This window comes from Marinomonas sp. IMCC 4694, assembly GCF_008122525.1.
Taxonomy (GTDB): Bacteria; Pseudomonadota; Gammaproteobacteria; order Pseudomonadales; family Marinomonadaceae; genus Marinomonas.
In genome coordinates, this window is record NZ_VSRV01000001.1 from 2,595,216 (window position 1) to 3,517,961 (window position 922,746).

850 protein-coding genes, 28 tRNA genes, 15 rRNA genes, 2 other RNA genes and 12 pseudogenes (2 of these 907 running past the window's edge) are annotated in these 922,746 nt (G+C 46.5%); 344 read left to right on the forward strand and 563 right to left on the reverse strand.

Annotation, left to right across the window (positions count from 1 at the left end):
• From dxs to FXV75_RS11675, 3 genes and pseudogenes are all read left to right on the forward strand, one after another.
• Window positions 1-1,718, forward strand: partial view of a 1-deoxy-D-xylulose-5-phosphate synthase gene (gene dxs / locus FXV75_RS11665; RefSeq protein ID WP_222863170.1) — the 3' portion only. Its footprint begins 166 nt before the window's first position; the window shows 1,718 of its 1,884 coding nt (coding positions 167-1,884); its start codon lies beyond the left edge, outside the window; it ends in the stop codon at window positions 1,716-1,718.
• Window positions 1,719-1,976: 258 nt separating this feature from the next.
• Window positions 1,977-2,198 carry a TA system antitoxin ParD family protein gene (locus FXV75_RS11670; protein WP_148833594.1) on the forward strand — a complete coding sequence of 74 codons (222 nt, stop codon included), beginning with the start codon at window positions 1,977-1,979 and terminating at the stop codon, window positions 2,196-2,198.
• Window positions 2,195-2,299, forward strand: a pseudogene (locus FXV75_RS11675) (type II toxin-antitoxin system RelE/ParE family toxin); the annotation flags it as partial. The gene FXV75_RS11670 and the pseudogene FXV75_RS11675, both read left to right, overlap by 4 nt.
• Window positions 2,300-2,438: 139 nt before the next feature.
• Here the strand turns inward: FXV75_RS11675 and FXV75_RS11685 are convergent.
• The 6 genes from FXV75_RS11685 to FXV75_RS11715 form a co-directional block, all read right to left on the reverse strand.
• Window positions 2,439-2,726: a type II toxin-antitoxin system RelE family toxin gene (locus FXV75_RS11685; protein ID WP_187424885.1), complete on the reverse strand. Its 288-nt coding sequence runs from the start codon at window positions 2,724-2,726 to the stop codon at window positions 2,439-2,441.
• Window positions 2,716-2,967: a type II toxin-antitoxin system Phd/YefM family antitoxin gene (locus tag FXV75_RS11690; protein ID WP_001250181.1), complete on the reverse strand. Its 252-nt coding sequence runs from the start codon at window positions 2,965-2,967 to the stop codon at window positions 2,716-2,718. The genes FXV75_RS11685 and FXV75_RS11690 overlap by 11 nt, the downstream gene beginning before the upstream one ends.
• Before the next feature lie 126 nt (window positions 2,968-3,093).
• Window positions 3,094-3,618, reverse strand: coding sequence for a GNAT family N-acetyltransferase (locus FXV75_RS11695; protein ID WP_148833598.1), 525 nt, complete (start codon window positions 3,616-3,618; stop codon window positions 3,094-3,096).
• 379 nt (window positions 3,619-3,997) lie between these two features.
• Complete coding sequence (locus FXV75_RS11705) at window positions 3,998-4,213, reverse strand: addiction module protein (RefSeq protein WP_148833599.1); 216 nt, start codon at window positions 4,211-4,213, stop codon at window positions 3,998-4,000.
• Between the two features lie 160 nt (window positions 4,214-4,373).
• Window positions 4,374-4,637 (reverse strand): Txe/YoeB family addiction module toxin, encoded by a 264-nt coding sequence (locus FXV75_RS11710; RefSeq protein ID WP_148833601.1) that lies wholly within the window; start codon window positions 4,635-4,637, stop codon window positions 4,374-4,376.
• Window positions 4,630-4,884 carry a type II toxin-antitoxin system Phd/YefM family antitoxin gene (locus FXV75_RS11715; RefSeq protein ID WP_148833603.1) on the reverse strand — a complete coding sequence of 85 codons (255 nt, stop codon included), beginning with the start codon at window positions 4,882-4,884 and terminating at the stop codon, window positions 4,630-4,632. The genes FXV75_RS11710 and FXV75_RS11715 overlap by 8 nt, the downstream gene beginning before the upstream one ends.
• A gap of 335 nt (window positions 4,885-5,219) precedes the next feature.
• On the opposite strand from FXV75_RS11715, the gene FXV75_RS11720 reads away from it, so the two are divergent.
• Window positions 5,220-6,167, forward strand: a complete 948-nt coding sequence (locus FXV75_RS11720) for an IS30 family transposase (protein ID WP_148830984.1) — start codon at window positions 5,220-5,222, stop codon at window positions 6,165-6,167.
• Here FXV75_RS11720 and FXV75_RS11725 read toward each other — a convergent pair.
• The 14 genes from FXV75_RS11725 to FXV75_RS11790 all read right to left on the reverse strand — a co-directional run bounded on the left by FXV75_RS11725 (window position 6,142) and on the right by FXV75_RS11790 (window position 15,061).
• Window positions 6,142-7,032, reverse strand: coding sequence for an SIR2 family NAD-dependent protein deacylase (locus tag FXV75_RS11725; protein WP_262368609.1), 891 nt, complete (start codon window positions 7,030-7,032; stop codon window positions 6,142-6,144). The genes FXV75_RS11720 and FXV75_RS11725 overlap by 26 nt on opposite strands.
• Entirely contained in the window at window positions 7,022-8,083 is a 1,062-nt protein-coding gene (locus tag FXV75_RS11730; protein ID WP_148833607.1) for a ParA family protein, read from the reverse strand. Before FXV75_RS11730 ends, FXV75_RS11725 begins: the two co-directional genes overlap by 11 nt.
• A gap of 123 nt (window positions 8,084-8,206) precedes the next feature.
• Entirely contained in the window at window positions 8,207-8,470 is a 264-nt protein-coding gene (locus FXV75_RS11735; RefSeq protein WP_148833609.1) for a Txe/YoeB family addiction module toxin, read from the reverse strand.
• Window positions 8,463-8,717, reverse strand: coding sequence for a type II toxin-antitoxin system Phd/YefM family antitoxin (locus FXV75_RS11740; protein WP_148833603.1), 255 nt, complete (start codon window positions 8,715-8,717; stop codon window positions 8,463-8,465). The genes FXV75_RS11735 and FXV75_RS11740 overlap by 8 nt, the downstream gene beginning before the upstream one ends.
• Window positions 8,718-8,905: 188 nt before the next feature.
• The gene (locus FXV75_RS11745; protein ID WP_148833611.1) at window positions 8,906-9,496 is read right to left on the reverse strand and encodes a hypothetical protein; all 591 of its coding nucleotides are present in this window, start codon (window positions 9,494-9,496) and stop codon (window positions 8,906-8,908) included.
• Between the two features lie 52 nt (window positions 9,497-9,548).
• Complete coding sequence (locus FXV75_RS11750) at window positions 9,549-9,998, reverse strand: GNAT family N-acetyltransferase (protein WP_148833613.1); 450 nt, start codon at window positions 9,996-9,998, stop codon at window positions 9,549-9,551.
• Window positions 9,999-10,078: 80 nt separating this feature from the next.
• Entirely contained in the window at window positions 10,079-10,915 is an 837-nt protein-coding gene (locus FXV75_RS11755; protein WP_148833615.1) for a helix-turn-helix domain-containing protein, read from the reverse strand.
• Between the two features lie 145 nt (window positions 10,916-11,060).
• On the reverse strand, window positions 11,061-11,831 hold the full coding sequence (locus FXV75_RS11760; protein ID WP_148833617.1) for a hypothetical protein: 771 nt from the start codon (window positions 11,829-11,831) through the stop codon (window positions 11,061-11,063).
• A 137-nt stretch (window positions 11,832-11,968) separates the two neighbouring features.
• Window positions 11,969-12,493, reverse strand: coding sequence for a hypothetical protein (locus tag FXV75_RS11765; RefSeq protein WP_148833619.1), 525 nt, complete (start codon window positions 12,491-12,493; stop codon window positions 11,969-11,971).
• An 88-nt stretch (window positions 12,494-12,581) separates the two neighbouring features.
• Window positions 12,582-12,785: a hypothetical protein gene (locus FXV75_RS11770; RefSeq protein ID WP_148833621.1), complete on the reverse strand. Its 204-nt coding sequence runs from the start codon at window positions 12,783-12,785 to the stop codon at window positions 12,582-12,584.
• Between the two features lie 244 nt (window positions 12,786-13,029).
• The gene (locus tag FXV75_RS11775) at window positions 13,030-13,617 is read right to left on the reverse strand and encodes a porin family protein (RefSeq protein ID WP_187424887.1); all 588 of its coding nucleotides are present in this window, start codon (window positions 13,615-13,617) and stop codon (window positions 13,030-13,032) included.
• A gap of 150 nt (window positions 13,618-13,767) precedes the next feature.
• Window positions 13,768-14,358 (reverse strand): hypothetical protein, encoded by a 591-nt coding sequence (locus FXV75_RS11780; RefSeq protein WP_148833611.1) that lies wholly within the window; start codon window positions 14,356-14,358, stop codon window positions 13,768-13,770.
• Window positions 14,359-14,492: 134 nt separating this feature from the next.
• Entirely contained in the window at window positions 14,493-14,717 is a 225-nt protein-coding gene (locus FXV75_RS11785; RefSeq protein WP_148833625.1) for a hypothetical protein, read from the reverse strand.
• Between the two features lie 29 nt (window positions 14,718-14,746).
• A complete protein-coding gene (locus FXV75_RS11790) occupies window positions 14,747-15,061 on the reverse strand; it encodes a hypothetical protein (RefSeq protein WP_148833627.1) in 315 nt (104 codons plus the stop codon).
• 384 nt (window positions 15,062-15,445) lie between these two features.
• Between FXV75_RS11790 and FXV75_RS11795 the strand changes: the two genes are divergently transcribed.
• Window positions 15,446-16,408, forward strand: coding sequence for an integron integrase (locus FXV75_RS11795; protein ID WP_148833629.1), 963 nt, complete (start codon window positions 15,446-15,448; stop codon window positions 16,406-16,408).
• A 250-nt stretch (window positions 16,409-16,658) separates the two neighbouring features.
• Here the strand turns inward: FXV75_RS11795 and hisC are convergent, their stop codons facing one another.
• The 3 genes from hisC to prfB all read right to left on the reverse strand — a co-directional run bounded on the left by hisC (window position 16,659) and on the right by prfB (window position 20,487).
• Window positions 16,659-17,726 (reverse strand): histidinol-phosphate transaminase, encoded by a 1,068-nt coding sequence (gene hisC, locus FXV75_RS11800; RefSeq protein WP_148833631.1) that lies wholly within the window; start codon window positions 17,724-17,726, stop codon window positions 16,659-16,661.
• Between the two features lie 115 nt (window positions 17,727-17,841).
• Window positions 17,842-19,344, reverse strand: coding sequence for a lysine--tRNA ligase (gene lysS, locus FXV75_RS11805; RefSeq protein ID WP_148833633.1), 1,503 nt, complete (start codon window positions 19,342-19,344; stop codon window positions 17,842-17,844).
• 47 nt (window positions 19,345-19,391) lie between these two features.
• A protein-coding gene (gene prfB, locus FXV75_RS11810) for a peptide chain release factor 2 (RefSeq protein WP_148833635.1) occupies window positions 19,392-20,487 on the reverse strand; the annotation gives its coding sequence in 2 pieces (ribosomal slippage) (window positions 19,392-20,414 and window positions 20,416-20,487; 1,095 coding nt in all).
• 144 nt (window positions 20,488-20,631) lie between these two features.
• On the opposite strand from prfB, the gene FXV75_RS11815 reads away from it, so the two are divergent.
• From FXV75_RS11815 to FXV75_RS11825, 3 genes are all read left to right on the forward strand, one after another.
• Window positions 20,632-20,931, forward strand: a complete 300-nt coding sequence (locus tag FXV75_RS11815; RefSeq protein WP_148833637.1) for a cell division protein ZapA — start codon at window positions 20,632-20,634, stop codon at window positions 20,929-20,931.
• Window positions 20,932-21,060: 129 nt separating this feature from the next.
• Window positions 21,061-21,238, forward strand: a non-coding RNA gene (gene ssrS, locus FXV75_RS11820) — 6S RNA.
• Between the two features lie 4 nt (window positions 21,239-21,242).
• Complete coding sequence (locus FXV75_RS11825) at window positions 21,243-21,824, forward strand: 5-formyltetrahydrofolate cyclo-ligase (protein WP_148833639.1); 582 nt, start codon at window positions 21,243-21,245, stop codon at window positions 21,822-21,824.
• 23 nt (window positions 21,825-21,847) lie between these two features.
• On the opposite strand, the gene traF (FXV75_RS11830) is transcribed toward FXV75_RS11825, so the two are convergent.
• From traF (FXV75_RS11830) to astE, 8 genes are all read right to left on the reverse strand, one after another.
• Window positions 21,848-23,278, reverse strand: a complete 1,431-nt coding sequence (gene traF / locus FXV75_RS11830; RefSeq protein ID WP_148833641.1) for a conjugal transfer protein TraF — start codon at window positions 23,276-23,278, stop codon at window positions 21,848-21,850.
• 109 nt (window positions 23,279-23,387) lie between these two features.
• Window positions 23,388-24,671, reverse strand: coding sequence for a conjugal transfer protein TraF (gene traF, locus FXV75_RS11835; RefSeq protein ID WP_148833643.1), 1,284 nt, complete (start codon window positions 24,669-24,671; stop codon window positions 23,388-23,390).
• A gap of 95 nt (window positions 24,672-24,766) precedes the next feature.
• Window positions 24,767-25,585, reverse strand: a complete 819-nt coding sequence (kdsB, locus tag FXV75_RS11840) for a 3-deoxy-manno-octulosonate cytidylyltransferase (RefSeq protein WP_148833645.1) — start codon at window positions 25,583-25,585, stop codon at window positions 24,767-24,769.
• Complete coding sequence (locus FXV75_RS11845) at window positions 25,585-26,166, reverse strand: KdsC family phosphatase (protein ID WP_148833647.1); 582 nt, start codon at window positions 26,164-26,166, stop codon at window positions 25,585-25,587. Before FXV75_RS11845 ends, kdsB begins: the two co-directional genes overlap by 1 nt.
• A 3-nt stretch (window positions 26,167-26,169) precedes the next feature.
• Window positions 26,170-27,018, reverse strand: a complete 849-nt coding sequence (gene kdsA, locus FXV75_RS11850) for a 3-deoxy-8-phosphooctulonate synthase (RefSeq protein WP_148833649.1) — start codon at window positions 27,016-27,018, stop codon at window positions 26,170-26,172.
• Between the two features lie 37 nt (window positions 27,019-27,055).
• The gene (locus FXV75_RS11855; RefSeq protein WP_148833651.1) at window positions 27,056-28,030 is read right to left on the reverse strand and encodes an SIS domain-containing protein; all 975 of its coding nucleotides are present in this window, start codon (window positions 28,028-28,030) and stop codon (window positions 27,056-27,058) included.
• 143 nt (window positions 28,031-28,173) lie between these two features.
• Window positions 28,174-29,250, reverse strand: coding sequence for a zinc ABC transporter substrate-binding protein (locus tag FXV75_RS11860; RefSeq protein WP_148833653.1), 1,077 nt, complete (start codon window positions 29,248-29,250; stop codon window positions 28,174-28,176).
• Window positions 29,251-29,365: 115 nt separating this feature from the next.
• Complete coding sequence (gene astE / locus FXV75_RS11865) at window positions 29,366-30,382, reverse strand: succinylglutamate desuccinylase (protein ID WP_148833655.1); 1,017 nt, start codon at window positions 30,380-30,382, stop codon at window positions 29,366-29,368.
• A 262-nt stretch (window positions 30,383-30,644) separates the two neighbouring features.
• On the opposite strand from astE, the gene FXV75_RS11870 reads away from it, so the two are divergent.
• From FXV75_RS11870 to FXV75_RS11885, 4 genes are all read left to right on the forward strand, one after another.
• Window positions 30,645-31,181: an NUDIX hydrolase gene (locus FXV75_RS11870; protein WP_148833657.1), complete on the forward strand. Its 537-nt coding sequence runs from the start codon at window positions 30,645-30,647 to the stop codon at window positions 31,179-31,181.
• Window positions 31,168-31,947 (forward strand): DUF2927 domain-containing protein, encoded by a 780-nt coding sequence (locus FXV75_RS11875; protein WP_148833659.1) that lies wholly within the window; start codon window positions 31,168-31,170, stop codon window positions 31,945-31,947. Before FXV75_RS11870 ends, FXV75_RS11875 begins: the two co-directional genes overlap by 14 nt.
• Window positions 31,948-32,102: 155 nt before the next feature.
• Window positions 32,103-33,203: a uroporphyrinogen decarboxylase gene (gene hemE / locus FXV75_RS11880; protein WP_148833661.1), complete on the forward strand. Its 1,101-nt coding sequence runs from the start codon at window positions 32,103-32,105 to the stop codon at window positions 33,201-33,203.
• Window positions 33,204-33,267: 64 nt separating this feature from the next.
• Window positions 33,268-33,606, forward strand: coding sequence for a P-II family nitrogen regulator (locus FXV75_RS11885; RefSeq protein ID WP_148833663.1), 339 nt, complete (start codon window positions 33,268-33,270; stop codon window positions 33,604-33,606).
• 124 nt (window positions 33,607-33,730) lie between these two features.
• Here the strand turns inward: FXV75_RS11885 and FXV75_RS11890 are convergent, their stop codons facing one another.
• The 5 genes from FXV75_RS11890 to FXV75_RS11910 form a co-directional block, all read right to left on the reverse strand.
• Window positions 33,731-34,441 (reverse strand): ABC transporter permease, encoded by a 711-nt coding sequence (locus FXV75_RS11890; RefSeq protein ID WP_148833665.1) that lies wholly within the window; start codon window positions 34,439-34,441, stop codon window positions 33,731-33,733.
• Window positions 34,442-34,444: 3 nt separating this feature from the next.
• Complete coding sequence (locus tag FXV75_RS11895) at window positions 34,445-35,134, reverse strand: ABC transporter permease (protein WP_148833667.1); 690 nt, start codon at window positions 35,132-35,134, stop codon at window positions 34,445-34,447.
• Between the two features lie 136 nt (window positions 35,135-35,270).
• Complete coding sequence (locus tag FXV75_RS11900) at window positions 35,271-36,029, reverse strand: transporter substrate-binding domain-containing protein (RefSeq protein WP_148833669.1); 759 nt, start codon at window positions 36,027-36,029, stop codon at window positions 35,271-35,273.
• 79 nt (window positions 36,030-36,108) lie between these two features.
• Window positions 36,109-36,876: an ABC transporter ATP-binding protein gene (locus tag FXV75_RS11905; protein ID WP_148833671.1), complete on the reverse strand. Its 768-nt coding sequence runs from the start codon at window positions 36,874-36,876 to the stop codon at window positions 36,109-36,111.
• A gap of 148 nt (window positions 36,877-37,024) precedes the next feature.
• Complete coding sequence (locus tag FXV75_RS11910) at window positions 37,025-38,044, reverse strand: GlxA family transcriptional regulator (RefSeq protein WP_148833673.1); 1,020 nt, start codon at window positions 38,042-38,044, stop codon at window positions 37,025-37,027.
• 295 nt (window positions 38,045-38,339) lie between these two features.
• Here FXV75_RS11910 and FXV75_RS11915 point away from each other — a divergent pair, with 295 nt between their 5' ends.
• From FXV75_RS11915 to sbmA, 3 genes are all read left to right on the forward strand, one after another.
• Window positions 38,340-43,157 (forward strand): NAD-glutamate dehydrogenase, encoded by a 4,818-nt coding sequence (locus FXV75_RS11915; protein WP_148833675.1) that lies wholly within the window; start codon window positions 38,340-38,342, stop codon window positions 43,155-43,157.
• Window positions 43,158-43,211: 54 nt separating this feature from the next.
• Complete coding sequence (locus FXV75_RS11920; RefSeq protein ID WP_148833678.1) at window positions 43,212-44,447, forward strand: aspartate aminotransferase family protein; 1,236 nt, start codon at window positions 43,212-43,214, stop codon at window positions 44,445-44,447.
• Window positions 44,448-44,621: 174 nt separating this feature from the next.
• On the forward strand, window positions 44,622-45,890 hold the full coding sequence (gene sbmA, locus FXV75_RS11925) for a peptide antibiotic transporter SbmA (RefSeq protein WP_148833681.1): 1,269 nt from the start codon (window positions 44,622-44,624) through the stop codon (window positions 45,888-45,890).
• Window positions 45,891-45,992: 102 nt separating this feature from the next.
• On the opposite strand, the gene FXV75_RS11930 is transcribed toward sbmA, so the two are convergent.
• From FXV75_RS11930 to FXV75_RS11940, 3 genes are all read right to left on the reverse strand, one after another.
• Window positions 45,993-46,202: a hypothetical protein gene (locus tag FXV75_RS11930; RefSeq protein ID WP_148833683.1), complete on the reverse strand. Its 210-nt coding sequence runs from the start codon at window positions 46,200-46,202 to the stop codon at window positions 45,993-45,995.
• Between the two features lie 132 nt (window positions 46,203-46,334).
• Window positions 46,335-49,268 (reverse strand): bifunctional [glutamate--ammonia ligase]-adenylyl-L-tyrosine phosphorylase/[glutamate--ammonia-ligase] adenylyltransferase, encoded by a 2,934-nt coding sequence (gene glnE, locus FXV75_RS11935; protein WP_148833685.1) that lies wholly within the window; start codon window positions 49,266-49,268, stop codon window positions 46,335-46,337.
• A 61-nt stretch (window positions 49,269-49,329) separates the two neighbouring features.
• Window positions 49,330-50,277 carry a CYTH domain-containing protein gene (locus FXV75_RS11940; protein ID WP_148833687.1) on the reverse strand — a complete coding sequence of 316 codons (948 nt, stop codon included), beginning with the start codon at window positions 50,275-50,277 and terminating at the stop codon, window positions 49,330-49,332.
• A 129-nt stretch (window positions 50,278-50,406) separates the two neighbouring features.
• On the opposite strand from FXV75_RS11940, the gene argE reads away from it, so the two are divergent.
• Both argE and argA read left to right on the forward strand, forming a co-directional pair.
• A complete protein-coding gene (gene argE, locus FXV75_RS11945; RefSeq protein WP_148833688.1) occupies window positions 50,407-51,600 on the forward strand; it encodes an acetylornithine deacetylase in 1,194 nt (397 codons plus the stop codon).
• A complete protein-coding gene (gene argA / locus FXV75_RS11950) occupies window positions 51,590-52,912 on the forward strand; it encodes an amino-acid N-acetyltransferase (RefSeq protein WP_148833690.1) in 1,323 nt (440 codons plus the stop codon). Before argE ends, argA begins: the two co-directional genes overlap by 11 nt.
• Before the next feature lie 139 nt (window positions 52,913-53,051).
• On the opposite strand, the gene FXV75_RS11955 is transcribed toward argA, so the two are convergent.
• The 5 genes from FXV75_RS11955 to rpoE all read right to left on the reverse strand — a co-directional run bounded on the left by FXV75_RS11955 (window position 53,052) and on the right by rpoE (window position 57,225).
• On the reverse strand, window positions 53,052-54,461 hold the full coding sequence (locus FXV75_RS11955) for a DegQ family serine endoprotease (RefSeq protein WP_148833692.1): 1,410 nt from the start codon (window positions 54,459-54,461) through the stop codon (window positions 53,052-53,054).
• 61 nt (window positions 54,462-54,522) lie between these two features.
• On the reverse strand, window positions 54,523-54,990 hold the full coding sequence (locus FXV75_RS11960; RefSeq protein WP_148833694.1) for a SoxR reducing system RseC family protein: 468 nt from the start codon (window positions 54,988-54,990) through the stop codon (window positions 54,523-54,525).
• Window positions 54,983-55,954, reverse strand: coding sequence for a MucB/RseB C-terminal domain-containing protein (locus FXV75_RS11965; protein ID WP_148833696.1), 972 nt, complete (start codon window positions 55,952-55,954; stop codon window positions 54,983-54,985). Before FXV75_RS11965 ends, FXV75_RS11960 begins: the two co-directional genes overlap by 8 nt.
• A 3-nt stretch (window positions 55,955-55,957) precedes the next feature.
• Window positions 55,958-56,635, reverse strand: coding sequence for an RseA family anti-sigma factor (locus FXV75_RS11970; protein WP_148833699.1), 678 nt, complete (start codon window positions 56,633-56,635; stop codon window positions 55,958-55,960).
• 2 nt (window positions 56,636-56,637) lie between these two features.
• The gene (rpoE, locus tag FXV75_RS11975) at window positions 56,638-57,225 is read right to left on the reverse strand and encodes an RNA polymerase sigma factor RpoE (RefSeq protein WP_148833700.1); all 588 of its coding nucleotides are present in this window, start codon (window positions 57,223-57,225) and stop codon (window positions 56,638-56,640) included.
• Between the two features lie 246 nt (window positions 57,226-57,471).
• Here rpoE and nadB point away from each other — a divergent pair, with 246 nt between their 5' ends.
• Window positions 57,472-59,070 carry an L-aspartate oxidase gene (gene nadB, locus FXV75_RS11980; protein ID WP_148833702.1) on the forward strand — a complete coding sequence of 533 codons (1,599 nt, stop codon included), beginning with the start codon at window positions 57,472-57,474 and terminating at the stop codon, window positions 59,068-59,070.
• A 14-nt stretch (window positions 59,071-59,084) separates the two neighbouring features.
• Here the strand turns inward: nadB and FXV75_RS11985 are convergent, their stop codons facing one another.
• Together FXV75_RS11985 and FXV75_RS11990 are read right to left on the reverse strand one after the other, a co-directional pair.
• Window positions 59,085-59,528 carry a hypothetical protein gene (locus FXV75_RS11985; protein ID WP_187424888.1) on the reverse strand — a complete coding sequence of 148 codons (444 nt, stop codon included), beginning with the start codon at window positions 59,526-59,528 and terminating at the stop codon, window positions 59,085-59,087.
• Window positions 59,500-59,775, reverse strand: a complete 276-nt coding sequence (locus FXV75_RS11990; protein ID WP_148833706.1) for a succinate dehydrogenase assembly factor 2 — start codon at window positions 59,773-59,775, stop codon at window positions 59,500-59,502. Before FXV75_RS11990 ends, FXV75_RS11985 begins: the two co-directional genes overlap by 29 nt.
• Before the next feature lie 323 nt (window positions 59,776-60,098).
• On the opposite strand from FXV75_RS11990, the gene FXV75_RS11995 reads away from it, so the two are divergent.
• The 6 genes from FXV75_RS11995 (at window position 60,099) to FXV75_RS12020 (ending at window position 66,755) form a co-directional block, all read left to right on the forward strand.
• A complete protein-coding gene (locus FXV75_RS11995; RefSeq protein ID WP_222863132.1) occupies window positions 60,099-61,418 on the forward strand; it encodes an ABC transporter substrate-binding protein in 1,320 nt (439 codons plus the stop codon).
• A 98-nt stretch (window positions 61,419-61,516) separates the two neighbouring features.
• Window positions 61,517-62,377, forward strand: coding sequence for a carbohydrate ABC transporter permease (locus FXV75_RS12000; RefSeq protein WP_148833708.1), 861 nt, complete (start codon window positions 61,517-61,519; stop codon window positions 62,375-62,377).
• 10 nt (window positions 62,378-62,387) lie between these two features.
• Complete coding sequence (locus FXV75_RS12005) at window positions 62,388-63,218, forward strand: carbohydrate ABC transporter permease (RefSeq protein ID WP_148833710.1); 831 nt, start codon at window positions 62,388-62,390, stop codon at window positions 63,216-63,218.
• Between the two features lie 18 nt (window positions 63,219-63,236).
• The gene (locus FXV75_RS12010) at window positions 63,237-64,331 is read left to right on the forward strand and encodes an ABC transporter ATP-binding protein (RefSeq protein WP_148833712.1); all 1,095 of its coding nucleotides are present in this window, start codon (window positions 63,237-63,239) and stop codon (window positions 64,329-64,331) included.
• A 1-nt stretch (window position 64,332) separates the two neighbouring features.
• Window positions 64,333-65,763 carry a mannitol dehydrogenase family protein gene (locus FXV75_RS12015; protein ID WP_148833715.1) on the forward strand — a complete coding sequence of 477 codons (1,431 nt, stop codon included), beginning with the start codon at window positions 64,333-64,335 and terminating at the stop codon, window positions 65,761-65,763.
• Window positions 65,764-65,858: 95 nt separating this feature from the next.
• On the forward strand, window positions 65,859-66,755 hold the full coding sequence (locus FXV75_RS12020) for an AraC family transcriptional regulator (RefSeq protein ID WP_148833716.1): 897 nt from the start codon (window positions 65,859-65,861) through the stop codon (window positions 66,753-66,755).
• Window positions 66,756-66,861: 106 nt separating this feature from the next.
• Here FXV75_RS12020 and xylB read toward each other — a convergent pair whose 3' ends face one another.
• Window positions 66,862-68,367 carry a xylulokinase gene (gene xylB, locus FXV75_RS12025; RefSeq protein WP_262368543.1) on the reverse strand — a complete coding sequence of 502 codons (1,506 nt, stop codon included), beginning with the start codon at window positions 68,365-68,367 and terminating at the stop codon, window positions 66,862-66,864.
• Between the two features lie 214 nt (window positions 68,368-68,581).
• On the opposite strand from xylB, the gene FXV75_RS12030 reads away from it, so the two are divergent.
• Window positions 68,582-69,520 carry a YgfZ/GcvT domain-containing protein gene (locus tag FXV75_RS12030; protein WP_187424889.1) on the forward strand — a complete coding sequence of 313 codons (939 nt, stop codon included), beginning with the start codon at window positions 68,582-68,584 and terminating at the stop codon, window positions 69,518-69,520.
• A 6-nt stretch (window positions 69,521-69,526) separates the two neighbouring features.
• Here FXV75_RS12030 and ung read toward each other — a convergent pair whose 3' ends face one another.
• The 4 genes from ung to FXV75_RS12050 form a co-directional block, all read right to left on the reverse strand.
• Window positions 69,527-70,264: a uracil-DNA glycosylase gene (gene ung, locus FXV75_RS12035; RefSeq protein WP_148833722.1), complete on the reverse strand. Its 738-nt coding sequence runs from the start codon at window positions 70,262-70,264 to the stop codon at window positions 69,527-69,529.
• Between the two features lie 16 nt (window positions 70,265-70,280).
• Window positions 70,281-70,814 (reverse strand): phosphotransferase family protein, encoded by a 534-nt coding sequence (locus tag FXV75_RS12040; RefSeq protein WP_148833724.1) that lies wholly within the window; start codon window positions 70,812-70,814, stop codon window positions 70,281-70,283.
• A gap of 27 nt (window positions 70,815-70,841) precedes the next feature.
• Window positions 70,842-71,840: an IS110 family transposase gene (locus FXV75_RS12045; protein WP_148831283.1), complete on the reverse strand. Its 999-nt coding sequence runs from the start codon at window positions 71,838-71,840 to the stop codon at window positions 70,842-70,844.
• A 229-nt stretch (window positions 71,841-72,069) separates the two neighbouring features.
• On the reverse strand, window positions 72,070-72,453 hold the full coding sequence (locus FXV75_RS12050) for a hypothetical protein (RefSeq protein ID WP_148833726.1): 384 nt from the start codon (window positions 72,451-72,453) through the stop codon (window positions 72,070-72,072).
• A gap of 31 nt (window positions 72,454-72,484) precedes the next feature.
• Between FXV75_RS12050 and hexR the strand changes: the two genes are divergently transcribed.
• On the forward strand, window positions 72,485-73,351 hold the full coding sequence (gene hexR / locus FXV75_RS12055) for a transcriptional regulator HexR (RefSeq protein WP_148833728.1): 867 nt from the start codon (window positions 72,485-72,487) through the stop codon (window positions 73,349-73,351).
• A 130-nt stretch (window positions 73,352-73,481) separates the two neighbouring features.
• On the opposite strand, the gene edd is transcribed toward hexR, so the two are convergent.
• On the reverse strand, window positions 73,482-75,296 hold the full coding sequence (edd, locus tag FXV75_RS12060) for a phosphogluconate dehydratase (RefSeq protein ID WP_148833730.1): 1,815 nt from the start codon (window positions 75,294-75,296) through the stop codon (window positions 73,482-73,484).
• A 380-nt stretch (window positions 75,297-75,676) separates the two neighbouring features.
• Between edd and gap the strand changes: the two genes are divergently transcribed.
• From gap to purK, 5 genes are all read left to right on the forward strand, one after another.
• Window positions 75,677-76,690, forward strand: coding sequence for a type I glyceraldehyde-3-phosphate dehydrogenase (gene gap / locus FXV75_RS12065; protein WP_148833732.1), 1,014 nt, complete (start codon window positions 75,677-75,679; stop codon window positions 76,688-76,690).
• Between the two features lie 81 nt (window positions 76,691-76,771).
• Window positions 76,772-78,220 (forward strand): pyruvate kinase, encoded by a 1,449-nt coding sequence (pyk, locus tag FXV75_RS12070; protein WP_148833734.1) that lies wholly within the window; start codon window positions 76,772-76,774, stop codon window positions 78,218-78,220.
• Between the two features lie 6 nt (window positions 78,221-78,226).
• Window positions 78,227-78,697 carry a methylglyoxal synthase gene (locus FXV75_RS12075; protein WP_148833736.1) on the forward strand — a complete coding sequence of 157 codons (471 nt, stop codon included), beginning with the start codon at window positions 78,227-78,229 and terminating at the stop codon, window positions 78,695-78,697.
• A gap of 211 nt (window positions 78,698-78,908) precedes the next feature.
• Window positions 78,909-79,400 (forward strand): 5-(carboxyamino)imidazole ribonucleotide mutase, encoded by a 492-nt coding sequence (gene purE / locus FXV75_RS12080; RefSeq protein ID WP_148833738.1) that lies wholly within the window; start codon window positions 78,909-78,911, stop codon window positions 79,398-79,400.
• Between the two features lie 3 nt (window positions 79,401-79,403).
• Complete coding sequence (gene purK / locus FXV75_RS12085; RefSeq protein WP_148833740.1) at window positions 79,404-80,471, forward strand: 5-(carboxyamino)imidazole ribonucleotide synthase; 1,068 nt, start codon at window positions 79,404-79,406, stop codon at window positions 80,469-80,471.
• 275 nt (window positions 80,472-80,746) lie between these two features.
• Here the strand turns inward: purK and FXV75_RS16720 are convergent, their stop codons facing one another.
• From FXV75_RS16720 to tyrS, 9 genes and pseudogenes are all read right to left on the reverse strand, one after another.
• Complete coding sequence (locus tag FXV75_RS16720; protein ID WP_148833742.1) at window positions 80,747-81,049, reverse strand: helix-turn-helix domain-containing protein; 303 nt, start codon at window positions 81,047-81,049, stop codon at window positions 80,747-80,749.
• A gap of 1,704 nt (window positions 81,050-82,753) precedes the next feature.
• Window positions 82,754-82,978: pseudogene (locus FXV75_RS16440) on the reverse strand (ATP-binding protein); the annotation flags it as partial.
• 215 nt (window positions 82,979-83,193) lie between these two features.
• Window positions 83,194-83,397: pseudogene (locus FXV75_RS12095) on the reverse strand (IS5/IS1182 family transposase); the annotation flags it as partial.
• Window positions 83,398-83,989: 592 nt separating this feature from the next.
• A 5S ribosomal RNA gene (rrf, locus tag FXV75_RS12100) occupies window positions 83,990-84,104 on the reverse strand.
• Window positions 84,105-84,287: 183 nt separating this feature from the next.
• Window positions 84,288-87,198 (reverse strand): 23S ribosomal RNA (locus tag FXV75_RS12105).
• Window positions 87,199-87,522: 324 nt separating this feature from the next.
• Window positions 87,523-87,598: transfer RNA gene (locus FXV75_RS12110), tRNA-Ala, on the reverse strand.
• A gap of 61 nt (window positions 87,599-87,659) precedes the next feature.
• A tRNA-Ile gene (locus FXV75_RS12115) sits at window positions 87,660-87,736 on the reverse strand.
• Between the two features lie 75 nt (window positions 87,737-87,811).
• A 16S ribosomal RNA gene (locus tag FXV75_RS12120) occupies window positions 87,812-89,353 on the reverse strand.
• The 16S, 23S and 5S rRNA genes sit together here with 2 tRNA genes alongside, the layout of an rRNA operon.
• Window positions 89,354-89,796: 443 nt before the next feature.
• Window positions 89,797-91,101, reverse strand: a complete 1,305-nt coding sequence (gene tyrS / locus FXV75_RS12125; RefSeq protein WP_148833744.1) for a tyrosine--tRNA ligase — start codon at window positions 91,099-91,101, stop codon at window positions 89,797-89,799.
• A gap of 105 nt (window positions 91,102-91,206) precedes the next feature.
• On the opposite strand from tyrS, the gene FXV75_RS12130 reads away from it, so the two are divergent.
• Window positions 91,207-92,613 (forward strand): peptidoglycan DD-metalloendopeptidase family protein, encoded by a 1,407-nt coding sequence (locus FXV75_RS12130; protein WP_148833746.1) that lies wholly within the window; start codon window positions 91,207-91,209, stop codon window positions 92,611-92,613.
• Between the two features lie 51 nt (window positions 92,614-92,664).
• Here the strand turns inward: FXV75_RS12130 and trxA are convergent, their stop codons facing one another.
• The 6 genes from trxA to lptM form a co-directional block, all read right to left on the reverse strand.
• Window positions 92,665-92,991 (reverse strand): thioredoxin TrxA, encoded by a 327-nt coding sequence (trxA, locus tag FXV75_RS12135; protein ID WP_148833748.1) that lies wholly within the window; start codon window positions 92,989-92,991, stop codon window positions 92,665-92,667.
• A gap of 104 nt (window positions 92,992-93,095) precedes the next feature.
• Window positions 93,096-93,809 carry an HAD family hydrolase gene (locus tag FXV75_RS12140; RefSeq protein WP_148833750.1) on the reverse strand — a complete coding sequence of 238 codons (714 nt, stop codon included), beginning with the start codon at window positions 93,807-93,809 and terminating at the stop codon, window positions 93,096-93,098.
• Window positions 93,806-94,471 carry a DUF484 family protein gene (locus tag FXV75_RS12145; protein ID WP_148833752.1) on the reverse strand — a complete coding sequence of 222 codons (666 nt, stop codon included), beginning with the start codon at window positions 94,469-94,471 and terminating at the stop codon, window positions 93,806-93,808. Before FXV75_RS12145 ends, FXV75_RS12140 begins: the two co-directional genes overlap by 4 nt.
• Before the next feature lie 19 nt (window positions 94,472-94,490).
• Window positions 94,491-95,321 (reverse strand): diaminopimelate epimerase, encoded by an 831-nt coding sequence (dapF, locus tag FXV75_RS12150; RefSeq protein WP_148833753.1) that lies wholly within the window; start codon window positions 95,319-95,321, stop codon window positions 94,491-94,493.
• Between the two features lie 10 nt (window positions 95,322-95,331).
• Window positions 95,332-96,585 carry a diaminopimelate decarboxylase gene (lysA, locus tag FXV75_RS12155; RefSeq protein WP_148833755.1) on the reverse strand — a complete coding sequence of 418 codons (1,254 nt, stop codon included), beginning with the start codon at window positions 96,583-96,585 and terminating at the stop codon, window positions 95,332-95,334.
• Window positions 96,586-96,599: 14 nt separating this feature from the next.
• On the reverse strand, window positions 96,600-96,716 hold the full coding sequence (gene lptM, locus FXV75_RS12160; RefSeq protein WP_148833758.1) for an LPS translocon maturation chaperone LptM: 117 nt from the start codon (window positions 96,714-96,716) through the stop codon (window positions 96,600-96,602).
• 230 nt (window positions 96,717-96,946) lie between these two features.
• Between lptM and FXV75_RS12165 the strand changes: the two genes are divergently transcribed.
• Complete coding sequence (locus FXV75_RS12165; RefSeq protein ID WP_148833759.1) at window positions 96,947-97,906, forward strand: hypothetical protein; 960 nt, start codon at window positions 96,947-96,949, stop codon at window positions 97,904-97,906.
• Between the two features lie 66 nt (window positions 97,907-97,972).
• Here FXV75_RS12165 and argH read toward each other — a convergent pair whose 3' ends face one another.
• Window positions 97,973-99,373, reverse strand: coding sequence for an argininosuccinate lyase (gene argH / locus FXV75_RS12170; protein WP_148833761.1), 1,401 nt, complete (start codon window positions 99,371-99,373; stop codon window positions 97,973-97,975).
• A 156-nt stretch (window positions 99,374-99,529) separates the two neighbouring features.
• Here argH and hemC point away from each other — a divergent pair, with 156 nt between their 5' ends.
• The 4 genes from hemC to FXV75_RS12190 all read left to right on the forward strand — a co-directional run bounded on the left by hemC (window position 99,530) and on the right by FXV75_RS12190 (window position 103,793).
• Window positions 99,530-100,453, forward strand: a complete 924-nt coding sequence (gene hemC, locus FXV75_RS12175; protein WP_148833763.1) for a hydroxymethylbilane synthase — start codon at window positions 99,530-99,532, stop codon at window positions 100,451-100,453.
• Window positions 100,454-100,520: 67 nt separating this feature from the next.
• Window positions 100,521-101,273, forward strand: coding sequence for a uroporphyrinogen-III synthase (locus FXV75_RS12180; RefSeq protein ID WP_148833766.1), 753 nt, complete (start codon window positions 100,521-100,523; stop codon window positions 101,271-101,273).
• A gap of 1 nt (window position 101,274) precedes the next feature.
• A complete protein-coding gene (locus FXV75_RS12185) occupies window positions 101,275-102,567 on the forward strand; it encodes a uroporphyrinogen-III C-methyltransferase (protein WP_148833768.1) in 1,293 nt (430 codons plus the stop codon).
• Window positions 102,564-103,793, forward strand: coding sequence for a heme biosynthesis protein HemY (locus FXV75_RS12190; RefSeq protein WP_148833770.1), 1,230 nt, complete (start codon window positions 102,564-102,566; stop codon window positions 103,791-103,793). Before FXV75_RS12185 ends, FXV75_RS12190 begins: the two co-directional genes overlap by 4 nt.
• A gap of 63 nt (window positions 103,794-103,856) precedes the next feature.
• On the opposite strand, the gene FXV75_RS12195 is transcribed toward FXV75_RS12190, so the two are convergent.
• Both FXV75_RS12195 and FXV75_RS12200 read right to left on the reverse strand, forming a co-directional pair.
• Window positions 103,857-104,642, reverse strand: coding sequence for a hypothetical protein (locus FXV75_RS12195; RefSeq protein ID WP_262368544.1), 786 nt, complete (start codon window positions 104,640-104,642; stop codon window positions 103,857-103,859).
• Between the two features lie 176 nt (window positions 104,643-104,818).
• Window positions 104,819-105,004 carry a hypothetical protein gene (locus tag FXV75_RS12200; RefSeq protein WP_148833774.1) on the reverse strand — a complete coding sequence of 62 codons (186 nt, stop codon included), beginning with the start codon at window positions 105,002-105,004 and terminating at the stop codon, window positions 104,819-104,821.
• 91 nt (window positions 105,005-105,095) lie between these two features.
• Between FXV75_RS12200 and yaaA the strand changes: the two genes are divergently transcribed.
• Window positions 105,096-105,878, forward strand: a complete 783-nt coding sequence (gene yaaA, locus FXV75_RS12205; protein WP_148833776.1) for a peroxide stress protein YaaA — start codon at window positions 105,096-105,098, stop codon at window positions 105,876-105,878.
• A 4-nt stretch (window positions 105,879-105,882) separates the two neighbouring features.
• Here yaaA and prmC read toward each other — a convergent pair whose 3' ends face one another.
• From prmC to hemA, 3 genes are all read right to left on the reverse strand, one after another.
• Window positions 105,883-106,728, reverse strand: a complete 846-nt coding sequence (gene prmC, locus FXV75_RS12210) for a peptide chain release factor N(5)-glutamine methyltransferase (protein ID WP_148833778.1) — start codon at window positions 106,726-106,728, stop codon at window positions 105,883-105,885.
• Window positions 106,729-106,790: 62 nt separating this feature from the next.
• Window positions 106,791-107,879, reverse strand: a complete 1,089-nt coding sequence (gene prfA / locus FXV75_RS12215; RefSeq protein ID WP_148833780.1) for a peptide chain release factor 1 — start codon at window positions 107,877-107,879, stop codon at window positions 106,791-106,793.
• Between the two features lie 3 nt (window positions 107,880-107,882).
• Window positions 107,883-109,151, reverse strand: coding sequence for a glutamyl-tRNA reductase (gene hemA, locus FXV75_RS12220; RefSeq protein WP_148833782.1), 1,269 nt, complete (start codon window positions 109,149-109,151; stop codon window positions 107,883-107,885).
• Window positions 109,152-109,370: 219 nt separating this feature from the next.
• Here hemA and FXV75_RS12225 point away from each other — a divergent pair, with 219 nt between their 5' ends.
• From FXV75_RS12225 to FXV75_RS12285, 13 genes are all read left to right on the forward strand, one after another.
• Window positions 109,371-111,167 carry a hypothetical protein gene (locus FXV75_RS12225; protein ID WP_262368545.1) on the forward strand — a complete coding sequence of 599 codons (1,797 nt, stop codon included), beginning with the start codon at window positions 109,371-109,373 and terminating at the stop codon, window positions 111,165-111,167.
• A complete protein-coding gene (gene lolB / locus FXV75_RS12230; RefSeq protein WP_148833786.1) occupies window positions 111,157-111,735 on the forward strand; it encodes a lipoprotein insertase outer membrane protein LolB in 579 nt (192 codons plus the stop codon). Before FXV75_RS12225 ends, lolB begins: the two co-directional genes overlap by 11 nt.
• Window positions 111,736-111,740: 5 nt before the next feature.
• The gene (gene ispE, locus FXV75_RS12235) at window positions 111,741-112,595 is read left to right on the forward strand and encodes a 4-(cytidine 5'-diphospho)-2-C-methyl-D-erythritol kinase (RefSeq protein ID WP_262368546.1); all 855 of its coding nucleotides are present in this window, start codon (window positions 111,741-111,743) and stop codon (window positions 112,593-112,595) included.
• 51 nt (window positions 112,596-112,646) lie between these two features.
• Window positions 112,647-113,594, forward strand: coding sequence for a ribose-phosphate diphosphokinase (locus FXV75_RS12240; RefSeq protein WP_148833790.1), 948 nt, complete (start codon window positions 112,647-112,649; stop codon window positions 113,592-113,594).
• Between the two features lie 69 nt (window positions 113,595-113,663).
• The gene (locus FXV75_RS12245; protein WP_148833792.1) at window positions 113,664-114,242 is read left to right on the forward strand and encodes a 50S ribosomal protein L25/general stress protein Ctc; all 579 of its coding nucleotides are present in this window, start codon (window positions 113,664-113,666) and stop codon (window positions 114,240-114,242) included.
• A 23-nt stretch (window positions 114,243-114,265) separates the two neighbouring features.
• Window positions 114,266-114,850, forward strand: a complete 585-nt coding sequence (pth, locus tag FXV75_RS12250) for an aminoacyl-tRNA hydrolase (RefSeq protein ID WP_148833794.1) — start codon at window positions 114,266-114,268, stop codon at window positions 114,848-114,850.
• Window positions 114,851-114,875: 25 nt separating this feature from the next.
• The gene (gene ychF, locus FXV75_RS12255) at window positions 114,876-115,967 is read left to right on the forward strand and encodes a redox-regulated ATPase YchF (protein ID WP_148833795.1); all 1,092 of its coding nucleotides are present in this window, start codon (window positions 114,876-114,878) and stop codon (window positions 115,965-115,967) included.
• 114 nt (window positions 115,968-116,081) lie between these two features.
• Window positions 116,082-116,156, forward strand: a tRNA-Gln gene (locus FXV75_RS12260).
• Between the two features lie 8 nt (window positions 116,157-116,164).
• Window positions 116,165-116,241, forward strand: a tRNA-Met gene (locus FXV75_RS12265).
• Window positions 116,242-116,253: 12 nt separating this feature from the next.
• Window positions 116,254-116,328, forward strand: a tRNA-Gln gene (locus FXV75_RS12270).
• 36 nt (window positions 116,329-116,364) lie between these two features.
• Window positions 116,365-116,441 (forward strand) — tRNA-Met (locus FXV75_RS12275).
• Window positions 116,442-116,459: 18 nt separating this feature from the next.
• Window positions 116,460-116,534, forward strand: a tRNA-Gln gene (locus tag FXV75_RS12280).
• Between the two features lie 135 nt (window positions 116,535-116,669).
• The gene (locus FXV75_RS12285) at window positions 116,670-117,248 is read left to right on the forward strand and encodes a hypothetical protein (protein ID WP_148833797.1); all 579 of its coding nucleotides are present in this window, start codon (window positions 116,670-116,672) and stop codon (window positions 117,246-117,248) included.
• Window positions 117,249-117,313: 65 nt separating this feature from the next.
• Here the strand turns inward: FXV75_RS12285 and clpB are convergent, their stop codons facing one another.
• The 3 genes from clpB to rluD form a co-directional block, all read right to left on the reverse strand.
• Window positions 117,314-119,896 carry an ATP-dependent chaperone ClpB gene (clpB, locus tag FXV75_RS12290; protein ID WP_148833799.1) on the reverse strand — a complete coding sequence of 861 codons (2,583 nt, stop codon included), beginning with the start codon at window positions 119,894-119,896 and terminating at the stop codon, window positions 117,314-117,316.
• A gap of 120 nt (window positions 119,897-120,016) precedes the next feature.
• Entirely contained in the window at window positions 120,017-120,781 is a 765-nt protein-coding gene (gene pgeF, locus FXV75_RS12295; RefSeq protein WP_148833801.1) for a peptidoglycan editing factor PgeF, read from the reverse strand.
• Window positions 120,782-120,887: 106 nt separating this feature from the next.
• Entirely contained in the window at window positions 120,888-121,871 is a 984-nt protein-coding gene (gene rluD, locus FXV75_RS12300; RefSeq protein ID WP_148833802.1) for a 23S rRNA pseudouridine(1911/1915/1917) synthase RluD, read from the reverse strand.
• Between the two features lie 160 nt (window positions 121,872-122,031).
• Here rluD and FXV75_RS12305 point away from each other — a divergent pair, with 160 nt between their 5' ends.
• A complete protein-coding gene (locus FXV75_RS12305) occupies window positions 122,032-122,874 on the forward strand; it encodes an outer membrane protein assembly factor BamD (protein ID WP_148833805.1) in 843 nt (280 codons plus the stop codon).
• A 5-nt stretch (window positions 122,875-122,879) separates the two neighbouring features.
• On the opposite strand, the gene FXV75_RS12310 is transcribed toward FXV75_RS12305, so the two are convergent.
• Complete coding sequence (locus FXV75_RS12310; protein ID WP_187424890.1) at window positions 122,880-123,557, reverse strand: glutathione S-transferase; 678 nt, start codon at window positions 123,555-123,557, stop codon at window positions 122,880-122,882.
• A 160-nt stretch (window positions 123,558-123,717) separates the two neighbouring features.
• Here FXV75_RS12310 and FXV75_RS12315 point away from each other — a divergent pair, with 160 nt between their 5' ends.
• The 3 genes from FXV75_RS12315 to FXV75_RS12325 all read left to right on the forward strand — a co-directional run bounded on the left by FXV75_RS12315 (window position 123,718) and on the right by FXV75_RS12325 (window position 127,014).
• Entirely contained in the window at window positions 123,718-124,821 is a 1,104-nt protein-coding gene (locus FXV75_RS12315; protein WP_187424847.1) for a transposase, read from the forward strand.
• Window positions 124,822-125,195: 374 nt separating this feature from the next.
• The gene (locus FXV75_RS12320) at window positions 125,196-126,407 is read left to right on the forward strand and encodes an ammonium transporter (protein WP_148833807.1); all 1,212 of its coding nucleotides are present in this window, start codon (window positions 125,196-125,198) and stop codon (window positions 126,405-126,407) included.
• Window positions 126,408-126,549: 142 nt separating this feature from the next.
• Window positions 126,550-127,014: a DTW domain-containing protein gene (locus FXV75_RS12325; protein ID WP_148833809.1), complete on the forward strand. Its 465-nt coding sequence runs from the start codon at window positions 126,550-126,552 to the stop codon at window positions 127,012-127,014.
• Here the strand turns inward: FXV75_RS12325 and FXV75_RS12330 are convergent.
• The 8 genes and pseudogenes from FXV75_RS12330 to FXV75_RS12365 form a co-directional block, all read right to left on the reverse strand.
• On the reverse strand, window positions 126,998-127,705 hold the full coding sequence (locus FXV75_RS12330) for a fumarylacetoacetate hydrolase family protein (protein WP_148833811.1): 708 nt from the start codon (window positions 127,703-127,705) through the stop codon (window positions 126,998-127,000). The genes FXV75_RS12325 and FXV75_RS12330 overlap by 17 nt on opposite strands.
• A 30-nt stretch (window positions 127,706-127,735) precedes the next feature.
• Complete coding sequence (locus FXV75_RS12335) at window positions 127,736-128,374, reverse strand: cupin domain-containing protein (protein ID WP_148833813.1); 639 nt, start codon at window positions 128,372-128,374, stop codon at window positions 127,736-127,738.
• Between the two features lie 273 nt (window positions 128,375-128,647).
• On the reverse strand, window positions 128,648-129,604 hold the full coding sequence (locus FXV75_RS12340) for a porin (RefSeq protein ID WP_148833815.1): 957 nt from the start codon (window positions 129,602-129,604) through the stop codon (window positions 128,648-128,650).
• Window positions 129,605-130,009: 405 nt separating this feature from the next.
• Window positions 130,010-130,555 (reverse strand): DUF2058 domain-containing protein, encoded by a 546-nt coding sequence (locus tag FXV75_RS12345; RefSeq protein ID WP_148833817.1) that lies wholly within the window; start codon window positions 130,553-130,555, stop codon window positions 130,010-130,012.
• A gap of 158 nt (window positions 130,556-130,713) precedes the next feature.
• Window positions 130,714-130,923 carry a cold-shock protein gene (locus FXV75_RS12350; RefSeq protein WP_024024079.1) on the reverse strand — a complete coding sequence of 70 codons (210 nt, stop codon included), beginning with the start codon at window positions 130,921-130,923 and terminating at the stop codon, window positions 130,714-130,716.
• 357 nt (window positions 130,924-131,280) lie between these two features.
• Window positions 131,281-132,210, reverse strand: a complete 930-nt coding sequence (locus FXV75_RS12355; protein WP_148833819.1) for an IS5 family transposase — start codon at window positions 132,208-132,210, stop codon at window positions 131,281-131,283.
• Window positions 132,211-133,564: 1,354 nt separating this feature from the next.
• Window positions 133,565-133,789 (reverse strand): annotated as a pseudogene (locus FXV75_RS16445) (ATP-binding protein); the annotation flags it as partial.
• 215 nt (window positions 133,790-134,004) lie between these two features.
• Window positions 134,005-134,208, reverse strand: a pseudogene (locus FXV75_RS12365) (IS5/IS1182 family transposase); the annotation flags it as partial.
• Window positions 134,209-134,851: 643 nt separating this feature from the next.
• On the opposite strand from FXV75_RS12365, the gene tnpA (FXV75_RS12370) reads away from it, so the two are divergent.
• The 3 genes from tnpA (FXV75_RS12370) to tnpC (FXV75_RS12380) are packed head-to-tail and all read left to right on the forward strand — an operon-like array spanning window position 134,852 to window position 137,158.
• Complete coding sequence (gene tnpA, locus FXV75_RS12370; RefSeq protein ID WP_148833821.1) at window positions 134,852-135,157, forward strand: IS66 family insertion sequence element accessory protein TnpA; 306 nt, start codon at window positions 134,852-134,854, stop codon at window positions 135,155-135,157.
• Window positions 135,154-135,522 (forward strand): IS66 family insertion sequence element accessory protein TnpB, encoded by a 369-nt coding sequence (gene tnpB, locus FXV75_RS12375; protein ID WP_148830799.1) that lies wholly within the window; start codon window positions 135,154-135,156, stop codon window positions 135,520-135,522. Before tnpA (FXV75_RS12370) ends, tnpB (FXV75_RS12375) begins: the two co-directional genes overlap by 4 nt.
• Window positions 135,523-135,556: 34 nt before the next feature.
• The gene (tnpC, locus tag FXV75_RS12380; protein ID WP_148833823.1) at window positions 135,557-137,158 is read left to right on the forward strand and encodes an IS66 family transposase; all 1,602 of its coding nucleotides are present in this window, start codon (window positions 135,557-135,559) and stop codon (window positions 137,156-137,158) included.
• Between the two features lie 40 nt (window positions 137,159-137,198).
• Here the strand turns inward: tnpC (FXV75_RS12380) and tnpC (FXV75_RS12385) are convergent, their stop codons facing one another.
• The 9 genes from tnpC (FXV75_RS12385) to FXV75_RS12425 all read right to left on the reverse strand — a co-directional run bounded on the left by tnpC (FXV75_RS12385) (window position 137,199) and on the right by FXV75_RS12425 (window position 148,625).
• Window positions 137,199-138,818 (reverse strand): IS66 family transposase, encoded by a 1,620-nt coding sequence (gene tnpC, locus FXV75_RS12385; RefSeq protein ID WP_222863082.1) that lies wholly within the window; start codon window positions 138,816-138,818, stop codon window positions 137,199-137,201.
• Between the two features lie 26 nt (window positions 138,819-138,844).
• Window positions 138,845-139,189: an IS66 family insertion sequence element accessory protein TnpB gene (gene tnpB / locus FXV75_RS12390; protein ID WP_148831032.1), complete on the reverse strand. Its 345-nt coding sequence runs from the start codon at window positions 139,187-139,189 to the stop codon at window positions 138,845-138,847.
• The gene (gene tnpA, locus FXV75_RS12395) at window positions 139,189-139,473 is read right to left on the reverse strand and encodes an IS66 family insertion sequence element accessory protein TnpA (RefSeq protein WP_148831031.1); all 285 of its coding nucleotides are present in this window, start codon (window positions 139,471-139,473) and stop codon (window positions 139,189-139,191) included. Before tnpA (FXV75_RS12395) ends, tnpB (FXV75_RS12390) begins: the two co-directional genes overlap by 1 nt.
• Window positions 139,474-139,710: 237 nt before the next feature.
• Window positions 139,711-139,825: ribosomal RNA gene (rrf, locus tag FXV75_RS12400) — 5S ribosomal RNA — on the reverse strand.
• A 183-nt stretch (window positions 139,826-140,008) separates the two neighbouring features.
• Window positions 140,009-142,919, reverse strand: a 23S ribosomal RNA gene (locus tag FXV75_RS12405).
• 374 nt (window positions 142,920-143,293) lie between these two features.
• A 16S ribosomal RNA gene (locus tag FXV75_RS12410) occupies window positions 143,294-144,835 on the reverse strand.
• Between the two features lie 499 nt (window positions 144,836-145,334).
• The gene (locus FXV75_RS12415; RefSeq protein ID WP_148833825.1) at window positions 145,335-146,507 is read right to left on the reverse strand and encodes a sodium ion-translocating decarboxylase subunit beta; all 1,173 of its coding nucleotides are present in this window, start codon (window positions 146,505-146,507) and stop codon (window positions 145,335-145,337) included.
• A gap of 18 nt (window positions 146,508-146,525) precedes the next feature.
• Window positions 146,526-148,325, reverse strand: a complete 1,800-nt coding sequence (gene oadA / locus FXV75_RS12420; RefSeq protein ID WP_148833827.1) for a sodium-extruding oxaloacetate decarboxylase subunit alpha — start codon at window positions 148,323-148,325, stop codon at window positions 146,526-146,528.
• A 39-nt stretch (window positions 148,326-148,364) separates the two neighbouring features.
• Window positions 148,365-148,625, reverse strand: a complete 261-nt coding sequence (locus tag FXV75_RS12425) for an OadG family protein (RefSeq protein WP_148833829.1) — start codon at window positions 148,623-148,625, stop codon at window positions 148,365-148,367.
• Between the two features lie 150 nt (window positions 148,626-148,775).
• On the opposite strand from FXV75_RS12425, the gene FXV75_RS12430 reads away from it, so the two are divergent.
• A complete protein-coding gene (locus FXV75_RS12430; RefSeq protein WP_262368547.1) occupies window positions 148,776-149,798 on the forward strand; it encodes a tRNA dihydrouridine synthase in 1,023 nt (340 codons plus the stop codon).
• A 31-nt stretch (window positions 149,799-149,829) separates the two neighbouring features.
• Here FXV75_RS12430 and FXV75_RS12435 read toward each other — a convergent pair.
• From FXV75_RS12435 to FXV75_RS12475, 9 genes are all read right to left on the reverse strand, one after another.
• Window positions 149,830-149,906 (reverse strand) — tRNA-Arg (locus FXV75_RS12435).
• 45 nt (window positions 149,907-149,951) lie between these two features.
• Window positions 149,952-150,028 (reverse strand) — tRNA-Arg (locus FXV75_RS12440).
• Window positions 150,029-150,072: 44 nt separating this feature from the next.
• Window positions 150,073-150,149: transfer RNA gene (locus FXV75_RS12445), tRNA-Arg, on the reverse strand.
• Window positions 150,150-150,206: 57 nt separating this feature from the next.
• Window positions 150,207-150,296: transfer RNA gene (locus FXV75_RS12450), tRNA-Ser, on the reverse strand.
• A 57-nt stretch (window positions 150,297-150,353) separates the two neighbouring features.
• Window positions 150,354-150,542, reverse strand: coding sequence for a carbon storage regulator CsrA (gene csrA, locus FXV75_RS12455; protein ID WP_148833831.1), 189 nt, complete (start codon window positions 150,540-150,542; stop codon window positions 150,354-150,356).
• Between the two features lie 142 nt (window positions 150,543-150,684).
• Window positions 150,685-151,926, reverse strand: coding sequence for an aspartate kinase (locus tag FXV75_RS12460; protein ID WP_148833833.1), 1,242 nt, complete (start codon window positions 151,924-151,926; stop codon window positions 150,685-150,687).
• A 73-nt stretch (window positions 151,927-151,999) separates the two neighbouring features.
• A complete protein-coding gene (gene alaS, locus FXV75_RS12465; RefSeq protein ID WP_148833834.1) occupies window positions 152,000-154,618 on the reverse strand; it encodes an alanine--tRNA ligase in 2,619 nt (872 codons plus the stop codon).
• A gap of 245 nt (window positions 154,619-154,863) precedes the next feature.
• Window positions 154,864-155,961, reverse strand: a complete 1,098-nt coding sequence (alr, locus tag FXV75_RS12470; RefSeq protein ID WP_148833835.1) for an alanine racemase — start codon at window positions 155,959-155,961, stop codon at window positions 154,864-154,866.
• Window positions 155,962-156,005: 44 nt separating this feature from the next.
• Window positions 156,006-157,259 carry a D-amino acid dehydrogenase gene (locus FXV75_RS12475; RefSeq protein WP_148833837.1) on the reverse strand — a complete coding sequence of 418 codons (1,254 nt, stop codon included), beginning with the start codon at window positions 157,257-157,259 and terminating at the stop codon, window positions 156,006-156,008.
• A gap of 195 nt (window positions 157,260-157,454) precedes the next feature.
• On the opposite strand from FXV75_RS12475, the gene FXV75_RS12480 reads away from it, so the two are divergent.
• Complete coding sequence (locus FXV75_RS12480) at window positions 157,455-157,895, forward strand: regulatory protein RecX (RefSeq protein ID WP_148833839.1); 441 nt, start codon at window positions 157,455-157,457, stop codon at window positions 157,893-157,895.
• Window positions 157,896-157,923: 28 nt separating this feature from the next.
• Here the strand turns inward: FXV75_RS12480 and FXV75_RS12485 are convergent, their stop codons facing one another.
• The 3 genes from FXV75_RS12485 to FXV75_RS12495 all read right to left on the reverse strand — a co-directional run bounded on the left by FXV75_RS12485 (window position 157,924) and on the right by FXV75_RS12495 (window position 160,300).
• Window positions 157,924-158,457 carry a hypothetical protein gene (locus FXV75_RS12485; RefSeq protein ID WP_148833841.1) on the reverse strand — a complete coding sequence of 178 codons (534 nt, stop codon included), beginning with the start codon at window positions 158,455-158,457 and terminating at the stop codon, window positions 157,924-157,926.
• Between the two features lie 177 nt (window positions 158,458-158,634).
• Window positions 158,635-159,711: a recombinase RecA gene (gene recA / locus FXV75_RS12490; protein ID WP_148833843.1), complete on the reverse strand. Its 1,077-nt coding sequence runs from the start codon at window positions 159,709-159,711 to the stop codon at window positions 158,635-158,637.
• 88 nt (window positions 159,712-159,799) lie between these two features.
• On the reverse strand, window positions 159,800-160,300 hold the full coding sequence (locus FXV75_RS12495) for a CinA family protein (RefSeq protein ID WP_187424891.1): 501 nt from the start codon (window positions 160,298-160,300) through the stop codon (window positions 159,800-159,802).
• 79 nt (window positions 160,301-160,379) lie between these two features.
• Here FXV75_RS12495 and mutS point away from each other — a divergent pair, with 79 nt between their 5' ends.
• Window positions 160,380-163,034 carry a DNA mismatch repair protein MutS gene (gene mutS / locus FXV75_RS12500; RefSeq protein WP_148833845.1) on the forward strand — a complete coding sequence of 885 codons (2,655 nt, stop codon included), beginning with the start codon at window positions 160,380-160,382 and terminating at the stop codon, window positions 163,032-163,034.
• A gap of 109 nt (window positions 163,035-163,143) precedes the next feature.
• Window positions 163,144-163,467 (forward strand): ferredoxin FdxA, encoded by a 324-nt coding sequence (gene fdxA / locus FXV75_RS12505; RefSeq protein ID WP_148833847.1) that lies wholly within the window; start codon window positions 163,144-163,146, stop codon window positions 163,465-163,467.
• A gap of 592 nt (window positions 163,468-164,059) precedes the next feature.
• On the opposite strand, the gene FXV75_RS12510 is transcribed toward fdxA, so the two are convergent.
• A complete protein-coding gene (locus FXV75_RS12510) occupies window positions 164,060-165,280 on the reverse strand; it encodes an EAL and HDOD domain-containing protein (protein ID WP_148833850.1) in 1,221 nt (406 codons plus the stop codon).
• 167 nt (window positions 165,281-165,447) lie between these two features.
• Here FXV75_RS12510 and ilvD point away from each other — a divergent pair, with 167 nt between their 5' ends.
• The 3 genes from ilvD to FXV75_RS12525 all read left to right on the forward strand — a co-directional run bounded on the left by ilvD (window position 165,448) and on the right by FXV75_RS12525 (window position 169,474).
• Window positions 165,448-167,292, forward strand: coding sequence for a dihydroxy-acid dehydratase (gene ilvD / locus FXV75_RS12515; RefSeq protein WP_148833852.1), 1,845 nt, complete (start codon window positions 165,448-165,450; stop codon window positions 167,290-167,292).
• Between the two features lie 87 nt (window positions 167,293-167,379).
• Window positions 167,380-168,222: a 23S rRNA (adenine(2030)-N(6))-methyltransferase RlmJ gene (locus FXV75_RS12520; protein WP_148833854.1), complete on the forward strand. Its 843-nt coding sequence runs from the start codon at window positions 167,380-167,382 to the stop codon at window positions 168,220-168,222.
• 28 nt (window positions 168,223-168,250) lie between these two features.
• The gene (locus FXV75_RS12525; protein WP_148833856.1) at window positions 168,251-169,474 is read left to right on the forward strand and encodes a diguanylate cyclase; all 1,224 of its coding nucleotides are present in this window, start codon (window positions 168,251-168,253) and stop codon (window positions 169,472-169,474) included.
• Between the two features lie 52 nt (window positions 169,475-169,526).
• Here FXV75_RS12525 and FXV75_RS12530 read toward each other — a convergent pair whose 3' ends face one another.
• Window positions 169,527-170,036, reverse strand: a complete 510-nt coding sequence (locus FXV75_RS12530; RefSeq protein WP_148833858.1) for a dihydrofolate reductase — start codon at window positions 170,034-170,036, stop codon at window positions 169,527-169,529.
• A gap of 121 nt (window positions 170,037-170,157) precedes the next feature.
• Here FXV75_RS12530 and FXV75_RS12535 point away from each other — a divergent pair, with 121 nt between their 5' ends.
• Window positions 170,158-171,012: a thymidylate synthase gene (locus FXV75_RS12535; protein ID WP_148833859.1), complete on the forward strand. Its 855-nt coding sequence runs from the start codon at window positions 170,158-170,160 to the stop codon at window positions 171,010-171,012.
• A 61-nt stretch (window positions 171,013-171,073) separates the two neighbouring features.
• On the opposite strand, the gene lgt is transcribed toward FXV75_RS12535, so the two are convergent.
• The 3 genes from lgt to FXV75_RS12550 are packed head-to-tail and all read right to left on the reverse strand — an operon-like array spanning window position 171,074 to window position 174,748.
• Window positions 171,074-171,883 carry a prolipoprotein diacylglyceryl transferase gene (gene lgt / locus FXV75_RS12540; RefSeq protein WP_148835402.1) on the reverse strand — a complete coding sequence of 270 codons (810 nt, stop codon included), beginning with the start codon at window positions 171,881-171,883 and terminating at the stop codon, window positions 171,074-171,076.
• Window positions 171,884-171,926: 43 nt separating this feature from the next.
• The gene (gene ptsP / locus FXV75_RS12545) at window positions 171,927-174,215 is read right to left on the reverse strand and encodes a phosphoenolpyruvate--protein phosphotransferase (protein ID WP_148833862.1); all 2,289 of its coding nucleotides are present in this window, start codon (window positions 174,213-174,215) and stop codon (window positions 171,927-171,929) included.
• A 47-nt stretch (window positions 174,216-174,262) separates the two neighbouring features.
• Window positions 174,263-174,748 carry an RNA pyrophosphohydrolase gene (locus FXV75_RS12550; RefSeq protein ID WP_148833864.1) on the reverse strand — a complete coding sequence of 162 codons (486 nt, stop codon included), beginning with the start codon at window positions 174,746-174,748 and terminating at the stop codon, window positions 174,263-174,265.
• 135 nt (window positions 174,749-174,883) lie between these two features.
• On the opposite strand from FXV75_RS12550, the gene FXV75_RS12555 reads away from it, so the two are divergent.
• The gene (locus tag FXV75_RS12555) at window positions 174,884-175,540 is read left to right on the forward strand and encodes an HAD family hydrolase (protein ID WP_148833866.1); all 657 of its coding nucleotides are present in this window, start codon (window positions 174,884-174,886) and stop codon (window positions 175,538-175,540) included.
• Between the two features lie 96 nt (window positions 175,541-175,636).
• On the opposite strand, the gene FXV75_RS12560 is transcribed toward FXV75_RS12555, so the two are convergent.
• Entirely contained in the window at window positions 175,637-176,833 is a 1,197-nt protein-coding gene (locus FXV75_RS12560; protein ID WP_148833868.1) for a class I SAM-dependent rRNA methyltransferase, read from the reverse strand.
• A gap of 107 nt (window positions 176,834-176,940) precedes the next feature.
• On the opposite strand from FXV75_RS12560, the gene FXV75_RS12565 reads away from it, so the two are divergent.
• Window positions 176,941-177,807, forward strand: a complete 867-nt coding sequence (locus tag FXV75_RS12565; protein ID WP_148833870.1) for an HDOD domain-containing protein — start codon at window positions 176,941-176,943, stop codon at window positions 177,805-177,807.
• 9 nt (window positions 177,808-177,816) lie between these two features.
• Here the strand turns inward: FXV75_RS12565 and FXV75_RS12570 are convergent, their stop codons facing one another.
• The 9 genes from FXV75_RS12570 to recJ all read right to left on the reverse strand — a co-directional run bounded on the left by FXV75_RS12570 (window position 177,817) and on the right by recJ (window position 188,803).
• Entirely contained in the window at window positions 177,817-178,851 is a 1,035-nt protein-coding gene (locus tag FXV75_RS12570) for an ABC transporter ATP-binding protein (RefSeq protein WP_148835404.1), read from the reverse strand.
• Window positions 178,852-178,934: 83 nt separating this feature from the next.
• A complete protein-coding gene (locus tag FXV75_RS12575) occupies window positions 178,935-180,599 on the reverse strand; it encodes an ABC transporter permease (RefSeq protein ID WP_148833872.1) in 1,665 nt (554 codons plus the stop codon).
• Between the two features lie 45 nt (window positions 180,600-180,644).
• Window positions 180,645-181,715: an extracellular solute-binding protein gene (locus FXV75_RS12580; RefSeq protein WP_148833874.1), complete on the reverse strand. Its 1,071-nt coding sequence runs from the start codon at window positions 181,713-181,715 to the stop codon at window positions 180,645-180,647.
• A 158-nt stretch (window positions 181,716-181,873) separates the two neighbouring features.
• Complete coding sequence (locus FXV75_RS12585; protein WP_148833876.1) at window positions 181,874-182,701, reverse strand: HDOD domain-containing protein; 828 nt, start codon at window positions 182,699-182,701, stop codon at window positions 181,874-181,876.
• Between the two features lie 134 nt (window positions 182,702-182,835).
• On the reverse strand, window positions 182,836-184,047 hold the full coding sequence (locus FXV75_RS12590) for a UbiH/UbiF/VisC/COQ6 family ubiquinone biosynthesis hydroxylase (RefSeq protein WP_262368548.1): 1,212 nt from the start codon (window positions 184,045-184,047) through the stop codon (window positions 182,836-182,838).
• 37 nt (window positions 184,048-184,084) lie between these two features.
• Window positions 184,085-185,386, reverse strand: coding sequence for an aminopeptidase P N-terminal domain-containing protein (locus FXV75_RS12595; protein ID WP_148833878.1), 1,302 nt, complete (start codon window positions 185,384-185,386; stop codon window positions 184,085-184,087).
• Window positions 185,387-185,405: 19 nt separating this feature from the next.
• Window positions 185,406-185,996, reverse strand: a complete 591-nt coding sequence (locus FXV75_RS12600) for a UPF0149 family protein (protein WP_148833880.1) — start codon at window positions 185,994-185,996, stop codon at window positions 185,406-185,408.
• Between the two features lie 101 nt (window positions 185,997-186,097).
• Entirely contained in the window at window positions 186,098-186,940 is an 843-nt protein-coding gene (gene folD, locus FXV75_RS12605) for a bifunctional methylenetetrahydrofolate dehydrogenase/methenyltetrahydrofolate cyclohydrolase FolD (protein ID WP_148833882.1), read from the reverse strand.
• A gap of 138 nt (window positions 186,941-187,078) precedes the next feature.
• On the reverse strand, window positions 187,079-188,803 hold the full coding sequence (gene recJ / locus FXV75_RS12610; protein ID WP_148835409.1) for a single-stranded-DNA-specific exonuclease RecJ: 1,725 nt from the start codon (window positions 188,801-188,803) through the stop codon (window positions 187,079-187,081).
• A gap of 198 nt (window positions 188,804-189,001) precedes the next feature.
• On the opposite strand from recJ, the gene FXV75_RS12615 reads away from it, so the two are divergent.
• Window positions 189,002-191,374 carry a methyl-accepting chemotaxis protein gene (locus FXV75_RS12615; RefSeq protein ID WP_148833884.1) on the forward strand — a complete coding sequence of 791 codons (2,373 nt, stop codon included), beginning with the start codon at window positions 189,002-189,004 and terminating at the stop codon, window positions 191,372-191,374.
• A gap of 72 nt (window positions 191,375-191,446) precedes the next feature.
• Here the strand turns inward: FXV75_RS12615 and FXV75_RS12620 are convergent, their stop codons facing one another.
• The 10 genes from FXV75_RS12620 to ffh all read right to left on the reverse strand — a co-directional run bounded on the left by FXV75_RS12620 (window position 191,447) and on the right by ffh (window position 200,750).
• Window positions 191,447-192,553, reverse strand: coding sequence for a GGDEF domain-containing protein (locus tag FXV75_RS12620; RefSeq protein WP_148833886.1), 1,107 nt, complete (start codon window positions 192,551-192,553; stop codon window positions 191,447-191,449).
• Window positions 192,554-192,661: 108 nt separating this feature from the next.
• On the reverse strand, window positions 192,662-193,381 hold the full coding sequence (locus tag FXV75_RS12625; protein WP_148833888.1) for a 16S rRNA (uracil(1498)-N(3))-methyltransferase: 720 nt from the start codon (window positions 193,379-193,381) through the stop codon (window positions 192,662-192,664).
• A 96-nt stretch (window positions 193,382-193,477) separates the two neighbouring features.
• The gene (gene thrC / locus FXV75_RS12630; protein WP_148833890.1) at window positions 193,478-194,863 is read right to left on the reverse strand and encodes a threonine synthase; all 1,386 of its coding nucleotides are present in this window, start codon (window positions 194,861-194,863) and stop codon (window positions 193,478-193,480) included.
• Window positions 194,864-194,878: 15 nt separating this feature from the next.
• Complete coding sequence (locus FXV75_RS12635; RefSeq protein ID WP_148833892.1) at window positions 194,879-196,180, reverse strand: homoserine dehydrogenase; 1,302 nt, start codon at window positions 196,178-196,180, stop codon at window positions 194,879-194,881.
• A gap of 161 nt (window positions 196,181-196,341) precedes the next feature.
• Complete coding sequence (locus tag FXV75_RS12640) at window positions 196,342-197,061, reverse strand: thioredoxin fold domain-containing protein (RefSeq protein ID WP_148833894.1); 720 nt, start codon at window positions 197,059-197,061, stop codon at window positions 196,342-196,344.
• A gap of 115 nt (window positions 197,062-197,176) precedes the next feature.
• Entirely contained in the window at window positions 197,177-197,539 is a 363-nt protein-coding gene (gene rplS, locus FXV75_RS12645; RefSeq protein WP_148833895.1) for a 50S ribosomal protein L19, read from the reverse strand.
• Between the two features lie 69 nt (window positions 197,540-197,608).
• Complete coding sequence (gene trmD, locus FXV75_RS12650; protein ID WP_148833897.1) at window positions 197,609-198,361, reverse strand: tRNA (guanosine(37)-N1)-methyltransferase TrmD; 753 nt, start codon at window positions 198,359-198,361, stop codon at window positions 197,609-197,611.
• A gap of 22 nt (window positions 198,362-198,383) precedes the next feature.
• Window positions 198,384-198,929, reverse strand: a complete 546-nt coding sequence (rimM, locus tag FXV75_RS12655) for a ribosome maturation factor RimM (protein WP_148833899.1) — start codon at window positions 198,927-198,929, stop codon at window positions 198,384-198,386.
• Window positions 198,930-198,944: 15 nt separating this feature from the next.
• Window positions 198,945-199,193: a 30S ribosomal protein S16 gene (gene rpsP / locus FXV75_RS12660; protein WP_148833901.1), complete on the reverse strand. Its 249-nt coding sequence runs from the start codon at window positions 199,191-199,193 to the stop codon at window positions 198,945-198,947.
• 192 nt (window positions 199,194-199,385) lie between these two features.
• Window positions 199,386-200,750 (reverse strand): signal recognition particle protein, encoded by a 1,365-nt coding sequence (ffh, locus tag FXV75_RS12665; RefSeq protein WP_148833903.1) that lies wholly within the window; start codon window positions 200,748-200,750, stop codon window positions 199,386-199,388.
• A gap of 129 nt (window positions 200,751-200,879) precedes the next feature.
• Here ffh and FXV75_RS12670 point away from each other — a divergent pair, with 129 nt between their 5' ends.
• The 3 genes from FXV75_RS12670 (at window position 200,880) to FXV75_RS12680 (ending at window position 203,542) form a co-directional block, all read left to right on the forward strand.
• Window positions 200,880-201,662, forward strand: coding sequence for an inner membrane protein YpjD (locus FXV75_RS12670; protein ID WP_148833905.1), 783 nt, complete (start codon window positions 200,880-200,882; stop codon window positions 201,660-201,662).
• A 68-nt stretch (window positions 201,663-201,730) separates the two neighbouring features.
• Window positions 201,731-202,987, forward strand: coding sequence for an HlyC/CorC family transporter (locus tag FXV75_RS12675; protein ID WP_148833907.1), 1,257 nt, complete (start codon window positions 201,731-201,733; stop codon window positions 202,985-202,987).
• 9 nt (window positions 202,988-202,996) lie between these two features.
• Complete coding sequence (locus FXV75_RS12680) at window positions 202,997-203,542, forward strand: NUDIX hydrolase (RefSeq protein WP_148833909.1); 546 nt, start codon at window positions 202,997-202,999, stop codon at window positions 203,540-203,542.
• Between the two features lie 33 nt (window positions 203,543-203,575).
• Here FXV75_RS12680 and FXV75_RS12685 read toward each other — a convergent pair whose 3' ends face one another.
• The 6 genes from FXV75_RS12685 to FXV75_RS12710 all read right to left on the reverse strand — a co-directional run bounded on the left by FXV75_RS12685 (window position 203,576) and on the right by FXV75_RS12710 (window position 207,485).
• A complete protein-coding gene (locus FXV75_RS12685) occupies window positions 203,576-204,442 on the reverse strand; it encodes a DUF72 domain-containing protein (protein ID WP_148833911.1) in 867 nt (288 codons plus the stop codon).
• Window positions 204,439-204,948, reverse strand: coding sequence for a transcription elongation factor GreB (gene greB / locus FXV75_RS12690; RefSeq protein ID WP_148833913.1), 510 nt, complete (start codon window positions 204,946-204,948; stop codon window positions 204,439-204,441). The genes FXV75_RS12685 and greB overlap by 4 nt, the downstream gene beginning before the upstream one ends.
• Window positions 204,949-205,091: 143 nt before the next feature.
• A complete protein-coding gene (locus FXV75_RS12695; protein ID WP_148833914.1) occupies window positions 205,092-205,922 on the reverse strand; it encodes a mechanosensitive ion channel family protein in 831 nt (276 codons plus the stop codon).
• A 36-nt stretch (window positions 205,923-205,958) separates the two neighbouring features.
• Complete coding sequence (locus FXV75_RS12700) at window positions 205,959-206,327, reverse strand: hypothetical protein (protein ID WP_148833916.1); 369 nt, start codon at window positions 206,325-206,327, stop codon at window positions 205,959-205,961.
• Window positions 206,327-206,788, reverse strand: a complete 462-nt coding sequence (locus FXV75_RS12705) for a DUF2489 domain-containing protein (RefSeq protein WP_148833918.1) — start codon at window positions 206,786-206,788, stop codon at window positions 206,327-206,329. The genes FXV75_RS12700 and FXV75_RS12705 overlap by 1 nt, the downstream gene beginning before the upstream one ends.
• 28 nt (window positions 206,789-206,816) lie before the next feature.
• A complete protein-coding gene (locus FXV75_RS12710) occupies window positions 206,817-207,485 on the reverse strand; it encodes an alpha/beta hydrolase (protein WP_148833920.1) in 669 nt (222 codons plus the stop codon).
• 451 nt (window positions 207,486-207,936) lie between these two features.
• Here FXV75_RS12710 and FXV75_RS12715 point away from each other — a divergent pair, with 451 nt between their 5' ends.
• The 7 genes from FXV75_RS12715 to FXV75_RS12740 all read left to right on the forward strand — a co-directional run bounded on the left by FXV75_RS12715 (window position 207,937) and on the right by FXV75_RS12740 (window position 211,806).
• Window positions 207,937-208,566 carry an LPP20 family lipoprotein gene (locus FXV75_RS12715; protein WP_148833923.1) on the forward strand — a complete coding sequence of 210 codons (630 nt, stop codon included), beginning with the start codon at window positions 207,937-207,939 and terminating at the stop codon, window positions 208,564-208,566.
• Between the two features lie 3 nt (window positions 208,567-208,569).
• Complete coding sequence (locus FXV75_RS12720) at window positions 208,570-209,763, forward strand: flagella assembly protein FlgT (RefSeq protein ID WP_148833925.1); 1,194 nt, start codon at window positions 208,570-208,572, stop codon at window positions 209,761-209,763.
• Between the two features lie 53 nt (window positions 209,764-209,816).
• Complete coding sequence (locus FXV75_RS12725; RefSeq protein WP_148833926.1) at window positions 209,817-210,047, forward strand: cell division protein ZapB; 231 nt, start codon at window positions 209,817-209,819, stop codon at window positions 210,045-210,047.
• A complete protein-coding gene (locus FXV75_RS12730; RefSeq protein WP_148833929.1) occupies window positions 210,044-210,517 on the forward strand; it encodes a hypothetical protein in 474 nt (157 codons plus the stop codon). The genes FXV75_RS12725 and FXV75_RS12730 overlap by 4 nt, the downstream gene beginning before the upstream one ends.
• Before the next feature lie 5 nt (window positions 210,518-210,522).
• The gene (locus FXV75_RS16360; RefSeq protein ID WP_187424892.1) at window positions 210,523-210,690 is read left to right on the forward strand and encodes a hypothetical protein; all 168 of its coding nucleotides are present in this window, start codon (window positions 210,523-210,525) and stop codon (window positions 210,688-210,690) included.
• A gap of 13 nt (window positions 210,691-210,703) precedes the next feature.
• Entirely contained in the window at window positions 210,704-211,669 is a 966-nt protein-coding gene (locus FXV75_RS12735; RefSeq protein ID WP_148833931.1) for a ProQ/FINO family protein, read from the forward strand.
• Between the two features lie 53 nt (window positions 211,670-211,722).
• A tRNA-Tyr gene (locus tag FXV75_RS12740) sits at window positions 211,723-211,806 on the forward strand.
• Window positions 211,807-212,185: 379 nt separating this feature from the next.
• On the opposite strand, the gene FXV75_RS12745 is transcribed toward FXV75_RS12740, so the two are convergent.
• The 9 genes from FXV75_RS12745 to FXV75_RS12785 form a co-directional block, all read right to left on the reverse strand.
• Window positions 212,186-212,261: transfer RNA gene (locus FXV75_RS12745), tRNA-Lys, on the reverse strand.
• 28 nt (window positions 212,262-212,289) lie between these two features.
• Window positions 212,290-212,366, reverse strand: a tRNA-Pro gene (locus FXV75_RS12750).
• A 2-nt stretch (window positions 212,367-212,368) separates the two neighbouring features.
• A tRNA-Asn gene (locus FXV75_RS12755) sits at window positions 212,369-212,444 on the reverse strand.
• Between the two features lie 37 nt (window positions 212,445-212,481).
• Window positions 212,482-212,557: transfer RNA gene (locus FXV75_RS12760), tRNA-Lys, on the reverse strand.
• Window positions 212,558-212,570: 13 nt separating this feature from the next.
• A tRNA-His gene (locus FXV75_RS12765) sits at window positions 212,571-212,646 on the reverse strand.
• A 26-nt stretch (window positions 212,647-212,672) separates the two neighbouring features.
• A tRNA-Pro gene (locus FXV75_RS12770) sits at window positions 212,673-212,749 on the reverse strand.
• Between the two features lies 1 nt (window position 212,750).
• Window positions 212,751-212,826 (reverse strand) — tRNA-Asn (locus FXV75_RS12775).
• Window positions 212,827-212,864: 38 nt separating this feature from the next.
• Window positions 212,865-212,955: transfer RNA gene (locus tag FXV75_RS12780), tRNA-Ser, on the reverse strand.
• Window positions 212,956-212,990: 35 nt separating this feature from the next.
• The gene (locus tag FXV75_RS12785; protein ID WP_148833933.1) at window positions 212,991-214,076 is read right to left on the reverse strand and encodes a polysaccharide deacetylase family protein; all 1,086 of its coding nucleotides are present in this window, start codon (window positions 214,074-214,076) and stop codon (window positions 212,991-212,993) included.
• Window positions 214,077-214,264: 188 nt separating this feature from the next.
• Between FXV75_RS12785 and FXV75_RS12790 the strand changes: the two genes are divergently transcribed.
• The 3 genes from FXV75_RS12790 (at window position 214,265) to nudC (ending at window position 217,393) form a co-directional block, all read left to right on the forward strand.
• Window positions 214,265-215,476, forward strand: a complete 1,212-nt coding sequence (locus FXV75_RS12790; RefSeq protein WP_148833934.1) for a glycine C-acetyltransferase — start codon at window positions 214,265-214,267, stop codon at window positions 215,474-215,476.
• The gene (gene tdh, locus FXV75_RS12795; RefSeq protein WP_148833937.1) at window positions 215,473-216,498 is read left to right on the forward strand and encodes an L-threonine 3-dehydrogenase; all 1,026 of its coding nucleotides are present in this window, start codon (window positions 215,473-215,475) and stop codon (window positions 216,496-216,498) included. Before FXV75_RS12790 ends, tdh begins: the two co-directional genes overlap by 4 nt.
• A 73-nt stretch (window positions 216,499-216,571) precedes the next feature.
• The gene (gene nudC, locus FXV75_RS12800) at window positions 216,572-217,393 is read left to right on the forward strand and encodes an NAD(+) diphosphatase (protein ID WP_148833938.1); all 822 of its coding nucleotides are present in this window, start codon (window positions 216,572-216,574) and stop codon (window positions 217,391-217,393) included.
• A gap of 92 nt (window positions 217,394-217,485) precedes the next feature.
• Here the strand turns inward: nudC and ppnN are convergent, their stop codons facing one another.
• From ppnN to FXV75_RS12815, 3 genes are all read right to left on the reverse strand, one after another.
• Window positions 217,486-218,859: a nucleotide 5'-monophosphate nucleosidase PpnN gene (gene ppnN, locus FXV75_RS12805; protein ID WP_148833940.1), complete on the reverse strand. Its 1,374-nt coding sequence runs from the start codon at window positions 218,857-218,859 to the stop codon at window positions 217,486-217,488.
• Between the two features lie 88 nt (window positions 218,860-218,947).
• On the reverse strand, window positions 218,948-220,168 hold the full coding sequence (locus FXV75_RS12810) for an MFS transporter (RefSeq protein WP_148833942.1): 1,221 nt from the start codon (window positions 220,166-220,168) through the stop codon (window positions 218,948-218,950).
• A gap of 288 nt (window positions 220,169-220,456) precedes the next feature.
• Window positions 220,457-220,870: an HPF/RaiA family ribosome-associated protein gene (locus tag FXV75_RS12815; RefSeq protein ID WP_148833944.1), complete on the reverse strand. Its 414-nt coding sequence runs from the start codon at window positions 220,868-220,870 to the stop codon at window positions 220,457-220,459.
• A 125-nt stretch (window positions 220,871-220,995) separates the two neighbouring features.
• On the opposite strand from FXV75_RS12815, the gene nhaR reads away from it, so the two are divergent.
• Entirely contained in the window at window positions 220,996-221,892 is an 897-nt protein-coding gene (nhaR, locus tag FXV75_RS12820; protein WP_148833946.1) for a transcriptional activator NhaR, read from the forward strand.
• Window positions 221,893-222,012: 120 nt separating this feature from the next.
• Here nhaR and efp read toward each other — a convergent pair whose 3' ends face one another.
• Complete coding sequence (efp, locus tag FXV75_RS12825; RefSeq protein ID WP_148833948.1) at window positions 222,013-222,588, reverse strand: elongation factor P; 576 nt, start codon at window positions 222,586-222,588, stop codon at window positions 222,013-222,015.
• Window positions 222,589-222,732: 144 nt separating this feature from the next.
• On the opposite strand from efp, the gene epmB reads away from it, so the two are divergent.
• Window positions 222,733-223,743 (forward strand): EF-P beta-lysylation protein EpmB, encoded by a 1,011-nt coding sequence (gene epmB / locus FXV75_RS12830; protein ID WP_148835411.1) that lies wholly within the window; start codon window positions 222,733-222,735, stop codon window positions 223,741-223,743.
• Between the two features lie 12 nt (window positions 223,744-223,755).
• Here epmB and FXV75_RS12835 read toward each other — a convergent pair whose 3' ends face one another.
• Window positions 223,756-225,039 carry a ribonuclease J gene (locus FXV75_RS12835; protein WP_262368550.1) on the reverse strand — a complete coding sequence of 428 codons (1,284 nt, stop codon included), beginning with the start codon at window positions 225,037-225,039 and terminating at the stop codon, window positions 223,756-223,758.
• Window positions 225,040-225,259: 220 nt separating this feature from the next.
• Here FXV75_RS12835 and FXV75_RS12840 point away from each other — a divergent pair, with 220 nt between their 5' ends.
• The gene (locus tag FXV75_RS12840) at window positions 225,260-226,189 is read left to right on the forward strand and encodes a hypothetical protein (RefSeq protein ID WP_148833950.1); all 930 of its coding nucleotides are present in this window, start codon (window positions 225,260-225,262) and stop codon (window positions 226,187-226,189) included.
• Between the two features lie 5 nt (window positions 226,190-226,194).
• Here FXV75_RS12840 and FXV75_RS12845 read toward each other — a convergent pair whose 3' ends face one another.
• Window positions 226,195-226,575, reverse strand: a complete 381-nt coding sequence (locus FXV75_RS12845) for a DUF4870 family protein (RefSeq protein WP_148833952.1) — start codon at window positions 226,573-226,575, stop codon at window positions 226,195-226,197.
• A gap of 105 nt (window positions 226,576-226,680) precedes the next feature.
• Here FXV75_RS12845 and FXV75_RS12850 point away from each other — a divergent pair, with 105 nt between their 5' ends.
• Together FXV75_RS12850 and FXV75_RS12855 are read left to right on the forward strand one after the other, a co-directional pair.
• Window positions 226,681-227,157, forward strand: a complete 477-nt coding sequence (locus FXV75_RS12850) for an NYN domain-containing protein (protein WP_148833954.1) — start codon at window positions 226,681-226,683, stop codon at window positions 227,155-227,157.
• A gap of 72 nt (window positions 227,158-227,229) precedes the next feature.
• On the forward strand, window positions 227,230-228,297 hold the full coding sequence (locus tag FXV75_RS12855; RefSeq protein ID WP_262368551.1) for a GGDEF domain-containing protein: 1,068 nt from the start codon (window positions 227,230-227,232) through the stop codon (window positions 228,295-228,297).
• A 19-nt stretch (window positions 228,298-228,316) separates the two neighbouring features.
• Here FXV75_RS12855 and FXV75_RS12860 read toward each other — a convergent pair whose 3' ends face one another.
• Entirely contained in the window at window positions 228,317-228,541 is a 225-nt protein-coding gene (locus FXV75_RS12860; protein ID WP_148833956.1) for a VF530 family DNA-binding protein, read from the reverse strand.
• Window positions 228,542-228,663: 122 nt separating this feature from the next.
• Between FXV75_RS12860 and FXV75_RS12865 the strand changes: the two genes are divergently transcribed.
• Together FXV75_RS12865 and FXV75_RS12870 are read left to right on the forward strand one after the other, a co-directional pair.
• Window positions 228,664-228,951 carry an HlyU family transcriptional regulator gene (locus FXV75_RS12865; protein WP_148833958.1) on the forward strand — a complete coding sequence of 96 codons (288 nt, stop codon included), beginning with the start codon at window positions 228,664-228,666 and terminating at the stop codon, window positions 228,949-228,951.
• A gap of 39 nt (window positions 228,952-228,990) precedes the next feature.
• Window positions 228,991-230,013, forward strand: a complete 1,023-nt coding sequence (locus tag FXV75_RS12870) for an alpha/beta hydrolase (protein ID WP_148833960.1) — start codon at window positions 228,991-228,993, stop codon at window positions 230,011-230,013.
• Here the strand turns inward: FXV75_RS12870 and FXV75_RS12875 are convergent.
• Window positions 229,978-230,811 (reverse strand): SDR family NAD(P)-dependent oxidoreductase, encoded by an 834-nt coding sequence (locus FXV75_RS12875; RefSeq protein ID WP_148833962.1) that lies wholly within the window; start codon window positions 230,809-230,811, stop codon window positions 229,978-229,980. The genes FXV75_RS12870 and FXV75_RS12875 overlap by 36 nt on opposite strands.
• Before the next feature lie 312 nt (window positions 230,812-231,123).
• On the opposite strand from FXV75_RS12875, the gene FXV75_RS12880 reads away from it, so the two are divergent.
• The 3 genes from FXV75_RS12880 (at window position 231,124) to FXV75_RS12890 (ending at window position 235,467) form a co-directional block, all read left to right on the forward strand.
• Window positions 231,124-232,005, forward strand: a complete 882-nt coding sequence (locus tag FXV75_RS12880) for an MBL fold metallo-hydrolase (RefSeq protein WP_148833964.1) — start codon at window positions 231,124-231,126, stop codon at window positions 232,003-232,005.
• A gap of 128 nt (window positions 232,006-232,133) precedes the next feature.
• Window positions 232,134-233,735 carry a bifunctional protein tyrosine phosphatase family protein/NAD(P)/FAD-dependent oxidoreductase gene (locus FXV75_RS12885; RefSeq protein ID WP_148833966.1) on the forward strand — a complete coding sequence of 534 codons (1,602 nt, stop codon included), beginning with the start codon at window positions 232,134-232,136 and terminating at the stop codon, window positions 233,733-233,735.
• 22 nt (window positions 233,736-233,757) lie between these two features.
• Window positions 233,758-235,467: a SulP family inorganic anion transporter gene (locus FXV75_RS12890; protein ID WP_148833968.1), complete on the forward strand. Its 1,710-nt coding sequence runs from the start codon at window positions 233,758-233,760 to the stop codon at window positions 235,465-235,467.
• A 99-nt stretch (window positions 235,468-235,566) separates the two neighbouring features.
• On the opposite strand, the gene FXV75_RS12895 is transcribed toward FXV75_RS12890, so the two are convergent.
• Together FXV75_RS12895 and yghU are read right to left on the reverse strand one after the other, a co-directional pair.
• Entirely contained in the window at window positions 235,567-236,373 is an 807-nt protein-coding gene (locus tag FXV75_RS12895; RefSeq protein WP_148833970.1) for an SHOCT domain-containing protein, read from the reverse strand.
• A gap of 240 nt (window positions 236,374-236,613) precedes the next feature.
• Entirely contained in the window at window positions 236,614-237,474 is an 861-nt protein-coding gene (gene yghU / locus FXV75_RS12900; protein ID WP_148833972.1) for a glutathione-dependent disulfide-bond oxidoreductase, read from the reverse strand.
• A 285-nt stretch (window positions 237,475-237,759) separates the two neighbouring features.
• Between yghU and msrA the strand changes: the two genes are divergently transcribed.
• The 3 genes from msrA to FXV75_RS12915 all read left to right on the forward strand — a co-directional run bounded on the left by msrA (window position 237,760) and on the right by FXV75_RS12915 (window position 239,841).
• Window positions 237,760-238,386: a peptide-methionine (S)-S-oxide reductase MsrA gene (gene msrA, locus FXV75_RS12905; RefSeq protein ID WP_148833974.1), complete on the forward strand. Its 627-nt coding sequence runs from the start codon at window positions 237,760-237,762 to the stop codon at window positions 238,384-238,386.
• Window positions 238,387-238,517: 131 nt separating this feature from the next.
• The gene (gene nfsA, locus FXV75_RS12910; RefSeq protein WP_148833976.1) at window positions 238,518-239,255 is read left to right on the forward strand and encodes an oxygen-insensitive NADPH nitroreductase; all 738 of its coding nucleotides are present in this window, start codon (window positions 238,518-238,520) and stop codon (window positions 239,253-239,255) included.
• A gap of 61 nt (window positions 239,256-239,316) precedes the next feature.
• Window positions 239,317-239,841, forward strand: coding sequence for a peroxiredoxin (locus tag FXV75_RS12915; RefSeq protein ID WP_148833978.1), 525 nt, complete (start codon window positions 239,317-239,319; stop codon window positions 239,839-239,841).
• Window positions 239,842-239,949: 108 nt separating this feature from the next.
• Here the strand turns inward: FXV75_RS12915 and FXV75_RS12920 are convergent, their stop codons facing one another.
• Window positions 239,950-240,960 carry a LacI family DNA-binding transcriptional regulator gene (locus tag FXV75_RS12920; RefSeq protein ID WP_148833980.1) on the reverse strand — a complete coding sequence of 337 codons (1,011 nt, stop codon included), beginning with the start codon at window positions 240,958-240,960 and terminating at the stop codon, window positions 239,950-239,952.
• A 214-nt stretch (window positions 240,961-241,174) separates the two neighbouring features.
• Between FXV75_RS12920 and FXV75_RS12925 the strand changes: the two genes are divergently transcribed.
• The 3 genes from FXV75_RS12925 (at window position 241,175) to FXV75_RS12935 (ending at window position 244,120) form a co-directional block, all read left to right on the forward strand.
• A complete protein-coding gene (locus FXV75_RS12925; protein ID WP_148833982.1) occupies window positions 241,175-242,128 on the forward strand; it encodes a sugar ABC transporter substrate-binding protein in 954 nt (317 codons plus the stop codon).
• 148 nt (window positions 242,129-242,276) lie between these two features.
• Entirely contained in the window at window positions 242,277-243,050 is a 774-nt protein-coding gene (locus tag FXV75_RS12930; RefSeq protein ID WP_148833985.1) for a TIM barrel protein, read from the forward strand.
• 53 nt (window positions 243,051-243,103) lie between these two features.
• Entirely contained in the window at window positions 243,104-244,120 is a 1,017-nt protein-coding gene (locus FXV75_RS12935; RefSeq protein ID WP_148833986.1) for a Gfo/Idh/MocA family oxidoreductase, read from the forward strand.
• A gap of 68 nt (window positions 244,121-244,188) precedes the next feature.
• Here the strand turns inward: FXV75_RS12935 and FXV75_RS12940 are convergent, their stop codons facing one another.
• The 3 genes from FXV75_RS12940 to cynS form a co-directional block, all read right to left on the reverse strand.
• A complete protein-coding gene (locus tag FXV75_RS12940; protein ID WP_148833988.1) occupies window positions 244,189-245,904 on the reverse strand; it encodes a bifunctional protein-serine/threonine kinase/phosphatase in 1,716 nt (571 codons plus the stop codon).
• Between the two features lie 70 nt (window positions 245,905-245,974).
• Window positions 245,975-246,787, reverse strand: coding sequence for a formate/nitrite transporter family protein (locus FXV75_RS12945; RefSeq protein WP_148833990.1), 813 nt, complete (start codon window positions 246,785-246,787; stop codon window positions 245,975-245,977).
• A gap of 122 nt (window positions 246,788-246,909) precedes the next feature.
• Window positions 246,910-247,350 (reverse strand): cyanase, encoded by a 441-nt coding sequence (gene cynS, locus FXV75_RS12950; protein ID WP_148833992.1) that lies wholly within the window; start codon window positions 247,348-247,350, stop codon window positions 246,910-246,912.
• Between the two features lie 678 nt (window positions 247,351-248,028).
• On the opposite strand from cynS, the gene FXV75_RS12955 reads away from it, so the two are divergent.
• Entirely contained in the window at window positions 248,029-249,066 is a 1,038-nt protein-coding gene (locus tag FXV75_RS12955) for a Fe(3+) ABC transporter substrate-binding protein (protein WP_148833994.1), read from the forward strand.
• Window positions 249,067-249,144: 78 nt separating this feature from the next.
• On the opposite strand, the gene ilvY is transcribed toward FXV75_RS12955, so the two are convergent.
• Window positions 249,145-250,035, reverse strand: a complete 891-nt coding sequence (ilvY, locus tag FXV75_RS12960) for an HTH-type transcriptional activator IlvY (protein WP_148833996.1) — start codon at window positions 250,033-250,035, stop codon at window positions 249,145-249,147.
• 228 nt (window positions 250,036-250,263) lie between these two features.
• Here ilvY and ilvC point away from each other — a divergent pair, with 228 nt between their 5' ends.
• Both ilvC and modF read left to right on the forward strand, forming a co-directional pair.
• A complete protein-coding gene (ilvC, locus tag FXV75_RS12965) occupies window positions 250,264-251,736 on the forward strand; it encodes a ketol-acid reductoisomerase (protein WP_148833998.1) in 1,473 nt (490 codons plus the stop codon).
• Window positions 251,737-251,839: 103 nt separating this feature from the next.
• Window positions 251,840-253,309 carry a molybdate ABC transporter ATP-binding protein ModF gene (gene modF, locus FXV75_RS12970; RefSeq protein ID WP_148833999.1) on the forward strand — a complete coding sequence of 490 codons (1,470 nt, stop codon included), beginning with the start codon at window positions 251,840-251,842 and terminating at the stop codon, window positions 253,307-253,309.
• A 219-nt stretch (window positions 253,310-253,528) separates the two neighbouring features.
• On the opposite strand, the gene FXV75_RS16560 is transcribed toward modF, so the two are convergent.
• The 5 genes from FXV75_RS16560 to FXV75_RS12995 all read right to left on the reverse strand — a co-directional run bounded on the left by FXV75_RS16560 (window position 253,529) and on the right by FXV75_RS12995 (window position 258,795).
• Entirely contained in the window at window positions 253,529-255,079 is a 1,551-nt protein-coding gene (locus FXV75_RS16560; RefSeq protein WP_148834001.1) for a Stealth CR1 domain-containing protein, read from the reverse strand.
• Window positions 255,080-255,167: 88 nt separating this feature from the next.
• Window positions 255,168-255,509, reverse strand: coding sequence for a DUF5329 family protein (locus tag FXV75_RS12980; protein ID WP_148834003.1), 342 nt, complete (start codon window positions 255,507-255,509; stop codon window positions 255,168-255,170).
• 25 nt (window positions 255,510-255,534) lie between these two features.
• Window positions 255,535-256,581: an MBL fold metallo-hydrolase gene (locus FXV75_RS12985; RefSeq protein WP_222863134.1), complete on the reverse strand. Its 1,047-nt coding sequence runs from the start codon at window positions 256,579-256,581 to the stop codon at window positions 255,535-255,537.
• Window positions 256,582-256,772: 191 nt separating this feature from the next.
• Window positions 256,773-257,615, reverse strand: coding sequence for an S-formylglutathione hydrolase (gene fghA, locus FXV75_RS12990; RefSeq protein ID WP_148834005.1), 843 nt, complete (start codon window positions 257,613-257,615; stop codon window positions 256,773-256,775).
• Between the two features lie 64 nt (window positions 257,616-257,679).
• Window positions 257,680-258,795, reverse strand: a complete 1,116-nt coding sequence (locus FXV75_RS12995; RefSeq protein ID WP_187424894.1) for an S-(hydroxymethyl)glutathione dehydrogenase/class III alcohol dehydrogenase — start codon at window positions 258,793-258,795, stop codon at window positions 257,680-257,682.
• Between the two features lie 179 nt (window positions 258,796-258,974).
• Here FXV75_RS12995 and FXV75_RS13000 point away from each other — a divergent pair, with 179 nt between their 5' ends.
• Window positions 258,975-259,862 carry a LysR family transcriptional regulator gene (locus tag FXV75_RS13000; RefSeq protein ID WP_148834010.1) on the forward strand — a complete coding sequence of 296 codons (888 nt, stop codon included), beginning with the start codon at window positions 258,975-258,977 and terminating at the stop codon, window positions 259,860-259,862.
• Window positions 259,863-259,978: 116 nt separating this feature from the next.
• On the forward strand, window positions 259,979-260,242 hold the full coding sequence (locus tag FXV75_RS13005; RefSeq protein ID WP_148834012.1) for a DUF3820 family protein: 264 nt from the start codon (window positions 259,979-259,981) through the stop codon (window positions 260,240-260,242).
• 13 nt (window positions 260,243-260,255) lie between these two features.
• Here FXV75_RS13005 and FXV75_RS13010 read toward each other — a convergent pair whose 3' ends face one another.
• Window positions 260,256-260,717 (reverse strand): GNAT family N-acetyltransferase, encoded by a 462-nt coding sequence (locus FXV75_RS13010; protein ID WP_148834014.1) that lies wholly within the window; start codon window positions 260,715-260,717, stop codon window positions 260,256-260,258.
• 213 nt (window positions 260,718-260,930) lie between these two features.
• On the opposite strand from FXV75_RS13010, the gene FXV75_RS13015 reads away from it, so the two are divergent.
• A complete protein-coding gene (locus FXV75_RS13015; RefSeq protein WP_148834016.1) occupies window positions 260,931-261,941 on the forward strand; it encodes a LacI family DNA-binding transcriptional regulator in 1,011 nt (336 codons plus the stop codon).
• A 151-nt stretch (window positions 261,942-262,092) separates the two neighbouring features.
• On the forward strand, window positions 262,093-263,055 hold the full coding sequence (locus FXV75_RS13020; protein ID WP_148834018.1) for a sugar kinase: 963 nt from the start codon (window positions 262,093-262,095) through the stop codon (window positions 263,053-263,055).
• A gap of 129 nt (window positions 263,056-263,184) precedes the next feature.
• Here FXV75_RS13020 and FXV75_RS13025 read toward each other — a convergent pair whose 3' ends face one another.
• Window positions 263,185-264,063: an NAD(P)-dependent oxidoreductase gene (locus tag FXV75_RS13025; protein ID WP_148834020.1), complete on the reverse strand. Its 879-nt coding sequence runs from the start codon at window positions 264,061-264,063 to the stop codon at window positions 263,185-263,187.
• A gap of 404 nt (window positions 264,064-264,467) precedes the next feature.
• Here FXV75_RS13025 and FXV75_RS13030 point away from each other — a divergent pair, with 404 nt between their 5' ends.
• From FXV75_RS13030 to FXV75_RS13035, 3 genes are read left to right on the forward strand one after another with little or no spacing between them, the layout of a single operon-like run.
• Window positions 264,468-264,938: a hypothetical protein gene (locus FXV75_RS13030; protein WP_148834022.1), complete on the forward strand. Its 471-nt coding sequence runs from the start codon at window positions 264,468-264,470 to the stop codon at window positions 264,936-264,938.
• Window positions 264,939-264,972: 34 nt separating this feature from the next.
• Complete coding sequence (locus tag FXV75_RS16460; RefSeq protein ID WP_222863135.1) at window positions 264,973-265,110, forward strand: hypothetical protein; 138 nt, start codon at window positions 264,973-264,975, stop codon at window positions 265,108-265,110.
• Between the two features lie 6 nt (window positions 265,111-265,116).
• The gene (locus FXV75_RS13035) at window positions 265,117-265,899 is read left to right on the forward strand and encodes a tripartite tricarboxylate transporter substrate binding protein (RefSeq protein WP_262368611.1); all 783 of its coding nucleotides are present in this window, start codon (window positions 265,117-265,119) and stop codon (window positions 265,897-265,899) included.
• Between the two features lie 297 nt (window positions 265,900-266,196).
• Here the strand turns inward: FXV75_RS13035 and FXV75_RS13040 are convergent.
• The 6 genes and pseudogenes from FXV75_RS13040 to FXV75_RS13065 form a co-directional block, all read right to left on the reverse strand.
• Window positions 266,197-267,302, reverse strand: a pseudogene (locus FXV75_RS13040) (transposase).
• A gap of 187 nt (window positions 267,303-267,489) precedes the next feature.
• The gene (locus FXV75_RS13045) at window positions 267,490-268,197 is read right to left on the reverse strand and encodes a FadR/GntR family transcriptional regulator (RefSeq protein WP_148834024.1); all 708 of its coding nucleotides are present in this window, start codon (window positions 268,195-268,197) and stop codon (window positions 267,490-267,492) included.
• Window positions 268,198-268,380: 183 nt separating this feature from the next.
• A complete protein-coding gene (locus FXV75_RS13050; RefSeq protein ID WP_148834026.1) occupies window positions 268,381-268,734 on the reverse strand; it encodes a hypothetical protein in 354 nt (117 codons plus the stop codon).
• A 280-nt stretch (window positions 268,735-269,014) separates the two neighbouring features.
• The gene (locus FXV75_RS13055; RefSeq protein WP_148834028.1) at window positions 269,015-269,494 is read right to left on the reverse strand and encodes a peptidylprolyl isomerase; all 480 of its coding nucleotides are present in this window, start codon (window positions 269,492-269,494) and stop codon (window positions 269,015-269,017) included.
• A gap of 101 nt (window positions 269,495-269,595) precedes the next feature.
• Window positions 269,596-270,183, reverse strand: coding sequence for a DUF1439 domain-containing protein (locus FXV75_RS13060; protein ID WP_148834030.1), 588 nt, complete (start codon window positions 270,181-270,183; stop codon window positions 269,596-269,598).
• Window positions 270,183-271,055 (reverse strand): mechanosensitive ion channel family protein, encoded by an 873-nt coding sequence (locus tag FXV75_RS13065; RefSeq protein WP_148834032.1) that lies wholly within the window; start codon window positions 271,053-271,055, stop codon window positions 270,183-270,185. The genes FXV75_RS13060 and FXV75_RS13065 overlap by 1 nt, the downstream gene beginning before the upstream one ends.
• Before the next feature lie 128 nt (window positions 271,056-271,183).
• Here FXV75_RS13065 and FXV75_RS13070 point away from each other — a divergent pair, with 128 nt between their 5' ends.
• On the forward strand, window positions 271,184-271,612 hold the full coding sequence (locus tag FXV75_RS13070; RefSeq protein ID WP_148834034.1) for a YebG family protein: 429 nt from the start codon (window positions 271,184-271,186) through the stop codon (window positions 271,610-271,612).
• 197 nt (window positions 271,613-271,809) lie between these two features.
• Window positions 271,810-273,642 carry an ABC transporter ATP-binding protein gene (locus tag FXV75_RS13075; RefSeq protein WP_148834036.1) on the forward strand — a complete coding sequence of 611 codons (1,833 nt, stop codon included), beginning with the start codon at window positions 271,810-271,812 and terminating at the stop codon, window positions 273,640-273,642.
• On the opposite strand, the gene FXV75_RS13080 is transcribed toward FXV75_RS13075, so the two are convergent.
• From FXV75_RS13080 to FXV75_RS13095, 4 genes are all read right to left on the reverse strand, one after another.
• The gene (locus FXV75_RS13080; RefSeq protein WP_148834038.1) at window positions 273,639-274,007 is read right to left on the reverse strand and encodes a DUF6172 family protein; all 369 of its coding nucleotides are present in this window, start codon (window positions 274,005-274,007) and stop codon (window positions 273,639-273,641) included. The genes FXV75_RS13075 and FXV75_RS13080 overlap by 4 nt on opposite strands.
• 106 nt (window positions 274,008-274,113) lie before the next feature.
• Window positions 274,114-275,187 carry a putative zinc-binding metallopeptidase gene (locus FXV75_RS13085; RefSeq protein WP_148834040.1) on the reverse strand — a complete coding sequence of 358 codons (1,074 nt, stop codon included), beginning with the start codon at window positions 275,185-275,187 and terminating at the stop codon, window positions 274,114-274,116.
• Between the two features lie 121 nt (window positions 275,188-275,308).
• Window positions 275,309-275,554 (reverse strand): hypothetical protein, encoded by a 246-nt coding sequence (locus tag FXV75_RS13090; protein ID WP_148834042.1) that lies wholly within the window; start codon window positions 275,552-275,554, stop codon window positions 275,309-275,311.
• A gap of 90 nt (window positions 275,555-275,644) precedes the next feature.
• Window positions 275,645-276,544 carry a LysR family transcriptional regulator gene (locus FXV75_RS13095; RefSeq protein ID WP_148834044.1) on the reverse strand — a complete coding sequence of 300 codons (900 nt, stop codon included), beginning with the start codon at window positions 276,542-276,544 and terminating at the stop codon, window positions 275,645-275,647.
• A gap of 115 nt (window positions 276,545-276,659) precedes the next feature.
• Here FXV75_RS13095 and FXV75_RS13100 point away from each other — a divergent pair, with 115 nt between their 5' ends.
• The gene (locus FXV75_RS13100; RefSeq protein ID WP_148834046.1) at window positions 276,660-277,808 is read left to right on the forward strand and encodes an alpha-hydroxy acid oxidase; all 1,149 of its coding nucleotides are present in this window, start codon (window positions 276,660-276,662) and stop codon (window positions 277,806-277,808) included.
• A gap of 72 nt (window positions 277,809-277,880) precedes the next feature.
• On the opposite strand, the gene FXV75_RS13105 is transcribed toward FXV75_RS13100, so the two are convergent.
• The 5 genes from FXV75_RS13105 to FXV75_RS13125 form a co-directional block, all read right to left on the reverse strand.
• Window positions 277,881-278,858 (reverse strand): ABC transporter ATP-binding protein, encoded by a 978-nt coding sequence (locus FXV75_RS13105; RefSeq protein ID WP_148834048.1) that lies wholly within the window; start codon window positions 278,856-278,858, stop codon window positions 277,881-277,883.
• A gap of 4 nt (window positions 278,859-278,862) precedes the next feature.
• Window positions 278,863-279,687 (reverse strand): carbohydrate ABC transporter permease, encoded by an 825-nt coding sequence (locus FXV75_RS13110; protein WP_148834050.1) that lies wholly within the window; start codon window positions 279,685-279,687, stop codon window positions 278,863-278,865.
• Window positions 279,684-280,544 carry a carbohydrate ABC transporter permease gene (locus tag FXV75_RS13115; RefSeq protein ID WP_148834052.1) on the reverse strand — a complete coding sequence of 287 codons (861 nt, stop codon included), beginning with the start codon at window positions 280,542-280,544 and terminating at the stop codon, window positions 279,684-279,686. Before FXV75_RS13115 ends, FXV75_RS13110 begins: the two co-directional genes overlap by 4 nt.
• Window positions 280,545-280,780: 236 nt before the next feature.
• Window positions 280,781-281,884, reverse strand: a complete 1,104-nt coding sequence (locus tag FXV75_RS13120; RefSeq protein WP_222863136.1) for an ABC transporter substrate-binding protein — start codon at window positions 281,882-281,884, stop codon at window positions 280,781-280,783.
• 58 nt (window positions 281,885-281,942) lie between these two features.
• Complete coding sequence (locus tag FXV75_RS13125; RefSeq protein WP_222863137.1) at window positions 281,943-284,261, reverse strand: alpha-L-rhamnosidase; 2,319 nt, start codon at window positions 284,259-284,261, stop codon at window positions 281,943-281,945.
• Window positions 284,262-284,408: 147 nt separating this feature from the next.
• Between FXV75_RS13125 and FXV75_RS13130 the strand changes: the two genes are divergently transcribed.
• A complete protein-coding gene (locus tag FXV75_RS13130; RefSeq protein ID WP_148834054.1) occupies window positions 284,409-285,431 on the forward strand; it encodes a LacI family DNA-binding transcriptional regulator in 1,023 nt (340 codons plus the stop codon).
• A gap of 161 nt (window positions 285,432-285,592) precedes the next feature.
• Window positions 285,593-285,979: a type II toxin-antitoxin system RelE/ParE family toxin gene (locus FXV75_RS13135; RefSeq protein ID WP_148834056.1), complete on the forward strand. Its 387-nt coding sequence runs from the start codon at window positions 285,593-285,595 to the stop codon at window positions 285,977-285,979.
• A 111-nt stretch (window positions 285,980-286,090) separates the two neighbouring features.
• Here the strand turns inward: FXV75_RS13135 and FXV75_RS13140 are convergent, their stop codons facing one another.
• From FXV75_RS13140 to FXV75_RS13165, 6 genes are all read right to left on the reverse strand, one after another.
• Complete coding sequence (locus FXV75_RS13140; protein WP_148834058.1) at window positions 286,091-287,806, reverse strand: L-rhamnose mutarotase; 1,716 nt, start codon at window positions 287,804-287,806, stop codon at window positions 286,091-286,093.
• Window positions 287,803-288,822 carry an ABC transporter permease gene (locus FXV75_RS13145; protein ID WP_148834060.1) on the reverse strand — a complete coding sequence of 340 codons (1,020 nt, stop codon included), beginning with the start codon at window positions 288,820-288,822 and terminating at the stop codon, window positions 287,803-287,805. Before FXV75_RS13145 ends, FXV75_RS13140 begins: the two co-directional genes overlap by 4 nt.
• 8 nt (window positions 288,823-288,830) lie before the next feature.
• Window positions 288,831-289,829 (reverse strand): ABC transporter permease, encoded by a 999-nt coding sequence (locus tag FXV75_RS13150; RefSeq protein ID WP_148834062.1) that lies wholly within the window; start codon window positions 289,827-289,829, stop codon window positions 288,831-288,833.
• The gene (locus FXV75_RS13155) at window positions 289,823-291,337 is read right to left on the reverse strand and encodes a sugar ABC transporter ATP-binding protein (RefSeq protein ID WP_148834064.1); all 1,515 of its coding nucleotides are present in this window, start codon (window positions 291,335-291,337) and stop codon (window positions 289,823-289,825) included. Before FXV75_RS13155 ends, FXV75_RS13150 begins: the two co-directional genes overlap by 7 nt.
• 143 nt (window positions 291,338-291,480) lie before the next feature.
• Window positions 291,481-292,476 (reverse strand): rhamnose ABC transporter substrate-binding protein, encoded by a 996-nt coding sequence (gene rhaS, locus FXV75_RS13160; RefSeq protein WP_148834066.1) that lies wholly within the window; start codon window positions 292,474-292,476, stop codon window positions 291,481-291,483.
• Window positions 292,477-292,544: 68 nt separating this feature from the next.
• Window positions 292,545-293,327, reverse strand: a complete 783-nt coding sequence (locus tag FXV75_RS13165) for a DeoR/GlpR family DNA-binding transcription regulator (RefSeq protein WP_148834069.1) — start codon at window positions 293,325-293,327, stop codon at window positions 292,545-292,547.
• A 199-nt stretch (window positions 293,328-293,526) separates the two neighbouring features.
• Between FXV75_RS13165 and FXV75_RS13170 the strand changes: the two genes are divergently transcribed.
• From FXV75_RS13170 to FXV75_RS13210, 9 genes are all read left to right on the forward strand, one after another.
• Entirely contained in the window at window positions 293,527-295,620 is a 2,094-nt protein-coding gene (locus FXV75_RS13170) for a bifunctional rhamnulose-1-phosphate aldolase/short-chain dehydrogenase (RefSeq protein WP_148834071.1), read from the forward strand.
• 86 nt (window positions 295,621-295,706) lie between these two features.
• The gene (rhaI, locus tag FXV75_RS13175; protein WP_148834074.1) at window positions 295,707-296,999 is read left to right on the forward strand and encodes an L-rhamnose catabolism isomerase; all 1,293 of its coding nucleotides are present in this window, start codon (window positions 295,707-295,709) and stop codon (window positions 296,997-296,999) included.
• Window positions 297,000-297,210: 211 nt separating this feature from the next.
• Entirely contained in the window at window positions 297,211-298,329 is a 1,119-nt protein-coding gene (locus FXV75_RS13180) for a glycoside hydrolase family 105 protein (protein WP_148834076.1), read from the forward strand.
• Window positions 298,330-298,398: 69 nt separating this feature from the next.
• On the forward strand, window positions 298,399-299,013 hold the full coding sequence (gene dctP / locus FXV75_RS13185; protein WP_148834078.1) for a TRAP transporter substrate-binding protein DctP: 615 nt from the start codon (window positions 298,399-298,401) through the stop codon (window positions 299,011-299,013).
• 34 nt (window positions 299,014-299,047) lie between these two features.
• Window positions 299,048-299,410, forward strand: coding sequence for an IS66 family insertion sequence element accessory protein TnpB (tnpB, locus tag FXV75_RS13190; protein WP_148830796.1), 363 nt, complete (start codon window positions 299,048-299,050; stop codon window positions 299,408-299,410).
• Between the two features lie 26 nt (window positions 299,411-299,436).
• A complete protein-coding gene (tnpC, locus tag FXV75_RS13195) occupies window positions 299,437-301,014 on the forward strand; it encodes an IS66 family transposase (protein WP_148830795.1) in 1,578 nt (525 codons plus the stop codon).
• A gap of 155 nt (window positions 301,015-301,169) precedes the next feature.
• Complete coding sequence (gene dctP / locus FXV75_RS13200) at window positions 301,170-301,643, forward strand: TRAP transporter substrate-binding protein DctP (protein ID WP_148834080.1); 474 nt, start codon at window positions 301,170-301,172, stop codon at window positions 301,641-301,643.
• Between the two features lie 71 nt (window positions 301,644-301,714).
• On the forward strand, window positions 301,715-302,161 hold the full coding sequence (locus FXV75_RS13205; RefSeq protein ID WP_187424895.1) for a TRAP transporter small permease: 447 nt from the start codon (window positions 301,715-301,717) through the stop codon (window positions 302,159-302,161).
• 2 nt (window positions 302,162-302,163) lie between these two features.
• Entirely contained in the window at window positions 302,164-303,462 is a 1,299-nt protein-coding gene (locus FXV75_RS13210) for a TRAP transporter large permease (protein WP_148834084.1), read from the forward strand.
• Between the two features lie 96 nt (window positions 303,463-303,558).
• On the opposite strand, the gene FXV75_RS13215 is transcribed toward FXV75_RS13210, so the two are convergent.
• Together FXV75_RS13215 and FXV75_RS13220 are read right to left on the reverse strand one after the other, a co-directional pair.
• Entirely contained in the window at window positions 303,559-304,536 is a 978-nt protein-coding gene (locus tag FXV75_RS13215; RefSeq protein WP_148834086.1) for a hypothetical protein, read from the reverse strand.
• Between the two features lie 116 nt (window positions 304,537-304,652).
• Window positions 304,653-305,318 carry a glutathione S-transferase family protein gene (locus FXV75_RS13220; RefSeq protein ID WP_148834088.1) on the reverse strand — a complete coding sequence of 222 codons (666 nt, stop codon included), beginning with the start codon at window positions 305,316-305,318 and terminating at the stop codon, window positions 304,653-304,655.
• Window positions 305,319-305,685: 367 nt separating this feature from the next.
• On the opposite strand from FXV75_RS13220, the gene FXV75_RS13225 reads away from it, so the two are divergent.
• Window positions 305,686-306,603, forward strand: coding sequence for a DMT family transporter (locus FXV75_RS13225; protein ID WP_148834090.1), 918 nt, complete (start codon window positions 305,686-305,688; stop codon window positions 306,601-306,603).
• Here FXV75_RS13225 and FXV75_RS13230 read toward each other — a convergent pair.
• The 5 genes from FXV75_RS13230 to hutU form a co-directional block, all read right to left on the reverse strand.
• Window positions 306,600-307,475, reverse strand: coding sequence for a LysR substrate-binding domain-containing protein (locus tag FXV75_RS13230; RefSeq protein WP_148834092.1), 876 nt, complete (start codon window positions 307,473-307,475; stop codon window positions 306,600-306,602). The two genes, FXV75_RS13225 and FXV75_RS13230, sit on opposite strands and share 4 nt — an antisense overlap.
• A 125-nt stretch (window positions 307,476-307,600) precedes the next feature.
• Entirely contained in the window at window positions 307,601-308,413 is an 813-nt protein-coding gene (gene hutG / locus FXV75_RS13235; protein ID WP_148834094.1) for an N-formylglutamate deformylase, read from the reverse strand.
• Between the two features lie 10 nt (window positions 308,414-308,423).
• Window positions 308,424-309,644, reverse strand: coding sequence for an imidazolonepropionase (hutI, locus tag FXV75_RS13240; RefSeq protein ID WP_148834096.1), 1,221 nt, complete (start codon window positions 309,642-309,644; stop codon window positions 308,424-308,426).
• A gap of 32 nt (window positions 309,645-309,676) precedes the next feature.
• On the reverse strand, window positions 309,677-311,212 hold the full coding sequence (hutH, locus tag FXV75_RS13245; protein WP_148834098.1) for a histidine ammonia-lyase: 1,536 nt from the start codon (window positions 311,210-311,212) through the stop codon (window positions 309,677-309,679).
• 74 nt (window positions 311,213-311,286) lie between these two features.
• The gene (hutU, locus tag FXV75_RS13250) at window positions 311,287-312,975 is read right to left on the reverse strand and encodes a urocanate hydratase (RefSeq protein WP_148834100.1); all 1,689 of its coding nucleotides are present in this window, start codon (window positions 312,973-312,975) and stop codon (window positions 311,287-311,289) included.
• A gap of 309 nt (window positions 312,976-313,284) precedes the next feature.
• On the opposite strand from hutU, the gene FXV75_RS13255 reads away from it, so the two are divergent.
• The 3 genes and pseudogenes from FXV75_RS13255 to FXV75_RS16725 form a co-directional block, all read left to right on the forward strand.
• On the forward strand, window positions 313,285-314,682 hold the full coding sequence (locus tag FXV75_RS13255) for a formimidoylglutamate deiminase (protein ID WP_316247119.1): 1,398 nt from the start codon (window positions 313,285-313,287) through the stop codon (window positions 314,680-314,682).
• Window positions 314,675-315,241, forward strand: a complete 567-nt coding sequence (locus FXV75_RS13260; protein ID WP_148834102.1) for a HutD family protein — start codon at window positions 314,675-314,677, stop codon at window positions 315,239-315,241. The genes FXV75_RS13255 and FXV75_RS13260 overlap by 8 nt, the downstream gene beginning before the upstream one ends.
• A 37-nt stretch (window positions 315,242-315,278) precedes the next feature.
• Window positions 315,279-315,425 (forward strand): annotated as a pseudogene (locus FXV75_RS16725) (transposase domain-containing protein); the annotation flags it as partial.
• On the opposite strand, the gene tnpA (FXV75_RS16365) reads toward FXV75_RS16725, so the two are convergent.
• Both tnpA (FXV75_RS16365) and FXV75_RS13270 read right to left on the reverse strand, forming a co-directional pair.
• Entirely contained in the window at window positions 315,422-315,586 is a 165-nt protein-coding gene (gene tnpA / locus FXV75_RS16365; protein ID WP_187424896.1) for an IS66 family insertion sequence element accessory protein TnpA, read from the reverse strand. The pseudogene FXV75_RS16725 and the gene tnpA (FXV75_RS16365) overlap by 4 nt on opposite strands.
• Window positions 315,587-315,728: 142 nt before the next feature.
• Entirely contained in the window at window positions 315,729-316,076 is a 348-nt protein-coding gene (locus FXV75_RS13270) for a DUF2493 domain-containing protein (RefSeq protein WP_148834104.1), read from the reverse strand.
• A gap of 78 nt (window positions 316,077-316,154) precedes the next feature.
• On the opposite strand from FXV75_RS13270, the gene FXV75_RS13275 reads away from it, so the two are divergent.
• Window positions 316,155-317,333: a helix-turn-helix transcriptional regulator gene (locus FXV75_RS13275; RefSeq protein WP_148834106.1), complete on the forward strand. Its 1,179-nt coding sequence runs from the start codon at window positions 316,155-316,157 to the stop codon at window positions 317,331-317,333.
• Window positions 317,334-317,461: 128 nt separating this feature from the next.
• On the opposite strand, the gene FXV75_RS13280 is transcribed toward FXV75_RS13275, so the two are convergent.
• On the reverse strand, window positions 317,462-319,567 hold the full coding sequence (locus FXV75_RS13280) for an AAA family ATPase (RefSeq protein ID WP_148834108.1): 2,106 nt from the start codon (window positions 319,565-319,567) through the stop codon (window positions 317,462-317,464).
• A gap of 296 nt (window positions 319,568-319,863) precedes the next feature.
• Between FXV75_RS13280 and FXV75_RS13290 the strand changes: the two are divergent.
• Window positions 319,864-320,362, forward strand: a pseudogene (locus FXV75_RS13290) (IS5/IS1182 family transposase); the annotation flags it as partial.
• Between the two features lie 166 nt (window positions 320,363-320,528).
• On the opposite strand, the gene FXV75_RS13295 reads toward FXV75_RS13290, so the two are convergent.
• The 9 genes from FXV75_RS13295 to FXV75_RS13335 form a co-directional block, all read right to left on the reverse strand.
• On the reverse strand, window positions 320,529-321,245 hold the full coding sequence (locus FXV75_RS13295) for an HNH endonuclease family protein (protein WP_222863138.1): 717 nt from the start codon (window positions 321,243-321,245) through the stop codon (window positions 320,529-320,531).
• Window positions 321,246-321,461: 216 nt separating this feature from the next.
• Window positions 321,462-322,565 carry a transposase gene (locus FXV75_RS13300; RefSeq protein ID WP_187424847.1) on the reverse strand — a complete coding sequence of 368 codons (1,104 nt, stop codon included), beginning with the start codon at window positions 322,563-322,565 and terminating at the stop codon, window positions 321,462-321,464.
• A gap of 121 nt (window positions 322,566-322,686) precedes the next feature.
• Entirely contained in the window at window positions 322,687-323,982 is a 1,296-nt protein-coding gene (locus FXV75_RS13305; RefSeq protein ID WP_148834110.1) for a DUF262 domain-containing protein, read from the reverse strand.
• Window positions 323,975-325,492, reverse strand: a complete 1,518-nt coding sequence (locus tag FXV75_RS13310) for a DUF262 domain-containing protein (protein WP_222863139.1) — start codon at window positions 325,490-325,492, stop codon at window positions 323,975-323,977. The genes FXV75_RS13305 and FXV75_RS13310 overlap by 8 nt, the downstream gene beginning before the upstream one ends.
• 75 nt (window positions 325,493-325,567) lie before the next feature.
• Window positions 325,568-326,137, reverse strand: coding sequence for a YqiA/YcfP family alpha/beta fold hydrolase (locus FXV75_RS13315; RefSeq protein WP_187424898.1), 570 nt, complete (start codon window positions 326,135-326,137; stop codon window positions 325,568-325,570).
• 57 nt (window positions 326,138-326,194) lie between these two features.
• Window positions 326,195-326,896 (reverse strand): hypothetical protein, encoded by a 702-nt coding sequence (locus FXV75_RS13320; protein ID WP_222863140.1) that lies wholly within the window; start codon window positions 326,894-326,896, stop codon window positions 326,195-326,197.
• Window positions 326,897-326,931: 35 nt separating this feature from the next.
• Window positions 326,932-327,231 (reverse strand): hypothetical protein, encoded by a 300-nt coding sequence (locus tag FXV75_RS13325; RefSeq protein ID WP_222863141.1) that lies wholly within the window; start codon window positions 327,229-327,231, stop codon window positions 326,932-326,934.
• 92 nt (window positions 327,232-327,323) lie between these two features.
• Window positions 327,324-328,079 (reverse strand): histidine utilization repressor, encoded by a 756-nt coding sequence (gene hutC / locus FXV75_RS13330; protein WP_262368552.1) that lies wholly within the window; start codon window positions 328,077-328,079, stop codon window positions 327,324-327,326.
• A 127-nt stretch (window positions 328,080-328,206) separates the two neighbouring features.
• Window positions 328,207-328,863 carry a cytochrome b/b6 domain-containing protein gene (locus FXV75_RS13335; RefSeq protein WP_148834118.1) on the reverse strand — a complete coding sequence of 219 codons (657 nt, stop codon included), beginning with the start codon at window positions 328,861-328,863 and terminating at the stop codon, window positions 328,207-328,209.
• A gap of 246 nt (window positions 328,864-329,109) precedes the next feature.
• On the opposite strand from FXV75_RS13335, the gene pepQ reads away from it, so the two are divergent.
• Window positions 329,110-330,393: a Xaa-Pro dipeptidase gene (gene pepQ, locus FXV75_RS13340; RefSeq protein WP_148834120.1), complete on the forward strand. Its 1,284-nt coding sequence runs from the start codon at window positions 329,110-329,112 to the stop codon at window positions 330,391-330,393.
• Between the two features lie 159 nt (window positions 330,394-330,552).
• Here pepQ and FXV75_RS13345 read toward each other — a convergent pair whose 3' ends face one another.
• Window positions 330,553-331,602 (reverse strand): LacI family DNA-binding transcriptional regulator, encoded by a 1,050-nt coding sequence (locus FXV75_RS13345; RefSeq protein WP_148834122.1) that lies wholly within the window; start codon window positions 331,600-331,602, stop codon window positions 330,553-330,555.
• A 381-nt stretch (window positions 331,603-331,983) separates the two neighbouring features.
• Here FXV75_RS13345 and FXV75_RS13350 point away from each other — a divergent pair, with 381 nt between their 5' ends.
• The 3 genes from FXV75_RS13350 (at window position 331,984) to FXV75_RS13360 (ending at window position 334,999) form a co-directional block, all read left to right on the forward strand.
• A complete protein-coding gene (locus FXV75_RS13350) occupies window positions 331,984-332,991 on the forward strand; it encodes a Gfo/Idh/MocA family oxidoreductase (RefSeq protein ID WP_148834124.1) in 1,008 nt (335 codons plus the stop codon).
• Between the two features lie 56 nt (window positions 332,992-333,047).
• On the forward strand, window positions 333,048-333,989 hold the full coding sequence (locus FXV75_RS13355) for a sugar phosphate isomerase/epimerase family protein (protein ID WP_148834127.1): 942 nt from the start codon (window positions 333,048-333,050) through the stop codon (window positions 333,987-333,989).
• 74 nt (window positions 333,990-334,063) lie between these two features.
• Window positions 334,064-334,999: a sugar ABC transporter substrate-binding protein gene (locus FXV75_RS13360; protein ID WP_148834128.1), complete on the forward strand. Its 936-nt coding sequence runs from the start codon at window positions 334,064-334,066 to the stop codon at window positions 334,997-334,999.
• A gap of 246 nt (window positions 335,000-335,245) precedes the next feature.
• On the opposite strand, the gene FXV75_RS13365 is transcribed toward FXV75_RS13360, so the two are convergent.
• Window positions 335,246-336,223: an IS5 family transposase gene (locus FXV75_RS13365; RefSeq protein ID WP_148830718.1), complete on the reverse strand. Its 978-nt coding sequence runs from the start codon at window positions 336,221-336,223 to the stop codon at window positions 335,246-335,248.
• A gap of 304 nt (window positions 336,224-336,527) precedes the next feature.
• Here FXV75_RS13365 and FXV75_RS13370 point away from each other — a divergent pair, with 304 nt between their 5' ends.
• From FXV75_RS13370 to FXV75_RS13415, 10 genes are all read left to right on the forward strand, one after another.
• Window positions 336,528-337,520 carry a tripartite tricarboxylate transporter substrate binding protein gene (locus FXV75_RS13370; protein ID WP_148834130.1) on the forward strand — a complete coding sequence of 331 codons (993 nt, stop codon included), beginning with the start codon at window positions 336,528-336,530 and terminating at the stop codon, window positions 337,518-337,520.
• A 79-nt stretch (window positions 337,521-337,599) separates the two neighbouring features.
• A complete protein-coding gene (locus FXV75_RS13375; protein WP_148834132.1) occupies window positions 337,600-338,115 on the forward strand; it encodes a tripartite tricarboxylate transporter TctB family protein in 516 nt (171 codons plus the stop codon).
• A gap of 7 nt (window positions 338,116-338,122) precedes the next feature.
• Window positions 338,123-339,628 (forward strand): tripartite tricarboxylate transporter permease, encoded by a 1,506-nt coding sequence (locus FXV75_RS13380; RefSeq protein ID WP_148834134.1) that lies wholly within the window; start codon window positions 338,123-338,125, stop codon window positions 339,626-339,628.
• Window positions 339,629-339,787: 159 nt separating this feature from the next.
• Entirely contained in the window at window positions 339,788-340,846 is a 1,059-nt protein-coding gene (locus tag FXV75_RS13385; protein WP_148834136.1) for a LacI family DNA-binding transcriptional regulator, read from the forward strand.
• A gap of 158 nt (window positions 340,847-341,004) precedes the next feature.
• Complete coding sequence (locus FXV75_RS13390; protein WP_262368553.1) at window positions 341,005-342,303, forward strand: extracellular solute-binding protein; 1,299 nt, start codon at window positions 341,005-341,007, stop codon at window positions 342,301-342,303.
• Between the two features lie 105 nt (window positions 342,304-342,408).
• Window positions 342,409-343,521: a carbohydrate ABC transporter permease gene (locus FXV75_RS13395; RefSeq protein ID WP_262368554.1), complete on the forward strand. Its 1,113-nt coding sequence runs from the start codon at window positions 342,409-342,411 to the stop codon at window positions 343,519-343,521.
• Window positions 343,522-344,400: a carbohydrate ABC transporter permease gene (locus FXV75_RS13400; protein ID WP_148834138.1), complete on the forward strand. Its 879-nt coding sequence runs from the start codon at window positions 343,522-343,524 to the stop codon at window positions 344,398-344,400.
• 17 nt (window positions 344,401-344,417) lie between these two features.
• Window positions 344,418-345,410, forward strand: a complete 993-nt coding sequence (locus FXV75_RS13405) for a glycoside hydrolase family 68 protein (protein ID WP_148834140.1) — start codon at window positions 344,418-344,420, stop codon at window positions 345,408-345,410.
• On the forward strand, window positions 345,410-346,501 hold the full coding sequence (locus FXV75_RS13410; RefSeq protein ID WP_148834142.1) for an ABC transporter ATP-binding protein: 1,092 nt from the start codon (window positions 345,410-345,412) through the stop codon (window positions 346,499-346,501). The genes FXV75_RS13405 and FXV75_RS13410 overlap by 1 nt, the downstream gene beginning before the upstream one ends.
• 410 nt (window positions 346,502-346,911) lie before the next feature.
• Complete coding sequence (locus FXV75_RS13415; protein ID WP_262368555.1) at window positions 346,912-347,892, forward strand: cache domain-containing protein; 981 nt, start codon at window positions 346,912-346,914, stop codon at window positions 347,890-347,892.
• Here the strand turns inward: FXV75_RS13415 and FXV75_RS13420 are convergent.
• Window positions 347,842-348,998, reverse strand: a protein-coding gene (locus tag FXV75_RS13420; RefSeq protein ID WP_187424833.1) for an IS3 family transposase whose coding sequence is annotated in 2 segments (ribosomal slippage) — window positions 347,842-348,728 and window positions 348,728-348,998 — 1,158 coding nt in all. Because the reading frame shifts where the segments join, the coding sequence is not laid out codon by codon here. The genes FXV75_RS13415 and FXV75_RS13420 overlap by 51 nt on opposite strands.
• Window positions 348,999-349,101: 103 nt before the next feature.
• On the opposite strand from FXV75_RS13420, the gene FXV75_RS13425 reads away from it, so the two are divergent.
• Window positions 349,102-350,292, forward strand: coding sequence for a methyl-accepting chemotaxis protein (locus FXV75_RS13425; RefSeq protein WP_148834144.1), 1,191 nt, complete (start codon window positions 349,102-349,104; stop codon window positions 350,290-350,292).
• A 124-nt stretch (window positions 350,293-350,416) separates the two neighbouring features.
• Here the strand turns inward: FXV75_RS13425 and FXV75_RS13430 are convergent, their stop codons facing one another.
• Window positions 350,417-352,270, reverse strand: a complete 1,854-nt coding sequence (locus FXV75_RS13430; RefSeq protein WP_148834146.1) for a bifunctional sugar phosphate isomerase/epimerase/4-hydroxyphenylpyruvate dioxygenase family protein — start codon at window positions 352,268-352,270, stop codon at window positions 350,417-350,419.
• A 286-nt stretch (window positions 352,271-352,556) separates the two neighbouring features.
• Here FXV75_RS13430 and pcaQ point away from each other — a divergent pair, with 286 nt between their 5' ends.
• Together pcaQ and FXV75_RS13440 are read left to right on the forward strand one after the other, a co-directional pair.
• Window positions 352,557-353,522: a pca operon transcription factor PcaQ gene (pcaQ, locus tag FXV75_RS13435; RefSeq protein ID WP_148834148.1), complete on the forward strand. Its 966-nt coding sequence runs from the start codon at window positions 352,557-352,559 to the stop codon at window positions 353,520-353,522.
• 37 nt (window positions 353,523-353,559) lie between these two features.
• A complete protein-coding gene (locus FXV75_RS13440) occupies window positions 353,560-354,501 on the forward strand; it encodes an AEC family transporter (RefSeq protein WP_148834150.1) in 942 nt (313 codons plus the stop codon).
• Between the two features lie 43 nt (window positions 354,502-354,544).
• On the opposite strand, the gene FXV75_RS13445 is transcribed toward FXV75_RS13440, so the two are convergent.
• The 4 genes from FXV75_RS13445 to FXV75_RS13460 are packed head-to-tail and all read right to left on the reverse strand — an operon-like array spanning window position 354,545 to window position 358,589.
• Window positions 354,545-355,387 (reverse strand): sugar phosphate isomerase/epimerase family protein, encoded by an 843-nt coding sequence (locus FXV75_RS13445; protein WP_148834152.1) that lies wholly within the window; start codon window positions 355,385-355,387, stop codon window positions 354,545-354,547.
• A gap of 10 nt (window positions 355,388-355,397) precedes the next feature.
• Window positions 355,398-356,015 (reverse strand): NIPSNAP family protein, encoded by a 618-nt coding sequence (locus FXV75_RS13450; RefSeq protein ID WP_148834154.1) that lies wholly within the window; start codon window positions 356,013-356,015, stop codon window positions 355,398-355,400.
• Entirely contained in the window at window positions 356,002-357,771 is a 1,770-nt protein-coding gene (locus FXV75_RS13455; RefSeq protein WP_148834156.1) for an FAD-dependent oxidoreductase, read from the reverse strand. Before FXV75_RS13455 ends, FXV75_RS13450 begins: the two co-directional genes overlap by 14 nt.
• A gap of 26 nt (window positions 357,772-357,797) precedes the next feature.
• Entirely contained in the window at window positions 357,798-358,589 is a 792-nt protein-coding gene (locus FXV75_RS13460) for an IclR family transcriptional regulator (RefSeq protein WP_148834159.1), read from the reverse strand.
• 166 nt (window positions 358,590-358,755) lie between these two features.
• On the opposite strand from FXV75_RS13460, the gene FXV75_RS13465 reads away from it, so the two are divergent.
• The 5 genes from FXV75_RS13465 to FXV75_RS13485 all read left to right on the forward strand — a co-directional run bounded on the left by FXV75_RS13465 (window position 358,756) and on the right by FXV75_RS13485 (window position 364,500).
• Window positions 358,756-360,471 carry an FAD-dependent oxidoreductase gene (locus FXV75_RS13465; RefSeq protein ID WP_148834161.1) on the forward strand — a complete coding sequence of 572 codons (1,716 nt, stop codon included), beginning with the start codon at window positions 358,756-358,758 and terminating at the stop codon, window positions 360,469-360,471.
• Between the two features lie 21 nt (window positions 360,472-360,492).
• The gene (locus FXV75_RS13470) at window positions 360,493-361,299 is read left to right on the forward strand and encodes a shikimate dehydrogenase family protein (RefSeq protein ID WP_148834163.1); all 807 of its coding nucleotides are present in this window, start codon (window positions 360,493-360,495) and stop codon (window positions 361,297-361,299) included.
• 72 nt (window positions 361,300-361,371) lie between these two features.
• Window positions 361,372-362,361 carry a Bug family tripartite tricarboxylate transporter substrate binding protein gene (locus FXV75_RS13475; RefSeq protein ID WP_148834165.1) on the forward strand — a complete coding sequence of 330 codons (990 nt, stop codon included), beginning with the start codon at window positions 361,372-361,374 and terminating at the stop codon, window positions 362,359-362,361.
• A gap of 123 nt (window positions 362,362-362,484) precedes the next feature.
• A complete protein-coding gene (locus FXV75_RS13480; RefSeq protein WP_148834167.1) occupies window positions 362,485-362,997 on the forward strand; it encodes a tripartite tricarboxylate transporter TctB family protein in 513 nt (170 codons plus the stop codon).
• Between the two features lie 9 nt (window positions 362,998-363,006).
• A complete protein-coding gene (locus tag FXV75_RS13485; RefSeq protein WP_148834169.1) occupies window positions 363,007-364,500 on the forward strand; it encodes a tripartite tricarboxylate transporter permease in 1,494 nt (497 codons plus the stop codon).
• A 75-nt stretch (window positions 364,501-364,575) separates the two neighbouring features.
• On the opposite strand, the gene aroQ is transcribed toward FXV75_RS13485, so the two are convergent.
• From aroQ to FXV75_RS13515, 6 genes are all read right to left on the reverse strand, one after another.
• Window positions 364,576-365,028, reverse strand: a complete 453-nt coding sequence (gene aroQ / locus FXV75_RS13490) for a type II 3-dehydroquinate dehydratase (RefSeq protein WP_148834171.1) — start codon at window positions 365,026-365,028, stop codon at window positions 364,576-364,578.
• Window positions 365,029-365,069: 41 nt separating this feature from the next.
• Window positions 365,070-366,002, reverse strand: a complete 933-nt coding sequence (locus FXV75_RS13495; protein WP_148834173.1) for an AEC family transporter — start codon at window positions 366,000-366,002, stop codon at window positions 365,070-365,072.
• A 73-nt stretch (window positions 366,003-366,075) separates the two neighbouring features.
• Entirely contained in the window at window positions 366,076-366,792 is a 717-nt protein-coding gene (locus FXV75_RS13500) for a GntR family transcriptional regulator (RefSeq protein ID WP_148834175.1), read from the reverse strand.
• Between the two features lie 134 nt (window positions 366,793-366,926).
• A complete protein-coding gene (locus tag FXV75_RS13505) occupies window positions 366,927-367,781 on the reverse strand; it encodes a shikimate dehydrogenase family protein (protein ID WP_148834178.1) in 855 nt (284 codons plus the stop codon).
• Window positions 367,782-368,062: 281 nt separating this feature from the next.
• Window positions 368,063-368,911: a class III extradiol dioxygenase family protein gene (locus FXV75_RS13510; protein ID WP_148834179.1), complete on the reverse strand. Its 849-nt coding sequence runs from the start codon at window positions 368,909-368,911 to the stop codon at window positions 368,063-368,065.
• On the reverse strand, window positions 368,911-369,258 hold the full coding sequence (locus tag FXV75_RS13515; protein WP_148834181.1) for a protocatechuate 4,5-dioxygenase subunit alpha: 348 nt from the start codon (window positions 369,256-369,258) through the stop codon (window positions 368,911-368,913). Before FXV75_RS13515 ends, FXV75_RS13510 begins: the two co-directional genes overlap by 1 nt.
• Window positions 369,259-369,512: 254 nt before the next feature.
• On the opposite strand from FXV75_RS13515, the gene FXV75_RS13520 reads away from it, so the two are divergent.
• The 4 genes from FXV75_RS13520 (at window position 369,513) to FXV75_RS16660 (ending at window position 374,572) form a co-directional block, all read left to right on the forward strand.
• On the forward strand, window positions 369,513-370,727 hold the full coding sequence (locus FXV75_RS13520) for a LysR family transcriptional regulator (RefSeq protein WP_148834183.1): 1,215 nt from the start codon (window positions 369,513-369,515) through the stop codon (window positions 370,725-370,727).
• Between the two features lie 146 nt (window positions 370,728-370,873).
• The gene (locus tag FXV75_RS13525; protein ID WP_148834185.1) at window positions 370,874-371,821 is read left to right on the forward strand and encodes a Gfo/Idh/MocA family oxidoreductase; all 948 of its coding nucleotides are present in this window, start codon (window positions 370,874-370,876) and stop codon (window positions 371,819-371,821) included.
• Window positions 371,822-371,911: 90 nt separating this feature from the next.
• On the forward strand, window positions 371,912-372,895 hold the full coding sequence (locus FXV75_RS13530; protein ID WP_148834188.1) for an aldo/keto reductase: 984 nt from the start codon (window positions 371,912-371,914) through the stop codon (window positions 372,893-372,895).
• A 378-nt stretch (window positions 372,896-373,273) separates the two neighbouring features.
• Window positions 373,274-374,572 carry a methyl-accepting chemotaxis protein gene (locus tag FXV75_RS16660; RefSeq protein ID WP_148834189.1) on the forward strand — a complete coding sequence of 433 codons (1,299 nt, stop codon included), beginning with the start codon at window positions 373,274-373,276 and terminating at the stop codon, window positions 374,570-374,572.
• 108 nt (window positions 374,573-374,680) lie between these two features.
• On the opposite strand, the gene FXV75_RS13540 is transcribed toward FXV75_RS16660, so the two are convergent.
• The 6 genes from FXV75_RS13540 to FXV75_RS13565 form a co-directional block, all read right to left on the reverse strand.
• The gene (locus tag FXV75_RS13540; protein WP_148834191.1) at window positions 374,681-375,535 is read right to left on the reverse strand and encodes a class III extradiol dioxygenase family protein; all 855 of its coding nucleotides are present in this window, start codon (window positions 375,533-375,535) and stop codon (window positions 374,681-374,683) included.
• The gene (locus tag FXV75_RS13545; protein WP_148834193.1) at window positions 375,535-375,897 is read right to left on the reverse strand and encodes a protocatechuate 4,5-dioxygenase subunit alpha; all 363 of its coding nucleotides are present in this window, start codon (window positions 375,895-375,897) and stop codon (window positions 375,535-375,537) included. Before FXV75_RS13545 ends, FXV75_RS13540 begins: the two co-directional genes overlap by 1 nt.
• Before the next feature lie 42 nt (window positions 375,898-375,939).
• Window positions 375,940-376,812 (reverse strand): amidohydrolase family protein, encoded by an 873-nt coding sequence (locus tag FXV75_RS13550; protein WP_148834195.1) that lies wholly within the window; start codon window positions 376,810-376,812, stop codon window positions 375,940-375,942.
• Window positions 376,813-376,873: 61 nt separating this feature from the next.
• Window positions 376,874-377,962, reverse strand: a complete 1,089-nt coding sequence (locus tag FXV75_RS13555) for a 4-oxalomesaconate tautomerase (protein ID WP_148834197.1) — start codon at window positions 377,960-377,962, stop codon at window positions 376,874-376,876.
• Window positions 377,955-378,632 carry a 4-carboxy-4-hydroxy-2-oxoadipate aldolase/oxaloacetate decarboxylase gene (locus FXV75_RS13560; protein WP_148834199.1) on the reverse strand — a complete coding sequence of 226 codons (678 nt, stop codon included), beginning with the start codon at window positions 378,630-378,632 and terminating at the stop codon, window positions 377,955-377,957. The genes FXV75_RS13555 and FXV75_RS13560 overlap by 8 nt, the downstream gene beginning before the upstream one ends.
• A 30-nt stretch (window positions 378,633-378,662) precedes the next feature.
• On the reverse strand, window positions 378,663-379,670 hold the full coding sequence (locus FXV75_RS13565) for an amidohydrolase family protein (RefSeq protein WP_148834201.1): 1,008 nt from the start codon (window positions 379,668-379,670) through the stop codon (window positions 378,663-378,665).
• Window positions 379,671-380,378: 708 nt separating this feature from the next.
• Here FXV75_RS13565 and FXV75_RS13570 point away from each other — a divergent pair.
• The 3 genes from FXV75_RS13570 to FXV75_RS13580 all read left to right on the forward strand — a co-directional run bounded on the left by FXV75_RS13570 (window position 380,379) and on the right by FXV75_RS13580 (window position 383,219).
• Complete coding sequence (locus FXV75_RS13570; protein WP_148834203.1) at window positions 380,379-381,389, forward strand: DctP family TRAP transporter solute-binding subunit; 1,011 nt, start codon at window positions 380,379-380,381, stop codon at window positions 381,387-381,389.
• A gap of 85 nt (window positions 381,390-381,474) precedes the next feature.
• The gene (locus tag FXV75_RS13575; RefSeq protein ID WP_148834205.1) at window positions 381,475-381,957 is read left to right on the forward strand and encodes a TRAP transporter small permease; all 483 of its coding nucleotides are present in this window, start codon (window positions 381,475-381,477) and stop codon (window positions 381,955-381,957) included.
• The gene (locus FXV75_RS13580; RefSeq protein ID WP_148834207.1) at window positions 381,951-383,219 is read left to right on the forward strand and encodes a TRAP transporter large permease; all 1,269 of its coding nucleotides are present in this window, start codon (window positions 381,951-381,953) and stop codon (window positions 383,217-383,219) included. Before FXV75_RS13575 ends, FXV75_RS13580 begins: the two co-directional genes overlap by 7 nt.
• A 108-nt stretch (window positions 383,220-383,327) precedes the next feature.
• Here the strand turns inward: FXV75_RS13580 and FXV75_RS13585 are convergent, their stop codons facing one another.
• On the reverse strand, window positions 383,328-383,807 hold the full coding sequence (locus FXV75_RS13585; RefSeq protein WP_148834210.1) for a peroxiredoxin: 480 nt from the start codon (window positions 383,805-383,807) through the stop codon (window positions 383,328-383,330).
• A 62-nt stretch (window positions 383,808-383,869) separates the two neighbouring features.
• Window positions 383,870-385,846, reverse strand: a complete 1,977-nt coding sequence (locus FXV75_RS13590) for a methyl-accepting chemotaxis protein (RefSeq protein WP_148834212.1) — start codon at window positions 385,844-385,846, stop codon at window positions 383,870-383,872.
• A gap of 244 nt (window positions 385,847-386,090) precedes the next feature.
• Between FXV75_RS13590 and FXV75_RS13595 the strand changes: the two genes are divergently transcribed.
• The 3 genes from FXV75_RS13595 to FXV75_RS13605 are packed head-to-tail and all read left to right on the forward strand — an operon-like array spanning window position 386,091 to window position 388,680.
• Window positions 386,091-387,536 (forward strand): PLP-dependent aminotransferase family protein, encoded by a 1,446-nt coding sequence (locus FXV75_RS13595; protein WP_148834214.1) that lies wholly within the window; start codon window positions 386,091-386,093, stop codon window positions 387,534-387,536.
• Between the two features lie 44 nt (window positions 387,537-387,580).
• Entirely contained in the window at window positions 387,581-388,126 is a 546-nt protein-coding gene (locus tag FXV75_RS13600; protein ID WP_262368556.1) for a PilZ domain-containing protein, read from the forward strand.
• Between the two features lie 35 nt (window positions 388,127-388,161).
• Window positions 388,162-388,680 carry a DUF501 domain-containing protein gene (locus FXV75_RS13605; protein ID WP_148834216.1) on the forward strand — a complete coding sequence of 173 codons (519 nt, stop codon included), beginning with the start codon at window positions 388,162-388,164 and terminating at the stop codon, window positions 388,678-388,680.
• A gap of 73 nt (window positions 388,681-388,753) precedes the next feature.
• Here the strand turns inward: FXV75_RS13605 and FXV75_RS13610 are convergent, their stop codons facing one another.
• Entirely contained in the window at window positions 388,754-389,044 is a 291-nt protein-coding gene (locus tag FXV75_RS13610; RefSeq protein WP_148834218.1) for a hypothetical protein, read from the reverse strand.
• A gap of 90 nt (window positions 389,045-389,134) precedes the next feature.
• Complete coding sequence (gene glpK / locus FXV75_RS13615; protein WP_148834220.1) at window positions 389,135-390,619, reverse strand: glycerol kinase GlpK; 1,485 nt, start codon at window positions 390,617-390,619, stop codon at window positions 389,135-389,137.
• A gap of 234 nt (window positions 390,620-390,853) precedes the next feature.
• Here glpK and FXV75_RS13620 point away from each other — a divergent pair, with 234 nt between their 5' ends.
• The 4 genes from FXV75_RS13620 to FXV75_RS13635 all read left to right on the forward strand — a co-directional run bounded on the left by FXV75_RS13620 (window position 390,854) and on the right by FXV75_RS13635 (window position 395,359).
• A complete protein-coding gene (locus tag FXV75_RS13620; protein ID WP_148830718.1) occupies window positions 390,854-391,831 on the forward strand; it encodes an IS5 family transposase in 978 nt (325 codons plus the stop codon).
• 170 nt (window positions 391,832-392,001) lie between these two features.
• Window positions 392,002-392,772, forward strand: a complete 771-nt coding sequence (locus FXV75_RS13625) for a DeoR/GlpR family transcriptional regulator (RefSeq protein WP_148834222.1) — start codon at window positions 392,002-392,004, stop codon at window positions 392,770-392,772.
• A 184-nt stretch (window positions 392,773-392,956) separates the two neighbouring features.
• A complete protein-coding gene (glpD, locus tag FXV75_RS13630; protein WP_148834224.1) occupies window positions 392,957-394,447 on the forward strand; it encodes a glycerol-3-phosphate dehydrogenase in 1,491 nt (496 codons plus the stop codon).
• Between the two features lie 141 nt (window positions 394,448-394,588).
• Complete coding sequence (locus FXV75_RS13635; protein ID WP_148834226.1) at window positions 394,589-395,359, forward strand: TSUP family transporter; 771 nt, start codon at window positions 394,589-394,591, stop codon at window positions 395,357-395,359.
• Window positions 395,360-395,453: 94 nt separating this feature from the next.
• On the opposite strand, the gene FXV75_RS13640 is transcribed toward FXV75_RS13635, so the two are convergent.
• The 3 genes from FXV75_RS13640 to FXV75_RS13650 all read right to left on the reverse strand — a co-directional run bounded on the left by FXV75_RS13640 (window position 395,454) and on the right by FXV75_RS13650 (window position 397,977).
• Window positions 395,454-396,833, reverse strand: coding sequence for a glyceraldehyde-3-phosphate dehydrogenase (locus FXV75_RS13640; protein ID WP_148834228.1), 1,380 nt, complete (start codon window positions 396,831-396,833; stop codon window positions 395,454-395,456).
• A gap of 262 nt (window positions 396,834-397,095) precedes the next feature.
• The gene (locus FXV75_RS13645) at window positions 397,096-397,425 is read right to left on the reverse strand and encodes a DUF3392 domain-containing protein (protein ID WP_148834230.1); all 330 of its coding nucleotides are present in this window, start codon (window positions 397,423-397,425) and stop codon (window positions 397,096-397,098) included.
• A 24-nt stretch (window positions 397,426-397,449) separates the two neighbouring features.
• On the reverse strand, window positions 397,450-397,977 hold the full coding sequence (locus FXV75_RS13650; RefSeq protein ID WP_262368557.1) for a uridine kinase: 528 nt from the start codon (window positions 397,975-397,977) through the stop codon (window positions 397,450-397,452).
• Between the two features lie 172 nt (window positions 397,978-398,149).
• On the opposite strand from FXV75_RS13650, the gene FXV75_RS13655 reads away from it, so the two are divergent.
• Window positions 398,150-398,761, forward strand: coding sequence for a uridine kinase (locus tag FXV75_RS13655; protein WP_148834234.1), 612 nt, complete (start codon window positions 398,150-398,152; stop codon window positions 398,759-398,761).
• 39 nt (window positions 398,762-398,800) lie between these two features.
• Here FXV75_RS13655 and dnaJ read toward each other — a convergent pair whose 3' ends face one another.
• From dnaJ to grpE, 3 genes are all read right to left on the reverse strand, one after another.
• The gene (gene dnaJ / locus FXV75_RS13660) at window positions 398,801-399,943 is read right to left on the reverse strand and encodes a molecular chaperone DnaJ (RefSeq protein ID WP_148834236.1); all 1,143 of its coding nucleotides are present in this window, start codon (window positions 399,941-399,943) and stop codon (window positions 398,801-398,803) included.
• Between the two features lie 193 nt (window positions 399,944-400,136).
• Window positions 400,137-402,053 carry a molecular chaperone DnaK gene (gene dnaK / locus FXV75_RS13665; protein WP_148834238.1) on the reverse strand — a complete coding sequence of 639 codons (1,917 nt, stop codon included), beginning with the start codon at window positions 402,051-402,053 and terminating at the stop codon, window positions 400,137-400,139.
• A gap of 101 nt (window positions 402,054-402,154) precedes the next feature.
• Complete coding sequence (gene grpE / locus FXV75_RS13670; RefSeq protein ID WP_148834240.1) at window positions 402,155-402,733, reverse strand: nucleotide exchange factor GrpE; 579 nt, start codon at window positions 402,731-402,733, stop codon at window positions 402,155-402,157.
• Between the two features lie 397 nt (window positions 402,734-403,130).
• On the opposite strand from grpE, the gene FXV75_RS13675 reads away from it, so the two are divergent.
• The gene (locus FXV75_RS13675) at window positions 403,131-403,943 is read left to right on the forward strand and encodes an alpha/beta fold hydrolase (protein WP_148834243.1); all 813 of its coding nucleotides are present in this window, start codon (window positions 403,131-403,133) and stop codon (window positions 403,941-403,943) included.
• Between the two features lie 12 nt (window positions 403,944-403,955).
• Window positions 403,956-404,885: a sensor domain-containing diguanylate cyclase gene (locus FXV75_RS13680; RefSeq protein WP_148834245.1), complete on the forward strand. Its 930-nt coding sequence runs from the start codon at window positions 403,956-403,958 to the stop codon at window positions 404,883-404,885.
• 150 nt (window positions 404,886-405,035) lie between these two features.
• On the opposite strand, the gene FXV75_RS13685 is transcribed toward FXV75_RS13680, so the two are convergent.
• Window positions 405,036-405,389 (reverse strand): hypothetical protein, encoded by a 354-nt coding sequence (locus tag FXV75_RS13685; protein WP_148834247.1) that lies wholly within the window; start codon window positions 405,387-405,389, stop codon window positions 405,036-405,038.
• A gap of 198 nt (window positions 405,390-405,587) precedes the next feature.
• Between FXV75_RS13685 and recN the strand changes: the two genes are divergently transcribed.
• Window positions 405,588-407,258: a DNA repair protein RecN gene (gene recN / locus FXV75_RS13690; RefSeq protein ID WP_148834249.1), complete on the forward strand. Its 1,671-nt coding sequence runs from the start codon at window positions 405,588-405,590 to the stop codon at window positions 407,256-407,258.
• A gap of 108 nt (window positions 407,259-407,366) precedes the next feature.
• Here the strand turns inward: recN and fur are convergent, their stop codons facing one another.
• Window positions 407,367-407,777, reverse strand: coding sequence for a ferric iron uptake transcriptional regulator (gene fur / locus FXV75_RS13695; RefSeq protein WP_148834251.1), 411 nt, complete (start codon window positions 407,775-407,777; stop codon window positions 407,367-407,369).
• 69 nt (window positions 407,778-407,846) lie between these two features.
• Here fur and FXV75_RS13700 point away from each other — a divergent pair, with 69 nt between their 5' ends.
• Entirely contained in the window at window positions 407,847-408,161 is a 315-nt protein-coding gene (locus FXV75_RS13700) for an outer membrane protein assembly factor BamE (protein WP_148834253.1), read from the forward strand.
• Here FXV75_RS13700 and FXV75_RS13705 read toward each other — a convergent pair.
• From FXV75_RS13705 to FXV75_RS13715, 3 genes are read right to left on the reverse strand one after another with little or no spacing between them, the layout of a single operon-like run.
• Complete coding sequence (locus FXV75_RS13705; protein ID WP_148834255.1) at window positions 408,158-408,442, reverse strand: RnfH family protein; 285 nt, start codon at window positions 408,440-408,442, stop codon at window positions 408,158-408,160. The two genes, FXV75_RS13700 and FXV75_RS13705, sit on opposite strands and share 4 nt — an antisense overlap.
• A gap of 1 nt (window position 408,443) precedes the next feature.
• Window positions 408,444-408,875, reverse strand: a complete 432-nt coding sequence (locus FXV75_RS13710) for a type II toxin-antitoxin system RatA family toxin (RefSeq protein WP_148834257.1) — start codon at window positions 408,873-408,875, stop codon at window positions 408,444-408,446.
• Between the two features lies 1 nt (window position 408,876).
• Window positions 408,877-410,235: a sodium-dependent transporter gene (locus FXV75_RS13715; protein ID WP_148834260.1), complete on the reverse strand. Its 1,359-nt coding sequence runs from the start codon at window positions 410,233-410,235 to the stop codon at window positions 408,877-408,879.
• Window positions 410,236-410,417: 182 nt separating this feature from the next.
• Between FXV75_RS13715 and smpB the strand changes: the two genes are divergently transcribed.
• Both smpB and ssrA read left to right on the forward strand, forming a co-directional pair.
• Complete coding sequence (gene smpB / locus FXV75_RS13720) at window positions 410,418-410,894, forward strand: SsrA-binding protein SmpB (RefSeq protein WP_148834261.1); 477 nt, start codon at window positions 410,418-410,420, stop codon at window positions 410,892-410,894.
• Between the two features lie 64 nt (window positions 410,895-410,958).
• Window positions 410,959-411,320, forward strand: a transfer-messenger RNA (tmRNA) gene (gene ssrA / locus FXV75_RS13725).
• Window positions 411,321-411,403: 83 nt separating this feature from the next.
• Here ssrA and FXV75_RS13730 read toward each other — a convergent pair.
• The 4 genes from FXV75_RS13730 to FXV75_RS13745 form a co-directional block, all read right to left on the reverse strand.
• Window positions 411,404-412,402 (reverse strand): IS110 family transposase, encoded by a 999-nt coding sequence (locus FXV75_RS13730; RefSeq protein WP_148831283.1) that lies wholly within the window; start codon window positions 412,400-412,402, stop codon window positions 411,404-411,406.
• 377 nt (window positions 412,403-412,779) lie between these two features.
• Window positions 412,780-414,885, reverse strand: coding sequence for a ferrous iron transport protein B (feoB, locus tag FXV75_RS13735; RefSeq protein ID WP_148834263.1), 2,106 nt, complete (start codon window positions 414,883-414,885; stop codon window positions 412,780-412,782).
• A 60-nt stretch (window positions 414,886-414,945) separates the two neighbouring features.
• Window positions 414,946-415,170, reverse strand: a complete 225-nt coding sequence (locus tag FXV75_RS13740) for a ferrous iron transport protein A (RefSeq protein ID WP_148834265.1) — start codon at window positions 415,168-415,170, stop codon at window positions 414,946-414,948.
• Between the two features lie 232 nt (window positions 415,171-415,402).
• Entirely contained in the window at window positions 415,403-416,158 is a 756-nt protein-coding gene (locus FXV75_RS13745) for an SDR family NAD(P)-dependent oxidoreductase (RefSeq protein ID WP_148834267.1), read from the reverse strand.
• A 210-nt stretch (window positions 416,159-416,368) separates the two neighbouring features.
• On the opposite strand from FXV75_RS13745, the gene FXV75_RS13750 reads away from it, so the two are divergent.
• The 6 genes from FXV75_RS13750 to FXV75_RS13775 all read left to right on the forward strand — a co-directional run bounded on the left by FXV75_RS13750 (window position 416,369) and on the right by FXV75_RS13775 (window position 422,549).
• A complete protein-coding gene (locus FXV75_RS13750) occupies window positions 416,369-417,268 on the forward strand; it encodes a LysR family transcriptional regulator (protein ID WP_148834269.1) in 900 nt (299 codons plus the stop codon).
• 175 nt (window positions 417,269-417,443) lie between these two features.
• Window positions 417,444-418,457 carry a thiosulfate ABC transporter substrate-binding protein CysP gene (gene cysP / locus FXV75_RS13755; RefSeq protein WP_148834271.1) on the forward strand — a complete coding sequence of 338 codons (1,014 nt, stop codon included), beginning with the start codon at window positions 417,444-417,446 and terminating at the stop codon, window positions 418,455-418,457.
• Window positions 418,458-418,555: 98 nt separating this feature from the next.
• A complete protein-coding gene (gene cysT, locus FXV75_RS13760) occupies window positions 418,556-419,416 on the forward strand; it encodes a sulfate/thiosulfate ABC transporter permease CysT (RefSeq protein WP_148834273.1) in 861 nt (286 codons plus the stop codon).
• A gap of 21 nt (window positions 419,417-419,437) precedes the next feature.
• Window positions 419,438-420,307 carry a sulfate ABC transporter permease subunit CysW gene (cysW, locus tag FXV75_RS13765; protein ID WP_262368558.1) on the forward strand — a complete coding sequence of 290 codons (870 nt, stop codon included), beginning with the start codon at window positions 419,438-419,440 and terminating at the stop codon, window positions 420,305-420,307.
• Window positions 420,304-421,401, forward strand: a complete 1,098-nt coding sequence (locus FXV75_RS13770; RefSeq protein ID WP_148834275.1) for a sulfate/molybdate ABC transporter ATP-binding protein — start codon at window positions 420,304-420,306, stop codon at window positions 421,399-421,401. The genes cysW and FXV75_RS13770 overlap by 4 nt, the downstream gene beginning before the upstream one ends.
• 89 nt (window positions 421,402-421,490) lie before the next feature.
• Complete coding sequence (locus tag FXV75_RS13775) at window positions 421,491-422,549, forward strand: GlxA family transcriptional regulator (protein ID WP_148834277.1); 1,059 nt, start codon at window positions 421,491-421,493, stop codon at window positions 422,547-422,549.
• Between the two features lie 3 nt (window positions 422,550-422,552).
• On the opposite strand, the gene FXV75_RS13780 is transcribed toward FXV75_RS13775, so the two are convergent.
• Complete coding sequence (locus tag FXV75_RS13780; RefSeq protein WP_148834279.1) at window positions 422,553-423,476, reverse strand: histone deacetylase family protein; 924 nt, start codon at window positions 423,474-423,476, stop codon at window positions 422,553-422,555.
• Between the two features lie 154 nt (window positions 423,477-423,630).
• Here FXV75_RS13780 and FXV75_RS13785 point away from each other — a divergent pair, with 154 nt between their 5' ends.
• Entirely contained in the window at window positions 423,631-426,021 is a 2,391-nt protein-coding gene (locus FXV75_RS13785) for a GNAT family N-acetyltransferase (RefSeq protein ID WP_148834281.1), read from the forward strand.
• A 49-nt stretch (window positions 426,022-426,070) separates the two neighbouring features.
• Here FXV75_RS13785 and cdd read toward each other — a convergent pair whose 3' ends face one another.
• The 9 genes from cdd to radC form a co-directional block, all read right to left on the reverse strand.
• A complete protein-coding gene (cdd, locus tag FXV75_RS13790; protein WP_148834283.1) occupies window positions 426,071-426,475 on the reverse strand; it encodes a cytidine deaminase in 405 nt (134 codons plus the stop codon).
• Between the two features lies 1 nt (window position 426,476).
• Window positions 426,477-427,445, reverse strand: coding sequence for an ABC transporter permease (locus FXV75_RS13795; RefSeq protein WP_148834285.1), 969 nt, complete (start codon window positions 427,443-427,445; stop codon window positions 426,477-426,479).
• A 9-nt stretch (window positions 427,446-427,454) separates the two neighbouring features.
• Window positions 427,455-428,552, reverse strand: coding sequence for an ABC transporter permease (locus FXV75_RS13800; RefSeq protein WP_148834287.1), 1,098 nt, complete (start codon window positions 428,550-428,552; stop codon window positions 427,455-427,457).
• Entirely contained in the window at window positions 428,549-430,123 is a 1,575-nt protein-coding gene (locus tag FXV75_RS13805; protein WP_148835437.1) for an ABC transporter ATP-binding protein, read from the reverse strand. The genes FXV75_RS13800 and FXV75_RS13805 overlap by 4 nt, the downstream gene beginning before the upstream one ends.
• A 91-nt stretch (window positions 430,124-430,214) precedes the next feature.
• Window positions 430,215-431,207: a BMP family protein gene (locus tag FXV75_RS13810; protein ID WP_148834289.1), complete on the reverse strand. Its 993-nt coding sequence runs from the start codon at window positions 431,205-431,207 to the stop codon at window positions 430,215-430,217.
• A gap of 343 nt (window positions 431,208-431,550) precedes the next feature.
• Window positions 431,551-432,369, reverse strand: coding sequence for a bifunctional DNA-formamidopyrimidine glycosylase/DNA-(apurinic or apyrimidinic site) lyase (mutM, locus tag FXV75_RS13815; RefSeq protein WP_148834291.1), 819 nt, complete (start codon window positions 432,367-432,369; stop codon window positions 431,551-431,553).
• Between the two features lie 117 nt (window positions 432,370-432,486).
• Window positions 432,487-432,657: a 50S ribosomal protein L33 gene (rpmG, locus tag FXV75_RS13820; RefSeq protein ID WP_011978459.1), complete on the reverse strand. Its 171-nt coding sequence runs from the start codon at window positions 432,655-432,657 to the stop codon at window positions 432,487-432,489.
• 11 nt (window positions 432,658-432,668) lie between these two features.
• Window positions 432,669-432,905 (reverse strand): 50S ribosomal protein L28, encoded by a 237-nt coding sequence (gene rpmB / locus FXV75_RS13825; protein WP_072838851.1) that lies wholly within the window; start codon window positions 432,903-432,905, stop codon window positions 432,669-432,671.
• 165 nt (window positions 432,906-433,070) lie between these two features.
• Window positions 433,071-433,745 carry a RadC family protein gene (gene radC, locus FXV75_RS13830; protein WP_148834293.1) on the reverse strand — a complete coding sequence of 225 codons (675 nt, stop codon included), beginning with the start codon at window positions 433,743-433,745 and terminating at the stop codon, window positions 433,071-433,073.
• 116 nt (window positions 433,746-433,861) lie between these two features.
• Between radC and coaBC the strand changes: the two genes are divergently transcribed.
• From coaBC to slmA, 4 genes are all read left to right on the forward strand, one after another.
• Window positions 433,862-435,091, forward strand: a complete 1,230-nt coding sequence (gene coaBC, locus FXV75_RS13835; RefSeq protein WP_148834295.1) for a bifunctional phosphopantothenoylcysteine decarboxylase/phosphopantothenate--cysteine ligase CoaBC — start codon at window positions 433,862-433,864, stop codon at window positions 435,089-435,091.
• A gap of 34 nt (window positions 435,092-435,125) precedes the next feature.
• Complete coding sequence (dut, locus tag FXV75_RS13840; protein WP_148834298.1) at window positions 435,126-435,584, forward strand: dUTP diphosphatase; 459 nt, start codon at window positions 435,126-435,128, stop codon at window positions 435,582-435,584.
• 360 nt (window positions 435,585-435,944) lie between these two features.
• The gene (gene argB / locus FXV75_RS13845) at window positions 435,945-436,853 is read left to right on the forward strand and encodes an acetylglutamate kinase (protein ID WP_148834300.1); all 909 of its coding nucleotides are present in this window, start codon (window positions 435,945-435,947) and stop codon (window positions 436,851-436,853) included.
• A gap of 60 nt (window positions 436,854-436,913) precedes the next feature.
• Window positions 436,914-437,507: a nucleoid occlusion factor SlmA gene (gene slmA, locus FXV75_RS13850; RefSeq protein WP_148834302.1), complete on the forward strand. Its 594-nt coding sequence runs from the start codon at window positions 436,914-436,916 to the stop codon at window positions 437,505-437,507.
• 35 nt (window positions 437,508-437,542) lie between these two features.
• On the opposite strand, the gene pyrE is transcribed toward slmA, so the two are convergent.
• Window positions 437,543-438,190, reverse strand: coding sequence for an orotate phosphoribosyltransferase (gene pyrE / locus FXV75_RS13855; protein WP_148834304.1), 648 nt, complete (start codon window positions 438,188-438,190; stop codon window positions 437,543-437,545).
• Between the two features lie 118 nt (window positions 438,191-438,308).
• On the opposite strand from pyrE, the gene FXV75_RS13860 reads away from it, so the two are divergent.
• A complete protein-coding gene (locus FXV75_RS13860) occupies window positions 438,309-439,085 on the forward strand; it encodes an exodeoxyribonuclease III (protein ID WP_148834306.1) in 777 nt (258 codons plus the stop codon).
• Between the two features lie 83 nt (window positions 439,086-439,168).
• Here FXV75_RS13860 and FXV75_RS13865 read toward each other — a convergent pair whose 3' ends face one another.
• A complete protein-coding gene (locus FXV75_RS13865) occupies window positions 439,169-440,089 on the reverse strand; it encodes a D-hexose-6-phosphate mutarotase (RefSeq protein ID WP_148834308.1) in 921 nt (306 codons plus the stop codon).
• A 223-nt stretch (window positions 440,090-440,312) separates the two neighbouring features.
• Here FXV75_RS13865 and FXV75_RS13870 point away from each other — a divergent pair, with 223 nt between their 5' ends.
• Complete coding sequence (locus FXV75_RS13870) at window positions 440,313-440,786, forward strand: ATP-dependent zinc protease (RefSeq protein WP_148834310.1); 474 nt, start codon at window positions 440,313-440,315, stop codon at window positions 440,784-440,786.
• A 21-nt stretch (window positions 440,787-440,807) separates the two neighbouring features.
• Here FXV75_RS13870 and FXV75_RS13875 read toward each other — a convergent pair whose 3' ends face one another.
• From FXV75_RS13875 to FXV75_RS13910, 7 genes are all read right to left on the reverse strand, one after another.
• On the reverse strand, window positions 440,808-441,770 hold the full coding sequence (locus FXV75_RS13875) for a diguanylate cyclase (RefSeq protein ID WP_148834312.1): 963 nt from the start codon (window positions 441,768-441,770) through the stop codon (window positions 440,808-440,810).
• A gap of 4 nt (window positions 441,771-441,774) precedes the next feature.
• A complete protein-coding gene (locus FXV75_RS13880) occupies window positions 441,775-442,788 on the reverse strand; it encodes a response regulator (RefSeq protein ID WP_148834314.1) in 1,014 nt (337 codons plus the stop codon).
• A gap of 167 nt (window positions 442,789-442,955) precedes the next feature.
• On the reverse strand, window positions 442,956-444,140 hold the full coding sequence (locus FXV75_RS13885) for a GAK system CofD-like protein (RefSeq protein ID WP_148834317.1): 1,185 nt from the start codon (window positions 444,138-444,140) through the stop codon (window positions 442,956-442,958).
• Window positions 444,141-444,267: 127 nt separating this feature from the next.
• The gene (locus FXV75_RS16575; protein ID WP_262368561.1) at window positions 444,268-444,729 is read right to left on the reverse strand and encodes a DeoR family transcriptional regulator; all 462 of its coding nucleotides are present in this window, start codon (window positions 444,727-444,729) and stop codon (window positions 444,268-444,270) included.
• Between the two features lie 9 nt (window positions 444,730-444,738).
• Complete coding sequence (locus tag FXV75_RS13900; protein ID WP_148834319.1) at window positions 444,739-445,476, reverse strand: glycerophosphoryl diester phosphodiesterase; 738 nt, start codon at window positions 445,474-445,476, stop codon at window positions 444,739-444,741.
• Between the two features lie 396 nt (window positions 445,477-445,872).
• Window positions 445,873-446,292, reverse strand: a complete 420-nt coding sequence (locus tag FXV75_RS13905) for a response regulator (RefSeq protein ID WP_262368562.1) — start codon at window positions 446,290-446,292, stop codon at window positions 445,873-445,875.
• Between the two features lie 370 nt (window positions 446,293-446,662).
• A tRNA-Phe gene (locus FXV75_RS13910) sits at window positions 446,663-446,738 on the reverse strand.
• Window positions 446,739-446,857: 119 nt separating this feature from the next.
• On the opposite strand from FXV75_RS13910, the gene trmL reads away from it, so the two are divergent.
• Window positions 446,858-447,331 (forward strand): tRNA (uridine(34)/cytosine(34)/5-carboxymethylaminomethyluridine(34)-2'-O)-methyltransferase TrmL, encoded by a 474-nt coding sequence (gene trmL, locus FXV75_RS13915; RefSeq protein WP_148834323.1) that lies wholly within the window; start codon window positions 446,858-446,860, stop codon window positions 447,329-447,331.
• A 13-nt stretch (window positions 447,332-447,344) separates the two neighbouring features.
• On the forward strand, window positions 447,345-448,448 hold the full coding sequence (locus FXV75_RS13920) for a potassium channel protein (RefSeq protein WP_148834325.1): 1,104 nt from the start codon (window positions 447,345-447,347) through the stop codon (window positions 448,446-448,448).
• Window positions 448,449-448,520: 72 nt separating this feature from the next.
• Here FXV75_RS13920 and FXV75_RS13925 read toward each other — a convergent pair whose 3' ends face one another.
• The 11 genes from FXV75_RS13925 to FXV75_RS13975 all read right to left on the reverse strand — a co-directional run bounded on the left by FXV75_RS13925 (window position 448,521) and on the right by FXV75_RS13975 (window position 456,997).
• A complete protein-coding gene (locus FXV75_RS13925; protein ID WP_148834327.1) occupies window positions 448,521-448,772 on the reverse strand; it encodes a YfhL family 4Fe-4S dicluster ferredoxin in 252 nt (83 codons plus the stop codon).
• 64 nt (window positions 448,773-448,836) lie between these two features.
• Window positions 448,837-449,322 (reverse strand): pantetheine-phosphate adenylyltransferase, encoded by a 486-nt coding sequence (coaD, locus tag FXV75_RS13930; RefSeq protein ID WP_148834329.1) that lies wholly within the window; start codon window positions 449,320-449,322, stop codon window positions 448,837-448,839.
• 172 nt (window positions 449,323-449,494) lie between these two features.
• Window positions 449,495-450,037, reverse strand: coding sequence for a YggT family protein (locus FXV75_RS13935; RefSeq protein WP_148834331.1), 543 nt, complete (start codon window positions 450,035-450,037; stop codon window positions 449,495-449,497).
• Between the two features lie 22 nt (window positions 450,038-450,059).
• Window positions 450,060-450,881: a pyrroline-5-carboxylate reductase gene (proC, locus tag FXV75_RS13940; RefSeq protein WP_148834333.1), complete on the reverse strand. Its 822-nt coding sequence runs from the start codon at window positions 450,879-450,881 to the stop codon at window positions 450,060-450,062.
• Window positions 450,882-450,928: 47 nt separating this feature from the next.
• The gene (locus FXV75_RS13945) at window positions 450,929-451,651 is read right to left on the reverse strand and encodes a YggS family pyridoxal phosphate-dependent enzyme (protein WP_148834335.1); all 723 of its coding nucleotides are present in this window, start codon (window positions 451,649-451,651) and stop codon (window positions 450,929-450,931) included.
• Between the two features lie 137 nt (window positions 451,652-451,788).
• The gene (locus FXV75_RS13950; protein WP_262368563.1) at window positions 451,789-452,895 is read right to left on the reverse strand and encodes a GGDEF domain-containing protein; all 1,107 of its coding nucleotides are present in this window, start codon (window positions 452,893-452,895) and stop codon (window positions 451,789-451,791) included.
• A gap of 126 nt (window positions 452,896-453,021) precedes the next feature.
• On the reverse strand, window positions 453,022-454,299 hold the full coding sequence (locus tag FXV75_RS13955; protein WP_148834337.1) for a dihydroorotase: 1,278 nt from the start codon (window positions 454,297-454,299) through the stop codon (window positions 453,022-453,024).
• 1 nt (window position 454,300) lies between these two features.
• A complete protein-coding gene (locus tag FXV75_RS13960; RefSeq protein WP_148834339.1) occupies window positions 454,301-455,311 on the reverse strand; it encodes an aspartate carbamoyltransferase catalytic subunit in 1,011 nt (336 codons plus the stop codon).
• Window positions 455,312-455,365: 54 nt separating this feature from the next.
• Window positions 455,366-455,863, reverse strand: coding sequence for a bifunctional pyr operon transcriptional regulator/uracil phosphoribosyltransferase PyrR (gene pyrR, locus FXV75_RS13965; protein WP_148834341.1), 498 nt, complete (start codon window positions 455,861-455,863; stop codon window positions 455,366-455,368).
• A gap of 91 nt (window positions 455,864-455,954) precedes the next feature.
• Window positions 455,955-456,425, reverse strand: coding sequence for a Holliday junction resolvase RuvX (ruvX, locus tag FXV75_RS13970; protein WP_148834344.1), 471 nt, complete (start codon window positions 456,423-456,425; stop codon window positions 455,955-455,957).
• Window positions 456,425-456,997, reverse strand: coding sequence for a YqgE/AlgH family protein (locus tag FXV75_RS13975; protein ID WP_262368564.1), 573 nt, complete (start codon window positions 456,995-456,997; stop codon window positions 456,425-456,427). The genes ruvX and FXV75_RS13975 overlap by 1 nt, the downstream gene beginning before the upstream one ends.
• A 276-nt stretch (window positions 456,998-457,273) precedes the next feature.
• On the opposite strand from FXV75_RS13975, the gene FXV75_RS16370 reads away from it, so the two are divergent.
• Together FXV75_RS16370 and FXV75_RS13980 are read left to right on the forward strand one after the other, a co-directional pair.
• On the forward strand, window positions 457,274-457,435 hold the full coding sequence (locus tag FXV75_RS16370) for a hypothetical protein (protein WP_187424899.1): 162 nt from the start codon (window positions 457,274-457,276) through the stop codon (window positions 457,433-457,435).
• An 84-nt stretch (window positions 457,436-457,519) separates the two neighbouring features.
• The gene (locus FXV75_RS13980; RefSeq protein WP_148834346.1) at window positions 457,520-458,359 is read left to right on the forward strand and encodes a 2OG-Fe(II) oxygenase family protein; all 840 of its coding nucleotides are present in this window, start codon (window positions 457,520-457,522) and stop codon (window positions 458,357-458,359) included.
• A 36-nt stretch (window positions 458,360-458,395) separates the two neighbouring features.
• On the opposite strand, the gene FXV75_RS13985 is transcribed toward FXV75_RS13980, so the two are convergent.
• The 10 genes from FXV75_RS13985 to FXV75_RS14030 form a co-directional block, all read right to left on the reverse strand.
• The gene (locus tag FXV75_RS13985; RefSeq protein ID WP_148834348.1) at window positions 458,396-459,346 is read right to left on the reverse strand and encodes a 2-hydroxyacid dehydrogenase; all 951 of its coding nucleotides are present in this window, start codon (window positions 459,344-459,346) and stop codon (window positions 458,396-458,398) included.
• Window position 459,347: 1 nt separating this feature from the next.
• The gene (locus tag FXV75_RS13990; protein ID WP_148834350.1) at window positions 459,348-460,289 is read right to left on the reverse strand and encodes an AEC family transporter; all 942 of its coding nucleotides are present in this window, start codon (window positions 460,287-460,289) and stop codon (window positions 459,348-459,350) included.
• Between the two features lie 73 nt (window positions 460,290-460,362).
• On the reverse strand, window positions 460,363-461,949 hold the full coding sequence (locus FXV75_RS13995) for an aldehyde dehydrogenase (NADP(+)) (protein ID WP_148834352.1): 1,587 nt from the start codon (window positions 461,947-461,949) through the stop codon (window positions 460,363-460,365).
• A gap of 71 nt (window positions 461,950-462,020) precedes the next feature.
• Window positions 462,021-462,785 carry a FadR/GntR family transcriptional regulator gene (locus FXV75_RS14000; RefSeq protein WP_148834354.1) on the reverse strand — a complete coding sequence of 255 codons (765 nt, stop codon included), beginning with the start codon at window positions 462,783-462,785 and terminating at the stop codon, window positions 462,021-462,023.
• Window positions 462,786-462,833: 48 nt separating this feature from the next.
• The gene (locus FXV75_RS14005; RefSeq protein WP_148834356.1) at window positions 462,834-464,159 is read right to left on the reverse strand and encodes an enolase C-terminal domain-like protein; all 1,326 of its coding nucleotides are present in this window, start codon (window positions 464,157-464,159) and stop codon (window positions 462,834-462,836) included.
• Between the two features lie 67 nt (window positions 464,160-464,226).
• Window positions 464,227-465,138: a 5-dehydro-4-deoxyglucarate dehydratase gene (locus FXV75_RS14010; RefSeq protein ID WP_148834358.1), complete on the reverse strand. Its 912-nt coding sequence runs from the start codon at window positions 465,136-465,138 to the stop codon at window positions 464,227-464,229.
• A 126-nt stretch (window positions 465,139-465,264) separates the two neighbouring features.
• A complete protein-coding gene (gene garD, locus FXV75_RS14015) occupies window positions 465,265-466,836 on the reverse strand; it encodes a galactarate dehydratase (protein ID WP_148834360.1) in 1,572 nt (523 codons plus the stop codon).
• On the reverse strand, window positions 466,833-468,341 hold the full coding sequence (locus tag FXV75_RS14020; RefSeq protein WP_148834362.1) for a tripartite tricarboxylate transporter permease: 1,509 nt from the start codon (window positions 468,339-468,341) through the stop codon (window positions 466,833-466,835). Before FXV75_RS14020 ends, garD begins: the two co-directional genes overlap by 4 nt.
• 30 nt (window positions 468,342-468,371) lie before the next feature.
• Window positions 468,372-469,528, reverse strand: a protein-coding gene (locus FXV75_RS14025) for an IS3 family transposase (RefSeq protein ID WP_187424833.1) whose coding sequence is annotated in 2 segments (ribosomal slippage) — window positions 468,372-469,258 and window positions 469,258-469,528 — 1,158 coding nt in all. Because the reading frame shifts where the segments join, the coding sequence is not laid out codon by codon here.
• 22 nt (window positions 469,529-469,550) lie between these two features.
• On the reverse strand, window positions 469,551-469,739 hold the full coding sequence (locus FXV75_RS14030; protein WP_148834364.1) for a hypothetical protein: 189 nt from the start codon (window positions 469,737-469,739) through the stop codon (window positions 469,551-469,553).
• Window positions 469,740-469,829: 90 nt separating this feature from the next.
• On the opposite strand from FXV75_RS14030, the gene FXV75_RS14035 reads away from it, so the two are divergent.
• Window positions 469,830-470,804, forward strand: coding sequence for an IS5 family transposase (locus tag FXV75_RS14035; RefSeq protein WP_262368613.1), 975 nt, complete (start codon window positions 469,830-469,832; stop codon window positions 470,802-470,804).
• A gap of 93 nt (window positions 470,805-470,897) precedes the next feature.
• On the opposite strand, the gene FXV75_RS14040 is transcribed toward FXV75_RS14035, so the two are convergent.
• The 7 genes from FXV75_RS14040 to FXV75_RS14070 form a co-directional block, all read right to left on the reverse strand.
• Window positions 470,898-471,212 (reverse strand): hypothetical protein, encoded by a 315-nt coding sequence (locus tag FXV75_RS14040; protein WP_148834368.1) that lies wholly within the window; start codon window positions 471,210-471,212, stop codon window positions 470,898-470,900.
• Window positions 471,213-471,285: 73 nt separating this feature from the next.
• A complete protein-coding gene (locus FXV75_RS14045; RefSeq protein WP_148834370.1) occupies window positions 471,286-472,335 on the reverse strand; it encodes an ABC transporter substrate-binding protein in 1,050 nt (349 codons plus the stop codon).
• Window positions 472,336-472,624: 289 nt separating this feature from the next.
• Entirely contained in the window at window positions 472,625-473,536 is a 912-nt protein-coding gene (locus tag FXV75_RS14050) for a 5-dehydro-4-deoxyglucarate dehydratase (RefSeq protein WP_148834372.1), read from the reverse strand.
• Between the two features lie 146 nt (window positions 473,537-473,682).
• A complete protein-coding gene (locus FXV75_RS14055; RefSeq protein WP_148834374.1) occupies window positions 473,683-474,480 on the reverse strand; it encodes an NAD-dependent epimerase/dehydratase family protein in 798 nt (265 codons plus the stop codon).
• A gap of 55 nt (window positions 474,481-474,535) precedes the next feature.
• A complete protein-coding gene (locus FXV75_RS14060) occupies window positions 474,536-475,819 on the reverse strand; it encodes a TRAP transporter large permease (protein ID WP_148834376.1) in 1,284 nt (427 codons plus the stop codon).
• Between the two features lies 1 nt (window position 475,820).
• A complete protein-coding gene (locus FXV75_RS14065) occupies window positions 475,821-476,396 on the reverse strand; it encodes a TRAP transporter small permease (RefSeq protein ID WP_262368565.1) in 576 nt (191 codons plus the stop codon).
• Between the two features lie 70 nt (window positions 476,397-476,466).
• The gene (locus tag FXV75_RS14070; RefSeq protein WP_148834380.1) at window positions 476,467-477,459 is read right to left on the reverse strand and encodes a TRAP transporter substrate-binding protein; all 993 of its coding nucleotides are present in this window, start codon (window positions 477,457-477,459) and stop codon (window positions 476,467-476,469) included.
• A 275-nt stretch (window positions 477,460-477,734) separates the two neighbouring features.
• Here FXV75_RS14070 and FXV75_RS14075 point away from each other — a divergent pair, with 275 nt between their 5' ends.
• The 3 genes from FXV75_RS14075 to FXV75_RS14085 all read left to right on the forward strand — a co-directional run bounded on the left by FXV75_RS14075 (window position 477,735) and on the right by FXV75_RS14085 (window position 480,567).
• Entirely contained in the window at window positions 477,735-478,463 is a 729-nt protein-coding gene (locus tag FXV75_RS14075) for a FadR/GntR family transcriptional regulator (protein WP_262368566.1), read from the forward strand.
• 79 nt (window positions 478,464-478,542) lie between these two features.
• Window positions 478,543-479,676 (forward strand): mandelate racemase/muconate lactonizing enzyme family protein, encoded by a 1,134-nt coding sequence (locus tag FXV75_RS14080; RefSeq protein WP_148834382.1) that lies wholly within the window; start codon window positions 478,543-478,545, stop codon window positions 479,674-479,676.
• Window positions 479,677-479,715: 39 nt separating this feature from the next.
• A complete protein-coding gene (locus tag FXV75_RS14085; RefSeq protein ID WP_148834384.1) occupies window positions 479,716-480,567 on the forward strand; it encodes an amidohydrolase family protein in 852 nt (283 codons plus the stop codon).
• 43 nt (window positions 480,568-480,610) lie between these two features.
• On the opposite strand, the gene FXV75_RS14090 is transcribed toward FXV75_RS14085, so the two are convergent.
• From FXV75_RS14090 to ligA, 7 genes are all read right to left on the reverse strand, one after another.
• Window positions 480,611-481,366, reverse strand: a complete 756-nt coding sequence (locus FXV75_RS14090; protein ID WP_148834386.1) for a TSUP family transporter — start codon at window positions 481,364-481,366, stop codon at window positions 480,611-480,613.
• A 271-nt stretch (window positions 481,367-481,637) separates the two neighbouring features.
• Window positions 481,638-482,942: a TRAP transporter large permease gene (locus FXV75_RS14095; protein ID WP_148834388.1), complete on the reverse strand. Its 1,305-nt coding sequence runs from the start codon at window positions 482,940-482,942 to the stop codon at window positions 481,638-481,640.
• Entirely contained in the window at window positions 482,939-483,445 is a 507-nt protein-coding gene (locus FXV75_RS14100; protein ID WP_148834390.1) for a TRAP transporter small permease, read from the reverse strand. The genes FXV75_RS14095 and FXV75_RS14100 overlap by 4 nt, the downstream gene beginning before the upstream one ends.
• A gap of 4 nt (window positions 483,446-483,449) precedes the next feature.
• Window positions 483,450-484,430 (reverse strand): TRAP transporter substrate-binding protein, encoded by a 981-nt coding sequence (locus FXV75_RS14105; protein WP_148834392.1) that lies wholly within the window; start codon window positions 484,428-484,430, stop codon window positions 483,450-483,452.
• Between the two features lie 125 nt (window positions 484,431-484,555).
• Window positions 484,556-485,005, reverse strand: a complete 450-nt coding sequence (locus FXV75_RS14110; protein ID WP_148834394.1) for a nuclear transport factor 2 family protein — start codon at window positions 485,003-485,005, stop codon at window positions 484,556-484,558.
• Window positions 485,002-486,603 (reverse strand): class III extradiol dioxygenase subunit beta, encoded by a 1,602-nt coding sequence (locus tag FXV75_RS14115; RefSeq protein ID WP_148834396.1) that lies wholly within the window; start codon window positions 486,601-486,603, stop codon window positions 485,002-485,004. Before FXV75_RS14115 ends, FXV75_RS14110 begins: the two co-directional genes overlap by 4 nt.
• Window positions 486,603-487,010 carry a protocatechuate 4,5-dioxygenase subunit alpha gene (gene ligA, locus FXV75_RS14120; protein ID WP_148834398.1) on the reverse strand — a complete coding sequence of 136 codons (408 nt, stop codon included), beginning with the start codon at window positions 487,008-487,010 and terminating at the stop codon, window positions 486,603-486,605. Before ligA ends, FXV75_RS14115 begins: the two co-directional genes overlap by 1 nt.
• Window positions 487,011-487,193: 183 nt before the next feature.
• Between ligA and FXV75_RS14125 the strand changes: the two genes are divergently transcribed.
• The 4 genes from FXV75_RS14125 (at window position 487,194) to FXV75_RS14140 (ending at window position 490,072) form a co-directional block, all read left to right on the forward strand.
• Window positions 487,194-488,411: a LysR substrate-binding domain-containing protein gene (locus tag FXV75_RS14125; RefSeq protein ID WP_148834400.1), complete on the forward strand. Its 1,218-nt coding sequence runs from the start codon at window positions 487,194-487,196 to the stop codon at window positions 488,409-488,411.
• Between the two features lie 454 nt (window positions 488,412-488,865).
• Window positions 488,866-489,150 (forward strand): type II toxin-antitoxin system RelB/DinJ family antitoxin, encoded by a 285-nt coding sequence (locus tag FXV75_RS14130; RefSeq protein ID WP_148834403.1) that lies wholly within the window; start codon window positions 488,866-488,868, stop codon window positions 489,148-489,150.
• Window positions 489,137-489,406, forward strand: coding sequence for a type II toxin-antitoxin system YafQ family toxin (locus FXV75_RS14135; RefSeq protein WP_148834405.1), 270 nt, complete (start codon window positions 489,137-489,139; stop codon window positions 489,404-489,406). The genes FXV75_RS14130 and FXV75_RS14135 overlap by 14 nt, the downstream gene beginning before the upstream one ends.
• Before the next feature lie 63 nt (window positions 489,407-489,469).
• Window positions 489,470-490,072 carry a LysR family transcriptional regulator gene (locus tag FXV75_RS14140; protein ID WP_148834407.1) on the forward strand — a complete coding sequence of 201 codons (603 nt, stop codon included), beginning with the start codon at window positions 489,470-489,472 and terminating at the stop codon, window positions 490,070-490,072.
• A 24-nt stretch (window positions 490,073-490,096) separates the two neighbouring features.
• Here FXV75_RS14140 and tnpC (FXV75_RS14145) read toward each other — a convergent pair whose 3' ends face one another.
• Both tnpC (FXV75_RS14145) and tnpA (FXV75_RS14150) read right to left on the reverse strand, forming a co-directional pair.
• Window positions 490,097-491,890, reverse strand: a complete 1,794-nt coding sequence (tnpC, locus tag FXV75_RS14145; RefSeq protein ID WP_187424900.1) for an IS66 family transposase — start codon at window positions 491,888-491,890, stop codon at window positions 490,097-490,099.
• Window positions 491,887-492,186 carry an IS66 family insertion sequence element accessory protein TnpA gene (gene tnpA, locus FXV75_RS14150; RefSeq protein WP_148834408.1) on the reverse strand — a complete coding sequence of 100 codons (300 nt, stop codon included), beginning with the start codon at window positions 492,184-492,186 and terminating at the stop codon, window positions 491,887-491,889. The genes tnpC (FXV75_RS14145) and tnpA (FXV75_RS14150) overlap by 4 nt, the downstream gene beginning before the upstream one ends.
• 251 nt (window positions 492,187-492,437) lie before the next feature.
• Here tnpA (FXV75_RS14150) and zapE point away from each other — a divergent pair, with 251 nt between their 5' ends.
• From zapE to FXV75_RS14200, 9 genes are all read left to right on the forward strand, one after another.
• The gene (gene zapE / locus FXV75_RS14155) at window positions 492,438-493,907 is read left to right on the forward strand and encodes a cell division protein ZapE (RefSeq protein ID WP_222863143.1); all 1,470 of its coding nucleotides are present in this window, start codon (window positions 492,438-492,440) and stop codon (window positions 493,905-493,907) included.
• Window positions 493,908-494,019: 112 nt separating this feature from the next.
• Entirely contained in the window at window positions 494,020-494,244 is a 225-nt protein-coding gene (locus FXV75_RS14160; RefSeq protein ID WP_148834410.1) for a type II toxin-antitoxin system ParD family antitoxin, read from the forward strand.
• Window positions 494,241-494,510: a type II toxin-antitoxin system RelE/ParE family toxin gene (locus FXV75_RS14165; RefSeq protein WP_148834412.1), complete on the forward strand. Its 270-nt coding sequence runs from the start codon at window positions 494,241-494,243 to the stop codon at window positions 494,508-494,510. The genes FXV75_RS14160 and FXV75_RS14165 overlap by 4 nt, the downstream gene beginning before the upstream one ends.
• Before the next feature lie 697 nt (window positions 494,511-495,207).
• Entirely contained in the window at window positions 495,208-496,182 is a 975-nt protein-coding gene (locus FXV75_RS14175) for an IS5 family transposase (RefSeq protein WP_262368615.1), read from the forward strand.
• Between the two features lie 397 nt (window positions 496,183-496,579).
• Window positions 496,580-497,890, forward strand: coding sequence for an ABC transporter substrate-binding protein (locus FXV75_RS14180; RefSeq protein ID WP_148834416.1), 1,311 nt, complete (start codon window positions 496,580-496,582; stop codon window positions 497,888-497,890).
• 118 nt (window positions 497,891-498,008) lie between these two features.
• Window positions 498,009-498,869: a carbohydrate ABC transporter permease gene (locus FXV75_RS14185; protein WP_148834418.1), complete on the forward strand. Its 861-nt coding sequence runs from the start codon at window positions 498,009-498,011 to the stop codon at window positions 498,867-498,869.
• Between the two features lie 10 nt (window positions 498,870-498,879).
• Entirely contained in the window at window positions 498,880-499,710 is an 831-nt protein-coding gene (locus tag FXV75_RS14190; RefSeq protein ID WP_148834420.1) for a carbohydrate ABC transporter permease, read from the forward strand.
• 18 nt (window positions 499,711-499,728) lie between these two features.
• Window positions 499,729-500,817 (forward strand): ABC transporter ATP-binding protein, encoded by a 1,089-nt coding sequence (locus FXV75_RS14195; protein WP_148834422.1) that lies wholly within the window; start codon window positions 499,729-499,731, stop codon window positions 500,815-500,817.
• Window positions 500,818-500,897: 80 nt separating this feature from the next.
• A complete protein-coding gene (locus FXV75_RS14200; RefSeq protein WP_148834424.1) occupies window positions 500,898-501,794 on the forward strand; it encodes an AraC family transcriptional regulator in 897 nt (298 codons plus the stop codon).
• Between the two features lie 339 nt (window positions 501,795-502,133).
• Here the strand turns inward: FXV75_RS14200 and FXV75_RS14205 are convergent, their stop codons facing one another.
• Window positions 502,134-502,862, reverse strand: coding sequence for an SDR family oxidoreductase (locus tag FXV75_RS14205; RefSeq protein ID WP_148834426.1), 729 nt, complete (start codon window positions 502,860-502,862; stop codon window positions 502,134-502,136).
• A 456-nt stretch (window positions 502,863-503,318) separates the two neighbouring features.
• Between FXV75_RS14205 and FXV75_RS16465 the strand changes: the two genes are divergently transcribed.
• A complete protein-coding gene (locus FXV75_RS16465; protein WP_222863144.1) occupies window positions 503,319-503,633 on the forward strand; it encodes a hypothetical protein in 315 nt (104 codons plus the stop codon).
• A 44-nt stretch (window positions 503,634-503,677) separates the two neighbouring features.
• Complete coding sequence (locus tag FXV75_RS14215) at window positions 503,678-504,652, forward strand: IS5 family transposase (RefSeq protein WP_262368613.1); 975 nt, start codon at window positions 503,678-503,680, stop codon at window positions 504,650-504,652.
• A 523-nt stretch (window positions 504,653-505,175) separates the two neighbouring features.
• Here FXV75_RS14215 and FXV75_RS14220 read toward each other — a convergent pair.
• The 4 genes from FXV75_RS14220 to FXV75_RS14235 form a co-directional block, all read right to left on the reverse strand.
• Entirely contained in the window at window positions 505,176-505,649 is a 474-nt protein-coding gene (locus FXV75_RS14220; protein WP_222863145.1) for a hypothetical protein, read from the reverse strand.
• Between the two features lie 500 nt (window positions 505,650-506,149).
• Window positions 506,150-506,440, reverse strand: a complete 291-nt coding sequence (locus FXV75_RS14225) for a type II toxin-antitoxin system RelE/ParE family toxin (protein ID WP_148834430.1) — start codon at window positions 506,438-506,440, stop codon at window positions 506,150-506,152.
• Entirely contained in the window at window positions 506,437-506,661 is a 225-nt protein-coding gene (locus FXV75_RS14230; RefSeq protein WP_148834432.1) for an addiction module protein, read from the reverse strand. The genes FXV75_RS14225 and FXV75_RS14230 overlap by 4 nt, the downstream gene beginning before the upstream one ends.
• Window positions 506,662-506,815: 154 nt before the next feature.
• Entirely contained in the window at window positions 506,816-507,808 is a 993-nt protein-coding gene (locus FXV75_RS14235) for a helix-turn-helix domain-containing protein (RefSeq protein ID WP_148834434.1), read from the reverse strand.
• Between the two features lie 250 nt (window positions 507,809-508,058).
• Between FXV75_RS14235 and FXV75_RS14240 the strand changes: the two genes are divergently transcribed.
• The 4 genes from FXV75_RS14240 (at window position 508,059) to puuE (ending at window position 512,981) form a co-directional block, all read left to right on the forward strand.
• Window positions 508,059-509,495 (forward strand): ethanolamine ammonia-lyase subunit EutB, encoded by a 1,437-nt coding sequence (locus FXV75_RS14240; protein ID WP_148834436.1) that lies wholly within the window; start codon window positions 508,059-508,061, stop codon window positions 509,493-509,495.
• Window positions 509,492-510,379, forward strand: a complete 888-nt coding sequence (gene eutC, locus FXV75_RS14245; protein WP_148834438.1) for an ethanolamine ammonia-lyase subunit EutC — start codon at window positions 509,492-509,494, stop codon at window positions 510,377-510,379. The genes FXV75_RS14240 and eutC overlap by 4 nt, the downstream gene beginning before the upstream one ends.
• Before the next feature lie 103 nt (window positions 510,380-510,482).
• A complete protein-coding gene (gene eat, locus FXV75_RS14250; protein ID WP_148834439.1) occupies window positions 510,483-511,889 on the forward strand; it encodes an ethanolamine permease in 1,407 nt (468 codons plus the stop codon).
• 168 nt (window positions 511,890-512,057) lie between these two features.
• Window positions 512,058-512,981, forward strand: coding sequence for an allantoinase PuuE (puuE, locus tag FXV75_RS14255; protein WP_148834441.1), 924 nt, complete (start codon window positions 512,058-512,060; stop codon window positions 512,979-512,981).
• Window positions 512,982-513,042: 61 nt separating this feature from the next.
• Here the strand turns inward: puuE and FXV75_RS14260 are convergent, their stop codons facing one another.
• The 7 genes from FXV75_RS14260 to FXV75_RS14290 form a co-directional block, all read right to left on the reverse strand.
• On the reverse strand, window positions 513,043-513,408 hold the full coding sequence (locus FXV75_RS14260) for a cupin domain-containing protein (RefSeq protein ID WP_148834443.1): 366 nt from the start codon (window positions 513,406-513,408) through the stop codon (window positions 513,043-513,045).
• A gap of 282 nt (window positions 513,409-513,690) precedes the next feature.
• Complete coding sequence (locus tag FXV75_RS14265) at window positions 513,691-514,917, reverse strand: allantoate amidohydrolase (protein WP_148834445.1); 1,227 nt, start codon at window positions 514,915-514,917, stop codon at window positions 513,691-513,693.
• Window positions 514,917-516,137 (reverse strand): pyridoxal-phosphate-dependent aminotransferase family protein, encoded by a 1,221-nt coding sequence (locus FXV75_RS14270; protein ID WP_148834447.1) that lies wholly within the window; start codon window positions 516,135-516,137, stop codon window positions 514,917-514,919. Before FXV75_RS14270 ends, FXV75_RS14265 begins: the two co-directional genes overlap by 1 nt.
• A gap of 9 nt (window positions 516,138-516,146) precedes the next feature.
• Window positions 516,147-516,965, reverse strand: a complete 819-nt coding sequence (locus FXV75_RS14275) for a sulfite exporter TauE/SafE family protein (RefSeq protein WP_114413114.1) — start codon at window positions 516,963-516,965, stop codon at window positions 516,147-516,149.
• 14 nt (window positions 516,966-516,979) lie between these two features.
• Window positions 516,980-518,590, reverse strand: coding sequence for a gamma-glutamyltransferase family protein (locus tag FXV75_RS14280; RefSeq protein WP_148834449.1), 1,611 nt, complete (start codon window positions 518,588-518,590; stop codon window positions 516,980-516,982).
• A gap of 4 nt (window positions 518,591-518,594) precedes the next feature.
• A complete protein-coding gene (locus FXV75_RS14285; RefSeq protein ID WP_148834451.1) occupies window positions 518,595-519,791 on the reverse strand; it encodes an amidase in 1,197 nt (398 codons plus the stop codon).
• A gap of 100 nt (window positions 519,792-519,891) precedes the next feature.
• Window positions 519,892-520,710: a MurR/RpiR family transcriptional regulator gene (locus FXV75_RS14290; protein ID WP_148834453.1), complete on the reverse strand. Its 819-nt coding sequence runs from the start codon at window positions 520,708-520,710 to the stop codon at window positions 519,892-519,894.
• Window positions 520,711-521,035: 325 nt separating this feature from the next.
• Between FXV75_RS14290 and FXV75_RS14295 the strand changes: the two genes are divergently transcribed.
• Genes FXV75_RS14295 through FXV75_RS14310 form a run of 4 tightly spaced genes read left to right on the forward strand, consistent with a single transcriptional unit; the run spans window position 521,036 to window position 523,899 of the window.
• Window positions 521,036-521,827 (forward strand): transporter substrate-binding domain-containing protein, encoded by a 792-nt coding sequence (locus FXV75_RS14295; RefSeq protein ID WP_148834455.1) that lies wholly within the window; start codon window positions 521,036-521,038, stop codon window positions 521,825-521,827.
• Between the two features lie 10 nt (window positions 521,828-521,837).
• Window positions 521,838-522,500, forward strand: a complete 663-nt coding sequence (locus FXV75_RS14300) for an amino acid ABC transporter permease (protein WP_148834457.1) — start codon at window positions 521,838-521,840, stop codon at window positions 522,498-522,500.
• 33 nt (window positions 522,501-522,533) lie between these two features.
• Window positions 522,534-523,184 (forward strand): amino acid ABC transporter permease, encoded by a 651-nt coding sequence (locus FXV75_RS14305; protein ID WP_148834459.1) that lies wholly within the window; start codon window positions 522,534-522,536, stop codon window positions 523,182-523,184.
• Window positions 523,171-523,899, forward strand: a complete 729-nt coding sequence (locus tag FXV75_RS14310) for an amino acid ABC transporter ATP-binding protein (protein ID WP_148834461.1) — start codon at window positions 523,171-523,173, stop codon at window positions 523,897-523,899. Before FXV75_RS14305 ends, FXV75_RS14310 begins: the two co-directional genes overlap by 14 nt.
• A 173-nt stretch (window positions 523,900-524,072) precedes the next feature.
• Here FXV75_RS14310 and FXV75_RS14315 read toward each other — a convergent pair whose 3' ends face one another.
• Window positions 524,073-524,534, reverse strand: a complete 462-nt coding sequence (locus FXV75_RS14315) for a methyltransferase family protein (RefSeq protein WP_148834463.1) — start codon at window positions 524,532-524,534, stop codon at window positions 524,073-524,075.
• Between the two features lie 290 nt (window positions 524,535-524,824).
• Here FXV75_RS14315 and FXV75_RS14320 point away from each other — a divergent pair, with 290 nt between their 5' ends.
• The gene (locus FXV75_RS14320; protein ID WP_148834466.1) at window positions 524,825-525,262 is read left to right on the forward strand and encodes a helix-turn-helix transcriptional regulator; all 438 of its coding nucleotides are present in this window, start codon (window positions 524,825-524,827) and stop codon (window positions 525,260-525,262) included.
• Here FXV75_RS14320 and FXV75_RS14325 read toward each other — a convergent pair.
• Window positions 525,239-525,565, reverse strand: a complete 327-nt coding sequence (locus FXV75_RS14325) for a 4a-hydroxytetrahydrobiopterin dehydratase (RefSeq protein WP_148834468.1) — start codon at window positions 525,563-525,565, stop codon at window positions 525,239-525,241. The two genes, FXV75_RS14320 and FXV75_RS14325, sit on opposite strands and share 24 nt — an antisense overlap.
• A 205-nt stretch (window positions 525,566-525,770) precedes the next feature.
• On the opposite strand from FXV75_RS14325, the gene FXV75_RS14330 reads away from it, so the two are divergent.
• On the forward strand, window positions 525,771-526,751 hold the full coding sequence (locus FXV75_RS14330) for an aldose epimerase family protein (protein WP_148834470.1): 981 nt from the start codon (window positions 525,771-525,773) through the stop codon (window positions 526,749-526,751).
• Window positions 526,752-526,898: 147 nt separating this feature from the next.
• Window positions 526,899-527,843 (forward strand): LysR family transcriptional regulator, encoded by a 945-nt coding sequence (locus FXV75_RS14335; RefSeq protein WP_148834472.1) that lies wholly within the window; start codon window positions 526,899-526,901, stop codon window positions 527,841-527,843.
• Between the two features lie 103 nt (window positions 527,844-527,946).
• On the opposite strand, the gene FXV75_RS14340 is transcribed toward FXV75_RS14335, so the two are convergent.
• From FXV75_RS14340 to chvE, 7 genes are all read right to left on the reverse strand, one after another.
• Window positions 527,947-529,455 (reverse strand): aldehyde dehydrogenase (NADP(+)), encoded by a 1,509-nt coding sequence (locus tag FXV75_RS14340; protein WP_148834474.1) that lies wholly within the window; start codon window positions 529,453-529,455, stop codon window positions 527,947-527,949.
• A 170-nt stretch (window positions 529,456-529,625) separates the two neighbouring features.
• The gene (gene araD, locus FXV75_RS14345; RefSeq protein ID WP_148834476.1) at window positions 529,626-531,386 is read right to left on the reverse strand and encodes an L-arabinonate dehydratase; all 1,761 of its coding nucleotides are present in this window, start codon (window positions 531,384-531,386) and stop codon (window positions 529,626-529,628) included.
• Window positions 531,383-532,153: an SDR family NAD(P)-dependent oxidoreductase gene (locus tag FXV75_RS14350; RefSeq protein WP_148834478.1), complete on the reverse strand. Its 771-nt coding sequence runs from the start codon at window positions 532,151-532,153 to the stop codon at window positions 531,383-531,385. The genes araD and FXV75_RS14350 overlap by 4 nt, the downstream gene beginning before the upstream one ends.
• Window positions 532,150-533,130, reverse strand: a complete 981-nt coding sequence (gene araD1, locus FXV75_RS14355; protein WP_148834480.1) for an AraD1 family protein — start codon at window positions 533,128-533,130, stop codon at window positions 532,150-532,152. Before araD1 ends, FXV75_RS14350 begins: the two co-directional genes overlap by 4 nt.
• A 23-nt stretch (window positions 533,131-533,153) precedes the next feature.
• Window positions 533,154-534,353 carry a multiple monosaccharide ABC transporter permease gene (mmsB, locus tag FXV75_RS14360; RefSeq protein WP_148834482.1) on the reverse strand — a complete coding sequence of 400 codons (1,200 nt, stop codon included), beginning with the start codon at window positions 534,351-534,353 and terminating at the stop codon, window positions 533,154-533,156.
• A gap of 46 nt (window positions 534,354-534,399) precedes the next feature.
• Entirely contained in the window at window positions 534,400-535,938 is a 1,539-nt protein-coding gene (gene mmsA, locus FXV75_RS14365; RefSeq protein WP_148834484.1) for a multiple monosaccharide ABC transporter ATP-binding protein, read from the reverse strand.
• Window positions 535,939-536,037: 99 nt separating this feature from the next.
• A complete protein-coding gene (chvE, locus tag FXV75_RS14370) occupies window positions 536,038-537,099 on the reverse strand; it encodes a multiple monosaccharide ABC transporter substrate-binding protein (protein WP_148834486.1) in 1,062 nt (353 codons plus the stop codon).
• Window positions 537,100-537,392: 293 nt separating this feature from the next.
• On the opposite strand from chvE, the gene FXV75_RS14375 reads away from it, so the two are divergent.
• Window positions 537,393-538,976, forward strand: coding sequence for a cation:proton antiporter family protein (locus FXV75_RS14375; RefSeq protein WP_148834488.1), 1,584 nt, complete (start codon window positions 537,393-537,395; stop codon window positions 538,974-538,976).
• A 65-nt stretch (window positions 538,977-539,041) separates the two neighbouring features.
• Here FXV75_RS14375 and FXV75_RS14380 read toward each other — a convergent pair whose 3' ends face one another.
• The 9 genes from FXV75_RS14380 to FXV75_RS14420 all read right to left on the reverse strand — a co-directional run bounded on the left by FXV75_RS14380 (window position 539,042) and on the right by FXV75_RS14420 (window position 551,880).
• Complete coding sequence (locus FXV75_RS14380) at window positions 539,042-539,215, reverse strand: DUF6435 family protein (RefSeq protein WP_148834490.1); 174 nt, start codon at window positions 539,213-539,215, stop codon at window positions 539,042-539,044.
• A 121-nt stretch (window positions 539,216-539,336) separates the two neighbouring features.
• A complete protein-coding gene (locus FXV75_RS14385; RefSeq protein WP_148834492.1) occupies window positions 539,337-540,758 on the reverse strand; it encodes an FAD-dependent oxidoreductase in 1,422 nt (473 codons plus the stop codon).
• Window positions 540,759-540,876: 118 nt separating this feature from the next.
• Complete coding sequence (gene gltB / locus FXV75_RS14390; protein ID WP_148834494.1) at window positions 540,877-545,328, reverse strand: glutamate synthase large subunit; 4,452 nt, start codon at window positions 545,326-545,328, stop codon at window positions 540,877-540,879.
• A gap of 414 nt (window positions 545,329-545,742) precedes the next feature.
• A complete protein-coding gene (locus FXV75_RS14395) occupies window positions 545,743-547,296 on the reverse strand; it encodes an SPOR domain-containing protein (RefSeq protein ID WP_148834496.1) in 1,554 nt (517 codons plus the stop codon).
• A gap of 32 nt (window positions 547,297-547,328) precedes the next feature.
• On the reverse strand, window positions 547,329-548,435 hold the full coding sequence (gene aroB, locus FXV75_RS14400) for a 3-dehydroquinate synthase (RefSeq protein ID WP_148834498.1): 1,107 nt from the start codon (window positions 548,433-548,435) through the stop codon (window positions 547,329-547,331).
• Window positions 548,435-548,983, reverse strand: coding sequence for a shikimate kinase (locus tag FXV75_RS14405; RefSeq protein WP_148835449.1), 549 nt, complete (start codon window positions 548,981-548,983; stop codon window positions 548,435-548,437). The genes aroB and FXV75_RS14405 overlap by 1 nt, the downstream gene beginning before the upstream one ends.
• A gap of 42 nt (window positions 548,984-549,025) precedes the next feature.
• The gene (locus FXV75_RS14410) at window positions 549,026-550,198 is read right to left on the reverse strand and encodes a type II and III secretion system protein (RefSeq protein ID WP_262368567.1); all 1,173 of its coding nucleotides are present in this window, start codon (window positions 550,196-550,198) and stop codon (window positions 549,026-549,028) included.
• Window positions 550,191-550,931 carry a hypothetical protein gene (locus FXV75_RS14415; RefSeq protein ID WP_148834501.1) on the reverse strand — a complete coding sequence of 247 codons (741 nt, stop codon included), beginning with the start codon at window positions 550,929-550,931 and terminating at the stop codon, window positions 550,191-550,193. Before FXV75_RS14415 ends, FXV75_RS14410 begins: the two co-directional genes overlap by 8 nt.
• Window positions 550,900-551,880 (reverse strand): hypothetical protein, encoded by a 981-nt coding sequence (locus tag FXV75_RS14420; protein ID WP_148834503.1) that lies wholly within the window; start codon window positions 551,878-551,880, stop codon window positions 550,900-550,902. Before FXV75_RS14420 ends, FXV75_RS14415 begins: the two co-directional genes overlap by 32 nt.
• 158 nt (window positions 551,881-552,038) lie before the next feature.
• Between FXV75_RS14420 and FXV75_RS14425 the strand changes: the two genes are divergently transcribed.
• The gene (locus tag FXV75_RS14425) at window positions 552,039-554,480 is read left to right on the forward strand and encodes a penicillin-binding protein 1A (RefSeq protein WP_148834505.1); all 2,442 of its coding nucleotides are present in this window, start codon (window positions 552,039-552,041) and stop codon (window positions 554,478-554,480) included.
• A 75-nt stretch (window positions 554,481-554,555) separates the two neighbouring features.
• Here FXV75_RS14425 and FXV75_RS14430 read toward each other — a convergent pair whose 3' ends face one another.
• From FXV75_RS14430 to rpmE, 3 genes are all read right to left on the reverse strand, one after another.
• Window positions 554,556-555,824 (reverse strand): malic enzyme-like NAD(P)-binding protein, encoded by a 1,269-nt coding sequence (locus FXV75_RS14430; protein ID WP_148834507.1) that lies wholly within the window; start codon window positions 555,822-555,824, stop codon window positions 554,556-554,558.
• A gap of 168 nt (window positions 555,825-555,992) precedes the next feature.
• Complete coding sequence (locus tag FXV75_RS14435; protein WP_262368568.1) at window positions 555,993-556,688, reverse strand: thermonuclease family protein; 696 nt, start codon at window positions 556,686-556,688, stop codon at window positions 555,993-555,995.
• Between the two features lie 122 nt (window positions 556,689-556,810).
• Window positions 556,811-557,026 (reverse strand): 50S ribosomal protein L31, encoded by a 216-nt coding sequence (rpmE, locus tag FXV75_RS14440; RefSeq protein WP_148834511.1) that lies wholly within the window; start codon window positions 557,024-557,026, stop codon window positions 556,811-556,813.
• Between the two features lie 269 nt (window positions 557,027-557,295).
• Here rpmE and FXV75_RS14445 point away from each other — a divergent pair, with 269 nt between their 5' ends.
• The 6 genes from FXV75_RS14445 to FXV75_RS14470 all read left to right on the forward strand — a co-directional run bounded on the left by FXV75_RS14445 (window position 557,296) and on the right by FXV75_RS14470 (window position 563,351).
• Window positions 557,296-559,527, forward strand: coding sequence for a primosomal protein N' (locus tag FXV75_RS14445; RefSeq protein ID WP_148834513.1), 2,232 nt, complete (start codon window positions 557,296-557,298; stop codon window positions 559,525-559,527).
• A 56-nt stretch (window positions 559,528-559,583) separates the two neighbouring features.
• Window positions 559,584-560,228: an SPOR domain-containing protein gene (locus FXV75_RS14450; RefSeq protein WP_148834514.1), complete on the forward strand. Its 645-nt coding sequence runs from the start codon at window positions 559,584-559,586 to the stop codon at window positions 560,226-560,228.
• Window positions 560,229-560,360: 132 nt separating this feature from the next.
• Complete coding sequence (gene hslV / locus FXV75_RS14455) at window positions 560,361-560,918, forward strand: ATP-dependent protease subunit HslV (protein WP_148834516.1); 558 nt, start codon at window positions 560,361-560,363, stop codon at window positions 560,916-560,918.
• Window positions 560,919-560,965: 47 nt separating this feature from the next.
• A complete protein-coding gene (hslU, locus tag FXV75_RS14460; RefSeq protein WP_148834518.1) occupies window positions 560,966-562,288 on the forward strand; it encodes an ATP-dependent protease ATPase subunit HslU in 1,323 nt (440 codons plus the stop codon).
• A 15-nt stretch (window positions 562,289-562,303) separates the two neighbouring features.
• A complete protein-coding gene (locus FXV75_RS14465; protein WP_148834520.1) occupies window positions 562,304-562,687 on the forward strand; it encodes a gamma-butyrobetaine hydroxylase-like domain-containing protein in 384 nt (127 codons plus the stop codon).
• Between the two features lie 37 nt (window positions 562,688-562,724).
• Window positions 562,725-563,351: an SCP2 domain-containing protein gene (locus tag FXV75_RS14470; protein WP_148834522.1), complete on the forward strand. Its 627-nt coding sequence runs from the start codon at window positions 562,725-562,727 to the stop codon at window positions 563,349-563,351.
• On the opposite strand, the gene FXV75_RS14475 is transcribed toward FXV75_RS14470, so the two are convergent.
• From FXV75_RS14475 to ilvA, 4 genes are all read right to left on the reverse strand, one after another.
• Entirely contained in the window at window positions 563,348-564,241 is an 894-nt protein-coding gene (locus FXV75_RS14475; protein WP_148834524.1) for a DMT family transporter, read from the reverse strand. The two genes, FXV75_RS14470 and FXV75_RS14475, sit on opposite strands and share 4 nt — an antisense overlap.
• 38 nt (window positions 564,242-564,279) lie before the next feature.
• Window positions 564,280-565,275: an asparaginase domain-containing protein gene (locus tag FXV75_RS14480; protein ID WP_148834526.1), complete on the reverse strand. Its 996-nt coding sequence runs from the start codon at window positions 565,273-565,275 to the stop codon at window positions 564,280-564,282.
• A gap of 131 nt (window positions 565,276-565,406) precedes the next feature.
• A complete protein-coding gene (gene argS, locus FXV75_RS14485) occupies window positions 565,407-567,140 on the reverse strand; it encodes an arginine--tRNA ligase (protein ID WP_148834528.1) in 1,734 nt (577 codons plus the stop codon).
• Window positions 567,141-567,243: 103 nt separating this feature from the next.
• Window positions 567,244-568,749 carry a threonine ammonia-lyase, biosynthetic gene (ilvA, locus tag FXV75_RS14490; protein ID WP_148834530.1) on the reverse strand — a complete coding sequence of 502 codons (1,506 nt, stop codon included), beginning with the start codon at window positions 568,747-568,749 and terminating at the stop codon, window positions 567,244-567,246.
• A 244-nt stretch (window positions 568,750-568,993) separates the two neighbouring features.
• Here ilvA and rpiA point away from each other — a divergent pair, with 244 nt between their 5' ends.
• Window positions 568,994-569,665, forward strand: a complete 672-nt coding sequence (gene rpiA / locus FXV75_RS14495) for a ribose-5-phosphate isomerase RpiA (RefSeq protein ID WP_148834532.1) — start codon at window positions 568,994-568,996, stop codon at window positions 569,663-569,665.
• Between the two features lie 37 nt (window positions 569,666-569,702).
• On the opposite strand, the gene FXV75_RS14500 is transcribed toward rpiA, so the two are convergent.
• Window positions 569,703-570,671, reverse strand: coding sequence for a zinc transporter ZntB (locus FXV75_RS14500; protein WP_148834534.1), 969 nt, complete (start codon window positions 570,669-570,671; stop codon window positions 569,703-569,705).
• Between the two features lie 146 nt (window positions 570,672-570,817).
• Between FXV75_RS14500 and FXV75_RS14505 the strand changes: the two genes are divergently transcribed.
• Entirely contained in the window at window positions 570,818-571,777 is a 960-nt protein-coding gene (locus FXV75_RS14505; protein WP_148834536.1) for a class 1 fructose-bisphosphatase, read from the forward strand.
• A 449-nt stretch (window positions 571,778-572,226) separates the two neighbouring features.
• On the opposite strand, the gene rrf (FXV75_RS14510) is transcribed toward FXV75_RS14505, so the two are convergent.
• The 6 genes from rrf (FXV75_RS14510) to sfsA form a co-directional block, all read right to left on the reverse strand.
• Window positions 572,227-572,341: ribosomal RNA gene (gene rrf, locus FXV75_RS14510) — 5S ribosomal RNA — on the reverse strand.
• Between the two features lie 182 nt (window positions 572,342-572,523).
• A 23S ribosomal RNA gene (locus FXV75_RS14515) occupies window positions 572,524-575,434 on the reverse strand.
• Between the two features lie 324 nt (window positions 575,435-575,758).
• Window positions 575,759-575,834, reverse strand: a tRNA-Ala gene (locus tag FXV75_RS14520).
• Between the two features lie 61 nt (window positions 575,835-575,895).
• Window positions 575,896-575,972: transfer RNA gene (locus FXV75_RS14525), tRNA-Ile, on the reverse strand.
• 75 nt (window positions 575,973-576,047) lie between these two features.
• Window positions 576,048-577,589 (reverse strand): 16S ribosomal RNA (locus FXV75_RS14530).
• 434 nt (window positions 577,590-578,023) lie between these two features.
• Window positions 578,024-578,740 carry a DNA/RNA nuclease SfsA gene (gene sfsA, locus FXV75_RS14535; protein ID WP_148834537.1) on the reverse strand — a complete coding sequence of 239 codons (717 nt, stop codon included), beginning with the start codon at window positions 578,738-578,740 and terminating at the stop codon, window positions 578,024-578,026.
• Between the two features lie 173 nt (window positions 578,741-578,913).
• On the opposite strand from sfsA, the gene FXV75_RS14540 reads away from it, so the two are divergent.
• The 3 genes from FXV75_RS14540 to arsJ are packed head-to-tail and all read left to right on the forward strand — an operon-like array spanning window position 578,914 to window position 581,515.
• Window positions 578,914-579,255 (forward strand): metalloregulator ArsR/SmtB family transcription factor, encoded by a 342-nt coding sequence (locus tag FXV75_RS14540; RefSeq protein WP_148834538.1) that lies wholly within the window; start codon window positions 578,914-578,916, stop codon window positions 579,253-579,255.
• Window positions 579,256-579,267: 12 nt separating this feature from the next.
• Window positions 579,268-580,269: an ArsJ-associated glyceraldehyde-3-phosphate dehydrogenase gene (locus tag FXV75_RS14545; protein ID WP_148834539.1), complete on the forward strand. Its 1,002-nt coding sequence runs from the start codon at window positions 579,268-579,270 to the stop codon at window positions 580,267-580,269.
• 22 nt (window positions 580,270-580,291) lie between these two features.
• Window positions 580,292-581,515 (forward strand): organoarsenical effux MFS transporter ArsJ, encoded by a 1,224-nt coding sequence (gene arsJ / locus FXV75_RS14550; RefSeq protein ID WP_148834540.1) that lies wholly within the window; start codon window positions 580,292-580,294, stop codon window positions 581,513-581,515.
• Between the two features lie 85 nt (window positions 581,516-581,600).
• On the opposite strand, the gene FXV75_RS14555 is transcribed toward arsJ, so the two are convergent.
• From FXV75_RS14555 to guaB, 3 genes are all read right to left on the reverse strand, one after another.
• Window positions 581,601-582,776: an AAA family ATPase gene (locus FXV75_RS14555; RefSeq protein WP_148834541.1), complete on the reverse strand. Its 1,176-nt coding sequence runs from the start codon at window positions 582,774-582,776 to the stop codon at window positions 581,601-581,603.
• Window positions 582,777-583,003: 227 nt separating this feature from the next.
• A complete protein-coding gene (gene guaA, locus FXV75_RS14560; protein ID WP_148834542.1) occupies window positions 583,004-584,581 on the reverse strand; it encodes a glutamine-hydrolyzing GMP synthase in 1,578 nt (525 codons plus the stop codon).
• A gap of 130 nt (window positions 584,582-584,711) precedes the next feature.
• A complete protein-coding gene (gene guaB / locus FXV75_RS14565) occupies window positions 584,712-586,178 on the reverse strand; it encodes an IMP dehydrogenase (RefSeq protein ID WP_148834543.1) in 1,467 nt (488 codons plus the stop codon).
• Between the two features lie 93 nt (window positions 586,179-586,271).
• Between guaB and xseA the strand changes: the two genes are divergently transcribed.
• Window positions 586,272-587,621 carry an exodeoxyribonuclease VII large subunit gene (gene xseA, locus FXV75_RS14570; RefSeq protein ID WP_148834545.1) on the forward strand — a complete coding sequence of 450 codons (1,350 nt, stop codon included), beginning with the start codon at window positions 586,272-586,274 and terminating at the stop codon, window positions 587,619-587,621.
• A gap of 5 nt (window positions 587,622-587,626) precedes the next feature.
• On the opposite strand, the gene FXV75_RS14575 is transcribed toward xseA, so the two are convergent.
• From FXV75_RS14575 to FXV75_RS14585, 3 genes are all read right to left on the reverse strand, one after another.
• Entirely contained in the window at window positions 587,627-588,376 is a 750-nt protein-coding gene (locus FXV75_RS14575) for a DUF3726 domain-containing protein (RefSeq protein ID WP_148834547.1), read from the reverse strand.
• A 10-nt stretch (window positions 588,377-588,386) separates the two neighbouring features.
• Window positions 588,387-590,096 (reverse strand): hypothetical protein, encoded by a 1,710-nt coding sequence (locus FXV75_RS14580; protein ID WP_148835452.1) that lies wholly within the window; start codon window positions 590,094-590,096, stop codon window positions 588,387-588,389.
• Between the two features lie 215 nt (window positions 590,097-590,311).
• Window positions 590,312-591,214, reverse strand: a complete 903-nt coding sequence (locus FXV75_RS14585) for a LysR family transcriptional regulator (RefSeq protein ID WP_148834549.1) — start codon at window positions 591,212-591,214, stop codon at window positions 590,312-590,314.
• Between the two features lie 94 nt (window positions 591,215-591,308).
• Between FXV75_RS14585 and FXV75_RS14590 the strand changes: the two genes are divergently transcribed.
• The 4 genes from FXV75_RS14590 to FXV75_RS14605 all read left to right on the forward strand — a co-directional run bounded on the left by FXV75_RS14590 (window position 591,309) and on the right by FXV75_RS14605 (window position 595,859).
• The gene (locus tag FXV75_RS14590; protein WP_148834551.1) at window positions 591,309-592,754 is read left to right on the forward strand and encodes an aldehyde dehydrogenase family protein; all 1,446 of its coding nucleotides are present in this window, start codon (window positions 591,309-591,311) and stop codon (window positions 592,752-592,754) included.
• Between the two features lie 13 nt (window positions 592,755-592,767).
• Entirely contained in the window at window positions 592,768-593,787 is a 1,020-nt protein-coding gene (locus tag FXV75_RS14595) for a dipeptidase (RefSeq protein ID WP_148834553.1), read from the forward strand.
• Between the two features lie 50 nt (window positions 593,788-593,837).
• Window positions 593,838-595,403 carry a BCCT family transporter gene (locus FXV75_RS14600; protein ID WP_148834555.1) on the forward strand — a complete coding sequence of 522 codons (1,566 nt, stop codon included), beginning with the start codon at window positions 593,838-593,840 and terminating at the stop codon, window positions 595,401-595,403.
• 75 nt (window positions 595,404-595,478) lie between these two features.
• Window positions 595,479-595,859, forward strand: a complete 381-nt coding sequence (locus FXV75_RS14605) for a RidA family protein (protein ID WP_148834557.1) — start codon at window positions 595,479-595,481, stop codon at window positions 595,857-595,859.
• A 12-nt stretch (window positions 595,860-595,871) separates the two neighbouring features.
• Here FXV75_RS14605 and FXV75_RS14610 read toward each other — a convergent pair whose 3' ends face one another.
• Both FXV75_RS14610 and FXV75_RS14615 read right to left on the reverse strand, forming a co-directional pair.
• Window positions 595,872-597,233, reverse strand: coding sequence for a sigma-54-dependent transcriptional regulator (locus FXV75_RS14610; protein ID WP_148834559.1), 1,362 nt, complete (start codon window positions 597,231-597,233; stop codon window positions 595,872-595,874).
• Complete coding sequence (locus FXV75_RS14615; protein WP_262368569.1) at window positions 597,220-599,136, reverse strand: sensor histidine kinase; 1,917 nt, start codon at window positions 599,134-599,136, stop codon at window positions 597,220-597,222. Before FXV75_RS14615 ends, FXV75_RS14610 begins: the two co-directional genes overlap by 14 nt.
• Window positions 599,137-599,487: 351 nt before the next feature.
• On the opposite strand from FXV75_RS14615, the gene FXV75_RS14620 reads away from it, so the two are divergent.
• Genes FXV75_RS14620 through FXV75_RS16375 form a run of 3 tightly spaced genes read left to right on the forward strand, consistent with a single transcriptional unit; the run spans window position 599,488 to window position 602,074 of the window.
• Window positions 599,488-600,912, forward strand: coding sequence for a cytochrome ubiquinol oxidase subunit I (locus FXV75_RS14620; protein ID WP_148834561.1), 1,425 nt, complete (start codon window positions 599,488-599,490; stop codon window positions 600,910-600,912).
• Window positions 600,912-601,922, forward strand: coding sequence for a cytochrome d ubiquinol oxidase subunit II (gene cydB / locus FXV75_RS14625; protein ID WP_148834563.1), 1,011 nt, complete (start codon window positions 600,912-600,914; stop codon window positions 601,920-601,922). The genes FXV75_RS14620 and cydB overlap by 1 nt, the downstream gene beginning before the upstream one ends.
• A complete protein-coding gene (locus tag FXV75_RS16375; protein ID WP_187424901.1) occupies window positions 601,922-602,074 on the forward strand; it encodes a hypothetical protein in 153 nt (50 codons plus the stop codon). Before cydB ends, FXV75_RS16375 begins: the two co-directional genes overlap by 1 nt.
• Window positions 602,075-602,168: 94 nt before the next feature.
• Here FXV75_RS16375 and FXV75_RS14630 read toward each other — a convergent pair whose 3' ends face one another.
• The 5 genes from FXV75_RS14630 to FXV75_RS14650 all read right to left on the reverse strand — a co-directional run bounded on the left by FXV75_RS14630 (window position 602,169) and on the right by FXV75_RS14650 (window position 608,365).
• Window positions 602,169-604,109, reverse strand: a complete 1,941-nt coding sequence (locus tag FXV75_RS14630; protein ID WP_148834565.1) for a TRAP transporter permease — start codon at window positions 604,107-604,109, stop codon at window positions 602,169-602,171.
• 10 nt (window positions 604,110-604,119) lie between these two features.
• Window positions 604,120-605,058 (reverse strand): TAXI family TRAP transporter solute-binding subunit, encoded by a 939-nt coding sequence (locus tag FXV75_RS14635; protein WP_148834567.1) that lies wholly within the window; start codon window positions 605,056-605,058, stop codon window positions 604,120-604,122.
• A 94-nt stretch (window positions 605,059-605,152) separates the two neighbouring features.
• Entirely contained in the window at window positions 605,153-606,280 is a 1,128-nt protein-coding gene (locus tag FXV75_RS14640) for an ABC transporter substrate-binding protein (protein WP_148834569.1), read from the reverse strand.
• A complete protein-coding gene (locus FXV75_RS14645; protein ID WP_187424902.1) occupies window positions 606,277-607,701 on the reverse strand; it encodes a sensor histidine kinase in 1,425 nt (474 codons plus the stop codon). Before FXV75_RS14645 ends, FXV75_RS14640 begins: the two co-directional genes overlap by 4 nt.
• Entirely contained in the window at window positions 607,694-608,365 is a 672-nt protein-coding gene (locus FXV75_RS14650) for a response regulator transcription factor (RefSeq protein WP_148834573.1), read from the reverse strand. Before FXV75_RS14650 ends, FXV75_RS14645 begins: the two co-directional genes overlap by 8 nt.
• A 293-nt stretch (window positions 608,366-608,658) precedes the next feature.
• Here FXV75_RS14650 and FXV75_RS14655 point away from each other — a divergent pair, with 293 nt between their 5' ends.
• Window positions 608,659-609,555, forward strand: a complete 897-nt coding sequence (locus FXV75_RS14655; protein ID WP_148834575.1) for an EamA family transporter — start codon at window positions 608,659-608,661, stop codon at window positions 609,553-609,555.
• 62 nt (window positions 609,556-609,617) lie between these two features.
• Here FXV75_RS14655 and FXV75_RS14660 read toward each other — a convergent pair.
• From FXV75_RS14660 to FXV75_RS14710, 11 genes are all read right to left on the reverse strand, one after another.
• Window positions 609,618-610,774 (reverse strand): IS3 family transposase gene (locus tag FXV75_RS14660; protein ID WP_187424833.1). Its coding sequence is split into 2 segments (ribosomal slippage): window positions 609,618-610,504 and window positions 610,504-610,774, totalling 1,158 coding nucleotides; the frame shifts between segments, so codons are not numbered across the junction.
• A gap of 22 nt (window positions 610,775-610,796) precedes the next feature.
• Window positions 610,797-611,639 (reverse strand): ion transporter, encoded by an 843-nt coding sequence (locus FXV75_RS14665; protein WP_148834577.1) that lies wholly within the window; start codon window positions 611,637-611,639, stop codon window positions 610,797-610,799.
• A 117-nt stretch (window positions 611,640-611,756) separates the two neighbouring features.
• Window positions 611,757-612,032 carry a hypothetical protein gene (locus FXV75_RS14670; RefSeq protein ID WP_148834580.1) on the reverse strand — a complete coding sequence of 92 codons (276 nt, stop codon included), beginning with the start codon at window positions 612,030-612,032 and terminating at the stop codon, window positions 611,757-611,759.
• 86 nt (window positions 612,033-612,118) lie between these two features.
• Window positions 612,119-612,673, reverse strand: a complete 555-nt coding sequence (locus FXV75_RS14675) for a mechanosensitive ion channel family protein (protein WP_148834582.1) — start codon at window positions 612,671-612,673, stop codon at window positions 612,119-612,121.
• 21 nt (window positions 612,674-612,694) lie between these two features.
• A complete protein-coding gene (locus FXV75_RS14680) occupies window positions 612,695-613,582 on the reverse strand; it encodes an AEC family transporter (protein WP_148834584.1) in 888 nt (295 codons plus the stop codon).
• A gap of 122 nt (window positions 613,583-613,704) precedes the next feature.
• Window positions 613,705-614,682 (reverse strand): substrate-binding domain-containing protein, encoded by a 978-nt coding sequence (locus FXV75_RS14685; protein ID WP_148834586.1) that lies wholly within the window; start codon window positions 614,680-614,682, stop codon window positions 613,705-613,707.
• Window positions 614,683-614,780: 98 nt separating this feature from the next.
• Window positions 614,781-615,587 carry an ATP-binding cassette domain-containing protein gene (locus FXV75_RS14690; RefSeq protein ID WP_148834587.1) on the reverse strand — a complete coding sequence of 269 codons (807 nt, stop codon included), beginning with the start codon at window positions 615,585-615,587 and terminating at the stop codon, window positions 614,781-614,783.
• Window positions 615,587-616,669 (reverse strand): ABC transporter permease, encoded by a 1,083-nt coding sequence (locus tag FXV75_RS14695; protein WP_148834590.1) that lies wholly within the window; start codon window positions 616,667-616,669, stop codon window positions 615,587-615,589. Before FXV75_RS14695 ends, FXV75_RS14690 begins: the two co-directional genes overlap by 1 nt.
• Window positions 616,670-616,796: 127 nt before the next feature.
• Window positions 616,797-617,819, reverse strand: a complete 1,023-nt coding sequence (locus FXV75_RS14700; protein ID WP_148834592.1) for a sugar ABC transporter substrate-binding protein — start codon at window positions 617,817-617,819, stop codon at window positions 616,797-616,799.
• 150 nt (window positions 617,820-617,969) lie between these two features.
• Window positions 617,970-620,507 carry a PAS-domain containing protein gene (locus FXV75_RS14705; RefSeq protein WP_148835457.1) on the reverse strand — a complete coding sequence of 846 codons (2,538 nt, stop codon included), beginning with the start codon at window positions 620,505-620,507 and terminating at the stop codon, window positions 617,970-617,972.
• A gap of 2 nt (window positions 620,508-620,509) precedes the next feature.
• The gene (locus FXV75_RS14710) at window positions 620,510-621,244 is read right to left on the reverse strand and encodes a response regulator (protein ID WP_148834594.1); all 735 of its coding nucleotides are present in this window, start codon (window positions 621,242-621,244) and stop codon (window positions 620,510-620,512) included.
• Window positions 621,245-621,397: 153 nt separating this feature from the next.
• Here FXV75_RS14710 and hrpB point away from each other — a divergent pair, with 153 nt between their 5' ends.
• A complete protein-coding gene (gene hrpB / locus FXV75_RS14715) occupies window positions 621,398-623,911 on the forward strand; it encodes an ATP-dependent helicase HrpB (RefSeq protein WP_148834596.1) in 2,514 nt (837 codons plus the stop codon).
• A gap of 3 nt (window positions 623,912-623,914) precedes the next feature.
• On the opposite strand, the gene FXV75_RS14720 is transcribed toward hrpB, so the two are convergent.
• Both FXV75_RS14720 and FXV75_RS14725 read right to left on the reverse strand, forming a co-directional pair.
• Window positions 623,915-624,916 (reverse strand): phosphotransferase, encoded by a 1,002-nt coding sequence (locus FXV75_RS14720; protein ID WP_148834598.1) that lies wholly within the window; start codon window positions 624,914-624,916, stop codon window positions 623,915-623,917.
• A 117-nt stretch (window positions 624,917-625,033) separates the two neighbouring features.
• Entirely contained in the window at window positions 625,034-625,552 is a 519-nt protein-coding gene (locus FXV75_RS14725) for a ferritin-like domain-containing protein (protein ID WP_148834599.1), read from the reverse strand.
• 314 nt (window positions 625,553-625,866) lie between these two features.
• Between FXV75_RS14725 and FXV75_RS14730 the strand changes: the two genes are divergently transcribed.
• Genes FXV75_RS14730 through FXV75_RS14750 form a run of 5 tightly spaced genes read left to right on the forward strand, consistent with a single transcriptional unit; the run spans window position 625,867 to window position 627,255 of the window.
• Window positions 625,867-626,145, forward strand: a complete 279-nt coding sequence (locus FXV75_RS14730) for a damage-inducible protein J (RefSeq protein ID WP_148834602.1) — start codon at window positions 625,867-625,869, stop codon at window positions 626,143-626,145.
• 3 nt (window positions 626,146-626,148) lie between these two features.
• Entirely contained in the window at window positions 626,149-626,433 is a 285-nt protein-coding gene (locus FXV75_RS14735) for a type II toxin-antitoxin system RelE/ParE family toxin (protein WP_148834604.1), read from the forward strand.
• 3 nt (window positions 626,434-626,436) lie between these two features.
• Window positions 626,437-626,754, forward strand: a complete 318-nt coding sequence (locus FXV75_RS14740) for a hypothetical protein (RefSeq protein WP_148834606.1) — start codon at window positions 626,437-626,439, stop codon at window positions 626,752-626,754.
• Window positions 626,755-626,784: 30 nt separating this feature from the next.
• A complete protein-coding gene (locus FXV75_RS16730) occupies window positions 626,785-626,943 on the forward strand; it encodes a DUF2971 domain-containing protein (RefSeq protein ID WP_148834608.1) in 159 nt (52 codons plus the stop codon).
• A gap of 9 nt (window positions 626,944-626,952) precedes the next feature.
• Window positions 626,953-627,255, forward strand: a complete 303-nt coding sequence (locus FXV75_RS14750) for a hypothetical protein (protein WP_148834610.1) — start codon at window positions 626,953-626,955, stop codon at window positions 627,253-627,255.
• A 73-nt stretch (window positions 627,256-627,328) separates the two neighbouring features.
• On the opposite strand, the gene FXV75_RS14755 is transcribed toward FXV75_RS14750, so the two are convergent.
• The 10 genes from FXV75_RS14755 to FXV75_RS16380 form a co-directional block, all read right to left on the reverse strand.
• Complete coding sequence (locus FXV75_RS14755) at window positions 627,329-627,631, reverse strand: helix-turn-helix domain-containing protein (RefSeq protein WP_148834612.1); 303 nt, start codon at window positions 627,629-627,631, stop codon at window positions 627,329-627,331.
• Window positions 627,632-627,765: 134 nt separating this feature from the next.
• Window positions 627,766-628,428, reverse strand: coding sequence for an anthranilate synthase component II (locus FXV75_RS14760; protein ID WP_148835459.1), 663 nt, complete (start codon window positions 628,426-628,428; stop codon window positions 627,766-627,768).
• Between the two features lie 26 nt (window positions 628,429-628,454).
• Window positions 628,455-629,870, reverse strand: coding sequence for an anthranilate synthase component I family protein (locus FXV75_RS14765; RefSeq protein WP_148834613.1), 1,416 nt, complete (start codon window positions 629,868-629,870; stop codon window positions 628,455-628,457).
• Window positions 629,867-630,097, reverse strand: coding sequence for a Trp family transcriptional regulator (locus tag FXV75_RS14770; protein WP_148834615.1), 231 nt, complete (start codon window positions 630,095-630,097; stop codon window positions 629,867-629,869). Before FXV75_RS14770 ends, FXV75_RS14765 begins: the two co-directional genes overlap by 4 nt.
• 380 nt (window positions 630,098-630,477) lie before the next feature.
• Complete coding sequence (locus tag FXV75_RS14780) at window positions 630,478-630,936, reverse strand: preprotein translocase subunit SecB (RefSeq protein ID WP_148834617.1); 459 nt, start codon at window positions 630,934-630,936, stop codon at window positions 630,478-630,480.
• Window positions 630,926-631,459, reverse strand: a complete 534-nt coding sequence (locus FXV75_RS14785; protein ID WP_148834620.1) for a type II toxin-antitoxin system MqsA family antitoxin — start codon at window positions 631,457-631,459, stop codon at window positions 630,926-630,928. The genes FXV75_RS14780 and FXV75_RS14785 overlap by 11 nt, the downstream gene beginning before the upstream one ends.
• Window positions 631,460-631,468: 9 nt before the next feature.
• On the reverse strand, window positions 631,469-631,849 hold the full coding sequence (locus FXV75_RS14790) for a hypothetical protein (protein ID WP_148834622.1): 381 nt from the start codon (window positions 631,847-631,849) through the stop codon (window positions 631,469-631,471).
• Between the two features lie 83 nt (window positions 631,850-631,932).
• A complete protein-coding gene (locus tag FXV75_RS16470; RefSeq protein ID WP_222863175.1) occupies window positions 631,933-632,532 on the reverse strand; it encodes a restriction endonuclease subunit S in 600 nt (199 codons plus the stop codon).
• 12 nt (window positions 632,533-632,544) lie between these two features.
• A complete protein-coding gene (locus tag FXV75_RS14795) occupies window positions 632,545-633,741 on the reverse strand; it encodes a restriction endonuclease subunit S (protein ID WP_222863146.1) in 1,197 nt (398 codons plus the stop codon).
• Window positions 633,741-633,890, reverse strand: coding sequence for a hypothetical protein (locus FXV75_RS16380; protein WP_187424903.1), 150 nt, complete (start codon window positions 633,888-633,890; stop codon window positions 633,741-633,743). The genes FXV75_RS14795 and FXV75_RS16380 overlap by 1 nt, the downstream gene beginning before the upstream one ends.
• Before the next feature lie 93 nt (window positions 633,891-633,983).
• Between FXV75_RS16380 and trxC the strand changes: the two genes are divergently transcribed.
• Window positions 633,984-634,406 (forward strand): thioredoxin TrxC, encoded by a 423-nt coding sequence (gene trxC / locus FXV75_RS14800; protein WP_148834625.1) that lies wholly within the window; start codon window positions 633,984-633,986, stop codon window positions 634,404-634,406.
• Window positions 634,407-634,750: 344 nt separating this feature from the next.
• Here the strand turns inward: trxC and rrf (FXV75_RS14805) are convergent.
• The 9 genes from rrf (FXV75_RS14805) to murJ form a co-directional block, all read right to left on the reverse strand.
• Window positions 634,751-634,865, reverse strand: a 5S ribosomal RNA gene (gene rrf, locus FXV75_RS14805).
• Between the two features lie 183 nt (window positions 634,866-635,048).
• A 23S ribosomal RNA gene (locus tag FXV75_RS14810) occupies window positions 635,049-637,959 on the reverse strand.
• Between the two features lie 374 nt (window positions 637,960-638,333).
• A 16S ribosomal RNA gene (locus FXV75_RS14815) occupies window positions 638,334-639,875 on the reverse strand.
• Between the two features lie 365 nt (window positions 639,876-640,240).
• The gene (ispH, locus tag FXV75_RS14820) at window positions 640,241-641,191 is read right to left on the reverse strand and encodes a 4-hydroxy-3-methylbut-2-enyl diphosphate reductase (protein WP_148834627.1); all 951 of its coding nucleotides are present in this window, start codon (window positions 641,189-641,191) and stop codon (window positions 640,241-640,243) included.
• A complete protein-coding gene (locus FXV75_RS14825) occupies window positions 641,188-641,619 on the reverse strand; it encodes a peptidylprolyl isomerase (protein ID WP_148834629.1) in 432 nt (143 codons plus the stop codon). Before FXV75_RS14825 ends, ispH begins: the two co-directional genes overlap by 4 nt.
• On the reverse strand, window positions 641,616-642,122 hold the full coding sequence (gene lspA / locus FXV75_RS14830; protein ID WP_148834631.1) for a signal peptidase II: 507 nt from the start codon (window positions 642,120-642,122) through the stop codon (window positions 641,616-641,618). The genes FXV75_RS14825 and lspA overlap by 4 nt, the downstream gene beginning before the upstream one ends.
• The gene (gene ileS, locus FXV75_RS14835; RefSeq protein WP_148834633.1) at window positions 642,122-644,944 is read right to left on the reverse strand and encodes an isoleucine--tRNA ligase; all 2,823 of its coding nucleotides are present in this window, start codon (window positions 644,942-644,944) and stop codon (window positions 642,122-642,124) included. Before ileS ends, lspA begins: the two co-directional genes overlap by 1 nt.
• A gap of 32 nt (window positions 644,945-644,976) precedes the next feature.
• The gene (ribF, locus tag FXV75_RS14840) at window positions 644,977-645,906 is read right to left on the reverse strand and encodes a bifunctional riboflavin kinase/FAD synthetase (RefSeq protein ID WP_148834635.1); all 930 of its coding nucleotides are present in this window, start codon (window positions 645,904-645,906) and stop codon (window positions 644,977-644,979) included.
• A gap of 129 nt (window positions 645,907-646,035) precedes the next feature.
• Entirely contained in the window at window positions 646,036-647,610 is a 1,575-nt protein-coding gene (gene murJ / locus FXV75_RS14845) for a murein biosynthesis integral membrane protein MurJ (protein WP_148834637.1), read from the reverse strand.
• 250 nt (window positions 647,611-647,860) lie between these two features.
• On the opposite strand from murJ, the gene rpsT reads away from it, so the two are divergent.
• The gene (gene rpsT, locus FXV75_RS14850) at window positions 647,861-648,124 is read left to right on the forward strand and encodes a 30S ribosomal protein S20 (protein ID WP_148834639.1); all 264 of its coding nucleotides are present in this window, start codon (window positions 647,861-647,863) and stop codon (window positions 648,122-648,124) included.
• Between the two features lie 53 nt (window positions 648,125-648,177).
• Here the strand turns inward: rpsT and FXV75_RS14855 are convergent, their stop codons facing one another.
• From FXV75_RS14855 to rplU, 5 genes are all read right to left on the reverse strand, one after another.
• Complete coding sequence (locus tag FXV75_RS14855) at window positions 648,178-648,540, reverse strand: diacylglycerol kinase (protein ID WP_148834641.1); 363 nt, start codon at window positions 648,538-648,540, stop codon at window positions 648,178-648,180.
• Between the two features lie 13 nt (window positions 648,541-648,553).
• Window positions 648,554-649,678 (reverse strand): glutamate 5-kinase, encoded by a 1,125-nt coding sequence (proB, locus tag FXV75_RS14860; protein ID WP_148835461.1) that lies wholly within the window; start codon window positions 649,676-649,678, stop codon window positions 648,554-648,556.
• A 26-nt stretch (window positions 649,679-649,704) separates the two neighbouring features.
• Window positions 649,705-650,895 carry an Obg family GTPase CgtA gene (gene cgtA, locus FXV75_RS14865; RefSeq protein WP_148834643.1) on the reverse strand — a complete coding sequence of 397 codons (1,191 nt, stop codon included), beginning with the start codon at window positions 650,893-650,895 and terminating at the stop codon, window positions 649,705-649,707.
• A 107-nt stretch (window positions 650,896-651,002) separates the two neighbouring features.
• Window positions 651,003-651,260, reverse strand: a complete 258-nt coding sequence (gene rpmA, locus FXV75_RS14870) for a 50S ribosomal protein L27 (RefSeq protein ID WP_148834645.1) — start codon at window positions 651,258-651,260, stop codon at window positions 651,003-651,005.
• A gap of 32 nt (window positions 651,261-651,292) precedes the next feature.
• Window positions 651,293-651,601 (reverse strand): 50S ribosomal protein L21, encoded by a 309-nt coding sequence (gene rplU, locus FXV75_RS14875; RefSeq protein ID WP_148834647.1) that lies wholly within the window; start codon window positions 651,599-651,601, stop codon window positions 651,293-651,295.
• Between the two features lie 282 nt (window positions 651,602-651,883).
• Between rplU and ispB the strand changes: the two genes are divergently transcribed.
• Complete coding sequence (gene ispB, locus FXV75_RS14880; RefSeq protein WP_148834649.1) at window positions 651,884-652,864, forward strand: octaprenyl diphosphate synthase; 981 nt, start codon at window positions 651,884-651,886, stop codon at window positions 652,862-652,864.
• A 36-nt stretch (window positions 652,865-652,900) separates the two neighbouring features.
• On the opposite strand, the gene FXV75_RS14885 is transcribed toward ispB, so the two are convergent.
• On the reverse strand, window positions 652,901-653,806 hold the full coding sequence (locus tag FXV75_RS14885; protein ID WP_148834651.1) for an alpha/beta fold hydrolase: 906 nt from the start codon (window positions 653,804-653,806) through the stop codon (window positions 652,901-652,903).
• 285 nt (window positions 653,807-654,091) lie between these two features.
• Here FXV75_RS14885 and fabA point away from each other — a divergent pair, with 285 nt between their 5' ends.
• Together fabA and fabB are read left to right on the forward strand one after the other, a co-directional pair.
• The gene (gene fabA / locus FXV75_RS14890; RefSeq protein WP_148834653.1) at window positions 654,092-654,607 is read left to right on the forward strand and encodes a bifunctional 3-hydroxydecanoyl-ACP dehydratase/trans-2-decenoyl-ACP isomerase; all 516 of its coding nucleotides are present in this window, start codon (window positions 654,092-654,094) and stop codon (window positions 654,605-654,607) included.
• 26 nt (window positions 654,608-654,633) lie between these two features.
• Window positions 654,634-655,848 (forward strand): beta-ketoacyl-ACP synthase I, encoded by a 1,215-nt coding sequence (gene fabB, locus FXV75_RS14895; RefSeq protein WP_148834655.1) that lies wholly within the window; start codon window positions 654,634-654,636, stop codon window positions 655,846-655,848.
• Window positions 655,849-655,923: 75 nt separating this feature from the next.
• On the opposite strand, the gene FXV75_RS14900 is transcribed toward fabB, so the two are convergent.
• The 6 genes from FXV75_RS14900 to FXV75_RS14925 form a co-directional block, all read right to left on the reverse strand.
• Complete coding sequence (locus tag FXV75_RS14900; protein WP_148834657.1) at window positions 655,924-656,676, reverse strand: lysophospholipid acyltransferase family protein; 753 nt, start codon at window positions 656,674-656,676, stop codon at window positions 655,924-655,926.
• A 58-nt stretch (window positions 656,677-656,734) separates the two neighbouring features.
• Window positions 656,735-657,841, reverse strand: coding sequence for a 1-acyl-sn-glycerol-3-phosphate acyltransferase (locus tag FXV75_RS14905; RefSeq protein WP_148834659.1), 1,107 nt, complete (start codon window positions 657,839-657,841; stop codon window positions 656,735-656,737).
• Between the two features lie 62 nt (window positions 657,842-657,903).
• Window positions 657,904-660,825 (reverse strand): insulinase family protein, encoded by a 2,922-nt coding sequence (locus FXV75_RS14910; protein ID WP_148834661.1) that lies wholly within the window; start codon window positions 660,823-660,825, stop codon window positions 657,904-657,906.
• 151 nt (window positions 660,826-660,976) lie between these two features.
• The gene (gene smrA, locus FXV75_RS14915; protein ID WP_148834663.1) at window positions 660,977-661,558 is read right to left on the reverse strand and encodes a DNA endonuclease SmrA; all 582 of its coding nucleotides are present in this window, start codon (window positions 661,556-661,558) and stop codon (window positions 660,977-660,979) included.
• Window positions 661,559-661,664: 106 nt separating this feature from the next.
• The gene (gene ssb / locus FXV75_RS14920) at window positions 661,665-662,393 is read right to left on the reverse strand and encodes a single-stranded DNA-binding protein (protein WP_148834665.1); all 729 of its coding nucleotides are present in this window, start codon (window positions 662,391-662,393) and stop codon (window positions 661,665-661,667) included.
• A 37-nt stretch (window positions 662,394-662,430) separates the two neighbouring features.
• The gene (locus FXV75_RS14925) at window positions 662,431-663,792 is read right to left on the reverse strand and encodes an MFS transporter (protein ID WP_148834667.1); all 1,362 of its coding nucleotides are present in this window, start codon (window positions 663,790-663,792) and stop codon (window positions 662,431-662,433) included.
• Window positions 663,793-663,948: 156 nt separating this feature from the next.
• On the opposite strand from FXV75_RS14925, the gene uvrA reads away from it, so the two are divergent.
• Window positions 663,949-666,774 (forward strand): excinuclease ABC subunit UvrA, encoded by a 2,826-nt coding sequence (gene uvrA / locus FXV75_RS14930; protein ID WP_148834669.1) that lies wholly within the window; start codon window positions 663,949-663,951, stop codon window positions 666,772-666,774.
• A 191-nt stretch (window positions 666,775-666,965) separates the two neighbouring features.
• Here the strand turns inward: uvrA and rplQ are convergent, their stop codons facing one another.
• The 48 genes from rplQ to FXV75_RS15170 form a co-directional block, all read right to left on the reverse strand.
• Window positions 666,966-667,343, reverse strand: a complete 378-nt coding sequence (gene rplQ / locus FXV75_RS14935) for a 50S ribosomal protein L17 (protein ID WP_148834671.1) — start codon at window positions 667,341-667,343, stop codon at window positions 666,966-666,968.
• A 42-nt stretch (window positions 667,344-667,385) separates the two neighbouring features.
• Window positions 667,386-668,390, reverse strand: coding sequence for a DNA-directed RNA polymerase subunit alpha (locus FXV75_RS14940; RefSeq protein WP_148834673.1), 1,005 nt, complete (start codon window positions 668,388-668,390; stop codon window positions 667,386-667,388).
• A 33-nt stretch (window positions 668,391-668,423) separates the two neighbouring features.
• Window positions 668,424-669,044, reverse strand: coding sequence for a 30S ribosomal protein S4 (gene rpsD / locus FXV75_RS14945; RefSeq protein ID WP_148834674.1), 621 nt, complete (start codon window positions 669,042-669,044; stop codon window positions 668,424-668,426).
• A gap of 16 nt (window positions 669,045-669,060) precedes the next feature.
• A complete protein-coding gene (rpsK, locus tag FXV75_RS14950) occupies window positions 669,061-669,453 on the reverse strand; it encodes a 30S ribosomal protein S11 (protein WP_148834676.1) in 393 nt (130 codons plus the stop codon).
• Between the two features lie 64 nt (window positions 669,454-669,517).
• Window positions 669,518-669,874 (reverse strand): 30S ribosomal protein S13, encoded by a 357-nt coding sequence (gene rpsM, locus FXV75_RS14955; protein ID WP_148834679.1) that lies wholly within the window; start codon window positions 669,872-669,874, stop codon window positions 669,518-669,520.
• A 127-nt stretch (window positions 669,875-670,001) separates the two neighbouring features.
• Window positions 670,002-670,115 (reverse strand): 50S ribosomal protein L36, encoded by a 114-nt coding sequence (gene rpmJ, locus FXV75_RS14960; RefSeq protein ID WP_012071915.1) that lies wholly within the window; start codon window positions 670,113-670,115, stop codon window positions 670,002-670,004.
• 19 nt (window positions 670,116-670,134) lie between these two features.
• Complete coding sequence (gene secY, locus FXV75_RS14965) at window positions 670,135-671,466, reverse strand: preprotein translocase subunit SecY (RefSeq protein WP_148834681.1); 1,332 nt, start codon at window positions 671,464-671,466, stop codon at window positions 670,135-670,137.
• Window positions 671,467-671,901: a 50S ribosomal protein L15 gene (rplO, locus tag FXV75_RS14970; RefSeq protein ID WP_148834683.1), complete on the reverse strand. Its 435-nt coding sequence runs from the start codon at window positions 671,899-671,901 to the stop codon at window positions 671,467-671,469.
• A 1-nt stretch (window position 671,902) separates the two neighbouring features.
• Window positions 671,903-672,088 (reverse strand): 50S ribosomal protein L30, encoded by a 186-nt coding sequence (gene rpmD / locus FXV75_RS14975; RefSeq protein ID WP_111608639.1) that lies wholly within the window; start codon window positions 672,086-672,088, stop codon window positions 671,903-671,905.
• Window positions 672,089-672,094: 6 nt separating this feature from the next.
• Window positions 672,095-672,595 carry a 30S ribosomal protein S5 gene (gene rpsE, locus FXV75_RS14980; protein ID WP_113918292.1) on the reverse strand — a complete coding sequence of 167 codons (501 nt, stop codon included), beginning with the start codon at window positions 672,593-672,595 and terminating at the stop codon, window positions 672,095-672,097.
• A gap of 10 nt (window positions 672,596-672,605) precedes the next feature.
• The gene (rplR, locus tag FXV75_RS14985) at window positions 672,606-672,956 is read right to left on the reverse strand and encodes a 50S ribosomal protein L18 (protein WP_148834685.1); all 351 of its coding nucleotides are present in this window, start codon (window positions 672,954-672,956) and stop codon (window positions 672,606-672,608) included.
• A 10-nt stretch (window positions 672,957-672,966) separates the two neighbouring features.
• The gene (gene rplF, locus FXV75_RS14990; protein ID WP_148834687.1) at window positions 672,967-673,500 is read right to left on the reverse strand and encodes a 50S ribosomal protein L6; all 534 of its coding nucleotides are present in this window, start codon (window positions 673,498-673,500) and stop codon (window positions 672,967-672,969) included.
• 8 nt (window positions 673,501-673,508) lie between these two features.
• Entirely contained in the window at window positions 673,509-673,901 is a 393-nt protein-coding gene (gene rpsH / locus FXV75_RS14995) for a 30S ribosomal protein S8 (RefSeq protein ID WP_148834689.1), read from the reverse strand.
• A 130-nt stretch (window positions 673,902-674,031) separates the two neighbouring features.
• Window positions 674,032-674,337 carry a 30S ribosomal protein S14 gene (gene rpsN / locus FXV75_RS15000; protein ID WP_133004494.1) on the reverse strand — a complete coding sequence of 102 codons (306 nt, stop codon included), beginning with the start codon at window positions 674,335-674,337 and terminating at the stop codon, window positions 674,032-674,034.
• Between the two features lie 12 nt (window positions 674,338-674,349).
• Window positions 674,350-674,889 carry a 50S ribosomal protein L5 gene (gene rplE / locus FXV75_RS15005; protein ID WP_148834691.1) on the reverse strand — a complete coding sequence of 180 codons (540 nt, stop codon included), beginning with the start codon at window positions 674,887-674,889 and terminating at the stop codon, window positions 674,350-674,352.
• A 17-nt stretch (window positions 674,890-674,906) separates the two neighbouring features.
• The gene (rplX, locus tag FXV75_RS15010; protein ID WP_123096692.1) at window positions 674,907-675,224 is read right to left on the reverse strand and encodes a 50S ribosomal protein L24; all 318 of its coding nucleotides are present in this window, start codon (window positions 675,222-675,224) and stop codon (window positions 674,907-674,909) included.
• A gap of 17 nt (window positions 675,225-675,241) precedes the next feature.
• The gene (gene rplN, locus FXV75_RS15015; protein ID WP_067020125.1) at window positions 675,242-675,610 is read right to left on the reverse strand and encodes a 50S ribosomal protein L14; all 369 of its coding nucleotides are present in this window, start codon (window positions 675,608-675,610) and stop codon (window positions 675,242-675,244) included.
• Window positions 675,611-675,661: 51 nt separating this feature from the next.
• Window positions 675,662-675,922 carry a 30S ribosomal protein S17 gene (gene rpsQ, locus FXV75_RS15020; protein WP_110577371.1) on the reverse strand — a complete coding sequence of 87 codons (261 nt, stop codon included), beginning with the start codon at window positions 675,920-675,922 and terminating at the stop codon, window positions 675,662-675,664.
• Between the two features lies 1 nt (window position 675,923).
• Window positions 675,924-676,115, reverse strand: coding sequence for a 50S ribosomal protein L29 (gene rpmC, locus FXV75_RS15025; RefSeq protein ID WP_148834693.1), 192 nt, complete (start codon window positions 676,113-676,115; stop codon window positions 675,924-675,926).
• Window positions 676,116-676,529: a 50S ribosomal protein L16 gene (gene rplP / locus FXV75_RS15030; protein ID WP_110577369.1), complete on the reverse strand. Its 414-nt coding sequence runs from the start codon at window positions 676,527-676,529 to the stop codon at window positions 676,116-676,118.
• A gap of 10 nt (window positions 676,530-676,539) precedes the next feature.
• Complete coding sequence (gene rpsC / locus FXV75_RS15035) at window positions 676,540-677,220, reverse strand: 30S ribosomal protein S3 (protein WP_148834695.1); 681 nt, start codon at window positions 677,218-677,220, stop codon at window positions 676,540-676,542.
• 14 nt (window positions 677,221-677,234) lie between these two features.
• A complete protein-coding gene (gene rplV / locus FXV75_RS15040; RefSeq protein WP_012071931.1) occupies window positions 677,235-677,567 on the reverse strand; it encodes a 50S ribosomal protein L22 in 333 nt (110 codons plus the stop codon).
• Between the two features lie 14 nt (window positions 677,568-677,581).
• The gene (gene rpsS / locus FXV75_RS15045) at window positions 677,582-677,857 is read right to left on the reverse strand and encodes a 30S ribosomal protein S19 (protein ID WP_036163121.1); all 276 of its coding nucleotides are present in this window, start codon (window positions 677,855-677,857) and stop codon (window positions 677,582-677,584) included.
• Between the two features lie 15 nt (window positions 677,858-677,872).
• On the reverse strand, window positions 677,873-678,697 hold the full coding sequence (gene rplB / locus FXV75_RS15050) for a 50S ribosomal protein L2 (RefSeq protein WP_148834697.1): 825 nt from the start codon (window positions 678,695-678,697) through the stop codon (window positions 677,873-677,875).
• Between the two features lie 14 nt (window positions 678,698-678,711).
• On the reverse strand, window positions 678,712-679,008 hold the full coding sequence (gene rplW / locus FXV75_RS15055; RefSeq protein ID WP_148834699.1) for a 50S ribosomal protein L23: 297 nt from the start codon (window positions 679,006-679,008) through the stop codon (window positions 678,712-678,714).
• A complete protein-coding gene (gene rplD / locus FXV75_RS15060; protein ID WP_148834701.1) occupies window positions 679,005-679,610 on the reverse strand; it encodes a 50S ribosomal protein L4 in 606 nt (201 codons plus the stop codon). The genes rplW and rplD overlap by 4 nt, the downstream gene beginning before the upstream one ends.
• Before the next feature lie 12 nt (window positions 679,611-679,622).
• Window positions 679,623-680,261, reverse strand: a complete 639-nt coding sequence (rplC, locus tag FXV75_RS15065; RefSeq protein ID WP_148834703.1) for a 50S ribosomal protein L3 — start codon at window positions 680,259-680,261, stop codon at window positions 679,623-679,625.
• 127 nt (window positions 680,262-680,388) lie between these two features.
• A complete protein-coding gene (gene rpsJ, locus FXV75_RS15070; RefSeq protein ID WP_012071937.1) occupies window positions 680,389-680,700 on the reverse strand; it encodes a 30S ribosomal protein S10 in 312 nt (103 codons plus the stop codon).
• A gap of 206 nt (window positions 680,701-680,906) precedes the next feature.
• Entirely contained in the window at window positions 680,907-682,130 is a 1,224-nt protein-coding gene (gene tuf, locus FXV75_RS15075) for an elongation factor Tu (RefSeq protein WP_148834705.1), read from the reverse strand.
• 35 nt (window positions 682,131-682,165) lie between these two features.
• Entirely contained in the window at window positions 682,166-684,259 is a 2,094-nt protein-coding gene (gene fusA, locus FXV75_RS15080; protein ID WP_148834707.1) for an elongation factor G, read from the reverse strand.
• 21 nt (window positions 684,260-684,280) lie between these two features.
• Window positions 684,281-684,754: a 30S ribosomal protein S7 gene (gene rpsG, locus FXV75_RS15085; RefSeq protein ID WP_148834709.1), complete on the reverse strand. Its 474-nt coding sequence runs from the start codon at window positions 684,752-684,754 to the stop codon at window positions 684,281-684,283.
• Window positions 684,755-684,853: 99 nt separating this feature from the next.
• Window positions 684,854-685,225, reverse strand: a complete 372-nt coding sequence (rpsL, locus tag FXV75_RS15090) for a 30S ribosomal protein S12 (RefSeq protein WP_111608624.1) — start codon at window positions 685,223-685,225, stop codon at window positions 684,854-684,856.
• Window positions 685,226-685,362: 137 nt separating this feature from the next.
• Window positions 685,363-689,565, reverse strand: a complete 4,203-nt coding sequence (gene rpoC, locus FXV75_RS15095) for a DNA-directed RNA polymerase subunit beta' (RefSeq protein ID WP_148834711.1) — start codon at window positions 689,563-689,565, stop codon at window positions 685,363-685,365.
• Window positions 689,566-689,631: 66 nt separating this feature from the next.
• Window positions 689,632-693,732 carry a DNA-directed RNA polymerase subunit beta gene (rpoB, locus tag FXV75_RS15100; protein WP_148834712.1) on the reverse strand — a complete coding sequence of 1,367 codons (4,101 nt, stop codon included), beginning with the start codon at window positions 693,730-693,732 and terminating at the stop codon, window positions 689,632-689,634.
• A gap of 187 nt (window positions 693,733-693,919) precedes the next feature.
• The gene (rplL, locus tag FXV75_RS15105) at window positions 693,920-694,291 is read right to left on the reverse strand and encodes a 50S ribosomal protein L7/L12 (RefSeq protein WP_148834714.1); all 372 of its coding nucleotides are present in this window, start codon (window positions 694,289-694,291) and stop codon (window positions 693,920-693,922) included.
• Window positions 694,292-694,372: 81 nt separating this feature from the next.
• Window positions 694,373-694,873 carry a 50S ribosomal protein L10 gene (gene rplJ / locus FXV75_RS15110; protein ID WP_148834716.1) on the reverse strand — a complete coding sequence of 167 codons (501 nt, stop codon included), beginning with the start codon at window positions 694,871-694,873 and terminating at the stop codon, window positions 694,373-694,375.
• 232 nt (window positions 694,874-695,105) lie between these two features.
• Window positions 695,106-695,807, reverse strand: a complete 702-nt coding sequence (rplA, locus tag FXV75_RS15115) for a 50S ribosomal protein L1 (protein ID WP_148834718.1) — start codon at window positions 695,805-695,807, stop codon at window positions 695,106-695,108.
• On the reverse strand, window positions 695,807-696,241 hold the full coding sequence (gene rplK / locus FXV75_RS15120; RefSeq protein WP_111608618.1) for a 50S ribosomal protein L11: 435 nt from the start codon (window positions 696,239-696,241) through the stop codon (window positions 695,807-695,809). Before rplK ends, rplA begins: the two co-directional genes overlap by 1 nt.
• A 49-nt stretch (window positions 696,242-696,290) precedes the next feature.
• Window positions 696,291-696,824 (reverse strand): transcription termination/antitermination protein NusG, encoded by a 534-nt coding sequence (gene nusG / locus FXV75_RS15125; protein WP_148834720.1) that lies wholly within the window; start codon window positions 696,822-696,824, stop codon window positions 696,291-696,293.
• A 9-nt stretch (window positions 696,825-696,833) separates the two neighbouring features.
• Window positions 696,834-697,202 carry a preprotein translocase subunit SecE gene (gene secE, locus FXV75_RS15130; protein ID WP_148834722.1) on the reverse strand — a complete coding sequence of 123 codons (369 nt, stop codon included), beginning with the start codon at window positions 697,200-697,202 and terminating at the stop codon, window positions 696,834-696,836.
• Window positions 697,203-697,242: 40 nt separating this feature from the next.
• Window positions 697,243-697,318 (reverse strand) — tRNA-Trp (locus FXV75_RS15135).
• Between the two features lie 115 nt (window positions 697,319-697,433).
• A tRNA-Thr gene (locus FXV75_RS15140) sits at window positions 697,434-697,509 on the reverse strand.
• A gap of 1 nt (window position 697,510) precedes the next feature.
• Window positions 697,511-697,585: transfer RNA gene (locus tag FXV75_RS15145), tRNA-Gly, on the reverse strand.
• A gap of 3 nt (window positions 697,586-697,588) precedes the next feature.
• Window positions 697,589-697,672, reverse strand: a tRNA-Tyr gene (locus FXV75_RS15150).
• A gap of 74 nt (window positions 697,673-697,746) precedes the next feature.
• Window positions 697,747-698,445 (reverse strand): SPOR domain-containing protein, encoded by a 699-nt coding sequence (locus FXV75_RS15155; protein WP_148834724.1) that lies wholly within the window; start codon window positions 698,443-698,445, stop codon window positions 697,747-697,749.
• Window positions 698,442-699,188: a type III pantothenate kinase gene (locus FXV75_RS15160; protein WP_148835463.1), complete on the reverse strand. Its 747-nt coding sequence runs from the start codon at window positions 699,186-699,188 to the stop codon at window positions 698,442-698,444. The genes FXV75_RS15155 and FXV75_RS15160 overlap by 4 nt, the downstream gene beginning before the upstream one ends.
• Window positions 699,172-700,125 (reverse strand): biotin--[acetyl-CoA-carboxylase] ligase, encoded by a 954-nt coding sequence (locus tag FXV75_RS15165; RefSeq protein WP_148834726.1) that lies wholly within the window; start codon window positions 700,123-700,125, stop codon window positions 699,172-699,174. The genes FXV75_RS15160 and FXV75_RS15165 overlap by 17 nt, the downstream gene beginning before the upstream one ends.
• A gap of 25 nt (window positions 700,126-700,150) precedes the next feature.
• Window positions 700,151-701,359, reverse strand: coding sequence for an alpha/beta hydrolase (locus tag FXV75_RS15170; protein WP_262368572.1), 1,209 nt, complete (start codon window positions 701,357-701,359; stop codon window positions 700,151-700,153).
• Between the two features lie 137 nt (window positions 701,360-701,496).
• On the opposite strand from FXV75_RS15170, the gene FXV75_RS15175 reads away from it, so the two are divergent.
• The 5 genes from FXV75_RS15175 (at window position 701,497) to FXV75_RS15195 (ending at window position 707,116) form a co-directional block, all read left to right on the forward strand.
• Window positions 701,497-701,940, forward strand: coding sequence for a GNAT family N-acetyltransferase (locus tag FXV75_RS15175; protein ID WP_148834728.1), 444 nt, complete (start codon window positions 701,497-701,499; stop codon window positions 701,938-701,940).
• 190 nt (window positions 701,941-702,130) lie between these two features.
• Window positions 702,131-703,474 carry a GH1 family beta-glucosidase gene (locus FXV75_RS15180; RefSeq protein ID WP_148834730.1) on the forward strand — a complete coding sequence of 448 codons (1,344 nt, stop codon included), beginning with the start codon at window positions 702,131-702,133 and terminating at the stop codon, window positions 703,472-703,474.
• Between the two features lie 183 nt (window positions 703,475-703,657).
• Window positions 703,658-704,296: an NAD(P)H-dependent oxidoreductase gene (locus tag FXV75_RS15185; protein ID WP_148834732.1), complete on the forward strand. Its 639-nt coding sequence runs from the start codon at window positions 703,658-703,660 to the stop codon at window positions 704,294-704,296.
• Between the two features lie 99 nt (window positions 704,297-704,395).
• On the forward strand, window positions 704,396-704,938 hold the full coding sequence (locus FXV75_RS15190) for a DUF3750 domain-containing protein (protein WP_148834734.1): 543 nt from the start codon (window positions 704,396-704,398) through the stop codon (window positions 704,936-704,938).
• Between the two features lie 267 nt (window positions 704,939-705,205).
• Entirely contained in the window at window positions 705,206-707,116 is a 1,911-nt protein-coding gene (locus tag FXV75_RS15195) for an amylosucrase (RefSeq protein WP_148834736.1), read from the forward strand.
• 97 nt (window positions 707,117-707,213) lie between these two features.
• Here FXV75_RS15195 and FXV75_RS15200 read toward each other — a convergent pair whose 3' ends face one another.
• Together FXV75_RS15200 and prlC are read right to left on the reverse strand one after the other, a co-directional pair.
• Window positions 707,214-707,474, reverse strand: a complete 261-nt coding sequence (locus FXV75_RS15200) for a YheV family putative zinc ribbon protein (protein ID WP_148834738.1) — start codon at window positions 707,472-707,474, stop codon at window positions 707,214-707,216.
• A gap of 20 nt (window positions 707,475-707,494) precedes the next feature.
• Window positions 707,495-709,525 carry an oligopeptidase A gene (prlC, locus tag FXV75_RS15205; RefSeq protein WP_148834740.1) on the reverse strand — a complete coding sequence of 677 codons (2,031 nt, stop codon included), beginning with the start codon at window positions 709,523-709,525 and terminating at the stop codon, window positions 707,495-707,497.
• A 169-nt stretch (window positions 709,526-709,694) separates the two neighbouring features.
• Between prlC and FXV75_RS15210 the strand changes: the two genes are divergently transcribed.
• The 3 genes from FXV75_RS15210 to FXV75_RS15220 all read left to right on the forward strand — a co-directional run bounded on the left by FXV75_RS15210 (window position 709,695) and on the right by FXV75_RS15220 (window position 711,136).
• Window positions 709,695-710,249 carry a gamma carbonic anhydrase family protein gene (locus FXV75_RS15210; RefSeq protein WP_148834742.1) on the forward strand — a complete coding sequence of 185 codons (555 nt, stop codon included), beginning with the start codon at window positions 709,695-709,697 and terminating at the stop codon, window positions 710,247-710,249.
• 66 nt (window positions 710,250-710,315) lie between these two features.
• Window positions 710,316-710,948, forward strand: coding sequence for an RNA polymerase factor sigma-70 (locus tag FXV75_RS15215; RefSeq protein ID WP_148834744.1), 633 nt, complete (start codon window positions 710,316-710,318; stop codon window positions 710,946-710,948).
• Window positions 710,945-711,136, forward strand: coding sequence for a zf-HC2 domain-containing protein (locus FXV75_RS15220; RefSeq protein ID WP_148834746.1), 192 nt, complete (start codon window positions 710,945-710,947; stop codon window positions 711,134-711,136). Before FXV75_RS15215 ends, FXV75_RS15220 begins: the two co-directional genes overlap by 4 nt.
• On the opposite strand, the gene znuB is transcribed toward FXV75_RS15220, so the two are convergent.
• From znuB to FXV75_RS15260, 8 genes are all read right to left on the reverse strand, one after another.
• Window positions 711,133-711,924 (reverse strand): zinc ABC transporter permease subunit ZnuB, encoded by a 792-nt coding sequence (gene znuB / locus FXV75_RS15225; protein ID WP_148834748.1) that lies wholly within the window; start codon window positions 711,922-711,924, stop codon window positions 711,133-711,135. The genes FXV75_RS15220 and znuB overlap by 4 nt on opposite strands.
• A gap of 40 nt (window positions 711,925-711,964) precedes the next feature.
• A complete protein-coding gene (znuC, locus tag FXV75_RS15230; RefSeq protein ID WP_148834750.1) occupies window positions 711,965-712,753 on the reverse strand; it encodes a zinc ABC transporter ATP-binding protein ZnuC in 789 nt (262 codons plus the stop codon).
• The gene (locus FXV75_RS15235) at window positions 712,750-713,259 is read right to left on the reverse strand and encodes a Fur family transcriptional regulator (protein ID WP_148834752.1); all 510 of its coding nucleotides are present in this window, start codon (window positions 713,257-713,259) and stop codon (window positions 712,750-712,752) included. Before FXV75_RS15235 ends, znuC begins: the two co-directional genes overlap by 4 nt.
• On the reverse strand, window positions 713,259-714,191 hold the full coding sequence (locus FXV75_RS15240; RefSeq protein WP_148834754.1) for a nickel/cobalt transporter: 933 nt from the start codon (window positions 714,189-714,191) through the stop codon (window positions 713,259-713,261). The genes FXV75_RS15235 and FXV75_RS15240 overlap by 1 nt, the downstream gene beginning before the upstream one ends.
• A 147-nt stretch (window positions 714,192-714,338) precedes the next feature.
• Window positions 714,339-714,953 carry a MarC family protein gene (locus FXV75_RS15245; RefSeq protein WP_148834756.1) on the reverse strand — a complete coding sequence of 205 codons (615 nt, stop codon included), beginning with the start codon at window positions 714,951-714,953 and terminating at the stop codon, window positions 714,339-714,341.
• A 33-nt stretch (window positions 714,954-714,986) separates the two neighbouring features.
• Window positions 714,987-715,622 (reverse strand): LysE family translocator, encoded by a 636-nt coding sequence (locus FXV75_RS15250; protein WP_148835466.1) that lies wholly within the window; start codon window positions 715,620-715,622, stop codon window positions 714,987-714,989.
• A 34-nt stretch (window positions 715,623-715,656) separates the two neighbouring features.
• The gene (locus FXV75_RS15255) at window positions 715,657-716,223 is read right to left on the reverse strand and encodes a DUF1007 family protein (protein ID WP_262368573.1); all 567 of its coding nucleotides are present in this window, start codon (window positions 716,221-716,223) and stop codon (window positions 715,657-715,659) included.
• A gap of 22 nt (window positions 716,224-716,245) precedes the next feature.
• The gene (locus tag FXV75_RS15260) at window positions 716,246-717,208 is read right to left on the reverse strand and encodes a homoserine kinase (protein WP_148834760.1); all 963 of its coding nucleotides are present in this window, start codon (window positions 717,206-717,208) and stop codon (window positions 716,246-716,248) included.
• A gap of 240 nt (window positions 717,209-717,448) precedes the next feature.
• On the opposite strand from FXV75_RS15260, the gene polA reads away from it, so the two are divergent.
• The 5 genes from polA (at window position 717,449) to FXV75_RS15280 (ending at window position 721,981) form a co-directional block, all read left to right on the forward strand.
• Complete coding sequence (gene polA, locus FXV75_RS15265; RefSeq protein ID WP_148835468.1) at window positions 717,449-720,187, forward strand: DNA polymerase I; 2,739 nt, start codon at window positions 717,449-717,451, stop codon at window positions 720,185-720,187.
• Between the two features lie 138 nt (window positions 720,188-720,325).
• Window positions 720,326-720,967: a hypothetical protein gene (locus tag FXV75_RS15270; protein WP_148834762.1), complete on the forward strand. Its 642-nt coding sequence runs from the start codon at window positions 720,326-720,328 to the stop codon at window positions 720,965-720,967.
• A gap of 3 nt (window positions 720,968-720,970) precedes the next feature.
• A complete protein-coding gene (locus FXV75_RS16585) occupies window positions 720,971-721,102 on the forward strand; it encodes a hypothetical protein (RefSeq protein WP_262368574.1) in 132 nt (43 codons plus the stop codon).
• Between the two features lie 122 nt (window positions 721,103-721,224).
• Window positions 721,225-721,677 (forward strand): hypothetical protein, encoded by a 453-nt coding sequence (locus FXV75_RS16475; RefSeq protein WP_222863147.1) that lies wholly within the window; start codon window positions 721,225-721,227, stop codon window positions 721,675-721,677.
• Window positions 721,678-721,690: 13 nt separating this feature from the next.
• The gene (locus FXV75_RS15280; protein ID WP_148834764.1) at window positions 721,691-721,981 is read left to right on the forward strand and encodes a hypothetical protein; all 291 of its coding nucleotides are present in this window, start codon (window positions 721,691-721,693) and stop codon (window positions 721,979-721,981) included.
• Here FXV75_RS15280 and FXV75_RS16735 read toward each other — a convergent pair.
• The 3 genes from FXV75_RS16735 to FXV75_RS15295 form a co-directional block, all read right to left on the reverse strand.
• Window positions 721,931-722,041: a hypothetical protein gene (locus tag FXV75_RS16735; protein ID WP_410428247.1), complete on the reverse strand. Its 111-nt coding sequence runs from the start codon at window positions 722,039-722,041 to the stop codon at window positions 721,931-721,933. The genes FXV75_RS15280 and FXV75_RS16735 overlap by 51 nt on opposite strands.
• A 40-nt stretch (window positions 722,042-722,081) precedes the next feature.
• Window positions 722,082-722,828 carry an SDR family oxidoreductase gene (locus FXV75_RS15290; RefSeq protein ID WP_148834766.1) on the reverse strand — a complete coding sequence of 249 codons (747 nt, stop codon included), beginning with the start codon at window positions 722,826-722,828 and terminating at the stop codon, window positions 722,082-722,084.
• 110 nt (window positions 722,829-722,938) lie between these two features.
• On the reverse strand, window positions 722,939-723,349 hold the full coding sequence (locus FXV75_RS15295) for an MAPEG family protein (RefSeq protein ID WP_148834768.1): 411 nt from the start codon (window positions 723,347-723,349) through the stop codon (window positions 722,939-722,941).
• A gap of 143 nt (window positions 723,350-723,492) precedes the next feature.
• On the opposite strand from FXV75_RS15295, the gene FXV75_RS15300 reads away from it, so the two are divergent.
• Window positions 723,493-724,485, forward strand: a complete 993-nt coding sequence (locus tag FXV75_RS15300) for an AraC family transcriptional regulator (protein ID WP_148834771.1) — start codon at window positions 723,493-723,495, stop codon at window positions 724,483-724,485.
• Between the two features lie 87 nt (window positions 724,486-724,572).
• Here FXV75_RS15300 and FXV75_RS15305 read toward each other — a convergent pair.
• From FXV75_RS15305 to FXV75_RS15320, 3 genes and pseudogenes are all read right to left on the reverse strand, one after another.
• Window positions 724,573-724,878: pseudogene (locus FXV75_RS15305) on the reverse strand (S24 family peptidase); the annotation flags it as partial.
• 1,792 nt (window positions 724,879-726,670) lie between these two features.
• A complete protein-coding gene (locus FXV75_RS15315; RefSeq protein WP_148834773.1) occupies window positions 726,671-728,164 on the reverse strand; it encodes a Fic family protein in 1,494 nt (497 codons plus the stop codon).
• Between the two features lie 789 nt (window positions 728,165-728,953).
• Entirely contained in the window at window positions 728,954-729,616 is a 663-nt protein-coding gene (locus tag FXV75_RS15320) for an NAD(P)H-binding protein (protein WP_148834775.1), read from the reverse strand.
• Window positions 729,617-729,711: 95 nt separating this feature from the next.
• Between FXV75_RS15320 and FXV75_RS15325 the strand changes: the two genes are divergently transcribed.
• The gene (locus FXV75_RS15325; RefSeq protein ID WP_187424904.1) at window positions 729,712-730,437 is read left to right on the forward strand and encodes a LysR family transcriptional regulator; all 726 of its coding nucleotides are present in this window, start codon (window positions 729,712-729,714) and stop codon (window positions 730,435-730,437) included.
• A 54-nt stretch (window positions 730,438-730,491) separates the two neighbouring features.
• Complete coding sequence (locus FXV75_RS15330; RefSeq protein WP_148834779.1) at window positions 730,492-730,641, forward strand: DUF2256 domain-containing protein; 150 nt, start codon at window positions 730,492-730,494, stop codon at window positions 730,639-730,641.
• Window positions 730,642-730,686: 45 nt separating this feature from the next.
• Here the strand turns inward: FXV75_RS15330 and FXV75_RS15335 are convergent, their stop codons facing one another.
• Complete coding sequence (locus tag FXV75_RS15335; RefSeq protein WP_187424905.1) at window positions 730,687-732,939, reverse strand: methyl-accepting chemotaxis protein; 2,253 nt, start codon at window positions 732,937-732,939, stop codon at window positions 730,687-730,689.
• Between the two features lie 371 nt (window positions 732,940-733,310).
• Here FXV75_RS15335 and FXV75_RS15340 point away from each other — a divergent pair, with 371 nt between their 5' ends.
• Window positions 733,311-735,239, forward strand: a complete 1,929-nt coding sequence (locus tag FXV75_RS15340) for a B12-binding domain-containing radical SAM protein (RefSeq protein ID WP_148834783.1) — start codon at window positions 733,311-733,313, stop codon at window positions 735,237-735,239.
• A 99-nt stretch (window positions 735,240-735,338) separates the two neighbouring features.
• Here the strand turns inward: FXV75_RS15340 and ettA are convergent, their stop codons facing one another.
• On the reverse strand, window positions 735,339-737,000 hold the full coding sequence (ettA, locus tag FXV75_RS15345; protein ID WP_148834785.1) for an energy-dependent translational throttle protein EttA: 1,662 nt from the start codon (window positions 736,998-737,000) through the stop codon (window positions 735,339-735,341).
• A gap of 80 nt (window positions 737,001-737,080) precedes the next feature.
• A complete protein-coding gene (locus FXV75_RS15350; RefSeq protein ID WP_148834787.1) occupies window positions 737,081-737,986 on the reverse strand; it encodes a DMT family transporter in 906 nt (301 codons plus the stop codon).
• A 125-nt stretch (window positions 737,987-738,111) separates the two neighbouring features.
• Here FXV75_RS15350 and nrdR point away from each other — a divergent pair, with 125 nt between their 5' ends.
• From nrdR to FXV75_RS15370, 4 genes are all read left to right on the forward strand, one after another.
• On the forward strand, window positions 738,112-738,624 hold the full coding sequence (gene nrdR / locus FXV75_RS15355) for a transcriptional regulator NrdR (RefSeq protein WP_262368575.1): 513 nt from the start codon (window positions 738,112-738,114) through the stop codon (window positions 738,622-738,624).
• On the forward strand, window positions 738,621-739,781 hold the full coding sequence (ribD, locus tag FXV75_RS15360) for a bifunctional diaminohydroxyphosphoribosylaminopyrimidine deaminase/5-amino-6-(5-phosphoribosylamino)uracil reductase RibD (protein WP_148834789.1): 1,161 nt from the start codon (window positions 738,621-738,623) through the stop codon (window positions 739,779-739,781). The genes nrdR and ribD overlap by 4 nt, the downstream gene beginning before the upstream one ends.
• 195 nt (window positions 739,782-739,976) lie before the next feature.
• Window positions 739,977-740,483, forward strand: a complete 507-nt coding sequence (gene nusB / locus FXV75_RS15365; RefSeq protein WP_148834791.1) for a transcription antitermination factor NusB — start codon at window positions 739,977-739,979, stop codon at window positions 740,481-740,483.
• Between the two features lie 215 nt (window positions 740,484-740,698).
• The gene (locus FXV75_RS15370) at window positions 740,699-741,967 is read left to right on the forward strand and encodes an MFS transporter (protein WP_148834793.1); all 1,269 of its coding nucleotides are present in this window, start codon (window positions 740,699-740,701) and stop codon (window positions 741,965-741,967) included.
• A gap of 160 nt (window positions 741,968-742,127) precedes the next feature.
• On the opposite strand, the gene rrf (FXV75_RS15375) is transcribed toward FXV75_RS15370, so the two are convergent.
• The 7 genes from rrf (FXV75_RS15375) to FXV75_RS15405 all read right to left on the reverse strand — a co-directional run bounded on the left by rrf (FXV75_RS15375) (window position 742,128) and on the right by FXV75_RS15405 (window position 751,679).
• Window positions 742,128-742,242, reverse strand: a 5S ribosomal RNA gene (rrf, locus tag FXV75_RS15375).
• 183 nt (window positions 742,243-742,425) lie between these two features.
• Window positions 742,426-745,336 (reverse strand): 23S ribosomal RNA (locus FXV75_RS15380).
• 374 nt (window positions 745,337-745,710) lie between these two features.
• Window positions 745,711-747,252: ribosomal RNA gene (locus tag FXV75_RS15385) — 16S ribosomal RNA — on the reverse strand.
• Between the two features lie 472 nt (window positions 747,253-747,724).
• Window positions 747,725-748,525, reverse strand: coding sequence for an ABC transporter permease (locus FXV75_RS15390; protein ID WP_148834795.1), 801 nt, complete (start codon window positions 748,523-748,525; stop codon window positions 747,725-747,727).
• Window positions 748,522-749,409, reverse strand: coding sequence for an ABC transporter permease (locus FXV75_RS15395; protein WP_148834797.1), 888 nt, complete (start codon window positions 749,407-749,409; stop codon window positions 748,522-748,524). The genes FXV75_RS15390 and FXV75_RS15395 overlap by 4 nt, the downstream gene beginning before the upstream one ends.
• The gene (locus FXV75_RS15400; RefSeq protein ID WP_148834799.1) at window positions 749,402-750,484 is read right to left on the reverse strand and encodes an ABC transporter ATP-binding protein; all 1,083 of its coding nucleotides are present in this window, start codon (window positions 750,482-750,484) and stop codon (window positions 749,402-749,404) included. The genes FXV75_RS15395 and FXV75_RS15400 overlap by 8 nt, the downstream gene beginning before the upstream one ends.
• 82 nt (window positions 750,485-750,566) lie before the next feature.
• Window positions 750,567-751,679: an extracellular solute-binding protein gene (locus FXV75_RS15405; protein WP_148834801.1), complete on the reverse strand. Its 1,113-nt coding sequence runs from the start codon at window positions 751,677-751,679 to the stop codon at window positions 750,567-750,569.
• A gap of 335 nt (window positions 751,680-752,014) precedes the next feature.
• Between FXV75_RS15405 and FXV75_RS15410 the strand changes: the two genes are divergently transcribed.
• A complete protein-coding gene (locus tag FXV75_RS15410; protein WP_262368576.1) occupies window positions 752,015-753,982 on the forward strand; it encodes a methyl-accepting chemotaxis protein in 1,968 nt (655 codons plus the stop codon).
• 113 nt (window positions 753,983-754,095) lie between these two features.
• Here FXV75_RS15410 and serA read toward each other — a convergent pair whose 3' ends face one another.
• The 11 genes from serA to tkt form a co-directional block, all read right to left on the reverse strand.
• Window positions 754,096-755,325: a phosphoglycerate dehydrogenase gene (gene serA / locus FXV75_RS15415; RefSeq protein ID WP_148834803.1), complete on the reverse strand. Its 1,230-nt coding sequence runs from the start codon at window positions 755,323-755,325 to the stop codon at window positions 754,096-754,098.
• Between the two features lie 155 nt (window positions 755,326-755,480).
• Window positions 755,481-756,584 carry a tRNA (uridine(54)-C5)-methyltransferase TrmA gene (gene trmA / locus FXV75_RS15420; protein WP_148834805.1) on the reverse strand — a complete coding sequence of 368 codons (1,104 nt, stop codon included), beginning with the start codon at window positions 756,582-756,584 and terminating at the stop codon, window positions 755,481-755,483.
• Between the two features lie 143 nt (window positions 756,585-756,727).
• Entirely contained in the window at window positions 756,728-757,729 is a 1,002-nt protein-coding gene (locus FXV75_RS15425; RefSeq protein WP_187424906.1) for a hypothetical protein, read from the reverse strand.
• Window positions 757,730-757,732: 3 nt separating this feature from the next.
• On the reverse strand, window positions 757,733-758,428 hold the full coding sequence (mtnN, locus tag FXV75_RS15430) for a 5'-methylthioadenosine/S-adenosylhomocysteine nucleosidase (RefSeq protein WP_148834807.1): 696 nt from the start codon (window positions 758,426-758,428) through the stop codon (window positions 757,733-757,735).
• A gap of 20 nt (window positions 758,429-758,448) precedes the next feature.
• On the reverse strand, window positions 758,449-761,040 hold the full coding sequence (locus FXV75_RS15435; protein WP_148834809.1) for a hypothetical protein: 2,592 nt from the start codon (window positions 761,038-761,040) through the stop codon (window positions 758,449-758,451).
• Window positions 761,031-762,131 (reverse strand): substrate-binding domain-containing protein, encoded by a 1,101-nt coding sequence (locus FXV75_RS15440; protein ID WP_148834811.1) that lies wholly within the window; start codon window positions 762,129-762,131, stop codon window positions 761,031-761,033. The genes FXV75_RS15435 and FXV75_RS15440 overlap by 10 nt, the downstream gene beginning before the upstream one ends.
• Before the next feature lie 160 nt (window positions 762,132-762,291).
• Window positions 762,292-762,376 (reverse strand) — tRNA-Leu (locus FXV75_RS15445).
• Between the two features lie 145 nt (window positions 762,377-762,521).
• Window positions 762,522-763,589 (reverse strand): class II fructose-bisphosphate aldolase, encoded by a 1,068-nt coding sequence (gene fba / locus FXV75_RS15450; protein WP_148834813.1) that lies wholly within the window; start codon window positions 763,587-763,589, stop codon window positions 762,522-762,524.
• 273 nt (window positions 763,590-763,862) lie between these two features.
• Window positions 763,863-765,026, reverse strand: a complete 1,164-nt coding sequence (locus tag FXV75_RS15455; protein WP_148834815.1) for a phosphoglycerate kinase — start codon at window positions 765,024-765,026, stop codon at window positions 763,863-763,865.
• A gap of 39 nt (window positions 765,027-765,065) precedes the next feature.
• Entirely contained in the window at window positions 765,066-766,091 is a 1,026-nt protein-coding gene (locus FXV75_RS15460) for a type I glyceraldehyde-3-phosphate dehydrogenase (protein WP_148834817.1), read from the reverse strand.
• Window positions 766,092-766,202: 111 nt separating this feature from the next.
• Window positions 766,203-768,203 (reverse strand): transketolase, encoded by a 2,001-nt coding sequence (tkt, locus tag FXV75_RS15465; protein ID WP_148834819.1) that lies wholly within the window; start codon window positions 768,201-768,203, stop codon window positions 766,203-766,205.
• 368 nt (window positions 768,204-768,571) lie between these two features.
• Between tkt and metK the strand changes: the two genes are divergently transcribed.
• From metK to FXV75_RS15490, 5 genes are all read left to right on the forward strand, one after another.
• Window positions 768,572-769,735 carry a methionine adenosyltransferase gene (metK, locus tag FXV75_RS15470; RefSeq protein WP_148834821.1) on the forward strand — a complete coding sequence of 388 codons (1,164 nt, stop codon included), beginning with the start codon at window positions 768,572-768,574 and terminating at the stop codon, window positions 769,733-769,735.
• A 116-nt stretch (window positions 769,736-769,851) separates the two neighbouring features.
• The gene (locus tag FXV75_RS15475) at window positions 769,852-770,598 is read left to right on the forward strand and encodes a 16S rRNA (uracil(1498)-N(3))-methyltransferase (protein ID WP_148834823.1); all 747 of its coding nucleotides are present in this window, start codon (window positions 769,852-769,854) and stop codon (window positions 770,596-770,598) included.
• An 87-nt stretch (window positions 770,599-770,685) separates the two neighbouring features.
• Window positions 770,686-772,188, forward strand: coding sequence for a TolC family outer membrane protein (locus FXV75_RS15480; RefSeq protein ID WP_148834825.1), 1,503 nt, complete (start codon window positions 770,686-770,688; stop codon window positions 772,186-772,188).
• A gap of 162 nt (window positions 772,189-772,350) precedes the next feature.
• On the forward strand, window positions 772,351-773,298 hold the full coding sequence (gshB, locus tag FXV75_RS15485; protein WP_148834827.1) for a glutathione synthase: 948 nt from the start codon (window positions 772,351-772,353) through the stop codon (window positions 773,296-773,298).
• A gap of 6 nt (window positions 773,299-773,304) precedes the next feature.
• Window positions 773,305-774,165: an energy transducer TonB gene (locus FXV75_RS15490; protein ID WP_148834828.1), complete on the forward strand. Its 861-nt coding sequence runs from the start codon at window positions 773,305-773,307 to the stop codon at window positions 774,163-774,165.
• 83 nt (window positions 774,166-774,248) lie between these two features.
• On the opposite strand, the gene rpoH is transcribed toward FXV75_RS15490, so the two are convergent.
• The 4 genes from rpoH to ftsY all read right to left on the reverse strand — a co-directional run bounded on the left by rpoH (window position 774,249) and on the right by ftsY (window position 778,205).
• Window positions 774,249-775,115 carry an RNA polymerase sigma factor RpoH gene (gene rpoH / locus FXV75_RS15495; RefSeq protein WP_148834830.1) on the reverse strand — a complete coding sequence of 289 codons (867 nt, stop codon included), beginning with the start codon at window positions 775,113-775,115 and terminating at the stop codon, window positions 774,249-774,251.
• A gap of 131 nt (window positions 775,116-775,246) precedes the next feature.
• A complete protein-coding gene (ftsX, locus tag FXV75_RS15500) occupies window positions 775,247-776,254 on the reverse strand; it encodes a permease-like cell division protein FtsX (RefSeq protein WP_148834832.1) in 1,008 nt (335 codons plus the stop codon).
• The gene (gene ftsE, locus FXV75_RS15505; protein ID WP_148834834.1) at window positions 776,251-776,925 is read right to left on the reverse strand and encodes a cell division ATP-binding protein FtsE; all 675 of its coding nucleotides are present in this window, start codon (window positions 776,923-776,925) and stop codon (window positions 776,251-776,253) included. The genes ftsX and ftsE overlap by 4 nt, the downstream gene beginning before the upstream one ends.
• Window positions 776,926-776,972: 47 nt before the next feature.
• Window positions 776,973-778,205 (reverse strand): signal recognition particle-docking protein FtsY, encoded by a 1,233-nt coding sequence (ftsY, locus tag FXV75_RS15510; protein ID WP_148834836.1) that lies wholly within the window; start codon window positions 778,203-778,205, stop codon window positions 776,973-776,975.
• Between the two features lie 166 nt (window positions 778,206-778,371).
• Here ftsY and FXV75_RS15515 point away from each other — a divergent pair, with 166 nt between their 5' ends.
• The 10 genes from FXV75_RS15515 to FXV75_RS15560 all read left to right on the forward strand — a co-directional run bounded on the left by FXV75_RS15515 (window position 778,372) and on the right by FXV75_RS15560 (window position 789,555).
• A complete protein-coding gene (locus FXV75_RS15515; protein ID WP_148834838.1) occupies window positions 778,372-779,697 on the forward strand; it encodes an insulinase family protein in 1,326 nt (441 codons plus the stop codon).
• Window positions 779,694-780,320 (forward strand): 16S rRNA (guanine(966)-N(2))-methyltransferase RsmD, encoded by a 627-nt coding sequence (gene rsmD / locus FXV75_RS15520; protein WP_148834840.1) that lies wholly within the window; start codon window positions 779,694-779,696, stop codon window positions 780,318-780,320. Before FXV75_RS15515 ends, rsmD begins: the two co-directional genes overlap by 4 nt.
• 127 nt (window positions 780,321-780,447) lie before the next feature.
• Window positions 780,448-781,614 carry a homoserine O-succinyltransferase MetX gene (locus tag FXV75_RS15525; RefSeq protein WP_148834841.1) on the forward strand — a complete coding sequence of 389 codons (1,167 nt, stop codon included), beginning with the start codon at window positions 780,448-780,450 and terminating at the stop codon, window positions 781,612-781,614.
• Window positions 781,604-782,194 carry a methionine biosynthesis protein MetW gene (gene metW, locus FXV75_RS15530; RefSeq protein ID WP_148834843.1) on the forward strand — a complete coding sequence of 197 codons (591 nt, stop codon included), beginning with the start codon at window positions 781,604-781,606 and terminating at the stop codon, window positions 782,192-782,194. Before FXV75_RS15525 ends, metW begins: the two co-directional genes overlap by 11 nt.
• Before the next feature lie 24 nt (window positions 782,195-782,218).
• Window positions 782,219-782,848: an RdgB/HAM1 family non-canonical purine NTP pyrophosphatase gene (rdgB, locus tag FXV75_RS15535; protein ID WP_148834845.1), complete on the forward strand. Its 630-nt coding sequence runs from the start codon at window positions 782,219-782,221 to the stop codon at window positions 782,846-782,848.
• A complete protein-coding gene (hemW, locus tag FXV75_RS15540; RefSeq protein WP_148834847.1) occupies window positions 782,845-784,014 on the forward strand; it encodes a radical SAM family heme chaperone HemW in 1,170 nt (389 codons plus the stop codon). The genes rdgB and hemW overlap by 4 nt, the downstream gene beginning before the upstream one ends.
• 488 nt (window positions 784,015-784,502) lie before the next feature.
• Window positions 784,503-786,086, forward strand: coding sequence for a BCCT family transporter (locus FXV75_RS15545; RefSeq protein ID WP_148834849.1), 1,584 nt, complete (start codon window positions 784,503-784,505; stop codon window positions 786,084-786,086).
• Between the two features lie 301 nt (window positions 786,087-786,387).
• Window positions 786,388-786,954, forward strand: a complete 567-nt coding sequence (locus FXV75_RS15550; protein ID WP_148834851.1) for a TMEM165/GDT1 family protein — start codon at window positions 786,388-786,390, stop codon at window positions 786,952-786,954.
• A 23-nt stretch (window positions 786,955-786,977) separates the two neighbouring features.
• The gene (locus FXV75_RS15555; RefSeq protein WP_262368577.1) at window positions 786,978-788,837 is read left to right on the forward strand and encodes a DUF294 nucleotidyltransferase-like domain-containing protein; all 1,860 of its coding nucleotides are present in this window, start codon (window positions 786,978-786,980) and stop codon (window positions 788,835-788,837) included.
• Window position 788,838: 1 nt separating this feature from the next.
• On the forward strand, window positions 788,839-789,555 hold the full coding sequence (locus tag FXV75_RS15560) for a 3'-5' exonuclease (RefSeq protein ID WP_148834853.1): 717 nt from the start codon (window positions 788,839-788,841) through the stop codon (window positions 789,553-789,555).
• A 71-nt stretch (window positions 789,556-789,626) separates the two neighbouring features.
• Here FXV75_RS15560 and FXV75_RS15565 read toward each other — a convergent pair whose 3' ends face one another.
• From FXV75_RS15565 to FXV75_RS15575, 3 genes are all read right to left on the reverse strand, one after another.
• Window positions 789,627-790,688: a LacI family DNA-binding transcriptional regulator gene (locus tag FXV75_RS15565; RefSeq protein ID WP_148834855.1), complete on the reverse strand. Its 1,062-nt coding sequence runs from the start codon at window positions 790,686-790,688 to the stop codon at window positions 789,627-789,629.
• 117 nt (window positions 790,689-790,805) lie between these two features.
• On the reverse strand, window positions 790,806-792,425 hold the full coding sequence (locus FXV75_RS15570) for an alpha-glucosidase (RefSeq protein ID WP_148834857.1): 1,620 nt from the start codon (window positions 792,423-792,425) through the stop codon (window positions 790,806-790,808).
• A gap of 323 nt (window positions 792,426-792,748) precedes the next feature.
• Window positions 792,749-793,720 (reverse strand): carbohydrate kinase family protein, encoded by a 972-nt coding sequence (locus FXV75_RS15575; protein WP_148834859.1) that lies wholly within the window; start codon window positions 793,718-793,720, stop codon window positions 792,749-792,751.
• Window positions 793,721-793,961: 241 nt separating this feature from the next.
• Here FXV75_RS15575 and FXV75_RS15580 point away from each other — a divergent pair, with 241 nt between their 5' ends.
• From FXV75_RS15580 to ushA, 8 genes are all read left to right on the forward strand, one after another.
• Window positions 793,962-794,696 (forward strand): response regulator, encoded by a 735-nt coding sequence (locus tag FXV75_RS15580; protein ID WP_148834861.1) that lies wholly within the window; start codon window positions 793,962-793,964, stop codon window positions 794,694-794,696.
• A complete protein-coding gene (locus tag FXV75_RS15585; protein ID WP_148834863.1) occupies window positions 794,689-796,155 on the forward strand; it encodes an ATP-binding protein in 1,467 nt (488 codons plus the stop codon). The genes FXV75_RS15580 and FXV75_RS15585 overlap by 8 nt, the downstream gene beginning before the upstream one ends.
• A 252-nt stretch (window positions 796,156-796,407) precedes the next feature.
• Window positions 796,408-797,655, forward strand: coding sequence for an ABC transporter substrate-binding protein (locus FXV75_RS15590; RefSeq protein WP_148834865.1), 1,248 nt, complete (start codon window positions 796,408-796,410; stop codon window positions 797,653-797,655).
• Between the two features lie 167 nt (window positions 797,656-797,822).
• Window positions 797,823-798,752: a carbohydrate ABC transporter permease gene (locus FXV75_RS15595; RefSeq protein WP_148834867.1), complete on the forward strand. Its 930-nt coding sequence runs from the start codon at window positions 797,823-797,825 to the stop codon at window positions 798,750-798,752.
• Entirely contained in the window at window positions 798,745-799,629 is an 885-nt protein-coding gene (locus FXV75_RS15600) for a carbohydrate ABC transporter permease (RefSeq protein WP_148834869.1), read from the forward strand. Before FXV75_RS15595 ends, FXV75_RS15600 begins: the two co-directional genes overlap by 8 nt.
• 96 nt (window positions 799,630-799,725) lie before the next feature.
• Window positions 799,726-800,835, forward strand: coding sequence for an ABC transporter ATP-binding protein (locus FXV75_RS15605; RefSeq protein WP_148834871.1), 1,110 nt, complete (start codon window positions 799,726-799,728; stop codon window positions 800,833-800,835).
• 166 nt (window positions 800,836-801,001) lie between these two features.
• The gene (locus FXV75_RS15610) at window positions 801,002-801,577 is read left to right on the forward strand and encodes a methylated-DNA--[protein]-cysteine S-methyltransferase (protein ID WP_148834872.1); all 576 of its coding nucleotides are present in this window, start codon (window positions 801,002-801,004) and stop codon (window positions 801,575-801,577) included.
• Window positions 801,578-801,738: 161 nt separating this feature from the next.
• Window positions 801,739-803,346 carry a bifunctional UDP-sugar hydrolase/5'-nucleotidase UshA gene (gene ushA, locus FXV75_RS15615; protein WP_148834874.1) on the forward strand — a complete coding sequence of 536 codons (1,608 nt, stop codon included), beginning with the start codon at window positions 801,739-801,741 and terminating at the stop codon, window positions 803,344-803,346.
• 120 nt (window positions 803,347-803,466) lie between these two features.
• On the opposite strand, the gene FXV75_RS15620 is transcribed toward ushA, so the two are convergent.
• Window positions 803,467-803,994 (reverse strand): hypothetical protein, encoded by a 528-nt coding sequence (locus FXV75_RS15620; RefSeq protein ID WP_148834876.1) that lies wholly within the window; start codon window positions 803,992-803,994, stop codon window positions 803,467-803,469.
• A 149-nt stretch (window positions 803,995-804,143) separates the two neighbouring features.
• A complete protein-coding gene (gene rph / locus FXV75_RS15625; protein ID WP_148834879.1) occupies window positions 804,144-804,860 on the reverse strand; it encodes a ribonuclease PH in 717 nt (238 codons plus the stop codon).
• Between the two features lie 154 nt (window positions 804,861-805,014).
• Between rph and FXV75_RS15630 the strand changes: the two genes are divergently transcribed.
• Together FXV75_RS15630 and FXV75_RS15640 are read left to right on the forward strand one after the other, a co-directional pair.
• Complete coding sequence (locus FXV75_RS15630) at window positions 805,015-805,881, forward strand: YicC/YloC family endoribonuclease (protein ID WP_148834881.1); 867 nt, start codon at window positions 805,015-805,017, stop codon at window positions 805,879-805,881.
• 362 nt (window positions 805,882-806,243) lie between these two features.
• Window positions 806,244-806,771: an Arm DNA-binding domain-containing protein gene (locus FXV75_RS15640; protein ID WP_262368578.1), complete on the forward strand. Its 528-nt coding sequence runs from the start codon at window positions 806,244-806,246 to the stop codon at window positions 806,769-806,771.
• 226 nt (window positions 806,772-806,997) lie between these two features.
• Here FXV75_RS15640 and FXV75_RS16385 read toward each other — a convergent pair whose 3' ends face one another.
• Window positions 806,998-807,201 carry a hypothetical protein gene (locus FXV75_RS16385; protein ID WP_187424907.1) on the reverse strand — a complete coding sequence of 68 codons (204 nt, stop codon included), beginning with the start codon at window positions 807,199-807,201 and terminating at the stop codon, window positions 806,998-807,000.
• A gap of 189 nt (window positions 807,202-807,390) precedes the next feature.
• On the opposite strand from FXV75_RS16385, the gene FXV75_RS15650 reads away from it, so the two are divergent.
• The gene (locus FXV75_RS15650; RefSeq protein WP_148834887.1) at window positions 807,391-808,053 is read left to right on the forward strand and encodes a hypothetical protein; all 663 of its coding nucleotides are present in this window, start codon (window positions 807,391-807,393) and stop codon (window positions 808,051-808,053) included.
• Here FXV75_RS15650 and FXV75_RS15655 read toward each other — a convergent pair.
• From FXV75_RS15655 to FXV75_RS15695, 9 genes and pseudogenes are all read right to left on the reverse strand, one after another.
• Window positions 808,050-809,252, reverse strand: coding sequence for an ImmA/IrrE family metallo-endopeptidase (locus tag FXV75_RS15655; RefSeq protein ID WP_148834889.1), 1,203 nt, complete (start codon window positions 809,250-809,252; stop codon window positions 808,050-808,052). The two genes, FXV75_RS15650 and FXV75_RS15655, sit on opposite strands and share 4 nt — an antisense overlap.
• A 9-nt stretch (window positions 809,253-809,261) precedes the next feature.
• On the reverse strand, window positions 809,262-809,405 hold the full coding sequence (locus tag FXV75_RS15660; RefSeq protein ID WP_262368617.1) for a type II toxin-antitoxin system HigB family toxin: 144 nt from the start codon (window positions 809,403-809,405) through the stop codon (window positions 809,262-809,264).
• A 9-nt stretch (window positions 809,406-809,414) separates the two neighbouring features.
• The gene (locus FXV75_RS15665) at window positions 809,415-809,936 is read right to left on the reverse strand and encodes a hypothetical protein (RefSeq protein ID WP_222863177.1); all 522 of its coding nucleotides are present in this window, start codon (window positions 809,934-809,936) and stop codon (window positions 809,415-809,417) included.
• The gene (locus FXV75_RS15670; protein ID WP_148834891.1) at window positions 809,870-813,010 is read right to left on the reverse strand and encodes a DUF3427 domain-containing protein; all 3,141 of its coding nucleotides are present in this window, start codon (window positions 813,008-813,010) and stop codon (window positions 809,870-809,872) included. The genes FXV75_RS15665 and FXV75_RS15670 overlap by 67 nt, the downstream gene beginning before the upstream one ends.
• Window positions 813,011-813,020: 10 nt before the next feature.
• Window positions 813,021-813,353: a MarR family transcriptional regulator gene (locus FXV75_RS15675; protein WP_148834893.1), complete on the reverse strand. Its 333-nt coding sequence runs from the start codon at window positions 813,351-813,353 to the stop codon at window positions 813,021-813,023.
• Window positions 813,354-813,642: 289 nt separating this feature from the next.
• Window positions 813,643-814,967: pseudogene (locus FXV75_RS16665) on the reverse strand (DUF927 domain-containing protein).
• Entirely contained in the window at window positions 814,954-815,211 is a 258-nt protein-coding gene (locus FXV75_RS15685) for a helix-turn-helix transcriptional regulator (protein ID WP_148834895.1), read from the reverse strand. The pseudogene FXV75_RS16665 and the gene FXV75_RS15685 overlap by 14 nt, the downstream one beginning before the upstream one ends.
• Before the next feature lie 345 nt (window positions 815,212-815,556).
• Window positions 815,557-816,822, reverse strand: coding sequence for a type II toxin-antitoxin system HipA family toxin (locus tag FXV75_RS15690; RefSeq protein ID WP_148834898.1), 1,266 nt, complete (start codon window positions 816,820-816,822; stop codon window positions 815,557-815,559).
• On the reverse strand, window positions 816,819-817,124 hold the full coding sequence (locus FXV75_RS15695) for a helix-turn-helix domain-containing protein (RefSeq protein WP_148834900.1): 306 nt from the start codon (window positions 817,122-817,124) through the stop codon (window positions 816,819-816,821). Before FXV75_RS15695 ends, FXV75_RS15690 begins: the two co-directional genes overlap by 4 nt.
• A gap of 318 nt (window positions 817,125-817,442) precedes the next feature.
• Between FXV75_RS15695 and FXV75_RS15700 the strand changes: the two genes are divergently transcribed.
• Complete coding sequence (locus tag FXV75_RS15700; RefSeq protein WP_148834902.1) at window positions 817,443-818,771, forward strand: ATP-binding protein; 1,329 nt, start codon at window positions 817,443-817,445, stop codon at window positions 818,769-818,771.
• An 863-nt stretch (window positions 818,772-819,634) separates the two neighbouring features.
• Here the strand turns inward: FXV75_RS15700 and FXV75_RS15710 are convergent.
• The 10 genes and pseudogenes from FXV75_RS15710 to dctP (FXV75_RS15760) form a co-directional block, all read right to left on the reverse strand.
• Window positions 819,635-820,639: a YecA family protein gene (locus FXV75_RS15710; protein ID WP_148834904.1), complete on the reverse strand. Its 1,005-nt coding sequence runs from the start codon at window positions 820,637-820,639 to the stop codon at window positions 819,635-819,637.
• Between the two features lie 12 nt (window positions 820,640-820,651).
• Window positions 820,652-820,852, reverse strand: a complete 201-nt coding sequence (locus FXV75_RS15715) for a hypothetical protein (protein WP_262368582.1) — start codon at window positions 820,850-820,852, stop codon at window positions 820,652-820,654.
• Window positions 820,853-820,976: 124 nt separating this feature from the next.
• Window positions 820,977-822,056: a Fic family protein gene (locus FXV75_RS15720; protein ID WP_148834905.1), complete on the reverse strand. Its 1,080-nt coding sequence runs from the start codon at window positions 822,054-822,056 to the stop codon at window positions 820,977-820,979.
• Window positions 822,057-822,423: 367 nt separating this feature from the next.
• Window positions 822,424-823,428, reverse strand: a complete 1,005-nt coding sequence (locus tag FXV75_RS16605) for a YecA family protein (RefSeq protein WP_148834907.1) — start codon at window positions 823,426-823,428, stop codon at window positions 822,424-822,426.
• Window positions 823,429-823,446: 18 nt separating this feature from the next.
• Window positions 823,447-823,752 (reverse strand): annotated as a pseudogene (locus FXV75_RS16670) (type II toxin-antitoxin system HipA family toxin); the annotation flags it as partial.
• 98 nt (window positions 823,753-823,850) lie between these two features.
• The gene (locus tag FXV75_RS15740; RefSeq protein WP_148834909.1) at window positions 823,851-824,684 is read right to left on the reverse strand and encodes an ion transporter; all 834 of its coding nucleotides are present in this window, start codon (window positions 824,682-824,684) and stop codon (window positions 823,851-823,853) included.
• 469 nt (window positions 824,685-825,153) lie between these two features.
• Window positions 825,154-825,963, reverse strand: a complete 810-nt coding sequence (locus FXV75_RS15745) for an AraC family transcriptional regulator (protein ID WP_262368584.1) — start codon at window positions 825,961-825,963, stop codon at window positions 825,154-825,156.
• A gap of 64 nt (window positions 825,964-826,027) precedes the next feature.
• Complete coding sequence (locus FXV75_RS15750) at window positions 826,028-827,332, reverse strand: TRAP transporter large permease (protein WP_148834913.1); 1,305 nt, start codon at window positions 827,330-827,332, stop codon at window positions 826,028-826,030.
• Window positions 827,325-827,813 carry a TRAP transporter small permease gene (locus tag FXV75_RS15755; protein WP_222863148.1) on the reverse strand — a complete coding sequence of 163 codons (489 nt, stop codon included), beginning with the start codon at window positions 827,811-827,813 and terminating at the stop codon, window positions 827,325-827,327. The genes FXV75_RS15750 and FXV75_RS15755 overlap by 8 nt, the downstream gene beginning before the upstream one ends.
• A gap of 107 nt (window positions 827,814-827,920) precedes the next feature.
• Window positions 827,921-828,859 (reverse strand): TRAP transporter substrate-binding protein DctP, encoded by a 939-nt coding sequence (gene dctP / locus FXV75_RS15760; RefSeq protein ID WP_187424908.1) that lies wholly within the window; start codon window positions 828,857-828,859, stop codon window positions 827,921-827,923.
• Between the two features lie 196 nt (window positions 828,860-829,055).
• On the opposite strand from dctP (FXV75_RS15760), the gene FXV75_RS15765 reads away from it, so the two are divergent.
• Both FXV75_RS15765 and FXV75_RS15770 read left to right on the forward strand, forming a co-directional pair.
• Window positions 829,056-830,696 (forward strand): alpha/beta hydrolase fold domain-containing protein, encoded by a 1,641-nt coding sequence (locus FXV75_RS15765; protein WP_148834918.1) that lies wholly within the window; start codon window positions 829,056-829,058, stop codon window positions 830,694-830,696.
• Window positions 830,693-831,157 (forward strand): DUF3237 domain-containing protein, encoded by a 465-nt coding sequence (locus tag FXV75_RS15770; protein ID WP_148834920.1) that lies wholly within the window; start codon window positions 830,693-830,695, stop codon window positions 831,155-831,157. The genes FXV75_RS15765 and FXV75_RS15770 overlap by 4 nt, the downstream gene beginning before the upstream one ends.
• A gap of 102 nt (window positions 831,158-831,259) precedes the next feature.
• Here the strand turns inward: FXV75_RS15770 and FXV75_RS15775 are convergent, their stop codons facing one another.
• From FXV75_RS15775 to FXV75_RS15795, 5 genes are all read right to left on the reverse strand, one after another.
• The gene (locus FXV75_RS15775; protein WP_148834922.1) at window positions 831,260-832,852 is read right to left on the reverse strand and encodes an alpha-glucosidase; all 1,593 of its coding nucleotides are present in this window, start codon (window positions 832,850-832,852) and stop codon (window positions 831,260-831,262) included.
• Between the two features lie 122 nt (window positions 832,853-832,974).
• Window positions 832,975-834,060, reverse strand: coding sequence for an ABC transporter ATP-binding protein (locus tag FXV75_RS15780; protein ID WP_148834924.1), 1,086 nt, complete (start codon window positions 834,058-834,060; stop codon window positions 832,975-832,977).
• A 76-nt stretch (window positions 834,061-834,136) separates the two neighbouring features.
• On the reverse strand, window positions 834,137-835,291 hold the full coding sequence (locus FXV75_RS15785; RefSeq protein ID WP_262368585.1) for a carbohydrate ABC transporter permease: 1,155 nt from the start codon (window positions 835,289-835,291) through the stop codon (window positions 834,137-834,139).
• Between the two features lie 7 nt (window positions 835,292-835,298).
• A complete protein-coding gene (locus tag FXV75_RS15790) occupies window positions 835,299-836,276 on the reverse strand; it encodes a carbohydrate ABC transporter permease (protein WP_148834926.1) in 978 nt (325 codons plus the stop codon).
• A 94-nt stretch (window positions 836,277-836,370) separates the two neighbouring features.
• On the reverse strand, window positions 836,371-837,732 hold the full coding sequence (locus tag FXV75_RS15795) for an ABC transporter substrate-binding protein (protein WP_148834928.1): 1,362 nt from the start codon (window positions 837,730-837,732) through the stop codon (window positions 836,371-836,373).
• A gap of 629 nt (window positions 837,733-838,361) precedes the next feature.
• Here FXV75_RS15795 and FXV75_RS15800 point away from each other — a divergent pair.
• Window positions 838,362-839,579, forward strand: a complete 1,218-nt coding sequence (locus FXV75_RS15800) for an MFS transporter (RefSeq protein WP_187424909.1) — start codon at window positions 838,362-838,364, stop codon at window positions 839,577-839,579.
• 16 nt (window positions 839,580-839,595) lie between these two features.
• On the opposite strand, the gene FXV75_RS15805 is transcribed toward FXV75_RS15800, so the two are convergent.
• From FXV75_RS15805 to FXV75_RS15820, 5 genes and pseudogenes are all read right to left on the reverse strand, one after another.
• Window positions 839,596-841,527, reverse strand: a complete 1,932-nt coding sequence (locus FXV75_RS15805; protein ID WP_262368586.1) for a sensor histidine kinase — start codon at window positions 841,525-841,527, stop codon at window positions 839,596-839,598.
• The gene (locus FXV75_RS16615; protein ID WP_262368618.1) at window positions 841,524-842,300 is read right to left on the reverse strand and encodes an EAL domain-containing protein; all 777 of its coding nucleotides are present in this window, start codon (window positions 842,298-842,300) and stop codon (window positions 841,524-841,526) included. Before FXV75_RS16615 ends, FXV75_RS15805 begins: the two co-directional genes overlap by 4 nt.
• 141 nt (window positions 842,301-842,441) lie before the next feature.
• Window positions 842,442-843,254: pseudogene (locus tag FXV75_RS16620) on the reverse strand (DUF3369 domain-containing protein); the annotation flags it as partial.
• 21 nt (window positions 843,255-843,275) lie between these two features.
• Complete coding sequence (locus tag FXV75_RS15815; RefSeq protein WP_148831283.1) at window positions 843,276-844,274, reverse strand: IS110 family transposase; 999 nt, start codon at window positions 844,272-844,274, stop codon at window positions 843,276-843,278.
• A 229-nt stretch (window positions 844,275-844,503) separates the two neighbouring features.
• Entirely contained in the window at window positions 844,504-844,947 is a 444-nt protein-coding gene (locus FXV75_RS15820) for a two-component system response regulator (RefSeq protein WP_148834934.1), read from the reverse strand.
• 488 nt (window positions 844,948-845,435) lie between these two features.
• Between FXV75_RS15820 and FXV75_RS15825 the strand changes: the two genes are divergently transcribed.
• From FXV75_RS15825 to FXV75_RS15850, 6 genes are all read left to right on the forward strand, one after another.
• Window positions 845,436-846,053, forward strand: coding sequence for a LysE family translocator (locus FXV75_RS15825; RefSeq protein ID WP_148834936.1), 618 nt, complete (start codon window positions 845,436-845,438; stop codon window positions 846,051-846,053).
• A 153-nt stretch (window positions 846,054-846,206) separates the two neighbouring features.
• A complete protein-coding gene (locus tag FXV75_RS15830) occupies window positions 846,207-846,560 on the forward strand; it encodes a hypothetical protein (RefSeq protein WP_148834938.1) in 354 nt (117 codons plus the stop codon).
• Window positions 846,561-846,596: 36 nt separating this feature from the next.
• Window positions 846,597-847,220 carry a guanylate kinase gene (gmk, locus tag FXV75_RS15835; protein ID WP_148834940.1) on the forward strand — a complete coding sequence of 208 codons (624 nt, stop codon included), beginning with the start codon at window positions 846,597-846,599 and terminating at the stop codon, window positions 847,218-847,220.
• Window positions 847,221-847,278: 58 nt separating this feature from the next.
• Window positions 847,279-847,503 (forward strand): DNA-directed RNA polymerase subunit omega, encoded by a 225-nt coding sequence (gene rpoZ / locus FXV75_RS15840; protein ID WP_012072045.1) that lies wholly within the window; start codon window positions 847,279-847,281, stop codon window positions 847,501-847,503.
• Window positions 847,504-847,565: 62 nt separating this feature from the next.
• A complete protein-coding gene (locus tag FXV75_RS15845) occupies window positions 847,566-849,683 on the forward strand; it encodes a RelA/SpoT family protein (protein WP_148834942.1) in 2,118 nt (705 codons plus the stop codon).
• A gap of 33 nt (window positions 849,684-849,716) precedes the next feature.
• Window positions 849,717-850,103: a RidA family protein gene (locus FXV75_RS15850; protein ID WP_072839391.1), complete on the forward strand. Its 387-nt coding sequence runs from the start codon at window positions 849,717-849,719 to the stop codon at window positions 850,101-850,103.
• 71 nt (window positions 850,104-850,174) lie between these two features.
• On the opposite strand, the gene FXV75_RS15855 is transcribed toward FXV75_RS15850, so the two are convergent.
• Window positions 850,175-851,020, reverse strand: a complete 846-nt coding sequence (locus FXV75_RS15855) for an NAD-dependent epimerase/dehydratase family protein (RefSeq protein WP_148834944.1) — start codon at window positions 851,018-851,020, stop codon at window positions 850,175-850,177.
• Between the two features lie 122 nt (window positions 851,021-851,142).
• Between FXV75_RS15855 and FXV75_RS15860 the strand changes: the two genes are divergently transcribed.
• The 3 genes from FXV75_RS15860 (at window position 851,143) to FXV75_RS15870 (ending at window position 855,093) form a co-directional block, all read left to right on the forward strand.
• Entirely contained in the window at window positions 851,143-852,048 is a 906-nt protein-coding gene (locus FXV75_RS15860) for a hydrogen peroxide-inducible genes activator (RefSeq protein ID WP_148834946.1), read from the forward strand.
• A 60-nt stretch (window positions 852,049-852,108) separates the two neighbouring features.
• Window positions 852,109-854,190, forward strand: a complete 2,082-nt coding sequence (gene recG / locus FXV75_RS15865) for an ATP-dependent DNA helicase RecG (protein WP_148834948.1) — start codon at window positions 852,109-852,111, stop codon at window positions 854,188-854,190.
• A 123-nt stretch (window positions 854,191-854,313) separates the two neighbouring features.
• Window positions 854,314-855,093 (forward strand): hypothetical protein, encoded by a 780-nt coding sequence (locus FXV75_RS15870; protein WP_148834950.1) that lies wholly within the window; start codon window positions 854,314-854,316, stop codon window positions 855,091-855,093.
• A gap of 12 nt (window positions 855,094-855,105) precedes the next feature.
• Here FXV75_RS15870 and lrp read toward each other — a convergent pair whose 3' ends face one another.
• On the reverse strand, window positions 855,106-855,582 hold the full coding sequence (gene lrp / locus FXV75_RS15875) for a leucine-responsive transcriptional regulator Lrp (RefSeq protein WP_148834952.1): 477 nt from the start codon (window positions 855,580-855,582) through the stop codon (window positions 855,106-855,108).
• 310 nt (window positions 855,583-855,892) lie between these two features.
• Between lrp and FXV75_RS15880 the strand changes: the two genes are divergently transcribed.
• The 10 genes from FXV75_RS15880 (at window position 855,893) to phoR (ending at window position 866,445) form a co-directional block, all read left to right on the forward strand.
• Window positions 855,893-856,870 carry an IS5 family transposase gene (locus FXV75_RS15880; RefSeq protein ID WP_148830718.1) on the forward strand — a complete coding sequence of 326 codons (978 nt, stop codon included), beginning with the start codon at window positions 855,893-855,895 and terminating at the stop codon, window positions 856,868-856,870.
• Between the two features lie 483 nt (window positions 856,871-857,353).
• Window positions 857,354-858,376: an amino acid ABC transporter substrate-binding protein gene (locus FXV75_RS15885; protein WP_148834954.1), complete on the forward strand. Its 1,023-nt coding sequence runs from the start codon at window positions 857,354-857,356 to the stop codon at window positions 858,374-858,376.
• Window positions 858,377-858,482: 106 nt separating this feature from the next.
• Window positions 858,483-859,658 (forward strand): amino acid ABC transporter permease, encoded by a 1,176-nt coding sequence (locus tag FXV75_RS15890; protein WP_148834957.1) that lies wholly within the window; start codon window positions 858,483-858,485, stop codon window positions 859,656-859,658.
• Window positions 859,659-859,668: 10 nt separating this feature from the next.
• Window positions 859,669-860,769, forward strand: coding sequence for an amino acid ABC transporter permease (locus tag FXV75_RS15895; RefSeq protein ID WP_148834959.1), 1,101 nt, complete (start codon window positions 859,669-859,671; stop codon window positions 860,767-860,769).
• Window positions 860,770-860,791: 22 nt separating this feature from the next.
• On the forward strand, window positions 860,792-861,571 hold the full coding sequence (locus FXV75_RS15900) for an amino acid ABC transporter ATP-binding protein (RefSeq protein WP_148834961.1): 780 nt from the start codon (window positions 860,792-860,794) through the stop codon (window positions 861,569-861,571).
• A 94-nt stretch (window positions 861,572-861,665) separates the two neighbouring features.
• A complete protein-coding gene (locus FXV75_RS15905) occupies window positions 861,666-862,934 on the forward strand; it encodes an HDOD domain-containing protein (RefSeq protein ID WP_148834962.1) in 1,269 nt (422 codons plus the stop codon).
• Window positions 862,935-862,940: 6 nt separating this feature from the next.
• Window positions 862,941-863,501 (forward strand): chorismate--pyruvate lyase family protein, encoded by a 561-nt coding sequence (locus FXV75_RS15910; RefSeq protein ID WP_148834964.1) that lies wholly within the window; start codon window positions 862,941-862,943, stop codon window positions 863,499-863,501.
• Complete coding sequence (gene ubiA, locus FXV75_RS15915) at window positions 863,498-864,352, forward strand: 4-hydroxybenzoate octaprenyltransferase (protein WP_148834967.1); 855 nt, start codon at window positions 863,498-863,500, stop codon at window positions 864,350-864,352. Before FXV75_RS15910 ends, ubiA begins: the two co-directional genes overlap by 4 nt.
• 84 nt (window positions 864,353-864,436) lie before the next feature.
• The gene (phoB, locus tag FXV75_RS15920; protein WP_148834969.1) at window positions 864,437-865,132 is read left to right on the forward strand and encodes a phosphate regulon transcriptional regulator PhoB; all 696 of its coding nucleotides are present in this window, start codon (window positions 864,437-864,439) and stop codon (window positions 865,130-865,132) included.
• On the forward strand, window positions 865,129-866,445 hold the full coding sequence (phoR, locus tag FXV75_RS15925; RefSeq protein WP_148834971.1) for a phosphate regulon sensor histidine kinase PhoR: 1,317 nt from the start codon (window positions 865,129-865,131) through the stop codon (window positions 866,443-866,445). The genes phoB and phoR overlap by 4 nt, the downstream gene beginning before the upstream one ends.
• A gap of 49 nt (window positions 866,446-866,494) precedes the next feature.
• On the opposite strand, the gene FXV75_RS15930 is transcribed toward phoR, so the two are convergent.
• Window positions 866,495-867,337: a response regulator gene (locus FXV75_RS15930; protein WP_148834973.1), complete on the reverse strand. Its 843-nt coding sequence runs from the start codon at window positions 867,335-867,337 to the stop codon at window positions 866,495-866,497.
• On the reverse strand, window positions 867,337-868,116 hold the full coding sequence (cysZ, locus tag FXV75_RS15935; protein WP_148834975.1) for a sulfate transporter CysZ: 780 nt from the start codon (window positions 868,114-868,116) through the stop codon (window positions 867,337-867,339). Before cysZ ends, FXV75_RS15930 begins: the two co-directional genes overlap by 1 nt.
• Before the next feature lie 268 nt (window positions 868,117-868,384).
• Here cysZ and FXV75_RS15940 point away from each other — a divergent pair, with 268 nt between their 5' ends.
• From FXV75_RS15940 to FXV75_RS15950, 3 genes are read left to right on the forward strand one after another with little or no spacing between them, the layout of a single operon-like run.
• The gene (locus FXV75_RS15940; protein WP_148834977.1) at window positions 868,385-868,894 is read left to right on the forward strand and encodes a hypothetical protein; all 510 of its coding nucleotides are present in this window, start codon (window positions 868,385-868,387) and stop codon (window positions 868,892-868,894) included.
• 4 nt (window positions 868,895-868,898) lie between these two features.
• Window positions 868,899-870,722: a sensor histidine kinase gene (locus FXV75_RS15945; protein ID WP_148834979.1), complete on the forward strand. Its 1,824-nt coding sequence runs from the start codon at window positions 868,899-868,901 to the stop codon at window positions 870,720-870,722.
• Window positions 870,715-871,053, forward strand: a complete 339-nt coding sequence (locus FXV75_RS15950) for an Hpt domain-containing protein (protein ID WP_148834981.1) — start codon at window positions 870,715-870,717, stop codon at window positions 871,051-871,053. The genes FXV75_RS15945 and FXV75_RS15950 overlap by 8 nt, the downstream gene beginning before the upstream one ends.
• On the opposite strand, the gene FXV75_RS15955 is transcribed toward FXV75_RS15950, so the two are convergent.
• The 6 genes from FXV75_RS15955 to FXV75_RS15980 form a co-directional block, all read right to left on the reverse strand.
• A complete protein-coding gene (locus FXV75_RS15955) occupies window positions 871,050-871,550 on the reverse strand; it encodes a GAF domain-containing protein (protein WP_148834983.1) in 501 nt (166 codons plus the stop codon). The two genes, FXV75_RS15950 and FXV75_RS15955, sit on opposite strands and share 4 nt — an antisense overlap.
• Window positions 871,551-871,638: 88 nt before the next feature.
• On the reverse strand, window positions 871,639-872,352 hold the full coding sequence (gene phoU / locus FXV75_RS15960) for a phosphate signaling complex protein PhoU (RefSeq protein WP_148834986.1): 714 nt from the start codon (window positions 872,350-872,352) through the stop codon (window positions 871,639-871,641).
• 14 nt (window positions 872,353-872,366) lie between these two features.
• Window positions 872,367-873,197: a phosphate ABC transporter ATP-binding protein PstB gene (gene pstB, locus FXV75_RS15965; protein WP_148834988.1), complete on the reverse strand. Its 831-nt coding sequence runs from the start codon at window positions 873,195-873,197 to the stop codon at window positions 872,367-872,369.
• Between the two features lie 36 nt (window positions 873,198-873,233).
• Window positions 873,234-874,937, reverse strand: a complete 1,704-nt coding sequence (pstA, locus tag FXV75_RS15970; protein WP_148834990.1) for a phosphate ABC transporter permease PstA — start codon at window positions 874,935-874,937, stop codon at window positions 873,234-873,236.
• 11 nt (window positions 874,938-874,948) lie between these two features.
• Entirely contained in the window at window positions 874,949-877,207 is a 2,259-nt protein-coding gene (locus tag FXV75_RS15975) for an ABC transporter permease subunit (RefSeq protein ID WP_148834992.1), read from the reverse strand.
• Between the two features lie 110 nt (window positions 877,208-877,317).
• Window positions 877,318-878,286 (reverse strand): PstS family phosphate ABC transporter substrate-binding protein, encoded by a 969-nt coding sequence (locus tag FXV75_RS15980; RefSeq protein WP_148834994.1) that lies wholly within the window; start codon window positions 878,284-878,286, stop codon window positions 877,318-877,320.
• A 238-nt stretch (window positions 878,287-878,524) separates the two neighbouring features.
• Here FXV75_RS15980 and FXV75_RS15985 point away from each other — a divergent pair, with 238 nt between their 5' ends.
• Together FXV75_RS15985 and FXV75_RS15990 are read left to right on the forward strand one after the other, a co-directional pair.
• Window positions 878,525-878,782: a type II toxin-antitoxin system Phd/YefM family antitoxin gene (locus tag FXV75_RS15985; RefSeq protein WP_148834996.1), complete on the forward strand. Its 258-nt coding sequence runs from the start codon at window positions 878,525-878,527 to the stop codon at window positions 878,780-878,782.
• Window positions 878,770-879,069 carry a type II toxin-antitoxin system RelE/ParE family toxin gene (locus tag FXV75_RS15990; RefSeq protein ID WP_148834998.1) on the forward strand — a complete coding sequence of 100 codons (300 nt, stop codon included), beginning with the start codon at window positions 878,770-878,772 and terminating at the stop codon, window positions 879,067-879,069. Before FXV75_RS15985 ends, FXV75_RS15990 begins: the two co-directional genes overlap by 13 nt.
• A 76-nt stretch (window positions 879,070-879,145) precedes the next feature.
• On the opposite strand, the gene FXV75_RS15995 is transcribed toward FXV75_RS15990, so the two are convergent.
• Both FXV75_RS15995 and FXV75_RS16000 read right to left on the reverse strand, forming a co-directional pair.
• The gene (locus tag FXV75_RS15995; protein ID WP_148834999.1) at window positions 879,146-879,337 is read right to left on the reverse strand and encodes a hypothetical protein; all 192 of its coding nucleotides are present in this window, start codon (window positions 879,335-879,337) and stop codon (window positions 879,146-879,148) included.
• A gap of 249 nt (window positions 879,338-879,586) precedes the next feature.
• Window positions 879,587-880,141 (reverse strand): AAA family ATPase, encoded by a 555-nt coding sequence (locus FXV75_RS16000; RefSeq protein WP_148835001.1) that lies wholly within the window; start codon window positions 880,139-880,141, stop codon window positions 879,587-879,589.
• Window positions 880,142-880,640: 499 nt separating this feature from the next.
• Between FXV75_RS16000 and FXV75_RS16005 the strand changes: the two genes are divergently transcribed.
• From FXV75_RS16005 to FXV75_RS16030, 6 genes are all read left to right on the forward strand, one after another.
• Window positions 880,641-881,162, forward strand: a complete 522-nt coding sequence (locus FXV75_RS16005; RefSeq protein WP_148835004.1) for a TRAP transporter small permease subunit — start codon at window positions 880,641-880,643, stop codon at window positions 881,160-881,162.
• Complete coding sequence (locus FXV75_RS16010; RefSeq protein ID WP_148835006.1) at window positions 881,162-882,550, forward strand: TRAP transporter large permease subunit; 1,389 nt, start codon at window positions 881,162-881,164, stop codon at window positions 882,548-882,550. Before FXV75_RS16005 ends, FXV75_RS16010 begins: the two co-directional genes overlap by 1 nt.
• A 70-nt stretch (window positions 882,551-882,620) precedes the next feature.
• A complete protein-coding gene (locus FXV75_RS16015) occupies window positions 882,621-883,583 on the forward strand; it encodes an NADPH:quinone reductase (RefSeq protein WP_148835008.1) in 963 nt (320 codons plus the stop codon).
• A 43-nt stretch (window positions 883,584-883,626) separates the two neighbouring features.
• Window positions 883,627-884,400, forward strand: a complete 774-nt coding sequence (locus FXV75_RS16020; protein ID WP_148835010.1) for an AraC family transcriptional regulator — start codon at window positions 883,627-883,629, stop codon at window positions 884,398-884,400.
• Between the two features lie 152 nt (window positions 884,401-884,552).
• The gene (gene putA / locus FXV75_RS16025; protein WP_148835012.1) at window positions 884,553-887,675 is read left to right on the forward strand and encodes a bifunctional proline dehydrogenase/L-glutamate gamma-semialdehyde dehydrogenase PutA; all 3,123 of its coding nucleotides are present in this window, start codon (window positions 884,553-884,555) and stop codon (window positions 887,673-887,675) included.
• Window positions 887,676-887,688: 13 nt separating this feature from the next.
• A complete protein-coding gene (locus tag FXV75_RS16030) occupies window positions 887,689-888,372 on the forward strand; it encodes a 1-pyrroline-5-carboxylate dehydrogenase (RefSeq protein ID WP_148835014.1) in 684 nt (227 codons plus the stop codon).
• A gap of 88 nt (window positions 888,373-888,460) precedes the next feature.
• On the opposite strand, the gene FXV75_RS16035 is transcribed toward FXV75_RS16030, so the two are convergent.
• The 3 genes from FXV75_RS16035 to FXV75_RS16045 are packed head-to-tail and all read right to left on the reverse strand — an operon-like array spanning window position 888,461 to window position 891,571.
• Window positions 888,461-889,531, reverse strand: a complete 1,071-nt coding sequence (locus FXV75_RS16035; RefSeq protein ID WP_262368587.1) for an ABC transporter substrate-binding protein — start codon at window positions 889,529-889,531, stop codon at window positions 888,461-888,463.
• Window positions 889,525-890,916 (reverse strand): sensor histidine kinase, encoded by a 1,392-nt coding sequence (locus FXV75_RS16040; protein ID WP_148835016.1) that lies wholly within the window; start codon window positions 890,914-890,916, stop codon window positions 889,525-889,527. The genes FXV75_RS16035 and FXV75_RS16040 overlap by 7 nt, the downstream gene beginning before the upstream one ends.
• Window positions 890,903-891,571, reverse strand: a complete 669-nt coding sequence (locus FXV75_RS16045) for a response regulator transcription factor (RefSeq protein ID WP_148835018.1) — start codon at window positions 891,569-891,571, stop codon at window positions 890,903-890,905. Before FXV75_RS16045 ends, FXV75_RS16040 begins: the two co-directional genes overlap by 14 nt.
• A 119-nt stretch (window positions 891,572-891,690) precedes the next feature.
• Here FXV75_RS16045 and FXV75_RS16050 point away from each other — a divergent pair, with 119 nt between their 5' ends.
• From FXV75_RS16050 to FXV75_RS16060, 3 genes are read left to right on the forward strand one after another with little or no spacing between them, the layout of a single operon-like run.
• On the forward strand, window positions 891,691-892,668 hold the full coding sequence (locus FXV75_RS16050) for a Bug family tripartite tricarboxylate transporter substrate binding protein (RefSeq protein WP_148835020.1): 978 nt from the start codon (window positions 891,691-891,693) through the stop codon (window positions 892,666-892,668).
• A 32-nt stretch (window positions 892,669-892,700) separates the two neighbouring features.
• Window positions 892,701-893,141 carry a tripartite tricarboxylate transporter TctB family protein gene (locus FXV75_RS16055; RefSeq protein ID WP_148835022.1) on the forward strand — a complete coding sequence of 147 codons (441 nt, stop codon included), beginning with the start codon at window positions 892,701-892,703 and terminating at the stop codon, window positions 893,139-893,141.
• A complete protein-coding gene (locus tag FXV75_RS16060) occupies window positions 893,141-894,628 on the forward strand; it encodes a tripartite tricarboxylate transporter permease (protein WP_148835024.1) in 1,488 nt (495 codons plus the stop codon). Before FXV75_RS16055 ends, FXV75_RS16060 begins: the two co-directional genes overlap by 1 nt.
• Before the next feature lie 90 nt (window positions 894,629-894,718).
• On the opposite strand, the gene FXV75_RS16065 is transcribed toward FXV75_RS16060, so the two are convergent.
• The 3 genes from FXV75_RS16065 to uvrD all read right to left on the reverse strand — a co-directional run bounded on the left by FXV75_RS16065 (window position 894,719) and on the right by uvrD (window position 899,395).
• On the reverse strand, window positions 894,719-895,837 hold the full coding sequence (locus tag FXV75_RS16065) for a TRAP transporter substrate-binding protein (protein WP_148835026.1): 1,119 nt from the start codon (window positions 895,835-895,837) through the stop codon (window positions 894,719-894,721).
• Window positions 895,838-896,026: 189 nt separating this feature from the next.
• Entirely contained in the window at window positions 896,027-897,085 is a 1,059-nt protein-coding gene (locus FXV75_RS16070) for a Gfo/Idh/MocA family oxidoreductase (protein ID WP_148835027.1), read from the reverse strand.
• 96 nt (window positions 897,086-897,181) lie between these two features.
• The gene (gene uvrD, locus FXV75_RS16075) at window positions 897,182-899,395 is read right to left on the reverse strand and encodes a DNA helicase II (RefSeq protein ID WP_148835030.1); all 2,214 of its coding nucleotides are present in this window, start codon (window positions 899,393-899,395) and stop codon (window positions 897,182-897,184) included.
• A 184-nt stretch (window positions 899,396-899,579) separates the two neighbouring features.
• Between uvrD and FXV75_RS16080 the strand changes: the two genes are divergently transcribed.
• The 3 genes from FXV75_RS16080 to FXV75_RS16090 all read left to right on the forward strand — a co-directional run bounded on the left by FXV75_RS16080 (window position 899,580) and on the right by FXV75_RS16090 (window position 902,007).
• A complete protein-coding gene (locus tag FXV75_RS16080; protein WP_148835032.1) occupies window positions 899,580-899,783 on the forward strand; it encodes a PA3496 family putative envelope integrity protein in 204 nt (67 codons plus the stop codon).
• A gap of 247 nt (window positions 899,784-900,030) precedes the next feature.
• The gene (locus tag FXV75_RS16085; RefSeq protein WP_148835034.1) at window positions 900,031-901,227 is read left to right on the forward strand and encodes an amino acid aminotransferase; all 1,197 of its coding nucleotides are present in this window, start codon (window positions 900,031-900,033) and stop codon (window positions 901,225-901,227) included.
• Window positions 901,228-901,380: 153 nt separating this feature from the next.
• Window positions 901,381-902,007 carry a DsbA family protein gene (locus FXV75_RS16090; protein WP_148835036.1) on the forward strand — a complete coding sequence of 209 codons (627 nt, stop codon included), beginning with the start codon at window positions 901,381-901,383 and terminating at the stop codon, window positions 902,005-902,007.
• A 37-nt stretch (window positions 902,008-902,044) separates the two neighbouring features.
• Here FXV75_RS16090 and FXV75_RS16095 read toward each other — a convergent pair whose 3' ends face one another.
• Window positions 902,045-902,764: a phosphatase PAP2 family protein gene (locus FXV75_RS16095; protein WP_187424910.1), complete on the reverse strand. Its 720-nt coding sequence runs from the start codon at window positions 902,762-902,764 to the stop codon at window positions 902,045-902,047.
• A gap of 311 nt (window positions 902,765-903,075) precedes the next feature.
• Between FXV75_RS16095 and eptA the strand changes: the two genes are divergently transcribed.
• The gene (eptA, locus tag FXV75_RS16100; protein WP_148835040.1) at window positions 903,076-904,698 is read left to right on the forward strand and encodes a phosphoethanolamine--lipid A transferase EptA; all 1,623 of its coding nucleotides are present in this window, start codon (window positions 903,076-903,078) and stop codon (window positions 904,696-904,698) included.
• A gap of 61 nt (window positions 904,699-904,759) precedes the next feature.
• Here the strand turns inward: eptA and FXV75_RS16105 are convergent, their stop codons facing one another.
• On the reverse strand, window positions 904,760-906,277 hold the full coding sequence (locus tag FXV75_RS16105; RefSeq protein ID WP_148835042.1) for a GntR family transcriptional regulator: 1,518 nt from the start codon (window positions 906,275-906,277) through the stop codon (window positions 904,760-904,762).
• A 152-nt stretch (window positions 906,278-906,429) separates the two neighbouring features.
• On the opposite strand from FXV75_RS16105, the gene FXV75_RS16110 reads away from it, so the two are divergent.
• Both FXV75_RS16110 and FXV75_RS16115 read left to right on the forward strand, forming a co-directional pair.
• Window positions 906,430-907,647 carry an aminotransferase class V-fold PLP-dependent enzyme gene (locus tag FXV75_RS16110; RefSeq protein WP_148835045.1) on the forward strand — a complete coding sequence of 406 codons (1,218 nt, stop codon included), beginning with the start codon at window positions 906,430-906,432 and terminating at the stop codon, window positions 907,645-907,647.
• 6 nt (window positions 907,648-907,653) lie between these two features.
• Complete coding sequence (locus FXV75_RS16115) at window positions 907,654-908,043, forward strand: SufE family protein (protein WP_148835047.1); 390 nt, start codon at window positions 907,654-907,656, stop codon at window positions 908,041-908,043.
• Here FXV75_RS16115 and tcdA read toward each other — a convergent pair.
• Window positions 908,015-908,806 (reverse strand): tRNA cyclic N6-threonylcarbamoyladenosine(37) synthase TcdA, encoded by a 792-nt coding sequence (gene tcdA, locus FXV75_RS16120; protein WP_148835048.1) that lies wholly within the window; start codon window positions 908,804-908,806, stop codon window positions 908,015-908,017. The genes FXV75_RS16115 and tcdA overlap by 29 nt on opposite strands.
• 95 nt (window positions 908,807-908,901) lie before the next feature.
• On the opposite strand from tcdA, the gene FXV75_RS16125 reads away from it, so the two are divergent.
• Window positions 908,902-909,642, forward strand: coding sequence for a TrmB family transcriptional regulator (locus tag FXV75_RS16125; RefSeq protein ID WP_148835050.1), 741 nt, complete (start codon window positions 908,902-908,904; stop codon window positions 909,640-909,642).
• A 108-nt stretch (window positions 909,643-909,750) separates the two neighbouring features.
• Here FXV75_RS16125 and FXV75_RS16130 read toward each other — a convergent pair whose 3' ends face one another.
• The 14 genes from FXV75_RS16130 to FXV75_RS16195 all read right to left on the reverse strand — a co-directional run.
• On the reverse strand, window positions 909,751-910,167 hold the full coding sequence (locus FXV75_RS16130) for a F0F1 ATP synthase subunit epsilon (RefSeq protein WP_148835052.1): 417 nt from the start codon (window positions 910,165-910,167) through the stop codon (window positions 909,751-909,753).
• Window positions 910,168-910,230: 63 nt separating this feature from the next.
• On the reverse strand, window positions 910,231-911,607 hold the full coding sequence (gene atpD, locus FXV75_RS16135) for a F0F1 ATP synthase subunit beta (RefSeq protein WP_148835054.1): 1,377 nt from the start codon (window positions 911,605-911,607) through the stop codon (window positions 910,231-910,233).
• Window positions 911,608-911,636: 29 nt separating this feature from the next.
• The gene (atpG, locus tag FXV75_RS16140; protein ID WP_148835056.1) at window positions 911,637-912,497 is read right to left on the reverse strand and encodes a F0F1 ATP synthase subunit gamma; all 861 of its coding nucleotides are present in this window, start codon (window positions 912,495-912,497) and stop codon (window positions 911,637-911,639) included.
• 85 nt (window positions 912,498-912,582) lie between these two features.
• Window positions 912,583-914,127 (reverse strand): F0F1 ATP synthase subunit alpha, encoded by a 1,545-nt coding sequence (atpA, locus tag FXV75_RS16145; protein WP_148835058.1) that lies wholly within the window; start codon window positions 914,125-914,127, stop codon window positions 912,583-912,585.
• A 38-nt stretch (window positions 914,128-914,165) separates the two neighbouring features.
• Complete coding sequence (locus tag FXV75_RS16150) at window positions 914,166-914,702, reverse strand: F0F1 ATP synthase subunit delta (protein ID WP_148835060.1); 537 nt, start codon at window positions 914,700-914,702, stop codon at window positions 914,166-914,168.
• Between the two features lie 11 nt (window positions 914,703-914,713).
• A complete protein-coding gene (locus tag FXV75_RS16155) occupies window positions 914,714-915,184 on the reverse strand; it encodes a F0F1 ATP synthase subunit B (protein ID WP_148835062.1) in 471 nt (156 codons plus the stop codon).
• A 56-nt stretch (window positions 915,185-915,240) separates the two neighbouring features.
• Window positions 915,241-915,498, reverse strand: a complete 258-nt coding sequence (atpE, locus tag FXV75_RS16160) for a F0F1 ATP synthase subunit C (protein WP_133010645.1) — start codon at window positions 915,496-915,498, stop codon at window positions 915,241-915,243.
• A 65-nt stretch (window positions 915,499-915,563) separates the two neighbouring features.
• The gene (atpB, locus tag FXV75_RS16165) at window positions 915,564-916,412 is read right to left on the reverse strand and encodes a F0F1 ATP synthase subunit A (protein WP_148835064.1); all 849 of its coding nucleotides are present in this window, start codon (window positions 916,410-916,412) and stop codon (window positions 915,564-915,566) included.
• Window positions 916,413-916,463: 51 nt separating this feature from the next.
• On the reverse strand, window positions 916,464-916,868 hold the full coding sequence (locus FXV75_RS16170; RefSeq protein WP_148835066.1) for an ATP synthase subunit I: 405 nt from the start codon (window positions 916,866-916,868) through the stop codon (window positions 916,464-916,466).
• Between the two features lie 161 nt (window positions 916,869-917,029).
• Window positions 917,030-917,914: a ParB/RepB/Spo0J family partition protein gene (locus FXV75_RS16175; protein ID WP_148835068.1), complete on the reverse strand. Its 885-nt coding sequence runs from the start codon at window positions 917,912-917,914 to the stop codon at window positions 917,030-917,032.
• 46 nt (window positions 917,915-917,960) lie between these two features.
• Complete coding sequence (locus tag FXV75_RS16180) at window positions 917,961-918,728, reverse strand: ParA family protein (protein WP_148835070.1); 768 nt, start codon at window positions 918,726-918,728, stop codon at window positions 917,961-917,963.
• Window positions 918,729-918,731: 3 nt separating this feature from the next.
• Window positions 918,732-919,358 carry a 16S rRNA (guanine(527)-N(7))-methyltransferase RsmG gene (rsmG, locus tag FXV75_RS16185; RefSeq protein WP_148835072.1) on the reverse strand — a complete coding sequence of 209 codons (627 nt, stop codon included), beginning with the start codon at window positions 919,356-919,358 and terminating at the stop codon, window positions 918,732-918,734.
• 50 nt (window positions 919,359-919,408) lie between these two features.
• A complete protein-coding gene (gene mnmG, locus FXV75_RS16190; RefSeq protein ID WP_148835074.1) occupies window positions 919,409-921,298 on the reverse strand; it encodes a tRNA uridine-5-carboxymethylaminomethyl(34) synthesis enzyme MnmG in 1,890 nt (629 codons plus the stop codon).
• Window positions 921,299-922,217: 919 nt separating this feature from the next.
• A protein-coding gene (locus tag FXV75_RS16195; protein ID WP_148835076.1) for an NAD(P)-dependent alcohol dehydrogenase crosses the window boundary here: on the reverse strand, window positions 922,218-922,746 show its end. It continues 530 nt past the right edge of the window; 529 of the gene's 1,059 nt are visible here — the last part of the coding sequence; its start codon lies beyond the right edge, outside the window; it ends in the stop codon at window positions 922,218-922,220.

The following is a 922,746-nucleotide window of genomic DNA, read 5'->3' on the forward strand; positions in this document are numbered from 1 at the left end:
CTGGGCTTGGCGTCGTTGAACTCACGGTCGCCCTGCATTACCTTTACAACACACCTGAAGACCGTATTGTCTGGGATGTGGGCCACCAAGCTTACCCTCATAAGATTTTAACGGGACGACGAGAAGCCTTGCTGAATATTCGTCAAGAAAACGGCATTTCAGGCTTCCCTAAACGTGACGAAAGCGAATACGACACCTTTGGTGTCGGTCATTCCAGCACGTCTATCGGTGCCGCATTAGGCATGTCTTTGGCAGCCAGACAGCTAAAAACAGGGCGCAAAGCCGTTGCCATTATTGGCGATGGCGCCATGTCAGCCGGCATGGCGTTTGAAGCTCTGAATCACGCCGGTGATGTAAAAGCCGATATGCTGGTGATTTTAAACGACAATGAAATGTCGATTTCCAAACCCGTCGGGGCCTTGTCCAGTTATTTTGCTCGTATTTGGGCCAGCAAAACTTACGATAACATTCGCAAAAGTGGCCAAAAAGTCTTTTCAGGCCTGCCCTCTGCACTCGAATTAGCACGAAAAGCCGAAGAACACATGAAAGGCATGGTATCGCCTGGCATGATGTTCGAAGAGCTGGGGTTTAATTATATTGGTCCTATCGATGGCCATGACATTGACCATTTATTGACCACCATCGCAAATCTAAAAGACCGCACCGGCCCGCAGTTTTTGCATGTCATCACCAAAAAAGGCAAAGGCTTCGAACCCGCCGAAGGCGACCCTATTGGCTATCACGCCATCAATAAAATTGAGCCAGACCCCAAACCACATAAATCAAAAAAACCATCACCCAAATATTGTACCGTCTTTGGTCAATGGCTGTGCGATCTCGCCGAACAAGACGACAAAGTTGTTGGCATTACTCCAGCAATGAAAGAAGGGTCAGATTTAATCGAATTCGCCGAACGCTTTCCCGATCGTTACTTCGATGTCGCCATTGCCGAACAACACGCCGTTACCTTAGCGGCCGGCATGGCGTGCGATGGCATTAAACCGGTTGTGGCCATTTATTCGACGTTTTTACAACGTGCCTATGATCAATTGATTCACGACGTCGCCTTGCAAAATCTCGATGTATTGTTTGCCATCGATCGCGCCGGTCTAGTCGGTGAAGATGGCCCAACTCACGCGGGTGTTTATGATCTGAGCTATCTGCGTTGTATTCCGAATATGGTCGTGATGGCACCGTCCGACGAAGACGAATGCCGTAAAATGTTACAAACCGGTTATGAATACAAAGGCCCTGCGGCTGTTCGTTATCCCCGAGGCACAGGTCAAGGCATTACGATTGAGCCGACACTGTCCACGCTTGAATTAGGTCAATCTCGCACTTTACGAAAAGGTGAATCTGGGATTGTGATTTGTGCCTTTGGTCGACCAACTTACGACGCCTTGCATGCGGCCAATGAACTAGACGCAACGCTACTCGACATGCGCTTTGTGAAACCTTTGGATGAAAAAGCTCTGTTGGCTCACAAAGACGCCACGCTCTTTGTCACCGTGGAAGAAAACGCCATCATGGGCGGCGCGGGGTCTGCAGTTGTGGAGTGCTTACAAGCCAATCACATTGCCCTTCCTGTTTTACAGCTCGGCTTACCAGATCAGTACGAAGAACACGCCAGCCATGAATCCATGCTAAAACGTGTTGGTTTAGACGCAGACGGCATTTTGGATCAGATTCAAACCAAGCTCAGCGCCCTGTCATCTTAGTCACCATCGCACTAAAAACCAAACCATGACATAACAAAAAACAGGCCAACTGCCTGTTTTTTTTATTGTTTCTTTTCAAACTACCATTTGGCTGTACTCACTAAAAAAGCCAATACATTTAAAGCGCCACCGTCAGCTGTCTCATAAGCATCAGACTATCGGCAGATTGTTACAAAGAACTTTTTGAGCACATGATTCGTATTACCCCAAATGTAGCAATTCGCTACACTTCTTTTACCACACTAGAAAGATTTTATTATGTCTACTGCAAGCATTCGACTTGACCAAGATTTGGTTGATAAGGCAGCTATTATGGCTAAAGCCCTAAACCGTACAACACCAAAACAAATTGAACACTGGGCTAAAATCGGTGAAATGATGGAAGATAACCCCGATTTACCCTATAAATTCGTAAAACAAGCAATCATTGCCAAAGCCGAAAAAGAAGCCGGTAAACTTGAGGAATACCACTTTGGCTAAGATTACTTGGCTACAGCTACGAAGATGGCACCGTTACTCTCGAACTGATGGCTTTAGGTTCTCATGAGAATTTTTATCGCGATATGAAAAATATCTCCTGAACTGACATGAATCATAACGCCCGCTTAATGGTAAGCCAACGCTACTACTAACTTTCCGCATAACACCGTAACCACAAAAACCAACGCATAGTAACCATGCCGCGCGTTGGCTGTCCCTCTTGAAGCGTTTGTTATGCCGCTAACTGAAGCGTGAGGCGAGCGTCTTATAAACAGCGTCTTTATCTCGTTTACCAACAGCGAGTACGTAAACGACAACGTCATTGTCGATGACTTCATAAGCTAAACGATAACCAGCTGTACGAAGTTTGATTTTGTAAACAGAATCATAACCCCGTAACTTTGATGATAGGACGTGGGGGTTTTCTAGCCTTTCTTTGAGTTTCTTTTTAAATTGACTCTGAATAGTTGGCGCCAGCCTACTCCACTCCTTTTGGGCTGCAGGCAAAAACGTTAACTTATAAGTCATCAATATTGATTTCCACGGCTTGCGACAAATCACCACGACGACTATCTACTATTTGGGAAAGCTCATAATCATCAAGCATATCCATCAAATACTCATAAGTTTCAGCCGGTACAAGATAAGCTGCGGGTTTGTTGTGGTTAAGGATTGCAATAGCTGAACCATCAGCCTCATTCAAAAGAGCAGTTGGATTTTTCTTTAACTCTGAAATACTAGCAGAGCAATTCGCTAATACCTGTCTCATAACCTCACCATATAAACATTAAAATAAGACCTGACTTTAGACCTTAATTTAAGTAATTGCTAGAGATTTACAAAAGAGGCATAACGCTTTTCTAAGAGGAATAACGCTTGCATAAACGGCGCCCGACTAGGGCGTCCAGTGGACGGCCGTCAGGCCGGGAACGAATTTGATGCACTGGTTATACTGCTCTAGATCCAAGCACAAGAAGTGCGTTCCTTGAACGGGGTTATCCGTCACGGGGGGATGTTCAACAAACCCATATGACTTATATAATTTCAAGGCAGTTTTGAACTCAGGCAGAACATCTAAACAAATTTTCTTGTACCCACTGATAACCGCCTCTTGCAACACTTTGTCGACCAGTTTGGCCCCCTGATTACTACCACGGGTGCTCGGTCGAATATAAACTCGCTTCATCTCACAGACAGCATCATCCAATCTTCGAAATGCTGCACACCCAACAGGTTTACCGTCTTTTCTTAGCAAAAAAATCTTTGACTCTTCGGAGCTATATTTTTCAGGTAACTGATTAAATTCTTGATCATTACCTTGAAAAGAAAGGTCGACCGAGGTGCTACTGACATACTCACGGTACAGATCAAGAACATCCTTTAAGTCATCAGGAAAAACTGCTCTTGCTATATCAAACACTTCATTCCCCTAGCGGTATAACGCCTTGCTAAGCGGTTTTTACGCGCTCTTCGTGAAAACCCGGCTTAATCGTATTGTTAATTGCGATCATTCCAATACCCTAGCTTGCGATGGTTATGCATAATCGCAACAACATAAATTATTTTTTCGCCTACGTTTTTATAAATAACAGAATACGGGAATCGACTTAAGATAAAGCGCCTATAATATTGTCCCACTTTAGGCCAAGTTTGCGGTAAGGATTGGATAGAATTAAAGGCATCGTCTATCTCTTCTACGAACTCGTACCCAAGACCTTTTACTTGTTCTTAATACCCATCAAAGGAGGATTTTATTTCTTCTGTAGTGTCTGGGTAAAATAATAATTCAGGCATATAGCTTACAGTTTTTGCTTGATTTGGCCCCATGTAGTCGGGCTAACTTTACCGCTTTCCAATTCATTGCTTCGTTTTTCTGCAAGTGATAACCACTCCTGTTCAACGTCATCATCTGCAAGACCATCCATTGATGATAATAAACAATGAGCAGCTAAGGCTTTCTCTTTAGTACTCATTTTATCAATGCTATCCATAAGGTTTTTAAGAGCTTTTGACATAAACTATCCCCAAACAATTTGACCGTAGTTAGTTTAGCAGTTTATAGAATCAAGAGTAATAAATTTACAAACATAGCAATTAACACCATTTTAAGCGGTGTGCCGACGCTCTTCCGGCACATCCGACTTCAAAATTTTTGTTAACTTTTTCCACATCAATTTAATAATGGTAACGACAAGAAATGATGACTATGGAATCACCATCAACTGCATAGACTAACCGATTGGTCTCATCAATTCTTCGAGACCATAGCCCGCTCAGGTTTTCCTTTAGTGGCTCAGGTTTTCCAATGCCATCAAAAGGTGAACGTTTAGCATCTAGTACAAGCTTATTAATACGTTTGAGGGTCTTTTTGTCTTGAGTTTGCCAATATAAATAGTCTTTCCAAGATTCATCAGTCCATGACAGTAATCTTTTAGTCATCCATCAATTCCTTTTGAGAATATTCACCTTTTTTAAATTGGGAAATAGACTTCGCTAAATGAGCAGCATTAGCGGGTGACTTAAGTAAGTAAACAGTTTCCATCAAGCTATTATAGTAATCTAATGACATAACAACCGCGTCCTCAGAGTCTCTTCTGGTGATTACGGTAGTATCGGCATCGTTTACAACATTGTCTAAGACAGACTTTAAACCATTTCTAGCTTCAGTAAAGGATACAACTCTCATAACACTTCCTCTTGTACAATTTAGAAGACAAGTCTAACGTAGACCCTCAAAGTTGTACAGTTAAAAAGACATGTTATATATAGTAGAAAGTTAACACTTCAATCACCGGCTTGGTGAGGCTGGCGGATTTTTTGGAACAAAAAATGTGACAGCTTTAACAAGTCCGAGTGCATTGACTTGTTAACTGCCTAACTTATTGAGCCATATTTAGTTCGTATTAAATCAACCTTATCCCTAAATTCAGATAATAAGTGCGACACTGCAAATCAGGTGTAGAAGAAGCCAACTGCTGAAGTTGATACACTTCTTCTTACCACAGATAAAGCAGTACCAACATGAATTATCAGCAGTTGACCGAAGGCAAAAGATACCAGATTTCCGCTCTTTTAGGGCAAGAAATATCAGTGGCAAATATTGCGCTCACCCTGAATTGTCATAGAGCTACGATTTACCGTGAGTTAAAGCGGAATAAAAAAGTAACAGAATATTGCCCTGACAAAGCCCAAAGAGCTTGTTTGATAAGGCGGAAGACAGCGGCAAAATATCGCATATCATCAAAGACAATTGATTTTATTCGTATTTTAATTGAAATCGACTGGAGTCCTGAGCAAGTCTCTAACGTACTCAAAAACTGCGGTGTTCCCGTCAGTCATGAATGGATTTACCAATATATCCATGATGACAAAAGAAACAAAGGGACACTTTACCGCCATTTGAGGCAAGGAAGAAAACGCTACCGGAAAGGCCAGAGAACAAAAGCTGAAGTGATTAAGAATAAGGTATCCATTGATGATCGGCCTGTGATTGTTGATACCAAAAAGCGCTTTGGAGACTGGGAGATAGACACTGTTTTAGGTAAGCACGGCTCAGGCTCAATCGTCACCTTGCTAGAAAGAAAGACACGTTTTTACCTTATAAAGAAAGTGGATTCGAAATCAGCCAAAGATGTGACTCAAGCAACCATAGAGCTATTGTTGCCTTTTAAAGATCATGTTCACACGATCACAGCAGATAATGGTCGAGAGTTCGCGTATCACGCTGAGATAGCCGAAGCATTAGAAACGACAGTGTATTTTGCTCATCCATACAGTTCTTGGGAACGTGGAGCAAACGAAAATAGCAACGGACTCCTAAGGCAATATGTGCCCAAAGGTACTGATTTAAGGCGTGTTACAGAAGAGAGAATACACTTCGCAATGAGACGAATAAATAATCGTCCAAGGAAGTGTTTAGGGTTCAAGCAACCAGCCGTAGTGTTTAAAGAAATGTGCTTAGTTGCTTGAAGTGAAAAGTGTCGCACTTCGGGCTTGAATTCAGGGCTTTCAATTCATTTAATTTAATCTCGAATTTACTATGATCGCCTTCATTGGATTGCTCATAAATAATCAATTCAATATTGTATTGGCTTTTAATAGTATCCTTAATTCTTGCTGCGTATGATTTTGACCCAACCATGGCATAGCTAGGGTTTGTTGTGTCTGTTTCAATATTGTTGTTTTCAAGAATCAAATTAATATCAGGATCCTCAATACCACAACCAATAAAAAGCACTGTATTTAGTTTATATAATGACGATGTAAGTTCAAAAAATGAACGGTGCTTTTTACGTAAATTAAAATAGTCTGAACGGCTGAGTATTGTATCGGCTGCATGTTTAGCACAACCATGCATTTTAATTAGTATTGTGCTCGGAGATCTTACTGAGTCAAGTAACCCATCCCGTGTATGTTCATATTGAGTAAATGAATTATGTCCAGAATTCTCAATTAGAGCGCCCTCTACTAACGTGTCATAGTTTGTAGTTGAGAATATCCTTGGTGAAATATTTACCAAGTCCTTATGCGCAGTAGAAGGAATAAAGTTGTTTTCAATAAATATCTCACGTATTTTTGCATTATATTCAGCAGGACTTCCCTTAGTACGAATCACCTCTGCTGCATCTAAATACTTTTTCTGAGAAATAAATTCATCAACAAGATTTTTATCTTCTGCTTCACTTAAAGTTGAATCTTTTAATGTATGTAATAGAGCCTCCCAACTAGGCGGTCTATTTCCATGTTCATCGACTGACTGACATGACATTCCAGATCCCAGATGAATAATACAGCGCTTCTCAACAATTTCTCTAACAAGAGAATCAGGCCACATCACTAACATCTCCAAGGTTATGCATAACACGGTCAGAAATCACATCGAACGCTTTAATATAGTTCTTTGCTTGAGTATATTGTGACCCTGCCATTCCATCTGTTGAATTCAATGTAGCAATTGGAGCACCAACAAATTGAGACAAAGCTAAAATGCCAAACATATGAGGAATTTCGCCCAAATTTAATTCAGCATGCGTATTAATTTCTGGTTTTTTAAATATACTTAAATTTGCATCAATTTCAGGTTCGAAATTATCAATAATTCGTTGGTATGACTGAGTTGTTCTAACTGTTCCATCTGCATGCTTACGAGAAATATAAGATTGAAGAGTGTATCCTAAGAACCCACTATCAATAGTTACTTTCGGCTTTAGATCTGCCTTAATTTTATCCCAGATATGTTCTTTTTCAGTTTTGAACGTTTCATATTTTGAATTATAGTAAGGTACCCATTTCTCAAACCATTGTTTGATATTTTTTATTGCGACCAAACTGAATATATCGCAACTCATAGGTGAGATGAAAAAGTCAGATGCAAGTAAAGCTGTTCGATTAATTGCACCTAGACTAGGGCTTAAGTCTATAAAAACGTAATCATAATTTTCTTTTTGCGTTTCTAAAATTGTATTTATCCAATTTGATATTCTCATCCCACTTACACTGTCAGGGTCAGAAAGCTCATTCCATTTCTTACTAAGTATATCTTCATACGAAGCTAAAAATGGATTTCCCGCAATGATAGAAGCGTGGAACCTTTCACAAAATATTGGAGTAACATCGGTGTTAATAGTACTTTCACCAACTTCATAATTATCGAACGCATCAACTATAGTTTGGTGTGGTTTTTCAAGATTACGATCATAATATGGAGCTATAACCTCGCTGGCCAATTCATCCCCCAACATATAGTGAGTTATATTAGCCTGTGGATCTAAATCTAATACCAAGACCCTTTTATTGTGCTTCATGGCAAAATGGGTCGCCAAATTTGCACAAAAGGTGGTTTTTCCTACACCGCCTTTATTATTAAATATTGCAATGGTCTTCATTTTTATTTTTCCTTAATAATCTGATTAGGCTGGCAAAGGCAGTTAACACCATTTTAAGCGGTGTGCCGACGCTCTTCCGGCACATCCGACTTCAAAATTTTTGTTAACTTTTTCCACATCAATTTAATAATGGTAACGACAAGAAATGATGACTATGGAATCACCATCAACTGCATAGACTAACCGATTGGTCTCATCAATTCTTCGAGACCATAGCCCGCTCAGGTTTTCCTTTAGTGGCTCAGGTTTTCCAATGCCATCAAAAGGTGAACGTTTAGCATCTAGTGCAAGCTTATTAATACGCTTGAGGGTCTTTTTGTCTTGAGTTTGCCAATATAAATAGTCTTTCCAAGATTCATCAGTCCATGACAGTAATCTTTTAGTCATCCATCAATTCCTTTTGAGAATATTCACCTTTTTTAAATTGGGAAATAGACTTCGCTAAATGAGCAGCATTAGCGGGTGACTTAAGTAAGTAAACAGTTTCCATCAAGCTATTATAGTAATCTAATGACATAACAACCGCGTCCTCAGAGTCTCTTCTGGTGATTACGGTAGTATCGGCATCGTTTACAACATTGTCTAAGACAGACTTTAAACCATTTCTAGCTTCAGTAAAGGATACGACTCTCATAACACTTCCTCTTGTACAATTTAGAAGACAAGTCTAACGTAGACCCTCAAAGTTGTACAGTTAAAAAGACATGTTATATTTAGTAGAAAGTTAACGCCGCCATAAGCGGTGAGTAACAGTTTGCTATAATGTGAAATGAAATGAAGCAGAACCGAGCCAAATGTTACGAATCCGACTTGATGGCCTTGTTAGCCATATTCACTACCATCTGGGAATTTGCACCTAAACACTTCCGAAAATGCAGATTTATGCCATATTAATTTGCGAGCAAGCATAGCATTACCATTCATACGCTCAGGACTGAGTGTAACTTTTTTGTATAAGCGTCTATGAGTTCTATATGCATATATCTCATCAATTTTGGGGTATGATTGCGATAAACAATGCTCGTAAAACACAAAATATGCAGGGTTCTCTGAGGATATTTTATTAATTTCCATAAAGAACCTACTATCTGTTTCTTTATTACCTTTAATTTTCCCTAAGTAGCTATCAGAGTATTTTTTTGTTCCATGCCAGCCTCGTTTGAATCTAACAGAAATCCCCTCTTTTCGAGTACATTCCCCTATTTTAATAAAAGGTGATGAATCATTTTTAAATCTATAAAAATAAGTGCCAATTGCTGAAGATAGGTTTTCTTTATCCAAGGCATTCAGAATGAAGTTATCAGTAATGTCAAGGATATCTTCTGGTGAAGTAAGTAGAAATGAGATTACTTTCTGAGAACCGTCTCCTCTTCTGGAATCAGCTACGTATTTTTTACATTGATATTTACTCATAGCTTCCTCTGATGGCTAACGCCGCCAACACAGGTGCGAGCTTGCGAGCATCCTAGTGCTTGGCCTTGTTAGCAGTAAATTTCAGGCGCAACACTTGCTGCCCTGTTGGCTTATGGAGCTTTTCTTCTAGTTGTTCAAAGCCATATTCTGAATAGAAGTTACGACCTATATTGTTTACTTTAAATACCTCAACTTCAAGATTACCATGGATTTCTTGAGCTTTATCCATTAAAGCCTTGCCAATACCTTGCCCATGACAATTGGGTTGAAGAAAAATCGCCCCAACTTCGTTACCCATAAGCGCAATAAAGCCTTTAACCTCACCTTCAAGTTCGGCGACCCATGTATCTGTATTAGGCATATATATTTCAGCTACGTTTGTCCGCTCTTGAGCAATAAACTCATCGGTCATGAACGGATGAGCTAATCGTGTTGCAACCTCCCATGAATTAAGAACGCCCTCTAAATCAGAAACCTTATACTGACGAATGTGTGCTTTCATCGTTTAACCTCTATGTATGAATTGATAGCGGACATTCTAATGAGCCGCGATCAATACAGATTGAAGAAAAACGACAATTTTCAATCAAACTCAAAATTGCCATAGATGTCTATGGTGAGATCTCGATCCAGTGCGTAACTAGCGGGTGTTTTGCCAATAGAACTCTTGAGGTGGCGAATCAAATGGGGTTGGTCTGAAAAACCGTACTTATTGGCAACATCAACCCAGTTTATGTCTTCTTTATTAAGCTGGTACAAATAGTTAAGTATCTCTTCTAGGTGAATCATGGATTGAGGTTGCTTCATGGACAGGCCTGTTACTCTTGCAAAGCTTCGCTCAATAGTACGCTGTGAACGATGCAACTTTTCCCCGATTTCAGCTATAGCTGTATCGCCAAGTAATAACATAATCTGACGAACTAAATGACTGTGCTTATCTTCGTGACAGTCAGATAACCAGGGCAAGAGCTCTTCGTCCAGAATATTGCATACTTGTTGCTTTTGTTCTGCAGCATTCATTAAGAGCTGATCTGAACTAAATGTCCTCGAGCCAATGAGATGATTCACATCGATCGTCTCAACCTTATCTAACTTAGAGCTAAGGTTATTCATTTTTAAAGAATAGAGCGCCCCTATTTTAAATTTGACCCCAACAATTTTGAAAGGAGCCGAGTGATCCATCGTAAATGTTTTGAGGTGAGGGAATATCCAATGACTTCCACTAACATTCTGAGTTTTATTGCTATGCGTATACTCATATGTACTATTCAAATTCGAAACAATTAAATGAGAAGAAGGATCTGGATTCAGTTTGGGATAGCTAAAGCTCTGATCATGTAATTCTTTTTCTAAAAACCAGTAGCACTCAACATATCTAGCTACATCCTCTATTTTCGGTGATAGCTTCCAGCTTTTCATTCAAACTCTCTACCTCGTTGCTGACTATGTCTGTGACTGCTAACGCCCCATTAAGAGGCTAAAATTGTTGGATTGCTTTTTTGCGTTTCTTTGCAAAAAACGAGCAAACTGTTTTAGTCCTTTTGAATGGCTTGTTATGTTTTAACTACTTATAGTCCTTGATAACTTTATAAGTAATATCAAGGTTTGTGGCTTTCTCTACAGCAATTCTCAGCCCCTTAAAACCAATCATTGTTTCACCATTTTGATCTAGTTCATAATCAATTTCTTGTGAAAATGCAGGTCTTGCTAGATTTTTATAAAACTCTCTAAAAGAGATTTTAATTTTGTTACCCACAATACCTTGGTATAAAGCTGCATATTTAAATGAATCTTCTTTGAATTCTGGAGGAGTTGGAATTAATTTATATTTTATAGGTGCATCAAGTTTCTTGAGATTACCATTAGGATAGACCCCATTATGTGTAAAACTGCCAAGATTATTAGGATCAATTAAACAGTTATTTGAAGCACTACAGATTGTCTTATACCCATTATTACCCCACACTAAAAGCATAAAGGAAGAACCTTTTTTCATACTTAATTCATCTTTATCTGCTGTCGACTCCATTATAGCAGCACCAACCAAGCCAAGTGCTAACCATGCATATTGTCTACCTTTACCATTATCAATTAAAACATTATCTAACAACTTAACACTGTAGGTATTTTTAGGCATTAAATAAGACTTCTCATACATGTTTTCGCCAACTTCTACTGTTGATAGCTCTTCTAAATTTGGTAATCTGAGTATTGTTTCATCTGTTGATTTTGAAGAGTCATGATATACATTTGGATAACTTGAAGATGTACTGGCACACCCAGCAACTTGCAACAAAGTAAAAAAAACAATAAAAATTGAACTGACTTTAAACACAATAACTTCCTTATTTTCACTAATGGTAGATTGGAACACTTAAAACATAACGCCTTGCTAAGAGGCAAAAAATGGTTTGCTAAAATGTTTGAGGAACGAAAAACAGCAAACTGTTTTTTGTCCTTTTGAGCAACTTGTTAGCTGCCAGACACTAAGTTCTTAACATACCATTGTTTATGGAACTCACTTAAGTCTTCCATTTGTTTACCTAAAACACCTAGTAAACCACCTGTCCAAGTTGAAAATGCATTGGTACCATCAAGGTTATATACATTTTGAGGTAAACTTCTAAGCGTATAAACAGGATTTTGAGTACCATACTCAAGACCTGTAGCTTTAAAAAAATCACCTTTTAACATGAATTTAGGTTTACCTTTAAAAGATAAAATAATGCTTTCGTATTCATTTTCTTTTAGTTTTGCCGATAATTGCAATAAGACTCTTGAAACATCCATTGGACTCTTTTCTGAAGAAACATCCCTGATATCAAAAACAATAACATTGGGATTTATAAACCAATTAAAGTGTGAATAAACACTAATCCCTGTATTTCTTGAATCTGATTCAACGATCTCAGAAATATTTTTTTGCAATGAAAAGTAATTCCAAGAAAATATAATAGAAATGGCTAATATTGTAATAACTAAAACTTTGCGAATCATGAACTCTTCCTTGGGCAGCTAACGCCGCCATCACGCGCTTGTCGCGTGCATGGCCTTGTTATGTGCTTTTTGTAACCATGCCAGAAGATCACTCACCACATATCTCTTCAAATTTAGCGTAGGCTTCTGCGCCAGAATACGTTGTTTTTGAATAGTGGTAGCTGCTCCCAACTTCATATAGTTTGTATGCATACTGATCACCATTCATGCAGACGATATCCCCCTCAAGAAAAATGACCTCTTGGTTGTATCCCATATAGCCAACATAGCCATATCCGGTTTTTTTAAACACAGTGCCATCTCGTAACTCATATATGTCATCAGAATGACTTTTGTACTGAAATGTAGTCAGTTCGGCTGCATTGACGAGAGTGCTAAACGACAACAGAAAGATTCCAGGTAGTATAATTCTCACTATTCGTGTCCTCACATAACGCCTTGCTAACGGGCAAAAGACAGTTTGCTAAAATTGGCGAGGTACGAGCCGAGCAAACTGTATTTTGTCCTGTTGAGCAACTTGTTAGTTTTGCATTAACTTAGAAAAAGATAGTTGCAGATAAACTGATAGAATCTACGTCATCTGACTTACCGTAACCAACACCAGCAGAAAATTGTTCTGTAAAGTGATACATTGCCGAGACATTAAAACCGGTCTCAGATTCATCGGCAATATCTACATAACTAAGTGAGCCACTTAACTCAATGTTTTCTGTAACTAATGAACGAATACCTGCTTGAAGACCATATCCGTTTTCACTCTCACCTTCAGAGTTTCCTTGGAAAGATGCTTCAATTTCCATATCTTGATACGAAACGATACCAAAGAAATCAGTAGTGCTAGAAATCGCATGACGATAACCTAGCCCAATAGATAATGTATTAAAATCCACATCCACTTTAGAACCAAAAACATCAATATCATCAGACACTGACGCGTAGCTACCAGCTATAAATACATTATCACTAACTAATTTTGTTCCTGAGATACCAAAACCTGTTAGTTTATCGCCGTCTAAATCTACTGATTGATAAGATAAAGACGCACTATCCCAACGAACAGACTCTGCAGCCTGAATTGTTCCCATTGATAACAATAAAGCTGATGCTAATACTAATTTTTTCATTTTAAACTCCATGCCCAAAAAATAAATAACGCTAGAATTGTGGGCTGCAAAACTAACGCCGCCATAAGCGGTGAGTAACAGTTTGCTATAATGTGAAATGAAATGAAGCAGAACCGAGCCAAATGTTACGAATCCGACTTGATGGCCTTGTTAGCCATATTCACTACCATCTGGGAATTTGCACCTAAACACTTCCGAAAATGCAGATTTATGCCATATTAATTTGCGAGCAAGCATAGCATTACCATTCATACGCTCAGGACTGAGTGTAACTTTTTTGTATAAGCGTCTATGAGTTCTATATGCATATATCTCATCAATTTTGGGGTATGATTGCGATAAACAATGCTCGTAAAACACAAAATATGCAGGGTTCTCTGAGGATATTTTATTAATTTCCATAAAGAACCTACTATCTGTTTCTTTATTACCTTTAATTTTCCCTAAGTAGCTATCAGAGTATTTTTTTGTTCCATGCCAGCCTCGTTTGAATCTAACAGAAATCCCCTCTTTTCGAGTACATTCCCCTATTTTAATAAAAGGTGATGAATCATTTTTAAATCTATAAAAATAAGTGCCAATTGCTGAAGATAGGTTTTCTTTATCCAAGGCATTCAGAATGAAGTTATCAGTAATGTCAAGGATATCTTCTGGTGAAGTAAGTAGAAATGAGATTACTTTCTGAGAACCGTCTCCTCTTCTGGAATCAGCTACGTATTTTTTACATTGATATTTACTCATAGCTTCCTCTGATGGCTAACGCCAAGCTCAGGCGCGCATTTTATGTAGCGTTTTTGTGCAAAAATTGGAGCTCGCGACACATGCACAAAAACGGCGTAATAAAATGTGTCGCTTGCAGCTTTTTGTTAGGTGATTTATTGCATAAAACCCAAAAGGTTATCTAAAGGTTTTATTAAACTTTGCTCAACAGAATTCATGTTGAGAGCGGTTATTAAATAATCTTTAACGTTACCTAATTGTTCTTCTGGAATGTCGTCGACCTTAATAACAGCTAATGCCTTGTTAATTTCCAAACATTCATTAGCATTAAGCTCCCTGCCATTTTTAGCAACGTAAAGTAATTCGATCCCTTTATTCATTCTCCCACCTCAACAGTTTGATAACTTTATTAATATGTTGTGCAATTCATACCACCAGTGACAGTTCTGTAGCAGTTAGTATTTTTAACCTTATTTTGCTGGCGCTTCTGCTCTTCTTGCTGCTTATTAAATTGATACATTTGTAGCTGCTGATCAGTCATAGCATTTCTATAGCCAGTAAGTTCATCATCAGAATTGTAACAATTAATTGAAGTATCCGTTCTTTCTCTTGAGTATCTACAATTACTATCTCCAGTCATATAATAATGACCGCGAAGAAATTGCGGACTGGCACTGCAACCTACCAAAACAAACAACAAGCAAATCAATGAAATTTTTTTCACAGCCTCTCTCCGTAGATTTTTATAGTAAAAATTGGCACAAGATATTTAAGCACCTAACATTTTAATAGTGCGCATGCGCGTTTTCACATTTTTAAAACTCTTCAAATATCTCTATAAACCACTGAATTATAATTAGTTTATAAATATATCCAAAAAATCGAAATCTGGCTAAACGAGCGTGCGCGTTATCACGCTTATCCCCAGCACGTCATCTCAGCACTGGAAATTATTATTCATTGATACTAAAAGACTTTTTATTTAACTACCAGTATAAACGCGCAAAACAATGAATATTTTTTAGACAAAACGAGCAAAGAATTGGCAATCAAAAAAATAAACTGTATATTCATACAGTATTTTTCTTTTATCCACAAGGAGCGTGTGATGTCATCGAGCCCTTTTCTCAACTTTATTAGAAGCGAACTTCGCTTACGCGGTTATAGCTTAAAAACAGAAAAGTCTTATCTGTATTGGATTAAGTACTTCATTCGTTACCACCAGCTCAAACATCCAACCAACATGGGTTCAGAGGAAGTGCGCGATTTTTTATCATTTCTTGCAGTAGAAAAAAATGTTGCGGTTAATACTCAAAAAGTAGCATTAAATGCCCTCGCTTTTTTATATAACAAACTATTAGATCAACCATTAGGTGATTTAGGTTTTCAACATGCTAAGCAAGGTAGGCGGCTACCCATTGTTTTGTCTCCTCCTGAAATACAAAGGATACTTGCTACTCTGAATGAGCGAGACCACTTAATTTTTTCTTTATTGTATGGATCAGGGCTGAGAATTAGTGAATGTTTACGAATTCGTATTCAAGATATTAATGTAGAGCAAAGTAGCTTAGCGATACGTTGTAGTAAGGGCAACAAGGACAGAACGACTGTTTTAAGTCGTAAATTAGCGAAATCGATCAATATCCAAAAAGCTTATGCCCAGAAGATCCAACAAGAGGATAACTCAAAAGGCTACGGCCCTTCTTTACCTGCTGCTTTAGGTAGAAAATACCCTAATGCTTTTCGACAATTTAGCTGGATGTTTTTATTCCCTTCAGTATTTATTTGCTCTCATCCCGTGACAGGTGAATTATGTCGCCATCATTTGCATGAGTCCGTTCCTAGAAAAGTGTTAAAAAAAGCCGTGCGTGCAGCGAATATTTTAGACAAAAGGGTAAGTTGCCATACATTCCGTCATTCTTTTGCGACCCACTTACTAATGGCAGGGCGAGACATAAGAACCGTTCAAGAACTCCTAGGTCATAACGACGTGTCAACTACTCAGATTTATACACATGTGATTGGAGAGCATTTTGCAGGAACCAGTAGTCCAATTGACCAGCTGTTGTAACATGGCCATTAATGAAGAACCAATGACCCTTGAAAAAAAAGTCAACAATGAGCTCTGTTTTGGAGTTAATAGTGGGAAAAAGCACCAAGGCACAGTCGGTGAGCGAGATCAAAAAATAATATCGCGTAAATAGGTTTTTTGGTTGGTCACGGTGAACACACCGTCTTCCCCTTGTAGAGAAAAGGGGAAGAAACGGGTACTCGTATTCAACCCGTTTCGCGGTCAATTAAAGTGGATGATGGCGACGTGTTCAGGCAAGCAAGGCTTTCAATGCCGTGGTTAAGGCGGCCATTTCGGCGTCTGTGCCTATGGTGATGCGTAGGTAGTTGCCAATGCGTGGTTTGTGGCTACCAAAGAAGCGTACCAAGATGCCCTGTTCTTTTAGCGCAAGGTAAATCTGTTCGGCGTTTTTCTCTGGGTGGGTCACAAAGACGAAGTTGGTCGCCGATGGCAATACCGTAAAACCCAGCGCTTCTAACTCTTTGACAGATTGCTCGCGTGTGGCGATGGTTTTGTCGCAGATTTCTTTTAGGTAGCTTTCGTCTTCTACTGCGGCAGTAGCGCCGGCCAAAGCGATGCGGTCGATCGGATAAGAGTTGAAGGAGTTTTTTAAACGCTCTAGCCCTTCGATCAAATCAGGGTGTCCCAAGGCATAGCCAACACGAATCCCAGCTAAAGCGCGAGATTTTGACAGGGTTTGCACGACGAGAAGGTTCGGGTATTGATTCACCAACACAGAGGCACTTTGCGCGCCGAAATCCACATAAGCTTCGTCCACCAGTACCACGACGTCTGGGTTGGCGTTCAGAATGGCTTCGATGTCGGCAAGCGGCAAGGCTTTACCTGTTGGCGCATTCGGGTTGGTCACGACCACGCCGGATACGTCTAGATTTTCATAATCTGTCGGTACGATGTTGAAATCATCGTCCAATGGGATCAAGTGAGGCTCAATGCTGTATAAACCCGCATAGACTTTGTAAAAACTGTAGGTGATATCCGCAAACGCCAATGGCTTGCCACCAGCAAAATACCCCATAAACGCCAGCGCCAATACTTCGTCGGAACCATTACCAACAAACACCTGATCCGTGTTCAACGAATAGCTTTTTGCCAATGCTGTTTTCAGCGTAACGCCATTCGGATCAGGGTAAAGACGTAAACGCTCACTGACTTCTGCGGCCATGGCATCTAAGGCTTTAGAAGAAGGAGCATACGGGCTTTCGTTGGTGTTTAGCTTAATGTACTTTTTGTCTTGCGGTTGTTCGCCTGGCACATAAGGGTCAAGAGAAGCGATTTTATCTGTCCAAAAACGACTCATGGATGCTCCGTTGTACGTTAATAGTGGTACGTCATAATAGAGGGTAAAAACAAAATAAGGCCTCAAAAGAGGCCTTATCAATACATTAATCTGTCAGTCACTGCCCGGCCTTGGATCAGTCCTGAGGCTTCATATGTGGGAACAACAAGACATCACGAATAGACGGCGCATCGGTGAACAACATCACCAAACGATCGATACCGATACCTTCACCCGCGGTTGGTGGCAAGCCGTATTCTAGGGCATTGATGTAGTCCGCATCGTAATGCATGGCTTCGTCATCACCGGCGTCTTTTTCGGCGACTTGACGCATAAAACGTTCCGCTTGGTCTTCTGGATCATTTAACTCCGAGAAACCATTGGCAATTTCACGACCACCGACAAAGAATTCAAAGCGATCGGTAATAAAGTCATTGTGATCGTTACGACGCGCAAGCGGCGAGACTTCCGCTGGGTATTCGGTAATAAAGGTCGGTTGATCGAGCTTGTGCTCCGCCGTTTCTTCAAAGATTTCTGTCCACAACTTGCCCAAGCCCCAAATCGGTTTCACGTCGATTTTTAGGTTCTTAGCCACCACAGTGGCTTTTTCGATGGTACTAACATCGTCCGCGGTCAACTCTGGGTTGTAATGCAGAATCGAATCCAACATGGTCATACGAACAAACGGCGCACCAAAGTCGTATTCTGACCCTTGGTACGTCACGGTTGTGGTGCCCAATACTTTCTCAGCCACTTCACGCAACATGGCTTCAGTAAGGTCCATCAGATCTTTGTAGTCGGCGTAGGCTTGGTAGAACTCGATCATGGTGAATTCTGGGTTATGGCGAGTCGAGGTGCCTTCGTTACGGAAGTTACGGTTGATCTCGAACACACGCTCAAAACCACCCACAACCAAACGCTTCAAGTAAAGTTCTGGGGCGATGCGCAAGTACATGCTCATGTCCATCGCATTGTGGTGCGTGACGAAAGGACGCGCCGACGCACCACCTGGAATGGTTTGCAGCATAGGCGTTTCCACTTCCATGAAACGACGATCTTCTAAGAAGCGACGAATCGTAGAAATGATTTTAGAACGCATTTGGAAAGTGGCACGAGACTCTTCGTTAACGATCAAATCCACGTAGCGTTGGCGGTAACGCATTTCCATGTCAGACAAGCCATGATGCTTATCTGGCAAAGGACGCAAAGCTTTGGTTAACAATTGCGCTTCTTGCATGTCGATGTACAAATCGCCTTTACCGGATTTGTGTACAGGGCCAGAAATACCGATGATATCGCCCAAATCCCATCTTTTTTGATCAGCAAGCAATTCTGGAGACAAGGCTTTACGGTTTACGTATGCCTGAATTTGTCCTGTCATGTCTTGCAACAACATGAAAGCGCCACGGTTACGAACGATACGACCCGCGATGCTGACTTTATGGTCTTTTTCTTCTAAGTCGGCTTTCTCGTGCTCACCAAATTCGGCTTGTAAGTCAGCCGCGTACGCATCAGGGCGAAACGTGTTTGGGTAGGCATTGCGCTCGGTGCGAATGGCCGCTAATTTGCTGCGACGTTCTGCGACTAATCGGTTGTCATCGGATTGTGCTGTGGATTCTGTGTTGTTTTCGTTAGCCATGATTTTGCTATCTACTCTTTTAAATATTCTAAATAAGAAACAGTGCGTTACAGACCTTGCTTCAAGCTGGCAATAATAAACTGGTCTAAATTGCCATCCAGCACGGCGCCCGTGTTAGAGGTTTCTACGCCGGTACGCAAATCTTTAATGCGCGACGCATCCAATACGTAAGAACGAATCTGGCTACCCCAACCAATGTCGGATTTGCTGTCTTCCACGGCTTGCGCGGCTTCGTTACGTTTCATCATTTCAAACTCGTACAATTTGGCACGAAGTTGTTTCATGGCGAAATCGCGGTTGGCGTGTTGCGAACGCTGATTCTGACATTGCACCACGATGCCCGTTGGCACGTGAGTAATACGAACGGCGGAATCTGTGGTGTTTACGTGCTGACCACCCGCACCGGATGAACGGTAGGTATCGGTACGAATGTCCGCAGGGTTAATCTCGATGTCCACGTTATCGTCAATTTCAGGCGACACAAACACAGAAGCAAACGAGGTATGACGACGGTTGCCCGAGTCAAACGGTGATTTTCGCACCAAACGATGCACACCTGTTTCCGTACGTAACCAGCCAAAGGCGTATTCGCCTTCAAAACGAATGGTCGCCGACTTAATACCGGCCACGTCACCCGCTGAAACTTCCATCAGCTCGACTTTAAAGCCCTTGTCTTCGCCCCAACGCAAATACATGCGCAGCAAAATGTTGGCCCAATCTTGGGCTTCGGTACCACCAGAGCCGGACTGAATGTCCAAGAAGGCGCTATTTTCGTCCATCTCATGGGAGAACATACGACGGAACTCTAACTTAGCCAGCAGAGCCTCTAGCTCTTCCAGTTCAAGTTGCACCGCTTCTACGGAGTCCTCGTCGTCTTCTTCGACCGCAAGGTCTAGCAGTTCTTTGGCGTCGTTTACACCGGACTCCATGCTGTCTAATGTCTCAACAACCGCCTCTAATGCAGCACGCTCTTTGCCCAGCTTTTGGGCGTAGTCTGGATCGTTCCAAATCGCAGGATCTTCCAGTTCTCGGTTAACTTCCTCTAAGCGTTCTTTCTTTGACTCGTAGTCAAAGATACCCCCGAAGGGTTAAAGCACGGGCAGAAAGGTCTTTTATCTTAGAAAGTATCGGGTTTATTTCCATATTGGCGTCAATTTGCTATAAACAGTGTGAATAAAAGTGATTCGGAATTGTAACGAATTTACTCGCAGCATAAAATGCCATTCGCTACCCAATGATGGAAAAACAGACCATTTTTTGTGGGCCTTGCTATCAAATGGAGTCAATATGGATAAGCCAACCGTTACCGTCGCCATACTGGGACAAAATTATAAGATAAATTGCCCTAAAGGGCACGAAGCCGATTTAAAAGAAGCGGCCGAGTATTTAAACAGTCAAATGCGTGAAATCAAAGCCAGCGGTAAAATTGCTGGGCTTGAAAAAATCGCTGTGCTCGCGGCATTGAATATTACTCACGATATGCTGTCCAACCAAAAATACACGCGCGCTAATGAGCAACAACTGCGGGAACTGACATCACAGCTTGATAACGCTTTAACCCATCAAACGAAATTGGTTAATGAATAATCAAACTCCGTGTATTCTTTGATCGACTTTTTTGATTGCAAGCGAATAACGCGAATTTTATTCATACACGCCAGAAGACAAGCCGCACTAATAAGTGATTTACGCGGTAAAGTATTTTATACTGGCACTCGTTTCCTGGGTTGTTCGAAGCGGCTTAACGCCCTTGAGCCTATGAGTAATACCCTGGAAAGAGCCTGTTGGTTTGGTGTGCATGTCCGTGCGTCGGAAAGCCTAAAGAGTCACAGTTCTTTCCACCTTGAACCACTGGGTTCAAGGCCAATAGCCGAAACGGCAACTTGGGAAACACTTTTATGATCTCACCCCTCGACTTTAGACAGGCGCTTCGTCGCGATTTACGACACGCGAGAAGAAATTTATCCACAAATGAACAATACGGCGCAGCTCTTGGTTTGCTGTCATGTTTTGTGGGTCAGCTTGCGACGCTTAACCACGCTCAACGAATCGCTTTTTACCTCAGCAATGACGGTGAAATATCGCCTCACTTGTTATGCTATTACTGTTGGAAACACAACATCCAGACATATCTTCCTGTTCTAAATGGAAAACAACTTGTTTTTGCGAGTTATACAAAAGAGACCACTTGGCAAGAAAATCAATTTGGCATTAAAGAGCCGATAAACACACAGCGCCTTTCAGGCGATGAGCTGGACATGGTGTTTTTGCCTTTGGTCGGCTTCGATGCAAAAGGCGGTCGCCTAGGCATGGGCGGCGGCTTTTATGACAGAACATTCGAGAACAAAAAAGCCGACACAAGCCCTATGTTAATTGGCCTAGCTCATGACATTCAAGAAGTAAGCCGCTTAACGGTAGAAAGCTGGGATGTACCGTTACAGGCCATTATGACGCCAAGCCAGTATATTGTTATCAAATAACAGAAGGTTATTTAAACCGCTTATCAAAAAACAAAACTGTATCCCGCAGACAAAAACACGCCACTGTTGCCTGCCTCATTCTCTGGGGCGTAGGCCACATCAAAGTCCAAACGACGGTAAAAAGTTAGCCCTGCTGTGTAGTAGTTCAACTCGTTGCCGACAAGGTTACGTCTTACGCCAATTCTCATACCAGGTAATACCCAGTTATCGCTAAAATACGCCAGTGAAGCCACGGCCCACTGATACTCATCGCCCAGCGGGTCTTTGATTGGGTTGACATCGTACGAACCCGAGATGGAAAAATGCTGATCCTTGCTTTTCAATGCAGCATCCAATGTGGCTTGCTTCTCCATGGTGTAGGTTTCATTTAATGACAACCCACTGCTCCGCGCAAACTTAAGCGCCGCTTCGCAGCTACTCTTATCTGCGCCAGTGTATGCAGCACAGTTGCTGCTCAAACCTTTGTAGTCAAACTCGGGCTCATTAATATTCGCGACAGACAAACCTAACTGATAATTACGACCCGTTAACATCAACCCTAAGTCCAGAGACACCTCTGAAGAGACCGCCTGCCGGCTTAAAAAAAAGTCACTGTAGGACACACTCGAATCATCTTCTTCGGTCAATACCGTCAGTTTCTGGTCCAAAGCAAGACGGTGATAATTCAGTCGCCCACCAATAATAAGCGCACTGCTTTGTGTTCGAGACACCATTTCACTGTAACCAAGGCTGAAGTGGTAGTCCGATGCTCGTTTTAGATACAAAGAGGTATCCGATTCAAGACCAACATCGCTCACATCCACTGCACTAAGATCGGTTATGGAGGTCACAGACTCTAAGGCACTGACACCGGTTAGTGTCAGTTCATCCGCCAATATACTGGCACGACCCACCAGCGACGCGGTTGCATCAAGCATAAACACGCCTCGACGCCTAGTTTTATAGATAATCGGTAAAAAAGGCCCTTGCGCCGTAGTGGCAAATTTCACATACGCGGTTTCGCTAATGTCTGAAATAACCGCATCAGACTCATCAAGAGAGCCGTTTATGTCCGCCAAGACATCGGAAATTTGAGAAACAACATACGCATCCGCTGCCGCTTGCCCTTGGCTATTAAACCGACTTTGCGCTTCTGTTTTGATCGCATCAATATCAATACGATTTACAAAATCTTCATCAAAAATATCAGCAAGCTCATCGAGCTTATCGTTTAAATCAGTGATACCTCCACCCTCGATCGCAATCCCTAAAGGCCCCAACAGCCCCACTCTGAAGCCTTGTAAATTCGCCATCAAATAAGAAGACGCTGGATTGCCAGAGGCCGTTGATAAAGCATGTCGACTACCATAACCACCCAGTACGGTACTGGAACCAATAGGCTGATAAATATAAGGCGACGCCGATACAGAAACACTGAGGATACTTAGGCCCAAACATGCCAGAGATTTTTTCATACGATATTCATACCCATTTCTTCTTATTTACTCGACACATTAGATAAATAAGACCATAAAAAAGCCGAGAACTTAAACAGTTATCGGCTTTTTTACTAAAAACTTTACCTTAGAACGCTGTGTCATACCCAATAGAAACATAGCCACTACGAGGCAATTCGTCACCGTTCTCATCTTCAACGGTTTCTAATGCGACCGCAAGGTCAATATTCAAACGTTTTAGAAAGGTTAAACCAAAAGTAGCATAGCTCAACTCAGTGCCAGCCATGTTTTGACGATAACCAGCGCGAAGGCCTGGTAAATAGTGCGAATCACCATAATAAGACAGAGAGGCCGCTGCCCATTGATATTCATCACCAACCGCGTCTTGAACTTCGTTTGCATCATAAGACAACCCCAGGGTTACTTGCTTGCCTTTCGTTGATACAGCGAGGTCTAACGTCGTTTGCATTTCCATCACGTATTTGCGGCTGGCGTTCAATTTACCCGAGGCGATAAGGTTTTTAGCGGCATCACAACTTCTTGTCGAACAATTTTGATTAATCGTGGCACTATCAAATTCAGGCTCATTGACATTGGCCAGCGTTAGTCCAACCTGATAATTATTCGAAACCCAAAGCGCTCCTAAATCGATACCAATGTCTGTTGAAGAAACAGCATCGTCTGAAATAGCGTCTGAAACGGCATCACCAACGTCGGCAGAGCTGTCATCCAATGCTACAACAGCGCGACCCAATGACACATTATGCAAGGTACCTTTAACACCACCAATCAAGGCTCCATGTGTGTTTTCCCACATTGATTGACTGTAACCCAACCCGATTTGTAAATCCGTCGCGGTACTTGCGCTGAAGGACGTATCTGACTCTAAACCTGTGTTTGTATTATTAACGCGCACACTGTCGGAAATAACATTCGCCTTTGCTACCGCTGAAATGCTGGCGTCCAACATGAAAGCGCCTTTACTATCCGTCTTATAAATAAGAGGCATAAACGGCACCTGTGCGCTCAATGAGGTTTTGATGTACGCAGTCTCATCAATGCCATTCAAGATACCATTTGCTTTGTTCAACGCCGCTTGGGCTTGTGGAGCGTTGGTATAAGTCGCATCCAGTATGTCTTCAATGTCTTCCGCACGATCGCCTAAGTCACTGATGTCTCCCATTTCAACGCCAACACCAATAGGACCTATAATACCGAATCGAAAATTATCATCGTCTTCTTGGTTTACCATAATAAAAGGCGCCGCTGGGTTTGAAAACACCGTTGCAAGCGCCCTTTGATTTGGTGCACTGCTTAGCGTAAAACTAGAGCCTATTGGCTGATTCACGGGCATGGCAGCGAATACGGCGGTGCTGAATAAACTACTTGAAATGAGAACGAGCTTTTTCATGATTTTGTCCTTAATAAATCAAAGAATGGGAACAGACAGCAGTAAATAAATACGCTTGGATTAATTGTATACACATTATTTACCTATTTCATACATTAAATAACATAAGTTGCTAAACGATGAACTAAATGTTGACGTAACTTTTCCAGGTCGTCAGGCGTATCCACACCATGCACTGGCAACCCATCAGCCATGGCAACTTGCACCTTGATGCCCTGATGTAAAAAGCGCAGTTGCTCTAGCTTTTCCCAGCGCTCTAACGGCGACATAGGCAAATCCGCATAACGTGCAAGCAAGCTGGCGCGATACACGTACAAACCAATGTGACGCAACGCAAGCAAGCCTGTAGGCATAGGCCCCGTTCGCTCAAGACGAGCAGCAAAGCCGTCTCTGTCCCACGGCATAGGCGAACGACTAAAATACAAAGCGCGCTGCTGTTCATCGCACACCACTTTCACCACGTTGGGATTAAAAAAGTCTTCTTGCAGATCAATCGGACAAGCCACCGTGGCCATTTGTGCTTCTTTGTCATTGTTGAGTGCCATCACGCTGGCGTGAATCAAGTCGAGCGGCAAAAACGGTTCATCACCTTGTACATTGACGACAATCTCATCACCTTGCCAGCCCATCACCGCTGCCACTTCCGCTAAACGCTCGGTGCCATTTTCATGGTCGTCACGAGTCATCACCACAGTCGCACCAAACGCTTGCGCGGCCGCTTGAATAGTGGGGTGGTCGGTCGCCACAGTGACCGATTGAGCGCCGGCCTTTAACGCCAATTCGTAGACCCATTGCAACACTGGCTTGCCACCAAGGTCGGCCATCAGCTTTTGTGGAAAGCGCTGGGACGCGTACCGAGCGGGAATCACAATGTGAAAATCCGGTAAGGCGGTGTTTGTGTTGTGTTCAGTCATTATTGTTCAAACTCCGGTTGTTGCGCTAGTTCGTAGGCGTTTTCTAGCGGCATTCGAGTGGCTAAAATCAGGTCAGCGACTTCTCGCGCTACACCCTCACCGGCCGCTTTCGTCAACACAATGGGGCAATGGCGTTTTAGCAATACATGAGCGTCCGATGGACACAAAGCCACACCCACCTTGGGCATCACTTGCAGGTCAATCACATCGTCACCCACGTACGCCGCGTGGCTCGGATCGATACCCAAGCGCGCGACTAATTCATCAAACGCCGCGGCTTTGTTATGGCAACCAGGGTAGAAGTGTTCGACTTTCAGGTCTTTCATGCGTTGGCGCAAGGGCGCGGAATCTTTCGCGGTAATCACCGCGACCTCAATGCCCCACTTTGGCAGCAACTTCATTGCCACGCCATCTTTGACGTTAAAACGCTTTATGGTTTCGCCGTGCTCGGTATAAAGCAGACGACCATCGGTCAACACACCGTCGACATCGAATACCACCAGCTTGATGGCGTTGAGTTTATCGATCCATTCAGGATGGTCGGTCAATATGGCATAGGCAGATAAAAAATCAGCGTCCATCGGTTAGACACTCGTGTCCAATTCTTCGAAGGTTTTCACCAGATCGTCCAGCTGTTTCACTTGCTGAAGAAATGGCGCTAGTTTGCCCAGTGGCAAGGCGCAAGGGCCATCGCATTTCGCGCTGTCTGGGTCTGGGTGAGTTTCTAAAAACAAGCTCGACAAGCCAAGGGACATACCAGCACGCGCCAGCTCAGTCACTTGCGCACGACGACCATCGGCCGAATCAGAACGACCACCGGGGCGCTGCAAAGAATGAGTCACATCGAACATCACGGGATAACCCATTTTTTTCATCTCGCCAAAGCCCAACATATCGACCACTAAATTGTTGTAGCCCATCATGGTGCCGCGCTCACACAGCATCAGAGTGCTGTTACCGGCTTCTTCGCACTTGGTTAAAATGTGCTTCATTTCGTGAGGCGCTAAAAACTGCGCTTTTTTGATGTTGATCACAGCGCCGGTTTTCGCCATGGCCACCACTAAATCCGTCTGACGAGAAAGAAACGCAGGCAGTTGGATCACGTCTGCCACTTCCGCCACTGGCGCACACTGGTATTCTTCGTGCACATCGGTGATCACAGGCACACCAAAGGTGTCTTTGATTTCTTGAAGGATTTTTAGGCCTTCTTCCATGCCAGGACCACGATAAGAATTGATCGACGAGCGGTTTGCCTTGTCGAAAGAGCCTTTAAACACGTAAGGAATGCCCAGTGCTTGCGTTACTTTGACGTGCTCTTCGGCCACACGCATGGCTAAGTCACGGGATTCAAGGACATTCACACCGCTGAATAAAACAAAAGGCAGGTGGTTAGCGACTTCTACGTGATCGCCAATTTTGATGATTTTTGACATAACAACTTCCTGAATAAGTGGTAAGTGTGAACGTAAATTAACGATCGTAAATTTCTAAAATGCCCGATACTTTTTGCGCGTCGTCCACGACCACCAGCAAGGTGATTTTGTCACGCAGCATTTGTTCTTCGGCCTGCACTATCATCACGTTTTCGTTGATGGTTTTTGGACTTGCGGTCATTAAACTCGCCATGGTTTTGTGGATCATGCCTTCGCTATCTTTGAGCATGGCACGACGCAAATCCCCATCGGTAAAAATACCTAACAATGTATCGCCGTCTTGAATCAGCACAACGCCCATGCGTCCGTGGGTCATCACAGAAATCGCGTCTTTAAGCGTGGTGTTCGAGGTGCAGACCGGCAAGTCGTCTTTGTGCATCAGATCTTTCACACGGGTTAGCAATTTGCGCCCTAAGCTGCCACCTGGATGAAAGCGGGCAAAGTCTTGCGGCTGAAAGTCTCGACACTCCATCAGGGCCACGGCCAAAGCATCGCCCATGGCGGTTGTCATCGTGGTGGACGTCGTCGGCGCTAAATTGTTCGGACAGGTTTCTCGGTCAACCGAAATGTCCAGCACGCAATCGCAGTGTTTCGCTAGGGTCGATTCCATATTGCCAACCATAGCAATAGAAGGATTGCCAAAGTCTTTTAACGATGGCAGCAAGCGCATCAGCTCTTCGGTTTCACCGGAATAACTGATAAGAATCAGCGTGTCTTGGGCTTGGATCATACCAAGGTCACCGTGAAAGGCTTCGCCTGGGTGAAGAAAGAAACTGGGCGTACCAGTGGAAGCCAGTGTCGCGGCGATTTTTTTTCCGATCAGACCCGATTTTCCCATGCCACAAATAATCGTGCGGCCTTGGCTTGCTAAGATCATGCGAACAGCTTTTGGAAATTCATCTGAAACACGGCTGGCTAAGCTCGCTAACGCTTGCGCTTGAGTCGATAAGGTGCGTCTCGCGCTGTCTATTAGAGGGTCGTTGTGGGTGCTTGAACTGGATGGATCGCTCATAAAGCCTCTTTGCTCTGTGTCGTAAATCTCATGTGGCGTGATTATACAGAGGTAAGCTTAACTCGCCTAACAAAGAAGCAGACAAAAAATCCGCCCAAAGCCGTGCACTTTGAGCGGACTTGTGTGTATTTTTTCTGGGTGCTTTACTCGAGGCAATTGAGATACTGACCTTTTAAGCTGTCTAAAAAGGTGTAATAAGCATTCATCTCTACTTTAATCGTACTGCCCAATGGGTCTAAAACACCACTTTTCACGTTAGTACCATCAAGCAAGGTTTTGACAATCGCGGGGCTAAATTGTGGTTCAGCGAATACGCATTGGATCTTGTTTTCTTCAATTTCGTGACGAATTTCAGCCACTTTTTTCGCACCCGGTTTACGCTCAGGGCTAACCGTCACAGCACCAGCGTTATTCAAGCCGTAATGCTGTTCAAAATAACGGTAACCATCATGGAAAACGATATAAGGCACCGAACTTACCTTACTAAGATCCTTACGTATCTCAGCATCTTTGGCTTTTAGACCCTGCTCAAATTTCGCAAAATTACCTTGGTAATAGGCGGCGTTGGCAGAATCTAGCCACATCATTCGTTCTGCCACAACTTTGGCTAACACCACAGCATTTTGAGGCAATAACCAAACGTGTGGGTCTACGCCTGCGTGATTATGGCCTTCATGACCTTCTTCATGTCCTTCGTGACCTTCATGATCATCGTGACCTTCACGACCTTCGTGTCCTTCGTGTCCTTCGTGTCCTTCGTGTCCTTCGTGTCCTTCGTGTCCTTCGTGTCCTTCGTGTCCTTCGTGTCCTTCGTGTCCTTCGTGTCCTTCGTGTCCTTCGTGATCATCGTGTCCTTCGTGACCTTCATATGCCTTATTCTGTTTAGAACGATCATAAAGAGACACATCTTTTAATGCCATCCATTCAATCGAAGACGTTTGTTTATCGGCATTGGCGAGCGGCTTCTCAAGGAAATGCTCAAGGGATTCCCCAACCCAAACCACAACATCGGCGTTGTGGATTTTTTTAAGATCAGATGGACGCATAGCAAAATCGTGCGGCGAAGCCGTACTGGAAACAATTTGATCAATATCTGCCAGGTCACCCGCAATGGCCGCCACAATCATAGAAACAGGTTTAATACTGGTCGCAATCACCGGTTTCGCCAGCGCTAAAGGAGACAAAGCAGAGACACCCAACACAAAAATGAGCTTGTTCATTATTTTTACCGTATATTAATGTTATAACGTAACAATACGACAGAAAAAAAAGAGATTCAAGCGGTTTAACCTAAATCTCTTATTGAATCACTCTGCCCCCCCCAATCAGAACAATCTAAAACAGCGCTAAATCATCCATTTTCAGCGGCCGAACCATTAATCCTGCGCGCTGACCAATAGGAAGCTGAGTATTGGGAAACACAATGGCGTCTCCCGTTTGCTTTATACAATAATGGCTTTTTGCTGACGTCGCCAATACAAAGCCAACTTCAAATGGAGTAAAGTTTTTGACATCTTGAGCAATGTTCAACTCATAACTCTCGTCCTCTTTTATCAAGCTGTCCAACACCCTAAACAGCGACAAATTTTCTACCGGTGATTGTGCTAAGTTTCCTGTTTCAAGCAATAGCGTCAGAGCCGTCTTGATCCCGTCAAAACGGGATAAATCGTTTTGACCAAACGGGAACACCTTACCCAATTCGACCGTAAACGCATGAGCCCCATGTATTTTTTGACTGTAATACGAAAATGTCGTGGTGGGTTGATGGGAAAATAAAATCGCTCCCACATCACAAGCGGCTAAAAAACCGAGCTGCGTTTTGCTGTAAACAGCGTTTTCAATAAATGGATAAACCGCAAATTTTTCATGTTCCGAACCGCGAATAGCGGTATGCAGATCATAATGCAACCTGATTTGTTTCGTTTGATCAGTAGGCAAAGCATAAAAGTCGGTCACGGCTTTCTCTAATCGCTGCGCTCGCTTAGCTTCGTACCCATCAAATTGCTGCCAGGCACCACAAAATAAACGGTTTAAATTCACCTCACAAAACCGTTTGGCTTGATTCGCTGCGACAGGGCTGCCAATCAACACCAACATGCGCACACCTAAAGTTAGCTTCCCCCTTAAAATACTTTTTACCAACTGATTAACGACTTCAATAGGGCCCGTTTCGTTGCCGTGAATCCCAACGGACAACACCAAACTCACTTCGCTCGGCGTGCTGGGCTCAAGACGCAAAATCCCTGTCTCTTCTACCCTACCTTTGCCACTCGCAAAGGAAAACTCAAATGGCTCAATCGATATTTGGTTTGCAAGGCTCAACGCTAAAAAATCATAGTTCGGAATCATCATGGTGAGTGCATCCATTAAAACGGGTAAAACAAGCTCATATCATACCGTTTTTCACGATCAAATTACGGCCCACCTCGTCACCTCAATCCAAAACAAAAAAACACGTCGCTTTGTGAACAATTTACAAATAACGTCAAAAATAATGTTTCAAGTTTGCCTATTGGGACACAGGCATTATCTAATAAGTAAAACGCTTTTCTTTCACTACAAATGCCGATACCCTGTGATTTTCTACTAGTTCCACTTTCAGGTTGAGTATTTTATGCTAGCAAATGACGAAGTCATTATCTTAGTCGATAAGAACAACAAGATAATTGGCGATGTGCCGCGACGCTTAATGAATTTTGGCAGAGATTACCATCGCGTCACGTACATTTTGGTGTTCAACAAGCTAGGTAACCTGATTATTCAAAAACGCACTGACAACAAGGCTTTTTGCCCTGGTTATTATGGTATCACCACAGGCGGTGTCGTTGAGAAAGGCGAATCCTATATTGATTCCGCTCATCGTGAATTACAGGAAGAGTTAGGCTTTGATGCGCACCTTGAAAGCCAAGGGACCTTTGTTACCGAAGGAGAAGGGTTTCGAATCTGGGGCAAAATCTACACCTGCCTCTACGACGAAGCCCTGCATGGCAAGCTCACGTTGCAGCCAAAAGAAGTGGCTTCTGTTCATGAAATGAGCGTTGAACAGATACTGAAAAATCCAGACGGTTTATTGTTTACGCCTGATTCCGTGAGTGCTTTGGAACATTACGCCAATAAGCTTGTTTCGGCACAATCAGATGACCCGCTTTAGTTTCTGCTTATTCGTCCTGTTAATCTCGTCTACGGCGCTCAGCCAAGAGCGCTGGCAAACGGACGCCTACATTCAACAAAGCTTCATAAAAATCGCTCTCGAACGAGAATACAAAGAAACCCAGTTTCCTAAGCTCATACGCTGGAACAAACCCATCAGGCTATTTTTTGAAAGTGACAGCGGCGATGCCCGTTTACAAAAAGAATTATTAAGCGTTCACGCGCAGCATTTAGCCTCTATAACTGGCTTATCTATTGATTTTACGCCCAACCCGAAACAAGCCAATATTTTTGTCATTTTTACCGATTACAAAAACATGGAAAATAAGGTGAGGCAATATATTGGAGATCCAGAAAAAATTCGTACCGCGCTAAACGAAGCCATTTGCTTGGGCAATTTTACTCGTAATGGTCGGTACGAAATCACCAAGGGCAGCATTATTATTCCAGTGGATTATGCCCGCAGTAAAAATCGTTTTTTAGATTGCATCATAGAAGAGATTACTCAGCTACTCGGCCTTCCTAATGACTCTAACGAGGTTTTCCCATCTGTTTTTAACGACGTCAGTGTGGATACGTATATCAGCCCCTTAGATTACTTACTGCTTAAAGCACTTTATTCTCGCCATTTGACACCGGGTATGGACGTAGAACAAACCCAAGCGGCTTTTCCAAACGTATTGAAACAGCTTCACGCAAACGGTGATATTGAAAACGCGGTGCAACGCGTACAAAAATACAGCCTTAAAAAGTACCTTGGCGATTAATGCCTAAGAAGCAAGTAGAGGAAAACAAAGGCTGTTGTAGATCAATGTTATTGGCCTTTTCATTCGGCTTGTCATAAATTTCACTTATTCACTCTGCCTTTCCTCAGCAAGTTAGGTAAAATGCGCCCACTGAAAATTTACACTGGAGAGTCCTAATGTTTCCTGAGCTAAAAAATGATCGCTTTTTGCGCGCATTACTCAAACAACCAGTCGATACCACCCCTGTATGGATGATGAGACAGGCTGGGCGTTACCTGCCAGAATACCGTGCAAGTCGTGCCACAGCAGGAGACTTTTTGAGCCTTTGTAAAAATGACGCGTTCGCTTGTGAAGTCACGTTACAGCCTTTAAAGCGCTATGATCTAGACGCGGCCATTTTGTTTTCCGACATACTGACCATCCCGGATGCCATGGGATTGGGGTTGTATTTTGAAACGGGAGAAGGCCCAAAATTCAAACACACTGTTCGTAGCCAGGCCGATGTCGATGCCATTCCTGTGACCAGCGCCAGTGACTTGGATTACGTGATGAAAGCCGTGACCACGATTCGTCATGCGCTGAACGGCGATGTACCACTCATTGGCTTTTCTGGCAGCCCTTGGACGTTGGCGACCTACATGGTGGAAGGCGGCTCAAGCAAAGATTTTCGTCATATTAAAGCCATGATGTATCAGTCACCCAACACACTCCATGCTTTGTTAGACAAGCTGGCAAAATCCGTAACCGCTTACTTAAATGGCCAAATTTTAGCTGGTGCACAAGCTCTACAAATTTTTGATACGTGGGGTGGCGTATTGAGTGGCCCGATGTATCAGCAATTTTCTTTGATGTACATGAAACAAATTTTAGACGGCTTGATTCGCGAACATGAAGACAAACGAATTCCGGTGATTTTATTCACAAAAAATGGCGGGCAATGGCTGGAAAATATGGCCGCCACAGGCGCCGATGCTCTGGGTCTGGATTGGACGACAGACATCACTGAAGCACGTGCTCGTGTAGGCGACCGTGTTGCCCTTCAAGGTAACATCGACCCTTGCGTCTTGTATGCTGACAAAAATGTGATTGAGCGCGAAGTCGAAAATGTACTATCAGGCTTTGGCAATGGCGCAGGCCATGTGTTTAACCTTGGCCACGGCATTCACCAATTTGTCGACCCTGATCATCCAAAATATTTAATTGACGCCGTTCATGAATTAGGTCAAAAGTACCACACGCCTATATACGATGATCTCGATGAGTTGAATGGCCTGTAGCGACTTAAGCAATAGAATGGTACTTTTGTTAAAATAATATTTTTTATTGGTATGGAGAGAGAAAATGAAACTGATTACGGCCATTGTTAAGCCTTTTAAACTGGATGAAGTGCGTGAAGCGCTATCAGAAATTGGCATTAACGGCATTACCGTCACGGAAGTGAAAGGTTTTGGGCGCCAGCGAGGTCATACTGAACTGTACCGTGGTGCAGAGTACGTGGTTGATTTTCTACCAAAAGTGAAATTAGAGCTCGCGGTTGACACAGACCAGGTAGAACGTGCCATCGAAGCCATTCAAAACAGCGCCAATACGGGCAAAATCGGCGATGGCAAAATCTTTGTTACCGCACTCGAGCAGATTATTCGTATCCGTACCGGTGAAACAGGCGCTGAAGCCATTTAATCTTTCTCATCTGTTGTTGGGTAAACGCGTTTATTCCAAAAAAACATTGCACCAACAAAATTGCACAAAAAAGAGGCCTGCGTTGGCCTCTTTTTTTATCTGAGTAGCATGGTACTGAAGATACTTAGCCCTTATCTGGCACCTTGATTGATAACGTGCCTAAATAACGATTTTGACGCAGTTCGATTTGACGAAAGATCGCAATAATGACAATACTAATTATTAGGTAAATAGCCCCTGCCGCTATGAAGATTTCCATCGGTGTGTAGGTTCTCGCAATGATGGTGCGGGCCATTCCCGTAAGATCTAAAATCGTAATGGTACTCGCCAACGCACTGCCTTTTAACATCAAAATAATCTCGTTACCGTAAGCAGGAAGTACAATACCAAACGCGCGCGGTAATAAAACACGGCGATACATCTGAAATTTTGTCATACCGACCACTTTGCAGGCCTCTACTTCTCCTTGAGGAATGGCTTGAATCGCACCACGAAAAATTTCCGCTGTATAGGCCGACGTGTTTAAGGTAAACGCAATGATGGCACACCAAAAAGGCTCTTTTAACACCGGCCAAAGGAAACTTTCACGCACCGCATCAAATTGAGACGCGCCGTAGTACACCAAAAAAATTTGCACTAACAAAGGCGTTCCACGAAAGAAAAAGATGTAAGCGAACGGAAGCGCACGAATCCACCCCACCGGAGAAATTCTTGCTAACGCGATAGGCAAAGCAAACACCCCGCCTAAAATAATAGAGATCATCACCAGCTGTAAGCTGACCCATGCACCTTGCAATAAACGAGGAAAGTATTCAACAACAACCGAGAAATCCATACCTTACCCTCTTGTTAAACCGCGGCTTGCTCGCTTTTCCATAAAGGATACGAACAACATAGAGACAATGGTTAACGCCAAATACATAAACGCCGCCACCAAGTAAAATAAGAACGCCTCTTTCGTGCTGCTCACAGCAATGTTGGCTTTACGCATAATATCGTCCAACCCTACAACCGACACCAAAGCGGTGTCTTTTAACAACACCAAAAATAGATTCCCAAGCCCAGGCAGGGCGATTCGCCAAACCTGCGGCAAAATAATACGGTAAAATTTTCTAATAGGCCCCATGCCTAAAGCGATGGCGGCTTCATGCTGCCCTTTGGGAATAGATTGCAATGCACCACGAAACACTTCGGTAGCATACGCTCCAAACGTCAAACCTAGCGCGGTTACCCCGGCCGCAAACGCGCCCACTTCAATGTATTCGTCGTACCCAAACACACTCGCAATGGCCATCAGCACACTGGTAGCACCAAAATAAATGATCAATACCGTGAGCAGCTCTGGAATACCTCGAATTAACGTTGTATAGCCATGTGCGATCCACCGAAACACCTTGATAGAGGATAATTTGGCAGACGCCCCTAATAGCCCCAGAATTAAACCAACAAACAGTGATGACAGCGCTAGCTCTAAAGTGACAACCGCACCTTGCAGCAGCTGATCACCGAACCCATGAAGATCAATCATAGTTTTTTCTCAGAGTAAGCTTAAAGTAAGTTTCTCAGTCCCCGCCCATCATCGAACAAGGTACTGAGAAACTCTAAGAAATATCTTGCTAATGGAGGCCTCAATACTGACGCATGAACATATTGAGGCGAATCGCTTAGTAGATAGAGAACGGGAAGTACTTAGCATTTATTTTTTGGTAAGTGCCATCTGCAAGAATCGCATCAAGCGCGGTATTGATTTGTGTTTCTAGCTTTTTATCGCCCTTGCGAACCGCGATAGCGATGTTATCTGTTTTCATGAAGGCATCGCCTTTGAATTCAAATTTAGCGCCATCTTCAGACGTGTTTAACCAGTTATAAGTAGGCAGCTCGTCTGACAACACGATGTCCAAACGACCTGACACTAGGTCAAGGTAAACGTTGTCTTGGTTGTCGTAGAATTTAAGGTCGGCCTTGCCGGTGAAATTGTCCTCTAAATATTGAGCACCCAGGGTCGCACGCTGTGCACCAATGGTTTTACCAGACAAGTCCATCAAGTTAAATTTTTCACCAACACGGCCCATGAAACGCAATCCGCCAGAGTAATATTTATTAGTAAAATCAACAACCTTAAGGCGCTCTTCGGTGATGGACATAGACGCTATGATCGCATCAAATTTGCGCACTTTAAGACCAGGAATCAAACCATCCCAATCTTGTGTCAGAATCTCACAATCGGCCGCCATTTTGGCGCACAAGGCACGGGCAATATCCACATCAAAACCCTGAGGCTGACCGGCTTCATCAATAAAGTTAAACGGTGCCCAAGCACCCTCTGTAACAAAACGCACCTTGTCAGCGGCTTGAACCGAGACAGACGATAACGCGGCGGTTAACAACAATGCGGAACCTAAAATTGCTTTTTTTAATGTCATTACTTTCCCCTTGGACTATTTTTTAGCGTGTTTATTGAATTATTGTTTTACTTTTACAAGGCAATCGATTTAACGCCACCTAAAATACACTGGATATGAACGCTTTGCAGCGCTCAGATTTTGGCGCACCAAACACTTGCTCCGGCGTACCTTTTTCTTCAACAATGCCCTGATGCAGAAACACGACGTCACTGGATACTTCCCGAGCAAAATTCATCTCGTGTGTCACGATAAGCATAGTACGTCCCTCTTCCGCTAGGTTACGCATGACACCCAGCACTTCACCCACTAACTCAGGGTCCAGTGCCGACGTTGGCTCATCGAACAAGATTACTTGCGGGTCCATCGCCAACGTTCTGGCTATCGCAACACGCTGTTGCTGACCACCAGAAAGCTGATTGGGGTACATATCCTTTTTCTCGGCGATGCCCACCTTACGCAATAAATGCTCCGCGTATTCAGCCACTTCGTGTTTTGGCCGCTTCAACACATGAAGCGGCCCTTCCATCACATTTTGCAGTATGGTCATATGCGGCCATAAATTAAAGCTCTGAAAAACAAAGCCAATTTGTTGACGCATTTGTGTCAGTTGCTTCATGTTACTAGCGACCAAATCAGACTCACTAGGAACCAAATCCAGTTTGTTGCCGTTAAAAATAATATCGCCACGAGTGGGGTTTTCTAACAGATTAACACAGCGCAAAAAAGTACTCTTGCCCGAGCCACTGGAGCCAAGAATGGAAATAACGTCACCATCGTATGCTTTAAGGGAAATCCCCTTCAACACTTCAACATCACCAAACGTTTTGTGAATATCAATCAGCTCTAACGCCGGGACTTTCGACATGTATTCCACCTTAAAAATTGTATAAACGTATTATTTTGTAACATAAAAACACGGTCACTGGATAACAAAGCCGTCAGTTTGACTAAAAAGTCGTACTCTAAAAAAGAATACAAAAATCACGCCAACAACAAAACAGCTCTATTTTAAATTACTTTTTCCAAAGTCGCCTCTTTTTCTTGTCCATGTGGACAGGCTCAACACTAGAACGCTTGATTTTATTTCGTTCCTCTCTCGGTGTCACACCAAAAAAGCCCTTGTAAGTTGTACTAAAATGCGGAGCAGAGCCAAAACCGCACTCACTTCCCACCTCGGCGATGGTTTTATCTGTTTGAATAATCAGCTGCTTGGCCCGCTCTAATCGTAATTCTAAATAATAACGAGAAGGCACAATGTCGAGATTACTTTTAAATAATCGCTCCAAATGACGACGCGACACCCCCACATGATACGCAATATCGTCGGACGACAAAGGCTCCTGAATGTTCGCCTCCATCAGTTGCACCGCTTCCACCAATTTGGGCTGACCTGTACCAATACGTGCTTGCAAAGGGATGCGCTGAGGATCTTCATGGGTACGAATGCGCTCACATACAAACTGCTCAGAAATAATACTTGCCAACGTCATACCATGCTGCTTTCCGATTAAAAACAACATCATGTCCATCGCCGCCGTGCCGCCGCTGCAAGTATAGCGGTCTCGATCCACCTCAAAAAGGTGGTCTGACACAATCGTTTGTAGAAACTCATCGCGTAAATTGGACAAACTGCGCCAATGAATCGTCGCACGGTAACCATCCAACAGGCCGGCTTTGGCCAATAAATAACTGCCTGTGCACACACCTCCAAGACCGACCTGTCTTTTGGCTTGCTTTTTAAGCCAATTTTCTAAAGTAAGGCTTTCGTTTTTTATAACCGGAGAAGCGCCACACACAAAAATGGCATCTAAATCACTGGGAGCGTCATTAGTGAGGTAGTCTGAACCCGTTGAAACCCCTGTACTTGAAGGAATATTTCTCTCTTCGTGACTGATAGTACAGAAAGAATAAAGTGCTTTTCCAGTCACCCAATTCGCCATGTGCAATGTCTCAATCGCAGAAGAAAAACCCAGCATCGAATAATGTGGCAACAGCAAAAAACCGTATTTCAAAGGCTTTTTGCTGGCCTGCATGATTTCTCTTGATGCGAATTCAGTCTTGTACAAAATATTATCCTGCGAACTATAGACAAAAAAGAAGTTTATTTCGTTTAAAATGGATAACAAAGGTTTTTTTCTTATTGAGCAAGACTTTTTTAGCCCAATTAACCAGACATCACAACAACATGTCGCAATTTGATAACTTGACTGCTATCAAAGGAGTGATTTTTTCATAATAATCTTACTCAGAGTCCTAACCCAATACTTTCGTAACATTGCTTTTACTACTGATTTTATTAAGAACACCACTCACAAGGGATGAGTTCTAATGACTGATTACAAAAAAAACGAATTAATTGAACGCATTGAAGTAGAAATCAACGACCACTTTACGGCGAACGAAGCGAATAACGTGATTCAATTGGCCCATCTTTACTTCCAGGACTCTCTCACGGAAGACCTTGTCAATGAATCCATTGAAAACCTTTATGGCACTATTGTCTGTTTGTGGGATTTTTTACAACAACGTCAGGCTAATCAACCAAAAATTCGGGTTTACAATCCAAATTATGAAGAACACAGCTGGCAGTCTACCCATACCGTTATCGAAATTCTAACCGATGATATGCCCTTTCTTGTGTCGTCGTTTAACATGGCTTTGGTTCGTCTTGGCCATACGATCCACCTGACGGCTCACCCCGTTGTGACAGTAAATCGGAATAAAAAAGGCGAATTACAGAACATCGATGCTGCGTCAAAGAGTCATGAAGCCTTGATGCGTTTCGAAATTGATCGCTTATCTGACCTCAACTTGTTAGAAAAAATCAAAGAACAACTGTTAACCAGCCTTGCCGACGTAAAAAAAACCGTGGAAGACTGGCCAACAATGAAAGCAAAATTAAGCGACATTATTGGGGAATCCGAACAACTGGTTCACTTAAAAGACAGCGAACACCACCAAGAAACCTTGGATTTTTTACGCTGGGTCGCTAATGATCACTTTACCTTTATCGGTTTTCGCGCCTACAACTTAACGGTCGAGGGGAACGAGACTCACCTAAAATTAGTCGATGGCTCTGGTTTAGGCACGTTTCGCGACATCAATGACAAAAAGGTCAAGCGCGATATCGTTTTACAAGACAATCTCGCCAAGCTTGCCGTCGATAGCAGCAATGTCTTGATTTTGACCAAATCAACCGCCGTGTCTACCGTTCATCGCCCTGTTCACCTTGATTACCTTGGCATTAAACGCTGCGACAAACATGGCAAAGTGATCGGGGAATGGCGCTTCTTTGGTTTGTACTCGTCTACGGCTTACATTGCACGATTACAGGACATCCCATTATTACGTAAAAAACTCGACATTATTGTTGAACGAGCCAATACGGATCCAAACAGCCACAAAGGTAAAAATTTAAAACACATTCTAAATAATTATCCTCGCGACGAAATGCTCCAAGCACCAGTAGACGAGCTGTTTGGCACAATTGAAAGTATTCTGGCGATTCAAGAGCGCCGCCAATTACGCGTCTTTTTGCGCAAAGACATTTATGGACGTTTTTTAAACGCTCTGGTCTACGTGCCGCGCGATCGTTATAACACCGAGTTGCGCATAAAAATGCAAGACATCTTGATGACAGCGTGCAACGGCACCAGCTCAGAATTCAATGTGCAATTCTCTCAGCTGGTCCTAGCTCGTGTAAACTTCACCATTCAAATTGCCGACCCGAAACAAAGCCCAAGCATCGACGCCGAAGACATTCAGCGTAAAATGCAAGACGCCATGAATTCTTGGGAAGACAAGCTACTATTCGCCCTGCACAAAAGCCAAGGCGAAGAGAACGGTAACGTATTGTTTAATGATTATGTTGCCTATTTGCCTGCGGCTTACCGTGAGGACTTTTCCCCCAATGCCGCGGTTTTAGACATTGAGCGCCTTAGCCAATTAACAGGTGAAGGAGACACGTCTACCCATATTTATCGTCAAGTTGGTCAAGCTAAAAACAACTACTTCTTTAAGGTATATGGTGCTGGTACCACACTGATACTTTCGGATGTATTACCCATTCTTGAATGTATGGGACTCCGTGTACTAGAAGCACGCCCTTATGAACTCGACCAAGATGACGATGGCACCGCCAACACTTGGGTTGTGGAATTTGCCATCAGCGTTGATGCAGACATCAACCTTGAGAAAAACGCTCAACGCGAAGCCTTCCAAGACGCATTCAATCAGGTATTCCGTCGTCGTGTCGAAAACGATCGATTCAATGCGCTGGTATTAAGCGCCTCTTTGACCTGGCGCCAAGTCACCATGCTGCGCGCCTTGACCAAATATTTGATGCAGTTACAGCTGCCTTTTTCTTTGCCCTACATGCAGCAAACATTAGAAAAAAATGCCGGCATCGCACGCTTATTGGTGCAACTGTTTGAGCAACGTTTTGACCCAACTCAAGACACAAAACGTGACGAAAAGGTACAGAAAATGCTCGACAAGATCGATGCCGAACTTGATCAAGTCGCTAACTTAGACGAAGACCGTATTCTAAAGCATTACTTGTCTGTCATTCAGGCCATGTTGCGTACCAACTTCTATCAAACGGACGCTGAAGGCGAAGTAAAAGATTACGTTTCTTTCAAACTCGATCCATCGTTGATTCCTGCGGTGCCTTTACCTAGGCTAAAATTTGAAATTTTCGTCTACGCACCTTGGGTCGAAGGTATACACATGCGCGGCGGCAAAGTCGCACGTGGTGGCCTTCGCTGGTCTGATCGTATGGAGGATTTCCGTACGGAAGTACTCGGCTTAGTAAAAGCACAAATGGTGAAAAACGCTGTCATTGTACCCTCTGGCGCTAAAGGCGGCTTTGTTGCCAAGCAACTGAAGAAAAACGCATCACGGGAGCAAGTGCAAGCCGAAGTCATTCATTGTTACACCACCTTTATCAGTGGCTTATTAGACATCACCGATAACTTGGTGCAAAACGAAGTCGTGCCGCCTTTGTCCGTTCTACGCTATGACGAAGATGACCCTTACCTCGTGGTCGCCGCCGACAAAGGCACCGCAACCTTCTCCGATTTAGCCAATAGTATCTCAGAGAAATACGGATTCTGGTTAGGCGATGCCTTCGCTTCTGGCGGTTCAAATGGGTACGATCACAAAAAAATGGGCATCACCGCACGCGGCGCCTGGGAATCGGTAAAACGTCAATTTAAAGAAATGGGCATTAATTGCCAGACCACAGACTTCACCACCGTGGGCATTGGCGACATGGCAGGCGATGTATTCGGCAATGGCATGTTGCTGTCCAAACACACACGTCTTGTGGCGGCGTTCAACCACATGCACATTTTTATCGACCCGACACCAGACGCCATGAGCTCTTTTGCTGAACGTGAGCGCATGTTCGCATTACCACGCTCGTCTTGGGAAGATTACAACAAAGAGCTGATCTCTAAAGGCGGCGGTATTTTCAATCGCTCAGCGAAATCCATTCCAATCAATGCCGACATACGCAAAGCGCTCGGCATTGAGGGCAATATCAAATCCATGCCGCCGATTGATTTGATCAATGCGATCTTAAAAGCCCCTGTTGATCTGCTTTGGAATGGCGGTATCGGGACGTATGTGAAGTCTGAAAGTGAATCTCATGCTGATGCGGGTGACAGTGCCAATAATGGATTGCGCGTAAATGGTAAAGAATTACGCTGTAAAATCGTCGGTGAAGGCGGCAACCTCGGGTTAACGCAATTGGGTCGTATCGAATTTGCTCAAAAAGGCGGCTTAATCAGTACCGACGCGATCGACAATTCAGCGGGTGTGGACAGCTCTGACCACGAAGTAAACATCAAAATCCTACTCAACCGTGTGGTGGAAGACGGGGATCTCACCGAAAAGCAACGAAACAACCTTCTTGCGGAAATGACCGACGAAGTTGGCAGTTTGGTGTTGCGTCATAACCAAGGCCAAAGCCATGTGCTGTCTTTGATCAATGCTCAAGCCCCTCTTCGCTTGGCGGATCATTGGCGCTTAATCAAATCCTTGGTGAAAGAAGGCCGTTTAAACCGAGAGATCGAATACTTACCCAGTGACGCTCAGATCAAAAAACGTCTGAACAAAGGCCAAGGCTTAACCCGGCCTGAAATTTCCGTCCTGTTGGCGTATTCTAAAATCAAACTGTCTGAGCAATTGGTGCTTGATGGAATCGGTGATGATGTTGATTTAACCACGCAAATTAATGCGTATTTTCCAACACAACTGACCAAACAGTTCGGTGGTCAAATGGCGTCGCATCCCCTGCTACAAGAAATCATAGCGGGTCATGTCACCAATAATCTAGGCAACCGAATGGGTTCTACTTTCAGCATTTACATGCAGGAAGAAACTGGCGCGTCCGCATTGAATGTAGTGCGAGCTTACATGGCCGCGGAAGATATTTTTGGCATTTCTACCCTATGGAATGACATTAATGGCTTAGAGTTTACGGCCGACAATGCGGTATTGAACGGTTTATTAACCCGCATTCAAGGTTTAATCGAACGCGCCACGTTGTGGTTATTGCGCAATACGCGTGACAGTTTATCGATTCAACGACTAAAAGACACCTACAAACCTGGCGTTGAAATTATCAAGGCCAACATGCAGGCTATTTTAACCGAATCGAGCCAGGCGCATTTGGCCGACATCACCTCCGCTTTGGTTGAGAAAAATTTACCGATTGAAATTGCGGAGAAGCTGTCAGGACTGCATTATCTGTTTTATGGATTGGATATTATTCGTGTCGCGGCCAACACTGAAACCGAAGTCTTAGACGTGGCGCAAACCTACTTTGCCCTTGAAATGGACCTTGAGTTGCATTGGCTGCGTCACAAAGTGGGCGACCTTACCGCAGATGATATGTGGCAACGCCGTGCAAAAGCGGGGCTAGGGGATGAGATCGACAACAGTTTACGAACCCTCACTCAAGAAGTGATTCAGTCCAGTTCTGATATCAAAAAACGGGAGCAACGCTTGACCCATTGGCGTGAATCCAACACCGACAGCATCAACCATTACCATGCGACTTTTGGGGAAATAAAAACCGAAAGTGAATTAACCTTGGCCATGGTCACTGTCGCTATTCGCGAGCTAAGAAATCTGATATAAATCAAAAGGTGGTCGTTATTTCGACCACCTATTTTTAAGAGGTCTTTTTTTAAGATGGATAAAAAAGTGACACAGCAAGTAACGAGAGCAACCTTCGACGAAGTGATGGTTCCTAACTATGCTCCTTCCGCTATTATTCCTGTTCGCGGTGAAGGCTCCCGCATATGGGACGCTGAGGGTAAAGAGTATGTTGATTTTGCCGGCGGTATTGCGGTAACGGCCTTGGGACATTGCCACCCAACCTTGGTCAAGGTGATGTGTGTGCAAGCAGGGCAACTTTGGCATTTATCCAATGTTATGACCAACGAACCGGCTCTACGATTGGCCAAAAAGTTGACAGAAAAGACCTTCGCCGATCGAGTCTTCTTTGCCAACAGTGGCGCCGAAGCCAACGAAGCGGCATTTAAGCTTGCTCGTCGTTACGCGTTTGATCATTTTGGTCCTGAAAAGCACGAAATTATTGCCTTCAATAAATCGTTTCATGGTCGTACCTTGTTTACCGTCTCTGTTGGCGGGCAAGCCAAATACAAAGAAGGTTTTGAGCCTACACCTGGCGGCATAAAACATTGTGATTACAACGACATAGAGCAATTAAAAGCAATTATAAGCGACAAAACCTGCGCGGTGGTGATGGAGCCGATTCAAGGCGAAGGTGGTATTATTCCCGCCGATCTCGACTTTGCTAGGCAAGTTCGAGCATTGTGCGATCAGTACAATGCTCTGTTAGTGTACGACGAAGTACAATCGGGTGTCGGTCGCTCTGGAACCTTGTTTGCCCATGAACAGCTTGGTGTTACACCCGATGTACTCACCACCGCTAAGTCACTCGGAAACGGTTTTCCAGTGGCTGCTATGTTAGCCACCGAAAACGCTGCAAAAAGCTTGGCATTTGGTACTCATGGTAGTACGTACGGTGGAAACCCTATGGCCTGTGCCATTGCTGAAGCGGTGATAGATATTGTTGACACGCCCGAAGTGCTAGGCGGTGTTGCACACCGTCACGACCTATTCGTAGCCGGTCTAAACGCGATTAATGACAAACATCATGTGTTTAAAGAGATACGTGGCATGGGGTTATTGATTGGCGCTGAAGTCATAGACGGTTTAGCCGGCAAAGCCGGTGATATTGTTAAAGCGGCGGCGACAGAGGGGTTATTTGTTCTCGTCGCAGGTCCTAATGTGCTGCGCTTGGCACCGTCTTTGATCATTACCGAACAAGACATCGCGGATGGCCTCGCACGTCTTGAAAAGGCCATCGCCACCGTTGTGGCAAACAACCCTATCGTTTAATTAAACGCAATGTGTTTAAAAAATCGAGCTTAGGCTCGATTTTTTTGTGCTTTTTTTTCGGTTTGCTTGAACGCGCATAGATTGTGATTATCAGGTGACTGGTTTAAGCTGCAATGGCTTATTATTTTTTGCTCCACTTTCTTCTTTCACCAACCGATAAAGAGAAACAACACTGTGTTTCAATCCTTCTTTCCTCATCCAAAATTATTTTTTCTCAGCTTTGCTTTCTGGTCACTGGCCTGCGTCGTAGGTTGGTACCTTGTCGCGCAAGATATCGGCGTCCATTTAAGCCTGGCTTCACTCTTCGGTGTCGACTTCCCAGCCGCGTTAATGGAAGGCGCCGATGAGGCCGCTCAAGCGGCTTTTCAAAGCGCTCAAAGCACCGCATTAAACGCCTGGCTTTACCAGTATATGGCCGTATGTTATCTGATTTTTGTGGGGGTATGGGTCGCTTACGGTGGTCAAAAATGGGCAAAATGGTCTGTCGTAGGCTCCGCATTGATCGTGTTTATCACTTGGTTCCAAGTACAAGTTAGTGTGATGCTGAACGAGTGGTATGGGACATTTTACGACCTGATTCAAAAAGCCTTAGCCGAGCCAAATAGCATTCTTTTGACTGACTATTACGCCCAGTTGTCTACCGTCGCCGTTATCATCATGGTCGCTATTACGGTATCGGTATTGAGTAACTTTTTCATCAGTCATTATGTCTTTCGCTGGCGCACCGCGATGACACGCTATTACACCTCTAAATGGGACCAAGTTCGCCATATTGAAGGGGCGTCGCAACGTATTCAAGAAGACACCATGCGCTTTGCCTCCATAGTCGAAGGGTTAGGCGTCAGCTTATTGCGTTCTGTGATGACACTCATTGCGTTTTTACCTATTTTGTGGGGGCTGTCTGGTTACGTAAAAGAGCTGCCTTTGATCGGCGAGGTGCCTCAAGCTTTGGTGTTTACGGCAATTATTTGGTCTATTTTCGGAACCGTTTTATTGGCTTTGGCAGGGATCAAATTACCCGGTCTGGAGTTTAACAACCAACGTGTTGAAGCGGCCTATCGAAAAGAATTGGTCTATGGTGAAGACCACGTCGACAGAGCCACCCCGATTAGCCTCAATGAGCTGTTTGATAATGTACGTAAAAACTACTTTCGCCTCTACGCTAACTACTTGTATTTTAACGTGGTTCGTTACGGCTACTTAAACGTAGGACAATTTGTCCCTTTAATTGTCTTGGCGCCATCCATTATTGCAGGTGCCTTCACATTAGGCGTTATGCAGCGCGTTTTGAACGCCTTTAACCAGGTTGAAAACTCTTTTCAATACTTAATCAACTCATGGACCACCATTGTTGAGCTGCTGTCTATTTACAAACGTTTAAAAGCGTTTGAAGCCGTCATAGACAACTCGCCACTGGCGTCAATAGATCAAACAAACGTGTAACCTCTGACCTTAATAGCCACATACCCGCACACCCACAGACCAAAAAAGCCCCGTAAACACAGGTTCTACGGGGCTTTTCGTTATTCATAACACGGGGATTATTTACACATTAATATTGATGTTTTGACCCAGATTGTCCGTGGTCGTGTGTGAACCACTGCTTGCCGCTGGGGTGACGTTTTGAGCTGCTTCAGCAAGCAGTTCTAAATTTTGGCGGCCTTGTTGTTCTTGAGCACTTTTCGCAAGGCTTGCGCTGTAAACTTCGCTGGCGTAATCCATCGCAGGACTACTCACACCGTTAATGCTTGGCATATTTCCTCCTATGCGCTGTGAATAAAATACGGTTTAAGGTCAATCAGTATAGCGTGCTATTGATCAATTTACGACCATATTTGTATAACACGCTTTCGAGTAATGAGCTCTTTTAATGACAGATAAAAAGTACTACACCTCAATATTGTTCACAAAATGATCCCAATACTGACTGATTAGATGCTGATTAGCGATTAAAGTTTCACCTTGTACTAAACGACTCTGTTGCTGCAAGTTTAAGCGATGAACAAAAGACCGATACAAGGTGTAAGTATCGATCATTTTCTGTGCTTGCTCGGTGTCTATTAGACCCACAGCCGACGCCGCCTCAAGCTGGCGAACGTTGTCTGAAAAACCCATCAATTCAGGGTATTGATGGGACCATGCCAACACAAAATATTGCACCATAAACTCAATGTCGATAATCCCGCCCACGCCTTGCTTTAGGTCAAAGCCTTTTTCTTTGCCACCGGTGTCTAAGTGAGCGCGCATTTTCTCTCTCATCTTAATCACCTCGGCTTTAAGTTCATGGCGGTCTCGAACCGAGGCAATAATTGTTTTACGGGACACTTCAAACTTCAACAGCAAGTTCGCCTCGCCCGCCAAACCTCGGGCACGCGTTAGGGCTTGGTGCTCCCACACCCAGGCGTCCTTTTGCTGATATTCATTAAACGACTCCAAGCTTGTTACCAACAAACCAGAATTGCCCGAAGGTCGCAGACGCATATCCACTTCATACAAACGCCCTGCAGACGTGAAGCTGGTGATCATGTGAATCAAGCGCTGACCTAAACGCGTGTAAAAGGTCAGGTTATCAATGCTGCGCTGGCCATTAGTGTGCCCCTTGGCCTGCGCATCATGAATGAACACCAGATCTAAATCGGAGTCATACCCCAATTCCCAGCCCCCCGACTTTCCGTAACCGACAATCGCCAACTGCGGTGCTAACACGGCTTCGCCTCCATTAACAGGGAAACCATGCTTCTGGGTTAAATAATACCAAGACTGATGCAAAACCTGCTCTAAAAGCACTTCAGCTAACCAAGTTAAGTGATCGCTCACTTTCATCACCGGCAGTATTTCAGTGATGTCACACGCGGCAATACGCAAAATTATAGACCGTCTAAAGCGTCGCATGGCGTCCATCTGAGCTTCTTCATCGTCTTCAGGTAAGCGCAATAATATTTGCTGCAGCTCTTCTGACAACATCGCTTTGTTGGGCGGCGAAAATAAAGCATTAGCGTCTAACAGCTCATCGAGCAACGAGGGCGTGGTCGAAATAGCCTCTGTAAACCAGACACTTTCACGACACAAACGAATCAAGTGAACAAGAGCGGTTTGATTTTCACACAACAGCACGAGATAAGCGGTTCGGCGCAATACGGCTTCAAGTATCGGAAATACGCGCTCTAGCACAAGATCCGGCTTGGCTTCGTCGGCTAACTTCGCCATCAATGCCGCTAAAAATACCGCCAGTCTTTCGTGGCCAATAGGCTGCATGAACACCACCGTTTTAGAAGCGAGAAGCTGAGCGATACGACGGACGTTAGCGTCTTGATCTCGCCACGCAATGGCTTCTGTAGCCTCTCTTAAAGTATCGTTATCTTCTGGGTGCTTTATCAATACTCGCCAGACTTCTTGACTTTTTACTTCGTCAGAACTTTCTTTGCCATCGTCAATGAGCGCAATGAACGCACGGTGAACCTTATTACGAACTTCCCATAAACGGGCATCAAGTGCTTGCCAAGACGTAAAACCGACCAGTAACGCAATGCGCGTCCGAGCGGTATCTTCTTCTGGCAGAAGCTGGGTCTGCTCATCATTAACGGCTTGCAGAGCATGTTCCGTTCGACGCAATAATAAATACGCCTCACGCAACTCATCGACCTCAATTAATGACAAATATTCTTGCTGAGCAAGGTAAGGCAGCACTTTTAACAGGGCTGGTTTTTGCAGTCCTTGGTCACGACCACCGTGTAATATCTGCAATGCTTGGGCAATAAATTCGACCTCTCGAATCCCCCCTTCACCCAGCTTAATATTATGCTCGATGCCTTTACGGCGTACTTCTTTAGCGATCATTTGCTTAAGATCACGCAACGCACCGATGGCGCCAAAGTCCAAATATTTACGATACACAAACGGTTTTCTTAAGGCTTCAAACGCTTGAACATCCAACGCATTGCCCGACATCACACGGGCTTTGATCATCGCGTAGCGCTCCCAATCACGGCCTTGATCTTGGTAGTAATGCTCCAACGAATCCATGTTTAACACCAAGGCGCCCGACTGACCAAAAGGCCGTAAACGCATATCCACTCGAAACACAAAACCGTCAGCGGTTACTGTGTCCAAATGCTGAATCAGCTTTTGACCTAACTTGGTAAAGTATTCTTGATGCGAGAGACTTTTCTTACCGCCTTGGGTATCGCCATGCTCACGAAAGGCAAAAATCAAATCAATATCCGACGATAAGTTCAGCTCCTTCCCCCCTAACTTGCCCATCCCAATGACCATCATCGACTGAGGCCGGCCAGCACTGTCCAATGCCTGGCCATATAGAGAACCATAATGCTGCTCTGACCATTGTAAGCTGGCGTTGACACACGCATCAGCCAACGCACTCAAGCGATGGGTTAAGTCCGTTAACGATAAGCGCTGCTGGATGTCTAAACCTATTAGGCGGACCATCCACCATTGGCGATATAAGCGTAAACGCTTGGTAAAACCGGCTTCATCCAGCGGCGCTGTGGCACTTTTGGGGCAGGCATTGGCTTCACTCAAAAAAAATGCTTCTCCTGCCAATAGCGCTTCATTTGACGGTTTTTCTGGTAGGGATGTCAGTACCAAAAACTCATCCAACCAGTGAGGAAATCGTGTAAATTGCTGATGCAAATAGTCACTGAGTAGCCATAAAGGCTCTAATACAGCTATATGTTGAATAGAAAGCTCGTCTAAACCGCGGCGTAAACGAGCGTCTTGAATGCGTTCTAATAATAAAGGACGAACCTGAGATTGCTCACAAAATAGCGCATAACCTGAATTCAATGCTGGAGGTATTAACAAAAGACGGTTCCTTACTGGATTTTGTTGTGAATTGTGAGCTGGCCTTGGCTACGCCCGTGTATTAAATAACTTGTTCATTCAACCATTGCCCAATCATCAGCATTGTCATGCCCACTTGCCTATTACTGGACAGTTTTTTCAGTATCAAATGCTCTTCGACCGTTAAGCATTGTGTGAATGTTTCATCTAATTGCGTTAATTCTTGCACTAAATAAGAAGGCAAATACGCTTGTAACTGCACCATAGAATGACGCACCGGCTGAATCAATACATCGTCTTTCATAAAGTGCATGGCTTCCCAATACACCAGCCATACCTCATACCAATAGCCCGCCAGTGCAAGGTCGGTCGCTGGCGCATTTGGCTTATCCGGAAATTCAATATGGCCGTATTTTAAGCGCACGCCTTTTTGCGCTTTCGACACCACGCTCACTTGAACAGGCACACGATCGGCTAACTGCAAGGCGAACTGATACAAGCCCATTTCATGGCCTGATTTTAGCTCTAATTCCAACTCGCAGATCCTATCTTCACCATAAGGTGAGGTCACCCTACCTTGATCGCACACCACCTCCATCGCAATAGTGGCTGTTTTAATGTTCCACACTTGGCGCTCAAAGTCGGTGCGATACACTTCTATAAGCTGATCGCGCCAAGACGTATCGCATAACGCGTCTGGCAAAGGAACGTCCGTCAGTAAAGATAAATCCAGTTGGTCATTGGGCACAATCCATTCCCATTCGCCGCGCGCATGCATGCCGATGCGGTTGCTACCTCGGGTTTTAACCGTTTGAATAAACTGATCATTGACCGCCCGAATACGCAACGCCATGCCAGCTTCCATCAAGGTTGCCTCTGATGTATCGAAGTAGGCATTCATTAAAGACAACGTCGGCTGGCGTGACATTTCATCACAGGTGGAGAGCGCGCAAATCTCATCCAAGAAACCACTCGCAGACTCAAGATGCTCTGGTTGAATCATCAATTTAAGTTCAAGCTCAATCGCCATACTGTATAAACCTCTGCCCTCTTCGCGATGGGCAATTCACAAAGTCAAAATAAACTGCGCGCAAGTGTACCAGATGCCTAGCGTACAGTAGTAATATTAGGCCATCACTTGAGTTAAAGGAGCTCTAGTATGCCCGCACTTCCTTCACTTATTAGCATGATGTCACAACTGATCGCCTCGCCCTCTATTAGTTGTAGTCAAGCGCACTGGGATCAGTCAAATAAAGGCGTGATTGAATTACTAGAAAGTTGGCTCAGCCGTCAAGGCTTTCAATGTAACGTCATGCCTTTACCAGACCAGCCCAATAAGTTTAACTTGATTGCCACTCTGGGAACGGGAGACGGCGGTTTGGTGCTCTCAGGCCATACGGATACCGTGCCTTATGACAAAGGTCGCTGGCAATCGGATCCTTTCTTACTAGAAGAAAGAGACAACAAACTCTATGGCCTTGGCAGCTGCGATATGAAAGGCTTTTTCGCTATCGTGCTCGATACGGTGTCACAAATGGCATTATCGACGGTGCAACAGCCTCTGATCATTCTCGCGACCGCAGACGAAGAAAGCTCAATGTCGGGGGCACGCGCGTTATTAAATGCGGGTACGCTCAAAGCCCGATACGCTCTCATCGGCGAACCGACTTCGCTTACTCCGATTTATGCCCACAAAGGCATTATGATGGAGCGTATCCAAGTCACCGGACAGTCAGGACATTCTTCAAATCCCGCACTGGGCAACAATGCACTGGACGCCATGCACGATGTCATGAGTGAACTGATGGTATTTCGCCAACAGCTTAAAGCGCAATATCGCGATGCCAGCTTTGTCATTGATTACCCCACGATGAATTTTGGCTGCCTTCATGGCGGCGATAACCCTAATCGAATTTGTGGACGCTGCGAGCTGGAATTTGATTTGCGCGCGCTCCCCGGCATGAGTAATCAAGCCCTGATGGCAGAAATTGCACAGCGATTGCCTTATATAGAAGAAAAAACCGGCACAAAAATCCAACTGAACAGTTTATTCCCTGATGTGCCATCTTTTTATACATCGACGGAATCCGCTATCATTAAAGCCTGTGAAAGCCTAACAAACCGCCAAGCCAGCACGGTTGCATTTGCTACCGAAGGGCCTTTTTTGAACCAAATGGGGATGGAAACGTTAATTCTAGGACCAGGGTCGATCGATCAAGCCCACCAGCCCAACGAGTTTATGGCGTTAGATCAAATTAAACCCATGCAAGCCGTGATTCGTGGCCTTATTGAACGTTTCTGTCTACCATTGCACCCACCAACCGACTTGACTACAACCAAAAATGAGGAATAGCGTGCCTGAAGAATTTAACTATGTGGATTGGTTCCGCCATTCTTCCCCCTATATCAATGCCCATAGGGGAAAAACTTTTGTCATCTTAATTCCAGGAGAGGCGGTGGAATGCAGCCACTTCTCCAGCATTATTCATGATCTTGCCTTGCTGGACTCACTGGGTATTCGCTTGGTTTTGGTACAGGGGGCACGCCCTCAAATTAGCCGGGTATTATCGGGTAAACGCCTCGTCAGCCGTGTGGAAGACGATTATCGCGTTACACCGCATGACCAGCTACTGGACATTATTCAGGCCTCCGCGGCGGTAAGGGTACAACTTGAAGCGCAACTCTCGATGGGGCTTTCGAACACGCCTATGGATGGTGCGCGATTAAAAGTGTGCAGTGGTAATTATGTGATCGCAAGACCGCTGGGCGTGGTTGATGGCATCGATTATGGCCATACAGGCGAAGTCCGGCGTATCGACACCGAAGCCATTTTTCGTTTGCTTGAAGACGACAACATGGTGCTTTTGCCCCATCTTGGCTTTTCCCCTACAGGTGAAGTCTTTAACCTAAAAAGTGAAGATGTAGCCACTCAAGCCGCCATTCAGTTAAAAGCCGACAAGCTGATTATCTACGCGGAAGACGAAGGTGTGTTTAACGCGGAGGGTGAGCTTTATTCTGAATTACTGACCAAGGACGCCGACGCGATTTTGCGAGCCAAGTCGCTGTCCACCATTACACATGCTGCGTTGGAGGCTTGTGTCCAAGCAGTACGACAAGGCGTGCCAAGAGCGCATTTAATTTCTTACAATGAAAATGGTGGTTTACTGCAAGAGCTCTTCACCCGAGAAGGTTCTGGCACCATGATCGACGAAGACAGTTACGAGCAATTACGCCCTGCGCATATCGATGATGTTGGCGGTATGATGGCGCTGCTGTCCCCACTGGAAGAAAAAGGCATCTTGGTAAGGCGCTCGCGGGAACTGCTGGAAAACGAAATTGACCGTTTTATCGTCATCGAGCGCGATGGCGCCATTGTCGCTTGCGCCGCTTTGTATCCTTTTGAACAAGAGTACGCAGGGGAATTAGCGTGCTTAGCCGTATCACCGGACTACCGAGGCTCTAACCGCGGTGAACGACTGCTAAAAGGGATAGAGCAATCGGCTAAAACACAGCATCTTTCTAGGTTATTTTTACTAACCACTCGAACCGCCCATTGGTTTGTTGAACGTGGCTTTAGTGAAACCACCTTGGCCAGTTTGCCCACACAAAAACAAGCACTCTATAACTATCAACGTAACTCGAAGATTTTTTCTAAAACCCTTTGATCTAAAAAACGATTTTAAGAGCAACAAAAAGGCGACCTCACTGGGTCGCCTTTTTACTTTCGTTTTCTATCTTTCTATCTTTCTATCTTTCTATCTTTCTATCTTTCTATCTTTCTATCTTTCTTTCTATCTTTCGATTTTATTCCACGATTTTAAATGGGATAAACATCGGATAGCCTTGACGAATAACACGCATCGGCACAGATCGATCGTTCGGAATGGCTTTCGCTATGTCATTGAAACCCATTACGTTTTCAACTCGCTTCCCATTTAGCATGGTGATCACGTCGCCTTGCTGAAGACCATTACGAGCGGCGGTTCCGCCAAGTACTTGCTCAATCACCACACCGTTATCGATCTCGAATTTTTTCGCCATTTCATCAGGTAATTCCCCTACGATCATTCCAAGTCGATTTTGGTCCTGTTGTGACTGTGCTAATGCCTGAGGATCATTAGGTCTGCCCTCTAGCGTCAGCGCTATCGTTTGCTCTTTTCCGTCTCGATACACTTTGGCCGTTACCTTGTCGCCCGCTTTCATTTGACCAACAATATAAGGCAGCTCGCCAGAATGGGCAATCGCATCGCCATTGAAAGACAAAATAATATCACCCGATTTCAAACCGGCTTTTTCCGCAGGAGAGTCAGGCAACACACGGCTAATCAAGGCTCCGTTTGAACGATCCAAACCAAACGACTCGGCCAGCTCATTGCTCACATCTTGAATAAGTACACCCAACCAAGCTCGAGATACTTTGCCGTCACTTTTCAGTTGATCGACAACAGACATAGCCACTTTTGATGGAATAGCAAAGGACACCCCCATGAAACCACCAGAACGCGTATAAATCTGTGAGTTAATACCGACCACCTCGCCTTCTAAATTAAACAAGGGGCCACCAGAGTTACCCGGATTAATCGCCACGTCTGTTTGAATAAAAGGCACGTAATTGTCCGAAGGCAGGTTTCGACCCGTTGCACTGACAATCCCAGCGGTGACAGTGTAATCAAAGCCAAAAGGAGAGCCAATCGCTAGCACCCACTGACCGGGTTTGAGGTCGTCAGAATCGCCCATATTAACAATAGGTAAATTCTCAGCATCAATTTTTAATAATGCCAAATCGGTTCTAGGGTCGGTGCCAACCAACTTAGCCACATATTCACGTCGGTCATTTAGGCGCACATGAATCACATCAGCTTGGTCAATGACATGGTTATTGGTTAACACATAACCATCATCCGAAATAATAAAACCAGACCCTAACGAGCTGCGCGGCACTTGCTGCTGGGGAGCCTGCTTATTAAAGGGCTGTTGACCAAAAAAGTGTTTGAAAAATTCGTTCAATTCTTCACTGTTGGGCCCGAGTTGCTGCCCTCCATTCTTGTCTGTTTTTGCGGTCGCAGTTTGCTCTGTGCTGATATTAACCACGGCGGGGGAAGCTCGCTCTACTAACTCGGTAAAGTCAGGCAGAGAAGCCGCATGAGAAAGCATGGACGTCATCATTAACGTACTGACAACGATGATACTTGCGCGTTTAAGCAATCTGTTCATTGGTTGGTCTCCTTAAGATGTACCAAATGCGTTACAGTGCCAGGTGAAGCAGGCGAGAAACCTAAGGCGTGAATACTAAGGGTATTTGGCCACTCTCAGGCGTTTCAATTCTTAAAATTTTCGGATAATAGTCTAAATTATCCACCTCATTGTTCGATTTTTTTCTGGCTAATAACAAACCGCCAGTAAAGCCCATAATAGAAAACACCACGGCGACGAGGGACTCCCCCCCCCACAAAGAAGGTAAAATGGCGCCACCCACCAAACCCAGCAATGGCATCATATACATCCACATCGACGCTTGCAGCAAAGTATCTTCTGGAATCCCCACCACAACACGCTGACCCACATTCACTGCCAAAGTGTCAACCGCCTTCATCCGCATGCGATTTGAGGACGATACCTGAGCAATGGCATGGTGCCCACAGCCATGGCGTGCACGACACGATGTGCAACTGCTGGTACGGGTCGTTTCAACGTCAGCAAAGCCATCCTCTGTTGATAACACGGTTCCCGTTTCTTCAATCATGGTTGGACCTTGGCATCAATACCGTCATCAGCTTTTCAATGGTCGGTTCTGGGACTTCACCCACCATCGTTAATAAGTACAATTTGTCTTCCACTCTAATCGTGCGCTCTCCAGCAATGGTCGCGCCCATATTAAAGATAGACAGGGCTTTGGGCTGCTCAGTTGACTCAACAAACACCGACACCGTGGTAACGCCATCCGATAACAGCAACATACTTGCACCACTCTCTAAAGATCGAGCCTCAGGCCAAACCAAAGAAAACCCTTCAGGAAGCCAATCAAACTGCCAGTGGCTTTTAACGCGCTTCGGCTGGGTATCTAATACTGGCTCTGAATAACGGTCTTTTTTGGGGATGAAATCCCCTTGTTTCAAGTCAGGGTCAAAGTTAACTGACGTGAATTGTATTCTTTCTAACAGCTGTCCGTCTGTTTTGATCATGTCATGTTTGAGTAAAAAATGGTTCTTTTCGTCAAGCCAGAAGTGATGGCCATATCGATATTTATCTTTAGGAATCAATTTAACAGACACAACATTGCGCCCTGCAATTCGGCTTACCTGCGAATCAGTGACCATCTCATAGCCTTTTACCAGTCGGTCACCGTCAACGTCCCTAAAACGTTTAAAAGGAGTCGATAATGGTGATCTCATATTGGCAACCAGTGAGTTTGGGTAGACAGAAATGACCTTGTCACCTATGCGCAATATCTCGACTTTATCACCGTCAAGATCTTCTAAACTTTCGTATTCAACTCCTGCCATTAAATCATGACGCACCCGCATGCTATTTATATTAGATGCTTCAGAGTGAACAAACACACCATCATAACTTAACGTTGAAAAGGACTGCGACATACTTCGAAGCAGATCCAATGCATGCGAGGTGGTGATATTTGCCAGACTGGCACCCGAGGCACAAACACAAAACAACAGCACAACGCGACGTAATGGCAAAAATATCTTCATAAATCACTCTTTAATGGGATAACTAACGAGCCGCGCCATCGGTATCATACCTTGCCCGACGGTCATCGTAGCCTGTTCGGCATGCTGACGCAGATACTGCTGTAGTCTCAGGTTGTTCACCAACAACACATCTTTATTCAATTCGGATAAAGGTGAAACCAAACTGCGGTTAGGCGATGATGGCACCTCTGCAACCATTGCAGAGTTTGTTCTTTCTGGCGCGAGCCACTCATTCCCGACAATAACCACAACAAAAGCAACGCTGGCCGCCACCGCCATGCTTGAAAACAGTGTTTGCCAAAGTGGGCGAGAAGGTTTTTCTTGCGCCAAAATATGGCTGGGCAGCTCAAAAGACATCACATTGTTCGATGTTTTCTGAAGCGATGTAGACCCCATCAAGACGGTTACACTTTCATCCGTTTCTAACTTAGCGTTGATGCGTTCAAGCAAACTACCTTCTAAGCCTACCGACACAGCGGGTTCTTTGTGAAGCGCTTGCTGAATTAAATGGAAAGCCTCTAATTGTCGACCGATCAATTCGCTATCTTGTTCCAGCAAGTGGTCAATATCTTGCTCACACGCCTCACCATCAAACATCGCAGATAAGCATGACGCCTCTTGTTCAAAGCGCTCACCTTGTATTTGATCGTCTAAAGTAAAACGATCCTGTAAATTTGCCATGGTTACTCTCCTGCGTCCATTAAAGGACGTATGTGTTTTTCTACGGCTTCTCGGGCACGAAAAATTCGGGATCGAACCGTTCCAACAGGACAATCCATAATCAGTGCAATGTCTTCATAACTCAACCCATCAAACTCACGCAGTGTCAGCGCACTGCGCAACTCTTCAGGCAAATTTTGAATGGCCAAGTTGATCGCCTTTTCCAAACGATCGCTGTTTAACCTTGCCTCTGGCGTGTCTATGTCCGCTAACGCTTCGTACACGCTGAATACATCTTCATTGTCCAGTTCTACGTCAGATTCTGGCGGACGACGAGAACGGCTTACTAAGTAATTTTTTGCTGTGTTTACCGCAATACGATACAGCCAAGTGTAAAAAGCGCTTTCTCCACGAAAACTGCCTATCGCACGATACGCCTTAATAAAGCTGTCTTGTGCCACGTCTAACGCTTCACTTCGATCTTGTACATAGCGCCCAATGAGACCGATTACCTTGTATTGATATTTTACAACCAGCAGATCAAATGCCCGCTTGTCGCCCTGTTGAACCCTCTCAACCAACGCCTGATCGGAAGACGTTTCGTGCTGCATAGGCACCTCATATAAAATTCTTATTTATCTGCGCCCGTACTTACTAAAAGTAAAAGACAGCATTCGCTTAAACGAGTTCCCATGGCTTCACATCAAACTCTCTAATAAAGAACAAAAACTTACCTCAATGTTTGTAAAATAGGTTGAAAAATCGAAGATTGGCCTCAGAAAGTTGTCACTATTTCGAGGCAAGAATAGTAACATTCATTTTTAGCCTCCATTACCTCGACACAATGAGCCTTAACAATGAGCCGACACTATCACCACGACATCGTCATTATCGGCGCTGGAGCCGCAGGGCTAACCCTCGCACTTGAGCTGGCTAACCATCATCGCGTTGCCATGCTGACCAAAGCCGATATTCGTGAGGGGTCAACCTTGTACGCCCAAGGTGGTGTCGCCGCAGTACTGTCAGACAAAGACACCATTGACTCACACATCAATGACACCATTGATGCTGGCGTAGAACTGGGTGACAGAGATGCCATACGCTTTACCGTTGAGCACTCTAAAGAATGCATCGATTGGCTGATCGACCAAGGCGTGCCTTTTACACGCTATGGCGAGAGCGAGGAATACCACCTGACACAAGAAGGTGGGCACAGTCACCGACGCATTATTCACAGTGCCGATGCTACAGGGCTGGCCATTTCTAAAACCCTCATTAAAAACGCCACCAATCATCCTAATATTGATTTTTTCCCAAACCGGGTAGCCATCGACGTAGTGACGACCAAAAAGTTGGGCCTAGATGGACCGAACAAAGCCGTTGGTGTCTATGCGCTTAACTTAGACGACGATGTCATTGAAGTTTTTCAGGGCAGATTCATCTCATTAGCCTGCGGCGGAAGTAGTAAAGTCTACCTTTATACCAGCAACCCAGATACCGCCTCGGGCGACGGCATCGCGATGGCGTGGCGAGCTGGCTGTCGAATAGGGAACATGGAGTTCAATCAGTTCCACCCTACGTGCCTTTACGATGCGAAAGCCAAGACCTTTTTAATTTCAGAAGCGGTACGTGGCGAAGGTGGCAAACTCTTGCTGCCAGATGGTACCCGCTTCATGGGCAAGTTTGATAAACGTGAAGAGCTCGCACCAAGGGACATAGTCGCCCGCGCCATCGACCACGAAATGAAGCGCCTTGGGATCCATCATGTGTTATTGGATATCTCTCATAAAGAACCTGAATTTATAAAAGAGCACTTCCCCACTATTTATAAACGCTGCCTAGAATACGGTCACGACATGACTCAAGGCCCGATTCCTGTGGTGCCTGCGGCGCACTATACCTGCGGCGGGGTGGTGGTTGATCGTCACAGTGCCACCGACGTAAAAAATCTTTATGCCATTGGTGAAACGGCCTATACCGGTTTACACGGCGCCAATCGTCTGGCCAGCAATTCATTATTAGAATGCATTGTGTTTGCTCGATCTGCGGCACATCACATTGCTGAACACCCACCGCAAATCGATACGATCACTGTCCCTGACTGGGATGAAAGTCAGGTAACCGACTCAGATGAAGATGTGGTCATTGCCCATAACTGGCAAGAACTTCGCCGTTTTATGTGGGATTATGTCGGCATTGTTAGAACCGACAAACGACTCTTAAGAGCCAAGCACCGTGTCGATCTGCTCTTGTCAGAAATTGACGAGTTCTATGCAAATTACAAAATTTCAAATGACTTACTGGAGCTGAGAAATCTAGCCATGGTGGCTAACCTTATTATTCGCTCCGCCATGTCTCGGAAGGAAAGTCGAGGGTTGCATTACACGTTAGATTATCCAGAGAAACAAGCTTCTAGCTCCCCCACCATCCTGACACCAACCCTCACAGAGAAGTAATTAAACACCTGAATTTAAAGCGTTTTTGCTTTATCGTTGCGGCGCTGCAAAATTTGTTGCGCCGCATACGATCGCAATATTAAATAGGATTCTTGTGCTATATTGTCGCGATATATCACCCAGTATTTGGGCCATAACCACTCACGAAAATGGGACTTTCTGTCTTCTTTCGCGATTAATTGAACCCCATTAGCGCGGACAAAACACAGCCTTTCACACTGCCCTTTATTCATCACAAAAGCGCCCATTTCATCAATACCAACGACTATACCTACTTGGCAGCGCCATCGGATACACCACACCAAAACAAACATTAGCGCACATAGAAATAACGATACTCGCCAAAAAGCAGGCATCCAATAACGTTGCAACAAGGCAGCACTGGTGGCGGCGATAACAAGCCACAGCGCGACACTAAGCCACGAGGGTCTAAGTTCGGTCGATTTGAGGCTGAACACGAGACACGATAATGTTAACGATCCGAGCTAGATTTTCATCTTCCGGTACATCTTTTTGCATAAACCAAGGAAAAAGGTCTTGATCTTCACACTCAATCAGCTTGTGGAATCGCTGCTTATCTTCTTCTTCTAGTGTCAAATACACCTCATCAAGAAAAGGCTCTAACAACACATCTAACTCCAACATGCCACGGCGACATTGCCATTTTAACCGTTTAAAGCTCAAGGATTCTGATGTTTCAAGCATTACGTTACCCCTTAGATAGAAGTTTGCATTATAGCCAGTTAAGCAATAAAAAAGAAAAAAGCATCTAGGTATTTACAGACAATCATCACATAAAACCTTATTTGACAAACACATAGCACAAAAAAACAGCACGCAAAAGAGTATTATATTGACTCATTTTTTATCAATAAACCAAAAATGAAACAAAATAGTACACTTATTAGCTATTTATGTATTAACAGGTCAATTATGAGCTAGTCTATATTATGGATGTCTTGATAAAACATTATCAAGAATTAGGTACCACTATAAAAACAAAGAAACTCCAAACTGGGGAAAAACCTATGAAACGCCTTACAAAGAACACTCTAACTTGTGCCGTATCTCTTGCAGCAGCAATGACTGCAGGTACTGCCTTTTCAGCATCAACAATCACCGTAGCAACGGTCAACAACGGTCACATGATTGAGATGCAAAAGTTGACACCTGAATTTGAAAAAGCCAACCCTGGCATTAAAGTAAAATGGGTTACTTTGGAAGAAGGTGTGCTTCGTCAAAACGTTACTCAAGATATCGCAAACAAAAGTGGTCTTTACGACGTTATGACGATTGGTATGTATGAAGCGCCAATTTGGGGCGAACGTGGCTGGTTACAAGCGGTTGATACGAGCGGCGACTACGATGCTAACGACATTCTCCCTTCTATCCGTGGCGGCCTATCTTACAATGGCACCATGTATGCTTCACCATTCTATGGTGAAAGCTCAATGGTGATGTACCGCAAAGATCTTGTAAAAGCCGCCGGCATGGAAATCAATGACCGTGATAGCTGGGAACACATTCGTGATGTTGCCGCTGCGGTAAATGACCCAAGCAAAGGTATTTACGGTATCTGTTTACGTGGTAAAGCAGGCTGGGGTGACAACATGGCATTCATGACGGCCATGGCAAACTCTTTTGGCGCACGTTGGTTTGATGAAAACTGGAAACCACAGCTAGAAACAGCGGAATGGAAAAGTGCGGTTAACTTCTATGTTGACTTGCTAACGAAATACGGCCCTCCAGGTTCTAGCAGCAACAGCTTCAACGAAAGCTTAGCGTTGTTCAACGAAGGCAAGTGTGGTATGTGGATTGACGCCACTATCGCGGCGTCTTTCGTAACCGATCCTAAGCAAAGTAAAGTAGCAGACCAAGTTGGTTTTGCACAGTCTCCCATTTCTGTCACAGAAAAAGGCGCTAACTGGCTCTGGTCTTGGGCGCTTGGTATTCCAGCCGCGACTAAGAACAGCGATGCAGCACAAAAGTTTGTCCGTTGGGCAACCTCTAAAGAGTACATTCAGCTAGTCGGTAAAACGAATGGTTGGGCCGCTGTACCAACAGGTACACGTGCAAGTACTTATGCTAATCCTAAGTTCCAAGCAGCGGCTGTGTTCGCTGAAGCGGAGCTAAAAGCCATCAACTCTGCTAACCCAAATGACAGCACACTAAAACCTTCTCCGTATGTTGGTGTACAGTTTGCTGCCATTCCTGAGTTCCAAGCGATTGGTACAACGGCTGGTCAAATGATTTCAGGTGCACTGGCCGGATCAATGACTGTGGATCAAGCATTGAAATCTGCCAATACCTCAGCAGATCGTCAAATGCGTCAAGCGGGTTACTACTAGCCCTAACTGACAAAGTAATAGGGCATACGCCCTATTACTTATTTCCTATTCGCCCATATCAGGGCGAACATTCCTGCTTATAATAAGAGAAAACCACCATGAAGCGCTCAATCACTCGCTTATTAATGGCACCGTCTGTCATCCTACTTTTGGTTTGGATGATCATACCTTTGTCCATGACCATTTACTTTTCTACAATACGTTATAACTTATTGTATCCTGGTCAAAATAACTTTGTTGGTTTGATGAACTTTGAGTTCTTCATGACTGACCCTGGTTTTATACCGGCGGTAGCTAATACACTCATTCTCCTACTGTCCGTATTAATTATCACCGTTGTTTTAGGCGTTATACTGTCTGCTTTAATTGACAAGCCATTTTTTGGGCAGGGCATTGTCCGCGTCTTACTGATCTCGCCTTTTTTCATCATGCCTACGGTTAACGCCTTGATTTGGAAAAACATGATGATGAATCCAGTGTACGGTATTTTTGCCTGGATCTCACAATCGCTGGGGCTTGAGCCCATTGACTGGCTGTCGTCTTATCCATTGATGTCGGTCATTATCATGGTCAGCTGGCAATGGCTCCCATTTGCTATTCTGGTCTTTGTTACCGCGTTACAGTCTCAGGACACTGAACAAAAAGAAGCGGCTCAAATGGATGGCGCAACTGGGCTTCATATCTTCCGCTACCTAACCATTCCTCACTTAGCGCGCCCAATAGCCGTTGTGGTGATGATCGAAACCATTTTCCTATTGGCCGTGTTTGCCGAAATCTTTGTCTCTACCGGTGGTGGCCCAGGGTACGACAGCACCAACTTAGCGTACTTAATCTACAATCAAGCACTGCTTCAATATGATGTTGGTGTAGCATCGGCTGGTGGTTTATTCGCTGTATTGCTTGCCAATATTGTGGCCTTTTTCTTAATTCGTGCCGTTGGCAAAAACTTGACGGTGTGAGGAAAATACAATGACTCTTAATCAACAACGCAAACTCAAAACGATCTTGACAGGCCTGTTCGCATGGACTGTCGCGTTAGTACTCTTTTTTCCTATCTTTTGGATGTTTGTCACTTCCTTTAAAACGGAACTACAGGCCATTTCGATTCCACCAACGTTCATCTTCGAACCGACGCTTGAGAATTTTGAAATAGTACAAGAACGCAGTGACTACATTCATCACGCATGGAACTCAGTTGTTACTTCTTTTGGTGCCACTATCCTTGCGTTAATTATTGCTATACCAGCTGCTTACGCCATGGCATTTTCACCTGGCAAACGCACCAAAGACATTTTGCTCTGGATGCTCTCAACGAAAATGCTACCCGCAGTAGGCGTATTGGTGCCTATCTACATTTTATGTCGTGATTACGGGCTACTGGATTCTAAAACCGCTTTGGTGATTATTTTCACTTTGATGAACTTACCAATCGTAGTGTGGATGCTGTTCTCTTACTTTAAAGATCTACCAAAAGAGATTCTTGAAGCGGCCAGAATGGATGGCGCAACACCATGGGACGAAGTGGTTAAAGTGGTTTTACCTTTGTCCATTGGCGCGATTTCATCGACCGCTCTTTTATCGATTGTTTTGTGTTGGAACGAAGCCTTTTGGTCTCTTAACCTAACCGCGTCAGAAGCCGCACCGCTTACCGCCATGATAGCATCCTACTCAAGCCCTGAAGGTTTGTTCTGGGCCAAGCTGTCTGCTGCCTCCACATTAGCGTGCGCACCGATCGTCATTTTCGGTTGGTTCTGTCAAAAACAATTAGTCCAAGGCCTTACATTCGGCGCTGTAAAATAATTATTAGGAAGCTTTCACATGTCATACTTAACGATCACAGATTTACAAAAACACTACGACAACTACCATGCGCTTCGCGGTATTAACCTATCCATTACTGAAGGCGAGTTTTTGGTGTTCGTTGGACCATCAGGTTGTGGTAAATCCACCCTTTTGCGCACCATTGCGGGCCTTGAAACCAGTACAGGCGGAACCATTGAGTTAGACGGCCGCGACATTACCGAACTGGCGTCGTCAAAACGCGACTTGGCCATGGTGTTTCAATCGTACGCTTTGTACCCGCACATGACCGTGGCAGATAACCTATCGTTCGCGCTTCGTCTTGCAAAAGTGCCGGCGGCTGAAATCGAAGAAAAAGTCCGCTTTGTGTCTGCATCCTTGCAACTTGATCCATTATTGGAACGCAAACCAAAAGAACTATCCGGTGGTCAACGTCAGCGTGTGGCCATTGGCCGCGCCATTGTGCGTCAACCAAAAGTCTTCTTGTTTGATGAACCACTTTCTAACCTAGACGCCGCGCTGCGTGTGCAAATGCGCTTGGAATTGGCACGCCTGCACAAAAAACTGGGCACCACCATGATCTACGTAACCCATGACCAAGTGGAAGCGATGACACTGGCCGATCGCGTGGTGATCTTAAACGCTGGCCAAATAGAGCAAGTAGGCACGCCACTTGAATTGTATCGTCAACCAAACAGTCGTTTTGTTGCCGAGTTCATTGGCACACCAAAAATGAACTTAATTCCGGCTGACAAGATCACCCATAAAGAAGACGAGTTGGTGTTTGATTTGTTCGGACACACCATTCACTTTCCAGCCAAACGCTTAAAAGGTGCACAACCTGAGTCTGCCATTGTCGGCATTCGCCCAGAACATCTGTCGCTTGTTGAGGCCGAAGGAGACCTAACTGGGCGCATCGAATTGGTTGAACATCTGGGTTCTGAAGCCTATGCGCACATTCAGTTACTAAACGATCAAACCATTATCGTAAAAGCCGGTGCGCGCACAGAACTAAAGGATGGGCAAGAAGTACACATTAAAGTCGATGTCGATGAAATCATTTTATTCAACGACAACAACCAAGTCATTTCCGTTATCCCAGAGGAAGTATAATATGGCTAACTACTTACAGGCTTCATTAAATGCTGATCAGCTCAGCGTTCAAGATTACCAAAAAGAGGCGATTAACGCTGGCATAGTGCATCTAGGCGTAGGCGCCTTTCATCGCGCTCACCAAGCCGTTTATATTGATCGCCTATTGGCCCACGACAATCAACAAAATTGGGGCATTATTGGCGTTAATATTCGCCCACAAGACAGCCAAGCTTTTGCTCGATTCGTTGAGCAAAAAGGCGAATATGTTTTAAAAACCATGGCCGCTGATGGCGCGACACGATACGAACACATTCGCTCTTTGATCGAACAAATCGATGGTGCACAAGCGCCACAAGACGTGGATGCAGCACTGGCCCACGCCACAACGCAATTGGTTACCTCAACCGTGACCGAAGGCGGCTATTATCTGGATGAAAACCGTACTTTGATGTTGGATCATCCCGCCATTAAAGCCGATATTGAAGGCGCTCGAAACACACTGTACGCTTTTTTATACGCTGGATTAAAGCTGCGTAGCGAAACATCCAACGGTGCGATCACGCTATTGTGCTGCGACAATCTTCGCCATAATGGCGAGTTATTGAAAACCGGCTTAATGCAATTTTTAGCGGCAAAACACGACAATAAACTGGCCGCTTGGGTAGCTCAACATGTGTCTTTCCCTTGCTCCATGGTTGACCGTATTACGCCAAAGCCAAGCCAACAGCATGTTGATGACGTTCGCGCTCGCTTTGGCGTAGATGACAACATGACGGTCATGGGGGAGGACTTTATTCAATGGGTTGTAGAAGATAATTTCGCAGGCGCAAAACCGCCCCTCGACCTTGTCGGTGTACAGTTTGTGAAAGACGTTGTGCCATTTGAAGAGGCCAAGATTCGCATCTTAAACGCAGGCCATACCTGCGTAACGTATCAAGCAGCACTGAAAGGTCTAACATATTTCGATGAAGCGATGCGAGATGAAGAACTGAAACAGTACTTTACGGATTTTATCGAGCAAGATTCTATTCCAGCGATTGGAAAGTCTGTCGTCGATTTACCGGCGTACTTCGATATTATTGCGCAGCGTTTCAGTAATGCGAACATAGGCGATACGGTTGAACGGATCTGTACGGACGGCTACGCCAAGTTCCCTATCTTTGTTTTCCCCACTTTAGAGGGCGCGTATAAACGAGGTCTAACACCAAGCAAAACCATTCAAGGCATTGCTAGCTGGTTCGCCTTTATGCAGCTTTCTCATCAGGGCAAAGTTGGTACGCCTTACCATGAACCAAACAAAGCCGCTTTGGCCGCGTTTACAAATGATGAAGCGGGTATTCAAGCCTTTGCAACCGATCGTTTTTTATGGGGTAATGTGCCAACAGAGTTTCCAGAGTTCATTGCACAACTTACCAAAGCTATTCAAATAAACATGACAAAGTATGCTTAAATAAGGATGGTTTAGTTTAAGAAATTAACCTGAAAAAACGTTAATTTCTTAAACGTGTATGTATTAAAAATACAAGCAGATCGAGCGAGAATATTATGCCAAACACGGCCAAACGCATCACCCCAGAATATGAAATAGTCCAAGATAACGAAACGATTCGCTACCTTGAACATGGCCACCCTAGCGACCTTGTTCGTTGGCATGCTCATGACGATTATGAGCTTCACTTTATTGTGGCCACCTCTGGAAAAGTTTTTGTCGGTGATTACATTGGTAACTACTCTGCGGGACAATTAATTCTTACGGGTCCAAGGCTGCCTCACAACTGGATTTGTCAAAATGATCAACAAGTGGTTCAACTCAGAGACATGGTGATACGCTTTGATCATGAATCGTTCTCGAATGGCATGAAAATCATTCCAGAGCTTGCTGAAATCCTTCCTATGTTAGCCAGAGCAAAATCTGGCATTGAATTCTATGGTTTGGATCATGATTATCTCGTGAACATTTTTCAAAAAGTACGCGACTCAACAGGCCTTTCTCGACTGATCATCTCCCTTCCTCTCCTCCAAAAACTGGCCCAGAGCCGCAGTTATCGCTTACTCTCAACAGTACAGATTGATTTAAAATCCAACGAAACAATGCAGCGTAAAATCAACACTGTGGTGGATCACGTGTCGCAGAACTACAGCCAAGACATTACCCTTTCAAGCGTTGCAAGCTTAATTGGCATGTCAGACAGCCACTTTTCACGTTTTTTCAAAAAAGCCACCGGCAACCGTTTTATCGAGTTTGTTAATCGTGTGCGCATTAGCCGAGCTTGCAGTCTATTAACAGAAACAGATCAGCAAATTGCCACCATTTGTTTTCAAGTTGGGTTCAATAACGTGGCCAACTTCAACCGTCGCTTTCATGAACTTAAAGGCGTCACTCCAAGAGACTTTCGATCTCAGAGCAATATTCATATAGACGGCCGTGCTACCATGTCGTAATGGTATTCTTAGACTGATAACACCCTTTACCCTAATACAAAAAAACGCCACATCAGATTATTCAAGGGTGGCGTTTTCACGTTTATACGAACCCGTCTCTAACGTTTTACAACGCTAATAACAGAGAGAGCTTACTGTTTACACTTTTAGTGGCCTGATAAAGCGATTGATACAATGCGTACTTATCATGATAGTAAGCCTGAGTGCTGGATTCTGGTTCGTGAACCTCCAAAACGTCAGGCATAGAACAATGATCAGCAATCAAAAATTCCAACGATTTCCCTTGGCTTTGCTGTTCACCCAATAAGGCTAAACGTGCCGCCCCAAGCCCCGGACCTACATCGCCCCCATCTCGGTAAATAAGGCGTTTATTCAAGACATTGGCAATAATTTGACGCCACATTGCAGAACGCGCACCACCGCCAATTAAGGACAGCTCATCGACAGAACTGCCTGCACTGAGTAAGGCGTTCTGACAATCTAATAAAGAGAAGGCCACACCTTCTAAAATTGCCAATGTCATTGACCCAGTGCTGGTGCTATTAGACAGGCCAATAAATTGCCCATTCGCTAACGGATCGTTATGCGGGGTACGTTCTCCACTCAAATAAGGCAAAAACACCACACTTGTACGTTGTATTTCAAGGTCTTCCAATGCGTCTAACAACTCAGGTACAGACTTGTCCACCAACTTTGCAAACCAAGACAATGAGTTGGCCGCACTCAAAGTAACGCCCATTTGATGCCAACGATTGGGCAACGCATGACAAAACGCGTGCACGGTATTTTGTGGGTTAGCCTTGTGAGATTCACTGACCGTAAAATAGACCCCCGACGTGCCCAATGAAATAAAGCCCTGACCCGGGTTTGTCACTCCCATCCCTACAGCGCCGGCGGCGTTATCCCCTCCACCCGCTACCAGCAGCAACTGAGGTAAACCAAGTGCTTGCGCGGCTTCTTGTGATAACACACCGACCGGCTCACACCCTTCATACACTCGCGGCATATTGGCTTGCGTTAAACCGGTCGCAGCCAGCAGCACATCATCCCATTGACGAGTTTGAGGATTAAGCCACAAGGTTCCTGCGGCATCGGAACAATCCGTGGACATGCTCCCAGTCAATCGATATGCAAGGTAATCTTTCGGCAACAAAACAAAAGCAAGTTGAGCAAAAATATCTGGCTCATTTTCTTGTACCCAGCGGATTTTAGGGGCGGTAAAGCCCGGCATGGCAAGATTGCCCGATCGCGCTAGCAGTTCTGGGCATTCGGCCATCAAGGCATCACATTGCGCCTGACTGCGGCCGTCATTCCATAAAATACAAGGTCGTAACACTTCGCCCTGAGCGTCTAACAAGGTGGCACCGTGCATCTGTCCCGATAGCCCGAGTGCTTTTAATTTACTCAGATCTAAACGCTGCTGAAGTTGTTCAATGACGTCAATACAGGCTTGCCACCACGACAAGGGATCTTGTTCAGACCAAGTAGCATGGGGCGAATTCACCGTTAATGATGATGACTCCTGTGCAACAACATTACCCTTGTCGTCAATAACGACACCCTTTAACCCAGAGGTTCCAAGATCAAGACCTAAATACATTTTTTTACTCATTTAATTAGCGAACAGTCGTTTGTTTTATTTGTGTGTGTGTGTGGCATGCTAAGCACATTTTAAAACATCATGTTACATACTCGAAACATTAGACTTTCGAGTCAATACAATTCGGTTAATTGACCTTTTTAGTACAATTAGAGAATAAAAACGGTTAGTTTATCAGCTAGACTTCTCAACAAATTCACACTCGATCTACTGAATGGAAACGGTTATGACCAGGCTACAAGACATTATCAATACAACACAGCAAAACCAAGACAGTGTGGCAAAACAACCTCACCTGGGGCTGCTGCGTATCGCAGGACCTGACACGAAAAAGTTCCTTCAAGGTCAGCTCACCTGTGATCTCAACAAATTGTCCCAGAAAGCGAGTTTGTATGGGGCTATTTGCAACATAAAAGGCCGCATTATCAGCAGTTTTTTTCTCGTCCAGCACAATGACGATGTACTTATGCTGCTGTCAAACGATCTGCTCGACAAAACCTTAACGCATTTAAAAAAGTACGCGGTGTTTTTTAAAACACAACTCACCGACGCCAGCAATGACTTTACCGTATACAACAAGATTATCGCGGCGGCTCCATCATTGGCGATAGAAACCGCCACCGTGTCTGAAACGCTGCTTACACGCATTGAGGCAGCCACGCTTACCGTAGTGGTATGCCAACAGCCATTCACTATGCAGTGGCTTATTGTTGATAAAGACAGTGATGACATAGCGGAACAAAATTCTCAGTTGGCGGCGCTGTCCATTCTTTCAGCTCGTCCTGTGATCCATGCAGAACAAAGCGAAGCCATACTGCCACAATGGCTAAATATGCAAAGTACAGGGGGAATTAGCTTCACTAAAGGGTGTTATACGGGGCAGGAAATTGTTGCGCGTCTGCACTACAAGGGTAAATCGAAAAAACAGCTTGTGTTAGCCAGCTGGCAAGGTGCACTAGACTGTAGCAAAAACATAGTCGATCATGAAGACAACAGCATTGGGCAAGTCTTCGCTACCAGTCACCTAGGCGATCGCTATTTTGCCCAGATACTCCTTAATGCTGACCCGAGTGACACAGGCAAGGTATTTCTTGATAATCAAGCCATCACTTTGCTGGAGCTGCCTTATTTATTGAATACTAAAACCACCAGCACAATCGCGTGACACAACTCAAAAAGACAGCGTTATCTGCTCGTTTTGAAGCATAGCTTGAGTGCTAGAAGTCTTGGCGCCGGTTTCTACGGCCGCTAAGGCCCACTGAACTGGCGATTTATCAACGGACTTCAAATAGTCATTCGCTTTTGAGAAATGCCGACAGCCAAAAAAGCCACGATACGCCGACAAAGGCGACGGATGTACGGTCTCTAAAACGCACTGCTTAGCTCGATCAATGTGACGGCCTTTTTTCTGAGCATAGGCGCCCCACAACATAAACACCACACCTTGATGTTCACGATTAATCACCTCGATAATAGTATCAGTAAACCGCTCCCAGCCTTTATTTTGATGTGAACCCGCGTGATGCGCTTCGACTGTTAATACGCTGTTTAACAACAACACACCCTGCTCAGCCCATGACATTAAATAACCATGCTGGGCGGGAGCAATACCTAAGTCGGATTCTAACTCTTTATACATATTTACCAAAGAAGGTGGCACTTTCACGCCGTACGCCACCGAAAAAGACAAACCGTGCGCTTGCCCTGCACCATGATAAGGATCCTGACCCAATATCACGACTTTCACCTGTGAAAATCGTGTGGCTTCAAGAGCCGCGAAGTAATGTGACTTATCAGGATAGAGAGTTTTATTGCATTCTTCCGTTCGTAAAAATGCGTCTAAACTAAGCATATACTCTTTTTTAAGCTCTTGAGCTAGGTGTTCACTCCAGTCCTCGGGAATGTCCATCGCTTTCCTCTTTTATCTATGAATAGAAAGGGTTTAATGAAGGTGTTTCTTTAAATTGAAAATACCCTTGTAACGATTCGGTATCGCTCGGTGTCATCAAGTGCTTTAACAGTAGCCACACCATTTCTCTAAGGCCGTAGGCTTTTTTATAAACCTCAATAACCTGAAAAGACTCATCATCAGGCAAACTCGGGCAGTAGGCGTTCACCAGAAGGGCCGTTTGTGCTGTCGTTAAATTATGCGATTTTGCCACGACAGCAAGATCAAACAAAGGATCACCCACTCCGGAGTATTCCCAATCAATAAACCATAAGCCATGATGATTCATCAGCGTATTCATGGGGTTTATATCGTTATGACACAGCACTAAAGGCAATAGCAACGGCGGTGGAGTAAGCGTTTTATAAAGCCGTTGCAGATACGCGTATTCGCACACTAAAATATTCTGCTCAGCAACCAGGTCACCAATCTCGCTCAAATAATGGTTAATGATGGCAAACACACAATACGAGTGCTGTCCCTTTGGCAAACGATGCGCTTTTGCAATCACCGCAGCTAACCTAGGTAGATACTCTGTTTAAGCGCAAGCTTTTTTATGTTCCTCACTGAATAATTTTGATGAATCAAAAGGCGTGTTTGATTTAAAACACGCCCAGACTCCAGTCAGCATTTTGCGCATTACGGCACACATAGCTTGGATCTTTTTCTTACCTCGCGCGATTAACGCTTGGTAAAACGCCTTTGCGTTTGGGTCATGACGAACAGCTGACATCGCTGGCATAAATAGCGCACAGCGTAGATAAGTGTTACCCGCTTTACTCAGCCTGCCTGGACGGTTGAGGCTGCTACCAGATTGGTTAAGCCGTACATCTAAACCAGCGTATCGACTCACCTGATTGGCCTTAAGTGTTTCTGGTAAAATAATCAGCTCTCCTAGCATGGCAATAGCCGAGACTTCTCCAATGCCCTTAGCCGCTAGAATATTATTAAATTGCTGCACTATTTCAGCATCGCTTTTAATCATTTCTAGAGCAGCCGTACGCAAACGCTGAATACGATTTTCTAAAGATGCAATACCCTCTTGCTCATCAAGAATAACTACGCAAGACGTTCCTTCATAAGATGTCATGGCATGTAAGCGGTTTTTTGCTTTAGTACAGTCACCTGTTAAACGATTGATTTGTCTTGATATATCTCGTAATTTTAGTTTGTCTTTATGAGGAGGTGTCCACTTTTCAGGTGTCATGCGTTGTGCATATTCCGCCAGCAAGGCAGCGTCAATACTATCTGTTTTACTGTGCGCTAACTTCATCTGAGCAAAGTGATTAAAGCTCTTGGGATTAATCACACTAATAGATATTTTGGCATCATGAAGGGCAACGGCTAAATCTAAATAATAGATCCCTGTGGCCTCCATTACGATCAATTTCGGATGATGCTTTTGTAAGAATTCGATCAGTGTTGCTCTACCGCCAGGTGTTTGTTGAAACGTTTTTACGGAACTATTTTTATCATTCTGACGTACGACAAGATCAACGGTTTTTGCCGCGATATCAATACCTACAAATGTACTCATGGTTTGCGTACTCGTTAATTTAGTTAGATAATAATTACCGGTCCCTGACCTCGTACTTTTTACCACTCAACCTTGTAATACGAAGTCACCTTTGGGTGCTTCTTGATACTCTTCGAGATGAGTAAATGAGGCGGGGGCCACTCTACAAACGAGGTCAGTAAACTGCCTCAAGGTCGGCACGGCCTCCCGATAATAACTAAAGAATACACCTCAATAGCCATTAAGATCATCATACAAGGTCGGCATCACAATGACACACTCCCCAATCAAGCGAAGGCTGCGGTACAAATTCCGCTGCAAAAGCCCCTTTTTCATCTTTCCAAAGAATATTGGGTGAAATGCTCGCTTTCGCCGCAGCTTCTATTACTCGCATTTCATGCGCTCTGTTTATACCAAAAGCCTCTTCATTTAAGGCTGGTATTCTTAATACACAATGAGGTACTTGATTAACATAGATCAAATACACGGCATTTGAAAAGCCGCCACTTATTTGACGGGTTTTAATCAGCGACAGCTCAGGCAAAATTCCTGCCATTTTTACAAAATATTCAGATAGCACCATCATTTTATTGCCAGAATAGTAAGCGGCTGTCAGAATGAACAGCTTAACCATCCGAGTCAATAGCCAACGTTGAAGCAGATCAATGAATAAACACGAAGACATTATTCGTAAGATACAAGAACGACTGAGCACATTAAGCAAATCCGAACGAAAAGTAGCGGAAGCCATTCTTGCCGACCCTAAAACAACCATTCACTCCAGTATCGCCAAACTGGCGGCCAGAGCGGAAGTGAGCGAGCCAACAGTGAATCGCTTTTGCCGCAGCCTTATTGGCAGCGGTTTTCCCGATTTCAAAGTGTCGCTTGCACAAAGCCTCGCAACTGGAACGCCCTACGTTAATTTAAACGTAGAACCAGACGACGCACCGGGTGCTGTCACCGCAAAAATTTTTGAAGCGGCAAAAAACAACCTAACCAGAGCGCAAGACATTTTGCCGGAATCGCTCATCAGCCGAGCCGTGGATATATTAGCGCAAGCTCGCCGTATCGAGTTTTATGGTTTAGGCGCGTCAGGTCCTGTCGCCAAAGACGCTCACCATAAATTCTTCCGTTTAAATATGCCGGTTGTGGCTTATACCGACATACTGGTTCAACGCATGGCAGCAGCGGGTTCTCACCCAGGGGATGCGATTGTTATAATTTCATACACTGGGCGTACGTTGCCATTAATAGAGACCGCTCGTGTGGCCCGTGAAGCCGGCGCTACCGTCATCGGCATCACAAACCCAGACTCTCCTCTTACGGAACACTGCTCTATTGTACTGCCTATTGAAGAAACAGAAGATACCGATATTTACACCCCAATGAGTTCGCGAATTGTCTATTTAACGCTCATTGATGCTTTAGCAACCGGCGTTTTGTTAAAACGTGGCCCTGAGTTTAATGCATATCTTAAAAAACTAAAACAAAGTGTACAGGACACTCGACTGCCAAAAGTGGATAAAAAATAATCGATTATTAATCGATTGAAGCCTGGATACCATGAGCATTCAGGCTTTTTTTTGAGCAAAAAAAAGGGCTTGAAACAAGCCCAAAAACACCATTACCAACAAAATATTGTCAGTAAGTCAGAGGAACCTTTTAATCATTAAATAGACTGCACGCCCCTTGCTCAGCGCCGCTCACTAAAATACGTTGTGCACTAAACAGTTCGCGCCCCATGCCTTGATGAGAGTCGGTTAAATCTTGTTGTGCCGCTTCGCGACTGTGCAACGCCTCGTCGGAAATAAGCACCGACAAAGTGCCTTTAACCGCATCAAGTCGAACCATATCACCATCTTGGATTTTAGCGATCAAACCACCGGCCAACGCCTCTGGTGTCAAATGAATCGCCGCAGGCACCTTACCTGACGCACCAGACATACGACCATCAGTGACCAGTGCTACCTTGTAGCCCTGATCCTGTAAATTCACCAAATACGGTGTCAATTTATGCAACTCAGGCATACCCAAAGCTTTTGGCCCCTGGAAGCGCACTACAGCAACACAGTCGCGTTTCAACTCACCACTGGCAATGGCTTCAGCCAACGCATTTTGACAGTGAAACACCACCGCCGGCGCTTCGATAATGCGATTTTCCTCTTTCACCGCGGATACTTTAATCACCGAGCGACCAAGGTTGCCTTTGAGCAGCATCAACCCTCCTTCCTTGCTGAAGGGATTATCAATAGGGCGAACCACCTCCATATCCAAGCTTTCATCCGTTCCATCACGCCAAACCACGGTATCACCGTCAAGAAATGGCTCTTTAGTATAATGCGTCAAGCCTTTACCTACGATGGTATTGACGTCTTCATGCAATAAGCCGCCCTTCAACAACTGCTTGACCAAAAACGCCATACCACCCGCCGCATGAAAGTGATTAATATCCGCCTGACCGTTAGGGTAAATTCTCGTCAATGAAGGCACGGCTTTGGATAGCTCAGCAAAATCATCCCACGTGATAATAATGCCAGCCGCACGAGCATAAGCCACGATGTGCATCGTATGGTTAGTAGAGCCTCCTGTTGCCAACAAACCTACAATGGAGTTTACAATGCTTCGTTCATCAACAATGTCGTACAAAGGTCGGTAATCTCGACCCAACGAAGTGATTTTAGTCGACAATTGAGAGGCGTACTTCGTGAGCGCATTACGCAATGGATCGTCAGGGTTCACAAACGAAGAGCCTGGAAGTTGAAGACCCATTATCTCGACCAATAACTGGTTCGAATTCGCTGTTCCATAAAACGTGCAGGTTCCAGCACTGTGATAAGACGCGGATTCCGCCTCTAGCAGTTCCTCGCGTGATGCTTGACCTTGTGCAAAACGCTGACGAACAGCGGCTTTTGCGGCATTAGTGATACCAGAGCGCATTGGGCCTGCCGGAATAAATAGCGCCGGTAAATGACCAAAACGCAGCGCTGCAATAAGCAACCCTGGAACAATTTTGTCACAAATACCCAAATAAATAGCCGCATCAAACATATTGTGAGACAAAGCAATGGCAGCGCCTTGAGCAATATTATCTCGGCTGAACAAGCTCAACTCCATGCCATCTTGGCCTTGGGTTACGCCATCACACATAGCAGGCACACCGCCGGCAAATTGTGCAACAGAGCCCATTTCATGAATTGCCGCACGAATGCGATCAGGGTAATTTTCATAAGGCTGATGGGCAGACAACATATCATTGTAAGACGAAACGATACCAATATTAGCTTCTTCCATAAGCGTCAGCTTTTGCTTGTCTTGAGGCTGGCATGCCGCAAAACCATGCGCCAAATTACCACACGACAAGGTCCCGCGATGAGGGCCATGCTCTTGCGCTTTACGCATATCCTTTAAATATTGCTGACGCAGCACTCTGCTTCGTTCAACGATGTCGTTCGTTACCTTGGCAACAATCGGATTCATGATTCTCTCCATCTTTAATTCCGTTGTCTGAACAACCAGACTGATGTGATATTTTATGTAATATTACTACATTTTTAATTTATTTCATTCTAAATAGCGTTTTTTCTTCGTTGAAAACCATTTTTTTGTAATTTATTTACACAAAAGGCCAGTAAATCGTATTTTAGTCCTAATATCTTCTAACGCTTGTCATACAAATCGGTATAATATTGATGAAAAGATCACAAAGTGATCAAAACGCAATCGAAACATAGGGGATTTGTGAGCAGCTCTTGCTTAAAAAATCACTTATGTAGTATTTTTACGTCAAAGAACATAATTGAACGTATATTGTTCGAATTCGAACAATATACAATTTTCGCACAACGTTAGAGGTGAGTATGACGATTAAGGTAGCTATCAACGGTTATGGACGCATTGGACGCAATACACTTAGAGCCCTGTATGAATCAGGCAAGCGTGATCAAATCCAAATTGTAGCCATTAATGATCTTGGCGATTCAAAAACCAATGCCCATTTAACGAAATACGATACTGTTCATGGTCGCTTCAATGAAGAAGTGACGTTTGACGACGAAGCTTTGTATATTAACCAAGATAAAATTCGCACTTTTTCTGAACGTAATCCTGCCGATCTACCTTGGGCTGAACTCGATGTGGATGTTGTTTATGAATGCACCGGCTTCTTTACAACAAAAGAAAAAGCCAGCGCACACATTCACGCTGGTGCGAAAAAAGTCATCATCTCTGCACCAGGTAAAGAAGTCGATGCGACTGTAGTTTATGGCGTAAACCAAGATATCTTAACATCCGATATGACGGTAATTTCTAATGCTTCCTGCACCACGAACTGCTTAGCACCATTTGCTAAACCACTCAGTGAAAAACTGGGCATCGAAAGCGGCTTAATGACCACCATTCACGCTTACACTAATGATCAGCGCCTTTCCGACGTTTATCACGAAGATTTATACCGTGCGCGGGCGGCAGCGATGAACATGATTCCAAGTAAAACGGGGGCCGCCGCTGCGGTTGGCCTTGTCATTCCAGCTCTTGTAGGTAAATTTGACGGTCTTTCTGTTCGTGTCCCTACTATCAACGTTTCGCTAGTAGATTTAACTTTCTTAGCGCCTCGTGAAACGACAGTAGAAGAAATTAACAAAATCATTGAAGACGCTATCAAAGCGGATCCAATTCTCGCACAAGTATTGCACGTCAATCACGAGCCGCTGGTTTCTAGCGACTTCAATCATAATGCCTTTACATCTAACTTTGACGCGACACAAACTCGCGTTCAAGGCAAATTAGTCAAAGTGATGGCCTGGTACGATAACGAATGGGGCTTCTCTAATCGAATGCTCGACAATACAATCGCATTAATGTCAGCGAAATAATCAAAATACACGAAGGCTGCAGACGCAGCCTTCGTCGTCTCTTATACTCTATTACACGCTTTCTAATCTTTGGTAAATAAAATGACTCGTAGAACTAAAATTGTTGCCACTTTAGGCCCCGCTTCCAGCACACCAGAAATGATTGAAAAATTAATTTTAGCAGGCGCTAATGTATTTCGACTAAATTTCTCTCATGGTCAACCTGAAGATCACATCAATCGAGCTGAAGTTGTACGCGCTATGGCGAAAAAGAACAATCGCCATGTCGCTATCCTTGGTGATTTGCAAGGGCCTAAAATACGCATCGCACGCTTCAAAAACACCAAAGTAGAACTAAAAGACGGCGCTACTTTTGTATTAGATGTAGGTTTTGATAAAAATAACGGTGACGAAACGAGAGTTGGTATTGACTATCCTCAGCTTGCCAAAGATTCTCAGCCTGGCAACATTCTTTTGCTAGATGATGGTCGCGTTGTACTGGAAGTATTAGAAGTTAAAGGTCAAGAAGTGATCACCAAAGTTATTGTTGGTGGCGCTTTATCAAACAATAAAGGTATCAACCGCCAAGGTGGTGGTTTATCTGCCGCGGCACTGACCGAAAAAGATAAAGAAGACATCAAAACCGCGGCCGCACTGAATGCGGATTATCTCGCCGTATCGTTTCCACGCAATGCCGCGGACATTCATGAAGCACGCGGTCTAGCAGAAGCGGCTGGATTGAAAGCTGGCATCGTTTCTAAAGTAGAACGTGCAGAAGCGGTTGCAGACAACGAAACATTGGATGCCATCATCCTAGCATCCGATGCCGTTATGGTAGCTCGTGGCGACCTAGGCGTAGAAATAGGCGACGCCGAACTGATTGGCGTTCAAAAGCACATGATCAAACGCTGCCGTCAATTGAATCGCCCTGTGATTACGGCAACGCAAATGATGGAAACTATGATCACCAGCGCCATGCCAACCCGCGCTGAAGTGTTCGACGTCGCTAACGCCGTACTAGATGGTACCGATGCCGTCATGCTGTCAGCTGAAACAGCGGCTGGTGCTTATCCAGAAGAAGTCATTAAAACGATGAATCGCGTTTGCCTGGGTGCTGAAAAGCAACCTGCTATCAAACGATCTAAACATCGTATCGACGTTCAATTTACCGGCATAGATGAAACGATTGCCATGTCAGCCATGTATGCTGCTAACCACTTAGAGGGTGTGAAAGCGATCATCAGCTTAACTGAATCTGGTACAACACCATTACTCATGTCCCGCATCAGTTCTGGTCTACCAATTTATGCATTATCACCCAACCAAGCGACGCTCAACAAAGTGAACTTATACCGAGGCGTTACTCCGGTCGCGTTCTCTTCGCAAGAGTTTAACGTCGACACCATAGTTGCTGGCCTTGTTGACCATGTAAAGTCATTAGATCTCATCCAAGATGGTGATCTTGTTATCGTGACGAAAGGCGACCACTTGGTGAGCTATGGCACGACCAACATGATGAAGATTGTGAAAGTCGGTGCTGTTGAGGAGTAAATCTTCATGAAGAGCAAAACGTTACATCAAAAAACGATCATCACACCAGAGCGAAAAAACGTCGCTCTGGTCGCCCACGACAATATGAAGCCCGCTCTTATAGAGTGGGCTGAAAAGCACAAAACAAAACTGATAAAACACAATTTGATGGCAACAGGCACCACTGGCAACTTAATGCAAAAACAGCTCCAAGTGCCCGTGCAGTCTCTCATCAGTGGACCGCTTGGTGGCGATCAACAGCTAGGGGGATTAATTGCCGAAGGTAAAATAGACGTACTAATATTCTTTTGGGACCCATTTGAACCCATGCCTCACGACCCTGACATTAAAGCGCTGCTCAGAGTCGCGGCGGTATGGAACATACCTATCGCCTGCAGCGTCTCTTCAGCCAATTTTTTGGTATCATCACCCTTATTCGAAAGTGAATTTGATCGGCAAATTCCAGATTATGAAAAATACCTTCAAGAGCGACTCTAGTCGCTCTTTTCTTTTGCCTCTATCTATCTTTCAACTTACGTATTTCATCACCCCTCAACACTCGCGGTTTTCTTCAAAATCGGCTATATTAGCCGGCATTATTGTCATGCGAAAATGTGTTAGGCCACGTTTAAACAAGGCAAATTACTGATTAGAGTCAACGTAAAAGTCCCTCGGCACCGCGTTGAACGCCACTGATAGGAGAAGAGTTTTGCAAGCAGATGTAGCCCTAATAATGGGATCAAAAAGTGACTGGACAACCATGGAAGGCGCCGCTGAAATAATGGACACGCTTGGCGTAAGTTACCATGTCGAAGTTGTATCCGCTCACCGAACCCCAGTCAAACTTGCAGAGTTTTCCGAAAGTGCTGCAGACAAAGGTTTTAAGGTCATTATTGGTGGCGCTGGCGGCGCAGCTCACTTACCAGGCATGGTTGCTGCTCATACTCGCTTGCCTGTGCTAGGTGTGCCCGTACAAAGCAAAGCACTAAACGGTATGGACAGTTTATTATCTATCGCTCAAATGCCGAAAGGCGTTGCGGTCGGAACACTCGCTATTGGAAGTGCTGGGGCGTTCAATGCGGGCTTATTAGCTTGTCAAATTCTAGCCATTTCCAATCCAGAACTTGCCAAAAAAATTGAAGCGTTCAGAACTCATCAGACAGAAACTGTCTTAGCTAATCCTGACCCTAGAGAGGCTTAATCCATGTCCGTTTTATGGGTATTAGGTGCAGGGCAACTGGGCGCCATGTTAAAGCAAGCTGCAACGCCACTTGGTGTTGATGTTCGTCCAGTCGATATAGAGTCAACGGATACATTAGCATTAGGACCAACTGACATTGTGACAGCAGAAAGAGAAGAATGGCCTGATACTGTCGCCACCAAACAACTTGCTACGCACAGTAACTTTGTTAACTTAGCAACCTTTCCACAACTTGCAGATCGTCTCACACAGAAACAATGGCTAGATCGCCTTGAGCTAGCCACAGCGCCATGGTTTTCTGTTGAAGCAGACTCGACTGCTGCAAAAGCTCATGAGATATTAGGTGAGCGTGTTTTGATGAAACGTCGTCGGGGTGGTTACGATGGCAAAGGTCAATATTGGCTGAAACAATCTGAAAGCATTGAAATACCTGAAGAATGGAAAGGCCAAGCGATTGCAGAACAAGCCATTAATTTTGATGAAGAGGTTTCATTAGTCGGTGTTCGAGGAAAAAATGGTGAAACACACTTTTACCCTTTAACGCTCAATCTCCATATTAATGGCATTTTATACGCATCCATCTCTCCCTTAGAGCGCCTAAAACCTTTGCAAAGCAAAGCAGAAGCAATGCTTAGCAAGCTTATGGACGCTTTAGACTACGTTGGTGTGATGGCAATGGAGTGTTTCCGCATAGGTGATGATCTACTCATTAATGAGCTGGCTCCAAGGGTCCACAATAGTGGCCATTGGACGCAAGCAGGTGCAAGTGTATGCCAGTTTGAAAACCATGTCAGAGCCGTTACAGGGATGCCACTTGCTCCTGCAAACGTAAAAAATCAAAGCATGATGATCAACTTAATCGGTATTGATGTCGATTATCAATGGCTGAATATCAAAGGTTTAGAACTTTACTGGTACAAAAAAGACGTTCGACCTGGGCGAAAAGTAGGACACTTGAATTTTTGTTGCGATGATTTATCTGTATTACAGAGCGCTTTATCAACACTCAATTTACCAGATCCTTATCCAGAAGCCTTTACTTGGTTATCTAAAAACTTACCTCAGAAGTAATGATAGTACCGCGCAGTGAACTACTCGTGGCTAAAACCAACGAACTTCCAAGTTATGACGCTTCGCTGACCTGACGGGTAGAGCTTTTGGTTCTACTCGTCATACGGTTAACTCCACGTTCAGTCTCTGATATTGTGCGTAACACAACCTCTTACCAACCCGCTAAATGATGTGCAAATAAGCCTTTCTCTCGGCACCAAACATTCAAAAATGCTGGAATAATAGTCCGCCACAGCGCTTGTCTGCCCATATAGGCTCGTAAATAGTCTGATGACTCACCTGAAGTTTCTTTTCACAAGTAAGCCATCCAGATATCTGTTCTGGGCTCCAATCCTCTCGAATCTTTTCTTCAATAAGATGCTTGAGGCTTTGGGGGCATTTAAGCGACGCGCTATCGCCATGTCATGGGCTTGTTTATAACGATATCCTCGTTGTCCTGAGTTACGCAATAGCTCCCGGCTAATGGTCGATTGGTTGACTCGCCGTTGTCGAGCTATCTTATTTTGACTCATACCTGTTTTCTTTAAGGCGTAAATCTGGCATCTTACGCCATAGGTCAGTTGATTATAGGATGTCATTTTGCATCTCTTGCCGGAGAAAAAGTGAACAGCATCATATAGTTAACTGACCATCCTATTCTACCCATTCAAGTTATGCACTTACTATCTGAATCCAAGGAACGTTTATCTTTGGTTAGTATGCTTTTATTTTTAGGCACAGAATTTCTTTTCATCCAATTTTTTAAGGTAGCCTAGCAACGTTCAGGTTGTCGCAAGACTTCTCCCAGAGTATTATCTAGGCTCTGGTTTTGGTATCGGTTGCAATTATCAACACTTCTTCGATGGTTCAATTTTGTTCGTCTCTCTTATTCATACCTTATGAGATTCATCTCACCGTTTCCCTTGACGCTCACCACAAACGCTCTTTACGAATGCAACACACCGCCTACCAGCGTGGCGTTTCCCATCCTAGGAGTCCGACTTCAGGGCACACCGACAACTACCTTGAAAAATGCCGGTTTACGGCAGCGAACTAACCCATGCAAATAATTTAAAACCAATTATTTGCACTTTTTTACGATTTAAACTTGTAATTGATCTTTTTTTGACCTAAATTAAACACAGACAGAGAGCAAACGGACTTGCTTTAGCCTTCAGGACGGAGGCTCTGTCGCTTCTCAGGATGACTACGTTGCTGCATGGACGCAGCGGAAAAATTTTTATTTAGTATTCCCAACTCTCTCTAGAATCCACAACGCTTTTCACTCCCTATCAAAGCTCATACAATCTAAGTTTTTTCTGTACTTTCTTGAATCGTTTGCTCAAAGCATCCTACGTTGCCTGCACCTGCCGTGTAATGCCAAAGTAAGGGGGTTAAAGCACTTTTTGTAATTCTTTTCGCTTTTGAACCGGTGTTACATAATCACTCGTCGACTTCGGCGTTTGTAGTTGTAAAGTCCAATATATCGATCAACAAGAACCGATTTTTGATTAATAAAGCTTAAACTGTACAAAAACAGCATTACCCCAACAGTTACCTCGACGATTCATACTTTGTAGGAAGTACTTCTTAGAACAGCTTAGCACTCGACTGCACACCCTATCTAAATGGAACATGAGCCCTTGCGTGCTCGGCCGATGTTTTTCAATGGCATTCGCTCCTACTTTTTACCAGCTGAACATCTGGCGTTCTTAAGAGTGGATGGCGAACGATTTCGCGGTTGGCTAAATCCATCCGTGTCGTTAAAACACCCGATCTTGATGTAAATCGCTATTAACACTTGCATTCGAACTTTTTTTGACCTAAATTAATCACAGACAGAGAGCAAACGGATTTGCTTTAGCCTTCAGGACGGAGGCTCTGTCGCTTCTCAGGATGACCCCGTTGCTGCATGGACGCAGCGGAAAAAATTTTATTTAGCCTTCTCAACTTACTCGCCACCAGACCTGACAACGCTGTAGTCTTACCTTCGTTGGCTGTCATTCTATTTTTTGCCTAAGTTTTGTTTGATTAAGCCGCCTTTAGCTGCTCTTCTTTTGCCATCTTTACATGACCTATTTCAAGTCTATCTGGATTCAGACAGCCTGCTCTGCCTGCGACAGCGTCGGCTTCAAGGCAGGCGCAAGTAAAAGGCAGAACAGAATATTCTTTGAGTCACTCATTACCGGTAAATTTCCGGCATAAAAAAACCACACAGCGCTGGCTGTATGGGGCTTCTTCGTGTTTAAAGCTTGAGATGATCTGTCTATAAGGCGTCAACTACCTTGTCCGGTTCCCGTCAATTAACTTGGCCGATTCTGAGTGTTAGATTTTAGAGCGTGTTTCTTTCGGTAACTTTCCCCTTCTATTTGATAAATATCGGCATGGTGGACTAATCTATCAATTTCTGCGACCGTCATCATGCTATTCCCGAAGATGCTGTCCTACTCATTAAACGCCTGATTTGTCGTAATCAATAAGCTTCCTCTTTCATATCGATGCGCAATTAACTCGAACAAGACTTGGCTTCCGAGCATCTTGCAAAACTAATAGCCAACCCATTTGTGGATAACTTATCGCCCTTTTAGAGGCTGTTTTTTTACTCAGTTAAGCATGTGTTTCTATGCATTTTCTATTTTGACTAGGTCGTCATCGCTTTTCTCTCTTTTTTGATCATAGCGGCTCGTTCTGTGACCACCCCAGAAGCACAATATCCTCGATACATGACTTATCTTTCTGCGATTTATTGCCGCAGTCGAAGCAGTTGATCGACACTCAGTACTAAAATGCCAAACATCAGGTGACTCATGACTTTTACCTCACCACGTACCCAGATGTGTCGACCTCCGAACTCGTCCTTGAGTCGGCCATTGGCTCGTTCTGCGCCCGAACGTTCCCGATAACGCACCGTATCGGCGGGTTCAAATCCTTCTTTCTCGCCCCCTCTTGATGTAAATCGCTATTAACACTTGCATTCGAGTTTTTTTTGGCCTAAATTAAACGCAGACAGAGAGCAAATGGATTTGCTTTAGCCTTCAGGACGGAGGCTCTGTCGCTTCTCAGGATGACCCCGTTGCTGCATGGACGCAGCGGAAAAAATTTTATTTAGCCTTCCCAACTCGCTCACCAGACGTCATAATGCTTTATTCTTACCATAATTGGTTGTCATTCTATTTTTCGCCTTAGTTTTGTTTGATTAAGCCGCTTTTAGTTGCTCTTCTTTTGCCATCTTTACATGACCTATTTCAAGTCTATTTGGATTCAGACAGACTGCTCTGCCTGCGACAGCGTCGGCTTCAAGGCATGAGACAGGCGCAGAGCAAGACGCTGTGCACATGCATTACCCTTTGTATTCTGAGTCTTGAGTGGTCAGCATCAAGCCGTCATGACTAAATCGCAGGCATAAAAAACCCCCACACAGCGCTGGCTGTATGGGGCTTCTTTGTGTTTAAAGCTTGAGACGATCTGTCTCTCACATGCTTATCTGCATAAAAAAACCCCACACAGCGCTGGCTGTATGGGGCTTCTTAGTGTTTAAAGCTTGACGACGACCTACTCTCACATGGGATCTCCCACACTACCATCGGCGATGGCGCTTTTCACTTCTGAGTTCGGGATGGGATCAGGTGGTTCAACGCCTCTATGATCGTCAAGCAATTCTGTTTGCGTTTTCACGCGAATAGGATGCTTGATCTTCAACAATTCTTGTTTTGAAATAACGTAATCAAGGTTAAACCGATGTTCATCATGGTTGATGCTCTATCGTAATTCTATGTGTCTCATTCTGATAATTTGAGTTTTTTCTCTCTTCTCATCTAAAAACCACTTTGGTGTTATATGGTCAAGCCTCACGAGCAATTAGTATTGGTTAGCTCAATGCCTCACAGCACTTACACACCCAACCTATCAACGTCCTAGTCTCGAACGGCTCTTTAGGGGACTTAGGTCCCAGTGAGATCTTATCTTAAGGGAGGCTTCCCGCTTAGATGCTTTCAGCGGTTATCCCGTCCGAACATAGCTACCCGGCAATGCCACTGGCGTGACAACCGGAACACCAGAGGTTCGTCCACTCCGGTCCTCTCGTACTAGGAGCAGCTCCTCTCAAATCTCAAACGTCCACGGCAGATAGGGACCGAACTGTCTCACGACGTTCTAAACCCAGCTCGCGTACCACTTTAAATGGCGAACAGCCATACCCTTGGGACCGGCTTCAGCCCCAGGATGTGATGAGCCGACATCGAGGTGCCAAACACCGCCGTCGATGTGAACTCTTGGGCGGTATCAGCCTGTTATCCCCGGAGTACCTTTTATCCGTTGAGCGATGGCCCTTCCATACAGAACCACCGGATCACTAAGACCTACTTTCGTACCTGCTCGACGTGTCTGTCTCGCAGTTAAGCGTGCTTTTGCCTTTACACTCTATGCATGATTTCCGACCATGCTGAGCACACCTTCGTGCTCCTCCGTTACTCTTTGGGAGGAGACCGCCCCAGTCAAACTACCCACCACACAGTGTCCTCGATCCCGATAAGGGACCTGAGTTAGAACCTCAAACATACCAGGGTGGTATTTCAAGAGTGGCTCCACGGTAACTGGCGTCACCGCTTCAAAGCCTCCCACCTATCCTACACAAGTAGGTTCAAAGTTCACTGTGAAGCTATAGTAAAGGTTCACGGGGTCTTTCCGTCTAGCCGCGGATACACAGCATCTTCACTGCGATTTCAATTTCACTGAGTCTCGGGTGGAGACAGTGTGGCCATCGTTACGCCATTCGTGCAGGTCGGAACTTACCCGACAAGGAATTTCGCTACCTTAGGACCGTTATAGTTACGGCCGCCGTTTACTTGGGCTTCGATCAAGAGCTTCGCTTGCGCTAACCCCATCAATTAACCTTCAAGCACCGGGCAGGCGTCACACCCTATACGTCCACTTTCGTGTTTGCAGAGTGCTGTGTTTTTAATAAACAGTCGCAGCCACCTGGTATCTTCGACCGATCAATGCTTACGGAGCAAGTCCTTCACACTAACCGGCGTACCTTCTCCCGAAGTTACGGTACCATTTTGCCTAGTTCCTTCACCCGAGTTCTCTCAAGCGCCTTGGTATTCTCTACCTGACCACCTGTGTCGGTTTGGGGTACGGTTCCTGCATATCTGAAGCTTAGAAGTTTTTCCTGGAAGCATGGCATCAACCACTTCACCCAAAAGAGGGCTCGTCGTCAGTTCTCGGTCTTCCCACTAAAGGGGGGTGCCCGGATTTGCCTAAGCACCCAACCTACCGCCTTAAACACAGACAACCATCGCTGTGCTGGCCTAGCCTTCTCCGTCTCTCCATCGCAATATGCACGAGTACAGGAATATTAACCTGTTTCCCATCGACTACGCATTTCTGCCTCGCCTTAGGGGCCGACTCACCCTGCCCTGATTAACATGGGACAGGAAACCTTGGTCTTCCGGCGGGGGAGTTTTTCACTCCCCTTATCGTTACTCATGTCAACATTCGCACTTCTGATACCTCCAGCCTGCCTTACAGCTTGACCTTCAACGGCTTACAGAACGCTCCTCTACCATGCCCATTACTGTAAACAGCAATTAAGCATCCGTAGCTTCGGTGTACAGTTTTAGCCCCGTTATATCTTCCGCGCAGGCCGACTCGACTAGTGAGCTATTACGCTTTCTTTAAAGGATGGCTGCTTCTAAGCCAACCTCCTAGCTGTCTAAGCCTTCCCACATCGTTTCCCACTTAACTGTAACTTTGGGACCTTAGCTGACGGTCTGGGTTGTTTCCCTTTCCACAACGGACGTTAGCACCCGCTGTGTGTCTCCCGTAATTGCACTCATTGGTATTCGGAGTTTGCATGGGGTTGGTAAGTCGGGATGACCCCCTAGCCCAAACAGTGCTCTACCCCCAATGGTGAGATACGAGGCGCTACCTAAATAGCTTTCGAGGAGAACCAGCTATCTCCGAGCTTGATTAGCCTTTCACTCCTATCCACAAGTCATCCCCAGCCTTTTCAACGGATGTGGGTTCGGTCCTCCAGTTAGTGTTACCCAACCTTCAACCTGCTCATGGATAGATCGCCCGGTTTCGGGTCTATTCCCAGCAACTAAACGCCCTATTAAGACTCGGTTTCCCTACGGCTCCACTACATGCTTAACCTTGCTACTGAAAATAAGTCGTTGACCCATTATACAAAAGGTACGCAGTCACGGAACAAGTCCGCTCCCACTGCTTGTACGTACACGGTTTCAGGATCTATTTCACTCCCCTCACAGGGGTTCTTTTCGCCTTTCCCTCACGGTACTGGTTCACTATCGGTCAGTCAGGAGTATTTAGCCTTGGAGGATGGTCCCCCCATATTCAGACAGGATAACACGTGTCCCGTCCTACTCGTTTTCATGATTAAGGTGTTTTCGTATACGGGGCTATCACCCTCTACGGCGACTCTTTCCAGAGCCTTCTACTAACACCAAAACCACTTAAGGGCTAATCCCCTTTCGCTCGCCGCTACTTAGGGAATCTCGGTTGATTTCTTTTCCTCCGGGTACTTAGATGTTTCAGTTCCCCGGGTTCGCCTCCACACAGCTATGTATTCACTGTGGGATACTCTACAAGTAGAGTGGGTTTCCCCATTCGGACATCTTGGGATCACAGTCTGTTTATCGACTCCCCCAAGCTTTTCGCAGATTACCACGTCCTTCATCGCCTCTGACTGCCAAGGCATCCACCGTGCACGCTTGGTCACTTGACCATATAACCCAAAATAGTTTTCATAAAATCAAACAAGGTTTGTTCTTATGTATTTTAGAATCACATACCAAAGGGCTTTTGTACCCCTCTGGATTTACGATAATAGAAGTCACTAGGTTAAAGTGAGCTTCCACCGGTTTAACGCTTGATTTATCGTTATTTCAAAATTCGAATTGTTAAAGAGCAAGTTTAGTGCAAAGCACTAAGTCAGAGACTAAAAACCAGAAACACATTAAGAACGTTATGATCTTAATTTGCTTTCTTTTTTGTTAGTGTCTTGCTTAGGACTCTAGCTAAATCTTTTCACACAGAATAAAGTAAGTAATGGTGGAGCTATGCGGGATCGAACCGCAGACCTCCTGCGTGCAAAGCAGGCGCTCTCCCAGCTGAGCTATAGCCCCATGTATTTACTTGACCGTATTTGGCATTCAAGAACACAACGTAGACAATACATTGTGAAATTGGTGGGTCTGGGCCGATTTGAACGGCCGACCTCACCCTTATCAGGGGTGCGCTCTAACCAACTGAGCTACAGACCCAAATACTTTTCTGTGCTTCTCATAAATTAGACATCAGATAATTTGTGTGAACGCTCACCAGAGGTTTCTATCGTTTAAGGAGGTGATCCAGCCCCAGGTTCCCCTAGGGCTACCTTGTTACGACTTCACCCCAGTCATTGACCACTCCGTGGTAACCGCCATCCCCGAAGGGTTAAGCTAGCTACTTCTGGAGCAATCAACTCCCATGGTGTGACGGGCGGTGTGTACAAGGCCCGGGAACGTATTCACCGTGGCATTCTGATCCACGATTACTAGCGATTCCGACTTCATGGAGTCGAGTTGCAGACTCCAATCCGGACTACGACGTACTTTCTGGGATTCGCTCACTATCGCTAGCTCGCCGCCCTCTGTATACGCCATTGTAGCACGTGTGTAGCCCTACTCGTAAGGGCCATGATGACTTGACGTCGTCCCCACCTTCCTCCGGTTTGTCACCGGCAGTCTCCTTAAAGTTCCCACCCGAAGTGCTGGCAAATAAGGATAAGGGTTGCGCTCGTTACGGGACTTAACCCAACATTTCACAACACGAGCTGACGACAGCCATGCAGCACCTGTCTCACAGTTCCCGAAGGCACACCAAAATCTCTTTCGGCTTCTGTGGATGTCAAGAGTAGGTAAGGTTCTTCGCGTTGCGTCGAATTAAACCACATGCTCCACCGCTTGTGCGGGCCCCCGTCAATTCATTTGAGTTTTAACCTTGCGGCCGTACTCCCCAGGCGGTCTACTTATTGCGTTAGCTGCGCCACTAAGTCATTACAACCCAACGGCTAGTAGACATCGTTTACGGCGTGGACTACCAGGGTATCTAATCCTGTTTGCTCCCCACGCTTTCGCACCTCAGTGTCAGTATTAGTCCAGGGTGTCGCCTTCGCCACTGATGTTCCTTCCTATATCTACGCATTTCACCGCTACACAGGAAATTCCACACCCCTCTACCATACTCTAGCTAGCCAGTATCCGGTGCCATTCCAAGGTTGAGCCCTGGGATTTCACATCAGACTTAACAAACCACCTACGCGCGCTTTACGCCCAGTAATTCCGATTAACGCTTGCACCCTCTGTATTACCGCGGCTGCTGGCACAGAGTTAGCCGGTGCTTCTTCTGGGGCTAACGTCAAGATAAGTCGATATTAGCGACTCACCCTTCCTCACCCCTGAAAGTGCTTTACAACCCTAAGGCCTTCTTCACACACGCGGCATGGCTGGATCAGGCTTGCGCCCATTGTCCAATATTCCCCACTGCTGCCTCCCGTAGGAGTCTGGGCCGTGTCTCAGTCCCAGTGTGACTGGTCATCCTCTCAGACCAGTTAGAGATCGTCGCCTTGGTAGGCCTTTACCCTACCAACTAGCTAATCTCACGCAGGCTCATCTAATAGCGGAAGGTCACAAGTGATCCCCTCCTTTCCCCCTCAGGGCGTATGCGGTATTAGCATGCGTTTCCACATGTTGTCCCCCTCTACTAGGCAGATTCCTACGCGTTACTCACCCGTCCGCCGCTCGACGCCTGGTAGCAAGCTACCTTCGTTTCCGCTCGACTTGCATGTGTTAAGCCTGCCGCCAGCGTTCAATCTGAGCCATGATCAAACTCTTCAGTTAAAAGTTTGCTCACTCAAATCTTTACACTAACAATTTAACTTAATCAGTCCATCATCCTAAGACAACAAACCAACATAAAGCGATTGCTTGTAGACTCTCGTAAGACTTCAATTTTTTTGATCGCTCACAACCACTTAGTAAACTAAGCAACCATGTCAATCTTCTGAAGCCTCCAGCGAGCGCCCACACAAATTATCTGATTATCTATTTTAAAGAGCGTGCTGACTTGATAACCAAACCAGAACTTAATCTAGTATGTTGAACTTGGTCTTCGTTGCTCTGAAGCCTTGTCCGTGTCAGCGAGGGCGTATATTAAGGATCTACAGATTTAGTGCAACCCTTTTTTGAAGTTTTTTTGATTTTATTTATAATAATACTCAAACAACAAGAAAGGCGCCGAAGCGCCCTTTTTGGTCATTTGAAACTGACTAAGGTCAAATACATCACACAACGAATAGGTGGTGCTTTTTCTTACCCAATTTAACAAGGAAGTATTTATTGTAATATCCATTCTCAGGTTTGAAAATGTCAGCCGCACTCATGTTGTCATCAAGCCCTTTCGCCACACCATTAACAAATACGGAATTTCGCTGGAGCGCATCCTTCACTTGCTTACCACTCGCCGCCAATCCCGCATCGGCCATCAAAGACGTTAGTGGTGTTGCTGCTAGATCGATACCTGACAATGAACTGCTAGGTAAACCATCTTGCTGTATCTGCTTAAGGTCTTGCTCACTCAATGAATCAACATCACCACTAAATAAAGCCTGCGTGATTCTCTCTGCTGCCTTTAAGCCCTCTTCACCATGTACTAATTGCGTAACTTCGCGAGCCAAGATAAATTGGCCCTGTGGCTTACCACCACTCTCTTTGTCCTTCTGTTCAATTTGATCTATTTCCTCAACAGACAAAAAAGTAAAGTACTTCAAGAACTTGTAGGCATCGTCATCAGCGGTATTCAGCCAAAACTGATAAAAAGCGTATTGACTGGTTTTGCTAGAATCTAACCAAATAGTACCACTCTCTGTTTTACCAAATTTCGTTCCATCCGACTTAGTGACCAAAGGCATTGTCAAACCAAAGGCCTGATTACCATTTTGCCTACGAGTAAGATCCGTTCCGCCGGTAATATTCCCCCACTGATCACTACCACCAATCTGCAAAGTGCAGTTATGCAGCCTATTTAATTCTGCAAAATCATAAGACTGCAAAATCATGTAGGTAAATTCAGTGAAAGAGATACCTTCGCCTTCTCGATTAATACGTTGTTTAACAGACTCTTTTTGGATCATGGCATTAATAGAGAAATGCTTACCCACATCACGCAAAAAATCTAAAATACTAAGATCTTTTGTCCAATCGTAATTATTGACAACTTCTGCGCTGTTTACTTCATCATTAAATTCAATAAACTGACTCACTTGCTTGCGCAGTTTTTCTACCCACTCAGCAACCACTTCAGGTCCGTTCAATTTTCGCTCGACAGCCTTAAAGCTAGGGTCGCCAATAAGACCCGTAGCACCACCCACTAGCGCAAGAGGTTTGTGTCCAGCTAACTGAAAGCGTCTCAACATTAAAAGAGGGACTAAGCTACCAATGTGCAGACTGTCTGCAGTAGGATCAAAACCACAATAAAGCGTACGACTTCCACTGGCTAAGTGTTTTCTTAGCTCTTCTTCCGCCGTCATTTGGGCGATAAGTCCACGAGCTTGCAAGTCATTTAAGAGGTCTTTACTGCTTACCGTCATTATTTTGATCCATATCTTAGTGAGTTTATCTTACTTAATCATTCAATTATAAAAGTAATATTGGTAGGATTATAAGGCTTTTATAAAGATTTTCAGGTACATATTTTGACTAAGTTAATACCAATGAAGCATTTGCTGCTTATCGTAGCGGCCGTTGCTCTTATCGGCGCCGCTCTTGTAGCCATGCCGGAGAAAAAAAAATCCGAGAACCCGCAAATATCTCTTAATGCAAACCTAGAGATAGTAGATCAGTCCGCCATCACGTTTAATACAGTACAAGAGATTGGATATGATCGAAAAGCGAGAACGGAAACAACGATCACACTAGAAACAACCAACTCAACGTATAATGTCCCTACACCTGAATCACTAGCAGCCAAGAGCTCAGCCCCCACATTTGTAGAGAAATCTGTAGAAATCAAAACGGGGGATTCATTGTCCAGAGTCTTAGCAAATGAAGGAGTGTCACCTCAGGATATCTATAAAGTATCTTTAGCGGACAAAAAGCAAAACTCTTTGTTACAAATGCGACCAGGCCAAACACTGACGTTTGTCATCAATGATGTTTCAAATGAGCTCACTCAACTTACTTATGTAATAAACCGCCTAGAAAGCATAACGTTTGAGCGTAGTAACAATACGTTCATTCGAGATGAACACTTTAGAACGCCAGATATAGCTCAAACTTACAAAGAAGCAGAAATAAACAACTCACTTTTCGTTGATGGTTTGAAATCTGGCATTGAGCAGCCACTCCTAATTGAGTTGGCAAACATTTTTGGTTGGGATATAGATTTTGCCCTAGACATTCGCAAAGGCGATAGCTTGAGCGTTCTGTATGAGGAAAAGTTTCTTGATGGTGAAAAAATTGGACACGGTAACATCATCGCGGCGCAATTTATCAACAATGGTCGAACCTATCAGGCCATTCGCTTTCAAACAGACAAAAGTACGAGTTACTACACACCAGACGGCCTAGCGATGCGTAAAGCCTTCATTCGAACTCCCGTTGATTTCACTCGCATATCTTCTAAATTCAACCCTAATCGCTTACATCCTATATTCAAAACCAGCCGACCTCATCGCGGCGTTGATTACGCCGCCGCCAGTGGAACGCCCGTTAAAGCCGCCGGTGATGGAAAAATTTCTTTTGCTGGTAAACAAAACGGTTATGGCAATGTGGTGATCATCGATCATGGCCGAGGCTATCAAACCCTTTACGCTCACTTAAAGGGTTTTGCTCGAGGTACAAAACGTGGCGCAAGAGTCCAACAAGGCAAAGTCATCGCTTACGTTGGTCAAACAGGCTGGGCAACAGGGCCTCATTTGCATTATGAATTTCGGATAAACGGCACACATAAAAACCCGGTGACGGTAAAACTACCTAATGACGCCCCTATGCCTAAAAGCGACCTACAAAAATACCTTCCGTACGCTAAGCAAGTAGCCACTACCCTAGCAAACTCTCATTCTTCTTCTTTTGCCGAAAAGCTCGCTTTACTTAAAAATTAAAGCACAAAAAAAGCAGCCAATTGGCTGCTTTCTCAACACAAAACAACAGAACTAGATTGCGCTGTTTACGAACTCAACAAGCTGAGACTTAGACACCGCGCCCACTTTTGTTGCTACGACTTCACCACCTTTTACTATGATCAAGGTTGGAATACCCCGAACATTGTATTTAGGTGCTGTTTCTTGGTTCTCATCGACGTTAAGCTTAACAACTTTTACCTTACCCGCAAACTCTGCAGCAACGTCTTCTAAGACGGGAGCAATCATTTTGCAAGGTCCACACCAAGGCGCCCAAAAATCAACGATGACAGGGATTTCAGAATTCAGAACCTCTTCTGCAAACTGTGCGTCAGTGATTTGAATGGTATTTTCACTCATAAATACGTTCCTTAAATCTGTGTTTAACCAATGAATAGAAAAAGTATACCACTAAAAGAAGAGGGTAAGAATGTGTTCCCATCAATTAGAGTAATAGAAAAATGCTATAGCGTAAGAGAACGAATAACGATTGGTAATTCGAGCAACGAATGAACTTCAGCATGAGAAGATGAGCCCCAATCATCGCCCCATCGTTGCGCACCGTGACGATTAAACCACACACTTCTCGCCCCTGCATTGGAAGCACCCAAAACATCATCTACCGGATGATCACCAATGTGTATCAACTTAGATATATCCACGCCAGCTTTTTGAGCGGCTATAGAAAAGATATCTGCTTCCGGCTTAGCCATACCAATCTCATCAGCACGAATGGCAAAATCAAAGTACTGCCCTAACCCAATATAAGGATGAAATACATCGGCGTTACCATTCGTAATCACCGCTAATGCATAATCTTGACTTAAGGCCTCTAAAATATCGACAACATGAGGGTATAAATCTACTTTCTGACGCCATTCGCAAAAATGCGCCAATGCCGCCTTTGCAATAGCGTCCGCCTCTTCGGAAGGAAGACCAAATCGCTTAAGAGCCAATCTATAAACGGCAAGACGAAGCGCGGTTAAATTAAACGCCATTTCAGGTGCATCCAATTGCACCTGAACTTTTAACGCCTCTTTAAGCGTACTGGAAAACAACGTTGAAAACCCCGGAAAACGCTCATCAAACCAAGATTCCATGGCATATTCTGCTCGAACAATAACAGGAGCAACATCCCACAAAGTATTATCAAGATCAAAAGTGACTAATATACTCACGGCATTAACCTCAACAAGATTGCACTTAACAGGTCAGCAAGGTACTGAAGAAACAGAACGCCTTTGCTTTTGCCAAAAGTAGCCTCTGCATTTGCACCCAACACCAGTACGCCACGTTTTTTAATCTCGCCACCTTCTCGCGACAGCAAGGGCAACACGGCCACCGAACGTATCGACTCGCCACTTTGTGGAAAAAGAATGTCCAACTCATTAGCCGGTAACATGCCACAAAAACAGTCAATAAAACCAACGGTATGGGCCAGTAAATCCCCCTCTTTCACAAGCTGATGAGTCCTCACCGAACTCTCTACCTTGTCGCTGTATAAAATAAGTGCGTGGTGGGGAACGGCGAAATCCTCTCTCACTATATCGTCAATCACAACGGCAAAGTCCTCTAGAGAAACACAACTAAGACCCGCCAACACCAAGCGACGACTTTTTTGCAACGTAGACGCATTTTCACGAGCCACATCGACAAGATGCTCAAACTCCGCTTTGTACGAGGCATTTTTTTGACGCAATATCGTCACTTGATATTCAAGTAACGAGACTACCTTGGCATTAATCGGATGAGGAAGCGTCAGACCCTCCAACACATCGGCGTGCCGCGTAAAAAAATCTGGCGTGCTCGACAGATACTGAATGACTTCCTCTTCGCTCATAATACCTCTTAAATACGTTTTATAAATAAATTTGACCTTCAAACACCTTTTCAGCAGGGCCGGTCATAATAATGGGGTGGCCCTCTCCTCGCCATTCAATTTTTAGGTCCCCACCGCGCAAATGTGCCGTCACCGTCGGCGACAACCAACCTTGCTTAATGCCGGCCACAACCGCGGCACAGGCACCCGTTCCACACGCTTGCGTTTCGCCAACACCACGCTCATACACCCGCAAATTAATCTCATTTGAGTTAATCACCTGCATAAAACCCACATTAACATTGTGTGGAAAACGATCGTGACATTCGAGCCGCCGTCCAACTTCCGCCACCTCGCTATCGGTTAACACGTCAACCTTAATGACCGCATGAGGGTTGCCCACTGAAACCGGGGTCATCCAGTATTCTGTCTCGCCAGCCATAATGCTGTAAAGATCATTAGATGGCTCCGCGTTAAACGGCAAATCTTTTGGTTCAAAACTCGGCGTTCCCATATCTACCGAGACAAGCCCGTTATCCATCACGCGTAATTGAATGGCACCGCGTTTAGTTTCCACATCGATAATACGCTTATTGGTCAATTCACGGTCTAAAACAAATTTGGCAAAACAACGCGCCCCATTGCCACAATGTTCCACTTCACTGCCATCTGAATTATAAATACGGTAGCGAAAATCCATCTCTGGATGAGTAGGGGGCTCTACGACCAACAACTGGTCAAAACCAATCCCCCAATTTCGATCGCTTAATTTCTGAATTTGTTGTTTGTTGAAAAACACCTTACGAGAGACGGCATCGACAACAACGAAGTCATTTCCTAACCCGTGCATTTTAGTAAATTTTAATAACACGACGAGCTCCTTAATCCGGCAGAACTTGCTCGCCAGCTAACTGATGCTCAATCGTTTCACGAGCTCGAATAAGATGTGTGGTATCACCATCGACCATCACCTCAGCAGCCCGATTACGGCTATTATAATTAGATGACATAGTGAACCCGTAAGCGCCGGCAGAACGAACGACCAACAGATCGCCCGCTTGAATGTCTAATTCACGGTCTTTACCTAAAAAATCACCTGTTTCACAAATAGGACCAACAAGATCATAAATCCGTTTACCTTCAGGCGTAGCAGACAAAGAAACTGGTACGATATTCATCCAAGCACCGTATAAAGAAGGGCGAATTAAATCGTTCATTGCACCATCAATAATGGCGAAATTTTTATGCGGTGAACATTTTAAAAACTCAACCTGAGTCAGCAGTACTCCGGCATTTGCTGCAATAGAACGACCCGGCTCAAAGGCAAGCTCGACATCCATTCCTTTCACTTTATCTAGCAACAGCTTGGCATAATCCGCAGGCTCTGGCGGCACTTCATCACGATAACGCACGCCCAAACCGCCTCCAAGATCAAGGTGTTTGATTTTGATTCCTACCTCTGAAAGCTGACCAACCAGACTGATTAAGCGATCAAAAGTATCCAAAAATGGTTTTAATTCCGTTAACTGAGAACCAATATGGCAATCCACACCCATGACGTTTAAGTTTGGCAAATTGTGGGCAATTTGATAAATACGCACCGCGTCTTGAATATCAATACCAAACTTGTTTTCTTTTAAACCTGTAGAAATATAAGGGTGTGTTTTAGCATCGACATCGGGGTTAACGCGCAAAGAAACGGGCGCTATTTTACCCATTTCACCCGCCACTTGATCTAATCGATAAAGCTCAGCTTCAGACTCAACATTGAAGCAGTGAATGCCCACTTCTAACGCGCGGCGCATTTCTACTGCTTGCTTGCCCAATCCAGAGAACATTACCTTCGCTGGATCACCACCTGCTTTAAGCACACGTTCAAGTTCACCAATCGAGACGATATCGAAACCTGAACCCAAACGTGCCAACACGTTTAAAATCGCGATATTAGAACAGGCTTTCACTGCGTAACAAATTAATGTTGGGTGCGAAGCAAAAGCATTGGCATAGGCATTGTAGTGACGCTCAAGGGTAGCTCGAGAGTAAACATAACAAGGGGTGCCGTATTGAGCCGCGATATCAGAAAGCGCTACCTTTTCGGCGTGCAAAGCTTGGTTAGAATAATTAAAATAATCCAAAAGGGAATCCTCAGTTATAAAGACGATGTTTGTTGAATGTCTGTCGTATCCGTCGGCAAATAAAGCGCTCCTTTGTTACCGCAAGCGGCTAAGAAAAACGCAAAAATACACACTAAGAGCCACTTAAACATCGTCTTATCTCTTCTATTTTTGATGAAGACAGTATACCTTGCAGGCCGTTCGTTTCCCAACCCCAGCGAACCAATTACCCGGATATTCTTTGGCTCGCATTCGGGAGCAAGAATGGAAGTCAATAAACCCTTGCATTTTATGTGTTAAGCTCAAATTATAAAACTATCGGCAGAATATGGATTGACTCATCGTTAACTACAACAAGGTGTCATCGCTCATCAGCAAACCAATGAACAAAAAGACGCTACCTTGGGCAGTCGCTCTGCTTTTTGCGGTTTTGATACACGCGTTATTTATTCAGCTTTCAGAACATCTACATTGGCTCGATTGGACAATTGGCACTAAACGCGCGTCGTCTAATTTCGAATTGATTTTATTACCCAACATGCCGTCTGTTGAACAAGCAACAACACAGCCTCCCTCTCTTCAATTAGCCGAAATAGAGACTCAAGACGTGGCGATGTTAAACACCTCAAACAGATCTTTATCGCCTGAGCAAACGGCTCCCCCGCAACAAAAACCACTTGAAACTGAGCAGCTACAGACTCAGCCACAAGACATCGAACCATTAATAGAGCCAATCACTACCATCAACTTGGCTACAGATGACAGCATTTACCAAGACGCTCAGCGATTAGATGATGGCAGCACCATAAACACAGAAATAGACATCGCAGCGGCACAAACAGAGACTTTATTACAACCTCATGAACCCGGCATTCAAACAAGCCTCGAAACAACGCCTCTCCTCCCCAATGATGAAGAACAAAAAAACGAACTTCAATTAGCACCCAACCTTGCCAAACCAGCTCTACTGGATTTAGCTAATATCTCACTCTCACCGCTAGCAAAAGATGAAACGCTCTCCAAAGTCTTTTCAGAAGAACTTAGAAATAAAATTGCCGACTCCAAAAAAGCCCAACAGGAATACCTAAAGGGCTTCACTAAGGAAGTAGATTACCCAATAACACAAGACGCAGATGGCACCCGCTATGCAAATATTAAAGGGGTTTGTTGGCGCTTACCTCCAGAGGGCGACCCCAGCGGCAAAGGCTGGTCGATTGTGTTTGATGGCTGTGGTATTAAAAACAAGTTGTTTCATTTTGAACTCAATATCTCCCCCAGCATCTTTACCAATGAACTACTGGGCCCCGACTCACCCTTTAATCTTGATCAACCGATTAATTAATCGTTCATAAAAAAGGCCACACTAAGGCAGCCGTTTTATGTCCATTTAGTGCTCTTGCGCCAAAAACTAACGCTGAGCCAAATCCGTCTTCGCGCGCTCAACGGCTTGTAGCACTTGCGCTGGTGCCGTACCACCAATGTGATCACGGGCGGCTACCGAGCCTTCCAGCGTTAAAACATCAAACACGTCGGCCTGAATCATGCTGCCAAAAGACTGTAATTCTTCTAACGTCATTTCAGACAAATCCTTGCCCTCTTTTACGCCGTAACCCACAGCTTTTCCTACCACCTCATGAGCATCACGGAACGCAATTCCCTGACGAACTAGATAATCGGCCAAATCAGTCGCAGTAGAAAAACCACGGCGCGCGGCTTCGTACATGTGCTCTTTACGCGACTCGATCGCTGGGATCATATCGGCAAAAGCGCGCAAAGAGCCTTTTAGTGTATCGACCGTGTCGAACAGCGGCTCTTTGTCTTCTTGGTTGTCCTTGTTGTACGCCAAGCACTGAGATTTCATCAGCGTGAGCAAGCCCATCAGATGTCCGTATACTCGGCCGGTTTTACCACGCACCAATTCCGGCACATCGGGGTTTTTCTTCTGAGGCATGATGGATGAGCCGGTACAAAAGCGATCCGGCAAATAAATGAAGTTAAACTGCGCTGACACCCACATCACCATTTCTTCCGCCCAGCGTGACATGTGCATCATTATGATGGACGCCGTTGCGGTGAATTCTATGGCAAAATCGCGATCACTGACGGAATCAAGCGAATTGTATGTTGGGCGCTCAAACCCAAGCAATTCTGCCGTCATATGACGGTCAATCGGGTAAGTCGTGCCCGCCAAAGCCGCCGCGCCCAAAGGCAAAATATTAATGCGTTTACGGCAATCAACCAGACGCTCGTAATCGCGTTGCATCATTTCATACCATGCCATCAAATGATGACCAAACGTAACCGGCTGAGCGGTTTGCAAATGCGTAAAACCTGGCATGATGGTGCTGGCTTCCTTTTCCGCCAAACTCAAAATACCCTGTTGCAAACGGGTCACTTCTTCTAGCAAGAAGTCCACTTCGTCGCGCATATACAAACGAATATCTGTCGCGACCTGGTCATTACGAGAACGCCCCGTGTGCAATTTTTTCCCCGTAATGCCGATTTTTTGCGTCAAACGCGCTTCGATGTTCATGTGAACGTCTTCCAGCTCGATCGACCAAGCAAAGTCGCCGCGGGCAATTTCGTCTTCGATTTCGGTCAAACCTTGAATGATCTGATCACGTTCTTCTTCGGTTAACACCCCCACGCTAGCGAGCATTTTACCGTGGGCAATTGACCCTTGGATATCCTGCTTGGCCATACGTTGGTCAAACGCAACAGACGCTGTAAAACGCGCCACAAAAGCATCTACAGGCTCAGAAAAACGACCACCCCATTGCTGGTTCGTGGTTTTAGTAGTATCAGTCATTCAGTCGGTTCCCACACAAATTCAAACAGCTGCCAAGAGTACAGTAAGCGACCCGACTTATAAAGTATTGAAAGATGACGAACTCCCTTTGAGCGGGTATCATGAAAGCTAAGTATTTTCGGCTATTTGTCCGTCGACAACGCATTAGGAGACAAAGTGAAAGATAAAATCGTGATCGCCACCAGAGAAAGCCAACTTGCCCTTTGGCAAGCCAACAACGTTAAAGCGCAACTGGAAAACCTCTATCCAGAAATGGCCGTAGAATTGCTTGGTATGACGACAAAAGGCGATCAAATTTTAGACTCACCTCTTTCTAAAATCGGCGGCAAAGGCTTATTTGTTAAAGAGCTTGAAAAAGCCTTGGTAGAAGGCCGTGCCGACATCGCCGTACATTCTATGAAAGACGTGCCTATGGCGTTTCCTGAAGGTTTAGGCTTAGCGGTTATATGTGAGCGCGAAGACCCAACCGATGCCTTTGTATCAAATCATATTGAATCTTTAGAACAACTGCCCAAAGGCGCCATTGTCGGAACCTCCAGCTTACGCCGTTCATGCCAGTTAAAAATGCACCGTCCAGATTTGATCATCAAGGATCTACGCGGAAACGTGAACACCCGTTTACGCAAATTAGACGACGGCGAATACGATGCCATCATTTTGGCAACGGCAGGCCTACTTCGCCTAGAAATGAACGACAGAATTCGCCAAAGAATCCCGGCAGAAACCAGCTTACCCGCTGGCGGTCAAGGCGCTATGGGGATTGAATGTCGCTCAGAGGATCTGCAAACCATTGCCTTAATCGCGCCCTTACAACATGAAGAAACCGCCATTCGCGTGACAGCAGAACGTGCTGTCAACGAACGTTTAAACGGCGGCTGCCAAGCCCCCATCGCATGCTTTGCTATTTTAAAAGACGACACTCTCTGGTTACGTGGCTTGGTCGGCAGCCCTGACGGCAAAACCATGATTGAAGGCGAAATTCGTGGTCACAAAAATGATGCAAAATCTCTAGGTGTACAATTAGCCGATGATTTATTGGCTCGTGGTGCTGATGTTATTCTTGATGCGATTTACCAATAAGGTCGATGGATTACAATTAACCTATTCTACAAAAACACGATTCACCTTAACAATAAGCGATGCATGAATGCAGGATTATCGTATTTTAATCACACGGCCAGAACCCGAAAACACGCTCAGCCGAGAACGGCTCGGCGCACTGGGTTGGAACACTGTGCCACTCCCCATGCTGGAGATTGCTCCTATACAAGACGCTGATCAACTGGCGGCCATTCGAGCTCAAGTATTTGATATTAACGAGTTTGATTATGTGATTTTTGTCAGCAAAAATGCCGCTCGAATCGCGTGTGATTGGCTCGATATGTGCTGGCCCATGTTACCCTCAGGAGTTCAATGGATTGGTATAGGGCAAGGCACAACTAGCACATTGCAATCCGAAGGTGTGCCCGCGCTGTCCAATCCTGGCCATACAACAGAAACGTTATTAGCGTGGTTAGCTCCCGCCAAGATGCGTCACTCAAAGGTATTAATTGTGCGGGGAATGGGAGGACGGCCAGAACTTGGCGAAAAATTAGAAGAAAGAGGCGCAAAAGTCAGTTATCTTTCACTCTATCAACGAAAAAAACCGGACTATGTCGCCCAAACTTTTTTTATGTTGCCTGATATCCAGTTAATATGGGTAACCAGCGGTGAAAGCTTAATCCATCTTTCGAGCTATGTGGAACAACACAAACCCGAATGGAAGGTTCTGCCAATATTGACCCCCAGCATTCGCGTCAATCAGCAAGCCAAACAAATGGGTTGGATAAATGCGTATTGCGCCCATGGCGCCGACGACAATAGCTTGATTAAAGCGACTGAATACTTAACAGGAAAATAGAATGACTGAGAATAACCAACAAGAGCACTCAGAAAGCAGCAAGGAATCAACGCCTGTTACACCATCAAACACTTCACACCCGAAAAAAACACTCTTTTCGCCTACTGCTGGGCAAAAAATCGACTTAAGCCCATCAAAAAATACTTTACCCTACGCAGCATTTGGGCTCTCTGCAATTGCCATCGCACTAAGCGGATGGTTGTATCTGCAAAGTATGCAGAGCACCGTGGATAATGACATCAGCGCACTTAAAAACGCCCAAAGTACTCTTAGCTCTCAACTTAATAGCAATAACATCAGCGCAACAGAACTGAACCGATTAGCAGAGCAAATACAAGGCGCTACCCAGACCAATCAATCACAAAATAGTCAGCTGTTAACTCGACTCTCTCTGCAAGAAGAAAAGTTACTCATCTTAGAGTCTAAAATGAGTCGTTTAGGCAATACGACGAAAGAAGATTGGAAATTGGCGGAGGCCGAATACTTAATTCGTCTTGCTAATCAGCGCTTACTTTTGGAATCCGATAACGTTGGTGCGGCCACGTTACTCATAAATGCCGACGATATTCTGAACGAATTAAAAGACCCTCTCGTTTTTTCAACGAGAAAAGCTCTGGCTAAAGACATTCAGGCCCTCAAATCAATCAGTCAGTTTGATTTAGAGGGCGCTTATTTAAAACTCAACGCACTCTATGAAAGCGTGGAGACCCTCCCTCAACGAGAGCCCTCCAAAGCATGGCAATCAACAAGCAGCGAACAAAACACGCTTTTACAAACAGGCAGCAAGGCCACCAACGTTGACGCGAGCCAGGCCGTCACCACCATGTTATCGAGCCTTTGGGAATCTCTTCAATCTTTGGTTGTGATCAACTACAACCACAAACCGATTAAAGCCTTGTTACCACCCGCGGAATATCAAACTCTTGTAACAGGGTTACAGCTTCAATTAGATGTCGCCCAAGTGGCTTTAATCAAAGGCGAACCACGCATCTATCAACAAACCCTGTCTCGCGTGGCAACCGCCATCACTGAGCATTTTGAGACTCAAGCGGACAGCGTGGTGTTTTTTCTTGGTGGACTCACCGCATTGCAACAACTGAACCCATCGCCCGAATTGCCGCTTCCACGAGAATCCTTACTGGCCATGAGAGCACTCATGCAAGAATGGGATCGTCGTAATACTGACGTCACGACATCACCAGAACCTGTCGTTCAAGAGACCACAACGCAAGAACAGCCACAAAATCCCTCTCCACAAGATGAACCTAAAGCAGAGCAAGGAGGTGGCGCATGAGAAAGCTGCTTTTCTTACTCGTCATCATGATGGCGGTCGGTGGCGTACTAGGATTACTGATGCGCCAAGACAGTGGCTACGTATTATTGGCGTACAATGGCGTCACAGTTGAAACCAGTCTATGGGTATTAATCACCGCCATGATAGCCACTCTCTTTGCGTTAAGCTGGATGAAGCGCCTACTTTTTATCGCCCTTAGACCGAGCAACTCACTGGCCAAAGTGACAGGAAACTTAGCGCAAAAACGCGCGTCACGAAATACCATCAGAGGCATGTTAGAGCTCGTCGGTGGGAACTGGCATAAAGCGGAAAAATTGCTAACCAACAGTGCAGAAAAAGTCCCCTACCCCTTAATCAACTACATTGGCGCGGCCTATGCTGCCAGCGAGCAAGACGAGCACGAGCGATCAAAAGCCTTACTTCGCTCTGCCCATAAATCCACGCCAGAGGCTGAATTTGCTATTGGGTTTGCACAAAGCCAGATTCAAATAAAACAAGGGCATTATGAAGGCGCATTAGCATCACTGTTACGCTTGCAAAAGCTAAAACCTAAACACAAGCAAATACTCAAAATGTTAGTGACTGTTTACACTCGTCTAAAAGACTGGGACGCGTTACTGACTCTGACACCCACGCTTAAAAAAGACGGCATTTTTGACAGCGACAATATGCTTGAATTGGAGCGAAATGCTTTTTTGGCACTGCTCGACAAAATTAAGTTTCGTAATAAACTGGGACAAAATAGCAAAGAGCTGGTCTCAGAAGTAGAAAGACTGTGGAACAAACTCGATACCTTGGCGCAAGATGACAGAATGCGGCTGCTATATGCACAAACACTGATCCACTTTGGTGATGACGCCAAAGCCGAAAGTTTTATTCGTAGCAGTTTGAATCAAACATGGTCTGACCACTTAATCTATGAATACGGCAACATACAACAAGATGATACCAAAAAGCGTCTAAGCCACTGCGAACAATGGATTAAAAAGCAGCCTGCTAGCGCCAACCTATATCTTGTCTGTGGTCGATTAAGCCAATCACTCATGCTGTGGGGGAAAGCCCGAGATTACTACGAACAAGCCTTGTCAATAAACACACAAAATGAGGCTTTGGCTGAATTAAGTCGTTTATTGAAATCGATGGGGGATGTTAAAGCCAGCCAAGAGTTAATGATGATCAACCTGAATCAAGCCAGCAAGCAACTAAAAACATTGCCTTTACCCTAACGTTGACACACAAATAAAAAACGCCACTTCTTAAAATGCGTTTTTTGTTTGTGCTATTTTTTATCAAGGTAATTTCTTATTTAGCCAACGAGTCAGTACCGGCAATAAATAAGTAGGAATTTGCAAAGCGCCAGCAAGCGGCAAGAAAGCAGGTCCTAACAAAGCACCTGCAATGCTGTAAGTCAGCAGCACATTTCGGTTTCCTGAGGTGATTGCCGCTGTCAGTGCAATCGCCTTACCCTGTTTACGATAAACCCAATAGGACAATGAAAAGAACAAACAACATAACCCCGAGGCGATGATAAAAAAACGCAGCGCTGCGCTGGGGTCTTCGTCAAACAAAATGCGAAAACTGCCGACCAAACCAAACGGAAAGGCAAACACCAGCAAAATAGTATACGGTGATATTTTCATCAAAAAGCGACTAAGAGCCTCTTCTGGGCACAGTCGATGCACCCAAAAAGAAAAAAACATCGGGCCAAAAATAAACACAATCAAGCGGGCAAAATAACTCAACCAATCGAGCTCGACTTTTTCCGTCTGAAAAAACAACAAGGTGATGAAAATAGACAGAGGCAACACTAAGGTCGTTGCAATGGTCATCGCCATCGCTTGCACACTGTCAAAACCAAGTGCACGCACAATCGCCGGCGTTGCAAATAAAGACCCCGTCGCGGCAACCGCGACCACGGCGAGCATAAGTTCTGCATTAAAGGCCAGCCACCAGCCAACGATCGTCACAATAACCATCAGCACCGCAGAGTGAAGCATCGCATACAACCAAATTCCGATACGACTTAAGCGTCTAATCAATTCATTTTGTTTCATGCCCACGAGCGTCAACGTCATTAATGTAAACAACACCAGAGGAAGGAACGGAAAAAAAACCAACGATATCGAAGGAAGTAAAAAACCTAGCACAGCGAAAAAAAACATGAAAAGTAGAGAGTGTCGAACAAAGAAAAGCAACATGGGATTCATACCTTTAAAGGCGGCCCATGACCAAATAGCTGAGGATGGTCCGGTTATTTTTTTGAGCCGCTGTAAACTTTATTATTTTCCGGTAATTCGGCGAGTTCCAGCACCCAGTTTGCTCGCGCCTCGTCAAACGCGACACGAAGCGCTATCAATTCATCGCTGGGAACAAGAGGCTCTTTCTTCCCCTCGTCCGCCTGACGGTATGCAGGGAATAGTATCAGATTATTCTTCATAAACTATCTCTATTAAAGCAATGTCTGGATATCTATCGGCACTCTATGGATAATCTTTAGATAACGCAATGAACAAGCAAATGGAATCCCTATGAAATTATTAATCTCTCCCGCTAAAACATTGGACTTAACGACGCAGCCCAGCATGGATACATTCAGCGTACCTGAGCTGGTAGACCATTCTCAGCAACTGATTGATGCCATTAAACCTCACACACCGGCAGACATCGCCTCTTTAATGAAACTCAGCGACAAACTTGCCACCCTCAATGTAGAACGCTATCAAGCATGGCAAAACGACCACACCCCAACCAACAGCCGCCCTGCAATTTATACTTTTATGGGCGATGTTTATACTGGGTTTGACGCTTATTCATTAAGCAAAGACGACATACTGTATGCTCAACAATCATTGCGTATTTTAAGTGGTTTGTATGGTGTACTCAAACCACTCGATCTCATGCAGGCGTATCGTCTTGAAATGGGCACCAAACTTAACAACAGCCGGGGCAGTAACCTGTATCAATTTTGGGGGGACATTATAGTAAACACTTTGAACGACGCTTTGGAAAAAGATGAGCTATTAGTGAACTTGGCGTCGAATGAGTATTTTAAAGCCGTCAACCAAAAAAAGCTCAACGCACCACTCATCACTCCGAATTTTTTAGACGAGAAAAACGGCACCTTCAAAGTCATCAGTTTTTATGCGAAAAAAGCGCGTGGCTTGATGGCACGTTATCTGGTGGAAAATCGCTGTCAAACACTCGATGAACTCAACGCATTTGACGTCGCTGGTTATCGATACGACCCAGCCCAGTCAACCAAAGAAGTACCCGTATTTATTCGCCCAGAAAGCGCTCAACCTAAGAAGTAGCGCGCTACTTACCGAACCATTGACCAATAGTAACTCGGTCGTTGCCGCCTAAGTCTTGAAAGTTAGTGACCTGAGTAAACCCTGCGGTGGTTAAACATTCTCGAACCGCTGAGGCTTGGTCATAGCCATGCTCAAACATCAAATAGGCACCGACTTTCATAAAAGTCGGTGCCGTCGCAACAATATGCTCGATGTCGGCTAGGCCGTGGCGCTCAGCGACAAGCGCACTTCTTGGTTCAAAACGCATATCGCCTTGAGATAAATGCTCGTCGTCTGGGTCAATGTATGGCGGATTAGATACAATTAAATCAAAAAGCGCTTGCCCATGTAACGCATCAAACCAGCTACTTTGTACAAAAGTTGCATTACGAATGTTATTTCGAACCGCATTACGTTGCGCCAAAGCCACAGCCGCTTCGATCAGGTCCACACCAATCACAGTCGATTTAGGCTGCTCTGACGCCAGTGACAAGGCTATTGCCCCCGTTCCGGCGCCCAAATCTAAAATACGGCTTACTTTACCCGTATCCAGCACAGACAATGCCACTTCCACCAGCTTTTCGGTATCGGGTCTTGGAATCAACGTAAACGTTGAGACTTCTAGATCCAAACTCCAAAATGCCTGATGGCCCAGCAAATAGGCCACCGGCTCGCCCTGTGCTCGTCGATCTAACAATTGGTTAAATGCCACCAGCATGTCATCGCTAATGACTTTTTCAGGCCAAGTATAAAAATACGATGTAGACACCGACAAGACATGAGCCAACAAGAGTTGAGCGTCTAATTGTGCTGTCTCAGAGACAAAAACAAGGCGCTCATAGGCGCCTTTTAATACTTCATCTATTCGCATATGCGATGATTGCCTTTTTTTCACAGTTAACGCTTTGTCGCGATCAAACGATTCACGACCGGTTAATTATCGCCACTCAACGCAGCCAGCTGCTCCGCTTGGAATTCATTCACCAAAGGGTTAATCAACACATCCAACTCACCGGTGACAATTTCATCTAATTTGTACAAGGTCAAATTAATGCGATGATCTGTTACCCGCCCTTGTGGGTAGTTATAAGTACGAATACGTTCAGAGCGATCGCCACTTCCCACTAAAGATTTGCGCGCTTCAGATTGTTCGCTGGCGGCTTTCTCTTGCTCGGCAGCTTGCAAACGAGACGCCAACAAAGACATCGCTTTGGCACGGTTCTTATGCTGAGAACGCTCTTCCTGACACTCCACGACAACGCCAGTCGGAATGTGTGTCAAACGAATCGCAGAATCGGTTTTGTTAACGTGCTGACCACCCGCGCCGGAAGCACGGAAAGTGTCAATTCGCAAATCGCCTTTATTGATGATGATGTCGTCTAGCTCATCCATTTCGGGCATCACCGCCACGGTACAAGCTGAGGTATGAATTCGGCCTTGTGATTCCGTTGCAGGGACTCGCTGCACGCGGTGTGCACCAGATTCGAATTTCAGTTTAGAATACGCTCCCTCACCGACAATACGCGCAATAACTTCTTTGTAACCACCATGCTCGCCGTCGCTGGCGCTAACGATTTCCACTTTCCAACGTTGCGTCTCAGCATAGCGCGAATACATGCGAAATAAGTCGCCAGAAAAAATAGACGCTTCATCGCCACCGGTACCAGCACGAACTTCTAAAAAGACGTTGCGGGAATCGTTCGGGTCTTTTGGCAACAACAATTTTTGTAACACCAGTTGCAAAGCGTCTTTTTGCACCTGTCCCGCTTTGTACTCCTCTACGCCCATGTCTTTAATATCAGGGTCAGAGTCGGTCATCATCAGTTCCGCTTCAGCGATGTTTTCATCGATTTGCTGAAATTCATTGAAACACTTAACCACAGGCTCAAGCTCTGCATACTCTTTAGAATAGGCACGGAATAGATCTTGATCCATAATGACTTCAGCAACACTTAATAGCACCGCCAGTTCATCATAACGATCAGACAAACTTTCTAATTTTAATTTTATCGATTCTTTCATTGTTTAATGGTCTTTTTGTTCGTAAATGCCCAACACACTTGAGGCAATGTTTAATGCTTCTTGATCAGCATCAGCACCTGCATCACGTAAATAACGCGTCGGCGCGTGAATGAGTTTGTTCATCAAGCCATGAGCCAGTTTATTCAAAACCTGCTCTGGGGGCTGGCCCATTGCAATACTTTTTAACGCCTTGTCGAGCTCGACATTTTTCATTGTTTCAGCGGATTTACGAAAGGTCACGATGAGTTCAGATACTTTTCTTGACTCCATCACCCTTCGGTAGGAACTCACCCCTTCTTCGATCATTTGTTCCGCCGCTTTCGCGGCATCTTGCCTTGCTCTGACATTTTCTTCAATCACTGAATGAAGATCGTCCACGGTATAAAGATAAGCATCGTTTACCCCTTCGACTTCAGGCTCAATGTCTCGAGGTACGGCAATATCAATTAACAACATAGGGGCATGGCGGCGTTTTGCTGTAGCTCGCTCAACCATGCCTTTACCAATGATGGGCAACTGGCTGGCTGTGGACGAAATCACAATGTCCGCTTGGGATAAATAGTCACCTATCTCACCGAGCATAATGGCTTCAGCGTTTAATTCGTTGGCCAAGGTTTCAGCTCTAGCCAAAGTGCGATTCGCAACAATGATGCGCTTAACACCCTGTTCTTTAAGGTGTCTAGCAACCAGTTCAATGGTCTGTCCTGCTCCAATTAATAATGCCGTACTGTGACGAATGTCCGCAAAAATACGTTGCGCTAAACTCACGGCTGCAAACGCAATCGAGACCGGATTCTCACCTATCGCGGTATCAGTACGAACACGTTTAGCGACGGAAAAAGTACGTTGGAATAAAGATTCAAGCTCAGGACCAATGCACGCACCTTCTTGAGACACGGCATAAGCCGACTTCACTTGACCAAGAATTTGCGGCTCACCAAGAATTAAAGAGTCCAAACCAGATGCAACGCGCATCACATGACGAACGCTGTCGTCGTCCGCGTGCACATAGCAATACTGCTGCAAATCGCTCAGCGACACGCCATGATAATTAGCCAGCCACTCAAGCACCAAGTTAGCTTGGCTTACATCGTCGATCGAACAATACAATTCGGTACGATTGCAAGTTGATACAATTACGGCTTCAGTGGCGCTGTTGTTCGAAATAAGAGAAGTCAAGGCATCGATCATTTTCTCAGGCGCAAAGGCCACACGCTCACGTATCGCAACGGGCGCGGTTTTATGATTCACACCTACAGTAATTAGCGGCATTCAGACTCTTCTCAAAGATTGAGGTGTTAATGTGATGAGAGTCATACGCGGTAGCGATATGTCTCTTCACATAAAAACCACTATTATACGAGAAATTCGCTTTTTTTCGCACCCCATATGATCAATAAAAACTCGCCTGATTAGTATATATTGGTACCTGACATCGAGCTTCGCTAACGTTAATATAAGGGCTATATGAATTTAGCATCGAGAAAACCTATGCAAGCTGTTCTGCAGTCGAACGATACGCAACCATTAAAGGGTCTATTCAATCGCCATGCGCGCTTGTTTTTTAATGTCGTTTGCCTTTTATTTCTCACTGCTTGCAGCCACTTAACGTCAGAACAAACACCAGAAAAAACAGTCGCCATTGACATAAAAACAACACCAACGTTAGTGAGCCATGATTACATACGAAAACAACTTAATGCCGAATTCATATTGCAACGAGAAGGCCCCAACAAAGCCTTCGAGGCATTCTATCAACTCGCCACTGAATCTGGCAATCTTCTCTTAATAGAACGCCTAGCCCGCATAGCCATAACATCCCAAAATCCTTTATACATTGAAAAAAGTGCAAACTTATGGCTCTCTGCCGATCCCTACGCGGAAGCGGCTTACGCCTTAAAGCTGCAAATTATTATCAAAGGAAATCGCTCAAAAGACGTCACTGACCTTATCAATAGCGCGATTCAAAACAACGTCCCGCTGCGTTTTTTGCCGCTCTATTTAGAAGAAAATATTCGTGACAACACTCAGGTAACCACCATTGAAAAGGCAATATTGGCCCTGACGCAGCCGGCGCAGAATAATCAATACGTACAACTAAGCCACGCTCACATCTTGTTATTAACGGGGCAATATCAGCTTGCTATTGAGATATCAGAACAACTCCTCTCACATCACGACACTGAAAAAAGCGAAGCACTTTACCTTATATTGTCCTTTGGTCAAAAGAATCTTGATCGCTTAGAAGATGCCATCAGCACACTAAAAATGGCCTGTGAAGCACAACCAGGAAACAGGCGATTGCTAATGCCTCTTATTGATTTCCTAGTTGAAAACCACCAATCAGATAACGCCATTGCAACGTACAGAGCCGCACAATTAAACGCGCCAGAAAAACAGCAAGTTGGCATTAATCTAATGCGCTCATTACTAGAGCGTGACCAACCGGATCTCGCTCTCACTGTCGCGTACAGCTTACCTAACACTGAGCAGGGCCTGAGTGATCAAGTGCAATTCTTGACCGCTATCGCGCTTTCACAACAAGGAAAAAAAGCAGACGCCATTCGCGCCATGGAACAAGTAAATGGCGCACTGAGATCCAATGCAAGCAACCAAATGGCGTTATGGCTCTACGAAGCAAGCCAAGAAAACACCATTAATGACATGATATTGAACCGCACCTTACGTGAAAACATGCCAGAGCAAATTGCCGCGATTAGTGGACTACATGAGGAAAAAGGTCGAATCGATTTGTCTTATGACCTATTTAATCGCGCCCTAATCGCGCTTCCAGAATCCGACATTATCCGTTATCGAAAAGCGCTCCTTGCCGACACAATTGGGCTGTGGGAAGTCACTGAGTCTGAACTGAAAATATTACTGCAAAAAGACACAAACAACCCTCAATATTTGAATGCGCTCGGCTATACATTATTGACACGAACGACTCGCCTTGATGAAGCCATGACTTATATAGAGCTAGCGTATGAAAAAGTAGACGACGACCCCGCCATCATTGACAGCTTAGGGTGGGGCTTTTTCCTAAAAGGCGAACTAGAGCAATCGTCCTATTACCTACAAAAAGCGTGGTCTCTATTGCCAGACGCTGAAATTGCAGCCCATTATGGTGAATCACTGTGGAAGCAACGCCATTACAAAAAAGCGATAGAGATATGGAGAACCGCACTTGAGAGGTCGCCTAACACACCTCTTTTACTGGATACAATACAACGATTATCACCAACAATGCTTGATGATGCACAACAGGAAACGCCGCATGCTTCATAAAACCCTTTACCTGATAGCCACTACCATGCTGATGAGCGCTTGTAGCACACAATCCTCAGGACCCATCACACCACCGCCAAACAACGCCGGTGCCATTTCGAAATGGGAAACCTCTGGACGAGTCGGTATACGCACAAAAAATGACGCCGTCTCAGGCAATTTTACTTGGCAAAAAGACCCCGAAACATTCTCATTAAACATAGTAGGCCCCTTCGGGCAAGGCGCCATCAACCTCAAAAAAACACAAGACAGCCTTATTACCTTAGCCTACGAAGACACGCTAACAACGGGGCATGATGCAGGTGCTTTATTGCAACAAGAACTTGGCTGGGAGTTTCCTGTGGAGCAAGTCACTTTTTGGATCAGAGGGCTGCAAGCACCAAACTCCCCTGCCAAAATAACCCACGACGGCGCGACAAAACAGCCCAATAAAATCGAACAAGATGGCTGGGTGATTCAATACACCAATTTTGTTAACGTAGATGGACTGTCTCTTCCGCAAAAAATGCAGGTCTCTAACCCGCCATTTAAAGTCAATTTGATTATTAACCAATGGACCATTCAGTAAACCAAATGAGATTACCTTCTCCTGCAAAATTAAATTTATTTCTACACATCACCGGCAGACGTGACGACGGCTACCATGAACTGCAAACACTGTTTCAATTTATCGATCTATTCGACACACTCGATTTTTCACTGACACACAATAATCGAATCACCATTTCACCGATTATTGAGCAACTTGCAACAAAAGATAACCTTGTTTATAAAGCCGCAAGGTTACTCACACCTTTTAAAAAAGATGCACTGTTTGGGATTGATATTATTCTCATAAAACAATTACCTATGGGGGGCGGAATCGGGGGTGGCAGCTCAAATGCTGCGACCACTTTATTAGCCTTAAACACTTTATGGGAATGCGGTTTATCCTTGACACAACTGGCCGATTTAGGGGTGCAGCTTGGGGCTGATGTACCGGTCTTTGTCATGGGGTCGTCAGCTTTTGCCGAAGGTGTGGGAGAAAAGCTGCAAGCCGTCGAACTGAGAACACCGTATTACCTGCTTATCAAGCCCAATTGCCACGTGTCAACAGGACAAATATTTACCGATAAATATTTGACAAGAGACACCCCTCCCATCAGAATATCGCACGCCTTAACGCTGGGTGGTCATAATGATTGTTTAGACGTGGTAACAAAGCAGAATCCTGAGGTGAACGAAGCGTATTTGTGGTTGAAAAATCACGGTGACGCTAAGTTAACGGGAACAGGGGCTTGTTTATTTTTAGCATTCGACAGTGAATACGACGCCGAACAACTCAAATCAATTACACCCAAAAAGTGGCAAAGTTGGGTTTGTCGTGGACACAACACCTCGGTGACTCACGATGCGTTAAACCAGTGGATTGAACAACACCGAAATTAATGCCCAAATTAATGCCCATTTTCATAGCTACACAATACAAAGGTATACGCAGTGTCTAAATTGATGGTTTTTACCGGTAATGCCAACCCAGAACTCGCTCGAAGAGTGGTTCGTCGCCTAGGCCTACCCATCGGCAATGCCACCGTTGGTAAATTTAGCGACGGGGAAATTGCGGTTGAAATCAATGAAAATGTACGAGGTAAAGACGTTTTCATCATTCAATCCACCTGCGCCCCAAGTAACGACAACTTGATGGAACTCATTGTTATGGCCGACGCACTACGTCGAGCCTCTGCAACTCGTGTCACGGCAGTGATTCCGTATTTTGGTTACGCTCGACAAGATCGGCGTGTGCGTTCTGCACGCGTCCCCATCACCGCGAAAGTCGTCGCTGACATGATCTCTGCAGTGGGGATTAATCGTGTATTGACCGTCGATCTTCATGCCGACCAAATTCAAGGTTTTTTTGATATCCCTGTAGATAACGTCTATGCCACGCCTTTGCTGCTGGATGACTTGCAACGCCAAGGTCATGAAAACATCTGTGTTGTTTCTCCAGATGTGGGCGGTGTGGTTCGTGCCAGAGCGTTTGCGAAATTACTCGATGATGCAGATCTAGCCATTATAGACAAGCGTCGTCCTCGTGCCAACGAAGCGCAAATCATGCACTTGATTGGTGACGTTGCAGGCAAAACTTGCGTCCTTGTTGACGATATGTGCGACACTGGCGGCACTCTGTGCGCCGCAGCGAAAGCCCTAAAAGAACATGGCGCCACGAAAGTGCTAGCTTACTGCACACACCCGGTATTATCCGGAAAAGCGCTTGAAAACATTAAACATTCCGTGCTTGATGAGTTGGTCGTGACTGATACCATCCCATTAACACAAGAGGCGCTTAACTGCCCTCAGATACGCCAATTGTCAATGTCTGACATTATGGCGGAGGCTGTTCGTCGTGTATGCAACGAAGAGTCTATCAGTGCCATGTTTGGGGCCTAAGCCAAACACTAACGCTCGGAGCGGGTCGCAACTCTGGGCACAAACTTTATTTATTATTAGGAAAATACCATGTCATTATCTATTAATGCCGTTGCTCGTACTCAAGAAGGTAAAGGTGCGAGCCGCCGCCTTCGTAACACTGGCCAAGTACCTGCTGTTATTTATGGCGGTGACGTTGCTCCAGCGTCCATCTCTTTTAAAGACAATGAGTTGCTTAAAGCCGTAGGCACACCAGGTTTTTTAACTGGCCTTGTTGAAGTAACAGTTGAAGGCAACACTGAGCAAGTACTTGTTAAAGCGCTTCAGCGTCACCCATCTACTGGCGCCGTTATGCACATGGATCTTCAGCGCGTTCAAGCGGACAAGACGATCACAACTCGCGTTCCTTTAAGCTTCATCAATGCCGCACAAAGTGAAGGCGTTAGCAAGCAAGGTGGTCGTCTGACTGTAGAATCTAAACTGGCTGAAGTTCGTTGTTTACCAGGGAACCTTCCTACTACTTTGACGATCGATGCAATCAATGGTCAACTTGATCAAATCTTCCACTTGTCTGATGTTATCCTTCCAGAAGGTGTTGAGTTAGTTTCTTTGTTGAAAGGCGAAGATCATGACCAACCTATCGCTCGTATCGGCAAGTCTAAACGTTAAGATCACTCATTGAAGGCAGTATTGTGGCAGGTTTCAGATTATTAGTCGGTTTGGGTAATCCAGGCAGCGAATACGAGAACACTCGCCACAATGCAGGCGCTCAGTGGATTGAGGCATTGGCTCGTCAGAGTCAATGCTCTCTTCGAACAGAGAAAAAGTTTTTTGGCCAATTTGGCAAAGTTTTTATAGCTGGTGAAGAGTGTTATCTCCTTATTCCCACCACCTATATGAATTTAAGTGGCAAAGCGGTTCAGGCTGTTTGCCAGTTTTACAAAATCCCTCCTGAAGAAGTCCTTGTTATTCACGATGAATTAGACATCGCCCCTGGCACTGCCAAGTTGAAAAAGGGCGGCGGACACGGTGGTCACAACGGATTAAAAGACATTATTGCCAAGCTAGCGAATAACCGAGAATTTGGTCGTCTTAGAATCGGCATTGGCCACCCAGGTCACGCCAGTCAAGTAGCGAACTATGTGCTGAAAAAAGCATCGCCTGACGACCACACAAAAATCGAACACACAATCGACGAATCATTACGCTATGTAGATGACATTGTTCGCGGTAACTTAAACCCCGTGATGAACCAGCTACACAGCTTCAAAGCATAATCATTTAATTATTAGGAATCTCACTATGGGTTTTAATTGCGGCATCGTTGGGCTACCTAACGTTGGTAAATCGACTCTATTTAACGCCTTAACCAAAGCCGGTATTGGCGCGGAAAACTTCCCTTTTTGTACGATTGAACCAAACGCTGGTGTAGTCGCCATGCCAGATCCACGCTTAGATGCCCTAGCTGAAATCGTTAAACCAGAGCGTGTTCTAGCGACAACGATGGAATTCGTTGATATTGCCGGCCTTGTGGAAGGTGCATCGAAAGGTGAAGGTTTAGGGAATAAATTCCTTGCGAATATTCGTGAAACCGACGCCATCGCTCACGTTGTACGCTGCTTTGAAGACGAAAACGTGATCCACGTTTCTAATCACGTCAACCCTAAGTTAGACATCGAAGTGATTAACTTGGAATTGATTTTCGCTGACATCGAATCCATCGATAAACAACTGTTCCGCACAGCCAAAAATGCAAAAAGTGGCAACAAAGACGCCATCAGCCACAAAGCGTTCCTAGAAAGCATTAAAGAGCACTTAGAGAACGGCCTTCCCGTGCGTGGCATGACTCTATCTGACGACGAGAAAAAAGAAGTCAGAGGTATGCACCTACTGACAACAAAACCGACCATGTACATCGCGAACGTGGCAGAGGATGGCTTTGAAAACAACCCTTACCTCGACCAAGTTCGTGAAATCGCGGCCGCGGAAGGGGCGATGGTAGTCCCCATTTGCAATCAGCTTGAAGCGGAGATTTCTGAGCTAGACGCCGAAGAGATGCAAGAGTTTCTTGACGAGATGGGTATGGCAGAACCGGGCCTCGACCGAGTTATCCGTGCTGGCTATGAACTACTTGGCCTTCAGACCTACTTTACGGCGGGCTTAAAAGAAGTGCGCGCCTGGACGGTCAAGCAAGGTGCAACGGGGCCTCAGGCTGCCGGTGTGATCCACACAGACTTCGAAAAAGGCTTTATCCGAGCTGAAGTAATAGGCTACAACGATTTCATTCAATACAAGGGTGAAAGTGGCTCAAAAGAAGCCGGAAAATGGCGCTTAGAAGGCAAAGAATACATTGTTAAAGATGGCGATGTGATGCATTTCCGCTTTAATGTGTAATAGTTAACAAAACATTTTAAGAAAACACTTGACCCATTAAGCACTTATATGAATAATATCGCGCCACAGAGGCAGTATATTGATTTTTATAAACTGTTTCTTGTGTCAGTCTGATGGGGTATCGCCAAGCGGTAAGGCAACAGGTTTTGATCCTGTCATGCGTAGGTTCGAATCCTTCTACCCCAGCCAACAGACAAGGCTATGTAGCTCAGTTGGTTAGAGCACATCACTCATAATGATGGGGTCACTAGTTCGAATCTAGTCATAGCCACCAATATTCGATAATTGGGGTATCGCCAAGCGGTAAGGCAACAGGTTTTGATCCTGTCATGCGTAGGTTCGAATCCTTCTACCCCAGCCATCGTTACATTGGTGCACACGATTACTGTTCTGTTTAGGCTATGTAGCTCAGTTGGTTAGAGCACATCACTCATAATGATGGGGTCACTAGTTCGAATCTAGTCATAGCCACCAGTCAAAAATTTTGTTAATTGGGGTATCGCCAAGCGGTAAGGCAACAGGTTTTGATCCTGTCATGCGTAGGTTCGAATCCTTCTACCCCAGCCATTTCAATCACAAGCGCACCACTTCAACACACCTCTCGTCCTAAATATTTTCTTCGTTTTCCTTATTTCATTTGATTTTGATTTGCTTGAACCTATAATTAAGCAAAATTTATACTATTCAATAGGGATGCTCATTATGAAATCAACAAAGTTCGCTTTGGCACTATCTACGCTGTTAGTCGCAAACGCTGCCAATGCCGATTTTCTCGGTGCTAACGCAGAAGCTGGGCTTTTTGACAGCGACGATGGCTCTGCGACGTATGCCAGCCTTGATATCCAACACCCTATTCCACTGATTCCAAATCTACGAATGGATGTGTGGGAGTTTGAGTCCGATCCAGCGGGGACAGATATTAGCCACTTAGACTTCACCGGCTACTATGGCATTGGTTTACTATGGGCGAGCATTGAAGGTGGTGTCACTTTCCGGGAGCTCGATATGACCAGAGGCTCACTCAAAGACAGTGAATCTGTTCCTATGCTGTTCTTAGCAGCGTCTCTCGCGATTCCCGGCACTGGCGTCACGCTGGCGGCCGAATCTAAAAGCATTTCCTCTTTTGATGATGTCACCATTACCGATCAAGCGTTTAAAATACAGTACCAGCCGATCCCTGTACTTGGACTAGAAGTTGGTTACCGCTCAATCGAACAAGAAACCAACTTCTTAACCAAAGATTACAATGGTTACTTTATTGGTGTCACACTCGATATTTAACGACATACACTTGAGCCAAACCAAGCGCCAGTTTTTCAAAAAACTGGCGCTTGGTTTTGTCTGACTTACTCACTTTTCGTAAAAACCAACCTCTTTTCGACCACTTCAGCAAGAATACGATCACCAGTAACAAAGTGGCCCGATAATAGCTCATTGGCTAATGGATTCTCTATCCATTTCTGAATGGCGCGCTTCAGAGGACGTGCGCCATAAATAGGATCGTAACCCACTTCTGCAAGATGATTTGCCGCGGCCTCAGTGAGCGTTAACGACATCCCCATTTCTGCCAACCGCTCGTTCAAATGCGCTAACTGAATGGTCGCAATGCCTTTAATTTGCGAACGCATCAACGGATGAAACACCACGGTTTCGTCAATTCTGTTGATAAACTCGGGGCGGAAATGGGTTCCAACGACCTCCATCACTTTTGACTTAATTGCTTCGTATTGATCTGACGTCTGATACTCTTGAATCAAATCGGATCCTAAATTAGACGTCATCACAATCACCGTGTTTCTAAAATCAACCGTACGACCTTGCCCATCCGTCAAACGTCCATCGTCGAGTACTTGCAACAAGATATTAAACACATCGGGATGTGCTTTCTCGACTTCGTCTAACAACAACACAGAATACGGTCGACGTCTTACTGCTTCCGTTAGATAACCGCCTTCCTCGTAGCCGACGTAACCCGGTGGCGCGCCAATTAAACGAGCAACGGAATGCTTTTCCATAAACTCCGACATGTCCACACGCACCATAGCTTGCTCGGTATCAAACAGGAATTTTGCTAACGACTTGCACAATTCGGTTTTGCCCACACCGGTAGGACCTAAGAAAAGAAAGGAGCCATTCGGGCGATTTGGATCGGCCAACCCAGAACGTGACCGGCGCACCGCATTCGACACAGCAACAACTGCTTCCTCTTGTCCCATGACCGACTCATGCAAAGCATCTTCCATGCGCAATAATTTATCACGCTCGCCTTCGAGCATTTTATCGACTGGAATACCGGTCCAACGTGACACCACGGTCGCTATTTCTTCTTCCGTGACACGACGTTTCAATAATTTGGTTTCGGTGTTTTCTTCTGCTTTACTGGCTTTTTCAATCTCAGCCTCTAACATTGGGATCACACCATATTGCAACTCAGACATTTTTGCCAAGTTACCACTGCGGCGCGCTTCTTCCATTTCATGACGAACCGACTCAAGCTCTTCTTTGAGTTTCTGTGCGCCCTGCACGGCGGCTTTTTCAGCGTTCCAAATTTCTTCAAGATCCGAAAACTGCTTTTGCAGATGATCGATCTCGACATTAAGCTCATCCAGACGCAATTTCGAAGCGCGGTCTTTTTCTTTCTTTAACGCTTCTTTTTCGATTTTTAATTGAATCAAACGACGCTCTAACCGATCCATGTCCTCAGGTTTGGAATCCATCTCCATGCGAATACGGCTGCCCGCCTCATCAATCAGATCGATGGCTTTATCCGGTAATTGGCGGTCGGTGATGTAACGCTGAGACAACTTCGCGGCCGCAATAATCGCCGAGTCGGTAATATCGACGCCATGGTGCACTTCATAACGTTCTTTTAAGCCACGCAAAATCGCAATGGAATCCAGCACGCTTGGCTCTTCCACCAGCACTTTTTGGAAACGACGTTCCAACGCAGCGTCTTTTTCAATAAACTGACGGTATTCGTCCAGCGTGGTCGCACCGACGCAATGGAGCTCTCCGCGCGCCAAAGCCGGTTTGAGCATATTGCCGGCGTCCATCGAACCTTCAGATTTACCCGCCCCAACCATGGTATGAATCTCATCGATGAACAAGATGATTTGACCATCTTGTTTCGCGAGTTCATTCAGCAAGGCTTTGAGGCGCTCTTCAAATTCACCACGATATTTCGCACCAGCAATCAGTGCCGCCATATCCAACGACAACACGCGTTTGTTTTTCAGACCTTCTGGCACTTCACCATTAATAATCCGCTGGGCCAGCCCTTCCACAATCGCGGTTTTACCGACGCCTGGCTCACCGATTAATACCGGGTTGTTTTTACGGCGACGCTGCAATACTTGAATAGTGCGACGGATTTCGTCATCTCGACCAATAACCGGGTCAAGCTTACCTTCTGCGGCACGAGCAGTAAGGTCTATAGTATATTTATCCAATGCTTGACGATTCTCTTCCGCGTCAGGATCGTTTACCGAATCCCCACCGCGAATACTGTCGATAACAGACGCAATATCCGCTTTGGTCACGCCACTGGCTTTTAAACGCTTCGCTAAGTCGTCCTTACCTTCAAACATCGCCATTAAGACCAATTCCGATGAAATATACTGATCTTTGCGCTTTTGCGCTTCTTTGTCGGCGAGATTTAATAAACGCCCCAACTCTGGCGACATTTGAATATTACCATCGTGGTTTTGTACTTTGGGTAAGCGTGTTAACAGCTCATTTAAGCCATCACGAAACTTCGCTACAGCAATGCCTGACTGCTGCAAAATCGGGCGTGTGCTGCCACCCTGCTGATCCAGTAGTGCGATCATCAAATGAAGTGATTCAATATAAGAATGGTCTTGCCCTAATGCCACAGACTGAGCATCGGACAAGGCTAATTGCAGTTTACTGGTTAAACGATCGATACGCATAATCTGGCATCCTTCACAAAATAAGAGGAATAAATCAATTAACAGCTTAATAGTATTCAAATTTGGCTTTTCAAGAGCAAGAGTGTCATTTTTTTGACACCCGCCAACAAAGCCATTAATTTATCCCTTATTGAGCCAAATAACCGACGCCATACGACCGGTTTGACCGTCACGTCGATAAGAATAAAAACGCTCCACGTCGGTGAAAGTGCAATGGTCACCGCCATAAATGTGTGTCACACCGGCTGCCTGCAAACGCTGCGTTGCTAACATATAAAGATCGCCTAGCCATTTACCCGCCTGCTGACTAGGCGCAAACGCTTTCTGAGCATCAAGCGACACAGAGACAAAGGCACTCTTCACCTCGTCGCCCACCTCAAACGCCGTCGGGCCAATAGCTGGACCAAGCCAAACCATCACGCTTGATGGGTCGTCAAAACACCTCAACGTTGCTTCCAGCACACCAGCACACAAACCTCTCCAGCCCGCGTGCGCCACCGCGACTTGAGAACCCAGTGAATCACAAAAAAACACCGGCAAACAGTCCGCCGTCAACACCGCACACACTTGCTGTGCAGTACGGGTAAACGCGGCATCGGCCGACTCAGGGATAGCATTATTTAACAAGGGGTCGTATGGCAAGGTCACCACATCGGTACCGTGAACCTGATTCAGCCACTGCACGGAATCAGGCATGTTCACATAAGACGAAAATAGATCACGATTTTGTTGAACCGCAATAGGTTCGTCTTGCACATGCATTCCCAGATTTAACGCGTCAAAAGGCGTTGCACTGACCCCGCCAATACGCGTAGAAACATACGCTCGCACAGAAACCGGAGCAGGCCAAGTAGGAGAAATATAAGCAAGACGATCAGAAGACATAAAATTCTCCGTAAAAACAGCAGATTAAACATACAAAAAATGCGTTTAACCTAAATCTAAAAAAATAAAAAAGGCTGCCTAAGCAGCCTCAATTATGCAGAACCCATTAAAAATATTCTGAGTCATTACTGCCCGACTCAACCATGTCTTTTTTGAGGGCATTAATCAGCTTTTGCATATCCGCTGGCAAATCCACTTCCCATTCCATCCACTCACCTGTAATGGGGTGCGCCAGAGCGAGCTTCTTCGCGTGCAAAGCCTGACGACGGAAATGACGTAATTCATCCTGCAATTCAGGTGAACAGGCTTTGGGCATTTTCAAACGACCGCCGTATTGTGGATCGCCCACCAATGGGTATTGAATAAACGCCATATGCACACGAATTTGATGCGTACGGCCGGTTTCCAATTTCAAACGAATGTGTGTGTGATTTTTAAAACGCTCAACTAAGCGGTAATGCGTTACAGCCTCTTTACCATTCACCGGCTCAACCGCTTGCTTTTGACGATTATGTGGATGACGACCAATCGGCTCATCCACTTCACCACCGCCCGTCATCACACCGATGGAAATCGCTTCGTATTCACGACCCATACTCCGCTCTTGTAGCTGCGCGACCAAGTCTGTCTGCGCAATCAACGTCTTGGCGACCACCATCAACCCGGTGGTTTCTTTGTCAAGACGATGAACAATGCCCGCACGAGGAATGTGCGCGGTTTCTGGGGCGTGGTGCAGTATCGCGTTCATCAAGGTGCCATCGCGATTACCCACCGCTGGATGCACGACCAAACCCGCGGGTTTGTTGACAATAATAATGTCGTCATCTTCATAAACGATGTCTAAGGTCATTTCTTGCGCTTCATGATCGGCTTGCGCTTCGATCACAATGTCAAGAGAGACCACCTCGCCACCAAATAGCTTTTCCTTGGGCTTGGTGACCTTGCCATCGACTCTCAACACGCCTTCTTTTATCCAACTTTGAATACGCGAACGGGAATAGTCGTTAAACAACTCGGTCGCAATTTGATCAAATCGGTTACCGCCCAAATCGAACGGGACTTGGGCTTCTTTTACTATGCGCTCTGCCATACAATGTACTTTATTCTGTTGTTTTCAGCTCGTTGACTTTATCATTGAGACTGAAAGTGAAAAAACGTGTAGCGCCTTGCACTTCATCATCTTTCGCAATTTAACGCTACAAAATGCCGATTGAGGCTAATCTACTACCATATCAAGGGTTTGATTATACATGGGATTCCATCACACGCTGCTCCGTTTCTCTGGAATAGTAAGTTTTTCTTTGCTTGTTGTTGCCTGCTCAAGCAAGCCGGTACAAGCTCCTGACTTACCAGAACGCACTTACTACGACAAAGCCCAGCAAGCTCTAGAAAACAACCTTCCTTCCACGGCCATAAAACATCTTAAAGACCTAGATTCACGCTATCCCTTTGGTGAATTCAGTACGCGCGCTGAATTAGATTTAATGTACGCTCAAATGGAAGCCAGCGAGTTTATCGGAGCGCATGCATCGGCCGAGCGATTTATTAAAAACCACCCAGAACACGAATCACTGGATTACGCTTATTACATGCGAGCGCTATCAACTTACAAAGGTGCGGAAAGCTTAACGTCTCGCTACTTAGGTCTAGACCCAAGCGAACGAGACTCAAAGGAACTTGCCAAGGCGTTTAACGAACTTGCTGATCTTACTGTGCGCTTTCCGAACAGCGCTTATGCTCCAGACAGCAAGGCCCGAATGTATTACCTTCGAAACATGGTCGCGCGCCACGAACTGCAAGTAGCTTATTATTACTTAAAAAGAAAAGCGCCCCTATCCGCTTTACGACGCAGCCAAGAAGTCATTCTGAGTTACCCCAGCTCGGACTCCGTAGAAGAAGCCCTAGCTATTAACATTCAATCTTACAACGATCTACAGCAAATCGATCTGGCGCAACAAAACCTAGAGATTCTAAAGCAAAACTTTCCTGCTTCATCGTATATCGATGCCAACGGAGATTTTATTGCCCTCAGTCTACCGAGCGACGCTGACCCAGGCTTTTTATATTGGGTGAGCTTTGGCCTGATTAACTAAACAGCTTACTGTAATGCCACTTGAGTAACAGGGAAGATGATGTCCTCATCGTCTGTTTGCCAAGTGGTATTTTTGATCATCACCACAGATTGAAAGACATCAGAACTCACAAAGTAAGCTAACCATAACCTTACAAATTCATACTTCGATCCATCAAACCATGCTTGATTTACCGCAGCGCATTGTCGAACAAAGGGGAAAATCGCGATATCAGCCAGACTTATAAAATCACCAAATAAAAATGCGCCCTGTGATAACCGCCTTTCTAACCGTTGTAAAAAGCCTTCCGCCTTACGCCGATAATATGCCTCGGTGTGTTCAGGATACCGGTCAGCGTATTTATATCGATCCAACCAATATTTAAAAAATCGATCGTTATACTGAATCCATAACTGCATTTTGAGGCGTGTTCTGGACTCAAGAGGCCATAGCAACTGCTTTGGTTCAACTTCTTTGCTCTTAGACAGCGCCCACAACATAATATCCATACTTTCAGGGTAACGGCATCCATCGGCGTCAATAAGCTGAGGGACACTGGATCGACCACCCAATGCCAACAAGGCCGCTGGCTTTGATTTCAACGCAACTTCCCGCAAATAAACAGGCACTTTTAATACAGCCAATGTATATCTCGCTCTTATAGCATACGGGCAACGCCTGAACGAATACAGAATAGGCAACACAACCTCTCCTCAAAAAAGTTCAAAATCAGTGCATAACGAGGTAATTGCAAAACTGTCGATATAAGCCATATCTATTCGTGGAATAACGAAAAAAGAGAAGACGTGGGCTGCCGTTTCCGGCGACGATAGCGTTCTCACACAACATCGACATACCCACTCTATGAATGCTACGACGCCCCAACAAATAATGCAACGCTGGCAAATCGTTCAAGGCCAATTGATTCCTGCTTTACACCAAGAAATAGGCTTGTTGACCCCAAAACTTGAAAAACTGATTCATATCTTGGAATGGTCTCGCATCGAAGAGTTTGTGACACGTTTTTCGTATCGGACGGGGCGTCCTCCCCATGAACTCGCTTGGTTAGCCAACGCGTTTGTTGCCAAGGTAGTGCTTGGGCTTACCACCACGGTGCATCTAATAGAACGCCTAAACATGGACAAAGCATTACAGCGAATCTGTGGATTTCCGCTTCATAAGAAACTGCCCTCAGCCTCGACTTTTTCTCGTGCGTTCGAGACGTTTGCCAAAGATAAGTTGGCCGAACGTGCCCACGAGGTGCTGATCAAAATGCACTTTGGAGATCGTCTCATTGGGCATATCAGCCGAGACGGGACGGCGATTAAGGTGAGAGAACGTCCACAAAAGATCGACAAAGTGGACACGGATAAACCTAAGCTTAAAGGGCGGCCCCGCAAGGACAAAGATGAAAACCGCCCGATCAAATTCAATGTGGCACGGCAACGTACCCAATGCCTAGAAGAGATGCTTAAAGAGATCCCGGTTGATTGCCGTCGTGGCACAAAATGCAATGCTCAAGGCTATAAAAACAGCTGGAATGGCTACAAACTGCATCTAGACATTGCAGACTGTGGCGTCCCCATCTCCGCTTTGCTGTCCTCAGCCTCCATGCATGACAGCCGTGCCGCCATCCCTCTGTCTCACATCAGTGCGGCGAGGGTGACCAACCTTTATGATCTGATGGACGCCGCCTACTGCAGTATTGACCTGCATGAGCACAGTAGAGAGTTAGGGCATGTGCCCCTGATAGATCACAACCCCAGAGGGGGCGAGAAAGAAGGATTTGAACCCGCCGATACGGTGCGTTATCGGGAACGTTCGGGCGCAGAACGAGCCAATGGCCGACTCAAGGATGAGTTCGGAGGTCGACACATCTGGGTACGTGGTGAGGTAAAAGTCATGAGTCACCTGATGTTTGGCATTTTAGTACTGAGTGTCGATCAACTGCTTCGACTGCGGCAATAAATCGCAGAAAGATAAGTCATGTATCGAGGATATTGTGCTTCTGGGGTGGTCACAGAACGAGCCGCTATGATCAATAAAGAGAGAAAAGCGATGACGACCTAGTCAAAATAGAAAATGCATAGAAACACATGCTTAACTGAGTAAAAAAACAGCCTCTAAAAGGGCGATAAGTTATCCACAAATGGGTTGGCTATTAGTTTTGCAAGATGCTCTAACAATAAATTCGCTTAAAAAAGCACCAAAATGGAACGATTTTTGCTTGAATAATTAAAGAAAAGGGCTTTGTGAGTATTTAAACCAACATAAAGCCCCAAGTTAGAGCAAAAAACCAAAATAAAACACCATTAAGGTGCAAAAAACATCAGGAGCGACAAGTGACCCCCTTAAACAGTGCAGTGGAAACGCTGGTTTCCAGTTCAAATACGTTATTTATACTGCTTGGCGCCATTATGGTGTTTGCCATGCATGCTGGATTTGCTTTTTTAGAAGTCGGCACAGTACGACATAAAAACCAAGTCAATGCCTTGGTTAAGATTATGACCGATTTTGCCATCTCAGCTTTGGTCTATTTTTTTGTAGGTTATCATATTGCCTATGGCGTTTCTTTTTTCGACAGCGCGGCTGTACTGTCTCAAGAGAACGGTTACAGCTTGGTTAAGTTTTTCTTTTTGATGACGTTTGCCGCTGCCATTCCGGCCATCATTTCAGGAGGCGTAGCCGAACGTGCGAAATTTTACCCTATGCTCATTTCAGCCGCGATGATTGTTGGTGTTGCTTATCCTTTTTTTGAAGGGATTGTCTGGAACGGTAACTACGGCATACAAGATTGGCTCAGTACCGAATTTGGCGCCCCTTTTCATGATTTTGCTGGCTCTGTGGTGGTACATGCCTTTGGCGGCTGGGTCGCACTTGCTGCTATTATTTTACTAGGGACACGTAACGGACGCTTTAGAAACGGTAGGCTCGTGGCATTCGCTCCATCTAATATTCCATTCCTCGCCTTGGGAGCATGGATTCTTTGTATTGGCTGGTTCGGATTCAACGTAATGTCTGCACAAACCCTAGATGGCGTCAGCGGCCTTGTCGCAGTCAATTCTCTGATGGCAATGGTTGGCGGAATCATCACCGCGATGATATTCGGAAAAAATGACCCTGGCTTTATCCACAATGGCCCCTTAGCGGGACTGGTTGCAATCTGTGCAGGGTCCGACATCATGCACCCAATTGGAGCACTTGCAACCGGCGCGCTGGCTGGCGCCATTTTTACGGTGTTATTTACCCTGATTCAGCAGAAATTCAAGCATACTGATGACGTTCTTGGTGTTTGGCCGTTACATGGCGTGTGTGGTGCTTGGGGTGGCATTGCGGCAGGTATTTTTGGGTCTGAGGCAATGGGCGGCTTAGGTGGCGTTAGCCTTGTCTCTCAGTTGATCGGAAGTCTCGCAGGCATGGTTATCGCACTGGTCAGTGGCTTCATTGTTTATGGTCTCGTTAAGTCGGTCAGTGGATTACGCTTAAGTGAAGAAGACGAATTTAATGGTGCCGATTTATCCATCCATAAAATTGGCTCAACAGGCAAAGAATAACGATTTTTTCGCCTTAAAATAAAGTACACGGCGTATTTAAAAACCAGCATGGCATCCCTGCTGGTTTTTTAGTTTGGCTCGTTGCAAACACCCAATACTCGCTTACTTTTGCTACACTGACGTTTTTTAACGCAGGTATCTCATGAACATTTGGCTTTTAACCCACAGTGAAGAAATCAAAAAAACAACGGGCACCGGCACACTGGTGAAAGAGATACTCAATGACGACTGTCACCTGATGGTTTGGTCACGGGTAGAACCCAACGCAGCGGTGCTGCGACTTTCCCCCTTGGATACCGTACTTATTTACCCCCATATGACACACTGCACCAAAGCCGTTAGCGTCGCAATTAAAGCAATTAAAAACGTGTTGATACTTGATGGTACTTGGCAGCAAGCACGCAAAATGTACAATCAATCCCCTTATCTTCAACGCTTTGATCACTATGAAATACAGGGGCTTCGTTCGGCTTACAGTAAACGACGTAATCAGAAAGACACTGGGTTGTGCACAGCAGAGGTCGCCATCCACATATTAATGGAACAACAACACCCCGCCGCACCGGCATTAGCGGATCGATTTGCCGAGTTCAATCAGTCACCTTAATACGAATATCACCCAAATGCTCTACCCATGCCAGCATCTCATCACCGACTAACACAGGACCCACATTTTCCGGTGTACCTGTCATAATTAAATCCCCTGCTCGCAGTTCAAACACGTCAGATAACTTGCAAATCACCTCTTCGATTGACCATGTAAGATTAGAAATTCGGCTCTTTTGTTTAAGCTCGTCATTCACTTTCAGTCCAATGTTCGCATCAGCAAGATGTTTAGTGAGCGTATCTGTTTTTAAAAAAACAGGTCCAACTGGTGCGGATTCATCAAACGATTTACCCACTTCCCAAGGACGCCCTTTTTTCTTTGCTTGACCTTGTAGATCTCGTCGCGTCATATCCAAGCCAACGGCATAACCTAAGACCGCCTCAGCCGCTTGCTCTAAAGTCAAATTTTTACCGCCTTTACCTAAAGCAACCACCAACTCTACCTCGTATTCAAACTGCGTCGACGCCATAGGGTAAGCAATATTTGTCGTCTGTGACAACGCAGCGGGCACAACACACGAAGCGTCTTTAGCGAAAAAGAACGGCGGATCTCTGTCCGGATCATCCCCCATTTCTCTCGCATGTTCTGCGTAATTTCGTCCAACGCAATACACTCGACCAACCGGAAACACCTGATCACTATCAACAACAGGCAAATACACACGCGCTTGTTCTGATACGATATTTTTCACAAGAACCTCCGTAAATTAGACAAAAAATGGTTAAAAATGTCCGGTCTTAAGCCAAACAAAACAGTCTGACGAGACACGCCAATGCGTCGGATCAAAAGCGGGCTCACGCAACCAAGTACCCGCAGTTAATGACTTACCATTGTATTGGGCCTCACCGGATAGTACAAATACCTCAACTGAGTTATCTAGGTCCAATGTCTCCAAGGTATTTTCATTATTTTTGATTCTAACCAACCACACGCGCTCAGTGCGAAATTCATAAAGCAACGAAGTCTTTGTCACCTTAGAGCCCCAAATGGTTGGCGTTTCTAGGCAAATGTGATTTGTGTCATCAGGTTGAAACTGATGAAGCTTTACCAGCAACAGACAACCACTCGTACTGTAAGGCGCATGAGAACTACCTGGAGGGTTGCGAAAATAATGTCCTGCGGAATAATCACCCTGCTCATCTGAAAAAACACCGTCTAACACCAATATCTCTTCACCCAAAGGATGAGAGTGCGATCGAAACGCCGATCCGGCCTCGTAGCGCACAATACTGGTCGCATGGCCTTGTTCTGCATCTTCACGAGCTAGTGGCTTTCTAAGCACACCCGCCATTGGGCTTCGTTGCCAGGGTTCTGCTTTCGTATTTATTAAGATGGACTGAGTCAAATCCATATTCAACATAAACCGCTACCTATTAAAATACTTGGACGCACGTATTTAATCACAACACGGACACTTTCACCGACACTTTCACCGACACTTTTACTAAACGTTCATCCATAAATCGTCCACAAAAAAAAGCACCAGATGTCGCCACCGGGTGCAAAATGTTCCAACCATTCACCTATAAAGAAGAAATATGGAACCTTGAATGATCGCCTTTAACATAAGGCTCTTGACCGCATAATGAGTTAAGAGCCTTAAAGTAACTAAAATCATCCGTTAAAGAAGAACTTAGAAACCGTAGTAAACACCAACTGCAGTTTGAGTATCAGTGTCGCTGTTTGAAGCATTTTCAAATTTACCTACTTCACCGAATACATAGACATTAGATGCCAGACTGTACGTCACACCAGCCGCGTATTCATTGTAGTCCTCAGATCCTGCAGCATCAGGATTGATGTTTTGATAAGAAGCATAAACATCGCCCGCACCGTAACCATAACGAGCCGCTAGACCGTAGATGTCTTGTGTATCTTCTGTGGTTTCGTATTTAGCCGTCACTGAGAGGCTATCCATTGGCATCACCGTTACCGCCAAACCTGTTGTAGCTTTAGGATCGGTTGATGTGTTTTCACGAGTATCGTAACCCAATGCAACAGACACGAGGTCAGTTGAATACTTAAGAACACCCATTAGAGAGGCACCGTCTTCTTCATCATCGATATTGTCTGTAGAAGTAGTATCGCCTTTTACTTGAGCAGCAACTTGGACTTCAAAACCATTCATTGATGGAGAGAAGTAAGTAATAGTATCGCCTTCAGATGTGCCATCGGCACTGGTCATGCCTAGGTATTCAAATTGATCAACAGTATCTTGAATTGCGTTGTTGTAAATGGTGTCAAAAGAACCGATTTGCACTATACCAAAGTTACCTTGCAAACCAACAAAGGCTTGATCAAGCTTTGACTCATTGTAACCCTTAGTATTGTTACTATCACGACCTTCTGTTTGATCGGCTTTAAACTCAAGCTCATATTTGAAAAAAGCCGTTAAATCGTCGCTGACTTTAGTTTCGCCTTTCACACCAATCGTAGAACCATTGTCTTCAAGATCTGTTCCAGCGTCTTTGTCTGAATAGGCAAACTGAATGTTACCGTAAACATCAACTGAAGAACCTTCTGCTGCCTGAGCAGGTAAAGAAGCGAACGCCGCGCTTGATACCGCAATAGCAATAATAGTTTTTTTCATTGTCATTTCCCTTTTGAGTGTTTGGCTTTAAAACGCTTGATGTATGCAAGCAACAGCTGAACAATTTAAACAATTCACAAGAATAGACAAGCACTCACCAGTCGCTTGCATGGAGTATTCTACTTACATGCTATCTTTGTGAAATATATGACTAAAAAAGGACTTACGCAGACAGTGAAAAATAAAATTAACTATATAAATCATAAGCTTAAATATTATAAAAGGAGAAGATAGAGTATTTTGTGCAAGACATTATCATTATTGATGCTTTTTGTGTGCAGAATTGAAAATGTCTTGTCAGTAAAAGAACAGGAGAAATAAAATCGAAATGGCCGAAACAAAGGAAAATAATTGTGAACGACTTATGCCTCTTAGATAAGGCATAAGTGTTATAATTAAAAGCTACTACCACATTAGATCATCTGGAATCTGGAAGTCCGCATACGGGTCATCCTCAACGCTCTCTACTCGATTATTACATACAAGCACATATGAACTATCACGCTCACTGATTTTGACAGCTACGGGCTCAGGTATGAGCTCATAATTGCCAGCTAGTTTTACAATAGCTAACCGCCCAGCACTCAAATCATTATGGACAGACTGACTGATATAGAGTTTTTTAACTTTTTTATCATCCGTAAAATGATAAGCAATATCGCCATCCTCTTTACGAATACGGTTTGTCTCTATCATTTGGAGAATTTGCGCCTGAGCCGCTTTCTGTTCCGCTTGCTTTTGACGCTCTAGGTTTAATAGCTTGTCTTTGTTAACCTTTTCATCTCTTTGACGCTTTAACTCAGCTTGACGATCACTATCATCAGTAGCAGCTACTTTTCCTTTTTTAACTTTTTGCTTGTGCTGTAAAGTCTCGGCTTTAAGCTTTTTAATTTTTTTCTTATCTACCAGCCCAGCCCCTAACAATTGCTCTTGCAATGACTTAACCGCCATATTCGCCCCTTCATTTACATTAAAAGTGAATAGCTATGTGCGTTCCATAAAAAAATTTAAGCATTCATATCTAACAAAAAGTATAAAAACAAAAAAAGCGACTTTGAAAGTCGCTTTTTAGCATTCACACTGCTGAGATTAATCTCAGCAACGTTTCCTTATAAAGGAGTAACGTTTTGAGCTTCTGGGCCTTTTTTGCCTTGAGCTACTTGGAATTCAACTTTTTGGCCTTCAGCCAAAGTTTTGAAGCCAGAAGTGTTGATTGCAGAGAAATGAACGAAAACGTCAGGACCTGAATCTTGAGTGATGAAACCGAAACCTTTAGTTTCGTTGAAAAATTTTACTGTACCAGTTACTACGTCAGACATGTCTGTTTATCCTGTAGGTTAAGTTAATTTATACGTATATGTAAATCATATACGTTATAGTGCTAAAAAAACTCGGTATTACTTATGACTTAACAGGACCGAACATACTAACGTACTATTCGCAACTCTGGACATAAATATTGCCAACTCTTTTAAACGAAACTGATTGTAGTCTCCTTCAAGCCACAAGGTCAATGATAGTTTTACAAAAAGAGTTAAAAACAACGAATTAAAATTCAACTGCGTCTTATCAGTTACTTTGATTTAAAGTAGACACACTTCGAGACCTTTGCATGAGCAGTCGATCTAGCCATATTGCTTGCCAAAGGTCTTTTATAAAAAATTCAATCAACGTCTTTATAGAAAACGGTCAACATCGTTAAAAATCAGTGCTCTTTGATAACGCGCTTTACCTAACCCATAGTGCAATTTCATTATCCCAAAGACATGCTCTACACGGGAACGAATACTGGAAAAATAACGGTTTTGCTTTTCTTGATCCTCGTTAAGAGGTCTATTACGATAAGCTCGATGGGTAATGCATTCTTTGACCTTTTTTTGCTTCAATAACCTGCTGTGCTGGGCACTTTTGTACGCACTGTCTGCATACACTTCCCGCTCATGACCAGTGAGTATCGATTCAAATGGAATCGAATCGTGAACATTGCCTGCCGTGAGCATGGCTTCTTTGACAAAACCATCCTCATCCACATTTGTATGGGCCTTAAAACCATAGGTGGTTTTACGTTTTCCATCGCTGCTTTGCTTAACGCTATAGCCTGCTTCTGGGTCTTGCGTGTTTTTACCCTCAGCATTCTTACGAGGACGAGCATTCTTCGCTTCTATCACGCTGGCATCTATGATGCTTATCTCACCTTGTTTGATGATCAGACTTTGTTCGGCTAACTGGGCATTGATCTCGGTCATCGCTGCGTCTAGTAATCCGTTTTTCTCTAGCAGATTACGGAAACGCCAAATTGTACTGTGGTCGGGAACGCCTTGATCTAGGCCGACACCGACAAACCGGCGAAATAATAAGTCGCGAGCCAATGCTTTTTCCAGCGCTGGGTCACTTAGGTTGTGCCATGATTGCAATAACAAAGCTTTAAACATCATCAACGGAGGCCAAGCGCGTTCACCTTTTGTACGGTTGTGAATGTCACAGAATAATCGCTCAAGGCACGACCAATTCAACAAGTCATGAATCTCGTCAAATTCTTCAATAAACCGATTCGATGCTTGCAGCGCATCGGCAAAGCTCTGTTGTTTTAACTCTTTCCACGCCATTTTTTGATTGCTCTTCTTTGCTTTTGGTTATTATCTCATAGGATCGAAGGGGATGATTCGTGCAAAGGTCTCGTATAGTTACTTTCGAAAGGCTTTACAGCACCAACCCCCCATCCCGAATATTTTTATACATAGTATTTGCACTTTTTTACGATTTAAACTTGTAATTGATCTTTTTTTGACCTAAATTAAACACAGACAGAGAGCAAACGGACTTGCTTTAGCCTTCAGGACGGAGGCTCTGTCGCTTCTCAGGATGACTACGTTGCTGCATGGACGCAGCGGAAAAATTTTTATCTAGTATTCCCAACTCTCTCTAGAATCCACAACGCTTTTCACTCCCTATCAAAGCTCATACAATCTAAGTTTTTTCTGTACTTTCTTGAATCGTTTGCTCAAAGCATCCTACGTTGCCTGCACCTGCCGTGTAATGCCAAAGTAAGGGGGTTAAAGCACTTTTTGTAATTCTTTTCGCTTTTGAACCGGTGTTACATAATCACTCGTCGACTTCGGCGTTTGTAGTTGTAAAGTCCAATATATCGATCAACAAGAACCGATTTTTGATTAATAAAGCTTAAACTGTACAAAAACAGCATTACCCCAACAGTTACCTCGACGATTCATACTTTGTAGGAAGTACTTCTTAGAACAGCTTAGCACTCGACTGCACACCCTATCTAAATGGAACATGAGCCCTTGCGTGCTCGGCCGATGTTTTTCAATGGCATTCGCTCCTACTTTTTACCAGCTGAACATCTGGCGTTCTTAAGAGTGGATGGCGAACGATTTCGCGGTTGGCTAAATCCATCCGTGTCGTTAAAACACCCGATCTTGATGTAAATCGCTATTAACACTTGCATTCGAACTTTTTTTGACCTAAATTAATCACAGACAGAGAGCAAACGGATTTGCTTTAGCCTTCAGGACGGAGGCTCTGTCGCTTCTCAGGATGATCCCGTTGCTGCATGGACGCAGCGGAAAATTTTTATTTAGCCTTCTCAACTTACTCACCACCAGACCTGACAACGCTGTAGTCTTACCTTCGTTGGCTGTCATTCTATTTTTTGCCTAAGTTTTGTTTGATTAAGCCGCCTTTAGCTGCTCTTCTTTTGCCATCTTTACATGACCTATTTCAAGTCTATCTGGATTCAGACAGCCTGCTCTGCCTGCGACAGCGTCGGCTTCAAGGCAGGCGCAAGTAAAAGGCAGAACAGAATATTCTTTGAGTCACTCATTACCGGTAAATTTCCGGCATAAAAAAACCACAGAGCGCTGGCTGTATGGGGCTTCTCGTATTTAAAGCTTGAGATGATCTGCCTATAAGGCGTCAACTACCTTGTCCGGTTCCCGTCAATTAACTTGGCCGATTCTGAGCGTTAGATTTTAGAGCGTGTTTCTTTCGGTAACTTTCCCCTTCTATTTGATAAATATCGGCATGGTGGACTAATCTATCAATTGCTGCGACCGTCATCATGTTATCCCCGAAGATGCTGTCCTACTCATTAAACGCCTGATTTGTCGTAATCAATAAGCTTCCTCTTTCATATCGATGCGCAATTAACTCGAACAAGACTTGGCTTCCGAGCATCTTGCAAAACTAATAGCCAACCCATTTGTGGATAACTTATCGCCCTTTTAGAGGCTGTTTTTTTACTCAGTTAAGCATGTGTTTCTATGCATTTTCTATTTTGACTAGGTCGTCATCGCTTTTCTCTCTTTTTTGATCGTAGCGGCTCGTTCTGTGACCACCCCAGAAGCACAATATCCTCGATACATGACTTATCTTTCTGCGATTTATTGCCGCAGTCGAAGCAGTTGATCGACACCCAGTACTAAAATGCCAAACATCAGGTGACTCATGACTTTTACCTCACCACGTACCCAGATGTGTCGACCTCCGAACTCGTCCTTGAGTCGGCCATTGGCTCGTTCTGCGCCCGAACGTTCCCGATAACGCACCGTATCGGCGGGTTCAAATTCTTCTTTCTCGCCCCCTCTTGATGTAAATCGCTATTAACACTTGCATTCGAGTTTTTTTTGGCCTAAATTAAACGCAGACAGAGAGCAAATGGATTTGCTTTAGCCTTCAGGACGGAGGCTCTGTCGCTTCTCAGGATGACCCCGTTGCTGCATGGACGCAGCGGAAAAAATTTTATTTAGCCTTCCCAACTCGCTCACCAGACGTCATAATGCTTTATTCTTACCATAATTGGCTGTCATTCTATTTTTCGCCTTAGTTTTGTTTGATTAAGCCGCCTTTAGTTGCTCTTCTTTTGCCATCTTTACATGACCTATTTCAAGTCTATTTGGATTCAGACAGACTGCTCTGCCTGCGACAGCGTCGGCTTCAAGGCATGAGACAGGCGCAGAGCAAGACGCTGTGCACATGCATTACCCTTTGTATTCTGAGTTTTGAGTTTTGAGTTTTGAGTTTTGAGTTTTGAGTTTTGAGTTTTGAGTTTTGAGTTTTGAGTTTTGAGTTTTGAGTGGTCAGTATCAAGCCGTCATGACTAAATCGCAGGCATAAAAAAACCCCACACAGCATTGGCTGTATGGTAAGCGTCACTGTATCAGCCTCTAGTTTTCACATTTAACTCCAACCACACTGTGTTTCGTCCCAATCAACGACGGAGCAAATAACATGAATACAAACACAACATTAAACCAAGCTTGGGCCGCGCGTATCGAAAAATGGCGGTTGTCAGGTCTTCCCGCTAAAGTCTTCTGTGAACAAGAAGGGCTGGTGTATCACCAGTTTGGCTATTGGCGGCAGAAATTTGCTTCTGCAAATGATGCACCACACGAATCAAAATTGGTGTCGGTAGCCCTGGTGACGCCTTCTCACCAGACTAATGAGCTGGAAATTCTACTCCCCAATGGGGTGGTGATCCGTGGTATTGATGGGAGTAATCTCGCCTTGGTGACCAGCCTAGTGGCCGCTTTATGAAGCCGCGTTATTTACGTCCCGCTTTAAATTTGCCACAGATCTTTTTGTATCGAGACCCCGTGGATTTTCGAAAACAGGCCCATGGGTTGGCGGTGATCATTGAACAAGAGCTGGGGCACAACCCATTTTCGGGCGCGTTGTATGCTTTTACCAATCGGCATCGTAATAAAATCAAGTGCGTGATGTGGGAAGACAATGGCTTCGTGCTCTACTACAAAGGCCTTGCTGAGGAAAAGTTTAAATGGCCCAAAGCCTCAGACGAGTTGGTGTCACTCACCGGCGAACAGATTAATTGGCTGTTGGATGGCTACGATCTTGGCGTAATGAAAGGTCATAAAACCTTGCATTATGAGGCACTTAGCTGAGGATTTTCGTGGTGATTTTTGCTATGATAGCGACATGAAAATCGCCCCTAAATCTCATACCAAAAAGCCGGATTACAGTCAGCTATCGCACGCTGAACTGATGTCTTTGCTGTTGCAAAAAGACTCGGTCTTGGCGAAGAAGGATACTGACATCAAACAGCGCGATGCCTATATCGAGCGTCTTGAAGAGATCATTCGTCTGCAAAAAGTACAACGCTTCGCGGCGAAGAGTGAGAAGCAGCCGTTTCAGATCTCACTGTTTGATGAAGCCGAGTTGGAAGGTGCGATTGACGACCTGATTGATGACATCCCAGAAGACGCATTAACCCCAGAGTGGGCGCAGACTAAGAAAACCCGTCAGCGTCAACGGGGCTTCTCTGCTTCATTAAACCGAATCCGCCGAGAAATCTGCCTGAGCGACGACGAGAAAGCCGGCGCAGCAAAAACCTTTTTTACTAAGGTGAAAGAAGAGTTAGAGTTTATCCCGGCTCAGCTCAACGTGATTGAAATCTGGCAAGAAAAGGCGGTGTTTGAATTACCTTATGGTGATCAAGTGCTCGCCGCAAATCGGCCAACGCACCCGTTGGGTAAATGTGTTGCCACCACGTCATTGTTGGCGTACATCATCACCTCAAAATACGCCGACGGGTTACCTCTCTATCGTTTAGACGGCATGTTAGCGCGTCTTGGTCATGAGGTTGGCCGTAATAATATGGCCAACTGGATCATCCGACTGGATGAGGTCTTTAAACCGCTGATAAACTTGATGCGGGAGCAGCAAAACCAAAGCCATTACATCCAAGCGGATGAAACTCGTATCCAGGTGCTAAAAGAAATGGGCAAAACCGCCCAAAGTGATAAATGGATGTGGGTGACACGGGGCGGCCCTCCGGACAAACCTTCCGTGCTGTTTGAGTATGATCCGACCCGAGCGGGTCACGTACCCACACGTCTATTGAAAGGGTTTAGGGGGGTATTACAAGTGGACGGCTACAGCGGCTATGGCCAAGTTTGCCGTGATCTTGGTATCGCCCGAATCGGGTGCTGGGATCATGCGCGTCGCAAGTTTGTTGACGCCGCACGCGGTGCCGCGCCTCAAAAAGGGAAAAGCCACAAAGCCAAGCCGTCAAAAGCGGATGTGGCCATCAGTAAAATCCGTGCTCTCTATGCCATCGAAAGTAAAATAGGCAAATTGAGCGAAAAGGAAAAATACACCGTTCGCCAAGAACTGGCCCTACCTGTGCTGCAGGACCTCAAAACGTGGTTAGAAACCAACCATCCGAAGGTTCCCAAAGACTCACTGACCTTTAAAGCGATCCAATACACCCTAAACCAGTGGGAATCCTTGACCGGTTACTGTGATCATGGCTTCATCCACATCAGTAACGCCTTAGCGGAAAACGCCATCCGCCCCTTCGCTGTCGGCCGACGCAACGGGCTGTTTGCTGATTCAACGCGTGGCGCAAACGCCAGTGCCACCTGCTACTCACTGATAGAAACCGCCAAAGCCAATGGCCTTGAACCCTCAAGCTACCTCCAATACCTACTCGACCACATCGCCGACGCTAATACCCTAGACAAACTCGAAGCTCTCTTGCCATGGAATAGACCAACAGAGCGGATTGTGTTGTTTTAGGGTAAGCGTTCATTCTAGGGAGTCATTGACAGCCACTGACTCAGAGCAATGGCGATTTTAACGGGTTGTCTGCAAACAGGTGTTTCCATCGTCTTGGGGTCAGGTCGGCGGTGTCTTTTGCTGGGTGTTGGCTGACTCGTTGCAAGACATCCGTCAGGTAGACGTTAGGGTCGATGTCGTGCAGCTTGCAGGTGCTGATTAGGCTTTGGATGATGCCAACGTGTTCGGCGCCCAGTTCTGTCCAACAGAAAAGCCAGTTTTTCTTACCCATCGGGATGGGTCTTATCTCTCGCTCTAGGTGGTTAGTGTCCATGGCAACATCGGGATTTTCTAAGAAGACCATCAGTTGGCGTTTGCGCTTTAAGGTGTAGTTCAACGCTTTCATCCAGCTATCGTCTGGCAGCAGGTCGGCCCGTTGACTTTGCTCTTCGCAGAAGGCAAAAAATTGATCCACTAAAGGCTTGCTGTGTTGCGCTCGGTAGTCTTGTTTTTTCTCACCCGTCCAGCCTTTTTGTTGGATATGGCTTTCCTGTTTATATAAGGCCGCAATCAGGTTCAGCGCGTGCGTGACGGCGTCGGTTTCTTCCCTTTCAGCTTTTAGCAGCTGACGACGCATGTGCACCCAGCACTGGGCATGGGTGATGTCTGGCGATTTGGCTTCGTAGCGGCTATACGCCGCATAGCCATCGGTCAGCAAGGTGCCTTGCCAAACATGATCCAACAAGTCTTGGATGTGTTTCATGCCGCGACTTTGGGAGAAGGTAAACACCACTTCGTCTTTGTCACCATACACTGGCCAAAAATAGGCTTGTTTCATTTTGCCGGGTTTATTGCCTACCCCAGGCTGTCGGGTGACTTTGATAGGCGTTTCGTCCATGGCGAGTGTGTTGCTGTCCAGTACGCTGATGAGCTGTTCTATGACAATCGGTCGTAGCAGTTCGATCCCGCGTTTGGTGAGGTTCGTCAGCGTCGCACGGCTGAGGGTGATGCCAGCGGCACTCAGTTGTTGGTGTTGACGATAAAGCGGTAAATGATACAGGAACTTGTTGATCAGTAAGCCAACGATAAAGCTGACATCCGCGACAGAGCTGTCAAAAATCCTATCCGGCTGTGGCGCGGTAATAAGCTGTTTGCTGGCTTTGTGTTTGACCACTTGGCGCTTGGTAATCACGATTTCGTAAGCACTGGTTTTTTGTACGATGCAGCTGACTTCTTTGAAGCCCACGGCTTCGTATTCGTGCGCATTGGGGCCTTGCAGTTCGTCCGCTAGAATCACCTTTTCACGAACGGGGATGGTTTCGTCAAAACGCAGTCCGGTGAGGTTGATTTCATTGCCGTTACGAGACTTGGGGGCTTTGCCCCGAACACTGACCGACTCAGGCTTGTCCTTCTCAACGGTGGACGCGTCTTCTAAGCGGGTTAGCTCAGCTGGCATCGGACCCACGATATCGGCGAGGGCTTGTTGGTCTGGCGTGAGTAAGCCTCGACGTTCACTTTTCGGTCCGAACAACTCGCGTTTTAGTGCCCACACTTCGGCTTCGTATTGACGGATTCTAAAAGACATCGCCTCAACTTCAGCGCGCAGCTTTTCGACCTCATTCGTGTGAAGCAAATCGGTGTTTTTAAAGGGTAAAATAGGTCGATAAGTGGCGTCGTTCATGGGGTTGGATTATACCATCCAACCCTTTAAGATGCGCGTTTGTAGCGCTTAAATTGACGATATTTTTCGACTTTTATGCCCGCCAACAGATGCTGTAATTCCAGTGTGCTGAGAGCGTGTTTATCGTTTTCTGATGGCGCATAGTTGAACTGCCCCTGAGACAGTCGTTTGCACCAGATGCAGTAACCCGAGGCTTCAAAATAAAGGATTTTCATCTGCGTTTTACGGCGGTTAATGAACACAAAATACCCGATGAGTGGGCTTTCCTTGAGGTGCTGTTTGATCAGCCCTAACAAACCACAATAAGACTTACGCATATCGGTAGGTTTAGCGTAGAGCCAAATTTTAGCATTGGGATCGGGCAGGAACATCAGTCACGACTCAATCGGAGTTCAATACCATCACCTAAGCACAAGGTAATATTCCAACGTCCAGTACCTGAGAGAGCAGGCATCTGACTGAGATCGATAAAGTCTGATTGACTAGAATCTGGCGAGGTTTTCGTTCCCGAAAAATGCTGACGCCATTTGCTAAAACTGGCGTAACGCACTTGATGTTGTTTGCAGTATTGAGGGGCGGACAAGCCAGACTCGGCTTGATCATCAATGATTTGTTGCCATTCAGAAGAAGAACGACGGGTATAAGGCTTGGTCATGAGCAGGACTCCGTTATCGGTTATGAGATGAAAACGGAGCCCAGTTTAGAGTGAGAAAAGATGAGATGAAATAACGGCGTGGAATGAACGCTTACGTTTTAGGAGTGGATATAGTGACGCTTACGCTGTATGGGGCTTTTTTGTGTTTAAAGCTTGAGACGATCTGTCTCTCACATGCTTATCTGCATAAAAAAACCCCACACAGCGCTGGCTGTATGGGGCTTCTTAGTGTTTAAAGCTTGACGACGACCTACTCTCACATGGGATCTCCCACACTACCATCGGCGATGGCGCTTTTCACTTCTGAGTTCGGGATGGGATCAGGTGGTTCAACGCCTCTATGATCGTCAAGCAATTCTGTTTGCGTTTTCACGCGAATAGGATGCTTGATCTTCAACAATTCTTGTTTTGAAATAACGTAATCAAGGTTAAACCGATGTTCATCATGGTTGATGCTTTATCGTAATTCTATGTGTCTCATTCTGATGATTTGAGTTTTTTTTCTCTTCTCATCTAAAAACCACTTTGGTGTTATATGGTCAAGCCTCACGAGCAATTAGTATTGGTTAGCTCAATGCCTCACAGCACTTACACACCCAACCTATCAACGTCCTAGTCTCGAACGGCTCTTTAGGGGACTTAGGTCCCAGTGAGATCTTATCTTAAGGGAGGCTTCCCGCTTAGATGCTTTCAGCGGTTATCCCGTCCGAACATAGCTACCCGGCAATGCCACTGGCGTGACAACCGGAACACCAGAGGTTCGTCCACTCCGGTCCTCTCGTACTAGGAGCAGCTCCTCTCAAATCTCAAACGTCCACGGCAGATAGGGACCGAACTGTCTCACGACGTTCTAAACCCAGCTCGCGTACCACTTTAAATGGCGAACAGCCATACCCTTGGGACCGGCTTCAGCCCCAGGATGTGATGAGCCGACATCGAGGTGCCAAACACCGCCGTCGATGTGAACTCTTGGGCGGTATCAGCCTGTTATCCCCGGAGTACCTTTTATCCGTTGAGCGATGGCCCTTCCATACAGAACCACCGGATCACTAAGACCTACTTTCGTACCTGCTCGACGTGTCTGTCTCGCAGTTAAGCGTGCTTTTGCCTTTACACTCTATGCATGATTTCCGACCATGCTGAGCACACCTTCGTGCTCCTCCGTTACTCTTTGGGAGGAGACCGCCCCAGTCAAACTACCCACCACACAGTGTCCTCGATCCCGATAAGGGACCTGAGTTAGAACCTCAAACATACCAGGGTGGTATTTCAAGAGTGGCTCCACGGTAACTGGCGTCACCGCTTCAAAGCCTCCCACCTATCCTACACAAGTAGGTTCAAAGTTCACTGTGAAGCTATAGTAAAGGTTCACGGGGTCTTTCCGTCTAGCCGCGGATACACAGCATCTTCACTGCGATTTCAATTTCACTGAGTCTCGGGTGGAGACAGTGTGGCCATCGTTACGCCATTCGTGCAGGTCGGAACTTACCCGACAAGGAATTTCGCTACCTTAGGACCGTTATAGTTACGGCCGCCGTTTACTTGGGCTTCGATCAAGAGCTTCGCTTGCGCTAACCCCATCAATTAACCTTCAAGCACCGGGCAGGCGTCACACCCTATACGTCCACTTTCGTGTTTGCAGAGTGCTGTGTTTTTAATAAACAGTCGCAGCCACCTGGTATCTTCGACCGATCAATGCTTACGGAGCAAGTCCTTCACACTAACCGGCGTACCTTCTCCCGAAGTTACGGTACCATTTTGCCTAGTTCCTTCACCCGAGTTCTCTCAAGCGCCTTGGTATTCTCTACCTGACCACCTGTGTCGGTTTGGGGTACGGTTCCTGCATATCTGAAGCTTAGAAGTTTTTCCTGGAAGCATGGCATCAACCACTTCACCCAAAAGAGGGCTCGTCGTCAGTTCTCGGTCTTCCCACTAAAGGGGGGTGCCCGGATTTGCCTAAGCACCCAACCTACCGCCTTAAACACAGACAACCATCGCTGTGCTGGCCTAGCCTTCTCCGTCTCTCCATCGCAATATGCACGAGTACAGGAATATTAACCTGTTTCCCATCGACTACGCATTTCTGCCTCGCCTTAGGGGCCGACTCACCCTGCCCTGATTAACATGGGACAGGAAACCTTGGTCTTCCGGCGGGGGAGTTTTTCACTCCCCTTATCGTTACTCATGTCAACATTCGCACTTCTGATACCTCCAGCCTGCCTTACAGCTTGACCTTCAACGGCTTACAGAACGCTCCTCTACCATGCCCATTACTGTAAACAGCAATTAAGCATCCGTAGCTTCGGTGTACAGTTTTAGCCCCGTTATATCTTCCGCGCAGGCCGACTCGACTAGTGAGCTATTACGCTTTCTTTAAAGGATGGCTGCTTCTAAGCCAACCTCCTAGCTGTCTAAGCCTTCCCACATCGTTTCCCACTTAACTGTAACTTTGGGACCTTAGCTGACGGTCTGGGTTGTTTCCCTTTCCACAACGGACGTTAGCACCCGCTGTGTGTCTCCCGTAATTGCACTCATTGGTATTCGGAGTTTGCATGGGGTTGGTAAGTCGGGATGACCCCCTAGCCCAAACAGTGCTCTACCCCCAATGGTGAGATACGAGGCGCTACCTAAATAGCTTTCGAGGAGAACCAGCTATCTCCGAGCTTGATTAGCCTTTCACTCCTATCCACAAGTCATCCCCAGCCTTTTCAACGGATGTGGGTTCGGTCCTCCAGTTAGTGTTACCCAACCTTCAACCTGCTCATGGATAGATCGCCCGGTTTCGGGTCTATTCCCAGCAACTAAACGCCCTATTAAGACTCGGTTTCCCTACGGCTCCACTACATGCTTAACCTTGCTACTGAAAATAAGTCGTTGACCCATTATACAAAAGGTACGCAGTCACGGAACAAGTCCGCTCCCACTGCTTGTACGTACACGGTTTCAGGATCTATTTCACTCCCCTCACAGGGGTTCTTTTCGCCTTTCCCTCACGGTACTGGTTCACTATCGGTCAGTCAGGAGTATTTAGCCTTGGAGGATGGTCCCCCCATATTCAGACAGGATAACACGTGTCCCGTCCTACTCGTTTTCATGATTAAGGTGTTTTCGTATACGGGGCTATCACCCTCTACGGCGACTCTTTCCAGAGCCTTCTACTAACACCAAAACCACTTAAGGGCTAATCCCCTTTCGCTCGCCGCTACTTAGGGAATCTCGGTTGATTTCTTTTCCTCCGGGTACTTAGATGTTTCAGTTCCCCGGGTTCGCCTCCACACAGCTATGTATTCACTGTGGGATACTCTACAAGTAGAGTGGGTTTCCCCATTCGGACATCTTGGGATCACAGTCTGTTTATCGACTCCCCCAAGCTTTTCGCAGATTACCACGTCCTTCATCGCCTCTGACTGCCAAGGCATCCACCGTGCACGCTTGGTCACTTGACCATATAACCCAAAATAGTTTTCATAAAATCAAACAAGGTTTGTTCTTATGTATTTTAGAATCACATACCAAAGGGCTTTTGTACCCCTCTGGATTTACGATAATAGAAGTCACTAGGTTAAAGTGAGCTTCCACCGGTTTAACGCTTGATTTATCGTTATTTCAAAATTCGAATTGTTAAAGAGCAAGTTTAGTGCAAAGCACTAAGTCAGAGACTAAAAATCACCCAACACCGAAGGCGTAAGATGACGTAGTGTCTTGCTTAGGACTCTATCCTAATCTTTAAATAGATATCATACAGGCTGATGAATAAGACCATTCATCAAGAGTATCATCAGATAATTTGTGTGAACGCTCACCAGAGGTTTCTATCGTTTAAGGAGGTGATCCAGCCCCAGGTTCCCCTAGGGCTACCTTGTTACGACTTCACCCCAGTCATTGACCACTCCGTGGTAACCGCCATCCCCGAAGGGTTAAGCTAGCTACTTCTGGAGCAATCAACTCCCATGGTGTGACGGGCGGTGTGTACAAGGCCCGGGAACGTATTCACCGTGGCATTCTGATCCACGATTACTAGCGATTCCGACTTCATGGAGTCGAGTTGCAGACTCCAATCCGGACTACGACGTACTTTCTGGGATTCGCTCACTATCGCTAGCTCGCCGCCCTCTGTATACGCCATTGTAGCACGTGTGTAGCCCTACTCGTAAGGGCCATGATGACTTGACGTCGTCCCCACCTTCCTCCGGTTTGTCACCGGCAGTCTCCTTAAAGTTCCCACCCGAAGTGCTGGCAAATAAGGATAAGGGTTGCGCTCGTTACGGGACTTAACCCAACATTTCACAACACGAGCTGACGACAGCCATGCAGCACCTGTCTCACAGTTCCCGAAGGCACACCAAAATCTCTTTCGGCTTCTGTGGATGTCAAGAGTAGGTAAGGTTCTTCGCGTTGCGTCGAATTAAACCACATGCTCCACCGCTTGTGCGGGCCCCCGTCAATTCATTTGAGTTTTAACCTTGCGGCCGTACTCCCCAGGCGGTCTACTTATTGCGTTAGCTGCGCCACTAAGTCATTACAACCCAACGGCTAGTAGACATCGTTTACGGCGTGGACTACCAGGGTATCTAATCCTGTTTGCTCCCCACGCTTTCGCACCTCAGTGTCAGTATTAGTCCAGGGTGTCGCCTTCGCCACTGATGTTCCTTCCTATATCTACGCATTTCACCGCTACACAGGAAATTCCACACCCCTCTACCATACTCTAGCTAGCCAGTATCCGGTGCCATTCCAAGGTTGAGCCCTGGGATTTCACATCAGACTTAACAAACCACCTACGCGCGCTTTACGCCCAGTAATTCCGATTAACGCTTGCACCCTCTGTATTACCGCGGCTGCTGGCACAGAGTTAGCCGGTGCTTCTTCTGGGGCTAACGTCAAGATAAGTCGATATTAGCGACTCACCCTTCCTCACCCCTGAAAGTGCTTTACAACCCTAAGGCCTTCTTCACACACGCGGCATGGCTGGATCAGGCTTGCGCCCATTGTCCAATATTCCCCACTGCTGCCTCCCGTAGGAGTCTGGGCCGTGTCTCAGTCCCAGTGTGACTGGTCATCCTCTCAGACCAGTTAGAGATCGTCGCCTTGGTAGGCCTTTACCCTACCAACTAGCTAATCTCACGCAGGCTCATCTAATAGCGGAAGGTCACAAGTGATCCCCTCCTTTCCCCCTCAGGGCGTATGCGGTATTAGCATGCGTTTCCACATGTTGTCCCCCTCTACTAGGCAGATTCCTACGCGTTACTCACCCGTCCGCCGCTCGACGCCTGGTAGCAAGCTACCTTCGTTTCCGCTCGACTTGCATGTGTTAAGCCTGCCGCCAGCGTTCAATCTGAGCCATGATCAAACTCTTCAGTTAAAAGTTTGCTCACTCAAATCTTTACACTAACAATTTAACTTAATCAGTCCATCATCCTAAGACAACAAACCAACATAAAGCGATTGCTTGTAGACTCTCGTAAGACTTCAATTTTTTTGATCGCTCACAACCACTTAGTAAACTAAGCAACCATGTCAATCTTCTGAAGCCTCCAGCGAGCGCCCACACAAATTATCTGATTATCTATTTTAAAGAGCGTGCTGACTTGATAACCAAACCAGAACTTAATCTAGTATGTTGAACTTGGTCTTCGTTGCTCTGAAGCCTTGTCCGTGTCAGCGAGGGCGTATATTAAGGATCTACAGATTTAGTGCAACCCTTTTTTGAAGAAAAGTGCGATTAATTTGAATAAATTCATAACAACACCAACATCGTTTAAAAAACACCCAAAACACCCTTAAATAGACGTCACAAATTCGCCAAAAACAAAAAAAGACGCCGAAGCGTCTTTTTCAGACAACATAATGACTAAGTTTATTTAACCACCCACATAGCTCAACATTACGCCCGCGGCCACAGCAGAACCAATAACACCAGCAACATTTGGCCCCATCGCATGCATTAAGAGGAAGTTCTGTTTATTCGCCTCCAGACCCACTTTATTCGCTACGCGCGCCGCCATAGGCACAGCCGAAACACCTGCAGCCCCTATTAATGGATTAATTGCTTCCGTAGAAAAACGATTCATCAACTTCGCCATCAATATACCGGCAGCAGTACCTATAGAGAAGGCAACCAAACCTAAACCTAAAATACCTAGCGTTTCTAAATTCAAAAAATCTTCAGAGCTCAGTTTTGAACCAACACCCAAGCCTAAAAAGATAGTCACTATATTAATCAAAGCATTTTGTGCCGTATCACTCAAACGATCCACAACACCGCATTCACGCATTAAATTACCGAAACAGAACATCCCAAGCAATGGAGCTGCCGATGGTAAAAACATAGCAACCAAAAGAACAACGACAATTGGAAAAACGATTTTTTCTTTTTTTGTTACAGGTCGCAACTGAACCATTTTAATAGAGCGCTCTTCTTTTGACGTCAGTGCTCGCATAATAGGTGGCTGTATAAGAGGAACCAGTGCCATATAAGAATACGCAGCGACAGCTATTGCCCCTAAAAGGTCTGGCGCCAATCGACTAGCCACAAATATTGCCGTTGGACCATCAGCACCGCCAATGATACCTATTGCTGCGGCATCCGCCAAAGTAAAGTCCATAATCCCTGACGCACCCAATAGAACCGCCCCAATCACGGTTGCAAAGATACCAAATTGAGCCGCAGCGCCTAATAATAATGTTTTAGGGTTAGCTAACATGGGGCCAAAGTCGGTCATTGCACCCACCCCCATGAATATCAACAAAGGAAATAGTCCGGTCTCAATACCTCCGTGGTATATATAGTATTGCAAACCACCTGGGGACGTCATATGACCCGCCGCGTCGTACACTGGCGCCGCCATGAATCCAGCACCAGGGATATTAACTAATACCGCACCAATACCGATAGGTAAAAGCAATAGCGGCTCAAAGCCTTTTTTAATCGCTAAATAGACTAACAACAAACCCACACAGATCATAACGAACTGCCCAGGCGCTAGTTGATAAATGCCTGTATCGTGATATAAATTGAGTAACTTATGTTCCATTTTCTATGTTTTCCTAGGTTATAAAGTTAGAAGCGATTGACCCACTTGCACAGAGTCACCTTCCTTTACATTGATGGCACCAACCACACCGGACTTAGGCGCAGAAATCTCTGTTTCCATTTTCATCGCTTCCAAAATAATCACCGTATCACCTTCTTCAACTTGCTGACCTGGCGACACCAGCACTTTGAAAATATTACCTGCTAAAGGCGAAGGAACCTCCTCGCCCGAGGATTGAACACTAGCCGCAGATTCTTGGGTTGGCGCACCGGAAGCTGCAGCAACAGGATGAATGTTTGTAACATCACCACCCTCTGACACCTGAACGACATAACTTTGCCCGGACACCGATACGGTATAAACACTCGCCTCACCTGAAACCGCCTTATTTGCTGGTAACTGGCTATCTGTCATACCATCCTGCCCAGGAACTGGCTCAAAAGCACTCGCATCGCCACGATTCTGTAAGAATTTAAGACCTATTTGAGGAAACAAGGCATACGTTAACACGTCATCAATTTGATCATCCGCTAACTGAATGCTTTTTTCTTTAGACAGACCGAGTAACTCTTCCGTCAACTTACTCATTTCTGGTGACAACAAATCAGCGGGGCGACAAGTAATAGCTTTTGCTCCCTCAAGCACCCGAGCCTGCAGTTCTTTATTAAATTCTGCTGGAGCGGCACCGTATTCACCTTTTAATATGCCTGCGGTTTCTTTTGAAATGGATTTATATCGCTCACCGGTCAACACATTTAACACCGCTTGCGTCCCAACAATTTGCGATGTAGGCGTTACAAGAGGAATCATACCCAAATCTTCACGAACCTTAGGGATCTCCTTGAGAACCTCATCGAATTTATCAGCAGCACCCTGCTCTCTTAACTGACTTTCCATGTTCGTCAACATACCGCCAGGCACTTGAGCAATCAAAATACGGGAATCCGTACCACGAAGGGAGCCTTCAAATTTTGCATACTTCTTTCTAACGTCACGAAAATAAGCCGCAATATCTTCTAATAACTCTAAATCTAAACCGGTGTCACGATCTGTACCCTGCAATGCAGCCACAACTGACTCTGTCGCTGTATGCCCGTATGTCATTGACATAGAGGAAATAGCTGTATCAACACGATCAACGCCTGCCTCAATCGCTTTAAGTATCGTCATATCCGACAAACCCGACGTAGCATGTGCATGCAATTGCACCTCCAGCTGAGTCTGAGCTTTCAACAAACTAACTAACTCAAAGGCATCGTATGGTGTCAAAATGCCAGACATATCCTTAATAGCGATGGAGTCCGCCCCCATATCTTCTAGCGTCTTGGCGTAATCCACCCAATTTTGAGTCGTATGCACTCGGCTTTTGGTGTATGAAAGCGTACCTTGCGCATGCTTACCTTGCTGTTTGACGGCTTTAATCGCTGTTTCGAGGTTACGCGGGTCGTTCATCGCATCAAAGATACGAAAGACATCAACGCCATTAAAAGCAGCACGCTCAACAAACTTGGTCACCACATCGTCAGCGTAATGACGATAACCCAGTAAGTTTTGACCGCGCAACAACATCTGCTGAGGCGTCTTAGGCATCGCTTTTTTCAACTCTCGAATACGCTCCCAAGGGTCTTCACCAATAAAACGAATGCAAGCATCAAATGTAGCGCCACCCCAAGACTCAAGTGACCAAAAGCCAACCTGGTCCAGCTTTTCTGCAATAGGTAGCATATCGTCAATGCGCATACGAGTTGCAAACAAAGATTGGTGAGCGTCACGTAAAACGACATCAGTAATGCCAAGAGGTTGCTTAGTAGTTGTCATGTTCCAGCCTCGGAAAATTGGAAGATTAGTTTGAAAAGATTAGGATTTTTTATTATTTCTGTGCTGATGAATAGCCGCTGTAATGACCGCCGTCATATGGGCGTCAACAATGGCAACAGAAGCTGGGGACGCCTTAACTGAAGTTGATTTTGTCGCCGCAGGCACCGACACTTCAGGAAAAAAATGATTTAGTAACTTCGACATATAGCCCGTCGCAAAAATCAATATGGCCAAAAATAGGAAGACAAAACCCATTCCTAAAATCATCAAGCCTATACCATCTTCAAGTAATCCATTCATCGTGTTAGCACCTTTTTCATCTTGCCTTGTGTGTGATGTTCTAATGTGATCAGATGCACACCCAATAGCACTGTTTAATTTAGATAGTTAGTTTTTATCACAAACCAGAACAGTTTCATATTTTTTTTACATAACAGTTAGACTTATTTCGTGAACAATTCATACATAACACATTCAAATATCAACCACCCAACACCCAACATCACCATAAAAAAAGACGCCTTAGTATTGGCTGTTGCCCCCATGGAAGGCGTTATGGACCACACGATGAGAAACCTACTATCAAAAATTGGCGGCATGGATTATCTTGTTTCCGAATTCGTGCGCGTTACTCAATACCCTATTCCCGCATCCAGCTTCCGTCGTATGATCCCAGAAAATCAACACCAAGCCAGCACTCAGAACCACCACCCAGTGCGGACACAACTACTAGGCAGCAATCCTGATCTTATGGCACAAAGCGCACTAAATGCGGTTGAATCTGGCGCACACCACATAGACGTTAATTTTGGCTGCCCAGCAAAGCGCGTTAATGGGCACGGAGGAGGATCGGTTTTACTGCAAACGCCGGACGCCCTATACGATATTATGCATGCCATAAGAAAGACACTACCCTCAGACATTCCAATTTCAGCTAAAATACGGTTGGGATACGAAGATGAAAACTTACTGTTCGACAATGTTGCCGCGATCGAAGCTGCTGGAACACAACTTCTCACCATTCATGGCCGAACAAAAAAAGACGGCTACAAGCCACCCGCTAGATGGGAAAAAATCGGAGCCATTCAACAGGCAACTAAAATGATTGTGGTTGCTAATGGCGACATCACAGATTCAGCATCACTACTACGCTGTCGGTCCATTTCAGGGTGTCAGCATTTTATGATCGGTCGAGGGTCACTCAACAACCCTTTTGTTTTCCAGCAGATTCGCGATACCTTAGACGGAAAAAAAAGCCACATAACAGCAGCGTCACTCACTCCTCTCTTTATAAGCTACACAGAAGAACTTAAGCAACATTACGATGAAGTAATGACATTAGGCCGATTAAAACAATGGTGCGGACATTTGCGATTTGGTTTTAGTGAGATAAAAGACGAACTTCAAACATTACGGCGCTGCAACAGCACAAAAGAATTAACACATGTTTTTGAAAGGATATCACAGCAGTAAAAGAGGGGTGATCAAATAATAAAACAAGAAGTGGTGCACCAGAGAGGATTCGAACCTCTGACCGCTCGGTTCGTAGCCGAGTACTCTATCCAGCTGAGCTACTGGTGCATATATTAGGCTCTGAAACAAAATTCGGAATCATATTACTTTAGATGGTGCACCAGAGAGGATTCGAACCTCTGACCGCTCGGTTCGTAGCCGAGTACTCTATCCAGCTGAGCTACTGGTGCAATATAACAACTTACAAAAAAGTCATGAACTTAACATATTAAAATGGTGCACCAGAGAGGATTCGAACCTCTGACCGCTCGGTTCGTAGCCGAGTACTCTATCCAGCTGAGCTACTGGTGCATAACCATCAATTGTTTTTCTTGCTCAGACAGAAGTCTTAGAAAAACAAACTTGAAATGGCGGAGAGTGAGGGATTCGAACCCTCGATGAGTTTCACCCCATACTCCCTTAGCAGGGGAGCGCCTTCGGCCACTCGGCCAACTCTCCGTAACAAGTGGGGCGCATTATATACGACTCAGCAGCCCTGTAAAGTTTTTTTTGAAATTAATCTTCGGTAACGTCACCATCTTGTTCTTTTTGAATACGAAGGTAAATTTCTTCGCGATGAACCGAAACATCTTTTGGCGCATTAATACCGATACGTACTTGATTACCTTTCACACCTAATACGGTAACAGAAACTTCATCACCAACCATTAGTGTTTCACCAACTCGACGAGTAAGAATAAGCATAAAATCTCCCTGTGTTAACTTTATAGTATTTATTTTGTAGAACTTACTTACATACTTTGTAGGATAATTCCTACAAAGTGGATTGTAGCCGCCCAAAACAAATTAAACCATCCTTACGGTCAGAATAAATTGTATCCAATTGTTAAGCCTCACGGACGCCTGATGGCATTTCATTCAATTTAAACGCAGAATGTAATGATCGAACAGCCAGCTCCATGTACTTTTCAGCGATAATCACTGACACCTTAATTTCAGATGTAGAAATAAGTTGGATGTTAATAGATTCCGCCGCCAATGCTCTAAACATAGTACTTGCAACGCCGGCATGGGATCGCATGCCAACCCCCACAATAGACACCTTGGCAATTTTCGCGTCAGATAAGACCGCTTTAGCCCCTAACTCCGCAGAAATATCATTTAATATTTTTAATGCTTGATCGTATTCATTTCGGTGGACGGTAAAAGTGAAATCTGTCGTCCCATCAACCGAAACGTTTTGTACAATCATATCCACTTCGATGTTTCCATCGCTGATAGGACCAAGAATGCGAGATGCGATACCTGGAATATCCGGCACACCTTTCAAAGTCAGCTTAGCTTCATCTCTATTAAACGCAATTCCAGATACTGCTGGCTGCTCCATCCCATTACTCCCCTCTGTTGTAATTAATGTGCCTTCACCGTCGATAAAGCTCGACAAAACCCTAAGCGGCACTTGATATTTACCAGCAAACTCTACCGAGCGAATTTGCAATACTTTAGAGCCTAAACTGGCCATCTCCAGCATCTCTTCGAAGGTAATTTTTTCTAAACGACGAGCGCTATCGACAACCCTAGGGTCGGTTGTGTAAACCCCGTCGACATCGGTATAAATCTGACACTCATCTGCTTTTAACGCTGCGGCCAAAGCCACACCGGTAGTATCAGAACCACCACGACCTAACGTCGTGATATTGCCAAACTCATCAGCCCCTTGAAAGCCTGCCGCGACAATCACACGACCCGCATCTAAATCTGAGCGCATGGCTTCGGTATCGATTTTTTGAATACGCGCTTTACCATGAGCGTTGTCGGTCGTAATACGAATTTGCGAGCCGGTGTAAGAACGCGCATCTAGGCCACGCTTCATTAAAGCCATCGATAAAAGCGCAATCGTCACCTGCTCTCCCGTCGACAACAACACATCCATTTCACGCGCACTAGGTGACGGGCTGATACTTCTTGCCAACTCGATGAGTCGGTTGGTTTCACCGCTCATGGCAGACACCACCACCACAATGCCATCGCCTTGCTGTTTGTGCCTTAACACTCGATCCGCAACCGCCTCGATACGCTCAATTGTACCAACCGAGGTGCCACCGTATTTTTGAACTAACAACGCCATAATTTTTCCATTATTCAAATCAAAAAGCAGAAATCAAAAAATCAAAACCGAAGCCTTTTAGAAACGGATCAATTTACACTCTTTCAGCAACCCAAGCCGGCACCAAATCAAGAGCCGCTGACAAACCATCAGGGTTATTACCACCCGCTTGCGCCATGTCTGGGCGACCACCGCCTTTGCCATCTACCAAAGGCGCAACCATTTTAATAAGGTCACCCGCTTTCACTTGCTTAGTCAGCTCTTTGGTCACACCAGCAATCAGACTTACCTTGCCATCGTTCACCGCTGCCAACAAAATAACGGCTGATTCAAGTGTACTTTTCAGCTCATCAAGCAGATCACGTAAGGCCTTTGGATCCTCTACTTCAACTTGAGCCACTAACAGCTTACCGCCATTGATCACTACCGCTTGAGACGCCAAGTCTGCACCGGCCAACGCGGCCATTTTGCCCTTCAATATATCCAGCTCTTTTTGCAAGCTACGCGCTTGGTCATTCAAAGCAACCACTTTATCTAACGCACTGTCTTTGTTACCTTTAACCAGATTCGCAATATTGTTTAGAACAGACTCTGTTTGGCGAGTCGTATCGATCGCCACTTTACCCGTCACCGCTTCAATACGACGTACGCCAGCCGCAATGCCGCTTTCCGTAAGAATTTTGAAGAAACCAATATCACCGGTACGATTCACATGGGTGCCACCACATAATTCAATGGAGTAATCCGCACCCATGGTCAGAACACGTACTTCGCTGTCGTACTTTTCACCAAACAAGGCCATGGCGCCTTTGGCTTTCGCTGACTCCACATCCATAATGTCGGTTTCAACGGCGCGATTTAAACGAATTTGTTCGTTTACCATGTCTTCAATCTGTTCAATCTCTGTCGCGGTAACACCTTCAAAATGTGAAAAATCAAAACGCAAGCGTTCTGGATTCACCAAGGAGCCTTTTTGAGAAACATGATCACCCAACACGCGACGCAAGGCTTCGTGCATCAAATGTGTCGCGGAGTGATTCAATGTCGTTGCCATGCGCAAAGAACGATCGACTTCGCCCGTAATGTGATCGCCTACGGACAAGCGACCCTCTTTTAGATCACCAAGGTGCAAATGCGCTTTGCCTTGTTTTGCTGTATTGGACACTTTAAATGCGCCCGCACCACGCAACCAACCTTGATCACCAATCTGACCACCCGATTCTGCGTAAAATGGCGTACTTTTTAATACGATGGCGGCCACTTGACCGGCTTCGATCGCATCAACTGGTGCGCCATCAACAAGGATCATCTCGACTTCGCAAGCACCGCTCAGATTGTCGTAACCGGTAAACTCAGTGACCGTATCCAGCTTTACGCTGCCTGACATGTCCATAGAGAAATTACTGGCCGAACGAGCACGGGCACGCTGTGCGTCCATCGCTGATTCAAAGCCGACTTCGTCGATTTCTAATGCGTTTTCACGCGCCACGTCGTTGGTTAAATCCGCAGGAAAACCATAGGTGTCGTACAGCTTAAACACAGTTTCGCCAGGAATCACTTTCGCATCGCCCAAACCCGCGATGGCTTCTTCTAAAATTTTCATCCCTTGATCAAGGGTCTTGGCAAACTGCTCTTCTTCTTTTAGTAAGATGGACGCAATACGGTCTTTTAACTTGGTCAATTCTGGGTAAGCTTCGCCCATTTCAGCGTCCAGTGCGTCCACTAATTTATGGAAGAACACTCCTTTTTGACCCAGCTTGTTACCGTGACGAATCGCACGACGAATAATACGGCGTAACACATAACCACGGCCTTCATTGGAAGGAATAATGCCATCGACGATCATAAACGCACATGAACGAATGTGGTCGGCGATCACACGCAAAGATTGAGCGCTTAGGTCATTTGTTCCCACTAGTTTAGCCGCGGCTTTGATCAGATTTTGAAACAGGTCGATTTCGTAGTTACTGTGTACGCCTTGCAAAATCGCGGCGATACGCTCCAACCCCATACCAGTATCAACAGAAGGCTTAGGCAACGGCGCCATAGTGCCATCGACAGAACGGTTGAACTGCATGAAAACTACGTTCCAAATTTCAATGAAACGGTCGCCATCTTCTTCAGGAGACCCTGGAGGCCCACCCCAAATATGCTCACCGTGATCATAGAAAACTTCGGAACAAGGACCGCATGGCCCTGTATCACCCATCGCCCAAAAGTTATCCGATTGATAGCGACCGCCTTTGTTGTCGCCAATTCGAATGATTTTTTCTTTCGGTACACCGATAGACTCATGCCAAAAATCAAACGCTTCGTCGTCATCTGCGTACACGGTGACCAAAAGCTTTTCTTTTGGCAGTTTTAAAACATCGGTCAAAAATTCCCACGCATACGCAATGGCTTCTTTTTTAAAATAATCGCCAAAACTGAAGTTGCCCAACATTTCAAAAAAAGTATGATGACGCGCCGTGTAACCGACGTTTTCTAGATCGTTGTGCTTACCACCGGCTCGCACACAGCGCTGCGACGTCGTCGCTCGCGTGTAAGGGCGAATATCCTCCCCTAAAAACACGTCTTTAAATTGCACCATACCGGCGTTAGTGAACAGCAAGGTTGGATCGTTTCCAGGAATCAGGGAGCTGGACTCCACAATCTGATGCTGTTTACTTTCAAAAAATGATAAAAATGATTGGCGTAACTCAGAACTCTTCATAATGGGATGAGTCTCTATCTCTAATGTCGGGACGAATTGGATTGCGTGAAAGGCAAAGCCGTACTAAAGCACAGTACAAGCCTATTCGATGCAACGAAAAGCACAAAATAGTACACGCAAAGGATGGGTGTTTTCAAAAGAAACCGTCGTAATTTGACGGTTATTTTGTGCGCAAGGTAAGCAAAGGTTCGAATTAGTGATATTTGTCGACGTTTGCTTACCTTTAGCGGAAAGGTTTATCGGTATTATTGTGACGCTTCGCCACGGAGGTAACGATAGTAAGGACGTGACGTCATACGTGTTACTAACTCATAGCCAATGGTTCCGGCATGATCTGCCACTTCTTCGACAGGCACATCACCGCCCCACAACACAACATCCTCTCCCATGGCAGGTACCGCGGAATAATCTTGCATACGAACCGTGAGCATGTCCATAGAAACCCGTCCGGCTAAACAAGCCGGTTGTCCGTTGATTTGTAATGGCGTGCCATTTTGCGCGTGACGAGGATAACCGTCTCCGTAACCTACCGCGATGGTTGCCAACACATGATCTTCCGCCGCCATATACCCTAAGCCATAGCCTACTTTGTCACCTTTTTTTAGCTGACGCGTAGAAATAATTTTAGTCGATAAAGTCATGGCTGGACGCAGCCCTAAAGCACGACCACTGACTTCTGCAAAGGGCGAAATGCCATACAACATGATGCCAGGACGAATCCACCCGCCTTCTGGCACACTCCATTTCATAATGGCCGCTGAATTCGCAACACTCGCATCGATGTCACCAATTGACTGACGCGCTTGCTCGAAATAGGCCAGTTGTTGAATAGTGGTTAAATCAGACACATCATCGGCGCAAGCAAAGTGCGTCATCAAAACCACTTCGCCCACTTGACCCGTTTCTTTTAATGCTCGCACAAAAGTCGGCGCGGTTTCTTTATCAACCCCTAAACGGTGCATGCCAGAATCCAGCTTTAAAAAAACCTTATCGATCTTGGCTTGACTGGCAACCAACTCGTTCAATTGTTGCGTATTCTCTAGGGCAGCCCAAAAACCGTGTTTTTCACACAAGCCCCATTCATCCCCTTCAAACACCCCTTCTAGCAATAGAATGGGGGACACAATACCTGCTTCGCGCAACGTGATTGCTTCTTCAATCGCCGCGACGGCAAAGGCATCCGCTTCTTTATCTAGGTAGCGAGACACTTCGACCGCACCATGTCCGTACGCATTACTTTTTACGACCGCAAGCGCCTTACACGTGGGTTGCTGTTTTTTCGCATAGCGGTAGTTCTGCAAAATCGCCTCAAGATCTACCGTCGCCGTGAGTGGCCTTGCCATTGTTGCCCCTTAAATACTGTATTACATTGCTCAAATAATGCTGATTAACGGTAGCGCTGAACAGAAAAATCTTTCGTTTCAATGTCTGTTTGATCGCCTGACATAATATCAGCAATGACCGCCGCAGAGCCGCAACTCATAGTCCAACCTAAGGTTCCGTGGCCTGTGTTTAAATACAAGCCATCAATACCAGTGCGACCAACGACAGGCGTACCATCGGGCGTCATCGGACGAAGGCCTGTCCAATAATCCGCTTCCGACAAATCACAACCTTGATTAAACAAGCTCTTCACGACGTGCGTAATCGTCTCGGTACGATTTTTTGGCAAAGTTAGATTGTAACCATTCAACTCGGCTGTGCCCGCTGCGCGAATACGATTGCCTAATCGCGTAACGGCCACTTTATAAGTTTCATCCATCACCGTCGATACCGGTGCGTATTGGGCATTGGTAATGGGCACGGTCAATGAATAACCTTTTACCGGGTACACTGGAATTGCAATATCGATGGTCTTAAGCAGTTCTTTTGAGTAGCTGCCCATGGACACCAACACATGATCAAACTCAAAATCCTCTTGATTAGTCTTCACTGCGCGAATTTTTCCGCCTTCAACCACAAGACGATCAACGGACAAACCAAACTGGAACTTTACACCTAACGCATCACAGTGCTTTTTCAGTTCTTCGCAAAAGATAAAGCAATCGCCTGTTTCATCACCGGTTAAACGCAGCCCACCTTTAAATTGATCAATTACTGGCGCAAGGCCAGGCTCAACCTCTAAAATTTGTGCCGGTGATAATACTTGATGAGGAACACCCAAGGCTTTTAATACTTTAATGTCTTTTTCAGACGCTTCAACCTGCTCGTCCTTACGAAACAACTGAGTCAGGCCGCCTTGACCGTCATCGTATTGGATGCCGATTTCTTTACGCATCGCAATAAATTGGTCGCGGCTGTATTCCGCCAACGCGACCATGCGTGACTTGTTCACGTCGTAGGCTTTTTCTGTGCAGTTAGCGAGCATTTTGCTCATCCATGCCAATTTTTTGAGCTCTGGATCGGCACTAATTTTCAATGGGGCATGCTTTTGCATTAACCATTTTACCGCTTTAAATGGAATGCCTGGCGCGGCCCACGGAGCAGAATAGCCAGGTGAAATTTGACCCGCGTTTGCAAAACTGGTTTCCAAAGCCACCCCATCCTGACGGTCCATTACCGTCACATCAAAGCCCTTTTTCGCCAAATAATACGCCGACGTTAAACCAACAACACCCGCACCAAGAACGCAAACACGCATAAAACACCCCAGATAAAAACTAAGTCATATCGCCTATCATCACACAAGATATACAGTTTTATCGCCTTATTTGCTCAAATATATTAGATGATAAAACTAATTATAATGATTTTTAAAGTGAGTTTAGAATATAAAGAAAATGACTGATCGCCCTGCTAGAATAGACAGACATTTACACTAGTCAGAGACGCAGTCATGAAAGGCACTCCTATTTCAGTATTTGACCACGCCTTGTCGTTTTTAAGCTATCGAGAGCACGGCACCAAAGAACTGGCCACCAAGTTAAAAAATAAGGGCTACCCCGAAGAGGACATCGCAAAGACTCTCGAACGACTGCAAGACATGAACTATTTAAACGATCAGCGCTTTGCTGACATTTTCGTCCGCAGCCGAATCAGTAAACCACTGGGAGTAATTCGCATCATGCAAGAATTGGGTCAAAAAGGCATTAACAGCGACATCGCTAAACATGCCATCGAAGAAGCCGATGTAGATTGGTTTGAATTGGCCAAGCAATTAAAAGAAAGGCGCTTTGGGGAGGAAATCGAGACCGACTACAAAGAAAAAGTCAAACAGTTCCGCTATCTTCAATACCGAGGGTTCGACTTTGAGCAAATTAAATACGCCGTATCGTAGGCAGAATAGGCATCGATTAACACATCACTCAAGTTCGGTCGCGTAATTTGAGCGTTAACTCGTTAACCTCTTGTTTGATGTCTTGTCGGATTTGCTCAAGTCGCTCCAACAAAATAGGCTCGTGAGCTGGCGGTTGCTTTGTATCAGCACCGCGATGAACAAGAGATTCCCATTGTCGTACCGTCTTCCGATAATCAGCCGCTAATTGTTTAAGGCTTGTTACGTGGTCACGCCATTCAGCGTTTAAGGCAGCCAATTGCCTTGCTTCTTTTAACAACGCTATCTGTTCAGACCTAAGAACAGTAAGAGTTTCATTCAATGCAACCTCATCATATTCCTCACCTTGCAACCGTTCTGCCTGGCACTCCAACTCAATGACAAGGGATTGATTCTGCATTGGCTTCAACAAAGCATCTAACCCTTCAGAACCTTCAAGGCTATCGATTTTTTTCAACAACACACCAGACGCTCTAGTCAAAAACACAAAGCGCCATAAAGCCAATGCAAACAAACCAAATGAAAATACTGCAAATGCAATAAGCGCCCAATACCAATTCAACATACTAATTCCACCCAATCCCATTAATAAATATGAGAAATTCTTATATCAACACACAAGGATAGAAACATTGTGGCTCAAATCTTCAGAAACTCTACTTTTCTTCATGTTGTGAAAACAAAAAAAGCAGGCTATTGATTTAGCCTGCTTTTAATTTTCATTCTGTGAACGGTCTATTGACTAAAAATCAAGAGATTCCTCAGCTTCTGCGTCTTTTGCTTCTTTCGCATTAGCACCTAGTTTAGGCTCTGCCTTGGTCTTTTTAGGTAATAAGTCTTCACGAATTTTGGCTTCTATCTCGTTTGCAATGTCTGGATTATCTGACAAATATTGCGCCGCGTTAGCTTTACCTTGACCAATTTTACTGCCCCCGTAGGCATACCATGCACCGGCTTTATCGACAAACCCTTGCTTCACGCCTAAGTCGATAATTTCGCCCATACGGTAAATACCTGCACCGTACATAATTTGAAACTCTGTTTGCTTAAATGGAGGTGCAATTTTGTTTTTAACTACTTTAACGCGTGTTTCGTTACCAATCACTTCATCGCCCTGTTTGACCGAACCAATACGGCGAATATCTAAACGGACAGAAGAATAAAACTTCAGTGCATTACCACCTGTTGTAGTTTCTGGAGAGCCGAACATCACGCCGATTTTCATACGAATTTGGTTAATAAAGATCACCAAGCAGTTCGCATTTTTAATAGAGCCCGTCAATTTACGCATTGCTTGAGAGAGTAAGCGTGCTTGCACCCCAACAGAAGAACTGCCCATTTCGCCTTCAATCTCAGATTTAGGCACCAAGGCCGCAACCGAGTCAATAATAATCACGTCAACGCTGTTGGAACGCACCAGCATATCAACGATTTCCAATGCTTGTTCACCCGTATCAGGCTGAGAAATCAACAAGTCTTCAATATTTACACCAAGCTTTTCGGCATAAGACGGATCAAGCGCGTGCTCAGCATCAATAAAGGCACACGTTTTACCTTGTTTTTGAGCCTCGGCAATCACACTCAATGTCAGTGTGGTTTTACCAGAAGACTCTGGCCCGTAAATTTCACAAATACGTCCATAAGGAAGACCACCAGCTCCTAATGCAATGTCCAAGCCCAAAGAGCCAGTCGATACGGTATCAATGTCAAGCTTAGCGCCTTCGCCCATTTTCATGATGGCACCTTTACCAAATTGACGCTCAATTTGAGACAGCGCTGCGTCCAGCGCTTTTTTCTTGTTGTCTGCAACAGATGACATAGTGGAATCCTTAATTTTTCATTTTCGTTAGGCTAACTCTAGCGTTTTTTTTTGCGAATCTCAAGAAATACTGTATATAAAAACAGTATTATTTTTCAGCCTGTACGAGTAACTTTTCGACGCCATTTAACGCGGCTAAAACAGTTGCTTCTCTTACGGCTTGTCGGTCACCCATAAATTGAAAACGAATGGCTTGGGCTTCGCGCCCTCGACGCTGCCAACCGATATACACACAACCAACGGGCTTATCCACCGAACCGCCATTTGGCCCAGCCACGCCACTCACCGCCACCGAAATATCGCCACCTAACGCCAGCGCACCGGTACACATTTCCTTAACGGTTTGCTCAGATACGGCACCGAAAGATGACAACGTTTCCGCATTAACCGACAAACCTTGTATTTTTGCGTCGTTGGCATAGCTAATCATCCCGCCAAAAAACCAGTCCGAGCTGCCTGACACTTCTGTGCATACCGCGCCAATTAATCCACCAGTACACGACTCCGCTGTCGTCAACATCAGCTTTTTTGACTGTAATGCTTTGCCAACGCGTTCGGCGGTTTGTGTCATTTTTTGCATTTGAATCATTACGTTTATCCCTTAATTCCTAAGAAAATATCCCGTAGAATACTCGCCTACTTTTTAGATCACAATCGAGCTTTTCCAGATGAGTAAAACACCCGTAGACAATCACACACCCATGATGCGCCAATATTTCGGCCTTAAGTCAGAGCATCCAAACCAATTGTTATTTTATCGTATGGGCGATTTCTATGAGCTGTTTTACGACGATGCAAAACGCGCCGCCAAACTCCTCGACATCACACTGACCGCGCGCGGACATTCCGGTGGATTGCCCATTCCGATGGCGGGCATTCCCTTTCATGCTGCAGAAAACTACATCGCTCGCTTAGTTCGAATGGGCGAGTCCGTTGTAGTGGCTGAGCAAACCGGTGACCCTGCTACCAGTAAAGGCCCAGTAGATCGACAAATCGCGCGCATTGTTACCCCAGGAACGTTGAGTGACGAGGCTTTTTTAGAGGAAAAACGTGAAAACCTCTTGCTGTCACTGGCCCATCAAACGCGTAAAGGCCTTGATGTGTTTGGCTTTTCCTATTTAGACATGGCCAGCGGGCGCTTTTGTTTATTTGAAGTCGATGGCCACGAGGCGCTCGCCAGTGAATTACAGCGTTTGTCTCCCAGAGAAATCCTGGTGTCTGAAGACTTTCCCGCACGCCGCGTATTAAAACTCGAAAAAGGCGTCTCTGAACTGGGCCCTTGGCATTTTGACTACGAATCCAGTTATCGCCAATTGATTCAACAATTTAACACCAAAGACTTATCCGGTTTTGGTTGCGAAGCACTTACCGCTGCCATCGCTTCAGCGGGCGCATTACTGCAATACGCTAAAGACACTCAACGATCGGCGTTACCGCACATTCAATCCATTATGGTCGAGCACAAAGACGACTCGGTTCTAATCGATGGGGCGACACGTCGTAACCTAGAAATTGATGTCAACCTTACCGGTGGCACTAGTAACACTCTAATCGAAGTGCTTGATACCGGCGCCACACCAATGGGCAGCCGCTTATTAAAACGCTGGTTGCACACACCCATTCGCGATTTACACGAAATTCAATCGCGCCAGCAAGTCGTCAGCGAACTGAAAAGTACACAGACTTACAACCGCTTCGAAACGCCTTTAAAAAAAGTAGGCGATTTGGAACGTATTTTGTCGCGTATCGCCCTCCGTTCTGCGCGTCCACGCGATCTACTGCGTCTCCGTTTTGCTTTAGAAGCGGTTCCAGAAATCAACGCTTTACTCGATAATACAAGCGCACCACGCCTAGCAGAACTCAATCAGCGCATTTTGGCTCAACCCGACACAGCGGCTACTCTGGCGCTCGCGTTAGTCGAAAATCCCCCGTCGGTGGTGCGTGACGGGGGTATTTTTGCCAAAGGTTACGACGCTGAATTAGACGAATTATTAGCTCTGTCGACCAATGCCACGGATTTCTTAGCGGAAATGGAACGCAGTGAAAAAGAACGCACCGGCATCAGCTCACTAAAAGTCGGTTTTAATCGTGTACATGGTTATTACATTGAAATCAGCCGCTTACATTCTGACCAAGCGCCAGTAGAATACGTACGTCGCCAAACGCTGAAAAACGCCGAACGCTTTATTACGCCAGAGCTAAAAGCTTTTGAAGACAAAGCCTTGAGCGCAAAATCCAAATCCCTCGCCCGTGAAAAAGCGCTGTACGAAAGACTGCTCGATCAGCTCAACGTCATTCTTGGTGAATTACAAACCACCAGCCAAGCGTTGGCGCAACTGGATGTATTAAACACCTTTGCTGAGCGCTCTTCGTCACTGCGTTTTTGCTGTCCAGAATTACACAACCGTGGCGGTGTCAACATTACTGGGGGTCGTCACCCCGTCGTGGAGTCGGTCATTTCAGAACCGTTCGTGCCCAACGATCTTGAGCTTCATAGCAAGCGCTCTTTGTTGATGATTACCGGCCCAAACATGGGCGGTAAATCGACGTATATGCGTCAAATTGCCTTGATTACGCTGCTCGCACACACGGGTTGCTTTGTGCCTGCGGAATCGGCATCGATCTCGGTAGTCGATCGTATTTTCACGCGGATGGGCTCATCGGATGATTTGGCTGGAGGTCGCTCCACCTTTATGGTCGAGATGACCGAAACGGCTAATATATTAAACAACGCCAGTAAAGATAGCTTAGTGCTGATGGACGAAGTTGGACGCGGCACCAGCACCTTCGATGGCTTGTCACTGGCATGGGCGGCCGTCGATTATTTGGCAAACCGGTTAAAATGCTATGTGTTGTTCGCCACCCATTATTTTGAACTGACCACACTCGCAGACCAATTAGACAACGCAGCGAACGTTCACCTCACCGCCACCGAATACGAGGATGACATCGTCTTTTTACACAAAGTTCACGAAGGACCTGCCAGCCAATCGTATGGCTTACAAGTGGCCCAACTCGCTGGTGTTCCTCGTGACGTCATCGGACACGCTAAGTTAAAGCTAAAAGAATTGGAGGTCATCACAGGCATCGAACCAGACCAAAGTGAGCACCAGGGTGCCATTAAGGTAGTCCGTAAAGAAACCAAAGGGCGTAAAATAAAAGAAACCTCTAACGCGTATCAACCTCAGCAGGTCGACATGTTTGCACAAGCAGAGCAGACCGCGTTACAGGATGCACTTAACGCCCTCGATATTGATAATATGACGCCGCTAGACGCGATCACTGCTTTGTATCGTTTAAAATCTCAGCTGCCGTTGGCATAAGCTAATAGCAGATAAATGTAGAATTTTGTTGATTGTGACTTGCCGCCAATTGGCCTATGCCTCTAAAATAGCGCGCAATCATTTTTATACTTTTATAGGGAGAAGTCGAATGGCTTTCATCGTTACTGATAACTGCATTCGCTGCAAATACACTGACTGTGTTGAAGTCTGTCCTGTTGACTGCTTTTATGAAGGTCCAAACTTCTTAGCCATCAACCCTGATGAATGCATCGATTGCGCCTTGTGTGAACCAGAATGCCCAGCCAATGCGATATTTTCTGAAGACGAATTGCCAGAAGACCAAGAAGTCTTTGTAGAGTTGAACCGTGATTTGTCGATGATATGGCCTAACATTGCAGAGAAAAAAGACGCCCTACCAGACGCAGCTCAGTGGGATGGCGTGGAAGACAAGCTAGAGCATTTAGAGCGTTAATCACTATCAAATCAGCGGTCTACAGGTTACTTAAAAGCGACTCTCAGTCGCTTTTTTATGGCATATACCCCGTCACCCCCAAAATTCGTATTACGTGATCAAAAACGAAGCCATAAAACGCAAAAAAAAAGGGTAGCCTATGGCTACCCTACTTCTTGCTCGCTTCCATTCGAACGACTCATCCAATAAGTAAAACATCTGTGTTCGTTTCTTCATGAAACTGTCAAACGAGTCCTGTTTCATAAGTCTTTTCCATAATTGACCGAATGTCCGTTGAGCTTTCCGTTACTCATAAACCTATTGGTTCAGTCCTTGGTGCCATCATTTGCTTTTTTACAGCACAACCTGTGCTCTTCGTCCTGAAGATCGTTTGAATAGTCGCAAGTATAAGCGTCTCAACAACTTAATCAATCAACAAGAAAAATCAAAAAAGAACAGGATAAAAAATAAAACACTTATAGATCAAATAGATAATAAAAAATCAACGCAACAGCCTTGATTTTCGCACAAAACAAACAGAAAACACCTACAAGGATGTCAGAAAAAGACTACAAAAAATGACAAAATATTACAAAAAAACACCGATGCAAAATTATACGGTAACAACAAACTCATTCGCCCATTTAATCGCTTCTACATAGGTTTTTTTCAAGTCGTCCAAATCTTGTGAGTTCCTCACTGTATGGCCATTACCATAGGATTCCACTAAGTCCAGTGCGTCACCGACTCTACCGGATCTGTGTATAATGGCATGAATAAATTCACCCGGTAAAGGCAACTCACCGAGCACTTCGTCCAACTTCATCCCTGTGCAAACATCGATCATCGATAACATGCCAGCCAAGAAATATTTATCTTGATTATTGTAGCCTCGACGCTCGGCAAAAAGTTCTGCGTGTTTTGCACGCACCATAATTTGCTCTAGCAACACATGCCTATCACCTACCATTTCAGACATTAATAGCAAATTGGTTAGCGACTTAAGTTGCTCTACGCCTATTAAAGTGATCGCCAAGCGAACAGAGTCAACCGACGCAACCAAGCCTGTCAAAGGCGAATTCAAATAACGCAATAACTTATGAACCAGCCCTGCGTCTTGGCTGACGATGCGTTCCAATTCATCCACACTCAACGTAGAGGTATTGAGCAATGAAGACATTAATTGCAGCAATGTCATGCTGTCTACTTTGGAAGATCGACTGGTGACAAGCTCAGGCTTTTCAAAAAAATACCCTTGAAAATATGCCACTCCAAGCAAGTGGCAAAATTGGTAGTCCTCCCATGTCTCCACCTTTCCAGCAATAATACTCACATCAACGTCTTTAAGCGCTTCTACTTGCGCCTTAAAACCATCTTGACCAAGTTTTAAAAGATCCAATTTGATGTAGGTTGCCAGCTCCGCAAAAGGCTTCAACTTGGTTTCGAAGGTAAAGTCATCTAATGCGATACAGCAACCTTCTTTTTCCCAACGTCGCAATGAGGACAATAGGATCGCATCATACCCTGCATTCTCTTGCACCTCGACCACCGTATTGACCTTATCAATCGGCATGCCACTCACACTCAGAAGATAGGAGCGCGGATAATTAATAAACGCCTTGTTGGTACCAACTAAGTTTTCCATACCAAGTTCAAACAAGCTGGCAGCGATCACTTGAGCCGTAGCTCCCACATCGTCGGTCACATCAGCATGGGCAGCAACCGTGTTTTTACGGTAAAGAAGCTCATAACCAATCACACAAAGTCGGCTGTCTATAATGGGCTGACGCGCTAAAGTAACGTCAGAATGGGCTGATAAAATATTGTTAGCCATCGTCGTTTCCGTTTAAATTCAAAGTATCGTCATCGATTATACACAGTGTCACCCTATTGCCTAAAAATTGCCATTGGGCATAGGCAATAAACTTGGTAACATGCAGTATTATGCAAAATGAAAAACAGACTGCAAAAAATATAAAGTAACAATCTGTGGGGAAAACAATGCCAATATACCGTTCTAAAACAACCACCTCAGGCCGCAATATGGCCGGAGCTCGTGCTTTATGGCGCGCCACCGGGATGAAAGACGAAGATTTCCAAAAGCCCATCATTGCAGTGGCGAATTCTTTCACGCAATTTGTACCTGGCCACGTGCATTTAAAAGACATGGGGCAACTGGTCGCACGTGAAATTGAAAAAGCCGGCGGCGTCGCAAAAGAATTCAATACCATCGCTGTCGATGATGGTATTGCAATGGGTCACGACGGCATGCTGTACAGCCTCCCCTCACGTGATTTGATTGCCGATTCGGTTGAATACATGGTCAACGCCCATTGTGCTGACGCTTTGGTCTGTATTTCTAACTGTGACAAAATTACCCCTGGTATGTTAATGGCGGCTATGCGCCTGAACATTCCAGTTATTTTTGTGTCCGGCGGACCAATGGAAGCCGGCAAAACAAAGCTGTCTGAAAACAAACTAGACCTAGTAGATGCCATGGTCATTGCTGCGGATCCAACGGCGTCTGACGAGAAAGTCGCCGAATATGAACGTTCTGCTTGTCCCACCTGTGGATCTTGTTCTGGTATGTTCACTGCTAACTCGATGAACTGCTTAACCGAAGCCCTTGGCTTAAGTTTGCCAGGTAATGGCACGACTTTAGCCACGCATTCTGACCGCCGTCAGCTTTTCCTCGAAGCCGGTCGTCGGATTGTGGATATTACAAAACGCTTCTATGAAAATGACGAAGCAAACTGGGCACCACGTTCCATCGCCAGTTTTGAAGCCTTTGAAAATGCCATGACGTTAGACATCGCCATGGGCGGCTCGACCAACACCATTTTGCATCTATTGGCCATTGCCATAGAAGCGGGGGTTGAATTCACGCTTGAAGACATTGACCGCTTGTCGCGCAAAGTCCCTCAGCTGTGTAAAGTAGCGCCCAACTCTCCGAAATATCATGTAGAAGATGTGCATCGTGCCGGCGGTATTTTTGGCCTGCTAGGCGAACTGGATCGTGCTGGACTATTGCATAACCAATGCCATACGGTGCATTCTAAAACCATGGAAGAAGCCCTAGAAACATGGGACATCATGCGTTCACCAACGCCAGAAGTGATCGAATTTTACAAAGCAGGTCCAGCAGGTATTCCAACGCAAACCGCATTCAGTCAATCGACTCGCTGGCCATCGTTGGATGGTGACCGTCAAGATGGCTGTTTCCGCTCGATCGAACATGCGTTTTCATTAGAAGGTGGCTTAGCGGTATTGTATGGCAACATTTCTGTCGATGGCTGTGTGGTAAAAAGCGCCGGTGTCGATGAGTCTTGCTTGGTCTTTGAAGGTCCTGCCCACATTACCGAGTCTCAAGACGAAGCCGTAAAAAACATCTTGGAAGACAAGGTAAAAGCAGGCGACGTTGTCATCGTTCGATACGAAGGACCAAAAGGCGGCCCAGGCATGCAGGAAATGCTGTACCCCACGTCTTACATCAAATCAAAAGGATTAGGCAAAGCCTGTGCGCTGTTGACCGATGGTCGTTTCTCTGGTGGTACATCAGGGCTTTCTATTGGCCATGTCTCACCAGAAGCCGGCGCTGGCGGCGCCATTGGCCTAGTAGAAAATGGTGATATTATTCGTATCGATATCCCAAATCGGACCATTGATGTTTTATTGAGCGATGAAGAGCTACAAGTACGCCGCGATGCCATGAACGCAAAAGGCGCAGACGCTTGGAAACCCGTTGAATACCGACCACGTAAAGTATCGCCAGCACTCAAAGTGTACGCACACTTTGCGACCAGTGCCGACAAAGGCGCCGTTCGTGATATCAGCAGCATAGAGTAATTTACTACCTTGTTAAAAAGGCCGCTCTGCCACTATGGTGGCGCGGCTTTTTTATTTATTACTGATCTACTACCGACAGGAAACATCATGCTCAGCTATCGCCATATTTATCATGCAGGCAACCACGCTGATATTTTAAAACATTTGACCATGAGTCAAATATGCCGTCATTTTATAAAAAAAGACGCGCCCTTTTTCTATTTAGATACTCACGCTGGCATTGGTCAATATTCGCTGAATTCTGAGCAAGCACAAAAGAACAAAGAGTTCCAATCTGGTATTGCACGGCTACTGACAGAAAAAAACTTACCCGAACCGATAGAAGAGCTGCTCGATATTGTACGAGAGATGAACCCAACTGACTCCCTCACTATGTATCCTGGCAGCCCAAAAATTGTTGACTACTATGTCCGCCAAAAAGACAAGTTACACCTGTGCGAATTGCATCCAAACGATTACCCAACGCTGGCGGCACTTTTTCCCAATAAACGCAAAGCCAATGTGGTCAAAAGCGATGGTTTCGCGGCGGTTAAAGCCATGCTTCCACCACCACAAAAACGCGGCTTTGTTTTAATGGACCCCCCGTACGAAGTAAAAAAAGATTACCAATACGTGGTTCAAGCATTAGAAGAGGGGCATAAACGCTTTCCTCAGGGCACCTATGCGGTTTGGTATCCGGTATTAAACCGCCAACAAGCTAATGACCTGATTCGAAGCATTAAAGCCACCAAAATTCGCAATGTGCTGCTGGTCGAATTGTGCATACGAAATACCGAGCAAGAGCGTGGCATGGCGGGAAGTGGCATGATCATTGTGAACCCACCTTGGACGCTCGAAAAAGAAGCTAAGGAATGCTTACCAGTGCTGAGCAGGTTACTGGCAGAAGACGATGATTCTGACTATCAAGTCACTTGGATCACCCCAGAATAACCCACTACTATGAAGAAGGAGCGCGCCCATGAACACGCCTTTTGAATCTGCGTTTAAACACATGCCAACGCCTGCTTTTATAATAGAAAGCAGCACAGGTACTTTGCTGTCCTACAACCTCAATTTTAAAACATTATTTGAGAGCTTTAACGCCATCCCTTCGGCAGATTGGACGTCCCTGTGTGAGGATGCGTCTTCGCCAGAAGACTGGCAAGCACTGAACGACAACATTAAAAATGGCAGTATTGAACGCTGTGAAAGCCTCATTCGAGTCGGAGACACGCTACTGACAATGCAGCTAGAAATGCAACATTTGGGCGAAACGGTTTTGGCGTGTGTATACAACACCGACCACATGGACCTTTCAGCGGCTGAAAACACCTTACTCAAATTTGCACTAACCGAATCATCAGCTGGACTTTGGATCTGGGAGACAGAATCGGATTTGGTGTCTTGTTCAAAATCCATCGCTACTTTGCTCCATTGCTCAACAGACAATACACCGCGATCAACCGTCGAGTGGCATGCTCTGGTTCACCCTGATGACGTCAAAAAACTGGCGACCGTCGTGAATGAACATGTGGCGCTTAAACAGGATTATTATGAAGTAGAATACCGTATTCTCACCGGTAACAAGCACTATCTGTGGGTAAAAGAGCGGGGCAGAAGCTACACCAAAGGCACAGACGGTAGTATTAAAAAGATCATTGGCTTTGTTGTGGACATTAGCCATCAAAAAGCACTCGAGGAACACTTACGCAACCAAGCGACATTCGATGAGCTGACAGGCTTACTCACCAGAGGCGCTGCATTGACGCATTTCAAGAAGCAACTCGGCTTGGCAAAGCGACAGTACACGCCACTCACCATGGCAAAAATCAACCTTGATACCAATGATCGCCTAAGCAAGCTCACGATGGAGGCGCGCAATATTGCCATTCAAACATCGGCGCGCTATGTCTACAAAAAAATACGTGAGGCCGATGTCTTGGCGCGAGTCGAGTCGGACAAACTGCTATTGCTCCTACCAAATACCAGCGTCCGTGATGCTAAAAACTTGCTTAATCACATCATCCACCCAAGCGAAGAAGAAAAGACTTTATTGCTCGAAGGCAATTCGGATCCTGTCGACTTTTGTATTGGCATCGCAGCGTTCCCCGAAGACGGCGAAACCATTGACGAATTGGCACTCAGCGCAAACCAAGCGGTCGAAAATGGTCAAGCAAGCTGCAAACAGCTAACAGTCAATTAATGTGTACAACTGCCCCTTTTTTAGGGGGAGCTTCATTCAGCGCGGCATGCTTTTATGCCGCGCTGCTGCGCTGATACACAGAAAAACGATAGTCATATGGGTTCGAACCCTCGGCAGCACATGCTTCTTCCCCTATTAAGGTGAACGATGGCCAATCCACCACTGGGAAAAACGCATCACCTTCTACATCGGCATCGACGTGCGTAATGTACAAACGGTCTGCTCTTTCAAGCGCCAACTGATAAATTTGTGCGCCGCCAATCACCATCACTTCCTCATGACCATTCACCAGACAAATGTCTTCACCCAGTGATATAGCCGCTTCAAGAGATGTTACAACATCAATGCCGTCGGCTTGATAATTCGCATCTCGAGTGATCACAATATTGCGACGACCTGGTAAAGGCTTACCTATGGATTCAAAGGTTTTACGCCCCATGACAATCGGCTTACCCATGGTCGCTTGTTTGAAATATTTCAAGTCATTTGGCAAATGCCAAGGCAAAGCGTTATTGATACCAATGGTTCGATTTGTAGACATAGCAACAATGAGTGACAACATAAAAAGTACCTTATTGATCGTGTTTTGGTTCTGATACAATGAATTCCATTTATTATACCCATGGCGACTTAAATTGTATTGACTAAGAATCGCCCACGACCTAGACATTCAAGGCCCTTTTATGAAGCAATATTTAGACCTTTGCCAGCGCATCGTCGATGAAGGCATATGGGTAGAAAACGAACGCACGGGGAAACGCTGTTTAACCGTGATCAATGCTGACCTGACTTACGACGTGGGCAAAGGTGAATTCCCTTTGGTGACCACACGCAAAAGTTTTTACAAATCCGCCATTGCAGAAATCATCGGCTATCTGCGAGGCTACGATAACGCCGCGGATTTTCGAGCCTTTGGCACCAGAACATGGGACGCTAACGCCAACCAAAACGACGTCTGGCTGAACAACCCTTATCGCAAAGGCGAAGACGACATGGGACTGTGTTACGGAGCCATTGGCCGCCACTTCCCAAAAGCAGACAACAGTGGGACCATTGATTTATTAAAACACATCATCGACGACTTGAGTCGTGGTGTGGATAATCGAGGGGAAATACTGACGTTTTATCACCCGGGCGCATTTCACATGGCTTGCCTTCGCCCTTGTATGTACAGCCATCACTTTTCACTGTTGGGTGACACGCTGTATTTAAACAGCACTCAACGCAGCTGTGACGTGCCGCTAGGTTTAAACTTCAACATGGTGCAAGTGTACGTATTACTCGCGATTGTCGCGCAAATTACCGGCAAAAAACCGGGCAAAGCCTTCCACAAAATCGTCAACGCCCATATCTATGAAGATCAGTTAGAACCGATGCGCGATGTGCAACTGAAACGCGAGCCATACTCTTTGCCAACGCTGAAAATCAACCCCAAGATCCAATCACTCAAAGACATAGAAACTTGGGTCACTATGGACGATTTCGAAGTCGATAACTATCAGTTCCACGACCCTATCGCCTACCCATTTTCCGTATAGCTAACTCAAAACAAAAAAACCAGCCGTATGGCTGGTTTTAAACTTCACTCTATGTTTCTTGCTATTTTGAAGCGCTCATCCCTGGAAAGGCCTTCATCTTGAACCCAGCGACCATCAGTCCAGCACCCATAATCACCATTGGCAAAGACAGCAGTTGGCCTTGTGTTAACCAACCAAAAGCCAGATAACCAATTTGCGCATCGGGCTGTCTTACAAACTCCACGAGAATTCTAAACGTACCGTAGCACAGTAAAAACAAACCCGAGACGCCGTATCGTGGTTTCGATTTTTGCGAGAAAAACCACAACACGCAAAACAACGCCACGCCTTCCAATGCAAATTGATACAGCTGAGAAGGATGACGGGCAAGCTGCAATGGATCCGCAGGGAAAATCATCGCCCAAGACACGTCTGTCGGTTTCCCCCAAAGTTCACCGCCAATGAAGTTACCCAAACGCCCAGCGCCTAAACCGATGGGAACAAAGGGGGCGAGAAAGTCGGTGACATCGACTAAGTGTTGCTTATAGCGACGAGCGAAAAAGAACATCGCTACAATTACACCCAATAAACCACCATGGAAAGACATACCGCCCTCCCAAATACGCACCATGATCAGCGGGTTATCCACAAACGCGGGGAATTGATAAAACAAAATGTAACCAATACGGCCACCTAATATCACACCAAGCGCACCGTAAAAAATGACATCACCAACCATCTCTGGCGTCCATAGGCCATTGGAACGCTTAGCGCGATACATGCCCAAAAAATACGCGCCAGCAAACCCAACCAAATACATAATGCCGTACCAATGCACAGCAATAGGCCCTACTGAAATCGCAATAGGGTCTATATTGGGATAAGAAATCATACTGTTGTTGCTAGCCTCAAAAATCGATGAATCCACATAATGCTTAGTCCACATTGGTGGTTTTGGAAGGACGAATCAAACGCTCGATGTTGGCTTCACGCATGAGTCGTGTCATGGTTTGTGTGACCGCTTCAGCATGAGCAAGTTTCATAACTTCGGCCAGCATGTCTTGGGCCTGCTGCATAGAGATGTTACGAATGACGGCTTTCACTTTAGGTAAGCTGGTTGAGCTCATTGACAACACATCATATCCCATCGCCATGAGTAAAATAGCGCCCATAGGGTCACCCGCCATTTCTCCACATACGCTCAGGCCCACGCTGTCATCGCGAACTTGATCCACAATGCTCAATAACGCGCGCAGCACAGCAGGATGAAAGGAATTGTATAAATCCGCAACCCGTGGATTATTCCGATCTACCGCCAATAGGTATTGGGTTAAATCGTTGCTACCTACCGATAAAAAATCCACCATTTCAGACAATTCTTTGACCTGATACACCGCCGCCGGAATTTCTATCATCACACCAACTTGGGGCATCTTGACGTGGTAACCTTCCTCTAGCACTTCATCATAGCCACGTCGAATCAAGGCTAAAGCCTCTTCTACTTCGGCGACATTCGAAATCATTGGTAACATGATTTTTAAATTATGCAAATCTGCGCTGGCCTTGATCATGGCACGAATTTGCGCCATAAAAATTTCCAGATGGTCTAAGGTAACTCGAATCCCGCGCCAGCCCAAAAAAGGGTTCGCTTCATTGATAGGAAAATACGGTAAAGCCTTGTCGCCACCAATGTCCAATGTTCTCACGGTCACCGGTGCCGGCGCAAAACCTTCTAATTGTTGACGATAAATCGCCACTTGTTCAGCTTCGGTAGGAAAACGATCGCGTACCATAAAAGGCACTTCGGTACGATACAATCCAATACCTTCGGCCCCCCGGTCCAAAGAGCGCGCGATGTCCGCCGACAACCCCGTATTAACGAACAAAGACAAACGTTGGCCGTCTAGTGTTTCACAGGGCAAGTCTTTGAGCGTTTCGTATTCTTCTTCAAGCAAGCGCTCTTCATTAACAATTTGCTGATAATTTTCTATCAGCGCCTCTGACGGGTAGGTGTAAATTTTGCCTAAATAACCGTCTACGATTAAATCGACTTTATCGAGCTGAGCGTAGGGTAAATCTAACGCGCCCATCACCGTAGGGATACCCATAGCACGTGCCAAAATAGCCACATGAGAGTTGCCTGAACCCATCACCGACACCAAGCCTTTGATCTTATCAATTGGGATTTCACCCAGCATTGATGCCGTCAGCTCTTCACCAATAATAATAGAAGGCTCACTAAAACGTTCGACTACGTTAGGGGCTTTTTCTTGCAGATGCGACAAAATACGCCGACCCAGATCACGAAGATCCGATGCGCGCTCGCGTAAATACGGGTCATCCATACGATCAAACTGACGAATGTGTGCCTGAATAACTTGCCTTAATGCCCCTTGCGCCCAGTTCCCTTCTTTTATTTTTCGAACAATTTCGCCTGCGATCGCATTGTCATCCAAAATCTTCAGATACACATCAAACAGCGCTTTTTCGTCTTCTGAAAGATGCTGACTAATACGATTGCTCGCGCGACGAATGTCTTGCCTAACGGCCTCAAGCGCTTGATAAAAGTCTTGTATTTCTTCTTCAAAGTCGGTGGTACGGCGATCAGGAATCACATCTAAATCGGCGGGAGGAAACACCACCACCCCACGACCTATTGCTACGCCAGAACTGCCTGGAACGCCTTTGTAGCGAAAATCTGAACCGCTTTGTATAGCATTTGGGGTCAAGTCGGTGATCGCCCCTGTCGCTTCCGCATGAGCAATAACACCCGCCAACTGAGCGGACAAGGTAATCAAAAAAGCTTCTTCGCCTTCGTCGAAGCGTCGTTTGTCTTCATGCTGAACCACCAACACACCCAACACTTGACGGTGATGAATGATAGGGACACCAAGAAAAGAGCGGTAACGTTCTTCACCGGAGCCTTTTATGTAATGGAACGAGGGGTGAATATGGGCGTCTTCTAAGTTGACAGGCTCCGCTCTTCGGCCCACCAAACTGACCAAACCTTCATCGGCCTTGAGACTCACAAGTCCGGCTACATCGGCGTTTAGACCACGCGTGGCCATTAGGACATATTCTTTGGTGTTGTTATCCACTAAATAAATAGAGCATACCTCTGCTCGCATCGCCCTACGAACACGCCGGACAATAATATCCAACGCGGCCGAAAGAGACTGCGCCGCTGTCACCTCTTGAGTAATACGTCTTAACAAACTTAGCATAGCGCTCCCATTAGTCTAAAGTCTCCCGCATCAATCGACTGAGTTTATCACTTTTCCAGCCGTCGATGTGCGCAGGATATAAGCTCTTTTAACGCGCGTCGGTACACATCCTTTTTAAAAGCAACCACTTGCCCAAGCGGGTACCAATAACTTACCCAGCGCCAGCCATCGAATTCTGGGCAATCGGTTCCGTCTACACACACAGACGCATCTGGACAACGAATCGACAAAAGAAACCATTTTTGCTTTTGGCCGATACACAAGGGCTTGCTATTGTGCCTTAACATACGCTTTGGAAGCCGATAGCGCAGCCAACCACGAGTTCGACCGACTATTTCGACCTGATGCGGGTCTAAGCCGACCTCTTCTTTGAGCTCACGATAGAGAGCCTCTTCAGCTGTCTCGTCGGACTTGATGCCACCTTGAGGAAACTGCCATGCATTTTGCCCGACACGTCTGGCCCAAAGTAGCTGACCACGCTCGTTCATCAATATGATGCCCACATTCGGTCTGTATCCGTCCGCATCAATCACGAGTCATCCCCTTCTAATATAAGAATAAATTAAATTCATTGTTCCATAATTCCCCCAAGCACACAATTAAGACTACTGTTATTTGTCGGCGCCAAGGCTATAATTCACGCACTTTAGAAGAATTAAGGAGCGCGTGTGACACTCGCAATATTTGATTTAGACGGTACATTATTAAACGGCGACAGCGATTACACTTGGGGGCAATTTCTAGTCGAACAAGGTTTAGTCGATACGCAGGTTTATAAGGCAGCGAATGACAAGTTTTTCTTGCAGTACCAGGCTGGCACACTGGATATTCATGAATATTTGGCGTTTAGTTTGGCGCCATTAACTCAGTTTTCACAAAACGAGCTGACTCAATTACATCGCACTTTTATGCAGGAAAAAATCCAGCCAATGATGCAAGAGAAGGCCACCGCACGCCTTAAGCATCACAAAGATCAAGGGCATTTTTTGCTCATGATCACGGCGACCAACCAATTCGTGACGGGTCCCATTGGCGAGGCATTGGGTATGGATCACATCATTGCGCCTGTGCCGGAAATCATCGATGGCGCTTATACTGGCAAGATTGTCGGTGTTCCAAGCTTTCAAGACGGCAAGGTGACTCGGCTCAATGATTGGCTTGCAAGCACTGGACATTCGATGAAAGGCAGTTATTTTTACAGCGACTCACGCAATGATTTACCGCTATTAGAATTGGTCGAACACCCGATTGCTGTTGATGCCGACGAAACATTAAGCAAAATCGCCAAAGAACGTGGCTGGCCGCATATTTCTCTTAGAGATTGATAGGAACGAACGATTTTCAAGCTGCAGATTCATGCAATAAATAAACGCCGTTAGATGGCTAACGGCGTTTTTATTCGATACGAAATACTAAATGACTTACAACCCCATATTATTATGGATTCGGTAAAACAAGGCTTTTAGATATTCTGTTTCTTCAATCGCTGGGTGCACCGGGTGATCTGGCGCTTGTGTACCACGATAAATCAATTGCGAGAAACGCTCTAGCTGGCGGCTATTGCTACGAACAATGTCATGTAAACGTGCGGTTTCAAGGTGCATTGAACAAGATCCTGAGACCAAAATGCCTCCCTTAGCGACCAGTCGCATCGCTAATTGGTTGGCTCTATGATACGCACCCTCACCCGCCTTAATGTCTTTGCGACGAGCAATAAACGCCGGTGGGTCCATGACGACCACATCGAAACGCTCTTTGTCTTCGATCAACGACTGCATGGCTTCAAACGCATCGCCGTGCATCAAATTAGAGCCACCTTCGTATTGATTTAACTTAAGATTAGCCTCCACATGACCAAGGGCACTCGCTGACGCATCGATAAAAGTCACGTCTGTTGCACCCGCCGAAGCGGCTTGCACTCCCCAACCACCTACATAAGAAAACACGTCTAGGACACGCTTGCCATCGCAGTAATTTTGCATGGTTTTACGGTTTTCACGATGGTCATAAAACCAACCTGTTTTTTGCCCATCCCATACTGGCGCCTGAAACAGCACATCGTTTTCTTGTAAAAATACCAACTCTGGCACTGTGCCAAAGGCTTCTTCTACATAAGTATCCAAGCCTTCGATTTGACGCATTTTACCGTCGTTTTTCATCAAAATAGCGGTGGGTTTGACCACATCTTGTAAGGCTTCGATGATCTCGTTCTTAACGCGCTCCATGCCAGCGGTTGAAATTTGTACTACTAAAATATCAGCAAAACGATCGACAACTAGGCCAGACAAGCCATCAGAGTCACCAAACACCAAACGATAGTAAGGCGCGGCGTAGGTCATATCACGCAACGACAAAGCGATTTTCAAACGATGCACCAAAGTCGACTTGTTCAACAAGGTATCGGTACTACGACTGATCAAACGACCGCAAATCAAGGTATTAGGGTTTATCGTCGCGATACCCAGTGATTTTCCTTGTGCGGTTTCGACCACCACCTGATCGCCTGGCGTAAATTGTTTTAATGGCGTTGCTGAGGTATCTACTTCATTACTGTAAATCCATTGATGTCCAGCCCTTAATCGGCGATCAGCTTGGCCTTTTAGTCGAATCACACTCAAAATTTTCACCCAGTATATTTAAAAAACGTTATTATAGTGACTCTAGGTTCAATTGCTACGAATTACACCCTAGCAAAATTACTTGTCACTAATGAAGTGTGCCCTTTATGTCATCAACATTGAACGAGAATCAGCTAAAGCGAATATTACAAGGCATTAGCATTCCCCCTCAACCACAGATATTAGTGGATCTGCATATGGAACAAGCCATGCCAGATCCGGACATGGCTCGAATATCGGATATTATTTCACACGATGTCAGCTTATCTGCCGCGGTATTAAAGTTGGTTAATTCGGCCTTTTTTAATCTGCCTAAAAAAATCACCTCGATCCAACAAGCGGTTGTCTTACTGGGCCCTGCCAGCGTCACCAACATAGTGAATGGGCTCGCGGTTAAAAGTGAATTGTCTGATGACACAATTCAATCTCTGCACAGCTTTTGGGATACCGCAACGGATATTGCTGCTATCTGCTCGAGTCTTGCCGTTCAGCTGAATGTCAAATACCGCGACGAATGCTACGCCCTTGGCCTGTTTCATAATGCGGGCATTCCACTCATGATGAAACGATTTAATGGTTACCAAGAGATCTTAAACCAAGGGTATAACAACCCAGATTTTTGCCTAACCGACATGGAAAATCAGATTTTCAAAACCAATCACTCTGTCGTCGGCTACTTTTTAGCGATCTCTTGGGGGCTACCCAAAAGCTGTTGCGATGTGATCGCCCGGCATCATCGCATTGACTACATGTTCACTCACCGAGTACCAGGCGACACGATCCCTTTGACACTCGCGGCCATATTAAAACTGGCTGAGCACATAGCCTCCACCTACCGACATATTGGAAATGCAACAGAAGACCATGAGTGGCAAAAAATCAGCCACTGTATTATGGACCATTTAGAACTGAGTGAATACGATCTTGATGGCCTAATAGAAGTGTGTCATGAACAAGGTTTGGGCGTGCTTTAAACGCCTATATCATTCGCGCGAAAACATCACTAAATGGTCTAGGTGAACACTTAGACCAATTTCTTGCCCTACAGCATGATTGTGATGAGATGACGCAAAACAGAACACTACTTTGTTTGAAGACAACCTAACACGGTATAAAAAGTGTGAACCGCGAAAAAACTTACTCTCTATAATACCGGTAAACTCACTGTCGTCATCGTGTAAAATATCATCAGGCCGTACTAATAAATCCACCTGCAGATTACCTTCAAAACCGTGGTCTAAATCCCCCCGAATTGTCCCTAAGTCAGAATGAACACAGTTTGGACCACACACAGTCGCCGACAAAAAATCACCATGACCAATAAAGCTCGCCACAAAACGCGTCGCAGGTCGATGATAAATTTGATAAGGTGACCCGGTCTGATGGATCTCTCCTGCGTTCATCACCGAGACTTGATCGGCCATGGCAAAAGCCTCCATTTGGTCATGGGTCACCAGCAGCGCTGACATTTTTTCACGTTTTAAAATGTCACGAATGTCGGGCACTAATTCTTCTCTCAGCTTAGCATCTAGGCCAGAAAACGGCTCGTCCATCAGCAACAGTTTGGGTTTAGGCGCCATCGCTCGTGCTAACGCCACACGCTGCTGCTGACCACCAGAAAGGGAATGCGGATAACGCGCATCAAAGCCTGACAACCCAACCAAGTTCAGTAAGTAAGTAATGCGGGCTTGCGCTTCACTCTTTGGCCAGTGTGTGAGGCCAAAGCCGATGTTCTGAGCAATGGTCAAATGTGGAAACAAGGCAATGTCTTGAAACACCATGCCGATATGACGATCTTCTGGATTCACGCTGGCAGTTGGGCTTGCTATTAGGTCATCATCAACACGTATTTCACCCGACATCAAAGATTCAAATCCCGCAATCGCTCGTAACAAAGTCGATTTTCCACACCCACTCGGCCCCAGCAAACACCCAATTTGCCCTTCTTTTAATTGAAACGACGCGTTCTTAACCACAACATGGCCATCGTAGCCGATAGACACATCAGTCAATGTCATGTTTTTTAAATAATGCTGTTGCCAAGACGACGACTTACCAGCCGATTGCGTTTGCTTTGAAAACAAAAAAGTCATGTACAGTCCTATTTAGAATGGCCAGTGCGTGAAGAAATAGAGCGACTCAATAACACCACTGGCGCTAACCCCACCAACACTATCATCAATGACGCTGGCGCGGCGTCAATTAATCGCTCATCTGACGCCAACTCATAGGCTCGAACCGCCAAAGTATTAAAATTGAATGGACGCAATACCAAGGTGGCCGGCAGCTCTTTTAACACATCGACAAACACAATCAACATGGCCGTCAACACCGAGCCTTTCAACAAGGGAATATGGATACGGGTAAGCACTCTAAATGGCGACATACCCAACGAACGTCCCGCCATGTCCATACTAGGCTTAATTTTTCCCAACCCATTTTGCACCGCACCTAAAGACACCGCCATAAAACGCACCGTATAGGCAAATAACAAGGCGAATAAAGTACCAGAGAAGATTAACCCGATGCTTTCGCCGCTGTAGTGTTTCACCAAATCAATGATTTTATGGTCCAACCACGCCAGCGGCACAATGGTACCGATCGCAATAATGGTACCAGGGAGCGCATACCCCATTCCCGCAATGCCAACCGACGCTTTCACGTTGCGGCTGCTATTAAGTCGAATGGCGTAACTTAACACCAGCGCCAAACCGACCACAATCAATGACGCCATCGCCGCCAGATACAGTGAATTCCACGCCAACTGCACAAAGTTCGAACCAGGCATTTCTGCCTTAAAAATAGCCCAGTACGCCAATACGCTCACCGGAATGATAAAACCCACCCAAATAGGGAATACACAAAACATCAATGCCAGCCAGGATTGGCCACTCGTTAATGGTATCCTACGATGACTGGCTTTTTTCAAACCAGATGCATGATAACGAATCTTATGACGAGAATAGCGCTCAAGCAAAATCAACATAGCCACGAAGAGCAACAATATGCCGGCCAATTGCGAGGCAGCTGCCACGTCACCAAAACCATAAAACGTGCGCAAAATGCCCGTTGTAAAGGTACTCACACTGAAATATTGCACCGTACCATAATCGGCTAATGTCTCCATCAACGCCAAGGTCAATCCTGTTGCAATGGCCGGTCGAGCCAATGGCAGGGCCAGTTTAAAAAACGCAGTTTTGCCGGAATAACCTAATGTACGACTGACTTCTAAGGTATTGGCTGATTGTTCCAAAAACGCCGCACGGCTCATTAAATACACATAAGGATACAACACCAAGGTAAGCATAGTGATGGCGCCGCCTAAAGAGCGAATGTCAAAGAACCAGTACTCGCCATAACGCCATCCAGTCATATCACGGATAATCGTTTGCACAGGACCGGCAAAGTCCAAAACGCCCGTATAGGTATAAGCGATGATGTACGCAGGCATCGCCATAGGCAACAACAATGCCCAGGACAAAAACGCCCGGCCACGAAATTCACACATACTGGTGAGCCAAGCACAAGGCACACCAATCAAGAGCACACCGGCGCCCACACCGAACATCAATATTAACGAGTTCGACACATACTCGGCCAACACGGTGTCATAAAGGTGCCGCCATACTTCACCATCCCCCATTAGCACGTTGACCAACACCACTAAAATAGGCAACGCCAAAACGACCGCGATAAAAACAGCGGCGCTTTTGAGCCAATTCCACTTGGGTACACCTACCCTCCTTAAAGAAAACCGCTCACCCATTGACATCAAAACCTATGACCGAAAAAAAACGTACCGTAAATATCATTACTTCCAACCCGCAGCGTCCATCATTTCCACCGCCTTACGGTTGTTTTCACCCAGCAAGTCCAGAGCAATCGTATCGGCGCTAAACGCCCCAAATACCGCCAAAGCTTCTGGCGGACTGACGCCCTCTACTACGGGGTATTCGTTGTTCACATGGGCGTACCATGCTTGGGAAGCGTGGTTGGTGAGAAATTCCAGCAGCAAAACGGCATTATCAACATTAGTGGCTGCCGCGGTCACCCCAGCACCACTCACATTGACATGGGCACCACGCTCGCCCTCTCCTTGGTTGGGCCAAAATAATGCCACCCTGTTGTAAACCTCCCGCTCGGCCGCGTCATCACTTTGACCAAGGCGACCATAGTAGTAGGTATTCGCGAGGGTAAGATCACACACACCAGCACTAACTGCTTTTAATAAATCGATATCGCCACCAAAAGGTGGGCGCGCTAAGTTAGCCATCAAGCCTTTTAGCCACGCGCGCACTTGACTCTCCCCGTCGGCTTCTAGCATCGAGGCGACCAAAGATTGATTATAAATATTGGCAGAAGATCGCACACAAATACGGCCCTTCCAATAAGGGTCGGCTAGGTTTTCATAGCGGGAAAGTTCGTTCGAAGAGACGGTCTCAGGGTTATAAAAAATAACACGGGCACGCTGCGACAAGCCAAACCAGTAGCCTTCACTGTCACGTAAATGAGAGGGGATATTAGCCGTGAGTGCGTCGCTGGAAATGGGTTTAAGCACACCTGCCGCTTTAGCACGATACAAACGCCCAGCATCGACCGTGACAAACACGTCGGCGGGGCTGGCATCACCTTCTGCCTTTAAACGACTTAACAAGGCATCGGCAGAGCCTGTGATTAAGTTGACCGTCACGTCATTTTGTTGCGCGAAGGAATCTAAAGCCGGCTTAATCAGCGATTCTTTACGCGCCGAATAAATATTAACCTCCCCTTTTGCCTGAACGCCTGTCGACAACAATAGGCAACTTGTTAATGCGGCATACCCCACGATGTTTAGGAGAGAAGAATTGTTATGGATAGCTTTGTTGCGATAATTCACTGACATGTTCACCTTGCGTCAATTCCTATGCAGTCGCCTAGCCACCGGATCAGCTGAGCAAATCAGAGGCAAAAAAGGCATTAAAAAATTTGCTGAGAAATTATCACAACAAGATCCTAAACACTAGCGATTATCATTTATTCACTCAGGTGTTGACCTTGTTGTCAGCCTAATAAATGGTTCAAGCCTTCACCTATCATAAGCGCATCGTCTAGCTCATAAATGACGCCGGCGGACAACCCCGCCGCCTTAGCCACCGCACTGGGAAACCCATCACGAACCAGGTCAAGGTCTCGGTCTGTACGTATGCAAGCACTGATATAACAAGCCAAGTTTAAGACACAAGCCAACGGTATCGGATCCCCTTCGGCAAAAGGTCTTTTGTGCTGCTGCACAGCGTCACCCAATCCTGAGGGAAACTTCCAAAGATCCATTAATGCTTTGCCGGCGTCTTGCGTTGTGAAGCCCAGCAGATCGTGTTCCGCTTTTAATCGGCTCGCTTTTCTGTTGGCTACCAAAGCATAAATATCCTGCGCAATATCAGGCTCAGTTAAGTGCAGCAATAATCGACCGATATTATGGACAATACCCACTGTGAACGCTTCGTCAGCATCAACCCTCTCTGTTCGCTTTGCAAACCATTGCGCCAGCTCGGCAACACGAAACGATTCGGCCCAAAATTCGGGTAATTTTATGCCATCAACCTGACTGACAGAGCTGGAAAAACCGGACGCAATAACCAGCGTTTTTAACTTATCCATTCCCAGCAATACCGTCGCTTCATCAATCGAGGATATTTTTCGCGACAAACCGAAATACGCAGAATTTACCACTCGCAGTACTTTTAATGAGATCGTTTGATCGTGAGAAACGCTGGCTGCAATATCAGAATAATTCGCCTTAGAATTATTGAGCAGCTGAATTAATTCACGCACGACATCAGGAACGTTCGGGAGCTTGTCTGTTTGCTTGAGAAGATCCTGAATCTGCATACCATGTCGCCTTTTAATCAGGTGAGTCACACACTCATCGAGTACAAAAAATTACAATTTCTTTCATTTTACTACAAAATATAAGGGCGCTTGCAAGGGCATTACCCCTGAACAATAAGAAAAATTGTAATACTTTACGAAAAAGACGATAAACCGGCGGCCCGAGCGATCAATTTTTTCTTTAACGCTTGGTTTTTATCGAAGTGTTTCATACCGGTATTTCTAAGCTGAACCCACAAAGGCTGTTGAGTCGAGAACAACCGCTTGAAAGCCTCCATCCCGGCGGCCATCGCCATATTATCCAGCATACGCGCACGCTGATAACGGCGTAACACCTTAATGGCCCCCAAAGCTTCGCCTCGTCGATGCGCTTTACTCAGCACCTCTACCAGCGCCATGACATCCCCGAAACCTAAATTCGCACCTTGCCCTGCTAGTGGATGAATCGTATGAGCGGCATCGCCAATCAGGGCAATACCAGACTTGACGTACTGTTTGGCATGACGTTGGCGTAATGGAATGGTTTGCCTTGCTCGAGTGATGCCTACTACAGTAAACCGTTTATTTATTGCGTAGTGTAAACGCCGACAAAAGTCCTCGTCCGGTAAGGCTTTTAAATGGTCAGCGTCGTCGGGGGGAACACACCAAACAATCGAAACAAAATGACGTTCTCCCACATCAGGCAATGGCAGAAATGCCAATACACCTTCTTCACCAAAACTCTGCCATGCGGTATTTTCGTGAGGTTGATCAATTTCAATCGTGGCCGCAATCGCGGTGTGACCGTAGTCCCACTCGACGGTCTCAAAGCCATTATCTGTGCGCAATGCAGACACCGCACCGTCTGCAGCAATGATTACCTGGGCATCAATTCGATCACCTGACAATAGATCAGCTTGTACTCCAGTATCACTGATTTGATAAGACGATAGGCCATTATTGAAATACAAATCAATGTTGTTCATTCGCTGTATTTGAGCCATCATTTGTTGACTAAGTACAGCATTTTCAACCAAGTTACCCAGCTCAGCCATAGAAACTGAGCCTGCATTGAAGTCAATATAGCCTGCGCCAAGGCCATCCCAAGCCACAATATTGTCATAGGTTGCCACTCGGCCTTGCGGCATGTTCTGCCATACGTTTGCTTCTTCCAATAAGCGTTTAGACTGGCTAGAAATTGCGCTCACTCTCGCATCGTAAGCTGGCGGCGGGGACAGCTCATACTCGCCATCATGCTTATCAATCAGTGCCACGCGCAACGATGCATTCGCCAACAAAATCGCCGACAAAGCCCCAACCATCCCCGCGCCTACAATTATTAGATCGTATGATTTCGCCACTGTCATTTCTCCACCGTGAAAAGTGATCGGAGGTTATTGACGACTATTGCGCCATAAACGCTTCGATCTCGTGTCTTTCTTTTGGTAAGCCGTGAGTCAACACATAAGGGCCTTCAGCACGGATCAATACATCATCTTCAATGCGAATGCCTATACCGCGCCATTTTGCGTCAACCGATTGATTGTCAGCCGAAACATATAGGCCCGGTTCGATGGTCAACACCATGCCGGCTTCGAGCAAACGCGATTCACCGGCGATTTTATACGCACCACAATCGTGCACATCCAATCCCAGCCAGTGCCCAGTATTGTGCATGTAAAAATCGCGATATGCCTTGTTCTCGATCAGCGTATGCACCTCGCCATTTAATAAACCGTGTTTAACCAAACCGTGCGTTAACACTCTCACCGCCGCGTTATGACACGCTTCGTAAGGAGAGCCGATTGTCAGTGCTTCCATGCCCGCATAATAGGCATCGAGGACGACTTGGTACAAAGCCGCTTGCGGTTCGCTAAACTTGCCATTTGCCGGAAAAGTGCGGGTAATATCCGCCGCATAACAACCCAATTCGGCACCGGCATCAATAAGAACCAAATCGCCGTCGTTAATGGTGTCGTCATTTTTAATGTAGTGCAGCACGCAAGCATTGCGGCCCGATGCGACAATATTGTTATACGCAGGCTGTCGGGCACCAGACTTCATAAATACGTAATTTAACTCAGCTTCTAACTGGTACTCCTTCATGCCAGGCCGTACAGCACGCATAGCGTGCTTGTGAGCCTGAACACTGATTTGTGCCGCGGCCTCCATGATGGCAATTTCTTCCGCGTCTTTGCGTAAACGCATTTCCGCTATGCTGGGTGATAAGTCCATAAAGCGCGTGGGAGCTACCGCGCCAAGACGTGCACGGGTGGCAATGGCATCGCACCACGCCGCTATCTGCTCACGCAATAGGCGGTCATTAAATAAGTAAACCACGTGATCCGCGCCGTCTAACGCCGCTAACGCTAAGACATCAAGCTGCTCTAGCGGTGCGGCATCATAGGCACCAAAGGTCATCATGGCGCCTTCGGTACCAAAACGAAAACCATCCCACTGTTCTTTTTCAGCGTCTTTTGGCAAAGTGATCAAGGTGAGATCGCCCTCACCATGGATCAAAGCGTACGCACTGGGTTCTGGGAACCCCGTCAAATAAAAGAAACTGCTGTGGGCACGGAACTCATAATCGCAATCGCTATTGCGCGAGGCCAATTCCCCTGTACGAACCACCACCACGCTGTTGTCTGGTAACGATGCCATTAGGCGTGTGCGGCGTGCCTGATACGTTTGCGTGCTGATGTTCATAAAAACCTCGTCGAACTACTCAGTGAAAAGTTGTTTTTTGTGTGTGATCCACATCAGGGTTTATCTCATGGTATTCTGTGTACATCATCATCGCCGATAAACGCACATATTCCACTAACTCAGTGAGGTCGGCTTCGTTGTCGTTACTGTCTTCCAATGCTTGCATGTCTGCTTGCATCGCCGAAATGTTCGCGACATCACGCAAAATTTGCTTAGTTTCATCTGATAAGGCGTTTTTCTGCCCTGACAAACCATAACCCGCTAAAAAACCATGCGCCCACTGGGACAGAGTTGTACCACGTTCCGATAAGGCGGCATCTTCATCACAAATACTGGGCACTAAAGCAAACTCGCCATTTTGCAATAAGGTTAACGTCGACGTGTAAAGCGCCACCATCGCCGAACGGCTGGCGTCATCTTTCCACTCTTCAATATCGCAAAACTCTGCCACCATAGTGAGCCAGTCTTCCAATAATAAGGTCACGCCAGACGCTAAATAACCGCATAATTGGCCATGTAACTCTGAAGGAGACGCTACAATAGATTCGGTCACAAAGACATCCGCAAGGAGGTCAAAGTCCAACGCATCTTTTAGCATTTCTGTGGACATAAAATGTCTACCTGTTTTTCTCAAGTCAATTAAAAGGTTGCACTCAAACAAGAGCGTTTCACACCATTGACTAAAACGCTGTCATTGGCGCAGCCGCTCAATTAGCCAAGCTGTTTTAAGCCGGACTCAACGGTTTGTAGAATCAAAGTATTAATGGTCATCGGGCCCACGCCACCTGGCACAGGAGTATACGCAGCGACACGATCGACTAAGGGCGTTAGCTCAATATCGCCAACACCACCAGGGTGGTAGCCCGCATCGACCACAACGGCTCCGTCTTTGATCCATTCCGCTTTAATGAACTCGGGTTTACCAACCGCGCCAACAATTACGTCAGCCTGCTTCACAAATGTGGACAAATTTTGAGTACGAGAGTGGCAAATTGTCACGGTCGCATTGGCATTCAGCATCATCATCGCCATCGGTTTACCCAAGATAGGGCTGCGCCCCACCACCACCACATGCTTGCCTTCAAGGGCCACGTCATAAGCGTCAAGCAAGCGCATAATGCCCGCAGGTGTCGCTGCGCCATAGGCTGGCTCTTGCATGGCCATACGCCCAAAGCCATGACAAGTCACGCCGTCTACATCTTTATGAGCGGCAATGGCGTCGAAACACAAGCGTTCATCAATGTGCGCTGGCACAGGATGTTGCAATAAGATTCCGTGTACATCAGGGTTAGCGTTCAATTCATGAATTTTAGCCAATAGTTGGTCTGTCGTTGTGGTTTCTGACAATTCAATCGCCAGAGAATCCATACCGACACGACGACAAGCATTGCCTTTCATTTTTACGTAAGTGGCAGAAGCAGGGTCAGCACCGACTAAAATAGTCGCTAAAATAGGCGTGTGGCCGGTACGTTTTTTTAGCTCGGCAACTTGGACTTCTAAGCGAATGTCTGTGTCTTTGGCGCAAAGTTTGCCATCGAGAACCAATGCAGTCATGAATGAGCTCCAATAAAAAGAGAGTGCTGTAAAGAGGGAGGCGCATTATACCTCAAGTTTTACTGAGATACGTACGACAGCACGGGATAATCGTCAATATCACCAGCAAAAACGCCAACGGTGTCTAAGTAAAACGGATCAAACCGCATCTAAATAGTCGACCATCAGCTGCAAATTACGCTGACCGCGAAACTCATTCACATCCAATTTATACACCAAACGTGCTTGACTGGCATTGTGATTCGGCCATTTATTTACATCGACAAAAAAACAGATCGCGTCTAACAGCAAGCCACTACTCGGTTCACGCACCATGAGCTTGAGGTGCTTTTCCCCCACTATCCGCTGTTGCAAAATATCAAACACACCATCAAAACAAGGCTCAGGGAACAGCTGCCCCCACGGTCCAGACAAACGCACCTGCTCAGCGAAGCTCAAACTAAAATCTTCCGGTGCCAATGGACCATCAGTGAACAAGGTCGCCTCGAGCTGCTCCGGCGTTACCCACTCGGTAATAATCGCGTCAAACGCCAAACGAAATGCCTCGTAATGAGTCTCTTTGATCGACATGCCCGCGGCCATCGCGTGACCGCCAAACTTGCTTAATAAGAGCGGATAACGTTTGGCTAATAAATCCAGTGCATCGCGAATGTGCACCCCAGGAATGGAACGCGCCGAACCTTTTAATTCGTTTTCCCCCACTCGGGCAAACGCAATCACAGGACGGTGGCATTTTTCTTTCATCCGCGACGCAAGAATACCGATCACGCCTTGATGCCAGTCAGCATCGTAAAAACACATGCCGTTTGGCATCTCTTGCTCTTCGTCCAGTAAGGTGAGCAGCGCCAATTCGGCCTGCTCTTTCATGTCCGACTCAATCACTTTACGCTCGCGATTAAACTGATCCAGTTGCTGTGCATACTCACGCGCTTGGTGAGGATGTACCGCCAACAAACATTCGATCCCAACCGACATATCATCTAATCGCCCCGCGGCGTTGAGCCTTGGACCCACTACAAAACCTAAGTCAGAGGCTTTTAACTGAGTATAATCACGACGCCCCACTTCCAACAACGCCAAAATACCTGGACGCGCTAAACCCGCTTGAATGCGCTTTAACCCTTGCTGTATTAAAATGCGATTATTGGCGTCTAATGCCACCACATCGGCCACCGTACCCAAGGCCACAAGATCTAAATAATCGGCCATTTTCGGCTCGGGAATGTGTTGCTCAACAAACCAGTTACGCGCTTTTAGCTCGGCTCGTAAGGCCGACATCACATAAAAAATCACCCCAACACCCGCTAAGTTTTTACTCGGAAAACCACAACGGGGGTGATTTGGGTTCACGATCGCGTCCGCCATTGGTAGCGTATCACCTGGTAAATGATGGTCGGTGACCACCACTTTCATGCCATAAGCCTTGGCCGCCGCGACACCGTCGATGCTGGCAATACCATTATCGACCGTCACCAGCACATCAGGCGCACTTTTTTGTGCTACCTCGACGATCTCTGGCGTCAAGCCATAGCCAAATTCAAAACGATTGGGCACAAGATACTCTGGTGCCATTGCCCCCATGGCCTCTAATGCCAAGATACCCAAACTGGTGCTGGTGGCACCATCCGCATCAAAATCCCCTACAATAAGAATTTTATGCCCAGCTTCAATAGCGTCAGCCAAAATGGTCGCCGCCACCGTTAAATCAAACATAGATTCTGGGCGCAATAAGTGCGGCAGCCGATAATCAAGCTCTTGGTGGCTCGATACACCCCGAGCAAGAAAAATGCGCCGTAGACTAAAAGACATGTCCGTCGGCAAATCTTTATCCATGGCTTGTATTGGGCGACGCTTTATACGCATACTGATACTCAAAGAAAGAAAAAACTCACAGAAAAAATAAATAATAACGTACGACGCCATCAATATTACACAATTGCCCACGACAATAGCGCCTGTTGGTGACAGAGTATTTGGCAACATTGGCATTGCCTTTGCTAATACTCAACCACCGTGACAGCTTAGCGCTTTTACCAACAACCAACTCATTTAGGATGAAAAATGGCATTTTCTATTAAAACAAGATTAATTTTGATGGGCACCTTAGTTGCTGTCATTCCCACTATTATTGCAGGGCTTATTATAAGCCAAAATGCCGTCGATAAAGGCACAACTACCCTGTTAGAAAGCACGCAAAAACAATTAATCTTATCAAGAGACCTGACCGCTCAGTCGATTGAAAGCTATTTCTCTTTTATTGAAAAGCAAGCCACTAGTTTATCCAGCAACAACAGCACCATCGCCGCGGCAAACGCTTTTTCTAAGGCCTTCAGTAATTACCCCAGTACAGGTATTGAGACCAGCAAACTCACACATTATTATAAAAACCAGTATGACCAGAATTATAAAAACTTAAACGCGGGCCAATCAAGCCATTCTGACGACTTACTGGCCCAACTAAGCCCCACTGCAAAAGCCATTCAAACCACCTACATCGCTAACAACCCTTCTCCATTGGGACAAAAAGATGCGCTCACTTCTAGTCATGATGGAACCGCTTACGATGACGTACACAAAGTATTTCACCCCATGTTCCATCAGTTTCAGCAAGAGTTTGGCTTTTATGATGTTTTTATAGCCGATGCAAAAACAGGCCAAATTGTCTACAGTGTTTTTAAAGAATTGGATTTTGGCACCTCTTTACTGACCGGTCCCTATAAAAACACAGACATCGCAAGCGCCTTCAAAAAAGCCGTTAATGGTAAAACCCCGTCAGCCACTTACTTAACCGATTTTGCTCCTTATGGCCCGTCTTATAACGCAGCGGCGTCTTTTATATCATCCCCAATTTACGATGGTAACAAAATGATCGCCGTACTCATTTTTCAAATGCCTATTGATCGCATAGACAGCGTCATGGCACATAATAAAACATGGGAAAAAAATGGACTGGGCAGAACAGGGCAAACCTACCTCGTCGGTAAAGACAAAATCATGCGCAGCAATGAGCGTCTGCTGTTAGAAGATAAAGGGGCTTTTCTTTCTCAAGCAAAAAATTTAGGCCTATCAAGCGTCGCCCTCGACGAAGTTGCTAAGCGCGACACCACGATTGGCCTTATCAAAGTGGAAAGCCAAGCCGTAAACAACGCAATTACTGGAAAAGAAGGCTTCCTCATTGAGGACAACTACTTAAATACGCCTGCGCTAACCGCTTACAAACCCCTTAAAATACAAGATGTACAGTGGTTTATTCTCAGCGAAAGCCACCAAGCTGAAGCTTTTGAACCTATCGCGAACTTAAAAAATGCTATTTATACAACCTTGGTCATCATTTCGGTCATTGCCATCATTGTTGGCGCACTGCTCGGTTTGTTGCTGGCTAACATCATTGTTCGCCCCATCGACAACATGGTGAATTTGATGCGCAGCATTGCAGAAGGGGAAGGAGACCTTACGCAGCGACTTCCAACAACCAGTAACGATGAACTGACAGAACTCGCTAAAGGAATTAATCTTTTCATTAATCATATTGATAAAACCTTTTCTTCTGTTCTTTCTTCTGTCGTGCGGCTAAAGCCTATTTCCGAAGATATGGCCGATGTGAACTCGAAGCTCTCCCTGGCCACCGAGCAACAAAAAACACAAGCCGCCAAGGTCAACGACTGCTTATCTGAAACCAATGACGCCACTAAAAAGGTGGAACAGGAGCTTGAGCAAATCAATAAGGCATCAAAACAAGGCAACACGATTGTGAATTCAAGCAGTCAAGTGGTTAACCAAGTGGCCACCACGATGGAAGAGCTTTCGATCGACATTACTCAAACCGTAGAGGCACTGTCTAAACTGAAAGGTGACACGGATCGCATTGCCGGCATTATCGATGTTATCAACAGCATTGCAGAACAGACTAATTTGTTGGCATTAAACGCAGCCATCGAGGCAGCCCGTGCCGGTGAAGCTGGCCGAGGCTTTGCCGTTGTTGCGGATGAAGTCCGCTCGCTGGCCTCTAAAACACGCCAATCCACGGATGAAGTCGCCAGCATGGTCGGCGCAATCCAAAACGGCACACTTGAAGTTGTCAAGCGAATGGAAAACAGCAAAACCAATGCAGAACAATCCTCTTCTCATGTTAAAGACGCCACCCAATCCCTGTCCTACGTGCAAGATGCAATGGACACGATCTCAGATAAAGTAACACACATTGCCAACGCGATAACGAGTCAACAACATAACTTCCTAGAAGTCACAGCTCATTATGATGAAATGAGAAACAGCTTTGTTCGAATCAACGAGCAATCTGAACGCTCAACTTTGGTTGGCAAGGACGTTGTTAAGTTGTCAGACAATGTGATCGCCCACATCAACCGCTTCCAAGTCACTGATAACAGTTGGTCATTAAATAGAAGATATAAGATAAGAAACGAGTCTGAATAATCACCGCTCTGTAGTACTTCTTAGAAACAGCGAGGTACTACAGTGATCACTTCAGGTTATAAGAAGACAACACTAACACGCTTTGCTTTGATTACGCCCCGTACTTTTAGCATGATATAAACGTGTATCCGCTAATGTGATGGCCTCTCGCAAGCTGGTTTGTTGATTTACTTGAGCCAGACCTACGCTCAATGTGACCTTAAATACCTGTTGTGCATAGTCAAACGAATACGCTTCTATGCTTTGACGAATGAATTCAGCACGTTCAAAAGCTTGGGCGTCATTACAATCAAAAACAGCGATTAAAAACTCTTCGCCACCCCACCGAGAAGATAAATCTTTATCAGACAGCGACGTTTGAATAATATGACCAAGCTGAGTTAATACATAATCTCCCGCATCGTGCCCATACTGATCATTTACTCGCTTGAAATAATCTACATCGGCTAACAAAAGGTGGTATTTCTGTTTGGATACTGAGGCCAATCGCTCTAACATGCCTCGTCGGTTTAGCAACCCTGTTAACGCATCAGTGTAAGCAAGAATTTTTAACTTATCTGACGTCTCTTTGAGTTCAAGGTTAAATCGGGATGTCGAGTATTCGTAAATACCAGAAAGAAAGATCACCACCACAAAAGAAAAAAGAATTCTCGATTTTAAGGATTCATGATAACCAAACTCATCGAAATGACTGTCCATAAAAAACATCACAAAAGCCAAAGCGAAGGTGAAAAAACACATTTCAATCAACCCTCGCTTAAAACCATTCAGAAACAACGCCACCGCGGGCACACAATATACCCAAACATGGCCCGTTCCATTAACCCCACCCGAATAAACTAAATACACCATTAGGATATACAAAGGGTAAATAACAAATTTTCCTGAAACTGCATGATTATGGGTACGTCTCAAGTACGCGTGATTAGCCGCATACAACAAAGCAATGGACAGCAAGACAACACCCAACAGAGGCTTATCACCAAAAAGAGACATAAGCCCAAGAGGAAAAGCAAACAGGACACCAACACTGGTGAAAAGATTGATGATTAAGACTCGACGAATATCATCAGAAAAAACCGAGACGGAGGTGCCAACAAAAAAACAAGTAAGCCAAGAAAACCGTGACGCGCGATCTTTCCCGGTTTGGGGCGCAGCACCGCTAGATTTTATGTCCATGTACCTGCTCCAAACGATAAAATTTCATAAAACCGAATACTCTAACAATCAGATCATTTTATAATCATACTCAGTTCTGTTATGCCGAGATACTCTATTTTTCGTTTATCAGATAGGGTACAAGCGCGATAACAACACAGGGACTACGGTTTCTACTTTTAAAATACGATCACCAAGATGCACCGCTTGCATACCGGCTTCGAGCCACTTATCTACCTCAAATTCATTCCACCCCCCTTCTGGACCTAGCGCCAATACCGACGGCTGCTGAATATCAACCGGACAGCGCGTCGCTTGATAAGGGTGGGCTAACAACCCAACTTTACCTTCCAATATGCTTGGTAATTGGTCCTCAACAAACGGACGAAAACGGGGAATCAATGACCATTTAGGCATCACCGTGTCTTTGGCTTGCTCCAACCCCTCAAACAAACATTGCTCAATGGATTCCATCTGCAAAACAGGGCTTTGCCAGTAACTCTTTTCTACTTTGGCCGAGTGAATTAAATACACGTCCTTCACCCCCATCGCCGTAATATTGTGCAAAGTGCGCTTGAGCATATTAGGACGCGGCAGCGCCATAACCAACACCATCGGCAAGGGCGACGGAGCAGAAGAAAAGAGGTTTAACGAGTGCATATAACCTGGCTTGTCGTCTCTAGGCGGCTCATAAACCCCTTCACCCATACGGCCATTCAACACGCCTACCTTCAATACCGCACCCGGCTCCGCTTTAATCACTTTTGTAATATGAGCTTGTTGGCGAACACTTAACACAAACTGGCCAGTGACTAAAATATTACGAGGGTCGAGTAAGATACTATTCATAGAAAAAACAGCTGCGTTAGGGGTTGGAATAAAAAGAAACGGCCAATCATAGATTGGCCGTTATACACGGTTTCTGCGAGGGAATTCAGCTAAAGACTAAATGTTTTTCGCCACAAACGCCTGAACATCGCCCAAGCGGTTATCTAACACTGTATAAGATTCTTCACGCTCAAAAAGGTCTTTCATGTGCTCAGGTAAAGCAGGAGTATCACAGCCCGCCTTTTCAACCGCCTCTGGGAATTTTACCGGATGCGCGGTGGCCAAGGTAATCATAGGCACGGTCTGATCTTTCCAACAATGACGAGCTGCTTCAAGCCCGATCGCCGTATGTGGATCAAGCAAGTATTGTGTTTTAGCAAACACATCGGCAATCACGTCACAGGTTTTCTGATCGTCTACTTTGTAACTGTCAAAATTTTCTTTTACAAAAGACCATGCTTGATCGCTCAAAGAGACATCGCCTTTATTAAAACGCGCCATCAAATCATCAATCACCACGCCATCGCGACCATGAGCATCGAACAACAGACGCTCGAAGTTGCTTGACACCATGATGTCCATACTGGGCGACAAGGTGACATTCAAAGACTGGCGACTCATGTCATTTTCAGCGATCACGCGATGCAAAATATCGTTCTGGTTCGTCGCAACCACAAGCTGATCAATTGGCAGTCCCATTTTCTTCGCCAAGTAACCAGCAAAAATATCGCCGAAGTTACCTGTTGGTACAGAGAATGACACCTTACGGTGTGGCGCGCCAACCGACAAAGCAGAAGAAAAATAGTAAACGATCTGAGCCATGATACGGGCCCAGTTAATCGAGTTAACCGCACCTAACTTAGCACCTTTCAAGAAAGACTGATCTGCAAAGCTAGATTTCACCATGCCTTGACAATCATCAAAGTTACCTTTTACCGCGATGTTAAACACATTGTCATCAATAACCGTGGTCATTTGACGACGTTGTACTTCCGATACGCGCTGGTATGGATGCAAGATGAAAATATTCAAATGCTCTGAATGACGGCAACCTTCAATCGCCGCAGAACCAGTGTCACCTGATGTGGCACCAAGGATGACTAGCTTTTCTTTACGCTCAGACAGAACATAATCCATCAAACGACCAAGCAACTGTAAGGCAAAATCTTTAAACGCCAAGGTTGGACCACGGAATAACTCTAGTATCCATTCGTTGTTACCAACCTGAACCATAGGCGCGATGGATTCGTGATTGAAGCTGGCATAAGCCTCATCAATCATGTTTTTAAACGCATCCGCAGGAATATCGCCTTCAACAAAAGGCCACATCACTTTAAAGGCCAACTCTTGATAAGACAAACTTGCCCAAGAGGCGATTTCTTCTTTGCTGTATTGAGGCAAGGTTTCTGGCACATATAAGCCGCCATCGTTCGCTAAACCTGCCAATAACACGTCACCAAACGACAGAACAGGGGCTTTGCCACGGGTAGAAATGTATTTCATAAAATAGTGTCTCTCTTACGCCAAGTTTTCAACACGAATGCGCTGTACCGTTCCTGCCACATCCGGCAAGGCTTCAATCGCCGCAATGGCCGCGTTCATATTGCGCTCTTTCACATCATGAGTCATCACAACCAAAGGCACCAACTCGCTACCCTCACGTTCACGCTGAATCAAAGACTCAATGCTGATGTCGTTGTTCGATAAAATTTGCGTGATGTTCGCCAATACACCGGCGCGGTCTTTGATCGTCATGTTCAGAAAAAAACCACACTCAATCTCTTCCACTGGCAAAATATCCACGCCAGACAATGCGTCAGCTTGGAACGCCAAATGTGGCACACGATTGGTCGGATCTGCGGTTAGTGTGCGCGCTACGTCTATCACGTCAGCAATCACAGATGAACCAGTGGGTAACGCACCGGCACCAGCACCATAAGTTAACGTTGGCCCGACCACATCGCCTTGCACCATGATGGCGTTCATCACACCGTTAACATTGGCCAATAATTGCTTATGTGAAATCAACGTCGGATGCACACGCAGCTCAATGCCCGCTTTAGAGCGACGCGCAATACCTAAATGCTTAATGGCATAACCAAGATCATCGGCAAACGCCACATCTTCAGCGGTGATTCGGCTGATTCCTTCTGTGTAGGTTTTCTCAAACTGCAACGGAATACCAAACGCAATCGATGCCAAAATAGTCAATTTATGTGCAGCATCTATGCCTTCAATATCAAAAGTCGGATCAGCTTCGGCATACCCTAATGCTTGAGCTTCCGCGAGCACATCTTCAAAATTGCGACCTTTTTGGCTCATTTCGGTCAGAATAAAATTACCGGTGCCATTTATAATACCAGCTAACCATTCAATACGATTCGCAGACAAGCCTTCACGGATTTGTTTGATAATAGGGATACCGCCAGCTACCGCGGCTTCAAACGCAACAATCACGCCTTTTTCTTGAGCCTTAGCAAAAATTTCATTGCCATGCTCAGCAATCAGAGCTTTATTGGCGGTGACCACGTGCTTGCCATTCTCTATAGCAGTCAGTACCAACGCTTTCGCCACCGTAGTGCCACCAATGAGCTCAAGAACAATATCAATCTCTGGGTTATTCACCACATCGAAAATATCACGAGTTACATTTATACCGGTGGTATCACATGCATCATTATCACGACGAGCGCCCACTTGCTCAATCGCAATACGGCGACCTACGCGTCGTGTAATCTCTTCAGCGTTGTCGCGAAGAATATTAAAACTGCCGGACCCCACTGTACCAAGTCCACAAATTCCGACTTTTACCGGTTTCAAAACAATACCCCACAGAGATGATTTAACATTTAAGTCATTCAGCGCCTTACTAGGCATTTTACTGAATGATAGATTCGCTCATTATAGCGCCAGTACGGCTCAAACCCAACGTAGAAAAGGCTGAAGAAGCAGCATGTTTGGTGAAATATTTTGCAATAAGACTACAATCCAAGTCGTTTTATTAGCTCAGCCGCTGGCAAATAACCCGGTAAAAAAACCCCGTTCTCTAATACTATGCTCGGCGTACCTCTTACCCCCACTTCATTGCCTAACTTAAATTGATCTGCGACGGGATTAACACATTTATTTTCAGGAACACTCGCCCCCAATTTTGCTTTCGACAACCATTCTTTAGGATTATCTGAACACCAAACACTCACCATTTTCGTATACACGTCTGATCCAACACCCGCTCTTGGATAAGCCAAATAGCGCACCGTTACACCGGCTTCGTTGAGTATCGGCACTTCTTTGTGAAGCATTCGACAATAGCCACAGTCCACATCGGTAAAAACGGTAATATGCGCTTTTTCGTTGTTGGCTTTGTAAACGATCATATCGGATTCTGGCAACACTTCTACTTTGGACAACTTCGCTTTTTCGGTTTCATTTTCAAGATTTGTTTTGTTGATACGAAATAGATCACCTGCAACAAAGTACTTACCGTCTTGAGTGACATGCAGCGTAGGACCATTTTTTAAGTCAACAATGTACAAGCCGGAGCCTTCGTGCAATTCAGCTCGGTCCACTTCAAATTGCGGCAAGGCCGCTCGAACCGCGGATAAAACAGAGGATTCATCAGCAAACAAGGTGCTTGAAAAGGAAAGCAACAACACATTTAAGATGGTAGTGCGAGAAAACAGACCAAGAACGTTCTTCATGAGAGCCTCAATGACAAAATATAAGTGTCCATTAGGCCATACGAGGTGGGGGAAGTTCCATTAAAAAATGTCACAAAAAAAGGCGACTCGCGTCGCCTTTTTTAAATAAGAAAAATTAACGTTTTGCCAATTTCTCTTTGATACGTGCAGATTTACCAGAACGCTCGCGTAGGTAGTAGATCTTAGCTTGACGCACGTCACCGCGGCGTTTAACTTCGATGCTTTCAACCAAAGGGCTGTACGTCTGGAAAGCACGCTCAACACCAATACCGCTGGAAATTTTACGAACGGTAAAGGCTGAGTTAAGGCCACGGTTACGCTTAGCAATAACAATACCTTCATAGGCTTGTAGGCGCTCGCGTGAACCTTCTTTAACTTTAACTTGAACGACAACAGTGTCACCAGGACCGAAGGCTGGGACATCTTTTGTCATCTGTTCAGCTTCAATTTGCTGAATCAGTTTAGTTTTATTACTCATGGATGTGACTCCTAATGATATGGTTTATTATCAGCATGAAGGTTCTTCTTTCTGATAATCTCGCAATTCCTACTCTGCCGAGGTTGAATCTTCAGTTTCGCGAATAAACTCTTCTAACAACGACTGCTGTTCCTTGTCCAACTCAAGGTCTTGCAGAAGGTCTGGCCGGCGCTGCAAAGTTCTTACGAGCTTTTGCTTCAAACGCCAGCGCCTGATCTCCTCGTGGTTGCCACTAAGTAACACTGATGGCACAGGTTCACCATTCAATATTTCGGGGCGAGTATAATGCGGGCAGTCCAACAGACCATCAGAAAATGAATCCTCATCCGCCGATGCTTGCTTTCCCAGCACTCCTGGTACCATACGAAATACAGCATCCATGAGCACCATAGCCGGCAACTCGCCACCGCTTAGGACAAAGTCGCCAATGGACCATTCTTCATCAACCTGCGATTGAATCAAACGTTCATCAACGCCTTCATAGCGACCTGCTACCAGAATAAATTCTGCTTGCTTAGCAAGTTGCTGCACACCTTCTTGCGTTAGCGTACGCCCTTGAGGGGTCAGATAAATAACTTTTGCGTTCGGCACCAATAATTTGGCGCTGTCTATCGCATCTTTGAGAGGCTGCACTTTCATGAGCATCCCTGGACCACCACCATAAGGTCGATCGTCGACTGTTTTATGTTTGTCGTGAGTAAAATCGCGAGGATTAAAAAAATCCACTTCGATCAACCCAGACTTGATGGCTCTGCCAGTTACACCGTATTGGGTAATGGCCTGAAACATCTCCGGAAAGAGCGATATAACGCTAACCTTCACGTTGTGACCTCAGCTTATCTGTTTAAAATTCTGGATCCCAGTCAACGACCATTTCCTGACGCTCTAAATCAATGTTTAAAACGTAAGTACCTGGAGCATAGGGAATCAATCGTTCTTCACGATCAAAGCTACCTTCACACGCACGGACAACAACTACATCATTCGCACCGGTTTCCATCAGTTGAGAAACCGCCCCCAAAAGGATACCCTCTTTGGTAATAACCCTCAGACCTTCCAGTTGACTCCAGTAATAATCACCTTCATCCAGTTCTGGCAATTCTGCTGCATCAATATAAACGTCCATACCGCAGATATCTTTTACTTGATCCCTGTCGCTATAACCCTTAACTGACGCGACCAAACCACGCCCTTGCAGACGACCTTGGCTTAACTCAATGGCTTTCCACCCACTAGGGGTTTTCAACCACCAATGCTTGTAATCAAAGATTCCTTGCATTGGGTCGGTATGGGAATATAACTTTACCCACCCTTTAACACCGAACACGGATGTAATGCGTCCAACGACAAGAGCTTGCTCAGGAGCAGCCGCTTGTTTTAATGTAGACATAGCATTACCTCAGTGTTAAGCGCTTTTGCTAGCATCTTTTATAAGCTGCGCAGCACGGTCAGAAAGTTGAGCGCCTTGGCTAACCCAATGATTTACGCGCTCTAAATCCACACGTAAACGCTCTTCTTGACCACGAGCAACCGGGTTAAAGAAACCCAAACGCTCGATATAACGACCATCACGTGCACGACGGCTATCAGCCACGTTCAAATGATAGAATGGGCGCTTTTTAGAGCCACCACGAGAAAGACGAATAGTTACCATATGATTGGTTCCTTATTGCTTAACGAAACACCCCTTGCCGAGTCGAATTTTTGACTCATACTACAAGAAGGCGGCATATTCTAGTCGATAAACTAGAAAAACAAAAGGACGAATCACTCGCCCTTTCACTTTTATTAGAAGTTTTTTCAATCCTCCAATAAAAACAAAGAAATACTAATTCAAATTATGAGGCTAACGACCTCCTGGAAAACCACCAGGCATCATTCCACCCAGCCCACGCATCATTTTCTGCATGCCACCTTTGGCGGTCATCTTCTTCATCATTTTCTGCATTTGCTTGTGCTGTTTGAGCAATCGATTCAAATCTTGAATCTGCAAGCCTGCCCCCGCTGAAATACGTTTTTTGCGTGATCCATTAATCACATCGGGATTACGACGCTCTGCCCTTGTCATAGAATTAATCAAGGCTTCCATTTGAACAAACATCTTGTCATTTACTTTGTCTTGAATATTGCCCAGTTGCCCCATACCAGGAAGCTTGTCTAACATGGAACTCATTCCGCCCATGTTTTTCATTTGCTGCAGCTGCTCTTTAAAATCCTCTAGATCAAAGCCTTTGCCTTTCTTCAGTTTTCCAGCCAGCTTTTCTGCTTTATCTTTATCAATCTGCTGTTCGGCTTGCTCAATTAAGGACAACATGTCACCCATACCAAGTATGCGCGACGCCAAACGATCTGGATGGAAAGGCTCTAAAGCATCGGTCTTCTCACCCACGCCCAAGAATTTAATTGGCTTACCGGTGATATGACGAACCGACAAAGCCGCACCGCCACGGGCATCACCGTCTGTTTTCGTTAAGATAACACCGGTCAAAGGCAACACATCACCAAACGCTTTTGCGGTGTTTGCTGCATCTTGCCCGGTCATGGCGTCTACCACAAACAAGGTCTCGATTGGATTCACCGCCGCATGCAAGGCTTTTATTTCAGCCATCATGTCGTCATCGATAGCGAGGCGACCTGCAGTATCGATAATCAAAACGTCTTTGTGGGCTTTTTTCGCATAATCGATGGCATTGTTGACAATATCGATTGGCTTCTGCGACAAATCACTCGGAATGAAATCCACACCAACTTCGCCTGCAAGGGTCTCAAGCTGCTTAATGGCCGCAGGACGATAAACGTCGGCACTCACAACCGATACCGATTTTTTCTCACGCTCTTTTAGGTATTTAGCCAGTTTTGCCGCCGAGGTGGTTTTACCGGCTCCTTGCAAACCAGCCAGCAAGATGATCGCCGGACGAGCAACACGAAGGTTCAGTCCATCGTTGGCTTGGCCCATCACATTTTCAAGTTCCTGCTTAACGATCTTCAGGAAAACTTGACCAGGACTTAAGCTTTTTGATACCTCAGTACCAATGGCACGTTCTTTAACCGCAGCAATGAAATCTCTGACCACGGGCAAAGCAACATCGGCCTCAAGCAGCGCCATGCGTACATCGCGCAGTACTTCCTGTATATTATCTTCAGTAAGTTTCGCTCGCCCTCGAATACGATCAAGCGAAGAAGTTAAACGATTCGATAAATTGTCGAACATATAGCCCTCAAATTTTAGCTCTTAATGGAAAAAACCTACGGTTTCAGTTTATCCAAGGTGAAATTGCCTCTATTATAACGGATAAATGATTACCACCCTATACCTTTACCCTGCGGAACCTTTAGTTTCATGACTCAATTATTGTTATGGCTTGCTTGCATTGCGTGTTTAATGGCCGGCGCAGCGTATTTTTTACGCCCCAAGAACGCAACGACTCATTATATCGGTGTCATTGCTATCATTGTTCACACAGCCTCATTAATACAGCTACTATTAAGCCACGATGGATTTACCTTTCTCACCATAGGCCTGTTAATTGCACTTATTGGCAACAGTCTTCTGTGGCTAAGTAACCGCAGCAAAGACCTATCTTTGTTGCTGGGCACCGCCTTTTCTTTAGGGGCCATTGTTATTGCGCTCAATGCAATTAACCCTTGGGACCTTACACAACTGCGCAGCAACTCTTGGGGAACAAGCGCTCACATTCTTATTGCTTCCGTCGCTTACAGCTTATTTACGGCGGCCTGCGGCGTTGGCATTCTACTGGCAATGCAAGAATACCAATTAAAACACCACAAATTAAAACAATTATTAAGAGTGCCGCCACTGCAAACATTAGAGCAAGTCATGTTTGAGTTTATTTGGGCGGCCTTCATTCTACTGACCTTAACGATTGCTACTGGATTTTACTTCATCGAGGACATGTTTGCTCAACACCTGGTGCATAAAACCTTCTTTACTATGGCATCATGGTGCGTATTTTCCGGACTACTAATAGGACGACATTTCGCCGGCTGGCGCGGACAATTAGCCGTAAAATTGACCGTTAGCGGTTTCTTTTTGTTGATGTTAGGCTACTTTGGCAGCCGAATTGTATTGCAAATTTTACGACACGGATCAACGATGTCATAAAGTATGTTTGACACTCACAACGTAAGAACCAATAATCAGACCATATTAACCGTTGAGGCGATCCTTTTTTGAACGAAGTACCTATCAGTGTTCTTAGTGGAATACTTGCTTGTCTTATCTTACTTTCTGCTTTTTTTTCGAGTTCCGAAACGGGTATGTTATCGATTAATAAATATCGACTCAAACACCTAGTCAAAAACAAGAACAAATCAGCCATAAAAGTAAGCTCTCTCCTAGAACGACCAGACAGACTGATTGGCGTCATTTTAATTGGGAACAACTTTGTAAACATTCTCGCTTCTGCGATTGCAACCATTATCGCCGTGCGCATATGGGGAGACGCTGGCGTTGCCATCGCCACCGCCGCCCTCACGATGATTGTGCTAATTTTTGCGGAGGTCACACCCAAAACACTGGCGGCCATCCACCCTGAAAGAATCGCTTTCCCGGCTTCTTGGGTACTCGCTATATTATTAAAAGTGCTTTACCCGTTGGTGTTTTTAGTTAACACCATTTCTAACGGCTTATTGCGCTTAATTGGTGTTAATGCAGCACAAAATAATCACAACACTCTGGACTCTGAAGAGCTCAGAACCGTGGTCAATGAAGCCAGCGGCCTTATCCCTGCGGCCCACCAAGAAATGTTAATTTCCATTCTTGATCTTGAAAAAGTGTCTGTCGAAGACATCATGATCCCACGCAATGAAGTCATCGGTATCGACATTGAAGACTCCATTGAAGAGATCATTGAACAAATTTGCCAAAGCAGACACACACGAATGCCCGTTTATAACGGTGAAATCAACAAGGTCATTGGCATTCTACATGCTCGTCATGCGGCGGTGTTTTTACGCGACCCAACACCATCTAAAGCAGCACTATTGAAAGCTACGGTGGAACCATATTTCATCCCAGAAAGCACATCACTCAACACTGTGCTGCTAAACTTCCAAAAAGATCACCAGCAAATGGGCATTGTCGTAGATGAGTACGGTGATGTTCAGGGCATTGCCGCACTGGAAGACGTATTAGAAGAAATAGTAGGCGAATTCACGCCGCCTACCCAAGATGAAGAAGAAGAGATCCAAACCCTCGATGACGGCTCTTTCAGAATTGAAGGATCAACTCATATTCGAGAAATCAACAAAACACTTAATTGGCATTTGCCGACAGATGGACCAAAAACACTCAACGGCCTAATCATAGAAACACTGGAATTCATCCCTGAGCACCCCATCAGCTTGTGGGTTGGCCATTACATGATTGAAATTCAAGCCATCGAAGACAAAGTGGTTAAGTACGCCAAACTTCAGTTAAAACGGTAAGGAAATGCTATGAGATATTGTCCGCAATGTGGTCATGCTGTTCATATGTGCATTCCACCGGGTGACAATCGCACTAGGGCTGTTTGCCCTAGCTGTGAATTTATTGATTACGATAATCCAAGGATCATCACTGGGACATTGCCCCTTTATAAGGGAAAAATACTTTTGTGTCGCCGAAACATTGAACCACGCCTTGGGTTTTGGACGCTACCCGCAGGCTTCATGGAGAACAAAGAAACCACCTCAGAAGGCGCACTCAGAGAGACATTGGAAGAAAGCGGGTCTGTGGCAATATGCAAACAAGCTTTTAGCATGATCAGCATTCCGCACATAAATCAGGTTCACCTGTTTTATCTTGCCGAGCTGGAACAAGATGATTTTCATGCTACAGAAGAAAGCTCAGAGGTATCCCTGTTTGCCTTAGAGGATATTCCTTGGGATGAGCTGGCGTTTAGCAGCGTTACCAAAACGCTCTCTTTGTTCATAGAGGACCACAAAAAAGGCCATTATGGCTTTCATGAAGACACTATTTTTCTAAACAATACCTACGAATAACCAAACGCATTTCACAGAATAACGGACGAAGCATTACCACAAACTCGCTTGCTCTTGACTACTTGGCAAAACCAATGTCGACTGGTAACCAGGACTTAGGCGCTGAATTTTTTGATCCAACATCGCTGCCAATGTCGGTGCGGCTATATTATCGGATGAATGCACAAACACAAATGGCGACAAGCCCTTGTCTAGCCACTGAACTAGCTTCACCGCCCACTGATCCAGCCAAACCTCATTATGCAATACATCTGGATGACCAATAAACCGGACCACAGGATACTCCGCTGTTGCAATAGGATGACAGGGAACTCTTGGTTTTTTGCTTTGCGCGTCTCTCAAACTGTCACAATAGGCCGCTGTCGAAAACACAGGACGCGAATCCATGATTACCCTATTGACACGACGCGACGCCAATTCGGATAAAAATCTCGCCTCGTTACCTTCCCCCTTATCAAAATACGACAAATTTCTTACTTCTACCGACAGCGGCGAAGACAAGCACCACATATCACACAAGGCGAGTATTCTCTCCAAAAAACGCTCATCCACTGTGGCGGGAAATTGCAACATAGTTGGCCCCAACTTCGGCACTAAAGGCTGCAACGAGCCAATAAACATCAACCAATCATGCTTAATATCCTGCCAAGGTCGATCCGCCATCCTATGTGTCACTGACTGTGGTGCCTTAAAACAAAATCGAAAACCCACCGGCACAGCATCAAACCAGCGCATCAGCTGCTCCGATTCCACGGTAGTATAAAACGTACTTCCCACCTCGACGGTAGAAAAAAAATCCGCATAGCACCCTATCCGCTGAGCCGCCGACAAAGAACTTGGGTACAACCAATTCACCCACGCCGGATGTTGCCACTGAGCCATGCCGTAACCAATACTCATACAGAGGCGTCTCGATACACTATACTATCGACAAAATAAGTTTTCTCTCCACCTTCTAGGCGAATACTCACCTCATCACCCTCCTGCTTTTTTAACAACGCACGGGCAACAGGCGAATCGATACTAATATAGCCAACATGGTGATCCAGCTCATCTGGCCCTACAATACGGTATTCTTTGCACTCACCAGCTTCGTCTTCCAGCGTTACCCACGCCCCAAAAAACACTCGTGTCAGGTCGCTTGGTAAACGATCCACCACGGTACAAACATCTAATCGCTTTTCAAGGTAACGTACACGACGATCAATGTCGCGCAACTGTCGCTTTCCGTATTGATATTCTGCATTTTCAGAACGATCGCCTTGAGCCGCCGCCTCACGAACCGTCTCCGTCACAGCGGGACGCTTTTCTTTCCAAAGATATTTTAGTTCTGCCAGTAAAGTCTGAGCACCTTCTTGCGTGATATAGGCAGATTTTGGCGGTGAAGGTGGACGATATCGACTCATAACACATCACTCAACAATCAACTAAAAATAAACAAAAATGCCGCCAAACAAGCGCTCGACGGCATTCACTTTTACAGCACAGTTAAATCAACGCAGCCCCACTCAATACACTAGCCCTATACACAAAAAAATGGTCGAAATACTCATGACTCCTGTTTATGAACATGCACGTCCATTTGAGGGTAAGGGATACCCACGCCTTGCTCATCAAAAGTGTATTTGATTTTTTCCAGTAGATCGGCTCGAACCGTCCAGTAATCTCCAGAGGCAACCCAAGGACGTAGGAAAAAATTCACCGAACTGTCCGCAAGTTCTGATACTGCAATCAAACACTTAGGGTCTTTTAGAATGCGCTCATCGGCACTAACAATCTCTTCCATAATCTTTTTCGCCAAGCGAATATCAGCGTCGTAGCTGATGCCTACAACCAAATCCAAACGACGAGTCGTCTCACGAGAAAAATTCACAATAGAACCATTCATAACAGAAGAGTTCGGAACAATAATAACTCGATTATCCGGCGTTCTAAGATAAGTATGAAACAACTCAATCCGATTGACTGTGCCCATTTGACCACCGGCATCGATAAAATCGCCAGAACGAAACGGACGCAATAAAATGATTAACACACCGGATGCAAAATTAGACAACGACCCCTGAAGTGCAAGACCAACAGCCAAACCTGCCGCACCTAATATAGCAATGAAAGACGTTGTCTCTACACCCACTTGACCCAGCGCCATGAGCGCGATTCCCGCAAACATTAGAGCATAGAGAATACTTGAGGCAAAACCAGCAACCGCTTGATCTACAGAAGCTTTTAATAGTCGTTTTTCACACCAATGGGCCACTTTACCGGCAACAAACTTACCCATAAAAAATATAACAAGACCAATAGCCAAATTGATCACACTGTCTACTAACCAAGGCATCATATCCGCACCTTGGTTAAATAAAGTTTCTATTTCATTCATAATACTTTGATCCTTCTCTCTTCCATTTATAGTAAATCAAATTAAACAGTCTGATTTATGCAGCCACTCATCGTACAACGACTCCAGCAGATCCACTCCTTGCTTGTTGAACACCATACAAAGACGGCCCTCTCTACGCTGTGTACCTTTTACACCACTCTCATCTATCAGCGAGCATTGCTCGCGCAACGCGTCTAACGCATCGTTTCCTCGAACACTCATACCAATAAAAGCATGCCACTCACACTCAGGCAAGCGTCCATGTATAGCCTTGCCAAGCAAATCTACGCATTGACTCTGGGTAAAGTTATAATAGGGTATTTTGGACTGGTGACGTATAAAAAACACCATTAACGCCACTAACAGAAAAAAGAAACTGACGATCGATAACAATAATTCCAGCATTAGGATGTGAAGTCGTGCGCCAGTAATGCCACTCGAGCCCGTTGCAACTGACCATGAAACTCCGTTTCATAACGATCCATTTCGAGTCGATACTTGATTCGTGCAGGTTTTGGTAATTCCCCCCACTGCTCATGAGTCGGAATATGCTGTGTTTTTTCGGTCAGTATGTAAAACGCTGAAATATCTGCATGCGCTGAGAAATCTTCCCTCAACTGGTCAAGCAAAAGCTTAATTCTGATGCTCGCCTCAATCCAACTCAACTCATCGGTACCAACAACTTTCAAAAGCACGTTAATACTGTCGATTCTCTTTTGTCGCTCCTCTTGGAACCGTATCTCACCGGCACGGATTCTTGCTTCCCTTGCTTGATTCCGCTTGAGCTGACGAAAAATACACCAAAGCGACACCGCGATCACAATCACGGAGCCGATTAAAAACACTAAAAACGCAGTAAAAGACATATAAGGTCCTGTCAATTAAAATCAAAAACTAAACCAGTCTTGCATTGAGCCATTCTGAAATATCTTGCACTTGCTCTGGGCAAACTGAATGCGGCATATCGTATGTATGATACTCCACTGAATAACCTTTCTCTGACAGCAAAGTTTTTGCTTTGACCGCCAATACTGGTGCCACAACAGAATCTTGCGTGCCATGCTGTATTAAAAAAGGCGTTCGACCGTTCGCAGATTCATTGGCCTCCACGATGGCATCATCACCAACTAAGTACGTTGACAGCGCCATAACGCCAGCTAACGCATGGTTTGTACGTAAGGAAACCTGATAAGCGATCACCCCGCCTTGAGAAAACCCCGCCAGAACGAGGCGGTTTGCGGCAATACCTTGATGAATTTGATCTTCTATGATGCCCTCAATTTGCTGACAAGATTCGTCGATGTTCGCCATGTCTACTTTGCGATCCAGCGACATTTCATAAATATCGTACCAAGCGCGCATGGTCATGCCGCCATTAACGGTCACTGGACGTTGTGGCGCATGAGGAAAAATGAAACGTATTTTCGCCATCGGCGATAAAGACAAAGCCGGCACTAAAGACTCAAAATCGTGCCCATCAGAGCCCAACCCGTGAAGCCAAATCACCACAGCCTCGGGCTTAGGATGGGTTTCAACCAACACATAGGGCAACAAATCAGTCATATTTAATACTCCAAAAGAAACACGCAATTATAATGCGCCTTAGCGTATCATATTGCGGTTATGGGCTCGATAGCCTACACCAAACCGTTCACCGAGACCGAGCCCTCCCTTAAAAACACACCATTAAAATCCTCTCAAACAACACAACCACAACAAACACGCAGAAAATAGATCAACATAAAAGCGACTAAAAACAACCAAAATGGAGCTAATCATTGTATTCACCATTAAAAACACAGAAAAAACGTTTTTTCCGCGACCAAGCATGGACGTTAGCGCGTAAAATAGTTTACATTTTGAGACTAAAGCTAGGCATAGTAAAAACACACGCTGAAATCATGAAATAATATGGCATCAGCAATAACATTGCTTCATGCTGACAACCGCTTCAAAGTACGCTGCACAAAGCACGGGATATAAAAGTAATGACCGACAAATTAAAGGCACAGCAATGACCACAACACTTCGATTCTTTTTACTAGCTTTAGGCGCTGTCATCCTTACTGGTTGCCAAAACCTTAGTCAGCCAAGTGCAAGCGGAGAAGTATGCACCACCGTTTCACCCTGTAACGGCAATGCGGTCGGAAACAGCTCAACCACCGCCTACACACAAAACAATGTTGGCAGCACAACCAACACCATTAGAATCATTAAACAAGAACCGATCTTAGTGACGGCGACAGGCTATGCCGCCGCTATGACAAACAAGCGCCTTTCCGCTTCTCAGGCTCGTATTTTGTCTTTGCGCAGTTCTATGTTAGATGCTTACAGAAATCTTTCTGAACGAGTGTATGGCTTAAAAATTGACGGCTCCAGCTCACTGAGCAACATGGTCATGCAAAATGATGAACTTAGAACATACGTAGACGCATACCTAGTTGGCGCTAAAGTCGTATCACAACGCGAACACGAAGATGGTACATTTGAAACCGTTGTTGAAATGGCGTTGCAAGAAAATTTCAGAGAATGCTTAACGTCCTCTAGCATCCAAACGGACCCAAACTGCAAAGTCCAACCAGGCTACCGCACTCTTAATGTTCAAAACACCACACCAACTTCAAACTTTTACAGCATTGAATAAGTCATGTTGCTTTTGAATCGCACTGCCCTGATTACCCTAATCTGCTTGTCATCAGCACTGAGCTTTGCAAACAGTGTCGACGCTGAAGGCCAAGCCGTGATTTATGACAATGACATAGCCGATGCGCGTTATAGAGCAACACAACAAGCCATCAAACAAGCCGTCTTACAATCTGGCTCAAGAGTCAATGCTGAAGACACATTGAGCAACGGCGACCTTGAATCCAATTTAGAAATACGCAGTACAGGTCGAGTTCAGCAAGCGAGAATACTCTTTGAAGAACAAAATGGTGACTTTCTTAGCGTAATGGCCAGAGTTGAAGTTACGCCCGATTCACAATGCAGTACTGGGCCAACCAGCTACTACAAAAAGACCGTCGGTGTGACCGGATTTGAGCTTCAAACCCCACAACAAGCAAGCCTCGGTGAACTGAGCAACATCTCTCGCGAACTACCCAAACATTTCGCGGATGCCATTAATAAACAAGGTTATGTAAGAGCATTAACAGCAACAAACGTCGCCATCTACCCTGACCTTATCAACGCCCCCTCCTCTACGAATTACGATGGCTCACTTACAAATGTCACACGAATAAGTGAGCAACTTGGCGTACAATATGTCATCAGCGGCGTTATTCGAGATATTGGCGAAGTCTATCTCAGATTCCCCAATGATAAAGAAGCCGCAAAAAATTCGAATAGCGACCTAGATAAAGAAAGAAACTTTGTGGTCGATATTTACATTTACGATGGTTTCAGTGGCGCCTTGCTGTTTGAGCACAGATACAGTGAAGTCGGCAATTGGGACATTTCGGATCATGCTAGGATTGGCTTTGGAAGCGCAAAATTTTGGACTATCCATTATGGCAAAGTAGTACAACAAGCTTTAAAAGAAAGCGCTTTGGACACCAGTGAACAGCTGCGCTGCCAGCCCTTCATTGCCAACATTTTTCGTACTGAAGGCAATAGAATACATATATCAGCGGGCTCACTCGCAGGCATCAAGCAAGGTGATAAATTTAATATTTACCGCCGATATGAGGTATTTAATCAGCTCCAATCTACGCAAACCCAGCTGAACAATGCCAATATCAGTGTTACAATTAAGCAAGTTCAGCCTAACTTTTCAGTAGGTGAATTGGTTGTTGATTCCAATATATTAAATGTTCAACAACAAGATGTCGTGATTGCCTGGTAATTTCATACAACTGCGCCGAGACTCAACGGCCACTTTATACTTTAGGATCAACAATGAATAACGAACTACTACACCACCTAGAACAACGCATCAACGAAGCGGTTGAAGAAATTGGCTCTTTACGTACGCGCATTTCAGAGCTAGAAATGCAAAATTACGAACTTAGCGAAGAAAAAAATGACATTCAAAACGCATTAACACAAACCAAAGAGCAGCAAACCAACTGGGAATCATCACTTTCTCAGATGCTTAATCGCTTAAACCAAATGGACAACAAACAATGAGATCACTTCTTCTTGCAACTTTAGTTTTAGTGAGTGCGCACGCATCAGCTGAAGGACAAATTGCGAGTCTGGTGACGTTTGAATCTGCCGCTGCTCGTCCCGACAATACGATGGGGCAGAAAAATATAACATCCATTTTAAATGCATCAATGGAATACACACTCCCCGAGAACATTTCTTTCTATGGAGGGTTTTCCTTTGTGATTGGCGAAAAATTTGAAAGCGCCGTGACCCTTGGCTCTCGCTTTTACAGCGCCACGCCGGCCTTTCAAATATTCCCTGGCATTCCAATGTGGTCATTTATTGGTGGTGGCGTGTCCTTTATGGACGATACCGTCTACTACCCAGAAGCTGGCTTTCGCGTAGCAACATCGGATACATCACGACTCGATGTGTATATTAAAATACTCAACAGTAGCGATGACACTTACGACAAACATGTGATGGTTGGCGCTGGACTTACGTTTTAACTAAAATGACATTATTTCGTATTTTCATTATTAGTTTTTTAATCGCTATGGCGTTTACTTGGTGGCAAAGTGATAACAGTATCAATATCACCTTACCCGATGAAGGTCAGCGCAATGAAATGATTGGCACAAGTAACACGCCCAACATTCCGTTAACGCCAATTAAAGATTGAGCTTTGTGTTTTTATGGAAAAACTTATTACCACACTCGAAGCGAAAATCACCTCGCTGATTGAACAATTAGACATTGCTCACGAGGAAATACAACAGTTAAAGGGGAAAACATCCTCCACCATTGAGTACAGCGCTTCAATGGACCTATTGCAACAGATGGCAGACCGGTCAACAGAAGATCAATTGCAACTTTATATCGAAGATTCTCTTGATCCTTTGGAAACCTCCCCTCCTTCTGAGCAAGCAATACCATCAAGCCCAGTTGACCCACAACCGGACATTGATCTATTGCACGAGCTTGCTGATAACAGCACCACAACCACGACAACAGAACAGATTGATTACATGACCACACAACAACCTGAGCTTGACGGCTTGCAAAAAGACGACATACTAGTAGACACCAAAAACACTAGCGTACATGAAGCAAGTGAAAGCACCACAGAGGCAGCGACATTGACGCCTGAACAAAAAAAGCGTCAGAAAAATCAAAAAAACAACCGTCGCCTAATCAAATTGCTTGAAGACCGTTACCCCAAAGCGTTTGACTGGAATCAACCTAAACCACTGAAAGTCGGCATAGACAAAGATATGGTATTAGACGATAACTTTAATGCCAGCAAACAAAAACGCGCTTTAGCCGCTTACACTCGCTCAGACCGCTATAAAAAATGCCTATTGTCTGGTCAGCCACGAATTGACCTTGAAGGCACTGCAGTTAATAACGAACCCGCCTTACCGGACTCTATGATCCCTAAAAAGGCAAAAACAACCACAACAGGCAGACCGATGAGAGACAGAACTTCGTCACCATCGCCAAAGTCAAAACACAAAGCCCGATTCAGCGCAGATAAAAACAAAGCCAAAATTGAACCTAAAGTAGCAAAAGAGGCAACACCAAAGCAGGATGATGTTTACGACAACTTATCTGCCGAAGATCGCATGAAGGCAAAACTAGAAAAACTACTAAATAAATAACGAAAAGTGTTTACATGGCAATGCGGTGCGTATACTATACGTCCCGCTGCTGTGGAGGGGTTCCCGAGTGGCCAAAGGGAGCAGATTGTAAATCTGCCACGAAAGTTTCGGTGGTTCGAATCCACCTCCCTCCACCATTAATTTTTATCTGAAGTTAATGTTTTGCAGATTCAAGAAAAATCCAAGCACCTTTCAATAAGTAAACTTCAAAAAGCATAAGTACCATGCTTTATCTGGATAAAACCACACCTTAAGCACAGACTTATCCACATTTTATTAAAAAATCACAACCCCCCATTAATGCCACCCCACTAAGACCACACCAAATCACTAGAACCAACCATTCATAACATGTCACGTACAACATGTCATACACAACAAACAAGACACAAGCACGAACCAAAAACTAAGAATAAGGCAGATAGGCAGATAGGCAGATAGATAAGCTATCTTTAGAAATAAGTAAGAGACAGGATAAAAGACAATAAAAAAGAAATGAGAAGGCAAGGACAAAAATGGTGGGTCGTACTGGATTCGAACCAGTGACCAATTGATTAAAAGTCAACTGCTCTACCAACTGAGCTAACGACCCGCTCATAGTTTTTGTACTGACAACCTAATGGTCGGAGTAGAGGGATTCGAACCCCCGACATCCTGCTCCCAAAGCAGGCGCGCTACCAGACTGCGCTATACTCCGATTGGCTCCTCGAACTGGACTCGAACCAGTGACCCAATGATTAACAGTCATTTGCTCTACCAACTGAGCTATCGAGGAATTAATCAGATTAGTGCAGGACATAAATAAGGATAGTTGGTGGGTCGTACTGGATTCGAACCAGTGACCAATTGATTAAAAGTCAACTGCTCTACCAACTGAGCTAACGACCCAACTATCAAGTAATGGGGTGGACGATGGGGCTTGAACCCACGACCGCCGGAATCACAATCCGGAGCTCTACCGACTGAGCTACGCCCACCATTACTAATGGTGATGATAAAATAATGGTCGGAGTAGAGGGATTCGAACCCCCGACATCCTGCTCCCAAAGCAGGCGCGCTACCAGACTGCGCTATACTCCGATGGCTCCTCGAACTGGACTCGAACCAGTGACCCAATGATTAACAGTCATTTGCTCTACCAACTGAGCTATCGAGGAACTAATTTTATCTTTGCTTACAACGACCATCCAGTAGATGGCGGAGGAGGAGAGATTCGAACTCTCGGTAGGCTATTAACCTACGCCAGTTTTCAAGACTGGTGCATTAAACCGCTCTGCCACCCCTCCGTTGCGAGCGAGATGTATAATACTGATTTGAGATTTCAGTGCAACCTCTTTTTTAAAAAAGTTTCACTTTTTTCGTTTACATAGCCCTGTTCAGGCGCAGAGCGAATCCAGACGTTGGAATACCAGTAATACTGCTGACCAGAACGGTCCGGCATGCTGCAATTAATTCGACCTCGCCCCACGCCAAATGCTTTATTTGCTGTGGCAATCACTTCACGGTCAGACGTCCAATCAAGGGACGTTTTGCCCTGGCCTGACACGTAGCACGCCAAATCCTTCAAACGGTACTGTCCATCCTTAAAAGTCAGCCGAATAGACACAGGCTGATCCGTCGCATAATCACCACCCGTCTCCTCGGCAAGCAAGGGCATCGGCTTAGAATGTAACTTAGTTTTTAATGTCGACAATGGAGCGTAAGCACCAGACGCTGGAAAACGCGGTAAATTTTCAAAATCCGAATCAGCACTGATTACACCCGACTGCTGGCCAAACGCCATCATACCTTTGGCTTCCATCAGATCACGGATGCGACTATTCGACTCACCATAGGGGTACGCCAGCATTTTGGGTGAATACCCTAAATTGTCTATCAGCAATTTTTCAACTGTGTCTACCTCATACGCCATTCGCGCTAACCATGCCTCATTCTCCTCGCCTTTTTCTTTGCGCAACATATAGGGATGTCGAATGGTATGATTGGCGAACACCGCACCCGCTTCCTGCATTTCTTTCATTTGTTCCCACGTTAAAAAGCGTCGACTGTTACGCTCAACAGGCTCCGTGTTAATAAACACAGTAAAAGGAAAACGTCTTTCTTTTAAAATCGGAAAGCCGGCTTGATAAATATTGCGATAGGCGTCATCAAATGAAATAGCCACGGCTTTATCAGGTAAAGATTTTCTGGCTTTTAAATCATCTAACGCAGAGCGTAAATCCACCACAGTAAAACCAGCACTTTGTAAATAATCCATGTGCTCAGTAAATTGCTCAGGCGTCACAGAAGTAGACGCTGGGGTGGTATTGCTCACATGGTGGTATTGAAGCACGGGCAAATAATCCTGTGCTTGCGCCGAGACACTCAGCACGACCGCTAATAAACCAACATGACACTTTAACAACATACTTTTTCCTTTTTAGTGATTGTTTCAACGCATTCTACGGACGAAACAAACACATAACCAGTACAGGGCCCATTCATGCCCTACACCGTAAACTGTTATGGCTGTTTTGCTATGTCACTGCCTCTACTTTTTATGAGAACTAACTCCTACACTCGATGAATCAGATTAGACAAAAATAAGAGGTTAGCATGAGTAAATCCGTTTTTTATCAACATCTCAAAGATCAACTTCAAACTCTAAAAAATGAAGGGCTCTATAAACAAGAGCGCCCACTTATCTCGCCTCAATCCAGTCAAATACAGACCACGGACAAGACCCCTCTGATTAACCTGTGTGCGAATAACTACCTTGGACTGGCCAACAACCGATACGTCACCCAGTCAGCCCATCAAGCACTGGAGCAGCACGGCTATGGTATGGCGTCGGTGCGTTTTATCTGCGGGACGCAACACATTCATACCCAGCTAGAACGAAACCTCAGCGACTTTTTACAGATGGAAGACACGATCCTGTATTCGTCCTGCTTTGACGCCAACGCCGGGCTGTTTGAAACACTGCTCGGTAAAGAAGACGCGATTATCAGCGATGCACTCAATCACGCCAGCATCATCGACGGCATTCGTTTATGTAAGGCAAAACGTTACCGCTACGCAAATAACGACAGGGGTGAACTGGAAGCTAAGCTCCAGCAAGCAGACATAGATGGCGCAAAAACCAAGTTGATTGTAACGGATGGCGTATTTTCTATGGATGGCATCATTGCTGATCTCAAATCTGTCTGCGACCTTGCCGACAAGTACGATGCACTCGTTATGGTCGATGACTCTCATGCGGTCGGATTCTTAGGGAAAAACGGTCGAGGCAGCCATGAATATTGCAATGTGCTCGGACGCATTGACATCATAACTGGGACATTAGGCAAGGCCCTTGGTGGCGCATCGGGTGGTTACACCAGCGCGTCTAAAAACGTTGTTGACTGGTTGCGTCAGCGCTCGCGACCTTATTTGTTTTCAAATTCACTGGCACCCGTTATTACCGCCACCAGTATTGCCATCCTTGAGATGATTCAGACCGGCTCCGCGGCTCGCCATCAACTGCAACAGAATAGCCAATATTTTCGTAGTAAAATGAGCGCGTTAGGGTTTCACTTAATCCCCGGCGACCACCCGATTATTCCAGTACTTTTGGGCGACGCCTCCGTGGCGCAAGCAATGGCCAACGCCCTCTACAAAGAAGGTATCTTTGTGACTGGATTCGCTTACCCTGTCGTACCCATGGGTAAGGCCAGAATTCGCACTCAGATGTCGGCATCTCACACTCAACAAGAGCTCGACCAAGCTATCCATGCTTTTGCAAAAGTAGGACGTGAAATGGGTTTAATTGAAGGAAATACACCATGAAAACGCTGACAAAACAGCACCCACAAAAGGGCATTTGGATGACCGACGTGGCCTATCCCGAGTGCGGCCATAACGACGTCATCATCAAAATACGCAAAACCGCGATTTGTGGAACGGATATGCACATATACCACTGGGATGAATGGGCACAAAACACCATTCCGACGCCGATGACCATCGGCCATGAGTTTGTTGGTGTGATCACTGATATTGGCCCTGAAGTTTCTGGCTTTAAAATTGGTGATCGCGTGTCTGGTGAAGGTCATATTACCTGTGGCCATTGTCGAAACTGTCGCGCTGGGCGACGCCATTTATGCCGAAAAACACTGGGCGTCGGCGTCAATCGTACGGGCGCTTTTGCCGAATATTTAGCCATACCCGCCAGCAATGCGTTTAAAATCCCTGACAACATCAGCGATGACATGGCCGCTATTTTTGATCCCTTTGGTAACGCGACGCACACAGCACTGTCGTTTGATCTCATCGGTGAAGACGTATTAATTACCGGTGCAGGCCCAATTGGCGCCATGGCTGCAGCCATCGCTAAGCATGTTGGTGCACGTAATGTCGTCATTACCGATGTAAACGACTTTCGCTTGGGTCTTGCCAAAAAAATGGGCGCCACGCGCACCGTTAACGTAAGTCGTGAATCGCTGAAAGACGTCATGACCGAGCTCGACATGCACGAAGGCTTTGATGTTGGTTTAGAAATGTCGGGCAATGATCAGGCGTTCCGCTCCATGCTTGAAAACATGAACCATGGTGGAAAAATTGCCATGCTGGGAATTCCTAGTAAAAACACACTCATTGATTGGAATCAGGTTATTTTTAAGGGTCTCATCATCAAAGGGGTTTACGGGCGAGAAATGTATGAAACCTGGTACAAAATGGTCGCCATGCTGCAATCTGGTTTAGACATACGCCCCATTATTACTCATCGCTTTAACATCGATGACTTTCAGCAGGGCTTCGACACAATGGAATCGGGTCAATCAGGAAAAGTCATCCTAGATTGGCATTAAATGCACTCAAGTTATTGCGTCGAGAAGGTGATCGCGTTAGCGTCATTCTTTTAGACGCAAACCGAGCAAACACATGTTAGACATCGGCATTCAAACACACCCACTGCCCCACCAAGACGCGCTCTATATTTTGTTGCACCGTAATCAAGTGCTAACAGAGTCGGACGACCAGTTTCTGATACCCTTTACACATTTCCAACCTAATGCCAACATGAACGCCGTGTTTTGTGGCGCATGGACCAACCAAGAAGGCGAAGCACGAGACATTTTTGTGTGTCGTTTTGAATCTATTCCTAAAGGCTTTACAGAAACCGGCTTACGCGAGCTGCTTTTCCTTCAGGACCAATCTCACTATTTGTTGTTAAGCCGTGCTCACCAGCTGTCTACTTGGGACAGAGATCACCAGTTTTGTGGTCGTTGCGGCGCAGCGATGCGTGAAAAGCACACCAAAGAACACACCAAAATCTGCCCATCTTGTACGTTACGACATTACCCCAGAATCTCCCCTTGCATCATTGTGTCGATCCGTAAAGGCAATGAGATTTTATTAGCACGCGGCCTACACGCGCCAAAAGGGAAGTTCAGCAACATCGCGGGCTTCGTCGAAGCAGGCGAGACACTAGAACAGGCTGTCGCGCGTGAAATCCGTGAAGAAGTGGGGCTTGAAGTCACCAATATACGTTATGTCGACAGTCAACCTTGGTCGTTTCCTCATCAACTGATGGTCGGTTTTTTCGCCGACTATGACAGCGGCGAAATCACCCCAGCACCAGGCGAAATAGACGAAGCCGACTGGTACCCTATTGATGATTTACCCCATACCCCGAACTTGGCCACCATTTCAGGGCAGCTTATCCATCGTCATATCGAACACATAAGCGCAAATCCGCTCTAATTATTTCTGTGTTCAATACAGACTTATTATCGGTATTCAACAAAAAAGGGCTTCCATTTGAAGCCCTTTTTTAGGGTTTTTCTTGGTAAAACTTACTCGGTAATCACCTTGTAACAAGGCACATACGCGCTGCCGGGCAGTTTCATTCTTTGCTGGCGCACAAACGCTTGCAGCAATAAATCCAGCTTTGCTAATAATGTTTTATCGCCATGAATCTCAAACGGGCCAAACTCTTTAATGTAAGCCACGCCCTGGGCTTTCACATTGCCCGCCACGATAGACGAAAAGGCACGGCGCAAATCGGCCGCCAATAAGTGTGTTTCTTGGCCAAAATTCAAGTTCAACTCACGAACTTTTTCATGGGTCGGCTCAAACGGATGCTGAAACTCTTCGGGTATGTGCAGCTTCCAATTGTAATAAAACGCGTCCTGATGGGCTTTCCGGTATTGGCGTACTTCTTCCATACCCTGCTTCATCACACGAGCCACCTCCACCTCGTCTTCAATAATGATGCGGTATTTACTCTGCGCCTCTTGCCCTAACACATCCCCAATAAAAGCATGAATTTGCTCAAAGTAGTCGGCACTTTCTTTTGGCCCTGTAAACACCAAGGGAAAAGGCAAACCAGCATTTTTCGGATGCAACAGAATACCTAAAATGTACAAAATCTCTTCCGCTGTGCCGGCGCCGCCTGGAAACACCACAATCCCATGACCGGCTCGAACAAATGCCTCAAGACGCTTTTCAATGTCTGGCATGATCACCAGCTGATTCACGATCGGGTTAGGTGACTCGGCGGCAATAATACCTGGCTCTGTCAGCCCTAAGTACACACCGTCTTTAATGCGTTGTTTGGCGTGGGCAATGGTCGCCCCTTTCATCGGGCCTTTCATCGCGCCAGGGCCACAGCCAGTACAAATATTCAATTCACGCAAACCGAGCTCATGGCCCACGCGTTTAGTGTAGTCGTATTCGTGACGGGCAATCGAATGTCCACCCCAACAAACGATAAGACTCGGGTCCTGAGCACGACGAAACACCTCTGCATTTCGCAGCATATCAAACACCACATTGGTCAGTTTCGCTGAACTGGCGCCTTCTAATCCACCTGCTAAGTGGTATTCGTGCTGCGTGAAAATAATGTCTCGAAGTACACTGAATAACATTTCACGCACGCTGCTGATCATTTTTCCATCCACAAAGGCGCTGCCTGGGGCGTTTTTGAGCTGCAACTTCACACCGCGCTCTTGCTGAACAATGCGAATGTCAAAATCACTGAACTCTTCTGCCGCAGCTTGTGGATCATCCGAGTCACTGCCGCAGTTTAAAATTGCCAATGCACAGCGATGAAACATATCGTGAAATGGGCCAGACTCTTCTGACAAAAACGAGATTTCATCTTGCGACAACATTTCTAACGCACCCTTTGGTGCGACCAACGCATCAACGCGATCTTCATACTGCATGATCGCCCTCCTCTATTCGTATTGTTTGTATGCCATCCCAACATAGTGGTTACGCATCACCGCTTTATCAAGCCTTGCCAAACAAACCTCATGAAATAGCAACACGCAACCGAGCAATGGGACGATCGTCGATGAGTACATGCAGGGCCGCGGTAATGAGCGCGATCACACACGCGGCCCACCACACCACATCATAAGAGCCTGTCGTGTCATACAAATACCCACCTAGCCAGACACCGCTAAAAGACCCTAATTGATGACCGAGAAACACGATACCGTACAGTAACCCCATGTATCGTAAGCCAAACATTTGCGCCACAATGCCAGAGGTTGGCGGTACCGTCGCCAACCATAGCAGGCCGGTAACAATCGAAAACGCATACACCGAATATTCCGTCATCGGAAAATACATAAACGCCGCAATCGACAATGCCCTAAGAGTGTAAATAATGGTGAGTATCTTCTTCTTCGAATATTTACCAGACCATGAGCCTGATAAAAGGCAGCCGATAATATTAAACAAGCCAATCAACGACAAACTGGCCACCGCAATCTCAGACGTAAAACCTTTATCCGACAAAAAGGGCGGCATGTGCACTGTAATAAACGCCAATTGAAAGCCACACACAAAAAAGCCCACTACTAATAACCAATAATGAGAATAAGCACTTGCTTCTTTTAACGCCTCACGCATGGTTTGGCTGACATCGGCAGCAGAAGACTGACCGTTAAAGGCATCTTTTTCTTGGCGAAACGGACTAGACAACAACACCATCATCAGGGCACACACACCCAACAACATCAGCGCTGTGCTCCATCCATAAGCGGAAATAAAGCCCTGAGCCACAGGAATAACGAGCAATTGCCCCGCCGAACCCGCGGCACTGCCCAATCCCAGCGCAAATGAACGCTTCTCTGGCGACACCATACGCGCCATAGCAGGTAAAACAACACCAAAACCCGTTGCCGCAATGCCCATTCCCATCAACATACCCGCCCCCATATTGAGGCCAAACACCCCATCCGCTCCGGCGGTCACATACAAGCCTAGCGCATACAAAGCCGCCCCAATAAACACGGTTTTTAATGTGCCATAACGATCAGCAAACGCCCCAGCAACCGGCTGAAACAAGCCCCAACATAAATTCTGCAACGCCAACGCAAAAGCGAACACTTCACGCCCATAACCGAACTCTTGAGAAATCGGCGCCATAAAAAAGCCCATGGAGGAGCGTATGCCAAAATTGAGCGCCAACAGCAAACAAATAAGAACAATAGATACACTGAGTAACTTCACAGGACGTGACATGAATAGCTTCCTAAATAAACAACAATAGAGGGGTAATCCTACCTAGCGGCCTCATAGTATTGCTGGTACAGAAATAAGTCGAGTCAGAAACCATTTTTCCCTGACGCATTATCGTGATGGGCTCAAAACTCGATGGCAGAAAACAGATCTGCATTATTCATGACGCCTGACGTGAACACGTCACAGCGCTGATGGAAACAAAAAAAGGCGAACCTGTTGATTAGGTTCGCCTAAAGCGGTTATTGCTTAAATCGGCTACAGTGATCGCGCCAAATTGTTGGTGGTCATTCAGGCATGCTGGTAGTAACCGTATTCGTTTTCATACTCTTCGTAGATGTCTTTGGGCATTGTCTTCTGCGGCCTCATCTTATGAAACGCGGCTTTTAAGCGTATTGCTTTATGCTGTAAACGTTCGATACGACGTGTCACTGTGCGGCTGGTACGGTTCGCCGCGCTGTCAATGGCGGAATACAGATCCGCTTGCTGCTCAGTAATCACCACGTCTTTTTGGCCATTGATTTTGACCAATACTTGGCAGTGTTTGTCTTCACCACCTTTAGGACCGTTCACATCGGTAAGCGTAACGGTCACATGTTGAATGTTGTCATAACGGGAATTCAATGCAAAATTAAGGCGACGTTTCACATACGCTTTTAAACTTCTCGTTAGAGCCAAACGACGTGCATGTACTTTTATTCTCATCTTGATCTCCTTTACTCATAAATGAGTAAGTTACGTTGGAGAATGTAACTTACCGACAAAGACTTTTAAGATATAATCGAATTATCAATGTCAACAATCAGTTTTTTTCGAAGTATTGGTAAAATATGATCAATTTCAAACATTTACACTATTTCTGGATGACCGCAAAACAAGGCAGCATTACAAAGGCCAGTGAAAGTTTGCACATTACGCCGCAAACGATCAGCGGGCAGATCAGTCTGCTGGAAGATCAACTTGGAAAAACGTTATTTACTAAAATGGGTCGCACGTTAAAACTCACTGATACCGGTCGACTGGTTCTGAGTTACGCGGATGAGATTTTTGCTTTGGGCAGTGAACTGGAGCAATCCGTTCGTGTCGCATCGACTGATCGAACGCAACGACTGCGCGTTGGCATTGCAGACGCCATTCCAAAATCCATTGCCTATCGATTGCTGGCACCGGCCATGAAGCTCGATACGCCCATACGATTAGTGTGTAAAGAAAACAGCCTAGAAAGCCTGTTAGGCGAGCTGGCGTTACACAAACTGGATTTTATTATTGCCGATGGTCCGATTCCTCCGCACTTAGGTGTGCGAGGGTTTAACCACTTTTTAGGCGAATGTGGCACCGCATTCATGGCGGCCCCCAATGTCCTCCAAGACCACGCTGTGAGCTTCCCCGAATGCCTAATGGGGGCGCCGTTTCTGATTCCCAGCGATCAATCTTTAGTACAGGTTCAGCTGCTGCAATGGCTAGAACGGCATCATATTCATCCCAAAATCACAGGGGAATTTGACGACAGAGCCCTAATGAAAACCTTTGGTCAGGCAGGAGCCGGCGTCTTTGTCGTACCGTCGGCGATATCAGAAGAAGTGGCTAAACAATTTAAAGTCGAGCTCATTGGCCACACGGAAGACATTCGCGAGCAATTTTTTGCCATCGCTTCGGAGCAACGCCTGACCAACCCTGCTTTGGTGGCCATTAATGAAGCCGCTAAAGAATGGCTAACACATTCATAACCCCCGCTTACAAAAAAGCATGCATGACCAAAATCAAAGTAAAAAAGCACAAAAAAGCCCTCGACAGCAGACCGTCGAGGGCTTTAGAAAGTCCGTAAATATTCGGTTTAACGCAAAGGATTACTTGCCCGTCGCACGGGACACGTATTCACCGTTACGCGTATCGACACGCAAAACTTCACCGATGTTAATAAACAGAGGCACACGCACCATAGCGCCGGTAACCAAAAACGCAGGTTTGGAACCGCCGTTTGCCGTGTCGCCTTTTACACCTGGGTCTGTGTCTTTTACTTCAAGTTCGATGAAGTTAGGCGGTGTTACCGCCAATGGCGCACCGTTATACAGGGTAATGACGTATTTTTCTTGCTCTTTAAGCCACTTAATCGTGTCACCCACAGCGGTTTCGTCAGCAGCATGTTGCTCAAAAGAGCCATCTACAGCCATGAAATGCCAGAACTCACCGTCGGTGTACAAGTACTCCATATCGGTGTCCATTACGTCAGCGGTTTCTAGAGTATCGCCCGATTTAAAAGTACGCTCCCAAACACGACCGGTTTTCAAGTTACGCAATTTAATGCGGTTAAACGCTTGGCCTTTGCCCGGTTTGACGTGTTCGTTGTCGATGATCGCACATGGATCGCCGTCGACCATAACTTTGGAGCCGCTGCGCATGTCGCTGGTAGAAATATTAGCCATATATCCTCACAGTATATTTTTAGAGAAAAGGCTCCGACTGGCGTATCATGTCAGTCTTATATTTTTTCAGAGCCGCTGGCCTATTGGCCAAAAAAAGTTGGCGCTATCATAACCCAATTGAAGACAATTTTGCAGATATTTGACGTGATCCCTATTCAAACAAAGCTCAATCCACACTGGCAACAGCATCTTTCACAGGCCATCACCTCCTTGCCCGAGCTGATCGACCACCTTGGTTTGCCTGCGTCTCTTGCTCATCAAGGTACAGAAGCGCACCGGAGTTTCAAATTGTTGGTGCCAAAACCCTATTTATCGCGCATTGAACAGGGCAACCCTAACGACCCTTTGCTGCTGCAAATTTTACCCAGCGCCGCGGAAATGCAAACGGTTGCCGGCTATTCCAAAGACCCACTAGAAGAAGCCAACCACACCCCACAAAAAGCCATTGTGCACAAATACAAGCGCCGCCTATTGGTGATTACCACCGGCACCTGTGCGGTGAATTGCCGTTACTGTTTTCGTCGCCACTTCCCTTATGGTGACAACCAACTGGCGCAAGCAGAATGGCAATCCGTTATCGATTACCTAGAAAACCACCCAGAGATCAACGAAGTGATTTTAAGCGGCGGCGATCCCTTGATGATGAAAGACGCCTTATTGGCCGACAAAATCCGCAAACTCGACGCCTTACCGCAAATCAAACGTCTGCGTATTCACTCCCGTTTACCGGTGGTGATTCCGGCGCGAGTCTGTGATGACATGCTTAATTGGGTACGCGCTAGCCGCCTCGACATCGTCATGGTGTGGCACATTAACCACGCCAACGAAGTAGACGCCGAACTGACGCACGCCGCACAACGGCTCACACAGGCCGGCGTAACTTTGCTTAATCAAGCGGTGTTGCTAAAGGGTATTAACGATTCGGTAGAGGCTCAAGTCAATCTCAGTGAAGCGGTGTTTCGTGCCGGCTTATTGCCTTATTACCTATTTACGCTCGACCCAGTGGAAGGGGCCGCGCACTTTGATATTCCCATTGAAGACGCGCAACGCTTAATGGGAAAAGTCGCCGCAGAATTACCAGGCTACTTAGTACCAAGGCTAGCAAAGGAAATCCCCGGCAAATCGGCCAAGAGCGTGTTTGCTCCCTTACTTTAAAAAGCAGATGCACTAACGCAACAGCGCAATCCGCCCCACTTTGACCTGCTGGCGACGTACGCTGACCGTGGGCGCGAGCTGATACAGATCGCCATTGCGACCGACCAATTGGCCAGGCACGTGGCTGAGCTTGGCCACATCAGCATTCGCATCTAGGTGCTTAGGCTCCCCATGAACGGGAATCGCCCATTGCGGTTGCACCCAGGTATAAAGCTGCTTCAATTCTTCCCGGCAAGGGTGACCACTCACATGAATGGTTAAATCCGTGTCGTGGGCCTGTAACGTACGGATTTTACGGCCCTTGAATTGCGTCGCCAAACGGTCGATGGCCTGTTCGTTACCCGGGATACGCATGGCACTGAAAATAACCAAATCGTCCGCTTCGAGGCTTAAATCAAAACAATTGTCTGCCGCGAGTCGATTCAGCGTCGCTCTAGGCTCGCCTTGGCTGCCAGTCACCACCGCCAGCACCTCCTCGCGAGGCAAATAGCCAAGATGTGACGCATCGATGATGGGTAAATCGTCTGGCCAATGGCCGGTTACTCTGGCCGCACTGACCATATTGGTTAACGAACGGCCAATCAGCGCCAAGTAACGCCCCGTTTCTTGGGCCACTCGCCCCAACGCGACGAGTCGCGCTACGTTGCTACTGAAACAGCCAACCACAACTCGATTCTTTTCAGATTGGATGGTTTTCAATAGGCCTTGATAGCAATCGTACTCGGAAGGTGAAAAACCCTCTTTTAACGCATTGGTCGAATCGCACACCATGGCCAAAACATTCTCTTTAGCGAGGGCTTTAAACGCCGCCGGCGAAAAGCTTTTGCCCAGCATCGGCTGCTTGTCGATCTTCCAATCTCCGGTATGAAAAATACGGCCCGCTGAGGTATCAATGGTCATCGCAAACGGCTCAGGCACAGAGTGCGTCAGAGCAAGCCACTTCACAGTAAAGACACCAATCTTTTTACTTTCGTTTTCAGCGACTTCAATAATGGGAACTTGATCGACCAAACCCACTTGCACCAATTTTCGACGCAGCACTTCAGCGGTAAACGCCGTGGTATAGACAGGGCACTTGAAACGACGCCACAAAAACGGCAGCGCGCCTACATGGTCTTCGTGAGCATGAGTGATCACGATGCCGGCCAAACGCTCTTTTTGCTCGCTGATAAAACGCGGATCGGCACACACCACTTCCGACGTGCTGAATTCGCCTGGCGTCAGCGGCTCATTAAACGATACACCGCAATCCACCATCAACCATTGGCCGTCGTGCCCATACAAATTCATGTTCATGCCAATTTCGCCTGTACCACCCAAAGGCAGAAACCACAAATCGTCTTGTGAGGGAATCAAAGATGAGATAACACACTCCTTGTTGGTGAATTTTTTAAGAAGGAATTCGCAGAGATTCGTAATTTTTTATCTATAGTACGCATTATCCGCTAGAATCTCGCCTACTAAAAACCAACACGTTACTTCAGTAAGCGCTTACTTTTATTAATGGATGATCACATTGAACACCACATCTCGATTTAAAACGCTACTCGGCAAGGCCGTTATTTACTGTATCTTTGCGGCCTGCGCCGTGATAGTGATTCTGTATACTATTCAGTACTTTGGCGCTAAATACGCCGATGAAAAGCTGCAAGAACAACTCACATATTCTGGTCTAACATCACAGGTGCATTATGAAAAAGTGTATTTTGACCCTTTTACCTTAACGCCCTCTTTTGAAAAAGTGCGTATTGGAAACGAAAGTGCCCCTTGGTTGCGCTTCGCTCGGATTTCATTCAATAGCTATCCGCTCACGTACCCTAATGTAGATATAGACTTCTGGATTGAAGAAAGTGCCATCACCGAGGTATCTCGTGATACCGGCCGCATTATGCAGGCAGCGGGCATAGAGACATTACTGGGCAAGGGGAAGTTTTCCTCGCATACAGAAGGGCAACAAGTCAGTACGGCGTTTCAGCTACACATAAAAGACGTTGGCAAGCTGTCCTTTTCTTCCTATATCAATCTTTTAAATGACACCCTTAATGTTCCCGAGATTAGATCTGACCTGTTGGCGTCCTTCGCTCTGGGGCAGCCAGAAGCCATATTGAGTATCTATGGGGACGATATCGCGCTAGGCACTTTGTCGTTACGCTATGAAGAGGCCGGCTTGGTGAATCACGTGTTCCCGGCCAAACCCTTATCTGAGCGTGCACAGCAAGCGCAAAAAAACGCATTTACGTTTGGCAGCCAGGTTTTAGGCTTAGCAAAGGCCAATTCAAACAACGCAGCTCACATCGCCGAGACTCTGACGAAGTTTCTCGCCCAACCTGAGTCAATCACCTTATCCATTGAACCCAGCAATCCTGTGACATTAAAGCAACTGGTGCGCTCTGCCCGTGAAGATGCACTTTACTCACGTAGCCAAATGACGTTGTCGATACCTTAACAGCATCATGAAAACGGGTTAAACATCGGCCGGTATGACTGGTTCGATGTGGCCCGAGCGATGCCTTTGACCATGCGAAAGATCGACCAAATCCACACGCCCAACAACACAAAATAACCAATAAAAAACAGCGCCAGCACCAAGCCCACCACCGTTAAAAAAATCCCCCACCAGAAAGTGCTGATGATATTCACATAATGATCTTCAAAATAGGTACCACGGGCATCGCTGATTTTTACCATCGCCCAAATGGCCCCAATCAACCAAAATACGCCAGTAAAAATCCCCAGCAACATAAACACATACGCAATGACCACATTGCTTTTTGCATTTTCTTCACGAGCAGTTAACGAGTTAACACGGTGATCTGGCTCAAACCCTGACATACCCCAACACTCCGTTATTCGGTTTTATGATTTCAATTTGCAATAATTGCTTGTACCGTAGTCTTTTTCGCCCTACTACTCACTTCTTTTCACCCTAGGAAAACCATGAAAACCGTGACCATTCTTGTTGATGTTCAAAACGTGTATTACACCACAAGAGACGCGTTTGGGCGCTCTTTTGATTATAACCGATTTTGGCAACAAGCCACCGAAGGCCGTCAACTCGTCAAGGCCATTGCCTATGCCATCGACCGAGGAGATGAGAAACAACGCCAGTTTCAAAACATTTTACGAGCCATTGGGTTTGAAGTGAAATTAAAGCCCTTCATTCAACGCTCTGATGGCTCAGCAAAGGGAGATTGGGATGTAGGCATCGCCATCGATGGCATTGAGTATGGCAAAGACAGTGATGTATTGGTGTTGGTTTCAGGTGATGGCGACTTTGATATTTTAGCCAAAACATTAAGAGCAAAGTATCAAACCCAAGTAGAAGTTTACGGAGTAGAAAGTTTAACCGCACACTCTTTGATACACTCCGCTGACACTTTCACAACCATTGATAACAAATTGTTACTAAAATAAATACAACTCATCTATATTTTTGATGGATAATGTGAAATCAAAATTAGAATGCTTAATTTATAGGCAAAAAAGATGATAAATCAAAAACACCCTCACTTATTAGAAACTAGGCTGTCACTTCATAAGTGGCTGAGCCTGATAACGGGCATTATCATTCTATTTTTTTGCGCCTTCAACGTCATTTTACTAGGACAGAAATCAATCGGCATCATCGATGCTTTTTTTGGCCTATTGAATCTGTATTTTTTTTATCAAGCACGCCAGAACAGAGTAAAAAACTGGCACAGTTATCTTTTAATTGCCTCTTTGACGACCACTATTTTTTATACATTTTACGTCGCCGATCTCAGAGCAGGCTCGGCCTACTGGCTGCTGTTCTTGCCGCCGCTGTATTGCTTACTGGCCGGGTCTAAACGTGGCCTTGTGCTCACTGTGCTTCTTTCGTTTCCTGCTATTTTTTTGCTGTATGTAAAATCAGACAGCGACCACCACATCGCCCAGCGATCTGTAGTTAACTTTACACTGACCTACTTTTTGTCTTATATAGTCTGTTATTTGTACGAAAATCAGCACATAACAAGAGATCAAACGTTACAAAAAATGGCCTTCCAAGACCCTCTGACGGGCGCCAAGAATCGCCACGCCTTAAAAATGCTGTTTGACAACATCCATAAAAAAACGGCCATCACGTCACAGCAAGAATCCACACCCCCATCGAAAACGCATCTTCTTATTGTTGATATTGACTACTTTAAGCGGGTCAATGACAAATTCGGGCACGATGTTGGCGACACAGTACTGATCGAAATCACTCAACGTCTCATGGATCACGTTGGGGACGATCAGGTATACCGAATTGGTGGTGAGGAATTTCTGATCATTCTCAAACAGCACTCATCTACCCAAGCCTTCCATGTGGCTGAAAACATTCGACAAAAAATAGAAGCTTCTGCGTTCTATATACAGCAGCACGAAATTAACATCACGGTGAGCATTGGTATTGCACAATTAAAGGCCGACCAATCGTTTCAAGCGTTTTTACAAGTCGCTGACCACAACCTGTATTCTGCAAAACGCAAAGGTCGAAATGTTGTTCACTACGGCTCAATGAATATCGTGGGGAACGCTAAGGCGGTTTAATGCAGCAACCAGAGGAAAATTAAGACTGAGAAAAAGTGTCTAAAAATAACGCTTCGACCTTATCCCTTGCCCAAGGCGTTTTACGTAAAAACTTCAGGCTTGACTTGACCGTCGGATCACTTTTAAAGCAATTAATATTGATGCGAATAGACAATTCTTCCCAACCGTAATGCGCCACCAAATCGGTGACAATTTTCTCCAGTTTCACTCCATGCAATGGATTATTAGCTTGCGTCTCGCTCATCCCAATTCACTCTTTCATGTCTTCAAAAAAAGAATCATACGATGATATTTGACTATTACAACAATTCCCCGAAAAATAGCGCCTATTGATACATTAACCCCATCACCTCTAGGAGAAACAACATGGGCATTTTATCTGGCCTTAAAGGGCTTTTTTCTGGCGCCGAACGTGCACCAGAAAAACCAGAAGACACCGTGGAATACAAAGGATTTTCTATTATCCCCGCCCCCATAAAGGAAGGTGGTCAATTTCGCGTGGCCGCGACGGTCACCCAAGGAGAAGGTGCAGAGCAACAAACACATACATTCATCCGCTCAGACCTGATGCCAAACCGTGACGAATGCATTGAAATAACGTTACGAAAAGCCAAGCTAACCATCGACCAAATGGGCAGCCATATTTTCAAGTAATCTACCCAAAAAATCACCCTCTCGATAAAAAAGGCCATTATGAGCGCCCCCATAGGACAACATTGGAATCAACTAAATGACAGTGAAGACCTATTGGGGGCACTATATCGAGCCCGAACCTTTGCTTTTTTAGGACCAAAGACCCAAGTACAAACAACGCTGATAAGCCACATTGGCAACCCCAATGCGCCCAAAAGCCTCTTATATGTTCACGGTTACACCGATTATTTTTTCCAGACAGAGTTGGCCGAGCATTTCGTTTCGCTTGGTTATCGTTTTTACGCCTTGGATTTACAAGGCTACGGGCGCTCTATTCGTCCAACCACACCGCCAAATTGGTGTGATTCAATCGAACAATATGGCCAAGACATAGACATCGCTCTCGCCACCATGAAACAAGACGGCGTTGACGAAGTGGTTATTCTCGGACACTCAACCGGCGGCTTAATCGTGTCCACCTACCTGGCTCAACCTTACGCACTGCCAGAGCGAGAAAGCCATTACAAAAAAGCATTTCCCACTGTACGAGGGCTCATATTAAACAGTCCTTTTTTAGCTTTACCTTTTCCGCCGGCGCTTCTAAATAGAATCAGTTGGCCGATTAGAACCCTGGTCACCTTGCTGCCTTTTTCGTATTTGCGTGCGAAAAAAATCACCACTTACGCTAAAACATTGCACACAAAGTTTGGCGGTGAGTGGGATTACCGCCTAGATTGGAAGCCTGCAGAAGGCTTTAATTTATCGTTTCATTGGCTTAGAGAAGTCATTCATGCTCAGCGTAATTTGGCGAATCAACGCCTTAGCCTACCCACCTTGCTATGCCGCTCTGACATCAGCACGATAGGTAAAGATAGCGTTGAAGAAACCCAACAAGGCGACGGCGTGTTAGACGTAAACAGCATGCAGGAAGCGACTGAAAAAACCTTCCAAAACCTCACTTGCGTAAGTATTTCACAAGGCTTTCACGATTTGAGCTTATCTCATCAACCGGCACGCCATGCGTATTTTAGCGCCATGACCGACTGGTTAAGCACCTTGGCGACGCATGACCCAGTCAAGTAGACACGTAGGCAATACGCGCTTCATGACGACCGCTGCATAGGTAGGCAGCGTCACATAATAATGCGCCCGCGGACGTGTGGATTCCAACGCGTGAATCAACTTTTTCACCACCGCACTGGCCGGTAAGGTTTGCGATGACGTGGCGCCTTCTGTGCTCAAACGCGCTATCGCTTCTTTATAACCCGCTTGATGACGGCTGTTCGTGGTATCGATATGAGCATTGAGCGCCAACAAGGCGTTGGCTCTAAATCGGCTTTCGATCGGGCCGGGCTCGATCAAGCTCACTGTAATGGGCGTATCAGCCAACTCTAAACGCAGGGTATCGATCAAACCTTCTAAAGCAAATTTACTCGCGTTGTACGCCCCACGATACGGCGCCGCCACCAGCCCCAGAACAGAACTGTTGCTGACAATTCGCCCATACCCTTGTGCCAACATCACCTTTAATACTTTTTTGGTTAACTCATGAGTACCAAAAAAATTACCCTCGAATTGCGCCCTTAATGCCTCGATGGGTAAATCCTCAACCGCACCCGGCTGCCCATAAGCCCCATTATTAAACAGCGCAAACAACTCACCATTGGTGATCGCCAAGGTGTCTTCTAGCCCCTTCGCAATAGACGCGGAATCCGCCAAATCCAATTGCACAACGTGTTTAATCCCCTTTGCTTTTAAATCGTCCACATCGGCCGCTTTACGACAGCTTGCCACGACTAAAAAATCACGTTCCTGCAGCATTTTTGCCGCCTCAAATCCAATACCAGTGGAACAGCCTGTTATTAAAATAGAATATCGCATCACATCCCCCATTCAATTAATGTAGATAAATATCCACCATGATTCAACAAACACCCCACCAAGACACCCAGAAAAGACCCGTCATAACAATGTCATTTTTGACAATTTAAACGCTACAATTGTCAAAATACACACAATTAGGCGAAGCTAATTTAATAAACACTTAACGAAACTTTGATGGTTTTTTATAAAAACTTTAAATATCAATTAGTTATATAGTTATTATGGTTTTGGCATGTTTTCTGCTTTATCAAGTCATTCCTTCTTCATATGGACGGTCCATTTGAAGAATCACAGACTGCGAGGTGACACATGACAACGAATCATACAACACAACCCAATGTTGCGGCTTTTTTCGACAAAGACTCCAACACCTTTTCTTACGTTGTAAAAGACCCTACTTCTTCAAGCTGCGCCATCGTCGACAGCGTGCTGGACTTTGACTACGCCTCCGGCGGCACGTTCAACAAAAGTGCTGATGAGATCGTTACTTACGTCACCGATCATAAGCTCAGCGTAGAATGGTTAATTGAGACCCACGTTCACGCTGATCACCTTTCTGCCGCCCCTTATTTACAGCAGAAACTGGGTGGAAAAATAGGCATTGGCTCCGACATCACAACCGTACAAACGACCTTTGCGGGTATTTTCAATGAAGGCGCCGACTTTTTGCATGATGGCTCTCAGTTTGATCATCTTTTTACTGATGGCGAACAATTTACTGTTGGCAACATGACGTGCACGGCTTTGCATACTCCTGGGCACACACCGGCTTGCTTCACCCATGTTTTAGGGGATGCCGTATTTGTCGGCGACACTCTATTTATGCCTGACGCAGGAACCGCCCGTGCAGATTTCCCCGGCGGCGACGCGGGCATTTTGTTTGATTCTATTCAAAAAATCCTCGCGTTACCTGATGATAATCGCATTTTCATGTGCCATGACTATTGCCCAAATGGTCGCGAACTGGAGTACCAAACCACCGTTAAACAGCAACGCGAGCACAACATTCACATTAAACAAGACATCAGCAAGGCCGCGTTTGTTGAGCTACGTGAAACACGCGATAAAACCTTGGCCATGCCTCGCTTGATATTACCGTCTTTGCAAATCAACATGCGCGCTGGCCACATGCCAGAGCCCGAAGAAAACGGCTTGTCTTACTTAAAAATCCCGTTGAATGCGTTTAAGTAAGCGCGTTTAACCTACTTAACCATGAATTCAATATCTCTAAAACAACCTGCTCTCTAGCAGGTTGACCTAATAAAAAAAAGTCTAGCGGGCTCATCCGATAGGCTGACTATAAAAACGAGAGAATCAGCATGATACGTAAACACATTACTGAAAAATACTCTGTATCAGAACAAATCACCCTAGGCGACATAGATACACTGGCCGTTTCTGGCGTGACCTTGATCATTTGTAACCGTCCAGATGAAGAAGAAAGCGAGCAACTGACTTTTGCTGACATCGCCGCCTACGCCAAAACAAAAAACATCGAGGCCCTGCACATTCCTTTTGCGGGCGGGCAAATGACAGCGTCGGATGTCGTTGAAATGAAGCTAGGCCTTAAAGACGCCAACAACGTGCACGCTTATTGCCGTTCGGGTAATCGCTCAACGCTCATTTGGCAAGCCGTTCAAGACTTGCCCAGCTCAGAACAAACCAGCATAAGCCAAACCAGCACAACGTCAGCGACACATTACGATGTGGTCATTGTAGGAGCCGGCACCGCTGGCATTTCCACCGCGGCGAGCTTACTCAAACGCCAACCCAACTTAAACATTTGCTTGGTTGATCCTGCTGAAAACCATTATTATCAGCCGGGCTGGACACTGGTAGGTGGCGGTGTTTTTAAAGCCGCCAAAACTCGTCGTAACATGGCCGACGTAATCCCGAGTGGAACCAAATGGTTAAAAGAGTCTGTGCAATCATTTTCGCCGGATCTCAACCAAGTATCCCTGCAAAACGGCCAACTACTTTCTTATGATTTTCTTGTCGTTGCCGCTGGCATCCAGCTTAACTGGAATGCCATTGAAGGGCTAACAGAGACCTTAGGGCGCAATGGCGTCACCTCTAATTATCGTTATGATTTGGCACCATATACCTGGGAACTCGTGCAAAACCTAAAAGGGGGCAACGCCATATTTACTCAGCCGCCAATGCCAATTAAATGCGCTGGCGCACCGCAAAAAGCCATGTATTTGTCTTGTGATCACTGGCTAAAAAACCGTCGCCAAAAAGACATTTCAGTGTCATTTTATAACGCTGGCGCTGTGCTGTTTGGTGTCGCGGCTTACGTTCCTGCTTTACAGAGCTATATCGAAAAATATCAGGTTAATACGCATTTCAGCCATAACTTGGTCAAAGTCGATGGTCCGAATAAATTGGCTTACTTTGCCACCACCGATCAAGATGGTGAACCCACTATTATCGAACAAGCCTTCGATATGTTGCACGTTTGCCCATCACAAAGCGCCCCTGATTTTATCCGCAACAGCCCCTTGGTCGATGCGGCCGGCTGGGTCGATGTAGACAAAGAAACCCTGCAACATACTACCTACAAAAACGTCTGGTCACTGGGCGATGTCTCAAACAGTCCGAATGCGAAAACGATGGCGGCTGTGCGCAAGCAAGCACCCATCGCTGCACATAACATCATTGAAGCGATGAAAGGACGTGAAGCCAACGCGGTTTATGACGGTTATGGCTCCTGCCCTCTCACTGTAGAGCGCGGTAAAATTGTCTTGGCGGAATTTGGTTTTGGCGGCAAATTGCTCCCTACTTTTCCAAAGTGGCTCAATAATGGTACCAAACCGACGTACCTTGCCTGGGTGTTAAAAGAAGACTTGCTGCCTCCGTTCTACTGGCATGGCATGTTAAAAGGCCATGAATGGTTTGTTGCCCCTACCTTACGCAAATAACGCACACAACGAGAATCACACCATGATGTTGGAACGTGTCATCCCCGCGCTTGGCTGGCTTAAAGGCTACAACCGCGGACAATTCAGCCAAGACGCCACTGCCGCGTTTATCGTTACCATGCTACTGATCCCTCAGTCGCTTGGTTACGCGATGTTGGCGGGTGTCCCGCCAGAAGTCGGTTTATACTCCAGTATTTTGCCCTTGGTGCTGTATGCGCTGTTTGGCACCAGTACGTCGCTGTCCGTCGGTCCTGTGGCCGTCGCCTCTTTGATGACCGCTACGTCACTGGCCGTCATCGCCGAGCAAGGCACCGCCAGCTATTTAACCGGTGCGATTACACTGGCCATGTTGTCCGGTATCATGCTGGTAGCAATGGGCGTAATGAAGTTGGGCATGGTCACCAACCTACTGTCTCATTCGGTGATTTCGGGATTTATTTCTGCGTCGGGGATCATCATTGCATTGAGTCAGCTTAAGCACATTTTGGGCGTATCTGCCCATGGCGACAATGTGGTAGAACTGCTGGTCACCATGTTCGAAAGCATCGGGCAATTTAAGCCGGTGACCTTTGCCATTGGCGCTTCCGTGGTGGTGTTTTTATTGCTGGCACGTCGTTACGCAAAGCGCGTTTTTCTTATGCTAAAAGCGTCGCCTTCTGCCGCGGGTTCTCTTGCGAAAACTGCGCCTATTTTAGGGGTTGCAGCCAGCTTAGCTGTTGTGTACTTCTACGATTTACAATCCCATGGTGTCGCAATCACAGGGCATATCCCCGCGGGTTTACCCACATTAGGCTTAACTTTGCCTTCGATTGAATTAATCAAATCACTGGCGTTACCCGCCTTGATGATTTCAATCATTGGTTACGTTGAGTCTATTTCCGTGGGGAAAACCTTGGGTGCGAAACGTCGTGAAAAAGTCAAACCGAACCAAGAACTCATCGGTTTAGGCGCCGCCAACATAGCCTCAGGCGTGTCTGGCGGCTTTCCGGTAACGGGTGGATTTTCTCGCTCTGTGGTGAATTTTGACGCTGGCGCGGTCACTCAGCTTGCCAGTGTCATGACGGCCCTTGGCATCATGATTGCGTCTTTGCTGCTCACGCCCATGTTGTACTTTTTGCCCAAAGCTACCTTGGCAGCGACTATTATTGTGGCGGTCAGTACGCTGGTCGATTTCTCAATTTTGAAAAAAACTTGGCGGTTTTCACGCAGTGATTTTTACGCTGTGCTGGCGACTATTGTGATCACCTTACTGATGGGCGTTGAAGTCGGTGTGGCATCCGGTGTGATCTTGTCGATCGCTTTGCATTTGTATCGCACGTCCAAGCCTCACGTAGCCGAAGTCGGGCTCATCGAAGGCAGCGAGCACTTTCGCAACATAAAGCGTTATGACGTGATCACTTCACCCACTTTGTTGTGTTTACGACCTGATGAGAGCTTGTTTTTTGCCAATGCGACATTTTTGGAAGATTACGTTATCGAAGCGATTAGTCAGCGTGACGCCATCAAACACGTGGTGATTCAATGCAGTGCAGTGAACGAAATTGACTACAGTGCGCTGGAAATGCTGGAAGCGTTAAACCTTCAGTTAAAAGACTTAGGTATTAAGCTGTCTTTCTCTGAAGTGAAAGGCCCAGTCATGGATCATTTAGAATGCAGTGGTTTTTTACAGCACCTTAATGGAAAAGTGTATTTGTCACAGTATCAAGCGTTTCAAGACATTACCGGTCAGTAAAAAACAATCTGAAATTCGCAATAAGATAAGCAAAAAAAGCAGAATAGGATGAACTTCTATTCTGCTTTTTTGTGTCGTGCTGTTTTTAAGAAGCTGCGATCAGATACGGTTTAGCAAATCGGTTTTTTTGGCGTTGTATTCATTCTCTGAAATGGCGCCCATGTCACGCAACTTGGCTAACTTTTCAATCAGCTGAATCACATCGTCAACAGACGACGTTTGACGAACGGATGATGTATTTTGATTAAACGAGGCATTATTTTGTGAAGCATTATTTTGTGAAGGCATCATGGTAGAAACAGGGGTTTCCATGAAATTGTTTTGTGGAGTTTGAATCGGTGCTTGCACTTGAGCCGAAGATCCCAACCCCGACACAATCGGCAAACTGTTCACGGCAATGGTGCCGTACTGGCTAGAAAACGTCAGCGAATCGTTACCGCCTTGCTGCTGACCAATGCCACCAATGTTGTTATCCAAGGTATCATAAACCGTCACGTTGCCGTTCACATCGACGGCTAAGCGATTTGGAAAAATCGCATAACGCGTACTGTTCTGCGCGCCACTACTAAACGGCTGACCCAAGTCGCCCGGCCACCATTGATTGCTCGACAACGAGCCTTTGGGTAATGGCGCAAACACCTGCGTATTCGCCAAACCATTGGCCAATTCGTTACACAAATTATCGACCGTAGATTTCAAACCATAGTTAAACATGTCGCCTACCATGGTCATGCCACCGCGCATCCACTGACCACCGCCACCCAATTCAGGGCAATTAAATTGCGCCATGGAACCACTGCCATTATTCACCGCGATCAACATATGCATCACGGCATCATGGCTTAAGTTATAACGGCTAGAAAGGGAATTGACGAGATGGTGTCCGTCTTGTGTTAAATTTTGCATGTTTGAGTTCTCTTGGAAGGGACGACAGACTGTGTAACAGGTTGCAGCATCATGCTGGCCTACAGGTTTCGTAGAAGGTTATTCTAACACATCCCCTCTTACAAAATGGTGACAACCGCCTAAAAAGCAAAATAAAGTGTTTATTTTTTGAACACGCGCTTTAAAAGGAAAAACACGTTTTTGTAAGCAAAAAAAGACCCGTGTGAATCACAGGTCCGTTTAAAAAATAGTAGAAACAATCTAGCCCAGTAGACCATCAAAATCCGAGGCATCATGGCGCTCTTCAAGGAACACATCGCCCCAAGTGCGATTCACAATTCGACCTCGCTGCACCGCCGGACGCCGCTCTATGGCTTTCGCCCAACGCATCACATGCTGATAGCTGGCCACATCGAGGAATTCTGCGGCGTCGTATAAGTTACCCAATACCAAATTACCATACCAAGGCCAGATAGCGATGTCTGCGATGGAGTAGTCGTCCCCAGCAAAATAGGTGTGATCGGCCAAGTGCCTATCCAACACATCCAGTTCGCGTTTCACTTCCATGGCGAAACGATCAATGGGATATTGTTGTTTGGTTGGTGCGTACGCATAAAAATGCCCAAAACCACCGCCTAAATACGGTGCCGAGCCCATTTGCCAAAACAACCAGTTACGGCATTCGGTTTTACTGACAAAATCCTTTGGGATCAAGGCATCAAACTTTTCCGCTAAATACTGCAAAATAGAACCCGACTCAAACACTCGTGTCGGTGGCGTGGTACTGTGATCCATTAAAGCGGGGATTTTGGAATTGGGATTGATCTCAACAAAGCCAGAGCCGAATTGATCACCTTCACCAATGTTGATCAAGTAAGCGTCGTATTCCGCTTCGCTAATGCCCAACGCCAGCAGCTCTTCCAACATAATGGTGACTTTTTGACCGTTTGGCGTCCCTAAGGAGTGCAATTGAAATGAGTGTTTACCCACTGGTAAAAGCTTATCATGAGTCGCACCAGAAATAGGACGATTCGTACTGGCAAACTTCCCGCCATTTTCAGCCTCCCATTTCCAAACCGTCGGTGGAACATACTCTTGATTCACGTTGTTATCGGAGCTCATACATTATCCTCATTAAAATAGGCTAAACAGGGTGCAAGCATTAATGGTTACTTTGTTATTAGAAATCAAGTCCGTTGAATCATGGATACTTTTCATCGTCTCTTGATGTAAAAAGGTACATCAGTGTCATCCAAATTCAACGCGCTGACGTTTATACTAGGTGTATGCTCTTTTGGTTAACGATTTTTATAAAAACGTTGTAATAAGTAGGTTTGTGCTCTCGTCAAACAATGTCACACTCATTTTGCCGCACCCAGGTGCTCATAAAAACCTAAGGAAGCTGATATGAAAATCCATCACGCATTGAACCGTACTGTCGGGATATTGGTCCTGACCAGTGCCGCTTTTTCTAGTAGCGTATCCCTCGCTGCACCGCAAACCATGATGGTGGCTGGCGGGTGCTTTTGGTGCGTAGAGTCCGACTTTGAATTAGTGCAAGGTGTCAGCGATGTGGTCTCAGGTTACAGCGGCGGCCAAACGGAGAACCCCACCTACAAACAAGTTTCAACGGGGAAAACCGGTCACTTTGAAGTGGTTGAAATACAATTCGACGACGAGATTGTATCGTTAGAAGTACTGGCCAATTATTTTTGGAAAACCATTGACCCTACCGACCCTTACGGTCAGTTCTGTGATAAAGGCACGCCATACAAAACAGCTATGTTTTATCAAAGCCCTGAGCAAAAATCCGTTTTTGAGGCGTCTTTGGCCAACGTCAACGCAACCAAACCCTTTAAAGATAAGATCGTCACCGAGATTCTCCCAGCAAAAACATTTTATAAAGCAGAGGAATATCATCAAAGCTATTACACCAAAAACCCGTTTCGTTACGCCTATTATCGCGCCAGTTGTGGACGGGACAATCGTATCGAAAGTTTATGGGGTGATGTAGCCAGCAAACAATATCATTAATGAGTCTGTCCCTCGAAAAAAAGCGCTTGTGTGTTCAGGCGCTCTTATACCGTTTCACGCCACAGACCTTTGACCGATTGCATGTAAGTCACTACTCTCTTATAAATTCATTAACTCAATAGACCGCCATCATGAACCCGATTCTTCAGGCCCAGATCAACCATAAATCCATCCGCCAATACACAGATAAACCAATAGAAGACGCATTGTTAAGGCAATTAATTCAGTGCGCTCAAGGCGCGGCATCATCGAGCTTTATTCAGGCTTATTCACTCATTCGAGTAACAGATTCAGTCAACCGAACAACCATGGCTACCTTGGCTGGTGGGCAAAAATGGGTGGAGACGGCGGCAGAATTTTTGGTGATTTGCGCCGATCTAACCCGCGTAGAAGCATGCAGCTTAGCGCAAGGATTAGGCCCATTAGAGGGTCACACTGAACATTTTATTGCGGCGACAACCGATGCGACGCTTATGGCACAGAATCTGATATTGGGTGCTGAATCAGTTGGCCTTGGCGCGGTTTTTATTGGTGGCATTCGTAACGACCCTGTGCAAGTCGCTGAACTCCTGAGCTTGCCAAAGCTTGTTTACCCAATTTTTGGCCTTTGTTTAGGCTACCCAGACGCCGAGCCAGATCTAAAACCGCGTTTACCTGTCGACGTAATAGTACACAAAGACAACTACAACAGCCGCCGTGGCGCCAGCGATGTACAAGACTACGACGCCCAAATGCAGGCCTATTACCAGAGTCGATCAGGCAACCAAAAAATAAGCAACTGGTCGGAGCAAACCGCCAACGCCGTGCAAAAGAAGAAACGTGAGCACATGTTAGGCTTTTTGCAACAACAAGGTTTTTTAAAACAGTAAACTGACTTAACATACTGTTTTATTGTTTCAACAGAAATAATTCAACCCAAAAGGAAAGACCATGATCACCAAGGTTCCAAATACTCTTTTTAAAACCCGAGTACGCAACGAAGAATTGGGTGGCCCTAACCCATTCGAGTGGAAAGATGTTACGACTGCTGATTTGTTCAGCAATAAAAAAGTCGTGGTTTTTTCCTTGCCTGGTGCGTTCACACCAACGTGTTCAACGTCTCACCTTCCACGCTACGAAGCGCTTTACGAAGACTTTAAAGCGCAAGGCGTAGACGCCGTTATCTGTATCTCAGTCAACGATGCTTTCGTCATGTACCAATGGGGCAAAAGCCAAGAAGCGAAAAATGTCTTTCTATTACCAGACGGCAACGGCGACTTTACCCGTAAAATGGGCATGTTGGTCAAAAAAGACAACCTAGGTTTTGGCATGCGCAGCTGGCGTTATGCCATGTACGTCGAAAATGGCGAAATCAAACAAATGTTCTCTGAAGCTGGCTACCAAGACGACGCACCGAGCGATCCGTTTGAAGTATCCGATGCAGATACCATGTTGAACTACTTAAAAGCGCGTTAATCCCCGCCAAGTCATTCAATTTTGCATACTAAAAGCAGGCGTTCCTCCGAGCGGCTGCTTTTTTTTGTTTGCGCTAAAGACAAAACAATAAGCCGAATAAAGCTCAAGTCACCTGGCTATGATTTTATGCGATTCTCGCAAGACCAACTGACCTTTCAGCACCGTCCGCGCTACGTCATTTCTCAGCATCGCTTGCACGGCTAAATCAATCAGAGCACTGACTGGCGGCGCATAGCTGGTTAATTGGTACGATGGGCTAGCACCATACGCTATATCATCAAAGCCCACGACAGCAATAGACCCTAAGCAGCCATGCGCTCTCATGGCATCAATGACGCCAAACGCCACGGCGTCATTCTCACAAAAAATAGCGTCGACTCTTTCATGTTTGGGGGTTGTATTCAGGTAACCGGCAAACACGTCACACGCCATAAACTGATCATAGTTAGTGACATTTAACAAAACACTAAGATCAAAACCAAGCTGATGCAATCCATCTTCGTACCCTTCTCGCCGATTCACTCGAGTCGTCATGCCTGTAGGCCCTGAAAAGTAAGCAAATTGTTTAGCGCCCTCGCCCACTAACAAGGTAGCAATGTCAAAACCAGCCGCATAATCATCGGTATTTAGCACCAGAGGTTCAGGCAAATCGCAATCCCGAAACACAATAACTAAAGGAATACGCTTGATATTGCTTGCTAAAGAAACAAAATCACCCGTTAACGTTGCCCCTAAAAATATCACCCCATCAGTTTGCAGTTGATCAGCGTGTTCGACTAAATCGGCCACACTGTCTTCATCGGCGACATTGATCAACAACGCTCTAAGCCCATTCTTTTGTAAAGCAAAACTCAGTTGATCGAGCAGTTTCATCACGTTGTAGTTTTGAAAAGTATCCACGACAACTGCGATCAAGCCTGTTTTCTGTGTCGATAAACTTCGAGCCAGTAAGTTGGGTTTGTACCCCAGCTGCTTAGCGGCGTCTAACACACGTACTCTTGCTTCTTCTGATATGGGCTTACCTGGGGTAAAAGTGCGTGACACGGTCCAACGCGATACACCCGCTAGAGCCGCGACTTCAACGGAGGTTACTTTTGGCTGACTGGTATTTTTTTTCATGTGTTTACAACGTAATAAGCAGGTTTTCTATTTTGTCATTGTATCCATCCAACCGCCATCTCAATTGAAAAATAAAAAATTTATATTCTATTTTTATTTTTTTGAAAAAAAAATTCCAAACAGACTTGACGATATTCTGCACACGAGTGCATACTAATCCAACTGACTGCACACGTGAGCAAAATCAGTACCAACACACTAGGAGAATAATAAGATGAAAACGCTAGTAAGCCTTGCTGTATCAACGTCCATTACTTTAGGCGCCACTTTGCTAAGCCCTGTTGCATTGGCCGACAATTTGCGTATTGGGGTAACGATGGCAACGTATGATGACAACTTTTTAACACTGCTAAGAACCGCAATTGAAGCACGCGGACAAGAAATAAAAGACGTCGATTTACAAATCGAAGACGCCAAAAACCAAGTAGGCGCTCAACTTAACCAGGTGCAAAACTTCATCGCTTCTGGTGTCGATGCGATTATTATCAGCCCTGTGGATACGGACGCTACAGTTTCAATTAGTGATGATGCACAAGCGGCAAACATTCCGTTAATCTATGTCAATCGTCAGCCAATCAATATTGATTTACTACCAGACAATCAAGCTTTTATCGCGTCAAATGAAGTCGATTCTGGCACCCTTCAAACAAAAGAAGTGTGTCGTCTCATGGGCGGTAAAGGTAACTTAGCCGTCATAATGGGCGCCTTAACCGACCAAACAGGCATTCAACGCACACAAGACATCTACGATGTTATCGCCACACCAGAATGCAGCGGCATGAAGGTTGTTGTTAAAGATACTGGTTTATGGCAGCGCTCAATCGCTAACAATATCATGACAAACTGGCTTTCTGCGGGTATCCAATTTGATGCTGTCATCGCGAACAACGACGAAATGGCCATCGGCGCCATTCAAGCGATGAAAGCCGTTGGTATGGACATGGATAAATTCATTGTGGCCGGGGTAGATGCCACGCAAGACGCGCTTCAAGCGATGCGCGAAGGCGATTTAGATGTCACGGTTTTCCAAGACGCCAAAGCGCAAGGTGCCGGCTCCGTTGATGTTGCTATCAAACTGGCAAGAGGGGAAGACGTACCACAAAAAGTATGGGTTCCCTTTAAATTAGTCACCCCTGCGAATATGGAAGCCTTTGCGAACCGCAACTAGTATTCCACCCAGTTTCTACCTCGAAATTTTGCAGCGGTGTCTATAGCCGCTGCGTTTTTTTGGATGGTCATTACTCAGTGAAAACACAGTTATTCAATCCGCACCAAGCAACTCCAACTTATTCCGTCTTTATAGTGAGGTTAATATCATGCCTAATTTTACCCTATCCTGTTGCGCAGAAATTTTATTTGTTGAATTGCCCATCGCTGAACGCGTGCAAAAAATCGCAGGCTTAGGCTTTTTACCTGAACTTTGGGACTGGACACAACACGACATTGACGCACTCGTTGAGACTGGCGTCGAATTTTCGTCGATGACCGGCTACATCAAAGGCGACTTTTTAGAAAATAAGGCAACACTGCTTGAGACCATTCATGAATCCGTCGCGGTCGCCAAACGATTGGGCATTCCACGATTGAATCTTCATGGCACTGGGTTAGACAATAAAGGGCTGCCCGTTCATCCTCGTCCTGTATTGACTGGCCGTGACTGGATTCAAGCCTACAAAACACTGATCGAAATTGCACAAATTGGCGAAGATAACGACGTTATGTTTGTACTCGAAAACCTCAATGTCAAAGTAGACCATCCTGGCGTACCTTTTGCTACAGCCGAAGAAGTGTATACCCTCATTTCTGAGGTCAATCACCCTAATTTAAAAATGATGTTAGACCTTTATCATCAACAAATTGATGAAGGCAACTTAATGGACTCCCTCACGCGATACCTGCCTCATATTGGCGAAATACAAGTCGCCGATGTACCTGGTAGACAAGAGCCTGGCACTGGGGAAATGAACTACCCAGCAATTGCCAAACACCTCGAAAAAATAGGTTATCAAGGCGTGGTCGGTTTTGAAGGTTTTCCAGAAAGCGACTCCGCACTGGCATTGGAACGATTCAAAAGTGCGTTTAATTTCTAACGGTTAACCCTGAATCATCGACGTATCACACAATTACTATAGGACACCTTATCATGACCAAAAAAACCGCTAACTTAGTGCTTGTCGGCGCCGGGCGCATGGGATCTCATCATGCACAAAATATCGCTTTCACTCTGAACAATGCTCATTTATTTGGTATTTTCGATCAATATCTTCCAGGCGCCAAAGCACTCGGTGAAAAGCTAGGCTGTGATTTTATTACTGATAAAATCGAAGACATCGCTAACCATCCAGAAGTCGATGGCGTGGTAATAGCAGCACCGGCACGTTTTCATGCTTCGATTTCAAAATACTTTTTAGAACATGGCAAAGCGGTGTTCTGTGAAAAACCGGCCGGCCTAACCCTTGCCGAAATCGAAGAGACTAGCGCCGCGGCGGACACGGCGAAACGTCCTTATCAAATCGGCTTTAACCGTCGTTGGGATCGCGCTTTTGTCAGTGCCAAGGAAAAAATCCAACAAGGTGTCATAGGCACGCCACAACAGTTACGCTCATTAACTCGTGATCCAGGCCCTTGGGGGGGGGATCCTTTCAATATTCCAACTTGGACGATTTTTTACGAAACCCTAATTCATGATTTCGATACCCTACTTTGGCTAAATGACAACGCAAAGGTCGTCGAAGTCCGCGCTTTAGCCGATGCCTTGGTACGCCCTGATGCCAAATCTCATGGGCATTTAGATGTGGCCACCGTGACCTTACGCTTTGATAACGGTGCCATTGCCATTGCTGAAGCGAACTTCTGTGCTATGTATGGCTACGATGTGCGAGCCGAAGTACTCGGGTCTTTGGGTATGGTTCAAATGGGGGATGTGCGTAAACCGAATATGACAAGCTACAACAAAGACGGCGCCCAAGACGATACTTGGCGCGTAGATTCCGATATTTTTGTCGACGCTTACGCAGCTCAAATTCGCGCTTTTGCCAATGCTATTTTAACCGGTCAACAGACGGGGCCAAATGGCCGTGATGCGCATCGTGCATTGGCCATTTCATTAGCTTGCATCGAATCCGTTACTACCGGTAACGCTATCACCACCAACATCTGATCGCGTTTCACTCACACACTCCCGTGCCTTCTAGGGAGAGTGTGAGTTTCTTTTCAAATGCCCCTTTTCTATTGCCCCTGAACCAGCAGCAATACGACTACCAAGAGCAAACCAAACGACACGCTTTGCCAGAAAACAACCGGGTTACGTTGTATCAAGGGCCGTTGCGTTCGATGTAAAAACGCCTGATTTGGGTGATGCAGGTCGTAGATAAATTCAGAGACTTCTTCGTAGCGCTTTAACGGATTGATGTGTAGGGCTTTTTGCAAGGCATCGTCGATCCAAACCGGAAACTCCGTTTCTTCAGTGATGAGACTGCGGTAGTTCAAGCGTTGCTGTGCAGCGATGCTTTTGGCTTGTGCTATTTTGGGGCTGTAGGGAAACTCATTACCTGACAACATTTGATAGGCGATCACGCCTAATGCGTAGATATCAGAGCGTTCGCTGCCTGCGTGTCCTAAAAAGTATTCTGGCGCAGAGTATCGCATAGTGCCACGCAGCACCTCGCCCTCTTTAAGCTGAGTCACCCCCGCAATGTGAGTGGAACCAAAATCAATGATTTTGACGATATTATGCTTATCGATCATGATGTTAGCTGGGCGAATGTCTTGATGGATCATGGCGTTACGATGAAACGCCTGTAACCCCTTCGCGATTTGGGAGACGATGTCTCGGACCTGTTCCAATGTGGGTTTTGGGTGGTCTATCATCCATTGCGCTAACGATTGCCCTTCAAGATACTCGGTGACGAGATAAAGTGATTGCTTTGGCCTTGAGGTCGTAATGGCATTGACCACATGCGCATTGTGTATTCGTTTCGCGATCCAGTCTTCCAACATAAAATCGTCTAAATACGCCTTATCTTCCGCTAATTCGGCTGAAGGGGTTTTAATCACAACCATGGTATTACTATCACAATCACGCGCAAGAAAGACGTGACTGCGGCTGCTCACATAAATAGCGCGCAGTATGTCATAGCCTTCAAATTGCATCCGTTCTTTTAAGGGCGGCGGTAAGGGTAAATGCTCAACTCGATTGGGCAATTCATCCTGTTGATAGCGGGTCACATCATTAACACGAACAATTTGTACGCTAAGGTTGTCGTTGCTCCCCGCGCTCAACGCCTGTTCGATAAGTTGCTCTGCGGCGTGATTTAAATCATCCGCCTCCGTGATCATACCAGACAGGTGCTCGGCATCGAGAAAGTCGTAAACACCATCGGTCACCATCAGAAAAACATCGTCTTTTTTAATGGGAAACGTCTGGTAGTCTAATTCAATAATCGGCGCTATGCCCAGCGCTCGAGATAAATAACTGTGCTCTTTTGATACGATACGACGATGGTCTTTGGTCAGCTGTTCTAGGGTTGACCCCACGCAGCGATACACTCGGCTGTCACCCGAATGAAAAATATGCGCGTTATTAGCACGCAACACCAGTGCACTAAAAGTGCACACATAGCCTTTGTCTTTATCAAAACGACTGGAGCCTCGTTGCGTTTGTGCGTACAAAACGGCATTGATGGAAGTCACCACCTTTTCACCTGAGTTTTTAACCGACCAGGCTTCTGAGGTGCGGTAATAGTCGTCTAAAAACCGGCTAACCGCTGTATCACTGGCAATTTGGCTCACGGGACTCGAGCTGATGCCGTCGGCAATAACCAGTGCGATGCCTTTTGTGGTGAGCAAGGGGTCGGTGGGAACAAGATGACCGATGGCATCTTGGTTTTGCGCTTTTTGTCCCTTACTGGTGGCACAGCCAATGCTGACATCGAGTGCTTTCATTGTATTTCCTTAAACAAAAAAACACGGTAAAGATCGTCTCAATACCGTGCCTTCTTCAATGCAAATCTCGTTAAGCGATTTTACGCGCTGCCGATGTTTTTACGTGAGTAAAGTACAGCGGCAAACCAACCAACAATAAACCGCCTGCCAAATTGCCCAATACCGTTGGAATTTCATTCCAAACAATATAGTCCATAAAAGTAAATTCACCCCCCATAATCATAGAAAAGGGGAACAAAAACATATTCACAATAGAGTGCTCAAAACCCATGAAAAAGAACAACATCACTGGCATCCACATGGCCGCCATTTTCGCACCGGCTGAAGTAGAAATCATCGCACCGACGACGCCCATGGATACCATCCAGTTACACAACATACCGCGGATAAAAATTGTAAACCAACCACCTGCACCATGAGATTGGTAACCTAGAGTACGAGACTCACCAATCGAGCTCACTTTGGCCGCGATTGCTCCGCCATCGGTTCCAAAGCCGTACGTGAGAATAAATGCCATCATAAAAGCGGTTGTTAACGCTCCTGCAAAGTTACCGATAAATACCAAGCCCCAGTTACGCAACACTTGACCAGGAGTCACACCTGGACGCTTGTCTAATAAAGCCAATGGTACCAAGGTAAACACACCAGTTAACAAATCAAATTTCATTAAATACAACATGATAAAACCAACGGGAAACAGCACCGCACCCAATAAAGGGCTGCCCGTTGTGGTGGCCACAGTAATCGCAAAAATCGCGGCCAACCCTAAAATAGCCCCCGCCATAAAAGCTCGAATCACGGTGTCTTTTGTCGACATGTAGACTTTTTGCTCGCCTGCATCGACCATTTTGGTTACAAATTCACTCGGTTCAATATACGCCATGTTAACGCCCTCTTATCTCAATGTTTAAAACACTATTTTTAAAAAATGCGAAATTTATTTGCTTTATTGCTTTGGCTCATTACTTCGACTTATTACTTTGCTAAAATCGCATTCACTTTTTATCACCATGATTTATAAGGTAAAAACTTTCCATTCATGGTGAGAAGAACGCGATCACCTTTGGGGTCTGCAATTTTTTCAACCTGCATAGAAAAATCAATGGCGCTCATGATGCCATCGCCAAACTTCTCTTGAATGACCTCCTTCAGCGTTGGACCGTAAACACCGACCACTTCGTATAAGCGATAAATCAAAGGGTCTTGTGGTATGGCTTGATCCCATGTTTTGGTTGGGTATTGCATAAGCACCGCTTTGGCTTCAACTGGCAGCGCTAGAAAATCCACCAACTTATCCGCCACGTCTTCGCTGCAACTGTTCATTCCTAAACAGGCGGAGGTTATCCATACATCGGTCATACCTGTCGCCTCAGCAATGGCTTCCCAACTTACATTTTTGTCTTTTTTTGCTGCAAAAATAGCTTCCGTAACATCAATTTTTTTCATTCGTTTTCTCCAAAAAATCGAGGAAGAATGTCATCTTCATTGTATAACTCAGGTTTGTCTGGGCGCATAACGACCAAAAAATGAACAACAAAGTGTTACCGGTCACATGATCAATATTGCAAAATGGCGTTTTAGAAAATAAATGAGAAGAGAGAATAAACAATAGCCTCCCTAATCAGTCGCTGCCTTTTCTAAAGGAGCCTGATCGAGTGCGACTAACAGGGTTAGTCACGGGCGACAATGCCATTCATTTCATTGACCGACGTTGGTCAATGGGTAAATTGTTTATGGCAATCACATAAACATAAGAACTAATAAGCAAAATAAATGCCAAAATCCTCACTGTATTAACAATACGTCTTAATTACTTTAACACTATGATTTTTATAACATTTAACAAAAAACACGATACTCACTTTCAACCAAAAAAAGATACTAAAGGCCAATCAAGACAAGGCTTTGCACCAAAACAGCACAGCGAAGATGACAAAGCGTCGTTGAACTGCAACTAAGAAAAGGCGAAAGAAATAAAGAATGTCAAAAAATTAACAATGAAAACGGGAACGATTTGCATTAGTGTTTGTCTATTGGATCTGTAATGTATTAATAAGCCGTTTTTCAAACCTATTATTAATCATCACTTTTAACCATCACCGTTTAAAAAATAGGTAACCTCGAATGAAACAATCTACAACGCTTGTTGCCCTGATAGGTACGTCAACTCTACTCACATTGACCAGCGCATCAGCGAATGCAAGCGGAGAAGTCAATGTCTATTCTGCACGCAGTGAAGCGCTTATCGCACCGCTGTTAGAGAACTACTCAAAAGAAAATAGAGTCAAAGTAAACCTGATTACGGGGAGCGCTGACGCACTTTTGAGTCGTTTACAGTCTGAAGGTGATGCCAGCCCAGCCGATGTATTTATTACCGTAGATGCTGGTCGCTTATATCGCGCAAAAGACGCTGGTGTACTACAACCGTTTGAAACGGAAGCGTTGAATAAAGTGGTTCCTGATCACCTTAAAGACCGTGACGGTTACTGGTATGGTTTATCGCAACGCGCTCGTGTGTTGTTTTATAACCCTGAAGCCGTATCAGCATCAGATTTATCGTCTTATGAAGACCTTGCTGACCCAAAATGGAAAGGCCAAATTTGCATTCGCTCATCAAGCAACATTTATAACCAGTCTCTTGTGGCATCGATGATCGACGCACACGGCGAAGCGGACACATTAAAGTGGATCAAAGGTTTGGTCGCCAATTTTGCGCGTCCACCAGCGGGCGGCGATACCGATCAGATCAAAGCCGCGGCGGCCGGTGTGTGTAATATTGCCGTTGCCAACACGTATTACTTTGGTCGTTTGGGTTTAAGCGACAACGCTGAGGATCGTGCGGTGTTTGATAAGCTGGCAATGTTCTGGCCAAACCAAGCGGCGGATCAGCGTGGCGCCCACGTTAATGTGAGTGGTATCGGCATCACAGCGTCATCAAAAAACACCGACAACGCCAAGCAATTAATCGACTTCTTGGTTAACCCACAAAGTCAAACTTGGTACGCGAACGTCAACAACGAATACCCCGTAGTCGACGGCATAGCGCCCCCAAAAAGCTTAGCCACTTTTGGTGAGTTCAAAGGCGATCAAGTCTCTTTGAGTGTGTTGGGTGAAAACAACCGTCAAGCCGTGAAATTGATGGATCAAGGCGGCTGGAAATAAGCCTAGGTTTTGGTTAGGCAAATTCACGATCAGAAACCACACCATCACAAATGACACCATCAAATGAAAGAAGAGACACTATCTCGTCTCTTCTTTCATTAATTCCCAGAACGCGGCCACTAACGGATTTTTTAGGCTTTTCTTAAGGGTGAATAAGCCAATGTCGTAAGCGGTTAACTCAGGCTTTACTTGCAAAATAGTCACACGCTCTTTCAACGGACTATTATCCAACACGATTTTTGGCACCACGCCAATACCAAAACCCAAGCTCACCATACTCACAATCGCTTCATTCCCCGCCACTTGAGCATAAATAGTGGGCGTAACCTCCCTTTGACGAAACCACTCATCGACTCGATTTCTGGAAACACCGGCCTCCGATAAGATCATCGGCACTAGCGACCACTCTTTTAATGTTGTGGGAGACGAAGTCGGTACATTTGGCTGCTGTTCCAATGGCGCAATAAACACCAAGGGCGACACAGTAATCGGCTTGAACGCCAGACCACGATTCATCGTCACCGGTCGTGCGGCGATCGTGATTTCTTCTTTACCGTCTAAAATCCTTGCAATGGCTTCGTCTGGGTCGCCAGTATGTAACTTGATTTCAATGCCCGGATGAACGTGTCGAAAGCGACTCAGCATTTCAAATAAAAAGCTGTAGCTGGCCGTCACCGAGCAATAAATACTGATTTCGCCACGTAGCTGCGCTGAATTATCCATTAGCTCATGTCGAATCAAACGCCACTGACTGCTGGCGTCCCGAGCGTATTTAACAAATTTCTGACCTTCTTGTGTCAATGCCACCGTACGATTGTCGCGGGTAAACAAGACCACGCCAAGGTCTTCTTCTAACTGACGAATATGGCGCGACAGCGCCGAAATGCTGATGTGGCACTCTTCACTGGCTCGACCAAAATGCAAGGCATCGGCGAGCGCTAAAAAGTGCTTTAGGGTTTTAATGTTCATCCTGTCAACTTTATATTGGAAAGAGATCGGCTCATCATAAAACATAGTTGCAAAAAATGGGACGTTATATTGCAAATATATCAATTTACGAAAAGGTCTTGCTGCGTTAGATTAGCCTCATTCGCAGAACGCCACTAAAAATATAACTTGGCGACTGTGTAATCCATTTTTAATATCGGCGTGTTTTTATCGTTGATACATTAATCAACTCTATAGGATGTGTGTAACATGGCTAATTACTTCAATACTTTGCCGCTACGCGAGCAACTGGCTCAACTAGCAAAATGTCGTTTCATGGACAGCTCTGAGTTTTCCGACGGCGTGGAAGCGCTAAAAGGCAAAAAAATGGTTGTCATCGGTTGTGGCGCACAAGGCCTAAACCAAGGCTTGAACCTACGCGATTCTGGTCTAGATGTTTCTTATGCGCTGCGCCCTGAAGCCATCGCACAAAAGCGTCAGTCTTGGAAAAACGCGACTGAAAACGGCTTTGTTGTTGGTACCTACGAAGATTTGATCCCAACCGCAGACGTTGTTCTAAACCTAACGCCTGATAAACAACACACGCCTGTTGTTACTGCCGTTATGCCACTAATGAAAAAAGACGCTTGCCTATCTTACTCTCACGGTTTCAACATCGTCGAAGAAGGCATGAAAATCCGCGAAGACTTAACGGTTATCATGGTTGCACCTAAGTGCCCAGGTTCAGAAGTTCGCGCTGAATACGTTCGTGGTTTCGGTGTTCCAACATTGATCGCCGTTCATGAAGACAACGATCCAAGAGGCGAAGGCCTTGCGCTAGCAAAAGCCTACGCAGTGGGTACTGGCGGTCACAAAGCCGGCGTTCTAATGTCGTCTTTCATCGCGGAAGTAAAATCTGACCTTATGGGTGAGCAAACGATTCTTTGCGGTATGTTGCAAACGGGTTCTATTCTTTGTTTCGACAAAATGGTTGAAGAAGGCATCGACGCGGGTTACGCGTCTCGTCTGATCCAATTCGGTTGGGAAACAGTGACAGAAGCCTTGAAATACGGCGGGGTAACCAACATGCTTGACCGTCTTTCTAACCCAGCAAAAATCAAAGCCTTTGATATTTCTGAAGAGCTTAAAGTCATCATGCGTCCTTTGTACAACAAGCACCAAGATGACATCATCAGCGGCCACTTCTCTCAAACGATGATGGAAGACTGGGCGAACGACGATGTAAACCTTCTTCAATGGCGTGCCGACACCGCTGAAACGAATTTCGAAAAGACACCAGCAGGCGATGTTGACATTTCTGAGCAAGAATTCTTCGACAACGGCATCTTGATGGTCGCTATGGTAAAAGCCGGCGTTGAGCTGGCGTTTGAAACCATGACAGCGGCGGGCATCATCGCTGAATCGGCCTACTACGAATCTCTACATGAAACACCACTGATCGCGAACACCATCGCTCGTAAGAAATTGTACGAAATGAACGCGACGATTTCCGACACAGCAGAGTACGGTTGTTACCTATACAACCACGCGTGTGTTCCTCTATTGGCAGACTTCATGAAAGACATCAAAACTGACGTGATCGGTAAAGGTCTGGCTACCGATGACAACGGCGTAGACAACGCGCGCCTAATTGAAGTAAACGCTGCGCTTCGTTCTCACCCAGTGGAAGCGGTTGGTGCTGTGCTTCGTGGTCATATGGCGGACATGAAAAAGATTGTTTAATGTCTTATAGATATTAACGTTCTAAAAAGCCGAGTGACTCATTGAGTGCTCGGCTTTTTTATTGCTTCGCTTTTTGCTTTTGATCTTTGACAAGGAATCCTCCATGAATGCCGCCATCCGCTTGCACGATTTAAACGTTAATTTTGATGATCGCTTTACGCTAAACGAGATTAACTGGACCATTGAACCCAACCAGCATTGGGTCATCACCGGCACCAACGGCTCAGGTAAATCGGCCCTTGCTGCTGTACTGGCCAGTGTTGGCGATATTGAGCGCGGTTCTGTCACGGGGTTACCAAAAAAAGTCGGATTGGTATCGTTTGAAGCGCAAGCAGAATTAATTGCCAAAGAATTGAAAAAAGACGACGCCGACATCATGGACGTTATTTCCCTCGGCACACCGGTTCGAGAAATGATTTTCGATGACTGCGCCGAGCCAGAATTGGCTCACGCTCTGGTAAAGAAATTCGGTTTAAGCGCACTCCTTGACCGAGCTTTTCGTAAACTCTCTACAGGGGAAACCCGCAAAGTCATGCTGATTCGCGCCTTGTCCAGCAAGCCCGATTTATTGATTCTCGACGAACCTTTCGACGGTTTAGACGCCGACACGCTTGCTTTGCTGCAAGCTCACCTGATCAGCATCGCTGATACCGTGCCGATGGTGCTGGTGTTGAACCGCTTTGACGAAATGCCCGACTTTATTACTCATGTTGGCTATATGTCTAAAGAAAAGCAATCTAAGGAGAAGCCGTCCAAGGCGCAGTCGATCGCAGGAACATTGGCTCATACCATCGACAAACAAGACGAACAAGCCTATCAAGATCTGTATCAACTGCTGCATTTGAAAACCACCGACCTTGCCATTCCAGACGCCGACAGCGCCAATGCCCTGCCCGCTCTTGATCCGACACAACCGCTGGTAAAACTTAACCAAGCGACGATTAAATATGGTGACACCGTCATCGTCAACAAACTCGATTGGACCATTACCCCAGGCCAACATTGGCAACTCAGCGGCCCGAATGGCAGTGGCAAAACGGGCGTCTTATCCTTGATCACCGGCGATCACCCACAGTGTTACAGCAACGACATTTTTGTGTTTGGTTTTCAGCGCGGCAAGGGCGAAAGCATCTGGCAAATCAAGCAATTCATCGGTTATGTTTCTACCTCGTTGCAGTGGGAATACCGCGTCAGCACCAGTTGCCGCAACGTCATCCTCTCCGGCTTCTTCGACAGCATAGGCGTGTACTCCAAATCCACCGACCATCAGAAGAAAATCGCTGACCAATGGCTGGCACTTTTGGGTATGAAAGACCGCACCGATCAGCCGTTTAACAAACTCTCCTACGGCGACCAGCGCTTGCTTCTCATCGCCCGCGCCATGGTGAAACACCCACCGCTGTTGATCCTAGATGAACCCTGCCTCGGCCTAGATGACATGAACCGCCAGCTCGTTCTCGCCCTCATCGAAAAAATCTGCCAAGGCAAAGAAACCACCGTACTCTACGTCAACCATCACGCGGAAGACCAGATCAAAGGGATAGAGAACTACTTGGGGTTGGTGAAGCGCTAGCGTTTTTACAACCCTTTAATCCAAATCGTTCTGTTCGATATAAGTGGTTCTGTTCAATATAAGTAAGGTGCCGTCCTAAGGTGAGTGACGATATACGCAGACCGGCGTACCTTACGATGACTTAAACAAGGTTACTTAGACAGGGCGACTTAAACAGAGTTACTTAAACACTTAAACACTTAAACACTTAAACACTTAAACAGAGTTACTTAAACAGAGTCACTTCGACTGAAAATGCTTACTCACACACGTTTTGACCACTTGCCACATTGCCTGAGAGCCCGCGCTGATCACGGAACCATAGCGCTGCGTCACTTGTTCATGATTCACTTTCCCTTCCACCCAAGTACCGCCCTTGGTGGCAAGGTTATGGATTAATGGTTGTAGGCGATCAAGCGATTTCGCGAAGACGGCATCATTGGATTCCGCAGCCTCAAATTCGTACCAAAGGGCTTTTAGCTCGTCACCTTGTGACGTGGGCAATAAGCCAAAAATACGCTCTGCGGCCTGCTGTTCGGCTTTCTCTTGGGCACTGTTATCGGTTGTTTCATGAATGGGATGATCGCCCGCATCAATTTCAACGATGTCGTGTATCAATAGCATTTTGATCACGCGCTCAATGTTGATGACTGGGTCAGAGCTGTCTTTTAAAATTAAGGCGTACATGGCCAAATGCCAGGAATGTTCGGCGGAATTTTCTCGTCTTGATTGGTCAATCAAGGGCGATTTACGAACCACCGATTTGAGCCGATCGATCTCACGTAAAAAGTGGAGTTGTTGTTCTATGGTTTGCTCAGGAAAGCCGCCAATGGCTTGAGCAATCCACTGATTGGCGTCGGGGATAATGTCTGTCAGCTGCGGGAGGTCATTCACACACAAGAATTTGATGTCTGGGTCTGTTGCTCTGGTGAGTAACGCCAACGTCTCGGCCGCGGGCTGCCCTTTTCCCTGTCCGCTGGAGATATGGAGGTGGTCGTGTGTGGTGGTGATTTTCGCCTCGTTGTCGCGAATACAAGCATGGTTATGTAGCCCTTGTGGCAGAAATTGCGCCAAGTTGCGAAATCGATAATGTATGTTATTAACAAAATACTCTGGATATTGAGCAAACAGCTCCGCCATTTTAGAGCGGCGAAACGGATGGACCACATGAGCAGAGGAAAACAGCTCCGTGGCGGGATAATTAATCATGTTCGCAGCGTTTATTTGCATAAAATGATGAAACTTCGCGGGATCATGCCGAGCGTCGGCGTCACTCAGCACAGCGCTGAAATCCACCCATTTACCCCGAAAAATAGGCATAAGCCCATCGAATACGTCGGTCGGACTTAAAGGCGCGGTCAAAAACACATCGTCATTGAAATACAGAAAACGTTCACTCAAGCCTTCAATTCGCCACATCATGCTCTCTATCGTCAAAGAGTTAAAAGTGGGCAACACTTGGGTAAAGCCGTCGAAAATGTGTGAATGATACGCAATATGCACCTTGTCACGAATGCGCTTCGAAAGGCGGGATAAATCGGGGCCGATGTCATCGACCACGATCCAGATTTTCCCTATCCACGGTGCATGGTTCTCAATCGATTGGACACAATACAAAATTTCATCGTTGCACATCCAGCGATGAGGATTCGAGGCATTTTCATGCAACGGCAAGGACTCCATCGCCATGTATGTTTGCCGTTTCTGCTGATGCCTGACCGTACTGCCATCCACCCAGGTAATCACCGCGTCTATCGGTTCAAGCGGGTATTCTGTTGCCTTGCTTACCATGTCTGTATCCGTCGTTTTAATGAGTGAAGTAACGCATCACCACGTCTTTTGGATGGCGCCACAATGACTTAGAACGTGATGCCATGAATCATGACGCCATTCGAAATCGAATAAGTTCTGCGCTAAGCCAGTCTTGGCTTTTTTGAGGGGCTTGGCCATCACAGTGAATCCAATAATACCGGCCAGACAAGGCGCTTTTGCTCGCTGAATAGGCAATAAAATCTTCGGCAGACTGGATATCATCTCGGTAATAATCGTACTTACGCTGAATGTGTTTCACCGCCTCGGCGCCATTGTGTAGTGAGCCATTTCGCTCGTATTGGCAGTCGGTTGACGCAACATAGTACAATAAATGATCAATCTCAGCGTGCACCGAGGCAAAGGCATTCACACTGAATGCGACCAACCATGCTACCAATGCCGTTTTCATTTTCGCCCCCTCTGTCTTTTTCCCTTTATTTTACCTTACCAAAGACGATTGTCTGACCATTTTTAGGAACAATAAAATCGTTAGGATCAATCCCCTGTTCCGCTAAACTCATCGCTAAGGCTTTTTCTGGGTCGTCGATGCCTTCATCGGTTAATTGAAAGGTGCCAAAATGCATGCCGGCACTTAATTTGGATTTTAGATCTTGGTGCGCTTGAACGGCTTCCGCTGGATTGATGTGTTGGTTTTTCATGAACCACCTTGGTTCATAGGCGCCAATGGGAATGAGGCTTAAATCCATCGGGCCAAATTTTGCTTCAATGTCTTTAAATTGACGATTGTAGCCCGTGTCCCCCGCAAATAAGACGCTCAACCCTGCCGACTGAATCACAAAGCCGCCCCATAATGCTTCGGAACGATCAAACAACCCTCTTGCGGACCAATGTTGCATGGGCACCAAGGTGATAATAGACCCCCTTTCTGTGGTGTAGTCTTGCCACCAATCCAGCTCGATCACGTTGTGAATATTATTATCGGCCAAGCATTTTTTATTGCCTAAGGGCACAACAAACGTCGGCTGGTCTTTTTGGTTGATGGCGACTAACGAGTCAAGATCCATGTGATCGTAATGATTATGACTGATCACCACCACATCCACTTTAGGCAGCTCTTCAATAGACGCACCCGGTGTACGATGGCGTTTTGGCCCAGCCCAAGAGAATGGGCTCGCCCTTTCGGAGAAAACAGGGTCAGTCAATACGGTCAATTCAGGGAATTGCACAAGATCCGTAGCGTGATTAATAAAGGTCACCGCCCCTTCGCCCTGTTGCAGTGAATGAGAAAAATTCGGCGTCACGTTGTCATCAACAGACTCTGGCCACGTCTGGGCATTGCCCGCCAACTTCCATTTCAAAAGGTCAAACACGCTTTTTTCGACATCGTAAGAGCGGTCTTGATTGTAAAACCGCTCGCCATCGCTGTGGTCTGTAACTGGGTAGCGTTGAGCACTGCAAGCGGTCATAAAGAACGCACTGGCCAGCAGCAATACACGGGGAAAAGTAAACGGTTTTATCATGACAAGAACTCACTTTTATAATGGTATGGCACTCAAATAAAACCCTCTAAAAAGAGGGTTTATATCGGTTATTTTAGGCTTTATACGATGATTTTACTCACTTAGCCCAACCCATGCCTATAAAAGTAAGAAGTGATTACTATCTTGGCTTTTTTTGCACCACAAAAGCCTTACTCACAATGAGCCCACTATTAGCTTAAGGCTTTCGAATGGTGCTCTAAGTGCTCGTCAATAAAGCTGGCGATAAAAAAGTAACTGTGGTCATAGCCTGGCTGTCGACGCAAGGTAATCGGATGGCCTGTTTTTTCGCAAGCCGCTTCTAACGCTTCTGGCTTTAGTTGCTCCACTAAGAAGTTGTCGGCTTCGCCTTGATCGATAAACAGAGGTAAACGCGCTTCCGTGCTCTCTCCTAAGCTTTCAATTAAGCAGGTGGCGTCCCATTCTTTCCATGTGGCGCGGTCTTCACCTAAATAACCCGTAAAGGCTTTTTCGCCCCAAGGGCAATTCGTTGGATGAACGATGGGCGCGAACGCCGAGACAGACTGATACACACCCGGATTTTTCAACGCACAAATCAAGGCTCCGTGACCGCCCATGGAATGACCAGAAATAGAACGTTTGTCGGTTACTGGAAAATGGGCTTCCACTAAAGTTGGTAATTCCTCTACCACGTAATCGTACATGCGGTAAGTATTCGAATACGGAGCCACCGTCGCGTTTACATAGAAACCGGCACCAGAACCGAAATCATAGCTTTCGTGTTCACTCGGATAATCTGTGCCACGCGGGCTAGTATCTGGGCATACGAGCGCTAAACCCAACTCCGCCGCTTTACGAAAGGCACCGGCTTTTTGCATGAAATTTTCGTCAGTGCAGGTTAAACCCGATAACCAGTACAACACGGGTACGCGCTGTGTTTCGGCTTGTGGTGGTAAAAAAATCGCAAACGTCATGTCGCTTTTTACCGACGTGCTGTGATGCTGATAACGCTTCAGCCAGCCGCCAAAGCTTTTGGTGCTCGATAACAGTTCCATCACTGTCTCCTTATCCGTAGCAAAAAAGCCCGCTGAGCGGGCCTTTTACATATTCTATAAATCGTTACTTATCAAACAAGATAACCGTGCGAATGCTCTTGCCTTCATGCATCAAGTCGAACGCTTTATTGATGTCTTCCAAGCCCATGGTGTGCGTGACAAATTGATCAATTTCAATTTTGCCATTCATGTAATCTTCAACATAACCCGGCAACTGACTGCGGCCTTTTACGCCACCAAATGCGGAGCCTTTCCAGACTCGCCCGGTGACCAATTGGAACGGTCGCGTAGAGATTTCTTGGCCGGCACCCGCCACACCAATGATAATGGATTCGCCCCAGCCTTTGTGACAACACTCCAGCGCTGATCGCATGAGATCGACGTTGCCAATACACTCGAACGAGTAATCCACACCGCCATCGGTCATATCGACAACCACTTGCTGAATCGGAGCATCGAATGTTTTCGGGTTGATGCAATCAGTCGCGCCAAATTGCTTCGCCATTTCAAATTTCGATTCATTGATATCGATAGCGATGATACGACCAGCACCGGCCATGCGTGCGCCTTGGATAACCGACAAGCCAATGCCACCCAAACCAAACACAGCAACGGTGGCGCCAGCTTCGACTTTCGCTGTATTCAATACCGCGCCAATACCCGTTGTAATACCACAACCCAACAGACAGACTTTTTCCAGCGGTGCATCGACGTGAATTTTTGCTAAAGACACCTCGGCAACCACACTGTATTCAGAGAAGGTTGAAGTGCCCATATAATGAAAAATAGGTTGTCCATTGATACTAAAACGGCTGGTGCCATCGGGCATTAAGCCTTTACCTTGAGTGACACGCACCGCTTGGCATAAGTTGGTTTTGCCGGACAAACAGAATTTACACTCCTTACACTCGGCCGTATAAAGTGGAATAACATGGTCGCCTACGCTCAGCGATGTCACACCTTCACCGATGGCTTCCACAATACCTGCGCCTTCGTGCCCCAAGATCGCAGGGAAAATACCTTCTGGATCGTCGCCAGATAAAGTAAAGGCATCGGTGTGACACACGCCGGTCGCCACCATACGCACCAAGACTTCGCCTTTTTGCGGATCTTGTACATCAATCTCTTCGATTTTCAGGGGTTGGCCTGGACCCCAAGCAACAGCGGCTTTACATTTCATTGTCTTCTCCACATTAGGCATCGCAAAATACTATTGGTTTCTACTGATCGCAGTCTAGCGACAAAAAATTAAAAGGATAATAGGCATTTTAGAAAAGGATTGTTGCCATACAGCAACAATCCTTATTACACTCCCTCAACTATGCGCCAATCTGCGCGGCTCGATTGTGGAGTAACAAAGTGAAAAACTGGGAAGCTATGGAAGCCTTTATTGAGGTGGTGCGACAAGGCAGCTTCTCCGCCGCCGCAATCAAGCTCAGCGTGTCCGCCTCGCACATCAGCCGTTTGATCACTCAGTTAGAAAGCGATCTGGGCACCACACTGCTATTTCGAACCACGCGACGCATTCGACTCAGCGATGCCGGTGAATTGTATTATCAGCACTGTCGTGGCTTGCCAGAAGCACTGAGCAGTGCGGAAGAAATGATCTCAACGTTAAACCAAGCCCCCATCGGCGCGTTTAAAATGACCTGTGCCACGACATTTGGCGAGCGTTATATCGCACCGTTAATGAATGATTTTTTGTTAGAACACCCAAAAATCGAGCTCGATTTCCACCTTACTAATCGCTCGGTAGATTTGATCGAAGAAGGTTACGATTTGGCTATCCGCATGGGTGCCATGAAGGACTCCAGCCATTTATCACGACGTTTATGTGATCGAGTCGAATATTTATGCGCCTCACGGGACTACATAGATCAACACGGTATGCCGCACACATTAGCGGAACTAAGTAAACACCGCTGTCTAATTGGCTCTAAAAATCACTGGCTGTTTCAACAAGAAGGGCAACGTAAAGAAGTCAAAGTCAGCAGCCAGTGGCGCAGCAATTCTGGCCCCGCTTTATTGGACGCGGTACAAAAAGGCATGGGCATCGCCCAACTACCTGACTATTACGTTCAGGAAGCATTAACCGATGGCAAGCTGATTGCCTTATTGCCTCAGTATCAATATCCATACAGCGGCGTGTGGTTGGTGTACCCCAAGGTTCGTCAGCCATCGCCTAAACTGCAAAGCATCTGTGATTATTTGATTAAACACTTTCATCACACGCGACATTCTCAGTAACTTTCTGATTGACCTTCTCAGTGACCTCCTCAGTGACCTTCTCAATGGCCTAGTTAATTTGCCAAATAACGCACGTGTGGTTAAATACCCTTCTTTTTGTTTACCAAGTGATGGTTATGTTTTCTCAAGAAGATCTTATTCAAGTCGCTCGCCAATCCATGCCTTTTGGCAAATACAAGGGTCGTGTTTTAATCGATTTGCCCGAAGCGTATTTACTCTGGTTTGCCCATGAAGGCTGGCCGAACGGGTACCTTGGCCAGTGGCTGCAACTGGCATTGGAGATTAAAATCAATGGATTAGAGTCACTGGTTGAGCCGTTACGTGAGCCAAGGCAACCACAAAAAAAGGCGCCGAAAGTCCGTATTCGTTTCGATGATTAATCTTGGCTAATGGCTACGTTGATGGCCCCGACGACCTAGGGTACACATAATGCAAAACGCCACGGTCTTCTTTTTCAAAAACAAAGCCTACATTTTCTGACGCTTTAATAGACGCCATATTGCCCACTTTTATTTCAGCCAATAACGGATCCTGAAAGTGCGCGATAAGGGTCGACAACATTTGTTGCGCTACGCCTTTGCCTCGGGCTTGTGGCGCGACTACCCAAGACAGTGTCCATGCTCGCCCAGCACGATCCGCCCGGCAGCTTCCTACCGCTCGACCCTGCCATTCTGCCACCCATAAACGGCGTGTATCTGGGCTGTTTAATGAGACTTCAAGCCACTTAAGGTGGACATCAAATCGTATTTCTTCGTTATTATGGGACGCTTTACGGGTTTCCGGATCGTTTCGCCATTCAAATAACCGTTTGGCGTCTGCCATTGTCGCAGGTCGTAAATTCACTCGATCTGTCATATCACACCTTGTGGTTTTCCTAATCTACCCTTTGCTTCAGGTCGCAGTATACACAGAATAGGAAAGGGTTACCCCGCCCCAAATTGATATGGCTTGCCTCATGTTTCGCACTGATAAACACGACAAGCATCACGTCACTAAACAGGGTAATATTTACTCCGATTATTTACTCCGATTATTCGCTCACTCCAATCACTATCACAGAGAGATGTTTTGCAAAAAAAAACCAAAGGCTTCGCCACCATCTTCGATGTCGCACACTACGCAAAAGTCGGTAAAACCAGTGTGTCACGCTATTTGAATGGCGAGCAAGATAAGCTCTCTGACAGCTTACGTGACAAAATAGCTCACGCCATAGAGCAGCTCGATTTTCGCCCTAACCACTCAGCCAGAATGCTCAAAGCAGGCCATTCGAAGCTCATTGGTTTGCTGTTGGCCGATGTGACCAACCCCTATTCTATTGCTGTTCTACAAGGTATAGAGGGAATATGTCAACGTGAGGGGTACATGCTGATGGTATGCAATACCGACAACCAAATCGCATTACAGGACAAGTATATCTCCCTGCTAGAAGCTCACCGCGTAGACGGCATTATTATCAATACCACCGGCATGACGCAAAAACACCTAGCCAACGTAGAGCGTTTGTCCTGCCCTTTAGTACTGATTGATCGGTTCAATACATCGTTCAATGTGGACGCAGTTGGACTAGACAACGAGCACGCCGTACTCACTGTCTGTGATCATTTAAAAATGCAGCATTATCACTCTATTTTGACCGTCACAGAACCGGTGACTATTGAGCCACGTTTCACCCGAGTCGAAACGGTAAAACGCTTTGCCGAAAAGAATGACCAGACTTACCGAATCGTTGAAATTGAAAAAACGAGTGTGGATCAACTAGCAGAGGCGATCACTCAGTTTATCGAGTCCGATAAGGGCACTAAAAAAGCCATTTTTGCCACCAACGGCGTCGCAATGATGAGCGTAGCCAAAGCGCTTAAACAACAGGGCGTCAGCGTTGGGACTGACATCGGTTTCATTGGTATCGATGACCCAGAATGGGCACAATTATTCGACAATGGTATTACCGTAATGCGGCAGCCTACCCAGCAAATAGGCCAAATTGCATGTGAACACTTACTGTCACGAATTCAAGGTAATCTTAGGCCTCCTCAGCACATTAAGCTTAAAGCCACATTAGTGATTCGCCATTCAACCTAAAGCGTTTCCTAAGCTTGCAAAGCACTGACCAAGTCCATCACCAAGCAAGCTTTCAGACCGTACTCTGACTTTTTATGGAACCGATCCCATGATAGTATAGAGGCACTAAAACACAGCAAGCAGAGACGTTAAAACCCAAAAGGAACAGAACATGACAGAACAACAGCAAACCCATTCTTTTGTAACCCTTGGTGAAGCAATGGCCATGTTTGTTGCTGATGCAACGGGGCCACTGGCCGATGTAGAACGGTTCAGTCGCTCCCTAGCCGGTGCCGAAGTGAATGTCGCAATAGGCATGGCGCGACTGGGCTTTGAGTCCACGTATATTAGTAAAGTGGGCAATGACAGCTTTGGCGCGTACATTCGCAAAACCATTGAAAGTGAGCAAATCCAGACAGACTCGATATCAACAAGCTCTCAACAACCGACTGGTTTCATGCTGAAATCCAATGTCATCGACGGCAGTGACCCAAAAACAGAATACTTTCGTCGCCACTCTGCTGCTTCAACGTTAAACGCAGAAGACATAAAAACTGAGCTATTTCATGCTGGCACCCACCTTCATCTAACCGGTGTCGCGGCGGCGATTTCAGACTCCATGAGAGAGGCCATCCAATGCGCATTACAATACGCAAAAGCACAAGGCAGTCGGATTTCTTTTGATACGAATTTGCGCCCTGCGCTGTGGTCTGATCAGGCTACCATGGTAGAAAAAATCAATGAATTCGCCTTTGCCTGCGATCTTGTTCTACCCGGTGTCGAAGAAGGAAAAATCCTCACTGGCAGCGATCAACCAGAAGAAATAGCCGATTTTTACCTTCAACACGGTGTTAAAGCAGTGATTGTCAAACTGGGTAGTGCCGGCGCCTATTACAAAACTCAAAGCGGTGACAAAGGTACCGTTGCTGGATTCCCTGTCAACAAGGTAGTCGATACCGTTGGTGCAGGTGATAGCTTTGCCGTTGGCGTCATTTCCGCCCTTTTAGATGGTTGCTCTATGGAACAAGCGGCACGACGTGGCAATCTTTTAGGCTCTTTGACCGTTCAAGTACGCGGCGACAGTGAAGCGCTGCCTACTCGGAACGAATTAAATACCTTAGAAAACAATCAATAAGACAGCAATACAGACGCAATAACGTAAACATATTACCATTAAAAAACCAGTATAAAAAACACACTGGTTTTTTAATGTTTCAAGAGAAAGTGGATACAATCGCGCGCATATCCCTCTTATCAGTTTGCATTAGACATTTAGCTTAAGAAAATAATCAAAGATTTCAGGCACATTACCCTTGCCCATTTCTAAATCAACACCGGCTTGCAAGTTGGCAGACGTGCCTTCTGCAATAAGAGATCGTGTACCCAGATCTTCTACCATCGCCAAGAAGTACCCTAGGTCTTTATTCGCATTGGCAATAGAGAATCCTAGATCACTGACGTTATCAACTGCGTAGTTTTTGCAGAATTTCATAAAAGGAGAGTTAGAAGGACCAGCCGACATAATGTCAAACAATTGCTGACGATCCACACCAGCACGATCTGCGACAGCAAACGCTTGTGACATCGCTGTTACGGTTGTCATTCCCATGAAGTTGTTAATCAGCTTAGTCGTATGACCAGCACCTAGCGCACCCAAATGGAAGACGTTTTCGCCTTGCTGTTCAAGCACAGGTTTCACTTTCTCAAAATGCTCAACATTACCCGCCGCCATGATGTTCAACAGACCCTCTTTGGCGTGCGCAGGTGTACGACCAAGCGGCGCATCAACCATGCCCGCGCCTTTCGCCGCTAGATCCGCACCAATTTTACGAGTGGAAGCTGGAATAGAGGTGCCAAAATCTACAAGTATGGCGCCCTCTTTAATGCCCGCTAATATACCATTATCGCCATAAACTAGAGCCTCAACCACATTGGAAGTCGTCAAACAAAGCATCACGATGTCACTCGCGGCAGCTAAGGCTTTTGCCGAATCAACCGCTGTCGCACCACGTGCCACGCAGGCTGCAACCGCGTCTTTATTTAGATCCATAACATTCAGTTGAAAGCCTTTATTTTGAAGGTTTTCCACCATATTTCCACCCATTAAACCCAGCCCAATGAACCCAATAATCGGCTTAGTCATGTTTATTCTCCTAAGTGTTTACTTACGAATACAAGATCGAAATCATCATTTTATTTGTATGATTATATTATCATATATGGGTATCTTTGATTTGACTAGGGTAATAGCTAAAGGTCGAAAGCTAGACAAAATAGAGGAATACTGACACTCTGCGCCCATACTACCTCAAATAGTCGAACGTATCGTCGGTTCAAACGCAAGGTAGCGTGCCACTTTGATATCAAATCATTGAGTTCCATTATCGAACGAAACGCTTTATTTGTAGTATTATATTATGTTAATTTGTTTTTGATGATTGCGAAATCATCATCTTGACGGCAGTCACAACGAATGTGTTTCTTACGTTGAACTCTAACATTATGAATTTGAATGGTTATTTTGAATGAACAGAAGGAGTGTCAGAAATGAGAGATCATAAGCAGCTTGCAAAAGACGCAATTGATCTGGTCAAACCAGCCATAGAGACGCTGTTTAACCAAACTAATCGCAAAGAGCTGCACATTGTAGTGATGGACCCCAGGGTAAAACCTTGGGAATCAACCTTTGAAAATGCCATTTTGTATCAAGAGTCAATTAAAAATACGTTATGGACAGTTCCTTTTGATGTCATCGCCAGAGAAAAAGCGGCTCAGGCTTGGCGTTATCAGCGGGCGAACATTGACTATCAGACAAAACACCCTTCTTCTTTGAAAGATAACGATGTGCTCTTTTACGGCTCCTTCGTTTACGGTGACATAGTGGTTGCCTGCAGCGGTGTTGAACAATGGTTTGATATGCTCATTAGTGGATGGATTGCACTCGCTTTTGAACAACTGGCAATGGCCGATTATCAAAAATGCAAAGCACTAGAACCCACTAAAATGCACAAAAAATAGTAAATACAATAAATATAATATTAGGATGAAATTTATGAAAAAGCTGATTAAAAACACGATCATTCTGGCTGGCATTCTGGCGTCTGCCTCTACTTTTGCCGCTGACTACCCCAGCAAAAACATTCGTCTGGTCGTGCCTTTTGGTGCCGGTGGTGGTACAGACTCCGTGTGACGCACTATCGCAAACAGTGCGGAAGGAATCCTTGGCACTAACATTTCTGTGATGAACCGCACAGGAGGTTCTGGCGCCGTGGGTATGAGCTTCGGTGCGCAACAGCGTGGCGATGGCTACACCTTAACCGTGGTGACTCGTGAAATTGCGTCACTCCCCCAGATGGGTTTAATGCAGCATGACGCGGATGACTTTAAACTGATTCGTTTGGTGAACCTAGACCCCGCAGTTGTTCTGGTCAATAAAGACAGCGAGTTCAATAGCATTAACGACCTGATTGCCGAAGCGAAAGCCAACCCGGGTAAAGTAAAATTTGCCTCAACGGCCGCGCCAAATTTTTACTTAATGGCATTACAAAAAGACCAAGGGATACAGCTGAATGCCATTCCTTATAACGGGTCTTCAGAAGCCATCCCTTCCGTTCTAGGTGGCCACACTGCGGTAACCATGGTAACCCCTGGCGAAGCGATTTCTCAGTTGCGTTCAGGCCAGCTCATAGCACTGGGCGTCATGTCTAAAGAACGTATCTCCTACATTCCAAATGTTCCGACTTTGATTGAGCAAGGCATCAATGTAACGACAGGAACTTGGCGCGGCATTGGCGCACCGAAAAGTACGCCAGATGAGATTATCGAGATTTTAGGCAATGCCTTTGATCAAGCGATGGCGTCCAGTGAATTTAAAGACTTCATGGCGAAAGGCGCTATGACCATTCATAATATGGACGCGGCTGAATTTACTCAGTTCGTTAAAGATGACACACAATCATTAAGCTCACTGATCAAATAACTTAACTAAAAGTGTAAGTGATTGATAAGATTGTCGGTCACTTACACTTTTTTTTATTCCAGAAGGCGGTTTTCTATGCTTAATAGAGCATCTTGCAAAACGAATAGCCAACCCATTTGTGGATAACTTATCGCCCCTTTAGAGGCTGTTTTTTTACTCAGTTAAGCATGTGTTTCTATGCATTTTCTATTTTGACTAGGTCGTCATCGCTTTTCTCTCTTTTTTGATCATAGCGGCTCGTTCTGTGACCACCCCAGAAGCACAATATCCTCGATACATGACTTATCTTTCTGCGATTTATTGCCGCAGTCGAAGCAGTTGATCGACACTCAGTACTAAAATGCCAAACATCAGGTGACTCATGACTTTTACCTCACCACGTACCCAGATGTGTCGACCTCCGAACTCATCCTTGAGTCGGCCATTGGCTCGTTCTGCGCCCGAACGTTCCCGATAACGCACCGTATCGGCGGGTTCAAATCCTTCTTTCTCGCCCCCTCTGGGGTTGTGATCTATCAGGGGCACAGGCCCTAACTCTCTACTGTGCTCATGCAGGTCAATACTGCAGTAGGCGGCGTCCATCAGATCATAAAGGTTGGTCACCCTCGCCGCACTGATGTGAGACAGAGGGATGGCGGCACGGCTGTCATGCATGGAGGCTGAGGACAGCAAAGCGGAGATGGGGACGCCACAGTCTGCAATGTCTAGATGCAGTTTGTAGCCATTCCAGCTGTTTTTATAGCCTTGAGCATTGCATTTTGTGCCACGACGGCAATCAACCGGGATCTCTTTAAGCATCTCTTCTAGGCATTGGGTACGTTGCCGTGCCACATTGAATTTGATCGGGCGTTTTTCATCTTTGTCCTTGCGGGGCCGCCCTTTAAGCTTAGGTTTATCCGTGTCCACTTTGTCGATCTTTTGTGGACGTTCTCACTCACCTTAATCGCCGTCCCGTCTCGGCTGATATGCCCAATGAGACGATCTCCAAAGTGCATTTTGATCAGCACCTCGTGGGCACGTTCGGCCAACTTATCTTTGGCAAACGTCTCGAACGCACGAGAAAAAGTCGAGGCTGAGGGCAGTTTCTTATGAAGCGGAAATCCACAGATTCGCTGTAATGCTTTGTCCATGTTTAGGCGTTCTATTAGATGCACCGTGGTGGTAAGCCCAAGCACTACCTTGGCAACAAACGCGTTGGCTAACCAAGCGAGTTCATGGGGAGGACGCCCCGTCCGATACGAAAAACGTGTCACAAACTCTTCGATGCGAGACCATTCCAAGATATGAATCAGTTTTTCAAGTTTTGGGGTCAACAAGCCTATTTCTTGGTGTAAAGCAGGAATCAATTGGCCTTGAACGATTTGCCAGCGTTGCATTATTTGTTGGGGCGTCGTAGCATTCATAGAGTGGGTATGTCGATGTTGTGTGAGAACGCTATCGTCGCCGGAAACGGCAGCCCACGTCTTCTCTTTTTTCGTTATTCCACGAATAGATATGGCTTATATCGACAGTTTTGCAATTACCTCAATATGAGAAGCTATTTCTATTCTATTACCCTGCTTTACTTTCTTTTTCCCATCGCTGATAACACTATACACTCAAGCGGTGCTTGTCTTCTTTCATAAGTTCCATACTGGCTTGATACGCTTTATTACTATCACCTGCCATTATTGCATCATAAATAGCCCGGTGTTCACTCAAGCAAACACCGCCATCTTTTGAGGAAAAAAGAAAGAACCATTTAAACATGGCTACCAATACATTCCCAAAAGGCACATAGAAACTGTTGCCGGTCGAAATAAAGATCATACGATGAAATTGAGCGTCTACTTCGATCCACTCATCATGATCAAAATTTTCAGCAATCGCACACATACGTTGAAAGATATTAGCAAACTCAATACGATGTTCTTTTGTTGCCCTTTCTGCTGACAAGGCACAAGCTTGGGGTTCGATGGCTTTTCGCAATTCTAAAAACTGGACATAAATGTCCTCGGTTGTTTCAATGCCAATCATCCACTCTAGTAATTGGACATCTAAAAAATTCCAGTTTGTTTTACACTTAACTCGTGTGCCTACTTTGGGTTTAGATTCAATCATGCCTTTGGAATACAGCATTTTGAGTGATTCACGAAAAACAGTCCGGCTAACACCCATTTGTTCGCATAATATCGGCTCACTGGGCAATAAAGCCCCTTCTGGAATGTCACCTGAAAGGATTTTCACTGCTATTTCGCGAGCGACTTGTGCATTTAAGTTTTCTCGTTTTAGCCCTACATTACTGAACTGGGAGACCATAGTTTTTCCTTTTGTTATCCATTTATTGTACCGTTGGAAAGACAAAAACGATATAACTAAATCTCTCTTGACTAGTGTCTGAATGATGGAAAAAAAGATCGATTGATCAATAACTTAACGCCATACAGTTGGCTTCATCATTCTTATTCTCCTTAGCCCTTCTCTTTAAGAAGTCCGTGTTTGTCACTCAACAGAAGCCATGAAATAGTGGCTTAACATTCGCAGCCTATGCTCCATTTTAAAATAGTTTCTAGCGTCTTGGTATGTCAAGATAAGTTGCTTGATGTGCAGCAAAGGCAAATACACCTTATCTAAACATGTCTGTCGCCAATGTGGCGCTAAACGGGTATCGCATACGGTGTCTAGCAAGACGTTAAACACCCGTTGATGCAACGACATCGCGTCGACGATGCACAAACGCTCGGCATACTCCTCGGTTCGGGTTAAGTAATAAGTGAGCACTTGCGGTGTATCCGCACATTGCCCGCCTTGAATTGTCTGTTCGAGTACTGAAAATGGTACTAAATAATGACTCACTACCTCACCCCTTTAAACATCGTTTGACTCACCACAAATACAAATGAAAACCATTATTAATAATGTAGGCAGACACAAGTACTGTCAAGCGGTTGATAATCATTCTTATTAAAAACCAAGGTGGCGCGTTTTACAGTGCGCATTTTATTGATTAATATCAGCGGGCTTCTCTCTCAAACGTCATACCAAAAGCATCACGCCATTAACAACAAAGCCCCTGATGCACAGAGCGCAACAGGGGCTTATAAAGAGCAATGTCTGCTTAATCGTGGTGATAGCCTCAGTGGTGATGACCGCCCACACCATGTGCGTGACCATGGGCAATCTCGTCATTCGTCGCCTCACGCGTATCGACAACTTCGATATTAAACGTCAGGTCTTTACCAGATAGTGGATGGTTCAAATCCACTGTGGCGTGCTTTAGTCCGACTTTTACCACGGTAACCTGACGCATACCTTTGTCAGTTTTTACCATAGCAACCATGCCCGCTTTCCAGCGCTTTGCGCCTTGCAAATGCTTAACAGGCATTTGTTGAGTACGATCTTCGTAACGTTCGCCGTAGGCATCGGCACACGCCACGGTAACTTCAAACGCATCACCCACATTTTTGCCTTCCAGTGCTTTTTCTAGCCCTGGGATAACGTTGCCATGGCCATGTAAATACGCCGCAGGGTCTTTACCCGCTGACGTTTCAAGCAAGGTTTCACCGTCGCGTAATGTGTAGTGAAATTGAACAACTTGGTTGTCTGTAATCGACATGTTATTTCCTCATTTTGTATTCAAAGAGTGAGCGTCATCGCCCCTATTTGGCCGCATTATAATCATAATATCACCGCTTACCTAATGGCTTACGCTCATCATTAGAAAATGGCGAGTTCTAATGAATCTTCGTGGATAATAATGTCTTTCACCATGGTCGCGGCGGTTTTTTCGAATGCCGAATGATCCAGTATATAAATAGGGTGTTGGTCGAAATACTGAGCCAGAGCCTGCTCAAAATCTCCCCGTAAAGACCCCAACGTTGACCGCAGCATTTTGTCATTAAAGCTGGAACCTTCAACCGCTATTTTAGTGATTTTAGGCGCCACCAAATACAAACGGTTTTCTTCAATGCGAATACCAGATTCAAACGAGGGGTTAACGCTGGTCGTCAATGAAAACGCCTGCCCAAACGCCGTTAACGTCCCCGTCATATCACTCACAAGATCGACCAATACCAAGCCGCCGTCGCGCTCCGTAAAATCAATGACCGCTTGCGTCACCAACAAATCTAAATTTAATGTATTACTGTCTAAAGTGAGTGCAATATGGCGCTCGTTTTGTTGCTCAAGCTGCTTTACGACCTCTTGATTGACCTCCTCTTCACTAATTCGAAAGCTGTTGCAGCCCGCCAATACTATCGACAAGCCTAACAAAGCAAACGTACACACACTGCGACCAATTTTCATCACACATTCCTCTTCGCGGCCACATTGGCATCGCGTTTTTCATACCAGAAAGCCATAAAATCTTCAGTGACTTTTTGCTCTATGTCCACCGCTTCCTCCGTTGGGCAAAATAATGAAATAGTAAATACATTAAACCCCTCCGGTGTCGTGGTAATGCGTACGCGTGGTTCAGGCCCCGAAATACGAATATCCAAGCGCTTTTCGATCAAACTGTTGTAGCGAATCGCCACCTCATGGAAATGCTCAGAATACTGGTGAATTTTTGTTAAAATCTGTTCTTTAATTACAAACAAATTCACCTCATCGGTTTGCCGTGCAATAGAAAAAGTATGCGTCACATAACGGCGCATGTAATTCAAATTTTGCACCGTATGCAGCAGCAACACACTATTAGGCACGACCGTGGTACGCCCAGTATACGCATAGCTGCCGCCTTTCAAATCTACTTCAAACAAGGTCGTCGACAACCAATCGCTGTCGGTCACTTCGCCTTCATAATTGGCAATGCGTATCCAATCACCCACCTGATAGGGCCGCGTACTGGCGCGGTAAAACGCCCCCACAATACAGGCAATAAACTCCTTCGTGGCAATCACCAACGCCACCATAAACGCCGCAATCGAAATTGCAATGTTTTGTAATTCAGAAGACCAGATAAGCACTAACCCAACCACTAAAAGCAGATTAAATATGTTATCTACCGCGTTGATTCTTTGGCGCTTTTTATCATTTTCTGTCTTTTGATTAACGCGAATCACTCGTTTGGTATAACGCCGCACTAAATAAGACAAAAAAATCCAAGCGATCGTCAAAACGACTTCAACATGATCCATTAAAATGGATAAGTCTAACTGGGAAAAATCGACCGACATAAAACGCACATCCTTTAGTAAGGTCGCCACTTTAACAAAAAGTCACGCTGATCAACAAATAAAAGCACTAGACAAACCACAAAATAATACTGTACATTTATACAGTATTATTTATATCGAGGTGGATTATGCCTGTAATTATCAACTATGTTGTTGAACGTGATGGAATCGAAAAAATGACGTTTACTTCCAAAACCGACGCCGATGCCTACGACAAACTGTTAGACACAGCCGACGCCTTGTACGAGGTATTGGCTCAAAGTGACCTAGCAGGAGACCATAGCCAGAAAGAAGCACTGTCTATGTATTTAGCCCAACAAAAAGACGTGCTCTTGGATATTTTAAGCTCAAAAAAGAAAGCCACACCAAAAGCGAAAAAAACCAACACACAGCCAACACAATCAACGCTGGGCCTTAGTAAAAGCTCGCCAAAAAAAGCACTCGAAGATCTCATCATAGAGACCGATGAAGACGCCACCTACACAGAAACCGAAGATGACAGCAGCGCCGTATTTGATGACGAAATCACTGACTACATTGAAAGCGACGCCGCTTAACGTCGTTTCACTCACTGCCTCGCTTACAAGGACGTAAGTGGCGTAGTATCTCCAAAGTGAAGCGCAGCTAATACCCAAATACCCCTATTCACCAACTGCATTTATTTCCCTAACAATCTCGGCTTTCACATATACTTTACCCATGTAAACCTGTTTATTTATAGTTTGTTTGTTGTCGTTGATGATTGGAACCCAGCATGAAGCCTAACGCCCCCAAAAATACCGTTGATAAAAATATGTTGGGGGTATTTCGTTACAGCCGCCGAGCCCTTGAACTGGTGTGGCAAACGTCTCCGGCGCTCACTTTGGGCTTGGCATTCGCTACTCTGATTGCCGGCGTACTACCGGCCGCTATGGCCTACATAGGACAGTTGATCGTCGACGCCGTTCTGGCAGCAATGGAAAGCTACAAACAAGACCAAGTATTGCATTATCAAACCGCATTAAATTACGTCGTGCTAGAAGGTGTTTTAGTGTTAGTCATCGCGGCGGCTCAGCGTTCATTGACAGCGCAAAAAGCCATTTTACAAGGTTTACTCGGACAAAAAGTTAACCTAATGATCTTGGACAAAGCTCAAACCCTAAGTTTGTCCCATTTTGAAGATTCCGAGTTCTACGACAAACTGGTGCAAGCTCGACGAGAAGCGTCGAGCCGACCGCTGGCGCTGGTCAATAAAACCTTTGCCTTACTGCAAAATGCCCTTTCTTTATCGAGCTTTGCGGTCTTGCTGTGGCACTTTTCACCATGGGCCTTACTGTTGCTGATCTGTGGCGCGCTTCCTGCATTTATTGCCGAAGCCAAATTCTCTGGTGATGCGTTTTTGATGTTCCGCTGGCGCTCTCCAGAAGTGCGCCAACAAAACTACTTAGAAACCTTATTGGCCCGTGAAGACAACATAAAGGAAGTGCGACTTTACCAACTCGGCGAGCGTTTTTTACAACGCTACACTGACATTTTTTTAACCCTCTTCAAAGAAAGTAAACGCTTAATCTTACGCCGTGAAAGCTGGGGCTTCGCGCTCGGTGTCATCAGCACCTTAGTGTTTTATGGCGCCTACGCTTGGATCGTCAGCGACACGATTATAGGCGCCATCACATTGGGCCAAATGACCATGTACCTGTTGCTGTTTAGACAGGGACAAAGCGCCGTATCAGCCTCACTGACCGCCATCAGCGGCATGTACGAAGACAACCTATATTTATCGAATCTGTACGATTATTTAGAGCAGGAAACTTCACCGTCTACCGGTGGCTTACTCGTCGGCCCCAACGCCCACGACGGCATTCGTTTTGAAAACGTGACGTTTCACTATCCTGGCACCACAAAACCCGCTTTATCCAATATCAATTTGCATATCCGACTTGGTCGCAGCGTGGCGATTGTCGGCGAAAACGGCTCAGGAAAAACCACCCTCATCAAGCTATTAACGCGACTGTACAACCCTACTGAAGGGCGAATTTTACTCGACGGACTGGACTTGCTCGAATGGGACGAAACGGCCTTACTCAAACGCGTGGGTGTAATATTTCAAGACTTTGTACGCTATCAATTTATTGTCGGTGAAAACATCGGTGCGGGGGACAACGACCGTTTTCATGATGAAAGTGGCTGGGCAAAAGCCGCGGCTCTGGGTAAAGCCACCGATTTTATCGATCAGCTGGACAAAGGCTATCAAACCCAATTGGGCCGATGGTTTAAAGGTGGTCAGGAATTATCAGGGGGACAATGGCAAAAAGTCGCCTTAGCGCGGGCTTTTATGCGTGAAGACGCCGATATTTTGGTCTTAGACGAACCCACCGCAGCGATGGACGCCCAGGCCGAAGCGACTATTTTCCAGCACTTTCAGGAACACACGAAAGACAAAATGGCGATCCTGATTTCCCATCGGTTTTCAACCGTACGCCTAGCCCACGAAATCATCGTCATGGAACGGGGCCACATTAAAGAACGTGGCACCCATGAGGCCTTACTGGCTCAACAAGGTCAATACGCGCATTTATTTACTCTGCAAGCGCAAGGCTATCGTTAAACCCGATCGCCTTCGTCGTCACTTGCATCAAAATCCACTTCATCAAGATCGGTTTCATATTCGATCTCAGTGTCGTCCTCTTCACGGGCAGTACGCTGTGCCGGCACCGCTAAAATTTCCAAGTAAAAAGACGTCCACTCTTGGCTTTCTGCAAAGCTGATTTTCTCGTTGATTTGCCCAACGTATAGGCCTACTGCACTGTCTTGTGTTTGTCCGAAGCGACAATCAAAGCCCCAAAAATCCGCGTAATCCGGTAAGGTTTTATTGCGCTCTCGTTTTAGATATTTTTTCACCTCACTTTTGGTCGCTTCGATTAAACGTGGGTATTTAATAGTGGGATGAGAGAGTTTAAATGTCTTTTTCATTAGGATCCTAAAAATGTCGATGTCTGGCTGCCATGGCATAAAAATGCGTGGCGACCCGTGGCGAGCATGATAACGGATCGCCCAATCGGTTGCCACTTACTTACAGTCACACAACCTGATAAGGCTTTAACAAACGATGAATAAAGGCCAGCTTTTCACGCACTGCAGGCACCAAAATGAACGGATACAAATCCGGCTGCCCCATACCACGATTAAGGTTATTCACCGCAAAGGTCAAGGGTAAATATTGCGCCAAAATGTCATCGAAATTATCGTGATGATAGGGGTCGATGTTTACCATTACTGCTAAATTTTCACTGTTTTTTCCAACGGGCTGCAAACTCATACCCAAATCACTGGCGGTTTCCAAGGTGTCAACGATGTGCAGATAATGTGCCCAGGTTTCTGCCCAATCTTCCCACGCATGAGACGAGGCATAGACACTGACGTAGTCTTTTTGCCACTCAGCATTGGGCTTTTCATAGTGCGCTTCTAACGCATCGCCATAATCTTCTTGGTCATCGCCAAACAACGCACGAAACTGAGCCAAAGCCGTGTCGTCTTCAAGAATCAATTGATCCCAGTAATAGTGCCCTACTTCATGACGAAAATGACCAATCACCGTACGGTATGACTCGTTCATATCTTCGCGCATTTGCTCGCGATCAACCGTATTTCCTTCGGATGCATTAATCGTCACCTGCCCTGCGGCGTGGCCAGTCATCGCGCTCACATCTTCGGGCACCACGTTATTTTCAGAAATAAAATCAAATGACAAGCCGTCTTCAGGCTCGCTCTTTTTGCTCACTAAAGGCAGACCAAGGCGCAAAATCGAATACACCAAACGATGTTTAGCAAACTCTAATTGCTGCCAAGCCTGGCGCTCTTCTATCTTGCCCAAATTGGGAATGTGCCGATTCAACTCACACGCCACACAAAATGTGCTGCCGCCCTCTTCCACTAGCCAATTACAAACCTGATGCTGATGATTCTCACAGTAATACCAACGCTTTGCCGGCTCGGTTTTATCGGCCAAAGCCACCCAAGCGTTGTCTACAGAAGTCAAAGCACTGATCACCAGTTGGTCTGGCAAAAAGCCCAGCGCAGACGAACATTGTTCACAGTGGGTATTTTCAAATAACACCGTTTGACCGCATTGCTGGCAACTGAAAATTTTCATAGCGCTCCTGCTGTTAATACAGCGGATGGAAAAGAAGAGGGAGAAAGAAAACCATTGAAAATGGAACGTCGAATCAATTAGGGCGTCTTTACAGCATCATAATGGAGCTGAGTCAAAATACCTACTCATAAAACGAGCGCACACGAGTGAATCGCGCTGCGTCAATGATTGACCATAAATGCAATATTCCACCGACTAACCACATAAAAAACAAGATAACCGTCGCACCCAACGCATAGCTTATAAAAGTCGTCACAAAGAAGAACAATGCCATAAAAAAGCGCCCTTGCACTAACTGCCCCAGACCTGGGATAAACACATTACAAATCGCCGCGAGCACATTGCCGCCAGAACCTTGACCAGACATAAGCATTACCATCGTAAACATACAAAATAAAACATAAGAATAAGGACAAAAACACAAAATAGAAAGCCGCTTATCGACGCTTAACTGAAATTAAAAATACGCTTTTTTCTCTTGATACGCCTGCTTGATGTGCTCGATCAACCGCCGCAGTTTTTCTGGCAAATACTTGGTAAAAGGATAAATCGCGTATACGCCGAGCTGCCGAGGTTGATAGTCAGTCAAGATAGCAACGAGCGTGCCTTTTTGCAGATCCTCATACACACAACAACGTGGCACATAAACAATACCGAACCCTGCCAACGCCGCTTTGCGCAAGGCTTGAGCGTTGTTTGTCGCGAAGCTGCCACTAATACGAACGCTCTTCTCCACGCCTTGTTTGGTAAAACGCCAGTCAAATGAGCCCTGCGCTTGATAAGTATACGCCAAGCAATTATGGTCTTTTAAGGCGTCTAACGTGCTGACTTCACCCTGTCGTTCAACGTAATGGGGCGAACAGCACACCACCCAATTCGATTGAATCAAGGGCTTAGCGATCAAGCTGGAATCTTCCAGTTTGCCGGTACGAATGGCCAAATCCAGCCCTTCCCCGACCAAATCAACGAAGTCGTTTTCCAAGCGCATGTCCACGGTAATATTGGGGTATTGTTGACAAAACTCCGCCACCGCTTCGGCTAACAACAATTCACCCGAAATCGTTGGCACCGACATTTTAATCGTGCCGGTTAGCCCTTGGCTAAACGCCGACACCGACGCAATGGCATCGCTGACTTGGCCTTCAATATTTTTGGCGTGAACGTAGAGGCTTTCGCCCGCCTCGGTCAGACTCAACCGTCTTGTCGTGCGGTGGATCAACTGCACGCCCAAGTCTTGTTCGAGCTTGCTAATGCGTTTGCTTAACGCGGGCGTCGACAAACCCGCACCCAATGCGGCTTTATTGAACGAGCCCGAATCCGCGACCGCCACGAACAGGGTTAAATCGGCTGAATTCAATGGGCTAGACCTCAGATTATTAAGACGTTTTAAGAAAGAGTTTATTATTTTATGTCGTATTTATTATAAATAAAACACAGTCTATAGTTAACCGATACGATAAAAGGAGCCATCCATGCGACTCAAAGACTGCCACAATTTCCAAGATTTTCGCACTCTCGCGAAAAAACGCCTACCCAGCCCAATTTTTAACTACATTGATGGCGGCGCCGACGACGAAACCACTTACCGTCGCAACACGGCCGCGTTTGAAACCTGTGACCTCGTACCCAGTGTGTTGACTGGCGTAAAAGACGTGGATTTGTCGGTCACCGTGATGGGGCAAAAACTCGCCCTGCCAATCTACTGTTCGCCTACTGCCTTGCAGCGATTATTCCATCACGATGGCGAACGCGCGGTAGCCAATGCCGCGGAAAAATACGGCACCATGTTTGGTGTATCGTCCCTTGGCACAGTGAGCATGGAAGAGATCGCCAAGCAAACCACCACGCCTCAGGTCTATCAGTTTTACTTCCACAAAGACCGCGAACTGAACCGCGCCATGATGCAACGCGCCAAAGACGCAGGCGTGCAAGTGATGATGCTCACTGTCGATTCCATTACGGGCGGCAACCGAGAACGCGACCTTCGTACAGGCTTCGCCATTCCTTTTAAATTAAATCTAAAAGGCATGCTGCAATTTGTCCTCAAACCCATGTGGGGCATTAACTACGTCACCCACGAAAAATTTCGTTTACCACAGCTTGAAGAACACGTGGACATGGGTTCTGGCGCGACCTCCATTGGCGACTACTTTACCAACATGCTCGACCCATCAATGAACTGGGACGACGTGGCGGAAATGGTGAAATTCTGGGACGGCCAGTTTTGTTTGAAAGGCATCATGAGCCGAGAAGACGCTCGTAAAGCGGTGGAAATTGGCTGCACTGGCGTGATTATTTCCAACCATGGTGGTCGCCAACTTGATGGTTCGCGCAGTTCCTTTGACCAACTAGCGGAAATCGTCGACGAAGTGGGCGATGAAATCGACGTCATCTTCGACAGCGGCGTACAGCGCGGCACCCATGTACTCAAAGCCTTATCCCTCGGTGCAAAAGCCGTCGGCATTGGTCGTATGTACCTTTACCCCTTGGCGGCCGCAGGACAACCTGGCGTGGAACGCGCACTGGGATTAATGAAAGCCGAACTCGAACGCGACATGAAACTCATGGGCAAAACATCGATTGACCAACTGAGCAGAGATAACTTGCGGTTTCGGTCTTAGCTTCAATGAATTGAACCGCTAGGCAAAAGAGGGACTAAATAATGTCCCTCTTTTAATCATTATGATCCAGCCCTAAAAAATATGCTCTTTCCCTTCCTGTGGTGTAGCGTAAATAGTACTCCCCACACCAGCAGAAAAATCGCCATCCGCACGGGCCACCAGCATACCTAAATCAGCCACGCTAATATGAAGAATGGCGTCAGCACCTAGATGTTCGATGTGTTTAATCACGCCTTGCCATTTCCCTTCTTCTAACGATAACGTCAAATGCTCAGGACGTATTCCGTAAAGATCCGCGTTATGTTCCTTGGCAACAGTGCCATCAAATAAATTCATTTTAGGACTGCCAATAAAACCCGCCACAAAAGGCGTTTTCGGATGATGATATAGCTCCATAGGCGAGCCAACTTGCTCAATATGACCCGCGTTTAACACCACAATTTTATCGGCCATTGTCATGGCTTCTATTTGATCGTGGGTAACGTAGATCATGGTGGCATTCAAGGTGCTGTGCAGTTCGGTCAATTCGATACGCATTTTTGAACGTAGCGCCGCATCCAAATTAGAAAGCGGCTCATCAAACAGGAAGACTTCTGGCTCTCGCACAATGGCACGGCCAATCGCCACTCGCTGGCGCTGCCCACCAGATAAATCTTTGGGTTTGCGATCCAGCAGGGATTCAAGTTGCAACATCTTCGCTGCAGCATTTACTCGCTCAGTAATTTCGCTTTTAGGGCGTTTAGCCAGACTTAAACCAAAGCCAATATTGTCTCTAACCGTCAAGTGTGGATAAAGTGCATAACTTTGAAACACCATGGCAATGCCACGATCAATGGGGTCGGACCGGGTGACATCCTTTCCTGCGATCTCAATCAAGCCACTGGTTGCGTCTTCCAAACCAGAGATAATACGCAACAAGGTGGATTTACCACAGCCAGAAGGCCCGACAAAGACGCAAAACTTACCATCCTCCACGTCTAAATCAATGCCTTTTAAAATTTTAACGCCATTAAATTCTTTGTGTATATTTTTTAATTTTACGGTAGCCATGGTTTTATCCTTTTACTGCACCTGCGGTCATCCCTTTTACAATTTGCTTATTAAAGAAAATAAACATAATCAAAGGTGGAATGGTGACAAGAAGAATGTTCATAAACAACAAGTTCATTTGCGAAGAGAACTGACTTTGAAAGTTATAAAGCGTTAACTGAACCGTGACGTTCTCTTTACCCGGCAAGTAATACAGAGGGTTGGTAAAGTCATTAAATATGGTGACAGATTGCACCAAGATCACCGTTACAGTGACCGGTTTTAACAGCGGCAATATGACCTTAAAAAACACCTGCCAAGGTTTGGCACCATCAATGATCGCGGCTTCATCTAAGTCTCTTGGAATGCTGGCAATAAAAGAACGAAACAGCAGTACCGAGAAAGAAAGACCATAGGCCACCTGTATCAAAATCATACCGTGCAGGGTTTTAAATAAGTGCAGTTCTTTCAGGAGCCAGATCGTTGGCACAACGGCGGGAGGAATCATTAATCCGGCCAATATCAAGGCGTAAATAAAGCCATTCCATTTCGATGGTCTTCTTTGTATGACATAACCAATCATAGCTGCAAAAATAACCAACAATGAAATAGCCCCAACAGTAATCACGGTTGAATTAAAATAGGCTAACAGCAACATGTAATTTCTTGCTTGAACCACCGCGACCAAATTTTCCCAGAACAACCATTCAGAAGGCCATGATAGGCCTAATTGAGACGCTTCTGCAGCCGATTTCACCGCCGTCAAGCCAATGAAAATAAAGGGGGTGACAAAGAGTAAAATCCCAATAGTCAGAGCAATAACACCATTGATCACTTGCTGGCGTTTCATAAATCCACCTCTCTACGGTTAAACCAATACGTTAGCGGAATCACAAGCAAAGCCACCAATGCAAACAAAATGATATTGCCCGCGGTAGAAAGCCCATAGAAACCAGCCTGATATTGTTTGTAGATAACCGATGCTAGTACGTCGGACGAAAATCCAGGACCGCCTTTTGTCATCGCCCAGATAATATCAAAAGAGCGTAGGCCACCAATCAAAGAAAGAGTCACCACGGTTACTGTCGCAGGACGAACCAAAGGAACCGTAATCCGGAAAAACATCTGCAACTTAGTGGCCCCATCGATACGTGCCGCTTCATAGTAATCGGAACTGATAGTCGCAAGACCCGCAATATAAATCAGTGTTGCCAGCCCAACTCCCTTCCAAATATCCACCAAGACAACAGAGAAAAGCGCCAAATTAGGATCGATAAGCCAAGCAGGGCCTTGAATACCAAAATAACTTAACCCTACATTTAGCATCCCTCTTGCTGGGTGCATGATCTCTGCGAAAGCGATACCGACACCTATGGTAGAGACCAAAACAGGGAAAAAGATCAAGGTCCTTAAGAAGCTTTGCCCGAGTAAGCCTGATGTTAATAAAACAGCCAGTAACAATCCCAAAACGGACTTAGCTATGGATGTAAGCACACCAAAAATCACCGTATTAACAACGCCAGTTATTAAAAAGGGCTCCTTCAAAAACTGACGATAATTCTCTAAGCCAATAAAGCGGGTTTCAAATAAATCCCAATGGGTCAAACTAAACCAAAAAGCGGCAACCGTTGGCACTAGAAATAGCACCAGATACACCAGCCCTCCTGGCAAAATAAACCAATATGGGTAAGATCGACTACTTTTCATAAATCCTCCAATCACCTCCTTGTTAGTCGCTTTTATACGGTACTAACAAGGAGGTAAAGCCCTTACCAATTTGGTAGATTCAGTTGTCTAGCCTGCTTCGCAACATCTTGGTCATAAAGCTCAGCCGCTGATTGCGCGTTTCGAATGCCCGATCCCACTTCAACGGTCAGTTGTTCAAGCATTGGACCTTTTATGGGCGAAAGGAACTCTAAAGCGGGAGCCGTACGGCCTTCTTCTTAAAAATAAGGCAACATGTCTTTCACGGCTGGGTACACATTATCCGGTAGGGTACAGCCTTTGATTAGATATGGGCCGTTGGCACCAATGGCTTTGGTAATGACATCACAAGCGTCGACCGTTGCGATGTAATTCAGGAAAGCTTTGGCTTCTTGCTTGTGTTTACTTTCTTTTGGAATGTAATACCCAGCCGGCATCCAAACCGTTAAACCATTTTTATCCGCGTCATCTCCGGGTTGAGCAAAGAACCCAACATCTTCAATGTAATCTGGTGTGTTCAGCTTAATAGAGGGAATAGCAAACGTCAGCATGGGATAGTGGGCCGCTTTACCCGTCGCAACCATGTTTAGGCCATCGTTATAAGTTGCCGCCCCATAATAGTCATTCAAATAGCCAGCTTCAGACACCTGCTGAAGCTTTTCAAAGCCTCTCAATGCCGCAGGTGTCGTGGCAAACTTAGCCTTGTTATTCGTATAATCCGTCGCAAAACTTGGGTTTTCTGCCTGCACATTAAAAAAATCAGAAAGGACAAGCAATTGTGATGTCCATGTATCTCGATACGTTTGCGCAATAGGCGCAACCTCTGATTTTTCAGCGATGACCGCAGAGTTGTCCATAAACTCTTGCCATGTTTTTGGCACTTTAAGCCCTAGCTCTGCATAAACACGCTTATTGTAAAATATACCGCCACCCATTGCGGTTTGAACCGGAACGGCATAAACATTTCCAGTAGCATCACTCACCGTACTGGTAAAACTGGATAAAATGTTCGAATAATTGGCAATATCATTGATCGGCTCAAGTGTTCTCGATGGCCGTAATGCTTGTAATAACGAGCCTGAGTTGTAGAGAAAAATGTCTGACATCTCTCCCGTCGCAAGGCGCGTCTTGACGATATTATCGCCCTCTCCTCCTCCGGGCCTTAACTCGACATCAAACGTGACATCTGGGTTAAGTTTACTGTAAGCGGAAGTCAGTGCTTGCGTTAAAGCTACCGTATCTGGGCTGTTGTCAACCAGTATACTAAGCTCAGTCGCCAGTGAGACAGACGAGCCCAATACAACCATCGTTGAGAAAATCAGTTTGTTCGCTTTATTTTTCATATTACACCCTCTTTTTAAATTTATTGTTGGGTAAAAAAACAGTCTTTAAAACCACAGGCTAAAGACCAAAGATCAGCTCATTTTTTCCAGTTAAATACACCATTTTACTCGCCACATCATTCACTCGTTGGCCATTCACCTGAACGTCACCTTTATGCTTGCTAAGAGGCAAAGTTCCCGAGCAACCCTCTGGTAAAGAAAGCGTGTAGATGGCTTTGTTGCCCTCCAGTTTCCAACTGGCTTCTATCCGCCCTAAACGACAATCATGCCACATAGAGACCTGACCTAAGGCGGGTAAAAAAGTAGGATCAATCAATACTTCTTGATAACCAGGAGCCTGTGCAACCGGACTGACGCCTGCGACGGACTCGAACAACCACTGACAAACAGCGCCATAGGCATAATGGTTGTAACTGTTCATATCAGGATCATAAATAGTGCCGTCTTGACCAATCGCATCCCAGCGCTCCCAAATGGTCGTTGCGCCACGCTCAACTTGATATAACCATCCTGGCACCTTGTTGTTTAAAAACACCTTTTCAGCCAAATCCGTCATACCAAGCTTGCTTAACGCTGGTAACAAGGCTGGCGTCCCAATAAAGCCTGTACCGATAAGATAGTCAGCGTCCACGATCACATCGTGAAAATATTGCTTGGCAGACTGGAAATACTGCTCTGGCACCAAATCGTATAAAAATGCCAGTGCGTAAGAGGTTTGATCATTGTGCGCAAGACGTCCCGTGTTGCTAAAATACTCATCGGCGAAGGCGGTTTTTATACGCGCAGCACGTTGTTCTAGTGCAGCAGAGGCATCCGTCTGAGCAAGAAGGTTCGCCACTTTTGCAGCTATGTCTGTGGAAATGTAGTGATAAAGAGTCGCCGCACAATCATCCGCAATGGTAGGCCGAGGTTTACGATTATCGCCAACTGGCTGCAACCAATCACCAAAGGTAAAACCATGTGCGCCCCATTTTAGGTTCGGTTTTATGATCGGGCCGTCAGAGATAGACCAAAGGTAATCCACCCAACGCTGTATGGCAGGAAAACATTCTTTAAGCACATCCACGTTGCCATAATGCAAATACAACTGCCAAGGCATCACGGTAATCACATCTCCCCAGCCTGTAGACCCCGCCCAATCACCGAAAAACTTATCGGGATAAAGTCGAGTCGGATCGGGAGAAAAATGCGAAATCGCGCCGTTAGGACGTTGGTCGTGCATCACATCACGTAAATACTTAATAAAAAACGACTCACAGTCGGCCAACCAACAAGCCGTCCCCGCGAACACCTGAGCATCGCCAGTCCAGCCTAAGCGCTCATCTCGTTGCGGACAATCGGTTGGGATTTCAATGAAGTTTGAACGTTGTGACCATAGAGTATTTTGTACAAGTCGATTAACCGCAGGGACATCACACTCAAATCCAGCCATGACTTGCGGAACCGAGGTGAGAGGAATCTGTTGAATAGCATGCAACTTGGCATTGCCTGTTATTTTCACTCTGGCGTAGCGAAAGCCCATAAAAGTGAAACGAGGTTCATACGATTCAATGCCATGTCCGCTTAATGTATATTGGTTTGCCACACGAGCTGCGCGGTAATTTCGGCGATCAAAACGCCCTTCACCGTCTAATACTTCCGCAAAATCGATGTACAGCTTTGCTCCTCTTTCCCCTTCCGCTTTTAAGCGGATAACACCGCTGCAATTCTGCCCAAAATCTACAATCAGATCGTCGTTTTCTTGCCAGGTTTTAAGAGGGGCGACCGCGGGTAATGCTTTCACTGCATTGGTTTCATGTTGCACCAATAACGCATTATCAAACTCGATTTTTTTCACACCATGGGAGACGACGAGCGTGTCTTCGCGCGCGTCATAATCTTCGCCAAAATAGAGACCAGATTGCAACACAGGAGTAACACCGGAACGCCAACTGTCATCCGTCTTACACACTGTCTCATTATCTACTTGAAGCTGTGCAATCACGCCAAGTGTGTCGCCCCAGCAATTTAAGATTTTGCAGTCTTCCCACATTATCTGCGAACGATACCAGCCATCTGCGAGCCAAATTTCGATTTTATTAATACCAGGTTGTAGGTATTCATTTACTTCATAGGTTTGAAAAGAAAGGCGGTCGTCATAACACGTAAGACCGGGGGTAAGGTAATCGTCTCCCACCTTACGACCATTCAAGAATACCTGGTACAAGCCTAGCGCCGAGACATTTAAGTGCACAGCACTGTTAATGGCTGGCAACACAAACTCGGAACAAACAAAACTTGAACGAGACCCAACACCGCCATCACATAATGGCGAGATCATATCGGCGTCCCAAGTTACCGCTAAACCACGTAGATGGGATGAAGCTTTATTACGCATATTAAGTAGTCCTTTTTGCTTATTTTTATAATGACTTTGTAAAAGTGTAGAACGTTATACAAATAATATGTAGAAACAAAACCTCATTTCAAGTACTTTCTATAAAATTTTAAAAAAAATACTATTTCCTTAAGTAAACGGCCTTACATGCAAATTGAAAAAATCATCAAAAAAATCACCATAAAGGATGTGGCGAAAGACGCCGACGTATCTGTGGCTGCCGTTTCCAAGGTGATCCGAAGTGCGTATGGCGTGAGCCCATCACTGAAAGAAAAAGTAGAGAAATCAATTAAGAAGCTAGGTTACAGACCAAACACCTCGGCAAGAGGCATGCGAGGTAAGACCTTTACAATAGGGGTGCTGATTGTCAATTTGGGCAATGCCTATTTGCCAAAATTGCTGGAAAAAATCAACGCGACACTCTCCAAATCAGGTTACAAAATGCTGATAGGCTTAGGGCAAAGCGAGCTGTCTATCGAGTCTTCACTTATAGAATCCATGATAGATAACAATGTCGATGGGCTCATTCTAGTCGCGCCTCACCTGTCTGATTCTGCGTTAGCCCAGTATGCTAAGCAGGTTCCTATGGCCGTTATTGGTCACATTGAAAATACAGCAACAAGCTTTGATACCATCAATGGCGATGATTTCTTAGGCGCAAGATTGGCCACTAAGGCGCTCGTCGAGAAGGGCATAAAAAACATAAAGATGATCAGTCAACCGCTACGAGAGTTTAATAAAGTCGACCTAAATCAAGAACGTGAACGCGGTTTTTTGGACACTCTAAGCGAAGCAAACTATAGCGATGTAACTGAAAAACTCATTTTTAGAGCATCCAATAACGAAGACGAACTTAAAAAAGAACTCGCTCTTTTTTTAGATGAACAAACGCTGCCGTGTGCGATTTTTTGCTGGAGTGACATTCACGCCATTCCCTTGTTAGACGAATGTATAAAACGCCAACTCACACCGCAAAAAGACGTTTTCATTATTGGTTACGATAATACGCCATTAGCGTCCTACTCTATGGTCAATCTCTCTAGTATTGATCAGCAAGCAGAACAACAAGGCGAACTCGCCGCCAATGCGCTTTTAGAACGCATAAAGGGCAGAGTCGCGCCTAAACACCTTCTGGTTGAACCGTCATTAATATCCCGAAACTCGCACTAGGGCTCATTAATAACTCGTTATGAAGCGCTCGAATCAGAATTAAAATAAGGCGTTTTTAGTGGTTTTAATGTCAAAGTTACCATTTCATCAACCGCCCTAAAGTTCACCTATATGTAAACATTAAGCCTTGAGAAAGTTCACTTTAATGTTAACACTTGAATATGAGGAATATAAATTTTTACATCACGGAAGATGGTAAGTCCCCAGTAGCCGAGTTTCTAGATTCACTTTCTAACAAACAAGCCCAGAAAGTTGCTTGGGTACTTCAGTTAGTTGAAGAACTTGATGCAGAGCCGTCCACTTACCTTAAACAGTTGATGGATACAGATAACATCTGGGAAGTGCGCATACAAGTTAGCGGTAATATATTTCGTTTATTAGGTTTCTTTGATGGCGACAACTTGGTCGTCTTAAATCACGACTTTCAAAAGAAAACTCAAAAAAGCGCTATATCTCGCATTGAGAACCATTCGGATGATGTGAAACTATCGACTCTTGAGCGCTTTGCTACTGCACTGGGTAAAAAACTAGAAATCCGTTTGGTGTAATGTTTCCATCTACAAGACTATAAAAAACCACATACAACGCCTCATGAAAGTTCGCACCGGTGTCGGAGTGAGACGTTGTTAATGGTTTTGTTATAGCCGAATTACATTTAGCTAAAGCGACAACTCCCCCACTAAATCCCGCCATTGCTGACGATACAGATTAAGCAGTGGTTTTATTTGCGAGTCACACAGAGCAAGGCTAAGACGGCCTTTTAGCTTTAAGCTTTTGTTCGAAAGCAATGCCGCGCCGCCGGAGGTGCCGGTGACATCGCGAGACGCGTAGATTTCGTTTTGGCTGCGCATGCAAGCCAATAAGGTGAGGAAGTTAATGTTATTGCTGAATGCGCCTTCGACGATCACGGTGTCGCTGCTGTCCATCAGATCCAGACAATAATCCGTCATCAAAGCCACGTACACATCCGCCAAAGCTGACTGCTGAGCGGGCGTTAATTCCAAACCACGGTTAATAATACGCCCTTCGCAGCGGGCAAAGGGCCCGCCGCCTTTGGCAAAGGCAGGCATCGCTAAAATGCCGTGTTCGAGGATGAAGCTAACGTCAATAAAGGTGGCTTTGCTGTCACTGCGCAGCTGCTCCCACTCACGCCCGCCCATAAAGCGAATCGTCGGTGTGGCACGGCCAAGGGCGTCCACATTGGCGAGCATGTCTTTGTCTTCTTGTAGCGAATCCAGTTTACCATTAATGGTGGCAATGACCGTCCAAGTGCCGCTAGACACCACAGTGAGTTTTTCCATCGGTTGCCCGATGTAGGGCACCAGAGACGCGTTAGAATCGTGTATGCCATTGAAAATAACGCAGCTTGCAGGCAAACCAAGTTCATTCGCTAATTCGGGCAAGATGGTACCCAGCTTCGCGCCAGTTTCCATCACCTCAGGAAATAATTCTGACCATTTTTGCTGTTCACACAAAGACGAGAATTGGCAGTTAGTCGGATTCCAAAGATCGGTGTGGCAACCTAACGAGGTCACTTCTGCTGCCTTGTTACCACTGAGCTTATAACCCCAAAATTGCGGATATAAGAGTAACGAATCAACCTCGGCGAACTCATCTGCAAAACGTTCTTGTTGCCAAAACAATTGCGTTCCAAGGTTCAAGCCTTGCGGCAATCTCGGGCTAAAAGACTCACTAAAGTCTGGACGTGCCGCATCGTACTCTGCTTTTAGCTCAGACACGCCATCGTATTCATAATCCAGTATCGGCAAGGCAAGTTGGTCACCCTTCATGCAGGCAATGGTTGCCCCATGTGTCGTAATCGCAATGCTGGCAATAAAATAGCGCGGGGCTAAATCGGCAAGGGTATCTTTGATCCACTGCCAAATAGAATCCACATCCACATGAGGATATGGCGACGCGTCAACGACGCCATTAACACGTTTTTCAATATGCAATAACGCGCCAGTTTGCCCGTCCATTAGGCAGATCTTAATGTTGGTTTTACCAATGTCTAGCACCGCCACCACACGCGTTTTATCTGGCTGCAACACATTAAAGCGAAACACTTCTTGCAGCGCATCAGCGACAGGTTCAAACGATGGTGTTTCGGTTTCCATGATGTCCGCCATGTATTCCCACCAACGCTGCATAACGGGATGATCGGCTAACGCGTCAGAGTCCAGATCATCCGCATCAAAGGTGGCATACAATCGGTTTGCGTTTTGGTCACTCTCATTAGCATCCAAGTGAATATAATAATTGCGGATGCCATGTTGCTTAAGGTGCTCAGCAAGCTCTGGCCAGAGTTCATCATGTCGTTTCTTGTATTCTTCTTCACAACCTTTGTGCAAATACATCACTGAGGCATATCTCATAACGCTTTTGCCTCTTTTCGTTTAAGGGAAGTTTTATACATAGTAATCAGTACGGGCAAACTTACGACCGTAATTAACATCACGCCAACGATGATCGTCATGACGATGCCCGGAATATTCAACAGCCCCATACCAAAGGTGACCAAGCCCATTAGGATCACCGCCAACACCACGCCAGCAATGGTGCCGCTACCGCCCAGAATACTCACACCGCCCAGCACTACCATGGTGATAATGCTAAGCTCCCAACCCATAGCAATACTCGGGCGCGTGCTACCTAAACGAGAAGTAAGCAGAATAGAAGCAACGCCAGACATCACACCGACCAAGGTAAAGAGAATCAAACGGTGTTTATCTACCTTAATACCTGAGTAATAAGACGCTGTCGGGTTATTACCAATCGCATAGGTGTAACGACCAAACGTAGTGCGATGCAGCAACCAATAAAACACCAAGGCAAAGAAGGCAAACAACACCAGCTCAAACGAAAATACCCAATAAACATAACCTTGCCCAAAGAACTCAAAGCCATCAGGATAGTCTCGTACAACTTGGTCGCCCAACAAGATATAGCTAATACCACGAAATAAACTCATGGTACCGATTGTCACCACAATGGAGGGAATCTTGAAACGCGTCACCAAGATGCCATTAAACAGACCACAAGCCGCGCCCGCCAAAATGCCAACCAATGCGACCGCATAAACGGGTGCGCCCATTTGTGCGACTAACCCCATCAAGGTACTGGAAAGCGAAATAATAGCCGCCACAGAAATATCAATTTCTTTGGCGATAATCAGCATCGCCATCGGCAAAGCGATTAAGGCTTTTTCGGTAAAGTTAAAGGTCGCATCCGATAGATTCCAAGGGTCTAAAAAGTAAGGGGATAAATAAGAATTCATCACGCAGACTAAAAAGACGATTAAGACCAAAAAACTTTCCCAGCGTAGCAAGCCCTGTAGTTTGCTGGTAAACATTGAATCCGGCGTTGCTGATTTTTTTATTGTTGTATCCATATGCGCCTCTAATTAGCTCGTATTTCGTCATTTGCATTGGGGTTACGTAAGATAATCCTCGCCTTATCTTTGCCTGATGTTGCATTGGCTATGACGGCGATAATAATGACCAAACCAGAAATCGCCATTTGCCAAAACGGTGAGACACCAATAATGGGCAAGGCGTTATTCACCACGCCGATAAACAAGGCGCCAATCACGCAGCCCACCACTGAGCCCAAACCGCCAACGATACTCACACCACCAATCACGCACGCTGCGATTACTTGCAGTTCAAAGCCATTGGCAACATCCACATAGGCAACCGCAAAGCGCGATACCCACAAATATCCACATAAACCAGATAAGGTACCCGACACTAAAAAAGCATAAAACTGCACCTTACCCACGTTTACACCGGAGTAAAATGCGGCCATTGGGTTGCCGCCTGCCGAATAAAAGTTACGTCCCCATACACTGAACTTCATTGCCCAGAAAAATAAGATAATGGCAGCGACGGCCATCCAGCCAAGCACAGGCATGGATAAAATTTCATAGCGGGGTAAGCCTATAAAAGACTCGCTCATTTGGTGAGAATTCACCCACGCACCGTCTGATAATAGAAACGTCGCGCCACGATAAATACTCATGGTACCAAGGGTAATCACAATAGAAGGCACTTTTAATAGCCAAACAAATAAGCCGTTAATCGCCCCTAACAAGGCGCCAATAAACAGCGATAAAAATATCAACAATGACATATGAAGCTCGGGGAAATATTGATTCACCATGGCGACAAACATGCCAGTAAAGGCCACGTTGGCGGCCACAGACAAATCAATACAACGCGTTAGAATGACTAACATTTGCCCCAACGCTAGCATGATCAGAATCGATGTGTCGTTAAAAATGCTGACACTATTCGATAGACTAATAAAATCAGGACTGATCACTCCAACACCAAAAAACATCGCCAGCACAATGATACTGAGCACGCCTTCACGGGAGTAAATTAAACGTTTTAACATGTCACACTTCCCCCAGTTGCAAGAGAAACCACCTTCTCAGGCGTTGCGTCAGCACGTGATAATTCACCGACAATTAGGCCTTCGTTCATCACCAATATACGATCTGACATACCAAGAATTTCTGGTAACTCCGACGACACCATGATCACAGACAAGCCTGAATCCACCAGCTCAGACATAAACTCATGCACCGCCGCTTTCGAGCCTATATCAATACCTTTGGTTGGCTCATCCAAAATGATGACTTTCGGGTTGGTGGCGAGCCATTTAGCGATAACGACTTTTTGTTGATTACCACCCGATAGGTTCATCACCTTTTCATCCCAACAAGACGCTTTAACCTGCAAACGCTCACAATATTGGCGAGCCAATGCCATTTCGCCTTCTTGGTCTATTTGTCCGTGTTTCGCTAAACGCTCCATCTGCGGCAAACTAACGTTCTGATAAATGGGTAATTCAAGCACTATGCCTTGTTTCTGACGCTCTTCTGGCACATACACAATGCCGTTATCAATAGCCTCTTTGGGTGAGTGAATAATCACTTCTTTACCATTCATTTTGACAGAGCCAGTCACATGATCCGTGGTACCAAACAAAGCCTGCATCACTTCCGTTCTGCCAGAACCTACCAGACCATAAACGCCAAGGATCTCACCTTTTTTAAGGCTAAAACTAATATCGGCAAATTCCGTTGTGTGACATAAGTTACTAACTTCTAAAAGTGTTTCGCCAATTTCTACGTCTTTTTTGGGGTATGTTGCTTCGATGCTACGCGCCACCATCATTTCCACCAACTGCGCTTCATTGGTGTCTTTGATAAAACCTTCCCCCACATAACTGCCATCACGAAACACGGTATAGCGATCTGCCAAGGTGAAAATTTCATCGAACTTGTGGGTTATAAAAAGAATCGCTTTGCCTTGATCTCTTAACGTATTTACCAGTTCATAAAGCTCGTGAATTTCATGATGAGATAACGCCGCTGTTGGCTCATCCAAAATCACTACTTTGGCATCAACAGACAAAGCGCGAGCGATACCGACCATGTGTTTTTGGCCAATACTTAATTCGCGTAAAATTTGATTAGGGTTCATGTGAGCATTGATTGACGACAAAATTTCTTGAGAGCGAGTCACCATCGCAGGCCAATCAATGGAAAAATGTTTGGTCATCGGGCCTTTTTTCATTGGGTAATTACCCAAAAAGATATTTTCGGCCACCGTCAGATCATCAAACAACACGGTTTCCTGATGGATCGCAGTGATACCTAAGGCATGGGAGTCATGAGGGGAGTGAAACTGCACAGGCTTACCATTAAAAATAATTTCCCCACCATCCGGCTGATAAATGCCTGTCATGGTTTTTACTAGAGTCGATTTACCTGCGCCGTTTTCACCGATCAAAGCGGTCACTTGGCCAGGATAAAGATGAAGGTCGACACCATCCAGCGCTTTCACACCAGGGAAAACCTTACTCACCTTTTTTAGACTAAAAATTGCATTGTTCATAACGGCTGCTCTTATTGTTATTCATTATGAAATTATTGAACAAGTAAAACCCCACCCTAGCCCTCCCCTTCATAAAGGGAGGGAACAAAAGCTCTTAGCTCCTCCCCCTGCTAAGGGGGAGGTTGGGAGGGGGTTAATAGCGACTAGAAAATTGAAGAGAATTCATCAACGTTTGAAGCATCGTATATAAAAGGCTTCGCCATTGCGCCGTCGCCATTTTTGTCTAGCTCAAGCGTGCCCATACGACCCATTGGAATTTCGGTTTTCGTGCCTTTGCCTTTCACAAGGTTGTAAGCCAGCATGGTTGCTGAATAACCAAGATCGATTGGGTTCCAGATAGCAAAGCTATGAATGGCACCACTGTGCACATGACCTGCTAATTCAGAAGGAAGACCCAAACCAGTCACGTACACTTTGCCTGTTAATCCCAAATCGCTAACAGCTTGCGCGGCCGCCAAAATACCAACCGTAGTTGGTGCCACGATCACATCTAGATCAGGGTGATTTTTGATCAAAGCGGTCGCTTCACGGAAACTTTTATCCGCCAAGTCATCACCATAAACTGTGTCAACCAGTTTTAAATTGGAGAATTCACCCAAGGATTTTTTCATTTCCTCGATCCAGATATTTTGATTAGTCGAGGTAGGGGTCGCACTCAAAATCGCAAAAGTGCCAGATGTTTTACCTTTCTGAGCCACGGCATCTGCCGCTAATTTCACGTTCATACGGCCGATGAGACTGTTACTCGATGGGTTTAAATGCACTTCTCGACCGGCTTGGCCCACACCAGAATCCCAAGAGATGACTTTGATGCCACGTTGTTGTGCTTTCTTGAGCGAAGGCACTAGGGCATCTGCATCATTGGCAGATACGGCAATGGCATCGACACGTTGTGCGATTAGCGAGTTGATGATTTCGATTTGACCTTCGGCCGTAGTGGACGTGGGGCCGGTGTAGATAATTTCTACATCACCCAGCTCTTTTCTCGCTTCTTCTGCACCGCGATAAGCCGCTTCAAAGAAACCAATCCCCATGGCTTTGACCAACAAAGCAACACGCACTTCTTCGGCTGCAATTGAATGGGAGGCGACTAATGTAGAACAAGCGAGAACCAGTGATTTTACTAAAGTACTTTTCATTGTTATCTCCAAGAGTGCGTCCATTTCCAACGGTTGCTAAAAGTGCGATTGTGGATCTGAGCCGCATATTATTGTTTTTGTTGTCCTGCAATGATTAAGCGACAGCCTGCCGACTCAATCATATCTTTACTCTTGTTATCGATACCGTCATCCGTAATCACGATATCAATATGTGATAGAGGGCAAATGATCATACTTGAGCGGTTTTGAAACTTTGTACTATCAACCAAAAGCACCCGCTGATCGGCTCGATTAATAAATTTCATTACCGCTTGTACGATCTGAGGATCTGTCTCCATCACACCATGAGAATTAACGCCATAAGCACTGATAAAGAGCATGTCTGCAAAAATGTGTGTGGTGATATCCGTTGGATAAGGGCTCAGGATAATATTTTGCTCCCGATGAATCTTACCGCTCGGCACAGTCACACTGCATTTGCTCTTTTTTACCAATTGATCGGCAATTACGAATGAGTTGGTAAACACCTGCAACTTCATATTACGCATATGCTCGGCCATGGCGGATGTCGTCGTACCGCCACTAATCATGATGGACATTTTATCCGTCAAAAGATCTGTCGCGGCTTTGGCGATATTGCGCTTTACTTCTGTGTTCAAGGTTTGACTCACAGAATAAGGCCGCCCAACCAAGCTTGCATCTGAAGGGGGGTTCAGCGACTCCGCACCACCTCGTACCCTTTTTAACAAGCCTTTCTTGTCTAATAATGCAATGTCCCGACGTACGGTGGCTTCTGACGATCCCAGCATTTCTACCAAGTAAGTCACTGTCACTACCGGACGCGTATCCACCTCAGACAAGATCACTCTATGCCGTTCAATTTCGTGCATAAATAATCCTCGAAATTTAATATAATTGTTTTTCAATCATTTTCAAGCATTTTCGTAAAATAATGTTTGAAAATGATTGGTTATGATCTAGTATGTACGCTATCAATCATTTTAACCCGCTGATTGCTCATAACAAATATAACATAACTTTCTCCTAACCCCTGTATTTAAAGGGTTTAGAGTCTTGTCGAGGTTTCAAATGAATAACAGTAGTACACTTCCAAATCGTTGGGACGATACCACCGCGGCGTCCATGACCGAACCAGAGAAGCTTCAATACCGATCAAACTTGCTCGGTTCTGATATGAGAGTGACCAATTATGGCGGTGGCAATACCTCCGCAAAAATCGAAATGAATGACCCTCTTAGCCGCAAAAAAACAACAGTACTGTGGGTAAAAGGCTCTGGCGGTGACATTGGTTCCATGGGGTTAGACGGTTTTTCCACACTGTATCTGGACAAGCTCAACCAGCTATTACCCTTGTATCGCGGTTTAGAATTTGAAGACGAAATGGTCGCTTACTTACCCCACTGTACGTTCAATCTAAATTCTCGTGCCGCCAGCATTGATACCCCACTGCATGCGTATTTACCTTACCTTCATGTTGACCACCTTCATCCAGACGCGGTGATCGCTATCGCGGCAAGCAAAAACAGCAAACAACTCACAGAAGACATTTTCAACGGCGAGATTGGCTGGCTTCCATGGCGCCGCCCAGGTTTTCAGCTGGGCATGGATTTACATAAAATCGCCACCGAAAACCCACACCTGAAAGGTGTCGTGCTAGAAAGCCATGGCTTATTTACTTGGGCCGATGATTGCAAAGACTGCTATTTACTGTCGCTAGACATCATCAACAAAGCCCAAAACTGGCTAGAGCAACAAAGTGTCGGCAAAGCCGCCTTTGGTGGCGAATTATTTAAAACCTTACCAGACGACAAACGCCAACAAGTGGTTTCGAGCTTAATGCCACTCATTCGTGGCAAAACCAGCGAAAAACAACGTCAAATTGGTCACTTCAATGCATCCGACGAAGTATTGCAATTAGTTAACTCTAAAGATCTAGATCGTCTTGCAAAACTGGGCACCTCTTGCCCAGACCATTTCTTACGCACTAAGATTCGTCCGTTTGTGGTCAATTACAATCCAGAAACAGACAATCTAGATGAGGTCATTGAGTCATTAGATAAAAGCCTGGCTGACTACCGCGACGATTACGCCGGTTACTACAATCGTTGTAAACGCGACAACAGCCCAGCTATGCGCGATCCAAACCCCGTCATTTATTTGATTCCTGGGGTCGGTATGCTGTCTTTTGCCAAGGACAAAGCCACGGCACGAATCGCTGGCGAGTTCTATGTTAATGCGATTAATGTCATGCGTGGCGCCGACAGCGTGAGCGAATACGTTGGCTTGCCAGAACAAGAAGCCTTCGACATTGAATACTGGTTATTAGAAGAAGCCAAACTGCAACGCATGCCAAAACCCAAGTCCTTGGCTGGTCATATTGCTTTGGTCACAGGTGCGGCTGGCGGTATTGGTCTTGCGACGGCAAAACGTCTCGCTAAAGAAGGTGCCAACATCGTATTGATGGACATAGACGAAGACGCTCTGCAAACCGCTCAGGCGAATATGAACAATGAGTTTGGCAAAGATTGCGCGTCTAGTATCAAGATGGATGTGACCAACGAAGACGATGTTATCCGTGCAGTGAAACATTGCGCTGTCGCCTTTGGTGGTTTGGATATCGTTGTTTCCAACGCGGGCATTGCCTCTTCCGCACCATTAGAAGAAACCACGCTTGCTCTATGGAATAAAAACCAAAGCATCTTATCAACGGGGTATTTCCTGGTTGCTCGTGAAGCCTTTAGTCTGTTAAAACAACAGGATATGGGCGGCAACATGGTATTTATTGCCAGTAAAAACGGCTTGGTTGCCAGTGCAAACGCCAGCGCCTATTGCGTTGCAAAAGCGGCTGAAATTCAGCTTGCTCGCTGCGTTGCCCTAGAAGGTGCACCACTGGGTATTCGTTCCAATGTGGTTAACCCAGATGCCGTTTTGCGCGGTTCAAAGATTTGGACCGGTAAATGGAAAGAGGAACGTGCCAGTGCCTATAAGATGTCTACAGATGATTTGGAAGAGCATTATCGTCAACGTAGCATGCTGAAGCTCAACGTATTTCCTGAAGACATCGCCGAGGCCATTTACTTTTTTGCGTCTGATGCGTCGTCTAAATCGACAGGCAATATTCTAAATGTCGACGCGGGTCATGCACCGTCGTTTACTCGTTAAAGACGCTAGATATTTATTCAAAGACCTTTGCACGCGCTATCGTCGCGCGAAGGTCTCGATTAAAAGAACAATAAAAAGGAATCACCATGAAACAACTTATTGATCAAAACTGGCTACAAGAGCAAAACGCCAAACAAGAAGCGGCGGTTACTAGCGATTACAATGCGCTGGCGGAAAAACTGGATCGCTCCGGCATCAAAATCGATACTATTTTAGAGCAAGCTAAGCAATTTACCGTTGCAGTTCCTTCTTGGGGTGTCGGCACGGGTGGTACGCGTTTCGCGCGTTTTCCGGGCAAAGGCGAGCCACGCAATATCTTTGAAAAGCTTGACGACTGCTCGGTTATTCAACTGCTATCACAAGCCACGCCAGCCGTGTCCTTGCATATTCCTTGGGACAGACCAAAAGATCCAAGCGAACTACGCCAATACGCTGAGCAATATGGCTTGCACTTTGATGCGATGAATTCCAACACATTCCAAGATCAAATCGGTCAGGAAGAATCGTACAAATTCGGCAGTTTGACGCACACCAACAAAGCCGTGCGTGAACAAGCCATTGCTCACAACATTGACGTGGTGGAACTAGGTCAAAAGTTGGGATCAAAAGCCCTCACGGTTTGGGTGGGCGATGGGTCTAACTTCCCTGGCCAACAACACTTTAAAAACAGCTTCACGCATTATTTAGAAAGCATTAAAGAAGTTTATAACAGCCTACCAGATGACTGGAACATGCTGCTAGAACACAAAATCTTTGAACCGGCTTTCTACTCAACCGTGATTCAAGATTGGGGCAGCAGCTACCTTGCAGCAAAAGAAACCGGCGAGCGTTGCTTGTCTCTGGTGGATTTGGGGCATCATGCGCCAAACGTCAACATCGAAATGATCGTCAGTCGTCTTGCGCAATTCGGCAAGCTAGGCGGATTCCATTTCAACGACAGTAAATACGGTGATGATGATTTGGACAGCGGTTCTATCAACCCTTATCAGCTATTCCTGATCTTCAATGAATTGACCGACATTCGTGCGCAAGATCCGTCTTACAGCCCGTTTTACATGTTGGATCAATCCCATAACGTCACCGACCCAATCGAAAGTTTGATGTACAGCGCCGCCGAAGTACAACGCGCCTTCGTGAAAAGTTTATTGGTAGATCGCAGCGCGTTAACTCAATACCAAGAAGCAAATGATCCAATGATGGCGCAAGCTAGCTTGAAACAAGCTTATAACTTGGACGTCGAGCCAATCTTACAAATGGCACGTTTACAAGCTGGAGGCGCCATTGATCCAGTGAGCTGTTACCGAGCAAGCGGCTATCGCGCAGCTGTTGCTAAGGCTCGTCCTGCAGATCCGAATAAAACTGGCTCAGGGATTGTATAAGCCAAGAGAGTAGAAACAAAATAGTTAAGAAAAACAAAAATATAGTCTTCCTCATAGGCTATATTTTTTTAACGAGATAAATTTTAGAAACAATGTTTTAATAAAAATATAAAAATATAAAAATAAATTTAGAAATCTATTTCAAATGAATATATTGTAATTTATGTTTAAGAAAACATGTCGCAATCCAACAATAATATAGGGATTAAAAATGCATGACCTATTAAAAGAAAAGAAACATGTTATTTCAAAGCCTCAAACCATAGAGGCAATCGATCTGTTGACTCAAAATCTTATCAATATTGAAGATACTACCGGTGACTTTCTGCTGCGCCTTGAGGACGGTCGAGTGATCGACACCAAAGGCTGGGCTGGCTGGGAATGGACTCATGGCATTGGTTTATATGGCTTATTCAAGTATTGGCAAATCACCAATAACCCAGACACCCTAAAAATCATCCAAGACTGGTTCGAACAACGTCTGAGTGAAGGCACGCCAACCAAAAACATTAACACGGTTGCGCCCTTTTTAACGCTGGCTTGCTTGCATGAACGTACGCCAAAAGAGTCTTGGCTGCCGTATTTGGAAGAATGGGCTGAATGGGTAATGTACGAAATACCCCGCGTGCAAGAAGGCGGCCTTCAGCACATCGTTTATAACAGCGTAAACCACAACCAAATGTGGGACGACACCTTAATGATGAGCGTCCTGCCGCTCGCCAAAATAGGCAAATTACTTAATAAACCCGATTATGTGGAAGAAGCAAAATACCAATTTTTGACTCATATACAATACCTAATGGATTCAAAAAGCGGCCTGTGGTTTCACGGCTGGACGTTCGAGGGCAACCACAACTTTGCCGATGCTTTATGGGCTCGCGGCAATAGCTGGATCACGATCGTCATTCCAGAATTCATCGAATTATTAGATTTGGCTGAAAACGATCCGATTCGCCGTTTCTTGTTGTCTACTTTAGAACGCCAAGTCAAAGCCCTAAGCGAACTACAACACAGCGATGGTCTCTGGCACACCTTGTTAGACGATAGCAGCACTTACCTAGAAGCGTCCGCCTCTGCAGGATTTGCCTATGGCATTTTAAAAGCCGTACGCAAACGCTATCTCTCTAGTGACTATTTACCTATTGCGGAAAAAGCCATCAAAGCAGTCTATGGCAACATTGACGCGCAAGGCGAACTGCAAAACACCTCTTTTGGCACCGCTATGGGTGACGACTTGGAGTATTACAAAAACATCAAAATTACCTCTATGCCTTATGGGCAAGCCATGGCGATTTTATGTCTTAGCGAGAGTCTACGTCGCTATATCTAGCTATTTTTTAAACAAGCAAAACCCACTATCAATTTCTTAAAAAACAACAAACATAAGAAGGATAAGAAAATGAAAACTAAATTATTTACCACAGCACTTACTCTAATAAGCTTAGGGCTAGCCTCGGCATCCGCTTATGCGGAGAACTTACGTTTTGGCTACGCGAGCAACGCGACACCAACCGTTGAAGCCATGAAAAAATTTGCCGAATTAGTGGATCAGAAAACAAAAGGCGATGTCACTGTTACCTTTTTTCCTGACAGCCAATTAGGTGGCGAACGTGAAATGGTCGAGTTACTACAAGCTGGCCTGCTAGACATGACAAAAGTCAGTGGCGGCCTAATGGAAAGCTTTGCTCCTGTGTATGGTGTCTTTTCCATGCCGTACTTATTTGATAGCCAAGCGCATTTCTACGATGTGATGGATAATCCAAAAATCACCACACCGATTTATGAATCATCGAAAGGCGAAGGTATTTTGGGGTTAACCTATTACGACAGTGGCGCTCGTAGTTTCTATACCTCAGAAAAAATCATCCGTAATGTGGACGACCTAAAAGGTCTCAAAATTCGCGTAATGCAAAGCCCAACCTCCATCAAGATGGTAAAAATGCTCGGTGGCTCACCTATCGCTATGGTAAGCGTCCGGCAAACCACACATTTTAATCCCTTTACAACTCCTTAAAGTCTGTTGTCTTTTAAATAGGAGCAACAGACTCATGTTTACCGCGTCATCTCAACTCAACGTCACCCTTATTTGTGGCCCTACCGATATGCGAAAAGCCATTGATGGACTCTGTAATATTGTCGCCTACAATCTTGAAAAAGAGCCTTGTAGCGAACAATTGTTTGTCTTCTGTGGACGAGCACGTGACAAGATCAAAATCCTGCAATGGTCAAACAATGGTTTTTGGTTACATTACAAACGATTGGAAAAAGGCCACTTCCAATGGCCGGGGATTGATGATGAACTCTTGTCCCTTCAGGTTTCCTCCAGACAACTCAATTGGTTGCTGGACGGCCTACCGATTCATTCTTCACAAGCTCATCCGCATTTAACCTACCGATATCATGACGAATAGCCCATTTGGTTGGTATAATCCAACCCATGAAAATACGCTCAGAAGACTTACCCAATGACATTGACTCGCTTAAGGCCAAATTGCTTGAGCAAGCTTTGCTATTGGATGAAAAAGACAGTCTTCTGGGTAAAAAGGATATTCTGCTTGCCCAATGGCAATCCAAGTATCAGCTTATTTTGGAACAGTGGCGTTTGGCGCAGCAAAAGCAGTTTGGCAAAAGCTCGGAAGTCTCGCCCGGCCAAGGAGAGTTGTTTGATGAAAGTGCGATTGAGGCAGCAGAGGCATTAACCGATGCCGAGCCTGAAACGCAAACCATCTCTTACACTCGTGCCAAGCCTAAGCGCAAACCCTTGCCCAAAGACCTGCCGCGCGAAATCGTTGTGCTGGACGCTGCCGAGTCTGATAAAGTCTGTTCCTGCTGCCAAGGGGCGCTTCATTGTATTGGTGAAGACCGTTCTGAAAAGTTAGAGTTTATCCCAGCCCAACTCAAGGTCATCGAAACAGTCCGCCCTAAATACGCGTGCCGTGAGTGTGAAAAGACAGGCACGCAGAACGCCATCAAACAAGCGGCTATGCCACCGAGTATTATCCCAAAAGGCATCGCCACACCGAGTTTGCTGAGTCAGATTATCACCGGTAAATTCCAATACAGCTTACCGCTCTATCGACAAGAAACCTTATTTAAACAATACGGTATTGAGTTAAGCCGACGAACCATGTCAGATTGGATGAAAAAATGTGCTGATGCCTTAGAGCCGCTTTATGAACGGCTACATCAAGAATTACTGAAACAGTCCGTCATCCAAGCCGATGAAACCACGCTTAATGTGATTAAAGAAGCTCGTTCAAAATGCTACATGTGGGTGTATTGCACTGGCAATGATGCCCCAGACAAACACAACCCGATCCCGAATATTGTCTTATACGATTACCAACCGACTCGAAGTGGGCAATGCGCCGTTGATTTTTTACAAGGCTTCGATGGCTATCTCAATGTGGATGGTTATCAAGCGTACGAATCGACCCAAGCCACGCTGGCAGGCTGCTGGGCACACGCACGTCGAAAATTCATTGAAGCCGAAAAAGGCATGCCAAAGGGCAAATCAGGAAAAGCGACCATCGCCATCAGCTACATCAAAAAACTGTACGCCATCGAAACGCTGGCCCAACAGGCCGACAATGCAGAAGCCGCATTTAAAATCCGTCAGGAACAAGTCCCCGAAGTCTTAGCGAACTACAAAGCATGGCTTGAAAAATCGGCTCAACAGGTGCCACCTAAATCCTTATTAGGCAAAGCCATCCAATACAATCTCAATCAATGGGACAAACTCAGTGTTTACTTGACTGATTGGCGCATCAACATCGACAACAATCGTGCTGAACGCGCCATTAAACCCTTCGTTATTGGACGTAAAAATTGGTTGTTTGCTAACACAGGAAGTGGCGCAAAATCCAGTGCCATGCTTTACAGCATCATCGAAACAGCGAAAGCCAATGGGCTTATCCCGTATGATTACTTAGTCAGATTGTTTGAAGAACTGCCGAGAAGAAAGGAAAATGATGACATGGACGATTTATTGCCGTGGAATATCAGGCTAACTTAAGTTTGAGAATAAAGAGAAAAACCTTCCCGCTGCATCCATGCAGCCTTGAATCTTCCTGAAAAGAGACAGAACCTCCATCCTGGAGGCGTGGGCAAATCCGTTCGCCCTCTGTCTAATAATTAATTTACCGATATAATCCCTTCCATGCAAGCCTGATGATAAAGAAACTCTTTTTCAAGGTGGTGATTACCGGACGCTTACTCGCTATGGGACAAGCTGACGTCTACTCGTCAATTCAACAAGGCGTACTAGATGGCGCGGAGAACAATGAGTTTGCCCTAACGATTGCTCGTCATGCCGAAGTCGCGAAACACTATTCTTATGACGTGCATTCTCGTGTGCCAGATATCGTGTTGATCTCGAAAGCAACCATGGATCGCTTAACACCAGACCAGCGTAAAGCGGTTAAAGAAGCGGCAAAAGAGTCTACTGAGTTCCAAAAGAAAGCTTGGACAAAAGCCGTTAACGACGCAAAAACTATGAGCGAAGAAAAATTTGGTGTGACCTTTTATTACCCAGATGTTAGTGAGTTTCAAGCGGCCGTTCAGCCAATGTACGAAGAGCTAAAATCAGACCCGGCAAAATATAAGGTTTATCAGGCAATCCGCCAGCAAGCGGAGTCAAAATAATGCCCAAAATAAGACGTTTCCTGGACATCTGTCTAGGGACAACGTGCTCTCTCTTACTCCTTAGCATGGTCGTGATACTTAGCTGGCAGGTAATCAGCCGTTATGTATTCAACGACCCTTCGACTTACACCGAAGAGTTACTAAGGTTAGGATTGGTCTGGTTGTCTCTATTAGGAGCTGCTTATTCTGCTGGCCGTGGTTCTCATATGGCCATTGATCTACTGCGCGATATTTCGCGCGGTAGATTTCAAAAACTCCTTAAGATGTTAGTCCCTATCAGCTTTATTATTTTCAGCATTTACGTAATGATTCTGGGCGGTTTACACAGCATGCAAATCGCTTCGAAACAACTCACCGCTGTACTGCAAATGCCGATGTCGAGTTTTTATGCAGCCCTGCCCGTTTGCGGTGTGTTGTTGATTTTGTACGCCATTTTAAATTTGATTGATGTCATCAGAACACCAGCTAATGAAGCACCTTTCGATGACATCAAAAAATCACTCAGTATGGGAGAATAGACATGGCAGGTGAAGCGAGCTTAGTCCTGATTATTACCTTTTTGATCCTGTCTCTTTTAGGGTTGCCCCTGGCGATTGCTCTAGTCGCATCGTCTTTAGCCGCTGTCACCATGATAGTGCCTGTCGACATGGCGCTGTTTACTTCAGCGCAAAAAATGGTCGCTAGCTTAGACAGTTTTTCCTTGTTAGCCGTGCCATTTTTTATTCTCTCTGGAGTGATTATGAACTCCGGTGGTATCGCCATACGTTTAGTCAACTTTGCGAAACTGCTCGCAGGGCGTATTCCAGGATCTTTAGCGCAAACTAACATCGCTGGTAACGTCTTATTTGGCTGTATTTCAGGATCGGCCATTGCCGCATCCACCTCCATTGGTAGCGTGATGGTGCCGATTCAAGCCAAAGAAGGCTACGACCGATCCTTTGCGGCCGCGGTGAACATCGCCTCAGCCCCAACGGGTATGTTAGTGCCACCAACGACAGCCTTTATCATTTATTCCTTGGTATCTGGTGGCACCTCCGTTGCGGCCTTGTTTTTAGGTGGTGCCGTCGCGGGTATTATTTGGGCCTTGGGCTTGGTGTTAGTTACCGTCATTATTGCCAAAAAACGCAAATACCCTTTGTCGGACAGAGTACCGTTTAAAGAAGCGATTCAGATTACACTCGATGCGATTCCCAGCTTATTCCTTATCATCTTTATCATCGGTGGGATTGTCATGGGTATCGTCACACCGGTAGAAGCCTCTGGTATTGCAGTGATCTACACCATGGTTTTAGCGTTTTTCATCCACAAAACTACGTCACTTAAAGCACTACCTAAATTTCTAATCGAGACATCACACATTACTGGTACCATCATGTTGCTGTTAGCGGCATCGGCCACTTTGTCTTTCGCTATGGCCTTTACTGGTATTCCAGCCGCAATATCGGCCTTGATTTTAGGCATATCTAACGACCCTATTATGGTCATGCTGATTATCAATATTTTATTATTGGTCATTGGTTGCTTTATGGACATTGGGCCGGCGATTTTGATCTTCACGCCGATCTTATTACCGATTGCCATGAAAGTGGGCTACGACCCTGTACACTTTGGCGTCGTTATGATTTTCAACCTAGCCATCGGCACTATTACACCACCAGTCGGAACAGGTTTATTCGTCGGCGCCACCGTAGCCAAAGTGAAAGTAGAACAAGTCATCGTCGCCCTCGCCCCCTTCTACTTCGTGCTATTGAGCTTACTTGCCGTTATCTCCTACGTGCCAGTCATCACCTTGTTTTTACCCAAGCTCTTTGGGCTTTGAATGAATAGCTTTGGGGTTTAAAACGGCTCATTGATTCAAAAAAACAGCATGGAAGCGTTTAAACTTTCATGCTGTTTCTCTTTAACAATAGAAGCGTTACGTCTCTACTTTCGAATACAGGTATTTCTGACAGCGGGTTTCGTCCATGCGTTTGACGACGAAGGCTAGAACCGCGATTGCAACGATCGAAAACACAATGCGCCCCCAGAATACGGTGGTGAAGTTGGCGCCAATCAATAACACCAACAAGGTGTCTTCTATCATGCTGTGCATTAAGTTAAGCAGCATCATGGCGATGAAGATGTCCCGTGGTGTGATGTGCCCGCGTTTGGCTTCGTTGATCAATAAGCCACCACCAAAAGACACGCCTAGAGTAATACCCACTATGGTTAAATTGGTCGCTTCACGGCTGATGCCCAACACCGATAAAATAGGGCGTAGCATGATGCCCATAAGTTTTTCGATGCCGAGCAGTTTCAGCAGACGCAGAAACGTCATCAGCACAGCAATCACCACGAAGAGCATCACCAAACTTTTCACCTGCTCAATCGCCCAATCTAAATAGCTGGCGTCGACCGTGGATTCAGGTCGCCATACCACTTCTGCAGGGGTATTTAATACCTCAAAATAATGATAATACTGATGCAATAGCCAACCCATGAGTAAACCGCCGCCAAGACGAATCACCAATGTCGCGACAATGCCCACGCCGGCTTTTTTCGCCACCGCCACTTCCACAGGCAGGGAATGCGCCAGCAACAGCAGAATACTCAGCACCGAGACCTGAGCGACGGTTAATTCGGTGTCTAGGCTCATGAACACCACCAGCCCAGCGTACATATTAGTCACCAAGGTGGTCGCCCACACCAAACCCATTTCACTGGGCAAACCGACGATCGACATCACGGGGCCGAGCCATAGACTCAACAGTTCAATGCCACCCAATTCTTCTACCACCTTAATCACGATGATCATCGGCACCATGATTTTATACAGCGTCCAAGTAACATCGAAAATCTCTCTGAACAAGCTATGAAACAACAGCCCTGCCCAACGCGTTATGTGTGTTTGCATGTTTCCACTCCCAACAAGAATCGCGCAAACTGTAAACGCTTATTAAAAAATGTCGCGAGCTTTGGGTATTTAATCGTTGTCGGAAGAGACATTAAGGTCACCTCGTCGTACACAGTCTATAACGCATTAAGAGCACCGCCCTTTTCAATCGCTTTTTGATAGCTCGGCATGGTGTTGACTTGCTGAATAAAGCGCGCAATATTAGGGAATTTCACCATGTCCAATCTTGTTGTTGACGCTTGCAGGGGAAAGCTCATTTGAATGTCGGCGGCACTTAGCTGCTCGCCCGTAAACCAAGTGTGCTTTGCCAAGGTGTCTTCGATAAACTGCATCTGTGGTTGCAGTCTTGGCATAATGAATTTTTCTTGAATTTTATCAGTTAACGCTTTGGCAATCGGTTTCACAAAAAAAGGCATCGGACTTTTTGGTACCTTCATCATTACCAGCTTCATCACCAACAAAGGCATCAAAGAACCCTCTGCAAAGTGCAACCAATAGCGATAATCCAGCACAGCTTGCCCATTTTTTGGCTTCAAACGTTGCTCTGTGTCGTATTGATCTAAAAGATATTCAATGATCGCCCCAGATTCCGCCACGGTGAGCTCACCATCGGTGATCACCGGAGACTTTCCTAAAGGATGGATCTTTTTGAGGGACTCAGGCGCCGACGCCGAATCAGGGTCGCGCTTATACTCAACAATGTCATACTCAACGCCAAGCTCTTCTAATAACCAAATAATACGCTGGGAACGAGAATTCTCTAAATGGTGAACGGTAATCATACAACCTCCTTATGGCTTTATCAGATACACAAACATCAACAATGCAAAGTAACAACAATGTGCAACCGCACTAATGCAAAGTAACATTGATACGGTGGAAGCTCATAAAAAGATGAGGTTATCTTGACGTTTTTCAGCCGTCCCGCCCCGGTAAAAAGTTCAACGACCCATCATTTAGTTCCATTATTAAATGGCAAATAACCACTTCTTGACAGTACAGCTTTGCACACAAAAAATTAAGAGTGTAGAAAAACTCTTGCCTCAAGGAATTTAAAGCCGGCGCTTATTTTCGTTGAACGCTTTAACATTGAGCGCAGTGAAACAGGACTCTTCTTGTTTTTGTGATCATGTTTGATGAGGTAGCCATATGTTGAGATACTATGTTGCATTGCTGGTTTTGGGCAGTATTTGGGGATCTAATTTTATTTTCATGAAATGGTCCACTGAGCTTATTTCCCCTATGCAGACCGTCATGCTCCGCGTTTTATCGGGCTTTATTCCTTTGCTCATCGTCGCGCTTTACCGCCGGCAAATCCACACCGGCCAGTTGAAATATTTGCTTCATTTCGCCGTCATGTCTGTCTTAGCAACGACGTTCTACTACTACGGCTTTGTGGCCGGCACCGCTTTAATACCAACAAGCATTGCTGGGTTGTTAAGTGGCACCATTCCTATTTTTACTTTTATCTGTGCATTTTTGTTTTTACGCCAAGATCGCCCCACATTTCAAATGCTGCTTGGGGTCATGGTGGGGTTTATCGGTATCGTTATCAGTACCAAACCATGGGAAGGCGCGGAAGGCGTTAATGTCGTCGGTGTGCTATGGATGTTAGCCGGCACCACCAGCCTAGGCATCTCGTTCGTGTATGCACAGCGCCAACTGTCCTCATTAAAACTGCCGCCAGTCGCTTTAGCCACTTGGCAAACAGGCTGCGCGTCACTGACGCTGCTGGTGCTAACCGATTTTAGTGGCATCACCAATGTCGCTGCGGATCTAAAAACCCTACTAGGATTGGTGATCGGACTGGGTATTTTTGGCACCGGAGGGGCTTTCTTTCTTTACTACTATGTTATTGAAAAACTGGGCTCGGTCAAAGCTTCAGGAGGCACTTACATTGCACCAGTGGTCGCGGTGGTTATTGGCGCTTTTGTGGGTGAAAAGATGGATGCCTCTATTGCACTGGCATTGATATTGATTCTAGGCGGCGTGATTTTGATTCAGACAGGAAAGCACAAAACGCCGCGTCCAGTAGACTCCCCAGTCCATTCAGCTTCCATTGATTAAAGTCGAGTTAATTCTTTCTGGCACCACGTCCAAACAGCGTCAACGGTAGGATGTGGTGACCGGCTTCGTTTTCGCACCAAATAGTAATCTGGCTCAACCGTGACTGTCTTTTCAAAAACGGGGACAAGTCGCCCAGCTTTAATGTCTTTTTCGACAAAAGCGAAGCAGGCAAGGGCAATGCCTTGACCCGCAAGCGCCGCATCAATCGCCAATGTCGTCTGATTAAACGTGGCCCCGGTGAGTTTTTCGGTGGTATCGCAAAAGGTCGGCCAGTGATTGTGCGCATCGATTAAAATAGGAAATTCTGTCAACTGCGCCAACGAAAGCGGTGGTGCTCGATTCGTAAACAATAACGGGCTGGCAACGGCTATGAGTTGTTGCGGAAACAACCGCGCGGCTTCCAAATGAGCAGGAAAGGTATTGCGCGTAAGTCGTATTGCGATGTCGACCTGATCCCTATCGAAATCCGACACCGATTCGGTCGCGACAGTACGCAGCTCTATTCCAGGCATCGAAGCGGTCAGTTCACTCAAGCGTGGAATAAGCACTTTTGCCGCAAAAGTCGGCGTAACGCTGATCGTCACAATATTGGGACGCGACTGAATGGCATGGGTCGCTTCACCCATCACCTCGAATGCGTGCGTCATGCTGACCAAATAAAGAGCGCCCTGCGTTGTTAAAGCCAAGCCACGGGGCAAACGTTGAAAAAGCGTTTGCCCCAAATGCGCTTCTAAGGCTCGAACTTGCTGAGCAACCGCCCCTTGAGTGACACCCAGTTCTTGCGCCGCCGTTCGAAAGCTCAAGCATCTTCCTGCCACTTCAAACGCCCGTAGCGCATTTAATGGGGGCAATTTTCTGCGTGGTAAGCTCATGCTCTCATTCCTATATTGCCGTTCATATAACACCAAATATAAGACCACTGTATCATTTTATAACGCTATCAATGTCGCTATTTTTTAACGCTACTGTCTGACCCATTAGTGACAAAGCAACGAGACTAAAAACGAACGTGCTGGCAGGCTTCTATCACGTCTTTCAGTTGCTGCTTGATAAAGGGTAATTTGCTGTCATCCAGTTGGTATTCAGCGCGTTTCGCCATCTCATCGTTTAAATACGTCGCTTGGGAAAGTTCAAGCTGGATGGCGTGAATACCCTCGCTCGGTTGGCCGAAGTGGCGGGTGATGTAGCCGCCTTTAAATCGCCCATTCACGACTTGTGTATAGTGGGGGCGCAGTACTTGAGTCACGATGCTGGCGATGGCTGAATCGCAAGATTCGCCGGCATTTGTACCCCAATTAAAGTCGGGCAATGTGCCGTCAAATAACATCGGGACTTGTGCCGCGATACTGTGTGCATCAAACAAAATCGCGTAGCCAAACTTGGCTTTTAATCGCGCGAGTTCTTGCTCAATAGTGCCGTGATAGGGCTTCCAAATGTGCTCCTTACACAAGGCTTTGTGTTCGTCGCTTGGCGCTTTCCCATCGATAAAAATCGGGCTTTCGTCGAAGAGAATGTCCGGAAACAAGCCTGTGGTTTTGGTCGCGTACAGCGGTTTGTCATCATAAGGTCGATTAAGATCGATCACATAACGCGAATAGTTTGCCTTGATAAATCCCACGCCCAATGATTCTAAAAAGTCATAAAGTTCGGGAATAAACCAATCCGTATCAGGCAGTTTTTTGGCCTGATCCGACAAGCCCGCTTGCACTTCTGACGTTAGATTCAGACCAGAATGCGGCATACTCACCAACAAGGGCGAATCGCCTTGTTTGAAGTCGAACGCTGGCACGGGCAACCCTATTTGGCTCATATTTTTTTCCTCAATGCCGTTTACCTTCATGGACTCTGGCTTTTACCAAGTTTCCACCCAGCCAATAGCTGAGTTCTCCTGGGCTTTCTACGTCCCAGCACACAAAATCAGCGACTTTGCCGACTTCCAAACTACCATGAGTATCGCTCATTCCCAGCGCTTTTGCCGCATGAATGGTCGCGCCAGCCAAAGACTCTTCTGGCGTCAGTGCGAACAAGGTACACGCCATGTTCATCATCAATCGAAGCGATAACGCAGGCGAGGTTCCGGGGTTGGCATCCGTGGCAATCGCCATTGGTACGTCATACTGGCGCAACAAAGCAATCGGCGGACGTTGCGTTTCTTTTAGGGTGAAAAACGCACCCGGCAATAACACGGCCACCGTGCCGGACGCAGCCATGGCTTTTACATCCGTTGCTTCAATGAACTCAATATGATCCGCCGACAAGGCTTGGAACGACGCCGCCATGCGAGTGCCACCTAAAGACGATAACTGTTCCGCGTGTATTTTCACTGGCAACCCGAGCGACTTGGCTGCACGAAAATAACGCTCAACCTGATCCGTACTAAACGCAATGCCTTCACAAAACGCATCGACCGCATCGGCCATGCCAAGCGTCACCAGCTTTGGCAATACTGTATCGCACAAGTAATCAATGTAGCGATCTTTGTCGTCAAATTCCGGTGGCATCGCGTGAGCCGCCAAGCAAGTCCGCTTAATGGTGACAGGAAATTGATGGCCCAATTCGGTGGCGACGCGCAGCATCTTGAGTTCACTATCGAGGGACAAACCGTAACCCGATTTGATCTCGACGGTCGTCACGCCATCGGCCATCAGGCTTTTTAAACGGCGAGATGCACTGGCGACTAATTCTGCTTCGCTGGCGTTGCGTGTTGCTTTCACCGACGAGGCAATGCCGCCGCCCTGCTTGGCGATGTCTTGATAACTCACGCCATTCAAACGCTGCTCGAATTCCCCCGCTCGGTTACCACCAAACACCAAGTGCGTGTGGCAATCGATCAAACCCGGCGTGATCCAACCGCCTTGCACATCATGCTCTTGCTGAGCCTGATACGCTGGCAAGCTGGCCGCTTCGCCAATCCAAACGATACGGCCACCCGATACGCCAATGGCGGCATTTTCGATCACGCTGTAGCGACCGTTTTTCATGGTCGCCACATGCGCGCCACGCCACAGGCTGTCGAGTCGTAATGGCGTATTGTTTGTCATAACCTTTCCTTTTCTTAAACCACTAAACTTGGCTATTTAATACTAGGCAATAGCCCTTCTGGCATGGTGTCGTTGTGTACCGCTTCCAACAACAAGTCATTGGCTTTCTCGATGTCCGTCGCGAAGTAACGGTCTTTGTCATAAAACGGCACGCGAGCACGCAATGTCGCACGCGCATTTTCTAAGCGCGGCGTCGATTTCAGCGGTGCGCGGAAGTCCAAGCCTTGTACCGCTGACAGAATTTCCACTGCCAAAATACCGCGTGTGTTTTCTGCCATGTCCTTCAAACGGCGCGCGGCAAAGGTTGCCATGGAAACATGGTCTTCTTGGTTCGCCGACGTTGGTAAACTGTCTACAGACGCGGGGTGCGCGTAGCTTTTGTTCTCGCTCGCCAAGGCTGCGGCGGTGACTTGCGCGATCATGAAGCCAGAGTTCACGCCGCCGTTATCCACCAAAAATGGTGGTAATTTACTTAAACTGCTGTCGATCAATAACGCCATACGACGTTCTGACAAGCTGCCGATTTCTGCAATCGCCAAGGCCAAATTGTCCGCCGCCATGGCAACGGGCTCGGCATGGAAGTTGCCGCCAGAAATGATGTCGCCTTCAGCCGCAAAGACCAATGGATTATCGGACACGGAATTTGCTTCCACGCACAATACGCTCGACGTGCTTCGGATTTGCTCCAAACACGCGCCCATAACTTGTGGCTGACAGCGCAGAGAATAAGGGTCTTGTACCTTCTCACAACCTTGGTGAGAATCGCCCAGTTCGCTGGTTTCACCCAATAAATGACGGTACGCCGCGGCCGCGTCGATTTGTGTTTTGTGACCACGCACTTCATGAATTCGAGCATCAAACGGACTGCGGCTGCCCAATGCGGCTTCCACCGACAAGGAACCACAAACAATGGCCGATGCGAACAAGTCTTCTGCTTCAAACAAACCTTCCAAAGCAAAAGCGGTAGAGGCTTGCGTGCCGTTTAATAGCGCCAAGCCTTCTTTTGGCGCCAAGGTAATGGGCTCTAATCCTGCAATAGACAAAGCCGCTTGACCCGAAATCACTTCGCCTCGGTAACGCGCTTTGCCTTCACCCAACAAAATCGTACTCATGTGTGCCAAAGGCGCTAAATCGCCAGACGCGCCCACGGAGCCTTTTTTCGGAATGCACGGATACACTTCTTTGTTGATCAGCGTTAGCAAGGCTTCGATCACTTCTAAGCGAATGCCAGAAAAACCACGCGCAAGACTGTTGACCTTCAGCGCCATGATCAGTTTAACGGTGTTGTCTTCCATTAATTGACCAATGCCGGCGGCGTGAGACAAGACAATACTGCGTTGTAGCTCGTCCAAATCTTCTGGCGCAATGCGCGTATTCGCCAACAAGCCAAAACCGGTGTTAATACCGTAAACCGTGCGGTTTTCTGCAATCACATCGTTAACCACTTGTGTGCTGGCGTGAATCGCTGGAATCGCACTTTTGTCTAAGCTCAATTTAACGTGACGACGGCTGATTTGACGCAATTCGTTTAGGCTCAATTGGCCTGGTTTAATCATTAATTCAAACATGCTGTTTCTCAATTTTTATTGTCAATTTAACGCCGGATAACGGTCGTATCGCCCTCATCCGGCCTACAAATATGTTATTTCTTAAGCGCCATAGGCAAATTTAACCCCTGCTCTTTCGCACAATCAATGGCAATGTCATAACCCGCATCCGCATGACGCATCACGCCTGTCGCTGGGTCATTATGAAGAACACGCGCAATACGTTCTGCTGCATCGTCACTGCCATCACACACAATCACCATGCCGGAATGCTGAGAAAAGCCCATGCCTACGCCGCCGCCGTGGTGCAACGATACCCAAGTCGCACCAGACGCTGTGTTCAATAAAGCGTTCAATAATGGCCAATCGGATACGGCATCGGAGCCGTCTTTCATGCCTTCGGTTTCACGGTTTGGACTCGCCACCGAGCCAGAATCTAAATGATCTCGACCAATCACAATCGGAGCCGACAATTCGCCGCTGCGCACCATTTCGTTAAACGCTAGGCCGAGTTTGGCACGTTGACCAAGACCGACCCAACAAATACGTGCTGGCAAGCCTTGGAACTGAATACGCTCACGCGCCATGTCCAACCAATGATGTAAATGCGCATCGTCGGCGATGACTTCTTTTACTTTCGCATCGGTTTTGTAAATGTCTTCTGGATCACCAGACAGCGCGGCCCAACGGAAAGGTCCGATGCCACGACAGAACAAAGGACGAATGTACGCAGGCACAAAACCGGGGAAATCAAAGGCATTTTCCACGCCTTCTTCCATCGCCATTTGACGAATATTGTTGCCGTAATCAAACGTCGGTACGCCCATTTTTTGGAAGTCCAACATGGCCTGAACGTGTTTCGCCATGGATTGTTTCGCCAACGTAACGATTTCTTTCGGCTGCGTTTGTGCTTTCTCGCGGTATTCCTCCCAGCTCATGCCGCTCGGTAAGTAACCATTTAGAGGATCATGCGCCGACGTTTGGTCGGTGACCATGTCTGGGCGAATGCCACGCTTTACCATTTCTGGCAGAATGTCGGCGGCGTTGCCACACAAGGCAATCGACACTGCTTCGCCTGCGTCTGTGTATTTTTTAATGCGCGCTAGGGCGTCGTCTAAATCCGTCGCTTGTTCATCTACATAACGCGTTTTCAAACGGAAATCGATGCGACTTTGCTGACATTCAATGTTCAATGAACACGCGCCCGCCAAAGTGGCGGCAAGAGGCTGAGCACCGCCCATGCCGCCAAGACCCGCGGTTAATACCCAACGTCCTGCCAACTTGCCGTCGTAATGTTGGCGACCGGCTTCAACGAAGGTTTCGTAAGTGCCTTGCACTATTCCTTGGCTACCAATGTAGATCCAAGAACCCGCTGTCATTTGGCCGTACATCGCCAAGCCTTTGGCATCCAATTCGTTAAAATGTTCCCAGTTCGCCCAATGTGGCACTAGGTTGGAGTTCGCGATTAAGACTCGAGGCGCGTTGCTGTGGGTTTTGAAAACGCCTACGGGTTTGCCAGACTGAACCAATAAGGTTTCGTCGTCTTCTAATTCTTTAAGCGACTCAACGATCTTGTCATAACATTCCCAATCACGCGCTGCACGGCCGATACCGCCGTAAACCACCAATTCTTCTGGGTTTTCGGCTACTTCAGGGTCAAGGTTGTTCATCAACATGCGCATAGGCGCTTCGGTGAACCAAGATTTCGCCGTGAGCTTGGTGCCAGTCGCGGCTTTCACTTCACCGGCACGGTAACGTTTTTGAGCAAGCGTTTGTTTTGTCATCGTCTTCACCTTATTAAAAAGCCTTTCTTCAAAGCCCTTAGAATTATGCAGTTTTAAAATCAAATGTATATACAACTAACCCAAAGATAAAATCTAACTTTTTAAGATGCAAGCCATTTTTTAAAACATTCCGACTCGTTCACGGAATCAACGCGGATATGCGGCGCATTAAAACGAAGAAAAACCCTATAAAACAAAGACTAATTGAATTAAGTACTAAGGCAGGCTGAGAATCCACAAAAACCAACTTGTATATACAATATAGTTTCTATTACACTCAAATGATAAACATTGACCTAGGAATGGATTGTGAGCAGCCTTAACCGAATGAGTTCCGAGACACACCACTATTACGCTGAACGCGCGTTACTGGCTTCTGGCTGGGCTGACAACGTGCTTTTTTCGGTAAAAGACGGTCAATTCCTCTCTTTTGAAGCCAACAGTAAACCCATGCCAGACTGCCATCTTTTATCTGGCCCAGTATTACCGACCGTCGCCAACCTGCACTCCCATGCTTTTCAACGCGTGATGGCGGGCGCAGCAGAAGTGAGCTTGAACCCAAGCGACAGCTTCTGGAGTTGGCGCGACTTAATGTACAAAATCGTGCAAAAGCTCACGCCAGAGGATGTGAACATCATCGCCAAACAGCTTTATATCGACATGCTCAAAGCCGGTTATACACAAGTAGGGGAGTTTCATTATTTGCATCACGGTGCAAAAGGTCAGCCTTATCAACAGCGAAGCGAAATGTCGAGCCAGATGATCGCCGCGGCCAATGATTCGGGCATTGGTTTAACCTTATTGCCTGTGCTGTATTCCCATTCTGGTTTTGGCGGACAAGCGCCCAACGCAGGCCAAGCGCGTTTCATTCATTCCACCGATTCTTACTTAGCGCTTCATCAAGAATGCCACGACCAATTAGTAAATCACCCACGCCATACACTGGGTATTTGCTTTCATTCTTTACGCGCAGTGACCAAGCCGCAAATTGACACCGTATTGCACTCCCTTGCTAAAGATTGCCCTGTTCACATTCATATCGCGGAACAGCAAAAAGAAGTGCAAGACAGCATCACCTTCAGCGGCCAACGTCCTGTGGAATGGCTGCATAATGAAATCGGCTTGAATGAGCGCTGGTGCTTGGTTCACGCTACTCATCTAACGGATGAAGAACGCCAAGCCATTGCGACCAGCCAAGCCGTCGCTGGACTTTGCCCGACGACAGAAGCGAATTTAGGTGATGGCATTTTCCCAGGTGTGGCCTTCGAGCAAGAAAACGGCCGTTGGGGCATTGGCTCCGACAGCCATGTGAGCCTTTCGATTGTTGAGGAGTTACGCACACTGGAATACAGCCAACGCCTACGCGATCAACAACGCAATCGTTTGCATCGCCCTGCGCAAAATAGTGTAGGCGATAACCTCTTCCAGCAAGCCGTACTGGGCGGCAATCAGGCTTGCGGCGTGTCATTGGGATTAAGCCAAGGCAACCGCGCCGACTTTATGGTGTTAGACAGCGCAAACCCCTTTATCGCCGCGAGCGAATCGAAAGACCTGCTCAATCGTTGGCTGTTCGCGACAAATGAAAACCTCATTAAAGACGTCTTCGTTGCCGGCAACCACACCATCAAAAACTTCCGCCACCAGCAAGAAGAAAGCAGCCGTTTGGCCTTCACTCAAGTCATCAAAAAGGCCATGAACCATGCCTAACGTTATCATCATCAAACCAGCACAATACCAGCGAATGCCATGGAAAAATGGCCTTGGAGAAACTCTAGAGATTCAAAAAATGGAAGACGATCAAGGATTACGCTTTCGCATCAGCCAAGCGTCGGTCAAAGCAGACGGCGTCTTTTCAAATTTTGCTGGATTGCATCGCACCTTGGTGTTGCTGTCTGGTAACGGCATGACGCTGGCACATTCCGGCAAACACACCAGCGTATTAAACAATCCATTAGACATAGCGCGCTTTTCAGGCGGTGATGAAACGCACGCCACCTTGCACAACGGCACCATTGAAGACCTGAACATCATGGTGCGAAACAGCGACACCCACGCCAAGGTGGAGGCATACACAGCGCCCTGCTCGTTTTCATTTTCAAACAACGACACCTTGTTCAGTGGTTTTTATGCCTCTGAGGACAGCGTGATTGAAATGGAAAACGCCGAGGCGGTCACCATCAAGGCTCACAGCATGGTGACTTTTTCACAAAACGCCAAGGCAACACTAACCCAAGGTCGTGGCGTTTTAGTGTGCATCAGCGGATAAAGTTAACTATTGACGTTTTGAAACACGTTAACTCACCACTTCCGCAACGCTGATAGAAACCGCCAAAGCCAATGGACTTGAACCCTCGAACTACCTCCAATACCTACTCGACCACATCGCCGACGCTAATACCCTAGAAAAACTCGAAGCTCTCTTGCCATGGAATAAACCGAAAGCGGATTAGGTTAACAGAGCGGATTGTGTTGTTTTAGGGGTGGATATAGTGACGCTTACACTCACTTGATGCCGTTTACAGTATTGAGGGGCTGATAAACCAGACTCGGCTTGATCTTCAATGATTTTTTGCCATTCAGAAGAAGAACGACGGGTATAAGGCTTAGTCATGAGTTGGACTCCGTTATCGGTTATGAGATGAAAACGGAGCCCAGTTTAGAGTGAGAAAAGATGAGATGAAGTAACGGCGTGGAATGAACGCTTACGTTGTTGATACGGTCATCTGTTTTAGACTTAAGCTGACGAAAGTGTATTAATATTCAATAATAGTTAAATCTTTTCCTAGCTTTTTAGCGGTCTTTATCGAATTGAGTGTCCCCTTCGACTTCCCGTCCCAGAAGGCAAATACTTTGTCGGCGCTTTCAATAATGTGTTTGTTACGGACAATACCTGCACCACGACCATAGAGCTTCCAGTCTGGTTTGAATACTTGGATTTCTAAGGAATAATCAGTGGCAAACTTTTCGGCTAACGTGTCGGCACCTTTTGCGCCACCAGAAATGATGACGGTAATGGTGTTGAGGTCTATGCTTGTCCTTAGGGCTTCTTCAACTAAAAAGTAGTCAGAGAAGGATCGGGAACCAATGATGGCTACTTTCATATATAACTCCGGTAATTTAGTAAAGTCAGGCTTTATCATTGCTTTATCATTGCTTTATCGTAAAGCCTTGGAGCATTATTGGCTTTTAAAGCGACATATTTTGACGTTTATAGAAGAGCCGCCAAAACGACAGACCAACGAAACCCTTGGTGTCTTGATACTTTCTATTTGGTGGGCAATGCGTCATATTGTGTCGCAGACAAAAACAGTAATGCAGCGGATAAACAGCAGGAGCTCACTATGGCAGATTCAGGCATGCGCCAAATTCTTATCTTGATGGAGCTACCACGCTGGCCCAAATATAAGACCACCAAGCAGTTGGTAGATTATCTTAAAAACCAAGGTATTAATGTCACAGCAAGAACAGTGCAGCGTGATATTCAAATGCTATCAGCCAGTGGTGCGTTTAGTATTATTGATACACCAGCAACAGGTCGTGGCAAAGAGGGTGTGGGCTGGGCTTTTAGTGAGCACTCCATTAATCGTGGCTTGCCAGTGATGGACCCATCGGCGGCTTTAACATTACTTATGGGTTATGAGCACCTCAAATGCTTAATGCCAGAAAAGGTGTTAAAGCATATTGAACAATACATAGATGAAGCCAAAGCTATTTTAGAAACCTTTAACCAAGCTAATTTTACCAGCTGGTTTGATAAAATACGCATTTTGCCAAACACGGTTCTAATGCCTGCCAAAGTGGATCAAGAAGCTGTTGGTGAGATTTATGAGGCTTTGCTTGCTAATACAAAATTCAAGTGCCGCTACAACGGCAGACCTGATCAGGTCGTTAGCCCCTTTGGCATTGTGCAACGAGCCAATACTTTGTACTTAATAAGCAAGTTTTTTGATTACGATGACATTCGTATTACAGCATTACAACGCTACAGTGATGTAGAGCTGCTAAATGAAAGCATTAAGCAAGACCCAAATTTTAATATAGATGGCTACCTTGACCGAGGCGAAATGTCGTGGCCTTGGGACAGAGATAAGTCGGACACTACGGTAAAGCTAAAAGCCAACATTCATAGCTACTTAAAATACCACTTAACAGAAATGCCGTTATCAACTGACCAAAAAATTCAAAACAACAAAGAACCCGAGAGCCACAAGCTCACAGCAACGGTTGTTGACAGCCATGAGCTCCGGTATTGGATTTTAAGCCAGGGCGATAAAATAGAAGTGCTATCACCCAAATCTATGCGCCAATGGATTGCGCAAATTGCTGGAAATATGAACACCATGTACCAGCACGATTGATCATCAACATAGGCGTCATATCTGCCAAAGATGATGACTAACCAGCAATTTTTTTGAAATGACGGACGTTATGGATACGCCACTTGATGTGCACCCCACTGTCTTTTACTCATGGATTCGCCTTGATCTTAAATAAACCCCATTCTGTTTTTCACTTCGCCTTTTAGGATTTGTTCTGCCTCTAGCCTTGAAATTAGATCGGCTAATGATGTAACAGGGTTAAAATTATTTTGTCTGCTTATTAAGGCAAAATCGCCAGGGGTTATGGCGTGCAGGTGATTTATTTGGTTGTTTAATGCGTTGTCCTTTAGCTCAATGTCAAAGCTTTGACAAAAGCGACCAAACATATCGGTCAATTGTTGTTGGTTCAAATAATCAAATTTTATCTTGGCATCAAAACGGCGAATTGAGGCAACATCTAACGTATCAATGAGATTGGTTGATGCCATAAAAATGCCTTCAAAGTTTTCCATTTGTGTGAGCATCTCATTCACTTGGGTTTGCTCCCACGATTGTTTAGCATTAGCTCGGTGTTGCAAAAGGCTATCAATTTCATCCATCAACAAGATAGCGCCCTCCTCCCTAGCGCACTTAAAGGCTCGGGCAATGTTTTTTTCGGTTTTGCCGACGTGGCACGAAAGTAAATCGGAAGCCTTTTTGCAAATAAAAGGTAGCTCCAACATCTCGGCAATGTGCTTACTAAGGGCCGTTTTACCCGTGCCTGGTGGGCCATAAAAACACAAACGACCTTGGCGAGAGGCTTTAAGGCCAGCAATCACGACGGCAATATCGACGCTGGTATTCAGAAAATCAGTGTTATAAGCCTGCTCTTTTATTGGATGGTAATGCACATTAATAGTGGGATGATCTTGGGCTTCAAGTGTTTGATTAATCAAGTTTGTAAATACAGCATCGGTGTTAACACTTGTGTCATGCCCTCTAATAATGTCAGTGACTTTGGCCGCATTGGCAACAACCGCAGGTGCAAGGCTATCGGCTTTGGCTAATTGCTTTACTACGTGTTCGCTTAAAAACTTTCCTGCATATTGGTTAAGCACTTTTTTACGTTGTAATTCCGGAGGCACAGCCAATTCAAACACCATGGCGTAACGCCTAATAAACGCTGGGTCTAGACCATTACGCGTATTAGCTAGCCAAATAGTGGGTGTGGCATTTTCCTCTAATGAACGGTTAAGCCAAGCCTTACAGCGCTGTGCCGTGCTTTGTCTGCTAAAACCCCCAGATTGACCATTTTGTGCTTCATTATTAAATACGTCTTCTGCCTCATCAAACAGTATTAACGCCTTGCGGTGTGATAAAAAGCTGTGCGCTGCTGATAACGCTCTCAAGCGTCTTTCACCACTGATGGGGTGACCATTATCATCTTCAGTGGTTACCTCAAATAAATCGGTTTGCAACTCTTGTGCTAGCACTTTTGCCAGCTGTGTTTTGCCTGTGCCAGCAGGGCCGTAAATATAAATATTAATGCCTTTTAAACCCTGTTTAATGGCTTGCTGCAAAAACGGTAACAAGATAGCCAGCTGCTTAACATGCTCATAATCACTGAGGCCTAAAGTGGTGGAAAGGCTTTTAGCAACCGTGCCTTTAAACAGCTCTGCAAGGTCAGTCTCACCGATTAATACAGCATCGGCAAATCTTGATGAAACCAACTCTAATTTTTCATCAAGCGTTGTTATATGCTCTTCTAGTTTTAAAATGCCCGAACGAACCAAGTTACTGTTAGCACTCAATGCCTTTTTAATGGCACTTTCGGGGATATTTAAAATAACCGATAAGGCATGATAGGCTTTAGAAGTCGATAAAGTGTAACTTAAATAGTCAACGCATTTTACAAGCAGTAGCTCTGTTTTAGTAAGAATACTAAAGCCAACCAGGCATTGTTCCACATCATCTAACTCAATCTGCGTACTCAAGCTTTTTAAGTTATTTTGTAAGTTTGAAGGCAATAAATTGCCTTCGCTTTGAAGCTCCATTGCTGCAGCGGTGGCAGAAAGCTCGCGTTTTATTGCTTGTGGATTAAACTCGATGACTCCTTCAATATAGTGACCCAAGCCCAAAAATTCAGCGATGCTATCGTCTTTAAAATGGTGCTTTTGCATAAACTGATTCACCGCCGATAAATTAACCAAAATTCTAAGCATCCAAAGCTTAATAATAGGCTCGGCATTTTTATCGCATTTATCAATAAAACCTAACGTTTTATAACTTTCCATCGTGCACCCCTTTGCTTGTTTTGCAGCATTGTAGGGATTTAACGCGACAATATATGACGTATTAAAGGTCGATTAAGTCGACTTCCTCATTTTTTAAGTGGAACTATCGGGGCTTGGATAAAAATGGCAACAAATTGAACATGCTGTTTGCTTGGGCCAATGTGTTTAAGATTAACCAGATGATACGAGCGGCAAAAGGGTAATCCGTTCAAAAAACATAGACAAGGTAGAATGAGCTTGTTTAGAGGCTAAAAGTAGTGAAACGGATAATTTGCATGCTTTTTTAAACCGACTTAGTGGACAGTATATCCAAAGGTAAAGCGCGTAAGCGCTACGAATTTGGTGTGAAAGCCAGTAGGAAGAATCCTTCATCATGGGAGCAAGATACTATCCTAGCAATCCGTATGATGTGCATACCTTGAAAGATCAACTCCAACAAGTAGAAACCCTCACTGGGCGAAAACCAGAAACCTGCTTGTTGATCGAGGGTACAAAGGGTCTGGCGTGGAAGACATTAACGTCTTGGTTGCAGGTCAAAACGCGGAGTCCCTAAGAAAGAGAGGCGCTGAATGGGAAAGTGAAACAGCGTAGAACCCATCATAGGGCATCACAAATCCGATGGAAAACTCAGGCAATGCGATCAACGTTATCTTAAGTGCCTGCGGTCAGAGCCTACGTAAGCTATTTAAGTGGCTTTATTGTACCCTATAATTTGGGCCATTTTTAAGACGATTATACCTGAAAATAACTTTTTTACTGGAAAGACCCAAAAATAGCATGGCGCTTCTTGCTTGAAACGCTATTATTCAGGGACAACTATTTAACTAAATCACATAAAACTCAGCGGCACTACAAATTTTTTGAATTTTCACTATATTTACATAAAGACTCAAGCATTAATAATATTATAATAATGACAACTTAATTGACTCCAAGAGACGACCCTTTAGACCTACGTAACTCATTTAGCAATTCCCTTACACTTAGTACTTACAGCACTAAGATATAGGTTAAATTCTTCAATCATTTTATTATGATGAGTTTCTATCTCTTCTTTTTTCCACTGTGTATTTTCATAAATATATTCAAGTTTTAAAGACACACCCTTGCCTTTATGTCTTTCTTTAAATTTGGCCTGCTTAACCGTAAAACCATCATCTGTCATTTCAGAGTTAACGCTTCCTGTTACTAGAGCTAAGTTCCCAAAAGTGTGCAATAAATCATCAGATATAACTTCTTTTTTGATCCGAGGATTTTGCGGAGTGACATGCTCAACTGAATTTTTAGCCGTCATTCTAAAATTATCAACTAGCTTACTGTCTTTACTTTTTAACTTGAGGTACAAAATGTATTCAAGTTTATAAAACCAATAATGCGGATATTGCGTCCCGTTACTATAGATTTGATTAAGACTTATATTCGCGTCTAATACTGCCTCAGTATACCAAGCATTCACTAAGTAGCGATGAGTTCGTTTAATTAAGGGAGCATTAGCCTCACTACACAGCAAATTATTATCAAGATGCTTTAAATACAGCTCTGCATTTTCGTTATTATTTTCTAATAAAAATTTAAGCAATGGAGTTAGCCAATACTGAGTTGTCATTTGCTGGGAATGATAAAGCATACTTTGTAATAAGGCAAAGTCTGGTGTCGAACCTTGACTGGAACGCTGCAAATAAGAGCATCTTGCAAAACTAATAGCCAACCCATTTGTGGATAACTTATCGCCCTTTTAGAGGCTGTTTTTTTACTCAGTTAAGCATGTGTTTCTATGCATTTTCTATTTTGACTAGGTCGTCATCGCTTTTCTCTCTTTATTGATCATAGCGGCTCGTTCTGTGACCACCCCAGAAGCACAATATCCTCGATACATGACTTATCTTTCTGCGATTTATTGCCGCAGTCGAAGCAGTTGATCGACACTCAGTACTAAAATGCCAAACATCAGGTGACTCATGACTTTTACCTCACCACGTACCCAGATGTGTCGACCTCCGAACTCATCCTTGAGTCGGCCATTGGCTCGTTCTGCGCCCGAACGTTCCCGATAACGCACCGTATCGGCGGGTTCAAATCCTTCTTTCTCGCCCCCTCTGGGGTTGTGATCTATCAGGGGCACATGCCCTAACTCTCTACTGTGCTCATGCAGGTCAATACTGCAGTAGGCGGCGTCCATCAGATCATAAAGGTTGGTCACCCTCGCCGCACTGATGTGAGACAGAGGGATGGCGGCACGGCTGTCATGCATGGAGGCTGAGGACAGCAAAGCGGAGATGGGGACGCCACAGTCTGCAATGTCTAGATGCAGTTTGTAGCCATTCCAGCTGTTTTTATAGCCTTGAGCATTGCATTTTGTGCCACGACGGCAATCAACCGGGATCTCTTTAAGCATCTCTTCTAGGCATTGGGTACGTTGCCGTGCCACATTGAATTTGATCGGGCGGTTTTCATCTTTGTCCTTGCGGGGCCGCCCTTTAAGCTTAGGTTTATCCGTGTCCACTTTGTCGATCTTTTGTGGACGTTCTCTCACCTTAATCGCCGTCCCGTCTCGGCTGATATGCCCAATGAGACGATCTCCAAAGTGCATTTTGATCAGCACCTCGTGGGCACGTTCGGCCAACTTATCTTTGGCAAACGTCTCGAACGCACGAGAAAAAGTCGAGGCTGAGGGCAGTTTCTTATGAAGCGGAAATCCACAGATTCGCTGTAATGCTTTGTCCATGTTTAGGCGTTCTATTAGATGCACCGTGGTGGTAAGCCCAAGCACTACCTTGGCAACAAACGCGTTGGCTAACCAAGCGAGTTCATGGGGAGGACGCCCCGTCCGATACGAAAAACGTGTCACAAACTCTTCGATGCGAGACCATTCCAAGATATGAATCAGTTTTTCAAGTTTTGGGGTCAACAAGCCTATTTCTTGGTGTAAAGCAGGAATCAATTGGCCTTGAACGATTTGCCAGCGTTGCATTATTTGTTGGGGCGTCGTAGCATTCATAGAGTGGGTATGTCGATGTTGTGTGAGAACGCTATCGTCGCCGGAAACGGCAGCCCACGTCTTCTCTTTTTTCGTTATTCCACGAATAGATATGGCTTATATCGACAGTTTTGCAATTACCTCAATAAGTATTGCCTTTACTGTTATTGACACGAAGTTTACGTATAGAATGAATCTTTTCTTCTTCAACCATTACCCACTTGATCACGTACTTATCGAACTGATAGCGTACTTCCCATAACAAACCGATAAAACTCTCAATATCTGCAGACTCCAATTTAACTGAACAACCTAGCCAATGCGTGTTAAAAATATTCAATAGGTCTTTGTCTGATATTTTGGCTATATCTTTCGATTCGTATTTATCACTATTTGAGAGATAAATACGCAACACATGCTGTAAAAGCATAGAGAAACTAATAATGCTTGATACTCTATCAGGTAAACCTGTCTGTTCTTTTTCATTAAGCTCTGATTCATCTTGCTTGAACGTTTCTGATTCATTAAGTATTTCTGCAAGACTTAGTTCATTCACTGCTTGTTGTTGCTGAAGCTCATTCAATACATCAAGAACATACTTTGATTTTGCAAGACGCTCTACACCTAAATCCTCTTGTATAAATAAGTCCACGGTATTTATTTTTGTTACTTGTCGAATATTACGCTCTACATATCCCTCCATATCTGAACAAGCATCCCACACGTAACTGTAACTATCTCGTTTTTCACGAGGCAAAAACTCTAATAACTTGGCTTTTAGTATTTCGTGGTGCTGTAGCTGAATGCCCCTATTGTTAATCACCTCAAATAACTTATTTAAATCGGTATTCTTTGGTACACGGGTTAATATGAGCTGAACTTTATTACGAATAAAATCAGATAATGTAACGACATCAAGTACCTGATCACCATCACCCTGTTTTTTATTAGATTTATAGTTACTCAAAAATGAGCGGATTTCATCTAGGGCGTCTTCAAGCTGGCGTCCCTCTGGCAAGCTAGCCGACTCACCGCGAGATAAGCGCTCGAAAAAAACAGTTACTTGTGGGCGAATAGCGAAACCAAGACGAGGTCGCACACCCTCTTCGGTGTGAACCTGTCGATATTCATTTAAAGATTCTCCTAATACCACGCTAAGGAGCCAAAGCGTTGTAAACCGTTGCTGACCATCAATTAGGTCAAACATAAACGTCTGTTTGTCGTTAATCATTTCACAACTGTCGCGCTCAATAACTAACGTGCCACCCAAATAAAATTCATTTTTATCTTCTTCATATGCTTGCACTATATCTTCAAGCAAAGTCTTTATTTGCTCTTGGCCCCACACATAAAGCCGCTGATATATGGGGATATTAAAAAAGTATTGTTGCTCTATTACATCGTTCAAAGTAATGAGGTCCGATTGAAAATTAGTCATACTGCACTCCCTGTACTAACAACACAGTATCAATATGAGACTCGATACTTTTGTCTTTTTTCGATAGCTCATCTAGGCCATAATAGTCTGCAACCGCACTAGCGTATCGCGACTGTACTTTTCTACCTTCCTTAACTTCCTCTTTCCAACCATTCTTTTTTGAGTATATAGCGCTAACATCTGAGCACTGCAAATAACTCACTACGTCTTCACCGCGATAGGCATAGGCAATTACATCCAGTAAATTTTGCTTTTTATCTTTTAAAAACTTGATAGGTGTTTCACGACGAATATCTTCCTGACCTAAACGAATGGCACCCAAGTGATGGTCTAACCACAATACAAACCGCAATAAACCCTGACTGCCTAAGCGATCAAAATAGGCCAACCAAGCCAAGCGGTACAAACTTTGTAAATAAGCAGACAGCGTTGTTACTACCTGATTATAAAACGTCTGAACTGCTACAACTTCGGCATTTTCACTGGGGTTATGCAGCAGGGTATTTAATAAGGCAGCATACTTCTCAGCATACAAAAAGAAACCTACACCACGACTAATGGGCTGACGCAAAGCCAAGGGTAAATACGCGGCGCTATTACCCATGTTTTGCAAAGTTGGCTGTAACTGGTATTCATTATTACTGGTTAAGTGTAATTTATGTCCCCATTGATTACTGCCTGCAGGGTATAACGCCACCTCACCTAACTGAGAAACAATACTTTGCTCGCCAAAATGACTCAAAAGCTCATCCTGGTTCTCTAGCTCTAGCACATGGCTACCTGTCCAGTTGCGCCCACGCCACAAATAGTAATGAAATAATTCAGGGGCAAAATCATTGTTTTTACTGCTTCTGCCCTGCTCCCCTTGAATCTGTACCTTTTCCCAACGTTTGGCACAATGGCTTTGTAATTGCTCAACCTCCGCTAGCATCCCATTTGAAATAGCACGTAAATGAAAGGCTTTTAATAGGTCGGTTCCGCCTAAAGGCACGCCTCTATTATTTTGAGTATCAAAAAAGGTAAAGGCTAAATCTTCTCGCTGAACTGAAATTACCGTAAACCTCAAGCGCTCAAAAATATCTGCTGACAGGCTATGCTCTTGCAACTGTTGCTGCATTATCTTTTTTGCCTGTTGGATATTCACCATGGAACGACTGGAACGAAAACTCAACTGCATGTGGCTAGGCAATTCACCATTTAACAAAAAATACAGTATCGCCAAGCTTGTCAGCCGCTGCTGCCCATCAATCACAAAGCGCTTACCATCTGCACCCAACTGATGATGAATAAGCAATGTCCCCATATAATAATGCTGCGGTTGATCTGTTACGGATCCACTGCTTGCATTTCCAATAGTCGCTATAAAGTGACGAAAATCGTTCAGTAATTGATTGATTTTTTTGTCGTCCCAGACATACGCACGCTGATAACTGTCTAGGGCTAATGGGTTATTACCATTGGCTAGTTCGGTAAAGCTAGCAATGCGTACCTCAACATCTTGTTGTTCCATATTCATCCTTATAAACTAATATTGGTATCTGATGTTCCATGGCTCACTTATTAGGACGCTGGCGACTTTATAGCCTCAGCACTCTCCAAACCCCAATACTACAGACAGTCTATTTGCGTATTGCTGAATAGTTTCTAAAGATTCATCAATGTGATCAAAACGATGCGATCCACCCTCGAATATCAACGTCTGTATATCAGGTAATAACCGCACAGTTTCTCTGTAATCAATAAGCTCGTCACCCTTATCTAGTAGCAGAAGCCCATGCTGCTTTTCCAGTGCCATTTGGTCGTATTCTTCTACTGTACTTTCTTCTAAGTGATAAGGCCTCCCATAGTAGTCAACGCCTTCACCAATGTACTTACTAAGAGTAGTTCTAGGGTTCATCGCTGGATTGATCATGACATAAGGAAGACCGACCATCAGACCGACTTCGGCAGAAAAATACCCGCCCATTGACGTACCAACTAGTAACTCAATGTCTTCTTGTATGATGACGCTTTCTAGCTGCGAAATAATGTCCGACTTCCTATCGGTATAGTCAATGTCTATTCCGTGCACAACCCCAATAGAAGACAGGCTTTTTACCTTATCCGATTGAGACTTAAACTTTGAACCAAATCCGTGGATGTACAATATGTTCATGAGTGGTTGTTCCATCTTTATGTTGTTAGCGACTGCTTAAGGTGACGCACCAGAATACTAGTCAGATTTTTTCGACTGATCCCACATAGTCAATAAGAACATCAAGCGCCCAAACACCCTCACCTTCATTTTTGTACCTGATGGCAATGTGATCGACTCCAGTTTTTTGCAGCACAAGCTTAATTGGTTATGCTTTAGTGCTTTTTCGCCACTAAAGTTAATCAATACGCCCATTTTCTTAAATATGCATTGCCAGTTTGAACACTTTGAACACTTTGAACACTTTGAACCAAGAAGGTACACAGTACGCTTTCCCGAGTCCCAAGATCCTGCCCAGTCATTGAGTAAAACAAGGTATTCATCAGGATGGCTTGTTTTCAACCTCAATAGTGCTTCGCCAAGCTCGTAAAATTCTTCTTGGCGCAAATGTTTTGCGGCAGCAGCTTGATCCATTGCTTGAGGAAACACCACATATTCATCTTGGGAGACCACACCATAAGAGCGATGAGTAACGACTTCTCTTAGTACTTTTTGGTAGACCACATTAACTTTATCGACCTGATATTGAGTTAAATCATTACGCTTCAATTGATAACTCGTTGTGTGATCATTGTCCGTATCGTGATCATCATCAACAGTACAATCTTCCACACTTTTCAGCTTCATTGAGTCAACGTACTCTAAATGCCTTAGAATTTCATCAATCTCTTGGAGCCTACTTAATTGTTCCGGTACCGAATCAACTTCTCTTTGACTCAACCGACGTTTTTCAAGGTAGTTGTCGCCTAAAGTAATTAAGCAGCGTCTTTGTGTTGCTCTGGATTTAATTCCACATCACCTATTGGCTGCCAGTTTCCTTCCGCCCATTTTTGCGCGATGACCAAACTGGCTTCAATGGTTTTACCCAGACCCACTTCATCCGCTAGTAATACGCCTCTTTCTAGGGGCGATTTAAGCGCAAAGCGCGCGGCATCAATCTGATGAGGGTTCATGTCTACACGAGCGGACGCAATCACTTTGGATACTTGGTTTTCTACTTTCCCTGATTGAGTGAGCCAATGGGCAAAGTACGCGCTTTGGTGAGGTGTAAACATAGGCTTCGTGAAGATCCCTAAACGTTTTACCGTTTAATTAAGTGTAGGATGAAATGGTGTTTGCTAGTTTACCGCATTTCTTTTGCCATACACTAGCGCCCAAAATGCCCAAACAATTGGAAACGCGACCCGGGATGAAGCAATCGCGCCGCGGTCACAATACTGTCACCCGCCCAAGTGCGACGTTTGATTTGCAAGCACGGCTCTGTGCTTTGAATCTGCAGGCGTTGGCATTCTATTTTGGTGGGTAATACGGCTTCAACCAGGTGCTCGCCTTCGGTCATGGGTGCCGCGGTCATAAGGTATTCATAGGGCGTGTGTTTGGCAAAATCGTGTTTATCGTAATCGGGAGCAAGCGAGGCATTGACGATGCGCTCTTCGATTTGTATAGGCAAGTTATTTTCAAAGTGCAGCACCACGGAGCGAAAGACTCGATGATTGGTACGAACGCCCAGCGTCATGGCTTCTTCCATGGTGGCTTTAGTCGATTCCAACACGAGCAATTCAGAGCGATGTGTATGCCCACGAGCCGCCACTTCTTCCGCTATATTATGAACCTCAAACAGCGCTGAATGGGCTTTTTTCTCTGCCACAAACGTACCCAACCCCTGATGACGTACCAACAAACCTTCTGCGGTGAGTTCTCGTAACGCCCGATTCACCGTCATTCGGCTGACACGAAGCGCTTTTACTATCTCGGCTTCCGATGGAATCCGCTGATTGGGCAACCAGTCGCTTGATGAAATTTTCAGTGAGATGGCGTGTTTTAATTTGGCATAAATCGGTTGGGATTCGTCTGCCAAATCGTCCAGCAGCTCAGCAAGGTTAGGCATAGTGACATCAGACACTGAAAGGTTCCATTGGGTAATGTGTGAATGTGTTTAGATCCGCCACAAAGAATAACGCGAGTAAGTGACCCTACACAACCCACTCATCTATACCTTTCGATCACGGCTCATGTTGATGTGGACTGAGTCACACCGGCATAAGCCATAACGCCACCAGCCAAGCAAACCCAATGAACAACGAGAAAATCACGCCCCAACGAGGTGTTGAGACTGATACAACCGTTTTATGATACGGTTTTTTACCGTTGACCATGGCGTGAATCAGTCGCTCTTTTAACTGTATTTCATGGTACAACACCGCAGCAATATGCACCGCTACCAGCCCAATCAGCACATCGGGCAAGATGTGATGAAGCGACGCCAGCTCACTCGCCCAGTCTTCTGGTATCAGGCCATTAAACGGACCAGACCAAAAAATCTCGTCACTGCTAAACAAGCCCGTGCCCCATTGCACCGTTAAGGCACCCAGCAACACAACGACCATTAAGCCACCCAGTGGGTTATGGCCTAAATGCGCCTGAGGCTTGCCTTTTAACACAGAAACCAAATAATCCGCGACCGCTTTAGGCCCCTTAATGAACTGGCGAAAACGCGCGTAGTACGAACCGTAAAAACCATACAAAATCCGCGCAATCACCACCGCCGACAGGCTGTAGCCCATATAAAAATGGTATTCAATGTATTGACCGTCCAACTTACCGCTCACGATCAGCCCCGTGAACAACAGCACCATCAACCAATGGCTCACGCGCACCGGCCAATCCCAAACCAATGTGGATTTCATTTGAGTCACTCTCCTTGAACCTAAAATACATGCGTTCGCCATTCTCTACGACATTAAACACTCTTATGTGAAAATCCAGCAAATTATTGGCTTAAGTGCGATTTTGTGGAACAGTTTGCGCTATGTTTGACGGACATATTTTAGTAACCTGTTCTTATAACAAGCCCCCTGAGCTCACCAGCCTAGACCACAAGGAAGACACACTAGGCTGTTTTCACGAACGCATACCCACAAACGAGTCTTTTTATGACAACACTTTATCAACAACATGTAGACGTTCTCATTCATCGATACGAAGACGCCATGGCGCATTTTGGTCTCGATGCCATCGTTCTGGCTTCAGGGGAAAAAAGCTACTATTTTCAAGACGATCACACTCACCCTTTTCACGCATACTCTGGCGCTCAGCAGTGGCTGCCTTTTACGCTTGGCGCCGAAACCTATGTCGTGCTTCAAACGGGCAAACAACCCACCTTGGTATGGCCGGTTCGTGATGATTTTTGGCATGCCCCCAATCCGGTACCGGGTGGTGACTGGCAAAAAAATTGGTCTATCATTCCCGCCAAAAAAAACGACGCATGGTTCAGCAACCTCCCAAAACACACCGCGTGGCTTGGACCACAGCCGATAACGGCCGCGGTGGTTTGTGACGGCTTAAAAGCCTATGTGGACTTTGCAAAAGCGGTAAAAACAGATTTCGAAATTCAAGCCATGCGCCGTGCCAGTGAACGCGCTGTAGCAGGACACGTAGCCGCAAAAGACGCTTTTTTGGCTGGTATGAGCGAATTAGAGATTCATTTGGCGTTCCTAAAAGCCAGCCAACAAACGGCGGCGCAAGAACCGTATCCAGGTATTGTTGGCTTAAATGAACACGCCGCCGTTTTGCATTATGAACACAAATCCATCGAACAAATGGAGAATTCTCGCACGTTACTGATTGACGCAGGCGCCTCTGAACACGGCTACGCGAGCGACATTACTCGCACCTTTGTCCGTCATGACGATGACTTCAGCGCACTGGTCAACGATCTCGACACCATGGAACAGAAACTGTGCCGCAGCGTCATGTCTGGGGTTAGTTTCCGCGACTTACATCAAGACACGTTAGTCGGTATCGCAACCTTGCTTCACGATCATAAAATTTGTGCATTGAGCGTTGAGGAGCAGTTAACCAAACGCATCCCGCAGGTTTTCTTTCCGCATGGTTTGGGCCATTTATTAGGATTGCAGGTTCACGATGTGGGTGGTCATCAAACCGATTCCGCAGGCACTTTGAGCAAACCAGACGAAAGCGCGCCTTTCTTGCGACTCACCAGAACATTAGAAAAAAACATGGTGGTGACCATTGAACCGGGTCTGTATTTTATTCCCATGTTAATAGAGAAAATGCAGGCCGAAATGGTGAATCATGGATGTGATATGGCTCGTATTCAGCACTTCATGCCCTATGGCGGTATACGAATCGAAGACAACGTTGTGGTAAAAGACGATCTTCCTGAAAACTTAACGCGTGAAACTGGGCTCATCTGATGGAAGTAATAAATATCGTTTATCATGTATGCTGCAGCACCATTTTCGCGCCATATAGATCATAATAACAGACCCCCTATTCAATATTTCTAGCTATAACGGATAGCTATCCGTTATAGCTAGAAATAATCAGTTGATGCTTTTTGTAGCTATTCATTCTCACACATTCTCTGAAATACATATATCAAACGGTAATAAAGTTGCTTCAGGGCGACCTTTTAACGGACGCTCTGAGTGAAGCATGTCATCAACCAAACGAGCCGATAAACACTGCCGAGGATGAGAGATGACCATGTTAATTAAACCGTCTAATAAAGCGGCACGCGTTTTGTCCGTAAGTTCATTGCATACCACAATCAAATCCTGTGCTTGCTTGACACTTTTCAATACATTTAACATGCCTTCTACACCACCAGTGCAGTACAGACCTACCAAATCAGGGTTGTGCTTCAACAATTCCAGTGTCGCCTCTTCTGCCAATGATGCATCTTCTAAGCTCACAATGGCTTCTACAATTTGGAACCGCGGCGTATTTTCACGACAATATGAGCGAAAACTGGCTTCACACAGCTCTTGGCATAAATAGCGATGACTCCCCATGATAATGCCTATTTTGCCTTCTTTCGAGCTTAAATGAGTAATCGCCCATGCCGCTGTACGTCCCGCAGAGCGGTTGTCGATTCCTATAGAACCAGCTCTGTCTACAGCCGTTACATCACTTAATAAAGTAAAGACAGGGATACCCATTGCCTGTGTTTCTTCAATGGATTGATTAACTCGAGGGTGATCCGCAGTGACAACAGCAATCGCATCCACTTGATGACGAAGCTGCTCAATGGCTTGTATTACCGCCCGCGGAGTTAATTCTTCTAAAAAGTGTATTACCGGTATAATTTCTGCTTGTTCATTTTCGGTACACGCAACTCGGAGGGACTCTGCTAATTCCCGATAAAATACACTCGCATAGCGCTGTAAAATAAAACCTAATTTTTTCTCTCGCCCTTGCCTGTCTAGCCGCATGCGTATCAAGTTAGCGCCATGAAAACCTAAGACTTGTGCGGCTTGCAGTACGCGTTCGATGGTTTTCACCTTCACTTTGGCTCGACCATTAATCACTCGGTCAACTGTCGCGACACCAACACCTGCTTCTTTTGCCACTTGTGCCAAGGTGATTTTACGTGATTTTTTATTTTTGATATTTTCTATCATTTTTTCACTCAAATTTTTTGATGTTTTGATAGCAAATCATATCATTTAGTTTTTTTATTTCAATATTTAGAGAATACTCCAAGTCAATCTAGTTGGCGGACAAAAAATGTACGCATCAAGATGCAGAATAACATTATAAAAACAACACTAAAAATGATAAAACTCTTTTTTATCAATTGTTTGGAGCATAAAAATGAAAAAAATCATCACCAATAAATTGCCTTTCTTATCTATATTCATCTCTCTAAATCCACTTTATCTCATTTCTACTCGCTCAAGTAACGACAAGATTTAGTTTGGCTTTAAAAGTATAAAAAGTCACACGTGTGTTGATTTTTTAATATAAAAACTATCATTTTTTAATCTTTTAGAGGCGTATTTATGACGTTGAAGTTAGGAGTTATTGGTATTGGTGCCATTGGAAAAGACCATATTAAACGCATCCACCATAAATTAAGCCGCGCCAGCATTGTCGCAGTGAATGATGTAAACCGAGAGCAAACTGATGCGTTTTTATTACAAGAGACCATTGATGCCGTGTATTTCGAAAGCGGAATTGATCTTATTCAATCAAAAGATGTTGATGCAATCCTCGTAACGTCGTGGGGACCAACGCATGAAGAGTTTGTATTGGCTGCAGTGGAAGCAGGGAAATACGTTTTTTGTGAAAAACCATTAGCCGTCACCGCTGAAGGTTGTCGTCATATAGTTGATGCGGAGATTAAAGCCGGGAAGCACTTGGTTCAAGTTGGTTTCATGCGTCGTTTTGATAGAGGTTATCGTCGGTTAAAACGCGTGATTACTGATCAAGAAATGGGGCTTCCCCTGATACTAAACTGCGCACACAGAGCACCAGCTGCACCAGGGTTCTTTGGTGACATGGCCATTAGCGATTCATTAGTACATGAATTTGATGTGTTACGTTGGTTACTCCAAGACGATTATGTTTCAGCTCAGGTCATTCAACCTCGTGGTACTCGACTTTGCGATGAAGGACTGCAAGACCCACACGTCATTCTGTTAAGAACCCGTGATGGTATTTTGATCAATATCGAAAGCTTTGTGAATTGCCAGTACGGCTATGACATTCAATGCAACATAATATGCGAATCAGGCACAGTGTCATTACCAGAACCAAGCAGCTTACAACGCCGCCACAATGCACGCTTATCCACTGAAATCATTGTCGATTGGCAAGAACGTTTCGTTGATGCTTTCGATGTAGAACTACAAGAATGGATCGACGCTACTTTAGCAGGCGAAATGAATGGCCCAAGCGCATGGGATGGCTATGTTGTCGCAGTTACGGCTGACGTCTGCCTCAAAGCCAAACATTCAGGAGCAATCGAAGCCATTGATATCCCTGAAAAACCCACTTTTTATCAATAACAAAACGCTATTTTACACATTGATGTGTTTTACAAAAAAATAACAAGCGAGTGATTATGAAATTATCTTTTTGTACCGACAGTCTTGGCCATTTGTCTTTTGAAGACATGCTAGACACCCTTCAATCCATGAATGTCGAGGGCGTTGAATTAACCACTGGTGGCTGGTCAAGCGCACCTCACTTAAACATGGAAGAATTACTTGCGAGCGAAGAAAAACGTAAGCAATACTTGGCCGCCATTGAGTCTCATGGGCTAGAAATTGCTGCTCTGAATGTATCTGGCAACCCCTTAGATCCAGGTACGCTGGGTAAGCATCATCGAGAAGTAACACACAACACCATGATTTTGGCTGGCCTTCTTGGCGTCAAGAAAATCGTCATGATGAGTGGCTTGCCTGCTGCAAGCCCAAATGATGAAGTGCCAAACTGGATCACATATACCGTTAGCTGGCCTCCTATTTTAAAAGAGCGCTTAGATTACCAATGGAATGACGTAGCAATTCCTTACTGGAAAGACCTCGTTGTCCACGCAAAGAGTAATGGTGTAGAAAAAATTGCCCTTGAGAACTTCAGCTCAATGTTGGTTTGGAATCCAGAAACCTTGTTCCGCCTACGAAACGCAGTGGACCCGATGATTGGCCTAAACCTCGACCCTAGCCATTTAATCTGGATGGGGGCAGACCCTATAGCCGCAGCACGCGCTCTTGGGCCAGCAATTCACCATTGTCATGGTAAGGACGTTCGACTTGAACGAGGGCTTGTCGATATCAACGGTTTGCTCGAGACCAAACCAGTTGAAGATACTGCAAACCGTGCTTGGAACTATGTGGCAGTAGGTTGTGGGCAAGATCTACAGTGGTGGAAAGCGTTTTTCTCTGTAGTTCGAATGTCCGGATACAACGATTGGGTATCACTTGAAATGGAAGACTTAACCATGTCCGTTGAAGCGGGCGTAAAAACCTCAATAGATGCGTTACACGCATCATTAAGTCGCTAATATGAATCAAAAAAACTAACAGGTTAACCATTAAGCTATTTTGCTTAACACCGTTAAATTAGAGGATAAAAATAATGAAAAAGTTACTCTTAACAACAACACTCGCAGCAACACTCATTTCTAGCACTGCTATGGCAGACAATTATAAGGTAGGCATCAGTCTTTTCAGCTTTGATGATTTATTCTTATCTGTCCTACGTGGCAGTTTAAGCTCATCCGCTGAAGAGGAAGGTATTGACGCCCAGATGGAAGACGCCAAAAATGAAATCGGCGTTCAACTCAATCAAATCCAAAACTTCATTGCCTCAGGTGTGGACGGCATTATCATAGATACGGTGGATTCTGACGCAACACAAGCGATGACAGAATATGCAGAAGAAGCTGGCATACCACTTGTTTTTGTTGGTCGTCGCCCAATAAATGTCGACTTTTTACCAGACAACCAAGCATTTGTGGCATCAAATGAAATTGATTCAGGCACGCTACAAACCAAAGAAGTATGCCGCTTATTAAATGGCAAAGGCGATGTCGCCGTCATGATGGGCACACTAGGTGACAATGCTGCCCAACAACGAACTAAAGATATTCATGATGTCATCGCGACGCCAGAATGTTCGGGGCTCAAAATAGTTGTTGAGCAATCTGCAAACTTTACTCGAACAGAGGGCAACGATCTAATGACCAACTGGCTAACTGCAGGCATCACATTTGATGCAGTAATCGCCAATAATGATGAAATGGCCATTGGTGCCATTCAAGCAATGAAAGCTGCCGATATCGATATGAAAAACGTTGTCATTGCAGGCATTGATGCTACCGCAGACGCCTTAGCAGCAATGAAAGCAGGCGATCTCGATGTGACCGTTTACCAAAATGCTGCAGCTCAAGGCAAAGGCGCAATGCAAACTCTACTTAAGCTGATGAAGGGTGAAGATGTCGATCAAAAAGTGTGGATTCCTTTTGAGCTCGTCACACCAAACAATATGAACGAGTACATCAAGCTCAACTAGCTTTCGATTTGTTCGCTTCCTCGAACAAGCATTGGCTGCACTCTTCAAAAGAAGAGTGCAGCTTTTTTTATTATACTAAGAGACCTTTGCATGAGCAGTCGATCTAGCCATATTGCTTGCCAAAGGTCTTTTATAAAAAATTCAATCAACGTCTTTATAGAAAACGGTCAACATCGTTAAAAATCAGTGCTCTTTAACTCATAAAAATGCCCACATAGTCCACTTGGACGGACTTTACTTGCTATCTCAGCATTCTCGTTGGATACGAAACGCCCGTTTTAGGTTGTAAGCCATACAAATTAAACTCACCCTAGCCTGATTGCGAGCCCGTCCTAGATAACGCGCTTTACCTAACCCATAGTGCAATTTCATTATCCCAAAGACATGCTCTACACGGGAACGAATACTGGAAAAATAACGGTTTTGCTTTTCTTGATCCTCGTTAAGAGGTCTATTACGATAAGCTCGATGGATAATGCATTCTTTGACCTTTTTTTGCTTCAATAACCTGCTGTGCTGGGCACTTTTGTACGCACTGTCTGCATACACTTCCCGCTCATGACCAGTGAGTATCGATTCAAATGGAATCGAATCGTGAACATTGCCTGCCGTGAGCATGACTTCTTTGACAAAACCATCCTCATCCACATTTGTATGGGCCTTAAAACCATAGGTGGTTTTACGTTTTCCATCGCTGCTTTGCTTAACGCTATAGCCTGCTTCTGGGTCTTGCGTGTTTTTACCCTCAGCATTCTTACGAGGACGAGCATTCTTCGCTTCTATCACGCTGGCATCTATGATGCTTATCTCACCTTGTTTGATGATCAGACTTTGTTCGGCTAACTGGGCATTGATCTCGGTCATCGCTGCGTCTAGTAATCCGTTTTTCTCTAGCAGATTACGGAAACGCCAAATTGTACTGTGGTCGGGAACGCCTTGATCTAGGCCGACACCGACAAACCGGCGAAATAATAAGTCGCGAGCCAGTGCTTTTTCCAGCGCTGGGTCACTTAGGTTGTGCCATGATTGCAATAACAAAGCTTTAAACATCATCAACGGAGGCCAAGCGCGTTCACCTTTTGTACGGTTGTGAATGTCACAGAATAATCGCTCAATGCAGGACCAATTCAACAAGTCATGAATCTCGTCAAATTCTTCAATAAACCGATTCGATGCTTGCAGCGCATCGGCAAAGCTCTGTTGTTTTAACTCTTTCCACGCCATTTTTTGATTGCTCTTCTTTGCTTTTGGTTATTATCTCATAGGATCGAAGGGGATTATTCGTGCAAAGGTCTCACTAAGCCTTTTTCCGCTTATTTATTCTATCCTTCCATTTACAATCTATAACTAAAGAGCAATAAAATGAGCAAAATATGGAATGGATTCAGTCTTTATAAACCTCGAAGCATCGGCTAAGGTTATGTTGGTTGTGAAACACTTGCTCAGAGAGCGATCATTTTTGATCGCTTATAATAAAAACATTCACCAAGCCAACGCCATCAACTGATGGACAACACAGAGGCCTATAATGAAAAAAACAACAATTACGTTACTAGCAGCACTATCCCTTTCTTCCACTTTAAGCTTTGCCGCTTACCCAAATAAAGATGTCCAAGGCATTATCCAATGGGGCGCCGGCGGTTCAACCGATACGGTCATGCGCTCTATTGCTCCTCATGTTGAAAAAGAGCTGGGGGGTGACATCATCCTAACGAACAAAACCGGCGGCGTTGGTGCAATTGCTACCAAATACGTAAACGCCAAAAAGGCGGACGGTTATACACTTCTAATGGGCGCTGAAAACCCACAGATGTACAAAATTCTTGGCCTTTCAGACATTGACTACAGCGACATGATCGCCATCAACGTCTTGGCGCGTGGCACGCCTATTATTGTGGCCAACAACGACGCTCCCTTCAACACCATGCAAGAATTTGTTGCCTACGCAAAAGCGAATCCAGGCGAAGTCAAAATCGGCTCAACAGGCCCAGGCGGTCTTACCTCTATTGTATTAGCAATGATTGCGTCTCAAGTTGATTTGGAGTACACCAGCATTCCTTACAACGGTGACGGCCCAGCCTTAACGGCGCTTCAAGGCGGTGCAATTGACGTAATGCCAGCCGTATTAGGCGCGACAATTGAGCAAATCAAAGCCGGCCGTATGAAAGCCATCAGCATTGTCGACGTAGAAGCCAACAAACTTTTACCAAACCTTGCACCTATTACAGACGCGCTACCCGGCATGAAATCTTACCTACCCTGGGGCCCTTTCTTTGGTGTCTTTGCTAAGAAAGGCACGCCAGATGAGGCCATTGAAAAATTGCAAGCCGCTTTCCAGAAAGCCGCATTCAACAAAGATTTTGTTGATCTAATGCAAAAACGCGGATTCACCATCATGAACATTTCTGGCCAAGAAGCCGATTACTTTCTTGAAGGCTACCGTTCAACGTCTTCTTGGTTGGTTCACGATGCGGGCTTTAGCAAATTCTCACCCGAAGAGTTTGGTATCCGTAAACCATAGTATTATGCCAGTACAACCCCTAAGACGCGTCGACTGACCGGTTCGTCGCGTCTCTTTTTTTGCTTTATCTGGAGTGATCATGTCCAGTCCGTCCCCTTTTGTAAAAACCCGTAAACCCGGCGAACGTATTTTTTGTTTGCTACTGGTACTGGGCAGTGTCTATCTTTTTTGGCAAGCGTTTAACATCTCTGGCTTTCGCTCATTGAGCTCACCAGGGGCTTTCCCCCTCGCGGCTTCGGCCGTCATGGTGCTGGCGTCTTGTGTTGCTTTTTTAAACACCTTGAAATTGCCCGCTGCGCAAGGCGTTCGCTTTGCCTATCACTGTTTTCCGCCAGTGGTCGCAACCATTATGGCGCTGATTTTAATTTATTCAGTGGTGCTTGAAAGCCTTGGTTTTATTTTATCCAGCTTTGTTTTTTTATTCGTTGCTATCCAATTTTTATATCGACGAAGCGTGCTAACCACACTCACCATTACCTTGCTGTCCCTGATTGTTGTGTACATTATCTTTCGTTTGGTTTTTCAGGTCGTGCTACCCGAGGGCATTGTGCCTGAGCGCGACATCTTATCCTCAATAAAATCGTGGTGGAGATAGTCGTTTTATGGATGCTTTACAGTATTTTGCCATGTCATGGGTGTCGCCTGAACTGCTTGGTTTAACCGCCTTGGGGACTTTTTTAGGCATTTATGTCGGGGCCATTCCTGGCCTTTCCGTCACTATGGCCGTGTCTATTCTGATTTCCTTTACCTTTTCATGGGACGTCAATTACGCCCTTTGCTTAATGGTCGGCGTCTATATGGGCGGCGTGTATGGCGGCTCTCGAACCGCTATTTTATTGAACATTCCCGGTGCACCTTCTGCGATTGCCACTGCGCTAGATGGGTATCCCTTGGCGAAAAAAGGCTTAGCCGGTGAAGCGATTGGCTTATCCACCGTGATGTCTGTTGTCGGCGGCTTTGTTGGTATTATTGTGCTTGCGCTTGCGGCACCAACGGTCAGCGAATTTGCCATCACCTTTCAACCACGTGATTACATGATGTTAGGTATTTTGGGCATCATGTTGGTAGGGTCTTTATCAGGCAGCAGCCTAGCAAGAGGCATTTTTGCTGGGGCATTAGGTCTGTTGATCGGTACGGTGGGTCTGGATCCTATGACCGCCGAGGAGCGCTTTACTTATGGCGTTGTTGAGCTATGGGACGGTATCAACCCGGTTGCCGTTATGATCGGTATGTTTGGTATTTCGGAGGCTTTACATCAGTTACACCACATGAATAAAGCGGTGGTGAAACAAAAGATTTCGCGCATTATTCCCAAATGGTCTGACGTAAAAAAATACCTGCCGTTGAGCCTGCAAACGTCTTTTATTGGCGTGATCGTGGGGGCATTACCAGGCACAGGCGGCGATATTGCCGCACTCATGGCCTACGACCACGCTAAACGCGTCACCAAAAATCCAAAAGTCCCTTTTGGGGAAGGCGCAAAAGAAGGCTTAATTGCGCCAGAAGCGGCCAATAACGCCGCGGTGGGGGGGGCTTACATACCAATGCTTACGCTGGGTATTCCGGGCGATGCGGTGACCGCGGTTTTCATTGGTGCTTTGTTTATTCACGGTTTAAACCCCGGGCCTTTGTTACTGATCGAGCAACCGCACATGTTTTGGTTTACCGTGGGGAACCTAACACTGGCGAACATTTTTGTACTGATTTTTGGCTTAACCGGCATCAAACTGTTTTCAAAAATTGTTGAATGCCCAAAAGGCATCTTGATTCCGCTGATCTTCTTATTATCGATTGTGGGCGCTTACGCCATCAACAACGCCATTACCGATATTTGGTGGATGTTGGCATTTGGGGTGTTTGGCTATTTTATGCGCCTATACGGCTTCCCTGTTGGGCCCGTTATCTTAGGAGTAATACTCAGCGCCTTGACCGATGAAAACTGGCGCCGCGCGATACTATCGGAGCGTGGCAGCGTAAGCGACTTATTCATTAACTTACTGCACAGCCCACTTTCTACCGTATTGTTTAGCATCATTATACTGATCCTATTTACCCAATCGCCTTTGTGGAGAAAACTCGTTAAACCGAGGATATTCAAAAACACATAGTTGGGCTAAACAAAAGAAATAAAAGGGCTCTGACCCTGAGGTATCCATAGATACCTCAGGGTCAGAGCCCTTTTTTTTAGCCCAATTTTATATGTTTATCATTGACAAGAAATTGAAAAGCGCTAATATGACACCGATGTCATTAAGGAATAATAATAAATGTCCACCATTTACGATGTTGCTAAGATCGCCAATGTGTCGCCAAAGACCGTGTCTCGGGTGCTCAATAACGACGTTCCCGTTGGGGAAGCAACTCGTGCCAAAGTGCAAGCCGCCATCGACCAGTTGGGTTATATCCCCAGCACGGCAGCGAGAGCAATGCGATCGAATAAATCAGGGTTAATTGGCGTCATTACCGGCGCTATTTCCCACAATACGGTTGTGGGGCCAACGGGGTTGCCTGATCTATTTATCGTGCAAGGCATTCAATCTGTTATTCAGGCGTCTAACAAAACCTTGTTGATTGCCGATACCGGCGACAACAGCCAGCGTGTCGAACATTTGATTCGCACCTTTCAAGAGCACCGTGTGGAAGGCATCATTTATGTGGCCGATTACCATCAGCAAGTAAATCTGTCGGTCCACCGTAAAGACATGGCGATCGTTTTAGCGAATTGTTTTGATACCAAACACACACCTGCGGTCGTTCCAGACGATGAAGGAGGTCAATACCATTTGGTCCAACGTCTTATCAAGACAGGGCATCGGCGTATTGCCTATCTCAGCCTAGATGACGCCATGGTCGCCACGGTGTTACGAAAACAAGGCTATTCTCGCGCCCTCCAACATGCAGGAATCGACATAGACCCAAGCCTTATCCTTTGCGCAGACACCGTACAACATATCGACAACAAGGCGTTGGTCGAGCGCGCGGTTGATCAACTACTGTCTTTAGCAAGCCCGCCTACGGTAATTTGTTGTGGTAACGATAAAATGGCACTAAAACTTTATGGAATTTTACGCTCTCGTGGCATCCGTATTCCTGAAGCCATTTCTGTCGCGGGGTACGATAATTATTTATCCATTACTGAAAGCCTATACCCTTCATTAACCACGGTGGATTTAGCGTATCGAGAAATAGGCGCCGAAGCCGCTCGGTTATTACTGACACAAATCCAAGACAAACAACCCGACCAGCAAAGCATCCCCATTCGAGTGCCCTGCCCTGTGGTCTGGCGACACTCAGTACTCGATCATCACCATGATGACACTTGCTAACACAATGAATGACGCATTCACCGAACAGCACACAACAAAAGACGAATCACATTAAAGACAAGTAAAAAACCAAAAAGACATCGATGTCTTTTTACCAAAAAAATGACACCGATGTCATTGCATTTATAACCTATCGTTACAACTTGGAGACGTTAACCATGAAAACAAAAACAATGAAAAACATGAAAACAACAATAGTAAAAAGCGCCCTACTGGCTGCTGGTATTTCAGTGCTCAGTATGGGATCGGTGGCCGCCTTTGCGGCCACCGATTTATCTCTGTGGTATCACGGTGCAGGCAATCCAGTCGAAGCGAAAATCATTGACCAAATAGTGGCCGACTTCAATAAAAGCCAAGCAGACTGGAAAGTCGCGTTACAAAGTTTCCCGCAGGAATCCTATAACGACTCGGTCATCGCGGCCGCCTTGGCGGGCAATCTACCAGATATCATGGATGTAGACGGCCCCGTTATGCCGAACTGGGCCTGGGCCGGGTATTTACAACCGTTAAAGATTGACAATGCATCAATCGAAAATTTCTTACCTGGCACAAAAGGCTACTGGGACGGGCAGCTTTATTCATTGGGATTATGGGATGCGGCAGTGGCAATGATCACCCGTAAATCGACCTTGATGAACGCCAATATCCGTATTCCAACCCTAGCGCAACCTTGGACGTTAAATGAATTTAACAGCGCGCTAGAGACCTTAAAGCAAACCGGGCAATACGATTACCCATTGGATCTGGGCTTAGCATGGAAAGGCGAATGGTATCCGTATGCTTTTAGCCCTTTGTTGCAGAGTTTTGGTGGTGACATTATCAACCGCGACACCTATCAAACCGCGGAAGGAGCCTTGAATGGCGACGCAGCGATTGCGTTCGGTGAATGGTGGCAAATGCTATTCCAAAAAGGCTATACACCGGGCAATTCACAAGACAGCGCTGACCGCGAAACCGGGCTTGTTGAGGGCAAATACGCCATTCAATGGAACGGCAACTGGACCGCTCTGAACATGCTAAAAGCCTTTGGTGACGATGTCTTGTTTTTACCTGCTCCAGACCTTGGGAACGGCCCTAAAATTGGCGCAGCCAGTTGGCAGTTTGGTGTGTCTGCTTCCACGCCTCACGGACAAGGCGCGACGGACTTTATTAAGTTTGCCTCTCAAGATCGTTATTTAACGGCCTTTTCGGATGCTATTGGCTTAATCCCTCCAACCAAAGCTGCCGCCGCCGCTAGCCAGTACTACAAAACCGACGCACCGATGGCGACCTTCTTTGAACTGTCTGCACAACAAGCCATGCTACGACCTGTGACACCGGGCTATGTGGTGGCGGCCAAGGTATTTGAAAAAGCATTGGCCGACATCGCCGATGGTGCCGACGTGACAGACACCCTCGACAATGCGGCCGATGAGATCAATACCGACATCCGTCGTAACTTAGGTTATGGCCATTAAACCAGCGAGTCGCCGATTACGCCTATGGGTGACGTTTAACGTGGCTCAACCGAGCTAAAAAAACGCCTAAAATGCGCCATAAATGTGCGCATTTTAGGCGTCTTAATGGGTTCATTGCCCAAAGGCCAGTTTACTATGCAAAAAAATGCTTCCTCTCTTACCCAGCACAACCGCAGCGGCTGGCTATTCGCACTGCCGGGATTTGGCTTGATGATGCTGTTTATTGTTGTACCCTTTATATTTGCCATCGTATTTTCAATGACAAATCAGCGACTCATTTCGCCCAATCCAACGCACTTTGTTGGCTTGGAAAATTACCGCCAATTACTCAGCGTTAATATGCTTGTACTCGACCCATTGAGCACGAATACAGGCGAGTTAAAACAGGATGCTGATGGCCATCTAAGTTATCCACGCCTGCGCACGTTTACTCGCAACAATCCAGATTACCCGCATTTACAAGGCATGAAAGCGTGGTTTTCCTGGCAATGGCAAACTCAGAAAGTGGTGGTTCTCGCCAGTGACCCCGTGTTTATGAAAGCCGTCGTCAATACGTTTTTGTTTGTGCTCGTGGTCGCGCCACTTCAAGGTGCCCTAGCCTTGGTGCTGGCTTTATTAATTAATCAGCGTTTAAAAGGCATCAATGTCTACCGAGCGATGTATTTTATGCCTGTCGTTGTATCCATTGTGGTGGTATCGATCCTGTGGCGTTTCATCTACGACGGTCAAAATGGCTTACTCAACAACGTATTAAATACCCTATCGTTTGGCCACCTCGCGCCCGTTGACTGGTTAGGCGACCCAGACACCGCCCTTGGCTCTATTATGGCCATGTCAATCTGGCAGGCGGTCGGCTTTCACATGGTCATCTGGCTATCCGGTTTACAAACCATTTCGCCTACCTTGTACGAAGCCGCCAAAATCGAAGGGGCTTCTGGCTGGCAAACCTTTCGCTACGTGACCTGGCCCGGGCTTAAAAACACCGCCATTTTAGTATTAATCGTGATCACTATGCAGGCATTTGCTTTGTTCGCTCAGATCGATGTGATGACCAATGGCGGTCCCTTAGACAGCACGCAAACCATTGTCTTTCAGGCTGTTGAGCGGGGTTATGGTAAGCAAGACATTTCCGGCGGATCGGCCATCTCGGTGGTGTTGTTTATCATGGTGTTGAGTATTTCCTTGTTGCAACGTTATTTTACTAGGGAGAGAAAATAGATGTCCTATTCCAGCTCAGACACACATCGACTGCGCTTGATTGTACGCTATACCGTACTGTCGTTAATCGCTCTGCTGTTTATTTTCCCCTTGGTGTTTATGTTGATGTCGTCGCTCAAACCCGACCATCAACTCTTAGCGGATACCGCGTCACTACGGGCTTTTTTGCCAGTTGGTGACATCAGTTTAAGCAATTATTACGGCGCGTTTGAGCGCGCCCCCATTTTACTCTTTATGATGAATTCACTGCTCGTGACCGGCGTGACCGTGGTACTGAGCTTATTTTGTTGCTCTATGGCAGGGTTTTCCTTTGTGTATTTAAATTGGCGCGGTAAAAGCATTGCTCTGTCGATTATTTTAGCTACGTTAATTGTGCCGTTTGAAACCATCGCTATCCCCATGCTGCTTATGGTATCCAAATTACCTTGGATCGGATTAGATGGCCTAACGTGGGGCTGGTTAAATTCTTACCGCGTGCAAGTCATTCCCTTTATTGCCGATGGTTTAACCATTTTCTTGTTTACCCAATACTTTAAAGACCTGCCGCGCGAGTTGATCGAAGCCGCTCGCGTCGAGGGCAGTAGCTGGTGGCAAGTGTATTGGCGCATCGTCATGCCTTTATCGGGTCCTGTCATTGCCACCGCTGCCATCCTGAAATTTCTCGTCATGTACAACCAGTATTTGTGGCCCATTATGGTGACACAGCAAGAACAATATCGACCGGTCTTGGTCGGCTTACAGTATTTTTTCCAACTCAATACCGCATGGGGAGAAGTAATGGCGTACTTAACGCTGATCACCTTGCCAGTATTAGTGTTCTATTTGGTATTGCAACGGGCTTTTATCGCCTCTATTGCCTCAACAGGCGTCAAAGGTTAATTTTTTGGAGTGACACAATGACAATCGCATTAAAAGATCAGTGGATTTGGGACAGTTGGTATTTTCGTGAAGGCGACACCTGGCATGGCTATTTCTTAAAAGCCGACAAGTCCTTAATCGACCCCGAACGACGCCACCTGAACGTCAGTCAAGGACACGCCACCTCAACCGACTTGGTACATTGGCAACATCAAGGCACCTGCTTTGCACCTGCGCCCTCACCGGCTTGGGACGATTCCACCACCTGGACGGGCAATGTGGTGTGTGACGAAACGGGGCTGTATCACTTATTTTACACCGGTACTTGCTTAGCCGAAGACAGCCTATACCAGCGCGTTGGCCACGCTACCAGCACCGACTTACATCACTGGCAACGCGTTGGTGATGGTCTGTGTTTGGATTTAATCGGTGAACAGGCCAAACACTATGAACACCAGCATCAAAAAGGCTTTTGGCATGACCGCGCCATGCGTGACCCATGGGTAATGAAAAACCCGAACGGCAAAGGCTGGTTAATGTTTTTTACCGCCAGAGCACCGGGAATAGAAGAAGCCAACGCAGGCGGCGCGATAGGTTTTGCCACTTCCGATAACCTAAACGACTGGACACTCCAGCCGCCGGTGTTTGTCGGTCACTTTGGACAACTCGAAGTACCACAAGTCTTCTCGATTGACGCACGTTGGTATTGCTTGTTTTGCACGTCGAGCCAACATTGGAGTGAGGCCTACACCGCCAGCCAAGCCGGCAAACTCGTCACCGGCAATCACTACCTTATTAGTGATAGCCCGACGGGGCCTTGGCAAGTGGCGCCGGGGCCGTTCTTCGACGGCGACACCCCCTGCCACCGGTACGCCGCAAGAATTCTCGACACCGAACAAGGCCACTGCATCCTAGGATTTCATGATCAGAATAATACGGGATTTGTGGGAGAAATCCTCGACCCTGTGGCCATCGAAGTCAACGCAGCGGGGCTATTAAGCATCAGCGAATCTAAACAGGAGAATCCATAATGGCCGACGTCACTCTACGCTCACTGGTAAAACGCTACGACACAACCGACATCATCAAAGGCGTCGACATTGACATAAAAGACGGAGAATTCACCGTGTTTGTCGGGCCATCAGGCTGCGGTAAATCCACCCTGTTGCGTATGATCGCAGGGCTGGAAGACATCACCGACGGCGAACTGGCGATCGATGGCATGACAGTCAACCACATGCAACCCAAAGACCGCAGCATTGCGATGGTCTTTCAATCCTACGCCATTTTCCCGCACATGACCGTACGGGAAAACATGGCCTTTGGACTCACCATCGCCGGTACCGCAAAACAAGAAAAAGACCAACGCGTTAACGATGCCGCGAAAATACTGCAAATGGAGCACCTCCTAGAGCGTCGCCCTAGCCAGCTTTCGGGCGGGCAACGCCAGCGTGTGGCCATAGGTCGAGCCATTGTCCGTAATCCTAAAGTCTTTTTATTCGACGAACCCTTGTCAAACTTAGACGCGGCGCTGCGCATGGATATGCGGATGGAAATCGCCAAACTTCACAAACAACTTGGCGCCACCATGATCTACGTAACCCACGATCAGGTAGAAGCCATGACACTGGCCGATAAAATCGTCGTATTAAAAGACGGCGAAGTACAGCAAATAGGCTCACCTATGGAACTCTTCCATCACCCCACCAATCGCTTTGTCGCTGGATTTCTGGGCGCTCCCTCAATGAACTTCCTCGACGCTGAGGTCTTAGCAATCAACACGCAAACCATCACAGTAGGCTCCTCTGTATTGGATCCGGTAGTATTACCAAAACCTGAGCAACCCCTAAAAATAGGCCAGAACATCGAACTGGGCATTCGACCTCAGTACCTGCAACCACAACAAGGCGAAATGTCGGGCTGCCTGCATGGCACCATATCACTCACCGAACGCCTCGGTACCGAAACCGTACTCGACGTAAGCCTCGCCAATGGCAAAAAAGTCATTGCCGCCATCGGCCAGGATCAAGTATTCACCTTAGGCGACACCATCAGCTTATCTTTTCAAGCAGAACGTGCTCATGTTTTCACTCGCTCCCACACTCCGCCTGGTAATGCATAGCGGATGCATTACCAGGCGGAGTGTGGGAACGAGGTATAGCGTGGGAACGAGGTTAAGTGCCCGTTATGTTATCATTCGTTTGGTTCGCTAATCGCACGCGTTATTGATTTGTGTAATAACATGATAGAAATCAATCACTAAAGGCGTTTTAAAAAAGTCAAACAAGACGCACCAAAAAAACTCACTCGGTGATTACCGCTCCTATACTGTGCAAAGCATTGCACCGTATAGGGTGAATAAAACGCTAGGTTTTCACAACTATGCCAAAGAATGCCGCTGCTATTTCATCTCTTTACAGTGCATCAGACTTAAATATTTCATACGGTTAATCATGGCAACATAATTGCTAGTTATGACACTTCCCCCTTTAGCAACTGCAACGACGTAGTGCTTATTGCAACGGAGTAAGCGTGAGTATGAATTTAAAAAGCCTTCAGATGTCACTTTCCCAAGAAGAGCGTGACTGGCTACCTTGGTTAGGAAACCAGGGGCGTCTGTCTCTTTTTTCCTCGTGTTATCTCAACAAAGACACCTACTCTAACGTAGAAAGAACGTTTGAAAACCTTGCCAACACGCGGGTCAAACTCCTCCAAAGCTGGGTCAATAATCAGTGGTCTCAGCTGGAAGTGCTATCAGACATTGTCACCAGTCGCTTTCCCACGGTAGAGACAGACGCCTTACAAGAGCGCTTTCATATTGTCGCTGATGTGTCTGAGTATTTTGTCATCGACACCCAAGGACGTGTACTGAACAGCACCCATCAATCTCGTATAAATAAGATAGATTTGCCGACGAATGCCATGCAAGCGGGTTTAAAAGAAGCATTTTTGCATGGCCCCTACATCGATCAGAATACGCTCGCTATCGGGCCTTCCAGTTCAAAGTTTCACGACGCTGTCACACTGATGTTTTATCTGCCCATTAGGCACAATGATGTCTGTGTCGGCGCGGTGTGCGCCCGTGTTCCCAACGATGTGCTAGGCGACCTTATTCAGCGAGAAGCGGGGCATATTTATAAAGAGTCTGGCGACAATTATTTGTTCATGGTGAAGTCTGTCTTTGATGTCAGCATAGCGCCAGGTATTGCGCTCTCTCGCTCGCGCTTTGAAGACAGCACCTTCAGCCATGGAGAAAATTTAAAGGGCGGTATTCATACCCAGTTCGGTACAGTAAAAGTGCAAAAACACACCGAATTTGAAATTCGTTTTACCGATCCTGCGACCAAAAACCTGCATCCGGGTGTGCGTGAAACCATCAAAAAAGGCCAAAATATCTTCGTGACCTACCCCGGTTATTCGGACTATCGTCATATTCCGGTCATCGGTAAAGGGGTGTTCTGGTCAAGTCCAACCGGACACTTTCCTAAAGGAGTTTTCATACTCAATGGGTGATTGGTCGCCATTCGACGAATGTAATCGCTCCAGATTGTAATATTTCACATAGGCCGCAACATCTTGCTTCATATGCTCTCTTGTTGGTTGTGCTACCTTGAACAACCAATCATGTTTTAAACTGCCGAAGAACCTTTCAACCACGGCATTATCCCAACACGCACCGACGTCACCCATGCTAGAGCGGCAATCAAGCCGTTTTAATAGGCTTCTAAAGCGTTTACTCGTGTATTGCGAACCTCTATCGCTATGAAATACTAAGCCCTTTGGCGGCTGTCGTAAGCGATGTGCTTTTAAAAATGCTTGCTCAATTAAGTCTGTCGTCATACGTTTTGACGTGTGCCAACCCACTATGCGACGACCAAACAAATCCATTACAATAGCAAGGTATAGCCAGCCTTCGCCTGTTTTTAAATATGACACATCCCCAGCCCACACCTGGTTCTGGCCTAACGGGTTAAAATTCATGTTCAATAAATTATCAGCTACAGCATCACTGTCTTTGCGCTTTGTTGTGACTTTGTAAGGGATACGCTGCTTAACGACTAACCCCAATCGTTTCATCAAGCCAATGACACTATGCCGGCTAACATCAAAGCCTTCTTTGCGAAGCTTTTTCCCAAGCTCACGGCTACCCAAACTGTCTCGACTATCTTCAAAAAGCGCCTTCGCCCTACGATGTAAATTCAGTGTTTGTGCACTGATAATTATCGCGGGACGTTTTCGCCAAGCATAGTATGCAGATTTGCTAACGCGCATCACTTTACACGATATGACAACTGGGTACTGCTTACCTAAACTTTTGATAAATGAATATTTTATTTCATTTCTTTTGCGAAAAACGCTGAAGCCTTTTTTAATATTTCGCGCTCCATTAGCAAGCGCTTATTGTCTTTTCTGAGCTGAGCGAGTTCAGCCCGCTCATCCTTCGACAACTCTGAATCTTCATTTTGTTGTTTAAACTTCGCTACCCAGTTATAAAGTAGCTTGTCAGTGATATTCAGTGAAGCGGCAGCCTCAACAACTGAGTAACCTTGCTCAATCACCAGCGCCACCGCTTCTTGCTTAAAATCGTTTGGATATTGTTTGTTAGTACGTTTAGTCATTTTACACCTCAATAATTGGATATTATCCTTTATTGAAGTGTCCGGCTAATTCAACCACAACAGGGTAACATTCCAGTTAAAGGGCAGTCCCGATACATGGGGCATGATGTGCGAAGGCGACTTGGAAGAAGTCTATCGCCGCCGCTCCATCAATCTTAAACTGATGAAAAGCTATCTGATTGCTTCCATCCCTGCACTCACGATCAGCACCGCTTTGCCCGCTTATACGGACCTCTCTATTTTAATAAATGGTGCCTTAACGCTCGCCAGTTTAGGCGTGAGCGCCTTTTTGTTTAACGCACTGAGTACCCAAAAAATAAGCGACAGCATGAATCAAATGACCGAAGTGATTCAAACCATCGCAGAAGGCGAAGGCAATTTAAAACAACGCCTTGACGATAAAAAACTCGCCAATGATGAAACGGGCGACATGGGGCGATGGATGAACAGCTTTATCGATACTCTGGACAACACCATGGGACAGGTGATTTCAGCCAGCCGCAATGTCAAAAAATCGAATGATTTTATGGTACGAACCAACGAAGAGGCACGCCAAGCGTCGCACTATTTGGAATCGACGGTAGAAAGCATGCTGGACGTATTTCAGCAGCAAATAGTCGAGGTGGAAAGCACGTCAAAAACTGCACAAGCCCTAAAATCCGCCATGGATCAGATCGTAGAAGACACTCACCAACGGCTACAGGAAGCGAAAACAGGCACTCAAGCGATACGTGACGTGGTAAGCGCGACGGCCGAGTCGGTTAAATCATTGGATCAAAAAACCAACGAGGTGTCTGGCATTATTCACACCATCACAGACATTACGAACCAAACGAACCTACTGGCACTGAATGCTGCGATCGAAGCCGCCAGAGCGGGAGAACACGGGCGCGGTTTTTCTGTGGTGGCCGATGAAGTGCGCAGCTTAGCGGCTAAAACCGCCGCGGCCGCAGAAGAAATTCAGAGCATGTTAGAGGGCATCCAAGAAGAGACTCGCAGCGCCGTCAGCTCCATGGAGAAAGGCGCCAGCGACGTGGATAAAAACTTACAAGCCAGTGAGCAAACCAACACTGGAGACAAGGTGCTCTATGATCTGGTAGACAGCATTTTTGATGCCATTGTGTTGCTCAATGACAGCAATCAAAAAAACACCCATACCGCACAAGAAATGAGCGCCGCCACCGAACAAATGCGCCGTTCAATCATGGCATTACAAAGACGCTCCTCACGAGTCGGGTTGTCCGCGATCAAATTAAACTCGCTGGTTCAGCCGTTCCAAGTGACCAGCAAATAGCCATAGGAATCCTAAACAACCCACTTCTGACATAAAAAAAAGCCGGGGGAAGTTTCCTTCCTCCGGCGTAATGTCCTCTCAAATATACCCCAAGAAATACCCCATTCCCCGCAATGACAATGGTTTATTTATTTTCTTGGCGCGCCTGAGAAGCAAGACGAACAAACGCGTTAGCTTCGCCATAGCGGCTGTAATCACCCACTCTTTGTACCACTTCAAAAAAGACCCCATACACTTCTTCCGTGTAGAAGTGGAAGAATTCGCCTTCGTCGTTACGGTCGTACATGATGTTATGTGATTGCAATTTTTTCAGCACGTCTGACGGCAAGTCAAAACGCGCTTCAATATCACGGTAATAGTTTTGTGGGATCGGCAGCTGTTTTTGGCTGTCGATGTTTTTCGCAGCGGCAAATATATCGTCACAGGCGAAGGCAATTTGATGTACGCCAGAGCCTTTGGATTTTTGGATAAAGCGCTGGGCCGAGGCGTCACGAGCATTGGTCATGTTCAGTGGAATACGCACACGCTTGTCTTTGCTGAGTGCTGTACGGCTCACTACCAGGCCATGAATATCGGGCAGATCTTGGCTGGCGTCGATGTCAAAGCCAAACACAGATTTATAAAAGAAAGTGGCCGACAAAAAGTCTGTATTAGACACGGTTTGACCAATGTGGTCGAAGCGCGTTAAGCCCACACCCGTTTCGCCCTTAATGCCTTGCACCGGTTTAAAGTCGACGTCAAAAAAGCGCACGGCGGCATCAGCCGACACCAAATACACTAAACTGTCACCGATGCCGCGCACCGCCGGTATGTTCAACTCACCGGGACCGGCTTGATTATCAAAGCGCTCCACGCGATAACGCTCAGCCAACGACAAGGTCGCTTTGACATTGTCCGACGCAAACGCCATGGCACACACAGACACACCGTGCTTTTGGTAATGCTCGTGCGCTTGGCTCTTAGGCTCCCGATTTAAGATCAAATTAATATCGCCTTGACGCATCAGGCTGACGTTTTTTGAACGATGCTGATGCGTTTCTTGAAAGCCAAGTTGCGCCAGTGTGTTGGTCAAAGCTTCGCCGCTTTCGCCTTCAATCGCAAATTCAATAAATTCCACATCGCTGATTTGTGGTGCCACAATAGGCGCGACTTTTTCTTCGCGCTTGCTGATGGTTTGATCGTCCAACCAAATTAAAGAACGCATCCCGTCGATGGCTTTTTCTAAAGGAGAAGAAGAGCGGAATTCATCGTTAAAAATCTCATGAGACAAGTAATCGTTGAAACCCTTGTCTTTAAGCACTTGTAAAAACTCAACCACGGGCATGTCACCTTGACCGGGGAAACAACGGAAATGGCGGCTGTATTGCAGTACATCCATTTGCAGACTGGGCGCATCGGCCACCTGCACTAGGGCAATTTTGTTCAGTGGAATCTCATCGCGCAATACGTCCAGCGTGTTGCCTCGGGAAAACATGTGAAACGTGTCTAAGATGATGCCCAAATTGGGGTGGTCAACTCGCTTCACCAGATCCCATGCTTCGTGATAATCCTTAATGTGAAACCCCCATGCCAGCGCCTCGTACCCCAACATGATGCCTTCTTTTTTGGCGATTTCTGCCAAGGCAAATAAATCCGCTGCACACACATCACGATCCGCCGAAGAATAAGGCTGCACATTGCTGCAAAACAACAGGCGATTTGTACCAAGCTCGTGCGCCACGTCGATTTTGTGTTGCAACATTCTGGCTTTTTGCGTGCGCATCGGCTCAGGCATCCCTTCCATGTCGCGAAAGGGTTGAAGGGCGATGATTTCTAAGCCCAAGTCTTGCGCCATGCGGCGTGCGTCTGCTGGCGAACCGTCGAACTGAGTTAGGTCATTTTCAAAGATTTCGACACCTTGGAAACCGGCTTTCGCCGCCGCTTCGAACTTTTCTCTTAGCGTGCCAGATAAGGTAACCGTTGCGAGTGCTGTTTTCATTCTTACGCCCTGTCTGTCTGTATTTCATAACGAAAATGATATATGAGAAACAAAACGTTTTTTTGTCTCTCTGTTGCCTGTGTTTTCGCTCTATACTGAATAGTATTGATGCTAGCACAAGATTTTTACCTTGAACGCTCTATTAATAATGAAATAAAGCGCAAAAAATATATCGAAAAAGGAATACGTGGTGTCTGTTCAACGCCTCACCATAGGAGTGTAATAGCCTCATCACTCCCCGTTCCATCAAGATTAAAACCGTGTTCACTCATTGGGAGACGCCTTTATGTTAGAAAACCGTATTAAATATCGTCATTTACAATGTTTTTTAGAAGTGACTCGCCAAGGCAGCGTGGTACGGGCGGCTGATGTGTTGGCGCTGACCCAACCGGCTGTATCAAAAAAGCTCAAAGAATTAGAAGAGATCTTAGGCGTTCGACTGTTAGAACGCAGTAAAAAAGGCGTCGAGCTCACCCCGTTTGGTAATGTGTTTTTAGAGCACGCCAGCACCAGTGTGGCCGCCTTGCGAGAAGGCACTGAACGAGTTGCTCAGGCGCAACAAAAAGGCATCAGTCGCATCAGCATTGGCGTATTGCCCACCGTCGCCACCAGTATTTTGCCCGAGTCTGTAAAACGTTTTCGTACCGGCGGCATAGATGTGCGACTGCATTTGGTGTCCGGACCAAACGCCTTATTAATGAGCCAACTGCGTGTTGGTGAGCTAGACTTGGTCGTGGGACGCTTGGGCGTGCCTGAGGCGATGTCGGGCTTATCATTCCAACATTTGTATTCAGAACAGGTGGCGTTTACCGTTCGCCCTAATCACCCTTTGTTAAGCAAAGAGCATTTCCAAATCAGCGACATTGCCGATTACACCGTGCTTTATCCACCAAAAGGCTCGATTACCGCGCCCTATGTAGACCGTTTTTTACTGTCGCAAGGCGTCAGCACACTGACCGACCGAATTGACACTGTGTCGGATTCATTCGGTAAAGAGTTCATCCGCAACAACGATGCCGTGTGGATTATTTCTCGCGGTGTGGTCGCAAGGGAAATTGCCGATGGCGAGCTGGATGAACTGCCGATCGACACCAAGGAAACCCTCGGTGCGGTCGGTCTCACCACTCGGGCCGATTCGGTTCCTTCAATGGCATTGAAGTTGTTTATGTACGCCATTCGCGATACGGCGCAAACCCTAGACAGCTACTACAAACCCATCGATCATCACCATAAAGACGGACCCGCCATTTAAATTTAGGGGATTTAGCCCTCAATACGGAAAAACGCGAATGCTAACTATTGTTGCTATTACGACCCCTATTTTCATTATGATGGTGTTGGGATTTTTAGCGGTACGGGTCAAACTGGTTCCCAGTGACACCATTGCTGGCATGTCAAAAATCGTGCTGTATTTCACACTACCAGCGCTGATTTTTAGCACCCTGGCCAGAATGGAATTTGACGAGGTCATTGTACCCACGTATCTAGTAACTTATGCCGTCGGATCCATGTTGACCCTATTCATCGGCTTATTCATTAGCGTAACCGTCATGAAACGCTCGCTCACTGAAAGCACACTGAAAGGCCTAGGAATGGCCAACTCAAACTCGGCATTTTTTGCCTATCCGGTTATGTTATTGGCGTTTAGCAGCCCACCTACGGCGGCATTTGCGATGTCACTGATCATCGAAAATATGTTGATTTTACCCTTGGCGTTCATCATTTTGGAGGCGAGTTCGTCCAGTGGACAGGGTCTAAAACCCGCATTAATGATTTACACGGTGATGAAACGCTTAATCAAAAATCCACTGATCATCGCCGTCACAGGCGGGGTGTTAGCGTCGACCTTTCACTTAACTTTACCGGCGGTGATTGATCGCGTTTTAGTCATGCTGTCTGGCGCTTCGGCCACACTCGCCTTAATTGTATTAGGCGGTTCTTTGGTGGGCACCAGCTTAAAAGGCAACGCTAAAGACATCACTTTTGTGGCCTGCGGCAAACTCATACTTCACCCAATGATGATCGCGATCGTGGCTTTCCTCATGCCAGACATGGACAGAAACTTAGTGCTCGGTGGCATCTTAATCGCGGCCGTACCCATGATGAGTATTTACCCTATTATTGGCAACCAATACGGCTACCGCTCTCTTTGCGCGAGTATTTTACTGGTCACCACATTAGCGTCGTTTGTCACCTTAGCGGTGATACTGTCATTAATGAGGCTGTCTTAACCCCATTAATGACAAGACCGTTGTGTTGATTTACATTATTGATTTACATAGAAGCGCCAGTAGGCACATCCGTGTGAGCTTTCGCCGCGCTGATGACTTGCTTCATGCCGGCCATGGCATTGCAGGCGCGCTCAATAGGCGATTGCTGTTTTGCGTAATCGAAGTTTGGCACCTCTAAACTCAACACGCTTCCATCCGGTATGGCTTGTAAAAGCGATACCAAATCAATCTCCCCATCACCTGGGTTAAGTCGTGCTTGACGAGCAATGTGAATCAAACCTTCTGTAGAGGGGTCAAAATTCGCCATGGCATCACAAAATTGCACATAATGAAGCCATTTCGGATCGATCGTCTTCACATCCAGCGGGGTCATGCCGGCGCGGTGATAATGCAAGGCATCGATCAATACACCACCGTTGGATTGATTCGCGCCTTCCACCACTCGCAAGGCGCTGGCGATGTTAGGCACCTTGGTCCAGGGCATAAACTCCAAATCCGCCGTCATACCAAAACGTCCAGCCATATCACAGAACAAGGCGTAGTTTTCGATGAGACGCGCTTCGTTGTCGTCATCACCGGCGACCAACACATTTTTCGCACCAAGCCTTGCCCCACGCTCTAAAAAGCGCACCGTCTCTTCCACGCGAAATCCCTCACCTATACGCACAATTTCAATATCAGCCAATTGAACTCCGGTGTCTTGCATCGCGGCTTGCGTGTCTCTTAGCTCCTTGTCGTCGGTCATCAGAGGGTACAAGCCTTCCGTCGCAGACGGCAAAAGACGAAGGCCAACATGTGAAAAACCCGCCTGCGCTGCGATCTCGACCGCACGACTTGGCGCCACATCAAACAGGGTTAAGAACGCCAAAGAAAATGAATACGCCATGGCCAGTACCTTATTTAAGGGGCGAAAATGCCATTGGCATTGCCAGCGTTGACGTCATGTTTGGTGTCAACCAATCAGGGCCACCTTTAGGAGGCCAAACGCCTTCTGCGACGGTTTTGGCTCGTATTTCAGCGCGTTCGTTAGCGGATTTATAAGGCCAAATTTGCGTAAAACGAGGGCCGCCATCTAAGGAATACATCGCTATTGTTAACGCAGAATACTCGGTACGAGGGGGCACGGCTTCACGCCACTTTTCGATGGTCGGTGCCAAGCCGTTAAGTTTAGTATGATAAGTCCGAATTTCGTACACAGGGCCAAATTCACCGGTTTCAACCGCTGGCATAAAGTCCAACGGAATATAGCTGTCCATGTGCAGATCCACCAGCAAGTCGCCGCAGTTGAACGGATCACTGGACAGACGAATGCGCTTACGTTCTTCGATCAGATCTTGCTCGGTGTCATAGCCACGCAAAATATACACTTCGTTTAAAGGGCCGACGTCAGCAAACCATGCCCCCAACAGCGTACCTTTTGCTTCTGGCGCTTCCAAAAACGCTTGAATGCCCGCCGCGGCTTTTCCAGCACCAAAAATCACGGTTTTCAGCGTTGCAATGTCATAGTATTTCATCAGTATTTTCCTTTTTTTGAGTCGTTTCTGCTGACACAGAGACGCGATCGCCCTGCGCTAAATGATTCGCCACACGATAACCAAAGGTCATTGCGGGGCCTAACGTAATGCCGCCACTGGGATAGTGACCGCCAAAGATGCTCGACATATCGTTACCAACGGCATACAGGCCCTCGATCACGCTTTGATCCGTGCGACAGGCTTGGCCATGTTCGTTGGTGTCGATACCGGAGAAAGTCCCCAAGCTGCCTGGTACGATTTTGACCGCATAAAAAGGCCCCTGCTCTAACGCGGCCAGACTCGGGTTGGGGGTCTGTTCTGGGTCACCTTGAATTCGGTTGTAAGGGGAAGCGCCGCGTTGAAACTGGCGATCTATGCCATCTTTGGCGTCTTGGTTGAAACGCACCACTGTTTCTGTCAGAACCCCAACGGGTAGGCTCAATGTGCTGGCCAGTTCGGCGAGTGTACGCCCCTTCTTTAAATACCCCGTGCGCTCAAAATACGACGTCGGAAAGGGAAACGGTTTTGACCAGCCCAGCCCCCAACGTCGCTGCGCTTTATGATCGGCTACTAACCAACAATATGGTTGACGGTCTTTAGGGCTGGCATCAAACAAGGCGCGCATAAAGTCATGGTACGAATCGGCTTCGCTGGTGAAGCGTTTACCATTTGGTAAAACGGCGATAATACCGGGCTTAGCTCGTTCGATTAAATGCGGAAAATGAATAGGCTCTTTACCGTGCGGCACCAAAGACACTGGGCTCCATGCACCGGCGTTGGCTAAGTCGTTACGAATGCGTGCGCCAACGCGTTGCGCCATGGTAATGCCATCCCCAGTGTTGTCTTTCGGGGCCGCAGAGAAATGACCAAACGCCGCATTGCCGGTGAATTGTTCGGCTTGACGCTGTTTATCATGGGGGAAACCGCCCGCGGCCATTACCACGCCTTGACGCGCGGATAAAGAATATTCGATGCCATCAATCTTTACTTCCACCCCAGAAACACGGCCACAGTCATCGTGGGTCAAGGCGGTGACCGCTGCGTTGGTTTGGAGCCTTACGTCCAAATCCAGAGCGCTTTTCAATAAAGCGCCCACTAACGCATTGCCGTTGACCAGTTGTGTGCTGCGACCAAAACGCACCTTATCCATCAAATGACGCGTTAAGCGCTTAATAACGTACAAAAAAGAAGAGACGCGTCGTGTGGCATTAAAAAAGTGACGAATATCGGCACCGCTCGCAATGCCCATGCCCCACAATGAAATTACGGACAAGGGCGGACGCACATGGTGCTTCCAAGGCCCCAATTGACGACCATCAAACGGCGCCGCCGCTACTGAGCGCCCTCCCTGAGCATGCCCAGCAGATTGATGAAAGTCAGGCACGAGATTGCCATCGATAAAGCGCAAAGCGGTGTGCGTTGCGAAAAACTCGACCATGTCAGGCCCTGTCTGCAAAAACGCGTCGGCGCGAACGTCCAATGTATCGGCATGCATTTCACTGCACACATAACGACGGGGCGCCTCGACGTCTTCGTAAATACCGGCTTCAGTCGCCAGTGGGTTGCGCGGAATCCACAACCATCCTCCAGACCAGGCAGTGGTGCCTCCTAACCCCTCGGTTTTTTCCAAAACCAAAACCGATAACCCCAAATACGCGGCTCGAACTGCAGTGCTTAAACCACCGGCCCCAGAGCCAACCACAATAACGTCGTATTGCTGTGAAAGAGGAGAGGTTGTGGGTAACTTTCTTGCCATGCTAGGGCCCTGTCTATCGTTAATATTTACTCCCGTTTGGAGAAATATAACGAGGCTCTGCTCGCATCTCCTAGGGCTGTTGCGGCCTGACGTAAAGGGGCTACATATGTTTCCAGTACGTCTGGCGTCACTCTTACAGAGGGTCCGGCAACACTGACCGCGCCGATGGGCTCACCACTGTCAGGGTTGCACACCACCATGGCAATTGCCGCCATACCATCCAAATAACTGTCATGATTCACCGCGTATCCGCGTTCGCGCACCGCTTTTAACACCGCTAACAAGTCGGCCACCGTGATCGGCGCAAACACGCCAGGCGTTTCATCTTTGAACAAACCTTGGCGCATCACCAAGGAGATCGCCTCTTCATCACTCATGCGGGCTAACCATGCCTGACCGCCCGCAGAAGACGCAAGATGCACGACTTTGCCTTGGTCTTGACCTGGCTGATAACGCAAGCCCGAGGTGGAGCCTTGCGACACACCAACCCAGATCAAATCGCCATTATCGGCAAGAGACAAGCGCACCAATTCGCGAGTCTGCTGAGCCAGTTCATCCAAGATAGGCTGGCTTATATTGCCAATGCCTGTTTGCCCGAGAAAGGCCAAACCCAAGGACGCCAACTTGATGGTTAGCTCGTAATCTCCCATGCCGCGAACTTGACGCACATACCCCAAGCCTTCTAATTCTTTTAACAATCGATGCACGCCGCTGAGGGGCATATCCAGCGATTTTGCGATGTCGCTTACGGCACTGCCGATAGGCTGATACGCCAAAAACTCCATTACAGAGAGCGCTTTTGCTAAGGCACTGCTCATTTCACTGTCTCCTAAGTTGGTTTAAGTGTCGCTAAAACACGACTTAGCAGTGATTCTATTCACACTAACAAAAAAAAACCACAATGGAAACATATTTAATTATTGAAACTGTTTCAACTTTATGAAATAGTAAATGCCATAAAGACAAAAACACAGGGAATCATTCATGCGTCAACTCAACCCTTATACTGGTTTAAAACAGTGCTCTGATCTCACTCAATACGACATTATTGTTTTGGGGGCAGGAGCAGGTGGCATGGCGGCGGCGCTGTTTGGTGCAATAGAAGGAAAAAAAGTCTTATTGGTTGAGCGAACCCATTTTGTCGGTGGTACTACGGCATTATCCGGTGGCACAACTTGGGTCCCCATGACGCGCTATTTGCATGACACCGCCATGCAAGACAGCAAAGAAAAAGTGATGAATTTCCTAGATCATGCCGTTGGCAATCGCAGTAAACACTCTTTAAGACGCGCTTTCGTGGACCATGGCGCTAAGGCCATCGACACTTTAGTGGACCATACAGAAGTACGCTTTCGGGCCTGTGCTTATCACCCAGATTACTTGGCGGATTTACCCGATGCGTCGCTCAATGGCCGTGCGTTGGAGCCGCTACCCTATGTGGGCCAACGGCTAGGTAAGGCGCTAAACTTGCTGCGTCATCCCATTCCTGAATTTACTGTATTGGGCGGTATGATGGTCAACCGCGAAGACATAGGGCATTTGTTATCACGCTTTAAAAACGCGGCGTCTTTTTTATACACAGCACGCGTTGTGACGCAATACGCCATCGATCGCGCTCTGTACGGCCGCACTCGTCGCAGTGTTATGGGCCATGCTCTGGTCGCCAGAATGCTGCAATCTCTGTTAGACAAACACATTGATCTACTGGTCGATACCGAAACACTCGCTATTGATAACGATTCCAGCGCTCACGTATCGCAGCTGACACTTCGCCAACACGGTGAAAGTCGCCGACTGATCGCCAAAAAAGCCGTTATTTTGGCATCAGGCGGCTTTGCACGAAACCCAGAAAAACGCGCGGCATTACTGCCGTCTCAACTCCCAAACGATTCGCCTTCAGCGGAAGGGCACAGCAGCGACTTGCATGCGCAAGTCGAAGCTCTGGGGGCTCACTACGGCGAAGGTCACGATCAAGCGGCATTTTGGGCGCCGGTTTCCACACGATTACGAAAAGATGGCAGCACGGCGGTGTTCCCTCACTTTGTTTTTGACCGCTCCAAACCCGGCACCCTGTGCGTGAATGCGCGCGGTCAGCGCTTTGTCAATGAAACCGTGTCGTACCATGAATTTGGCAAAGCCATGCTGAATGGCGGACAAGACACGACCTACGCGTGGATCATTACCGATGCAAAAGGGCTGGAGAAATACGGCTTAGGCATGGTGCGTCTGGGGGGCGACAATCCTCACCCCTATTTGCAAGACGGCTACCTAAAAACAGGCGACAGCATCGCTCAATTAGCACAGCAAATACAGGTTGATGATGTTTTGTTAACGAACAGCATCCACAGCATCAATGAAGCCGCCAACATCGGACACGATAAAGCATTTGGCCGTGGCCGCACCGCGTATCAAAAAGCCAATGGCGACCCAAACCACCAGCCTAATCCAACGCTGGGCGCGCTCGATCAGCCGCCTTATTACGCCGTCAGGCTTCAACCTGCCGACATTGGTACAGCACAAGGGTTAGTGGGCAACGAACATGCGCAATTATTAACGCGTCAAGGCACGCCCATTGACCGCTTATACGCTTGTGGCAACGATTTGCATTCCATTATGGGCGGCACTTATCCCGGCCCTGGCATTACCATTGGCCCGGCCATTGTGTTTGCCTATCTCGCCATACAGCACGCGATTCGCTAAATAAAACAGGAGTTCCATACAATGACAGTGATTACCGGTGACACTCGGTTGTTTCCTATTTTGGGCGATCCCATCGCCCAAGTGCGTTCCCCAGAGTTTTTAACGCGCATTCTGCAACGTCGTCAAGAAAACGGCATAGTGACGCCCATGCACGTTGCTCCTGAGCACTTCACTCAGGTTATGGAATCTTTGCGGTACACACAGAACGTGCACGGCATTGTCATCACCATTCCACATAAAATTCCGGCTTTAGCGGCTTGTGACAGCACATCTGAACGGGCTCAGTTTATCGGCTCAGTGAACATCATCCGCAAGCAAAATGACGGCCTGCTGTATGGTGATAACGTCGATGGCATTGGGTATCTTGATGGGGTCAAAAAAGAAGGTTTTGAGGTGAGCAACACCCGCGCCTTATTAATTGGCGCAGGTGGCGCGGGATCTGCGGTGGCATTTGAAATTTTGCAGCGTGGTGCCGCATATTTGGCGATTTTCGACCTTGATCAGCAACGCCTTCATTCTCTGATCGAGCGCTTAAACATGCGCTTTCCAAATCGGGCAGGGGTGGGCAATCAAGACCCTACAGGCTTTGATTTTATTGCCAACGTAACCCCTGTAGGCATGCGCCCAAATGATCCGTATCCAGTAGACATTCACAAATTGCATAGCGGCCAGTTTGTTGCCGATGCCATCACGAAACCCGAGGTTTCCCCCATGATAGAGCACGCCAGAAGTCTAGGCTGTTGCACCATGGTGGGCGCGGGTATGTTCAACGCTGAGGCCGAAATACTGGTGGAATTCATGCTTAAAGATCCTGAAAAAAACACATAAAAACACCCCGCAGAAGGATCAACCTCTTCTGCACACAATGCCCAAAACGGGCCACACTCTCTGGAGGTTATGATGAAAAAAACAATAATTGGCGCCTTAACCGCACTGACATTGTCAACCACCGCTTTGGCGGCGTTTCCTGATAAAGACATTCAAGGCATTATCCAATGGGGAGCCGGCGGCTCCACAGACACAGTGATGCGCTCGATTTCACCCCACGTGGAGGCCGAATTAGGTACCGACATTATTTTGACCAACAAAACCGGTGGCGTGGGAGCAATTGCGCTTAAATACGTCAACAGCAAAAAAGACGACGGCTACACTCTATTAATGGGCGCAGAAAACCCTCAAATGTACAAGGTATTGGGGCTGGGTGACACCGACTACAATGACATGATCGCCATCAATGTCTTGGCCCGTGGCACTCCTGTTTTTGTCGCCAGTAACGAGGCACCATACAACAACATGAAAGAATTTACCGACTACATTAAGGCCAACCCAGGGACGGTAAAAATCGGTTCAACTGGCAACGGTGGTTTAACCTCGATCGTGATGGCGATGCTCAAGTCGCAGGTTGCTCTGGACTACACCAGCATTCCCTATAATGGTGACGGTCCAGCATTGACGGCCTTGCAAGGCGGCGCCATTGATGTAATGCCAGCGGTATTGGGTGCAACCATCGAGCAAATCAAAGCAGGCCGTATGAAGGTCATTGGCTTGGTCGATAAAGAAGCCAATAGACTGCTGCCCGGCATCGCGCCCATTACAGACACTTTTCCAGGGTTAAAAAGCTACCTGCCTTGGGGTCCTTTCTTTGGCGTATTTGTGAAACAAGGTACACCAGACGATGTGGTCAAAACGTTACAAGGCGCTTTTCATAAAGCCGCTTTTCATCCCGACTTTGTTGATTTAATGCAAAAACGCGGCTTCACCATTTTGAACATTTCAGGCGAAGAAGCGGATTACTTTTTGAGCGGCTACCGTTCTACATCTTCCTGGTTGGTGCACGACGCCGGTTTTTCTAAAAAATCCCCAGAAGCATTCCATATTCCTCGTCCTTAACTTGGCAATCAGCGCCGTGTTGTACGGCGCGAAAAGCATTAACTAAAGAAGTAGGCTCCACTGCTTCGCTCTTAGCGGGGAAGACACTCCCCGCTTTTTTTGCCCTTTTATCGGAGAGTATTGATGCATCAATCTACCCGTCGTCGGCCAGGTGAACGCTTGTTCGGCCTGCTCGTTTTGATCGCCAGTTTATGGCTGTTTTGGCAAGCATATAGCATTGCGCAATTTTCCTCATTGAGTTCATCTGGTGCACTGCCTCTTGCTGCCACAGCGATCATGGTCGTGAGTGCTTGCTTGGTTTTAAGCCACACCATGCGCCTCCCTTTAACACCAAATGTTCGCTTTGTACGTCATGTGTTCCCGCCTATCGTTGGCATTGTCGTGGCGCTCATTTTTATGTTTGCCATCATGCTGGAACCCGTGGGGTTTCTTCTTTCGGCGACGGTTTTCTTATTTCTGTCGATGACTTTTTTGCATCGCAAAGGCTGGGTCGTCAGCCTCGTCATGACATGGGCATCACTGGTTTTAGTGTATTGCGTATTTCGCCTGATTTTTAAGGTTATTTTGCCGGAAGGCATCATTCCTGAACGCGAGCTAATGGCGGCTGTATCTCATTGGTTTAACGCATTTTTCTAGGATAATACGATGGAAGCTTTGTCATTTTTCGCCATTTCTTGGGTGTCTCCTGAGCTCCTTGCGTTGACTGCGCTTGGCACATTTCTGGGCATTTATGTGGGCGCTATCCCAGGCTTATCGGTCACCATGGCGGTGTCCATTCTTATCTCATTTACTTTCTCATGGGATGTCAACAACGCCCTATGTCTTATGGTAGGTGTGTATATGGGAGGCGTTTATGGCGGCTCCCGTACGGCCATTTTACTGAATATCCCTGGGGCACCCTCTGCTATCGCGACGGCGCTCGATGGCTATCCGCTGGCACAAAAAGGGCTGGCCGGAGAAGCCATCGGGTTGTCAACCGTCATGTCGGTGATTGGGGGATTTGTGGGCATTATGGTGCTTGCCGTTGCCGCGCCCGTAGTGAGTGATTTTGCCATCAGCTTTCAACCAAGAGACTACATGCTACTCGGTGTGTTAGGCATCATGCTGGTGGGCTCCTTGTCTGGAAACAGCCTTGCAAAAGGCATCTTAGCAGGGGCATTTGGGATAGTGATTGGAACCGTCGGCTTAGACCCGCTGACCGCAGAAGAGCGCTTCACATTCGGTGTTGTTGACCTGTGGAATGGCATCAACCCCGTGGCAGTGATGATTGGCTTGTTTGGCATTTCAGAAGCCCTGACACAGCTTCATTATATGGACAAGATTACCGTCAAGCAGGTTATTCATCGTATTGTGCCAAAATGGAAAGACGTAAAACGCTTTTTGCCCTTAAGTTTGCAGTCGTCCTCTATCGGCGTCATTGTCGGCGCATTGCCTGGTACTGGAGGAGACATTGCCGCTTTAATGGCCTACGACTATGCAAAACGTACCACAAAAAATCCCGACGTCCCCTTCGGTGAAGGTGCAAAAGAAGGGCTAGTTGCACCAGAGTCTGCAAACAATGCCGCCGTGAGCGGTGCCTACATTCCTATGCTAACCCTCGGAATTCCTGGCGATGCCGTGACGGCGGTATTCATCGGCGCCCTGTTTATTCATGGGCTCAATCCAGGACCACTATTGATGATAGAGCAACCCAATATTTTCTGGTTCACGGTAGGCAACCTCACCCTAGCCAACCTCTTTATTCTGGTGTTTGGTCTCACTGGCATTCGACTATTTTCTAAAATTGTGGAGTGCCCAAAAGGGCTGCTCATTCCCATCATCTTCTTGCTGTCAATTGTCGGCGCTTATTCGATCAACAACGCCGTTACCGATGTGTGGTGGATGCTCGCATTTGGCGTCATTGGCTACTTCATGAAACAATACGGCTACCCTGTGGGACCTGTAATACTGGGCGTTATCCTATCGCGTTTAATTGACGAAAACTGGCGCCGCGCCATCTTATCAGAACAAGGAAGCCTCTCAGGCTTTTTCGGTGAAGCCCTCACCAGCCCGTTGTCCTGTGTGCTCATGGTCACTATCATCGGCTTATTTGTCTCACACACCCCACTGTGGACAGGTAGGAACAAAAACAAAATCTAACGCCCATTGCACAATAAAACACCAAATAAGAAATAAAAGCCTATTTGGTGTTTTAGGACTAAAGCGCACCCCTCCCTACGCGTTCAGTTTATGCACTAGCCCTTGAATCCCCAATACATACCCTTGCACGCCCATACCAACGACGATGCCGGTGGCAGCGGGGGATATATAAGAGTGATGACGGAAGGCTTCACGCGCGTGTACGTTGCTGATGTGCACTTCTATCACGGGGACGTCGGCACCTTTTATAGCGTCGTGCAGTGCAATGGACGTGTGGGTGTAGGCGCCAGGGTTGAACACGACACCCAACACTTCGCCTGTTTTAATACGTCGGCCTGCTTCGTGGAGGAGATCCACCAGCACACCTTCGTGGTTTGATTGATGGCATTCCACTTGGTGACCCAGTTTGGCAGCCGCTTCACGGCACAGAACTTCCACGTCAGCCAAGGTTTCATAACCGTAGGTGGCAGGCTCGCGGGTGCCCAGTAAGTTTAAGTTTGGGCCATTCAATACCATAATGATCGACATAATACACTCTCCTAAAAAATGAAAACCTTGCGTTTGCGCTGTTACACCAAAAAATGCAATAAGGCGGTCAAGGTAAAAAACGATAACACAGTGGTCACCAGCAAGCTGCTTGCGCAGACGTTTTGCTCTCCGTATTGCCCACCCACAATCGGGTAAATGCTGAACATGGGGACGCAAGCAAAAATCATGATGGCAATGTTTAAATCGTTTGGCATGGTAGGTGTTAGCCTTAACAGTGAGGCCACTACCAATGGAAAAACAATCAATTTAGACAACGCCACCAAAGACAGCGGCCCTATGCGACCCTTAATAGACAACCCCACCAAGGAGCCGCCAATGACGATTAACGCGGCGGGGGCCGAGCCCATGGCAAGCACATCTAATCCCTGCGCTATAAACGCCGGCAAGGTGATGCCTAATGACGCAAAAGCGACGCCGGTAAAAACGGCGACAATGATGGGATTGGTGACGATGCGTTTTGCTACAGAGAAGGCAAGAGGCTTACCATTAGCGCTGCGTTTGCCTAACACGGCTTCAATAAAGATCAGTCCCGCCGGAAAAAGAATGACATTTTCCACCATGATCACCATGGCAAACGCGTGCATCATAGGATGGTCAAATACCTGCAACAAAATAGGAAAGCCGACAAACGCGCTGTTTGACATGCTACCGCCTAACCCATGAACACCACTGATCGCCCAAGGTTCGCGAAACGCGAATCGGCTGATCAACACAGTGAACACGAAAGCAAACATGCCTCCTGCGGCATACAGCATCATGTATTGGGGATGAATCAGCTGACCAACATCCATGCTGACTATTTTAGTGAACACTAACGCCGGCAAGGCAAAATACAGCACAAAACGACTCAAGCCTGGCAATAATTCTTTTGGGATAAAGCCCAAACGCCCACCCAAATAACCGAGCAGTATGAGGAAAAAAATCGGGGCTGTTATGTTGATTACCGCTTCCATGTGATCCTACTTTTTCTGATGAATGACGAAGTCTGTGTGATATTGAGACAATGGCAGCTTAATGGTTATTCCGCTAGGCGGGCTGGCGAATTTTCGCGGTAGACGCCATCGCTGTGGTCAAATCGGTGTCGGGCAGAGCGAGACCTTTATCAATATGTGAGTTCAACAGCGCAAGAACGGCGTCGATATCGTCATCCAAGAGGGCGGTTAATAACGCCTGATGATCGTCCATGGAGGCGCGTCCACGAAAAGGGCGACGGTGCAAAGCCAATACCTGATAGCGCATATAAAGCTCAATCACCGAGGCATGATAACGAATAAGTTGCTGAGAACCGCAATGAGATACCATAATGACATGAAAGTCACGATCGGCTTTTTCCCATCGTTGAACCTGTCCGCCCTCGTCTTCCATCATGCGTTTTTCGATACAATATAGCCGAAAATGCGCACTGATCAGCGCCGACTTCCACCCCATGTGCCCTTCGGTATTTTCCATGGACTTACGCACACCGGACAGCTCCAACATTTGCCGAAGCTCCAACAGTTCGTATAAATCAGCGCTGGACACAGGTTTGACCGTAAAGCCTTTTTGATCTACAAACTGAACAAAACCATCGGACACCAGACGCATCAGCGTTTCACGTAACGTGTTCACACTGGCGCTGTATCTCAGTCGTAGCGCATTCAGCTTTAACTTTTCTCCTGGCGACAAAACGCCCGTCACTATGTCTGAGCGAAGTTGTTCATAGACAGATTGCCCTACTAATTTACGGTCGTCGGTACTGATCATGGAAACAAGAAGCCTTTTTTACGGTTCGTTTACTGAGCGGTTTGCACCAGCAAACTAAAAGACGCCACACGGCGCCTTTTAGGGTGACTTATTCTATGAGTTTATGTGCTGTGCAACAATGCCTAGATCACAGCCTAAATCAATGAACTTACCACGTTGTATTTTTCACGGAACTGATCCCAGACCGGCTTAACGTCGGTGATTTTTTCACCGGTGAAAATCTCAAACGCATCAATCGCTTGGTAAAAGAACAAATCAAAACCCGAGACAATTTGCAACGATTTACGGTTGGCTTCCACCAAAAACTCAGTGTCCATAGGGGTGTAAACCGCATCAAAGGCCCATTTTTGGCCATAGATCAAGTCCGCTGCAATCGGCATACCTGGGGTTTTTAAGTGCCCAACCGGAGTGCAATTTACCAAACCGTCAGCGTCGGCGGCAGCGGCAGCAATGTCTTCTTTGGCCACCACCCGGGCAGAGTAACCAGCGCGATTAATGGCGTCGACTAAAGACTGCGCACTGGCTTCACTCAAGTCCGTGACCAGCACTTCCGTCGCGCCTACTTCAAATAAAGCAAAACCAATGGCCCGGCCAACACCACCCGCGCCTATCATCAGTACTTTTCCGGCTGGCAAATCGCCAACGCGACCTTTATAACCACGAATAAAGCCCGTGTAATCGGTGTTAAACGCGCAAACCTTACCGTCTTTTAATAACAAGGTGTTGGTCGCACCGACTTTTTTGACCGCGTCGTTTACTTCGTCGGCGCTGTCTATCGCAATTTGCTTATAAGGAAAAGTAACGTTCGTTCCGACAAAACCCAACGCGCGAATGTCCGCCAGTTTTGCATTAAAAGACGCGGCAGAACTCTCTTCCGGCACTTGCAATTGGTAATCCACAGGAAGTTGCTTCAACTCTCCAAGCATCATATGCAAGGAAGGGGAACGAGACGCCGCGATAGCCTGACCGATTAAACCGATATGTAACATAGTATTGCCTCCGACGTATGCCAAAAAGGAATGTCATCGCCTTGATAAAAAAATAGAAGGACAAACAAGCCATACTTAGCATCAAGCCGTCATGGCTCATAACCCAGCCTTTTGTTCACAAAGCCTTAGTGTATGGTTACGCCGCGATGAGCAGATTGAAGATAAGAACGCTTCTTTATCTAGGATAGAAGAAGCGTATACCAAAACGCGTATTTTGTTGTATGACAATTTGACCTGTATTTTGAATGAAAAAGTCATATCAGAATAGGGCAGATGAAACGTTATAGGCTGTCGCTGGTGGCCAATAATTGCAAGCCGGCGCCGGTGTTCGATATAGGCAAATGATAACTACGGTGCAACTCTGTTAGTGGCCCTTGAAGTGCGCCACGCATCGCTAGCCACATATTCAACTCAACGCCTTGCGAACCACCTTGCTCAACTAAATCAAAGTTGCTCAGTTTGGTTAGCGCTTCTGGCTCATTGACTATTTTGTCCATGCAATACAAATCAAACGCTTTATTGATGAAACCAGCACGCTGGCCATCTAATTGATGAGACAACCCCCCGGTTCCAAACACGACCACGTTTTGATCGCTGTCGTAGGAGCGAATAGCATCACCAATGGCTTTGCCAAAAGCAAAACAGCGGCTGGGTTTGGGCATGGGATGACGCTCGCAATTAATCGCCACCGGAATCACCTTGATATGACCGTATTGATGCCCTGGCCACATTAAGGTTAAGGGTACGGTTAAGCCGTGATCGACCTTCATTTCCTGGCACACGGTAATATCAAATTCAGCCTCTATGAGTTGGTTCACAATGTGCCATGACAATTCGGTTTCGCCCGTGACCGGCGGAATTTGCGCAATCCCCCAGCCTTCATCAGCATTGTGATACTGAGCCGCCGCGCCAATAGCAAACGTTGGCTTACGGTCGTGGAAAAACTCTAAACCGTGATCGTTATAAAAAATCACCGCAATGTCAGGTTGTTGTGCGTATAGCCACTTTCGAACCGGCGGATACGCCTCAAAAAAATCTTTCCAGTACGGCGTTTGCTCCAACCCTTTGTCCATCGCCATGCCAATGGCAGGAATATGCGAGGTAGCAATGCCACCCATTAATTTGGCCATTATTTTTCTCCCTGTTGCACTAAAAATGCTTTAAATTCATCGGTCGTCATGCCAGTTTGCAAGCCACCCACATCCTGAACGTTTAAACCCAAGATACCGGCGAATTTCGCCAAGTAATAAATGCTGCCACCGGCGTCGAGCAACGCGATCACATTGCGCGCTCGAACCGCGTGTTTTTGCTCGTCGTTGAGCTCAAATTGTTCACAATAGGCTTCTTCATTGGCCAAAAACGCCGCCCTAGCTTCGGCCTTGTTAAAGGAGTAACACATTTTATTTAGGGGATAGCCTTTGGTTGCCATCGGACCATCGAACATAATATTGCCGGGGATGGGGGTCATTTCACTCATCTTATACCTCGCTCTTGTGGCGCACTTTCTTAATGATTTGCACGTCAATCGGAAGTGAGTATAGGAATAAACAGCCAGTACAAACCTTGATCTACATCTAGTATTTTCTATTTAAAAAATAGAATGCCAAATTTTAACTGAATGTTAAGAACACCAATTTATTGCCCTATATAGCAAAAAAAACATCATTAATGCTTGTTTTTACTTCCTTTGATATTCGTTTTTGATATAGTTTTTAAAAAATAGGAAGCCACATGGAAATCGCCATTCCCAACTTACGACACTTACGCGTCTTTCTTGCCGTTGCTGAACTAAAGAGCATCACCCGTGCCTCTGAACATATTTTCTTATCCCAACCGGCCATTACCCAAGCCATCGCCAAATTAGAAGGCGTGTTGGGCGCGGCTTTATTTGAACGACACTCAGACGGCATGTACCCCACCGCCTCTGGCGAGGTCTGGCAAAAACGCGTCGGCCGAGCGGTGGATTATATCCAGCAAGCCACTCAAGAGATTGTGAAAGACACCACCCCCAAAGAGCGCCCCCCGAAAAACCTCATTGCTCTGATCAGTACCACGCAATTGCGTGCTCTTATTGCGGTCAGCGAGGCGCAAAATTTCAGTATCGCCAGCCGTCAATTGGGGGTATCTCAGTCTTCAGTTCACCGCGCAGCACGGGATCTTGAAAAACTGTTAGGCGTGGTGCTTTTCGAAAAAAACAGCTTGGGGACCAGCGCCACCAAGGCGGCACAAACCTTATCAAAAGCCACAAAGTTGGCCTTTAGTGAATTACGCCAAGGCATTTACGAAATTAACGCACTGCAGTTTAAAGACGTCAGCACCATCACCATTGGCAGTATGCCGTTGGCACGCATGACCATCTTACCCAAATCTATTTTGCAATTTAACGAACGTCATCCAGATGTGAACATCAATGTCACAGAAGGCCCGTATGCCGATTTATTGCACCACTTGCGCCAAGGCGACATCGACATTATTTTAGGCGCATTGCGTTACCCCACACCGGCCGACGATGTGGTGCAAGAAGAGTTATGGTCGCCCCCGTTGTCTATCGTGGGACGAAAAAATCATCCGCTTACACAGCAAGCGCATCTCAGCGTTCAGGACCTGACCCGTTATGCTTGGGTAGTACCTGCAAAAGGCACCCCTACCCGACAAGCCTTTGAAGCGCTGTTCCAAGACGCCCATGTTGCCTTACCAACGCGCCTGGTGGAATCCAGCTCACAGGTATTGATCCGTGAACTGCTGCTCGAAAGTGATCGACTTACGCTCATTTCTGCCCATCAAGTAGAGCGAGAAATTAATATTGAATTACTCACTGCATTAGACTTTTCACTTGAACATACTAGACGCCCCATTGGGCTTTGTGTGCGCAAAAGCTGGCTTCCCACGGTGACACAATCTCATTTTCTTAGCGTACTACGCAAAATATCTGAGCACTTTCGTTAACGACAAGCTATGACTCATTGCGAAAATTGAATGGCTTATGCGGTTTATGGATTATCCCCATTAGATGACGAATGCTAGATTTGTTGTTAATTTAAAACTTGGGTACGCCCCCCCCCCTTTACACTCGCATGGTTAGGAGTAAATTAATGAGAATTTGCATCGCCGGCGCCTCTGGCGCTTTTGGCATGAAACACATGGACGCCATTGCTGCAATAGATGGCGCCGAAGTCGTGTCTGTCGTTGGCACAAAAATCGACGCCATCAAAGCTTTTGCCGAAGACCGTGGCGTTCTTCATTACACAACCGATCTTGCGGAAAGCTTGGCCCGTGACGACGTCGACGCGGTTATCCTAGCGACGCCGACACAATTGCACGCCGCACAAACCATTCAATGTCTTGAAGCGGGCAAGCACGTCATGTCTGAAATCCCCATGGCTGACACCATTGAAGACGCACGCAAGGTCGTTGAGGCGCATAAAAAAACGAACCTTGTTGCCATGGCAGGTCACACGCGTCGCTTCAACCCTTCTCATCAGTGGATTCACAATAAAATCGAAGCGGGTGAATTAACCGTTCAACAGATGGACGTGCAAACTTACTTCTTCCGCCGCTCCAATAAAAATGCTTTAGGGCAAGCTCGCTCTTGGACAGACCACTTACTGTGGCACCATGCCTGCCACACGGTCGATTTGTTCCAATATCAAACGGGCGCAACCGCTAGCAAAGTACAAGCGCTACAAGGCCCAATCCACCCAGATCTTGGCATCGCTATGGACATGAGCATTGGCATGAAAGTACCATCTGGTGCGATCTGTACGCTGTCATTGTCTTTTAACAATGACGGTCCATTTGGTACGTTCTTCCGTTATATCTGTGACAACGGCACGTACTTAGCGCGTTACGATGATTTGTTCGACGGCAACGACAACAAGATTGATTTGTCTGGTGTGGCCGTTTCTAATAACGGTATCGAACTGCAAGACCGTGAATTTATTGCGGCGATACAGGAAGGTCGCGCGCCTAATTCCTGCGTCACCCAAGCCATCGAGGCAATGGAAACCTTGCACCGTTTAGAAGAATGCCTAGAAGCCTGAGTCGAATAGCCAAGCAACAAGACGCTAAAGTGACTCAACAACACTCAAACAGGGAGCTTCGGCTCCCTGTTTTTTATGAAGGATTTTTTAATGTCAAAACAGACTCAGCTTACGCACCCACACCTTGGCCTTGGTTGCATGAATGTGTCCCATGCATATGGCGCGCCATTAGAAGAAAGTCAAGCCATCGAAGCCTTGCAAGCCGCCTTTGAGATGGGCTACCGCCATTTTGATACGGCCACTTTATACGGTGGAGGCAATAACGAATTACTCGTAGGCAAGGCCCTAAAAGACCGTCGCGATGATTTCTTTCTCGCAAGCAAATGCGGTATGGCTATGGTCAATGGTAAGAAGGAAATAAACGGTCGACCTGACAACCTGCGTCAGCAATGCGAAGACAGTTTAAAACGCTTGCAAACCGACCACATCGACTTGTACTACTTGCATCGCTTGGACCCCACCGTACCGATAGAGGAAAGCGCCGGCGCGCTCGGTGACTTGGTCAAAGAAGGTAAAATCGGTGGCATTGGCTTATCAGAAGTGTCAGCGGATACCTTAACTCGTGCTCACAATGAATTCCCGATCACCGCCATTCAATCCGAATATTCTTTGTGGACCCGTAACCCAGAAATTGCTGTGCTCGACACCTGCAAACAACAAGGCATTACCTTCGTGGCCTTTAGCCCCTTGGCGCGTGGTTTTTTAACCGGTGCGTTAAAAGACGTAACCGCGTTAGACGCCAAAGACATCCGCAACAACATGCCTCGCTTTCATGCCGAACATTACCCAAACAATCTTGCCTTGTTAAACGATTACTTTGCCCTTGCAAAAGACATCGGCTGCACCCCAGCGCAACTTGCCTTGGCATGGCTACACGCCAAAGACGACAACATTGTCTCGATCCCTGGCACACGCTCTGTGCAACACATGCAAGACAATTTTGCCGCGACCCAACTCAGACTAGACGCAAAACACGTTAACGTGCTGGACGACATGATCAACCAAAATAACGTGCATGGAACACGATACAACGCCACACAACAAGCGGAAATAGACACCGAAGAGTTTTCTTAATCGCACGATTTCAGGCGCTCATTATGCTTGATCTCCCTCACCCGATCGAATCGCTGCCATTTTTAAGGGTTCGAACGGGTGACGTCTTGTTGGCTAAATCACTTGTTTGTGTATCTAGGTTCCTACTTATAGATTAGACGTGCTTTGAGTTCACTGACACACAAGACAATTTCATCATTACGGCCGTCTTCTTTAGACCCAATTGTGAAAAACACCGCACCTCGCCTCGACCAAACGCGAACGTCGTGATCTCGAACAAAACGTATAGCATTACCAAATCACACCATTGTTTACACTTTACTCACATCTTCACCAGCACACTTACTTTAAAATCATTCGAATGTGTCATCGACCTAATAAAGTAAAGAGTAAGAATCTATGTTTTTCAAAGCAAAAGCGGTCCCACAACCCACTATTTCAATGGACACAGATATTATTCAAGCCATGAGTAATTTTTGTGCGACTATTTACTTCCTACCAGACGGTACGATTCTGGATGCAAACCCTCATTTCCTTGGCGCCGTTGGATATTCACTAGAAGAACTAAAAGGCCAACATCATTCGATGCTGTGCCCAGATGAAATTCGGAACAGCAATGATTACAAAGACTTTTGGCCGCGACTGGCTTCCAACAAATGCCAACAAGGTATATTCTTACGCCAGACAAAAGACGGCTCAGACCTTTGGCTAGAAGCCACCTACTTCCCCATTAAAGTCGGCGGTGAAGTGGTCAAGATAATGAAAATAGCGTCTGACATTACGCAAGCAAAACAAATGGCGGATAACCAAGAAGCCGTTTACAACGCCATTGATCGTTCGAACGCTATGATTGAATTCGCACCAGATTGCACGGTAATGACCGCCAATGACAACTTCCTCGCAGCGATGGGCATTGGCTCCTTGAAAGAGATTGTCGGCAAACACCACAAAAAATTCTGTAAAGATAAGTTTTACGAAACCAACCCGAATTTCTGGGCAGAACTTGCGAATGGTGAATTCAAAACGGGCCAATTTGAACGAATCAATAAGCAAGGCGAAACGATCTGGTTAGAAGCCAGTTACAACCCTGTTTATAATCACCTCGGAAGAGTCGAAAAAATCATCAAAGTGGCCTCCGACATTACCGAGCGTATTAATGGTCAGCAAGCCATCCAACATGCGGCCGAAGTAGCGCACTCAACTTCTGTAGAAACAGCACAAGTATCGGAAAACGGCGCGAAAATTCTTCGTCAAACTGTAGAAACGTCGAATCACATTATCAGTGAAATCGAAAACTCCACTCACTTAATCGAACAACTCAACAAACAATCCGAACACATTGCCAAAATTGTTTCAACCATAGGCTCTATTGCCGATCAGACCAACTTGCTTGCGCTAAATGCGGCGATAGAAGCCGCACGAGCTGGCGAACATGGCCGAGGCTTTGCGGTCGTGGCGGATGAAGTCAGAACTCTGGCTTCTCGCACTAGCAAATCCACCATTGAAATTGAAGAAATGGTCGCTCAAAACAGCAACCTAACCCGTCAAGCTAAGACAAGCATGATCAAAGTCAGCGAACGTTCTGGTGAGAACGCGATACTTATAGAAGAAGCCTCTGGCATTATTAATGAAATATTAACGGGCGCAGAACACGTCGCCAACACCATAAATACATTACTCGACGTCGATATGAAGTGAGCTTAAAAGTGCTTTAACACCATTTTCACGGCAATAAAAAATCCGATGCCTAGTATCAGACATCGGATTTTTTGTGCTTACCTTTCCAAATTAGCGGCGACGGTACACTCACTCAGCCGTTGGCATTTCGTGTTCCAGTAGCATTAACCCAGAGCCAGTATTGGAAATCGGCGCGTGGTAGTTACGGTGTAATTCCGTCACTTTGCCTAATAATGTACCGCGCATGGCGATGTGCATGTTGAGTTCCACGGCTTGGGCGCCGCCTTGCTCGACAAGGTCCATGTTGGTGTATCGGGTTAGGGCTTCTGGGTCGCTGACGAGCTTGTCTAGGCAGTCGATGTCGAAGGCGCGGTTGATAAAGCCTGCGCGCTCGCCGTCGAGTTGATGGGACATGCCGCCGGTGCCGAATACGACCACGTTAATGTCTTTTTCATAGGACTGTACTGCGCGGCCAATGGCTTGGCCTAAGGCATAGGTTCGCCAAGGCTGAGCCATCGGATACTGCTCACAGTTGATGCACACCGGAATGACTTTTACATGGCCATATTGGTGACCTGGCCACATCAAATTCAGCGGTACGGTTAAACCGTGATCAACTTTCATTTCTTGGCAAATGGTCATGTCAAAGCCTTCGTCGACAATGCTGTTGGCGATGTGCCAAGACAAGTCTGATTCGCCGGTGACGGGCGGAATCGTTGGAATGCCCCAGCCTTCGTCGGCGTTGTGGTATTCATCTGCCACGCCCATAGCAAAGGTGGGCTTTTTGTCGATGAAAAATTCCAAGCCATGGTCGTTATAAAAAAGAATGATAACGTCGGGTTTTTTCTCATTTAGCCAGTCGCGTACGGGGGGATACGCATCGAAAAAAGGTTTCCAATACGGGGTTTGTTCCAATCCATTTGCCATAGCATTGGCAATCGCGGGGATGTGAGACGTGGTGACGGCTCCGATAATGTTCGCCATTAGATTTCTCCTCGTCCGTTTTTCTCAAGCATTGCTTTAAATTCATCAGTACTCATGCCCGTTTGTAGGCCACCAATGTCTTGCATATTTAACTTAAGTAAGCCGGTAAACTTAGCCAAATAATAAATACTGCCGCCTTCGCGCAACAGCCCGATGACGTCTTTATTGTGGATCGCTGTTTTTTGCGCTTCTGTGAGATTGTACTTGTCACAGTAAGCCTCCGGGTCGGCACTGAATGCATCCCGTGCAGATTGCTCATTAAATGAGTAACACATTTTGTTTAAGCCGTAGCCTTTTTTGGCCATTTGACCATCAAAAAGGTAGGTGCCCTGAAATTGTCGATCTGTGTACTGACTGGACATGTTGTGGGTAACCTCTGTTTGTATTTGGTTAAATTACTTGGTTTAAGCCCAATACAATCGCATTGGATTGTCCACCAGCAAGGCTTGCTGTAGCGCTTTTGTTGGTGCGATATGGGGAATGACATCCACAAGGTGACCATCATTTGGCGCTTCTACTTTCATGTTGGGGTGTGGCCAATCTGTGCCCCACAAAACGCGATCAGGGAACTGCTCAACGAGGGTACGGGCAAACGGGTACACATCGGAGTAATCCGGCGCGTGCTGGGTCAATCGCTCGGGGCAGCTCACTTTACACCAAACATTGTCATTGTCGGCCATGAAGTTCACAAAGCGCTTGAAATCAGGATGATCAACGCCATTTTTCACATTCGGCGTGCCCATATGATCAACCACTATGGTGGTGTTCAACGCTTTTAGGAAGGGAATCAATTCTTCCAATTCTGCTGCTTCAAAATACACCACAATGTGCCAACCAAACGGACGAATCTTGTCGGCGATGGAGAAAAACACTTCTTTTGGGGTGCTGTCCACCAGACGCTTAACAAAATTAAACCGCACGCCACGAACCCCCGCTGCGTGCATTTTTTCGATGTCTTCGTGGGTGATGCTATCGTCCACAAAAGCAACGCCGCGCGCTAATTCCCCTGCGGTTTCTAGTGCATCGATCAAGGCGGAATTGTCGGTGCTATGACAAGATGCTTGCACGATCACGTTGCGCGAAAAACCCAAGTGATCACGCAATGCGAACAGCTGCTCTTTTGACGCATCACAAGGGGTGTATTTACGCTTCGGGTGGTAGGGGAATTTATCCACCGGACCAAAAACGTGACAGTGCGCGTCTACCGCTCCCGCTGGAGCAACAAACTCAGGCTTACTGGGCGCCGAGTGAAATGGAATATAATCTTTGTCCATCATGTTCAAATACCTATTCAATAATTCGTTGTATCGTCAATACTCTCGTATTCGCATTCGCACATTAAAGACCGTTAGCGTGAGCAAAGACCTGCCCATCAAACAGTTTTCTCGTGGTGCGTAAAATCGCGGCAGAGCCGACGTTGCCTTGCTCATCCTGATCTAAGATGACTGTCATGGCACCAATAGGATGCTCAACATCCAAAGTCATACGCGAAGCAGGCTGATAACTCGCTACTTCATTCGCAGGCGAGCCTTTCAGTACCGCCGCTGTTGCCACACTCACCGCACCCAAGACGCCAATAGACGCGTGACAGCGATGGGGAATAAACGTACGGGTGGAAATCGCGCCACCGTTTGTCGCCGCGCTCACCATGGTCATTTTCGGTACCGATTTGTCTTTCACGTCGCCCAAGTTCATCATCGGGCCGACCTGTAATCGAATCGATTCTAACTTTGCACGTAACGCATCATTGGCTTCGAGCTCTTCACGAGACTCTCGCCCTGTGATGCCCATATCGACCGCGCGCATAATCACTACCGGCATGCCGTTGTCGATGCAGGTGACTTCCACGCCATCAATCACATCGACCACATTACCGGTTGGCAACAAGGCGCCGCAGCTGGAGCCCGCCGTGTCTTGAAATACAATCGGCACCGCCGCCGAAAAGCCAGGCACACCATCAATGCGAGCCTCCCCTTCGTACTGCACTTCGCCGTCTTTAACCAACACACGAGCAACCGCGATTTGTCCGGTGTTTTCCATGAAGATTCGAACCGAGGTTTCACCTTCAAGACCGTTCACCAAACCACGTTCAATCGCAAACGGGGCAATGCCCGCTAAAATATTGCCGCAGTTTTGTGCGTCGGTGACAATCGCCTGATCAACAAACACCTGCAGAAACAAATAATCGACATCAGCGTCATCGCGTTCTGACTTTTTCACCACGGCGACTTTAGAAGCAAGAGGATCTGCACCACCGATGCCGTCAATTTGACGCTCATCCGGCGACCCCATCACGCGCAATAAAAACTGCGCGCGCGCCTCGATATCCGTCGGCAAATCCGCCGCCAAAAAGTACGCGCCTTTTGACGTGCCGCCTCGCATCCACATGCACGGCGCACTTTTTAGGACGCCAGATGCGTTAGACATACTTAAGGCCTTTTTCTTTTAGGCGCGGTCGCATGTCATAAATGTCCAAACCCAATTCGCCGTTCGCCATGCGAACGCGTTTGGCTTCTTCGTTTGCCATACGAGCACGGGCAAGTTCAAGCACCTCAACGGCATTTTCGCGGCGTACTACCACCACACCGTCGTCATCGGCCACAATCACATCACCCGGGTTTACCAAGGCATCCGCGCACACCATGGGCACATTTACCGAGCCCACGGTTTCTTTAATCGTACCTTCCGCAAACACGGCTTTGGACCATACTGGAAAGTTCATTTGACGCAAATCACGGGTGTCACGTACCCCGCCATCAATGATCAAACCCACGACTCCGCGAGACTGGGCCGACGTCGCCAGTAAGTCACCAAAGAACCCATGGTTAGACGGCGATGTCGGTGCGAACACCATCACGTCACCCGCTTGGCATTGTTCAATCGCCACGTGCATCATCCAGTTATCGCCAGCGGCGCCAGAAATAGTGATCGCTGAACCCGCAATGGTTTTATCGATTTGAATGGGGCGCATATAGTGAGCCAGTAAGCCCACGCGACCTTGGGATTCATGAATGGTCGCCACACCGCATTCTGCCAATCCGTCGATCACAGCTTGGTCGGCACGGTCGATGTGTTGTACTACTATATTGTTTCGCATTGTCAGTTCCTTTCCCTTTAATCAAGAGCGTTACGCTGTAAGCCTAGAAAACACACGACGAGCATTGCCCTCAAAGATGGCCTGCTTTTGCTCAGCGCTTAGTACGGTATTGTTGTCGATGTAGCGTTTTGTGTCGTCAAAGTAATGGCCACTTTCTGGGTCAATACCGCGCACCGCACCAATCATTTCAGAGGCAAATAAGATATTTTTGGTTGGAATAATATCCAATAGCAAATCGATGCCTCGCTGATGATAAACACAAGTATCAAAGTAAATATTGTTCAATACACGCTCAGCAAGATCAAAACCTTGATCTAATGCCATGCCACGGAAACGGCCCCAGTGATAAGGCACGGCGCCGCCACCATGGGGAATAATGATTTTCAATTCAGGGAAGTCTTTAAACACGTCGGACATCATCAACTGTTGAAAGCCGGTGGTGTCTGCGCCCAAATAATGGGAGCCCGTTGTGTGGAAACAGTCATTGCAAGCGGCACTCACGTGGATCATCGCAGGAATGTCGTATTCGCACATTTTCTCATAAATTGGGTAAAAAGAGCGATCCGCCAAAGACTTGTCTTGCCAGTAACCACCACTCGGGTCGGGGTTTAAGTTAATGCCAATAAAGCCCATTTCCTCGATAGTACGCACGATTTCAGCGACCGATTTACCTGGATCAACGCCTGGAGATTGAGGCAATTGAGCGACTGGCGCAAAGTTATCAGGGAAAAGATCACACACACGACGGATTAAATCGTTTTGATGTTCCGTCCAATATTGGCTGGTGAATTCGTTGCCAATGTGATGTCCCATCCAGCTGGCACGAGGGGAGAAAATGGTCAAATCAGTGCCGCGCTCTTGCTGTAAACGCAGCTGATTGTTGATAATACTGTCGCGAATTTCGTCATCAGAAACAACGACTTTGCCTTTTTCTCCGACAAATGCAGGGTCTTTGGCAACAGCGGCTTTTTGTTTGTCGCGGTATTCACCAACGCCTGCAGGCGTGGTGGTGTAATGTCCATGGCAATCTATAATCATCTTAGGCTCTCTATACGGATCGTATTTAGCGTCGTGACGACGACGCTAAAGTCATAAATTGAAATCACTTGGGGTGTTGACTGTTAGGTACAAATTTATACATCAACATCCCGTTCACTTTTTAACACGCTGGCTAATGCTGCAGCCACTTCATCACTTTGTGCAAAGAGTATTCTTTATCTAAAGACAAGTTGGCTATTTCAATTTGACCTAAAGGGTATTGCATTTTGGTATAGTCATTTTTTATCTTGAGAGATCCACTTACTCTTTTGCTTTATTTAACAGGCATATTGGCCTATCAGCCATTCAGAACGCACACATCGATAACACTTTATCTTGTTGATAATTATAACTTTTCACAGAAAAATCGGTCGTTTTTATATTTTCATATTCCATTTTCGATATACGTAAGACATTAAAAATTCATTTCTAAAAAAAGCAAAATTACGACATTTTGGTGGGGTGATTGAGGAAAACAGAGCAAGTATCAGACAAACATTAAAAGAGTGCGGCCACACGCTGCACGGAATTTATCTTTTACGGGTCTATTGAAAAAAGTATAGGGTATTTTATAAATGATCCTATATTATTCACTTGTTACAAATGCAATTTTCGAATAAGTAACCGTCTGCTTAACCGTCATGTTTAGGCAGAAAAACACAAAAATAAGACCATCGGGACCTAAGATCTCGAGCTTGGAGAGACAAAATGAATTTGAAAAAAATCACCGCTGGATTAATCGCTGCCGGCGCAATCAGTGCCGCAAGTGCCGCCGATCTAACTCTGACCATTGGTCACGTAGACCCACAAGATTGGACCACCTCTAAAAAAGGCGCGGCAACTGAAGTCTTCAAAAACTTAGTAGAAGCCGAATCTGGCGGTCGTATTGAAGTCAATGTTTACCCTTCAGGCCAGCTGGGTGGTGAAACCGATCTTGTACAATCCGCTCAAGAAGGCACGCTCAGTATGGCGATGGTGTCTGGCGCATTTGCAAAAGTCTGTAAAGAAGCCGCTGTGTTAGAAATCCCTTACTTATTCCCTTCTGCGCCAGTAGCATGGGAAGTTCTGGACGGTGAATTTGGTAAAGCCTTGTCAGAACATTGCTTGGCACAGAGTGGACTTCGCACGTTAGCGTATGGCGAAACAGGCTTTCGTAACTTTACCAACTCAAAACGCCCTGTTGCTGAGCCGAAAGATCTAAAAGGTCTAAAAATTCGCGTTCAGACTTTGCCTTTGTACGTCGAAATGGTGAAAGCCATGGGCGCGGAGCCAACACCTATTGCATGGCCTGAAGTACCATCAGCGCTAACAACCGGCGTGGTAGACGGCCAAGAAAACCCAGTCAGTGTGATTGAAGCAAACAAATTTTATGAGTTTCAAAAATACCTAACGTTAGATGGTCACGTATACGGCACAGATTTCTTGCTGATGAACGAAGACATTTATCAGTCTTTGAGCGACGCGGATCGAGCCATTATTGAACGTGCGGCAAAAGTGGCCGGTACCTTGGGTCGTGCCGTTCAGCAGTTTAATTCTGCTAAAGGGTTAAAGTCTCTTGCCGCTAACGGCATGGAAATTACCACACCAACACCAGCACAATTAGCTATGTTCCGTGATATTGCACAACCTGCGGTAATTAATTGGTTAAAAGGTGAAGTTCAACCTGAGTGGATCGATCGTGTCCAATCATCAGTCAATATGGTTAGCAACAACCAATAATCTCAGCGTGTAAAGTACACTAACCGAAAGCAAGATTGCTTTCGGTTCGTTTTTTTTGGTCACATCACAACCCGGAAAGCTCACCATGAAGCGCCTCTTTAAAAATACCCTCGCCGTCTTGACCGGCACCTCTCTTTTCGTGATTTTTAGCGTTATTTTGGTAAGCAGCTTGAGCCGCTACTTATTAAATTCGCCGATCCAATGGAGCGAAGAAGTCGCAAAATACGCCATGATTTACGGCACTATGTTTGGTATGGCCCTGTGTTACTTAGAAGGTCTACACATTCGCTTTACGTTTTTGGAAGACATGGTTTCCGCTCGTATTCGTCACTTACTGCACCTTGTATCGGACCTTGTTGCTCTCATCAGCGGTGTTGTCATTGTCTATTCTGGGTATCTTTTTATGATGAAGCGAGGCGCGATAGAAGCGCCAGGCACTGGCATTCAAATGTACTATTTTCATGTGGCTATGGTTATTGGTGGCGCCTGCCTTACCATTGCCGCGCTCATTCGTCTGGTTGAATACTTTCAGCCCTCCACATCAGCGAAAGGACCCTCTTCATGCTAGGTCTCGGAATTTTACTTATTCTTTTAGTGATCGGCAGCCCCATTGCCTTTGCCATTTTATTGGGCGTTGTAGGTCATGTTTACACCCTTCCCTTTAACGTGAGTTTGGTGGCTCAGCGTATTTTTAGTGGGCTCGACTCGTTTTCTATTTTGGCCATTCCACTGTTTGTTTTGGCGGGTGAGTTGATGAACGAAAGCGGCATTACTGGCCGTATTATTAATTTTGCCAATGCTTTAGTCGGCCACATGAAGGCGGGGCTTGCGCATGTAAATATTTGGGCATCGGTCATCTTTGCAGGTTTGTCCGGTTCAGCGGTCGCCGACACCTCAGCGCTGGGTCGCGTGTTCATTCCAACCATGGAAAAAGAAGGCTATCCTCGTGCGTTTGCCGCGGCATTAACGGCCGCATCGTCGGTGATTGGCCCGATGATTCCCCCAAGTATTCCGGTGATTATTTATGCACTAATCACGACCGGCGTGTCAGTGCCTGCGTTGTTTCTTGCTGGTGTTACGCCAGGTTTGTTCTTGGCGGTTGGTTTGTCTATCTATGTGTATTTTTTTGCTGGACACTACGCGCCACTGAAGGCAAAACTGTCAATGAAAGAGCGCTGGAAGGCCTTTGTTGACGCATGGATTCCACTTTTCATGCCGGTGTTTATTGTCGGCTCTATTTTAACCGGTATTGTTACGCCCACCGAAGCGGCGGCGTTTGCGGCGGCGTATGCTTTACTAGCCGGCATATTCATTCTAAAAAGTCTGCACTTATCCAGCTTGCCGCGAATTTTCATGCGCGCGATGCGTGATTCGTCGGTGATATTGATTGTGATTGGTGTCGTCGCGGCAGCAAACTGGTTACTGACTTTTTCAAGAGTGCCGCAAACCGTTAGCCAGATGGTGCTTGAGCAAGTTTCCAGCCCTTGGATGTTCTTGATTTTGGTCAACGTTATTTTATTGGTAGTGGGGCTTTTCCTTGAAGGCATCGCGGCCATGTTGATCCTGTTGCCTATCTTGCACCCCATTGCGATGAGCTTAGGGATTGATCCGGTTCACTTTGGCATTGTGGTTATTTTCAATCTTATGATTGGTCTTGTTACGCCGCCAATGGGGATTTGTCTGTTTGTGTCTAATTCAATAGCCAATGTGGGCATCGCGGCGATTTCGAGACAGATCATGCCGTTGTTCTTAGTCGAGCTGGCGGTGTTGATTCTGATTACTTTTGTACCAAGTACGGTTACATTTTTACCGAATCTGTTTGGTTATTAACTCTAAGTAGCGTGCTCAGATCCACAAAAAACGACGCTTAATGCGTCGTTTTTTTGGGGGGTGTTTTGTTAAACCATCAGGTATTAAGCAGGGCCCTGACACGAAAACTCACAGCTGACTCAATACGTATTCTGCAGAGCTTACCTTGTATTCTCCCGGCTCATCCAACCACAATTGCTGTACGATCCCGTTCGTTACTAACATCGCATAGCGGCGGCTACGAATGCCCATTTTGGCCGCGGAAATGTCCAGTTCTAACCCCATTGAACAGGTGAACTCGGCTAAACCATCCGCCGCCATAACCAAGTTTTCCGCGTTATTGACCTTGCCCCAAGCGTTCATTACAAACACATCATTGACCGAGACACACACAATATCGTCGATGCCTTTGTCTTTTAACGCATCACAATGCACAACGAAACCAGGCAGATGGCTCGCGCTGCAGGTCGGTGTGAACGCCCCTGGCACTGCAAACATCAACACGGTTTTGCCTGTAAAAAACTCGATGACATCCACCGTCTCAGGGCCTTCATCGCCCATTACCTGAAACGCACCATGAGGCAACATATCACCAACAAGAATCGACATAAACGGTTTCTCCAGAGAATTAAGTGGTGCTGATTTTAACGCAACCTTCGTGAGAAAAACCATCAAACAATCTTAAATTGACTAAGAAGCTGTTTCTGATAGGAAGCCAGTGCAGACAACCCTTTACTGTCTTTCTCACTTTTATCTGAGCCTAATGTTGCTTGCTCTGACATGTGCGCAATGTCTAACACACTTTTTCTGATGTCTTGTGCGACCGCAGATTGTTCTTCCGCTGCGGTGGCTATTTGTGTGCTCAGATCTCTGATGTCTGCCATACTATTTTGCAAGTCAACAAATGACGCCCCTACCGAGCGCGCATCAATCACACTGGAACTGGCGCTTTGGCGGCTTGCCTCCATACTGTCCACCGTTTTCGTCACACCTTGCTGTATTTGTGCAATCACGTGCTGGATCTCTTCGGTTGAGCTGTGTGTTCGAGTGGCTAATGTGCGAACTTCGTCAGCGACTACAGCAAAGCCTCGCCCCTGTTCGCCCGCCCGAGCCGCTTCAATCGCGGCATTAAGGGCCAATAGGTTGGTTTGATCTGCAATGGCCTGTATGACATCTAATATACGATCAATACTTTTTGAATAGTCATCAAGTTGATTAACGACCGTCGTTGAACGCTCTATTTGTCCAAGGGTGTTTTCAATTTTCTGAATATTCGCGTCCATTTTCGCTCGGTTTTGACTGGTCTTTTCATCTACGGATTGAATCTGATGCAAAATAATTTCGGAGCTTTTTGCGACTTGATCCACCGCGGCCACCATATCAGACATAGACGATGCCACTTGGGTGGTTCTCTGATTCTGCGAATTCATCAGCTGCCTAGACTCACCCGCTAAGCACACATGGCTCAGTGCAGAGTCAGCCACGTCGTTGGAAGCCTGTTCAATGTTCGTCATAACACCTCGGAGCTTGGTAACCAATGCATTAACCCACATTGAAAGCTCACCAAATTCATCCTTGGTGTTCACCTGACTGCACTGTGTAAAGTCGCCTTCTGCAATTTGCCCTAGTATGGCTATTATTTCTTTTAACGGCACTCGAATACTGCGGCTAACCCACAATGTCACCCCTGCTGCAATGACCATAGAGACGACCAAAACACTGACAATAACGAGGGTCGAGACAGAAGCGACCTGGTTGGCCTCTACCTTTGCACGAGCACGCATCAAATGCGTCTCAGACAAAAGTAAACTCACGGACGCATTGATGCTTTCCATACTGTCTGACAACGCTCTCGCCAACACTTCAGATTCCTGCATGAGCTGCGCATTTTGATAATGCTGGGCAATAACACCATTCAAGGAAGTAATACTGTTGTCGATTTCACTCACCAAATCATTGATATTATCGTCATTGAGATAGGTCTGTTTGTCCTTTAAGCTCGATATAACCGACCCCATTTCAGTGCGCAGCGCCTGCATTTTATCCAAACCACGTACATCAAAATAATCATTGACCGAAACCTTCAAGCTTTCTATTTGACTGTGCATATAAGAAGCGGCAAATTGCACTTCCGGCGTGTCGCCATCCGCTACAAGCATGTCTAAATCTTCGCTGGCAAAATGGATAACATCTTTTAAATCAAGCTTTTCATTCGGAAGCATCGCTTGGAGTTGCAACATGGTTTTGTGGTTAGAAAAAGCCACGTCCGTGTAATCAAAAAACCGTATCGCTTCCTTGCTGATGCTGTTCACCGTGTCATTCATGACGGGCATGTCTTTTAGCTGCTCAGATAATACCGCTGATATTTCGCTAAATTCTTGTCGATGCGCTGCAAATCGCAATGACAAATCTTCCAATGAATCCGGTGTTTTACTAAGTAAATACTGTAAAACAACAGCATTGGCCAAGCTCAAATCGTCTTTTAATGCGTTGCTGTTCATCGAAATATCCGCCACGCTTCCCGTTGCAATCTGCAATCGATTTTCAACTTTATGAATACCCATAAAGCCCGACGCCGCCATCACTAATAACAACAGCAGTAAAATACCAAAGCCAAGTAAAACTCTTTGAATAACCGACAAAGACATAATAAACCCCTAAATAATTTCTAGCGCTGTGCTGGGTAACGCAATCAGCCGCTGAAAGTTGGCCCAATAGACAGAACAATGATTCAATGACACTAACACTTTGTTTGTTTGAATTGACATACTAAAAGCGTCATTCCTGTTTCTCCCCCTTACAACCCTCTTCGCCCTGGGTTGGGCATAGATGTCTTTCAATCTACTGATCTGGTAAATTACACCTCCTATTTGTTAAATCGACTTATGCTTTATGGATTGCCCCCTTTACGAAAAAATCGCCAACCAGATTGAACATCAAGTTCATGAAGGTATTTTCTTACCCGGTGCAAAAATCCCTTCTGTGCGTAAATCTAGCAAGCAAATGGAAGTCAGTGTGGCGACGGTGTTGCAGGCCTACAGTTTGCTAGAAGATCGAGGCGTGATCAAAGCACGCCCTCAAAAAGGCTATTTTGTTCAAGAGACTCAGTTACAACATGCTAACGTAGCAAAAATCGAACCGATTCAAAACGATGACTCGATTCATGCACTTCTTAGACGTTTATTGCATGTCTCGCAAGACGATAAAGTCATCCAATTTGGTGCTGCCATACCCAAGAGTCAATTTTTACCCATACGCCAGTTGCAGCGTTCTGTCGGACGCTTAATGCGCTTAGAACCTGAGCTTTGTGTGGCCTATGAATTTACCCCAGGCTCACTGAACTTACGTCGCCAAATTGCGATCAGAATGCTGGACAGTGGTTGCCAACTTCAGCCCGATGACATTACCATCACGCTTGGCTGCCAAAATGCGCTAATGCTGTCACTGCAAGCCGTGGCAAAGGCCGGAGACACCATCGCGATTGAAAGCCCCGCCTATTATGGCGTGCTGCAAGCGATTGAAACGCTCCAACTTAAAGCCATAGAAATTCCCTGCAACTCGTCGACTGGCATGGATCTGGATGTGTTTGAATCCGCCGCCGCTCAATGGGACATAAAGGCCTGTGTGATTACCCCTAACAATCAGAACCCAACGGGGGCCACACTCACCCAATCGGCTCGATCACGCCTCATAGCGTTATCTATTGCCCGAGACGTGACGCTAATTGAAGACGATGTGTATGGCGAACTAAGCTATCGAGATAAGCGTGAACGTGCGCTCAAAGCGGACGACATTCATCACCGGATGATTTATTGCAGCTCTTTTTCAAAAAGTATCGCGCCAGGGTTTCGCATTGGCTGGGTGGTTGGAGGCAAATTTCAAGAACAAATAGAGCATTATGCTTATGTTCAATCATTGGCCATCCCCACACTCACACAAACGGCCATTGCCAATTTTTTAGAAAATGGCGCGTACGATCGCCATTTACGTAAAACGCGCCTCGCTTACCAAGATAACTTGGCGCGCTGCCAGGCGCTTATCCAAGAACACTTTCCAAATGGAACCCAAACCTCGCGCCCACAGGGTGGCTTTTTATTATGGGTCACACTGCCCAACTCCCTCAACGCAATGACACTGTACAGCCAAGCATTAGAACAAAACATTGGCCTACTGCCAGGTTTGGCTTTTAGTTTAACCGCGCAATTTAGTCATCATTTTCGTTTAAATTACGCACTTAATTGGGACAATAAAACAGACGCCGCACTAAAAGAGTTAGGTCGGCTTTGCCAACGGCAAAACAACGCCTACATAGCCACCAGCGAAAACGCTCAAGACTAGAGCCAGCAACGCCTCCAAGTTGATTAGTCATATAAGTAAAAGTTATGAATTTAGTGTCTCACATCTTAAAATTCGTCTGTACAGAAAGGGCAAAAAGCGTACAATTCGCTTTCTTTTTTAAACACTCTGCCTTCTTGGCCGATAACATCAATATCTACATTAATAGCTGGCTTGTTGCGATGGAATTTGTTGCCCATCCGAGAGACCTTCCTTTAGCGATTACGTTAATAGAAGATCAGCCCTTTCCTCCCACTAACGAAGAAAGAGCTGGGTTTGTCGGTATCACCTATGTCACCCTTCGTCCTTTTGATAATGGGCGCTCGGTCAGAATTACGCTGGAAGAAATAGATCCGAATTTTTGTGTATCTGGCCGTATCGTCTGGTGCAACAAGGAAAGTGATGGCTACCATGTGGCGATTGAATTCCCAACCAAAGAAGAATGTTACTGCGTTCGAATGATCGAACAGCTTTCTCAAATAGAACATTATCGACGCCAAGCAAAAATAGACGGGCGACGACTCAACTACAATGAAGCGGCCGCAGAATGGATACAAAAATTCGCAGCCAGTTTCCCAGCGTTTTCTATTTAATCTCTTTCATACAAAATACGACACAATCAACCATTATGACGACCACACTCTCTCAGCACGATATTGATATTATTACCCTACAACTAGGGCGCGCACCCAATGGTATCAGCGCGATTGCGCATTACTCGCCACAAGGCATTCCACAAGTCTTAAAAATGGAAACTTGGGTATTCGAGCAACCTTTCCCGACCTTATATTGGCTGTCGAGCAAAGCCATCGATAAAGCGCTCGCTAAAATAGAAAGTAGCGGCTTTGTAAAAGAGCTAGAACAACGTATTCAAGACGATGAGGTATTACGCGAAGCTCACCACGCATCTCATCGCGACTATATCGCCAGACGATGGGAAGCCATGACCGACGAACACAAAGCCATCTTGGAAGAAAAGGGCTTTAAACCCCTCTTTGATAAGCTGGGAATTGGCGGGATTGCGAATTGGGATAAAGTGCGCTGTTTACACATGCAATATGCCCATCACTTAGCGGGCGATAACGTCATTGGTCGTATTCTTGATGAAGAGTATGGCATGAGAGCCATCGCTGATGCCGAGTCCTGATTGCGATTGACTCGTTATAAACCAGTCACATCGATCTAAAACATAAAGAGGAGACGACATTACCGTACTTTGACTACTTTGCGGTTTTCAGTGCGGCTTTTAATTCTTCTGGGCTCTTCACCGCTGGCAATATGCCTCGAATACGATTAAACGCCGCCTGTGCAATCGCAGCACGCTGCGCATAAGTTGTGAGCGCACCTCCGGTCCAACCCGCTAATTTCATCATGTCGTTTTTAAAGCTGTTGCCATTGACCCCGTGACCACCGAGCGCCATGAGCGCATCTTCTATTTCGAGGTAGCTCGGACGCTCGCCACCAAACTTCATAAAATCCTCTTGCTGCACTTCAATAAATTCTTTTGGCATTATTCGATCCTTACCTTTTTTATTTAGGATTGAAGTTAGCCATAATTCTGTTGTCGCACAAGCGAAAGCATGTAGTGAATCGTAAAGCACCTAATCCCGTGTGCGAACGCGATCCACGGCTTTTTGCCAGCCCTGGTACAATTTGTCACCCGTACCCTTCTCCATAACAGGCTCAAAGCGCTTGTCGGCTTTCCACAGGGTTTCTATGTCGTTCAAAGACTTGTACATACCAATGCGCAGGCCCGCCAAAAATGCCACCCCCAAAGCGGTGGTTTCCGTCACACAAGGGCGCTCTACGGTGATTTCCAGTAAATCGCTTAAAAACTGCACCATCACATCGTTAATAACCATGCCACCATCAACACGCAACGAACGGAACGTCGCGCCGTCTTGTGCCATAGCCCCTACAAGATCACGTGTTTGGTAGCAAACGGATCGCAACCCCGCACTCACAATGTCTGACACGCTGGTGTCTCGAGTTAAACCAATCATGGCACCGCGTGCATCAGGGTCCCAATAAGGCGCCCCCAATCCAGTAAACGCCGGCACCAAATAGACCGAATCGTCGTTTAATGCTTGTTTCGCTAAGCTCTGGGTTTCCTTGGCATCGGAAAATAACTTCAAGCCATCGCGAAGCCACTGAATCGCGGCGCCCGCCACAAAAATACTGCCTTCTAACGCGTAGGTTACCTTACCATCTAACCGATAACCCACTGTTGTCAAAAGCTTATGTTCTGAGCGAATGGCCACGTCGCCCGTGTTCAATATCATGAAACACCCGGTGCCATAGGTGCTTTTAACCATACCGGGGGTGAAACATGCTTGGCCGATCAAGGCCGCTTGCTGGTCACCGGCCATGCCATTCACCGGAAGTGCGGCGCCGAGCCAAGACGCATCAATGACACCAAAGTCCGCACTGCAATCCATCACCTCAGGAAACAACACATCACCAATACCCAAAAGATCAATCAGCTCTTTGTCCCATTCTTGCGTATGGATATTGAACGCCATGGTACGTGCTGCGTTAGTGGCGTCGGTTTTATGAGACTTTCCATTGGTTAAACGCCATAACAGGAAGCTGTCCACCGTACCAAACGCCAACTTACCTGCTTGCGCTTTTTCACGTGCCCCGTCGACATTGTCTAACACCCAGCGGATTTTCGTCGCTGAAAAGTACGGATCAATCAACAACCCCGTTTTTTGCTGCACGACCTCACTCAGCCCTTGTTTTGTCAGCGTTTGACAAAATGCACTGGTACGACGGTCTTGCCATACGATGGCGTTGTAGATGGGCTTACCGGTTTCAATGTCCCACAGAATCGTGGTTTCACGTTGATTGGTGATACCGATGGTTGCTATCGCTTCTGGCGCTATGCCTGTATCCTTGAGGACAGATCGACACACCGCCAAAGTGGACTCCCAAATCGCTTCAGGATCATGCTCTACCCAGCCATCATTGGGGAAGATCTGCAGAAACTCTTGCTGAGACTGGCCGACACGGGCGCCTTTATCATCAAATACAATAGCCCGAGAACTGGTGGTGCCTTGATCAATAGCAAGAATATAATGCGTCATACTGGATTCTCTTTGACATCATAGCCACTCAAAAAATAAGCGGCTTAATTTTTTTGTTTTTTGAACATGAATCTTCGAATTCGAATTCGAATATTCTCTATTAAAAACCAATGGGCACTTGTTTAGCAAGCAGTAACCTTTTTTAGGAGTAAAAAACAATATGAGACCTTTGCACGAATAATCCCCTTCGATCCTATGAGATAATAACCAAAAGCAAAGAAGAGCAATCAAAAAATGGCGTGGAAAGAGTTAAAACAACAGAGCTTTGCCGATGCGCTGCAAGCATCGAATCGGTTTATTGAAGAATTTGACGAGATTCATGACTTGTTGAATTGGTCCTGCATTGAGCGATTATTCTGTGACATTCACAACCGTACAAAAGGTGAACGCGCTTGGCCTCCGTTGATGATGTTTAAAGCTTTGTTATTGCAATCATGGCACAACCTAAGTGACCCAGCGCTGGAAAAAGCACTGGCTCGCGACTTATTATTTCGCCGGTTTGTCGGTGTCGGCCTAGATCAAGGCGTTCCCGACCACAGTACAATTTGGCGTTTCCGTAATCTGCTAGAGAAAAACGGATTACTAGACGCAGCGATGACCGAGATCAATGCCCAGTTAGCCGAACAAAGTCTGATCATCAAACAAGGTGAGATAAGCATCATAGATGCCAGCGTGATAGAAGCGAAGAATGCTCGTCCTCGTAAGAATGCTGAGGGTAAAAACACGCAAGACCCAGAAGCAGGCTATAGCGTTAAGCAAAGCAGCGATGGAAAACGTAAAACCACCTATGGTTTTAAGGCCCATACAAATGTGGATGAGGATGGTTTTGTCAAAGAAGTCATGCTCACGGCAGGCAATGTTCACGATTCGATTCCATTTGAATCGATACTCACTGGTCATGAGCGGGAAGTGTATGCAGACAGTGCGTACAAAAGTGCCCAGCACAGCAGGTTATTGAAGCAAAAAAAGGTCAAAGAATGCATTATCCATCGAGCTTATCGTAATAGACCTCTTAACGAGGATCAAGAAAAGCAAAACCGTTATTTTTCCAGTATTCGTTCCCGTGTAGAGCATGTCTTTGGGATAATGAAATTGCACTATGGGTTAGGTAAAGCGCGTTATCTAGGACGGGCTCGCAATCAGGCTAGGGTGAGTTTAATTTGTATGGCTTACAACCTAAAACGGGCGTTTCGTATCCAACGAGAATGCTGAGATAGCAAGTAAAGTCCGTCCAAGTGGACTATGTGGGCATTTTTATGAGTTAAAGAGCACTGATTTTTAACGATGTTGACCGTTTTCTATAAAGACGTTGATTGAATTTTTTATAAAAGACCTTTGGCAAGCAATATGGCTAGATCGACTGCTCATGCAAAGGTCTCAATATGGGCCAACTTACTCGCCAAGACAAAATTGTCGCCATCGTAAAAGAAAAAGGCTACGTCACGATTGACGAATTGGCGAGCCAATTTGCCGTGACACCTCAGACCATTCGACGCGACATCAATGAGTTGGCAAAAGCAGATCAGATTCGCCGACACCACGGTGGCGCCAGTTACGACTCCAGTACCACAAACGTCGCCTACGCCACTCGGCAGATTTTACAACTCGCCGCCAAAGAACACATTGCGAAACGTATTGCCGCTGAAATCCCTAATAATGCCTCATTATTCATTAACATCGGCACCACCACAGAGACCGTAGCGCGAGCGCTCCTTAACCATCATGGCCTTCAGGTCATTACTAACAACCTCAATGTGGCCGCCATTTTGAGCGTAAAAGAAGACTTTACTGTGATCATCGCGGGTGGCACGGTTCGCGCCAGAGACGGCGGCGTTATGGGAGAAGCGACCATAGATTTTATCAATCAATTTCGAGTCGATTTTGGCATTATTGGCATCAGTGGTATTGACCCCAACGACGGCTCATTACTGGATTATGACTATCAGGAAGTCCGAGTGGCACAGAGCATTATTTCCAATTCCCGTACCGTCTTTTTGGCGGCAGACAGTGGCAAATTTGGCCGTAACGCCGTCGTTCGATTAGGCAACATTACGCAAGTTGATCGCTTATTTACCGACGAACACCCCCCCAAGGCCATTACCAATCTGATGAAAGAACACAAAGTTCGATTAGAACTCTGTACGCCTAAATAGCACTCGGTTACCAAGTTCCCAGCTAGAAAACACTGAGTTGCCTTGTTTCGCGTTGCTCGTCTGTTCAAATTGTCATCAAAACTTCCCCAATCAATATTGTCATTTTGAGTCGAGAGGTTTATTATCGAACCTAAATGTTCACTTTCGAACATAATTGCATTGCATTTTATTCATGAGGCTCAGTATGAATCACCCCCATTTTGATGTATTTGTTGTTGGCGGCGGCATCAACGGTACCGGAATTGCGGCGGATGCCGCAGGCCGTGGCCTTAATGTTGGATTATGTGAAATGGGCGACCTGGCTCATGCCACCTCTTCCTCCAGCAGCAAGTTAATTCACGGCGGGCTTCGCTATCTTGAGCATTATGAGTTTCGTTTGGTGAAAGAAGCGTTAAACGAGCGCGAAGTACTGTTAAGGGTTGCGCCGCATTTGGTCACGCCCATGCGCTTTCAAATGCCCCATAGGCCGCATTTACGCCCTGCGTGGCTTATTCGTATAGGGCTGTTTTTATATGACACACTGGGGAAAAGAGAAACGCTACAAGGGTCTAACGGTGTAAAATACGGCTCAGACAGTCCATTAAAAGCCGATATCACACAAGGCTTTGAATATTCAGACTGCTGGGTAGATGACGCCAGACTGGTGGTCATCAACGCCATGAGCGCCCAACAAAATGGGGCGTCTGTTTTTGCCCGCACTCGCTGCATTTCTGCCAAACGCGTGGCAAACAAGTGGCATATTGTATTGGAAAACCAACAAAACAAAGACACATACGAAGTAACGGCTAACGCTTTGGTCAACGCGGCTGGACCTTGGGTATCCACGTTTATTGAAACCAAGCTAGAGAAAAAAGCACCCTATGGTATTCGTATGATTAAAGGCAGCCACATTGTTGTACCAAAACTGTATCAACACGCGAATGCATTTATTATGCAGAATGTGGATAAGCGTATCGTGTTTGCCATTCCATATCGTGACGATTATACCTTACTCGGTACCACAGATGTGGAGTACAAGGGCGACCCAAACAAGGTGGCAATCAATGAAGAAGAAACACGCTACATTTTAAACGTCGCGAATGATCACTTTAAAAAAACACTTTCTCCTGCCGATGTCGTATGGAGCTACTCTGGGGTTCGCCCGCTATTAGAAGACGAATCTTCCGACCCCTCCGCGGTCACACGCGATTATACATTGCACCTAGAAGATCAAAATAATCAAGCACCACTATTAAGCATTTTTGGTGGCAAGATTACGACTTATCGCAAACTGGCGCTGTCGGCCATGAACAAGCTTGCGCCTTACTTTGGCACCTTAGGCGAGCCATGGACACACAGCAAACCCTTACCCGGAGGGGATTTGGGAATGTCATTGGCGTCGTTTGCCATGAAACTACAACAGGACTACCCCTTTATTGGTGCACCTTTGGCCCGCCGTTTTGCCAACAGCTACGGCACCTTAACGCACACGTTTTTAAAGCAGACCCGTACCGCTGCCGATCTTGGCCAACATTTCGGCCATCAGTTGTATCAAGTCGAAGTGGATTATTTAATCGCTCACGAATGGGCTTATTGCGCCGACGATATACTGTGGCGTCGGACTAAATTGGGCCTTGAATTCACCCCTGAGCAAGTGAACGCGTTAGACGCATACCTCACCACCCAACGCGGATGATAAGGTCAACTTAACAACACGATAAACGAAAATGCTCTCGAAAGCTTGCCTAGATGATTGTTTGGGCGAGTTTTTTTTGCTTTACTGACACCCTATTAAACGCTCGTCTACCCTCGCTATTAATACAGGAACTCACACGCAATGGACGTTATTTTTTTTGATCTCCCCATGTGGGTGTACGCGGCGCTGTTTGGTGCGGCTTTTTTGGCTGGCGTGATTGATGCGATTGCAGGAGGGGGCGGATTAATTACCGTGCCGGTATTATTGGCGGCGGGCTTATCACCGGCGGAAGCGCTGGCTACCAACAAACTACAAGGGTGCGCTGGAACGGTTTCAGCCTCGTATCACTTTGTTAAAAAAGGGCAAGTAAAGCTGGCTGATATGCGACTGCCCATACTAATGACGGCATTGGGGGCCGTGGCGGGCACGCTATTGGTGTCTTATTTAGACAGCGGATTATTACTAAAAGCCGTGCCTATTATCCTCATCGCTGTGGCTATTTTCTTTTTCTTTTTGCCTAAGGTCCAGCCTTATATTGCCAGCCGTTTTTCACTCACTCATGTGCAGTTTGCGGTCATTATCGGCACGACGATTGGCTTTTATGATGGCCTAATTGGCCCAGGAACGGGGGCCTTTTTTTCTACGGCGTATTTATGTTTGATGGGGTTAACCGTGGTGTCGGCCACCGCCCACACCAAAGTTCTCAACGCAACCAGCAACGTAGCGTCGTTAGCGGTATTCATTTTTAGTGGTCACATTATGTGGGTGTTGGGCATTGTCATGGGAATAGGTCAATGGGTTGGCGCGCAAATAGGCTCTCGTTTGGTCATTACAAAAGGCGTCGCTTTAATTCGCCCTATGGTGATTATCATGTGCTTGGCCATTTCCATGAAATTACTGTTCCAAGCCTAAGGCTTAACGGCCTTAAAAAAGCATCAAAAAAATGGTGACCCAAGGTCACCATTTATAAACAAACAGCAATTTACTGGTTATTGAAACCTTATCATTAAGCGGCTTTGGCTTTTTCTTCTCGTTGCTCGGCATTATTAACATTGGATTGAGTCAACTTTTCCATCAAGCGAACAACCTGACAGCTGTAGCCGTATTCGTTGTCGTACCAAACATACAATGTGGCTTGATTGCCGCGCACTTTTGTAGACAAAGCATCCAAAATACCCGCTTGCTCAGCACCAATAAAATCTGAACTCACCGCATCCGCTTCCTCGCTGTAACCAATTTGACCCGTCAACTCCGCGCTGTTTGACGCTTTGCGTAACAAGGCGTTAATGTCTTCAACGGACGCCGCAGAAGTCAGATTCAAACTCAATACCGCAATGGAAACATTGATCACAGGCACTCGAATCGCACTGCCACTCAACTTACCTTCTAGGGAAGGAATCGCTTTGGATACCGCTTTCGCTGCGCCCGTTTCCGTCATCACCATGTTCATGCCAGCCGCACGGCCGCGGCGATCGCCTTTATGAATGTTATCAATCAAGTTCTGGTCATTGGTGTAAGCATGTACGGTTTCAACATGGCCGGATTCAATGCCGTATTTCGCTTCTAAAACAGACAAGATCGGAGCGATGGCGTTTGTTGTGCACGACGCGGCAGAAACAATGCTGTCGCTGTCTATTAGGTCAGCGTCATTCACGCCAAAGACCACGTTTTTCATTTGCTTACCTGGTGCCGTCAAGACAACACGTTCAATACCAGGACGATTCAAGTGCACACTCAAACCTTCATGATCGCGCCAGCGACCTGTATTGTCTACCAGCAAGGCGTTATTGATGCCATGAGCTTGATAATCTACTTCTGCAGGGTCAGCCGCATAGATCACTTTTACTGGCAAGCCGTTAATGATAAGGGATTGATTTGCGTCATCCACTTTCACGAGTCCATCGTAAATGCCATGTACAGAATCGTATTTGAGCAAGCTCGCGCGTTTTGCTAAATCGTTATCACAGGCTTTACGCACCACAATCGCGGCCAATGACATCCCCGGCGTGGTATGCCCTAACGCACACATGCGACGCGCCAATAAGCGGCCAATGCGGCCAAATCCGTACAATACAACGGGCGTTTCTGAGCCGTCATTAGCGTGTGCCGCCAAAACAGACTCTACATCTGCTTCAGCGATTAATGACTCTAATTCAACCACTGAATGAGTGGTATCACTGGCCAACACGCGCTCTAACATTTGATAGACTTGGGCAAGATCTAATTCTGGGTGTTTATCAAACGCCGCCATCAGACCTGTCACAGAATCCGCCATTAAGGTGTTGCCTGCCAACTGAACTTTAACCGCTTTTTCACGACCCAGTCTGCCTAAAAGTGGAATCATCGATTCTGCTTGTGAAAGTGCCTGTAACCACGTGTTTGTCATTTCCTGCCCCCGAAAAAAGACTCTGTTGTATCAATGTGTGCGCAGTTTAGCGACAGATCAGGACAAAAACAAATTGTAAGAAGACTACAAAAAACCTTTTAAATCGGGCGTTTAGGGTCTTTTTTTATGGAAATAACAAGATAAAACGAGATGGTTAGAAACTTTACTACAAATCGATAGAATGAAATGCAGCGCTGGCTGTTGCCACTGCATTATGTGGTAATTAGACAACCAAAACAGATAATAACTTTCATGAATTATTTTATAAGTGACGCTTTCTTTCCGCTAAAATACCCAAAAAACAAAAGGATCCAAAAATGAGCAACGGGCGATAGACAAGATCAACCCGCATAATACCCCAATAAACTAACGGCTGACTCCACAAGGTTAGTAGACCATAGCCAAACGTACACATCAAAATAAACGCCACGACACGTGCAATAAACACCCAAGAAGAGACGACTTTTTTAAGGTAACCATTTACCTTGTCACCATACACCACCAAACACGTCGCGACTAATGCCAAGGAAATATCATTGACATAGGGCTGAATGACATGGGCAAGGCGCAAGTTTAAATCCAATAGAAACATAGCAAAATATCATTAAGAAACGGTTTATAGGGGAGAGATCCGACCTGTTTTTTTGGCTAAGGCCTGAACGTCTATTCTACCAGAATGAGGCTTATTTTTGACGACTTCTGGCGGCTGGTTTGCGTACTTTATAGACACGTAATACGTGGTGTTCTGCAGCTCAATCACAGTACCATCGGTGAAGCGCCATGTTGAACGACCGATACCCTCGTTTAAATGACCCTGAGTAGGTGTACCGTATTTGCCTTCTAATAACTTACCTACAGCGCGACGCTTTTCCATACTTTGAACCACACCAGACAAGAGAGCCTCACGAACATAACCCGCTTTGCTTGAATAAATTTCGGCATTCGTCACGCCTAAAATACCCTCATTTCCCAAGCTATAATTTGTTATACCTTCTTTATAAGAGGGGTAATGGCTCATTCCCATGTCGGTCATCTGTTTTTCTAAACTCGACAACATTAAATTATTTAATGGCAACCCAAACAACTCGGCCGCGTGATAAGAGTGCGGCTTCCTCAAGGTTTCCGCTTTTACAATCGTTATCATACACAGTACGGTCATTACAAATAATACAAAACCCACTCTTGGCATTCACTCGTTCCTTTGGCGTTTTAGCATTCGGTTTGACAGGCAAAATGAGTCAAACCTGATATATAATATCCTATTCTCTTCTTCATAGATGAAAGAAGTATTAAATTATTATTAATCGAGGTAAACAATGGCTCTTGTAATTGGCATTACGGGCGTATCGGGCAGTGGAAAAAGCCGCCTATGCTCTCTTTTGGCGGAAGGCCAAGACGATAAGATCACCATATTGTGTCAGGACAGCTTTTATAATGGCTGCGGCAGTATCGACCCCGACGTGTACAACTTCGATGATTTAAGCTCCCTGGACCTTGAAAGTTTGACATTGGCAATACACAACTGCAAAAACCGCCAACAACCTAACGAGATCCCTGTATATGATCATTCTCAACACAAGCGTGTTGGCTATCGTAACCTCGCCGCCACGCACGTGGTGTTAGTAGAAGGGCATATGATGTTCCAAGACGCGGGCATTCGTGACGCAGTGGATTACTTGCTGTACGTGGATACCGACATGGACATTGCAGTAGTGCGACGATTAAAACGCGACATTGCAGAGCGTGGCCGCGATGTGAACGAAGTGACCAGCCGCTATATGCGTCATGTGCGTCAAGCAGCACTGAAAACCATTGATATTCGCAGCAAAGCGGACTTTATTATCCCTAACAACAAAAGCTTCACCAATGCCGCTAACTTGTTGCGCAATCACATTGATTATTTACTCAAAGAAAAAGGCGCTAAATAAGCGCCTTTCTGTGTTTTACTGTCGTAAAATCAACCCGCGTTACTTTTTGATATCATCAAAAAAACGCTTTACGCCATCAAACCAGCTTTTCTGCTTGGGAGAATGATCCGTACCTTCCCCCATACTTTCTGCCAATTCAGTGAACAAGGCTTTTTGACGAGACGTCAAATTCACCGGCGTTTCCACCACTGCCTTACAAATCAAATCGCCCACTGGACCACCACGCACAGGCTTAACGCCTTTGTTACGCAAACGGAACAATTTACCCGATTGGCATTCCGCGGTGACTTTTAAGCGCACACGACCATCAAGAGTTGGTACGTCAATTTCGCCACCTAATGCGGCTGTCGTAAAGCTGATTGGCACTTCGCAGTACAAGTTTGCCCCATCGCGCTCAAATATCGCATGAGGTTTCACCGATACTTGAACGAACAAGTCACCCGATGGGCCGCCATGAGTTCCAGCTTCGCCTTCACCTGTGAGACGGATACGATCACCCGTATCCACACCGGCAGGGATTTTCACACTCAAGGTTTTGTATTCTTGCGTACGACCTTGACCATGACAATCATTACACGGATCAGAAATCACTTTGCCTTGACCATGGCACTCTGGACACGCCTGTTGAACGGAAAAGAAGCCTTGTGACATACGCACTTGACCCGCGCCACCACAGGTACCACACGTCTTTGGTGAAGAACCTTTTTTTGCACCAGAGCCATCGCAGGTTTTACAACCGACTAATGTTGGTATACGAATTTTTTCGTCGCATCCCCAAACCGCTTGCTCAAGGTCGAGTTCCAGTGTGTAACGTAAATCTGAACCGCGACGGGTACGACTTTGACCGCCACCGCCGCCACCGCCGCCACCGCCAAAAATATCGCCAAACACATCACCAAAGATGTCGCTAAAGCCGCCAGCTCCGGCTCCGCCGCCGTAACCGCCGCCACCTTGACCGTTTACGCCCTCGTGACCAAATCGGTCATACGCCGCGCGCTTATCTTCAGAAGATAGAATTTCATAGGCTTCCGCCAATTCTTTGAACTTTTCTAGGGCTTCTGGATTGTCTGGATTTTTGTCTGGATGGTACTTATTCGCTAAAGAACGATAAGCTTTTTTAATGTCTTTCTTATCCGCGTCTTTGGCAACACCAAGAACGTCGTAATAGTCTCTTTTGCTCATCGCAGGCATTCCTGAATTAAAAGATCTACATTGAAAATGTCTAAATTTATAAATCTGAACGTATAAATCTGAACTTATAAATCTGGATAACTAACGTATTCATTATGAAAATTTGTAAACAGCAAAGCACGGTGCTAAACCGTGCTTTCTGTAAACAGCCCCAACTAAAGGGCTATGAAATAAGGTTTAACGCTTATTTTTTGTCGTCTTTGACTTCTTCAAACTCAGCGTCTACTGCGTCGTCTTGCTTCTGACTCGCTGCGTCACCGGCTGTCGCTTGTGCGCCAGCATCGGCATTAGCATACATCTTTTGAGCCAAAGAGCCTGATGCTTGAGTCAACGCATTGGTTTTCTCTTCGATCTTCTCTTTGTCGTTAGACGTTAGCGCTTCTTCAAGCTCAGTAATCGCTGTTTCAATCGCTGTTTTCTCTTCTTCTGTTGCTTTATCGCCCGCATCAACCAGTGTTTTGCGCGTCGCGTGGATCATGCCATCAGCCGTGTTGCGAACTTGTACAAGCTCTTCGAACTTACGATCTTCTTCCGCGTTGGCTTCCGCGTCTTGAACCATTTTTTCGACTTCTTCATCGCTCAAACCAGAAGAAGACTTGATCACGATAGACTGTTCTTTGCCTGTCGCTTTGTCTTTCGCCGATACGCTCAAGATACCGTTGGCATCGATGTCGAAGCTTACTTCGATTTGTGGCACACCACGTGGAGCGGGTGGAATGTCAGCCAAGTCGAAACGACCCAGTGATTTGTTCTGCGATGCTTGCTTACGCTCACCTTGTAGGGCGTGAATCGTTACCGCATTTTGGTTGTCGTCAGCCGTTGAGAACGTTTGCGATTTCTTAGTAGGAATCGTGGTGTTTTTCTCGATCAAAGCCGTCATAACGCCACCCATTGTCTCGATACCTAGAGACAGAGGGGTTACGTCTAGAAGCAATACGTCTTTTACATCGCCAGACAATACCGCACCTTGGATAGACGCGCCGATCGCAACCGCTTCGTCTGGGTTTACGTCTTTACGTGGCTCTTTACCGAAGAACTCGGTGACTTTCGCTTGCACAAGCGGCATACGAGTCTGACCACCCACCAAGATAACTTCGTTGATATCAGAAGCGGAAAGCTCAGCGTCTTTTAGTGCTTGACGGCAAGGCTCAAGCGATTTCAACACAAGCTCTTCAACCAAAGATTCCAATTTAGAGCGTGTCAATTTCACGTTCAAGTGTTTAGGGCCAGAAGCATCTGCTGTGATGTAAGGCAAGTTCACTTCAGTTTGAGAAGAAGTAGACAATTCAACTTTGGCTTTTTCACCCGCTTCTTTCAAACGCTGTAGTGCCAACGGATCGTTGTGCAGATCAATGCCAGACGATTTTTTGAATTCAGACGCTAGGAATTCGATAACGCGCATATCAAAATCTTCACCACCTAGGAAAGTGTCACCGTTGGTAGACAATACTTCGAATTGCTTCTCACCATCTACGTCAGCGATTTCGATGATAGAGATATCGAATGTACCACCACCAAGGTCGTATACCGCGATCGTAGAATCGCCAGCACTCTTATCAAGACCGTACGCCAACGCCGCCGCTGTTGGCTCGTTGATGATACGCTTTACTTCAAGACCGGCAATTTTACCCGCATCTTTCGTGGCTTGACGCTGAGAGTCGTTGAAGTAAGCAGGCACTGTGATAACCGCTTCGGTGACTTTCTCACCTAGGTAATCTTCCGCTGTCTTCTTCATTTTTTTCAATACTTCAGCCGAAATTTGTGGTGGCGCTTTTTTGTCGCCCTTCACTTCTACCCAAGCATCGCCGTTGTCTGCTGCAATGATTTTATAAGGCACCATAGAGATGTCTTTTTGAACAACGTCGTCTTTAAATTTACGACCGATCAAACGCTTAACCGCATACAAGGTATTAGTCGGGTTAGTAACCGCTTGGCGCTTAGCCGATTGACCGACCAAGACCTCACCGTCTTCCGTAAAAGCAACAATAGAAGGGGTGGTACGATCGCCTTCCGCATTTTCAATTACGCGAGCTTTTTCGCCATCTAATACAGCAACACAAGAGTTCGTTGTGCCTAAGTCAATACCAATGATTCTACCCATGGTTTGTATCTCCAATAAATTCGTTTGTTCAATGATAATTCTGTATTTGGGTACGCTTAAAATTTTTTCAAGCGTCCAGTGTCAAAAAAATGACAGTATTTTTAAGCCGCGCTTGAAACCACAACCATAGCAGGACGAAGTAAGCGACCACTTAGGGTGTAACCCTTCTGCACAACGTCCATAACAGTGTTGGCTTCTAGTGCTGGGTTAGGCACCATCGTAATGGCTTGATGCAATTCTGGATTGAACGGTTCGCCATGTGGATCAACGACAAGCACATCGAAACGCGCGAGCGTTTCAAGCAAATCTTTCAACGTTAATTCAACCCCTTCACGGACTGAATCGGCTTCGCCTGTAGCCGGAGCAGAGGCCAAGGCGCGCTCAAGGTTATCGGCGACGTTAACGATGGATTTGGCGAATTTTTCCAAACCAAACTTGTGTGCCTTCTCGACGTCTTGTTCAGCACGACGACGCACGTTTTGAGCGTCGGCATGAGCACGCAATGCGGCTTCTTTATATTGAGCCACTTCTTCTAATGCTTTCGCCAATTCGTCGTTTTCAATCGCCTCTTCTAGAATACCTTCAGCAGGCTCTAAAATTTCTTCGACGGCGTCGTTTTGCATGTCGCTTTTCACATCGTGCTCCGTGTCTACATTAGGATTTTTTTGCTGCTCACTCATTATTTAACTCCAAATTACAGAAACAATTCTTTGCTTGTGCTGGGTATATGGGGTCAGCTTTTAACCTTTCAACACTGTAGACGCATTAAATTTGTGGATTAAATACACAGAGCAACCCCGTCAACTCAACACAACAAAAAAGTTGTTTTTAGCGTGCTTTGAGAGGCGAAATAAAGTAGCCAAAAGCAGATCGCTGAACCATTTTCTAAGTTCAATTTCATTAAAACGTGAATTATTCAGCCAATCTAAGAAAAGCGTCCTACTATAAAAGAAGGTAATAGTGCTATTGTGACCACACTAAAATGTAAGCATAGCCGTTTAAAAGCCCTCTTTTTCTCGAAACCGGTTACACCGACGATGATCAAAATCACCATTAACAGAATAAGGAAGTGATGCTGTGCTAAGCCCAAACAAGATTCTTATCAGAAATAATGTCAATATAATTGGCTCCGGTGAAACAACGCTTATTCTTGCTCATGGATTTGGCTGTGATCAAAATATGTGGCGTTTTTTAACCCCAGAATTAAGCAAACATTTTACAGTTGTGCTGTTTGATTATGTGGGTTCTGGCGCATCAGACATTTCTCAATACAGCCCTCAACGTTATCAAAATCTCGAGGGTTACGCGGACGATGTTATTGAAATATGCCACGCACTGGAACTGACTAAGGCGATCTTTATCGGGCATTCTGTTAGCAGCATTATCGGTGGCATTGTAGCCACCAAACAACCGTCGCTTATTGCCAAGCTTGTTATGGTGTGTCCGTCTCCTTGTTTCTTAAACATCCCTCCCGATTATCGGGGTGGGTTTGAGGAAGAAGATCTTTTAGAACTGTTAAATCTAATGGATAAAAATTACATTGGCTGGGCGAATTATTTGGCGCCTCTTGTTATTGGAAACGCTCATTCTGATGAATTAGTAGGAGAACTGTCCGGTAGTTTTTGCTCCACAGACCCCATTATTGCGAAGAACTTTGCTGCAGCGACTTTTTTGTCTGACCATCGAGATTTGCTTAAAAACATCCAGCAACCTTCACTCGTATTTCAAAGTCGCAACGATGCGTTGGCCGCGATATCGGTTGGTGAATTTGTTGCCAACGAAATTCCGAATAGCTCATTAGAAATCATATCGGCTGATGGCCATTGCTTACACATGACACATTCTGACAAAATAATTGGCTCCATTTTGAATTACGCGCAACCACAGTGACACAACCATATTATGACAGACCATAATTCTGTAAGGCATGCCACCCATCACTCTGCTGACAGGTTCCCAAATGGGGCCTTAATAACCAACGCATCTAGGACGATTATCTATGTAAACGCGTACTTCACAACCGAGTTATTATGGCAAACAACGGATATTATTGGTAAAAACCTTGATGTATTGTTTACAAAGCCCTCCAGTATTTTTTTTCAGAGCTACATTGTCCCTACGCTTTCACATGAGAGAATGTGCGAAGAAATGCAACTCACTATTTTTAACGCTAATGGCAAAAGGATCCCCATTACAGTAAACGCAACCGTTAAAGAAAACGGCTGTATATACTGGAGTTTTTTTAATTCATCAAAACGAGACCAGCTCTACGACGAACTGATAAAAGCCCGTGAAAAACTGACCGAAGCATTAGAGAAAGTGAATATACTGGCCTCCCTTGACGACCTCACGGGGTTGCTAAACAGAAGGGAAATGAAACACAAAAGTGCCCACGCGATTGAAAAAGCCGCATCACAGGGGCAAACAGTCACTTTATTGTTGCTGGACATCGATCATTTTAAAAAAATCAATGATTCTTATGGTCATTTAGAAGGTGATAGAGTGTTAATGGCGCTTGGCACCTTACTCAAAAAATCAATAGAGCAGCAAAATAACATGGAAAAGATGGGCCTTGTTTCTCGTTTTGGCGGCGAAGAATTTTTGATTTTGCTTACCAATATCACCGAAGCTGATGCGCTATCGTTTTGCAACCGCTTACATCGCTCAATGGCTGACATTGTTGTTGGCGGTGCTCCTTTAAAAGCCAGCATAGGAGTGAGCACCTTAACACCTGGTATGACATTCGAAGCTCTGTTCACTCAAGCAGACGGCGCGATGTACCAAGCAAAAGAACGTGGCCGCGACAGGACAGAGATATTTACTAGTGCATAACCGTTCCTAAAACATAGAAAAATATTCCTATTGTCGGACAAACAGCATTCCCTACTCTGTATATCGCTAAATACCTCCCCCTAAGGGCGGTCTTACGACGGTCCTAATATCACAATTCACACCGACTTAATGGTGAGTACTGGATTGCTTTCAGCTGCGTTTTCTTTCTTTTAAAATCCAGTTTTTCTGTGACAATCGGCTTATTTGTTTTAGTCGAAAAAATGATGGGCTTTTTGACCCCATACCAATAACCGCTTTTCGTTGTTCTTTGGTTTTTCCGTAAGTCACCCTGTCGATTCTGGATCGGTTCACTGGATTGCCGTGAAGATCCGTTTCGACAATCGCAAGATGGTCCGCGTTTAAATCCACACCTAATGGTCCCAGTAGGTAGCTTCCGCGCAGGCAGAGGAAAAGTACCATTGTGACACTGATTCCATGCCGCTCGGTAACGAATACTTTTTTCGCCCAAACGGATAGTTTCATGGGCAATACAATATTATGCATGCCTGTACCGTACAATATTGTGTGGAGTAGATTTTAGCCCTCATCTAAACGTCCATAATACAAAAAATCGCTAACAAGGCTTGCCAAAAAACCAACAATTACTGTATAAATAACCAGTTACTGTATGAATAACCAGCTAACATGTGAATTATCCGTAAAATACCACTGTGTAAACAGACTCTTTTTTTGGAGCTTTATATGCTGACCAGCATCGCCATTGCCAACTTTGCTATTGTTGAATCCCTTGAGCTAGAATTCAAAAAAGGCATGACTGTCATTTCAGGGGAAACTGGGGCTGGAAAATCCATCATGGTAGACGCTTTGTCATTATGCCTTGGGGATCGTACCGATGCCGCCGTTGTCAGGCACGGGCAAAAAAAAGCTGACATCAGCGCCAGCTTCGACATTCAACAGTATCCACACGTACACAAATGGCTAGAAAATAGAGATTTAGAACACGAACAGCATTGCATTTTACGCCGTGTTATCAGCAAAGAAGGCCGCTCCAAGGCTTATATAAATGGTCGCCCTTGTACACTCAGCGATTTAAAAGACGTTGGCAGTCAACTGGTCGACATTCATGGGCAACACGAACACCAGTCGCTTTTAAAAAAGAACGCCCAGCGCCAACAGCTCGATGCTTATGGGCAGCTAACGGATCTCAGTAAACGTGTCAGTTCACAGTACACAACGTGGCGTCAACTCAAAGAAGCCTTGTCTGCCCAACAAAACCGATCTTCTGAGCAAGACGCGAAAATTCAGTTGCTGTCTTATCAAGCACAAGAATTGCAACAGCTCGACCTCAAAGAAGGCGAGATAGAAGCCCTCGAAAACGAACAGGCGTTTTTATCCAACATCGCCGATTCTCAATGTAAGGCCTATCAAGCCAGTGGTATTTTAGTCGACAGCGACGAAGGCAATGTATGTTCACAACTGCATCAGGCCATTAGCAGCGCCAGCCAAATCCGCCCAGCAACAAAAGCCCTAGAAGAAGCCCTAGAAATGATGAACGCGGCGCTCATTCAAGCCCAAGAAGCCGCTGACAGCTTACACCATTATCAAGATACCTTAGAACAAGACCCAGAACGTCTTACTGACATTGAACAGCGGCTGTCTGACATTTACGACACAGCGCGCAAGCACCGTACGCTTCCAGAAGGACTTTTGTCCCTAAGAGAAGGTGTCGAAGCCGAATTAGAAAGTCTAAAAGGCAGCGAGGAAAGTATTGATGTTTTAAAAGAAAAAGAAGAGCAGGCTTACGAACAACTCACCGCACTGGCTACCGCATTAACGGAAAAGCGGATTATGGCCAAAGATGACTTGGCACAAAAAGTCGAAGAGCAAATACACGGATTAGGCATGCCTCATGCGCGTTTCTTTATTCAATGTCAGCCGCTCAATCAAGTAACCGCACATGGCTTTGAAGATGTGGAATACATGATAGCCTCTAACCCGGGCCAACCGGCTCAGCCGCTGCGTAAAGTCGCCTCCGGCGGAGAATTATCCCGTATTAGCTTAGGCATTCAAGTTGTCACGGCACACACTTCGATCATTCCTACCTTAGTGTTTGATGAGGTCGATGTGGGCATCAGTGGTGGCACGGCTGAAGTCGTTGGACGCATGTTGCGTTCAGTGGGCAACCGCGGTCAAGTGTTCTGTGTGACCCATCTGGCTCAAGTCGCCGCCCAAGGAAACCAGCATTTGCGTGTTAGTAAGTTAGTTGCAGATGAAGCAACCTCGTCTCAAGTTGAACAACTAAAAGACCAAGATCGCACACAAGAAATCGCACGTTTATTGGGGGGATTAGAGCTCACCGAACAAACCCTTGCCCATGCACGAGAAATGCTAGGCAATGTTCAGCTTCAATAACACTCACAACGTCAGAAAATAACGATGTTTTCTGATCAAAACGACAACCATAAAAAAGGCGTGAACAGTAACGTTCACGCCTTTTTTATGGGTTAAATCGAAAGCTGTTTATTTTTTCTTTGGGCGAACGTAAAGAATCAAACTGTGATCTTCAATCTCAAAACCATGCTCTTCAGCAATCTCATGCTGACGCTTTTCAATAATAGGATCGACAAATTCAATAACCTTACCTGTATCAAGGCAAATCATATGATCATGATGGTCGCCCTTTGCCAACTCGAACACCGCTGTACCGGCTTCAAAGTGATGTCGCTGCACCAAGCTAGCGGTTTCAAATTGAGTAAGCACTCGATAAACTGTGGCCAAACCTACATCTTCCCCTTGATCTAACAAGGTACGATAGACATCATCGGCACTCATATGACGGTCGCCAGCACCTTCAAGAATTTGTAAAATTTTTACTCTTGGCAAGGTTACCTTGAGTCCCGCTTTCTTTAGCTCTTGATTTTCGCTAGTCATGAGTCATTCTCTATTCGATCTTGTTGATAATTACTTTATCATTAGCACACCAGAGTAAGGATAATACAAATGAAAAAATCAGTTTTAATACTATGCGCCCTTTCAATCAGCGCATGCAGTTTATTTCCACCACCTTACAAGGTTCCTGTCACACAAGGAAACCTTATCACCAAGGAACAATTAACTCAGCTACAGGTTGGTATGTCTGAATCTCAGGTCACTTACCTACTGGGCAATCCTATGCTAAAAGATACCTTCAAACCAAATGAATGGCACTACCTGTACACTACTCGATATGCGACACCCGATACCAAGCAAAGTGAAGCCAAGGATCTTGTACTTATTTTCAGTAATGGCACGTTAGTTGACATCAAAAACAACTAAGCCTTTGACGCTTTTGCTGCGCGGTTGGCCCTAGCTTGCTTGGGGTCAACTTGTAATTCGCGATACAGCTCGACTCGCTCACCTTCTTTTAAAACGTGTTCTTCTGGATTACGTATCGCTTTACCAAAAATACCCACCTTTACCGTCTCAGGGTCAACGTCAGGAAAAAACACGCTAATATTGGACTGACGAACCGCATCACGAACGGTGCAATGTTCTTCCACCTCTAACACAATGATTTTTTGCTTTTCAGGTAAGGCGTAAGCCACTTCTACTCTCATATTACTCACCGTACACTACTTTTGCGCGCTTACTAAAAGAATCAACCATGGTATTCGCTATCTGGCTGAACACACCACCAAAAGCGAATTTCAGCATACCGCTTAATTCAAATTCGATATTTAACATGATCTTACAGCTGGTTGGAGACAACTCGGTAAAGGTCCAAATCCCATGTAGACTTTTAAACGGTCCTTTTACTAAGGTCATTTCGATTCGACTGTAATCCTGTAAAAAATTTCTTGTCGTAAACGACTGGCGCACCGGCCCTTTACCAACCTCCAGAGAGGCCACAAGCTCTGTAGGCGTTCTTGACACCAAAGTAGAGCTTATACAACCTGGCAAAAATTCAGGGTAACCATCCACATCATTCACTAAAGCATACATTTGCTCACAGCTGTAATTCACATGAGCAAAGCGTTCTATATGGCTCAAACTACCCTCCTATCCAACCAGCAAGGGTAATCACAACCATTGCTGGAATACTGATGAATTTCAGTGTTTTATACCACCATTGAAAATGATTTGCTTGTTTTGTGATCATCTCATTCTGCAACATAGAATGAGGAATAAACCACGCCACCATAATCGATAATAAAATAGCGCCGACAGGCAAGAGCACCAAAGACGTCATACTGTCTAACAACTCAAACACATTTAACCCAAGCAAAAGTTTATTGTCCCAGTGATTGAATGACAGCAAGACGGCAATTCCCACAAACCACACGGCAATCCCCATGAAAACCGCGGCTTTTAAACGCGTCATAGAGAATCTTTCATGCAACCAAGCGACAAACAATTCCAACATAGAAATAGCTGAAGTAAGAGCCGCCACAACCAGCAACACAAAAAACACTCCTGCAAAAAACTGACCGCCTAACAAATTACCAAAAATGATAGGCAAAGACACAAAGGTCAAACTGGGTCCGGCCTCTACATCGATATTGAATGAAAAAACTAAGGGAAAAATCACCAAACCGGCCAGAATCGCGACCAACAAATCCACCCCAACTACAATAGTACAAGCTCGGGCGATCGACATGCGTTTGCTCATGTAAGCCCCATAAGCAAACATGGCCCCCATTCCGACACTTAAACTGAACAACGCAAGACCAACCGCGGCCAAAATCACATCAAAACTTACGTCTTGCCACGACCAACGAAACATAAAGTTCAACGCTTCGGCGCTATTACCAATTAGCATAGAATAAGACGCAAGCAATATTAAAGTCACCACTAATACGGGCAACAAAATTTTAACCACGGCCGAAAGACCTCGCGTAACAGACTGCCCCACCGTCAATATGACCAACGCCATAAAAATCGTGTGCCACAACAGCATCTCGGCTGGCGTTGCCAGTAGCGTGTCGAACATACGGTAAGCCGCTTCTTGTGTAATGCCCACAAATTCGCCCGACACCGCACGGTCTAAATAAGCCAAAGACCAGCCTGCAATAACGCTATAAAAGGTCAAAATCAAAAAGCCCGTCACACCTGCTAGCCAAGGTACAAACACCCACCCAGAATGTAGAATATGCCGTTCACTTAAATCATTCACGGTATCAATGGGATTGGACCGCACTGTGCGACCCAGAGCGACCTCTGCCATCAACACAGGCAGGCCTACTAATAGCAGACAGAGGCAATACACTAGCAAGAAAGCACCACCGCCATTTTGGCCTAGTACATAGGGAAACTTCCAAATATTTCCTAAACCCACCGCAGATCCACTTGCAGCAAAAATAAATATCCATGGACTTGACCAGATACCTTGTAAACATCGACTTTCAGGCATAAATTTAGGCTCTAAATACACAACAAGTGTTTAAGGATAGGAATAAAACGCAAACGTGGCCAACACATAAGCAACACCTATCAAAATAAAGTACATTCGTGACTATGAATTTTCTAACATTCGGCCCCATACCTCAAGAAAAGCATAGGTTTTTACCACTATCGACCGTATAATTTCTAACTATGAGTAAAGTAAAGAAAAAATCCAGCAGCACAGGCACAATAGCGCTTAATAAACGTGCAAAATACGACTACTTTGTCGACCAGAAGTTCGAAGCCGGACTGGTTTTATCTGGTTGGGAAGTAAAAAGTCTACGCGAAGGCAAAGCTCAACTCGTTGACGCCTTCGTTATCATCCACCAAAACGAAGCCTGGCTTGTTGGCGCGCGTATCACGCCATTACTCAGCGCTTCTACCCATGTTGTTTGTGAACCCATGCGTCAACGCAAGCTTTTGCTTAACCGCAAAGAACTCGAACGCATCATCCAAGTGACAGAACAAAAAGGCAAAACGTGTGCCGCCATGGCACTGTACTGGAAAGCCAACAAAATCAAATGTGAAGTTGCCCTGGTAACGGGTAAAAAAGAACACGATAAACGTGATACGGAACGCGACCGAGATTGGTCACGAGACAAAGAACGTTTAATGAAACACGCCTAACAAAGCATTTAAAGGTTAGCTCTAGCGTAAAGAATAAGTTTACGTTAGACTGGCAACGCTTTTTGGGGGCGACATGGTTTCGACGTCGGTTACAAACCCAAAGGTGCATGTCGAGAGTGATGCGTGATCTCGTAAATCCCCCGCATCAATTTTATAGTCGCAAACGACGAAAACTACGCTTTAGCAGCCTAAACCGCTGCTAGTGTGCTGCCCTCAGGTTGCTTGTAGCCAGAGATTCTGCAGTATCATAAATTACGAGATGCTAACTGATGCCCCGCCTAGGGATAAGGTTCTAAGATTAAGTAGGCTCGCCATTAACACCCTGTCCTTCGGGCGGTTCGTGGTCAAATAATAGAAGTGACTATGCATGTAGAGCCGATGGCAGAGGACTGACGGACGGGGGTTCGACCCCCCCCGCCTCCACCAATTAAAGGCTTGATTTTAAAAGGGTTTGCACTTTTTAAAATGAAGTCGACACACAAACGATAAACTGTTTGTAGATACTCTGTTTAAGCGCAAGCTTTTTTATGTTCCTCACTGAATAATTTTGATGAATCAAAAGGCGTGTTTGATTTAAAACACGCCCAGACTCCAGTCAGCATTTTGCGCATTACGGCACACATAGCTTGGATCTTTTTCTTACCTCGCGCGATTAACGCTTGGTAAAACGCCTTTGCGTTTGGGTCATGACGAACAGCTGACATCGCTGGCATAAATAGCGCACAGCGTAGATAAGTGTTACCCGCTTTACTCAGCCTGCCTGGACGGTTGAGGCTGCTACCAGATTGGTTAAGCCGTACATCTAAACCAGCGTATCGACTCACCTGATTGGCCTTAAGTGTTTCTGGTAAAATAATCAGCTCTCCTAGCATGGCAATAGCCGAGACTTCTCCAATGCCCTTAGCCGCTAGAATATTATTAAATTGCTGCACTATTTCAGCATCGCTTTTAATCATTTCTAGAGCAGCCGTACGCAAACGCTGAATACGATTTTCTAAAGATGCAATACCCTCTTGCTCATCAAGAATAACTACGCAAGACGTTCCTTCATAAGATGTCATGGCATGTAAGCGGTTTTTTGCTTTAGTACAGTCACCTGTTAAACGATTGATTTGTCTTGATATATCTCGTAATTTTAGTTTGTCTTTATGAGGAGGTGTCCACTTTTCAGGTGTCATGCGTTGTGCATATTCCGCCAGCAAGGCAGCGTCAATACTATCTGTTTTACTGTGCGCTAACTTCATCTGAGCAAAGTGATTAAAGCTCTTGGGATTAATCACACTAATAGATATTTTGGCATCATGAAGGGCAACGGCTAAATCTAAATAATAGATCCCTGTGGCCTCCATTACGATCAATTTCGGATGATGCTTTTGTAAGAATTCGATCAGTGTTGCTCTACCGCCAGGTGTTTGTTGAAACGTTTTTACGGAACTATTTTTATCATTCTGACGTACGACAAGATCAACGGTTTTTGCCGCGATATCAATACCTACAAATGTACTCATGGTTTGCGTACTCGTTAATTTAGTTAGATAATAATTACCGGTCCCTGACCTCGTACTTTTTACCACTCAACCTTGTAATACGAAGTCACCTTTGGGTGCTTCTTGATACTCTTCGAGATGAGTAAATGAGGCGGGGGCCACTCTACAAACGAGGTCAGTAAACTGCCTCAAGGTCGGCACGGCCTCCCGATAATAACTAAAGAATACACCTCAATAGCCATTAAGATCATCATACAAGGTCAAATAAAAAAGGAAGCCAGAACGGCTTCCTTTTTTTGTCTGAATTTTCGTATTTCACGCCTTAAGCCGTTATTTTACAGGCAAATTTCTTTGACCAACATCATGATACAGAGTCAAAATAAAAGGTCCTATAGTAACTATCCAACGGCAATTATGTTGCTTTCAATACGCGGCTTCACCCAGACTTTGAGGCCGATAATAAAGAAAATCAACCAAAGAGCTGCAAGACCCATGGTTACGCTAGCGCTAAAAGGGTGGTCGGTGAAGGTTAATAGTTGAAAGCTAAATACCGCGGTCACGTAAGCCACCGAGGTACTCCAAGCGACGATAACACTGGTCCACAGTAAGCCGCCTTCTTTCATTAAGGCGCCGATGGTCGCGGCGCACGGAGTGTAAAGTAGAACAAACACCAAATACGAAAACGCGCCTTTCCAGCCCTCAAACAGAGCAACCATGTTGCTGTTTCCTGGGGCGATGACTTGGCTTTTGGCGTCTGACACGCTAGTGAGTCCGAGCGGGTCGGTTAAGGTAGTAACCACGCCAGCAAGGTTTGAGCCAAGCAAAGACAGCGAACCAATAAGGTTGCTAATCGGCGATTCGTATTCGATGTCGCTCGATGTCATCGTATTCGACCCATCTCGAGTAATGCCCGAATAAAGTGTATCCATGGTGCCGACAACGGCTTCTTTCGCCAAAATGCCCGTAAACACGCCGACGGCCGCGGGCCAGTTGTCGTCTCCCATGCCAATCGGAGCAAACATCGGCGTAATGACTTGCCCGATTTCTGCCAAGGCCGAAGGTTTACCGCCTTCTTCAGTCGATTGCCAAGACGGCACAGCATTCAATATGGTCAACACAGCCGACACCAAAATGATGGTTTTGCCAGCGCGCACAATAAAGCCACGTACCTTATGCCAGCTGGACAAGCCCACGTTACTCCAGCGTGGTCGATGATAATGGGGCATTTCCATCAAGACGCTCACACGAGCATGACGAAACAATTGCTTTCTGAAAATCCACGCCGTACCTACGGCCATCACGATGCCCAGTAAATACAGGCCAAACACCAATACACCGCCGTTTTCTCGAAAGAATACCGACACAAACATCACGTACACCGCCAATCGCGCACCACAGGACATAAAGGGCGCCATCGCCATAGTGAGCATGCGTTGTCGCACGTTGGTTAAACTGCGTGTCGCCATGATCGATGGAACATTGCAGCCAAAGCCCAGCAATAAGGGTATAAACGCCTGACCTGGCAAGCCGATCGACGACATGATGCGATCAACAATAAACGCCGCCCGTGCCATGTAACCGCTGTCTTCCAACACGCTCAAACAGAGGTACAAAAAGCCAATCACGGGAATAAAGCTGGCCACCAGCTGCACGCCGCCGCCCAAACCGTTCGCAAAAATCACAATCAACCATTCTGGAGCGCCCAATTGCGCCATCCAATGACTCGGGAAAACCACAAACCAATAGCCCGCAAACTGATCAATCGGGTCGATGAACAAGGTCCCGACGCCAATGGCGACCGCAAACATGGCGTACATCGCCAACAAGAAAATAGGAATACCCAACCAAGGATGCAGCACAATACGATCAATCTTATCGGTGAAATTATTGGCTTGCGCGCGCCCAGTCACCACATTGTTCAACCATGTAGAAAGACTTGGTACGGGATGTTTTATCGATTTATCGCCTTGTAATATGGTATCCAAAACGCTTGGTAACGCTTGAACATGCCCTAACAACTGACCTTGTAAATCCGCAACGGACAATGGGTGACCATCCACAATAGGCACACCAATGTTCTTCGACAGCACGTCTATATCCGGCATGATATTCAGCTTGCGCGCCAAATCCGTCATGGTTAGCACGATCACAATGGGACGACCCAACGCAACCAGCTCTTGAGTGAGTTTTAAATTACGCTTGAGGTTGGTCGCGTCTACCACGTTCACAATCACATCGTAATCGTCTTGCGTTAAAAAGCGCCGCGCGATCACTTCATCCATGCCACCGGTTTGATTGTCTAGGCTGTAAATACCGGGTAAATCTGTCATGTCCACGCGAGTGTTGGTTCCGTTAACCGTGTCGACGCTGTTGAAAAAGCCGGTTTTGCAATCCACAGTGACGCCGGCCCAATTACCGACTTTTTGGCGTGTGCCAGCTAACTTATTAAATAACGTGGTTTTTCCTGTGTTGGGATTTCCCACTAAAGCGATATGGAAGGTCATAAATACGGCTATCTCAAATAAAAACAAGTGGCCCAAAAGCCAACGCGTCGTTCGCGTAGATTAATCACAAAGGTAAACATGGTTGGCATCATCGGAGTGAATCGCGACCAAGGTCGCGCCGACTTTTACTTGCAAAGACCGACCGAATGGCGCTCTTGTCATTAACTGTATGGTTTCGCCCGGGTCAAAGCCCAGTGCTAGCAATTGTTGCTGCATGTCCGCTTGAGGATGAGATACCTGGCGAATCGTCGCGATGTGGCCTTTTACCAATTCAGACAGAACCATATTCCCTCCAATAACGGACTTAATAACAATTATCACTTCTATAAACAGGGTTATTATGGCTTATAAATGCGTTGGGCTACCAGAATAAAATGTCATTTATGAGTAAAAAAACACCCGTTACCTACAAAAAAACAATGACAAGATCAGCAATACAGAAACATAAAAAAGCCCTCATAAGAGAGCTTTTTTAACCAGGGCTTTTAAAGAGATATGGCTATATTTTACTCACAACTCAAAGAAACATGCCGCCGGACGCTTCGATACGTTGCCCCGTGATCCAGCCACTGTCGTCACTCAATAACATACTCACCGCTTTACCGATGTCGTCGGCTTCCCCAGCCCGTCCGAGCGCGGTAATAGAGGATATCATCTGGTTGACCTGCTGGTTATCACGCACATTGCCACCGCCAAAATCGGTCGCAATGGCGCCCGGTGCCAAGGTATTGACACGAATTTTACGCACGGCAAACTCTTTAGCCATGTAGCGCGTCATGACTTCCACCGCGCCTTTCGCCATAGCGTACGCGCCATAACCTGGCAGACTAAAACGAGCCAGACCCGAAGAAACATTTAAAATGTGCCCGCCGTCTTTTAATATCGGCAACAAGGCTTGCGTGATGAAAAAAGGCCCTTTCACGTGGGTGGCTAACATGTCCTCTAACGCCTCGTAGGTGGTCTCTTCTAAGCTCGCGTGATGGCCTGTCCCTGCGTTATTCAGTAAATAATCAAAATCGTGACGAGAAAACGCCTCCTCCAAAATAGACGCCACTGAGCTTACAAACCCTGGAAAAGCCCCAAAGTCTCTCGTATCTAATGGTAAAGCCACGGCTTTTTGACCGGTTTTTTTGATCTCTTCCACCACGTCTTGAGCAGCTTGAGCATTGCGATGGTAAGTAAAAATCACATCGACCCCTTTGTTTGCCAGTGCTAACGCACTGTTTCGGCCTAAACCACGGCTACCACCAGTAATAATTGCTAACTTGTTCATTGTCTACTCCACTGCGTATTGGCTGCTCTGATGAATCGAATCTAGTTACTGACACCCGTTGAAACAGGGTGAAGCAATGAGGCTGTAGAGCATAGGCGAGTTATTTAGAGAGATAAACGAACCAAAAATGTTAACATTGTTCGGATATAACGAACAAAAGGCCAATGCAATGGATAAAAGGCCAATGCAATCGATAATAAGGACAGTACAATGGATCAAATAGATGCCATGCAGCGCTTTGTCTTGGTCGCTCACACCCGTAGCTTCACAAAAGCCGCCGAGACACTTGGCTTACCTAAGTCGAGTATCTCAGCCTCGGTACAAGACCTTGAAAAACAGCTTGGCGTTAGGCTGTTTCATCGCAGCACGCGCAGTGTCACACTCACCCAAGATGGCGAAACCTACTTGCCACAGTGTCAAACGCTGTTGGCAGAAGTGGATGCTCTCAACAGCCAGTTTCAACGTAACCCTGACGACATCCGAGGCACGCTGCGCATTGACATGCCAAGCCGCTTTGCTGCCACCGTTGTGATCCCTCATCTTTCTCGTTTTCTTGCCACATACCCCAACTTACGGCTGAAAATAAGCAGTGCGGATTATCGAGTGGACCCCGTCAAAGAAGGCCTAGATTGCGTTATTCGCGTGGGCGAATTAACTAACAGTGACTTAATAGCCCGGCCCTTAACCCTCTATCGCAGTATCAATTGCGTCTCCGCCGAATATGTCGCGCAATATGGCATGCCGACCACATTAGCGGATTTAGCCCATCACAGACTGATCGAATATTCCCATACTCTGGGCAACGTAGAAGCACACTTTGAATACATGGAGGGCGATCAGGTTAAACAGCTTGCCATGCCAAGTCGCATCGCGGTAAATGGCACCGAGGCGTATTTGAATGCCTGCTTATCCGGTTTGGGCATCGCTCAAATTCCCGTTATCGGCGTCGAAGCCCTCATAGAGGAAAAGCGATTAATACCGGTTTTAACCCAATATGAAGCGCAGCCCATGCCCGTTTCCTTGCTTTATCCCTCCCGTCGCCTCCCCCCAAAAAGGCTGATCATTTTCATGGACTGGCTGCACGCGTTGGTGCTGAGTAAGGAAAAATAATGCCTATTTTTACGCGAAAGTATTGAACCAATATTGAAACAATACCAAAACAAAGCACCCCAACAGAACGTCCTATCTATATTCCTAAATGTTTTATTAAAATCCATTGTAATAACCAAATCATTTAATTAACCTTGCGGTCATTGAACATTAACGCAGCCCAAATGAGGTTATTATGACATTTACACCACGTGCCCTTAAATCCCTTGTCGGCACCGTATTGCTGAGCGGTGCGGTACACGCATCGGCGGCAGATCAAACGATTTTGAACACCTCTTACGACATCGCTCGCGAGCTGTTCGCGACCTACAACCCGACGTTTGAAAAGCACTGGTTGGAAACGACCGGTAAAACCATCGAGATCAAGCAATCTCATGCGGGCTCTTCTAAACAAGCTAACGCCATCATGAATGGCTTGTCCGCCGATGTAGTGACGTTTAACCAGGTCACCGACGTGCAAGTGCTGCACGACAAGGCAAAAATGATTCCGGCGGATTGGAAAAAAGCCTTCCCGAACGACAGTTCGCCTTACTATTCCACCACCGCGTTTTTGGTACGTAAGGGCAACCCAAAAAACATTCAAAGTTGGGGCGATTTAGTTCGTGACGACGTGGCCTTGGTATTCCCAAATCCAAAAACCTCGGGCAACGGTCGTTACACCTACTTGGCGGCACAAGGTTACGCACAAAAAACCTTCGGCAAAGACCAAGAAGCCGCCGTGGACGACTTTTTGAAAACCTTTTTGAAAAACGTCGCGGTATTTGACACCGGCGGTCGTGGCGCAACGACGACTTTCGTTGAGCGTGGCATTGGCGATGTGCTCATCACTTTTGAATCCGAAGTAAACAACATTCGCAACCAATACGGCGCAGACGAATATCAAGTGGTGGTACCAAAAACGTCTATTTTGGCGGAATTCCCCGTGGCTGTGGTAGAAAAAAATGCCAAGCGCAACGATTCAGAAGCCGTGTCACACGAGTACCTAAACTACTTGTACAGCGAAGCATCACAGCGTTTGTTGGCGGGCTTTAACTACCGTGTACACAACGAAGTAGTCAAAGCGGAATTTGCTGAGCAGTTCCCAGAAGTGACCTTGCTGACGGTAGAAGAGATCGCTGGCGGCTGGCCAAAGGCCACCCAAGAGATCTTTAAAAACGGCGGCAAATTGGATCAATTACAGCGTCGCTAGACTTTAACTTAAGTGACTAAGCCGAGCACCTTTGTGTTCGGCTTTTCTGTTTCACAGCGAGTAACCCTAACCAATACGACTCACCCATAGGCAACCAGATGGCAACACAATTACGCGCCGCCGACATTCGTCCTCGCCACAAACGCGTCCTTCCCGGACTGAGTTTGAGTCTGGGCACTTCCCTGCTGTTTATAAGCTTGATTCTTTTGCTGCCGATGACCGGCTTGATCATGCAATCGGTGGACATGGGCTGGGAACGCTATTGGGAAGTGATCAGCGACGAACGCGTGGTCGCCAGTTATAAAGTCACCCTGTGGGCGGCCTTGATCGCGTCGATTTTTAATGGCTTTTTTGGCTTGTTATTGGCGTGGGTCTTGGTGCGTTACGATTTTTGGGGCCGTCGCATTCTCGATGCCTTGGTGGATTTGCCCTTTGCCCTGCCCACCGCGGTCGCCGGTATTACCTTAGCCACTCTGTACGCGCAAAACGGTTGGTACGGCAATGTGCTAGAAAGCCTCGGTTTAAAAGTCGCTTACACGCCGTGGGGCATTGTGCTCGCCATGGCGTTCACCAGCATTCCCTTTGTGGTGCGCACCGTGCAGCCGGTGTTGGAAGAATTGTCCCCCGAGGAAGAAGAAGCCGGCATGACCTTGGGCGCGTCGGACTGGTCGGTGTTTCGTCGCGTGATTTTTCCGGCATTGTGGCCCGCCTTGATGACGGGGGTTGCCTTGTCGTTTACTCGCAGCTTAGGGGAATTTGGCGCGGTGATCTTTATCGCTGGCAACATGCCTTATGTGAGCGAAATCACCTCATTGATGATTTTCGTCAGCTTACAAGAATTCGATTTCCCTGCTGCCAGCGCCATTGCCTCGGTGGTGTTGATGGCGTCGCTGATTCTCTTGTTCGCGATTAATATCTGGCAGGCGCGTTATTTACGTCGTCTTCATGGACGCAACTAGGTCTATTTACTGGGAACCCTTATGTCCTCTAAAACGCTCATGTCTAAAAAAAGCGCTTCTAGCCAACTGCGTGTTGGCGACAGCCCTTGGGTCAAATGGCTGTTGATTGGTTTGACCTTATTTTTAACCACAATTTTGCTGCTGGTGCCGCTGGTCGCTATTTTCCAACAAGCCTTTGTGGAAGGTGCAGCACACTATTTCAATAGTTTACTCGAAGCCGATACCTTGCACGCCATCGGTTTGACCTTGGTGGTCGCGGCGTTGACCGTGCCGATCAACTTGGTGTTTGGCGTCATGCTGGCCTGGTCAGTCACCCGCTTTGAATTCCCCGGGCGCAAACTGTTAATGACGCTGATGGACATCCCCTTTGCCGTGTCGCCGGTGGTCGCCGGTTTGTTGTATTTGCTGCTCTATGGCAACAATGGCTGGATCGGCTCTTGGTTGTACGAGCAAGACATTCAGCTGATGTTCGCTTGGCCCGGCATTGTTATGGTTACCGTGTTTGTTACCTGCCCCTTTGTCGCACGGGAACTGATTCCCTTAATGCAACAACAAGGCCGCGAAGACGAAGAAGCGGCGGTGATTTTGGGCGCATCGGGCTGGCAACTGTTCCGTCGTGTCACTCTGCCTAACATCAAGTGGGCGCTGATTTACGGGGTGATTCTCACCAACGCACGCGCCGTCGGCGAATTCGGTGCCGTGTCTGTGGTGTCGGGCAATATTCGTGGCGAAACCAATACCTTGCCTTTGCATGTGCAGTTGCAATACGAGGATTACCAAGCCGCCGCGGCCTTCGCCAGCGCCTCCTTGCTGGCGTTGATTGCCCTACTGACCTTGCTATTTAAAGCCTTTATCGAATGGCGCCAAGAACGACAGGAAGCGACGTTATGAGTATTTTGATTGAACAGATTTCCAAAACCTTTGGCCAATTTCAGGCCTTGTCGCCTCTGTCTTTGGACATTCAAGAAGGCGAAATGATCGGTTTGCTCGGCCCATCGGGGTCCGGCAAAACCACCCTTTTGCGTATCATTGCCGGATTAGAAGGCGCCGACACAGGGCGTATTCAATTTGGCGACCGCGACGTAACCCACTTGCACGTGCGCGATCGTCGCGTGGGCTTTGTGTTCCAAAACTACGCCTTATTTCGACACATGACGGTGGCCGACAACGTGGCCTTTGGTCTGGATGTGTTACCCCGCAAAGAACGCCCAAGCCCAAGCGACATCAAAAAGCGCGTCATGCATTTGCTCGATATGGTGCAGCTCGCGCACTTGGCAAATCGCTTCCCGTCGCAACTATCTGGTGGCCAAAAACAGCGTATCGCCTTGGCCCGTGCTTTGGCGACACAACCGGAAGTCTTGCTGCTCGATGAGCCGTTCGGTGCGCTAGACGCCAAAGTACGCAAAGAACTGCGCCGCTGGCTGCGGGGGTTACACGAAGAGCTCGGGTTCACCAGCGTGTTCGTCACCCACGACCAAGAAGAAGCGCTGGAATTGTCAGATCGCGTTGTGGTGATGAGCAATGGCCACATCGAACAAGTCGATCAACCTGGGGCCCTGTATGCCTCGCCCAACAGTCGTTTTGTGTTTGACTTTCTTGGCAATGCCAATGTTTTTGAAAGCAAGGCATTTGAAGGAAAATGGCAGAACGAGCAGGCTTATATCAATTTGCCGGAACAACACACCCTTGGTACGCCAAAAGACGGCCAGTTGTATATCCGTTCCCACGAGTTTTTCGTCTCAGATGCGCCCACGGCTCAGGCGAATTTACCGTTAAAAGTGGTCGCGATTAACTTGATCGGCGCCGAAGTCCACCTTGAACTGTCGCCCATCGGTTGGCACAGCCAAGAGGTATGGGAAATCGACTTGCCACATAAAGCCTTCGATAAGCATGGCTTTGAAAAAGGTCAAACGGTTTTTGTGACGCCAAAAGCTGGGTATTTTTTCGCTCACGATGCCGATAAACCCATCTCTATACACTGGTAAGTTGATAAACATAACCCCATGAACCTTAGCGTTTATTTTGCTTCCAATATGGGATATTGTGTTCGCAAAATAACAACAAGGTTTAAGGTATGGCGGCCGCTGATACAAAACTTACCACATCGCAATTTCAAAGCCATTTAAAGCGTTCAAACCTTGCCTTTACTCGCTCAGGCCTAACACAAGCCGTCACGACATCGCCCAAAAGAGCCAATTTTGTTCTGCTTGATCATTTTTCAATGTCCTGTTTTTCGGTTGCGTTAGACACTTTAGTCACATTAAACATGGTATATGATCATCCGGTTTACGAATGCAAAACCTACAGCTTACAGAATTCAAAAGCTTTATCTGATGTTTCAATAGAATTGGCCACCGATGGCAAACTGCAAGACATGGTAATCGATCAGGATTCCATGCTGATTATTTGCGGTGGCTACAGGAGCGCACTAAAAGCCGAACCTATTCTGCGAAAACAGATTGCAAAAGCCGCGCAACTAAACAACCCGATTCTGGGTCTTTGGAATGGGGGCTTTTACATTGCGGACAGCAAAATACACATCGGAAACGCCATGTCGATCCATAAAGACAACAAAGCCATTATGGAAGAACACTTTCCGGACTTAAGCGTATCTACCTCTGCTTTTACTGACGCCGGCGCGATATTAACCTGCTCTGGCCCAAACAGCGCATTGGACATGATGCTGCATTTTATTTCGACCTCTTATGGAAAAGACTACGCAGACGCCGTTGCAGAAGTCATTGGTTCCGATAGAAATAGCTCCAGCGCAAAAGTGGCCCAACATTTTTTACGCTCCGAACTCAACATACCCGATTGCGTCAAAGACTCTATTTTATTGATGGAAAATAACCTTGAAGACCTATTGGGTATCGACGAGATAGCCGCATTGGTCGGTATTTCACGTCGCCAAATAGAGCGGCTGTTTAAGATAAACGTCGGTGTGACGCCAGCACGCTATTATTTAGAATTACGCTTAAATCAGGCTCGTCAATTAATACAGCAATCCAGTTTAAGCATTTTTGAGATTTCGATTGCCTGTGGTTTTGTCAGTTCCGCGCATTTTAGTCGTACGTATCATCGTTTTTTTGGGCAAGCACCGATCGACACCCGCCGTACTTTTCGTGCTACTTAAGAATCACAAGCGCATCAAACTTTTAATATGACAAAACGCCGCACGACCTAGGGCGTCTATGTTGTAGCCGCCTTCTAATACCGAGACCACCTTGCCACCGCAATGACGATCGGCCACGTCCATTAAAACATCGGTAATCCAGGTAAAATCCGATTCACTTAATCGAAGCTGACCCATTGGGTCTTCTTTATGGGCATCAAAGCCTGCCGACAGCATCACTAAGTCCGGCTTAAAAGCCTCCAATGCAGGCAGTAATTGCTCAGTAATAATCGCTTGAAACGCCTCACTGCCAGACCCAGCGGCCAAGGGCATGTGCAAAATATTGTCGTGGGATGCGCCTGGATCACTGTAAGGGTAAAATGGATGCTGATAACTGGAGGCATACATAACATTCGCATCGGATTTAAAGATGTCTTCCGTGCCGTTGCCATGGTGAACATCAAAATCAATAATGGCAACGCGCTGCAAGCCGTACTGTCGCACCGCGTGGCGCGCGCCGACGGCTATATTATTAAACAAACAAAACCCCATGGCCTTATCGTATTCTGCATGGTGGCCCGGCGGGCGAATAGCGCAAAAAGCGTTGTCCATCTCCCCCGACATCACCACATCCACCGCTTGAACGACAGAACCTGCGGCATACAAAGCGGCTTCTAACGTTTGTGGCATCATTAGGGTTTCTGGCTCTAATTCCACATGCCCTTCTTCTGGCGCGCGGTCAAAAATGGAGTTGACATAAGCCTCATCATGCGTATCGATCAATTGCTCGCGAGTGGCGGGCTGCGCTTCCAATCGACGCAAAAAATCCATTAACTGACCCATGATTAAACGATTCTGGATCGCACCAAGACGCATAGGAGACTCCGGATGATCGTCTCCCATATTATGCTTATCGCAAGAAGTGTGTGTGATGTAAGCCGTAGTCATCTGATATTCCAATAAGATTCTTATTTTTTTGATACTTAATTGCTCAATATCAACACAAGAGACAAAGACAATCTACCCTACCATGGTCTACCATTCGCCCAATCAAAACCTATGGTATTGTCATAGGATGAACTCAGCATTAGGAGAATCGCCCGTGAGTCAACATGCCCTTCACTCTCTACTTGCGCCACAATCTATGGTGGTGCTCACCGGCGACGATGCACACGACCCTCTTATGCTGGCGCTGCTTACCACTTTGTCCCAGGCGAAAAAATCCTGCCCGGTGTTTTTGGTTGGTTCACCGCCAGCCAACACGTTTTCTTTTCCGCTGTTTGCTCGTTTTCTCGACTTACCGACACAGCCCGACTTAGCGGTTTTAGTCGGCCAGCATAGCCAATCTACCATGGAACAGTTGATTGCAGGCTGCGGCGCGGTAGGCATTGGCTCTTTGCTCATGCTGTCTTGGACGAGCGAAACACCCGACGCCCTCACCGCGGCATTACGTCAACATAATGTGCGTTTACTCGGGCCAAATAGCTTTGGGATTTGTCGACCCAAGCAAGGCGTCTTTGCTTGGCTTGGCCTCACTCAACCTTTACCTGGGCGATTAGCACTCATGTCGCAATCTGGCACCGTTGCCAGTGCCTTAGTCGATTGGGCAACGTGGCAAGGCATCGGGTTTTCACAAGTAGTGTCCATGGGAACGCCCGTGGATGTGATGCCAGCGCAAGTGTTGGACTATTTGTCGAACGACTTCGAAAGCCAAGCCATTTTGATGTATTTGCAAAAAATTGGCCGTCCAACACGCTTTCTCAGCAGCTTGCGCGCCACGGGCCGCAGTAAACCCGTAGCCGTTGTGACGGAACATTCTATCGGTGCCGATGAGCGCGTTTTAGACGCTGCCCTTAGCCGAACGGGTGCCGTTCGAGGCAAACGCTTAAACGACTTAATCGCCGCCGCCTCGGTCATGACCAACGCTCGCCGCGTCAAAGATGGCTCGTTATTAATTATCGGTAACGGGGCTGGCCCGGGGGAATTAGCCGCCCAACGCGCCATGGAACTGGACATCGACTTACTCAAACCAGAAGGCGAACTGCGTGAGAAACTCGAAACGACCATGGCAGGACGGGGTTATATTGGCCCAGTAACGACCGTTTGGGCGAGTTGTGCTACGGATCTCTTTATCGATCTGGCCGCCGATGCGCTTAATAATCCAGAATGCGGTGCTGTCTTACTGACGCTCAGCCCCACCGCGTTAATTGATATTGATTCGTTGTACAACCTGATCACCAAGCTGCACAGAACACAGAAAAAGCTCGTGATGGTGTGTTTGCTCGGCGGCGGTAACATGACCAACATGCGTACCCGCATTAATGAGGCGGGTATTCCAACTTTTAGGACCCCAGAAACCGCTATTGAGGGCTTTCAGTTTTTGGTGCAATTTCAACGCAATCAATTATTAGCCAAACAAGCCCCAGACAGCCATGCGTTTCGCTTTAAAATTGATGTCTCAGAAGCAACAAACACACTGGCTCAGCTCTACAAAAATGGGCAACGCACACCGCAAGCGGACGCCCTACGGGACATTTTTGAGCTGTTTCACATTCGTATTATTACCCGTCGCCAAGCGTCCCATCAGCTGTTTGCGCCGATCCATTTGCGGGTATTTCAAGACGCCGTATTTGGCCCCGCCATTGGGTTATCTCTGGAAGGCGCACAGCAACACAAACAAGCAGAAGCCGTGGCATTGCCACCGCTAAACACTATTTTGGCGAAGGATCTAATCCAGCGCGCATTTCCAGGGGAAGAATCTTTCGAACTCGAAAGCCTGCTGCGCAATTTGTCCACCATGGTGTGCGAACTGCCCGAGATCGAAAACTTAGAATTAGCCGACGTGCGCATCCACGACAGCGGCAGCGTCTACGCCGATGTCACCGCGAGCTTGCGTTCATGCAAAAATTGGCGACGCTACGAGCACCTTGCCATTCATCCTTATCCGCGCCAATGGGTGTCGGAACGAGCGCTAAAAAATGGCGACATCGCCACAATCAGACCGGTATTACCCAGAGATTCTGCGATTTTAGCGGATTTTGTCCGTAGCATGTCCCACGAAACTCGCTACTTTCGCTTCATTTCTAGCATAGAAGAATTAACGCCGCGCATGCTATCCAGCCTGTCGCACATCGACTATGACCGAGAAATGGCGTTGCTGGCCGTGATCAATAAAGACGATCAAAACGTGCTCATCGGCACCGCTCGCTACATCGACAACTTCGATGACCAAAGCTGTGAATTTGCTGTGGTGCTAGGCGATGAATATCAAGGATTGGGATTGGCCTCGTATCTTATGCGACAACTGTTTCAAGTCGCCGCTGACAAAGGCATCAAGGTCATGAAAGGCATTGTATTAGCGGAAAACAAACACATGATCGACTTTTGCAAACACTTAGGCTTTAGCATAAAGCGAGACGAAGACGACTTCGGCCAAGTCATCGCCACCCTAAAACTCACCCCATCGCTACTGGAGAAATGCTTAAAAAGCTAAATTTTCTGTTTTCAGATATTTAGTTTTTAAGTATTCAGTTTTTAAGTATTCAGTTTTTAAGTAAGAGGTTGTCAGGCCCAAAGGAAAACGGCAGTAGTTCTTCCATGGTCAAGGTTTTGCGTACGCCGTGTTCGTCACAAATATGAATCTGGGTGTCGGCGCTGGAAAACTCACGGATCTTTTGACGGCAGCCGCCACACGGCGTCACCAAAAGGTCGCCTTTGCCCATCACGTAAATGTGTTTGATCTCTGTGTCACCGCCGAGCACCATGGCGGCTATGGCACCGGCTTCAGCGCAGGTGCCTTCTGGATAAGCCGCGTTTTCCACATTGCAGCCAGAATAAACCTCACCAGAGCGAGTCTCAATCACCGCGCCCACCTGAAAGCGGGAATAAGGCACATAGGCCTTATTCATCGCGGCATTGGCCAAAGTGAGCAAGACTTTGTTGGTCATATCAAGCTCGCTCTTTCACGTAAGGACGACCAATGGCTTTCGGCCCCACCGCTTTGCCGATAAAGCCCGCCAACAGTAAGACAGTTAATACGTATGGTAAGACTTCGATGGCTTGTACCGGCACTTCGCCAATGCCTGGAATCACCACGCCTTGCATGCGAATCGCCACCGCGTCTAAGAAACCAAATAACAAACACGCCAGCAAGACGGGCACGGGGCGCCATTTACCAAAAATCAACGCCGCCAGCGCCATGTAGCCTTTACCGGCACTCATGTCTTTTAGGAAGCCTGCGTTGTGCGCGGTTGATAAGTAAGCCCCTGCTAAACCACACAAGATGCCACACACGATCAAAGCGCGGTAACGAATAAAAGCCACAGAGATCCCCGCAGTGTCCACCGCATGAGGGTTTTCACCGACGGCACGAAGGCGCAAACCAAAGCGAGTTTTGTAGATCACCCAATAGGTCACCGGCACCATCAAGAAAGCCAAATACACAAGAATATTATGACCGCTCAATAAGTCCGAATAAATCAGCCCCAATACCGGCACCTCTCGCAGAGCATCGGCAAACGGAAAGGTAATTTCTAAGAAACGCGCATCGCCAGACAAAGCCGGCGTTTGCCCGCCCATACCAAACCAATGCATCGACAAAGTCACCGTTAAGCCCGCTACTATGGTATTGATCGCCACACCGGACACGATATGATCGCCACGATGGGTGATGCAGGCAAAGCCATGGATCATCGCTAAAGACACCGACGCCATAATGCCGAACAACAACCCAATCCAAGCGGAACCAAACACCGAGGCGGCAGCAGCAGCGGCAAACGCACTGCCAAGAATCTTGCCTTCTAAGCCAATGTCGACAATACCGGCCCGTTCAGAATACAGCCCTGCCAATGCGGCCAAAATCAACGGCGTGGACACACGCATCGTTGCGTCCAACATAAGTATCAATGTTTCAAACATAGTTTTCCCCTACGCGACCGCTCTGCGAATAAAAAAGCCTTCGATACGATCTTTAAACATGTGTTCAAGCGCACCTGAAAACAAGATCACCAAACCTTGAATCACCACGACAATTTCTGGCGTAATGGTCGGGATTTCAAACGCCAATTCAGCGCCACCTTGATACAGAGCACCAAACAACATGGCCGCTAAAATAATCCCAATAGGATGATTTCGTCCCATCAAAGCGACGGCGATACCGGCAAAACCATAGCCTGCGGTGAAGTTCAGCAACAAGTTATGATTCACGCCCATGATTTCATTTAGGCCAACAAAACCCGCCAAACCGCCCGAAATGAGCATAGCCCAAATCGTGACCTTCGCCGTGTCTATGCCTGCGTAACGCGCGGCTGTCGGGTTAGTACCCAAGGTACGCAACTGATAACCCCAACGGGTATGCCACACCAAGCCCCACACAAACACACAACATAACAGCGCCCAGATGAACGCCAAATTCAATGGCGAGTCACCGATATCAATGCCCAGTGGTGATAAGAGTTCGTGCAGATACGGCAGCCAAGCATTTTCTTCAAACGTTCGGCTATTAGGTGCCATACGGCCATCTTCTTTTAGCCAATTAACGATCAAATACACCATTAAAGAAGAAGCGATAAAGTTAAACATGATGGTGGTAATAACAATGTGACTGCCGCGACGTGCCTGCAAATACGCAGGAATATACGCCCAAGCTGCGCCAAATATCGCAGAACCGATAATCGCCAGCGGCGCAATCACATAAAATGGCATGGTATGATCCAGCGACAGACAAATTAAGCCTACGCCCAACCCCCCAATGTACGCCTGGCCCTCGCCACCGATGTTGAACAAGCCACCTTTAAACGCCACGGAAACTGCCAAGCCGGTAAAAATCAAGTTAGTGGCATAATACAGGGTGTAACCAATGCCTTCGTCGTACCCAAAGGCGCCGTAGATTAAGTAACCTGCGGCTTCAAGCGGGTTTTCCCCAATCGCCAAAATCACCAGACCAGACACAAGAAACGCCAGTAAGATATTCAAAATCGGAATCAGGGCAATGTTGACCCACGCCGGTACTTTTGCTTGACTCATACGGTGGCTCCTTGTGCATCGCTTTGCTCGCTGTTTGAGTCTGTGAAAGCATTCGCCATCATCAAGCCAAGAGTGCGTTCGTCGGCGTCTTTTGCGTCAAGTTCGCCGACCACCGCTCCGTCAAACATCACTAGGATGCGATCACTTAACGCCATAATTTCATCCAATTCTACCGACACCAGCAAAATGGCTTTGCCAGAGTCTCTGAGTTTCACGATTTGTTCGTGTATGTTTTCAATCGCACCTATGTCCACGCCGCGCGTTGGCTGGCCGATCAACAAGACGTCGGGGTTTTGTTCTACTTCTCGGGCAATCACGATCTTCTGTTGATTGCCTCCGGAAAAGTTCGCGGTTTTCAAATGCGGATTAGGCGGACGTACGTCCCATGCCGCCATTCGCGTGTTGCATTCGTCAAGCATGGCTTGGCGGTTCATTAGAATTTTGCCGTTGTAAACATCCGAATTGTGATAACCCAGCACAGCCGCCTCGTAAGCTTCAAACCCCGTCACCAAGCCCATTTTGTGGCGATCTTCTGGCACATGAGCCATTTTCAAATCGCGCATTTGGGCCGCGTTCTTCGGCGTTTTCGCACTGATGGTTTCGCCGGCGAATTCGATCTCGCCTTCGTCCATGGTGGTAATGCCCGATAAAACGTTGAGTAATTCACTTTGTCCGTTGCCAGACACACCGGCAACACCCAAAATCTCGCCCGCACGCAGCGTTAAACTGACGTCCTTCAAGCGCTTCACGCCTTGGCTGTCAAATTGGGATAAATGCTTTGCTGACAACAACACTTGGCTTGGTTTGGCTTCGTCTTTGTTGACCGTCAGACGGACTTTTTTGCCCACCATTAATTCGGCTAGCTCTTCTTTGCTCGTGCTGGCGGTATCACGGTGCGCGACCATTTCACCTTGGCGCATCACCGACACATTGTCGGTGGACGCCATGATTTCGCGTAACTTGTGTGTGATTAATAATACGGTGACGCCCTGCTCTTTGAGGGCTTTTAGGATACGGAATAAATGATCCGCCTCTTGTGGTGTGAGTACGCCTGTAGGCTCGTCTAATATTAAAATACGAGCGCCGCGATAAAGCGCTTTGAGGATTTCCACACGCTGCTGCAGACCTACAGGTAATTCCTCGACAATGGCATCCACATCGATGTCTAGGCTGTATTCTTGTGCCAGACGTTGCAACTCGACTCGTGCTGCAACCATGCCGTTTTTCAGCAAGACACCACCCTCGGCACCCAACATGACGTTTTCAAGCACACTGAAATTTTCCACCAGCATAAAGTGCTGATGCACCATACCGATGCCCGCCTGAATCGCGCCTTCAGAACTGCGAATATCAACGCGCTGCCCGTCTATTTCTATGTGACCGGTATCGGCTTCATAAAAGCCATAAATGATACTCATCAGAGTCGATTTACCCGCGCCGTTTTCACCGATAATACCGTGAATCGTGCCCGCAGCTACTTGTAAACAAATGTCTTTGTTGGCCTGTACGGCACCAAATCGTTTGCTAATATCGCGCAATTCAATTGCGTATGGCATGGTTTTATTCGTCATATCTAACGTCATTTATCTGCTTAAAATGGAACACTCTAAAGCAAAAAAAACAGCTACCCGCTCAACGCTGGCAGCTGTTTTGTTATGCGAATTAGTAGTTACACGTGTTGTCTGACATGTAATCGTGCACTTGAATATCACCACTGATGATATTGGCACGAATGTCAGCGATCTTCGCTTTCATTTGCGTGCTAATAAGAGCCGCGTTATTGTCGTCTTGCGCCCAATCTACGCCACCCTCAGCCAAACCTAGAACCACTAAACCAGGCATCCAAGTCCCTGCCGCAGCGTCTTTATAGGTTTTGTAGGCCGCCTGATCAACGCGCTTTACCATAGAGGTCAACATGGTGCCTGGCTGAATGTGGTTTTGGTTGGAGTCAACACCAATCGCTAGCTTACCGTCGTCTTTCGCGGCTTGATAAACCCCGATGCCTGTACCGCCCGCTGCAGCAAAAACCACATCCGCGCCTTTAGAGAACTGGCTTTTCGCTAATTCAGAGCCCTTCGTTGGGTCGTTAAACGCCGCGCCAGTTGAGCCAGTCATATTTTGAAGAACAGTTGCGTTAGCAGAAACGTATTTTACGCCTTGCTCGTAACCACAACCGAACTTGCGAATAAGAGGAATATCCATACCACCAACAAAACCTACGGTGTCGGTTTTAGACGCCATCGCTGCCAACGCGCCAACGATAAACGAGCCTTCATGCTCTTTAAACACCACAGATTGCACATTTGGCAGGTCAATCACACCGTCAATTAACGTGAAGTTAATATTAGGGAAATCCTTCGCTACTTTTTCTACAGCAGAAGTCATATTAAAACCGACGGTAACAATAGGCGAGTATCCACGTTTAGCTAAACGACGCAAACCTTGTTCAACCTGAGCTTCGTTCTTTGGTTCAAATTCACGAACTTGAATACCGGTTTCCGCCGTGTATTGTTTTACACCATTAAATACGCCTTCGTTAAAAGACTTATCAAACTTACCGGCTTGGTCATACACGACCGCAGGTTCAATGGCAGCATGAGCTATGCTTGATGAGATGGCCAATGCTGTTACGGACGCAAAAAAAGCAGCTTTCATTCCAATTCCTCTTATTTTTTAATTTGAGCACACGTTTAATTAAGATAATGTATCATTCAACTCTGTTGTTTATTTATGTTGTTTCTGTCATTTGGACAAGGATTACACTTGGAAACCCCGTAAAACTTGACCCTATGTCTCACTAAGAAAACGGATTATTTCAGGCAAAGGCTGGACTTGCCTAACTGGTCAAAAATAAACCCATTCCAACATTACCGCAATGCAATCTGTCTGTTTTCTGGCGCCAACCACCGCGTTTTCACAGTGCGCCCCTCTTTGAGAGGGGCAACAACACCTTTCTAAGCTTAAAAAGCAATTCTTATGCCTAACTATAAACAAATGGTCAGGATTGGCAATAAAAACAGAACACCGTACTGCGTTGCGCTTGACGAATTTCTTTCAATGGCTTTTGGCACGTTAAACACGGTTTGTCTGCTCGTCCGTACACGGCGAGTTCTTGTTTGAAGTAACCCGGCTTACCGTCTCCGCCGACAAAGTCTTTCAGAGTGGTTCCACCTTGTTTAATGGCGGCGGCCAGAATGACTTTAATACACTCAACTAATCGCGCTAATCGCGCTTTGCTGATTTTGCCAGCCAATCGATCAGGGCGAATACCGGCTTTGAACAGAGCCTCGTTCGCATAGATGTTACCTACACCAACCACCACCTTGCTGTCCATAATGAAGGTTTTAATGGGAACTTTTCGGCCTTTGGCGCGGGCATAGAGCTGTTCAACATTAAACTCGTCAGACAAGGGCTCTGGTCCAAGGTGCTTGATCAGCGCATGCTCATTCCAGTCGTCGGTTGTCCATAAAATCGCACCAAACCGTCTGGGGTCTGTGTACCTGAGCCACACATCATTGTCGGCAAAACAGAAATCCACGTGATCATGAAACAGCGGTGGTGTCTCTATTGGAACAAAGTACAAGCTGCCCGACATGCCCAAATGCACGATTAAGGTGCCTTTGTCCGTATGAATGCCAATATATTTACCACGACGGGACAGATGGGTAATCACCTCACCAACCATCTCGGTGCTCAACTCAGGGGTGATCAACCAGCGTAGTTTGGGCTGACGAATATCGACACGGGCCAAGGAACGCCCTACCAGTTTAGACTCAATGCCTCGCAGGGTGGTTTCGACTTCCGGTAATTCTGGCATACGTGACCTCGACGTTAATGAAGTGAGTAAAATAATACTGACCAAACGAACAGCTGGTTCTATTTAGGTACAAAAAAACCGACTCAATGAGTCGGTTTTTTTGACAAGAGTCGAAAATTATTTAATTTTCGCTTCTTTGTACATAACGTGCTTACGTACGACTGGATCAAACTTTTTCATTTCAAGTTTGTCAGGAGTATTTCGCTTGTTCTTGTCAGTTGTGTAAAAGTGACCAGTACCAGCAGAAGATACCATGCGAATTAAATCGCGAGCGCCTTTAGAAGCCATGATTCAGATCCTTATACTTTTTCGCCGTTAGCGCGCATTTCAACAAGAACTGTTTCAATGCCCTTTTTATCAATAATACGCATACCTTTAGAAGAGACACGTAAACGGATGTAGCGGTTTTCACCTTCGACCCAAAAACGGTGCCAATGAAGGTTTGGAAGAAAACGACGCTTAGTACGGCGTTTTGAGTGAGAAACGTTATTACCTGTAACAGGGCGTTTCCCAGTAACTTGACATACGCGAGACATAATTAAATACCTTTTGCTATCCAGAAGATTATTGGAAGTGTTTCACTTCCTCAGGCGGAGCATGATTCCTTATGAATCAAAAAAATCCCGTACCGAGGATATAGCGGCGCGTATATTCCCATAAGCTCAGGTATTGAGCAATTCTTTTGTTAAAAAATGATCAATTTAGACCAAGCCCCGTTCTGCCAGAGATACTGGCGTCGTATCTCCCACCACAAAGTGATCAAGCAACCTAACGTCGATAAGGTTTAGCGCCTCTTTTATTCTGGCAGTAATAGATATATCCGCTTGGCTTGGTTCAGCAACGCCACTTGGGTGATTGTGCGCGAGAATGACCGCGGCCGCGTTATGTTGCAAAGCGGCTTTAACCACTTCTCTTGGATAAACAGCCGCCGCATCAATGGTGCCAAAAAACAGCTCTTCATAGCGAATCAGCCGATGCTGGGAATCAAGAAACAATACGGCAAACACTTCCCGCTGGGCATGACGAAGTTGCGACGATAAGTAAGCTCGAACATGCTCTGCGCTGGTAAAAACCGTTTCACGCATCAGTTGCTCTTGTAAATGACGTTTGGACATTTCCAGCACCGCTTGCAACTGCGTGTATTTTGCATCGCCCAAGCCAAATCCTTTGCAGAAGTCTTCCCGGCTGGCCGACATGAGCGCACGCAAACCGCCAAACTCTGACAAAATTTGTCGCGCTAATTCCACCGCACTAATGCCACGGGTACCGGTACGAAGAAAAATCGCCAGCAATTCTGAGTCGCTCAGCGCACCCGCTCCCTGGTGTATTAACTTTTCCCGCGGCCTGTCTTGTTCCGGCCAGTGATTAATCCCCATGATCTGCTCCTTGATCCATGATAATCTTGCGCTTATTGGAATAAGCAAAAAATATAAAAAAGGCGTCCTGCCTGCTGCTAACCATAGCCATCACAGACCCAATTGAGAAGTTTTTTATGTTAGATTTCGCTCAAAAACGCATTTTGTTAGGCATTACCGGCGGCATTGCGGCTTATAAAAGCATTGAGCTGATTAGACTACTAACCAAAGCGGGAGCAGACGTTCAGGTGGTCTTGACCGACGGCGCCAAAGCGTTCGTCACTGAAATGACGCTACAAGCGATATCTGGTCACCCTGTTCGCAGCACGTTATTAGACCCAAATGCGGAAGCGGGAATGGGGCATATTGAATTAGCGAAATGGGCCGATTTGATCGTCATCGCTCCTGCCTCAGCGGATTTTATGGCGCGCTACGCCCAAGGCATGGCGAACGATTTATTGTCCACGCTTTGCCTTGCTACCGAATCGCCTGTGCTGATTGCACCCGCGATGAATCAAGCCATGTGGAAGCACCCTGCCACGCAAGCCAATACCGCGCTGTTAAAACGTCGTGGGGTTCTGAACATCGGCCCCGCTGATGGCGCGCAAGCCTGTGGTGATGTGGGTACGGGGCGCATGAGTGAACCAGCGGACATTTTTGCGGCGATACATGCCCACTTTCAGTCTTCTATTATTGAGCAAGACTTACTTGGCCAGCATTGGGTAATTACCGCAGGCCCCACCATGGAAGCCATTGATCCGGTGCGCTATATCAGTAATCACAGTTCGGGGAAAATGGGTTATGCTCTGGCTGAAGCGGCAATGAAACGCGGTGCAAAAGTCACTCTTGTCAGCGGTCCGGTTCAATTATCCGCACCTCATGGCGTTGAACTTGTGTCGGCAAAAAGCGCCGACGACATGTTAGCGGCTTGTGAACAAGCCATGACAAAACAAGCCGATGTGTTTATTGGTGCCGCGGCCGTGGCGGATTTTAAAATGAAAACCGCCTGTGATCAGAAAATGAAAAAGCAAACGGACACAGACGAAGTCACTCTGACGCTGATAAAAAACCCCGACATTATTGCGACACTAGCGCGACAAAAACGCGCTAAGGTTATGGTCGGTTTTGCTGCCGAGACGCAACACGTCCTAGACTACGCGAAAAGCAAATTAGAACGTAAAGGACTCGATATCATCATTGCCAATGACGTGTCACGCTCTGATATTGGTTTTAATCAGGACAGCAACCAAGTCACGGTCATTACCAAAGACGCTATCTGGTCACCTGACAAAGCCGCGAAAAGCGCACTGGCCGTTCAATTGGTGGATACCATTGAGCAATATCGACTTTCCTCGTCGACGTTATAATACCGTTAACACCCGAATAAACGAGATACGAAAAATGAAACAAGCAATCCAATTAAAAATTCTCAGCGATAAAATTGGTAAAGAAATCCCGCTTCCCACTTACGCTACTGAAGGCTCGGCTGGGTTGGATTTGCGCGCCTGTCTGGATCACGCGATTGAGTTGGCACCCGGCGACACCACCCTCCTGCCCACCGGTTTATCTATTTTCATTCAAGACCCAAACTTAGCGGCGACGATTTTGCCACGCTCTGGTTTAGGTCATAAGCATGGCATTGTGTTGGGTAATTTAGTGGGTCTGATCGATTCGGATTATCAAGGTGAGCTCATGGTGTCTTGCTGGAACCGTGGACACACGACGTTTACTATTGAGCCCGGTGAGCGCGTCGCGCAACTGGTGTTGTTGCCTGTAGTGCAAGCAGAGTTCAACATTGTGACCGAGTTTGAAAGCACCGAACGCGGTGAAGGCGGCTTTGGTCACACCGGCACCAAGTAAGTCAGCCGATAGCAACATCGCAGGACGACAATAGAATTTGGTAAAAACAAGATAAAAAGAGTGAGAATATTTCACTCTTTTTATCTTTGTTACTGCATTTACTCACCCATCTTTATTGAATCAAAACGTTTTGCATTTTATGTACCTATTCTCGTAATTTTCATACAAATTTATATAGTTAATCCCGCAAGTTCACGTTATTATTTCAAACATAAGTGGTTGCTCACACTCATTTACAGCCCTGACTGTTAAGGCCATACGGCCGCCGTTAATTAATTACTGGAATGCTAGGTCGATGGATATTCTCAGAGTGTAGAGCGATTGTTAAAACCCAATTTTGTTTACAGGAGTAGGTAATTCGTGGCTTTTTCTCGTGAATCTGCATTAGATGTGGCTAAGGTATTAAGTGAATCACTGCCTTATATCCAACGCTTTGCCGGTAAAACACTGGTCATCAAATACGGTGGCAACGCCATGACTGACGAAACGCTTCAGGCTGGGTTTGCTCGCGACATCGTTCTAATGAAAGCCATTGGCATCAATCCAATCGTGGTTCACGGTGGTGGCCCACAAATTGGCGACATGCTTAACAAGCTGAATATTGAGTCCAAGTTCATCAATGGCATGCGTGTTACTGACACAGCGACCATGGATGTGGTTGAAATGGTGCTAGGCGGCCAAGTAAACAAAGAAATCGTCAACTTGATCTGTGAAGCGGGCGGTAAAGCCATTGGTATTACCGGCAAAGACAGCCGCTTTATTAAGGCTAAAAAACTGTTTGTGAAGCATCAAGCTGAAGGAATGAGCTCACCAGAGCAAGTCGATATTGGTCACGTTGGTGAAGTCTCTAGCATTGACACCAGCTTTTTGAAGTTCTTTGAAAACAGCGACATGATTCCTGTTATCGCGCCTATTGGCGTGGACGATCAAGGCAATTCATACAATATCAATGCTGACCTTGTGGCGGGCAAAGTCGCCGAAGCGGTTGGCGCTGAAAAGCTTATGCTGCTTACCAACATTTCTGGCGTACAAGACAAACAAGGCAATGTATTAACAGGGTTAAGCACGGCGCAAGTCGATGCTTTAATCGCCGATGGCACAATTTATGGCGGCATGCTACCTAAGATTAGCTGCGCTTTGTCGGCCGTAAACGCTGGAGTGACCAGTGCACACATCATTGATGGTCGAGTGCCGCATGCCACCTTGCTGGAAATTTTTACCGACACGGGTGTTGGTACGTTAATATCAAACACGAAAGCAGGTGAATAGCACCTTCTACGTGATTGATACAATGAATGAATAATACTGGTTAAAAACTGGACTCGACAAATGAGCAACAAAAAAAACGATCGTCGCACACAAATATTGCAAGCCCTCGCTCAAATGCTAGAGAGCAGCCCAGGCGCACGCATTACAACAGCGGCACTGGCTAAGCAAGTTGGCGTATCGGAAGCGGCGTTGTATCGTCATTTCCCTAGTAAAGCGAAGATGTTTGAAGGCTTGATCGAGTTCATTGAAGAGACGTTGTTCACTCGCATTAATCGCATCGTACAAGAAGAAAGCAATGTGGTGTCTCGAATAGAGATGATCACCACGTTGGTACTTGGGTTTGCGGAACAAAACCCCGGCATGTGCCGATTGCTTACAGCAGACGCACTGGCGGGCGAAACAGAGCGTTTGCGTATTCGCATTGCTCAAGTCTTCGACCGAATAGAAACGCAATTAAAACAAGTTATACGTGAAGCCGATTTGAAACAAGGTTTGCGACCTGCGATGGGCGTAGCACCTTGTGCGAATTTTCTCATTGCCATTATTGAAGGGAAAATACGCCATTACGTGCGCAGTGAATTCAAAGTCAAGCCTTTGGATATTTGGACAGAACAATGGTCAGTATTGGCACAAAATTTGATGCTAAATCGCTAAGGCTTGAGCGACTTACTCAAGCCTTACTCGCAGTGTTAAATGCCGTATTGATCACGATACGCAGTAACAGCATCAAGATGTTGTGCAAATTCAGGCGAGTCCTGTTCTGCTAAATACGTCATGATGTCATGCAGAGAAACGATACTGATCACAGGCATGCCGAAGTCACGTTCGACTTCCTGAATAGCAGACAATTCGCCTTGTCCTCGCTCTTGACGATCCAAAGCGATGAGCACACCGGCAGGCTGAGCATTGACCTGCTGGATAATGGCCATAACTTCGCGAATGGCGGTGCCTGCGGTAATAACGTCATCAATAATCATGACATTACCTGCTAAGGGAGCACCAACAAGAGAGCCGCCTTCACCGTGAGTTTTTGCTTCTTTGCGGTTGAAAACGTATGGTGTATCTACATTATGATAATCATACAAGGCAACGGCCGTCGTGGTTGCCAATGGAATGCCTTTGTAGGCTGGGCCAAACAGAACATCAAATGGAACATTAGATTCCATTAATGAGGCTGCGTAAAACCGCCCCAATTTAGCTAAAGCTTGACCTGAACTGAACAGGCCAGCGTTAAAAAAGTAGGGGCTCACGCGGCCAGATTTAAGTGTAAATTCGCCAAAGCGCAAAACATTTTGTTCGATAGCGAATTTGATAAAGTCTCTTTGGTAAGGTTTCATGCCATCTCCAGAAAGATAAAAATAATACACAACACAGCGTCGCCAAGAACGAGCAAAGCCATGCCAACATTGGATAGGCGCTAATATAACACACGGCTAGGAATTGTAGGGACCAGAAATGAAGGTCATCAGCCTTAATGTAAACGGTATAAGACAAGCAGCCGACCGCGGCTTTTTTGAATGGATGGTTCGTCAGGACCCTGATGTTGTATGTTTACAAGACATTCAGGCAGAGGAACGGACGCTTAGCGACAGCGTATTCTTTCCCCCTGGGTACAATACGTACTTCTTTGATTCGATGGAAAATCCAGAGCAAGCGGGCGTTGCGATTTACAGCAAAACCATGCCGAAAGCCATCATGACAGGCATGGGGTTTCCTGAATGTGATTTTGAAGGGCGCTTTATCCAAGCGGATTTCGATAAAGTCAGTATTGGTGCGTTTCTTACGCCCCATGGCTCCAACCATGAAGAGGCGCTGCAGGAGCACAAATATCGCTTTATGGAGGGCTTCAAAAACCATTTAATTAAAACGCGACGTAAGCGCCGCGAGTTCATTTTTTGCGGCACGGCGAACGTAGCTCGCTCCCCTATTGACGTGAGCAGTTGGTTTGTTAACCAGCGTAACTCGGGCTTTTTGCCAGAAGAGCGCAAATGGGTGAACGAAATTTTCAATGAATTGGAATACATAGACGCCTTTCGCCAAATAAATAAGCAAGACAAACAGTATACTTGGTGGCCAGATTACGAGCGCGCTTGGAAATTGGATGAAGGAGGCCGTTTGGATTATCAAATTGCCACACCTGGAATCAAAAACTTAATCCAAGGAGGCACGATCTACAAAGGTCAGCGTTTTTCTGATCACGCGCCTTTAATCATGGAATACAACATAGACTAAGCAGGATAATAGCTTATCACCCTCATAAAAAAGCCCACTGCCAACGTTGCGTGACATGGGCTTTTTTGGTGTGGGTCGTTGCTTTAGTTTGACGTCAATGGCTTATGGCGCACCTTAACCTTTAACTGATGAATGCCACCAGCAGGAATAAAATACGCATCACTGAGTGCGTTGGCGGTCTCAACACAGACAAAACGGCGATAATCATTGTCTTCCATGTCACTGCGCTGCTGAGCAATTTCAGCCCCTGGATTCCATAAAATCGTACTTTGGCTGCCTTCTGTTTGAATAACAAGCCTACGCTGAAAGCCTGGGTCTTGTATCTCACAAATCTCCGGCGCTGATAAATACACTCGGTCCATAGGACCGCAAGGTGTCACAACACCGTCTTGTAACTGTCGGCTACCGTTATCAAATTTATCGACGTAAGAGACCTGCTCTAAGCCGTGAACTTCTGCCGTTTGATTATCAGACACATTAAAATACGTGTGCAATGCCTCGCTAATGGGCATCGGCTGATCGGATAAATTCGCCGCCGAAAAGTTAATACGAAAACCCTTGCTCGAAAAACGAAACACCTGACGTAATTCAAACGCCTGCGGCCACATTTCTTCAATTAATGGATGATTGTCTGATGCTAGGCGAATAACAATTTTTACGTCGCCATTTTTAAAACGTCCTGCTTCGATAAATTCCCAGCGAAAATAACGTGCAAGGCCATGGGCAGGGTAATCGGCCTGCGCCTCATTCGCGCCAAACCAAGGCCAACAAACAGGAACACCAAAATGGCGGCGTTCAAAGCGCCCATCCCCTCCTAGGTTCTCTGATTGAAACAAAAGATCTTCTTGACCAGCAGGAATAAAGCTCTCCAAATGCCCGCCCCATAACGCGATAATCGCACTGAAACCGGGTTGCTCAATAAGAATTTGATCACACTTTTTTAAGCTTGCCGGGCGTATTTCTCCCCCCAGCTCTTCCAACTCTTGCATCAGTCGGCCATTCATCTACTACTCCAGACAGTATTTTTGTACGCCCATATTAACTTTAGATAATAGGATTACAATGGTTTGGGGGGACAATCACAACTAAACACAATAGATTGCCATGCTGCGCATCAATAAAGACTTAACCTAGCCGCACTTTTGCGTTATAAAACACAGCAGTTTCAAGGTGCGACTTTCTACGAAACAAGGTGTTAGCCCCCATTATAAAAGGTGTTTATTGCTTATGAATCAACAAAACGACGCAAAAATGATCATTGGCAGCGATGAGTGGTGCGCGTTTCCATCGCTGAACATTCCGGCCATCAAAGCGCGCATTGATTCTGGCGCAAAAACATCGTCAATGCACGCGATCAATATTGTGCGATTCACCCGTGATAATGAACATTGGGTACGTTTTGACGTCCACCCACTGCAAAAAAACCGCAAGGTAACCGTGCACTGCGAGGCGGCACTGGTGGATCACCGAGTCATTAAAAGCTCAAGTGGTGACAAAGAAAACCGCCCTGTTATCCGCGTCGCTCTGTCATTAGGTGGTATTACGTGGGACGCTGAAGTAACATTAACCAACCGAGACAGCATGGGATACAGAATGTTACTAGGGCGAGAAGCGATGAACGGACGAATTTTGATTGATCCACAAGGGGAGTGCTTACTGGGAGAAAAATCCAAAAATTCACTTCAGGAAGTGTACAAATAAACAGACAAACGCCACCCAATGTTAGGTGAGCGAAGCCAATTCACAACGGTTACGCCCAGCTTTTTTTGCTTTGTACAAGGCACCATCCGATCGACTAAGCCAATCAGACGCAGTGGCATCAAACTGCGTTGACTCTGACAAACCAAAGCTCATGGTGATAGAAATTTCATTATTCGGAACTTTGATTTTTGTTCCTGCAATTTTTTTGCGTACCGCTTCACAAAAGAAAAGCGCACCTTGAGCATCGGTATTGAGCAGTAAAATAGCGAACTCTTCACCACCGTAGCGACTAATAAAATCTGCTTTTCGAGTGCTTGCAGAAAGAAGTTTGGCCACGACTCTAAGCACAGAATCTCCTGCCGGATGCCCGTACTGGTCGTTTATTTTCTTAAAATGATCGATGTCTGCCATCACCAAGGTGTGTGTCCCCCTACCACTTTTCACCAAGTCAAAAGTGGTTGCGAGCTCTGTATCCAGACTGCCACGGTTTTGTAGCTGAGTAAGCGGGTCGGTTCTGCTTAAATAATCCAACTTTCTATTTGCACTGGACAAGGACTCTTTATTAACGGCCACATCGGTCACATCATACACCACCATACACACAAACTTGACAGTGCCATCTGCATTGGTAATGGGACGTAACGCGACATTTTGGTACATTTTGTCGGCCATGCCGGTGATTGGACGGTAGCTATTAAATGGAAAAAGGTGTGGACGCTGCTCCCAAGAAACAAAAATAGGGGTACGCAAAGCAATCACATTATCTAACTTTTGCTGTAACCAATTGCTGTTGATACTGGGAAAAACATCAAACAATGAGCGTTCTTTGGCAATAGAAGAACTGACGCCACTGTGGTTTTCCATAAAGCTGTTCCACAGTTTGACCTCATACTTTTCATTTAATACCACCAAGCCCACATCGATATGTTGCAACATATCAAAAAGCCAGTGCAGTTCAATCATATCTTCCGCTGCGCTACTCATGTATTCAATCTTCCTCAACCAAATAGGACAGTAAATTTTCCAATACAGAGACGGAGTCTTCCGTAAACAACATCATCAGGTCACAACTAATTTGGTAATTCTCCACTTCATAAACAATTTCAACGGCCAACGTACGCTTCCATTTGGCTCTTTTGGCATTGACCAAATCGGCGACTTTGACGTGTTGGGCGATCAGCGCAGGATGGCTGTGACTGAAGTCAATGTTCAATTGCTTACCAAACGCATCAATAAATGGCCCAACCAGCACTGAAGACACATCCATAAGCAACTCAACTTCCACCACGCTATTAATGGTTTCCGCTACATTTAACAACTTAGCCATATCAGGAAAGCTTGAATCACTAAAAATAAGCAGGGTCTCAAAGGCCACCCCAGCCCCCACAAAACCTTGAGATACCGCAGAACAACTGTCTTCTTTGACACTGTAATCCAGTGCCATTTGAAGCTCACCGACTTCCAGAATATTCACTTTCGGAACCGGTAGTTTAATGAATACGTTGAGCATATTTGCCAACACGCTGGCCGCACGGCCCATGGCAATGTTAGACACTTCTTGCAAACAATCATTCAGCGTAAATTGCTCTGCTGCATTCGGCGCATAACCGTTTATGTTTTGGATATTTCTGTTAGCAGAAAAAAGATTCAATGACGTTAATAAGTGACGAAGGTCTTCAGCAGAAGCAGGCTTTTTATGGAAGGCGACCGCCCCCATGTCTTTAACACGCTGGATAGCTTGGGGCTGAATGTCGCCCGATACCACAATAACGACAGGAGAGGATTTGAACGATTTCAGCGCTTCAAGGGTTTCGTAGCCATCTTTTACTGGCATGTTCAAATCTAAGAATAAAACATCAAAGTTCTTAGACGACAACATGTCTAACGCTTCTTGACCGTGCTCGGCAAATTCAACCTCTACCGCCCAATCCGTCGGCAACCCTCTGGCTAATTGCTTGCGTGCAATTTTGGAATCATCACAAATCAGTACCCGTGCACTCATTACCATTCTCTTTATAAAAAGCGTCTACAGTGAATACTATGACACTTAAGATGATGTTTCTAACAATTACTTTATTTAGTTTCTGGCAATTCACAAGAGTGATAATCGCACAAACCAATCTCGGCAAAATAATAGCACAAGTTATTAATCCCCCCAAAACAACACGCTTAAACAAAAGACAACAACGCTTGAGTGACGCGCTCTTCATCATAACGGTCTTTCTTTTCGCCAATCAAAGGCGTTTTGATGATTTCAACGCGTAAATACAGCAACAATTCGCTGTCTATTTCGCCATAGTCATACTCATCGTCTAATAATACATAATTGAGTGCGGTATAACGTCCCTTTCCTTTTGCGTCGGCTGTCACCATCAACACTAAGCGCGCTATTCTTTCCATCAACGACAAGCCCTGTTGCTCTGGATCAGTCCCTAAGTTCGGCAAATAGACTTTAGGATTAGGATTATTACAGATGGCTCGACCCACGCCTTCTGGCAATAAGTTAGCGAGTAGACTGCTGTAAAAGCTGCCCGGCGGATAACAAATCAAATCGGCGTTTTCGATGGCCTCTTTTCGATCATCGGCAATATGCTGGTTTGTTGGATTAACTTCTCGTAACCCTTGATTCAACCACATACGCTTAATTGGGCTCGACAACACATCAACCTCTTTTCCGGTAATCTGGTGCTGGCCTAGTACGACTTCACCATTATTCAGCTCAACACCCAGATGCAGACTGGCATCTAGGGTGGTTTTCACCTCACCGAGGGTTTTTACAAGTCGTGAAAACAGAAACACAATAGGATCAAGTTGCTGCTGGTTATTCAAATACCCGCCAGCCATGATCAAATTACCGATGCTGGCACCCCGCAAATCAAAATCGTCTTGAATATGAGATTGCATAACTGCCAACTGCGTTTGGATCAAGGATTTCATCGGGTTCGGGATATTTTCAATCAATGGGTGATCCCCCGTCACCAGCTGCTGTAGCTGGCCTTTAAGAACTTGCGAGACAGCATCTTGTGCTAACCGATGGGTAAATAACTCATACACTTGTGGTTGCCCCATGACGGTTTCATCAGCCAAAGCCATTAAACGGCTACGCAAATCCCCTACGGCTGGCATATCGAATTCGGCTCGCAGTCGCGCTGAACTGCCGCCAGAATCAAAGGGGGTAACAAGATGTACAGAATGATGGGAGTACTGCTTAAATATACGACTGATTTTATTGAGCGCTGACCCACCACTAAAAAACAGCACTTTGGGGCCTTGCTCTGGCAAACTTTGATAACGATGAACTCGCACAAGATCTGGCATAATCATACGACGCCAAATACACAAAGAAGCGGTCATACTCATCCTCGCTGTTAATTAAGTACAATAGTTGTCTGCATTCTAAGCAAAAGCGCGCTGAGATAACACCTGTCGTACCAGCTCGGCGAAACCTAAACCGCCCGGCTGAGTGGTTTGGTAGTTGGGTCTATGGCGCATCATTCAAGGCCGCCAAGCAGGCGTCTTTTTCTTCATTAGCGGCGGGCTTAACGTCTTGTGCGTAGTCGATCACCACATCGGTTAAGCGGTAAGACTGGTCACGAGCCAAGCGCAAACGCGGTGAGCGCAAACGCGGTGAGCGCCAAAGCAGAAATACCAGCAGTCGACATGATCGTCCTAACAACACATTTATGGCGACCTGCTCAGCGATCTTGACTTTGGCGTCGCTGTTCAAAAATTGTCGATGATCAAACGGCACAATTTCCGTGCTCGACACCGGCGCTATACCGCCATGAGTCCGGCGAATCAAATGCTGTTCGGCCAGCAAGTTCACGTCTTTACGAACCGTTTGCGACGACACGCCAAAGCGTGCCACCATGTCTTCCACCAGCAAGGCGTCTTCTTGTTGCACCCAGTTTAAAATCTGATTTTGCCGCTCGCTTAATCCCACACATCGTCCTTACTGTTGATTCGACAAAAAAGCAAAACGCGTCGGATCGTCGGTAATCACCGCGTCCATGCCCCATGCCCAATAAACCGCCACGGCGTCTGGGTCGTTGGCGGTATAACACAACAACTTATAGCCAGCGGCTTTTATGGCTTGCGCCTGCTCTTGAGTCAAATTCAGATAATCGCAATTCAAGCTGTAGGCCTTGATGCTGGCCAGCTGTTCTGCCCAATCTTCCGGGATCACTTCGTATAAGGGCGCCAAGTGACGCTGATCGCCAATGTCATAACACAGCTGCAAGGCTGCAAGATTGAAGCTGGAAATCATCAGCTTATCGTTGTCTTGCCAATGGTCGCGTAACATCGCCATGACCGCAGGCACTATGGTATCCACGTCGGCGGTATCGTGTTTGATTTCTAAATTCAGCCCCAAACCCAGCGATTGAATGCACTCAATCGCTTCTAATAGCGTGGGCACTTTTTCACCGACAAAGTCTTGTGAAAACCAACCGCCCGCATCCAACGCAGCCACATCGGTGGGTCGTGCTTCTCGGGTCACCCCAGAGCCATTGGTGCAGCGGTCTAGCTGGTCGTCATGAAAAATCACCAAGCCGCCTTCGGCGATTAAATACACATCAATTTCCACCCAGGTCGCGCCAGCACTGGCGGCCGCACGAATCGACGCCAAGGTGTTTTCTGGCGCCAATAACGCCGCACCACGGTGACCCATTACTTTTGTGTTTAATTCCATCTTTTTTCTCACTCGGTTTGCCGCTGTTCAATTCACAGTCATAATCGTTGCTGAGCATTGACATCAAAAAGATGCCAATGCTGTTTGGGCGCACCCAGCCACATCTTCTGTAGCGGCAAACCCTGAACTGACGATAGACAAGCCAACGACAACCGACGCTAATTTCAAATTATGCATTTTCGTGTTCCTCACAATGAGTTTTTGTTAGAAAAGAAAGAACGAATATAGAAAGAAAATATTTCAATTTGACAATAGTAAGGCTTCATTTGAAATACAATAACGACTCAAATGAAACCTTACTGTAGATGATCAGAAAACACTCGGTGAATAAAAAACCATTGGCATGCAAAAAAAAGCCAATACACAACACTGACAACGCGATTTAGTGCAAACGCATCAGTCCAACCATTTGGATAGAACAGCAATTAAAGTATTTTGAGAAATAGGTTTCGCCAAATAATCATTCATGCCCACAGCAAAACACTCGTCTATCTCTTCTTGTATGGCGCTGGCACTCAAGGCAATAATCGTAACATCCGATGCAGTTCGGCTATCTACAAATTGTCGGATCGCTTTTGTTGCGTCGTATCCATTCATTACCGGCATTTGGCAATCCATAAAAATCAGATCGAAATGCTGAGACCTAGCGTGCTCGACACCCTCCTGCCCATTTTCAGCCAACACCGCATCAATACCAAATAAGTTGAGCAAACCTCGCGTCACAATTTGATTCGTCAAATTGTCTTCAACAAGCAATACCTTGGCTGTAAAGCTTGGCCGATCATCAGGTAGCACCACCGTTTCTTTCGCTTCCACATCCATCTTCCTATAAATACCTATGTCATTCCGACAAAAAACGCGTACAAAAATGACGAGCACACATCAAAAATCGACATCATTAGTCAGGCTATAGAATCAATAATAGATCAGAAAAACGCAAGAAAAAAACAAAGTAAAATAAAAGACAAATGGATCAGTAACGTGATGAAGCGTATGAAATACCACTTATTGTCGACTCAAAGGAAGATCATCGCGGCATTAGATGAAAAAGATAAGAAAAACCATTAACGAGTAAACATATCGCACTGTAAAGCCTGCCTTTTTTCGAAGCTTCGCCACAGATACAACCACAAGACAAAATTCAGGCAAAAAAAAACCTGCTAAATTAGCAGGCTTTCTTTAATTATGGTGCCCAGAGACGGAATCGAACCGCCGACACGAGGATTTTCAATCCTCTGCTCTACCGACTGAGCTATCTGGGCAAGTGGTGCGTATTATAGGGAAACCTTTTTTAACGTCAACCCTTTTTTTGAAAAAAAATTAAAAACTTAGTTTTTCCTATCTCTCTGGTATTATCCCTGTATATCAAGGAGATAAATCTATGTTGCATATTGTACTTTACCAGCCAGAGATACCGCCGAATACAGGCAATGTTATCAGGCTCTGTGCCAATACCGGCTTTCACTTGCATTTAATCGAGCCGCTTGGTTTTGAATTAGAAGATAAAAAGCTTCGTCGTGCTGGGTTGGATTATCATGAGTTTACTCGACTAAAACGCTACCCAGACTTTCAAGCGTTTGTTGATCAAAACGAGATTGGCACGGTTTACGCTCTAACAACAAAAGGCAGCCACACTCACAGTGAGGCACGCTTTGCTGAAAACGATGTGTTGGTGTTTGGACCTGAAACGCGCGGTTTACCCGCTGAGTTTATCGAGGCGCTCCCGCCTGCTCAGCGTTTACGCTTACCCATGCAAGCCAATTCGCGCAGCTTGAACCTTTCTAACACGGTGGCTGTTATGGTCTACGAATCATGGCGACAGCTTGATTACGCCATGCCTGCTGGAACTGAGTAGCCAAAGAGGCAGAATGAATTCAATCGGATTGCTGTTAAAACGAAAAAAAAATCGCCTTCAATTTCGCAGAGAAGTGCATTTGCATGAAACAAGCGATTTAAAAAAACGCTTGGCTTTGTTTGCTGGAATCATTGGCCTACACAGTTTGGCTATGGTGTTTTTTGAGGATTTAAACTGGTGGCAGGCTTTTTGGCTCACCATGACATCCGCCAGTACCACAGGCTATGGTGATGTTTCTGCTGCCACGTTTTGGGGGCAGTTTTCCACCATAGTGCTAATTTATGGTATGGGCATCACTCTGTTGGCTCAAATTGCCAGCGATTACGTTGAAATTAGGCTATTGCGCAAAGACATGCGCATTAAAGGCCGTATGAAGTGGGACAATATGCAAAATCACATACTTATCATCAACACCCCAATATACGACTCCGAGCGCTACCTTGGCATGCTGATCAGTCAAATTAGCCAAACACCTGAGCTAGTTGATACGCCTATTCAAATTCTAACGCTCGCCTTCCCTGACGGCTTACCACTGGAATTAAGGGCTCAGGGCGTCGTTCATCACACTGGAGACGCGCTGGAAGATGGCATGTTGGCGTCCGCAGGGGTACAAAAAGCCAAATACATCGTTGTATTGTGTGAAGATGCCCATAATAGCCACTCAGATAGCGTCACATTTGACACCTTGCATCGCATACAAGCGTTGAACCCGACGGCGTTTATTATGGCCGAAGCCATTAATGACTCTAACCGACCTAGATTCAAAGCCGCGGGAGCAAAGGCGGTGATCAGACCGGTACGTGCCTACCCAGAAATGTTAGTGCGCTCATTAATAGCCCCAGGGACAGAGCAAGTTTTAGAGGATTTATTTCGCCATCAAGGTGATCACACCATTCGTTTGGATGTGCACATAACTGGGGTAACTTGGGCTAATGTGGTCACAACCTTGATTCAAAAAGACATTGGTACGGCGCTGGGGTATGTACAACAAAACGGCGAAATTATCACTCACCCCCAGACGCATGCACTGATTGAGGCTCAAGGGTTGATTATTCTGATCAATGACGATCAGGACATTCCGTCATTAGAGGACATTGGCCAGTACTTTAATGTGTAGTGGCCATTCAGAAGACAGCGTTATAAGGCGCAGTAAAAAAACCATTAACCAATCACTAGGTGATAGAAAAGACTAGAGTTGACCAGTCAATGTTAAGTATTTTTCCATTAACTGCTCTTCGGTTTCTTTGCGATTAGGGTCTAGAGGTATGCAATCAACAGGGCATACTTGCTGGCATTGTGGTTCATCAAAATGCCCGACGCACTCGGTGCATTTTGAAGGTTCAATCACATAGATTTCGTCGCCCTGAGAAATCGCCTCATTTGGGCATTCTGGCTCACAAACATCACAATTGATGCATTCATCGGTAATAATAAGAGACATTCTGCTCTCCTAAAACCCGCCCTTTTGTCTACCAAGACACTAAAAAGCGGAGGGCTTAAAAACATTAAATCGTTTGGTAATGCTCTTGCAATACGTGCTTCACTTCTGGGCTCACAAACTGTCCAAAATCCCCATTCAAAGACGCAATTTCTCGCACTAAGGTAGACGAAATATAAGAATGCTTTTCTGATGGCGTTAGGAAAATACTCTCCACGTCTGGCGCAATGGCACGATTCATATTGGCTAACTGAAATTCGTATTCAAAATCAGACACTGCACGCAAACCACGGATCACCACTTGGCCATTCACTGAGCGAGTAAACTCCGTTAACAGATTATCAAAGCCCACTATTTCTATATTCGGCAAATGCCCCAATACAGTTTTGGCTAAAGAAATGCGCATCTCATGCGACAACGCAGGGCGTTTTTTCGGACTCGCCGCTACGGCAACAATCACTTTGTCAAACAGCTTTGATGCGCGTTCAACCAAATCCGTGTGGCCGTTTGTAATAGGGTCAAATGTCCCCGGATAAACCGCAATCGTACTCATAGCTTTCATCCAAAAAATTAAAAAAGGGAGAACGAGTCAGAAGGCTAACAACCCGATGTGTCGGCTTTTATCCTCGCTTAGGGGTCGCATCATATAGGAATACGCCCTCGTTCTCAATTCACCGAGTCACAACGAGCATTGTCTGAATGTAAACCCAAAAAAATACACGCTATTAAATGCTATACGGTGCCAGTATTTGCTTTAAAAACGATATCGTTAAAAAGATAAAAATAGGCGATAAATCCAGGCCCCCTAAGGTCGGAATCACTCGCTGACAAGTCCGGTACAGCGGCGCTGTAATCTGCCCCACTAACATGGCCCCAGGATGATTCGCCCCAGGGGCCACCCAGCTCAAAATCACCGAGATCAGCATCGCCCAGAAGTAGAGGTCCAGCAAATGATAAAGCGTGCCAGCCACGGTATAAATCGCATAAAAACTCAGCGGTGCCGTCGCGCCTTTAATGGACACCACCAAAAAGATGGTCAAACATTGTACAGCAAACGCCAACACAAGCGAGGCAGTGTCTAAGCGACCCACCGCAGGGATCACTTTTCGTAAGGGCAACACAAAAACGCTGGTGGCTTTTACCACGCCTTGGCTAATGGGATTATAAAAATCCGCACGCGTCAGCTGAAGCACCAAACGCAGCAACACGACAAATAAATAAAGGTTGAAAATCACCTTTATTAGCATGACAAATGGATCAGAATTCATAGTAAACAGCCCTTAGTTAAACTTACTTCGCTGAAAAGTCTTGTGACATTTCTTTTGAACGATTGACGCATGCCATCATGGCATCAGCCACCATTTTATCTATATTAGCCGCTTCAAAAGACAACAAGGCTTGCTCTGTCGTTCCATTGGGCGAGGTGATATTTTTTCGTAACTGCTCGATGGGATCATTCAGCTCAGTCACCATTCGAGCCGCGCCCAACATGGTATAAGTGGCGAGTTTTCGACTGGTTTCGTCATCCAATCCCTGAGTTTGTCCATGTTTAATCATCGCCTCTAAGAATCGAAAAAAATACGCCGGTGCACTCCCTGACAAGCTGGTTACCGTGTGCATATGGGCTTCGTCTTCGACCCAAACAAAGTCGCCTATGCCCGCAAACAATTCACTGACCCATGTTTTTTGTGCGGCATCAATATGAGCGTTAGCGATCAGCCCCGTCATACCGGCACCTAACTGCGATGGCGTATTGGGCATGCTTCGTACCACGGCAACGGGTTTATTCAACCAATGCGCTAACGATCCTAATTCGATTCCCGCTGCGACCGAAATAAACAATTGGTCATCACGAACCTGTGGCGAAAATGCCTCAATCACGGCTTGCATCTGAGCGGGTTTTACACACAAAACAACCACTTGCGCCTGACGCACAGCCTCGTTATTGTCCGCTAGCATTGTCATGCCATAGTGGTTTTGATAGTCGTCTCGCTTCTCTGCCGTACGCGAGGTGCCGATGATATTCTCTGCCGGATAACCGTTCGATAACAGGCCGCTAAAAATGGCTCTCGCCATGTTTCCCACGCCGATAAAGGCAATAATTGGTGTCATTTTATGTCCTAATGATGGAGTTCTTTGGGTGCAATCTATTACGCCCATTACTGTGAGTAGTCGCGCGCACCAAAAAGAGCCGTTCCCACACGAACCATGGTGCTGCCTGAGGCAATGGCGGCCGGCAAATCGCCAGACATGCCAATCGATAAGGTATCTATCATGCTATCGGATTGAGATAATTCAACAAAGGCATGCATTAATGGCTGATAAACAACACATTGCGCATCAAAACTGTCCTGAGGCGCAGGTATCGCCATCAAACCTCTGAGTTGCAGATTAGGCAAGGCGTCAATCAACGCGACCATTGACGCCAACTCAGACAACGCCACGCCAGCTTTCGTCGCTTCGCCACTGATATTGACCTGAATACATACATTAATGGGCGCTAGCCCTTTAGGGCGTTGCTCACTCAATCGACGTGCAATTTTCTCACGATCAATCGAATGCACCCAATCCATGCTTTCTGCAATTAGGCGAGACTTGTTCGACTGGATGGGACCGATAAAATGCCACTCAATGTCGGCTAAATGCGACAGTGCCTGAGATTTTTCCACCGCTTCCTGAACGTAGTTTTCACCAAAAGCTCGGTGTCCCGCTTGATACGCGGCCACCAGCGCTGAAAGCGGCTTGGTTTTGCTCACGGCCAGCAAACGGACGCAGCCCGCTTCTCGGTGGTGCTCTTGTTCGAGCTGACCAATTTGCCGTAAAACCAAGGCTAAATTTTCTTTAATGTCTTGTGCTTCGCTTTGTTCAACGTCAGCCAACATGGGGCACGGTGCTCCTTTTCTGCAGGCAGTAACCTCACCTATCACCAATTTATCACGCTTCATAGGTTTACTTCTCATTAAAAAATGAGCCCCTTAAAACGCATCATAACACTACTTTAAAAACGAGAAAAAACTTACTAGGAATAAAAGTCTGAGCTGGATTTATAATATGCCCCGTGGAATTCAATACGGTAACCCGGCACCTCTTGCAACGTATCCGCGGCCAATGCCGCCGCTTGGTAAAGACCTTCCAGTGAAGAATGCTCTGGATAAAAAGCGATTCCAATGGACAAACCGGCTTGAATCAACCGATTGTCTTCGAACTTAGCGGATTTCAGAAACCTTAGCAATTTAGCCGCCACGATCTCAGCATCCTCTAGATGCTGAATGCGAATTCCCATCACAAACTCACGTTCATCAAAATGAGCGATCAAATCATTATCGCGCATTATCTCGCGTATCGCCTCAGCCAGCGCCTTAAGCTCTGTTTCTTTTAACGTTGCAGAAGATAAAATATTAAGCGACAACAAGGCCGCGCGTAAGAAGTTACGACGAGAATCCTTTAAAACAATACCAAAGCTGCTTTCGAAACTTTTGCGGCGCAATAACCCCGTTAAAGGGTCTCGATGACTGTCTTCTAATAGAATCTGGTCCGCTTTTTCACGTTTAAATACCGCACTCAACCAAGAAATATAACTGTCCAGTGCCAGCGACATTAAGTTATTTTCTAATTGCTTTTCTTCTCGCTGAAACACCAACAAAAGATAAATGGAACCCTGATCGTCCGATATGCTCGCCATCGATACGGCACTGAACGCGTTTTTTTGAAAGAACGCCCCCCAATGCTGCCAATCTGGTGCATTTTGAATGTCAATATCATGGCGTTTAGGGCTCGATGGGGCCGCAGCAAAGGCAATCAACGCTTGAGGCACCGTGCTTAATTGACCCTGACTGTTTAAAAGTTCGTCATTTTTGAGGTCTGTGTATTGCAAACGCCACTGAAGGCACGCCTTATCACATACAATAAACACACAGTACGCATCAGACAATTGAATCTGAAATTTACGCTTAAAGCGACTGAGCGAGGTGCTTAACAAGGCCCCCTTTGAGATCACTTGAAGCATTTTAGGCATATCACCATAAAGGGTCTTCATGAAGTCTCGTTCTTTTTCAAGAGCGGCAATACGAGACAACAGCGCCTGCTGCTTAATAGGTAAAGTATCTGAAGAGTCATTTGCTGTCATAAAGGATAGAAACCATAATAATCCGTAATGAAGACAAGATTAACGGGCTCATAACAAAAGTAAAGCAATAAAGACCAAACGGTCAAAAATCCGTTCGGCCTCTATAACACTGTCAAACCGATACTCTTACACGGCTTGATACACTCTTTGTCCCGAGATAAAGGTTTGCATCACACGGCCAACGAGCTCATCACCAAAATACGGTGAATTATGGCCCTTTGTCTTACGCCCTTCGTACGTCCATACCCAACGTGCGGTACTATCAAATACAATAAAGTCCGCAAAACTGCCTACCGATAATGACCCCGCTTCAAGACCAAAGCATGCCGCGGGGCCAGACGTTAGGCACGTCAGTAATGTAGTAAGGTCAACGTCGCCTTCATCCATCAGCTGCATTGCCAAAGGCAGGAGTATTTCCACGTTTGCCATGCCGGGTTCCGTCGCCGCGAATGGCGCAATCTTCGCCATTTTTTCATGAGGCTGATGATCGGAACAAATGGCCGTAATCACCCCGCTCTTAATTCCTTCGATCAGCGTCAGACGGTCTTCTTCGCTGCGCAATGGCGGCAACACATGATAATGACCGTCGAAGCGGTTCAAGATTTGATCATTTAAAAGCAAATTATGCAGCGCTACATCGGCGGTTACGTTCAACCCAGACGCTTTGGCGTCGGCCATCATTTCCACCGATTTGGCACAAGATAAACGCGCAAAGTGCGCACGCACGCCCGTTTTTTCCACTAACAACAAATCGCGCATCAAAGCGATGGTTTCGGCTTCTTCTGGAATACCGGCCAAACCGTGTATCGTCGACATCAGGCCTTCGTGGGCACACCCACCCTCTGACAAGCTGGGTTCATCTGGGTGAAACACCACCAGCAAATCATGCGTGGCCGCGTATTCCAAAGCACGCGCCAACACCTTAGTGCTCACCATTGGGTGGCGATGGTTCGACAAGGCAATACAGCCCGCCTCAGTCAGCGCGACCATATTACTTAGCTGCGCACCTTCTAAACCCTGCGTCAACGCCCCTAGTGGAAACACATTCGCCATACCTGCGTCGTCAGCTTTATCTTGGATCAGCGCGGCCACCGCGGGGGTGTCGACGATAGGGCGCGTATTCGGCGGGCACACCAAGGTGGTGACGCCGCCGGAGACCGCCGCGCGGCCCTCAGTAGCAATGCTGCCTTTTTGCGTCAAACCGGGCTCACGAAGTGACACCGCCAAATCCACCAGACCGGGCAAAATCCACTGGCCCGCCGCATCCATCACGTCAGCCTCTTCAAAGCCTTCTGGAGCGTCTCCAAGCGCGACAATCTTTTGGTTATCAATGAACAAGTCGATGACCGCATCGATGTCTTGGCTCGGGTCGATCAAGCGGCCATTTTGAATACGTAATTTCATCTTATTTTCCCTCCCTCGCCACTGACTCATCGTCATTTTGACTCTGAACCTGTCCACTCATTGCCATCGACATCACGGCCATACGTACTGCGATGCCGTTGGTCACCTGATTTAAAATCACTGAATGTGTGCCGTCGGCCACTTCAGAGGAAATTTCCACACCGCGGTTAATCGGCCCCGGGTGCATCACAATCGCGTCCGATTTTGCCCACGCTAACGTTTCTTCGGTCAAGCCATACAAACGGTAAAACTCACTTTCACTGGGCAGTAAAGCGCCCTTCATGCGCTCTTTTTGCAATCGCAACATCACAATCACATCGACCTCTTTTAAACCGACTTCCAAATCATGGCAAATGGTCGCGCCCATATCGGCAAAGAAACTCGGCACCAAGGTCTTAGGGCCAACTAAACGCACCTCACTCACACCAAGCGTAGTCAAGGCTTGCAACTGAGAGCGTGCCACACGGGAATGCAAAATATCACCAACGATGGCCACCTTTAAGCCGTCAAAACCGCCTTTGTGGCGACGAATCGTCAGCATGTCTAACATAGCTTGGGTAGGATGTGCATGGCGGCCATCACCCGCGTTGATAATGGCGACATTAGGCGTACAGTGTTCAGCAATAAAATGCGCCGCGCCACTGTCGGAATGGCGCACAATAAACATGTCGCTTTGCATGGCTTCAAGATTTTTCAGCGTATCCAGCAAGGACTCGCCTTTTGACGTCGCAGAGGTTTCGATGTTTAGATTGATCACGTCCGCCGAAAGACGTTTGGCCGCCAATTCAAAGGTGGTGCGCGTTCGAGTGGAGTTTTCGAAGAATAAATTCACCACGGTCTTGCCGCGCAGTAAAGGTACTTTTTTGACCGATTGCTCCCCCATCGACAAGAAGGAATCAGCCCGGTCTAAGATTTCAGTCAGGATGGTTTTGTCTAACCCATCCAGTGTTAAAAAATGCTTAAGCTGCCCGTGTTCATTTAACTGTAATGCCCGAGGCTCGGATCGCATCATGGTTGGCTTTCCTCAAACTGCGAAGACGTTTTCGTCTTTCTCTCTACTTAAAATTTAATGGGTCACAACCACAGAAACGCTCAATGGCGTTGGTCCTGTCAGCTTCACCCTTTGGTCTGCACTCAACGTCAGATGTTCGCCCACTATATCGGCGGCAATAGGCAACTCTCGCTGACCCAGATCGTACAAAATCGCCAAGGTAATACTGGCAGGTCGGCCAAAATCAAAAATCTCGTTCATCGCAGCGCGAATGGTTCTCCCTGACATCAACACATCGTCGACCAAGATAACATGGCGGCCTTCAATCGCAGGCAATAGCGTTTGATTTACTTTTGGATTTAAACCCACTTTGGTGAAATCATCGCGGTAAAAGGTAATGTCTAAGGTGGCCAACGGCTCTGTCGTCGGAACTACCGTCATCAGTTGCTCTGCTACCCAGACGCCCCCACTATGAATGCCCACCACAATAGCGTCTTCAATGTTTTTTTCTTTACAATAATCAGCCAACTGAGCCTTCATAGACATCAGAGCCTTGTCTAAATGTAACGTCATTTTTCTTTCACGCCTCGCGTTTCAATTAATACCAAACACCGTTCATCCTATGGCAGATCAAGCCATGACGTAAAAATGGCCTAAAAATACCCTAGTGTGATTCTGCGAACCAGGTTTCGACAATCATTTGGGCAGCCAAGCCATCGACTGAATTTTCTTTAAAATTGCGATTGCCGCCGCGAGCCAACACCTGACCTTTGGCCTCATAAGACGACAACCTTTCGTCCATCATATGATAAGGGCGATTAAAACGCCCATGCAATCGCTTGGCGAACTTTCGCGCTCGTTGACACATGTCATTTTCGCCACCATCCATGTCCAGAGGCAAACCAACCACAAACGCATCGGGCTGCCATTCGGCGACAATTTTAGCAATCTCATCCCAGTTGGGAATGCCTTCTTTGGCCTTTAAAGGATCCAACGGCTGAGCCGTCCCTGTAACGCTTTGCCCCGTGGCAACGCCGATGCGTGTCGTACCAAAATCAAAACCCAATACGGAACGAACAGTATTGGGTTTCTGATGATCGCCTAAAGGCATGCCTGTAGAGATTAACGCGGTCATTAACCATGTCCTATGTCGGGTGAAAGTCTTGCCATATCAATACCCAATACCCGCGCAGCGGCGGTAAATTGCATATCACTTGGGGTGTGGAATAATACGTCTAAATCCGCCTCACATACCAGCCAATCGTTGTTGGCAATTTCAGCGTCAAGCTGACCCGCATCCCAACCGGCGCACCCCAAAGTGATACGAAACGCGTCTGGACCCCGGCCTTTTGCAATGTCTTCAAGCGCTTCGAGTGAGGCCGATAATGACACCTCATCGGTGACGCGTAACGTATTGTCCCAGACTTTATCGGACGTATGCAAAATGAAGCCGCGCTCTGCTTCCACTGGGCCACCATTGTAAATCGGCTCTGAACGCAGAGGCACATTGTCAATCGGCATATTAAGATGGTTGGCCAATTCAATAAAATCCACATTAGCAGGACGATTTATAATGATTCCCATGGCGCCTTCTTTGGAATGTTCACAAAGATAGATCACCGTATGTTCAAAATGTGGATCGTTTAGGTGTGGCATAGAAATTAAGAAGTGGTCTTTAAACGAATCGAAAAATGTATTCATAGTCATGAGCCCTCTTTAATTGGTATAAGCGCTTAGATGTATCGCGCCAATGTTAAGATAGAAAAAGCACTTGAACTTGAGAAATAACTCGCCAACGCTGGCGATAGAGACACACTGAAAAGAGCGTAAAGAAGACGATCAATAAAACGACCGACGTTTTTAGTATAAGGGAAAATAGAAAATTACCTACCCCCTTATGTAAATTTTCTTATCGGGTCCCTTCAAAACGGACAATTCAACCAGTAAACTAATGGCCTTCGCTCCTGAGACGCCACGTTAATCATGCCCAATAGCCTTTTGCTTCACACTACGGTATTCACGCCATCGATTCAGATCGAGGTGTTAAATGGCGTGCACCTTGCGGATTTGGCTCAATGGCAAGCGAACTATCAATCTGAAACGGTGGATTTGCGTTACTTTTTTCACAGCGGTTGGTCGTCTTAACGTCTCTGATGCTTTCCACATTGTTCTCTCTCTATGAAAAAACAAAAGACAATGTCGCCTTTTTGAGCGACCTAGGACATCAAGATGATATTACAAGCAATCGACTACACCAGCCCCACGGCCCAAAAAGACTTCGTTCAATCATTGCGTGACACCGGCTTTGGGGTATTAAAAAACCACCCCATTCAGAAACACTTGGTCTCAGCGATTTATCAAGAGTGGCAGGCCTTTTTTGATGGCGAAACAAAAAACGACTACCGCTACAACGTCGGTACACAAGACGGTTTTTTCCCATCTGACGTGTCTGAAACAGCAAAAGGCCACACACAAAAAGACATCAAAGAATATTTCCATTATTACCCGTGGGGACAATGTCCTGCCGACAAAAAAGCCTTGTTGGCGCAGTACTACGCCGAAGCCAATACCTTGGCGTTGGAGCTGTTGACGTGGGTAGAAAAGCATTCGCCTGTCGAGGTGGCGCAACAGTACTCTCAGCCGTTGTCTAGCATGGTAGAAGGCAGCGACCAGACCTTGTTGCGCGTGTTGCATTATCCGCCCTTAAAAGGCGACGAAACACTGGGTGCGATCCGTGCAGGCGCTCACGAAGACATCAATTTATTGACCATTTTACCCTCCGCCAACGAGCCAGGTTTGCAAGTGAAAGCCAAAGACGGCTCGTGGGTGGGCGTGCCTTGTGATTTTGGTACCTTGGTGGTGAACATCGGCGACATGTTGCAAGAAGCCTCGGGGGGCTACTTTCCATCGACCTCCCATCGGGTGATCAACCCAGAAGGCGCCGACAAAACCAAATCGCGCATTTCCTTGCCGTTATTCTTGCACCCAAAACCGGACGTTGTGTTATCAAAGCGTCACACCGCAGGCAGCTACCTGCATGAACGTTTGGTGGAATTGGGGGTAATTTAACTTTCTCCAAACGCACACTCACACCGAAAAAAAGTGTTAGTACACTTTGGTTAACAAGGCTTGGCCCGCAAAATGCGCGGCTAAATTGTCCACCACTAATTGAGACATGGCACCGCGTGTTTCTTCTGTCGCACTGGCACAATGAGGCTGAAGAACCACGTTATCAAGAGCTAATAATCGCGCAGGAACATAAGGTTCATTGGCAAACACATCCAGCCCTGCGCCTTTTATGTCGCCCGATTCCAACGCCTCGATCAAGGCGTCCTCGTCAACGACGGAGCCACGAGACACATTAATAAAGTAGCCGTCTTTACCTAACGCCTTTAGAACTTTTTTACTGATCAACCCTTGAGTTTGTATCCCTCCAGGCACGACGACCATCATCACATCGACGTTTTCGGCCATCTCAGTTAGGTCAGAATACCAAGCATAAGTAACGGCTTCTTGCTCACGTCGTCCGTAGTAACAGACCAACAAACCAAAGGCTTCACAGCGGTGTGCTATGGCTTTACCGATGCGCCCCAAACCAACAATGCCCACTCGCTTTCCTGTCAAGCTCGTATTGAGTGGCATAACTTCTTGACGTTGCCATCGCCCACTTCGAATCCAATCCACCCCATTTAAAAGGCGTCGAACGGTGTTTAATAGCAGCATCAATGCCATGTCCGCCACATCGTCCGTCAATACATCCGGCGTGTTTGTAACCGCAACAGAACGTTTTTCGCAAGCGTCAATGCACACCGTATCAAAACCGACACTGGCCACCGCCACAATTTCCACATTCGGTAAGCGGTCCAACAATGCTTCAGGAAAGCCACCTGTGTGAGTCGTTATAACAGCACGAATCGACGACGCAAACTGCTCTAAAATGTGCGTTTTTCCAGCGCTATCCGCCAGATCATAACGATGTAAACGATAGCGTTGCTCCAACAAAGCAAACTGCTCCGGACGACAAGGAACCATCACAAGCACGTCTATTACTGACATATTACTCCCCTATAAGCACCCTAATAATAGGCACAAATAACACAATGACCACAGAAGAAATAAGGGTAGAACACGCAATCGCATTTGCCGTTGATTTACCATCATCTCCTTTCGCTACCGCCGTAACATAAGCCGATGCCGCGGTGGGTGCCGCCAAAAACACAAACAAAAACAACAATTCTTTTTGACCAAACCCCAAATAATAACCCAACATCGTAAAAAAAATAGGGCTCAAGGCCACCTTGCATAACACAGCTATGGAAACGTGCTTATGCAAAGAAAAGCCACTGGTTGCTAACGAACCACCAATGCATATCAGGGCCAGTGGTAAAGACAATCCTCCGACAAGAGAGCCTGTTTTGACCATAAAGGTAGGCAATGTTACTGCGGCTAAATTAGCCACAACGCCTAAAACGATACTCATAATGAGCGCGTTCTTCAAAAGGCTTTTTAGAACGGGGACGAGTCGTAACGATCCCTTGCTGTAACGCGTAAGAATAATTTCAGCCAATACATTAAACAGCAGTACGCTCAAACCAGACATCACACCGCCAAGCGCCACGCCTTCTGGCCCAAACATGTTCACCACTAAAGCAACACTAAAAATGCCACAATTTCCTCGAAAAGCGATCTGAACAAAGATCCCCCGTTGCCGCTCAGCCACACCAAGCTTTACCGCCAACAACCAAGAAAAAAGAAAGGTAAGAAGAATCGATGCAATAAAATAAACAGCCAAGTTTACGCTGATAAGCCCGCTTAGATTGCTTCCTAACATGCCAAAAAAGAACAGGGCAGGCATAGAGACCTGAAAGACAAATCGCGAACTAATCAGAATAAAGCCATCATTTATAAGCTGGATCCGACGTAAAAATGCCCCTATTGCAATCATCAGTAACACGGGTGCAGCGACATCCAAAATAACGCTTTGCGTCTCTAGCAGCATAGAATCCCTCAAAAAACGCCCTATAAACCAATACGGTAAATAGGGTATTCATGCAAAATAGGACAAACGTAAACTACTTGAATTGGCCATCCACCAATTGCGGCACATTCAAAGGATTGTTGTCTTGAATGGCTTCAGGGATCAATGAACTTGGGAAATCTTGGTAACAGACAGGACGCAAGAATCGATCAATCGCGGCGCTGCCAACAGACGTAGAACGACTGTCCGACGTCGCAGGGAAAGGCCCGCCATGCACCATGGAATGACACACTTCCACTCCAGTTGGGTAGCCATTACAAAGAATACGACCGACTTTTCGCTCAAGTGTTGGCAACAAAGCTCGAACCGCATCAACATCCGCATCGGACATTTGAATGGTCGCGGTCAATTGACCTTCTAAGTGCTCAGCCACCACCTTGTATTCATCCAAGGTATCGCATTCGATGATCAAAGACGTTGAACCAAATACTTCATCTTCCATTGACGCATCCGCCAAGAACGCTTGCGCGCTGGTCGCAAACACATGTGGGCAGCACTGGTTTGGCTGATCGCTGTCATTGCCTTTGGCGAGTAAACTCACTGCCGTATTATTATTAAGCTGAGCCACACCCTCGCAATACGCTTGGTAAATACCCGGTGTTAGCATGGTTTGTGTGCCTAATGCTTGCACTTCGCTGGCCACCGTCGCCTTGAACGTCTCGGCCGCCGCGCCTTTCAATAAAATCACCATACCGGGGTTGGTACAGAATTGACCTGCGCCCATAGCAAGTGAGCCGACAAAACCTTTCGCCACACTTTGCGCTTCAGCAGACAATTTTTCTGGCATCACAAAAACCGGGTTGATGCTGCTCATTTCCGCGTAAACCGGAATGGGCTCAGGGCGATTTGCAGCAATATTCATTAGCGCAACGCCGCCACGACGAGAACCAGTAAACCCCACCGCCTTAATCGCTGGGTGCGCAACAAGTGCCCCGCCGATGTCGCTACCGGAGCCATAAAGAAGAGAAAAGACACCCGCAGGAAGCCCACATTTTTTTACCGCCGCCGTGATAGCGCGGCCAACCAATTCAGACGTACCAGGGTGCGCCGAATGCGCCTTAACAATCACAGGACAACCTGCCGCCAAGGCCGACGCCGTGTCACCACCGGCAACCGAAAATGCCAATGGGAAGTTACTTGCACCAAACACGGCGACAGGGCCAAGGGCAATTTTTTGGAAACGCAAATCAGAGCGAGGCAAGGGCGCGCGGTTCGGCATTGCAGGATCAATGCGAGCATCCGTCGCCTTGCCCAAACGTACCACGCCAGCGAACAAGCGCAATTGCCCCATCGTACGACCGCGCTCGCCTTCAATACGCATCTTGGGCAAACCGGATTCCGCCATCGCACGTTCAACCAACGCATCGCCTAACGCTAGAATTTCATCGGCAATGCACTCAAGAAAAGTGGCACGTTTTTCCATGCTAACAGCACGATACTCGTCAAACGCTTGCCAAGCCAACTCAGCCGCTTGATTAACATGTGTTTGATCACCGCCTAAATACGAAGGTTCAAGCGTCTCGTTTGTCGCTGGATTGATTGCTTGAATGGCTTTTTTGGTGCCCGTAATTTCATTGCCGGCTATTAATGAAGTGCCGGTAAGAAGTGCTTTAGTGTCCATGATTTCCCCTGATTTTAGTTCTAAAAAGTGAACGGTAAAAACAGAAATAAGCGGAGCTTATTCCAAGCAAGTTACTCTAAATCAAACTTATTATTACTCTGGTATTGCTCATACAAGTGATAGGCACGATATAAATGATCGTGCATGGCGTTTTTTGCACCTTCTGCATCTTGACTCTTAATACAGTTCAGTATGGCGAGATGTTCCGAGCGAACACGATACAAATACTCATCGGTTGCCACTTGCTTTAAGTTTGAATTAACCAATTTTGCTCTGGGGATAACGTTCTTATTAAACTGCTCATAGAACTGTTTAAGGAAAGGGTTATGAGTTGCGGTGCAAATAGCCAAATGAAAAGCGTAATCTTCTTTTCTAGCCAATTCGCCTCGACTTAAAGCCTCATCAAATTCGTTGAAATATTTTTCAAGCATAGCCACATCTTCCTCTGAGCGACGCACAGCTGCCAGCTCACAAGCCGTTGTTTCCACACTCAAGCGCATTTCTAAAATATGTAGAATATCGGTGATAGCCGTTGGGTCAATCTGGTATGCAAACAAGGTTTCACTGGTTTTAGCACGAATGACGCTGGTACCAACCCCGCGCTTTGTTTCGACCAAACCAAGCGATTTAAGCTGAGTGATAGCCTCTCGGATAACGGTACGACTCACGCCAAATAGATCGCATAAGGCATTTTCTGTTGGCAGTTTATCACCAACAGAAATATGGCCAGCCGAAATTTGCTTTTCAAGCTGTTTTGCCACATTGCTTGCCAAGCTATCGCCTTTACCAACTCGCTCTATTTGTAGTGATTTCGCCACCGTTTTAACCCCTTTCATATAAATACGCCGTATATTCTAAAGCCCAGAACATTACCCCAGTGCCCTCTATCTCACAAGCGCTGGTTTCTTCGGATCAAACGTCCAACCTGGGATAAGAAACTGCATGGCCAAGCTATCATCACGTTGACCAAGGGTTAACGTTTTATAGAGTGCATGCGCTTCCATTAACTTTTCGCGATCCAACTCGATCCCTAAGCCTGGCTTTGTCGGAACGGCAATCTTACCGTTACGGATTGTTAATGGCTCTTTGGTTACGCGCTGCCCATCTTGCCAAATCCAGTGCGTATCAATGGCGGTGACTTCGCCTGGGCAAGCGGCCGCAACGTGTGTCATCATCGCCAAGGAAATATCAAAGTGGTTATTACTGTGAGATCCCCACGTCATGCCCCATTCATTACAAAGCTCACCTACGGATACGGCACCTTGCATGGTCCAGAAATGACAATCAGCTAATGGAATATCGACAGAGTCCATACGAACCGCGTTTTTCAGTTGTTTCCAGTCTGTCGCAATCATATTAGTTGCGGTTTTTAGGCCTGTTCTGCGTTTGAACTCAGACATGGTCTCACGACCAGACCACGCGCCTTCTTGGCCGCAAGGATCTTCTGCATAGCTCAGCATATGTTTAATTGGATCTAGATATTCCACTGCCTGATCAAGCGTCCAAGCGCCATTTGGATCTAACGTCAAACGTGCCTCTGGGAAGGCTTCGTATAATGCGCGAATACACTCTGCTTCTTGATGGCCATCCAGCACACCGCCCTTTAGTTTGAAGTCTTTAAAACCGTAGCGCTCGTATGCTGCTTTGGCTAAGGTCGCAATGGATTCTGGTGTCACGGCTTCTAAACCACGAACCCGATCCCATTCGTCCACAGGGTTATCATAAGCAGGATAAGGCAAGTTGGTTTTGGTGCGGTCACCTAGGAAAAATAAATAACCTAACGCTTCAACTTCGTCGCGCTGTTTACCGTATTGGCCTAATAAATCGACCACAGGCAAGCCCATGTTCTGGCCAGCCAAATCCAATAATGCGGATTCAATCGCGGTGATAACATGAACAGCGGTTCTTAGATCGAAGGTTTGATTGCCACGGACGTCGTCAGATTTACCTGCTGTGGCACGGCGCACATCACTGATAATACGTTTCCACTTACCAACGTTTTGGCCTTCCACCAAAACACGACACTCCTCGAGTGTAGAAATGATTTTATCCGTTGCCGGCACTTCACCTAATCCGATGTTGCCCTCGTTATCTTCTAAAACAACAACAGTACGGATGAACCAAGGAGCATGTCCGCCACTTAAATTCAGTAAAAAACTATCATGACCAGCAACAGGAATAACCTGCATCTTTGTGATTGTCGTAAACATTCAGCCCCCCTATCAAAAAATAAAAATGGGAAGAATCAGACGATCCAACCGACCCTTCCCTAAAGTGTTATACGTTACGCTTGATAATTGCCTCTAACTCAGCCACTTCCGCTGCGGTAGGCATGGTCAGCGGAGCGCGAACATTACCCGCACTGTGGCCCATCAAGGCCGCGCCCGCTTTAATCAAGCTCACCGCGTAGCCTTTTTTGCGGTCGCGCAAACGGCAGAATGGAATAAAAAAATCTTTAATGATGGCCGTAACTACTGCCTGATCACCAGCACGCAAGGCTTTATAAAACTTATTTGCCATTTCCGGCATAAAGTTAAACACAGCAGAAGAATAAGTATTCACGCCAATGGACAAATACGCTTCAGCAAAAATCTCAGCGGTTGGCACGCCACCGATGTAAACCAAACGATCACCGACTGTCTTGATGGTATCGTTCAAATCCGCAATATTACCTGTGCCGTCTTTTAGCGCCACCATGTTCGGGTTCGCCGCAGCCAACGCCTTTACGCTTTCGGCTTTTAAGACACCGTTACCACGGTTGTAATAAATAAAATGCGTTTTGCTCGATGCCATGATTTGACTAGCGTAGTCCACAATGCCGTCTTCTGGACATTCTGTCAGGAAAGGAGGCATCAGCAAGATCCCGTCACAACCAGCGTCCGTTGCAATCTTCGCGAAATTAGACGCGTCTTTCACACTACGACCCGCTGCGGCGATCAAAGGAACACGACCTTTTACGGTCGCGACAGACACGTCAACAATTTCACGAAAATCCGCTTCATCTAATGAGAAAAACTCCCCAGTTCCCCCTGCAATAAAAATAGAAGAGACATCATGTTGAATAAACGACTCAAGACGTGCTTTATAAGTCTCTGCGTTAAACTTTCCATTTTCATCAAAATCGGTAACGGGAAAGGACAACAATCCGTCACTGAGTGCTGATCTCATTTGCTCCACTGAAAACGCCATGCTTTTATCCTCTTCTGTTGTTTTTATCCATTCCCAATCGGAAGGCTTCTAGTGATTACTTGTAATACATCATACAACCAAACATGGTAAATACAAGTCAAATTCATGCAATTATACGGTTGCTTTTTAGGTCACAGGCGCTGGGTTAAACAACACAAGGTCGTTGTGCAGCCCCAGCCGATCCGCAGCCACTTGCTTACGTCCACTCGCCACGTCCAAAATAAGATGAAACAGCTCCCAACCCGCTTCTTCTAACGTGATTTCCTTGGTTGCCATACGACCCGCATCCATATCAATCAAGTCATGCCAGCGGTTACCCAGCGAACTGTTGGTCGATACTTTAATCACTGGCGCAACTTCTAAACCATAAGGCGTACCACGCCCCGTCGTAAAAACTTGAATGTTCATTCCAGAGGCAAATTGCAAAGTGCCGCAAATAAAGTCACTGGCAGGGGTCGCAGCAAAATTCAAACCACGTTTACGAATACGCTCACCGGGACTCAACACATCGACAATGGGGCTGTTGCCCGATTTCGTAATCGACCCCAAAGACTTCTCTACAATGTTATTCAAGCCACCTTTTTTATTACCCGGCGTGGTGTTCGCACTGCGATCCGCTTGACCTTGATTCAAGTAATCATCATACCATTGCATTTCACGCAACAAGGCTTTGCCTACTTCAACGGTTTGCGCGCGTGGGGTTAACAAATGAATCGCGTCGCGCACTTCGGTGACTTCTGAAAACATCACCGAACCACCGGCACGGACAATTAAATCCGAGGCATAACCCACCGCAGGGTTCGCAGTAATGCCTGAGAACGCGTCACTGCCACCGCACTGCATACCGACGACCAGCTCAGAAATAGGACACGGTTCACGTCGTCGTAAATTCAAGCGTTTAAGATGCTCTTCGGCCATGTCCATAATGTGATCGACCATGTCTTGAAAACCATGATGGGACTCGTCCTGCAAGCTCACAACGCTGTCTTCAAGGCGCTTCGCGGCCGCGGAGTTTGGTAAAATATTTACCGCCTGGGAATCCTCTATCTCAAGTAAACGATGAGGCTGTAATTTTTCACAACCCAATCCGATTACCATAATTTCGCCACCGAAATTGGGGTTTTTCGCCATGTTTTGCAAGGTACGAATCGGCACGATGGCGCCGGGCGCATTGATCGCCACGCCACAACCATAAGAATGATTTAGCGCAACCACTCCATCAACATTCGGATACTTTGGTAACAAAGTTTGCTTGATCAGCTTGACCACATAATCCGTCATCCCGGCAACGCACTGCACACTGGTACTAATACCAAGTAAATTTTTTGTGCCGGCGGAGCCATCTGCATTTTTGTAACCATCAAAGGTATACCCACCCAACGGCTCAAAAACGGGTTTCTCACGAGTCGCCAAGGGCAGCTCATCTAGGTTTGGCGGCGTTGGCATTCGAACCACTTGTTCAGACACCCAACATCCCATTTCCAAATCTTTGTTCGCATAACCAATGACTTCGTTATAACGAATAATGGTGTCATTTTCTTTGATCGCCTGTAAGGTCACTTTATGACCTTGCGGCACCGCTTCTTTTAATACCAAGCCATTATCTAACTTCGCCCCCGCAGGCGCGCCGCCCTGATTAAGAATAATGGCCACGTTGTCGTTGTCATGAATTTTGATTAAGACATAAGACGAGCTCATTTTACTGCTCCTTGTTTCGCTTGTTGCTTGCTTTTTTTATGGATCATAACAGAGACAAAAATTGATAATGCAATCAACCCCCACAACACCACGGCAATCGGGCTTTTGGTGAACAAAACAGAATACTCACCGTAGGACTCTAAACTCTTCACAAAATACACCTCAGCACTGCTGCCAAGAATAAAACCAATGACGAGTGGCGCAATTTCAATGCCGATTTTGGTAAAAGCCCAACCCGCCACCCCAAAAATAAACAATGTCCACACATCGAACATTATGCCGTAGTTGATCGCATACGCCCCAACGGTGCACATCATGACAATGATGGGATAAAGAATAAATTTAGGGATCAACACCACTTTTGCTATGTGGCGAATGGCGTAGAACATCACCACAAACATGACGATGTTGGCGAACATCAGAGCGGTGATCATTGAATACCAGGTGTTAATATTTTCACCAATAAACAAAGGCCCAACTTGCAACCCCTGCAAAGTAAAGGCCCCAATTAACACCGCCGTTGTGCTGTCGCCAGGAATCCCTAACGACAACAATGGAATCAAAGCCCCTCCAGTCAAACCATTGTTGGCGGACTCAGACGCCACCAAACCTTCTGGCTCACCTGTGCCCATTTTCTCTGGGGTTTTAGAAAAGTTTTTTTGCTGAGTGTACGCCAAAATTGATGCGGCACTGCCCCCAATACCCGGCAACATACCAATGAAAGTGCCAATAAAAGAAGAGCGTAAAAGATTGCTTATTTGCCCTTTGAAAATACCAAATGAAAACGGCTTGCCTTTCGTTAAACTCACTTTGTTCTCTAAAGACGGCTCCTTCACACCTTTCTCAGCCTCTTCAATAATGGTCGCCACACCAAAAAGACCAATCAAAACAGGCAGCAATGAAAACCCGTATGCCAAATAAGGTTCCATAAAAGGCGCCATTAGACGATATTCTCCATTGCCGCCATTAGACACATCGTAGGTACCAATTAGGCTGAGCAACACACCAAGCAAGCCACTGAACACTCCCATCAAAATATTTTTAGAGAGCGATGCGATAACAGACATCGCAAAGAATATCATCAGGAATTTTTCTACATAGGAGAATTTAATCGCAAAATCCGCCAAAACCGGCGCAAAGAAAAACAATATCAACGCACTAAAAGTCCCCCCAAACAAAGAAGCGACAATGCAGGTTTTTAGCGCACGCTCCGCCTCACCACGTTGCGCCATCGGGTAACCATCAAACGTCGTTGTAATAGACGATGGCGTACCTGGAATGTTCAGCAACACCGCGGGCACCAACCCGCCGGAAATTCCTCCGACATACAAACCCAGCAATAATGCTAAGCCTTCTTGAAGCCCCAGCGTATAAGTAAGCGGTAAACACACCGCAACGGCCATCGTGGCCGTCATTCCAGGAATGGCCCCAAAAACAATGCCGATGATCGCTCCCGCCGCGGCCAATAAAAAGAAAGCTGGCGACAGTAATTCAAGAAATTCCATAATATTACTCCGTCTCTAAGGCTGTTCTGGTCAAGTCCAACCGGACACTTTCCTAAAGGAGTTTTCATACTCAATGGGTGATTGGTCGCCATTCGACGAATGTAATCGCTCCAGATTGTAATATTTCACATAGGCCGCAACATCTTGCTTCATATGCTCTCTTGTTGGTTGTGCTACCTTGAACAACCAATCATGTTTTAAACTGCCGAAGAACCTTTCAACCACGGCATTATCCCAACACGCACCGACGTCACCCATGCTAGAGCGGCAATCAAGCCGTTTTAATAGGCTTCTAAAGCGTTTACTCGTGTATTGCGAACCTCTATCGCTATGAAATACTAAGCCCTTTGGCGGCTGTCGTAAGCGATGTGCTTTTAAAAATGCTTGCTCAATTAAGTCTGTCGTCATACGTTTTGACGTGTGCCAACCCACTATGCGACGACCAAACAAATCCATTACAATAGCAAGGTATAGCCAGCCTTCGCCTGTTTTTAAATATGACACATCCCCAGCCCACACCTGGTTCTGGCCTAACGGGTTAAAATTCATGTTCAATAAATTATCAGCTACAGCATCACTGTCTTTGCGCTTTGTTGTGACTTTGTAAGGGATACGCTGCTTAACGACTAACCCCAATCGTTTCATCAAGCCAATGACACTATGCCGGCTAACATCAAAGCCTTCTTTGCGAAGCTTTTTCCCAAGCTCACGGCTACCCAAACTGTCTCGACTATCTTCAAAAAGCGCCTTCGCCCTACGATGTAAATTCAGTGTTTGTGCACTGATAATTATCGCGGGACGTTTTCGCCAAGCATAGTATGCAGATTTGCTAACGCGCATCACTTTACACGATATGACAACTGGGTACTGCTTACCTAAACTTTTGATAAATGAATATTTTATTTCATTTCTTTTGCGAAAAACGCTGAAGCCTTTTTTAATATTTCGCGCTCCATTAGCAAGCGCTTATTGTCTTTTCTGAGCTGAGCGAGTTCAGCCCGCTCATCCTTCGACAACTCTGAATCTTCATTTTGTTGTTTAAACTTCGCTACCCAGTTATAAAGTAGCTTGTCAGTGATATTCAGTGAAGCGGCAGCCTCAACAACTGAGTAACCTTGCTCAATCACCAGCGCCACCGCTTCTTGCTTAAAATCGTTTGGATATTGTTTGTTAGTACGTTTAGTCATTTTACACCTCAATAATTGGATATTATCCTTTATTGAAGTGTCCGGCTAATTCAACCACAACAGGCATCGACACAAGAAAGAAATGATACAAAATAACCCAGACGACCGTCGGGGCAATGACTGCATTGGTCACGATGATTGTCAGATTTCGGCGTGTTAAATCGTGGCAATAAAGAATCGACATCAACAACACAAAAGGAATCGATGCCAATAAAAACCCTAAGCCCATATTAGGGAAGATGCGATTAAGTCGGTAACATGAGATAATCTCGCCGACTTAAGACAACTACGACGCCTACCGATCATGAACCAGCTTTCCTTCGCCGACACCGAATTTACCAGCAAACGCCGCAAGACTCGCAAAGAACTCTTTCTTGGACGAATGGATGAATTGATTCCTTGGCAGCAGCTTGAAGCCCAAATTGAACCCTTCTATCCAAAAGCAGGTAACGGACGTCGCCCATATCCTTTGTCTACCATGTTGCGCATTCACTTTATGCAGAACTGGTACAACATGGGAGACCCTGCAATGGAAGACGCTCTTTATGAAATTACCTCTATACGGCTTTTTGCTGGATTATCCTTAGAAGGTGCGATACCTGATCACACAACTATTATGAATTTCAGGCACTTACTGGAAAAGCATAAGCTTGGACGAAAACTATTTAAAGAAGTCCATAAATGGCTATCAGACTCAGGTATTTACTTCAAAGAAGGTACCATCGTTGACGCGACTATTATTGAAGCCGCTAGCTCGACCAAAAATAAAGCCAAATCACGTGATCCAGAAATGCACCAAACTAAGAAGGGAAACCAATGGTTCTTCGGATTAAAAGCACATATTGGAGTCGATGCTAAACGTGGCTTGGTGCATAGTTTCACCACCACTTCTGCCAATGAACATGACCTAAACCAAATCACTGAGCTAATGCATGGCGATGAGACGTTTGTCTCTGCTGACTCGGGCTACCGTGGCGTGGAAAAACGTGAGGAAACCAAAGATAAGACGTTGGAGTGGTTGATTGCGGAGATGCCAAGCAAGGTTCGGGAATGGAAAAAGCATCCCCGTATTAATAAAATCCCCATCAATACTGAGTACATAAAAGCGAGCATCAGAGCAAAAGTAGAGCACCCGTTTCGGATACTGAAGTGCCAGTTTGGCTTCCGCAAAGTGGTCTATAAAGGTCTATCAAAAAATGACAATAAGCTCGCGGTGTTGTTTGCACTGGGAAATATACTGCGAGTGGATCAGATGATAAGGTCTGCACGGGGTTAATCCGTCTTGATGATGGTAGTTGGAGCTTTTAAGCCTCCAACTAGAGAATAAGACACACTAAAAACCGAGGTTTTTAGTGAATTAAAGAGCGAATCAGGCCAGCTGCGACTTAGTGCTAATAATCTGACTTAATCGCACGTTCCCAAGTAACACCTCTCCAATCGCCTCCATCAACCAGAAGTATGCTGGAATTAAAGCAAAGGTGGCGAGCAGTCGAAAAAAATCGGCGTTTTTAACAAAGAACTGATAACGACCCGAACGGATCGCTCGCATCACTGAACGACAGTGGGTCACCACAATCACTAACCCTAAAATCAACAATAAACAAATAACGATTCTAGGAAAAAACAGATGAGACACATCAAAGTCAATTACGACGGTATTTAATGAAGAAAACCAATCAGACATACAACCCTCTCTAGCGAACAATCACGGCGCCGTGAACCAAACCCACTTGGTTCACGGCGCTTACCCACAAGTATTATTTATGTAGGTTGTCTATAATTTTCGCATAACTATCACGCTTAGCTTTAAAATGCTTTTGCGCTTCAGCCGATGTGCGGAAGTTAGGAATAAAGAACGATTTTTTCAGCGTTTCCTGCACTTTGCCGTCTGCAAAAACTTCCGCTAGGGCATTGTCTAAAAACTTAATTACTTCTGGAGACATGCGCTTGTTATATAAGAAGAAAAACTCCTTATCAAACGTAAAACTGCTTTCTGCGTCCATGGGGACATTAACGCCAAGCCCAGATGCAAACTGCATGAGTTGCTCGCGTGACGTTTCACCCATTCCTTTAGGGTTAGCACCACCAATGGTGGAGGCTTTTGCTGTCAGCCAAACAAAGTTCATCGCTTTTTGATCATCAGCGGGTAGACGAGTGTATTGTTCATTCGCCTGCACGCTGCCATTAATCACATCTGCAAGCCCATCAAATAAGGCTTGGTTTTTGTCAGATTGTGATCCGGTATTCAATGCGACTACGTTGTCCTCTTGACCCGGATACGCAAGACGCACTGCGTTTTTCATGGCCGTAAAGCCGATTTCAGAGACGCCGCCGGGCTGAATCGCAACACGAATGGTCTTGCCATTACCTGCCGCGTTTAGGATTTCATCCATATTTTTGTATGGAGAGTTTTTTGGAACAAGGTAACCATTCCCTGGATTTGTCGCAAAAGAAGGCCCAATAATCCATTCTTTGAAGGGATCTTCATAGCCTTTTTGTCCATATAGATTTCCTAAATAAGCCTGATCATGGAAAATCATCAAGGTATTACCCGTTGGAACACGAGCTAACGCTTGATAACCTGCGGAAAAGCCTACCGCATCCACTTTAACGTTAGTGTCGATTTTCTTAGCCAAGGCTTCTGCAATGATCGCAGACGCCTGATAAGTATCGCCACCCGTAGACTTAGAACCGATAACAACACGGATATTTCCTCTAATAGGATTATCTGACGCATTTGCTACCGCTGGAGCCAATGCACACGCTGCTGCCATTAGAATTGTCGAGCTCTGAAACAATTTTTTCATCACTGTGTTCCTTTAATTGTTTTTGTATATGGGACAATTTTTTCTGTTACTTTATTTACAACACTAAAACATCATACATCATACAACCTAATTTTCAATACGAGAATGTATTTTTTAAAGTTAGGTAAAACCGTCTAACCATGATGTTGAAATTACAAGAACCGAGCAGTTAAAACTTTATATATCACAAGGTTTTAAACAGAAAGTAAAAAGCTCAAGCCTGAATAATAAGACTTGAGCGACTAAAACTCACTGGATGTACTTTACTAGATGCACTTTGCTGGGTGTTCTATTTATTGGCGTTAATTAAGGCTTTCAGTCGATTTTCTTGCTCCGCTGTAGGCATGGTCAAGGGCGCTCTAACATTTCCAGCTGAGCGACCAATGGCCGTTGCACCCGACTTGATCAAACTCACTGCGTAGCCTTTTTTCTCATCTCGTAGTCGACAAAATGGGATAAAGAAGTCTTTAATAATCGCTGTCACTGTGTCTTTTTCACCTGCTCGTAAAGCCTTGTAAAAACGGTTCGCCATGTCTGGCATAAAGTTAAAAACCGCTGAAGAGTAAGTGTTCACTCCGATGGAAAGGTAAGCCTCAGCAAAGATCTCGGCCGTAGGAACGCCACCAATATATACCAAACGGTCACCGACGGTTTTGACAATATCATTTAAGGCTGCCATGTTCCCAACGCCATCTTTAAGCGCAATTAGGTTTGAGTTTTGCGCCGCAAGCTGCTTCACACTTTCAGCACCCAAGATGCCATTGCCACGATTATAATAAATAAATTGAATCGGACTGCTTTGCATGATGCGTGTCGCGTATTCCACAATCCCCTCTTCAGGGCATTCAGTAAGAAAGGGTGGCATGAGCAAAATACCATCACAGCCTGCCTCTTCTGCGGCTTTAACAAATTCTTTTGCCTCTATGACGCTGCGACCTGCACTGGCGATAACAGGCACCCGACCTGCCACTGTCTCAACGGCAATACGGCAAATGGCTTTGTACTCCTCAAGACCCAGAGAAAAGAACTCGCCCGTTCCGCCTGCGACAAAAACAGACGATACGTCGTGCTCAACAAACCACTCGATGCGCTGTCTATAAGTGTCGGCTTGGAACTCGCCATTATCATTAAAATCGGTGATCGGAAATGAAAGCAAACCGTCACTCAATGCAGAACGGATTTTAGCTGTAGAAAGCGCCATAAGATGATCCTCATGTTGTCAATAAGCCCAAATTTGGGCCAAAGAAATCCCTACCCAACAGTGGATAAAAATTTCGTTTTGTTAATAAAAATTGTCTTTCGTCGAAGTCGATTTAAGTCGTATTAAATCGCTCATTTTTGAGCACGTTACTTGTTTTCAAAGTGCCCTGCTGTGGCAAAAAAACCACCTTGAAATAAAAGCGCTGGATTGTCACCGTCCAAGGGCGCGTCCTGTTTTAGCACTTCGTCTTCGAATGACTGTGATGATGCTTTGGGTTGCCAGCCGACAAAGTTGGAAAGGCGGTTGTCCCACCAAGACCAAGGATTATTCGACGCACCGTAAATCACGGTGCAGCCCAAACGATTAACGGTGTAGACTTTTTTAATCAGATCCGCCAGGTCGCCCTCGCTTAACCAAGTCGATAACATGCGACGATCGATGGGTTTTGGCAAACAGCTGCCAATACGTACCAACGCTGATTCGACGCCAAATTTATCAAAGTAATATTGCGCCATTAGCTCACCAAAGCCTTTTGATACACCGTACAAACTGTCTGGTCGCATCGGACTGTTCGCGTCTAAGCGAGTCTCACGCGAATGAAAGCCCACTACATGATTGGAACTTGCGAAAAAAATACGCTTCACTCCCAACTGGCGAGCGGCTTCATAGATATGATACGTGCCTTTTAAATTGCCATTCACAATACTATCAAACGTGCCCTCAACGGACTGGCCACCAAGGTGAATGATCCCGTCGCAGCCTCGCACTAGATCGATCACAGACGACAAATCACCAAGATCGCAGGCCGTAAAGGACTCACCTTCGTTTAAAGTGTTAATGGGAACGATGTCTGACAGCACAAGCTCATTCGCCCAACCCGCTAAAGCCTTGCGCATGGCCTTACCTAATGTACCGGCAGCGCCTGTTAACAACACTCTTTTCATTGCTTTCCCCTTTTTCAATCTCGTCGCATTCACATCGCCACTGACAGCCGAAGGATTACCCATTAATCCAATTCGGGAGCGCCATAGACACCGATGGCACAAATGTCACTAACATCAACGCGGTTAAAATAGCCAAGTAAAAAGGCCAAATGGTTTTCACCGCTTTTTGAATGGAGACACCGCCAATAGCACAACCGACAAACAAACACCCACCCACAGGCGGTGTGCACAAGCCCAGCCCTAAGTTCATCATCAGCATCACACCAAAATGAATCGGATCCATACCCAAACCAAGCGCAACCGGAAGGAAAATAGGCGTACAAATCAAAATCAACGCCGCCATGTCCATGATCATGCCCAGAACCAATAAAATCAGGTTCATCATTAACAAGATAACAATGGGATTGTCTGAAATAGAAGTCAGTGCCACAGCCAATACTTTTGGCACTTCATATAAGGCAAGCATGTAGCCAAATGCAGAGGCACAGCCCACCAGTATCATCACCATTCCAGTCGTTTTAACTGAGCGAACCACGGCAACCCAAAAGTCTTTTAAACTCAATGATCGATAAACGACACCCGTGATAAAAATCGCGTATAAGGCACCAATCGCTCCCGATTCCGTTACCGTAAAGACGCCTGATAACGCCCCACCCACTACGATAATCGCGGTGATCAAGCCAGGGAATGACGCCAAAAAGGCGAAAAACACCACTTTAAAACCCGCAAACTCTTCAGTAGGAAAGTTCTTTCGAATGGCAATCCATCGAGCAACAACACCCAACAAAAAACACATCAGAATACCCGGCACAACGCCAGCCATGAACAAACTGGCGACCGACATGCCGCCGCCCGCTGCAACCACATAAAGAATCATGTTATGGCTTGGTGGGATCATGATACCGGCAATAGACGACGTCACCGTCACATTCACAGCGTAATCAGGGTCGTAACCTTTTTCTTTCATAACAGGGATCAACAACGAACCCAGCGCCGATACATCAGCCACCGCAGAACCAGAGATACCGCCAAACAGCATGCTAGAAAACACGTTAACCTGACCCAAACCACCACGCATCCAACCTACAGCCGAAGAGGCAAGACGAATCAAACGCGCTGCGATCCCGCCGTGTAACATTAACTCGCCGGCAAAAATAAAGAAGGGAATCGCCAATAAAGAAAACGTCGATGTACCTGCCACAATCCGTTGGAAGCCAATCATCAAAGGAATGCCTTCGAACCAAAATGCCGAAATCGCCGCCATGCCTAAAGCAAAGGCCACAGGAACGCCAATAAACGTCAATAGAGCAAACAGCCCAAGTAAAATAGCTAAGCCCATGTCACTGGTCTCCCTTTACATTAGAAGATAATGGATCAGCGGCGGATGGATTCCTTATAGAAGCCTCAACAAACAACGCTTTCGTGCTGGTGACAATACGATGTCCAGAAAATAGACAAATTAAGACTCCAGACGCCACTACAGGAAAATAGCGAATGCCATCACTAACGCCCAGGAGAGGTATTTTTCTAAACCAAGCAAAATCAACAAGCTCATGGCCGTAGATCGCCATCGCAAAACCAAAGGTAAACAACGACATATCAATAATAATATCGACGATTTGGCTGACGCGTTTTGAAACACACAGCGACAGCATATCCACACTTAAATGGGTGCGCTCATGAATGCCCACCGCCGCCGCCAAAAAAGTAATATTGGTCACTAAAAGCAAGGCCATTTGCTCAACCCAAGTTGGCGTATCGTTTAACACATAACGACCAAATACTAACCAACCAAAACTGGCCACCAGCACAACCATAAAAACGCCGGATAACGCCGTGGCTAAATACGCCAACACATCCAGAAAAGTCTTCACAGGAGTCTGTTTTGAAGAGGAAGAATCCATCAGGCTACTCATTAATTAAACACCATCGAAATGTGCCTACGCTGTGCATTCACAGAGTAGGCACGACCTTAAAGACAATAATTTATTGAGTCTTTTGGATTTGTTCGATAAAGGTTTTCAGTGAAGGGTTGTCTTTAACCGCTTTCGCGTAGACCGGTTTCATGGCATCTTGAAATGCAGATTTGTCTTTAATTTCATTAAACTGTACGCCTGCCGCTAATACTTTTTTACGGCTCTCGGTATCACGCTCAGCCCACAACTTACGCTGTAACACGGAACTGTCACGAGCTGCTTTTTTCACCGCCGCCTGATCATTTGACGATAAACCATTCCATGTTTTCACGTTCACACACAAACACTCTGGCAAAATCAAATGCTCTGTTAACGAGTAATAACTCGCCACTTCAAAGTGATTACTGGAATCGTAGGAAGGCCAGTTATTTTCCGCGCCATCCACCACGCCGGTTTTGAGAGACTGGTACACTTCTGAGTAAGCCATTGGCGTTGCATTGCCGCCCAGCGCCTCTACCATGCCTACATACAGCTCATTGTTCATTACACGGAACTTTTCACCCTTCATGTCGGCTGGGGTTTTGATCGGTTTAGACGTATTGTAAAAAGAACGGGCGCCACCGTCATACCAAGCCAATGACATAATGCCTTGTTTCGCCATCGCATCACTCAGCTGATCGCCCACAGGGCCATCCATAACACGGTGCATATGATCAAGGTTTTTGAAGATAAACGGCAAAGAAACCACATTCACTTCAGGCACGGCATCCCCCATTGGCCCTAAATTAAAACCAGCAAACTGAATACCGCCCACTTGCAACATTTGAATGGCATCCGATTGGCTACCTAAAACAGCACCATTGTAGACACGTCCGCTCACACGACCTTCTGTTGCTTTGTTCGCGTCTTTAATAAAAGACTCCATAGCAACCGTAACAGGGTAATCCGTATTATGAATGTTCCAGCCCTTCCAATCGGCCTGAGCCATAGAAGAAAACGCCATAGTAGAAAACGCCGTCGCCATTGCGAGGGCAACGCCCAATTTTTTAGTAGGGAATGTCATTGTTATCTCTCCGGTTTTTTTTGTTTTTTTTAAAAGCCTACCCAAATGCCATCTGCTCACCTAACAGGTCAACAGCCTTCTCTAATGAGACTGGCATCATTCGACCCTTTTATTTGTAGCACATGATAAGATGACATTTCAATAGTCATACTATGATTATCAAAATAATCTTACCGATATTCATATTTTTACTCAGCGCCTCTCTCTGCATGTGATACATTGAGCAAAATTAAAAAACAAGACGCGACACAACGCTTTACCGAATAGGCCACACGATGATGCCACCACATAAAAAAACCCGAACCAGCCTACCGCAGCAAACGGCCGTCAAACTTCGTGATCGAATTTACGGGGAAAGGATGACCCAGGGCGACAAACTGCCCACAGAACCGAAACTGATGGCCGAGCTTGGCGTCAGTCGCACGGTGTTGCGAGAAGCTATCGCCACCCTTAAAGCAGAAGGCTTAGTGGAGGCCAAACAAGGTGTGGGCGTTTTCATTGCAGAGCCCAAAAAAGAGTTGCCGTTCCTTTTAAAACAAAGCACTCAAACACTGACCGACACCATAGAATCCTTGGAATTAAGGGCCGCAGTAGAGCTTGAAGCCGTTGCACTGGCGGTCGTTCGCTGTTCTCTCGCACAAGAAGCCGATATTTATCGCTGTTTTGACGCCTACGAGAAAAAGGTCAATAACGGCGAGAGCGCAGAACAAGAAGACTTTGAATTCCACTTGTCCATTGCCAGAGCGACCAATAACCAGCACTTCGTTGATTTTTTGGAAGTACTAGGTAGACGTACGATTCCGCGCGCACGCCTAAGAGAAGAAGCCGGGCTACCACGAGACCCAGACATCGACAAATCGCTCAACAACGAACACAAAGCCATTCTTGATGCCATCGTTGCACACGATGTAAAAGCCGCCCAACAAGCCGTTCGAGACCACTTGCAAAATGGCTGCGAACGTTATCGTAAACTCATGCGCGAAATAGAACGCAGCAAGTCATAGTATGAATATGTAGTTTTTATGAGATGAGTTGTGATACTGTCAGTGGATCAAGAATAAAAATCAACCACAGGTATTTAAGATGAAAATCACACAAATCCTCACTCATCACCTTAGTCATACGCTTGAGAAGCCTTTTGAATCCGCCTCTATGCGTTTCACTTCTCGCGACCATCTTTTACTGGAAATCCACGGCGATAATGGCCTCGTTGGCTGGGGAGAGTGCTTAGGCAATCGCATCGTCAACGACGCATTTATAAAAGCCATGACACCCCTTTTGATCGGCAAAAATGCCCTCGACATCGAACCCATTTGGTTGATGCTCTACAATACGTTTCGCGATCAAGGCCAACGCGGCGCTACGATCAATGCCATCAGCGGCATTGACATAGCACTTTGGGATTTGGCAGGAAAATATCATCAATGCCCCACCTATCAGTTAATGGGCGGCGCCTTCCGCACTCGCATTCCAGCGTATGCTACCGGTGGCTTTAGGATGATTGATGAAGACCGAATTGATAGCCTCGTTAAAGAAATAGCCGGCTACAAAGCACAAGGCTTTGAAGCTGTCAAAATCAAAATTGGTTTTGGGGTCGAGCTCGACGTAGCGTCTATAAAAGCAGTTCGACAATGCTTGGGAAATGACATCGAATTGATGATAGACGCGAATCATGGCTATGATCACATCGACGCCGCACGCGTAGCCAACCAGGTGGCGGATTGCCAGATTCTCTGGTTCGAGGAGCCCGTCGTGCCAGAAGCGCTATCAAGCTATAACAAATTAAGACACTCACAACCTATTCCACTAGCTGGGGGCGAAACATGGCATTCTCGTTGGGGCATCAACGAAGCGCTCAAACAAAACACCGTCGATATTTTACAACCTGACGTGTGTGGTGTTGGCGGCCTGAGTGAAGCGCGAAAAATTCTCACTCTATGTGATGTATACGGTGTACGCTGTGTCCCGCATGTTTGGGGAACCAGTGTGGCACTGGCTGCGTCATTGCAATTTCATGCCATTATTCCACCTAGCCCACCTTCTCCGGGCACCAGTTCGCCACGTTTTGAGTTCGATCAAACGCATAATCCGTTCCGTTCCAGCATCGTCACGGTACCCTTTGAATTAGATAATGGGCACTTAAACGTCCCCAATGGTCATGGCTTAGGCATCACTATTGTTCGTGAAGAACTCGCCAAACACTCCGTCAAACACTGATTTGATACATGATTATCTGAACAACACTTAGGAACAGCTATGCCTCGTACTCTCACAGGACCGTCGCCATTGATCACGCTCCCCGCCGGCAGCGTCGATACCCACATCCACGTCTATGATGCCAAGCATGCTGGCATGCCAGGCGGCCCAGCCATTCCAGTGGATGCCGCAAACCTAACAGACTACCGACACGTCCAAGCCTGGCTGGGATTGGAAAAAGTAGTCATCACACAACCGAACGCCTACCAGACAAACAATACCTGCTTACTGGAAGCCTTAGACGAACTCGGCGACATAGGCCGAGGTGTGGCCGTCGTCACAACCGACATCGATGATGCGACATTGCAAGCATGGCACGATCGAGGCGTCCGAGGAGCACGCATCATGGAGCTTACTTTGGGGGCCGTTCGTCTTAAAGATCTGCTCGCGGTTAACGCAAAAATCAGACCCCTTGACTGGACGTGCATCGTGCAATTTAATGGCCGCGATATTGTCGATCACAGTCCGCTACTTGAGCAGATTCAAGGCGACTATGTCATCGATCACCACGCCAAATTTTTGCCTCCGGTAACACCCGATTCAAAAGAGTTTGACCAATTGCTGCGCTTAATCGACAAAGGTAACTGTTATTACAAAATCGCCGCTTGCTATGAAAGCTCCGCCACGGGCGGACCCGACTATGATGATATTGCCGCCATGTCAAAACGCCTCATCGACCACGCGCCTGAACGCATTATCTGGGGCAGCAACTGGCCTCATGTCTCTGGCTCACCAACAGAAGCACCAAACGACGTCGCATTGTTGAATACAATAACATCTTGGATGCCAGATGAAAAAACACGCCAAATGATCTTCGTCGATAACCCAAACCGACTTTACTGGCGTCGTTAAACACGCCCACAACAGCCCAAACCTAACCTTAGTTTGGGCGGCTTCATCCCCCTCCTTGCCAGGTTAAGCTCACGCCAGACAACAGTAATAATGAAAAGGCCACGCGACGCATGACTTGGTTTGAGATAGGCAGTGGGTAACGCTTTGCTAGGTACGCTGACAAGGCGACGACGGGGAAGCCAAGCGCGCACAATAATAGGGTGGTGATGTTTAGGCTTTGTGTGGCGCTGATAAAGCCGACTCGTATCAGTCCGGTACAAAAGAAGATCGATAATAAGGTCGCTCGAATTTTCGCTTGAGAATCGGGCTGACGATACATCAAGAAGGTAATTGGTGGACCAAAGGTAGCGAACATTCCGCCCATTAATCCGCCCATCACGCCACTCACTGCAAAGGCGCTTGTTGTGGATGGTGAGCGTGTTTTGTGTGCTTGCAACATCATCACCACGCTACTGACCACCATGCTCACCCCAAGCATAAGCTGCAGTAAGCTCATGGCGTTATCACCCAGATAATGCAGCAGCCAGACGCCAATCATAATCATCGGCAGGCAAGGAATAATAAAGCCAAAAAAAGCACGTAGATTGACTTCACGCCATTGCCCGCCCTGCAAGCCGACGCCGGCATTCACCAAGCTTAAAACGCTCACGGCGAACGCCGTCACTTCAATAGGGGCAAGCCCCAGCGCCGACACACCACTGACCACAATAAGGCCAAAAGCAAAGCCGGTTGTCGCTTGTATATAACTGCCCAATGCAAAAAACAGCAGTAATAAAACACTTGCGCTGTCGATGATCATAAAACACCCTTATTGAATTTGAGCAAACGTATCAAAACGCCCACAGGCGTACCGCCATGCTAAAAAAGTCTTTAGTACGGAGCAAGTTAATCGGGAATAACACCTATGCCATTTCAGGTGGGCGGCCTGCCAGGGGGTAAAAGTGCCATAGAAGAAATCTTTTAATAAGAGGCCGGACAAAACACCTAACACCCTCTCTTACTCGTTCAAAAATAACCCTCATATTGTGGACAATATGAGGGTTAGACGAACGATTTTAATAACACGGCAATCAGCCAAACATGGTATTAGGCAAAAACAACACAATCTGCGGAAACATAATCAGCAGCGCAACAGCCACTATCATCATCAGCCAGAAAGGCAATACTCCGCGAAAAATATCGCTCAGCTCGACGTTCGAAGCGACGGATTTTACGATAAACACATTGATGCCCACTGGCGGCGAAATCAAGCCCATTTCAAGCGTCAACACCGTCAACACGCCAAACCAGATAGGATCGATACCAAGCGACAGAATAATCGGAAAGAAAATCGGCAATGTCAGCACCAACATGGCAAAGCCTTCTAAAAAGCAGCCCAGTACAAGATAAATCGCAAGAATCAACACCAAAGTGCCAATCACGCCTAACCCCAACCCTGACAACAACTCCCCTACCGCCGTTGGAATATGGCTCAACGCCATAAAAGGGTTGATCATGTGCGCCGCTATCAGAATTAACATCACAGTCGCCGTTGTCACGATGGCATCACGAGAAGCATTCCAAAGGTCTTTTAGCGACAAAGAAGATGTGGCGAACCCTACCAATATCACCACGCCAGCCCCGACCGCTGCGGCTTCAACCGGTGAAAATAAACCACCGTAAATACCACCAATAGTCAGTAAAATCACCGCTACTATAGGGCCAGCACCAAGAATCGCTTTGCCCTTTTGACGCCAATTTGTGGCCGGTCCAGCAGGTCCAAATTCAGGACGAAACCAGCAAATAACCATGATGACTAAAATGAATAACATCAGCAACATGATGCCCGGCAAGACGCCGGCTAAAAATAATCGTCCGATACTTTGTTCGGTCAAAATGGCGTAAATCACAAAGCCCGTCGAAGGCGGGATCAAGATCCCTAAGGTACCGCCCGCCGCCACCACGCCAGTAGACAATCGGGTATCGTATTTGAATCGATCCATCTGCTTCAACGCAACCTTCCCCATGGTCAACGCCGACGCCACCGATGAGCCAGACAAGGCCGCAAAACCACCACAACCAATCACCGTTGCCGACGCCAAACCGCCTCGAAATTGGCCGATAATAGCGTAAGCCGCATCGTATAATTTTTGGCTCATCCCCGTAATGGAAGCCACATTACCCATCAAAATAAACAGCGGAATCACCACCAGCTCAGGGGAAGACGCCAAGGTAAAAGTTTCTGACGCCAATAGGCTCAGCGCCGAGCGGCTGCTGTCTAATACCGTAATACCGACAAAACCGACAGAGAACATAGCAAACGCCACGGGCACCCTCAGCACCAGCAACCCAAACATCATTATGATGCCAATAAAGCCGACTAAAGACGCACTCATGCAGCCTCTCCTTTGCGAATGTCACGACCCGACAGGATTAATTCAATCGCTCGTAACGCCATCCCAGCGGCGGTAATCAAAGCGAACACAGAAAGCCCATTCTGAAACCAGGCCTTTGGCAGTCGCAATAAGTTAGTCGACAAATTCAACATCACCGACAGCTTAGCGCTCTCATTAATGGCATAGGCGATCCCCATAAAAATCACCGCACCCAACAGAGCCGCCAAAATATCGATCACACGATTCATCAGCGCAGGATAACTGCGCTCAAACAAATCCACCGCAATGTGGCCGCCTTGGCGATCACACAATGCCATGGCACCAAATACAACCATCACCATACTCATGGTAATAATGTCTTGAGAACCATAGATGGGCGCGCCAAATGCGCGCCCGATAACATCGGCAAGAATGATAACAACCTCAAAAATCAGCCCCAAAGAGCCAACCGTAGCGGAAAGGGCAATCAACCCATCCGCTACTTTTCGCATGGCAATCAACATCGCTTTATTGGCCTTTCATAGCGGCTAATGTGGCCGCACCATCAACGCTTTTCACATAAGACTGCACCACACCAGACACGGCGGCGGTAAACGCCGCTTTCTCTGCAGCGGAGAGTTCCAGTATCGTATTGGCACGGTCAGCACGAGCCACTTCAAGCGCTTTAGCGGCCGTTTGCAACCAAGCATCTTCTGCACTTTTCGATAACCCTAAACCACTGGCGGCATCAATGGCCGCTCTTTTGTCGGCTGACAATCCATCATACACACGGCCGTTCAACACGGTGTAAAACGCCAAACGTCCTAAGGGCGCACCAATTGTTAAAGCGTCCGCCACTTCGTCTAATTTAAAATCTCGAAGTGTCGACGCTCCCGTAATCACCCCATCGATAAGGCCCGTTTGCATGGCGTTATACACCTGACTGATCGGCATTTGTACAGGGGTTGCGCCCAAAGCACTGGCAACTTCTGCTGCGGTTGAACCGGCAACACGTACTTTTAAGCCGGCTAAATCCGCCGGGGTACGAATGATTTTATTGCGCATGATAAAAATATTCGGCTCAGACGCCCACAATGCCAGTGGCTTCACGCCAGGGAACTCATTACTGAAATGCTTGCTATAAGCACGCCATAACGCTTCATAGCCAGGCGTTCCTTCTGGAATAACACCTGGCAATTCAGAAATCATGGTTTTACCAAACTGCGATGACGTATAACCGGGTAAGCCCCACGCCATATCAGCGGCGCCTTGTAAGACTCGAACGTATTGTTCAGCAGGCCCTGCACCCAGCTCACCGCCATGGTATCCGCGCACGGTAAGTGCGCCGTTTGTTGCGGCCGATAGGTCCGTGTTTAACTTCTCTATCACCGAGGCATTGATGGTGTGGAACGGCGGAGTGAAGTTAGCAAATTTCAATTCTTCTGCCATCACTTGGCTCGATAATGCCATGGCCGCTGTGGTTGCGATAATAAGTTTGTTCAATGTCATGCGTTTTCTCCCAGTAGTATGTGAGTGCCTTAAAAAAGGCTTTATTATTTTTGTTTACATTTAACCCGTAGAACCTGGTAACCCCGATTGATTAGTGAGAATTTAACGACGTTATTCCCGTTTCATCAAGCACCTTTGTACTGCAGCTCTATTGAACCCTGACGCTTTGCAATACGCCATTCACCGCTGACGCAGATAATATCATCGATAAAACGACCGATGTAAACATCGGCATTCGCTTGAACCATACTGTCGCAGTGGTCGACTTTTATTTCTCCTGAAAACAAGACCACTCGAGACGTGACTACCGCGCGAAACGCATCAATCACCGTCGTTTCCACATTGGTCAGCGCATGACACGTCTCTTTTGCTGGTCGAGAAGTGAACGAGTGTAGAATCGCATCTCGTCCCTTTATCGGCACAAGAGGTGCGCTAGGACGGTACAAAATACCGTCTTCGGTGTAACAACTCGCCAATGCGATCCAATCTCTTTGATCAAGTAAATTGACCGAACGTGTTACTAACTTTTGGCATTGCCACTCTATTAACATAGCTTCCATTGCGTGATTGCTCATTCTTTACCTGCTTTTTCTAGCCAAACGCGCAATGCCGCCGCCACATTGCCAGGGTCTTCCGCGGGTGCCATATGACCCGCCCCGTTGATGACCACGAGCACGCTGCCGGCGATTTTTCGTTGCATTGCCTGATGCTGAGCCACAGGGCTCCAAACATCGTCGCTGCCAGATAACAGCAACGTTGGCACCGAAATGTGCGCCAGCAGTGACTCGGCATCAGGACGATTGATCAACGCATGAATTTGATGGTTAAAATCGTCCACAGAATAGGACGTCACCATCTTTTTAAGATCTGTCATTAAATGCACATTGCATAAACCGGACTTAGACATCATAGGAAACAGCCAATGAGGCACCAAAGCGGCCATACCTTTGGTTCTGGCAAGGTGAATCAAATGCATTCGACCAGGCACTTCTTTCATGCTTTTCGGGTGAACCCCAGTATTCAACAACGCCAAATGAGTAATACGCTGCGGTGCTAGACGATAGATTTCCAGTGCCACACGTCCGCCCATCGAATGTCCTGCTAGAGCAAAATCCCCGTCGACATTGTCCAACACATATTGCGCCATAAGCGTGAGATTATCAAAGCCTGCAAAACTTATAATCTCAACTCGTGCCACATCAGAAAGCCGTTCAGCAACTTCTTGCCAAATGCGCCGATCACACAACAAACCGGCCAAGCAAACCAATCTAGGACGAGAAGCAACGGGCGCCACGATATTTGCCACCTCCATGTCTGCCTCCTGCTCATGCACGCCAATGGACTCGTAAATGAGATGGCCAAGTGCGGTATTCGACACCGGTACATAATAATGGCGATGTACCTCGTTGACATCATGATCCAAGGCGCCGCGCATAATCAGCCACATCACCATTTCACAACCTTCCGTGCCCGACTCTCGGATGTATTCAACTTGGGAAATCGCCGCTAACTTATGGTAGTCGCTTTTCAAATCGTCCATGAACGCGAGGTCCCACTCTTTGTTTATCAAACCGGCACGTTCGCCAAGCAGCTGATGGCTCATGCCGCCCGTTCCCCACACTTGTACATTGATGTCTTCTGGGTATTGGTCGATGGCCGCTCGAATGGCGTTGCCCAAAGCAAGGCAACGCGCTCCAGTGGGAGACGGATACACCACGGTATTCACCGCCAACGGAATGACTTGGCATGGCCATTCATCTACCTCGCCAAAAACCATCGACAAAGGCACCGTTAAACCATGATCCACGTCCATTTCATTAACGATGGTCATGTCAAAACCCTGTTGTATTAAAGACTCGGTGATGTGCCACGCCAGTTGGGGTGCGCCTTTAACGACAGGCACAGGACGTGCCCCATAGCCTTCATCGGCAGGGCGATATTCTTCGCCGCAGCCAATCGCAAAAGTCGGAATAAGCTTCATATCGAAAGACGTCGCGTGATCGTTGTACACCAAAATCACCACATCGGGTTTCTGCTCGCGAATCCATTGTTTGGTGAACTGAAAGCCGTCAAAGATCGGCGCCCATTTCTCGTCTCCGCTGTCGCCTTTATCAATGATGTGCCCAAGCAAGGGAATATGAGAGGTGCCCAAGCCAGCCGTGATCTTTGCCATTATTCCTTCTCCTCAGATGGGGCCTGTTCAACGTAACGGTTTCCCTCAGGTGAACGGCCACCATTGCGCATCATTTCCAAGTAATCCTCTGGAGATAAATGGGTCATGCTAGACACCGCCGCCGCGACACTCAGCCCATCGGTGGAACTGATTTTGACGAGGTAATAGATGTTGCCGCCAAGGGAGATCAGCGTCGTAAAGTCACGAGCCAATACCGCGTTTTTTTGCTCTTCTGTGAGCGGCCATTGGTCTAAATACGCACGCTCGTCGTGTTTAAACGCTGTACGATTTGAGGCTTGCATGAGGGACATGCAAAACTGATTAAGATGAAAGCCCATTCTGGCCATGTCGCCATCAAACACCGTGGTCCCGGGAATGTTGCTGTAAGGCTTATTGTTATTATTCATGTGTGTCTTACCTTAAATCGAAAACCAGCGTGATCACCACACTGATCTTGTTTCATTAAAAGGTATAGGGAAAAAAGGCGTCTAGCATATGCGTTTTTATAAACATGGAGTAAAATTTGGTTATATCTTAAATTAATCTCTCTCGACACCGGCAACAACAACAACAATAAGAGGAAAACCACAATGAACAACACTATGGTCGATTTCCCACTGACGCTAAAACAATGTCGCGTGATCACAGAGATCATGAAAATAGGCACCGAAAAAGACGCCAGTGTCTCCCTGAACCTAAGCCAACCCAGCGTTTCACGCGCGCTGTCACAGGCAGAAAGTGCGTTGCAAATCCGCATTTTTACTCGTGGTTGGAGCGGCGCTGAGCCCACTTCAGAAGGGGAAGTGGTGATCTCGTCTTGCAATACCCTATTGCAGATGATGGCCGACACTGAGCGCCATTTACAACAAAATGTCAGCAGCTTACTGAAACTCAAAGCCTACGCCGAATGGCGACATTTTATGGTGATTGACGCCGTGGTAAAAGTGGGCAGCGCGTCGGTGGCGGCGCAGACTCTTGGCATTACTCAACCAGCGGTCAGCAAAACCTTAAAAGAAATCGAAAACATGGTGCAGCAGCCGTTGTTCTTGCGTACTCGTCACGGCTTGATGCCACAAGAAGCGGCCAAGCAGCTCGCCTCGCTGTACTTACGAATTTCCCCTGTCGCACAGGCGTTACGGCACACCTTGCAATCACTGCCCAATGAACTGACCGGAAGGTTATCGGTGGGAATGCTGTCGTTTTCTTGCCAAGACATTGTGCCAGTGGCCTTTGCCTCCATTTTCAAACAACATCCGCGCATTCGTCTGCAAGCCATGCAAGGCCCGTATCACATGCTATCCAACGCCCTCAGACAAGGGGAAATAGACTGCTTTCTTGGTCTAATGAGAAAAGGCCCAATTCATCCCGACTTGATCGAATTGCCATTGGTTCGCGCACAATACGCCTTGATCGCCCGAGCAGATCACCCCGTGCATCGTTACGCTAAAACACTGAGTGATCTCACTAATGAACGCTGGATTGTGGCGCGCCACGGCACGCCGATACGAGATTATTTCGAAAGTTTGTTTCACAGCATCGACAACAAACCACCGATCCAAGCACTTGAAATGCTGACCTTTGCCTCGTCTGAAGAGCTGGTGATCCACAGCGACGCCATCGCCTTACTGTTCTACGATGACTGGAACATCCACCAGCTCAACCCGCGTCTCAAGCAAATCCCCATTGAACTGCCCAACCCAGAATGCACCCTCGGCATCACCCTGCACCGCGATCGACAGTCACCACTGATCGACACCTTTATGGACGAATTGACGTTAACCATTGAGCAAAAGTTAGCCTTGGCTTAGCTTTAGCTTCTGCCGAAGGCGGCTGAGTGCCACGAACTAATTAGCAGCTAATTAGGGTCAGATGAATAATACGGAGATTTATTCGCCTGACCCTGCCAATCTTTCAATGATTCTTGGTATAAAAACACCCTTTGTCATTATTTACCGCCAGAGACCGCAAACCCGCTAAAGCCATCCATCGGTAGATACGCCATTGTTAGCAAGGCTAACCAAGGAATCGGTTTTACTGTCTAACGCAAACTGAAAAGTGCTCGACGCTTTTGCATAAGAGTATGGATGTGAACCCAATGTTTGGGGCATAACGCGTTGCTAAGAGGCAAAAAATTGTTGGCTAAAATAAGCGGCGCAGGAGCAAAAGCCAACTGTTTTTTGTCCTTTTGAGCGACTTGTTATGTGCTTTTGCCCGCATTTGTTCTACAATGTAATACAAAGTAAGCAAAATAGGTACTTGAAAATGAAAACAGAAATGCTCACAACACGCATTGATCATGATACAAAGCTAGCTTTTACCCACATTTGTGATGAAGTAGGCTTAAGCCCTTCACAAGCACTTAAACTTTTTGCTCGCGCTGTAATAAATTACGGTGGAATTCCTTTTGAATTGAAAGCAAAACAACCTAATGTTATGACAGTAACAGCTATCCAAGAACTTTCACAAGGTTTAGGAGAGAAATCAGAGAGTGTTACCAGCCTTATTTCAGAGTTAACTGACGGTAAAGTAGTAAGTGTTAATTCTTGATTATTCCTCTCAATTTAAAAAAGACTTTAAAAAAATAACGAAATTACCAATACCTGAAATTATTGAAGTTGGTAATGTTATATCGACACTTCAAAAAAGTTTAATACTTGATGCCAAATATGTTGATCATGCTCTTGTTGGCAATTGGCACGGTTTTAGAGATTGCCACATAAAACCTGATTTGGTTTTAATTTACCGTATTCATGAAACTTATTTACAACTTGCTAGAATTGGAACGCACAACGACGTGTTTTAATAACGCTAAGCACATAACGCCCAATTAAAGTGTGAAGCAAGTTTAATTTTCATCTGACCCTAATTGTTTCTGTCACAGGCAGAAAGTGCGTTGCAAATCCGCATTTTTACTCGTGGTTGGAGCGGCGCTGAGCCCACTTCAGAAGGGGAAGTGGTGATCTCGTCTTGCAATACCCTATTGCAGATGATGGCCGACACTGAGCGCCATTTACAACAAAATGTCAGCAGCTTACTGAAACTCAAAGCCTACGCCGAATGGCGACATTTTATGGTGATTGACGCCGTGGTAAAAGTGGGCAGCGCGTCAGTGGCGGCGCAGACTCTTGGCATTACTCAACCAGCGGTCAGCAAAACCTTAAAAGAAATCGAAAACATGGTACAGCAGCCGTTGTTCTTGCGCACTCGTCATGGCTTGATACCACAAGAAGCGGCCAAGCAGCTCGCCTCGCTGTACTTACGAATTTCCCCTGTCGCACAGGCGTTACGGCACACCTTGCAATCATTGCCCAATGAACTGACCGGAAGGTTATCGGTGGGAATGCTGTCGTTTTCTTGCCAAGACATTGTGCCAGTGGCCTTTGCCTCCATTTTCAAACAACATCCGCGCATTCGTCTGCAAGCCATGCAAGGTCCATATCACAGTAAGCGTCACTGTATCCACCCCTAAAACAACACAATCCGCTCTGTTAACCTAATCCGCTTTTGGTTTATTCCATGGCAAGAGAGCTTCGAGTTTGTCTAGGGTATTAGCGTCGGCGATGTGGTCGAGTAGGTATTGGAGGTAGCTTGAGGGTTCAAGGCCATTGGCTTTGGCGGTTTCTATCAGTGAGTAGCAGGTGGCACTGGCGTTTGCGCCACGCGTTGAATCAGCAAACAGCCCGTTGCGTCGGCCGACAGCGAAGGGGCGGATGGCGTTTTCCGCTAAGGCGTTACTGATGTGGATGAAGCCATGATCACAGTAACCGGTCAAGGATTCCCACTGGTTTAGGGTGTATTGGATCGCTTTAAAGGTCAGTGAGTCTTTGGGAACCTTCGGATGGTTGGTTTCTAACCACGCTTTGAGGTCTCGCAGCACAGGTAGGGCCAGTTCTTGGCGAACGGTGTATTTTTCCTTTTCGCTCAATTTGCCTATTTTACTTTCGATGGCATCGAGAGCACGGATTTTACGGATGGCCACATCCGCTTTTGACGGCTTGGCTTTGTGGCTTTTCCCTTTTTGAGGCGCGGCACCGCGTGCGGCGTCAACAAACTTGCGACGCGCATGATCCCAGCACCCGATTCGGGCGATACCAAGATCACGGCAAACTTGTCCATAGCCGCTGTAGCCGTCCACTTGCAATACGCCCCTAAACCCTTTTAATAGACGTGTGGGTACGTGACCCGCTCGGGTCGGATCATACTCAAACAGCACGGAAGGTTTGTCCGGTGGGCCGCCCCGAGTCACCCACATCCATTTATCACTTTGGGCGGTTTTGCCCATTTCTTTTAGCACCTGGATACGAGTTTCATCCGCTTGGATGTAATGGCTTTGGTTTTGCTGCTCCCGCATCAAGTTTATCAGCGGTTTAAAGACCTCATCCAGTCGGATGATCCAGTTGGCCATATTATTACGGCCAACCTCATGACCAAGACGCGCTAACATGCCGTCTAAACGATAGAGAGGTAACCCGTCTGCGTATTTTGAGGTGATGATGTACGCCAACAATGACGTGGTAGCAACACATTTACCCAACGGGTGCGTTGGCCGATTTGCGGCGACCACTTTATCACCATAAGGTAATTCAAACACCGCCTTTTCTTGCCAGATTTCAATCACGTTGAGCTGAGCCGGGATAAACTCTAACTCTTCTTTCACCTTAGTAAAGAAGGTTTTTGCTGCGCCGGCTTTCTCGTCGTCGCTCAGGCAGATTTCTCGGCGGATTCGGTTTAATGAAGCAGAGAAGCCACGTTGACGCTGACGGGTTTTCTTGGTCTGCGCCAACTCTGGGGTTAATGCGTCTTCTGGGATGTCATCAATCAGGTCGTCAATCGCACCTTCCAACTCGGCTTCATCAAACAGTGAGATCTGAAACGGCTGCTTCTCACTCTTCGCCGCGAAGCGTTGTACTTTTTGCAGACGAATGATCTCTTCAAGACGCTCGATATAGGCGTCACGTTGAGCTAAGACCGAGTCTTTTTGCAACAGCCAATTAATCTGTTCGCCAGTAAGCGACACCAACTCGTCTGAGGCTTTGGGCCATTTAAACTTTTCCTCAGCAAGGCCTTTGTAGTAGAGCACGAAGCCATTGTCTTCCCACATCACGCACTTGATTTTATTACGATGCCGATTGGTAAAAGCATACAACGCGCCCGAAAACGGATTGTGCCCTAGCTCTTGTTCAATGATCACGGCGAGCCCATGAGCCTGCTTTCTAAAATCCACGGGGTCTCGATACAAAAAGATCTGTGGCAAATTTAAAGCGGGACGTAAATAACGCGGCTTCATAAAGCGGCCACTAGGCTGGTCACCAAGGCGACATTAGCCGCATCAATACCGCGAATAACCACCCCATTGGGGAGTAGAATTTCCAGCTCATTAGTCTGGTGAGAAGGCGTCACCAGGGCTACCGACACCAATTTTGATTCGTGTGGTGCATCATTTGCAGAAGCAAATTTCTGCCGCCAATAGCCAAACTGGTGATACACCAGCCCTTCTTGTTCACAGAAGACTTTGGCCGATAACCCAGATAACCGCCATTTTTCGATATGTGCTGCCCAAGTTTGGTTTAATGCTGTGTTCATGTTGATGGCTCCGTTGGTGAATAGACGAAGCAAAGTGTGGTCGGGGTTAAGCGCGAAAACTAGAGGCTCATTTTGTGACGTTTACCTAATAACAAGCATTATTATTCAGTTAGTTATGCTGAATTTGGCGTTCAAGTTGAACGCAAAAACTTGAGTCTCTAATACAAATCTATTTGATCCCCTTACAACAATCTAGCGTACCACATTAGCATGTTGATAAACTCGTTAGTTCGATGATGAAGAAGATGATGATGAAGACGTTAATAGCACAACATCACGTCGCTCGGCGGTGCTTCTCTACAGGCCCTGTTTCAGCGGCTTATGAACTCAAGGTGGACGCTGGAGAAGTGCGACGAGATGACGCTCAAGTCGCTCTGGCGGCAAAATTCGATGCCCTGCACGAGTCTCTTGCCTCGCTCCCACCAGTACCCGTACGCACCGACGATCCTACAGAGAACAGCTGTACAAGCAGAAATCCACTTTTACTGTTACTGGCGCGATCCCTGGCATACGCCCAGTCCTTTCTTCGAAAGAAGTTCCATTTGTGGTTTTGTGGTCCACCGCCGCGAGGCATGTACATTCATGGAACGGCCGGGGTCGGCAAGAGCTTTCTCATGGATCTCTTTTACGCGTCGGTTACTGTTCCTGATGATGATTCTTGCTGTAATAATGACAGCCACAAACACGCAAAGATTACCAAACGCCGCGTCCACTTTCATGAATTCATGCTAGACGTCCATCATCGAATCTTTGTCTACAAACAGAAGCACCCACGAGGTGATGCGACTCCCATCATTGCGCAACAATTGGCACAAGAAGCCCAACTCCTCTGTTTAGATGAATTTCAAGTGACAGACATTGGCGATGCTATGATTTTGAAGCGATTATTTTCACTATTACTGGATTGGAATGTCGTGGTGGTGGCCACCTCGAATAGATCTCCCGATGCCTTGTATAAGGGAGGCATTAATCGATCCCTTTTTTTGCCATTCATTGACATGTTGAAACACACGTCCGACATTATTTCCATGGAGGATTCCAGCAAGGATTATCGACTCGAAAATCGAGCATGTGGTCAATCCTATTTTTGGTCAAACAAGGATGTTCATGGCGATAATAATATTAATAACAACATGCAGGCGCAGTTGGAAGAAATATTTGGTGGCACTGCATCCGGAACTGAGGCCGAGATCATTCCCGTCCTATTTGGTCGCACCGTCCAGGTCGTCCGATTGAATGACCGATGCGCCTGGTTTGATTTTTCCGAGTTGTGCGACCAACCGCTCGGGGCGGCCGATTATATTTTCCTCTGCTGCCGATTTCCGGTCCTCATCATGGACCGCGTTCCCCAACTGGACGCCAATCACTTCAACGAAGCGCGACGATTCGTGACCCTCATTGACGCCTGTTATGAATCTCACACCCGCTTGGTGCTGGCGGCACAAGTCCCGCTCGACGAATTGTTTGTCGATTTTGAAGCGCAAGTCGAAAGCAGTGATGGAGATGAAGAATTGTTTGTCAATGAGAAGGGGGGAAACTCGAGTTCTTTTGCGACGACCATGATTCGCACCAAAGAGGGGAAATATTTCGAGTGGTCAGCGACGGGTCGTGTTGGTGTGTCACTAGCACAATTTTCGGCCGCAAATGATCTCGCCTTTTCCTTTAGACGAGCCGCATCTCGGTTGGGAGAAATGGGTGGAAAGGAATGGGGACGACAATGACAAAAGGTCTTTACATTGCAAAAAAAACACTAAAATGAGTGACACCGCATGTTTTTCGCTCAAATGAAAGAATTTTGGTGCGCTGTAAGCTCTTAATCGCAGCTTCCCTAGCATCACGCTTGGTGAACATTTTGATAGCTTTATCACTAGCCAGGTCCAAAGTGGACGCTATGGTTCAGCAAGTGAAGTGATTCGTTCCGCTTTACGTTTACTTGAAACACAAGAAACGAAAATGAACACCTTACGACAGCTGCTCGTTGAAGGTGAAGAAAGTGGTATGGCAGATTATGACCTCGATTCGTTGATCAATGAACTCGATAACGAAGAGAAAAAATGAAACCATTCCAACTTACCATCAAGGCAAAATCCGATTTGCGAGATATCGCATTATTTACCCAGCGCCGCTGGGGAAAAAAGCAACGAAATATCTATTTAAAACAATTTGATGAATCATTTTGGCTTTTAGCAGAAAACCCCGACATCGGTAAAACATGCGATGAAATCAGAATCGGATATCGTAAATTCCCTCAAGGTAGCCACGTCATCTTTTATCAACAGATCGGCAGTCAACAAATTAAAATCATCCGTATCCTTCGGATGTGAATCCGATACTTGGCGCACAACGCCGCCAGCACGCGCAGCTTTGTAGTGAAGGCGTAGCCGCAACGAAAAAGGCGGCGCCGTGCTTGGCATTGTTAGCCATTATCTTTCAGCCAGTGTTCGAATGCTTCCTTAGAGACCTTCGTCAGCATAGAACAATTCCTTTACAAGAGCTCACCTAAAGGGCGAAACTCCATCGATTAAAAAGGTATCTTTATCTTCGCTTACTGCAGTCAGGGGGCAAAAGAACCTTGGTTATTAATGTCTTCTCTTACTCTTAACCGTCTTTTTGCTAAGCCTTGCGCCAGGACATATGAAACAATATTGCAGATTGAAGAAGGGGTAAACGATATAAAAACAGTCGATTCGGCCTGGGGTTTGAATTGAATTTTATATCAAAGATAGAATTGTTGAGCAACTTAATCCTGCTTACAACTATTACTGCGCTTCTGCTTATCTTAATCGGTAAAGTCATAGAGTTGGCAGGTTATGCAAAGCGCTTTCAGGTAAACACTCTACGTAAGCGAAGAGTTCTGTCACACTTTTACCTTGGGAAACGAGCCATTATGACCCGTTTCCAGATACCCAAAAAGAAATGGCAGGCCGGCATCAGGCAACTCGTTCAGCAGCTAGGGAACATGCGATTAAGTCGGTAACATGAGATAATCTCGCCGACTTAAGACAACTACGACGCCTACCGATCATGAACCAGCTTTCCTTCGCCGACACCGAATTTACCAGCAAACGCCGCAAGACTCGCAAAGAACTCTTTCTTGGTCGAATGGATGAATTGATTCCTTGGCAGCAGCTTGAAGCCCAAATTGAACCCTTCTATCCAAAAGCAGGTAATGGACGTCGCCCATATCCTTTGTCTACCATGTTGCGCATTCACTTTATGCAGAACTGGTACAACATGGGAGACCCTGCAATGGAAGACGCTCTTTATGAGATTACCTCTATGCGGCTTTTTGCTGGGTTATCCTTAGAAGGTGCGATACCTGATCACACAACTATTATGAATTTCAGGCACTTACTGGAAAAGCATAAGCTTGGACGAAAACTATTTAAAGAAGTCCAGAAATGGCTATCAGACTCAGGTATTTACTTCAAAGAAGGCACCATCGTTGACGCGACTATTATTGAAGCCGCTAGCTCGACCAAAAATAAAGCCAAATCACGTGATCCAGAAATGCACCAAACTAAGAAGGGAAACCAATGGTTCTTCGGATTAAAAGCACATATTGGAGTCGATGCTAAACGTGGCTTGGTGCATAGTTTCACCACCACTTCTGCCAATGAACATGACCTAAACCAAATCACTGAGCTCATGCATGGCGATGAGACGTTTGTCTCTGCTGACTCGGGCTACCGTGGCGTAGAAAAACGTGAGGAAACCAATAATAAGACGTTGGACTGGTTGATTGCGGAGATGCCAAGCAAGGTTCGGGAATGGAAAAAGCATCCCCGTATTAACAAACTCCCCATTAAGACTGAGTACATAAAGGCCAGTATCAGAGCAAAAGTAGAGCATCCGTTTCGGATACTGAAGTGCCAGTTTGGCTTCCGCAAAGTGGTCTATAAAGGTCTATCAAAAAATGACAATAAGCTCGCGGTGCTGTTTGCACTGGGAAACATATTGCGAGTGGATCAGATGATAAGGTCTGCACGGGGTTAATCCGTCTTGATAACGGCAGTTGGAGCATTTAAGCCTCCAACTAGGGAATAGACACACTAAAAACCGAGGTTTTTAGTAAATTAAAGAGCGAATCAAGTCAGCTGCGACTTAGTGCTAATAATCTGACTTAATCGCACGTTCCCTAAGGCAACAGCAGCATCGGAAAAAATACTGTGTTGATCAATACGAATCGTTTGGCAGCAATGGCCACTCTCACTTTTTTCAAAATGAATAGACATAGCCGAACATTGCAAAAAACACTCTGCAAAAAAGTATTAGTGATGAGGCGTTAAATATTGGCTGCACTTTTGGGCTTTCTTTAATATCAAGTACAACTTCTGATAACAATCAGAAGTAGGTAACTATAAAAATAACCACTCCAACTGGGAGAAAGCCTATGAAACTTGTTTTAAAATCAACAGTTGCAATTGCTATCGCTGCAGCTTCTATATCTTATTCCTTGGCCGCAACTACTATCACTGTCGCCACCGTAAACAATGGCCACATGATCGAAATGCAAAAACTCACACCTGAATTCGAAAAAGCTCACCCTGATATTAAAGTAAAATGGGTGACTTTAGAGGAAGGTGTTCTTCGTCAAAACGTTACTCAAGACATTGCCAATGGCAGTGGTCTATACGACATTATGACCATTGGGATGTACGAAGCTCCTATTTGGGGTGAGCGTGGTTGGTTAAAACCAATTGATACATCTGGCGCGTATGATGTTGACGATGTATTGCCGGCCATTCGTGATGGTTTGTCTTACAAAGGCACTATGTTTGCTGCACCATTCTATGGTGAAAGCTCAATGGTCATGTACCGTAAAGACCTTGCTAAAAAAGCCGGTGTGACCATCAGTGACCGCGACAGCTGGGATCACATCCGTGATGCAGCCGCCGCAATGAACGATCCAGCTAATGGCGTATATGGTATCTGTCTTCGTGGTAAAGCAGGTTGGGGTGATAACATGGCCTTCCTGTCAGCTATGGCAAACTCTTTCGGTGCACGTTGGTTTGATATGGACTGGAAACCTCAGCTAAATTCTGCCGAATGGAAAAACGCCGTAACCTTCTATGTTGATTTACTCAACAAGTATGGTCCTCCAGGTGCTAGCTCAAACAGCTTCAATGAAAACCTAGCGTTATTCAACGAAGGCAAATGCGGCATGTGGATTGATGCTACTATCGCAGCGTCTTTTGTTACCGATCCTAAGCAAAGTAAAGTCGCTGACCAAGTTGGCTTTGCACAATCTCCTTATGCAGTAACCGAGAAAGGCGCTAACTGGTTATGGTCTTGGGCATTGGGCATTCCTGCTGCCACTAAGAAAACAGATGCAGCACAAACATTTGTTCGCTGGGCAACCTCAAAAGAGTACATCGAGTTAGTGGCTAAAAATGAAGGTTGGGCCTCTGTACCAACAGGTACACGTACATCCACTTATGAAAATCCTAACTTCCAAAAAGCCGCAGTCTTTGCTAAAGCCGAGCTAAAAGCCATTAACTCTGCTAACCCAAATGACAGCACGCTAAAACCTTCTCCATACGTGGGCATTCAATTCGCGGCCATTCCTGAGTTCCAAGCTATTGGTACAACAACAGGTCAAATGGTATCAGGCGCCTTGTCTGGCTCAATGTCAGTAGAGGAAGCGTTAAAATTAGCCAATACTGGTGCAGATCGTCAAATGCAACAAGCTGGTTATTACTAACGATGAGAACCTCGGCGTGAATTAGTGTTTTCCTAATCTTTTTGGGGGGCGTAGCCCCCTTTTTTTAAACATTCTAACTCCCCCATCTAATCTAACTTGTAAACGAGAGAATATCTTAATGAAGCGCTCAATCACTCGCTTATTAATGGCGCCATCAGTCATCATGCTTTTGGTTTGGATGATCATTCCGTTGTCCATGACCATTTATTTTTCCACCATACGTTATAACCTACTGTACCCGGGTCAAAATAACTTCGTTGGATTGATGAATTTCGAATTCTTTATTACCGACCCGGGCTTTATTCCTGCCGTATCGAACACTCTTATTTTACTCCTGTCCGTACTGACCATCACTGTTGTGCTAGGTGTGATGCTGTCCGCATTGATTGATAAACCTTTCTTTGGACAAGGCATTGTTCGTGTTTTGTTGATCTCGCCTTTCTTTATCATGCCAACGGTGAATGCCTTAATTTGGAAGAACATGATGATGAACCCTGTTTACGGTATTTTCGCGTGGATTTCTCAAACACTGGGCTTCGAACCGATTGATTGGCTCTCTGATCACCCACTGGTATCCATTATTATGATGGTCAGTTGGCAATGGCTACCCTTTGCCATTTTGGTGTTTGTGACCGCACTACAATCTCAAGACACGGAACAAAAAGAAGCTGCTCAAATGGACGGCGCAACGGGCTTGCACATTTTCCGTTACTTAACCATTCCCCATCTGGCTCGTCCTATTGCGGTAGTAGTGATGATCGAAACCATCTTCCTATTGGCGGTGTTTGCTGAAATTTTTGTCTCCACAGGTGGTGGTCCAGGTTACGACAGTACCAACTTGGCGTATCTGATTTACAACCAAGCCCTTCTTCAATATGACGTTGGTGTGGCTTCGGCTGGTGGTTTGTTTGCCGTATTGCTTGCCAATATTGTGGCCTTTTTCTTAATTCGTGCCGTTGGCAAAAACCTAACGGTGTGAGGTAAATACGATGACTCTTAATCAACAACGCAAATTCAAAACCTTTCTCACAGGTCTGTTCGCATGGACGGTAGCATTGGTGCTATTTTTCCCGATTTTTTGGATGTTTATCACATCATTCAAAACAGAGTTACAGGCGATTTCAGTGCCACCGTCACTGTTTTTTGAGCCAACACTGGATAACTTTAGAATCGTTCAGGAGCGTAGCGACTACATTCACCATGCTTGGAACTCTGTCGTAACGTCATTTGGTTCCACCATTATCGCGTTAATCATTGCCATTCCTGCAGCTTTTTCAATGGCGTTCTTCCCTGGCAAAAAAACCAAGGACATTTTGCTTTGGATGCTCTCTACTAAAATGCTGCCTGCCGTAGGCGTATTAATGCCCATTTATATTTTATGTCGAAATTATGGACTGTTGGACACAAAAACAGCCTTGGTCATCATTTTCACCCTGATGAATCTACCTATTATTGTTTGGATGCTGTTTTCCTACTTCAAAGATTTACCAAAAGAGATCCTAGAAGCCGCCAGAATGGATGGTGCCACCCCATGGGATGAAGTGGTGAAAGTCGTGCTACCGCTTTCTGTCGGTGCCATTTCATCAACCGCTCTGCTGTCTATCGTGCTGTGCTGGAACGAAGCTTTTTGGTCTCTCAGCTTAACAGCATCAGATGCGGCACCATTAACCGCGATGATTGCCTCGTATTCTAGCCCTGAGGGGTTGTTCTGGGCGAAGTTGTCTGCTGCCTCCACGCTTGCTTGCGCACCGATCGTCATCTTCGGTTGGTTCTGTCAAAAACAATTGGTCCAAGGCCTTACATTCGGCGCCGTAAAATAATTATTAGGAAGCTTTTTTATGACTTACTTAGCGATCACTGATTTACAAAAACATTATGACAACTACCATGCACTCCGTGGCATCAACCTTTCTATTAGCGAAGGGGAATTTGTGGTATTCGTTGGGCCGTCTGGCTGTGGCAAATCCACATTGTTACGCACCATTGCAGGCCTCGAATCGAGCACGGGCGGAAGTATCCAACTAGACGGCAGAGACATTACCGAAGTCGCTTCGTCAAAGCGCGATCTTGCTATGGTATTCCAGTCCTACGCTCTTTATCCGCACATGACGGTGGCTGACAACCTGTCGTTTGCCCTTCGTCTTGCCAAAGTATCGGATGCGGAGATCAAAGAGAAAGTGCGCTCTGTTTCAGCCTCCTTACAACTTGATGCACTCTTAGAACGTAAACCTAAAGAACTCTCTGGTGGTCAACGTCAACGTGTTGCCATTGGTCGCGCCATTGTACGTCAACCAAAAGTCTTTCTATTTGATGAACCATTATCCAACCTAGACGCTGCGCTTCGTGTGCAAATGCGTCTGGAATTGGCTCGCCTTCATAAGAAGCTTGGCACCACCATGATTTATGTTACCCACGATCAGGTCGAGGCCATGACTTTGGCTGATCGAGTCGTCATACTCAACGCGGGACGAATCGAACAAGTCGGGACGCCGCTTGAACTTTATCGCCAACCAAACAGTCGTTTTGTTGCCGAGTTTATTGGTACACCGAAAATGAACCTTTTAGCATTAGATAACATTACCCGAAGTGGTGATAACCTCCTGCTATCGCTATTAGGAGCCACTATTGAATTTCCTGCGGCTCGTACTCATGGCCCTCTTCCTAACAATGCTACAGCGGGAATTCGCCCTGAACATATGCACATAGTAGAAAGCAATGGCGACTTTACTGGTAAAATAGAATTGGTTGAACATCTTGGCTCAGAAGCCTATGCCCATATCAATCTTGATAACAAGCAAACCATCATTGTGAAGGCATCTGCACGCTCTAAAATCTTGGATGGAGAAGTCGTACAAATTGCGTTAGATCGTGAAGAAATCATCCTTTTCAATGAAAATGATCAGGTTTTTTCTCATATAGATAATTAAGATAGACCTATAGAAGAAGTGCATTTAGTATGTACTTCTTCTATTTTTAGGATACGTAAATAATTTGAGGTTTTTTAAAAGTGGGAAGCTATGCACCTAAAATAGATTTAGAACTGGTTAACTCTTCTGAAAACGGCTCATTTCGCTGGTTTCATCACGATTTTCCCCACCCCCTCGCTCATTGGCACTTTCATCCCGAATTTGAAATTCATCTGCTAACAAAAGGTCATGGTCGTGCCTATGTTGGTGACTATATAGGCCCTTTCAAAGAAGGAACCTTGATGATGGTAGGGCCTAATTTACCTCATAATTGGGTAAGTGATCTTGACGCTGGCGAGCATCAGTTCGGACGAGACTGTTTAATTCAGTTCTCTACGCCTCTCATTGATAAAGCAGAAAACTTATTCCAAGAAATAAGCTCCATAAAACCACTTTTACATCAATCCAGACAAGGGCTTGAATTCTTTGGAGAAACAGCAAAACTTGGGGGTGAGCTACTCATTTCAATGCAGAATACTCACGGTGTAACCCGCCTCATTCGCTTTCTTGAGCTTTTAGAACTATTAAGTAACTCAGATGAAAAACAAGAACTTGCCTCTATTGAGTTCATATCAGGTGTTCGTTTAGACGATGTGGCACGCATTAACGCTGTTATACAATATTTGTACACTCATTACCCAGACCCAATCCGATTAGGCGACCTAGCAAATAAGCATCATATGTGTGAATCGTCTTTTTCTCGTTTTTTTAAGAAAAATACTGGCCGAAATTTTGTTCAATATTTAAGTTGGTTGCGTATCAATCAAGCCGGGATATTGCTTATAAATGGAGCGTCATCCATTTCTCAGGTGTGTTACGAGGTCGGCTTTAATAATTTAGCGAATTTCAATCGATCATTTTTAAAACAAAAGAAAATGACCCCGACTGAGTTTAGAGAAAAATACGGTGAAGAGGTAAAAAGACAGATATCTAAATAAAGAATAATAAGCTCGGTTAAAAAAAGCGTCTTTGTCACCAATAACGCTTTTTATAAATCCGCAGTGTCTAAGGAAGGTGCGAACAAGTCCTCTTGCCTCAGCATGTGGATAAAAGCCTGTTATTCGATGCGAGTACCAAATGTGAATAGTGGCTCTCTTGTCGAGGTGCTTAACAAAGAATACTGGTATTTAGACCATGCCCTGCGGTTCTTTCAGAAAAAACGCCACATGTCGTTGCGGCTCTTTGAAAGGTATCTACATTCCCTCAGAGTCGCGCCTTATTTGACGATTTCTCTGAAAGACTGAGGCTTAGTAGACTTATTCGTACCTTCCCTAAATCTAGAGATCAAAGTTGGTTGGCATAACAACAACGTCACGAATGGTCATCCCTCTCGGACGAGTCAGCATAAAAATTAAAATTTGAGCAATTTCTTCAGCTTCAACAAGGCTACCGCTTGCCTTTGCCTCTTCTAATTTTTCTTTTGGCCAGTCAGAAAGCAACGAGGTAACAACAGGGCCTGGTGAAATGGAACCAACACGTAAACCATCTTTAAATACTTGACGGCGGGTAGTCTGAACAAAACAATTAATTGCCCATTTTGAAGACGCGTATACTGGCTCCCACGGTGTGGGAAAGTGAGCCGCCAGAGAGCTGGTGACCAATATATCACCCGTTTTACGTTTCGCCATATGGGGAATAACATCTCTCACATTTTTCATCACTACGTTTACATTTAACTGCATCATTCGATCTATGGCATCAGGATCGTTGTCTATTAAATCCCCCCCTACGTACAACCCAGCATTGGCGTGAAAAATATCAATCACATTTGTTTTTTCTAAAATGGTTGGAATTAATTGCTTACACTGAACCGTATCAAGCAAATCAACGACAAGAGTCGTTACACTATCACCATGCTTTTCTTTTAATCGATTCAGAGCTTTTTCATCGCGGTCAACCAGTACTACATGAGCACCTTCTGCAATCATTGCTTCAGCACTGGCTAATCCAATACCTGATGCAGAGCCTGTAACAACGGCGACTTTATTGATCAATGCATTATTCATCTTTTAGATCTCTTATCATTGTTGTTTGTGAGACATGAACATAACGTTCGTACAAGTCGTACATTATTAGCTCTGCCGAAGGTGATGGCTTGTAGGATTTTGAAAATGCATGATAGTTATTTGTATAAATCTCATTTTCTACCCCTTAATTATTGAATTATTAAAGCTTTCTCAGTTTCAGGGGCACAGACTTTGATAAAATTATGGAAGATGACACCAACACAGGTATTGCATGACCTGAAATCTCTCCCCAAAAAAATGCATTTTTTGAGAAGCAACCGGCTGTTTAACAAAAAACTCAGTGAAGTCCGAAATATTTAAAGAATCAGGCAAGAAAAACAGAGGAATGTGATAACCGCTTTCTTTAAAAAGAAGCAAAGATATCAAGGTAGAAGGTGGATTAGGCAACACCATTTAAACCACGACCACGACATCAAACAAAAGGACTCACCTATCATGAAGTCTAAATTTTTACCCATTGGGGTCACGATAATCTTAGGCCTGCCAGCCCTTGTCGGCAGCTACTTTATGTTGCGTCCAGCAGTTTCTTTTGCCGAGGAAAATGCAGTGACATTTCCACCACTTGATCAGCTTGAGCATTATACAACGGTTAAACGCGGTATTACTCGAGAGCACATGCTGACCAATCCGGCAGCGTTAGCTGCAATAAAAGCTGGACAACCTGTTCCTGTAGGAACACATGTTGTTCTTGTCGATTATCAAGATGATGTTCTAACTCGCTACCTAGGGAAGATGCGATTAAGTCGGTAACATGAGATAATCTCGCCGACTTAAGACAACTACGACGCCTACCGATCATGAACCAGCTTTCCTTCGCCGACACCGAATTTACCAGCAAACGCCGCAAGACTCGCAAAGAACTCTTTCTTGGACGAATGGATGAATTGATTCCTTGGCAGCAGCTTGAAGCCCAAATTGAACCCTTCTATCCAAAAGCAGGTAACGGACGTCGCCCATATCCTTTGTCTACCATGTTGCGCATTCACTTTATGCAGAACTGGTACAACATGGGAGACCCTGCAATGGAAGACGCTCTTTATGAAATTACCTCTATACGGCTTTTTGCTGGATTATCCTTAGAAGGTGCGATACCTGATCACACAACTATTATGAATTTCAGGCACTTACTGGAAAAGCATAAGCTTGGACGAAAACTATTTAAAGAAGTCCATAAATGGCTATCAGACTCAGGTATTTACTTCAAAGAAGGTACCATCGTTGACGCGACTATTATTGAAGCCGCTAGCTCGACCAAAAATAAAGCCAAATCACGTGATCCAGAAATGCACCAAACTAAGAAGGGAAACCAATGGTTCTTCGGATTAAAAGCACATATTGGAGTCGATGCTAAACGTGGCTTGGTGCATAGTTTCACCACCACTTCTGCCAATGAACATGACCTAAACCAAATCACTGAGCTAATGCATGGCGATGAGACGTTTGTCTCTGCTGACTCGGGCTACCGTGGCGTGGAAAAACGTGAGGAAACCAAAGATAAGACGTTGGAGTGGTTGATTGCGGAGATGCCAAGCAAGGTTCGGGAATGGAAAAAGCATCCCCGTATTAATAAAATCCCCATCAATACTGAGTACATAAAAGCGAGCATCAGAGCAAAAGTAGAGCACCCGTTTCGGATACTGAAGTGCCAGTTTGGCTTCCGCAAAGTGGTCTATAAAGGTCTATCAAAAAATGACAATAAGCTCGCGGTGTTGTTTGCACTGGGAAATATACTGCGAGTGGATCAGATGATAAGGTCTGCACGGGGTTAATCCGTCTTGATGATGGTAGTTGGAGCTTTTAAGCCTCCAACTAGAGAATAAGACACACTAAAAACCGAGGTTTTTAGTGAATTAAAGAGCGAATCAGGCCAGCTGCGACTTAGTGCTAATAATCTGACTTAATCGCACGTTCCCAAGAGTATCAAAAAGAAACTGCAAATAATAAGTTTTAATGCATGGACTTGTATTTTACAATCTTAGTATAAAGGCTCAATCACGGCTTCAAGCTGATTTCAAGGGAAGACATCCATTCGAGAAAGAAAATTTTCTTTGCGTGCTTTACGACATTTTTTTTGAATTCACTGTCGGAAAAAAGTAAGTTGATATGACATGATCGAGCTCGAAAGTTAAAAATAAATTCTCTCATGGCAAAGATTTATTCACATCTTCCCTAATCGGTAGATTTTAAGTCGCAGTTTTATGGAATATTGTGCGCAGCAAACCATAAAACTGCGACTTAAAAGCTGTCCAAGGAGCGTAGCGACTGGTGCTTGAGCGATTTGTTATATGGTTTTTATTGGGTGCATATTAAAAATTGATACAAGAGATACAAGCTTATAACTCCAAATACAATTGGAAAAGCAAATTCAGTAACTAATTTAACTAGATTAGAAAACATAATAAAGTTATTTTTATATTGATATGTAATTTTTTGGTTTTTAGCATTTATCTCTTTTGCGTCTCCGCTCGGTGTGCCGACATCTGGATCATCAGATTCAGATTCTGAGTAACATTCCTCAATTTCTAAGCCTATAGTATCACCAGTGGTTTTTGAGGTTTTTTTAGAAATCAGATCTGGAATATAATACTGGATAATTTCTAAAGCAGAAAAAATGATAAAACTTATTAGAAAATAGGATGAAATAGCCAAAATAAACCACCCCGCCATAGTTTCATTTTTAGATAAATCCAAACCAAGAATGGCGACCTTTTGAGGCAATGCTTGTGTTAAAGCAACGAAAAGAGAGATACCAGATAGGACTAACAATTTAGATTTTATTTTTTTAAATCATCACTTAGATTCAGCATTCTATTTAATTTAACTCCATACTTTGAGAAGCACCTAACATCTATGGACACTCCAATTTTTGCAAGTATAATCAAGATCTAACAAGAACAGTTTTGCAGTCATCTATTCGGATTTTTCGTAAAGCTTTTTTAGCCTTTATCCCTGATGCTATTCCTACTGAAAACAGCACTGACTTGGTTCTAATCATTTTGGTGTTTTCAACGAAACGATGTTAGTCCCAGAATTTCCAAGTCACGGTCTTACCTATCTTGTCATCACTCTTTTTTACTAAGCAAAACTTGGTGTATCACTCTTTTAAATTTAGAGCGTTTGAACTGATATTTTTGATCTCGTGCCTGTATCGCCCAAACGGCTATTACCCATTTGTTGGCTAATGCCAAAATAACTTTTGTTTTTATGCATTCTGTTTTACAGGTTTGTAACACCTACAAATGCTAAGCGCCCTATTCAGCTTTTGATCACGTTCTTAACTTCCAATAATTTGGTTCCCGATGCAGGTTCATTACAGCAACGATGAATATTCTATCTTGCTCTTCAGAATACAAAATTCCGTATGGAAACCTCCTGACAAGAGATCTTCTTATATCACCATCGATCTCAGGCCAAGCCCTTGGAAACGCAATTGCTCGCTTGACGGCAGAATGGGTCTCTAGAGCAAAGTCATATCCCAGACCAGGTTCAAGATTCTCATAATAATCAATTGCCTCATTGAACTCCTTTGCCGCTTCCGGATGAAATGAAAAACTCATTTTTCAAACCTATCCCACACCTTGCTGAACACGTCATTTCCTGGAATTGCTTCAATATGGCCTGACCTGAGTTCAGAAAGGCGACGCTTCGCCTCATTTGCCCATTGTTTGTCTATCTCTGACTCTGGCTGATTTAAACTGCGAAGCAGTGAGTCCACAACGATGGCACGCTCTTCTAACGGCAGCGATACTGCCTCTTCAATTAGTTGCTTTGTATTCATTTCGCCACCTTCATATTTGCAGTGATATTTATGTAGCTGAACATTTTGATAATGCGCACGAGCATCCTCATCATATAAAAACAATCTTCGCTCAGAAAGCATTTTTCTAAGAACGCCCTATACCACTTTTAAAAAACTAAATTTATCGTTTCTCTCAACCACTAAACCCCGTCAGTGTTTTTGAGGGCGTTTCGCCAAACAGTTGTTTGTAGTCTTTGGCAAACTGGCTTAGGTGCCAAAATCCCCACTGGGCGGCGATGTCGCTGACGGCTTGGCCATGTTGGGCTTGGACGAGGGAACGACGCACGCCGTTTAGTCGGCAGATGCGCAGGTATTGAATGGGGCTGACGCCGAGGATGCTTTCAAAGCTGTATTGCAGGGTACGACGGCTGACGTTGGCAATTTCACACAGTTGGGTGACCGTTACGGCTTCATCAAGGTGGTGATCCAAAAACTGACGGGCGCAGTCGACGACTTTTTTACGGTGAAAATAACTTTGTGTTTTAGCAGGTTGCGGCGTTTCTTCTTTTAACACTTCCAACAGCGCCATCATTACGATGTCCTGCTGCAATCTAGACGGCGTGGTTTTGTTTTGCACCGAGAGCAAACGCGCGAGCACAAAGCGCACTTCTTCTAATGTTTTGGCTGGCACGCCAAGGCGGCCATGTTCGGTGAGTTCTTTCCAATTCAAATCCACACCATGAATCGATGCCATCTTAATCAGCTTTGAGCGATCCACTACTAAACCATACAAATCATAGTCTTGCGGTGTCGATAGTTGAAAATCACAGCCACCAGGGCGACACATTATGGTGTCTTGGCGAACGGTTAAACCATTAATGCGGCTTTCTTCTTGATGAGCCAGCGGAATGCCCAGCCAGACAGAATCTGGCCATACTACGCATTTTTGCTGCAACGCCTGACTGGTGTGTTCGCAAAATACCTGCAAACCATCAAACGGCAGTTCAACAATACGACCGTAAAAACTGCCACGGCTGGTTTGGTCGTATTCTTGTTGCCAATTAGTCAAATTGCTGGCGTGCAAGTCGGCATCGTGCGCTTCCGACAATCTAACATTCGATAGATCAGCTTCCGACACAGCCGAGGAAAAGCCCCTTTTTGGTGCATCGATCGCAGAATTCAACATAACCACACCTATTTGCACTCGTTAGACCGTAGAAAATAAGAAATAAAAGCACTAAATGACTGAAATCATGAGTGTTTATTAATCTTGCCATTATTCGATAACGTCACCTTATGAAGTTGCGTAAGGTTAGATAACGGAATAAATGAAGCCATTTATCCCGATAAAACTGCAAAAATTATGCCCCTTTTTCATGTATACAAGTGTCTTTTTTAGGGGTTAACACAAGACCAGTAAAGCGCGAGATTAGGTTATGAGCAAGCCACATTCGACTTTTCAACGAAACACTTTTCAATTCCGCAATATTGTCGGCGAACGCACGTTCGGCTTTGTCGACCTTGCGGATCTGATGGCCAAAGCCACACCAGCGCGTTCCGGTGATCGTTTAGCGGGCGTGGCAGCAGACAGCGCAGAAGAACGGGCTATCGCGCAAATGACACTGGCCGATGTGCCGCTGAGTCTTTTCCTTGAGCAGGCGCTTGTGCCTTACGAAGCCGATGAAATTACGCGGCTCATTTTAGACGATCATGACAAAGCGGCCTTTGCTGTTATTTCCCATCTGACGGTTGGCGGTTTTCGCGATTGGTTGCTCAGCGATTTGGCCACCAGCGAGGTACTGACTCAGATTCGTCCGGGCGTGACACCCGAAATGGCGGCGGCGGTCAGTAAAATCATGCGCAATCAGGATCTCATTCTGGTCGCCAAAAAATGCCATGTAAAAACCGCCTTTCGCAACACCATTGGTTTGCCGGGGCATTTATCGACACGTTTACAACCCAATCACCCAACCGACGATTTAACCGGCATCGCGGCGAGCATGTTAGACGGTTTGCTCTACGCCAACGGCGATGCGGTGATTGGCATCAACCCCGCCACGGACAACGTGCAGCAAGCCACACGCCTGATCAAGATGATGGACGAGGTCATTCAGCATTATGACATTCCCACGCAATCCTGCGTGTTGACTCACGTTACGAATACCATTGAATGCATCGATCAAGGCGCGCCCGTGGATTTGGTGTTCCAATCGATTGGCGGCACCCAAGCCACCAACGACAGTTTTGGTTTTAATCTCGCTAACTTAGCAGAAGCCCAAGACGCGGCGTTATCGCTGAATCGCGGTACCGTCGGCAACAACGTCATGTATTTCGAAACAGGCCAAGGCAGCGCCTTGTCCGCCAACGCCCATCACGGTTTGGATCAACAAACGTGCGAAGCCCGTGCTTATGCCGTGGCGCGTAAGTTTAATCCTCTACTGGTCAATACCGTCGTCGGTTTTATCGGCCCTGAATATTTGTACGATGGCAAAGAAATCACCCGCGCGGGTTTAGAAGACCACTTCTGCGGCAAGCTACTTGGCTTACCCATGGGTTGCGACGTGTGTTACACCAACCACGCCGAAGCCGATCAAAACGACATGGATAATTTATTGACACTGTTAGGTGTCGCGGGTTGCACCTTCGTCATGGGCATCCCCGGTTCCGACGACATCATGCTGAACTACCAGACAACGTCTTTTCATGATGCCTTGTACGCTCGTCGCGCCTTGGGTTTAAAACCCGCGCCTGAATTCGATCTTTGGCTCGCCAAGATGGAAATATTCAAGAACAACGAGCAATTCACGCTCAACCACCAGCTGCCCGATGCGTTCCATAAATCACTCAATCGCATGATTGGAGGACTTTCATGAGCCAAGACGACTACCTAAACGATCATTCTTTTCCGACACACCCTCATGCAGAAGCGGTGACAGAACAGCATGAGCCTGTAACGGAAAACGCTTGGAGCAAGCTCAATGCCTTCACAGACGCGCGCGTGGGTCTCGGTCGCTCTGGTATCAGTGTGCCGACCAAACATTTACTGGCGTTTCAGCTTGCTCATGCTCAGGCGATTGATGCGGTTCATACGCAACTGGATTCGGCAGGTTTGGCCGCGCAATTAACCGCCCAAGACTGGGCAAAAGATTGGACGAAACACTGTGCCCCCCTACTGTTGCACAGTCGCGCGACGGACCGCGCAACCTATTTACAGCGTCCAGATTATGGCCGCAGGCTAGATGAAGAATCGGCCAACATACTAGACGAACACCGAGCGTCCACCTCGCAACAATATGACCTCGCTATTGTTGTGGTCGATGGTTTGTCGTCGCTGGCGATAGAGCAAAATACCCTGCCCTTTTTACAAGCGCTTGCGGGGTATCTGAACGGTTGGAGCCTCGCGCCCATTTGTTTTGTCGAGCAAGGTCGCGTCGCCATTGGCGATGATGTGTGTGAGCGACTCAACGCCAAGTGCGTTTTAGTGCTAGTGGGAGAACGTCCGGGGCTGAGTTCACCCGACAGCTTAGGTTTGTACCTCACGTGGGGCGGTAAAGTCGGTCTGACCGATGCCTATCGCAACTGCATTTCCAACGTTCGTCCAGCGGGCTTGGTGTACCAAGAAGCCGCTCGCAAAGCCTTTTATTTATTAAACGAAGCACGAACTCTGAAGCTGTCTGGCGTGAAGCTCAAAGACCGATCAGACGACGACTTAATCATAGACACATCAAAGGAGTCGAAGAACTTCCTCATATCCTGAGGTAACTGAACCAAAAAGCGTACGAAAAGCACCAGAAAACTATAAGCCCAAAGGGCAAAAAATAACCAATAAACCACTTAACAAAAGCATAAAAGGAACAACTATGAGTGATCAATTAGACAAAGAGTATCTGGCAAAACGCCAGCTAAAACGAGGCTCCGCAGGGTGGATTTTGCTTGCGGGTTTGGGGGTATCTTACGTTATCTCTGGTGATTTCGCCGGGTGGAACTTCGGTATTGCGGAAGCGGGCTGGGGCGGTTTTGCGATCGCGGCAGCGCTGATGGCGGTGATGTATCTGACCTTGGTGTTGTCGTTGGCGGAAATGTCAGCAGCGATCCCAGCAGCAGGCGGCGGTTACAGTTTTGCTCGCCAAGCCATGGGGCCAACGGGCGGTTATTTAACCGGTTTAGCGGTGTTAATTGAATACGCATTGGCGCCGGCGGCCATTGTTATCTTTATCGGTTCTGCGGTAGAAGCCTTGTTAGGCTTTAATGGACCTTGGGTCTACGCCGCGTTTTATCTTGTCTTTATCGGCATTCATTTAGCGGGTGCTGGCGAAGCATTAAAAGTCATGATGGTCATCAGTGGTTTGGCGGTGATCGCCATCCTAGCCACGGCGGTGGCCTTGATTGGTGATTTTGACACGGCTCGTTTGTTTGACGTGGCAGTCACCGACGCCGCTGGCGCATCAGAATTTATGCCAATGGGTTGGTATGGCGTTTGGGCGGCATTGCCATTTGGCATGTGGTTGTTCCTAGCGGTTGAAGGCGTGCCTTTAGCAGCAGAAGAAGCCAAAGACCCAGCGAAAGATGTGCCTAAAGGCATTATCGGCGCGATGATTTTCTTACTGTTCACGGCGCTTTTGGTGGTGTTTTTATTAGCCGGTGCCGCTGGCGCTGACGCCATGGGTAAGAGCGCAGTTCCACTGGTCGATGCCTTGAACTTTGCGGGTTATGAATCACTAGGCACGGCGGTCAACGTATTGGGTCTTGCTGGTTTGATCGCGTCTTTCTTCTCTATCATTTACGGGTACAGCCGTTTGGTGTTTGCCTTGTCTCGTGCAGGCTACATTCCAAAGAGCCTATCTGTCACAGACAAACGCAAAGTACCTGCTCGTGCTTTGATCGTACCGGGCGTATTGGGCTTCCTTGCGTCTTTGACGGGCGAAGGCGACCTGATGTTGGCCATGGCGGTTGTTGGCGCGACGGTGTCTTATGCTTTGATGGCGCTTAGCCACATATTGCTACGCATCAAACAACCCGACATGGAACGCCCATACAAAACACCCGGCGGCATCGTGACGTCATCCATCGCCTTTTTGTTGTCACTGTTGGCTTTGACCGGTGTGTACGCTTACGATCCACGCGCGTTTTTCTACACCTTGGTATTGTTCGCCATCGGCGCTGCTTACTACTTCTTGTACAGCAAAAACCGCCTAGTAGCGAAAACACCTGAAGAAGAGTTCGATATGCTAGCTGCTGCTGAAGCAGACCTTGCCGCTACGGCGTAATAGACCCACATAACACTCCGTTAAAAAATAAAGCCCTGCATTTAATGCGGGGCTTTTTCGTTCGGGGGGAAACAATATCGTGCATAGTAATTGCATGAAAAAAGAGAACTAAATGGCAGGCAATTACCTCTTTTTTGGTCATTCAGACAATAATATGGAAACCACGCAATGAAACATTATTTAGAACGCGATTACGCGGGTTATGGCCGCCAAGGGCTGCCCAACGTCAAATGGCCGAACAACGCCCGGGTCGCCTTGCAGTTTGTTTTAAACTTTGAAGAAGGCGGTGAGAACTGTGTGCTGCACGGCGATGAACACGCCGAGACTTTTTTGTCAGAAATTTTCGGTGCGCAGCCTTTCAAAGACCGCCACATGAGCATGGAATCCCTTTACGAGTACGGTTCCCGCACTGGCGTTTGGCGTATCCTTAACGAGTTCGAAAAACGCGGACTGCCGCTGACGGTTTTTGCCATCGCCACGGCATTGCAGCGTAACCCAGAAGTGGCAAAAGCCTTTGTGGAAGGCCAACACGAAATCGTCTGCCACGGTTTAAAATGGATTCACTACCAAGACATGCCGATCGAACAAGAGCGGGAACACATGCAACAAGCGCTCGCCTTGATCGAAGACATCACTGGCGTTAAACCCGCGGGCTGGTACACAGGACGCGATTCACCCAATACTCGCGCCTTGGTCGCAGAACAGTCTCAACTTAAATACGACTCGGACAACTACGGCGATGACCTACCTTATTGGGTGAAGGTCGATACGCCTGATGGTGGCAGCAAACCGCACCTTATCGTACCGTACACACTCGACTGCAACGACATGAAGTTTTCCTCACCTTATGGCTTTAACCATGGCGAGGAATTCTTCCAATACTTGAAAGACAACTTCGATTGTTTGTATGAAGAAGGCGCCACCGCACCAAAAATGATGTCCATCGGCATGCACTGCCGAACACTGGGTAAACCCAGCCGCTTCATGGCGCTGAAGAAATTCTTAGATTACGTGCAATCCCACGACAACGTCTGGATCGCCCGCCGCGAAGAAATAGCGGATCACTGGATAGAAAATCATCCGCCCGCTTGAGCATAAAAAAATGGCGATTTCCTTTTCGAGGAAATCGCCATTCTTCTGTGGATAAAACGACCTAAAACACCATATCTTCAGGCAAGGTAACAAAGATCGAGTGTCTGACTTCGTTGAATAATGCCTTACTGCAATGGCCTTCGCCTTCGGTGTCTTCCAACAAGACAACGTCACCTGCGCCGAACTGGCGAGTTTCACCGGACGACACTGTAAACTCGCAACGCCCTTTGATGATGAACAATAACTGACGCTGCGGCGCGGGATGCCATTTAAAATCATAGTCACTTGGGGTTTCGCGAAACATCATTTCTCCCACTGGAAAACGCTCCGACAAGAAACCAATTGGACCACCATCGCGGACATCTATATTCACATCACCGAAGTGGCTCTTGCCCTGATCATCGTTAAAAATACGCGTAAATTGCATCGAATATTCCTCTATTTGCCGTAATTCTATTTACCGTAATAATAAGCATCCATGCAATTCAATTGGCTTGCGTATTGTCTCGTTCCTCGACACGTCAGCGCCAATTAAACGCATGGACACTTTTCCCGCGTATTCATACCTAAGAAGGCTAGCTCCCCAGCATAACGTGAAAGCGATTCTTCGAGCTTGCTCGGGGAGCGAAACGTTATACTGGGGAGTCAACCTTACGTCCTATCGGGAAGCGAAGCGTGATACTAAGTTCAGTACAACAGGAGTGAGGCGTTACACCAAATTCTGCAATGTGTGATTCAACACCGCCAAGGTCACGGCCACATCGGGCGTATCAATCGCTTCCGCTGGGTGATGACTAATGCCTTTATCGCAGCGCATAAACAGCATGGCTACAGGGCAAATATCGGCAATCGCCATAGCGTCGTGTCCTGCACCAGAAAACAAGGTGTGAACGGGAATGTTTTGTACTTCAATCGCTTTGCGCAATACGCCTTGCAGCGTGGCGTCACAATGAACCGCGTCAGCGGCATGGGTCGATTTACGCTCAATACGCACATTACGACGGGCGGCAATGGCGTCTAATTCCCGCAAAATTTCGTCGAGTGCTACGTCACGTTTGTCATCAAATTCACTGCGAATATCAAGGGAAAAACCGGTGTTGCCAGAAATGACGTTCACGCCATTAGGGCGGTTCTGAATACGCCCAACGGTGGCGACAATGCCATGATGTTGAGCAATTTTTTCTACTGCAAGAATCATCTCACTGCTGGCACAAAGCGCATCTTGACGAAGGGGCATTGGCACTGTTCCCGCGTGTCCGGCCATGCCAGTGACATTAAATTCAAAGCGTTTTGCCCCTGCGATGGCGCTTACCACGCCAACGGGTAAATCCAAGTCTTCCAGCACTGGCCCTTGCTCAATATGCAGTTCAAGGTAACCCAGCAAGTTGTCGGTTGCGATGGCCGCATTGGGAATGCTCGCAAAGTCCGAGCCAAAGTCTTTCAGCGCTTGCGATAAGCTGATGCCATCGCTGTCTTTTAAATCCGCCCAGCTTGCAGGCCATTGGCCTGTCAGTGCACGGCTGCCAAGCAAGGTTGAGCTAAAACGCGTGCCTTCTTCGTCGCCAAAGCCCACTACATCGAGATGAAACGGCAAACGAACACCCGCGGCTTGCATCGCTGCGATCAAGGTGACGGGTGTAATCACACCCAACATGCCATCGTATTGACCACCGTTTGGCACCGTATCCAAATGGCTGCCCATGATAAAGCGCGGTGCATCAGGGTCGGCTGCTTGCCAACGTCCCCATAGATTACCTGCTTCATCTTGCCAGGTTTGCATGCCCGCTTCTTGCATCCAGCCGCCCACCAATCCATTGGCTTGTTTGTGTTCTTTGGTGAGATAGCGACGATCTAGGCAATCGTCGCTTTGACTGATTTTGCCAAGTTCGTCACAGCGGTCCATGACCAACTGAGCGAGTTTGCCGTAATCTGTCATTATTTTTCTCCTGCGTAAACCGACATGGCTGCGTCTACTGCAGCGCCAGCAGGTAATGCAAAGCCAGCGCGACGCAGTACGGTTTCTAGTGACTGCAAAGTATGCAAAACAGCATCTTGGCGAGCGTTGTAACCCATGGTGCCAATGCGCCACACCTTGCCTTTTAATGGGCCAAAGCTGGTACCGATTTCGATGTTAAAAATAGTCAGCAAATCATGACGAATTTGTTCACCATCGACGTTGTCAGGTATGTGCACACCAACGACGTTGCTCATCTTGTGTTTCAAATCACCAAATGGCTTCAACCCCATAGCAAGAACGCCTTGCAACATGGCGTTGCCAGCCAACTGATGACGCTGAATCACCGTGTTCTGACCTTCGCTCAGCAATTGGATCGCACACTCACGAGAACCAAACAACATGGTGGCGGCTTCCGTATGGTGGTTCAAACGTTCATCGCCCCAATAATCCATGATCATTGGTAAATCAAAATAGTTCGAGCGAATACGCATGCCAGACGAACCTTGGTGATGCGCATCACGAATCCCCGCTTCCACATGGGCGCGTTTGCGTACACAAGACACAAACCGATCACTCAAGGTAATCGGCGCGCTGCCTGATGGGCCACCAAGACACTTTTGCAGACCAACAGAAACGGCGTCGATTTTCCATGCATCCACTTCCAACGGGTTCCCGCCGATAGACGCTGTGGCATCGGTGTAAAACAACACATCATGCGTACGACAAATATCACCCAACTCTTCCAATGGCTGGAACATGGTGGTCGAGGTGTCGCCCTGCACGATAGCCAATAGTTTTGGCTGTACTTTTTTAATCGCATCTTCAATTTGCTGCGGATCAAAGACTTCGCCCCAAGGCACTTCGATGGTGTGAACTTCGGCATCGGCACGCTCGGCAATCTCAGCCAATAAGTGACCAAAGCGACCAAAGATAGGAATCAGCACTTTATCGCCCGGCTCTAAGCAAGACACCAAAGCTGCTTCAATACCGGCACGAGAAGTACCATCGATCAAAAAAGTTTGCTGGTTCTGAGTATTAAAAACACGACGATAGAGCGCCATGACTTCGTTCATGTAACTGGTCATGGTGGGATCGTATTGTCCCACTAGCTGAGTCGACATCGCCGACAACACGCGTGGGTAACAGTTAATCGGGCCAGGGCCCATTAATAATCTTGGCGGCAATGATAGCGGCTGCATAATGAACTCCTAACCTAAAACCTGATAAAGCATTTTGATGCCAGTAAAAATCAACACCACAGCGAAGACTTTCTTCAACTTAGCGGCATCTAGACGATGGGCTAAACCCGCACCAACGGGAGCAAATAAAACGGTTAACGGAATGATGCAGGCGGCACCGATCAAGTTAACCAAACCGACAGTGCCATAAGGGGAATCAATAGGGCTTTGTCCGAATATCAACATGGTCAAGGCCGCTGGCAATGAAATGATCAAACCCACCGCGGCCGCTGTGCCGACCGCACGGTGTGCAGGATAGTTACAGAAAGTCAGCATAGGAACAGTCAGCGTACCGCCACCAATGCCAACCATGGAGCTAAAAAAGCCAACACAAGTCGCCATCACGCCTTGGCCAGCATTGCCCGGTAACGACTTGAACATACTGTCTTTTTTGCCAAGCAACATATTGAGCGCAGACAAGGTTGCGATAATACCGAACAATAAAGTCAGCCATTCGCCATCAACACGCGTTACCACAAAACTACCAATCATTACGCCTAAGAAAATGAAAAAGCCCCAACGCTTCAGCAAATCGAAATCCACATTGCCTTTGGCTTTATGGGCGCGAATTGAACTAATCGAGGTCGGAATAATGGTTGCAAGAGACGTGGCGGTCGCCACCAGCATGGCTGTATCCGCACTCACACCCAAGCCTTGATACAAGAAAAACAACACCGGTACGATGACGATGCCGCCGCCAACGCCTAACAAACCGGCTAAAATCCCGCCAACCACACCCGTGGCCATCATGGCGAGAATCATGGAATAGTTTTCCATTATGAATGACATGTTTCTGTTTGCTCCTAAATGAGATTATTACGAATAAAACAACTAACGATGGCCGAGCCATCACTTCGTGGGTCTGTTGCTGCGTCGGTGTGCCCATCTTGATGAAGCACCACCGCACCCGCGTGACCCATTAATTCATTGCACGATTCAACGATGACTAAATCGTGCCCACGTTGCACCAATTCCTCGGCGACGACATCGGCAAAATCTCGCTCGATTTTCAAATTATGACTCACATCGCCCCATGTTCGACCGAGCAACCAACGACCTTCGCTGATGGCTTTATCCAACGGCATATTGTGGTAAACATAACGACTAAATAACGCAGCTTGAGTCTGCGGCTGACCTTCTCCACCCATGGTGCCGTAACTCATGCGACGGCCATCGTTTAATTCCGCAAAGGCTGGGTTCAAAGTATGAAAAGGCTTTAAATTCGGCGAAAGTGCTTGGATCGAGTGTTTATCTAGCGAAAACGACGAGCCACGATTGTTCCACACAATGCCAGTAGAAGGACTCACCACACCGCTGCCAAATTCCCAATACAAACTCTGAATGTAGCTGACCATGCGACCTTCACTGTCACAAGCACCCATCCAAATGGTGTCGCCCTGTTTGGCTTGATGGGGCCAAGGCTGCGCACGTTCTAAAGAAATCTCGTGACACATTTTTTCGAGCTGTTTTTCATCCAACAAGGACGCTAAATCCAGTGCCAAACGCGATTCATCGGTAACAAATTCATTACGCGCGATAAAGGCTCGTTTGGTGCATTCAATTAACAAATGCGCCATGTCGATGGCCGTTTTGCCTTGTGTATACAGCTTGTCGTATAAGGCCAAAATCAATAACGACGCGATACCTTGTGTTGGCGCTGACAAGTTATAGATAGAACCAACACTGGTTTTGACCTGCAAAGGCTCTACGCGTTTTGCCTGATAAGAATGAAAATCTGCCAAGCGAATCGGAGAACCAGAGGTCGCTAAATCTTTCGCCAATCGCGCGGCAATATCGCCCTGATAAAAATCGTTCAAACCCTTTTCAGCAAGTTGCTCCAGCGTTTGTGCCAGCACTGGCAAGGTCAAGTTATCGCCTTGTTCGTACAGGCTGCCGTTCTTTAAAAAAGACGGAGCAAAGCCTTGTACGTCGACTAGATCCGCAAAGGTTTTCTTGCTGGCATCGACATAGGTTTTTGTCACTGCGCTGCCGTTCTTCGCTAACTGAATCGCATCGTCCAGCAAGGTCGTTAACGACAAGTTTTGTGCCTTGGAAGCGGCTTGCCAGTCTTGACTAACAACAAGTGCTTCTTGCCAACCCGCAACTGCGCCCGCCATAGTCAAAGCCGCTTTTCCGCCTCGTGTCGGGATACTATCGTGGCCGCAATAAAACTCCATCGAGGCCAATTCTGCAGCTTTGCCTGACGCATCAATGCCAATCGGTGTTTTGTTCGGCTCACTGATCAACCAAAAACCATCACCACCCAAGCCGTTCATATGTGGATAGACCACGGCAATTGTCGCTGCTGCAGCGACCATGGCTTCTATCGCAGTACCGCCTTGCTCTAGGATTTTCCGACCGGTTTCTGTGGCCTTAAAATGCGGCGCCGTAAACGCGATGTCGTTCTGTTTCATGACGCTACTCCATTAAGGTTTTTGCGAATTCAATCAGCGCCAAATCGGTGCCTTTTGAACCCACCAAAGACAAGCCACATGGCGCGCCCTGTAAAGTACAAACGGGTAAATGCAATTGCGGCAAACCAGCCAATCCCGCGATGGCCGTAATGTCCATGAGCTGGTTTCGATAAGCGGCGAGTTCGTCGTCTGGTGCATCAAATAAAGGCGCTAACCCTGGCGTGGTCGGAATAATAAGCACCGATCCTTCGATTTCGTTTTCTAGCCAATCGGTAAAGCGCTGTCTTTGCTGTTTTGCAGCGGCAACGTCGGCGGCCGAAATGGTTTGGCTCCATTCGAAACGTGACTGAATGTCTGGCGCAAAAACCGCCTTCCCTTTTTCCAACGCACCAATTTCCGTTATCCACTTGCCATGTTCATGCCAGATTTCGGCGCCCTGTAAAGTACGAAACGTCTCACTGGTTTTCCATGCTTGCGTGTCGATTACGATGGAATATTCTTTGGGAAAACGACCTTGTTCGCGCCATGTTTGAAGTTGGTGATGAAGCTCTTTCACATGCGCCACTTGATCCATTAAGTTTTTGGCGATCAATACGTTAGAGAATGCTGTGTGGGTTTTGCTGTGAAAAAGTGTTTTGGCGGTTTTTTCTAAGGTCTCTAGGTCTTTGGTAAGCCAGCCCACCGTATCAAAAGACGGCGCGAGGGCGACCATGTTATCGGCTGGAATCACGCCATGGGTCGGGCGTAATCCAAATAATCCATTGTAACTTGCTGGCACACGAATCGAGCCGCCTGTGTCTGTGCCCAAACCAATGTCAGCAAGACCCGATGACACCGCCACCGCCGAACCCGATGACGATCCGCCCGGGAGACGATTTGGCGTCACTGGATTTTCCGGCGTGCCGTAATGAATATTTTGACCATTGAGGCTGTACGCCAACTCATCCGTCATGGTTTTACCGCAAAAATTTGCCCCTGCATTAAGCAAAGCAGCGACACTTGACGCGGTTTTTGTCGGAATAGCATGAGTAGCAAGCCAAGTAGGATTACCCGCCGAAGTCGGCAGTCCGGCCATATGAAACAAGTCTTTCACCGCCAAACGTAAACCACTCAATGGCAAAGTAGGATCCGCTGATGAACTATCGTTCCAAGTCGTTTCACTTAAGTTAAGAAAGGGATTTTGTACGATGAAATGTTTCATATGTCCTCCGCTTGAGTAAAACATATGAAACAATCGTTTCACCACCCTGTCAACTGAAACAAAAAATAAATCTATTTTTTCTGAAAAATCTCGAAGGCCGTTAAGGTTCTAGTTCATCCAAATCTTCGTATAGGGCTGAAATTGCCTGCGTCTGACGGCTGGCTGCATCACCCAAAAAGCCAAACACGCGGTTGCATAACATGGAAATCAAACTCATGGGCGCGGCGTAGCTGTCGAATGGGCTTTCGTTTCCTAGGTGACACACCAACACATGAGACACTTGTTGGTTATAAACCTGACCTGTTGGGTCGGTGATTAATACGGTGTTTCGGCCTTGCAAGGCTTCTACGATTTGTTTGAACTGGCGGGTACGACGTCGGAAGCCCAAAAGGACAATCACTTCATCCTCAAGAATATCGTGCAGGTCTTCCCCTAGCGTTTGGCCGGGTTGTGGCAATAAGCGCACAGAATGACGCACTTGTTGCAACTGCTGACGGAAATGCAACGCTAATGGGTAGGCATTGCGAAAGCCAATTAAGGTGACGCGGCTGGCGTTGGCTAGACGCTCGCTGATCTCATTCAGGGTGTCTGGTCGTAAACCTTCGAAGGTTAACGACAAGTTTTTTAGCTCTTGTGCGGTTTGGTCCAAAGACGAACCTTGAGTGAATATAGGCACGCCACTTTCGCGCAACGCCAATTGCGCCTGCTTCGCGCCTTGCTGCGAATCGTAACCAAGCTGACGAAAAAAACGACTCACGGTGGCTTTTGATGTATTGGTGTTGTCCGCAATTTCGGCCGACGTTTGGCTCACAATCGCCAAGGGATTTTGTTGTAAATAATTCGCTATCGATCGAGCTGAAGGAGAGAGCGTTGGGTAAGTCTTCTCGATCAGGGATAGCACGTCCTGCTTTGTCGCCACGTATAAACCTCAATTCTGGGATATTTTTCTCTACGGTAATCGATTCTCGTTTAAGTGCCAACTTAGATTATTGATTTGGCGGTTAGCGGTGACGTTTTGCACCAAAACAAAGCCACTACGATTCATTTTGGCGCAAAAAAGTACGATAGACGCTCACCGCCCTCCTTCGGTGAACGTCAGCCGGTGCCCTTTAAAGACAGGGTGTCCTAAAGAATGTGCGGTGAATTGTTACAGAAACCACCAAGAAAGAAACTTTTGTTTCATACTGGCATGGGTGTTGCAAATTGTGTTTCAGGCATTCACAAACACAAATAGGAACCCCTCCATGAAAAAATTGACCAAGCTACTCGGCAAAACATTGATCATCGCGGCTGGCTTTAGTGCATTAAGTGCCACCGCGGACGTATTGCAAGACATCAAAGACCGCAACCTGATTCGCATTGCGGTACCGCAAGATTTCCCGCCATTTGGTTCTATTGGCACGGATCTGAAACCACAAGGTATCGATGTGGACATGGCAAATTACATTGCCAATGAAATGGGCGTAAAAATTGAAATCGTTCCCGTCACCAGCGCCAACCGTATTCCTTACTTACAAACGAAAAAAGTCGACTTGGTGATTTCTAGCCTGGGTAAAAACCCAGAGCGTCAAAAAGCCATCGATTTTTCCACACCTTACGCGCCTTTCTTCTTAGGGGTATTCGGTTCTAAAGACGTTGCCGTGACAGAAATTGGCGAGCTAGCCAACAAAACAGTGGGCGTAACACGCGGTTCGGTAGAAGACTTAGAGCTGGAAAAAAACGCGCCTAAGTCTGTCAACGTGCGTCGCTTTGAAGACAACAACACCACGCTAACGGCTTATTTGTCTGGTCAAGTGAATTTGATTGCTACTGGTAACTTGGTTGCCGCTGAAATTGCGAAACGTCAGCCACAACGCGCACCAGAAAGTAAATTCATGCTGAAAGATTCTCCTTGCTACATCGGTATGGCAAAAGGCGAAACGGCACTACAAGCGAAAGTGAACGAGCTAATCAAAGGCGCCTTGGCATCGGGCGAACTAAATGACATTTCCATGAAATGGTTAAAAGCACCACTGCCTAAAGGCTTCGGCGCATAAGGCTTTCGTTATGTTGTATTTCTCTGATCTATTGCAATACAGCGACGTGTTCCTCCGTGGTTTACAAACCACTGTCGAACTCACTGTGCTGACAACGATCTTGGGCGTGGCATTGGGTACGGTCTGCGCGACCGTACGCCAATACGGCAACCGAGCCAGTCAACGTGTGGTCAGTGTGTACGTGGAACTTATCCGTAACACGCCGTTTATTGTTCAGCTCTTTTTTATCTTCTTTGGTCTGCCTGCCATTGGCATGATGTTGTCGCCTTGGGAAGCCAGCATGATCGCATTGACCATTAACCTTGGCGCGTACAGCACCGAAATCATTCGAGCTGGCCTAGCGAGCATTTCCAAAGGCCAAATAGAAGCAGCAAAGGTGCTGGGGCTGAACTTTCGCCAAACACTGACGCGCGTAATCTTTATTCCGGCATTTGAAAAGATTTATCCCGCGCTGACCAGCCAATGCATTATCGTCATGTTGGGTTCCGCGGTGATTTCGCAGATTTCCGTACAAGACTTAACTTACGCTGCCAACCTAGTGCAATCGCGCAACTTCCGCGCTTTTGAAAGCTACTTGGTGACCGCCTTGTTGTATTTGGGCTTGTCCATTTTGCTGCGATTTGCTTTCAACGCTTTAGGGAAACGCCTATTTGCTTATCGAACGTCCAATTAAAAAGCATTCAATAAGCAAAATGAGGAACACTCAATGATCGAATTTTCTAACTACGACATTCTGCGCAATCTCTTGTTTGCGACACAATGGACGATTTTATTGTCACTGGCGGCGTTTATCGGTGGCACAACCGTCGCGCTGGCATTGACCGCCATGCGTTTGACCCGTAACCCTGCCATGCAACGTATCGTGCGTGTTTATGTGGAACTGTTTCAAGGCACGCCATTGTTGATGCAGATGTTTTTGTGCTTCTTTGGCTTGTCCATGCTGGGTTATGAAATCTCCGCTTGGGGCGCGGCCATTTTGTCACTGACGTTTTTCACCAGCGCCTTTTTAGTCGAAATCTGGCGTGGCTGTATCGACACCTTGCCGAAAGGCCAATGGGAAGCCAGCCGTTGTTTGGGCTTGAGCTTCTTACAAACCCTGCGTCATATTATCTTGCCGCAAGCGATTCGTGTCGCGACCGCACCGACAGTGGGTTTTTCAGTTCAAGTCATAAAAGGCACCGCGCTGGCGTCTGTCATTGGCTTTGTCGAACTCACCAAAGTCGGCACCATGCTCAATAACGCGACCTTTGAACCCTTTAAAGTATTCACCCTCGTTGCGCTTATTTACTTCTTACTTTGTTATCCACTGTCTTTATACAGCAAGCATTTGGAGAAAAAATTCCATGTCTCTCGTTAACTTACATCAAGTCCATAAATACTATGGCGATCTGCATGTATTGAAAGGCATTGACCTTGATATCAAAGCAGGCGAAGTCGTTTCCATTATTGGCAAAAGCGGCTCTGGTAAAAGTACTCTATTGCGCTGTGTGAATGGCTTGGAACAATACCAAGAAGGCGGCATTACCGTTGACGGTAAAGAAGTCACCACCGAAGACATTCAAGTACGTCGCCTTGCCCTTAGCGTCGGTATGATCTTCCAAAACTTCAATCTATTCCCACACATGACGGTGGGCGAAAACGTCATGCTTGCGCCGACAATTGTGTTGAAGAAAAGCAAAGCCGAGGCCGAGGAAATCGCACGCGCCATGTTGGAAAAAGTGGGACTGGCAGAAAAATTCGACAGCTTCCCAGAAAAGCTTTCTGGCGGTCAGCAACAACGTGTCGCCATCGCCCGTGCCTTGGCCATGTCACCCAAGGTTTTGCTGTGCGATGAAATCACCTCAGCACTCGATCCAGAACTGGTCGGCGAAGTATTAAAGGTATTGGAACAATTAGCCGAAGAAGGCATGACCTTGATACTGGTAACCCATGAAATGAACTTCGCCCGCGACGTCGGCAGCCGAGTAGTCTTCATGCACCAAGGCAAAGTCTGGGAACAAGGCGATCCCAAAACCGTGCTGTCCAACCCACAGACAGACGAACTGAAACAGTTTATGGGGGCCGTGCTTTAATATTACGAGAGTAAAGAAGAAATCTCACTGGCGTGCGGTTTTAAAAAAGAACGTCATTTGGCTCATGCTCGAGCCTTTTTTATGTGCCGGTCTTTACCGAGCGGTTCAATTATTAACTTAATACTCTCAATTGTCGCAGGGCAATTTCAAGTAATGATAATTTGCCCTGACGTTTAGATCCAGCGACGCACTTGAGACTTATATTGACGATAAGAACCGGCAAACTTTTCTTGCATAAACCGTTCTTCTGGTACGATTTGAAAACGATTCATATAAAGAATAAACGCAGGCAAAAGTAAAACAGAAATGCTACTACCTAAAAACAAACACCATCCACACAATACTAATAGAAGCCCTAAATACATTGGATTACGACTGTAACGATACACCCCACTCACGACCAAATGGCTTGATTGATCTGGCACTCTTGGGTCTGCGGTTGTTCCCACCCTTGTGAATTCCAACACACCCGCAATCCCAATACAAAAACCCACTGCTGCCACCCCAATCGACCACCATACCATACCAGGAAAATCGACATGGGAATTCAATACACTGCGTGAAACTAGCCACATACCAATAGCAGCAAACACGACCAGCACAACAGGAGGCAATTTAAGCTCAAGGTTTTTCATAGCACACTCCTTTGATGACCTATATATGACACTACCGAATAATACAAGCACACCCACCCAAGGACAATTGATATGAACATGGCTATTTACTATTTCCTAATACGCCACTAAACGCTCGTATTGTTACTTATCTGTCATATTAATTTCGTAATCTCATTGAGTACATTCTTTATTTTATGAGGACAAAACAATGAAAATGAAAATGAAAGATCAATTAGACAGCGCTCAACCGATGAAAAAACATAAAGCGACGTCAAAAAAAAAACGCCGCTAAAAAGAAAAAAACCATCATGGTTATTCTTAAAAAGAACGTAAGCCATCTTAACCGTGCACAAACCATAGAAAAAGTACAAACCGTGCAGGACGCCATGCCTACAAAAGTGACGTTACTTCCTCGCAATAACAATTCACAAAGGGCCTCTAAAAATACTAAACCTATGTCCAAAGAAGCCCAGTTGATTGCCATCAACGCCATCATCAGGCACGTATTGATGAACGAAATGACGCAAGGTCAAGCTCTGCGCGAACTGCGTATGAACGTGTTGGGGATAGGGCAAGACGCTTACACGCAGATTGCTGGAGTGTCTCGTAAAACCTTGTCTGAAATCGAAAACGACAAGGGCAACTACACCGCTGAAATCATCAACAAAGTGTTTGCTCCCTTTAAACTTACCGTCGGGTTAGTACCCACTTCCAGTCAATTATTAGTCGCTATTATGACCGATTAAAGCGCTGGCAAATTTATCCATTTGAGTAGCCAGATCAATATCTTTTTGAGAAATACCCGACACATCATGAGTGGTTAATTGCACGTTAACTTTATTGTACACGTTGAACCACTCCGGATGATGATCGTGCTTTTCAACGTATAAAGCGCACATCGTCATAAAGCCAAATGCCTGTTGGAAGTTTTTGAACTTGAACGTTCGGGTGAGTTTTTCGTCTTCTATCGTCCAGTCTTTTGTGGTTTGAATATTGAGCTGAATGAGTGCATTTTCTATGTCATGTTGGTCAAGTTTTCTATGTGGCATTTGAACCTCTGCTTAAAATAAAAATACGATTTTGCAGTGTAATACAAAAAATATATATGGACGTCGCGTGTTGTATCAATCGTAACAAATTCATAGACGGTTCGCTGGTAACGGCGCACTATCGTCGTTACCCTGTAGGAAGAGAATGCTGATTAACTGTATTTCACCGAGTTTCGGCTCGTATTTATTTGAAAAGGACACGGTTGTGAACCTCACTCCAGATTTACGCCAAGTGCAATGTGTTGCACTAAAAAATGCATCGCTTACTGTGTCTATTTTGACATTAGGGGCGAGTATTCAATCTCTTTACCTTAAAGGCTACAAGCATTCTTTGGTGCTGGGTTCAATGCAATTAACCGACTACCTTCACACTGCAAAGTATTTTGGTGCGGTCGTTGGTCGAGTCGCAAATCGAATTAATCGAGGCCACGCCGTTGTTGGTGGGCTGCCTTATTCTTTGCCACTCACCTCGCCAGAAGTTCACCATTTGCATGGTGGCCCCAATGGCGTGAGCCATAAAATTTGGTCGATCGTAGAGCAGGCTGATGACCGCGTTCAACTGCAAATTACCCTTCCTGACGGTGACATGGGGTATCCCGGCAACATGGTGGTAACGGTGTGGTATCGTTTGCTCGACAACACCTTAGAAATGGAAATCACCGCCACCACAGAGACTCTGACGATCTGCAATTTTGCAGGTCACAGCTACGTCAATTTGGATGGTAAAGGCTCTATTTTGGACCATCAGCTGAGCATTCAGGCTGCTCATTATTTACCGGTTGACGCAGGGCTTATTCCCACCGGTGAAGTCATGCCAACCTCAGGCAGCGCATTTGATTTTACCCAACCTCGCATCATAGGAAGGCAAGATTATCCGGGGCTCGACACGAACTTTTGTCTGTCGCTGATCAATCGTCCAATACAAACTGTTGCAACACTCAAAGCCCCCATAACGGGCCTCACGCTGCATTACCAAACCACGCAACCGGGTCTCCAAGTGTACGACGGGCGCCACATTCAACTTGGCGCCGAATCGAACATAAACCAAGGTGCGCTCTGCGCTTACGCAGGCCTTGCTCTTGAAGCGCAACACTGGCCAGATGCGATTAATCACCCCCACTTCCCGTCGATTTTACTCACCCCTGAAGAAACATATCGGCAAGTAACACGCTATGTTTTCGAATAACGCATGCTTTAAAGCGGGAGGTGAATGGGTCAACAGCAGCCTGTGCACAGTCGCGACATCACCACTTCGATCACCTACTTTTTATAGACTTATGTGATTTATGCTCAACGAATTTACACTCATTTCATTAGAATAATAGAGGTCAATATGGACATAGGTCTGGCCAAGCATTTAAAACTCAATCAACTGCGTTTAATTTCGGTTATTTCCGAGCATGGTCAATTGAGCATTGCCGCCGATGAAATGGCAATGACACAACCTGCTGCGTCACGCATGTTGAGTGAAATTGAACAAACAATCGGTACACGTTTATTTATTCGTCACGCCAAAGGCATGGAACCAACCTTAGTTGGTCAAGCTGTGGCACGTCGGGCGCACAACCTTTTGGTTGAGCTTAGAGATCTTGCCCGTGAAGTAGGCGAACTAAAAGAAGGCGGCGGCGGAACCACGGCCATCGGTGCAGTAACAGGTGCTGCAGTGGGCTTTGTGATTCCTGCTATTCAACAATTGCGAGCCATCGCCCCAAAAGCCGAGATTGATATCAATGTTGATACCAGTGATATTTTGGTGCGGGACTTAATTGCCGGTAACAATGATTTTGTCCTCGCGCGAATTCCTAAACAATACGACGCCAACGAGTTTGAAATTTACCCGGCTCGTACAGAATCCGTCACGCTAGTGGTTCGCAAAGATCATCCATTGGCCAGTTTAGATACCGTCAAAATTCGCGACTTAGCCCACTTTGAATGGGTCATGCAATCTCATCGAGCGCCCATACGCGAAGCGGTTGAAGCCGCCTTTATGGAAGAACGCGCCGAATTGCCATTAAGTATCACCAACAGCACGTCATTATTGGCATTGATCGCGATTCTAGTTTCGTCTAACGCCATTGCACCTATGGCCAGAGAAGTGAGCGACTTGTTGGTTGGTCATAAAGTAAAAGCCGATTTAAAAACGCTTAAACTAGACCGAAAAATAATTATGAGTCCTTATTATTTATTGCAAATGCGTGGTCGCCAATTATCGCCTCTTGCCAATCAGCTCAAGCGTTTAGTGCTTGCCGAGCTGGAACAAAAGCCAGCGAACACGTAACCCTTAGTGATTAACTTGACCAAGAAGCAAAAAAAAGCGAGTCGGTTGATTTAACAACCGAACTCGCTTAATAACCCGCCTTGGGATATTTAATTCATCACCACTAGCCTGCTAAATCTTTTGGCAACAGAGCTTTTGGAATATTTTGATAACACACTGGGCGCAAGAAGCGACGAATCGACAAGGTGCCAACTGAGGTTGCACCGAAGTTTGTCGACGCCGGATACGGCCCGCCATGTACCATGGTATCGTTCACTTCAACACCTGTTGGGAAACCATTCGCTAGCAAACGACCCGCTTTGCGCTCCAACACTGGTAGAAGTTTCTGACACGCGGCATGATCGCCTTCATCAAGATGAATAGTACACGTCAACTGGCCTTCCAAATGACGAGCCAACTCAACCATCTGCTCGACGCTTTCCGCCAGAACCACCAAACCAAGAGGACCAAAGACTTCTTGATGAAGAGTTGGGTGATCTAGCCATGCTTGACCCGTTACCGTGAACAAGTTTGGTAATGCCGTTCTATCTGTTGTGTCTGCGTTACGAACAACCGACTCAATACCTGTTTTTTCTATTGCCGCCACACCTGAGCGGTAAGCATCAGCAATGCCATCCGTTAGCATGGTTTGCGCAGAGATCTCAGATAGAGCCGCACTCGCTGCTGCAATCATGGCTTTTGAATCGGCGTTGTCTAACATCACCGCAATACCAGGGTTTGTACAGAACTGCCCAGCGCCCATAGTCAATGAACCCGCCCAGCCTTTACCTAACTCTTCAGCACGGTTTTTCACCGCTTCCGGCATCACAAACATTGGGTTCACAGAACCCAGCTCGCCAAAGAAAGGAATTGGCTCTGGACGCGCCGCACACAAATCAAACAAGGCACGACCACCCGCCAAACTACCAGTAAAGCCAACCGCTTTAATAAGCGGATGCTGTACTAGAGCTTGACCAACTTGGCGATTACCGCCTTGAATCAAGGAGAAAACACCCGCTGGCATCTTGCAACGTTTCATCGCCACTTCAACTGCTTGAGCAACGAGCTCGCCTGTTCCCGGATGAGCAGAATGCCCTTTCACCACAACTGGACAACCCGCCGCGAGAGCCGCCGCCGTATCGCCACCTGCCGTTGAAAACGCCAACGGAAAGTTAGACGCACCAAACACTGCAACAGGACCAATCGGACGCTGTACCATGTACATATCAGGACGTGGCAACGGTGCGCGATCTGGCAAGGCTTCATCAAAACGACGATCCAAGTATTCGCCCGATAAAATACGCTCAGCAAATAAACGAAGTTGCCCTGTTGTACGACCGCGTTCGCCTTGCAAACGTGCTGCTGGCAAACCTGTTTCCTGTACACCGATCTCTGTAATTTGATCGCCTAGCACATCAATTTCATCAGCAATCGCATTTAGAAAAGCCGCGCGATCTTCACGAGTGGAATAACCAAATTCTTCAAACGCCGCTTCGGCGGCTTCTACCGCTGCGTCTACATCAGACACGCGACCAACGGCAAATTCATGAGAAGATCCTGTAGCAGGCGTTGAAGAAAATGTTGCGTCGCCCTTTACCCATTTACCGGCAATAAAATGCTGTCCCGTTAACATACTCACTCCTCTCTTTAATAAATGAAATTCAATGCATTAAGTTAAACGCTGAAGTTGCCTAGCGATGGCGAGCATCAAGCCCAAGGATGGGCGTTACGCCCCTCGCGGACAGGGATGTCCGTTGGGGCGGTGCTGCCATCACAAGGCAGGGTCAGACTTAAAAACTTAATTTAATGGCTATCTTTTGGTACCGCAGCGCCTCGACAACCTTTTAGGAAATCAAAATCGGCACCGGTATCGGCACCCTGTACGTGGTCATGGAATAATTTGATGTAACCACTTTTTGGTGGTTCCAAATGACTTTTCCAGTTCGCTAAACGTGTTGCCATTTCTTCATCAGAAATATCTACATGCAAGCGACGGTTTTCCACGTCTAATTCAATCATGTCGCCATTTTGAACAATGGCTAGTGGCCCACCAGCAGCCGCTTCGGGCGTAGTATGCAAAACCACAGTGCCATACGCCGTTCCCGACATACGTGCATCGGAAATGCGCACCATGTCTTTAATGCCTTTGCGCAACACTTTTGGTGGTAAGCCCATGTTGCCAACCTCAGCCATACCTGGATAACCTTTTGGCCCACAGTTTTTTAGTACCATGACGCAGTTTTCATCGATATCCAAGGCTTCATCATTGATCTTCGCTTTGTAGTCATCAATGTCTTCGAATACCACAGCACGGCCACGGTGCTGCAATAAATGCGCTGACGCAGCAGACGGTTTCAGTACCGCACCTTGTGGCGCAAGGTTACCTTTTAATACAACAATACCGCCTTTTTGTGTCAGTGCTTTTTCCACTGGCAAAATGACGTCAGGGTTCCAATTACGAACCTCTTTTACTTCTTCCCAAATGGATTCACCAGACACGGTAATAGCGTTTTTATGCAGTTTGCCAGCTTCTGCCAAATGCTTAATTACCACAGGCAAACCGCCTGCGTAGAAGAACTCTTCCATCAAGTATTTGCCCGACGGCATTAGGTTCACAATAGTGGCAATTTCTTGGCCCAACTTATCCCAATCGTCTAGGCTTAAATCCACACCAACACGACCAGCAATGGCCAATAAGTGAATCACGGCATTGGTGGAGCCACCAATTGCGCCATTCACACGAATCGCATTTTCAAACGCTTGGCGAGTCAAAATATCAGACGGTTTCAGGTCGTCTTTCACCATATCAACGATACGACGACCAGTTAGATGCGCCATAACTCGACGACGGCTATCTACTGCAGGAATCGCGGCGTTACCAGATAACGCCATGCCTAAAGCCTCCGCCATAGACGCCATGGTGCTGGCGGTGCCCATGGTGTTACAAGAACCCGCAGAGCGAGACATAGACTGCTCGGCTTCGAGGAAGTCTTCTTGCGTCATCTTGCCAGCTTTAATGTCTTCCGACATTTGCCACAAGGCTGTGCCGGAGCCCACACGCTCGCCTCTGAAGTAGCCATTCAACATTGGGCCACCAGATACGACAATCGATGGAATATCGACACTACACGCGCCCATAAGCAGCGCTGGAGTAGTTTTGTCACAACCCGCCAACAAGACAACACCGTCGAGCGGATTAGCACGCAAGGCTTCTTCCACGTCCATTGCTGCCATGTTGCGATACATCATAGCGGTTGGGCGAAGTGAGCTTTCACCCACAGAAAACACAGGAAATTCCAGTGGCAAACCACCCGCTTCATAAATACCGTGCTTCACTCGATCAGCTAGATCGCGAAGATGGGCGTTACACGGTGTTAGCTGCGACCACGTATTACAAATACCAATTACTGGACGGCCATCAAACAAGTCTGCTGGTAAGCCTTGGTTTTTCATCCAGCTGCGGTGGTAAATATGATCACGCGATGTTCCACCAAACCATTCCGTTGAACGTAATTTACGCGGCCATGTTTTTGGTACGAACGTGCTATTCTTAGAATCACTCATACCCAACCTCCATCAACAATAAAGTTCTGCGCCGAGCACATGGCCGCCGCATCGGACCCTAAAAACAACGCCATATTGGCGATGTGTTCGGGAAGCACTTTGCCAGCTAGGCATTGGCTTTGTTTAATCTTTTCTTCTGCCGCATCATCAACCCACATGCGCAGCTGTTTTTCTGTCATCACCCAACCCGGCACCAAAGTATTCACTCGAATACCTGCACCACCTAAATCACGGGCAAGAGAGCGAGTTAAACCATGGGTCGCGGCTTTGCTCGTACCATAAGTTGGGTAACCCGCTGTCGACATCATCCAGCCCACAGAACCAAAATTGATAATCGAGCCGCCACCCAGTTTGCGCATCATTGGCGCGACAGCTTGCGCGGCGAACATCGCGTGTTTGATGTTCACGCCAACCAATTCGTCGAAGCGTTCTTCGGTTAACGACTCCAAGGAATGACGCACGTCGTTGGCGGCGTTGTTCAGCAACACACTAATCGGGCCGAAGGCTTCGGCCGCGTCACGGATCTTGCTTTGATAGTCTTTGATGTTGGTAATATCGCAAACGTCAAAACGCACCTCGTAGCCGTCTTTAGTAAGGCGTTTCGCCAGCTTATTGCCCGCCACTTCATCCAAATCCACAAAGGCGGTTTTCGCTCCTTGCTTGGCGTAGGCTTCCACGATGGCGGCACCAATTCCGGTTGCGCCACCAGAAATGAACACTGAACGGCCGTTTAAATCTGGGTAAATGGCGCTATTTGTCTTATTCATAGCGGCACTACCTCGGTATTAAGTTCATCCGCTTTTGCCAACGCATTGCGTAATGGCAAACCAAAGGTGGGTGAAGATATTTCAAAGACATCGCCTTCTTGTGCTTGAATGCCATCCGCAAACGACAAGGTCGCTGTACCAAACATGTGCACATGCAAATCGCCCGGTTGACGAAAGATCGAGTATTTAAAATGATGATGTTCTAAATTCTTAAAGGTATGCGACATATTGTCTTCACCTGATACAAAACCTTTCTCCCAAAGCGTGGTTTCGCCACGCTCAATGCGCGAATGACCTTCAATGTGCATTGGCAATTCCCCCACCAGCAATTCAGGGCCGAACGTCGCCGGACGCAATTTTGAATGAGCCAAGTACAAGTAGTTCTGGCGCTCTGTAATGTGATCGGAGAATTCATTCGCCAAGGTATACCCAAGACGATGCACTTTGCCGTCATCACCAACCAAGTAAAAACCAGCAATTTCTGGCTCTTCACCGCCATCTAATGCAAAAGACGGTGAAGGCAGAGCATCACCCGGCGCAACCACGCCTGCACCATTGCCTTTATAAAACCATTCTGGCTGAACGCCTTCTTCACCGTCTTTCGGCTTACCGCCTTCAACACCCATTTGGAAGATCTTCATCGAATCCGTCAACTCTTCGCTTTTTGCATGCATAGCATTACGTGTCGAAGCTGAACCTAAATGGGTCAAACCCGTTCCAGTCAAATACATGTGCGCTGGATCTGGATGACGTACAGGACAATCTAATTGGTTTTTGTTAGCTAAGTCAGACAAATTCACCGACTCACCTAAACCATGTTTTTCAATAATAGACTTCAGCGGCACGCCATTTTTAACCGCCTCTTTGGCGAGCTCATAAACACTCGACGCGTGCAGAACAAGGTGTGCCGTACTGTCATTCGAAAGCCCTTCACGACAGACCACACCACCTTGTTTAATTTGAGATAAAAACAACATAAATCACTCCTTAACCCGCGTTCTTAGCGCGCTTTTTGTTTGTTGTAGACGTCGAAGATAACCGCTGCAAGCAAGACCAAACCTTTGATAACTTGCTGCCAATCAATCCCAATACCTAAAATCGACATCCCGTTGTTCATTACACCCATGATGAAGGCACCAATCACCGCACCGATGATTTTACCCACGCCACCTGTCATGGAAGCCCCACCGATAAAGACGGCAGCAATAACATCTAACTCCATGCCAAAACCGGCTTTCGGCGTGGCCGTATTCAGACGTGCCGCGAAGATCAAGCCTGCCAACGCTGCTAACATGCCCATATTAGCGAAGGTCAAAAAGGTCAAACGCTCAGTATTGATCCCCGACAATTTGGCCGCTTTCTCATTACCCCCCAAAGCATAAATACGACGACCAATGGTGGTGCTATTAGTCAAGAAGGTATAAATCGCAATCAGTACAGCCATCGACATGAGTACATTCGGCAAGCCACGGTAAGTGCTTAATAAGTAAGACAAATAGATGATCGCAGCAGCAATTAATATGTTCTTAACGATAAAGAAAGAAAAAGGTTCATCTTGAATACCGTATTTCAGCGCACGAGAACGAGTACGTGCCGCCAAGAACAAGATTGCACTCGCCGCTAAGATACCCAGTACAAGCGCTGTAACATTCGGGCGACCAACGCCAAACACATCAGGAATAAAGCCGGTACTTAATAGCTGGAAGCTTTTCGGGAAAGGCCCAACAGACTGACCTTCAAGCAATGCCAAGGTCAAACCACGGAACACTAACATCCCCGCCAAGGTGACGATAAAGGCAGGTATTTTCCAGTAAGCAATCCAGTAGCCTTGCAAACCACCGATAATCAAACCAACGATCAAACACACAGGCACTACAATGATGGTTGGCAAATCATAGTTCACCGCCATGACTGCCGCTAAAGCGCCGATAAAACCAGCTACCGAACCGACCGATAAATCGATATGACCCGCGACAATAACCAGCAACATGCCAATCGCCATGATGATGATGTAGCTGTTTTGTAAGAATAAGTTGGTTAAGTTAACCGGACGCATCAGAGTGCCATCAGTCAAAAACTGAAACATTGCCATGATGACGACCAACGCTATTAGCATGCCGTAATCACGCATATGCGATTTCAAGTAGCTGGTAACAGAAGGTGCAGATTGCACCACTGTAGAGGTGTCTTTTGTTGTCATTATTATTACTCCGCTATTATTCTTCTCGCCGTTATTATTGCTATCGCTAGGCTTTCACAATCATCGACATGATTTTTTCTTGGCTCGCATTCGCTTTGTCTAACTCACCAACAAAACGGCCTTCGTTCATCACGTAAATACGATCACACATGCCAAGTAACTCCGGCATCTCTGAAGAAATCATCACCACGCCTTTGCCATCGTCGGCAAGTTCATTGATGATGCTGTAAATTTCAAACTTGGCACCCACATCAATACCGCGAGTTGGCTCATCTAGAATCAGCACGTCTGGCTGTGAATACAGCCATTTACTCAACACCACTTTTTGTTGATTACCACCAGATAAGTTCATCACTTTCTGGAACACACTTGGTGTACGAATATTAAGAGCTTTGCGATAATCTTCAGACACTTGGCGCTCAATGTTTTCATCAATCACACCATTTGAAGACACACGATCTAGGTTTGCTAATGTGGTGTTGGTTTGAATAGTCTCTTCAAGAATCAAACCCAATTCTTTGCGGTCTTCCGTTACGTACGCTAAACCGCTTTTAATAGCTTTTGGCACTGTCGATAAATCGGCGAGTTCGCCACGTAAACGGACTTCGCCTTGTATGTTTTTACCGTAACTCTGTCCAAACAGGCTCATTGCCAATTCCGTGCGACCAGACCCCATCAAACCCGCAATACCGACAATTTCGCCTGCATGCACATTGAAGGCGATGTCATGAATTACTTGACGATCAACCGCATCTGGGTGCCATACATTCCAAGCATTCACTTCCAATAGTGTTTTGCCTAAGTGACCTTCTTCGGTCGGGTTCTTTCTTGCTGGGTAACGGTGTGCCATATCGCGGCCAACCATGTCGCGAATGATGTCCTCTTCACTGATACTTTGCGCATGACAATCCAATGTCGATACAGAGGCACCATCACGAATAACGGTAATGCTGTCTGCCACACGGCTGATTTCATTTAGCTTGTGAGTAATCAAGATGGAGGAAATGCCTTGGGCTTTAAATTCCAACAATAGATCAAGCAGCTTAGCACTGTCGTTCTCTTGCAACGCAGCCGTTGGCTCATCCAGAATCAATAACTTCACATCTTTGGCAAGGGCTTTGGCAATCTCAACAAGTTGCTGCTTACCTACGCCTAATTGACCGACCAAAGTGGAAGGAGACTCTTTTAAACCTACCTTTGCTAACAGCTCTTGCGTACGAGAATAGGTTTTTGGCCAATTAATCACGCCACCTTCAACATTCTCGTTGCCTAAAAATAGATTCTCAGCGATGGATAGAAGCGGCACTAACGCCAGCTCTTGGTGAATAATAATGATGCCTTTTTCTTCGCTGTCAGTGATACCTGAAAACGCCACGGTTTCATCATTAAAAAGAATATCGCCATCGTAACTTCCATGTGGATAAACCCCACTCAGCACTTTCATGAGAGTCGATTTACCCGCGCCATTTTCACCCACTAAGGCATGGATCTCGCCAGCACGAACTTTCAGGTTCACAGCGTCGAGGGCTTTTACTCCAGGAAACGTCTTGGTAATGCTGCGCATTTCCAAAATAATATTTTCCATAAAACATCCCATTAGCGAGCGCGTCCTGACCGTATTGATTCACGATCAATAACGCACTCGCTGATTTATTATTGTTGAATTAGGATACTAATCGTGCGCTTATTCGACCTGAGACTTCGTATAGTAGCCACTACCCAATAGCACATCTTGCCAATTGGATTTGTCTACTGTTACTGGCTCAAGCAAATAGCTAGGAATTACCTTGATACCATTGTCGTAAGTTGTCGTGTCATTGATTTGAGGCTTCGCATCATTTAACACCGCTTGCACCATGCCAACAGTCACATTGGCTAACTCACGAGTATCTTTGAAAACAGTAGAATACTGCTCACCGGAAATAATGGATTTCACTGATTGCACTTCCGCATCCTGACCAGTAACAATTGGCATTTTTAGATTGCCAGAACCGTAACCGACACCTTTAAGGGATGACAGAATACCGATAGAAATACCGTCATATGGTGACAATACACCATCTACACGTTTGGTTGTGTAATGGGCAGACAGTAAGTTATCCATACGCGCTTGAGCAGTTGCACCGTCCCAACGTAGTGTACCGACTGTATCCATGCCCATTTGACCTGAGACAATATTCACTTTGCCAGAATCAATCATTGGCTGAAGTACAGACATGGCGCCGTTATAGAAGAAATAAGCATTGTTATCGTCAGGAGAGCCGCCGAACAATTCAACGTTGTAAGGACCTTTTCCGCGTTTTTCCATGCCACTCACCAATGACTTAGCCTGCAACACGCCCACTTTGAAATTATCAAATGTCGCGTAGTAGCTCACATATGGGCTGTTCTTAATTAAACGGTCATAAGAGATAACTTTAATACCGGCAGCATCCGCGTTTTCCAGTGCATTAGATAAGGTCGTTCCATCAATCGCAGCAATGACAAGCACGTCAACGCCTTTTACGATCATATTTTCAATTTGAGAGAGTTGGTTAGGAATTTCATCTTCGGCGTATTGCAGATCGACTTTGTAACCCGCATCTTTGAAGAGTTGCACCATGGAATCACCATCTGTGATCCAACGAGCGGAAGACTTAGTTGGCATGGCAATACCGACATAACCCTCAGCAGCCAAGGCGCTCGCAGAGCTCAGTGCAGTGGCACCCAGTACTAAACCAGCAATGGCATTTTTTAGATAGTTCATTAGCTTCTCCTGTTACAGTCAAGGCAAGTCCCATGAAGGAACAAGTTTCAGTGACCGTAGATTTTTTATGATTATTTTTTTTAGCCAATCAGGTCTTGAAAACCTGTTATGCATAGTAGGAAAAATGGACATACCATTCAAATAGAATAAATGCTGTACTGCATACCATTTTTGATATGAGACATAATTGCATGAGAAGTGTTAAGTCGCAACATTACGTGCTGCGTGACAAGAGCAAATTTCGTATGATAAAACGCCTCCCCTTTACCCACGCTATAAATTAGAAGGAATCTATGGAATTCATTTGGATCTTATTCGCATTCGTCTGCGGACTGGCCGTCAAGATGATCAATTTACCGCCATTAATTGGTTTCTTGTTGGCTGGTTTTTTACTTAACTATGCAGGCTTAGAGCCAAGCAGCACATTAGACTCCCTCGCCAATATTGGTATCACCCTGATGCTGTTCAGCATCGGTTTGAAACTGCATGTAAAAGACTTACTGAAACGTGAAGTCTGGGCGTCAACGTTAAGCCACATGGGAATAAGCACGCTCGTTTTTGCGGGTATTGCCCTTGTTCTAGGCACATTAAGCCTGCCTTATTTTGGTGTGTTGGATTTCAAAACCGCGGCCTTACTTGGCTTCGCGCTGAGTTTTTCCAGCACGGTTTGTGTGATGAAATTGCTCGAAGAAAGCAGTGAACTTAAAACACGCCACGGCCAACTATCGCTCGGCATACTGGTCATGCAAGATATCGTCGCGGTGATTTTCCTTGTTGCGGCAACGGGTAAAGTGCCATCTATTTGGGCACTCGGATTGTTTGGTTTATTGCTCATTCGCCCCATCATCAATAAAGTCGTGGACAAAGCCGGACACGGTGAAATGCTGCCATTAACAGGTCTTTTCCTTGCGCTTGGCGGTTATGAGCTGTTTTATCTTGTCGGCGTAAAGGGGGATTTAGGCGCACTGATCTTTGGTATTTTATTGGCGTCCCACTCTAAAGCCGCCGAAATGAATAAGTCGTTGATGAACTTTAAAGACTTGTTCTTAATCGGCTTTTTCTTATCCATCGGTTTCACTGCATTGCCCACGCTCAGCATGATCGGCATCAGTTTGATCGTCACCCTTGTGATTTTGGCCAAATTCGCACTGTTCTTCGTGCTGTTAACCAAAATGAAACTTCGTGGACGAACGTCGTTTTTATCCTCTATGATTCTGTCCAACTACAGCGAATTCGGTCTTATCGTCGTGGCGCTGAGCGTGGCTAATGGCTGGTTAGAAAAAGAATGGCTGGTTGTTTTGGCTCTCGCCGTGTCGTTCTCTTTTGTTATTACCAGCGTGCTGTATCGCAATGTGCATCGCATGTACCGTAAAAACAAAGACGTGATTCGCCGTTTTGAAAGCGCTGATTGCCTTCCGGAAGATCGTTTCGTGCAACCGGTCAACAGCGATATTTTGGTGGTCGGATTGGGTCGAGTTGGACGCGGGGCATTCGAGTCGTTGAAAGGGTTTGTGGGCGATACTGTTGCCGGTATGGATGCCGATCGTAATCGTATAAACCAAATGCAAGCCGACCAAGAAAACGTCTTTTACGGCGACGGTGAAGATGCCGACCTATGGGAACGCTTAGACACCTCCAGAATCGAACTGGTTTTGTTGGCTTTGCCAGCGGCAGAAGATACTACTAATGTCGCCATACAGCTGCGTAAAGCCAATTACACAGGTCAAATCGCTGCCATTGCGCGTTATCAAGATGAAAGGGAAATCCTCATCAATAGCGGCATAGACAACGTCTTCAACTTCTATACAGAAGCAGGTACAGGCTTTGCGGAAGAGAGTTTGGCACTGATTCGACCAACCGAAAAAGCCGTAATATAAACATTTGGCCACAATAACAAGGTAAAAACGCCGTGCGGCTCAAACAACACGGCGTTTTTAAATGTCTATACTTTCGCTTTCATTTCATCCAATTTGACTTTGACACTTTCGGCTTGTTCGGTCAGTTCTGAATACAACCTGATGTCGCCGCCGCGTTGGGCTTGCATGGCTTTTTCCAGTAGCTCGCCATATTCTTTGTCGAGTTTTTTGATTGGGTCGGACTTTAAAAATGAAAACATAATCAACCTGCTGTTTATTCGTGTTGGTATTGATACGGTGACACGCTGCTTTTAGATGACAAAAAAACGCCAATCAGATCACTCTGTTGGCGTTCTTATATTTCAAAGACTACGAATTTTGTTAAACGTCTAGGAAATCCATGATGCCTTCGGCGGCTTTACGTCCTTCGTCGATCGCGGTCACCACCAAGTCTGAACCACGCACCATGTCACCACCCGCAAAGATTTTCTCATTGGTAGTTTGGTACATAAATTGGGCTTTCTTCGGCGCAATGACACGACCACGAGCGTCAGTCTCGATACCGAATTTTTCAAACCAAGGCGCTGGGCTGGCTTGGAAGCCAAAAGCGATCAGTACCGTGTCTGCAGGGATAATCTGCTCACTGCCTTCGACCACCTCGGCGGTACGACGACCATTTTCGTCTGGCTCGCCCATTCTGGTTTCAACTACCTTAATGCCTTCTACTTTACCATCACCGATGATTTCCACTGGTTGACGGTTGAATAGAAACTGCACACCTTCTTCTTTGGCGTTTTGTACTTCTTTGCGTGAGCCTGGCATGTTTTCTTGGTCACGACGATAAGCACAACTCACGCTTTTCGCGCCTTGGCGAATAGCGGTACGGTTACAGTCCATCGCGGTATCACCACCGCCCAAGACAACCACTTGCTTGCCTTTTAAGTTAACATAATCGGCTGGGTCTTCTTCGAAATCCAAGCAGTGATTAACGTTAGAAATCAAGTAATCTAAAGCATCATGAACGCCGGGTAAGTCTTCCCCTGGGAAGCCGCCTTTCATGTATTTGTACGTTCCCATGCCTAGGAACACGGCATCGTATTCCGCCAACACATGTTCAAATGGTACGTCGTCGCCCACAGAAGTGCCAAGCACAAATTCCACACCCATTTCTTCAAAAATTTCACGACGACGCGTCATGACACTTTTTTCCAGTTTGAATTCTGGAATACCAAACGTCAGTAAACCGCCGATCTCTGGGTACTTGTCAAATACTACAGGTTTGATGCCGTTACGCACCAAAATATCAGCACACGCCAAGCCAGCAGGACCTGCACCCACGATGGCCACGGTTTTGTTCACCGGTACGACGTTGGACATATCCGGACGCCAGCCTAAGGCAAACGCAGTATCGGTAATGTATTTTTCAACCGAACCGATCGTTACCGCCCCAAAACCGCCTTCGCCCAACGTACAAGCCCCTTCACAAAGGCGATCTTGTGGGCATACTCGACCACAGACTTCTGGCAAAGAGTTGGTTTGATGGCTCAGTTCCGCGGCTTCTAAAATGCTGCCTTCGCTCACTAACTTAAGCCAGTTTGGAATGTAGTTGTGCACAGGGCATTTCCATTCACAATATGGGTTACCACACTCTAAGCAGCGGTGCGCTTGATCTTTGGCACCCGCTTCTTCAAACGGTTTATAAATTTCGACGAATTGCGCTTTACGAGTAATTAAAGGCTTTTTCTTCGGATCTTTACGATCCACTTCGACGAATTGAAATACATTGTTCAAGCGCTCAGACATAAGCTGCTATCTCCTTGGCCGCCTGTAAACAGACAGCGCTTCTCTCAAATGGGTCAGACTGATTCGTTCACAGCGCTTGTTTCACCTTAATGCAAAGCAAGCGCCATAATAGTGTGTTTTATTCCGGACGTTGACGAGTGTTGGCCAACAGCGCGCCTAAACTGGCGGCTTTTGGTTTGACTAGCCAGAATTTACCAATGTAATCGTAGAAGTTTTCTAAGATCTCCTGGCCCCATTCGCTGTCCGTTTCGCGGACGTATTCTTCGATCACAGAGCGAAGGTGCGAGCGATACTCTTCGGTCAACTCGGTACCAATGCGGTGAATTTCCACCAGCTCGTGATTGTATTTATCCACGAAGGTACGATCCAAATCGAGTACGTAAGCGAAACCGCCGGTCATACCCGCACCAAAGTTGTAACCGGTATTGCCTAATACCGTGACCATACCACCGGTCATGTATTCACAACAGTGGTCGCCGGCGCCTTCAATAACCGTATGTGTGCCCGAGTTACGCACCGCAAAACGCTCACCGGCCGTTCCAGCAGCAAACAATTTACCGCCCGTCGCACCGTACAAACAGGTGTTACCGATAATGGCCGAATCTTGTGACTTAAAGATCGAGCCTTTAGGTGGGCGAATAACCAGTTTACCGCCGGTCATCCCCTTGCCTACATAGTCGTTGGCGTCGCCCTCAAGGTACATGTGTAAACCACCCGCGTTCCACACACCAAAACTTTGCCCCGCTGTGCCCTTCAATTTCAAGGTTAAGGGCACATCCGACATGCCTTGGTTACCGTAACGTTTGGCAATTTCGCCAGACAATCGCGCACCGATAGAACGGTCGCAGTTCGTCACGTCAAAAGCGAACTCACCACCTTCTTTTTCTTCAACGGTTGCTTTCACCGTGTCCCACATTTTCAGAGCCATTAGGCCTTTGTCATGCGGTGGGTTAAACGGTGTGTTGCAATATTGTGCTTTATCGGCTGGAATCGCATCGTTTTTAAGGATAGGAGACAAATCCAAATTGCGCTGCTTGTCTGTTTCGCCTGGCAAGATAGCCAGCAAATCCGTGCGACCGATCAAATCTTGCAAGCGAGCAACACCCAACTTGGCAAGCCACAAGCGTGTGTCTTCAGCCATAAAGCGGAAGAAGTTTTTGATCATCTCGACGGTGCCAATGAAGTGCTCATCGCGCAGCATTTGGTCTTGCGTCGCCACACCCGTCGCACAGTTATTCAGGTGACAAATTCGTAAGAATTTACAGCCCATCGCGATCATTGGCGTAGTGCCAAAACCAAAGCTTTCTGCGCCCAAAATAGCCGCTTTTACAACATCAAGACCGGTTTTTAAACCACCGTCCGTTTGCAAGCGAATTTTGCCACGCAAATCATTCGAACGAAGCGCTTGTTGCGCTTCTGCCAAGCCCAATTCCCAGGGCGAACCCGCATGGCGAATCGAGGTAATTGGCGACGCCGCAGTACCACCGTCGTAACCAGAAATAGTGATCAAGTCCGCGTAGGCTTTCGCCACACCCGCGGCGATCGTACCCACACCCGGCTCTGACACCAACTTCACAGACACTAGGGCATCTGGATTGACTTGTTTCAAGTCAAAAATCAGCTGCGCCAAATCCTCGATGGAATAAATATCGTGATGCGGCGGTGGCGAAATCAAGGTCACGCCGGGCACCGCGTAACGTAAACGTGCGATCAAGCCATTTACTTTACCACCCGGTAACTGACCCCCTTCACCCGGCTTCGCACCTTGCGCGACTTTAATTTGCAGCACTTCCGCGTTCACCAAGTATTCTGGCGTCACACCAAAGCGACCGGAGGCAATTTGTTTGATCTTCGAACGGCGCTCTGTGCCATGACGCGCTGGGTCTTCACCGCCTTCACCTGAGTTAGAGCGACAGCCTAGTTCGTTCATTGCTTGCGCCAAGGCTTCGTGCGCTTCTGGCGACAAGGCACCAAGCGACATACCGGCCGAATCAAAGCGTGGCAGGATCTCTTCAATAGATTCCACCGTGTCTAATGCAATGGCTTTCGCTTTGTCCGATAACGTAAACAAATCACGCAACATAGACGCCGGACGATGGTTAACCAACTCCGTGTACTTGGTGAAATCTTCAAAGCGCCCACTGCCTACAGCGGTTTGTAAATTGCGCACAACATCTGGGTTAAACGCATGGTATTCCGCTTCATGAACGTATTTTAAATAACCGCCTTGTTGAATCGGCTTACGTAATTTCCATGCGTTGTCGGCAATGGTTTGCTGATCGATTTGGAAATCTTCAAAGCGCGCGCCTTTAATACGACTCGCAACACCTTTAAAGCAAAGTTCAACCACATTGGTGTCCAAGCCAACCGCTTCGAACAATTGCGCACCACGATAAGAGGCGATGGTCGAGATACCCATTTTTGAAATGATTTTCATCAAGCCTTTGTTGATGCCTTTGCGGTACTTCACGTGGCAAGAAATGGGGTCCCCCAACACTTCACCTTTGTCGATCATGTCGTTGATAAGACGATAAGAAAGGTAAGGGTAAACCGCCGTCGCACCAAAGCCTAGCAGTACCGCAAACTGATGTGGATCACGGGCAAAACCCGTATCAGCCACAATGTTTGAGTCACAACGCAAACCTTGCTTAGACAAGTAATGATGCACCGCACCAACCGCCATCGGGGCTGGAATAGGCAAATGGCCTTTTTCAATATCACGGTCGGTCAATACCAAAATAACCGCGCCATTACGTACCACTTCCGCGGCTTTTAGTTGCAAGTTCTTAATGGCTTGTTCCAACGAAACATCGTCGGGATTGTAATTGGTGTTCAAGCGAACCAAACGAAAACGATGATCGTCCATGGCCAATAAACGGCTGTATTTGCGCGCCGATAAAATAGGCGACGACAAAATAATACGATTGGCGTGTTTGGGCGTTTCTTCAAATAAGTTACGCTCCACACCAATGCAGGTTTCCAACGACATCACCACAGATTCACGCAATGGATCGATCGGCGGATTGGTTACTTGAGCGAATTTTTGACGGAAGTAATCGGTCACCGGACGGGTCTGGCTCGACATCACCGCCATTGGCGTATCATCGCCCATGGAGCCTACCGCTTCATGGCCACTTTCGGCTAATGGACGGAAAATTTGCTCGCGCTCTTCAAAAGACACTTGAAACATCTTTTGGTACGTAAGCATTTCTTCTTTAGTAAAGGGTTCGAATTCAAGCGACGACTCTTCCAGCAAAGACTCGATACGAATCGCTTCCTGCTTCAGCCATTTTTTGTAAGGGTGCATGGATTTTAGACGATTATCGATGTCATCCGTATGCAGTACTTCGCCGTTTTGTGTGTCGATGACCAGCATTTGCCCAGGTCCAACGCGACCTTTCGATACCACGTCTTCTGGTTTATAGCCGTATGTGCCTACTTCAGACGCCAAAGTAATGAAACCATTTTTGGTCACTACCCAGCGCGCTGGACGCAAACCGTTACGGTCAAGCATACAAATCGCGTGGCGTCCGTCGGTCATTACCAAGCCCGCTGGGCCATCCCATGGATCCATGTGCATGGAGTTGTACTGATAAAATGCACGCAATTCTGGATCCATGTTTTCGACATTTTGCCACGCCGGTGGAATAATCAAACGCGCCGCACGGAAAATATCCACACCACCCGTGACCAGAACTTCCAACATATTGTCCATAGAAGAGGAATCGGACCCGGTCAAGTTGACCAAGGGTTGGAGGTCTTGTAGCTCAGGAATCAATGGCGTGCGTAATTTGTTGGTTCGTGCCAAGGCCCAGTTGCGATTTCCTTCGATGGTGTTGATTTCGCCATTGTGCGCCAACATGCGAAACGGTTGAGCAAGCGGCCACTTTGGCAGGGTATTCGTGGAGAAGCGTTGGTGGAAAACACAAATCGCCGTTTGCATTTTTTCGTTGCCCAAATCTTTATAAAAGAAAGGCAGATCCACTGGCATCATTAAGCCTTTGTACGCCAATACCTTATCGGACAAAGAACAGATGTAGAAGTTGTCGTATTGGGATAAGGCGATTTCTGTCTGACGGCGGGCCACAAACAGGCGCGTCGCAAAAGTGCGGGCATCCATTCGGTTGCTATCAACAAACACTTGTTCGATACGCGGCAAACAATCAGTTGCAATCATACCCAAACAAGACGCATCGATCGGCACATCACGCCAGCCCACCACGTACAAACCTTCGTCGGTCAATTTCTGACTCAGAACGTCGCGTTGCTCGCTTGCTAAGGCATCATCTTGATCCAAAAATACCATGCCGACACCATAGAGGTCAGACAAGGTGTGATTGAATAAGGCTTGAGCTTCACCGCGCAGAAAAACATCCGGCTTTTGGATAAGAAGACCACAACCATCACCCGTTTTGCCATCGGCGGCAATACCGCCACGGTGTGTCATACATGTCAGGGACTCAATAGCCGTCTTTAACAACTCATGGCTTGTGTGTCCTTCCATGTGTGCAATTAGACCAAAGCCACAGTTGTCTTTGAACTCGCCAGGACGATAAAGGCCTGCATTCATACACCAACTCCCACAATAAAAGCGTAAAAAATAATTTGATGACATTCGACGATTTGATGGCTGGGTAAAAAAGCGAAAGCGTTCACAGCTTTGCTTCGAGAATGACTATCATCTGCCCAAATACCACCTAAATGGACGATCATACTACCCTGCCGACGAGCATGACTCAAACGACAGCATGCATCACTTCGGTTATTTTGGCGTTTTTTGCAGGGGGTTTAGCGGCAAATAAGGGGGACTTAGAGAATTATCTATGGCTGGAGTTTTTCCAGACAGAAAATTCCACTGTTCCTTGAGGTTTTTCAGAGAATTACAGTGATTTTTACTAAATTAAAGGGGGAAGCTGACAAAAACATCAATAAATGCCCCCATCGAAGAGGATGATGGCTTATTTAGACTAAAAGAAGCGCTCTTTTACTGCGCCTTTTTAATATCGTCCTGGATGCCGCGGGCACTTCTCGCCCATGGATTTAAACGTTGCATGTCTTTTGGTAAAGATTCTGCCGCGGCAATCGCTTCGCTGCGGTTCCGGTAGGTACCGTACACCACAACAAACCACGCTTTGCCGTCGTGCTTTGATCTAAAATACCCAAAGGCATCAACACCACCTTGATCACGAATAAAATCATTAACCGTTTCTTGATTGTGAGTCCCTAGCAGTTGCAAAGTATAGCGATTGGGATTTTGCGATAACCACCAGTCGGTTTTATCAAATGGGTCTTGGAGCGCTTTGACGCTGGTCGGCTCGCTCTTTACGCCGACTAACTCAGGCACAATTACTGGCGCCGCTTGCGCAATCGGCGCTTCAGAGCGGATTGGTGCGGTTGAAATCGGTGGAACAGAAGCACTCGGCGTGCTACTAAGCCTTGCTATTGGGGCCGTAGGTACAGCAAGCGGCCTTAGTGTCGGACGCGGCGCTTCGTCAGGAATCGGCGGCAAAACAATCTCACCTTCTTGGCCTATTTTTCGCTGCATCGCGTCGATACGGGCAATCGTTTCCGCTGAAGACTGACCTTGTCGGGGGCTGAGCGGAATCACGTTACTGGCTCTATCACTCGAAACAACAGACGTTGCGGGTTTATCTGAAAATAACACCGCCACTAAAATGCCCAACATTACAACAGAAAGCAGCGCCATATGCGCCAAAGGAAACCCCATGGCAAAGTTGACACGAAAACGCGGTTTAGCCAGCTTCTCTCCCTTTCCCATCATCCTTTGAGCGGCGCTGTTGATCTGACCTGGATACCCAGCTGACTCTTGGTGGATTTGCTTCACCTGCTTATCATTAAACGGTAAATTAATCCCTCCCCCAACCGCGCGTACTCTATGCAGCAAATACGCACGAGTTTGCTCTAACCCATAAGGCGCCAGCGTAATGGCATGGCTTAGTTGTTCATAACGAGACCGTTGGTACGCATCCAAGTTTCGGGACAACGTGTGCTCGCTAAATAAAATAACATGAGGAACGGCTTGGTTTTCCGTGGCCAACGACATCATGTCGAGCAACATACTCACCGCGTCGGTGTTGAGCTCTTGAGCGTTATCAATCAGTATCAAGGCCGCTTGGCCTTTTTCATTCAAATCATGAGAGAATTTCAACAAAGGTCCAAACGTGGCTTCATTAGGAGGCTGTTTAAAGTGCCCTGAAAAACCCGCATAAATCGCTTGCAACAGTTGCCCGGCGGTCATCAGCATGGCGCCCTTGACGTGGCTAACCACTGAGGTGTCGTCTTGATTGCGCGCAAATTCCATTAAAAAGCGACTTTTGCCGCTGCCTTGCGGCCCTTGGACCACCGACAACAAACTGCTGTATCGACTTAGATGCTCTAGCAACGCAAGTTGTTGATTACCCTCCTCAGAAGCAAAATACACCGACGCGTCTTTCGAACCAAAAGGATCCCTCAGCGCCGCCTTTGACGGCTGATTAAGCGCATCTTCTAGGTCCAACTGAAAGTCTTGCTTCGACATAGATCGTCCTTCAACAATGAGTAACCTTAATGTTAAGTGAGAGTGGCTTGTAAGCTCGCGTCAAGCGCATCCACAAGCGTCGCCGTAAAGTAGGCCATAGGAAACTCTGACGTGACTAAAGCGTCACCCAATGACGCAAGCAGGACTAAGCGTAAACTGCCATCCAGAACTTTCTTGTCTAACGCCATGCGTTCAATAAAATGCGCTACCGTCATGGTCACCGGTGGCAAAACCGGTAGCTTGGCAGCTTCAAACAGAGCGACAGCGCGTGCCACATCGCTATCCGTTAAATGACCCATACGCCAAGAAAGATCCACCGCCAGCACACAACCAACCGCAACCGCTTCGCCATGAAGCCAGTTGCCATAACCCATTTGCGTTTCGATGGCATGACCAAACGTATGACCCAAATTTAAAATGGCGCGAATGCCCCCTTCGCGTTCATCTTGTGAAACCACATGCGCTTTGGCCACACAAGACCGATAAATGGCTTCGCTGATTTTGTCATTATTCAGCGCCATTAAAACGGGCATTTCGGCCTCTAGCCAATCAAAAAATGGCACATCACAAATCAAGCCATATTTAATCACCTCCGCCATGCCGGCGGACAACTCGCGCAGCGGCAAACTGGACAAGGTGTCGGTATCAATAATCACGGCTTGCGGCTGATAAAACGCCCCAATCATGTTTTTACCCAGTGGGTGATTCACCCCCGTTTTACCACCAACGGAAGAATCCACTTGCGACAATAGCGTTGTCGGAACCTGTATAAAAGGGACGCCACGCTGATAGGTTGCCGCTGCAAAACCCGCCATATCACCCACAACACCACCGCCGAGTGCGATTACCGTTGTTGTACGATTGTGCTTGGCCTCCAATAATGACGTCATGATAATGCCGTAGGTATCAAGCGTTTTGTACACCTCCCCATCGGGCAAAATGCAGGTATCGACCTTGTAGTCGATCGACAACATTGACACCATCGCTTCAAGGTACAGATCGGCTACCGTGGTGTTTGTCACGATCATGACTTGTTTGCCATGAATGGCGTCGTCAAACAGTGCCTTTTGCTGACGGATACCGTGACCTATAAAAATGGGGTAACTGCGATCGCCAAGCTCAACGTTTAATGTGCGCATTAAGATACCGTACTCTCCGTATTTAAATGTCTCTTTATCGCAGACAACACCTTGTTGGCCACCGTTCTTGGATGTCGAGCATCCGTTTCTATTATCAAGGTCGCTACCTCTTTATACAGAGGATCACGTACTTCAAATAATTTTTTTAAGATGACCTTTGGATCGCCGGTTTGCAACAAGGGTCGATGCGTGCTTTTAGAGGTGCGGTACAGCTGCTGGGCAACCGAAGCGTATAAATAAACAACCAAGCTATTTTTACGTAAAATATCGCGATTTTCTTCGCGCATTACGATACCGCCTCCCGTGGCTACTACACAATCGCTCTCAGCGGACTGCGTCATGGAAAGTAATGCTTGAGTTTCACGTTTGCGAAAGCCGTCTTCTCCTTCTCTTTCAAATATCCAAGGAATATCAGCACCGGCGTTGTCTTCTATGACTTTGTCCAAATCATAAAACTCTTTACCCATTGACTGAGAAAGCAAACGGCCTATGGTCGTTTTTCCTGCGCCCATCGGGCCTACTAAAATAATATTGGGGGCTTTTATCATTGTATTCAATTACGTCGGAATTAAGCAGATTTAGACTGCGGCCTAGTTAACAGACATTTGTAGCAGCTTTGGCGTAATAAATACAAGCAATTCAACCTTTTCTTGCTGTTCTGAGCGTCTTTTAAACAGTTCGCCTAACAAAGGAATGTCACTGAAAAAAGGCACTCGGCTTTCTGACTCAAAACGCTCTTCCCTAAAAATTCCGCCCAATACTAAGGTTTCTTGGTTTTTTACCACTACTTGTGTTTTCAGTCGGTTGGTATTTAAACTGGGTACACCGTTCACTAAATCCCCTACCGAGTCTTGATGAATGGTTAACGTCAGCAATATCCGCTCGCCATCTTTAACAAAAGGGGTCACTTCAAGAAGCAACGCCGCTTGGCGAAATTCAACACTGACTTTGTCATCGCTGACCGTTTGATAAGGCACTTCCGTTCCTGATTCGATGCGGGCGGTTTGCCCTTCAGATGTCACAATTTTAGGTTTCGATACCACATTCGCTAACCCTTCACTTTCCATCATATCTAAAGTGAAACCCAATAAACTTGAGCCGCCGATGGCAGAAAAATCGAAGCTGGCCGACGGGGTTAAGGCGCCTAAATCTACCGCACCGCCCAACGTAGAACGAACACCATTAGACAGTGTGGTTTGCCAATTCACCCCGAATTGTGACTGCGCATTGCGGCTCACTTGCGCAATCTGAGCACTGATTTCAACCTGTCTTAATGGCGCATCAAGCCAGACTAAGGCTTCACGGACCGCCTCTGACGACTCGCACGAAACGGTTACAATTGAGTTGGTTCGATCATCCACAATTAAAGATAAAGAGGGATACAAAGCTTGTAAATGCTTACCGACAGTGCCTGCCTTAGCGTGTTTTAATTCCCACAACGCCTGCTGACAAGCCGCTGATGGCTCTTTCAGCGTGGCCGCTTGCGTTGGCATCAAAACCGCAACATCGCCTTGCCATTGCAGTGTAATATTCGGGTGTTGTGCCACGGCTTCCATCACCTCTTTCCAGTTCGCATCTTTGATCGACAAGGTAAGTAACTCGTTGATTTCCGGACTAATCACCATACTTTCATTCATCTGTGAGGCCAACCACGGCAATATGTCTTGTAAAGGTCGGGACTCGAAATACACATCCATGGCCATCACCGGCCACCCTGCCAGCAAGAAATACATCACACACCCTCGACCATATGCATTAATCAAGCAAACCTCCTATTTCTCGAACACTTAACGCTCGTTGAGTGCCGTCGTCACCCATGAAAACAACATCATCAAATGATACCCTGCTTACCGTTAAACCGGCTTCAGGCAGCCAACTGCCCACCTGCACCCAATAACGCTGCTTCTTATATAACAGTAAAGCAGATGTGGTCCCCTCAGCTTGCATCGTGGACAACAACTGCCAATCGTCTTTCACAAAACGCTCGACGTGCAAACGCACTGGCACCCAATCGCGATATTCACGATTGGGTGCAGGGGTGAGCACATGAAACACCAAGCGCGCCTGCCAATTACCATCCTCTTCGCGCCGCCAAGACACTGACGATACCGTCAGCGCGAAGCGCGTTTGCACGTCTTCCAATACCGTTTGCCATGCAAGCAACGGCGCGGTTCCTTCCACTAACCAGTGTGTAGCGATACCAGCCTGTGTCGATTCAATTCGATGATGCAACCAAGGGGCCGCGTCAAAAACGGCATGCTCCAACGCCTCATCTTGTTGCTGTATTTGCAGCCAATCACGATGGGCTTTCTTTTCGAGCGTGACCGAATTTTTCCACGCCTGCCTTGCGATGGATAACGCCGGATACCAGGCGGCCAATTGCAAGACAATCAACAACACGACGATGGCATTATTGAGGCGACGTAGCACAGATATAAGCCGAGCCGCTTTAAACCACCTCCTTTTAGTGTCTTTGAGAGACTGAGACAGAAACATCCATCACCTCCTGCTGATTGGACACCGACAGCGCGGAACGAAGTGAGCTGACCTTCCATTGCCACTCTGGGTACTGCTGCTGCCAATAAGGCAACAGTCGGTCAAGTTCCTGCTCGGATACGGTCATTTGAAACGCCATGCTTGAAGCGTCACCTTTTACCCACATCAGGCGCACGCTGTTGGGCAAGGATTTTAGTAGAACTAATACGGCGCTTGAAAAGTCATCGATTTGCTGGAAACCCAGCCATGCATCCTGGGTTTGTCTATACGTGTCTCGTAGGATGAGGGCGTGATCGCTGCGATGCTGTAACCCAATCCAATAAGCTCCAGCTAACCCGTTCACGAACGCACTGAGTAAAATGAGGACGCCCCATAGGCGTCGTGTTTTATGACGGGTATTATTTTTCGGCTGATAAACTTGCAGGGCATTGCGCTGACAATACGCCCCCACTAGGCGAGGACTATGCGCTTTCATACCCAACCATTGACTCACTGACAGAATAAACATCGTTTCAGCCCATCCTTGAAAAGGAACACGCAGCTGATCCGCCCAGTCTATTGAACAGGCCAATACCGTCAAGTGTGCTTGCTTATCCACAAGCACCGTTTGTTGGTATGTAAACAGCAATGTTTCAGGGGGGGAAAACGTCGTCTCAACCGCATAACTCAAGGCCGCCATGGGCAGTAGCGAAGGCGGGACTAACGAGCCCATTGAGTGTTGTGAGACCGACAACCAGCGATCGGGGACGACAATCACCAATCGAGACACCTTGGGCAGGCATTCCTTTGGCTGTACGCTCTTCTGAATCGTCAATAAACGATCGGCATCTGGCGGTGGATCAGTGTGCATGGCACTCTGTTTGACTGACTCGAAAGCATCGCCAATCGCGTGCAGTGAGCATTGTCGCGCTGAATACACCGCCACAGCGTCATTGGGCGTAAGCTTCATCTTTCATCCTTGAAATAATAAGCAGAAAATATGGCAGTTTTGATTACTTTCTATACTAAACCTTTACTAAGATAACATGATTTGCAGCAAAGTTAAGCGCCAATTATGACGACATCTTAGGTATAATGATTTTTTCTTTTCACTTTAATTAGATTGATATGGCCAAGACCTTTAAAATACTGCTTCTTCTCGGTCTCTTTGCGACGTTGTCTGCTCTTGGGATCACTTACGCCATTTATAACAATGTGAAAGACCGCATCCCCACGGTTGCCGAACTAAAAGACATCGAATTAAAAATTCCATTGCGTATTTATACCGCGGACAACCAGCTAATTGGCGAATTTGGAGAGCAACGCCGCACTCCAATAAACTATTCTGAAATACCACAAGGTTTAGAAAACGCGATCTTGGCCGCCGAAGACACCAATTTTCATCATCACCCTGGAGTCGATGTCTTAGGCCTAGGTCGCGCCGTCATGCAGCTCATTACCACAGGACAAAAACAAGGCGGCGGCAGCACCATCACCATGCAAGTGGCCAGAAACTATTTTTTGTCTTTTGAGCAAACCTATACTCGAAAATTCACCGAGATTTTTATCGCCTTAAAAATGGAGCGTGAACTGAGCAAACACGAAATTCTTGAGCTCTACATCAATAAAATCTATCTGGGTAATCGTGCGTATGGCTTCGAAGCCGCATCGCAAGTCTATTATGGAAAAAGCCTAGCCGAACTGAATTTAGCGCAATTGGCAATGATCGCTGGCCTACCCAAAGCACCGTCTCGTTTTAATCCTGTGGTGAATCCTTCTCGTGCACTGATTCGTCGTAACTGGATTTTACAACGCATGCTGTCCCTTGACATGATCGATAAAACAGCCTATCAAAACGCCGTTGAAGCGCCCATTACGGCCAAAAATCACGGCATCATGCCAGACATTGAAGCCGACTACATTGCTGAAATGGTGCGATCTGAATTGTATGGTACCTTTGGCGATGATCTTTACAGCACCGGTATGACGGTGTACACCACGATTCATTCCAAACGACAGCAAGCCGCCAACGAAGCAGTCTTTAAGGGTGTATTAAGCTACGATATGCGACACGGCTATCGCGGCTCTATTGAAACACGCACCGATCTTATCAATGCACCGCTCGAGGCTCAACAACAAGCACTGAACGCCATAGACGCTTTCAAAAACTGGCAATCGGCTCTCGTGATCAGCACCAACGACGCCACTGCAGACCTTCGCTTGGCCAATGGTCAGCGCATTACCCTCACTTGGGATGGTATAAAATGGGCGAAGCCTTACCTCAGTGAAGACGCTCAAGGCCCCGCACCCACACTTGTAAGCGATGTGTTAGTGCCCGGCGATATGGTTCGTTTACGCCCAGACAAGGATCTGGGGTGGATACTGGCTCAAAAACCTGAGGTTCAAAGCGCCCTTATTTCACTCAACAGCAAAGATGGCGCTATTGAAGCTTTGGTGGGCGGGTTCAATTTTTATGAAAACAAATTCAACCGCGTAACCCAATCCAAACGCCAGCCTGGGTCTAACTTCAAACCCTTCATATACGCCAGCGCCTTAAACAGTGGTTATACTGCCGCCAGCATTATTAATGACGCCCCCGTGGTGTTCAATGACAGCAATCTTGCTACGGCCTGGCGCCCGACTAATGACGGCGGTAAATTTTATGGACCAACGCGCTTACGCCAAGCTCTGTACCGCTCTCAAAATATTGTTTCTGTGCGCTTGCTGGATGAGTTAGGCGTACGTCCGACACTGGAATTTTTACGTCGTTTTGGTTTTGATCCAGACGAATTGCCACATAACTTATCGTTATCGCTGGGCACCGCCAGCTTGTCTCCGTTACAAATCGCCACCGGCTATGCGGTGTTTTCAAATGGTGGTTACCAGGTTCAACCTTATCTTATTGATAAAGTAGTGGATCGAAACGACGTGAGCCTATTTCAAGCCAATCCCGTGACGGTCTGCGTGGCTTGCACCTTACTCGAAAAAACCACCGACGGCGAACCTCAAATGGGGCTGTTTGATACCAGCAAAGGCATTGTCAGCCTACCCATTGCCCCGCAAGTTCTGGACCCAGAAGTGACTTACATTATCTACGACATGATGCGAGACGTCATTAAATATGGCACCGGGCGACGGGCAAGAGTATTAAAACGCGATGACATCGCTGGAAAAACTGGCACTACCAACGACGGGCGGGACGCTTGGTTTTCTGGCTTCAATGGTGATCTTGTTACCTCGGTCTGGAGTGGCTTTGATAACGCCACACCATTGGGGCGCGGCGAATGGGGCGGCTCTGTGTCTTTGCCATCTTGGATTGACTACATGCGTGAAGCGCTGAACGATTCGCCCTCTTCTTTTGTTTACAAGCCATCGTCGTTAGTCACCGTGAGAATTGATCCCAAAACCGGTGAACGCGCACTTCCAGGACAATCAAACGCCATTTTTGAAATCTTCCGTAAAGAGAATGTTCCCCCACAGCGCGAATTAAATACACCGTCGGTCAACACTACCAACAGCGACGCACAAGAAGAAAAACAAGACAACAACGTATTGGAAAACTTGTTTTAGGCTTTCTTATTGTCTAAAAAAAGGCGACTCCTGAAACAGGAATCGCCTTTTTTATATTACGACTTGTCGGGGTGATTAAGCACCGAAATGATCAAGACTTTCCAACGGGTAGAAATCTGGGTAGGGCAACATAGCCACGCCAGAATCAATCGCGGCTTGCGCAACAGCTGCAGAAATAACATTAAGCAAACGTGAATCCATTGGTTTTGGCAAGATATACTCTTTACCAAAACTTAACGCCGTACCGCCGTAAGCCTCAACCACATCGGCTGGGGCTTCTTCTTTCGCAAGCTCTTTCAGGGCATGAACAGCAGCAATTTTCATTTCTTCGTTGATCTTGGTCGCCCGAACGTCCAATGCACCACGGAAAATGAAAGGGAAGCCCAGCACGTTGTTTACTTGGTTCGGATAATCCGAACGACCCGTTGCCATGATCAAGTCACTGCGTGTTGCACGAGCAAGCTCAGGGTTAATTTCTGGATCTGGGTTAGAACACGCAAATACGACTGGATTTGGTGCCATCATCACCAATTGATCCGCCGATAATAGATCTGGGCCAGACACGCCGATAAACACATCCGCGCCATTCATGGCATCGTCTAGTGTGCGCTTGTCCGTATCAATCGCGAACATCGTTTTGAACTGGTTCAAATCGTCACGACCAGAATGGATCACCCCCTTACGGTCTAATACAAAAATATTATCACGCTGCGCGCCACACGCCATGATTAGCTTCATGCAAGCGGTCGCGGCAGCACCGGCGCCCAAACAAACAATCTTCGCGTCTTCCAGTTTTTTGCCTTGAAGCTCAAGCGCGTTCAAAAGCCCAGCTGCTGTGACGATCGCGGTTCCATGCTGGTCATCGTGGAACACAGGGATAGAACAACGCTCGATTAATTGACGTTCGATTTCAAAACATTCTGGCGCCTTGATGTCCTCAAGATTGATGCCACCGTAGGTATTAGCAATGCGTGCCACGGTATCGATAAACGCTTGTGGGCTTTCAGATTCTACTTCCACGTCAACCGAGTTAATACCAGCAAACCGTTTAAACAACAGGCCTTTGCCTTCCATTACTGGCTTACTGGCCAAAGGACCTAGATTGCCGAGTCCTAGAATCGCAGACCCATCAGAAATGACGGCGACCAAGTTGCCTTTGCCTGTATAGCGGTAAGCATTTTCTGGATCTTTAGCAATTTCACGGCATGGTTCAGCCACACCAGGGCTGTAGGCCAGTGCAAGATCTCGCGCCGTGGCCGTTGGTTTACTGATGGTGGTGCTTAATTTACCCGGTACTGGAAATTCATGGTAATCCAGCGCGGCTTGCTTTATATCTTCTGCCATTGTGATGTTTCCGTCTGTTTGGTGTTATTAATAAATTTTATTGCCAAATAGTGCCTTGTTTCGACGAATATACGCCCGTCAAAAGTAGCACTTTATAATGTAGTGTGGTCAGAATAGTCGATATCACCCTGACTTTAAAGCGTAAAAACCATAGGAATAATCTATCAATCAAGGATTAAAAGACGCCTTGATGTCGAGCAAATCATTAGGGTGTCTTACCGAAAGAACCCAAGAGGCAAAGTCTGAATGCCGACTCTTCCTTTGATGTTGCCAACCACGCACTTCGATTACCTTCCCTTCAAGAGAAAACACACGCTGGGCGGGCCAATAATTCGTCGCGTTGGACGGCAAGTTAATAACTAGATTCTGATCTGTTTCTAGCCACCAACCTCCTCGATTCTGAGTGATTGAAGTGATGTTGACACGAGAAATTGCAAATCCAGCTTTTGGCCGCCATTGCAAAGGGTGTTGCCATAATCCCTTATGTGTATTGCGTGCGATACCTTCAGACGATTTAAAACAGTCTTGATATTCCAAGTTGGGTGGAACCGCAATACGATAACCCAGTCCTTCGGATAGTAACCGACTCGTTAGTGAAATACGATCTTTATCGAAAAGGTAGTACAGGTTGCGACCGTAGCGATCACTATCGTCTTTTGCGCGTTGAAGATAGACAAATTGCCCAAGCTGAGCACGGAGAAAATCGGTAGCTTGCACGGCATAAGGCTCGTGACGACCTTTTTTGTGGTCAAGTTCGGGGGTATTAATGCCCACCAGCCGAACTTTTCGCCCATCGGCTAGGTGTATTGTATCGCCATCCACCACCCTTTTAACCTTGGCCTTTTCAAGCCCCCCTGTTGCCATGCAAAGCTCCGTCGCTTGGGCGGCACTCGCGGGCAAAATGACAAGTGTGATAAAGCACAAAAACAAAAAAAGCGCCGAGTAAGCTGGGCGCCTTTTTAATGCGATCACGGTCATGCCACCAATTACTTAGTCGTACGACGTGCTCCGAAACGCTTGTTAAAGCGATCAACACGACCACCCGTGTCCAACATTTTTTGTTGGCCCGTGTAGAAAGGATGACAGTTGCTACATACGTCGATGTGCATGTCTTTGCCTGCAGTTGAGTTAAGGTTCAGAGTGTTACCACAAGTACAAGTTGCAGTAAGCGCTGCGTAAGTTGGGTGGATATCTTTTTTCATTGTAGTTACCTTAAAGTTTGGTGTGCCGCCACTTGATCAATAAAAATGGGCTATTGCCGAGCCAAGCACCGCACGTTTTGTTGTACAGACATTGTACAGAGGATCCAAGAGTGGCGTATTTTAGGGATCTATTAGCGAATCAGCAACCTTTTTATCCCGCATCCCACATAAATTTGTGGCTCGCACCCAAGCATCACTCTGACGTACACTTACGGTTTCTATAGTAAGCTCTATTAACACAGTCAACTCTACAAGGTCTAACCTAACGCATGTCTGAGGCGCTTCTTACTCCTTACCCCTTCATCAAAGTCGCTTTGCCCGTGCCAATGCGGACCCTATTCGACTACAAAGTCCCTAAAGCCATAGCGCTACGACATGAATTGAAACCCGGTATGCGCGTTAAAGTGCCCTTTGGAAAAAGCAGCCGGCTGGGCGTTATTGTTGCTTTGAGTGAACACAGCGACTGGGATCATGAACAGGTGAAACCGCTCACCGCGATGCACGACGAACGCCCTGTCATCACTCAAGAATTAATGGCGCTGTGCGAATGGGCGGCGCGCTACTATCATCACCCAATTGGCGACGTCATTTTTCACGCGTTACCGGTTCTGCTGCGCAAAGGTGAAAATGCCGAGTTCCGAACTGAAAACTGGTGGCTCACCACAGATGAAGGCAAAGCTTTGTCGCTGGAAACACTCAGCCGAGCACCGCGCCAGCAAGACTTTTTGAAAGCCGTACAGCAACACCCTCATGGATTGAGCCAACATGCGGCATCGGTCTTAGACTTGGCTCCCGCCGCAGGCAAAACCCTAGAAGAAAAAGGCTTACTACGCCGTGAACCTCGTTCTTTTAATAAAGCGGGGGAAAAACACGCGCATCAAACTCAAGTGCCGCCAACACTTAATACCGAGCAAAGGCACGTCACAGACCACTTGCTTAACGCTCGCCATCATTTCAATGTGGCGTTATTGGATGGCGTCACCGGCAGCGGTAAAACCGAAGTATTTTTACAGGTCATGGAACGGTTAATAGTCGAAGGTAAGCAAATCCTTGTTATGGTGCCGGAAATCGGCCTAACACCTCAAACCTTGAAGCGTTTCGAAATTCGCTTCAATACTGATATTGTGTTAATGCACTCTAACATGAGCGATCGAGAACGCCTCGACGCTTGGCTGCTGGCCGCCAGCGGTCACGCTAAGATCATCATAGGTACGCGCTCTGCCGCGTTTATCCCCGCGCCGAATTTGGGATTAATCGTCATCGACGAAGAGCATGACACCTCATACAAACAGCACGAGGGCTTTCGCTATCACGCTCGTGACCTTGCTATTAAACGGGCGCACGCGTTGGATATTCCGGTGCTATTAGCCTCAGCAACCCCCTCTTATGAAAGCTTAACCAATGCGTTACAAAAGAAATTCGCGTGGCTCAAATTGCGCAAACGCGCCGGTAATGCGCACATTCCCGACATGGAACGCGTGGATTTGCGCGGCAAAACTCTCATTCATGGCTTTACCGAGTACGCTCTCGCCAGCATAAAATTCTGCTTAGAACGCAAAGAGCAAGTGCTGATTTTCTTAAATCGTCGTGGTTATGCACCCACTTTGATGTGCCATCAATGCGGCTGGATCGCCGCCTGCGATCATTGCGATGTCAATCTCACTGTTCATAAGCGTGCCAACAAATTGCATTGCCATCATTGCGATACTCAAAAAGCGTTACTGCACACCTGCCCTGAGTGCCAGAGTGAAGAGCTGTTTACGGTTGGCGAAGGCACAGAGCAGGTTGAGACACAGCTCAGCGCCTTGTTTAAAGACGTACCGATTTTGCGTATCGATCGTGACAGCACACAGCGTAAATCTGCCATGGCAAAGCTCACCCAAAAAATCCATGAACACGATCAAGCCATTCTGATTGGTACACAAATGCTAGCCAAAGGGCATCATTTTCCCAATGTCACCTTGGTGGTCATTATGGACGCTGACGCCGGTTTGTTTTCGCCCGACTTTCGCGGCATGGAACGAACCGCGCAGCTGATCACGCAAGTTGCTGGACGTGCTGGACGCGCTAAAAAGCCAGGGCATGTATTGTTGCAAACGTATCACCCGGATCATGCGGCAATCGAATGTTTGTGTCACCTTGGTTATGAGCACTTTGCGATTGACGGATTAAGCGAACGCAAAGCGTTATCACTGCCCCCGTTTTATCACCAAGTAATTGTCCGCGCCGAATCCAGTAACGAGCAAGAAGCCATGCAACTTTTAAACGCCATGCGACATGACCTGGAACCCTATTTTTCTAAGGACGTGTATCTGGTTGGCCCTTATACCGCCATCATTGTGCGCAAAGCAGGGCAACATCGAGCACTCATCTCGATAAAAGCCGCTCAGCGCGCGCCTTTGCACCATGCAACTCAACTCATGAGTGATTGGCTGGAGCAATCCAGCAAACAGCATCGGATTCGTTTCGCAATCGATGTAGATCCACTGGAAACTTATTAAGCTTGACCGCATAATGTGCGCTACTTATTTTAAGCCAACGCTAAAAAGCCCAAATTATGTTTAATCCTGTGCAAATCGCTGCCAAAGGCAGTCGCCCAAGAAAGGGCGCAACGCGACGAACGCCTCCTCCGCCAAAACGTAAAACACCATGGTGGCTATGGCTGCTGGTGCCTGCGATTCTGGCCGCCTTTGTGTATGGTTTGATGCAGCTGAGCCAAGTTAAAACCGCACCCAAAATGACGCCCATCGAGAAAATTAAGGTGACACCGAAACCCACCACCAAAGCCGCGCCTAAAGAACCAAAAGTTACGCCGAAAGAACCAAAAGTAACGCCGAAAGAAACTAAGGTCACGCCTAAAAAGGACACCTTTGAGTTTTATCAGATCTTGCAAGACAGTGAGGTCGATACCAGCCATGTGGATGCGTATCAATCCACGCCGCGAGGTGAGCAAGATTTTTATTACATGCTCCAAGCCGCTTCTTTTCGTAGCCCTGAAGATGCTGACCGCATGCGCGCCAATTTAATTTTGTCCGGCTTGGTCGAAGCCAGCGTTCGAAAAACCATCGGCAAAAACGAGCAACCTTGGTATCGCGTGATTCTAGGACCTTATGAATCACGTTCTAAGATGAACCGCGCTGAAGACAAGCTCGTGTCTATGTCCATCTCGTCTTACTCTTATAAAATCCCGAAGGAACCGTAATAGACAGAACCGATCATGCTGTGGCGTATAACGCCATTACGTACCGAACAGGAAAGCGTGTTCAGTATGTGATTTTCGCTTGAAATCGAGTTATGCGCCCCCACTTTGTTAGTATCGAAACGGGAGTAAAGCATGACAACGATTCTAACTGTACGCAAAGGTAATCACGTCGTAGTAGGCGGCGATGGGCAAGTATCTCTAGGCAACACCGTAATGAAAGGCAACGCACGCAAAGTACGTCGTTTGTATCGTGGTGAAGTTATTGCGGGGTTCGCCGGTGGTACCGCCGACGCGTTCACTCTTTTCGAACGTTTTGAAGGCCAATTAGAAAAGCACCAAGGCCATCTTGTGCGTGCAGCGGTCGATCTGGCCAAAGACTGGCGTTCAGACCGGGCCTTGCGCAAGCTCGAAGCCATGTTGATTGTTGCCAACAAAGACAACACCCTGATCATTACAGGAACAGGTGACGTAGTGGAGCCTCAACACGGCGCGTTAGCCATTGGTTCAGGCGGTAACTTCGCCGAAGCGGCCGCACGTGCACTGATCGATAACACGGACCTTTCTGCGAAAGAAATTGTCGAAAAAAGCCTCAACATTGCGGCCGATATTTGTGTGTTCACCAACCACAGCTTAACTATAGAAGCCATCACCATAGACCCACAACTTGAAGACCAGTCAGCCCAACAATAGCCGACAAGCGACCCATTACCTCATTCAAGCAGAGAAGAGAATTTACCATGAGCAACATGACCCCAAGAGAGACGGTTAACGCCTTAGACAATCATATTATTGGTCAACAAAAAGCCAAGCGCGCCGTTGCCATTGCGCTGCGTAATCGCTGGCGCCGCATGCAATTACCCGAAGACATGCGCTCTGAGGTCACGCCAAAAAACATTTTAATGATAGGGCCCACTGGTGTTGGTAAAACCGAAATCGCCCGTCGTTTGGCCAAACTGTCCAATGCGCCTTTCATCAAAATCGAAGCCACGAAATTTACCGAAGTAGGCTATGTAGGCCGGGATGTAGAATCTATTATTCGTGATTTGGTGGAAATGGCCATTAAAATGCTGCGTGAGCAAGAAACTGCGCGCTTGCGCCACAAAGCCGAAGACGCCGCAGAAGACCGTATTCTTGATGTGTTGTTACCGCCAGCCCGTGGTGGCGACCCAGAATTAGCAGACAATAGTACTCGCCAAACCTTCCGCAAAAAGTTACGTGAAGGCCAACTCGACGACAAAGAAATCGACATCGATATCGCCGATTCGCCAATGGGTGTGGAGATCATGACGCCACCGGGCATGGAAGAAATGACCAGCCAGTTGCAAAACATGTTTTCCAGTTTGGGCTCGCAAAAAACCAAAAAGCGAAAAATGAAAGTCAAAGATGCGTTACGCCATGTTCGTGATGAAGAAGCGGCCAAATTGGTCAACGAAGACGAACTCAAAGCCCGCGCCGTCGACGCCGTTGAACAAAACGGCATTGTCTTTTTAGACGAAATCGATAAGGTGGCTAAAAGCTCTGAACGCAGTGGTGGCGAAGTGTCTCGTGAAGGCGTACAACGCGACTTGTTGCCATTAGTCGAAGGCTGTACTGTGTCGACTAAATACGGCATGATCAAGACCGATCACATTTTATTTATCGCCTCTGGTGCGTTTCATTTGTCCAAACCTTCTGACTTGATCCCAGAGCTGCAAGGTCGTTTACCCATTCGTGTTGAACTCGATGCCCTCACTGTAGAGGATTTCAAACGCATTCTAGTGGAGCCAAGTGCCTCGCTGACCAAACAATATGTCGCCTTGGCAAAAACCGAACACATTAATCTTAACTTCACCGAAGCCGGCATTCAGCGCATTGCTGAAATCGCGTTTCAAGTGAACGAGCGCACGGAAAACATCGGTGCACGTCGCTTACATACTGTGCTTGAACGGTTACTCGAAGAGGTGTCTTACTCTGCCAGCGACATGCCAAACGATCAAACCGTTGACATCACCGCCGCTTATGTTGACGAGCAGCTCGGTGAGATTGCTGAAAACGAAGATCTAAGCCAATACATTCTGTAGCGATTAGGAAACACCATGACGGCACCCACGCCAACCCACATTCATTATCATAAGCAGTCTCGTGAGTTGGCGCTCACTTTTGCCGATGGTCAAGCGTTTCGACTCAGCGCAGAGTACTTACGTATTCATTCACCCTCGGCAGAAGTGCGCGGTCACGGTCGACAGATTCCTATTTTGCAATACGGTAAAAAGAACGTTGCCATTAACAATGTCGAGGGTGCGGGCAACTACGCCCTCAAAATCTCTTTCGACGATGGCCACGATACCGGATTATATTCTTGGGAATATCTCTATAATATCGGCAAAAATCATGACGAGCTGTGGCAGATGTACTTAGACCGTCTTGAAAAAGAAGGCCAGACGCGTGACACTTCAGTGATTCAGATTCACCAAATTTAGTTTTAATCGTATTTCATCCATCATCGGGAAAATCGTTATGAGTTCACTTAGTTTGTCAGCCCTCAGCGCCATTGAAAGTGCGATCAACCTTGCCTTAAAGCAAGACACGCCTTCTCAAAACCGTCTGAGTAAACTCGCAGGACAACAAGTGTTTCTCTATATCGAAGATTTTTCGTTTATTCTGCAGGTTCATATTCTTGAACAAGGCGTCATGCTGAATAGACCAGAAAGTTTAGATGACATTGAGCTCGATCCAAAATTAGACACGCTCGTCCAGGGTCCAAGCTCGGCTTACAGAAAGCTGCTCGATGGTGACGGTTTTTTTGGCGGCGACCTACGCATTCAAGGCAACGCGCAAGCCTTAATGACCCTGCACAAAGTGATGGAAAACTTTGAATTAGATTGGGAGGGGTTACTGGCTGACCACATTGGCGATTTACCCGCAGCGGCTTTGGCTCGACTGCTTCGTGCCCAATGGTCTTGGAGCAAAGAGTTCGCCACCAACGCCAGAATGCAACTGGTCCAACACTTACAAACCACCAGCCAACTCTTGCCCAGCAAGATCGAATTTGATCACCACATTGATGAACTCGAGCGCTTTGACACCGCCCTCGATCGCGCAGAAGCCAAGCTTAGAATATTAGAAAAAAAACTTTCTAATTAGTCTTTTTCTAGTTCCCTCGTTCCCGCGCCTCGTGGGAACGAGGCACTCAAGTAAACACCGGCAATGGTCACCACAAAGCCTACTATTTGAATCGTGCTCATCGATTCACTGAATATAAAGTAGCTCTCTACCGCGGCAAGAGGCGGGGCGAGTAGCAATAAAGTCGAAACATGAGAGGCTTTCGATTTTCTCAATAACCAAACCATTAAGAAAACCCCACCGCCTGACAAGACAAAAACGCCCCACGCGACCAAGGCAAACGACTCCCACTGCATGACAAATAAGCGTTCGCCTAAGAAAAGCACAAAACCAAGAGAAATCGCACTACCGGCGAGGTTTTGTATCGCTAAAGAACTGAAAATATCAGACGAGGCAATGGAGGTTTTTTGATAGGTCACGCCAAGGGAGAGAACCAGTATTGCACAGCACCCCAAGCTTAACGTCAGTAATGACACACCGCCATTGCCCATATCAAGATCCAATGCGGGACTCACCACTAAAACCAGCCCAAGCATACCGATGACAATTCCGATAATACCTTTGAATGATGTTTTTTCTTTGATCAGTAAAAAAGCCAATACCGTGACTAATGCAGGCTGCAATGCACCGATTAACGCCATGATGCCAGCAGGCAGACCTTGCGCGATAGCAACATACGCAAAACCAAGGTAAAAACCATTCATCAACATACCAGCGACGATGTGTTTCGGCAGTTCCTTCCATTGGGGAAACGGTCGACGCAGCCATAAGGCAATCGTCAAAAATACCATCCCTGCGCATAAAAACCGGATACCTAAGTAAACGTTAGGGTCAATGAAGCCGACAATGAATTTGCCAGTAATAAATCCCATCGACCAAATCAAAACCAAAAGCATTGAGAGAAACGCCATTTACTTTCCTTAGTTCTACACTCAGATGATTCGCAAGCTTAACGATTAAAAATATCTTTAATCTCTCTGCTGTCCATACCCAAACCAATCAAGACGTGTAGTCGCGCAAACGCGGCCTCATAGGTTGAGTCTTTACCTGAAACAACGCCAGCGTTCGTCAGCGCTGAACCCGCTGCATACGCACCCGCGACCACACTTCCCGCACCGCATTGGCTCACATTCACAATAACAACACCGCGCTCACTGGCCGCTTTTAACACCCCAAGAAGTGCCGCATTTTTATCTGGCGCATTGCCCGCGCCATAGCTCAACAGCACCGCACCTTTCACCTTCTCGTTTAACAAGCCTTGCCAGTGTTCGGCTTGCACGCCAGGGAAAACAGGTAACATGGTGACCGTACCTTCTTCCATATCTGGAATACGAAATTTCATTGGCGGTTTAATCAGGAGTTGAGAAAAATGGCTGTCACGCCATTCCCAATCAATACCTAACTCACCATACGCAGGCGAATTCACAGAACGGAAGGCTCGCCAATCACTGGTGTGAGATTTGTGGGCTCTGTCACCTTCGATGAGGCGATCTGCGAAAAACAAAAACACGCCTTGTCGCTTTTTAGCAACCAAGTGTTCACACGCCGAGACAGCTCCAAGAACGTTGTTCATTGCATCACTTCGAGCTTTGTATAGTGGCACTTGAGCGCCTGTCACAATGATAGGTTTCTTACTTGGCGCAATCATATAATTCAACGCCGCGGCCGTGTACGCCATGGTGTCGGTTCCATGCAGTACAATAAAGGCATCGAAATCTTGCCATTTGTTCTCAATATCACGGCCGATCATCGCCCAGTCTTTTGGCGCCGCGTTTGAAGAATCGATCAAGGTCTCGTAGCTTTCAATAACGCACTCATGCTCTAGTTCTTTGTATTGCCCGAGTTGATCAGCAAGCTGCTTTGCAAAGGCCGCGTCCGGTACTAATCCATTATCAGACGGCACCATACCAATTGTGCCGCCCGTGTAAGCGATGTAAATTTTCATAAAGTCGTTCCGATGTTCTTAAACATTCCGCTATTGTTAAACATTCAAATAGTGACCGATATGTATCACAACTAAAAAAAGCGCTGTTTCATTAGAAAAGCGCCTTTCGTTAATTCATTAAAGAACGACGATTACATGCGCTCTAAAGTTTCAATCCCTAACAAAGACAAGCCGAGTTTCAAGGTAGACGCGGTATTCAGTGCCAATTGAAGGCGGCTGTTTTTCACTTCGTCATCGGCATTAAGAATCGGACAAGCCTCGTAAAACGTCATAAAGGTGCCAGCCAAATCGTACAAATAAGCACATAAGAAATGCGGCATACCATCGTTAACAACTTGCTGTATGGCTTCTTCGAACTGACACAGCGTCATTGCCAACGCACGTTCTTGATCGGCTTCGATGGATATGTCACCTGTCAAGCTCGCTACGTCTGTCTCAGAGCGCTTAACCATGCTCGCCACTCGCGAATAGGCGTACAGCAAGTACGGCGCTGTATTGCCCTCAAAGCTCAGCATGGTGTCCCAGTTGAACACATAATCACTGGTACGGTTCTTCGACAAATCGGCGTATTTCACCGAAGCAATACCCACCACACGGCCGATATTACGCAACTCTTCTTCGTTCATATCTGGGTTCTTCGACGCCACAAGCTGATAAGCTCGCTCTTGTGCTTCTTCCAACAAAGACGACAATTTCGCTACGCCGCCAGAGCGGGTTTTAAATGGCTTGCCGTCACTGCCCATCACGGTACCAAACGGCATGTGCTCAAGCTGTGTTTCTGGTTTTACGAAGCCCGCTTTACGCGACAAGGTGAAAATCTGCTGAAAATGCAAAGACTGGCGCGCATCGACAAAATACAACACACGGTTCGCTTGCAACGTATGCTGACGAAAACGCACCGCGGCCAAATCCGTCGTCGCATACAAAAAGCCACCACCGGTTTTTTGTACGATAACGGGGGTGATGTCACCTTCTTTATTGGCGAACTCTTCCATGAACACACACTGAGCGCCGTTTGACTCTTGCAACAAGCCTTGTTCTTTCAGCTCGTTTACCACGTTTTGTAAATCGTCGTTGTAGGCACTTTCTGGCATCACATGCTGACGCTCTAAAGACACACCAAGCATCTTGTAAGTTTCTTCACAGTGCGCCATGGAAATTTCGATAAACTCGTCCCACAACGCCAAACACTCTTCGTCGCCGGACTGCAACGCCACGACCAATTCTCGGGCGCGAACGGCAAAGGCCTCGTCGTCATCAAAGCAGGTTTTCGCCGCACGGTAGAAGGTTTCCAAATCCGACAACGCCATGCTGATCTTGGTGTCTTGGGCGCGCAAACGCTCCATATAAGCCAACAACATGCCAAACTGTGTGCCCCAATCGCCAACGTGGTTTTGACGCACCACCTGATGACCGAAAAATTCCAACGTACGGACTACCGCATCGCCAATCACCGTCGAACGTAAATGCCCAACGTGCATTTCTTTTGCTAAATTTGGCGCCGAATAATCAACGACCACCGTCTCTGGTGCCACGACTGCTTGCACGTCTAAACGCTCACTGGTGCGCAACACAGACAGTGCTTTGCTTAACCAGACGTTTTTCAGAAAGATGTTAATAAAACCAGGGCCAGCGATTTCCACTTTATCCGCCAAATCCGCCAAATCCAGCTTCTCAAGCGTGGCTTGGGCGAACTCGCGCGGGTTCATTTTTAACGCTTTAGCCGCGCCCATTATGCCGTTGGCTTGATAATCACCAAATTGAACTTTTGCAGATTGACGAACCAACGCCGGCGCCGTATCGGACGCGCCCGCCGCGATCATAGCGGCTTGAATGCGTTGATTAAGAAGGGTTTGAATATTCACAAAAAAAGGGCCTTTAAACAGTCCAAATGTCGCCTTATCGGCGACACAAGAGAATCAAAAATCAAGAAAATAGTGACACTAATAATAACCGATCCGTCAGCGTTTAGCGAAAGAACAGCTTACACGCGTCGTTGTTATTTTCATCTTGATACGGATACCCCAGCTCGTCTAAAAAGTGCGTTACATCGGTTTCTTCGCCCACCGCTTGCAACCCCACCAAGACACGACCGTAAGCATCACCGTGATTGCGGTAATGAAACATGGAAATATTCCATTGACCGCCCAGCGTATTTAAGAATTTCAACAAGGCACCAGGGCGCTCTGGGAATTCGAAACTGTACAGCAACTCGCCTTTATCACTGCGCAAATGTCCGCCGATCATGTGACGAACATGCACCTTGGCGGTTTCATCGTCGGTCAAGTCGACAATTTCATAGTCGCTCAAATCTGCTAGTAATTCTTTACGACTGTGAGGACTGCCACCCAAAGCCACGCCAACAAAAATCACCGCTTTTTGATCATCCCCATAACGATAGTTAAACTCGGTGATATTGCGCCCCACCAATGCCTGGCAAAAATCTTTGAAACTGCCCGGCGATTCGGGAATTTTCACCGCAATAATAGCCTCGCGTTTTTCCCCCAATTCAGCGCGCTCAGACACGTGACGCAAACGGTCGAAATTCACATTGGCGCCACTGTTTATCGCAATCAAGGTTTGCCCTTTAACGCCTTCGCGTTCGATGTATTTTTTCAGCCCTGCCAAGGCACACGCACCCGCCGGCTCAGTAATGGCTCGAGTGTCGTCGTAAATGTCTTTAATCGCCGCACACATTTCATCGGTGGTGACGGTGATCACTTCGTCCACCGTGTCTTTGGCAATGGCAAAGGTATTGTGGCCTATTTCTGCGACGGCAACGCCTTCGGCAAAAATCCCGACCGTCGCCAACCGTGTCGGCTCGCCTTTTTCCATCGCCACTTTTAGACACGCCGCGTCTTCTGGCTCCACGCCGATGATTTTAATATCAGGACGCAAGTATTTCACATACGCTGCAATACCCGCGATCAGTCCGCCACCGCCGACCGGAATAAAAATCGCGTCAATGTTTCCTTCATGTTGATGCAAGATTTCCATGCCGATGGTGCCCTGCCCAGCGATGGTGTCTAAGTCATCAAAAGGGTGAACGTAAACCTGACCGGTTTGTGCCATGATTTCCCGAGACTTAGTTGACGCTTCATCAAACGCATCGCCAAACAACACCACTTCAGCGCCATGATTTCGCACCGCGTTAACCTTTACTTCTGGGGTGGTCGCTGGCATCACAATGGTGGCTTGAATGCCCAGTTTTTTGGCCGCCAATGCCAAGCCTTGAGCATGGTTCCCAGCGGATGCCGCGATCACACCGCGAGCTCGCTCTTCTGGTGTTAGCTGACAAATTTTGTTGTATGCCCCACGAATTTTGAACGAGAAAACTGGCTGCAAATCTTCTCGTTTCAAAATAATCTCATTGCCTAATCGAGTCGATAATTGATTAGCACGAGACAGTGGCGTTTCTACGGCCACGTCATATACGCGCGCCTGTAGAATCTTTTTTATCATGGTGTGGGGCATAGTGATTCCTAAACGAATATAAAATCGAGTAGGGAATATACTCTTTCACTCCGTTTGGCGCAAAGACCGATAGACTTTTACATCATATAAAAACCCATTAAATCAGCATCAAGTAAAAAAACAGAGGCTAACAATCAATACATGAAGCGCCTATAATATGGTGACCATCAGAGGTGGCTTATTTTTAATCATAAGTCGATTAATATCGTCCTTAGCAACATTATAATAGAAGGTGAACATCACCATGACTCAAGACGAATTGAAACAAGCGGTTGCTCAAGCGGCGGTCGCCTATATTCTTCCCATGCTAGAAACCGATACCATCGTAGGCGTAGGAACGGGCTCCACAGCCAATCTTTTTATCGATGAACTGGCAAAATATAAAAGCCATTTCGACGGTACAGTAGCCAGCTCAGACGCGTCTGCTGAACGTCTAAAAAAACACGGCATTCCAGTTTATGACCTCAACAGCGTCGACAGTATTCGCGTATATGTTGATGGCGCTGATGAGTCAAACGACAATTTATACTTGATCAAGGGCGGCGGCGCGGCGCTAACGCGTGAAAAAATCGTCGCCGCATGCAGCGATGAATTTGTCTGTATTGCAGACGAATCGAAACTGGTCAATATTTTGGGGGATTTCCCCTTACCGGTAGAGATCATCCCGATGGCGCGCGGCCATGTGGCTCGCGAATTAGTCAAACTAGGCGGCGACCCTGTGTACCGTGAAGGCGTAGTGACCGATAACGGCAACCACATTTTAGATGTGTACAATATGGAGATTCTCGACCCGATCGCCGTAGAAAAAAGCATCGACGGCATCGTGGGTGTGGTCACCAACGGCTTGTTTGCCAAGCGTTCTGCGGACGTCTTGTTGCTCGCGACCAAAAACGGTGTGAAGACACTGAAAAAATAACCTCAAACAACAGAGTTCAAAAAAACGCCGCTGACCATTAAAACCAGCGGCTTTTTCTCATCAACACAAACTGACCGCCACCTAACACCACTAAGGCGATGCAGAACAACCAAAACGCATTCCCGCTTTCTGTCCCTGGCATACCGCCAATATTGATACCAAATAACCCCGTTAAAAAACCCAACGGCATAAAAATACCCGATAAAATCGACAACACATACATGCGTGCGTTCATCTTTTCAGCTTGCAGGTTAGCGAACTCCTCTTGCATCAGCAAACAGCGCTCACGCAGAGATTCAAGCCCTTCCACGTAACGAGTGATGTCGTTGGCCGCTTCTTGAACTTGTGCCGTTTGGTCTACCGTCATCCAAGTTAATGACTCTTGTGATAATTTATGGATAGCTTCTTTTTGTGGGACTAAAAAGCGACGTAATCGTATGGTTTCCAGACGTCGCTGCACTAGGGAATCACGCTGCCCCGTTTCGATGCCTTCACCAATACTTTCCTCTAAATCCGCCAGCTCATCTTCCAAACTGTTAATGACCGTTGCCATACGGCCTGTTAATGTCTCGGTCAAAGTCGCCACAATGTCTGCGGCATTAATCGGCCCGGTATTATTCTGTAGGTCCTTAACCACATCTTGCACAGACAGCAATCTACGACGGCGGCTCGATACAATGAAATGTGGCGTCACCCATAAACGTAAAGACACCATGTCGGAAGGATTCGACTCTGGATTCAAATTCACACCACGTAGAGTCAACAACAAACCTTTGCCCATTTTAACCGCTCGAGGTCGCGTTTCTTCAGCAAATAAAGCTTCCACCGCTGTTTCAGGGACATCAGCCAAACTTGTCAACCAGTCATACCCTTCCTCTTCCAGACAATCCAAATGCACCCAGCGACAGCCACTTTCAGGCAGTACTTTTGGTAATTCAGTCACCGGAAGCGACACCGCTCCACCGACACCATCAAGTTCTAAATTATGAACAACAAAACCAGACATAACGCTTCCTTTTAATATTTTGCGTAGATTATCTGAAAACACCCATATACCCTATTTATTTTATCGCCAGACATGCCGCCTGGCTGACACTCCGCGTTTAGAATGGCATACTTTGGTTACTTCAAATCACAAGGAACTGCCAGACCATGCAAAACTTATCAGGTGTTTTAGCATCCAGCACGATACCGGACGCCTTAAAAACGGTACTGACCGTTACCACGGATACTTGCATCGATATTTCAAATGCACTGAAACAAGGCTCACTCGCTGGCATTCTCGGCATGGCTGGCAATGAAAATGTTCAAGGCGAAGAACAGAAAAAGCTCGACGTTATTTCAAACGACATGTTAAAAGATGCCTTACTCGCTTGCTCTGCTGTCAGAGCCATCGCTTCGGAAGAAGAAGATTACATTGTTCCTGCCACCACTAACGGCGAATACTTCATCGCATTTGACCCCCTTGACGGCTCATCAAACATCGATATCAACGCTATGGTCGGCACTATTTTTTCTATCTACCGCCAAACTGGCGATGCGCCCGCAATCGAAACAGACTTCCTTATCCCAGGTAAAGAGCAGGTTGCCGCTGGCTATGTACTGTATGGGCCATCCACGATGCTTGTCCTCACAACAGGGCAAGGAGTGAACATGTTTACCTACGACCCAACCAACCATGTTTTCACACTGACACACGAAAACATTCAGGTACCACAAGAAACACAAGAGTTCGCCATCAACATGTCGAACCAACGCTTCTGGTCAAACGGTATTCAAAATTACGTAGGTGACCTTATAAAAGGCAAAGAAGGCATTCGTGAAAAGAATTTTAATATGCGTTGGGTTGCCGCCATGGTCGGCGACGTACATCGTATTCTTTGTCGTGGTGGTGTCTTCCTTTATCCCTGGGATAATAAAGACCCATCAAAAGCAGGCAAGTTACGCCTTATGTACGAAGCCAACCCAATGGCCATGTTACTCGAACAAGCTGGCGGCAAAGCCCATACCCATACACAGCGCATCTTAGACATCCAGCCTGAAGCCATTCACCAACGCGTCGCCGTTATCTTAGGCGCCGCCAACGAAGTGGATAAGTGCCTAAGTTATTAACATTTAAAACATCATCTACTTAGCACCGTGCGAATAAACAAAAGCCTCGAATGTTCATGCACTCGGGGCTTTTTTATATCATTTAAACAAAGCCTATTGCTATGCCATTGACTGGCGCCTGCCTCATTCCTCAAGGTCATACATCAAATAAATAATACAACCACTGCCGAGCTTCTTGTTGTGCCATTTACTTGCGCCTGTCTCGTTCCTCGACGCGTCAGCTTAAATGACACGACAAGAACCACATCAATAAGAATGCCATCTACAACTCAAAACAAGGCATAAAACCCTCATAAGAGCGTCTCTGCTCTGAGACTTTGCGCTGACGCGTCGAGGCACGAGACAGGCGCGAGCAAGGGATCGAGCAAGACGTGTCTTTTCTATGTGATTTATTTCAGGCATAAAAAAACCCTGACAGCGTTAGCTATCAGGGCTTCTTAGTGTTTAAAGCTTGACGACGACCTACTCTCACATGGGATCTCCCACACTACCATCGGCGATGGCGCTTTTCACTTCTGAGTTCGGGATGGGATCAGGTGGTTCAACGCCTCTATGATCGTCAAGCAATTCTGTTTGCGTTTTCACGCGAATAAGATGCTTGATCTTCAACAATTCTTGTTTTGAAATAACGTAATCAAGGTTAAACCGATGTTCATCATAGTTGATGCTTTATCGTAATTCTGTGTGTCTCATTCTGATGATTCGAGTTTTTTCTCTCTTCTCATCTAAAACCACTTTGGTGTTATATGGTCAAGCCTCACGAGCAATTAGTATTGGTTAGCTCAATGCCTCACAGCACTTACACACCCAACCTATCAACGTCCTAGTCTCGAACGGCTCTTTAGGGGACTTAGGTCCCAGTGAGATCTTATCTTAAGGGAGGCTTCCCGCTTAGATGCTTTCAGCGGTTATCCCGTCCGAACATAGCTACCCGGCAATGCCACTGGCGTGACAACCGGAACACCAGAGGTTCGTCCACTCCGGTCCTCTCGTACTAGGAGCAGCTCCTCTCAAATCTCAAACGTCCACGGCAGATAGGGACCGAACTGTCTCACGACGTTCTAAACCCAGCTCGCGTACCACTTTAAATGGCGAACAGCCATACCCTTGGGACCGGCTTCAGCCCCAGGATGTGATGAGCCGACATCGAGGTGCCAAACACCGCCGTCGATGTGAACTCTTGGGCGGTATCAGCCTGTTATCCCCGGAGTACCTTTTATCCGTTGAGCGATGGCCCTTCCATACAGAACCACCGGATCACTAAGACCTACTTTCGTACCTGCTCGACGTGTCTGTCTCGCAGTTAAGCGTGCTTTTGCCTTTACACTCTATGCATGATTTCCGACCATGCTGAGCACACCTTCGTGCTCCTCCGTTACTCTTTGGGAGGAGACCGCCCCAGTCAAACTACCCACCACACAGTGTCCTCGATCCCGATAAGGGACCTGAGTTAGAACCTCAAACATACCAGGGTGGTATTTCAAGAGTGGCTCCACGGTAACTGGCGTCACCGCTTCAAAGCCTCCCACCTATCCTACACAAGTAGGTTCAAAGTTCACTGTGAAGCTATAGTAAAGGTTCACGGGGTCTTTCCGTCTAGCCGCGGATACACAGCATCTTCACTGCGATTTCAATTTCACTGAGTCTCGGGTGGAGACAGTGTGGCCATCGTTACGCCATTCGTGCAGGTCGGAACTTACCCGACAAGGAATTTCGCTACCTTAGGACCGTTATAGTTACGGCCGCCGTTTACTTGGGCTTCGATCAAGAGCTTCGCTTGCGCTAACCCCATCAATTAACCTTCAAGCACCGGGCAGGCGTCACACCCTATACGTCCACTTTCGTGTTTGCAGAGTGCTGTGTTTTTAATAAACAGTCGCAGCCACCTGGTATCTTCGACCGATCAATGCTTACGGAGCAAGTCCTTCACACTAACCGGCGTACCTTCTCCCGAAGTTACGGTACCATTTTGCCTAGTTCCTTCACCCGAGTTCTCTCAAGCGCCTTGGTATTCTCTACCTGACCACCTGTGTCGGTTTGGGGTACGGTTCCTGCATATCTGAAGCTTAGAAGTTTTTCCTGGAAGCATGGCATCAACCACTTCACCCAAAAGAGGGCTCGTCGTCAGTTCTCGGTCTTCCCACTAAAGGGGGGTGCCCGGATTTGCCTAAGCACCCAACCTACCGCCTTAAACACAGACAACCATCGCTGTGCTGGCCTAGCCTTCTCCGTCTCTCCATCGCAATATGCACGAGTACAGGAATATTAACCTGTTTCCCATCGACTACGCATTTCTGCCTCGCCTTAGGGGCCGACTCACCCTGCCCTGATTAACATGGGACAGGAAACCTTGGTCTTCCGGCGGGGGAGTTTTTCACTCCCCTTATCGTTACTCATGTCAACATTCGCACTTCTGATACCTCCAGCCTGCCTTACAGCTTGACCTTCAACGGCTTACAGAACGCTCCTCTACCATGCCCATTACTGTAAACAGCAATTAAGCATCCGTAGCTTCGGTGTACAGTTTTAGCCCCGTTATATCTTCCGCGCAGGCCGACTCGACTAGTGAGCTATTACGCTTTCTTTAAAGGATGGCTGCTTCTAAGCCAACCTCCTAGCTGTCTAAGCCTTCCCACATCGTTTCCCACTTAACTGTAACTTTGGGACCTTAGCTGACGGTCTGGGTTGTTTCCCTTTCCACAACGGACGTTAGCACCCGCTGTGTGTCTCCCGTAATTGCACTCATTGGTATTCGGAGTTTGCATGGGGTTGGTAAGTCGGGATGACCCCCTAGCCCAAACAGTGCTCTACCCCCAATGGTGAGATACGAGGCGCTACCTAAATAGCTTTCGAGGAGAACCAGCTATCTCCGAGCTTGATTAGCCTTTCACTCCTATCCACAAGTCATCCCCAGCCTTTTCAACGGATGTGGGTTCGGTCCTCCAGTTAGTGTTACCCAACCTTCAACCTGCTCATGGATAGATCGCCCGGTTTCGGGTCTATTCCCAGCAACTAAACGCCCTATTAAGACTCGGTTTCCCTACGGCTCCACTACATGCTTAACCTTGCTACTGAAAATAAGTCGTTGACCCATTATACAAAAGGTACGCAGTCACGGAACAAGTCCGCTCCCACTGCTTGTACGTACACGGTTTCAGGATCTATTTCACTCCCCTCACAGGGGTTCTTTTCGCCTTTCCCTCACGGTACTGGTTCACTATCGGTCAGTCAGGAGTATTTAGCCTTGGAGGATGGTCCCCCCATATTCAGACAGGATAACACGTGTCCCGTCCTACTCGTTTTCATGATTAAGGTGTTTTCGTATACGGGGCTATCACCCTCTACGGCGACTCTTTCCAGAGCCTTCTACTAACACCAAAACCACTTAAGGGCTAATCCCCTTTCGCTCGCCGCTACTTAGGGAATCTCGGTTGATTTCTTTTCCTCCGGGTACTTAGATGTTTCAGTTCCCCGGGTTCGCCTCCACACAGCTATGTATTCACTGTGGGATACTCTACAAGTAGAGTGGGTTTCCCCATTCGGACATCTTGGGATCACAGTCTGTTTATCGACTCCCCCAAGCTTTTCGCAGATTACCACGTCCTTCATCGCCTCTGACTGCCAAGGCATCCACCGTGCACGCTTGGTCACTTGACCATATAACCCAAAATAGTTTTCATAAAATCAAACAAGGTTTGTTCTTATGTATTTTAGAATCACATACCAAAGGGCTTTTGTACCCCTCTGGATTTACGATAATAGAAGTCACTAGGTTAAAGTGAGCTTCCACCGGTTTAACGCTTGATTTATCGTTATTTCAAAATTCGAATTGTTAAAGAGCAAGTTTAGTGCAAAGCACTAAGTCAGAGACTAAAAACCAGAAACACATTAAGAACGTTATGATCTTAATTTGCTTTCTTTTTTGTTAGTGTCTTGCTTAGGACTCTAGCTAAATCTTTTCACACAGAATAAAGTAAGTAATGGTGGAGCTATGCGGGATCGAACCGCAGACCTCCTGCGTGCAAAGCAGGCGCTCTCCCAGCTGAGCTATAGCCCCATGTATTTACTTGACCGTATTTGGCATTCAAGAACACAACGTAGACAATACATTGTGAAATTGGTGGGTCTGGGCCGATTTGAACGGCCGACCTCACCCTTATCAGGGGTGCGCTCTAACCAACTGAGCTACAGACCCAAATACTTTTCTGTGCTTCTCATAAATTAGACATCAGATAATTTGTGTGAACGCTCACCAGAGGTTTCTATCGTTTAAGGAGGTGATCCAGCCCCAGGTTCCCCTAGGGCTACCTTGTTACGACTTCACCCCAGTCATTGACCACTCCGTGGTAACCGCCATCCCCGAAGGGTTAAGCTAGCTACTTCTGGAGCAATCAACTCCCATGGTGTGACGGGCGGTGTGTACAAGGCCCGGGAACGTATTCACCGTGGCATTCTGATCCACGATTACTAGCGATTCCGACTTCATGGAGTCGAGTTGCAGACTCCAATCCGGACTACGACGTACTTTCTGGGATTCGCTCACTATCGCTAGCTCGCCGCCCTCTGTATACGCCATTGTAGCACGTGTGTAGCCCTACTCGTAAGGGCCATGATGACTTGACGTCGTCCCCACCTTCCTCCGGTTTGTCACCGGCAGTCTCCTTAAAGTTCCCACCCGAAGTGCTGGCAAATAAGGATAAGGGTTGCGCTCGTTACGGGACTTAACCCAACATTTCACAACACGAGCTGACGACAGCCATGCAGCACCTGTCTCACAGTTCCCGAAGGCACACCAAAATCTCTTTCGGCTTCTGTGGATGTCAAGAGTAGGTAAGGTTCTTCGCGTTGCGTCGAATTAAACCACATGCTCCACCGCTTGTGCGGGCCCCCGTCAATTCATTTGAGTTTTAACCTTGCGGCCGTACTCCCCAGGCGGTCTACTTATTGCGTTAGCTGCGCCACTAAGTCATTACAACCCAACGGCTAGTAGACATCGTTTACGGCGTGGACTACCAGGGTATCTAATCCTGTTTGCTCCCCACGCTTTCGCACCTCAGTGTCAGTATTAGTCCAGGGTGTCGCCTTCGCCACTGATGTTCCTTCCTATATCTACGCATTTCACCGCTACACAGGAAATTCCACACCCCTCTACCATACTCTAGCTAGCCAGTATCCGGTGCCATTCCAAGGTTGAGCCCTGGGATTTCACATCAGACTTAACAAACCACCTACGCGCGCTTTACGCCCAGTAATTCCGATTAACGCTTGCACCCTCTGTATTACCGCGGCTGCTGGCACAGAGTTAGCCGGTGCTTCTTCTGGGGCTAACGTCAAGATAAGTCGATATTAGCGACTCACCCTTCCTCACCCCTGAAAGTGCTTTACAACCCTAAGGCCTTCTTCACACACGCGGCATGGCTGGATCAGGCTTGCGCCCATTGTCCAATATTCCCCACTGCTGCCTCCCGTAGGAGTCTGGGCCGTGTCTCAGTCCCAGTGTGACTGGTCATCCTCTCAGACCAGTTAGAGATCGTCGCCTTGGTAGGCCTTTACCCTACCAACTAGCTAATCTCACGCAGGCTCATCTAATAGCGGAAGGTCACAAGTGATCCCCTCCTTTCCCCCTCAGGGCGTATGCGGTATTAGCATGCGTTTCCACATGTTGTCCCCCTCTACTAGGCAGATTCCTACGCGTTACTCACCCGTCCGCCGCTCGACGCCTGGTAGCAAGCTACCTTCGTTTCCGCTCGACTTGCATGTGTTAAGCCTGCCGCCAGCGTTCAATCTGAGCCATGATCAAACTCTTCAGTTAAAAGTTTGCTCACTCAAATCTTTACACTAACAATTTAACTTAATCAGTCCATCATCCTAAGACAACAAACCAACATAAAGCGATTGCTTGTAGACTCTCGTAAGACTTCAATTTTTTTGATCGCTCACAACCACTTAGTAAACTAAGCAACCATGTCAATCTTCTGAAGCCTCCAGCGAGCGCCCACACAAATTATCTGATTATCTATTTTAAAGAGCGTGCTGACTTGATAACGAAACCAGAACTTAATCTAGTATGTTGAACTTGGTCTTCGTTGCTCTGAAGCCTTGTCCGTGTCAGCGAGGGCGTATATTAAGGATCTACAGATTTAGTGCAACCCTTTTTTGAAGAAAAGTGCGATTAATTTGAATAAATTCATAACAACACCAACATCGCTTAATAAACAATCAAATTCGATGGCGTTTGACTATTATTCACATGAATGCAGGCATTGAAACAGGCACACGAGCCGAAACTGTCATCTCATTTTGGTCGATCACCACATTATAAGCTAAGACCTCTACCCCCCTTTTAATCACCTCAATAAATGCCTGTGCGTATTTTGGGTCGATGTGTGACGCTGGCGTAACAGAATCGATACCGGTATGACTCACACAAAAAAGCATCACAGCTCGATGCCCTTCCTCGACCATTTTTGCCAACTCATACAAATGTTTACGTCCGCGCTCCGTTACCGCATCAGGAAAATAACCCAAGCCATCCTCCTCTAATAAAGTAACGTTTTTCACTTCTACATAACACTTTCGGCCATTTTCATGAGTGAGCAACCAGTCGATACGACTGTTTTCACCATATTTCACTTCCGCTTTTTGCTCAGAATAGCCAGCTAATTCAGAAATCACACCATTCGCGATAGCCTCCCCCACCAACTTATTTGGATACCCTGTATTAATGCAGGCTAAATACGCTTTATCCACTTCCACCAACTCCCAAGTATAAGCCAGTTTTCGTTTAGGATTATTGCTTTCCGATACCCACACTCTTGCGCTTTCTTGCTGGCAGCGCTTCATTGAGCCTGTATTAGGGCAATGAGCAACAATCACTTCGCCTGTTGGTAACTCAATATCCGCTAAAAAACGTTTGTAACGTTTAATCAAGCGCCCCTCTAATAGTTTGGTTGGAAATTTCAACGTCACTCCTCATTCTAAAATTCACGTCTATTTTAAATGAATTAGTTATGGCAAATGTTACACACATTAAGCTTTGCCGGTTAGATGAATCCATTCTCTAACTCGACGACAGTGTATTGACATTGTCAAAATCAAATCTATTATATATGGATATACATATATGCGGACTTAAAATGCTACCCCACCAATTTTTCAAATTACTGTCAGATGAAACTCGGGTGCGATGCTTATTGATCATCGCACGGGAAGAGAAAGTGTGCGTCGCCGAACTCACACACGCCCTAAACGAAGGCCAGCCCAAAGTCTCCCGTCATCTGGCGCTGCTGCGCTCAAGCGGCGTCATTGTCAATACCCGTCAGGGCCAATGGGTATTTTATCGTTTATCTGATCAATTACCGGGCTGGATGAGAAAGCAAATTAACGGATTAGTTGAATCTAACTGCTTAAAAGAAGAATACCAAGAAGACATTAAACGCTTATTTGAGATGAGCACCCGTCCACAATGTTGCATTTAAAGGAAAATACACATGACAATTAAAGTAGGCATTAACGGTTTTGGTCGCATCGGTCGTTTAGCACTTCGCGCCTCATTTGACTGGTCTGAAATCGAGTTTGTTCACATTAATGATGTTGCAGGCGATGCAGCAACACTCGCTCATTTACTAGAATTTGACTCTGTACAAGGTCGCTGGAGCCACCCTGTCACCACAAACGGTCACAATATTGTGATCGCAGGACAAAGCATTTGCACTACCCAAGAAAAAGACATCGATGCCGTTGACTGGTCTGCTTGTGATGTAGTGATTGAAGCCACCGGCAAACATAAGAATACCGACGCATTGAATAAATACCTCGCTCAAGGCGTAAAACGCGTTGTGGTGTCTGCGCCAGTAAAAGAAACAGGGGTTGCTAACATAGTGATGGGGGTCAATGATCATATTTTTGACCCTGTGCAGCACCGTATTGTTACCGCGGCGTCCTGCACGACCAACTGCATCGCTCCCGTTGTCAAAGTCATCCACGAAAAACTGGGCATCGAGCAATCGTCTTTCACGACCATTCATAACCTGACGAATACGCAAACTATTTTGGATGCGCCCCATAAAGACCTTCGTCGTGCTCGCGCTTGCGGTATGAGCTTAATCCCAACCACCACAGGCTCTGCCACCGCCATTATCGAGATTTTCCCTGACCTAGCGGGCAAGATTAACGGCCATGCCGTACGTGTTCCCCTAGCAAATGCGTCTTTAACAGACATCGTCTTTGACGTAAAACGCGACACCACTGTAGATGAAGTAAACGCCCTATTAAAAGACGCCTCTGAAGGTGAATTAAAAGGCATTCTTGGGTTTGAAGATCGCCCACTGGTGTCTATCGATTACAAAGGCGACCAGCGCTCCTCGATCGTTGATGCGCAATCCACCATGTTAATCGGCCCTCGTATGGTAAAAATCTACGCTTGGTACGATAACGAGATGGGGTATGCAACACGTACCGCCGAGCTTGTTCGCAAAGTCGGTCTGGTTTAAGAAGACCAAAAAGAGAGTCACTATGTTTTCTCAGCTAAATCAAAACGTGCGCCAGTACATGCTGGTCACTTTTAATTATTGGAATTTCACTGTGACCGATGGCGCACTGCGCATGATGGTTATTTTGTATTTTCATGATTTAGGCTATTCCACGTTAGAAATAGCCATGTTGTTTTTGTTCTACGAATTCTTCGGTGTGGTGACGAATCTCGTCGGTGGCTGGATAGGCGCTCGACTTGGTTTGAACCGCACCATGAACGTAGGGCTGGCCATGCAGATTATCGCACTGCTGATGCTCGCCTTCCCAGCCGCGTGGTTGACTATCCCTTGGGTCATGGCGGCGCAAGCTTTATCGGGCATCGCCAAGGATTTGAATAAAATGAGCGCCAAAAGCGCCATAAAAACCCTAGTACCCGCGGATGCTCAAGGTGCTTTGTATAAATGGATTGCGATTCTTACTGGCTCTAAAAATACATTGAAAGGCGCTGGGTTCTTTTTGGGTGGCGTTTTGCTCTCTTTGATTGGCTTCCAGTACGCCGTACTCGCCATGGCGATTATGCTGGTTTTTGTTTTTATCGGCAGCGTTATCGGCTTAAAAGCGGACCTAGGCAAAGCGAAAAACAAACCCAAGTTTTCCGAGATATTCTCCAAGTCGGGCCGCGTTAATATTTTATCGGCCGCCCGCATGTTTTTATTCGGCGCGCGCGATGTCTGGTTTGTGATCGCCCTACCTATTTATTTGGGGTCGGTCTTTGATTGGAATCACAGTGCGGTGGGCGGTTTTCTCGCCCTGTGGGTGATTGCTTATGGGCTAGTGCAAATTGTTGCACCGAATATCACAAAGCTAACGTCGGGCTCAGCACCGGATGGCACCGCCGCCTTACTGTGGGCGTTCATATTGGCGCTTGTAACTGGCGTAATCGCCTATGCAATCCAACAGGCTTGGTATCCGGAAACCGTCATTATTGCTGGATTAATGGTATTTGGCGCTGTGTTCGCGGTTAACTCGTCCTTGCACTCATATTTAATCGTCAGCTATGCGAAAGACGACGGTGTTTCTCTGGATGTGGGCTTTTACTACATGGCCAACGCCATGGGGCGCTTGATCGGCACGGTATTGTCTGGCTGGGTATTTCAGATCTGGGGATTCTCAGCCTGCCTTTGGGTGTCCTTTGCGTTTCTCATTGTCACCACATTGATTTCTTTGAGATTGCCAAAGCAAAAACACCCAGTCACAACCCAATAACGAAGCCATCAGCCACAAAAGAGCATTAAAAATGCGTTTTTTGTGGCTTAGCTAATGCAAAGTAAAAGACGCCTATGCCTATTTCCTACTCTTCCATAATACGCAGCATAAACTCATCAAATAGCGGTACAGTAAAAGCGGTATCACCATGATTAGGCGCCCAGATCATGCCTTTCTTAATTAAGCTATTTCGGACTGGGGCGACATCAGAAACTTTCTTCTTCATCGAATCCGCAATATCGCCTGAACGATGCGGCCCAGCCCCAAGTTTGGCCATTTCATTAAGGTAGGTCTTTTCCTTGGGCGTTAACCTATCGAATCGCACTCTAAAAAAACTCTCATCAAGCTTGGCAATCGTAAGGTCGGTGGAATTAACCACATCGCCTTTAGTAATTGGGCTCTTTTCGGCTAAATCCCATGTATGGCTTCCCCACTCCTGAATAAAATAAGGGTACCCTTGCGTTTTATGAATAATTTCATCGACCGCTTCGTCGTCAAACTCCACACCTTCATCCTTAGCAGGATTTATAATCGCCTCTTTAACGGCTTCCTCACCAAGCGCCCCCACCTCAGGGTAGTTAAACAGTCGCTCTGCATAGGATTTTGAGTTCCCAGCTAAACCTCTTAGCTGCGGCAAGCCTGCACCAACCAATACAACAGGTAGCTTTAATTGAGCACATCGATGAAGCGCAGTAATTAAGGCGGCAAACTGTTCTGAGCGGACATATTGAAGCTCGTCAATGAACATTACGATAGCCGTTTCACCCGCTTTAGCAGTATGACCAACTTCTACCATGAGTGCCGTCAAATCGGCTTCTAAATCACCATTATCAGCAAGCCCAGCCTCAGGTTCTTGGTCAAATCCAACTTCGATATCACCAAAAGTAACTTTGAGCGACTTGGCAAACCCCGCAAGCGCTTTTAAAGCGCGAATGGCCGCTTCTTTTGATTTTTCAAGGCGACTAAGCCTGAGCAACCCTAGCCGTAATTGAGGACTAAGAAGGGAAGGAAGTGAGCGGTTCTCTGGCGCCTCAATATAAATAGTATGAACGCCCATTGCCTCAACATCCTGACGCATCTGTTCAAGCAAAACAGTTTTTCCAACGCCCCTCAAACCAACCATAAGCATGCTTTTCACAGGCTTAGCCCGCATAACCCTAGCAATAGTAATCTTCAAGTTGTTTCTAAGCTCATCTCTGCCAGCTAATTCATGAGGCTGAGTGCCTGCACCCGGAGTATAAGGGTTATCGATTGGGTCCATTTTTTCACCAACATAAAGTAATTATCGAAGTTAATAATAAATAATAACTTTGATAACTACCTTATGCAAAGAAACAGATCGTTTTTTGAACACTTAAAGAGCAACAAGCATCACGGCCTGAGAGATCACTTTATCATTCTTAAGGACTATTTGTAGAATTCAACAAAAAACCCGCACTCGGCGGGTTTTTTAGTGGACTGACTAATCAGAATAGACCTAACGTCGGATCATTCCCACTCAATAGTGGCCGGTGGCTTAGACGATACATCGTAAGTCACGCGGGAAATGTGTTCGATTTCGTTGATGATGCGACCCGATACGGTTTCCAATAATTCGTATGGAAGGTGCGCCCAGCGCGCTGTCATGAAGTCGATGGTTTCCACTGCACGAAGCGCAACCACGTATTCATAGCGACGACCGTCGCCCACAACACCCACTGACTTCACAGGCAAAAATACCGTGAACGCTTGGCTAGTTTTGTCGTACCAACCAGAGCGACGCAACTCTTCGATGAAGATCGCATCCGCACGACGAAGAATGTCGGCGTAGTCTTTTTTCACTTCACCCAAGATGCGCACGCCAAGACCAGGCCCAGGGAACGGATGGCGATACACCATGTCGTAAGGAAGACCAAGCTCTAGGCCCAATTTACGCACTTCATCTTTGAACAATTCACGAAGTGGCTCAACCAACTCCATTTTCATATCGTCTGGTAAACCACCCACATTGTGGTGCGATTTAATCACGTGCGCTTTACCCGTTTTAGACGCCGCTGACTCGATCACGTCAGGGTAAATCGTGCCTTGCGCCAAGAATTCAATGTTGTCCAGTTTCGACGACTCTTCATCAAAAATCTCAATAAAAGTATTGCCGATGATCTTACGCTTTTTCTCAGGGTCACTTTCACCCAGTAGCTTGCCAAGGAACAGATCTTCCGCATCCACACGGATGACTTTTACACCCATGTTATCGGCAAACATTTTCATCACTTGGTCGCCTTCGTTCAAACGAAGTAAACCGTTATCAACGAACACACACGTCAGTTGATCGCCAATGGCTTTGTGCAACAGAGCCGCCACAACAGACGAATCCACACCGCCCGACAAAGCCAGTAGCACTTTCTTGTCGCCCACTTGCTCTTGCATGCGAGCAATCGCATCTTGAGCAATATTGGCCGGTGTCCACAAAGTATCACAGCCACAAATGTCAACGATGAAGCGAGACAGAATACGGCCACCCTGAAGAGTATGAGTCACTTCTGGGTGAAATTGCACACCGTAGAACTTTTTCGCTTCGTTCGCCATCGCCGCGATTGGACAGCTGTCTGTGGAGGCCATTAATACGAAATCTTCAGGCATGGTAATGACTTTATCACCATGGCTCATCCACACGTCCAACAAAGCCACGCCATTGTTCGCGATGTGATCTTCGATGTTTTCAAACAGCGCAGGGCCATCGTGTTTACGAATTTGCGCGTAGCCAAATTCACGAACCTCAGATCCTTGAACCTTACCGCCTAACTGTTCCGCCATGGTTTGCATGCCGTAACAAATACCGAAGACTGGCACGCCCAAAGTAAAGACGACTTCTGGAGCACGAGGCGAACCTGGCTCCGGCACAGATTCAGGCCCACCAGCAAGGATGATGCCTTTAGGGTTGAAATCAATAACCTCTTGATCTTCCATATCAAAAGCACGAACTTCACAATACACGCCAATCTCACGTACGCGACGTGCAATTAGCTGGGTGTACTGAGAACCGAAATCAAGAATAAGAATCTTATGAGCGTGGATATCTTGCGACATGATTAGCCATTCCTTTCACTCCACTCAACAGCATCGAGCGTGTTGGTAGAAGTCATCAATAAATAGTAAAAGCAATAAATAAAGATGGGGCGTGTTGTACGCCCCATCTCAGTATCAGATTATCTCGCGATTAACCAACGTGATAATTCGGCGCTTCTTTCGTAATGGTCACATCATGAACATGACTTTCTCGAATACCCGCACCGGTAATTTTAGAAAACTGCGCTTGCGTGCGCATTGTCTCAACATCTGGCGAGCCCGTGTAGCCCATTGAAGAGCGAACACCGCCCATCAACTGATGCACCACAGCGGCCATCGGGCCTTTTGATGGCACTCGACCTTCAATCCCTTCTGGAACCAACTTTTCAACGCTGCTTGAATCTTGAAAGTAACGATCACTGGAACCCTGAGATTGAGACATAGCGCCTAACGACCCCATGCCGCGATACGCTTTGAACGAGCGACCTTGGAAAAGTACTACTTCGCCCGGTGCCTCGTCGGTACCGGCAAGAATGCCACCCACCATGATCACGCTCGCACCGGCCGCAATCGCTTTGCTGATATCACCTGAAAAGCGTACACCGCCATCGGCGATAACAGGAATGCCACGCGGACTCATTACTTCAGCCACATTGGCTATGGCACTGATTTGCGGAACACCCACACCCGTTACAATACGAGTCGTACAGATAGAGCCCGGGCCAATGCCCACTTTCACGCCATCTGCGCCCGCATCCGCAAGCGCAATGGCCGCTTCGGCTGTCGCAATATTGCCGCCAATAACTTGAATATGAGGGAAGTGCTCTTTAACCCAACGTACGCGATCAATCACGCCTTTTGAATGACCGTGAGCGGTGTCCACAACAATGATGTCAACACCCGCATCAGATAAGGCTTTCACTCGGTCGCCCGTATCGGCGCCGGTACCCACGGCCGCGCCAACACGCAAACGACCTTGATCGTCTTTGCAGGCATTTGGGTAAGTGGTTGCTTTATTGAAATCTGTCACGGTAACCATGCCACGCAGCTCAAACTGATCATTTACGATCAACACTTTTTCAATGCGATTTTCGTGAAGTAGTTTGCGAATAGAACCAGAAGATGCCCCTTCCAGTGCCGTCACAAGACGTTCTTTTGGGGTCATAATGTCAGCGACTTTTTTGTCAAAGTCCTTTACAAAACGAACATCACGACTGGTCACAATACCCACAAGATCCGTGCCCTGAACAACCGGCACACTGGAAATACTGTTCGCCGCTGTCAAGGCCATCAATTGATGGATAGTGGCTTCAGGGTTAATCGTCACCAAATCACGAACAATGCCGCTTTCGTACTTTTTCACACGACGCACTTCATGCGCTTGCTCTTCAATGGTCAAGTTTTTGTGCACAATGCCTATGCCGCCTTCTTGAGCCAACGCAATCGCCATGCGATATTCCGTAACGGTATCCATCGCTGATGATGTAAGTGGGATATTTAATTCAATGTCTTTGGTAATGTTCGTTTTGAGGCTAACATCCTTAGGAAGAACTTCGGAATAGCCGGGGATAAGCAATACGTCGTCAAACGTCAAAGCTTCTTGCACGATTCGTAACATAATGGGGAGTTTCCAATGCCAACAAGGGTGTTAAGATGGCAAGTAATTCTACGCCTTTAGTTGCACTCGGTAAATCAAAACCACGAGAGATTGATGAAAAACTTTACAGCGCCGCCAACCCAAGAAACCGCCTTCACCGTCTCGCAGTTAAACAGGCAAATACAACAACTACTTGAAGCCAGCTTGCCATGGATTTTGGTTGAAGGCGAAATATCTAACTTGGCTAAGCCAAGCTCAGGTCATTGGTATTTTTCCCTTAAAGACGACAAAGCTCAAATTCGCTGCGCTATGTTTAAAAGCAAAAACACAGCGGTACGTTTTCGTCCCAAAGAAGGTGACATGGTGCGTTTGCGTGCTCGGGTCACTTTTTACGGCCCAAGAGGCGATTGCCAACTCAGCGTTGAAAGCATGGAATCTGCCGGTGAAGGTGCGTTGCAACAAGCCTTTGAGCGGCTCAAAAACACACTCCAGTCCGAAGGTTTGTTCGACGCCAAACACAAAAAAAACCTGCCCGCCCAGCCTGAACGTATCGCCATCATCACCTCGCCCATTGGTGCGGCTGTGCGCGATATGATCATTGCTTTTCGCCGTCGTTTCCCTTTGACTGAACTGACGATTTTACCGTCACTGGTGCAGGGCAAAGATGCCGCCAAGAATATTCTAAGACAATTACAACGCGCCGATGGCAGTGGACACTTTGATGCCATTATTCTCGGTCGTGGTGGTGGTTCACTGGAAGACTTATGGAGCTTCAACGACGAGGCATTGGCACGGGCTATTTTTGCTGCCAACACGCCGATTGTCTCCGCCGTCGGCCATGAAACCGACTTTACCATTTCTGACTTTGTCGCTGATGTCCGCGCCGCCACACCCACCGCTGCGGCGGAACTATTAAGCCCAGATCGCCACCAGCTGATTCGACAAATAAACCAGCAAGAGCAACAACTGATTCGCCGTATGTCGCGCATTCTGGAGCAAAGCCAGCAACAGCTCGATTTCTCCACCAAGCGTATCCGTCACCCGAAAGACCGCATCGAACAACAGCAAGCGCAACTAGACCAACTAACACGCCGCTTACAACACAGCATGCAAAGAAAAGCCTCAGAACACCAAACCCAAACCGCCAATTTGGCCCATAGACTGGAGCGAAACAGCCCAATTCGCCGTATCGATCAAGACAGGCAAAAGCTGCTCGACACGGACAAGCGCCTTGCCCGAGCGCTAAGCAACGCCTTAGCAAACAAACAAACCGCTTTTGCCCGCATCGTCGACACACTCAACCTCGTCAGCCCACTCAACACCTTATCCCGCGGCTACGCCATCGCCTCAAAAGACAAACAAGTGATTCGATCTATGAATGATTTAAAGCAAGGCGACGCCATCAAGGTTAGAGTACAAGACGGAGAAATAGACTGCACAGTTTCGACAACGCGCGCACTGTGATTGAATTATCGCCCTCCAGCGCCCTGTTGAGAACTAATACTGTTTTCGACTAAAATCCGCGCACCGATCTGGTTGATTGCCGACCAAAGTTCGTCGCTGATATCAAGACCAAAATCCACACTCTGGGTTTTGTTTTCTTCCACTTGTAGGGCGCTGATGTGACTCGCTTTTCGGTTGCCGTAGGAGTTCTGCAACGATGATGTTAAGTCCACACGCGAGCTACAAATAATCGTCAACGAGTGTTGATCTTCTTCGCTGGCCTGCAAATTAGTCAGGGCTTCACTGTAGCTTGGATAACGCGCCCTCGCCTTAATGGCCGCGGTGTATTCTGTCACATTCGAAGCGCCATTTTTCCAATACGCTACCACGCTAATGCCACGGCGCCCACAGTCGGTCAGGGCTTTTAGAATAAACTTCCTGTTATGGCAATTGTGAACCGTCACCGTCGCGATACCCGACTCTAATGCCTTGGCGTGAGCCAGATCGACCGACGCCGCAATACAGTTTAAAGCGCTACGGCCGTGACTATTGATAATCGCCGATGTGCTGTCCTCGTACATCACTGTACTCAAGGGCTTGTCACTGTCTGCATCAATAAAGGGCAGAGCGTGCTCTAACTCTCTTAGGCCATCTAAGCCGTGTTTTTCAAGCCAAATTATCATGTTGGCTGCATCTTCATAGTTGCCAACAAAATAGCCCATCGCTTCAAAACAGCGTCGTAACGTGGCTTTTAACTCATTCATAGAAACATGCATTGTTACTCTCCTACTGCTTTGGTGCGAGTGGCATAAACCAGTCGTCGTTGAATGTTCGGCCGATGTCTTCTAACAAGGGCGCACCCTGAAACATGGTATTTCGCACCCAGAGCTTAGACCGAGGATCAAACTTACTCACGCCAAAAAAGGCGAGTTTGGCTCTCAACAAGTGCATGGGCAGCACATCACGCTCCAATAAATTGGCCTGAATGTCCCCATACACACAGCGATTCATACTTTGAATACGGCGTACAATGCCTCTTAATTTGGGGTTGGCCACCATGAATCGAGCCGTCGTGTGCTGCGGGTACGTATCAGCGTATTCGCAGAGTTGGTCGTAACATTTACGCACAGCGTAGCCAACGCCAAGCGCCATTTGTTTTTCTTTACCTTGTTCGTGTTGAGTGTTGCCTAGTCTTGGCTCCATCTTGTCTTCAGAGCGATACCAGAAAATTTCTTTCGCGCCGGATTCAGAAAAGTCGATATTTAACGCCCAGTCGTAACGCTGCTCAATCACGCTTTTGAGCTGCTCAACTGGCATTAAAGGGTCTAAATCTAAAAATTCTTCTTGGCTATAATAATCTTCTAAATCGTCTACCAACTCGGCATACAGCTCCAGCAAAATAGACACCAGCAGCTCTTGGCCTTGCAACGAACAATGTGCGTCGGACCATTCTAATAACCCGTGCCAGCTACCCACACCTTGTGATGTTTGGTGCTGCATCGCAATAAGGTCTTCAACGACTCGTCTGTTATTTTGCGTTTGCCACTCATCTTCTGTGCGAGTTTCTTGTGTATGTTGCTGGGCACGAATCAATAGCTCCTGAAAATGCTGCTCTGTGCGTTGATCAATATTTCCCAACACACGAATGCGCGCCAGCCCAAGCTCTCTCATTGCAATCCATTGATTGATCAGCAAAGGGTGATTAATCAGATACGGTGCCATGCCCAAGCCAGTAGAATTACCAATGCCAAAATAGCGCTTAATATCGTGCTGCATCGGTACAAAGGTGTCCGGTGACTGATGCTTCGCGATATGCTCGGCTTGAAAGAGGCTGAAATTTCTCAGCATAAAACAAGAAAACATTTCAGCTGAAAAAGGTCGGGCAAAATCAGGCCAGCGTGTTTTTACCTTCTCCCAGTCGGCCATGCCCAACTTACCACTGCCATACACAGCGGTGGTTCGATAAAGGTACCCAACGTCTGCAATCTTCTTCACATCCGGCTGTAAACCCGACGCTAATTGCGCCACCACATAATCAAAATTACGCGCACTGCGGTTGGCACGAGACAAAACAAACACGCGTGCATCCACTCGCCCCGCTTCTTGCTTAGGGACATTTTGGCGTAGTTGCTCAAGATAAGCGTCATCAACACGGCCCTCAACCAATGCCATGGTTAAATCCCATTGAGTAGCAATAACGCGATCGTTACGGTCTGCGGCGTTTAAGTAATTGGAAAAAACCACAAAACTAAACAAACCGTGCGGTGCATTGACTTCATACACGACCACCCCATAGCCTTTGATGTCTACATCCAGCCTCGCAATGTGAATTTGCCAACGCTCTCGCATGACCCGGCGCACTAAAATCCGCATAAAACTCAAACGACTTTGATGCATTGCCCCAAGACGCTCAAGGTTCATTACCTTATGAGCCGGCCGTAAAGGCAAAGCATTACTACCGCGAAGAGCGGCTTGAATCGCAGCTGGCGTTGTCATCATTTTTTCCTCTGATGGTCATACTCATCATTTATTGTTGTTATCGCATCACGAGCACGACAAGAGACCACTTGCTCTCATAATATACACATCGATGCCCACAAACAGGGCATCATAGTGTGTTAATCGATGGGGACCAATCAAATCAAAAGGGTCTATCAATTGATAAGATATTCTTATTATGAAGGGCTAAAACACGATTATTACTTGATTTTTTAGACCTGTGAAGACTCCGTCTTTTTCAAAATAAAATCCAATAATGCTTGAGAAGGCGGTGTCAGAGATTTGTTTTTTAATAAGACAATGCCAATGCGCCTTACCACATGAGGGTCGACCAACGGAATAAAGCTCAATTTTGTGCTTTCTTGTGGAAAGGCATACCAAGGTAAGGTCGTTACGCCAAACCCTGCTTCTAACATCGCAATCAAGGAGATCATGTTAGAAACGTAAAATTGCGATAAACCGAGTAGTGGGCTCGCTTCGCTGTCTTCTAATAATCTTGACGTACCGTTACTGATTAACCGATGGGGCTTAAGCGCCGTCCAATGCAAGGTTTTTTGTTGCGCTAACGGATGGCCTTTTGGGCACACGACACCAATCTGATCCTGCCAAATGGGAATGAATTTTTTGTCTGGGTGCTCCTCTTCATGAAACAAATGTGCAATACCAAAATCCACCTTCTGCGTTTCCACCATTTTTAGTACCGCCGCCGAATTATCATCATAAAAACTGATATGAAGATCGGGCGCCGCCGCAACAAATTCTTGTAACAATATCGGCAATACTCGACTGGCAATGGACGGTACCGAAGCCAGACGTAAATGCCCCGATTTATTATCTGCCAGCAGAGTCATGTCTTCAGCAATGCGATCATGATGCGCAATCAGCTCTTTTGCCTTGGGTAAAAAGTACAGACCGAATGGCGTGAGCTCTGCTTTAGCGGTTTTTGCGTTGCGCTTTTCGAACAGCACTTCCCCCAACTTGCTTTCAAGATCTCGGATCGATAATGAAATAGCAGGCTGAGTCCGATGCGCTTTTTCAGCCGCTGCATGAAACCCTTTTAACTCTGCAACCCAAACAAAATGGCGCAATTGAGCAATTTTTAATTCTGGTAACATAATAAGTATTCCTTATCACAGCATATTATTTATTAATTTTTATTATTACATCATAGCCTCTATTATGGCTCTAACCTAATTATTGGAGGTCACTATGTCTCAAACAATTTTTCTTAATTACATTGCAGGCGAATGGGTAAAAGGCAACAAAGATAACATCGCTAATATCAGCCCTGCTGACAGTAAAGACATCATTGGTCACTACGCACAAGCAGACAAAACACAAACAGAAGAAGCGATTAGGGCCGCTGCTGTCGGCCAATTAACATGGCAAACAAGTGGATTAGAGCAGCGCTATTCTGTGCTTATGGCGATTGGCGATGAGTTAATCGCACGCAAGGACGAGCTTGGTGAATTGCTCGCCCGTGAAGAAGGCAAAACATTGGCCGAAGGCGTAGGCGAAACCTACCGCTCTGGGCAATTTTTCCATTACTACGCCGCCGAAGTATTACGCCAAATGGGCGAAACGGCCGATTCAGTCCGCCCCGGTGTAGAAATCGAGACCCGCAGAGAGCCCGTAGGTGTTGTCGGCATTATTACCCCATGGAACTTTCCTACAGCAACCGGCGCTTGGAAAATTGCCCCAGCGCTGGCCTTTGGAAACGCGGTCGTGTGGAAACCCGCTAACCAAGTCCCGGCCTCCGCCTGGGCTCTGACTGAAATTATTTCTCGCCAAAATTTGCCCGCAGGCACGTTTAACCTCGTGATGGGGCCAGGTGCTGACGTCGGTAATGTGATGATCCACTCACGCTACATCAATGCACTCACTTTTACCGGCTCATTGGAAACAGGTCGGAAAGTCGCCGCCGCCACCGCGGTTAATCTGGTTAAATGCCAACTGGAAATGGGCAGTAAAAACGCCTTAGTGGTGTTGGATGATGCCGACCTAGAGAACGCAGTGGAATGCGCTGTAGGCGGGGCTTTTGGAGGAACAGGGCAAAAGTGCACCGCGTCCTCACGTTTGATTGTGACCGAGGGCATTCATGATCGCTTCGTAGCGGCCATGATAGAACGCATGAAAAAGCTCGTCGTTGGACACCCTTTAAAAGCAGGCGTGCACATTGGTGCCGTCGCCGACGCTCGCCAAATGGAACAGAACTTACAGTATTTGGAAATGGCGAAAAAAGAAGGTGGCACATTAGCCTACGGCGGCAACGTCTTAACAGAAGAAACCGATGGTTACTTTATGCAGCCGGCCTTGTTCACAAACACCACCAACCAAATGACGATCAACCGCGAAGAAGCCTTTGCGCCGATTGCCTGCATTATTAAAGTAAAAGATTATCAAGAAGCATTAGATACGCTAAATGATACGAATTTTGGCTTAACTGGCGGCATTTGTACCACGTCATTGCGCTACGCGACCGACTTTAAACGCCAAGCAAAAACGGGCTGTGTCATGATCAACTTACCGACCGCAGGAACCGATTATCACGTGCCATTTGGAGGGCGAAAAGACTCTAGCTTTGGGCCTCGTGAGCAAGGGACCTACGCGAAAGAATTTTATACCGTGGTAAAAACGACGTATATGCGCGCTTAAAAGGGGGCAGGTTATGAATCTCTCATTTCATAAAGACTTAATCGTTATCGACGGTCTTCAGTATTCCAATTGGAACCGCGCCATCTTCAAGCAGTTGCATGAAGGGGGTGTCACCATGGTGCACGCGACCATTGTTTACCATGAAAAAACGCAAGAAACCTTAAAACGCATTGCACAGTGGAACCGCCTGTTTGAGACCAATGGCGACCTGATCATGCCAATTCGTAGCACAGCAGATATTCGTCTTGCCAAACAACTGGGCAAGGTCGGCATTATGTTTGGCGCGCAAAATTGCTCTCCAATCGAAGACGACATTGGCATGATTGAAGTCATGCGCGAACTCAACATGATGATCATGCAGCTTACTTACAACAACCAAAGTTTATTGGCGTGTGGTTGCTATGAAGCCGAGGACAGCGGTGTGACACGCTTCGGCAAACAGGCAATACAGGAAATGAACCGTGTCGGTATGGTCATAGACATGAGCCACAGTGGAGAACGCAGCACGCTAGATGCGATTGAAATATCACAACGCCCGATTGTGATTTCGCACGCAAACCCATTGAGTTTTCACCAGGCTAAACGCAATAAATCAGACCAAGTGCTCAAAGCATTAGGAGAATCTGGTGGTTTACTGGGCTTCAGTTTATACCCTTTTCACTTGAAAAATGGCCCCGATTGCCCCTTAGACGATTTTTGCGACATGGTGGCGCGAACCGCAGACTTGATGGGCATCGACCATATCGGTATCGGCACAGACTTGTGTCAGGAACAACCAACGTCCGTATTGGAATGGATGCGTAATGGCAACTGGTCCAAAGAAATAGACTACGGTGAAGGATCAAAAGCAAACGCCGACTGGCCAACGCCATTAAGCTGGTTCCGTGACAGCCGAGATTTTCCAAATATTACCAATGGATTACTTAAGCGTGGCTTTAAGGAAGACGATATCGCCAAGATAATGGGGCTAAATTGGCTTCACTTTCTTGACGACGCACTGCAACCATTACCCAACTCCAGCGCCCGCCTTTAAGGCTGGCGCTCCCTGATTCCAATAAAGATAAGATCCATCAGGAGACACACATGACTACCAAGAAAAACCCGACTTCGCCCCAGAGCGAAGCCAATACACTCAACCAAAAAGGCTGGCTGTCCGGTGTGGATATGCCCGTATTCCTCATCAGCGGCGGGGTTGTTGTGCTGTTTTGTATTCTTGCCTTATACGACATCGATAGGGTGTCGGCTTGGGTAAACAGCGCTTTTTTAATGTCCACCAAATACTTTGGTGCTTATTGGCAAATTCTTTTGTTGCTTACTTTTGTAATTGGTTTGTTCTTATGCATCGGTCGAACAGGGTCCGTTGTTTTAGGAGGACTAAAAGCCCCAGAAATTTCCACATTTCAGTGGATCTCTATCATTATGTGTACCCTACTCGCTGGCGGCGGCGTTTTTTGGGCGGCCGCTGAACCCATGGCGCACTTTACGTCACCGCCACCCTTATTTGGGGGTGAAGCAAACACCATAGACGCCGCGTATAACGCGCTCGCCCAAAGCTTTATGCACTGGGGGTTTTTAGCATGGGCCATTCTTGGCAGCTTAACCGGCATTGTTTACATGTATTTGCATTACGAAAAAGGCCTACCTTTAAAACCTCGCACCCTGCTGTACCCCGTGTTTGGCGACCGAGTGATGACCGGTGCATTTGGTGCCATTGTGGATGCTTGCTGTGTCCTCGCGGTTGTCGCTGGTACCGTTGGCCCCATTGGTTTTTTGGGTTTACAAGTCAGCTTCGGGTTAGAAAAACTGTTTGGTATTCCTAACACCTACACAACTCAGCTGGTGATCTTATTGCTGTTAATTGGCGTGTATACGGTATCAGCGGTATCAGGCGTGGCGAAGGGCATTCAACTCTTGAGCCGAGCCAATGTCATTTTAGCTGTGGCCTTAATGCTATTTATTCTGTTGTTTGGCCCGACGAGCTTTATCATTGATGGGTACATTCAGGGCTTTGGTCTGTACTTACATAACTTCATCCCCATGGCGACCTTCCGAGGCGATCCAGGTTGGTTGAACTGGTGGACGGTGTTTTTCTGGGGCTGGTTTTTAGGTTATGGTCCCTTGATGGCGATGTTTGTCGCGCGTATTTCTCGCGGTCGTACCATTCGTCAAATGATTTTATTGATCTCTGTGGTGGCGCCTATTATTACCTGCTTCTGGTTCACGATTGTGGGCGGTAGCGGATTGTCGTTTGAGCTCGACAATCCAGGGGTTATTTCGGAACCTTTCACCGGGTTTAATTTACCGGCGGCCCTCATGGCCATCACCGAACAATTGCCCATGGGCTTTGTGATTTCCTTGTTGTTTTTGATATTGACCACCATTTTTGTGGCCACCACAGGGGATTCAATGACTTATGCCGTGTCCATGGTAATGACGGGGACCGATCATCCTAAAAGCTCGATTCGTATTTTTTGGGGCATTATCATGGGCGCCATGGCGGCCATTTTAATCTCTATCGGATCCGGTGGCATTTCGGCTTTGCAGTCTTTTATCGTTGTCACTGCTGTGCCTGTGTCCTTAGTGCTTTTACCCTCATTGTGGACGGCACCCAAAATCGCACGACAAATGGCCGACGAACAAGGCTTGTAATACCTCTCTTTGTCCAGAGCGGCATAAAATCGCTCTTTTTTACTCCCATACTATAAATAATACCAAGGTCTCACTATGACAAAACACGCCGTAAAAACCGAACTATTCGCCTCTAAAGCGCCGCTTGAATGGGCCATCATTGCCAATGGGCAATTGTCCACTGCGCAAATTCCTATTGATAAAGAGGGCAAGGTCGTCGAAGGCGGTATAGAAGCCCAAGCCCGCCAAACCATGGAGAACTTTAAACACACCATAGAAGCGGCGAACTTAACCATGGATGATGTAACCCAAGTGCTGATTTACGTCACTGACCGCGATCAGTTGCCGGTTTTCAACAAGGTTTATGCGCAATACTTCCATGCCCCTTACCCTAATCGTGCCGCCATGGTCGTCGCTGGCTTAGCGCGCGAAGAAATGCTGTGTGAAGTCGTCGCCTACGCAGCGGTACCGCAATAACCAACACAATGCTCACACCCCATACCGTTCAATTTTTTTAATCAATCCTTGTCGCGATATCCCAAGCTGTTTAGCCGCTTGGGTGCGGTTTCCTTGGTGCTTTTCCAAAGCCTGAGTAATGAGGCGCACTTCAAGATCTCGAACTTGTTCGTCTAGTGTGGCGTCGCTGATGGGTAGGTTGACGGGTACGGCTGTGCTTTGCCCTTTCGGGTACAACAGCTGAATGTCGTCTAGGCTGATGAGGCCTTGAGGGCAAATAGAGGCCACGCTTTCTAAGGTGTTTTTCAATTCTCGTACATTGCCAGGCCAGGTTTGATGTCGAAACCACTGCATGGCATCGGGGCTGAGTTGCAATGATGTATTTTGCTGTTGTTGCAAGCGCAATAAAAAAGCGTGCAACAACACGGAGACATCTTCTAATCGCTCTGATAACGCCTGTGTTTCAATATTAACGCCCTTGATACGATAATATAAATCTTCTCGGAAACGACCCTCCCGAACATGTTCTAGTAAATCCGCATTGGTCGCCGATACGACTCGAATGTCGATGTGTTTCTGCTCCCGCCCACCAACAGGAAAAAACGTGCCTTCTTGCAATACACGCAATAGTTTTACTTGCATCGCTAAGGGCATTTCGCCAATTTCATCCAGAAATAAGGTGCCGCCGTCGGCCAAACTGAGCAGACCCACTTTGTCTTTTTCTGCTCCGGTAAACGCCCCTTTTACATAGCCAAATAACTCACTTTCTAGCAACTCAGCGGGGATAGCGCCACAGTGCACGGAAATAAAAGGCTGGCTGGCTCGCTGGCTAAGATCGTGCAACGACCGTGAAATCACCTCTTTGCCTGTTCCTGATGGACCCGTGACTAAAACCCGTACGTCGGTGGGAGCAATGCGCTCCACCAAGGCTCGAACTTTTTGCGCACTGGGCGAATGCCCCATGTACGCTGCCGCGCTGTCGGGTTGGTACGCCGTGTGTTTAAGCTGGTTCAACTCGCGCTCAAGGGTCGTTTTAGTGATCGCACGACGCACGACTACGGCCAACATATCAGGGTCAATAGGCTTAGCAATAAAGTCCCACGCCCCCAGCTCAATGGCCTTCAATGCCAAATCGCGATCCGCATGACCTGTGATAATAATAACCGGACGACCGTCGAACTCCGGCAAGGCATCCAACGTCACTTGTGGGTCAAAATGCGGCGGCATCGACAAATCCAGCAACACCAAATCCGCATCAAAACTGGCCATTGACTCGCGTGCTTGCTCTAAGCTTCCCGCTGTTTGAACATGGTAATCTTGCTTCGCTAGCCAGCGGCTTGCCAACTCCCTAAAAGCCGGTTCGTCGTCTACTAAGAGTATTTTATGTTGTGTCATGAGAAGGTTTTCCTAAGCGAGAAGGCGTGGAATAACGCGGTAACGTTAACTCAAATGTGACCGGCCAAATGGCATCGGCGCGGTGCTGAATGTGACCGCCGTGCGCATCAACAATACGACGCACGATCGCCAAGCCTAAGCCGCTACCGCCTGCACGCTTCGTCACAAAAGGCTGAAACAACACCTCGCCTTGCAGACTTTCGTCTATCGCGGGGCCATTATTATGAACTCGAATCACCACATGTTGCGCCTGCACATCGGCGTCGATACAGAGTTTGCCGTTGGGCGTGCTGCGCAAAAACGATAAGGCATTGTCGATGAGATTAATAAACACCTGCTGAAGGCGCTGCGGATCGGCTTCAAGCTCTATTTGGTCGTCTATATTGAGCTCACAGATCACCCCGTTTAATGGCGATTGCGCCACAATGCTCGCGACCAGCGCTCTTAATGGCGTCGCGACGATTTGCAATGACAAGCCTCCGGAATACACCAACATGTCGCTCACTAAACGATCCGCGCGTTTGAGCTGAGTTTGAATGTGCTGACGTGTCTCAGCAGGTGCCTCGTACGCCGCCATCGCAATGATATTTAATGGATTGCGCAGTTCATGCGCCATGGCCGCCGACAAACTGCCTAGCTCAACCAGATGCTTCTCATCGAGACGTTTTCGCTCGGTTGCCGCCAGCGCCAGAGAGCGCTCTAATAAGCCACAACTGGTGGTAAATAACGACGCAAACACATCTGCCGTTAGGCGCATACCTGGGCTGGCATCGCTCCAGCCCAGCAACGAAAAATGCCAGCCAGACGACGCGCGTGATACTTGAATCGACAAGATATTGTTACTCGTTTCCGACTCCCGTGGCTTACTCTCTCGTAACTGTATAGCCACACTGTGCCTAATTTGTGCTGAGAGTAACCGTTCACCAACGGCAATGAGCTGATCCCAATCTTGCGCGTCTTTGAGCTCTGTTGACCACGTTTCTAATACCGCTTCATTCAACAAGGCTCCGGGATAAATAAGACGAGACACCACACGACTCAAAGGCTGATACACCAGCGCCGCCACGACCAAAATAAGCAGCGAATACAACCATAATTGCCAGCTTGGCACATTTGATAGGGCCTGCAAACCAATCCGCCCAGATACCACACTGATAACGGCAATCACACATAAGATCACCAGCATCATGGCAAACCAAAGCAACGCACGATTAGCAAAGGCGTTTACCGACAGAATCTGATAACGCACCACCGCATATACCAGCAGCAATAAATAGCTTGGCAGCAACAACATAGGATAAGGAAACCAGCTGATACCAAAGGAAGGAAACACAAAACTGGTGGCCAACAACAACCCCCACGCGCCCACACCAAACATCGCTAAAATAGACCGTTTTTTATTGCCTGAATGACGATACCAGCCCAACAACAAAACACCATGAGCAAGAATGCCAATCAAAACGGTGTAAGCCAGATTCCACAGGCCCACGTCGGTAAAGGTAAAAAAAGATCGGATGTCCAATGTACTGATCGTATCGCCCGCATTGAGCCACCAGCTTTGCAACACAACCACAAAACTGATGACATAACACCAAGGCATAGCTTGAGACAAACGATCCAATGCACGCTGTTTTACCTGGCCCGAATTCACGAACAAGATCGCAAAATGCAAAAAAAAGGTCGGCATCAAGGGATTGGCGAGAATGATATAAATACCGAGAAGCTCATACCCTTGCACTAAAACAACGTGCCCAAAACACCAAATGGCCATCATGATGGCAAATCCCGCCAGTGCTTGAAGATCACGTTGTTTACGCGCACGCCACAGCAACCAAACCGCGACCAACAGACCACACACACTGGACACCAGCATGGCGACTTCAAACATCAATGAAAGCGTCAAATCGTCAACCTCGTTTACACCTAGACAGTGAAAAATCGTAAACTTATTTTACACCTCAAGCAATGAAATAAATTTCCCTTTATAAAACAGTCACATAAAAATTATTAATAGTTGGCCTGTGCATTGCTTATATTAATCATTGCTGATCTATATCAATATTATATAAACTAACGGGGCAACCATCATGAATACTGGCTTTTTACTGACCGACATCATTGCACTTTTTAGCATGGCAGGACTGGCTCTGTTGCCATTAGCACTGCAACAATTGCGATCGATAAAGACAAATAACCCTTAACACACGCCTTATGTTTTTTCATTTTTACGCTTAGCTTGAAGGTATAAACCAAAATGGATCTCGACGTCGCCATATTATCCCGCATACAGTTCGCCTTTACGGTGAGCTTTCATATCATTTTCCCCAGTATCACCATTGGCTTGGCGACGCTGATCGCCATCTGGGAAGGCATGTGGTTAAAAACCCACAACCCGTATTATCTACAACTCGCCAAGTTCTGGATCAAACCCTTTGCCATTACTTTTGGTATGGGCGTGGTGTCTGGCATCGTGTTGTCCTATGAGTTTGGCACCAACTTTTCCAAGTTCTCTGAGATGACCGGTGCCGTACTCGGGCCATTAATGGCGTACGAAGTACTCACGGCATTCTTTATGGAGGCTGGCTTCCTTGGCGTTATGCTCTTCGGTTGGCAGCGTGTTGGCCGCAAACTGCACTACTTCGCCACACTCACCGTGATGGTAGGTACTTGGGTTTCTTCGTTTTGGATCATTGTGGCCAACTCTTGGATGCAAACACCGGCGGGGCATAAGATCGTCGATGGCAAATTTGAAGTGGAAAGCTGGATGGAAGTCATCTTCAACCCATCTATGCCTTACCGCTTAACGCACATGGTCATGGCGTCTTTGATCACGGCGACGTTCGTTGTCGCGGGCATCAGTGCCTATTATCTTCTTAAAAAACAGCACATTCCTTTTGCCAAAAAAGGCTTATCCATGTGTATGTGGTTCGCCTTGGTGTTAACACCATTACAAGCCTATGTGGGCGACTTGCATGGTTTAAACGTTCAAGAGCATCAGCCAACTAAACTGGCTGCGATGGAAGGTATTTGGCCAGAGAAAGAAGCGAACGTCCCCCTTCTTCTGTTCGCTATGCCAAATATGGAAACCGAATCTAACGATTATGAAGTGGGCATTCCTAACCTAGGCAGCTTGATTTTAACGCATTCTTGGGATGGAGAAGTGCAAGGTCTGAAAGCCGTACCGCCTGAAGATCGTCCAAATGTGCCGCTGGTTTTCTGGTCTTTCCGTGTCATGGTTGGCATTGGTTTTGGCATGATCGGCATCGCGTTTCTTGCACTGCTATTACGTCGCAATGGCCGTTTGTACGAGAACAAAGCCTTTCTCACTGTGGTAACTTTATTCACCCCGACAGGCGTGATCGCGGTATTGGCAGGCTGGTACGTTGTCGAAATTGGTCGTCAGCCTTGGATCGTTTACAACTTGGTAAGAACGTCTGAAATCGTCTCGCCACTGCCAGCCGAGCGGGTGTTATTTACCTTGATAATGTTCGTGATTATTTACACATCATTGCTTGGGGTTTACTTGTATTTTATGCGCAAATTGATCAAAAAGGGACCGCCATCAATGCAAGCATTAGAGCAGCAGCTCATCGGCATGAAAGCACCGGGATACGCATTGGCTTGGGTCAAATCGATCCAAAACAAAGACACTCAACCTAAAGCACAAGGAGAGAAATAATGGATTTAGCGCTGTTTTACTTTCTTGTTTTGGGCTTTGCCATCTTTATGTATGTCTTACTGGATGGCTTCGATTTAGGCATCGGCATACTTTACCCTTGGTTTAACCAAGAGGGCGAGCGTGATCACTTAATGCGCTCTATTTCCCACGTGTGGGATGGCAATGAAACTTGGCTAGTGTTTGGTGGTGTCGTGTTATTTGCGGCCTTCCCAGCCGCCTACGCTGACATCGCGTCTATGTTTTATTTGCCGATCATGTTGATGCTATTTGCATTGATCTTTCGTGGGGTGGCGTTTGAGTATCGCTTTAAATCGGATACATCTCGACCTTACTGGGACTTTGCTTTTAGCGCGGGCTCGTCTATCGCCGCGTTTTGCCAAGGCATGTTGCTTGGCTCTATCGTACAAGGGGTTCCTGCTGGTACAGACAGCATTTTGACATTGCATTGGCTCACGCCGTTTTCGGTGTTAACTGGCTTTGCCGTTATGGCGGGTTACGCGTTATTGGCCGCTTGTTACTTGTTCATGAAAAGCCGTGGCCGCATTCAACAACACGCGGCGGTACTGGGTAAACGCCTATTGTTGCTCACCGTATTTGCCATGGTCGTGGTGAGCGTATGGACGGTCATCAACCAAGTGGAAATCCGTGATCGCTGGTTCTCTGATTACAATTTCTTGTGGTTATCGCCCTTACCGATTGTCACGTTAATCGTCGCGGCATTGGCGTGGAAAGACCTGAACGGCCATTCTCTGCACGATAGCCATCATGAAAGCCGTCCGTTTTGGTATGCAGCCACCTTGTTTTTACTGGGATTTGCCGGTCTCGTTGTAGGGTTATTCCCTTACTTAATCCCACGACAGCTTACCTTTATGGAAGCTGCATCACCCGACAGCAGCTTGCTGTTCTTACTGCCCGGCGTCTGTATTTTTGTGCCTTTAATTCTCGCTTATACATTATGGGGTTATCGCGTATTTGCCGGTAAAGTGGAAGATTATCAGGAGGGTTACTAATGTCTTTTACATCAACACAGATCAAGAACCTAAAAGAGAAAACGGCTAAACTCAAAGCGTGGCAATGGTTTTTACTGCTCTACGGTGTCGGCTTCGTCACCTTAGTCAGCGCCTCTTATGGCATAAAACTGTTGATGACCGGTTTACCTTAGCCATTGCTATTAATGTAAGAAAGCCCCACTCTTCGGTCTGGAAGAGCGAGGCTTTTTTGATATTAACCAATCAGAAGTAGTAAAACGCAATGGCTTACGCTTTGACCCTGTTAAACGTATCGGCTTTCGTGCCCATGATCGCTTTAACGAACAACACAGCAAACACCACCACACCCAATACACGCGCACTGACAACAAACAATGACGTGTCCGTTGCGGCCGCTGGCCAAGCAATCAATATCGCGGCCACCACGTACAACAAACGCGTTGCCCAAGGCAAATTTTCACGTAGCCAGCCAGAAAAACCAATACTCATCGACGCGGTTGCTAGGGTCGCAAAGCAAATTGCCGCCACCACACTGGTCGTGGTGCCGATCAACAACACCCCTGGCATAGTGACAAACAAAAACGGCACCAAGAGCTTCACAAAACCCAAACGCATCGATTCAACGGCCGTTTCATTTGCGTCAGCGCCCGATATGGTGGCGGCAGCATAAGCAGCCAGCGCTACCGGTGGCGTAATCGCAGACACCAAACCGAAATAGAAAATAAACATGTGAGCCGACAAGGTTTCCATGCCCAATTGCGTCATCGCTGGGGCAACGAGGACAGCCAGCAGCAAATACGCCGCCGAGGTCGGCAGCCCCATTCCCAACACAAAAGACGCCAACGCAGTCAGCAACAAAACCGCCCACAAATTGCCATCGCCCAATTCAATGATCAAGCCAGACAACATCAACCCCATACCGGTTAAATTCAAAATACCGATGATCACACCAGCCGCACCTACTGCTGCCACAATGGGCAAGGTCGAAGACAAAGTCTCTTTACAAGCTGATATCAAATCAAACACATTTATACGCGTTTCTTTTTTCCACGGACACACCAACAGACCCGCAAGAATTCCCATTACCGCGGCTTGTGTCGGTGACTTTCCTGAGATCATTAAACCAATCAACACCACCAATGGCAGCAAAAGGTAACTCTTAGTACGCAACGTTCTCACTAAAAGCTGCAAACCCGCCTCGGTGTCTCTCGCTAAGTTAAGACGACCCGCTTCAAGCCGCACAGAAATCATCAACGCAAAGATATACAAGAGCGCCGGAACCAAGGCCGCTAACGCCACTTCCGCATACGGAATGCCGATCATTTCCGCCATCAAAAACGCCGCGGCGCCCATGACTGGTGGCATAATCTGGCCTGCCGAAGAAGCTGCAGCCTCTATGGCTCCCGCCAATTTAGCGCTGTAGCCCACACGCTTCATGAGCGGAATCGTAAAGGTTCCGGTCGTCACCACATTAGCAACAGCACTGCCATTCAACGATCCCAACAAGGCGCTCGACAAGGCCGCCGACAAACCGGGACCGCCTTGAACACGTCCAGTTAAGCCTCGGGCAATGTCCACGAACACTTCGCCTGTACCAATCTTGGTTAAGATGGCGCCAAACAGACCGAACAAGAAAATATACTCAACCGCCACCCCCATGGGAACGCCATAAACCCCTTCGGTTGACAGCATCAACGTCGACGTTAAGCGGCTCAAATCGTAGCCGCCGTGGCCGTATTTTCCTGGTATCAAATAGCCAAAATAGGCATACAAGAAGGCCAGCGCCATCAAGGTGATCAGCGCCCAACCCACCGCCATACGAACGAAGACAAACACCACCGCGATGAGGGCAATAAAGATCCACTTATCCTGCCCAATCGACATGGCACCACGCATGACAATATCAAGGTAGTAATGCCATAAGTACGGTCCAGGTACCAACGCCGCAAGAGCAAACAGGTAAAACACCGCGCGCCCCGCCACACTTTTGTATCGTAAGGCATAAAACAACATGGCCGCCGCTGCAACTAATGAGAAAAATGAGGACCTCAATAGCAACGCCGTAATGCCACCGTAATATGCACCGTACAACACAAAGCCAGCAACTGTCGCAGCAATCACACTAAACAGAATGGAAACCAAGGCCAATTCTTTGCCACCTGCAAACGTCGATTCCAGACGCAAACTTTGTAGGTTTGTCTTCAACATGATGACGCTCCTACTGACCGCTTACTTCATCAAAGTATTTCTTCGCACCCGGATGCAAAGTCACTGGCGTTCGTTTCGCCGTATCGAGAGAAATCGCTTTGGCTTGTGGGTGAATTTGTCCCAGCTCATCGAGGTGAGAAAAGATGGTTTTAGTGATGGTATACACCTTACTTTGGTCTTCTTTGCCACTGGTAAACAAAATTGCAGGGTCATTGATCATCACCACTTGCTTTGTCTGATCTGGATAAGTCCCAGCCGGCAATGAGTACGCTTGGTAGAAAGGGTATTTCTGAATCAGGCTATCAAGCTTATTCACATCCGCAGATAACAACTTCATGTCGGTTTGAGAATCAAGATCGATCAAAGACGAGGTTGGTGCACCAGCCAACACCACCGTGGCTTCTACTTGGCCATTCACCAAAGCTTTCACCCCTTCGTTATAGGAAAGAAATCGCGGTGTAATGTCATCAAACACACCGTACTCTTGCAATAAGCGCGTCGCCAATACCGCCGCGTTACTGCCCGGAGGCCCCATGCTCACTCGTTTGCCTTTCAGTGCTTCAAAAGAATCCACACCCGTTCCCGCCATCGTTGCCACCTGCAAAACAGCAGGGTACAAATAGGCGATACCCGCGACATCCAATGGGCCGCTGACTTTGAATGGACCTTGGCCATTTTTTGCTTCAAACAAGGTTGAAGAAGAGGACAAACCTAGCGTCATTTGACCCGCCGCTACGCGGTGGTTATTTTCCACCGACGCGCCTGTTACTTCGGCACGCGCCGTTGTGTTATCCATGTGTTTATTGAGGGTTTCAGAAATGCCCGCACCGATGACATAGAACAAACCGCCCGTTCCGCCAGTGCCAATAGATACACGTTCAGCCGCTTGCACAGGGCTGTTTACCAGAGTCGCGCACAATGCGCTCGCGATCAGTATTTTTTTAAACATGGTTTTCTCCAAATTATTTTTGTTTTTGATATCACCATGTCACTGTAGCGAAGCAACCTTTCATGAACCTTTCATGGATCAGAAAGCGTCAAAATTAAGGCGTTACAGACAAGGACGGTTCAGCGGACAACATGGCACTGTCCCATTCGTGGTAAATAATGTGTTTTTTGGCATCGTCGGTTTGAATCAACAACTCCAGCCCTAACGGAATCGGGCGAAAAATACCATGAGGCAGCTTACGCAATGCATCTCGGCTATAGGGACCAACGGCATTTAAGCTTATTGGTGTAATCCCCGATTGATTCGCCAGAATATGTTGCCCCGTTGGTGACAGCAAAAAATCAATGAAGCGCTTTGCCAGAACAGGCTGCTGAGCATCTCTTGGAATAAACGCGGTGCGCATAATAATCGACGTGTAATCGGTCGGCATGATGGTTTTGATCCAATCATATTGCTCGGACCAACGATACGAATACGCTCCCACCAGGTTGTACGCAATGAAGATCTGCCCTTTTAAAAGGGCATTCAGCATAGAAGACGTGTCCGTATAAAGTCTTGCTTGGTGCGTCCCAAACGCTTCCAGTAAACGACCATAACTGCGAGATTGCTGGCCATCATACGCCCACGCCAAATAGCCTAACCCGGATTGCTGAATATCAAACAAACCAATTTTGTCGTCTAACAAATGGTTCTTACTGCGAATCAAATTCAACAATTGCTCACGGCTTTGAGGCAGAGTGTCACCCGCCAAAATGTCGCTGTTGATCGCCGTTACAATCGGCTCATAGGTAAAACCAAACAACTCACTGCGCCAATAAGAATCGCTCGGCACATTCGCCAGTTCTGGAGAGTCGTACGCCAACGCATAGCCATCGTTTGCCAGTTTAAATTGCAAATCCATTGCTGGACTGAGCATGATATCTGGTCGAGATTCAGGCTGTGCCAAAAACTGTTCATACAAATGCCGAGTATTGGATTCAGCATACTGAATCACCACGTTAGGGTATTTTTCTTGGTAGGCCTGAAACAACGGCGCTACGGCTTCGCGATTGATTGCACCGCGAACCGTCAAAACCGGATCTTGTTGATACGCAGTAGACGCCACGTTTTTCAGCTCATGGACACTGGGAAAAACAACAAACTCCGTCGTTTTGGCATTCACAGCCCATCCCAAACAGCTCCCCCATAACCACATGCACCAGCCCACATAACGCGTCATCATAAATGCGCCTCACTGTGCTGAGGAAAAATCACCTCTACAATTAGACCGTTCGGCTGATTGTCTTTCAGATGAAATCGGGCGTTATGATGCTCTGCAACTTCTTTTGCAATGGACAAACCTATCCCTGTCCCGGAGGCAAAGTTATCCGGACTGCGGTAAAAATACTCAAATATGTGTTCCTTATCCTGATCCGGTACACCAACGCCTTGATCACGAATTTGCAACACCCAAGACGCGGCCGGTTTCTTGCTATCGGCCATTAATTCCACTTCAACCACGCCACCTTTCGGGCTGTATTTAATGGCGTTTTCAATGATATTTTGCAGCATTTGCTTTAACGCAAATTCGTCCCCATTTATGGTCGCTTGCACCTCGCCCACGTATTCCATTTCTACACCTTGTTGTAACGCCCAAACCACCAATTCACGACAGGTTTCTTTGGTAAGTTGGTCTAAAGACACAGGACTAAAAGGATGACTCTGAAAACGGTGCGTCAATGTGGCTCGATTCAATAGCTGATTAACCGTGTTAGACAATACGTCACTGCTTTCTAAAATATGCTGTAACTGCTTTTGACGCAGTGTTTCGTCCGTTTCATCCAACGCATTTTGTGCTTGCGAATTCAGCCCTGCCAATGGCGTTCTTATTTGATGAGCCGCCTCGGCAGTAAAGCGTTTTAAACGACTCAATGTGGTGTCCAACTGCGCCATAAAGTAATTAATACTTTTCAACAAGGGGGCGATTTCGCTCGGCACATTGGCCTCTAATGGTGACAGTTCTTGGGGCGAACGCTCTGTGATAGCTTGTTTGATGGCCTGTAATGGCTGCAATACTCGCCAAATAACGAACAGCAGAAGCAACAACGTAATAAAGAAAAACAAGGTCACAAATTGCAGCACCATTTGGCTCATTTCGGCTGCGGCAACGTCGCGAGCGCCCAAGGTTTGCCCAACAATAATGAACACGTCATTCACGTTGTCGGCTTCCAACAGTCGCTTACCTAACGCCACAAAACGCACTCTCTCATGGCGATAATCGGCTTCATAATAAATAGGTTGGAATTTTTCTTTTTCTTTCGATTGCAGTAATAATTGCGGAAAAGGAATATTCGGTAAATCTTTATAACCGGTTAACACCTGATATTGACCGTTCATAATGGCGTAAAATGCCCGATCTGACGTCGATAACGCCAGCGTTTCAAACGCCGACACAGGTAAATCAATAAATACCTTGCTGTCTAACAACGTAATGTTTTCCGCCATTTGCAAAGCCGAGCCGTATAGCAAACGATCGTAGGACTCTTTGGCCGCTCGATTCGCATAAATATGCGTACTCCAAAGCGCCACGGCGTTAATCAAAATCAGTACCGTGGCCACCATAAAAATAAGCTGCCGACGAATAGACGTGGTCGCCTTAGCCATGGTGTTTTTCCAACAAATAACCCAATCCGCGAATGGTGCGAATGTGAATATCACTGTCCTGCAAGGATTTGCGTAGGCGCGCCACATAAATTTCGATAACGCTAGGGTTGGGATTCTCGTTAAAATTATAAATGTGCTCAATCAAGACTTCCTTGCTCAGCACTCGACCAGTGTGCCCGATAAACACTTCTAACAATCGAAATTCGCGTTGTTTCAGTTCAATCAACACCCCAGCTACCGTCACAGTGCACGCCTGAAGATCCAAACACACATTGCCGTATTCAATGGTATTTTGCGCTTGCCCTTGACTGCGGCGGAGCAAAGCACGACAACGCGCCTCCAATTCGCCAAAATCCACAGGCTTGGTCATGTAGTCATCGGCGCCCAAATCCAGCAGTTCGATACGGTCTTTTATTTCATCTCGCGCTGTGAGAATGATCACTGGGGTATTGGAATGTTTTTTCCGAAGGTTCTGTAAAATCTGATTGCCCGTCATGTCCGGCAGATTTAGATCCAACAACATAAGATCGTATTCTTGCACCGCCAGCATTTGGTTGGCTTGGTTTCCAGTTTGAGCAAGATCCAACCCATGCCCCATTCGCCCTATTCTTTGGCTGATGGCTTCGCCTAAAATCCGATCGTCTTCGACCACTAAAATACGCATGATATGGGTACTCTTCTTGTTTCTTTTATTATTATGAACGCGTTGCCAATACACGGCAGATTTCAGCGCATATTCCGCCAATTTAGCCTAGATTCACTCACGAATGAATGCTTTATCTATTCTATTAATGCCGCAAACGGAAAAATGAATAGGGTGAAGTACGTCCATTGCCCTCTTTTTCGCGTCTGTGTCCTTAATTCTTTCTTTATCTGTCCATGTGCAAATTCGCCTAAACCACGTAAAGTGTTTGATCACTTTTTGCCCCACTATGATCATACCGTTAAGGATTCAACATGATTCGCAAAGATATGTTTTTGGCGCTTTTTATTATTGTCGCGTGGGGGTTTAACTTTATCGTTATGCGCTGGGGATTGGATGAGCTTACCCCAATGATGTTGGGTGGGTTACGATTTTTGGTGATTGGCCTTATTGGCTGTTTCTTTTTCGCGCGCCCAAAGACCCCCCTTCTCTGGTGCATTGGTTACGCATTGGCGTTGAATTTTGGACAATTTGCGTTTTTATTCAGTGCCATTTCCTTTGGTATGCCTGCAGGGTTAGCGTCTTTAGTACTGCAATCTCAGGCAATTTTCACCTTACTGTTCGCGGTTTTATTGTTAAAAGAAGCCGTTCGTCCTTATCAAGTGCTTGCGATTGGAATCGCTATTGGCGGCTTAGCGGTTATCGGGTCTGATAATGACAATGCCACGATGACCGCACTGGGTTTTGGCTTAACACTCGCTGCAGGGTCAAGTTGGGCACTGGGTAATATCATCACCAAAACCATCAGCCGCAAAGGATACGAGGCGAATCTTAATCTCATTGTTTGGTCGAGCTGGATTCCCCCCATTCCCTTCTTTTTATGCGCGTATTTTATCGATGGTGGTGATGTCATGTGGAACAACATCGTGAATTTAAGCTGGAAAAGTATCGGTACTTTGGCGTATCTATCCCTATTCGCAACCTTGGCAGGTTATGGTTTGTGGAGTTATTTACTATCGAAATACCCAGCCGCCACGGTGGCACCACTGACGCTGGGGGTGCCTGTGGTCGGTTTAACATCGGCGGAATTTTTCTTGTCTGAAACCGTCAGCACAATACAGTGGATGGGCATTTTGATTGTACTGCTTGGTTTAATGCTGAATACCTTCGGCGGTCGTTGGCTCAAAAAATTGAGCCAACCTACCACTTAACGATTGATCGAAAACCGAAGAGATCATTTCTCTCTCTCTTGTTGCGCGTCTATCTGTTCTGGTCAAGTCCAACCGGACACTTTCCTAAAGGAGTTTTCATACTCAATGGGTGATTGGTCGCCATTCGACGAATGTAATCGCTCCAGATTGTAATATTTCACATAGGCCGCAACATCTTGCTTCATATGCTCTCTTGTTGGTTGTGCTACCTTGAACAACCAATCATGTTTTAAACTGCCGAAGAACCTTTCAACCACGGCATTATCCCAACACGCACCGACGTCACCCATGCTAGAGCGGCAATCAAGCCGTTTTAATAGGCTTCTAAAGCGTTTACTCGTGTATTGCGAACCTCTATCGCTATGAAATACTAAGCCCTTTGGCGGCTGTCGTAAGCGATGTGCTTTTAAAAATGCTTGCTCAATTAAGTCTGTCGTCATACGTTTTGACGTGTGCCAACCCACTATGCGACGACCAAACAAATCCATTACAATAGCAAGGTATAGCCAGCCTTCGCCTGTTTTTAAATATGACACATCCCCAGCCCACACCTGGTTCTGGCCTAACGGGTTAAAATTCATGTTCAATAAATTATCAGCTACAGCATCACTGTCTTTGCGCTTTGTTGTGACTTTGTAAGGGATACGCTGCTTAACGACTAACCCCAATCGTTTCATCAAGCCAATGACACTATGCCGGCTAACATCAAAGCCTTCTTTGCGAAGCTTTTTCCCAAGCTCACGGCTACCCAAACTGTCTCGACTATCTTCAAAAAGCGCCTTCGCCCTACGATGTAAATTCAGTGTTTGTGCACTGATAATTATCGCGGGACGTTTTCGCCAAGCATAGTATGCAGATTTGCTAACGCGCATCACTTTACACGATATGACAACTGGGTACTGCTTACCTAAACTTTTGATAAATGAATATTTTATTTCATTTCTTTTGCGAAAAACGCTGAAGCCTTTTTTAATATTTCGCGCTCCATTAGCAAGCGCTTATTGTCTTTTCTGAGCTGAGCGAGTTCAGCCCGCTCATCCTTCGACAACTCTGAATCTTCATTTTGTTGTTTAAACTTCGCTACCCAGTTATAAAGTAGCTTGTCAGTGATATTCAGTGAAGCGGCAGCCTCAACAACTGAGTAACCTTGCTCAATCACCAGCGCCACCGCTTCTTGCTTAAAATCGTTTGGATATTGTTTGTTAGTACGTTTAGTCATTTTACACCTCAATAATTGGATATTATCCTTTATTGAAGTGTCCGGCTAATTCAACCACAACAATCTTATCGGCAAGACGCGCCACTTGGGCTTGCAGCTCAGAGATTTGCGTCACCAAAGCATGATGGTGGTTTTCTTGGTTCTCGTGTTCTTCTTGCGCGGTTTCACGCGTCATCACATCCAGCACGACACCAACCATCATGTTTAAAAATACAAACGCGGTTAAGAAGATGAAGATGATGTAAAAAATCCAACTAAATGGGTACACGGTCATTGTCTCGTACATCACGTCGGTCCAATCTTCAAACGTAGCGACGCGAAACAGCGTCAACATAGAGATGGCGATGTCACCCCATAATGTCTCGTTAACTTGATGGAAAAAGATAGAACCCACCGCCGCAAAGATGTAGAAAATGATAAACATCAACAAGGCGATGTAGCCCATTTTCGGAATGGCTTTAAGCAGCGCGTTGATTAAATAGCGTAAATCTGGAATGATCGACACCAACCGCAAGACTCGAAACACGCGCAATAAACGCGCTACCAAAATCATTTCGGTTTCTGATACCGGCAGTAAACTACCAACAACGATGATGGTATCAAATATATTCCAAGGGTCACTGAAGAAACGACGTTTATCGTCGCAAGCAAAAAATCGCAAGCTGATTTCAACCAGAAAAAAGACCGTAATAAAATTGTCTAAATAGTTGATTGCAACGTTAATACCGTAAGGCAAAGAGTAAGTTTTGGCGCCAACCGTTAGGGCCGCAATAATAATGATAGTGATGATAAAACCTTGAAACCATGCACTGCGCTCGACGCGCTTCAGCGTGGCCAACCAACTTCCCGAACGACTCATGTTCATTATTTTCTACACCTAATATGCCATAATAAAAACCTGCATCAAAGACAGGCCACGCCATAGTAAGTTCATAAGCAGCGAAATAAAAGCACTCGTGGACAACCGCTCACAGCAACGCTGTTAAGTGCGCTTAACGCGAACGACCTTCATGATTTCGACGGGGATACCGGCGACCATTTCTTGCGAAGGATAATAGGTTAAATTGACTCGGGCACCACGCAAGGTTCGATACTTACCTTGGCGTTTAAAACGAAAAGGCACATCGTAACCTTCTATCATTAAGGTGTGCACGACCCAATCATCTTTTGGTCTTTGCGCGTGGGATTTTACTTTCAGCGCATCGGAATGGATGAGCGCATCATTGTTTTTTAATAAGGAGTCAGGATCAGATTTCACGAAGGACGTCTCTTCTTAACGAGGAAAGCGTCCTAGTATGACACAAAAGCCGATGATCTTAAAAAAGTGATGTTTTTTTGTTCACCTCATTTCGCCGTATCGGGTTGTTCTGGGGGCTTACTGCCTGAGAATTGACTCATCGCCTGCGCCGCTTCTCGGCTATCAAAACGCACGACGGCTTTTTGTAAAATTAAGTTATTCGGGTATGTCACCACATCACCTGAGAGCCGATGAATGATCACGTGGAACGTCGAAATCTCCGTGATTTGCCCCAGAATTTCGTCGTCTTTGTCCACGACTTTAACCCAATCTCCTACACGGTACGGAAAGCCAAAAAAGATGAGTAAGCTGGCTGTTATATTGCTTAAAATCGACCATTGCGCAAACAATGCCACGCCAACCACAGCAAATACTGACGAAAAGAAAATCGCTAATTGACCGTAACCAATGCCTAATACAAGGCAGATCAATAAAACAAATACTCCCGTAAAGCCAAGATTCAACATTCTGGACACATAAGTGATGCGTACTTCACTGACCGCTTTGGTGCGGCCCAGCAAGGCCACGCTGGACTTTAAAATGCGCGACACAATCACATAAGCAACGACCAACAAAGCCGCTAAGCCAATTTGTACCATCATGCTATGACTCCTACTTTTGATTTACAGAATATAAAACAACACACATGGAATAACCGCCAAACTCATCAGGTTACCGATCAACACAATTGACGCCACTTTTTGCGGTTCTTGTTGATACAATTCAGCCACCATATAATTCAGCACCGCCGGCGGCAAACAGGCAAAAATCATCAAATACGCAAAGTTCTCCGCCGACATACCCACCGTGTAATACCAGATTGCAGCGACGATTAACCCACTCAGCGGACACAAAATCCCGCTGATCACACCTAATCTCCACTGACTAAAGTCCACACTGGTCATGCGTACACCGAGCGCAAACAACATGAGAGGAATGGCTATTTGTCCCAGCATGTCCACCGAGACTTTCACCGCAGGCACCACCGTCCAGCCCTGCAAACTCCATACTAAGCCTAAAACAGTGGCGATGATCATGGGCATTTTTAGCACATTAAACAGATTCGATTTTGGGTTTAATAAATACATGCCAACGGTAAAATGCAGTAAGTTCTCAGTTAAGAACAGCACGACAGCGACCGGCAGCGCAGCGTCGCCAAACGCCAGTACAATCAAGGGAATGCCCAAATTTCCGCTGTTGTTAAACATCATCGGCGGCACCAAGGTTTTCGGCGAAATTTTCAGCACCTTACACAAGGGCCACACCAATAAACCCGAGCCTAATACCACCACCGCAGCGGCCAAAATCAAATCCGTGTATTGCGCAATATGAAACTCTTTCGACGCCATCACCGAAAAAATCAGCGCGGGGCAAAAAACACTAATATTAAGACGATTGGCGACCGCCATGTCCGTAGGGCGGACACGCGCATATAAAAAAGCCACCAGCACGATACTGGCTAAAGGAAAAACGGTATTAAAAATGGGTAAGAATAACGTCGATGTGTCCATTCATAGCCTCTATTTCGAAGGCGAACAGCTTACCGCTGTTGCCCCAAAAGGCCAAGAGACGATGTCAGATTGTCTCCACTCTAAACGTGAAGGTTGACGTGGTCAGTTTTCTCTAACAGGCGTCAGTCTTTTTCGACCAACACAGAGGGAATCAAAATAAAACGTTGCGCTACGTCTTTGCCTTTGAGCAAATCCATCCCGATTTCAATGGCTTTTTCTGCCATCGGAATAGGCCGTTGAACCGCCGTAGCAATCCAAGGATTGTCGTCTTTTTGGATAATGTCCACGGCAAACGGTGCACCGTCGACGGAAGCCATCACAAACTCGTTACGGTTGGCTTGTTGTGCCGCACGCAAAGCACCAAAGGCAGTCGGATCATTGATGGTGAACACCGCATCAATGTGATCGTATTCTTCCATTAAATACGTCATGGCTTCCATCCCGCCTTCCACACTGCCAGTGCCGTTCATACGGTCACTGAGCAAGGTGATATTCGGGTATTTATTTAATGCGGATTTACAACCTGCCACTCGCTCAATAACGGACGACACCAGCACGCCATTAATAATGACAAAATTCCCTTTGTAACCGATTTTTTCGGCCAGCTTTTCACAGGCGACAACGCCCGCTTGAACATTGTCGGTAGTGATGGTCGCGTCAGCGCCATGGGCGTTCACATCCACTGCAATCACCTTAATGCCGGCTCGTTGAGCTTTCGCCACCACCGCCCCAACCTTGTATTCGTCGGCCGCAGTTAGCACAATTAAATCGACTTTTTGCTCGATGAAATCGTTAATCTGGCTTATTTGACGTTGCCAATCGTACGCATCAGAGCGGATCAACATTTTGACCGGTTCACCGGCTAACGCTTCAGCCTTGGCCGTTGCTGACTCAACCAGCTGAACAAAATACGGATTGCCTAAATCCGCCACACTCATGCCAATGGACCTTAACGGCTGAGGTTCAGACGACTGAGAAGACAAAGGAGACAGTAACGCCGTGACCGCAAACAGAGCCAATAGACTGGGCGCCAAACGATAAGCAGACCAACCCTGTCGAATGTGGTTCACACACGACAAAGACCATTTTTTTACGCGCATTTTCCTTCCCCTAGGGCGACAATCAATACCATTAAAACACCAGAGCCGCTAGCTTACCTTACCTAAGGTAAGATAAAAGTAGCCGCTCTGTGTTTATCTTATGCCGCTGCACCGGCGGTGCTTGATTCGCTCTCGACTTCCATCGCGCCAGTCATGATCGCCACTGCGTCAGACATGGTGTGAGATTGCGGAGTCACAATCGCCGCACGCTTACCCAAACGATGAATATGGATGCGGTCCGCCACTTCAAACACATGAGGCATGTTGTGACTGATCAAGATAATGGGCAACCCGCGGTCGCGTACTTCTTTGATCAAATTCAACACACGACGAGACTCTTTAACGCCTAAGGCGGCTGTTGGTTCATCCATGATCACGACCTTGCTGCCAAATAACGCAGAACGTGCTACTGCCACCCCTTGACGCTGGCCGCCGGACAGTGATTCCACCGCTTGACTGATGTTTTGGATCGTCATAAGACCCAACTCAGCCATTTTTTCACGTGCACGTTTTTCCATTTCTTTTTTGTCTAGCATGCGAAAGACCGAACCCAAAATACCCGGCTTCAGCAACTCACGACCTAAAAACAAATTGTCTGCAATGTTTAAGGCGGGTGACACCGCTAAGTTTTGATATACGGTTTCAATGCCCAAAGCGCGAGCCTGCATAGGCGAGGTAAAATTCACCGGTTTGCCGTCTAGCAAAATCTCACCTTCATCAGGAACCAAGGCCCCTGATAAGGCTTTGATTAAAGACGATTTACCCGCACCGTTGTCGCCAATGACCGCGAGGATCTCCCCTGGATACAATTCAAAATCCGCATGATCTATGGCAGTTACACTGCCATAGCGCTTTACGAGATTACGCGTTTGTATCACAGGTGTTTTATCATATTGAGCTGCCATTATGCTGTTCCTCTTCGAATCCACTGATCCACACCAACGGCGACAATAATCAAAATGCCGACGGTAAATTCTTGCCATAACACATCCACACCCGCCAGTGCCAACCCGTTACGAAATACGCCTACTACGAGCGCACCAATTAAGGTCCCATAAATGGAACCGCGACCACCGAACAAACTGCAGCCACCAATAACCACGGCGGTAATACTGTCTAAGTTCGTAGTGTAACCCGCTTGCGGGCTGATAGAGCCGATACGACCAATAAGCACCCACGCACCCACGGCACACACCACACCGGCTAACACATACACAGACAACAAGATGCGATCGGTACGGATACCCGCTAATTTTGCGGCCGCTGGATCGTCCCCAGTGGCGTAAACGTGGCGCCCCCATGGCGTCCAATTCAAGGCATACCAAATGATAAAGAAAATACCTAACATCAATATGGAGCCGTATGTTAAGCGAGCCCCAAACACATTAATGGTTTCACCTAACCATTGTAACAACGGTGCCGCGGCACTAATGTCTTGTGAGCGTATGGTTTCGCTTTTTGAATACCACAAGTTCAAGGCAAAAAAGACGTTCCATGACCCCAATGTTGCGATAAATGGCGGCAATTTCATGCGCGTAATCAACAAGCCGTTGATAAAACCGGCAATCGCGCCAACCGTCATACCGATCAGCAAGGCAAGCCAAGCCTCAAATCCATAGTCAATCGCCATACGGCCCATGACCACAGACGCTAACACCATGATGGCACCCACGGATAAATCGATACCCGCGGTCAAAATAATAAGGGTTTGTGCAACACCAATCACACCGATAATAGTGACTTGCTGCAAAATCAAAGAAAGGTTAAACGGATGAAGAAAACGTCCGCCAACAATTAAACTAAAACCAATAATCGCCAACACTAAAACAATCGTAGGAGCGGCAATAGGGTAATGGTGTAAGAATTTTTGAAAACGCTGTAGCGGGGTTTCTTTGCGCTCAAATTTAGGCACATATGTTTGTGCTTGATCGGCGACTTTGTCGTGATCAAGGACCGCCGTCGACGATTTTGAATCGGTAGAACTCATAGATTACTCCAGATAAGAAACAGTGCTCCAAACAAAACAGTGCTCCAGACAGAAAAAGCGCCGTTAGCCTACGTCAGGCTAACGGCAAACAAGGGCACTTTTTCGCCCATCTACCACAAGATATTAATTAACCCCAACACATTGCCAAGCCCGTTTTAGAGCTAACAGAGTTAACGCCTTTCACGGGTTCGTCAGTAATTAGCTGAACGCCTGTATCGAAGAAATCAAGACCGTTGGAAGCGGAAGGACGTGAGCCAGATTTAGCAAACTCAACAATCGCGGTAACGCCTTCAGAAGCCATTTTGAGCGGGAACTGCATAGATGTAGCGCCAATCACGCTGTCTTTGATGTTACGAACACCTGGACAACCGCCATCAACAGAAACAATCAACACGTCTTTTTCAATGCCAAATGATTTAAGCGCTTCATACGCACCGGCCGCAGCGGGCTCATTGATGGTGTAAACCAAGTTGATTTTAGGGTCTTTTTGCAATAGGTTTTCCATAGCACGACGACCTCCTTCTTCAGACCCTTGCGTTACGTCGTTGCCAACGATACGAGGATCGGTCTCGTCGCCCATGCGATTTGGGTTTTTGATGTCGATACCGAAACCTTTCAAGAAACCTTGATCACGCGCCACGTCAACCGTGATTTGGCTCGTGCTCAAATCTAACAAGGCAATTTTTGCGTCTTTGGCTTTGTCACCCATTTTCGCTTTTGCCCACATGCCAATCATTTCGCCGGCTTTGAAGTTATCCGTTGCAAATGTCATGTCAGCGGCATTTGCTGGGCTTAGTGGTGTGTCTAATGCGATAACCAACAAACCGGCATCACGTGCTTTTTGAATGGTTGGTACAATAGCAACGGTATCACTTGGTGTGATTAGAATGCCTTTTGCACCGGCTGCAATTAAGTTCTCAACCGCTTGTACTTGTGTTTCGTTGTCGCCATCGTAACGACCCGCGAAGGTACGTAACTCAACACCCAACTCGCTGGCTTTTTCCTGCGCGCCTTCTTTCATTTTCACAAAGAATGGGTTGGTATTGGTTTTCGTAATCAAGCCAATGATGGGGGCTTCAGCCATAGCAACCGTAGACAATGCACCCGCGGCAACAAGACAAGCGATTTTTTTCATAGGAAGAAATTTCATTGTTTTAAAACTCCAATTGTTGTTTTTATTATTGGCAAAATGCCAGATAAAACAGACCCAGCCCGACTCTGCTTCTGTAAAACACTATGGCGTACTAAAACTAATGAATAATGTCATTATTCATTCTTTTTTTGTAATAATTGTAATATTTCAGTCTTGGATCTGAAATATTTGGCTTAACGCCTTAATGGTAAAAGGCTTTGAGATAAAAAGATCATCGTCTTTTAATTGGTATTTTTGTTTTAACTCGTCTTTTGGCAAACCAGACATCAACAAGACTGGGCCGACGAAAGCAAATTGCTCACCACGAATCTGATGCGCCAACTCCACACCACTCAGGGTGCCGGCGAGGTTCACATCAGAGACAATCGCATCAGGCAAGATCGCGGCTTGAAACGCATCGACCACAGATTCAGCGCTGTCGAAGCTTTGCACCATAAAGCCCATTTTTTCGAGCTGCTCTCGCATCACTCTACACACCTCCTCATCATCTTCCACCAACCAGATAACACTCATGTCAGGCAAACGAATCGCCTCCATTTGATTATCTTGCTCGGCATCACCATCCACCAGCCCACGGTGGTGAGGCCCGGTGGCGGCCCTGACTTGTTGAGGCAAAAACAGGCAGACCCTCGTCCATTGGCCTTTTTCAGAAGTGACTGCAATTTCTCCACCACTCTGCTTTAAAAAACCATAAATCATACTCAGACCCAAACCGCTGCCTTTGCCGACCGGTTTGGTGGTAAAAAATGGCTCAAAAATGCGCCCTATCACCTCGTCTGCAATGCCTTCTCCCGAATCTTCCACGCGAATACGGATCGCTGGGGCATCACTGTTGGGTAAAGTACAAAGCTTGGTTGAAAACGATAAACGACCGCCTTTTGGCATTGCACTGGCGCTGTTTAAAGACAAGTTCAACAGCGCATTTTCAAGCTGAGAAGGGTCGATTAGGCTCATCACGTCAGGGCACTGCAAATCACTTTCGACCTCAATATGCGAGCCAACGCTGTATTCCACCAGATCCAACATACCTTCGATCAAGTCATCAATACCAATCGAGACCGGAAAAAGCTGTTGACGACGACTGAACGCCAGTAGGCGCTGCACCAAATTACTGCTCTTCTCAGACACCACCAGCGCTCGTTCAATGTAGCGTGCCTGATCACGGGTTTGTGGTTGTGAATCCGACAACATTTGTAAGTTACCCATGATCGCCGCAAGTAAATTGTTAAAATCGTGCGCCACACCTCCGGTTAACTGCCCAAGCATTTCCATTTTTTGCGCCTGACGAAGCTGACTTTCCACGCTTTTACGCTCGGTTAAGTCGGTATACAGGGTGACAAAACCACCTTCTGGCATGGGCTTAGAGCGGAACTCAATAATCTTCCCGGAGTCAAAATGCCGCTCAAAACTCTGAAAGCGCAGATGACGAGACACATTCACTTCGTCCATATAAACCTGCTGATTTTCGATATTCAGATTGGTGTGACCGCCTTGGTTAATAAGCTGTTGTACCTCATCGATCGACATGCCAATGCTCAAATCATTGTCGGACAAATCAAACAAAGTTTGATAACCCACATTCCAAGCCACAAGCGTGCCCTTCGATGAAAACACACTCAAACCGTCGTTCATGTTATCAAAGATGGTTTCCAGTAAACGCTTTTGTTCAGACAGTTCAGCGGTCACCTCTAAGCGCCTTAGCGCATCACGACGAAACACCTCAAAAGTGTCGGCTAAGGTGCCAATTTCATCGTTCCGACGTATGCCCGTGTGTTTGGATTCCATTCGACCTAATGAAAGCTGCTCCATGTCATTGGTGACCATACCCAAATCTTTCGTCATGCGCTGGCTGTACCAATACAACCGGGTTAGGCCAAGCAACAAAAACACCGAAATGCCGATGATCCAATGCTGCCCACTCGCAACAAACGCCGATACAGCTTGACGCTGGCGACTGACTTTTTTCTGTAACCCCCCCACAAAATCACTGACCCGTTTGCTCAGTTGTTCGGATTTTGCACGAATAGAAATCAACAGATAATTTTTACGTTCTTGGATTTGGGTTAAACGCTGGTGCGCTTTCAGTAAATCTTCAGCGATGCTGGTGACCTGAGCGCTTTGCTGAGACAATTTTAAACGTTGCGCCATGCTTTCAGGCACCAAACTCGGGGTTTCTAATAATTGCAGCAACCAGACCAAGCCCTGCTGACTGTCTATTTGTGGTGTGGTGTCATTGTTGGGGTTAAGCTGTCGGATGCGAAACTGTTGCGCCAAGCTGTCTTCACGTAAATACAACTCTTCTCGCACCAGCGACACCAGCTCCTCAAGAGTAACCTGCAAATCGTCTAAACGACTGTCGATGTCACGCTGAAAAACAGAATCGGTTAAACTGTCTGCCACACCACGTAACTCAATAATACGACGATGAATACGTTCAGACTCGGTTTGCAACTGGAACGGACGACCAGACCCCGCCGTATAAGGTGCAATCGCCGCCAACTGGGCAACGCCCTCGGCGAGGGTCAACGAGGTGCTGATTTCTGGTAACGTTTCTGATTCAAATTCCGATAACGATGCCTCACTGACCAACATAGACTGCCAACCAATCCCCACCATAAAAAACGCCACCACACTGATGGCAAGAATGGACAATGAGGCTTTTTGCCGAATGCTGGTAAAGCGCATCATCAGCGAGTCCGCACTGGGCCTTGGAAAAAGTACCCCAGCCCACGTTGCGTTTTAATGAATTGCGGCATTTTTGGATTGGCTTCTATTTTGCGACGCAATCGCAAAATCAACACATCCACCGTGCGATCAAACACCTCGGTTTCTAGTCCTCGGCTTTGCTCTATCAATTGCTCACGGGAAAAAATACGATCCGGATGACGGGCCAACACGTCCAATAAAGAAAACTCACCCAATGTTAACGTCACAGATTGGCCATCTTGATCTTGTAATATCCGCGCAGTGAGATCGAGCACCCAACGGCCAAACGTCAGGCAATCATGATCTTCATTAATGGTTTTACCAGACGAGACAGCCCCCTGATGCGCACGGCGTAACAAGGCATGAATACGAGCGGTTAATTCACGTAAATTAAACGGTTTCATCATGTAATCATCGGCGGCCAACTCCAACCCTAAAATACGATCTGTTTCATCGCCTTTACCGGTCAGCATCATAATAGGAAACGCAAAGCCTTCACGAACCTCACGGGCGAGATGCAGACCATCTTCTTCACGAAGGTATAAGTCCATCAAGATTAAGTCGACCTGCTCCACCTCTAAGTGCTGCCACATCTGACGGCCATTTTCGGCCTCTAATACCCGATACCCTTTTTGCGACAAGGCGTCACACAGCAAACAACGAATATCGTGATCGTCATCGACGACTAATAAGGTCTTTTTATTTGGCTCTGTCATGATCTGAATTGGGATCCATTATTATTATTGAAAATTCTGTCATTAATAGGCGTACATTAGATTATTAATACCATGGTAAAATGAATGGGATATTAACAGAAGGAAAAACTCTCGTGCAGAAGAAACACACTCACGGCCAAATAGAATCATTACATGTTTAACAAGTTACCCATTCACGCCCTGATTCCTGCATTAAAACAACAGCTTCATCAGCGCCACGAAGCCATCATTGAAGCGGCACCTGGCGCAGGCAAAACCACCGTTGTGCCGCTGGCCTTGCTCGATGAAAGTTGGCTCAAAGGCCGAAAAATCATCATGCTAGAACCGAGGCGTTTGGCGGCCAAAGCCGCTGCAAAGCGCCTTGCCGACACGATAAACGACCCCCTTGGCGAATGCGTAGGGTATCGTATTCGCCACGAAGGCAAAGACAGCCGACACACACAACTGTTGGTGGTCACCGAAGGCGTCTTGACTCGCATGCTGCACGACGACCCAAGTCTAAACGACGTGGCCTTGGTTATTTTTGACGAATTTCACGAGCGAAACCTTCACTCTGATTTGGCCTTTGCCCTGTGTTTGCAAGCCCGCGAACTGTACCGTGACGAAGACCCGCTGAAACTCTTAGTCATGTCGGCTACCCTCGACACCGAATTACTCAAAGCCAGACTAAATTGCCCAGCTCTGGTCAGCCAAGGTCGTCGCTTCCCGATCACAACTCATTACGGCAATAAAACCCTAAAAATCGCTGACGTTACCGACGAAGTAGTGCGTCTCACTTGCCAAGCGTTTGCCGACGAAACCGGCAGTATTTTGGTGTTCTTGCCCGGACAAAAAGAAATTCGTCGTGCCGCAACACAACTACAACAGCGCCTAGGACACGACCCGCAGTTAAGCATTTTGCCCTTGTATGGCGAATTAAGCCTAAAAGAACAAGAAGTCGTGATTCAACCCACTATGGCGCCGGCCCGCAAAATTGTACTGGCGACCGCCATTGCACAAACCAGCTTAACCATCGATGGCATCCGTGTTGTGGTCGACAGCGGCTTGAGCCGAGAAGCCCGCTTTGACGCCAATACCGCGACCACCCGACTCCACACTCGCCGTGCCACTCAAGCCGAAACCACGCAAAGAACGGGGCGAGCTGGACGCACTGACATGGGCGTATGTTATCGATGGTGGAGCGAAGGCCAGCAACATCAACTCGCACCACAAGCTCAACCTCAAATCGAAATCAGTGATTTAAGCAGCCTCGTTATGGATCTTGCTAAATGGGGCGTACAAGATCGGCTCGAACTCGATTGGATCACGCCACCGCCAAGCAGCCATTGGCAACAAGCCGTGGACTTTCTTACCCATTTGCACGCACTAAAAAGCCACTTAGTACTCAGCGAAATAGGCGAACAAATGAGCCAGCTCGGTATCGAACCGCGTCTAGCCCGATTGCTGCTGGAAGGCAAACGCCACAACAATCTAAAAGACGCCTGCGCGGTGTGCGCCATATTGTCGGAGGGTGATCCTTTTTCAAACCAACATACCGACGTGTCAGATCGATTGCAGTGGCTAAAAGGAAACCGTCAGGCACACAGCAAACGCCCAAAACAACACTATTTAAAAGCCCAGCAGCAATGGCAAGATCGAAGCCAGGCGTTGGCCATAACCGCGCCTCCCACCACGCCGCAAAATAACGACATTGCTCGACTGCTCATCGCTTCATTCGCGGATAAAATCGCGCAACGAACCCAGCAAGATACCGACAAAGTACGCTATAAACTCGCTAATGGTCGCTTGGCGAGCCTGTCATCGCTTGACCCTTGTGCACAGAATGAATGGCTCATTGCCCTAGAGACCGGCGGCCACCACGGACAAGAAGAAGATCGAATTTTCATGGCATATCCGCTTTCAATCTCAACCCTCACCCAAGACTTTGCTGAACTTTTGACCGTAAAAAATCACCTCGCCTGGTCAAAAAAAGACGCTCGTTTGCTCAGTGAATCACAACGCTGGCTGGGGAAACTGTGCATTGATAAACGACCGCTGAATAAGCCTTCCGAGAATGACGTCAGCCGCGCGGTTTGCCATCATATCCGTCAAGAAGGTCTACGCGCCTTACCATGGAACGATATCAGCGAGTCACTCCGCGCGCGCCTGCAATTCGCTTTCACGTACGATCAAAAGTCTCTCTGGCCAGATTGCTCGGATACCGCATTATTAGCGGAATTAGAAGCATGGCTAGGGCCGTATTTGAGCAAAATCACCACTCAACAGGCCATGAATAAACTCTCGTTACACGATATTTTGCTCAGTCGGCTGGATTGGAATCAACAACAGCGCCTTAGTCAACAGGTTCCCGCAAGAATCACCGTGCCATCAGGGGCGAGCCACGCGATTGATTACGTTACGCAACAGCCAACCCTAAGCGTTAAATTGCAAGAAATGTTTGGCTGTATCGAAAGCCCAACGGTACTTCATCAAACCGTTCGTATCGAGCTGCTGTCACCGGGGCAACGTCCGCTTGCTGTGACACAAGATTTGGCGTTTTTTTGGCGAGAAGTCTACCCAGAAGTACGCAAAGAAATGCGCGGAAGATACCCAAAACACCCGTGGCCAGAAAACCCTTTACAGGCTCAAGCAACGGCGAAGACCAACCGCGCCTTAAGGTCATCTTAGACGTTAATACGCTCCTAGCTGTCTCAGCGCTTGTTCGGTAAGCCGCTGACTAAAGGGCGTATTCTTAAGGTGTGTCGGCGACCAGCCCATGATGAAACGATGAAAATCCGCCCACGCAATGGGGAACAAGTCTTGCCATTCTTCCACGACCTGATGAACGAACGCTTGCGATTCGCCTTGCGACATTAATTCACGGCCCAATTCAGCAAAATACTGCATCAGCAAATACTCCATATTGTCGGCTAATGCTTGTTCAGAAAGCGCACTGCCCAAAAAATACGCCACATCCTGAACACCAACACCACCGCCAACGTACTGAAAATCCACCGCGGCCACTTGATTATTTTGGGGTGAAAAACAAAAATTCGCGGCTTTCGCATCGCCATGCACCAGCGTTTTGTAACGCGCGTTATCAAGCGCCTCGCTAAGAGTAGACGCGGCGCTTTTTAGCTTACTGTCAACCATCGCTGTCCATTCGTCTGGTCGCGTATCAAGATGCCAATACGTGCCTTTTTTCCACAAGCCTTGTGGCCAATTCAGCGAAGGAGACGAATGAATAAAACCCGCATGAAACGCCGCCAACCAATTGAGGCACGACACAACATAATCCATGTTATGACCACGGTATCGGTCTGAATACCCGGAGGCGTCCAAATCTTCTAACAGCGTTAGCCTTTGCCCCGTCGGTTCGTCATAAAACGCCCCGTAACATTGCGCAACCCGAGCCGATGGGGTGCAGCGTGACGCCCACTGTTGATACCAATGTTGCTCTACTTCATAGGAGCGCACCTTGCGCAAATGCCCATGATCCGAATGCCAACCTCTCGGGTGATTCACTTCGGTGGGAACAGCACAATGCTTGGCGATAACCGACAGTGGCGCTGCTTTTCCCGTTAGCGAATAACGCACCACCTCGCCATAACCGCTCCAAAGTGACTGAATCAATGACGTTCGCTCTACCGTGTCGGCTTTGCATTGGCGCTTAATAAAAATCTCGGGGGTCATGGTTTTTCATCGCTATGGTCATTAAAAACATCATAACGACATTATGCCCCACCGACTCCGTATTGAACATTCAGCGTATTTTTACGATAGAGCTGAACAGCAAGATAACACGCTAACTTAATACTTATTTTGCCACTTCTGAAAAGCCGCCAAATGGTTCTTTGACGCATCACGCAGCCTCACAAAAACCGCTTCTACATCACTGGGTAGATCCTGATTTAGAAAGCGATCATACATATTTATATTGGCAATTTCAGCGTCAACCCCAATAGCAAAGGTCTCTGCATAACTGGCTGGAATCGTCGCATTTTCGACTCCACGGTCAGCAGGTATAGCAAATCCATACTTCTCAAATAATGGTAATAGCCAAGTAATGTGCTTTGCTTCCGCTTTAATAATATTAGAGTAGGGTTTTTGAGCACCAAATGTATCCATGATTTTTTGATACTCTCCTCTGGCTAGGTATTCATCTTCCAAGGCATAATTCAACATAACGTCTAAAGTCAGCGCCTTATCCGTTTCATTATCCGCACCCGAAGCACCATACCCTTCAGACGCCAGCGCCATAGAAGACAGACTCACTATCGCCCAAACCAACACAACTTTACTCAACCACAATGTAAGAAATTTATTCATTTTTCTCTCCTATTTGGCCACTAAGCCAACCTTAACATTAGAAATCACTAATGCTTAGATTAAAACACATAGAATCCATTACGCCAATATTAATAAAAGGTTCATTGATCTAGGTCGGCACAAACGAAAAAGCAGGGTCAACACCATAGCCCTCTGTAAAAGCCAACGCGCTCTTTACGAATGGCCAAAATGTGGCTGGCAGTGGATTAAAGGCTAAAACTTCTTACCTGAATTTAAGTGTCAAAACAGTTTGTTCACTACCAGATATTGTACTAACATTTGTGTGACAGCAATCATTCGTCAAGGTGAATAAGATGGATACACGAATTCAATTTAGAGTCGATGAAGAAACAAAACGACTGGCACAACTCATGACAGAAAGCCAAGGACGTTCGCTTAGCGATGCCTGTCGAGAAATGACCGAGCAACTCGCCAATGAACAAAAAAAACGCATGTCTCATGATGCTTGGGTAACGGAGCAAGTTAACCTCGCCTTTGAAAAAATGGAAAATGGTTCTGCTGAATTTGTTTCAAATGAAGAGGCCAATGCTCAAATGGAAGACTTCAAAGCCAAAATCAGAGCAAGAGGATAAACTATGATTTTATGGGAAAAGGACGCCCAGAAAGACCGAGAGAGAATATTCGAATACTTATATCAATTTAATCCTCTTGCGGCGGATAAAACCGACGACATCCTTGCTACGAAAGTCACCAACTTGTCTCATCAACCACTGATGGGCGTTAAACGAGTGGGTACGAACGGCAGACTGCTGATCATTCCTGAAATAGCCATGTTAGTGGCTTATCGTATTGAAAATGAAGATATAAAAGTGCTTCGGGTTATGCATATGAAGCAGAAGTTTCCCAACAACAAGGAGTAAACTATGCGAGGAATTCCCCTTTACCGATTCGAACCGGCTGATGATAAACGCATTCTTTCTTTAGCAGACAACAAGCTCTGGTTTTCTGATCCACTTAACTTTAATGATCCATTTGATTGTAAATTAGAGCTTGAGGACCGAGTGTACCGCTCTGGTTACAATGAGAAGCCATTCAGAGAGGCCGTTCAAACATTATTCGAAAATCAAACGATTGAAAACGCCCATTGGTTATTTAGTGAAAGATGTCTTAAATTTATTAAACAATGGGCCAAAGACCCTACAACGCACACAACAGAACAAATCCGACATGAATTCAAGTAACACTTTGGCTCTTTTGGCGTTCAGTGCTTCATGAAAAATCTCGAAACACCTCTTGCTTGGGCTCATTATGCTTCAAGTCACAAAGGCTTTTGCATTGAATATGACTTCACAGCAATGACATTTGCTGAAAAAAATTCTAACTTGGCACAATACCATGTAAATTATGTATCACAACTGCCAGAAATATGACTTTCCGAATTGTTATTCTCGCCTCATCAAGCACTAGGTAAATTCACAGCAACCAAGTCGGTAGACTGGAGCTATGAACAAGAATTAAGGCTAATCAATTTTGAGGCAAAAGCCACCTCCATTGATATGCCAAAAGGGCTTAAAATCAAAAAGCTAATCGCTGGACATAAAATGTCTGTAGAGCACAAACAACGCCTCAAATACGTAGCTGAAACTCTTCGGGTTAAATACGATGAAATGACCATTACTAGAGAAGGCTTAACATTAAGCTCTTCAGTGCCAGATTGGAAATCTTTACCCATAAAGAAGTAACTTTTTCGAACCAGCACTCTAATGTCAAAGATGCTTGCTCAGACCTGATCTGCGTAAGCACAAATACACTATCTTACAAATTAAACCCGTAATGGCTACCATCGGGCAATTCAACATCTACGGTTAGTTTGCCACCAGCGCCTTCAACATAGCGCTTTAAAGTAGATAATTTGACATCTTTACCTTTGCGCTCCATGCCAGCAATCGTTGGCTGCTTCACGCCCAGCGTGTTTGCCATATCCTCTTGAGTGATTTGCATACGCTCACGCAACTGAGCGAGATGAATGCCAAGCACCATGCCATCCGTCTTTTTTCGGGCATTTTTTACTATTTCAGGCTTTTGATCTGAAATTAACTTATCAAGCGTTCTAGCCATTACTCACCTCGACTTTTATAAGTTAGCCATTTTAATAAATTATAGCCTTAAGGCTATAATTTAAACAAAAAAAAACAGCCCCCATCACTGGACACTGCTTTTTAATATTTCAAAGGTACTGAATTTCTAAAGAATCAAACCTGAAACAAGAAGTTTTTGATCAGGTCTTTACCGCCTTCTGTCGCGAAGGATTCTGGGTGAAATTGAATCCCTTGAATCGGGTATTCTTTATGGCGAACGCCCATGAGTTCAAATTTCCCGCCTTTATGGATGGTCGCGATGTCCTTAAAATCGGCGGCTTTTAAATCCCCCACCGAAGCCGTGACTTCCAATACATCGGGGAAGCTTTCTGCTTCGGCGATTAATGAGTGATAACGCATGACTTCTAACTGATCTGGAATGTCGTGGAAAATGCCCTTTCCGTTGTGCGTAATCGGACTGGTTTTCCCGTGCATCGGCAAAGGCGCTTTCACCACTTTACCGCCGAACACATGACAAATACCCTGCATTCCCAAACAAACGCCCATTAGTGGAATGGTTTTGCCGAATTCCAAAATCACGTCGGCACAAATACCAAAATACGCTTTGTCGTCAGGCGAACCGGGGCCTGGGGAAATGATAATACGATCTGGCGCAGCGGCACGAATGTCGTCTAATGTGACGTCGTCGTTACGCTTTACGATCACTTCAAAAGCGTCGATCTCGCCACGGCTTTGCTCTGTTTCCAACACTTCACCAATAAACTGGTACAAGTTGTAAGTGAAGGAGTCGTAGTTGTCGATAATATACACTTTCATCTGTCTTTCTTTCATGTCTGATTCCCTTACGCTTTGGATGCTGGCGCGAAGCTGTCTAGCACACGCTTGGTGCCGGCAAATTTGCGTTGGATTTCTTCGTATTCGTCTTCCGCATTGGAGTCATATACGTTACCGCCACAGGTTTGCACATAGGCTTTATTACCCTTAGCAAATACCGTACGAATAGGAATCGCAAACATGCAATCGCCATTAAACGAGAACTGCCCGACTGCACCGCCATAAGGCCCACGACCATCACTTTCTAAGTCGTCGATAATCTTCATCGCTTCAATTTTTGGCGCGCCCGTCAAGGTTCCCGCAGGGAAGTTACTCGCCAACGCCGAGAACATATCGTGCTCTTCGGCCATGATGCCGACAATTTCACTCGAAATGTGTTGAACATGACTGAAACGTTTGATGTCCATCAAAGAGCGAACTTTCACCGTGCCGAAGCGCGCGACGCGGCCAATGTCGTTGCGATGTAAATCGACAATCATATTATGTTCAGCGATTTCTTTTGGATCATTCAGCAACGCACGGGCTAACGCTGTGTCTTCTTTTTCGTCCACGCCACGTTTCGCTGTGCCGGCTAACGGGAAGGTTTCCATTTCCCCTTGGCGAACACGGAACAGCAACTCTGGGCTCGCGCCGATGACTTTTTGCTCACCAAATTTGATGTAGTACATTTGTGGTGATGGATTCACTTCGCGTAATTGCTCGTATAAATTAATGGTGTCGCCTTCCATATCGAACCATTTTTTGAAACCGACTTCACACTGGAAGATCTTACCTTCGACGATGTCTTGCTTCACTTTAGCCACGGCATCCGCGTGATCCATTTTACTCATGGATTCACCCGCTGGCGTGACAACGAAGGCGCCATTTGCCGGCGTTGGTTCCGCCATCATGGCCTGCACAAGGTCCAAACGATTACCACCGGCATCCAATTCTTCATAGTAAAAGTACGTCACTTCGCCCGTCATTTTGTCCAAAATCAGGCCATCTTTGTACAAACCAAAGCGGAACGCATCGAACATTTCACTGGCTTGAAGGTCTAAACTCGGCTCAAAATAGTTCATGCTGTCGTAACCGATATAACCCGTTAAACCGCCCGCAAAACCACGTGACAAAATATTCTGCGGCACAATGCTACGCAGCAAGTAATAAGGGTTATCGGATGTGTAAGATTCCGTGTTGCCATCACGCTCTTGGATAAACAGCTGTTTGCCTTCCGCCCAGATGAGTTTTTCAGGGTCAAAACCAATGATCGAATGGCGGGAAATAAAGCTTTCTTCGCCAAGGGATTCCAGCATAAAACAGTGCTCAAAGCGCTTTTCGACCTTCTTAAACAAATCGAAAAAATCGCAATCGGAACTGATGGTAACGTACTTAGGTTTGCGCGGTAGCGAGATGCGCTCCGGCTTTTTATTGGATTGACTCATGCTTCTTTTAATTCCTTAAAGGCTCGGGAACCACGGGTCACCGTGGCAATGCCTACACCCAATTGTTTCGCAATGTCGCGCTGCGGCACACCTTGCTCCAACAGAGAAAATATTTGCAACCTGTGCTGCATTTCATTGATTTCATTCGGCGTGAGCAGCGCTTTTAAACGCTTCTCCAACACCGTTTTACCATCGGCTTCGGTTAAAAACTGGACTAAGTCTTTCATATGGACTTCTATTTTATAAACAGCTATGTATTCACGTACTAGTACAATATAGAATAGAAAAAACACAAGCAAGTAAAATTTAACTGGTAATTGGTGATTCGTAATTAAGTGGGAGACTATTGCAAATAAGTTGGAAACCGCCATTAAGTTGGTGACTGAGAGTGCGTCTCAGTTGCGTATATATTGCGATATGCCTCGCTTACGAGTAGCGATTCCGTTCGGATTAACGGATAACAACTCGCAAAGCTCATGTTGCGCCACAATATAGGCAGTAGAGATGAACAGACTCTTCATCTTAAGAAGATTGATGAAGCGTTTTTTGAAGGGTAGTGAGAACTGCTGAGTTAGTTAAACTGGCACTTAGCTTAGCAAGAATGTTCCTAGCAATTAAATTGAACGGTGGGCAATACCACTCTAGGCAAGCGTAAACGCTCACACTGCGAGCTTAAGAACTCACGCCAATATGGCCAAACATGGAAGCTAGCGTTTTTTAACGAAAACTCTTCAACCGCTTCCGTCTCCAGCAATTCTGCCATTGAATACTCTGCAATAAAGTCAGCCTCAACAAATGCCTTCACTTCAGGGTCATCGTTTTCAATAGGCAAAACCCAGCGAGCCCCCAAACGGACATACACTTTTAGAATAAGTTCGCCTTCATTTGTCTTAAGCACTTCACTTCTGCGCACGGTATGCATTTGCTGAACTAATAATTCAGTATGATCCGTTCGCTTCGGGTCAAAATCCTCGCAGCATTCTGCTTGAGAAGACTTTAAATAGACATCTTGAATAGACAGACTATCAATGGCTTTTTGCAAGCTAACACTATTTTTAGCAGCCATAGGCCACCTCTTCATTTAATGAATGAGAACTCACGACTGTCAGACTTTGCTTTGTTGTCACGGAGAAATCAACAAACTGCACAGATTCCCATACAGGCTCTTTATTGGAGGTAACACCTGCGTCTTGTATTAGCGTCTCTAGCATCATCGGAAATACGTCGGCCATACGCAGAAGCTTATCCATCGAATCCGATTGCATGACGTCATCCGTTTCGTACTTAGAGAACGCCACAGGGCCACCGCCGAAGACTTTTGCGGCTTGCTCTTGGCTTAACCCCCATGTTTTGCGTAACACACGTACCTGCTCACCCGTTAGTAAGCCTTGAGTCTCTTTCTTATACGCGATCATGGCGCGCTTATTTAAGCGTGCCTCGGTCGTCCCCGCTTGCTCACTACCACAAGCATCACATTCCGCATAATGGCTCTTGATCTTGCCCGTGCGACCTAGGTGCTCAACATCAATCCATTCTGTCTTTGCATGCAACTGCCCCATTTCACAAATTGGACATACCTTGTTTTTCATATCTCACCCCTACTGCGATAAATGACAGGAAACCAGCAACAATAGCTTGCCTGCATTCTCAATCCATTCCATACGAGCTAAAAAATAGCTATCACACGCCGCCCATGGGCCTGTCGGCTTTTGTACACACCACTCAGAGTTAACGTAACGGCCATGGCTCAAAGCTTGTTTTAACAAAGCCCGTACATCCCTAATCTCGAACTCTAACCGCTGAACATCTTGAATACACTTTTTCGTCCATAGGTTTGTATGTGTATCCCCCTTATCGAGCAAAGCCAGCACGGTGGACTTATCGTAAAGCGGCCCGCTGTCGATATGGACTCGGCCTTCTTTCCGGGAAGCTGGTGGCGTACCCTCGTACGCACTAATATTCACTGCATTATTTACCATAATGGTAAGTTAATCCACGATAAAAATGTAAATTTACAAGTAAACATGCTGTATCTCCTTATACATAGGCTACATCAAGAACCTTACACCGCCTGTGCCACGAGGGCATCGGTTAGGTTAAGCTGGGTGGTTTTGCTGTCGGCGAGTTTCGCTTTTAGCTGGTCGCAGAGAGCCATTAATTGATCGACTCTATTTGTTACTTTTTTCTGCATGTCGTTTGGAGGAACAGGAATATATGTCGTTGCAAGTCTATTTAAAGCCATCTTTTGGACTCCAACTTGCTTAGTTTTATCTACAAACTGGTCTTGTCCATACTCAGATGACAACACCACATATAAGTAATACTTATCGATTACACTAAATGGAGTAAGTCGAGCTGCATTCTCTGTTAAGTTCATTCCACTTAATTTTTCAGGCACCAACCCACACTTACCGATAGTAGCGCCAACAATTGTCATATAGATATCGTTGGACTCGATAACATATTTCTCAATAGTCTTATGGGTTTCAGGAAGAATGTACCTCAAATCATCAAGTGAAACAGTTCCATTTTTCATATCTGAAACACGGATATAGATATAGTCTGTTGGGATATCTTGCAGAGAGTGCCCTTTCGGTAATCTTTTCCCTCCTCTGATACTAACTAGCTCACCCAGTCTACACCACTCCCACCCCTTGGGCAGTTGAAATGGTTTTTAATCGTCACTGATTGGTGGTAGTGGTTTCTGTTTTTTGATTTTCTTTTGTTTAACCAGTTCTTCTTTTTCGGCGGCGATGCGTTTGAGCAGTTCGGACGCCGGTTCGTCGTTGGGGTCTTGGGGGACAAGTTTGCCCATCACGGCGAGTTGCAGGATGGTTTGTTTCAGCTGGTCGATGCTTTGTTCGGTGGTAAACAGCAGATCAAAATGGGCGCTTAGGCGTTGCCAGTGTTGCTCTAGCTCGTCGGCATCGGCGCTTTGTAGCAATGTATCCAGCAGGGTTTGCACTAAAGTTTGGTGAGCATCAAGACTGGATTCCGTTTGCTGTTCCAACTGATCGCAAAGCGCCATTAGTTCGTCGACTTTCGCGACGATGCGGTGTTGTTCGGTTAAAGGTGCAAATGGCAGGGGATTGAGTGCAAAGAAGTCTTTTGGCACCCGCTTTTGGCCAGCTGATCCTGTCATTTTTGTTTCACCCACCTTAAGAAACATTGGCGCTTTTAAATATAACAGTACAAATTGAGGGTTAAGAGTATTAGGAATTGGTCTAGCAACATGTAGCTCGGTTGTACCAGCTCCAATACCAGATTCAAGATTGCGAAAAACGGCTGCTTTACTATTTTCAAAGCATGGCGTTATCTTCGCGATAGCAATATCACCATTTGCGAAATGGGTATACCCTTTCTTAACATCTTTCCACGCTCTAGGCTCAGAATCATGAGAACCATCTAGCCTTGTTGAAATTAATGGCATCGGTATAAATGAAACTATGATTTCATCTTCTACATCGGGGTTTCTTGGGGCAACCTCTGCCAATTCAGCAATTCGAGTCCATTCCCATCCTTCCGGCAGTTCAAATGGCTTTTCGTCTTCGCTAATCTCAGGCAGTTTTTTGGGCTTTTTGATTTTGCCTTGTTTAACCAGTTCAGCTTTCTCGGCGGCAATACGCTCTAGTAAGACCGAAGCTGGTTCATCGTTCGGATCTTGGGCGACCAGCTTGCCACGTACTGCCAATTCAAGAATCAGCTCACGCAGTTTTTTAATGCCATAAAGTTCGCGTTTACCACGGCTGCCACGACCGGCACTGGATTTGGCTTTGACTGCGCCTGTCCAAAGGTCAATATGCTGGGTAACCAGTTGTTGGACATTACCTTCCTGTGAAAAGTCTTTTTGTAGAGAGTGAAGCTCAGCCATTAACCACGCTCCTCTTCCGAGTCGTCTTGCGGGTTGTTTGCCGTGCTCATTAAAGCATCGCCTAAGATGTTTTTAAGCTGTAGGCGCAGTTCGCTGATTTCTGTTTGTTGCTGTTGGTATGAGTGCGCCGAGTTGGGAATCCACTTCACAAGTGCTACACCAAGTACGCTTGAATTTCTGCGATAACACCCCACTTATGAACAAAAGGTGTTAACTCAGCCACCCTATTCACAGGAATCCCTATGAACATTTCATGCCCTCATTGCTTCACAACAAACAGAGTCCCTTCTGATCGCTCACACATAGGCGGAAAATGCGGAAAATGCAAACATCCGCTCCACACCATAGAGCCGGTTAATTTAACCGAACAAACATTCAGTCAATATACCAACAACAACGACTTACCCATCATTATCGACTTCTGGGCAGAGTGGTGCGGCCCTTGCAAAACAATGGGCCCTATTTTTTCTCGCCTAGCCGCTCGCTCTAAAAAAGCCGTATTTGCAAAAGTGAACACAGAGCAATGTCAAAACATCAGCAGTCGGTTTAACATTCGCAGCATACCCACGCTCATCGTGCTCAAAAACGGCAAAGAGATAAATCGTCTAAGCGGTGCATTGCCAGAAAACCAACTCGAGCAGTGGATAAACCAAAACATCATATAAACGACAAACAACCCGACTCATTCATAGTCTTGATTTCTACTTACCTTGCGCTTGCTCATAAACGGTGGGAGACAGGCGCAGAGCAAGACGCTGTGCACATGCATTACCCTTTGTATTCTGAGTTTTGAGTTTTGAGTTTTGAGTTTTGAGTTTTGAGTTTTGAGTTTTGAGTGGTCAGCATCAAGCCGTCATGACTAAATCGCAGGCATAAAAAAACCCCACACAGCGCTGGCTGTATGGGGCTTCTTAGTGTTTAAAGCTTGAGACGATCTGTCTCTCACATGCTTATCTGCATAAAAAAACCCCACACAGCATTGGCTGTATGGGGCTTTTTTGTGTTTAAAGCTTGACGACGACCTACTCTCACATGGGATCTCCCACACTACCATCGGCGATGGCGCTTTTCACTTCTGAGTTCGGGATGGGATCAGGTGGTTCAACGCCTCTATGATCGTCAAGCAATTCTGTTTGCGTTTTCACGCGAATAGGATGCTTGATCTTCAACAATTCTTGTTTTGAAATAACGTAATCAAGGTTAAACCGATGTTCATCATGGTTGATGCTTTATCGTAATTCTGTGTGTCTCATTCTGATGATTTGAGTTTTTTCTCTCTTCTCATCTAAAAACCACTTTGGTGTTATATGGTCAAGCCTCACGAGCAATTAGTATTGGTTAGCTCAATGCCTCACAGCACTTACACACCCAACCTATCAACGTCCTAGTCTCGAACGGCTCTTTAGGGGACTTATGTCCCAGTGAGATCTTATCTTAAGGGAGGCTTCCCGCTTAGATGCTTTCAGCGGTTATCCCGTCCGAACATAGCTACCCGGCAATGCCACTGGCGTGACAACCGGAACACCAGAGGTTCGTCCACTCCGGTCCTCTCGTACTAGGAGCAGCTCCTCTCAAATCTCAAACGTCCACGGCAGATAGGGACCGAACTGTCTCACGACGTTCTAAACCCAGCTCGCGTACCACTTTAAATGGCGAACAGCCATACCCTTGGGACCGGCTTCAGCCCCAGGATGTGATGAGCCGACATCGAGGTGCCAAACACCGCCGTCGATGTGAACTCTTGGGCGGTATCAGCCTGTTATCCCCGGAGTACCTTTTATCCGTTGAGCGATGGCCCTTCCATACAGAACCACCGGATCACTAAGACCTACTTTCGTACCTGCTCGACGTGTCTGTCTCGCAGTTAAGCGTGCTTTTGCCTTTACACTCTATGCATGATTTCCGACCATGCTGAGCACACCTTCGTGCTCCTCCGTTACTCTTTGGGAGGAGACCGCCCCAGTCAAACTACCCACCACACAGTGTCCTCGATCCCGATAAGGGACCTGAGTTAGAACCTCAAACATACCAGGGTGGTATTTCAAGAGTGGCTCCACGGTAACTGGCGTCACCGCTTCAAAGCCTCCCACCTATCCTACACAAGTAGGTTCAAAGTTCACTGTGAAGCTATAGTAAAGGTTCACGGGGTCTTTCCGTCTAGCCGCGGATACACAGCATCTTCACTGCGATTTCAATTTCACTGAGTCTCGGGTGGAGACAGTGTGGCCATCGTTACGCCATTCGTGCAGGTCGGAACTTACCCGACAAGGAATTTCGCTACCTTAGGACCGTTATAGTTACGGCCGCCGTTTACTTGGGCTTCGATCAAGAGCTTCGCTTGCGCTAACCCCATCAATTAACCTTCAAGCACCGGGCAGGCGTCACACCCTATACGTCCACTTTCGTGTTTGCAGAGTGCTGTGTTTTTAATAAACAGTCGCAGCCACCTGGTATCTTCGACCGATCAATGCTTACGGAGCAAGTCCTTCACACTAACCGGCGTACCTTCTCCCGAAGTTACGGTACCATTTTGCCTAGTTCCTTCACCCGAGTTCTCTCAAGCGCCTTGGTATTCTCTACCTGACCACCTGTGTCGGTTTGGGGTACGGTTCCTGCATATCTGAAGCTTAGAAGTTTTTCCTGGAAGCATGGCATCAACCACTTCACCCAAAAGAGGGCTCGTCGTCAGTTCTCGGTCTTCCCACTAAAGGGGGGTGCCCGGATTTGCCTAAGCACCCAACCTACCGCCTTAAACACAGACAACCATCGCTGTGCTGGCCTAGCCTTCTCCGTCTCTCCATCGCAATATGCACGAGTACAGGAATATTAACCTGTTTCCCATCGACTACGCATTTCTGCCTCGCCTTAGGGGCCGACTCACCCTGCCCTGATTAACATGGGACAGGAAACCTTGGTCTTCCGGCGGGGGAGTTTTTCACTCCCCTTATCGTTACTCATGTCAACATTCGCACTTCTGATACCTCCAGCCTGCCTTACAGCTTGACCTTCAACGGCTTACAGAACGCTCCTCTACCATGCCCATTACTGTAAACAGCAATTAAGCATCCGTAGCTTCGGTGTACAGTTTTAGCCCCGTTATATCTTCCGCGCAGGCCGACTCGACTAGTGAGCTATTACGCTTTCTTTAAAGGATGGCTGCTTCTAAGCCAACCTCCTAGCTGTCTAAGCCTTCCCACATCGTTTCCCACTTAACTGTAACTTTGGGACCTTAGCTGACGGTCTGGGTTGTTTCCCTTTCCACAACGGACGTTAGCACCCGCTGTGTGTCTCCCGTAATTGCACTCATTGGTATTCGGAGTTTGCATGGGGTTGGTAAGTCGGGATGACCCCCTAGCCCAAACAGTGCTCTACCCCCAATGGTGAGATACGAGGCGCTACCTAAATAGCTTTCGAGGAGAACCAGCTATCTCCGAGCTTGATTAGCCTTTCACTCCTATCCACAAGTCATCCCCAGCCTTTTCAACGGATGTGGGTTCGGTCCTCCAGTTAGTGTTACCCAACCTTCAACCTGCTCATGGATAGATCGCCCGGTTTCGGGTCTATTCCCAGCAACTAAACGCCCTATTAAGACTCGGTTTCCCTACGGCTCCACTACATGCTTAACCTTGCTACTGAAAATAAGTCGTTGACCCATTATACAAAAGGTACGCAGTCACGGAACAAGTCCGCTCCCACTGCTTGTACGTACACGGTTTCAGGATCTATTTCACTCCCCTCACAGGGGTTCTTTTCGCCTTTCCCTCACGGTACTGGTTCACTATCGGTCAGTCAGGAGTATTTAGCCTTGGAGGATGGTCCCCCCATATTCAGACAGGATAACACGTGTCCCGTCCTACTCGTTTTCATGATTAAGGTGTTTTCGTATACGGGGCTATCACCCTCTACGGCGACTCTTTCCAGAGCCTTCTACTAACACCAAAACCACTTAAGGGCTAATCCCCTTTCGCTCGCCGCTACTTAGGGAATCTCGGTTGATTTCTTTTCCTCCGGGTACTTAGATGTTTCAGTTCCCCGGGTTCGCCTCCACACAGCTATGTATTCACTGTGGGATACTCTACAAGTAGAGTGGGTTTCCCCATTCGGACATCTTGGGATCACAGTCTGTTTATCGACTCCCCCAAGCTTTTCGCAGATTACCACGTCCTTCATCGCCTCTGACTGCCAAGGCATCCACCGTGCACGCTTGGTCACTTGACCATATAACCCAAAATAGTTTTCATAAAATCAAACAAGGTTTGTTCTTATGTATTTTAGAATCACATACCAAAGGGCTTTTGTACCCCTCTGGATTTACGATAATAGAAGTCACTAGGTTAAAGTGAGCTTCCACCGGTTTAACGCTTGATTTATCGTTATTTCAAAATTCGAATTGTTAAAGAGCAAGTTTAGTGCAAAGCACTAAGTCAGAGACTAAAAATCACCCAACACCGAAGGCGTAAGATGACGTAGTGTCTTGCTTAGGACTCTATCCTAATCTTTAAATAGATATCATACAGGCTGATGAATAAGACCATTCATCAAGAGTATCATCAGATAATTTGTGTGAACGCTCACCAGAGGTTTCTATCGTTTAAGGAGGTGATCCAGCCCCAGGTTCCCCTAGGGCTACCTTGTTACGACTTCACCCCAGTCATTGACCACTCCGTGGTAACCGCCATCCCCGAAGGGTTAAGCTAGCTACTTCTGGAGCAATCAACTCCCATGGTGTGACGGGCGGTGTGTACAAGGCCCGGGAACGTATTCACCGTGGCATTCTGATCCACGATTACTAGCGATTCCGACTTCATGGAGTCGAGTTGCAGACTCCAATCCGGACTACGACGTACTTTCTGGGATTCGCTCACTATCGCTAGCTCGCCGCCCTCTGTATACGCCATTGTAGCACGTGTGTAGCCCTACTCGTAAGGGCCATGATGACTTGACGTCGTCCCCACCTTCCTCCGGTTTGTCACCGGCAGTCTCCTTAAAGTTCCCACCCGAAGTGCTGGCAAATAAGGATAAGGGTTGCGCTCGTTACGGGACTTAACCCAACATTTCACAACACGAGCTGACGACAGCCATGCAGCACCTGTCTCACAGTTCCCGAAGGCACACCAAAATCTCTTTCGGCTTCTGTGGATGTCAAGAGTAGGTAAGGTTCTTCGCGTTGCGTCGAATTAAACCACATGCTCCACCGCTTGTGCGGGCCCCCGTCAATTCATTTGAGTTTTAACCTTGCGGCCGTACTCCCCAGGCGGTCTACTTATTGCGTTAGCTGCGCCACTAAGTCATTACAACCCAACGGCTAGTAGACATCGTTTACGGCGTGGACTACCAGGGTATCTAATCCTGTTTGCTCCCCACGCTTTCGCACCTCAGTGTCAGTATTAGTCCAGGGTGTCGCCTTCGCCACTGATGTTCCTTCCTATATCTACGCATTTCACCGCTACACAGGAAATTCCACACCCCTCTACCATACTCTAGCTAGCCAGTATCCGGTGCCATTCCAAGGTTGAGCCCTGGGATTTCACATCAGACTTAACAAACCACCTACGCGCGCTTTACGCCCAGTAATTCCGATTAACGCTTGCACCCTCTGTATTACCGCGGCTGCTGGCACAGAGTTAGCCGGTGCTTCTTCTGGGGCTAACGTCAAGATAAGTCGATATTAGCGACTCACCCTTCCTCACCCCTGAAAGTGCTTTACAACCCTAAGGCCTTCTTCACACACGCGGCATGGCTGGATCAGGCTTGCGCCCATTGTCCAATATTCCCCACTGCTGCCTCCCGTAGGAGTCTGGGCCGTGTCTCAGTCCCAGTGTGACTGGTCATCCTCTCAGACCAGTTAGAGATCGTCGCCTTGGTAGGCCTTTACCCTACCAACTAGCTAATCTCACGCAGGCTCATCTAATAGCGGAAGGTCACAAGTGATCCCCTCCTTTCCCCCTCAGGGCGTATGCGGTATTAGCATGCGTTTCCACATGTTGTCCCCCTCTACTAGGCAGATTCCTACGCGTTACTCACCCGTCCGCCGCTCGACGCCTGGTAGCAAGCTACCTTCGTTTCCGCTCGACTTGCATGTGTTAAGCCTGCCGCCAGCGTTCAATCTGAGCCATGATCAAACTCTTCAGTTAAAAGTTTGCTCACTCAAATCTTTACACTAACAATTTAACTTAATCAGTCCATCATCCTAAGACAACAAACCAACATAAAGCGATTGCTTGTAGACTCTCGTAAGACTTCAATTTTTTTGATCGCTCACAACCACTTAGTAAACTAAGCAACCATGTCAATCTTCTGAAGCCTCCAGCGAGCGCCCACACAAATTATCTGATTATCTATTTTAAAGAGCGTGCTGACGTGTCGTTAAACTTACTTACCTTAGTAAGTTGCAAACCTTTGCTTGCGTCGTTCTCCGTGTCAGTGGGTGCGTATAATACATTCCAGAATTTTCTGTGCAACCCTTTTTTGAAGAAGTTTTAAATTAATTTAAAATCAATCAAACTTCTACGATACGCAATTCTTTTGGTACAGAGAAAGACACGTTTTCTGCACGGCCTTGCAGCTCTTGGGGAATGCTGCCACCTTCAGCGATAAGGCGAGCGATTACTTCATTCACCAATATTTCAGGTGCAGAAGCTCCAGCGGTAACGCCGACACTGTTAACACCCGCTAACCAAGTGCCATCAATTTCACCAGCGTTATCTATAAGGAACGCTGTCGCTCCCATGCGCTCAGCAAGTTCTTTTAAGCGGTTAGAGTTAGAACTGTTCACAGAACCAACAACAAGCACCAGTTGAGACTCTTGTGCGAGCGTTTTTACTGCGTCCTGTCTATTTTGTGTGGCATAACAAATGTCGTCTTTTTTAGGACCAACAATCTTTGGGAAATGCGATCGTAATGCATCAATGACAACCGATGTATCGTCCATCGATAGCGTCGTCTGCGTCACAAACGCTAAACGTTCAGGGTTTTTCACATTAAGACCCGCTACATCCTCAGGGCTTTCCACTAAATAAATAGCGCCCCCCTGACGACTATCGTACTGCCCCATTGTCCCTTCCACTTCTGGGTGGCCATCGTGACCAATAAGAACACACTCCATCCCGTCTCTAGAATACCGCAACACCTCTAAATGCACTTTTGTCACCAGCGGACAAGTCGCATCAAAGACTTTTAAGCATCGATCTGTCGCTTCGTCTCGAACTGCTTTTGAGACACCGTGTGCACTAAAGATAACAATATTGTCATCAGGTACTTGATCAAGCTCATCAACAAAAACCGCACCACGAGCCTTTAATGACTCAACAACAAACTTGTTATGAACCACTTCGTGACGAACATAAATAGGCGCCTCGAATAGGTCCAAGCAACGATTAACAATATCGATGGCACGGTCAACACCCGCACAAAAACCTCGAGGATTAGCAAGCTGAATCGCAAAACTCATGACGCCTCCTCAACAGCCACAATTTCAACACGAAACGTTAAAGAACGGCCGGCCAACGGATGATTAAAGTCCACCAGCACCTCTTTTTCGCCAATCTCAGCAATAACACCGGGCAATTCGTTTTTACTAACATCTGCAAAAGAAACCACCATACCCTCTTCTAAATCTATAGAAAACTGAGAACGAGAGATGCGTTGAACGTTGCTTTCATTATGTACGCCAAACGCATTCTCTGGCGCCATAACATAAGTAGCCTCCTGCCCGACAGACATACCTAACAGTGCAGACTCAAACGCTGGCAACAAGCTGCTGTCGCCAAAAACAAAGCTAGCAGGTGCTTTGGTGAAATTAGAGTCCACAATTTGCCCGTCTTCCAGGGACAGCTCAAAATGCAATGTCACTCTACTTTCTGCAGTAATTATGCTCATTTTTTTGCACCCTCTTGCTTATTTGTCACAAAGCCTTCTATCAACATTAAAATGACACCCACCGTGATCGCACTGTCGGCCACATTAAACGCAGGAAAATACCATGATTGATACCAATGAAACTGTATAAAATCGACCACATGACCGTATACCAAACGATCATAAAGATTTCCAATCGCACCGCCCAATACAAAAGTAAGCGCTAACGACTCTAATCGATTCGTCTCGGCTATTTTTACTAATCGCCAACTGATCCCAACGGCCACAGCCAACGCTATAATTGAAAAAAACCAGCGCTGCCAACCGCCTGCTTGGGCCAAAAAGCTAAACGCGGCCCCCGTGTTATAACGCAGCGTCAAATCAAAAAAAGGCAACACAGCAATTTCTTGACCGTAAAATAAATTCGCCTCAACAACTTGCTTGGTCACCCAATCAACAACAAATAAAATGAGCGCCAGCGCCCACCAGCGCTGAACTCGATTCCAAATAATCAAAGCCGTCATTAAGCGTAAAGGCGTTTTTCACCTTCCCCATCAGGTAAGTTAGTAATACAACGGTCACACAGCTCTGGGTGCGCTTCACGTTGCCCTACTTCCTCACGGTGATGCCAGCAACGTACACACTTGGTGTGTTTGCTGAGCGCGACGTGAACCTTAAGACCATCAAGATCGGTGGCTACCGCGTCTTCATCCGCAGCAGACAGTGGTCGTACTTTTACATCGGACGCAATCAACACAAAACGCAACTCATCACCTAAGCGGTTCAATATCGCTTGCAAAGCCTCATCGCAATAAAGCGTAATCTCCGCACTTAAGCTGGCTTTCATCTTACCTGCACTGCGTGCCGCTTCTAATACTTTATTAATAGCGACTTTGGACTCTAAAACTTGCTTCCAGAAGTCACGCCCCATTGGCTCGTCGCCTGTCAGCTCTTCCAACCCTTCATACCAAGTTTCTAAAAAGATTGACTCACTGCGCACACCTGGCAATGTTTGCCAAATTTCGTCGGCCGTAAAACTCAAAATAGGCGCGACCCAACGAGAAAATGCCTCCATCACATGGTAAAGCGCGGTTTGCGCAGAACGACGCGCCAAACTGTCTTCTTGCGTGGTGTACTGACGATCTTTAATAACGTCTAAATAAAAACCACCCAAATCCACAGAACAGAAGTTTTGAATTTTCTGGTTTACCGTATGAAACTGATATTCGTTGTAGGCTGTATTTAGCTCTTTTTGCAACAAGGCCGCGCGATCCACAATCCAACGATCCAACGCAATCATTTCGCTCGCAGGCACCATATCGGTAGCGGGGTTAAAACCGTTCAAGTTCGCCATCATGAAACGCGCGGTGTTGCGAATACGACGATAAGAATCCGCGACACGCTTCAGAATCTCATCAGACACCGTCATCTCTGTGGTGTAATCCGTGGCCGCTACCCACAAGCGAATAATATCCGCCCCCAAAGTGTCCATGACTTTTTGTGGTGACAATACGTTACCCAAAGACTTAGACATCTTACGGCCGTCACCATCTACCGTGAAACCATGCGTCAGCACTTGCTTGTATGGCGGCACACCACGAATCGCAATGGACGTTTTTAAGGACGACTGAAACCAACCGCGATGCTGGTCTGACCCTTCCAAATACAAGTCGGCAGGGAAGCTCAATTCATCGCGCTGATCGATCACAGAATAATGCGTCACACCAGAATCAAACCATACGTCTAACGTGTCCGTTACCTTGCTGTATTTTTCTGCGTCTGCACCCAATAATTCCTCAGCTTCCATTTCAAACCAAGCGTCGATGCCTTCTTGCTCGATACGCTTCGCCACTGCTTCGATCAAGCGAGGGGTTTCTGGATGCAATTCTTGTGTTTCTTTGTTGATAAACAAAGCAATCGGCACACCCCAGGTACGTTGACGAGACACACACCAATCTGGGCTGTTATTCAGCATCCCTTCCATGCGATTTTTACCCCAACTTGGCACCCACTTCACACCCTCGATCGCATGCTTCGCAGAATCCAGCAGACTCTCTTTGGTCATACTGATAAACCACTGTGGCGTCGCACGGAAAATCAACGGCGTTTTGGTACGCCAGCAATGCGGATAACTGTGAAAAATCTTCGATTCGAACACTAAAGCATGATTACGATTCAATGCATCAAGCACCGCGCCATCCACTTTATAGACATGTAAACCTGCAAACTCACCCGCTGCGTCTGAATACACACCGTTATCTTGAACGAGGTTAATGGTGCCAATACCGTTTTCACGGCCAACGTTGAAATCGTCTACACCATGGTCTGGTGCCGTATGGACACAGCCCGTACCAGCTTCTGTGGTAACGTGCTCACCCAGAATCACAGGAATATCACGTTCCAAGAAAGGATGATCAAGTAACGTGCCTTTTAAGTCAGCACCCACTGCACGACCAACAACAGCAAAGCCTGTCACGCCATAACGTGCCATCAGACCTTCAACCATGTCTTCCGCTACAATTATGCGTTCTTTACCTAATCCCATATCCACTTCGACTAATGCGTAGTTAAATTCAGGATGAACCGACACCGCTTGGCTTGCTGGCAGCGTCCAAGGCGTAGTCGTCCAGATAACCACAGACACTTTGCCTTCACCCGCCACATCAGCAAATTTCGCCAATAAAGCAGCTTCGTCTTGAGGTGCATAACGTACATCGAGAGACAAAGAGGTTTTGTCTTGGTATTCCACTTCCGCTTCGGCCAAGGCCGAGCCACCCACTACGCTCCAATAAACTGGCTTGAAGCCTTTTACTAGATGGCCATTTTCAGCGATTTTACCCAACGCACGAACAATGTTTGCCTCGGTTTGGAAGTTCATCGTTAAATAAGGGTTCTCCCAATCTCCCATCACACCCAATCGAATGAAATCTTTTTTCTGCTCTTCGATTTGTGTGTAAGCGTATTCGCGACATTTAGCGCGAAACTCTTTATAAGAAACTTTGGTGCCCGCTTTACCAATTAACTGCTCAACTTTATGCTCGATCGGCAAGCCATGACAATCCCAACCAGGAATATAAGGCGCATCAAAGCCACTAACGGTTTTAGACTTAACAATAATATCTTTGAGGATTTTATTAACCGCATGACCAATATGAATGCTGCCGTTTGCGTACGGAGGGCCATCGTGAAGAATAAAAGGTGTACGACCTTTACTGACTTCGCGCACTTTATTGTACAGATCCATATCCTGCCAATGTTTCAACATTACAGGCTCACGTTTTGCCAAATCTCCACGCATTGGGAAGGTCGTATCTGGCAAATTCAGTGTCGGTTTATAATCACTCATGGTTTATCGATTTATCCTCAAAGATCATCTTTTCACTGATTAGCAAAGAAGCGTATAGCCTCTTCTTTATCACATTGAATTTGTTTTTCCAGCTCACTTAAGCCGGCCATTTTTCGCTCTGCCCTAATAAACTGACAGAAAGTAACTTGTACGTATTGATCATACAAATCGCCTTTAAAATCCAGTAAATGCACTTCTAGTATTGGCGTCTTACCCTGCACAGTCGGTCTTATGCCAATATTAGCCACGCCATTATGAGACACGCCACCCACTAAAAAAGTCACTGCGTACACACCTGACAAAGCCGACTTAACCCCTTTCAAATGGACATTGGCAGTAGGAAAACCCAGCTTTCGCCCCAATTGCTGCCCATGGACAACACGCCCACTTAGCATCACCGAGTGACCCATATTCATTGCGGCTGCGGCCACGTCACCGCTCTCTAACGCTCGCCGAATCACCGTACTGCTCACGCGTTCATGATGCCCATTTAAAACAGAAGGGGTATTCTCAACATCAAACTCATGATGTCGTCCAAAACCTTGCAAATAATCAAAGTCACCTTGCCGATCACAGCCAAAACGAAAATCATCACCAACAACCAGGTGCTTAACCGACAAGCCATCTAACAAGATGTGCTGGCAAAATGCCTGAGCAGTGAGCTGCTGAAGTTTTGGGTTAAATGGCATACACAACACATAATCAATGCCTTGACCGTTTAGTAACGCCAGCTTGTCTCGCAATCTTCCTATACGACCGGGCGCCGTATCCGGTGCAAAAAACTCTCTGGGCTGAGGTTCAAAAATCATCACAACAGCAGGGCAACCATATCGCTTTGCCAAGGCTTTCACACGCGTCAAAATGGCACTGTGCCCAAGATGAACGCCGTCAAAATTACCTATCGTCAACACACATTTTTTATGCCTTGAACGGATATTATGAATCCCGCGAATTAACTCCATACCACCCCGTCCAAAAACATTATGTTCAGTGCTGAAAAAATACTCGCGATTATATAGCAGTTAGCGACGTGAAGGTAGGCCAGAACGGGAACAAGCCGACTAAACACCCACACAATCAAAGCTCAGTTACTATACCGTATGCTTTAACATAAAAGGCCGTAACCCTGACGCTACAGCGGTTAGACCATAAGCCAATACACCCACAACAACTATCACTAAAGTATGACCAACCCTCGACCAATCGCCCATTTGCGTCCACACCCATTCTTGCTGTAGAAAAGCATACACAACACCTCCCAACACTAGCGTGGCGCTCAACAGAATACGTAACAAACGCCCCCACTCAACAGAAAACACATGATGCTGCTGCTTATACAAGCCTCGCCATAATAAATACGCATTGAGTGCCGCCGACATACTGGTGGCCAACGCCAAGCCAACATGCCCAAAAGGCCACACCAAAATCAAATTAAACACCATGTTTGACACCATGGCGATGATACCAATCCGTACTGGCGTTTTAATGTCTTGTCGTGCGTAATAACCCGGCGCCAACACCTTAATCAGCATCATAAACACCAAACCCAACGAATAAGCCTGTAGACTTTGCGCCGCCATGGTGACATCTTGTACCGTCAACTCACCTCGATAAAAAATCGTCGCAATCAAAGGCTCCGCCAACATACACAACGCCAATGAAGACGGAATTGCTATGAGCAGCAAAAGCCGCAACGCCCAATCGAGGGTTTTGGAAAATTGCTCTACATCGCTACCCGAAAAACTGCGCGACAAAGAAGGCAAAATCACTGTACTGATCGCGATCGCAAAAATCCCCAATGGCAATTCATACAAACGGTCCGACAAATACAGCCACGTAATGCTGCCAGTTTGCAGAAAAGACGCCAACACCGTATCCAATAACAAATTAATCTGGCTCACCGACACCCCAAACAACGCTGGCACCATCAACATTAAAATTCGCTTCACACCAGGATGCGAAAAACCCAACGTCGGCATGGGTAACAACTTCAATCGCGCCAGAAAAGGCACCTGAAAGGCGAGCTGAATCACACCGGCGGCAAACACCCCCCATGCAACAGCCGTTTCAGCTTGCGCCGCCGTGCGCGCAAAAAACAAAGTGGCTACAATCAGCGATATATTAAGAAAAATGGGCGTAATGGCTGGCACGGCGTATTCGCCATGCGCATTTAAAATACCGCCGGCCAATGCAGTCAACGAAATAAACAACAGATAAGGAAAGGTAATCACTAAAAGCTCAGACGCCAACGAGGTTTGCGATTCATTACCCGCAAAACCTGGCGCAAACACATACACCACCCATGGCGCGCACACCATAAACACCACAGTGACGCACAACAAGATCAACGCCAACGAGCCAGTCACCGCTGAAATCAAGGCACGCACGTCTCCTTCACCCTCTTTGACTCGGTACTCACTTAACACCGGCACAAACGCTTGGGCAAACGCGCCCTCTGCAAATAATCGACGAAAAAAGTTAGGGATCTTAAACGCCACATAAAAAGCATCCGCGCTGCCACTCGCGCCTAATACATACGCCAACGCCGCATCTCTGACCAAGCCTAAAATACGGGATAAAAAAGTACAAACTGACACCAAAACACCAGAACGCAACAAAGACAAAGACTTACGCGTCTTTCGTGAGCTAGATTTTTTTTCAGACATAGACATTTCTTTTTCAAGCGTTGAAAATACGACACAATCAATGGACATAACGCCCAAGAATAACACCAGCCAACACCAGAGCGCAGCCAAATATATCCGCTCATTTGATTAAATTTTGTATAATAGGGTTGTGACAACGCTAAAAACTGGTAAAATCCGCCGCGAGATTTCAAAGTTAAAACTTGACAATAATTTCATGGCGCAGCACAGTGCTGAGTCATTTCGTATTCAAAATTAAAGGAGCCAGACCGTGGCAAATTCCGCCGGTTCAAAAAAACGCGCGCGCCAAGCAATCAAAAGCCGCGCTCACAATGGTAGCCTTCGTTCAATGGTTCGTACCTACTTGAAAAAAGTAGATGCAGCTATCGAAGCAGGCAATCAAGCTGACGCACAAGCAGCTTACGTTCTAGCAACCTCTAAGCTAGACAAAGCCGCTGACAAAGGCCTATATCACAAAAACAAAGCGTCTCGCCATAAGAGCCGCTTGAGTGCTAAAATCAAAGCACTGGCCTAATATTTATAAAAAAACCGGCATTAGCCGGTTTTTTTATGTCTTGTAAATTCACATTAACCGAACAATACCAACAGCCACACCACACCCGCAAAAACCAGCGCCAACATTACGGCTGCAGAACCCAAATCTTTTGCTCGGCCTGATAACTCATGATGCTCATCGCTAATACGATCAACCACCGCCTCGATACTGGAATTCAACGTTTCAACAATCAACACCATGCCCACTGAGAAAATCAGTACCGCACGCTCCAGGCCCGTCTCCCCCAACCAAACAGCAAACGGCAAAGCAATCAAGAACAAGAAGGTTTCTTGTCGAAACGCCGCCTCATGCTTCCATTGCGCACGTAACCCTTGGTACGAATATTTTGACGCGCTTAGCACACGATCTAAACCCACTTTGCCTGGCTTTGCCATAAAAAAACCTTTATTAAATAATAACCAAATCATCACGGTGAATTAACTCTGGCTCACCCTTGTAACCCAATATGTCGCCAATACTTGAAGATGCCTTACCCAGCAACTTAAGGGTTTCGGCGACGCTGTAATTTACCAGCCCGCGCGCCACCAAACCGCCGTTCATATCCACACAAATCACCATGTCACCGCGAGAAAACGTACCTTGCGCGTCTTTAACACCAACCGCTAGCAAACTTGTACCTTCTTGACGCAACGCTTTCACCGCTCCATCGTCCAAAATCAAAGCACCTCGACTTTTTAAATGACCTGCCAACCATTGCTTACGCGCCGCCACTCGACCATGCTCTGGCTGCAACCAGGTTCCTAGCCATTCGCCGGATGCCACTCTCACGATCACGTTTTCCACTCGACCAGAGGCAATCAAAGTATCTGCACCAGAGCGCGCTGCTAACCGTGCCGCACGCACTTTCGTTAACATCCCCCCGCTACCCAGCACGCCCGCACCGCCGCTGGCCATCGACTCCAACCGCTCATCCGAGGCTGATATCTCAGCAATAAGCTTAGCGTCTTGATGATCTCGCGGATTCTTGTCAAATAAGCCCAGCTGATCCGTCAAAATAATCAACACATCCGCTTCGACCAGATTCGCCACAAGCGCACCTAAAGTATCATTGTCACCAAAACGAATTTCATCGGTTGCCACGGTATCATTTTCATTGACGATGGGCACAACACCGAAACCCAACAACGTTCGCAAAGAAGAACGTGCGTTTAAATAACGTCGGCGATTTGATAAATCATCGTGCGTTAATAAAATCTGCGCCGTACACAAACCATGCGTCTCAAAATGCGATTCATAGACACCTACCAATTCCATTTGACCAACGGCAGCAGCGGCCTGTAACTCATTAACCTGGGTGGGACGAGACGAAAACCCAAGGCGCTTCATACCGGCCGCAATCGATCCGGAAGACACCAAGACAACTTCTTTTCCTTGCGCTCTTAACTCAGCAATTTGAGCCACCCAAAGTCCGATTCGGGCCACATCCAAACCTTGACCATCGTTGGTGAGCAGCGCACTGCCAATCTTCACCACGACTCGCTGCGCTTTCGCAATTTTCTCTCGCATTTCCATGATCTTAGTACTTCCCACCCGTATCATTAGTTAACGTATTCCACATCAACATCGTAATCGTCTTCATCAAAATCGTCATCGTCTAGCGACTTACCCGCCAAACGGCGTTTTTCACGCAATGACATAATGCGATTTCGACCCTCTTCATCGATTAACGCACGCACAGCTTTTTCTTTCTCACGGGCTTCTGGACTTTCCATTAGCAGCTCGCGCTGCTCATCAAGCGCCGTCATCAAGTCTAAACACAAGACTTCGGTGCCTTCACCAGAAATGGCGGAAATGCGGTACGCTTTGCCTTTCCAACCCAGCGCATCGATCACGCTCTGACAACGCTCTTCTAACTCGTCTTCTGGCACCATATCCGTTTTATTCAATACTAACCAACGATCACGCTCGGCCAAAGCCGGACTAAACTGGTGCAGCTCATTTACTGCGATAACAGCCGCTTCTGCTGGCGTAATCTCGTCCCATGGCGCCAAATCCACAATGTGCAACAAGATGCGGTTACGTACTAAGTGCTTCAAAAAGCGAATACCCAAACCCGCGCCTTCAGAGGCTCCTTCAATGATGCCCGGAATATCAGCAATCACGAAGCTCTGATGTTTTTTGACTTTAACCACCCCCAAGTTTGGCACCAAAGTGGTAAAAGGATAATCCGCTACTTTTGGCTTTGCCGAAGACACAGCCCGAATAAAAGTCGACTTCCCTGCGTTAGGAAGACCAAGCAACCCTACATCGGCCAGAACTTTCATTTCTAGCTTTAATGTACGCTCCTCTCCTACCGTGCCTTTTGTCGTTTGACGTGGCGCTCGGTTGGTACTGGACTTGAATCGAGTGTTACCCAGACCATGATGACCGCCTTGAGCTACTTTTAAGGTCTGACCGTCACGGACTAGATCCCCAAGTGTTTCACCGGTGTCATCATCAATGACCGTGGTGCCGACAGGCACTTTAATTTCAAGATCTGGGCCCTTTGAGCCCGTCATATCACGCCCTTGACCACCTTCACCACTTTCTGCGATGTATTTTTTCGTAAAGCGAAAATCGATCAAGGTGTTTAAAGCATCGTCTGCTACCAACACAACGCTACCTCCATTGCCGCCATCGCCGCCATCTGGGCCGCCCTTAGCAACAAACTTTTCACGCCAAAAACTCAACGCGCCATTTCCGCCTTTACCTGCTCTAACATAGATACTGGCTTCATCAACAAATTTCACAGGAACACCTCTTAGGTGGTTTAATCAGTTTCAATAAACTGATTATAGAATTCTTCCAAAAAAAAAGCCCCGCGTCGCGGAGCTTTTTTTAAGTTTTTAGCAAGTAATTAAGCAGCGATAACAGAAACTGTACGACGCTTCAACTTACCTTTCACTTCAAACTTCACTTGGCCTTCTGCAACAGCAAACAAAGTGTGATCTTTACCAATCTGAACACCAACACCAGGGTGGAACTGAGTACCACGCTGACGAACTAGGATGTTACCTGGGATCACAACTTGACCACCAAAACGTTTGACACCTAATCGTTTCGACTCGGAATCGCGACCGTTACGAGTACTACCACCCGCCTTTTTATGAGCCATGACTTACTCCTTAAAATTAGTTTAGTTAGGGCTTAGTTAATGCCAGTTATTTTCACTTCTGTGAACCACTGACGGTGACCCATGCGCTTCATAGAATGCTTACGACGACGGAATTTCAAGATTTTCACTTTATCTCCGCGACCGTGAGCAACAACCTCAGCCGTTACTTTAACGCCTTCTACAATAGGAGCGCCAACTTTAATGTCGTCGCCATTGCAAACAAGAAGAACGTCGTCGAAATGAATCGCACTGCCTTCTTCAAACGCTAGCTTTTCAACTTTAAGGGTTTGGCCTTCTTGTACACGGTATTGCTTACCGCCAGTTTTGATTACTGCAAACATGTTCTTCTCCAATGAGATTTACCCGGCTACTGAAATTGAATTTGACCTACTTCTAGTGGCAATAAGTCTTTGACCAAATTGGACGAAGATCACTAACCATATGATAGGGAGCAAAATGTGGGCAAATCGGACGCGAGATTGTACAAAATCACACCACTCAATACAAGCCAAAAGCAACGTCTTTATACATTTTTTGTGTTTTGGGTTGACCCTAGCACATGCGTTACCTAGCATGAGGCAAATCTGCTCATTAGCTTGAGATTCTTTAGCTTCGGAAATCGCATGCAACCTACACAAATACACGATGTTGTGGCCAATGAATTTGGTCAAGTGAACGACTATATAGTGTCACAGCTTAGCAGTGACATTCCTCTTATTGAACAAATTGGCTATTATATTATTAGCAATGGCGGTAAGCGACTTAGGCCCCTGTTGGTCTTGTTAGCGGCAAAAGCCAGCGCTGTTCTGGATGACTCACAACAACACCAAGTCATTCAAATGGCGACCATTATTGAGTTTATCCATACTTCTACTTTATTGCATGACGACGTTGTGGATGAGTCGGATATGCGTCGTGGCAAAAAAACCGCCAACGAAGAATGGGGTAACGCTCCTAGTGTGTTGGTCGGTGACTTTCTCTATTCGCGCGCTTTTCAGATCATGGTCGATGTCGGCAGCATGCAATGCATGAGCATCTTAGCAAAAACGACCAATATCATCGCTGAAGGTGAAGTTCAGCAGCTTATTAATTGCGGCGACCCAGATACGACAGAAGAAAGTTATTTAAAAGTTATCCAATACAAAACAGCAAAATTGTTCGAAGGTGCTGCACTTTGTGGCGCAGTTATATCCGGTGCCAGCACCGAGTATCAAATCGCTTTAAGAGATTTTGGCATGTATGTCGGAACCGCTTTTCAGCTAATTGATGACGTAATGGATTACACCAGTACCGCTGAAGAGATGGGCAAAAGTGTTGGCGACGACCTTGCTGAAGGAAAACCAACCCTACCGCTCATTTTCACCATGAAACATGGCTCCCAAGAAGCGATCGATCGCGTTAGACAAGCTATCTTAACGGGTGGGTTGGATCAGCTCGACGACATCATTAAGGATGTGCAAAGTTGTGGCGCAATTGAGTACACACAACAAAAAGCCCAGCAGCAAGCCAATTTAGCCATAGAAGCCCTCTCGATCTTACCCGCAACAGAATACAAAGCGGCCTTAATCGCATTAGCACATGCCTCCGTAAAACGACGACATTAATGCATTAACATACATAAGAAAGCCAAGCCCAGACACTCACAACGCTTGGCTTTTTTTATTTAATAAATCCATCACGACTTGAGCCGACGCCTTGCTGTTTTGCTGCATAAAACAATGCCCTCCTTTCACTTCAACAACCTGTATATTTGGGTTACGCCTTGCAGCTAGCTGATACGCTTCTTTAAAATAATCAAACGTATCTTTTCCCTGAATGATATAGGTAGGCACCGAAATTTCTGCAATAGCTTGCCACAGCCCTTTCGGGTAAGACGAAAAGATTGCCGCCTCCATCCAAGAAGGACAAATAAGTTGATAATGCCCATTCTGGTCGCGCCTCAACGAAGAATCGATGTAATCGTCTAAGCACTGCGGCTCCCAGCCTTTAAAGGTGCCTCTTTCGTAAAAATTATTTTTTACCTCTACGTAACTTTCCCATTGAGTGCGACGACGACGAGCCTGCTTAGCTAAAGGTATTTGACTCTTCAATCCTGTCAGCTTCACACCACGCATCATCCACAACAAGCGCGGTGGAAACAACGCTGGATCTAATAACACGAGCCGGTCAAACAAGGTGGCGTCTTTGGCACTCATTAAGGCTGTCATACACCCTCCAAAACTGTGTCCCATACCGATCCGCTCTGTGTCTGGCAACCTCTCTCGCTGAGCCTGCAAAGCGTCAGCAAAACCCGCTGCCGTGGCATTCCACCCAATAAAATGCGTACCCGCGGTGGAGCCTCCGTGACCAGCGGCCTCCTGCATGATCATGTTGTAGCCACCAAACTCAGCCAAAAAACACTGATAAGTCTTAACCGCAAAGCCGTTACCATGAAGAAAGTGAATGGTTGGCTGGCTTGACACAATAGGACTTAGATAACCCTGAATATGTGCCTCTTCCAAGGGGAATTGAAACGAGGTGAAAAGGCGCTCTTTGATCAAGTTCATATAGACTCTCAGCCAGTCAGATATTACCAAAAAAAATATCCTAACAGAAAAACACGCTAGCACAGTAATAACAAAACGCGCTTTACACCGACACTTTTAAGCGAACGCCTTAGATTAGTACCGTTATGATCAATTTTCATGCAGGTAATTTGGTTTTTTTTGGATCAAACATTCATATTAAGCCACCAAACCGATATAATCAGTAAGATTTTATACTGAAAACTGGACCACACAAATCCACCTGACCATTTTGAGTCATCGGTTGGATGTGGATATAGGACGACAATGACTACTGCTTCCTCTTTTGAAAAAGACGAACTATTAAAATGCGGCCACGGAGAAATGTTTGGTGCAGGCAATGCCCAACTTCCTGTCGGCAATATGCTAATGATGGATCGCATCACACACATTTCGGCTGACGGCGGAGAATTTGGTAAAGGCGAAATTATTGCTGAGCTAGATATTCACCCAGACTTATGGTTTTTTGCTTGTCATTTTCCTGGTGATCCAGTTATGCCAGGCTGTCTTGGTTTAGACGCTATGTGGCAAATAGTAGGCTTTTTTCTAGGCTGGAAAGGCAATAAAGGACGCGGTCGTGCGCTGGGTTCTGGCGAGGTGAAATTTACGGGTCAGATTTTACCAACGGCTAAAAAAGTCACGTTTCACATCCAACTAAAACGCGTTATCGAACGCAAGTTGGTAATGGGAATCGCAGACGGTAGCGTCAAAGTTGATGGCCGTGAGATTTACACCGCAAAAGACTTGCGCGTGGGATTGTTTACCTCCACTGAAAACTTCTAAAGATTAAGAATGATAGAGGCACATTTATGCGTCGTGTAGTAGTAACAGGTCTTGGCATTGTCAGCTGCCTAGGAAATGACAAAGAAAGCGTTCTCCACTCTTTACGTGAAGGTCAATCAGGTATTCGTTTCGCCGAAGATTACAAAGAGTATGGATTTCGCAGTCACGTATGTGGACGAATCGATTTAGATGCGAGCAGCATTGATCGCAAAGTGCGCCGTTTTATGGGCGACGCAGCAACCTATGCTTACGTTTCCATGCAACAAGCTATTATAGATTCGGGACTGACTGAAGACCAAGTCTCTAATGTACGTACAGGTTTAGTTGCAGGTTCTGGCGGCGCTTCCGCTCAAAACCTCGTTGATTCAGCCGATACATTGCGTACAAAAGGCGTCAAGCGCGTCGGTCCATATCGTGTTACTCAAACTATGGGCAGTACAGTTTCAGCTTGTTTAGCAACTCCTTTTAAAATTAAAGGTGTTAACTATTCCATTACGTCTGCTTGCTCCACCAGTGCTCATTGTATTGGTAATGCAATGGAATTGATCCAACTCGGCAAGCAAGACGTCGTGTTTGCTGGCGGTGGTGAAGAAGAAAGCTGGACGCAGACCTGCATGTTTGATGCGATGGGCGCTCTGTCTTCTAAATACAATGAAACACCTGAAAAAGCGTCTCGTGCTTACGATGCAAACCGTGATGGTTTTGTTATCGCGGGCGGCGGCGGTATGTTGGTCATCGAAGAACTCGAACACGCCAAAGCACGCGGTGCAAAAATCTACGCTGAGCTGGTTGGTTATGGCGCAACATCCGATGGCTACGATATGGTGGCCCCTTCTGGCGAAGGCGCAGTGCGTTGTATGCAAATGGCCATGAGCACCATTGATGGCGATATAGACTATATCAACACTCATGGTACAAGTACGCCTGCTGGTGACATGAAGGAACTCCAAGCGGTGAACGAAACCTTTGGTGACAACATTCCTTTGATCAGTTCAACGAAATCCTTGTCTGGTCACTCTTTAGGTGCTGCAGGGGTTCATGAAGCGATTTACTGTTTGCTAATGATGGAAAACAATTTCATTGCAGCGTCTGCCAATGTGGATGATCTTGATCCAGCCGCGGGTAATATCCCCGTTGTAACCACACGCAAAGACAATGCAGATCTGAACTTGATTATGTCAAACAGCTTTGGGTTTGGCGGCACAAACGCCAGCTTAGTATTCAAAAAATACCAAGCGTAAATTACTGGTTCAAAAAAAGCCGCTGCCATTGTAATGGTAGCGGCTTTTTTATGCTTAATACTGAACACCTAAACGCTATTCCAGAAACTTGTTGCCTTTCGGCAACTTAGCCATTTCAGCCCGCATCCAAGTATCCATTTCATCGTGCAAGACGGAGGTTTTCTTACCCTCTGATTCAATGATCGGACCAATTACCACCCGGATCGATCCAGGAAACTTACGCCAACGCTTACCTGGCCAAGTATAACCGGCATTATGTACTACCGGTAAAATCGGCACGCCCGCCGACGTGGCTAACATCGCGGCACCCTTGTTAAAAGGCTGCACTTCGTTGGGCGCAATGCGCGTCCCTTCAGGAAAAATCAATACAGAACGGCCGTCATCTAAACGCTCTTTGCCTTGGCTGATAATCTGCTTCAACGCATTAGTACGTTGAGATCGATCAATTGCAATCGGCTGCACCATGCGCAACCCCCAGCCAAAAAATGGCACGGACAGCAGCTCTTTTTTTAATACAGTGGACACCGGCGCCATTAACACTTGGAGCACATAGGTTTCCCATTCGCTCTGATGATTGGCCACCAACACAACAGGACGATTTTTATTAATGTATTCGCGCCCTATTATTTCAACCTTTACACCACAGATAACACGGAACACGAATAGCAGGCCTTTGTTGTGCACATTCAGCACCGGTTGACGATAATTCTTTGGCAGCAATATCGTGGCAAAAGGCGCCAATATGCCAAAGAAAATAGTCGATATCATATAGTAAAAGGCGAATACGGTTGAGCCAATCCAAGATCTCAACCACTCCAATACGCTCATTATCACTTTACTCCCCGTGTCGTTTAATCAAACATCCCAGCGCAGCACCGAGGCCAGATTACTTAGCCAAATACTGATGTTGCTGCTTCAGCGGGTTGGCGTACATCGCCAAAACCGTTTCTTTCAAATTCTCAGGACACTGCTCAAGATAGCTAAGAAAGGCACTATTGTTCGACACTTCTCCGTGCTGTAACGCCAAAGCAGCTTCATGGGTAGATTGAATGGCATAATTACTGATGATCTGACGATCCACCTCAGCCACAAAATCGTCCGGAGTATCGAAATTGTCTTTAATGACATCACCGAACGTCACGACCACTTTGCCTTTTTGACCTACTATCCCATTTTTAATGCTGTCTATGTCTTCAAATTCGGCTTTTTGATAATTGCCCGTGGTGGATTTTTGATGCAACTCGTTGGCTTTGTCAAACGCACAAGGGTCGTATTCATAAGAAATAGACACCGGCACAATTTTCAAATTTGCCATTGCCTGTGCAAAAGGCACCTTGCCTTTCTTTTGACTCATGTAAAACATCTTAATGATCGCTGGATCTGTCTGGTCTAAGCCATCTTTAGCGCGCCCTTCTTTTTGCGCAATCCAAATATTGGCCTGATCTTGCATCAAAGACGTTGAAATGTACGCCGACAGCTGACCAAACGCCGCCATCATTTCACGGATGCCATTAGCAGAACGTTTTACAATGAAGCTCTTATTCAGTCTCATCAAATCAGACACAAAAGGCCGACGCAGCAAATTATCGCCAATAGCGATACGCACGGTATTCAACCCAGCTAAATACAAACCATAATTCACAAACGCTGGATCCATAGCAATGTCTCGATGGTTAGACAAAAACAGATACCCCGTGTTTTTGTCTAACTTTTCAATGCCCCGATATTCCACATTGGTCGTGGTCGTTTTGATCATGCGCTCCATGTAGTTCGCCACAATCGTCTGGAAGTCATGCACATTTTTAATGCTGGCTATTTGACGCTTTAGCGCAAATTTAACCGCAAAACCTAAAGGCGCCCTCAAAAACGAAGGCCACTTAGCAAAACGAAAACCAATAATAGTATTAATAAAATCCGGCATTTCTACCAGATTATAAAGCACCTCGGCGACCTCTTCGTCGTTGTAGGGGCGTATATCGTGAAACTGATCCATTTAATTGTCCGTCAGTAAAAACTGTGTCGTATTGGTTGTAGCAGAGCGATTAGCGTGCTTGATTACAGTGTTTGAATAGCAAACCCTAAGCGCTCTAATTCATCTCGTTTTGACGTTGATGTCACCACAGCAACGCTTTCATTATCTTTAGTCAGATACGCTTTAGTCACCAGCTTTAGTTGCTCGATCGTCACCGCCAAAATCTTGGCACGAAACGCTTCGCGATATTCTAAACTGCGGCCATGCAATTGCACGTAAAAATCACTTTGTGCTTCGCCTGCTGGGGAGCTGGGCTTATCCATTGAGCCAATCACCCCTAAGATCGCTTCTTCCAAGGCCTCATCGCTGTGAGTTTCGTTCAGCATCCATTCAATAGACGCATCAAAATCGGCCAAGGTATCGGTCAAACGCGGGTCACGGTAGGAATAGAAACGAAATGAACCAGAACCGCCGTCAAACGTCGCTCCGCCACCGTATGCGCCGCCCTGTTCACGAATCGCACGATGTAAGAAGCCATTACGCAAGAAGCCCCCCAATACCGTAAGCGCCGCCACATCAGGGTGCTCTCCAAATGCCGCACGATACGCCTTACTGCAAAAACTGACCTGTGTAGACGTCAACCAAGCTAGGTTGACACGCGCCTCAACAGGCGGAATCGAAAACACCGTTTGCACGCTTCCTACAGGCATATCTGCAAACACCGCTTGCGCGTCTTGCACAATGCTCGCTTCGTGCTGAGGCTCTGCTACCAACAGTAGCTGCTTGTTAGCTTGCAACAATTTACTATGCAGGCGCTTAAAAATCGCCAACACCTGCTCAACCGCGTGCACATCGGCTTTCATCGCGTCATCAAGGGCAATGGCCGCACGAATGCCCGACATACCACCCCATTTTTCTTGCTGTGCAGCCAAACCAGATAAAGCACTCGATGCCGCACTCATAGCCAGCGAATGGCCTTGCCCCGTGATGGACTGTTCGCGACGAGCACGACGCTGTGCCACCAACTCTTTAACTCGGCTCACCTCATCAAAACGCACCGTAAGCATGGTGTCTTTCAACAGCTCACTCATGGCTTTGACATTCGGTACCAAGGCTTTAGAAGACAAAATGAAGTAACCGTTTAGCGCCTGACGGTCTTTTGTCGTTGCTCGAATGGAATTAGACGCTCCCAAGCCGCCACATACTTGAGCCTGACGCTCTTGTACCGCTAAGTAATCTGCATCGCCAAGGCCCAGCTCTGTCATCATCGAAGAAAACAGCGGTAAATATTCCAACTCTTCTTCGTCAAGCTCAGGCAAATCAATCACCAGCTGCTGGTACACCAGACCGTTCGTCCCTTGTGGATAAAACGTCATAGGCAAAGCACCCGCGACCTTTTGACACTCGTACTCAGGCAAACGCGCCGGTACGTCTTCAAGGCCCACTTTAGGCAGAATACTCATGTCGTCAACCTGAGATTGACGTACTTTAAGGGCCGCGCTGCGCTCGATAATATGTTGTTTTTCAACGTCTGATAAAGCCGCTTTGATCTGACTCAAGCGGTCTTTTTCCGCCTGATCACGACGTGCTTCTAAAGCATCATCTGGGCTGAGTGTAACCGTCACACGGTGCGCATTCGACAGCAATAACGTTTGAATCAAATTCGGAATATAATCTTTATTTTGAACTTTTTCGCGCATAGCGTGAATGACAGGGTCTAAATCCAACTGAGCAATCACGTCGCCCGCATGCACCGCGGTCGACAAGCCCGCCAAAATAAGCTGCAAGCCATAAGGGTAGCTACCACCGCCGACTTCACGCTGACTCAATTCTAATTGATGCAGCATGGCGTCAACCATCTCCTGTGGCACGCCTTTTTCTGCAATACTTTCCAGCGTAGATAACACAAGCGCTTCAACATTCGGCGCGTCTTCACGCTTCACACCTTCTAAGCCACACATGAAACTCATTTCTTTATTGCTGTCTTCTAATCCGCACAAGGGTGAAGGGGCACGCCCTAAATCACTGTTTTCCAATGCACGAAGCAAAGGCGAAGCACTGTTATCCAACAAAACACTCGAGAGCAGTTGCGCTTCAAACTGCTGGTTTAAATCGGTGCTTTCGCCCAACAACCAACCGACCACCACATGACTTCCGTCGGCTTTGACTTCTTCCGCAGCATAGCCTTCTTCAACACGCACTGGCGAAAAATAGCGCTTCGCATTCGGCACACTCACTTGCGCTTCCAAGCGCTCAAAACGACTGAGCACTTTCTCTTCAAATTCCGCTTGTAACGTGTCGGCCGGAATGTCACCGAAGGTCATAAAGACCGCATTCGATGGGTGATAATGCGTACGATAAAACGCCAGCAAATCTTGATACGACAAATCGGGAATATCCGTCGGTTCACCGCCGGAATTAAAATGATACGTGTTGTTCGGAAAGAGATATTTGGTCAGCGTTTGCCACAACACCGACGTGGTAGAGCTCATGGCACCTTTCATTTCATTGAACACCACCCCTTTAAACGTCAAATCAGAATCTGCATTGTCGGGCTCAGCAAACTCCAAACGATGACCTTCTTGGGAGAAGTCCAATTCATCCAAACGTGAGAAAAAGACCGCGTCTAAATACACACCCAATAAATTATTGAAGTCTTTCTTGTTTTTGCTGGCAAACGGATAGGCGGTCCAATCAGACGATGTGAAGGCATTCATAAACGTATTTAACGAACGACGAATCATCATAAAAAAGGGATCACGCACGGGAAAACGCTCGGAACCGCACAAGACGGTATGTTCTAAAATATGCGCTACGCCGCAAGAATCCGTAGGAACGGTTTTCAATCCTACTAAAAACACGTTTTCATCATTGTCAGAGGCAATATGGAAATGCTTTGCTCCCGTCACCACGTGCTCAAACTCTTGAACTGTCACATTGAGAGCGTCGATAAATTCACTGCGAAGAAACGTAAACGCAGGATGGTGCGCGGTGCTGTTTGGCATTCTCAACCTCGATAAAATTAGAATTTAATGATTACTGTGTTTTGGGGTCATCTGGACAATCTCAAGACGACAAAGTGGCGGGATTATAGCAAAAATATGGCTTTTACTGCACGAACTAACGTGATGACTCAATCAGGAAAAACCATCGACATTAACGTTTTTGGTGTTTTTCCCAATCTTCTAAGCGCGCTTTTTCGGTTTTTTTAAACAGTACATATACAGAACCTAAACCACCGTGATAACGCTGAGCACTATGAAACGCCATGACTTGATCCAAATCTTTGAGCCATTTATTAATATAGCTTTTGATCATCGCACGACTATCAGGGTCAGGGGTTCGATCGCCTTTTCCATGCACGATGATCGCCACACGAATGTCGTTACGCAAACAATCATCCGCAAATTGATACACCTGCTCACGAGCTTGAGCCACCGTATGACGATGCAGATCCAATCGCGCCTCAATGCCATACTTACCTTGCCTTAATCGCTTAAATACCCCATCTTGCACGCCTGAACGCTTGTATTCGAGCACGTCGCTTGGCTCAACTTTTTCCACATAATCCTGCGACAAAGGATTTCTATCTGCCTCTTGGGCGATGGTTGCGGCTTTTTGACGTGGTAAAAAATCCACTGGCGAGCCTTTTTTACCAAGGTATACTTCGCTTTTTTCGAGTCGCTTAATGTCCGCCACCTCTTGAGCGAACAAAGACGTTTCATCTTCGCTATCCACAACTGATACCTTTTTAAAATCACTCATTTTGATCAACACGCAACGATAGAGCAATAAAGGCCCCTTTAAGGAGCCTTTATACTGTTAACACCCTGTAGGCTGGTATCTAGAACGGAATGTCATCATCAAAATCATCAAAATTAGGCGCTTGCTGAGGTTTGGGCTCAGGCGCTGGAGCACGCTGCGGGGCACCTTGCTGGGGCGCTCGCTGTTGCGGTGCGGCCTGAGCAGGAGCTTGCTGCGGTGTTGGGGTGTTATTGCCGCCCCAGCTTCCAAACGACTGAGGCGCGGCCTGTTGCGGTGCTGGTTGTTGGTGCGCAGGTTGTTGTGGCGCTTGGCTATAACCGCCACCTTGAGGTTGATTAAAACCTTGCGGCGCCTGCTGTGCTGGGGCTTGGCCATAACCTCCTTGCTGAGGTTGTTGATTAGCATAGCCGCCTTGCTGACCGCCATCGTAACCACCTTGTTGACCGCCTCCGTTGTTGTCGCCACGGCCATCTAACAGCTGCATTTCATTGGCAACGATTTCTGTGGTGTAACGTTTAATGCCGTCTTTTTCCCATTCGCGTGTTCGCAGAGATCCTTCGACGTAGATTTTAGAGCCTTTTTTAATGAAATCACCGGCAATTTGACCCAAACGAAAATTGCCGCGATCCATAAACGCTACGCGGTGCCATTCTGTGCGCTCTTGCATCTGACCGGTTTGCTTGTCACGCCAGCTTTCGGACGTTGCCAAGTTGACGTTTGCAACGGCGGCGCCTGACGGCATAAAACGCACTTCGGCATCATTGCCTGCGTTACCGATTAAAATTACTTTGTTTATTCCACGTGCCATGACGTTGTTCTCCGACTAAAAGATAGAATCACGTTTTTTAAAGAGCGATTTGTGGCGCGATGCGCAACAAAGCCTCTTTATCTAATGTTTTTTTGTCGACTTTTAGGTAAGCCGTTTGCTCGTCTTTAAATATTTGAATGCCTTCCACTCCTTGGATTTCAGCAAGTTGATCCGCCAACTTGGTTAGTATTTTGTCTTCTGTCAGATCAGGCAGGCTAAACGCTAGGCTGGTCAGCTGGCGCGGTGCTGGCTGAAATACACACACGACAGACCACGCAAGAAAAACAACCCCAACGACCCAGAAGACGCCTCCGCTTGAGTGATGCTGCATGAGCCAACCGCCACCAACACCACCCAAAAACGACCCCATAAACTGATGTGTCGAAAAAACCCCCATCGCTGTTCCACGATAGCCGACCGGTGCTAATTTACTTACTAGGGAAGGCAATACCGCTTCTAATGAATTAAAACCAACAAAGTACACCCATAATAAGGCACCGAAAGCCCACACATAAGTCGCAGACTGCAGCAATATTGAACTCACGCCCAGCAAAAGCATCACGGCAATTAAAACGCCTTTCATCTTGCCTTTTGCTTCAGCAACAATAACTAATGGTAGCATACCTACAAAGGCAAAACCCATGATGGCAAAATACAACCAGCTGTGTTGAGCAAGAGGCAAGTCGAACTTCTGGATCAGTAAATTCGGCACAGTCACAAACAAAGCGGTTAAACTTGCATGCAACAACAATACACTGACGTTTAAAAATCGTAGACGCGCATCTTTTAGCACCAAACCCAGCGCCAACAGGCTCGGCGTGGTGTCGCGTCGAAAGGTATGTTGCACGCTGTTTGGCACGGCAAACACAATTAATATTATGCCAAGCAAAGACAACGCCAAAGAAAGATAAAATAAGCCCGACAAACCGACGAGCGCAAAAATCCACGGCCCCAAAACCAAAGACAACATAAAAGACGCGCCAATACTGATGCCGACGATAGCCATGGCCTTGGTCCGATTTTGCTCTCTTGTCACGTCGCTTAATAAAGCCATAAGTGTGCTGGCAATAGCGCCTGATCCCTGTACAGCACGACCAATAATCAAGGTATTAATGTCAGTGGCATTGGCACAAATTAAGCTGCCTACCGCAAACAACAAAAGACCTATGACGATCACACGCTTTCGACCTATTTTATCAGACCACATGCCCATTGGAATTTGGAGGCTAGCTTGTGTTAAACCATACACACCAATCGCTGTGCCAATCAAGGCAGCATCGGCTCCGCTCAAGCCATCGGCGGCAACGCTAATCACAGGCATAATCAAGAACAGGCCTAACATTCTAAATAAATAGATCAGCGCTAAAGCAACGACTGAACGGCGTTCGAGTAGATCCATAGTGAAATCACAACCACTTACTTGGAGGTTCAGGGAAAAAGATGCCTATTTTACAAAAAATACCGTTGAAGCTCCATTTCAACTACTGTAAAAATAGACAGTTATTTAATTTACTCGCAGATTACCGTATGGTGATCGACTTCATACTGGAGACTCATGGATACCATTACCCTACGCGGGGCACGCACTCATAATCTGAAAAATGTGGACCTAGACATCCCACGAGATAAATTAGTAGTGATTACAGGCTTGTCGGGGTCAGGCAAATCCTCTCTCGCGTTTGATACGCTGTACGCAGAGGGTCAACGCCGCTATGTGGAATCGCTCTCAACTTACGCTAGACAGTTCCTATCAATGATGGAAAAGCCGGACATCGATCACATAGAAGGTTTGTCGCCTGCCATTTCCATAGAGCAAAAATCTACATCACATAATCCACGATCCACCGTAGGAACAATAACAGAAATCTACGATTATCTGCGATTGTTATTTGCTCGCGCAGGACAACCTCGCTGCCCTGATCATGGCGAGCCACTTGAAGCGCAAACCATATCACAAATGGTTGATAAAGTTATATCGCTGCCCGAAGAAACCAAAATGATGCTGCTCGCACCGATCGTGAAAGACCGCAAAGGCGAGCAGCTGCACGTGATCAGCGATTTACTGTCTAAAGGGTTTATTCGCGCCCGAATTGACGGCATTGTAGTCGATTTAGATGACGCACCAGCGCTTGAGAAAAACAAGAAACACACCATAGAAGTCGTGATTGATCGCTTTAAAGTCCGGTCAGATTTACAGCTACGCTTAGCAGAATCATTTGAAACCTGTTTAGGGTTATCCGATGGCATTGCTAAAGTCATTAATATGGACAATGAAAAAGAAGAGTATATTTTTTCGAGCAAATTTGCATGCCCAGTATGTGGCTATAGCTTAACCGAACTCGAACCTCGTTTGTTTTCATTTAACAACCCTAATGGCGCCTGCCAAACCTGTGATGGACTGGGTACGCACCAAATGTTTGACCCGGACAGAATCATTCAAGATGAAACACTGACTTTAGCCGAAGGTGCCATTCGTGGCTGGGGGCGACGCAGCATTTTCTATTACCAGCAACTAAGCGCTCTGGCAAAACATTACGGTTTTAACATCGAATCTAAATATCAAGACATACCCGATGACTTTAAAAAACGTATCTTACAAGGCTCTGGCAAAGACAAAATAGACTTTGTTTATATCAATGAGCGTGGTGATAAAATGACACGCTCTCACGCATTCGAAGGCGTTATACCCAATTTACAACGCCGCTATCATGAAACCGAATCAGACAGTGTTCGAGATGATTTATCTCAGTACATCAGCGTGCAACCCTGCCCAGAATGCCGTGGGTCTCGCCTCAACCGTTCAGCACGCAACGTATTCATCAAAGAACAAACGTTACCTGACGTCGTTACTTACCCCATTGCTGAATGCCTAAAATACTTTGAAACACTCGAGCTACCCGGCTCGCGTGGTGAAATAGCCTCCAAAATACTAAAGGAAATCTGCGAGCGACTGACGTTTTTAGTCAATGTCGGCTTAGACTACCTAACACTCGATCGTAAGGCCGATTCGTTGTCGGGTGGTGAAGCACAACGCATTCGACTTGCAAGTCAAATAGGCGCAGGACTCGTCGGTGTTATGTATATTCTTGATGAACCCTCCATTGGTTTACACCAACGCGATAATGAGCGCTTAATCGCTACATTGACCAGATTACGAGACCTTGGCAACACCGTGATCGTCGTAGAGCATGATGAAGACGCCATTCGTATTGCCGACTTTGTCGTAGACATTGGACCAGGTGCCGGTATACATGGAGGAGAAATTATTGCCAGCGGGACGCCACAAGACATTATGGATTGCGCAGAATCAATCACGGGACAATACCTCACCGGTAAACGAAAAATTGAGATCCCAACCTTTCGCCACACCGCCAAAGAGAATAAGTACTTGAGCTTACTAGGCGCTACAGGCAATAACCTTAATACCGTTGACCTGCGTATTCCTGTAGGCGTGATGACGTGCGTAACCGGGGTGTCAGGATCAGGTAAATCGACTCTAATCAACGGTACCTTATACCCATTGGCAGCAACAGCACTGAACGGAGCGACCACACTAAAAGCCGCGCCACACGATAAAATAGAAGGATTGGACTTATTCGATAAATGTGTCGATATTAACCAAAGCCCAATTGGACGTACACCACGATCTAACCCTGCAACCTATACTGGCATTTTCACTCCAATGAGAGAGCTATTTTCAGCCACTCAAGAATCACGGTCGCGTGGTTATAAACCAGGCCGATTCAGTTTCAACGTAAAGGGGGGGCGCTGCGAAGCCTGTCAGGGCGATGGCGTCATTAAAGTAGAAATGCACTTTCTACCTGATGTGTACGTACCGTGCGATACCTGTAAAGGCAAACGCTATAATCGCGAAACCCTTGAAATACACTATAAAGGGAAAAACATCCATCAATGTTTAGAAATGACCATTGAAGATGCTCGTGATTTTTTTGATCCCGTCCCCTCTATCGCTAGAAAGCTACAGACCCTCATGGACGTTGGACTCGGCTACATACGACTTGGGCAAGCAGCAACAACACTATCCGGTGGCGAAGCACAACGGGTTAAATTGGCCAAAGAACTTTCAAAAAGGGACACAGGCACTACGCTTTATATACTTGACGAACCCACTACAGGTCTCCATTTTGCGGATATCGAACAACTTCTTACTGTTCTTCATCGTCTAAGAGACCATGGCAACACCGTGGTTGTCATTGAACACAATCTGGATGTTATCAAAACAGCGGACTGGATTATCGATTTAGGCCCAGAGGGTGGCAGTGGAGGAGGTTTTATCGTAGCAGAAGGCACTCCCGAGCACATTGGAGACGTTAAACAATCTCATACTGGACGATTTTTAAAGCCAATGTTAAAAGCATAGGGCGCGGCCGTCAAAACTTACGATCAGCATTTTAACTTTCAAACATAAAAAAGCAAAACACAGAACAAATAACATCCTGTGTTTTGCCAAGCCGTTCCCAAGTTAATTAATCAAATCACTTAACCGAAGACATAAACTACACACAAAAAAAAGCCGAGCTAATAGCTCGGCTTTTTACTTACAAACTGAGATTACTCAGCGGCTTCTGCAACTGGACGATCAACCAGTTCAACATAAGCCATAGGCGCATTATCACCAGTACGGAATCCACACTTTAAAATGCGAACATAACCGCCTGGGCGAGCTTGGTAACGAGGACCAAGTTCAGTGAACAATTTACCTACTGCTTCTTTGCTACGAGTACGAGCAAAGGCAAGGCGACGATTCGCTACAGAATCAACTTTCGCCAATGTGATCAAAGGCTCAGCAACACGACGTAATTCTTTTGCTTTTGGCAACGTAGTTTTAATAACTTCGTGTTCAAACAAAGAAACAGCCATATTCTTAAACATCGCTTTACGATGTGAGCTAGTACGGTTTAAGTGACGACCACTCTTACGATGACGCATTTTATATTCCTTACCAAACTACGGTGGTCAGGGAACAATGACCTAGCGAGCTAGAACTTTGCTATCGTCTTTCAAACTAGCTGGTGGCCAGTTTTCTAAACGCATTCCCAAAGACAAACCACGCTGTGCTAAAACATCTTTGATTTCAGTTAACGACTTCTTACCAAGGTTAGGCGTCTTAAGAAGCTCCACCTCAGTGCGTTGAATCAAATCACCGATGTAATAAATGTTCTCTGCTTTTAAACAGTTAGCACTGCGAACGGTCAACTCAAGATCATCAACCGGGCGTAGCAAAATTGGATCAATCTCATCCTCTTCTTCGACAACAGGCGCTTCGCTCTCGCTTTCAAGGGCGACGAACACAGCAATTTGCTGTTGTAGAATAGTCGCTGCGCGACGAATGGCTTCTTCAGGATCAATCGTACCATTGGATTCGATGTCTAAGACAAGCTTATCCAAATCCGTACGTTGCTCAACACGAGCGTTATCGACACTGTAAGCAACACGACGAACAGGGCTGAACGAGGCATCCAGTTGCAAGCGACCAATTGGACGAGTCTCATCGTCGCCAGCAACACGAGCATCAGCAGGCTCATAACCACGACCACGAGCGACTTTGATCTGCATCGTTAATTCAGCAGTATCATCTAAGTGCGCAATAATGTGATCTGGGTTAGCAATCTCTGCATCGGAAATCAACTGAATATCACCAGCCGTTACGATACCAGGACCCTTTTTACTTAAAGTAAGAGTTGCTTCATCCTGCCCGTGTAGAGCGATCGCAACTCCTTTCAGGTTAAGAAGAATTTCAATAACATCTTCTTTAACCCCTTCGATTGCGCTGTATTCGTGTAATACACCGTCGATTTCAACTTCAACAATCGCACAACCTGGCATTGAAGACAGAAGAATTCGACGCAATGCGTTACCTAAAGTATGTCCAAAACCACGCTCAAGCGGTTGAAGAGTCACTTTAGCACGAGTATTGCCTAACTCCTGCACTTCAATGTTGCGTGGGGTTAACAATTCGCTCACTGAACGCTGCATAGATCCACCTATTTCATAATCCCAATAGTCAACTTACTTAGAGTAAAGTTCGACGATTAGGTTCTCATTAATTTCAGCTGATAAATCGGCACGCTCTGGAACAGCTTTGTAAGTTGCTTCCAGTTTAGTTGCATCAACTTCGATCCAGTGGATCGGTGCACGACCTTTAGATAGCTCTAGTGCGCTTTGTACACGCAATTGCTTCTTAGCTTTTTCACGAATTGACACAACGTCACCAGCTTTGACTTGGTAAGACGCAATGTTAACCGATGCGCCATTGACTAGAATGCCTTTATGGCCAACCAGTTGACGAGCTTCTGCACGTGTAGAACCAAAACCTGCGCGGTATACAACGTTGTCTAAACGTGATTCCAAAAGTTGCAACAAGTTTTCACCAGTAGCACCTTTGATACGAGCAGCAGATTTGTAGTAGTTACTAAATTGTTTTTCAAGAACACCGTACATACGACGTACTTTTTGTTTCTCACGTAACTGCAAGCCGTAATCAGAAAGACGACCACGACGTGCACCATGCACACCAGGAACCGTTTCTACTTTACATTTCGACTCAAGAGCGCGTGAACCGCTCTTCAATTGCAAGTCGGTACCTTCACGACGAGACAACTTACAAGTTGGACCTATATAACGAGCCATGTATCTGTCTCCTCAATTAAACGCGACGTTTCTTAGGTGGACGGCAACCGTTGTGCGGGATTGGCGTCACATCTGTGATGTTATTAATACGCAAGCCTAAAGAGTTCAATGCGCGAACTGCAGACTCACGACCAGGACCTGGGCCCTTAATCATTACATCAACGTTTTTAAGGCCAAATTCTTGTGCGACAGTACCGGCACGTTCCGCTGCTACTTGAGCTGCAAAAGGTGTACTTTTACGAGATCCGCGAAAACCAGAACCACCGGCAGTTGCCCAAGACAACGCATTGCCTTGACGGTCGGTGATCGTTACGATCGTATTATTAAATGACGCATGTACATGAGCAACACCATCGACGACCGTCTTTTTGACTTTCTTCTTAGTGTTGCGCGTAGCTGGCTTAGCCATATTGCACTTTCCTATTTAATGCTCAGCTCTAGCAAACTTGTGGCTAGAGCGAAACGCGTTCAAATTACTTACGAATAGGCTTACGAGGGCCTTTTCGAGTGCGGGCGTTCGTTTTGGTACGTTGACCACGAACTGGAAGGCTGCGGCGATGACGAATCCCGCGATTGCAACCTAGGTCCATCAAACGTTTGATAGACATACTGACTTCACGACGTAAGTCACCCTCTACAGTATACTTAGCAACTTCTCCACGAAGTTCATCAAGGATAACATCACTTAATGAACCGATTTTCGCAGTTTCCGCAACACCCGTAGCAGCGCAGATTGCGCGAGAACGAGTGCGGCCAATTCCGAAGATGTAAGTCAGAGAAATGACCGCATGTTTATTGTCAGGAATATTGACACCGGCTATACGAGCCATTCACTTTACTCCGTTGTTATTGATGATTAAGTGTTAATTCATCATTTACTATCATGAGGGCGGCTGATTATGCCTATCTTTAGGCCATAAATCAACCACCCTTACCTATCATCGAGCAAACTCGCCATTAACCTTGACGCTGTTTGTGACGAGGCTCAACGCAAATCACTCTAACTGAACCGTTACGACGAACGATCTTACAGTTACGACAGATTTTCTTTACAGATGCACGTACTTTCATGTTCAACTCCAACCCACGCTTAACGCATTAGGCCATTTGGACCATAACCAGTCAGATTAGATTTCTTCATTAATGACTCGTACTGCTGACTCATCAAATGACTTTGAACTTGCGACATAAAGTCCATGACAACAACCACTACGATTAACATAGAAGTACCGCCAAAGTAGAATGGAACATTCCACGCAACAACAAAGAACTGAGGCATCAGAGACACTAGAGTGATGTACAAAGCACCAAATAGTGTCAAACGAGTCATTACACCATCGATATATCGAGCGGTATGATCGCCTGGACGAATACCCGGCAAGAAAGCACCGGACTTTTTCAGGTTATCTGCTACATCTTTAGGGTTGAACACTAGCGCTGTGTAGAAAAAGCAAAAGAATACGATTGCAATTGCAAACAACAACACATAGAGCGGTTGCCCAGGAGCCAAAGCCAAAGAGATATTCTGCAACCACTCCATGCCCTCACCTTGACCAAACCACTGTCCGATCGAAGCAGGAAACAAAAGAATACTGGAAGCAAAAATCGGCGGAATGACACCCGCCATGTTCACTTTTAAAGGCAAATGACTTTTTTGTGCAGCAAACACTTTTTTGCCTTGCTGACGCTTGGCGTAATTAACTGTTATGCGACGCTGACCACGCTCGATGAAAACAACGAATGCGATGGTTGCAATAGCTAAAACACCAATAAGCAACAAAGCTAAAATATTAATATCGCCTTGGCGAGCCGATTCAAATGAACGACCTAAAGCAGAAGGCAGACCAGCAACAATACCTGCAAAGATCAGAATGGAAATACCATTACCAATACCTTTCTCAGTAACTTGCTCACCCAGCCACATTAAGAAAACAGTGCCTGCAACAAGAGTCACTACAGCAACAGCATAGAATTCCATACCACTACTAAATGAAATCCCCTGACTTGCAAGACCCACCGCCATACTAGCGGACTGGACCAAAGCAAGTAAAACAGTACCATAACGGGTGTACTGAGTAATCTTGCGACGACCCGCCTCACCCTCTTTCTTTAGCTGCTCTAGCTGCGGACTCACGACGGTCAATAACTGCATAATAATAGAGGCAGAAATATAGGGCAAAATCCCAAGCGCAAAAATACTCATGCGCTCAAGTGCTCCCCCTGAGAATACGTTAAATAAACTCAGAATAGTGCCTTCATTTTGATCAAACAACGCAGATAGCCTATCAGGATTAATGCCTGGAACAGGAATATGCGCACCGATTCGGTATACAATGATTGCCAGAAACACAAAACGAATACGAGACCAAAGCTCGCTCAATCCGTTCTGCATACCAGCTGGTAGTGAGCCACGCTTTGCCATTTATTCCTCGACTTTTCCGCCAGCTGCTTCAATAGCGGCACGAGCACCTTTAGTCACTTTAAGACCACGAACAGTGATTGCTTTGTCGATAGAACCTGACAAAATCACACGAGCTGTCTTAATTTGATGACCAAGAATGTCGGCGCTTTTAAGAGCAGCCAAATCTACAACTTCAGCATTAACAGCAGCAAGTTCGTTCAAACGAACCTCAGCAACATATTTCGCTTGACGTGAAGTGAAACCAAATTTTGGCAGACGACGCTGCAAAGGCATTTGACCGCCTTCAAAACCAGGTTTTACTGAGCCACCAGAGCGAGATTTAAGACCTTTATGGCCTCGTCCGCCGGTTTTACCCAAGCCGCTACCAATACCGCGACCAACACGTTTAGGAGCATGCTTGCTACCTGCGGCAGGACTAATAGTATTTAAAAACATTTTATTCCCCTACCACTTTTACCATGTAATAAACTTTATTAACCATACCACGTACAGAAGGAGTATCTTCCAACTGACGAGTTTGGCCAACTTTACGCAAACCCAAGCCTTTAACAGTTTCACGGTGCTTTGGAAGACGACCGATCGGGCTGCGGGTTAGTTGAACTGTGATGGTATTATTCGCCATAACACATTACCCCAAAATTTGATCGACTGACTTACCGCGTTTAGCCGCGATTTGTTCAGGAGCTTTCATATCCTGCAAACCTTTAATCGTAGCGCGAACTACGTTTACAGGGTTTGTAGAGCCATAACATTTAGCCAACACGTTGTGAACACCAGCGATTTCAAGAACCGCACGCATTGCACCACCGGCAATAATACCAGTACCTTGTGAAGCAGGCTGCATGTAAACTTTAGAAGCACCATGGTTAGCTTTAACAGGATACTGAAGAGTATCGCCATCAAGCTTAACAGAAACCATGTTGCGACGAGCTTGTTCCATTGCTTTTTGAATAGCTTGTGGAACTTCGCGCGCTTTACCGCGACCAAAGCCAACTTTACCTTTACCATCACCAACGACTGTTAATGCTGTAAAAGAGAAGATACGACCACCCTTCACAACTTTAGCAACGCGGTTTACTTGAACTAGCTTCTCTTGGAGGTCGCTAGTTTGTTGATCATTAACTGCCATTTGCTACCCCTTAAAACTCTAGACCGGCTTCACGTGCCGCGTCAGCAAGAACTTGAACGCGACCATGGTACTTAAAGCCAGAACGGTCAAAAGCGACCGACGTGACACCTGCTTCTTTAGCACGAGTAGCAATCAAAGTACCGACTTCTTTAGCCGCTGCTTTATTACCAGTCGCTGTAGCACGTAGAGCTTCCTCAAGAGTAGAAGCGCTAGCAAGCACTTTACTACCACAAGGAGAAATCACTTGAGCATACATGTGGCGTGGTGTGCGATGTACAGTAAGACGATTCGCACCTAAGTCACGAATATGCAAACGAGCACGACGTGCACGACGAATCCGAGATTGTTTTTTAGTGTTCATGAATGCCTACCTACTTCTTCTTAGCTTCTTTACGACGAATTACTTCATCAGAATAGCGAACACCTTTACCTTTATAAGGCTCTGGCGGACGGAAACCGCGAACTTCTGCAGCGACTTGACCAACGGCTTGCTTATCAACACCGCGGATCACGACTTCTGTTTGAGAAGCGCATTCAGCTGTTACGCCTTCAGGTAGTTCGTAATCTACTGGGTGAGAAAAACCCAATGACAGGTTAAGCACATTGCCTTTAAGAGCAGCACGGTAACCAACACCTTGAAGAAGCAATCTTTTCTCAAAACCCTGACTAACACCAACAACCATGTTGTTAACCAAGGCACGAGTAGTACCAGCTAAGGCACGGCTTTGCTTTGCACCATCGCGCGCAGCGAAGGTAATAACATTTTCTTCTTTAGACACAACAACGCTTGTGTGAACATTAAACTCTAATGAACCTTTGCCGCCTTTAACAACAACATTTTGGCCATTAAGAGTTAAATCTACACCACTAGGAAGCGTCACGGGACTATTAGCAACTCGAGACATACTAACTCCTAGAATACAGTGCAGATTACTTCGCCACCAATACCAGCAGCACGAGCTGCACGGTCTGTCATCACACCTTTAGAGGTAGAGATGATAGCAACACCAAGACCAGCTTCTACTTTAGGTAAATCAGTAGTGCCTTTGTATTGACGTAAGCTTGGGCGAGAGGCGCGTTTAATTTGTTCAATAACCGGCTTACCTTCGTAGTATTTCAACTCGATTGTAAGTGTCGGCTTTACCGCTTCATCTACGGAAAAGTTACCAACGTAACCTTCTTCGCGTAGGACAGCAGCAATTGATGACTTCATTTTTGATGAAGGCATGCTCACAGAAGTCTTTGCAGCCATCTGTGCATTACGAATACGTGTAAACATATCCGCAAGGGTATCTTGCATACTCATTTAAGAGCTCCTAATTTAAAAAACCATTGTGCAGCAAATAGAGCTCGCGCATAGTACACAGCAGCGAGCAGGATGTCCAGTAATTAGACACCCCACTCACTGCAATGTATTATGATAGCGCTCTACTTGCTTACCAACTAGCTTTCTTCAAGCCTGGCACGTCACCGCGCATTGCTGCTTCACGTAGTTTGATTCTTGACAAACCAAACTTACGATAAACACCATGCGGACGACCCGTTATTTGACAACGGTTACGCTGGCGAGAAGAAGATGAATCGCGTGGAAGCGCTTGCAATTTAAGCGTTGCTTCCCACTTTTCATCGTCCGATGCATTAACGTCGCTAATGATCGCTTTTAGAGCAGCACGCTTTTCAGCGAACTTTGCTACTAATTTAGTACGTTTTGCTTCGCGCTGAATCATTGATATTTTAGCCATGATTCCTACCTCTTATTTCTTGAAAGGGAAACTAAAGGCGGCTAACAAAGCACGACCTTCTTCATCGGTACGAGCAGTCGTTGTGATCGTAATGTCCATACCACGTACACGATCTACTTTATCGTAATCGATCTCAGGGAAGATGATCTGCTCTTTAACACCCATACTGTAGTTACCACGACCATCAAAAGACTTAGGATTAAGTCCACGGAAGTCACGGATACGTGGAATAGCAACATCAACCAAACGGTCAAAGAAATCCCACATACGCTCACCACGTAGCGTCACTTTACAACCGATCGGATAACCGTCACGGATTTTAAAGCCAGCTACTGATTTACGCGCTTTTGTTACTACGACTTTCTGGCCGCTAAGTGCTTCAAGATCGTTTACCGCATGCTCAAGAAGTTTCTTGTCTGCGATAGCTTCACCAACACCCATGTTCAATGTAATCTTAGTGATTTTCGGCACTTCCATCACATTCAGGTAACTAAACTCTTCAGTAAGAGCCGCTACCACTGTATCTTTATAAACTTGCTTAAGTCTCGCCATGGCTATAATTCTCGCTCTTAGGCGTCAATCGCTTCACTATTTGATTTGAATACACGTACTTTAGTACCGTCTTCATTCAATTTAAAGCCGACGCGATCCGCTTTACCTGTAGCACTATTGTAGATAGCTACATTTGAAACCTGGATTGGTGCTTCTTGCTCAACGATACCACCAGTTGACCCTTTCATTGGGTTTGGCTTCTCGTGTTTCTTAACAGTATTAATGCCAGAAACTAGAACTCGATTTTCGTCTACTACCTTAACAACTTTACCGCGCTTGCCTTTATCTTTACCAGCAATCACGATAACTTCGTCGTCACGTTTGATCTTACGCATAATGTCCCCTCTCCCTCTTACAGCACTTCTGGTGCAAGAGAAACAATTTTCATGAACTGCTCAGTACGCAATTCACGTGTTACAGGGCCAAAGATACGAGTACCAATAGGCTGTCCTGAAGCATTCAATAGAACCGCTGAGTTTACATCAAAACGGATTACTGAGCCATCGGAACGACGAACACCTTTCTTAGTTCTAACGACAACTGCGTTAAGAACCTGCCCTTTTTTAACACGACCACGTGGGATCGCTTCTTTCACTGTGACCTTAATGATGTCACCGATAGCAGCATAACGACGATGTGAGCCACCCAGTACTTTAATACACTGAACACGCTTTGCGCCGCTGTTATCTGCAACATCAAGCATCGATTCTGTTTGAATCATTTCTGCTCTCCAATCAATTTAGATAACAAGTCTCACGAAGGAAGGAGCAGCTTAAACAGCTGCTGCTTTCTCAACAACTTGCACTAGATTCCAAGTCTTAGACTTAGAGTAAGGACGTGTTTCCACAACCTTAACGGTATCACCGATCTGACATTCGTTGTTTTCATCATGAGCGTGTAATTTAGTAGAACGACGAATAAACTTACCGTATAAAGGGTGTTTTTCTGTACGCTCAACTAGTACTGTGATGGTTTTATCCATCTTATCGCTAACTACTTTACCAGTAGCGGTGCGCGCTTTTGTTTCTGCCATCTTAGTTACCTGCCTTATCATTTAGCACGGTTTTAACACGTGCGATATTGCGGCGAACTTGCGGAAGCAAATGAGTTTGCGCCAACTGACCCGTAGCTTTCTGCATACGCAGAGTAAATTGCTCACGAAGCAGTTCAATCAAGGTCGCTTGTAGCTCAGCTACAGACTTTTCTTGCAGTTCTTTTGCTTTCATCTACATCACCGTACGCGTTACGAAAGTTGTGGACAGAGGAAGCTTAGCAGCGGCTAAAGCAAATGCTTCACGAGCCAACTGTTCAGAAACACCCTCAACTTCATAAAGCATTTTTCCAGGTTGAATCTGAGCAACCCAGTATTCTACGCTACCCTTACCTTTACCCTGACGCACTTCTAGAGGCTTCTGAGTAATCGGCTTATCAGGGAACACACGAATCCAAATTTTACCACCACGTTTGATGTGACGAGTCATTGCACGACGCGCCGCTTCAATTTGACGAGCAGTAAGACGACCACGTTCAGTGGACTTCAATCCGAATTCACCAAAGCTGACTTGGTTTCCGCGAAGTGCTAGACCGCGGTTACGGCCTTTTTGCATCTTGCGGAACTTAGTACGTTTCGGTTGTAACATGACTTACCCCCTACTTAGACTTCTTCTTTTGTGCGCCTTTGTCAGCTCGCACTTGTTCAATACCGCCCAAGATCTCGCCTTTGAAGATCCACACTTTTACGCCAATGATGCCGTAAGTTGTAGCTGCTTCATAAGTAGAGTAGTCAATGTCAGCGCGAAGAGTATGTAGAGGTACGCGACCTTCACGGTACCACTCAGCTCGTGCAATCTCTGCACCGCCCAAACGACCACTTACCTGAACCTTGATACCTTTCGCGCCTGCACGCATGGCATTTTGTACGGCGCGCTTCATAGCACGACGAAACATAACGCGACGCTCAAGTTGGCTAGCGATGTTAGCTGCAACCAATTTCGCATCCATTTCAGGCTTACGGATTTCTTCGATATTGATGTGAACTGGAACACCCATCATTTCTGATACGGCATTACGTAGTTTCTCAACATCTTCGCCTTTCTTACCAATCACGATACCTGGACGGGCAGTGTGAATTGTAATACGGGCTGTCTGAGCAGGACGCTGAATCTCGATACGAGAAACAGAAGCCTGGACCAATTTTTTCTCCAAGTACTTACGAACCTGAAGATCGTTTAATAACAGCTTAGAGTAGTTTTGATTATTCGCATACCAAGTTGAAGTATGATCTTTAACTATCCCTAGGCGTATACCAGTTGGATGAACCTTCTGACCCATTGGGTTTCTCCTAATTAGTCAGCGACTTTAACTGTGATATGGCAACCGCGTTTTAAAATACGGTCAGCACGGCCTTTGGCACGTGGCATAATACGCTTCAGAGTCATAGCCTCATCAACATACGCCGTAGAAACACGCAAGTCATCTACATCAGCACCTTCGTTATGCTCAGCGTTAGCTATAGCAGACTCGAGTACTTTCTTGACAATTACTGCCGCCTTCTTAGGACTGAACGTTAAAATGTTCAGCGCTTCGCTAACAGATTTGCCGCGGATTTGATCTACAACCAAACGGGCCTTCTGCGCAGAGAGGCGAGCACCCTTCAATGAAGCTTTTACTTCACTCATGTTAATACCTCTTATTACCGTTTGGCTTTCTTGTCCGCAGCATGACCACGATATGTACGGGTCGGAGCGAACTCACCCAATTTATGACCGACCATATCTTCAGTTACAAGAACTGGAACATGCTGGCGACCATTATGGACAGCGATAGTCAACCCTACAAAATCAGGGAAGATAGTAGAACGGCGCGACCAAGTCTTAATTGGACGACGATCTTTTTTCTCTACCGCAGCCTCTACCTTTTTCAACAAATGAAGGTCGATAAAAGGACCTTTTTTTAGTGAACGTGGCACAGTCGTTTCCTCTTATTACTTAGTACGGCGACGTACAATAAGTTTATCAGTACGCTTGTTGCTGCGTGTTTTGTACCCTTTAGTAGGCACACCCCATGGTGTAACTGGGTGACGACCACCTTTGCTACGACCTTCACCACCACCATGTGGGTGATCCACTGGGTTCATCGCCGCACCGCGAACGGTAGGACGAACACCACGCCAACGCGTAGCACCAGCTTTACCAAGAACTCGTAAGCTATGCTCGGAGTTTGATACTTCACCTAAAGTAGCGCGACATTCTGTCAATACTTTACGCATTTCACCTGAACGTAGGCGAAGGGTAACGTAGCGACCTTCACGAGCAACTAGCTGAGCAGAAGCACCGGCTGAACGTGCAACTTGTGCACCTTTACCTGGCTTAAGCTCGACACAGTGTACGGTACTACCAACTGGAATATTTTGCAGAGGCAAAGTATTACCGGTTTTGATAGGCGCATCTGCACCACTAAAAACTACATTGCCTGCAACCATACCTTTAGAAGCGATAATGTAACGACGCTCACCATCAGCATACATAATTAATGCAATGTTTGCAGAACGGTTTGGATCATATTCCAAACGCTCAACTACCGCAGGGATCCCGTCTTTGTTACGACGAAAATCAACCATACGATAATGCTGCTTATGACCACCACCTACGTGACGCGTAGTGATGCGTCCGTTATTGTTGCGTCCACCCGATCTGCTTTGCTTATCTAGCAAAGGTGCATATGGTGCGCCTTTGTGCAAATCGTTGTTAGTAACTTTAACAACGTGACGACGGCCTGCAGACGTTGGCTTACTTTTAACAACAGCCATTGACCTATCTCCCCTTATTCAGCGACCATGAAATCAATTTCTTGACCTTCAGCCAAACGTACGTACGCTTTTTTAACGTCTTTACGCTTACCTAGGCCACGAACTGTACGCTTTGTTTTACCTTTATGGTTCAACGTGCGAACAGACTCAACTTTGACTTCAAACAGTGCTTCGATAGCTTGTTTGATTTCAGGTTTTGTTGCATCACCTGTAACACGAAATACATACTGACCATTGCCTTCAGCTACGATCGTTGCTTTTTCGGAAATATGTGGACCCAACAAAACTTTATAAATACGTTCGCCGATCATGCTAGTGCCTCCTCAACTTGTTTCAGAGCACCAACTGTCACCAACACTTTGTCGTAAGCAATCAAGCTAACAGGGTCGATAGACGCTGCATCACGTACATCTACGTTAGGAATGTTGCGAGCCGCTAGGAACAAATTATCATCCAAATCACTGGAGATAATCAAAGCGTTCTCAAGATTCAATTCTGCCATTTTTGCTATGAAGAGCTTAGTCTTTGGAGCTTCCAATTTAAGTTCTTCAACCACAACAAGACGATCTTTACGGACAAGTTCAGACCAGATGGTGCGCATTGCTGCACGGTACATCTTCTTGTTCACTTTTTGAGAGTGATCCTGTGGTTTCGCAGCGAAAGTAACACCACCAGAGCGCCAAAGAGGGCTACGGATAGTACCTGCACGTGCACGACCAGAACCTTTTTGTTTCCAAGGTTTGCGTCCACCACCTGCCACTTCAGAGCGAGTTTTTTGAGCGCGTGAACCTTGACGAGCACCAGCCAAGTAAGATGTAACTACTTGGTGAACAAGTGCTTCGTTGTATTCACGAGCAAAGGCTACATCAGAAACTTCAACGGTTCCTTCTGTGCCTGTTAGATTCAAGTTCATTGTCTACCCCTCTTAGCGAGCTTTAACAGCTGATTGAAGAATAACATCACCATTCACTGCACCAGGTACGGCACCTTTCACAAGGATAAGGTTACGCTCTGTGTCCACACGAACCACTTCAAGTGATTGTGTAGTTACTTGTGCAGCACCCATATGGCCAGCCATCTTCTTGCCTTTCCAAACACGACCAGGTGTTTGACATTGGCCGATGGAGCCAGGTGCACGGTGAGACAATGAGTTACCATGTGTAGCGTCTTGCATACTGAAATTATGACGCTTGATGGCACCTTGAAACCCTTTACCCTTTGATTGACCAGTTACATCAACCATTTGGATAGATTCGAAATCAGCAACAGTTAGCTCATCACCAACATTGATTTCTTTTTCGTCACCTGAAAGGCGGAACTCCCACAAACCACGACCTGCTTCAACGTTCGCTTTTGCATAGTGTCCTGCAGCGGCTTTGTTAACGCGGCTCGAACGGCGAGAACCAACAGTAACCTGAACAGCTTGATAGCCGTCAGTTGCTGCTGTTTTCACCTGAGTAACGCGGTTCGGTTCAACCTCGATGACGGTTACTGGCACGGATACACCCTCTTCATTGAAGATACGTGTCATTCCGGCTTTGCGTCCGACTAATTGAATAGTCATTTTTTACCTCATTTGCCAGTTGTGTATGGGGCTATCACCCGCTACGGCTGATCATTCCAGATCATTCCACTATTGTGCATAAGCCGACTGATAACCAGTCGGTTCTCGCACCCCAAACTTTGAGCTATTAACCCAAAGAAATTTGTACTTCCACGCCTGCCGCAAGGTCTAGCTTCATTAAAGCATCAACGGTTTTCTCTGTTGGCTCAACGATGTCTAGAACACGTTTATGTGTACGGATTTCATACTGATCACGCGCATCTTTGTTTACGTGTGGAGAAATCAATACTGTATAACGCTCTTTACGAGTAGGAAGTGGAATCGGTCCACGTACTTGCGCACCTGTACGTTTCGCTGTGTCCACAATTTCTTGTGTTGAAGCATCAATCAAACGATGATCAAACGCTTTCAGACGAATACGGATTTTTTGGCTTTGCATTTCCAACTCCAAATACAATGTTTTAATGACTTAACTGTACATTTATTAAGCCAGAATCCTTTTTTAAGGACGGCGAATATTAGCCATTCAAAAACTGGTTGTCAAGTAACCAATTTATGAAGCAACAAATAAACCACAAAATAAAAAAGGCCACCCTAGTGGGCAGCCCTTTTTAAAATCTAAAATAATAAGATAAAAATATCTAATTATTTAAGGATTTTAGCAACAACACCAGCACCTACTGTACGACCACCTTCACGGATCGCGAAACGTAGACCTTCGTCCATCGCGATTGGGTGAATTAGTTCAACAGTCATCTGAATGTTATCGCCAGGCATAACCATTTCTACGCCTTCAGGCAAAGAACAAGCACCTGTTACGTCAGTTGTACGGAAGTAGAACTGAGGACGGTAACCTTTGAAGAATGGAGTGTGACGACCACCTTCATCTTTACCCAAAACATATACTTCAGCTTCGAACTCAGTGTGAGGAGTGATTGAACCAGGCTTAGCCAAAACTTGACCTCGCTGAACATCTTCACGCTTAGTACCACGAAGAAGGATACCACAGTTCTCACCTGCACGACCTTCGTCAAGCAATTTACGGAACATCTCTACACCAGTACAAGTTGTCTTGGTAGTATTCACGATACCAACAATTTCAACTTCTTCTTGAATGCGAACGATACCGCGCTCAACACGACCAGTTACAACCGTACCACGACCTTGGATAGAGAATACGTCCTCGATAGGCATCAAGAAAGCACCATCGATAGCACGCTCTGGCTCAGGAATGTAAGAGTCAAGAGTTTCAACGAGTTTACGAACAGCAGTCGTACCCATTTCGTTGTCATCTTCGCCTTTCAACGCCATAAGCGCGGAACCTGGAATGATTGGAGTATCATCACCTGGGAAGTCATATTCAGATAGAAGATCACGCAATTCCATCTCAACCAACTCAAGCATTTCTGCGTATTCTTCAGAATCCGCACCACCACAATCTTCTGCCAACAAGTCAGACTTGTTAAGGAAAACTACGATGTATGGAACGCCTACTTGGCGAGAAAGAAGGATGTGCTCACGAGTCTGAGGCATAGGGCCATCAGTCGCGCCACAAACCAAGATAGCGCCGTCCATTTGTGCGGCACCAGTGATCATGTTTTTAACATAATCGGCGTGACCAGGACAATCTACGTGCGCGTAATGGCGAACTGGTGAATCGTATTCTACGTGAGATGTAGAGATAGTGATTCCACGCTCACGCTCTTCAGGCGCATTATCGATACCGTCAAAAGCAACAGCGGTGCCGCCGAAAACTTCTGCACATACGCGTGTTAATGCTGCTGTTAATGTTGTTTTACCATGGTCAACGTGACCGATAGTGCCAACGTTAACGTGCGGTTTATTACGTTCAAATTTACTCTTTGCCATGATACATACACCTTAAGAATTAGTAAGTATGATGATTAATCTTCATTTTTGATGATCGCGTCTGCCACACTAGCCGGTGCTTCAGCGTATTTCTCAAACTCCATTGCATAGCTCGCACGCCCTTGCGACAAGCTGCGCACGTCAGTTGCATACCCAAACATCTGCCCTAAAGGAACTTCTGCCCGGATAATTTTACCTGACGGGGAATCGTCCATCCCCTGAACAATACCACGACGACGATTTAGGTCACCCATTACGTCGCCCATGTATTCCTCAGGAGTTACAACTTCCACTTTCATTACAGGCTCAAGAACACATGGATCAGCATCAGCCGCTCCTTTTCTTAATCCCTGAGAAGCTGCAATTTTGAAAGCCATTTCATTAGAGTCAACATCATGGAATGAACCATCGAACAACACCACCTTAATACCCAACAATGGGTAACCAGCTATAACGCCATTCTTCATTTGCTCTGAAACGCCTTTCTCTATCGCAGGGATGTATTCTTTTGGAATAGCACCACCAACAATCTCGTTGATAAACTCAAGCCCATCCTTATCGGTTGGAATTAACTTCATCACGACGTGACCGTATTGACCACGACCACCGGATTGACGCACAAATTTGTGATTAACCACCACTTCTTTGCGAATTTTCTCCCGGTAGGAAACCTGAGGCTTACCAATGTTAGCCTCCACTTTAAACTCGCGACGCATACGGTCAACAAGAATATCTAAGTGCAGCTCACCCATACCAGAAATAATTGTTTGACCCGTCTCGACGTGTGTCTCAACACGAAAAGAAGGGTCTTCTTGCGCCAGCTTACCTAACGCAATGGCCATTTTATCCTGATCTGCCTGAGACTTTGGCTCAACAGCAACAGAAATAACTGGCTCTGGAAACTCCATACGCTCCAGCACAACCACATCGTTCATATCGCAAAGGGTATCACCCGTAGTTACAAATTTCATACCTACAGCGGCGGCGATATCACCAGCCAGTACCTCTTTAATTTCTTCACGATTATTCGCATGCATCTGCACAATGCGCCCTATGCGCTCACGCTTCTGCTTCACAGAATTATAAACAGCATCACCAGACAACAACATGCCAGAGTACACACGAATGAAGGTCAATGTGCCAACAAATGGGTCAGTCGCTATTTTAAACGCCAATGCAGAGAACGGAGCCTCGTCATCAGCAATTCGCGTAACCACTGTCACACCATCTTCACGCATCCCTTCGATCGCTTTTACTTCAAGCGGCGAAGGCAAATACTCAACAACAGCATCCAGAACGGCTTGCACGCCTTTATTTTTAAAAGCAGACCCGCATGTCACCAAGACTATTTCATTGGATAATGTACGAATTCGCAAACCGCTCTTTATCTCCTCAACAGAGAGCTCACCTTCTTCAAGGTACCTCTCCATCAATTCGTCATTCGCTTCTGCAGCGGCCTCAACCATCTTTTCACGCCATTCCATCGCTTCATCAAGCTGATCAGACGGGACATCCTCTAATGAGAACGTCATGCCATGGTCTTCTTCATTCCACATAATGGTTTTCATCAGAACCAAATCGATAACGCCTTTGAAATCTTCTTCAGCGCCGACATTGATCTGAATAGGCACAGCATTAGCACCCAATCGCGTTTCGAGCTGACTTACAACCGAAAAATAATCTGCTCCTGTACGATCCATCTTATTGACGAACACGACACGAGGAACTTCATACTTATTCGCTTGACGCCAAACCGTTTCAGTTTGAGGCTGCACACCAGAAGAACCACACAACACAACAACAGCACCATCCAAGACACGTAAAGAACGCTCTACTTCAATAGTAAAATCTACGTGCCCAGGCGTGTCTATAATATTGACACGATGCTCATCAAACTGCTTGTTCATTCCGCTCCAGAAGCACGTTGTCGCTGCTGAAGTTATCGTGATACCACGCTCTTGCTCTTGCTCCATCCAATCCATTGTCGCGGCACCATCATGGACCTCTCCAATTTTATGAGACAAACCAGTGTAGAAAAGAACGCGTTCAGTCGTCGTCGTTTTACCTGCATCAACATGCGCAACAATACCGATGTTACGGTAGCGGTTGATAGGTGTTTTACGTGCCACTGTGTATCCTTCTGGGGATCATTAGAAACGGTAGTGAGAGAATGCTTTGTTAGCTTCTGCCATGCGATGAACGTCTTCACGTTTCTTAACAGCAGAACCTTTATTTTCAGAAGCATCTAGAATTTCACCTGCTAGACGCAAAGCCATGGATTTTTCACCACGCTTACGTGAAGCATCAACCAACCAGCGCATAGATAAAGCGGCGCGGCGAGCTGGACGCACTTCAACAGGAACTTGGTAAGTCGCACCACCAACACGGCGAGATTTAACCTCAACCATTGGCTGGATAGATTCTAATGCTTTTTCGAAGATAGCCATTGGCTCTTCCGTTTTAGCACGAGTTGCAACCGTGTTAAGGGCATTGTAAACAATACTCTCTGCTACAGATTTTTTGCCACTAACCATTACGTGGTTAATGAACTTAGCAAGAAGTTGGCTTCCGTGTTTAGGATCCGGAAGGACTTCACGCTTGGCGACGACGCGTCTTCTAGGCATTGCAATATCCTCTTCAGGTTCGCCCGAGACAATTCAAATATTGCTCGGCCTTACTGTGTTAAAAAATTATGTCTAAACGATGAATTAAGTAGCGCTAGCTTACTTAGGACGTTTAGTACCGTATTTAGAACGGCCTTGCTTACGTTTTTGTACGCCTGAAGTATCCAAGCTACCACGTACTGTGTGGTAACGAACACCAGGAAGGTCTTTTACACGACCGCCGCGAATCAGCACTACGCTGTGTTCTTGCAGGTTGTGACCTTCACCACCGATGTAGGAAGTTACTTCAAAGCCGTTAGTCAAGCGAACACGACATACTTTACGCAAAGCCGAGTTAGGCTTTTTAGGTGTAGTAGTATATACGCGAGTGCAGACACCGCGGCGTTGCGGACAAGCTTGTAACGCAGGAACGTCACTCTTTGCCACTTTACGTTTACGTGGTTTACGAACCAACTGGTTAACGGTTGCCATTAGACAAGCTCCACAAATCCAATTCTTAAGGCGGAAATCGCCAAAATTAAGGAGGCGCAAGTTTAATTTGCGCCTATAAAACAGTCAATAGGGAGGCGACTAAAAAACCACCTCCCTCGCGATTTAACAGCAAATAACTAGTCTTTCAGCGCGGCACTCAATGCTTCTTCAACATCAGAGGCACTTACTGTCGAACTTCCTTCCTTCGCTGCTAATGCAAGCTCTTTTTTACGCTTGCGTTCATTGTGGTACGCCAAACCTGTACCGGCTGGTATCAAGCGACCTACTACAACGTTTTCTTTAAGGCCACGTAAGTGATCTTTCTTACCGGTTACCGCACCTTCCGTTAAGACTCGAGTTGTCTCTTGGAAAGAAGCGGCCGATATAAAGGACTCAGTCGCCAAAGAAGCTTTTGTGATACCTAGAAGCACACGCTCAAACTTAGCTGGGAACTTACCTTCAGCTATAGCTTGCTCATTGGCGTCTAACAAGCGAGTAAACTCGACCTGATCACCTTGGATAAGATCCGTATCACCAGACTCACCAACTTCCACTTTACGCAACATTTGGTTAACAATAACTTCAATGTGTTTATCGTTAATCACAACGCCTTGTAAGCGGTAGACCTCTTGCACTTCGTTCGTGATGTAATCAGCCAAAGCCTCTACACCTTGAAGACGCAAAATATCATGAGGGCTCAAAGGACCATCGGCAATAATCTCACCTTTAGCCACTTCTTCACCGTCGAAGATGTTGATTTGACGCCATTTTGGAATCAAAGTCTCCACTGGATCATCACCATTTTGTGGTGTGATCACCAAACGAATCTTACCTTTTGTTTCTTTACCGAAGCTCACCACACCGCTTGTCTCTGCCATGACAGCAGGATCTTTCGGACGGCGCGCTTCGAATAGGTCTGCCACTCGTGGCAAACCACCGGTAATATCTTTGTTACCGATCGATTCTTGAGGAATACGAGCAAGTACCTCACCAGATTTCACTGTTGAACCATGATCTAAGCTCAATAGTGCTTTTTCTGGCAACATGTACTGTACAGGCGATTCCGTTCCTGGAATGAAGACGGGGTTACCTTCTGCATCAACAACCGCAATCATTGGACGCAAATCTTTACCCGCAGACGGACGATCACGTACTTCCATGATTTCGATGGTAGTCAAACCCGTCATTTCGTCAGATTGACGACGAATAGTAACGTTTTCTTCCATACCACTGAATTCAAGACGACCTTCCATCTCAGAAACGATTGGGTGCGTATGCGGATCCCAGTTTGCTACGATTTGACCTGCCGTTACTTGATCACCTTCACGCACACTCAACACAGCACCGTAAGGAAGCTTGTAACGCTCTTTCTCACGACCGGCTTCATCAGCAATGGCCAATTCAGAAGAACGAGACGCAACAACTAGATGACCTGTGTGACGCTCGATACTCTTCATTTTATTGAAACGTACCGTACCCGCGCTCTTCACTTGAACGCTGTCAATTGCAGACGCTCGAGAAGCCGCACCACCAATGTGGAACGTACGCATGGTTAACTGTGTACCTGGCTCACCGATCGATTGTGCTGCCACAACACCGATTGCTTCACCAATGTTTACTTGATGTCCACGAGCCAAATCACGACCGTAACACTTGGCACAAACACCGTGACGTGTATTACAAGTGATTACGGAACGGATGATCATCTCATCCACGCCCGCCGCTTCAATTGTACGAACGTTATGCTCATCAATCAAAGTACCCGCAGCAAGAACGAAACCTCCCTTGCCATCAATAACATCTTGAGCAACAACACGACCCAATACGCGATGACCTAACGGAACCACTACGTCACCGCCTTCAATCATGGCCGCCACGGAAATACCGTTTGTTGAGCCACAATCTACCTCAGTGATTACCAAATCCTGTGCCACGTCAACAAGACGACGCGTCAAATAACCGGAGTTGGCGGTTTTCAATGCGGTATCAGCAAGACCCTTACGAGCACCGTGAGTAGAGGTAAAGTACTGAAGTACCGACAAACCTTCACGGAAATTCGCTGTGATCGGTGTTTCAATGATGGAACCATCTGGTTTCGCCATCAAACCACGCATACCACCCAACTGACGCATCTGAGCCACACTACCACGGGCACCAGAGTCGGCCATCATGTAAACCGAGTTGAACGATTGTTGTTCAACCGTCTCACCCGCTTTATTGACAGTCATCTCTTTTGCCAAGTTTTTCATCATGGCTTCTGTCACAGTTTCGTTAGTACGAGACCATAAATCGATTACTTTGTTGTACTTCTCGCCTTGCGTTACAAGACCATCAGCGTATTGGTATTCGATTTCTTTAACTTCCGCTTCTGCTTTGGCAATGATCGCCGCTTTTTCTGGTGGAATAACAAAGTCATCCACACCAACAGAAGAACCAGACGCGGTCGCATAGGCAAAACCTGTGTACATCAATTGATCGGCAAACACACAGCTTTCTTTCAAGCCGACTTTACGGTAACACTCGTTGATCAAGTTAGAGATCGCTTTTTTCTTCATGGTTTGGTTAACCACAGAGAACGGTAGGCCATCAGGAACGATATCAAACAATAGCGCACGACCAACGGTCGTATCAGCAATAAAAGTAGACGGCACTTTGTCGCCATCAAGCGTGGTATCAACTTGGCTAATACGTACTTTTACTTTAGCGTGTAATTCAACTTGTTTCGCACCATACGCACGGTGTACTTCTTTAATGTCAGAAAACGCCATGCCTTCACCCTTGGCATTGATTTTCTCACGTGTCATGTAGTACAAACCCAATACAACGTCCTGAGAAGGAACAATGATCGGCTCGCCGTTTGCTGGTGATAGGATGTTGTTCGTCGACATCATCAAGGCACGAGCTTCTAGCTGCGCTTCGATCGTCAACGGAACGTGAACCGCCATTTGGTCACCATCGAAATCGGCGTTGTAGGCCGCACACACAAGTGGGTGCAACTGAATCGCTTTACCTTCGATCAACATTGGCTCAAACGCTTGGATACCCAAACGGTGAAGCGTTGGCGCACGGTTCAACATCACTGGATGTTCGCGGATAACCTCATCAAGGATATCCCACACTTCAGGCGTTTCACGCTCAACCATTTTCTTCGCTGCTTTGATCGTCGTCGCCATGCCACGAAGTTCAAGCTTAGAGAAAATGAATGGCTTGAATAATTCAAGTGCCATTTTCTTAGGCAGACCACACTGGTGCAAACGCAATGATGGACCTACCGTGATAACAGAACGACCCGAATAATCTACGCGTTTACCGAGCAAGTTCTGACGGAAACGACCTTGCTTACCTTTGATCATATCAGCCAAAGATTTCAAAGGACGTTTGTTAGAACCAGTAATAGCGCGACCACGACGACCGTTATCAAGCAAAGCATCAACAGATTCTTGCAACATACGCTTTTCGTTACGTACGATGATATCTGGAGCAGAAAGCTCTAACAGGCGTTTTAGACGGTTGTTACGGTTAATCACACGACGGTAAAGGTCGTTCAAATCAGACGTCGCAAAACGGCCACCTTCAAGTGGTACCAATGGACGAAGATCTGGCGGAAGAACGGGCAACACGTTCAAAACCATCCACTCTGGGTTGTTGCCAGAATGATAGAAGGCTTCAACCAGCTTAAGACGCTTAGAAAGCTTCTTAATGCGGGTCTCAGAATTCGTGCTGTTCAACTCTTCACGCATACTGTTAATTTCAGCAGGCATGTCTAAATCGCGAAGCAACATCTGAACCGCTTCCGCCCCCATGCGGGCATCGAATTCGTCACCGAATTCTTCTAGCGCTTCAAAATATTGCTCATCGTTTAATAACTGGCCTTTATCAAGCGTTGTCATACCTGGATCAATCACAATGAAAGATTCAAAATACAAAACACGCTCGATGTCACGTAAGGTCATATCCATGATAAGACCGATACGAGATGGCAATGATTTCAAAAACCAAATATGAGCCACAGGCGAAGCAAGCTCAATGTGCCCCATGCGCTCACGACGCACTTTAGACAGAGCCACTTCAACGCCACACTTCTCACAAATAACACCACGGTGTTTTAAACGCTTGTATTTACCACACAAACATTCGTAGTCCTTAATAGGACCAAAGATTTTTGCACAAAACAAACCGTCACGTTCTGGTTTAAACGTACGATAGTTGATGGTTTCCGGCTTCTTAACTTCACCGTAAGACCATGAACGAATCATATCTGGTGACGCCAAGCCAATGCGAATCGCATCAAACTCGTCAGATTGTCCTTGTGATTTTAGAAGACCTAATAAGTCTTTCATGTAGTATTCGCCCCACTCATAAGGCCGGGGAGTCTCGCTCCCCAGCAGGTCAAATGTGATTCGTGCTTATTCGGTTTCCAACTCAATATCGATACCAAGAGAACGAATCTCTTTCACCAATACATTGAAGGACTCAGGCATGCCAGGCTCCATTCTGTGATCACCATCGACGATGTTTTTATACATCTTCGTACGGCCATTCACGTCATCGGACTTAACAGTCAACATTTCTTGTAACGTGTAAGCGGCACCGTATGCTTCTAGTGCCCATACCTCCATCTCACCGAAACGCTGACCACCAAACTGTGCTTTACCGCCTAATGGCTGCTGAGTCACCAAACTGTAAGAACCGGTAGAACGTGCGTGCATTTTATCATCGACCAAGTGGTTCAATTTCAGCATGTACATATAACCAACCGTTACAGGACGCTCAAAAGCATCACCAGTACGACCGTTAAACAACTTAACTTGGCCACTTTCGTTAATGCCAGCCAAACGAAGCATACGCTTAATTTCAGACTCTTTTGCACCATCAAAAGCACCAGACGCCATTGGAACACCACCTTTAAGGTTGCCCGCCAAGGTCAATATTTCTTCGTCTGTAAAGCTGTCTAAATCTTCCGTGCGCGCACACTTCAAATCGCCTTCGTAGCCATTGTAGATTTCATCAAGGAAACTACGCAGTTCCGCAACCGCCTCCGCTTTCTCGCGCTCTACCGCTAGCATTTCGTTGATCTTACGACCTAAGCCTTTAGACGCTGCACCTAAGTGAGTCTCCAAGACCTGACCAACGTTCATTCGCGATGGAACACCCAATGGGTTCAACACGATATCAACTGGATCACCGTTTTCGTCGTATGGCATGTCTTCCACTGGCATAATTTTAGAAATTACACCCTTGTTACCATGACGGCCGGCCATTTTATCACCCGGCTGAATGCGACGCTTAATAGCCACGTAAACTTTAACGATTTTAAGAACGCCAGGCGCAAGATCGTCGCCTGTTTGTAATTTGCGTTTCTTATCTTCAAATTTCGCATCAAGCTCTTTACGGCGCTCTATCAAAGCGGCTTGCGCTTTTTCAAGTTGCTCACTCGCTTCTTCATTCGCCACACGGATCTTAAACCACTCTGGGTGTTCAAGGTTCGCTAGGTACTCTTCTGTAATAATCCCATTGCGAGCCAAACCAGGACCGCCTTCGGCTTGCTGACCTACTAGGGCTTCAGCTAAACGTTCGAACGTGGCTTTTTCAACGATACGGAACTCTTCGTTCAAATCTTTACGAACTTGATCAAGCTGAGACTTCTCGATGAACTTGGCTCGCTCATCTTTCTCAATGCCATCGCGTGTAAACACTTGCACGTCGATAACCGTACCGCGAGTACCTGTTTTAACGCGCTGAGACGTGTCTTTTACGTCAGACGCTTTCTCACCAAAGATCGCTCGCAAAAGCTTCTCTTCAGGCGTCAGCTGAGTTTCACCTTTTGGTGTTACTTTACCGACTAAGATATCGCCTGGCTCAACTTCAGCACCAATGTACACGATACCTGACTGATCCAGTTTAGACAGCGCACCTTCACCCACATTCGGAATGTCGGCGGTAATCTCTTCTGGCCCAAGCTTAGTATCACGCGCCACACACGTTAGTTCCTGAATGTGGATAGACGTAAAACGATCTTCTTCAACAACGCGCTCAGACACTAAGATCGAGTCCTCGAAGTTGAAACCGTTCCAAGGCATGAAGGCGATACGCATGTTTTGGCCTAATGCCAAATCACCCATGTCAACAGAAGGACCATCCGCCATGATATCGCCAGACGCCACTTTCTCACCTTTCATTACCAACGTACGCTGGTTAATGCAGGTGTTTTGGTTAGAGCGAACGTATTTCGTCAGGTTGTAGATATCCACACCCGCTTCACCGGCGATCGTCTCTTCAGAATTCACACGAACAACGATACGACTCGCATCAACAGACTCAATCACACCACCACGAGACGCGACAATACAAACACCAGAGTCTTTTGCTACGTTTTTCTCCATACCTGTACCCACAACCGGCTTATCTGCCTTAAGTGTCGGTACGGCTTGACGTTGCATGTTCGATCCCATCAAGGCTCGGTTAGCATCATCGTGCTCTAGGAACGGAATCAAAGACGCCGCAACAGAAACAACCTGACGTGGAGAAACGTCCATTAGATTTACTTTTTCTTTTGGAATCAAAGTGGTTTCGTGCATGTGACGCACCTGAACCAACTCGTCGACCAAACGACCTTCGCTGTCAACATTCGCTGACGCTTGAGCGATAACGTATTTCGCCTCATCAATGGCAGAAATATAAACCGTTTCATCTGTCTGCTTGCCATCGATGATCTTACGATATGGCGTTTCCAAAAAGCCGTAGCTATTGGTACGCGCGTAAGTAGACAACGAGTTGATCAAACCGATGTTTGGTCCTTCTGGTGTCTCGATTGGACAAACACGACCGTAGTGAGTCGCATGTACGTCACGCACTTCAAAGCCCGCACGCTCACGAGTCAAACCACCAGGCCCCAATGCTGAAACACGACGCTTGTGCGTCACTTCAGACAAAGGATTGTTTTGATCCATAAATTGAGACAACTGACTTGAACCAAAGAACTCTTTAATAGCCGCTGCCACTGGTTTAGCGTTCAAAAGATCTTGTGGCATTAGGCCATCCGCTTCTGCCATAGACAGACGCTCTTTTACAGCACGCTCAACACGAACAAGACCAACGCGGAATTGGTTTTCAGCCATTTCCCCAACTGAACGCACGCGACGGTTACCTAGGTGATCGATATCATCGACCATGCCGTTACCGTTACGGATGTCTAACAAGGTTTTCAACACAGCAACAATGTCGTCGTTGTCTAAAATACCGTTGCCCGTGTCTTCTTCGCGACCTAAACGGCGGTTGAATTTCATTCGACCAACGCCAGATAAATCATAGCGGTCTTCAGAGAAGAACAAACCTTGGAACAAGCCTTCAGCGGACTCTTTGGTTGGCGGCTCGCCAGGACGCATCATGCGGTAAATTTCTACCAAGGCTTCCAACTGATTGCTGGTTGGGTCAATACGAAGCGTGTCAGAAATAAATGGACCGTTGTCCAAATCATTCGTATAAAGCGTATTAACCTCTGTGATACCAGACGCCACTAAAGCTTCTAGCAAATCAACAGACAATTCCGTATTGGCTTCGGCAATTAATTCACCCGTAGCAGGATGAACCAAGTTTTTCGCTGTTACCTTACCAAGCATATATTCAAGCGGTACAGAAAGACGCTCAAGACCGCTTTTTTCCATAACACGAATATGTTTCGCGGTAATACGACGGCCTTCTTCAACGATCAACTCGCCGTTCGCATCCGCTATATTAAACAATGCCGTTTCGCCACGAAGACGATTCGCCACCAAATCCATTTCAAAACCATCGCGCTTCAAATAGAACCGTGTGGATTCAAAGAAAGTATCTAGAATCTGCTCTGTACCGTATCCAATCGCACGCAACAAAATAGTTGCCGGCAATTTACGACGACGGTCAATACGAACAAAAACGCAATCTTTCGGATCAAACTCGAAATCCAACCATGAACCACGGTAAGGAATAATTCGAGCAGAATGTAATAATTTACCTGAAGAGTGAGTTTTACCACGGTCGTGATCAAAAAACACACCAGGAGAACGATGCAATTGAGAAACAATTACACGCTCGGTGCCATTAATAACAAAGGTACCATTGTCTGTCATGAGCGGTATTTCACCCATGTAGACTTCTTGCTCGCGGATGTCTTTGATGGCTTTATTAGAGGACTCTTTATCATAAATGATGAGTCGAACTCGAACACGAAGAGGTGCTGCGTAAGTAATACCGCGCAACTGACACTCTTTAACATCAAAAACTGGCTTGCCTAAACGGTAATCGACGTATTCTAGCGCCGCATTTCCAGAAAAGCTGACCATTGGAAAGACAGATTTAAAGGCCCCATGCAGACCCAATTCCCCACGCTCTGCAAGGCTTTTGCCTTCTTGCAGAAAATTACGGTAGGACTCAAGCTGAATGGCCAGCAAGTATGGCACATCCAAAACGGGCGGCAGTTTACCGAAATCCTTACGGATACGTTTTTTCTCAGTGTATGAGTAAGCCATCAGCATTCCCCAGCTTGTGCACATTGACGCAAAAGGCCCAAATCAGGCCTTACCAATTATGGGAGCGTTATCTCCCACATGAAAATTCTTTTAGGTTTATTTGAGTTTTAGAAACCCAAAAAGGCCGGTGACAATAATGTCACCAGCCATTTCGACTATTGGTCGAAATATGGAAATACAAGTATCATTACTTGACTTCGACAGAGGCACCAGCTTCTTCAAGAGCTGCTTTAAGAGCGGCTGCGTCATCTTTAGACACGCCTTCTTTAACAGCCATTGGAGCGCCGTCAACGATTGCTTTAGCTTCTTTCAAGCCAAGACCAGTCGCTGCACGTACTGCTTTGATTACGTTAACTTTCTTCTCGCCTGCGCCAGTAAGAATAACGTCAAATTCCGTTTGTTCTTCAGCAGCAGAGCCTGCATCAGCAGCAGGGCCAGCAGCCGCTGCAACAGCGGCTGTTACGCCGAATTTTTCTTCCATTGCAGAAATTAGTTCAACAACGTCCATCACAGACATTTCTGCTACTGCATTGATGATATCTTCTTTAGTTAGAGCCATGACTCAGATTCCTAGCATTCTTATAATTACCCGAGGGTAATAAAACAAAATATTTATCAAGAAGGGATACGGCAAACCGTATTACGCCGCTTCTTGCTCTTTTTGATCGCGAACCGCTGCAAGAGTACGTACAAACTTGCTTGTTGCGCCCTGCATAACACTCATCAGTTTCGCAATTGCTTCGTCGTATGTAGGCAGTGTTGCCAATCGATCAATGTCGCCAGCTGGGATCAACTCACCGTTGAACGCCAACGCCTTCACTTCAAACTTGCTGTTCGTTTTTGCAAACGCTTTCAACAAACGAGCCGCCGCACCGGGGTGTTCGTTTGAAAAAGCAATCAGCGTAGGACCAACAAAGCTCTCAGTTAGACATTCGAAGTCTGTACCTTCCACTGCACGGCGAGCCAAAGTGTTACGTACTACACGTACATAAACACCTGCTTCACGCGCTTCTTTACGTAGTGCTGTCATATTACTCACGGTAACACCGCGAGAATCAGCAACTACTGCAGACAATGCAGTTTTAGCAGCTTCGCTAACTTCGGCGACAATGGCTTTTTTGTCTTCTAGACCTAATGCCACTGGTTTTCTCCTGGATTAGCAGGGAATAAATTCCCCTATTTTTTACCAACTCTCCGATTACTCGAAGTACTTGCTGGTGAGTTAGATCCAGTTAATCTGAATCGGGCCACACCATCTGCGCAGGACAAACATTTTTCAACGTTGTTATTAAACCCCGAAAGGTTCCTGCGGTCTTTGACGGCCTGCTCAACACATTAATGAAGGCAGACCCCAAAGCGCATAACCTAAATGCTTACTTCGTAGAAGTAAGAGCACCTAGATCAATTTGTAGACCAGGTCCCATTGTAGAGGACATAGTCACTTTTTTCAGGTAAATACCTTTAGATGAAGCAGGCTTAGCACGACGTAAGTCAGACAAAAGTGCTTCAAGGTTGCCTCGGATAGCATCCGCTGCGAATTCAATAGAACCGACTGCTGCATGGATGATACCGTTTTTATCTGTACGGTAACGAGCTTGACCTGCTTTAGCGTTCTTAACCGCTGTTGCAACATCAGGCGTTACTGTGCCAACTTTTGGGTTAGGCATTAGACCACGTGGGCCTAAAATCTGACCTAGCTGACCAACGATACGCATTGCATCCGGTGACGCAATAACAACGTCAAAATCAAGGTTGCCTGCTTTAACCTGCTCGGCCAAATCTTCGAAACCAACCACATCTGCGCCAGCTTCTTTCGCTGCTTCGGCATTTGCACCTTGTGCAAACACAGCAACACGAACATCTTTACCTGCACCGTGAGGCAATACAGTAGAACCACGAACAACCTGATCAGATTTACGCGGATCAACCCCAAGGTTAACAGATACGTCAACAGACTCTTTAAACTTAACAGTAGAAAGCTCAGCCAAAAGCGCAACCGCTTCTTCCACTGAATACAACTTAGTTGCTTCTACTTTTTCTGCGATCAAACGAGCGCGTTTTGTTAATTTAGCCATTAGTTCACACCCTCAACTTCTAGACCCATAGCGCGTGCGCTACCAGCAATCGTACGAACTGCTGCATCCATGTTAGAAGCAGTCAGATCAGCCTGCTTAGCAACAACAATCTCTTCAAGCTGCGCACGAGTGACCGTACCTACTTTTTGAGTATTTGGACGTGGAGAACCACTCTTCAAACCAGCTGCTTTTTTAAGCAATACGGCTGCAGGAGTAGATTTCGTTTCGAATGTAAAACTACGATCACTGTAAACAGTGATAATAACAGGCGTTGGAAGACCTGGCTCAAGACCTTGTGTTTTGGCATTGAACGCTTTACAGAATTCCATGATGTTCACACCGTGTTGACCCAATGCTGGACCTACTGGTGGACTTGGGTTCGCTTGACCCGCTTTAACTTGTAGCTTGATGTAAGCTTGGACTTTCTTAGCCATTTTCTAACTCCAATTGGGTCACGGCCCTAAGGCTACCCGTTCAACAAAATCAGGCTTTTTCAACCTGACTAAATTCCAAATCAACCGGTGTAGAGCGCCCAAAAATAAGCACAGCCACTTTGATTCGACTTTTATCGTAGTCCACTTCTTCAACAACACCATTAAAGTCAGCAAACGGCCCTTCATTAACTCGAACCACCTCACCCACTTCAAACAACGTTTTAGGACGGGGCTTATCAACACCATCACTAACACGTTGAAGAATGGCGTCCGCTTCGCGAGTCGTTATTGGCGACGGCTTATCAGCCGTACCACCAATAAAACCAAGTACACGAGACGTACCTTTAACCAAATGCCAAGAGGCATCATTCATATCCATTTGAACCAATACATAGCCAGGATAGAATTTTCTTTCACTCTTGCGCTTTTTACCATCCCGAATCTCGACTATTTCTTCAGTCGGCACCAAGATGTCACCAAAATTTTCTTCTTGCCCCATAACCTGCACTCGCTCTGTTAGCGAACGCATTACGTGCTTTTCGTACCCTGAGTACGCCTGTACTACATACCATCGTTTGGTCACGAGCAACTCCTAACTAATTACCGAGGAAACGACCCAACCAAGGAACGAATCCACCCCCCATAGCACGAGAGACATAAAAACAACAACCGCCAACACTATTAAGGTGGTTTGCATGGTTTCCTGTCTGGTCGGCCATACAACACGGCGAATTTCAGTCTTGGCTTCTTTAGCTAAAGTAAAGAAAGACTGCCCTTTCACAGTTTGCAGTGCAATAAAACCAGCGACACCAGCCAACACCAAAATAGCGATTAGACGATACAATAGTGACTCAGCAGAATAATAGTTATTACCAATCACGCCTACCGCAACTAGCAGAACAACAATCGCCCACTTAAACACATCTCCACGAGACGCTTGAGCTTCAGTACTCGAACTCATACTTTAGGTGATCCCTAACTAAGAAATAGGATACGAAAGATGGCAGGCCAAGAGGGACTCGAACCCCCAACAGCCGGTTTTGGAAACCGGTGCTCTACCAATTGAACTATTGGCCTACATTCGTATGGGCGGAGGATAATACCCAAACATGCTAAATTTAGCAAGGGTATCTGCCCAAAAAACAGACAATAAAAAAGGCGTTTTAACCGCCTATCTTTTGCAATGAAATGCTGGAGCTCATGAGCAGATTTGAACTGCCGACCTCACCCTTACCAAGGGTGTGCTCTACCAACTGAGCTACATGAGCCTGGAGCGGGTAGCGGGAATCGAACCCGCCTCTTCAGCTTGGAAGGCTGAGGTAATAGCCACTATACCATACCCGCAAATGGTGGAGGGAGGTGGATTCGAACCACCGAAACTTTCGTGGCAGATTTACAATCTGCTCCCTTTGGCCACTCGGGAACCCCTCCACGTACTCAGCGCTACAACGCAACACCCCAAAAGGTGGGAGCCATTATATGAATCGCTTTATCAATTGCAAGCACTAGCAGGGATTTTTTTCTAATTTTATCATCATCTTACTTAGGTCAAAGCGAGACATAAAATCTTCCCACTCACTTTCATCAATCGGCTGATCAATCTCAACCTGCTGAAGAGACACGGTGCGCATATGCTCATACACATCAACCACATAACCTGACGCATTCTGAATGCTAATTTTCGATTGCTCAGCACGTACTTTTGACGAGTACAAACCAAGCGAAATGCGGTTTTTCATCTCTGCACGATTGATCACAAAACTGTCTATGGACTTAGCCGCTAACTCTTTTACTATACGATCAGCTAAAGCTGGCGTCTCTGGCGCAGCAATATAAAGCCAAAATTTAGCGCGCTTACCCGTTGACTCTTTTTCCTTGTATGGCCAACCAAGATCATTGAGAGCCTGAATGATCTGCTTTTTATCTTCTTGGTGTTCGGTTTCTAAACGCGGACAAAAGACCGCAGACGACCTTAAGTCATCACTCAAGCCTTTACTTAACGCTTGCTCAACTTGACTTGCAACGGAGACCGACGCTTCTATCTCTGGCTTTAATGCTGACACTTCTGAGAGTAATCGAATTTTTTCACTGGTAGGCGGCCCATACACCGAATCTTGTTTTTTCGTTACGGCTTCCTGAGCAACACGTTGCCAGCCAAAAAATGCAGCATTGAGTAACACCACGAACAAAAATAGCCACTTCATTTATTGCCTCTTATCATGTTGCTTCTCAACCATTCATCACCCACCCGCTTTGCACCCAAAGCCACAAGGTTAGATTCGCACACCACAGGAATACCAAGCAAATGCAATAGAGCTTGCGCATCTCCTCCTGTCACTACCCACTGATAATCCGCATAACGGTGGTACAATCGCTCCAAAAGCCCCAGTGCCATTTCGTAACACCCTTCTGTTACCGCCCTTCTCGTTGAGTTGGGTAAACCTTGCCCAACCGTAATCTCATTCACGTTATAACGAATTTTAGCGGTTTTCGACAACAATGCTTCTTCCATCATCGCCAACCCAGGCGCGATGTACCCACCAAGATGAACGCCACTATAATCAACCACATCCACTTTTATCGCGGTTCCGGCATCAACTACAACCACCTTGTCTTTTATTAAGTGATGAGCCGCCACAACACCTAACCAACGGTCTACACCCAACCGACTTGGTTCTCTATAAGCATTGAAAACGCCACACGCCTTAGCCTGACTGTAAAGTGTGAGCCATTGGCTTAACGGGAAACGGGCTTGCAATTCGACCTGCAATGAAAGGCTGTGCTCCTTAGAGCGCACACTCGCAAAATACAGTATGTGAGGCTCGAATTTTTTTTCTACTGGATAAGTATCTCGATGCACCCACAACACATCATCACCATGAAATGCGGTAAATTTCACGCTGGTATTGCCCGCATCGACAACCAGAATATTAGCTGCGCCGGACACTGATCTCTCCTCCATGTAACGCCACCAGCTCGCCTTTTTCTTCTAACAACAAGGCACCGTTTTCGTCTATGCCTCGCGCAATACCATGACGCTGCTGGGACACAGTACTCACAGTAACTGGCTGGTTAAATAACACATCATAAGCTTGCCAGTGATGCTGGAAGTGCTTCATCCCATGACCTTCTTCAAACAACTCACACAGCCTGACTAACTCTTTAGCAAGCTCAGCCAAGATCAGGTTACGACTTGGGCGCGTTTTTAATCGTGAAGCGAGATCTGTCCAGGGTTGATCCACTTGAGTCATGACCGTCACGTCCATCTCGACGTTCAACCCAATACCAATAATGACATGACACACATCTTGATCTGCCACCATTTCCAACAAAATACCGCAGATTTTTTGACCTTCTATTTGAACATCGTTTGGCCATTTTAACCCAGGGTTGGGAATGCCTACTTTTTTTAGCACTCGCGCCACCGCCACACCCACCGCAAGGCTCAACCCTTCAACAACACTGGGGCCATTATCGAAACGCCAAGCAAAAGAAAAGGTGATATTTTTCGCCACGCCTGATTCCCATTGACGACCACGGCGCCCTTTCCCTTTCGTTTGGCGCTCTACCGAAAACAACACGGGCAAAGGTCGCCCATCGGCAATATATTGCTTAGCATCGCCATTGGTTGACTCCGTTTCAAACGCCAGTTGCACAACAACGTCATCCGGCACACCGTGTTGACGAAGCGCCTCTTCAGACAATAACTCTAGTGGCGAAGGCAAACGATACCCTCGCCCTTTCACTGAATGCACGGTCACACCAATCGATTCTAGTTTTTTCAGCTTCTTCCACACCGCCGCACGAGTCACTCCCATGGCGGCACCCAGCGCTTCGCCCGAATGAAATTCATTGTCGCTCAGCAACGCCAAAACAGTCTGCATCAAAACGCTCCCGTCACTGTATTATTCACTCGTTAATCGCATTTGCTCGTGTAAAGAAAACAATTTCTTTCATCAAGCCATTAAAATTAGGGTTCCAAGATATTCTGGCCGCATGAGGGCTCTTTTTTGATAACAGCTTAGATCGCTCCCCATACCAATTGTCCGCATCGGTACGGCAAGTTTGATACAAAGGCTGATCAGACCAATACCATGTACAAATACGATACTCACCGTTTTCACCATAATACGGATTTTCTGGGCTACCGTGCACTGCCATATGCGACAGCCCCGTGATTTTGGACATCGGCCAGTCGGTATTAAATACCTTAATACGATCCGAATTGGCGCTCATTTGCTCTCGGCTGTATACCACCATTTGGCTTTTTGACCCTATCATACCCTGCTTAAAAACATTTTCTGACACGGAAGCATCAACGGTCTGATCGTCCTCGGATAGCGCCATAAATACCGGTAAGGTTTTAGGATGATCCATCACCAGATTCTTAACTTCTTTTGATAATTTATACACCTGAGCAATCGCCGGTACAGGAATAGACGCGTACTTTGCAAAATCATCACTCGGCTCATGATCCAGCCAATCTGTTACGAATGCCAACCAGGGAGAAAGCCAATCCACAACGCTATTAACCTTAAACACAGGCGAAAACAAGATCGCGCCCGCTACGGAATCAGCATGCTGCCACGCGTATTCTGTCGCCAACGCCCCGCCCGTCGAAAAGCCACCCACGTACAAGACATCGACTTCTTCACGAAACTGATCGGCGGCGTGGCGAAATGCGTCACGCCAATCCTCACGCGTGACTGTCAGCAGATCTTCCGCTTTCGTACCGTGCCCCGGGAACAAAATGACTCGAACCTGATAGCACGCAGCCTGTAACGCTGCAGCCGAATCTCGCATAGAAAAAGGGGAATCCGATAGCCCATGAGATAAAAGCACACCGATTTTCGCTGCCCCTTCGCAACGGTCGGCATCGGGGCGCCGCTCAAACGGCATCACCGCAGCCAACTCTCTCGCTTTATCATCAGGGTTTACCCAGATTTTACGACCTTCAAGATAGCGCTCTGCCCGCTCTGTATACCGCGAGAAAGACTCATCTGCCTCGTACACAAAGGGCGACACGTTATCCGCTGCCACAGCAAGATTAACTCCAGGCAAAGCCAAAAGGCACACACACCAAAGGCGTATTTTTTGACGTATTAGCACAGCTTTCATTACATGGCTCTCATTTTTCATTTTGCACTTTTTGTATCCACCCAAAAAAAAGCGACGCTGTTCACACCCATAAGCTATGTTACTATCGAGCATACAGGCGCTACTTACCTTTAACTTACTCAAACGTATTCTTAACGATGACGAACCCACCTTATCCTCAGGCAGAACGAGTTCCTTCACTGTGGTTCCCACTGGTCAAAAAGTTCTATCAGGCTCATTATCCTAGCGGCAAACCCAATAAAGCCGACCCCATTTGGGCGATTAAAAATGGCGGCAATATCCTTTGTGCGGTTAGGCTCAAACAATGCTCGCCAAATCAACTGCTAACCGCCATGGTTACCGCGCCGTCGCACCGCAATCAAGGTCTAGCCAGTCGCTTATTGAACGACATTAAACCCTTATTGACTCAAACGCCCAGCTATTGTTTCGCGTTTAACCCTCTTGTGGACTTTTACACTCGTCATCATTTTACGATTATTTCTACCGACATGTTACCAGAAGCACTTAAAACTCGCTTTGTTGCCTATCAGGCACAAGGCCGAGGCATAACCGCGATGCGTTACGTTAATCCATCATGTTAACAAACTTAACAAGTGAACGCTGTCTTTAAAAAAACGCCCAAAAACACGTAAAACGAACTTAAAAAACACTTAATCTGGCTTAAATCTCTAAAACCACGCCACACCAGTTGACCATCTAAAAGCCCCTCCAGTACCTTTAATGGCAGACATTATCGTTGCGATAAGACCCTATATAAAAACAGAGGATTCTATGCCAATTAGCTTACCATCGCAGTCAAAAATGCTTGCCCCCAACTTTATTTTTGGCGTGGCAACCGCCTCTTTTCAAATTGAAGGCGCAACCGACGCCGATCATCGCCTCACGTCGATCTGGGATACCTTTTGTGCGACCCCGGGTAAAGTCAAAGGGGGCGACAACGGTGAGCAAGCATGCGATCACTATCATCGCTGGGAAGAAGACATTGCACTGATCAAAGATCTTGGCGTCGATGCGTACCGTTTGTCGATCGCCTGGCCACGGGTTATGAACGAGCAAGGCGAAGCCAACCAAGCTGGACTCGACTTTTATCAACGCTTATTAACCCGCCTCAAAGCGGAAGGGCTAACCGTCTTTGTCACTCTGTATCATTGGGACTTACCACAATACTTAGAAGACAAAGGTGGCTGGCTGAACAGAGAAACAGCGTACCAATTTAAACACTACGCTGACATCGTAAGCAACGCATTAGGCGAATGGGTCGACAGCTGGGCGACCTTTAACGAACCTTTCTGCGCCGCCATTTTGGGGTACGAACTCGGTATTCACGCGCCGGGGTTAAGCAAACCAGAATATGGCAGACAGGCCGCCCATCATATTTTACTCGCCCATGGCTTGGCCTTGCCCGTTATTCGACACAACGCACCGAACGCTCAGGTCGGCATTGTACTCAATATGAACCGCTCTTACGCCGCCAGTGAAAAAGCCGAAGACCAGTTTGCTTGCCTAATGCGCGACATACTTGATAATCAATTCTTTATCGAACCACTTATGAAAGGCCAATACCCTCAACTGCTTAATAAGGTCGCACCTCAATACTTACCGAATATTTTACCGGGCGACATGGCGATCATTTCTCAGCCGATCGACTTTTTAGGAATGAACTATTACACCTGCAACCACAATGCCTATGACGCCAACCATCTCTTCAAAGACGTCAAAAACGCTCAGCCCGTAGAATACACCGACATCGGCTGGGAAATTGCCCCTCACGCTTTTACCGAGCTGCTAGTGAATCTCAACAAACAGTACAGATTACCGCCTCTCTATATTACCGAGAATGGCATGGCCTGCGCTGACCACAACATCGATGGCGACATAAACGATGAACAAAGAGTACGATACCTACACAGCCACTTAAACGCCGTACATCATGCCATAGAAGCAGGCGTCGACATTCGTGGCTACTTTGCATGGAGCCTGATGGACAACTTCGAGTGGGCCGAAGGCTACAGCAAACGCTTTGGTCTAATTTATGTGGATTATCAAACGCAACAGCGAACAATGAAGCGCAGCGGACACGCTTACCGCGCATTAATGGACAGCCGAGCAGGTTAATCCCCCCACGACAGGCACCCGTAAAAACAATCAAACAGACAGACGCTTAATAGACACTTACTCCAGCGGCCTCCATCTTGAGGCCGCTTCCTTACTTGATGCTCAATCCTCACCTTGAACTTCGCTTACAAGTGACCCATATTGCTTCAATACGGGTACACCGAATTAAACCGAGGAAACACAATGTCAAATTTATTGGATAAATTGAACTGGCGTTACGCCACCAAAAAAATGGATTCGAGCAAAGTCGTCGAAGAAGAAAAAGTAGAACGTATTTTAGAAGCAATTCGCCTAACCGCCACGTCCAGTGGCTTACAGCCTTACGAAGTAGTTGTCGTGAAGAATACGGCCTTGCGTGAAGCCATCGTTCCGCATGCTTGGAACCAAGCCCAAATCACCGATGGCTCCCATTTATTAGTGTTCGCCGCGTGGGATAACTACACCGAAGAACGCATTAACCAGATGTTCGACCTCGTCAACGACGAACGCGGTTTCGTGAACGAAGGGTGGGAAAACTACCGTAAAATGATCTTGGGCGCATACCCGCCACGTGATGCCGATGTTAACTTCCAACACGCTGCGCGTCAGGCGTACATAGGACTAGGCACCGCGTTAATTGCCGCCGCTGAAGAAGGTGTCGACAGCACACCAATGGAAGGCTTTGATCCTGTAAAAGTTGACGAGATTTTAGGCCTTACCGAACGCGGCTTACGCTCTGTTATCTTGCTGCCTTTGGGTTACCGTGCCGAAGAAGGCGATTGGCTAAAAGATCTTAAAAAAATCCGCCGCTCCAAAGCACAGTTCATCACTGAAATGAACTAAAAACAGGTACTAAAAAACATGCACTGAACATCAAGGCGCTTTTCCACTGTTTACGCCGTACTGGCGTAAACAAAGCCTAACAATAGACAAGGTTCGAAGATGATGAAAATCTTAAGTGTTCTATTTCTCGCGTGGTTGTTAAGCGCCTGTTCAACGAATGATAACTGGCGAACGGCCAGCCGAGAACCAGCAGGCATTTCGCCCTTACCAAGTGAAGAAAAAGCCGCAGTGATCGAGTTCTATGCGGCCGATGCATTCAGTTGGCGTGGTTGGTTTGCGGTGCACACTTGGGTTGCGATCAAAGAAGCCAACGCCGCAGAATACACGGTGTATGAAGTCACTGGCTGGCGAGTACGTCGCGGCTTACCGGCGCTGTCTGAATACAGCACAACCACACCAGACCGCTACTGGTTCGGCGCAAAACCCAAAAAAGTGCTGTCGATCATTGGGCCAAAAGCCGACGAATTGATTCCACAAATTCGTGACGCCGTTAAGCGCTATCCTTGGGCGAATGAATATACGGTGTTTCCGGGCCCTAACAGCAACACCTTCCCCACTTGGCTGGGTTTGCAAGTGCCGGAGTTGCACCTAGACATGCCTTTCAGCGCCATTGGCAGCGGCTACGCGCATCATCGGCCCTAGTGTTGGCTTTCGATTTCTCTTAAGCTTAAAGACAAACACTTAATTTATGGGACGACGCGACGCCTCATAAATTAAGTCATTATTTAGAACGCCCCCATATTGACCCGTCATACGCCTTACGCTACGTTTTCTCACTGGAAAATAAAGCGTCTCAACCCTGTCTTGAAAGTGACCTTTCCACCCTAACTTTTTGGCCTAACGCGCTTCTCTCGGTAACAATAACTCATGCTCGTGAATCATCACGAGCCTCGAAAAAAGGCAAAAAACATGGCTCTGGATGTCGCTTTCGAAGCACAAAAAACACAGCAGCGTCTTTTATTGGAATTGGATTTCAGCCAGCTCACCGTGCAACAAAAGTTGACCTATGAGCAACGGTTTACTCTTCATTTCCCCGCGCTGTTCGAACAACTGTTCCCACTCTATGGTCATTGTTTCGATTTGCACTATCACCTAAAAATGTTATTGCAATCGTTTATCGACTTTCAGAAAAAAAAGCGTCCCGCTCAAATAAAAGATAAATCCGAATTTTGGTTTGAATCGAATAAAAACGTCGGCATTGCCGTGTATGTCGACTTGTTGGCCGATGACTTAAATTCATTGATCGAAAAAATCCCCTACTTTGAGTCGCTGGGCGTGAATTATGTTCACTTAATGCCATTGTATTTATCACCTGAAGGGAACAGTGACGGTGGTTATGCCATTTCTGATTACAGAACCGTCGCGCCCACCCTTGGCACCAACAAAGATCTAAAAAATCTCGCATCCGCCTTACATAAAAAAGGCATTCGTATGGTGCTGGATTTTGTCTTCAACCACACGTCAGACGAACACCGATGGGCGCAAGCAGCGCAATCGGGAGACAAAGAGTACCAGGAATATTATTATTTTTTAGGCGAAGATGAAGCCGCTGAATACAACCGCACTGTACGCGAAATTTTCCCCCAAGTACGTCGTGGAAGCTTCACCCATTACCCTAAGCTCAACAGCCACGTTTGGACTACCTTTAATTCATTCCAATGGGATTTAAACTATACAAATCCCGCGGTCTTTGTGGCCGTTGTGGATGAAATGCTGCACTTGGTATTAAACGGATGCGACGTGTTACGGCTCGACGCGCTGGCATTCGTGTGGAAAGAAAAAGGCACCGTATGCGAAAATCTACCCAAAGCACACAACCTCATCAAAGCCTTCAAGGCGTGCTTAGACATCGCAGCGCCGCAGGTGGTATTCAAGTCAGAAGCCATCGTACACCCAGATGAAGTCAACAAATACATAGGCGCCGATGAATGCACCTTATCGTATAACCCTTTGATGATGGCGTTATTATGGGAAAGTCTAGCGACACGAAAAACGTCGCTATTGTATCAATCCCTGGAACGCAGCTTTCAAATTCCGAAACACACGACTTGGGTAAACTACATACGCTGTCACGACGACATCGGCTGGTTATGGGACGATGCAATTTCTGAGCGGTTGGGCATAAACGGTCACGGTCATCGACAGTTCTTAAACCAATTCTATACAGGTCAATTTGACGGATCTTTCGCTGCAGGCGTACCTTTTCAAGAAAACCCCGTCAATGGCGACTGCCGAGTGTGCGGCACCCTAGCATCCCTCGCAGGTGTTGAAAAAGCCGTACAAGCCAACGACCCCGTGTTACTCGATCATGCTCTGATGCGCATCCGTCTGTTGAACGGTATTAACTTCGCCATGCCAGGGATTCCGCTGCTGTACCAAGGCGATGACCTTGGCGTACTCAATAACAATGACTACCTTAGCGACACAACAAAAGTCGACGACAGCCGCTGGGTGCATCGTAAAAAAATTACACAACAAGATTTCAAACTGGCCGAAGACCTTTCAGCGCCGCAAGGTAAAATCGCTCGGTTAATTCGAGACATGATTCAAATACGCAAAGCCAATCCGATTTTTGGTGCAACCCAATTTGAACTGATGTCACTCAACAGCGAACATCTGTTTGCGTTTAAGCGAACGTCAGGCGAACATACCTTATTGGTCATTGCCAACTTGAGCGAACACCGCGTTTCGCTTGCGAAACCACTCAGCGATCTTCTTGGACAACACACTGCTGTCGATTTCTTAACGGACCAGAACATTGACTTGCTTGGGTTAGTGGCAATCGAGCCACTGGATATTCTCTGGCTTACCCAGCCTTAATTTCGTGTTTTCTGTTCAGAAAATACAGCAATAAAAAAACGGGCTTACTGTAAAAGTAAGCCCGTTTTTTAGTCACCTTCATATTGTTGAAGAAGAATCAGTGCTTGGTCATCCCAGGGTTTGGAATGAAGTTGATTACAACTTCTTCGGCATCCGGTGCGCTGCTGTGCGGTTGATTCACTCGAGTTGGAATCTCCGTTGGCTGCGCCTGAACAATGGTCGATTGCTCGTCCGTATAACCGCATAAGATACACTCACGATATTGCTTTTCAGCGTCGTCATCGCGCCATGCACGAATCTTATCCATCTCACTGCAACGAGGGCACACCGCCCCAGCGATAAAGCGTTTTACTGTCATAACCTTACACCTTCTAACCTCTACGCCGCGATGCCGCTGTGTCTCAATAAGGCATCGGTACTTGGCTCACGACCACGGAACTCAGCGAACAAATCCGCTGCCGGACGGGAGCCGCCATTTGCCAATATGGTATCACGGAAGCGTGCACCGGTATCTTTATTGAAGATGCCGTCTTCTTCAAATTTTGAAAACGCATCAGCGGACAAGACTTCAGCCCATTTGTAGCTGTAGTAACCGGCCGCGTAACCGCCTGCAAAGATATGCGAGAAGCTATTTTGGAAACGATTAAACTCAGGCGGTGTAGTCACCGCGACTTTACTGCGCACATCGTCGATAACCGATTGAACAGAAATGCCTTTTTGGTACTCCATATGCAAACGGAAGTCGAACAAGGAAAATTCCAACTGACGCATCATCTGCATGCCGGATTGGAAGTTTTTCGCTGCTAGCATCTTGTCTAACAAGTCTTGTGGCAACGGCTCGCCCGTTTCGTAATGACCGGCAATATGAGCCAATGCTTCTGGTTCGTAGCACCAGTTTTCCATGAATTGACTTGGCAACTCGACCGCATCCCACGCCACACCGTTAATACCCGATACAGAAGACACATCCACTTGGGTCAACATGTGGTGCAAACCATGACCAAACTCGTGGAACAAGGTGGTGACTTCGTCGTGCGTCAACAAAGCCGGTTTGTCACCGATAGGTGGCGTAAAATTACATACCAAATACGCGATCGGCAATTGCAAACGGTTGTCGCTCAAACGACGACGAGTACGGCAAGAATCCATCCATGCACCACCACGTTTTGCTTCACGCGCGTACGGGTCTAGGTAGAAACGAGAAACGTCTTCCCCATCTTTGCTGATAGTAAAAAGCTGCAAGTCCTTGTTATAGCTGTCGAAATCTTTTTCTTCGCGAATGTCCACACCAAATAAGGTTTGTGCCACGTGAAACAATCCAGACAAAACCTTGTTCATTGGGAAGTAAGGACGCAGTTCTTCTTGAGAAATACTGTACTTATGCTGACGCAATTTTTCCGCGTAGTACGTCATGTCCCAAGCGTTCAATTTTTCCACGCCGTTTTCGTCTTTCGCGAACGATGTTAGCTGCGCAAGATCTTGTTCTGCCGAGCTTTTTGATTTTTTCGCTAAGTCATCTAAGAAATCAATCACCTGCTGTCCGTTGTCGGCCATTTTGGTCGCAACGGACAATTCCGCGTAATTATCGAACCCTAAAATCTGCGCCATCTCATGACGTAATTGCAGAATTTCATCGATCAAAGGCGCGTTATTAAACTTGATGTCGCCGCCTTGATCAGACGCGCGCGTTGCAAAAGCGCGGTACATTTCTTCGCGAAGTTCGGCATTGTCGGCGTAACTCATTACTGGCATGTAAGAAGGAAAATCTAAGGTGAACAACCAGCCGTCTTTTTCTTTGGCTTCGGCCATTTGTTTGGCTTGTGCCAACGCAGATTCTGGCAAACCAGACAGTTCGCTTTCGTCAGTGATTAACTTGCTCCAGGCTTGTGTCGCATCCAACACGTTTTCACCAAACTGACTGCCCAACTCAGACAAACGCTGGCTGATCTCGCCATAGCGTTTCTTGACGTTGCCTTCTAGACCCACACCAGACAATTCGAAATCGCGGATCGTTTGAGTTAAGGCTTCGGTTTGTGCTTGATTCAGCTCTTTTGCCGCTTCACTTTCAGCAAGATTTTTATAAGCTTGATACAAGGCTTTGTTCTGGCCAAGATCCGTATAAAACTGTGTCAATTTTGGCAAGCAGGCGTTATAAGCCGCACGCAATTCTGGGGTGTTTTTTACGGAATTCAAATGGCCAATTGGCGACCAAAAATTGTTTAGGTCGTCGTGCAATTGATCCAAAGGCAAAACAAGGCTTTCCCATGTTGGATGCGTATTTTCGCTCACACAGGCGTCTATTGCCGATTGATTATGCTTCAGTAGTTTCTCTAGATCCGCTTCGATGTTCGCTACATCGACGTCGGTAAAATTCGGTAAGCTGGTCGCGTCCCATACAGACTGTGACATATCGTGATATCCTTTTATATTAATTGAACGCTGTATTGCATTGGTCAATACTATGCTTACTAAGATAGGTTGTCTTAACTCTTTTTCAATGCATAAACGCCTATTGTGTTAATAGTTCCTTCATTTTTTAACGCAATGGATTGGCGATAACCCCTTTAAGCGAGTATTTATGGTGATGAAATCTTTTCGTGGCAAAACACCACAACTAGGCGACCGTGTTTGGGTCGATGACAGCGCAGTGATTATTGGCGATGTGACCATTGGTGAAGACAGTTCCGTCTGGCCTTTGGTGGCCATTCGTGGCGACATGCATCGTATTCGTATTGGTGCTCGCACCAGCATTCAAGACAATTCCTGCTTGCACATTACCCATGCCAGCACTTACAAACCCGAAGGTCACCCTTTGGAAATTGGCGACGACGTAACTGTCGGTCATATGGCGATGTTGCATGGTTGCACCATTGGCAGCCGAGTTTTAGTTGGCATGGGCACAACAATTTTGGACGGCGCGGTGATTGAAGATGAAGTCATCATAGGCGCAGGTTCTTTGGTACCACCTGGTAAACGTTTAGAAACAGGCTTTATGTACATGGGCTCTCCGGTAAAACAAATCCGCCCATTGAACGACAAAGAAACCGAATACTTCCAATACGCAGGACTGAACTACGTCAAACTCAAAGACGAATACCTTGCGGAAGCACACGCTCAAGACACCCAAAAATAACACCACCAAAGTGTAAGATAGCCAACGGGAACGCCGTCTAACTATCTGATACCCTGCGAGGCATAAATGACGAACATGAACCTCGCTGTTGAGATGGAACCTTCAGCAGCAAGCCACGTCTTTCATGACACGGCTTTTATCGATGAGTTGCGCCTGCAAATGTTGAAATTTGCCACCCTGCAGGTGCGAGACAGCCAGTTAGCGGAAGACGCCGTACAAGAAGCCATGCTATCGGCGTATCAAAACATTGATCGTTTTGCTCGCCAAGCCGCGTTTAAGACTTGGGTGTTTTCCATATTAAAAAATAAGATTATCGATTTGTTACGCAAAGAAAAGCGTCACACGGCAGCCAGCCAACTAGAAGAGGGCCCGAATCTAAGCGGCGACGCGCTCATTGAACATTTGTTCGAGGAAAACGGCCATTGGCAAAAAGACGAGCGCCCAAAAAAATGGGATCAACCGGATCACGGTGTAGAAAACGCGCATTTTTGGAAAGTTTTTGATGCTTGCTTGAATGCGCTGCCTGCCAAGTACGGTCGATTATTTATGATGCGCGAGTTTCTTGAAATGGACACCAGCGAAATTTGCCATAATGAAGACGTATCCGTCAGTAGTCTGAATGTCACCTTGTACCGCGCGCGTTTGCGTTTACGAGAGTGCCTAGAAGACCACTGGTTTCAAAAGGAGAACGCCACATGATGAAGTGCAAACAAGCGACTCAGATGCTATCGGAAAAACTGGATCGCCCATTAAGCGCAAAAGAGAAAATTGCCCTGGCAATGCACACGGCGATTTGCACACCGTGTCGCCAATTTGGCAAGCAAATGGAAGACATTCGCGCTATGTCAAAGTCATACGCAAAGACAAAAGAGTCCAACAAGGACTAACGCAGGCGTTTAAACGGCAGAGTGTAAGCCACCAAAAACAACATCGCCGCGCACACTACGACACTTGGCCCCGTTGGTGTGTCCCAACGATAGGACGCCCATAGGCCACCGCACACAGACAAGCAGCCGATGACACTCGCAATTGACGCCATTTGTACCGGTGTTTGCGATAATTTACGAGCCGTGGCGGCTGGAATAATCATCAAAGACGTGATTAGCAATACACCGACAATTTTCATCGCCACCGCAATCACCAAAGCCACCAGCAACATCAATAACAGACGAATCGCCTCAACAGGATACCCTTCCACTTTTGCCAGTTCTTCGTTCACCGTCACGGCCAGCAGCGGCTTCCAAAATACCACCAATAAGGCAATCACCGTCACGCCGCCACCATAAATCCAATACACATCGGCTTGACTGATCGCCAGCAAATCCCCAAACAAATACGCCATCAAATCAATGCGAATATTATCGAGGAAGCTCACCGCCACTAAGCCCAGTGACAGCGCCGAATGCGCCAAAATCCCCAGTAAAGTATCGGTCGCGATAATGTGTTTCTTCTGCAAAGTGACTAACACCAAGGCTAGACCAACACATAAAACAATAATCGCAAGATTCAAATTGATGTCTAATAAAAAGCCCAAGGCCACACCCAACAGCGCCGAATGCGCCAACGTATCGCCAAAATACGCCATGCGTCGCCACACCACAAACGCCCCTAACGGCCCTGCGACAGACGCCACTCCCAATCCGCCTAACAAGGCTCTGAGCAAAAGATCTAACATGGTATTACCAACTCCAAAACAGGGCTAAATCAAGACACACTTAATGATGATGACAATGGGAATTATCGTGGGCATGTGCATCGCCCTCGTCCACTAAAATGCTGCCGTGTTCGTCATGAACATGATCGTGCTGATGGGCATAAATCGCGATGGATTCGTCAGCACCAGGTACACCAAACAAAGCCTGATACGCAGGGTGCCCAGTAACATGTTGTGGGCTACCCGAACAACAGACATGTTGATTGATACACACCACGGTGTCTGTCTTCGCCATCACCAAATGCAAATCGTGAGACACCATCAACACACCACAATTTAGCTCGTTACGAATGCTTTCGATCAGGTTATACAGCTCCACTTGGCCATTCACATCCACGCCTTGCACAGGCTCATCCAATACCAATAAATTCGGCTTATTCAACAAGGCCCGCGCCAACAACACTCGCTGCGTTTCGCCGCCAGACAACACATGCACTTGCGACTGCAACAAATGCCCAATGCCAACCTTTTCGAGGGTTGGCAGAATTTGACGTTTATCCACACCGCGTACCAACGCCAAGAAATGCTTCACCGTTAATGGCAAGGTTGGATCGATGTGCAGCTTTTGCGGCATGTAGCCAATGCGCAGCGTTTTGTGACGAACCACCTTGCCAGACGTCGCTTCTTGCAAACCGAGCAAGGTACGAATCAGCGTGCTTTTGCCGCTGCCATTCGGGCCAATCAGGGTCACAATTTCACCTTCGCTGATGGTCATATCAATGCTTTCCAACAAAACGCGTCCATCAAACGCAATGCCTATTTTTTCAAAGGCAACCAAGCGCTTATTCATGCATTTTCTCCCACCGCTTTGGCCTTACATTTCGCGCACAGCCCCGTTAGCTCAATGGTTTCTGCACGCAGTTCAAAGCCCTGTTGAGCGGCCTTTTCGATCAGCGCCGCGTGAATGTCTTGGTAATCAAATTCCATGACATTGCGGCATTCATCGCAAATTAAGAAATAGCCTTTGTGAACCTTATCCGCGTGAGCGCAGCCAAGGTACGCGTTCATCGATTCCACCTTGTGAACCAAGCCCGCCGCCAACAAAAAATCCAACGCACGATACACAGTAGGAGGCGCCGAGTTAAAGCCTTCTTCGGCTAATTTTGCCAATAGCTGATAGGCGCCAAGAGGGCGATGACTTTCCCAAATCAACTCCAATGCTCGACGGCGTACTTTTGTTAGGCGCTGCCCTTGCTGAATACACAGCGTTTCTGCGGTGGCCAACGCCGTATCAATACAATGATCATGATCGTGGCGTACATCATGTTCATTGTGGTGTAAATCTTGTTTAGCCATTAAAATGCCCTCCCAGCGTTACTCAGATAACTCCAAATCATGGAAACACTGATAATGATCAAAGCCGTGGCCGCAAAAAAGCCAAACGCACGAGAAACACGTTGTCGCCAAATTTGATGCTCATTGCTTAATGACAAACTGGTATCACGTATAAACACGCTGACTCCCGCTAAAATAGCGACCGTAATCGCGGTCCCCAAAGCCATTGCAAAAGTAGCGACAACCCCCCACCAGAAAATGCCGGTACTCAGAGAAAACAACAAAACTAAAATGGCCCCCGTACAAGGCCGAATACCCACAGCGCCCACCATCGCCCAAATACTGCGTCGCGCGGTTTTCGTTTCCTCTTCATGATGCGCACAACAAGCATGGTCGTGGCTATGTTCATGACCGTGGCTATGTTCATGAGAATCGTCATGAGAGTGATCATGGCCGCAGCCAGATTCCCCTCGCAGCAAACGCACTAAAATCCAAACCCCAATCAAGCCAACGGCCGCAAAACTGGTCATTTCAAAAAAACGACTGATTTGCATGGCCTTACCGGCTAATGAGAAAATCTGACTCAAAACCAGAATGACCACGATCGCCATTACCGCTTGCACACCCGCGCACGCAAACGACAAACTGACACCGCGACGCAAAGGCGCTTTGCTCGCAAGCATATACGCCGAAATGACCGCTTTGCCGTGACCTGGACCCGCTGCATGAAACACACCGTAAAAAAAGCTGGTAGAAATTAATCCCCACAACAGTACAGGGCTGCCTTCTTTACTTATGGAACGTACTAAAGACACCAACTCACGGTGAAAAGTCGCCTGCTGAGACATAATCCAGCGGATAAACTCTTGATAGACTGACATTTCAAATGCCGCATAAGCAGGATTGTAAAGCAATGAGAATGACAGTAAAAAGAAAGCGACGTATTTCGCCATAATTGGCTCTCACTCAAAGTTGGATATAATTTTGTTATGGTATAACAATTAAATCCTAAGGAGAAGCCAAGGTGAAAAAACGCCACATTGGATGGAATAATCTAGGGACGAAATTTCTCAGCGCTAATTTGGTAAAGTATAAAAGCCTTAAGATGCGAGCTGAGGCTGTAAAAATCCCATCACCCCACTCATAAAGATTTGTGCCGCCATCGCAGCCAAAATCAATCCGGTAATTTTAGACAATACGTTTAGACCGGTTCGGCCAAGTATTTTTTCGATCAAGGAGCCGGAATACAAAATAATCGCCAAAGTGCCCAGGGCAAGCAACAACCCCATCAGGCCGATGAACAAATCCCAGCCTTGCAGCTCAGCACCGTAGACTAAAATGGTACCAATCGTCGCAGGGCCAATAATCGTCGGTACGGCCAATGGCACAACCGACACATCGTCGCGCTCTTCGCTGGGCATGCCCACCGCATGGTTTCGTGTGCCGTCGCGTACCAAGCTTAATGCTGACATAAACAGCAGAATCCCAGATCCAATACGGAAAGAATCCAACGTAATACCCAGCACAGCAAACAGACTGCCACCAAAAAACAACAACACAAGAGCAATCGCCACGGACGCAATAATGGCTTTATTCGCAACCTGTTTACGTGTCGCAGCGGTCTCTCCACGCGTTAACGCAAGAAACATAGACAACACAAAAAAAGGCGCAAATAGGAAAAAGAACTTAATCCAAGTCGAAATCAATAAACTCATATAGGACAACCAAAGAAGCACTCAACAACGCGATCAGCGCTGACTCAATGCGAGTTTTACACCAAAGCCCACCAGCAATACGCCAGTTAAGCCATCCAACGCTTGCGCCACTTTTGGTCGCGCCAGCCAGACTCGCGCTTTATGAACCATCAGCGCCAGAAACGTTTGCCACACCATCGCTATGATAAAGTGAAGGGAGGCCATAAAAAGAGATTGCGCCAAAGCCGAATGGCTTGGATCAATAAATTGCGGCAAAAATGCCATATAAAAAATAATCGGTTTTGGGTTCAATACATTCGACAAAATGCCCTGACGAAAGCCGCCCCACGCGGTTAAGATTTTCGTTGAGCTCGCATCTTGAAACGTCATACCAATGGGCTTCATCGCACTGCGAATGGCTTGCACACCCAAATACACCAAATACGCCGCCCCCACTAATTTGAACGCCGTAAACAAGCCTGCTGAACCCAGCAAGATCACCGACAACCCCAGTGCCGATACTGTCGCGTGAGCAAACAGCCCCATGCAAATGCCCAAACTGGTCAAAAAGCCCAACCGCCACCCGCCCGACGCGGCGTTGCGCATCACAATGATTGTGTCCACACCCGGACTCATGGTCAGCACGGTAATCGCCGCCAAAAAAGGTAACCATTGGAAATGCTCTAACATTAACATTTGCTTCTCATCCTGACACTATAACGACTTAAGACCGGCAGGTCAGATCGACCCAAACTGCCACGGAGGTTTCAGTAGCTTCACGCTCCATCGGCGTACAGGTTTCCGATAACGCGCCTGTCAACCACACCAAACCTTCTTCTAACGGCTCCATGGCAAAATACAATTCATCGTCACCAAACGCCATACTTAACGTGGAGGTTTCTAAATTTACGGCGGCGGGCAATTCAATGCCTAAACGCACCCAGAGCATTTGATCACGGATGCGCACATCGTCAACATGCACACCTTTTGGCACTAAATCAGCGCCATCTAACTTGAGCTTGATGAAGTAACCGTATTGGTCGAAACTTTGCAGCACCTCGATCATGTCGAGTTTTTCTTGCCCGGTGAATTCCCCGTCGCCGTTGAGGTCGTATTCCGCAACCAAACTGGTCGAAGTGAAAAGGTCCAACTCCCAAGTCGCTTCCAAATGCGCCACATTGGCTTGATTGACGGTCACGCGATATTGCGAATCCACCCACACATGAGGGTGTGCCATGACCGATTCAGCAAATAAAGCCGTTATGCACAAACACAACAAAAAACGCTTCACACTCTCCATAAAGACTGTCTCGCTATAGTGATGGCCCCAAACTCGGTGTGAAGCGTACTCTTGCTTCTAAAATACGCTGAAACTCCAGCGGGTCATGCTGTTGTGCCAAACGAACAGGATCGTGCTTGGCACCATGCCAGGCTTCTAAACGCGATAACCAAAACCGCAACGCCGCAATGCGCAACATATAAGGCCACGCTAACGCTTCTTCTGGCGTCGCGTCGCGCTCATGCAAATACGCTTTTAATAAGGCTCGGTATTTGGCGTGATCTAACTCACCGGTGGCCATGTCTGAACACCAGTCGTTCACTACAATGGCCAAATCGTACATGGCCCACGAATGACAAGCGTTATAAAAGTCAATGATCGCCGACAGTTTGTTGCCTTCAAACAGGGTGTTGTTGTAGAACAAATCCCCATGAATGGTGGTTTTGGGCAAGTCGTCGTGTTCAGCAATAAAGGCATCAAATTCAGCAATTTGCGACAGCAACAATTCAGCTTGCGCCGGCTCCAGTTCGGCTTTGATCGCTTGGCTGGTTTTGTGCCACCACGCCACACCACGGTGACTGTCGCGATGCTCGGGGAAATCTTCACCGGCCATGTGCAACTTCGCCAGCGCCTCGCCCATTAATCGGCAAGAGGTCACGTCGGTACTTTTTAGCTCGCCGCCGGGGAAACAGTCGACAATGATCGCGGGGCGGCCATTTACTTCGCGCAAACGCTCGCCATGAATATCGATCAAGGCCGCAGGTACATTGAAGCCCTTGTGTTTTAAATGCGCGACCACATCCAAAAAATAAGGCACTTCTTCCAGCTCAAACTCTTCGAACAAAGTCACCACATACTTGCCTGTCGTCGTGGTTAGAAAGTAATTGGTGTTTTCAACGCCACCAGAAATACCTTGGAACGAGATCAGTTCACCTAAATAATAATCGGCCACTAAGGCCCGCATGTCAGAGTCTGAAAGGGATGTGTAAACTGCCAAGTTGTGCTACCTAATTGATGATCAAAAAATGACGCAAATAATAAAACGCCTATGCTCCACAATAAGCGACAAAAGGTCAATTCGAACCGTCTTAATTTTACCGTCATCATGTCTTAATGACGAAAATCAATGCCGAATTAAGACTGAAAAAATCCTCGTTAATGCTTAGAATAGACGCCAATAATCGCCGATTCATAAAGAGGTTCTATTTTGGCTACGGATTCAACGATACAAACTCCCATGATCTTGGTAGACGGCTCGTCTTACCTTTACCGAGCTTTTCATGCGATTCCACCGATGCACACCAGCGATGGTCACCCAACCAACGCCACGCGCGGTGTGATCAGCATGATCCGCAGCCTAATCAAAACCTACCCAGATTCCCCCATGGTGATCATTTTCGACGCCAAGGGCAAAACCTTCCGCGATGAGATCTACAGCGAATACAAAGCGCACCGTCCGCCCATGCCCGACGACCTTCGTCCGCAAATTGAGCCAATCCATCGAATGGTCGAAGCCATGGGCTTGCCTCTGGTCATCATTGATGGCGTGGAAGCCGACGACGTGATCGGCACCATCGCCAAACAAGTGGGCGAAGCAGGCCGCGAGGTCGTCGTTTCCACCGGCGACAAAGACATGGCGCAACTGGTTACCGACAAAGTTACGCTGGTGAACACCATGAACAACACCGTCATGGACATTCAAGGCGTGAAAGACAAATTTGGCATTCCGCCCGAACTCATCATCGATTACCTTGCGCTCATGGGCGACAAAGTCGACAACATTCCGGGCGTACCAGGCGTAGGCGAAAAAACCGCGCTTGCCTTATTGCAAGGTTTGGGCAGCATCAAAGACATTTACACACGTCTCGATGACATCGCCGCCTTGGGCTTTCGTGGTTCGAAAACCCTGAAGCAAAAAATGGAAGACAACAAAGACATGGCCGAGCTGTCTTACACCTTGGCGACCATCAAATGCGACGTGGAATTGCCCTTTAACTCTCTTGAGCTAAAAAACGGCGAAGCCAACAAAGAAGTGCTGAAAGAATGGTTCGCCAAAATGGAATTCAAAACCTGGCTGAGCGATTTAGATAAAGCGCCCAGTGTTGAAGACGCCAGTGATACCGTCGCGAACAACGATGGCCAAGCGGCCGCGCCCGTTGCGTCCAACATCGAAGCGAACTACGAAACTGTACTCGACAAAGCCTCGTTCAATACGTGGCTAACCACTATCCAAACCGCTGAACTGACGGCCTTCGACACCGAAACCACCAGCCTAAACTACATGGCAGCGGAACTGGTTGGCGTGTCGTTCTCGGTAGAAGCTGGCACAGCCGCGTATGTGCCATTTGCCCATGACTACGAAGGCGCGCCAGAACAGCTCGATCGCGCTTGGGTGCTCGAACAGCTCAAACCTTGGTTGGAAGACGACAGCAAAGCCAAAGTTGGCCAACATCTAAAATACGACGCCAACGTGCTCAACAACTACGACATTACCTTGCGTGGCATCGCGTACGACACCATGCTGGAATCGTACGTGTACAATTCCGTCAGCTCGCGTCACGACATGGACACACTGGCGAAAAAATTCCTCGACCACACTTGTGTTAGCTTTGAAGAATTGGCAGGCAAAGGCAAAAAGCAAAAAACCTTCAATGAAATCGACCTTGAACAAGCCGCCTTTTACGCCGCCGAAGACGCCGACATCACCTTGCGCCTTCACCAAGCCATTTGGCCTCAAGTCGAACAAACACCGGAACTCGTCAGTATTTTCAAAGACATCGAATGCCCGTTGATTCCTGTCTTGGCGAAAATGGAACAAACCGGCGCCTTGATCGACCCAGAATTATTGCATATTCAAAGCAGCGAAATCGCTGGCAAGCTGCAAGAGCTGGAAATCAAAGCCCACGAAGAAGCCGGTGAAAGCTTCAATCTCAGCTCACCAAAACAACTGCAAGTCATCTTGTTCGAGAAACAAGGCTTGCCGATCATCAAGAAAACGCCAAAAGGCCAGCCGTCGACCGCGGAACCTATCTTGCAAGAACTGGCATTGGAGCACGAACTGCCACGCTTGATCATGGAACATCGTACTTTGTCTAAGTTGAAATCGACTTACACCGACAAACTGCCAGAAATGATCCAGAAAACCGGCCGTATTCATACGTCTTACCATCAAGCCATCACTGCCACGGGCCGTTTATCATCGACCGATCCGAACTTGCAAAACATCCCGATTCGTAGCGCCGAAGGCCGTCGCATTCGCCAAGCCTTTATCGCGCCAACCGGTTACAAACTGCTCGCGGCCGATTACTCACAAGTGGAACTGCGCATCATGGCGCATTTGTCACAAGACAAAGGCCTGCTTGATGCTTTTACCAAAGACGCTGATGTGCACAAAGCCACCGCCGCAGAAGTGTTTGACGTCAGCCTAGACGAGGTCACCAGCGAACAACGCCGCCGCGCCAAAGCCATCAACTTCGGCCTGATCTACGGCATGTCGGCGTTTGGCCTAGCGAAGCAACTTGGCATTAGCCGCCCAGAAGCCGCGAAATACATACAGCGCTACTTCGAACGGTACCCCGGCGTGCAGCAATACATGGAAAACACCCGCGAAAGCGCGAAAGAAAAAGGCTACGTCGAAACCATCTACGGCCGCCGCTTGTACCTGCCCGACATCAAAGCGAAAAACGCCATGATGCGCCAAGCCGCCGAACGCACCGCGATCAACGCCCCAATGCAAGGCTCCGCCGCCGACATCATCAAACGTGCCATGATCAAGATGCACCACTGGCTCGCCGACACCGACCTAGACGTAAAAATGATCCTGCAAGTACACGATGAACTCATCTTCGAAGTGGCTGAGAAAGATTTAGAGGCTGCGCAGGCAAAGATTGTCGATATCATGCAGAATAGTAGTCAGATTGATGTGCCACTGCTTGTTGAGGCTGGGGTTGGAGACAACTGGGACGAGGCACATTAAGATAAGCGCTACTCTAGTTTAAAAATACAGAAAGGCTTTTGAGTCATCAAAGGCCTTTTTATTACCAATAAAAACCTCTTGCAATATACAAAGCTTGTCCTGCGTCCCGAGACACAGGACAAGAGGCTTTATAATACTATGAAAAGTCAAGATATAGGTTTGCTATTAAAGCTGATTTCTCTCGAACACCAAGAGAACTCGTCCTCACAAGATAGAGGTATATTCACATGGCCTCACGACTGGCGAGACTGGGAAGGCCATAGCGATAATATTGGTCAGCACACATTCTTTCCAACAATAGGCAGTGAATTCCGTGATTATGCCTACACTACTCGTAACCTCGAAGCAGAAACAGGCATAAGCAAAACTCAGATCAGCGAATCGCTAAGACGCAGCATAGACATTGGCTTAGCTAAAAAAGATCGACAATTTGGCGTGCCGAGGGCCAATAAAAAAGCCCTATTTGAGTTTATTATTTCAGGCATTAAGTATGTTTTTCCTGCCAAGCACGGCGAAGTCACTAGAGGTATAGGAACATCGTTCGCCGCGCCTATTTTACAAAACGATATTATAAGTTCGGGAGAGCTTATTCCTGTGTGGCCAGATGCAAGAGGTACAAATAAAGGACAAGCTGTTGAGCCTTTATTTAAGTCCGTCACTCGGGCTATAAGAAAAGATCCAGACATGTATGCCATGCTCGCCTTAATCGACGCCATACGATTAGGCAATGCGCGAGAAGCCAACATAGCAAAGGACAAGCTAAAGTCTTTTTTGGAGTAAGCAATGAGCGCAAGAGATGTCCAAAAAGAAATGCTAAAGCAAGTCGCCTTAGCATTAGATGAGTTAAGGGAAACGGTAACCTTTGTCGGCGGCTGCACGACAGCCTTACTGATGAATTTACCGTTGAGCAAGTAAGGCATACCGAAGATGTCGATCTGATTGTTAGCGTAATGGGCTATGTCGAATACAATAAACTAACGGATCAACTTAAATCACACGGTTTCATAGAAGCATCTAGGCTCGAGGAAGATTGGCCTATGTGCGCAATGAAGCTAGGCGACCTACGAGTAGACATTATGCCCGACGATGAAACGATTGATGGTTTTAGTAGAGCCTTTCTTGGTTTTAGTAATCCTTGGTATAAATACGCAATGGAATCCGCCATTGATTACAAATTAGATGAAACACTCATAATCAACGTAGTCAATTCCATCGCTTTTGTTGCAACCAAGCTTGAAGCCTACAAATGCCGAGGCAAGCAAGACCCATTGGCAAGCCAAGATATCGAAGACCTTCTCAATCTAATTGATGGTAGAGAAAGCCTAGCTACTGAAATCCAAAACGCACCAGAAGACGTTAAAGCCTACATAGCCCAAGAGATTCAAATACTGATGAAAATTAACGACTTTGGTTATGCCGTGCAAAACATAACAAACGGTAATCAAGATCGGGAAGACATAATCTACGAACGTTTAACGGCCATTTCATAATAAGGCATGCAATATGGATATTGATTGGTTTAGCCGACAAGGAAATACTCGCAAGAGCAACAACGATGCTGTCGCGATAGGTGTAAAAAATAACAAGCTGATCATTGTTATAATGGATGCAGCCGAAAAAGGCATCAATCCAATCGCTTTTTCAAAACACTGGACAACATCACTGACTCATACTTTTCTCAATAACCCCGACCTTCACTCAGAAATTGAAGCGACTCAGCTTTTAAGAGAAAGACATAAAATATTAAGAGAGCAACACTTCCGACTCGAAGTCGGAGTTTTTCAAGGCATTTAAACGCTTAGAAAGCCGTCTACCAACGCCCCAAACATCATCAACCGGGACTAATGCGAGCAATCGAGCTGTAGATACTAACTTAAAAAAGAAATATAGAGCGTTAAGTAAACGACTTTACCATTTGTTTAAACAAAAAATTTGGGGCGAGGCGACTCATAAAATGTAACTGCTTGGAAGCTCCTGCTGCAATCTCGACCTTTCCTGTTTGCATCCCGTTGATCAATTCATCGATGACAGCAGAGGGAGCCATTTTTTTAAAATGCCCAGTATTCATACCCTCTGCCATAGGAGTATCTGTGATCGGTGGTAAAAGTTCAAACACTTGAATTCCATGCGGTTTTAATTGGTGGCGTAGGGCTTGCGCACTATGATGGATCAATGCTTTGCTACCTGAATACGCAGGGGTAGCAAAGTATGATACATAGGCCAGGCCAGAGCTAACAAATACTATGGCAGGCGCTTTACTTTGTTTTAAGAGGGGTAAAGCTGCATGAGTTAGCTGTAAAGGCGCAATGGCATTAATCTCAATTTCAGTTTGAATCTTGGTAGCTGTATCTAGATCATTGGCAAAGTCATAGGCAAACATCACACCAGCGCAATTCACTAATATATCGAGTCGACCATGATTTTTGCTGATGGTATTAAGCATCGACTGACATTGCTCAGGACTGGAAATGTCACATATGACTGAATCAACCCCCATTGTGCTCGCCGCTTGAGCAAGCTTTTCTTTGTTTCGACCACAAATAATGACCGTATTTCCCATATTCTTAAAGCGCTCCGCCATAGTCGCTCCAATGCCAGATGCACCGCCAGTGATTAGGACGATATTGTTGGTTAGTTTCATAGGTTCTGCCTTATTAAAGAGGAAAGTAAATTTGGTGTATCTGTGTAGTTACGCTCTGTTGCAAAGGTCTCAACGAAATTTGTTTCGTAAAAAACCGTGATGAAAGGTTGTTAGCCTGTGGTTGTCAGCCCAGTAACGATGCCGTATGCCATTGCTGGAATGGCTAGCAAACTGGGTGTCCAGACTAATGTTCGGACAACGGGTATGCCGATAATGTAAATTGGTACGTAAAGAATACGAGATAGAATAGTCGCGAGGGCGGCGTAGTATGTCCAAGAGTTAGAAATCTCGGTACTCACGGCTAAGAGTGCCAGGGGTAAATACAGGATTCCGCCTTCTTTTAAATTGCCGAGGGTGCGCTCTATACGATTTTGCAGCGGAGGTTTATTGGCTTGAGGTTGATCTCGATTGCCCAAGTTATACGTCAGCCCTGTCTTTGACGCAGCGTAGTTGGCTTGGAAAATGACGGTCACTAAAATAAGTAAGGTGTAAGTCAAAACGCTGAGTATTTCTATTGACATGCTATTGCGCCTTTTCTGAAGCTAGAATTGATAACGTTATATTGCCAGTCTCAGCACACTCATTCGAGTTGTAAAAGCAGTCGCGGAGTGGTATTTTCGGTCGACCTAATGCAACGTTATTCTCTCAATAATCGGAGACGGTATTGAATAAGCACTCTATAGCGGTACTCAAAAATGCGGTCTGCCCCATTTTAGGGGTAGACCCAATTGAAGCATTAAAGGAGCTGCCTTTGCTGACACTCAAATCTGTCAACATGGATCTAAATGTCTATGGTGCTGATTTCATTCGACTCTGGGAACGTATCATCGTGTTGGCGGGTGAGAGTGCAGACCCTTTTTTTCTCGGACGAGCCATGGCACATGGCCCAGTTATTCCCATCTTCCTCGCCTTTTCATCAGCACCAAATTTAAGAGAAGCACTGCGACGTCTAGCACGTTACAAAGCCTTATTTGGGCCAGTTACCCTGCATCTGTCACCAAAAAAAGGCGGCATACGCATGGAAATCACCTCAGATCATGACGCCGTGGTATTACCTCCATCCTTGGCAATTCCGATTGCTATTTTCGTCGTGGAAAAAGCCCGAAGTCATACGGCAAGGCCTATTGTTCCAGAGACAATTTCGCTTCCAAGTGGCCATGTTTCATCAGACACATCACGTACTTACTTTGGTCAGAGCGTGAGCGAAAGCCGCAATGTGATCATTGAATTCTCGGCAGAAGACAGTGCGTGGCCGTTTATTTCTGAAAATGAAGCACTTTGGCGTGAAATTGAAATGGATCTAGAACGGCAACTAAATGTAAAAAATGAGGGTGTTGAATTTCCAAACCACGTAGAAGTAGCCATACGACAGGCGCTTAACGTAGGGCCCGTTCGAGCTGAATCCATCTGTGAGCAACTCGGCGTCAGTCGTGCGACTATGCAGAGAAAACTCAGGCGACATAATCAAGCGTATCAAGGTATATTGGATAAAGTGCGACAAGAGTTGTCTTTTCGATATCTTTTAAAAAGTACTCTAAAGCCTTATGAAATTGCCCGATTAGTCGGGTTTGATGATCCTAAATCGTTTCATCGCGCTTTTAAAAAGTGGACAGGAACAACCCCGGAGACATTTCGCGCCACCCTCCCATTAGATTAAATGCCGGTGATTAAACAAGGCCGCCTAGTAAAAGAACTCTCCGTTGAGTTAGTACTAAGTTTTTTATGTTGACACCACAACCACACTGCTGACTTTACCAAACTTTGCAGCGATGAGAATGTCACCGTGTTCTGCTTGGACAGAGCGATCAACCACCAAAATATCATCTGGGTGAATCCCGGCATCAATCATTGAATCACCTTCAACACGCACAAAGAACGTTGCAGCGGGTCGCTTGATGCACAGCTCGTTGAGGTCGAGCGTTTGCTCAACATAATCTTGCGCTGGCGAGGGAAAACCAGCAGAAACACGTTCCATGAACAATGGAATACGAAGGCGCTTGGCTTTGATGAAGGCAAGTGCGCCGCTACGGCCTATCAGCGAGACACTCATGACGAACCTCGAAAAACTACAATTAATACTGTTTTTTTATACAGTATCTAATGCTATGCTGATTTCTACAAGTAAAATTGTAGGTAAAACTGTAGTTGTTCGAGTAAGACGTTGTGTCGTGGGTGATTTCTTTTTTGTGTTGAAAAACTAGATGTGGGGGATCGCTCGCCCTTGTCAAAGCCTGCAAGGCTTGGACAATACTGCTTCTGCCTACTGCTCTTGTTACTGATCCTGTTACTGCTACTGGTTAACGCATGGGTCAAGTAACCGTCAGACAAGGCTTGTTGAACCCTTTGCAAAGGGTTTCAAAACAGTTAGTAAAATTCTGCTTCGTATTGAATTTACTGGCTTAAAGAGAAGTCAGGAGCATCTTTAAAATGCTCAGTCGAACTCAGTTCAAGCCTTTTGCAACCGTTTGAAAAGGGGTTGGCTAAGCCATACGTAAAGGGTATCGGTAAGGGTTACCTAAAGGGTTTGGCTAAGGCTTTCTGAAAGGCTTAGCCAAAGCCTTCATACATGGGTTCACCCAGTAGAAAGATTAAAAAAACGCTGAGGTATCCAATGTGCATTTTGTACAAATGCGTTTATAAACGGACAGGGCACAGTGAAATAACCCAAAGCGAATAATAGAATTGAAGAGGAACCATCAATGACAAGAGCCCCTGCGCCATTTCCGCTAGAGCGCCTCGCGGATATCCCAGAAAGACCAGAAGATTTTAGCTCTTTGGGGTCAGGGTGACTAAACAATGTTCAGTCTAACCATCAACAATGATGTCACTGGCGAATCATTGGTAGCGTGAGAACATATGGACAATCCAGTAATAAGTCATATGTTAAGCCCTTCTACATGGTCAATTTTAGTATTGACACCAACGTATTACAACCGACAACAAACAGCCAATGATAAAGAATCTTGAGGTAGACTTTAAAACAACCAAGATAGTCTGGTCGAAAGCTTTTTTACCGACAGCCCCTAGCGGTTTCTGGCTTTCTTTGGGCACAAAAAACTCCTAAGCAAATCCGCTACATTTAGTAACGTCATTGAAAGGAGCCGTGTTGCTAAAAAGCATATAACTGTCCGTTATGAAATTCTACATCCCTAACTCTTGCTTCAAGTTCTGCAGAGCCCTCTAAGTGATGCTCAAAAGCAGTAAAGCGTAACAATTTTCTTAGCAAAACGGCCAAACTGAACAAAAATCTTGGTAGCCAAAACATTTTCTTAGCAATTAACCACTACAATCAGAAAAATAAGGAGACATTTTAGGTGTTGGGTGTTGGGTGTTGGGTGTTGGGTGTACTGAAAAAACTGTTTGGCTCTGATATTGAAAGCAACTGAGGATGCACTGATAGCGAGGGCTATGATGATTTATTCTCGTAATGAGAAATACATTACTTTAAAATAAAAAAAGCCACGCAGATGCATGGCTTTTTTTATTTTTCGCATAGCTTCTCGATCTCCTCTTTGAAACGTTCGTTTCCCACCCAGTGCCATATCTGAATGCGTAGCGGATCGAATCCGTCCGAGTTCTTCTTCTGAGATGTGGTATTTGAATAAAGCTTGAGATAAAGCTCTTGTGGTTGCCAAAGTTCACTTTGCAGATCCAGTGACTCCTGAGCGTGAAAGCGATAGCTCGACCATTTGTAGTCAGCTGGATGAGCTGACCATATTCGCTCTAACGGGATTCAGTTCGATATATCGCTGGCAGATAAAAAAGTATTCCTCAGCACTGATAACACAAGATTTAAATCGCCCTTCCCACAATGTGCCGGTTCTTTGGTAAGTTTTCTATTTTCATCTGACTCCAATTTCAGACCCTAATTCCATTTCTGAGTAGGCTTGTTCTAAAGCGTCAAAGGCATCAGTGGGCACTTCATATTGAAACTGATCTCTACGTTTCTTAGATATCTTGCCGCTTTGCTCTAAACAGAAGACGACCAACTTTGAAAGGGTTCTATCATTAATATCGTACTGCTTATTGATATGGCGTTTTAGAGCGTCGTATTGATTGAGATACGCCACTTCCTGCTTGATATAGTGTTCCATGGCTTCGTCGCATGCTTCCGCCATTAGCTCGGCACAGGCGGTGCCATCCCAATGACGATAGATAGATTCATGACCGTTGAATTCAAAGGCGAAGTTTTCAGCATCAAGGTAATCAACTTGCCAGAAGGTTCTGATTTCGGAGGAGTAGGCGCTTAATGTTGCAAGATACTCTCGCTCTTTGTTATGCAAAACGGCCGAGACAGGCAGTAATAGGCCATTCGCGAGCTGACCGCTGCGGCATAATACGTGGTGAAACATAAAGCGTGATAAGCGTCCATTCCCATCCATAAAAGGGTGTAAGAATACAAAACCAAATGAGATGACCGCGCCAAGTACAACAGGATCTACTTGCTCTGGTAACTGGTTGGTCAATTGCTCCCACTCTTTCATCAGTTCACGGCATAAATTCGGTGAGGGCGGTACATACGTGACGCCGATAGACCCATGGCCATTGCTTAAGTAGTTCTGCTCATTGCGATAGGACACGGCCCATTCATAGGGGTTGTTGATCGTGGCCTTTTGCAATTCTGCTAAATAGTCTTCATCGATTGCACGGGGAATGTGTGCTTGTCTCAGTAGGTTGGTATACCGCTGGATTTTATTGGTATCGGGCTGCTCTTTCTCGATAGCGAAGGAATCTTTGGTTTCACTGAGATACACCCAAGATAAAGCTCGGTTGAGCATGGCGTCATCTAAACCATCAGTAAACTCTTTGGCTTTTTGCAAAGTGTTTTTGGCCAATGCCTTTTCAAGTCGCTCAGTTCGCTTCACGATGATGCTGTAGTCTAAGGAGCCGATTACATTGACATGGACGCGCCAGCGTTTATTCGTCTGATTATCTGCGGTGATAAAACGCTTTGGATCCAATAAAGGGATATAGTTACCCCGTGTTAGTTCAGTGGTGCGTGGTAATGATTGCTGATGAAAGTGTTCCCAAAGTAGGCAGGCAATACGGATATATTTGCCCATAGGCGAAGATTCATAGACAGCCAAAAGCTCGCTTTCGTCCACCTGAAGCAGAGCTTGGGAGAGTATTTGTAAATTAAGGTCTTCGTATTTCAGTGCAAAAAGAATGTGATCGAGTATCTTATCCGAAGGCTTTAATGAGGCAGGCGTTGCTAATGTATTGTCAATTAGTTGTATCTTAGTGACTGGCATAACACGGGCAGATACTTGCAACGGCAGCGCTTTTATCTCTGCGCGCTCCAGTAAGTGAGCGTAGCCTACGGATGTATTTGTCATATTCAGTACCAAAAAATTTTTACAAAACTAAGATTTTAGTTATATCTGCTTCATTCACTAAGATAATAGTTACATTTTAAGCACTGTTACTTGGTGTTGGATACGCCTAACTGCAATTTAGTCTAAGAAAATGTTTACGAAATTAAGATTTTTGTTACAAATCTCCATTTCTTCAAGAAAAAGATTACAGGCTGGAACAATTGGGTTCAGATGAAAATTTAGTCCATCTGGCTCGGTTTCCTTCCGCGCTTTCTTGGCGTCACTCGCCTACCCGTTAGCTTCTCGATCTCCTCTTTAAAACGTTCGTCTCCCAGTGCCATATCTGAATGCGTAGCGGATCGAATCCGTCCGAGTTCTTCTTCGAGATGTGGTATTTGAATAAGTCTTGGTAACGCTTCGCTCGCGTTTCTTGCTGACGGCTAAGCTTGAGATAAAGTTCATGCGGTTGCCAAAGCTCACTTTGTCGATCCAGTGACTCCTGAGCGTGAAAGCGATAGCTCGACCATTTGTAGTCGGCTGGATGCTTCACCATATTGGCTCTAACGGGATTTAGCTCAATATATCGCTGGCAGATAAAAAAGTATTCCTCAGCACTGATGACACAAGATTTAAATCGCCCTTCCCACAATGTGCCCGTTCTTTGATAGGTGTAGTTGAAGTAACGGACATAGCGGCGTCCCAATGTGGCGCAATGCACGGATCAGAAAATTTTTGAGGTCTTGGCTTGGGCTTTAGACCAGCAGGTATAAAAAGCGACAGCATGAAGACATATTGGATTCATTTATGTATTTAGCAACTCGCAATAGCAGGCGCTGTTTGTATCAGTTCGTCTTTCTCGATAGCAGCGACCATGAATTTGGCGAAGTCGATGCGACGCACTAGGTTGTGTGCAATGCGTTCATCTCCTACGTGCTCCGCCCAAATAGGCATTCCTTGACTGTCACCCTCTTCTAGATCACAGCCGCGTACGACGGTCCAAGGCTGTGTTGAGGTAAATATGGCATTGGTCGCGCGCACTTGGTCAGCAATGTCGGCGATGCGTAACCAGCGTGCTAATTTTTCAAAGACGGCGACGAAACATTTTAGTTTGAAGGAGTACTGGTCTTTGCCATCACGGCTGATGTGCCAACCGCATGAAAAAATCAATCGCGCATTCGGTGATGCGAAATCCAGCACGGCCTTGGCGGTATTCGTTGCATAGCCATTGACACCCCAAGGCGCCAATACGGTTAACACCGCATCGACCTTGGGCAACAAAAGTCCCAATGCCTCACGATCGTCGGTGTAAGCGGGCACGATTTGGATTCGGTCTTTCCATTGTTCCAACTTTCCCACACTCTGAGGTCGACACACCGCGGTGACTTGGTAGCCCAATAACAAGGCCTCTTCGATCATGTACCTTCCCAGTTTGCCCGAGCCACCAAGAATGGCGATGTGTTTTGTCGCGGTCATATTATCCACCTGTTCGTTTTTGTATGGATAAAGTCTAACGGGGTCGATATGCTATTAAAATTACCCAAAATCAAAGATCGGATATGCGTATTTGTATGGCAAATCAATACGAGCAATTAGATTGGAATGCGTTAAAAGCGTTTCTTACCGCCGCACGAGAAGGTTCTTTTTCAAAAGCGGCCAAGCACATAGGCGTGACTCAACCCACCTTGAGCCGTCAGATTTACAACCTTGAAAGCGCACTTAACGTCACGCTGTTTGAACGCCTTAGCACAGGCTTAGTCTTGACCGACGCTGGGCAGCATTTGCTGGAATACGCCGCGCCAATGGGCATGGCCGCGCAGCAAGTAAGCTTGGCAGTGTCGGGGTTGTCGTCCGACTTGGAGGGCGAAGTCAGCCTGTCTGTCAGCGAAATAGACGCGCTGTTTCGGCTGCCCTCGATCACGGCCTTTCTAAGAGAGCACGCGCCCACGATCCGGCTGACCATTCATGTTAATAATAGCATCAGTGACCTCAAACGCCGTGACGCCGATATCGCCATACGAAGCTTTCAGCCAACCGAGCTGGATTTGATTGCTCGTCGTTTGGTCGACGAGCCCATTTGGCTTTATGGTTTACCTGACCCGGTGGCTCGTTATGGCTCGCTCGCACAGCCAAAAAACCTTGGGGCGGTTGAAATCATTGGTTTTGAGCGAGAAGGCGATCTCCTCCGTCGCTTACATGCCTTGGGCTGGCCATTGACGGAACAGCACTTTCCCATCGTCACGCCGTTTCAAGGGCTACAATGGGAATTGGTCAAAAAGGGCTTAGGCTTGGTTTGAGGAATACGATTAGCAAGATTTTAATGTAAAAGTGTCAGTCTAAAAGAGGCGGTTATGACTCACAAGAAACACCATTTACCCGAAAAAATATGCCCCGTTTGCCAGCGGCCATTTGCATGGCGCAAAAAGTGGGCACGCGATTGGGCGCAAGTGAAGTACTGCTCCGAGCGCTGTAAAAGACAAGGTAAAAACCAACAACATTAGAGGCCCTAAGCCTACTAATGTTATTGGAATGTTGATGTTAAATAATTAAGAAGTAAACCTTTTGGCTGTGTGATTGAGCTGTTCCGAGAGTGTCGCTAGCTCCTCACTTGCACGAGCAATATGACCCATGGCTTGTTCGTTTTCTGTCGACATTGCATTAACGGAATGTATGTTTTGGTTGATTTCAACCGCAACACTGGATTGCTCTTCCGCTGCGCTGGCGATTTGCATCAACATATCTGACGACTGCTCCACATGAAGCACTGCTTCTTTTAAGCTCTCGACGGTGTCAAGCGTCGCTTGAGCAACCTGATGCGCTTCTTCTACACTCAACGCCATGGTATTTTTCGCGTCATTGGAGCCTTGTTGCAGCGCTTGAATAATCGAAGCAATTTGCTCTGTTTCCTTTTGGGTGTTTAACGCCAATGTGCGGACTTCGTCGGCGACCACCGCAAAACCTCGCCCTTGATCACCGGCTCTAGCGGCTTCTATGGCGGCATTTAGCGCCAATAGATTGGTCTGGTCTGCAATGCCTTTTATGGTCTGAAGCACCCCTGAAATATCATTGGCCTTATGATTCACATCATCTACTTTACGGCCAGCTTCTGACAAAACCTGCGCGACTTTTTGCATACTTTGAGACGCAGCAGCGACCTGGTCTGCACTGTGAATGACGGCGGCACGAGCCTGTTTGGTTGACTCGGCTACTTTTGACGTGTTTTGTGCGACCTCGTTCACCGTCGAGGACATTTGGTGCATTGCCGTCGCGACTTGCATGGTATTTTGGTGTTGTGTGTGCAAATTGACATTCGCCTGCTCTGTCGTAGACGCCAGTTCATGCGCGGTACTGGCTTGTGTTTCTGCGGCTGAAACAATGTGCTGAATGAGCGCCCTTAAATCGGTCACCATGGTCGCTAATGCACGATAAATTCCGGTTTCTTTTCCGGTTAAATTAAATGCATAAGTAAGGTCACCTGCAGCCACTTGTTCGACAATAGACTGAATCTCTTTTGGCTCACCGCCGATCGGGATTAATACAGAACGTGCGGTGTACAATGCAACAGCCGTGACAATCAAAATAGTAATCACAAGCAAGCCGCCCGCAAATAAATACAACCAATAGACATCGGCATAGGCTTCTGCTTTATCAATTTCAGCGAAGATGGCCCATTGTAAACCAGAAAACGCCAGTGGCGCATAGGCAGATAATATTGGCTGCCCTTGATAACCGGTGATGACTTGAATGCCCGCTTTGCCTGATAAGGCCTCACGTGAAGAAAGCGTTTCGATTTTTCCCGTTTCTGGTTGTAAAAAGGAGGCGACAACGCTGTGTGCATCAGAATCTAAAAACGAATCAGATCGCATTAAGAGGTCATCACCGACTAAATACGTCTCTCCAGTTTTGCCTAATCCTACACGCTCTCCCATGATTTTGTTCATATTATCGAGCGGAAACTGAGCAATAATAACGCCTTGGGAATGACCATCTTTGCCGTGCATAGGAGCAGCAATGAAAGCCGCAGGGCTATTATAGGAAGGTAGGTACATGGCAAAGTCTACCACTGTAGCTTGTGTATCAGTGCGCGCAAGGGCGTTTTCAAACGCTTGGCCTAGGCCTGTGTGCGCAAAAGGCCCCTTGGTAAGCGAGGTTGCGTAATCAATTTCTTTAAAAACGCTGTAGACAATATCGCCTTCATTGCTAACCAGAAAAATATCGTAAAATCCAAAGCGTTTTTGCACGTCGGATAAATACGTATGAATGTCTTCATGCGCTTTATCGTAGGCAAAGTTCAGGGCCGACGCCACTAAAGCGTCTTTGTTACCGATGGGGTTGGCGTTGTTGACGATATAGGCTTCTTGTAAAATAACCGCCGTATCAGATAACTGATCAACCAGCTGACTGGTATCTCCAATGCCGTGTTTGGCATCCTGCTGCGTTAACCTTGGTGCGAACTCAGTGCGATAAAATTGCTTTAACACTTGTCGCTTTTGCGCTAAATCCTGATCAGTAAAATCGACTTCATAATCGCCCTCGGCCACTTGTTCATAAGCAAAACGAAAGTTACTCATGGCTTTTTGTAGACTTGGATCTATTGCCATGACCTCGACCTGATTCGTCAGGGACGTCAAATACTGCTTAATGGTCAGCGTTTTACTTTCTCTAACGGACTCTAGCTGGTTGAAGGCTTGTTTTTCTAAAGAATGAGTGGCGATTTGAATAGCAACAGTAGCCACCAAGGTAACAGGAATTAATCCTATCAACAGCATGATCAAAATCATTTTGCGAGTAAATTTCATGAACATCTCCGCTATCTAACCCCACATTGAAATCAATGCCATGGGTTAATTGTCCGTTTATGCCGTTTAATTTGTATAAAAATGTAAACGATTATAATTTGGGGCTATTTATAACAAGTTACTGAAGAGATTAAAATCGCTATTTCACATTACTTGCACCATTTTATGACAAAACACATCATATTTTTTGATGATTAAATCCTCTCCTATATAACCATTAAGTCAGGATTAAACCGTACGTATTGAGATGTCTTTATAGTCTGTGTCATTCCAACGGTTTGATTTCTTAGCAATACGTTTTTAAGCGTGGTTTTTCTTGTTTACTGCTAGAATGCTTTTCTATCTTTTTATATTGAGTACCAAGGCATCTTATGACCGTTCTTCTCATGACCCCACCGATGACTCAGTTGAATACGCCCTATCCAGCTACGGCGTATCTCACCGGTTTTTTGCGCTCTCGGGGTTACGACGCGGTGCAGCGCGATCCCGCCATCGAACTGTTTTTAGAAATGATGACGGCACCCGCACTGGACATCATTCGCCAACACGTGGAAGACAATTTCGAATCATTCGACGACGATGAATTGCCCGATGCGATTTACACTTTCTTGGCAGAATTCGACCGTTATCGCCTCGCTGTCGAGCCCGCCATTCGTTTTTTACAAAGCAAAGACCCTAGCTTGGCGCTGCGTATTATTTCGCGTCGTTTCTTGCCCGAAGGCCCGGCATTCGACACCATCGAACAAATGGAATCCGTATCGGGCGATGTACTCAAAAGCGCCTTCGGCACCCTGGGCGTACAAGATCAAGCAAAGTACTTAGCGACGCTGTTCATCAATGATTTGTCCGCCGTGATTACACAAGGCGTAGACCCCTATTTTGAAGTCAGCCGTTACGGCGAACGACTCGCCGCCGCGAACCCCAGTTTTGACAACTTATACGATACGTTAATGGGTGAGCCGAGTTTCAGCTCAGAGATTCTCGAACAACTAATCGAGCAATACTTGGAAGAAACCCAGCCCAGCGTTGTTGCGCTCACCGTGCCATTTCCCGGCAACATGTTGGGCGCATTGCGTATCGCTCAGACCTGCAAAGCGATCAATCCAGAGTTGCCCATTGTCATGGGCGGCGGCTTTGTAAACACCGAATTACGCGCACTGAAAGACCCTCGTATTTTTGAGTTTGTCGACTTTATCTGTCTTGATGATGGCGAACGCCCCTTTATGACGCTGTTGGAGTTTTTCGACGGAAAACGAGAAATAGACGAGTTAGTGCGTACTTACTTTCTTGCTGAAAACGATCAAGGCGAACCCTATGTGCACCTCAATCAAAACACCGAGCTGCACGATATTCCGCAGACCGACGTGGGCGCGCCTGTATACGATGGTCTACCGCTAACGGAATATTTGTCTTTGTGCGAAATGCTAAACCCAATGCACCGTATTTGGAGCGATGGCCGCTGGAATAAGCTCACCATTGCCCACGGTTGTTATTGGCGTAAATGCAGTTTTTGTGATGTCAGTCTGGATTACATCGACCGCTATGACGCTGCCGGTGCGGACATTTTAGTGGATCGCATTGAAGCGTTGATCGCTGAAACCGGACAAACCGGCTTTCATTTTGTTGATGAAGCGGCTCCGCCAAAAGCACTCTTTGCGCTGGCAAATCGCTTGATCGAACGGGGCGTGGTCATCAGTTGGTGGGGCAATATTCGCTTTGAAAAAACCTTCACCCCCAAACGGTGCCAATTACTGGCCGACTCTGGTTGCATCGCCGTCAGCGGCGGCTTGGAAGTCGCATCGGACCGATTGCTCAAACTGATGAAAAAAGGCGTCAGCGTCGAGCAAGTCGCCCGCGTGACCAAGGGGTTCAGTGAAGCAGGCGTCATGGTGCACGCCTATTTAATGTACGGATTTCCGACACAAACGGAACAAGAGTCTATCGACGCACTCGAAATGGTGCGCCAAATGATGCAACAAGGCTGTTTCCAGTCGGCGTTTTGGCACCGATTCGCCGCCACAGTGCACAGCCCAATCGGCCTACATCCAGAAGAATACGGCATCACCTTGGCTGAGCGTCCAGAGATACTCTTCGCTGAAAACGATGTGGATTTCACCGACCCCACCGGCACCGATCACGACATGCTAGGCGAAGGCCTGCGTAAAGCCTTGTACAACTACATGCACGGTATTGGCTTTGATCGACCGATGAGCTTCTGGTTTGAACGCCCAGTTGCCCGCACCACCATGAAGAAAGACCTTATTTCCAATGCCATCCATAACCTCATCGCAATGGGATAAGTCGGCATAACTACCTCATAACACACAACCAAAAAAGCCGCTTTCATGACTGAAAGCGGCTTTCGTTTTTTCACCTAAACCGAAGTGGCGTCAGTCACATTAGGCATCAATACGTTTGTATTTAATACGCGTTGGTGTGGCTTCATTACCCGTCCGTTTCTTGTAGTCGGCTTCGTATTCAGCGTAGTTCCCTTCAAAGAAGACGGCTTTAGAATCGCCTTCGTACGCCAATATGTGCGTCGCGATACGGTCAAGGAACCAACGGTCATGGGAAATAACAATCGCAGCGCCTGGGAAGGCAAGTAGCGCGTCTTCCAATGCACGCAAAGTTTCTACGTCAAGGTCGTTTGTCGGCTCATCCAGTAGCAAGACGTTGCCGCCTTCTTTCAGCAATTTCGCAAGGTGCAAACGGTTACGCTCACCACCAGACAAATGCTTAACCAATTTCTGTTGATCCGATCCCTTGAAGTTAAAGCGACCAATGTAAGCACGAGACACGACTTTGTAATTGTTCACCGTGATCATGTCTTGGCCATCGGCGATCTCTTCGAAAACGGTTTTGTCGCCGTCAAGTTCACGCATTTGATCGACGTAAGCCAGCTGCACGGTTTCACCCAAAGTCACTGTACCTGTATCCGGTTTTTCCGTGCCAGCGATCATTTTGAACAGAGTCGATTTACCCGCTCCGTTACCACCGACCACACCGACGATGGCACCTTGCGGCACCACCATGTTGAAGTCTTCTAGTAACATCTTATGCTCGAAGCTTTTGCTTACGCCTTCGATTTCGATGACTTTAGCACCAAGGCGCGGCCCTGGTGGAATGTACAATTCGTTGGTTTCGTTACGATCTTGGAACTCTTGAGAGTTCATTTCTTCGAATCGAGCCAAACGCGCTTTGGATTTAGACTGACGACCTTTGGCGCCTTGGCGAACCCATTCAAGCTCCGATTTAATCGCTTTTTGATGAGACGCTTGTTGTTTCGCTTCGGTTTGTAGTCGAGCGTCTTTCTGCTCTAACCAAGACGAGTAGTTGCCTTCATATGGAATACCGTGGCCACGGTCAAGTTCCAGAATCCAGCCAGCCGCGTTGTCGAGGAAGTAACGGTCGTGGGTGATTGCTACCACAGTGCCCGGATAATCTTTCAAGAAACGCTCTAACCAAGCCACGGATTCGGCATCCAAATGGTTGGTTGGCTCGTCCAGTAAGATCATGTCGGGCTTGTTAAGCAACAGACGGCACAACGCCACACGGCGACGTTCACCTCCAGAAAGGTGCTCTACTTTGGCATCCCAATGGGGAAGACGAAGGGCATCGGCCGCGACTTCGAGCGCACGCTCTAAATTGTGACCTTCTTTCGCTTCGATCAAAGCTTCAAGTTGGCCTTGTTCTTTCGCTAGCGCGTCAAAGTCCGCATCGGGCTCTGCGTATTCTGCGTAAACCGCATCCAAACGTGCCATCGCATTAATGACGTCAGCAAACGCTTCCTCAACAATACCGCGTACATTTTTTTCTGGATCAAGTTGAGGCTCTTGTTCCAAGTAGCCGATTTTAATGCCCGGCATGGGACGTGCTTCACCGTTGTGCTCGGTATCCACCCCCGCCATGATGCGAAGAAGAGTCGATTTACCAGAACCGTTAAGACCCAAAACACCGATTTTTGCGCCAGGAAAAAAAGAAAGAGAAATGTCTTTGAGAATCTCACGTTTAGGAGGAACCACTTTCCCAACGCGATGCATGCTATATACAAACTGAGCCATAAAGAATCAACTTATCCTATGAATAATAAAATGAATGAATACCGTGCCTAAAAAGTGCCATAAGAATAGCACAAATCTTGTTACTGCAGAATAATCAGCGCCGCGCCGATCACGACAAAACACGCCCCAACCCATGCGCCCATAGTGGGCCTTTGTTTGGTGGTGATCCATAATCCAGGTAAAATCAGCACAGGCACGACCGCGGATAACGTGGTTACCACGCCCACATTCGCATTCCCTACGCCCCAAACCAGCACGCTCATGCCGATCACCATACCAATCGTTGCCAATGTCGCAATACCAACAAAGTCTCGACGTGTCAGTTGATTGAAAGGAATCGCATCAACCGATTGTTTGTGTCGATAAAAAAGAAGATACGTCACCGCCAAGGCAATCGCACCGGTACTGACACGCAACGCCGACACCGCAATTGGATCCGCGCCGTCGAGCAACGCCGGCTTACTCAATAGCGCACCACTGGCCTGCCCCAACGCCGCCCCAAGCGCCAACACAATCCCCGTACTTAATTTGCCTTTAGTTTGCTCCCACGCATGCGCATTGCTACGTTTACCGAACAAAATCGCCACCACCACGCCCGATAAAACCAAACCACAGGCGAACAACTGACTCAGCGTCAATTGCTCATTCAAAAATAACCAGCTCAATACTATCGACAAAGGTGCATTGGTCGCAAACAACACGCCTGTACGACGTGGACCAAGGCGGTGTACCGCACTAAACAGCAAGGTATCACCAATAAAAATCCCCAATAAACCCGACAACATAACGACCTCGGTATGGTGCCACAACGCTTCATTAAAACGCTGTCCCATCACGCTGATCACTAACAGAATCGCACTGGCAATCGCAATACGCACTGCGTTAAAACGCATGGTGCCAAAGCGTTGTATTAGACTCGGAGCCATCAAACTCGACAGAGTCCAACAGAGCGCAGCAACTAAGCCTGATAATTCAGCAAATGGCATAACCGTCCTTATTCGCACATGCCAGCTCGGTAGCTAAATCGTGGCGAGGTTGATATGATTTAAAGCAGACAATAACCGCCTCAATCGGGGCATTCTCACACCAAATTAGCCCTATTGGAAGCCCTATGCGATGCCCTTTTTGTGGAACTCAAGAAACGAAAGTCGTGGATTCTCGGCTGGTATCGGAAGGTGCACAAGTACGCCGTCGTCGAACTTGTAGCCAATGCCAAGAACGCTTTACCACCTTTGAAGTAGCCGAATTACAAATGCCTAAACTGATCAAAAGTGACGGCAGCCGAGAAGTCTTTGACGACGACAAGTTACGCAACGGCATCATCAAAGCGATTGAGAAACGCCCCGTTAGCATCGAAGCGATTGAAACGGCCATCACTCGCATCAAAGAAAAAATGCAAGCCACTGGCGAGCGTGAACTGCCCTCTCGCTGGACGGGTGAAGCCGTCATGGAAGAGCTGCAACGGCTTGATCAAGTGGCTTATGTGCGCTTTGCTTCCGTCTATAGAAGTTTCAAAGACATCAGTGAATTTCGAGAAGCCATCGATCATTTAGAAAATCGCTGCGCCGCTCCCAGCGCTTCATCTACCTCGACATCAGAATCCACTAAAGAAGATAAACTATGACTCTTTACACACACGAATACTGGATGGCGAAAGCGATTCAACTCGCCCAAAAAGGCCTATACACAACACACCCAAATCCTCGCGTTGGCTGTGTTCTAGTCAAAGATCAGCAGATCATCGGACAAGGGTTTCATGCAAAAGCAGGCGAGGGCCACGCTGAAGTTAACGCTCTGGCCGACGCAAACCCACATGATGTCATCGGCGCGACAGCCTACGTCACATTAGAGCCTTGCAGCCATCACGGCAGAACTCCACCCTGCGCAGACGCCTTAATCAAAGCCGGCATCGCTCACCTTGTTTATGGCATGCAAGACCCGAACCCAGAGGTTTCAGGGCGCGGCTTAACCAAAATTAGGAAGGCAGGCATTACCATCACAGGGCCTATTTTAGAAGCCGATTGCGAAGCCTTAAATCCAGGTTTTATCAAACGTATGCGCGAAGGTTTACCCTACGTTCGCGCCAAATTAGCCATGAGCCTAGATGGTCGCACAGCAATGGCGTCAGGCGAAAGTCAATGGATTACCGGCGCAGATGCTCGTCTTGATGTGCAACGACTACGCGCACAAAGCGACGCCATCGTCACAGGCATCGGCTCTGTCTTGACCGACAACCCCAGCATGACAGTACGCATCAACAGCAACGACCAAAACACCGATGCTAAAAACGTACGCCAACCTATCCGCGTGATCATGGACACCGCTTTGTCTATCGTACCCGAAGCCAAAATTCTCTTCCCAGCGCAGCAAGCGTGGTTGTTCTCCATTGAAGAAGAAGTCGAAACAGAACATCTGGATACGTTGACCAAAAAAGGCGTCACCGTAAAATTTGCGCCTCGTGGTCACGATGGCCGACTGGACTTGCTCGACGCTATGGAACAACTTGCTGATGCCGGTATTAATGAAGTCCTTTTAGAAGCGGGCGCCGAACTGGCGGGAAGTTTCTTGCAAGCGGGGCTTATTGACGAGATCGTCGTCTACATGGCACCTAAACTGCTTGGCTCTAGTGCTCGCCCCCTGCTTACCTTACCTTTAGACAGCATGGACGAAGCGGTCGAATTGACGCTGAAATCCGTTCGACAAATCGGCCAAGATATACGCTTAATCTATCTTCCAACTTATGTAGACGATGACTTTGAAGAATCACTTTTAGAAGAATAAAAAATACGCTTTGCATAGTAAGATAAAACTGACTTTGTTGAGAAACGGCGAATAAAAATTGCTATAATCGTCAACCAAGATCTACCCTATACCTGTTGCTTTGACCGGAATGAACGTAAAAACTATCAAAGCGACTTCTAAACAGACAAAACGCCTGCCCAAATGGCAGCGTCGTCTGGATAATTGAGGCAAAAAATGAGCGAAATGGAAACAACAAACGACCAAAATCCAGCACCGAAACGCAAGGAAAAGAAGCCTTCTCGTTCGCAAATGCGCAGCGCTTCTCGTCGTTTGGCATTACAAGCAGTCTATCAGTGGCAGATGAACCAGTCCGCGATTAGTGAGATAGAAACACAGTTCGTAATGAATGAAGAGCAGGAAATGAATGCTTGCGATAAACTGTATTTTCGCGAGTTATTGCAAGGCGTTACGGCCAGCGCAAAGAAACTAGACAACCTATTTGAAGAACTTTTAGATCGTCCATTAAGCGAATTAGACCCTATTGAATTAGCCATCATGCGCATCGGCTCATTCGAATTGTCGCAACGTTTAGACGTACCTTACCGTGTTGCCATCAACGAAAGCGTAGAACTTGCAAAAGGCTTTGGCGCAACCGAAAGCCACAAATACGTCAACGGCATTCTAGACAAACTAGCACAACGAGTACGTCGCGAAGAAATCGCGGCTCGCCGTAATAGCTAACAAAGCAAAACTCATCGCTGACCTGTAAGCGATACATCAACAATGAAAGCCTCGAATGCTCGCGCACTCGGGGCTTTTTTATGTCCATTAGTTTTCAACTAACCATCTGAATAACACGACGTTAACAGGCAAAAGACTGACGGTGTCAGCGTCACAACCCTTTCTATAGGACGCTACATTGGTTTTTTATAAACGCGTAAAAATAAGGATATGTGATGACCCAAATATTATACAAGGTCTGGCCGTTATTACTGGGCATTGTCCTTATTATGCTGGGAAATGGCATGCACTTTACCTTGATTGGCTTACGTGGCGGCATTGAAGGGTTTTCGTCTACAGAACTCGCGATCGTCACATCTGGCTATTTTGTCGGGTTTCTCTTAGGTGCGCGTTTTACGCCCTTTCTTATTCGTCGAGTTGGGCATGTCCGCGTTTTTGCCGCGCTGGGCAGTTTCATGTCAGCGGGGCTGATTGCTTTCCCACTGTTAACTGAGTCTTGGCTGTGGACTGTATTAAGGCTCTTAGTCGGCTTTTGCATGTCTGGCATTTACGTCGCCGCAGAAAGCTGGCTAAACGATGCCGCCACTAATGAAACGCGGGGGAAGATTCTTTCTGCTTACATGATAGCCCAAACACTGGGCATTATCGGTGCACAAGGCCTACTAACACTCGGCGACGCACAAACCTCTGTGTTGTTTATTTGCGCATCCATTCTTGTCTCTATATCCTTCGCCCCTATTCTCTTATCTGTCGCTTCTGTCCCGGCAGTTGTAGTGGCTCAACCCATGCCATTACGACAACTATTTAACAGCGCGCCTTTAGGCACAGTCGGTATTTTTCTACTAGGCAGCGTATACGCCACTCAATCGGGTATGGGAGCGGTATTTGGCAGCCAGATAGGTATGTCAAAAAACAACATTGCCCTATTTATTGCCATGCTTTTCATCGGCGCATTGCTGATGCAATACCCTATCGGCTGGCTGTCTGATAGAATGGACAGACGCAAACTCATACTCTTTGCATCCTGCGCAGGTGGCTTATCTTGTCTAACGGGCATCCTGCCTAGCAACCAGCTATGGACATTAATGGCAGCGGCTTTTTTTGCGGGTGGCGTCACCACGCCACTTTATGCCTTATTCTTGGCGTACACAAACGACTCCCTCGATCCTAACGACATGCCAGCCGCCTCTGGAGGCTTAGTCTTCACCTTCGGATTAGGAGCTATTATAGGACCTTTGACTACTGGCTGGGCAATGCAACACTTTGGACCATCTGCATTTTGGCTCATGCTCTGCATCACCTTTTCCGCCATCGCGCTTTATGCTCTTTATTGCATGACACAGAACTATTCAACGGTTTCAATAGAAGAATCCGAAAGTTACCTCGGCGTCCTACCTACCGCCTCCCCCATTGCCGTTGAAGCCGCTGGCGAATGGGCTGTTGAACAAGCAGAGACCGAGCACGACAGCCAAAATACACAGTAATAAGCGTCTTGCTCTGCCAGTGACGCCGACGCGTCGAGGGACGAGACAGGCGCCAGTCACGGGCAGAGCAAGAGGCATGTAAGCTGCATAGATTATTAAGTTATTTCAGGCATAAAAAAACCCTGACAGCGTTAGCTATCAGGGCTTCTTAGTGTTTAAAGCTTGACGACGACCTACTCTCACATGGGATCTCCCACACTACCATCGGCGATGGCGCTTTTCACTTCTGAGTTCGGGATGGGATCAGGTGGTTCAACGCCTCTATGATCGTCAAGCAATTCTGTTTGCGTTTTCACGCGAATAGGATGCTTGATCTTCAACAATTCTTGTTTTGAAATAACGTAATCAAGGTTAAACCGATGTTCATCATGGTTGATGCTTTATCGCAATTCTATGTGTCTCATTCTGATGATTTGAGTTTTTTTTCTCTTCTCATCTAAAAACCACTTTGGTGTTATATGGTCAAGCCTCACGAGCAATTAGTATTGGTTAGCTCAATGCCTCACAGCACTTACACACCCAACCTATCAACGTCCTAGTCTCGAACGGCTCTTTAGGGGACTTATGTCCCAGTGAGATCTTATCTTAAGGGAGGCTTCCCGCTTAGATGCTTTCAGCGGTTATCCCGTCCGAACATAGCTACCCGGCAATGCCACTGGCGTGACAACCGGAACACCAGAGGTTCGTCCACTCCGGTCCTCTCGTACTAGGAGCAGCTCCTCTCAAATCTCAAACGTCCACGGCAGATAGGGACCGAACTGTCTCACGACGTTCTAAACCCAGCTCGCGTACCACTTTAAATGGCGAACAGCCATACCCTTGGGACCGGCTTCAGCCCCAGGATGTGATGAGCCGACATCGAGGTGCCAAACACCGCCGTCGATGTGAACTCTTGGGCGGTATCAGCCTGTTATCCCCGGAGTACCTTTTATCCGTTGAGCGATGGCCCTTCCATACAGAACCACCGGATCACTAAGACCTACTTTCGTACCTGCTCGACGTGTCTGTCTCGCAGTTAAGCGTGCTTTTGCCTTTACACTCTATGCATGATTTCCGACCATGCTGAGCACACCTTCGTGCTCCTCCGTTACTCTTTGGGAGGAGACCGCCCCAGTCAAACTACCCACCACACAGTGTCCTCGATCCCGATAAGGGACCTGAGTTAGAACCTCAAACATACCAGGGTGGTATTTCAAGAGTGGCTCCACGGTAACTGGCGTCACCGCTTCAAAGCCTCCCACCTATCCTACACAAGTAGGTTCAAAGTTCACTGTGAAGCTATAGTAAAGGTTCACGGGGTCTTTCCGTCTAGCCGCGGATACACAGCATCTTCACTGCGATTTCAATTTCACTGAGTCTCGGGTGGAGACAGTGTGGCCATCGTTACGCCATTCGTGCAGGTCGGAACTTACCCGACAAGGAATTTCGCTACCTTAGGACCGTTATAGTTACGGCCGCCGTTTACTTGGGCTTCGATCAAGAGCTTCGCTTGCGCTAACCCCATCAATTAACCTTCAAGCACCGGGCAGGCGTCACACCCTATACGTCCACTTTCGTGTTTGCAGAGTGCTGTGTTTTTAATAAACAGTCGCAGCCACCTGGTATCTTCGACCGATCAATGCTTACGGAGCAAGTCCTTCACACTAACCGGCGTACCTTCTCCCGAAGTTACGGTACCATTTTGCCTAGTTCCTTCACCCGAGTTCTCTCAAGCGCCTTGGTATTCTCTACCTGACCACCTGTGTCGGTTTGGGGTACGGTTCCTGCATATCTGAAGCTTAGAAGTTTTTCCTGGAAGCATGGCATCAACCACTTCACCCAAAAGAGGGCTCGTCGTCAGTTCTCGGTCTTCCCACTAAAGGGGGGTGCCCGGATTTGCCTAAGCACCCAACCTACCGCCTTAAACACAGACAACCATCGCTGTGCTGGCCTAGCCTTCTCCGTCTCTCCATCGCAATATGCACGAGTACAGGAATATTAACCTGTTTCCCATCGACTACGCATTTCTGCCTCGCCTTAGGGGCCGACTCACCCTGCCCTGATTAACATGGGACAGGAAACCTTGGTCTTCCGGCGGGGGAGTTTTTCACTCCCCTTATCGTTACTCATGTCAACATTCGCACTTCTGATACCTCCAGCCTGCCTTACAGCTTGACCTTCAACGGCTTACAGAACGCTCCTCTACCATGCCCATTACTGTAAACAGCAATTAAGCATCCGTAGCTTCGGTGTACAGTTTTAGCCCCGTTATATCTTCCGCGCAGGCCGACTCGACTAGTGAGCTATTACGCTTTCTTTAAAGGATGGCTGCTTCTAAGCCAACCTCCTAGCTGTCTAAGCCTTCCCACATCGTTTCCCACTTAACTGTAACTTTGGGACCTTAGCTGACGGTCTGGGTTGTTTCCCTTTCCACAACGGACGTTAGCACCCGCTGTGTGTCTCCCGTAATTGCACTCATTGGTATTCGGAGTTTGCATGGGGTTGGTAAGTCGGGATGACCCCCTAGCCCAAACAGTGCTCTACCCCCAATGGTGAGATACGAGGCGCTACCTAAATAGCTTTCGAGGAGAACCAGCTATCTCCGAGCTTGATTAGCCTTTCACTCCTATCCACAAGTCATCCCCAGCCTTTTCAACGGATGTGGGTTCGGTCCTCCAGTTAGTGTTACCCAACCTTCAACCTGCTCATGGATAGATCGCCCGGTTTCGGGTCTATTCCCAGCAACTAAACGCCCTATTAAGACTCGGTTTCCCTACGGCTCCACTACATGCTTAACCTTGCTACTGAAAATAAGTCGTTGACCCATTATACAAAAGGTACGCAGTCACGGAACAAGTCCGCTCCCACTGCTTGTACGTACACGGTTTCAGGATCTATTTCACTCCCCTCACAGGGGTTCTTTTCGCCTTTCCCTCACGGTACTGGTTCACTATCGGTCAGTCAGGAGTATTTAGCCTTGGAGGATGGTCCCCCCATATTCAGACAGGATAACACGTGTCCCGTCCTACTCGTTTTCATGATTAAGGTGTTTTCGTATACGGGGCTATCACCCTCTACGGCGACTCTTTCCAGAGCCTTCTACTAACACCAAAACCACTTAAGGGCTAATCCCCTTTCGCTCGCCGCTACTTAGGGAATCTCGGTTGATTTCTTTTCCTCCGGGTACTTAGATGTTTCAGTTCCCCGGGTTCGCCTCCACACAGCTATGTATTCACTGTGGGATACTCTACAAGTAGAGTGGGTTTCCCCATTCGGACATCTTGGGATCACAGTCTGTTTATCGACTCCCCCAAGCTTTTCGCAGATTACCACGTCCTTCATCGCCTCTGACTGCCAAGGCATCCACCGTGCACGCTTGGTCACTTGACCATATAACCCAAAATAGTTTTCATAAAATCAAACAAGGTTTGTTCTTATGTATTTTAGAATCACATACCAAAGGGCTTTTGTACCCCTCTGGATTTACGATAATAGAAGTCACTAGGTTAAAGTGAGCTTCCACCGGTTTAACGCTTGATTTATCGTTATTTCAAAATTCGAATTGTTAAAGAGCAAGTTTAGTGCAAAGCACTAAGTCAGAGACTAAAAATCACCCAACACCGAAGGCGTAAGATGACGTAGTGTCTTGCTTAGGACTCTATCCTAATCTTTAAATAGATATCATACAGGCTGATGAATAAGACCATTCATCAAGAGTATCATCAGATAATTTGTGTGAACGCTCACCAGAGGTTTCTATCGTTTAAGGAGGTGATCCAGCCCCAGGTTCCCCTAGGGCTACCTTGTTACGACTTCACCCCAGTCATTGACCACTCCGTGGTAACCGCCATCCCCGAAGGGTTAAGCTAGCTACTTCTGGAGCAATCAACTCCCATGGTGTGACGGGCGGTGTGTACAAGGCCCGGGAACGTATTCACCGTGGCATTCTGATCCACGATTACTAGCGATTCCGACTTCATGGAGTCGAGTTGCAGACTCCAATCCGGACTACGACGTACTTTCTGGGATTCGCTCACTATCGCTAGCTCGCCGCCCTCTGTATACGCCATTGTAGCACGTGTGTAGCCCTACTCGTAAGGGCCATGATGACTTGACGTCGTCCCCACCTTCCTCCGGTTTGTCACCGGCAGTCTCCTTAAAGTTCCCACCCGAAGTGCTGGCAAATAAGGATAAGGGTTGCGCTCGTTACGGGACTTAACCCAACATTTCACAACACGAGCTGACGACAGCCATGCAGCACCTGTCTCACAGTTCCCGAAGGCACACCAAAATCTCTTTCGGCTTCTGTGGATGTCAAGAGTAGGTAAGGTTCTTCGCGTTGCGTCGAATTAAACCACATGCTCCACCGCTTGTGCGGGCCCCCGTCAATTCATTTGAGTTTTAACCTTGCGGCCGTACTCCCCAGGCGGTCTACTTATTGCGTTAGCTGCGCCACTAAGTCATTACAACCCAACGGCTAGTAGACATCGTTTACGGCGTGGACTACCAGGGTATCTAATCCTGTTTGCTCCCCACGCTTTCGCACCTCAGTGTCAGTATTAGTCCAGGGTGTCGCCTTCGCCACTGATGTTCCTTCCTATATCTACGCATTTCACCGCTACACAGGAAATTCCACACCCCTCTACCATACTCTAGCTAGCCAGTATCCGGTGCCATTCCAAGGTTGAGCCCTGGGATTTCACATCAGACTTAACAAACCACCTACGCGCGCTTTACGCCCAGTAATTCCGATTAACGCTTGCACCCTCTGTATTACCGCGGCTGCTGGCACAGAGTTAGCCGGTGCTTCTTCTGGGGCTAACGTCAAGATAAGTCGATATTAGCGACTCACCCTTCCTCACCCCTGAAAGTGCTTTACAACCCTAAGGCCTTCTTCACACACGCGGCATGGCTGGATCAGGCTTGCGCCCATTGTCCAATATTCCCCACTGCTGCCTCCCGTAGGAGTCTGGGCCGTGTCTCAGTCCCAGTGTGACTGGTCATCCTCTCAGACCAGTTAGAGATCGTCGCCTTGGTAGGCCTTTACCCTACCAACTAGCTAATCTCACGCAGGCTCATCTAATAGCGGAAGGTCACAAGTGATCCCCTCCTTTCCCCCTCAGGGCGTATGCGGTATTAGCATGCGTTTCCACATGTTGTCCCCCTCTACTAGGCAGATTCCTACGCGTTACTCACCCGTCCGCCGCTCGACGCCTGGTAGCAAGCTACCTTCGTTTCCGCTCGACTTGCATGTGTTAAGCCTGCCGCCAGCGTTCAATCTGAGCCATGATCAAACTCTTCAGTTAAAAGTTTGCTCACTCAAATCTTTACACTAACAATTTAACTTAATCAGTCCATCATCCTAAGACAACAAACCAACATAAAGCGATTGCTTGTAGACTCTCGTAAGACTTCAATTTTTTTGATCGCTCACAACCACTTAGTAAACTAAGCAACCATGTCAATCTTCTGAAGCCTCCAGCGAGCGCCCACACAAATTATCTGATTATCTATTTTAAAGAGCGTGCTGACGTGTCGTTAAACTTACTTACCTTAGTAAGTTTCAAACCTTTGCTTGCGTCGTTCTCCGTGTCAGTGGGTGCGTATAATACATTCCAGAATTTTCTGTGCAACCCTTTTTAAACAAAAAAACCAATAAATGACGATTTAATCGAAATCTACTGGCTTTTTTCTTAAAAGCGCTTATTTATCGATCAATATAGATAAATACACCCATCGTTTGCACACAAAACAGACTTATCAGTGTCGGCTCTTTCACTATTGTATGCTCTGCTTAGCTTCTCGGCGTCGCTTCCATTCATAGACTACCGCCAACAAAATAGTCATTGAGATCATCACCAAACCGAGTGCATTAACCGCTGGCGTTAATCCCGTGCGCACTTTAGAAGCGATATAAACAGTCAAGGTAGTGTCGTACCCTTTCACAAATAAAGTCGTATTGTAATTTTCAAACGACTGAAGAAACGCGATCGCTGCTGCGGAAATAATCGCCGGCTTCAAATACGGCAATAAAATACGGCGAAAAGCTTGCCACTGGGTTGCCCCTAAACTCAATGCGGCATTTTCAAGCGTTCTGTCAAAACGCTGCAACCGAGCCAATACCATCAACATGACGTACGCCGCAATAAAGGTGGTTTGCGCTACTACCGTTAAAAACACACCGCCGCTCACCGATAAACCTTTCCAGAAAATCAATGTCGAAATCCCAACGATCACCCCAGGCGTTAACAGGGGTGACATCATCAAAGAATAAATAAAGGTTTTGCCCTTCCCTTGTACGGTCGATAGAAACAGCGCACAACAAATACCAATCGGTACGGCAACAACAAGCACGCCTGCTGCAACAACGATACTCGTCCACAACGCCGTCCACATAGCGCCATCTTCCGCCAAGGCAGCAAACCATTTTAACGTGGCGCCTTTCCAAGGGGATACGGTTGGAAATCGGCTATCATTAAAAGTCGCCAATCCCATAATAATCAGCGGTGTAAACAGGTACAAAAAGAAAACGCCTATATAAAAGCGCACACCCCAACGCATGATGGTGTCAGATTTCATTTGGCAATGTCTCCCAAACCTACTTTAAAGACGCGCATGACCAACGCGATAAAACCAATACACATTAATAACAAAATAAAAGCGTACGCTGCACCTTGGTTCCAATCGCCCCCTTCAAAAAACCAGTTATAAATGATTTGGGTAAACCAACGACTGCCCGGTGAGCCCAACAAGGCCGGCACCGCGTAACTGCCTGCGGCCAACATAAAAGTCATCACACACCCTGTGGCGATACCGGGTTTAGCGTGAGGGATGATCACTCGCCAATGAGTGCGAATCCAACCCGCGCCTAAGTTACGAGCGGCTTTGATTTGGTTGGTGTCTAAACTTTCGATGGCGTTGTAAATGGGAAAAATCATAAACAAAATGTAGGCGTACACCATACCGATCAGCACCCCACCGTCACCCGATAAAAAACGCACCGGACGATCAATAATCCCCAGCCCAAGCAACAATGCATTCAACGGCCCCTTGTAGGCTAAAATGATGTACCAAGAAAAGGTGCGCAGTATTTCATTGATCCAAAAAGGAATAACCAGCAACAACAAGCACAGCGCCGCTTTTTGAGGCGTCGCTACTTTTGCCAAATAAAAAGCAATGGGGTAACTGACTAACAAGGTAATCGTAGTAACTAGGACGCTCGACCAGATGGTTTTGAAGAAGATTTTCAGATGTATTTGGTTATTAAACAGGGTTTCGTAGTTGGTCAGCGAGTAAGTGTCTTTTGGCCCACCTATGTCGGCTGGTAATAAGTTGGGGCGAAACGAATAATCGACCATCAGAAGCTGCGGTAAAATCACCATGCCCACCAGCCAAATCGCAATCATGCCGACAATGCCAACCGCTAAGCCACTGCCGAAGCGCGCTTTAAGTTGACTAAACATGATCGTCTCCCGCAATGACAATGGCATCTTCTTCTTTATAAGACAAACTTACCGCAGCGCCCTTTTTCAACGCTTCAGAGAACTGGTGTGTTCCTAACTGAATCGACAGAGTCTGATCGGTCGAAGTGTTGGCGTTTAGGGTCAAATACGCGCCTTCAAAGTTCACTTCCTCAATGATCGCCTGCAAGGTGTGCATGCCGTTTTCAGCCTGCAAACGAAAATGTTCTGGACGAATGAACACAGTCGCTTCATCACCCAACTGCAATCGCCCTTGAGTTCGACCTTTTAATGCTCCCAATGGACCACAATCCAAAGTGGTCAGTGTGTCATTTGTTTCTGTGACCTTACCCCGTATACCGTTGTTTTCACCTACAAAAGACGCCACAAACGCCGTATGGGGATCACGGTATAAGGTAATAGGATCAGCTACTTGTTGGATTTTACCCGCTGACATCACGGCGACGCGATCCGACATGGTCAAGGCTTCCCCTTGATCGTGGGTAATATAGATAAAAGTAATGCCGGTTTTACGTTGAATCTCTTTTAACTCGGTGCGCATATGCTGACGCAGTTTAAGATCCAGCGCTGACAGAGGCTCATCTAATAACAAAACCTGCGGCTCAACCGCCAACGCCCGCGCAATGGCGATACGCTGCTTTTGCCCACCCGATAATTCCGATATCTTTTTGTCAGCACTGCCTTGTAATGCAACCAGTTCCAATAATCGGTCAGAGGCTTTTTTTCGCTCACTTTTCGAAACACCGCGTACTTCGAGGCCAAATTCAATGTTTTCGGCGACGGTCATTAATGGAAACAGGGCGAGGTTTTGAAAAATCATCGAGGTAGGACGTTTATTCGCCGGCACAGCGTGCATGCTTTGCCCACCAATTTTAATATCGCCTTTTGTTGGGTCTAAAAAACCGCTGATCATGTTTAAAATCGTGGTTTTACCGCAACCAGAGGGCCCTAAGAAACTAAAAAACTCACCCGATTCTATTTTTAGATCGGTTTTTTGTATGGCGGTGAAGTCACCAAACTGCATGATAATGTTATCTAGGTGAACACTGCTGTCCATGCTTCTCTCGCTTATTATTTGATAAAAGAATGTGATACAAAAAAGCCCCTAGCAACAAAAAAATCGCAAGGGGCTTTTTTCGTTACGCTGACAAATAGCGATCTTGATATTCGTTACGCAGTGCCACGTACCAAGGTTCTTGAATTGGCCACCACCACAGATTCGCCAAATCTTGTTCGCGGTAAGAATCTTGAAAGAACTGCTTGGTTTCGGCTGGCAACAAAGCATCGGCGCCTTTGGCGGTTGAGTTGTAACCGGTTGCTTTTACGAACATGGCGCCAGACTCTGGCGTGTAATACCAATTAATGAATTCATATACTGAATCCACATTGTTGGCATTTTTCGGGATAACAAAGCCTTCCATCCACGCCAGCGCCCCTTCTTTTGGTGCGCCATAAGCGATAAGCTCGCCTTCCGATTTAAGTCTAAATGCCGTGCTGTCCCACGTTTGGCCAATAATCGCGCCATTGGTTCTGAACGCGCCCTGTGCTTCGTTTTCAGTCGACCAGAATTGCGCAATGGCGCTCTTATGCTCTGCCGCGACTTTTAAGATCACTTCGAAATTTGCCCGCATGGCTTTTTCGTTTTTGTAGGAATCCAGTAATGGGAAAGGTAACTTGCCGGCTTTTTCTAGCCACAAACCGATGCCCACGAGCGCTGAATGACCACGAACCGTCACGCCGCCTGCGTTTTCAGGCAACCATAAATCGCCATAACTTATGTTTTTAGGGTCTACTTTGGCGTAATCGGTATGGTACGCAATCGCCTCTGTTCCCCAATCAGAGGGCGCAAAATACCGTTTACCGTTGACCACGCCACCCACTTCGGATCCCGCTACCGCACTGTCTAAACACCCATTCCAATTAATGCGTTTCACATCCAGCGGTTGCACTAATTCGTAGTCCACATAGCCCGGTACACGGTCAACCGTTGGCATAATGATGTCAAAGCCCGTGCCGTCAGTGGCACGCAAGGAATTCATCAATTCATCGTTCGTACCGTACGGCGTAAACGTGGCATTGATACCGGTTTTGGCTTTAAAGTCGGCCAGCATTTCATCGGTAATGTAGCCCGCCCACGCGTATATACGCAGTTCTTTGTTTGCCGCAATGGCGCTATTCATAGCAAATGGGGTCGCGGCGACCGCCCCCGCGACAGAAGCGCCTTTCACAAATTGGCGACGAGAAATAGTCATTCTTAAACTCCTACAGATTGATATCAGTCTGACAATGTCATGGAAAGGCGTGACGACGCCCAGAGCACAAAGTAATTAAACGCACGTTTAATAACGTTTTTACTTTAATACAAAATAGTGACGAAAAAGTGACCATGAAAGCTTTTTTTCCAAATAGTCAGGATTAATGCAATGAAAGACGTAAACAGTCAATACAATGACGTTTTTGGCCTTCCTCTTTCCTGCAAAAGTAAACGTTTGAGTGTTTTCTAATACTGAGCTGTCACATTTTTGTCACATGCTCAGATTAAGGTAGCGTCAATACTCTTATTGTAAAAACAACAGCAGGTTTCCGATTGAAAATATCTCATGTCACACGAACTACAACGATAAGTTATCTCGTCATTGCCGCCATGCTCATTGCCTTGTTACTTTGGAGCTTGATGACGTTTCGCAACGCTTTTGAACAAAGTCACACCTATACAAAGGTCTGGGAGCAATCATCCGTTACGCTGAAACAACAGATTGAAACCTATTTATCTTCTGGAGAAGCATCACTCTTAATTCCCACCCAAGAATTTATTGAACAAGACATTCGCACCACACTAGCGACGCTGCCAGATGACGTCAAAAAACCTATTAATGAACAACTTACTTTAATTGAAGGGAGTCTTAAATCAGACATAAGAGCCGCGGGCAAGTTATCGGGGGCCCCTTACGCTCTTATAGAAAACAATGCACTTCAAATGCGCCTGTCGCTGGATAATCTGAACGACAAAGTTCAGCAATTTCAGGCGAAGAATGGCTTGGTAGCCGCCGCCCCCTATTTAGCTGCGGAGGCAAAACTGTACGTAGGATTAGCACAATTAGACACCGTTAAAAATGCGTATTTAGGAACCAGTACCGATGGCAACCGAGTGCTACTAGAACGCACTATCGCTACCTTTCAATCTCATCTTGCCGACCTAAACGCGCTGCCTATTCTCAACCTTAACGTCAAAAAAACGAACCACACCAACAATGACCTGTCCACCATGATGGGATGGGCAACCGAAAATGATGACGATTTATTAGACCCTCTGGAAGAGGTGAAAAATGAATTACATAGCTGGTCTATTCGATACTTGAAAGACGTCGACACAAGCCTAAACACTGTTCAGCAAGCTCAATTAGCACAAACAAAAATACGGGTGCTCATCCGCCAGCTGGAAGATATCGTAAAAGCGGGCAGCCTAGACATTCAGACCAACGCAAAAGTAACTCAACAACAGACGCTTTTGGCTTTTTCAGGGTTTGTCATTCTGATGATTTTAACTACGATACTTGTCCATATATTTCAAAATAACGTCGTTGTAAAGAGCGCAAAAGAACTGTACACCGCGGTTAAAGAGCTGGTAGAGCACCAAAATATTCATACTCTAAAGGTAGGTAATAATAAAAATGAGCTGTCTGACGTGGCGCATTATTTAAACCGCTATTTGGAGCAAATCGCCGTTCAACGACAACAAAGAGACACCGAGTTAAGTAATATTTCAGTCTCGCTTAACGACATGCTTAATGCCTTCAGCCAAGTTCACGAACTGAGCACTGCTTCGAATAGAGAGCTTGATCATACCCTTGATAGATCAAAGCAAATTGAAGTGCTCGCTAACAAGGCAGAAGTAAGAGCACGTGAAGTAGAAACTTATGCCCGAGAAACCAATATCGCCATGACTTACAGTGTTGAGCAAGCCGCCTCTTTGGATCTTGCCAACCAAACCACCATAGATCGTTTGATTCATAGCCAAAGCGCCTTGTTGAACTTAGAAAGCTCTGTGTCCAGCGCCTCTTCTATTGTGGGAGGTATAAAAGACATATCCGAGCAAACCAATTTACTCGCTCTAAACGCCGCCATTGAAGCCGCGCGCGCTGGGGAACACGGTCGAGGATTCGCTGTGGTCGCGTCGGAAGTCAGAAACCTATCCAGCCGCACCCAACAATCCTTAGAAGAAATCACCCACATATTTTCCCGCCTTACTTCCGCTACGGGGCAACTTAAGCAAAATCTGACGCTCATCGAAAACGCGTCTACTGAACAAATAAGCCTAACCCGAGCATTAGGTGAGTCTGCACAAGACATTCTTGAGAAATCTAAGCAGTCTAGCCATTTAGCGCAAAAAGCGACTGGCTATGCCGCCGAACAAAAAATGGGGATGAATCAACTTAACCAAACGGTGGTGAAAGTAAAACAACAGGCCAATGAATCTGAAGCCTTCATGACCAGCGTCACTCATACTATTCAGCAGAAAATCCAAGACATCACCACAACCTTGGGGATCAAATAACCCGTTGTTGTAAAAGCAAAAGCAAAAGCACAACTACAGACACAAAAAATCCAGCCGAAGCTGGATTTTTATGATCAAGACCTAGGCCATGAATCCATTAAAACGTTAAGTGTCTAAAACAAAACACGCGCTTTCACAGTGCCTTCTACTTCGCGTACTTTTTCAAGTGCAAGCTCGCCTTCTTCCGCGTCAACGTCCATCACCATGTAACCTAACTTCTCCGTGGTACGAAGGTATTGACCAGTGATGTTAATATTGTGCTCAGAGAAAATAGCGTTGATTTTAGACAACACACCAGGGCGGTTTTCATGGATGTGAAGAATACGATGATTGTCAGCTTGTGCCGGCAAAGCCACTTCTGGGAAGTTAACCGCGGCGGTTGTGGTGCCTACATCCGAGTATTTAATCAATTTTTCAGCCACTTCAACGCCAATGTTTTCTTGCGCTTCCATGGTGCTGCCGCCAATGTGAGGCGTTAGAATCACATTATCCAAGCCACGTAATGGCGAGATAAACTCTTCGTCGTTACCTTTTGGCTCAACAGGGAAAACATCTACCGCAGCGCCACCTAAATCTCCCGACTTAAGCGCTTCTGCCACGGCATCTAAATCCGCAACAGTACCGCGCGATGCGTTAATGAAGATAGAGCCCTTCTTCATTTGAGACACTTCTTTCGCACCGATCATCAACTTAGTTGAATGAGTTTCCGGCACATGCAAACTGATAATATCACTGGTAGAAAGTAATTCTTTTAGACTCTTGATCTGGCGCGCATTCCCTAATGGCAACTTTGTTACTATGTCGTAAAAACATACTTCCATGCCTAACGATTCAGCCAATACACTGAGCTGTGTACCTATGCTGCCGTAACCAATAATACCTAAACGCTTACCGCGTGTTTCAAAAGACCCTGCAGCCGATTTGATCCAACCACCACGATGACAAGCGGCGTTTTTCGCGGGAATACCGCGAAGTAATAAGATCAATTGACCAAGCACAAGTTCAGCCACGCTGCGGGTGTTTGAGTAAGGGGCATTGAAGACAACAATGCCTTTCTCACTCGCGGCATCGAGATCAACTTGATTTGTACCAATACAGAAACAACCAATGGCAACCAATCGATTGGCGTGTTCTAACACGTTTGCCGTTAGCTGAGTGCGGGATCGAATACCGATAAAATGCGCATCGGCGATTTTCTCGATCAACTCATCTTCCGCCAAGGCGGTTTTATGGTACTCAATGTTGCTGTAACCGGCTTCTTGCAAGGCATCCAATGCTGATTGATGAACGCCTTCTAATAACAAGATTTTAATTTTGTCTTTGTCTAGAGAGTTATTACTCATGGCTCGATTGACTTCTCTGTTTTATGGTGGGGGAAAAAGTACATCTATATTAACACAAAATGATGCTCAACCTAACGCCAGCAAAGGAATGTCATTCATTATGACAGGAGCAAAACTCATAACAAACGCTAGGGTAATTCATCTATTGTGGGCACTCAACACGAGACCCTACGTTGTAAATACACGCCTGTTTCCACATGATGCGTATACGGGAACTGATCAAACATGGCATAACGAACCACATCATGCGTGCTTGATAACGCTTCTAAGTTGGCTTTTAAGGTTTCTGGGTTGCAGGAAATATACAAGATAGCGTCGATTTTACGCACTAGCTCTACCGTCGCATCGTCTAATCCTGCCCGTGGCGGATCGACCAATACCACAGACGGCGACAACTCACTCACACCCGCTTGCAGCAAACTCTTTGGCAATTCAGTATCCCCATTCAGCGCTGCCGATACATCTTCACTGGCCATTTTCACCACTTGGACATTATCCATGCCATTCATGGCGATATTAAGTTGCGCTGAGTTTACCGAAACTTTCGATATTTCTGTTGCCACAACGCGATCAAATTGACGCGCCAAAGGAATGGAAAAATTGCCGTTCCCGCAATACATTTCCAGCAAATCACCAGAAGCGTCTTTTGTCACGTCCAACGCCCATTCGAGCATTTTTTCACTGATGCCCGCGTTAGGCTGAGTGAAGCTATTTTCGACTTGTTGATAATGAAATTTTTGACCGTGAACGGTGAGAGTTTCCATGACAAAGTCACGGGTTAAAATTTGCTTTTTCTTTCGGCTACGGCCAATGAAATGACACACCGGAAAAGCTTTATTTAATGCTTGCGCCGCCGCGTTCCATTCGTCATCGATGGGCTTGTGGTACAGCAGACTAATAAGGGCTTCGCCAGTGGTGGTGGTTAAAAAATCCACCTGAAAGAGCTTATGGCGCAAGATCGGGTTATCGCGCACCGCGTCGAGTAGTTGTGGCATCAGCTCATTAATCAAGGTTGACGCGGCTAAAAATTGATCGGTACGGATCGGAGTTCTAGGGTCAGCTGAATCAAACATGGCGTAAAATAAGTCATCGCCATCATGCCAGATACGAAACTCAGCGCGCATACGGTAATAGGACGGCTCACTCGCATACACTTCCATCTCAGGCAATGACAAGGTTGCCATCAATTTGGCAAGGTCAGACTGCTTGTCGCGCAGCTGCTTTTCATACATTTCTGGTTGGATTTGATCCGGTCTCATGACGTATTCTCTTGGGAGCGATAGATTGGTACTGATAAAAGCCGATGTGATCAATACACATTAATCAGTATCTGGCGTCGCATTATACGAGTTCCCTACCGACAAATCTAATACGCACACGCAAATCGAAACAGGATAGCTCGTTAATTGACATACTCGGGGCCAAGCAAAATCACCAACGACAAAGTAAGTGAAAATTTACCAGCATAATCGTCTTCTGCGTCGTGGGTATATTGTGGTTTCACTTGACCAATTAGCCATTTTTTGTACAGCAAACGCTCGTATTGTATGTTGTATAGAAAACTGTCTGGCTCGAGTGAATACGCGCCAGATTGCAAAAAACTTAATTGATAGGCAAGGCGGTTTTTATCATCGAGCCGATGCTGAATAATAAGGTTTTCACGCCCGTAAAACAGCCCTTCCTTATCGAGCCAAGTGACGCCAAAATCGGTACTGTAGTTCAAATTAGGCCGCGCCGTGTAGCTCAATCCCACGCCGTAACGCGCCCCAACCCCTTTGGAATAATAAGCAAACACTTCTTGATTCTGTCGCCAGTGCCATGGCCCTTGCTCTTCTTCTTGCTTAAAACGAAGTCGTAAAAATGGATCCAGAGGAAAATTGACCCTTACCCCGGCATCCACATCCAAACCAAGATCTTCCTTAATGTAACGAACGGCGGTCGTAATACTCGATTGCAGCGCCGAATCCACGACGCCCTGCTGCTGCTGAGATTCCCCTTGCAGACTTTCAGGCGCCAACGAGCTTGCTTCAGACTCGATCACCAAACGTAATCGATCTTGGGTATTCGGCAGCTTTAGTTGCGCGTTAAAATCAAAGAAACTGGCTCTGGCACCGTCTCCTAATACCGAGCCAAAACGAACATTAAAACGACTGTTTAAATAGCGTTCGGGTGGGGGCGAACTGGACTCACCCGACAAAAAGACGTCGATATTCGTGGCCCAACTGCCTATCGTTTTAGACATATCTTCGTGGGAGGTTAGCCACCACGACGCATCGTCTGTAATTAAATCACGCTGCTCTTCACGTAAGCCTTGCGCTGAAACAGTATCTGGCGCCGCCAAAACAGGTAAAGAACAACAAGCAAGAACACAGACCACTCCCCATTGCTCTTGTCGTCGCACCATGCGCTAGTTATCCTTGAGCATTTGCTGAATCATCAATGACGAGTTTTCAGCCGCCACGGAGAGATACTCTTCGAAGCTTTGAGGTGACGCTTTACCGGCAATATCAGACAAAGACCGAACAATCACAAACGGCGTTTCAAATTTAAAACACACCTGCGCCACCGCCGCCGCTTCCATTTCCACCGCGAGCAACGCCGGAAACGTCACACGCACCGTTTCCACTCGAACCGGGTCGTTCATAAAACTGTCACCCGTGCCAATCAATCCCGTTTTCGCTTGTACTTTGGCTACCGTTTTTACCGCGTCCTTGGCTTTTTGAACCAGACCCGCATCCGCCACAAATGTCGCAGGCATATTCGGAACTTGACCCATCACATAACCAAACGCCGTCACGTCAACATCGTGGTGCAGCACTTCATCGGAGATCACCACATCACCCACATTTAAGTCGGTATCATAGCCGCCAGCCGAGCCGATATTAATCACATAGTCGGGGGTAAATTGCGACAGTAACAAGGTCGTCGATACCGCCGCATTGACTTTACCAATGCCCGATTTCAGCAACACCACGTCTTTACCTTCAAACTGTCCCACGTAAAACTCACAGCCCGCGATCGTTTGCTCACGCACTTGTGTCATCCACGCCTTAATGACGGCAACTTCTTCGTCCATGGCTCCGATCAGTCCGATTACGCTCATGTATTGCTCCTAAAATCTGGTTAGTCGTTTAATGGTGATAATAGTGATTGAGTAAAACGCTGTATTTGTTCGCTCGAATACGGCATGTTCATCTCAAAAAGAGTGACATTATCTGGCATTTCAGGCCATTTTTGCAGCGAAAAAAAACGCACTTTAGGGAAGTCCGCCTGAATTAACCGCAAACGATCCGCAGGTTGAGGCTCCAACAGTACCACGATCACTTCAGTGCGATAGGACAATACGGCGTCATAGTTGTGCAGATCCGCCAGCCATTGTGTGGCGACGTGGTATTTTTCAAGTGCCGTAAACCAAATAGCTTTACTGACTCGGCTGCCCCCAACCATTAGCCAAGCGGCTTGTTGCTCATGCGTATAAGTAAATTCGATGGGCGATAATGCACAAGCTTTGAGCAACACTTGATGCAGATTATAATCAAAAAAGCACCCTCGCAGCGTAAATACGCTTGAGTCTGGTTCCGCAAGCGACGTTTGATTAAGCCAAACAATCGGCAAATGATCTCGCTGCTGCTTGAGTTTAAGCACTTGTGTCATGTCCTGTTGTGCCTCTATCTCGTGATCGCAACCAATGAGCACTGCGTCATACTTAATGAGGGTGTTAGATTGCGTAAAAAAACGATTGGTCGACGCATAGGTTTTGACACTCACCCCCAGTCGTTTAAGTGTTTCTTCTATAACATCGCTGTAAGGATAGTCGTTTACCACCCAAGCGACGACTTGATCAGCCATCAACTCACACGGTGACTCACACGGCAACGCCGAAGACAGGATTGGCTTAATCACAAGATTCAGCTGTAGCGCATTGTTTTGTAATGTTTTTTGCTGTCCGTTTAATGACTCAAGTAAGGTTCGCACCATCCAAGCAAAAAGAGGCCTAGACGCCATGTCATTCGTCACGACAATGTCCAATTCGTCGCCGTCAAAATGCATGGTTAAATGACGTTCAGCCATATCATTGGACATCGCCATCATTAATAACACACGAACTAACGCGCTGATGCTCGCGCTGGACGCCACTAATGTCTGCCCCGTTGCCACAGAGCAATCCAGCTGCACCCTGTTCGCTTCTTCGCCCATTGCGGCCATAACACGCTCACTTTCTTGGCGTAAAATCGCACCTATCGGCACACCGCTCCCGTCATTTTGCTCATTAGCGATGTCTTCAAACACCGATAGTAACAAGGTGAGCCAGCCTTGCAGGCGGCCGGAGTGAATAACATGAGGCCATTGTGCAAGATACCTAAGCTCATTCAGCATCGCTTCGGTGTCGACCCTTTTCATCACCGACGAAGACAACGGCTGCAGCTGCTTAAGTTGCCACGTTAGGCTAGTCTCCTGTGTTATATTACGACCAACAAACAAAACGCTGCGGAAGTTTTTTTCATTTTTAAACGAGTACGCTTGCCACTGATAAATGCGACCCAGTGCATTTATAGTGAGGTTAAATACCACACCAACATCGCCCTTCAAAGCATCTTGAATGGCTTGATGACAAGAAATTGGCATGAAATCAAACAAGGTTCGAGCTTTAGCATAATCAGGAAAGAGATGTTGTGCATCGGTGTTCATCAACTCTATTTCTGCGACTTCATTGCAAAACATAATGGCACTGTGTGTGGACTCTGACAGTAATGAAAAACGTTGCTCTTTGGTCCGAATAGAAGATAAATAATGATGGCTTTGCTGTTGGATCGGTTGCCACTCGCGGTACAGCGGCACACTGCTGTCATGTTTAAATGCCATGGTTTCAAGGGGCTGAAAGATTAAGAGTCGAATGTAACGAGAAAGTAGCCAATAAAAGCCCAGCAGTAAGCAGGCAATGGTCAAAATGAGTGGCATTGCATTAAACAAAAACACAGAGGACACCGAGTGCACTTGACTAATGTCCAGCTGTAAATCGCCCTGAATAGCAGACACCAAAGGCAAGCTCGATGTTAATAGCGCTCCAGAGACATCAACACCCGCTTTTTGCTCTTTCAGCAGCACACTCTTATGAGTTTTATCATAAATTTGCACAGTACTAACCTGCGCGCTGGATAACATTTCGTTGGCTAAGGTTAAATTGTCATTGAGCGAAATAAAGCCATACAAAAAGCCGAGACTTTTTTGCTCGATGGATAACAGCTTGGTTTTTACCATCAACAAAGTGGCACCATCTTGAGTCACTACCGAGGTCCATCGATTGAATAAACCAAACTTCAAAACGGAACGAAAATCAATCGTTGTAAACAAACGCGCCCTAGGATCCGTAGACTGAGTGCCGTTTGCCCATTCAATAAAAAAGAAATCCAAGCCACCAAAAAGCAACACCTCATGCTGACTGAACAAAACATCCAGCTCCCTACCCGCTACAGAATGGCTCGACGAAAGGTTCTGACCAATAAATTTCATTTCATCTTCAGCGCGAGCTAGATACCCATTTAAAGACTGCTGCACCACTTGGTGTTTTAAAAGGATGTTTTTCTGCAGCGCCAGCGTATTCTGCGCCTGCGTAAAATACAGGATGGCTAAAGCAATCGCCGCAAACGCCACGCACAATAGAATGATGAGTGTGTGCAACACACGACGCTGCAAACTCACCGTTGCTAAGGCCATAATTGCACCGAATAATGATAGGCCTGCTGGACCATTAACCGCACACTTTCCACATCCAACTCAGCGGGCATGAGCTTCGTATCGGCCACATAGAGATTTGGCCTGTTTCGTCCTTCAAGATCCAACTTAATGGCTTCTGCCAATGCAATGGCTAGGTCATCTTTCATGAAAAGCACACTGACCTTAACACGATGCGGGCTCAAATTTGTCACACTATCTGGCGGGATTCCCCACGCATTAGTTTGCACATGTCGGTCTGAAAAGTGGGCTTGCAGCGCCGCGACAACACCGTCTGAAATATTTTGAGAACAGCTAAAAATAAAATCGGTGGGGCGCTCATTTAGCAAGACCCGAACGGCGTCAAACGCCTTGTCTGAATTGTCTGCCACGACCTGAATGCGGCTCACAGGGCGATCAAACCTTACCATTTCATCAAGAAACACATCGCAACGCTGATTACCTAAATACCCATCAGGCAAAACCAAGGCCGATATGTCTATTCCGGCTGGTAACTGGCGATTAAGATAACTGGCCAACATGGTCGCGGCTTTTTCTTGGTCAAAACCAACATACATCAACGGTGGACGATTTACCCAATGGGTTAACGGCGAAGCGAAGTCATACAAGATCACTTTTGATTTGCCCGAACGCAAAAAACGCTCGACAAAACGACGCTGTATAACACCAAACTGAGTGATAATAATATAATCTGGCTGAGCCTCGACTATTTTAGAATAGGGCGTCAGATCCGTGCCGCGCAAAGACGTGTCACTGTAGACATCGAGCCGATAATCCACCTCTAACTCTCGCATTCGTTTTCTAAACGTGGTGAGCAGCGCTCTGTTTTCTAACGTACCCTCTTCACCAAATAACATTAAGGCAACGCGCACCGCACGCTTTTGAGTCACCCGAATAGGGTCTGGAGGGGAGTTAAGCAAGGAGGTAAACTGCTCTGCTAACGGTCCTTGCTGTGGCAGCATGCGATAAAAATCATGGCTATCCATTAGGTCCAACATCATATTCTCCGCACGTACAGACGCAGCAGAGCCTATAAAAGTAAGCCACATGACAAAAACAACAAACATTCTCATTACTGAGTCCAGCCAATGCGATAGAAAAAACATTCTACCAAACTACCGAACTTTGGCGACGATCGAAACAAGAAAATACACATCAGCGTAAATATGTCACAAAAGAAAAGACGGAATTTCAGGCAAAAAAAAGCTGACATAATGTCAGCTTTTTTTAATTTGGTGCGGAAGGAGAGACTCGAACTCTCACGCCGTGAAGCACTGGAACCTAAATCCAGCGTGTCTACCAATTCCACCACTCCCGCAAGGAATGGCGAGCATTATAGGCAATTGAATAACGCGGTCAATCGTTTTTTTGATTTTTTATTAAAAAAACTGAAAATACCGTCATTGCCTTACCCTGCTGCCATAACAATCGTTGTCTTGTGCTTAGAAAACAGTGTCTTGTGCTTAGAAAACACGCCCGCCTGCGTATTCGCCGCGCTCGTAACGTACCGCCATCTCTTCAAGATCCATAGTATGAATACGAGACGCCTGACCCGCACAACCAAAGGCTTCGTAGCGATCAATACACACCGCTTTCATCGCCTTGATACTTTCCGTTAAATATTTACGTGGGTCAAAGTTGCCTTTGTGCTCGGCCAAACTACGGCGAATCGCGCCCGTTGCCGCCAAACGTAAATCCGTATCAATGTTCACTTTACGCACACCGTAACGAATCGCTTTCACAATCTCTTCCACTGGCACACCGTAAGTTTCTGGGATTTCACCGCCAAATTCGTTGATGATTTTTAACCAATCTTGTGGCACAGAAGAAGAGCCGTGCAATACAATATGGGTGTTTGGCAAGAGCTCCACGATTTTCGCGATACGCTCAATGTCCAAAATATCGCCCGTCGGTGGACGCGTAAACTTGTACGCACCATGACTGGTGCCAATGGCCACAGCCAAAGCATCGATACCGGTTGCGTTCACAAAGTCCACCGCTTCTTGTGGGTCGGTCAGCATTTGATCCATGGTCAAAATGCCTGCGGCCCCTACGCCGTCTTCTTCGCCCGCCTCACCGGTTTCAAGCGAACCCAATACACCCAGTTCGCCTTCCACAGACACACCGCAAGCGTGTGCAAACTCAACGGTACGACGCGTCACATCCACATTGTAATCATAGCTTGCAGGGGTTTTGCCATCCGCCATCAAAGAACCATCCATCATAACGGATGAAAAGCCCAATTGAATTGAACGCTGGCAGATCGCCGGTGACGTACCATGATCTTGGTGCATCACCACAGGAATGTGGGGATAATCTTCAATTGCAGCGGCAATAAGGTGACGCAAAAAGTGCGAGCCGGCGTACTGACGAGCGCCCGCAGACGCCTGCATAATCACTGGCGAATTCACTTCATGAGCCGCTTCCATGATGGCTTTTACTTGCTCCATGTTATTCACATTAAAAGCAGGCAAACCATAGCTGTGTTCAGCAGCATGATCCAACAGTTGACGCATACTAATTAAAGGCATAAAAGTTTCCTCTGACAATTTGTCTTGTTTTTTATGTATAACGGATTAAAGGGCGCTTAATGCGCCATTTAATATTTTTTATCATAGCGCTGATCAAGTCAGGCTATGTGGCTTACGCCTTATCGTTATTGTCATCTTCGACTCGCGCCGAACAGGTCACTCTCTAGTTTTATACTCGTAAGCTCGCTTTTATGCTCAGGTATGGCACGAAAACGAACTTATGACGTTGGCTTACGCCTTATTATTTAGAACGATCTTTGCCATTCTTTGATACTAATTTTGCGCGCGTGACTCCAACATCGCAACCGCTGGAAGCACTTTTCCTTCAACAAATTCTAAAAATGCACCACCGCCGGTCGAAATATACGAAATTTTGTCGGCCAAACCGTACTTATCAATCGCGGCCAACGTATCACCGCCTCCCGCAACAGAGAAGGCATCGCTGTCGGCAATCGCTTGTGCGACCACTTCAGTGCCTTTGGAAAAATTATCAAACTCAAACACACCACATGGACCGTTCCATAGGATGGTTTTTGCCCCTTTTAATATGTCCGCAAGCGCTTGAGCAGAATCTGGGCCTAAGTCCATGATTTCTTCGTTGTCTGCTACTTGGTCTACCGGTTTAACCGTCGCAATCGCGGTCTCAGAAAACTCAGTCCCCACACGAACATCAGTGACTTCAGGAATGTCCAACTCTGCCATGAGTTTCTGGGCTTGAGGAATCAAGTCTTTTTCATACAACGACTGGCCCACATTAAAGCCACGCGCCGCAACGAAGGTGTTGGAAATACCACCACCCACAATGAGTTGATCGCAAATCTTAGACAACGATTCTAGCACCGTCAGTTTGGTCGACACTTTTGAGCCACCAACAATTGCCACCAAAGGACGAGCTGGGTTGTCTAATGCTTTACCAAGTGCTTCCAGTTCTGCGGCCAACAAAGGGCCAGCGCAAGCGATCGGTGCGAATTTCGCAACGCCGTGAGTTGACGCATGAGCACGGTGAGCGGTACCAAATGCATCCATAACGAAAACATCGCACAACGCCGCCATTTTTTTAGACAAGGTTTCATCGTCTTTTTTCTCGCCAACATTGAAACGAACGTTTTCAACCAAAACAAGGTGACCCGCTTCGACCTCAACACCGTCCAACCAATCTTTTACCAAAGGAACGTCTTGCCCTAGCAAGCCAGCAAGATGGGTTGCCACAGGCTGAAGAGAGAACGCTTCTTCGTACTGACCTTCTGTTGGGCGACCAAGATGAGACATCACCATGACTTTCGCGCCAGCGGCCAATGCCAATTGAATCGTCGGTAACGCAGCACGAATACGTGCATCGCTGGTAATTTTGCCGTCTTTTACCGGAACGTTTAAATCTTCTCGAATCAACACGCGTTTATTGGTTAAATCAAGATCTGTCATATTAATTACTGTCATGTACGATACCCTCGTCGTTTAACGTTCCAATGTACTAATCTAATTTTTTTGTTCTATCACATCAGCCCAATGTGTGGCCACGTCTAACATTCTGTTGGCGTAGCCCCATTCATTATCAAACCAACACAGCAACTTCACCATGCGTCTGTCGATCACTTGCGTTTGAGTGCTGTCGATAACCACCGAGCGCGGGTCATGATTGAAGTCCACAGACGCGTGCGCTTCTTTCGTGAAGCCCATTAATCCCGTGTATTTCGTATTGGCCGCGCGCTCTAATTGTTCGTTTATTTGCTCGGCGGTCACATCTTGCTCGGTGCGTAAAACCAAGTCAATCACCGAGACATTCAAGGTCGGCACGCGTACCGCGTTACAACCCATTTTGCCTTCAAGCTCTGGCATCATACGAGTAATACCTTTCGCCAAACCGGTATCTACCGGAATAATGGAGCTCAGCGCGGCGCGCGTTAAGCGCAAATCTTTTGTGTGATAACCATCTATCACAGGTTGATCGTTCATCGCAGAATGAATGGTTTGACTCATACCATGCACCACGCCGGAAAACTGTTTAATAATGTCCAACACAGGAATCAGGCAATTCGTGGTACAGGATGCCGCCGAGACAATATCATGATGTGGCTGGATATCCTGATGATTAAAACCGTAGACAATCGTCGCGTCCACATCCGCCGCCGCTGGCTGGGAAAGCAGCAGCCTAGGCACACCTGCTTTTAAATACGCTTGTGCGCTGTGTCGATCAGAAAAACTCCCGGAACACTCCAACACCAAATCCAGCTTAAGAGAGGCCCAATCCAGCTCCTCTGGCGTTGCACAGGAAAAGCACAGGATCGCATCGTCACCGATGATCAGCGCATTGTCTTTTGTGGATACCGGTTTTGGAAAGCGGCCATGGGTGGTGTCATAGCGCGTTAGATAACTGATTGTCTCGATGTTGGACAATTCATTAATAGCAATCACTTGAATGTGATCGCGGTAGCCGTTTTCATAAAGCGCTCGTAATACCGAACGACCTATTCGACCATAACCATTGATAGCGACTCGCAACATATTCCCACTACTTCATCGCAAAGAAAGTGCCAAATCAGTCACCACTTTCTGCCTTAATAAAAGGAAAAAGAGACGCACAAAGCGCGTCTCTTTTCTTATCAAGCAACGTACTTACACAGCGAGAATTTTCTCAGCCGTTTCAACAACATTGTCGACGGTGAAACCGAAGTGTTTCAGAAGATCACCACCAGGTGCAGACTCACCAAATGTTGTCATGCCAACCGTTGCACCTTCAAAACCAACGTACTTGTACCAGTAGTCAGCATGAGCCGCTTCAATCGCAACACGCTTAGTCACATTGCTAGGCAATACAGACGCTTTATACGCCGCATCTTGCGCATCAAACGCATTGGTAGATGGCATAGACACAACACGAACTTTCTTACCTTTCGCTGTCAATGCTTCCGCAGACGCCATCGCCAAGCCCACTTCAGAACCGGTCGCGATCAAAATAAGATCGGGTGTACCCGCGCAATCCTGAAGAACGTAACCGCCTTTCGCGACGTTTGCTAACTGTTCAGCGTTACGCGCTTGAGCAGGCAAACCTTGGCGAGAGAAGATCAATGACGTTGGTCCATCACGACGCTCAACCGCCGCTTTCCAAGCAACCGCCGTTTCGGCCGCATCACAAGGACGCCATACGGACATATTTGGCGTCATGCGCAAGTTAGCAAGCTGCTCGACGGGCTGATGCGTTGGACCGTCTTCACCTTGACCAATAGAGTCATGAGTGTAAACAAAGACGTTCTGGATACCCATCAATGCCGACATACGCACCGCATTACGGGCGTATTCCATGAACATCATGAAGGTCGCGCCGTAGTTGATAAAACCACCGTGCAAAGACGCACCATTCATGATGCCGCTCATGCCGAATTCACGTACACCGTAATAAATGTAGTTGCCAGCAGGGTCTTCTTGAATGCCTTTTGAACCAGACCATAACGTCAAGTTGGAACCAGCAAGATCCGCAGAACCGCCTAGCAATTCAGGCAACATAGCGCCAAAGAAACCGATCGCATTTTGCGAGGCTTTACGGCTGGCGATATTCTCACCCTTATCTTGGCTTTCTTGAATGAAGGCTTGCGCTTTTGCTTCAAAATCCGCAGGCAATTCGCCTTTGATAACACGGCGTTCAAATTCAGCCGCCAACTCAGGGAAAGCCGCTTGGTACGCAGCAAATTTGGCGTCCCATTCCACTTCACGCACTGCGCCGTCTTTTTTCGCATCCCAGCCCGCATAAACGTCTGCAGGAATTTCAAACGGCGCGTATGGCCATTCGAGGAATTCACGTGCGGCCGCGATTTCAGCATCACCTAAGGGTGCGCCGTGACAATCGTGACTGCCAGATTTGTTTGGCGAACCGAAACCAATGATGGTTTTGCAACAAATCAATGTTGGCTTGTTTGTTTCGGCTTTCGCCGCTTCGATCGCCGCTTTAATCGCGACAGGATCGTGGCCATCAACGTCGGCAATCACATGCCAGCCATAGGCTTCAAAACGTTGTGGCGTGTTGTCTGTAAACCAGCCTTCCACGTGACCATCGATGGAAATGCCGTTGTCATCCCAAAACGCGACCAATTTGCCCAAGCCCAAAGTACCAGCCAGTGAACAGGCTTCGTGGGAAATACCTTCCATCAAGCAGCCATCGCCAACAAAGCAATAGGTATTGTGGTCAACCACTGTATGGCCTTCGCGGTTAAACTGCGCCGCCAAGGTTTTTTCCGCGATAGCCATGCCAACCGCATTACTGATACCCGCGCCCAATGGGCCCGTTGTGGTTTCTACGCCATCGGTGTAACCGTATTCTGGGTGACCCGGTGTTTTGGAGTGAAGCTGACGAAATTGCTTCAGTTCTTCGATTGGCAATTTGTAGCCAGAAAGGTGCAAAAGAGAGTAGATCAACATGGAACCATGACCGTTAGACAAGACAAAGCGGTCACGGTCTACCCATTTCGAGTTATTTGGGTTGTGCTTAAGAAAATCATTCCACAACACTTCAGCGATATCCGCCATGCCCATTGGCGCACCTGGGTGACCTGAATTGGCTTTTTGTACCGCGTCCATACTCAATGCACGTATGGCGTTAGCAAGTTGTTTCCGAGACGACATGGTTATTCCACTCCTAATGACTTAACGAACAAAATAGTCGCTGCATTTTCTACGGGATAGAGCCACCAAGCAACGCTGGCACCCTCGTAACGCCCAAACATTGAGCAAAGAAAATGAAACAACATAGAATTGCGCACTATCCTATCAAAAAAACCGTTCTTTGCCTCATTAAAATCCATGGCACGGGTTGATATTTAAACAGCGCTCGTTCATCATGAGCCCCTTAAAGCGTCGATTTGTCTCGGCTTGCGGACGCTATATAAATTCAGCTAAACAGATTCAGATAAGACCTGTTTAGTATTTTTATGCCAAACAGGTTTTTTTAGGCCTGTTTAGCGACTCACTCAGCTAAAGAGGAAATTTTTCTCATGTCCGAATATTCTTTATTTACTTCTGAATCCGTATCAGAAGGCCACCCAGATAAAATCGCCGATCAAGTGTCCGATGCTATTCTGGATGCCATTTTGGCCGAAGACCCAGAAGCCCGCGTTGCCTGCGAAACCCTCGTGAAAACCGGCATGGTTTTGGTTGCTGGGGAAGTACGCACCAACGCATGGGTCGACATCGAAGAAATCGCCCGTGGTGTCATTCGTGAAATCGGCTACAACAGCTCAGACATGGGCTTCGATTGGGAATCCTGTGCGGTCATGAACGCTATTGGCAAGCAGTCATCTGACATTGCCGTGGGCGTTGATGAGGCCAGCGAAAAAGAGCAAGGCGCCGGCGACCAAGGTTTGATGTTTGGTTTTGCCACCAACGAAACCGACGTATTAATGCCCGCCCCTATCACCTACGCACACCGTTTGGTTCAACGCCAAGCCGAAGTACGTAAAAACGGCACGCTGGATTTCTTGCGCCCAGACGCGAAAAGCCAAGTGACCTTCCGCTACGATGAACATGGCAAGCCGTGCGCTATCGACGCGGTGGTTTTGTCAACGCAGCATAGTAAAGCAATAAAACAAGCTGACCTTCGTGAAGCCGTGATGGAAGAAATCATCAAGCCAGTTCTTCCTGCGGAATGGCTATCAAAAGACACCAAATACTTCATTAACCCAACGGGGCAATTCATTATCGGTGGACCCGTGGGCGATTGTGGTCTGACCGGCCGTAAAATTATCGTCGACACATACGGCGGCATGGCCCGTCACGGTGGCGGTGCTTTCTCTGGTAAAGACCCATCCAAGGTTGACCGTTCTGCGGCATACGCGGGTCGTTACGTGGCGAAAAACATCGTTGCGGCGGGTCTTGCAGACAAATGTGAAATCCAAATTTCTTACGCTATTGGTGTAGCTGAACCAACGTCTATCAGCATTAACACCTTTGGAACAGGCAAAGTGAGCGACGCGGTGATTTCTCAATTGGTTCGTGAGCACTTCGAATTACGCCCAGCGGGTCTGATCAAAATGCTCGATCTGAAACGCCCAATTTACTTGCCAACGGCGGCTTATGGCCATTTTGGTCGTGAAGGCGAGAACTTCACGTGGGAAAAAACCGACAAAGCCAACGCATTACGCCAAGCTGCAGGTTTATAATTTTCTGATTTTCCGTTATAAAGCCTTCTTCTGCTTTGCTTTTTGAAAGTACTGTGCAGAAAAAGGCTTTTTTATGGCCCTCTCTTTTTTAAAACATGAAAAAATACAGGACAAGTATGCGTATTCCACGAATTTTTATCGACACCGCACTCACTGAGAATACGACTCTTGCCCTACCTGATGCGTCCTTTCAGCATGTATGTAAAGTATTACGCCTAAAAGCCGATCACCCTTTACGCGTGTTTAATAGCCGAGAGTTTAATGGCAAAGGTGGGCAGTTTAATGCCACCCTATGCGAGGTCGAAAAACGCAGCGCCTGTATTCGCCTTCATGACTTTGAACCGCTCGAAAATGAATCGCCTATAAAAGTGATTATTGGCCAAACCCTGTCACGAGGCGAGCGTATGGACTATGCTATTCAAAAGTCTGTTGAAGCTGGGGTTTATGCGATTCAGCCGCTTTTTAGTGAACGATGTGAAGTTAAATTGCAAGACAGCCGTGCTGAAAAGCGTCTTCAGCATTGGCAGCAAGTGGCAATCAGTGCTGCCGAACAATGTGGACGTGGCTATGTTCCTATCGTTCATTCACCCATCGATTTAACCGATTGGGTGCAGAAATGTAACAATATGTTAAAGCTCACGCTGCATCATCACAGCGCAAGACCTATTCGTCAGTGTGAAAAACCCGACAATAATACGGTGGCATTATTGATTGGCCCGGAAGGCGGATTAACAGAAAAAGAGGTGCAACTTGCTGAAAAGTCAGGCTTTAATGCCATAACTCTAGGCCCAAGAGTACTGCGTACCGAAACGGCCCCCCTTGTCGCGCTGAGCGTGATTAACACCTTATGGGGTGATATTTGATCTGATCTGCTATAACAGAACAGCTACATATTCAGCGAGGAAAGGGTTTTAATATCTAAGCCAAGACAACAAAGGACACAGCATCATATGCTTTATCGAATAGTGTTAACTTGCACAATTTACATGGGCGTGGCGTTTTTCCCTGTTATGGCACATGCGATCTCACTGGAAGAAGCGACCTACGTCGCCATCGAAAACAGCCCAACCGTAAGGCAGGCCATCGCACGGTACAGAGAGTCAAAAGAAAGCGCCGACATCGCTCGCCGCTCAGGTTACTATCCGAGCATTGACCTGGCAGCTGGCTTGGGTCGCGAAACCACTTATGCAGATGACACCAACTCGAATGACGTCAGCCTTGGACGTCGAGAACTTACTCTGTCCTTAAATCAACCTATTTTTAACGGTTTTGCCAATAAATACGAAGTTGAAAGATTAACCAGCGAAGCCGAAGCCGATCGTTGGAGTGCACTCATTTCGGTAGAAAACACCGCGCTTGAAGTCGCCCAAGTGTACGCCAATATTTTGCGCTATCGTGAGTTGGTTGGCCTTGCCGAACTCAACCTAAAAACGCACGAACGCATTTATGATCAAATCAAATTAAAAAGCGACTCTGGCATTGGTCGCCAGTCGGATTTAAGCCAAATTACCGCTCGGCTTGCCAAAGCAAACGCCAATTATTATTCTGCGGTGAATAACCTGCTCGATGCAGAGAGTAATTACAACAACATCGTCGGTGAAATGCCACCCAGTAATCTCATCTACCCCGTTCCCGATAAAGACCTTATCCCTAAAAACCTTAACGCGGCCATTGAGGAATCTTTGAAGAAAAACCCAGCAATAGAGGGGGCATACTGGGACGTGGCCGCCACAGAAAGCATTCAAAACCTCACCAAAGCCGATACATATCCGACCATTAACTTTGTGTTAGAACGCACATGGAACAACAATTTAGACGGCACAGAAGGCCCAAGTGAAGACTTGTTGGCCATGGTAAGACTGAATTACAACCTTTACAGCGGTGGCACGCACAAACGCAAACAAGAAACAGCGGCCCAACAAAACATCCAGGCAACCGAAATTCGTCGCAAAACGATCCGTGATACTGAACTCACGGTTCGTTTATCGTGGGCTGCCTTTGAAGCCACCAATGGACAAAAAGAGCACATAAGACGCTACGTCATTGCCACCAAAGAATCGCAGATCGCCTACGAGAAGCAATTTCGTCTGGGTCGTCGCTCCTTACTCGATGTGCTGGACAGCGAAAACGAATTATTCCAAGCACGTCAAGATTACGTTAACGCCGATTACGACGAGCTTTTCTCAGAATTCCGCTTGTTCAACGCCAAAGGTGAGCTAATGAAGGCTTTCCGTATTTATCGCCCTCAACTGTTAGGATTCAATGACGAGTTCGACAATAAGCAGGCCGCTCCGACCCCAGGCCCAACCGCCACCGATGAGCTAAACGCCGCTGAAAGTACCATCATCAAAGAGGCACCCTCCTTAGACGCTCTCCCCGCCACAAACGAAGCGCAAAACGCACAAGAAAGTGAACTTTTTCTTGAAGCCGACGAAAACGGTAATTCGTGGTAGCGTTCACGGTGTAAAACCGCAAACGTGCCAACCAATGGGGGTGTTTTTTCTTCTCAGCGCCCCCATAATTCTATAGGATCACTAACCAACGAAAGACTGGGTAAAAGATTCGACGACAGATGTCTCTCAGCACTTATTTTGCTTCGCTTTAGGAAAGGCCCTATGACTATTAAACTCGGCATTGTAATGGACCCTATTTCGTCCATTAACTACAAAAAAGACACCTCTCTCGCCATGCTATGGGCCGCCGCCGATAAAGGCTGGCAACTTATTTATATGGAGCAAAAAGACTTATTCTTGGACAATGGCAAGGCCTACGCCATGACACGCCCACTGAGCGTTCATAGAGACCCTGAACATTTTTATAACCTTGGTGAAGAATGCAAAATGTCATTGGGAGAACTGGACGTTATTTTAATGCGCAAAGACCCGCCATTTGACAGCGAATTTGTTTACAGCACCATGATTTTAGAACAAGCCGAACGCGACGGTGCCATGGTGGTGAACGACCCTAAAAGCCTTCGTGATTGCAACGAAAAACTGTTCGCCACTCAATTCCCACAATGCTGCCCGGAAGTATTGGTGACACGACGCGCGGATTTATTAAAAGCGTTTCACAAAGAACATGGCGATGTGATTTTTAAACCTTTAGATGGCATGGGGGGCACATCGATCTTCCGCCTCAAGCCTGACGACTCTAACGTCAGTGTCATTATTGAAACACTGACGAGCCTAGGCACTGAGCAAATCATGGCGCAAAAATTTATCCCTGAGATCAAACAAGGCGATAAACGCATCTTGGTTGTTGATGGGGTTCCTGTACCGTTTGCATTGGCACGTATTCCCGCTTCAGGTGAAACTCGTGGCAATTTAGCGGCCGGTGGCCGTGGTGAAGGTCGTCCTTTGTCAGATCGCGATCGCTGGATTTGTGATCAAGTCATTCCGTCACTTAAAGAGAAAAACTTAATGTTTGTTGGTTTAGACGTGATCGGTGATTATCTCACCGAAATCAATGTGACCAGCCCAACTTGTGTTCGCGAGTTGGACACTCAGTTCGACCTAAACATTGCCATGCTCTTAATTGACGCCATTGAGAAACGCCTTCTGTAGCATTTCATGCGAGCCATAGATACCTTCTCTATCTCATTCTTCATCGCCATTAGTGCTCACGTACTGATGGTGATGATGATCGGCTTCGATTTTGAACTCACCAGCTCTAAGCCAAAAACCTTAGAGATCACCTTGGTTCAACACACAACACAAGCGCCCGTTGAAGCAGACTTTATTGCTCAAGCGAACCAACAAGCGAGTGGTACTGAACTGCGTAAGCAAAAGCTCACCACAACGGAAGACGCGCGTTTTTTGTCAGACACTATTGAAGAAATTTCCCCTCCTGTTCAGCCCCAATTAGCGTCTTTTGAACCAGTAGATCAACCCAGCTTGCTGGCTACGAAAAATCAGCAAGCTCTGTTCGAAGTATTGGATGAGCCAGATAACGAACCAAAAACCTTAGAAGAACAGTTTCGCGGACAAACTCAAATACCCAGCCACTTATCAAACGACATTGCGACATTAGAGGCCTTACTAGATCAACAACGGCAAGCCTACGCGAAACGCCCACGGATCCGTCGCCTCACTTCCGTTTCAGCAAAAGCCGCTGTAGATGCCCAGTATCTTGATGATTGGCGCCGCCGAATTGAGCGCATTGGTAATACTCACTACCCAGAAGAAGCCAAGCGCGACCATATTTATGGCGAGTTGCGCTTAGCCGTGATTTTATCACCCAGTGGCTATGTCGATAAGATAGACGTATTGCACTCCTCAGGTGTTCGAGTACTTGACGATGCCGCCATGAGAATCGTTCGACTCGCGGAGCCGTTTCAAGCTTTTCCGAGCGAACTGAAAAAAGAAGTCGATAAGCTCGAAATCATTCGAACGTGGCGCTTTGTCCCTGGCAATCAATTACGTAGCCAATAAAACCGACTGTCCACCACAAAAAAGCCCTCCGAAGAGGGCTTTTTTGTTCAAACAATCCCCTAAAATAGGATTGGAATCCGCCGTCAATCGAACTGGCCGTCCCCCATCGCGAGGCGAATTTTCTTCATGGCATTTTTTTCGAGCTGGCGAATTCGCTCGGCAGATACGCCATACTCGTCGGCCAATTCGTGCAAAGTAGACTTGGCATCAGACAGCCAACGTTGGACTAAAATATTTCGACTACGATCGTCCAAGTCAGACATTGCCGATTCTAAGCGCTGATTGGAATCCGCCTCCCAGTTACCATTTTCTAACAATATCGCAGGATCGGCACGATGATCTTCTAAATACTGTGACGGCGCTTGGTAAGCACTTTCATCGTCGTCATCCGCTGAGGCATCAAACGCCATATCAGAAGAACTCAAACGCCCTTCCATTTGACGAACCACTTCTGGTGTTACACCAAGGTCGCTCGCAACCGACTCTACTTCAGAATTACTAAACCAAGACAGAGTCTTTTTCGCACTGCGCAAGTTAAAAAACATCTTGCGTTGTGCTTTAGTGGTCGCAACTTTCACAATACGCCAGTTTTTCAGAATGAATTCATGAATCTCGGCTTTAATCCAATGCACCGCAAAAGACACAAGTCGAACGCCCACTTCGGGGTTAAAACGTTTCACCGCTTTCATCAAGCCAACATTGCCTTCTTGGATCAAGTCACCTTGCGCTAGACCATAGCCAGAATAACTTTTGGCAATGTGCACAACAAAGCGCAAATGCGACATGACTAACGTACGCGCCGCTTCTAAATCTTCTTGATAGTAAAGTCGCTCCGCGAGCGTCTTTTCTTCGTCGGCGGTTAAAATTGGAATACGGCTGACGGCTTGTATGTAGGATTCAAGGTTCTGGCCTGGAATCATCATGTCCGTAGGCTGGAGAGTTTTACCCATCTCTGTGTCCACCTTTCTTATGGTTTGTACTGTTTATGGTAAAATATTACCAATTAACGTCTGCATATGCCTGTCATGAATGTGAATAAATCATGGCTATTATCTTAATACTGATTTTAGCCTTTTTAGGATCACTGCAGTTCAATATTCGTTATGTGTCGGTTCACCGCGATCCACGCGCCAAAAACACCAACGAACGCACTAATAGTTAAACATAAAACCACTTCATCTGCATTAAATGTCTGCAACTCAAAGCCGCTTTGATAGAGGTCTATTAATCGCTCAGCAGGCGCACTCACCCACCAGCTAAGCAAGAGAATACACAGGGCCGCAAAAACACCACCCAAAACACCAAACCACAATCCCATGTATAAAAAGGGTCGACGGATGTACGCATCTGTTGCCCCCACCAACTTCATCACCAGCACTTCATCGCGGCGACTTTCCACCGCCATACGAATGGTATTCCCCACAATCAACAGCACCGCAATCACCAACAAAACCGACAAAGCATACACAAACCGCTGACCAAAACTGAGGATATTGGCAAGGCGCTGTAACCATTGAGCATCCAGCTCCGCGTATTCCACTTCTTTTTGTGATGCCAGCTGATCCCGCAAGGCCTGTAAGCTCGACAACGTGGTGATGTCAACGATCTCTTGGGGAATCACTCGTAACACGATAGGTAACGGGTTTTCTGGTAATGACGACATAATTTGCTCATAACCACTAGAACGCTCAAAATACCGCAGCCCTTCTTCTTTTGAAATGTACTCCACCGACGCCACGTCCGCTTGAGCGGACAATTTGTGTGATAGTGCCAGCGCTTGGGTGTCTTCCAAATTCGGAAACAGATACAGCGTAATCACCGATTGCTGCTCCCACTGGTCTGTAACAGATTGCACGTTTTTCAGTAATACATACAAGCCGCCAGGCAAAGATAACGCAATGGCGATCACCATCACCGTCATCATACTGGCTAATGGGTAGTTTATTAAACGAACGAAACTCTCCGTCAACGTGGCCTGATGCTGACGAAAATACTTGCCGGGTTGAAAGGACGTTTGTGTCGGCAAGTGGTGCTTAGTCGCTTTTATCGACTCTCTGGTTGCGCCTCGTTGGTTCGGCTTTTGTGTCATTCGCCAAATCCTCCGTCGTTCACCATGCGCCCCTGACTCAACGTCAATACGCGATGACGCATTCTAGCGACCAACGCTAGATCATGACTGGCCACCAGCACTGTCACACCAACGCGATTAAATTCTTGAAAGAGGTTCATGATTTCGGCCGACAACCTAGGGTCTAAGTTTCCGGTTGGCTCATCCGCTAACAACAATTGTGGCTTGTTGACTACCGCTCTGGCAATACCAACACGCTGTTGCTCTCCCCCTGACAGCGCCATTGGGTTGTACTTTTCTTTGTCCAGCAAGCCGACTTTGTCTAACGCAGCACGTACGCGACGAGCAATTTGCTGATCGTCTGCCCCACTCACTTGCAAAGGCAAGGCCACATTGTGAAACACACTGCGGTCTAGTAACAACTGATGGTTCTGGAACACCACACCCACACGTCGACGATGATGCGGAATAGCACGACGGCTCAGGGTGCGTAAGTCCACACCATCCACTAAAATCTGGCCAGCACTTTGACGCTCAATCATCATCATGAGCTTCATTAGCGTACTTTTACCGGCGCCAGAGTGCCCCGTCAAAAAGGCCATTTCTCCCTGCTGCAAATGGAAATTCACCTGCGACAAGGCTTCTTGCCCACTTTCGTACTTTTTGCTTACTCGTTGAAATTCGATTTCCACGCTAATTCAGCACCTCACATCGGAAAGTAACAGACGTGGGTCACGTCTCACTCATGATCAAATAAAGCATCGACAAACTCTTTAGCCACAAAAGGACGCAAATCGTCCGCTTGCTCACCCACACCAATATAGCGTATCGGCAAACTAAACTGTTTCGCGATAGCAAAAATAATACCGCCTTTTGCGGTGCCATCCAGTTTGGTCAAGGTAATACCACTCACACCCACGGCCTCTAAAAACAGCTTGGCTTGGCTGATGGCATTCTGACCGGTACCCGCATCTAAAACCAGCATAACCTCATGAGGTGCGCTGACGTCTAGCTTTTTCATCACCCGAACGACTTTCGACAACTCGTTCATCAAGTTGGCTTTGTTTTGCAAACGACCCGCCGTATCGGCGATCACCACATCCACACCCTTCGCTTTCGCCGATTCAATCGCGTCGTAAATAACCGACGCAGAATCAGCACCGGTATGCTGCGCCACAACAGGGACATTATTGCGTTCACCCCACACTTGCAACTGCTCAACGGCCGCGGCACGGAACGTATCACCCGCTGCCAACATCACAGATTTGCCTTCGGCTTGGTATTTCTTCGCCAATTTACCAATTGTCGTGGTTTTACCTACCCCATTTACTCCGACCATTAAAATAACAAAGGGTCCGTCTTTACTGACGGGGTCAAGTACTTGTTGGGATTGGCTAAGAATAGCTTCCATATCCGCTTTTAAATGGGTCAACAATGCATCGGCGTCTTTTAGTTCTTTACGGTTCAACCTCTGCGTTAAACTTTGCATCAATGTTTGTGTCGCATCCACACCGACATCGGCCATCAACAACTGTGTTTCCAGCTCTTCCAGTAAGTCATCATCAACTTTTTTACGGCCACCGATCGCCGAAGACAACCCATTGCCTAAGCCACTACGAGTTCGTGATAACCCAGATTTAATGCGTTGCGCCCAAGACAGTGTCGGCTGTGGCGTGTCCATCGCCGGTGTGTGCTCAACAACAGAATCTTGCTCGATCACAGTCGCTCGCGCAGCAGGCTGTTCGCTTTTTTCAACTGATTGAGACGTATCCGCGTCCTGTTTTATAGTTTCAGCCGCTGCTGCGTCCTTTTTCTTTGCTGCGATAAGATCTGTATTCATTTTAGTAACAACGCGGCGACGAATCACAAAAGCAATAATCGCTAGCAGGGCACCAATGACAATAGGAACATAACGCGCATAGTCACCAAGATACGGTGTAAAAAAAACAATAATATGATTAACAACGTCCATTAAATCGGTCTCTTTATTTTGACTGATGCGATAAGCATCAGTGAAATGCTATGATTGAGTACGGTGCCACTCACGTGGACACATGAAAACGGTTATTTTACCATCATTCTAACGGGCAAACAGGCTTAGTTTTATCAAATCTAGCCGGCCTCACTCAAGGCTCATTATGGCAGACAGCGACAAACCTCTTTTTAGCCGACCGGTACTAGCCGCTGTGATGTTGTGCTGTACGTTAGCAATCTGGTTATTAAATTTAACCGCCCCGAGCAACAAACTGCCTATTCCCGACCTTGAACGCTGGCAAACATCATCAGATATTCCCGTAATCTGGCTTAAACAACCCGCATGGCAAAACAGCAACAAACTTGAAGTTCGCTTTTTATTCCGCGCAGACGCCCCGAATACAGCGCTTACCCAAACCACATTGGCCATGCTGATGAGCGATTCTTTTCCGCTTAGCACGTCCTCAATCAACCAAAGACTGGCCCCCTTGGCCGCAAAAGTAAGCAGCTATTACGACCACGAAAGCCAAGTCATTGGCCTCACCATGAGCAATGAAACAAATTACCTACTGCCCACTCTTTCTCTGGTTACCCGGTGGTTAGAGGCTCCAGACTTCAAACAACGTACCTTCGAACAGTGGCAACGACAACAACAAACAAACCCATCACCACAGCATGAACTTGAACAAAGGCTGTTTGCACCCTCAGCGATCGACCAAAATACTCATACCAAAAGCAATCACTCACTGGTGCAAGTAAAAAGCCACTATTTCGCCCTAAAACACGCTGCATCGGCCATTATTATCGTGGGTGATCTCTCTGATGACTCCAAGCAAGCCCTGCAAACGGCGCTCAACCTGATTAGCCAAGATTACCGTCTTGCTGAGGCAACCAGAAAACCCACCATTCACTCAACCGGAACCGCTATAGCACACAGCGAAACACCGCACCATAAAGGTAACCTTTGGCAAAGCCGCAGCGCCATCGCGCTTGCTCCTATCACATCGGTAGAAGATTGGGTCAGTCTGCAACTTTGGGGGGCGGATCTAGTGTCTACACTTAATCAGCAAACTCATATCGACTTTGTACAGCTCGCCTTAACCTTGTCACCCCAGCAACCTTGGGCAAGTTGGAGCATTCAATACAGCGCACTCTTACCGGTTGACAGCCAGTCATCAAACAGCGATGCCCCTGTTATAAACGCGCCAGACCTCGCTCTGTTTGACCGCCTTCCTTCCCTAAATGACAAAGCGAACTTTGAAGAATTATTTGACACCTTTAAGCGGCAAATCGAGCAACAAACTCTATCACCTACTTGGTGGAGTGATATAGCGGCTAAAGTCACCCATGAAAACAGTAAGCTGACATTAGAGACATTCGCTGCTGACTATCAAAACGCCATCGATAGTTTTACCCAAGAAAAATATCAAAATGCCTTACAACGGCTACTTATCCCTTCGTCTTATCAAGAGATCCAAATTCACCAATGAAAAAAAACACCCTAAATCACGCCACCAAAAAAAGCCAAGCGAAAGCGTCTAAATTGCGTATCATCGCTGGAGAATGGCGTTCACGTCAGCTGCCCATTCCCGCCATTGAGGGTTTACGGCCCACCCCTGACCGAGTCCGCGAAACCCTGTTTAACTGGATTAACCACCAGCTCCCAGGCGCCGTGTGTGGCGATTTCTTCTGTGGCTCCGGCGCCCTTGGACTAGAAGCGATGTCTCGCGGTGCAAAACACGTGACCTTCGTAGACAATTCTCGTGTCGTGTTACAACAAATGAACGCCAATCTCGCCACACTTGGTGCCACTCATGCAACCGTTATCGCGCAAAATGCCGCGGTGTTTCTGGATACGGTAACACCACACCCATTGGACATCGTCTTTTTAGACCCGCCGTTTCGCAAAGGCTGGCTAGGTCAAATCATTCCCTTGCTGGAAAAAGGCTGGCTCGCCAGTCGGGCGCTTGTTTACATCGAAATGGAAAAAGAAGCGGAACTGCCATTGCTGCCTGATCACTGGTCATTAAAAAAAGAAAAAAACGCCGGCCAATTGGTGTATCGCCTGTTCGACGTCAAGGCACCGTCCACAATTTCACCCGAGATGGCCTAAGCCAGCGCTTGATGACACTCATAGCAACCGCTAGACTGTGTGACATCAAGCGCCGACGGATGCTCACCTCTGTTCGCGGACATTCGAGTACTTTTATTTAGACCTTACTTTAGGATATTCAGATTCTATGCCGGACGTCATTCCAGCCGACTCTGTGGGTATTGTTACCCCGCAGATTGCGCCATTCGACACACCGTTAGCGCTTTCTTGTGGGCACACCCTGTCATCGTATCAACTGATCTACGAGACGTACGGCACACTTAACGAGCAGGCCTCTAACGCGATTTTAATCTGTCACGCACTCAGCGGCGATCATCATGCTGCGGGATACCATGCCATGGCAGACAAGAAGCCGGGGTGGTGGGATACCGCAATAGGGCCCGGCAAAGCCATCGACACCAACCAGTATTTTGTGATTTCGTTGAACAATTTAGGCGGCTGCTGCGGGTCTACCGGCCCTACGACGATCAACCCAGAAACCGGTCAACGCTGGGAAGCCAGCTTCCCCATTGTGACCGTGGAAGACTGGGTGGAAAGCCAAGCACGCTTGGCGGATGTATTGGGTATTGAGACTTTCGCCGCGATCGTCGGCGGCAGTCTAGGTGGCATGCAAGTCTTGGAATGGAGTATTCGCTTTCCAACCCGCTTAAAAGCGGCGGTCATTGTGGCCTCGGCGCCCAAATTATCGACCCAAAATATTGCCTTTAACGAAGTGGCACGTCAGTCCATTCGTCGTGATCCAGACTTCTTCGATGGGCAATACTTGGATCATGACTCGGTACCCACCAATGGTCTTGGCTTGGCACGCATGCTCGGCCACATTACCTATTTATCCGACGACGCCATGGGCGCCAAGTTTGGCCGCCAAATGCGTCATGACACCTACCAGTACCATTACGGGGTGGAGTTTGAAGTCGAGAGTTATCTGCGCTACCAAGGCGAAGCCTTCACCAAACGCTTCGACGCCAACACCTACATGCTGATGACCAAAGCGTTGGATTATTTTGACCCCGCCGCGCGCACCGATGGCGACCTCTCGGTGGCGCTGAGTAAGGCCCAATGCGAATTTTTACTGGTGTCTTTCACTACCGATTGGCGTTTTTCTCCTGAACGCAGCGAAGAAATCGTCGATGCTTTGGTCAAAGCGGGCAAACAAGTGAGCTACGCGAAAATCGAAGCGACGGAAGGCCATGACGCATTTCTGTTTCCGATTCCTCGCTACATGACGGTACTGAACACCTTTTTGACTCGCATTAGTAAGCAGCACATCCTGGAGAAAAACCATGCGCTCTGATTTAGAAATCATCGATGAATGGGTTAAACCCAATATTCGCGTGCTGGATTTGGCCTGTGGTCCCGGAGAATTGCTGCATCACCTGATTCAAAACAAACAGGTCAATGGCTACGGCTTAGAAATCGGCCATGAAGATCTAAACACCTGTCTGGAAAAAGGCATTCCGGTTCTCGAACAAAACATCGACGAAGGCCTACAGAACTTTGATGACCAAAGCTTTGACCTCGTCTTGATGACCCACGCTTTACAGCAATTTCGTCGACCCGACTTATTGATCGACGAAATGCTGCGCATCGGCAAAGAGTGCATTATTACCTTTCCTAACTTTGGTCATTGGCGCAGCCGCATGCACTTGGCGTTAAAAGGCCGCATGCCGGTGTCGGACTTTTTGCCCTACAACTGGTACGACACGCCGAACATTCACTTTTTTACCTTTCAAGATTTTGAACGCTTGTGCCATGAAAAAGACATCAAGGTGTTGCGCTGGGCCGCGGTCGATGGGCAACTCAAAGACCATTGGTGGATTCGTTCCATGCCCAACTTGTTCAGCGAAACGGCCATTTTTCACATTAGCCGATAAGCCCTTACCACCGAGGACAACAGGATGCCACGCACCCTAGTACTAGCCAGCAACAACGCCGGTAAAATCAAAGAATTCAATGCGTTACTCGCCGACATCGGCATTACCGTCAAACCCCAAGGCGAGTTTGATTTTGAAGAAGCCGAAGAAACGGGCTTGAGTTTCATCGAAAACGCCATTTTAAAAGCCCGTCATGCCTGTGCGCATACTGGCCTGCCTGCCCTTGCCGACGACTCCGGCATCGAAGTGGATTATTTAGACGGCGCGCCGGGCATTTACTCGGCTCGTTTTGCTGGCGAGCACGGCAATAACGAGGCGAACAATGCCCTATTGTTGAAAAAACTCGATGGCGTACCAGAGCAAAAACGCACCGCGCGTTTTCATTGTGTATTGGCGTATATGCGCCACCAAAACGACCCCACGCCGCAGGTGTTTCATGGCGTGTGGGAAGGCCGAATTCTAACGTCTGCGCAAGGCCAAGAAGGCTTTGGTTACGACCCGATTTTTTTCGTGCCCGAACACGGCTGCAGTGCCGCCAGCTTACCGAAAGACATTAAAAATCAAATCAGCCATCGCGCCCAAGCGCTGCAACAACTGCTTGCTTCTTTTGAGCAAGCAACAGGTTTTGAACAAACAACAGGCCCGCGTTCGTGAGCACGCTATTGCCACCGCTGAGTTTGTACATTCACTTGCCGTGGTGTGTGCGTAAATGCCCTTATTGTGATTTCAACTCGCACCAAGCGGATCGTTTCGAACAAAATGACCAACTGCCTGAAGACGCCTATTTAGCGCAACTATTAGCGGATTTAGACGCGGATTTGCCCTATGTGGCCGGTCGTCCGATTCAAACCGCCTTCATCGGCGGCGGCACACCCAGCCTAATGAGCGAAGATTTTTACTATCGCCTCATGGACGCCTTACGCGAGAAGCTCACCTGGGTCGAAGGCGCTGAAATCACCATGGAAGCCAACCCAGGCACCTTCGAGCAAGAAAAATTCCGCCATTTTCGCCAAGCGGGCATCAATCGGTTATCCATCGGCATCCAGAGTTTCCAGCCAAACCTGTTGAAAACCCTAGGAAGAATCCACAACCGCGACGAAGCCATCCACGCTGTGGATAAGTCCAGAGCCGCCGGATTCGACAATATTAACCTCGATTTGATGCACGGCCTGCCCGAGCAAAGCCAAGCTATGGCCATGGAAGACCTGCAAATCGCCATGGATTTAGACCCAGAGCACTTGTCTTGGTATCAATTAACCATAGAACCCAACACAGAGTTTTATCGTCGTCCGCCCACGTTGCCCGAAGACAACACCTTATGGGGCATTCAAGACGCTGGCCAAGCACTTTTAACTGAGCAAGGTTATGCACAATACGAAGTGTCGGCCAATGCAAAAGACGGTCGACGCGCCGCGCATAACCTTAATTATTGGCGCTTTGGCGATTACCTCGGTATTGGCGCCGGTGCCCACGGTAAAGTCACGTTAGCGGATGGGCAAATATTTCGTACACGAAAGACTCGTCATCCCAGCCATTACCTAAATAATTTGCCCGAAGCCTTAGTCATAAAAGACGCGATCGCAGAAGAAGACTTGCCGCTGGAATTCATGATGAACCGTTTGCGCTTATTCGAAACCTTCGATTTAGCCGATTATGAACGCTTTACCTACCAAAAAGTGCCCGCTACGCTGATCAAAGCCTGTGAATTAGGCTTAAAGCAAGGCTTGTTAGATGCCGGTGAGTGGCAGAGTAAACGGGTAAAAACCACCGAGAAAGGCAAATTATTCCTCAATGAATTGCTAGAGCTTTTCCTACCGTAAACGACCAACGCGACTCACTATGATTTGACATCTAATGATATTGATGTAACCCTTACCTTGTAATGAGTAAGAAAGGCCATCTGAGATGGCCTTTCTTATTTTTATTCAGCGACTCTCACGCTCGCAAGCAAGATAAAATCATCCTGTTTCAATATGAAAAATATGTTTTTTATTATAATTCAATCACTTAAAGAGCTTAAGACGCTTTTTTTCTTTTTCTAATAGCAAAGCCCTTTCGTCGATAGACCATCATTTAAAAACGTCTTTTCTGTTCGAGATTATGAACAAATTGTGAAAATGGAACACAATGCGTCGTATTAAGAACAATTCAATGATGTGAATTATTTTAGGGTTAAGCGGTGGAATTGTGTAAAAAACGCTCGCGTTAATTTTTGTTTGAACATTGTTTTGTTTACAGAGGGATTTCTATTTTTAGGCCATAAAACAGAAGTCTTGGGAAAAGTTTTCACTAATTCAGGAGTATATTTATGAGTAATAAAACACCCGACAAAGGTCGGGCTGAATACAACACGTCGTACAGGGTGGGACAAGATAACGTTCAGTTTCTTGGCCTAGACGTATTAAATCCGGTGTTTAGTACCAGCGCATTGATCATTTTTGCGTTTATCATTGGCAGTATTTTATTCCCTAGCGATGCCAGTACTATTTTATCCAGCGCTAAGAATTGGTCCATCAATAATTTTGATTGGTTCTTCATGATATCCGGCAATATCTTTGTACTCTTTTGTTTGCTGTTGATCCTCCTCCCGCTCGGAAAAATCCGCTTAGGTGGCACAGAAGCCAAAGCAGAGCATTCAACCATCACATGGTTTTCTATGCTGTTTGCTGCCGGTATGGGGATCGGCCTGATGTTTTGGAGTGTGGCAGAGCCGGTCGCTTATTATACTGGCTGGTACGGTACGCCATTAGATGTGGTGGCGAATACGCCAGAAGCCAAAAACGCGGCGATGGGCGCGACCATGTTCCATTGGGGCCTGCACCCTTGGGCTATTTATGCGGTGGTTGGATTGTCCCTTGCTTTCTTTGCTTACAATAAAGGCTTACCTCTGACCGTCCGCTCTGCTTTTTATCCTTTGTTTGGTGAAAAAGTGTGGGGGACCATTGGCCACGTTATTGATGTTATTTCCGTCATTGCCACTATTTTTGGTTTGGCAACGTCCCTTGGTTTTGGCGCTCAACAGGCCACCAGCGGTCTTAATTTCTTATTTGGTATTCCCAATACGTTAACGACACAGATTATTGTGATTTTTGTGGTGACGGCTGTCGCTATTGTATCCGTAGCGCGTGGCTTAGAAGGCGGTGTAAAGTTACTTTCTAACGTCAATATGATCATTGCAGCAGGGCTGGCTTTGTTTATTGTGATCGTAGGCAATACCGGCGCCATTTTCGTTGCGATGGGTTCATTCTTGTTAGGTTACATCGAAAATATCATTCCGTTAAGTAATTGGATTGGTCGTGAGGATGAAACCTTCTATCACGGCTGGACCGTTTTTTACTGGGCTTGGTGGATTTCTTGGTCTCCATTTGTCGGCATGTTTATCGCCCGCGTTTCTCGTGGTCGTACGGTCCGTGAATTTGTTGTTGCCGTTTTATTGGTTCCTACTGTGGTCTCTTTGGTTTGGATGTCTATTTTTGGTGGCTCTGCGCTTGATCAAGTCGAAAATGGCGTTGGAGCGCTTGCGAATGGTATTACCGACTCGTCACTTGCGATGTTCCAAATGTTTGCTAGTTTGCCTCTGACGTCTATTACGTCATTTATCGGTATCGTGCTGGTTTTGGTGTTCTTTGTCACCTCTTCTGACTCCGGCTCCTTGGTTATCGATGGTATTACGGCCGGCGGTAAAACCGACGCCCCCATGATTCAACGCGTGTTCTGGGCGGTTCTGGAAGGCATTATTGCTGTTGCTTTGCTTGTTGGGGGTGGCTCAGAAGCCTTAGGCGCGATCCAAGCCGCTGCCATTACCATTGGCTTGCCCTTCACCGTATTGATGCTCATCATGTGTATTAGCTTATGGAAGGGCTTAAACAGCGATATCCACTTGTATAAGTAAACAATAAGGTCACAGCCAAAAGAAAGACAGAAAACAGCGCGCATGACTTACGTCATTCGCGTTGTTTTTTATCCATCGATATTTTATGATCAGCGGACTCTTAGGGGAGTAATCTTCTTTGCACTGACAACTAACTTGCTGCAAAGATTCTTTGTCAACATAATTTGGCCTCATGCTCGTGGCAAAGAAATCCTAATGCGATTGATATCGTTGGGATTGATGAGACTTAAGGCAATGACTTGGCTCAGGTGGGCTCAGGTTTTTGTCTTTTGTTTATCGCCCACCTAGGACTTATCACATAATGGATGCCTTTCTTACCTCTGTCTCTACGGTTGCTCTGGCCGAAATGGGCGACAAAACTCAACTTCTGGCCCTCTTTCTGGCCACTCGTTTTGCGTCAAAAATGTCAATTGTACTGGGCATTTTGCTGGCGACCCTGCTCAATCATGCCTTATCGGCCTGGTTAGGCGTAGAAATAGCCCAATGGATACCCAAGAGCGCCCTCAGTTGGGTTGTGGGTTTGAGCTTTATCGCAGTGGGTCTCTGGCTGTTAATACCAGACAAAGACGACAGCGATGACCATGCCTTGTTAAAATACGGTGCATTTGGCGCCACTTTTGTGTTGTTTTTTCTTGCTGAAATAGGCGATAAAACGCAAATCGCGACGGTGTTACTGGGCGCCCATTACGGCGGTGTTTGGCTAGTTTTAATAGGCTCAACGCTTGGAATGATGTTGGCCAATGTGCCTGTTGTGTTCGCTGGCCACTGGATTATGGACAAAATAAACGCGAATCGTACTCGTCAACTGGCGTGTGCGCTGTTTCTTATTATAGGAGCAGTGACCATCGCATCGCCCTTGATTCAATAACCGCTTCAACTCAACAGGTCTCTATGATGGACGTCGAATTAACCGAAATACTCGAAGCACTTTGTCAACATGCCCCGTTCAATGAAATTGCTGATGACCCACAGCTCAATGACATGGCAAAAGAAATAGAAATACGCTACGTACGTACCGGTGAGTGGGTGATTGCGCCTAGCGCACCGAACAGCACGTTGTATTTTATTCGTAGCGGTGCGCTTGAAGTACTCAGTAAAGAAAAAAAGTTAATTCGACGCATGAACGAAGGGGAGTTATTTGGGTATTACTCTCTCTTACGAGGGGGGAAATCCTCGCAGTCAATGCGTACCATCGAAGACAGTTTACTCTATTGCATTCCCGCTCGATGGTTTATTAAATTGTACGAAGAAAATGATATTTTCTCAGACTTTTTTGAACTAGCGCGTGAGGTCCGTTTGCGTATTGCGATGGAATCGCAAAATTCAGACGTGTCTTTAATGACTTGCCCCGTCATCAGTTTATTAAGACGCCCCCCTATTAGCGCGGATAGTCACTCCAGTATTCTGAGCGCGGCGAAAATCATGGCCGAACATAGAGTTTCTAGCCTGCTCATTACCGAAAACGACGAGCTTATTGGCATAGTTACCGACCGAGACTTGCGAACTCGCGCTGTTGCAGAAGGCCTTGCGTACAGCACGCCAATTTCAGACATAATGACCCGCGATCCTATCGTAATGGACAGTGGTGACTATGCCTCTGAAGCTGTGTTAAAAATGATGGAGCGTAACGTTCACCACATTCCCATTGTCAAAAATGGACGCCCTATTGGGGTTGTCAGCACCGGTGATATTATCCAAAAAGAAAGCCATGGTAGTGTCTATCTGATCAGCGACATTTACAAGCAAACCAGCATCGAAGGCTTACAAAGCATCAGCCGAAAAATGACCCACACCTTCACCCAGCTGGTGGTTGCCGACGCCAATACGCAAATGATCGGCAACGCGATGTCGCACATAGGCACCGCGTTTGTAAAACGCTTATTGCAACTCGCCGAGGAAAAATACGGCCCACCGCCGGTGCCCTATTGCTTTATCGCCTTGGGCTCGCAGGCACGTGAAGAGCAAACCATTAAAACTGACCAGGATAATGCGCTCGTCATCAGCGATTTGTACAATAAAAAACAACACGGCGACTACTTCGAGACCTTAACAGATTGGGTCTGCAAACGTCTTGATCAGTGTGGTTATGATCTGTGTTCTGGCGACATTATGGCTTCCAACCCTCGGTGGCGTCAGCCGCTCAGCGTGTGGAAAAACAATTTCAGTGGATGGATACAACAACCCAAAGCCGAGGCGTTATTGCGCCTTTCTATCTTCTTTGATCTGCGCGGTGTGTACGGCGACAAAACCTTGGCCAAACAGCTCAACCAGCACATCCGCCAGCAAGCCCAACAGCATTCTGGCTTTTTAACCTTTATGGCGCGCAACGCCAATCAGCGCAAACCGCCGTTAGGATTTTTTCGTCAATTTGTGCTCGATGGCGAAGGTGAACAATCGCGCACCTTTAACCTAAAAGAAAGAGGCATCGCGCCAATTATCGACATTGTTCGCGTTCACGCCCTCGCTTGTGGCAGTGAAAAACTCAACACGTTAGAGCGTATCGCTGACATAGAGGCGGCGGGGCTGTTACCCGATGGCCGAGCAAAAGATTTGGCGTTAGCCTTAGAAATGATTGGTATGATTCGGATTCAAAACCAAAAAGACCAAATTGAAGCCGGTGAAGAACCGAATAACCACGTTAACCCTGAGAATCTCTCGTCACTTGAAAAGCGCAATCTACGAGACGCGTTTCACATTGTCTCGCGCCAACAAGAATTTATAAAGTTCCGCTACGCAGGGAAACGCAGCTAACATGAGCCAATCCTTCGTCAAAAAAATCCCGCAAGCAAAACGTCAAGACTGGCAAGCCATGTACGCAGAATGGGCCGAAGAAGCGCCAGAGGGCCCTTTAAAACGCTTCTATCAAGCCGGTATTATTGCGCCGCAACAGTTACTCAAAGACACACCTCTACTGGCGTTGGATTTGGAAACAACCGGGCTTAACCCGAGCACAGATGAAATCATCAGCTTGGGGCTGATCCCATTCGACCATAAAATCATTCGCTGCAAAGGCGCACGCTATTGGATGGCCAAACCCGAGCGCTCGCTTAACGCAGAATCGGTTACCATTCACGAAATCACTCACACCGAACTCGCCGAAGCGCCTAGGCTAGAGGCCATCCTAGACGAGATTTTGAGCGCACTAACGCACAAAGTAATCGTGGTGCATTGTGTCGCGATTGAACGTCAATTTTTACTGGAAGCGTCCCTTAAAATATACGGCTACCCGCTGTATTTTCCGGTACTCGACACCATGAACATCGAGAGGCAGGTCACGTTTAAGCCTTGGTGGCAACGCTTTGGCAAACGACCTTCGTTGCGCTTAGACGCGTGTCGTCAGCGTTATAAGTTGCCACGGTACAAAGCGCACCACGCGCTGACCGATGCGCTGTCTTCGGCAGAGTTGTTACAAGCACAAATTGCGTACCATATGGACCCAAACGCCGACATCGCCAGCTATTGGCTATAGCGGTATGCGTCTTATATTGGTATCGCATTCCTGTCCATGACGCGCAGAACTTGCGACGTAACGCCGAGACGCTACAAAACGTCTGGGCAACTTTCTCTTACGATTAATTCGGTTTCCAATATCACATTTTTGGCTTCTCGAAGCCCTAAAAAGACTTCTGCCGCCACACGGCCTTTTTCCGTGGTATGTTGATGAATGGTAGTGATCGATGGGTGAATATTGGCGCTTTGCGCAATGCCATCAAACCCCACCACATGCAGATCTTCAGGAACCTGTAAGCCCATGTGCAAAGCGGCTTGCACTGACGCAATCGCAATACAATCGCTCATACACAGTAACAGCTGTGGACGATTCGCCATACTCAAGGCTTCACGCGCGGCTTGATAGGCCAATACATGATTGTTTTCGGGAATGTTCCAGATATTTTCCGACGTTACCGTAAGGTTGCGTTCTGCTAATGCTTCAAAATACCCGTACAACCGCTGAATGGAAATGGACGCGGCGCGATCAAACAACTCCCCTTCTCGGACACGGCACACTCGGTCGGTTGCTAATAGGCTCAAACCTAAAATCGCCACAGACTCCGGGTTATGCTGTAACGCATGATGAGCAATTTTGTACGCACCGCTGTGGTTTTCGATGTTCACCGATGTGGTGCCAGGAATAAAACTGTCCACCGTGATGATGTTTTTATTGGGCATCAGCCAGGGAGCATTGATGCATTGTTGTGGTTTGTGGCCATATACAATAAAGCCATCCACCATAGACGATTGCATTCGGCTTTGAGCGTCTTGCTCAACCTCATCCGAAGACAACAGCAACATGTTGTATTCATGCGCCTCGAACACTTCGGCCATACCCGTTAAAAACTGGTTTGCCACCGGATCGGTTAAGCTATAACTTAAGTCATCGGACAACACAATCCCGACGATGCCGGTGCGGCCAGTACGCAGGCTCCGCGCCGCGGCGTTTGGGCCAAAATACCCCATTTTCTCACATTCAGTGAGAATGTTGTCACGTAAATTAGCCGACAGTTGATCGGGGCGATTAAACGCATTCGAAATCGTCGCTGTGGAAACATCCAATCGATTCGCCACATCTTTTAACGTCAGTTTTTTTATATTTTTTGTCATACTAACGACTCATAATCCAATTCGATTTAGTCTAAAACGAAACAAGCCGACTTACGTAAAACGCAAATCGGCTTAGAGTAGCAAAAGCACAATAAACGTTCTACTGCTTAGGACAGCTTAGGACAGCTTAGCAAAAAAACCTTGATACGCGGGCAATGTCACAGTATCGGCCTCTAAAGTGGACGCAAAACCATGTCCAACCAACGCTTCTTCTATGCCCTGAATAACTCGACCCTGCTGCTCAAGGTGGGTCATGTTCAACACCACTAACATGCTCTCCCCTTCGTACTCACGTACCAAGGCAATCAGTTGATCATTACCAACGTCCACCTGAGACAGCTCACCATTTACCAACGCCGGCTGCTGCTGACGCCAGTGAATAAGCTGACGCACTTTATGCAGCAGGGAATCAGGATCGGCTTCCTGCGCGGCCACACTCAAAGGCAAATGCGCTGGATCAACAGGCAACCACGGCTCTACGGTTGAAAATCCGCCCAGTGGTGAGGCATCCCACACCATCGGCGTACGACAGCCGTCGCGGCCTTTGAATACCGGCCAAAGCGGTATACCGTAAGGATCTTGAATGCGCTCAAAAGGCACATCCGCTTCTGGTAAACCCAGTTCTTCCCCTTGATACAAGCACACACTGCCACGCAACGATAAGATCAGCGCCATCGCAATCAATGGATACGCTTTAGCGTCTTCTTGTGCCCCCCAGCGAGTGCGCGAACGCACCACATCATGGTTCGACAATGCCCAACAAGGCCAACCGTCGCCCACAATGTTGTTCATGTCGGCTAACGTTTTACGGATGTATTCTGGGGAGTGTGGCGTGTTCAAGAAATCGAAGGTGTAGGCCATGTGCAACTTATCGCCGCCGGAGGTGTATTCCGCCATACGTTTTAATGGAAAGTCGTCGCCGATTTCGCCCACCATGGTGCTGCCTGGGTATTCGTCCATCATCACACGCAGGTCTTTCAAGAAGTCCAAGTTCTCAGGACGGCTCAAATCGTACACGTGACGCTGATAGGTGTACGGGTTGTCGTGGGGCGCACCCATGGTTTTGGGCTCACCAACCGGCACAGGAGGGTTGTCTTCTAGGCCTTCACTGTGGAAATAAAAGTTCACCGTATCCAAGCGGAAACCATCTACGCCAAGCTCTAGCCAAAAGCGCATGTTGTCCAAATGCGCTTGGCGGACTTCTGGATGATGGAAATTAAAATCCGGCTGAGACTCTAAGAAATTGTGCAAGTAATACTGCAAACGACGGCTGTCCCATTTCCAGGCGCTGCCCCCAAAAATCGACAACCAGTTGTTAGGCGGTGAGCCATCGGGCTTAGGATCTGACCACACATACCAATCCGCTTTTGGGTTGGTTTTATCTTGACGGCTTTCTTCAAACCAAGGGTGTACGTCCGCTGAATGGCTAATCACTTGATCAATCATCACTTTTAAGCCCAATTGATGGGAGCGATCGACCAAGGTTTTAAAATCCGCTAACGTGCCGAACATGGGGTCAATATCGCAATAATCCGACACATCGTAACCAAAATCTTTCATTGGCGACGTAAAAATAGGCGAGAGCCAAATCGCATCGACACCCAACGACGCCACATAATCGAGTTTACCGGTAATACCGGCTAAATCCCCCACACCATTGCCACTTGCATCCATAAAACTACGTGGGTAAATTTGATAAATAATCCCACCTTTCCACCAGTTCAAATTGGTTGTCATCGGACTCTCCAAAAAAATACATCAGGAGAGGTATCAACCTACTCTCCATCTAAAATGAGACAAGATCGCACAATACAGAAACAGATGACGGCTGGGATATAGCAGAGAATCGGCTTCTATAAGGATTAAGAAGAATCTCGATTATTAACAAACCCCTCTCATGCTTCAAGCAGAATTCGTCCTTAATATTGACTTAATTACCCCACCTCCTATCTTAGCAGTCACCACTCGTTATACTAAAAAACCACTGTGAAACAAAAAAAAGCGTGGATCTCCACGCTTTTTTTTCGTCAAAAATGTCAGGAAAATTCTGAATCCTGTGACTAAAAACGATTAAGTTGAGCCTCGGCTTCGGCCAAAGAAGGCAAAGAAGGGTACGCACCCAACTTGGTGACCGAGTCGGCACCGCAGGCCGCAGCAAAGCGCACGATATCCACCAACTGGACCGGTGATAAAGCGGCCAATGACACTCGGTCGCCACCCAATTCAGCCAATTTGTAGAGCAAACCACCGACAAACGCATCGCCTGCAGCGGTGGTGTCTTTTACCTCTACCTTTGGCGTCATAACCTGATGCTCGCCATGTTGTGCGGTGTAAAAACGAATGGGGTTGGCGCCATCAGTTAACACAAACAAGCGCACGCCCGCCGCTAAGCTGTCATTGATCAAAGCAAAAGGATCGGCCGCCATTACGGCAAGCTCTTCTAAGCTGGCTTTGACCACATCGCCACTTTGCATCCAATCAATCACGCGTTGCGTGTCTACCTGACCATTTGGCCACAAGTTCATCCGCAAATTCACATCGATGCTGACAATCCAGTTCGCCGCACGCGCCATGCTAACGCCTGCCAAAGTGGCTTTGGTGATCTCGGCGTCCGTCAAGGTATTCGAACAGGTATGAAAAACCCCTTGGCCGTCGGCGAACCAAGAGGCGTCAAAATCGCTTTCACGAAACAGGATGTCTGCAGAAGGACTGCGATAAAATTCGAAGCTACGCTCACCGGTTTGATCCAAGCTGACAAACGCCAAGGCCGTTTTCGCCTCTTTAGTCATCAGCATGTTGGTGGTGTTCACGCCGTAGTCGTCCAGAGAGGTTTTCAAGAAATGACCAAACGCATCGTCGCCAACTTGTCCTACAAAATGACTATTCCCACCCAAACGGGCCACCGCCACCGCGACATTGGCCGGTGCGCCACCAGGAAACTTGGTAAACGATTCCAGCTCGCCGGCTTTCGTCGCGCCATTAGAAAGAAAATCGATTAAGGCTTCGCCAAACGCCATTACTTTTGTTGTCATTGTTTTACTCTCTTGTGATACGTAGGCTGTTGCTACGACGGTATAAATACGATTAGACTAAAAATTATGCAGGGCATGGCCGATTAAATCAATTTAATTTATTTAACGCTTTGGGCTTTTTAAGCGCAACATAGGTTACATAAGGGCATCGTGGGCAATTGGTTCACTGTCCGTTTCTTGTTAGACTCGAAAGTCATGCAACCACAATGACAATAATAAGACACCACACACTGAGCCACCAATGACCCACGCTAAAACCATCTATGTAGTAGACGATGACGACGAGATTCGCACCTTACTCAAAGTCTACTTAGAAAAACATCAGTTTACGGTATTCACCGCCGAGTCGGGCGAAGCCTTCTTGGCGAACTTTAAAGCAGAGCAACACATTGATTTGGTGATTTTAGACATCATGCTGCCAGGGCAAGATGGTTTTGCAGTATGCCGTTCTTTGCGGACTCAATCGCAAGTGCCAGTGATTATGCTGACCGCTAACTCAGACGAGATGGACCGTATTATTGGGTTAGAAATTGGGGCCGATGACTATTTGGCCAAACCCTTTAATCCGCGTGAATTGCTGGCTCGGATAAAAGCCATTTTACGGCGCATGGACCACACCGACGTGGTAGACATCACGCCACCGGTGACCAATCGATTCTATCGGTTTGCCCAATTTACACTCGACACGCTCTCGCGGGAGTTGCATTTTAACGACGAAAAAGAAGCCTTATCTGGCGCCGATTACAGCTTATTAATGCTTTTTCTCGCGCACCCGGGCGCCGTATTAACCCGTGAACACATCGCTGAAAACACCCGCGGACGAGACAGCGCGCCCTTGGATCGTTTTATTGATGTGCATGTCAGTCGATTGCGCCAACGTTTAGGCGAAGACGCCAGACAACCGCAATTAATCAAAACCGTGCGCGGCAAAGGGTATATTTTAACCGCCAACGTCGATGTGATTAACCATGCCTAATAGCTCGCCCATGGGTCTGCACTCACGTCTTAAGCGCTGGTCTCAGTCATTGACGGGGCAAATCTTAATCATCATGGCACTGGGCGTGGCCAGTGCGCAGTTCATCAGTTCGTCTATTTGGTTACGTCAGCTCGAATCCGATACCGAAAAAAACGTCCTTGAAGTGTCTAAACACATGGCGTTTCGTATCGCCGCGACGGTCAGTTATTTCAAATCCCTGCCAACCAATTACCGTCATATTGTGATCGATCAACTGCAGGACATGGGCGGCACACGATTTTTTGTGACGTTGAACAAAGAAGAAATTCACATTAATACCATTCCAGATTCGCCACTTAAAGACATTGTTAAAAACGAAGTGCGATCTACGCTGATTAAACAACTGGGCATTCTTAATGCCAAAATCGATTTCTCCAGCCCAGACGACTTGCACGTCATCAATAATCAAACCCGACTGGTCGATCTGCCAGAACGCTGGGGCCATCACAGTTTATTAGTCAAACCGCTCACACCGCCGATCATCGTGATTCAAATCCCCATCAATGAGAAAGACTGGCTGTATTTAGCCAGCTTAATGCCTGACCCGTATTTTTTAGACGGCACCTCGGCGCTCAGTGGTGAACGCTTGTTTTCTATGGCGATGTCAGTCGTCACTGTACTGTTATTGAGTATTTTTATCCTCAGGCGCATGACTCGACCACTGGCGACCTTGGCCCGCGCTGCTGAGCGCTTTGGGCAAGGCGACTGGCAACCCATAAAAGAAGTCGGCAGCATAGAGGTACGCAATACCGCCAAAGCCTTTAACGACATGCAGCGACGTATTCAGCGCTATTTGAATGATCGCGAACGATTGTTTGCGTCCATCTCGCACGATTTAAAAACCCCCATAACACGCTTGCGCTTGCGGGCTGAAATGCTCGACGAAGATGACACCCGTGATGCCATGATTCGAGATTTAGAAGATTTAGACATGTTGGTAAAAGGCGCTCTTCAAAGCGTCAAAGAAACCGATATTCACGAAAATCGCATCGAAGTGAACATTTCTCGCATGCTCAAAGACATGCAATCCACCGCCAACCTACATGACATCACGCTTACTGTTGTCGGCGAATTAGCGCACCCTTTTATTGGTAAACCCCTAGCCATTAAACGCTGCCTTGGCAACCTCGTCGACAACGCCTTGTACTATGGAAAAACGGCAACGGTTTACATAGAAGACGACGAAGATGACCTCTGCATTCGTATTTGTGACCAAGGCCCGGGGATACCCGTCGACAAAATGGACAAGGTCTTTCAACCCTACACACGCTTGACACCCGATCACTCCGGTCATCCTGGCGGCATGGGGTTAGGGCTGAGCATTGCCCGTAATATTGCTCGAGCCCATGGTGGTGAAGTAACGTTAAGCAACCATGCCGTAAAAGGGCTGGAAGCCAAATTATGGCTACCAAGACATTGAAACACCCTGTTTTTATAGGCTTTTTGTGCAAGAAAAGTGTAAGCGTCGCTGTTACAAAATCGTCACCTTGCAAGACTTTGTTACAATAGGTTGCTCTTCTTTACCCTCTTTCATCTCATCCTTTGTTAGATTCTATTCATCGAACGTTAATCGATGAAAAATCGTCGAACCATAACGTCGATATACAAAACGCGGTATCAAAACACACGCTGTTTTTGATCAGACGACATAACAATAACAAAGGTTACTATCATGAAAAAAATTGCTTTCGGTTTAACAACAGTCGCTCTTTCCTTAGCCGCCGCAACCGCTCAGGCTGGGGAAGTAGAAGTGCTACATTACTGGACATCCGGCGGTGAAGCGGCTTCTATCAATGTCTTAAAAGATTTGATGGTCGAAGACGGTCACACTTGGAAAGATTTTGCCGTGGCAGGTGGTGGCGGTGAATCGGCCATGACGGTTCTGAAATCTCGCGCCATTGCTGGCAACCCTCCTTCTGCGGCTCAAATCAAAGGCCCAACCATTCAAGAATGGGGCGAGCTTGGCTTCCTAACAAATCTTGATGATGTGGCTAAAGCAGGCGAATGGGATGTGATTCTTCCTGGTGTTGTTAGTGAAGTTATGAAATATGATGGTCGCTACGTAGCGGCACCGGTCAACGTTCACCGTGTAAACTGGTTGTGGGCGAACCCAGAAGTCTTCCGTAAATCCGGCGCTTCTATCCCGACCACATGGGATCAGTTTATTACCGAAGCGAAAAAAATCAAAGCCGCGGGTTTCACACCTTTGGCTCATGGTGGCCAAGCATGGCAAGACGCGACACTGTTCGAAGCCATTGCTTTGTCTAAAGGCGCCCCCTTCTACAACAGTGCTTTCCTAGGTTTATCTGATAAAACACTGCGTAGCCAAGACATGATTGACGTATTTGATACCTTCAAACAAATGCGTGAATTCGTTGACCCAGGTTTCTCTGGTCGCGATTGGAACATCGCAACGTCAATGGTCATTAATGGTGATGCCGCGATGCAGATCATGGGCGATTGGGCGAAAGGCGAGTTTACCGCGGCGGGTAAAAAAGCCGGTGTGGATTACGTTTGTTACCCAGCGCCAGGTACCAGCGGTGCATTCACATTCAACATTGACTCTCTTGCCATGTTTAAAGTGGACGGCAAAGACAAACAAGCGGCGCAAAAAGACTTGGCTCGTTTGATCCTTGAACCTAAGTTCCAAGAAACGTTCAACTTGAACAAAGGCTCTATTCCAGCGCGTTTGAACATGCCTCGCGACCAGTTTGACTCTTGTGCTCATTCTTCTATGGATGCGTTCCTAGCCAGCTCAACAACCGGTCAATTAGTACCCAGTATGGCGCACGGCATGGCCGTGAACTCTATGGTTCAAGGCGCTATTTATGACGTGGTAACGAACTTCTTCAACGATGAATCAATGACATCAAAAGAAGCGGTAGACAAGCTAGCACGTGCGGTAAAAGCAAGCATGTAAAACGGACTCTGCAAACGGTGTTTGCAGTCAACGTACGAGGTTGGCCGTCGGGCCAGCCTCCTCTTAATATTTCCTAGAGGATGTGACAAAAATAACGAAAAGCACGGTGTCGTGTTCTTTATTGTCGTTATTTCTGCCACCTCCTCTTCAATAGTGAAGCCTCTATTATGAACACGAAAGCCGCTCATTCTGGGTCAGGACCGACTCAGTCAGGACGCCCTGCGCGCCTAAGCTTGGCCGATTGGATGCCAAAAATCGTGATGGCGCCCACCGTTATCATGACCGTGGTGTGTATTTATGGCTACATGATCTGGACCGCTGTCTTGTCGTTTACCGGTTCACGCATGTTGCCGTCGTACAATTTTGTCGGCCTTGATCAATACGAACGTCTCTTTAATAACGACCGCTGGATGGTGGCGCTGGGCAACTTAGGCGTATTTGGTGGTTTGTTTATTCTGATTTGCTTGTTTCTTGGTGTGACCTTGGCGATCTTTTTAGATCAAAAAATTCGTGCCGAAGGCGCCATTCGTACCATTTATCTTTATCCCATGGCGATCTCTTTCATCGTCACAGGTACCGCTTGGAAATGGTTGCTTAACCCAACCAACGGTCTGGAAAAAATGATGATCGATTTCGGCTTTGAGGACTTCAAATTCGACTGGTTAATCAACCCCGACATGGTGGTGTACTGTTTGGTTATTGCCGCGGTATGGCAGGCGTCTGGCTTTGTGATGGCGTTGTTCTTGGCGGGTCTTCGCGGTGTGGATGGTGATTTAATCAAAGCCGCTCACCTCGATGGCGCGAGTACGTTTACGACGTACCGCCGCGTGATTTTACCGTCGTTGAAACCGGTCTTTTTTAGTGCCTTGGTGATTTTGTCGCACATTGCGATTAAGAGCTTCGACTTGGTGGCCGCGCTCACCAACGGGGGGCCGGGGTACTCGTCTGACTTACCCGCCAACTTCATGTACGCACACACCTTTACCCGTAGCCAAATCGGCCTAGGCTCCGCGTCTGCGATGGTTATGTTGGGATGCGTGTTGGCGATCTTGATCCCTTATTTGTACTCAGAACTGCGAGGTGAACGCCATGAGTAATCACACGGTACGCCGTAAAACCTCTGGGCTGGACAAAGCCTTACGTGTCGCTTTATACACGGTGCTGTTAGTCGTTGCCGCGTTTTACTTGATGCCTTTTATCGTTATGTTGCTGACCTCGTTGAAAGACGTTGAAGAAATTCGCTCTGGCACCTTGCTGTCTTTGCCCGCGGTATTGAATTTCGATTCTTGGTCTAAGGCTTGGTCAAGCGCCTGTACCGGCAGCAGCTGCGACGGCATTTCGCCTTTCTTTATGAACTCGTTCCAAATTGTGTTGCCTGCGGTGGCGATCTCGACCCTGCTTGGTGCGATCAATGGTTACGTGATTTCTTTATGGAAGTTTCGCGGTAGCGATGTGTTTTTTGCAGCGCTGTTAGTTGGTTGCTTCATTCCTTTCCAAGTCATCTTGTTGCCCATGGCACGTACGTTGGGTTGGTTAGGCATTGCGAATACCACAACCGGCTTGGTGTTTGTTCACGTGGTGTATGGGGTGGCGTTTACGACTTTGTTCTTCCGTAACTTTTACCAGTCTATTCCGGGCGAATTAGTCAAAGCGGCCCGTCTTGATGGAGCCGGTTTCTTCACTATTTTCTATCGTATTATTTTACCCGTATCGACACCGATCATCGTGGTAACCGTGATTTGGCAGTTTACGCAAATCTGGAACGACTTTCTTTTCGGCGTGGCGTTTTCTGGCTTTGATACTCAGCCGGTCACCGTTGCTTTGAACAACTTAGTTAACACCAGCTTTGGCGGTAAAGAGTACAACGTAGACATGGCCGCGGCCATTATTGCCGCTTTACCAACCCTTGCTGTGTATGTGTTTGCCGGTAAATATTTCGTCCGCGGCTTAACCGCGGGTGCGGTCAAAGGCTAGGCCTTTTCACACAAACCAACACAATACGAACAAGCACAACGCGTGGGCCTTTATACGACACCGCCCACGCCATTTGACCTTATTTGGAGTACTAACATGGCTAACCTTGTCATCGATAATGTGAAAAAAAGCTACGGCAACACAGAAATTTTAAAAGGCATTAATATTTCCATCAAAGCGGGTGAATTCCTGATTTTGGTAGGGCCGTCCGGTTGTGGTAAATCCACGTTGATGAACTCCATTGCCGGCCTTGAAGAAGTGACCGAAGGCCGTATTCTCATCGCCGATAACGACGTAACCCACACCAGCCCAAAAGATCGTGACATCGCAATGGTGTTCCAGTCTTATGCTTTGTACCCAAACATGACCGTTGAGCAGAACATCTCTTTTGGTTTGGAGATGCGCAAAGTCCCTAAAGCTGAACGTGATGTAGAAGTACAGCGCGTGGCAGAGATGCTGCAAATTAACCATTTATTAAACCGTAAACCCGCGCAATTATCAGGTGGACAGCGCCAACGTGTCGCCATGGGGCGTGCTTTAGCTCGTCGTCCTCAGCTTTATTTGTTCGATGAGCCATTGTCTAACTTAGACGCAAAACTGCGCGTAGAAATGCGTACCGAGATCAAAAAATTGCACCAAAAACTCGGCACAACCATCGTGTATGTCACCCACGATCAAATCGAAGCCATGACACTCGCCGACCGTATCGCGGTGATGAAAGATGGCGAAGTACAACAGCTTGGCTCACCACAAGAAATTTATGACAATCCGGCTAACTTGTTTGTCGCAGGGTTTATGGGCTCACCAGCGATGAACTTTATTCCGACGCACGTCATCGAAAAAGACGGTGTCCCCATGTTGGAATTAGCCACCAGCACGACCGTTGCCTTGCCATTTCCCAAACCCGATGCACTCAAAGGCTATGTTGGTAAAACCGTGCTGTTGGGGTTACGCCCCGAAATGATCACAGAACCGCAGCCGCACAAAGAAGGCCAGCCATTTGTCACAGTGACCGACGTGGAAGTGGAAGTCACGGAGCCCATGGGCGCCGACACCATGATTTTAACCCGTGTTAACGACGCCGAAATCAACTGCCGCTCTAACCCTATGTACCCAGCGAAAGCGGGCGCCATTATTAAAATGATGTTTGATACTTCCAAAGCGGTTGTATTCGACCAAGCGTCAGGCAAACGCCTCGATCTCTAACCGGTTTCATTGGTAATCGTTTCGCTGTGTTCAGCGCGCCTGTGTCAGAGATGATGTCTCTTTCACAGGTTTTTTTTGTTTAAAACACACGCAGAAAAATATAGTGTGTAAAACGTGTACTCCTTATCGCTACCATCACATCCAAACGCCACATCGAGACCTCACTATGAATCAAGCCAAAGGGCACCTCAAACAAAACCCGATTCACTACGCCTGTCGTGTCACCGCGCTGGGCTGGATGATCATGGCGACGACCGACAAAGGCGTTTGCTGTGTGCAATTCGGTGACGACGAAATCGCCCTTGTGTCGCTCTTAAGCCTTGAGTTCCCAGACACTGAGCTTAGGCTTGGAAGCCATCAAGCCTCACCAAGGCTGAACGACTGGATAAACGCACTAAACGACCACATTTCTCTCGGATCTCCTCGTCCCGATATCCCACTCGACGTTGGCGGCACCGAATTTCAAGCCATCGTTTGGCAGTGTTTATTGAACATACCTGAAGGCAACACGTGCAGTTACGGTGAACTGGCCGCACAAATTGATCGCCCTAACGCGGTGCGTGCTGTCGGCACGGCCTGCGGTAAAAACCGCATCGCGGTGCTCATTCCTTGTCATCGAGTACGGCGCCATGATGGTCACCTCGGAGGCTATCGTTGGGGACTGGAACGCAAACACGCACTGCTTGATAACGAAGCAAAAGCGGCTACCCACAAGGCTCCCTACAAGAGGGAAACAACCTGATATTGCACAAATGGTCAAAATTACGCCATTGTCTCTCGAACTTGTCACAAATATGAGATACATTTCAAACAGCGCCATTAAGATAAGCCACAGCATAGTGGCATGTGGTTACCCTCTCTCTAAACATTAGTGCTGACTAATATCATGTAAGGAACAAAGTCATGAAATTATCCACTCGCTTTATCACTCACTTTGCCGTCACCGGGGTCGCGCTGTCTATTACCGCCTGCTCTGTGATGGGACCGCAACAACCAGATTGGCAAGCTGACAAAGAATATCGTGTCACTATTTTGCACACTAACGACCATCACGGACGTTTTTGGCAAAACAGCAATGGCGAATACGGCATGGCCGCGCGTAAAACCCTCATCGATAACATTCGTGAAGAAGTCGCATTAGAAAACGGCAACTCTCTCCTGCTGTCCGGTGGTGACATTAACACCGGCGTTCCAGAATCCGATTTACAAGACGCTGAACCCGATTTTCGTGGCATGAACATGCTGAAATACGATGCCATGGCACTGGGTAATCATGAGTTTGACAACCCTTTATCGGTCTTGAAGAAACAAAAAGAATGGGCGGGCTTTCCTTTCCTTTCCGCGAATATTTTAGACGCAAAAACCGGCAAGCCTTTGTTTGAAGCCTACACCATTTTCCAAGTGGATGACCTAAAAGTCGCTGTTGTGGGTTTCACCACGGACGACACGGCAAAACTGGGTAACCCCGAGTTCCTGGAAGGCATTCGCATTGAATCGCCCATCACGGTTGCTAAAACGCTGATCCCTGAGTTGCGCAAAAAAGCCGATTTGGTGATCGCTGTGACGCACATGGGCCATTATAAAGACGGCAACCACGGTGGTAATGCACCGGGTGACGTTGCTTTAGCTCGTGCGGTTCCTGGTATTGATGTGGTCGTCGGCGGTCACTCACAAAACCCATTGTTTGAACCGGATGAACAGAATGGCACCTTGATTCTTCAAGCGCACGAATGGGGTAAATACGTGGGTCGCTTAGACTTTGTCTATAAAAATGGCGCCATTGTGGAGTCTGAATACCGTCTTATTCCCGTTAACTTGAAGAAAAAAGTCACCAATGCAGAAGGGAAATCTGAGCGTGTCTTCCTTGAAGCAGAAATTGCCCAAGACCCTATGATGTTGGACATGTTGACGCCTTTCCAAGAAAAAGGCCAAACGGAGCTAAACGTAGAAATTGGCTTCTCCAATGCAGATTTTGTGGGCGACCGCAGCGTTGTTCGTCATCAAGAAACCAATCTGGGCAACCTTATTGCTTTGGCAATGAAACAAAAAGTGAACGCTGACATTGGCGTGATGAACTCTGGTGGTATTCGTGACAACCTAGAACAAGGCATTGTTACCTATAAGAGCGTATTAAAAGTACAGCCCTTCGCCAACATGGTGTCTTATGTAGACTTCACAGCGGACGAACTAAGCGATTACCTGTCTGTGGCGGCCGCAAAACAAGCCGGTACCGGCGCTTTTGCGCAGTTTAGTGGCGTGTCTCTGACACTGATGGGTGACAAAGCCACTAACATCATGGTCAACGGCAAGGCATTGAACGCGGGGCAAACGTACCGTATCGCGATGAATAACTACACCGCTTCCGGTGGTGATGGTTACCCTAAAATTGTCGATCATCCAAACTACGTAAACTCAGGTTACGTGGATGCCGATGTGCTTGTTGAATACATTCAAAACCACTCCCCTCTTGAAGGCGCAAACTTTGCTCCAACGGGTGCTGTAACGCGTTAATATCATCAAAAAGGCTCAATAAGAGCTCATAAAAAAGCTCAAAAAAAGCGCGAATAGACAGGCTCTATTCGCGCTTTTTTCTTTTTCGTTTCCTGTTCCTATCACACTGAGCTGGACACATTATTTTGTATAGGTCAGCGTCCATGTCAACGGTGTCGGTAGCTTTTCGGACTCTAACATGGCAGTGTAGCGCAATTCATTCTCACCCAGACGCTGCCAAGTATTGGTACGTTTGCCGCGCTCGGATTCTAAAATAACCACCACGGAGTCCGACGTTTGCTGATAAGTAGCAAAAATTGCCACGCCCTCTTCGTCTGTTTTCAGCAGTACCTTTTGTGCATCCAATGAAATGACATCCGCCTCAAGGCGATCACATTGCCACCGGAACGGCGACGTTGGTCTACTTAATTGCCACTGAGTACAAATCTGTGTTTGTTTTTTGAGTGCAGGACGCGCTAACGCACGAATAAAGAAATTCATCTCTTGTGCGACATTTTCAACCGCCTGATCAAGGGTCGCTTGTGCTCCCTCTGCATCTTGCAGCTGCCATGTGCCCGTGACATCGGGTTCATTCGCCTGCACAGTGGTTACCTGAACGCTCGCGGCAAACATCGCGCTGACTAGGCTTATTTTTATCAATTGACTCACGGTGTGTCTCCTTATTTTTATTGTTGGAAACATAGTCGCAGAGTTGGGGCGCTTTGTGAGGCGCAAAAACACCCACAATGACTGACATTTAACGCCAAAAAAATCCAGCCGAAGCTGGATTAGGATATTCGTGTCTCAACACAAAACGCTTAACTGGCTAACGCAACACGCTGCGCTTCCAAGATCTCGGCAATGCCTTTGCGCGCTACGGCCAACATGCCCGCCATGTCTTCATCGCTGAACGCTTCACCTTCGGCGGTGCCCTGAATCTCAATGAAACCGCCCTTGTCGTTCATAATGACGTTCATGTCTGTTTCGGCATTCGAGTCTTCTGGGTAATCCAAATCCAATACCGGCACGCCTTTGTAAACACCAACAGAAATCGCCGCGATGTGCGACACAATGGGGTTCGTTTTGATTTTTTTGCTTTCCACCAGCTTGTTCATCGCATCCGCTAACGCCACAAACCCACCGGTGATCGACGCGGTGCGTGTGCCACCGTCGGCCTGAATCACGTCGCAGTCAATGGTAATGGTGTTTTCACCCAGCTTTTTTAAATCCACCGCGGCACGCAAAGAGCGACCGATCAAACGCTGAATTTCAACGGTGCGGCCACCTTGCTTACCACGAGCCGCCTCTCGATCCATACGACTACCGGTAGAGCGTGGCAACATGCCGTATTCTGCTGTGATCCAACCTTGACCTTTGCCTTTCAAAAAACGTGGCACACCTGAAACAACGGTCGCCGTACAAATAACCTTGGTATCGCCACACTCAATAAGAACGGACCCTTCCGCGTGTTTGGTAAAATTACGAGTGATTTTAAGGGGACGTAACTGATCTACTGCTCTTCCGCTTGGGCGCATACTTGTTCTCTCTATTATTGAACCGATATAAAGCCGCAATTATAACGAACCCACATAAAATTGCGCGCCTTCCCAGCGAAACTCTTGACGATGCGCTACAATATGCCCCTTATTTTAGATCAATCTTCTCTTTATTTTTATTCAGGTATTTAACATGACAGCAAGCATGACCGCTTTTTCACGTCAAGAAGCCGTATTTGACTGGGGCACCATCAGCTGGGAAATCCGTTCCGTAAACCAGCGCTACCTTGAGCCAAGCTTTCGCCTGCCTGAAAACTTTCGTGAGCTGGAATTCACCTTCCGCGACGTACTGCGCAAAAAGCTCAACCGCGGCAAACTCGAATGCCAGCTGCGCTTCCAAACGGTCGACAAAGCCGCCACCAGCCTAAACATCAACCCAGACAACGCCCAAGCCCTAGCCCACGCCATCGACTCGCTCGGTGTTTGGTTCAAAGACCTAGACCCAGCCAACCCGATCGACATTCTAAAATGGCCTGGCATCTTGAGCGAAGAAGGCACCGACTTCGACATGATGAAAAAAGCCGTCGTCGAGCTATTTAACCAAGGCGTTGAAGAGCTGATTCAAGTTCGTCTGCGCGAAGGCGCCGAGCTCAAAAACATCATCGAACAGCGCCTCGACGCCATCGATGCTATCGTCGTAGAAGTGCAAGCCAACTTGCCCAACATCATCGCCGCGCAAAAACAAAACCTACTCGACAAACTCGCCGCCGCCAAAGTCGACCTCGACCCCATGCGCGTCGAAGCGGAAATCGTCATGCTGGCACAAAAAGCCGACGTGGCCGAAGAACTGGATCGCCTCGCCACCCACACCAAAGAAGTCCGCCGTCAAATGCAACAAAAAGGCCCCATCGGCCGTCGTTTAGACTTCCTCATGCAAGAACTCAACCGCGAAGCCAACACCCTATCGTCTAAATCCATCGTCGTTGAAACCACACAAAGTGCCGTGGAGCTGAAGGTTTTGATTGAGCAAATGAGAGAACAGATCCAGAACATCGAATAGTTTTTTTACCCGTCCAAGAATGTATTAGAAGCCCTGTATTTCCTGGTGAAGAGCCTTGTAAATACAGGGCTTTTTTATTTTCTCCGTCCAAATCGGTTTGCAGATGTCCGTTACCAACTACCTGTTTAGTGGTGGGCAGAATGGTGGGCAGTCCCTGTTATTTTGACTCAACAAGCAAAAAGTCAAGGTATCTGGTGAGCAGATTTTTGCCTCTATCTCACCACCGCCTTATGCCATCCCCACTTATCGTGCTGCTTGCAGATTGTTCAATCACTCAACTATCGAACCAATCGATAAACAAACAGTGGTGGGCAATGGTGAGCAAATTTTAACGATTTCTTAGGAATATAGAGTAACAAACGATGGCAAAACTAACCGCAACTCAGGTGCAATCTTATGCTCGCACCGCAGCAGCAAACAAAAAATACAGTGATGGTAATGGCCTATATTTTTGCGTAAGAAAATCTGGCATGCCGTATTGGATGCTAAGGTATACCAGCCTAAACGGACGACGAGAAGCCACGCTCGGTCAATATCCAAGTATGACCTTAGCAGAGGCTCGACTAGAATCGTCTAAAATGCAGCTACAACTTCAGCAAGGTGAAGATCCATTAGCAATTCGCGCTATTGAAACCATCCCAGAGATCCAAAATGTCAGCCAGCTGTTTCAAGACTGGTATGCCAAAGACTTAAGTCGCCGGTTAAAGCACCCCAATATACCCAAACGTGTTTTTACCAAAGAGATTGCACCAGTGATTGGTCAACTTCCTATCCAAGCTGTGCGCCCCACACATGTGCGCGAAGTATTAGAGCGTATTCGAGAAAGTAACAAGCCCCCATTTGCTCACTTACCGTGGGCACCTGGGACAATGGGACAGCAATTGATTTAGCAAGCTTTAGAAGGTGAATAAGAGGAATTTTAGCCGCCCCAAGAAATGGGGCAATTGGGGCTTTGATTGACAAAAATAGGTCACTAAACATAATCTTCAAGCCAATATGGCCGACGCCTCTGCATTTCTGTACGCGTCGGTTCTCATTTCGCCTTGTCACTATCCAGCCATTGCTTTTCCTAGTGATCGCTCGCTTACAAAATACCACACCCAGCTTTAAGCTAAATCAACCAACCCAATTACTTACTTTGATCCGCTGATGCAATCCCCCATAGGCGTCATTTGCTAATCCATGAGTTTCAACAGCCGGCACACACTTCCCCATGCCTTTACCCCCATACACCAAAACCACTGTCCGTTTGGCTTTTGGATCGAAACGCCAAACAGGGAAATTAGACCATTTACTGTTTGGCGTCTCGATTTTTTGCACTAGCCAAATGCCGCCAAACAGAGCCACATTGGACGATATATTTCAAACAGTTAGCCGCGCACAGGTCATCATAATAAACCGATTTGACTGGTTAGTTTGATGGCCATTTCTTTCATCTATCTCACCACCGAGTCTGCATCCGACCACTGAAAATAGACGGTATGAAAAACCAACAAGGTGATAAGTGACGTGTTATGGGCAAGTGACAACGATTGGGATAGAAAATGGATACAGCAGGTGGTCGGTTTATTGGTGGGGCATGGCGCGTTTACCCTCTACCCAGCACTAAGCCAGTGCGATAATGCGGCCGAACGCTTAACCCGCTGGTTGATCTACCAGTTACCGCGCGTTAAACAAGCGCACCCAGGCTGCCCGATTCACCAATGGCTAAATAGCATTGGCTTACAAGTGATCGTAGAAAAATGGCAAAGCCCCGAGCAATGGCCAAACCTGTATTGGCTACCTTTACCTGAGGTTGATGGCCACGCGCAAGGCGGGTTGGTTTTGTTACCAGCACATTTGTTACCGGCATATGTGGATGGCACGATTCAAACCAACACAGTGCAAGCAAATACACCGGCCAACGCCTGTATCTTTTGGTGCGTTACACCTTTATCTAAAACAGGAAAGCGCGCTACCTTGCACCCCAAACAGCAAAACCGCGCCTTTTGCCTGCCCAGCTCGCCGGAGCAAATGGGCAAATCGTGCACGGGGTTGTTACTGAGTGGCTTAAGAAAAGAAAGCCAAAAACGAAACGGCAAAGTGGTCAGCCACCAAATCAACCTAGCGCTGCTGCACCACCTTTGTGGGCCGGAGAATGATGTCTGGATTACTCAAGAGCTTATGGCTTAACGTTGAAAATAATCGCTAATCTTGTCACGGAATAAAGAACCAAACTTTTTATGATCACCACTCTCAAAACAAACTCGTCCAGCCACGATACAAGGTGATATTTGGAGCTCTTTTGCTAGCTCCCTGACTTCTTCAGCGCTCGATAAACTGCTTCTGCACCAAATACTCTGTGGTATCAACGCCTCTCTAGCCATATCATCGGCCTGTTTCTCAATGTCATCAACGCCCTGAGCATCTAAATCATCTAAGTACCAGTTTTCATTACCATCTAAGTGTAATACGGTATGTGCCATTTCATGCATTAGTGAAAACCAAAAGCTATCGAGACGATTGTGCCTTAACGTCAGCGCTATAATCGGGTTGCCATCAATGCCCATGCACACAGCACCATCCAAATACGTTTTGGGTAGATGAGGCTCAATGATTACATGAATGCCTGACTTATTTAGAAACTCAATCGCGAGTAAAGGGCCTGACTCAAGCCAAGATAGCTTGGAAATGTTCTGCATCCATTCCAAATTCACAGTACCAACGCGATATTGACAGGGTAATTTTTGTTCAGCGGCCTTCTGCAATACTCGAATTTGCCACGCCCACAGAGCATAAGGATCTGTTTCCTTATCATTGGTACGAAGGTGAGAAGACGCTCTCAACAAGGCAGGTTGAAGATTAAAGCCTGATTTTACGGAACCGATAAAATCAGACAAGGCCTCAGCCGCATATTTCTTTAACTCTTGTAATGAACCATTGAAGCTATCAAAGTAGCCACGCTTTCGCATTTCAGCTATCGGGAAAGCTTGCCAATCTACTTCTCTTTGAATTGCGTGCTTTTGCTCTGGCAATTGAATCAAAACATCAGCTGATATACCCAACCCACTGCTTAGCTTTCGGATCATGTTCAAGCTAAGGCTACGTGTTCCATTCAATATCTCGGAAACTTTTGGAGCGGACCCAATAAAAGGAATAAGGTCTCGATTTTTTAAACCTTGTTGCTCCATTCTAAATTTTATCGCTTCCATTGGATCAGGCTTACTAATTGGAAAATGATCTTCTTCGTACTTTTCAATTAATAATGCCAATACATCCATCTCATCAGATTCGGCTGAACCTGGCTGCGGATCCAAGTCCATTAATGACATTAATCGAATCAATGCTGACTCATGATCGTGTGCTGATTTGATTAATTTAATGTGACTCATCTTCCCCTCCTAAAAGCGTTGCTTATCATACTGAGCATGAGTACCAACCCACTCAATAACAGCAATGCCATTTTGATACCTGACTTTTACAACTAGTCTGTAATGGTTACCTTTGATATTAAATATAACTCTATTTCCGTCTAGAAAATCTATACTTTACAATCACACCATTGCCGCTTCGTACACTTTTTCAACCTCGGTAAACTTAGTGACGCTCTCTAGGCGAGTTAAGGTGGTGAGTTTCATCGAGTTTTTCATTGGGCGATGTGGCACGTTGGTCACTGGCGTTTGCAGTGACAGTGGTTTGCCTAACTCAAATAAATAATACAAATCAGCAGAACCTGACTTCTTACCCGCTTGATCTTCGGTAATGGCGTAGCGTGGTAACACGGTGACTCGTTTAACCGGCCAAAGTTTGTCAATTTGCTTGGTTGAACTTTGAGTGTCTGAGGTAGACGCCAACGCTAAATAGCGAATTTCCTCGGCAATATGCTGCTTAAATTTCTGCAAAAACGTGCTTTGCGGCAGGTGATACCGCTGCGCTGTGCCTTGCTCAAATTGTTCAAAGTAGCCATTATCACGGCCGCGTTGCCCACCTAATGCCACCGTCATCTTGACTAGCCCACTGCCAACTTCGCGGCTTGTTGCCACATAAAGTGGGGCATAGGCTCTTTTAACTGCCAAGTAATACTCATCGGCTGTGACCCCGTATGCGATACATACTCCACTTCACCATAATTAACAAAACCCATAGTGCGGCCGTATTCATCTTTGCTTTGTTCACGCACAAATAAAAACAGTCGCTTGCCCATTTTTTGATGCTGGATGTATTCCAAGCCACGCCCCTTATCGGGTCGTGCACTATTTTGCGACTGCCAATGAAAGAGGTGTTCGTTAATAGCGTAATCGTGATACATGGTGGTTGGCGAAAATTGCTTTTCGTTTTTGTCCAAGGTGACAAACATCAGTTCAATATTTTGATCTTTCAGCACAAACACACCTTCGCGTGCTGGAGGTTGGCGCTCAAAAGTGGTCGCTCCAAATGCCACCAATATTTGCTCACGCGCATAACGTGCATGCAGCCTCAATGAAACCTCTGGCAAAGCCTGCATTGTTGGTTGCTCATGCTTGGTTTGTGCGAGTTGCCAATTCGCAACATCCAGTAACTCTGCTTTTAACTCGCAAGCATTCAGTTTCGCTAAGCTCTGTTCAATGGAATCAAAACCGCACTCTGGCCCTGTTTTTTGCCAAAAATCGTAATGGCACATCAAGGCATAACGATGGTCAGCATCTTCAATAACAAAGTTACTTTGGCAAAGCTGTTTTAAGAAACTCAAATAGGCATGATCATCACAGGTCAAAATTCGGTTATGAATGGCCTTTCTAAGCATTTTCAACAGTTCTTCTTCAACTGATTTTTCGTTGATTTCATCTTTAGCTTGCTGAACCAGCTGCGACCAACTCCCTCGCTTATAAAGCTCATTCAAGTCGATGTAAGGATTTAAAGATAAGAAATTCGACAATGTTAACGGCAGTGTGGAATGCTGAGGATATTGGCGGATCATCGCGACTATGCGCTTCAACGTTAATGAAGCTTGACGAATATTGCTTAGTACCATTTCTTGCATGCGCTTGCTTAACTCAATGCGACAACCGAGTGGCGCATGAGGGAAGCCTTGCTTGATTTCATCACTGATCGCGCGATGACTTTTACCGACGAAGGCTCTAAATTTATTGGCAAAGTCGTATTCAGGACGTGAATTACCAACAAAATCCAGCACGGTACAACATTCTTTGCCTTCGGCTAAGCGCAAACCACGGCCAAGCTGTTGCAAGAAAATAGTTAAGCTTTCTGTCGGCCGTAAAAACAGCAAGGTATCCACTTCCGGAATATCAACACCTTCGTTGAAAATATCGACCACGCAAAGCACGTTAATGCTGCCAGAACGAATCGCTTGCTGCTTTTGTTGTCGCTCGTGGCTGTTATCACTGGTCAACACATCCGCTTTAACGCCTTTTAATAAGAGTTGCTCTGTCATGTACAGTGCATGTTCTTTGCTCACACAAAAGGCCAAAGCTTTCATTTTGCTAATATCGGTGATGATCTCCTGCATACTCAGCAAAATCTTATTGAAACGAACTTGGTTGTGGGTGTAAAGATGGGTCAGCTGAGCGATATCGTATCGCCCACGACTCCACGGGATAGTTCGAAGGTCAGTTTCATCATCAACACCAAAATACTGAAATGGGCAAAGGTGGCGACGGTTAATGGCTTCCGGTAAACGAATTTCAGCGGCAATCACACCACCAAAATCCGCTAAAATATCACCGCCATCATGGCGCTCTGGCGTGGCAGTCAGGCCGAGTAATATAGCAGGGGAAAAATGCTCCAGCACTGCGCGATAACTAGTCGCAGCAATATGATGCACCTCATCAATCACAATGTAGTCATAATAGTCAGCCGTTAGGTTAAGCTGTTCCAGCTGATTGTTCAGGGTTTGGATAGAAACAAACAGCTGCCGATAATGCTCTGGCGCATGCCCGCCAACCCACAACTCACCAAAAGCACTATTACGCAATACGCCACGATATGCCGCTCTGGCTTGTTTTAATATTTCTTCTCGGTGCGCGACAAAAAGGAACTTAGCTTGCGGTTTTTCTTTGATAAAACGGGCAAAGTCAAAAGCTGAAATCAGGGTTTTTCCGGTACCCGTTGCCGCCACCACTAAATTGCGAAATCGTTGGTGAACACTACGCTCTACAGCCAATTGCTCCAATATGTCACTCTGATGCGGAAACGGCGAAATATCAAAGAAATGCGTGGGACTAGCCTCAAAATCTCCGCGCTGCTGGTTCAAGGCTTTTTTGAGCTTTTCGCTACTTGTTACATCGCCACTAAAGTGTTCAAAATCATTAGAAGCCCAATAGGTTTCAAAGGTGCTCAATGATTTATTGATAATGTGTGGGATTTCTTGCGAAGTAATTTTTAAATTCCATTCTAAGCCATTGGTTAACGCCGAATGGGAAAGATTGGAAGAGCCGATATAACCCGTGTGATAACCCGTGTTGCGTAAAAATAGATAGCTCTTTGCATGTAAACGCTCCCGCTCAGTGTTATAACTCAGCTTCACCTCGGTATTCGGTAGGCCAGCCAAATATTCCACCGCTTTCGCGTCAGTCGCCCCCATATATGAGGTAGTAATGATTTTTAGCTCGCGACCGCTAGCAGTAAATTCCTCTAACTCTTTGCGAAAAATTCGGATCCCTGCCCACTTAATAAATGACACTAACCAGTAGATTTTATCAGCTGACAAGATCTCCCGCTTTAATTCAGATTCGAGCGACAACCCTGCATTACTGCCACAAAACAGCTCGCTTTGACTTAACCCTGTTAGTGGAAAAATGTCGTTAATGTAATTTTTTAAATCGGCTGAGACGGGATTTTCGAGCTCATAGAGCGCAGTTAGAATTTTACCTTGACTGGCAAGCAAGTTGTCTTCGATAAAAACATCATCCTGAATTTGTGTTTTTAACCACAATAACAATTGGTTGGACAAAGTAATTTGCTGTTGCAGCCGATCATCACCCGCAGGCACAGCATCAATCGCATACTCAAGAATGTGTGAGAGGAAGCGAGATAACCATGTTGATGCTTCACTGCTATTGAGCTCACGTTCGCCGACATAGAATCGCTCTCGGTCAAGACGACTATCGACAAGTTGAGTTATAAGCTGCTCATAAATTCCGACTTGTTGCATGGTATTCCTTTTATTCTAATGGCTGGATCAATAACAACATCGATTGATATCGCAGTTTTACCGCCAGTCCATTTTGTGATTTTGTCATTTCAACCAAGTTGTACTTACCCAATGTTTTTAATGTTCTCGACACATTACTGACCGCTCGGCAAGTCAACATGGCCAGCTCAGTTACCGACTGCGGCTGTTGCTCGGCAATTACTTTTAACAACTGCTGGTTTTCTTTCGACAGCACATTGGCCACCGATTTCAGCGAATCGAACCAGATATCAACGGGGTAATCGAGGTCGGGCGTTTGCCCTTTAACGCCAATTACACAGCGCGATTGTCTTGCATTTTTCATTGTTTTACTCGAATCATTTACTCACCAGGTTCCCAGCAAGTAAATAAAAGCGCTTGGCCAATAAAAAAAGACTGTATGCGTATACAGAATCCACTCATGTTATCAACTACTGATAATGGCACAAGATTATTTTCCATCATTCTGTGCAATGGAAATCGCTGATCACTGTAGATGCACCACCAGTACTCTAGCGGTCTTGTCAGCTTTAGACTTTTAAAATTAGCCCAGCCCTTAGGTTGACTGGCAGTACACTGCTAGGCGACAAGCCTACATAGGATTCATCGCCTCGTTAGTCATCCAAAATACTGCTTTTCACGCAGTACATACGTGGGCGGGTGTTGTCGGGCAGGCTGACTTTTCGCTGTGGTCGGTTGCCATCGGGGACTAGGTAGCCTGCGGCCATCAGTGCTTTGGCGGCGCGATCTGGGCTTAGGCCTTCGGTGGCTTCACGCCAGCCAGTTGGGTAAAACAGGTAAAGGGTTTGTGGGCCAGTAGTGTCTATCCAACCCGCGCGTTGGCGTACTTGGCTGCTGTAACCGGTTTGTTTGGGCGTAAAGCGGCTTTCGCCATGCTGCTCAATAAAACTGCGTACTTGGCGAATGGCTTGTTGGTCTGGCGGCCACACCACCGCGAGCGAGTATACATTGGTTAAGCTGATTTAAGCAGGCGGCTTCGACACTTTGGGTTGGCCAATCGAGTACTTTGGCTTGAATGGCTAACAACCCAGCACTAGCAAGTAAGGCAAATTTTTCGGCGACTCGGCGCACTTGGCCGTCGGCCTCGGGAGGTAAGCTGGCTAAAAAGCGTTGGCGTACGTTTTGGAAAACAGGCCGCACCTGCGCACTGTGCTGCGTTAAATACCGTAACCAGTCCAAGGCCAAGCTGCCGTAATGTTGGCGACTTTGCTGTTTAAGATGATCGGCTAAATCGGCGGCGTTCATACCATGGCTCTGGTTAAACACGCCCATTTGTGCGCCGGCATCGGCACTGAGATCAATCACGCGCACTTGTTGGCCGGCTTTTACGCGCTTGCCGATACTGGCAAGATGGCTTTCGAGCGTCACTTCGCCAGTAGATAAAAACACCAAACGCCAACGGGCGGGTAAGCGCATTTCACCGTATTTGCCTGCACGGGTTTTACCTTGGCCATTGGCAAGCATATAAGCGTGGTGATGCCAGCCAATGCAGTTCACGCTAATGGCCTTTTGCGCGGCCAGTTCGCCCATTTGTTGAATAAACAGGGAGAGCAACTGCCGCGCTTTGACACTGTTACTTAGCCGCATGCCTCGGCTGAGTAATATCCGACGGTACTCGCTACCGTCTCCAGCCAATAGTTCTGCTGGCATAGCCCAGTAGCGATGGCGATTGTCATCGTCTAACCAGTGCAATAAATAGCCGCCCTTTGTTTTCAAGAGAAGTGTCCCCTTGCGGATCGCGAGTACGGGCAGCCACTTGCAGCCAAGAACAGATTTTAACTGGGCTATCTTGCCCAGCCGGTTGCATCACCAGCCAGTTTTGCGCGTTATAGGCAAAACCAGCCGGTAATGCTGGCATGTTGTTATTCACCTCATTGGCAGGTAATGGGGTTGATGCTGATGGTTTATCCACGGCCATAAGCAGCACCGATACGGCGGGTTTCAATCCACTGGTCGATATCGCTTTCTAACCAGCCCACGGCACGCGCACCAATACGAATGGAACGGGGAAATTCTCCGTTTGCCCCTCTCTTTATGCAAATAGGGGCATAAATGGTACTGCGGCCAAAGCCTGTTTTGGCCTTTACCTCGGGCAAGCGCAAAATCCGTTGCTGACGCGCTGGGTGTACTGAGTTTGTGGGTAATTGTGTGGTTGGGTTCATCGTTTGCTTCCTCACTGATCTGTTAAGTTCTCTTAGGAGTTTGTCCCCACTAGTATTAAAGAGTTAAACGGACGCAGTAGGCAGATAAATGCTCAGATCGTGCAGCTTTCTGAGGGTGCAGGTAGCTAACTGCCCCAGTTTGTAGATAATGCCCCAAGTCATAAATAGCCTGTGGGCAGGGTTAGTGTTTGGCTAAGTGGCGAGAATTAAGGCGTTGCCCATATTGTCCCAAATGCCCAAAGGGTAAGTAGTGTGTTACAACACATGGAGTGTGAGGCAAGGAATAAAAGTGAAACTAAAACTTCTTTATCTGCTGAAAAATGAAACTAGTGTTTCACTGACTCATTAAACGTTAAACGCTGATTGTTTCATGGCTTGCTCGGCTCGGCTGATCCCTAGTCGCTTAGCAACGATTTGCCATTGCTTCACCGCCATTAATACTTCATCGTAAATTTGCGTGGCTTGGGTTTGCGAAAGTCGGAAGAAGTCTTTTTCGTCAAAGGCTAATTGGTAGTCTAAAGCGTTGTCTGCATCGGTAATATTCAGATGCAGGCCATGCTTACCCACTATCGGGTTTAAATCATAAGCGGGTGATAACTTCCAGCCATTCTTTGTTAATAAAAACCCATGGTTACGCAGGTGGTCATCCGTGTTGGACACCGCAATATTAAACACGATTCGACGCCATAACTGAGCTAAATCGGCTGTGGTTTGTGCACCACAATTGGAAATAAATTCAGCAATCTCTAAGTAGCTGGCACCTTGAGATTGTTCACCATCATACCTTTCGTTTAAAGAATAACGAAGCTGTGTCATGGCCGACGAAAAATGCAGCCGCTTTTCACCGTCGCGGTCAAACCGTTTGGTTAAAAAGGTATGGTGCTGTGACGAAAATTGCCTGATCTCACTTGGAAACATGTCAACACCTGCTGCCAACGCCAATTCATAACAGACCATCTCCCATGCGCCCACGTCATGGGTATCGTTTAAATTGGGAAACTTGGCAATCCACAAGTGACCTTGCTCATCTGTGACACAAGCCTTGGGTCTTGCACCACCTAATGATGAGCCTGGAGAAATCAGCATTTTCAACCAGCGGTAATACTCGTCACTGTCGATGTTATCGTCTTTTTCAATCTGCATTGCTGCGTGCTCTAGCTCTCGCAAAGAAGCCATTGGTGGCGCAGCAAACTCAGAGTTGTCATCTAAGAACGCATCCGAGCCTACTCGCTTAAATCGAATCCCCCCCATCCGATAAGAGTCATGTACGCCCAGCAGGTAATCCAATTCGTTTAATCGACTTGTTGCTCGAATGCCTTTGCGCGCCTCAATCGCTGCACGCCGCTGCATTAAAATACGCCCCCATCTATCAGGCGATGAATCAAGAAATGCGCGAAAGTTTTTATCGGCTTCATCGTTATAGAGTTCACCGGGGTGAAGCGTTAGGATTGGATCAATCTGCAAGCGATAGGCTGAGGTTAAAAATGCTTTATCGTAGGCAAAACTAAATACGCCACCTCGGCTTGAATCGCTGTAAGAAAGCAGCCCAATTAGTAAAGGCGCTTCAATTGGCTGCCAGTCGGCATAGACTTCGACGATTTCACGGCTCATTTTGAACCTTCCAGCAATTTTATGTTTTGCAGCTTGATACCCACTTCATCATGAGCGGCCATGTCTGCAAAGTTGCTTTCCATGCCAAGAACGGCCATCACTTTTAAGTAAGTGCCTATGGCAACGCCCGGATCACCGGCGAAAACTTTATTCACGGTTTTATGATCAAAACCAGTACGTTCACACAGTAGCTTTTTTGTAAAACCACGTCGTTTCATCGCCAACAACAAGTCTTCACCAAACTGCGTCAGGATTTTGCGCTGCTTCGGAAACAGTACATTGTGTAAGTCACGCTTAGCCATATCACCAACCAAAGGGACTATATTCCCACTATTTAACCATTAATGGGAATATAGTCCAACTTTGAATCCCAAGCAACTCCAACAATTTACATATAGGACTATATTCCCACTTTACTCAATATAATTGGATTTATATCCTACTTTTAGGTTTAGTTTGCACGTTGGCCAAGGCGATGATGTGGATCACTGAATGCCAAAGGCCATCAAATTACACTTTTACGCGCATAAAAGTGAAAAATATCACACTTTTATGCGCGTAAAAGTGTAGGATGAGTTATACTACAGGCAGTTAACAGTCTTAATTGGCGGGAAATGACAATGCAGCGCAACTTACTCAACGCCCTAATAGCATGGAAAAATCAACCTGTGCGCAAGCCATTATTGATCGATGGCGCAAGACAAACAGGTAAAACCTATCTGCTGCAAGAGTTGTTTGGAAACACCTTTGCCAACATCCTTCGTATCGACTTCCTTGAAAACCCAGCTTACAAAGAAGCGTTCGATGGCTCGTTGTCACCTGACGAGCTAGTCATGAACATTGAGTTGTTAACCAACCAAGCGTTCAATCCAGAAACCGACTTGCTGATATTAGATGAAATTGGCGAATGTGAACGAGCCGTAACTTCGCTGAAGTATTTTGCCGAAAAAGCACCGTCCTATTTTGTCGCAGCCAGCGGTTCGAACATTGGTTTGCTCAATACTTTCCCTGTAGGCAAGGTAGAACAATACAATTTACGACCACTGACCTTCCAAGAATTTATTTACGCATCCAACGAGCAAGCACTGATCAAAGCCTTTGATAGTCAAGCAAGCACACCGGCGGTGCACACTAAATTGATGGATAAACTAACCGACTATTTTTTTACCGGTGGTATGCCGGAAGCCGTTTCTGCTTGGTATCAGTTTAAAGATTCAAGCATTTTAGAGCGTGTTGAAAAAGTCACAAAAATTCATGCCGATTTAGTTGAAGGTTATCGCCGCGATTTCGGTAAGTACGCGGGCAAGGTCGATGCCACACTGATTGAATCGGTGTTTAATAGCATTCCAGCCCAGCTATCACTTGTGAGCGATGAGTCGGTTAAACGCTTTAAATTTAAGCATGTGCATGAGCGTAAATCTCGTTATAGCGATTTTGAAACCGCGATCCATTGGCTTCACTGCTGCCGCTTAGCTTTGCCAAACTACCCTATTGAAGGATTGCCGAAATCTCCGTTGGCGGCCTATAAAAAAGACAATATGGTTAAACTGTTTCTGTTTGATGTGGGCCTGCTCAATCATATGCTGGGCAGCAGTTATAAAGAGATTAAGCAACAAAACTATGAACTCTCTGTTTATAAGTACAGGGGCTATGTGGCTGAAAACTTTGTGCAACAAGAGCTTACCGCTGTTGGCGTTGACCCAAGTTATTCATGGAATGACGCCCGCGCCGAAATCGAATTTATTTTGGCGACCGATGAAGGCGATATCGTCCCTGTGGAAGTCAAAAGTGGTAAACGTACAAAAGCAAAATCATTGGCATCCTACGTTGAAAAATGTACTCCCAGTAAAACCTTTAAGTTAACGGGTACACAAGGCTCTTCAGCGTTAGAACAAACCAATATCGTGATGCCTTTGTATTTCACGCAGTATTTACCAGAGAGGTGGTAAAGGCGCGTTGTCCAGAAGCACTAGGTCTACATAAAGCTACCTTAAGGGTAACAATTTGTAGACCTGATGCTTACCATTCGACACTCAGTCTTATCTCTCTTGGATACCATAGTATCCATATTGAGCTTATTTCTATTAAAATGGATACCATAATGTCCACTTCAGGCTAAGTGAGCTTTCTGCTGACTCATTACTATCCTGTAGAACCAGTGAAAAAATGGCAAAGCTATGTTGACGGAAATCGTGCTCGATAAAGCCCTTCAAAACTGCTATGTTTTAGCTCTAACAGCAGCATAAAAACGGCACTGTTTTTCCATTGCTAACCACTAAGATTTAGTAAAAGCCATAGGCAAGTGGTGGGCAGTTTGGTGGGCAAACAGGCATTTTTGATCGGTTTCTTTTCGGTAAATCATTGATTTTGTTAGAGTCTAGGCCGCTACTCAATGAGCAGATCCAGAACATTGAGTAATAATTATAGCTGTATTAAATTATATTTTTATTTATTAAAATCAATAATTTAGTTTAGATTATAGTCCATGGCTGTATTCTATAAACCACCTATAACCACCACCATATGGTGGTTAATTTGGCCTTTATTTATACATTTTAACTCGTTTAAAGTGTTGCTTAGGTTCATGTATCGGCTGAGTAGAATTCGACGATACTCGCTCCCACCTCCGCCCAACAGTTCTGCGGGCATGGCCCAGTAGCGTTGGCGATTGTCATCGTCTAACCAATGCAGTAAATGGCCGGTAATGTTGGCGCATTGTTCTTCATCTCACTGGAAGGTAACAGGGTTAATGCTAATGGTTTATCCACAGCCATAAGCAGCACCGATAGAACAAAACCTCACGATGACCTTGCTATGTCTTTATGGTGAATTGAAAAGTGTGTTTTAACAAAGGCTGAACTTGCACTATTCTGGCGACCGGCTCAGCGTTTAAATATCGCCTTGGACCTATGATGACAAACCCCCAAAACTGTAAAAATCGCTCAATAAATCGAGATCCAATGAGCACACTTAATTTTCTTTCTGCCGAGAAATAATCATCCGGAGGCAAGGACTGTAGTAAATCCGGGAAAGCCGTCATCACCTCTTCAACCAGCTGATCCACACTGTTGTGGCTTTGAATGCGCCATAACATAAACAGCCAAAAGGTTCGCAAGTCGACTTCGTATTCAAAGCCGTCCAAATACCCCCAGTTATAGTTGCTGATGGCGGCTTCTAACATAGGTTTAAAAAATACTTGTATACCTAACGCCTGATACTGCTTTTGCGCTGATTTTTTAACATGGTAGCGACCACTGCGCCGATAAATAATGCCACTAATTTCGGCTAACACTCTGGTGTAGTGCAAGGCATTGAATTTGTCTTCGTTACTGCCTGCAAACTCGTTGATGCTAATGTTTTGCGAAAACTGAGCAACGGCAAACTCAGGCAATAACTCACTAGCCTGTTTGACTAATTTAGTCGGTAAGTTGCCTTTACTTGTCGCTTTGAAGGAGCCCTCTTGCGCCATAGCTTCGTCAAGAATGAGGGCTAAATAGCGCATCACCGGGCTGGAAGAAAGATCGTCTGGTGTGCGGATTGTCACCCACTGTAATTCATCAAAAGGCGCATAAAGCCAATTGGCCATTTGCGTTGGTGTTACACCACAAAAATCGGGATGAGGCTGATTATTCCGATCCTGCACTTTGTGCTGCAAAGCAGTATTGAGTTCATCAAGGCTCAAATTTGGGTTCATTGTCAGCATAGCGTCAACATCATCAAAAACTTGAGCATGTTGCTTGGAAACGCGGCTCATACAACAACGTTTAAATTTTTTACCACTGCCACAATGGAAAGGATCGTTACGACCGAGCTTCATTACTGTCCCTCCTTATTGTTGTAGAAAAAGCACTGCATTTTCTTGCTTACGCTCTGCAAGTGTTTTTTCTATCGCTGACACAGTGGTCTTACTCACCCCGTGTTGCTTAGCAAGTTGCCTAAACTGACTAATGGCATCAACGACCTCTTGAATGCATTGCTGTGCTTCCTTCCAATTAGCAAAGCCTGCACTAGCCGCCAGCTTTTGCATCACTTTGAGTGGTGGCGCTTTTCCGTAGCCAGCAAAGGCAGTCGCATGCTCATTAAAAGGTTTAGGACGATTACAAGCCCCGTGTACAGGTGTTGTCGGGCAGGCTGTCTTTTTAGCAAATTATTTTTTAGCTGTGTGCGATTAATAGTTGGCACAGTGGCTGGTTGATGTAGTAATTGGCGCGTCCAACTTTTTGTTTGACTAAAAAGCCGTGTTCGACAAGTTGTTCTAAATATTTGGTGGCCGTGATGCGTGTTACCTCAAGATCTTCGACAATGAAGTCAATTTTGGTGTAGGGGTGGTTAAACAGATTATTGAGTAAATCTTGACTATAGAGCTTGGGCAGTTGCTCTCGAATACCGTGTTTGACATTTGCCATGAGGGTTTTCATTTCGGTGATCAACGAAATGGTATTTTGCGCGGTGTCGATAATGCCATCGAGCATAAACAGTAGCCAAGGTTCCCAATGGCCAGTATCACGTACCGCTTGTAGGTTGGCGTAGTAATCTGCTTTGTGATGAATAATAAAACGGCTTAAATACAATACGGGTAAATTGAGCAGATCTTTGGTGACTAAGTACAGAATATTAATGATACGCCCAGTACGGCCATTGCCATCGTAAAACGGGTGAATACTTTCAAACTGGTGGTGAATAATGGCCATTTTCACCAGTGGATCGGCGTCGCATAATTCATCGTTATTGATAAACTGCACTAGGTTATCCATCAACTTAGCGATTTCGTCGACATGTTGTGGTGGCGTGTACACCACTTCGCCGGTACGGGCATTTTTCAGGTCAGTCCCTGGTAGTTTACGTAACCCTGCCGTGTTGTGCTCAAGGTTTTGCTGAATGGCGAGAATATCGCTCAGGCGAATGAGCTTGCTTTGCCGCGCGTTCTGAAAACCTTGTTTTAAGGCAAAGGCGTAATCTTGTACTTCTTTGGTCGCGGGGTTGGTAATGCTCTCTTCAAATAGGTTGGCCTTGTAGAGTTCATCATGGGTGGTGACGATATTCTCCACTTCAGAGCTGTCTTTTGCCTCTTGTAAGGCCAACGTATTGATTAAAATGGCCTCATTGGGAATACTTGCCGCCACGCCTTTTAATTCGGCTAAGTAGCGATGTGCTTCAGCCGTTTTTTTGAGCACCGTACGGGTCTCCCATTGTTCAATATTGGCCAGTGGTAAGGGTGCAATGGGTGTCGACATGACTAAATTTCTTCCTTTTTTATACTCGATAATAATTTAATGTATAGATTTTGCCATTAATTATACCTATTCGACATACAAGATATCGTTTTGGCCTTTATTTATACATTTTAACTCGTTTAAAGTGTTGCTTAGGTTCATGTATCGGCTGAGTAGAATTCGACGATACTCGCTCCCACCTCCGCCCAACAGTTCTGCGGGCATGGCCCAGTAGCGTTGGCGATTGTCATCGTCTAACCAATGCAGTAAATGGCCGGTAATGTTGGCGCATTGTTCTTCATCTCACTGGAAGGTAACAGGGTTAATGCTAATGGTTTATCCACAGCCATAAGCAGCACCGATAGAACAAAACCTCACGATGACCTTGCTATGTCTTTATGGTGAATTGAAAAGTGTGTTTTAACAAAGGCTGAACTTGCACTATTCTGGCGACCGGCTCAGCGTTTAAATATCGCCTTGGACCTATGATGACAAACCCCCAAAACTGTAAAAATCGCTCAATAAATCGAGATCCAATGAGCACACTTAATTTTCTTTCTGCCGAGAAATAATCATCCGGAGGCAAGGACTGTAGTAAATCCGGGAAAGCCGTCATCACCTCTTCAACCAGCTGATCCACACTGTTGTGGCTTTGAATGCGCCATAACATAAACAGCCAAAAGGTTCGCAAGTCGACTTCGTATTCAAAGCCGTCCAAATACCCCCAGTTATAGTTGCTGATGGCGGCTTCTAACATAGGTTTAAAAAATACTTGTATACCTAACGCCTGATACTGCTTTTGCGCTGATTTTTTAACATGGTAGCGACCACTGCGCCGATAAATAATGCCACTAATTTCGGCTAACACTCTGGTGTAGTGCAAGGCATTGAATTTGTCTTCGTTACTGCCTGCAAACTCGTTGATGCTAATGTTTTGCGAAAACTGAGCAACGGCAAACTCAGGCAATAACTCACTAGCCTGTTTGACTAATTTAGTCGGTAAGTTGCCTTTACTTGTCGCTTTGAAGGAGCCCTCTTGCGCCATAGCTTCGTCAAGAATGAGGGCTAAATAGCGCATCACCGGGCTGGAAGAAAGATCGTCTGGTGTGCGGATTGTCACCCACTGTAATTCATCAAAAGGCGCATAAAGCCAATTGGCCATTTGCGTTGGTGTTACACCACAAAAATCGGGATGAGGCTGATTATTCCGATCCTGCACTTTGTGCTGCAAAGCAGTATTGAGTTCATCAAGGCTCAAATTTGGGTTCATTGTCAGCATAGCGTCAACATCATCAAAAACTTGAGCATGTTGCTTGGAAACGCGGCTCATACAACAACGTTTAAATTTTTTACCACTGCCACAATGGCAAGGATCGTTACGACCGAGCTTCATTACTGTCCCTTTTTGTTGTTATAGAAAAAGCACTGCATTTTCCAGTTTGCGCTGTTCCAGTATTTTAGTAATCGCAGACACTGTCGTTTTGCTGATCCCTTGTTGCTGATTCCTTGTTGCTGATTCCTTGTTGCTGTGCAAGATAAGTAAATTGGCTAAGTGCTTCTGCGACTTCTTCAATGACGTGCCTTGCATCATGCCAACCCCCATAGCCAGCACTGGTCGCTAGCTTTTGCATTACTTTAATCGGTGGCATTTGCCATAACCTCCGAACGCAGTGGCGTATTCGTTGAATAGATGTGGGCTGTAGGTAACAGCGTAAAAACGGCCCTGTTTTTCCATTGCTCACCACTAAGGTTTCGTAAAAGCCATAGGTAAGTGGTAGGCAGTTTGGTGGACAAGCAGATCCAAAACATGAGTCGTTATTCCCTTGGGTTGTTCATATCTCGGCGCAGGGCCTGTAATTCTTGTTGGAGTTGCTGCATTTGCTCTAGTAACTGCTGCTGAGTGGCTTTTTCCGCGTTCAGTTCATCTTTGATGTCATCGTCGTGTATGGTTTGCACAGCGTTGACGATGACAGCAATAAACAGGTTGAGCATGGTAAAAGTCGCAATGAGAATAAAGGGGACAAAAAACGCCCAGGCATAAGGGTATGCTTCCATCACGGGGCGCGCGATGCCCATCGACCAGCTGTCTAGGGTCATCACTTGAAACAGCGTATACAAAGACGCGCCAAGGCTACCAAACCAGTCTGGAAAGGCTTCTCCAAACAGCTTGGTGACCATCACGGCCGCCACGTAATACACCAGCCCCAACACCATGGCGATGGATAACATGCCATTCAGGGATTTGATTAGCGCTCCGACAATTTTCCGCATCGATGGCACGAAGGTCAGTACACGCAACACACGCAAGACCCTGAGCGCACGCAACACGGCAAACGGCCCGCTAGCAGGGACCAAGGCAATCCCCACGACAATGAAGTCGAACACACTCCAACCGTCTTTAAAAAAAGCCAAACGATGCACAAACAAGCGAATGCTAAGCTCAACCACAAACACCACCAATATGGCCTTGTCCAAAGCGATTAAAAATGGACCCACGTTTGTCATCACCACAGGCGACGTTTCTAATCCGAGTATCACCGCATTGATCAAAATTAATGCCAGCAAAACACCTTGTATCGTCGTATTTTCAATAAACGTTTTAAAACGCTGACGCATAGAATTCGTTACCACAACCGACGATTCGGACATGTATCACCTCGACGCTAAATCACCCCGAACTTGGGCTAAATTAACACTATTTTATGGCAGAGCTGAAGAAGATCAATCCGTTTTAATGCAAACACAATGACACATGAGGGCCATCCGTTGGTCCATGTCGTCGCTCAGTACGACATTGCTCTGACATAAGTCGCGCAGAAAGCTCAAATAGCGATAAGAATCACAGACTAGAAATCGCGTATCAATGGCCTGTTTATGCCTTGCGCCTAGTTCTGTGTTCTCCGACTTTTGGGGTTGTCTGATCTCGATATTAAGCCCGAAAATCGCTCTATCCTTTGCCGCTTTGTTTGGCCTTTTTGTTGCTGAAGTCCATCAGGTAAATAGAAAAATGCTCATGACAGCAATGCCATGCGGATTGATCGCTTATCTGGCTGGGTATTCATTTTTTGGCGTTGCATATTCTCACAACGATCTAAGCAAACCATGAGGCGGCGCTTTGTCACTCCTTGCCCCATCGCTCTATTCGATATTGCCTTGGGGATTTTCCCAGCGCTTTTTTAAAGAAGGTAATAAACGCGCTGACCGAGTCGTAACCAAGCTCTTCAGAAAGGGTTTGGATGGGCATATTAATGGCGAGTTTTTGTAACGCCAAGACGATATGAAGTTGGCGACGCCATTGCCCGAAGGTGAGCTGCACATGGCGCTTTATCATGCGCGCTAACGTACGCTCACTCATCGCAAAGTCGCTGGCCCATTCACCTAACGTGCGTTTTTCATGAGGTCTGGCGATGAGTTCGAGAGCAAGTCGGTTGAGCGTTGGTTCATCGGGAATGGGGAAGTTAAACTCTTCTCGCTCCAGCGTAACCAGCTGATCGATCAGTACTTCAACGAGCCGGTCGGTGGTGGGATCACTCTCTTCGTAACGCTGCTGACCATGCAAATGCAAAATCAGCTCACGAATAAAAGGCGTAATTGTCAAGGTGCAAGCCACCTCTGGCAAAGGCAAGTCTGTAGCATCAATAAACAACATACACACATCAGCCTTGGGCGATATCTGGTTACTGTGTCTGACATCGCTGGGAATCCAGACCGCACAACGGGGCGGCACCAGCCACATTTTGTCGTCAATGTAACTGGTGACAACACCCGTCAACGGCAGCACCAGTTGTGCTTTTTTATGATGATGCCATGGCGTTTCTTCACGCTGAGGCACCGAACGTGACCGTAACACCAACACACGATGCGGATAATGATCCGCAAAACAAAGGTCTGACAAACGTTCAAAAATGGTCTTATCTTTATGTCGCAATGGATTGTCCAAGCCTCTTAATTAAGCACGTAGCATACCGCCTATTATAATAGAAGCCACCTGATTACAGACCATACCCCAGTAAGCGCGGCAAAAACAAAACAAAGTCTGCATTAAACGTGATCAACAAAAGGGCCAAGATTAAGGCAAAAATAAACGGCCACACTTCTTTAATAACCTGGGCGATGGGCTCTTCTGTCACACTCGACACAATAAACAACAGCAGTCCATAGGGCGGCGTAATCAAACCGATCATGGAATTCACCACCACGATAACGCCAAAGTGCACCAAATCAATCCCCATTGCTTGCACGGAAGGAATCAACATCGGCACGATAATCAACAATATGGCGCCCCCTTCCAAAATACAGCCTAAGCCAAGAATCAGAAGATTGACCATAATTAAGAAGCCCGTTTTACTGAGCGCCATACTGCTCAGTAAATCGGAAATCGTCACCGGTACATTTTCACGGGTGATCACATAATTAAAGGCCATTGACCCAGCAATCAGTATGCCGATAGACGCGGCAGAGCGTGAGCCACTGGTGAGCGTAGCCCACAGCTGTCGCACTGACACCGAACGGTATAATACCATCGACACAATCAGAGCATAGGCCGCCGCAACCGCGGCCGCTTCTGTTGGCGTCATGATACCGCCATAAATGCCACCCAATAAAATGACCGGCAACATAAGAGCCGGGAAAGCCTGCCACGTAATACGTGGGATATCACTTAATGGCACTACCTCATCGACAGGGAAGCCTCGACGGCGAGCCACCCAAAAATTGATAAAGCCCATCGCAAAAGCCATCAGCAAGCCGGGGAGCAATCCAGCGGCAAAAAGGTAACCAACGGATTGATCCGACACCAAAGCGTAAATGACCATCGGAATAGAGGGAGGAATAATCGGACCAATGGTCGCCGTTGCCGCGGTAATCGCTGCCGCGTAAGCTGGCGAATATTGACCATTTTTGGTCATCATGCCAATGATGATTTTCCCCATGCCAACCGCATCTGCGACAGCAGAGCCAGACATACCAGAGAAAATAAGCGAGCTAACAACATTGACATGCCCTAACCCGCCTCGAAAGCGCCCCACTAACGCTTGGCAAAATCGCAATAACTTATCGGCTAAATTGCCGATGTTCATAATATCCGCCGCCAAAATAAACAGAGGAATGGCCAGCAAAGTGTAAGAGTTAAACAAGCCTTGAAGCAAGGTTTCCGAGGCAATAGAAGGGTCTTGGCCTTTCAGTAATAAATACAAAAAAGACCCAGACAGCATAGACAACCCCACTGAGAGGCCACCAAACACCAGAATAACGATGGCCACTAACGACCACGTAAAAGGAGAGAGAAGCTCAAGCATGTTTCGCCTCCTGCGAATGTGTGATGGCTTTCCAACTGATGGCAAACATTCGAATAATGACCGACACATGAAAAGGAATGTACAAGGCAAACACCCAATTAAATGGCAGACGCAGGTAAGCCGTCCGCTCTATCGACATAAAATCGACGTATTCCCACGCCTTTGGCAGCGTCACAATAAAAATGGCGGCGCAACACAAACTGGTCACCACGTCCATGACTCGGGCGACATTCTTAGGCATCAGGCTGTAAAGGATATCAAGTCGAATCATGTCGTTATTGTTTGACACAAACGCGAAGGTAAACAACACTCCCCACAACCACGACAGGGTCACCCACTCCACAGTCCAGCCAATCGGGAGGTTGAGTAAATAGCGAAAAATCACCTGCAAAATAAAGGCAACGAACATACTGCCTAATAAAAATGCACTGATGTGACCGGACCAAATTTGTGTCCGCTGAATAAGAGAAGGAATAGTCACATTGTCACCTATAAAGGGAATAGCGAGGTACATTCGTACCTCATTACAAACCGTTAGCCGTCTAATTATTGACCAACCGCGATGATTTTATCGACTAAGCCTTTCGGTCAATCAGAGGAGTATCGAGAATCCTGGTAGACTTTCAATACATGCGTTTGGAAGGCGGCATTGTTAGGGAGGTATACGTCAACGCCTTTGGCAGCCATGTCACTTTCTATGGACGCTTCTAAGTTTAAGGTCAACTTATCTAACGCGACTTCAAATCGATCTGCGCATTTTTGTACGGCACTTTGTTGGCCTTTGTTCATAGAATCCCATTTTGATTTTGCAATGGTAAATACATTGGCTGCAATTAAGTGCGACGTTTTGCCAATGTGATCAATTACCTCATCAAATTTCATGCTGCGAACCGCTGGGAAGCCGTTGTCTTGTCCATCAATAGCGCCGGTCTGTAGCGCTGTATATACTTCGGTAAAAGGAACAGGAACAGGCGTGGCTCCCATTGCTTCGCCGACAAACTGCCAACCTTCACCTGGTGGCATGCGCAATTTCATGCCTTTTAAATCTGCTGGCGTCATCACTCGCTTATCGGCTTTGTAACCCAAATGACGGGCGCCAATGTAAGGGAAGGATAAGACTTTCACTTTCGCTCTGGACTCAATCTCGGCCAACATATCATCAAGTACATCGCTGTTGTACACCGCCCGCATATGCGCATAGTCGCGGAATAAAAAAGGGGTTCCTAAAACCGTGGTAGAAGGGATTTGGTTATAGAAATCAAATATCGCCAGATTCGCCATGTCTAAATTGCCACGTTGCATTGACGTAAGTTCGGTACCCTGCTTAAACAAGGTCGCACCGTGATAAGACGTAAAATCGAATTCATTACCCAAACAGCCGCCAAATTCTTGTTTCAACATGACTGAGCGCGGGTCGTTTTCTGCGACAGTATCGGAATAAATTAACTCAACTTTGGCCGCAGAAGCACTGACTGCCATGGTAGTGATCGCGGTCGCCAGCAGGGCTTTACAGATGTTTTTTTTCATTATTATCTCCGGTTTCTCTGCTATTAGGGTCATTTTTCACAGCGATGGTATTAACAGTAATCTAATCGCATAACCCTAAAGTGTTCCAAATAGTTTAATATGTCAACAGTATTGTTCAAGTTATTTAATTATGTCATAAATATTGTTCATGTAGTTTAATTCAACTCATACGTTAACTGATTATCACGAGAAGCCATTGAGTAACTTCAAACAGAAAGAAAAAAAATCAAGCTGGAAACAAGACCCTGAAAAGGTTAAAGCTGACATTGTGTATGCCGCGACGTCTGTGTTTGCGGAATTTGGTTTTACAGGGACTCGCCTTGATGACATCGCGGCGAAAACAAATACATCAAAACGCATGGTGTATTATTACTTTGGCGACAAGGCGGGGCTCTATAAAAAAGTACTCGAGTCTGTCTATAAGCGCATTAATGACGCCGAGGATCAACTCGACTTAATGCACCTAGACCCCGTCACGGCACTCACTCAAATGGTCAGTCTTCTGTTCGACCACAACCGTCAGCATCCTGAGCTAGTACGCTTGTTGATGATTGAAAACATTCATCAAGCACGCACATTAAAAAACTCCCAATACGTTAGGAGCCTGCGCAATCAAGCCCGCTCTAAGTTAGAGCAAATATATCAACAGGGCGTGAACGAAGGGCGGTTTCGCCCTCATCTCGACCCCATTAAAATTCGGTGGATATTTGGTGGCTTGAGCTTTTTTAATGTTTCAAATAAGCCCTCTTTTTCAACGCTGTTTGGCGATGAGCTTTGGCAAGACAATGAACAAGTAGAACTCAAACAGCAACTCATTGATGTGGTGCTTCGCTATGTCATGGTGACGCCAAATAACGCGCTAAACGCGCCCATAAAAAGAGAGGATAAACGGATGATTAACCCTGAGATTCAACAATTTCTTACTGTGTGGGAACAAAAATGGTCAGGTTTAGCCGCTGGCGCAACGCCTGATGATCGTCGTCGGTATTTTGAGCTTATAGCACATCAAATGCGCCTTCCCACACCAGAGCAGATAGACACTCACGAAGTGCATTGGATTGAGTCAGAATCGGGTCCCGTTCGTGTCAGACTGTTTCGAGACAAAAGGGGTGGCGTTCAGCCCTGCCTCCTCTACTTACACGGGGGAGCCTGGATGCAAGGCAGCCCAGAAACCCATTGGGATATTACCTCGCGCATTGCCGCGGCTAACGGGCAAACCGTCATCAGTGTGGATTACGCAAAAGCGCCTGAACGTCCTTTTCCTGCCGCAATAAATCAATGTGACGCGGTCGCTCGATGGGCTTTCGCTCACGCAGAAACACTCGGTATAGACACTCAGCGTGTGACGGTGGGTGGCGACAGCGCGGGGGCCAATCTTGCCGCGGCGCTCACTTTGGATATGAGAGGCACAGACGTTCAGTTTATTGGGCAGTTGCTGATCTATCCAGCATGTGATTTTGATCAGTCGCGCCCCTCCTATAAAGAAAACCCAGACGGCCCAATTATACAGGTCAAGGGGATGAATCAGGTCAATGCCATGTACTCGCCCAACCAGGACGACTTATATTCCAACCCGCGCTTGGCTCCCTTGCTGGCAGCCGATCACCAACACCTACCCAGCGCTTACATTGCCGTCGCTCAATATGACCCATTGCGTGACAGCGGTTATGCTTACGCAGAAACGTTACGTGCTGCCAACGTGACGGTGAAAGTGGACGATGGCCTAGGCTTAATACATGGCTATTTGCGCTCTATGGAATATTGCCAAGCCGCTCGAGAGTCGCTCGATGACATGTGCCGCTGGCTTAAAGACCTGAATGAGAATACGACCCCATGAGTGACCTAACCCCACGTTTAGAATACGCCTTTACCCTTATCGCTCGCATTGGTGCCGCTCGCTCAGCGGGAAAGGGTGTCAGCGGCGAACGTTTGCACATCCCCATCACTGGTGGACACATCACAGGCCCAAAACTGCAAGGTCGTATTTTACCTGGTGGCTCTGATTGGCCAGTCATTCGCCATGACGGACATTCCGCTGTTGAAGCACACTACAGCATAGAAACAGAGGATGGCACACTGATTTATGTGGTTAATAAAGCACTGAGGCGCTCTACACCAGAGGTGTTAGCACGCTTACGCGCTGGCGATAATGTCCCCCCTGACGAGTTCTATTTTCGAGGCGCACCTGTATTTGATGTACCCGATGGGAGTCATCAGTGGCTGCGCGAGAGTGTTTTCGTTTGCACCATTGAGCCACAGGGCGATGCGATTGCGATTGCTGTGTACGAAGTGATATAAGCGAAGCTAAATGCCCTCTGAGCAAGGTAACGCTCACTAAAAAGCCCTGTCTTTTACTGTGTTATATCAACACAAAGACAGGGCTTTTAGAGTTTATATCCTTTATTTTACTCGCAGAATAACAAAGCCATTCGCGTCAAACTGCCAGTCGTGGCCTGAGCGTGACGCTTGGTTCGACAGCACGCATTCCCCTTCAGGTAACGCTAAGGTATGGGATTCGGCCGAGAGGTTAAAAGCGCATAAGATGTTTTCACCACGATAGTACACCAGCATAGGGTCAGCGGCGTCAATAAAGCGCGTATCACCAAGGCGAAGGTCTGGCTGCGCAGAACGCAACGCCAGCATCTGACGGTAAAACTCATACACCGAACCAGGCACACCAACTTGCTCACTCGCCGCATGATCGAGCTGCGGTGGTTTCACTGGCAACCAAGGTTTACCTTCAGAAAAGCCCCCTTGGACTTGGTCTTTAGACCAGACCATAGGAGTGCGGCACCCGTCTCGCCCCTTGTCTTCTGGCCAGAAATTGAGCCCTTGCGGATCAGTCAATTCATGGTACTCAAGGATCGTTTCAAGCTGCCCCATTTCTTCACCCTGATACAAGCAAACAGACCCTTGCTGACTGAGTAATAATGCAGCGGCTTGTTTCGCTAGGTGGTTAGGGTCCATACCGGGTTTAAGCCAGCGACTCACGTGACGAATCACATCGTGGTTAGAAAACGCCCAGTTAGGCCAGCCATCTGGCGCACCAGCAAAAAATTCCTGTACTTGTTTTTTAAAATGCGCTGGGAAAAAATTGTGGCCCAGCATTTCAAAGGAATACGCCATGTGTAGACGATTTCCCGTCGTGTATTCTCCCATCAATTCAATCGGACGATGCGCTTCGCCCACTTCCCCCACGAGCGTTCGAGCATCGTATTCATCCAGCAAAGCACGCATTTTTTCAAGGAAAGCGATGTTTTCAGGCTGGTTTTTAGAGTAGGTGTGATAAAGATAATGGTACGGGTTCCATTCGCCTTTTTGCTTATCTGTTTTAGGGTTCGGCGGATCATTGCGCAGCTGCTCATCGTGGAAATAGAAATTCACTGTGTCAAGACGGAAGCCATCGACACCACGCTCTAACCAAAAACGCATGTTGTCCAATTGCCACTGTTGTACTTCCGGATTATGGAAATTCAAATCTGGCTGCTCAGTTAAAAAGTTGTGTAGAAAATATTGGCGACGACGCGCTTCCCATGTCCAAGCAATGCCCCCAAAAATGGCTTGCCAGTTGTTTGGCGCACTGCCGTCTGGGTTCGGATCCGCCCAAACGTACCAGTCCGCTTTAGGATTGGTTCTGTCCTGACGCGACGCTTGGAAAAAAGGGTGTAGATTTGAGGAATGGCTAATCACTTGGTCAATGATCACCTTCATGCCGAGTGCGTGAGCCTTGCTGACCATTTCATCGAAATCGGCCAGTGTGCCAAAACTTGGGTCGATATCACAGTAATCCGACACATCGTAGCCCATGTCTTTCATGGGCGATGTGAATATAGGTGACAACCAAATGGCGTCCACGCCCAAGTTAGCAATGTGTGGTAATCGACTGCTAATTCCAGGAATATCGCCAATGCCATCGCCATTTGAGTCTTGATAAGAGCGCGGGTAAATCTGATAAATAACCGCGCCTTTCCACCAATTGTTATCATTTGTCATGATGCGTTCCTAAACACTACTGTTCGAATTTGATAAGTTAAAAATGAAAAGATATTGCTGTGATGTATGGCCTGTACTGGTACTAGCGATCAGCAAGCGCCAGTACAGGGCGCGCAAGGAAATTAGCGCATAGAAAGCCCATTTTTGAATAAATGCACCTTGCTTGGATCCACCGTAAAACCAACCGCCTGACCGCGTAAGTTCTGATTGATGCCTGGCAACTTCGCGACCACTGGGCCCGCATCGCTAATCGGATCAAAATACAACAAGGTCACTTCGCCCAACGCTTCGGTAATGTCAACCTTACCTTTAAAGAACCAATCGTCGCCGTCAGTGCGTAAAAAGTCTTCAGGTCGCACTCCGATATTGACCTTAGCGCCCATATCGTCTGTGGTGGTTGCAATACTAGCGAACGCGGTACCACCGCAATCCAGTTTGATTTTCGTCTGTTCGCCGGTCGTAACGATTTCCCCACTGAGTAGGTTCATCGCGGGTGAGCCAATAAACTGCGCCACAAACTCATTCTGAGGCGTTTCATACAGTTCCAAAGGCGTACCTACCTGAGCTATGCCCTTGTTCGCCAACACTACAATGCGTGTTGCCAAGGTCATGGCTTCCACCTGATCGTGTGTCACGTAAATCATTGTGCTGTCTGGCATTGACTCTTTTAGACGCGCAATTTCAATGCGTGTTGCCACTCGTAGGGCCGCGTCTAAGTTCGACAGCGGCTCATCAAATAAATACACCTTCGGATCACGAACAATAGCGCGGCCAATCGCGACACGCTGACGTTGACCGCCAGAGAGGGCTTTTGGCAAGCGATCCAGATACGGGCCTAATTGAAGAATCTCAGCGGCTTTATTGACCGCGGCATCGATTTCAGCGTTGCTTTTCTTCGCCAATTTTAACGCAAAAGACATATTGTCTCGAACCGTCATATGAGGATAGAGCGCATAACTCTGGAACACCATGGCGATACCACGTTGAGCCGGCGGCATATCATTGACCACCATGCCGTCAATCTCTAACGTGCCGCCGCTGATTTTCTCTAGGCCGGCAATCATTCGTAATAGCGTGGACTTTCCGCAACCGGATGGTCCAACAAAGACCACCAATTCACCTTGTTTAATGTCAAGATTGATGTCTTTCAGTACTTCAACTTGCCCACTGTAGGATTTCTGAATTCCGCTTAGCTTTAGATCCGCCATTCTCGGCTCCCTATTTTCTATATAGTGTTACCCGTTTGGGAATGTGTCGCCAAACGGCTTTTTATTGTTGGTAGACTTATTTCACGGACCCAGCCAGCAAACCACGAACAAGGTAGCGTTGCAGCGTGAAGAAAACCACGAGAGGTACAGAAATCGAGACAAACGCGGCGGTTGCCAAAATACCCCAATCGCCTCCACGAGAACCCAATAAATCATCGGCAATTTTAACCGTCATGACTTTGGCCTCATCCGCAGAGGGCAAAAAGACTTTGGCCACTAACAAATCATTCCATGTCCAAAGAAATTGGAAAATAGCGAACGATGCCAGCGCTGGAAATGATAGTGGCAGCACAATTTTCACAAAGACTTGAAAGTCCGTTGCACCGTCGACACGCGCCGACTCAATAATGTCCCTAGGTAGACCTATCATGTAATTACGCAATAAATACACCGCCAAGGGTTGCCCAAACGCACAGTGTGCCAACCAAATGCCTAAGAAGCTTTGCCCAATCCCCAAGGCATTATGCAGCTGCAGCGCGGGAACCAGTGCCAACTGCAAGGGCACCACCAACGCCGCTACAATACCCGCCAACATTAAGGCACGCCCTTTAAAGTCCATCCACGCCAAAGCATAGGCCGCAAAAGCCGCCATAAGAATCGGAATAATGGTCGCAGGAATCGTGACCGTGAGAGTGTTAATAAAGGCCACCGACATATTGTCAGCTTTTAGTACCGTTAGGTAGTTATCAAAAGAAAAGTCCGGTGGCATCTTAGCAATAAAATACACCCGCTGACCGCGTTTCGACTGTGTGGTGGCTGAATAACGATACGTACCATCCGCATTCACTTGCAGTCTTTCGCCTTTTCCAAGGTCGACCATTTGCCCTACAGTGTAGGCCCCTGGCTCTCGACCCGTGACTCCAAATGCACTAATGGGTGGGCGTTGATCCTCCAGTTTTTGGATCACCTCCTCGTCTTCAAACAGATTTCCTGTTGATACGAACAAGGTGCCCTCTTTGATCACTGAATCGACCGATGTGCGTGCTCGAAAGCCTTGTTCAACCGCAAACGGCGAAAGCCACCAGCCCGTCGCTGAAATCTGGTCTTTATCTCGAAAGGACGACACCAATAAGCCGATTGTCGGTACCAACCAAAGAATAACCAAGACCAATACGGTAATACGAGTCGCCCATGTGAGGGCCGATTTTTTGCCTGCAATACTATCCATCATTTATTCCTCAGTTCATCTCACGACGCGCTTGGCGTACGTTTTGAATCATTACAGGCGATACAATAATCATAATGACAACCGCCACAGCCGTTGCCCGCCCATCATCACGGAACATAAATTGCATCATATAACTGGGTAGGATTTGCGTATCAAAGTTTCCGCCTGTCATTGCATACACAATATCGAAGACCTTCAAAACCAGAATGGTAATGGTGGTCCATACCACGACTATGGTGCTGGTAATTTGTGGTATTTGAATTTTAAAGAACACTTGAAAAGGGTTAGCGCCATCAATAATAGCCGCTTCAATGGTTTCATCGGGAATACCGCGCAATGCAGCCGATAAAATCACCATAGCAAAACCAGTTTGTACCCATACCAAAATGATCATTAAGAAAAGGTTGTTCCAAAATGGAATTTGCAAAACATCAATCGCTTCCAGACCGAAAGAATCACGCACTGCATTAATCAAACCGATATCCGCGTCATTGGCGTAAACAAATTTCCAAATCAACGATGCACCAACAAACGAAATCGCCATCGGCATAAAGATAATCGACTTAGCAATATTGCCCCACTTCAAGTGATCGGTTAACTGAGCAATGACTAGACCTAAAAAAGTCGATAGTGCTGGCACAACCAACGCCCACATAGCGTTATTTAAAAATGCCGTTTGGAAATCGGCCGCACCAAAGAAAGTAGTGTAATTATCAAAGCCGATAAACACATCGCCATCGCGGTTAAACAACGAGCGATAAAATGACCCCACAACCGGGTACAACAAATAAACAGTTAAGAGTAACGCGGTTGGCAACAGAAAAAGCCATGGACGAATACGTGCGGCTCTATTGATGTTGCGTGAAATATTTTCTCCTCTAGCGGGGAAAAAAACTTTATCGAGAAGTAAGTTTGAGAGGAAAAAATATCCGACACAGCCGCCAACTCCGAGAACGATTGTTACTAATCCCTGAACCATTGGACTCATATTGTCTCTCCTAGATAGGAAACAGCTCAATTTGCACCGAGCATATTAAGAAAGGAAGCCGACCCAATGGGATCGGCTCTTAATCTAGAATGGCTTACTGGATGCTGTCCCAGCGTTTTTGAATGTCATCGGCCACTTTTTTAGCATCGGCACCGGTAGTGTAATCAACCATACCAGTCCAGAATGCGTTTGTACCGATCTCACCTGGCATTAGGTCAGAACCATCAAAACGGAAACTAGTTGCTGTGGTTAAAATTTCACCAAGCTGACGCTGAGTATTGCTAGTGTAAATATCAAGGTTCGCATCTTTATGAGGCGTTAGGAACTGACCTTGAGCCATCATGATTTCGTGTGCAATCGGCGTCTGTAGGAAGTCGATAAACGCACTGGTGATATCACGATTATTAAACGCGGACACTAGACCACCGGAGCCCAATACTGGACGACCTAGATTTGAATTGGCTTCAAATGGTGGGAAGTAGAAGAAATCTGCATCTGTACCCATTTCAACACCTTCAGGGAAGAAAATTGGAATAAAAGACGCTTGACGATGCATGTAGCATTTTGGTGGCAATTCGAACAAACCATCTGGGCTATCACGGAAATCGATAGACGCAACCGCTTCAGGACCACCAACAGTAAAGCCTGGAGTCAAAGCATATTCGCCGTATTTTTTCATTGCATTGATGACGCGTGGATCGTTGAACTTCATGTCGTTCGCAACCCATTGATCGTACTCTTCAACGGAAACGGTACGAAGCATCATATCTTCTACCCAGTCAGTTGCAGGCCAGCCTGTTGCCGCACCGGAACCCAAACCGATACACCAAGGCGTACCACCGTCAGCGACGATTTGTTTGCTGAGTGCCATCAATTCTTCTTGTGTTTGAGGAATCTCGTAGCCGCCTTCTTCAAACTGCTCTGGAGAATACCAAACCAAAGATTTCACATCAGTACCAAAGAACACACCAAACAAAGATTTTCCACCTTGGCCGTTGTCAAATGTACCCAAGTCAGCCCATGAAGAGCCCGCTGCAAAATCATTACGGATACGTGCGTCTTGTTTAGCGTTCAACGGTTGAATGAAACCAGCGCGAGCTAAGTCTTTCGCCAAACCTGGTTGTGGGAAAGCCGCTACATCTGGCAAACCGCCGGCTTTAGAGGCAATAACGATATCTTGCTCAAAACTTTCAGAGCCAGAATACTTAACGGTTGACCCGGTTGCTTGAGCAAAATAAGCATACAGATTACGGTAGCGCTCAGCATCATTGCCCGTGGTTGCACCGGTAACGTTGATGGTTTCGCCAGGAAAATTATTCGCCGCTGCGAAGACTTTGTAAGCATCCCAACTGAAGGCACCTTCGCCTATTGGATACATCAAACCCGCTGCGAAAGCAGGTGTCGCCGCCAATCCCAACATCGCTGCTGAAATACTCACTTTATTTTTTATTGTCATTATTATCTCCAGGAGTTATCAAATATTACTTTTTTTTGCTTACCAGAACTTAATCAATTCAGATAATAATAATCTAGCAAAAAAAAAGCATTTTGCGATACTTAATTTCACCTTAAATATTAGCTGTGCTCACCTAAAAAAGAACGCGATTCGCCATAACTTTGCGGCCTATTTATTTTCGTCGAAAAAGAAAAAAAAACGCGATCATCGCTGAAAACACAAGTAAAGAGGCTTAATTGAAGTTACCTAACAAGAAATCTGACAAACCTTGCCACTGACCCGTTTATGTAAGCGTCTGTAAATCGGCGTTACCTAACGTAAATATGACGAAATGACGCCCAAAAAGCGGAAGACCTACCGTCTGTGAAATGCGCTTTCAGCCACTCATGCTGCAGAAGCTTGACACTCTAAATACGCGTCCATCACAATCATAGTAGGACGAACCCTCCAATGAACTTAAACCTTTAAGTTATTAACCACCTCCCCCTATCTTCATTAATGGATCAGATGACACTTTGTCTGTATTTCGCAATATATTGTCCAAACCTCTTAATTCAACAGGCAGAACAGGGCTTATCATAAAGAATCAACCGACCTTATTAACGCACCTCTTATTCACCTTGGACACCATGAAACGATTAAAACGCTTAACACAACATAATGCCGCCTATTTGCTGCTGTTTATTTTCCTCGTGGCGCTGAGCTTACGCGGCCCCGTGACTGGTTTACCACCGCTGCTGGACAGGATCAGCATGGATCTGGCATTAAGCAGCTTACAGGTTGGTTTGTTAACCAGCTTGCCCTTGTTGGCGTTTGCTTTTTTTGCCCCTGTCACCTCTTGGCTAACGCGGTATTTTCGCATTGAAAGTATTATGGTGGCGGGCGTAGGCTGTATTGCTTTTGGCATGCTCATTCGAACATCTGGCTCAGCGAGTGGCTTATACATTGGCGCGATCTTTATTGGTGCCGGCATCGCCATTGGAAATGTGTTACTGCCCAGTTTGCTCAAGCGTGAGTTCCCTGAGCACCTTATTCAGCTAACGGCGGTGTATGTTTTGATGATGAGCATGGGCGGCTTTTTAATGGCCAGCTTAGCGGTGCCATTGAGTCAATTTGCCGAACACACACCGCTGACGCTTCCTTTTGCCGACACACCTGTGAGAGGGTGGTCGTTTGCCCTAGCCTGCCAAGCGTTGTTTATTCTGCTTCCGTTGGCCGTATGGCTAAGCGGTAAAATACGCCCCCATCAAGAACAGCAGCCCAGCCATGCCACGGCAACGTTCTCTGTGTGGCGCTCCGTCACCGCTTGGCAAGTAACCGGCTTTTTGGCGGTCAATTCGCTGCTCAACTACACCGTCGTGGCCTGGGTACCGGCGATTCTATTAAACAGCGGTTACCTAGACTCCACCGCTGGCTTATATCTCGGTTATTTGCAATTGGCTGGCGCTTTACCGTCTTTGTTGCTGGCGCCTTTTATTCAGCGCTTAGGCAGCCACCGACGCCTTTGCGTATGGGCGACAGGCTTAACCACGCTCAGCCTGTCGGGGTTTTTATTGGCCCCCAGTCTGTCGGTGCTGTGGTGTGTCTCATTTGGTTTTGGCACCAGCATGTCGTTTATTCTGGGATTGTCCTTCGTGGGAATGCGAACCCATAGCCCAAAACACGCCGCGGCCTTGTCTGGCATGGCACAGCTGATCGGCTACACCTTAGCGGCCATCGGCCCCGTGGTCATCGGCACACTGTATGATTGGCAGCAATCGTGGCAAGTGCCTTTATCCCTTCTGATTGGAATAAGCGCCATCTGGATCGTATTAGGTTGGTTCGCAAGCCCAAAATCGGCCTCTTAGACAACCTTTTTTGACGTCATTTTATTGTCATTACGGATGCAGTGAGGTCCACATTATCGACCTCACTGTTCAGTGGAATCGTCACGGTGAATGCGGTACCAACGCCTTCTTTAGACTCAACGTCGATGCGTCCGTTCATCAGTATATTCACCCACTGGCTGACCAAATGAAGGCCTAGCCCTGTATGCTGATTGATTCGTCCTGTTGTTGTGAATGGCTCAAATAGGTGCATTTTAATGCCTGGTGACAGGCCTCGCCCATTGTCGCTGATCGTCAAGATGAGAGCATCATCGTCTTGCTTTGCCGTTACGGTAATCACCCCCTGATCAGAGGCTTGAAACGCATGATCCAAGGCATTATCCACAAGATTTTGAATGACTTGCGACAGCGCTCCTGGGTAGCCAAACACAGAGATATTTTCGACGCATTGATTATCAATGGAAATCGTTGGGCGCTTTTTAAGGATGGGTTCATAGGTAAAGACAAGGTCGCGGACAACGTCGTGGAGGTTAAAATGCTGGCCCTCTTGCGCCGTTCTGTCGGACACAATCCGCTTGAAGTTTGAGACCACATCGAATGCCCTAACCAGGTTTTTCTCTGCAATGATTAACGAATTCTCCATCCCGGCTCTGTTCGCTATGGAAAGGTGACGGCCCTCTTTGTCTAACCATGCCTGACTTGACGAAATAGCCATTCTTGCACCACCCAATGGCGTGTACATTTCATGTGCTAAGCCCGCCAACATCAGCCCCAAGGAAGACAATTTACTGGCTTCAACTAACTCGTCTTGCAAATCAGTAAGACGTTGGTTAGCGGTATTTAATCGATCGTTAACTTGCTCGACGTGATTTTTTTCTTGTTGCACCAACACCAATAATCGGTACGTTTCAAACTGCGCTGTCGCCTGGCGACAGACTAACCATGCCAATAGGGAAAAGCTCGCAACCGCACAGCCAACAATGCCCATAATCAGCATCGCTCGCCAAGACGTTAATTCGTCAGAATGCGACTGGGCAACAAAATACAGCGCAGACATCGGACTCTGTTGAGAGACCATTTCATCATCGATATAGAGCGTTAAGAGGCTCCAGAGGCGACGATCATTAAACGTTCGAGGCACCTCATTTTGCGCGTTCATTTCTTGCCAAATATCAGGGGAATGCGTTTTCACGTTAAAATACGTGTCATCTGGGTGCAATATCCCTCCCCATTCTAGTTGCCTGTCGGCGGCCATCACCCAATGCCCGTCGGCGTCCAATATTTCCAGATACGCGCTATCGGAGCGAATAGAACGGATCGTATCAAACAACTTAGTTAGATCGTAGTTCACTACCAATAAACCAGGTATGACGCCCTCTATTCGAACCACACCTCGAACGGTCGGCTGAAGTGGTCGAACAACGACCTTGTTCTCAACGTTTACATCCATGGAGGAAACATAGACTTGGTGGCCGCTGCCGTCAGGGACATTTTTCACATAATGACGATCGGACTTATCTTGCAGCTGGTCCTCGGAAACACGAGTAATAACACCCGCTTGGGCATTGATGCGAATCAACTCCTGTCCTTCTAATGTAATCCAACGTACTTGCGAAATTAAGTCCGAGGTCTGTGCAAAACGACTAAATTCCGCCACCACTCGCTCTTCCCAACCGATAGGAGGCGGCACACCATGATTGACAAAATTGTCGGGGGTAAGCCGCGCATTGATGCTGTTACGAAGCAATAAAGTTACGCGTTTAATATGGCCCATTTCACGGCTGAATGTGCTCGCGCTGCGTGACAGGATCTCAGATTCATTCCAGGTTAACTGGCTGACTTTATTGTCCCAAAAAAATCGGTAACTTCCCCAGCTTAACGCCACAATAAAGAGAAAAATACCTGGCAAACAGGTCAGCAAGAGTGTTTTTTTACGCGTAAAAAGAGTGCGTCGATATGCCATAATCATTGTATGTCCGATTGAACCCAGTTGATCGTATCCTGTAACGTCATCGCGCCAGAAAACAAATACCCCTGCCCGCTTTCACAGCCCAATGCTAGCAGCTGTGCTTTTTGGCGCTCGGTTTCAACCCCCTCAGAAATCACACTGAGACCCAAGCTGTTGCCTAGACCGATAATCATCTGCAAGATCTTCCAATCTTGCTCTGACTCGTCCATTCGCCAAACAAAACTGTGGTCAATTTTCAAGGTCGACACGGACAATGTCGACAAGTAGGCTAACGAGGAATACCCCGTTCCGAAGTCGTCTATATTGATTCGCACACCCAGTGTTTTCAAAAGAGAGAGATGCTTATTGATACTGCTTTTTTCTTCAATGAATTGAGATTCGGTAATCTCCAGTTCGATCATGTCGTAGGGCACCCCCTCTTGCGCTAAGACCGCTTTAAAACGATCGAAGTAATCGGGTCGAACAATTTCATTGCCTGCCACATTGACGGAAATAGGCACCTGAATACCGATTTTTTTAAGCGCATTAATCGCTTGGCAAGATTGACGCAACATTTGCTGATCTAACTTATCGATCAAGCCACTGCTTTCCGCTAGGGGTATAAACTGATCTGGGGAGACAAACGTCCCGTCTTTGTAGACCCACCGCGCCAGCGCCTCAAAACCGATTAAGGTAGTGTTCTTAAGATTCATTTTAGGCTGAAAGTACGCCACAATTTCCGCGTTTAAAATCGCATGACGTAAATCTTTCAGCAACTCATAGCGCCCAAACATATCGGACGCCAGTGTGTCTGAAAAAGCCAAAAAAGACACACCGTCGTACTTCGCTCTTTCTAAGGTACTTTTTCCCACATTCACTAATTGCTCAGCACTGTAAGAAGGAAAATCAGAAAAATTCACCAAGCTAACCGTCAAATCCAAAGACTGTGTCGCGCTTTCTACATCAATACTGGTGTGAATAACTCGCTCCAATGTTTGCTCGTTATGCCCCGGCTCATCACGGATTAACACCATAAAAGTGTCTCTTTCGAGTAACGCGACATTCGGCGTTTTTTGAAAGCAGGTATTGAGGTGATCCAGTAATGACAAGGTTAACTGGTCGCAATACTTAGTCCCCAACACGGATTCGGTATAAGCCAGGTCTTCAACATAACACATCAATAAAAGGGTTTTTCTCTGTTCATCATGAGACATATTGCGAATGTCACGAACCAGCCAGTTTTTGTTATGAACACCCAGCACCGGATCAATGTAAGCCAATTCGGTTAATTTGCCGTATAATGTCACATTGCGATAGCCAGAACGGATGTGTTCACACAAAACGTGCAACATACTGGCGCCATCTGTTGTGAGCGCATGATCTAGCGTCATCACAACCAGGTACCCCTCACCTTCCAGTTCATTATTCGAAAAATACAGCACAAAAAACTCATCCAATAACACATGATTTTGCTGCTCAATGGCCAGCGTCATGGCGGATGTTAACGCCGAATTTTCGATAACAGACACAAGGCGTCGATTCACACAAGACGCAAAATCACCGCTGCCAGCAATAATCAGTGCTTTAGAAAAACCCACATCGTCGGCATAAAAGGCACAGACTACCCCCCCACTTTTGGTTTTAAAAATGCGACTAATTTCGTCTAAAACGGCATAAGAATAGTCGGAAAGCGCGCTTTTAGAGGTCAGGCGCTGACTGGCACTCAGCAACGATCGCATGCCATTACGAGCCTCTTGTAGATACTCTGTTTAAGCGCAAGCTTTTTTATGTTCCTCACTGAATAATTTTGATGAATCAAAAGGCGTGTTTGATTTAAAACACGCCCAGACTCCAGTCAGCATTTTGCGCATTACGGCACACATAGCTTGGATCTTTTTCTTACCTCGCGCGATTAACGCTTGGTAAAACGCCTTTGCGTTTGGGTCATGACGAACAGCTGACATCGCTGGCATAAATAGCGCACAGCGTAGATAAGTGTTACCCGCTTTACTCAGCCTGCCTGGACGGTTGAGGCTGCTACCAGATTGGTTAAGCCGTACATCTAAACCAGCGTATCGACTCACCTGATTGGCCTTAAGTGTTTCTGGTAAAATAATCAGCTCTCCTAGCATGGCAATAGCCGAGACTTCTCCAATGCCCTTAGCCGCTAGAATATTATTAAATTGCTGCACTATTTCAGCATCGCTTTTAATCATTTCTAGAGCAGCCGTACGCAAACGCTGAATACGATTTTCTAAAGATGCAATACCCTCTTGCTCATCAAGAATAACTACGCAAGACGTTCCTTCATAAGATGTCATGGCATGTAAGCGGTTTTTTGCTTTAGTACAGTCACCTGTTAAACGATTGATTTGTCTTGATATATCTCGTAATTTTAGTTTGTCTTTATGAGGAGGTGTCCACTTTTCAGGTGTCATGCGTTGTGCATATTCCGCCAGCAAGGCAGCGTCAATACTATCTGTTTTACTGTGCGCTAACTTCATCTGAGCAAAGTGATTAAAGCTCTTGGGATTAATCACACTAATAGATATTTTGGCATCATGAAGGGCAACGGCTAAATCTAAATAATAGATCCCTGTGGCCTCCATTACGATCAATTTCGGATGATGCTTTTGTAAGAATTCGATCAGTGTTGCTCTACCGCCAGGTGTTTGTTGAAACGTTTTTACGGAACTATTTTTATCATTCTGACGTACGACAAGATCAACGGTTTTTGCCGCGATATCAATACCTACAAATGTACTCATGGTTTGCGTACTCGTTAATTTAGTTAGATAATAATTACCGGTCCCTGACCTCGTACTTTTTACCACTCAACCTTGTAATACGAAGTCACCTTTGGGTGCTTCTTGATACTCTTCGAGATGAGTAAATGAGGCGGGGGCCACTCTACAAACGAGGTCAGTAAACTGCCTCAAGGTCGGCACGGCCTCCCGATAATAACTAAAGAATACACCTCAATAGCCATTAAGATCATCATACAAGGTCGGAAAGATGTGCCCACGTGCGTAAATTGCTCAGAACGATCGTTTGCAAATGCGCCTGTGTTAGGTCCGATTTACACCAGTAATCGTCAATGTCATATTGGGCAATCAAATCATTAACAGGGGCCATACCCGGCTGACCTGTCAACAACACAATTCGCATCAGCTTATGACCGAGATCCTCACGAATGGCGCGAATAAGGTGTAAACCAGCCTGATCCGTTTCCATCACCACATCAAGAAACACAATGGATATATCAGGATGTTCAATAATAATAGCCAGCGCCTCATGAGCCGAAGAAGTCGTCAAAAATATCATCTGCTTATCATCGTAATTGAGGACACTCAGACCATTCATCAATGCCGCTTGGTAGTCAGGGTCATCTTCTACCGATAACACTTTACAATGTTGTTTTTTCCCTAACAGTCTGTCCATTGCATCCCCTTTTATCGACCTTCCTAGTACTTGAGCCGCGCGCTCACAGCGAACCAGTATGTAATCAATCAGTCTCGTTTAGAGTGTAGTCTCGTTATGCCTATTCCGCTTTAAAAAAACGCTGCATACGTTGCTAAATAGGGCCTGAAATCGTACGACAGTACCCTACTGAGACCGTTGCACGAATCACCTCTTTGATCCGATGGGATAATAACCAAAAGCAAAAAAAATAAAGCCCTCGTCATTCTCGAAACGTGTATTCTCGGAAAACACGAAAACCAGTTAAAAGAAACAGATTAAATAATGGCAATATCACGATTAAAGATCACGATTAAAGATCACGATCAACACATTCAATTAAGAAGGCGGGGGTGATCGACTTTAAAACCCCTAGATTTTTCGCACGTTCATTTATTAACGCCTCAAATGATGATTTCATTTAATGACGAGCGCCTGTTAATCTTTCTTCTCTTCTAGGGAGTTTAAAAATGACGTTGTCGCTTTGGTTTTCACTGTTCACTGTTTGTCTGCTCGGCGCTATGTCGCCAGGCCCAAGTCTCGCCATCGTATTGAAGCACAGCTTGGCGGGGGGTCGAACAAATGGTTTAGCGACTTCATGGGCGCATGCCGCAGGCATTGGGCTGTACGCCTTGGTATCGTTACTCGGTCTTGCGGTGGTGTTTCATCAACTGCCGTTGCTGTTTAAGGCCATCAGTTACGCTGGGGCCGTGTATTTGGCTTACCTTGGCATCAGCGCGCTGCGCTCAAAAAGTGGCATTGCCGAGAAAATGACGTCGGGTAAAGCGGTCAATGTGTTTCAAGCCGCCAAAGAAGGTTTTTTGATCTCGATTCTCAGCCCTAAAATTGCGCTGTTCTTTGCCGCTTTATTCAGTCCCTTTGTCGCTACCATACATGATATGAGCGGAAAGGTGATGATGGTCGCTACGCCTTTTCTCGTCGATGGGTTATGGTACACCTTGATTACGGTTTTGCTATCTAACCCTCGCTTACTCGACAAACTCAGGCACAATGCGGTGATCATTGATCGATTATCCGGCTTGGTGTTGATTCTATTAGCTGCTTATATTGTGACCACGGTGTCATAAGACCAACCTAAACTCAGCTTACAATACGGTTACCCTTCGCGGTTGTTATGGCCTCGTTTTTCACGTGTCAAAACGCATTTTTCCACTGATATTCAGTGCTATAATCGCGCCGTGCCCTTTTATTTACACATTCCCCGTGAAGTATTAGCGAATGTGCCTTGGACTTATGATCCAACTCGTGTCGGCTCACACAAGGATATTTTCCCAACCTTGTATCACTTCAGTTTATCTGATGCCTATTATCATGCCCTCGCAGGGCGTAACATGCTGGCCCCAGTGGATGATGAAAACCGTGCATTTGGCTACAATGTGTCTTTATGGATCGATAAACATGGCGCTTACCCGATGAGCGGTAAAGTGGCGTTTTATCCTTGGGAAAGCGCAGACGGACTGCGCACCGACAATGACAGTGCGATACCCGTTGAACAACAGCAAGCTCGCCAAAAAGCACTTCCTGAACTGCTACGTTGGCAACTCAACTCACAGCTACGTGGGTTTACAGATTAATTAAAGTAGACATTAAATAGCGGATTAAACACCCTTATGTATAAACACAAAGGCAATTTATTTATCTTATCAGCCCCTTCTGGGGCTGGTAAATCGACGCTTTACAAAGCACTACTCGGCGTGGATGAGCAAGTCAGAATCTCCATATCTCATACGACTCGAGCCCCAAGAGCGGGCGAAGAGCATGGCCGAGAGTACTATTTTGTGGACGATGAATTCTTTTTGGACATGATCGCTGAAGACGCTTTTTTTGAGCATGCTCAAGTGTTTGATCATTATTACGGTACCTCCAAAGAGTCGATCTTTGGGCAATTGGAACAAGGTCTGGATGTTATTTTAGAAATAGACTGGCAAGGCGCACGACAAATCCGCCAACTCTATCCAGAGGCCATTGGCGTGTTCATTTTACCGCCGTCTTTACACGCCTTAGAAGAACGCTTAACGACACGCGCAACCGACTCGAAAGAGGTCATTGAGCGTCGTATGGCAAAAGCCGTAAGTGAGATGTCGCACTACCATGAATACGATTTTGTTATTGTTAACGACGATTTTGACGCCGCCCTGTCACACATGTCGGCGATTTTTAGCGCAATGCGTTCAAAAACACCGGTTATGCAGGAAAAACATGGCAATCTTATAAATGATCTCTTGTCATTGTGAGAAGCCGTTAAGTAGAATTAACCTTGGTAAAAATTGATAACCGATCACAGAGGTCAAAATGGCTCGAGTTACCGTAGAAGATTGTTTAGAAAACGTAGATAACCGCTTTGAACTAGTGATGGTCGCGTCCAAACGCGCTCGTCAACTTGCTACTGGCGGCGAAGACGCAAAAGTGCCTTTAGAAGGCGACAAAGTAACGGTTGTTGCATTACGTGAAATCGCAGAAAACTTGATCAATGCCAAAAACGTTGATCAGCAAAAACGTCCCTTGCACGAGTTTTAATGTCTATGGTGTCGCTCATAGCACAACTGTCGCACTTCTGTTTTACCGCAGTGAGGTGAGCGATGTATACCATTGAAGATTTAGCACTGACATTGAATCAATATTTACCTTACGAGCAAATCGCCAAGGTAAAGCGCGCTTACTATTACGCCGAACAAGCCCACGATGGCCAACGTCGTAAAAGTGGCGAGCCTTATGTCACCCACCCCCTCGCTGTCGCCGAGATTCTTTCTGAGCTTAGAATGGATTGTGATGGCCTAACGGCCGCGCTGCTGCATGACGTCATTGAAGACACCGGCATCAGCCGCGAAGCCCTTACCGAGCAGTTTGGCGAAGGGGTCGCAAGCCTAGTGGATGGCGTGAGTAAACTGACGCACCTTGAGTTCAATAGCCAAGTCGAAAAACAAGCCCACAATTTCCAAAAAATGGCCATGGCCATGGCCGATGACATTCGTGTTATTTTGGTTAAATTGGCGGATCGATTGCACAACATGCGCACTTTAGATGCCATGCCCGCCCACAAAAAACGCCGCATTGCTCGTGAAACCCTAGACATCTACGCGCCCATTGCCAATCGTTTAGGCATGTACAATGTTCGTGTTGATTTAGAATCACTGGCTTTTCAAGCCTATTACCCAATGCGGGCGCGCATGCTGCAAAGAGCCATTCATAAAAAGTATGGTCAGCAGCGTATCAAAGACACGCAAAAGCTCGAAGACACCATTCGCTCAGAACTGGCCGCCGATTACATTGAAGCCAGTATCAGCGTGCGAGAAAAGCACATTTACAGTATCTATCAAAAGATGGACAAAAAGCGTCGGTCTTTGTCAGAAATTATGGACGTGATGGGCGTGCGCATCGTTACCGATCGCCATGACAGCTGCTATCGCATTTTGGGCGTTATCCATGCCCTGTTTAAACCGATCGAAGGTCGCTTTAAAGATTACATTGCCGTTCCCAAATCCAATGGTTATCAGTCGCTTCATACTACGGTATTAGGCACGAATGGTATTCCGATGGAAGTTCAAATTCGCACCGAAGAAATGGACCTCGTCGCCAGCAACGGCATTGCGGCCCACTGGGCGTATAAAGTCAACGGCACATCGAGCATACCAAGCAACCATGATCGCGCGACAAAATGGGTAAAAAGTTTGTTGGAAATACAGCAAAAAGCCCGCAATCCCATAGAATTTGTGGATAACGTGAAAAGCGATTTGTTCCCAGACGAAGTGTATGTGTTTACACCGAACGGCCAAATTATTGAGCTACCCTCTGGCGCGACACCGGTCGACTTTGCCTATGGCGTTCACACGGAAATTGGTAATACGTGTATTTCCTGTCGTATTAACCGCCGCCTTGCGCCCTTGAGCACTCAGCTCGAAAGCGGTCAAACCGTCGAAATCATCACCGCCAAAAATGCTCAACCCAATGTGGCATGGTTAAGTTTTGCGATCACCGGCAAAGCCCGCACGAATATCCGTCATTATTTAAAAGACAAACAACGTGAAAACGCGATTTCCATTGGCAACCGTTTACTAACACGTTCGCTTAATGCGTTTAAAACCCATATTGATGCCTTAACCACTGAGCAAGTCGCTCAGGTACTCGCCAACCACCAGCTTACCTCGCTAGACGATTTATTAGAATCCATCGGCAAGGGCCGGCATGTAGGGTACTTAGTGGCGCGTGAATTGTTTCCAAATTACGATGAAAACACGCTCATTACGCCCAAATCTTTTAAGGTAAATGGTTCAGAAGGCATGCTGATTTCTTATGCCAAATGCTGTGCGCCGATACCAGGCGATCCGATTGTTGGCTATGTACAAGTCGATAAGGGCATTGTGATTCACCACCTTAACTGTCCTAATGTCCAAGATCATTTGTCCAACCCCGAACGCTTTATTCATATGGCGTGGGGCAAGGAAATTGAAGAAGAACTGCACATCAGTCTTATCGTTACTTACCTGAATGAACGCGGCGCAGTGGCCAAAATCGCCAGCTCAATTAGCGATACCGACTTTCAAGTCTCCAATTTAGACATCATTGAGCGCGGTCGCGTTAGTCGTTTGCGGCTGAGCATTACTATTTCAAGTCGCGTTGGTTTAGCGGATGTAATGCGTCGTATCAAAGCGGTTCGCTGTGTCGAAAAAGTCACCCGAGAAACCATTGTTGGACGTTAAATTCGTCTATTTTTACTCTTCATAGGATATTTTATGTCAAAGCAAGTGATTCACACTGAAAACGCGCCGGCCGCTATCGGCCCATACTCTCAAGCTGTTCGCGCTGGCAACACAGTGTATTTGTCTGGCCAAATTCCCTTAGTACCTGAAACCATGGAAGTGATCAGTGAAGACATCGTTGAACAAACCACGCAGGTTTTTAAAAACCTACAAGCGGTGTGTGAAGCGGCTGGCGGCTCTTTAGAAAACGTTGTGAAATTTAATATTTTCATGACAGATCTTGGTAATTTCGCCACTGTTAACGAAGTAATGATGCAGTTCGTTAAACAGCCTTACCCAGCTCGTGCGGCCATGGGCGTTCGCGCACTGCCAAAAGGCGTTCAGGTAGAAATCGAAGGCATCATGGTACTAGAAGACTAATTTCGGGTTATCTTGATGTTTGCAAAAAAAGAGGCTTAGGCCTCTTTTTTCATTTTCGTTTTCATTTTCACCTAAGAAGGCAATGCTTGAAACGCCTTGATTACATCGCGATAACCCGCCACATAACTCGGGTAACGTAACTGCCAACCCTGTGATAACAAGTAATCTCCTTGAATACGCTTGCCCGACGTCGGCACAAAACCTTCACCAGACCCTGTTATGACAGCAGCACCCAAACAGGTCGCCAGCCAAAGCTTTAATTCCCACATGGACACCGGCGTTTGGTCGGTCACGATGACCTGCTGTGGTAAACGTTGATCAGAAAAAGCCAAGTTGGCCAGTAACACCAACGCAGACACCACATCGTCGCGATGTACGCGATTCGTCCAACTGTTGGCTTCCCATGGGGTTTCACTGAGCACTTTTTCGAGCATTCGAAAGCGCCCAGGACCATAAATACCAGAACAACGCACCGCGACGCTCGAAAACGCTTCCGCCAACGCCCATTCCGCTTCCTGCAATACTGTGGCGGTGGCCGACACCGGCTGAGCGGCGGTGGTTTCATCAACCCACTCACCTTCACTTTGACCATACACACTGGTACTCGACACAAAAAACACGGCGGGCTTTTTCGTACTTGAGGCGTATCGACGAATCAAGGTCTGAGCGGTGTCTAAATACGCGGCACGATAACTGGCTTCCGTTCGCCCCTGTGGCGTCATGATTAAAAAAATAAGACCCACATCGGGCAATTGAGCATCTTGCATAGTAACAAGATCACCGGTAATCCCGCGAACACCCTTAGGAAAGTGCGTCTGCGTTCGCCGGATCCCTGTCACGGTATGACCTTGTGCCATCAGCTCCGTCGCTAAACCCGAGCCTAAATCACCACAACCTGCAATGAGTACGTTTGCCATTATTTGCCCTCAAACCACCTAAACAAGATTCTCGATCGTTGAATGAAAGAACGAGTATACTTTATCAAATGATGTATTATCATAGTTATTAACAATGAATGAACCAAAACTTAAGGTGTGCCATGACATTAACAGAATTAAAATACATCGTAATGCTGGCCGATGAAAAGCATTTTGGCCGTGCAGCCGATCGCTGCCATGTTTCTCAGCCAACCTTAAGTGTCGCAGTGAAAAAGCTCGAAGAGGAGCTGGGAACCGCCATTTTTGAACGCAGTAAAAGCTCGGTTTACATCACTCCTTTAGGTGAGCAAATCATTGCGCAGGCCAAGCGGGTACTGGATCAAGCCAATACCATAAAAGAGTTGGCCGCCTCTGGGAAAAACCAATTAAAAGGCCCTTTAAAAATTGGCGCTATTTTTACCATCGCGCCGTATTTGTTTCCTTTTATGATTCCTGCGTTGCACCGTGCCACCTCGGGCATGCCGTTGATTATTGAAGAAGACCTCACCGAAAATTTACGCCCTAAACTGCGCAATGGTGAGCTCGACGCCATTATCATTGCTTTGCCTTTTCGCGAACCCGATGTCGTTACCCAGCCGATTTACGAAGAAGAATTCGTCGTACTGATGCCGAAAAACCACCCATGGTCTCAATTAAACAGCATTGAAACAGACCAGTTGTCGTCTGATAATCTCCTGTTATTAGGCAAAGGACATTGCTTTAGTGAGCAGGTTTTAGAAGCCTGTCCGCTTATTAATGAAGGGGAATACAACGAAGGTCGCACTATCGTCAACGGCAGCTCGCTGGAAACCATTCGTTACATGGTGGCGTCTGGTTTAGGGGTGACTGTGTTACCAAAGTCTGCGGTCACCAACATAGATCATGACCTTTTAGAAGTGCGCCCTTTTACTGCACCTGCGCCAAAACGCACCGTTGCTCTGGCATGGCGAGCCAGTTTTCCACGCCCCAACGCCATTGACGCGGTAAGCCAGTCTATTCGTGATGCTTGCACGCACTTGAAGCTATAAATACGCCTATTAATTCGATTTATGAATTTCATCTTTTAAGTGGCCACAGTAGAGACGGGTATGATCGACGGATTACACACTCAAGACGTTCGCGAGCTGAAAGGCGTTGGCCATGCCATGGCCGAGAAACTCGCCAAGCTTCATCTGCACACGGTACAAGACGTGTTATTTCACTTGCCGATTCGCTACCAAGATCGCACACGTGTTGTGCCAATCGGCCAATTGCGCTTTGGTGACGAAGCCGTTATTGAAGGGCAGGTAACCGGTTGCGAAATAAAAATGGGCAAGCGCCGCAGTCTTTTATGCCGAATCAAAGATCCTACGGGAACCTTGTGTTTACGATTTTTCCACTTCTCTGCGGCACAAAAAAAACAGCTAGAAACGGGTAAACGATTACGCTGCTTTGGTGAAATTCGCCGCGGTAGTGCGGGGTTCGAAATATATCACCCCGAATACAAGATGATCGGCGACGAAGAGACTCAACCTGAAAGCGCGCAACTGACACCGATTTATCCACTGACCGATGGCCTAACGCAGACTAAAATACGCCAGCTGTGTGAGCAGGCACTGGAACGCCTCACGCCCTTTAATCTGCAAGAGTGGCTACCCGATGAGCTTCGTACTCAATTCCGTCTGCCCCCGCTGTGTGACGCCATTCAGTTCTTGCATCATCCATCAAGAGACGTGGATCTTGAACAGCTGCGCTTAGGCGCTCATCCCGCACAATACCGTCTGTCGTTCGAAGAACTCATGGCACATCAGCTGTCGCTAATCGGCAAACGCCTGAAGGCTAAACAAGACGCCGCCGTTAACATTCATTGTGCTGGAGAATTAAGCCAGCAACTTCTTACTCAGTTACCTTTTTCGCCAACCAACGCCCAGCGTCGTGTCTTTGAAGAAATACTCGATGACTTGGCAACTGGCCAACCGATGTTGCGCTTGGTGCAAGGCGATGTTGGCTCAGGCAAAACATTGGTTGCAGCGTTGGCCGCGGCCTCGGTCGTACAAGCGGGTTACCAAGTTGCCATTATGGCGCCGACGGAAATTCTCGCTGAGCAGCATTATCATAATTTCACCCAATGGTTCGAACCTTTGGGAATCCATGTCGCGTGGATGATTGGTAAAATCAAAGGTAAAGCGCGTGAAAAAGCCCTCACAGACATCGCCTCTGGCAACGCGAAAATCGTTGTTGGAACCCATGCTTTATTTCAAGATAGCGTCGAATTTGATCGCTTAGCCTTAGCGGTGATCGACGAACAACATCGGTTTGGTGTGCACCAGCGCATGGCATTGCGTGAAAAAGGCATGAAACACGGCTTTCAGCCGCATCAATTGATTATGACGGCCACGCCGATTCCCCGCACACTCGCCATGTCAGCGTATGCCGATTTAGATTGCTCTGTTATCGATGAGTTGCCGCCTGGTCGCACCCCGGTTAATACCATCGTGGTGTCAGACCAGCGTCGTCAAGAAGTCATTGATCGGGTTAAAAGCGCCTGTGAAGAAGGCAAACAAGCCTACTGGGTCTGTACGCTGATCGAAGAATCCGAGGCATTACAATGCCAAGCCGCCGAAGACACCGCGATTTTGCTGCAAGAACAACTTGGAAACTTATCGATTGGCTTAGTACACGGCCGCCTTAAATCTCAAGAAAAAGCCGACATTATGGCGAAATTCAAAGCCGCAGAGATCCAGCTCTTGGTCGCCACCACCGTGATTGAGGTCGGTGTGGATGTGCCCAATTCTAGCCTAATGGTAATAGAAAACCCTGAGCGTCTTGGCCTAGCACAACTGCACCAACTACGTGGTCGCGTAGGGCGAGGAAAAGCCGCCAGCCATTGTGTACTGCTGTACAAGGCGCCTCTAGGGCAACAGGGGAAAGCGCGTTTGTCGACCATGCGAGAAACCAGTGATGGCTTTAAAATCGCCGAAAAAGACTTGGAATTACGCGGCCCAGGCGAATTGCTCGGTACAAGACAAACCGGCATTTGGGCGTTCAAAGTGGCGGATTTACAGCGTGATAAGCACCTACTTGACGACGTTCAACAAGCCGCTGCCCGATTGCACAGCCAATACCCTGAAAATGTCGCGCCACTGCTGTTACGGTGGTTGCCCAGCCATGATCAATATTTAAACGTCTAACGGTTCAGTCGACCTGGTTATAACGTTAAATTAGTCTCGTTTAAAACGGTATTTTTCTTGCATGAGATCGAATATTGATCAAGAATCACCATATTAAATGGATTTGCAAACAAGGAAAACGCCATGAACACTGAACTACAGGTCTCTCTCAATTCGGGTGTCGTCCTACAAGGCTGCGCCTACCGTATTCTGAACGATCGTATTGTTATTTCGATAGAAAAAATCGCGAATAATCGAGTCAATCACAGCCTTAGCGGTACGTTACGTGTGCAAATGTGCGCGCTTCCCTTGACCCGAGATCTGCACGCAGAGCCGCTTATACTGGCTTCTACGACGATTGGCGAAATAAACGACCAGCATTGCCTAGTCGACTGTGTTTATGACCTCATTTTCCAACAACCACTTACCGGTTCATGGCAATTATGTTTACAACTGAGCGAATGGAATGGTAACGACTATGTTGCCTGCGATATCGCTTATTTTAGCTTGCCCTATCATGTTGAACTAACTGATGCTGAACTGACTCATATTGAGCCAACTGATGTTGAACTGACTAGTGCTGAACCGACGGATGTTAAGACCAAAGCCGCTGAACCTAACGAGCAACAACCTGACTCAATACCAGCTACGACAAAAGCGATAGAAACGAAAGAAGAAGTGCAATCCGTGGCCACAGTGGACCGTCCTGAACTCGTAAAAAAAAACGCCACTGGCTGCTCAACTGGCTATATCGCCATTAATCAGTCAAAAGTGGACCAGCTTTTGAAAGTGAAAGGGGTGTCAAAAAAAGTGCTTGAAAAACTGATAGCTGAACGCCCTTTTCCCTCCGATAAAGCCGTCCTTAATGTAAAGGGAATGGGGCCGGTTATGTTGGCTAAAGTGATCCATTGCCTATCACTCTAACTCTGTTTTGTATTAAGGAATACTCACCACTGTGGTGTTTTTTACTTCCTCCATCGCCACGTAAGTCCGCGATTCTCTAACGTGAGGCAAGGTCAGCAAGGTTTCACCTAGTAACAGCCGATACGAATCCATATTGGACACTCGCGCTTTTAGAAGATACTCAAAATCGCCTGCAATTAAATGACACTCCAGAATCTCAGGAATTTCCGTCACGGCATTTTTAAATTCATTAAAACCTTCTGGCGACGTCGTCTTGAGACGAATTTCCACAAAAACAAGCAAACCAGCGTCTACTTTTTTAGGATTAACCAAAGCACAATAACCCGTAATATAACCATTACGCTCTAAACGACGAACTCGCTCCAAACAGGGCGTCGCGCTCAATCCGACACGACTCGCCAGTTCCACATTCGACAACCGACCATTAATCTGCAGTTCTCGAAGAATTTTCTTATCTAACCGATCAAGTGGTTTTGCTGAGTTATCCATCGGGCGTGGATCTCCTTACATGACATCAATTAAGAGCTCAGTCTACCATGCAGATTACAGGTTATGGAAAGTGCTTTAATCAATATATTGCGTGTGGGTATTAAAATAAAGTACCTCTGTATGCAGAACAGCACCAAAATAATGCAAAAAAAAATTTAGCACTAAATTGAATCAATACATCACAGAATTGTCTTTATAAAATACAGCGTGTTTCTTTTCACTTTGCCCTGAAGTCCTTGAGACCTTTGCACGAATAATCCCCTTCGATCCTATGAGATAATAACCAAAAGCAAAGAAGAGCAATCAAAAAATGGCGTGGAAAGAGTTAAAACAACAGAGCTTTGCCGATGCGCTGCAAGCATCGAATCGGTTTATTGAAGAATTTGACGAGATTCATGACTTGTTGAATTGGTCCTGCATTGAGCGATTATTCTGTGACATTCACAACCGTACAAAAGGTGAACGCGCTTGGCCTCCGTTGATGATGTTTAAAGCTTTGTTATTGCAATCATGGCACAACCTAAGTGACCCAGCGCTGGAAAAAGCACTGGCTCGCGACTTATTATTTCGCCGGTTTGTCGGTGTCGGCCTAGATCAAGGCGTTCCCGACCACAGTACAATTTGGCGTTTCCGTAATCTGCTAGAGAAAAACGGATTACTAGACGCAGCGATGACCGAGATCAATGCCCAGTTAGCCGAACAAAGTCTGATCATCAAACAAGGTGAGATAAGCATCATAGATGCCAGCGTGATAGAAGCGAAGAATGCTCGTCCTCGTAAGAATGCTGAGGGTAAAAACACGCAAGACCCAGAAGCAGGCTATAGCGTTAAGCAAAGCAGCGATGGAAAACGTAAAACCACCTATGGTTTTAAGGCCCATACAAATGTGGATGAGGATGGTTTTGTCAAAGAAGTCATGCTCACGGCAGGCAATGTTCACGATTCGATTCCATTTGAATCGATACTCACTGGTCATGAGCGGGAAGTGTATGCAGACAGTGCGTACAAAAGTGCCCAGCACAGCAGGTTATTGAAGCAAAAAAAGGTCAAAGAATGCATTATCCATCGAGCTTATCGTAATAGACCTCTTAACGAGGATCAAGAAAAGCAAAACCGTTATTTTTCCAGTATTCGTTCCCGTGTAGAGCATGTCTTTGGGATAATGAAATTGCACTATGGGTTAGGTAAAGCGCGTTATCTAGGACGGGCTCGCAATCAGGCTAGGGTGAGTTTAATTTGTATGGCTTACAACCTAAAACGGGCGTTTCGTATCCAACGAGAATGCTGAGATAGCAAGTAAAGTCCGTCCAAGTGGACTATGTGGGCATTTTTATGAGTTAAAGAGCACTGATTTTTAACGATGTTGACCGTTTTCTATAAAGACGTTGATTGAATTTTTTATAAAAGACCTTTGGCAAGCAATATGGCTAGATCGACTGCTCATGCAAAGGTCTCTCCTTGTATTTTCTAGGCTAAAGAATGGCAACGTTGAATAACTCGTTTTTTTTACGTGACCTTAGTGCGCAAAAAAAGTGTAAAAAATGAATCAAATGACATACCCTAGTTGACACTTTATTCTTGACTACTATCCAAAAGAGTAATTCTATAGGGGGATGGGATGATCTTTTAGAAGATTCGTCTGCATATAACCCACAACAAGAATAATTAAATGTTGGCACTAACTTTGCTGTTACATGACTACAAATAGCAAGTTTGGCGTAAAAAACCAGTAAGATAACAACATATATAAAAATGCCCGGGAGGCTCAATAATGAAATCGAACGTCGGTAAACTATTCACGACTGCTGCAATCGCTGCCACTATCAGCGCAGGTGCTGCAGCATCAACTCTTGAAGATGTCCAAGCAAAAGGTTTTATTCAATGTGGCGTAAGTCAAGGTGTTCCAGGCTTCTCTAACGCGGACTCAAATGGTAACTGGTCTGGTATCGATGTAGACGCTTGTCGTGCTGCTGCTGCCGCAATTTTTGGTGATGCGCAAAAAGTCAAATTCACGCCACTTTCAGCAAAAGAACGTTTCACGGCACTGCAATCAGGTGAAATCGATGTACTTTCTCGTAATACAACGTGGACTTACACACGCGACACATCTCTAGGCTTAGACTTCACCACAGTTAACTTTTACGATGGTCAAGGTTTTATGGCGCGTAAAAATCTGGGTGTGACATCTGCAATGGATCTTGATGGTGCTACAGTTTGTACTGAGCAAGGTACCACCACTGAATTGAACATGGCTGACTTTTTCCGTAAGCACAAATTGTCTTACGTACCAGTTGTTGTTCAAAAAGCAGACGAAGCACTAGCGGCTTATGCTTCTGGTCGTTGTGATGTCTTCACTACAGACAAATCTGGTCTTGCTGCTCACCGTTCTAAACTAGCGGATCCAAGTGCTCACATCATCCTGGATGAAACCATTTCTAAAGAGCCACTAGGTCCTGTTGTTCGCCACGGCGACAACCAGTGGAAAGACATCGTAACGTGGGCGATGTTTGTTCAAGTTAACGCAGAAGAAATGGGCATTTCTTCTAAAAACGTTGCTCAAATCAAGAAAGAAACCAATGATCCAGGCATCAAGCGCTTACTAGGCGCTGAAGGTGATATGGGTGCGCAACTTGGTCTTTCTGCTGATTGGGCTTACAACATCATTGCTCAAGTCGGTAACTACGGCGAAGTATTTGAACGTAACGTTGGACCATCTACGCCAGTAGGTCTTCCACGTGGTATTAACAAATTATGGACTGAAGGTGGTGTTATGTACGCGCCACCAGTACGTTAATACCTAAAGCACACTGCTTGGGTATCTATTCAGCGGCTCAAAAGAGCCGCTGAATTTTTTCCCCTCCCTTACACATCTGACGAGCATTTCAATTGCCTGAAACAAGATGAGCGATAAAACTACTTCAAGTAATAAAAGCTTTTTGAACGATGCCGGCAACCGTGCCTTAATTTTTCAAATTATCCTTCTGGCTGTGGTTGTTTTCGTGGGTTATTACTTATTTAGTAACTTGCAAGCTAACCTAGCCAATCAAGGTATTTCTACTGGTTTTGCTTTTTTAAACCAACCAGCTGGATTTCCCGTTTTAATTCACTTAATTGACTACACTGAAGCCGACACCTATGGACGGGCATTTGTTGTTGCTTTAATTAATACGATTGTTATTTCCCTTATGGGTATCGTATTAGCCACCATTATTGGTGTTGTGATGGGCTTAGCTCGTCTATCTAATAACTGGCTGGTAGCGCGCTTAGCGACTGTGTATGTTGAAACGCTGCGAAACATCCCTTTGTTGTTGCAAATGTTTTTCTGGTATTTCGCGGTGCTTGCAACCTTACCCATACCTAAAAACAGTTTCATATTTGGCGGTTTCTTCTTAAACAAACGTGGCATTTACTCACCAAACCCGATCGTTCAAGACGGATTTGGTATGGTTATCGCTGGTTTTGTATTATCGATTGTCGCGTCCATTGCCTTAATTGTGTGGGCGAAAAAGCGTCAAACGCGAACTGGCGTTTGGTTTCCCGCTTACTGGACCTCTTTAGGTGTTATTTTTGTCATTACCTTTTTGGCATTAGTGGTGTCAGGCTTTCCTATCGAGTTCGATTTACCGCAAAAGAGTCGCTTTAACGTGACAGGCGGGATGGTGCTTCCTCCCGAGTTCGTCGCAGTACTGGTCGCTTTGTCTACTTATACTGGTGCGTTTATTGCCGAGATCGTTCGTGCAGGCATCTTGTCGGTCAACTGGGGACAAACCGAAGCGGCTCGTTCGCTGGGTCTAAAAGACAGCCTCACACAACGTTTGATTGTTTTGCCTCAGGCTCTGCGCGTTATTATCCCTCCGCTTACCAGTCAATTTCTTAATTTGGCGAAGAACTCTTCTCTAGGTGCAGCCATTGCTTATCCTGAGTTAGTAGCGGTTGTGATGGGCACTACGCTCAATCAAACCGGTCAGGCCATCGAAAATATTGGTCTGTGTATGCTCGTTTATGGAACGCTTAGTTTGACTATTTCTGTCTTTATGAACTGGTATAACAAAAAAATGTCCTTAACAGAGCGCTAGGAGGAAGAACATGGCTATTGAATTCAAACCATCACCAAGCCTTCCACCACCAGTTAACTCTGTTGGTGCCGTGGCATGGGTACGTCAGAACTTGTTGTCGTCCCCTCTTAATATATTGTTAACTCTATTCAGCTTCTATGTGCTGTATTTGCTTCTTCCGCCGGTAATCGAGTGGGGCTTTATTAACGCTACTTTTAGCGGTGCATCTAAAGCTGACTGTACTGGTACAGGGGCATGCTGGGCCTTTATCGGCGTCTATTTTGACCAGTTTATGTACGGTCTTTACCCTTCAGAAGAAACATGGCGCATTAATTTAGCGCTGATTCTGTTGGTGATGTTGATTGGTACTTTTGCGGTCAAAACAGTCAATAAGTTGTACCTATCTATTGGGATTATCGTTGTTTACCCAGTCATAGCGTATTTCTTATTCGCTGGCGGTGTCTTTGGCTTAGAAGTGGTTGAAACGTCTCTTTGGGGCGGGTTATTCCTAACCACTTTATTGGGTGTTGTCGGCATTGTGGCCTCTTTCCCTTTGGGTGTTTTGTTGGCGCTGGGTCGTCAATCAAGCATGCCAATTGCGAAATCTGTGTGTATTGTTTTCATCGAAACCGTTCGTGCGGTGCCTCTGATTACTATCTTGTTTATGGCATCAGTGATGATTCCTTTGTTTTTGCCAGAAGGTATGAACTTTAACAAGTTGCTGCGCGTTCTTATTGGTATCACGTTATTTTCTGCCGCTTACATGGCTGAGGTAATTCGTGGAGGCTTACAAGCCATTCCTAAAGGGCAATACGAAGCGGCCGACGCCTCGGGTCTGACTTATTGGCAATCTATGATCTTGGTCATTTTGCCACAAGCATTAAAATTGGTTATTCCAGGTATCGTGAACACTTTCATTGGTTTGTTTAAAGACACCACGCTTGTGTACATTGTGGGCATGTTCGATCTACTTGGTCGAATCCAAGCCGCGACTCACGACTCAAGCTGGTTGGGCACCACCATTGAAGGCTACGCCTTTGCTGGTTTTGTGTTCTGGGCAGCCTGTTTTGGTATGTCTCGCTACAGTATGAGAATTGAGCGTAAGTTAGAAACTGGGCACAAGCGAAATTAGTTAGGAATTTGAGGTCTTTATTATGACAAATACAAACATGGCTCGTGCCCAACTTGCGCAGGGCGAAGAAGCAATCATTGAGTTTAATGATGTAAACAAATGGTACGGTGACTTTCACGTATTGAAAAACATCAATTTCAGCATCAAAAAAGGCGAACGCATCGTGGTGTGTGGCCCTTCTGGTTCTGGTAAATCAACCATGACACGTTGCATTAACCGTCTGGAAGAGCATCAAAAAGGAACCATTCTAGTGGATGGTGTGGAGATGAATAATAACTTGAAGAACATCGAAGCGATCCGAAAGGACGTGGGCATGGTGTTTCAACATTTTAATTTATTTCCGCATTTGACCATCTTAGAAAACCTAACACTGGCCCCTATTTGGGTTCGTAAAACCCCTAAAAAACAAGCGGAAGAAATGGCGATGCATTACTTGGAGCGCGTGAAAATCGCCAACCAAGCATTGAAGTACCCAGGTCAGCTTTCTGGTGGTCAGCAACAGCGTGTGGCGATTGCACGTGGCTTGTGTATGCAGCCCCGTATCATGTTGTTTGATGAGCCCACATCGGCGCTCGATCCTGAAATGATCAAAGAAGTATTGGACGTCATGGTGCAACTCGCGGAAGAAGGCATGACCATGGTGTGTGTAACACACGAAATGGGCTTTGCTAAAACCGTTGCTGACCGTGTTGTCTTTATGGATGCGGGTGAAATTGTGGAAGCCAACGAACCTCACGCGTTCTTCGATAATCCGCAACATGACCGTACGCAAATGTTCTTAAGCCAAATTCTGAATCACTAATCAGAACGAGCAGGTAAAATCAGCCATATTGACGAAGCCCCTTTTTTGGGGCTTTTTCATGCCAACACCCTACAACATAACCACAAGGAAGTGTATGAAACCTTCGGTAGGGCGTCAGCCCAGAATAACATTACGCGTGGTGCAGCTAGTAGACCATGTTGGTCGCTTGCAGGTGATCTTTCCGGGCAACAACATGCTGGATATGTCTGCTGTCTCACGCCTCACAAAACGTCGATTTGAACCAACAAGTCACGCCCAAAATTCAATGGATACGGTGATAAAACCCCATGGGGTGATGACCATCTTAGAAAATACACTGCTAAACGAAGGGGTTTTTTCCATTCGTAATAAAGCCGATGGTCAATATCATGAGATCACTTCTGAAGAACTAAAAACGATGTTTTCAGGCCCTTTGAATCGCTTTGAGCCTATCTCCGTCCCTACGCAACACATTCACCCCCCTGCCAAGAGTCACAAAGACGACGAAATGCAAATTCTTCACGCTTTAGGTCGATTTCAATCCATTCGCCTTAAAGAACGGCTTGAAGAAACCCTAGAAATTCCACCTTTGCCCCCGTCTTCTCATCGTATTATTCGGCTCTCCACCGAAGAAACCGCCGGTACCGATGAACTGTGTGATGCGATCGCGCTAGACCCCAGTTTAAGCGCCCAAGTCATCAGCTGGGCTTCATCTTCGTATTACGGTGCTCCTGGCTCTATTGACTCTATCGAAGACGCCATTATCCGTGTACTGGGCTTTGACATGGTCATGAATCTCGCGTTGGGATTATCCATCGGGACAGCCTTTAGAACGCCACAAGACGGACCACGCCACTACGAGGATTTTTGGTTTGGCTCGGTTTCCAACGCGGCACTCATGACCGCATTGGTAAACGCCATGCCAGCACCTAAACGCCCAAAAATCGGCCACGCGTACCTAGCGGGATTACTACAGAACTTTGGTTACTTAGCCCTCAGTACGATTTTTCCACCCCATTTTTCGATTTTGTCACGCTATCAAGAAGCCAACGCACATTTGTCATCAGAATTGATCGAAATGAAAATCATGCATTTTACCAAAGAGCAACTCGGCTCTTGGTTGCTCCGTCATTGGGGCCTTCCAGAGAGCATCTGGATGTCCATACGATACAGTAAAAACCCTGATTACTATGGCGAACACGCCACTCTTGCCACCTTACTGTATGTATCACATCAATTGCGCCACGATAACAACATTGAGCCTTCGGCGTTACGCGCGCTTGGTTTGAGTCTTGAAGAAACAAAAGCACAGTGCAATGCGGTCTTTCAACACTCGACCGAGTTGCATAGAATGGTCGCTCTTATCCAAAAGATGAACGCCTAACACGCCATGACGACACTAATGAACCCGTCTGCTGCTCAACAATTCGACTATCGCTGGTCGCCTGTGCATCGAATTAATAAAAACAACGTACCCCGTCATTTGTGGCCCTGGCTAGTCACACAAGACTCGTTAACCGCAACGTTACAAAGCCTTGGCATTCTGACGGTCGACGTGCTTGAAGACACTTGGGGGGCTCCTACATCGCGCGAAAGAAGAAGGCTGTCCTTACGTCCAAGAGAAGCGGCTCGCATTCGCACTGTTCTACTCAGAATAAACGGCTCAGCGGTTATTTACGCACGGTCAGTGATCCCTGCTCGATCATTGCGTGGTCATTGGCGACAAGTAAAACAGTTAAAAAATACCCCCCTAGGTGGTTACCTTTTTCAGTACAGGGCCTTACGCAGGAGCGCGATTGAAGTGACCCAATTACCCAAGCGCCTGTTTCCTAATCAGGCCTCGGCACTGTGGGCAAGACGCTCTGTGTTTCACCAATATGGCCCCGGCATACTAGTGAACGAAGCTTTTTTTGATGACATTCCCCTAAAACCGCCGTTTGGATTTTTATGAGCATGCTAAAAGACTACGCAGACTTAACACGATTTAACAAACCTATCGGCTCTTTTTTAGTGCTGTGGCCCACCTTATGGGCTTTGTGGCTCGCGGCCGATGGTTTGCCTGAATGGCACCTTATCGTCATTTTTGTGTTAGGAGTATTCAGCATGCGCTCCGCAGGCTGTGTCATCAATGATTATGCCGACCGAAAAGTTGACGGCTACGTTGACCGTACCAAAAATCGCCCCCTGCCTTCTGGCCGAGTGTCTGAAAAAGAGGCGTTAATGCTGTTTGCTGGGCTGTGCTTACTAAGCTTTATACTGGTGCTTTTTACCGATGTAAGAACCATCATGCTGTCCTTTGCTGGCCTAGGGTTAGCGGTGCTTTACCCCTTTATGAAACGTTATACGCACCTGCCTCAACTCTTTCTTGGGTTGGCGTTTTCGTGGTCGATTCCCATGGCATACAGCGCACAAGGGGGCGACCTAACGGATCCTGAACTGTGGATGCTGTTTATAGCCAACTGCTTTTGGACGATTGCCTATGATACCTACTATGCTATAACAGATCGCCCAGACGACTTAAAAATTGGCATCAAATCCACTGCCATTTTATTTGGCCAATACGACTTATTTGTGATTGTATGTTTGCAAGGTTTGACCTTATCGTTACTGACGTGGATCGGCGTGCTTGCCACATTAAATTGGCCCTATTTCGCCGCACTCGTTCTGTGTAGTGGGCTTTTTTATCAACAATTTAGCCAAGCCAAAACACGGGATCGACACGCTTGCTTTCGCTCTTTTTTAGATAATAATCGCATTGGGGGCTGTATTTTTCTTGGCCTAGCTTTCAGCTATTTTATCTAATTTATGGCAAAGTTATGACAATGTAACCGAATTGTCACATTTGACCGCTTTAATGAAACCGTTCCTGAGATGAGGGTGTATCCTGTGACCGGTAAAAAAGTATTAATAATTGACGACGAATCTTCCATTCGTGAAATGATCGCCATTGCACTTGAAATGGCGGGCTATGAATATTTGGAAGCCGAAAATATTCAGCAAGCTCATGAGATAATTGTCGACCATCGGCCCGACCTTATCCTAGTCGACTGGATGATGCCTGGTGGCAGCGGTATCGAGCTGACTCGTCGACTTAAAAAAGACACCACTACGGCAGAAATACCGGTGATTATTTTGACGGCTAAAAGCGAAGAAGATAACAAAATTCAAGGGCTAGAAGTTGGCGCGGATGATTACATCACCAAGCCCTTCTCACCTAGAGAATTGGTCGCCCGACTCAAAGCCGTATTGCGTCGTGCTACGCCTCAGGGCGTGGACGAGCCGCTTGAAGTGGAAGGCTTAACGCTTGATCCTATTAGCCAACGGGTTACCATAGATAACCGCCCGTTAGACATGGGGCCAACAGAATATCGTTTGCTAAAATTTCTCATGACTCACCAAGAACGCGCCTACTCAAGAGCCCAATTATTGGATCAAGTCTGGGGAGGCAATGTGTATGTTGAAGAGCGTACCGTCGATGTGCATATTCGTCGTCTACGCAAAGCCATTGGTAGCTCTCATGATTTCTTAATTCAAACGGTACGAGGGACTGGCTACCGCTTCTCTGCAAAAAGGTCTGTATGAAAACAATATGGCGAAACACCTTTCTCACATGGTTAGCAGGCCTTGCCTCCTGTGTTGTCATTGGCCTAATCATTGGTCAACTATTAGGTGTTTTACTGCTGTACGTTTTAGGATCGCTGTATTTACAGCTTTATCAGCTTTATCAATTTCATTATTGGTTGCGACATTCTGGACGTGGCGCTCCTCCTGAAGCCAGCGGCATTTGGGGCGATGTGTTTGATGCCGTACATCGATTACAAAAGAAGCAACGCAAATCGAAACGTCGAATGCGCCAAGCACTGACCAGAATAGAAAGCTCCACCGCTGCATTAAAAGAAGGCGTCATCATGGCGGATAACCAAGGTAATTTAGAGTGGTGGAACAATTCCGCGGCCGATTTTTTTGGTTTAGTTCGTCCAGTCGATCGCGGTCAAATGATCACGAACATTGTGCGCAGCCCAGAGTTTTTTAGATATTTTAGTCAAAAGCGTTTTGGTGAGCCCTTAGTCATTAAATCCCCATCAATGGAAGGCATCTACCTAGAAATCCAAACCACATTGTACGATAAAAACGATCACCTTATTTTTATCAGAGATGTAACCCGCTTGCACCTGATGGAGCAAATGCGAAAAGACTTTGTCGCTAACGCTTCTCATGAATTAAAAACCCCCCTTACCGTGATTAAAGGCTACCTAGAAACCTTAGGCATGTTCAAAGATAAGTTACCTGCCAGTATGCAAAAGGGCATCGTCAACATGTCTGAACAGTCGGAACGCATGGAACAACTGATCGAAGACCTTCTCTTACTCTCTCGCTTAGAAAGCAATGACAAACGCGAAGAAAACCAGTGGCATAGCGTAAGCGACATCGTCAAAACCATCACCAATGCCACTGCGCCTATTCTGTCGGAACAACACATCATCGACGTACACATTCCAGATAATGCTCACCTTTACGGTGCTTATAAAGAATTATACAGCGCGTTTTCTAACCTCGTGGTGAATGCTATAAAATACTCCCCTGAAGGCGGCAATATTACCGTCACATGGGAATCCAACGAGCTAAACGGAATTTTCTCGGTACAAGACACGGGCATCGGCATTGAGCCAAACTACATCCCGCGGCTAACAGAGCGTTTTTTTAGAGTAGACAAAGGACGAGGATCAAAAACGGGGGGCACAGGATTAGGGCTGGCAATTGTTAAGCACATTTTACTGCACCACGACGCCAAATTGCAGGTAAAAAGCCAACCGGGCATCGGCAGTAAGTTTGCTTGCTACTTCCCTGCTAGCAGAGTACGGAACGACAACCGCCCTGTACCGCCAACGTCTTAAAACGCTCTCCCCTTGCGCGCACAACGCAACGGGTAAAACAAAGAAAAACTCACAAGCTGTCGAATAATGTGCTAATAAAAACTTCTTTTTCACTGTCTTGATCGATCAGTCCCAGCACCACCGTCAAAAACGTAGAGTCGTGTTTTTTCTCTGTGGTTGAAACAGACTGTATGTAGTAATTCAGGCGATTAACCTGGCCGGAAAATTCCAAATCCAACACCGCTTGGCCCAATACTTGAGGCACCACGTCGTCGCTTTTTATCAACATGGTCGCCTCTGTCTTACTGAATTGAATCACCATGCAACGAAATTGTTTGTTTTCAAATCGCACCAGTGTCGGTATTTTCACCTCTTTGACAGATACAACGGGCGCGTCAGGGTGAGTAAATTTCGTCGCCTTTACGGGCGCCGATCTCCCCCCTCCCATCAGAATATCTAACGACGCCGCCCCCACACCACCGGGACTAATGGATTCACGGGGCTTTTGCGACGCTAACCGATGCTCAAGGCCGTGTTTCTTCGCGGCGGACATCACCTTGCTCACCAGCTGCTCGCTGGAAAAAGGCTTACCAAGATAATCCGTTACACCAGACTGCACCGCTTCGACAACGTGGCTTTTATCGCCACGACTGGTGATCATCACAAAGGGGACGTCTGCTTTTTTATAATTAGGCTGATCTCGGCACCATTTCAGCAACTCGACCCCCGTCACTTCAGGCATTTCCCAGTCACACAACACCATATCAAACTGCATTTTTGACATGAGTTGTTGCGCCTTTCGACCATTTATTGCGTCTTCAATCTCCACCGCGGGAAACTGCTTACGCAGTGTACGGCGGATCAAATCGCGCGTAAAAGAAGCATCATCAACGATTAAGATTTTCATGGCCATTACCATACTCCACGGGGGCGATCTAACAACGCGGAAAAGTCACCGTGTTGTGTTCTAAACACCGAAATCCATAACAAGGTGGCGGCCACAACTGCAATCGGCATCATAAATACATTAAAAATAGGAATCGCTAAACCGACCATTACAATGGCACCAAACGTCCAGCACAACAAAGGCTTGCTGCGCAACGCCATCCGCATCTCGTGAAAAGTCACCTTGTTGTTATCGAAGGCATAATCCATGTACTGTAAAGACAACATCCACATGGAAAATAACAGCAGTAACACCGGCGCAATGACGTTCACTAAAGGGATAAACGACAACAAAAGCAACAAAATAAAACGAGGCAAAAAGTAGAGTATTTTTTGGAATTCACGCTGCAAACTGCGCCCCGCAATCGCCATAATAACGCCCGCGGTTAAGGTTTCATCGAACACTTTACCGGTTTGTTTTGCTTCTACTTTTTCCGCCAAAAAAGCCATAAACGGCGCCGCTAAAATATTCACCCCAACAGAAAAACTGTAAAACAACAACACGCTAATAATGGCCGCAAAAATCAAATAAAACAGCCAATTAAGAAAAGACACCCACTCGGGCAAGTACCCCATTGCTGAATCCATCAGGGTTTGAAAATAACTGAACGCCACAAAATACAATAAGCCTATCAGCAAGCAATTCGCGAGTAAGGGCGCCAATATAAACAGCCTTAACTCTTTAGAAAGCACCAATGGAAAGGCTTTTAAAAAAGCCCCAGCCGCTTTAAATGGGTGTGTGATCACGGTATCGTTTTACCTTTTTGTCTATTTTTGTAAAGAGCGGACAGAATATCATGAGGGCATTCTAGGCTCCACAACGCGGTTCTAATTACCTGTGTTTAAAGCAAACATTCACCACATTTCGCTTTATCGGGATAAAAAATTGTTTTTTTTCAAATCAATGCAGTCTTATGGCGTCGTTGTCTAGCAATCGTCTAAAAAGCCCGCTATTTTTATTCATTGTCCATTTTCTTTACTGGCTATTTTTGTAGCGGTTTTAAGGCTCAGCCCCATGCGTGTGTTCACTTTCTGTGTTTTGCTGTTTTTAGGCTTTTTCTCTGTGGTAACTCACGCCACAGAGACGCCACAAGGTCCTGTGATTCTCACCGTTTCAGACACCATTCATACCAAGCCTTCAAAACAAGGTGTTACGTTCGATATGGCCATGCTGAACCGGTTGCCGCAACGCTTTGTGACCACACGCACTCCATGGACAAAAGAAGTGCACACCTACCAAGGCTTCTCGGCGGTTGATCTTTTCGCTTATATAAAAAGCGAGGGGACACGGTTAAAAGTCACTGCGCTTAATCAATACATGACGGACATCCCACTCACTGACTTTGTTGAGCATGGGGCCATTTTTGCGACCCACATGGATGGCAACCTAATAAGCATCAGAAACCTTGGTCCGATTATGATGATCTATCCATTCGACGACAAAGAAACGCTGAAATCTGAAGAGTATTATGGGCGCTCTATCTGGCAAATTAGTCGCATTGAATCGATGGTCTTAATGGAGTAAAACCGTGCGATTATTTCAACGAACCCCTTGGCTCTCTCAAATTAAACAATGGGTCTTATACGGTTTTATTGCGCTTATTATCGCCCTTTCTATCACGGTGTTAAGCATTATTACGTTCACCAGCGACAGCTCAAATAACAACGGCCGTCGAGTGTTTGAAAGCACACTGTGGAACGCGCTGCAATTGCATGTGCAATCTTATCGCTTTCTCAATTACTTGATTCAACTAGACAAGACAGCGCCTTCACTGCAAGGAAATGCGTTTTTCGAATACGATCTTTTAATGAGCCGTGTTGACCTGCTCAGAAGAGGCGACGTCGGCGAACTGATTCGTAATTTTGAAAATGGCCGTACCACGAGGTTGCTCAATATCATCAATGGAGAATTGGAGTTACTCAGTTTTCAGCTCTCAAAAATTGAAAACGGTGAATACGATTACCTTCCTAGCCTAATAGAACGCCTTCACAACATCGACGAGCAGATCAATGAGTTTGTCACACTCGTTAATAATGGCAGCAATCAATACATCAGCTCACAACGCCAGTTATTACAAGAAAACTTAGACGCCATTCAAATGCTCGCTATGAGCCTTTTCCTTTGTCTCTTGTGCTTAGGCTTTTTTATCATAAAAGGCATCAGCGAATTGCAGCGTACGTATTTACACAATAAACGCCTTACTGCGAGCATCAAAAGTGTTCATGAAGACAAAGTCGACATTCTGGCTTTTATTCATCAAGAAATTCGCTCTCCTATTAGTGCGATTTTAGGCAGCGCCAATACCCTCAGTAAAAGGAGTATGCCCAACGATACCGACAAGCTTTCAGAGCATATCGAAGAGTCTGGGCTGCAATTGCTTCATACTATTGAAATGCTGTCAGACTTGGCGCTCATTGACGCTAAAAAACTGATACTTACCCCCACTGATGGCTCATTACACGTGCATATTGAAAGCTGCTTTGCCTTGCTAAACACCCAAATGACACGAAAAAATGTGCAGAGTATTCTGTATATAGACCCACTTTTACCCACGCCACTGAGTTTGGATTTTGTGCGTGTAAAAGAGATCGTTGTAGCCTTACTGCAAAATGCCGTTACCCATACGCCCTCTGGCAGCATCAGTTTACAAATCAGACGTCCAGCGTCGACAAGCGCGCACCTGTCTCGACTGGCGGATACACAGCAAGCTGGCATGTTGCAAATAGCCCTGAGAGACACGGGGCTTGGGATGTCAACCGAGTTGCAGCAGCATTTGAGAGTCAACCCTTCTATGCCAATGCAATCCGATGGGACGTTGCCCAGCCGAGTTGGTTTGCATCTCGCTCTGTGTCACAAACTGATTTACCTAATGAAGGGTGAAATGCACTTTTCCTGTGCGCCACAAAAAGGCTGTGAGTTTTGGGTCGACATTCCCTTTAGTGCCCCTCAATTGGCGCCGCGCTCAGACCCTCAGACCTTTCAATGCCCAGATAAAACAAGCGCCCTGCTGATCGAAACCGATGCTCAGCTGGCCAAAATCCTCAGTTTGCAACTCGCCACGTTTAACATCAACGTAGTACTTTCAAAAGAAGGCCGCTTGCAAGAATACAAACACTGTGACCTCGTCATTTTAGGCAATACCGCTCGCTTTGAACGCGATGACAGCGACGCACTCCAACAATGGCACAAAAGAGCGTGTCCCGTTTTGAGTTACAATATCGAAGCGATTAACCACCCGATGTCGTCTGTCATCGCGCTGACTTTTCCTCTGACACAAAGTCAACTAGAATCGATCCTAACGACTTTATTTACGGCTCAACATCCACCACTAGAGATCCAAAACGATGATTGATGACACACAATTAGAATCACTGTTCGACATGCTAGGAAAAGATATTATTAACGCCATACGGTTAGAATTTATCGAAGACAGTGCAGAAAAAATGACGCGGTTACAAAAGATGTGGGCAGACAAAAATTACCATGAATTAGAAGAAGTGAGCCATTCACTTAAATCGGCCAGCCTAAACATGGCGCTGCAAGGGTTTGCAAAGCGCTGCCAACAGATCGAATCGGCCGCGGCACAACACAATGACACGGTCATACAAGCCAACGTAGATGGCTTGTCTACACTGTATCAAGATTCTTTAAACGCACTAGAAGCCTATTTTCTCGCCGATTAAAGCGACCATGTCATGTCCGTCGCTGCAACAAACGTCGCCACAAACGACCGTAAACCCGCCAGATCCACATCGGTAAAACGCGTCACTATCGGGCTGTCGATGTCAAACACACCGATCAGCTTACTGTTGACCACCACAGGAATCACCAGCTCAGAGGCCGATGCCGCGTCACAGGCAATATGGCCTTCAAACCCATGAACGTCGTCGACACGTTGCACCTGCAAAGAGGTCGCCGCCTTGCCGCACACCCCACGATCAAAGGAAATCCGCGTGCACGCCACGTGACCCACGTAAGGCCCCAGCACCAGTTCTTCACCACGAGCAAAGTAAAAACCAGACCAATTCAAATCAGGAAGAGTTTGCATTACAAAAGCAGACAACTGTGCCGCATTGCAGATAAGATCACGTTCGCCGCTCAACAAGGCCGCTAATTGCGCATTTAATTGCAGATAAGAAGACTCGAGGGATTCACTAGGATCAATATCGATCGTAAACATGGTTCTGGGCACCGAATAAGCAAAAAAGCCATCATAGCAAAATCCGCTCAATCGCCTACTGGTGCACCGAAGAAATCCATGAGATTACTTATTTTTTACTCATGTCAGCCGACAAATCGTTCACATTCACGTGACGAACATCGACACCCTTGATCATGAAAATCAAATGCTGGCACGAAGAACGCGCGTGATCGCCAATACGCTCCAAAGAACGCAGCACCCAGATCACGTTCATCACGCGGGAAATACTGCGGGGATCTTCCATCATGTAGGTCACTAAAGAACGCATCGCCGTGTTGTATTCTTGATCTACCACACGGTCTTGCTTCGCTACTTTGACCGCGGCTTCTAAGTCTAAGCGCGCATAAGCGTCCAAAGAATCGTGGATCATCCGAGATACCATTTGCCCAATACGATTGATCTCTACATAACCACGAGGCGATTCGCCTTCGTTAATGAGATTCAACGTCAGGTTGGCGATTTTCTTCGCCTCGTCGCCGATGCGTTCCAATTCGCTCACCGCTTTGCTGATCGACAAGATCATTCGCAAGTCCGACGCAGCAGGCTGGCGTTTAGCCAAAATGCGGCGACATTCTTCGTCGATCAAACCGTCCAACTGATTCACCGTGGTGTCTTGTTTCTTCACATCTTCCGCTAATGAGCCGTTGGCATCAAGCAACGCTTGCACGGCGTCCTGTACTTGGTTCTCAACCACACCGCCCATGGTCAAAAAATGCCGGCGAAGCTGTTCTAATTCGTTGTTGAACTGCTGAGAAATATGATCCGTGGTTAACTCTTTCATAATGCGTCCTCCGCCTAGCCGTAGCGGCCCGTGATGTAGTCTTCTGTTTGTTGTTTGCTTGGGTTGGTGAACAAGGTATTGGTATCACCAAACTCGATCAAATCGCCCATGTACATAAACGCCGTATAATCAGACACGCGCGCCGCTTGCTGCATGTTGTGCGTCACAATGGCAATAGTGAATTCGTTTTTCAACTCATGGATCAGCTCTTCGATTTTTAAGGTCGAAATCGGATCCAGTGCCGACGCCGGCTCATCCAACAGCAAGACTTCAGGTTTTACCGCAACAGTACGGGCAATCACCAAGCGCTGTTGCTGGCCACCCGACATGCCCAAGGCGCTTTCGTGTAGACGGTCTTTTACTTCGTCCCATAAAGCGGCGGAACGCAGTGCCCACTCAACCGTTTCATCTAATAAGCGCTTCTTGTTGATGCCTTGAATACGCAGGCCATAGGCCACGTTTTCATAAATACTTTTGGGGAACGGGTTCGGCTTTTGGAACACCATGCCCACGCGACGACGTAACTCGGCCACATCGGTGCCTTTGGCGTAAATGTTATTGTCGTGCAGATTGATTTCACCGGTAATGCGGCAGCTATCAACCAAATCGTTCATACGATTAAAACAACGCAACAAGGTCGATTTACCGCAGCCAGATGGCCCAATGAAGGCCGTCACTTTTTTCTCAGGGATGATCATATTCACCCCTTTCAACGCTTCTTTCTCACCGTAATAAAGGTGCAAGTCATTGACCGAAAGGCAAACTTTTTCGTCTTCAATACGCAACGCCTGTTGGCTGCGCTGCATGGCTGAAATGTCGATAGAATGTGTTTTTACGTCGCTCATACTGTTCTCTTCTTAAAGTCATCTTTTCTTAACCGCTTACATTTCCAGCGATTTGTATTTTTCACGTAGGTGGTTACGAATGGTGACCGCTGACAAATTAAGCAAAGCAATCACGATCACTAGCAATAAGGCCGTCGCGTACACAAGGGGACGAGCGGCTTCTACGTTGGGGCTTTGGAAGCCGACATCGTAAATATGAAACCCTAGGTGCATGAACTTTTGATCCAAATGGATGAAGGGGTAATTACCATCCAAAGGCAGAGATGGCGCGAGTTTCACCACGCCCACCAGCATCAAAGGCGCCACTTCACCAGCGGCGCGAGCGACCGCCAAGATCACGCCAGTCATGATCGCTGGGCTGGCCATCGGCAACACCACGCGCCATAAGGTTTCGGCTTTGGTCGCACCCAGCGCCAAGCTGCCTTCACGGACGTTGCGCGGAATACGAGATAACCCTTCTTCCGTCGCGACAATCACCACCGGCACGGTCAACAGCGCCAAGGTAATCGATGCCCACATCAAGCCGCCCGTACCAAAAGTAGGCGATGGCAAAGCTTCTGGGAAGAACGCTTGGTCAATACCAGAACCTAGGAAGTAAATGAAAAACCCTAAACCAAATACGCCATACACAATAGACGGTACACCGGCGAGGTTGTTCACCGCGATGCGAATCACCCGAGTGACCCAGCCTTGCGACGCGTATTCACGCAAATACACAGCGGCCACCACACCAAACGGTGTTACCAGTACGGTCATCAAGAGCACCATCATTACGGTACCGAAAATGGCCGGAAACACCCCACCTTCCGTGTTGGCTTCGCGCGGCTCATCGGTTAAGAATTCCCACAATTTCACAAAATAAAACGCCAGCTTATCGGTCACTGACATAGCATTTGGACGAAACGCATGCACAATCTTCGACACTTGAATATCGTGTTCTGTGCCATCCATCACACGAACCGTGAAAGAATCTCGGTTGATTTGCTGATACAGATCCGCCAAATTCGCTTGCAGACCTTTATACGCCTCGTCGTACTGAGAGCGCTCGGCGGCTAAATCCGCTTCGACCGCTGGGGTTAACTGACCTTCTAGTTCTAACCGGCGCTGCTTCAAACGAATACGCTCAAGAGCATGGTTAATCTTACCGATGTCGTATTTTTCGATGTCTTTGATGTCGTCGTGAATCGTTGCCGCACGCTCGATGCTTTTCTCGAAAATCGCCCAGGTCGCTAAAGCCGATGCGGTCGCGGTTAGGTCAGTGGTTTCAGAAACAACACGCCCACCTTCTTTTACCGACATCAAGTAACCGTATAAATTACCCCATTCATGACGCTCGGCAGCAAACAGCATGTCTGGCGTTTGCACATCGCTTAGGTATTTATCCAATACCCAACCGAAATCCGCGCCATAAACATCACGGTTACCCATTTTCAATAGCGTGCGCTGGAGGAATTCATCGTCATCTGCTGGTAAGTTCACACCGGCTTCGCGTAATTGTGCCGAGGTGACTTCTACACTTTCGACACGCTCCGCCACCATGGTGTAAGACTTATCACCTGGTAACGAATACGTCGCCTGCATCACGTCCGCTGGCCAAAAATGCCCCAAACCGCGTACGGCAATCAGCAACAGTAACCCCACTACCATGATGACAGAAATCGCCACCGCACCCGCGTTTAGCCACACCCATGGATCACCGGACTTAACCCACTCGGATACGGATTTTTTCTTCATTTTCATCTCAATACTCATTATAGCGACCCGTATTTTTTGCGTAGATGCTGACGCACGGTTTCAGCGATGGTGTTCACCACAAAGGTAAAGATGAACAACACAAACGCCGCCAAGAAGAGAATACGATAGTGCGAGCTGCCCACTTCGGACTCAGGCACTTCCACCGCCAAATTGGCCGCCAAGGTTCGCATACCTTCAAAGATATTAAAGTCCATAATCGGTGTGTTACCCGTCGCCATTAAAACGATCATGGTTTCACCGACGGCACGACCCATACCTATCATCACCGCCGAGAAAATACCCGGGCTGGCTGTCGGTAAGACAACGCGTGTCATGGTTTGCCAGTAGGTTGCGCCCAATGCCAACGAGCCTTGCGTCAAGGCTTTTGGTACGCTGAAGATCGCATCTTCGGTAATAGAGAAGATCGTTGGAATCACCGCAAAACCCATGGCAAAGCCCACTACCAATGCATTACGCTGATCAAAAGTAATGCCTAGGTCATTGGTGATCCAACCACGCATATTACCGCCGAAGAAATTCACCTCCAGAACAGGGCTAAGCGCTAAACAGAACCACGCCAGAAAGACGATGACAGGAATCAGTAACAATGGCTGCCAACCTTCTGGTACCAACCAACGAATACCGGTTGGCAAACGCGACCATAGGTACGCAAACAGTAAAATACCGACCGGTAGCACCACTAAAATACTAAACGTAGCCGCAAGATTCTCTTCTAGGAAAGGCGCGAAAAACAGACCCGCCAAAAAACCCAAAATTACCGTTGGTAAGGCTTCCATTAACTCGATCACGGGTTTGATCTTACGACGCAGCGCTGGCGCCATGAAATACGCCGTGTAAATCGCCCCACAAATCGCCAATGGCACGGCCATCAACATGGCATAAAATGCGGCTTTTAAGGTACCGAATGCCAATGGCATCAAGCTGTATTTCGGTTCGAAATCGTTACTGGCAGACGACGACTGCCACGTATACGTTGGCTCTGGGTAACTTTCGTACCAAACTTGACCCCAAATAGACGACCAAGACACCTCTGGATGTTCATTGTCGACGTAGTAAAAATGCAGGCCTTTGCCATCTTCCAATAACAAGCCATTTGCACGAGGCGCAAAGCTAATTAAGCGCGCGCTATCGTCGCTGAGCTTTTCGTTGATCACTTGTCGTTCGGATGTGGCGTTATAAATCGCAACCAAGCCACGCTCGTCCAAGGTCGCAAAGCCTTTACGGCGCTGTTCCATGGCCAAATCAACTAAGGCAATCGGCTGCTTAACATCCCGAATAAAATGCAGCGTTTCTTCGTTTGTTGCATCGTCGCGCACGTTAAACCATTGGCTCACACGACCAGAGGAATCCGCCACCATGACCGAGGTTTTGCCGACCAAGTAACTCATCGACACCAAGCTTGTACCATCCGATAACAAAGACACGGTGTCTTTTAAGCGAATATTATCGAAGTCTCGTAGATCAAACTCACTCAACACACCCGCACGGGTTGCCACGTACAAGGAACGTTGGTTACCACTGATCAGCAAGCTCTTGATGTCCGCAATAAACGGCAATGCTTCACGTTGCTCAGTCAGCTCCACTTCTTCGGTGATGAAGTTCACGTCTTTGGTGACTTTTAACATCGCGCTCTGAGAGTCGCTCGACGCGGCAATAGTCAAACCGTCGTCGCCATCGCGTATCGCAAGATGCTCAATCGGAAAATCCGCAACATTGATCGCGGTCTCGCCATAAGGATAATCAACAAATGGCGTAATTTTACGCTTTCCATCGGGGTAAGAAGTTTTGTAGTTGTGTCTTGAAATCAACACCTTGCCGTCGTCGTAGGCAAACGCCAACAATCGACTGGTATCTGACTCCACGGTAAAACTCGTAATCGCCTGATCGCGTGGATTCTTTATCGTTTCAATAACCGAACCATCTTCGATCGAAAAGAAAACCACACTGCCATTACTGGCGACTCGCATACCAATTTCAGATTGCTCTTCCATGGCCAAATACAGGCTGTCGCCTTGCTCATTTGCTGGCAAGGTGTAGCTTGCTTTTGCATCAATCGACGCATTAGAAAATAATGGAGCAACTTCATACAAGAGATAGAAACAGATCAAAAGCACAGCCAAAATTACGCTGCTGCCTCCGATGGCGATGCCCATTCCAGCCATACGGTCTTTCAGGGCTCGAAGTTTACGATGACGCTTTAGAGCGGGGGTATTAAAATCCAGCTCCGGCATCCGAGGGTCAGTTGGTGTAGTCATCCGAATTCATCTTTTTTGTGTGACAATTTTATGACAGGGAGAAGGGAACGAAAAGCAGGAGGGCTTTACGCCATCCTGCTTTTGGTGTTCATCCGTATCGCCAAACTTACTTAGTTAATACCCAATGTTTTTAGGTATTTGTCAGCAACGTTAGCTGGTAGTGGAACATAACCATCTTTAACAACAACTTCTTGACCCATTTTAGACAAGACCATTTTTACGAATTCACGTTGTAGTGGTTCAAGTGGCTTGTTTGGTGCTTTGTTTACGTAAACGTAAAGGAAACGAGACAATGGGTATTTACCCGCTGCTGCATTCTCTAAAGACGCATCTACAAACGCATCACCTTCTTTCTTAGACAAAGGCAGCGCACGAACAGAAGAGGTTTTGTAACCAATACCGGAATAACCAATACTGTTAAGAGACGTAGAAACAGACTGCACAACAGACGCAGAACCTGGTTGCTCGTTTACACTGTTTTTGAAATCGCCTTTGAACAGCGCATTATCTTTAAAGTAACCATAAGTACCGGATACGGAGTTACGACCAAACAACTGTATGTCGCGATTCGCCCAAGCACCGGTCAAACCTGCTTTACCCCAGCTTGTGATGTCTTCGCTGTGTCCGCCTTTACGAGTAGAAGAGAACATGGCATCCACTTCAGGAAGTGACAAACCTTCGATTGGGTTATCTTTGTGAACAAAAACCGCCAATGCATCGATTGCCACTGGAACCGCTGTTGGCTTATAACCGAATTTTTTCTCGAACGCTGCGATCTCTTTGTCTTTCATCATACGAGACATAGGACCAAAGTTAGAAGTCCCTTCTGTCAACGCTGGTGGCGCAGTAGAAGAGCCCGCTGCTTGAATCTGGATGTTTACATTTGGGTATAAACGCTTGAAATCCTCCGCCCACAGCGTCATCAAGTTCGCTAAGGTATCAGAACCGACACTTGAAATATTGCCTGAAACGCCACTCGCTTTGCTGTAAGACATTAAATTTGCATCAACATCGGCAAACGCATTGGCCGAAATGCCAACGGCTGCTGTCATCGCTAAACCTGCAACTAACTTTTTCATCACATAAACCTCAGTGGTTATCATCAAAAATGTATGAGCAACTGCTCATGGCTCGTTCAATGATTTTCACTATAGAAAAGTTATGTGACAGATATGTTAAAGCGCAAAATGTTTTGAAAAAATGTTTTGGGGCTCACCAACGTAAATGCGTACAGGATCCATAACCAGCCATTTACTGCTAGGAAGACATTCAAGCAGAGTGATACTATAGTGATACATTTTGAGGTAGGGCGCCACTATGAGAACCGAAGTTGTTACGACACTAAAAAGGCAGGCAACGAAGCTGCTTGCTGATCTGCATGAATCAAAAGAACCTATTCTCATCACTGAACATGGTCAACCGTCTGCCTATTTAGTTGACGTTGCTGATTACGAGTTGATGGTAGATCGGATGAAGATTCTTGAAGGTATCGCCAAAGGTGAACAGGCTATTCGAGATGGCCGAACAATGGACATGGAACAAGCTAAAGAGAAAATGGCTAAATGGCTCAAATAATTTGGACTGAGCCCGCGCTAGACAATCTAAACGATGTTGCTGAGTATATTGCCGTTAGCAATCCGTACGCCGCTAAGAAGCTAGTGAAAAATATTTTTGATCATATTCAGAGACTGGAAAAATTTCCTGATTCAGGCAAAATACCTAACGAAGTATCTAACCTAAATTGCCGAGAAATTATTGTTAATCCTTGTCGTATTTTCTATAAAGTAGACAACGACGAAGTGTATATTCTGCATGTCATGCGCCAAGAGCGAGATCTGCGTAAGTTTCTTCTTCAGAGATAAATATTTTTAAATTTAATACACTAGGAACAATAACTCTTCTTGTAGTTTGCCTTGCTATACATCGGATGTACCTCATTTACTCACAAAGAAATGTAAGCTCAACTCTTGGGTACTTCCCTAAAATAAAAGGCCCTTCATTTTCTTTTAACTCAACAACTTTCAAACTTTTACCTTGTAACATACAATATCCTGATGATTCTTTAAGTGACTCTGTTTTGATCCCACCAGTTCCAGGAAAACCTGTTGCTGCTTGTTTCGCAATAAACATTTTTCCTTCACCAATTGTAATCACTCCAGTATTAGAAGCACACGATCAATTGCTTTTGGAAACAGTTTGCTATGCTTCTGTGGTTGTTCTAAATGTAGCACCACTCTAAAACTTTTGGCCTTTAATGCGCTACGAGCAAATTTTTTCTCTTCTGTGTCGTTAGCATAACATTGAGCAGCGACAAGCCCAGCTAAAGTATCACGAATTTTAATGGCAATTTCATCACCAAGATCGATTGGCTTAGTGCGTTTATAATGAGGCCGCTTTTTTCTCGCGGGGACCCTTCAATGCAGGTGCTCCTAGCAATAAGCACGCATCACGATACGTTTCATCGAACTCTAAATAATGATTTTCATAAATCGATACAAAGCCAGGGTATAAGGTTAAAAGCTCTCGTATTGGCAAAAAAACAGGAGCTTTTGGTTGCCAATCCTTACTTAGACTGCCTATAACAACCTCTGACTTGCTTGTCGTTGCAAAATTAAGGTCGGTGTCTAAGGCATTGTTTTCAAATGAAAGCGCTAACTCACAGCGTTCTCTACCTTGCTTTCGACGAGCCAGCCTTCCTAACGTTTCCGGACGTAATATATTCACCAATTTATAAGCGTACACTTTTTGCAAAATCGTTTTTGTTGGAACACTTGCACTTAGTTTACGTCCCTCTTCCGCACTGGCTGCGATTAGCGAATAAGCGGATTTAAGTAAATGCGATTTACCACAACCATTTTCACCAACGATGACATTCAGACCAGCTGAGAATGTCAATTCTGCCTCGGCAAATACAGTAAGGTTTTTGATGATCATTTTTTCAACATAACAAATCCTTAACACTCTACACTCAGAGGCTTATCATAAAATTCCGAGTTATCATTATTCTCTCATTAACACAGAAAGCTTATCCGCTTTGTCATCTACGTAAGCAACCTACACGATTAACACTGCCAACACTCTCTGCATCAATCAAGATGGTTTTTACAATAATACTCGGTCGGCTTAGGAATATCTTCTAGCGTTCGATGAAAGTCACCCCCACACTCAACAGTAAGGCCATTCTGTCCCGCCTCTACTAACCAGCCTCTTTTGCTAGGATGTCTCTGTCAAGACTTGCCATTATCCGCTATAACGCGTTGAGCTCCGATTTGGTCGGTCTTGATTATTCCCAAGCGTGACGTTATCCCATAAACTAGCGCTCTGGATTTTTTTTGGATGTCTGCGCGCTTAAGAAGGGTTACTTATTAAGCGTTACTTGCCTAAAGTAGACCGTAAAATCTGTTCATCATGATGAAACACTGTGGGTATTTTAATGTTAAACAAATGGGTCAGTTCGGCCGAGTCGATTTCTCACTACATGGGAAGGTGGGTGGCTTGGCTTACGTTAGCAATGATGTTGCTTACTTGCTTGGTCGTGCTGTTGCGCTATGGTTTTGGAGTCGGCTCGATCGCGTTGCAAGAGTCTGTCTTATATTTTCATGCGATGGTGTTCATGCTCGGGGCCGCATACACTTTTAAAGACGATGAGCACGTTCGTGTGGATGTGTTTTACCGTGAATTTTCAGAGACGAAGAAAGCCTGGGTAAACATCATTGGTGGTCTCTTCTTTTTGTTGCCTTTTACCTTGTATACCGCGTATTTGAGTCTGGATTATGTCAGCGCTTCTTGGCGTGTTTTGGAAACATCGTCACAACCAGGCGGGTTGCCTTTTGTGTATCTGCTTAAAACGCTGATCCCTATTATGATGGTCAGCTTAATCGTTCAAGGCTTAGCGGATATTTTAAAAAATATTGGCATTATTACCTCGGCACGCACCGTGAAAGGACAACGCTAATGGCTGAATTTATTCCTTTATGGCTCTTTGCTGGCGTATGTGTGTGCCTACTGTTTGGCTATCCGGTGGCGTTTTCATTAGGTGGTGTGGCACTGATTTTTGCCGCTGTAGGCTCGTTTTTCGGCACCTTTGATGGGGTGTTCTTAGAGGCCTTACCCAATCGTTTATTTGGTATTATTGGCAATGAAACTCTTATTGCGGTGCCACTTTTCGTGCTAATGGGCGTGCTGCTGGAGAAATCCAAACTCGCTGAAAAGCTCCTCGAATCTATGGCGATGCTGTTTGGTACTTTACGGGGTGGTTTGGGAATTTCAGTCATTCTGGTGGGTATGTTGTTAGCCGCCAGTACGGGCATCGTAGGCGCGACCGTGGTCACCATGGGCATGATCTCATTACCAACCATGTTACGGCGCGGTTATGATCCTGCATTAGCCGCCGGTACTATCTGTGCAACTGGTACGCTTGGACAAATCATTCCACCCTCGATTGCCTTGGTGTTGTTGGGCGATGTGATGTCGAATGCCTTTCAAAAAGCCCAACTGGAAATGGGTATTTTCTCGCCCAAAACCATTTCCGTGGGCGATTTGTTTGTCGGCGCACTGATTCCTGGTTTGATTTTAGTCGCTTTGTACATTCTTTATGTTATTGGCGTCGCTTGGTTGCAACCACACAAAGCCCCTGCGGTACCTCGTGAAGAGCTTCGTAACGGGTCTACTGAGCCACTTGCCTTTCAGCTGATCAAAGGTTTGGTTCCACCGTTGGTGCTTATATTTGCGGTATTAGGCTCTATTCTGAGCGGCATTGCGACACCGACTGAAGCCGCCGGTGTGGGGGCATTAGGGGCTGCTATTTTAGCGCTGGCCAGCGGAAAGCTGAATTTTCCAACCTTAAAAGACGCGGTGTACTCCACTACCAAGGTCACCTGTATGGTGTTCATGATCTTGATCGGTGCGTCGCTGTTTTCTCTCGTGTTCCGAGGTTTTGGTGGTGAAGAGCTGATTCAAGACTTCTTCTCGCAGCTGCCAGGCGGTGTTGTTGGTGCCATGATCGTTGTCATGTTACTGATGTTCTTCCTTGGTTTTATCTTAGATTTTATCGAAATCACGTTTGTAGTGGTACCTATTGTGGCACCGGTATTACTGGCGATGGGCTTAGACCCTGTGTGGTTGGGCATTATGATGGCCATTAACTTACAAACGTCGTTTTTAACGCCGCCCTTTGGTTTTGCGCTGTTTTACCTACGAGGCGTTGCGCCCCCAGAATTAAGAACACAATCGATATACAAGGGCGTATTACCCTTTATTTTAATTCAGATTTTTGTGTTAGTGCTGCTATCTATTTGGCCTGAATTGGCCACTTGGTTACCTGAACAAGTGTATGCAAATTAATCCCGTAAAAATGGACGCCTGAAAGAACAGGGAAAACAAAAATAACCACTTATTACGTTAGGACAAAAATATGAAAGCCATGCAGATGAAAGACTACGGCCCCGCGAGCGATTTGACGCTAACGGACACCAACACTCCAAGCATCAACGACGACCAATTATTGGTAAAAGTCGGTGCGGCGGGTGTCAATCCAGTGGATACCTACATTCGCTCTGGCGTGAACAATTACAAAGCGACCTTCCCTCACACGCCAGGCTCAGACGGTGCCGGTACTGTGATTGAAATCGGCGCTAATGTGACGGATTTTAGCGTCGGTCAACGGGTGTATTTCAGCCGAAACCAAGGCGGATCTTCCGCTGAATTTACCGTATGTAACACCACGCACACTTACCCACTCGCGGATGCGTTGTCTTTTGAAGAAGGCGCGTGTTTAGGCGTGCCTTATACCACGGCACACCGAGCGTTGTTTGGCCGCGCTCACGCCAAGGCTGGCGATAAAGTCTTGGTTCACGGTGCCACTGGTGCCGTGGGCATAGCCACTGTGCAGCTTGCATTGGCTGCAGGAATGGATGTGGTCGCCAGCTCGGGCACCGAAGCCGGCGCAGAACTATTGCGCCAGCAAGGCGTAAAAACGGTTATCATGCACAACGAAACTGACCATTTAGCACCGTTTCAAACTTTGGAAACCGGCTTTGATGTCGTCATCGAAATGCTGGCCAATCACAACCTAGATCAGGACTTAAAAGCCCTCGCGTTTGGTGGTTGTGTCGCTGTAATTGGTAATCGTGGTACGGTTGAGATTAACCCTCGCGATCTGATGGCACGAGACGCGTCGGTCGTTGGTGTGGCATTGGCCAACGTCAAACCAGAAGAGTTGGCCTTGATCGCCAAAGCCTTGCGTCCTTTGTTTGAAAAAGGCGTGCTTAAACCGGTGATTCGTCACAGCTATGCATTGGCTGAATTGCCACAGGCCCATGACGATGTGATGAAATCCGGCGCCTTAGGTAATTTGGTTATTCGTATAGACGCGTAATTACCGCTATACTTTTTAGATTCATATAGGTAAAAGGCGCATTTTGACTCAGTCTGATTCCGATGTTTTCAGCCTGCCCAGCAAAGCGGACACCCACGATCACGACTACCACCAGCTGGTGGTTGTGCTCGATGGCAATACCGACTTCGACATTCAAGGCAAAGGCAAACAGCTGCATACTGGAGAAGGGTGTATTCTTCCGTCAGAAAACAGTCACGCCTTCGCCGGTCTAGGTGAAAACCGCATCATGGTGGTGAATCTACCGGTTCCTCCCCAAAAAGGCATTACTGACGAAGAGTACGAAGTCGTCTCACGCTTGTTTGATCAAGCGGCGTATTTTCAGCTCAATCCACGTTTGCAAATCCTTGCCTCAGCGCTATCAGGTGAATTGCAACAATACCCCAACGACACCATACTGGCGCGCGCCTGCGGCAACACCTTACTCAGCGCCATTCGCCACCAAATTAACAACAAAGACGTACGCACCCGAGGTAATCATCTCGACATCGACAAGCTCGATCAATTTATCGAGCTGAACCTGTCGCGCAAAGTGCACATCGACCAATTGGCAAATTTTTGCTTTTTGAGCGTCAGCCAATTTCACGAGCGCTTTAAAGACCGCACTGGTATGACACCCCACCAGTATTTGATGCGCAAACGCCTAGAACGCGCTCAATCTTTGTTGGCCGAAGGTGTAACACCGATTCAAGTCGCAGAAATGTGCGGTTTCTCAAGCCAAAGCGCCATGACCAACGTCTTTTCTCAGACCCTAGGCATCACGCCCTTAAAATACCAAAAGCAATTTGGTAATCGGTAAACACCACAAAATCCCGCGCTAACGCCATCAGTCGGACTTTCTTATAAAAAAAAACGACTTTTCTGAAAGACACTTCCTCCCCTGTGTCACTACAGTGTCTGCATTGTCCAGATGTCATCCAGACGTGATTCACAATGCGGGAGAATCCAACCATGTTTACAGCGCTTGAAGTATTACAACCTAGCTTCATTCAGCGTCCACTCAATGAATTGTGGCCGCTTATTTCCCGTCTTTACAAGATAGACGAAGACCAATGGTTGACGGAACTTTTACCCCTTGCAAGACCTACCGATAGCGAACTGGTTAGCCAAACCAACGCCGCTTCTAGCCTCATTGCCGATGTACGCAAAGACGACGACAGCATGTCGATGATCGATGCATTATTGCTTGAATACAGCCTAGACACCAAAGAAGGCATCTTGCTGATGTGTTTGGCCGAAGCCCTCATGCGCGTGCCGGATAAAGAAACAGCCGATGCTTTTATTAAAGACCGTTTGAGCGTGGCCGATTGGGCGTCTCATGCGAAAAACTCCGACTCCTTCTTCGTCAACGCTTCCACTTGGGGTCTTTTGTTGACGGGTAAAATCGTCACCATGGACGAAAACAAAGACGGCACACCCGCCAACTTAGTCAATCGCATGGTCAACCGAGTGTCTGAACCCGTCATTCGCAAAGCGATGAACCAAGCCATGAAGATCATGGGACACCAATTCGTATTGGGTCGCAGCATCAAAGAAGCCTTATCTCGCGGTAAAAGCTACCGCGACAAAGGCTACACCTACTCCTTCGACATGCTCGGTGAAGCCGCGCTAACCGCAGGCGACGCGCAAAAATACCTGACTTCTTACGAGCAAGCGGTGGAATCGGTCGGCAAAGACACCTACAGCCAAAAACACCGCCCAACCATTTCCATCAAGCTGTCTGCGCTTCACCCACGTTACGAAGTGGGTTGTGAAGCCCGTGTGATGACGGAACTGTTTGACAGCGTCAAAGGCCTAATCGCCAAAGCGCGCGCGTTGAACGTCGGCATCACCATCGATGCGGAAGAAGCCGATCGCCTAGAATTGTCTTTGCACCTGTTTGAAAAACTCTACCGTGACGACGTCACCAAAGGCTGGGGCTTATTTGGCCTGGTGGTACAAGCTTACTCCAAGCGTGCCTTGCCGGTACTTGTCTGGTTGGCGGCACTGGCGAAAGAGCACGGCGACCGCATTCCGGTTCGTTTGGTCAAAGGCGCATACTGGGATTCTGAAATCAAATTGTGCCAACAACGCGGCATCGACGGCTACCCTGTGTACACCCGCAAAGAATCCACCGATGTGTCCTACTTGGCCTGCGCCCATTTCTTGTTGAGCGAACACACTCGCGCCAACATTTTCCCGCAATTCGCCAGCCACAACGCCCACACCATCGCGACCATTAACTGCATCGCGACGCAACTTGGCGCGACCACCAGCGAATTCGAATTCCAGCGTCTGCACGGCATGGGCGACGCGCTGTACAACCGTCTAATCAAAGACAGCGACATTTGCGTCCGCATTTACGCGCCAGTAGGCAGCCACAAAGATTTGCTGCCCTACTTGGTGCGCCGCTTATTAGAAAACGGTGCCAACAGCTCCTTCGTTCACCGTTTGATCGACGCCAGCTACCCGATTGCCGATCTAATCGATCACCCAGTCACCACCCTAGAAAGCCGCAAGTCTTTGTCGAACCCACACATCAACTTGCCGTCCAACTTGTTTGATGATCGCAAAAACTCGTTCGGCCCCAACATCGATATTGACTCTGAATGGACGCCATTTAAAGCGAAAATCGACGCCTTCATGGGACAAAATACCCAATGGCGCTTTTTCCCTATCGTTGGTGGCAAACACGTCACAACGGGACACACTCACGCCATTTTAAGCCCTTACGATCACAGCGAAAGCGCAGGACAACTGGACTGGGGCGATGCAGCCACCGTGACGAAAGCCATTGATCTCGCCGAAGCCGCTTTCCCAGCGTGGTCCGCCCGCCCTGCTAGCGAACGTGCCGATTGCCTCGACAAAATGGCCGACTTGATGGAAAAAAACTACGCTGAGCTGATCGCTCTGTGCCATCGTGAAGCGGGTAAAACCATTCAAGACAGCATCGACGAAGTACGCGAAGCCGTGGATTTCTGCCGCTACTACGCACAGCAGGCCCGCAGCCATTTTACCAATGCGACGCCATACAAAAACTTCTTGGGCCAAGAAAAACACGCCAAACTCACTGGCCGCGGCGTATTCGCTTGCATCAGCCCTTGGAACTTCCCGTTGGCGATTTTCACCGGTCAAATTGTCGCCGCCTTGGTTGTCGGTAATACCGTGGTCGCCAAACCCGCAGAGCAAACCAGCTTAATCGCGTGTCGTGCCATTGAACTCTTGCATCAAGCGGGCGTGCCTGACGATGTATTGCACCTGGTACCAGGCGATGGCGCGACCGTTGGCGCACCACTCACCAGCGACAAACGCATTGCTGGCTTGGCGTTTACTGGCTCTACGGGCACCGCTCAATTGATCAACCGTACACTCGCTGCTCGCGGTGTCGCACCGGTTCCTGTGATTGCTGAAACAGGCGGTCAAAACGCCATGTTGGTGGATTCGACCTCGTTGCCTGAGCAAGTGGTACGAGATGCGGTTCGTTCCGCGTTTGCGTCCGCCGGTCAGCGTTGTTCCGCTTTGCGTGTTTTGTTTGTGCAAACCGACATCGCCGATCGTGTTATCCCTATGATCAAAGGCGCCATGCAAGAGCAATCTGTCGGCTTACCGTATTTGCACAGCACGGATGTGGGCCCAGTGATCGACAAAAAAGCGCAAGCTATGCTACTAGAACACATAGATCGCATGACCAAAGAAGCCAAACTCATCGCTCAATCTGAGTTGCCTTCTTTTGCCGACAAAGGCACTTACGTGGCACCGACGGCGTTTGAAATAAGCAGTATTGATCAACTCACCGACGAGAAATTCGGCCCTATCCTGCACGTGGTGCGCTACAAAGCCCGTGATTTAGATAAGATCATCGACACCATCAATAACTCAGGCTTTGGTTTGACCTTGGGTGTTCACAGCCGTAACGAAACTACCTGCGCCCGCATTGCGAGCCGTGCTCGTGTCGGCAATATGTACATCAACCGCGACCAAGTCGGTGCCGTGGTCGGCGTACAGCCATTCGGCGGCCAAGGCTTGTCTGGTACTGGCCCGAAAGCCGGTGGCCCACACTATTTGCAACGCTTCGCCATTGAGCAAGACCTTTAAGGGGAGATTTATTATGACCATCGTACAACCCATCCAAATTCAGGTCGCTCAGAGTATTTTTGAGGTGTGGGACAAAATCGGCGTCTCTGGCCGTGCCGCAAAGCTGGAAAAAGCCCTAAGCACATTTACCCCAAATGAGCGCAACATGGCCGTGTGGCAAATCGACAACGCCAAGCAATCCATTGCTGACACTCGTGTGATGCCGGGGCCAACCGGCGAGCGCAACGAGCTATCAAGCCAAGGCCGTGGTCCGTTTCTTTGCATGTCATTGGTCGAAAGTGATCACACCAAAATTGGTTTGGTTGGTCAGGTATTTACGGCGTTAATCGCGGGCAATCCGGTGATTACCGTCGGTCCTATCGGACAAGACATCATGGACAAACTCACTCCGTTCGTCGGAGAAGGGGTGGTACAAAACATCGCAGAATCCGCACAAGATTCCTTGATTGAAGCCAACCACTTGGCGGGTGTGGCGGTCATGTGTGACGCAGAACAAGCGCAACAACTAAACCAACGCTTAGCGGCAAAGGGTGGCTTGATCTGCCAGTTGATCGAAGAAACCGACGCCGACACGCTCTCTACCATTGGCAAACCGCATTACCTATTGCGCTTTGTGACGGAACGCACCATCTCTAACAACACCACCGCCATCGGCGGCAACGCGACCCTGCTTGAACTGGGTAGCATGAACGACTAACGTTGTTCTAAAATAAATATCTGTAAAATAAAAAGCCCTTCTTGCAAACATGAAGGGCTTTTTTTGCGGTTGTTTTTATCGATCTAATTTAATTACTCGGATTGGAAGGATCCCTTTTTATTGAGAGTAAGGCGTTTTCCCATGCTTTGATAAAACGTCGGCGCTTGGAATCATCAAGATAGACCATCAACGCGGGCCCTAAAGGAATAGGATGAAAATTGATGGTCTGATCCCGTACATTCTGGGGCGACACAAGTGCATCAATGTCTGGATGCAACGCCACTAACTCGCTTTTCTTCGCAATCACATCCTGTCCTTCTTCGGATATCAAGAAACTCACAAAACGTTGCGCATTTTCGACGTGTTTGGCCTGTTTAGAGATAAACGCTGCGCGACTTACCACCAACGCATAGTCTTGCGGGATCACGACGCCAATTCGGTCATCACGTTTCTCACGAGCAAAGGAATACGAACCCAATAAATTGTACCCAAAAAGCAGCTTTCCTGATGCAATATCATCTAACAAGGTAGACGTCTGTCCATACACCTTGGTGCGAGCACGGCCTAGACTTTCTTGTAAACGACCGCTGATGCTCGATGTGACTTCGTCTTGCGTCGCAACAAGGTAACCAATACCTGAACGTCGCGCATCATAAGAACCAACTTTGTGCGCAAAAAAATCGTCCTCAGTGCGCATCACTCTCGCTAATGATTCATGCGTAAGCGGCACAGTTTTATTCTTAAAAGCGGCTTTATTGTAGACAAAAACGATGGGTTCATAGGTAAAACCAATGACTTCATTTCGCCAATTTGCCCAACTCGGCAACGTATCCACCACCTCGTTCAGAACTGGCTGCGCGTAACCGTCATTCACCAGGCGTACTTGCAGATCCATCGCGGAACTCATCACGACATCGGGTTGATCATGAAGCGCCTTTTTTCGTATGGCATGATCCAGTTCTTGCGTATTGAACTCACGATATATTAGGTTGATATGGGGGTATTTTATTCTAAAAGCGTCTAATATCGGAGAAATGGCGTTTAAGTCAGTTGCACTGTAAATTTCAAGTTTATCGCTTTCCCATAATGACGGTTCGGCAAACGTCTTGCTAGACAACAACGCAATAAGCAGTACGAACGCACTGAGCCATTTCAACATAATGCCTCCTCAATAGGTACATGAACACGTGCTCGCAAGCCTCCTAAAGGACTATTTTCCAAGAAGAGCCCTCCGTTATGCGCTTGTGCAACACTGGTCACAATAGACAGCCCAAGACCTGAACCATTGAGGCCGATTTCAAGGCGCTCAAAACGCTGTAAGGCTTTTTCTCTAAGTTCATTCGGAATCCCTGGTCCAGCATCATCAACAATAATATCAATGCCGTGTGTCTCTAGGTGGAGCCGAATATCAATCTGATTGTGTTCCGGCCCATAATACACCGCGTTGTCTAACAGGTTGCGAATGGCTTCCCGTAAGCTGATCGAGTCGCCCATGAATTCTGGTATAACGTCCTCGCATTGATAGGAAAATTCAATCATCCGATGGGCGTTATCTCGTACACATTCGGTTAATAGCTGTTTCATCACGCGCTCTATATTGACGTTTTCGGTAACTCTGGCGTCTCCTCTGTGCACCACCATCGCATGTGTCAGTAACTGATTCGTTAACCGCGTTAGCCGCACATGTTCTTTGCGAATTTTGCTTAAATGCTCGGGTAAATCTGCCACATTTGGATTTTGGCTAGCAAGATCAAGCTGCGCTTGTGTGGCACTTTGAGCCGTACGAATTTGATGACTGGCGTCTGCAATAAACCGTTTCATTGAGGATAAATTGGACAACAATTGAGTCTGATAGTCATTGATGGCTTTGACCAAAGGAGACACTTCTTGAATGGGGGTTGCTTTAAGCGGTTCAGCCGAAACCAATGAGTGAGATGCCAAGCTTTTGGAAATCGAGCTGAGAGGTTCAAGCGCCCGATTTATTGCCACCCACAAGACAATCATCACGCAACTCATAATACCAAACAGCACCGCAAAACTGCGATAAAGAATATCGTTCATCATCTTGTGACGCGCTCTTAGTGTTTGAGCCAACACCACTGTTACCCAACCAGAGACAGCTGATTCAGACAGTCGTTTATGACGCAGAACAACCCTCACATCTTCTGATAAATAATGCGCATTATAGAACACAATCGAGGATTCATCCTTGACATTTTTCGGAAGCGGCATGTCGGCATAACCTGTGATAAGCTCACCTTGTGTGCCTAACGCCTGATAAAAAACCTTATCTTGATCTGCCAACTGCATCATCTCAAACGCTGCATAAGGCAAATCTAAATCCACTTTTTTGCCGTAAACATGCAGCCCTTCCATGATGGACAAACTGGCGCTGTTGAGCAATCGGTCATAAGAGTAATTCGCGGATTGGCGAGCGTAATGCCACACGCCAACACTCAAAATGATAAAGATAGAGAGTAATAACAAAGCCGAGCGAAACAACATTCGAGCGCGTAATGAATAGCTTTTTTTAATCATCAACATGTGCCAAGTATCCTAAACCACGAATGGTTTTGATGATTAACGTTGAGCCATCTAATTGTTTTCTGAGACGCGTTAGCGTTTGTTCTATGGCGTTTGGAGTATAGGCTTCATCGTAGCGATAAAGACGATTTGAAATGTCATCTTTGGTCAGCACTCGATCCAGATTTTTTAAGAAAAGCTCCAATAATTGAAGCTCCCTTGGACGTAAATCCAATAGCGCACCATCGACTCTCGCGGAATGAGCCGCCAAGTCGTACACCAGATTCCCGCACTGCATTTCGTTGCTCGCTTCACCTCGTTCACGACGATACAACGCACGACAACGAGCGGCTAACTCACGAAAATCAAAGGGTTTTGCTAAATAATCATCCGCGCCAAAATCCAAAGAGCTGACCCTATCATCCACTTCCGTTCTCGCAGTTAATACAAGCACAGGGATTTTATTGCCTTTATTTCGCAGACTTTGTAATAGCTGAAAACCACTTTTACCTGGCAAGTTGATGTCTAAAATTAGCAAATCAAAATCGTCGAATGATAGGCTGGCTTCTGCTTTTTCAACCGAACCGATCCAATCAATCGGATGGCCAAGATTCTGAAAATACACACGAATAGAATCAGCCAAACTCTCATTATCTTCAATCAATAACATACGCATGACGGAACCCTATATCTTCTTGTTGTCAGGTTAGTGTCAGTTAAGAGGAGTAACTTTGCGGGCTACTGTGCAACCTTGTACAGCAAAATAAAACAAAAAGAAATTTGGAGAATAAAAATATGAAATCCCAGATCGCCTCTTTATTACTGGTTAGCGGCCTTGCTGCTGCGCTAAACGTAAGTGCCTTTGAACCTTCCAAACCAAGCTGTATTGCCCCTGCTAAACCAGGTGGTGGTTTCGATTTAACCTGCCGTATTTTATCAACAGGCTTTGCCAACGCCGATATTACAAAAATCCCAATGGCCGTGACATTTATGCCCGGCGGCGTCGGTGCGGTTGCTTATAATTATATTAATTCCACTACACCAGACGATCCAAACAAATTGGTGGCCTTTAGCTCTGGCTCACTATTGAACCTTGCTCAAGGAAAATTTGGTCGCAACTTAGATGAAAATGACGCGCGGTGGGTTGGCACAGCTGGGGTCGATTACGGCGCGATTATGGTTCGAGCGGATGCTCCATGGAATACGCTGGGTGAGTTGGTTGATGACATCAAGCAAGATCCAACTAAATTCGTCTTGGGTGCAGGCGGCGGCGTCGGCAGTCAGGATTGGATGAAAGCCGCCATTTTGATGAAATCGTCAGGTGTTGACCCTAAAAAAATGCGCTATGTCGCTTACGAAGGCGGCGGTGAGGCCTTAGCCGCTCTGCTTGGAGGACACATTAAAGTGTACCCAGGTGATGTGGGCGAAATGAAAGGTTTGGTCGCATCTGGCAAAGTAAAAGTACTGGCCATCATGTCACCTGAGCGCCTTAAAGGCGAATTCTCTAAATACCCAACCGCTATAGAACAAGGCTATGACGCGGAATGGACAATTCTCCGTGGCTACTATTTAGGGCCTAAGGTCTCAGACGAAGCTTATAACTACTGGGCAGCTCAATTCCAAAAAGCCTATAAAAACCCTGCTTTTGAAAAAGTGGTTGTTGATCAAAACCTGGTTCCATTCACTATGTCTGGTGACACGCTAGACAACTACATAAAAGAGCGAGTTGCGTTCATGCGTGGCTTAGCAAAAGAAGCTGGCTTGATTAAGTAGTCAATTAATACGTCGTGAATTGAGGCAATAACATGTTATATGACCGCATTTTTGCGGGCGTATCTTTGGTGCTGTCTGGGCTAATCGCCTGGACAGCGTACCATTTCGACGTCCCGTTTCAGTACGAACCCTTAGGGCCAAAAGCCTTCCCTATTATTTTGTCCATTATTCTGGCGGCTTGTTGCGTTTGGATGATGGTGAAACCAGATCAGAACGTTTGGCGTCCAAATAAAGAAGTCTTTACTAAAATCGCTATTGGTCTCGTCATCATGGTGTTGTATGCCGTTCTGTTCGAAGAAGCAGGCTTCATTATTTCCACTACCATCGTAGGTGCAATTTTTAGCTGGTTATTTGGTGAGAAGCCTCTGAAAGCCTTTTTATATGCCCTCGTCCTAAGCTTGGTTAGCTATTTTTTATTAGCCGATCTAATGGAGCTTAATGTCCCAACTGGCCTACTTCTCGGAGACTTCTAATGGACGTTTTACATTACTTATCAATCGGGTTTTCTGTTGCTTTAACGCCTCTCAATTTAGGCTTGGTGCTTGCTGGGTGCTTTATCGGCACCTTAATTGGTTCATTACCAGGCATTGGCCCAATTAATGGCGTTGCTATTTTATTACCACTTGCCTATTCCATCGGCTTGCCTCCTGAATCTGCACTTATTCTATTAGCAGGTGTCTATTATGGTGCGGAATACGGCGGCCGAATTTCCAGTATATTACTCAATGTTCCAGGAGACGCGGGCGCCATAATGACCACATTAGATGGTTACCCAATGGCGAAACGTGGCGAAGGGGGGCGGGCGCTGGCTTTATCGGCGGTGTCTTCTTTCTTTGGTAGCATGGGAGCATTGCTGCTCATGGTGATTTTTGCACCATTACTCAGTAAGTTGGCTATTCAATTTGGCCCTTCCGAATACGTTTGGTTGATGATTTTTGCGTTTACCTGCTTGGCGACCATGGTTGGTAAACGACCAATTAAAACCGTCGTGGGCGTGGTCATTGGTCTGCTTTTCGCTACGGTAGGCATTGATTCTGGTACGGGCGTGTTGCGCTTTACTATGGGCATTCCCAACTTATTCGATGGTGTCGACTTTTTGGTGGTCGTGATTGGTATGTTTGCCATCAGTGAAGTATTAATACTGCTTGAAAGCTGGGCGCGTAACGATTTGAAACTCACGCCAGTAGGAAAAAGCTTTATCAGCTTTTCTGACATTATGGCCGTTAAATGGGTCATTTTTCGCTCCACACTTTCTGGCTTTTTAATCGGCGTGTTACCGGGAACCGGCGCATCGATTGCCAGCGCCGTGGCTTATGGAACAGAAAAACGCTTTGCAGAAGGAAAAGACGAGCACTTTGGCAATGGTGACATTCGTGGTTTGGCAGCACCAGAAGCAGCGAACAACGCGTCTGCAGCAGGCTCTATGGTACCTATGCTAACACTCGGTATTCCAGGCAGTGGAACAACGGCTATTCTATTAGGTGCGCTGATGATGTTTAACATTACGCCGGGGCCATTATTGTTTGAACAACAGCCCAACATTGCTTGGGGTCTTATTGCGTCTATGTTTATTGGTAACATCGCATTATTAGTGATGAACTTGCCGATGATCGGCGTGTTTGTAAAATTGTTGTCCATCAAGCAGTCCTATCTTGTTCCTATCATTGTGATGCTCACGTTTGTCGGAATCTATTCGATTCATGGCGATACATTTGACCTATTTTTCATGATTGTCTTGGGTGTTTTTGCCTTCATTTTACGTAAGTTGGGGTTCTCCCTTGCACCTGTCATTTTGGGTTTGGTATTAGGAGAAGTATTGGAAGAAAACCTACGCCGAGCGCTGTCTATCAGTGGCGGTGATTGGTCTATTTTACTGAATGGCACCATGACCTATGTGTTGGCGATCGCCACGGTTGCAGCACTAACAGCCCCAAGAATATTGAAAACACTGAAAAAATAAACATTCAAAATAATAGTCTAAGCTCGAAAAAAAACCTCTTTGTTACCAAAGAGGCTTTTTTTTGCTGTATTCTATTTTATCCGTTAAGGCTTAATCATTTGCACGCGCGTTGATAAAAGCACGCTCTGAGATGTCATGCCATGCGGTCACCGAATTCAAGAAGCTTTTAAACGAGTCGTAGACTTTTTGGCTCATTGGGTCATTGGCTGCCACGTCTTTTAGCGTTTCATCGGAGGCTACTTTTAGCGCTTCGAGCAGATCCTTCGGAAATTTCTTCAGAATAACATTGTGATCGTTCACCAAGGTTTCTAACGCCGCGTTATTACGCGCTGTAAATTCGTTCAACATACCAAGGTTGGCTTGTTGAGCGGCAGCGCGAACGATATTCTGCAAGTCTGCAGGCAATGCATTGTAGGCGTCTTTATTTACCAAGGCTTCGATTGCAGAGCCCGGTTCTTGCCAGCCTGGGTAGTAGTAGTATTTCGCAGCTTTATAGAGACCAAAGGCTAGGTCGTTGTAAGGCCCTACCCATTCAGTTGCGTCAATCGTGCCGGTTTGCAGCGCGGTAAAAATTTCACTGCCAGGCAGGTTAACCATCACAGCACCGACTTTTTTCATCACTTCACCGCCAAGACCAGGCATGCGCATTTTTAGGCCTTTGAAGTCATCAACCGAATTGATTTCTTTGTTGAACCAGCCGCCCATTTGCGCACCAGAGTTACCCGCTGCCATAGGGATAATATTAAAGGGGGCGTACACCTCTTCCCATAGTGTTAAACCGTCACCATATTCTAGCCACGCGTTAAACTCTTGCGCCGTCATGCCGAATGGAACTGAGGAGAAAAACTGCACCGCTGGCGCCTTACCTTTCCAGTAATAGGCCGTGCTGTGACCCATTTCTGCGGTACCCCGAGACACCGCGTCAAACACTTCCAACGGAGGGACTAGCTCACCCGCTGCGTAGACTTTCACCGTCAAACGTCCGTCAGACATGGCGGTAATGTTTTTGGCTAACGCTTCGGCACCCGTACCCAACCCTGGAAAGTTTTTCGGCCACGTCGTGACCATTTTCCATTCTATGGGTTTCGCTTCTACTTTTTGCTCTACTTTAGTTGTTTCTTCTGCTGTTTCTGAGCCGCCACACGCGACCAAAGACGCTGCCAGTAAACCCGCAAACGCCCATTTTCCTAACCCCATTAAATTACGCATTATATTCCCTCAGGAAGCCAGTTACTTGTGTATAAAATCTGTCTGCGACATGTGAAAGCGATGGTCAGACAAAAAACGCCGTTTCCATGTAAAAACACGAAGGCGACGAAAGATAATAAGAATTGCAGGATTGTTGCTCAACCTTTTTCCAAAGAAAACGTCCTATTTACGCCAATAACCACGAATAGGTTAGCTCTCTGCAGAATAATTCCACGACATGCGCTGACCACTTTCTGCAGATTGCTCAGCCAAACACAGTAAATACACTAACTGACAAGCTTGCTCCAGCGCCACTGGCGCCTTACCTTTACCTAAAATGGCATCGCGTAATTGGCCATAAAATGCGGCGTAATCACCCTGCGTTGACGGTTCAACTACCCCCTCAATCTCATCTTGAGCGTGGGCAACAAAACGCGTAACTTTCTGCTGCGCCGCTTTAGACGGAAAATACGATTCCCACGGCCTTTGACCACTACGCAGCGCTTCTTCTTGGGGATCCAACCCCACACACTGCCAGCTTCCTTGTGTGAATCGCGCATTAAAACGACGCATATCGCCGGCTTCATATGGTGTCGACCCCAAACGAACACGCCTATCATCGTAACCCAATTCAATCTCAAACCAGTCATGAGTCAAGCTGTTATCTCGCAAGGTATCAATGCTGGCATGCAACCATTTTGGTGGGCCAAACAAACACAAGACCTGATCCAAAAGGTGCGGCCCTAAATCCCAAAAAATCCCTGTGCCAACACCGGGCGCCTCACGCCAACGCGCTTGAGCCGATGGGCGAAAGCGATCAAAACGAGAATCCAAATGCTTCAACTCTCCCAATTCACCACTGTCGATTAAGGCTTTAAGGCGAAGGAAGTCACCATCAAAACGACGATTTTGATACACACAAAACACCAAGCCTTTTTGCTTAGAAAGGGTACAGAGTGCTTCAATTTCCACTACCGTGGTGACAGATGGCTTTTCCAATAATACATGCTTGCCGTTTTCCAACGCCCGTTTGGCTTGATCAAAATGCAACGCATTCGGTGTCGTGATCACCACTAAATCCACATCCGGCGCGGTAAACACGAGTTCTGCCGTCGGCACCACCGCCACCTCCGGCAACACCGCTTTCACTTCATCGACTTTGGAGCTGCACACATACGCCATCGTCATATCAGGATCGTTGATCACAAACGGCGCATGAAACACCCGACCAGATAAACCGAAACCAATCAAACCAACACGAATCGCCATGCATCACCCCTTACTGCTTGTTTTTATAATGATGTTTCCTGTAAAAAATTTACTTAACTCGTTATCACAGGTTATCTCTTGGCCCCATTCGCTGAACTATAAAACCTCCAATTTCGCAAACGACAGCACCAGCCATTTAGTGCCTTCGTCATCGAAGTTTACCTGAACGCGTGCTTGTGGGCCTTGGCCTTCGTAGTTGATCACTAACCCTTCACCAAACACTGGATGATTCACTCGATCGCCCATATTGACAGTGATGTCTGGGACTTTAAAACTGTTCAGTACGCTGCTGTTTTGCAGTTTGTTCTTTTCAACGTGGTAATCAGGTCGTTGCAAGGAAACCGGGCGGCTGACTTGTGAGCGCAAGCGTACTTCTTCCAAACAGGCCGGCGGAAGTTCTTTGATAAAGCGTGATGGGCTGTTGAAGGATTCGCTGCCGAACAAACGACGCGATTCTGCGTAGGTGATGTAGAGTTTTTCCATAGCACGGGTGATGCCGACGTAACAGAGGCGACGTTCTTCTTCGAGGCGCCCCGGTTCTTCAAACGACATTTTGCTCGGAAAGACGTTCTCCTCTACGCCGGTTAAAAATACCAAAGGAAACTCCAGGCCCTTAGCCGAATGCAGTGTCATAAGTTGCACGGCGTCTTGGTATTCATCGGCTTGGGCATCGCCGGCATCCAACACGGCTTTATCAAGAAAGGCCATCAACGGCGAGCTGAACGCTTCGTCTTCATCGCTCCAACTGAACCCACCGGCGGCGCCGACTAGCTCTTTTAAGTTTTCGATGCGCGCTTCGCCCTTTTCGCCTTTCTCTTTTTCATGGAACGGAATCAAACCCGCTTCTTCGATGATTTGCTCGAAGATGTCGTTTAAATTCAAATCCGGCTGCTGCACCGTAGTCGTCAGACCTTCGATCAGCTGCAAGAAGGCGTTTATGGCATTGGTCGCCCGAGCCGTCATCAAAGATTGTCGGACCACTTCTTGCGCGGCTTGCCACATAGAGCAGCCATTATCGCGGGCGATTTCCCGCAAAGTGCCAATGCTGCGCTCGCCAATGCCCCGGGGCGGTACATTGATGACGCGCTCCATAGCGCCATCGTCGTTTGGATCCAACGCCAAGCGCGCGTACGCCAAGGCGTTTTTGATTTCCAAACGGTCATAAAATCTGTGCCCACCATAAATTCGATAAGCAATCTGTTCCCGTACTAAGCATTCTTCAATCACCCGAGACTGCGCATTGGAGCGGTACAGAATCGCCATGCCGACCAGTGGAGTGCCCTTGTCGTGCCATTGTTTGATAATGCCAAGAATGAAGCGCGCTTCGTCCTGTTCATTAAACCCGGCATAGAGTGAAATAGGATCGCCTTCACCACTGTCCGTCCAAAGCTCTTTCCCCAAGCGGTCGTCGTTGTGTTTGATCAAGCCGTTGGCCGCATTCAGGATATGGCCAGTTGAACGGTAGTTTTGCTCCAAACGGATGGTGCCAACATCTTTAAAATCTTTGGTGAAATTTTGGATATTTTCAATTTTCGCACCACGCCAGCCGTAAATGGACTGGTCGTCGTCACCCACGGCCATTATCGTGCCTTCGCTGCCCACCATGATGCGCAACCACGCGTATTGAATGGTGTTGGTATCTTGAAACTCGTCCACCAGCACATGGCGAAAACGGTCTTGATAATGGCGTAGCAAGGCGGGCGTGCTGAGCATCAGTTCGTGCGCACGCAACAACAATTCGCCGAAATCCAGCAAACCGCCACGTTCACAGGCTTCTTCATAGTGGTAATACAACTCGCGCATGCCTTTAGAGAAAGGATCATGGCTGTCTGGCACATGAGCCGCGCGACGACCTTCGTCTTTTTGCGCGTTGATAAACCAAGACACTTGTTTGGGCGGCCAGCGAGTATCGTCGATATTCAGTTCGCGCATGATGCGTTTGATGAGTCGAAGCTGATCGTCGCTGTCCATAATTTGGAAGTTTTCTTTTAGCCCCGCATCGCGCCAATGAGCACGCAATAAGCGATGCGCCAAACCGTGAAAGGTGCCTACCCACATACCTTGTGGCGGCACACCGACCAATTGTTCGATCCGCCCTTGCATCTCACGGGCGGCTTTATTGGTAAAGGTCACGGCCATCAAGCTGTAAGGCGACAGTTCATAAGCGTGCATTAACCACGCGATACGATGTACCAAGACTCGAGTTTTGCCCGACCCTGCACCAGCCAAAACCAGACTGTTTTGCAGCGGTGCGGCCACGGCTTCACGCTGTTTGTCATTGAGTGAATCGAGGATAAAAGAAACGTCCATTGCATTCCGCCATGATTAATTAATAAATTTGTCACAAAAAACACGTAAAAATAGATTGATTTTTAATCTATTTGAGCTTTTTATTAGTTTGAAAATGAGTTGTCTGTCTATTTTGACTTTTTTTAACTGTCGATGACAGTGCTCTATGCACTCAATGTCATCGAACGTCCAAAAGGGTATAACGATGAGCGATTTTGCGGAAACATTAACTGAAGTAAAAACCGACATAATGCACGCTTCTATTAGCCTAGAAAATGAATCAAAGGAGCGTAATCAAAAGGAAGACGCGGCACGACTGTTAAGAGCACGACGCGCCATCGAGCAGCATTTGGAGCAAAAGCGCTTCAATCATAACGTGGCTAATGGTTGGGATGATTACAAGATTTGATGACGTAGTTTACGTACTCTACGATATTGCATAGACCTCATGACACAAGACCTGACCTTATTGTCAGGTCTGATATTTTTTTTCATTCTTTCCATACGTTTTGTCATAGCGCACATTCTAGCGGTATTTACACGCCCTTTCCTCTCAACTTATGGCAGTGGCTGGCGTCTTGGAGTACCATACTCGTTGATTTTTACATCTTCTAATCCATAATAAAAAAGACAATAACCCTCTTGGGGGAGTTACCATGTTTGAACATATCCAAGCTGCTCCTGCAGACCCAATTCTTGGCCTTAATGATGCTTATAAAAGCGATCCGAACCCTAATAAAATTAATTTAGGCGTCGGCGTATACAAAGACGAACAAGGCAATACACCCATTTTAAAAGCGGTAAAACAAGCGGAAGAACGCTTGTTAGCTCAAGAAAAAACCAAAAATTACCTCAGTATTGAAGGTGCACCCGCTTACCGTGCCGCCGTACAACGACTATTATTTGGTAAAGATCACACCATTATCAGTAAACAACTTGCGCAAACCGCACAAACCCCTGGTGGTACAGGCGCCCTTCGCGTGGCGGCAGAGTTCATTAAAAAACACCTTCCTGAAGCCACCATTTGGGTCAGCAACCCAACCTGGGCCAATCATCAATCTATTTTCCAGTCTGTGGGCTTAGAAGTGGGCAGTTACGCCTACTACGACGCCAACGCAAAATCGTTGGATTTTGAGGCCATGCTAGCCAGCTTATCCCAAGTGCCGGAAGGCGATGTGGTCCTGTTCCATGGCTGTTGCCACAATCCAACTGGCGTGGATCCGACCCCTGAGCAGTGGTATCAATTGGCTAAGTTATGCAGCAAGCAAGGCTTTTTACCCCTGTTTGATTTTGCTTACCAAGGCTTTGGTCAAGGTTTACAAGAAGACGCTCATGGCTTACGTACTTTTCTTGAGCACGTACCAGAGATGCTCATTGCTAGCTCATTTTCAAAGAACTTTGGTCTGTACAATGAACGCGTTGGCGCACTGACGATTCTATGTGAAACCACAGAACAAGCTGAAACGGCCTTCACGCAAATTAAACGTTGTATTCGAACTAACTATTCAAACCCACCGTCTCATGGCTCTGCTGTGGTCGCTGAAATACTCAATGACGACGAACTCTACGCGCTGTGGGACAGTGAAGTGAAAGCCATGCGTACGCGTATTCACGAAATGCGCAGTTTGTTTGTGAACACCTTACGCGTTAAAGGTGTCAGCCAGGATTTCTCTTTTATTTCAAAGCAACAGGGCATGTTTTCTTTTTCTGGTTTAACACCAGATCAAGTAGCGACGTTACGCAAAGAGTACGGCATTTACATTGTGGGTTCGGGACGAATCAGTGTCGCAGGTATGACTCATGACAATATGGGACCGCTTTGTGATGCTATTGCAGCGATTCTAAATAACTAAGACATCGCCCAAACACGGCGTTTCTAAAACGACTTCAGTTCACTCACTGAGGTCGTTTTTTTTGCATTGTTTTCAGGGTTTTATTGCTGTTTACATGACTAGACTGTTACTTTACGGTTTCATTTTTCACGCTATCAATTTCTGGAGTATCCCATGGCTGCCACGCTGATTTACTGCTACGACCCAATGTGTAGCTGGTGTTGGGGATTTCGCCCAACATGGACTAAGCTGCAAAAGTCCCTACAAGGCTTAATTGATTCCAACCAACTGACGATCCAGCCGATGCTTGGCGGTCTCGCAGTAGACTCAGATGTGCCTATGCCAGAAGACATGAAAGGCAAACTCGAAGGTACTTGGCAACATATTCAATCGGTATTAGGTACAGAGTTTAACTTTGATTTCTGGCGCACCGCATCACCACGACGTTCTACCTACCCAGCGTGTCGAGCTTGTTATGTGGCGAGAGACAGTGGTCTTGAAGACGAAATGTACCATGCCATTCAAACTGCTTACTATTTACAAGCTAAGAACCCTTCTGACTTGGACACACTCACTGAGTGCGCAGATAACATTGGATTAAGCCCAGAAGGGTTTAGCAAAGCCATGCAGCATGTGAAAGACAAGCAACTGATCGAGCAAGAAATACAGCAATCAAGACAGCTAGGTTTACACTCTTTTCCATCTTTGGCACTGCTAATAGGCGACAAACTTATCCCGATCGCGCTTGATTACCAAAACCACTCCACCATGTTAATGGCCATAAAAAAGGCGCTATCATAGCGCCTTAGCGTTTACCTATTATTACGTCGAAACAACGTCATTTAACCAAAATATAGTCTTTTATAAACTGCACCAACGCCGCACCCGCCGCGGCATAAAGTAACGGCATAGCCAAGCGGTAATCATTGCCATGCATGAAAATCACCACACAGGCTGCCACCATTAATGAAAGGATAAATAAATGCAGGACGGCGCATACCCCAAACGGCCATTTTACGGTAATCATCACCGCGCTCACGCCTAATACAATGCCCAAGGCGCCGCCGACCAACACATCCATGGGCCAATGTACGCCAATGAGCACTCGACTTAATGCCACCAATACAGCAAGCGAGATAAAGGTCACTTTTAAATACACATTTTTTGTGTAACAAAAACACACGCTGGCCAATAAAAAGGCCGTCGCACTGTGTCCAGAAGGGAAGCTTCGAGCCTGGTACGCTCGTCCAATTAAATTAAATGTTTCGACATCTAACACCGCAGGTGGGCGCGGCATAGCAAAGTAGTCTTTCAATACATTGATCACCACCGCACTGAGCAAGCTGCCAAACAAAATGGTCCAGTGAAAGCGAACGTGACGACAAGTAAACAACAGTACGAGGACCAACAAAAATACCCCGTCACCAAACACGGTCATGCTTTCAAGTAAGATAGCCGGTAAGTAAGAGCCAAATCGATTAATGTCGATAAACGCAAACTGATACCCCCCCAGCGTATTTCCCAGTACTGCGATTCCCGCAAGAACCACAGATAACATCAAAAGGACCCGGATATCAGCAGGCGAGATAACCGTTTTAGTTGACCTAGCCTGATCAATTAATGAAGTATACTGTGTCCATAATTTACCGACATAACGGTTCATGAAAACCTTAATCTTGAAGAGCGTGGAAAGAGAAGTCTTAGTGTAATGATTTTATGCACATTGTGTGAAAAAATAATGAAATTAATATAATAGATATGTTTATTTATGTATTTTTAGCTGGTGAATTCATCTAAAAAGACACAGATAAAATGCCTTATATACTGGTAAATAACGTCGATACATTGGGGACATAGGACAATATCCACATGACACATTTCCGCTCTGCCTTATTAACACTCGGTCTTTTTCTAACGAGTGGCTTGAAAACCTCACCGCGCACATCTGTGTTTATTGTTGTTTTGGCTCTGCTTAATACGATTCTGTACAACTGGCCTGTTTTGCTATTTTCTCTGCAAAATTTGGACGGCGTTACACTCAACAGTGCTCGCACACTGATCACGGTGTTTGCGGTTATTTATCTGGTCACCACACTGGTACTTTATGCGGTGTTTTTGCTGTCTAGGCGCTTAGGGAAAGTCATCAGCGCAATCACCGCCATTGCTAACTCATTGGCGGTGTATTTTGTGGTGACTTACAACGTGATTCTCGACAAAACCATGATGGGAAACATTGTTAACACTCAGTTCTCTGAATCCTCCCAGTTTTTGACTCCGACCTTAATACTGTATGTCATGGTGTTAGGCTTGTTGCCTGCCTGGCTGATCTTGCAATCACAGGTTAAAAAAACACCTCGGTGGCGTTTGCTTACGCACCTTGTTGTCACCGTGGTCGTTACCTCGACGTGGATTTGGCAGTCACAGCAGCATTGGCTTTGGATTGATGACCATGCGAAGCAGTTAGGCGGCCGTATCATGCCTTGGTCTTATGTCGGCAATGCGGTACGTTATCAGCAAGAGCGCGCCCAAGACAACGTGGTGCAAACCTTATTGCCTGATGCGACGTTTCATTCTGATGACAAAACCGTCGTGGTTTTGGTGATTGGTGAATCCGCCCGCGCAGAAAATTTTGCCTTGTACGGCTACGGTAAACCGACCACTCCTTTGCTAAGCAATTCCGATATTATTACCCTGAAAAATGCCACTTCGTGCGCCAGCTACACCACGGCGGCCGTGAAGTGTATTTTGTCTCATAACGACCCAAGCGGCGTCTTTGCAGAAAACTTCGAGCCGCTACCCAGTTATTTGCAACGACAAGGCATTGATGTGTTTTGGCGTACGAAAAACTGGGGGGAGCCTCCTATCAAGGTGGCGAGCTACCAAAGTGCCGGAGACTTAGAAGCTGGTTGTGAAGGGCAAGAATGTCGCTTTGACGGTGTACTATTAAGCCATTTGGCGGAGCAGATACAGGCTTCTGATAAGCAAAAAATCTTTGTCGTTTTACACCAAACCGGTAGTCATGGCCCTTCGTATTTCCAAAAGTACCCTAAAGAGTTTGGCGTCTTTACGCCAGTTTGCCAATCGGTTGAGCTGGGTAATTGCACGCAAAAGGCCCTGATCAATGCGTACGACAATACGATTGTCTACAACGACCATTTTTTAGATCAATTGCGTAAAACACTACTTGGGCTTAATCATACATCCAGCGCGTTTTTGTATGTCTCAGATCATGGAGAATCCCTTGGTGAAAGCGGTATCTACTTACACGGAACGCCTTATTCTATTGCCCCGGAGCAACAATTGAAGGTGCCTTTTTTGATGTGGCTGTCCCCCTCGTTTATTGAACAAAAGCACCTCTCTGTCGACGTATTAAAAGCACGTGAACAAAGCACCCAAGCCAATGTATTTCATACGGTAATGGGCGCCTTTGATATGAGAAGTGAAATTTATAACCCGACCCTAGACATGTTTACAGAAGCAACAAGGCGCTAACACCACAAAGCCCCAGAGCCATCATGCTTTGGGGGCTTGTCTCTAAAAGCACGACATGGGATTAACCAAAGTCATGATTAATCAGATCTAACATGGGGTTATAAAGTGGCTCTGACGTGGTGTGGTCGTGCGTCTTTTTTAATGGCTTATCAGTCGGCTCTACAATCACGTTTACCGCTGTTGTTTTTTGTTTCCTGTGTTTATTATCTTTACTGTCATCAACGACAAGTGTGGCTTTAAGGCCATTTCCAAAATACATCGCCAACGCATCGCCCAAAGAAGCGATGTCGTCTACCGTAACGTTCACCGCCATCCAATGGTCGGCGTCGGCTTCCTGACTGACTAAAGTACCCGGTACAATATCGTGGCGAAAACGAGCAAATAATGCCGTCGCGTGATCATCACTCAAAGGTTGAGACAAGCGCATCCATAAAGCAATGCCCCCTTTGCTGGTTGCGAAATTGACCTGTTCACCCAACTTCGCTTCTAAATCGGACTTGATACGTTCCGAGTTTGCCCAGAGGTGACGGGCTCGTCGCGTTATTGAGTGCTTACCATGAGGTTGTAATGCCTCGTTTAGCGCCTCTTGTTGGGCATCACTGAGGGCCATATCCACCGCTAAAAAAGCGCCTTCCAACACCTGATGGTACTGTCCTGGCAAACACCAACTGACCGATCGGCCAACGCCTTTTGCTTCTATACCACCGATGTATACAATGAGATCCGATGAATCCAACGATTTGTACGTCATCATTGAAGTCTCACGATAAGCGAGGTGCGAACACAAGTCCCACTCGATAACCGGCAACCTAGCGTCTTCGATAATCGCTAACCAACGGCGCAAACTTAAATTACTGATCAACTGGCCAGCAGGGAAAGAAAATTGACCTGGTAACACAATGAGCTGCACCGGCTTATCTTGTAACGCTCGCACGACCAGGTCTAAATCGACCCCGCGCTCCCCTGCGCCCAATGTAATAACCTGTCGGCCTAAGCCTTGTAAGGTAGCGGTGATTCTTGGGTCACAAGGCGTCAACACTAAGACAGTATCCCCACGCAGCGTCAAGGTTTGCACGCTTTGACTGAACATCGCCAGCGGCGACTGGCCTAACCATAGTTGCGCAGCATGGGCTTTTATGCCGACGTTTTTTAAATAGTCACAAACCGATTCACGTACCGCCAAATGGCCTTTGCCCAATACAGGTACATTGGTTTTATCATGGAAAGTCGCTGACGTTAACGCGCTGTCGCTGTGGTCAACTAATGCGGCATGATGCGCAAGACTGGCCCATGCCGACTGAGCCCCTTTATTGGCGAGTTCACGCCACTCGTCCCCCGCCAACAGCAAGGCCGCTTTTGCTCCGCCGCGATGACACACAAAATAACCGGACTTGGGACGAGATTCGATCCAGCCTTCTTGACTCAAAATGTCATAGCCATGAATAACGGTGTTTAAACTCAAACCGAGTTGCTTAGATAAGGCACGCAACGACGGCATACGATCGCCAGTGGTGATCGTATTTTGTGACCTCTGTGCTAAAAACCAATCAACCACCCCCTTGTATAAAAACTCAGCCACTGTTTTGTACCTTTTTTATTAGTCTGATAAGAATCTGTTCTTAATCATTCAATTTATAGCCAAAAAACACAAGCAAAAAACCAATCCATTCCCGTTTTCCTCCGGGTTAGGGTACAATTTTCTTTCTGTATCGCGCTAAATGTTGAGTATCTATGGCTTTTGATCCCACGTCGCTTCGCTCCCTGTTTCCTATTTTATCTCAGCGTGCCTACGAGCATCCTTTGACGTATTTAGACAACGCCGCCACAACACAAAAACCATTGCAGGTATTGGACGCCATTCAGCACTATTACCGCCATATCAATGCCAATGTACATCGAGGGGCGCACTGCCTCAGTGACCAAGCCACCAACGGCTTTGAACAAGCCAGACACACGGTGGCGAAGTTTATTAATGCGCCCACACACAGCCATATTATTTGGACAAAAGGTGCAACTGAGTCGATCAATGCCGTAGCCTACGGCCTTGAACATGTCATAGAAAAAGGCGATGAAATCCTCATCACCAGCTTAGAGCATCATGCTAACTTGGTACCATGGCAGCAATTGGCCTTTAGAACTGGCGCTCGCTTACGCGTGCTGCCACTGACGTCCAACGGAGAATGGCAGCCTGAATTTGCGCATTATTTTACAGATCGTACGCGTATTTTCGCCGCCACCCAGATCTCTAATGCGATTGGCACCAGCACGCCACTCAACATCATGCTCGACCTTGCCAAACAGCAGGGCGCCTTTACTTTAGTCGACGGCGCTCAAGCCGTGGCGCACTACCCTGTTGACGTGCAAACATTGAATTGTGATTTTTATGTGTTCTCAGGGCACAAAATGTACGGCCCGACGGGAATAGGCGTGCTGTATGGCAAACAACACGCATTGGACATTCTGATCCCTTATCAAACCGGCGGGGAAATGGTGCGTCATGTGTCGCATCAAGCAACAGAATTTAACGTGTTACCTTATCGCTTAGAAGCCGGCACTCCGCACATTGAAGGAGCAATCGGCTTGGCGGCGGCCTGTGATTTCCTCATGGATCAAGATCGCCTATCGCTGTTGGCATGGGAGCAATCTCTCGCGGCGCACGTTTACGCTCGTCTTCATAAAGAAGGCGGTATCGACATCTATTCACCCGAAAAAAACACCACCTTGGTATCATTAAGTGTACCCACTATTCACATCCTAGATCTGAATGCCTACCTAGACAGCCAAGGCGTCGCGGTTCGCGCTGGCAGCCACTGTGCCCATCCACTGATGGCGCAACTGGGCGTATCCGGGACCTTACGTGCGTCTTTTGCCTGTTACAACACCCTCGAAGAAGCCAACCGCTTCTGTGATGTACTTATAGAAGCCATTGACTTATTGAGCGATGAGTAACAAACCATGACAGACGCCATAAGCATCAAAGCCCAACTGCAAGCGTGCCGTAGCAAAGAAGAAACCTTCAAGGCTTTGGTTGCGTTAAGCAAAACCTTACCGCGCTTATCAGCGGAAGAAAAAACCGAAGAAAATAAGGTAAAAGGCTGCGACAGTGCCGTTTGGCTCATTATCAAAGAATCAAACGGCATCCGTCACTTCAACGCCGACAGCGATGCCAAACTCATGCGTGGCGTACTGATCGTCATATTAAGCTTAGTGTCAGGAAAAACACGGTCTAACATTCAACAAATGGATCTAACAGCCGAACTGGCCGAGCTTAACTTATCCAGCTATTTAACCAGCTCTCGTACAAACGGAATACTGGCTATTTTGAACAGGATTCAGCACGTTTAGCCAGTTTTTCCAATACTCTCGATACCGCGACAAACGCGAAAGAAGCGGTGACGGCGGTGCTGGCGCCAAAGCCGGTATAGCAGTTCATTTTGGTTTCTGTATCGCCCTTTAAGCGCTGATGGGACACGGTGCCATCGCCTTGTGGGTAGCTTAATTGTTCGGTGGAATAGACGCATTCGATGTCAAAGCGACGTTTCGGATTACGGGTGAAATTATGGTAACGCCGTAGAAAATTACGCAGTTTAGCAGCGAGCGGGTCTTTTTCGGTTTTAGCAAGATCACCGATAAGAATCTTGGTGGGGTCCATTTGGCCGCCGGCACCACCGACTGTGATGACTTTACGCTTGTTGCTTTTACTCCACGCCATAAGAGCCGCTTTCGGTTTGATGCTGTCTATGCAGTCAATAATATAGTCATATGGCTCAGCCAGCAGCTCAAGAATGTTGTCAGGGGTAAGAAAGTCTTCAATACAGGTCACCTGGCAGTTAGGGTTAATCAACGCAATACGTTCTGCCATGACGTCGACTTTTGACTGGCCAATATTGCCATCAAGCGCATGAATTTGTCGGTTAGTATTGGTAATACAAACATCGTCCATATCAATAAGCGTAATGTGCCCAATGGCGGAACGCGCCAGCGCTTCTGCTGCCCAAGAACCCACACCACCAATGCCAATAATACAAATATGCGATTGCGTAAATGCCTCGTACGCTAGGTCGCCATACAAGCGACGAATGCCGCCAAATCGTTGATCGTCTGTCACTTATTCTCTCCTGCCAGGGCGATCACCCTGCGCTTTTACCTTTATTGAGTGTATTCTGTTGTCTTGTTCATTTACTGATAACGACAGTGAGCCCTATGATTCAGCAAGCTTTTGAGGTCCTTGGCTTAACACCAAGAGAAACACAGCTTTACCAAACGCTATTAAAGCTAGGCCCTTCTTCTATTCGTGATATCGCAGAGCACAGTGGGATCAACCGAGGCACTGCGTACGAAGCCTTAAAACAATTACAAACTAAAGGGGTCGTCAGCTATTTTCCTAAAGGAAAGAGACGTTTTTTTACCGCAGAAAACCCAGATATCTTATTAAATCTAGCGGAAGAAAAACGCACTCGACTTGATAAAACCATCGAAAATCTTAAAAACACGATCATACCCAATTTGCATCAACAACAACCGGATTATCATCAAACTCATGTACGTTATTATGAAGGTGATGATGGTATTGAATGGGTACTTCGCGATATTTTAAACGTGGTGTCACAGCAAGACCACAAAGAATATTGTGTATTTTCGTCGAAGCCAATTCGTCCATTTTTGTATCGTCCTTTTCCAAACTACACCAAACAGCGAGTCAAATTAGGCATTAATGTTAAAGTCATTGCCTTAGGTGAAGGGGGCGAAGAGGCCCAGTTATCAGAGCGAAAATGGATTAAAACCGAGGGCGCAGTGGACGCGAGTTACATCGCCATTTATCCACCGAAATGCGCGATTATCTCTTTGGCGAGTAACAATTTTCCATCTGCCGTTGTGTTGGAGTCCAAAGACATTGCTAAAGCCCAACAGATTATTTTCGATACCCTTTGGAAAATGCTTTAGCGTTTTATTTCTCACTTTGTAGAAGCTTTATAGAAGATAAGCGCCATAAAAAAAAGCAGCCATTAGGCTGCTTTTTTGACTTCACTTCAGTCGTCTGTGGCTTATTAATTAATTGCCACGAAACTGCTGAATAGTACGTAAACGGGCCATAGCTTCCACTAGTTCCGCTGCCGCACGAGTGTAGTCGACGTCAGGTTTTTGGTTTGCCAAAAGCTCTTGGGCATGAGCCTGAGCTTTTAGTGCCGCTTCTTCGTCTAGATCTCTTGCGCGAGTGGCTGTATTAGCCAAGACAGTGACGCGGTGCGGTTGAACTTCTAAGAAGCCACCGGACACGAAGATAAACTCTTCGTCACCATTTTCTTTAACCACACGAACAGGACCTGGCTTCAGAGTCGTCAATAACGGCGCATGACCAGGCATGATACCCAAGTCGCCATAACTGCCCGCAGCCACAAGAGATTGCACCGTACCGGAAAAAATCTCTTGTTCAGCGCTTACGATATCGCAGTGTACTGTGATAGCCATAAGTTGCCTCTCTTAGTCATACTTAGCAAAAGCGCCTTGCAACGCTTTTGCTACGCGTGATGGTTAAAGTTTCTTAGCTTTCTCGACCGCTTCGTCGATGCTACCAATCATGTAGAACGCTTGCTCTGGAAGGTCATCAAATTCGCCATCCAAGATGCCTTTAAAGCCACGAATCGTGTCTTTCAAAGAAACATACTTACCTGGGGAACCCGTGAAGACTTCGGCTACGAAGAAAGGCTGAGACAAGAAACGCTGGATTTTACGAGAACGGTTAACCGTTTGCTTATCTTCTTCAGATAACTCGTCCATACCCAAAATTGCGATGATGTCTTTCAATTCTTTGTAACGCTGCAACACCATTTGAACGCCACGAGCTACGTCGTAATGCTCTTGACCGATGACTAATGGGTCAAGCTGACGTGAAGTAGAGTCAAGCGGATCGATCGCTGGGTAAATACCCAAAGAGGCGATGTCACGAGACAATACAACCGTTGCGTCCAAGTGAGAGAACGTCGTTGCTGGAGATGGATCTGTTAAGTCATCCGCAGGTACGTATACCGCTTGAACAGACGTGATAGAACCCGTCTTAGTAGAGGTGATACGTTCTTGAAGAACACCCATCTCTTCAGCAAGAGTAGGCTGGTAACCTACTGCAGATGGCATACGACCTAGCAACGCAGATACTTCCGTACCGGCAAGTGTATAACGGTAGATGTTATCTACGAAGAAAAGTACGTCACGACCTTCGTCACGGAATTTCTCAGCCATGGTCAAACCCGTCAAAGCAACACGTAAACGGTTACCTGGTGGCTCGTTCATTTGGCCATATACTAGAGATACTTTATCGATTACGTTCGAGTCCGTCATCTCATGGTAGAAGTCGTTACCTTCACGTGTACGCTCACCAACACCAGCGAATACAGAATAACCACTGTGCTCGATGGCGATGTTACGGATAAGCTCCATCATGTTTACGGTTTTACCAACACCGGCACCACCAAACAGACCAACTTTACCACCTTTTGCAAAAGGACAAACAAGGTCGATTACTTTGATGCCTGTTTCTAGCAATTCGTTGCTAGAAGACTGCTCAGCATAAGAAGGAGCTGAACGGTGAATTGACCAACGCTCTTCTTCGCCGATTGGGCCTTTCTCGTCAATTGGATTACCTAGAACGTCCATAATACGTCCTAGTGTTTGAGTACCAACCGGAACAGAAACTGGCTTGTTGGTGTTTTCAACAACCAAACCACGTCTCATTCCATCAGTGGAACCCATGGCGATAGTACGAACAATGCCGTCGCCTAGTTGTTGTTGAACTTCCAACACCAACTCTTTACCCTCAATTGTCAGGGCGTCGTATACTTTTGGCACGCTATCACGTGGGAATTCCACGTCAATAACAGCACCGATAATCTGTACGATTTGTCCGCTACTCATGTTCGGATCCTCTTAAATACCTAAATACCTTAAACCGCTGCCGCGCCGCTGACTATTTCAGAAATTTCCTGAGTAATCGCTGCTTGACGAGCCTTGTTGTACACCAACTGCAATTCATCAATGATATCACCCGCGTTGTCGGTTGCATTTTTCATTGCAAGCATTCGAGACGCTTGCTCACACGCAATGTTTTCAACCACGGACTGATATACTTGAGATTCAATATAACGAACCAATAACTCATTGAGAATTTCAACAGCTTCAGGCTCATAAATGTAATCCCAGTGGTGCTGTAACTCTGTATTCTCTTCCGCTTTTAATGGCAACAACTGTTCGACTTTAGGCACCTGAGTCATGGTATTCACGAACTCATTAGACACCACATAAAGACGGTCAATGCGACCTTCATCAAACGCGTCCAGCATCACCTTAACGCTACCGACTAAGTCGTCCGCCTTGGGTGCATCACCTAAACCGGTGAACGCTGCTGTGACATTTCCGCCGTAGTTACGAAAGAAGGAAACGGCTTTACCACCAATAGCACAGATGTCGATTTCAACACCTGAATCAGCAAACTGTTTCATATCTTTAATGGCTTTTTTAAACACGTTAATGTTTAAACCACCACATAAACCACGATCAGAAGAGATTACGATATAACCAACACGATTCGCCTTACGTTCGGTAAGGTAACGGTGTTTATACTCAGGATTCGCGTTGGCCAAATGACCAACTACTTGGCGAATTCGTTCCGCATACGGACGAGAAGCGGCCATACGATCCTGAGCTTTACGCGTCTTACTTGCCGCTACTTTTTCCATAGCACGAGTAATTTTACGCGTATTGTTAATGCTCGAAATCTGAGTACGTATCTCTTTTCCGACTGCCATAATAGAACTGCCCTTGTGAGAATGTTATTTCACAAACTGCAAGAAGATGGTGACATACTAAATAGTCAGCGTGTCACCAACGTCATTACCAAGTTTGCGTCGCTTTAAACTTCTCGATTGCCGCTTTTAGTGTCGCTTCAATCTCGCCGTTAAAATTGCCCGTTTTGTTGATGTCAGCCATCAGATCAGCGTGTTCGCTGTTCATGAAGCCTAACAACGCAGATTCAAAACTGCCAATTTTGCTTGTTTCAACATCTTCAAGGAAGCCATCATTAGCAGCGTAAAGAACCACGCCCATATCAGCCACAGGCATAGGAGAGAACTGCTTTTGTTTCATCAGTTCAGTAACCTGTTTACCATGTTCAAGCTGTTTACGAGTCGCTTCGTCTAGGTCAGATGCGAACTGAGCGAATGCCGCCAATTCACGATACTGAGCCAATGCAAGACGAATACCACCGCCAAGTTTTTTGACAATCTTAGTTTGAGCTGCACCACCAACACGAGAAACAGACACACCGGCGTTCATTGCTGGACGAATACCTGCGTTAAATGAGCTCGTTTCCAAGAATATCTGACCATCTGTGATGGAGATAACGTTGGTTGGTACGAAGGCTGATACGTCACCGCCTTGCGTCTCGATGATTGGCAATGCCGTCAAAGAACCGGTTTTGCCTTTCACTTCACCATTGGTGAATTTCTCAACGTAATCTACGTTTACACGTGATGCACGCTCTAGAAGACGAGAGTGAAGGTAGAATACGTCACCAGGGTAAGCTTCACGACCAGGTGGACGACGAAGCAGCAAAGAAATTTGACGGTAAGCCCAAGCTTGCTTGGTCAAATCATCATAAATGATCAATGCGTCTTCACCGCGATCACGGAAGTATTCACCCATAGTGCAACCTGTATAAGGTGCTAGGTAAAGCATCGCCGCTGGGTCAGAAGCGCCAGCCGCTACCACAGTGGTGTAACTCATTGCACCGGCTTCTTCAAGCTTACGTACAACGTTGGCAATAGTAGATTGTTTCTGACCGATTGCGACGTACACACACTTAATGCCACTGTTTTTCTGGGCAATAATGGTATCAATCGCTAAAGCGGTTTTACCAATCTGACGGTCACCGATGATCAACTCACGCTGACCACGACCAATCGGCACCATCGCATCGATTGCTTTGTAACCGGTTTGGATAGGTTGATCAACAGACTGACGTTCGATAACACCAGGCGCTACTTTTTCAACTTTATCCGTTAATTTTGCATTGATATCGCCTTTGCCGTCGATTGGGTTACCCAATGCGTCAACAACACGACCAAGCAATTCAGGACCAATTGGAACTTCCAATATACGACCTGTACATTTCACTTTTTGACCTTCTACAAGGTCTTGGTATTTACCCAGTACGACTGCACCGACAGAGTCACGCTCTAGGTTTAATGCGATACCGTAAACACCACCGGAGAATTCAATCATTTCTCCGTACATTACATCTGCCAAACCGTGAACCAGAACGATACCGTCTGCTACACTGACAATTGTGCCTTCATTTTTGGCATCAGAAGTAACATCGAGACTCTCGATGCGCTTCTTGATAATTTCGCTGATCTCAGATGGATTCAGTTGCTGCATGCTAAATTCCTCAACCCTGTTTTCGATTTAACGAAACACTAGGAGTTTATCGCCTCGGCCAGTTTCGCCAGTTTACCGCGAACTGAACCGTCGATGATTAAGTCACCTGTACGGATAACCACGCCACCAAGCAGGCTCGCGTCTGTTTCATTGGTTAAGTTGATCGTACGATCCAACTTTTTCGCCAATGATGCGGCCAATGCTTGTGCCTGTTCTGCTGTCAATTCGTAAGCCGAGGTAAATTGAACATCTACCGCTTTTTCGAAATTCAGTTTGAACTGTTGAAATAACACAGAAATGGCTGGAATCAGCGTTAAACGCTTTTTATCAGCAAGGGCCAGCAAGAATGCTTTGCCCTGTTCTGTTGTTACTTCTGCACAAACGTCCGCCAGAGCGTTTGCCTTCTCTTCCGCACTAAAAGCTGGATTTCCAAGTGCCACCTTAAGCTTAGGTTCCACGGTTACAGAGGCTAATATGCTTAGCATATCGGCCCATTCTGTAACATGGCCCTGCTCACGGGCAACTTCGAAAGCTGCTTTGGCGTACGGTCGCGCGACTGTTTTTAATTCAGCCATTAGACCCTCGCTTAAAGCTCTTTAGCGAGTTTTTCAACGATCTCGCTATGTGCTTTTTCGTCAATAGTGGCTCCCAAAATCTTCTCGGCACCAGCAAAAGCAAGAACAGAAACTTGAGAACGCAATGCTTCTTTCGCACGCAATACGTCTTGTTCTATTTCAGCTTGTGCGGCTTCGCGCAAGCGCTTGCCATCGGCAATCACCTGCTCTTTTGCCTCGTCGACCATTTGGTTCGCACGTTTGTTGGCTTGTTCAATAATCTCGGCCGCGTTCTCTTTGCTTTCACGTAATATTTGAGAGGCTTGTTCTTGTGCCAACTCAAGGTCACGTGAAGCACGGTTCGCTGCTTCCAAACCGTCTGCAATTTTCTTACTACGCTCTTCGAGCGCAGCAATTACTGGTGGCCACACATATTTCATGCAGAACCAGACAAAAATCGCAAACGAGATAGCTTGGCCTATAAGTGTGAGATTCAAGTTCACGCTAATACCCTCGCTCTAAGTCGTTTAAAAATCGTTTCTGCAACATTAGCAGAAAATTAACCAGCGACCTGAGCAATGAAAGGATTCGCGAAAGTGAAGAACAATGCGATACCCACACCGATCATTGTTACGGCGTCAAGAAGACCCGCTACGATGAACATTTTTACTTGCAGCATTGGAACCATTTCTGGTTGACGCGCAGCGCCTTCCAAGAATTTCCCACCCAAAATACCAAAACCAATCGCAGTACCCAAGGCACCTAGACCGATAAGAAGGGCTACAGCAATCGCAGTAAGACCAACTACAGTTTCCATTTTAACTCCTACATTTTCACAGTTTTAGACAAGGTTTAAAAAATATTACTTTAAAGAACACACTATTAGTGATTTTCGTGCGCCATGCTCAAGTAGACAATAGTCAACATCATAAAGATGAAAGCTTGAAGCACGATAATCAAAATATGGAAGATTGCCCATGGCACCGATAGCGCCCACTGAAGGCCCCAAGGTAAAATAGCAATCAAGATAAAGATCAATTCACCGGCGTATAAGTTGCCAAATAATCGCAACGCTAATGAAACAGGTTTAGCAAGCAGACCAACACCTTCCAACAATAAGTTAAAAGGAATCATCCATTTACCAAAAGGCTGTAACGTAAGTTCACCAACAAAGCCACTCACACCTTTTACTTTGATACTGTAAAAGATGATCAAAGCAAACACAGATAAAGACATACCCAATGTTGCGTTAATATCAGTGGTTGGAACAAATTTAAAATAGACATGAGCAGGGTCAGCGCCAAACACGGACACTCCAATCCATTTTGCCGCTGTGGGCAAAAAGTCTACCGGTATCAAATCCATGAAGTTCATCAGAAAAACCCATACAAAAATGGTCAAAGCTAAAGGTGCAATGACTTTACTTTTGCCGTGAAAGGTTTCTTTGACACTGCCATCTACAAACTCAACCATCAGCTCTACAAAATTTTGCAAACCCGACGGTGTATCTGTCGATATTTTCTTTGCTGCTTGACGGAACAACCACAAAAACAAGATACCTAAAGCAATTGACATTGCCATAGTATCTACATGTATTGCCCAGAATCCCATATCTGCTGCTTCTTTAGCATCATGAGCAAGACCCCATGTACCGTCAGAATGTTGACCGTAAGTCAAATTCTGAAGGTGATGCTTTATATATTCAGAAGCTGTTGGATTTTCACTTGCCATATTTATATCCACGCTCTTTCAATGATTAAAACCTTATTTCCTACTGTACCGCTAATGTTTTAGCACAATAGGGCTGAGCCAATGACTCAAAATCGCTATACCAAAGCCAGCAAAAAAGACGTCTGCCGCTAAGGGTTTCACTAGGAGAAAAATAAGCGACAATAGCATCGCTGTCATCACTAGCTTACCTGCTTCTCCACGATAAAATGATCTGATAACGTCTTTTGCCGGCCGCGTGCCTTTGTAACTAAACACCCGCCATGCCATGTAAATACTGGGCACCAGACTAGCGCAAGCGCCTAGTATAAAAGAGTACCCATACAGACCACCAGCACTGTAAATAATTCCCAAAGAAATTAAAAAAATAAGTAAAAACTGCAACAAAATGAAACGAAACACCGCCTTTTTTTTAGCGCTTAGGAGTGCACGTGCGCTTAAGGGCTTTTTTGCTTCCATTTTACAATTCTCTACCTGCACCTTAAAAGTGCAATCAATGTGACCATTTACAAAATCCGAAGCATTATAGGGGTAATAGCGACAGTGTTCAACTTAAACTGACGACCGGCGTTGCCTTGCTGATGCCTAAGAAACACAAACAACACCTCCCAGTAAGCGGTTTAAGCCCCTTTCATTAGCTCACTAATCAAGAGTTCTAGGTGATCAGAGTTCCGATATTCGATTACTAGCTTACCCTTCCCTTTTGAAGACGGCTGTATCTTAACGGCGGCATTCATTTTTTGACTAATGCGTTCAGCTTGTGCACTCAAATCAGGCAGAGCAGGCTTACCATCGTCACGTGTTTGTACCACTTGAAGATTTTTCACTAGTCGCTCAGTTTCTCGTACAGACAAAGATCTGGTAACCACCTGCGACGCGGCTTGAATTTGTTCGTCATGCTCTAAAGGTAACAAGGCTCTGGCGTGCCCCATTTCTATGTCGCCATGCTCTAATAAGCGACGTACTTCCGGCGTCAGTCCCAGTAAGCGCAGTAAATTTGCAATGGTTGAGCGTGATTTACCAACCGTATCAGCCACTTCTTGCTGAGTCAGTTGAAAATCCTCTACCAAGCGCTGCAAGGCAAACGCTTCTTCAATAGGATTAAGATCTTCTCGTTGTATATTTTCAATTAAAGCCAATACCACAGCGTCAGCGTCTTCCACATGACGAACGATTACTGGAACCTGTTTTAAGTCTGCTAATTTAGCTGCACGCCAACGTCGTTCACCCGCAATGATTTCGTACTGATTAGGGCCATTTGGGCGCACAACGATAGGCTGCATAATACCTTGTGTACGTATCGAGGCGGCTAACTCTTCTAGCTGTGCAGGGTTCATATCACGGCGAGGTTGAAATTTACCTTTGACAAGCCATTCCACTGGTAAATAGGTCAGGCCTTTAATGTGTTCACCAACCACTTCGTCTTCAGGTGTTGTCGTTGTCGCCGCTTGTGGCGCTAACAAAGCATCTAAGCCGCGGCCTAGACCTCTTTTCTTTATCGTCATTTTAGTAACCTTAATAGCGGTGAAAACACGCTTTTTAAAACTTCGTTCACGTGACCGATTTTCGAATAAACTCACCTGCTAAAGCGAGATAGGCAATGGCTCCGCGAGATTGCTTTTCATAATGTAACGCGGGCAGGCCGTAGCTGGGCGACTCTGCCAGACGAATATTTCGCGGTATAACGGTGTCATAGACTTTATCGCCAAAGTGTTTGTGCAGCTGATTAGACACATCATGAGTAAGGCTTGGCCGTGGGTCATACATGGTACGTAAGATACCGTCTACTTCAAGCGATGGATTTAACGCCTGAGTAATACGTTCTATGGTTTGCAGCAACGCCGTTAACCCTTCTAAGGCATAATATTCACATTGCACGGGGATCAGTACACCTTGCGCTGCGGCCAATGCATTGACCGTGAGCATATTCAATGAGGGTGGGCAATCCAATAAGATGAAATCAAAGTCATTATCGACTTCGTACAGACCCGCTCGCAAACGCGTTTCCTTACTGGGCAGATCCAATAAAACGACTTCGGCCCCGGTTAAATCGCCATTGGCTGGCAAAATCCAATAGTCCCCAGGTGATGTTTTTTGCATTACCTCTTTTACACCATGCGAGCCAATTAATACGTCATAAACACTGGTATCGAGGGTGCTTTTGATTAAGCCACTACCGGTTGTGGCATTGCCTTGAGGATCTAAATCGATAAGCAACACGCGACGTTTCATCGCAGCGAGAGAGGCGGCTAAGTTAACACAGGTGGTGGTTTTACCCACACCACCTTTTTGATTTGTGACGGCGATGATTCTTGCCATAGTTTAGCCTTTACGCGTCATTACAACCATGTGACGCTCCGCTTGAATAGTGGGCACGTTAAGTGGCGTAACCGATACTACTTCTACCTCAGTTGGCAGTGCCATTATTTCATCACTGGGATACACCCCCTTCATAGCCAAAAAATTACCGGACTCTTTAGGAAGCAACAACGTCCAATGAATCATATCTTGCAAGGAGGCAAACGCACGCGAAATAACATGATCGTATTGACCTTGATGTGTGTGTTTTTCGACACGTTCATTGGCAATCGTTACGTTTTGAATGCCCAATTCCATCTTAACTTGGGTTAAAAAACGCGTTTTTTTGCCATTACTGTCTAATAAAGTAACGTGTTTTTCGGGGTAACAAATAGCCAATACCATGCCAGGTAAACCAGGTCCAGTACCGACATCAATGATGGTATTACCCGTAATAAACGACAAGGTGGCTATACTGTCGAGAAGATGCAAAGAAATCATTTGCTCAATGTCTCGAATGGCGGTCAGGTTGTAGGCCTTGTTCCATTTCTCTAACATGAGAAGATACCTTACCAGCATCTGAATGGTTTCATCAGATAAAACAACGCCCATTTGTTGGGCGCTTTTTTGAATACTGTCAAAATGTGTCACAGTCAATCCATTTTATAATGAGAGCAATTTTCGCGTCTTGGCTGTTGATTCTAGGCACTTTTTCGTGCAATGGCACGTTTTTTCAAGTGAATAAGCAATAACGAAACCGCCGCCGGAGTGACACCCTGAATGCGTGAGGCTGCCGCGAGGGTTTCTGGTCGTAACTGGGTCAGTTTTTGTTTGATCTCATTAGACAAGCCTTCCATTTTGGAATAGTCCAAATCTTCGGGTAAAACGGTATTTTCTTGACGACGTAAACGTTCAATGTCTTCAGCTTGTCGAGAAATATAACCTGCGTATTTTACAGCGATCTGAACTTGTTCGGAAACTTGTTCATCTACAGCTTGATCAGGCACATTTTTTAAATGAGCCACATCAGCATACACAACATTTGGACGCTTTAATAAGTCTAGTAGACTGTATTCATGATGAATCGGGGTTTCTAATTTCGGGTTAATTACGGCCGCTTCAGGTGAATTCGGTACGATCCAGCTGGATTTCAAACGTTGTGTTTCGATTTCGATAGCTTCACGTTTTTTGCAAAATGCGGCCCAGCGCTCATCGGATACCATACCCAGTTCACGCCCTTTTTCCGTTAAACGAAGGTCGGCATTGTCTTCACGTAAAATAAGACGGTATTCCGCGCGACTGGTGAACATTCTATACGGCTCTTTGGTACCCATAGAAATTAGATCGTCCACCAATACACCAAGGTAAGCCTCGTCACGACGAGGCGTCCAAGCGTCTTTGTCTTGCGCCAACCGTGCCGCATTTAGCCCTGCCAGTAAGCCTTGAGCACCCGCTTCTTCGTATCCTGTTGTTCCGTTAATTTGTCCAGCAAAAAACAACCCTGGCATGTGTTTTGTTTCCAGTGAATATTTCAAATCTTGAGGATTAAAGTAATCGTATTCAATGGCGTAACCGGGGCGCGTTATATGAGCATTTTGCATCCCTTTCATCGACCGAACTAACTCAATTTGCACATCAAAAGGCAAGGAAGTAGAAATGCCATTTGGGTACAATTCATGGGTGGTTAGCCCTTCCGGTTCAATAAAAATCTGATGCGAATTTTTATCGGCAAATCGTACTATTTTATCTTCTATCGATGGGCAATAACGTGGGCCAACGCCCTCAATCACTCCAGTGTACATAGGAGATCGATCCATGCCTGCACGAATGATGTCGTGAGTGACCTCGTTCGTGTGTGTAATAAAACATTCTATTTGTCTTGGGTGCAAAGCGCGGCTGCCCATGTAGGACATGATCGGAGTAATGTCATCACCGGGCTGTGCTTGCATTTGTGAAAAATCAACAGAGCGGGCGTCAATCCGTGGCGGTGTACCTGTTTTTAATCGATCAACGCGAAACGGCAATACCCGTAATTTTTCAGCCAATCCTATTGATGGGAGTTCACCGGCTCGTCCACCAGAGTGATTTTTTAATCCAATATGAATGATGCCACCGAGGAAAGTCCCGGCGGTAAGCACGACTGTTTTACTGTTAAAACGAATCCCTGTTTGCGTTACCACCCCTCGTGCGGCCCCATCTTCAACAATAAGATCTTCAACAGACTGCTGAAACAACCAAAGGTTAGGTTGATTTTCCAACGAATGTCGAATGGCAGCCTTGTATAAAATACGATCGGCTTGGGCTCGTGTTGCTCTAACGGCAGGCCCCTTTCGAGAATTTAAAGTACGAAATTGAATGCCTGCTTTATCCGTAGCGAGAGCCATAACGCCGTCTAATGCATCAATTTCTTTTACTAAATGTGACTTTCCAATCCCTCCAATGGCTGGGTTACAGGACATTTGCCCTAAAGTTTCAATGTTGTGGGAAAGTAACAACGTTTTTACACCCATACGCGCGGCGGCCAATGCCGCTTCGGTACCAGCATGACCGCCACCAACTACAATCACATCAAAGCGACTTGGGAAATCCACATAAACCTCAGTATTACAAATAAATTAAACACAATGAGTGACAATCAATCAGTCATCGATCAGGGCGCTTAGTATATAGGCAAATTACCAAAAAGATAGAGATCCACCCTCAGTTACCCGGTCATCAATATTAATATAATTAAGTAAGTATATAAGATCTTTTATGTTTGTTATGTTTATATAGTAAGCGAAATTCTGTGGGTAACATTTTTTTTTCATTATAAATCATCTACTTCTGACGATAATAACTTGTTAATTACCCCCTTCCTTTCCTGTTGTGTGGATAACCTATTCCTGTGCATAAAAGTGATAGTTATACACTTTGATATTTTATGTGCTGAGTTGTTAAAAACTGTGCAAAACTTCTTATCAAGCTATCACCATACTTATCAACAGTCTGTTTTTGGTTTGAGTTTGTCGCTATCTTTATGTTTAATAACATATTATTCGTTTTTTTTGATGGTTAACTGTCGTTTTTGATAAAATTTAATCCACAAGTAAATAAATAAAAAAATGCCATTTAACTGCCCTTTTTCTGTAACACTAATGTGAATAATTACACTAAACCCCGTTTTACGGGTGTATGAGTCGTTGTGGAGAAAGAAAGACCATTCGAAAATATCCACTTGTGCGTAACTATTTTTCGTCGTTATTTTTATCAGATCAAACGACCAAAATAAGGCTTATTGTGATTGAGTGAGTAGGTATCGTTCGGTCTTTAAGTATGCGTGCCATGTTTTGTGCGTGGATCCCACGGGGGTGGGAAAAGAGGGCCGCTTCTGTCTTAATTAACCGGTTAGGATGGCAACAGCGGGGGCGGTCAAGCGAACTTTCTCGCTTTTTTAAATAGAGCAAAAAAAAACGCCTGTGAAGGCGTTTTAACGATTAACCGATTTTAAAACAACATCAAGAAGCGTGATTAAATGTCTTTTTTCAAACTCTTCATATCAATGATAAAACGGTATTTTACGTCGCCTTTTTTCATACGTTGATACGCTTGGTTAATGTCTTGGATATTGATCATCTCTGCGTCACATTCAATGTTGTGTTCGGCACAAAAATCCAACATTTCTTGTGTTTCTGCAATACCACCAATCATAGAACCTGTAATGGTACGACGTTTCGAAATTAAACTTGCTGTGTGAGGCGCAGGTTCCATCGGCTCTACCAAACCAACGAGAATATGGACACCGTCCACTTTTAGGCAATTAAGATAGCCAGTTAACTCATGCTGTACAGGAATTGTATCTAATAAGTAGTCAAACGTCATTGCAGCAGCTGCCATTTGCGCATCGTCCGTTGAAACAATCACATGATCAGCACCTTGTTTTTTTGCTTCCGCAATCTTGCTTTCAGAACGAGTGAAAATAGTTACTTCTGCACCAAAGGCTTTGGCGAATTTCACCCCCATATGGCCTAAGCCACCCATTCCTAAAATACCCACTTTA

Coding starts and splice junctions, on each gene's coding strand:
- FXV75_RS11670 (WP_148833594.1), top strand. CDS start 1,977: ATGTCTACTGCAAGCATTCGACTTGACCAAGATTTGGTTGATAAGGCA.
- FXV75_RS11685 (WP_187424885.1), bottom strand. CDS start 2,726: ATGACTTATAAGTTAACGTTTTTGCCTGCAGCCCAAAAGGAGTGGAGT.
- FXV75_RS11690 (WP_001250181.1), bottom strand. CDS start 2,967: ATGAGACAGGTATTAGCGAATTGCTCTGCTAGTATTTCAGAGTTAAAG.
- FXV75_RS11705 (WP_148833599.1), bottom strand. CDS start 4,213: ATGTCAAAAGCTCTTAAAAACCTTATGGATAGCATTGATAAAATGAGT.
- FXV75_RS11710 (WP_148833601.1), bottom strand. CDS start 4,637: ATGACTAAAAGATTACTGTCATGGACTGATGAATCTTGGAAAGACTAT.
- FXV75_RS11715 (WP_148833603.1), bottom strand. CDS start 4,884: ATGAGAGTTGTATCCTTTACTGAAGCTAGAAATGGTTTAAAGTCTGTC.
- FXV75_RS11720 (WP_148830984.1), top strand. CDS start 5,220: ATGAATTATCAGCAGTTGACCGAAGGCAAAAGATACCAGATTTCCGCT.
- FXV75_RS11725 (WP_262368609.1), bottom strand. CDS start 7,032: ATGTGGCCTGATTCTCTTGTTAGAGAAATTGTTGAGAAGCGCTGTATT.
- FXV75_RS11730 (WP_148833607.1), bottom strand. CDS start 8,083: ATGAAGACCATTGCAATATTTAATAATAAAGGCGGTGTAGGAAAAACC.
- FXV75_RS11735 (WP_148833609.1), bottom strand. CDS start 8,470: ATGACTAAAAGATTACTGTCATGGACTGATGAATCTTGGAAAGACTAT.
- FXV75_RS11740 (WP_148833603.1), bottom strand. CDS start 8,717: ATGAGAGTCGTATCCTTTACTGAAGCTAGAAATGGTTTAAAGTCTGTC.
- FXV75_RS11745 (WP_148833611.1), bottom strand. CDS start 9,496: ATGAGTAAATATCAATGTAAAAAATACGTAGCTGATTCCAGAAGAGGA.
- FXV75_RS11750 (WP_148833613.1), bottom strand. CDS start 9,998: ATGAAAGCACACATTCGTCAGTATAAGGTTTCTGATTTAGAGGGCGTT.
- FXV75_RS11755 (WP_148833615.1), bottom strand. CDS start 10,915: ATGAAAAGCTGGAAGCTATCACCGAAAATAGAGGATGTAGCTAGATAT.
- FXV75_RS11765 (WP_148833619.1), bottom strand. CDS start 12,493: ATGATTCGCAAAGTTTTAGTTATTACAATATTAGCCATTTCTATTATA.
- FXV75_RS11775 (WP_187424887.1), bottom strand. CDS start 13,617: ATGAAAAAATTAGTATTAGCATCAGCTTTATTGTTATCAATGGGAACA.
- FXV75_RS11780 (WP_148833611.1), bottom strand. CDS start 14,358: ATGAGTAAATATCAATGTAAAAAATACGTAGCTGATTCCAGAAGAGGA.
- FXV75_RS11785 (WP_148833625.1), bottom strand. CDS start 14,717: ATGAATAAAGGGATCGAATTACTTTACGTTGCTAAAAATGGCAGGGAG.
- FXV75_RS11795 (WP_148833629.1), top strand. CDS start 15,446: ATGTCATCGAGCCCTTTTCTCAACTTTATTAGAAGCGAACTTCGCTTA.
- hisC (WP_148833631.1), bottom strand. CDS start 17,726: ATGAGTCGTTTTTGGACAGATAAAATCGCTTCTCTTGACCCTTATGTG.
- lysS (WP_148833633.1), bottom strand. CDS start 19,344: ATGGCTAACGAAAACAACACAGAATCCACAGCACAATCCGATGACAAC.
- FXV75_RS11815 (WP_148833637.1), top strand. CDS start 20,632: ATGGATAAGCCAACCGTTACCGTCGCCATACTGGGACAAAATTATAAG.
- FXV75_RS11825 (WP_148833639.1), top strand. CDS start 21,243: ATGATCTCACCCCTCGACTTTAGACAGGCGCTTCGTCGCGATTTACGA.
- traF (WP_148833641.1), bottom strand. CDS start 23,278: ATGAAAAAATCTCTGGCATGTTTGGGCCTAAGTATCCTCAGTGTTTCT.
- traF (WP_148833643.1), bottom strand. CDS start 24,671: ATGAAAAAGCTCGTTCTCATTTCAAGTAGTTTATTCAGCACCGCCGTA.
- kdsB (WP_148833645.1), bottom strand. CDS start 25,585: ATGACTGAACACAACACAAACACCGCCTTACCGGATTTTCACATTGTG.
- FXV75_RS11845 (WP_148833647.1), bottom strand. CDS start 26,166: ATGGACGCTGATTTTTTATCTGCCTATGCCATATTGACCGACCATCCT.
- kdsA (WP_148833649.1), bottom strand. CDS start 27,018: ATGTCAAAAATCATCAAAATTGGCGATCACGTAGAAGTCGCTAACCAC.
- FXV75_RS11855 (WP_148833651.1), bottom strand. CDS start 28,030: ATGAGCGATCCATCCAGTTCAAGCACCCACAACGACCCTCTAATAGAC.
- FXV75_RS11860 (WP_148833653.1), bottom strand. CDS start 29,250: ATGAACAAGCTCATTTTTGTGTTGGGTGTCTCTGCTTTGTCTCCTTTA.
- astE (WP_148833655.1), bottom strand. CDS start 30,382: ATGATGATTCCGAACTATGATTTTTTAGCGTTGAGCCTTGCAAACCAA.
- FXV75_RS11870 (WP_148833657.1), top strand. CDS start 30,645: ATGCTAGCAAATGACGAAGTCATTATCTTAGTCGATAAGAACAACAAG.
- FXV75_RS11875 (WP_148833659.1), top strand. CDS start 31,168: ATGACCCGCTTTAGTTTCTGCTTATTCGTCCTGTTAATCTCGTCTACG.
- hemE (WP_148833661.1), top strand. CDS start 32,103: ATGTTTCCTGAGCTAAAAAATGATCGCTTTTTGCGCGCATTACTCAAA.
- FXV75_RS11885 (WP_148833663.1), top strand. CDS start 33,268: ATGAAACTGATTACGGCCATTGTTAAGCCTTTTAAACTGGATGAAGTG.
- FXV75_RS11890 (WP_148833665.1), bottom strand. CDS start 34,441: ATGGATTTCTCGGTTGTTGTTGAATACTTTCCTCGTTTATTGCAAGGT.
- FXV75_RS11895 (WP_148833667.1), bottom strand. CDS start 35,134: ATGATTGATCTTCATGGGTTCGGTGATCAGCTGCTGCAAGGTGCGGTT.
- FXV75_RS11900 (WP_148833669.1), bottom strand. CDS start 36,029: ATGACATTAAAAAAAGCAATTTTAGGTTCCGCATTGTTGTTAACCGCC.
- FXV75_RS11905 (WP_148833671.1), bottom strand. CDS start 36,876: ATGTCGAAAGTCCCGGCGTTAGAGCTGATTGATATTCACAAAACGTTT.
- FXV75_RS11910 (WP_148833673.1), bottom strand. CDS start 38,044: ATGCAGGCCAGCAAAAAGCCTTTGAAATACGGTTTTTTGCTGTTGCCA.
- FXV75_RS11915 (WP_148833675.1), top strand. CDS start 38,340: ATGACTGATTACAAAAAAAACGAATTAATTGAACGCATTGAAGTAGAA.
- FXV75_RS11920 (WP_148833678.1), top strand. CDS start 43,212: ATGGATAAAAAAGTGACACAGCAAGTAACGAGAGCAACCTTCGACGAA.
- FXV75_RS11930 (WP_148833683.1), bottom strand. CDS start 46,202: ATGCCAAGCATTAACGGTGTGAGTAGTCCTGCGATGGATTACGCCAGC.
- FXV75_RS11940 (WP_148833687.1), bottom strand. CDS start 50,277: ATGGCGATTGAGCTTGAACTTAAATTGATGATTCAACCAGAGCATCTT.
- argE (WP_148833688.1), top strand. CDS start 50,407: ATGCCCGCACTTCCTTCACTTATTAGCATGATGTCACAACTGATCGCC.
- argA (WP_148833690.1), top strand. CDS start 51,590: ATGAGGAATAGCGTGCCTGAAGAATTTAACTATGTGGATTGGTTCCGC.
- FXV75_RS11955 (WP_148833692.1), bottom strand. CDS start 54,461: ATGAACAGATTGCTTAAACGCGCAAGTATCATCGTTGTCAGTACGTTA.
- FXV75_RS11960 (WP_148833694.1), bottom strand. CDS start 54,990: ATGATTGAAGAAACGGGAACCGTGTTATCAACAGAGGATGGCTTTGCT.
- FXV75_RS11965 (WP_148833696.1), bottom strand. CDS start 55,954: ATGAAGATATTTTTGCCATTACGTCGCGTTGTGCTGTTGTTTTGTGTT.
- FXV75_RS11970 (WP_148833699.1), bottom strand. CDS start 56,635: ATGGCAAATTTACAGGATCGTTTTACTTTAGACGATCAAATACAAGGT.
- rpoE (WP_148833700.1), bottom strand. CDS start 57,225: ATGCAGCACGAAACGTCTTCCGATCAGGCGTTGGTTGAGAGGGTTCAA.
- nadB (WP_148833702.1), top strand. CDS start 57,472: ATGAGCCGACACTATCACCACGACATCGTCATTATCGGCGCTGGAGCC.
- FXV75_RS11990 (WP_148833706.1), bottom strand. CDS start 59,775: ATGCTTGAAACATCAGAATCCTTGAGCTTTAAACGGTTAAAATGGCAA.
- FXV75_RS11995 (WP_222863132.1), top strand. CDS start 60,099: ATGAAACGCCTTACAAAGAACACTCTAACTTGTGCCGTATCTCTTGCA.
- FXV75_RS12000 (WP_148833708.1), top strand. CDS start 61,517: ATGAAGCGCTCAATCACTCGCTTATTAATGGCACCGTCTGTCATCCTA.
- FXV75_RS12005 (WP_148833710.1), top strand. CDS start 62,388: ATGACTCTTAATCAACAACGCAAACTCAAAACGATCTTGACAGGCCTG.
- FXV75_RS12010 (WP_148833712.1), top strand. CDS start 63,237: ATGTCATACTTAACGATCACAGATTTACAAAAACACTACGACAACTAC.
- FXV75_RS12015 (WP_148833715.1), top strand. CDS start 64,333: ATGGCTAACTACTTACAGGCTTCATTAAATGCTGATCAGCTCAGCGTT.
- FXV75_RS12020 (WP_148833716.1), top strand. CDS start 65,859: ATGCCAAACACGGCCAAACGCATCACCCCAGAATATGAAATAGTCCAA.
- xylB (WP_262368543.1), bottom strand. CDS start 68,367: ATGAGTAAAAAAATGTATTTAGGTCTTGATCTTGGAACCTCTGGGTTA.
- FXV75_RS12030 (WP_187424889.1), top strand. CDS start 68,582: ATGACCAGGCTACAAGACATTATCAATACAACACAGCAAAACCAAGAC.
- ung (WP_148833722.1), bottom strand. CDS start 70,264: ATGGACATTCCCGAGGACTGGAGTGAACACCTAGCTCAAGAGCTTAAA.
- FXV75_RS12045 (WP_148831283.1), bottom strand. CDS start 71,840: ATGAGTACATTTGTAGGTATTGATATCGCGGCAAAAACCGTTGATCTT.
- FXV75_RS12050 (WP_148833726.1), bottom strand. CDS start 72,453: ATGGTTAAGCTGTTCATTCTGACAGCCGCTTACTATTCTGGCAATAAA.
- hexR (WP_148833728.1), top strand. CDS start 72,485: ATGAATAAACACGAAGACATTATTCGTAAGATACAAGAACGACTGAGC.
- edd (WP_148833730.1), bottom strand. CDS start 75,296: ATGAATCCGATTGTTGCCAAGGTAACGAACGACATCGTTGAACGAAGC.
- gap (WP_148833732.1), top strand. CDS start 75,677: ATGACGATTAAGGTAGCTATCAACGGTTATGGACGCATTGGACGCAAT.
- pyk (WP_148833734.1), top strand. CDS start 76,772: ATGACTCGTAGAACTAAAATTGTTGCCACTTTAGGCCCCGCTTCCAGC.
- FXV75_RS12075 (WP_148833736.1), top strand. CDS start 78,227: ATGAAGAGCAAAACGTTACATCAAAAAACGATCATCACACCAGAGCGA.
- purK (WP_148833740.1), top strand. CDS start 79,404: ATGTCCGTTTTATGGGTATTAGGTGCAGGGCAACTGGGCGCCATGTTA.
- FXV75_RS16720 (WP_148833742.1), bottom strand. CDS start 81,049: ATGACATCCTATAATCAACTGACCTATGGCGTAAGATGCCAGATTTAC.
- tyrS (WP_148833744.1), bottom strand. CDS start 91,101: ATGACGGTAAGCAGTAAAGACCTCTTAAATGACTTGCAAGCTCGTGGA.
- trxA (WP_148833748.1), bottom strand. CDS start 92,991: ATGAGTGAAAATACCATTCAAATCACTGACGCACAGTTTGCAGAAGAG.
- FXV75_RS12145 (WP_148833752.1), bottom strand. CDS start 94,471: ATGAGCGAAGAGGAAGTCATTCAGTATCTGTCGAGCACGCCAGATTTT.
- lptM (WP_148833758.1), bottom strand. CDS start 96,716: ATGTTTAAGTGGCTCTTAGTGTGTATTTTTGCGTTTTTCTTAGCCGCT.
- FXV75_RS12165 (WP_148833759.1), top strand. CDS start 96,947: ATGAACAAAAAGACGCTACCTTGGGCAGTCGCTCTGCTTTTTGCGGTT.
- argH (WP_148833761.1), bottom strand. CDS start 99,373: ATGACTGATACTACTAAAACCACGAACCAGCAATGGGGTGGTCGTTTT.
- FXV75_RS12180 (WP_148833766.1), top strand. CDS start 100,521: ATGCAGGATTATCGTATTTTAATCACACGGCCAGAACCCGAAAACACG.
- FXV75_RS12185 (WP_148833768.1), top strand. CDS start 101,275: ATGACTGAGAATAACCAACAAGAGCACTCAGAAAGCAGCAAGGAATCA.
- FXV75_RS12190 (WP_148833770.1), top strand. CDS start 102,564: ATGAGAAAGCTGCTTTTCTTACTCGTCATCATGATGGCGGTCGGTGGC.
- FXV75_RS12195 (WP_262368544.1), bottom strand. CDS start 104,642: ATGACGTTGACGCTCGTGGGCATGAAACAAAATGAATTGATTAGACGC.
- FXV75_RS12200 (WP_148833774.1), bottom strand. CDS start 105,004: ATGAAGAATAATCTGATACTATTCCCTGCATACCGTCAGGCGGACGAG.
- yaaA (WP_148833776.1), top strand. CDS start 105,096: ATGAAATTATTAATCTCTCCCGCTAAAACATTGGACTTAACGACGCAG.
- prmC (WP_148833778.1), bottom strand. CDS start 106,728: ATGCGAATAGATGAAGTATTAAAAGGCGCCTATGAGCGCCTTGTTTTT.
- prfA (WP_148833780.1), bottom strand. CDS start 107,879: ATGAAAGAATCGATAAAATTAAAATTAGAAAGTTTGTCTGATCGTTAT.
- hemA (WP_148833782.1), bottom strand. CDS start 109,151: ATGCCGCTAATTACTGTAGGTGTGAATCATAAAACCGCGCCCGTTGCG.
- FXV75_RS12225 (WP_262368545.1), top strand. CDS start 109,371: ATGCAAGCTGTTCTGCAGTCGAACGATACGCAACCATTAAAGGGTCTA.
- lolB (WP_148833786.1), top strand. CDS start 111,157: ATGCTTCATAAAACCCTTTACCTGATAGCCACTACCATGCTGATGAGC.
- ispE (WP_262368546.1), top strand. CDS start 111,741: ATGAGATTACCTTCTCCTGCAAAATTAAATTTATTTCTACACATCACC.
- FXV75_RS12245 (WP_148833792.1), top strand. CDS start 113,664: ATGTCATTATCTATTAATGCCGTTGCTCGTACTCAAGAAGGTAAAGGT.
- ychF (WP_148833795.1), top strand. CDS start 114,876: ATGGGTTTTAATTGCGGCATCGTTGGGCTACCTAACGTTGGTAAATCG.
- FXV75_RS12285 (WP_148833797.1), top strand. CDS start 116,670: ATGAAATCAACAAAGTTCGCTTTGGCACTATCTACGCTGTTAGTCGCA.
- clpB (WP_148833799.1), bottom strand. CDS start 119,896: ATGCGTATCGATCGTTTAACCAGTAAACTGCAATTAGCCTTGTCCGAT.
- pgeF (WP_148833801.1), bottom strand. CDS start 120,781: ATGTCTTCTGATCGTCTTGCTTATATTTCTCCTACTTGGCCTGCTCCG.
- rluD (WP_148833802.1), bottom strand. CDS start 121,871: ATGGCAGAGCGCATAGTAAAAGAAGCCCAAGTCCCGTTCGATTTGGGC.
- FXV75_RS12305 (WP_148833805.1), top strand. CDS start 122,032: ATGGGATTCCATCACACGCTGCTCCGTTTCTCTGGAATAGTAAGTTTT.
- FXV75_RS12315 (WP_187424847.1), top strand. CDS start 123,718: ATGAATGCTACGACGCCCCAACAAATAATGCAACGCTGGCAAATCGTT.
- FXV75_RS12325 (WP_148833809.1), top strand. CDS start 126,550: ATGAACATTTGGCTTTTAACCCACAGTGAAGAAATCAAAAAAACAACG.
- FXV75_RS12335 (WP_148833813.1), bottom strand. CDS start 128,374: ATGTTGAATATGGATTTGACTCAGTCCATCTTAATAAATACGAAAGCA.
- FXV75_RS12340 (WP_148833815.1), bottom strand. CDS start 129,604: ATGAAAAAAACTATTATTGCTATTGCGGTATCAAGCGCGGCGTTCGCT.
- FXV75_RS12345 (WP_148833817.1), bottom strand. CDS start 130,555: ATGGCGGTTAAGTCATTGCAAGAGCAATTGTTAGGGGCTGGGCTGGTA.
- FXV75_RS12350 (WP_024024079.1), bottom strand. CDS start 130,923: ATGTCTGACGTAGTAACTGGTACAGTAAAATTTTTCAACGAAACTAAA.
- FXV75_RS12355 (WP_148833819.1), bottom strand. CDS start 132,210: ATGGCGTGGAAAGAGTTAAAACAACAGAGCTTTGCCGATGCGCTGCAA.
- tnpA (WP_148833821.1), top strand. CDS start 134,852: ATGAATACAAACACAACATTAAACCAAGCTTGGGCCGCGCGTATCGAA.
- tnpB (WP_148830799.1), top strand. CDS start 135,154: ATGAAGCCGCGTTATTTACGTCCCGCTTTAAATTTGCCACAGATCTTT.
- tnpC (WP_148833823.1), top strand. CDS start 135,557: ATGAAAATCGCCCCTAAATCTCATACCAAAAAGCCGGATTACAGTCAG.
- tnpC (WP_222863082.1), bottom strand. CDS start 138,818: ATGAACGACGCCACTTATCGACCTATTTTACCCTTTAAAAACACCGAT.
- tnpB (WP_148831032.1), bottom strand. CDS start 139,189: ATGTTCCTGCCCGATCCCAATGCTAAAATTTGGCTCTACGCTAAACCT.
- tnpA (WP_148831031.1), bottom strand. CDS start 139,473: ATGACCAAGCCTTATACCCGTCGTTCTTCTTCTGAATGGCAACAAATC.
- FXV75_RS12415 (WP_148833825.1), bottom strand. CDS start 146,507: ATGGAACATAAGTTACTCAATTTATATCACGATACAGGCATTTATCAA.
- oadA (WP_148833827.1), bottom strand. CDS start 148,325: ATGACAACTACTAAGCAACCTCTTGGCATTACTGATGTCGTTTTACGT.
- FXV75_RS12425 (WP_148833829.1), bottom strand. CDS start 148,625: ATGAATGGATTACTTGAAGATGGTATAGGCTTGATGATTTTAGGAATG.
- csrA (WP_148833831.1), bottom strand. CDS start 150,542: ATGCTTATTCTTACTCGTCGAGTTGGTGAAACACTAATGGTTGGTGAT.
- FXV75_RS12460 (WP_148833833.1), bottom strand. CDS start 151,926: ATGGCGTTGTTAGTTCAAAAATACGGTGGCACCTCGGTTGGTACAATT.
- alaS (WP_148833834.1), bottom strand. CDS start 154,618: ATGAAGAGTTCTGAGTTACGCCAATCATTTTTATCATTTTTTGAAAGT.
- alr (WP_148833835.1), bottom strand. CDS start 155,961: ATGGCAAGGCCACTCACGGCGACGGTAGATCTTGAGGCGATTTTGCAG.
- FXV75_RS12475 (WP_148833837.1), bottom strand. CDS start 157,259: ATGCGTGTTTGCGTTCTTGGTGCGGGTGTTGTTGGTTTAACGTCGGCG.
- FXV75_RS12480 (WP_148833839.1), top strand. CDS start 157,455: ATGAAAGGCACTCCTATTTCAGTATTTGACCACGCCTTGTCGTTTTTA.
- FXV75_RS12485 (WP_148833841.1), bottom strand. CDS start 158,457: ATGTTGAATTGGTATTGGGCGCTTATTGCATTTGCAGTATTTTCATTT.
- recA (WP_148833843.1), bottom strand. CDS start 159,711: ATGTCATCTGTTGCAGACAACAAGAAAAAAGCGCTGGACGCAGCGCTG.
- FXV75_RS12495 (WP_187424891.1), bottom strand. CDS start 160,300: ATGATTCAAATGCAAAAAATGACACAAACCGCCGAACGCGTTGGCAAA.
- mutS (WP_148833845.1), top strand. CDS start 160,380: ATGAGTAAAACACCCGTAGACAATCACACACCCATGATGCGCCAATAT.
- fdxA (WP_148833847.1), top strand. CDS start 163,144: ATGGCTTTCATCGTTACTGATAACTGCATTCGCTGCAAATACACTGAC.
- FXV75_RS12510 (WP_148833850.1), bottom strand. CDS start 165,280: ATGGCTAACAATATTTTATCAGCCCATTCTGACGTTACTTTAGCGCGT.
- ilvD (WP_148833852.1), top strand. CDS start 165,448: ATGCCAATATACCGTTCTAAAACAACCACCTCAGGCCGCAATATGGCC.
- FXV75_RS12520 (WP_148833854.1), top strand. CDS start 167,380: ATGCTCAGCTATCGCCATATTTATCATGCAGGCAACCACGCTGATATT.
- FXV75_RS12525 (WP_148833856.1), top strand. CDS start 168,251: ATGAACACGCCTTTTGAATCTGCGTTTAAACACATGCCAACGCCTGCT.
- FXV75_RS12530 (WP_148833858.1), bottom strand. CDS start 170,036: ATGTTGTCACTCATTGTTGCTATGTCTACAAATCGAACCATTGGTATC.
- FXV75_RS12535 (WP_148833859.1), top strand. CDS start 170,158: ATGAAGCAATATTTAGACCTTTGCCAGCGCATCGTCGATGAAGGCATA.
- lgt (WP_148835402.1), bottom strand. CDS start 171,883: ATGATTTCTTATCCCAATATAGACCCTATTGCGATTTCAGTAGGGCCT.
- ptsP (WP_148833862.1), bottom strand. CDS start 174,215: ATGCTAAGTTTGTTAAGACGTATTACTCAAGAGGTGACAGCGGCGCAG.
- FXV75_RS12565 (WP_148833870.1), top strand. CDS start 176,941: ATGTCATCAACATTGAACGAGAATCAGCTAAAGCGAATATTACAAGGC.
- FXV75_RS12570 (WP_148835404.1), bottom strand. CDS start 178,851: ATGACATTGACTGATGTGTCTATCGGCTACGATGGCCATGTTGTGGTT.
- FXV75_RS12575 (WP_148833872.1), bottom strand. CDS start 180,599: ATGGGTGAGCGGTTTTCTTTAAGGAGGGTAGGTGTACCCAAGTGGAAT.
- FXV75_RS12580 (WP_148833874.1), bottom strand. CDS start 181,715: ATGTCAGTGAATTATCGCAACAAAGCTATCCATAACAATTCTTCTCTC.
- FXV75_RS12585 (WP_148833876.1), bottom strand. CDS start 182,701: ATGCAGATTCAGGATCTTCTCAAGCAAACAGACAAGCTCCCGAACGTT.
- FXV75_RS12590 (WP_262368548.1), bottom strand. CDS start 184,047: ATGACAGTGGCGAAATCATACGATCTAATAATTGTAGGCGCGGGGATG.
- FXV75_RS12595 (WP_148833878.1), bottom strand. CDS start 185,386: ATGAACATCAGCACGCAAACGTATCAGGCACGCCGCACACGCCTAATG.
- FXV75_RS12600 (WP_148833880.1), bottom strand. CDS start 185,996: ATGTCCACAGAAATGCTAAAAGATGCGTTGGACTTTGACCTCCTTGCG.
- folD (WP_148833882.1), bottom strand. CDS start 186,940: ATGACTGCATTGGTTCTCGATGGCAAACTTTGCGCCAAAGACACAGAC.
- recJ (WP_148835409.1), bottom strand. CDS start 188,803: ATGCGTATAAAGCGTCGCCCAATACAAGCCATGGATAAAGATTTGCCG.
- FXV75_RS12615 (WP_148833884.1), top strand. CDS start 189,002: ATGGCATTTTCTATTAAAACAAGATTAATTTTGATGGGCACCTTAGTT.
- FXV75_RS12620 (WP_148833886.1), bottom strand. CDS start 192,553: ATGGACATAAAATCTAGCGGTGCTGCGCCCCAAACCGGGAAAGATCGC.
- FXV75_RS12625 (WP_148833888.1), bottom strand. CDS start 193,381: ATGAATAGTATCTTACTCGACCCTCGTAATATTTTAGTCACTGGCCAG.
- thrC (WP_148833890.1), bottom strand. CDS start 194,863: ATGAAATACATTTCTACCCGTGGCAAAGCCCCTGTTCTGTCGTTTGGT.
- FXV75_RS12640 (WP_148833894.1), bottom strand. CDS start 197,061: ATGAAGAACGTTCTTGGTCTGTTTTCTCGCACTACCATCTTAAATGTG.
- rplS (WP_148833895.1), bottom strand. CDS start 197,539: ATGAGTAATAAAACTAAACTGATTCAGCAAATTGAAGCTGAACAGATG.
- rimM (WP_148833899.1), bottom strand. CDS start 198,929: ATGTCTACATTAAAACAAGCGGCTGCTCCTGAGCAAGCTCTTGTCGTT.
- rpsP (WP_148833901.1), bottom strand. CDS start 199,193: ATGGTAACTATTCGTCTTTCTCGTGGTGGCTCTAAAAAGCGCCCATTC.
- ffh (WP_148833903.1), bottom strand. CDS start 200,750: ATGTTCGACAATTTATCGAATCGTTTAACTTCTTCGCTTGATCGTATT.
- FXV75_RS12670 (WP_148833905.1), top strand. CDS start 200,880: ATGACTCAATTATTGTTATGGCTTGCTTGCATTGCGTGTTTAATGGCC.
- FXV75_RS12680 (WP_148833909.1), top strand. CDS start 202,997: ATGAGATATTGTCCGCAATGTGGTCATGCTGTTCATATGTGCATTCCA.
- FXV75_RS12685 (WP_148833911.1), bottom strand. CDS start 204,442: ATGAGTATTGGTTACGGCATGGCTCAGTGGCAACATCCGGCGTGGGTG.
- greB (WP_148833913.1), bottom strand. CDS start 204,948: ATGAGTCGATATCGTCCACCTTCACCGCCAAAATCTGCCTATATCACG.
- FXV75_RS12695 (WP_148833914.1), bottom strand. CDS start 205,922: ATGAATGAAATAGAAACTTTATTTAACCAAGGTGCGGATATGATGCCT.
- FXV75_RS12700 (WP_148833916.1), bottom strand. CDS start 206,327: ATGCTGGAATTATTGTTATCGATCGTCAGTTTCTTTTTTCTGTTAGTG.
- FXV75_RS12705 (WP_148833918.1), bottom strand. CDS start 206,788: ATGTCTTTTACTGCGTTTTTAGTGTTTTTAATCGGCTCCGTGATTGTG.
- FXV75_RS12710 (WP_148833920.1), bottom strand. CDS start 207,485: ATGACTGATTTGTTGCCCTATGTGTTGGTTGAAACCCATCCTAAGCCC.
- FXV75_RS12715 (WP_148833923.1), top strand. CDS start 207,937: ATGACCACAACACTTCGATTCTTTTTACTAGCTTTAGGCGCTGTCATC.
- FXV75_RS12720 (WP_148833925.1), top strand. CDS start 208,570: ATGTTGCTTTTGAATCGCACTGCCCTGATTACCCTAATCTGCTTGTCA.
- FXV75_RS12725 (WP_148833926.1), top strand. CDS start 209,817: ATGAATAACGAACTACTACACCACCTAGAACAACGCATCAACGAAGCG.
- FXV75_RS12730 (WP_148833929.1), top strand. CDS start 210,044: ATGAGATCACTTCTTCTTGCAACTTTAGTTTTAGTGAGTGCGCACGCA.
- FXV75_RS16360 (WP_187424892.1), top strand. CDS start 210,523: ATGACATTATTTCGTATTTTCATTATTAGTTTTTTAATCGCTATGGCG.
- FXV75_RS12735 (WP_148833931.1), top strand. CDS start 210,704: ATGGAAAAACTTATTACCACACTCGAAGCGAAAATCACCTCGCTGATT.
- FXV75_RS12785 (WP_148833933.1), bottom strand. CDS start 214,076: ATGTTGTTAAAGTGTCATGTTGGTTTATTAGCGGTCGTGCTGAGTGTC.
- FXV75_RS12790 (WP_148833934.1), top strand. CDS start 214,265: ATGAGTAAATCCGTTTTTTATCAACATCTCAAAGATCAACTTCAAACT.
- tdh (WP_148833937.1), top strand. CDS start 215,473: ATGAAAACGCTGACAAAACAGCACCCACAAAAGGGCATTTGGATGACC.
- nudC (WP_148833938.1), top strand. CDS start 216,572: ATGTTAGACATCGGCATTCAAACACACCCACTGCCCCACCAAGACGCG.
- ppnN (WP_148833940.1), bottom strand. CDS start 218,859: ATGCAGTATGAAGATCGCGTTGATGCGTTGGTCGCACCAAAGGGTGCG.
- FXV75_RS12810 (WP_148833942.1), bottom strand. CDS start 220,168: ATGTCACGTCCTGTGAAGTTACTCAGTGTATCTATTGTTCTTATTTGT.
- FXV75_RS12815 (WP_148833944.1), bottom strand. CDS start 220,870: ATGAGAATAAAAGTACATGCACGTCGTTTGGCTCTAACGAGAAGTTTA.
- nhaR (WP_148833946.1), top strand. CDS start 220,996: ATGATCAATTTCAAACATTTACACTATTTCTGGATGACCGCAAAACAA.
- efp (WP_148833948.1), bottom strand. CDS start 222,588: ATGGCTAATATTTCTACCAGCGACATGCGCAGCGGCTCCAAAGTTATG.
- FXV75_RS12835 (WP_262368550.1), bottom strand. CDS start 225,039: ATGAACATGAATTTGTATGGGCACGACGGCCAATGGTTGATGGTGGAT.
- FXV75_RS12845 (WP_148833952.1), bottom strand. CDS start 226,575: ATGTCAGGGTTTGAGCCAGATCACCGTGTTAACTCGTTAACTGCTCGT.
- FXV75_RS12850 (WP_148833954.1), top strand. CDS start 226,681: ATGAAAACCGTGACCATTCTTGTTGATGTTCAAAACGTGTATTACACC.
- FXV75_RS12855 (WP_262368551.1), top strand. CDS start 227,230: ATGATAAATCAAAAACACCCTCACTTATTAGAAACTAGGCTGTCACTT.
- FXV75_RS12860 (WP_148833956.1), bottom strand. CDS start 228,541: ATGAGCGAGACGCAAGCTAATAATCCATTGCATGGAGTGAAACTGGAG.
- FXV75_RS12865 (WP_148833958.1), top strand. CDS start 228,664: ATGGGCATTTTATCTGGCCTTAAAGGGCTTTTTTCTGGCGCCGAACGT.
- FXV75_RS12870 (WP_148833960.1), top strand. CDS start 228,991: ATGAGCGCCCCCATAGGACAACATTGGAATCAACTAAATGACAGTGAA.
- FXV75_RS12875 (WP_148833962.1), bottom strand. CDS start 230,811: ATGCGATATTCTATTTTAATAACAGGCTGTTCCACTGGTATTGGATTT.
- FXV75_RS12880 (WP_148833964.1), top strand. CDS start 231,124: ATGACAACGAATCATACAACACAACCCAATGTTGCGGCTTTTTTCGAC.
- FXV75_RS12885 (WP_148833966.1), top strand. CDS start 232,134: ATGATACGTAAACACATTACTGAAAAATACTCTGTATCAGAACAAATC.
- FXV75_RS12890 (WP_148833968.1), top strand. CDS start 233,758: ATGATGTTGGAACGTGTCATCCCCGCGCTTGGCTGGCTTAAAGGCTAC.
- FXV75_RS12895 (WP_148833970.1), bottom strand. CDS start 236,373: ATGCAAAATTTAACACAAGACGGACACCATCTCGTCAATTCCCTTTCT.
- yghU (WP_148833972.1), bottom strand. CDS start 237,474: ATGAGCTCCGATAACAACGTGAATCAAGAGTATGTTCCACCGACGGTT.
- msrA (WP_148833974.1), top strand. CDS start 237,760: ATGAAAATCCATCACGCATTGAACCGTACTGTCGGGATATTGGTCCTG.
- nfsA (WP_148833976.1), top strand. CDS start 238,518: ATGAACCCGATTCTTCAGGCCCAGATCAACCATAAATCCATCCGCCAA.
- FXV75_RS12915 (WP_148833978.1), top strand. CDS start 239,317: ATGATCACCAAGGTTCCAAATACTCTTTTTAAAACCCGAGTACGCAAC.
- FXV75_RS12920 (WP_148833980.1), bottom strand. CDS start 240,960: ATGAAAAAAAATACCAGTCAGCCAAAAGTAACCTCCGTTGAAGTCGCG.
- FXV75_RS12925 (WP_148833982.1), top strand. CDS start 241,175: ATGAAAACGCTAGTAAGCCTTGCTGTATCAACGTCCATTACTTTAGGC.
- FXV75_RS12930 (WP_148833985.1), top strand. CDS start 242,277: ATGCCTAATTTTACCCTATCCTGTTGCGCAGAAATTTTATTTGTTGAA.
- FXV75_RS12935 (WP_148833986.1), top strand. CDS start 243,104: ATGACCAAAAAAACCGCTAACTTAGTGCTTGTCGGCGCCGGGCGCATG.
- FXV75_RS12940 (WP_148833988.1), bottom strand. CDS start 245,904: ATGAAAGCACTCGATGTCAGCATTGGCTGTGCCACCAGTAAGGGACAA.
- FXV75_RS12945 (WP_148833990.1), bottom strand. CDS start 246,787: ATGGCGTATATTGAACCGAGTGAATTTGTAACCAAAATGGTCGATGCA.
- cynS (WP_148833992.1), bottom strand. CDS start 247,350: ATGAAAAAAATTGATGTTACGGAAGCTATTTTTGCAGCAAAAAAAGAC.
- FXV75_RS12955 (WP_148833994.1), top strand. CDS start 248,029: ATGAAACAATCTACAACGCTTGTTGCCCTGATAGGTACGTCAACTCTA.
- ilvY (WP_148833996.1), bottom strand. CDS start 250,035: ATGAACATTAAAACCCTAAAGCACTTTTTAGCGCTCGCCGATGCCTTG.
- ilvC (WP_148833998.1), top strand. CDS start 250,264: ATGGCTAATTACTTCAATACTTTGCCGCTACGCGAGCAACTGGCTCAA.
- modF (WP_148833999.1), top strand. CDS start 251,840: ATGAATGCCGCCATCCGCTTGCACGATTTAAACGTTAATTTTGATGAT.
- FXV75_RS16560 (WP_148834001.1), bottom strand. CDS start 255,079: ATGGTAAGCAAGGCAACAGAATACCCGCTTGAACCGATAGACGCGGTG.
- FXV75_RS12980 (WP_148834003.1), bottom strand. CDS start 255,509: ATGAAAACGGCATTGGTAGCATGGTTGGTCGCATTCAGTGTGAATGCC.
- FXV75_RS12985 (WP_222863134.1), bottom strand. CDS start 256,581: ATGATAAAACCGTTTACTTTTCCCCGTGTATTGCTGCTGGCCAGTGCG.
- fghA (WP_148834005.1), bottom strand. CDS start 257,615: ATGGAACTGTTATCGAGCACCAAAAGCTTTGGCGGCTGGCTGAAGCGT.
- FXV75_RS12995 (WP_187424894.1), bottom strand. CDS start 258,795: ATGAAATGTAAAGCCGCTGTTGCTTGGGGTCCAGGCCAACCCCTGAAA.
- FXV75_RS13005 (WP_148834012.1), top strand. CDS start 259,979: ATGTTTTCTCAAGAAGATCTTATTCAAGTCGCTCGCCAATCCATGCCT.
- FXV75_RS13010 (WP_148834014.1), bottom strand. CDS start 260,717: ATGACAGATCGAGTGAATTTACGACCTGCGACAATGGCAGACGCCAAA.
- FXV75_RS13020 (WP_148834018.1), top strand. CDS start 262,093: ATGACAGAACAACAGCAAACCCATTCTTTTGTAACCCTTGGTGAAGCA.
- FXV75_RS13025 (WP_148834020.1), bottom strand. CDS start 264,063: ATGACTAAGCCGATTATTGGGTTCATTGGGCTGGGTTTAATGGGTGGA.
- FXV75_RS13030 (WP_148834022.1), top strand. CDS start 264,468: ATGAGAGATCATAAGCAGCTTGCAAAAGACGCAATTGATCTGGTCAAA.
- FXV75_RS16460 (WP_222863135.1), top strand. CDS start 264,973: ATGAAAAAGCTGATTAAAAACACGATCATTCTGGCTGGCATTCTGGCG.
- FXV75_RS13045 (WP_148834024.1), bottom strand. CDS start 268,197: ATGGTCTCCCAGTTCAGTAATGTAGGGCTAAAACGAGAAAACTTAAAT.
- FXV75_RS13055 (WP_148834028.1), bottom strand. CDS start 269,494: ATGTCGATTACAGACAACCAAGTTGTTCAATTTCACTACACATTACGC.
- FXV75_RS13060 (WP_148834030.1), bottom strand. CDS start 270,183: ATGAAAATTGGTCGCAGTGTGTGTACGTTTGCTTTGTTAGGCTTGTCG.
- FXV75_RS13065 (WP_148834032.1), bottom strand. CDS start 271,055: ATGTCGGTCGATTTTTCCCAGTTAGACTTATCCATTTTAATGGATCAT.
- FXV75_RS13070 (WP_148834034.1), top strand. CDS start 271,184: ATGCCTGTAATTATCAACTATGTTGTTGAACGTGATGGAATCGAAAAA.
- FXV75_RS13075 (WP_148834036.1), top strand. CDS start 271,810: ATGAAGCCTAACGCCCCCAAAAATACCGTTGATAAAAATATGTTGGGG.
- FXV75_RS13080 (WP_148834038.1), bottom strand. CDS start 274,007: ATGAAAAAGACATTTAAACTCTCTCATCCCACTATTAAATACCCACGT.
- FXV75_RS13085 (WP_148834040.1), bottom strand. CDS start 275,187: ATGAAAATTTTCAGTTGCCAGCAATGCGGTCAAACGGTGTTATTTGAA.
- FXV75_RS13090 (WP_148834042.1), bottom strand. CDS start 275,554: ATGTCTGGTCAAGGTTCTGGCGGCAATGTGCTCGCGGCGATTTGTAAT.
- FXV75_RS13100 (WP_148834046.1), top strand. CDS start 276,660: ATGCGACTCAAAGACTGCCACAATTTCCAAGATTTTCGCACTCTCGCG.
- FXV75_RS13105 (WP_148834048.1), bottom strand. CDS start 278,858: ATGGCTACCGTAAAATTAAAAAATATACACAAAGAATTTAATGGCGTT.
- FXV75_RS13110 (WP_148834050.1), bottom strand. CDS start 279,687: ATGAAACGCCAGCAAGTGATCAATGGTGTTATTGCTCTGACTATTGGG.
- FXV75_RS13115 (WP_148834052.1), bottom strand. CDS start 280,544: ATGAAAAGTAGTCGATCTTACCCATATTGGTTTATTTTGCCAGGAGGG.
- FXV75_RS13120 (WP_222863136.1), bottom strand. CDS start 281,884: ATGAAAAATAAAGCGAACAAACTGATTTTCTCAACGATGGTTGTATTG.
- FXV75_RS13125 (WP_222863137.1), bottom strand. CDS start 284,261: ATGCGTAATAAAGCTTCATCCCATCTACGTGGTTTAGCGGTAACTTGG.
- FXV75_RS13130 (WP_148834054.1), top strand. CDS start 284,409: ATGCAAATTGAAAAAATCATCAAAAAAATCACCATAAAGGATGTGGCG.
- FXV75_RS13135 (WP_148834056.1), top strand. CDS start 285,593: ATGAGGAATATAAATTTTTACATCACGGAAGATGGTAAGTCCCCAGTA.
- FXV75_RS13140 (WP_148834058.1), bottom strand. CDS start 287,806: ATGAGATATGCCTCAGTGATGTATTTGCACAAAGGTTGTGAAGAAGAA.
- FXV75_RS13145 (WP_148834060.1), bottom strand. CDS start 288,822: ATGGATACAACAATAAAAAAATCAGCAACGCCGGATTCAATGTTTACC.
- FXV75_RS13150 (WP_148834062.1), bottom strand. CDS start 289,829: ATGTTAAAACGTTTAATTTACTCCCGTGAAGGCGTGCTCAGTATCATT.
- FXV75_RS13155 (WP_148834064.1), bottom strand. CDS start 291,337: ATGAACAATGCAATTTTTAGTCTAAAAAAGGTGAGTAAGGTTTTCCCT.
- rhaS (WP_148834066.1), bottom strand. CDS start 292,476: ATGAAAAGTACTTTAGTAAAATCACTGGTTCTCGCTTGTTCTACATTA.
- FXV75_RS13165 (WP_148834069.1), bottom strand. CDS start 293,327: ATGCACGAAATTGAACGGCATAGAGTGATCTTGTCTGAGGTGGATACG.
- FXV75_RS13170 (WP_148834071.1), top strand. CDS start 293,527: ATGAATAACAGTAGTACACTTCCAAATCGTTGGGACGATACCACCGCG.
- rhaI (WP_148834074.1), top strand. CDS start 295,707: ATGAAACAACTTATTGATCAAAACTGGCTACAAGAGCAAAACGCCAAA.
- FXV75_RS13180 (WP_148834076.1), top strand. CDS start 297,211: ATGCATGACCTATTAAAAGAAAAGAAACATGTTATTTCAAAGCCTCAA.
- dctP (WP_148834078.1), top strand. CDS start 298,399: ATGAAAACTAAATTATTTACCACAGCACTTACTCTAATAAGCTTAGGG.
- tnpB (WP_148830796.1), top strand. CDS start 299,048: ATGTTTACCGCGTCATCTCAACTCAACGTCACCCTTATTTGTGGCCCT.
- tnpC (WP_148830795.1), top strand. CDS start 299,437: ATGAAAATACGCTCAGAAGACTTACCCAATGACATTGACTCGCTTAAG.
- dctP (WP_148834080.1), top strand. CDS start 301,170: ATGATAAAGAAACTCTTTTTCAAGGTGGTGATTACCGGACGCTTACTC.
- FXV75_RS13210 (WP_148834084.1), top strand. CDS start 302,164: ATGGCAGGTGAAGCGAGCTTAGTCCTGATTATTACCTTTTTGATCCTG.
- FXV75_RS13215 (WP_148834086.1), bottom strand. CDS start 304,536: ATGCAAACACACATAACGCGTTGGGCAGGGCTGTTGTTTCATAGCTTG.
- FXV75_RS13220 (WP_148834088.1), bottom strand. CDS start 305,318: ATGATTACCGTTCACCATTTAGAGAATTCTCGTTCCCAGCGTATTATT.
- FXV75_RS13225 (WP_148834090.1), top strand. CDS start 305,686: ATGTTGAGATACTATGTTGCATTGCTGGTTTTGGGCAGTATTTGGGGA.
- FXV75_RS13230 (WP_148834092.1), bottom strand. CDS start 307,475: ATGAGCTTACCACGCAGAAAATTGCCCCCATTAAATGCGCTACGGGCG.
- hutG (WP_148834094.1), bottom strand. CDS start 308,413: ATGAGCCAAATAGGGTTGCCCGTGCCAGCGTTCGACTTCAAACAAGGC.
- hutI (WP_148834096.1), bottom strand. CDS start 309,644: ATGACAAACAATACGCCATTACGACTCGACAGCCTGTGGCGTGGCGCG.
- hutH (WP_148834098.1), bottom strand. CDS start 311,212: ATGTTTGAATTAATGATTAAACCAGGCCAATTGAGCCTAAACGAATTG.
- hutU (WP_148834100.1), bottom strand. CDS start 312,975: ATGACAAAACAAACGCTTGCTCAAAAACGTTACCGTGCCGGTGAAGTG.
- FXV75_RS13260 (WP_148834102.1), top strand. CDS start 314,675: ATGCCTAACGTTATCATCATCAAACCAGCACAATACCAGCGAATGCCA.
- tnpA (WP_187424896.1), bottom strand. CDS start 315,586: ATGACTAAGCCTTATACCCGTCGTTCTTCTTCTGAATGGCAAAAAATC.
- FXV75_RS13270 (WP_148834104.1), bottom strand. CDS start 316,076: ATGAAAGTAGCCATCATTGGTTCCCGATCCTTCTCTGACTACTTTTTA.
- FXV75_RS13280 (WP_148834108.1), bottom strand. CDS start 319,567: ATGGAAAGTTATAAAACGTTAGGTTTTATTGATAAATGCGATAAAAAT.
- FXV75_RS13300 (WP_187424847.1), bottom strand. CDS start 322,565: ATGAATGCTACGACGCCCCAACAAATAATGCAACGCTGGCAAATCGTT.
- FXV75_RS13305 (WP_148834110.1), bottom strand. CDS start 323,982: ATGACTAATTTTCAATCGGACCTCATTACTTTGAACGATGTAATAGAG.
- FXV75_RS13310 (WP_222863139.1), bottom strand. CDS start 325,492: ATGGAACAACAAGATGTTGAGGTACGCATTGCTAGCTTTACCGAACTA.
- FXV75_RS13315 (WP_187424898.1), bottom strand. CDS start 326,137: ATGAACATATTGTACATCCACGGATTTGGTTCAAAGTTTAAGTCTCAA.
- FXV75_RS13325 (WP_222863141.1), bottom strand. CDS start 327,231: ATGTTTACACCTCACCAAAGCGCGTACTTTGCCCATTGGCTCACTCAA.
- FXV75_RS13335 (WP_148834118.1), bottom strand. CDS start 328,863: ATGAAATCCACATTGGTTTGGGATTGGCCGGTGCGCGTGAGCCATTGG.
- pepQ (WP_148834120.1), top strand. CDS start 329,110: ATGACAACACTTTATCAACAACATGTAGACGTTCTCATTCATCGATAC.
- FXV75_RS13345 (WP_148834122.1), bottom strand. CDS start 331,602: ATGATAGAAAATATCAAAAATAAAAAATCACGTAAAATCACCTTGGCA.
- FXV75_RS13350 (WP_148834124.1), top strand. CDS start 331,984: ATGACGTTGAAGTTAGGAGTTATTGGTATTGGTGCCATTGGAAAAGAC.
- FXV75_RS13355 (WP_148834127.1), top strand. CDS start 333,048: ATGAAATTATCTTTTTGTACCGACAGTCTTGGCCATTTGTCTTTTGAA.
- FXV75_RS13360 (WP_148834128.1), top strand. CDS start 334,064: ATGAAAAAGTTACTCTTAACAACAACACTCGCAGCAACACTCATTTCT.
- FXV75_RS13365 (WP_148830718.1), bottom strand. CDS start 336,223: ATGGCGTGGAAAGAGTTAAAACAACAGAGCTTTGCCGATGCGCTGCAA.
- FXV75_RS13370 (WP_148834130.1), top strand. CDS start 336,528: ATGAAAAAAACAACAATTACGTTACTAGCAGCACTATCCCTTTCTTCC.
- FXV75_RS13375 (WP_148834132.1), top strand. CDS start 337,600: ATGTCCAGTCCGTCCCCTTTTGTAAAAACCCGTAAACCCGGCGAACGT.
- FXV75_RS13380 (WP_148834134.1), top strand. CDS start 338,123: ATGGATGCTTTACAGTATTTTGCCATGTCATGGGTGTCGCCTGAACTG.
- FXV75_RS13385 (WP_148834136.1), top strand. CDS start 339,788: ATGTCCACCATTTACGATGTTGCTAAGATCGCCAATGTGTCGCCAAAG.
- FXV75_RS13390 (WP_262368553.1), top strand. CDS start 341,005: ATGAAAACAAAAACAATGAAAAACATGAAAACAACAATAGTAAAAAGC.
- FXV75_RS13395 (WP_262368554.1), top strand. CDS start 342,409: ATGGGTTCATTGCCCAAAGGCCAGTTTACTATGCAAAAAAATGCTTCC.
- FXV75_RS13400 (WP_148834138.1), top strand. CDS start 343,522: ATGTCCTATTCCAGCTCAGACACACATCGACTGCGCTTGATTGTACGC.
- FXV75_RS13405 (WP_148834140.1), top strand. CDS start 344,418: ATGACAATCGCATTAAAAGATCAGTGGATTTGGGACAGTTGGTATTTT.
- FXV75_RS13410 (WP_148834142.1), top strand. CDS start 345,410: ATGGCCGACGTCACTCTACGCTCACTGGTAAAACGCTACGACACAACC.
- FXV75_RS13425 (WP_148834144.1), top strand. CDS start 349,102: ATGATGTGCGAAGGCGACTTGGAAGAAGTCTATCGCCGCCGCTCCATC.
- FXV75_RS13430 (WP_148834146.1), bottom strand. CDS start 352,270: ATGAAAACAGCACTCGCAACGGTTACCTTATCTGGCACGCTAAGAGAA.
- pcaQ (WP_148834148.1), top strand. CDS start 352,557: ATGTTAGAAAACCGTATTAAATATCGTCATTTACAATGTTTTTTAGAA.
- FXV75_RS13440 (WP_148834150.1), top strand. CDS start 353,560: ATGCTAACTATTGTTGCTATTACGACCCCTATTTTCATTATGATGGTG.
- FXV75_RS13445 (WP_148834152.1), bottom strand. CDS start 355,387: ATGGCGTATTCATTTTCTTTGGCGTTCTTAACCCTGTTTGATGTGGCG.
- FXV75_RS13450 (WP_148834154.1), bottom strand. CDS start 356,015: ATGAAATACTATGACATTGCAACGCTGAAAACCGTGATTTTTGGTGCT.
- FXV75_RS13455 (WP_148834156.1), bottom strand. CDS start 357,771: ATGGCAAGAAAGTTACCCACAACCTCTCCTCTTTCACAGCAATACGAC.
- FXV75_RS13460 (WP_148834159.1), bottom strand. CDS start 358,589: ATGAGCAGTGCCTTAGCAAAAGCGCTCTCTGTAATGGAGTTTTTGGCG.
- FXV75_RS13465 (WP_148834161.1), top strand. CDS start 358,756: ATGCGTCAACTCAACCCTTATACTGGTTTAAAACAGTGCTCTGATCTC.
- FXV75_RS13470 (WP_148834163.1), top strand. CDS start 360,493: ATGACAGTGATTACCGGTGACACTCGGTTGTTTCCTATTTTGGGCGAT.
- FXV75_RS13475 (WP_148834165.1), top strand. CDS start 361,372: ATGAAAAAAACAATAATTGGCGCCTTAACCGCACTGACATTGTCAACC.
- FXV75_RS13480 (WP_148834167.1), top strand. CDS start 362,485: ATGCATCAATCTACCCGTCGTCGGCCAGGTGAACGCTTGTTCGGCCTG.
- FXV75_RS13485 (WP_148834169.1), top strand. CDS start 363,007: ATGGAAGCTTTGTCATTTTTCGCCATTTCTTGGGTGTCTCCTGAGCTC.
- aroQ (WP_148834171.1), bottom strand. CDS start 365,028: ATGTCGATCATTATGGTATTGAATGGCCCAAACTTAAACTTACTGGGC.
- FXV75_RS13495 (WP_148834173.1), bottom strand. CDS start 366,002: ATGGAAGCGGTAATCAACATAACAGCCCCGATTTTTTTCCTCATACTG.
- FXV75_RS13500 (WP_148834175.1), bottom strand. CDS start 366,792: ATGATCAGTACCGACGACCGTAAATTAGTAGGGCAATCTGTCTATGAA.
- FXV75_RS13505 (WP_148834178.1), bottom strand. CDS start 367,781: ATGTTACATATCGGTTTAATCGGTCAGGCTATCGCGGCGTCTCGTTCC.
- FXV75_RS13510 (WP_148834179.1), bottom strand. CDS start 368,911: ATGGCCAAATTAATGGGTGGCATTGCTACCTCGCATATTCCTGCCATT.
- FXV75_RS13515 (WP_148834181.1), bottom strand. CDS start 369,258: ATGAGTGAAATGACCCCCATCCCCGGCAATATTATGTTCGATGGTCCG.
- FXV75_RS13520 (WP_148834183.1), top strand. CDS start 369,513: ATGGAAATCGCCATTCCCAACTTACGACACTTACGCGTCTTTCTTGCC.
- FXV75_RS13525 (WP_148834185.1), top strand. CDS start 370,874: ATGAGAATTTGCATCGCCGGCGCCTCTGGCGCTTTTGGCATGAAACAC.
- FXV75_RS13530 (WP_148834188.1), top strand. CDS start 371,912: ATGTCAAAACAGACTCAGCTTACGCACCCACACCTTGGCCTTGGTTGC.
- FXV75_RS16660 (WP_148834189.1), top strand. CDS start 373,274: ATGTTTTTCAAAGCAAAAGCGGTCCCACAACCCACTATTTCAATGGAC.
- FXV75_RS13540 (WP_148834191.1), bottom strand. CDS start 375,535: ATGGCGAACATTATCGGAGCCGTCACCACGTCTCACATCCCCGCGATT.
- FXV75_RS13545 (WP_148834193.1), bottom strand. CDS start 375,897: ATGTCCAGTCAGTACACAGATCGACAATTTCAGGGCACCTACCTTTTT.
- FXV75_RS13550 (WP_148834195.1), bottom strand. CDS start 376,812: ATGATGGACAAAGATTATATTCCATTTCACTCGGCGCCCAGTAAGCCT.
- FXV75_RS13555 (WP_148834197.1), bottom strand. CDS start 377,962: ATGTCTAACGCATCTGGCGTCCTAAAAAGTGCGCCGTGCATGTGGATG.
- FXV75_RS13560 (WP_148834199.1), bottom strand. CDS start 378,632: ATGCGAAACAATATAGTAGTACAACACATCGACCGTGCCGACCAAGCT.
- FXV75_RS13565 (WP_148834201.1), bottom strand. CDS start 379,670: ATGATTATAGATTGCCATGGACATTACACCACCACGCCTGCAGGCGTT.
- FXV75_RS13570 (WP_148834203.1), top strand. CDS start 380,379: ATGAATTTGAAAAAAATCACCGCTGGATTAATCGCTGCCGGCGCAATC.
- FXV75_RS13575 (WP_148834205.1), top strand. CDS start 381,475: ATGAAGCGCCTCTTTAAAAATACCCTCGCCGTCTTGACCGGCACCTCT.
- FXV75_RS13580 (WP_148834207.1), top strand. CDS start 381,951: ATGCTAGGTCTCGGAATTTTACTTATTCTTTTAGTGATCGGCAGCCCC.
- FXV75_RS13585 (WP_148834210.1), bottom strand. CDS start 383,807: ATGTCGATTCTTGTTGGTGATATGTTGCCTCATGGTGCGTTTCAGGTA.
- FXV75_RS13590 (WP_148834212.1), bottom strand. CDS start 385,846: ATGTCTTTGTCGGTTATTCAAAGAGTTTTACTTGGCTTTGGTATTTTA.
- FXV75_RS13595 (WP_148834214.1), top strand. CDS start 386,091: ATGGATTGCCCCCTTTACGAAAAAATCGCCAACCAGATTGAACATCAA.
- FXV75_RS13600 (WP_262368556.1), top strand. CDS start 387,581: ATGAATTTAGTGTCTCACATCTTAAAATTCGTCTGTACAGAAAGGGCA.
- FXV75_RS13605 (WP_148834216.1), top strand. CDS start 388,162: ATGACGACCACACTCTCTCAGCACGATATTGATATTATTACCCTACAA.
- FXV75_RS13610 (WP_148834218.1), bottom strand. CDS start 389,044: ATGCCAAAAGAATTTATTGAAGTGCAGCAAGAGGATTTTATGAAGTTT.
- glpK (WP_148834220.1), bottom strand. CDS start 390,619: ATGACGCATTATATTCTTGCTATTGATCAAGGCACCACCAGTTCTCGG.
- FXV75_RS13620 (WP_148830718.1), top strand. CDS start 390,854: ATGGCGTGGAAAGAGTTAAAACAACAGAGCTTTGCCGATGCGCTGCAA.
- FXV75_RS13625 (WP_148834222.1), top strand. CDS start 392,002: ATGGGCCAACTTACTCGCCAAGACAAAATTGTCGCCATCGTAAAAGAA.
- glpD (WP_148834224.1), top strand. CDS start 392,957: ATGAATCACCCCCATTTTGATGTATTTGTTGTTGGCGGCGGCATCAAC.
- FXV75_RS13635 (WP_148834226.1), top strand. CDS start 394,589: ATGGACGTTATTTTTTTTGATCTCCCCATGTGGGTGTACGCGGCGCTG.
- FXV75_RS13640 (WP_148834228.1), bottom strand. CDS start 396,833: ATGACAAACACGTGGTTACAGGCACTTTCACAAGCAGAATCGATGATT.
- FXV75_RS13645 (WP_148834230.1), bottom strand. CDS start 397,425: ATGTTTCTATTGGATTTAAACTTGCGCCTTGCCCATGTCATTCAGCCC.
- FXV75_RS13650 (WP_262368557.1), bottom strand. CDS start 397,977: ATGATAACGATTGTAAAAGCGGAAACCTTGAGGAAGCCGCACTCTTAT.
- FXV75_RS13655 (WP_148834234.1), top strand. CDS start 398,150: ATGGCTCTTGTAATTGGCATTACGGGCGTATCGGGCAGTGGAAAAAGC.
- dnaJ (WP_148834236.1), bottom strand. CDS start 399,943: ATGAGCAAAAGAGACTATTACGACGTTCTTGGTGTTGCCAAAGACGCG.
- dnaK (WP_148834238.1), bottom strand. CDS start 402,053: ATGGGTAGAATCATTGGTATTGACTTAGGCACAACGAACTCTTGTGTT.
- grpE (WP_148834240.1), bottom strand. CDS start 402,733: ATGAGTGAGCAGCAAAAAAATCCTAATGTAGACACGGAGCACGATGTG.
- FXV75_RS13680 (WP_148834245.1), top strand. CDS start 403,956: ATGACAGACCATAATTCTGTAAGGCATGCCACCCATCACTCTGCTGAC.
- FXV75_RS13685 (WP_148834247.1), bottom strand. CDS start 405,389: ATGCATAATATTGTATTGCCCATGAAACTATCCGTTTGGGCGAAAAAA.
- recN (WP_148834249.1), top strand. CDS start 405,588: ATGCTGACCAGCATCGCCATTGCCAACTTTGCTATTGTTGAATCCCTT.
- fur (WP_148834251.1), bottom strand. CDS start 407,777: ATGACTAGCGAAAATCAAGAGCTAAAGAAAGCGGGACTCAAGGTAACC.
- FXV75_RS13700 (WP_148834253.1), top strand. CDS start 407,847: ATGAAAAAATCAGTTTTAATACTATGCGCCCTTTCAATCAGCGCATGC.
- FXV75_RS13705 (WP_148834255.1), bottom strand. CDS start 408,442: ATGAGAGTAGAAGTGGCTTACGCCTTACCTGAAAAGCAAAAAATCATT.
- FXV75_RS13715 (WP_148834260.1), bottom strand. CDS start 410,235: ATGCCTGAAAGTCGATGTTTACAAGGTATCTGGTCAAGTCCATGGATA.
- smpB (WP_148834261.1), top strand. CDS start 410,418: ATGAGTAAAGTAAAGAAAAAATCCAGCAGCACAGGCACAATAGCGCTT.
- FXV75_RS13730 (WP_148831283.1), bottom strand. CDS start 412,402: ATGAGTACATTTGTAGGTATTGATATCGCGGCAAAAACCGTTGATCTT.
- feoB (WP_148834263.1), bottom strand. CDS start 414,885: ATGACCTTCCATATCGCTTTAGTGGGAAATCCCAACACAGGAAAAACC.
- FXV75_RS13740 (WP_148834265.1), bottom strand. CDS start 415,170: ATGGTTCTGTCTGAATTGGTAAAAGGCCACATCGCGACGATTCGCCAG.
- FXV75_RS13745 (WP_148834267.1), bottom strand. CDS start 416,158: ATGAACAAGTTAGCAATTATTACTGGTGGTAGCCGTGGTTTAGGCCGA.
- FXV75_RS13750 (WP_148834269.1), top strand. CDS start 416,369: ATGGATCAAATAGATGCCATGCAGCGCTTTGTCTTGGTCGCTCACACC.
- cysP (WP_148834271.1), top strand. CDS start 417,444: ATGACATTTACACCACGTGCCCTTAAATCCCTTGTCGGCACCGTATTG.
- cysT (WP_148834273.1), top strand. CDS start 418,556: ATGGCAACACAATTACGCGCCGCCGACATTCGTCCTCGCCACAAACGC.
- cysW (WP_262368558.1), top strand. CDS start 419,438: ATGTCCTCTAAAACGCTCATGTCTAAAAAAAGCGCTTCTAGCCAACTG.
- FXV75_RS13770 (WP_148834275.1), top strand. CDS start 420,304: ATGAGTATTTTGATTGAACAGATTTCCAAAACCTTTGGCCAATTTCAG.
- FXV75_RS13775 (WP_148834277.1), top strand. CDS start 421,491: ATGGCGGCCGCTGATACAAAACTTACCACATCGCAATTTCAAAGCCAT.
- FXV75_RS13780 (WP_148834279.1), bottom strand. CDS start 423,476: ATGACTACGGCTTACATCACACACACTTCTTGCGATAAGCATAATATG.
- cdd (WP_148834283.1), bottom strand. CDS start 426,475: ATGACCAACAAAGTCTTGCTCACTTTGGCCAATGCCGCGATGAATAAG.
- FXV75_RS13795 (WP_148834285.1), bottom strand. CDS start 427,445: ATGTTTGAAACATTGATACTTATGTTGGACGCAACGATGCGTGTGTCC.
- FXV75_RS13800 (WP_148834287.1), bottom strand. CDS start 428,552: ATGAGTCAAGCAAAAGTACCGGCGTGGGTCAACATTGCCCTGATTCCG.
- FXV75_RS13805 (WP_148835437.1), bottom strand. CDS start 430,123: ATGACGAATAAAACCATGCCATACGCAATTGAATTGCGCGATATTAGC.
- FXV75_RS13810 (WP_148834289.1), bottom strand. CDS start 431,207: ATGAAAGCTGCTTTTTTTGCGTCCGTAACAGCATTGGCCATCTCATCA.
- mutM (WP_148834291.1), bottom strand. CDS start 432,369: ATGCCAGAATTACCGGAAGTCGAAACCACCCTGCGAGGCATTGAGTCT.
- rpmG (WP_011978459.1), bottom strand. CDS start 432,657: ATGGCTTCTAAAGGCGCTCGCGATTTAATTCGCATGGTATCTTCTGCT.
- rpmB (WP_072838851.1), bottom strand. CDS start 432,905: ATGTCTCGCGTATGTCAAGTTACTGGGAAACGCCCTGTTACAGGTAAT.
- radC (WP_148834293.1), bottom strand. CDS start 433,745: ATGGGGATTAATCACTGGCCGGAACAAGACAGGCCGCGGGAAAAGTTA.
- coaBC (WP_148834295.1), top strand. CDS start 433,862: ATGTTAGATTTCGCTCAAAAACGCATTTTGTTAGGCATTACCGGCGGC.
- dut (WP_148834298.1), top strand. CDS start 435,126: ATGAAACAAGCAATCCAATTAAAAATTCTCAGCGATAAAATTGGTAAA.
- slmA (WP_148834302.1), top strand. CDS start 436,914: ATGAGCAACAAAAAAAACGATCGTCGCACACAAATATTGCAAGCCCTC.
- pyrE (WP_148834304.1), bottom strand. CDS start 438,190: ATGAAACCTTACCAAAGAGACTTTATCAAATTCGCTATCGAACAAAAT.
- FXV75_RS13860 (WP_148834306.1), top strand. CDS start 438,309: ATGAAGGTCATCAGCCTTAATGTAAACGGTATAAGACAAGCAGCCGAC.
- FXV75_RS13865 (WP_148834308.1), bottom strand. CDS start 440,089: ATGAATGGCCGACTGATGCAAGAGTTGGAAGAGCTGGGGGGAGAAATA.
- FXV75_RS13870 (WP_148834310.1), top strand. CDS start 440,313: ATGAATCAACAAAACGACGCAAAAATGATCATTGGCAGCGATGAGTGG.
- FXV75_RS13875 (WP_148834312.1), bottom strand. CDS start 441,770: ATGAGTAGCGCAGCGGAAGATATGATTGAACTGCACTGGCTTTTTGAT.
- FXV75_RS13880 (WP_148834314.1), bottom strand. CDS start 442,788: ATGAGTGCACGGGTACTGATTTGTGATGATTCCAAAATTGCACGCAAG.
- FXV75_RS13885 (WP_148834317.1), bottom strand. CDS start 444,140: ATGACCGCTTCTTTGTGTATTTGGCGTCGTATGATTATGCCAGATCTT.
- FXV75_RS13900 (WP_148834319.1), bottom strand. CDS start 445,476: ATGGAATTAAACACAAAAGTAATGGGTCACCGTGGTGCGGCGTTATTG.
- trmL (WP_148834323.1), top strand. CDS start 446,858: ATGTTGCATATTGTACTTTACCAGCCAGAGATACCGCCGAATACAGGC.
- FXV75_RS13920 (WP_148834325.1), top strand. CDS start 447,345: ATGAATTCAATCGGATTGCTGTTAAAACGAAAAAAAAATCGCCTTCAA.
- FXV75_RS13925 (WP_148834327.1), bottom strand. CDS start 448,772: ATGTCTCTTATTATTACCGATGAATGCATCAATTGTGATGTTTGTGAG.
- coaD (WP_148834329.1), bottom strand. CDS start 449,322: ATGAGTACGATTGCGGTTTATCCGGGGACATTTGACCCTATTACAAAC.
- FXV75_RS13935 (WP_148834331.1), bottom strand. CDS start 450,037: ATGAATTCTGATCCATTTGTCATGCTAATAAAGGTGATTTTCAACCTT.
- proC (WP_148834333.1), bottom strand. CDS start 450,881: ATGACACCAATTATTGCCTTTATCGGCGTGGGAAACATGGCGAGAGCC.
- FXV75_RS13945 (WP_148834335.1), bottom strand. CDS start 451,651: ATGTTGGCTGACGTTGAACAAAGCGAAGCACAAGACATTAAAGAAAAT.
- FXV75_RS13950 (WP_262368563.1), bottom strand. CDS start 452,895: ATGACAGCAAATGACTCTTCAGATACTTTACCTATTAAGCAGCAGGCG.
- FXV75_RS13955 (WP_148834337.1), bottom strand. CDS start 454,299: ATGAAATTACGTATTCAAAATGGCCGCTTGATCGACCCGAGCCAAGAC.
- FXV75_RS13960 (WP_148834339.1), bottom strand. CDS start 455,311: ATGATGCGATCCGAGCCTCGGGCATTACAGTTAAATGAACACGGGCAG.
- pyrR (WP_148834341.1), bottom strand. CDS start 455,863: ATGACGTTACATTTAGACAAGGCTCTGATGTCTATGAAGGCTCAGTTG.
- ruvX (WP_148834344.1), bottom strand. CDS start 456,425: ATGACCGCGTTAATCTCTACAGGCATGCCTTTAGGCGATCATCAGAAA.
- FXV75_RS13975 (WP_262368564.1), bottom strand. CDS start 456,997: ATGACTATGAATACATTTTTCGATTCGTTTAAAGACCACTTCTTAATT.
- FXV75_RS16370 (WP_187424899.1), top strand. CDS start 457,274: ATGCCCAATAGCCTTTTGCTTCACACTACGGTATTCACGCCATCGATT.
- FXV75_RS13980 (WP_148834346.1), top strand. CDS start 457,520: ATGATATTACAAGCAATCGACTACACCAGCCCCACGGCCCAAAAAGAC.
- FXV75_RS13985 (WP_148834348.1), bottom strand. CDS start 459,346: ATGTCAGTAATAGACGTGCTTGTGATGGTTCCTTGTCGTCCGGAGCAG.
- FXV75_RS13990 (WP_148834350.1), bottom strand. CDS start 460,289: ATGCTGCTAGAGACGCAAAGCGTTATTTTGGATGTCGCTGCACCCGTG.
- FXV75_RS13995 (WP_148834352.1), bottom strand. CDS start 461,949: ATGGACACTAAAGCACTTCTTACCGGCACTTCATTAATAGCCGGCAAT.
- FXV75_RS14000 (WP_148834354.1), bottom strand. CDS start 462,785: ATGAAAGGGGTTAAAACGGTGGCGAAATCACTACAAATAGAGCGAGTT.
- FXV75_RS14005 (WP_148834356.1), bottom strand. CDS start 464,159: ATGTTTACGACAATCACAAAGATGCAGGTTATTCCTGTTGCTGGTCAT.
- FXV75_RS14010 (WP_148834358.1), bottom strand. CDS start 465,138: ATGGCGTTTTCAGTGGAGCAAATGAGATCAGCACTCAGTGACGGATTG.
- garD (WP_148834360.1), bottom strand. CDS start 466,836: ATGAGCTCGTCTTATGTCTTAATCAAAATTCATGACAACGACAACGTG.
- FXV75_RS14020 (WP_148834362.1), bottom strand. CDS start 468,341: ATGGAATTTCTTGAATTACTGTCGCCAGCTTTCTTTTTATTGGCCGCG.
- FXV75_RS14040 (WP_148834368.1), bottom strand. CDS start 471,212: ATGTCTGATTGGTTTTCTTCATTAAATACCGTCGTAATTGACTTTGAT.
- FXV75_RS14045 (WP_148834370.1), bottom strand. CDS start 472,335: ATGAAAAAATTGTTTCAGAGCTCGACAATTCTAATGGCAGCAGCGTGT.
- FXV75_RS14050 (WP_148834372.1), bottom strand. CDS start 473,536: ATGGCGCTTTCTACAGCTAAAATCCGTTCTGCATTGAGTGACGGTTTG.
- FXV75_RS14055 (WP_148834374.1), bottom strand. CDS start 474,480: ATGAAAAGAGTGTTGTTAACAGGCGCTGCCGGTACATTAGGTAAGGCC.
- FXV75_RS14060 (WP_148834376.1), bottom strand. CDS start 475,819: ATGGGCTTAGCTATTTTACTTGGGCTGTTTGCTCTATTGACGTTTATT.
- FXV75_RS14065 (WP_262368565.1), bottom strand. CDS start 476,396: ATGAGTAGCCTGATGGATTCTTCCTCTTCAAAACAGACTCCTGTGAAG.
- FXV75_RS14070 (WP_148834380.1), bottom strand. CDS start 477,459: ATGACATTCCCTACTAAAAAATTGGGCGTTGCCCTCGCAATGGCGACG.
- FXV75_RS14075 (WP_262368566.1), top strand. CDS start 477,735: ATGATGCCACCACATAAAAAAACCCGAACCAGCCTACCGCAGCAAACG.
- FXV75_RS14080 (WP_148834382.1), top strand. CDS start 478,543: ATGAAAATCACACAAATCCTCACTCATCACCTTAGTCATACGCTTGAG.
- FXV75_RS14085 (WP_148834384.1), top strand. CDS start 479,716: ATGCCTCGTACTCTCACAGGACCGTCGCCATTGATCACGCTCCCCGCC.
- FXV75_RS14090 (WP_148834386.1), bottom strand. CDS start 481,366: ATGATCATCGACAGCGCAAGTGTTTTATTACTGCTGTTTTTTGCATTG.
- FXV75_RS14095 (WP_148834388.1), bottom strand. CDS start 482,942: ATGAGTGCGTCTTTAGTCGGCTTTATTGGCATCATAATGATGTTTGGG.
- FXV75_RS14100 (WP_148834390.1), bottom strand. CDS start 483,445: ATGTTGATTGCCATGCGAAAAGTAGCGGATGGGTTGATTGCCCTTTCC.
- FXV75_RS14105 (WP_148834392.1), bottom strand. CDS start 484,430: ATGACATTGAACAAACTTATTATCGCAACCACAGCGGCCATGGCATTA.
- FXV75_RS14110 (WP_148834394.1), bottom strand. CDS start 485,005: ATGAGCAATCACGCAATGGAAGCTATGTTAATAGAGTGGCAATGCCAA.
- FXV75_RS14115 (WP_148834396.1), bottom strand. CDS start 486,603: ATGGCAAAGATCACGGCTGGCTTGGGCACCTCTCATATTCCCTTGCTT.
- ligA (WP_148834398.1), bottom strand. CDS start 487,010: ATGAATAATAACAATAAGCCTTACAGCAACATTCCCGGGACCACGGTG.
- FXV75_RS14125 (WP_148834400.1), top strand. CDS start 487,194: ATGAACAACACTATGGTCGATTTCCCACTGACGCTAAAACAATGTCGC.
- FXV75_RS14130 (WP_148834403.1), top strand. CDS start 488,866: ATGAAAACAGAAATGCTCACAACACGCATTGATCATGATACAAAGCTA.
- tnpC (WP_187424900.1), bottom strand. CDS start 491,890: ATGAAGCCGCGTTATTTACGTCCCGCTTTAAATTTGCCACAGATCTTT.
- tnpA (WP_148834408.1), bottom strand. CDS start 492,186: ATGAACACAGCATTAAACCAAACTTGGGCAGCACATATCGAAAAATGG.
- zapE (WP_222863143.1), top strand. CDS start 492,438: ATGAAGACGTTAATAGCACAACATCACGTCGCTCGGCGGTGCTTCTCT.
- FXV75_RS14165 (WP_148834412.1), top strand. CDS start 494,241: ATGAAACCATTCCAACTTACCATCAAGGCAAAATCCGATTTGCGAGAT.
- FXV75_RS14180 (WP_148834416.1), top strand. CDS start 496,580: ATGAAACTTGTTTTAAAATCAACAGTTGCAATTGCTATCGCTGCAGCT.
- FXV75_RS14185 (WP_148834418.1), top strand. CDS start 498,009: ATGAAGCGCTCAATCACTCGCTTATTAATGGCGCCATCAGTCATCATG.
- FXV75_RS14190 (WP_148834420.1), top strand. CDS start 498,880: ATGACTCTTAATCAACAACGCAAATTCAAAACCTTTCTCACAGGTCTG.
- FXV75_RS14195 (WP_148834422.1), top strand. CDS start 499,729: ATGACTTACTTAGCGATCACTGATTTACAAAAACATTATGACAACTAC.
- FXV75_RS14205 (WP_148834426.1), bottom strand. CDS start 502,862: ATGAATAATGCATTGATCAATAAAGTCGCCGTTGTTACAGGCTCTGCA.
- FXV75_RS16465 (WP_222863144.1), top strand. CDS start 503,319: ATGAAGTCTAAATTTTTACCCATTGGGGTCACGATAATCTTAGGCCTG.
- FXV75_RS14225 (WP_148834430.1), bottom strand. CDS start 506,440: ATGAGTTTTTCATTTCATCCGGAAGCGGCAAAGGAGTTCAATGAGGCA.
- FXV75_RS14230 (WP_148834432.1), bottom strand. CDS start 506,661: ATGAATACAAAGCAACTAATTGAAGAGGCAGTATCGCTGCCGTTAGAA.
- FXV75_RS14235 (WP_148834434.1), bottom strand. CDS start 507,808: ATGTTGAATTCTGCGATCGATGCACCAAAAAGGGGCTTTTCCTCGGCT.
- FXV75_RS14240 (WP_148834436.1), top strand. CDS start 508,059: ATGAGCAAGCCACATTCGACTTTTCAACGAAACACTTTTCAATTCCGC.
- eutC (WP_148834438.1), top strand. CDS start 509,492: ATGAGCCAAGACGACTACCTAAACGATCATTCTTTTCCGACACACCCT.
- eat (WP_148834439.1), top strand. CDS start 510,483: ATGAGTGATCAATTAGACAAAGAGTATCTGGCAAAACGCCAGCTAAAA.
- puuE (WP_148834441.1), top strand. CDS start 512,058: ATGAAACATTATTTAGAACGCGATTACGCGGGTTATGGCCGCCAAGGG.
- FXV75_RS14260 (WP_148834443.1), bottom strand. CDS start 513,408: ATGCAATTTACGCGTATTTTTAACGATGATCAGGGCAAGAGCCACTTC.
- FXV75_RS14265 (WP_148834445.1), bottom strand. CDS start 514,917: ATGACAGATTACGGCAAACTCGCTCAGTTGGTCATGGACCGCTGTGAC.
- FXV75_RS14270 (WP_148834447.1), bottom strand. CDS start 516,137: ATGCAGCCGCTATCATTGCCGCCAAGATTATTAATGGGCCCTGGCCCG.
- FXV75_RS14275 (WP_114413114.1), bottom strand. CDS start 516,965: ATGTCATTCATAATGGAAAACTATTCCATGATTCTCGCCATGATGGCC.
- FXV75_RS14280 (WP_148834449.1), bottom strand. CDS start 518,590: ATGAAACAGAACGACATCGCGTTTACGGCGCCGCATTTTAAGGCCACA.
- FXV75_RS14285 (WP_148834451.1), bottom strand. CDS start 519,791: ATGAAACATTTCATCGTACAAAATCCCTTTCTTAACTTAAGTGAAACG.
- FXV75_RS14295 (WP_148834455.1), top strand. CDS start 521,036: ATGAAAAAATTGACCAAGCTACTCGGCAAAACATTGATCATCGCGGCT.
- FXV75_RS14300 (WP_148834457.1), top strand. CDS start 521,838: ATGTTGTATTTCTCTGATCTATTGCAATACAGCGACGTGTTCCTCCGT.
- FXV75_RS14305 (WP_148834459.1), top strand. CDS start 522,534: ATGATCGAATTTTCTAACTACGACATTCTGCGCAATCTCTTGTTTGCG.
- FXV75_RS14310 (WP_148834461.1), top strand. CDS start 523,171: ATGTCTCTCGTTAACTTACATCAAGTCCATAAATACTATGGCGATCTG.
- FXV75_RS14315 (WP_148834463.1), bottom strand. CDS start 524,534: ATGAAAAACCTTGAGCTTAAATTGCCTCCTGTTGTGCTGGTCGTGTTT.
- FXV75_RS14320 (WP_148834466.1), top strand. CDS start 524,825: ATGGTTATTCTTAAAAAGAACGTAAGCCATCTTAACCGTGCACAAACC.
- FXV75_RS14325 (WP_148834468.1), bottom strand. CDS start 525,565: ATGCCACATAGAAAACTTGACCAACATGACATAGAAAATGCACTCATT.
- FXV75_RS14335 (WP_148834472.1), top strand. CDS start 526,899: ATGGACATAGGTCTGGCCAAGCATTTAAAACTCAATCAACTGCGTTTA.
- FXV75_RS14340 (WP_148834474.1), bottom strand. CDS start 529,455: ATGTTAACGGGACAGCATTTTATTGCCGGTAAATGGGTAAAGGGCGAC.
- araD (WP_148834476.1), bottom strand. CDS start 531,386: ATGAGTGATTCTAAGAATAGCACGTTCGTACCAAAAACATGGCCGCGT.
- FXV75_RS14350 (WP_148834478.1), bottom strand. CDS start 532,153: ATGAATAAGACAAATAGCGCCATTTACCCAGATTTAAACGGCCGTTCA.
- araD1 (WP_148834480.1), bottom strand. CDS start 533,130: ATGTTGTTTTTATCTCAAATTAAACAAGGTGGTGTGGTCTGTCGTGAA.
- mmsB (WP_148834482.1), bottom strand. CDS start 534,353: ATGACAACAAAAGACACCTCTACAGTGGTGCAATCTGCACCTTCTGTT.
- mmsA (WP_148834484.1), bottom strand. CDS start 535,938: ATGGAAAATATTATTTTGGAAATGCGCAGCATTACCAAGACGTTTCCT.
- chvE (WP_148834486.1), bottom strand. CDS start 537,099: ATGAACTATCTAAAAAATGCCATTGCTGGTTTAGTACTGGGTGCCACT.
- FXV75_RS14375 (WP_148834488.1), top strand. CDS start 537,393: ATGGAATTCATTTGGATCTTATTCGCATTCGTCTGCGGACTGGCCGTC.
- FXV75_RS14380 (WP_148834490.1), bottom strand. CDS start 539,215: ATGTTTTCATTTTTAAAGTCCGACCCAATCAAAAAACTCGACAAAGAA.
- FXV75_RS14385 (WP_148834492.1), bottom strand. CDS start 540,758: ATGTCTGAGCGCTTGAACAATGTATTTCAATTCGTCGAAGTGGATCGT.
- gltB (WP_148834494.1), bottom strand. CDS start 545,328: ATGAATGCAGGCCTTTATCGTCCTGGCGAGTTCAAAGACAACTGTGGC.
- FXV75_RS14395 (WP_148834496.1), bottom strand. CDS start 547,296: ATGTCGAAGCAAGACTTTCAGTTGGACCTAGAAGATGCGCTTAATCAG.
- aroB (WP_148834498.1), bottom strand. CDS start 548,435: ATGCGCACATTAAACGTTGAGCTTGGCGATCGCAGTTACCCCATTTTT.
- FXV75_RS14405 (WP_148835449.1), bottom strand. CDS start 548,983: ATGATAAAAGCCCCCAATATTATTTTAGTAGGCCCGATGGGCGCAGGA.
- FXV75_RS14415 (WP_148834501.1), bottom strand. CDS start 550,931: ATGTTTCTGTCTCAGTCTCTCAAAGACACTAAAAGGAGGTGGTTTAAA.
- FXV75_RS14420 (WP_148834503.1), bottom strand. CDS start 551,880: ATGAAGCTTACGCCCAATGACGCTGTGGCGGTGTATTCAGCGCGACAA.
- FXV75_RS14425 (WP_148834505.1), top strand. CDS start 552,039: ATGGCCAAGACCTTTAAAATACTGCTTCTTCTCGGTCTCTTTGCGACG.
- FXV75_RS14430 (WP_148834507.1), bottom strand. CDS start 555,824: ATGGCAGAAGATATAAAGCAAGCCGCGCTGGATTACCATGAATTTCCA.
- FXV75_RS14435 (WP_262368568.1), bottom strand. CDS start 556,688: ATGGCAACAGGGGGGCTTGAAAAGGCCAAGGTTAAAAGGGTGGTGGAT.
- rpmE (WP_148834511.1), bottom strand. CDS start 557,026: ATGAAAAAAGATATCCACCCAACTTACGCAGCGCTTACTGCAACTTGT.
- FXV75_RS14445 (WP_148834513.1), top strand. CDS start 557,296: ATGTCTGAGGCGCTTCTTACTCCTTACCCCTTCATCAAAGTCGCTTTG.
- FXV75_RS14450 (WP_148834514.1), top strand. CDS start 559,584: ATGTTTAATCCTGTGCAAATCGCTGCCAAAGGCAGTCGCCCAAGAAAG.
- hslV (WP_148834516.1), top strand. CDS start 560,361: ATGACAACGATTCTAACTGTACGCAAAGGTAATCACGTCGTAGTAGGC.
- hslU (WP_148834518.1), top strand. CDS start 560,966: ATGAGCAACATGACCCCAAGAGAGACGGTTAACGCCTTAGACAATCAT.
- FXV75_RS14465 (WP_148834520.1), top strand. CDS start 562,304: ATGACGGCACCCACGCCAACCCACATTCATTATCATAAGCAGTCTCGT.
- FXV75_RS14470 (WP_148834522.1), top strand. CDS start 562,725: ATGAGTTCACTTAGTTTGTCAGCCCTCAGCGCCATTGAAAGTGCGATC.
- FXV75_RS14475 (WP_148834524.1), bottom strand. CDS start 564,241: ATGGCGTTTCTCTCAATGCTTTTGGTTTTGATTTGGTCGATGGGATTT.
- FXV75_RS14480 (WP_148834526.1), bottom strand. CDS start 565,275: ATGAAAATTTACATCGCTTACACGGGCGGCACAATTGGTATGGTGCCG.
- ilvA (WP_148834530.1), bottom strand. CDS start 568,749: ATGCCCCACACCATGATAAAAAAGATTCTACAGGCGCGCGTATATGAC.
- rpiA (WP_148834532.1), top strand. CDS start 568,994: ATGACTCAAGACGAATTGAAACAAGCGGTTGCTCAAGCGGCGGTCGCC.
- FXV75_RS14500 (WP_148834534.1), bottom strand. CDS start 570,671: ATGTCTGGTTTTGTTGTTCATAATTTAGAACTTGATGGTGTCGGTGGA.
- FXV75_RS14505 (WP_148834536.1), top strand. CDS start 570,818: ATGCAAAACTTATCAGGTGTTTTAGCATCCAGCACGATACCGGACGCC.
- FXV75_RS14540 (WP_148834538.1), top strand. CDS start 578,914: ATGCTACCCCACCAATTTTTCAAATTACTGTCAGATGAAACTCGGGTG.
- FXV75_RS14545 (WP_148834539.1), top strand. CDS start 579,268: ATGACAATTAAAGTAGGCATTAACGGTTTTGGTCGCATCGGTCGTTTA.
- arsJ (WP_148834540.1), top strand. CDS start 580,292: ATGTTTTCTCAGCTAAATCAAAACGTGCGCCAGTACATGCTGGTCACT.
- FXV75_RS14555 (WP_148834541.1), bottom strand. CDS start 582,776: ATGGACCCAATCGATAACCCTTATACTCCGGGTGCAGGCACTCAGCCT.
- guaA (WP_148834542.1), bottom strand. CDS start 584,581: ATGTCGCAAGATATCCACGCTCATAAGATTCTTATTCTTGATTTCGGT.
- guaB (WP_148834543.1), bottom strand. CDS start 586,178: ATGTTACGAATCGTGCAAGAAGCTTTGACGTTTGACGACGTATTGCTT.
- xseA (WP_148834545.1), top strand. CDS start 586,272: ATGAAAAACTTTACAGCGCCGCCAACCCAAGAAACCGCCTTCACCGTC.
- FXV75_RS14575 (WP_148834547.1), bottom strand. CDS start 588,376: ATGCATGTTTCTATGAATGAGTTAAAAGCCACGTTACGACGCTGTTTT.
- FXV75_RS14580 (WP_148835452.1), bottom strand. CDS start 590,096: ATGACAACGCCAGCTGCGATTCAAGCCGCTCTTCGCGGTAGTAATGCT.
- FXV75_RS14585 (WP_148834549.1), bottom strand. CDS start 591,214: ATGTTACCAGAATTAAAAATTGCTCAATTGCGCCATTTTGTTTGGGTT.
- FXV75_RS14590 (WP_148834551.1), top strand. CDS start 591,309: ATGTCTCAAACAATTTTTCTTAATTACATTGCAGGCGAATGGGTAAAA.
- FXV75_RS14595 (WP_148834553.1), top strand. CDS start 592,768: ATGAATCTCTCATTTCATAAAGACTTAATCGTTATCGACGGTCTTCAG.
- FXV75_RS14600 (WP_148834555.1), top strand. CDS start 593,838: ATGACTACCAAGAAAAACCCGACTTCGCCCCAGAGCGAAGCCAATACA.
- FXV75_RS14605 (WP_148834557.1), top strand. CDS start 595,479: ATGACAAAACACGCCGTAAAAACCGAACTATTCGCCTCTAAAGCGCCG.
- FXV75_RS14610 (WP_148834559.1), bottom strand. CDS start 597,233: ATGACACAACATAAAATACTCTTAGTAGACGACGAACCGGCTTTTAGG.
- FXV75_RS14620 (WP_148834561.1), top strand. CDS start 599,488: ATGGATCTCGACGTCGCCATATTATCCCGCATACAGTTCGCCTTTACG.
- cydB (WP_148834563.1), top strand. CDS start 600,912: ATGGATTTAGCGCTGTTTTACTTTCTTGTTTTGGGCTTTGCCATCTTT.
- FXV75_RS16375 (WP_187424901.1), top strand. CDS start 601,922: ATGTCTTTTACATCAACACAGATCAAGAACCTAAAAGAGAAAACGGCT.
- FXV75_RS14630 (WP_148834565.1), bottom strand. CDS start 604,109: ATGTTGAAGACAAACCTACAAAGTTTGCGTCTGGAATCGACGTTTGCA.
- FXV75_RS14635 (WP_148834567.1), bottom strand. CDS start 605,058: ATGTTTAAAAAAATACTGATCGCGAGCGCATTGTGCGCGACTCTGGTA.
- FXV75_RS14640 (WP_148834569.1), bottom strand. CDS start 606,280: ATGATGACGCGTTATGTGGGCTGGTGCATGTGGTTATGGGGGAGCTGT.
- FXV75_RS14645 (WP_187424902.1), bottom strand. CDS start 607,701: ATGGCTAAGGCGACCACGTCTATTCGTCGGCAGCTTATTTTTATGGTG.
- FXV75_RS14650 (WP_148834573.1), bottom strand. CDS start 608,365: ATGCGTATTTTAGTGGTCGAAGACGATCGGATTTTAGGCGAAGCCATC.
- FXV75_RS14655 (WP_148834575.1), top strand. CDS start 608,659: ATGATTCGCAAAGATATGTTTTTGGCGCTTTTTATTATTGTCGCGTGG.
- FXV75_RS14665 (WP_148834577.1), bottom strand. CDS start 611,639: ATGAACATGAGTCGTTCGGGAAGTTGGTTGGCCACGCTGAAGCGCGTC.
- FXV75_RS14675 (WP_148834582.1), bottom strand. CDS start 612,673: ATGATGGTACAAATTGGCTTAGCGGCTTTGTTGGTCGTTGCTTATGTG.
- FXV75_RS14680 (WP_148834584.1), bottom strand. CDS start 613,582: ATGGACACATCGACGTTATTCTTACCCATTTTTAATACCGTTTTTCCT.
- FXV75_RS14685 (WP_148834586.1), bottom strand. CDS start 614,682: ATGCGCGTAAAAAAATGGTCTTTGTCGTGTGTGAACCACATTCGACAG.
- FXV75_RS14690 (WP_148834587.1), bottom strand. CDS start 615,587: ATGGCAGCTCAATATGATAAAACACCTGTGATACAAACGCGTAATCTC.
- FXV75_RS14695 (WP_148834590.1), bottom strand. CDS start 616,669: ATGAGTTCTACCGATTCAAAATCGTCGACGGCGGTCCTTGATCACGAC.
- FXV75_RS14700 (WP_148834592.1), bottom strand. CDS start 617,819: ATGAAATTTCTTCCTATGAAAAAAATCGCTTGTCTTGTTGCCGCGGGT.
- FXV75_RS14705 (WP_148835457.1), bottom strand. CDS start 620,507: ATGCGCTTTACCAGCATTCGGCAAAAAGCCTCATTGTCCATTCTTGCC.
- FXV75_RS14710 (WP_148834594.1), bottom strand. CDS start 621,244: ATGACAGAGCCAAATAAAAAGACCTTATTAGTCGTCGATGACGATCAC.
- hrpB (WP_148834596.1), top strand. CDS start 621,398: ATGTTTAACAAGTTACCCATTCACGCCCTGATTCCTGCATTAAAACAA.
- FXV75_RS14720 (WP_148834598.1), bottom strand. CDS start 624,916: ATGACCCCCGAGATTTTTATTAAGCGCCAATGCAAAGCCGACACGGTA.
- FXV75_RS14725 (WP_148834599.1), bottom strand. CDS start 625,552: ATGAATAAATTTCTTACATTGTGGTTGAGTAAAGTTGTGTTGGTTTGG.
- FXV75_RS14730 (WP_148834602.1), top strand. CDS start 625,867: ATGGATACACGAATTCAATTTAGAGTCGATGAAGAAACAAAACGACTG.
- FXV75_RS14735 (WP_148834604.1), top strand. CDS start 626,149: ATGATTTTATGGGAAAAGGACGCCCAGAAAGACCGAGAGAGAATATTC.
- FXV75_RS14740 (WP_148834606.1), top strand. CDS start 626,437: ATGCGAGGAATTCCCCTTTACCGATTCGAACCGGCTGATGATAAACGC.
- FXV75_RS16730 (WP_148834608.1), top strand. CDS start 626,785: ATGAAAAATCTCGAAACACCTCTTGCTTGGGCTCATTATGCTTCAAGT.
- FXV75_RS14755 (WP_148834612.1), bottom strand. CDS start 627,631: ATGGCTAGAACGCTTGATAAGTTAATTTCAGATCAAAAGCCTGAAATA.
- FXV75_RS14760 (WP_148835459.1), bottom strand. CDS start 628,428: ATGAAAGTGTATATTATCGACAACTACGACTCCTTCACTTACAACTTG.
- FXV75_RS14765 (WP_148834613.1), bottom strand. CDS start 629,870: ATGAGTCAATCCAATAAAAAGCCGGAGCGCATCTCGCTACCGCGCAAA.
- FXV75_RS14770 (WP_148834615.1), bottom strand. CDS start 630,097: ATGAAAGACTTAGTCCAGTTTTTAACCGAAGCCGATGGTAAAACGGTG.
- FXV75_RS14780 (WP_148834617.1), bottom strand. CDS start 630,936: ATGGCTGCTAAAAATAGTGTTAGCTTGCAAAAAGCCATTGATAGTCTG.
- FXV75_RS14785 (WP_148834620.1), bottom strand. CDS start 631,459: ATGAAAAACAAGGTATGTCCAATTTGTGAAATGGGGCAGTTGCATGCA.
- FXV75_RS14790 (WP_148834622.1), bottom strand. CDS start 631,849: ATGGTAAATAATGCAGTGAATATTAGTGCGTACGAGGGTACGCCACCA.
- FXV75_RS14795 (WP_222863146.1), bottom strand. CDS start 633,741: ATGGCTGAGCTTCACTCTCTACAAAAAGACTTTTCACAGGAAGGTAAT.
- trxC (WP_148834625.1), top strand. CDS start 633,984: ATGAACATTTCATGCCCTCATTGCTTCACAACAAACAGAGTCCCTTCT.
- ispH (WP_148834627.1), bottom strand. CDS start 641,191: ATGAGTTTTGCGATTCAGCTTGCTAATCCTCGAGGTTTTTGTGCGGGT.
- FXV75_RS14825 (WP_148834629.1), bottom strand. CDS start 641,619: ATGAGCATAATTACTGCAGAAAGTAGAGTGACATTGCATTTTGAGCTG.
- lspA (WP_148834631.1), bottom strand. CDS start 642,122: ATGACGGCTTTGATTATTTGGAATCGAGTTCAGCGCTGGTGGGCGCTG.
- ileS (WP_148834633.1), bottom strand. CDS start 644,944: ATGAGTGATTATAAACCGACACTGAATTTGCCAGATACGACCTTCCCA.
- ribF (WP_148834635.1), bottom strand. CDS start 645,906: ATGGAGTTAATTCGCGGGATTCATAATATCCGTTCAAGGCATAAAAAA.
- murJ (WP_148834637.1), bottom strand. CDS start 647,610: ATGTCTGAAAAAAAATCTAGCTCACGAAAGACGCGTAAGTCTTTGTCT.
- FXV75_RS14855 (WP_148834641.1), bottom strand. CDS start 648,540: ATGGCAAAGCCAGGCAAAGTGGGTTTAGATCGTGTGCTAAGCGCGTCA.
- proB (WP_148835461.1), bottom strand. CDS start 649,678: ATGGAAATGCGAGAGAAAATTGCGAAAGCGCAGCGAGTCGTGGTGAAG.
- rpmA (WP_148834645.1), bottom strand. CDS start 651,260: ATGGCTCATAAAAAGGCGGGTGGTAGTACTCGTAACGGTCGCGATTCC.
- rplU (WP_148834647.1), bottom strand. CDS start 651,601: ATGTTTGCAGTAATCAAAACTGGCGGTAAGCAATACCGTGTACAAGAA.
- ispB (WP_148834649.1), top strand. CDS start 651,884: ATGCAACCTACACAAATACACGATGTTGTGGCCAATGAATTTGGTCAA.
- FXV75_RS14885 (WP_148834651.1), bottom strand. CDS start 653,806: ATGAACTTGATCAAAGAGCGCCTTTTCACCTCGTTTCAATTCCCCTTG.
- fabA (WP_148834653.1), top strand. CDS start 654,092: ATGACTACTGCTTCCTCTTTTGAAAAAGACGAACTATTAAAATGCGGC.
- fabB (WP_148834655.1), top strand. CDS start 654,634: ATGCGTCGTGTAGTAGTAACAGGTCTTGGCATTGTCAGCTGCCTAGGA.
- FXV75_RS14900 (WP_148834657.1), bottom strand. CDS start 656,676: ATGAGCGTATTGGAGTGGTTGAGATCTTGGATTGGCTCAACCGTATTC.
- FXV75_RS14905 (WP_148834659.1), bottom strand. CDS start 657,841: ATGGATCAGTTTCACGATATACGCCCCTACAACGACGAAGAGGTCGCC.
- FXV75_RS14910 (WP_148834661.1), bottom strand. CDS start 660,825: ATGCCAAACAGCACCGCGCACCATCCTGCGTTTACGTTTCTTCGCAGT.
- ssb (WP_148834665.1), bottom strand. CDS start 662,393: ATGGCACGTGGAATAAACAAAGTAATTTTAATCGGTAACGCAGGCAAT.
- FXV75_RS14925 (WP_148834667.1), bottom strand. CDS start 663,792: ATGGATCTACTCGAACGCCGTTCAGTCGTTGCTTTAGCGCTGATCTAT.
- uvrA (WP_148834669.1), top strand. CDS start 663,949: ATGGATACCATTACCCTACGCGGGGCACGCACTCATAATCTGAAAAAT.
- rplQ (WP_148834671.1), bottom strand. CDS start 667,343: ATGCGTCATCGTAAGAGTGGTCGTCACTTAAACCGTACTAGCTCACAT.
- FXV75_RS14940 (WP_148834673.1), bottom strand. CDS start 668,390: ATGCAGCGTTCAGTGAGCGAATTGTTAACCCCACGCAACATTGAAGTG.
- rpsD (WP_148834674.1), bottom strand. CDS start 669,044: ATGGCTCGTTATATAGGTCCAACTTGTAAGTTGTCTCGTCGTGAAGGT.
- rpsK (WP_148834676.1), bottom strand. CDS start 669,453: ATGGCTAAGCCAGCTACGCGCAACACTAAGAAGAAAGTCAAAAAGACG.
- rpsM (WP_148834679.1), bottom strand. CDS start 669,874: ATGGCTCGTATAGCCGGTGTCAATATTCCTGACAATAAACATGCGGTC.
- rpmJ (WP_012071915.1), bottom strand. CDS start 670,115: ATGAAAGTACGTGCATCTGTAAAGAAAATCTGTCGTAACTGTAAGATC.
- secY (WP_148834681.1), bottom strand. CDS start 671,466: ATGGCAAAGCGTGGCTCACTACCAGCTGGTATGCAGAACGGATTGAGC.
- rplO (WP_148834683.1), bottom strand. CDS start 671,901: ATGTTTTTAAATACTATTAGTCCTGCCGCAGGTAGCAAGCATGCTCCT.
- rpmD (WP_111608639.1), bottom strand. CDS start 672,088: ATGGCGAATAATACCATCACAGTTCAACTAACCCGCAGCCCGATCGGT.
- rpsE (WP_113918292.1), bottom strand. CDS start 672,595: ATGGCAGTTAATGATCAACAAACTAGCGACCTCCAAGAGAAGCTAGTT.
- rplR (WP_148834685.1), bottom strand. CDS start 672,956: ATGAACACTAAAAAACAATCTCGGATTCGTCGTGCACGTCGTGCTCGT.
- rplF (WP_148834687.1), bottom strand. CDS start 673,500: ATGTCTCGAGTTGCTAATAGTCCCGTGACGCTTCCTAGTGGTGTAGAT.
- rpsH (WP_148834689.1), bottom strand. CDS start 673,901: ATGAGTATGCAAGATACCCTTGCGGATATGTTTACACGTATTCGTAAT.
- rpsN (WP_133004494.1), bottom strand. CDS start 674,337: ATGGCTAAAATATCAATGATTCAGCGCGAAGCAAAACGTACTAAATTA.
- rplE (WP_148834691.1), bottom strand. CDS start 674,889: ATGGCGAGACTTAAGCAAGTTTATAAAGATACAGTGGTAGCGGCTCTT.
- rplX (WP_123096692.1), bottom strand. CDS start 675,224: ATGCGTAAGATCAAACGTGACGACGAAGTTATCGTGATTGCTGGTAAA.
- rplN (WP_067020125.1), bottom strand. CDS start 675,610: ATGATTCAAACAGAATCGATGCTTGATGTTGCAGATAACAGCGGCGCA.
- rpsQ (WP_110577371.1), bottom strand. CDS start 675,922: ATGGCAGAAACAAAAGCGCGCACCGCTACTGGTAAAGTAGTTAGCGAT.
- rpmC (WP_148834693.1), bottom strand. CDS start 676,115: ATGAAAGCAAAAGAACTGCAAGAAAAGTCTGTAGCTGAGCTACAAGCG.
- rplP (WP_110577369.1), bottom strand. CDS start 676,529: ATGTTACAACCGAAACGTACTAAGTTCCGCAAGATGCAAAAAGGCCGT.
- rpsC (WP_148834695.1), bottom strand. CDS start 677,220: ATGGGTCAGAAGGTTCATCCAACTGGTATACGCCTAGGGATAGTTAAA.
- rplV (WP_012071931.1), bottom strand. CDS start 677,567: ATGAGTGAAGTAAAAGCTTCATTGAAGGGTGCTCGCCTCTCTGCGCAG.
- rplB (WP_148834697.1), bottom strand. CDS start 678,697: ATGGCTGTTGTTAAAAGTAAGCCAACGTCTGCAGGCCGTCGTCACGTT.
- rplW (WP_148834699.1), bottom strand. CDS start 679,008: ATGATCGGCGAACGTATTTATAAAGTTTTGTTGGGTCCACATATTTCC.
- rplD (WP_148834701.1), bottom strand. CDS start 679,610: ATGAACTTGAATCTAACAGGCACAGAAGGAACCGTTGAAGTTTCTGAT.
- rplC (WP_148834703.1), bottom strand. CDS start 680,261: ATGACTATTCAATTAGTCGGACGCAAAGCCGGAATGACACGTATCTTC.
- rpsJ (WP_012071937.1), bottom strand. CDS start 680,700: ATGCAAAGCCAAAAAATCCGTATTCGTCTGAAAGCGTTTGATCATCGT.
- tuf (WP_148834705.1), bottom strand. CDS start 682,130: ATGGCAAAGAGTAAATTTGAACGTAATAAACCGCACGTTAACGTTGGC.
- rpsG (WP_148834709.1), bottom strand. CDS start 684,754: ATGCCTAGAAGACGCGTCGTCGCCAAGCGTGAAGTCCTTCCGGATCCT.
- rpsL (WP_111608624.1), bottom strand. CDS start 685,225: ATGGCAACCGTTAACCAGTTGGTTCGTAAACCACGTAAACGTAAAGTG.
- rpoC (WP_148834711.1), bottom strand. CDS start 689,565: ATGAAAGACTTATTAGGTCTTCTAAAATCACAAGGACAATCTGACGAG.
- rpoB (WP_148834712.1), bottom strand. CDS start 693,732: ATGGCTTACTCATACACTGAGAAAAAACGTATCCGTAAGGATTTCGGT.
- rplL (WP_148834714.1), bottom strand. CDS start 694,291: ATGGCTCTAACTAAAGAAGATATCATCAATGCAGTAGCAGAAATGTCT.
- rplA (WP_148834718.1), bottom strand. CDS start 695,807: ATGGCTAAATTAACAAAACGCGCTCGTTTGATCGCAGAAAAAGTAGAA.
- rplK (WP_111608618.1), bottom strand. CDS start 696,241: ATGGCTAAGAAAGTCCAAGCTTACATCAAGCTACAAGTTAAAGCGGGT.
- secE (WP_148834722.1), bottom strand. CDS start 697,202: ATGAGTTCGAGTACTGAAGCTCAAGCGTCTCGTGGAGATGTGTTTAAG.
- FXV75_RS15155 (WP_148834724.1), bottom strand. CDS start 698,445: ATGAAGTGGCTATTTTTGTTCGTGGTGTTACTCAATGCTGCATTTTTT.
- FXV75_RS15165 (WP_148834726.1), bottom strand. CDS start 700,125: ATGCAGACTGTTTTGGCGTTGCTGAGCGACAATGAATTTCATTCGGGC.
- FXV75_RS15170 (WP_262368572.1), bottom strand. CDS start 701,359: ATGAAAGCTGTGCTAATACGTCAAAAAATACGCCTTTGGTGTGTGTGC.
- FXV75_RS15175 (WP_148834728.1), top strand. CDS start 701,497: ATGACGAACCCACCTTATCCTCAGGCAGAACGAGTTCCTTCACTGTGG.
- FXV75_RS15180 (WP_148834730.1), top strand. CDS start 702,131: ATGCCAATTAGCTTACCATCGCAGTCAAAAATGCTTGCCCCCAACTTT.
- FXV75_RS15185 (WP_148834732.1), top strand. CDS start 703,658: ATGTCAAATTTATTGGATAAATTGAACTGGCGTTACGCCACCAAAAAA.
- FXV75_RS15190 (WP_148834734.1), top strand. CDS start 704,396: ATGATGAAAATCTTAAGTGTTCTATTTCTCGCGTGGTTGTTAAGCGCC.
- FXV75_RS15195 (WP_148834736.1), top strand. CDS start 705,206: ATGGCTCTGGATGTCGCTTTCGAAGCACAAAAAACACAGCAGCGTCTT.
- FXV75_RS15200 (WP_148834738.1), bottom strand. CDS start 707,474: ATGACAGTAAAACGCTTTATCGCTGGGGCGGTGTGCCCTCGTTGCAGT.
- prlC (WP_148834740.1), bottom strand. CDS start 709,525: ATGTCACAGTCTGTATGGGACGCGACCAGCTTACCGAATTTTACCGAC.
- FXV75_RS15210 (WP_148834742.1), top strand. CDS start 709,695: ATGGTGATGAAATCTTTTCGTGGCAAAACACCACAACTAGGCGACCGT.
- FXV75_RS15215 (WP_148834744.1), top strand. CDS start 710,316: ATGACGAACATGAACCTCGCTGTTGAGATGGAACCTTCAGCAGCAAGC.
- FXV75_RS15220 (WP_148834746.1), top strand. CDS start 710,945: ATGATGAAGTGCAAACAAGCGACTCAGATGCTATCGGAAAAACTGGAT.
- znuB (WP_148834748.1), bottom strand. CDS start 711,924: ATGTTAGATCTTTTGCTCAGAGCCTTGTTAGGCGGATTGGGAGTGGCG.
- znuC (WP_148834750.1), bottom strand. CDS start 712,753: ATGAATAAGCGCTTGGTTGCCTTTGAAAAAATAGGCATTGCGTTTGAT.
- FXV75_RS15235 (WP_148834752.1), bottom strand. CDS start 713,259: ATGGCTAAACAAGATTTACACCACAATGAACATGATGTACGCCACGAT.
- FXV75_RS15240 (WP_148834754.1), bottom strand. CDS start 714,191: ATGGCGAAATACGTCGCTTTCTTTTTACTGTCATTCTCATTGCTTTAC.
- FXV75_RS15245 (WP_148834756.1), bottom strand. CDS start 714,953: ATGAGTTTATTGATTTCGACTTGGATTAAGTTCTTTTTCCTATTTGCG.
- FXV75_RS15250 (WP_148835466.1), bottom strand. CDS start 715,622: ATGTTAGAGCATTTCCAATGGTTACCTTTTTTGGCGGCGATTACCGTG.
- polA (WP_148835468.1), top strand. CDS start 717,449: ATGATCTTGGTAGACGGCTCGTCTTACCTTTACCGAGCTTTTCATGCG.
- FXV75_RS15270 (WP_148834762.1), top strand. CDS start 720,326: ATGAAAAGTCAAGATATAGGTTTGCTATTAAAGCTGATTTCTCTCGAA.
- FXV75_RS16585 (WP_262368574.1), top strand. CDS start 720,971: ATGAGCGCAAGAGATGTCCAAAAAGAAATGCTAAAGCAAGTCGCCTTA.
- FXV75_RS16475 (WP_222863147.1), top strand. CDS start 721,225: ATGTGCGCAATGAAGCTAGGCGACCTACGAGTAGACATTATGCCCGAC.
- FXV75_RS15280 (WP_148834764.1), top strand. CDS start 721,691: ATGGATATTGATTGGTTTAGCCGACAAGGAAATACTCGCAAGAGCAAC.
- FXV75_RS15290 (WP_148834766.1), bottom strand. CDS start 722,828: ATGAAACTAACCAACAATATCGTCCTAATCACTGGCGGTGCATCTGGC.
- FXV75_RS15295 (WP_148834768.1), bottom strand. CDS start 723,349: ATGTCAATAGAAATACTCAGCGTTTTGACTTACACCTTACTTATTTTA.
- FXV75_RS15315 (WP_148834773.1), bottom strand. CDS start 728,164: ATGACAAATACATCCGTAGGCTACGCTCACTTACTGGAGCGCGCAGAG.
- FXV75_RS15320 (WP_148834775.1), bottom strand. CDS start 729,616: ATGACCGCGACAAAACACATCGCCATTCTTGGTGGCTCGGGCAAACTG.
- FXV75_RS15325 (WP_187424904.1), top strand. CDS start 729,712: ATGGCAAATCAATACGAGCAATTAGATTGGAATGCGTTAAAAGCGTTT.
- FXV75_RS15330 (WP_148834779.1), top strand. CDS start 730,492: ATGACTCACAAGAAACACCATTTACCCGAAAAAATATGCCCCGTTTGC.
- FXV75_RS15335 (WP_187424905.1), bottom strand. CDS start 732,939: ATGAAATTTACTCGCAAAATGATTTTGATCATGCTGTTGATAGGATTA.
- FXV75_RS15340 (WP_148834783.1), top strand. CDS start 733,311: ATGACCGTTCTTCTCATGACCCCACCGATGACTCAGTTGAATACGCCC.
- ettA (WP_148834785.1), bottom strand. CDS start 737,000: ATGGCTCAGTTTGTATATAGCATGCATCGCGTTGGGAAAGTGGTTCCT.
- FXV75_RS15350 (WP_148834787.1), bottom strand. CDS start 737,986: ATGCCATTTGCTGAATTATCAGGCTTAGTTGCTGCGCTCTGTTGGACT.
- nrdR (WP_262368575.1), top strand. CDS start 738,112: ATGCGATGCCCTTTTTGTGGAACTCAAGAAACGAAAGTCGTGGATTCT.
- ribD (WP_148834789.1), top strand. CDS start 738,621: ATGACTCTTTACACACACGAATACTGGATGGCGAAAGCGATTCAACTC.
- nusB (WP_148834791.1), top strand. CDS start 739,977: ATGAGCGAAATGGAAACAACAAACGACCAAAATCCAGCACCGAAACGC.
- FXV75_RS15370 (WP_148834793.1), top strand. CDS start 740,699: ATGACCCAAATATTATACAAGGTCTGGCCGTTATTACTGGGCATTGTC.
- FXV75_RS15390 (WP_148834795.1), bottom strand. CDS start 748,525: ATGAAATCTGACACCATCATGCGTTGGGGTGTGCGCTTTTATATAGGC.
- FXV75_RS15395 (WP_148834797.1), bottom strand. CDS start 749,409: ATGTTTAGTCAACTTAAAGCGCGCTTCGGCAGTGGCTTAGCGGTTGGC.
- FXV75_RS15400 (WP_148834799.1), bottom strand. CDS start 750,484: ATGGACAGCAGTGTTCACCTAGATAACATTATCATGCAGTTTGGTGAC.
- FXV75_RS15405 (WP_148834801.1), bottom strand. CDS start 751,679: ATGACTATTTCTCGTCGCCAATTTGTGAAAGGCGCTTCTGTCGCGGGG.
- serA (WP_148834803.1), bottom strand. CDS start 755,325: ATGAGTAATAACTCTCTAGACAAAGACAAAATTAAAATCTTGTTATTA.
- trmA (WP_148834805.1), bottom strand. CDS start 756,584: ATGAGACCGGATCAAATCCAACCAGAAATGTATGAAAAGCAGCTGCGC.
- FXV75_RS15425 (WP_187424906.1), bottom strand. CDS start 757,729: ATGGTGCGACGACAAGAGCAATGGGGAGTGGTCTGTGTTCTTGCTTGT.
- mtnN (WP_148834807.1), bottom strand. CDS start 758,428: ATGAGCGTAATCGGACTGATCGGAGCCATGGACGAAGAAGTTGCCGTC.
- FXV75_RS15435 (WP_148834809.1), bottom strand. CDS start 761,040: ATGGCCTTAGCAACGGTGAGTTTGCAGCGTCGTGTGTTGCACACACTC.
- FXV75_RS15440 (WP_148834811.1), bottom strand. CDS start 762,131: ATGAGAATGTTTGTTGTTTTTGTCATGTGGCTTACTTTTATAGGCTCT.
- fba (WP_148834813.1), bottom strand. CDS start 763,589: ATGCCTTTAATTAGTATGCGTCAACTGTTGGATCATGCTGCTGAACAC.
- FXV75_RS15455 (WP_148834815.1), bottom strand. CDS start 765,026: ATGACAGTAATTAATATGACAGATCTTGATTTAACCAATAAACGCGTG.
- FXV75_RS15460 (WP_148834817.1), bottom strand. CDS start 766,091: ATGTTGCGAGTCGCTATCAATGGTTATGGTCGAATAGGTCGTTCGGTA.
- tkt (WP_148834819.1), bottom strand. CDS start 768,203: ATGTCGTCTCGGAAACAACTTGCTAACGCCATACGTGCATTGAGTATG.
- metK (WP_148834821.1), top strand. CDS start 768,572: ATGTCCGAATATTCTTTATTTACTTCTGAATCCGTATCAGAAGGCCAC.
- FXV75_RS15475 (WP_148834823.1), top strand. CDS start 769,852: ATGCGTATTCCACGAATTTTTATCGACACCGCACTCACTGAGAATACG.
- FXV75_RS15480 (WP_148834825.1), top strand. CDS start 770,686: ATGCTTTATCGAATAGTGTTAACTTGCACAATTTACATGGGCGTGGCG.
- gshB (WP_148834827.1), top strand. CDS start 772,351: ATGACTATTAAACTCGGCATTGTAATGGACCCTATTTCGTCCATTAAC.
- FXV75_RS15490 (WP_148834828.1), top strand. CDS start 773,305: ATGCGAGCCATAGATACCTTCTCTATCTCATTCTTCATCGCCATTAGT.
- rpoH (WP_148834830.1), bottom strand. CDS start 775,115: ATGGGTAAAACTCTCCAGCCTACGGACATGATGATTCCAGGCCAGAAC.
- ftsX (WP_148834832.1), bottom strand. CDS start 776,254: ATGACACAAAAGCCGAACCAACGAGGCGCAACCAGAGAGTCGATAAAA.
- ftsY (WP_148834836.1), bottom strand. CDS start 778,205: ATGGACGTTGTTAATCATATTATTGTTTTTTTTACACCGTATCTTGGT.
- FXV75_RS15515 (WP_148834838.1), top strand. CDS start 778,372: ATGGCAGACAGCGACAAACCTCTTTTTAGCCGACCGGTACTAGCCGCT.
- rsmD (WP_148834840.1), top strand. CDS start 779,694: ATGAAAAAAAACACCCTAAATCACGCCACCAAAAAAAGCCAAGCGAAA.
- FXV75_RS15525 (WP_148834841.1), top strand. CDS start 780,448: ATGCCGGACGTCATTCCAGCCGACTCTGTGGGTATTGTTACCCCGCAG.
- metW (WP_148834843.1), top strand. CDS start 781,604: ATGCGCTCTGATTTAGAAATCATCGATGAATGGGTTAAACCCAATATT.
- rdgB (WP_148834845.1), top strand. CDS start 782,219: ATGCCACGCACCCTAGTACTAGCCAGCAACAACGCCGGTAAAATCAAA.
- FXV75_RS15545 (WP_148834849.1), top strand. CDS start 784,503: ATGAGTAATAAAACACCCGACAAAGGTCGGGCTGAATACAACACGTCG.
- FXV75_RS15550 (WP_148834851.1), top strand. CDS start 786,388: ATGGATGCCTTTCTTACCTCTGTCTCTACGGTTGCTCTGGCCGAAATG.
- FXV75_RS15555 (WP_262368577.1), top strand. CDS start 786,978: ATGATGGACGTCGAATTAACCGAAATACTCGAAGCACTTTGTCAACAT.
- FXV75_RS15560 (WP_148834853.1), top strand. CDS start 788,839: ATGAGCCAATCCTTCGTCAAAAAAATCCCGCAAGCAAAACGTCAAGAC.
- FXV75_RS15565 (WP_148834855.1), bottom strand. CDS start 790,688: ATGACAAAAAATATAAAAAAACTGACGTTAAAAGATGTGGCGAATCGA.
- FXV75_RS15570 (WP_148834857.1), bottom strand. CDS start 792,425: ATGACAACCAATTTGAACTGGTGGAAAGGTGGGATTATTTATCAAATT.
- FXV75_RS15575 (WP_148834859.1), bottom strand. CDS start 793,720: ATGACAACAAAAGTAATGGCGTTTGGCGAAGCCTTAATCGATTTTCTT.
- FXV75_RS15580 (WP_148834861.1), top strand. CDS start 793,962: ATGACCCACGCTAAAACCATCTATGTAGTAGACGATGACGACGAGATT.
- FXV75_RS15585 (WP_148834863.1), top strand. CDS start 794,689: ATGCCTAATAGCTCGCCCATGGGTCTGCACTCACGTCTTAAGCGCTGG.
- FXV75_RS15590 (WP_148834865.1), top strand. CDS start 796,408: ATGAAAAAAATTGCTTTCGGTTTAACAACAGTCGCTCTTTCCTTAGCC.
- FXV75_RS15595 (WP_148834867.1), top strand. CDS start 797,823: ATGAACACGAAAGCCGCTCATTCTGGGTCAGGACCGACTCAGTCAGGA.
- FXV75_RS15600 (WP_148834869.1), top strand. CDS start 798,745: ATGAGTAATCACACGGTACGCCGTAAAACCTCTGGGCTGGACAAAGCC.
- FXV75_RS15605 (WP_148834871.1), top strand. CDS start 799,726: ATGGCTAACCTTGTCATCGATAATGTGAAAAAAAGCTACGGCAACACA.
- FXV75_RS15610 (WP_148834872.1), top strand. CDS start 801,002: ATGAATCAAGCCAAAGGGCACCTCAAACAAAACCCGATTCACTACGCC.
- ushA (WP_148834874.1), top strand. CDS start 801,739: ATGAAATTATCCACTCGCTTTATCACTCACTTTGCCGTCACCGGGGTC.
- rph (WP_148834879.1), bottom strand. CDS start 804,860: ATGCGCCCAAGCGGAAGAGCAGTAGATCAGTTACGTCCCCTTAAAATC.
- FXV75_RS15630 (WP_148834881.1), top strand. CDS start 805,015: ATGACAGCAAGCATGACCGCTTTTTCACGTCAAGAAGCCGTATTTGAC.
- FXV75_RS15640 (WP_262368578.1), top strand. CDS start 806,244: ATGGCAAAACTAACCGCAACTCAGGTGCAATCTTATGCTCGCACCGCA.
- FXV75_RS15655 (WP_148834889.1), bottom strand. CDS start 809,252: ATGAGTCACATTAAATTAATCAAATCAGCACACGATCATGAGTCAGCA.
- FXV75_RS15670 (WP_148834891.1), bottom strand. CDS start 813,010: ATGCAACAAGTCGGAATTTATGAGCAGCTTATAACTCAACTTGTCGAT.
- FXV75_RS15675 (WP_148834893.1), bottom strand. CDS start 813,353: ATGAAAAATGCAAGACAATCGCGCTGTGTAATTGGCGTTAAAGGGCAA.
- FXV75_RS15685 (WP_148834895.1), bottom strand. CDS start 815,211: ATGAACCCAACCACACAATTACCCACAAACTCAGTACACCCAGCGCGT.
- FXV75_RS15690 (WP_148834898.1), bottom strand. CDS start 816,822: ATGAGCCGTGAAATCGTCGAAGTCTATGCCGACTGGCAGCCAATTGAA.
- FXV75_RS15695 (WP_148834900.1), bottom strand. CDS start 817,124: ATGGCTAAGCGTGACTTACACAATGTACTGTTTCCGAAGCAGCGCAAA.
- FXV75_RS15700 (WP_148834902.1), top strand. CDS start 817,443: ATGCAGCGCAACTTACTCAACGCCCTAATAGCATGGAAAAATCAACCT.
- FXV75_RS15710 (WP_148834904.1), bottom strand. CDS start 820,639: ATGAAGCTCGGTCGTAACGATCCTTTCCATTGTGGCAGTGGTAAAAAA.
- FXV75_RS15720 (WP_148834905.1), bottom strand. CDS start 822,056: ATGTCGACACCCATTGCACCCTTACCACTGGCCAATATTGAACAATGG.
- FXV75_RS16605 (WP_148834907.1), bottom strand. CDS start 823,428: ATGAAGCTCGGTCGTAACGATCCTTGCCATTGTGGCAGTGGTAAAAAA.
- FXV75_RS15740 (WP_148834909.1), bottom strand. CDS start 824,684: ATGTCCGAATCGTCGGTTGTGGTAACGAATTCTATGCGTCAGCGTTTT.
- FXV75_RS15750 (WP_148834913.1), bottom strand. CDS start 827,332: ATGCTTGAGCTTCTCTCTCCTTTTACGTGGTCGTTAGTGGCCATCGTT.
- dctP (WP_187424908.1), bottom strand. CDS start 828,859: ATGAAAAAAAACATCTGTAAAGCCCTGCTGGCGACCGCGATCACTACC.
- FXV75_RS15770 (WP_148834920.1), top strand. CDS start 830,693: ATGAGTGACCTAACCCCACGTTTAGAATACGCCTTTACCCTTATCGCT.
- FXV75_RS15775 (WP_148834922.1), bottom strand. CDS start 832,852: ATGACAAATGATAACAATTGGTGGAAAGGCGCGGTTATTTATCAGATT.
- FXV75_RS15780 (WP_148834924.1), bottom strand. CDS start 834,060: ATGGCGGATCTAAAGCTAAGCGGAATTCAGAAATCCTACAGTGGGCAA.
- FXV75_RS15785 (WP_262368585.1), bottom strand. CDS start 835,291: ATGATGGATAGTATTGCAGGCAAAAAATCGGCCCTCACATGGGCGACT.
- FXV75_RS15790 (WP_148834926.1), bottom strand. CDS start 836,276: ATGAGTCCAATGGTTCAGGGATTAGTAACAATCGTTCTCGGAGTTGGC.
- FXV75_RS15795 (WP_148834928.1), bottom strand. CDS start 837,732: ATGACAATAAAAAATAAAGTGAGTATTTCAGCAGCGATGTTGGGATTG.
- FXV75_RS15800 (WP_187424909.1), top strand. CDS start 838,362: ATGAAACGATTAAAACGCTTAACACAACATAATGCCGCCTATTTGCTG.
- FXV75_RS15805 (WP_262368586.1), bottom strand. CDS start 841,527: ATGATTATGGCATATCGACGCACTCTTTTTACGCGTAAAAAAACACTC.
- FXV75_RS16615 (WP_262368618.1), bottom strand. CDS start 842,300: ATGTTTGGGCGCTATGAGTTGCTGAAAGATTTACGTCATGCGATTTTA.
- FXV75_RS15815 (WP_148831283.1), bottom strand. CDS start 844,274: ATGAGTACATTTGTAGGTATTGATATCGCGGCAAAAACCGTTGATCTT.
- FXV75_RS15820 (WP_148834934.1), bottom strand. CDS start 844,947: ATGGACAGACTGTTAGGGAAAAAACAACATTGTAAAGTGTTATCGGTA.
- FXV75_RS15825 (WP_148834936.1), top strand. CDS start 845,436: ATGACGTTGTCGCTTTGGTTTTCACTGTTCACTGTTTGTCTGCTCGGC.
- gmk (WP_148834940.1), top strand. CDS start 846,597: ATGTATAAACACAAAGGCAATTTATTTATCTTATCAGCCCCTTCTGGG.
- rpoZ (WP_012072045.1), top strand. CDS start 847,279: ATGGCTCGAGTTACCGTAGAAGATTGTTTAGAAAACGTAGATAACCGC.
- FXV75_RS15845 (WP_148834942.1), top strand. CDS start 847,566: ATGTATACCATTGAAGATTTAGCACTGACATTGAATCAATATTTACCT.
- FXV75_RS15850 (WP_072839391.1), top strand. CDS start 849,717: ATGTCAAAGCAAGTGATTCACACTGAAAACGCGCCGGCCGCTATCGGC.
- FXV75_RS15855 (WP_148834944.1), bottom strand. CDS start 851,020: ATGGCAAACGTACTCATTGCAGGTTGTGGTGATTTAGGCTCGGGTTTA.
- FXV75_RS15860 (WP_148834946.1), top strand. CDS start 851,143: ATGACATTAACAGAATTAAAATACATCGTAATGCTGGCCGATGAAAAG.
- recG (WP_148834948.1), top strand. CDS start 852,109: ATGATCGACGGATTACACACTCAAGACGTTCGCGAGCTGAAAGGCGTT.
- FXV75_RS15870 (WP_148834950.1), top strand. CDS start 854,314: ATGAACACTGAACTACAGGTCTCTCTCAATTCGGGTGTCGTCCTACAA.
- lrp (WP_148834952.1), bottom strand. CDS start 855,582: ATGGATAACTCAGCAAAACCACTTGATCGGTTAGATAAGAAAATTCTT.
- FXV75_RS15880 (WP_148830718.1), top strand. CDS start 855,893: ATGGCGTGGAAAGAGTTAAAACAACAGAGCTTTGCCGATGCGCTGCAA.
- FXV75_RS15885 (WP_148834954.1), top strand. CDS start 857,354: ATGAAATCGAACGTCGGTAAACTATTCACGACTGCTGCAATCGCTGCC.
- FXV75_RS15890 (WP_148834957.1), top strand. CDS start 858,483: ATGAGCGATAAAACTACTTCAAGTAATAAAAGCTTTTTGAACGATGCC.
- FXV75_RS15895 (WP_148834959.1), top strand. CDS start 859,669: ATGGCTATTGAATTCAAACCATCACCAAGCCTTCCACCACCAGTTAAC.
- FXV75_RS15900 (WP_148834961.1), top strand. CDS start 860,792: ATGACAAATACAAACATGGCTCGTGCCCAACTTGCGCAGGGCGAAGAA.
- FXV75_RS15905 (WP_148834962.1), top strand. CDS start 861,666: ATGAAACCTTCGGTAGGGCGTCAGCCCAGAATAACATTACGCGTGGTG.
- FXV75_RS15910 (WP_148834964.1), top strand. CDS start 862,941: ATGACGACACTAATGAACCCGTCTGCTGCTCAACAATTCGACTATCGC.
- ubiA (WP_148834967.1), top strand. CDS start 863,498: ATGAGCATGCTAAAAGACTACGCAGACTTAACACGATTTAACAAACCT.
- phoR (WP_148834971.1), top strand. CDS start 865,129: ATGAAAACAATATGGCGAAACACCTTTCTCACATGGTTAGCAGGCCTT.
- FXV75_RS15930 (WP_148834973.1), bottom strand. CDS start 867,337: ATGGCCATGAAAATCTTAATCGTTGATGATGCTTCTTTTACGCGCGAT.
- FXV75_RS15940 (WP_148834977.1), top strand. CDS start 868,385: ATGCGTGTGTTCACTTTCTGTGTTTTGCTGTTTTTAGGCTTTTTCTCT.
- FXV75_RS15950 (WP_148834981.1), top strand. CDS start 870,715: ATGATTGATGACACACAATTAGAATCACTGTTCGACATGCTAGGAAAA.
- FXV75_RS15955 (WP_148834983.1), bottom strand. CDS start 871,550: ATGTTTACGATCGATATTGATCCTAGTGAATCCCTCGAGTCTTCTTAT.
- phoU (WP_148834986.1), bottom strand. CDS start 872,352: ATGAAAGAGTTAACCACGGATCATATTTCTCAGCAGTTCAACAACGAA.
- pstB (WP_148834988.1), bottom strand. CDS start 873,197: ATGAGCGACGTAAAAACACATTCTATCGACATTTCAGCCATGCAGCGC.
- pstA (WP_148834990.1), bottom strand. CDS start 874,937: ATGAAAATGAAGAAAAAATCCGTATCCGAGTGGGTTAAGTCCGGTGAT.
- FXV75_RS15975 (WP_148834992.1), bottom strand. CDS start 877,207: ATGACTACACCAACTGACCCTCGGATGCCGGAGCTGGATTTTAATACC.
- FXV75_RS15980 (WP_148834994.1), bottom strand. CDS start 878,286: ATGAAAAAGTTAGTTGCAGGTTTAGCGATGACAGCAGCCGTTGGCATT.
- FXV75_RS15985 (WP_148834996.1), top strand. CDS start 878,525: ATGAGAACCGAAGTTGTTACGACACTAAAAAGGCAGGCAACGAAGCTG.
- FXV75_RS15990 (WP_148834998.1), top strand. CDS start 878,770: ATGGCTCAAATAATTTGGACTGAGCCCGCGCTAGACAATCTAAACGAT.
- FXV75_RS15995 (WP_148834999.1), bottom strand. CDS start 879,337: ATGTTTATTGCGAAACAAGCAGCAACAGGTTTTCCTGGAACTGGTGGG.
- FXV75_RS16000 (WP_148835001.1), bottom strand. CDS start 880,141: ATGATCATCAAAAACCTTACTGTATTTGCCGAGGCAGAATTGACATTC.
- FXV75_RS16005 (WP_148835004.1), top strand. CDS start 880,641: ATGTTAAACAAATGGGTCAGTTCGGCCGAGTCGATTTCTCACTACATG.
- FXV75_RS16010 (WP_148835006.1), top strand. CDS start 881,162: ATGGCTGAATTTATTCCTTTATGGCTCTTTGCTGGCGTATGTGTGTGC.
- FXV75_RS16015 (WP_148835008.1), top strand. CDS start 882,621: ATGAAAGCCATGCAGATGAAAGACTACGGCCCCGCGAGCGATTTGACG.
- putA (WP_148835012.1), top strand. CDS start 884,553: ATGTTTACAGCGCTTGAAGTATTACAACCTAGCTTCATTCAGCGTCCA.
- FXV75_RS16030 (WP_148835014.1), top strand. CDS start 887,689: ATGACCATCGTACAACCCATCCAAATTCAGGTCGCTCAGAGTATTTTT.
- FXV75_RS16035 (WP_262368587.1), bottom strand. CDS start 889,531: ATGTTGAAATGGCTCAGTGCGTTCGTACTGCTTATTGCGTTGTTGTCT.
- FXV75_RS16040 (WP_148835016.1), bottom strand. CDS start 890,916: ATGTTGATGATTAAAAAAAGCTATTCATTACGCGCTCGAATGTTGTTT.
- FXV75_RS16045 (WP_148835018.1), bottom strand. CDS start 891,571: ATGCGTATGTTATTGATTGAAGATAATGAGAGTTTGGCTGATTCTATT.
- FXV75_RS16050 (WP_148835020.1), top strand. CDS start 891,691: ATGAAATCCCAGATCGCCTCTTTATTACTGGTTAGCGGCCTTGCTGCT.
- FXV75_RS16055 (WP_148835022.1), top strand. CDS start 892,701: ATGTTATATGACCGCATTTTTGCGGGCGTATCTTTGGTGCTGTCTGGG.
- FXV75_RS16060 (WP_148835024.1), top strand. CDS start 893,141: ATGGACGTTTTACATTACTTATCAATCGGGTTTTCTGTTGCTTTAACG.
- FXV75_RS16065 (WP_148835026.1), bottom strand. CDS start 895,837: ATGCGTAATTTAATGGGGTTAGGAAAATGGGCGTTTGCGGGTTTACTG.
- FXV75_RS16070 (WP_148835027.1), bottom strand. CDS start 897,085: ATGGCGATTCGTGTTGGTTTGATTGGTTTCGGTTTATCTGGTCGGGTG.
- uvrD (WP_148835030.1), bottom strand. CDS start 899,395: ATGGACGTTTCTTTTATCCTCGATTCACTCAATGACAAACAGCGTGAA.
- FXV75_RS16080 (WP_148835032.1), top strand. CDS start 899,580: ATGAGCGATTTTGCGGAAACATTAACTGAAGTAAAAACCGACATAATG.
- FXV75_RS16085 (WP_148835034.1), top strand. CDS start 900,031: ATGTTTGAACATATCCAAGCTGCTCCTGCAGACCCAATTCTTGGCCTT.
- FXV75_RS16090 (WP_148835036.1), top strand. CDS start 901,381: ATGGCTGCCACGCTGATTTACTGCTACGACCCAATGTGTAGCTGGTGT.
- FXV75_RS16095 (WP_187424910.1), bottom strand. CDS start 902,764: ATGTTATCTGTGGTTCTTGCGGGAATCGCAGTACTGGGAAATACGCTG.
- eptA (WP_148835040.1), top strand. CDS start 903,076: ATGACACATTTCCGCTCTGCCTTATTAACACTCGGTCTTTTTCTAACG.
- FXV75_RS16110 (WP_148835045.1), top strand. CDS start 906,430: ATGGCTTTTGATCCCACGTCGCTTCGCTCCCTGTTTCCTATTTTATCT.
- FXV75_RS16115 (WP_148835047.1), top strand. CDS start 907,654: ATGACAGACGCCATAAGCATCAAAGCCCAACTGCAAGCGTGCCGTAGC.
- FXV75_RS16125 (WP_148835050.1), top strand. CDS start 908,902: ATGATTCAGCAAGCTTTTGAGGTCCTTGGCTTAACACCAAGAGAAACA.
- FXV75_RS16130 (WP_148835052.1), bottom strand. CDS start 910,167: ATGGCTATCACAGTACACTGCGATATCGTAAGCGCTGAACAAGAGATT.
- atpD (WP_148835054.1), bottom strand. CDS start 911,607: ATGAGTAGCGGACAAATCGTACAGATTATCGGTGCTGTTATTGACGTG.
- atpG (WP_148835056.1), bottom strand. CDS start 912,497: ATGGCAGTCGGAAAAGAGATACGTACTCAGATTTCGAGCATTAACAAT.
- atpA (WP_148835058.1), bottom strand. CDS start 914,127: ATGCAGCAACTGAATCCATCTGAGATCAGCGAAATTATCAAGAAGCGC.
- FXV75_RS16150 (WP_148835060.1), bottom strand. CDS start 914,702: ATGGCTGAATTAAAAACAGTCGCGCGACCGTACGCCAAAGCAGCTTTC.
- atpE (WP_133010645.1), bottom strand. CDS start 915,498: ATGGAAACTGTAGTTGGTCTTACTGCGATTGCTGTAGCCCTTCTTATC.
- atpB (WP_148835064.1), bottom strand. CDS start 916,412: ATGGCAAGTGAAAATCCAACAGCTTCTGAATATATAAAGCATCACCTT.
- FXV75_RS16170 (WP_148835066.1), bottom strand. CDS start 916,868: ATGGAAGCAAAAAAGCCCTTAAGCGCACGTGCACTCCTAAGCGCTAAA.
- FXV75_RS16175 (WP_148835068.1), bottom strand. CDS start 917,914: ATGACGATAAAGAAAAGAGGTCTAGGCCGCGGCTTAGATGCTTTGTTA.
- FXV75_RS16180 (WP_148835070.1), bottom strand. CDS start 918,728: ATGGCAAGAATCATCGCCGTCACAAATCAAAAAGGTGGTGTGGGTAAA.